The sequence below is a fragment of the Marinococcus halophilus genome, from assembly GCF_900166605.1.
GTDB classification, from domain to species: domain Bacteria; phylum Bacillota; class Bacilli; order Bacillales; family Marinococcaceae; genus Marinococcus; species Marinococcus halophilus.
Window position 1 is genome coordinate 343,600 of record NZ_FVZD01000006.1, and the last position, 922,746, is coordinate 1,266,345.

A 922,746-nucleotide genomic window follows, 5' to 3' on the forward strand; every position below is an offset into this window, starting at 1 on the left:
AAGTAGTTTATGAAAATAAATAATTAATCCAATTTAGCATATATAAATTAGCGCTGCTTTATTAAAAATTTATTTTTACAGTATTTGTTTAGGAGGCCACAAATGATTATTGGTATCCCAAAAGAGATTAAAAACCAAGAAAAAAGAGTAGCCATAACCCCGGCAGGAGTCTTAAATTTAAAAAAGAGTGGTCATGAGGTGTTTATCGAGGCCCAAGCCGGCGAAGGAAGCGGCTTTAAGGACTATGATTATGAACAGGCAGGGGCTGCTATTATGCAGCAGGCAAGCCAAGTTTGGTCTCAGGCTGACATGGTTATGAAAGTCAAAGAACCGATCGAACAAGAGTACAAATTTTTCCGTAAAAATCTTATTTTGTTTACGTATCTGCATCTCGCTGCGGAACCGGCCCTAGTGGAAGCATTAACGGTGAATGAAGTAACGGCGATAGCCTACGAGACCGTGCAAGAAAACGGTTCTCTGCCTTTGCTGACGCCAATGAGTGAAGTAGCTGGGCGAATGGCTGCTCAGGTGGGGGCTCAATTTCTGGAAAGTGTTTATGGCGGGAAAGGCATTCTATTATCAGGCGTACCGGGTGTGAAAAAAGCGAAGGTAACGGTTATTGGCGGCGGTGTAGTTGGAACCAACGCTGCAAGAATTGCTCATGGCTTAGGAGCTGATGTGACAATCGTAGATTTAAATCCAGCACGTCTTCGGGAGATTGACGAAACGTTCGGAGGCCAAATCCAAACCATAAGTAGTAACCCCTTAAATATTGCCCAGGAAGTCCAGACCTCTGATTTAGTGATCGGAGCCGTCCTCATCCCCGGAGCACGGGCGCCTAAGCTCGTCACCCGAGACATGATCAAAACGATGGCCCAAGGCTCGGTCATGGTGGATGTCGCGATTGATCAAGGGGGCATTATTGAGACAGCGGACAAAGTAACGACACACGAAAATCCTACGTATGACGTCGAAGGAGTCGTTCACTATGCGGTTGGAAATATGCCCGGCGCAGTACCAAGAACCTCCACGATCGCCTTAACCAACGTTACTATCCCCTATGCCCTTCAGATTGCTAATAAAGGTGTATATAAGGCATTAAATGAAAACCTTGCTCTTGGAAAAGGATTAAACACAGCTGACGGTAAAGTGACTCACGAAGCCGTAGCAAAAGAATTAAACTATCCACACGTCTCCTATGCTAAAGAGACTAATTGAAACGGGGAATTACTATTTCGAACTTTAAAAGCATTTTAAAAATAGCAACCGCTTTCATAGGGGCTATTGTAGGCGCAGGTTTTGCCTCTGGGCAGGAAATTGTACAATATTATACTAGCTTTGGCATTCCTGGCCTCTTTGGCTCAATTTTAGCTACGATACTTTATATGTTTGTAGGTATGGCCTTAGTTCGTATTGGTAGTCGTTTACGTACTCGCTCACATAAAGAAGCTGTTTATCAAATAGGTGGAAAATTTGTTGGAACTGTCATTGATTATGTTCTTATTCTTACTTTATTTGGTGTTGGTGTTGTTATGTTGGCGGGAGCTGGGTCAAATTTAAGTCAGCAATTTAATCTACCAGTTGTTTTCGGGACGACTCTTATAACCGTGCTTATATTTGTGATAGGTGTGCTTCAACTCAACAAAATAATTGTGATCATAGGGAGCATTACACCATTTTTACTTATATTTGTCATACTTATTGCTATCTATAGTATTTTCAATACTACCGATTCACTTGCATCGTTAAATCAAATAGCAAAAGAACAGTCGACAAATTTGCCTAATTGGTGGATTTCTTTCATAAATCACGTTTCATTTAATACTTCTGTAGGTGCCGCGATTGCTTTTGTCATTGGAGGCGAAGAAAAGAACGAAAAAAACGCAATAATCGGCGGCCTTCTTGGAGGTCTAGGTCTGGGTTTTATAATTATTTTGGGAAATGGAGCTATTTTTTCTCAGATGGCTGTACTAGATGGCCAGGCATTACCTATTCTTGAAATGGTAAACAATATTTCCCCCATTCTTGGAATTTGTATGGCACTCGTGCTATACGCTATGATTTTTAACACTGCTATTAGTATGTTTCTACCCTTTACGACTAGATTTACGAAAATAGGCACTAAAAATTTTGCTTTCTTCTTAGGTACTACTCTTATAATAGCTTATATAGCTAGTTTTATTGGTTTTTCTGATTTGATTGGTTTATTTTATCCAGTTATTGGTTTTCTAGGTTTGGTTTTACTTATCACACTGGCGATCTCTTGGCTCCGTTTAAATCGTTTAGAGAAACAATATAGTTAAATCATTTACATGAGAACATAATATTTAAAAGTCCCATTAAAACAAAATTGTTCTTCAAACGTTATTTTAAAAGTAACTCATTTCTTATTGAGTTTTTCATTTTTAGAACTTCTTTTTCACTATTATTTAAAGGATAATAAAATAGGCTGTGCTGAAAATGAACTGAACTCTATCAAGTAGATAATAAAAATAAGTAAAATCCTTAAGCGGCTTGATTCCGGTATTCTATCGGAGTCAAGCCGTTTAAATATTCCTAGTATCAATTGGTAGTTGGAAAACTGAGTGTAGCGGCGAACCGCTTCCACCAGAACCTTAGAATTGGCATAAAACGAGCCAAGCAGATAGTATCTTCACATTTTTTGAGATTAAGAAGCAATTCCAAGAGGAGAAAAGATAACATATAGGATAGCGATGCCGGCAACCAGGCCGGCCGCAGCTGGTTTAGCGTATTTCCAAGGCACCATATCGACAGGTGCTTCATTTTTGAATTCAAAAGGCTCGGCCATCGGTTTGAATTTACCGACAACAAGCATCACGATTACGCTGAGTGGAAACAACACGCTCAGTACATAAAGGAAGTTGAGTTCTCCGATAAAGATTTTACTGGCGCCGTACAAGATGATATGCACCGGCACAGCCACTTTTGCGGCAAATGGCGACACTCTTTTGGTGTAAAAGCCGACGACCATAATGGCAAGCACGGGAATGTTAAAAAACCCGAACATTTCCTGCAGATAGTTATAAAGTCCTGATGGGGCAAACAAAATAAATGGGGAGATGAAAATAGAAACGATTGCTACAATCATCGCAAACCGCTGGCCGGAACGAACAAGAGTCGTTTCATCTGCGTCCGGGTGAAATAGCGGTTTATACAAATCAAGCGTAAACAGCGTAATCACGCTGTTAATACCCCCATTAAACGAACTCAGGACAGCCCCGAACAAAATAGCTGCGAATACGCCAGTGAGTACTGGCGGCAGCAGGTCAGTCACAAGGGTTGGGTACGCGGCGTCTCCATTGGCGAGACTGTTGCCATACAGATGATAAGCGATTACGCCGGGAAGAACGAGGTAAAAGGCGCCGAATAATTTAAACAGGGCGGTAATCATGACGCCTTTTTGGCCTTCTTTTAAATTGCGTGCTGCAAGTGGACGCTGGACAATGGCCTGGTTGATACAAAAATAAAAAAGGTTATTAAATAACAGTCCCATAAATATGGTGGGCCAGGGCACCTGGGCGTCATTGCTGCCGTCGATGGCATTTAATTTTTCAGTATGTTCAGAGGTGAGCGTCCCGACTCCGTTAAACACATTACCATTGCCGAGCGCCATGAGACCGAGTATCAGAATAAGCAGGCCCCCGGCAATTAAGCCAACGCCGTACAGGGAGTCGGCAGAAGCAATGGCCTTCAGACCGCCGAATACGATGTAGAGCATACCGACAAGCCCAATGGCGGCAGAGACAATCAAAACAGTGAAGAATTGACTCGTGCCGAGCACGCTTGAAATATCAAATATTTGATCAAGCACAAGCGAGCCGGAATACAGCACCGTCGGAAGAAATGAAGAGGCAAAGCCAAGCAGCATCAGTAAAGAAACAATCTGTCTGGTCCGCTGGTCATAACGCTTTTCAAGAAATTCGGTGACGGTGGTTACCCCCGCCCGTAAGTATTTTGGCAGAAACATAAACGCCATAAAAATGAGCGCGATCGGCGTTGTAACTTCCCAGGCCATTGAAGCCATTGATCCAGTGTATGTCTGTCCACTCAGTCCGACAAGCTGCTCGGTAGAAAGATTGGCAAGCAGAGTAGAGGAGCCGATGGTGAGTGCCATCAGGCTGCGTCCACCAAGGAAATAGCCTTCCTGGCTTTTCATATTAATGCTTTTTGTCCGGTAGGAGGCGTAACCGGCAATGGCTATGGTAATGAGAATGAATGTAAAAAGTGAAAACATGATGTCCCTTCTTTCCTGCTGTTAAATTATGTCGAAACGTTTTGGTAACGTGCACGAAAAAAGGTTTACCCCGGGGGATTTCTGCGCAAACCCCCGATGTAAGCGGATTGTACAAAAAACATCATAACGATGATTTCATAAAGCAAATGAAACTATTGATAAAAAAGAAATGATAACCCTTACATGATGTAAATAAAAAAATCAACAGAAAAAATGTGACGATTTTGTGTCGTAAGCGTTTTACAATCTAGACGTATGTAGACTCAGCCTATAGAATAAGAACTCGTTGCGGTTAAACAGGACGAAAGAATGATTGATTAATATATCAAGGAGGGATAACAATGATCGTACGCAATGGCCAAACGTTTCGCCCAATGGTGATGATTGCCATGTTTATGATTTCTACGTTCGCTATCGGTACTACCGAATACGTCGCCATGGGGATTTTATCGAATGTCTCGGATTCCTTTGGCATCACGATTTCTGCTGCAGGGCTGATTGTCAGCATGTATGCGCTCGGTGTCGCTGTGCTCTCGCCAATCGCTATATCTCTGTTGGTGAAATTTCCAAGAAAGTATGTATTGATTGGATTGATGCTGCTGTTTATCGGGTCCAGCATCGCCAGTGCGCTGGCTCCAAACTATACGGTGCTGCTGTGGGCACGCGTCTTCTCCGCATTGATGCACGGACCTTTCTTTGCCATTGCCATGGTTATGGCGAGTGAAGTTGTCCCTCCATCGAAGAAAGCCGGCGCGGTGGCTGCCATTAACGGCGGACTGACTATTTCGCTAATGATCGGGGTGCCGTTCGGAGCATATATCGGAGATTTGTTTGACTGGAGAATGGTTTTTGCCGGCATTGCCGGCCTCGGTGTTATCAGCCTGCTCGGCATCATCTTTTTCGTGCCGAATATGAACGCCGAAGAGCCAACATCGATGAGAAAAGAACTTGGCGTATTTAAGAGGAAGCAGGTGCTGTTTGCACTAGCTATTACGGTTTTCGGATATTCAGGCGTTTTCACTGCCTACACGTATATTGAACCACTGCTTCAGGATATTACCGGCCTTGGTCCGGTAGGTATAACGCTTTCCCTCTTTTTATTCGGGGTAGGGGGCGTTCTGGGCAACGTGCTGTCCGGGCGCCTGAACGCTGAATCACTGCTGAAGCCGCTGATGGTTGTGATGGCTTCGCTGACTGTTATTTTGTCGACTCTCACCTTAACGAGCACGATTACCTGGCTGGCTCCGATTTCGGTGCTTCTGCTCGGAATGGGGGCCTTTGGGACGGTGCCTATTCTGCAGACGACGGTTATCCGGGCGGCAGAAGGAGCGCCATCGATTGCGAGCGCTTCTGCAGTCTCTGCATTTAATCTGGCCAACGCCTTTGGAGCCTGGGTCGGCGGTGTAGTGATCAGCCTTGGTTTCAGCCTTCCGCTGATTGGTATGGCCGGTGCTGTCATTACGCTCTTAGGCTTAATGCTTTCGTGGCTTTCGTTTCGCTCCAGCGAAAAAGAAATCCAGGAAAACAGACAGGGAGTCCCGGCCACAGATTCTTAAGAACGAAAAAATCCGCACCGCTCAATCGAGCGTGCGGATTTTTTGTTTAAAGATTGCCGGCAATATCTGCGGTATACTGAAAAGATATCTTTTTTGCTTCAAAATCATAAATGTTGGTAATGCCCATTAATTCATCGAGTCCGAGCTTATCCCGAAGCTCGCGCAGCTGCTTTTGGACCGTGGCAGGAGAGCCAATAACAGCACGGCGTCGATTGTGCCGGACTTTTTCCTGTTCTTCCTGTGTCCAGTTACTGGGGTTTACACTGTTTGGAGCAGGTACTTTCGTATTTGTTCCTTTTTCAACATTTAACAGCCATTGGTCCTGACTTAAAGCGAGGTGCTCAGCTTCTTCGTCGGTGGAAGCACAAACGATAAATACGCAGGCGGCAGTCACCGGCCGAGGCTGACGCTCGCTTGGTACAAAAGAATCGTGGTATTTTCGGACTGCGTCCACCCCCTGGTCGGGACTGATGAAATGGCCAAACATGAACCCGGCGCTTTGTTTGCCAGCGTCCCGGGCGCCGCGTTCAGACAGGCCCAGCACCCATGTTTCGGGCAGAGTGGCACTCATCGGAGAGGCTTTAATGGAGGCATAGGGGTGGTTTCCGGGAAGAGAACGGTCAATAAACCCCTGGACTTCCTGCAGAAGGCGGGGGAAGGCGGAAAGGCTCTTTTTATGGCCATCGGTCAAAGCTTCCCGGATCGTATTGCCTCCCCCGGGAGACCTTCCGATACCAAGGTCGATTCTGCCTGGAAATAAAGCTTCAAGCACCTTGAAGTTTTCTGCTACTTTATAAGGACTGTACTGAGGAAGCAGGACCCCTCCTGAACCGATGCGGATGCTTGAAGTAACGCTTGCCAGGTGCGACATCAGAATTTCCGGCGAAGAACCGGCCAGGCCGCTCGTGCTGTGATGCTCAGCTACCCAAAAGCGGTGAAATCCCAAGTCTTCGGCCAGTTTAACAAGTTCACGTGTGTGTTCAAAGGCTTTTTCGGGTGTTTCGCCGTCTGCAATTGGTGACTGGTCAAGAATGCTTATATTCATACGCGTTCCTCCAACTAAACAGAATGCTTTTCTATGCTAGTCCAGTGTAAAAGAAAACCGGAAAAATCTACAGTAAATGAAACGGAGGCGTTTGATGAACACAAAAGCAATCAGCCATTGGATCCAGGAAGTGTACGGTATAGCCCGGGCAACGGTTCAACAATGCGGAGCCAGTCATTATGAAGTGAAAGACAGAATGAATACAGAATGGGTTCTGATAATTGGAAAGCTTGTCCTTTCAGAGAAAGAAACAATTCAGTGGCTTGAAGCTGAAAATGATATCGGTATAAGAAAAACGATAGATGGGAAAAAATTGCCGAGTGCAGGGGAGGATGGCCATGCCTATATGTATCAGAAGAAATCCGGGAACTGCGGAAAGGGGAAAGAGAAGTACCGGAAGCTCGGCGCCGGCTTGGCAGCAAAACACCGCAGCTGGCATGAAAAACTGCCGGGAAACGATAAAAAGAGCATTCTATTGGCAGAACAGACCGCTGAGGCAGAGCGACGGCAGATGGATAAACTGCTTCCGGAAGGCCAGACGATTATTCGGCAAAGCATCGATTCGTTATTCCCCGTCATACAGCAGGCGGCCACACAACCAGGCAGCATAGGTTTTGTTTTCAGGGAAGTGAAATGGCGGACTGGGTTTTCAGCAGAGAAAGTCCTTCTTCCAGGAGCAATGCCGGGAGTCCATGTAAGGTTATACGATCTTGCGGCGCTGCTGCGGAGTATCCTGATGTCTTTTTCCGGAGAAGAGGATTATCAGCCATTTGCGAGAATGGTTTTTAATGAACTGCTGGCCGGCTATGACAGTACGTGGAGTATTCCACTTCCCTCGCTGCAGCAATTTGCCAATATTTTAGAATGGCATGATTTGTATCAGTATGCGCTGCTCTGGCAGCCGGCAGATACGGAGGCAGTTTTGGCGAGGAGAGTGCATGAACAGATCCGGCTTGAACATCGGCTGCCACTGCTGGAAATTTAACAGCTGAGCTTATTTTGGGGGGACCATCGTAAAAATTTCACCGCTTTCAAAGATGCGTATCACTTCATCCAGCCATTCGTAATATCCGAGGGCATAGTTGATTTTTTCCAGATCGTGCTGCAGCACTTCAATAAGATACGGCTCGTCCGCTTCCTTTAAAAAAGTTTCAAAATCTTTTTTGGCCTGGCGGGCTGCTTTTTGATTATTATCCGCAGCTTCCCGCCACCGGTTCACAAAAGCAGAAGCAAATGACTGGTACCAGTCGTCGTTGGGTTGGTACAGGTCCTTGCGTACTCCCTTTTCCCACACCCGTTCCACCATATCTGCCTCCATGAGGGCCCGTATCCCTGTACTCATGCTCATTTTACTCATGCCGAGTGCTGTGCTCATATCATCCAGGGTCATGGGCCGCTTGGCAAACAACACGGTGCCGTACAAACGTCCGTTTGTATCGGAAACGCCGTACAGGCCCATATTTTGGGCAATCGTGCCAATAAACTGATGTTTCGCTTCGTCCAGTTTGTCCTGAATGTTTTTTTGTTCCCTTTCCATACAGGGCCCCCTTTTTGCATGTAGTGCTTAAAGTTTAGCAAAATGCTTTGAAATAAAAAAATTGAATATTCGGTCGTTAAATCTTTTAATCAGTAGATAAAGATAGATATAAGTATATAATTTATGTACAGTATATACTTTATGAATAAAACAGCCTCAAATGGAGTGAGGAAAGTTTTGTAACTTTTATCCTAATAATATATAGTAAAAGAGTGATAACAAATACAGAGACAGACATAGTAAAAGAGGTGTGAAACGTTGGCGAAGATAGAAGTAGAGAACTTAACCAAAGTCTTCGGCAAGCGCCCGAACCGTGCGATTAACCTGTTGGAACAGGGAAAATCGAAAGACGAGATTTTAAAAGAAACGGGCTGCACGGTCGGCGTGAACCGGACCAATTTTTCGGTAGAAGCCGGGGAAATTTTTGTCATCATGGGCCTTTCCGGAAGCGGGAAATCTACACTAGTGCGACTTCTGAACCGGTTAATTGATCCGACCGAGGGAAGCGTATGGGTGGACGGCGATGATTTGGCCCGCATGGATGATAAAGGACTGAGAAAGGTACGCCGGGAAAAAATGAGCATGGTTTTCCAACAATTCGGACTATTCCCATTTCGGACAATTCTCGACAATGTAGCATACGGTTTGGAAATTCAGGGCCTGGAAGATCAGGATAAAAAGAAAAAAGCGGAGGACGCGCTGCAGCTCGTAGGCCTTGGCGGCTACGGCAACATGTACCCGGATGAACTGTCCGGCGGCATGCAGCAACGGGTCGGCCTGGCCCGGGCACTGGCAGCGGACACCGATATCCTGCTGATGGATGAGGCTTTTTCCGCGCTGGACCCATTGATCCGGAAGGAGATGCAAGACGAGCTGCTGGAACTGCAGGAACGGATGCAGAAAACGATCGTGTTCATCACTCATGACCTGGACGAAGCACTCCGGCTCGGGGACCGCATTACCATTATGAAGGATGGCCGGATTGTCCAGATCGGTACGCCGGAGGACATTCTTCAGCATCCGGCGGATGATTATGTGGCCCAGTTCGTCGAAGACGTAGACCGCTCCAAGGTGTTCACCGCCGAAGCGGTCATGAAACGTCCGGAAACGCTTACGATTGATAAAGACGGCCCGCGGGTGGCGCTGCAGCGAATGAAAAAAGAAGGCATTTCGAGCTTGTATGTGACGAATAAAGACCGGACGCTGCTCGGGATCGTGCATGCTGACGAAGTATCGGAGCTGGTGGAGCAGGGCTCGGAAGATATGCGCAGCGTGCTTCACGAAAACGTGCCGGCAGTACAGAAGGACACAGTAGTCAAGGAAATGATTGAGCTGCTTACATACAAAAATACACCGGTTGCTGTCGTTGATGAAGATAACAGGCTCGTAGGTATCGTCGTGAGAGGTTCTGTCATGGCACTTCTGTCCGGCAAGGAGGTAGAAGCCGTTGAATAAGATTACACCGCTTCCGCTGGCTGACTGGATTGACGCGTTTGTGTCCTGGCTGACCCAGGCAGAATTTATTTTTGGGCCTCTGACGGATATTGTTGGTTACTTGATCAGCGGCTTCGAATGGTTGTTCGGCATTTTCCCGCCGTGGCTGCTGCTGTTAATCATGACCGGATTAACGTTCTGGTTCGCCGGCCGGAAAATCGGGCTCACGGTGTTTGTTCTGCTTGGGCTGCTCCTGATCTGGAACCTAGGCTATTGGGAGGACATGGTGCTCACGCTCGCCATCGTACTAACCGCCGGGCTGATTTCCATAGTGATCGGGGTGCCGGTCGGCATCTGGATGTCCCGGAGCCCGGTTGTAGAAGGCGCCGTGAAGCCGGTGCTTGACTTTATGCAGACGATGCCCGCCTTTGTGTACCTGATCCCGGCCGTGGCGTTTTTCGGGATCGGCATGGTGCCGGGGGTCGTTGCCTCCGTAATCTTCGCGATGCCGCCGACAATCCGTTTTACGAACCTCGGCATCCGCCAGGTGCCGACCGAAATCATTGAAGCGTCGGAGGCCTTCGGGTCGACGGGGAACCAAAAGCTGTTCAAGGTACAGCTCCCGATGGCCAAAACAACGATTATGGCGGGGATTAATCAGACGATCATGCTGGCGCTGTCGATGGTCGTCATTGCCTCAATGATCGGGGCGGACGGCCTCGGCACGGCCGTCTACTTTGCCGTCGGCCGGAACGACGTTGGCGGCGGCTTTGAGGCCGGTCTTGCGATCGTGATTGTGGCGATTATCCTGGACCGGCTGACGCAGGGTATTGGAGCAAGTAAGCGAAAATAGGAACACCTTCCGTTAATGGAAGTATCCATATAATTCAAACAAAAGGGGAGTAATTTACATGGAAAAATTATGGAGAAAAGCTGGTTTAGGCGCAGCCGGAGTTTCAATGGCTGCAATTATGACCGCGTGCGGCGGTGGCGGAGATTCCGAAGAATCCGGCGGCTCTGACGATTCCGGATCGAGTGAAGAATCCTCTTCGGGAGGTTTTGGCGAAGAAGTAGACTACACGATTACCGGCATTGACGCTGGGGCTGGCATTATGTCTCAAACAGACCAGGCGATTGAAGATTACAACCTTAGCAACTGGAATCTCCAGGCAAGCTCAGGAGCGGCAATGACTAGTGCACTTGGGGACGCGATTGCAAATGAAGAACCGATCATTGTCACCGGCTGGACCCCTCACTGGAAATTCGCCGAATATGATTTGAAATACCTGGAGGATCCGGAGGGCTCTTACGGTGACGGTGACGATATTCATACCGTGGTGCGCCAGGGACTCGAAGAGGATCTACCGGGGGCGTACCAGTTCCTCGATCAGTTCCAGTGGGAAGCTTCTAACATGGAAGAAATCATGGTAGAGATTCAGGACGGCACAGAACCGGCTGAAGCTGCTGCTGCATGGGTCGATGAAAACGAAGATATGGTATCTGAATGGACTGACGGCGTAGAGGAAGTCGACGGTGAAGCAATTGAACTTGTGTACGTTGCCTGGGATTCTGAAATTGCTTCTACGAACGTAGTCGGAGAAGTGCTTACCGACCTTGGCTATGATGTAACGTTAACTCAGCTTGAAGCGGGGCCAATGTTTGCGGCCGTTGCTGACGGTGAAGCAGACGGCATGGTTTCCGGCTGGTTCCCGAACACACACGCGAGCCAGATGGAAGAATACGGCGACAGCTATGAAGATCTTGGTCCGAACCTCGAAGGCGCAATCACGGGCCTGGTTGTACCGGAATATATGGATATCGAATCGATTGAAGATCTTGAATCAGAAGAATAAACGTAGAAAGCCGGAGCTCCTGAGAGTTCCGGCTTTCTTTATGGCTAACTACACCAAATACCCACAGGCATAAGCCTGCGGGCATCAGGAAGTGGCGCAATCATGAACCAGGCAGCAGATAATGCTGCCTTAAACCGGTTCAATAATCGAGGTATGGGGTGGGGTAGTAATGGTTTACCCGTTTTCACCCAATTTAATCTGCCTAATTATAAAATATAAAAATCCCGCTAATAAAAAGCGGGATCTGATCTATTCTGTACCGAAGTACTGTTTTGCTTTTTCCAGATACGGTTCTGTTTCCGGTGTCAGTTCAGTGTCCTCCACGATTGCTTCTACTGGACAGACAACTACACAGGCACCACAGTCGATACAAACGTCCGGATCAATATAAAATTGCTCTTTTCCTTCTTCGATACAGTCTACAGGACAAACATCCACGCATTCCCCTGCTTTTTCCTCTATACATGGCGATGTAATGACGAATGCCATTTTGGTTCACCTCTTTTCGAAATATTCAAGAGATTTGTGAGTACGCGCCGAAAACCTGTCTCTCCAATGAAGAAAGCCGGCGCCTAGTAAGAAACCTCTCTTCTCCTAGTGTAAAACATATAGTGTTCCTTTACAATTACCTGCCGATAAGTATAATGGGTTATGAGTCTAAATTTGATTAAACATATTAAAATACTATGGATTACACATGGAGGGAGGTGACGGCGTGTCCTGGGAGATTGCATGGGTGCTTATTATCGTATTGGCGATGGTGGGGGCGTTGATGAAAGAAATTGCGAGACCGAGTATTATTTTTCTATTCGTGCTTTCTTTGCTGTTGGTCACGGGGCTTATTACCCCGCAACAGGGGCTGAAGGGGTTTGCCAACCAGGGCATGCTGACCGTTGGCCTTCTTTGTATTGTCGCAGGGGCCGTCCAGCAGACCGGCATTGTCGACCGTTTCGTGGAAGGGGTGCTGAGTAAAGGGCGCACCCCGAGGGGTTCATTAATGAGAATGCTTGTACCATCGGCGCTTATGAGCGGTTTTTTAAACAACACACCGATCGTAGCAACGTTTTCACCGCTTGTGAAACGATGGTGTGAAAAGTATGACCTCGCTCCGTCCAAGTTTCTGCTTCCTCTATCCTACGCCACGATTATTGGGGGCACGATTACACTAATAGGCACGTCCACCAACCTTGTTGTGCATGGGCTTCTGTTGGAGCGGGGCTACGCAGGGTTTCATTTTTTTCAGCTCGCCTTAATCGGCATCCCGGCAACAATTGCTGTCACCATCTTTATTTTAACGGTTGGCATAAAGATTCTGCCGGCACGGAAACCCCCGCTGTTCTATCAGAAGGAAGGCCGGCGGAAGTATATGCTGAAGCTCGAAATCACGCCGGCATACAAGCATCTCGGAGAGACACTGAAACGGGCAGGTTTTATTAACGATCCTTCGATGCAGCTGCTTGCAGTGATACCAAAAGACGCCCCGGGCAGCAGAGAGGTCGGCGAACACCATGTACTCGAGCCCGGCGACTGCCTGGTTGTTTACGGAGATCTGGCCCAGGTAGCTGTGCTTGAAAACATTGAAGGACTCAATATCAAAACAGAAGCAAACGAAGCACAGGCATCTGAACAGCCAAAAGAACGAAAACTGATGGAAGTAATGGTAACTCATTACTCTAATATTTTATTCACCAAATTAAAAGACATATTCTTTGACCAGCGGTTTGATGCCGCAATTATCGGTATTCATCGTTATGATGAAAGCTACTCGCCGGAAATGAAAGAAATGGTGGTAAAGCCGGGGGACACGCTCCTGCTTTTGGCTGGCCCGGAATTTGAACAAAAAACGAGCGCTCATAATGATTTTCACGTACTAAAAAATAGCGTGAATCCCTTTTTAAAAGGACCGAGATGGAAAAGCTGGCTGCCGCTTGTCATGATGGTGCTGATGGTTGTTCTGGCGGCTCTGCAGATTATTCCTATTTTTTATGCAGCGCTGATTGCTGTCGCCGGCCTGCTCGTAACTGGATCACTGTCACTTACAGATGTCCACCGCTATATTCCATACGAAGTGCTGATTGTCATTGCCGCTGCTTTTGGGCTTGGAGAAGCGATGATGAGTACCGGGGCAGCCTCGCTTCTGGCTGAACAGATGATCGAATGGTTTATGCCGTTTGGCGTCCTTGGAGTATTTACTGCCCTGTATGTACTCACAAATATATTCACGGAAGTGGTAACCAATAATGCGGCGGCTATCGTTATGCTTCCGGTGGCACTGGAAACAGTGGATATTTTATCTGTATCCCCTGTAGCAGCGGCAGTCATTGTTGCGATTGCAGCATCGGCAAGCTTTATTACGCCGATCGGCTACCAGACGAATTTATTTGTATACACGCAGGGCGGCTATCGTTTTACCGATTTTATGAAAATCGGTGTGCCGGTAAGCCTGATTGTAATGACTATCACAATCAGTATTACATGGACGGTATGGGGTTAAAAATTGGAAAAACGCCCACAAGTTTTTTATACTGAAAATAAAAAGAAAGAAGGTAAGCACCTTGGAGATACGAGCAGAAAAACTGTCCGCACCCAATTGGCTGTTTGTGCTGCCGCTTGCAGGTGCTGTACTGACCATTCTTATTTCAACTTCGATGCCTTATCAGCAGCAGGATATCCGGCCGTGGCTCGAGCATGTGCCGTTTGAATGGCTGCAGCCGTATGTTTCCGTGCCTTCCTTTACTTATGGCGGGGACCCGGTGAGCGTAGCTGCTTCCGGCGTCGAAGGGTATGTGGAATTTTTTATCCGCAAGGCAAGTCATGTGTTTATGTTCACCGTTATATTTATGGCGGCACTGTTTGCAGTGTACCCGTATAGTTTTTCATTTTGGGGAAAGCTTGCAGGGGCCTATAGTTTTGTGTTTCTATTTGCCCTGGTTGACGAATTCCGGCAGCACTTCAGTCCGGACAGGCACGGCATGTGGCAGGACGTAGTCCTCGATATGACCGGAGTAACCGCCGCAGCGGTCATTGTAGTTTTAGGCTGGCTGTGGAGATATGGCTCGAAATATATGTAAAAAGTCCCCTGCAGAGGAGTGCGGGGGACTTTGTTTTCAAACGGGGAGGATAGAGCGGGGGTTTAATGGAAGGGAGAAAAATTATTAGATGCCGGCAGGGAAGGGCTCAGTATTTAAACCAATGCTTTCCGGCGGTTCTTCGGGAGAGTTGTATTGCAGCTTTAAAAACCGGACGTCTTCGGCGTTTACTTCGACCACCTGAACACGCTTGTTGTCTTTGTTATCGTAGAGCCGGGTATTAATTCTTCCTTTTACACCGACCATAGCTCCTTTGTGACAGTATTCGCACGTCGTTTCCGCCTGCCGTCTCCATACGGTAACAGGTACGAAATCAGCATCATATTCCCCGTCCTGGTTGCGAAAGGACCGCTGGACAGCGAGGGTGAAGTTGCATACCGGGGTGCCGTCTTTCGTATAGGTTAATTCGGGATCCCGGGTGAATCTGCCGACAAGCGTCACTTGGTTAAACATGTAATCACTCCTGAATTGTTAGTAGGCCTGGAATGCAGACGTGTGGTGTAAAAAACGATGAAAGTATTCATGCCTGGGGGAGGGGAAAAATGCAAGGGTACGTTCAAGGGATAAAAAGGGGTGTTTCGGGGCGTACTCGGGCTGCGGTGCGAGATAGTCCCGGGCACTGCACCACCGGTACGTTCCCGAGTATGAATGGTCCAGCCTTTCAGTGGGAAGCAGATGTATCCGGCGGCTGTGCTCAAAAAAGGATGTTTCGTCCGGAAGAAGTTCAGAATGATAACGGGCCTGGAAGACCGGGCCGCTGGTTTCATAATGGCGCCGGTAGTGCATGGCGTAGGAAGCATGCAGCTCCCGCATAATAGTGGAGATAGAAACGTAGGTGGATTCGGCCAACAGATGAATACTGCCTGGAAGCAGGCAATAGGCGTGCAGGTCGAGCTTGGTGGTATTAATTACTTTAGCCAATAAGTATACGTATTGTTTATAATCTTTTTCGTTGGGAAATAACGTGCGGTTGGAAGCCCCAGCTGCAGTAATATAGTAGACAGTGCCTGGAAACCAAAGGCGTTCTTCCCGGGGCATGGGTATCACCTCTTTCGGTAACGATTTGCAGGGGGATTTCACCAAGAGGAGGGGGTTGGTGAAAATAAGGCCGCAGACTGGGCCTGGGAGCAGAAAAAAACGCGGTCGCGCCTCCTTTCATGTTAGAATATAAATACTATACCATATATTCCAACAAAAGGAAGAAGCAGAATGTGACAATACTTTGGGAGCCCTGGTACAGCTTTTGGAAAATTTAAGCAGGATGATTTTATTTCATGTATTTGTATTTCCTATTCATTATGGTATGTTGAATACAGCTTGATTTGTCTTGTATTTAACCTGCGTGCAGAGCGCGCAGCACAGTTATCAAGGAGGAAAAAAGATGAAAGTACGTAAAGCTATTATTCCGGCCGCGGGGCTTGGAACACGTTTTCTGCCAGCGACAAAGGCACAGCCGAAGGAAATGCTTCCTATCGTGGATAAACCCACTATTCAATACATAGTAGAAGAAGCGATTGCTGCCGGCATTGAAGACATTATTATTGTGAGCGGACGCGGCAAACGTGCGATTGAGGACCATTTTGACGTTTCGTATGAGCTGGAGCAGACGCTTGAAAAGAAAAACAAAACGAAGCAGCTCGAAGAGGTCCAGCAGATTTCCAACATGGCAAACATCCACTATATCCGCCAAAAAGAGCCGAAAGGCCTCGGCCACGCCATCTGGTGCGCTCACCGCTTTATTGGAGATGAGCCGTTTGCCGTTCTGCTTGGAGACGATATTGTCCATTCGGATGAGCCGTGCATGAAGCAGCTCACCGACGTTTTTGATAAGTACCAGAGTTCAGTCGTCGGTGTGCAGCAGGTTCCCGACCAGGACGTCTCCAAATACGGCATCATTGATCCGAAAAGTGAAGAAGAATCTGGCGTACACAAAGTACAGGGCTTAAAGGAAAAGCCGGACCTTGCGGATGCGCCTTCCAATTACGCAGTAATGGGACGCTACGTTTTAACGCCTGAAATTTTCGACATTCTCGAAACGCTGCCGCCGGGATCGGGCAATGAAATTCAGCTGACAGATGCCATTACGAAGCTGAACGAAAGCCAGGATGTGCTGGCGTATGAATTTAACGGGGTACGCTATGATGTTGGCGACAAATTCGGCTTTGTTAAAGCAACGATCGATTTTGCCCTAAATCGGGAAGATCTGCGTGAGCCGCTTGAAGATTATCTGCAGAACAGTATTCTGCAAAAAGAAACGGACAAAAAGTAAACATTTCAACCGCAAGCGCCGCCGGGGGAGCACCCCCAGGCGGCTTTTTTGCATAAAAAAAGAGCCCGCGCCAGGCTCTTTCGTTATGCTTTATCCTCCTCCTGTTTCTTTTTAATTGGATACGCTCTCCACTTGGAAAGGTCGATCTCATCCTTTTTCAGCAGACGATGCGGGAAGACAAACGTCCAGGGCCGGCTTGAAAAAGGCTGCACGGCGAAATCCTCGAGCTTGAATCCGCCCCGGGCAATAACATCCCCGTGTGCATCCTCGACCTGCAGCGGCACATTGTCGAGCTTGAGCTCGTTGTTGCCCCCATTGCGGATGAGGAGCGTCACATGGAGGTCACCGTTTTCGGACTGTACGGCACGCATGCCCATAAAGTTAACTTCACCAGGACGCGGCGGCTTCATGTCACGGATCATGTCCTTCAGCTTATCCACCTGCTGCTCGCTGAGCGCACTTTTCCAGCTGTCGGCAAGGTCAAGGTGGTGTTCGCGCTTTGGTTTTTCAACGTGAAAGCCAATTTTCCATCCGTCTTTTGGAAATTCCTGCTGAAGCTGCTCTTTAGGTGCGAAATAAAAGTTCCACGGCCGTGCGCTTCGCGGCGGAATATCGCCGACGCCTCTTAAATCGACTTTCTTTTTCGCAATCACCTGGTTGTCATTGCTCATGATTAATACGGTGGACTCCTTCAGCCGGATGGCTTTTTCCGCCCCGTTACGGATAAAAGCGGTGACAAGCATCTGGCCGTGTTCATCCCGCTGGGCGCTGATGCCGGAAAGCGCTACCTGGCCGGGCTTCAGCCGGGGTGCTTCGCCGTTTAAAAAGCGCAGGTAGTATTCATCTTCCTCCGGGATTTCGGCTTCAGGATGAAGGCTGAGCGTGGTTTCGACAGTGCGTCCGCTGTCATCGTGTGCTTCTTCTATGGTTTCCTCATCCTCCTGGGGTTGTTCTGCCAGGTTTTCTGGTTTGGCAGCATCTCCCTGGGACGATTGCTTTTTTCTACCGAATAAAGCCATTTTTTTCACCCTTTTATAATCGTAGTCATGGAGCTTTTTTATAAATGTACCAGCGTTGAATATATTCTGTGCGTCTTTTTAGTATATCATTCTGCCGAATGACTTTTAAGGGAAATCTCCAGGTGCAAGTTATTATTCCCACGACTCGTTTTCCTGTACAATTGATATACAAGCGATACAAACAATAAATGAACAAATAGAGGAGATATGCACATGAAGGGTCTGGTTGGTGCGGCGGTGTTGATGGCTCTATTGGCAGCACTCGTAGTTTACAGCCCGGCGGATTCTCCGTGGAGCGGCGTCAAAGAGCGTCTCGAAGAAGCGGGTGGCACGACCTACGAAGAAACGGCCACGCAGGGCGAGAGAATGGCGCTGTTTTTATCCAATCTGCTTGGCGAAAATCTGCAGGCAGATGAAAACAGCGGAAGCGCTCCGGGGGCCGGCACGGTAGAAACAGAAGTGCCAAAAGGAACAGGGGACTGGGAAATGGCAGGCGTAAGCCTTGGGGACAGCGTTGAAGAAATGGAAGCTGCACGTGGAGAAGCGAAGGATGTGCAGGCAGGCAATTATTCGTTCGACTGGCATATCTATTATAAGGATAAATATGAGCAGTACGCCCAGTACGGCGTGCAGGACGGGCGCGTAGTGGCGCTTTATTCCAACCAGCAGACGTGGCAGGACGCTGAAGGAAACGGTTGGGGAACCGGACGCGACACTATCCGGGAGACGTACGGAGAATCCATAGAAACGGTGGCCAGAGGTAATATCCGGACAGAAACGAATGAACAGCAGCAGGGAGTCTACGAAGTGGAAGATGGGTATGCCACCTTTTTCTACGACATTCATGAAGAGAACAGGGTAAATGCCCTGCTGTTAGTAGATAAAGAGGTGGAAAGGAATTCTCCGTTCTATGCCGGGGAATCCGAAGAAGTGCGGGAGTCGTATGAACAGCTGGTGTGGCACTTAACCAACGCCCAGCGCGTCCAGCTCGGCCGGGATACGCTCGCCTACAATGATTCGGTGGCGGCGGTGGCAAGGGCACACAGCGAGAATATGGCCGAAAACCAGTTTTTCGATCACGTAAATCCGGAAGGGCAGAATCCGTTTGACCGCCTGGAAGGGAATGGTATCGGCTACATGCAGGCGGCTGAAAATATTGCTTCTGGCCAGCGGTCCCCACTGTATGCTGCAGCTGGATGGATGAATTCATATGAAGGGCACCGGGAAGCGATGCTCGGTAATTATGACGGGCTGGGAGTCGGCGTAGCATTTGACGAAGAAAACCGGCCGTTTTACACTCAGAATTTTGTTAGTCCAAGCAGGGAGTGATCAATGAATGCCGGCAAATATCGTAGTGGTAGGAAGTATTAATATGGATCTTGTTACAATAGCGGAACGGATGCCTTCCCGGGGAGAAACGATCCTCGGGGAGGATTTTCACACGTTTTTTGGAGGGAAAGGGGCTAACCAGGCGGTCGCCGCTGCCCGACTCGGGGCCCGGGTGTCAATGGTCGGAGCGGTTGGAGGCGATGCTTTTGGAAAAGAGCAGCTCGGGCATCTGAAAGCAGAGGGCATTAGTACAGAGCATGTCCGTACACGACATGGCATGGCAAGCGGTATTGCGACCATCCTTGTGTCGGAAGGGGATAACCGCATCATCGTCACGCCTGGAGCAAACGTCACTGTCCGCCCGGAAGATATTGAAGCAAGCCGGACGCTCCTGAGAGAGGCGGATGTTATTCTTGTGCAGCTCGAAATCCCGGCGCCAGCTGTGGAAAAATTGCTGTACACCGCAGAAGAGGAGCAGACGCCGGTTATTCTGAATCCGGCGCCGATGCAGCCGCTTCCCCCTGAATGCTGGAACAAAGCCGCCTACCTGACGCCGAACGAGCAGGAATTTGTCCAACTGCAAGAGGCGTATCCGGCCATTGTTGAACGCCGGGAGAATATTGTGGTGACAAAGGGAGCGGCTGGAGCGCTGATCACGCGCAAAGACGGCAGTGAAGCTGTAATCCCTGTGCGTGCGGCAGACGTGCGGGATACTACAGGAGCAGGTGATACGTTTAACGGAGCGTTTGCGACAGCCGTAGCAGAAGGCATGACCCTTGAGGATGCCTGCCGGTTTGCCAATACCGCCTCGGCCCTTTCCGTCGAGAAGGAAGGAGCCCAGACCGGCATGCCGGAACGCTTACAGGTTGAAGACCGGGACCTTTAACACGTATAAAGAAGTGGATGTAGAATAACTGGCAAAATGTGATACAATAACATTTGACAATCCCGCTTAAGCGTTAAGCGGTTATTCACGCGTATAATTAAAGTACGAAAATACATAAACTAAAGGTTGGGAAAACGTATGAAGCTAACAGTAGTAGGCACCGGCTATGTCGGCCTTGTATCAGGAACAAGCTTTGCAGAGCTTGGCAATGACGTGATCTGTGTGGATAAGATCCCGGAGAAAGTAGACCGGTTGAACAATGGGGAAATCCCGATTTATGAACCAGGGTTAAAGGAATTAGTGGACGCAAACCGCGCTGCCGGGCGGCTGCAGTTTACGACAGAACTGCAGCCCGCCGTCCGGGCTTCGGACATTGTAATCATTGCGGTGGGTACACCGGAATCGGAAACAGGGGCTGCCAACATGTCCTACGTGTACGGAGTGGCGGATGAAATTGGCGAAGCGGTAAATGATGACAAGTTCCGCGTGGTCGTGAACAAATCAACGGTGCCGGTAGGGACGGCGGACCGTGTGCGCTCGCTGATTGCCGACAAAAATCCGGATGCTAAGATCGAAGTGTGCTCCGTGCCGGAGTTCCTCCGGGAAGGTTCGGCTGTGAAGGATACGTTCAATCCCGACCGCGTCATTATCGGTACGAACTCGGACAAGGCAGCGGAGATTCTAACAGAGCTGCATCAGCCGCTTACAGACAATATTGTTGTCACGGATCCGCGCAGCTCCGAGATGATTAAATACGCCTCCAACGCCTTTCTTGCGACGAAGATTTCCTTTGTGAACGAAGTGGCTAACATCTGCGATTACTACGGGGCAGATATTAACGCGGTTACCCGCGGGATGGGGATGGACAACCGGATTGGGCCGAAGTTCTTGAATGCAGGGATCGGCTACGGGGGGTCCTGCTTCCCGAAGGACGTTAAAGCGATCAAGCACCTGGCGGAGGTTAAAGGCTACTACCCGCAGCTGCTGCAGGCGGTAAACGACGTGAATGAAAAGCAGAGCCTTCGTATGGTGGACCACCTGAACGTGATTTTTAATGAGGACATCCGCAATATTACGGTGGCGCTTCTCGGCCTGGCCTTCAAGCCGAATACCGACGACATGCGGGAGGCACCGTCCCTGAAAATCATCCGCTCGCTCCAGGAGTACGGCGTGAAAGTGCGTGCCTTTGACCCGGTAGCTGAGGACAACGCCAGACAGCTCCTCGAGGGAGATGTCTACTATGCGGAAAACGCCCTGGATGCATGCGAGGGTGCAGATGCAGCCATGCTTGTCACGGAGTGGGAAGAGTGCCTGCAGGTGACCCCGGAAAAGTTAAAAAGCATTATGAAAAAGCCGGTAATGATTGATGGCAGAAACGCATTTAAAGCAAAGGAATTTAAAGAAGCCGGCTTTATTTATCACGGCATCGGCCGGAAATAATAGAAAGAAGCCCGGAAGGAGTTCGCTCTCCTTCCGGGCTTCTTTTACCTCTGAAAAGCAAGTGTTTACGGTGCGGTTTCCCCGTAGGTTTCTTCCTCTACAGCGGGTGCTTCATTGTACATCTGCGTGCCGGGGAGGGCCAGTGGCTCCCTGGATGCCGGTAAATCGAGCTGATTACGCAGATTGTTGGATATTTCGAGCGTTGCTTCCGAATTTAACTGGTAGTAATAAACCCCGTTAATCGTCGTGTCTGAGCCCTCCAGCTGGGTGGAGTCAATCTCGTTTAATGAGTCGGCGTACTGCTGCAAAGCGATCATGTTGCCGAACGTCAGGTTGGTGCTGACATTTTCGCTGACGCTGTCAAATACGTCATTATAATTATCGATGGACTCGATAGAGCCGGCCTTGCTGATCAGGCTTTCGAGCACCTCCTGCTGACGTTCACCACGCCCAAGATCTCCGCGTGGGTCCTGCTTTCGCATCCGCACGTATTTCAGCGCTTCTTCGCCGTTCAGCGTCGCCGGCCCTTCTTCAAACGTCGTGCCTTCCTCCGTAAAATCAAATGGCACATTCACATCCACGCCGTTGAGATCGTTAATAATGTCGGTGAAAGCCGCAAAGTCTGATTTTACATAATAGTCAACCGGAATGTTCAGCGTATCTTCAACGGTCTTAACCGCTAAATCGGTACCGCCGTAAGCGTGGGCGTGGGCAATTTTGTCTTCACCGTGGCCTTCAATGTTTACAAGCGAGTCTCTCGGAATGCTTACGAGCTTTACTTTCTTGGAATCCTTGTTGAAGGTACCGACAACCATTGCATCGGAGCGGCCTGACATCGATCCTTCTTCACGGTCATCCACCCCGAGAAATAATACCGAGAAGCTGTCCTCCGCCGGATCAACGGCCTGGTCCCGCAGATTCGATTTTTCCCCGCGTTGTAGCTCTTCTTCTGTGTCTGCGGATACGCTGTTCAGCTGCTGGAGAAAGTAGGCGGAGGCGCCTCCGGCAAGCAGAAGAAAAAGCAGTGCAACTACTGCCGCCGTTTTCCAGACGAGGGCTTTCTTTCTTCTTTTACGGAGGTTTCTCCGTGGGGATGTTGAGCTTGGCATGTCAGCACTTCTCCTTTAAATTGTATAATGGCCGGGGCATATGAGCTAGCAAGAGCGCCTGCAGAGGCGCTGTTAGAGAAAAAGCAGTTATGCATTCGAAAAAAGATTTTATTCTTTTATTGTAGCCGAGGCAGCGACAATAGTAAATAAAATATATACCGAAGCGAAAGGTGTTCCGCTCCTGGGAGCGGGTTTTATTACCCGGGAAATAAAAAAGTGCTAGGACAATTCATCCGTTTCCACGAAGGCCTGTCTTCCTGCTTCTATACCGGCCTGGCCGCTGCTGATATTTATAAGCCACTCCCGGCATGCTTCCTGTTCTTCAACAGGGGCGTAAAGATGAAGCTTTACCTGCTCCTCGTAGTCAACGGTGTCAAGAATATAGGAAGAATTGCGGGCTTCGTAATCCAATTTGCCGAGCAGGGTGTAATCGGCAGTCACTACGAGCTCCTGCATCAGGGTGCGCCGTACGATGCCCACGTGATTCAGCGCTTCAGAAACCGAGGAACCATATGCCCGGATCAGGCCGCCGGCGCCGAGCTTTATCCCGCCGAAATAGCGGGTAACCACAACCACGGTATCCTTCAGCTCCCGTTTTTTCAATACTTCAAGCATCGGTACGCCGGCGGTGCCGTTCGGCTCCCCGTCATCATTTGCTTTTTGAATATGGTCCTGTTCGCCAATTACATACGCTGAACAGTTGTGGGCGGCATTCCAATGCTCTTTTTTAATTCCTTCAATGAACGAATGCGCGGTTACTTCGTCTGCTGCACGGGTAATATGAGTAATAAAACGTGATTTATTTATGGTAAATTCATGCTGACCGCTTTGTTTAATGGTACGATATGAAGTAAGCATACGGTAACATTCCTCCTAGGTAATGTCATTACCGTATAACAGGATTGTAACAGTTGCAACATTTTGGCTAGTATATACCAGGAAATGAGCGAAAATGAATCAAAATGCCAGTTGAATATGTAAATTTATGATTTTTCATTACATAGCGGAATAGGTCCAAAAGAATATGCTAAACTATTCATGAACCGTTCTACGCGGTATTGAAAATTCGCAGGCAAGTATAGAGGGTGATGGTAGCCTTGCGAAACCCAGCAGATTTAGATCAAATTATTGAGCAAATGCTCCAGACAGTAGAGAAAAGTAAAGAAGAAATCTTTGAAATCAGCGAAACCTCCAGAAAAGAACTTCATGCACTCCAGGAAGAATTAAAAGAGATACAGGAACACATTTCTGATACGATTGAACGCTCCGATCAATTGGAGGTTGAAGCGAGAGTCGCAAGAAATCAGTTAGCAGAGGTAAGCAAACGGTTCCGCCAGTTCAGTGATGAAGAAGTGCAGAAGGTGTATGAAAAAGCCAATGAGGCGCAGGTGAACCTGGCTGTGGTCCGCCAGGAGGAAAAACGTCTCCGTGACCGCAGGGACAATATCGAACGCCGCCTGATTCAACTGGATGAAACCATTGAACGGGCTGAAACGCTTGTATCCCAGGTTGGCATTGTTTACAATTTTCTCGCCGGCGACCTGCAGGACGTCGGGGAGTTTGTCGAAAACGCCCGGGAAAAGCACGAGTTCGGCCTTCAGATTATCGAAGCGCAGGAGGATGAGCGCAAGCGGGTGGCGCGTGAAATTCATGACGGCCCGGCGCAGACGCTCGCACACGTTTTGCTCCGCTCGGAGCTTGTCGAGAAAATCTCCCGTGAAAAAAGCGCGGAGGAAGCCATCCAGGAATTCCGGGAGCTCCGCGTCCTGATCCGTTCAAGTCTTGGGGAGGTCCGCAGGATCATTTACGACCTGCGTCCGATGGCGATTGATGACCTTGGCCTTGTGCCGACGCTGCAGAAATATCTGCGCCACCTTGAGGATAATACAGGCATGACGACAGAGTTTACGGCGAAGGGAAAAGAAGCAAGGGTCGCCCCGAACCTTGAGATCGGGCTGTTCCGCATTGTACAGGAAGCAGCCCAGAACGCTTATAAGCACGCAGAGCCGGATCTGCTCCGGGTGCAGCTCGAACAAAGGCCGACGAGCATTACGATCTTGATTAAAGACGATGGCAAAGGATTCGATGTGGATAAAGCCCGGGACAAGTCGTTTGGCCTGCTCGGTATGCGAGAACGTGTGAACGCGCTGGGCGGGGAGCTGACGATTGATTCCGTCATAGGCCAGGGCACGCGGGTGAAGGTGTTTGTCCCGCTTCATTAAAAGCTAAAGCACCAGTATATAAATTAAAGATAAGTGAAGAGAAGAAAGGATGAGAACGTATGCAAGAACGTATCGATGAAAAAATCAAACTGTTGTTGATTGATGACCATCAGCTTTTCCGTGAAGGCGTCAAACGCATTCTGGATATGGAAGAAAACTTCGAAATTGTCGCAGAAGGCAGCGACGGAGAAGAAGCGTTTGCGCTTGTGGAAGATTATCATCCTGACGTTGTGCTGATGGATATCAATATGCCAGGCGTCAACGGCGTCGAGGCAACCAAGACGCTGATCGAGCGCCACCCGGATCTGAAGGTGCTTATCCTGAGCATTCACGATGATGAATCATACGTGACCCATGTGCTGAAAACAGGCGCTTCCGGCTATCTGCTGAAGGAAATGGACGCTGATGCCCTGATCGAAGCTGTGAAGGTGGTCGGCTCCGGCGGCGCGTACATTCATCCGAAGGTGACGCAGAACCTGATTAACGAATACCGCCGGCTCGCTCATGAAGGCGACGATCACGGCGTGGATGACACCGAAATCGGCTACAAAGAGGTGGAGTACCGCAAGCCGCTTCATATCCTGACGCGCCGGGAGTGCGAGGTGCTTCAGCTGATGACAGATGGCTACAGCAACCGGATGATCGGCGAATCACTCTATATTAGTGAGAAGACGGTGAAAAACCACGTCAGTAACATTCTGCAGAAAATGAACGTGAACGACCGGACCCAGGCAGTTGTGGAATCCATTAAAAAGGGCTGGGTGAAAGTCCGCTAAACGAGCAAGAGCTGCCGGTGTCATATCGGCAGCTTTTTTGCGCTTTGGCATTGACTTCCGTCGGGAAGTCCGTAAAATGAAATCGAACTCATACACAACCCGTATTTATAGAAAGCACGAAAGGAGAGGGCCTGCTTGCCAAATATCGCCGTAGTTACCGACAGCACATCATACTTGGACCGGGAAGAGCTCAAGCAGTGGAACATTCATGAAATTCCGCTCAATGTGGTGGTGAATGAAGAAACGATGCCGGAGACTGACTGGGACGTTGCCACGTATTTTCAGACGATGAGACATTCAGAAACGCTGCCGACCACGTCGCAGCCGTCGCCGGGAAAGATGGAGGACCTGTACCAGGAAATTGCCCGGGAGGCCGATGAAATTATTTCGATTCATTTAAGCAGCGGCATCAGCGGGACGCACCAGACAGCTGTCGCCGTCGCTGATGACATTAAGGATACGGTCCGCGTGCACTGCTATGATTCGGAAATCAGCTGCCGGGCGCAGGGCTATTTTGTATTAACCGCTGCCCGGATGGCCTCGGAAGGACATGATATAGCGGCCATTATCGCCGAGCTCGATAAAATCAAAGAAACGATGCGGGCGTACTTTATCGTTGAAGACCTGCGCCATCTGCAGCGGGGCGGACGCCTGAGCGGGGCGCAGGCACTCGTCGGCAGCATGCTGCGTATTAAGCCGGTGCTCGAATTTACTGATAAGCAGATTGTGCCATATGAAAAAGTGCGCACCTCTAAAAAAGCACTCGCCCGCATTCAGTCGATTTTTTTGGAGGAGGCTGCCAAAGGACCACTCCAAGCAAGCGTCCTTCATGCTAATGCTGAAGAGGCCGGGGAAGCATTCCGCCGCCAGCTGCAGGAAGCCTCGCCGGAGTCCCGGGTCTCTCTCGACCATTTCGGACCGGTGATCGGCACCCACCTCGGCGAAAACGCCATCGGGCTTACCTGGTACCGTCCCGAAATCCTCTCCAAGTAATTCCGGCGGCCGTCTGGCCGTCTCCTCTTTTTACACCCTCCGACGAAAGGAACCACCCTCCCATGAATAAACTATCTTCTTTGTTTACCGGCAGCAAACGACCGGCATCTCCTTTTCACTCCCTCTCCTCTGTTTCTGAATTTCCCGATATCCCCTTGCCAGATTACGAACAAATGCAGGCCCACTGCAGCGGCCGGGCGCTTCTCGCCCAGGAACTGCCATATGAGCAAAAAATAATCGATACCTACGTGCGGGCAGGAATGCTGCAAAAGGTGCCTGCCATTACGCAGCAGGACTCTTTTTGGCGATGCCAGCGATGCAGCAACCAGGACCCCGGCTTGTTCGGCGCCCACACATGCGCATGCGGAAGCGAGCGGTGCTTCTACTGCCGGGAGTGTCTGGAAATGGGCCGGGGGTCAGCCTGCACGCCGCTCTATTACTGGACCGGACCGGAAGCTTTCCGTGCAGCTGCCGAGCCGCTGGCATGGGCTGGCCGGCTCTCTCCCGGGCAGGCACGTGCCTCCAGCGCCGCCGCTGAAGCCGGCAGACAAAAGCGTGAGATATACATCTGGGCCGTGTGCGGCGCGGGTAAAACCGAGATGATGTTTCAGGCCGTGGCTGAGGCGATCGCACGCGGGGAACGTGTGCTGTGGGCTACCCCGCGGACAGATGTAGTAAGAGAGCTGTACCCGCGTCTTGCCGGCGTATTTCCCGGGGTGCCTGCAGCGGCCTGGTATGCCGGCAGTCCCGAAGCGCTGCCGGGAGCGAGCCTGGTGCTCGCAACGGCACATCAGGCACGGCGGTTTAAGAGTGCTTTTGATGTGGCGGTGATTGACGAGGTGGACGCGTTTCCGTACGTGTTTGACCCGGGCCTCCAGCAGGCCGTGCGCGAAGCGTGCCGTCCGGAGGCCGCGGTTGTATATTTAAGTGCTACTCCCGGACAAGACGAACAGCGCCGGATGAAAAGCGGGGCACTTGCATATGTGCGGGTGCCGCGCCGGTTTCACGGCCACCCGCTCCCAGTGCCAAAGTGCCGGTGGGCCGGAAACTGGAGCCTGCAGCTCTCCCGCAGGCGCCTGCCGAACGCCCTGCTCCACTGGTGCCGGTCGCGGAATGCGGTCCATCCGCTGTTTGTGTTCATTCCATCCGTCGCGGTCATTCAACCGGCGGTGGAAGCGCTCCGGTCAGAAGGGTTTCGCTGTGAGGGCGTGCACGCCGGGGACGAAGAGCGGGAGGAAAAGATTACTGCATTCCGGAACGGAAGCCTTGATATACTCGTGACCACTACTATATTGGAGCGAGGCGTCACAATTCCGAAAGCGGATGTTGCGGTGCTTGGCGCGGATGACGCTGTCTTTACCGAAAGCGCCCTCGTACAGATTGCCGGAAGAGCCGGGCGGAACCCGGAGCGGCCGGAGGGTGATGTGATTTTCTTTCACTACGGGCGCACCAAGGCGATGCAGCAGACGATCCGCCATATCGAAACGATGAACCGGGAGGAGGCGCCCTATGACCACTGACGGAGCTCTGTTGTCGTTTGCGCGCGGCCGCTGTCTTTCCTGCCGGGAGCAGCTGCAGACGTCGTGGACATACAATAATCTGTTTACGTGGAAGAAGAGCCTGCTGTGCGACAATTGTACAGAGCAGCTCCCTGCTATTACCGGAGCGGCGTGCCCGGAATGCTGGGCACCAGGGCACCCAGAAGTGTGCCCCGACTGTCTGCGGTGGCGCCGGCAGAACAGCGCCGGCCGCTGGGTGAAAAATGTCTCGCTGTTTCACTACGATAGTTGGATGCAGGCGTGGACGACCCGCTGGAAATTCCGCGGCGATGCGGTGATGGCGGCGGCGTTTTATCACGATCTCCGCCATGCCTACCGGAAGCACTTTCACGGCTTCGTGCCGGTACCTATTCCGCTGACGCCGGAACGGACGTTAGAGCGACGGTTTAACCAGGCGGAAGTGCTCGCCGCCGGCCTTAACATTCCGTACGTTTCCGCCCTCGAACGTGCTACAGAGGCTGCCGGCAAGCAAAGCAAGCAGACGAAACGGGAACGCCTGCAATCCGTGCGCGGCTTTACTGTTTCCCTTCCGGAAATCGTTTCCGGGCGAAACGTTCTGATTATTGACGACATTTATACGACCGGGGCGACGGTTCGCGAAGCAGCAGGAGTGCTTGAGGCAGCGGGTGCTGCGTCCGCGGCTTCGCTTACATTGATTCGTGCTTAAACTCCGGACAGGCTGTGCCGATATAAAAAGCAACACTGAATCAAAGGAGAAACGAACTATGGGCGAATTAAAAAACTGTCCGTCATGCGGCAATTTGTTTGTGCATGCGCTCCGGGCCGTCTGTCCGGAATGCCACCGGGTGGAAGAGGAGCGGTTTCAGAAGGTTTATACGCACGTGAGGAAAAGCAAACACCGCCAGTCGACCATTCTGGAGGTCACGGAAGCTACCGGGGTCAGCGAGGAGGACATTTTCCGCTATATACGCGAAGGGCGCCTGAACCTTGCGCATCTGCCGAACTTCAGCTACCCGTGCGAAGGCTGCGGGGAGCCGATTCGCGAGCTCCGGCTGTGCCGCGCTTGTTCCGGCCGTATTTCTTCGGGGCTCGAGGAGGAAGCGAAGCAGAAGCAGTGGGAAGCCAGACAAATTAAAGATACGCGGGCGACGTACCGGGCGCGGGAATAAGGAATGAGTCAAAAAGCATGTATGTATGTTAAAATTTAAGTCTTAAGTACCAAGGAAAGCGACGCTGCCCTGGCCGATATAAAGAGTAACAAATCAGCCGGAGCAGAACGTCCGGATGGGAGGGACTTAACAGATGAAAATTCATTCCGCGCATTCCGCTAATGCCATATACCGTAATCAGAACACCCAGCAGCAGAAGCCGCCGCAGGGTGAGCAGACAGGGAAAAAAGACTCCGTCGAAATTTCAGCCGCAGCCAAACAGCTGCAGCAGTCGGAATCTATCGACCCGGCCCGCAGGGAGAAAGTCGACCAGCTGAAAGCCCAGATTGAAAACGGCACGTACGAAGTGCGGCCGGAAGAGACCGCAAAGAAAATGCAGAACTACTGGAACAATCAGTAACAGGCCGTCTTCCGGCCTGTTGATACATATACATAAAGGAGCGACCGCATGAGCGTACAGATAGTGGTAGAACAGCTTGGCGCACTGATCGAAGAGCACCGGGTGCTGCTTGGCATATCCGAACAGAAAACGCAGATGCTGAAAAATAACAGTGCAGAAGCCCTGCAGCAGAACGTCCGCGACGAACGCCGGCAGGTGCAGCGTATTACACGGATCGAGCGGGAACGCCACCAGCAGGCTGCAGCACTTGCAGGGGCCAGCGCGGAGGACACTGTATCCATCGATGCGTTAAAACCGCTTGCCTCCGAAGCAGAGCGAGTGCAGCTCGAGGAGGGGCAGTACGAGCTGATTCAGGTGATGACTGCTCTACAGCACCAGGAGGAGCTGAACCGGGCGATGCTTGAGGACGCGATGAAATACACGCAGGTGATGCTCAGTGCCATGCAGCCGCAGGAGTCGGCACAGTACGGCCGTCAGGGGCAGATGCCGCAGCGGGCGAAGAGGGAATACTCGGTCTTTGATTCACGGGCTTAAGCAGGAGGTACACAGAAACGAGGAGGAAAATGCATGACTTCGACATTCATGGGGCTTGAAACAGCGAAACGGGCGCTCACTGCCCAGCAGCACGCGCTGCAGACGACAGGACATAACATTGCCAATGCCAATACGCCGGGGTTCACACGGCAGCGGGTCGACCTGCAGCAGAGTGATGCTTTTTCGAAAGCCGGCATGAACCAGCCAAGCACGCCAGGCCAGATGGGCACCGGGGTGGACTCCAACACAGTCGCTCGTATCCGCGACCAGTACCTCGACGTGCAGTACCGGAGTGAAAACGCCAAGCTCGGCTACTGGGAAACGAAAAGTGAAAACCTCTCCCGCATGGAGGACCTGATGAACGAGCCGACCGAAGAGGGCGTCGCCAATGCGATGGATGAATTCTGGAAATCGCTGCAGGACCTGGCGGCGAATCCGGAAGACTCCGGGGCGCGTTCGGTCGTGCGTCAGCGCGGGGAAGCAATGGTTGACACCTTTTCCTACATATCCAATTCTCTGCAGGCGAATAAAACCGACCTTGATGCCCAGATTGATAACGAAACCGTCCAGTTCAACTCGCTGCTCAGCCAGATTAACAGCTTAAACGAACAGATCGCGGGCGTCGAGCCGCACGGCAAGGTGCCAAACGACCTGTACGATGAACGCGACCGGCTGATTGACGAGCTGTCGTCTATGGCGACGGTGGAAGTAAAGCGCAATCCGAGCGGTGGAAAGGCGAACAGTAACGCTGAAGGCACGGTCGATATTTTCATGACGAGCAATACCGGCGAGCGGCTTCAGAAGCTGGTGGATGGCAACGCCCTTGCGTACCAGGAAGTGAGCGTGGAAAAATCCGCCGGCCGAAACGGGCACGTGGAAACGGCGAGCTTTGAATGGGCGAACGGTAAAGCGGGCACAAACGTCCCCAATCCTTCTGCCAGCGCCAACGTATTTATGGAGTCGAGCGGCAGCATGCAGGGACTGCATGAGGCCTACGGCTACATGAACGAAGCTTCCGGAGAAGTCGAAGGCCTGTACCCGGATATGCTAGGTAACATCGACACGATGGTGACGACCTTTGCGAACGCGCTCAATGCAACCCACCGGGAGGGGTGGACGATGAACGATGTCGAAGCGGGCACAAAGGGTGCCGGCATTGACTTTTTCAGCTTTGACCCGGCGGTACTTGCCTCCAAGGGTGCTGCTAGTGCGCTGCGCGTAAGCGGGGACATCAAAGCCGATTTAAACAATATTGCCGCAGCTTCAGCATCAGAAAACGGCACCGGCTATGCCGGCAACGGCTCCAACGCGCTGAACCTCGCTAACGTGAAGGATGCCAGCCTGAACTTCGGGGAAGGAACCGAAAACTCGACGAGCGTGCAGCGGTTCTACCAGGGCGTGATCGGCCAGATGGCGGTCGATGCAAGCGAAGCAAACCAGAAAACAAATATTACCCAGTCCCTGACCTCCAGCGCCGACGAGCGCCGCATGTCGGTGAGCGGGGTAAGCATGGATGAGGAAATGGCCAACATGATTCAGTTTCAGCACGCCTACAACGCGGCGTCCCGGAGCGTAACGACGTTTGACGAAATGCTCGACCGCATCATCAATAACATGGGTCTGGTCGGCCGTTAAAAAAAGGAGGAAAATGATATGCGAGTCACCCAGCAGATGATGACCCAGCGCTCCACCGGCCACATCAGCCAGAGCTATGATCAGATGATGAACCTGCAGGATCAGCTGTCTACCGGCAAAAAGATTACCCGGGCCTCCCAGGACCCGGTCGTTGCGATGAACGGGATGCGCTACCGCTCCCAGGTCGGAGAGGTAGAGCAGTTTGAACGGAACGTCGGCGAAGCGCACAACTGGCTCGACTCCAGCGATGCCGCTCTCGGGGAAGCAACCCAGGTGATGCAGCGGGTGCGTGAGCTTGTCACCCAGGCGTCGAACGACACGTACGAAGGCGAACAGCGCGGCAACATTGCCAAGGAAATCAAGGAACTGAAGGAACAGCTGATCAGCTCGGCCAATACGAAGGTTGGCGACAAGTATATTTTTAACGGCTCCAACACGACCAAACCGCCAATTGACACTAATGCGACCGAAAACGGCGTAAAGGCGGACAGCTTCACCGGCCACGGCGATGCGGTGGAAATGGAGCTCATGAAGGGCATTAAAATCGGCGTCAGCTCCGCCCCGGGTGCAGTGTTTAACGAGCAGCTGTTTAATGAACTCGAACAGCTGCAGGCGGACCTGGAAAACCCTGATACGACCGGGCAAGATCTGCAGAAATACCTGGGCACGCTTGATACGCAGATGAACAGTATTGTAAATGAGCGGGCCGAGCTCGGTGCGCGCTCCAACCGGATTGAGATGATTGAAAGCCGGCTTGCCGATCAAAAGGTCATTTCCAACAAAATTATGTCCAACAATGAAAACGCCGATCTCGAAGAAGTGATTACGAACTTAGTGAACCAGCAAACCGTGCACCAGGCGGCACTCGCCTCGGCCGGACGGATCATGCAGACGACGCTGCTTGATTTTCTAAGGTAAAGAATTTATAAAATGTGGGAAAATCTGTTTTATTATGAAGTGCGATTCAGTATACTTGAATTTGTGACTATCATCTGTTTCGCATGAGTATTCAAATTAGAAGGGGGCCAAGGTGTGGAAATCGAAACGAAGCATTTAGGTGCTGTCACAATCGAAGAAAAAGATATTACCCGTTTTCCGCAGGGCATACCGGCGTTTGAAGACGAACGCGACTTCGTGTTTCTTCCGTTTGACGACAGTGGAAGCCTGTTTATCATGCAGTCGGTCCAGCATGCGCACATTGCGTTTATTACGGCCGATCCGTTTGTGTTTTTCCCGGATTATGAGCTTGAAGTGCCGGACGCTGTGACGGAGCAGCTGCACATCGAAAATCCGGAGCAGGTACTTGTGTACGTCACGCTGACGCTTGCGAACACGCTTGAAGAAAGCACGGCGAACCTGCAGGCACCGCTGATTATCAATGTCGAACAGAAACTCGGCAAGCAGTGGCCAATGGCCAAGTCGCCGTATGAAACGAAGCACCTGCTGTTTCAACGGGCGCAGAAAGAAGGCACAGGATCATGTTAGTACTCACACGAAAGAAAAAAGAATCGATTCGTGTCGGGGATGATATCGCGATCACTGTACTCGGAATTGAAGGGGACCAGGTGAAGCTTGGTATCGATGCCCCGGAGCATATTGATATACACCGCCAGGAAGTATACGTTTCTATTCAACAGGAAAACCGACAGTCACTCGCGGGCGATATTACCCTTTTGCAGAAATTATCGGAAAATATGAAAAAATAATAAATGGCTATTCATTCACTACATACAACTTACGGACTAATAAAAATACTAAAAAATATGGAAATGTATCTAAAAAATGTACAATAAGGAAAAATTATAGTTCTTTATTCATATTTATGATATAATTAATTTACGATAAGTGGAAAATGCCTAGGGTCATAGGGCTTCTTGTCGGAACCGATGAAGAAAAGGTAGAATTTGTATACGGCCGTTCGAGTTCAGGGGATTGGTTGTCCTGCTGCAGTTTACAGAGAGAAATTAACAGACAAAAACGCAGAGGGCATGCTTGGGGAAAGTGTGTTCAACAATAAAAAACATCACTTTCGGTGAGGTCTCAGGAGGAATACATAATGGCCAAGACTTACAGTCGCAACATCCCGGGAAGCAGGGTGCCGATTTTATTTATCGACCTGCAGGGATCAGAAGTACTGCCGCAGGCAGCAGAATCAATGGGGAAGCTGGCTGTGCGTACGAATGGGGAAGAGTGGACCACGCTCATGCAGCGCGGTTTGCAGAAAGATACGCTGTATTATACAGCGTGCAGTGATTTGGATGCGTTTGTGCGTCTTCAGGAAGCAAAACGGGCCGGATCTGCGTGCAGGATTGGTGTGAACCTGCCGGAGCGGCTCAGGCACCTGGTGGATGAGTTCATCTGCCAGGAAGTGACTATGCTTCTGGCCGCCGAGCGCGACGAAGACGACTGGCGCAAGCATTTTATGCGCGCTACGCAGTTTCAGACGTACATCGACCCGGTATTTCAGCCGCAGGTCGTCGAACGGTACCGCCGCATGAATCAGCTACAGGAAGAACCACCCGAGCAGCAGCTCGAACTCGACGTGCATAAAGCACGCGGTACGCTGTCCGAAGCAGAAATCCGGATTTTGGAAAAAATTCTCGAAGGCAAAAGCAACCGCAAAATTGCCGAGGAATGCTTTCTGGCCGTCGCCACCGTCAACAACCACGTCAGCCACCTGACGAAAAAGATGCAGGCCAATGACCGCACGCACACCATCAAGCGCGCGATCGAAGAAAACTGGGTCGAGTTTATAACGTGATAGAAAAGCGTAGGTCCGCCGTTCAGGAGTCTCGTACGGCTGACCACGCCCTGCAAAGGAAGTTCGACTAACCTCGCCACGTCCTGTGGCAACGTCGAACTGACCCACATCCTGTGAGCCTAAGGCAGGGCAAGGTCAACGGAATGAGCGACTGCGGACCGAAGCTGGACATCATGAAAAGCGGTGAGCGTTCGTTCACCACCCGGGACGGCTCGCGGCTTTCGGTCGGCTTGTGACGAAGTCGCAAACGATCCGAAACAGCGAATGGACCCGGGTGGTAACGCTCGTAGCTAGACAGCGAGAAAAGCGAAACCACCCTTGTTGTAAGGAAGTTCGATGAAAGACGTCACTATCGTGACACCATCGAACTGACCTGCTTCGCAGGCCTCAGACGGCTGGCGTAAACCTGGCTGGAAGCGTCGACAGACGGTGAAGCCAGGGTGCAGCCAATAGACTGGACGGCTGGGTGGCGGAGCTGGACAGCGAAAGACGAATTTATCTTAGCGAAAGTAAGCTCGGTAAAGCTCATTACTTTTTGGGAACTATCGAGCTTACTATGTTTGAAAGTCTCTAAATTCAAGAATCAAAAAATGCCATGCTCTATCATTCAGCACGGCATTAATTTTAGTATTATTAGCGAACATGCTGACGCAGCCTTTGAAACTACTTCTTAGAATTATAGCATAGTAGCTAAACAGCAATGTCGCTGAACTTTTTAGGCATTATACTTTTCTAACCAAGCATAAACAGAGCGGGAGCCCTTGTACTCCGTGCTCTGTTTTTTTGCTTTTTAGGCGGTAAACATGCTCTGGCAGTGACCGGTACGGAACAACTGCTGCTGGATCATAAAAGTACTCGCTTTTGTTGGAAGCGACGCACCGTCTGTGAATTGGATCATCGTTCCATCAGCGGAAGTGACAAACTGGCCAGGCTGCACATGGTTATAAAAAATCCAGATGTTTTCCGGATCGCGTAGCGACGAAATTGGAAACGCATAAATGCCTTCCGACGGGTTCACCGGTACCGGCAGCTTCTTGCGGATATGTAAGTAATGCTTTACCGCTTCGCTTCGACCCTCAAAAGAAGATCCTCCCCGTAGGCACCCTCTTTTAATAATAGCGGTCGGGGTACATGAAGCCGGAATGCGTGCTCCGTCCTTTTCCCATATAATACTTTTCGCCTCTCCTTCAAAATTCGGTACGATAGCCATCGTGTTTTCATTTACTTCGTACTCATCCAATACTCTGTTGTTATACATAAAATATTTCCCCTATCTGATAGTCTCCACACCGTTCTTTTCTGTAAATAAGTATACGAATGCTATGTGAAAATAACTAGTACTTTTTGCATAATATAACTAAAAGAATATTTTTAAGAGAATTACAAAAAATACTAAATACATAAACCGAGCAGCCGATATAAAGAGTGTAAGCAGGAAATGCTAAAACGCAACGTACGGGCGTTAAAGCAAATTCTGTGATATAGGCTTACCACAAGGACGTGGAAAGCACTTACACACTCAGGGAGGAATTTTACGATGATTATCAACCACAACCTCGGTGCCATGAACGCACAGCGTCAAATGAGCACCAACCAGAACAACATGAGCAACTCAATGGAGAAACTTTCTTCCGGTCTTCGTATTAACCGTGCCGGTGATGATGCAGCTGGTCTTGCAATCAGTGAAAAAATGCGTGGGCAGATTCGAGGGCTCGAGCAAGCAGATCGTAACGCTCAGGATGGCGTATCGATGATTCAAACAGCTGAAGGGGCGTTAAACGAAACGCACAGCATTTTACAGCGTATGCGTGAATTGGCCGTTCAATCATCGAACGATACCAACACCAACGACGATCGTAAAGAAATACAAAAAGAAGTAGAACAATTAAAATCAGAAATCAATAGGATATCAGATGACACTGAATTTAACACGCAAAAACTATTGAATGGCAGTCTGGGAGCTGTTGGTTCTTCCAGTGATTCAGCCGTTATTCAAGTCGAAAGTGCTTCGGGCTTGAAAGCTGGCGATTATGATGTTTCGGTTACGACAGAAGCTACTGTGAAAACAGCAGTTGATGGTACTGTAGGATTTGGCGAGGGAGGCACCCCTCCAGATCCTACTGGAAAAGATCTAAGTATTAATGGAGTGAGTATTGATTTCAGTGATTTATCAGCTAGCGCGAGTCAAAGCGATGTCATGAGTAAAATTAATGAGTACACTGACCAAACTGGAGTAATTGCTAGCGCTGGTACTGCCGCTGGTACGATTTCTTTATCTACAGAAGCCTATGGTTCAGACGCAAAACTTAGTCTAGGAGGTAGCGATTCATTAGAATTTGGTGGCGCAGTATCTGGTGGAGCTAATGCTGTGGTCGAAATTACTGATGAAGCTGGTGTGACTGAAGAATTAACTGGTTTGGGTCAAGATGTTTCTTATAGAGGCTCTCAGTTAACGGTTACTGAGGACGGCAATGGAAGCGGGGCAGCAACCATTACTGTAGCAGGTGGTGGAGCGACCTTACAGATTGGATCAAATAAAGATCAGCATATGCTTATCGATATCAATGAGATGAGTACAGCGACACTCGGCGATTCGAATGTTGGATTAGTTAAGGACATCAACCTAGAAAGTCAAACAGGTTCAGACGATGCTATTGCTACATTGGACGCTGCAATAAAAGAAGTCTCAGGTGAACGTTCTAAACTTGGTGCTTTTCAAAATCGTTTGGAGCACACCATCAATAATCTCGGAACATCGGCTGAAAATCTCCAATCTGCGGAATCTCGTATTCGTGACGTTGATATGGCTAAAGAAATGATGAACATGACTAAAAACAACATTCTTTCTCAAGCTTCGCAATCTATGCTTGCCCAAGCTAACCAACAGCCACAATCGGTTCTTCAGTTACTGCAGTAAAACTATTTCATCGTAGGGGTTCTAGTGTTAAGACTAGGACCTCTTTCTTTACATAATTGTATAATTTTCAGGTTTAATAACAAAACTATTTATATAGAAAACAGGGCTTTTATAGGAAAATATTTGAAAATCATGAAACAGAACCTAAATGTTATCGATACGATGGTGGAGGGTCTAGCCCATGTCCAAAAACAGCTTAATGAAAGAAACTACTCAGAAGCGGTTCAGCTTATGGAAGACATGATCATTGGCTTCACTGCAGTGAAGCGTGCAACCCGGGCAGTATTGAAAAATATCGAAAACACTGGGGGCGCGGAAAAGTGTTTCAATCATGTCCACGAGAATTTAAACTTAGTCGTTACTCATTTAGAAAACCACTCCTACACCAGACTGCAGGAAATTTTCCAATTCACCTTAATTCCCAACGTAAAAAAACTGCAGCGTGAGCTGGAACAGCTTTTCCAGCCTTACGTATTATCCTAAACACTACACTCCTGCGAATTTCTGCTAATACTATAAACAACTGAGGCAATCTTACACCACAAGACTATACATCCAGAGGTTCCGGTGCCCCGGGACCTTTTTATACTTTTTTGGAAAGGAGGTGATGGTATCGATGTCGGCAGTGTTTCGATCATAAGCAGTCAACTGCAGGCGCAGCAGCAGGCGAACATATCGCTCATGCGCCAGTCGATGGACACGGCGTCGAAGCAGAGCGCCGAGCTGCTCGATGACATGGCTGGCGGCAACCATGCCGGAACGATGCAGAGCGTGGTTTCCGGTAAAGGCCAGTCGATCGACGTAAAGGGATAGGGATCATCCCAGGAGGAGGTAGGCGGGAGATGGATGTTTCTATTCGATCAGCCGGAGGCAAGGGAGCTTCATCCAAGCGGGAAGCGGGCGTTATAGATGTTTCGAAAGTAACGTCGAACGAATTGGTGGCAGCTGAAACCAATTCTGCGCTTCACGTAACAAAGAAGGAAATGGAAAAATCAGTCGAAACGTTGAGTGCGATGCTTGACCCGCATTTAACACGGCTGAAGTTCAACGTGCACGAAGACACCGACCGGGTGTATGTGCAGGTGATTGACCGAGACACAGAGGAGGTCGTGCGGGAAATTCCGCCCGAGTCGCTTTTGGATTTTAACGCTTCGATCTTTCGCCAGGCCGGGCTGTTGGTAAATGAAAAAGGATAAATGGAATGCGTCTATCTGTAAAGGTAGGCGTTTTCTTTATATAAACTGATTTACTTAGTGAATGTGTAAAAGTTAAAGTAATTGATCTGCACATATATGGTTGAAAGTACTAATATTAGAAGTACCAATGTGACTTAATGAAGCAATCTTTTTTATAAATTTTCATGGTAAAACTCCTACTTTAGTATTGTAATTTCCTGTAATTAAGTTTACTATTAAATAAGAATATAGTCCTAATATATTTGTATATTTTATATTTATAAATTTTTAAGGAGGAGAAATTATGGCTTTAGACAGAATTAGAAGAGTAGAGTCGAAGCGTGAAATGGAAAGCGTAACGGATGATTTTGTAACAATGGGATATGAAGTAATTTCTCGTGGAGAGTCGTCAATCAGAATGCGCCAGCATGGCGGCTGGGGTTCACTGGGCGGCCATTTGATTGTTGGTCTATTAACTGTCTGGTGGTCGTTTGGAATAGGGAATATAGTTTACGCGGTATATAAGCGGTATAGTGGAGAAAAGGTACTTCTTAAATTAGAAGAGCTAGATAAAGAAGCATAGAAGCTAGCCAAAAGTCCTTATTCTTTTAAATTGTTCAGAGTATTTTTAATTAAAATAAGAGGCAAGTCGCCTGCGCCTACCCCTCGGGATAAGCGCTTTTTTTATTCCTCCTCCCGATATTTCCGGAACTTCCGCACGGAACCAACACAAAGAAGCAGGGCAATAGCCGCCGCTACGCTTACCTTGCTTGCCATACTTGAAGGTTCGCCGGCAGAGAGGCTGTCGATACCAACCAGCATCGCAAACATCATGGCAAAATTGCCGATAATACTCGCAACCAGATTCCAATGCTCATCCACAAACACACGGGAATACATACAAATCTCCCTTCCGTACTTTTCCATTTGGCGTGTAGTTTTATACTAACATACAGAAAAAATATGCTACGATGACAGCAGTACCGAAAGGAGGTAGGCTGCATGAATACGAACGGAGTTCAGTCCGTCGACCGAGCCCTCTGGATTATCGATCTGCTCGCCGAAGCGCCGGAAGGGCTTGGCGTGACGGAGCTTTCGAACCGCCTGGACGTTGCCAAAAGCACAGTACACCGGCTGTTGGCTTCACTTCTGCAGAGGGGCTATGTGAAGCAGGGAAACGAACGCGATGTGTATACGCTCGGGTTCACATTCATGGAAATGGGGGAGCGGGTGGCGGAATCCATCGATGTGCGGAAAGCGGCGGGAGAAATCATTCATGATCTCGCGAAAGCCACCGCAAGCACAGTGCACCTCGTGCAGCTCGAAGGATCGCAGGTCGTCTACATCGATAAAGTGGAAACGTATGCGCGGCTGCGGCTGTTTTCGCGTGTCGGGCGCAAAGCACCGCTCTACTGCACCGGGGTAGGTAAAGCACTGCTGGCTTTTCAGCCCCTGCACGTGCAGGAAAAGCTGGTAGATGAGCAGGAGATGGTCCGGCATACTCCGCATACGATTACGTCTAAAGAAGCGATGATGAACGAGCTGGAAAGAATCGCGCAGGAAGGCGTGTCCTACGACCGGGAGGAGCACGAATTAGGCATTCAGTGTGTGGCGGCACCAATTTTTGATTTTCACCGGCGGGCGGTCGCGGCAATTAGTGTCACCATGCCTCATATGAACGCAGAGACAATCGACTGGGAAAAAACCGTACAGCAGGTGCAGCGGGCGGCGACAGCCATATCACGCGAGCTTGGCCATTAAAAGAACGCTTTCAATCTGCCGCGCGGTCTGCTACACTATAAGCGATATATCCCATATGGGGATTTTCTTTTTATTCATAATACGGAACATTGTTCCTTAATAAGGAACAAAAGGAGGCCGCAGGCTGATGAGTATTATTCAGACGATTGAACAGGAAAAAATAGTGCCGATTATCCGAAGCAGTGATAAAACGCAGCTGCAGCAGGTGATTGAATCCTTATACGCAGGCGGAGCACGGGTGCTCGAAGTGACGATGAACACGCCGGGAGCGCTCGCGGCGATTGAGTGGGCGAAGGCGACGCACAGTGATCTGCATATTGGCGCAGGAACGGTACTGGACGCTGAATCTGCGCGTACTGCCATTTTGTCCGGCGCAGAGTTTCTGCTTGCCCCGACGCTTGATGCCAAGACCATTGAAACCGGAAATCGTTATGGCGCGCCGGTCATTCCGGGTGTGCTCACGCCGACCGAAATTCTGCAGGCAACCGAGGCCGGAGCAGAAATGGTGAAAATTTTCCCAATCCGCGCACTCGGAGCCTCGTACTTAAAAGATGTCCAGGGTCCGCTTCCGCATGTGCGCGCAATGGCTGTGGGCGGGGTGTCGCTCGACAACATGCAGGAATACCTGCAGAGTGGCTGGCACGCGGTCGGCGTCGGCAGTCAGGTGGTCGATCCGAAGGCAATGGAACGCGGAGACATGAAGCAGCTCACCCGCAATATGGAACAGGCCCGCGCCATCCTCCGTGAAGGCGGTGGGTACCAATGAACGTCATCGTCATTGATGGGGGGACCACCAATACGCGTCTCCGGGTCGTGGACGCCGAGACGCTGGAGGTCAAAAAGCGCATCTCGCTCGATCAGGGCGTGCGCAACCAGGCGATGGAGCAGGACTTTTCACTGCTCGAGCGGCTGATTGATAATGAGCTAGATACGCTGGCTGCGCAGTTTACGTTCCGTGACGTGATCGGCTACGGCATGCTAACGGCGAACATCGGCATGCGTGAAGTCCCCCACGCGCCGTCGCCGCTTACGATGGAGGAGCTTGCTGCGCAAACGGTGCACGAGCGCTACAACGCCCGGCGCTGGCACTGGATCACGGGCATGAAAAACGGCGATGAGCCGGTTGACGTGATGCGCGGTGAAGAGGTTGAGGCGTTTGGCATGCTGCGCCATACGCCGGCTGAAGGCAGCGGGCTGATTATCCTGCCGGGCTCGCATACGAAATACATCCGGGTCGAAGACGGCTCGCGGTTGCTCAGCTGCACGTCCACCCTGGCCGGCGAAACGCTCTCCGCACTTCGGACATCCACGATTTTATCCGATTCGATCGGGCCGAAGCTCGTGGAAGCGCTCGAACCGGAGGTGCTGATGGAAGGATGGGATCTGGCGGAAACCGAAGGATTCACGCGGGCGGCGTATTACGTGCGTCTGCGCCATCTGTTTGCTGATTACACGGAAAACGCCCGGGCGAATCTTTTGCTCGGTGCGGTATTATATGAGGATATGAAAGCATTTGAACACGCCGCGGACGGCGCCGGCTGGCTGTATCTCGGCGGGCATGGTGCAATGCAGGAGGCGTACCGGCATGTGCTCGAGCAGAAGCAGGGGCGCCCGGTCCACGTCTTTACGAAACACGATCTTGAAAAAGCGTCGCTGCAGGGAGCCCTGCAGCTGGCCAATCTGGAACAAACGAAAGGGGAATCCCGATGAAAATCCGATCCTACGAACTATTTCAGGTGCCACCGCGGTGGCTGTTTCTAAAAATTACGACGGATGAAGGCCTGGAAGGCTGGGGCGAGCCGATCGTGGAAGGGCGCGCTGCTTCGGTCAAGGCGGCTGTCGATGAGCTGATGGAATACATGATCGGGGAAGATCCGATGCGGATCGAAGACCACTGGAACAAGCTGTACCGCTCCGGTTTTTACCGCGGCGGGCCAATTCACATGAGTGCGCTCGCCGGCATCGACCAGGCGCTCTGGGATATTAAGGGCAAGTACTACAATGCGCCGATTTATGACCTGATGGGCGGCGCCTGCCGCGACAACATCAACATTTATTCCTGGATCGGCGGTGACCGTCCGAGCGACGTCGGCGCAGCGGCGAAGGAAACCGTAGATTCCGGCTTCCGGGCAATTAAAATGAACGGCACGGAGGAAATGCAGTACATTGATTCGTTCGATAAAGTCGAAGAAGCGGTGGCGCGCGTAGCGGCTGTACGGGAAGCCGTGGGCACAGGCGTTGGCATCGGCATCGATTTTCACGGGCGGGTGCACCGGCCGATGGCGAAGGTGATTGCCAAAGAGCTTGAGCCGTACCATCCGATGTTTATCGAAGAGCCGGTGCTGACCGAAAACATAGAGGCGCTGCAGGAGCTGCGCCAGCATACGCACATCCCGATTGCGACCGGAGAGCGTATGTATTCGCGCTGGGAGTTTAAGCATATTCTCGCGAACGGCTGGGTCGATATTATTCAGCCGGACCTCTCACACGCCGGCGGCATCACCGAAGGAAAAAAAATCGCGACGCTGGCAGAAGCATATGACGTGGCCCTGGCGCCGCACTGCCCGCTCGGCCCGATTGCGCTGGCAGCCTGCCTGCAGGTGGACGCAACAAGCCACAATGCCTTCATTCAGGAGCAGAGCCTCGGCATTCACTACAACCAGAGCAACGACCTGCTTGACTACATTGAAGATAAAAGCGTGTTTGCCTATGAAGACGGCGCGGTGAAAATGCCGCAGGGGCCGGGCCTTGGCATTACGATCAACGAAGATTACGTGCGCGAGCGAGCGAAGGAAAGCCACAATTGGAAAAATCCAGTGTGGCGGCATAAAGACGGAACGATTGCCGAATGGTAAGCTAACATTTCTTCTTAGTTTAAACAGGAATAATCAGTGAGTCACGGCCATGGAGGAAAATGAAGCGTTCATCTTTTCTCCATGGTCCCTATCATTCGCATAAATGATAGCGCTATCAAAAAGGAGGATAAAAATGAAAGGAATTTCCCTGCTGTTTTTTAGTTTATTACTGCTCCTTTCAAGCTGTAGTAATCAAAATGCTGATTCTTCAGGCTCCGACTTTTCTGGCGGTCCGTTAACATTTATTGTACCTACAGCTGCAGGTGGAGGCACAGATATCGTCACGAGGTCTTTAGGCTCCATGATGGAAGAAGAAATGGACCGTGGAATCGGTGTGGAAAACATTCCCGGCGGAAGCAATGCCATAGGCATGATTGAAGGGGCGAATGCCGATCCTAACGGTAAAACAGTAACAATGGTAGTAGCAGAACTTGCTATGCTGAACGATTTGGGGCTGGCTGATATCAGCCCGGATGATTATAAACCAGTAGCAATGGTTAATTTGGACCCTGCAGCTATTACGGTTCCTGCTGATGCCCCTTATGATACGCTGGAAGAATTTATAGCCTATGCAAAAGAACATCCTGATGAAATAAAAATTGGAAATTCCGGTACTGGCTCGATATGGCATATTGCGTCTGAAGCGATGGGCTCTGAAACAAATACCAGCTACACGAATGTTCCTTATGAAGGCGCGGGGCCGGCTGTAACGGCACTTGCCGGTGGGCATGTGGACGCAGTGACGGTTAGTGCTGCTGAAGTGTTGCCGCAGGTAGAATCTGGAGAGTTTAAAACATTGGCTGTGATGTCAGAGGAACGTGTGGAAGCGATGCCCGATGTGCCTACGTTTGAAGAAGAAGGATATGACCTTGGCACAGTAGGAACATGGCGGGGCCTTTGTGTACCCGTTGATACTCCTGAACAGACAGTGGATAAGCTGGAAAAATCGATATTAGAGACTGCGGACTCAAAAGAATTCGAAGAATTCATGAACGACGGGGGCTATGGACTTGAAATCAAGGATTCTGAAGAGTTTCAGGCATTTTTAAATGAGCAGTCGGAATTTTTTGATGAAATGCTGACAGAACTGGATATGAAACAAGAACAATAGGGAGGTTCTTTATGGCTAGAGCAGACCGGCTCATAAGTATTGTTGCAATTGCTTTGGCATTGGCGCTACTTGCTGTTACATTTAGTTTTCCATCGCCTGATATCGTTCGTACAAGTCCGGGATTTTTACCGAGGATATATATCGGTTTATTTATCATTTTTGCAGTGGTTTTATTCATGCAGGCGCGGAGCAGAAATAAAGAAGCAGACTCAAAAGTGACCTTTGATCGTTTTTCCTTTGTTTTAATGATAGTTTTCGGGATTTATTTACTTAGCATGATAGTGCTCGGATTTTACCTCAGCACGTTGTTATTGATTGCGGTACTGCTGTGGTTAAGTCGGGTTCGGGCGTGGTGGGTCATAGCCTCAATGCCGTTAATTGTTCTTTTATTTGTGTATATCGTTTTTTCGGAGTTATTAAATGTGAATCTGCCGCTTGGCTTACTATTTTCTTGAAAGGATAGGTGAAAAAGATGGAAACTCTTACATATGTATTTCAATTTGAAACTATCCTTTTACTTATTCTGGGCCTCCTTATTGGCTTGTTTATTGGAGCGCTTCCCGGGCTTTCTTCAGTAATGGGGGTAGCTTTAATGCTTCCAATTACATTTGGGATGGAGCCAATTAATGGCATTCTGCTGCTGATTGGAGTATATTTTGGGTCTATTTACGGAGGTTCGCTGACCGCAATTTTAATAAATACACCAGGAACCCCTGCTTCGGCTGCCAGTGTCATTGATGGGTATTCGCTGACAAAAAAGGGGCTGGCTTATAAAGCGTTACAAGTATCGACGGTATCTTCTGCTATCGGCGGGGTGGTGGGGGTTATACTTTTAATTTTAGTAGCTCCCCAGTTAGCTGAATTTGCTCTTCGTTTCAGTGCTCCTGAAACGTTTGCTTTAGCTTTGTTTGGATTGTCAGTCATTTCTACATTAACTGCCGGTTCATATGCAAAAGGGATGATGTCCGGGTTGGCAGGGCTGATTATCGCAACGGTAGGATTGGACCCCATCAGCGGCGTAACCCGCTTTACTTTCGGAAACGTTCAGCTGTTGGGGGGCGTGAGCTTCATTGCAGCAATGATTGGTTTGTTCGCAACCTCTGAAGCGTTTCGTATGGTGGAAGATAAGATAAGAAATACGGACAGTAGCCAAACAATTAATAAAGTGAAATTAAAATGGTCTGAATTTCGTGCTGTTTTCTTAACGATACTGGGTTCTTCGGGAATAGGAACTTTCATTGGCATGATTCCCGGGGCAGGGGCTGATATCGCCTCTTTTGTGGCCTACAACGAAGCAAAAAGGTTTTCTAAAAATAAAAAAGAATTCGGTAACGGTTCTCTTCGGGGCCTTGCAGCACCAGAAGCAGCTAATACAGGTTTGACCGGGGGAGCGATGGTGCCCTTACTGACTCTCGGCATTCCGGGAGATGCGGTGACAGCGGTATTGTTAGGAGCGTTGACTGTCCAGGGGCTGCAGCCAGGGCCTCAGCTGTTCGTTTCCGACGGAAGTCTTGTCTATGCATTATTTATAGGAATGCTTTTAGCTAATTTATTTATTTTAATTATTGGTTTTTCAGGCATTCGCTTTTTTACAAAGATATTGAAAGTGCCGGGGCACTTTCTAATGCCCGTTATTTTGGTATTAAGTGTAGTAGGCGCTTATGCACTGAATAACAACTACTTTGATGTTATCGTTATGTTCGCAGCCGGGATTGGCGGTTATTTTATGAAGAAATTCAATTTCCCGGTGGCCCCATTAATCCTGGGCCTGATTTTAGGCCCGCTCCTTGAAAGTAATTTACGACGCTCGATTATTTTAGCGCAGGGAGATATGACAATTTTTCTGACAAGGCCAATAACAGTAGTGCTGTTGGCACTTGCGGTTCTCACTTTACTTTCTCCGTTATGGAATATTCGAAAAAAATGGAAACCAGATGTTAAAGGGGAAATATAATAATGAAGCCTTATGTATATATTGGAAGACAAATCACAAACGAAGCCGAAACATTTATTTCAGAGCACTGCGATTACAACATCTGGAGAGAGGCTGCGAAAATACCGAGGGAAACGCTAAAGGCTGAACTAAAAGAGGCGGACGGGGCAATTATCCCGAAGGTGCCCGTAAATCAAGAATTGCTCGAGAATGCTGAAAACTTAAAAGTAATAAGCAACGTAGCGGTAGGGTACGATAATTTTGACATCGAGGCATTAAAAGAAGCAGGAGTGATAGGAACACACACCCCCTATGTGCTGGATGAAACGGTAGCAGATCTCGTTTTCAATTTAATCTTATCCGGGGCCAGAAGAACTGCGGAATTACAACAGTTTACCCGTAAAGGTAAATGGAATAAGATGGACGATCCCTACTTCTTAAGTAAGGATGTCCACCATAGCAAGCTAGGCGTTATAGGCATGGGAAGAATTGGAGAAAAAATCTGCCGAAGAGCGAATTTAGGTTTTGAAATGGAAGTAATGTATTATAATCGCAGTCGGAACCAAAAAGTAGAAGAAGAATACGAAGCGAGAAAAGTAAGCCTCGACACTCTTCTTGAGCAATCAGATATTATTGTCATCATGCTTCCGCTAAATGAAAAAACACGTCATTTTATTGGAGAACAGGAAATTCAAAAAATGAACGAAAACACCTTATTAGTAAACGCTTCAAGAGGACCAATTATAGATGAAGAGGCATTGATTAAAGCGTTGGAAAACAAGGATATTTATGGGGCAGCTCTGGACGTATTTGAAAACGAACCGCTGGCTTCAGACAACCCTTTGTTACAATTATCTAATGCTACAATCACGCCTCATGTGGGCTCTGCTACTAAGCAGACAAGAGATGCTATGGATCTAAGAGCGGCAAAAAACCTTGTCAATGGAGTATTGGGAAGCGGCCCTGTCGACATCATCAAAGAATTGCGATAGGTTTATTAAGATGGTCAACGTGTGAATCAAAAAGTTTAATAATAAGATTTTAAAGCCTCATTCACGGCTTCAAGCGCATGGACTCGGGTCGTATCGATCACCGAAAGTTCAGTGTCCTCCGAAGTGACCAGCATGCCAAGCTCTGTGCAGCCTAAAATAATACCTTCGGCTCCGGCTTGTTTGAGCTGTTCCATGACCCGGAGCATATAGCTTTTGGATTCCGGCCGGACCGTCCCGTGGCAGAGCTCCTCAAAGATAATGCGGTTGATCTCTGCGCGTGGTTCCGGGTCAGGCACCGTCACCTCCAGGCCGCCTGAACGGAGCCCGTCAGTATAAAACGTTTCCTCCATCGTATATTTGGTGCCGAGCAGGCCGGCACGTGAAAGCTTTTGCCGGCGGATCTCCCGGACAGCTGCTTCAGCAATGGGCAGCACCGGGATATTTACGCAGCCTTCGATCGTTCCGATGACCTTGTGCATCGTGTTCGTGCAGAGCACGATAAAATCTGCGCCGCCGCGCTCAAGAGCCGCGGCCGCCTCTCCTAGCCGTTCTCCTGCTTCTTCCCAGCTGCCTGTGGCCTGCATCTGTTCAATTTCTTCAAAGTCAACGCTGTACATGAGGCACCGGGCCGAATGCAGTCGCCCGAGCCGTCGGTTTACCTCTTCATTAATCAGCTGGTAGTACAGCGCGGACGACTCCCAGCTCATGCCTCCGAGCAGCCCGATCATCTGCATGCTTTCCGTCTCCTTTCTGTCTAGTTGCTCACATCTGGTGTTATATGCTTATATTACCATTTTTATCATACTTCATTGGCATGACATAATAACTGTGTTATGTTTAAAATACTAGAAAATAGTTTTAGCATGAATTTGGTAACTGCATTTTAAGCTCAGGGTGGTTAACATTCTGGACAAAAGCGCCAGTTAATGTACTGCCAGTAAAGTGGCGTTAGTAGATGTATGAATGACGATATACGATAAAATAAGGCATGAAAAGCTAGCACCTGCATGTTTGCGGCCGGAGCTTTGGTTCGTCATTAAAACACTTTTTAAATAATATCGAGCAGAAATATTCAGACAGTCAGCGCTGATGCAGAAGCTGCAGAAGTCTATATTTCTGTGGTTTTTTGTATTTGTACGGATACAACGATACGAGGCCATACACCGATGCACGAAATAATACGCGGCAAGTAGCTGAAAAGAAAATGCTTTTCGGCGCAGCCAGTACTAAGAAAGCTTCTTAGTGCTGGCTTTTTATTTTCCGCTCCATATTTTACAGAAAAGAGGCTGAAACAATGAACTCTCCCGCATTTGTTTACTGCTACAGCTCGAAGGAACGCGAAGTAATTGTCGGCCGGCGTGAGGACATGAACACAGAAGGGTGGAAACAACGGGGATACACGGTTGTGGAATGCGGTGATACAGAAAAATTATACGAGAGCGTAAAAAGATTTAAAGCGAACGAATGGATTGTCACCATTATGTCGGACCCCTCGCTGTTCGAAAAGTTTTTGCATGAATCCTCTGATAGTAAAGCAGGCAAACAAAAAAACAGGTAATGCCCTTATAGAGACGCAGAGGAGCTGTCCCATTCAGTGGGCGGCTCTTTATGATGAGCAGGAATATGGACATGCGAAGCAGCCAGTGCTATATTTAATTAAAGATAATAAGAGTCTTTAATATCTTTGTTGTCTTCACAGAAAGGGGCAGAACGATGACACACTACCATCACCAATCATCCTCTGATAAAAAGGCATATTTGGAAGGAAAAGAAAGACGGGAGGCGCTCCCGCCGGAAGCAGTGCTTGACCTTGTTACATTTGGCGATTCCGGCCGTGTGCTGGACTTAGGGGCCGGGACTGGATATTTAACTCTCCCTGCTGCAGAAAGAACAGAAGGAAGGGTTTATGCGCTGGACCGCGACCGGGAAATGCTCGAACTCATTGAAGCGAGGGCAGCCCAGGATTCACTCACCAACATACAGACCATAGAGGGAGAGATGAACCAGCTGCCGTTCGCTGAGGCTTCAGTCGAAGTGGTCCTGGCTTCGCTCGTGCTTCATGAAGCGCCTTCTCTTGCACCGGTGCTGGAGGAAGTGCAGCGGGTGCTCGTGCCGGGCGGCAGCCTGGTAATTGTTGAGCTGGAGAATAACTCATCCCATGCACACAACGCTCCCCGCGTTTCCCCGGAACAGATGGAGGAGGCAGTCAGCCGCGTTGGGTTGCACGTAACTGGTCACTCATTTCCGGCATCCGGGTTTTACACTACTACAGCTATTAAGAATCAAATTGATTACTAGTATATACAGTGATTCATAAAAGAAAGAGAAATTCAGCCAGCAAGCTGAATTTCTCTTTCTTTCGTTTTAGATGAAATTAAAAAATTCAAAAAACATGTTGAAAGCGCTTAAAAAAAATGTATAATAGAAGAAAACATTATGATCAATTAATAAAGGTAATGACCTTTAGGGGAGGAATTAAATGATTGAACAATTAAAAAGAAAAAATCCTGGTATAAAAATAATGGAAGTAGAGGATAGAGCCTTTAATAAATTCGGAAAAATACTTAAGAATTTTCCGGTAAACGATCTTCCAAACAGCTTTATAAAAGATGAAATACCAGAAAACGCTACAATTTACTTGCCCTCTATTGATGAGTGGGAAAATACTGAATTTAAACAAGAAATCGAAAAAAAGTTTTTCGGGGAACTACCGGTGCAACTAGGGTTATGCAAAGGTCATAATCAATACTTAAATGGATTTGAATTTCATAAAACCTCTGAAGTCATCGTCACAGCTACCCCTTTGGTATTATTCATCCAAACGCTGCAGGAAGTAGATTTGCAACAAGAAGTTGCAGCTGAAAATACGGTGGCAGTGTTTATACCCGCGTTTAAAGCTGTTGAAATTTATTCTACTACGCTTCATTTAGCTCCCTGTAAAGTAATCGAAGACGGTTTTAATAGTATGATTATTTTACCTAAAGGCACAAATGAAGAGTTAGAGTATGAAAGCAGGGAGGCTGATGAATTTCTTTTCAAAAAGAACAAGTGGGCGATAGCCCATCGTGATCATCAAAAATTTGTGGACCAAAACGTGCCGGTAAAGCTGGTGGGAGAAAATTTGAAATTAAATTATAGATAAAGGGAGGAAATCAAATGATTTTAACAATTGCCAGCTGTATTTTCTTTATGGCTCTAGTGGCCTGGATTTCTTATAGAAAAACCAGAAATCAAGTTTCTAACTCCGATGGTTATTTTCTGGCTGGACGTGGCCTGACAGGCGGTTTCATAGCAGGTTCCCTGTTATTGACGAACCTCTCGGCAGAACAGCTGATTGGATTAAACGGCCAAGCATATAGTGCGAATCTTTCCAACATGGCGTGGGAAGTAACGGCAGCCTTCGCGGTTATCATTTTGGCACTATTTTTATTGCCTAAATATTTGGGGGGAGCATTTACAACTTTACCGCAGTTTTTGCGCTCCAGGTTTGATAGCGGTGTTCAAACATATGTAGTTATGCTATTTATGCTTGGTTACGCTTTTGTTACGATTCCAAGTGTTCTGTACTCCGGAGGCCTGGCAGTGCTTCAATTATTTGAGGTTCCAGAATTACTCGGGATTTCCTTAGAACAAGGCCTTTGGCTGGTAGTCTGGACTATTGGAATTATCGGCGCCTGTTATGCCATTTTTGGTGGTTTGCGCGCAGTAGCAATCTCCGATACACTGAATGGCATCGGACTTATCATTGTAGGACTGCTGATACCGGTTTTAGGATTCATTGCTCTCGGAAATGGAAACATGCTTGAAGGCATGCGCACTATCACTTTAGAAAGCCCGGAAAAACTAAATGCGATAGGTTCCTCCGATGATGCTGTGCCAGTCGGAACTATTTTCACAGGCATGATTTTCATGAACCTGTTTTACTGGGGGACAAATCAATATGTAATTCAGCGTACATTAGGGGCAAAAAGCCTTGCTGAAGGACAAAAAGGTGCTTTGTTCACCGGTTTTTATAAGCTGCTGGTTCCGTTAATGATGATGATTCCAGGTATTATTGCGTTCCACCTTTACGGGGAACAGCTAAATCCCATCGACTTAGCATATCCGACGCTAATTGCAAACGTAATGCCCACTTTCTTAAATGGTTTTTTCTTAGCTGTTTTGCTGGGGGCTGTATTTTCAAGCTTTAACTCCTTATTAAACAGTGCTTCAACTATGTTTGCCTACGATATCTATAAAGCATGGATCAACAAAAACGCTACTGATACACAAATGATTCGTATCAGCAAATGGTTCGGTACTTTTTTGGCTATGGTCACCTTTTTCATTGCCCCATTACTACTGCGCGCGCCAGACGGTTTGTGGAACCTGATTAGAGAATTTACCGGGTTTTTTAACATTCCTATTATTGCCATTGTCCTCGTCGGCATTCTAACGAAACGTGTGCCTCCATTAGGGCCAAAGATTGCCATTATTTTTCACGTAGTAACCTACTACTTTTTATTGTACGGGGTCAATCAGTTCTTTGGTTATAATATTGAAATTAACTTTATTTACATCTCATTTGTATTATTCTTGATTGAAGTAGGCATCATGTTAAGTGCCGGGAAATTCAAACCGCTGCCAGAAGATTTTGAATTTCACGCTGATCCAAAAGTTAATATGACCCCCTGGAAATACGCTCTGCCAGTAACTACAGTGTTGCTTAGCGCAGTAGCCTTCACTTATTTAGTATTTTCTCCGTGGGGTGTTGCTTATACAGAAGGCATCGTGTCCTCTATGTTTTTGCCGATGTTTTTAATTCTTTTTGTTGTAACCGTTATCATATATATTGTTTCATTGAAATCGTGGAACAAAAAATATGAAGAAGCAATTCAAATTCAGCATGATAAAGCTGTTGAAAAAACAAACGACAAACCCGTAACAAAACTGTAAAAGGAGCATTATAATGACTAACAACAATTATTTCCAACAGAACTTTTATTCCGAGTATTTAAAACCTGAAGATAAGTATGTGTTTTTAAAGGCTCAGCCCGAATTCAAATTTAATGTGATAGGTGCGGGAATGATAGGCATGGAGCATATTAGAGTGACTATGCTCGAAGGAAGAGCTGCTATTAATGGTGTCTATGATCTGGACCAGTCGAGTGCAGAGTGGACAAAAGAAGCTTTTGAAAAAGAATACGATTATGAGCTGCACCTATACAATAGTTTAGAAGAAGCTTGTTTTGATCCCAGTGTAGATGGATTAATTATATGCACGCCTAACTATACTCATCTGGAAGTGATGAAAACAGCAGTGCAATCAGGGAAGCATATTCTATTAGAAAAACCAATGGCTACCACTATACCAGATGTTTTAGCTATTCAGGATTTAGTTAAAGATTATGAAGGCGTCTTTCAGATCGGACTTCAATACCGGCATAAACCCATCTATGATGAAGCTCTGCATGAAGTATTGCACAAGAAATCTTTAGGGGAAGTGAAAAACATCAGCTTAATGGAACACAGAGTTCCTTTTTTGGACAAAGTTGATCAGTGGAATAAATTTTCTAAGTTCTCGGGCGGGACCTTAGTGGAAAAATGCTGCCACTACTTTGATTTAATGAATGTAGTAGCAGGCTCTAAACCCGTATCTGTTTATGCCAGTGGAAGTTTAGCAGTCAATTACCAGGATTTTGAATACGAAGGGGAGTCTTCTGATGTTGTTGATCAGGCCTTTGTTACAGTCGAATACGAAAATGGTGTAAAAGGAAACTTTAATTTGTGCATGTTTGCTCCAATGTTTTATGAAGAAATGACTGTTTGTGGTAGCAAAGGAAGAATTAAGACATACGAAAACGATGATTTTTTACCATCCAGTAGAGCCAATACCCACTTTGAAATTTTAACAGGAGAAAATGGCACTTCAAAGATTTCCACTCCGATGTATCCAGCGATTATTCAAAATAGTGGGCATCACGGGGGAACGTATTACGAGCATAAGTATTTTGTAGATAATATTAAAGGTGATTATAAGGATACAGCTACGCTGGAAGAAGGACTCTGGTCCATCGTTGTAGGAGTAGCAGCAGAAGAGTCCATTAAAAACAAAGCGGTAATCAATATTGAGGAATTGTTAAATCAATCGAAACAAGCAGTGGAATGAAAACAGGTTGAACAATGAAAGGTTATTATGTTTAAATAAACATAATAACCTTTGCAAAATGGAGGCATAACATGAATGGCATGAAAGTATTGTATATTCCAGCGGTCAAGAAGACTTTTGATGTTGAAACGGCAAGAAAACAACGGTCGCAAACGAGCGAAGTACTCAAAAGCATAAGTGCTCACCTGTTCGAACCAGAGGATGTTCTAGGATCGGTTAACGATGTGAGTGAATTTATTAACACCATAGAAGCGGAAAGTATAGATTATGTCATTTATCAGAGTCTCACCTTTACTGATGGTGAGTACATTCGGGAAATTATTAGCCGGTTTTCTGCTCCCGTTATGGTCTGGTCCATTAGAGAGCCTGAAATAGGAGGAAGACTCAGGTTAAATTCTTTAACAGGAGGAAACAGTACGTCCCATGTTTTGCGTGCAGCGAAGCACCCGTACGATTTTGTGTTCGGCAATAGTGATGAAAGCCAGGTTCTTAAAAAATTACGGGTGAATTTAAATGTCCAGTCAATGATTAAAAATCTCCAAAGCACGAAAATTGGAGTTGTAGGAGAACACCCTCCAGGTTTTTTCTTCGCGGATACAGACGAAGAACTCCTGCAGGAACGGTTTGGTGTTCAAATACACAGCATGCAGCTGGAAAAAGCATTTGAACGGGCAAAAGAGACTACTGCTTCCATGCAGCAGCAGGAGCTCGACAGGGCAGAAACACAAGTGATCGGTCTCCAGCGTTCAGAAGAGACGACCCAGAAGTTCTCCGAGTTTTGTGCGTATATGCGCCAGGAAATCCGGGAAGAAAACCTTTCAGCACTGGCGATCCGGTGTCTGCCGGAATTCTTTACAGAGTTTGGTGCAGCGGCATGTTCGACGCTTTCCCAATTAACTGAGGACGGCATTTCTTCAGCCTGCGAAACGGATATCCACGGAGCCTTATCGATGCACATACTAAATCATCTCTCTTTAGGGGCCTCCCCGTATCTTGGAGACATGGTCCATGTAAATGAAGCCAGTAATTCTGTGGTTTTCTGGCATTGCGGAGCTGGAGCTTATTCATTAGCAAATGAAAAGCAGGGTGCTCAGGCAGGAGTTCATCCGAATAGAAAAACAGGAATGACAATGGAATTTGGATTAAAAGCAGGAGAAGTTACAATATTTCGGGTGAGTTATCTGCCTGGAGAAGGTTTCCGTCTGTTAATTATGAAAGGAAAAGCATTGGATACACCACAGCGATTTAATGGTACAAGTGTAGAAGTGGAACTGAGTACGTCAGTAACTGAAACGGTACAGCAGTTGATGGAGGAGGGTTATGAACCTCATTACGGCCTGGTTTATGCGGATGTAACCGAAGAATTGATGGAGCTGGGCCGTAAACTGAACATTCCGACGACTGTCTATGTAGAGTAGCAAGATGGGTGGATGTGTATGAAAAAACGAATTGTAATCGGTCAGGCTGGAGGGCCGACAGCTGTTATAAACGCTTCTCTGGTCAGTTTGGCAGAAGCTTTAGCCCCGAAACACGATATAACTTTTGTTTTCAATGGTTATGAGGGGCTGGCTGAAGGCAATTTTTTAGAAGGAACGACGGATTTGCTGGAGCGCCTGCAGATGTACAAAGATGTTCCAGGAGCGTGTCTTGGCTCGGGACGCTTTGAAAGCAGTATGGAAGTAATTGAAAAAATGTGCCAGCAATTGAATCATATCGGAGCCGACACCCTCATAATGATCGGTGGAAATGGGACTATGTATGCGCTGCATCTCATAGAAAAGGAATTAGCCAATAAGGGCACTGACCTTCAAGTAATAGGCATCCCGAAAACCGTAGACAATGATTTAGGAGGAACAGATCATTCACCCGGTTTTGGCAGTGCTGCTAGGTATGTGGCACAGACTGTAGCAGATTCCAGCAGGGATCTAATGGCGATGAATAATTTTGAACAGGTTAGAATTTTGGAAACCATGGGAAGAAATTCGGGATGGCTTGCTGGGGCCTCAGGATTTTTTAAAAAATATGAAGAAGAAGGGCCTCACTTTATTGGACTTCCTGAAATACCTGATACGCATGAGCAATTATTTGAATCTGTGGAAGCTTCGCTGCAGTCTCATGGTCAAGCATTGCTCGTAGTAAGTGAAGGCATGCTTTGGAAGGACAGCCTGAATGCCGAACACAAAAATGGCCGGGCCGTATTGGGAGGAGTTTCTGCCCAGATTAAATCCAGCTTAGAGGAGTATTTCAAAATTAGTGTAAGAGCTGAGGTATTGGGCATGAACCAGCGCTCTTCTTCCGTATACATCTCTGAATCAGATAAACAGGAGGCCATGGAAATTGGTACTAAGGCTGCTCATTTAGTAAATGAAAACGTCAGTGGCCAAATGGTTTGTATAGAGCGCATTAGTAATCTTCCTTATCATGTTAAAATAAATACTACTTCATTTAAAAACGTGATAAAAGAAGGGGAAAGAGCACTGCCAGGAAAATTCATTAACGACCAAAAGCAGTATTATGAATGGCTTCGTCCATTAATTGGCAATGGACTCTCTTACCCCCCTCCTTTAAGAAAGGAAGACAATATTTATGCCTCATCCATCGATCGACCAAAGTAAACCAGAATCCCTCTATTTGCAAGTGAAAAATGTTCTAGTTGATAGAATAGACCGTCACATTTGGCAGGAAAACAACTTAATTCCAACCGAACAGGAATTAATGAAAGAATTCGATGTCAGCCGGACAACTATTCGGCAGGCAATATCTATCCTCGTACAAACTGGTCTTCTGGAAAGAAGGCAGGGAAAGGGCACCATTGTAAAGCCGCAAAAATTGGTTGGGAGCCTGGGGAGGCTCAAAGGTTTTGCCGAAGAAGTTATTGAGAAAGGCCAGACTCCTAGTTCCCGGCTGATACGTGCTGAGTTTCGTGATGATTTGTATCATGAGAAAAGTATGTTAAAGGCCGGGAGCGAAGAAGAGATACTACTGCTTGAACGTATACGCTTTGCAGATGAAATCCCTGTAGCTTTAGAGCGTACGTGCTGGCCCAAAGATCTTGGTGAATTGTTGATGAATGAGGATCTAAACCAAGCCAAATACTATGAAATATTAGAAAAACATAGTATTTACCTGAAAAAAGCTAATGAAAGCATTATAGCCATCAATGCCACTATTGATGAAGCGGACTTGCTTGGTATTAGAGCGGGTGAAGCATTATTAAAAATGACCAGGCTTAGTTTTGGGATACATGATCGCCCAATTGAATATACAAAAACTAGATATAGAAGTGACCAATATCATTATGATATTGATTTAGAGCGCTAAGGAGGCCGAAAAATGGCATTTATTGATGGAAAAACAATGCTAGAGCATGCATTCAAAAACAATTACGGGGTGGGGGCTTTTAGTGCCCATAATGTAGAAACAGTTCAGGCTATTATCGAAGCAGGGGAAGAAATGCAATCTCCAATTATGATTCAGGTCGGGCAAAAAGTTATACAAACTGTGGGCTTAGAACCAATGAAATCATTGGTCGATTGGTATGGCAGGGAAGCGAGTATACCAATTGCAGTACACTTGGATCATAGCCGTGAATTAAAGCAGACAGCGAGGGCTATCCAGTTAGGTTTTCAATCCGTAATGTTTGACGGTTCTTCGCTTCCGGTTGAAGAAAACATTGAAAAGACAGCGCACGTAGCATTGATGGCAAAAGAATTAGGAATTGGTTCTGAAGGTGAAATAGGGAAAATAGGCGGTACGGAGGATGACATCACCGTAGATGAAAAAGATGCGCTTATCACAACCGTAGAGGAGGCAAAAACTTTTGCTGAATTTACAAATGTAGATTATCTAGCTATCTCTATTGGCACTGCTCATGGCATATATCAACAAACACCCAATATTCGGTTTGAAAGATTAACGGAAATAGCTGAAGAAGTTTCCCGTCCTATTGTTCTTCATGGCGGCTCTGATGTTCCGGATGAACAGGTGAAAAGAGCTGTTCAATTAGGTGTTTCAAAAATCAACGTCGATACGGAACTGAGGCAGGCATTTATTGTTGGGATGCGGGAGCATTGGGAAAAGAATAGCAGCGATATCGTATTAGCAAATGCTACGCAAAAAGGAAAAGAAAAGCTAAAACAGAAAGTTGCAGAAAAAATTCGTGTATTCGGCAGTCAAAACTATGCGGAAGAATTTTTCAAAAATAAAAAGGTAGTAACATTATGATGAATTGGGAGGTACTTTAATGCAAACCTTTGAACAACAAAAAGAATTCGGGCTTTTTATCAATAACCAAACCAAAATGACTGAACAAAAAATAAATATCTTAGACAAGTACAGCCTACAGCCAATAGCACAAGTCGCCCGTGCAGGCAAAGAAGATGTTGAAGAAGCAGTACGAGGAGCCCAGGAAGCATTTAAAACTCCTCTCAGCCCTTATGAAAGATATCAAATACTGCAAAAGGCGGCTGCTAAATTACGAGAACAGCAAGAAGGATTTGCCAATCTGCTCGTAAAAGAGGTGGGAAAGCCAATCAATGAATCGATGGGAGAGGTTTTCCGTTCGGCCCTGACGTTGGAGATTGCCGCTGAAGAAGGAAAGCGTGTTGCTGGAGAAGGCGTACCTATTGAAGCAGCACCTGGATCTGAAAATAGAAGGGCTTATACTGTTCGGAAGCCGGTAGGAGTAATAGCAGCAATTACCCCGTTTAACGTGCCATTGAATTTAGTTTGCCATAAAATCGGGCCGGCATTGGCCTCAGGCAACAGTGTGGTATTAAAGCCTTCAGACGCTACTCCGCTGGTGGCTTTGAAGTTAGCTGAAATACTTAAAGAAGCGGGGCTGCCAACTGGAAAACTTCAGGTGCTAACGGGGCACGGCGCAGAAATTGGAAACTGGCTATTGGAAAATAATAAAGTAAATATGTTTACATTCACGGGGAGTACTAGTGTAGGGAAATATATTAAGGAGCATGCAGGACTTCGAAAAGTAGCATTGGAGCTTGGAAACAACTCGGCTACTATCGTTCATCATGATACAGATGTTCAGGCGGCCGCTAAAGCGGTAGCATTGAAAAGTTTTAATAATGCAGGGCAGGTTTGTATTTCCGTTCAAAGAGTTTTTGTACACCGGTCTGTTCATGATGAATTCGTCCAGCATTTGAAGAAAGCAACGGAAAGTATACAGGTTGGCGACCCTGGAAAGGAAACTACGGATGTCGGCCCGATGATTTCTGAAGATGCGGCACAGCGTGTAGAAGACTGGGTAGCAGAAGCAGTACATGAAGGGGCAAAAATTCAAGTTGGAGGCCAGCGGAAAGAAGCTGTTTTTTATCCGACTGTGTTGACCAATGTTACTGAAACGATGCGTGTATCGTATGATGAAATATTTGGCCCGGTAGTGTGCGTGGAAGCATACACTGGTACAGAAGAATCAATACAAAAAGTTAATAATTCTGATTACGGACTGCAGGCCGGTATATTTACAAATGATTTAAACTTTGCCCTGCAGGCAGCAGAAGAAATAGAAGTAGGTGGAGTAATTATTAATGACACCCCAGGGTATAGAGTGGATCATATGCCTTATGGAGGAGTGAAAAATAGCGGTACGGGCAAAGAAGGCCCGAAGTATGCTATTGAAGAAATGACAGAAGAAAAGCTTATTGTCTGGAATCGATAACGGCCATTCAATAATAAGAAAGAAGATGCGTTATGGACATTTTTAATATTGTCTGGCCAGTGCTTGCAATTTTTATGGTGGGCTTTATTGCTCAGCGTTTGCTAAATATAGAATTGGCGCCTTTGTCTACGTTTTCGATCTATTTGTTGGTGCCATTTCTTGCATTTAGAACGTTTTACCAGGAAGGCATTAACGCAGAAATTGTTTATTATGCCTCATTTGTGGGTGCCCTATGCTTATTGCTGGTTCTCATCAGTTATTGTTTTTCTTACTTTTGGTATAAAGATAAAGAAAAACACTACGGTTTTATTTTATCTTCAGCATTTATGAACAATGGTAATTTTGGAGTCCCTTTAGTATTGGCAATATTTGGAGAACAGGCTCTGAATATTGCCGTAATGCTAATGGTGCTGCAACAGCTGTTAATGAGCTCTGTGGGAGTTTATTTTGCTGCGAAAGGGTCTTCTATGGAGGCTGCGGGAGGCCAAAACGTAATTTGGAAAGTGTTGAAGCTTCCCCTTTTATATGTTGCCCTTCTGGGCTTTATATTTAATAGCACTTCAATCACGCTGCCGGGGGGAATTACGGGCGGAATTAATTCGATAGCTGATGCAGCGATACCCGTTATAATGTTGCTTTTAGGCATGCAGCTGGCAAATATATCTTTTGCTCACATCAATATATCAAGAATGATGAGCGCGGTTTTAGTCAGGTTAATCATTTCTCCTGCCGTCGCTTGGCTTCTTGTAGTGATGCTTCCCGTAAACACGTTGACGGGGAATATTATGATCATTATGGCGGCGGCCCCCTCAGCAGCGAATACTACTTTGTATGCAGTGCAGTTTCAAACAGACCCACACCATGTATCGGCAGTTACTTTAATAACGACGGTCAGCAGTATTTTTACCATCCCCTTGCTGCTTTTGTTATTGATTTAAGGAGAGCTGTAATGTATGTTCAACGCTATTCGAGTGATTTTGAAACAAACGCTGGCTTTAACAAGTATTTTTGCAGGAGTTAGTTTTTTTGGTGTATTGATATTGAATATATTTGATTTTGAAAGCATTATATCTATTAAAGAACACTGGGCGGAAGCTATTGAAAGTACATTGAAAATCATCGGCATTCTTTTTATCTATAGCATTATTCAGTATGCTTTGGGAAATAAAAAATGCATGCTGCCGGTTTCAGGTTTATTTTTAATGTTTTGTCTGAAAAACTCTATCTATGCTTCCATAACAGTATTAATCTGTGTAGTACCAAGCTTTTTAATGATAAAATTCTTCATAGAACCTTTAGATTTCACCATGGCCTGGTTAAATTACACTGATTTAATTAGCATAGCCGCAGGTATTGGAAGCTTATCGTTTTTGATTACGGTAGTAAAGCAGCTCCCCGTGTATTATAAATGGAGCACTTCGGGCGGGTACGAATAGTAACTGCTACGCCAACAATATTTTCGCCCCTCGTGAAAGCCGGCTTGCGGCAAGCGTCGTGCCCTCTAAAGTCATTACGGCAAACATGATAAAAGACATTTACGGGCACGACTGCACGGTGATTGAGGGCCCCCGTTTCGCTTTCGCCGATGGTTGTGTCGAAGGGCTGCTATCATAATCAAAAAGAAGGTAAATAAAGGGAGCTGTCTTCAAGAAAAGGCAGTTCCCTTTGGCTTAGACGAAAAATATTAGTCCAAATTTACAAAAAAATCTTGTAAAAAGAAAATGTTATCGTTTACAATAAATTTACTAAACCGATTTAGGAAGCTGGGGGATATGACAAAAAAACACTCTTCTCATTTAACAATGTCAGATGTAGCTAAAAAAGCAAACGTTTCCAAAAGTACCGTTTCCCAGTATTTGAACGGCCGGTATGAATTTATGTCTAAGAAAACGAGAGACATGATTCAGCGGGTAATTGAAGAAACAGGGTACTCCCCTAATGTGGTTGCCAGAAGCCTGAAAGTGAAAAAAACATCAACCATTGGTGTTATTGTGGCAAATATACTTCATAAATTTTCTACGGAAATTATACGGGCGATTGAAGACGCTTGCATGGAGGCGGACGTGCACGTAATTGTTTGTAACGCTGACGACGATCCTGAAAAGGAACGAAAATATATTAAAGCATTAATGGCAAAACAGGTGGACGGATTTATCGTTTTTCCTACTGGGGACAATATTGATATGTATGAACTTCTGGAGGAAAGAAACATACCGCTTGTGTTTTTGGATCGGATCATTCCTGATTTAGCTGTTAATACGGTGTTACTCGACAATTTTAAAGCTGTAGATACAGCCGTCCAGGTATTTGCCCAGGCTGGCCATACAAGAATTGCCATCGTCACCATGCCGGCTACGGCTTATGTTACTCCACGGCTTGAACGTATCGAGGGCTTTCGTATAAGTATGGAGCGGTACGGCCTGGAGATGCAGGAAAACCACATCATCGATCAACCCCTGGATAGAATTCAGCAGGAAGTGACTGGAATGATGAGCGGCCCGGCTCCGCCGACGGCGGTCCTTGCTGGTAATGATCTTGTTCTATTGGAAATTTTAAATGAGTGCAAAAACAGCGGCCGCCATATTCCAGAGGATTTTAGTTTAATTAGCATTGATGATGTTTCCTACGCGAATGTATACCAGCCGTCTCTTACGACCATAAAACAGCCAAGTGCAGAGATTGGAGAAAAGGGAGCGGAAGTTTTGCTTCAAAAAATTCGTGGAGAAATTAATGATCAGCAGATTGTTCGAATGGCTCCTACGTTGATTGCCAGAGAGTCAGTGAAGGAATTAATAGAAGAAAACTAAAATTTTTTCTATTAAACTAAACCGATTTAGTTAATTTGTTCGATAAAGGAGAAAACAATGGGAAAAATTATGGCACTTGGAGAAATGATGATGCGCTTTTCTCCTCCCGGCACAGAAACACTAAAACAACATACGAGTCTCGAAACCTTCTACGGCGGGGCGGAAATTAACGTGGCCGTGGCATTAAGCAACCTCGGTACAGAAACAGAAGTGATCACCGCGCTTCCCGATAATCCTGTAGGAGATGCAGCTCTGGCCTATCTGCGGAAGGAAGGCGTGCAAACAGGAGCTGTTCAGCGGGAAGGTAACCGGCTGGGAACGTACTTTGTGGAAAAAGGAACAGCCGAGCGCCCTTCGAAGATAACCTATGACAGGGCTTATTCTTCCTTTTCCCGGTGGAGCCCGCAGGAGACCATCAGTGACAGCTGGTTTCAGGACTGCCAGATACTGCATATTTCGGGAATCACTCTGGCTATCAGCCAGGAGGCGCGCGAGACAGCGTATGCTCTTGCGAAAAAAGCAAAGGAACATGGAGTGCAAATCAGCTTTGACTTTAACTACCGGAGCAAGCTGTGGAGCATCGAGCAGGCCCGGGAAGCGTTTGAATACTTTCTTCCGATGGTGGATATATGCTTCGCCGGGGTGAAGGACCTTACGAACATTTTAAATTATAACGTCTCCGGTGATGCAGACGGGGAGGAAAAGGCGTACAGAGCCTTTATGCAGGATTACGGGATTACCTGGCTGGCTTCTTCGCGTCGCCGCCCATTCACCAATTTGCAGCACCAATTATCCGGGCTGCTGCTGCACGCTTCAGGCGGGCGTGCTGAAGCGCCGGTTTACGATGTGTCCGTTTATGACCGGATTGGCGGCGGCGATGCGTTTTCAGCCGGCATCCTGCACCAGATTCTGGAGTCCCCGGAAGCATTAAAGAATATGTCTGAAATGATTACATTTGCAGTAGCAGTTGGCGTACTCGCGCATACGGTGCCGGGAGATGCGTTCTGCTTACCTAAAGAAGACGTTAACGCTTTTCTAAACAGCCAACAAGGCAGCGATATAGCTCGTTGAAGGGAGAAAGAATAATGGATATTGGATTTCGATGGTACGGCGAAGGCAATGACAATGTACAGCTGGAAAACATCAGGCAGATTCCCGGAACGACACAGATCGTCTGGGCGCTTCACCATAAGGCTGCCGGTGAAGTATGGGAAAAAGAAGAAATACAGCGCGAAATACAGCTGATCGAATCCCACGGCTTTAAAGCAGAAGTCGTGGAAAGTGTGAACGTTCATGAAGATATTAAATTAGGGCTTCCGAGCAGGGAAGAATACATCGCCAAATATATCGAAACGATAAAAAATCTGGGCGGCGCCGGAGTAAAAGTGATCTGCTACAATTTCATGCCGGTGTTTGACTGGATTCGGACCGATTTGGCTAAAGAAATGCCGGACGGCTCAACGGCGCTGTTTTATGAAAAAGATCTTCTGAATGACGCCAGCCCTCAGGACATCATCGAACGGGTGCTTCAGAATCCTGAATTTACGATGCCGGGCTGGGAACCGGAACGATTGAGTAAAATCGAAGACACCATTCAGCAGTATGAAAGCGTATCGGAAGATGATTTATTTTCCAACCTGCAGTACTTTTTAGAACGAGTCATCCCCGTATGTAAAGAGCACGATGTCCGCTTGGCTATTCATCCGGACGATCCGCCGTGGTCCGTGTTTAACCTCCCGAGAATCGTCTCCAACCAGGGGCAGCTGCAGCGAATACTCTCGCTGGTGGATGAGGAGCACAACGGTCTGACCTTATGTAGCGGAGCACTGGGAGCGAATAAAGAAAACGATGTGCCGGCGATGATTCACGCGTTTCAAAACAGAATCCATTTTGCCCACGTCCGTAACGTTTACCGGTACGACAACGGGGACTTTATTGAATCCTCCCACCGGGAAGAAGACGGCTCCGTGCCAATCACAGATATCATGAATGCTTACTATGACATTGGCTACAAAGGATGCATCCGGCCGGACCACGGCCGCCACATCTGGGATGAAGAGGGGCGCCCCGGCTACGGCCTGTATGACCGCGCGTTAGGTATCATGTATATGCTTGGGATCTGGGACCAGAAACGAAAGGAGCAAAAATAAATGACACATACTTCGCTAAAGGGAAAAGTTGCAATTGTCACAGGAGGCGGAGGCGTTCTATGCGGACAGATGGCTGAGGCTCTGGGAGCACAGGGCGCCCGGGTTGTTGTATTAAGCAGAAAGCAGGAGAACGCCCAAAAAGTAGCTGACAAAATTACTGAAGACGGTGGGGAAGCTATTGCCTTTGCCTGTGATGTGACGAAGAAAAGCGACATTGAAGCAGCGAATGAAAAAATCCAGGAGCATTACGGACAGTATCATATCCTGATCAACGGCGCCGGAGGAAACCACCCGGAAGCCGTGACTACAAATGAAGCGTTCCGCTGGGAGGACGTCCAGGACCCGGAAGCAAACTCTTTTTTCGATATTACCGAAGAAGGCATGAATCACGTGCATGATTTAAATTTCACAGGATCAGTGCTTGCTACGCAAGTTTTCCTGAAACACATGATTCATGAAGAGGAGAGCACCGTTATCAATATCTCTTCGATGAGCGCACCGAGCCCAATGACCAAGGTGCTTTCCTACAGTGCCGCGAAAGCCGGCATTGAGAACTTTACCCAATGGCTGGCCGTACACATGGCCAAGCACAATATCCGCTGTAACGCTGTGGCACCGGGATTCTTTTTAACGAAGCAGAACCGGAAAATGCTTTTGGATGATAACGACCAGCTGACCGAGCGTTCATCGAAAATCATCAATCATACCCCAATGGAACGCTTTGGGCAGCCGGAGGATTTAACCGGCACGCTATTATGGCTGGCTGACCCGTCTTATTCAAGATTTGTCACAGGAATTACGGTGCCTGTGGATGGCGGATTCATGGCTTATTCGGGTGTTTAAAAGGAGCGGAAACAGATGAAAAAATGGCAGGCAATACAAAAAGTAGAAGAGAATAAAATCGTGGCAGTCGTGCGCGGGGAAACAAAAGAAGAAGCGGAAATGATTGCAGTAGGCGCCCAAAAAGGCGGCATAGATTTGCTGGAAATCACCTTCACTGTTCCGCATGCTGATAAATTGATTGAAGAATTATCGGAGCGGTACGGATCGGAGGCGGTCGTAGGTGCAGGTACGGTGTTGGAGCCTACAACCGCCAGGCTGGCGATACTCGCGGGGGCCTCTTTTATTGTGTCCCCTCATTTCTCCCTGGATATAGCGAAAATATGTAATTTATATCAGGTGCCTTACATGCCGGGCTGCTATACGACGACAGAAATTATTGAAGCACTGCAGGCGGGCTCGGACATTATAAAGGTGTTTCCGGGGAATATGGCTTCGCCTTCTTTTATCAAAACTATGAACGGGCCGGTGCCGCAGGCCCAGCTGATGCCTTCCGGCGGGGTGAGCCAGCATAACATTAAAGAATGGATTCAAAACGGAGCAGCGGCCGTAAGTGCGGGCAGCAGCCTGTATTTTGATGACGAGGAAAGTGTCCGGCAGGCAGCAGCAGGTTTAGTTGAGGCTTTAAACAACTAAGAAATTTTCATGTCCAAAATGAGGAGGATCCGCATGAAAATATGGAAAAGCTTTTTAGTAGGGACAGCTTCTGTACTGGCGCTGAGTGGATGCAGCACTCAGCCCAGTGCGGAAGAACAAGAAGTAACAACGTGGAAACTGAATCATTTTTCGGACAGCAACCATTATTGGAACGAAACATCGGAATATTTTGCTGACCGTGTGGAAGAATATACCGACGGGAGCGTCAACATTGAAGTTTATGCGAACGGGCAGCTGGGCGATGAAGTTAATACTATTAACAGCATTCAGCACGGGGCGATCGACATGACGATCACCGGGGAAACGCTGGAAAACTGGACACCGAGCGCGATGCTGATGGCTACTCCTTACGCTTTTAACAGCCAGGAGCATATGAGAAGCACGGTCGAAGGTGAAATTGGGCAGGAAATTGAAAGCGATATCAAGGAAAACGCCGGCCTGACGCCTCTATTCTATATGGAGCGCTCGCCAAGAAACTTAACTTCCAACCGCCCGATTTCTGCACCGGAGGATTTGAATGGGCTTGATATGAGAGTGCCTAATGTTCCGCTGTTTATTGATGCTTGGTCGGAAGCCGGGGCCCAGCCGCAGTCCATCAGCCTGAGCGAGGTGTTCACCGCTCTGCAGCAGGGGGTTATAGACGGCCAGGAAAACCCTAATGATCTTATTCAAAGTAACGGATTTTATGAAGTACAGAACTACATCAATGAAACCCAGCACGTCCGTTCCTGGATCTACGTGGTTATAGGAAACGACCAGTTCGAAGCGCTGACGCCGGAGGAACAGGACGAAGTACAACGTGCGGCAGAGGACGCCCAGGAATACTCCCAGGAATTATTCACCGAACAGGTGGAAATCGTGGAGCAGACGCTTCGGGATGAAGGCGTGCAGTTTAATGAAAACGTGGACCAGAAAGCATTTCAGCAAGCCATGCAGCCTGCTATCAGGGAATATTTTGACCAAGAGCAGTACGAGATGTATCAGCAGATTGTGGAGCAGGGCAAAGAAAGGGAGAATAGCGAATGAGGTGGATTAATACATTGGATAGAGCCATACAGGGCATTGTCTTATTGCTTTTTAGCGCTTTGCTGCTTGTAGTGATCTTTCAGATAGTTATTCGCTTCCTTCCGGTGACCGTGCTGTGGACCGAGGAGATTACAAGATATCTTTTTGTTTACACGATTGCGTTCGCCGCTCCGCTGGCATTGTATCGAAAAGAATTTATAAAAGTGGATTTTATCTATTCGTTTTTATCGGCAAAGCAGCGGGCGGTTTACGAAACCATTGTACATACCCTGATCGGCATCGTAGCAGCGTATTTAGTCGTAGAAGGCATCAACTTTTATCTGCTGGGTACTTTCTTTAGTTCGCCTGCCTCTGGCATTCCTATGCAATACGTTTATGCGGCGGTACCTGTACTGGGGTTATTGCTTCTTTGCTACTCTGTTCTTTTTGTGATTTCTCAATGGACGTCGACAAATATAGAAGCAGGTGAGAAATAATGGCTTTTTTGTTAGTTGGTTTATTTTTAGTATTATTGCTTGCCGGCATGCCCATTGTTTTTAGTCTTGCCGTTTCATCATTAGTGTATTTGTTAATTAATGGGGAGTCGTTAACCATTATTCCCCAGACAATGTTTGCAGGGATAAACTCCTTTACACTTGTAGCCATACCAGCATTTATTCTGGCTGGAAACTTAATGAACGAAGGCGGCATTACGGACAAAATCATACAGTTTTCCAAGGCATCTGTCGGAAGGGTCCGCGGCGGACTGAGTTTAACGAACGTCGCTTCTTCGTTAGGCTTCTCTGGCATTTCCGGAACTGCCCTGGCCGATACAGCAAGCATCGGTTCAGTGCTTATTCCTGCGATGAAAAAGGAAGGCTATGGTCCGGGCTTTTCCGCGGCCGTAACGTCGATGTCTTCGACTGTAGGACCGATGATCCCGCCTTCTTTGCCGATGATTATTGTCGGAACGCTTGCAGGAGCGTCTATTGGAGATTTATTCCTGGCAGGGGCGATTCCCGGCTTACTGCTGGCCTTAGGCTTTTTCATTGTCGCTTACGTGGTATCGGTGAAGCGTTCTTACCCGAAAGAAAATCCGGTATCGACGAAAGAGCTTTTCAAGTCATTTTTGGGCGCTTTTTGGGCGCTTTTGATGGTTTTCATCATTTTATGGGGTATTCTCGGAGGATATTTCACGCCAACAGAAGCCGCAGTCGTAGCAGTATTGTACGCTTTTGTCATTGGCGCCGCAGTCTACCGCAAATTACATTTAAGAAACTTCCCGAAATTATTGATCGATACCATTGTCGCCACTGCCGCCATCCTGCTTTTAGTAGGGTTTGCCAATCTGTTTGGCTGGATACTGGTCAGTGAAGGGATCCCAACGATGTTGGCGGACGGGCTCTTGTCCCTTACAGATAACGGTGTGTTGATTATTTTAATGCTGCTCCTGCTTTTATTGATTGTAGGCATGTTCATGGAAACCATTGCTGCGCTCACTATTCTGTTTCCGGTACTGTTGCCAGTAGCCGAATCAATTGGAATGGATACCGTGCACTTTGGCGTAGTGATGGTACTTGCGTTAATGATCGGTCTATCTACACCGCCGGTAGGGGTTTGTTTATTTGTGGCAGCTGACCTGGCGAAGGTTTCTGTAGGGAAAGCGTTCAAGGAATTGATTCCGTTTCTCGGTGTGTCCCTTGCAGTACTGCTATTGGTCAGCTTCATTCCATCAATATCTTTATTCCTGCCTGGGTTATTTGAATAATAGAAAGGAAGAATAATATGAAAGCTATACAAGTTTCAGAACCTGGCCAGCTAAATGTGATAGAAATCGAAAAGCCACGGATAGAAAACGAACATGAGGTGCTCGTGAAGGTCCATGCAGCCGGGATCTGCGGTTCGGACATGCATATCTATCACGGCAGCAACCCTTTCACCGTGTACCCCCGTATTATCGGTCACGAAGTAGCAGGGGAAGTAGCCGAAATAGGAGAAAGCGTTCATTCTTTACAAGTCGGGGACAAGGTTTCCCTGGAGCCAATTCAGAGCTGCGGAGAATGCTATGCATGTAAGCAGGGCCAGCCCAATGTGTGTGAAAACCTGGAAGTATACGGCGTGCACCGGGACGGCGGGATGAGAGAATTCATGTCTGCTCCTGAGAAAAATTGGCATAAATTAGATGAAGAAACGTCCTGGAATGAAGCTGTGCTGACAGAGCCTTTAACGATAGGGGCGCAGGCAACTGCAAGAGGAGGCGTGAAAGAGGGAGATACGGTGCTGATTACGGGCGCAGGTCCGACAGGCATCAGCTGTCTTCTTGTCGCCAAATTGAAAAAAGCACGGGTGATTATGACGGACCTGAACGATGAGCGATTGAATTATGCCTCTTCGATCGGGGCGGACGTCACTATTAATCCTGGAAATGAGCCGGACGTGTTTGACCGGGTAAGCCAGGAAACAAATGGAATGATGGCGAATGTGGTAATCGATGCAGTAGGAACGGAAAAAACGTTTGAACAGGCGGTTTCGATGGCCTCTATTGCAGGCCGGGTAGTGACGCTAGGTTTTAATAAAGCTCCTTCTTCCCTTACTTCCCTGGACATTACGAAAAAAGAGCTGATGATTGTTGGCTCAAGGCTGCAGTCCAATAAGTTCCCAGAGATTATTGAGTATATTAATCAGGGGAAATTGGATGTAGAATCAATGGTTTCTCACCGCTTTAATTTTCAGGATGTGCAGCAGGCGTTTGAGCAGCTTGAAAGCGCCCCAAATGAAGTGAGAAAGGCTGTTCTTGCATTTGGATAAACAATCCACTAATTTTCAGCCATCAGTTATATGCTAAAAACGTGAAAATAACAATTAATCTATGTAAAGAGCTGTTAAATTAAAACAGCTCTTTTTTGCTATCTAGGAAAATTCTCACGAAGGTAGAGAGGTTTATATACAGAAAAAATTGGTTAATAGGGTTACTAATCATAATACTTAAAAGAAATACATGCTTATAAAAAATTATGTTAAAATATGGATACCAAACCGCTATTAAAAAATACCTGAAAACTGCACCCTTTTTGATTATATATGCCTAAAACTTAAGACATGTGATAAAATGAGTCAATACTATGAATATTATCGCGCTGAGGCATAAAGGCTTAAAGGATTTATGCGGAGGCTTTCGAGCAGGGCGGGGTGTAAAATGAAGCATAAGGAAATAGCGCAGATTAAAACCCAGGAAGTGGCAAAGCGTGTCACGCTGGCGATGCTCGTCTTAGTTCCGGCATTTATGCTGGTGAATTTTTACGATGTATTTTTTCTGGGAGCACCACTTGAAACAGACTGGCTGATTGTTCGTTTGCTTACTGGCATAATTATCCTTAGCTGTCTGCTTTGGTTTGTGTTTAAGCGCAGTGTAGACCAACGGGTGCAGCGAAACTATTACCATGCCCTGTTTGACCAGCCGCTCTCTCCAGTATTTCTGCTGAACGGCCGTGGCAGCGTGATTGAAGTAAATGAAAAACTGCTTGAAATGCTTAACAAGGAACGGGACACCGTGATTGGCCAGTCGATGAATGAATTAAATTTCACAGACTACGAACTGGTCCAGAGATATACTGACCGGGTTATGAAAGGACATTCCCAGCATTTTGAAGTAAATCTACGGCGCCAGGATGGAACGGTGATGGAGCTCGAAGTCATGGCAAGCCCTGTTTTTATGTATCGACGAATCATTGGAATGATTGGCATTATCCGGGACCGCACCAAGCATAACGCAAATATCCGTAAGCTCGAGCGTATGGCGAATGTAGACGGCTTAACGGGCCTTGCCAACCGCAGGGCGTTCAATAATGCCTTTCACCGCTATTGGATCGAAGGCTTGGAACGCCAGTCTCCGCTTGCAGTCATGATGATCGATCTGGATGAATTTAAGAACTTCAATGATACGTATGGCCACCTCGAGGGGGACGAGTGCTTAAAGCAGATTGCCGGGGCTATCCACGGAGTATGCGTGCGTTCCGGAGGAGTGGCCTCCCGGTTCGGCGGAGAAGAGTTTGCTTTGTTGCTGCCGAAAACGAATAATAAAGAAGCCCGGGCTATTGCCCATGAGATAAGTGAAGAAGTAGACAGGCTGAATATCCGTCATGAAACGTCGAGTGTGAGTCCGAAGGTGACGGTCAGCATCGGCGTGAATGTCGTTATACCAGCCCTGCACCGCAGCCGGGAGAACATGATGCTGAAAGCGGATGAAGCCCTGTATGAAGCAAAAAGCCATGGGAAAAATACAGTGAAACTGTAAAAAGGGCCCGTGCAGGCGAGAGGTGAAGAAAGTGAACGCCAAACAGCAAAAAGCTGTGAACAAAAAATCAATTTATGCAGGGCGCTTAAAGAAGGATCTCTTCGGCAGCGCCCTGCTTCTGTTAATGACCATTATTCATTGGATCTCCGCTCCATTTACGACAGATGCATACCTCTTTTACGGAGTGATTTATGTAATTATGGCCACAGAGGATTTGTATATTTACTGGAAGATGAAAGCAGAGCAGGCGTGGATAGACAAAAGCATGACGGATACAGAAAAGAGGGCAGGCAGATGACATTTACGATGCAGCAGCTGACCGAAGAAGACATTCCGGAACTCGTGCAGCTGCTACGGGAAGTTGGCTGGGACTACGACGGAGCGGAAATGAAAGCAGTGCTCGCGGCGGGAGTAGTGTACGGACATAAAACGCCGGAGGGCGGGGTGGTGTCCAGTGCGGCAGTGATTCCATATGGGAAGGCAGCTGCTGCGCTCGGCCTCGTTATTGTGAGGAAGAGCTGCCGCCGTCAGGGATTGGCAAAGGAAGCGGTGAAGGCGTGCTTAAATACAATTCCAGTAAACGCTGGTGTCCTGCTGTTTGCTACGAAAGAAGGGAAGCCGCTCTACCAGCAGCTCGGGTTTGAGGAAGCGGGCAAGGTTTACAAATATGTTGCCCCGGGCCAGGTGGTGAAGAAAACCAGCATCGTTCGGCCGTCCAGCATAAGAACGTACGAAGCCCACGACTGGAACAGCTTACAGCAGCTCGATCTTGGGGCGTTCGGCCAGGACCGGAGCGCTTTTTTGCGTCACCGGATCACCCAGGCCCACCAGGCGCTAATATTATTGGATGACCAAAACCATCCGGCTGGCTTTGGCCTGTCGATCTGGCATGAAGGGCAGCTGCTGCTTGGGCCGATCGCGGCGCCGAATGAAAAAGCGGCAGCAGAGCTGCTCGAACAGTTGATCGAATCGCATCCGGTGAAGGTGCGGATAGATCTTACCGAAGAAAATAGGATCATGACGGAGACACTCCGACAGTGTGGTTTTGAAAAACAGAGCGAGCCGCTTATGATGGCCCGGGCTCCTTCGATTATAGAACCCCGGAATGGAAATCTGTATGCGATTGCTTCGCAGATTTTCGGATAGAGGTTCGTGTGCGTACTGCCTAAATTAGGGTGTTTGATGGCAAATTATGTTACTTTATTAGAAGAGAAGTGCGGGCATGGGCATTTGGCCGGCTTTTATTAATGGGGGCACAATGGGAGAGATATCATGATCAGTGGACCATTTACAACATCTATACTTCCGGGAGTGATAGCTCTCTTCTTTACACTGGTATTTGTAATGAAAGGATGGGCACTCTGGGTTAGGATGCTGCCGGGTATTGCGCTAATGGCTTCGGCTTTGTCACTTTTTTATTATGGTTATATGCGTATCCAGGGATTTGAGGGGGCATCATACGGGATTCTTGGAGGATTTCTAAGCCTTTATGCTGTGGTGTGCTTTGTGATTGCCGGCTGGGATTTGCGAAACAGCAATTTTTTTAAGTAGAAGGATCGTTTTTTGGGTACATAAACTGTAAAGGGAGGTGCAGCGGTATGTGCGGAAGATACACGTTGTTTCATTCCAGGGAAGCGCTGGAGCGGGCCTTCGGCACATCGTTTCCGGAAGGGCCGGCAAGCTACAATATAGCTCCGTCCCAGAAAGTGATGGCAGTGGCGTCCTCCGCAGAACAGACGAAAGCAGGCTGGCTGCAATGGGGGCTCATTCCTTCTTGGGCAGATGATAAAAAAATCGGACATAAAATGATCAACGCCCGGGCAGAAAGTGTCGATACTAAACCGGCATTCCGCCGCCTGCTCGAACGACGGCGCTGCCTCGTGATTGCTGATGGTTTCTATGAATGGGACCGCGAAGGCGGGACAAAGCAGCCGTACCGAATCACGGTCGATGATGAGGAGCCGTTTGCCTTTGCCGGACTGTGGGACAGATGGGAAGGCAAAAATGAAACAATCACGTCCTGTACGATTATTACGACCGAAGCCAACGATATGATGCAGCAAATTCACCACCGGATGCCGGTCATTCTGAATGAAGAAGCAAGAAAAGTCTGGCTCGATCCTGATGAAACCGATAAAAAAGTGTTGAAGTCACTCCTGCAGCCGTTTGACGCTTCGCGTATGGCCATGTATCCCGTAAGTACTGAAGTAAACAGCCCGAAGCATAATTATGCTGCATTGGTAGAACGTATTGAATAACGATTGCAGCCCGGCTTTTCCTATTTTCAGGAGAAGCCGGGTTGTCTTTTATTTAGGGATCTGCGGAGCAGGGCAGTTCGATGATGTCACCATCGAACTTCCTTACAATAAGGGTGGCTCCGCCTTTCTTGCTGTCCAGCTTTGCCACCCAGCCGTCCAGTCCATTGGCTGCATCCTGACTTCACCGTCTTACGACGCTTCCAGCCAGGATTACGCCAGCTGTCTGGAACGGCTGTTCAGGGTGGCTCCGCTTTTCCTATAGCTTTTTCCGGGCGACGGCTTTACGTATTTTGGCCACGGCTTCCTGAGCCTGGTCTTTCTTTTTGATGCAGTAATTCACATACAGGCCATCGAGCAGGGAGAGTTCGGCAAGTCTGGAGGCGAGGGCTTCGGAGCGGTATTCAGTTTCCCTGGAGATTGTCTGCAGGGTCAGGTCTGCTTTTTGGCTGATCGGCGTTTTCGCATAGCTTGTAATGGCAATAATGCGGGCTCCCTGCTCTTTGGCCACATCCATCGCTTCAAGAACGTCTTCATTGGCTCCCGAATGCGAAATCACAATAGCAACGTCGTTTGGCTTCAGCTGGGATGCGGCCATTACCTGCCAGTGGGCATCGGTATAGGCATGGCTTGGCAGCCCGGTGCGCATAAACTTATGCTGGCCGTCCTGGGCTGTGACGCCGGAGCCGCCGCTTCCATAGAAGTGGAGCTCCGACGCTTCAAGCAGGTACTCGACCGCCTGACGGACGGTGGTCTCATCAAGCACCTCCTGCGTGTAGGTGAGGGCATTTTTGTTGCTTTGAAACACCTTGGCCATCACCTCGACCTCGGTATCGCTTTCCTGGATTGTTTCATGAATATCTTCGATTGGTTCGATAATATCGGAGGCGAGCGCGATTTTCATCGCCTGGTAGCCCTTAAAGCCGAGCCGCTTGCAGAAACGAAACACGGTAGCGTCTGCAAGGGAAAGCTGGTCGGCTACCTGATTGATGGTCGAATGAACGATAGTTTCGGGATTTTGCAGCATATAGTCAGCGATTTGTTTTTCTTTATCACTGAAGCTGTTGTACAGCGATTGGATCCGCTGGCGGACGTGAGTCGTTTCGGTAGCCATAAGTACCCCTCCGGAGGAAAAAGTCTTGCTTATATCATAAAGGAATAAATTTCAATTTTCTATAATAAATCATGAAAAAAATTTTCTTAAAACGCTTGCATAGAATTTTATTTCACGTATAATAACGAATTGAGAAAAATATTTTCATTATCTGAAAGCGTTACCGAAAGCGAGGGAGTAGATGTTATGGCTGAATCACTTACAGCCGGTGTGGATATAGGTACAACGAGTACGAAAACGCTGGCTTATGATACGGAGGGAAAAATCTGGGCGGAACGGGAGCTTGAATATCCAATTTATTCTCCGGACCCGGCCTGGAAGGAGCAGGATCCTTACGAAATTTTGCGTGCCGTTGAACAGACGCTGAAAAACGTCATCGAAGACGTTGCTAAAGAAGGAAAGCATATTGGAACGATCGGCTTCAGCGCTGCGATGCATAGTATTCTTGCAGTGGACGACAGCGGCGAGCCGCTGACGCAGGCGCTTACCTGGGCCGATCAGCGGTCAGTACATGAAACCGAAAAAGTAAAGGCCGAAAACGGGCAGGATATTTTTGAACGTACGGGGACGCCGATCCACCCCATGGCACCGCTCACCAAGATTATGTGGTTTCAGAAATACCGGGAAGAAATCGCTGCAAAGGCAGCAAAGTGGATTTCGGTGAAGGAATTTCTGTTCTATAAATGGTTCGGGGAATACATCGTTGATTACTCTATCGCTTCTGCCTCAGGCCTTTTCAATATCCATAAAAAGCAGTGGGATGACAGAGCGCTGGCGCTTGCCGGTATTACGGAAAACCATTTATCCATACCGGTAAGCACGACGTATCATCGCAGCGACTTGAACAAAGACGTCTGCAAGCGTCTGCATTTGCAGGAAACGACCACAGTCGTAATCGGGGCAAGCGATGGTGTGCTTGCAAACGTCGGGTCCGGGGCGCTCGAGGAAGGTGTGGTTGCGTGTTCGATTGGTACAAGTGGAGCGATACGTACGGTCATCGACCGTCCGTATACGGATCCGAAGGGGCGGATCTTCTGCTATGCGCTCACCGATGAGCTGTGGGTGATCGGCGGCCCAATTAACAACGGCGGTATTGCGCTGCGCTGGATGCGGGATAAAATTATGCCGGATCTAAAGGAACAGTGCCGGAAAAACGGTACAGACCCGTACGACGTACTGACGGAAATGGCAGAAAGCGTGATGCCCGGCTCCGACGGCCTGCTGTTTCTCCCGTATATGACCGGCGAACGAGCTCCGTTCTGGAACAGCGACACCAAGGGCGTGTTCTTCGGACTGACGCTTCATCACGGGCGTGAACAGATGGTCCGGAGCGTCATGGAAGGCGTCATGATGCAAATGTACGCCGTTGTCGTAGCCCTGATTGAGGCCGGTATCAACATTAAGGAATTCCGTGCCAACGGCGGGTTCGCCCGCTCGGAGCTGTGGAAGCAGATGATGGCAGACATATTCGAAAGCGACATTGTCGTTCCGGACAGCCACCAGAGCGCCTGCTTCGGCGCTGCCTGGCTCGCCATGACGGCAACCGGTCAGAAAGAAAGCCTGGACACGATTCACGAGCTTATTCCGATTGAAACACGGCAGTCTCCGATCATGGACAATGTGACGGCGTACCGGGATTTAAAGCCGATCTTTCTGCGGCTTGCACGCAATCTTCAATCTGAATTTTCCGCGATTGCCGACGTGCAGCGTGCACACGCAGAGGGCAAACGCACACTTTCTACTGAAAAAGGAGAAATACTATGACGACTTCAGCACCGTGGCTCATTATTGTAGCCGTTTTAGCAATTGTTGCACTGTTATTTTTAGTTATGAGGACGAAGCTTCAGGCCTTTATCGCTTTGCTCGTCGTTAGTTTCCTCGTCGGGATTGCTGTTGGCATGCCGCCGGGCGAAATTATAACAACCATTGAAGAAGGAATGGGCGGCACTCTCGGATTTATTGCCGTCGTTATCGGTCTTGGGGCCATGTTTGGGGAAATGCTTCGTGTCTCCGGCGGCGCCGAACGCCTGGCACTGACGCTCGTTGATAAATTTGGAGAAAAGAACGTCAGCTGGGCTCTTGCGCTTACAGGCTTTATCGTATCTATTCCCGTCTTTTTGGACGTTGCCCTTGTTATCTTAATTCCAATTGTGTACAGCCTTGTCCGTAAAACGAAAAAATCGCTCGTGTACTACGGTATTCCGCTCGTAGCCGGTCTTGCCGTTACGCACAGCTTTATTCCGCCAACGCCGGGACCGATTTCGGTTGCTTCAATTATCGGCGCTGACCTCGGCTGGGTTATTCTGTTTGGCGCACTTGCCGGTCTTCCGGCAGTAGCGATTGCCGGCCCGATGTTCGGGAAATACATGGCGAAAAAAATCGACATCGGCGTTCCGGAATACATGATGGAACAGATGAGAAACGTCGAGTACGACCGCGAGCTGCCGAGCTTCCGCAGCGTTCTTGCTATCATCCTGCTTCCTCTTGTGCTGATTTTGCTTAACACGGGATCCGGAGTTTTCCTATCAGAAGAAAGCACAGCGTATGAAATACTGTCCTTTATCGGGGATCCGTTCTTCGCCCTGACCGTGGCGGCACTTTTAACCTTTTATGTATTCGGTATCCGCCGGGGTTATTCGAAAGAAGAAGTGCAGCAGATTACGACGAAAGCCCTCGAGCCTGCCGGGATTATTATTCTTGTTACCGGTGCCGGTGGCGTGTTCGGTGAAATGCTGATCCAGTCCGGTGTCGGCGACGTGCTTGCAAATGCGATGGAGAATGCAAACATGCCGATTCTTGTCTTTGCCTTTATAACAGCTGTACTTGTCCGTGTAGCCCAGGGTTCTGCAACTGTTGCGATGGTAACAGCCGCCGGCCTTGTAGCGCCGCTGCTTGAAACATACAACGTCAGCGAGCCGATGCTCGGACTGCTCGTTATTACAATTGCTTCCGGTGCGACAGCCTTCTCCCACGTGAACGACTCCGGGTTCTGGCTAGTCAGCAGGTACTTTGGCCTGAACGAAAAACAAACGCTGCAGACATGGACCGTCATGGAAACAATTATCGGTTTTGTTGGTTTTGGTGTAGCACTGATTTTAAGTATCTTCGTATAAATAGAAAAAGGGAGTGGAGAACATGAAAGCAGGAATTATTGGATTAGGTAAAATGGGGTACAATATCGGTCTGCAGATGCTTGATAAAAATCATGACGTTGTTGCCTACGATCTGTCCGAAGAATTTCGCAGCAGTTTTCAAAACGACGGAGGCGGCACGGCCTCTTCGGTGCAGGATCTGGTGGACCAGCTTCCAAAGCCGCGTATCATCTGGGTGATGGTGCCGGCGGGGGATGCCACGGATCAGGTGCTTACCGAAACGGCCTCGTACCTCGATGAAGGAGACATTTTAATCGACGCCGGCAACTCTCACTATAAGCGGACGCTTGCTCATTATGAAGCGCTTGAAGCAAGAGGAGTCCACTTCTTTGATGTTGGTACAAGCGGCGGCATTTCCGGTGCCAGAAACGGCGCCTGCCTGATGATCGGCGGACGCAAGGACATTTTTCCGGTATTGGAGCCGCTCATGCAGGACCTGTCGGTGGAGAACGGTTATCACTACACCGGGGAAGGCGGCAGCGCCCACTATCTGAAAATGGTGCATAACGGCATCGAATACGGCATGATGGCCGCGATGGGCGAAGGGTTTGAACTGCTTGAAAAAGGGCCGTTTGACTACGACTACGAGCAGGTGGCCCGCGTCTGGAACAACGGCTCGGTCATCCGCGGCTGGCTGATGGAACTGATGGAGGAAGCCTTCCGCGGTGATGCCAGGCTCGATGATATCCGCGGCGTGATGCATTCCTCCGGCGAAGGCAAGTGGAGCGTAGAGTCTGCGCTTGAATACGAGGCAACGACCCCGGTCATTGCGCTCTCGCTTATGATGCGCTATCGTTCGCAGGAAACCGATACCTTTAACGGCAAGGTGGTTGCAGCTCTCCGTAAAGGGTTTGGCGGCCATGCCGTTGAAAAAAGTGAATAGCAATGTCCCAGAGGCCCGGAGGTAATCCGGGTCTTTTTTCATATTTTAGAAAAACTGCGTTAAATGCTTCAACTGGCTTTCGTTATTTCCGATAGTAACAATAACGAAGAAAACGGCAGAAGGGAGCCTATCATTCATGCGAGTATCCGGGTTTGCTTCAGGAATGGATATTGACCAGGTAGTTAAAGATTTAATGCGTGCGGAGCGCCAGCCGATCAACAAGCTGAATCAAAAGAAGCAGACGCTCGAGTGGCAGACGGAAATGTACCAGGAAGTCAACAAACAGTTTTTTGATTTCCGGAATACGATTTTTGATTCGATTATGAAGAAGTCCTCGATGACAGCCCGCTCGGCCACCTCCACCAATGAAAGCCGGGTGAGCGCCACGGCTTCAGCCAGTGCCGGCAACGCCACTTATTCCATCAGCGAAGTCAAGCAGCTGGCCAAATCAGCGTCGCAGAGCAGCTTTGAACGGGCGACCGGTCCCGGTTTTTCCGCTTCGGAGGCTATCGGCAGCCAGACATTTGCGACCGGGAAAGAACCGCAATGGAGCAAAGGCGTGATTCAAAGCAAAACAATCAACGCCGACGGCAGCACGTCCTACAGTGTGGAAGGCAGCAAGCTTAAACAAAATTCGGACGATATGATCGTGAAGGTGAGCGGCAAGCAGTACGAGGTGGTAACCGGCACGGATCCGCTCGAGCCTGGTCAGGTACGGGCCAGCTTTAACAGCGACCAGATTGATTTGGAGTTTAGTTCGGCGGTGACGAGCGGCAAAAGCATCAGCGTCCAGTATGCCGCGACCAATGAAACCAAAACAATTGACGCAGCTACCGCGACTTCTTCCTTTTCGCTCGGCAAAGGGGCGATTGACCCAGAGACGCTGGATATCAGCGTAAACGGAGGCGCCGCACTGACGATTGTCACGGATCCGGAGCAGGAGCTTAAGACCGGGGAAGCCTATGTGGATACGAAAACCGGCAGAGTCACGCTCGGCGAAGCGGTAACCGGAACGATTGAAGCGACATTCACCCAGCAGTATTCTACCAATACGATTACCACCTTTGATAAAGACGGTAAGGAGCAGAAAAATAAATTCACGTTCACAAGTGCGCAGTCGATGAACAATATTATGAGCACGATCAGCTCTTCCGGGGCGGGCGTTAGTGCGTTTTATGACGAACATTCCGGCAAAGTGGCGCTCACCCGGTCGGAGACAGGCGATTTTAACAAAAACGGCGATGAAATGCTTTTTTCAGGGGGATTTCTTAACAACACCCTGGGCCTGAACAACGTAGAAGGTGAGTCCCGCCAGGGCGAACAAAATGCTGTGTTTACGATGAACGGACTCGAAACCGAGCGGCCCAAAAATACGTTCGAGGTCAACGGGATGAGCATTACGCTTAAAGAAACGTTTGCTGAAACGGACGGGGCGGTAACGCTTGGCTCCGATACGAACACTGACGGTGTTATGGATACAGTTAAAGGCTTCATCGAAGAATATAATAAAATTATCGAAGATGTAAACGGCAAGCTGAATGAAAAAGTAAACCGGGATTTTAAGCCGCTCAGCGATGAACAAAAAGAAGAAATGAGCGAAAAGGAAATTGAGCTGTGGGAGGAAAAAGCCCGGAGCGGCCTGCTCCGCAGCGACAGCTCCATATCGAACGTCATGAACAATATGCGTTCGCTTTTATATGAGCAGGTAAACGGCACCGATTCAGCCTATAATACGCTCTATTCGATCGGCATTACGACAAGCTCAAGCTACACGGATAACGGCAAGCTCGAAATCGACGAAGCCAAGCTGCGCCAGGCGATTGAAGACGACAGTGAAGGAGTTTACCAGCTGTTTGCCGCGAGCGGTTCCACAACAGAAACCCAGGGTCTCGCCCGCCGGATGAGAGAAACGCTCGACAACGGGGTGACCGCGCTTGCTGAACGGGCAGGGGGATACAAAGGCAAGCTGCTTCCGCACCAGTTTACGCTCGGACGCAATATGGAAAACATCGAAGATCGCATCGCCCAGTTTGAGGACCGGATGGTGTCGGTGGAAAACCGGTATTACCGCCAGTTTACGGCGATGGAGCAGGCGATGAGCCGGGCGAACTCGCAGTCTAACTACTTGATGCAGTTTATGAACAATGGCCAGTAAGAGTAGAACCTTCTTGAGGAGGAAGAAAATATATGAGTTTTAACCAGGCACAGGCGATGTACCAGCAGGCAATGAAGCAGACGACTTCTCCCGAAAAAGAAAAGCCGAAGAAAACATTTTCTTCAAAACAGGCAGTCTCTGCCCCGAGACCGGCGTCAGTTAAAGCCAACCCTTATCAGCAGCAGGCAATGCAGACCGCTTCGCCGGGAGAGCTTACGCTTCTTTTATACAACGGCTGCTTGAAATTTCTCCAAAAAGCGGAGAAGGCGATGAACGAGGGAAAAGTGGAAGAGAAAAACAAGCTGATGATCCGGGCGCAGAACATTATCGGGGAACTGATGATTACGCTGAAAACGGATAGTGAGATTGGCAATAGCATGATGCAGATGTATGATTACATGTACCGACGGTTAATTGAGGCGAATGTGAGCAATGATACAAAGGTTCTGCAGGAGATTTACGGCCTTGTGGAAGAGTTTCGCGATACGTGGAAGCAGGCAATGCAAAAAGACCGGGAGCTCCGTTTCCGCGAAGGTGGCCGGGCGTAATGAGCGTTGTTCGTAAACTTTATGTCACGACCCGGGAGCTGTACGAGAAAGTGGCGCAGCCTATGCCAGTTAATGAACAGCCGAGGGATGAGTACATCGAAAGCGTGGACCTTTTCCTGCAGGCGCGGGACCAGCAGCTGAAAGGCCTGCCGCCTGTGGAGAAATGGACGGAGGCCGAGCGGCAGCTTGGGGAAGAAACGATTAAAATGAATCGTTATATTGATGGCCGTCTTGCCAGCTGGAAGCAGGTCATCCAGGAAGAGCTGCAGGGATCGCGCCAGAAACGCCGTCATATGGGGAAGTATGAGCAAAGTGGTGCGACGGCATCGGCCTATTTTTTCGACAGCAAAAACTAATACATAAAACCTTTGGGCCTGGTCCTGAAGGTTTTTTATATGTATTGAGGGCTGATTATGTTATAACCACGGTAAAGGATAAAAAGGGGCAGATAATGATGAGTGAGCATCTTCGCCGGGCAGAAGCAACATTTCTTCAGCAGTACAGTGACTGGCTGCAGATGGTACAGGAAAGCATGGTACAGGTGACAGGGTTTTACCGGGAAGGGTTCGAAGACAACGGTGATCGCCTGCTGGACAGCACGACCAGAGAATCCTCGCTTTTTTCCTCGAAGACAGTGACGATGGCCTATTTGTTCGGGCAGGAAGAGGAGTGGAGGCAGGATCTCGAAGCCTTTGAGCAGGCGACCGAAGAAGTACGGAGCCTGATCAAGGCAGAAACAATGAGCAGTGAAGAAAAAATGCGCTACGTCGCTTCGGTGTATATGCCGGTTCTTGAGCGCTGGAAGCTGCGGGTAACAGCGCTTGCGCGTAAATAAACAGGCAGAGATAAGCCTCTCTGCCTGTTTATTATTCATCACTGCCCTGCTCAGAAAGAGGCGGCAGGCCGAGCTTCTGTTCAAGCGTCGGCAAAGAACCGTGCTCGATCATCCAATTCGCCGGCTGGCGGTCGGGATACATAAGCTCGGCAATGCTCTGGCCTTCGATTTGGCTGAACCGTTCGCCTTCCTCCCATTCCCGCAGATTTTCAAAATTCAGCTCTTCCGCTGTAGCGACGACGTTGGACGGAGCGCTGATCGTCTGTTCATTGTTCACTTCATCATAGGTGAAGGTAAGAGACTGAGTGGATGAAGAAGTCTGCGGGCTCTGAGAGTTATTCATGGTAATTTTAAAATCTGCCTGGATGCTTTTCGTCTGCATTGAGTCTTTATCAATAGTGATGGTATAGACTGTATCTTCCAGGTTTCCAGTGAACAGCATATCATCAATCAAGCTGTCAAAGTCGTCATTGGTAAACCCGACCGTACTTTTAACTAGTTCCCGCATTTGATCAGAATTGCCACGCGCCTCAATGATATATTCCGATTCCTGTTCCTCCAGCTGAAAATCTGAAGCATATGCTTCAATTAGCTCGAGTACAGCTGCCGGCTCCCCGATAGATTGGCTCGAAGCGCTCAGATCCCCGGTGAATTCGTCTGGATATTTGATCCATTCTTTTTCTGCAGAATCGTATGTGAAAAAGCCCTCGGCTGTCAGGTAGCGTTCAATTTCCTTCGGCTCCTGTTCGGTCGTCTGCAGTGTCGAAGTTTCATGATAGGCAAACGGCTCCGTGCCTACCTCCACGTTAGAGGTAAGTTCGTTAGTAACCGGATCCTCCTGGCCGGGGCCGATCGTCTGGGCCATATTTATATTAATAGAATAACGATTTAATTCCTGCATATAGTCAATACTTTCAGAAAGAACCTCGTCAGAAGCCGGTTCCTCATCTGAAGCTTGGTTTTCCGGCGTATCTGGTTCATTGTTAATGGATGAACATCCTATCGGAAGGACGAGACTTAAAGAAACAAGAAGTACGCCAAATGACTTCCTCATGGAATCTCCGACCTCCATCTAAAATTCATTTTACATATTCCCTAAGAATACCACACTTTTACATAAAAAAGAATAAGACCTCGTTCACGTTAATCTTCCACTGCCTTCCAGAGAGGGAAAGCAGGCACGGTGTAGTGCCCGGACAGCTTCAGGCAAAGATGCCTTTTCAAGCCGGGCAAACCCGATCACAAGCGTTGCCGGAGCCTGCTCCGGATATTTCATAAACCGGTCAATGCCATACAGTTCGAGCTTGCCCGCGGCGGCCCGGCCTAAAATAGACGCCAAAGAGTCCTTCGTCTGCACATGCAGAAGAAAGTGAAGGCCCGATTTTTCGCCTTGAATGGAGGCGTGGCTGCCGAACACCTGATGAATTTCATGAATCAAAAGCTCCCGGATCTCTCCGTAATGGCGGCTCATACGCCGAACATGCTTCCGGTATTCGCCGGTTTCAATAAAACGGGCAAGGGTCTGCTGGTGAAGAGAAGACGCTGTTTGAATCAAGTGCGTGCCCTCCTCCTGAAAAGCCGCTGCGAGTGCGGGGGGCAGAACCATGTAGCTGATCCTAAGGCCCGGGAGAAGAGATTTGGAATAGGTGCCCATGTAGACGACGCGGTCCTGCTTATCAAGGCTTTGCAGAGCCGGGATCATGTCTCCTTCATAGCGGAATTCTGAATCGTAATCATCTTCAATAATATAGCGATCCGCCTTTTCATAGCACCAGTTCAGCAATTGAATCCGGCGGGAAACCGGCATGATGGAACCGAGCGGCATCTGATGGGAAGGAGTGACAATGACGGTGTCGGATGCTGTATTCTGCAGCGCTTTAGTCTGAAGCCCGTGGCGATCGACAGGCAGGAGTTCGGTGCGCTGCCCGCTTTTTTCAAGCAACAGCCGGATCCGCTGGTATCCAGGGTCTTCGAGGGCGTAGGAACGATCAGGGCCAAGAAGATGCACAAGCAGCTGCAGCAGCGCCTGGGTACTGGCCCCGATAATGATCTGCTCCGGACGGCATTCCACTCCTCTCATCTGCCGGACAGAATAGCTGATAGCTGTTCGGAGGCGCTCCGCTCCAGCGGGCGGGTCGATGTCACACCAGGAGTCAAGAGAGGCATCGGCGGCTGCCTGCTCAGCTTTTCGCCATTGCTTGAATGGAAAGCGGAACGCATCAACACTCATATGGGAAAAAGAATACGTATAATCCTGTGCACTCGGCGGCGCAGGTTCATTCGCCGCTGGCAGAGAAGGGGCGCCGAGGGAAAGGGGCTCCAGGCGTTCTACAAAATAGCCTTTTCGCTCTGCTGTATAAATGTAACCCTCGGCATGCAGCTGCATATAAGCAGAAAGCACGCTGTTCTGGCTTACGGAAAGGGTCTCTGCAAGCGAACGCTTAGAAGGAAGCTGCGTATTGGCAGATAATCTTCCCGATAAAATTTCCTGCTGAAACCATTGATATATTTGCTTATAAATAGGTGAAACCTTGTCATGGCGGGAAATAGGGATATAAAACAATGTAATGTCACGCTCCGGCTGGTACCATTTATTTTTCGTAACTGGTTCTACTCATGATACCAAAATAATTATACAATTGCGAAAAATAAAAACAATTAGGAGGCTTCGTTTCGATGGAAGCACTGCATCAGACATGGCAGGAAAAAAGAGATCAATACGTACCAAAAAGTATCGGGAACGGAAACCGCTCAATTGCAGCCAGCGGGCAGGGGGCAACAATCATTGATGAAAACGGAGCGGAGTTCATTGATTTCGCTGGTGCCATCGGCACAATGAACGTGGGACATTCGCATCCAAAAGTTGTGGAAGCGGCCAAAAAACAGATGGACAAGATCACGCACCCTGGGTTTAATGTAATAATGTACGACTCGTATATTGAACTGGCGGCTCGCCTGAGCAACCTTGCTCCGGGGGCAGAGGCGAAGAAAACAGCATTGTTTAACAGCGGGGCGGAAGCCGTGGAAAATGCGGTGAAAATCGCCCGGAAGGCAACTGGGCGGTCAGGAGTGCTCACATTCGAACGCGGTTTTCACGGACGCACAAATATGACCATGGCAATGACAGCAAAGGTAAAGCCTTATAAGCACAAGTTCGGGCCGTTCAGCCCGGAGGTGTATCATGCACCGTATCCATATATGTTCCGCCGCCCGGCTTCGATGACAGAACGCGAATACGAGCAGCACGTCATCGAAGAGCTGGATCTTTTTTTGAAAACAGAAGTAGCTCCTGATGAACTGGCCTGCATTGTGATGGAGCCCGTACAGGGAGAAGGAGGATTTATCGTTCCGCCGGCATCGTTTGTGCGCTATGTAGCGGAGCTGTGCCGCGATCACGGGATTCTGTTTGTTTCAGATGAGATTCAGGCAGGGTTTGCGCGTACTGGGAAATGGTTTGCCATCGAGCATTTCGGGGTTGAGCCCGATCTGATCACTGTTTCCAAGTCGCTTGCTGCCGGTTTTCCGCTCAGCGGAGTCATTGGAAAAGCAGAAGTGATGGACGCCGCCGGGCCTGGGGAAATCGGCGGAACTTACTGTGGAAATCCAGTGGCATGCGAGGCCGCACTTGCCGTGATCAACATAATTGAATCCGAAAGGCTGAACGAGCGGGCAGAATGGCTCGGCGCGAAGTGGGAGCAATACGCGGGTGAATGGGAAAAGTCTTACAGCTGGATCCGGGGCACTCGCCGCCTGGGCGCGATGGCCGCATTTGAAATTGTGAAGGCAGACGGTCTCACTCCGGACCCTGAAAAAACCGCCCGGGTGACGAAGAAAGCAAATGAACATGGCCTGCTGCTTTTATCCGCCGGTGTGCATGGAAATGTAATTCGTTTTCTGGCCCCGATTGTCATCACAGAAGAAGAGCTTTCCAAAGGGGTGGAAAAGCTTGAATTTGTGTTGAAGGAGATAGAAGGAGAGGTAATATGAATCAGAAAGTATTGAATCAAAAGGATGTCCTGTTTCTCGCCCTTGGCGCTATGCTTGGCTGGGGGTGGGTGGTGCTCTCCGGTACATGGATCATGGAAGCGGGTTCTCTCGGTACTACAGCAGCTTTTCTTATCGGCGGTATTCTTGTGGCCCTGATTGGACTTACCTACGCTGAACTCGCCTCGGCAATTCCGGAGTCCGGAGGAGGCCTGGTCTTCGTAGAACGTGCATTTGGCCGGAGTGCAGCCTTTGTGGCTGCATGGGGAATTCTGCTTGGTTATGTGTCAGTGGTCACGTTTGAAGCAGTGGCGCTGCCGACGGTTATCGACTATATACTGCCGCAGGACCATGCCGGCTATTTATGGACGCTGAACGGCTGGGAGGTTTATGCGACGTGGGTGCTTATTGGCTCTGGAGGCGCAGTAGCCATGACGGCGCTTAACTACTTCGGAATCAAGCCGGCATCATTTTTCCAGTCCATCTTTACACTCGTTATTGTTGGTACGGGCGTCCTGCTTTTGGGAGGCGCTGTATTTAATGGTGATTACGGCAACGTGCAGCCGTTTTTCCAGGATGGGTCTGCTGGAGTGTTTGCTGTACTTGTCATGGTGCCGTTTCTTTTTGTCGGCTTTGACGTTATTCCACAGGTAGCTTCTGAAATCAAAGCACCAGGAAAAAGCATTGGCAGGATTCTGATTATTTCTATCGTAACAGCCGTTATTTTTTACCTGCTGATTGCTTTTGGTGTGACTCTCGGGCTTGGGCCGGAGGAATTGGCAGGCTCTTCCTTAGCTACAGCGGACGCAATGGTGAACCTTCTGGGCAGCCAGGTGTTTGGAACGATCCTCGTGCTTGGGGGCGTTGCCGGCATTATTACAAGCTGGAATGCTTTTATTATCGGCGGGAGCCGTGTGCTCGGTAAAATGGCGGACCGGAAAATGATGCCAGCCTGGTTTGGCAAAAAACATCCAAAATACGGCACCCCGTCCAACAGTATTCTTTTCCTTGGTGCTCTGGCGTTTATAGCGCCACTGCTCGGCCGGCCAGCGCTCGTATGGATTGTTGATGCCGGAGGGATTGGAATTGTCGGTGGATATTTACTCGTTTCTATGGCCTTTCTTCGGTTGCGCAAAACAGAACCTGCGCTTGAACGTCCGTTTCGCATTGGTCCGTATAAAATTGTAGGATGGCTGGCGGTGATTTTGAGTACAGGATTTGTGCTTCTGTACTTTCCGGGTATGCCGGCAGCGCTTATCTGGCCGTATGAATGGATTATTTTAGGTGGATGGATTTTAATGGGGGCAGTGCTGTACGCGGTACAAAAACCGGTCTATCAAAAGGAAGAAGAAAGCTCCTTCAGCAGTAAGAGACCATAAGAAAGAACCCCGGCGGAAACCGGGATTCTGGTGTCCGGCACGGCCGCTTAGACAAGGGGAGCGGCGCCCGGACGGACAGAACAGTGTGGGAGGTTGCTGCTGTCAGAGGTATGAGGGGAAATATGTAGAAGAGAGCAGCCGAAGCGCTGCTGCCTGGTACTATCATATGTTCTGACCCCCCGGAATACAAGGGGATCTGCCTCTTTAGGCTTTATTTTAAAATAGGAGTGCTTTCACATGTCCTATTCTAAAATAGGAAGCAGACGATTTAGGAATGAGCAGAATAATAAATGGAATTTGCGGGTATAGAATGAACGATGCACATTCACGCATGAAAGGGAGTAATGATTGTATGTTTGGAAAAATATATATTAACGGTGAATGGAAAGAGGCAGACGAAGGAACCTTGGACGTTATCAATCCGGCGAATGGGGAAGTAGTCGGTGAGACCGCCAACGCAGGAGAAGCAGAAACGAAGGAAGCGATCAATGCTGCGCACGAAGCGTTTGATTCCTGGTCGAAAACGACCGCGTACGAACGCGCAGACATTCTCCGCAAGATTCACGGCCTGATGATGGAGCGCCAGGATGAACTCGGTGAACTGCTGACCAGGGAAATGGGGAAACCTCTTGCAGAGGCTAAAGGGGAAGTAGCCTATGCGGCTTCCTTTATTGAATGGTACGCGGACGAAGCCAAACGGGTTTATGGCGAAACGATTCCCTCCGGCTCGGAAAACAAGCGGCTGATGGTGATTCACCAGCCCGTCGGCGTCGTCGGTGCGATTACGCCGTGGAATTTCCCGCAGGCGATGATCACCCGTAAGGTAGGACCGGCCCTGGCTGCAGGCTGCACGATCGTGCTGAAGCCGGCGAAAAATACGCCGCTATCCGCCGTTCGCTTCGTGGAAATCTGTGAAGAGGCGGGTGTGCCCAAAGGCGTGATCAACCTGGTGACAGGCCAAAGCTCGTCAGCGATCGGCAATGAATTAATGTCGAACGAAAAAGTACGAAAAGTCACCTTTACCGGCTCTACCGAAGTCGGAAGCAATTTGATGGAGCAGGGTGCTCAGGATATTAAAAAGCTGTCGCTCGAACTCGGCGGCCATGCGCCGGCCCTTGTGCTTGATGATGCGGACATTGGCAAAGCGGTAAATGGCGTCGTGGCTTCGAAATTCCGTGCCTCCGGCCAGACATGCATCTGCGTCAACCGGGTGTATGCTGATGAAAAGGTATACGAAGAATTTGTGGAAAAATTTGCAGATGCCTGCAAAGACCTGAAAGTCGGCGACGGCATGGACGAAAATGTAAAGGTCGGCCCGCTGATTGATAAAGATGCGTATGATAAAGTTGAGCGCCACGTTCAGGACGCCGTCGATAAAGGTGCGAAAGTCGTCACGGGCGGCAACGGCTATGAAAAAGACGGCGGCTACTACTTTGAGCCAACCGTGCTCCGTGACGTTAACCATGATATGATCATCATGCATGAAGAAACATTCGGGCCGGTGGCGCCGGTGCAGAAAATCACCAATGATGAAGAGGGCGTCAAGCTGGCGAACACGACGCCATTCGGGCTTGCTTCGTATTTCTTTACCGAAAACATGTCCCGGGGCATGAAAGTGGCCGAAGGACTCGAGTACGGGATTGTCGGCTGGAACGACGGCGGCCCGTCCGCTGCCCAGGCACCATTCGGGGGCTGGAAGCAGAGCGGTGTTGGACGCGAAGGCGGCCGTCAGGGCATCATGCCGTTTCTCGAAACCAAATATATTTCGATAGGACTATAATAGGAAAATGAGCTGTGCCGGAGCGTTCCGGTACAGCTTTTTTTATAATAAGTACCAGATTAAGTTACCGGTGACATTTAAAAGGGTTTTATCTGTTTCATAAGTCCTGAGACCCTATTGTTAAGCCACATTCTTTTCACTTTCTAAAAAATTTTGTTGTTTGAAAAGGATTTCGCAACAGGAATATAGAAAGTAGACACATAACGATAAGGAGGGGTTCACTTGATGAACTTTAACATTCGCGGGGAAAACTTAGAGGTGACTCCAGCTCTTCGAGGTTACGTAGAAAAGAAAGTAAGTAAGCTTGAACGTTATTTTGATACGACCCCTGTGGCGGACGTCCATGTGAATATGGAAGTTCAAAACAGCGAGAAAATTTTAGAAGTGACTATCCCTATGCCGCAGCTGCTCCTCCGTGCAGAAGAAACGCATACGGATATGTATGCGGCGATCGATCTTGCGACGGATAAGCTCGAACGGCAGATTCGAAAATATAAAACGAAAGTCAACCGCAAGTTCCGCCAAAACGGCAAAACCTCGGAAGTGTTTAAAACCAACATTGAAGAATTAAACGATGAAATTGCCAATGGCGGCGTAAAAGAAGCTCCTTTGACTGATGAAGTAACAGAAGAGGACGACGGTCTTGAAATCGTCCGGACTAAACGGTTTAACCTAAAACCGATGGATACCGAAGAAGCAATCCTGCAAATGGATATGCTCGGCCATAACTTCTTTGTTTTTGCTAATTCTGTCAGCGGTGATACCTCAGTCGTGTACAGACGTCGCGACGGACGCTACGGCTTAATTGAACCGGAAGAATAAATATATGCATTTACAAGTCCTGTGCTGAAAAGCGCAGGGCTTGTTTTGGTTTTACCGCGAGCACGGGTTCTCGTTGTAACAATAGCGGAATACTGTTAAAATGTACGATGATGCTTAGAAATACAACGATTCATTTATATATGAAAAAACAGATAAATTAAGCTTTACGCACTCCTTAACAATCAAAAATTATGCGCGTCAATCGTATTTCGGCTAGATGGTACGAAAGAGAGGACGATGATTAAACCATGAGAGGTTTATTGAAGAAAGTCATTGGAGATACAAACCAGAAATATGTAAAAAAACTGGAGAAAAAAGCCGAAAAAATAGAAGCTTTTTATGAAGATGTCCAGGTTTTGAGCGATGAGGACCTTGTCCGTAAAACAGAAGAGTTTAAAGAGCGCTACCAAAAGGGCGAAAAGCTGGAACAGCTGCTTCCGGAAGCATACGCTGTGGTGGCAGAAGCGTCGACACGAGTGCTCGGCATGACCCCTTTCCGCGTACAGCTGATGGGCGCTATCGTATTAAACGATGGCGATATTGCTGAAATGAAGACGGGGGAAGGGAAGACCCTCGTTGCTACCATGCCGGTTTATTTAAACGCAATTACCGGCAAAGGCGTGCACGTTGTTACGGTCAACGACTACCTGGCCAAGCGTGACAGTGAAACGTTAGGGGAGCTGTACCGGTTCCTCGGGTTGACCGTCGGCCTGAATTTAAAAGACATGAGTAAAGAAGCAAAACGGGATGCTTACCTGGCTGATATTACGTATGGAACAAACAACGAGTTCGGCTTTGACTACCTGCGGGACAATATGGTGCTGTATAAGGAACAAATGGTGCAGCGGCCGCTGCATTTTGCGCTCGTGGATGAAGTTGACTCGATTTTGATCGACGAAGCGAGAACACCGCTGATCATTTCAGGCTCGGTGGAGCAGTCGACCAAACTGTACGCTGCGGCGAATGTGTTTGTGAGTCGGCTGAAGGAAGAGCGGGATTATACGATCGATGAAAAAACTAAAACAGTGCTTTTGACCGACGAAGGCGTCACGCGGGCAGAAAAAGCTTTTCAAATCGAAAATCTGTACGACCAGCAGCACGTGCAGCTGCTGCACCATATTAACCAGGGGCTGAAGGCCCATGTGACGATGCACCGTGACGAGGATTACGTGGTTCAGGACGGTAAGGTTGTTATTGTGGACCAGTTTACCGGACGTCTGATGGCCGGCCGCCGGTACAGTGAAGGCCTCCACCAGGCCATTGAGGCGAAGGAAGGCATGCGGGTACAGAAAGAAAGCATGACGCTCGCATCAATTACGTTCCAGAACTACTTCCGCATGTATCAAAAGCTCGCCGGCATGACCGGGACAGCGAAAACGGAAGAAGAGGAATTCCGCAATATTTACGGCACGGATGTTATTTCAATTCCGACCAATAAGCCGGTGGTCCGTGAAGATAAATCCGATTTGATCTTTAAGACCCGGGAAGCAAAATACCGGGCGGCAGCGGAAAAGATCGCTGAACTGTACGAAACCGGCCAACCCGTGCTTGTCGGTACGGTAAACGTGGATACGTCAGAGCTGATCTCACGCTATCTGAAAAAGAAGAACGTGCCTCATAACATCCTGAATGCAAAAAATCACGAAAATGAAGCGAAAATTATTGAAAATGCCGGTCAGCGGGGAGCCGTCACCATTGCGACCAACATGGCCGGGCGTGGGACTGACATCAAGCTCGGGGACGGCGTCGCTGATCTTGGTGGACTGTTTGTCATTGGCACCGAGCGGCACGAAAGCCGCCGGATCGACAACCAGCTCCGCGGCCGTTCCGGGCGCCAGGGAGACCCGGGGGCTTCCCAGTTTTACCTGTCAATGGAAGACGAGCTGATGCGCCGGTTTGGCTCTGATAACATGCGCGGCATGATGGAACGCCTGGGCATGGAGGAAGACCAGCCGATCGAAAGCAAGCTCGTCACCCGTGCAGTGGAACAGTCACAAAAGCGGGTGGAAGGAGCCAACTATGACTCCCGGAAACAGATCCTGCAGTACGACGACGTTATGCGTGAACAGCGTGATATTATTTATGCCCAGCGGATGGAAGTGCTTGAGTCTGACAATCTGAGAGGCATTGTGCTCCGTATGCTGGAATCTACGGTGAAAAATATCGTTGCGGCTTATACGCCGGTGGAACAGGTGCCGGAGGACTGGGACCTTGAAGGCATGCTTCATTATCTGAATACGACCGTACTGAACGAGGGCGACTTGACCGAGCAGGATGTGAAAGGCCTCGAACAGGAAGAAGTCGTTGAAAAAGTATGGGAAACAGCAAAAGGCAACTATGAAGCAAAAGAACAGGAATTTGACGAAGAATCCATGCGGGAATTCGAAAAGGTGCTGCTTCTCCGTTCGGTCGACCGGAAGTGGATGAACCATATTGATCAGATGGATCAGCTTCGCCAGGGCATCCACCTGCGGGCCTACGGCCAGAACGACCCGCTTCGGGAATACAAATTCGAAGGCTTTAACATGTTTGAAGACATGATCGCCTCGATTGAAGAAGAAGTAGCCACGTACGTAATCAAATCAGAAGTGAACGAAGAGAATCTGCAGCGCCAGGAAGTCGCTAAAGGAAAAGCAGTGCGGCAGGACGAGCAGGAAGCAGAACAAGAACAGCAGAAAAATAAGAAGAAAACAGCGCCGGCAAACGGGAACCGGAAAATGCCGGTGCCGAACAAACGGTAGCAGTATACGAGAAACGGCAGCATGAATCCCCGAAGTGCTCAGCTTCGGGTTTTTTCCTTGCCACCTACATTCAGAAAGGAGATTTCTTACATGGATATGGCAGAAATTCGAAACGAACTTGAAAATATGGCTAAGCGATTAGCGGACTTTAGGGGGTCTCTTTGACTTCGAAGTAAAGGAAGAGCGCATCAGCGAACTCGAAGAAAAGATGACCCACCCCGGCTTCTGGGACGACCAGGATGCTTCTAAGAAAGTTATTGATGAAAACAATGCATTAAAGGATATTACTGAAGGTTACCGTCGTCTTGAAGAGCAGCATGAGAACCTGGAAGTATCCTACGAGCTTGTGAAGGAAGAAGACGATGAAGATTTAAAAGAAGAGCTCGAATCAGGCACAAGGCAGTTGAAAAAAGACATTAACGATTTTGAACTGCAAATGCTTCTCAGCGAGCCGTACGATAAAAATAACGCGATCCTGGAGCTCCATCCCGGTGCGGGCGGTACCGAATCCCAGGACTGGGCGTCCATGCTGCTTCGGATGTACACCCGCTGGGCAGAAAAGAAAAACTATACGGTGGAAACCCTGGATTATCTTCCGGGGGACGAAGCCGGCCTGAAAAGCGTCACCATGATGATCAAGGGCTACAACGCCTACGGCTTTCTGAAAGCAGAAAAGGGCGTGCACCGGCTCGTGCGGATTTCACCGTTTGACTCTTCAGGGCGCCGGCATACCTCCTTTGTCTCCTGCGAAGTTATGCCGGAAATGGAAGACTCCGTAGAGGTGGAAGTGCGGACGGAGGATTTAAGAATCGATACGTACCGGGCGAGCGGGGCCGGCGGTCAGCACGTAAACACCACGGATTCCGCAGTGCGGATTACCCACCTGCCGACAAATATCATCGTCACGTGCCAAAACGAACGGTCCCAGCTGAAAAACCGGGACCAGGCGATGAAAATGCTGCGGGCAAAGCTGTATCAGCGCCAAATCGAAGAACGTCAGCAGGAAATGGATGAAATCCGCGGGGAACAGAAAGAAATTGGCTGGGGAAGCCAGATTCGTTCCTACGTGTTTCATCCGTACAACATGGTAAAAGACCATCGGACCAATGTCGAAATGGGCAACACGCAGTCAGTGATGGACGGCAACCTGGATCCGTTTATCGATGAATACCTGCGGGCGAGCATGAAAGTATAACAGAAGGCAAAATCAGCAGCCTGCGTTCGCGCAGGCTCTTTTTACGTCAAACTAAAAGGAGGAACTAAAGTGGCAAACCGAAGAAGAAAACCAATGTCAAAAACAGCATTGAAATGGGTCAACGGGTTCCAAATCTTTACTGGAACGGCTGTAGTAGCTGTTTCATATAACGCTTTTTTACTGCCGAACTCGATTGCATCTGGAGGAGTAAGCGGTTTGGCGACCCTGCTGGAGGCCGCACTGAATGTAGAGCCGGCGGTAACAATCGGTATCACCAATGTCCTCCTCTTCATCCTTGGTCTCCTGCTTCTTGGGGGACTTCAGTACGGTGCGAAAACGATCATCGGAACGCTTTTTTTGCCGTTTATTGTTTATTTCACCAGGAACTGGGACATTGGAATTGATGACCCGCTGCTTGGCGCGTTATTTGGCGGAATCGGAGTAGGCTTTGGGCTCGGACTGGTTTTTCGAGCCAGCGCTTCGACCGGAGGCACAGATCTTTTAGCTCAAATCATTCATAAATACGCCGGGGGGACGCTCGGTACCTCGGTCTTTATTATGGATGGACTGATTGTTACGGGCTCGGCATTCATTTTTGGCCTGGAGTTCGCGCTATACGCCCTTATTTCGTTATTTGTTACGGGAAGAACCATTGATGTCGTGCAGACCGGGCTGGGCTATGCGAAGGTAGCGTTTGTGATTACGAAGCATGAAGAAACGGTTCGCAAGTCTATTTTAAAAGAAGTGGATCGCGGGGTGACCAAGCTCGAAGGACGGGGAGGCTTTACCGACGATTCACGCCCCGTACTGATGTGCGTTGTTAACCGGGGGGAAGTCACCCGGCTGAAGCGCGTGATTCAGCTGCAGGACCCCGAAGCATTCGTAGTTGTAAGCAATGCTTCAGAGGTGCTGGGCCAGGGATTTGAAAATCAGGGCAACTCTGTGTAAAAAAGCGGCAGCGCCAACATTGTGTTTCGGAACCACAGAAGTTCATGCTACACTAAAGAAAAGTGGAAAGGCGTCGATAGGAGTCTTCTCTGGCTGTCAGTTCTCTGCCTGGAACTGCCGAAAGGCAGAGAAGGCAGAGGAAGACAACGGAAGAAGCGACTGCGCCTTGAAACTGGACAGCAAGAAAAGCGCAGAGTGTTTGTTCACCACCGGGGACGACTCGCCGTTTTCAATCGGCTTGAGACGAAGTCGCAAACGAGTTGAAAATGCGAATGGACCCGGATGGTAACACTCGAAGCTGGACGAAAAGAAAAGCGCAGAGTGTTTGTTTAAATTGGAGGAACAGCCCGCGCAGCTGATTCCTCTTTCATATAGTCTATGGTTTGGTTATGACTTTAATAAAGCTGGAGTGAAATAGATGAAGAAAAACATCAAAGTGACGGCAGCAATTCTGGTCACAGCAGCGGCAGCCGGGACCGGGGGTGCAGCCGTAGGTGCTTCTGTCTGGGGAGGAGATTCGGGAGCGTCCTCCTCCGCCTTGTCCGAATCCGGTTCGGACAGTGGAGCGCAAAACGTGTCAGAAGAGGACTTAAACAAAATCAGTTCAGTGTATGATCTGATTGACTCCGAATACATGAGAGAAGTGGACGATGATGCGTTGGTGCAGGGGGCAATCGAAGGAATGATCGGAGAACTCGATGACCCTCACTCCAGCTACATGAGCGAAAGCACAGCACAGGAATTTACGCAGTCGCTGGATTCGTCCTTTGAAGGCATCGGGGCTGAAGTAAATAAATCGGGGGATGCAGTAACGATCGTTTCACCAATCGACGATTCCCCGGCAGAAGCCGCCGGACTGCAGCCCAATGATGATATTTTGGAAATTAACGGAGAAAGCACTGAAAACCTTGAACTTAATGAAGCGGTTCTGAAGATCCGCGGAGAAAAAGGAACGAACGTGAATCTCACTGTACAGCGCGGAAGCGACGAGCCTTTTAATGTTGAAGTGGAGCGCGACGAAATTCCGATCGAAACCGTAGAAGGTGAAGTGATTGAGCAGGACGGCGAAAGCATCGGTTATTTGAATGTCTCGTCATTTTCTGAAAATACAGCCAATGAATTCGAAACCCAGCTCGAACAGGTGGAGAGTGAAAACATTGATGGCCTGGTGATCGATGTCCGCGGAAATCCAGGTGGATATTTAAACGCGGTGGAAGATATCGGCAGCATGATTATCCCGGGCGGCGAGCCCGTGGTGGAAATTGAAGACCGTGAAGGCACGATTTCAGAAGTGACCTCCTCTTTAGAGGAGAACAAAGACTATCCGGTAGTTGGTGTGATTGATCAGGGAAGTGTGTCTGCTTCTGAAATTCTGGCAGCTGCGATGAAGGAGTCCGGAGGCTTTGAACTAGTAGGGCAGACGACCTATGGCAAAGGAACGGTGCAGCAGGTAATGGAGCTTGATGATGGAAGCGATGTGAAGCTGTCTGTCTCTAAATGGCTGACTCCGGATGGAAACTGGATTAATGAAGAAGGCGTGAAGCCGACCATTGAGCAAGAGCAGCCCGACTATTTCCAGGCATCTATTTTATCCATTGATGAAGCTCTGGAGCCGGATACGACCGGTGAAAACATTGCTACCGCACAAACGCTTTTAAAAGGAGCCGGGTTTGACCCGGGACGTGAGGACGGGTACTACAGCAAAGAAACAGAAGCAGCGGTACAGGATTTCCAGGAGGAACAGAAAGATTTGGAAGCCACTGGGACACTGACGCCGGAAACAGCAGATGCGCTGAATGATTTTGTGCTTGAAAATGTCCAGAACAGGGACAACGACAAGCAGCTGCAGCGCGCGCTTGATACAGTCACAGAACAATAAATGAAATCTGAATGATAACGGTGGCCGGGGCCTGCCCGGTCCGAAGAAAAGGGGGAAATAGTGGATGCAGGGAATAATCGGTGAAATTGGTCCTGCGTTAGCGTGGTTTTTTCTGAACCCGCTGACTTACATAATGATAGCAGCTATGCTTATGACTGGTTATCTCCGGGTGAAAAGAGAGCGGAAAATGTTTCATGCAAAAATGTATCCAATGCTGATGGAATTGACGATGAGTGTTATTCCGGCGATAGTAATTGCTGCTTTTGTTTCTGTTATTACTATCGTTACGGGCATTTCACTGCCTCTTGGAGCAGTCCTGCTTGCGATGGTGCTCAGTGCTCTTTTGGCAGTGTCAGGACTGTACCGCTTACTGACAGCGCTGCACGTCTGGGGAGGGGCATTTTTGGCTGCCCTTGCTTTGGATGCTGCCGGGATAGCGGTGCCTTTTTTCTCCGCTGGGTCATGGCTTGGAAACGGCTTTGATGCTTTTTCCCTGATGGTCTGGCTTGCAGTGCTCACGCTTGCCGAAGGCATTTTGGTTGTCTGGAACGGGGTGAAGTTTTTTTCTCCGCTTCGGACAGTAAGCCGCCGCGGCAAGCCGATCGGCGGCCAGGTCACGCACCGTCTCTGGATGCTCCCTGTATTTTTGTTTATCCCGGGAAGTGCTATAGAGGCGGGAGGCTGGTGGCCGCTGCTTCCTGGAGGTGCGGCTTTTTCCCTTCTTTTACTTCCGGCAGTAATCGGCATACGTATGAAAACCTTTGATCGTTTGGCGGCCGTGCAGGTGCGCTCTGCCGGCTGGTGGATTATAAGAATATCAGTCCTTACCGGTGCCGGGGCAGCACTTGCTTATTTTTACAGCGGATGGGCCGTTCCGGTAATGGTGGCCGTGCTGATTCTGCTGCGGGAATGGGTAACTATTGCTGCCGGCAGCTCAGCTAAAAGCAATTTTCTTTACACTCTCCGGGGCGACGGAATCTCAGTACTTGCTGTACTGCCGGAGTCTCCCGCAGACCGGATGCACATTAAAGCGGGAGAAGTCATTCGCCGGGTGAACAGTGAAAAAGTATATGATGAAGCAAGCCTTTACCGGGCTGTGCAAAAAAATTCCGCCTACTGCCGGCTGGATGTGGAGGATATTAACGGAGAACTCCGTCAGGCACAGGCGGCGCTTTACAGTAATCAGCATCACCAGCTGGGCATACTCATGATTAATAAAGAACAAACTGCGCCGGAAAACATGCATACGGCCCAGTAAAACAGAACCCCCTCCCGGGTTCTGTTTTTTTGCATAGGGACAGGGTAAGTGTCGTTTTCTTTGCAATTGCCGGGGAGTGGAGTACAATAATAACAGCGAATATACGTTCGTTTTTATGTTGTTTCTTTCCAATCTTCATGTGGTATATAGTAAATAGACATATGACCGGAACGCAGACAGGAAGTGAGGGACTACTATGAACGAAACATTTGAACTGGCGAGTAGATACAATCCGGAGGGCGACCAGCCGCAGGCGATTGAAAAGCTGGTTCAAGGACTGAAGGACGGCAAAAGATACCAGACACTGCTTGGCGCGACCGGAACCGGTAAAACGTTTACCGTTTCCAATGTGTTAACAGAAGTGAACCGGCCCACGCTTGTTATGGCTCACAATAAAACACTCGCCGGGCAGTTATACAATGAATTTAAAGAAATGTTTCCAAATAACGCCGTGGAGTACTTTGTAAGCTATTATGACTATTATCAGCCGGAGGCCTATGTGCCGCAGACAGACCAGTTTATTGAAAAAGACGCGAGTATTAACGATGAAATCGACAAGCTAAGGCACTCGGCGACGAGCGCCTTATTTGAGCGCGAAGACGTTATTATCGTCGCCAGTGTATCCTGTATTTACGGGCTTGGTTCCCCGGAAGAGTACCGGGATCTCGTGCTTTCGCTTCGGACCGGCATGGAGATCGAACGGGACCAGATTCTCCGGAAACTCGTGGACATTCAATACGAGCGTAATGACATTAATTTTGTGCGCGGGACATTTCGCGTGCGCGGGGATGTCGTCGAAATTTTTCCGGCTTCAAGAGATGAACATTGCATTCGTGTTGAAATGTTCGGTGATGAAATTGACCGGATCACCGAAGTGGACGCCCTGACTGGTGAGGTTATTGGTGAACGCTCGCATACTGCAATCTTCCCGGCTTCCCACTTTGTGACCCGGGAAGAAAAAATGGAGCGTGCCATTAAAAATATTCAGCAGGAGCTTCAGGAGCAGCTTGAAAAGTTTCGGGCGAACGGCCGGGAGCTTGAAGCCCAGCGGCTTGAACAGCGGACCAATTACGACCTTGAAATGATGCAGGAGATGGGCTTTTGCTCCGGCATTGAAAACTATTCGAGGCATTTGACTTTCCGGAACCCCGGGGATGCGCCTTATACATTGATTGACTATTTTCCGGATGACTTTTTGCTGGTGGTGGATGAGTCCCACGTAACGCTTCCACAGGTGCGCGGCATGTACAACGGGGACCAGGCGAGGAAGCAGGTGCTCGTGGACCACGGGTTCCGTCTTCCGTCCGCGATGGACAACCGTCCGCTGAAATTTGATGAATTTGAAGAGCGGATTAATCAGGCAATGTTCATTTCTGCGACACCGGGGCCGTATGAGCTTGAACATGCACCGGAAGTCATTGAGCAGATCATCCGCCCGACCGGCCTGCTTGACCCTACGGTGGAAGTGAAGCCGATTGAAGGCCAGATCGATGATTTAATCGGCGAAATTCATGAGCGCCGGGAACGGAATGAGCGGGTGCTTGTGACGACGCTCACGAAGAAAATGGCCGAAGACCTGACCAACTATTTAAAAGAACTCGGCATCCGGGTGAAGTACTTGCACTCGGACATTAAAACACTTGAACGGATCGACATCATCCGCCAGCTCCGCCTCGGCCAGTTTGATGTTCTGGTCGGCATTAACCTGCTCCGGGAAGGGCTGGACATCCCGGAAGTGTCACTGATTGGTATTCTGGATGCAGACAAGGAAGGCTTTCTGCGTGCGGAACGCTCCCTTATTCAGACAATGGGCCGCGCCGCCCGGAACGACCGCGGGCATGTTATTATGTACGCAGACAAAATCACCCGTTCGATGGACGTGGCGATTAGTGAAACAAACCGGCGCCGTGAGATCCAGATAGCGCACAACGAAAAATACGGCATCACGCCGAAAACAATCCAAAAAGAAATCCCTGCCCTGATTCAGGCTACAGTCAGTTCAGAGGATTCCTCGGATATTGATAAACCAGCTCTCGATAAAATGAGCAAGAGCGAGCGGAAGAAAGTCATTGACCAGATGGAAGACGAAATGAAACAGGCAGCAAAAGACCTGCAGTTTGAACGCGCAGCGGAACTGCGCGATATGGTATTAGAACTTAAAGCGGAAGGATGACCAACGAATGGCAGCAGATAATATTAAGATTCAGGGAGCAAGGTCCCATAATTTAAAAGATATTGATGTGACAATTCCGCGGGACCAGCTGGTCGTCATGACCGGGTTATCCGGCTCCGGGAAATCTTCGCTTGCCTTCGATACGATTTATGCTGAAGGGCAGCGCCGTTACGTGGAGTCATTGTCGGCTTACGCCCGCCAGTTCCTGGGGCAGATGGAAAAGCCCGACGTTGATTCCATTGAAGGGCTGTCGCCGGCCATATCGATTGACCAGAAAACAACAAGCAAGAACCCGCGCTCCACGGTCGGCACCGTGACGGAAATTTACGACTACCTGCGGCTGTTATTTGCCCGTGTCGGTACACCTTACTGCCCGTACCACCATGTGCCGATTACCTCCCAGACTATTTCACAGATGGTCGACCAGATGATGGCTTACGCTGAACGGACAAAAATGCAGATTCTCGCTCCGGTTATTGCTGGCCGGAAAGGAGAACACGTGAAAGTAATGGACCAGCTGAAGCAAAAAGGGCTGGTGCGTATTCGCGTGGACGGAGAAATGCGCGACGTTGGAGAAGAAATCAAGCTCGATAAAAATAAAAAGCATGATATTGAAGCAGTGGTAGACCGCGTTGTTATAAAGGACGGGGTCGAGTCCAGGCTCGCAGACTCTCTGGAAACCGCCCTTGAACTCGGAGAAGGGAAAGTACTTATCGATGTTGTTGGTGAAAAGGAAATGCGGTTCAATCAGCACCATTCCTGCCCGGAATGTGGCTTTTCCATTGGGGAGCTCGAACCAAGAATGTTTTCCTTTAACAGTCCGTATGGCGCCTGCCCGACCTGTGATGGTCTTGGCAGTAAGCTTGAAGTGGACAGCGACCTAGTCGTTCCTGACCCGGATCGCACGCTCCGGGAACACGCTATCGCCGTATGGGAGCCAATCAGCTCCCAGTATTATCCGCAGCTGCTCCGCTCGGCATGTGACCATTTTAATATTGATATGGACACCCCGTTCAAGGATCTCTCGGCAGAACATAAGAAAATACTGCTCGAGGGCAACGGCCAGCAGAAAATAATCTTCCGGCACAAAAATGAGCGCGGCCAGGTCCGTGAGCGCCAGATCTACTTTGAAGGCGTGCTGAACAACGTTTCCCGCCGCTATCGTGAGAGCGGGTCGGATTTCACCCGTGAACAGATGCAGCAGTATATGAGCAACAAGCAGTGCCCAACGTGTAAAGGCCACCGCCTGAGTCTTGAAGCGCGTTCTGTGCTGGTGGGAAATATTCACGTTGGGGAATTGACGGATCTGTCGATTCAACAGGCGTATACGTATATAGAAACTATCGAGTTAACAGAAAAAGAAATGGAAATTGCCCGCTTGATTCTCCGTGAAATCAATGAACGCCTCGGCTTTCTCATTAATGTCGGTCTCGATTATTTAACCCTGAGCCGTTCCGCCGGCACCTTGTCAGGCGGCGAAGCGCAGCGTATCCGGCTGGCGACCCAGATCGGTTCGGCGCTGATGGGGGTTCTCTACGTGCTTGATGAACCTTCAATCGGACTGCATCAGCGGGATAATAACCGGCTGATACAGACGCTGCAGAACATGCGCGACCTCGGGAACACGCTGATTGTTGTCGAGCACGATGAGGACACTATGCTTGCCGCTGACCATATCATTGACATCGGTCCCGGGGCCGGCCGCCACGGTGGTCAGATTATCGCAGAAGGAACGCCGGAAGAATTGAAGAAAAACGACGATTCCCTGACCGGTCAGTATCTGGCCGGGAAAAAATTCATTCCGCTCCCGACTGAACGCCGCAAGCCTTCCGACCGCTGGCTGAAAGTGAAGGGCGCGGTGGAAAACAACTTGAAGCGGACGAATGCCGATATTCCGCTCGGCCTGCTAAGTGCGATCACCGGGGTTTCCGGTTCCGGAAAAAGCACACTGATTAATGACATTTTATATAAAGTGCTTTCACAGAAGCTTCACCGCGGTAAGCAGAAGCCGGGAGCGCATAAAAGCGTGGAAGGCATCGATCAGCTTGAAAAAGTAATTGATATCGACCAGTCGCCAATTGGACGGACGCCTCGCTCAAACCCTGCAACCTATACAGGTGTGTTTGATAATATCCGTGAAGTGTTTGCTATGACCAACGAAGCGAAAATCCGCGGTTACCAGAAGGGACGCTTCAGCTTTAACGTCCGTGGAGGGCGCTGTGAAGCATGCAAAGGCGACGGTATCATTAAAATAGAAATGCATTTTCTCCCGGACATTTATGTTACGTGCGAAGAGTGCGGCGGTCAGCGCTACAACCGCGAAACGCTCGAAATTAAATACAAAGGTAAAAATATTGCTGATGTGCTCGAAATGACTGTCGAAGAGGCAGTCGGCTTCTTTGAAAACATTCCAAAAATCCGGCGGAAAATTCAAACGTTATATGACGTTGGTTTGGGGTATATAAAACTAGGACAGCAGGCAACGACACTTTCCGGCGGAGAAGCCCAGCGCGTAAAGCTTGCTTCCCAGCTGCACCGCCGTTCTACAGGCAAATCCCTTTATATCCTTGATGAACCGACGACCGGCCTGCATGTGGATGATATCGACCGGCTGCTCAAGGTACTCCAGCGGCTCGTAGACAACGGAGATACTGTTTTAATCATTGAACACAATCTCGATGTCATTAAAACAGTGGATCATATCATCGATCTTGGCCCGGAAGGCGGAGCAGGCGGCGGCAAAATTGTGGCTACAGGCACGCCGGAAAAAGTAGCGGAGTCAAAGGCCTCCTATACTGGTTATTATTTAAAGCCGGTGCTTGAAAGAGAAAGAGACCGTATGGCCAGGCAATGGGAAGCATCAGAAGAGGCGGCCCATACCCCTTCATCGTAGAAGAATTGACTGAAACGGATAATGTTGTTCTTCGTATGTAATAGGAAGCAGCAAGCCAAAACGCTACGTGCCGGTTTTGATATATTACCGAAGGAGGAACACGAAATGGATGAAGAACGTCAGCGAATACTGAAAATGATGGAAGACGGCGTTATCTCGCTTGAGGAAGGAGAGCGTCTGCTCCGGGCTAAAGGGTCAGCCCCGTCACCGGAAGCTCAGGAAGGTGGCAAAGAAGACGGGAAAGGCGGCTCTTCTGAATCTCGGAGAAGCGGCGCCTATCGGACAGACAAAAAAGCGGGCGGCAGCCAGAAACGAAAAAGCAAGGAAGATCCGTTCGCGATGCTTTCGGGGTTTTTCGACCATGCACTTGACCGCGTTAAACGGTTTGACCTCGATTTTAATTTTGGGCCATCTGTAGATTTTCAGCATACGTTTGAACATGATGAAAGTGAGATTCGTTCGCTCGACACGTTTATCCAAAATGGAAGCCTGATCTGCCAGAGGTGGGAAGGGAGCACCATTCGCGTTGCCTGCCAGGTGAAAGCTTATACAGAAGAAGACGAAGATTCAGCACGGCGCGAGTTCATCGAAGGCACTGACTTTGATTCCCGAAGCGGCAAGCTCTGCTTTGCTTCAAGATCCGGCAATTATAAAGTCCAGGCGGTTGTCTACATCCCGGAGAAATCACTGGACAAAATGGACGTCTCCACGTTTAACGGGGATATCCGAATCGATGGCGTTCAGGCAGATAATCTGTACGTGAAAGCAAGCAACGGTGCGATTACAGTACTGCACGCTTCTGCTGGTTATCTGGCAGTGGAAACAGCCAATGGCACGGTGGAACTGAAGGAGGGGAGAATCGGCAGTGCGGACGTTAAAACGTGGAATGGCTCGATTCACTACGACGGATCGCTCACAGATATTGAAGCAGAGGCGTTGAACGGAGCGATTACGGCCCGGTACACGTCAGTAAGCGAGAGAAGCCGGGCGCTTCTTTCCACAACAACGGGCAGCATCAAAGTGGTTGCGCCGAGGGAGATCCGCACGGAGGGCGTCCTCCGGACAAACGTCGGCAATTACAAGTGCCTGCTCGATAATATCGAAGTGAAAGAAGAAAAAAGCGAGTTCATGCAGAAGTATTACCAGTTTGTCTCCAACTCGGAATCGGCTCCAACGCTGCGGCTGGAAGCTTCGGCAAAGACAGGAACCATTACTGTGCAGGACCATGAATAAAAAACTGAAAGGGTGATCAGATTGGCAAAGAAAAAGTTGTACAAATCCCGTGACGACCGGAAATTGACAGGTGTATGCGGTGGATTGGCAGATTACCTCGGCTGGGATTCCTCTTTAATACGAATCATAAGCGTTGTGCTTGTTATTCTGCCCGTCACTTCCTGGGTGCTGCTGATTTATCTCGTGCTGGCTGTACTTCTGCCAAATGAAGAGGATGCCGTTTCCTGATGGGCTGTTTAGTACCGTTTATTGTTAACACCATTGCGCTAATGGTAGTGGCCGGGTTTTTCCCCGGATTTTCCATAGACGGCTTTGGGGCGGCCATCGCAGCCGGACTGGTGTTGACGCTGATCAATCTTGTGATTCGGCCGCTTTTAATCTTTTTCACCCTGCCGCTTTCCGTGGTGACATTCGGTTTGTTTATTTTTGTCATCAATGCCCTGATGCTGATGCTTACGTCAGCAGTTATGGGAGAAGCCTTTAACATGTCCGGCTTTGGCATGGCTTTTCTTGCCGCTGTTGTGATCGCGGTTTTAAATATGCTGATGTACAACCTTTTTGTAAATCCGCTGAGCGGAAGAAAAACGTAATCTTATTCGTGCTGCAGGAAGAATAATGCACAAAAAAGGCCCGCTCACCGGCGGGTCTTTTTCATGCAGCGGCAAAATTGAAATCCCCCGGCGCAGGTTCCATCTTCTTTTGAAAACGTGCTACAATAACAACGTACGAGAAGAGGAAACAAACATATTCATAATACAACGGACCGATTTTTTTGAGGGAGGCAGCACGATGGCAAAAGTGACGGCAACGGATTTACAGGAGCGTTTTCAATTAGAACTGCTCGCCGGAGGAGAAGGACTGTACCGGGCAATAACCACAAGCGATATCTCCCGCCCGGGGATTGAAATGGCCGGCTTTTTTACATATTACCCCGCCCGGCGGCTGCAGTTGCTTGGACGTACTGAGCTTTCTTTTTTTCAACAGCTTCAGGATGCAGAAAAGCAGGAGCGGATGGAAAAGCTGTGTACGTATGACACTCCCGGCATTGTAATCTCGCGGGGGCTCGTGGCTCCGCCGGAGCTGATTGAAAATGCGGAAAAAACCGGTGTTCCAATCATGCGATCGCATCTGGCAAGCACGCAGCTGATCAGCCAGCTGACGAACTATCTGGATACCAAACTAGCTAAATCTACGGCTATGCACGGGGTCCTGGTGGATATATATGGCATCGGCGTTTTGATTACTGGAGCAAGCGGCGTGGGGAAAAGCGAAACCGCCCTGGACATCGTGCGCCGGGGCCATCGCCTTGTAGCGGATGACTCTGTTGAAATCCGCCAGCAAAATGGCGATACTCTTGTTGGAACAGCACCAGAGCTGATCCAAAACCTGCTTGAAATTCGCGGTCTTGGCATTATCGATGTGATGACGCTGTTTGGCGCAGGCGCTGTACGACCGTACAAACGAATCTCGCTAACCATCCATCTCGAACTATGGGATGAACAAAAGGCCTACGACCGCCTTGGGCTCGATGAAGAAACGCTCCAGGTGCTCGATACGGAAATTCAAAAGCTCACTGTGCCAGTACGGCCAGGCCGGAACCTTGCTGTTATCATCGAAGTAGCAGCGATGAATTTTCGGCTGAAGCGGATGGGCGTAAACACAGCCCAGCAGTTTTCCGATCGTTTGAAACAAATGATCGATGACGGCGATAAAGAAGAATTTTAACGAATACACATCTAGCAGACAGGAGTGGCAGGGGATATGATTTATTCATCGATGCAGCCGATTGACCGGATTGCCTTTGAGGTTGGGTCTGTACCAATTTACTGGTACGGGATACTCATCGGCCTGGGCGCTCTGCTGGGATACATATTAGCTTCCTACGAGGCGAAAAAACGGGGGCTTCCAGAAGATATTTTTGCAGATCTGCTTATTTTTGCCATACCAATTTCAATTATCTGTGCCCGTTTGTATTACGTGATCTTCGAATGGGACTATTATGCCCAAAACCCGGGCAGTATTCTGGCGGTGTGGGAAGGCGGCCTTGCGATCCATGGCGGATTGATTGGTGCAGTGCTTACGGGTATCGTTTTTTCAAAAATCAAGCGTGTTTCTTTTTGGAAGCTTGCAGACATCGCTGCGCCGAGTATTATTTTAGGCCAGGCGATCGGCCGCTGGGGTAACTTTATTAACCAGGAAGCCCACGGCGGTGAAGTGAGCCGTTCGTTTTTAGAAGGGCTGCAGCTGCCTGAATTCATTATTAACCAAATGTACATTGAGGGTGCCTACTATAATCCGACGTTTCTATATGAATCACTTTGGAATATTGCCGGGTTTCTACTGCTTTTGGGGCTGCGCCGGGTTAATCTCCGACGCGGGGAATTGTTTTTAACGTATGTTATCTGGTATTCCTTCGGACGCTTTTTCATCGAAGGCATGCGTACCGACAGCTTAATGCTGTTCGATACGATCCGGGTGGCGCAGTTAATTTCGGTGCTCTTGATAGTAGCAGCCGTGAGTCTGATTTTATACCGCAGGCAGGCAGGCCTTGCCAAAGCAAGATACTTAAGTAAAGACGGGCCCGGCATATAAGGAAGAAAGCGAAAGGGGAAGCACCATGACCAGATGGAATACACTGCTGTTTGATTTAGATGGCACGCTGATTGATACCAATGATTTAATCATTTCTTCTTATGAGCATGTGCTGACGTATTATGCGCCGGATCAATATAGCAGAGATGACATTATCAGCTGGATCGGGGTGCCGCTGGCAGACAATTTTTCAAGCATCAGCAGCAATCCGAGCCAGGTGGAACAGATGATTGATACCTATCAATCCCACAACCTGGCGAACCACGAAACGCTCGTCCGCGAGTACGACGGAGTATACGATACCATCAAAACGCTCCATGAACGCGGCTTTTCTCTTGGTATTGTGACGACAAAGCGGAAGGAAGCGGCGGTCAAAGGAGCGGAGATGCTCGGGCTCCTTCCTTTCTTTTCGACGTTCGTTACGGTGGATGATGTCACAAATCCCAAGCCGCATCCAGAACCGCTGCAAATAGCCATGACACAGCTGAACGCCCGTCCGGAGGAAACTATCATGGTCGGTGACAGCCAGTTTGATATTCTGGCCGGGAAAAATGCGGGGGTACGTACAGCGGGAGTAGCATGGACCATCAAAGGCGCATCATTTCTAAAAAATTATGAGCCGGACTGGATGCTCGCCAAAATGAGTGACCTGCTTGATATTGTCGGTGAAACAGAAGAATGAGAAAAACAGACCGTTATTTCCCGGGCAATAACACGAATGCTCTATGGCAGATGTACCGGACAGTGCCGTTTTTGAAGGCGTTCAAAAACACGGCCATTATCGAAGTTTCCCGGGCGGTTCCGTTTGTGTCTGTGAAGCGGTGGATGTACCGGCAGCTGCTCGGGATGCAAATAGGTGAAAAAACAGCGCTTGCCTATAAGGTGATGCCCGATCTAATGTTTCCCGAGAAAATCCATATTGGCAGCAACTCCATTATTGGCTATCAGTCGACGATCTTAACACACGAGCATTTAATTGATGAATACCGGCTCGGTGACGTCGTGATCGGAAATGAAGTTATGATCGGCGCCAATGTGACCATCCTCCCCGGAGTGACTATCGGAGACCGGGCTGTCGTGGCAGCAGGAACCGTCGTGCACAAAGACGTGCCCGCGCGGGCTTTTGCCGGAGGCAGTCCGATGCGGATAAGAACATAGGCTTCAAGCCGGCTTTCATAAGAGCCGGCTTTTCTCTTTTCTTGTGAGCGAAAAAGCTGATAGAACAGCTGATATTGTTATAATGAAAGCAGAAATGGAAAATTGACGGTGTAAAAAAAGATGTGTAAACTATGATTATTCTTTATTTTGTTAGTACATTAGCGAACTAAAGCACCGTGAAAAGAAAAGGAGAGAGAGTATGAGTAAGCTTTTTATGTTTGAAAAGCCGCTCGGTATGCGGGATGCGCTTCCGGGGTATTTTCAGACAAAACGGAACGTACAGCGGGTCATTAACGACGAATGGGAAAGCTGGGGGTATCTGCCTGTCGAAACGCCGACCCTGGAATATTATGATACGGTCGGGAGCGCCTCGGCGATTCTTGACCATCAGCTCTTTAAACTGCTTGACCAGCAGGGGCGGACGCTGGTGCTTCGCCCGGACATGACGGCCCCGATTGCCCGGGTCACAGCCTCGGGACTGCAGAACCAGCATTTTCCTATCCGTTTGGCTTATCATACTAACGTCTTTCGCGCGCAGCAGCTCGAGGCCGGGCGGCCGGCAGAATTTGAACAGCTTGGGGTGGAGTTGATTGGAGATGGGACTTCGAGCGCGAACGGCGAAGTCGTTTCTCTTATGATTGAAGCTTTGCGAAAAACCGGCCTGACCACGTTTCAAATCACGGTCGGGCATGTCGGTTACGTGAATGCGTTGCTTGAAGAAGTGCTCGGTAACGATGAGCGGGCCGATGACCTTCGCCGGTTTTTATACGAAAAAAACTATGTCGGCTACCGCCAGCATGTAGAAAATCTTCCGCTTTCCTCGTTGGATAAGAAAAAGCTGAACAGCCTGCTGCGTCTGCGAGGCGACTGGCGGACGCTGGATGAGGCCGTGAACCTGGTCCAGACTCCGGCAGCAAGGGAAGCAGTCGAGGAGCTGCAGGAGATGAAAGCGGTGCTTGAGCACTACGAGCTGTCCGATTACATTAAGCTCGATTTTAACTTATTTATGCATATGAGCTACTATACCGGCATTGTATTTGAAAGCTACGGCAACAATCTGGGTGTGCCGCTCGGGAGCGGCGGCCGCTATGATGAACTGCTGCAGCAGTTTAATCGTCCGGCCCAGGCTGTCGGATTCGGTCTCCGGCTTGATTTGCTTGTTGAGGCACTTGGCCTGACTGGGGCGGTGCCGTCGCAGACGTGTATTTTGTTCAGCCCGGAGCGCCGCCCGGAAGCGGTGGATCATGCGCGTAAGCTCCGCGAAACCGGAAAACGGGTCGTGCTCCAGGATATCCGAGGCGTAGAGGACGTGGATCAGCTGAGTGATTCCTACGAAGATGTCATATCCATGATCGGAAAAAAGAAGGAGGGAGCGGCGCATGAATGAATGGCTGACAATTGCGATGCCCAAAGGACGGATTTTCGAAGAAGCGGTACAGCTTCTCCGCAAAGCCGAATTCCCTATTCCGCCGGAATTTGAAGAGTCCAGAAAGCTCATCGTTGATGCTCCGGAGGCAAATATGCGCTTTATCCTGGCGAAGCCAATGGATGTGCCCACCTACGTGGAACACGGGGTGGCAGACATTGGGGTGGCCGGTAAAGATACGATGATCGAAGAAGAGCGCGACGTATATGAAGTGCTGGATCTCCATATCAGTGCCTGCTACCTGGCAGTAGCAGGACTGCCGGAGTACGAGAAGACGGATGTAAATCCAAAGGTAGCTTCAAAATACCCAAATCTGGCGACGCAGTATTTTAAGCAGCAGGGTGAACAGGTGGAAATTATTAAATTAAACGGCTCTATTGAACTGGCCCCGCTTGTCGGCCTGGCAGACCGTATTGTAGACATTGTTTCCACCGGGCAGACGCTGAAAGAAAATGGTTTAATAGAACTTGAAACGATTGTGCCGATTACGTCCCGGCTGATTGTCAATCCGGTAAGCTATCGTTTAAAGGATACCGTCATTGATGATCTGGTGGAGCGTGTTGCCCAGGTGATAGGAGTGGAAGAACAAGTATGATGAATGTGACCCCTTTGGATAAATCAGTAACACTCGAGCGCACCATTGAGGGAGGCACTGAAAAGCAGCGGGAATCAGTGGCCTCGATTATTGAAAAAGTGCGGGAAAACGGAGATAAAGGCCTCATGGAACTCACCGAGATATTTGACCGCGTTACGCTCGATGAGCTGTTTGTCCAGCAGGAAGAAATAGATGAAGCATACAAACAGGTGAATGATACAGAGCTTGAAGCGATCCGCAAAGCGATTGAAAACATAAAGGATTTTCATCAGCGTCAGCTCCGGCAGTCCTGGATGGTAACCAAAGAAGATGGGACGATGCTCGGCCAGCGGATTATCCCATTCGACCGTGTCGGTATTTATGTGCCGGGAGGAAAAGCAGCATATCCCTCCACCATTATGATGGACGCCATTCCGGCGATCGCTGCAGGCGTAAAAAGCATTACGATGTGCTCGCCTCCCGGTGAGGACCAGCGTCTTCATCCAATGGTGCTCGTCACTGCCAGCGAGTTGGGGATTGAACGTATCGTGAAGGTCGGCGGTGCCCAGGCGGTAGCCGCGCTTGCCTACGGAACAGAAAGCGTGCAGAAGGTGGATAAAATCGTTGGCCCCGGCAATATCTATGTAGCGCTGGCTAAGCGGGAAGTGTTCGGCCAGGTGGCGATTGACAGCATCGCCGGGCCGAGCGAAATCGTCGTGCTTGCTGATGAAACAGCCCGTGCCGATTATATTGCAGCCGACATGCTTTCCCAGGCAGAGCATGATGAGCTCGCCTCGGCTGTTCTTGTTACCACCTCGGAGGAGCTCGGCAGGAAAGTGGCGCAAGAGCTTGAGCGTCAGCTCGAAGATCTTCCGCGTAAAAAGATTGCTGAAGAATCTCTCGATAAACACGGAGCCATTTATGTAACGGAAACGATAGCTGAAGCAGTGGACGCTGTGAACCGGCTTGCACCGGAGCACCTGGAAATCATGACGGCCCGGCCCGAGAACCTGCTCGGCTCCATCCGCCACGCTGGAGCTGTCTTTTTAGGGCCGTATAGTGCCGAGGCGGTCGGGGATTATTTTGCCGGTCCGAACCACGTGCTTCCGACGAGCGGAACAGCACGGTTCTCGAGTCCGCTTGGTGTCGACGATTTTGTGAAGCGTTCAAGCGTGATTTCCTACAGTAAAGAAGCACTCGAGGATAACGGCGAATACATCTCTGCGATCGCCCGGATTGAGGGCCTTGAAGCACATGCACGCGCAGTGGATATCCGGAAGGGGGAAAAGTAATATGGCAGAACGCAGAGGAAGCGTCGAACGCACGACGGGAGAAACATCTATCCGGCTGCAGTTTGGCATCGATGGCGAAGGGGACGGGGTCATACAGACGAACGTGCCGTTTATGAGCCATATGCTCGATCTGTTTAAAAAGCATGGCCATTTCTCCCTTGACGTGCAGGCCGAAGGCGATGTAGAAGTGGACGATCACCATACGACAGAAGATATTGGTATTTGCCTCGGAGAAGCCTTCATGCAGGCGCTTGGAGATAAAAAAGGTATCCGCCGCTACGGCCAGGCGAAAATTCCAATGGATGACGCCCTTGCGGAAGTTGTCGTGGATTTAAGCAACCGGCCGCATCTTGAATACCGGGCAGATCTTCCCGCGGCTAAGGTAGGGACGTTTGACACCGAGCTCGTACATGAATTTTTATGGAAGTTTGCGGTGGAGTCCCGGATGAATCTGCATATAATTGTTCATTACGGGCACAACACTCATCATATTATCGAAGCGATCTTTAAAGCGATGGCACGTGCCCTTGATGAAGCGACACAGCTTGATCCAAGAGTGAAGGGCGTTCCTTCCACTAAAGGAATGCTATAAAAAAGGAGTGGAACACGCGTGATAGGAATAATCGATTACGGCATGGGCAACCTGTACAGCGTGAAAAAAGCCCTGGAGCGACTCACCATCCCTTATTTTGTGTCCGAGGATACAGAGGAGCTTGCGGAAGCAGACGGGTTAATTCTTCCCGGCGTTGGAGCTTTTCGGGATGCCATGAATTTAATCCGGGAAAACGGCCAGTTTGAATTTATTGAACACTGGGCGGCTGACGGCAAACCGCTGCTTGGCATCTGCCTCGGCATGCAGCTGCTGTTTGAAGGCAGCGAAGAACATGGGGACACAGAAGGGTTCGGCTTTCTGCCGGGTTATGCCCGCAGGTTCTCCGGAAAAGACAGCCAGGGGCGAAAACTGAAAGTGCCACACATGGGATGGAATTCGCTCACGTTTCATCAGCCGGATCACCCGCTGCTGAAAAATGTGGAAGAGGGCCATGCTTATTTTGTGCATTCCTACGTGATTGAAACCGCCGATCCGGACGTGCTGCTTGCCACCAGCGATTACGGCGAGGTAGTGCCGGCGGTGGTCGGCCGCGGCGAAATTATGGGTACGCAGTTTCACCCTGAAAAAAGTAGTACAGTCGGTATTGGAATGCTTGAAAACTTCGGCGCGATCGTCCGCGAAAGGAGCGGAGCTCATGAGTGATTTTATTGTATACCCGGCAATTGACATCCGTAACGGCAACTGCGTACGCCTTTTTCAGGGCGATTACAGCCAGGAAACCGTTTATGGAAATTCGCCATTTGAGATGGCAGCTTCGTTTGCGAAGGCGGGCGCGGAGTGGATTCATATGGTCGATCTTGACGGGGCGAAAGAAAAGCGGCGCATCAATCATGCTGACGTCGTTCGCGCCGCTCAGGAACTTGACGTCCGCGTTCAAGTCGGAGGCGGCATCCGAACGGCAGAGGACGTGGACTATTACTTAGCAAGTGGAGTGGACCGGGTAATACTGGGCAGTGTCGCCCTTCAGTATCCGGATTTTGCCCGTAAAATGCTTGAGAACCATGGCAGCCGGATTGCGATCGGTCTCGACGCCAGAGACGGGTATGTTGCTGTCAACGGTTGGCTCGACACCTCTGAGGTTACGGCTGTGGAACTGGGACGGGAAATGGCTGCCCACGGAGCAGAAACGTTTATATTTACCGATATTTCAACCGACGGCACGATGTCCGGACCGAACGTGGAGGCGACGAAACAACTCGCAGAGGCGACCGGCGTGAACGTTATCGCTTCGGGGGGGATCGGCACAATGGAAGACGTACGAAACCTCGCGGACAAGCGGGATAAAGGGATCGCCGGTGTTATTGTCGGAAAAGCGATATACACCGGCAAAGTAGATGTGGCAGAAGCCGTGAAGGAGGTACAGTAATGCTCACGAAACGGATCATTCCATGTCTGGATGTGAAAGAAGGAAGGGTAGTGAAGGGCACGCAGTTTGTAGAACTGCGGGATGCCGGTGACCCAGTGGAGCTCGCGGGGTTTTATGATGAGCAGTGGGCGGACGAGCTGGTGTTTCTCGATATCTCAGCCTCACATGAAGGCCGGAAAACAATAATAGATGTCGTGGAGCAGGTGGCTGCAACCATTGCCATTCCTTTCACGGTCGGCGGTGGTATCAGCTCGGTCGATGACATGCGCAATATGCTCCGCGCAGGCGCAGATAAGGTTTCGCTCAACACGGCTGCGGTGAAAAACCCTGAACTGATTACTCAGGGAGCCACCTATTTCGGCTCGCAATGCATCGTCGTAGCGGTTGATGCGAAGTACGATGAGTCGATTGGCTCTTGGAGAATCTACACGCATGGCGGCCGCACGCCGACAGATTGGGAAGTGACCGACTGGGTTAGAGAAGTCACCGCCCGGGGTGCAGGGGAGATTCTTCTGACAAGCATGGACCAGGACGGAGCCAAAACCGGCTTTGACGAAGCTTTGACGCGAACGGTCAGCGAAGCGGTGGATGTGCCTGTTATTGCTTCGGGCGGAGCCGGGGCCAAGGAGCACTTTGTAGATGTGTTTGCAAAATCAGGGGCAGACGCGGCGCTTGCTGCTTCGATCTTTCACTACAAAGAGACATCGATTGAAGAAGTGAAAGCCTTTATCCGGGAGAGAGGAGTCTTAGTACGATGAATGTCGACGAATTAACATTTGATGAAGCAGGCCTGATTCCGGCCGTAGTCCAGGACGCTATTAGTAAAGAGGTTCTGACGCTTGCCTATATGAACAAAGAATCGCTGCAGAAAACAATCGATACAAAGGAAACCTGGTTTTACAGCCGGTCCCGCCAGGAACTATGGCATAAAGGGGAAACATCCGGAAATAAGCAGCAGGTATCAGACATCCGGTATGACTGTGACAGCGATGCCTTAAACGTGCTTGTCGAGCCAGCAGGCCCTGCCTGCCATAAGGGAGATTACAGCTGTTTTTCCCGTTCGCTGCTGTCGGAAGAAAAGCAGTCAGCCGATGGCCGGCGGTTTGCAATTATTAATGAACTTGAACAGGTGATTGCCACCCGCGAAGCTGAAATGCCGGAGGGCGCCTACACGACGTACTTGTTTACCGAAGGCGTGGATAAGATTTTGAAAAAAGTCGGTGAGGAAGCCGGTGAAGTAATCATTGCTTCCAAAAACCGGGATCACAAAGAACTCAGCTGGGAAACCGCTGATCTTCTGTACCATCTGCTAGTACTGCTGAGGGAACAGAAGCTCCCGCTTGACGATGTGCTGCAGGTGCTTGAAGAAAGACATCGTTCATAAAAAGACTATTATCAAAAATGACCGTCCTTTTCGGGCGGTTTTTTCTATAGGCTTCTTCTGGCTATTATAGTGATGGGTGAACTGCTAAGAGTTTTCATGAAGCAGGGGGCGTGTTATAATGTCACAATTGATAAGGAACGTGAAAGAATCAGGGAAAACAAATGAAGGAAGGATGAAAGGAATTGGGCTCAAAACAAAAAAACGAAGACGCAATTATTCCTTTCTTGCAGTCAGGTGAATACTTCTTTCAGCGGGGCGTGGTGGCTTATCAGAAAAATCACCTGAAGCGTGCCGTTCTCTTTCTGGAAAGAGCTGTAGAGCTCGAGCCTTCCAAAGGATTGTTTCAATGCCAGCTTGCTGCAATATACACAGATATGGAACGATTTGAGCGCTCCAATGATATCCTGGACCGGGTACTTAAAGACATCGAGCCGGAGCGCTCTGAATGCTATTTCTTTCTGGCCAATAATTACGCCTTCCAGGGTAATTTTGAAAAAGCAGCAGAAACAGCCGGGTATTATATGAAAATCGCGCCGGAAGGAGACTTTGCAGAAGAAACGAAGGAACTGCTCGAAATGATTAAAGAAAACGAGCCCGGGCTCCTGGAGCATCCAGGCGATATGACTATTTATGAACGGGCAGTAGAACAAGCGGCTAAAGGCCGGGTGCAGGAAGCCCAGGAGCTGTTTGAAGAGCTTTTGGAACAGGAGCCCGATTACTGGGCAGCGTACCACCAGCTGGCAAAACTTCATCAGCACCGTGGAGACACACGGCAGGCAGTGCAGCTTTTAGAAAAAGTTCATCAGGAAGGTGCTTACGTGCCGGCAAGCTGCCAGCTCGCTGCGTTGTATGAAAGCCTGGAGGATCATGATCGTGTAAAAGAAATAATGAAGGTGCTGACAGCAATTCTTCCGCTCGACCGGGAATCCCTGCACTGGATCAGCGCCGTTTGTGCCTATCTCGGGTATTATGAAGACGCCTGTCGTTATGCCCGGCTTTATCATAAGCGATTTGTGATCGAACGCGGATCGGTTGCGTTTTATCACGGGGCGGCGTTATATTTGCTCGGAGAAACGGGCCAGGCGGCAAAATGGTGGAAGCAGAGCCGCCAGCTTGATCACCCGGAAGTGAAAGAGCTCTACCGGGAATATGAACAGAATACACTGACCGAGCAGCGGGTAAGGGAATTAGTACAGGATGATTTCCAGCAGTAAGCAGACTACTGGACGCTGAAAACCGGCTGCCATACAATAAATACAGATGCCATAAGACAGTGATATTTAAAATAAGGGGAGTGGCCTTTATGACGGAAGAACGAATTTATGATGTGATTATCGCGGGTGCCGGCCCGGCCGGCATGACGGCGGCCGTGTACGCCTCGCGGGCGGAAATGGATACGCTCATGCTTGAGCGCGGCGTGCCCGGCGGGCAGATGGCCAACACCGAGGACGTGGAAAACTACCCGGGCTTTGACCATATCCTCGGGCCCGACCTGTCGACGAAAATGTTCCAGCACGCCCAGAAGTTCGGCGCGGCGTACGCCTACGGCGACGTCTCCCGCGTCGAGGACGGCAAGGAATACAAAACGGTTTATGCCGGCAGCAAGCAGTACAAAACGCGGTCGCTGATTATTGCGACCGGGGCGGAGTACAAGCAGCTCGGCGTCGAGGGCGAGCAGGAGCTCGGCGGCCGCGGCGTGTCCTACTGTGCGGTGTGTGACGGCGCCTTTTTCCGGAACAAGGAGATCGTGGTCGTCGGCGGCGGGGACTCCGCCGTCGAGGAGGCGGTGTACCTGACCCGGTTTGCCGACAAGGTGACGGTCATCCACCGCCGCGATGAGCTGCGGGCGCAGAAGATCCTGCAGCAGCGCGCGTTTGTGAACGACAAGATCGACTTCAAGTGGAGCACGGTCGTCAAAACGATCAACGGCGACGGCGGCAAGGTCGGAAGCGTCACGCTGACGGACCTGAAGACCGGCGAGGACTATGACTTTGATACGAGCGGGGCGTTCATCTACATTGGGCTGCTGCCGCTGAACGGGGCGTTTCTCGACCTCGGCATCACGAACGACGAGGGCTATATTGAAACGAACGAGGACATGGAAACGAAGATTCCGGGCGTGTTCGCCGCCGGCGACATCCGGGACAAGTTCCTGCGCCAGATCGTCACGGCCACCGGCGACGGGTCGCTTGCGGCACAGACGGCGCAGCAGTACGTGGAAGAACTGAAAAACGCGGTCGAAGCGTAGGCGCTCCCGCTGAAACAATGAAGCACAGGCGCAGAAAATCATTTCTGCGCCGTTTTTTGGTGTAGAAAACATAAGATACTTTCTTTTGTAAATTGTCTGAACCATCGAAGGATAGTATACTGGAAAAAGGTATATGTGAGGTGGTACACATGCAGCGGGTAACAAATTGTTTTTTACAGCAGGATGATCAACTGCTTATGCTCAAAAAACCAAGTTTCGATTGGTGGAACGCCCCCGGCGGAAAAATGGAGCCGGGGGAATCAGTATATGATTCAGTACAGCGGGAATTTCGTGAAGAAACAGGGCTTACGATTGAACGGCCGCATCTGAGGGGCATTTTTACGTTTATCACAATAGAGAATGGCCTTGAAGCAAATGAATGGATGATGTTTACATTTGAAGCTTTTGGTGCATCCGGCCAGCTGCTTAATGAATCTCCAGAAGGCGTACTCGAATGGAAGCAAAAACGGGAAGTATCTTCTCTTCCGATGGCTGAAGGAGATAAGGCGATTGTAGAGCATATTTTGAATAATAAAGGGACGGTGTATGGTACGTTCCGCTATACAAAAGACCGCCGGCTTCTGGAGAGCCGGCTCGAGCACTCCACGCCATACTACATGTAAAAGAGGGATGCAGACGATGGAACAAGAGCGGAAATCGATTCAGGTGGAAATCATTACCGGGATGTCAGGGGCCGGAAAGACGGTCGCCATCCAGTGCTTTGAAGATCTGGGCTATTACTGTGTAGACAATCTGCCTCCTTCCCTAATCCCGACGTTTATCGATTTAATTGAAACAACAGAAAATAAGACGGATAAAGTAGCCTTCGTGGTGGATCTCAGAACGAGGGAGTTTTTTGACCACCTGTTTGCTTCGATCGATCAGCTTGATCAGCGCAAGGAGCTGTCGACACATATTTTGTTTTTGGATGCTGGAGACCAGGTGCTTGTCAGCCGTTATAAGGAAACGCGGCGCTCGCACCCACTTGCAAGTGAGGAGACACCGCTTGAAGGCATTCAGCTTGAGCGGGAGATGCTGCAGGAATTAAAGGGACGTGCGCGCCATATTATTGATACGAGCAGCCTGAAACCGAGAGAGCTGCGGGAGCGTATATTAACAGATTATGCTGAGAAAAATCAGTCGGTCTTTAATGTGAATGTTATGTCCTTCGGGTTTAAGTATGGAATGCCGATCGATGCAGATCTCGTTTTTGATGTTCGCTTTCTGCCCAACCCTCATTATGTGGAGCACCTGGAGCCAAAAACCGGTCTCGAGGAAGAAGTGTCTTCGTACGTGTTAAAATGGACAGATACAAAAGAATTTATAAATAAACTGGTGGATATGCTTGAATTTATGCTTCCGTTATACAAACAGGAAGGCAAGTCGCAGCTTGTCGTCGCGATTGGATGCACAGGAGGCAAGCACCGCTCCGTGACGCTTGCTGAATACATTGCGTCTTACTTTTCAGAGAAATATGAGACGAATGCCAATCACCGGGACATTGAGGAAGGAAGGAAAAAATAGACGTGATGGACCCGAAGGTTGTAGTGATGGGCGGTGGCACAGGCATAGGTGTTCTGCTCCGGGGGCTGAAACAGTTCCCGGCAGATATTACGGCGATTGTGACCGTCGCAGACGACGGAGGAAGCTCGGGGCGCTTACGGAAAGAGTTTAATATTCCGCCCCCCGGGGACGTAAGAAACGTATTAGTGGCGCTCGCAGAAGTCGAACCATTAATTGAAGAATTGTTCCAGCACCGCTTTGCAAGCGGAGAAGGGCTGACCGGCCATTCCCTTGGGAATCTTCTGGTAGCCGGAATGACTTCCATTACCGGAGACTTTGCCAAAGGAATTACTGAACTAAGTACCGTGTTAAACGTTCGAGGGAAGGTTCTTCCAGCCTCTAACCGAAGCATTGAGCTGTTTGCAAAAATGAAGGACGGCTCTACGGTCTACGGGGAGTCGCTTATTCCAAAAGCCGGCAAGCAGATTGAGCAGGTGTTCATCCACCCGCCGGATGCTGAAGCTCTTCCGGAAACCGTGCGTGCCATTGAACAGGCGGACGTTATTGTCATCGGTCCCGGAAGTTTGTTTACAAGCATTCTGCCGAACTTGATCGTCCCCGGTATCCGGGACGCCATCAACCGTTCGAAGGCCCGGAAGGTATATATTTGCAATGCTATGACACAGCCGGGAGAAACGGACGGATTTTCAGCGTCCGATCATCTGCACGCCCTCGAAAAGCACACAGGGGGCACACTTGTGGATACGATCCTTGTGCATGATGAAGAAATTCCGGTGCCGGTGCTCGAGAACTATGAAAAACAGCAGGCGTTTCCTGTGAGGTGTGATTATGAAAGATTAGAACAGTTTGGGTGCCAGGTAGTAACAGATACGTTTATGCACTATGACGGCCTCGTTCTCCGTCATGATGCCAAAAAGGTATCTGAAGCCCTGCTCGCCCGTGATTGACAGAAAGGCGGTGAAGATGGATGTCTTCATTTGCGGCTATAACAAAGAAAGAATTAACCCAGATCGAGGTAGACGATACGAGCGCTAAAGCAGAACTGGCTGCGTTAATTAGAATGAACGGTTCGATTTCTTTTGGCAACGGCCAGCTGATTTTAGATGTTTCGACTGAAAACGCAGCAATCGCGAGGCGGATCTATTCTTTAATCAAGCGTATTTATAAGGATATGGTCATTGAACTGCTTGTCCGGAAAAAAATGCGTTTAAAAAAGAATAATGTTTATGTGGTGCGGATGGCAGAAGAAACCAAAGAAATGCTGACGGATCTTGCCATCATGGAAAATGGCTATCAGTTTAACCGCTCAATTTCTAATGACGTGATTCCGAATACGGACAGCCGGCGGGCGTATCTGCGCGGAGCCTTTTTAGCCGGGGGATCGGTTAACCATCCGGAAACGTCTTCGTATCACCTCGAAATTTACTCAATGTATGAAGAGCACAACCGGGCTCTCCGGACTCTGATGGAAACATTCGGACTTACATCGAAAAGCCTTGAACGGAAAAAGGGCTATATTCTTTATATTAAGGAAAGCGAAAAAATTACCGAGTTTTTAAATATTATTGGTGCTCACCAGGCCCTGCTGTATTTTGAAGATGTACGGATTATGAAAGACATGAGGAATTCGGTGAACCGCCTCGTAAACTGCGAAACAGCGAATCTCAATAAAACCGTGGGGGCTGCTTTACGGCAGGTCGAAAACATTCAGCTTGTCCAGGCGGAAGTCGGGCTCGAAAACCTTCCGGAAAAAATCCGCGAGATAGCGATTCTGCGTGTGCAGCATCAGGATGTTACGCTGAAGGAGCTCGGGGAAATGGTACCGAGTGGAAAAGTGAGTAAATCCGGGGTGAATCACCGACTGAGAAAGATCGACCAGATCGCGGAACGTATCCAGGCTGGTAAGCCGCCAATTCCCGAAAAAATTTAATTAGTAAAAACCGGCGCCTGTAGGAAGAGAGGGGGGCCTCTACTGCCACAGGCGCCGGTTTACAGCCGTTGTTAAAGCGCTTGCTTAAAAAGTTACCGAATTGACTTACGTTATTGGTGCAAAAAAAGCGGGTACCGGATGAAGACAGATGGAGAAAGGAAGATAATAACTATGGTCGAAAAAACAGTAGAAGTAAATTTGCGCACAGGGCTTCAAGCCCGGCCGGCAGCATTATTCGTTCAGGAGGCGAACCGGTTTCATTCCAACATTTTTCTGGAAAAAGATGAAAAAAAGGTGAATGCTAAAAGCATTATGGGCGTTATGAGCCTCGCAGTGCGTACAGGGGCCTCGGTTAAGCTTTCGGCTGAAGGTGCAGACGAAGAGGAAGCGGCCGAATCATTAACGGAGTTTATGAAAAAAGAAATGTAAATAATAAAAATCAGGACAGCGCTATGCCGTCCTGATTTTTTGTCTCTTACTGTCCCATAACCTGGTCCACGAGACCATATTCTTTTGCCTGCTCCGCACTCATAAAGTTATCACGATCGGTATCGCGCTCGATAACTTCAAGCGGCTGGCCGCTGCGGTCAGCAAGGATTTGGTTGAGCTTTTCGCGCATTTTAATAATGCGGCGGGCATGAATTTCAATATCAGCAGCCTGGCCCTGAGTGCCGCCGAGCGGCTGGTGAATCATTACTTCACTGTTTGGAAGAGCATAACGCTTGCCTTCCTGGCCGGCTGTAAGAAGAAAAGCACCCATTGATGCTGCCATGCCGACACAGATAGTGGAAACCTGCGGCTTAATGTGCTGCATTGTGTCATAAATAGCCATGCCGGCTGTGATCGAGCCGCCCGGACTATTAATGTAAAGAGAAATGTCTTTCTCCGGATCGTCGGCTTCGAGGAAAAGAAGCTGCGCTACGATCGAGTTGGCTACGTTGTCATCAATGCCCGAGCCAAGCATAATAATGCGGTCTTTCAACAAACGCGAATAAATATCATATGCGCGTTCGCCCCGGTTGGTTTGTTCAATAACTGTTGGTATCAAGTTCATGAAAAGAGTCCTCCTTTAATGAAATGTATGCCTACATTCATGGTAGTTGTATGGAAAATATTTTTCCTTCCGCGTTGCTGTTATTATCATAACTCTTTGGTCAATTAAGGTCAAATAAAAAGTATGCTCCTATTTCATATATTCACACGTTACCTCTCATTCCCTTCATTTTCACAAACATAAACGTGCCGTGTAAATGTTTCTGCTTCAGGATATGCCTTAAGTTATATGAAAAATGATCTGACAAACAAATAGAATGCCCAGATCTATTTTCATATAATACCAATAACTGAACAAGGAAAGATATCGAATTAAGGAAGAAAAATATGTTATGATATAAGAAAGCGTTTCCAAACGGAGGTGGAAATAATGGGTTTAGGGCTTGAATTGCAGCAGAAGCAAGAGATGAGTTTAGTGATGACGCAGGAATTAAAGCAGGCAATTGCCCTGTTGAAGCTGTCGACCCAGGAATTATCTGACTATCTGCAGGAAGAGGCGATGGAAAACCCTCTAATGGATTTAACCATGCCTTCTATTACTGACGGTACTGCGCTGTCTGCCTCTCAAACAGCAGTCCCTGCCTATACCCCGGCATCCGGAAATGAACAGCTGGACTGGCGTGAGCCGGCAGGGGAAACTCTCGAAGATACGCTGAGGGAACAGATTGCCTGCGGCCGTTACAAAGGCAGGGAACGGGATATACTTCTGTTTTTAGCCGGAAGTGTCGATGAGCGTGGATACTTAGAAGACATCAAATGGGAAATGGAGAAGAAGTTTCAGCTTGAAAGCGAAGAAAGCGAGCAGTATATTTCGACGTTCCAACAGCTTGAACCAGCAGGAGTCGGGGCAAGAAATTTAAAAGAATGCCTCCTTCTGCAGCTTGAACGCTGTCTGGATACGGATCCCTATATTGATCAGGTAGTCGCCGATGACCTCGAGGCGCTAGGAGCAAAGAAATGGCGCTATCTTCAGCAGAAATATCATCTCAGCAAAGAGCAGCTCCAGGAGATTTACACTTGCCTTCAAAAGCTTTCGCCGTATCCTGGGGATGCGTATAGGCAGGAGGCATCTATTTCTGTGTCCCCGGATATCCGTGTAGAAGAGGCTGAAGGAAAGTGGGTCGTCACTATTTTAAATGACCGGCTTCCGGAACTGCAGATGAATGAAAAATACTGGCGTCTCTTGCAGCAGGATACCGATGAAGAAGCCAGGCAGTATGCAATGGAAAAATATAAGCAGTTTTTATGGATTGTAAAAAGTGTCGAACAGCGGCAGCAGACGCTGCAGAAAGTATCAGAAGCGATCGTCGGAGCCCAGAGTGAATACTTAAAGTACGGCGAAGAAAAACTTCGTCCTCTTACGCTCCGGGAAATAGCTGAGCAGGCGGAGGTGCATGAATCCACGGTTTCACGGACGACGAGCCGCAAATACATGCAGACACCTCACGGCCTGGTGGAGCTGAAGCATTTCTTCTCCTCAAAAATTGCGCGCCTGGAAGAAGACGCTTCAAGCAATGGAGTGAAGGCCATGATGAAAAAACTGATTAAAGAAGAAAATAAAGAAAAGCCTCTTTCGGACCAAAAGCTTGCAGATCTGCTGCAGCAGGAACAGAAGTGTACGATTTCAAGGCGGGCGGTTGCGAAATACAGAACAGAACTCCGCATTCCTTCTTCCTCCCAGCGCAAGCAGCCAGTATAGCCAGTATCCTCCTTGCGAAAAAGGAGGATTTTTTATGCATAAAATTATCAGCATTCGGGTAATAGTCTAATGTAACAACTTGAAAATCACGGTGAACATTTGCGTTGATTTTCCAGATGCAGATTGCTACAATGAAATTGTGAACAAAACGTTCATTTTTTTATAAAATGAGCGGGACAGAAAATGTCTCTCCGGGACCTTATTAGTCCCGGAGGGGGAAGTGAAGATCAATGATGAGGAGTGGCTTGAAATAAGCTGCTGCCACAGGTTCGGTGGTGTAGCAATATGTTACGTGACGTATTGGAGATGCAGCGGAAACTGCAGCCTGATGTGCTCGAAACGTTAGGGAAGAGGTACCGCATTTTGCAATACATCCGCCTGATGCAGCCGATTGGAAGAAGAACCCTTGCCACTCAGCTATCCATTTCAGAGCGGGTTCTGCGCAGTGAAACAGATTTTTTGAAGCAGCAGGGGCTTATTCTGATGCAAAGCGCAGGGATGCTTTTAACTGAAGAAGGCACCAAGCTGCTCGAAGGACTCGAACAGACAGTCAAATATACTTTTGGCCTCGAGGAATTGGAGCAGAGGCTGGCGGGTTATTTATCCGTGCCTAAGGTTATCGTGGTGGCGGGGGATAGCGACGAGCTGCCGGTGGTGAAAAAGGAACTCGGACGGGCTGTGGTACAGCAGATGAAAAACCGTGTGCGTTCAGGGGACGTCATTGCGGTAGCCGGCGGAACGACGCTTGCTTCAGCTGCTGAAATGATGGTCCCTGACCCGAGATGGCAAAACACTATTTTTGTACCGGCCCGCGGCGGCCTAGGGGAAAAAGTAGAAATTCAGGCCAACACTATCAGCTCCGCCATGGCGATGAAGGCCCAGGCTTCGTACCGGCTGCTTCATGTTCCCGACCAGCTGAGCGAGGATACGAGACGTTCGCTCATGCAGGAACCCGGAGTGCAGGAAGTGCTCGATCTGCTGAGCACGGCATCGATTGTGGTTCACGGCATTGGAGAAGCAAAAACGATGGCCGGCCGGCGGACGACGAGTGCTTCCCTGCGCAGCAGACTAGAGGAAGAGTCGGCGGTGGCCGAGTCATTTGGCTACTACGTTAACCAGGATGGACAAGTGGTGCACCGGGAAAATACGGTGGGCCTGCAGTGGGACGAGCTCCGGCGGGACCAGACAGTAATCACCGTAGCCGGGGGATCGAGCAAGGCAAAGGCAATTGACGCTTATATGCGCTACCGCCCAAGCAGCATACTGATTACCGATGAGGGCGCAGCGAAAGCCATTTTAGAACAAAACGATGCGCCGGAGGCAACTGAGTAACAGGCAGAATACCTGCCGCATTATGCTGCAGTAGCTTTCACAATTATTTATATTCCAAGGAGGAAAAATCATTATGGCAACAAAAATTGGTATTAACGGTTTTGGACGTATTGGACGTAACGTTTACCGGGCAGCTTTAAACAACCCGGACGTGGAAGTAGTAGCAGTAAACGACCTGACTGACACTGATACACTTGCGCACCTTTTAAAATATGACACCGTCCACGGAACGCTTGACGCAGAAATCGAAGCAAGCGGTGACAACCTTACAATTAACGGCCACAAGCTGACCGTTTTCTCTGAAAAAGATCCAGCGAAAATCGACTGGAAAGGCGTAGAAGCCGAGATCGTTGTTGAATCTACAGGCATCTTTACGCAGCGTGATCAGGCTGCCAAACACCTTGAAGGCGGAGCGAAAAACGTTATCATTTCCGCACCGGCTAAAGGCGTGGACGCCACATTTGTTGTCGGCGTTAACGAAGGCGAATTCAAGCCGGATGAGCACAAAGTCGTTTCTAACGCATCCTGCACAACCAACTGCCTGGCTCCAGTAGCTAAAGTACTGGACGAAAAATTCGGCATCAAACGCGGCCTGATGAATACAGTTCACTCCTACACGAGTGACCAACAGATCCAGGACGGCCCGCACAAAGATCTTCGCCGTGCGCGCGCTGGCGCTGAAAACATCATTCCGACAACTACAGGCGCCGCTCAGGCAGTAGCACTCGTGCTTCCGCAGCTTGACGGTAAGCTTACTGGCGGTGCGATGCGTGTTCCTACTCCAAACGTTTCCCTTGTGGACTTCGTAGCAGAACTCGACAAGGACGTAACAGTAGACGAGTTGAACAACGCATTGAAAGAAGCTTCTGAATCTGACGAACTGAAAGGCATTCTTGGTTACAGTGAAGAGCCGCTCGTATCGAAGGACTACAACGGAAGCGCTTATTCTTCCACGGTAGACGCTCTTTCAACACTCGTTATGCAGGACAACATGGTCAAAGTAATCGCTTGGTACGACAACGAATTCGGTTATTCCAGCCGTGTTGTGGACCTCGCAGCAAGCTTTGGCAAAAAACTGTAAACCATTTATTTAGTGCTTGGGAAAGGGAGGAGAATATTATTTCTTCCTCCCTTTTTTAAGTCTGTACAGCTCTATTTTCCGGCCTGCCGGACATCAGATGCTCTCACGAAGCATTAAAAATAGACGTTCCAGTTTTTTCTGCGGCGGGTAAAGAACGGGAGTGCAGATTTTTGTTATGATAGATGAGGAAGAAAAATTAAGGGAGGTTTGGCAATGGCGTTAAATAAGAAAACCATCCGCGATTTAGATTTGAAAGGCAAAACGGTATTTTGCCGCGTTGATTTCAACGTGCCAATGAAAGATGAAAGCATTACGGATGACGCACGGATTCGTGCAGCTGTACCAACAATTCAATACTTATCCGAACAGGGAGCGCGTGTCATTCTCGGAAGCCACCTTGGACGCCCGAAAGGGGAAGCGGTGGACGAGCTTCGTCTCGGACCGGCAGCAGCCCGTCTTGGCGAAATTATGAATGTCGATGTGAAGAAGGTCGACGAAGTATACGGCGAAGAGGCTAAGCAGACAGCGGCATCCCTGGAGAACGGAGAAATCATGCTTCTTGAAAACCTGCGCTTTGAAGCAGGGGAAGAGGAAAATGATGAAACTCTGGCAAAGAACATAGCATCCCTTGCAGACATTTACGTAAATGATGCCTTCGGTGCGGCTCACCGGGCTCACGCGTCTACAGAAGGAGTGGCGCGCCACCTTCCGTCCGCAGCCGGCCTGCTGATGGAAAAAGAACTCGATGTGCTCGGCCAGGCGCTTGAGGACCCGGACCGTCCATTTACAGCAATCGTTGGGGGAGCAAAAGTAAAAGACAAAATCGGCGTTATCGATAACCTCCTCGATATCGTGGATAACCTCATTATCGGCGGTGGACTCGCCTACACGTTCGTTAAAGCGAGAGGCTATGAGATCGGCAAGTCCATGCTTGAAGAAGATAAGCTTGATATGGCCAGAAAATTCATGCAGAAAGCTGAAGATAAGGGCGTAAACTTTTACATGCCAAAGGACGTTATTGTTTCCGACGATTTCAGCGACGATGCAAACACACAGGCAGTGAGTATTGACAGCATCCCATCCGATTGGGAAGCCTTGGACATCGGGCCCGAAACGAGAAAGGAATATGCCAACGTCATCAAGGATTCGAAGCTTGTGATCTGGAACGGGCCGGTTGGCGTGTTTGAATTCACTACGTTTGAAAAGGGCACGCGTTCCATCGCTGAGGCAATGGCTGAAGCTTCCGGCACGTACACGGTTATCGGCGGCGGAGACTCGGCGGCAGCGGTAGAAAAATTCGGGCTGGCAGATAAAATGAGCCATATGTCCACCGGCGGCGGTGCTTCGCTTGAATTCATCGAAGGCAAAGTTCTGCCAGGTGTAGCAGCACTGGATGATAAATAGGCAGGCAGCACGTATATTTACTATAATCTTAGCGGGGTGAAACAATGAGAAAACCAATCATAGCAGGCAACTGGAAGATGAATAAGCTTCACGGTGAAGCAGTGGATTTTATCGAGCAGGTAGCAGGCAAAGTACCGAACGCAGAAGAGGTGGAAACGGTAGTATGCGCACCGGCTCTGTTTTTGAAGGACATGAATGAGGCAGCAGCATCGAGCGACGTGAAAATCGGCGCCCAGAATATGCACCAGGAAGACAGCGGTGCGTTCACGGGCGAAATCAGTCCGGCAGCGCTCGCAGACTTAGGCATTCCTTACGTCATCATCGGCCACTCCGAACGCCGCGAAATGTTTAACGAAACCGACGAAACCGTCAATCAAAAAGTAAAAGCAGCCCTGAACCACGGGTTAACACCGATCATGTGCTGCGGGGAGTCCCTTGAGCAGAAGGAGAACGGCTCTACAGAAGCAGTCGTGCGCGAACAGATTGAAAAAGGCTTTGCCGGACTGAGTGCGGAGGACGCTGCGAAAGTGGTTGTTGCTTACGAGCCAATCTGGGCTATCGGCACAGGCAAATCATCGACTGCCGAGGACGCGGATGAAACGTGCGGTTCGGTAAGAAAAGCACTTGCCGGGCAGTACGATCAGGATACAGCTGACAAAGTACGCATTCAATACGGCGGCAGTGTAAAACCGGAAAATATTGAAACGTACATGGCGAAAGAGCACATCGACGGTGCCCTTGTCGGCGGTGCGAGCCTGAAGCCGGATGCGTTCCTGGAGCTTGCTGAGGCGGGAAAACAATGAGCAATCAGCCAGTAGCACTGATTATCCTGGACGGCTACGCCTGCCGGGAGGAAACCAAAGGGAACGCGGTAGCTAAGGCAAACACGCCAAACTTTGACCGCTATTGGAAGCAATACCCACATGAAACGCTGACAGCTTTCGGCGAAGCCGTCGGCCTGCCTGAAGGACAGATGGGCAACTCAGAAGTCGGCCATATGAATATCGGGGCCGGCCGGGTCGTTTATCAAAGCCTTTCTTTAATTAATAAGGGCATTAAAGAAGGAACGTTCAAAAACAATCAGGCATTTCAACATGCCGTGGACCATGTGAAAGAAAACGACAGCGCCCTTCATTTATTCGGCCTGCTTTCTGATGGCGGGGTCCACAGCCATATAGACCATTTAAAAGCACTGCTCGACATGGCGAATGAAAAAGAAATCGAGCGTGTATACGTTCATGCCTTTTTGGATGGCCGTGATGTGGGGCAGCGTTCCGCTAAACAGTATGTATCCGAAGTGGAAGACTATATGAAAGAAATCGGTACCGGCGATATTGCGACGGTTCAGGGCCGGTACTATGCAATGGATCGTGACAACCGCTGGGAACGTGTGGATAAATCGTACCGGGCTATTACGTACGGGGAAGGACCTTCCTACGAAACAGCTGAAGAAGCTGTGGACGCTTCATACGAAGAAGAGGTTTGGGATGAATTTGTGCTGCCATCGGTTATTACAAAAGAAGGAGAAGCAGTCGGCCGTCTGCAGGACAATGACGCAGTGATCTTCTTCAACTTCCGTCCGGACCGTGCCATTCAACTGTCACAGGTATTTACGCAGGATGGTTTTAACGGTTTGGAACGCGGAGACAAATTCCCATCCAATCTGAAATTTGTCAGTATGACGCAGTACAGTGATTCAGTAAATGCAGAAATTGCCTACCCTCCGCAGGACCTGGTCAATACAATGGGTGAAATCGTTTCAGATGCTGGACTGCACCAGCTTCGTATTGCAGAAACGGAAAAGTATCCGCATGTCACCTTTTTCTTCAGCGGTGGACGCGAGGAAGAGTTTAAGGGCGAAACGCGGGTGCTGATCGATTCGCCTAAGGTAGCCACGTACGACCTGCAGCCTGAAATGAGCATATATGAAGTGACTGAGGCGCTTGAAAGCGAAATTCAGTCTGAAAAACATGATTTTATCGTGCTGAACTTTGCCAATCCGGACATGGTCGGCCATTCTGGTGACCTTGAGGCCACGGTTAAAGCAATTGAAGCAGTGGATGAATGCCTCGGACGGGTCGTGGACCTGCTGCACGATAAGGGCGGACGTGCCATTATTACAGCAGACCACGGAAACTCTGATGAAGTAACAACGCCGGATGATAAACCGATGACAGCCCATACGACCAATCCGGTGCCAGTCATCGTCACTGGCGATGAGAATGCAAAGCTCCGCAAAGGCGGCGTGCTCGCTGACCTGTGTCCAACAGCCGTAGAGCTGCTGCAGATAGAAAAACCAAAAGAAATGACGGGGCAGTCCCTCATTCAATAATCAATCATAGGAGTGAATCATTTATGAGTTTAATTGCAGATATTTACGCACGCGAAGTACTCGATTCCCGTGGGAATCCAACGGTAGAAGTAGAAGTATTTACAGAGACTGGCGCTTTTGGACGCGCCCTCGTGCCAAGCGGCGCTTCCACCGGTGAATATGAAGCAGTAGAGCTTCGTGACGGCGGCGACCGCTTTATGGGTAAAGGCGTCACTAAAGCAGTCGACAATGTGAATGAAACGATCGCCGAAGAAATCATCGGCTTTGATGTAACAGACCAGACAGGCATCGACCAGGCAATGATCGAACTTGACGGAACAGACAACAAAGGCAGCTTCGGTGCCAATGCCATTCTGGGTGTTTCGATGGCGGTAGCCCGTGCGGCTGCAGACGAACTCGGGGTGACGCTGTACGAATACCTCGGCGGCTTTAATGCAAAAACCCTTCCGGTTCCAATGATGAATATCCTGAACGGCGGCGAGCACGCAGACAACAACGTTGACTTCCAGGAGTTCATGGTTATGCCTGTCGGCGCCAGTAACTTCCTTGAAGCTGTCCGTATGGGTGCAGAAATCTTCCATAACCTGAAGAAAGTACTTGGAAGCAAAGGCTATAATACGGGTGTCGGCGACGAAGGCGGCTTCGCCCCGAACCTCGGCTCGAACGAAGAAGCACTCCAAACGATCATTGAAGCTATCGAAAAAGCAGGCTATAAACCGGGCGAAGAGATTATGCTTGCGATGGATTCTGCAGCTTCTGAAATGTACGAAGACGGAAAATACCACCTCAAAGGTGAAGGCGTTGTGAAAACAGCGGACGAAATGATCGAATTTTACCAGGATATGGTGTCGAAATATCCTATCGTCTCTATTGAAGACGGCCTGGATGAAAACGACTGGGAAGGCTTCAAAAAGCTTACAGACGCTCTTGGCGACAAAGTACAGCTTGTGGGCGACGACTTGTTTGTGACCAACACCAACAAGCTGAAAGAAGGTATTGAAAAAGGCATTGGCAACTCCATTCTGATCAAGGTGAACCAGATCGGCACGTTGACTGAAACCTTTGATGCTATTGAAATGGCGAAGCGTGCTGGTTACACAGCCGTCATTTCCCACCGTTCCGGTGAAACAGAAGATACGACAATCGCGGACATCGCAGTAGCGACCAACGCGGGTCAAATCAAAACAGGCGCTCCGTCCCGTACGGATCGTGTGGCAAAATACAACCAGCTTCTGCGCATCAATGACGAGCTGGCGGAAACCGCTGTTTACCTGGGCAAGGATGCTTTTTATAACCTGAACAAATAATTGCTTTTCGACCGCGGCCCGGAATACGGGCTGCGGTTTTTTATAATTGAATAAACCACCTCTGCCACGCGGCATTCAGCCTGTATTGCTGCATGTGCTTGCGCTGCACGTGCTGGTGTGTTACATTAATACAAGCGTAATTGGAACGTGGAGGTGTACGGGTGATGATAACGGCGTTGTACGTTGCATTAATAGTCGTTGCGGTCATGCTTATTGCAATTATCTTATTGCAGTCAGGCCGAAGCAGCGGTTTGGCAGGAGCAATTTCCGGCGGAGCCGAACAAATGGTTGGCAAACAGAAAGCGAGAGGCATCGAGGCCTTTCTGATTCAGTTTACAGTAGTTCTGGCTGTGTTGTTTTTTGTTCTTACCATACTCATCGCCTATTTTGTCTAACAGACAGTATAGGAAGCTATCTCAGCAGCGGACGATTCCAGCGTTCGCTGTTTTTTCTGTTGCCGGCTGATGTTTGCTTTTCCTGTATTTAGTGAATCAAAGAAGCAGGTAGAAGTTTAGCGTTTTAGTGAGAGGCTAAAGGTAAATAAAAAATAGGGGACCAGAAACATGAAGACAACCAGGAAAAACCAGACGATTGGATGTTTGTGTCTGCATGGATTTACGGGCTCCCCGTGGGAAATCGAGCCAATTGCCGAGAACCTCCGTGCTTCGACGGACTGGATGGTGGAAACGCCGGTCCTGCCCGGGCATGCATATGGCAGCTTCAGCATTCAAAACCGGGTTTCCTATATCACATGGATTCACGCAGCCGACCGCGCGGCTAAAAGGCTCGCGGCTGCCTGCAGCACCCTGTATGTGATCGGATTCTCGATGGGTGGCCTGCTTGCCTGCTATGTTGCGGCCCGCTATAGAGTGGAGCGGCTTGTGCTGATTGGCACGCCGATGGAGTATATTAATCCCGTCCAGTTTTTAAAGGACACGCTGCTCGTAGCGATTGGCCGGGCGAGAGGATCGCTGCACCCGTGGTACGGCGTAGCTGCAGAAAAATTAAGAACCCCCGGATGGGCGCTTAGAGAATTTCAGCAGGCAGCACGGGTGCTGCGGCCATTTGTTGGAAAAGTATCCTGCCCGGTGTTTATTGGCCAGGGCGAAAAGGACGGCCTGGTGCCGGTCCGGAGCGCCGCGCGTATATACAAAACAGTGCAGAGTCCAGTAAAACAGTTTGTGATTTACAAAAGCGGCAAGCATTTTCTCTTTCACGGCCCCCACCGTCATGAAACAGTAAAAGATGTACGGTTATTTTTAACAGCAAAACAAATAAATTCTGAAAACCTTATGCGAACGATAGAATAAATTGAATAGAAGAAAGATAGGAGACGATGAATCATGCGTGTAGTACCCCCTAAATCATTTACCTTTGAAGGAGGAAACCGTGCAGTTCTACTGCTGCACGGATTCACAGGATCCTCGGCGGATGTGCGGATGATGGGACGCTTTTTGGAAAAGAAAGGTTATACTGTACATGCGCCGGTATACAAAGGACACGGTGTTCCGCCGGAAGAGCTGATGGAAACGGACTACCATGACTGGTGGGAAGACGTCAAAGCGGGAATGAACGAATTAAAAGAGAGAGGCTTTGACCAGATAGCGGTCGGGGGCCTTTCTCTCGGCGGACTGATGGCTTTGCGTGTGGCGTATCATTACGATGTCCTTGGAGTTATTCCGATGAGCGCCCCAATGTCAACGTTCAACAACGCGGACAAATTATATGGAGACGTCATCAATTACGCAAAAGAATTTAAACGCCTTGAAGGCAAGGGCCAGGACCAGATTGATAAAGAGATTATGGAATTCCGCCAGCTCCCGACGGACACGCTGCATTCGGTGAACCGCCTGATCCGGGAAGTGGCAGACGGCCTGGATATGGTTCACGCCCCGGTGATGATTGCCCAGGGCGAAAAAGATGATATGATTGCAGAGGACAGCGCAAACATTATTTACGAAGAGATCTCTTCGCAGGATAAACAGATTAAGTGGTACCCGGACTCCCCGCACGTCATTACCCTCGGAAATGATCGCGATGAGTTGAACGAAGATGTCTATCAGTTTTTGGACAGATTAAATTGGTCAAAATAAAGAAAGAGCGCAGAGCTCAAAACGTTTATCACAACAAAATTGAAAGGAGATGAAAACGTTGGACCAGGAAATAAAACAGATACTGCTGAATTACCTGAAAAACGATTCTGCGGGTCCTGCAACCATTGAGGAAATCCAGGAAACGCTTCAGGCAGATTCAGCAGAAGATATTAAACGTCTTATGAAGACGCTAAACGAAATGGAGGACAGCGGCGACGTTGTCCGGACGAGAAGCAACCGCTACGGCATACCGGAGAAAATGAATCTGATGCGCGGGCGCGTGCAGAGTCATGCCAAAGGCTTTGCCTTTATTATTCCGGAGGAGAAAGAACGTGACGACGTTTTTGTGCCGGCCGGCGAAATTAACGGAGCCATGAATAAAGACACCGTACTTGTTCGTATCTCGGACTCGAGCCAGGGGAGTAAAACCGAAGGCACGATTATCCGTATCATTGAACGCGGAATTGAAAAAGTGGTCGGCACGTACCAGCGCTACGGTAACTACGGATTCGTGGCGGCGGATGATAAGCATATCCGCGATGACATTTATATTCCACAGGACGCGGAAAACGGAGCAGTGGACGGCCATAAGGTTGTCGTAGAGCTGACTAAATATCCGGATGCGGCTTCAAGAGCTGAAGGGAAAGTCGTCAATATCATCGGGCATAAAAATGACCCGGGCGTGGATATTCTGTCGATCATCCATAAGCACGGCCTTCCGGGAGATTTCCCGGAGGAAGCTGTGGAACAGGCACAAAAGACCCCCGATGTAATCGATGAAAGCGAGATTAAACAGCGCCGGGATCTTCGCGATGAAACTATTGTTACGATCGACGGAGCGGACGCAAAGGATCTTGATGACGCCGTGACGGTGACGAAGTACAATAATGGCAACTACAAGCTCGGTGTTCACATTGCGGACGTCAGCTATTACGTGGATGAAGGAACACCTATTGATGTAGAAGCCGGTGAACGGGCTACGAGTGTATACTTGGTGGACCGGGTGATCCCGATGATTCCGCACCGTTTGTCAAATGGCATCTGCAGCCTGAACCCGCAGGTAGACCGGCTGACGCTCTCGTGCGAAATGGAAGTGTCACCGCAGGGTGAAGTCGTCAATCATGAAATTTTTGAAAGTGTGATCCGGACTGCTGCCCGTATGACGTATAACGATGTCCGCCTGATTCTTGAAGAGAACAACCAGGCGAAACGGGAGGAGTACAGCGAACTCGTGCCAATGTTTGAACGCATGGAAGAGCTCGCAGCAATTCTTCGTGAAAAGCGGTTTGGAAGAGGCGCCATCGATTTTGATTTCAAAGAAGCGCAGGTGCTCGTAGATGAAACGACGGCCCCAACAGACGTAGTGCTGCGCGAGCGCTCGGTTGCTGAAAAGCTGATTGAAGAATTTATGCTGGCTGCCAATGAAACGGTAGCCGAACACTTCCATTGGATGAAGGTGCCGTTTGTCTACCGGATTCACGAAGATCCGGCTGAAGACAAGCTGCAGTCATTTGTGGAGTTTGTGACGAACTTTGGCTACGCAGTGAAAGGGACCGCAAATAAGGTACACCCTCGTGCGCTCCAGGAGGTTCTCGATTCCGTGAAGGGGGAACCGGAGCAGGCAGTGATCAGTACGGTCATGCTGCGCTCAATGCAGCAGGCTAAGTATGATCCGGAAAATGCCGGCCACTTTGGCCTGGCGGCGGACTTCTATACCCATTTCACATCACCAATCCGCCGGTACCCGGACTTGATTGTGCACCGGCTGATCCGTACGTATTTAGTAAACAAACGAATGGACGACAAAACCCAGCAGAAATGGAAAAATGAGCTGCCGGAAATTACCCGTCATTCCTCCGAGATGGAGCGCCGGGCTATCGATGCCGAGCGTGAAGTTGACAGCATGAAAAAAGCCCAGTATATGAAAGACAAAATCGGGGAAGAATTCACCGGTTTTGTAAGCGGAGCCGCCAACTTCGGCCTGTTTGTGGAACTCGAAAACACCATTGAAGGCATGGTGCACATCAGCTATTTAACTGATGATTATTACCACTATGATCCGAAGCAGTATGCCCTGATTGGTGAGCGTACAGCGAATATGTACCGTATCGGCGATCAGGTGGAGGTACGCGTTCTGAACGTAAACCTTGAAGAAGCTGCGATCGACTTTGAGGTTGTCGGCATGAAGCGTCCGGCAAAAGCCCGCCGCAAAGAGTCCACGAAAGTGATTCAGGGAGATAAGGGCAAACGCCCGGGCCGAAAAGAAGGCCAGGGTGAAAAGAAAGACGGCAATAAAAAAGACGGTGGCCGTAAAAAAGGAAAATCCGGCAATAAAAAGCCGTTTTATTCGAAAGTCTCAAAAAACAACAAAAAGAAATAATCCGGTTGTGGCAGCCCGGGAGGATAGGCCATAGCCGGGCTGCCGTGGTAAACTAAAGAATGAAGGCAGGTGAACGGGGATGGCCGTAAAAACGGAAAACCGGGTGCTGGCGCAAAATCGGAAAGCCCGTCATGATTATACTATCGAAGATACCTTTGAAGCAGGTATTGAGCTGCGGGGCACAGAGATAAAGTCAATCCGTGCCGGGAGGATGAATCTAAAGGACAGCTTCGGAAAAATCGATAATAATGAGCTGTTTTTGCATAACGCCCATATCAGCCCGTATGAGCAGGGAAACCAGTTTAACCATGACCCCCTTCGTACGAGAAAGCTCTTGCTGCATCGCCGGGAAATTAATAAACTCATCGGCAAAAGCATGCAGTCCGGCTATTCCATTATCCCATTAAAGGTTTATATCAAAAACGGCAAAGCTAAGGTGCTAATCGGCCTTGCCAAGGGTAAGAAAAAATACGACAAACGCCAGGCTCTTAAAGAACAGGACGCCAAACGCGAAATGGATAAAGCCATCAACCGGAGCATGAAGGGTATGAGCGACTAGATTGACACGCCCGGGGCCTATCGTTATAATATAGTATGTCGCTCATAAACTATGAGCGCATGCTTAACTTCACATGGGGACGTTACGGCTTCGACAGGGATAGGTTGAGCTTTAGCTGCGAGCCGAGAGGCAGCTCGTAAAAATGCCACGCCAATAATAACTGGCAAAAACAACGAAAACCTCGCAGTAGCAGCGTAACAACTGCTTCATGCGGATCCCGCATTCCATCGCCCGCGTGGAATGATTTGGGGTCTCACTCTTAGTGGGCTACGCAGTTCGCCCTCCGTCTGAGGGCGGCTGAAGAGACTAATCAGACTAGCCGTACGAAAGCCTGTTGCTAGGCTGACGTACTGGCGAATGATAATATAGCGACTACGCTCGTAGATGCTAAAGTGGCAATATCTCTGGACGTGGGTTCGAATCCCACCGTCTCCACCATACATACAGGAGACATAAAGTGCTTACGGCTTACCAGCCGTAGGCACTTTTTTTGTGTTTTTTATTAGCAGCTCCGCACAGGCCGTTCTGTCTTTTTACCTTTTTTCTTAGAAAAAAAGAAGATTTTTATGGAGGCATAAAGTTTGCATTGACACAACAATTGAATAATGGTTAAAATGTTGCATAAGGGAAAATTTCGTGAAATCAATCCAGTACATGAAGGAGGAGCACGCATGGAGCCCAACGTCATCTATGCCTTTTTATTAACACTTGGAGCTGGTCTTGCTACAGGAATTGGAAGCATACTGGCTTTTTTCACCTCCACGACAAACACCCGGTTTTTAGCTTTTTCACTCGGATTCTCTGGAGGCGTGATGATTTATGTTTCCATGGTTGAAATATTTTTTAAGGCGCAGGAATCGCTCGTCGGAGCACTTGGAGAAGTTGGTGGCCAGTGGGCGACCGTAGGAGGATTTTTTGGAGGAATGATTTTCATTGCTGCCATTGACCGGCTCGTTCCACAAAAAGGCAATCCGCATGAAGTGAAGCGCGTGGAAGACATGCATACATCTAAAGAAGAGCTTGAACGCCAGGGTCTCATGAAAATGGGGACATTTACAGCGCTTGCTATTGCGATTCATAACTTTCCAGAAGGCATTGCGACATTCACCTCTGCTTTGAACGATCCTGGTCTGGGGTTTGCAATCGCGCTTGCCATTGCCATTCACAACATCCCTGAAGGGGTGGCAGTTTCGGTGCCGGTTTATTTTGCGACTGGGAGCAAACGGAAAGCGTTCCGGCTGTCTTTCCTGTCGGGATTATCAGAGCCGGCGGGGGCTATTTTAGCGTTTCTTATACTGATGCCGTTTTTAACAGACACAATGTTTGGAATCATCTTTGCCGCTGTAGCTGGAATCATGGTATTTATTTCTCTGGATGAGCTGCTTCCGGCAGCAAAAAAATATGACGAAACCCACGTGTCGATTTACGGTGTAGTAAGCGGGATGGCTGTGATGGCGCTCAGCCTGCTGCTGTTTATTTAAACAGCCTTGAAGGCAGCGCTGGCTCGCTGGCTGCCTTCGGCTTTTTTGATTGACATGCATTTTTTCTTTTTGTATATTATTATTTGTCGCAAATATGTGCTAGTGTAGCTCAGTTGGTAGAGCAGTTGCCTCGTAAGCATCAGGTCGCAGGTTCAAGTCCTGTCACTAGCACCATTTATGTTATGACAGCGCCCATGCCAATGGGTGCTTTTTTTGTTTTAAACCGGCCTGAAAAGAGAAAAGACCAATGAGAAATATTTTAGCGGCTTTTCAAGGAAAAGATGGGCAATAAGGAAAGAAAATGATACGTTGATAGAAGATAAAGTCGAAAGGGAGGGGTAGCTTGAGATCCCCGGTACTATTTACGTTTAATGTAATATTTCTAGTTTTGGCTGCGGGAGCAGCGGGTTTTTTTCTTTGGCTTGGCGCCACGTTCTATGTCATTGTTGCAGCAATTGGTATGCTGAGCGCGCTGCTTGGCGTCTACCAGACAGGCAGAAAAAAGCCAGGCAGTAAAAAGAAATCAAAAGAAAGATCAGGGGGAGAGTCATGAATACAAATGCGACCATAAAATTTTTTTACTGGTTTGAAGGATTTATTGTAGTGCTAAGCCTTATTCTCGGCATTTTTTTCATTATTTCCGGAGAATGGCTATGGAGTATTGTAATGGTCATTATTGCGATGTCCTGTATCGTTACGATTATAATGATATCAAAAGCGTTGAAAAAGCAGCAGTGGTGAAGCTGGAATAAAGAATAGTAGGAGGCAGACCGTTATGCCGACGTTTGCAAGAACAGCATTAATTGTAGGGGGCGTGGCTTCCATAGGAATGCTTGCGATTGTGCTTTTCTATTGGCCTCGTCTTCCGTACATTGTGCCCCAGTTTTTCGACGCCACCGGAGATCCAAACGAATATGCTGCGAAATATTATTTGTTTGTTCCTCCTTTGGCGTTAATCGCTATTTGGACCGGGGCGTATTTTTCTCTTCGCTACCCGGGCTGGTTCCGCCTTCCGGTGCGAATGAACGAGCATCAAATAGAGGTATTTAAGCGTGAGGGACAAATTCTAGTTTCTATTCTGCTCGTGGAGCTTGCCCTCGGGTTCGTTTACGTTCAGTGGCAGACCGTCCGGACAGCCCTGGATGAAAGTGGGGGGCTCGGGTGGTTTTTCCCTTCATTTTTTCTTATTTGTTTAATTGGCACTGCTGTTTATTTCACATGGAGAACAATCACTTTGTGGAGCAAAGCTTCAAACCACCGTTCTTCATCATAATAGACTGCCATCCGGCAGCGTATTGAGGGATGCCTAATGGAACAAGCACGTATACTGATTGTGGAAGACGAAGAAAAAATTGCGCGGGTGCTCGAGCTTGAGCTTACCTATGAAAATTATTATGTTCAAAAAGCGACTGATGGTCTTAAAGGCTTCGCTATGTATCAGGAAAAAACGTGGGATTTAATTATTCTCGATATTATGCTTCCGGGCATTAGCGGCATTGAGCTGCTGCGGCGAATCCGGAGCCAGGACAAAAAAACAGCTGTCCTGCTTGTCACCGCTAAAGATTCGGTAGAGGACAAAGTTTCCGGCCTCGACCTCGGGGCCAACGATTACATTACCAAGCCTTTCCAAATAGAAGAGCTGCTCGCCCGTGTTCGTTCGTCTCTCCGGTTTCAAACAAAGACTGCCTTGAAAGCAGAAGCAGAGGAAGAAGAGCATTGGCTCTCAGCGGGCGAGTTGCGGCTTAATGAGTCGGCCCGGGAAGTATATGCCGGCACGGAGCCAGTGGAGCTGACCCGAAGAGAGTTTGATCTGCTTTACTATCTGTTAAGAAATAAAAAACAGGTGCTCTCCCGGGACCAGATTTTAGAACAGGTATGGGGTTTTGATTATATCGGGGAAACAAACGTCGTGGATGTTTACATTCGCTACCTGCGAAATAAAATTGATAAACCGTTCGGGACCACACATATCCAGACTGTCCGCGGCGTTGGCTACGTTGTCAAGGATTCGCCATGAAGCTTGGAAACAAGATTCATTTATATACATCGGTGCTTGTATTTGTCATTGTCGTACTTTTGGTGTTTGCTATCTACTTTTCCTTCTCCCGCATGATGATCGGAAGCGAAGTGGAGCAGACGGTAGAAGAAGCGAGACAGACGGCGTCTACGTTTAATGAATCCGCAGACAACTTTTCGGCTGAACAGCTGCTGAGGGCCTATGCCCCCACTGAAGGCATGGCCAGAATTGTGCTGCAGGACGGATCCAGGGCTGCGACAGTTACCTCTCCGGCAGAAGGAAGCTTAACGGATGAGTCCGTGCAGTATTATTCGGAAGAATACGTCCAGGTGGCCGAATACCACGGTGAACGGTACGCTTTTGTTTCCGTGCCGGTGATATGGACAAACGGGCAGGTGGCAAATATCCAGATCACCGACAGCCTTCGTCCGACAGAAGAAACGCTGGCGGTGCTCCGCGTAATCCTGATTATTGCCACTATCGCAGCTGTTATCCCGGTATTTCTCTCGGCCCGCCTGTTAAGAAGAGTGATTCTCCGCCCGATTACAGCACTGTCGGCCACAATGCAGGATATTCAAACGAGCGGCAGGTTCAAACGGATTCCCTCATCGTCGAAGTCAAAGGATGAAATTGAACAGCTCGGAGATACATTTAACGAAATGATTGAGCGGCTCGAAGATAACTATCATAAACAGGAGCAGTTTGTATCAAATGCCTCGCATGAGTTAAAAACGCCGCTGACAGTGATTGAATCATATGCCAGCCTTCTTCAGCGAAGAGGGGCTTCCCGGCCGGAAATTATCGAAGAATCAGTGGAGGCTATTCACTCTGAGGCAATTCGGATGAGGGAGCTGACCCAGCAGCTTCTGCTGCTTGCCCGCCATAGTGAAAAAGCAAACCTGCACATGGCAGAAGTGGATTTACAGACGGTAACAGCAGACGCTGTCCAGAATTATCGCAGCAGCTATCATCGGGATATTAATTTTTCCGGAAACACGGCGGTGACACAGACTGATTCTGATAAGGTGAAGCAGCTGTTGTATATTCTGCTTGATAACGCGAGAAAGTACAGCAGTGACACTATTGATGTGAGAGTTGACAAGATGGAAAAAACGCCGTTCATTGCTGTGAGTGACCGCGGCATCGGTATCCCGGAAAAAGACCTTGAGCGTGTTTTCGAACGTTTTTACCGGGTCGATGAGTCGAGAACACGGGCCAGCGGAGGCTATGGGCTTGGTTTATCGCTTGCTAAAGATATTACCGAGGCTCTTGGGGTGAATATTGCGATTGAAAGTACTTATGGCCAGGGCACGGAGGTCCGGCTGGTTTTTCCGGAGAACGGCGAATAAGCTCCCTGTTCTCATCATTTTCTCAGAATGAGCGATTACAATAGGTGTAATAGAGGGAAGGGGGAGCAGCTTTGAAAAAAGTCATTGTTTTTCTCGTGCTGCTGGCCGGCCTCGTAGTAGCCGCTTTGGGAGTCTGGTGGCTTTCGTCTTACTTTACCCAGGAGATGTCTCCGGAGGAAATTGAACAGGCTGTGCAGGAGCAGTACCAGGGGGAAATTACGAATATCGAAAAACAAGACGGTATTTATGAGGTGACGGCAGAGCTTGACCGGGGAACGTACCAGATGCAGGTGGAAGCTGCAGATGGATCAGTCATAAGCGTTACACAAATTGCTGGCAACAGCACGAATGATACAGAAATGCTAACAGAAGAAGAAGCACGTGCCCGGGCTGAAGAGGAAACTGATTTTTCTATTGAAAAGATCAGCAGGGAAACCCAGGAAGGCACGGCTGTCTATGTAGTGGAATTTGCAGAAGAAGAAGCATTGGAAGAAATGATTATCGATGCCCGGTCCGGTGCTGTGCTGGAAGAAGAGCAAGATGATACTGAAAGCAGCGAAGACGGCCGGCAGACAGTGTTAAATGCGGAAGAAGCTGCATCTGTAGCCCGGGAAGAAGTGGACGGGGAAGTGGACGATGTCGATTTTGAAACGTCCGATGCCGGGGAGCCGTTTTACTACGTGGAGCTCGAGCAGGACGATGAAGAAGCCACGGTGCAGGTACACGGTATCACCGGAGAAATATTATCAATCACCTGGGATGATTAAGTGATTAGGCTGCCTGGATTATCCCAGGTGGCTTTTTTTATTTATATGCTTTTCATGAGCCATTTATGTATTTCTCATCAATTTCTCATTTCCCTATAGGGATATTCTCATGTCAGGAATTTATAGTAAAGGTGTACCAACAAATAAAGGGGGAGATGACCATGAAGGGAAAAATGATTGCAGGCAGTTTGGCGGGGGTCACAGCACTTGGGGCTTTAATTGGCGCAGGAGTTTATACGGCTGGAGGTGTGGGGGCGGAAACATCTTCAGTGCCAGCTTCTGAGGAAACAGCCGCAGAAAGTAAAGAAAGCACCAGCAGCGGAAACGGCAAGGAAAAAATCTCCGCTGATGAAGCTGTAATGATTGCTGAAAAAGAAACAAATGGCAAAGCGGTGGAACTGCAGCTGGATATGGAAGACCAGAAGTATGAGGTAGAGGTTGAAGGGGAAGACGAATATGACATTGAAGTAGGTGCATTCTCCGGTGAGGTGATTCAAAAAGAAACTGACGATGATAAAGACAATGAAGAGCCGCTGGTGCAGGACGGGGACAGCGTTAGTTTAGAGGATATTGTGGCTTCGGGGATGGGTGAATTGTCTGGTGAGCTGGACGAGTGGGAACTTGACCGCGAAGAGAGTGGCTATGATCTGTCGGTAGAAACGAATGAACAGGAAGGCAACTTTTTCATAAATAATGCAGACGGTACGATCGCTTCGAGGGATATTGAAGACGACCATGACGACGACAACGATGACGACAGGGACGATGATTAAAAGCTAAGAAAAGCAGACGATTGGGATCCGAAAGGAGTCTTGCAGGCATGGCACTATTAAGGGAAAAGGTGCTGAGTTCGCAGCTGCACCGGGCAAAAAACATCTTATGGAATGAATGGCATGAGGATAAACGGCCGGCGCTCTGCCCGGGGCTTAGAATCGGAGATAGAGCACCAGCATTCTCTCTTCCTGGTACTGAGGGAGATAATATTACTTTAAATCAGCTTCTTCTTCAGGGGCCGGTAGTACTTCTCTTCTGTTTTGGCGGATGGATGCATGCAGAAAAAGACAGACTATGGAGCTACGAAGAAGCCTCCCCTTTGCTGAGGCAGATGGGTGCCCAAGTAGTAGTAGCTGCCGCTGAACAGATATCTGTTCTCCAAAAAGAGGCGAAGCACATGCCGTTTACAGGGAAAGTGCTTGCAGATACAAATGCAGTGGCAGCCTCGTGGTACAACGCGTGCATCTCCTGCCGGGATTACCTGCTTCAGGACGTACCAGAGGTTAAAGCAGCTCTGCGGGATACCGGCTACTATTCTTATTGTCCTGCAGACATGACCTATGTCATTGACCAGGATGGTACGGTGGCAGCCTCTGTCTGGGAAGCGGCCCGGCCGGATCCCTACTGGATCGTTAATGAGCTTGTACAATTGAAAGAACGGTAAGACCCCGCCTGAAAAGGTGATAAAATATGGAAAGGCAGTCCGTGCAGGCGCGGGCTGCTTTTGTTTGAAATACATTCGTGCCAGCTCTTTGCCATAAGCTGAAAGTATCAAGAATTTACCGAAAATTATCCCTCCATACATAGCGCGCTGGAATAAATATATACCTGTATGTAGTAGTGCATACGGTATCAGTTTTTATAAACATCTAGATATAGAAGCAGGTCTTACTTACTGAATTTTTTTCTGTCAGAAAATGTGCACAATTATCAGGGTAGAATCGCAGAGCATAAGGAAGTATAGCAGAGATTTTAAATGTCAAGAGGATAAAACGAAAAAATATCTATATCATGTATGTTGAAAAAGGAGATTACACCATATATAGTAGTGGTATAAGAAGGATGTACACAAGTTCGTACATTTTAGAAATAAAGGAGGGGATTCGATGATACCGATCATTTTTGATTCTATGACGGGCAACGTGAAGCGTTTCGCAGAAAAAATCCCGTTTGACCGGGTATACAGTCTGAATGAAGCGGAACAAATCGATGAACCGTTTATCCTTATCACCTATACGAAAGGCTTTGGAAATATTCCGGAATCCACAGAAGCATTTCTTGAAGATCATGCAGAGCAGCTTCTTGCTGTGGCGTCGAGCGGAAACAAAGTATGGGGAGACAATTTTGCGAAAAGCGCTAACCAGATTGCAGTAAACTACAACGTTCCTATACTCCATAAATTCGAACTGAGCGGAACAAAAAACGATGTGTCCATTTTCGCAGAGGAGGCGATGAAAGTTGCAACAAACACAAACCACCGACTGGATCCAGTTAAACAATGAAATCATGTTTCAAAAGGACGGGTCCTTTCAATTTGAAAAAGACAAAGAAGCCGTTTACCAATACTTTATTCAATACGTCAACCAGCATACTGTTTTCTTTCACGATCTGAGAGAAAAGCTCGACTATCTGCTTGAAAACGATTTTTATGAAAAAGAATTCCTTGAAGCGTATTCTTTTGAAGAAATTGAGCGGGTCTACAACCTGTGCTATGAAAAGAAATTCCGTTTTCCTTCATTCATGAGTGCGTTTAAATTTTACAATGACTATGCGTTGAAAACCAATGATCAGAAAATGATCCTTGAGCGCTATGAAGACCGGGTGGCTGTTGTGGCCCTTTATTTCGGCAATGGAGACGCCGGGAAAGCCGAACAGTTTGCGGAAATGATGATGAGCCAGGATTATCAGCCGAGTACCCCGACGTTCCTGAATGCCGGCAGAAAACGGCGCGGAGAATTAGTCAGCTGCTTCCTGCTTGAAGTAAATGACTCTTTAAACGATATTTCCCGGGCTGTTGATATTTCCATGCAGCTGTCCAAAGTAGGCGGCGGTGTATCCCTGAACTTATCGAAACTTCGGGCAAAAGGCGAAGCCATTAAAGACGTAGAAAACGCGACAAAAGGCGTCGTCGGCGTAATGAAGCTGCTCGACAATGCCTTTCGTTACGCAGACCAAATGGGACAGCGCCAGGGCTCCGGGGCAGCTTATTTAAACATTTTCCATCGGGACATCCACGACTTCCTGGACTCGAAGAAAATTTCGGCTGACGAAGATGTGCGTGTTAAAACATTGTCGATCGGGGTTGTAATTCCGGACAAATTCGTTGAACTTGCCCGCCAGGGTAAGGATATGTACCTGTTCTATCCGCACACCGTTTACCGGGCGTACGGGGAGCATCTTGATGAAATGGATATGAGCGAAATGTACGACAAGCTCGTAGAAGACGACCGTGTGAAAAAAGACAAAGTCGATGCCCGCCGCATGCTTGAAAAGCTGGCGATTCTCCGGTCGGAATCCGGATATCCGTACTTGATGTTCCAGGATAACGTGAACCGTGCGCATGCTTTGAATAACGTCTCCAAAGTGAAATTTTCCAATCTCTGCTCTGAAGTGCTGCAGGCCTCTGAAGTATCAAGCTATACGGATTACGGTGAGGAAGATGAAGTCGGACTCGATATTTCCTGCAACCTCGGTTCATTGAACATCGCCAATGTTATGAAGCACAAAACGATCAAGGATACGGTGAAACTCGCTACCGATTCCCTGACCCATGTAGCAACGCACACTAACATTACGAATGCTCCGGCTGTGCGCCGAGGCAACCAGATGATGAAATCGATTGGTCTCGGAGCGATGAACCTGCACGGCTTTTTAGCGCAGAACCATATCGCGTACGAAAGCGAGGAAGCACGGGAATTCGCCGATTTCTTCTTTATGGCCATGAATTTCTATTCCATTCAGCGTTCAATGGAGCTTGCAAAGGAAACTGGAGAAACGTTTTACGGATTCGAAGGCTCGAGCTATGCGGACGGCTCCTACTTTAAGAAATACCTGAACCGTTCCTACCTGCCGTCCTCGGCTAAGATTGCCGGCCTGTTTGAAGGAATGGCTATGCCGGATGCGGAAGACTGGAAAGAGCTGATGGAGCAGGTGCAGGAGCACGGATTGTTCCACAGCTACCGCCTGGCGATCGCACCGACCGGCTCCATTTCCTATGTACAGTCGGCTACGGCTTCGGTTATGCCGATCATGGAGCGTATTGAAGAACGGACGTACGGCAACTCGAAAACGTATTATCCAATGCCGGGCCTCGCGCCGGATAACTGGTTCTTCTATAAAGCGGCCTATGATATGGACATGTTCAATGTTGTAGATATGATCGCAGCTATCCAGGAGCACATCGATCAGGGCATCAGCTTTACGCTCTTTGTGCGTGACACCATCACGACGAGAGACTTGAACCGGATTGATCTTTACGCCCACCATAAAGGCATCAAGACGATTTATTATGCACGAACAAAAGACACAGGACAGGACGACTGCCTCTCCTGCGTCGTGTAAAGAAAGGAGCACCACCCCATGAATCAAATTTTTGACGCAGCCGACTGGTCAAAACAAGACGACGACTTTACGCAGATGTTTTACAGCCAGAACGTAAAACAGTTTTGGCTTCCAGAGGAAATATCACTCAACGGGGATCTGCTCACGTGGAAATATTTAACCGATGAAGAGAAAGATACGTATATGAAGGTACTCGCCGGCTTGACCCTGCTCGACACTGAGCAGGGAAATGTCGGCATGCCAAAGGTTGCTGAGCAGGTGGAAGGCCACCAGCGCAAGGCAGTATTAAACTTTATGGCAATGATGGAAAATGCAGTGCATGCGAAATCCTATTCAAACATTTTCATGACGCTCGCTTCCACGGAAGTAATTAATGAACTTTTTGAATGGGTGAAGGAAAATCCGCACCTGCAGAAAAAAGCTTCCCGCATTGTAGAGCAGTACAATAAAATTGAAGACGGAGACGAAATTTCTCTGTACAAAGCCATGGTGGCTTCGGTTTATCTTGAAAGCTTTCTGTTTTACAGCGGCTTTTATTATCCGCTTTATTTCTATGGGCAGGGTAAGCTCATGCAGAGCGGGGAAATCATTAACCTGATTATCCGTGATGAAGCGATCCACGGCGTATATGTCGGCCTGTTGGCACAGGAAATTTACAAGCGCCAGACACCGGAAAAGCAGGAAGAACTGCGGGAATTTGCCCACGACCTGCTCATGGATCTGTATGAAAATGAACTGCTTTATACCGAGCAGCTTTACGATCCGGTTGGGCTGACCTCCGACGTGAAAAAGTTCCTTCGTTATAATGCAAATAAGGCATTAATGAACTTAGGACTGGATGCGTATTTTGAAGAAGAAGAAATTAATCCGATCGTATTAAACGGCATGGATACAAAAACAAAATCCCACGATTTCTTCTCCATGAAAGGAAACGGCTACAAAAAAGCAACAGTAGAACCGGTCCGGGATGAAGATTTCATTTTTGATTAACAATAAAAGCCGGGCATCTGCCTGGCTTTTTTTGCTGTGTATTTCAAAGAGTTCCGCTATAATGAAATACAGGAGAATATCACAATGAGGTGAACAAGATGGGTAAAATGGACGAAATGATTGTAGTGGCCCCAAGAGAGCAGGTGTTCGCACGCGAGGCGCGGACCTTTCACGGAGTGCAGGACGAGCAGGGGCAGATTCAGGAAATTCTCGGCACGATTGCGGATACATATACAGAAAAAAGACGGGGAGACGCCGAAGAAGACCCGTCCTGGAAACAGCCGATTCCCTACGTGGTGATCCGCAAGGGGGAAAAACTGTACGCGTATGAACGGCTTGCTGGCGGAGGAGAAGGAAGACTGCACAACAAATTATCTCTTGGCTTTGGGGGGCATATGAATGCTGAAGCAGGTGTTTCGACGTTTCAGGAGCTGCTGCATACAAATGCCGATCGTGAACTTGAGGAAGAACTGCATATTTCTTCTCTGGAAGAAGCAGAAATGCAGGCGCTTGGGCTGATCAATGACGATAATAACGCCGTTGGCGAAGTGCACCTCGGGATTCTATATACATTTGTGCTTCCGGAGCATGTGGATGTTCAGGTAAAAGAAACCGAACAGATCCGTGGCTTCTGGACGAATGTGGAAGAGCTTTCCCAACCGGAAATATATGAACGGCTTGAGACATGGTCCCAATTTGTCGTAGATATCCTCGATAAATAAACAAGAAGCTGTTTCCTTTACATGGAAACAGCTTCTTAATTTACTTTTCACTTAGTTGCTGCAGGGCGTCAAGGCCTATCGTTACTGCTTCACTCATGGATTCGCCGCCGCCAAAAGCTGCTGCGACACCCATATATTCTTTAATTTCTTCCTCCGAGCAACCGTGATGGAGGCATTGGTCCATATGGTAAACAATACATGTCGTATCGCCTTGATGCACGCCGATAGCGAGCGCCGTTAAATGCTTTTGAGCTGTGGAAACCTCTCCACTTTCAAAGGCACTAGAGGTGAAGCGATTATAATTTTTCGCAATCTCCTGATAGGATTCACTGAATTGTTCGATACCGCGGCGGTATTCGCTTAATATTTCTTTGGCGTCAATAACTGCCATAACTGTTCACTCCTTTTTAGGGTACTGAAAGAAGCATTCCCGGTTTTGATAAATTCAAACAAGGCAGCTGGAAACGATCTGTAATATAAAAAAATCTGCCGGGCCCGGCAGATTTACTTTAGTAGTATTTAGAGAAAAACTCGCTTACCTGGTCGGGAGTTTTAGCGTCCGCGCTGTGCAGATGGCCTATTTTCTCACCGTTTTGGAATACGAGAATACTTGGTATGCCCATAACTTCCTGTTCGCTTGTAATGTCTGGAAGCTGCTCAGTGTCGACTTTATGCAATGGGAGATTGTCAAAGTGGTTCAGTACGTCGTCCATGAACATATCAAGTCTCCGGCAGTCCGGGCACCACCCGGCTGAAAATTCTACTGCCACCGGTGCCTCTGTTTGTATAGTCTCCTTAAAAGAATCTCTGGATTCAATGCGAGTGCTTGTAGTCATTACTCATTAGCTCCTTTCATGTTGTCATCTATTGTAACAAAGGTATAAAAGTGTGCAAAAAATAAGAAGGAGAATGAATAAACTGGAAATGTCTGTTAGGATGAAAATATACATAATTAGTGCTGTGTTATTTATTTTTTCTGCGGGGAGGAGCTGGCTGACACGAGGTTTTTCAAAAGGACGGCAGCGGGTAATGCCTTTGTTTGCGGCCGCCTTTGGAAACGAAACAGAAGATGCAGAACAATGGATTTCGAAACTGGAAAGCAATAGGCTTTCTCTGAAAGAAACAGAAGAAACGGCTGCAGCTCCAGTTTCCATGAATCTTGGAAGCAAAATGTGGGAGGAAAACAGTACAAGCATAGAAATAGCGGTGCATGAGTTCAGCTCTCAGGAGGCAGCCATCCAGGCGGAAAAACAGTTTCAAGAAGAAATGACTGAAGACGGGGATGGGGAGATGCTTCCTAGTGAACGGCCGTTTCATAACCTATGTCTTTATATGCATATAATGGAGATACATACGATTTTTCGGCATTTATGGACAAGATACCACTCCCATCCTAAAAGCATGTGAAAAGCAAAGCCGGTCTGCCTGAAAAGGTAAGGCCGGTTTTTATTGTTTATGAAAAGTTAAGGAAAAAAGAAGAAGGTACATTGACATTTAAAACCGGAATGATAAAATGAAAAATGTAATTGATAATGAATATCATTAATAATTAGACGTAGAACGATGCAATTGTTCTTGGGAAATGAAGTGTTTACAGATGAAATGGTGGTACTTACTTGTTCTTCTCGTTCTTCTTTCGGCGGCTTCCCTGTTTATCGGCGTTCAGACGGTGTCGGTGCAGGGGTTGATGGCTGGAAATGAAGATGAATGGCGCACATTGACCTCGAGCCGTGTACCGCGGCTTCTTAGTATTATTATGGCCGGCATGGGGATGGCCATCTGCGGATTGATCATGCAGCAGTTGAGTCGGAACCGCTTCGTTTCCCCAACTACGGCTGGCACGATGGATTCGGCCCGGTTTGGTATTTTAGTGGCCATGATCTGGTTCGGCGGAGCTTCACCGCTGCTCCGGACCGGAGTAGCTTTTTTATTTGCCCTTATTGGTACATTTATTTTTATGACTATTCTTGAACGGGTGAAATTTAAAGATTCTATTTTTATTCCGCTAGTAGGACTCATGTTTGGAAACATTGTAGGCTCGGTAACGACATTTTTTGCCCTGAAATATGATGTGGTGCAAAACATGTCAGCCTGGCTGCAGGGGGATTTTTCACTAATTGTAAACGGACAGTATGAGCTACTGTATGTCAGCATTCCGCTTATTCTAATAGCTTACATATTTGCGGGCCGGTTTACGATCGCCGGCATGGGAGAAGAATTTGCGGTGAATCTGGGTCTGAATTACCGTACAGTGGTCAACCTGGGCATTACCATCGTTGCCGCTGTGACCGCAGTCGTTATATTAACAGTGGGAACCATCCCGTTTTTAGGTCTGGTAGTACCAAATATTGTGGCAATCTACCTGGGGGACAATCTGCAGAAAACGCTGATTCATACCGCCCTGCTTGGAGCCGTGTTTGTGCTTGTCTGTGACATTTTTGGACGCCTGATTGTTTTTCCGTACGAAGTTCCTATCGGTTTAACTGTGGGTGTACTTGGCAGTTTCTTATTCCTCTATATGCTGATGAGGAGGAAGAAATATGCGTTTTAATTGGAAGATCATGAGTCTGGCCATGCTCTCACTTGTTTTGGCCGCTATCTTTATGTTTACAGACGCAGGAGGCAATTGGGATTATGTTTTGCAGCACCGGGCAGAGAAGCTTCTTGCAATGGTAATGACCGGCGGTGCGATTGCCTTTTCTACTGTCATTTTTCAAACCATTACGAATAATAGGATTTTAACACCGAGTATTATCGGTCTTGATTCGTTGTACATTTTGCTGCAGACAGCGATTGTGTTCTTTTTTGGTTCTACCTCGGCACTTGTAATCAACGGTCCGCTGAATTTTTTTGTCTCACTTGCTCTCATGCTCGGCTTTGCCGTTATTCTTTACTACTTTTTGTTCCAGGGGGAGCAGCAGGATATTTTCTTTTTGCTTCTTGTCGGAATTGTATGCGGGACCTTGTTCAGCAGTATTTCTACGTTTTTACAAGTCCTCATATCACCAGATGAATTTTTGACGATCCAGGATAATATGTTTGCAAGCTTTAATAATGTGAATTCAAACATTCTCGGCATTTCAGTAGCGGTGTTTGTACTGTTATTTATCTACTCCTTGACCTTTATGAAATATTTGAACGTGCTTTCCCTCGGAAAGGACCAGGCGGTGAACCTGGGAGTGCCATATAAGTATGCGGTGAAGCGGCTGCTTGTCATTGTAGTGCTGTTTATTTCCATTGCCACCGCCCTGGTTGGGCCTATTACGTTTTTAGGCCTGCTTGTGGCTAATGTCGCTTATGAACTGATGAAGGATTACCGGCACAGTGTGCTGCTTGCTGCCGCCGCACTTGCGGCTGTAGCATTTTTAATCGGCGGACAGCTGCTTGTCGAACGGGTGCTTGGTTTTAACACAGCAATTAGTGTCATTGTGAACTTTATCGGAGGCATTTACTTTATTTATCTATTATTAAGGGGGAACAAAGCATGGTCCAGGTAATGAATGTAACAAAAAAGTATGATGAAACACCAGTCGTAAACGATGTATCCGTAACGATTAAACAGGGACAGATTACCTCATTCATCGGACCAAACGGCGCTGGAAAAAGTACACTGCTGTCAATGATCAGCCGTTTGATCGCGAAGGACGCGGGCGAAGTTAGGATCGGCGACAAAGACATTACGAAAACAAAAAGCCGGGAGCTGGCGAAGAAACTGGCGATCTTAAAACAGTCCAACGAAATGAATGCCCGGCTGACGGTGCGTGAGCTGATATCGTTTGGCCGCTTTCCCTATTCGCAGGGCAGGCTGAACGCTGAAGATTGGGAACATGTGGATCAGGCTATTGATTATATGGAGCTTTGGAGCATGCAGGATTCTTATATTCACCAGCTGAGCGGAGGCCAGCGGCAGCGGGCTTTTATTGCGATGGTTATTGCTCAGGACACTGACTATATCCTGCTCGATGAACCGCTCAATAATCTGGACATGAAGCACTCAGTGCAGATCATGAAAGTACTTCGCCGTTTAGTGAAAGATATGGGTAAAACCGTGCTTTTGGTTATTCATGATATTAATTTCGCCTCCTGTTACTCCGATGACATTGTCGCTTTGAAAAACGGGCACATTGTAGCCCAGGGCACGACCGAAGAGATGATGGAATCAGAAGTGTTGACAGATATCTACGAAATGGATATGCCTATCTGTCGTATTAACGATCAAAAAATCTGTGTTTACTTTACGTAAACCAGGTATCCGGCCCGTTAATACGGCAAAAGAGTAACAGGAGGAGGGAGAGCCAATACTTCAGGCTGGAAAAAACAAATTAACCAGGGGGAATGGGAAATGAAAAAGAACAAATGGATGCTTACTTCAACAGCGGTGTTTGGTACAGTTTTTATTGCTGCATGCGGGGCTGATAACTCAGAGTCATCAACTGCGGAAGGTGAAAACAGTGGCAGCACCAGTGAAGAAAGCAGCAATGAAGACAACGGAGGAAAGAAAAGCGGCGGCGAAGTGACCGTAGAACACGAATTGGGTGAAGCGACGGTGCCGGAAAATCCAGAAAACGTCGTTGTGTTTAATTACGAAATGCTCGAAACACTGGATGAACTAAATGTAGGCGTAAACGGCGTAGCCCAGGAATCGCTCCCTTCCTATCTGGATGATTATGGAAGCGATGACTACGAAAATATCGGGAGCTTAAAAGAGCCGGACTTCGAAGCAATCAACGCGATGGAGCCGGATGTGATCATCATTTCAGGACGTCAGAGCGATGCCTATGAAGAACTGAGTGAAATTGCTCCAACTGTTTATACAGCAGTGGACACGGAAAACTACATGGAATCCTTTGACAGCAACATGGAGATGATCGGGGAAATCTTCCAAAAAGAAGAGGAAGTGCAGGAAAAAGTAGACAAGCTTCATGCCCGTATTGACGATCTAAACGAAACTACTGAAGATGTAGGACCTTCTTTAGTAACACTGGTAAATGACGGTTCCTTAAGTGTTTACGGGGAAGGCTCCCGCTTTGGCCTGATCCATGACGTATTCGGCGTACCGGCAGCGGATGAAAATATCGAAGCATCTACACACGGGCAGAGTGCTTCCTTTGAATACTTAGCAGAAGAAGATCCAGAGCACCTTTTTGTAGTGGACCGCAGTGCAGTAGTCAGCCAGGGCGGCGAAGAGCAGACAGCTGCCGAAACTCTTGACAATGATATTGTAAATGAAACACAAGCAGCCCAGAATGATAATATTCATTATTTGGATCCAGAGTACTGGTACCTCTCCGGCGGCGGCCTTCAGTCGATGGATGAAATGATTACGGAAATTGAAGAAGCAGTGGCTTCGTCTGAAGAGGAATAAAAAAATAGTCACGTGCCTAAGGGCATGTGACTATTTTTTGCGTAGGGCGACAATCAAAAGTGCAACGGTAATAAACAAAAATGCAGTGAATGATAAAAGAGGGATGGTAACGAAACCAAGCCATTGGGCAGACTGATCGGAGCAGGAAACGGTGCCGGTGCACTCCGTGGCCTGCTGCAGCACCGGAAGCTTTTGGTACAGATAATGATAGCCTGCAAGCAGCATACCTGGAACAGCCAGCGGAAGCGCATACCATACGACCTGCCGTTCCCCGCGGAATACAGCGACCCCTAACATGACTGCGAGCGGGTACATAAGAATGCGCTGGTACCAGCAAAGCTCACAGGGGATATACCCTAAAATTTCGCTGAACGATAAGCTGCCGAGTGTAGCAATAATGGCCATCACCCAGGCTGCACTTAATAAACGTTCCATCATGGGCGCTACTCTCCTGCCTCTTCTGCAATCATATCGAGCAGCTCCTGGTAGCTGTCCCCTTCAAACAATTCCCCGTTCACAAATACGGATGGGGTGCTGTTTACGCCAAGGTCTTCGGCCATGGAGCGGTCATTTTCCACTTCTTCTTCGTAGGTCCCGTTTTCATAAGCTTCGACAACTGTGGTTACTTCTTCCCCGGAAGCAGTCTCCCGAAGCAGCTCCGTCAGGCGCTCCTGGTCAAAGTAGTTTCCGCTTTCGTTCTGCGGCTGATTGGCAAACAGCGTATCATGGAAGTTCCAGAAGGCTTCATCCCCGAGTTCGCCGTAAACGGCCTCGCTGAATTCTGCCGCTGTTGTGGAATCCTCACTTAAAAACGGATAGTGAACGTAATGAAAAGCAGCATCGCCGGATTCAACAAACTGGGATTCAATTTCAGGAACGACTGATTCGTGAAAGTTTTGGCAGGCAGGGCACTTATAATCACCAAACTCGACGACTGTAACTGGAGCGTCCTCTTCTCCCTTGAGCGGCTGGCCGCTCGTTTCCAGGTTTTCACCACTGTTTTCTCCAGAATTATCACTGCCGCCGCTGAAATTGCCCACGAGAATAATAGCAAGCAAAATCACAGCTATAACGGCTACAATAGCTGCAAATGTACGGCCCGAACTCGGCCTTGGTTTTTTGGACATAGGAAACTCCCTTCGTGCGTAACTATGTATTAACGTTAGTACCCTCATAATTTACCATAAATTGTGGGAAACTCAAATGCTCTTAAAATAAAGCTGAAAAGAAAGAGAACTGCCTGAAACGGCAGCTCCCTTAGAGTTTATAAATCTGCGTCTGTGACGGCTCCTTTTGCACTTGAAGAAACCAGTTTAGCGTATTTGGCAAGAGCTCCTCGTTTTTCTGGAAGGTCCGGAGCCTGCCAGGCGTTCCGGCGTCTTTCAAACTCTTCGTCGGAAATGTGAAGGTTGATCTCCTGCGTGTCGCTATCGATGGAGATGATGTCCCCGTTTTGAAGCAGCCCGATCGGACCGCCAACGCTTGCCTCAGGAGCTACGTGCCCGATAACAAAACCATGGGAGCCTCCGGAAAAACGACCGTCAGTCATAAGCGCTACTTTGCCGCCGAGGCCGCGGCCGACGATCATCGAAGTAACAGAAAGCATTTCCGGCATGCCCGGGCCGCCCTGCGGACCAACATAACGGATGACGAGCACATCGCCTTCGACGATTTCTCCGTCCATGATAGCTTTTGTTGCCGATTCTTCACTGTTGAACACTTTGACCGTGCCCTCGAATCGGCTGATCTTCTGGCCGGACAGTTTAATAACGGAGCCTTCCGGTGCCACATTTCCTTTCAAAACAACGAGCGGGCCGGTCTTTTTAAATGGTTCCGCTACAGGGCGGATAATTTCCTGGCCCTCTTTCAGGGAAGGGACAGCATCAAGATTTTCTGCAAGTGTTTTACTGGTTACGGTAAGACAATCGCCGTGCAGAAGCCCTTCCTCGTAAAGAAGCTTCATGACGGCCGGCACGCCTCCGATTTCGTAAAGATCCTGCATCACGTATTTACCACTCGGTTTTAGGTCAGCAATATGAGGTACGTTCTGCCGGACACGTTCAAAATCATCGTAAGACAGATCAACGTCTGCCGAATGGGCGATCGCGAGTAGGTGCAAAAACGCATTGGTGGATCCGCCAAGGGCCATAACAACCGTAATGGCGTTTTCAAATGCTTTTTTCGTCATGATGTCTTTCGGAAGAATGTTATTTTCAAGCAGCTCGATGGTCAATTCCCCAGCCTGCCTGCACTCGGTTTCTTTGTATTCGTAAATTGCAGGGGTGGAGGAGGAGCCCGGAATGCTCATACCGAGCGCTTCTACGGCAGCGGCCATCGTATTGGCTGTATACATGCCGCCACAAGCGCCGGCACCCGGACATGCATTACACTCCACCTGGTGAAGCTCTTCATCGCTGATCTGGCCGGTCTGGTGCTGGCCGACAGCCTCGAAGGACGAAACAATATCAATGTCTTTGCCGTTTAACTTTCCGGGCTGAATGGTGCCACCGTAAACGTACACGGAAGGGATGTTCATCCGGGCTAGAGAGATAACGCAGCCCGGTGTTGTTTTATCACAGCCGCCGATAGCCACGACGCCGTCGAGGCGCTCAGCATTGGTTACAGTTTCGATCGAGTCAGCAATAATTTCCCGGCTTGGAAGGGAGTAATGCATGCCTTCGTGCCCCATGGCGATACCGTCAGAAACGGTGATCGTGTTGAAAATAAGCGGGGCGCCTCCATTGGTGGCAGCTCCCTGCTTCGCGTGGCGTGCAAGGTTATCGATATGTACGTTGCACGGAGTAACCTCGCTCCATGTGCTTGCAATGCCAATCATTGGTTTTTTAAAATCGTCGTCCGTAAAGCCGACGGCCCGAAGCATCGCCCGGTTTGGCGCGCGATTGGCGCCTTCACTGATGGCTTTACTGCGGTTTCGTAAGTCTTTTTCTGTTTTTCCCATTGCTATGACCCTCTCTCATGAAGTTTTGTCGCAAACAATGTGCATGACGGCTCACGTACTCCATACGCAGCACGAATATTTTTTCTGCATAAACAAATGTCTATCTAACAAGGACTATTCACTATCATACTAGGAATAGATGATTGTTTCAACGTAACAGCGATAGTGAAAAAAGTTATTTCTGAAAAAAAAGGAAAATTAGTCTGATAGATAACTTTACAAGAAGGTGGGAAAGATAGGCGAAGTCAATTATGATATAGATAACCTATCTCTATTTAGAGAAAAAATGGAGGGATGACGTTGAAAGAACCAATTATATGGGCTGTGGCAATGTTGGTTGCGTTTCTCGCTCTGTTTTTAACGGGAACTCTGCAGCTGCAGGGATTCGAAAGTGTTATCATTCAAATGGTTGGTTTCAGTGGCATGGTCTTTGCGATTTTGTATAGTGTACTGCTGACACAGAAATCAAATGAGGAAAAGGATCAGACATTCAAACGGTGAGTGAAGGCCGGCATTATAATGAAAAAAGCATCCGGAATAGAAACCGGATGCTTTTTGTGTGTCTTATTTTGCAGAAGTGGAAGTTGTTTGGTGCGACAAACGATCCGAGCTTGGCTGGATCGCGGAAGTGTCCTGGCGGTTGGCCAGAAATTCCGGGCGCGGCTCCTGGCCGCTGAACGGATCCACGAGCTTGTTTTCCACCGAGTTGAACACGAAGAACACGTTGCTGCGCGGGTACGGCGAGATGTTGCCGGCCGAGCCGTGCATCGTGTTGCAGTCAAAGAAGAGCACCGAGCCCGCCGGGCCGGTCGCGCGGTCAATCTGGCCGCCGGCCTGCTCCGTGAGCCATTCCATGCTTTCGTTGTCCGGCACGCCGGTCTCCTGCTTTTTCAGCGACTGCTTGAAGTTGTCCTCCGGCGTCGTGCCCGGGCAGGAGACGTACCATTTCTGCGACCCCGGGATCAGCATGAGCGGGCCGTTGAACTCGTAGTTGTCCGTGAGGATGATCGAGCAGCTGAGTGCCCGCATGTCCGGCATGCCGTCTTCCATGTGCCAGGTTTCAAAATCCGAATGCCAGTAGAACTCCTTACCCTTAAAGCCTGGCTTAAAGTTTATCCGGGACTGCATCATATACACCTGGCTGCCGAGGATCTGCTGGGCGGCTTTGACGATGCGTTCGTTTTTGGCGAGCATTTCAAAGAACCCACTGTCCTTATGGATTTCAAACACGGAGCGGACCTCGTTGCTGTTCGGCTCCTTGATCACGTCCGGCGCGTCGCGCTCTTCGTTGCGCTTCATCGTCTCCCGGAGCTCGCGCTTCATCATGTCGACTTCCTCGTCGGTGAACAGCTTCTGGAGCATGAGGTAGCCGTTCTCGTCGTAAAAGTCCAGTTCCTTCTGCTGCAGCGGGCCATCATATCCGGCGCTCCCGTGTACTACCGGGTCCTTCCGGTCCATGATTTCCTTATGGTCGCCCTGTCTGGATGGATATTTATCGACTGCCATTGTTCAAAATACCTCCTTTATATTTTAACCAAGGGATTAAAACCTCAGTCAATCAGACACATTCCCGGCTTAAAAAGGAATAAACATTAGAAACGGAAAATTTTTAATAATTAAATAAGCAGGAAAAGTTCTAAGCCGGATTTGATGCGTAATGGACTCATATTAAAAAATTTTATTTTTTTAAGCGATAACATCATATTCAAACCACTTAGTATATGCTTTTATACTTGCTGTTGTGCCGGGAGATTTGGCATTGGCGTTCCCCTTTCAGGATTGATACAATATTAAGCATTGAAAAGTCGATATAGGAGGACACTGGTATGCACATTGTTACGTCCACATTTATAGTCCCGGAAGAAAAAGCGGCCGAGGTTATTGCAATATATGAAAAAAGATCGCGACGGGTGGACAAGGCAGAAGGGTTTCTGAAGTTTCAGCTTCTGCAGAATGAAAAAAAGCCCGGTGAATTAACGGTCTACATGGTATGGACATCTAAGGAAATGTATTTGAACTGGGTACGGAGTAAAGAATTTAAAGAAATACATGAAATGGAGAAAAACTATCCGGATCAGGAGCTTGCAGGCATTGTGCCGGAAGTTCACCAGTACCAGGTGGTGGCAGAATGACGCCGGAGGAAAAAGAAAAAATTGTTCAGCACGTCTCTGAAGAAATATATAAAGCTCATCCCTGGCTTTGGGACAGGTTCAAAGAGAGAGGGAGGGAGAAAACAGAAGAAGATAATCATCACCATCTCAAACATCTTGAAACCTCCTATGCTCTTTCGGACCGCTCTTTTTTTCTGGATTACACAGCGTGGCTGGAGTCAGTTTTAAACGAGCGGGGAGTATCTACTGCCATCATTATTGATAACTATAAGCGTTTGAGAGCAATCTTCCCTCTTTATGCGGCTAAAGAGGAGCGGCTCTTTTTTACGGAATGTCTTACGGAGGGCATTGAGCAGCTTGAAGAAAACATTCAGAAATAAGGTGACAATTAATGATAATACGACCGGAAGATCTGGCAGGCATGATGCTCGATGGACTCGATGAAGAGGCCTGGCAGGAAATCCAAAAAGTAAATAAGCACATGACGTTAACCGGGATCTATGAAGATCTGCTGACACCTGCTATGTATCATGTTGGAGAACTCTGGCAGGAGAATAAAATATCGGTCGCAGATGAGCACCTGGCAACGGCGACATGTGATTTTCTGCTTTCCCGACTGGAGCGAAGGGAAGAAAAGCAGCCCTCACCAGATGCTCCAAAAGCACTTCTTTTCGGTGTAGCGGAAGAGCAGCACTATTTAGGCTTAAGAATGGCGGCCTCCATTTTTCGGGCACGCGGCTGGTCGGTGAAGTATCTCGGACCAAATCTGCCAGCTGAGCAGGCGCTCGCTTTTGCAGAAAAATGGCAGCCGCAGGCAGTCGCCATGTCGGCAGCCCTCTCGTATCGTCTTCCTTCGTTATTTTCCTACATTGAGGCCTTTACTGCTCTGAAAGAAAAGCCGGCGGTCCTCCTCGGCGGCAAGATGGCAAGAGAACGCGATGTAGGTGAACTATTTTCCGGGGAAGTTATCCGGATGGATGGGCTGCGTACGCTCGAGCGTTGGATCGAAGGAGAAGAGGAGGGAGGCACCTATGCCAGATCTCAGTCCTGAGGCTCTGCCGCTTCCTTACGTACAAATAGATAAGCATTACAAAATCATTTATATGTCTTCTTCCGCGCGGAGTCGTTTTGGCCATAAGGAATATTTTTATGAGTGGCTGGATGAAGGAAGCTGGGAAAAGGCAAAACGGCTGTTTCAAGATACGCCTGAAGAAAATGGCGTAGAGTTGATTTTTATCGACGAAGACCGTATCTCCACTGTGATGGATGTATACACGGAAAAAAGCAACGATCTGCACATCCACGTGCTGCTTGTGCCAAAGGATCAAAGCTACAGCAATGTCTCAGGCAAGCTCGAACGTCTTCGCGGCCGCCTTCGGGAGACGAATACAGAACTGCTTGAAGAAAAAGAAACGATGGAAGCCGTCATTAAGGAAAATTACCGCCTGTCCGCTCCGTTTATTGAAATTACAAAAGATATGGCCCTCGTGCCCCTTCACGGCGATATTAACGAGCAGAAAGTGTCACTAATCGCAGAAAAAGTTGTCCATGCCTGGCACCGGGGGGAGTACGAAAAGACAATTTTTGATTTTACCGGGGTGGGAGAGGTGGACGAAGAGGGGATGAAGGAACTGCGCAGAACCTTTGAAGCGCTCACCTTGATGGGCACTAAAGTCATCGTGGCCGGCATCCTCCCGCGCCAGGCCAAACAGCTTCAGGAAATGCATACCTCCCTTGCTTTTGAATTCAGCCGTTCACTCGAACAGGTCTTAACAGCTTCCCTTGGCAGTTAAAAACAAAATGAAACTTTCCAACCTGGAAAGATTCCGCTACAATTAGAGGAAAGAAAGCGTGTGAGGAGGCCTGGCATTGGCACTTACTTTTTATGGATATCCCCCGTGCGATACATGCCGCAAAGCTAAAAAGTGGCTTGAAAAAGAAGAGATCCCTTTTAACGAGTATCATATTGTAGACCATCCGCTTTCTAAGGAAGAACTAAAGAAGTGGAAAGAGCAGGAAGGGCTCGAATGGAAACAGTTTTTTAACACAAGCGGAAAAAAGTACAGGGAGATGGACTTGAAGAGCCGTCTGCCGAAAGCGTCCGAAGAAGAAATTCTGGAATGGCTCTCCTCTGATGGAATGCTCATAAAAAGACCTGTCGTGACAGATGGCGAGAGTGTTACCCTTGGGTTTAAGGAACCAGTTTTTGAGGAAAAGTGGAAAGCGTATTAGTATTCATTTGAAGGAGGATGATTATGCATGAGTGTGCCAGATGAACTTTTGTATTCAGAAGAACATGAATGGGTGAAAAAAGAAGACGGACGTCTTCGCGTTGGGGTCACGGATTTTGCCCAATCAGAGCTTGGCGATATTGTATTCGTAGAGCTTCCAGAGGTTGGGGATGAGCTTGAAGCAGGTGAACCATTTGGAAGTGTAGAGTCTGTAAAAACGGTATCGGAGCTTTATGCCCCGGTCACAGGGAAAGTCGTAGAAATTAACGAAGACCTGGATGATTCTCCGGAATTCGTTAATGAATCGCCGTATGAAAAAGCTTGGATGATCGTTGTAGAGCCTTCCAATGAAAGCGAACTGGATGATCTAATGTCTCCGGCTCAGTATTCGGACATGGTAAGCGACGATTAATACTGATTTACATAGAAGCTGGCCTGTAAACAGGCAGCTTCTTTTTTTGAAGAGCTTTAATACTGATCGTTTTCACCCTTTTCAGCACGACGCCAACAGTTGACGCTTATAGGAAAAGGTGCTATTATCAATAGCATCGTCAAATATGAACGGATAATCATCGTTCACTTATCAAGAGAGGTGGAGGGGCTGGCCCTGTGAAACCCGGCAACCAGTCTGCATAAGCAGACATGGTGCCAATTCCTGCAGGCATATGTCTGCAAGATGAGTGGAAAGGATTCTTAAAAACCTTTCTGCACACGAGCAGAAAGGTTTTTTCTTTATGGTTCGAGGTGGAAAGAGAACATTTGCCGGAACTGTGAAGATTTAAAACCTACTATTTACATCTCTTTAATGAAGATAAATTACATCTCTTTAATGAAGATAAAGAAGGACGATGAAGGAGAGAGCGGTATGATTCAATTAAAAGGTTTGTCCAAGGCCTTTCAGACAAAAACACAAACCGTTACTGCTGTAGATAACGTCAGCCTTTCTATTGATGAAGGAGAGATCTTTGGCATTATCGGCTACAGCGGCGCAGGTAAAAGTACGCTTGTAAGGCTGTTAAATAAGCTCGAAACCGCAACGAGCGGTGAAGTAACCATCGAGGGAGAGAGCATTACCTCCTTAAAAGGGCAGTCTCTTCGCAGCGCCCGCCAGGAGATAGGAATGGTGTTTCAACACTTTAACCTGCTGTGGTCGCGGACAGTAGCAGAAAACATTGCGTTTCCACTCGAAATTGCAAAGCAGTCAAAGCAGGAACGAAACAAACGGGTGCAGGAGCTGGTGAACCTTGTCGGCCTTGAAGGCCGGGAAGATTCCTATCCTTCCCAGCTGAGCGGCGGCCAGAAGCAGCGGGTTGGCATTGCAAGGGCTCTTGCTAACAACCCAAAGGTGCTGCTGTGCGATGAAGCGACGTCGGCCCTGGATCCAAAAACAACGGATTCTATTCTCGCTCTGCTGACTGATATTAATAAAAAGCTCGGTTTAACCATTGTGCTGATCACGCACGAAATGCACGTAATCCGTAAAATCTGCCACCGGGTGGCAGTGATGGAAAACGGCAGAGTCGTTGAAGAAGGGCCTGTGCTCCAGGTCTTCCGAAAGCCCCAGGAGCATATGACAAAAGAATTCGTGCGCCAGATTACGGAGCCGGAGGAAGATGCCTCGGAAATTGTATTTAATGAAGAAGAAACCGGGGCAGTGGTACAGCTGAAGTTTTTGGAAAACAAGGCTGAGCAGCCGTTCATTTCCAAAGTCATCCGCCAGTTTGATGTGGATGTGAACATTATTCAGGGAAAAATTTCCCAGACGCAGCGCGGCAGTTATGGCTCTCTTTTCATCCGCATCAAAGGCAGCCATGAGGAAATCGAAAAAGCGCTGGACTACCTCCGTGAAGAAGAAATAGAAGCGGAGGTGATGGAGCATGCTTAGCACCTGGATGGAAGAAATTAATTGGGAAAATATGTGGATTGCTACGTGGGAAACTGTATATATGAGCTTGATCGCGGTAGCAGCAACGTTTTTACTCGGAACAATACTAGGCGTTCTGCTGTATTTAACGGATAAGGGAAACATGTGGGAAAACAAGCCGGTGCATACGGTGACAGCGGCGATCGTCAATATTTTTCGTTCGATTCCGTTTATTATTCTAATCATTCTGCTTATTCCATTCACAACCTTTTTAATTGGCACGATGCTCGGGCCGAGTGCAGCGCTGCCAGCGCTGATTATCGGTGCAGCTCCTTTCTATGCCCGTCTGGTGGAAATTGGCTTGAGAGAAGTAGATAAGGGCGTTATTGAAGCTTCGCAGGCAATGGGGGCGACCCAGTGGCAGATCATCCAAAAGGTGCTTCTGCCTGAAGCCTTGCCATCCTTAATTTCCGGGATCACGGTGACAGGCATCACGCTGGTCAGCTACACCGCCATGGCCGGTGTTGTAGGCGGGGGCGGTCTCGGGAACCTTGCGTATCAGGAAGGGTTCCAGCGAAGCAACAATGACGTGGTGTTTGTTGCTACAGTCCTGATTTTGGTTATTGTCTTCATTCTACAGTGGGTGGGCGATATTTGGACGAGACAGATAGATAAACGATAAATATTATATTAATGGGGGAATTTTTCATGAAGAAAACACTACTTGGAGTTTCATTACTTTCCACGGCGGTACTTGCAGCATGCGGATCTGATTCAGAATCAGGAGACGGTTCCGGAGAAGACACGCAAACACTTACCGTAGGGGCTACGAGTGTACCGCATGCCGAAATTCTGGAATTTGCCGAAGATCAGCTTGAAGAAGAAAATATCGAGCTTGAAATTGAAACCTTCAACGACTATATTGTTCCAAACGAAGCGTTGGCTTCGGAAGAAATTGATGCAAACTATTTTCAGCATATTCCGTATCTTGAAGATCAAATGGAAGAAAACGAAAACTATGATTTTGTTAACATGGGCGGTATTCACATAGAACCTATCGGTGTTTATTCCCAGGAATACGACAGCCTTGATGCCCTTCCTGATGGGGCTGAAATAATTATGAGCAACTCGGTCGCAGACCACGGCCGGATCCTTCAGATGCTTGAACAGGAAGGCATGCTTACGCTTGAAGAAGGGGCCGGTGTGGAAGCAACTGTGGAGGATATTGCTGAAAATCCGAAAAATCTGCAGTTCCAGGCGGACATTGATGCGGCTACACTTCCGCAAGTGTACAATAATGGCGAGGGGGATGCAGTGTTTATTAACTCCAACTACGCGATTGATGCCGACCTGAATCCACAGGAAGATGCCATTGCGCTTGAAAGCCCGGAAGACAATCCGTATGTCAATGTGGTAGCGGCGAGGGCAGAGGATGAAGATAATGAAACGATTCAGACGCTCGTGGAGGTATTGCAATCGGAAGAAACACAGCAATTTATTGAAGAAGAATACGATGGAGCTGTTATTCCTGCCGAGCAATAATAGCGGACAGGCCGGACTTGTTGACTAAGTCCGGTCTTTTGTATTAAGTAGAACTAAAAGAGAATCTCCATTGAAAGAGTTTTTCTTTTTTTACTTCTCACTGAGGTTTGGTATACTGTAAGGGTGAATGAAGGAAAGCATTGAACAAGGAGGGTCGTTCCTGCAAATGTTTGTATAGGCGCCCTCCTTTTTGTATGAATGCTTTTATTGAGAATAAAGCCAAGGAATTCTCATTTATTTCCTATGCGTTTTATTATCATATAGCAGCTTAAAAATGAAATGTATCGGGAGATGAAGCGAGTTTGCTTGAAGTCAGTTTATATTTGTTATAAAATAATAATTATAATAAATAGAGAAAAAACAGCGGTTTCCGCTTGATTCCAAAATATGGAGGTATGCAAAATGGCAACGCCGAATTTGAAAATTGAGAATTTGCACGTAGAAATTGAAGGTACTGAAATCATTAAAGGTTTCGATCTGGAAATGAACGGCGGAGAAATTCACGCAATCATGGGACCAAACGGAACAGGGAAATCCACGCTTGCTTCTGCAGTGATGGGCCATCCGAAGTATGAAATTACTAAAGGAACTATCACTCTTGACGGAGAAGACGTTCTCGACATGGAAGTCGACGAGCGCGCAAGAGCAGGTCTTTTTCTCGCAATGCAGTATCCAAGTGAAGTGAGCGGTGTAACGAACTCTGACTTTATGCGTTCGGCCATTAACGCTAAGCGCGGCGAAGGCAATGAAATCCAGCTGATGAAATTTATCCGCCAGATGGATGAAAAAATGAACATGCTTGAAATTGACGAATCGTTCTCCCAGCGTTATTTAAACGAAGGTTTCTCCGGCGGTGAGAAAAAGCGTAATGAAATTCTTCAGCTTCTTATGATGGAACCAAAAATCGCTATCCTGGACGAAATCGATTCCGGTCTTGATATCGACGCGCTCAAAGTCGTTTCCAAAGGCGTAAACGACATGAAAAGCCCGGACTTTGGCTGCTTAATCATCACTCACTATCAACGCCTCTTGAACTACATCACTCCGGATAAAGTGCACGTTATGATGCAGGGACGTATTGTTAAATCCGGCGGCGCCGAATTGGCCCAGCGTCTTGAAAACGAAGGCTATGAGTGGATTAAAGAAGAACTCGGCATTGAAAACGAACGCGTTGGAGAACCACAGGAATAATTTTAACAGCAGGGGAGGCGAAATGATGTCTATAGATACTACTTGGAAATACGACGAAAAATATGTCGAAGATTTTTCGAACAACCAAAATGAACCACAATGGCTGAAGGAGCAGCGCCTGAGCGCAAGCCGCCTGTCAGAAAAGCTGGAGCTGCCAAAACCGGAAAAAACGAACATTAAAACGTGGAACTTTACCGAATTTGAGCACCAGGGCACTTCGAAAGAAACCTTTTCCTCGTCGGACGAACTGCATGAACAAGTGCAGGGACTTATTGATAAAAACGCCACAGAGCAAAATCTTCTCGTGCAAAGAGACGGCCAGACGGTTTTGTATGAAGCAAGCAGCACGCTTGAAGAGCAGGGCGTTATTTTCACAGATATCGCAACGGCGGCCATCGAGCACGGCGATCTGCTCGAACGTTATTTCATGGGCAATGCCGTACAGGTGGATGAGCATCGCTTCACAGCGCTCAACGTAGCTCTGATGAACGGGGGGACATTCATCTATGTGCCGAAAAATGTAAAAGTGGAAGCGCCGCTTCAAGCAATCTATTGGCTGGAGCAGGCCGATATGGGGCTGTTCAACCACGTAGTTATTGTAGCAGAAGCAAACAGTGAAGTGACGTATCTTGAGAACTACGTTTCTTATGATACCGAAACGCCTTCTGTAGTTAATGCAATTGCAGAAGTTTATGCCGAAGAAGGCGCGAACGTTTCCTTTGGCGGCGTGGATCACTTAGAGAAGGCGACCACGGTTTACACTAACCGCCGCGGCTACGCACTTAAGGACGCAAGCATCGACTGGGCACTTGGCCAGATGAATGAAGGAAATACAGTATCGGACAACACGACTGCACTTGTAGGCGATGGTTCGACTTCTGATAAAAAATCCGTGGCTATTGGCCGTGGAGAGCAGAGCCAGAACTTCTGGGCCCATATTATCCAGTTTGGTAAAAATACGGATGGCCAGATTTTGACTCACGGTGTTATGAAAGACAAAGCTTCTGCTATCTTTAACGGCGTTAATAAGATTGAGCACGGGGCAACAAAAGCTAACGGAGAGCAAACCGAGCGTGTGCTTATGCTCAGTGAACGTGCACGTGGCGACGCGAACCCAATTCTCCTTATCGATGAAGACGATGTTACAGCCGGCCACGCAGCTTCTGTCGGCCGCGTTGACCCGGTTCAGCTTTATTACATGATGAGCCGCGGGATTCCGCAAACAGAAGCAGAACGGCTGATTATTCATGGCTTCCTCGCTCCAGTAGTGGACGCACTGCCAATTCAAGCTGTGAAAGATCGTCTGACGGAGGTAATTGAAAGGAAAGTATACTAATGGATGTAAAAGCCATTCGTGAACAGTTTCCTATACTGCAGCAGGAAGTAAACGGAAGCCCGCTGGTCTATCTTGACTCGGCGGCTACTTCCCAAAAACCGCTGCAGGTCATTGAAGCGGTTAATGATTACTACCGCCGCTATAATTCCAATGTCCACCGCGGGGTGCATACACTTGGAAGCATGGCGACGGATGAATACGAAGGAGCCCGGGAAAAAGTCCGTGCCTTCATCAATGCCCCCTCCTCCCAGCAGATCATTTTCAACCGCGGCACGACAGTCGGCATTAACACGGTGGCTTCAAGCTACGGAGATGCTCATCTGCAGGAAGGCGATGAAATCGTCCTGACAGAAAAAGAACATCATTCCAATCTTATTCCGTGGCAGCAGGCAGCAAAACGTAACGGAGCCCATCTCCGGTATGTGGAGCTTGAAGCAGACGGAACGGTGACGGCAGAAAATGTACGCAAAGCTGTTTCCGAAAAAACAAAAATTGTTGCCGTCAGTCACGTCTCAAACGTACTTGGCACGGTGGACCCCATTAAAGATATTGCCGCTATCGCCCATGAACACGGAGCGATCATCGTCGTAGACGGTGCCCAGAGCGTCCCGCACATGACGGTGGACGTGCAGGACCTGGACGTGGACTTTTACGCCTTCTCCGGACACAAAATGGGCGGCCCGACAGGGATCGGTGTTCTTTATGGCAGAAAATCTCTTCTGGAAAATATGGAACCGGTGGAATTTGGCGGCGAAATGATTGACTTTGTCGGGCTTTATGATTCAACATGGAAAGAAACCCCGTGGAAGTTTGAAGGGGGCACACCGATCATTGCTGGTGCTATTGGTCTAGGAGCAGCAATTGATTTCCTGAAAGAGATAGGCCTGGATGACATTGCTGCTCACGAAAAAGAGCTCGGCCAATACGCGCTCAAGCAATTATCGGCGGTGGATGGTCTGGAAGTATACGGACCAAAAGAACGTACAGGCATTATGACGTTTAATGTACAGGATGTGCATCCACATGATGTCGCCACCGTTCTTGATGCAGAAGGCATTGCGGTACGCGCCGGCCATCATTGTGCGCAGCCGTTAATGAAGTGGCTCGATGTAGCCTCTACCGCCCGTGCCAGTTTTTATCTTTACAACTCCACAGAAGATATTGATGCTTTGGCAGAGGGGTTAATAAGAGTAAAGGAGTATTTCGGTGATGTCTTCGCATAATTTAGATACACTTTACCGCCAGGTCATCATGGATCACTACAAAAATCCAAGAAACAAAGGTGACCTGGAGGAAGAGACACTTCATGTCAACATGAACAACCCAACATGCGGCGATCGCATCCAGCTTCAGCTGAAGGTGGAAGAAGAAAAAATCTCCGATGCAAGATTTGTTGGAGAAGGCTGCTCGATCAGTTTATCCTCTGCTTCGATGATGACGGAGGCCGTAAAAGGTCACACTGTCGAAGAAGCACTGGATATGGCGCAGATGTTTTCGCAGTTAATGCAGGGCGAAGAGATCGACGATACGAAATACGACCTTGGCGATATCGAAGCCCTGCAGGGCGTTACGAAGTTTCCCGCCCGCATTAAATGCGCAACACTTGCGTGGAAGGCCATGGAAAAAGGGTTAGTGGAAGAAGAAGACCGTTCATAATACAGCAACGTACTTGAAACACAGCGGGGATGGCTATGTTCATTCCTGACTCTAAGGAGGTATTTTCATATGGCAAAACAAATGCCGGAAATTGGTGAAGACTATCAGTATGGTTTTCATGACAAAGACGTTTCCATTTTCCGTTCTGGTAAAGGCCTCACAGAAGAAATTGTAGAAGAAATCTCCAGAATTAAAGAAGAACCTCAGTGGATGCTTGACTTCCGTCTGAAATCTCTGGAAATTTTTTATAAAAAACCAATGCCGCAATGGGGCGGCGATCTCTCCGGATTGGACTTTGACGCTATTACGTACTACGTAAAACCGTCGGAGCGTTCCGAAAAATCCTGGGATGAAGTTCCGGAAGAAATCAAAAACACATTCGACAAGCTCGGTATTCCGGAAGCAGAGCAAAAGTATCTGGCAGGGGTATCAGCACAGTACGAATCCGAAGTTGTATACCACAACATGGAAAAAGAGCTTGAAGAGCAAGGAATCGTGTTTAAAGATACTGACACTGCAGTAAAAGAAAACGAAGAGCTGTTCCGCGAGCACTTCGGCAAAGTAATTCCGCCGTCGGATAACAAATTCTCGGCACTAAACTCTGCAGTGTGGTCCGGTGGTTCCTTTATCTATGTACCAAAAGGTGCAAAGGTAGAAACACCGCTTCAGGCTTATTTCCGGATTAATTCGGAAAACATGGGACAGTTTGAGCGTACGCTGATCATTGCAGACGAAGGCAGCTCCGTGCACTATGTGGAAGGTTGTACCGCGCCGGTCTACTCCACTGATTCCCTGCACAGCGCCGTTGTTGAAATCATCGTGAAGAAAGACGCGTACTGCCGTTATACGACTATCCAGAACTGGGCTCCAAACGTTTACAACCTCGTAACTAAACGGGCGGTTGCAGACGCAGGCGCTACGATGGAATGGGTTGACGGTAACATCGGTTCTAAACTGACGATGAAATATCCATCGATTATTATGCGCGGTGAAGGTGCGAAAGGTACTGTTCTTTCCATCGCTATCGCCGGCCGCGGCCAGCATCAGGACGCAGGCGCGAAGGTAATGCACCTGGCTCCTAACTGTTCCTCCACTATCGTTTCGAAATCTATTTCGAAACAGGGCGGAAAAGTAACGTACCGCGGCATTGCGAACTTCGGACGTAAGTCTGACGGTTCCAAATCGAAAATCGAATGTGATACGTTGATTATGGATAATGAATCCACTTCGGATACCATTCCGTACAACGAAATTTATAACAACAATATTGCTCTTGAGCACGAAGCAACGGTTTCCAAAGTATCAGAAGAGCAGCTCTTCTATCTGATGAGCCGCGGCGTTGGTGAACAGGAAGCAACTGAAATGATCGTTATGGGCTTCATTGAGCCGTTTACAAAAGAACTGCCAATGGAATATGCCGTAGAAATGAACCGCTTGATCAGCTTTGAAATGGAAGGCTCGATCGGTTAATTTCCGAGTCCAGTACGAAACAGGGGAAACTGTCCTTGGAAGAGCTATTACTGCTCTGAAAAGGGCAGTTTTTTTGTTTTATTTTAAAGAAGAACGTGAAAAGAACAGAGAGGTGAATAAATGATGATATACGTTGGATTAACCGGCTGGGGGGATCATGACTCTCTCTATCCGAAAGGATTAAAGCAAACAGACAAGCTGAAAGAATACAGCAAATATTTCCCGACAGTAGAAGTGGATTCCTCCTTCTACGCGATCCAGCCCAAGAAAAATATCGATAAATGGCTGCGGGAGACGCCGGATTCGTTCCGGTTTATTATGAAAGCCTATCAGGAGATGACCGGGCACCAGCGGGGTCCGAGTAAATATGAATCAAAGCAGGAAATGTTCGAACAGTACGCTCTGTCAGTGCGCCCGATGAAAGAAGCAGGCAAATTAGCGATGGTGCTTTGCCAGTTTCCACCCTGGTTTGAGTGCAATCGGGAAAACGTGGACTATCTTCGCTATTTAAGAGACCAGCTGCACGAATTTCCCTGCGCCCTTGAATTCCGGCATGAATCATGGTTCCATCCGGAGTTTCGGGAAAAAACGCTCGAATTCATGAAAAATGAAGACTGGATTCATTCGGTGGTAGATGAACCGCAGATTGAAGGCGGGTCGGTACCAATCGTGGAGGAAGCGACTACGTCTTCCAAAACGCTGATCCGTCTGCACGGACGTGATAAGAACGCCTGGCTGAAGCCGGCACGCGGTCAGGAATGGCGGAAGGTGCGTTATCGCTATAACTATTCTGATACAGAGCTTCAGGAATGGCAGGCACGGGCAGAACGACTGCAGAAAGAAAGCAGCGACGTGTACATGATCTTTAATAACAATTCCGAGCGTCACGCGGCTCCGAATGCACGCCGGCTGCTAGAGCTCTCCGGCATAGAATATGAGGGGCTGACTCCAAAACAAACCTCTCTCTTTAATGACGAGACCCGTGATTCGTAGTAAGATAAAAGAAGATGAAATGCACTCGTTCAGCATCTCAGCAGGAGGGAACGAGTCCAAAGGCGGTGAGACCTATTGTCCTCCAGTTTTTCTGTTTACCTGTACCATACAAATGATATTCACAGCGATCTTGACCAATGGACACGCACAGCAGCTTTTTTGAAAGAACGGGAAAAATTCCGCCAGGAACGGGGAGAGTCAGTGCTTCTCCTTGACCTCGGGGATCACACCGACCGGGTGCATGCAGTCACGGAGGCCACACATGGAAAAGGGAATGTGGAGCTGATGAACGAAGCCGGGATTCGATATGCTACGATTGGAAACAATGAAGGCATTACGTTCGCAAAGGAAGAGCTGCATCATATGTACGATGAAGCAGAGTTTCAAGTGCTCCTGGCCAATTTGTTCGATACAGATGGCCGGCGTCCCAGCTGGGCGGAGCCGTATACCATTCATACAACAGCAGAGGGAGTGCGGATTGGCCTGCTTGGCGTTACCGTCCCTTTTTATCCGTTTTATGACGGCCTGGACTGGAAAATTACAGAGCCAGAGCAGGTGATAGAGGAGTATTTACCCGAGCTCCGGGAACAGGCAGACGTTATGATTTTAATGTCGCATCTGGGTTATCCTAAGGACCTGGAGCTCGCTTCTTCGTATGATTTTGATGTTATTTTGGGGGCGCATACCCACCATCTGCTTGAAGATCCGGAATGGATGCACAATACATTGATTACGCAGTGTGGCAAGTTCGGCACGCATGCCGGAGAGCTTGAGCTACAGTTTGACGGGCCAACGAAGCGCCTCTCCGGCATTATTGGCAGAACCGTGGATGTACGCCGGCTGAAGCCTTCGCCGGTTACTGAAAGGCTTCTGGAGGCGCTCGAGGATGAAGCAGATAAGAATATGAATGAAGTAGTGACAGAGATTGCAGAACCGTTATCTGTATCGTGGACCCAGGAATCGCCGTTTGCTTCTCTTCTTGCCCACGGTTTGCGGGAGTGGTGCAAAACGGAGATATCCATGCTGAATTCGGGACTGCTGCTTCATTCGCTGCCGGCTGGGCCGGTGACGAAAAAAGATATCCATCGTCTCTGTCCTCATCCAATTAATCCATGCGTAGTGGAAGTGCAGGGGCATGTGCTTGAAGAAGTAGTGAAAAAAGCCTTTACGGAGGAAATGATCCGTTTGCCGCTGAAGGGCTTTGGTTTTCGCGGCGAAATGCTTGGCCATATGGTATTCAGCGGGATGGAGGTAAAAGCAGACTACGAGTATGGAGAATGGACCGTACGGAGTGTCTGGATTGGACAGGAGCTGCTTGACCCGTCAGAGACCTATGAGCTGGCTACACTTGATATGTTTACGCTTGGGCCGTTATACACTGGTCTATCGAATGCGGCCTCGAAGCGGTATTACATGCCGGAAATGATGCGCGACATTTTAGCTGATGTTCTCGTAAAGCAGTATACTGCGGGCGCCTGAGCAAGATGGAAAAATGGAAAGCCTTCAGCTTGATATTAAGCTCGAAGGCGCTTCCGTGCTTTTGCAAAAGAAGTACAAACATAGGGAGGAACAAACGTGAAACAATACTTAGATCTTTGCCGGCACGTGCTTGAAAATGGCGGGCAGAAAGACGATAGAACCGGCACCGGAACAATCAGCACCTTTGGCTGGCAGATGCGTTTTGACCTGCAGCAGGGCTTCCCGGTGATTACCACGAAAAAGCTGCACCTGCGCTCCATTATTCATGAACTGCTCTGGTTTTTGCAGGGGGAAACAAACATTGCTTACTTAAAAGAAAACAAAGTGAAAATCTGGGACGCCTGGGCAGATGAAGAGGGCAATTTAGGTCCGATCTACGGCAAACAGTGGCGTTCATGGGAAGGAGCAGGAGGCAAAACGGTGGACCAGATTTCAGACGTCGTGGAGGCGATCAAAACAAATCCGGACTCCAGAAGACTGATCGTCAGCGCTTGGAATGCCGCAGAAATTGAAGAGATGGCACTTGCGCCCTGCCACTGCCTCTTTCAATTTTACGTGCAGGACGGAAAATTGTCGTGCCAGCTGTATCAGCGGAGCGCAGATATTTTCCTGGGCGTGCCGTTTAACATTGCTTCGTATGCTCTCTTAACGCAAATGATCGCGCACGTGTGTGACCTTGAACCGGGAGAGTTCATTCACACCTTTGGAGATGCCCACATTTACAATAACCACGTGGAACAAATCAGGACTCAGTTGGAGCGGGAGCCGCGAAGCCTTCCGGAAATGAAAATTACCCGGAACGTGGATTCTATCTTTGATTTCACCATTGATGACTTTTCTCTCGAAGGATACGATCCGCATCCACATATTAAAGGCGAGGTGTCTGTATGATCGCATTTGTAGCTGCAGTGGCAAACGACCGGGTAATTGGGTATAGAAATGATCTTCCCTGGCACCTGCCCGCTGATTTGAAGCATTTTCAGAAAGTGACCAAGCACGGTACTGTTATCATGGGCAGGAGAACGTTTGAATCGATGAATGGACCGCTCCCGTACCGGACTAATGTCGTTATTACCGGCAATACAGACTGGTCGCATGAGGGGGCGCAGGTGGTACATGATATCGAAGAAATTCGCCGGCTTGCTGGAGAAGAGAAGCTGTATTACGTTATCGGAGGCAGTGGTGTTTTTACAGAGCTGTTGCCGGATGCCTCTTATATGTATTTGACCCATATCGACGCAGACGTTCCGGGAGATACGTACTTTCCCGAATGGAACGAATCGGAATGGGAAATCGCTGAAAAGGAAGAGGGGCCTGTGGATGAAAAAAACAAGCATCCGCACCGGTATGTTACGTACAGACGAAAAAACAATTCATAAATTTAGTAAAAGTCCTGCCGCACCGGGTTTTAAGTGCAGCAGGGCTTTTTTCTCTTCATCTCTAGAAGGGAAAAAGAAAAGATCACAGAAGATAGCGCTTGCAGAAAAACTTTTCTGTTCTTCACTTTGACAAGGCAAAGAAAGATAAATATAATGAATTATCAGACAAAAGTTGTGCATCAGCAGATGTTCACATAGTCATGTAACAGACAAAAAGGAGGAAGCTTCATGGCTGCAAGAGAACAATGGGGCACACGTGCTGGATTTATTATGGCAGCAGTTGGCTCTGCGATAGGGCTCGGAAACATTTGGCGCTTTCCGGCAACTGCGTTTGAGAACGGCGGCGGTGCGTTTTTTATCCCATACTTATTTGCGTTGCTGACAGCGGGTATTCCGCTTCTGATCATGGAATTTACCATGGGTCATAAATACCGGAGCGCAGCACCAAGAACGTATTCAAAATTGAACAAAAATGTGGAATGGATCGGCTGGTGGGCCGTGGCGGTAGCGTTTGTTATTTCTACATATTATCCTGTTATCATCGCCTGGGCGCTGTCCTACACGGTGTTTTCGTTTAATTTAAGCTGGGGGGCAGACACCGAAGCGTTTTTATTCAACGACTACCTTCAACTGGCAGCTCCCGGCCAGTTCGGCGGCATGACGATTGGGGTGCTTATCCCGTTAATCATCGTCTGGGCGGTCGCGCTTGGCATATTATTTAAAGGAGTCCAGCGCGGAATTGAGCTGGCGAACCGGATTTTCATTCCGACGCTCGTCGTTATTTTCTTAATCATTTGTATTCGTGCAGTCACTCTTCCAGGTGCAGCCCAGGGGCTCCAGGCTTTCTTTGAACCAGATTTTGGCGCGCTTACACAGGGCGGGGTCTGGGTCGCTGCTTACGGACAGATTTTCTTCAGTTTATCCATCGCTTTTGCGATTATGATCACCTATTCCAGTTATCTGCCGAAGAAATCAGACATTACGAACAATGCCTTTATTACCGGCTTTAGTAACTCAAGCTTTGAACTGCTTGCCGGGATCGGCGTTTTCTCAGCTCTTGGGTTTATGGCCCAGCAGTTGAATGTCGGGGTGGAAGAAGTCGTAGCTGGCGGCGTCGGACTTGCCTTTGTTGTCTTTCCGCAGATTATCAGTGAATTTCCAGCGCTCAGCGGCCTGTTTGGTGTTCTTTTCTTCCTGTCACTCGCCCTGGCCGGATTATCGTCACTTATATCTATCGCCGAGACGTATATTAAAGGACTGCAGGAAAAATTCGGCTGGACGCGCGGGAAAGCAGTCGGTATCGGCGGCGGTGCAGCAGCGCTCTGTTCACTTATATTTGCGACACGAGGCGGCCTGAACTTCCTTGACGCAGCAGATTACTTTATCAATCAGTTCGGTGTTGCTCTGCTCGGCCTGGTGGAAGTAGTGCTGATCGCCTGGGTACTACGCAAGCTTCCGGAATTCCAGCAGCACGCCAACGCAATTTCCGATATCCGCCTTGGCGGCTGGTGGAAAGTATGTCTTGGCGTTATTACGCCGATTGTGCTTGGCTATATGATGATTGATTTGTTCCTGCAAAATATTCTGAAACAGTTTGATACCGAAAACGGCAACTATGCCGGGTATACTGACGGATTTATTTTTGCCAGCGGTTGGGCGGTTGCCCTTGCTGCGCTAGTGGCAGGTATCATTATGTCCTTCATACGCTGGAAAGGCTTATCCAAAGAGGAGGCAGAGTAAATTGACAGCCGGAGCAATCATAACAATGGTCGTAGGAATGGTTATTATATGGGGCGGACTTGTGGCAAGCCTGTTAAATGCCAGAAAAGCCTCCAAGCAGAAATAAAACGAAGCAGCCCGGGAGTATACAGCAGCCGGGCTGCTTTTTTGCATACTGAACTGTGTTCTTTTCCGCTTTGCTAACGAATTTGCGGGTGATAGAGAAGGACGGCTATGAATTGTCTGAACCTGTGGAACGTGTTAAAGTATAAAGGAAAACAGTAAAAGCTGGCCAGTCTAATCAAACATATACTACAGATAGAGCACAATCAGGCTTTTTATTATTCATAACTGGGAGTGAGAGCATCATGGCAAAAACGGAAGAATACATCCGCAAGCCGGAATGGCTGAAAATAAAGCTTAACACCAACGAGTCCTACAAAGGGCTGAAAAAAATGATGCGGGAGAAAAATCTTCACACGGTATGTGAAGAAGCCAGATGCCCGAATATTCACGAATGCTGGGCAGTCAGGAAAACAGCTACATTTATGATCCTCGGTGATACCTGTACGCGTGGCTGTCGCTTCTGCGCTGTTAAAACCGGCCTTCCAAACGAACTGGACTGGGGCGAGCCGGAACGTGTCGCAGAGTCCGTCGAACAAATGGGACTGAAGCACGTTGTTATTACAGCCGTAGCGAGAGATGACCTTAAAGACGGCGGATCAGAAGTGTTTGCTGAAACCATTCGGGCTGTGCGCAGAAAAAACCCGGGCACAACAATTGAAGTGCTGCCATCCGACATGTCCGGCACCCCGGAAAATTTGGACATTTTAATGGAAGCACGCCCGAACATTCTGAATCATAATATTGAAACGGTAGAGCGGTTAACACCGCGGGTTCGTGCCAGGGCGAAATATCGTCGTTCCCTCGATTTTCTTCAGTATTCCAAAGAACTTCATCCAGATATTCCAACCAAGTCGAGCCTGATGGTCGGCCTTGGGGAGACAAAAGAGGAAATCATTCAGGCGATGGACGATCTGCGGGCACATGACGTGGATATCATGACGATCGGTCAGTACCTGCAGCCAACGAAAAAGCATTTAAAAGTACAAAGATATTATACGCCGGAGGAATTTGCGGAGCTGAAAGAAATTGCAATGACAAAAGGTTTCAGCCACTGTGAATCTGGTCCGCTTGTCCGCTCTTCCTACCATGCTGACGAGCAGGTGAACGAAGCACAGGTGCAGATGGAAGCAAGCAAGTATCAATAAGTGAGAGACCGTCCTTGGAAAAACCAGTTCCTATTTTCGGATGCTGGTTTTTCTTTTGGAAGGACCAGCTCAGCAAAGGAGGGAGCTCATTGATTCGAGTTCAGGGGCAGCGGTATGAATTGCTTGAAGACTTTCGAAACGGTTGGAGTGAAGAAGCATTTAAAGAACGCTACAGCGAAGTGCTGAATAAATATGATTACGTTGTCGGGGACTGGGGGCACGAGCAGCTCCGCATGCGTGGTTTTTTTGAAAACGACCGCAAAAAAGTCCCCCACGATTTTAAAATTGGTACACTTGAAGATTATTTATTGGAATACTGCAATTTTGGCTGCGCCTATTTTGTGCTGAAAAAGGTGCGCCAGGAACAAAAGGAAGAAGCGCAGGAAGAAACAAAAGAATCATTAACGTAAAAACCCCCGGGCCCGGGGGTTTTTACGTTTATTCTTCCGCAAGAAGATGGGGCTTATAGTCAAGATGGTGATGGGCTCTAATGTAGCGGACCGTGCGGGTTTTCGCGCGCATGACAATTGAATCAGTTTCGGCAAGATCTCCACCGAGAAAACGAACTCCGTCAAGCAGCTCGCCGCTTGATACCCCGGTCGCTGCAAAGATAGCATCATCGCCTTTAACGAGGTCAGACAGCTGAAGTACTTTGCTCGTGTCTGTAATGCCCATAGCTATGCAGCGCTCTTCCTCTTCAACGTCTGAAGGCACAAGACGAGCCTGCATGTCTCCGCCCAGGGCCTTAATAGCGGCAGCAGAAATGACGCCTTCCGGTGCCCCTCCGGTGCCAAGAAACAAATCAATGCCAGTGCGCGGAAGCGCAGCTGCAATGGAAGCTCCGACGTCTCCGTCCCCGAATAGCTTTACCCGTGCGCCTTTAGCACGCACACGATCAATGAGCTTTTGGTGGCGCTCCCGGTCCTGAATGATGACCGTTACATCCCTGACGCGCTTATTATTTGTTTTCGCAATTATATCGATAGTAGTCTCGATTGGGTCATCCAGACGGACACTCCCTGCCGCTTCCGGCCCAACGGTGATTTTTTCCATGTACATGTCCGGTGCATGAAGAAGCGTGCCGCGGTCCCCGATTGCAATAACAGCCACAGCGTTGGCCCGGCCGCTCGCAACGATATTTGTGCCTTCGAGCGGGTCAACGGCGATATCGACCTCAGGGCCTTCCCCGTCCCCAACTTCTTCTCCAATATAAAGCATAGGAGCTTCGTCGAGTTCTCCTTCCCCGATCACGACCGTCCCGCGGCAGTGGACGGAATCAAACATAGTTCTCATTGAAGTCGTAGCGGCATCATCCGCTTCTATTTTTTTTCCACGCCCAAGCCACTGGGCGGAAGAAACAGCGGCAGCCTCGGTAACACGTACTATTTCAAGCGCCAATTCTCTATCCATAAGTATCATCCTTTCCTGTATGAAGAGGTATATGTAAAACCTGCAAAATGCTTATCTATCTTATCACATTTATAAGCCTCCTTCAGTGGAGTTTTAACTGCAGGTCCGGCACGATATGCTACCATAGAAGTTGAGAAAAGGAGGAAGAAGCATGTATTTTGTAGACCGAAAGCAAATTGAAGACCGCCTGCAGTATATGGAAAGACTCGGGCGTGTGTATGGACAGATCCGGGAGGAAGGCGCAGCCGGTACACAGCTTGCGCTTGAAAGACTTGCTCACGGGTGGATTGAAGCACTGATAGACGTTGGGAACCAGATGATTGATGGTTTTATTATGAGGGATCCTGGCAGCTATGAAGATATTCTCGATATCCTTGAAGATGAAGAGGTGCTCGACACTGAAGTGATCCGTAAACTTAAGCCACTGGTCGCCTTCCGGAAAAAACTCGTGCAGGAATTTACTGCTATTCCATTTGCCGAGGTCCAGCAGGTACTTGACGAAGCAGAGCCTGCTGTACGAAAAGTAAGCCCGGCGGTAAGAAATTACCTGGAAGAGGAGCTTGGCCCGGTATCTGCCTTTCTGCCGGAAGAGAAGGATAAGAAGGAGTAGAGGAGATGAACAGCTATGAAAAAGTACAAAGCTTATTTGATTGATCTGGACGGGACTATGTACCGGGGGAGTGAGCCGATCCCGGAAGCTGTACAGTTTGTAAATCAGCTTCGTGAGAGAGGGATTCCGCATTTATATATGACTAACAACTCTACCTCCTCCCCCGAAACAGTAGCCGAACGGCTAGCAGGAATGGGAGTGAAGTGCGAAGCAGACCAGGTGATGACAACGTCGCTTGCAACGGCTAGATATCTGCATGAGCAGACTCCTGCTGCTTCTGTGTATGTTGTAGGGGAGCAGGGTCTGGAGGAAGCGCTGGAGGGTTACGGGTTCCGGCTTACGGAAAATGAACCGGACGCTGTAGTTATGGGACTGGACCGCGGTATTACATACGATAAACTGAGTAAGGCGACGGAGGCAGTTCGAAATGGGGCTATGTTTATTTCCACCAATGAAGATGCCGCTGTACCGACTGAGCAGGGATTTCATCCAGGTAACGGGGCCCTTACTGCTGTGGTCACAACAGCTTCGCAGAAAAATCCAAAATTTATCGGTAAACCACAGCCAATTATGGTGGACATGGCGATGCAGGCGCTCGGCCTCTCCAAAGACGAAGTAGCTTTAATCGGGGACAATTACGATACCGATATTCTAGCCGGAGTGCGGGCGGGAATAGATACCATTCATGTGAATACTGGAGTTACCAGCAGGGAGGCTGCAGCGGCTAAAGAAACTCCGCCTGTCTGCCAGGTGGAAACACTGGCAGAGTGGGCTGAATATCTATAGCTTTTTTTGCTATAATGGTTGCGAGTTGAAAATAATATCGTTATAATGTCCTTTATAGAAAGACATTTGTTTACCTAAAATAAACATTATATAAATAAAGAACGCAATAAAGGTTTTAGAGGGAGTTAGGAGTGTAGCAGGTATGGAGAAAATTGCCGTAGGAATGCTTGGATTTGGAACGGTGGGAGCCGGCGTGGCACAGCTGCTTGAAGAGCACAAACAAGAGCTTCAGCACCAGGTTGGTGCTGATGTGTTTTTAAAAAAAGCCCTGGTGCGTGATTTGGAAAAGCCGCGGACCGGCCAGGTGAATTTGCGGGAAGACCAGCTGACGCTGGAGGCGGATGAGGTGCTTGGCGACCCGGAGATACACACGGTTATTGAAGTAATGGGAAGTGTGGACCAGGCAAGAAAGTATATTACCCAGGCCCTGCAGGAGGGAAAAAGCGTCGTTACCGCAAATAAAGACTTGATGGCTCTGCACGGAGCGGAGCTGCTGAAAATCGCAGCAGATAACCACTGTGATTTGTTTTATGAAGCAAGTGTAGCCGGCGGCATTCCGGTGCTGCGCGGCCTTACGGAAGGACTGGCCTCTGACCGGATTACGAAAATGATGGGTATCGTAAACGGAACGACCAACTATGTACTGACGAAGATGAGCCAGGATGACCGGCCGTATCAGGAAGTTCTGCTCGAAGCGCAGGAACTTGGGTTTGCAGAAAGCGATCCTACTGCGGATGTCGAGGGCCTTGATGCTGCCAGAAAAGTAGCTATCCTGGCCAATCTTGGCTTTTCTATGAATGTGGAGCTTTCAGACGTTACGGTAGAAGGGATCACCTCCATTACAACAGATGACCTGGCTTACTGCCGGCAGATGGGTTATACGTTAAAGCTCATTGGCCTGGCCGAACGGAAACATGGAAAGGTGGAGCTTGCAGTACAGCCAATGATGCTGCCAAACGATCATCCGCTTTCTTCGGTACAAAATGAATACAACGCTGTATATATTTACGGGGAAGCGGTAGGAGAGACAATGTTCTACGGCCCGGGAGCCGGAGCGCTTCCAACAGCCACGGCGGTTGTCTCGGATCTTGTCACGTCTGTACGCAATATGCGCCTTGGTGTCAGCGGCCAGCACGTGGGAGAGCCGCTGAATGAAAAGCATATCAAGCCGGACAGCGAAGTGTTTTCAAAATACTTCCTCCGCCTGCACGTCAAGGACGCCACCGGCACCTTTGCAGCCCTTACTTCAATCTTTGCAGAAGAGGATGTGAGCTTTGAACGTCTGGTCCAGTGGCCGGTAGAAGGAATGGTAAACACCGCAGAAATCGTTATTATTACACATACCACATCACTTGATGTATACAAGCGGCTGCAACAGGCATTACACAGCCTTGATGTCGTAATAGATATTAAAAGCAGCTACCGTGTAGAGGGAGGAAGCTAAATGAGTGCTTGGCAGGGACTTTTAAAGCAGTACAAAGATTTTTTACCGGTAACAGAAAACACGCCGGCGCTTTCCTTGAATGAAGGCAACACGCCGTTAATACCACTAGAACGCCTGTCGGAAGAATGGGGCGTAAACATTCATGTGAAAACAGAAGGCACCAACCCGACGGGCTCGTTTAAAGACCGGGGCATGGTGATGGCGGTAGCAAAAGCGAAAGAAGAGGGAAGCGAAGCCATCATCTGCGCTTCCACAGGAAACACCTCTGCAGCGGCTGCTGCCTATGGAACAAGAGCTGGTCTCCGCACGATTGTTGTCATTCCGGAAGGAAAGATTGCGCTCGGGAAGCTGGCTCAGGCTGTTATGTACGGAGCTGAAGTATTTGAAATCCAGGGCAACTTTGATAACGCGCTCGAAATCGTCCGGAACATCAGTGAAAAAGAACCAATTACGCTCGTCAATTCAGTGAATCCTTACCGGATTGAAGGGCAGAAAACCGCTGCTTATGAAGTCTGTGAAGCGCTTGGGAAAGCCCCGGATGCCCTTTGTATCCCGGTTGGTAATGCTGGAAACATTACAGCATACTGGAAAGGTTTTAAAGAGTACCATGAGCAGCATCAGACGGGCCTTCCGAACATGCTTGGCTTTGAAGCAGAAGGGGCAGCCGCCATCGTACGCGGCGAAGTCGTTAAAGATCCGGAAACGATTGCTACAGCTATACGTATTGGTAATCCGGCAAGCTGGGATAAAGCGATCCGGGTAACAGAAGAGTCAGACGGCCGTATTGACATGGTGACAGACGATGAAATCGTTGAAGCGTATCAGCTGCTTGCCAAAACAGAAGGCGTTTTTGCAGAACCAGCTTCCTGTGCGTCACTGGCGGGACTGAAAAAACAGATCGAAAGCGGGAAAATTAAAAAAGGTTCTTCGGTCGTCTGTGTTCTTACCGGGAACGGACTGAAAGACCCGAGTACAGCAATTGATAAAGTGACTGTGAAACCAACGGTTATTCCAAATAATGAGGAAGCATTTATGGAGCATATCAAGGGAGGAGTCGTTCGTGGCTGATAAAAGATTGTCGATCACTGTGCCGGCCAGTTCAGCGAATTTAGGACCTGGGTTTGATTCTGTGGGGCTAGCAGTCAACCGCTATCTTACGCTTTATATCGACCGGGCGGACGAGTGGGAATTTTTCTCGAATTCGTCTGAGCTCAGCGGTCTGCCAAACAAAGAGGAGAACCTTGTTTATCAGGCGGCTGTAGCCTATGCGGCTGAATACGAGGTGGAACTGTCCCCCTGCCGTGTAGAAATGGTAAGTGATATTCCACTCGCAAGAGGATTAGGAAGCAGTGCTTCGGCAATTATTGCTGGTATCGAACTGGCAGACGAAATGGGTGGCATGCATCGGTCCAAGGAAGAAAAGATGCAGTTCGCCAGCGGCTGGGAAGGACATCCGGACAACGTCGGGCCTTCACTGTATGGAGGCCTGATCGTCGGTGCATACGGGGAAGAAAAAACGCATGTTATGCACTGCGGTGTACCGGACGTGGATCTTGTGCTTGCGATTCCTGACAATGAGCTTTTAACAAAAGAAGCAAGAGGTGCGCTGCCATCCGAGCTCCCTTACGCAACTGCTATTCATGGAAGCGCCGTAAGCAATGTGCTGGTTGCAGCTATCTTAAAAGAAGATTGGAAAATGGCCGGGGAAATGATGGTACGGGACGTTTTTCATCATCCGTACCGTGCCGATATGGTACCCGGTCTCGAGGAAATGCTTAGCGGCATACGCCAGTATGGGGCCTATGGAGCAGCCTTAAGCGGCGCGGGCCCAACTATTCTCTGCTTTGTTCCAAACGGCAAGGGTGAAGAGGTGAAACGGGCGATCCAGGAAGACTATCCAAGCTTCCGTATAGAAACAGCCAAACCGGCGCCGTTTGGCTCGAGCGTACACTATGTTAATCAGCCGGCCTGGGTATCAAGTTCGGTTTAAAGCGAAAACCAAAGTATATAAAAAAGCTCAAGGCATTTAATGCCCTGAGCTTTTTGCGGTTACAGTCTATTAGAATACCTGTTCGAGTTCTTTAACACCCGGCACTTCTTCTAAAAGCGCGCGTTCGATACCAGCTTTCAGTGTAATTGTAGAGGAAGGGCAGGAGCCGCATGCTCCCATAAGGCGGACCATAACGATGCCGTCTTCAATATCTACAAGTTCTACGTCGCCTCCGTCGCGAAGCAGGAAGGGACGGAGCTTTTCAAGAACCTCCTGAACCTGTGCATGCATATCTTCTGTCGTTTGTGGCATGTTGATCTCTCCTTTCAATACTTTTATTATAAACCGTTGGGCTGTTATGTTCAAATATCATCACGTATATATGCATTCTACTACGAACAAGTGCTGTTTGACAATCATTATCAACCGGGCATAAGAGATAGTGAAGAAAGCGCAGATATAGTATGATAAAGAAAAGGAGGCAGGCGTGTGATTGTGATAAAAGTTTATGGAGCGGAAAAGAAATGCCCGAGCTGCGTTAACCTTCCCTCCAGCCGTGAAACAGCAGAATGGCTGGAGGCTGCGATTCAGAGAAAATACCCGGAAGACACTCCTGAAGTAGAGCATATTGATATTGAAGACAGGAGTTCAGGGGAGGACCCCGTAGCGGAAAAAGTCCGGCAGGAAGAATACTTTTATCCGCTTGTCACGGTGAATGGAACCGTAGTAGCTGAGGGTAATCCGAGACTCAAGGTCATTTATAAAGAAATCGACAAAACAAAAGAGTACCGTTCAGACACCACTGCGAAATAGAAAAAAGGCTGGCCGAAGAGGGAGAACTTCAGGCCGGCCTTTTCAGCTGTTAACAGATTCAGCCCTGATTAATCATGGTCATTCTTTTTGCCATGAGCAGTTTGTTCAGCAGAAGCTTCTTCGATAAGTCCGACAATATCCGTGTTATCCTTATAACCGGTAAAATGGTCACTGCCGGCGCCAGCGGCAAAGAATGGCACCATTTCTCCTGTATGGCCGCCGGTATCACTCTCTGCACGTATTTCGGTGTCAAGAGAACCTACGCTGTAGTGATCGGCAATGATGGAGCCGATTTCCCAGCCTACCTGGTATTCTGGGTACACTTCCCCTTCATCGTCCTCAATATTTGCACGGAATGCTTCTAATTCATCATCTGTAATATCGATATCAGCGTACTCCGAGAACACCTGCTTAATGCTTTCATCAGTGTATTCGTCAGAGTCTTCCCGGGCTTCGAGCTGCTGGGCCATATATTCGGGCGATACTTCAATGTCTTTCAGGCCGTCCACATCCATCGATTCTGTGGCGGACATGCCAAGCGTCTCGTGATCGGAGAGCACAACAACAAGTGTATCATCGCGGTCTTCCGCCCAGGTAACGACCTGTTCCACTGTTTGGTCAAATTCGATCATTTCCTGCCAAACGCCTGTGGCATCAGCCGCGTGGGCAGCGTGGTCAATACGGGCCCCCTCGACCATCATAAAGAAGCCATCCTCCTCCTGAGAGAGTACATCGAGCCCTGCTTCCGTCATAGCCTGCAGGGAGGGCTCTTTGCTGTCGACGTCGTCTTTGTCAGTTTTATAATTCATATACGAATCATTAAACAGACCAAGCAATTTGTCCGGAGTGCCAACCTCCTCAAGCTCTTCTTCATTAGTTGCATACTCATAGCCGCTTTCCTGAAAATCATCCACGAGCCTGTCTTCGTTCTTTTCCTCATCAGCTCCGAAAAATTCGCCGCCGCCCCCAAGCAGTACATCGTATTTCTCTTCGTACTGCTGTTCGGCAATGTCCTCTTCACTTCCACGGTCAGCTACGCTTGCAGTAAATGAGGCTGGCGTCGCGTCTGTGACGGTATTGTTAGAAATTACGCCAACTTTTTTCCCGTCCTCTTGATAGTGATCTAGAATGCTGTCCACTTCATTGCCATCTTCATCGACACCGACACTTCCATTATTGGTTTTCGTGCCGGTAGCAAGGGCAGTACCGGCGGCAGCTGAGTCGGTTACATTATTGTCGGCAGAATGTGTGCTGGTCATACCCGTATGTTCGAGCGATTCCATGAACAATTCGCCTTCTTTGCCGTACTCAAGCGTTGAAGCGATTTCCATCTGTCCCATACCCATGCCGTCCCCGATCATCACTATCACATTTTCGGGGGCTTGGTCCCCAGAATTTTTACTGCTGTTTTCAATACCATTCTCATTGGCGTTATCATTTGCAGAACCACTTGCGTAAAGAAGCCCCCCTGAGCTGATGACCATTCCGGCAAGAACACCGACAGTTAATTTTCCAGTAAAATGCATACTGACCCTCCCCATAATATTACACAAAATTTTATATTTTTTGAAATTTTAGTTAATAGTAAATGGAGAACGATACCTAGTCAATAGCATTACGTTTTTTTAATCCGATGTGTCTAAAAATTTCTAAATTTTTCATGTTATTCATGATTATTTACTTAGTGAAAACTAAGTTACGGTAACACAAAAAAAGCCTGCCACACGGGCAGGTCTTCTTTAAAGGTAATATAAGCCGTTAAATTGTTTATACGCCAGAGTGATTTTTGTACATCCAGAGCACGCCGCTTTTTAACAGCCGGGCTACACGGCCGGTAACTGCTGCTTTGGCAGTGCCGCCCATAACTCCAAATCCATGCTTTTTGCCTAAAGAACCGAGGGTTCCTTTAAGCTTGATCTCAGGCATTGTTTCCGGAAGAGATTCGTTCTTCCATCGTTTTTTCATAATCGTAGCAATTTGTTCCGCCTGGCCTTCAGCAAGCTGGGCGCTTGGTGCATGCGGCAGGCTGGCACAGTCTCCAACGATGAAAATATTTTCATCGTTTGTTAAATGATGGTGAGGGGTTAAAATGATGCGTCCCTTCCGGTCTTTTTCAGTATCAAGATCACGGATAATTTTGTTTGGCTGGATTCCTGCTGTCCAAATGATCGCTTCAGACTGAATCCAGTCTTCATGATTGTACAGGCCTTCTTCTGTTACCGTAGTAATGTCGGAATTACTGATTACTTCCACGTCGTGCTTTTCAAACCAGTTCTGTACATAGTTACTCAGGCGTTTTGGAAACATGGGCAGAATAGTTTCTCCGCGGTCGAACAAGCGTACGTGAAGATCAGCCCGGCTTTCCCGCAGCTCGCTCGCCAGTTCCACGCCGCTGAGGCCTGCACCTACAATACTAACTGCTGCTTTTGGCGGAAGATTGCTGATGGCTTCGTACGTGCGACGCGTTGCTTCCATGCTCTGGATGCTGTAGGAATGCTCCTCTGCTCCAGGCACACCGTGAAAGTTGTCCACCGACCCGAGACCGGCAACAAGCTTGTCATAGGGAAGCGAGGAAGAATCAGACATAACGACCATCTGATTTTCCATGTCGATATGGTCGATTGTGCCAAAATGAATTTTTAAACGGGAATGATCCGGAAACGGAACACGTACGTCGTGGTCCGACTCAGTGCCGGCGGCAAGCGCATAGTATTCCGTCTTCATACAGTGATACGGAAGTTTGTCTACTAATGTAATATCAACATCCTGGGGGAGGTCGCTCCCGAGTACGCGCTGGAGAAAACGCATCCCGCCGTAGCCCCCTCCTAATACGATAATTTTTTCCATTGTTTCTTGTCCCCCTTTGAGTAGCATGCTGTCTATACCCGCGTGGACCAGCTGCATAAAATGGTGAAGTAGTTCTTCGCGTTCGGTTTCAGTACCGATGGAAAGCTGGTAATAAAAATAGCTGTTAATAATGTGTGCCCATCGGTGCGGAGAAATAGAAGGATTTATTTCCTGCTGGCGGACCCCGCTCTCTAGAAGCTGTTCCCATGTGCTCAATAAAGCACTGTCATGCTCCACTACATGCCGCCAGATGTGCCTGGTCAGGGAAGGGTTCAGGTGAAAGTCCCCTAAAAAATAGCCGGCGTAGGCACGAATACGTGAAGTAAGAGTCATGCGCCGAACCTTATATGTTTGCATATATTCCTGTACCCTGAGCAGCCGGTCCTCTGCGAGTGCACGCATGATCGACTCTTTCGTGGGGAAATAATTAAAAAAAGTCCCCTTGGCTACTTCAGCAGAAGCTGTGATTTCCTGTACCGTTGTCTGCTCAAAGCCGTTTTCCTGAAATAAACGTACGGCTGCCTGCAGAATGCGGGAGCGTGTCTGCTCGCGTTTTTCTGTTCTTTTCATAAAATGTGCCCCCTCTGCGCAGCTAAAAGCGTCTGCAAAAATAGAAAAAATATAATAGAGAGAGAACGATTCGTTATGCAGCCAGTAAAAATGACTGCGGTCAATTTTGATTATAGAGAGGTACAGCTGCTTTGGCAACCAATTTTAAAAATATCAAACAATTTTGTGAACGGCTCATTCAAACGAATTGGTTGACGAAGCGGCCGCAGACGACTAATATAAACTCGTATAACCCGGGAAGAGGTGATGAAAGATGAGGCCGATTATTGAGTTTTGCATGAGTAATTTGGCGAACGGCTCTCACGGGGCAATGGAAGAACTTGAAAAAGATCCGAATCTGGATGTTATTGAAGATATATGCTTAGGCTATTGCGGCCGTTGCTCTATGAACATGTATGCACTTGTGAACGGGGAGCCGGTAGAAGGGGAAGATGAAAAAGACCTTCTTGCCAATATTTATACTCACCTTGAAGAAAACCCAATGTTTTAATGCAAAAGCGTCTTTCTGCAGAAGGGAAGGCGCTTTTTTTCTCAACGTTTAAAGAGGAGGAGAGAAATGGATATTATTCCGTTTGAAAATACATGGCCATACGATAGAACAGGCGAAGATATTTACATTAATGAATGTCCATACTGCGGCACGAGAAGCGTACTAACGCCAATGAAATTAAAAGATTTAGAATGGGCTAAAGAGGAAATAAAAACATATATCAATATGCCGTGCTGTCATAAGCGCATGCATATTGTGTTTGCAGATGAAGACTACTTATGGACAACAGAGCCGCTGAGACGAAGGGAGAGAAAGTCATGAGATTTACAAAAATGCACGGACTGGGCAACAGCTACGTTTATGTTGACGTATTTGAAGAAACGCTTGAAGAGCATGAACTGCCGAGGCTTGCCCGCCAGGTAGCCGATAAAAACAAAGGAATCGGCTCGGATGGGCTGATCCTGGTTGGGCCGTCGACACATGAAGATGTAAAAATGCAGGTGTTTAACGCGGACGGTTCGGAAGCGAAGAACTGTGGAAATGGTCTGCGCTGCACGGCAAAATATGCTTACGAACACGGGTATGTAAGTAAAGAACGTTTCACGATCGAAACACTCGGCGGCACAATGAAGGCCACTGTTCACCCCGATAATACAGGACAGACGGTCAGTCTGGTGACGATTGATATGGGAGCGCCGAAGTTTAACTGGAGGGACATCCCTGTAAAGGGCACAGGAAAAAATGAGCTGGTGCTTGAAGCAGCAGGAAGCTCCTGGCAGCTGGCGCCTGTATCCATGGGTAATCCGCATGCAGTGATTTTCGTGGATGACGTGGAGCAGGCCCCGGTGGAAAAGGCAGGAGCGGAGCTGGAAAAGCATGAAGCCTTTCCGGAAGGAGTTAACGTTGAATTTGTGCATATGCGCCGCAGCGATGTGATGGATTTCAGGGTATGGGAGCGCGGATCCGGTATTACACAGGCCTGTGGAACCGGCGCTTGTGCGGCAGTGGCAGCTGCAGTCGCAGCTGGGAAAAGCGAAAAAGATAAAGAAGTAACTGTACACCTTCCCGGCGGCGATCTGTACATTACCTGGCAGTCCTCGGGTAATATTCTCATGACAGGGAATGCTGAGGTCATCTGCACTGGAGATTATGAAACGAGACGGGCCTCGGTATAAAGAAAAAGAGAGCGGAGGCCCGCTCTCTTTTTGTGTTTAATAAGATTTAACAATATTATAGAACGTATCCCGTTCCATCGGTGTTTTTCCAGCTGTTTTAATCAGATGGATTAATTCTTTGCGGGTGATGCCCTGGGACGTCAACGCGCCAACGGAGTGGGAAATTCGTTCCTCGATCAGGGTACCGTGAATGTCATCAGAGCCAAAGGTGAGGGCCATTTGGGTCAACTGGGCGCCGATGTTAATCCAGTACGCTTTAATGTGATCGAAGTTATCAAGCATCAGTCTTGAAATTGCCACGGTCCTCAGGTCATCGAATGCCGAGGTGCGCTGGTGCAGGCCGGCATTGAGCTTGCGAGGCTGCATGGCCAGCGGGATAAAGACCATGAATCCGTTGGTTTTATCCTGAAGGGCGCGGACACGGTCCATATGAATAAGCCGTTCCTCCTTCGATTCAATTGACCCGTACAGCATGGTGGCGTGCGTACGCATGCCAAGATCGTGAGCGAGTTCGTGAGCTTCGAGCCATTCGAACGTCGTCGCCTTGTCCGGGCTCATTTTTGCACGGTAATTTTCAGTAAGAATTTCAGCGCCCCCGCCCGGAAGCGTGTCGAGGCCTGCCTTTTGCAGCTCTACGAGGACTTCGCGCATGCTGATTCCTGCATGGCGGGCGAAAAATTCGATTTCGGCCCCAGTATAAGCTTTAACCTTCGCCTGAGGGTAATGCTTTTTCAATACGCGCACAGTATTTAAATAATACTCAAAAGGCACATCCGTGTTGTGGCCGCCAACGATATGGAATTCGCGAATGTTATCATTCCAGCGTTTTTCAACGTATTCAAGCAGTTCTTCCTCATGCATTGTATACGCGCCTTCTTGGCCGGGCTTGCGTTTAAATCCGCAAAATGAACAGCTGGCTTCGCATACGTTGGTCGGGTTGATGTACATATTTTCGATAAAATAAACGTTATCCCCGTTTTTTCTTTCGTTCACCTCATTTGCCAACTGGGCCACGGTCAATAGGTCCGCTGTTTCATAGAGGTAGAGGCCGTCTTCGATGGATAACCGTTCTCCTTCTCGGACTTTGTCGGCAATGCGCTGCATGTCGGCGTCGCGATTCAAGGTGATCGCCATAATAATCCTTCCTTTCCGATGTACAAGAAATACTGTAAAGTCCAGCGGTCCTGCAGGCGGCTTCCGTACCGCCGTGCAGAGCCTTATCTGTGGTATAGGTATATAAAAGGTATGCTGCCAGGGAAAGACATCAAGCTAACAAGAATTTCCGGGGCTCAATTTCTTATTATACATCGTGGTATTCCGGAAGGAAAGTAACAACGCCCAAACCAACTTTTCTTCCTCAGTCAGAAGAAGCGGGGCCCGGGGAAGCGGAAGAGAAGTTCCATGCTTCTGGATAGAGCGGCATCCGCTCTGCCCGGTAAACAACCCGGCCGTCGCCTTTTTTAATGCCGGAAAGTTCGAGCTCGTATACAACGTTTTGCGTATCGCCGGCAGTTTCAACGACAGTAGCCTGGTAGCCGTCTTCTACTTTTTGATAGCCGGAGGTCAACAGGCGGTTGTTGGTTTCGTACAAAAAGTCAGCGTCCCCGACGACATTGGAAAAGAATTTCTTCCCCCGCTCTTCACCATAATTCCAAACGGTTTGCACGGTGCCTTCTTCTTCGTTGATCCGATATTGAATTCCCTGGCTGAAATCTCTGCTGAGGGAATCATCGCCGCGGGTAACTGCCCTGTTATTATCAAACAGCAGAACATCTTTCGTGGCGGGGTTATTATCCTGGTCCGGGAGTATCATCGGGGCGTGCTGGGCACCGGGATATTTTAAATTTTCGCTTTTGGGTTCGAGTACTTTATCTGCCATGCTTTCTGACCATCCCTCCGGGGCAGCAAGAATCCAGTTAATATTCATATCGGGATAGGTTAGGCTGAGCACGGCACTCTGATGGCGTCCGGATACAAGAATGCTTTTGTTTTCTTCGTCATACCAAATAGCGTTTTGATGCATCCAGTCACCGTCACTTTCGTTCGGCCCGGAATATTCTTCATATGCTTCAGAAGGGAAGATGTCTTTTAAATCAAGCGTTTCTACCGTTTCACCGGTGTTACGGTCAATTTCGACCATAGTATCCTCTTCGTAGGCATTGCTGTTATCGTGGACGGTAACTAAAAGATTGTTATTTGGCAGTTCGATGGCATCATGGTGAATTACGTTAGTGTCCTCGTAATTGGGCAAATTAATTTTATACTGGTGCTGGACTTTTCCAAGCATATCTGTCTCAAACAGATAATCATTGCGCTTGTCCGCTGACTCGGATGCCCCGAGCAGCAGGTTTCCATTGGAGAGACGCTTAAAAACAAAGCCTCCGGTACGGGAAGAATACCAGCGGATGTCTCCTTCTTCGTCCACGCCATAAACGTTGGATTTACCAGGGATTAAAAAGGTGAGCCCAGGCTCCATTTCCTCCGGGGAGCTTGTCACTATCTCCCGGTCATGAGCGGAGGCGAGAGTATCGCTGGTTTCTATAGAAACAGTATTCACCTGGACGTTTCCCTGCCGGTCTTCAGCTTCAATAGTAACTTCGTTTTCGGTACTTGGATACAGGCCAAGAACGGGTACCTCATGCTCCTGATTAAAGGCAGAGTATGTATGAGTGATATCCTGCGCTTCACTGCGGCTGGCTACGGTGACAGTAATACGGCTTGGCTGTTCAGTGCGGAATTTAGCCAGGGCAGTCAGCGGCGCCTCGCCGTAAGGGTCCTGTATGATCATTGGGTTATCAAAAGTATAGTTTCCGGCCATGTACTCCTGCTGCCACGATTTTTCCATTTTTTTCTGTTCTTCGATTAAATCAGTTTCGCTATTTGTCGTGGAAGCACTTTGGAAAACTGAAAAAGAAACAGTCTGATTTGTGTTTTCCGCAACAATAATCCATCCAACGCCAAGGGCAAGGATAAGTAGAGTCATGACTTTCAAAAAATCGCCTCCTTATTTTAATATTTCTATTACAAGTATAAGTAAAGCGCATGTATTTGCCCACAAAAACAACTGGATAAAAAATCAGAAGGGTAATATTTGAAGAACGGAGGAATAGAGTCTATAATATAAATGAGCCTCAGATACACAAAGGAGGAAACACTAATGTTAGTATTATCGGATGCAGCAGCACAGCGCGTGCTGGATATGATTGAAGAAGAAGGCGACAGTTCATTATATATGCGTGTAGGCGTAAAAGGTGGCGGGTGCACGGGCCTATCCTATGGCATGGGTTTCGATTCTACAGTAGAAGAAACGGATCAGGTACTTGAGATTAAAGGCGTTCCTATCGTTGTTGATAATGAGAGTGCTCCAGTTCTCCAGGGCGTAAACATTGATTTCAAAGAAAACATGATGGGCGGCGGCTTTACGATCGACAACCCGAACGCCATCGCCTCCTGCGGCTGCGGCGCATCGTTCAAGACCGCAACCAAGGAAGGCACACCGGAGAAATGCTAAGAGAGTAGTTTTGAAAAAGCAGCTGTGTATTGACAGCTGCTTTTTTTATGTTTCTCTGGTCACGTATAGGCACAATTTGTAAAATGTAGTGATAAGGGGGTGGAGTTATGAAAAGGCAAGCGATCTTTGTAGGAGTATTAAGCGCAATAATGCTGACAGGTTGTGGAAGCAGCTTATCAGACGAAGAACAGCAATACATAGAAGAAGTGGACGAAAGCGCCACAGAGCTTGAGCAGCTGGACACACATCTTACAGAAGCTGTAAACGCCGTAGAAGATGAAAAAGAAGGGGCAGGCGGAGAGCTTCAAAGCATGCAGGAAGATATCTTCGTCACGGCATTAGATAACGTTGAAACGATCAGCGTACCGGAGGGCGAAGATATGCAGGCAGTGTATAACGCTCACGTTTCCTATGCGAATCAATACGTATACGTTGCAGAAGAGTTAATGAGCACAGAGAACCTGGCCCAGTCGGTTGAAGAAAATATTAACCCGGTGCTTGAACAGGCGGAAAAGGAAAAGAACAATTTCGCTGAAACTGTGCAGAAAAAGACCGGAGAAGAAATCAGCTTTAAATAGCAAAAAAACGATCCCGGATGCGGATCGTTTTTTTATTAAAACATATGGGAACTGTGTCCCGGCTGAACTTTTGCCTTTGGATTAATATAATTCATTGCGTTGTTCACTGCCGTAGGAGCTTCCCCGAAGCCGGTAGCAATTAGTTTTACTTTGCCCTCGTAGGAAGTAACGTCCCCTGCTGCGTAGACGCCGGGGATGTTTGTTTCCATTTTTGTATTTACAACAATGGAATTTTTATGAATATCGAGTCCCCATTCTTTAATCGGGCCGAGAGAAGAAACGAAGCCGTAGTTGACGATCAGGGAATCAACGTCGACGACCTGCTCAACAGTACCTTTCACTTCTTCAAAAACGACCTGCTGAATACGTTCGCCGTCTCCGAGTACGTCTTTAACCTGAAATGGGGTGAGAATATCCACGTTCGACTGGTTAAGCTGTTCGACACTGTGCTCATGGGCACGGAATTTGTCCCGGCGGTGGGCGAGAGTGACGTCTGCGATTGGATCAAGCATATTTGCCCAGTCAACAGCTGAGTCGCCGCCGCCAAGAATAGTCACTTTTTCTCCGGCAAATGCCTGGAGATCGTTAACAAAGTAGTGAAGATTGGATTCTTCATATGGTTCCATGCCGTCAATTTGAAGTTTCCGTGGCTGGAAAGCGCCTACTCCAGCAGTGATAATAATAGTGCGGGTATAATGCACCCCTTTATCCGTATGAAGCTCAATCAGGTCATCTTCATTGCGGATGACATTTTCTACGCTTTGTTCAAGGACTACCTCCGGGTTGAAGGGATTCATCTGTTCAATTAAATTATCTACAAGCTCCTGGGCCCGGACTTTCGGGAATCCTGCCACGTCATATATAAACTTTTCCGGGTAGAGGGCAGCAAGCTGGCCCCCGAGCTGTGGCATGCTTTCAATGATTTTAACTTTAGCCTGGCGCATCCCTCCGTAAAATGCGGTAAATAAACCGGTAGGACCGCCGCCTATAATGGTCACATCGTATATATCTGACTCTAATACCACTAAGGTACACCTCCAAAAATCTTTTCAAATTTCATTCCATTATAATACTGATTGAGAAAAATAGAAACCAATTGAGAAATTGTTTCAAGAGTTACATTGTAACATAAGCAAAATCAATGCCAAGGGTATTCCCCTGCCGCGCTTGAGGGTAAGAGATGAAAAAAGGTGAAAATCGGGAAAAAGGTTGAAATATTACGGCAAAACCCATAATATTAAGTACGGGGTTTGTGTCTATTTTTTTACAAAATGCAACGCATTAAAAGCAGGTAATGAAGCAGGTTTTCCTTTATCTTAAAGAAAAACTGGTTTGATATAGTTATGTACGTGAAATAAATCACATACATGAGCTGCTTTTAACAAAATCTAAAAATGGAAGTGATTGACATGGCAGGGAAAACAAATATTGTTGTTTTAGGCGCTGGCTATGCTGGTCTCGTTTCCGCTTCGAAGCTGGCAAAAGAAGTAGGAACAGACAATGCAAACATTACGCTGGTCAGCAGGCACGATTATCATTACCAGACGACCTGGCTGCATGAGCCGGCTGCGGGAACACTTCACCATGACCGCACCCGCATTAAAATCAGCAAAATTCTTGATTTAAATAAAATAAACTTCGTTCAGGATGAAGCAACTAAGGTTGTTACAGAAGAAAAGAAAGTGACGCTTGCTTCCGGCGGCGAACTGCAGTATGACTACATTATTGTAGGCGTTGGTGCTATTTCTGAAACGTTCGGTATCGAAGGCGTCTACGAAAACTCCTACCACCGGTGGACAGTAGACGGGGCGCGCCAGATGAAAGACCGCATTGAATACATGTTTGCCCGCTATCACAGTGATGAAGCAAAAGAAGAAGATCTGACATTTGTTGTAGCAGGCGCCGGCTTTACCGGTATGGAATTTATAGGCGAGCTGAGCGAACGCGTACCTAAGCTTTGTAAAGAGTATGACGTGCCTCGCAACAAAGTCAAAATGTACGTCATCGAAGCGATGCCGACAGCTCTTCCAGGCTTTGATCCGGAGCTTGTAGAGTATGCGATGAATTTACTTGAAAACCGTGGAGTAGAATTCAAGCTCGATTCCCCGATTAAAGCAGTAACGGAAAACAGCGTGGAGCTGAACACTGGGGAATCCGTAAAAACGTCGACAGTGATCTGGGCAACTGGTGTTCGTGGCAATCCGCTTATCGAGGAGTCCGGATTTGAAAACAACCGTGCCCGGGTAAAAGTGGATGACGATCTTCGTGCTCCAGGCTACGAACGCGAATTTATTATCGGCGACTGTTCTCTTATTATCAATACAGAAATTGATCGCCCGTTCCCGCCAACAGCGCAAATAGCTCTCCAACAGGGCGAAACGGCTGCTAATAACATTAAAGCATTGATAGAAGGGCGCCCAACAGAAGCTTTTGCTGCCGATATTAAAGGTACTGTAGCTTCTCTTGGTGGAAAAGAAGCCATCGGTGTTGTAGGCTCGAAGAAGCTTTATGGCCGTCCGGCGTTCTTCATGAAAAAAGTGATCGAAAATCGTGCTTTGTGGATTCTTGGCGGTTTTGGCTTCCTTCTTCGCAAAGGCCAGAACCCGTTTTAAACTGAATATAAGTTACAATATATAGAGAAAGTCCCCGGCATTCGTGCCGGGGACTTTCTCTATATATCATGCGAACCAAAAGCTGATCACACGATAAAAATCGCATGAGCAGCGAACGTGACAGCTACTCCGAAAATAGCTCCGAAAATAACTTCAATCGGCTGGTGGCCAAGCAGCTCTTTCAGTTCCTGGCGTTTTTCAGGTTCGCGTTTTTGCTGCCACGACCGGGCTTCTGTTACGAGGCGGTTAAAATCATTAACGAGCTGATTCAATACGGTAGCATGATAGCCCGCATGCCGCCGGACGCCGGTAGCATCAAACATTACAATAACGCCGAAAACGATGCAGATGGCAAAAAGATTCGAGTCAAAGCCCTGCTCAATACCGATGGCAGTAGATAGCGAAGTGACGGCTGCTGAGTGGGAGCTTGGCATACCGCCGGTGCTTGTAATAAGTGAAGCGTCCCAGGTTTTGGCAGCAATAAAACCAAGAGGTATTTTAATCGCCTGTGCTAATAAGATAGAAGATAATGCCACTAGGAGTGGGAAGTTCTGCAGTAATTCCATTCACGAACGTCCTTTCTGAATTTTGCAGTTAGTAAGGATAAGGAACCGCCCACATTATGATAAATATAAGTACAGGCAACAATATTTTATCATATGGCATTAGGTTCGTGGTGCCGAGGCTCAAAGAAAGCAGGAAAGAAATAGAGAAAAAGAGAGTCGAAAAGAAAGATTCAGCCCAGGAAAATTGCCATCTCAGAGGATTTTAGGACTAAAGCAGGCGTCAGCACGAATTAGTAAGGATTAGGTGCTAGTATATAAAGGAAGAAAGGGATAAAATGTACCTAAACCATTTGCAAGAAATGTATATGTTAAGTATACTTACACTAACTTATTATAAAAAAGTTCTATTTATACATATACTGTGAATGGCAGGTCTGCATCTAAATTAAATTGCGGCCATTATTTTTTAAAAATTGGAAAAAATGCAGAAATGGGTGTTTGAAAATTGAAAATATTCAAATGGCTTGATCTAGGTCTTAAGCGTACTGAAGAAGCAGTCCTGTCGCTTGCTATCATAACGATAACGGTAATGGTGTCAGGCAATACCATCAGCAGGAACCTTGGCCTCGGCGGATGGGCATTTGCAGAAGAAATAAGTCAGATTGCGATTTATATGGCGACGTTCCTTGGGCTGGGCTACGTGGCCAGACAGGGCAGACACATTAGTATGACAGCGCTGTTTGATAATGTGTCGTACAAATACCGTAAAGCGTTAGCTCTTATTATTCCTTTAGTTACAGCTTTTGTGCTGTTTGCTCTGGCATATTACTCGTATGATTACGTATTGGCTTCACAAAACAGGGTCACCAATTACCTTAGGATTTCCTATGTATGGATGGTGGTATGGGCGCCTATTGGCTTTTTGTTGGGAGGTATTCAGTTTTTACGGAACTTCTGGGTAAACGTGAGAAACAAAGACGTATACATCGCAGCAGAACGAAAAGATTATGACACAGAGCAAGAAGCGAAAGAATCCAATCAACTATAAAATATACCGGAGAATGAGAGGAAACAATTATGCTTTTTACATTACTTGCGATAATGGTCATCTTTTTAGCTCTCGGTTTCCCTATGATGGTTCCATTGATTTTGGCTCCACTTGTGATTGTGCTGTTTTTCTTTGATGCAGTCGATCCATTTATTATGCTCCAGCAGATGCTTGAAGGAATATCAAGCTACGTGCTTCTTGCAGTTCCGATGTTTATTTTTGCAGCGGACATTATGTCGCAGGGACACACATCAAAGCGGCTGCTTGATTTTATTGGCGCTTTTGTCGGCCACCTCCGGGGTGGTTACGCGATTACGACCGCGGCCGCCTGCACAATTTTCGGATCGATTTCCGGCTCGACCCAGGCGACAGTAGTAGCGATTGGCGGGCCGATGAGACAGCGGCTGTTAAAAGTAGGATACAAAGACTCAACGGCTATTGCTTTTATTATTAACGCAAGTGATGTGGCGCTCTTGATACCACCGAGCATAGGGATGATTATGTATTCTTTAATCTCTGGCACGTCCCTTGGCGATATGTTTATTGCGGGCATTGGCCCGGGCCTTCTCGTATTTATTTTCTTTACTCTCTATGCATACATACACGCCAAAATTTACAGTATCCCGCTTGCAGCTAAAATTCCATGGAAAGAACGCGGAAAAATGACGTTTGATGCGGTCTTCCCTCTTCTATTTCCAGTTATTATTATCGGAGGAATTTATTCGGGCCTTTTTACTCCGACGGAAGCAGCGGCAATGGCAGTGGTGTACGCATTTATACTAGAAGTTATCGTCTACCGTACAGTGAAGCTAAAACAAATGTTCAGCATCGCTTTATCCTCGGGGCTTGTAACGTCGGCTGTTTTTATGCTGGTAGCCGGCGGCCAGGTGTTTGCATGGGTTATTCAGTTTGCCCGTATTCCGCAAATGATTACAGACACCTTCCTTGGCGGAGACCCGGGACCAATTTACGTTTTAATTATCGTATCCATTTTCTTCTTTATCGGCTGTATGTTTGTGGATCCGATTGTAGTTATTCTCATTTTGACCCCGATTTTCTACCCAGCCGCAATTCAGGCGGGAGTAGACCCGGTGCATTTAGGAGTCGTTATTACCTTCCAGGCAGCGCTTGGCTCCGCTACACCGCCATTTGGTGTAGATATATTTACCGCGAGTGCGGTGTTTAACCGATCGTACCTCGATACCATTCGGGGGACGCCCCCGTTTATTGTGATGATGCTCGTTATTGCAGTACTGCTTATAGCTTTTGAACCTATTTCAACGTTTTTACTCCCTGACAATTAACAGGGGGGCTGGATGAGGAAGGTGGTGGCGGATGGCCGCCTCTCCGACAGCCGGATCATTCGTTTTACTACTGATAAGGGGGAATTTGTACATGAAAAAGAAAAAGCTTGGTTTGTTGACGGGGACAACTCTTTCTGCAGCAGCAGTACTCGCAGCCTGCGGTGGCGGCAGTGATGAAAGTGGTGGTGGCGGCAATGGTGAAGAAACATATGAATGGACCTTTGTGACTGAGGAAAACGAAGGCCAGGTACAGTACGAATATGCACAGGAATTCGCTGACCGGATGGATGAAAAGACAGACGGCCAGGTAACGATTGAGCCGGTGGAATTCGGCGGCCTCGGCAGTGAAGTCGACCAGGTGGAGCAACTCCAGCAGGGGGCGGTTGAAATGGCTGTGGTCTCTCCGGGATTTACTGGAACAATGGTAGAGGAAGGGCAGGTGTTCTCCCTGCAGTTTTTACTTCCAAATGATCAGGAAGACGTGCAGCAGGTATTGAATGAAAGCGAAGCATTAAACGATACGTTAGCTGCGAGATATGAGGAAGAAGACATTATGCCGCTCTCCTTCTGGAGTGAGGGAGCAATGCAGTGGACAGGAAATAAGGCAATTGAGTCTCCAGACGACTTCAATGGCTTTCAAATGAGAACGCAGAACTCCCCGCTGCTTCAGCAGACTTACCGTGAATACGGGGCAGACCCGCAGGTAATGAGCGCCGGAGAGCTTTACACTTCTCTTGATAACGGGACAGTGGACGGCCAGGAGAATCCATTGTTCTTTATCGAAGCTTCTTCTTACGACGAGGTACAGAGCCATTTGATGATTTCAAACCAGAATTCTTACGTAGCCATGACAACAGTGAACCCGCAGTTCTATAATGAACTTCCGGACGACCTGAAAGAAACCTTCGATGAGACGGTAACAGAAATGCAGGATTGGGTGTATGACGAACAGGTTGAGCAGAATGAACAGGCCCGAGAGACGATGACCAGTGAATCTGATATTGAACAAGTGGAATTGAGCGAGGAACAGCGCGCTGAATTCCGGGAAGTAACTATGCCAATGCGTGATTACTATGTAGAGGAAGTCGGCGGTGACGCTGAAGAAATTTTGACAACACTTGAAGGCGAAATCGAAGAAATTACTGGTGAATCAGCTGAATAACAGGCTTTTAAGTCCCGGCCTAAAGGCCGGGGCTTTTTTGAGCGGAATTGTTTAATTTGGAATTGTGTGCGGGAAACGATACAATGGGCACAAGAAAATAATAAAGGAGTGAACGTAACGATATGGCAAAAGTAGAAAGCTTTGAGCTCGATCATACGAAAGTAGTTGCTCCATACGTCCGTCAGGCAGGGGTTCAGAAGGTGGGAAGCGACGGCATCGTCACAAAATTTGATATTCGTTTCTGCCAGCCGAATGAAGATAACCTCGAACCGCCAACGATTCATACGATGGAGCATCTGCTTGCCTTGAATATTCGCGAATATGCTGAAGACTATGACCACTTTGAAGTTATAGATCTTTCACCGATGGGCTGCCAGACAGGATTTTATCTGATCATGAACGGGGAGCCGGCGGTAAGTGAGATCATTGATATTCTTGAGAAAACGATGAAAGACGGCGTGGAAGTTACTGAGGTTCCTGCAGCTACTGAACTGCAGTGCGGTCAGGCGAAGCTTCATGACCTTGAAGATGCCAAGCAGGTATTCCGCAGCTGGCTCAACCAGGATAAATCTTCACTCGAACGTGTATTTGAAGCATAACGATAAAAAACCTTCCGGTCTTTGCTCCGGAAGGTTTTTTTGTGATTTTCTGTACTGCTTGAATATAAGTAGGTAAAAAAGCTTCCGGACCCCCGGAAGCTTTTTTGTCTAGGAAGAATGAGAAGGCTGAGGAAGCTCCTGGGCTTCCTGGATGATTTTTTCCAGATCGTATTCGGTGCTGTCCCTTGTATCAGCTCCAAGAACCTTACTCATCAAATTGATTGCTTCTTCATTGGCCTGCATGCTGTTGGATGCGGTGCAGTCCTGCGGCACCATTAATTTATATCCACGCATATAAGCGTCGTTTACTGTGAAATGCACGCACATATTGCCGGCTACGCCCGCAAATATAATCGTCGTGACTTCCAGATTATTTAATAGTAATTCCAATGGAGTAGCAAAGAATCCCGAAAACTGCGGTTTGAGTATATAATAGTCATCATCGTCGGGAAGGATTTTTTCTACTACCGGTTTTCCTGGGGCGTCGTCGCGTCTGCAGTATTCCACCAGATCAGGAAAGTTACTCTGCCAGCGCCCGTAATTGTCGTTTACATAAATAACAGGGATGTCTTTTTCTTTTGCCTGTTTTTTTAAATTTTTAACACTCTCAGCGGCATCGAGGGCATGCGGGAGTAAATCGTCACTGTCCGGAAAATCCAGATCATTGATCATATCTAATACTACGAAAGCCACGCTGGACTGTTGGTTTACATGGGATTTTTCTTTTGCCATCTTATCGCCTCCATTGTTACTGATTCCTTTTTTGCTTCAAAATTAAAAGGCTTTTTTTAGATAAACTGAAGCCTTGTTTGAAAATTTTTGCGGAAAGCTTGATAATGTTTTATATACCAATAAAAAAAGTAGTGTAAAAGAGAAGGACATGTCGTTTAGTGTCCTCTCTTAGTGTACAATAGTGCACAGGAGATGTAATTCAAGGAGAGAGAAAGGGGCTGCCGTTCTTGAACGAAAAAGAATTGGAGATTCTGCATTTACTGGAACAGAACGCCAGAATGGATATTAAAACAATTGCCAAATTAATAGACCAGACCGAAGAAGAAGTAGAAGCAATGCTGAAAAAATTAGAGGAAAATAGAGTAATCGTTACGTATGCGACTGTCGTGGACTGGAGTAAAGTCAACAACCATGATGGCGTGACGGCAATGATTGATGTAAAAGTGACTCCGCAGCGGGGCGTTGGGTTCGATGAAGTAGCGGAAAGAATTCATCGTTTCCCGGAAGTCAAAGCTCTGTATTTAGTGTCAGGCACGTATGACCTGCAGGTGGTCATTGAAGGAAAAACGATGTCAGAAATCGCTTCGTTTGTTTCGGGAAAACTATCGGCCCTGGATTCGGTTATTTCCACGACGACCCATTTCCGGCTGAAAACGTACAAGCATGACGGAGTAGTGTTTGGTGACGACGATGAAGACCACAGAATGATGGTTTCGCCATGAATACTTCCTCGACCCAACAGCATAGACTGTCTGAGACTGTACAGCAGTTAAAGCCTTCAGGCATCCGGCGTTTTTTTGATTTAGCTTCAACGATGGATAACGTCATTTCCTTAGGTGTAGGGGAGCCGGATTTTGTCACTCCCTGGAATGTAAGGGAAGCAAGCATCGTTTCGATGGAAAGGGGGTTCACATCCTATACAGCAAATGCCGGCCTGATTGAACTCCGGAGGGCGGTATCATATTATCTCGAAAGTTCTTTTGACGTCTCGTATCATCCCGAATCAGATATAGTGATTACTGTAGGGGCAAGTGAAGGTATTGATGCAGTGTTTCGGGCGATCATTAACCCTGGGGATGAAGTAATTGTCGCAGAGCCCTGCTTCGTTTCCTACGCACCGATTATCACTATGGCCGGGGGAGTACCGGTGCCGCTTGAAACAACAAAAGAACACGATTTTAAAATTAAGGCTGGAGATCTCGAAGACCTTATTACTTCAAAGACGAAAGCGGTGCTTCTTTCATATCCGAACAACCCAACAGGGGCCCATATGTCGAAGGAAGAGCTGGAGCCGATTGTGGAAGTAATTAAAGACCACGATCTGCTCGCTGTATCGGACGAAATTTACGCCGAGCTCAGCTATGATCATGAGCATGCCAGCCTGCCCGCATTTCCTGGAATGCTCGAGCGTACAATTTTAATTTCGGGATTCTCCAAAGCGTTTGCGATGACTGGATGGAGAGTAGGGTATGTATGCGGTCCGAAGGATATCATGGCTGCAGTACTTAAAATTCACCAGTATACGATGATGTGTGCTTCTACGTCTGCCCAGTTCGGTGCCCTGGAGGCATTGAAAAATGGACGTGCAGACGTGGAAAGAATGGTGGCAAGCTACCGGCAGCGCCGCAATTATTTAGTTAAGACTTTTGCGGAAATGGGGCTCGAGTGCCACACGCCGCTTGGTGCTTTCTATGCGTTTCCTTCGATTGAAAAGCTGGGTATGGATGCCGAAACATTCGCCGAGGCGTTTCTGACGGAGGAACAGGTAGCGGTGGTTCCAGGAACAGTTTTCGGTTCAGGGGGAGAAGGGCATGTCCGCTGCTCGTATGCTACTTCGCTGGAGTCGCTTGTAGAAGCGATGGATCGGTTTAAACGCTTTATAGAACGGCACGGATAAGAAGTACAAACCGGCAGGTTTTCTCTGCCGGTTTTTTCATGTAAGGTGGAAGTATATCTATTCAGTTTAAATCATGAACAGAAGGGAAACTAACACTGGGGTTTACATACGTATGTTTTGTTCGTATAGAGAGGATGAATTTATTGAAAAACGCTATTAGACGCATGCTGCCGAAAAAAATTCGGCAGATGATGAGCATGTCTTACCGCCAGCAGTGGTATGAAATACGCTCGAGCTTGTGGGTGCTGCCGGCTATTTACATCATGCTCGCGGCCATACTTTCCGTAGCGGCCTACTGGGCAGAATTCGGCCTGCAGCCGGCGTTCAATTCGCTGCCGGTGTTTTCGACTGAATATAGTCTGGCTCAGACGATGTACAGCACGATGCTCTCGGGTGTACTCACCTTGAACGCTTTTACATTTAACTCGATACTCGTCGTGCTGACGAGCTTTTCGGGTCAGTTCACGCCAAGAGTGCTTTTTAACTTTATTGCTGACCGAAGGACCCAGCACTCGATCGGGATTTTTAACCTATGTTTCTTTTTTCTCCTGTTTGTATTCTTTTTCCTTGATTCAAGCATGAGTGAATACGTGATTTTCCCTATCTCCGGTGTCATAATGACTTCTATTTCCGTTATTAACTTTATTTTGTTTATCAACCATGCGACGAAATGGATGCAGGTATCAAGTATTACAAATTCTATGAAGGAAGAATCGCAGCTGCGTATTTTAAATACGCTCGTGTATGACCTTGAACCGTACCGTCCGCAGGATCCAGACCGGGTTTTTCGCGAAAAAACGCACGGTGAAGCTCATGTAGTGGCCAGTGAACGGACCGGTTTCCTCCAGGTGGTGGATTTCGGTAAGCTGATACGAGAAGCCAGAAAAGATGGGATCGTTATTCAAATGGAGCGGCGCGTTGGTGATTTCGTAATGGAAGGAATTACGTTATTTAAATACTGGAAAACGGACAGCAGCGCAGACATGGCTATCAATGAACAGAAATTCCGTCAGTTCTTATACCTGGGCCACAGCAAAACGGAAGTGCAGGACCTGGAATTCGGTATCCGGAAATTGACCGAAATTGCGATCAAGTCGATTGGGAACGATGAGCCCATGACTGCCCAGGATGCCATTTACCAATTAACAGACCTTTTGTTTTCAATTTCCAAAGTTACAAAATTCACCCCGTATTTAACGGATGATGATGAAACGCTACGCCTGATTATGCAGAATGAAGAATTTTCCTTTTATGTATACTCAGCCTTCAGCCATATCGCCTCGTACTCTGAAAATGATCCGGTTGTGACAAACAGCCTGCTTGAGGCGTTAGTGATTTTATCAAAAGCGTTGAACACGAAAGATAAAAACTGCTGCTGGCATTACGGAAAAGTAATTGCACGCGGGTTTACCGGCCAGTTTAAATATGATTATGACCAGTTGAAATTCGTGAACAATATTGAAGCTCTTTCGGAAAACTCGGATGACAAGGAATCATTTCGGAGCTTTGTCCGCGATTTCATTGACCGCGGCGTTATTCAGGAGAAGCATATTCCCGAACGTCAGTATAAAGATTAAAAAAGCAGCCCGCGGGCTGCTTTTTTAGGCTCCTGTGAATAGGCCGATAAGGGAGTTGATGAAAACGATAATGATCGCAACGGGAGCAATATAGCGAATGACAGTAAACCAAACAAGGAATAGGCCATTTCCCATTGCGGATCCGCGCATTACTTCATCACGAAGATCTGCCTTCTTCATTTTTAACGGAAGAAAGAGAGACACGATCAATGCACCGAGAGGGAGCAGAAAATTGCTTGTCAGAATGTCGATTGAATCGAAAAATGTGTTGCCAAAAATAAGCCAGTCAGACAGCAGGCCGTATGACAGGTTCGATGGTATGCCGAGGATGAAAATTAATATACCGACGATCCAGGCTGTCCGGCCGCGACTGTCCGGTCGTTTATAAGACACAGAGGATACGATGATTTCGAGCAGTGAAAATGCCGAAGTCAACGTGGCGAATACAAGCAGGAGCATGAAGAGCGTAAAGAATAGTGAACCGAGCGCGAGCTGCTCAAATACAGCCGGCAGTACAATGAAAATCAAGTTTGGACCGGCATCCGGAGGGATATCAAAAGCAAACACTCCCGGAAAAATAGCAAGACCGGAAAGCAGTGAAATAATAATTGTTAATACGACAATGGAAAACGCTGAGTTGATGAGACTCTTTTCTTTTGGAAGATAAGAGCTGTATGTAGCCATCACAGAGTTACCAAGACTAAGCGAGAAGAACGCCTGGCCGAGGGCGAATAGAATTGTAGTGCCTGTCACTGCGCTGAAGTCGGGCTGCAAAAAGAAAGCAATCCCTTCCCCGGCTCCTTCAAGGGTGAGCGATCGAATGACAATCACGATAAACAAAATAAACAGTGCAGGCATCATCCAGTTGGTGGTCCGTTCGATGCCTTTACGCACACCGCCCTGCACGACAAGAATCGTAATCAGCATAAAAGCAAGATGAGCGATACCTACTTCCCATGGGTTGGAAATAATCGAACCGAAAAGGGCTTCGTAGTCTGTGCCTCCACTTGCAAGGCCGCCAAGGCTCCGGACAAAGTAAATAATAATCCATCCCCCGACAACGGAATAAAAAGATAAAATTAAAATAGCGCAGATCATGCCCATAATACCGTTGAAAAACCATGGAGTATTCGGTGCAATGGTTTTATAGGCGGGAACCGGCGGCTTCTGGGTACGGCGCCCAACAACAAATTCAGCTATTAATAAAGCGGTCCCGAGAATGAGTGTAAAAGCAACGAAAATCAGAAAAAAAGCCCCGCCGCCACTGGTTCCTGCGACATACGGCAGACGCCATACAGCGCCCAGGCCAATAGCAGAGCCGGCTGCTGCTAATACGAACCCAAGCCTCGTCCCCCACTGTTCACGTGGTTGGCTCATGTTAGGATCCTCCTTAAAATTAATTTATTCCTTTAAAGTACCGAACATGCGGGACTTTTGTCAAGAAGAGGCCACGAGTTTATCGATTGCCGAATCCCGAAAATAATGCTATAATTTGAAAGTTAATAAAAAGTTATAGGAGTTGTTTGAATGTCAGTACAGCAATATGAAGTAGGCGCAATCGTCGAGGGGAAAGTAACGGGGATTAAACCATTCGGCGCGTTCGTTGCGCTCGACGGAAATAAACAGGGACTGGTTCACATTTCTGAAATTGCCCACGGCTATGTGAAAGATATTAACGAAGCGCTGTCGGTAGGCGATGAAGTTAAGGTGAAAATCAAATCCGTCGATCAGGAATCAGGAAAGATTTCTCTTTCTATCCGGGACACGCTTCCGGCACCGGAAAAAAGTGAAAGCCGCCCACAGAGCCAGGCTCCTCGCCAAAGCAAAAGCAGCGGCCGTCCAGCCCAGCAGAGCAATAACGACACTCAGGGATTCAACACTCTTGAAGATAAATTAAAAGACTGGTTGAAGCAGTCCAATGAAATCCAGGCTGATTTAAACAAACGAGTGCGGAAATAATCGTACCTGTTTTTAAAACCGTCGCTTTTGAGCGGCGGTTTTTTTATGGACGTATAACGGGTACAGGTACTTGAAAGAACGTTTTGCGGGCGTACTGGTTTTTCTTTATAATGAAGAAGAAATATGGATGCGGGCGAACATGATCAAACTATTTCAAGGAGGCAATAATAGTATGGCAAAGCAAATTGAAGTAAACAGTAAAAATATTTCTCAGGAAATATCAGAGCATGAAATCGAGCAGCTGCAGCCAATGGTGGAAACAGCACACCGCATGATCCATGAGAAAACTGGTGCCGGTTCGGAATACCTGGGATGGGTGGATCTTCCTGATACATATAACAAAGAGGAGTTTGCACGAATTCAGCAGGCAGCAGAAAAAATTAAAAAGGATTCGGATGTGCTTATTGTGATTGGTATTGGCGGATCCTACCTTGGTGCGAAGGCGGCCATTGACAGTTTAAGCCATTCATTTCGGAACCAGATCGACGCCTCTAAACGCAAGGGGCCTGAAATTTATTTCGCCGGCCATCAGATCAGCCAACGTTATATGCATGATCTTCTTGAAATGGTGGAAGGTAAAGACGTGTCGGTCAACGTCATTTCTAAATCAGGCACTACTACAGAGCCGGCTCTTGCATTCCGGGTGTTCCGGGACTGGCTTGAAAATAAATACGGGGAAAAAGAAGCGGCTTCAAGAATTTACGCTACAACGGATAAAAGCAAGGGAGCTTTAAAGACGCTGGCTGATGAAAAGGGCTATGAAACATTCGTCGTGCCGGACGATGTCGGCGGGCGTTATTCCGTGCTTACAGCCGTAGGTCTTCTCCCAATCGCAGCGGCAGGCCTTGATGTGGAAAAAATGATGGACGGGGCGGCCGCTGCCATGGAGGCAGGCAAGCTTCAGAGCGTAAAAGAAAATTCAGCCTATCGCTATGCTGCCATTCGCTACGCTGCTTACCAGAAAGGTAAGGCTATTGAACTGCTAGTAAACTATGAGCCGCACATGCACTTTGTATCGGAATGGTGGAAGCAGCTGTACGGGGAAAGCGAAGGCAAAGACGGCAAAGGGTTATTCCCAGCAGCGGTTGACTTCTCAACAGATCTGCACTCGATGGGGCAGTATATCCAGGAGGGAAGACGGCATCTGCTTGAAACAGTACTTCATATTCAGGATGCAGAAAACGATTTGGAATTAAAAAATACCGAGGATGACCTGGATGGTTTAAATTATCTTTCCGGGGAAACGATGGGCTTTGTCAATGAGAAGGCCTTTGAAGGAACACTTCTTGCCCATACTGACGGGGGCGTGCCGAATATTGTTATTGATATTCCGGAATGGAATGAATACTATTTCGGCTACCTCGTATACTTCTTTGAAAAGGCGTGTGCCGTGAGCGGTTATATGCTCGGCGTCAATCCATTTGACCAGCCGGGCGTGGAAGCATATAAGAAGAATATGTTTGCGCTTCTCGGAAAGCCTGGGTTTGAAGAACGCCAGACGGCGCTTGAAATGCGTCTGAATGAAGAGTAAGCAGAAAATCAGCCTGCCGGTGGGCAGGCTGGCTTTTTTATAAATTTGCATAAAACATGAAAAAGGGCTTGTCAGGCAGAAGCAGACAGGGTACAATAATTTTTGTCGGCTGATATTTCAACGACAAAAAATGGGGCCTTAGCTCAGCCGGGAGAGCGCTTGGCTGGCAGCCAAGAGGTCAGCGGTTCGATCCCGCTAGGCTCCACCATACATAATACGTCAACGGCGCCGGTTCGAGAGTTTATGATCGAACCGGCGCCGTTTTGTATTTACATGGTAAGAGGTCACTTGCAAACATTCTGCAAACCTTAGTTAAAAATAAAAAACTCTATTGTTTAATTTGTGAACTCTTTTTGAAGTTGGCGAGTTATATAACCAAGGGAAGCCACTTTTTCTACATTAGTTTCTTTGAAAAGGTAAGTAGTAGCTCTTCCTTTACCTTCTCTAATGACTAACTCTTTATTTCGTAATTCATTCAAGGTATTAATAATTTTACTTTTATTTAAACCAGTGGATTTTTCTAGCTCCTTAGCATTCATGACTTTATTGCGTTTTAAAAGAGTGAGAATTTCCTGTTCTTCCTGACTTAATGAAGGGAAAGCTTGTATCGTATCGACTTTCCAAAAGCGAAGCAATGTGGCGTTACTCGATTGTTCTATGTCAGGAGTTTTATAATCCTTACTTTTAGCTGCTTGGAAAATTTTCTTTCCACCACTTCCTGATCTCTCCACATAACCAATTATTCTAAATAATTGTTCTATAATAGAGTTTCTAGGAAAGGAGCTACCTCCCATAGCAAATTCTTCGACAGAAATTCTCATTTTACCAGGGTTTTCAAATTCGTAATGATCATTATAATAAGTTATTTTTACAGCTAAATTTTGTTGATAGTCTGCATGTATAATTGAGTTAGCTAAGGCCTCTCTTAAAGCGACTTCCGTTTCCTGGTTGCTAGTTCTACTCAAATCTTCATCTAAAGAGAAGTCTTGGTTAGTAGTTAGCTTTAATTTTTCTAAAACAATAAAGAAAAAATTATATAAGTTTAAGTTTGGATAACCGACATCCCCGCTTGCTACTCTGTCTATCCATCGATCATACGAAGGATCACTTTTGTTTAAATATTCTAAATGAAAATGAGGTACAACCTCTCTAATAGAATTATATTTGCCAAAAAATAATAATGCACCGAATGTTAATTGGTTTTCTCCGTTTTCTCTATTCTTTCTTATAGCTCCTACTTCTTTGAGGAATTCTAAGTTATTCTTTATATCATAATGGCTTGTAGAATCTCCTTTTTGAAGTTTCCTTTTATAGTTTTCAATAGTATCTTCATCAAGATCATCTTCAATTGTAAACTTATTCAAAAGTTGATCATCCATGTTTTCGTGTGCGTTTCTTATCAAGTTTCTTAGTTGCTCTGTACTACATTTATAGTCGCCCTCATGAGTACGTATATAGGATTCGCCAAGTTGTTTGTTAAGATGAACTGGTTTAGACTTGAAATGGGCCTCGGGGATGTTGATAGTGATTATAAATTTCTCGTCTGAAGCCTTATCAATTATTACGTCATCTTCATTTATAAGATCTATACTTACTTTATCGCTGTGTAAAGTATCAAATAATTGTTTTTTTATTTTGTTTGGATCTTCTACTCCAACTATTTCAAAATTGTCTTTAGGTTCTTCTTTTACGCCTAATATTACTTGGCCTCCTGTAGTGTTAGCAAAAGATGAATAAGTTTTCCAAAAATCTTTCGGCAAATCTTTAGAGGCTGTTTTATATTCAAGAGTCAGTCCTTCTATAGGTAAAGGCATGAATCATCACTCCTTTTCAAATTTGTGAAGAATCGTTTTAAAATCGTTTAAGAATCGTTTTGAATCGTAAGGAATTTGGTTCAAAACCCTGGATTCATGCGGTAAAAATCGTTTAAGAATCGTTTTAAAATCGTTTAAGAATCGTTTTAAAATCGTTTAAGAATCATTTTGAATCGTAAGGAATTTGACTCAAAACCCTGGATTCATGCGGTAAAAATCGTTTAAGAATCGTTTTAATCGATTTGATCATTCAAAATGAGAAACTTTAATAACTTTATTGAATTATAAAATACTTTATAAGGATAACATAAGGAAATTAGCTTATCATCTTCATAAACTAAGCTTTAATAATGCTCTGTTAATTATTTAATACAAATTTAACGAGAATTAACCTTCCCCAAATAACGCATGGCCGAATTTCTCCGCCACTTCTTTCTGGAGACTGGGGATAACGTGTGAATAAGTGTCTAAGGTCATGCGAACGGACGAGTGACCCAGACGTTCACTAACAATCTTCGGGTGCACATTGGCTTTCAATAACAGCGACGCATGCGTGTGCCGTAAATCGTACATGCGGATAGGCCGTACCGCCTCTGATTCAAACAATGGCTTTGTCCGTCGATACCAGGTACGAAGAATATTTCGATGACTGATTGGTGTGCCATTCGATGTAGCAAAGATCAGTCCCTGCTCCGTATAAATCTTTTTGTTTCGCATTTTCATTTCTTTCTGCTGGAGTCCATGTTTTTTTAACGCGGACATCGTATGTTCATCGAGACTGATCACTCGCTGAGAGGTTTTCGTTTTAGGTGCTTTCAACTCCATGTCTCGTGTCAGTGTCCGGCGTACGTACAGTTGCTGTTCTTCAGTGTCTACATCTTCCCACTTCAATCCCAAGATCTCTCCAGGACGCATCCCCGTAGCTAATGCTAGAAAAAAGAAGAGGTAGTGGGAATCATCGGCTATGGCATCCAGAAAGAGCCGGGATTCTTCTTTGGTCCAGTATGCCATTTCTTTGTCGCTCCGTTTCGGTGGATCTACTTTCAGGGCGACGTTATCAATCACGTAATTCTTTTTATACGCATCATCCAGCGCTTTGCGTAAGAGCCCATGTACTTTATTTACGGTAGTGCCGCTTAACCCTTCCTCGTTACGCAGGGTTTGATAAAGTTTCTCGATATGCATCGGCTTTAATTGATGCATGGGAATGTGCCCGATAAAGGGGACGATCTGTTTATGGATGAGGGAGGTATACAGCTTCGCCGTGCTCGAAGCCACGCTATCCACTTTAATCTTGTACCAGTGCTCTAGGTACTTCTCTAGCGCCATGGTCGAAGGCTCCACGTAAGTGCCTTCCTGGAGCTTCTGAACCAAGCCCGGTAGATCTTTTTCTGCAGCTGCTTTGGTACTGTACCCGCTAAACCATTTTTGCTTCCGCTTGCCATTCGCATGATAGCCAACATCGACCACAATCGCATACTTAGTTCCCCTTTTTCGTATGTGTCCACGCATTTAATGTCATCCTTCCTCGAACCCATATTTGTTCTATTCTTTTTCGGCGCTTTTCGTTAGGTACTAGGAAACCATCGGAAAGCGTATTAATTACGCCATGTGCTTTCACTCCTTCATTCGTAATAGTGAAGCTCCAAGAGTTTGCGTTCGTACATGTCCAATCGCTTTTTCGCAAACGCCTTGGTCACACCGTACCGTTTCATGATTGTGTGGATCGCTTCCGTACGACAGAAGGGAAGATCCTCCTGTACGAGCAAAAAAGAGGGTACACAGAAGTGATACATGAAGTTTTCTGCTCTGTGCTCTATATAATGCTCGTACTGCAAAGGAAGAAGCTGGCGACTGCCATTATCACGAAGGTAATGACCCAGCTCGTGAGCAAAGTGTTCCCATTCTTCTTCAGGCGTGCCCGTTTCGATAAGAATGATTTCATTTCGGATGTAGGAGGTAGGACAGTTAAAGATCACCCGGAGGTCTAACTTCCTGGCTACATCATCAATAGAAGGTCGTTTGGAAATCTCATAGTAAAAGTAAAGTTCTTCAATGTAAGTTTCTAAATACGTGAATGGATACATAGCAACACCCCAGGCATATCTATTTATAGAACATTTGTTCGCATAAACAGTGTAACAAAAGCCCTAAAGAATTGTTAGGGCTTTTTTACATTTCTGCCAATTGTAATAAATAACAACAAGGATTACTCACAACCTGTGCCGTCATCATCGCGATCTAAATGACTTCCGTATCCTGGATCTCCTTCTTGGACTGGAGCAGCTCCAGCTTCTCTTGCAGCAGTACAGTTCTCGTAATATACACTTTCAGAAGAAGAGTCACTAGAATCTTCAGCTGGTTCGCTAGAAGTATCGAAATAAGATTCACAAGGGTCACCATCGGATTCTCCATCTAAATTGTGAGGGTCATTGTTTGCCCCGTAGTCATTGTCATCCCAAAATTCCTCTACCTCGGATTGACTGGAAAAGTCTGCACAATCCATATCTGTTGACACTGAAGATGAGGAATCGCTGCTTTCTTCATTAGAAGAACTATCCTCTTCAGACTGCTCTTCGGAAGAACTAGTGGTTCGAAATCCTTCATCAGTTACATAATTGTCTTCGGACCAAATACGCAGGTCTTCAGCTTGAGCTTTTGATTGAGCGTCCTCAAAAGAGTTTTGATATTTTGTGTTTGGTGGATAAACGGATAAACGAGCATAACCGTCGCGTAATAATGTTTCATTGAAGTTTTCCCCGTCAATGTAAACATAAGCAAGCAGCCGATCATATTGATCTCTTTTTTCTTCACCTATTTCTAATCGTACTTTTTCGCCATCTAAGGTCTCTGTCGTGTATTCAGATGCTTCTGGCCCATAGGGCTGAACGCCTTTATTAGGATGTTTGGTTTCAGGGGTATCAACTAATATGAGTCGAACTCTTTCTTCTGTATCTTTATAATTCACATCGATCGTATCACCGTCAACAACGTTTGTTACAGAAGCGTTGGTGTTATCAGTCTTCTTTTCGCTATTTGCATCAGCTTCATTAGATTGCTCAGACGATTGTTCATTATCTTCAGAATTAGATGTGTTTTGTGCTTCGGAAGATTGATCTTTTTGATTTTCTTCATCTTGTTGAGCATCTTTTTCTTCTTGCTTCAATTTGTCTTCTTGTTCCGCTAATTTTTCTTCTTTCTTTTCTAATTCTTGTTTTTTTTGCGCTAATTTTTCTTCTTGGTCTTTTTGTTCTTCAACAGCTTGTTCTTCTTCTTGTGCAGATTCGGCAGATTGGCTGGCAGTCTGCGGATTAGCTGGTTCTTCCTCCAAGTTGCCAGTCAGTCCTAAAAGCACCATTAGATAGAAGAAAGAAGCTATAATCATTTTGCGCTTTTTTCCAGAACGGAAACCCGGGATACGCCTGTACCATTTCTTCTTAGTTTCCATATAATTTATCCCCCTAGAATCACTTCAGTAATTTTGCTTTTTCTTTTTCGTACTCCTCATCTGTTAAAATACCTTTTTCTTTCATATCGTGGATCCGTTCGATTTCGGCATACTTATCAAAAGCAGGTTTTTTCTTCTGCATGTCTTTTTGTTCAAAAGACTTATTGTCTATTAATTCTTTAAATTTATTAAGAAGCGGATTCCCATCTTTTTCAGTGTCGATAGTGTGGTACTCATATTTGTATCGACCTGCATAAAAAGTAAGTTTATTTTTGGCTAATCCGTGTGGAGCGACTTGATATTTTTTTATTTTCTCTAATGGAGCTGTTTCTTCAAAAACACCGTCTTGTCCTTGGTGAACAAAGTAAATTTCTTTGGTAGTCAACACTAAAGCCCCATCAAATTTCATATTATGTACATCGCCATGGTTAGCGAGGGTGAATGCAACGATCGAATCGTCGTCATTACATACGTGTTCAACATAACGGACGATAGAATGTGATCCACCAGCGTATTTAGCAATTTCTTTTTCAGTGGGGAGTCTGCCTAAGAGACGGTCCAAACTCAAACCATACTGCTCGAAAAAAGCTTCCTGTTTTTCTCGCTTTTCCTGTTTCTTTTTGCTGCTACCAAATAACCCCAAAATTATTCACCTCGACTTTTCTTATATTCTTCCCATTCCAAGATTCGTTCGATTTCGTCGCGCTGCTCCTGGGTCAGGTTCTCATAGCGACGGGCAAATTCTCGAGATTCCTTGCTCAAGTCGTTTAGTCCATGTTTTTCATCGAAATTGGCTTTTCCTTTTTGGAATTCTTCTTGTTCCTTAGTAAGGTTCCGATTATTAGAGCGACCTAAAAGGTAGTCTGCTGTCACCCCATAAAAGTCTGCTATGTCAGAAAGGGTATCGTAATCTGGATTTCTTCTTCCTTGCTCATACATTGCATATGTTGTTCTTCCAACACCTAACTTTTTGGCTAATTCTGTCTGGTTTAACCCACTTTCTTTTCTAAGGGAGTAAAGTCTTTCTTTTAACATCACATTTTCTCCTATCATAATGGACTTATTCTCATTATATAGACACAAAATGTGTCAAATAAAGTTATTACACAAAAAGTGTATTTATTTCAAGAAGAGGGTTTACAAGACACGAATCGTGTAATAAAATTAAGATAGCAAATGACACGAAAGGTGTCGGAAAGGAGATTAGGATGAGAAACTGGCTACTGAATACTAGAAAACAAAAGGGCCTCACTCAAGAAGAGGTAGCCAAAAAAATAGGTATCTCTCGCAATGCATATGCAATGATTGAGCGCGGAGACAGAGGTGTCACGGTTAGTAACGCCAAGAAATTAGCTGACCTTTTTGGATTCGAATGGACTATTTTTTTTGAAAATGAGTGTCACGAAACGTGTAAAAAAGATAAACAAACATCATAAGGAGTCGTCATGGAAACAAAAATCACAGCATGCAGCCAGTGCGGCGACCGGAACTGGACGATGGAGGACGAAGAGATGACTCCGCATATCGCAACAGTCATGTATCGCTGCCAGAGCTGCAATCACGAATGGAAAGCTCAAATTTTATTAAGGAGTGGATCAGCGTGAATCGACGCTATGGCACCTACTATCAGGGCATTTTGATGGAAGAATACGACACGCCGGCGGAAGCTTACAAAGCACTAATCGAACGAACGGAAAGCACCGGAGTCTTTCATGAGTTAAAAGTTATTGAGGAGGATAAAAATGCTCAATCTACTGTTCAAATTTATACAAATTTCGGCTGATGTCCGAGCGGTCAGCCAGGGCAAAATCATCCAACGCATTGGACGCCGGGCGACCTTCAAAACCGCCGGCCGCGTGTCCAGAAAACTATTTAAGTAAGGAGACCAAAGCATGAGGATGCAATTTGAACTAGCGAAGAACGACCGGGAGATGCTGCAAGAATTCATTCAGACCGCGATTAAAACCGAAGTGCGGGAAGCTATGCGGCAGATGCAGCTGGAGTCGCAAATGCCGGAAGTCATGACCCGTCGCGATCTCATGAACTTTCTTGGCATCAATGCCAATCGAGCCAGCGAACTCTTAAATCACCGGGAGGGCTTTCCGGTATCGCGAGAGATTGGCGAGAGCACACCGCGCATTCATCGAGATCAGCTGATCGAATGGCTGTTCCCGAAAGATGAGCAGAAGCGTGAAGAACGAGCCCAGGAGTTTGATATCGCCAAGTGGGATCGCATTTCCTAAGTCTAGTATGCCCGGCCGTGAGCCATTACCAAAAGGAGGAAAACAAGATGAACACACTCTATAACGAAAATGATGTAAGAAAGATGTTGAAACAGGCGCGGGAGAACGCGGAGTTATACCAAAGCACGCTCGCAGACATTCTCTACAACGAAACGAAGATGGGCATCTGCGACCAATCCTACATTTCCGCCGTGGAACGAGGAGCCAAGCCATTGCCAAACATTCAACTGCTTTGTGCCTGGGCGCGAGTCACAAAAGACTTTGAATTGCTGGAGATCATTTCGTATCGATGGAATTTGTCGCCGGTAGCGATGCCGCCAATTCGGAGAGAATTTAACAGTCGGTTTAGCAATACGCTGCTGAACATGCAGGAGCAGATCCAGGAAGCAGCTGCAGACATTCATATCTTAGAACGAGCGTATAACAATCATTTGCCTGGCGGCGCGTTTGAAGCGGATACGGACTTTGTGCGAGCGGTAGGGAGTTTAGTGGATTTGATACCGGCAGTACACAGCGTACTGTACGCGGCGTCCCGAGATCTGGGCTATGACATTCAGGAAGTGCAGGAGCTCTGGACGAAACAGCAGCGCGTGTCGAACCGGCTGCAGACCAAGCCACAAGGAGAGGTCGTCTCATGAGAGTCTTTATGCGAAGGATCACCAGCGTAAATCACATGATCATGTATCTGGCGGTGATGGCGATTGGATTCATTATGTATGCAGCATAAAAGAACGCCAGTTGCGGGAACAACTGACGCTCTAGGGGATTCCTGAGTTGGAATACCTCCATTATATCAAATTCAAGGAGGAAGAGAAATATGTTAAAAGACTTAGAGCCTCACGAAAGCCAGTACGGTCACTTAATGAATGAGGATTACAAGATCAGGGCTGTCAGCAGCACACTAGCCCCGGCTCGCAGGGAGCAACACTGCGATCATTGCGAATGTTTCTTGCTGCCGGATGAATATCAACTATGTGCAGATTGTGAGGAGGAGAGCTAAATGGAAAAACTACGAGGACGATGGATTGGCCAGATGTACCAAGCAGCTTCGTTAGGACAGAAAGAGAGAGAAGATACCTTGTATGGAGTCCTAAAAGACACAGAAACATTCAACGAGAGTTTCTCTAAGCTCCAGGGTGAACTATTAAGCTGCTACCGAGAAGCGGATGAAGCTTATCATCAAGCGCTCCAGGCGAAAGAAATCGAAGAAGCCAAAGAGCAAGAAATTAAAAAGGATATGGCATGGAGAGTGTTGGATAAACTCATGCAACTGGAAACCCTGCAAGGAGGTGAACAGCAGTGAGTCAAAATTTCCGCAAGCTCCCGTATCCGCGCAACAGCTTCGATCAATACCGCGTCAGCGTCGTCGGAGCCAAGATCAACATGACCAAGATGGAAGTGGAGTTTACCAAAGAACAATGGCACGAATACGTATCGATAAATCACGAACGCATGGCACAAAAATAACCCGCTGCGGACACAGCGAGTTAAGAAAATAATCTACAGCTTGATTATAGCACAAGGAGGGGCTTATGAGCCACGTACTGACGCAGACCAAAGACATGAACCGGGAGGAATGGCTAAAGCACCGCAAGTCGGGATTAGGCGGATCGGATGTTTCCGCCGTCCTCGGTCTGAACAAATACAAAACGGCCTTTGAAGTATGGCTCGAAAAACAACCGGACCATGTGCCGGAGGGAACCACGAGTGAAGCTGCTCACTGGGGAAACAAACTCGAAAGCATTGTGGCTAACGAGTTCCAGGAGCGTACCGGCAAGAAAGTCCAGAAACGAAACGCCATTTACCGCCACAAAGACTATCCGTTTATGTTGGCAAACATTGACCGCATCGTGATCGGAGAAGACGCCATTCTTGAATGCAAGACGGCGAACCAGTTTCTTTCCGGCGACTGGGAGCAGGAAGAAGTACCGGATGCCTACCTGCTGCAGTGTCAGCACTATATGGCAGTGCTGGATAAACAGAAAGCCTATATTGCGGTCTTGATCGGCGGACAGAAATTTGTCTGGAAAGAGATCGAACGCGACGAAGAACTGATTGACTTGGTGATCCAACGCGAGAGGGAGTTCTGGGAAAACCACGTTCTGCCGCAACAACCGCCGGCCCTGGACGGCTCAAGCGCCGCTGAAAAGTTCTTAGCGGAACGATTTGATACCGCTGAACAGGGCGAAAGCATCAACCTGGGCAAGAAAGAACAAACGATGGTCGAGGAGCTGCAGGAGATCGACACGCAGATCAAGACGCTCGATGAACGCAAGAAGGAAATTAAGAATCACTTGAAATACGAAATGCAATCCGCAGAGATCGCCTACGTGAACGGTTATGAAATCAAATGGAAGAACGTCACCTCAAAACGTCTTGATACGAAAAAACTCAAACGTGAAAAGCCGGGACTGGCTGAAGGTTATATGACTGAATCCGTCAGCCGCCGCTTTGACATTAAACCACTCTAGGAGGAATTACGAATGGCAACGAACAGCTCCGTGAAAAACAATCTGCAAAAATCCAATGGAAACAATGCTCCAGCCAATACGCAAGGGACCTCACTGAAGGCTTTACTCGAATCGCCAACGGTTAAAAAGCGCTTTGAAGAAAACCTGGGCAAGCGCTCCTCTCAATTTATGACCAGTATCCTGAACCTCTATAACTCCGAAAAGATGCTGAAGAAATGCGATCCGATGAGTGTGATCAGCTCCGCCATGGTCGCGGCTACGATGGACCTGCCCGTCGATAAGAACCTCGGTTATGCCTATATCGTTCCGTACGGAAACACTGCAACCTTTCAGATTGGCTATAAAGGACTCATTCAACTGGCGCTTCGCACCGGCCAGTACCGCAACATCAACGTAATTGAAGTTCATGAAGGGGAGCTGCAGAAGTGGGATAAGCTCACCGAAGAAATGGAGATCGACTTCGAAGCCAAAGAGTCGGATAAGGTGATCGGTTATGCGGGCTTCTTTGAACTTATTAACGGTTTCCGTAAGACCGTATATTGGAGCAAAGAACAGATCGAAGCGCACAAAAACAAGTTCAGCAAGTCCGGGTTCGGCTGGAAGAATGACTGGGACGCCATGGCGAAGAAAACGGTCATCCGGAACATGCTCAGCAAGTGGGGTATCCTCTCCATCGACATGCAGACCGCCTACAGTGAAGAAGCGAAAGAACCGAAAGAACGCAGAGAGATCAACGGGGAATCGTTGGACGCGGAGTATACGGAAATTGAGGAAGGTCCGGATCCCTTAGAAGAATCGTCGGAACCGCCAGTCGAAGAACCAAAGCAGGAGAACAAGGACGACAGCCAAAAAGATCTACCGTTTGACTAATGGTTCGTCATATCATTCCTCTCCCGCTTCATTTCGCTCAGGTCGCTGGGCGGAATGGGGAGACCCGGGAGGATAAGAAACGGATCTATCAGCGATATGTGCAGGCATACATTGAAAAGGCACATCCAGATAAACAACTGAAAGAAATCAAAGGGCACACAGCAATAGTTGTTCCAAAAGAAGGAGGTGGGGTGCCTCCGATTAACGATAAAGGGTGAGAGTATGAGTTTTATTCGGACAGTAAAGCGAGAGCATCCATTTGCTCAGATTGATAAATACCTTATTAATGACAGCACGATTGACTTCAAAGCCAAGGGCATTCTAACGTACATTCTCTCTAAACCGGACGGTTGGAAAGTTCGCATGAATGACCTGGTGAATCACACAAAAGAGGGCGAACGATCGGTGCGTAATGGCATGAAGCTGTTAGAGGACGTGGGCTATATCCGCAAATATCCGATTAAAGGCGAGCAAGGAAAAATTCAAGAGTGGGTGTACGAGGTGTACGAGCGACCAGAGTTTAACCCCGAATTCCACAATGACAAAAATCCACTTGTACAAAACAGCCAAGTGGACGGCATGCAAGGGAGTGAAAATGAAGGGTCTGACGTTTCCCCACTTGTACAAAATGCAGATGTACAAAACGTACATGTACAAAACAGCCACTATAGTAATAATGATTTAAGTAATAAAGATTCTACTAATAATGAATTAAACAACAGCAGTAGTAATAATGCCGTTTCATTATCTTCTGAGCGTAACCCATTTGAAAAATACCAAGAGTGTTATGGGAAATTTCCAAACACTCAAATCAACAATCATATTCGTTATTTCGAGCAACAAGGCATGGAAGATCAAATGATCTGTTTTGCCATTGAGAAGGCAGCAAGCAACGGATCCGGTTTTAATTATGTGCTGGGCATTTTAAATAACTGGAAAGACAAAGGCCTCTATACCTACGAGCAGGCGTTAAACGAACGAAAGCGCAGAGAGGAGAGCAAGCATGGAGAACATCGAGAAAGCCAAGATTCCGGCACCCAATGGATTGACACTTCTTTACGAAACGAGCTGTGACTGCGGGGAAACCGTGAAGGTCTACGAAGCGGAGATCATGGGCGGGCCGAAGAAAGGGCAAATGAAAGAATTCCGATTCGGTTGCAAGTGTGAAGAGAAGAAGCTGGCCAAGGAAGCCCAGGAGCAGCTGAAGCGGTTGAAGCACTCGAAAGCGATGCAAGCTTTTGATCGACATAGCTTAGTCAATCGAGCCCTCTCCAGGGCCACGTTCGATAATTACGAAACGGCGAATGAGAGTCAAGAACGAGCCTTGCGCAACGCGAAGAAGTTTGTTGAAAAGTTTCATCCCCATAAGCCGATTAATCTGTATTACAGCGGAGATCCGGGATTAGGCAAAAGTCATTTATCCGTCAGTATTGCCAATGCGGTGATGGAAAAAGGGTATCCGGCCATCTTTATTTCGGTGCCGAAGCTGCTGCGAAAGATCCGAAACACTTATAACAAGAACAGCGATGTGTCGGAAGATCAGTTGTTCAGCATCTTAGAACAAATCGACCTGCTTGTTCTGGATGACATCGGGGCCGAAAACCGGAATGACTGGGTGGAAGAAAAGCTATTTGATCTCATTGATAATCGCCAGGGACGAAGCACGATCTATACCAGCAACTATGGCCCGGATGAATTAAAACAGCTTATGGGTGAACGGGATGCGAGCCGAATTATTAATGAAGATGCGTACACCATCGAGCTCAAAGGCGACAATTACCGGACGAAAGGACTGAGGGCGAATGGCTAAACGATACCCCGACTGCGCGATCATCATGCGTGGTTGGACCCTAAACGAAAAAGAAGAGCAGCTGCGGCAGGAGCGTGTCGCACGAAATATGAGGCGATTTAAGGAAGCAGAAAAGCATTACCAAGATCAAAGGATGGTGAAAGCATGAATGCCACATATCAGCTCCTACATCAGCAGGAACAAGCCATTGAACAGCTGCGGAAAGTCCCAGGCATGAAGCTAGCGGTGCAAGCGGCGGAAGCATCTAAGGAGCAGACCAAGCGAATGTACCTGAAGCAGAAGGAAGTAAAGCTTCCGGCTGATCACCTGGACTGGTACGGCGGGCAGAACGCTTAACAACGCAGGAGACAAACACAGGGGCTTCTCTGCGCCTTCAACTGTCAAAGAAGTACAAATATTCAAAGTTACGACAAACATGGCGGAGATTGGCTCAGAGAAGCTAGAAAGGAGACATACAGATGGAGACAAATGTTAAAGCCCCATACTCCCGCTGGCGAACACCGCAAGGGCGGATCTACGAAGTGATGTATAGTAACGAAAAATTCACACGCATGCAGTTTGAAGATACCGGCAAGTGTCGTACAGAATATTCGTTCAAAACCCGTTTTGATGAGGAGGTTCGGGATGAGTAATCAGGAGTTGTTCCAGCAGCTGCAGCAAGAAACCGGGGCGGATAAGAAACAAATACTACAGGCGGCGGAGGTGCTGTATGAACAAAACCGAGCGCATGAATCCTCAGCAGTTTCGCAAAAAGAAAAAGCATAAGTATAGAGCTCAGAAAGTCACGGTGGATGGGCATAGCTTCGATAGCAAGCTCGAAGCCGGCTATTATCGGCAACTGCTGTGGTTAAAAATGCACGGTGATATCAAAGATTTCAAGCTACAGCCACGGTATCTGCTCCAGGAGGCCTTTACGAAGAACGGCAAAACGCATCGGAAGATTGAATACGTGGCGGACTTTGAGATTGAACACAAGGACGGGAGCATCGAGACCGTGGATGTGAAAGGGATGGAGACCCCAGAATTCCGCTTGAAGCTTAAACTGTTCGAGAAGGAGTATCCGCAGAAGCTGTCGTTAGTCACGTATCATGCAGGACTCGGTGGCTGGTGTGAGTTGGACGATGTGAAGAAGTTTAAGAAGCAAAATAAAATCTAACTTTTACGAGGTGCTTATGAGCGAATTATTAAAATATCAAAGTTGTCCTTATTGTGATCGCATTGTTGAAGATAACGAGGCGAATTGGACCGAAGATGAAGAAGAAGTCACCTGCGATAGCTGTCGAAAGGCGTATAGGGTTCGAGCGGAATACACATTTGAGGGCTTTGAAGTAACACGTTTATGTGGGAGCTGCGACTCTGAGCTTTTGGACGATGAAGGAACCGAGACAAATGTTTGTGAAGACCGTGAAGCATAAAACCTAGCTTGGATAAGGAGAGAAGCCATGGAGTACGTGTATATCGTTTTGTCTGCGGGGGTTGTCATTTGGGTGCTGGGAAAGCCTTTTGTGCATAAGTGTAAAACTACTTGGAAGCAAAAGTTCTGATGTAAAGGGGCGGGGCACATGCATTACGAACCAGGCACGCGGGTGTTTAGCGAAGAGCGGCAGGTATGGGGCGTGGTGATGTTTCAGACGATACACAAAGGACCGGAGATGTATTATTGCAAATTCACACCGCTCCGGTCGGGCTGGCATCATTTTAGCGATATTTGGGAGCCGGGTGAACTGTTTGCGTACTGTTGGGACCGGCACAAGGCAGGGCAGATTTGAGGAGGTATAGCGTGCAACAGTTTGGACGAGTACTCGGGGACATACTTATTGCCGTGCTTTTTACAGTAATCTTATTAATGATTATAGGATTTGGGTGGAACACGATTCAGTGGGCGTGGAGCTGAGATAGAAATGGAGGGAGAGCATGGCCGAACGCATGACCGATATTAGCTGGGATGAAGTTACAGGTAAACTAAATTTTGATATACTTAGTTCAGAAGAACCATTCGTGCTCGTGGTGTCTCAGGGGCGCGTGCGTTGTGCACCGTTGCCTGAACATGGAGAGACGAAGATAGTGACACACCAGGGGAAAGTAAAGCGGGTGAAATGGGACGAGGGGGAAGAGTTTTAGTATTTAATTTACAAGTTTAATTAATTATTCTAATTTAATTATTCAATAACCTTATTGAATAATTAAAAAGAGGTAAGAATTAAGCTAGTTCTAGGGTTAAAAATTAGCTGTGAAATCATAAAGATATTCGTGTTAATAAAATGGAGTTGAAATTTTGACTAAAGTAATTTTTTGGTTGCTAGGTATTAGTGCTGCAGGACTTTTTTTAATGGGAATTTTATTTTATTCATATGGAAATGTTGATTCGAGTCAATTGTTTCAAGTATACGGGACGTTTTTTTCAACAAGTATTGCGGCTTTGTTGTCCGCAGGGATAGTTCATAAACTTGATGAAAATAAATATATTTATAGAGAAAGAGAACCTAAAAGAATAGAACTATTTGAAGAGAAGAATGAAATTAATTTACTTATTGGACATATGAAAGAGATTTTTAAAAAAGAAGAATATAGAAAGCAAGCTCATGCGTGGTATAACAATAGAATTACCACTGTGAGCAGCATAAACGCCAAGCTCCACACTAAAAACGTAATGGTTACTAGCGATGCGTTACTATTAAAGAATTTCTATAGTGAACTTAATGAAACTTTTAACGAATTAGGTGAACTCTCTAAGAAAGATGCTACCTCAGAGGAGAATAAACAAGAACTTGAGCAAAAGATCGGACATTTTAGCAACAGGGTATCTAATTTAGAGACAAAGTGGAAAGATATCAAAAAGAAGTATAGGTTATAGTTCTACCAGCTCACTGGAGGACACTGAACGACAGCATAGCGCTTTGGTGTCTTGAAATAGAGATGAAAAGCAAGTAGTTAAAGTAGGATAAGCGGGTAGTTTTAACTAAAAAGCTTATTGAGGTGATACATTGTACGCACTACTGATTTCAGCTTTAAATTTAGTGTTTATAACGGGAGGCGCTTTATACTTTAAATACATCTTTAGTAAAAAGTTGAAGGAACACGAAAGTAAATTGAAGATTAATTATGATAATCAAGAAGAACTAATTAAAAATAAAAGAGACGTCTATATTAAAATCATGAAATACATGGTGGTGATGGTAGGAAATAGAGTTTCTGAAGAAAATCGAGTAGAGTATCAAAATAACTTTTTGGAAAGTTATGATGAAGTTTGGTTGTGGGGAGATGAAGAAGTTATAAAAGATTTGTCTAATTTCTTGAGGATAAATATAGAACTTAATAATGGGGCAATTAATCAAAAAAATCGCCAGCGTTTGAGTGACGAATTAAAGGATGCATATGCACAAACTGTTTTATCTATGAGGGGAAGCTTAGGTTTATCAATTAGCAATTTAGATTATGAAGATTATAAATTTGTTTATTTTTAATTTAATAGCATCGTTCTACCGGCCCACTGGAGGACACCAAATCACAGCAAAACGCTGTAATTTGGTGTCCTCTTTTTTGTCAGGGGGTATGTATGAAAAAGAAACCAAAGCAGAAAAAGCAGAAGCTCTTGGAGCGAGAAGTCAAAGAGCTCATGGGGATAAACAAGCAAACATACAAACGAGCCAAAAGCGGGGCGCTGAGGGCGAAATAAAGGGGCGATTGGATGAACGCAGCAGACATGAAAGCAAAACACCAAGAACCACAGGTCAAAGATATCGTGCAATGGATCGGCAGTTATCGCGAAAACATTCAAGCGATCCGGGAGCTCCAGCAATCCTATGTGGAGGATGTGGGCATGGGATTAGTCTCTCAGTACGGGGAAGAAGCAGGGATGCCGAAAGCGCAGGGTGGCGATCATAGTGACGTGGTAGCGCAGAACGTGCTGCATCTCATGCGTCAGAATCTCACGCTGCAAGACCTGGAACATAAAGTGCGATATATCGAAAACCGCCAGCATCGCATCTCCAAAGATACGCATGCGATGGCGTTTGCATTACGACTTCAAGGCTATACGTATTACGAAGCGGCCCAGGTGATGAATAGAAGCAAAGGACATATATTCCGGCTGATTACGGAGTGTGCGGAAGTCATGCTATCCCCGAGTTATCCACATAATAACGAAACAAACGAAACATATTAGGTTTTTCATATTTTCTCGGGTACACTGGCGGTGGTAGGGCATCTCTTAGAGACGTGCTCTGCACCTACAAAGCCCTCCGGCGCTCTTGCGAGCGTCCTTTTTTATGAATTTATGGTAGGAACATGAAGGGTTTTCCCCTGATGATGTGGAAATAAGGAATGAACTACATTCTAGGGAGGTATTCTGCATGCAATTGCCACGCTACCATATAGAGAAAATATGGCATAAAGGAAAAGAGTTAACATTTGCTTCCGCTGTATTAAAACCAGGCAAAGATCTTCATGGTAAACCGTCTTATCTGCTTCAAATTACTAATTTAGTGCAAAAAAGTATTGTGGGTATGGACTTAGGAAATTTAGATGTGGAAAATGAACATTCAGAGAGAGCGGCTTTGATTGTCAAATACGAACCGCAATTAAATAAGGGGAATACAACCGATCTCTTAGTAGCAGGTGAAAACTTTTTTAGATAAAACCAAGCATCTACCTCCGGGTGGGTGTTTTTTTGTGTCTTGAATACGGGCTGTAAAGAGGAGCACGAGGTTCCTGGCCCGTATTGAGGATATAAAGCTAAGGAGGTGAGAGGGTGGCTAAGTTAACAGAAAAACAACAACGATTTGCGGATGAGTACATTCGTACTGGCGATGTGATGCGATCATATATGAATGCCTATCAGAATGTAACAAAAGAAAACTCAGCTAACGCAGGAGGAAGCAGACTGTTAAGGAATGTTAATGTCCGTTCGTATATCGACAAGCGATTGGAAGAACTCAAAAGCAAAGCCATCGCTGACCAGGAGGAAGTGCTATCCTATCTCACCTCTATCATGCGTGGAGAACACAAAGAACAAGTACTCAAAGGCATTGGTATGGGCGAGCAGATGATTGCTGACATGGATGTGCCCGCAAACCAACGTATCAAAGCGGCAGAATTAATCGGTAAACGATACGGCATCTGGACCGAGAAGCATGAGGTAAAAGACATCACTCCGCGCTTTGTGGAGGATGTGCCAGACGATGACGACTAAAGCTATTTCGCAGAAACAGCTTATCGGAAAAGGCTACAACCGCTTTTGGAACAACAAGCAGTTCTACCGGGTGGTCAAAGGCTCCCGGGGGAGCAAGAAAAGCAAGAATACGGCGCATAACTTCATTCAGCGGATCATGAAGTATCCGTGGGCGAATCTGCTCGTGGTGCGCCGCTACTCGAATACGAACAAGCAATCGACGTATACGGATTTGAAATGGGCGGCTTCCCAGCAGGGGGTCGCTCATTTGTTTAAGTTTAATGAATCGCTCCCGGAGATTACCTATATGCCCACGGGGCAAAAGATTCTCTTCCGCGGCCTGGATGATGAACTGAAAATTACCTCCATTACGGTGGATGTCGGCATTCTATGCTGGGCTTGGTTTGAAGAAGCCTATCAGATTGAGAATGCTGAGAAGTTTCGGACAGTCGTGGAATCGATTCGGGGGAGCCATCCTGCTCCGGACTTTTTTAAGCAGGTCACGGTCACGTTTAACCCGTGGAGTGAGCGACATTGGCTCAAGCCGATGTTCTTTGATCCGGAAACGAGAGAAGCGGACACGTTTGCGACGACAACGACTTTCCGCGTCAACGAATGGCTGGATGCTGTGGACGTGGCACGTTACCTCGATCTGTACCGCACGAACCCGAGGCGGGCACGCATTGTGGCGGACGGGGAGTGGGGCGTGGCGGAAGGGCTGGTCTTTGAGAACTTCGAGGTCAAGGACTTCGATAAATTAGCCAAGCTTAAAGAGGTTGGGGAAACAACCCACGGCCTTGACTATGGCTTCACACAGGATCCGACCGCTATTGTATCCAGCATTGTAGATATGGAGAACAAAGAGCTGTGGATCTATGACGAGCACTACGAAACCGGTATGCTTACGCAGGATATTTATAAAGCCTTGGAACAAAAAGGACTGCTGAAAGCATCCATCACTGCAGACAGTTCGGATGCACGAACGAACGCTGAGTTGAGAAACATGGGCGTGCGCCGCCTGCACCGGGCGATCAAGAAAAAGGACAGTATCATGCATGGCATTCAATTCCTGCATGGCTTTCGGATTTATATTCATCCATCGTGCGAACATGCCATTGAAGAATTTAATACCTATCTGTTCGATCAGGACAAAGAAGGCAACTGGCTGAACAAGCCGATTGATAAGAATAACCACCTCATCGATGCGCTCCGGTACAGCATGGAACGCTACCACATTACCGATAAGCGCGATGAGCAACAAACCTACAACGCCATGAAAGCATTCAAATTCTAAGGAGGTGGTCTTGTGACAGACAGCGTAAACAACTTTGAGCGCGACCTTGACGTTAGCCGCTACCGTTTTGGCAACAGCCGCTTTGACCCGGAAGCGAATCTGGATTATCGCTTAACGAGTCTGAGTGAGCTCACACCGGAACGACTGGCAAAACTGGTCGAGCATCACCGGAATAAGCAGCAGCCGCGCCTGAAAGAGCTAGAGGCCTACTACCGGGGCGACAACAAGGAGATCCTGCAACGCTCCAGCCGCCGGACGTATGAAGAGGATGCGGACCACCGAGCGACACACAACTTCGCTCGCTACGTAAGTACGTTTATTCAAGGTTATTTAGCTGGCGTGCCGATCAAGCCACAGCATGCGAAGGAGAATGTCACCACATCCATCGAGCAGACGGACAAGGTAAATGACGCGGAAGGCTTGAACAGCGACCTTATTCTCGATTGTTCTATTTTCGGCCGGGGCTTTGAGCTGTTTTACCGCAACTTTGAGGACAAGAACCGCGTGTCCCGCTCGGATGCCAAGCACACCTTCGTGGTGTACGACACGACCGTAGACATGCGCCCGTTAGCCGGGGTGCGCTACAAAGAATGGACGGACGAGAACAACGCGCCGTGCATGAGCGTGGAGCTGTACACGGATACACGAATCATCAGCTACCGCGTGGACCAGCCGGCAGATATTCAGCTAAAAGAAGAAAAGAATATTCCGCATGGCTGGCAAACGGTCCCACTGAACGAATACCGCAACAACCGCTACCGGCAGGGTGACTTTGAGAACGTGCTCAACTTGATTGACCTGTACGATGCCGCGCAGTCGGACATCGCGAACTACATGACCGACTTGAACGATGCGTTGCTGAAGATTACCGGCAATTTGAACATGACGCTGGAACAAGCCGTTGCTCAGCGGAAAGCCAAGCTCTTGTATCTGCAGCCGCCGGTCAATGAAGAGGGGCGCGAAGGACGGGCAGACGCCGATTTCATTTACAAGAAGTATGACGTGCAGGGCGTGGAAAGTTACAAGGACCGCCTGCAGGAAGACATTCACAAGTTCACGAACACGCCAAACATGAACGACGAGAACTTTGCCGGGCAGCAGACGGGCGAAGCCATGAAGTACAAGCTGTTTGGCTTGGAGCAGGTGCGGGCGATGAAAGAGCGCTTGTTCCGGCAAGCGATGATCCGCCGCTACCGTATTTTTGCGAACATGAGCACCAAAGCGAAGGACGAAAACGCGATTGATCCGAACGAGGTGAACAATATTGACGTGGTATTCACGCCGAACCTGCCGAAATCGCTCAGTGAACAGCTGGAGCAGTTCATGAAAGCCGGCGGACGCCTCAGCCAGGAAACCACGTTCGATCTGATTCCATCCATTGTGAAGGATAAGCAGGCTGAAATGGAACGCTTGCGCAAAGAGGATGAAGCTGAAGAAGCTCAGTATGACAAGGAGGACTTCTCCGGTGTGGGGAGGGACAACACATGAGCATGGATGAGCAAAGCTACTGGGAAAGCCGGGAACGAGAGAATCTGAAGCGGGAGAACATGAAGGATGAGGAAGTCATGCAGGAGATGGAGCGCATCATGCGGACCGCCGTGGAGGAATCCGAGAAAGAGATTGATCGGCTGTATGCGAAATATGCGGATGATAACAACCTCACGCGGGCAGAAGCGTTGCAAACTGTGAATGAAACCGATGTGGAAAGCTATCAGCGCACCGCTGCCCGCTACGTACAGGAGAAAAACTTCTCGGACCGGGCGAATCGGGAGCTCAAACGCTATAACGTGACCATGCGCATCAACCGGGAGAAGCTGCTCAAAGCACAGATCAATGCGCACCTGATTGCAATGGCCGTGGATCAGATCGGCGTGCTGGGCGAATACCTGAACAACAGTTTTTATCGGGAAATCGAGCGACAGGCCGGCATTCTCGGGCAAGCGACGAGAGTAACGCTGGATCGGGTGCAGGCGATTGTCGGTGCATCGTTCCAGGGAGCGACCTGGAGCACGCGCATCTGGAACAACATGAAGCAGCTGCGCATTAAGTTATTTCGTACGATTACCAATGCGATGACGCGGGGCGTGCATCCGTACAAAGACATCGCGACTTATCGTCGGTCTTTCCGAGCAAACACCGGGCAGATCAAACGGTTACTCATCACCGAGACCGCTCGCGTGCAAATGGAAGGCCAGAAGCTTTCGTATGAAGCAAATGACGTGAAGCAATACCAATACATCGCCGTGATCGATAATCGCACCACAAAGACGTGCCGAGGCTTAAACAAAGAGGTCTTTGACGTGGCAGATATGAAGCCGGGGGTCAATGCGCCGCCGATGCATCCGAACTGCCGCTCGAGCACGATTCCTTACATTGGCGACTGGCGCGAATCCTTCTTTGCAGAACGAGAAGGTCGTTATACCTTTTAGGAGAAAGGCGGGATCACATGGCAGATCATGAAAAACGACAAGCGGATGCACTGGAACACATTGCCACGCTCTTAGAAAGTATTGACCGGAAGCTCGAGCACGTACCGGGAAAGAAACCACCGGATCGACCGAAACCACAGAAGGAAAAAACGCCGGCTCAGCTGGAGCAGGAATTTTACAACAAGCAGGAGGGATAGCATGGACCAATGCAAAACATGCGCGCACTACAACGCACTCATGCCGCATCGCACCGAGCCACAGGGACGCTGTACGAACGAACACACGCCGATCCATCCAAACAGCAATGTGAAGCCGAACTTTGGCTGCATCCTGCACGAACCAGCAACGAAAACCGAATAACGCACTCTCTGCTTAGCGGAGGGTGATTTTTTTATGGTCCAGAACGTGCGGAGGACGCTAAAAGCTGCATGGAGATTAGCCGACGGGCGTAAAACGGTAGGAGGGTGAATCATGGCGGAAGAAAACACGAATGCCCAAGAGCAAACCGAGCAGACTACTAGCAATGAAACGAATGATACCAATACAGAAGAACAACAGGAAGCCAAGTTTACGCAAGAGGAAGTAAACAGCGCTGTGGAGCAACGCTTGAGCCGTGAACGCAAGAAGCTCCAGAAGGAAATGAAGGAGCAGATCGAGCAGGAACGGCGTGAAGCGGAAGAATATGCCCGCCTCAGCGAAAAAGAAAAGCAGGAGAAGGACTACGAGCGCCGGCAGAAGGAACTGCAGGAACGCGAGCAAAAGCTGAATAATCGCGAACTTCTGGGAGAGATCAAAGACGATCTGCATGATCAGAAGCTGCCGCAATCGTTTGCTGAGACCCTGCTTCCGCTGAACGACAGCGAACAAATCAAAGCTACCATTCAGTCGCTCAAGAAAGAGTGGGACGCTTCGGTGAACGAGGGCATTCGCGAAGGGCTCCGGCAGGAAACGCCAACCGACACCACAGGCAGCGGCACCACGCAAGGCGCATCGAACTTTCAGGACGTTGTAGCACAAAACGCTGAGAAGTTCCGCAAATTTAACTAAGGAGTGAGAAGGAATGCCAGAACAAACATTTAACCCGCAAAACGTCCTCATGAGTGACATGAAAGAAGGAGCGGTGCCGAAAGAGTATGGCACGCTGATCCTGCAGGACGTGCAGGCTAATTCAGTAGTTATGCAGGCGGCTCAAAACGAACCGATGACCAAACCGGAGAAAGAATTCAGTTTCCTGGCGAATGGACCAGGCGCTTACTGGGTGGATGAAGGCGAACGTATCCAAACGAGCAAAGCGGAATGGCTCACAGCGACCATGCGTGCGAAGAAACTGGGTGTAATCCTCCTGGCGACACGCGAATACCTTCAGTATACGATGGCGGACTTCTTCACAGAAATGCGCCCGCAGATCCAGAAAGCGTTCCGCTTGAAGTTTGACGAAGCCGCGCTGCTGAACACGGACAATCCATTCGCGCAGTCGCTGGAACAGAGCATTACGACGACTGGGAACATCGTTACTGGTGATCTAAACGCATCGAACATTCTGAAAGCAGAGGACTTTGTAACAGATAACGACTTTGATCCAAACGGTTTCATTTCTAAGTCGCAGAACCGTTCTCTCTTGAGAGATGCAGTTACAGGCACAGACGCCGCTCCGGTTTACCTGTATGACCGCAACGCGAACAGCATTGACGGCCTGCCGGTGATTGATCTGAAGTCGTCGGAAATGCCAAAAGGACGCCTGTACGTAGGTGACTTCGATCAAATGCGCTACGGCATCCCGTACAACATGAACTACGAGCTTACGACGACTGGACAGATTTCCACAATTACGGATCAGGATGGCAACCCGATCAACCTATTCGAGCGTGAAATGATTGCGATGCGTGCCACGATGGATGTTGCTTTCATGGTGACGCAAGACGAGGCGTTCGCCAAAGTAGAACCTGCCGCTGAAACAGAACCAACAGCGTAAAAACTAGAGACCAACAATTAATTGAAGGAGGTCTTTCCAATGGCGAAAGGTAAGCCGAGCAAAGGCACCAACAAAGACATGCGGCTGAAACAGAATAAAAAGACCAAAGGCCGTAAGAAATCCAAGTAAGGAGGGCTTTTCATGGATTGGCGCAATGAGTTCAAAGTGATCAAGCGATTCCGCGACAAAGAGAACGAAAGCAAGGTCTGGGAAGCGGGCGAACCGTATACGCGCACCGGTGAAGGGAAGAAAGCCCGTATTGAGGAACTGGCGGGTAAGAACAACGCTGCCGGCGAACCACTCATTCAGGAAGTGGAGCCTGAACAGGAGGAAGAAGGCGATAGTTGATGCGGGAGGATGTCAAAAAGCTCTTAGGCATCACGGATACGCTTCAAGACGCGCAGATTGATTTAATCATCAAGCATACGCAGGCATGGCTGACGCTATGGTTCAAGAACAACACGGACTTAACCACCGTCCCGCCCGAAATTGAATTTATCATCGTTGAAGTAGCGGTCAAACGCTTTAATCGCTTAGGCAGCGAGGGAATGTCAAAAGAAAACGTGGAGGGACATTCCGTGACCTACAAGGACGACGACTTTGCAGGCTATATGCATCTGTTATTCGGTTATCTGCCGGACACCAGCGGCAAACAGCCGGGCTCGGTGATGTTCTTTTGAGGTACACTTCGCGAATTACCCTCTACGAACTCGGAGATCTGCAATATAATCCTCAAACATCCAAACAGGAGCGGCAGGAGACGCCGTTAGGGAGTTTTCCCTGCAACACCTCCACGCCGGGCATCGAAACGCAACAGGCGGTCTTTGGCAGTGTTGAGCGACAGGTACTGATTGCCCGCTTTCAGCGCCCCCTCCAGGTGATAGCGGACGGGGCCATGATCGGGCAACAGAAGTACAAGATCGTTCGGCATCAGGATTACCGCCATGACGGCGTGCTGTACCTGGAGGCGGTGAGTGCATGGTAGATGGCTTCGATGAACTGATCGCTCACCTCGAATGGATGGAAGAAAACATTGAGGACGATGTGAACACCATCACGAAAAACAATACGATGGAACTGACGGGCAACACGATCAAGAACGAGCGGGCACGCTTTGACCGGGGCTATTGGACCGGATTCACGGCGCGTAACACCACGACCGAGCGCATCGAGTCCATGCACTACGAAACGCTCGTGAACACGGATTACGCGGCTTACCTTGAATATGGCACCAGGTACTACACCGGGGCGACCCGCTTTTTGTTCGACATGGTTGTGATGCAGCGCCAGCAATACTACGCCGATCTCAAACGGCTGGTCGAGGGGTGAGCGCATGCCGAAAAATCCGAAGCAACAACTATACGACAGCATCTTTGCCGGGTCCCTGGGACGCGGCTTTTATACGGTCGATACGATGCAGGCCCAGCATGGCGATCCGCCTTACCCGTTTGTTCATATCGGTGAAGTGATCGGCAACGACATCCGTGACAACAAAGACGTAATCCGCGGGGCGTTTGGCATCACCGCTCACGTGTGGGCCTTAGCGAACGACCGCGGCGCGTTCACGGATATGGTGTACCAGTTGGAGAACGTCATTCGCTATCAGCGGCAAATGGATGGATTCACTGTGAAGAATATATCGCTCAACAGCAATGAGCTGCACGACGACAGCACAAGCACGTTGTTGTGGCACGGGACGATCAGTGCTGAATTTGAAACCATATAAGGAGGAATCACTATGACGCAAAAAGCAGGCGACGGCAACAAGGTCATTGCGTATTTCCGTGAGTTTGGTGCAACAACAGCATGGAAAATGCTTTTTCAAACAGAAATCGAAAACGCACCAACGCGAGATCGGGAATCGACGCCCACAAAAGATGGCGGGGTTAGCTCCAGTGCTTCCCTGGAGGATGAAGTGACGGTGACTGGCATTCGGAGCTACGACTTCGATCAGCACATCCGCTTCAAACTTTCCGTGCGGGATGACATTAGCTATGAATTGTGGATCGTCTACATGGAGAAAAGCAAAACCGGTGCAGATGGGACCACGAAGGAATATTTCGCGGAGTATCGCCAAGGCTATATCACAGAATACAGCGGGACCGATGGCGCGGAAGATAACCCGGAAGTGGAGCTGACGTACTTGCCGGAAGGCAAATACCAGATCAACTACACGCCGATTCCAGCGCAGGACGAGAGAATGCTTAACTACGTCTTCCAGCGCATGGATGACACCGCGGCCTCGAACGCCACCGAAGAAGACAAAGCGAACGCCAATAAACCGTTGGAAGAGTATTTCACTTCGGATAGCTCGGAAACAGAAACATCGACCGACGATAGCACGCCAACGGCATAAAGCAGCTTAGGGGAGGGGGCGAACCTCTCCTCTTTTTTATGACATTCTGAATGATTACGAGGAGGATTTTTACATGCATATCAATTACAAAGGCAAAGACCTTCAACTGAAATTTAACCTTACAGCCATTCGCCAGATCGACAAAACCCTTGGGTTCGGCATGGATGACGTGCAAATGGGCCAAGGCATCGGAACGTTGGTTCCTAACTTGGAATCCGGCAACATGATTGCAGTAGCAGCGGCGGTAGAAGGCGGCCTTGCTCACTTGAAAAAGAAATTTGGCGCGGCTTATATCCCGTCCGATGATGACGAAATGTTTGATTTGCTGAACGATGTAGCAGAGCAGCACGGAGGCGATCTCCAACCATTCGCAGACGAGATTTTAGATGAACTGGGAAAGCAACCCGCAACCCGTTCGATGCTCAGCGAGGAGCAAAAAGCGAAGTACAAAGTGGAGGAAGCACAGACACCAGTAACTCATCAAGAGACACCGATGACGGAAGCGACAACGCCAATGAACTCGTAACGTTTGACGACTTTATCAACTATGCCATTTGGAAGTTCCAAGGCATTTATCGTCCCGATGAAGCGGAAGATTTAACCCTGTATGATTTCTATCAAATGAAGCGAGCAGCGGAGAAAAAGGAAGTTGAGCGGGATTATGATTTGCGGCGGCTCGCCTGGTACAGCGAACGCGAGGTAGGGGCGACCAAAACCATTGGCACTGGTAAGAACCAAAAGGAAGAATACCGATTTAAACAAATGGACGATTGGTATGACTACGAGGATGCATTGAAAACGCTGGAGTTAGGCTGCTCTCCGAAAGAAAAGACGAAAAAAGCCAAACAATCGAGCGCGCAGTCCTTGTTTGCGAGCGTTCAAGAATTCTATCGAAAGGAAGGTGAAGAACATGGCTGATTATAGCGTAAGTGCGGAGGTCAAAGCGAATATTGAAAAATTTCGTCGTCCCATCCGGCAGGCCAAGAGCATTATTGAAAATTACAAGCGTCAGGTAGAAAGCGTCAAAGATGCAAAATTGACTGCCGATGCCAGTAATGTGGTACGACAGAGCGCCGTAGCTCGGGATCAAGTGCGAAGGTTCCAAAACATGAAAGCCTCCGGCGTGCTAGATGTCACGACCCAAGCGCTTAAACGGAAATTAGCAAGTGCGCGAACTAGTCTGGCAAGTTTCGGCAAAATCAAACGATCTGCCACGGCTGATTTTAATATTGGCGCTGCAGCAGCGAAAATTGCGGCACTTAAAGCCATGCTTCGCAGCATACCGAACAAAATACGGAGCCGAGCTGAAATGGATCATCACCCGTTCATGGCAGCGTGGGCAGGTTTGATGGCGGCGACGGATCGTTTTGATGATCGCATGGCGCAATTAGCGAAGTCGATTCACTCGTTTGGTATTGTGTTTGCTAACCAGATCAAAGGTGCCGTTATTTCTAACATCACCACAGCTGTACCGATCATTGCCAGTATGGTGCCAGCCGTTATGGCGGTAGGGAATGCCCTGGGCGTAGTTGGAAGCGGAGCATTCGCATTAGCGTCCTCGTTTGGCGTAGCTGGTGGAGCCGCTGTGGCATTTGGGGCGGCGGCTGCGCCAACTATCCAGTCGATCATTGAAGGCACGGCAGCAAGTACAGCCGAGAACGTGAAGGCCATGCAGGTGCTCAGCACACTGAAAAAATCATGGCAGGGCGTTGTGGATACAATAGCGCCGGAAGTAGCGCTGGCGTTTGCTAATGCTTTGCAGGGAGTCAACAGCGCCGTTCAAATGGCGATGCCGATGTTCAAGGGCATGGCGACAGCGGTGGTTGGGTTAACCTCGCAATTTAAGCAATTCATGGCCACGTCGCCGGTAGCTAAGTCCTTCTTTCAGTTCATGGGTTCATCGGGCGTAAGTATCTTCACCTCGCTCGCTCAGGCGGCGGGACTGTTTGTGAAAGGCCTCATGCGTCTGACCGTAGCGTTCGAACCGCTCATGTCTTACGTATCGAACGGGCTCAAGAACATGGCAGCGCAGTTTGATGCGTTTGCAGCCCGAGTGGCTGATTCGCAGGGGCTTCAGACATTCATTAACTATGTCAAAACGAATCTGCCGCTCATCGGGCAAATCTTTGGCAATACATTCATGGGCATCATTAACCTGTTTAAGGCGTTTGCCTCGAACAGCTCCACGATCTTTGCAGCGTTAGCAGAAATGACCGCTCGTTTTCGGGAGTGGTCGGCTTCCATTGGAGAATCCAAGGCGTTTCAGCAGTTTATCGACTACATCACGACCAATGGACCGAAAGTGATTAGCTTAATTGGCAACATCACGAACTTCTTAATTGCGTTAGGGGTCGCGCTGGCTCCTGTCGGATCGGCGATGCTTTCCGTAGCCAATGCGGTGCTTCCGGTGCTTACTAACTTCCTACAGTTGCATCCAGTGGTTGGGTTGATTATTGGTGGGCTTACGGTGCTCGCAGGAACATTTATGATGCTCGTTCCGGCATTGATTCAGGTAGGAACGTTCATCGGGCCACTATTTCAACAACTCATGCGTTTCAAAATGGTTAGCACAGTTGTGAATGGAGCCATGATGGTCATGCGCGCAGGCATGCTCACGCTGTTAGGCCCAGTCGGCTTGATTATTGCAGCCGTCGCCGGTCTGGCGATAGCCATCATCATGTACTGGGATCAGATCAAGGCAGGCACGATTGCTGCGTGGAATGCCATTAAAACCTTCCTCATGACGATCATGAACGCATTTGGTGTGGACATTCGCGCGGTCTGGCAGTCGATCGTCCAGTTCTTTGTTGGCATTTGGCAGCAAATTAAAGCGGCCTTCATGACGGGTTTGCAGCCGCTTATTACGGCGGTGAAAGAAACTTGGGCACAAATCCAAACCGCCATTCAAACCGCGATGCAGACCGTCATGCAGTTCATCAACGAAATATGGGCGCAGATCAAAACATTCTGGAACCAGAACGGACAACAGATCGTTCAAGCAACGCAAAATTTATGGAACATGATCACGCAGGTCTTCCAGGCGGCTTGGGCGTTCATTGGTCCGATTGTACAGCAAGGATGGAACTTACTGAAACAAATCTTTAGTTCCAGCATGCAGGTCATGGCGCAGGTGGTCCGTACCGGGTGGTCCTTGATCCAAACCGTGTTCCAAACGGCATGGACACTCATATCCGGCATCGTGCAGGGCGGCATTGACGTTGTACTCGGCATTGTGAAAGTCTTTGCTTCGCTCTTCACGGGCGACCTTCGAGGCATGTGGGAAGGCGTCAAAATGATCTTCCGGGGCGCATTAACCGCCGTACAGGCGATTTTCAAAGCCGGATGGCAGTTGCTTACAGGCATCGTTAAAGCCGTATGGCCGTTAATCACGGCTGCACTCCAAAGCGGCTGGGAGTCGATTAAGCAGTTATTCCGTTCAGCAGGCGCGGCCATTAAGCAGATATGGACCACATTCTGGAATGCGTTGAAATCCGTGTTTGGCCCAATATTTAACGGGATAAAAAATGCTGTTACGAATGGTTGGAATGCCATGAAGCAGCGGACACAAACGACGTTAAATGCGATAAAACTTGTCGTAACAACTGTATGGAACGCAGTGAAAAACGTAGTCGTGACCGCGGTCAATGCGATCAAACAGCGAGCGATTACAACATGGAATGCGATTCGTACAGGTGTGACTGCCGCAGTTAATGGGCTGAAATCAGCGATTACTTCTGCCTGGAACGCTATTAAGTCAGGCGTGTCTTCAGCGGTAAATGCAGTGAAAAACGTGGTGACGTCCGTATGGAATGCGATCCGAAATACGATCACTAATGTCATGAAGACGGTGAAATCAGCAATAACAAATGCATGGAATGCCATTAAATCAGCAGTAACGAATGCGATTAACAATGTTCGGAGTGCAGTAACCTCTGGATTCAATACCGTCCGCCAAATCATCAGCACGGTCATGAATACCGTAAAAGCGCTCATTAATGTGGCTTGGAAAGTCATTAAGCAAGTTGTAAAAGGCGCCATGCAGATCCTTCAAGGAGATGTAAAAGGCGGATTCAATCGTATTAAGAGCGCGATTCGAGCTGGGATGGAAATTGCCAAGTCATTAATCCGGCAAGCATGGAACCACATCAAAGCGCTGGTAGGTAATGCGCTGAGCAACCTTATTTCTCGAATAAGCAAAGGCATGAGCAATGCTGCTTCTCGAGTGCGCGAAGGTGTAACCAACATGGTGAACCGCGTGAAATCATTTGTGAGCAACTTTGCCAGCGCAGGCGCCGACTTAATCATGGGCTTAATCAAAGGGATTAAACGCAAAATTGGCGCTGCGGTAGGCGCTGTGAAAAAAGGTGCAAAAAGCATTCTAAAAGGAGCGAAATCAGCCCTCGGGATCAATTCCCCGTCGAAAATATTCAAACAATACGGCGGTTGGCTGATGGATGGCGCAGCTATTGGTATCGACCGAAACACCAAGCGGGCGGTCCGTTCGACCGCAGGAGCAGCCAAACAGATGACCAAAGCGTTCAACCCGGCGATCGGTACGGACATCGACGCCAACATGAACAACTTCAAGAAGTCGCTGCAAGGAAAAGTACAGCACCAGGTCAATGTATCGAACGATGCTCCGCGTCCTAGCGTTCGCGTCTTCGTGGATGGAGACGCCGAGTGGATCAGGGCGCATGTTAACAGCCGCAATGCCGACGAAGATGTCATGAAGAAGTTCTAACAAGGAGGTGACGCGATGGATATGGAAATCATACGCAAAAATGGGGAGTCGCTTTTATTGTCAGCAGCAGGGGTCCAGGTAGATGACTTCAAGCCGCTTTCGATTGAACTGGACGCTACGTACGAAACGATCCCCGGCGTGCATGGCCGGTTGGATGGCGGAGCGATGTACCGAGCACGAACCATTCAAGTGCCCATTCACTTTGTGGCTTATGACTTGTTGGATGTGCCCCTGCAGCGCAATGCCTTGTTCGCTATATTGAACAGCAATGAACCTTTTTATATACGCGAACTCCGTCGCCCAAACAAATGGCAGTATGAGTTCGCTCGAATCAACGAACCTCCGAGCCAAAAACCCCAAACGGAGGACGTATATGTGAGCGGCACCAGGTACTGGGTGCGAATCGCCAATGTCATTGAGTTTGAACAGACGGAAAAAGATGAAAGTCGCTATGTCGAAGCACAACTCGAATTCGAAACCGTCGAAAAGCCGTTTGCGGAGTCCATCGGCACCACCGGCGACATCATCGACGACAACGGCGTGCTCATGGATAGCGAATTGTGGGCGATTGGCATGAACCTGAATACGGAGAAAGGTGCGGATCGGTACAAGCATACCGCAAGCACACACCGCGTGTGGAGCCCGTGTGACGTTCCCATTGACAGCTTCACCTATGACTGGGAAACGCGCATCACGGCAAAGGAAAGCATCAGCCAGCTCACCTTCATCGATGATTACGGGCATGAAATGATCATTGAGCGAAGCATCCAGAGCGGCGATGTCATCAGCATTTCGCGTGGCATGGTGCGCATGAACGACAGCGTGAACATCACCAGCGATGTGGTGCGCAAAGACTACCCGGCCATGCGACCCGGGTGGAACACCTTTCAAATTTTAGGCGGAAGCGTAGAAGTGCTCTACGACTTCCGTTTTTATTATCAGTAGGGAGGGATCGCCGTGGACAGTCCCACATTATACGTCATGAACGCCGCGGGCGAGCAATTCCCTGCGATGGCTGAAACCACCGTGACTGATGGATTGAATGAAGACAAAACGTTATCCACACTCTTTGTAGAAAATGAGGTCAACGAGGCTTTTATTGGCGACTTGGACAAGACCTGGTACGTGGGCGGCGTGGAAGGGCCAGCGGATGACAAGCTCTGGAAGGTCACCATTCCCCGCTTGCGAAGCTCCGGCGAGCGCCGGGTGGTCAGCGTCCAAGCACGGCTCAAATTCATTGACGACATGGATAATGACCGCATATATGAACGCTACGACGAGTCGATGACAGCGGCTCGTTTTTTTACGCTCTTGTTTGACGGGACGCCGTACACATTCCAATTCCAGGGCTCGTTCGCTTCTCAATCATGGGAAGGGTTGTTCGACGGGGAAAGCCGCTTAGAGAGCTTTCAGCGCGGCCTGGAGCGCTACGAGATGGAATACGAGCTTTTGGGCAATCAGGTGTATTTGCACCCGCGTATTGAGCGAGAACAGCCGTATATCATGCACCGGCGCCTAAATGCCTCGGACATCGAAAAAGAAGAAGATGCGTCCGAGTTTTGGACATATGCGCGAGGCTTTGGCGATTACGAAGGCGAAGCCGACTCCGGCGAAAATGGCGGCGTAACCGAACGAGCAAACCTCGTTCGAGAATACGAATCGCCGCTGGCCAAAGTAGTTGGGCGCCGGCATGCACCCCCGGTGAAAAACGGAAACATCACGCAAGTGGCAACGATGGACGAAGCGTTAAAAAATGTGGTGGAGCAGAGCGTCAAAGTAGCGATCACCAATGAATTTCATGTGCTGAAAGGCTATCCGTACGCCAAGCCGGAAAACGGCGACGTGATTACCGTCATTGATGACGTGCTGCAGTACGAAGCGCAGACGCGCGTGACCAAAATTGAAACGGTGCGGGACGCGGTAGGCAAGATCCTCAGCCAAAAAGTCACCAACGGCGGGCAAAACATCAGCGAACGCCAAAAAGCACAGCTAAACGCCGCCGGTAAGTTCATCAGCGACCTGCAGAAAGGGCGCAAAACAATCCCGTTTAACTTTCAGGACGGGGCGTCAAAGCTGGCGACGAATTTGCTGTTAGCCGCGCGCACGGAAGTGGATTTTACCACGCAGGGACTTGTGCTTACGGATAAAAGCAATCCGAATCTAGTAACACTCGTTAATTCGGCGGGCATTGGTATCAGCGAAGATGGCGGGCAGACCTTTCGAGACGCTTTAACCGGCGCAGGGCTTGTAGCCGATGTGGTCACGTCCGGCACATTGAACACTCACCTGGCTCGCATCATGGGCACCGACGGTATCTTTATTATCGATGGCGATGAATTATTCTCAGTGGATCCAGACAACCCAGATAAATTTGTTCGTATCACTCCCGGCAACATCCTCGTCAGAGGTGGCGGTGCCACGTTCCTCCGCCCCGACGGCTATGCGTTCCTCGTAGACGGCATCGCGCGACAGAACATGCTGGTGGACATCCAGCGCGTGTATCCGAATGGCACGGAGTTTGACGGATACCGCAACGTGTCCACGCAACAAGTCATTAAAGACGTGGCACGGCTGCATTTTAAGCATGACTTCCGCTACCTGCACGTGTACGTATCACACAGCTCGGAGTATTCGCAGACGGAGTGCATCATGACGATCGAACCGCTGGGTTTTGGCGAGCCGTTGGCGGAATTACGCACCAACAATGTCGATCAGACGGACTATGCCAACGCCGAGAGTGTCATTGTCGTGGATTTAGGCGTACCGGATGGATCACGCCGGAGCTTATGGCTGCGATTCCGCAGTTCGAGCGGAAACTTTGTGAAATGTGCGTGCATCGGGGCATGGGGCAATGGATAAGAAGGAGGCGTGACGATGCTATTATTTTGCAATACGGATAAAGAAGGCAACATCCAAGGGTCGCTCAAAGGCGAATTCGTGGTGCCCGACCGGCAGTACGACCACTTTTTTTACATGCAGGAGGATATTGCAGACGTGAGCCAATACCGCGTAGCGACAGACGGCAATGGCACGGTCCAGCTGGTGCCAAAAGAACCGTCGGCAGAGGAAGAAACGGGTTCAACAGAAGAAACGAACGATACGCCAATGCTGGTCGAAGGCGAACCAAAGGAGGCGGAATAGATGACGAGGTTTCCATTATTACGTTTAAAAGAGCCTAAGATTATGATTCGAGAAGCGCGCATTATTGATAATGAAAACTTTAAGCAAATCAATGCGTGGCAGGGCGGATTGCAGGAAGTGGAGTTACTCACGGAAACATCCAAAAAGCAAAGTGATCTGGCGGCATCGACGGCTGAGGAAGCCAAACAAAAAGCAGATAATTTGCGGACGGAAATGAACGGAATTGTAAAACGGGAAACGGACTCTGACGCCATGAGCCGGCAAGCAGCTGTCAATGCTTCCGGGGAAGATAAAGAAGACTTGAAAGTGCGTTTGGATGACGACTACTATTATCTTAACTCTAAAACCGATCATACCCAAAGGCACATGGGGCATTATGAATCCTTTTCCTTTGAAGTGAATGATTTAGAGTCGGATTATTTCAGAATTCCAGCGGCTGTAAGAACCAACGATGGCACTATGATTAATTTTGTACAAGCTCAATACAGTGGTTCGAGTGATTATACCCATCAAGACGTAGCTTTTTCTAAAAGCATGGATAACGGAAAGACATGGGAAGATAAAAAAATAGTTATTCAATCTACGAATACGGATTCTCGCTTGCTCAATCCAACGGTTTTTTATGATGAAGACGAAAACAAAATCCTCTTGATTGCCACGGAAATTTTTAACACGGATCATAGCGTGGTATGGTGGAAAAACACAGACGATATGTGGGATACGTATTTATGCGAATCATATGACAACGGCAATAACTGGTCAAAGCGGAGTATCAAAGATACCTTAATTGCCAGCAGGCAAGAACATTGGACGGTGTGTATGCCGGGGTTAGGGTCGGGCATCAAAATGGACGATGGCACGTATGCGTTCGCTATGGAGATCGGGTACGATGACGGGACAGAGGACAAGATACTCAACACTCTGATGTATTCCGCGAATGTAACGTCATGGTCTTTAAGCAACCCTACTCCTGAATTAGGAGATGAAGCAAATGTCGTTTTATTAGATTCAAATAGAATACTCCTGAACGCCAGAAACTATGGGACACGCTCCCCGAAAATGAGAAAGATTTTTTATACTGATGACATAGGGGAGACATGGAAAGAGCATGTTACGCACCAAACGATCCCGGAAAACCGGGCAACGATGGGACACACGCTGTCAATTGATATTGAGGGCGAACATTACGTCTTGTTTTCTCATATGCAAAGCGCCGATACCTCCCGTAAAGAACTAGGGATCAGTGTATTAAGTCACAGCGAAACACGGTGGTCGAAGGTGGAGGTGGTCGAGAAGGAAGAATACCGGGGATACTCCTTCTTAGTTCATAACTCCCATTTTCCAAATGAACTGTATATCGTGTATGAGAAAGACGGCGACATTATTGTGAAAAACATTAGTTATATGCTGGCTACCATCAAAGCTGTAGTGCGGGCTACCGTGCAAGAAAATGAAACAAAAACCACCATCCCGTTCCTCCATATGGGGTATAGTAATGAAACTTCTGTCGGCACAGAAGGCTATCATGTGTTGGCGTATGATACAGTAACAAATGATTCAAGTGGCGACAGCTTCACGTTAAATGCAGACGGGTCGCTCACTATCGAAAAGGCAGGGGTATACATGTTTAATGGTCTTGTTACCTTCCGAGATGTGCAAAACACGCCTTTTGTAAATCAATTAGAATTATTTACGAATGGGAGCGCCTCCCGGCGGTTGAACTTAAATGAATTTGCATCAGATAGCGGCCATACCCCTATCAACTTTGTGGGGTATTTTTCCGCCGGAACGGATGTGGAAATCAGATTAAACACCAACGAAGCTGGGACGCTTCGAGGCAGTGACCGATACAATTATCTTACCGTGGTTAAAACAGGGTAAGGAAAGTGAAACGTGTAATGCAAAGGGTTAGTCAACAACTTTAGAACTACCCCCCTCTGTAGGACAAAATTATAATCTTTAAGCGAAAAGTAGCGAACCCTCCCTTTTTCATGTACGTTAGAATTAACGCATAAGAGGGGGAGCGATATGAAACGAACAATAGTAAAGCTATTCAAGCAAAAAAGACGGGACTATCACACCAACAAAGCCAAAAAAACAGTAAAATCGTTTAAAGAACCTTTACATGTGAATTTTGACTCGTCCTTTACCTCTCACACATCAATGGGGAAGAACACGCATTACAACGGGATGTCGATTCAGGGGAAAGGTAACGTCAACATTGGCGACAATTTCCATTCTGGCAAAGAGTGCATGATGATCACCGAAATCCATAACTATGAAGGTGCGGCTCTTCCGTATGACAACACCTATATCACCAAAAATATCAATATTGAAGATAATGTTTGGCTGGGAAATAAAGTGTTGATATTAGGGGGAGTAACCATTGGAGAAGGAGCGATTATCCAAGCGGGAGCTGTGGTCGTTTCGGATATTCCGAAGTTTGCTATCGCCGGAGGGAACCCGGCGAAGGTTTTTAAATACAGGAATGTAGAGCATTATGAGAGATTAAAAACTAACGAAAAATTTGTATAACGAGAAGGCGTCTCTGCGGAGGCGTCTTTTTTAATGCCCGAAAGGAGGCGAGCACATCGATGTGCAACGACTAGGGGGTGGGGGCGATGGATAACGACAAAAGCAACTGGCCGCCGGAGTTTCGCCAATGGCGCACGGAGGAGCAAGTCCGCAAGCACGGCAAGCGAATCGACGACATGGAGCAGCAGATCAACGACGCGGACACGGGCATCCTCGTCCGGCTGAAACGCGCGGAGCGGGAAATCAAGCGCTGGATGGATCGCGAGAACTGGTGGAAGGGTATACTGAACAAAGTCATCGGCACGGTGCTTGTCACCACGGTCATGGCGGTACTAGGGCGTCTGGGAACTTACCTCTGGACGCTTTTTTAATGGAGGGAGGAAGAGGCATGTGAGAAACGTACCCATTTTTGAAACGTTCATTCTGGTGCTCATGGGACTGGAAGCGGTGACGCTCGTGTCATTCGATGTTTTCACGCCACGCTCGGAGTTTTATCAACTCATGGCCGGCATCATGCCACAGGGCGCATGGGGGCTGATGTGCTTTCTGGCGGTCTTCTGCCAGAGCATCGGCCTGCTGTTGAACATTCGCATCTTTCGCTACATCGGACTCGGCATCAGCGGAACCTTTTTTGTGTGCCTGTTTGTCATCAACACGTTTGAGTTTCCGAACCTAATGACCGGCATTTCAGCGGCGCTTGCCGTCTTCTGCTTTGTGTCCTGGTCATTTGTTCGAAACACCGACACGGTGCAGTCCAGCACGGACGATATTATGAAGGAGGAACATTAATATGGCGCATTTTGAATCACTGGCAGAGATTAAGGACATCCGAGGCAAAACAGCCAAGAAAGGCTATTACAGCCGACCGCCCTTGGGTAAAAAGCGGAGCATTGCGATTCACCACTCCCTCACGACAAGCGGATCGAGCGCCGCCTTTGCCAATTACCACGTGAAAACACTGGGCTGGCCGCGCGTGGCGTACCACTTTGTCATTCGCAAGGACGGTACGATCGAGTGGAACCACAGCCTCGATATTAAATCCTACCACGTGGGCAACAGCAACGAAGAAGCCGTTGGGATCTGCCTCGTGGGAGACTTCCGCACGCAGCACCCGACGAAAGCCCAGCTCCGTTCGCTGAAGAAACTCGTGACGGAGCTCAAAAAAGACCTGCCGAGCTACAAAGTCACCAAAGGGCACAACGAGTATCCGGGCTATGCGTGGAAAGCCTGCCCTGAGTTCGATTACAAAGCAGCACTGAAAGCCAAAGTCAGCAAGCCGAGCGGCACGAACAACGAACCGCTGCTCCAAGCAGGCGATACGTTCAATGCGGTCAAGAAACTCCAGCAAATGCTGTTAGCCACCGGAGAAAAGCTGCCGAAGTATGGCGCAGACGGTGACTTTGGCACCGAAACGGAGCAGGCAGTCAAGTCCTTCCAGAGAGCACAGAACATCACGGTGGACGGCGTAGTCGGACCAGAAACGTGGGAGCACCTGAACAAAGCGATCAGCAAGGACAAGGACTGGAAGAACAAGCTCGCCGTCGTTGTTGCGGATGTGATGAACGTGCGTCACTCCCCGGATATGGCCGACGACGCCATTGCGGGACGCGTGAAGAAAGACGAAGCGTTCACGATCATTGATAAGGTGGTCGCCTCTAACGGTTCCACAGAGCTCTACAAACTCAAATCCAACCTCTATATTAGTGCCCATGAGGACTATACGGAATTGAAAGACGTACCGGAGCCGGAGCCGAGAGACGAGCTCGTCATCATCACCCACGAAGGCGGACTGAACGTGCGTGATCGACTTTCCTTTGACGATGACGCTGTCGTCGGGCAAGTCCAAAAAGGCGAAGCGTTCACCATTGCCGATACGCACGAGGTGGACGGCACGCCAATGTTCGAACTCAAGTCCGGGCTATTCATCACAGCGCACGAAGAATACGTCAAAGTACGCTAAAGGAGGTGAGAGCATGGAGATCAGTACCGAGTTTCTTCTATATATGTCGTTCATCGGTGGCGTGAGCACGGCGCTCATGCAGCTGCTCAAAAACGCGCTGACGCTGCCGAAGAAGTATGTGCCATTACTAACGCTTGGTCTCGGGGTGTTGCTGGCGCTCATCCCATTCCCGTTTGTAGATGTAGCACTCGCGGAGCGGATATGGGCCGGCGCTCTATCCGGCTTAGGTGGTACAGGCATATTTGAAGCGATCCGTCAGGACAAGCAGGGCAAGACGAAGGAAACGAAAGCCGTCGGCTAGGCTGGCGCACGAACGTCGTACACTTTCTTATCGAAGCCCGGGTGCCGGCAAACATCCGGGTGGGTACATAATAATCGCCTAATTATATATACCTATTTAAAAGAGATGATAAAATTATTATGATTATATTACTACATAAAAGTATGGTTTACTTTGTTTTTAAACGAGGTCTTTTTAGGGTATAGTTAAGTAGTAACGGAGGGGATGGATATGCAAACACCATTTACTGGCCAAGCCATTTATAATGTTCATGATGTTGCCAGGTATTTGCATTGGCTAAAACGCAACAAGGGCGAGGAATTATCACCAATTAAACTTCAAAAGGGTCTTTACTTCCTTTATGCTTTTTATGGTGCTATCTATGATGTAGATGCAAAAGAAATGGAATCAGAAGGTTCGAACAACCTTTCGACTTTATTTGATGCTGAATTTGAAGCTTGGCAATATGGACCGGTTATAAGAGATGTTTATTTTAGAAATAAAGATAACTCTTATGATGAACTTTCTATACGAGCTTCAGTAGAAACAATAAGACAAAATCCTGAAGCTAAAGCTTTTATTGACGAAATGTTTGAAGAAATTAATTCCGTTAGCGATTTCACGTTAGTAGATAAAAGCCATGAAGATCAAGCGTGGTACAAAGCCTTTAAAAATAATCAAGATGTTATTGATAATGATTATCTTATCCGCGAATACGTTGTAAAGGTAAAAGAGGATGAGTAATAGGCGAAGAGATCCTGGTAAGTTAATGGGTAAAAGGCTAGGCCAAGATTTAACCGCTTCTAAAGACACGATAAGTGATAAGATAAAAAAAAGATTTCACAGAAAACACGGTTTTGCAGAAAGATTTTTTGATAACCAACTAGATATTCATTTTGCTAATGAATATGTAAAGCGGTCAGAATTTGATGAAGATATTAAATTCACTAACCACATTAGCAGATCAACTGACAGAGCTAAAATTGATAGTGTGAAAAAGCTTTTTTTAGATGCCAATGCAATTGATACTGATGGTACTGAAGTGCAATTAACTGATCCTAAAATAGAAAAATGCATTGGCTTATATTATCAAATGGATGACGAAGATAAAGACAATGTTTTTAAAGCACATTTAACCTTATCTTCAGATAACGAATCAGGAGTTCGTGTTTTTGGCATTGCTAGCCTAAGGGAGACTGAGGATAAAGCGAAACTTTCTATAAAGATTGTCGTAATCGATTTGTTTCATTTAGTTATACCCAGTAGATATAATGGGTATAGCAAGGAAGAGGCTGAAAGGGTTAATTTTAACCAAAATAGAAGCAATAGAATTTGTATCAGTAGTTTGATTGAAAATTGATTTCGAGACCTTTATTGGGTCTCTTTTTTTGTAGCTTACATATGCCTAAAGTTATATCGATCACTAAGAAACGTCAACAGCTTAAGCTAAACCATCAGGAACCTTGTATTTCACTCTTAGTGAGCAAATACGACGTTTTCCAATCTTTAAACTTCTGGATATACTAAAGTAGTTCTTTCCCTAAAGAACACTTCGTATTCGTCTAGTATTCTATTTCTCCATCTAAGACAAGGTAGCATCTCCCACACTGTTCTACTTGTCTCCAGAAACAGCCCTGCCCTTGAGGGCTGTTTTTTGGTTTATTAACCCTCATATCCCTTCCTGTTAACCCACCTAAAAATAAATTTCCAACTTTTATAAAAAAAGCTAAACATAATAAATACGCCTCCGATAAAAGGAGTAGAACAAACATTCAAGGAGGAATGGAAATGCCATTAGCATTAGGAGTCAGAGAAAACGAGCGTATCTTTATCGGAGACGATATCGCCATCGCGGTAGTAAAACAAGAAGGCGGCTATACACGTGTCGTAATCGATGCTCCCAAGGAGAAGAAAATTGTTCGCGAGAAGCTCGCAGAAGGAGATTTGCGAGAGAAGCTGCTGAATCATCAGCAGGACTAACATCGATACTTATCCCATAGGGATTTGTATATATAAGGGGCCATAAGGACGTGACCCCAAAAACACATAAGGAGCGTGTAAAGAATGATTATCAACCACAACTTAGGTGCCATGAACGCTCAGCGTCAAATGAGCGCCAACCAGAACAACATGAGCAACTCAATGGAGAAATTGTCTTCCGGTCTTCGTATTAACCGTGCGGGTGACGATGCAGCTGGTCTTGCAATCAGCGAAAAAATGCGGGGACAAATCCGTGGTTTGGAACAAGCAAACCGTAACGCTCAAGATGGTGTATCTATGATTCAAACAGCAGAAGGAGCTTTGAATGAAACCCATAGTATCCTCCAACGCCAAAGAGAATTAGCAGTTCAAGCTTCCAACGATACCAACACTCAGACCGACCGGGAAGAAATCCAAAAAGAATTTGATCAGCTTGCTGAAGAGATCGATCGTATTTCCGGACAAACAGAGTTTAACACGAAGAAATTGCTAGCTGGTGGAGAAGGTGCAGGAGGCAGTTCGTTTGGAACTACTGACACAAATTTAGGAGCGGCTCTTACTCAAACTACTGGAGAAGCTGCTGATAGTATATCTTTGAAACAAGAAAACGCCTATGCTGCTGATGGTAGCGTAACGAGTGTTACATTCACAGCAGAGGATGGGGATGGTAATACTGATAATATTACAATTAATGTTGGCGACCTTAGTACTTCAACCAGCGAGACATTAACTGTAAATGGAGTAGATTATACTCTGGACGCATCTGGCGCTAATGTTGATGCTGATGCCACTAAAGATGCCACTGATACCGCAGTTGAAATCGGTGTAGATGAGTATACAAATACTGCAAGCGCCGGTGGTTCTAATGAAGCTTCTTTTAGTTTCCAAATTGGTGCTAATACGAACCAAAATATGGATCTCACAATCAAAAAAATGGATACTAGCACGTTGGGGAGCGCTTCAGAAGAAATTAGTACTCTGGTTTCTGACCAAGGCACAGTTAATGGAGCACTAACTACGCAACAAGGAGCTAACGATGCTATTGCTAGTTTGGATAAAGCCATTCAGCAAGTATCCGCTGAACGTTCACAACTTGGTGCAAATCAAAACCGCTTAGAGCACACTATTAACAACTTGGGAACATCTGCTGAAAACTTACAATCTGCTGAGTCCCGAATCCGTGACGTAGACATGGCAAAAGAAATGATGAACATGACCAAAAACAACATTCTTTCCCAGGCTTCGCAGTCAATGCTCGCGCAAGCGAATCAACAGCCACAATCAGTACTTCAATTACTTCAATAATTACCTTAAGCAGCTCTCGTGGAGGGCTGCTTTTTGTTTTGATTAAAATACAAGTTGCAAACATAATTGCAAACTTAACGATAAAATAGAAAAATACGCTATCGGGAAAAATGCCTGAACACCTCAGCTGCTAGCACGTTTGCAATTCAATCAAATACGCCATGAAAGTTGATAAAACAGGCTTTTATTGGCTGGCAGCCAAGAGGTCAGCGGTTCGATCCCGCTAGGCTCCACCATACATACTACATCAGCGGCGCCCGATTTGAGGTTTTATTCTCATGCCAGGCGTCGCTTTTTGTTATTAGATAAAACGGAAAGATACACGTATTCTTATAGGTTGGGACCATTTTAAAAAAAGGGGAAGAAAAGGAAAAAATTATTACAATGTAACCGCTAATTATTATTTAATTACTTTTTTTAGTTACAAAACTTGCTGTTTGAAACCGGGTAAGGTATTATATATTCATTCCAAGATACATAACACGCCAACGACGCCGGTTTGAGGGATAATCCTCGGCCCGGCGTCGTTCTTTATTTTAGCAGTATGCGCTCAGGCTGGCATACTCAGCTTATTTATAGTATAAGTTTTCATTGGACAGCGGAATCGACGCATGACAATTCTCGCATGGCTGTTCATTTCCGGGAACGCTGGAGTCAGTGCTTAACGTTTCAGGCGGCATTTGAATGGAGGCTGTGTTTTCATGTCCGCATTCGGGGCATTTTACCATTAACATTGATTATTCACCTCGCTTTTTAAATAGTTTTCCCGGCGCCCGGGCGGTTATAACTTCTGTTATAAGAAAAATGTGATAAATGAGAATAACTGATTCTTTGGACCTTGTAGGAGGGCTCTGGATGTATTATGCTGTATTCAATTCTTTATCGAAACTGGCATAAAGGAGTGCGACAGATGAGAAAAAGATTTATACTGCTGATTGCAGCAGCTGCAGCTGGAGGCGTCTGGATGCTTGTTTCTTCAAACGAAGAGTCTGCCCCAGAAAAAACAAAAGCACCGGATGAGGATCTTTCTGAACTGGATGAAATGGATGTGTATTCGTTTCTAGAACACCGCCTGCATACATATCATGCGTCTACTGTAGCAGTTTTTGGATCAAGTGTAGCTGCCGGTACCGGTGCGGATCGCTACAGCGAATCCTGGGCCGGGCGTCTGGAGGAAAGACTGCAGCACATTACTGATGAGCAGCAGCATGTAGAGTTAAACAATCATGGAGTAGATGGTTATTCCTCCGAGGATATGCTGGAGCGGGGAGTGGTCGAAGCCGAACTTTCTCAAGAAGTGGACCTTGTAATTATTGAGACGGGAATATTAAATGATTTTTACCGGAACATTTCTCCGAACAGCAGCATTGACAACATTCACCAATTGATTCAACAGGCAAGGGCAGAGGCTCCGGACGCCGTAGTAATAGTTATGAATCCCAACCCGGCGATTGCTTATGAAAATGGAGAGCCGGAGCTGGATACAGAGTACCAGAATTTCGCGGGCCAAATTGCAGAAGAATTGGAGGGTGAAGAAGGTATCTTATTTATAAATGCCTCTATGCCTTTTTATGAAAAAGCAGATAACGGCCGGGAGATGGAAAAGTATATTGGTGACGGCATTCATCCAAACAGCGAGGGATACCAGCTTTGGTATGAGCACATGAACGCGTATTTTGAAAAGACACATATACAGCAAGCACAGTAGGGCTTTCCCGTAAGCTTATCTAAATATATAGCGCGCTGCAGTCGCAGCGTGTTTTTTTATGTGCCCCCCCTAAAATTGTTTACAAATGCAATTAGTAGATTAAAAGGGGGCGTCCGCATTCTTGCATAAATAAGGAAATGAAAAACAAAGTAACAGCCGTGGGCTCTGGATAGAATTTTGGGAATATGTAGGTCCAGATTCAGAGAAATTCCTGGGATTTTGCGGCCGAAGGATGTGTGCAAAAAGTACTGTTTTGGGAAGAAAACGAGAAAGCAGATCGCCGCCGTTGATTATTGGGTAAGGTAAGGTGTATTCAATAAACGAAAGCAGAGGCAGAAGAGGCGGGAAGGAGTTTTTTTTATGGACTACAATGCCAGCGACCTGGTTTTCAGCCAAACATTTAACTGCTGGAGCCGGGTTTCGTATTTGTACCAGTGTGAACCAAAACTAGTGGCCGTATCGATATTTCCCTCGGCCGGAAAAAGGAATATTCATTTTAACGCTGATATGCTGAGTGTGGAGGAATTTTGGAGGCTCTGCTATGAAAAATTTAAAGCCGATTTTTCAGAAAACAAAAACACAGATAATGGCTTGTGAAATGCGAACAAACTGACAAAGCACCGTCGAGACGTTTGCGGGTGTGCTCAGAGGGTAATTACCAATAGGTAAAAGGATTGATAGAAGAGGTGAAAGTATGACCGCCGGACTGTTGTTAAGCGCGGTTCCCCCTAAAGGGGCCCCGTTTGTAATGATCGCCACGGATTCGAAGGGGGCAAGCCTTGAGGGCGGGCCTGCAGACGAAAAGGCACAAAAGGTTTTTAATGCTGGAAATGCGCTGCTTGCTGTAAGCGGGGTGGCAACAGACGACCACCGCTCCCGGCTCGTAGATATTCTGGCCTCGCATAAAAAACTGCCAATTAATGAAAAGATGCAGCTGCTATTTAACGAAAGCTTGGACAGAAAGAAAGAACTGGGCTTAAATATGACGGCTGCTATTATGCAGTTTGACGAAAGCGGAAATCCCCAGGTAGCGTTCTGCCATGTTGGCACAGACGAAGGAGACCGCCAGTTCGACCCCCACACGTTCGACCGCCGGGTGCCGGAGGTCAATCATGCGTATTTTGGGGAAGACAAAGAGGGAGTAATCGAATTTCGAAAAAAGCTGGACGAAAAACTCGATAAAAAAGCAATTACTCCAGATCAAGTCCGGGAATCAGCTGGATGGTTTATCCGGAGGGCATCCGAGGCGTTTCCGGAAGCGGTTAATGGAAGAGTCCAGACAAAAATAAAGGTCTTCAGGCCTGGAATGTGAGCGAAATCATCGTATATCAGCACGTGACGGAAAGGGGAGAAATCGATGAGTTTTGAAAATACATTTGCCACCAAAACCCGTAAATATTTAAATATTGACGCCCAGCCCGAGCAGCAGTTGATTGAATCTACGGCCAGGGAGATCATGTATTACTTTATGGACCTTGAAGAGGAATTTAAAAATATAAATGATCGTAAATTTCATATCGAAGCGGGTTTTCATGAAAACTATATTAAAATTAATAAACGAAAGCTTACTTTTGAACTGAAGCATATCCCTTCTCACCGTATTACTATTATTCAAAAAGTGAATGGCAGTAAAGCTCATATTGACCATATTATTGCCAAAAACGATGAAGCCCGGAGCGAGGCAGACGAAACCCCCTTCAGCCGCGATTTGATCCGGAGATATCTAATTCAGACATTTGGAGATGCCCTAGACCTAAGCAATATCTATTAATGCCCTGTTAAAAGGGCATTTTTTATGTTGTTTAGGAAAGTTTTAATGGAAATGGAGTCACTGTGGTTGAATAAATCTCTATGTCGTCAGATAATAAACATGTGTAAATACATAGCGGCGTATTCAAAATAGAGAAGAGCGAGACTTGTATACTTGTGAAAAAAGCAGACTTGACGAGAATCTGATGGAGGCAGTGGAGCTAGGGGAGAACGAGAAAGTGCAGGTATTCAATAATACGAACGGGGCAGTTTTGGAAACGTATGCGATTGCAGGCGGAAGCGGAGTGATTTGTTTAACCGGTGCAGCGGCAAGGAGGGCTCAGCCGGGTGATGTAGTAATAATTATTGCGTACGCTTCGGTGGAAAATGAAATGGCCCAGGAATTCACACCGGCGGTTGCTGTGCATGACAGGCAAAACTGTATTCAACAGATGCTGTCTTCTGAGCCTGCTTCGACGACACTGGAATAAAAGGAGGAGTTGCCAGTGCGGACAGCTGAAGCTGTTATGGCATTAATAATGGAGACTGCCGAGGCTGATGAACGGGTGCGGGCTGTGGCCCTAAGTGGCTCCCGGGCGGCTGCCGGCACCAGCAGTCCAGATCTTATCAGTGATTTTGATATTATTTATTTTGTGGATAATATAGACCAAATGATTCAGAACCGGGCCTGGCTGAAGGTATTTGGTGAGCCGTTGATTGTACAGACGCCGGATGAAATGAATTTATACGGAGAACCGTCGGGAGAAGAGTCGTTTGCTTTTTTAATGCTTTTTCGGGACGGCAATCGTATTGATCTAACCTTAAAGCCTGCGGACAGCAGGTATTTGCACTGGAAGCAGGATGGCTTGACCCGCTGCCTGCTGGATAAAGATAACCCTGCCTCTGATTTCCCTTCTCCCACAGACGTGGGCTACAAAACAAGTATGCCGGAAGAGAATTTCTTTCATCAGTGCTGTAATGAGTTCTGGTGGGTGGCGGTATATGTAGTCAAAGGCTGGCAGAGAAAAGAGATGCTCTACGCCCAGGCTCATCTGCATATCGTTCGCCTTATGCTGATACAGATGCTGCAGTGGAAGGTCGTACTCGAAAAAAAGATCCCGGTAAACTTCGGGCAGGAGGCAAAACACCTGGAAATATACCTCGAAGAGAAGAACATCAGAGAACTAGCAGCTACTTATGCCGCTGGTTCTTACGAAAGCATCTGGGCTTCGTTACAGGCAGCGATGGCAATGTTTGCACGGGAATCTGCTTCTGTGGCGGGCCAATGCGGGTTTACGCTGAATGAACAGGAAGCAGCAGGAGTGCAGCGATACATTAAAGAGGCCGGACGAGTGCAGTGAAATAAAAAAAGACTCCTGCCATCAGCAGGAGCAAAATGAAATATGGGATAAGAGCAACAAATTGGACGAATGCTACTCTATATGATTATTATTGCCTAAAGAGTAAAAAAAGTACACACTTTTCAGAAAAAATAGTGCTTTTACCTACAGAAGCACTTAGGCCTAAACTAGTGTCTTTCCAGGCCGTCGGATCGTTTGTAATGGAGCTGGGCCAGTTCCCCCAGGGCTTTCACTTCGTGAAGATACAGCCGCTTTGGCTGCCCGGCCCTTGGTTTAAACAAAGGGATTCCATGCCCTAAAAGGTCAGGGGTGAAGGTAATAATGTATTCATCGATCATTTCTGCTTCAAGAAGAGGAGCGATAATGTCAGTGCCTCCGACTATCCATATACCACTACCAGACTCCTGCTGTTTGTTCTGAATCCATTCTGCCACGTCGCCCTGAACAAAGGAGACATGCCTGTCGCTTCCCGTGCGGCTGGTGGAAAAAACGTAGCATTCCTTGCCGCTGTAAGGGAAGAATTCCATTAAAAGAAGCACATGCTCATAGGTTTTTCTTCCCATAATCACGGTATCCACCCGGCGGTACATTTCATCGTAGCCATTATCGCCTTTGCCTTCAGCCTTGGTCAGCCAGTCGATATTTCCTTTCTCATCAGCGATATAACCGTCAAGACTTGCAGCTATAAACAGGATTACCGGCTTCATTATGCCCCTCCCTCCGTTGATATGTTCATTTTAGCATGAAAAGAAAGAATAATCGGAACAATTGCATAGAAAGGAGGCAAAGTATGAAAAAATCATGGAAGTGGGGAAGTATTGCTGTCGCGGCTGTTATGGCTGGGGGTGCTGGTTACTGGGCTGACAGGCACGTTTTAATAATGAACGTTGATGGCAATGACAAAAGCTGGTACATCGAAGGAGGAAAATCGGAAGAAGAATTGTACCTTCGTCCGGAAACGGCGGCTGCTTTATACGGAGCGCAGCTGCAACAAAAAGGCTCTTCTGTCCGTTTATCGGTAAATGACGCTTCGTGGGAAGGGGAGCTTGAGCAGAGCCCGGCCTGGTTTGACTGGAATGGTGAGGCTTATATTCCGGTAAAGGAAGCTGCTAAAGAACTCTCGTTCGAAGAGGAAGACACCGGAAGCCGCTATACAGCCCAGTTGTGGAGCCCGGCACAGGAAAGAATCGCCAGGGTAATTGAAAAAGGAGAAGAGTATACAGGAACACCATACAAATGGGGAGCCTCCGAAAGCACGACCGAGTATTTCGACTGCTCATCCTTTACCCAGCGGATATATGCTGAAGAAAATATTGATCTTCCGAGGGTGTCGGAGGATCAGGCGCAGGAAGGCCGAAATGTTGCTGAAGAAAACTGGAAACGGGGAGACCTCATTTTCTTCGACACGACTGGAGACGGCAGTATCAACCATGTAAGCATGTATATTTCTAATGACACACTGTTTCACGCCACAGAATCTGATGGTGTAGGTTATACTGATTTTTCGGATTACTGGAGGGAATCAGTGGTTAATACAAAACGATTTATCGGTTAAAAGCCGTTTGGATTCGTCTTACTAAAAGGAAAGTGATAAAATAAAGAACGGAATAGACATGGGAAGATGAAACGAGGAGGCTTTTTTAGCATGGATTTTAACAAAGTATTAAACCGGAAAAATACAAATTCAATGAAATGGGATTTCGCCGCTGAGCGCTACGGTTCCTCGGAGCTTTGGCCAATGTGGGTGGCGGATATGGACTTTCAGGCTCCGCAGCCTGTCCTTGATGCAATGCAGGAGGTGCTGGATCACGGAATTTTCGGTTATCACCGTCGTCCGGAATCATTGAAAGATGCCACTACTGAATGGATCCGCACGCGCCATGGATGGGATGTGGGCAATGAGCAGCTTGTCTTTACCCCAGGCGTTGTGCCGGCGATCAGTCACCTGATTCAAACATTTACTGAAAAAGGCGATGGAGTCATTCTGCAGACGCCGGTTTACTATCCATTCTATGCGCTTGTGAATAATAATGAACGCAAGCTGTACAAGAATCCGCTGAAAGAAACAGACGAAGGGTTTACTATCGATGCAAAAAACCTTGAAGAACAGATGAAGGCCGGAGCGAAAATGCTTCTTTTATGCAGTCCCCATAACCCTATCGGCCGGGTGTGGACTGAAGAAGAACTGCAGCAGATTGCCGCTCTTGCAGAAAAATACAACGTTCTGGTAGTCTCCGATGAAATTCACGCTGACCTTATCTTGTCCGGTGAACACGTGCCATTTTCGAAAGCGGCGGATGGCTATGATGTTGAAACCATTACCTGCATGGCGCCGAGCAAAACATTCAATCTTGCAGCTTTGCAATTGTCTTACGTAGTTTTTGAGAAAAAAGCTTCGCAGAAAGCATATGAAGCCCATCTGCAGCGCAATTTTGTTGGAATTGACAACCCTTTTGCCACAGTTGCTGCAGAAGCTGCCTACCGTCATGGCTCCGAATGGCTGGAAGAACTGCTCGTGCACCTGCGGGAAAACGTCGATTACTTAAAGGAACAACTGGAATCGGCTGTTCCGGAAGCACATGTTATTAAGCCGGAAGGAACGTATCTTGTATGGATTGATCTTAGGGAGCTTGGCATGGATAAAAAAGAATTGGAAGAATGGCTGCGTAAAGAAGCAGGCGTAGCATTGAGCGACGGGCATATCTTTGGGGAGGAAGGCGCTGGATTTGTCCGCATTAACGTCGCCTGCCCCCGCTCGCATATCGATGAGGGCGTGCGCCGTCTAAAAGAAGCGTATGAACGCACCATTCAACTTGCCGGCCGTAAATCATGAAGACGTTCCGCCTTATGCGCCTCAGCCTGTTTGAAAAAGACGGGGACGTGATTGAAATGCATGAGATAAAAATGAAGGAAGGCCTCATCATCAATCGGGAAGAACCTGATAAGTCCTGGCTGCTCGATGCGGTCATACCTACAGAATATGAAGGTATTATTCATGAGTGGGAAAAGCATGAAGAAGAAATGCTGATGGAAGCAGTGATCACCCATCCTGATAATGCTCCAGCTCTTCTGAGAGGAGTTGTGAAAAAAACCACGCGCCTGGAACACTCTCTTGGTGTGTTAATCCAGGCGTACATGGCTGGAAAAGATGAAAATATCACCGAATTGATATTACAGGAGCTGATTACCGAAGGATATGAAGGCGATCAGCTTTTGGAGGAGTTTCACGAGCGGAAGAACGATCAGCGCTCCTGGTCCAAGGCGATGGCCGCACGGTTATACAGCCGCCAGGAAAAATAATTCCCCGGAGAGATGAGAGAAGTGGAGTGATACGTATGTGTGAGGATCAGGGCATATGACAACCTGCTACAAATTCCGGGACTACTACAATAACGAAGTAGAATTGTCGTTAAATGGCTTCCCGTTTTCAGACAAGCCGGGACATGTATGGGTGATATGCCTGTATGCCGGCAGGTGGCTCCTGACCCGTCACTCCCAACGGGGGCTGGAGTTTCCGGGCGGGAAAATCGAAGAGGGAGAAACACCTGAAGAAGCAGCTGTACGGGAAGTTGATGAGGAAACCGGCGGCCGCATTGAAGTCATACGCTCTCTTGGCCAGTATAAGGTAGTGGGCCGGAGTGAAGATGTAATAAAAAATATATACATCGCGGTTGTAGATTCGCTGGTTTCTCACGAGGATTATATGGAAACGGATGGTCCGGTGCTGATAGAAACACTTCCAAGCAATATCCGTGAACATCCCGGCTACAGCTTTATTATGAAAGACGAAGTACTTCCCCGTTCGGTTAAATATGCCGAGGAGGCAGGATATATTACCTTAAAATGAAAGGAACCGGCGTCTGTGACTATACAGATACCGGTTCCTTTTTATCATAGTGGATGCGGCTTATGGCTATGCGGAGAATTCCGTCTACAGCTGCGTCGGTCCGGCTTTTGAGATCTCGCCGGGCACATCGTAAAACCGCTTAAAATTTTCTGCAAACTTGCGGGCGAGCATACGGGCCTGGACCTCGTACTCTCCGGCTTCTGCCCACATTTTCTTCGGCTGGAGCATATCTTCTGGAACGCCAGGGCAGGATTCCGGAATATGGAGCCCAAATATAGGATCCTCCACAGTGGCTGCGTTGGTGAGTTCGCCGCTTAGAGCTGCCTGCACCATAGCACGGGTGTACGAAAGATCCATACGGCTGCCGACACCGTAGCCGCCGCCGCTCCAACCGGTATTCACCAGAAAAACAGGCACATTGTGTGCATCAATTTTTTCCCCGAGCATCTCTGCATATACAGAAGCCTGGCGTGGTAGAAACGGTGCTCCGAAGCAGGTGGAAAATGTAGCTTCTGGAGAAGTGATGCCTCTTTCCGTTCCGGCTAGTTTGCTTGTGTAGCCGCTGAGAAAATGATACATGGCCTGTTCCTTCGTCAGCCGGCTGATCGGCGGAAGAACGCCGAAGGCATCTGCAGTTAAAAAAATAATTGCTGACGGATGTCCGGCTGTGCCAGAAGGTACAATTCCCTCGACGTGTTCAATGGGATAAGCCGCCCGGGTGTTTTCGGTAATATGCGTGTCAGTGTAGTCGACTTTCCCACTGGCATCGTCCAGGCCGACGTTTTCAAGTACGGCCCCAAAACGGATAGCGTTCCAGATCTGAGGTTCTTTTTGTCTGGACAGGTTCGAACATTTTGCATAGCATCCGCCTTCAATATTAAAAATACCGTTTTCGGACCAGCCGTGTTCATCGTCGCCAACCAGGAGCCGGGAAGAATCAGCAGAAAGCGTCGTTTTCCCGGTGCCGGAAAGCCCGAAAAACAGTGCACTTTTTCCGTCGCTCCCTATATTTGCCGAGCAGTGCATTGGAAGCACGCCCTGTTCAGGGAGCAGGTAGTTCATGACAGAAAAGATTGATTTTTTCATTTCACCGGCGTATTCTGTTCCACCAATCAAAATTATGCGTCTTGCAAAGCTGATGACGATAAATGTTTCCGATAAGGTGCCGTCAACCTCCGGATCTGCTTTGCATTCTGGTGCAGCTATAAGCGTGAAGGGTGGAGTGGAAGGGGTTTCCCTTCCATCAGGGCGAATGAACAGCTGCCGTGCGAACAATTGGTGCCAGGCATAGGAGGTAATGACCTGGACGGGAAGCTGATAGTCTGGATCAGCACCTGCAAGGGCATCACTTGCGAAGACTTCATTCTGATTGTTTAAATGAGCCATCACTTTGTTGTAAAGTTGTTTAAATACTTCTTCGGACATTGGCCTGTTTACATTTCCCCAGTCAATAGAAGGAGAACTGCCGGGCTCGTCGACAATATACTTATCTTTTGGCGAGCGGCCGGTATATTTGCCTGTTTTCACAGCAAGAGCGCCTTCAGCTGTGAGTGACCCCTCCTGCAGTGCCAGCGAGCGCTTCACAAGCGCAGGGACAGAGAGGTTCCATTGGACGTGCGCTTCATTCAATAGATTCGTTTCAGGTTTGGAAGCGAACGGTGGCTTCATAAACAATCACTCCTTTAATGAGGGGGGAAGTTGGATTTATTCATCATTAATGATGGATATAATATAAAATAGTGTAACACAATTAATTAAATAGTACATACTTATTGTGCAAAAAGTTCATGAATATTTTCAGTGTTTAGAGGGAAAAGACGTAAGAAAGCAAGGAAAGGGGAAAATTATGGAACAACAATCGGAATTTATTGTGTTTTACGATAGCGACTGTCCGTTATGCACCAGGTTCCATACTTATCTTTCAGCTATAGATAAAACGGATACAGTAGATTGGAAATCTATATATGATGAGGATTTATTCGAAAAATACCCGATGCTCAAAGGAGAGCCGCTTGAAGAGCAGATGCATAGTGTAGAAGATGGCACGTATGTGTATGCCGGATATTTTACTGTGAAAAAATTGTGCTATACTATTCCAGCATTAAAGCCGTTAAAGGCAGTGTTTCTGCTGCCGGGAGTAGAGGCGCTTGGCCGGAAGCTGTACCACACGGTATCAACAAACCGGTACCAGTGGTTTCATTTCCTTTGTGATAGCAGCACCTGCCAGCGGGAAGGGCACTAAGTTTGACATCAAATAGGGTTTGCGTTACGATTTTGTACGAACGGATACTCTTATCCTGAGCAGGTGGAGGGACAGTCCCTGAGAAGCCCAGCAACCATCCGGGAACGGAAAGGTGCTAACCTGGAGAGGCGGATAGGCGCCTTGAAAGATAAGAGGCGAAAAAGCTGAACTGACAGCTCCTTTTCCCTCAATTTTTTTGGGACAAGGGGCTTTTCTTGTACACAACGGCCTACTGCCGTTTTCTTTTCGTCTACCCCGAGAATAGGAGAGTACACCCGTAGCAGGCAGTTAAAAAGGAGGCAGCAGCGTGTCTACAATTGGACGACGTTTATTTACGTCGGAATCTGTTACAGAAGGACACCCGGACAAAGTATGTGACCAGATTTCCGATGCGATTTTAGATGCAATTTTAAAGGATGATCCGAATGCCCGTGTGGCAGCGGAAACAGTAGTGAACACGGGGCTCGTGTTAGTAGCAGGTGAAATATCGACATCTACATACGTGGATATTCCCAAAATTGCCCGGGAAACTTTGAAAGATATTGGCTATACCCGGGCGAAATACGGCTTTGATTACGAAACATGCTCAGTTTTGACGTCAATAGATGAACAGTCAGCCGACATTGCCCAGGGCGTTGATGAAGCGCTTGAAACTCGTGAAGGCTCGATGACCGAGGACGAATTGGAATCAATCGGAGCGGGGGACCAGGGTTTGATGTTTGGGTATGCAGATAATGAAACCGATGAGCTTATGCCCCTGCCGATTTCTCTTGCGCATAAGCTGGCACGCCAGTTAACGAAAGTTCGCAAAGATGGTAATCTTTCGTATCTGCGTCCCGACGGAAAGACGCAAGTAACGGTGGAATATGGAGACGACGGGAAACCGCTTCGGGTGGAAACGATCGTTATTTCCACCCAGCATTCCGATGAGGTAACGCTAGCCCAGATTGAAGAGGATATGCATAAATACGTTATCGAGCCGGTCGTGCCGGCAGAGCTTTTGGATGCTGAAACCAATTATTTCATCAATCCAACCGGCCGTTTTGTCATTGGCGGACCGCAGGGGGACGCCGGACTTACCGGACGGAAAATTATCGTTGATACGTATGGCGGCTATGCCCGTCACGGCGGCGGGGCGTTTTCCGGCAAAGACCCGACAAAGGTCGACCGGTCCGCTTCATATGCCGCGCGCTATGTAGCAAAAAACATTATTGCAGCAGGACTTGCAGATAAATGTGAGGTTCAGCTTGCGTATGCAATCGGCGTGGCGCAGCCGGTTTCCATTTCGATTGCCACATTCGGTACAGGGAAAGTCTCAGAAGAGGTGCTCGTAAAGCTCGCTAATGAGCATTTTGATCTGCGCCCGGCCGGCATTATCAAAATGCTCAATCTCCGCCGGCCGATTTACAGGCAGACAGCTGCTTACGGTCACTTTGGACGCCATGATGTTGACCTTCCGTGGGAACGCACGGATAAAGCAGCAGCGCTTCAGGAACAGGCGTTCACTGAAAAACAACAATAACTGCAAAAATACCCGCTCCTGTTTTATTCAGGAAGCGGGTATTTTTTAGTTTTTCAGCTTTTTTCCTTATACGTGCTGACAGAATCAAATTCAGTTTTAATTTTGTCTGAAGGCTTCGGTCCGAGCAGGCTGACTGCAATGATGATTAGAACATTGATCAAAAAGCCCGGTACGATCTCGTATAGATCAAACAGGCCGCCGGTAAGCTGGACCCAGATGATCACAGTTGCCCCGCCGGCAATCATGCCGGCAAGAATTCCCCACTTGCTCGTACGGCGCCAGAAAAGGGAGAAAAGCATCGCAGGCCCGAACACAGCACCAAATCCGGCCCAGGCATAACTCACGAGTTCAAGCACCGTGCTGCCGGGAGTGGAGGCAAGCAGCAGAGCAACGAGAGCGATGGCAATAACGCCGAATCTTCCCACCCAGACAAGCTCCCGGTCAGAGGCATGCGGCCGGAGCAGGCCTTTATAAAAGTCCTCCGCGAGGGCACTTGAAGATACGAGCAGCTGGGAGTCCACCGTGCTCATAATAGCAGCAAGTATCGCAGCGAGCAGTACCCCGGAAACCCATGGGTTAAACAGTACCTGGGTAAACAGTATAAACACTGTCTCCTGGTTGCCTTCCCCGAGCTGGGCGTCCCCTGAAAAGTAAGCAATGCCGATAAACCCTGTGAAAATAGCACCGAGAAGAGAAATAACCATCCAGCTCATACCTACCAGCCGGGCCATTGGAATTTCTTTTTCGGAACGGATCGCCATAAACCTCGTAATAATATGCGGCTGCCCAAAATAGCCAAGCCCCCAGGCGAGCAGGGAAACGACTGAAATAACGCTCACATTCGTAAACGCACTTAACGCCTCCGGATTAATGGAGGCTGCAGTCTGAACAGAATTCTCCCAGCCGCCAATTTCAATGACGGCGGCGATCGGAACAGCGACGAGAGCCAAAAACATAAGAGTCCCCTGAAGAAAGTCCGTCCAGCTGACGGCCATAAAGCCGCCAAGGAATGTATAGGTAATAATAACAGCGCCGCCGATCCAAAGAGCTGCCTGGTAGGAAAGACCGAAAGAGCTGACGAACAGAGTGGCGCCGCCGACCAGGCCGGAGGAAGTATAAACGGTAAAGAAAATAAGTATAAATAATGCCGAAACGATACGCAGTGCTTTGGTTTTATCATGGAACCGGTTTTCTAGAAAATCGGGTATCGTAATCGAATCATTGGCGATGATTGTGTATCTGCGCAGTCGTCTCGCCTGAAACTGCCAGTTTAAATAAGCGCCAATGGTAAGGCCGATAGGCAGCCATATTTCACTCATCCCGCCCAGATACATGGCACCGGGCAGGCCGAGCAGAAGCCAGCTGCTCATATCGGACGCTCCGGCACTGAGTGCAGCCACAGGGCCGTTTAATTTACGTCCGCCTAAAACGTAATCCGAAAGGTTATTGGTCAGCTTGTAGAATAAAAAACCAATACCAAGCATTACAGCAAGGTAAACGATAAATGTCACAATTGTAGGTACGGAAATATCCATTTAGGTGGTCTCCTTTTTTGATTTAACATAACTGATTGCTGCTAAAACTACAGTAAGCGGCATAGGTATTAATATTAGCAGCCATGTGAGTAGTGTTATTCCTTCCATTCAGTACACCTCCTCTTGAATGTACTTTTATATGTTGCAAGAATAGTGCCAATATTCTTAACTTCGGCAGACACGAACAAAGCCGGGAGGCGGGGCAGAAGAAAAATGATGAAAAAACGATGCTGAAAATCAACGGAAATATCTATTATAATTGAATACTTCTCCGGATAGAACCATAATCAGAAAAATTAAGAAGCATATAGTGCAAAATTTTGCACTCCCAAGTTTCGGGATTTACGTACGAAGCTTCCACACTTCATGATAAAATCAAAGCAAGAATAAATTATAAAGAGGGTGGGCCTATGGGATACCAAGGAACAAAGTCTTTATCCTATCCTGAACTGAACGATGTATTTGATCATTTAATGGTGAAAATGGATCAGGGGATTCGTGTCATTGATGTAGATGAAAATTTAATTATTTATAATGATAAAATGCGCGAAATTGAATCCATGACATATGAAGACTTTGACAACAAAGGCATGATGGATGTTTTTCTTTTCGAGCATGAACAGGACAGCAGGCTGCTTCAGGCCATCAAACTAGGAGTGGAAACGAGAGAAAAAAAGCAGCATTATACAAACAGCCGGGGAAAAAATATTACCACTATTAATGAAATTTTTCCGATTTATTCAGGCGGGCGGATCGTGGCAGCGGCGGAGATCGCAAAGGACGTGACCCGTATGGAAAAGCTGGTCCGGGAAAACCAGAAAAAAGCGGACAGCGGCCTTTTTACATTTAACCAAATCATTGGACGTTCTGCTGAAATTACAGGGGTCGTTCAGAACGCCAAACGTGCAACAAGAACGTCTTCCTCAGTATTGATTGTAGGTGAGACAGGAACAGGGAAAGAACTGTTTGCCCAGAGTATTCACAGTGAAAGTGAGCGGGCCGGGCAGCCGTTTGTATCACAAAACTGCGCGGCGCTTCCGGAAACGCTAATTGAAGGCATATTGTTTGGTACGGTAAAAGGGGCATTTACCGGTGCCTCGGAACGGGCGGGGCTTTTTGAAAAAGCTGAAGGCGGCACGCTTTTGCTTGATGAAATTAATACACTGCCAGTGGCCCTGCAGGCAAAGCTGCTGCGTGTTCTGCAGGAAAAAAAGGTGACACGCTTAGGGTCACACAAAGAGCAGTCTATCAATGTCCGTATTATTGCAACTATGAACAAAGAGCCGGCAGAAGCTATTCAAAACAACGAGCTGCGTGAAGATCTTTTTTACCGTATTGGCGTCGTCACCCTGTATGTTCCAGCGCTCCGGGAAAGAAAAACAGATATTGAACCGCTGGTGGAGACCTTTCTGGAAAAGTACAACCGGGTCTTTCAAATGGAAGTGGGACGCGTCTCCCCATCGGTGAAAGCAAGGCTGGAATCTTACCACTGGCCGGGAAACATCCGGGAGCTTGAGCATGTCATCGAAGGAGCAATGAATTTGATGCTCGATGAGGAAGTGATCGAGGAAAGCCACCTGCCGGACCATTTCCGTAAACGGACAGACCTTCTGGAAGCAGGAGAGATGGAGAAAAGTGGTCCAGCCGGGGCAAACAGCGGCAAAGGAACTTTAAAGGAACGTCTGCTTGAAATGGAATTTGCGCTAATTAAAGAGGCGCTTCAGCACAGCGGCGGTAACGTAATGCAGGCAGCTAAGGAGCTTGGAATCAGCCGGCAGAGTCTGCAGTACCGGATGAGTAAATTTCATTTGTGATTTTTTGCATATAGTGCAAAATTTTTTGCAGTTGTGATGAATAAAAGCTTTTTTTTACGGTCAACCCTAAGGGGGACGGCCCAGCTATATTGGCACGTATTTTGCAACACTTAGGTGTAGTACTGAAAAGATCAGGAGGGTGCACCTATGACAATTTCACGTTCGTTTTTTATATTTCTTTCCCAAAACAAGACGCTGACAAAGGGCGCCAAAAAGTGGGGCATTCACCTCGGAGCTTCAAAAGTAGTGGCTGGAGAAGATATTGATGAAGCATTAACGACCATTCAGTCGATGAACGAGCAGGGGCTGTTAGCGACCATTGACCATCTTGGTGAATTTATAACAGAAAAATCAGAGGTGGAAGAAGCTAAGCAGAAAACCATCGAGATTATAGAGAGTGTCCATGCGAAAAACGTACAGTCAGAGCTGACAGTGAAATTAACGAAGCTCGGTCTTGATATAGATACGGACTACTGCGTAGAGAATATGAAGGAAATCCTCCAGGCGGCCAAAGAAAAACAAAATTTCGTAAACATCGATATGGAAGACTATTCCCGTTATGAAAAAACACTGAAGGTACTGAAAACGCTCCGGAAGGAATATGATAATGTAGGCACTGTCCTTCAGGGATATTTAAGGCGGGGACTCGATGACCTTGACAGTCTCGCAGAGGTGCCCCTCCGAATTGTAAAAGGGGCTTACCAGGAAAAAGAAGAGGTCGCTTTTAAAGACAAGCATGAAGTTGACGCCAATTATTTTCTGATGATTCAAAAACATCTGCTGCAGGAAGGATTTACCGCTATCGGCACGCACGATCACCGCATTATTAACGCGGTTAAGCTGTTTGTGGAAGACCAGAATATAGCTTATGACACATTTGAATTTCAAATGCTGTATGGCTTTCGAACAGAACTGCAGCTGCAGCTCGTGCGGGAAGGCTACAACGTCAGAGTCTACGTGCCCTTTGGCAAAGAATGGTACGGGTATTTCATGAGAAGGCTGGCGGAACGTCCGCAGAACCTCGTATCCGTAGCTAAAGGAATGATTACGAAATAAAAAGTGCATGCAGCGCCGCTCCCGAAAAGGGGGCGGCTTTTTGATATACTGGCAGACGAAAACCCGGGAATGATTTTATTAGGATGAACTCCCGCGTATAATAGCAGGAAAATAAAGCTAATATGGCCAATAGAAAGGACAAAAATGATGCAAACAGAACAGAAAAGACGGACGGCAGGCTTTTTTCTGGTAATAATTGGTGCTTCTCTCTGGGGGATTGGAGGTACGGTGTCGCAGTATATTTTTGAAACGCACCACCTGCCTGTGGAATGGCTGGTGGCTGTAAGACTGCTTCTCTCGGGCCTGCTCCTGTTAACCATTTCTTTAATGCTTGGAAATAAAGGAAAAGTAACCGGAATCTGGCGGCAGAAAAAGAGTGCTGTATCCGTGATTATATTCGGCTTGTTCGGTATGCTTGCCGTGCAGTATACATATATGGCCTCCATTGAAAGTGGAAACGCAGCAGTGGCCACGCTGCTGCAATATTTGGCACCGGCGTTCATTCTTGCATACCTGCTTGCCGTCCGGCATACATATTGGAATATACGCGACACAGGTGCCGTATTAATAGGACTTTCTGGCACATTTCTATTGCTGACAAATGGTCAGCTGGCCGGATTATCCGTGCCGCCGGCAGCGGTAATCTGGGGTGTTCTTTCCGGAATGGCGCTTGCCTTCTATACTCTGTACGCCGGCCCTCTTTTAGCGGCGTGGGGGTCTATGAACGTCATCGGTTGGGCGATGACGATCGGAGGGGCAGCTGTAAGCTTTTTGCATGCTCCGTGGGACGCCGAGTGGGAAAGCTGGACATGGAGCGTGGCCGGGAGTGTAATTTTTGTCGTTATTTTCGGTACGATGATTGCTTTTTGGTTTTATCTTGAAAGCCTAAAGTATTTAAAACCCCAGGAAACTAGTATTTTAGGCTGCCTGGAGCCTTTGGCAGCTATTTTGGCTTCGGTATGGTGGCTGCATGTGCCATTTGGACTCTACCAGAGCCTGGGAGCCTGCCTGATACTCGGGATGGTCGTTTATTTATCACTGCCGCAAAAGCAGCGGACAAAGCCTGCATCGGCATAAATAAAATAGTGGCTGAAAGATGAATAAATACAGCAGGAAGGTAAAATGTACTAAGATAGGAAAAGAAGCGAAATACTATTCGGAAGGATGAAGCACTGTATATGTATCAAAACCTCAACGAATGCGTAGAAGATCTGGAGAAGCACGGCCATTTAGTACGAATCAAGGAAGAGGTCGATCCCTACCTGGAAATGGCTTCGATTCATTTAAGGGTCTATGAACAGGAAGGGCCGGCCATTTTATTTGAAAACGTAAAAGGAAGCCCGTTCCAGGCTGTTTCTAATTTGTTCGGCAGCGTCGAACGCAGCAAATTCATTTTCCGCAAGAATTGGAAGCAGGTTCAAAATGTTATTGCGATGAGAAATGACCCGGTGCAGGCGCTAAAGCATCCACTCCACAACATGAGCAGCGGACTGACGGCAGTAAAAGCACTTCCAAAGAAAAAGAAAAGCGTCACGGAAAACTTTCGGGAGGTAAGCATCAGTGACCTGCCGATGATTCAGCACTGGCCGCGGGATGGGGGCGCATTTCTCACACTGCCTCAAGTGTATACGGAAGACCCGGAGAAACCAGGGCCGATGAATGCTAACCTGGGCATGTACCGGGTGCAGCTAAGCGGCAATGAATTTATTCCTGATGAAGAAGTGGGCCTGCATTACCAAATTCAACGGGGAATTGGGGTACATCAGGCGAAGGCTGTGGCGAAGGGGGAGCCCTTGAAAGTTAGTATTTTTCTCGGCGGTCCTCCAGCACATACTATTTCAGCTGTGATGCCGCTTCCGGAGGGGCTGAGTGAAATGATGTTTGCCGGCATGCTGTCAGGGCGTCGTTTTCAGTACAGCTATGAAGATGGCTACTGCATTAATCATGACGCTGATTTTGTTATTACCGGTGATATTTATCCAGAGGATACGAAGCCGGAAGGGCCGTTTGGCGACCACCTGGGCTATTACAGCCTGACGCATGATTTCCCAGTCATGAAGGTCCATAAGGTGTATGCCAAAGACAAGGCTATTCTGCCGTTTACCGTAGTCGGCCGGCCGCCGCAGGAGGATACGTCGTTTGGCGCGGTGATCCACGAAATGACAGGGGAAGCGATTAAGCAGGAAATTACCGGAGTTAAGGAAGTTCATGCTGTAGACGCTGCAGGGGTGCATCCGCTTCTGCTGGCTATTGGCAGTGAACGGTATACGCCGTTCCAAAGCGTGAAGCAGCCGGCGGAGCTGTTAACAATTGCTAATCGTATTCTCGGAACAGGACAGTTAAGCCTGGCTAAATATTTATTTATTACAGCGGAACAGGAAAGAGAACTCGATACGCATCAGGAGGAGGATTTTTTCACGTACATGCTTGAGCGGATTAATCTGCGCCGCGACCTTCACTTTCAGACCAAAACGACGATTGATACGCTTGATTACAGCGGAGAAGGGCTGAATGAAGGAAGCAAGGTAATTATCGCGGCTTATGGAGACGTGAAGCGGACTCTTTGTCAACGCGTGCCGGAAGGATTCCCAGCTGACAGTTCGATGCATTCGCCTAAACTTGTGATGCCGGGTGTAATAGCGGTGGAAGCATCAGAGTTTTTCAGTTACAGGCAGGCGGCTGAAGAAATATCCGCTTTCGCTGAACGTCTCGATGAGCAGTGGGACGTTAAAGAAACCCCAATGATTATCATCTGCGATGACAGCAGCTTTGTCAGTGAGACGATGCGCAATTTCCTATGGGCCGTTTTCACACGCAGCAATCCTTCGCACGATATTTATGGGGTGAACAGCTTTTATGAAAACAAGCATTGGGGATGCGACAGCATGATCATCGATGCCCGCATCAAGCCTCACCATGCTCCGCCGCTGCTTCCGGACGAAAATGTAGAGCGCCGGGTGGATGATCTTATAAAAAGGGCTGGCTTAAGAAAAAAATAGTTTACTGAAAATGTTTAAAGTGGAACAAAAGCGTGAACAGAAAGACACCTGTTTGAAAAAGCAGAGTCATTAATCCAGAAAGGACGAATACCTGTAATGGAAAAACGACAGCTTGGCAACAGTGACCTGCATATTTCCTCTATTGGCCTGGGGTGTATGGGGATGTCCGCTTTTTATGGAAAATTAAACGATGAAGAGTCAAAAAAAACGATACACACAGCACTTGATCATGGGATTAATTTTCTCGACACGGCTGATATGTACGGCCCGATGACTAATGAAAGACTGGTTGGTGAAGCGATTCAAAACCGTCGGGAAGAAGTAGTGCTCGCTACAAAATTCGGGAACGTGTACAGCAATGAGGGTGAACTCACAGGAGAAGTAAACGGCCGGCCAGAGTATGTAAAGCAGGCATGTGATGCGAGCTTGAAGCGGCTCGGCGTTGATACCATTGACTTATATTATCAGCACCGGGTGGACCCGGATGTGCCAATTGAAGAAACGGTAGGTGCGATGAAGGAACTCGTAGACGCCGGAAAAATCCGGTATTTGGGCTTGTCGGAAGCCGCTCCGGAAACAATTCGCAGGGCTCATGAAACGCATCCAATTACGGCTCTGCAGACAGAATATTCATTATGGAGCCGGGACGTGGAGGATGAAATTCTGCCGCTTTGCAGAGACCTCGGAGTTTCCTTTGTAGCTTACAGCCCACTGGGGAGAGGATTTTTAACCGGACAAATCAAGCAGTTTGAGGATTTGGAAGAAGATGATTTCCGCCGCTTTTCTCCAAGGTTTCAGGGAGAAAACTTCAACAAAAATCTTGAGCTCGTGGATAAAATGAAGGAATTAGCTGAAGAAAAAGAATGCACAGCTTCCCAGCTGGCCCTGGCCTGGTTGAGAGAGCAAGGCGTGATAGCGATTCCAGGGACTAAGCGGCGTACGTACCTACAAGAAAATATTAATAGTCTGCAGGTTAAACTTACGAGGGCCGATATGAAAGCAATTGATGATATTGCTCCTAAAGGTGCTGCCGCAGGCATGCGGTACCCTGAAGAAGGAATGAAAACGGTGCACCGGTAATAAAAACAAGCCCAGCTGTCCAAAGATACCTGGACAGCTGGGCTTATTGTCTCTGTGGAAGCTAACTATTCTTAAAAGAAATATGTTTTAGACGGCTTTTTGAAATGGCATTGTACAATGGTACGCCAACCCGGTCAGCGTACGGAAGATAAAGTACGATAGCTGGAAGGAAACTGGCCGGAACAGCAAGCAGCAACCGGCGAAAGGCGTAAAAACCATGGAGGACGACCCCCTGGTTTGTAAACATATGCAGCTCGTGTGCAGCGTTTCTTGAGGATAAATAGGGGAATTTATCCATGTGGAGCCAGGCGTCCTGAATGGGAATCCACTCGCAGTGCTGATGCGGGTCCAGAAATTGAAAAATGCGAACGGCTGCAAGACAGGGCGGGCAGTATCTGTCGAAAAATAAATAATGAATAAGGCATCTGTCCTTTAAAAGATTTCGAATGCATTTATGCGTTAACGTTTAATACATATATTGTACGGGTAAATTTTAAGTAACGCCATAAAAACAAAAACGTCCGGGTGTGGCAGGACGACAATTTCATATGCGGCGGAAATGAATGGATATAAAAGCCAGAACATAAGCCAGGAAAAGGATGATCGTTCTTTTTCTGGCTTTTTATATTTTTTTAGATAGTAAGCAAAGTTAACAGACGAAAAACGGAGGAAACACAGGCTATTTTGTGAAAGCTGAAGCAGAAAGCTGAGCCAAGTAATTTAGAAAAAGAAAGGAAAGATGAAATTGGCACAAATTAATCGTATACTCGTAGGAGTAGAAGCTCTTGAAGGCTCCTCCCATGATGCATTTGATAAAGCGAAAGAGCTGGCAAAAGAAAATAATGCCACGCTTATCATCGCATTTGTTATGGATAAAAACGGCTATGCCTCCCTGGAACGGATGGATCCGCATGGTTTCAGAAGATTGAAAAAACAGGCGGAAACACGGCTGAAGGGCTATAAAGAAATGGCCGAAGAGAGTGGACTCAAAGACGTGGAAACGGTGCTTGAAGTAGGAATTCCGAAAAAAGAAATGGAAAACCTATGTGAAAAATATAATGTAGATATGATTGTTGTTGGGGAAACGGGCACGTCTAAAGTGGACCGGATCTTTCTCGGGAACACAGCCAAAGCCATTCAGAAAAAAGCAAAGTGTGACGTGAAGGTCATATCAACCAAAGAGGCAGTAAGGGAATAGAAATTACCAGCTAAAGCAGCATGATTGCTCTTGAGCTTTCCTCCTGTACGTACAGAGGGAGGCTCCATGTATGGGGCCCATAATGAATGCTGCAAACAGCTGATTAAAACAACAGAAAGGTGAACAAATTGAAATATTATCTACATCAATTAATGCCAAAAAAATTACGGCAGATTAAAAGCATGTCCTCAAGACAGCGGTGGTATGAACTCCGCTCGAGTCTTTGGGTGCTGCCGGCCATCTATATTGTTTTGGCTGTGCTTTTAGCCATTGGGGCGTACTACGTGGAATTCGGCCTCGAGCCTGCGTTTGCCATGGCTCCTATCTTATCTACTGGGTATTCTTTAACCCAGACAATGTACAGTACGCTTCTCTCAGGTGTACTCACGTTAAACGCATTTACATTTAACTCCATTCTCGTCGTTTTGACGAGTTTTTCCGGCCAGTTTACGCCCCGGGTTTTGTTTAATTTTATTTCAGATCGCAGAACCCAGCATTCCATCGGAGTCTTTAACCTGTGTTTCTTTTTCCTGCTGATCGGGTTTTTCTTTTTGACTTCTTCGATGGAGCAGTACACGATATTTCCGGTGCTCGGCGTATTGGCTACCGCCGTATCGGTGATAAACTTTATATTGTTTATCAACCATGCAACGAAATGGATGCAGGTGCCAAGCATTACAACGAACATGAAAGAAGAATCGCAACAGCGCATTCTTAACACGCTGCTGTATGACCTTGAAGCACATCGCGCTAAGAGTAAAAGTGAGGTACACGAACCGAAGACCGAAGGAGAACCGCATGTCGTTGCAAGTGAAACGACCGGTTTTATCCAGGTCATAGATTTCGGCAAAATTGTAAAAGAAGCAGCCAGGGATGGCATCGTAGTACGCTTGGATCGAAGAATTGGGGATTTTGTACTTGAAGGCATTCCTATATTTTCTTATTGGAAAACGAATGAAGAACCGGACCTGCCGGTTAATGAAAAAAAGTACCGTAACTTGATGTATCTTGGGAAAAGTAAAACAGAAGTGCAGGACATCGAGTTTGGCATCCGGAAATTGACTGAAATTGCGATTAAAGCGCTTGGAAACGACGAGCCAATGACCGCCCAGGATGCGATTTATCAGTTAACAGACCTCGTTTTTTCTATTTCCAAGGTTACACGCTTTACTTCATATTTAACCGATGACAATGATACACTCCGGCTGATCATGAAAGATGAACAGTTTTCTTACTATGTTTACTCTGCATTTACGTATATTGCGTCGTACGCAGAAGAAAAGCCGGGAGTAACGTTGACGCTTCTTGAAGCACTGGTTATTTTATCAAAAGCGCTGGAGACAAAGGACAAAAACTGTTGCTGGCATTACGGCAAAAGTATTGCCCGTAATTATTCCGGGAAGCTTCCCCAGGACTATGACCAGGTTACTTTTATGAACCATTTGGAGCAGCTTTCAGGCTCTGTGGGAGACAAAGATAAATTTTACGAGATGCTTAACGATTTTGTAGAAAAAGAGCTGCTTGATAAAAAACTGGTAGACCGGAGAAAACAGGAAACGGGATAAAACAGTACCGATCCACTTATTTGGATCGGGTTTTTTATGTATTACTAAACCATGAAATGCCAATAATGATATAAAAATCGGGCCGCAATAGAAACGGCCCGATAAAGGTGTAAGAATTATTTAAAGGATTTTGTGCCTTCAGTCAGAGATTCTGACGTTGGCTCAATAGCGGAAGTGTCCTGGCGGTTGGCCAGAAATTCCGGGCGCGGCTCCTGGCCGCTGAACGGATCCACGAGCTTGTTTTCCACCGAGTTGAACACGAAGAACACGTTGCTGCGCGGATACGGCGAGATGTTGCCGGCCGAGCCGTGCATCGTGTTGCAGTCAAAGAAGAGCACCGAGCCCGCCGGGCCGGTCGCACGGTCAATCTGGCCGCCGGCCTGCTCCGTGAGCCATTCCATGCTTTCGTTGTCCGGTACGCCGGTCTCCTGCTTTTTCAGCGACTGTTTGAAGTTGTCCTCCGGCGTCGTGCCCGGACAGGAGACGTACCATTTCTGCGACCCCGGGATCAGCATGAGCGGGCCGTTGAACTCGTAGTTGTCCGTGAGGATGATCGAGCAGCTGAGCGCCCGCATGTCCGGCATGCCGTCTTCCATGTGCCAGGTTTCAAAATCCGAATGCCAGTAGAACTCCTTACCCTTAAAGCCTGGCTTAAAGTTTATCCGGGACTGCATCATATACACCTGGCTGCCGAGGATCTGCTGGGCAGCTTTGACAATGCGTTCGTTTTTGGCGAGCATTTCAAAGAACCCGCCGTCCTTATGGATTTCAAACACGGAGCGGACCTCGTTGCTGTTCGGCTCCTTGATCACGTCCGGCGCGTCGCGCTCTTCGTTGCGCTTCATCGTCTCCCGGAGCTCGCGCTTCATCATGTCGACTTCCTCGTCGGTGAACAGCTTCTGGAGCATGAGGTAGCCGTTCTCGTCGTAAAAGTCCAGTTCCTCTTTCTGCAGTGGTCCGTCGAAGTCGGATCCGCCATGAACAACGGGGTCCTTCCGGTCCATGATTTCCTTATGGTCGCCCTGTCTGGATGGATACTTATCAATTGCCATTTTCGAGTCCTCCTAAAATTTTAAAGCTTAGAATGAGAGCAGGCTAAAGAGTCCTGCTTTAAAGTGGGTGAAAAAAGTTCTTCTTGAGCACCGGCTACATGCCTGGTTGCACGTCGGCTAAAAGATAAAAATAATGCACAGCGAAAACAAAAGAACAATAGAGCCCGGGAGAGGAGTAAACCGGTTTTTGTACGCAAAAAAGCCAGAAAAGAGATAGGGCTTTTCTGGCTTATGTTTTAGGCGCTATTGTCCCAACATTTCCACCATGCATATATTTTTGTTCCTCAAATAAATGGGAACACTTAAATGGTTCCCGCTTGTAAAAGGAATAAACCTAATTTTTCAAAAAAAAGCAGCGGCAATTTACGCCAGCTGCTTTTCGCTAATATTAATTACTAAGAACGGACCACCATCACACTGCATGGGGCTGTTTTTGCGATGTGTTCTGACACACTGCCCATGAATATTTTCTCAACAGCGTTTAAACCAGTGGCGCCGGTTATTATCAAATCGACATGATATTTTGGCACAATATCACGGATAATTTTCGTTTTAGGGGAGCCGTATACAAGTTCTACAGTTACGTCTGAAATACCAGCTTCCTCTGCCTGCTTTTTATACTTTGCCAGTAATTCATTAGCATCTTCCTGCACTTTTTCAATAATAGACGGGGCGTAACTGCTCATTGGCTGGTAGGCGTTTTTGTTGATTACCCTGGCGATTATAAGCTGGGCTTGCTGCGCCCTGGCAATAGGGAGAGCGGTTTCAAAAGCGTATTCAGCCTGTTCAGACCCATCGACAGCGACTAATATAACGTTCATTGTTTGCATAGAACATCCTCCTAATATAGTAGATTCGCAGGGAACGCCTGCTTGAAACCTAATGCTGGAGAGAAGACAAAAAGTAAATGGAGTGAACTTTGTGTACCTCTTTGATGATCTATATTCCTACCTTCATTGTACCCGATATTTTTCAGATTTACGATGCTAATAAAAGAATAATTAGTGAAATAGTCATGAAAATAAATAAGTTCATTGAAAAAATCCACAGATCAGTGAATTTGTGTATTATTTGCAGGTTAATTCGGGTACAACGATACATAAGGCTTTGTATGTTAGTTCTTTGCTCCTAATACTAGTTTAAAGAGTTTTTTGAAACTAACTGTTTTTAAAAGGCCTTATATGTTAAAGTTTCGTTAATTCGTTTCTGCAAGCAAAGAGAGGGGGAAGCATCATGAGTGAAAAAGAGAAGAAATTTAAATTTCTCAACAGTATCTTTTTTATATCTTTTATCATCATTTTTGCGTTTGCGTTATGGGGAGCAATAGCACCACAGGCCCTACAGGCCCAGGCCGAATTTACATACGGCTTTATCGCTGATACGTTCGGCTGGTTCTATTTACTGTTTGTGCTGTTTTTGATCTTATTTAACTTTTATATGGCGTTCAGTAAGTATGGACGTGTCAGGCTGGGAGGCGATGACGCCCGGCCGAAATATCCTTTTTTTACCTGGATTGCGATGCTTTTCAGCTGTGGATTTGGTGTAAGTATCGTATTCTGGGGTGTGGCAGAGCCAATGACCCACTTCCAGACTCCGCCGCCCTGGACAAACGTGGAGCCGGGAACACCCGAAGCGGCAAGAGAAGCAATGTGGAACGCATTTTTTAACAACGGTATTCACCAGTGGGCTTCATTTACATTTGTAGGGCTTGCGATTTCCTACTTTTTATACCGTCAGGAAGAGCGTAGCCTTATCAGTGACACGATGAATGGTGTTATTGGAGATGGCACGCGCCCGCTCCGTAAAGGCTTCCGTAACGGCGTGGATATCATTGCTGTTATCGCTACAGTAATGGGGGTAGCAACCACACTCGGTTTGAGTGTGCTGCAGATCAGCGGCGGCCTCAACAGTGTGTTTAACGTGCCTGCCAGTTCGACGACCCAATTTATAATTGTTGCTGTCATGTTCGTATTCTTTATGGCTTCCACAATTTCCGGCCTGGACCGCGGAATAAAATATTTGAGTAATGTAAACCTTGGGCTGGCATTATTTTTAATGGTAGCGGTCCTGTTTATCGGACCGACCGGCTTTATATTTGAAACAATAACAATGGGTCTTGGTGATTACGTTCAAAACTTCTTCCAGGCAAGCCTGCGTATGGAAAACTATACAAATGGCACCTGGGTGCAGGACTGGCCGATTTATTACTGGGCCTGGACCATTGCCTGGTCTCCGTTCGTGGGCATGTTCGTAGCCCGTATTTCCAAAGGCCGTACACTCCGGGAATTCGTTCTTGGCGTTATGGTGGCTCCGCCATTTATCGGTATAATCTGGATTGGTATTTTCGGCGGCACTGCCATCAACCTGGATTTATTTCACAATACAGACATAGCAGGGATCGTTGCGGAGGATACGACACGGGCCATGTTTGCCATGCTGGATAATATACCACTTGGCACGCTGCTTTCGATACTATCGATTTGTCTGTTGTTTACATTCCTTGTAACGTCAGCGGACTCTGCAACATTCGTACTTGGCATGATGACCTCTAACGGAGATACGAACCCATCAATGCTTTTAAAAATAATCTGGGGCGCTCTCATTGCAGGACTCGCTACTGTATTAATTATCAGTGCCGGCCTGAATGGGCTTCAGACAGTTTCTCTCATCGGGGCTTTGCCGTTCTCTATCGTCTTGTTTATCTCCGCCATTTCCTTGCTGAAATCCGTTCGAAAGGATTACAAGGAAACGAGACTGCGGGAGGAAGAGGAGCGCCGGCAGCGAATTCGGGAGGATATCGAAAACTCGTGATCAACGTACAGACGAAAGCACCTCCGCAACCGGCGGAGGTGCTTTTTTTATTTAGGATAAAATCTCACTGATTTTATGATTGATGTCTCCGTGTACGACGCCTCCGTGGTAACAAATCACGGTGGTCATATCAAAGCCGAGGAGCTTTTCGAGGGAACGGCGGGCTTGTTCCATATCAGGGGTCACTTCTGCACGAGGGCCGAAAAGCTCGCCGTCTTTAGCAGTCAAAGCGTCGCCCGCAATGAGCGTATGGCTGTTTTCGTGATACAGGCTGATATGGCCGGGAGTATGGCCGGGCGTATGCAGGACAGTCAGCCCCTCAATGGGTGTGTCTTTTTCTTCTACAGTTTCACTGATAAGCGATGGCTCGGTTTTGTCAAACATGTGGCCAACTCTGTCCCGCTTTGCTTCTGGAAGAGTATCAATCAGGTTTGCTTTGGCATTACTGCTTAGTTTGATCAATGGCTCCGCGCCGTCCACATAAGGCTTGTCGGCCGAATGCATGAGAACTCGTAAGTCGGGATGGTCGTGAAGAATTTCCGGAAGGCTGCCAATGTGATCAATGTCCTGATGGGTTAAAATAATAGTTTCAAGGTGATCAGGATTTAGATTTTCATTTCGTATCAATTCATAAATCTCTTCTTCATATCCAGGCATGCCTGTGTCAAAGAGGATAAGGCGGCCATTGTTATTTATGAGGGTTAAGTGTAGTACCATAGTGTCTGTTCCGTTTGGAATAGACAGTTTGAGTACGTGCATAGTTTCTGTCAATTTCATAGCGGCCGAAGCGGTCAGCTCCGGTTCACCTCCTTATATTAATAATGAACCTAAAAGGATTATTCCTCGTTTTCTTTTATCTATAACATGTGCATAATGGAAAAGTACGTGTATATGGAAAAGGGGAAAAGTATGATACCGTATTCTTGGCCTTGTTTTTAAGACGATGTAAAGAAAGGAGGGTATTGATGGCTTCGAAAAAAAATAAACATTCGTCCGATAGCTACACGCTTGGACTAATAGCCGCCCCGGAGCTCCCAAAGGAAATTTGTGACGAAATAGAAGGGGAACTTCCCGATTTACTCAAAAACTATGTAGATGACCGGAGAGGCTGGGAAGTGGAAGTGCTCCTTGATCCTTTTGCCGGAGTGATAGAAAAATCAGAACCGGTAATTGAGGAAGCAAAAAAGCATAAAGAAAAGCATGAATGGGACTACGCCCTCTGTTTTACGGATCTGCCTATTGTAGACGGAAAGAAGCTGGTAATAGCTGACGCCAGCTCAGACCGGGAAATCGGTCTTATTTCCCTGCCCTCTCTCGGAGCAATGCCCATGAAAAAGCGCGTCCGGGAAGCAATGATGCAGCTTGTAAATGAAATGCATCATGGAAGCTCTGAAGAAGACCGTGAACGGCAGAATGAGCGCATTGCAGAAAACCAGGAACAGCTTGAAGAGCACGAAGACGACCATTCCTACCAGGTCCGTGGCAGAGGCTCCAGGGAGCTGATGGGCAGCCGTTTGTACGAGCGTTTTTCTCCAATTAAAAGGAAAGTATATTCTAATGAAGAGGAAAGCCAGCACGTCCGCTTTTATGCCAATCTGAATGTAAGGGGACGCACGAGGCTGCTTTCCGGCATGGTGCTGGCAAACCGTCCCTGGACGATTTTTCCAGCCTTTAAGCGTGTCATCGCTTTAGCTTTTGCTACTGGTGCTTACGGACTGATTTTTCCAAGCTTCTGGATGCTGAGTGATACTTACGGCTTTTGGCGTTTTCTTGCAGTTATGTTTACGGCTATGGTTGCTATGACCGTATGGTTTATCGTTGCTCATGGGTTATGGGAAAACGAGTCCAAGGCAGAGTCTAAATTTTTGGTCCGCTCCTACAACAAAGCTACGGCTTCTACAATCGGCATTGCCATTATCCATTATTATATTGTGTTATTTATTATGTTTTTGATTGTTTCTCTGTTATTTATTCCTGCCTCCCAGCTGGCGCTGAATTTATCGGGCACAGTAACCTTTGCAACCTACCTGAAAATTTCATGGCTTGCCTGTACAGTGGCTACGTTGGGAGGGGCGCTTGGAGCAGGACTGGAAAGTGAAGAAACGGTTCTTAAAGCAACCTATGGCTACCGCCAGCGTATCCGCAATGAACGTGCAAAGTCAGAAAAACAGAAAAAAAATTCCTCCTGATGTCTATGCATTCTGGCGCGTACGGAGCCATACAGGAAATATATTGCCCGTGGTTGTGCTTATAGATTTTCTTTACTTATTTCAGCGGAAAATAGCCGAATATCCCCTCAGTGGTAATTATTATTTCTGGCAGAAAAATGGTAGAGTGATGGCAAACCTGTCATTTACCGCCATCATTGGAACAATAATTTTGCCTCATTGATAAAGGGTGATTATAATGTCCAAGCAGTATTCCATTTACACTGTAATGGGAACGCTTGCTGTTTTTGCCGCTGTGCTGGGTGTCTTAGTCTACAGCGTGCATGAACGAAGCCAGACAGCGGAGCAGGAACCAGAAGAAAAGCAACCTGCAGTAGAAGAAGAGACAGTACAGGAAGCAACGGCACCTGAAGAAGAGGAAGAAAGAGTGGCCTCAAGCGAAGTCCCTGAGGTTGAAAATGAAGAACTGCTTGAACGGGCTGTGCATGCAGAAGCCAAAGATGAGTCTTTTGAAGGCATGGTAGCCGTGGCTAGTGTTATTTTGAACCGTATTGAATCAGAAACCTTTCCAAATGACGTTGAAAGTGTCATATATGAAGAAAATCAGTTTCAGGTCGTGGCTGACGGAAGTATAGAAGAGTCTCCTTCCGAACGCGCAGAAGAAGCAACAGAAGAAGCGCTGAATGGATCGGAACCCGTAGGTGATTCATTGTTCTTCTGGAGTGAAAAAGTGCCGAAAGACAATTGGCTTTGGGAAACAAAGACAGTGGACTATGAAATCGGCGGCCACGTGTTCTCGGAAGATGTTTAATAAAGACCAGCGGCTTTGCCTCGCTGGTCTTTATTTGTAGCTTCTATAGTTCTTCCAGCACTTCGTGGAGAAGAAACATATTACAGAAGAGTTGTAGTAGTGAAAGGGAGGATGGGATGAATTTTTCGATATGCAGCTGGGTGTTTGGAGACCGGCCGATTGAGCAAACGATGCGTGACGTATCCGTCATAGGGTACGATGAAATTGAAGTGCATGCGAGAGACTATAATTGGGAGGGATTGGTCGATCTGGCAGAAACCTTGGATATCCGTATCCGGGGCTTGTGTGCGGATGCAGGCTGGCCGCGGAAAGAAACAGATTTATCACAGGTGAACCCTTCCATGCGAAAAACAGCTGTAAATTATTTTAAAGAGCAGATCAACCGTGCATACCGGGCAGGAGCAGAATACATGGTGCTGTCCCCGTGTGCGCCAGGTAAAGCAGAGCCGGAAGAAAACGGCAAAGCAGAATGGGAAGCGGCTGTCCTGTCACTTCAGGAAATAGCTCCATATGCAGAAGAAAGAAACGTCGCGCTTGTGATCGAGCCGTTAAATCGTTATGAAAGCTGTATTATTAACACCGGTTGGCAGGCGTTGCTGCTGGTGAAGGAAATAGGGCACCCTTTTGTAACGACGATGCTCGACACTTTTCATATGAACATTGAAGAAAGCAGCATGGAAGCACCTTTTCATCATCTTGGCCCAGCTCTCAGCCACATACACGTAGCAGATACTAACCGGCAGGGTCTGGGATACGGGAGGCTCTCATGGAAAACAATTGCAGATACCATTAAGGAAACAGGCTACGGCGGAACAATTACAGTAGAATGCCTGCCTCCCGATTTGAGCGTGTTCTCCTCCGCTGAAGGAAAATCGGAAGCAGATATTATAAATGAATATGCTGAAAAATCGCTCCAGCGTCTTCACCGGCTTTTTCGTGCTGAATAATATGAATAACCCTACGCGGCACAAGAGGGCGGACTATAACTGTCATCCTAATCCAGGGCTATCGATGGGTGAGGGAACAAATGGTTTTTTGCCCGGCCTGAAAGACATGCTCCAGCTCATAATATTTCTTTAAAGAGAGCGCAGGATAGAGATAGTATTGCTAAATCATTTAGTTTGCTGAGCTTGAAAGAACTCTCTTTTAATCCAAAAGAAAGTTTATGGAAATGTATTTAAAGGAAACAGAAGAATAGCCAAGCATTAACTGCATAAACGGAGGCAGCAATCGCGGGATTAAGCCTTGCGGTAAGCCAGGAAAAGAGAGGCGTCTTTCCCTGGCTTTTTGTGTATTTTTAAGCACACATGGAAAGGAGTAAAACATGAAGCATATCAAAGCATTAACTGGTAAAAGCATAATGACTGCCGCACTGTTATTTTTGGTGCTGAGCATCGCAAATGGGGTTTCTATTTGGAGTGTGCTGGTGCTCACTATTATCATCGGCGCCATCAGCTACCCACTCGGAGATCTAGTACTGCTTCCACGTGTAAAAAGCCTAATGGCAGCGGGCGCAGATGCCATTTTAGTATTTGCTGTCGTATTAGCTGCAGGGGCTGTGATCACTTTCGCTGGCCCAGTACTGCTTGCAGCTGTGGTAACCGCAGTGTTGATGGGGGCAGCTGAATACATGTTTCACTTTTATATGGGCACACACGTACTTTTTTCGAGCAATCGCCTGAAAACAGATATGTAGCAGAGGAGGACCAGCCATGTCAGAAAAAAATGAAGCTATGCTTCGGAGAAACCAGAAAAACTACGCCGGGCGAAATATATTATCCGGCTTTCTTTTCGGTCTCGGGCTCATTGCTTTTATCGATGAAGTAGTCTTTCACCAGCTGCTGCACTGGCACCATTTTTATGATTTATCAACAACGACCGCAGGGCTCATCTCAGATGGCTTTTTTCATGCATTCAGCTGGTTTGCTACGGTAGCTGCCTTATTTATGGTGGCTGATCTCCGGCGCCGGCAGAGCTTCTGGCTGCGTCGGTGGATCGGGGGCACACTGACCGGGGCCGGCTTTTTTCAGCTTTACGATGGCCTGGTCCAGCATAAATGGATGGGCATTCACCAGATACGGTACGGTGTAGATATTCTTCCTTACGATCTTGTATGGAATATTAGTGCACTCGTCATCCTTATTGCCGGAATAGTGGTATGGAGGCAGACTTCGCAGATGAAAAAACAGAAAGAAACGGTATAAGCTGATGACTACTGCTCATTATATTGCAGAAGGAATACTTGCGGCCCCCTTTATCCTTGTGTGCCTGCTGTATCTTTTTGCAGCTTTCCGGGATGCGGGATGGCCGGCACGCCGCATCGGCTTGTTCGTCACTGGCACAGCGGCGGCAGTGATTTCAGTCCTCGGGCCAATTCCGCGGATGGCTCACGATTCATTTGTCATTCATATGACCGGGCACCTGCTGCTTGGCATGCTGGCACCGCTTTGTTTAGTGCTTGCGGCGCCGGTAACGCTTGCTCTTCGTGCTTTGCCAGTACCTGCAGCGAAAAAACTGGCTAAAATGCTGCGGAGCCGCTTTGTAACAATAATTTCTCATCCGGTGACGGCCACGGTGCTGAATATTGGCGGCTTGTGGTTTTTATATACGACCGGGTTGTACGCCTTGATGCATGCCTCTGCTCTTATCTATATTATCATTCATGTCCATATTTTCTTGGCGGGGTATGCGTTTACAGCTTCAATTATTTATATTGATCCGATGCCTCATCGGTATTCTTTTCTGTTCCGATCCGGGGTGCTTGTGGCAGCGCTTGCAGGGCACGGTATTTTATCCAAATACTTGTACGTGTCACCGCCGGCAGGGGTAGGCCAGGAAGCTGCCCAGGCAGGATCAATGCTGATGTATTACGGGGGCGATGCGGTGGATATTGCCATTATGGTGATTCTCTGCTGGCACTGGTATAAGGCAGCCCGCCCCCGGGAAGAAAAAGCAGTCGCGGTTTGAATAACTATAAGGAGGAACTACAATGGCTAACAACAGAAGTGTCCCTTTATATCCACATTCTTTATGGCTTAAGGAAAGCGAATCTACAAACATGCCGGCACACAGCGGCGAAGACACCGCAGAAGTTACTATTGCAGGCGCCGGAGCAGCCGGTATTACAGCTGCTTACTATTTAGCGAAGGTTGGAGCCAAAGTTGTGCTGCTCGAAGCGGGAAGGGTACTTGAAGGCACCACCGGAAATACAACAGCAAAAATATCCTCCCAGCACGGCATGATATACGATGAGCTGATGCAAAATCACGGGCGGGAAAAAACAAGCCAGTACCATGAAGCTAACGAACAGGCGATCCGTGATATGCGAAACCGGGTGGAAGAGCTTGGTATTAATTGCAAATGGGAGGAACGGAACGCTTTTATTTATACGAATAGCGAACAGCAGCAAAAAGTGATGGAGCAGGAAGCCGAAGCATACCGGCTACTAAACGTTAACGGCGGAGAGGCTTCTGAAGAACATGATCTCCCGTATGCTGTCGCTCGGGCCCTTGTGATACGCAATCAGGCCCAGTTTCAGCCAGTGCATTATTACCATGCACTTCTTGAAGAGGTAGTCCGGCTGGGCGGGCGTGTGTATGAAAATACGAGGGCTTCGGATGTAAATAAATCAAATGGTAAAGTCGTAGTTAACACAAACAATGAAAGCAAAATTACGAGTGATTATCTTTTGGTGACAAGCCATTTCCCTTTTAACGACGGCATGGGGAAATATTACAGCCGTCTGCACGTGGAGCGTTCCTACATTATCGGGGCTAAAGTCCAGACGATGCCAAGGCATATGTATATTAGTGTAGATTCGCCTTCAAGATCGCTTCGTACAGCAAAAGACGAGAACGGGGAGGATCTTCTTTTAATCGGCGGGGAAGGTCATACATCTGGTAAAAATGAAACCAGCACGTTTGAGCGGTACGAGGCACTGCGTACCTTCGGCGAAGAGCACTTTGGTCTGCAGGAAGTGCCTTACCGCTGGTCGGCTCAGGATATGATTACCTTGGATAAAATGCCGTATGTCGGACCGATGACTTCCGGAGAAAAGCAGATTTTTACTGCCACCGGCTTCATGAAATGGGGAATAAGCAACAGCGAAGCAGCAGGGAAAATGCTGGCTGATTACGTGCTAGGCAATGAAAATGTCTACAAAGAAGCGTTTGACCCGACGCGCTCTGAACTGAAAAAGAAAAACATTCAATCCTTTGCAGCCGAAAACATGGATGTCGGGAAAGAAATGGTTAAAGGAAAATCCAACCGGGGCGATAAAGAAAAGAACCTGGAAAATGATGAAGGAGCTTTAATTAATACCGAAGACGGGAAGGCCGGAGCTTACCGGAATGAAACAGGAAGACTGTATGTTGTCGACACCACCTGTACGCATATGGGCTGTGATCTTTCCTGGAACAATGCAGAACGGAGCTGGGACTGTCCGTGCCATGGGTCAAGATTTTCCTACGATGGGGAGGTTATTGAAGGCCCGGCAGTAAAGCCGCTGAAGCGTAAAACAGATCTAGAATAACAAAGAAGGCCGGGAGAAAAAATCTCCGGGCCTTATTATTCGTATTACAGCTTAAATTTATCTACTTCGGCGTTCAGCTGGAGGGCAAGGTCGTTCAGGTTTTCTGAATTAGCGGAAACTTCCTCCATGGAGCTGCTCGTCTGCTGGACGGAAGCGGCAGTCTGTTCGACCCCGGCAGCAGATTCTTCGGATACAGAAGCGATTTCTTCAATGGAAGCATTGATTTCCTGACTGCTTGAAGAGATAGCCGCCAGATTTTGAGTGACGGATTGGAGGTTTTCTGCCATTGCCTGAATAGCTGTATTGATCGTATTGAATGTTTCTCCCGTTGTTTGAATCTGGGAGGTGCCGAGTTCTACTTCTTTATATTCTGCCTGCAGAGAGGCGGCGACAGAGGAAGATTCGTTCTGAATACCCTCTACAATGCCGGTAATGTCTGTAATGGAAGCAGACACCTGCTCGGCAAGCTTTCGTACTTCATCAGCCACTACGGCAAATCCGCGACCCTGCTCGCCGGCACGGGCAGCTTCAATCGCAGCGTTTAAAGCAAGCAAATTCGTCTGGTTGGCAATATCGTTAATCACAGAAACTAATTTTGAAATTTCCTGGGATTGTTTATCGAGCCCTTCGACCTTCACGGCCGCATTTTTTACGATAGCATCGATCTTTTCCATTTGATGCACCGAAGTGTCCATCAGTTGCCGGCCTTCATTTGTAATAGAGAGAATATGTGTTGATGAGCTGCGAACGTCTTCGCCCTTCGTATGGGCATCGGAAACATTTTCAGTGAAGTCACTCATTAATGAAGCGATGCTGCTGGCACTTGTCGCCTGGGATTCTGCTCCGGAAGCGAGCTCTTCCATCGTAACGGCCACCTGCTGGGAGCCTGCCTTCACCTCGTTCGCCGAATGAGTTAAATTCTGACTCTGATCCGATACGTCTGTGGACATCTTTTTAATTTGTGTAAGCAGCCGGGTCATGTTGTTATTCATTTGATTGGCGGCATGTACGAGCTTTCCAGTTTCATCGCGGGATGTAGTTTGCATCGGCTCCTGGCTCAAGTCGCCCTCTGCAATAGCCTGCATACGGTGCATGACCGTTTTAATTGGAGCAGAGATCGTGCGTGCCATAAAAAAGGAAATGGCAGTTCCGGCAAGGATGACTAAAAGGGAAATAATTGTACCGGTAGTCATCAGGTTTCTGCCGCTTTCAAGCACATCTTCCCCTGCAGCTGTGATTAATCCTTCTCTTTTTCCAGCCAAGTCTTCAAAGCCGGTCATAATCTCCCGGGCCAGTGGCTTGGCAGTGGTATTTAGTATCTGTTTAGCTTCTTCTTCATTACCTGCTTCGTAAGCTGGGAAAACCTCCGAGGTAATAATCTGCTCCCATTCGATACTCTTTTCCGTTAATGTCTCCAGCTCAGCAGAATCGAAGTCGGCGAGCGTCTCCTCTTCCAGCGCAGCGCTTTCTTCTGTGTATTCCATAAAGCTGCTTTTAAATTCCTCATCCCCGAATAAAACGTACCCCCGGGAGAGGGCGACACGCTGTGCCATATTAAACGCTAGTTTTTCATCAGCGATCAATAGTGGGAGCTGCTTTTCAACAATATCCTTTGTTTCGGCATTTGCCCTGCTGTTGGCGTAAAAATTATAGACGCCAAGCGCTGTGACCAGCAATATAAGCACCAGAAAGCCAGTTAAAATTTTTGCACGCAAGCTTTTAAAATTGAACCATTCCTTCATCCCCTACACCCCTTTAATATTGTACTGATTCTTTAACCTGATAAAGCCCCAGCCATGCTGCTCTTTTGTTTCTGCCTGCCCATAGAAAGGGAGGCTGAAAATATTGAAGCAGAAAAAAAAGGAAGAATTGCCTCTCTAAACATTTATCGATACAAATTAAATCAAAAAGCATAGGCCATTATTACTGTAAAAATGAAGGAATTGTGGCAGAAATATTTTTCCGGTACCACAAAAGGTTTCGAAGCCTCTTTAGTTAAATGGAAGCGAGCTTTCGTGCTTTTGGCGTTTGGCTTTATACATTTTTTGATCAGCCTTATGCAGCACGGAAGCAAAATCCTCGTGCTGGCCAGAGGACTCATACACCCCAATGCTGACGGCAATAGTAAAAGTAATTTGCCCGTCTGTGTAAGGGACACGAAGCTGTTGGGAGATACGGCTTTTGGTCAGCTGCTTACTTTTCGTATTTTTCGTGCCGATCTGCTCCATAATGACAAACTCGTCTCCTCCTAAACGGTAAAGGCGCTGTTCTGGACTGCAGGCGCTGCCAATTTGGCCGGCAGTGAACTGAAGCACACGATCGCCGGTAATGTGGCCGTAGGTATCGTTAATAGTTTTAAATTGATCCACATCAATAAAGTAAAGAAGATAAGAAAAGCCCGAGTTGGAGGTTTCCTGAAAAAACTGCTGTAGGGCAGCCCGGTTCGGCAGATTGGTTAAATCATCGCGGCCGACCTTTTCTTTAGTGGCCTCGAGGTGGGCTATAGTGCGATTCAAATCGTCATTTAGCCGGCCAATTATTCCAGTGCTTTGAAATGAAGCACGAGCGCTGAGATCTCCGTTACGCACAGAGGTCAGTACAGCCTGAAAGTGATCAATGCACCGGCGCACAAAACCGAAAAAAAGAAAGTAATTCAAGAGGCCGAGCGCCACACCGGCGGTAATCGAAGCGGTATAAAACATTTTTAAAAACGAAGCAGGAATGGGAATAACTGCCGGCATGATAACTGCAAAACTGATCCCGATAAAAACACCGAAGAACATATAGACAGCGAACATGACAAATAGATAATTTATTTTCATAGGAAACGCCCTTTCCAGCAGAAAAGTTGATTGTATTGAAATAGCTTAAACAAAGAGGCAGCATTTGTAATATATATCGTCATGATCCTGCTAAATCGTATATTTACAGCAAAAATTATCTACGTAAATACCTTTCCAGAGATAAACCTTTTCATAAATTCTGGTGAAATTTTGTTTATGTTCTTCCCTAATAAGGGAATTAGGGAAGAAGAATTAGCTAAACTGGTGAGGAGGTATTACGATGGCTTCAACAAAAGAAATTTTAGGACAGGATGCGGATTACTTATTAAACCATCAAAGCAAAACAGTGCCGAAAGAAAATCTCTATGTCCCGGGGCCTGATTTTGTCGACCGGGTGTACAAAGCGACGGACCGTTCTCCGGTAGTACTGCGCAACCTGCAGAGCTTATTTGACCACGGCCAGCTTGGCGGAACGGGGTATCTGTCTATTCTGCCGGTTGACCAGGGCATCGAACACTCAGCAGGGGCTTCGTTTGCGCCGAACCCTATGTATTTTGATCCGGAAAACATCGTAAAGCTCGCCATGGAAAGTAACTGCAATGCGGTAGCTTCCACAGTCGGGGCGCTTGGATCAATCGCAAGGGATTACGCACACAAGATCCCTTTTATTGCCAAAATTAACCACAATGAATTGCTGACTTATCCGGAAACGCACGACCAAATTATGTTCGGCTCTGTCGACCAGGCCTATAATATGGGAGCAGTAGCGGTTGGAGCGACGATTTACTTTGGTTCGGAGCAGAGCGACCGCCAGATCCAGGAGGTGTCGAAAGCCTTTGAACGTGCTCACCAACTTGGCCTTGGCACTATTCTTTGGGCCTATCTCCGTAATCCAGGCTTTAAGAAAGACGGAACGGATTATCATACAGCCTCTGACCTGACGAGCCAGGCAATACATTTATCAGCAAGCCTGCAGGCAGATATTGTAAAACAGAAAATGCCGACCAACAACGGCGGCTATACAGCAGTCGGATACGGCAAGACTCACGACAAAGTGTATTCGGAGCTGACGAGTGACCACCCGATTGACCTGACCCGTTACCAGGTAATGAATTCGTTTATGGGCCGGGCCGGCTTGATTAACTCCGGCGGGGGCTCTGCCGAATCGGATCTAGAGGATGCTGTTAAAACAGCAGTAATTAACAAACGTGCAGGCGGCATGGGACTGATTATGGGACGTAAGGCGTTCCAGCGCCCGATGGATGAAGGCATAGAGATTATCCGCTCGGTTCAAAGCGTCTATGCAGACGAATCAATTACTTTAGCATAGATTTAAAAAAGGGGTTCTCCCCCTTTTTTTATCAAATATATTTAGAAAATTTAAATATCGCCTGCTGTGTCTCCGGGTATTTTATAAACAGGAGGGGCTTTCTATGCCGAAAAAGCTGTTTGAGGTAGAGCTGAACAAAACGATGGACCAACAGACGATGCCGGGGCACAACCGCTGGCACCCGGATATTCCTGCCGTATTTTCCGTAGACCCGGGAGAGACATTCCGGATGGAATGCCTGGATTGGACCGATGGCCAGATAAGCAACAATGATGACCCCTCGGACATTAAGCACGTGAATCTCGACCGGGTGCACGTACTAAGCGGTCCGGTCCATGTAAACGGTGTGGAACCGGGCGATCTGCTTGTTGTTGATATTCTGGATATCGGAACGTTTCATTCACATGAATGGGGATTCAATGGCATTTTCGCTAAAGAAAACGGTGGAAGCTTTTTAGTGGACCATTATCCGGAAGCGGCCAAATCTATTTGGGATTTCGAAGGGATTTATGCCACTTCCAGGCATGTGCCAAATGTAAAATTTGCAGGTATTATTCATCCGGGGCTGATCGGCGTAGCGCCGTCGCAGGACATGCTGAATGAATGGAACCGCAGGGAAAAGGAACTGGTAGATACAAATCCTGACCGGGTGCCTCCGCTGGCGAATCTGCCGACAGAGCATTCGGCGGTGCTCGGGAACCTCAAGGGAGAAGAGTTCGACCGGGTAGCAGCTGAAGGAGCAAGAACGGTACCCCCAAGGGAAAATGGCGGCAACTGTGACATTAAGAATCTATCGAAGGGCTCGAGAGTGTACTTTCCGGTATTTGTCGACGGGGCAAAGCTGTCGGTGGGAGATCTTCATTTCTCGCAGGGGGACGGAGAGATTACGTTCTGCGGAGGGATTGAGATGCCCGGCTGGATTGACCTGCAGGTACATGTGATTAAGAACGGCATGGAAAAACACCGTATTCAACGAAATCCCGCGTTTAAGCCGGGACCGGTGATGCCGCATTACAATGAATTTCTAGTCTTTGAAGGTGTCTCTGTTAATGAATTTTCCGGAGGCCAGACGTATCTGGATGCTAATGTTGCTTACAGGAACGCCTGTCTGAATGCGATTGAATTTCTCAAAACGCTTGGGTACACCGGGGAGCAGGCCTATATGCTTTTAGGTACGGCGCCGGTGCAGGGCACGGTGGCAGGCGTAGTGGATATACCGAACGCCTGCTGCACGCTGGCCCTGCCTAAAGACATCTTTTACCAGAACATTCTACCGGAGTTGGATTAATATGGCCCAGTTTACGTTTAAATGCCGGACGTGTGGTACGTTTGAGCGCTGGATGGCATCAAAGGGAGCGCGGGTCAGCGAAGCGCCGTGTCCCTCGTGCGGGGAAGCCGCCGGAAGGGTCTTCCAGCCAGTACACCTGTCCAAGATGGATGCGAAGATAAAGGCCCGGATCGAGCAGGGCATGCAGCCGAAAACACGGCAGCGAAAAGATCTTCCCGCCATGCAACAGCCTCAGCAGCGGGCCCCTAGGCCTTGGCAGGCAGGCCATTAAAGAAGGAGACCCGAAAAAACCGGGTCTCCTTTTTCAGCTATTTTTCTCCCCGGTCTTTTCCAGCTATTCCAATAACCGCGATGGCAGCCAGCATCACACCGTAAACAATCGAAGAAGAGAGAAAGGGCCTTTTAGTGATTTTCAAAAATACACGGTTCGAGTTGTCAGTTTTGTTCCCTGTTTTCCCACTCATATATTTTAGCCTCCTGCAGTATTTTTGAGCGTCTTTATCCCTGAAAGACAAAGGCTCATTCTATTTTGGGAAAAGCCGGAAATACCCAAGGAAAGAATGTTTCCTACATGTCAGTTTTTGTGTAATCAATACCATAATACTGGGAAAATAAGCGGTTGTCGTCCTGGTACTTTGCATGAAGCACTTGTTGCAGCGATTCAGGAAGATAATACCTTTGGTAGTGAAGCATAAAGCTCGCCCGGTTCTGCAGGAGCACGCGTGAAAGAGGAAGCCTTCTTTTTGTGGGTATAGGAGCGTTTGGATTAAAGGGAGTTTTAAAAAAGTAGTTCATTTTCTGGGCAGCTTTGAGCTGCATTGTGCCGTAGCTTCGGTTGACTTTCGCAGCACTGTATTCGGGTACCTCTGTAATTCCCATATACTGAAGAAGTGCGGTGAGCTCCCTCATTTCACTTTCTCTGAAACGTTCGTATTGCATAAGGTAGTAATTGTTGCTGCCAAATAAGTGCTTGATTTGTTCTAAGTAATGAAAATAATAGTATCCATCAAGCACCCCGAGGCGTTCCCACTCTTCAAACACGACGGGAGCTTGTTTATAGCCGCCCTGGTGAATGTACTGTACGTAGAGAGAGGTAAGAAGCTCAATCTGCCACCGGACGCCGACAATAATATGGACATCGTAGCTTTCTTCGGGGAAAATACGCCGGAGGTCCTTTAAAATCGTAAGGTTGTCTTTAATCTTTTTTCTCATGGACATGGGATTGCCGGAAAGCCCCTCATAAGAAATGAGCAGCGGCTTTTCAGTCTCTGCCATTTCCTCTATTCCGGAACGCAGTTGGAGAATTTGTTTTTCCGATAATTTCTTATGACGTATCTGGTAAAGATAGTGCTGAATTTCTCCACGGGAAAGGTACGTCATTTCGTTCGTTAATTTCGGGTAAATGCTTTTCTGCAGAAAAGTTGTGGCGGTTTTATGATACCCCACATGAATATAAACAGTTTTGCGCATCGCCTGTCCCCCTATGGAATGAATGCCTCCATCATAACGAAAACTATAAGAGCAATCAAAGTAAAAGGTGAAGGCCCTATGAAACTGTTACGCAGGCCTGCCCAATTTGAGTATGAAAAAAGCTGCTTTATTTAAAGGCCAGTTTCTTTACAGTAATACTAAAAATAAACGATCACGGCCAATATAATGCGTTAGGAAGCAAATGGCACCAGACGGATTTTGTGAATAGCTTTAAGAAAAAGGTGGTGGCTACCAGGACGAATAAAAAAGCACTCCTAAAGCCGACATCAAAAAAGCAAAGCATATCTGCGGCAGAATATTGCCACTTAAAACCCAGAGAATTTCCTCCGGATTAAAGCGTATCAATCTTCCTCTTCTTCCTCTTCTTTTACAACGCGTACGCGTTTGATCTGATTATTATCCATTGTCAGCACTTCAAAATGAAGATTTTCATACTGAAGAGTCTCGCCCTCTTCAGGTATATGATCGAATTCCCGGTACAGCAGGCCCGCGATAATATCCTCTTCTTCTTCCACCCGGGTGTTGAAAATTTCATTGAAGCGGCTGATGGCAAGCTTCCCATCACAGATAATAACTTCGTCGGTCAGCTCCTCGATGAGCTGTTCGGAGCGGGTGTCATGCTCATCTTCAATTTCCTGGCCGATCATTGCTTCAATAATATCCTCCTGGGTGACCATCCCCATCGTCCCACCGTATTCATCAAGTACTACGGCGAGGTGCTTCTGTTCATTGAGCATCCGTTTGAACACGTTATCTACAGAGTTGGTTTCCACTACATACAAAGGATTGTTATCAATAAAATCGTTAAGCGTTTTGTCACTCTGCTCAGCCCATATAAGCAGAAGCTTCGCATGAAAGACCCCGACAATATGATCCATATTATCCTGATATACCGGATACCGTGTGTGGTTATGGCTGATGGTGATGTCCCGCACTTCCTGAAAATCGCTTTCGATAGGGATGCCAGTAATCTCCATTCTAGGCACCTTTAAAACGTCACGGATGTCCTTGCGGTAAAAATCAATCACCCGTTTAATACGGTCCTGCTCCTGCTTTTCAAAGGTGCCTTCGGAGGAAGCAACGTCAACCATTGTTTTGATTTCTTCGCGTGAATACGTCTGGGACGGTCCTTCGCCCTTAGTAATCAGCTTAATAACGCCGCGGGTGAAAGAATTTAATAAAAACGTGAGCGGCTTAAAAATGAATACAAGAACTGTAATTACCGGTGCGACTATGTAAGCTACTTTGTCCGCAAAAGTAGCAGCAATAGATTTAGGCAGGACTTCAGCAAAGATGATGAGCACAAGCGTCAAAATAGCAGTAGCTATGCCGACAGAAAAATTGTAATTTAAGGCAAGCACCGTAACGAGTGTAGGAAGCATAATGTTGGATATATTGTTTCCGATCAGGATGGCTGTGATCAGTTCATCCGGTTTCCTCGTCAGTTTTAATAAATTTTTCGCCCGTTTGTCATTTTCTTCGGCACGGGCCTGCATTCGTGCACGATTTGCTGCTGTTAAAGCAGTCTCGCTTCCTGATAAAAAGAAGGAAACGAATAAAAAGAATATAATAACCGCTATCATAAGTACCCTCCACTGGCGTATTAGTTACATTTTATTTCCTGTTTCTCGTGAATTAAACATCTCAAACAACTATCCAACATTAAAAATAACATAAAAGAGCGCGGGAGGATTTAAATATGCAAAAAGATTTCATCTTCGTGTATGCTTTTTTGGCGAAAAAGAAAATGTAAGTTATTGTTCCGGCTTATAAATCATTTCAGAAAGAAAATGAAAGAAAAATCAAAACGTAGAGAGGATAAATTGTTGTTGACTTTCATTTGTGTAAACCCTTACAATAATAAATACAAATTAAAACAACACTAACAGACAAAAAACCAATAAAATGAAAGTTGTTTTGGTTAACAATTAAAAGGAGGCCGGCAGAGAAAGAATCTATAAACCTTTAAGGAGGAAATGGAATGAAAAAAGTGGAAAGAGGAAGTCTCGCTGCCACTCTTTCTGTATCTATGTCGAACTACCTCGAAGCTGGTTCTATTGTAGCCGGTGCAGCCGGGCTTACACTTTGGGTTCAGTACCTGGGTCTTACGGATGCTACAGTTGGACTACTTGGGGCGCTCAGTGCCAACGGGTTCGGGGCTGCCATTGGTGCACTGATCAGCGGCTTTTTAGTCGATCGGTACGGGAGAAAATTTATTTATAAATATAACCTGCTCGTATACATGCTCGGTATATTGCTTATTGTTTTTTCTTTTTCTTTTCCCATGCTTCTAGTAGGTTATGTGATTACTGGTATTTCTGTCGGAGCGGGTATACCGCCTTCGTGGACCTATATTGCCGAGGAAGCACCGGAGAAAGAGAGAGCCGCACGTGTCGGCTGGGGACAGTTTGCCTGGTCGATGGGGCCGGCAGTCGTCTTTATTTTATCCGTTCTACTGGCTCCTCTAGGACTGCTCGGAAGCCGGATTATTTTCTTCCAGCTCTTTTTGATCGCTTTTGTTACCTGGCTCTTCCAGCGAAAAATTGAGGAGTCCGCAATCTGGGAAAAACAGAAGAAGGAAGACCGGGCAGCGAACAAGGGCGGAATTTTCAGTAAAGAAAATATGAAAGAGCTGTTCACCAACCGTGCCAATCTTCATGCAATCACTCTGCTCGTCGGAGTTTATACGTTCTGGAACATGGTGGCTGGCGTCATGGGTTATTTTATGCCCTATATTTACGAAACAGTAGGCGGCCTTTCGGGAGCCCAGGCTAACCTGCTTCAGGCTTTCCTCTGGGGACTGACCGTTTTGTCCACCTATTTTGTATTTATTAAACTGGGTGACAGGGTAAACCGGAAGCTTATCTTCGGGGTAAGCGCTGTTATGGGTATTGTAGCCTGGATAGTGCTTTCATTTGGCGGAATGGGCACCGCGGAACTGCTTGTGTTCGTTGTTCTCTGGGGGCTCTCGGCAGGCTTTGGAGCGCAGGCTTTTTACGGTCTGTGGTCAGCGGAGCTGTTCCATACAAAATACCGCGCAGCAGCGCAGGGGCTGCTTTTCTGTACAGCCCGGGTATTTGTCGGTTTGATTTCGCTTGCGATTCCGACGCTGATTACCGTATTTGGTTTTCAGACAGCAGGGGCGATTATGATCGGGTTTCTTGTATTACACATGATCGTTGGTTTAACTCTCGCACCAGAAACACGAAATAAATCGCTCGAAGAAATACAAATCGAACGTTACGGCACGACCGAGGAAGCAAAAATACAAAAAGACCTGGTGAAATAAACGAGTAATATAGAAGGAAGAAAGTCCATTCTTCCTTCTTTTATTGCGTTTATCTGCTTCCAATAAAAAAAGGTAACTGAAAGGAAAATGAATATGAAACGTCTGGCGTTAATAATGTACGTATACCCCGATAAAGTTGAAGAATATATCGAGAAGCATAATCAACTCTGGCCGGAAATGAAAGAGGCCTTAAAACAGCACGGAGCAGCCAACTATTCGATCTTTCTGGAGAAAGAAACGAGCAGGCTGTTTGCCTATCTTGAAGTAGAGGACGAAGAACTGTGGCAGCAAATGGCCTCCACTTCCGTTAACCAAAGGTGGTGGGAAGCTATGGCTCCTTTAATGGAAACAAATGAAGATAACAGCCCGGTTACTACTCCTCTCGAGGAAGTGTTTCATCTTGAATAAAAAGTCCGCTGAAAAATTATTTTTCAGCGGACTTTTTGTTCAAAATGCATAAAAACAGGGAATAGAAATGTATAGGAATGATACTTGTCAGGCGGATAAAAACATCAGGGGGAATGCGAATGAGTAGACCCTTCGGCTTTCAATTGCTGAATCAGAAAATTGATGCTGGGGACCTTGCTTCAGTAATAGGCTAAAACTCAATTGCGAAAAGGGGGATACCTATGAACCGGCGATTGATTGATGAAGAATACGAGCGTGAAATAGACCGGATGGTCAATGAGGGCGGCTATATTCCTGTGGAAATGGATTTTATAAAAAAACGGGCTAAAGTTAAAAAAGAGGAAAAAGAAACCAATCAAAAGAAACAGGAAAACGAAAAAGAAGCAGATGATTTTAACGAAAAAGTGTGACTTATGAATAACAAGTAACAGCTGCTGCCGGCAGCTGTTTTTTTTGTTGGAAAATAGATGCGTAGTGTAGAAAAAAGCAAAGCAAAAGGTGCTATAATTTTTAATTCGTGTGGGTGCTGCGGTGCGTCCTTAGAGCCTCATGCATCAATGTACGAAGTTGGTTTGTAGAATGTAAATCACAATATTGTACATCAAATGTTCAAAGAACTGAGATGAAAACGTATACATTTGTGTTGCAGCGGCTGATAGAATAAAAATTAATCAAAGGGGGGAAGGAAATGCCGCTAAGTGAACGGGATAATGAAATATTAAGTGAACTAATCCGTAATCCATCGGTCACTAGCATGGCGCTTGAAGAAAAGTACCAACTAACACGAAGACAGCTGGGCTACAGCATGAATAAAGTAAACGACTGGCTTTTAAGCAAAGATCTCCCGGTTATTGAACGAACGCGCCAGGGGCATTTCATTATTGATCAGTCTGTTTACACGAATTTCGGTATGGATGAAGAAATTATTGCAGCTGAAAAACCAGTACTCACCGGAAAACAGCGTATTTATTACCTCATTATGATGCTCATTGGCAGCGAAGAGCCGCTTTCCTTAAATCATTTTACAAGTGAGCTTCAGTTGAGTAAAAACACCGTTTTGAACGAGCTGAAAGAAGTGCAGCAGTATCTCGATGATTATCACCTATCCATCAAATATTCCCGCAAAGAGGGTTACCTGGTGGAAGGGAAAGAATTTCAAATCCGCAAGCTGTTAATGAACGTCACCTACCAGCTGCTATTCATGCAGGAAGGCGCTTCACGAATCAAAAAAATAGCCGGTATTGGAGAAGAGGAGCTCGACGATTACCGCAAACGGATTGAAAATGTCGAAAGCAAGCTCAGCCTGAAATTCACCGATGAAAAGCTGGAAACGATGCCGTATATATTAGCTTTAATTTTAAAGAGAATTAAAAAAGGTTTTGCTATTAATACATTTTCCATTCAGTATGAAGAGCTTTCTGATACGAAAGAGTATCAGGCTACAGAGGAGATTTTCAAAAAAAATGAACATATTCCGATGGAAGAGCGGTTATTTGTGACATTGCACTTGCTGACCGTAAGCGTCTACAGCACCTCTTTTCCAATGGAAGATGACGTGATCCCGAATTTAGGAGCTGCCACAGATGACATGCTGCGCCAGTTTGAAAAAAGCGCCTGTGTATACTTGCATGAACGGGACCAGCTGCTTGATAAGCTGCTTCAACACATTAAGCCAGCTTATTACCGCATTAAATACCAGCTGTCGGAAACTTCATCCACACAGGTGCCGCTCAGCAAGGAATTTAAAGCGCTCCATCACCTGGTAAAGCAGTCTACAGCGCCGCTTGAAAAATTAATCGGCAGCCCGATTCCGGACAGCGAGAGCAGCTTTATTACAATGCTGATCGGTGGGTGGATGAAAAGGCAGGGCGAGAGCATTGAAAAGAAGGTAAAAGCCATTGTGGTATGCCCTCAGGGCGTATCTGTTTCAAGACTAATGCTGAACGAGCTGAGTGAGCTTTTTCCGGAATTTGTCTTTCTCGATTCTTTATCTGTACGAGAGTTTCTTCATTACCATCTCGAGTACGACATTGTCTTTGCTCCGACATTTCTTGAGACGAACAAAAAGCTGTTCGTGGTAAAAACATTTTTAGGCAGAGAAGAGCGGCAGCGTCTTCGCAAGCAGGTAATGCTTGAACTGTACGGATATCTGCCAAACCATCTGGACATTAATGAAATTATTCAAATTATCGGGCGCCATGCCCATATCCATAATGAGAGTGCACTTATAGAAGATATTCAAAATTATATTAATCAGGATAATGAAAATTCAGTCAATTACAGCATGGGCAAGGCTGAATACAATTTGGATGAATTAATCACTCCAGCCTCCATCACCCTGAAGGACAGCGTGGCCGACTGGAAAGAGGCCGTCTGGGCGGGGGCCGGGCCGCTACTTGAACGTAAAAGTATTACGGAAGATTATGTAAACAGAATGCTGTGTTATACAGAAGAAGACCCTTATATTGTGATAGGGCCTAATATAGCCATACCCCATGCTTCACCGGAAGACGGGGTGAACGAAGTAGGAATGAGTTTGTTGAGATTGAAGGAAGGAGTTCTTTTCTCTGGAGAATACCGGATCAATCTGGTGATCGTCATTGCTGCAGTAGATAAACAGAAGCACATTCACGCGCTGATGCAGTTAATGAAGCTTGCAGGCTCACAAACAGCAAGAAATCAAATAACAGCTTCAGATTCTGTTAAAGACATATACAAAATTATTCAGTCGTATTCCAAAGATTAACTGCGACAATTTTAATTCCACCAAGGAGGGGCCTGATGAGCGGCTTATATTTCGATACTCCCGTCATTCTTTTAGATATAGACGGAAGCTCTAAAGAAGAAGTATTGCGGATGATGGCACAGAATTTAGTAAGCAATGAGCTGGTAAAACAAAGCTTCGTAGAAGCGGTAGTCCAAAGAGAAAATGAGTACGCTACCGGCCTGCCGACAGGAGATATTGCGGTTGCGATTCCTCATACCGATGTAGAGCATGTGCAGCGAAAAGCAATCAGTGTAGGAATACTAAGGGACCCCGTTGATTTTATTGTTATGGGTGACGACACAGAAACAGTGCCGGTGAAAATTGTGTTTATGCTTGCGATGGATGAGGCACACTCCCAGCTGAAGCTTTTGCAGCAGCTTATGCAGGTGTTTCAGGACCAGAATGTTTTAAAAGAGCTTAGTAGTACCTCTGATAAAAAGCAGATCAAAAAGATGATGGAAGAGAAATTAGAGGCGTTATCATTTAAAGGAGGTGAAAGATAATGGCAAAAAAACAAGTATTAGTAGCATGTGGAGCAGGCGTAGCAACTTCTACAGTTGTTAACGGTGCTATTGAAGATATGGCTAAGGAGCATAAATTATCAGTAGATCTTAAGCAGATTAAAATAGCGGAAGTAGAAAGCTATGTTGATACTGCTGACTTGCTGGTAACGACAGCTACCATCAAAAAGGAATACCCGTTTCCGGTAATCAACGCACGTTCTTTCCTGACAGGGATCGGTATGGAAGATACCAAGCAGGAAATTCTGGATGAACTGAAAAAATAACAGCAGTCCCGGTGTCCTTGTTTTACGAGGGGGCCGGGCTCATTAATTACAGGTATGAGGGGGAAGCGGCATGCAAGGATTCGTAGATCTTGTACAAGGATTTTTAGATCTCGGGGCGACAGTAATTTTACCAGTCGTTATCTTTTTGCTCGGTTTATTATTCGGGCAGAAGCCGGGAAAAGCATTTCGGTCCGGTTTAACGATTGGGGTAGCATTTGTAGGGATTTTTCTTGTTGTCGATCTGCTGGTCAATAACTTAGGCCCGGCAGCGCAGGGAATGGTTGACCGGCTGGGAGTTAATTTAGACGTAATTGACGTCGGCTGGCCAGCGACATCATCTATTGCCTGGGCTTCTACGGCAGTGGCAGCCTTTATTATTCCATTGGGATTGCTTGTAAACGTTATCATGCTTTTGACAAAAACAACGAAAACGATGAACGTGGATATTTGGAATTTCTGGCACTACACCTTTATGGCAGCGGTAGTATACACCGTATCTGACAGTATTATTCAAGGACTTATTGCTGCAGTTATCTTTCAAATCGTGACCTTGAAAATTGCTGACTGGACAGCACCGATGGTGGAGGACTTTTACGAGCTTCCGGGGGTATCGATTGCAACAGGAAGCACCGTATCGTACGCACCAGGTATTTTTCTCGTAAAAGGCCTGCAGAAAATTCCCGGTATCAACCGACTCAACGCAGACCCTGACAGTATTCAAAGACGGTTTGGTGTGTTCGGCGAATCTATCTTTATCGGCTTGTTCCTCGGTGTTGTTATTGGTGCTCTAGCTGGCTACAGCGTAGGTGAAGTAATTGAAATCGGGATGGCAATGGCCGCAGTTATGGTACTGATGCCACGTATGGTTAAGATTTTGATGGAGGGATTAATGCCTGTATCAGAATCAGCAAGAAACTGGTTGAACAAGCATTTCAGCAACAAGGAAATTCACATCGGGCTGGATGCAGCGGTCCTTTTAGGCCACCCATCCGTTATTGCAACTGCATTAATTCTTGTTCCAATTACAGTTGTGCTGGCAGTATTTCTGCCTGGTAACGCCCTGCTTCCATTCGGGGACCTGGCGACGATCCCATTTGTTGTAGCATTTATCGTCGGAGCAGCAAGAGGGAACATTGTTCACTCTGTGCTGGTAGGTACCGTGATGATCGCACTTTCGCTATACATGGCGACAGATATTGCAAATGTATTTACGACTATGGCTCAAAACGCTGATTTCGACATGCCGGAAGATTCTGCACGGATTTCAAGTATTGACCAGGGCGGAAATCTGATTAACTGGCTCATCTGGAGATTCTTCGAGCTGTTTAATTAAACCTCTCTCAAGCAGAACATACATGAAAATTAACACACCGGGAGGATGAAAGCATGAAAGCATTGGTGAAAACCGATTTAGAACATGGAAGCATCGAAGTACAGGAAAAGCAGGAGCCGACGCCTGGGAAAGACCAGGTAAAGATCAAAGTAAAGTACGCAGGTGTCTGCGGCACAGATATTCACGCTTACGAGGGTCATTACAAAGTTAATGCGCCGGTGACGCTTGGCCATGAATTTGCCGGTGAAGTGGTGGAAGTCGGAGAAGGCGTCAGCAATTTTAAGCCCGGGGACCGGGTTACCTCTGAAACGACGTTTTATATTTGCGGGGAGTGCCGGTACTGTAAAGCCGGCGACTACAACTTATGCAGCTGGCGCAAAGGGCTTGGCAATCAGTACGACGGGGCGTTTGCGAAATATTTAATTGCCCGTAAAGCAAGCCTTCACCACCTTCCGGAAAATGTCGACTACGAGTCGGCGGCAATGACAGAACCGCTTGCCTGCACGCATCATGCGGTAGCTAAGACAGAAATCTCAGACGGCGATATTGCAGTAGTTATCGGACCAGGACCTATCGGGCTGTTTACTGCCCAGGTGGCGCAAAGCAGGGGAGCCAGAGTCATTATAACCGGACTGACAAATGATAAAGTGCGCCTTGAAAAGGCTAAAGAGCTCGGAATCGATTACGTTGTTAACTCGCAGGAAGAAGATCTTCATGAATTCGTTAACAGTGTAACCGATGGATACGGGGCCGACCTCGTTTTTGAATGCTCGGGAGCTGTACCGGCGGCCAAGCAGGCCATTGGGCTGCTGCGGAAAAAAGGGCAGTACGCCCAGGTAGGGATTTTTACAACGCCGGATATTCAATTTGACTTTGATAAAGTGATTCAAAAAGAAATTCGTGTAGTTGGCAGCCGGAGCCAAAAGCCTGCAGACTGGGAGCCTTCGCTTGAGCTGATGAACAGCGGGCTTGTGAATGCACGGGCAATGGTCACTCACGAATATGACATCACGGAGTGGGACAAGGCCTACCAAAAAATTAAAGACGGTGAAGCTATTAAAGTACTGCTTACACCTGTGGATTAATATCTGCTGGAAGTAAACAGTGGACAGGCGAATGAAAAACACAGGGAGCTCTAAATAAGAAAAGCTCCCTGTCCGCGGCAAATAATATATTAAAAAGCAAGGAGGAGCACCATGACAGAATTAATGCTTGATTTTATGCTGGGCCCAATGCGTGTAATCGGAGAGTTCTATTTTGACCATCAAATGATTTTTAATCCACTCATTGTCGGAGCAGCGTTGATTAAAATATTGTTTGGAAAGAAAAAGGCAAAAAATGAACCAGCCAATTCAGAATCGTAATATTGTTACTTTGAAGGGAGAAAAACATGAAAAGTCTTAAACTATACGGACAGCAGGACCTCCGATTCGAAGAGGCTTCAAAGCCGGTAATTGAAAATGCTGATGATGTTATTATTAAGATAAAAGCTGCAGGTCTTTGCGGCTCCGACATTTCCCGCTACAAAAAGCTGGGCCCGTACATGGAAGGAATGGTTTTCGGTCATGAATTTGCAGGGGAGGTCACAGAGACCGGCCCCGGGGTATCGCAGATACGCATCGGGGACCGCGTGGCCGGATGCCCAACGTTTCGGTGCGGGAAGTGTCTGAGCTGTCAGAAAGGGGAGCTGTCACGATGTGAAAACCTAACCGTCATCGGCGCCCGCCACCCGGGGTCCTATGCAGAATACGTCAAGCTGCCGGCTGAAAATGTTCTGCCTCTGCCTGAGAACGTGAATTATGACACAGCTGCCCTCGTAGAACCCGCCTCTGTGGTGGCTCATGGATTTTACCGTACAAGCATTCAGCCTGGGGCGGAAGTGGCCATAATGGGATGCGGAAGCATTGGCCTTCTGGCTGTCCAGTGGGCGAAGATATTCGGGGCGAAGAAAGTGTATGCGATTGATATCGATGATGTTAAGCTGCAAACCGCGAGGGAAGTCGGCGCGGACGTGTTGATTAATTCGAGTCAGCGCCCGGCCCATGAACAGGTAGAGGAGCATACGGGCGGATACGGGGTGGATCTTGCAGTAGAATCTGCAGGAGCGCCTGCAACATCCGCCCAGGTGCTTGCCCTTCCCAAAAAGGGCGGTGAAGTCGTGTTTATGGGGATTCCATACGCGGACGTAATGATTGAACGTTTTTATTTTGAACGCATCGTGCGTAATGAGCTAAGAATACTAGGCTCCTGGAACGCTGTATCGTCTCCGTTCCCTGGAAAAGAATGGGCATCTGCCCTTCACTATATGAGCACCGGCCAAATTAATGTAGAGCCGATGATCTCCCACACCCCGGGTCTTTCGCAAGGACCGGAAACCTTCAATGATTTAATTAACGGAAAAGGAAACTATGTAAAAGTCGTTTTTCATCCGGAAAAATAGTAAATTAAATAAAAGCGAGGCCTCCCCCTGCCTCGGGGGCAAGCCTCGCTTATTTTATTCTTCCTCTTCCAAGAGACGGGCAAGCAAAACGTCACAGTCGGCGCGGTGTACGATCCCCTCCGAAACGCTTCCGAGGAAAAACCGCTCTGTCGTATTCAGGCCGGAGGCGCCAACGACAATAAGGTCGGCTTTGTATTTTTTAGCCAGGTCTTCTGCAATAACCACCTTTGGGGCTCCGTGGTGAAGCTCTGCTTCTACATGTTCCAAGCCGGCATTCAGCGCTTTTTCCCGGTATTCTTCAAGCATCTTTTCAGAATAACTTTCCATTTCGATAAAAAGGCCGGTATCATGCTGCTCCATGGAAGTGAGCACGACTGAGTCAATAACGTGCGTGATCAGAACAGCTGCATTTTCTTCAATTGCCAGAGCTATTCCTTTGTCAAAAGCATGGGCCGCTTCTTTAGAACCATCAATAGCAATAATGATCCTTTTATAATCGCTGCCTGCGTCCTTGTTTCGGACGACAAGAACGTCGCATCTGGCGTTTCGCACAATGCCTGTGGATACACTTCCCATAATGAACCTGCCTACCGTGCCTGCTCCGGAGGCTCCGGTAATAATCAGATCTGTCCCGTACTCCGGAGTGAGTTCTTTGGTAATAATGGTTTTTGGAGCACCAGTTTCCATTACCGTCTGGACATCCACGCCGGAGCCTTCCGCTTCTGCTTTGTATAAGTTTAATAATACCTTGCCCTGTTCTCCCGCCGTTTCCATAATAGTTGGTATATACTGAACCAGGCGGTTTAGCGTTCTATACTCTACAACATGGGCGACCGTCAGCCGGCTCTGATGTTTTTTCGCCAGTGACAGGCCGCGGCGGAACGCCTGCATAGACTCGTCCGAACTGTCTACAGCAATGAGAATATTCTGGTAATGTCTGATCATAGTAACGCCTCGCTTTCTTGAACAAAATAGAGTTCCGAGTACGAAATGACCTAAAACAAAAGCGCAATGATTCTCTCTATATGTTTATTATGAAACAAATAGACGAAGAACACCACTGTATAATTTGGCAAAAAAGTACAATGGGAACATGGAAGATAATGCTATAATAAAAGAAGAACTACATTAACCGGGGTTATGAAGGCGAAAGAATCTGCTTTATTAATTCCCGGTAGGACGACGATGGATAGGGGGCAGGCAAAATGGAAAAAAGGTATAATCGTATTTTAGTAGCAACGGACGGCTCGGTGGAGGCTGGCTTTGCATTGAAAAAAGGTATTTCGCTCGCAAAGGCCTACGATTGTTCATTAGGTATCTGCTATATTATCGATTATAACCATTACAGCCAGGCTCGGCTTCACACTACGGATTTACTGCAGGCCTCCAAAGAAAAAGGGGAAGAGATCATCTCCGCCTGCAGACAGGAGGCCGAAGAAGCAGGAGTCACGGACGTAACCGTGTTTCTGGAAAACGGTTCTCCAAAAACTACTATTCCCAAGGATATCGCAAAAAGGTTTAAAGCGGATTTAATTCTTTGCGGGGCTTCAGGGATAGGCACATTTGAAAGGTTTATTGTGGGAAGCGTTTCCGCAGGGATCGTACGGAATGCGGAATGTGATACCTGGGTGGTCAGAAATAAACGGGATATTGAAAAATACAATAACATTTTAATTGCAATAGATGACTCGGAAATGTCAGCTAATGCTTTCCGTGCGGGGCTTGCAATGGCAGAGGAAGAAGAGGCGAAGGCGATAGTTGCCCATGTTATTCACACACCGCTTATTTCGTCAGTAGAGCAGTCGAGAGGCAACGTCACTGAAATATTTAAGAAAAACGGAAGAAATTTGCTTGAAATTTATCGTGAACTGGCATTAAAAAGCAATGTTCCCAACGTGTCATTCACTTTGGAGTACGGATCGCCTAAAATGGTTATTCCCAAGGACGCTGCAGAAAAATTCGAAGCCGACCTAATTGTTTCCGGTGCCTCGGGAGTGAGCAGTGCAGAACGGCTCCTGCTTGGAAGCGTCGGGGAAAGCATCGTCCGCAGAGCGGAATGCGACGTTCTTGTTGTTAGAAATGAACACATTTAATGTTCTTTTACAACTCCAACTCGCCTGAAAAGTGGACCTGTAACGCAAGATCCCCGGCTGGACGACAGCCGGGGTTCTTAATGGCGGTTGCTGTTTAGCAATAAAGTGATGCTTTTACTGGTAGTTGTTTTTTACCGTATGAAGAAGCCCGGCTTTTTCAAGAAGCGGTCCCGGAGCTAAAAAGGTAACAGTAACTACGCCGGGATGTCTTCCAATCTCAATAGAGCCTGTAATGGTCGCCCTGTTCATAATTTCCGGAACAGTGACGTCCAATGCTTCAGCTGCCCGTGCCATCCCATTTTCGGTTGCTTCATTCAGGCTTGCGCCGCTGCCAATGAAAGACACTGGATAAGCTTCTTCGAGCTCCGTGATCCCCCACTGCCGGGCAAGTTCGAGGGCGTCCTTTTTTTCCTGATCGCTAAAAGGCTTTGCCGTGTAGGGAAGATCTTCAACCAGAGGAAGCAGCACGGGGCCGTCTAGTTTCACTTCTTTTAACACATTGGCCTGAAGGTGCACGATGCCGGAAACATCGGCAGTATGCCCGGCAATTTCCCCATCTCCCTGCATAGCATGCATATCACCAAGGTATATGCCTCCTCCGGGAACTTTTACCGGACAGATTAATAAAGCTCCTGCACGGACACGGCTGATATCAAGGTGGCCATCTGTACGTTCTTCCAATTGTTCTTTAGTAATAGCGTATGCATGAGGAGCCTCGATTAATGCCTGCCCGAAGTCTCCAGCATTATGGGAATCAGGCAGAGCGCGTGATGGAATGGTGCCAAGCTGGCCCAGAAAAGGCCTGGTTCTTGCTGCTGCACCGATAATGTCATGGGGAGCAAAGGTCACTACTGGATTTTGAATCGAATTTTCAGGAGTATTCATATAATTTTTCCCGTCTTTGGCAATTTTTTCGGCTGCTTTCTGTGGAAGCGTGAGACCGATCGATTTGCTGTCATTAAAAGCCATGGTATAGGCGTTTGTAAATACAAACGGAGTGATATCCTCACCGCAGTTGGCACATCGGACCGCTTCCTGGCCAATACCTTTAATTACTGTTTTTGGATGCATTTGCCCGCAGCCCGGGCACTGCACAGCTACAAATGGATCACCGATAAACCGGCCGTCTACCGTTTTATCATTGCCGGAGGCTGTGGCCTGGGAGGTGATTTCAATAGACTTGATACGGATAGCAACAGCATCTCCGACTTCTGCTCCCTCGACATAGACCGGCTTTGTTACTTCATGTCCGCCACGCAGGGCAGGGGTGATCATCGGCCCCCAGCATCCGGGAGCCGTATTGGCAACAATCTGTCCGCCATCTTTAACCTTATACTCCATTTCAATTTCCGGATCGAGCATGCCATCTGTAAAGGTGTTAACATACACGGTTTGCTTGGCTTCCATATCCATTCCTCCCTATGTTAGAATATTTTAACTTTAACACGGGAAAGGAAGTTCGCCCAGTCAAGGCATGTAATCGTTATGTAAAAAGCCGGGCACCCTTTAGGAGTACCCGGTTAATCTTTTTTATTCTCTTACATTGTGAATCCATGCTTTGTCCTGATCCATCATTTTCTTCGCCGCCGCAATCGTCAGGAACTGGATGACGATTATTGGCAGCCCCATCAGGCCTGAAAGAACTTCGAGCGGAGGAAGGCCTCCAATTCTCATTAAGATCAAAGCGAGCGTGGTAATGATGACAGCGACCACAATACGCAGGAATTTAGAAGGTTCGTTTTTACTCATATTTTCGGTGCTTGCATATGCTGAAATAGTATACGTCGTAGAATCAAGTGTCGTAGTTAAGAAGATCAACGCGACAACCATAAAGATGATCAATGCAAGACCAGAGAGCGGCAGCGTAGTTAAAATTGCCGGTATAGCTGCCATATTCCCCTGGTTTTCCACGATGCTCAGTACGTCAAGGTTCCCGTTTAAAAACCTGTCTACGCCGAGTCCGCCGAGAACTCCTGTAGCTACCCAGGAGATAATTGTTGGTGCCGCCAGGTACGTCATAATCATTTCTTTTACAGTACGCCCCCGGGAGATTTTCGCGGCGAATACGCTGTGCAGCATCGCCCATGTAGCGTTATAAGCGAACCAGAATACGGTATTGCTCTTTATATAGCTGCCCTCGCCGGAAGAAAGAGCTTCAGTGTAAAAGGAAATGTTAATATAGTTGGTCATAAGAAAGCCGAGACTGCCGGTGAAATAATTCAAAATAAATATCCCGGGGCCGGCTATCATAATAAATAGAGCGAAAATCCCCGCCAGGTACATGTTAAACGTACTAAGGCGTTTGATGCCCCTTTCAATCCCGAGATAGGCGCTTAGGGAAAACATGAATACCCAAACGAGCGTTACGGCCAGCGTAAGGCCAAAGCTTATTTCTATGCCAAGCAGCTCTGCCAGATTGTTAGTAATAATCGGGGAGCCGAGCCCGAGTGTCACGGCAGCGCCTGCAAGAATACTGATCAGGAAAATAACATCTAAGAACTTACCGCCAAGCCCGTCAGTAAACCGATCACCAAAAAGCACGCGGCACGCTTCAGAAATACGCATTAACGGTCGCTTACGCACATGAAGAATGTAGGCCATTGCCGGGGCCGCCATAACGAAAATAGCAAATGTCTGAAAGCTCCAAAGGAACATGCTGTAAGAGTTTCCCCACATAAGGGCCTGGGTGGAACCGGCTTCCACCCCGGTTGGAGGATCGCTTGCTACGGAGGTCCACTGCACCATTCCGGTACGCATAATAGTGGAGCCGAGCCCCATAGCAATCAGGATCGACGCATATTCAAATAATGAAAAACGCGGTTTTTCCAACGGGTCCCCCAATACAACTTTTCCGTATTTGGAAAAAGAAAAATAAAGCCCGGCAGCAAGGAGTATTAAGCCATACCAGAGATATCCCCATGTAAATACTTCCACAATGGAATCGAAAATCCCATTTAAAACTTCCATGCTTCGTGTTTCGTACAAAGCAAGCGGTATACAGATTGCAATGATGATTAAAAGTGCCGGAACAAAAATCCGGTAATCAATCAGCTTTAATTTTGACTGCTGATCATTATTCTGTTCACTCATTGATATCCCCCTTTTTATTTTGTCTTTTCATGATGGCTGTGAAAATTAAGGAATGCAGAAAACAAATAAATCACAATAAATCCATATGAAAAATATCAATAATCCTCTTCTTCCTCAAAAAACAGCTGAATAAACTAAAGCATGAATGTTATTTACCCATTTACATTTAAAAATAACAATCAAAAAAAAAACAGCAGCGCCGGGACGAACGCTGCTGAAAAAATTATATTTAAATTGATCCCAAAAGAAAAAGCAGAGCAGTTACGCACGAAGTATTTATTACAACGAGAAGCACCTTCCGCCATCTTTTATAAAATACTTGTTCATAGTAAAAATAATGAATGACAAACACACTGACAAAAGAAACATATACAGGAACATGGAGCATTCCTGCAAGCGCAAAGAAGCACCCGGCCGACAGCAGCAGTGCCGGGAATTCCACCGTCGCTGCCGCTATCAGCCACGGCAGATTCATCTTTGTATTCACGGTCATCATCCGTTCTGATTATTTTTATTTTATTGTAAAGCAGGAAGCGTAAAAGGAGGATAGGGCCATATATATAATTTTTTTACTGGAGAGTCCGGTGCAGTCGGCAGTTGATGAAAAAGTAAAGCATTTCTAAGTCTGCAGTCCTGCTTTAAAGACTCCTATCAGGGGAATATAAATAAGAAGAAATCAAAATAAAAGGAGCGAATATCCATGGCGTCCATTAAACCTTTTCTTATGTTTCAGGGAAACGCAGAAGAAGCACTTAATTATTATGCAAGCCTGCTTGACGAGGCAAAAATTGTGAGTCTGAGCCGGTACGGTCCGCATGAATCCGGTGATGAGGGAGACGTTATGCAGGCAGTGCTATCCCTGCAGGGACAGGAGTTCATATGCATGGACAGCAACGTAAAGCATGATTTTACCTTTACGCCTTCTTTTTCGTTGTTTGTCAACTGTGACTCTGACCAGGAGATTGAGTACTTGTACAATCACCTTTCTGATGGTGGTAAAAAGCTGATGGCCTTAAAGGATTACGGGTTCAGCAAACGCTTCGCCTGGATCCAGGATAAATTTAATGTTTCGTGGCAGCTGAATTTGCCCTCTAATTAATAGTCCCTGGTTTCATTTAAAATTATTCGGATGAAAGCCCTCTATTCTGTTTTTCATTTATTAATTGTAGATAGATACAGGACCCGTTATAATAGTAATAATCGAATGAATCAATAATCTTGCCATTTTTTGAAAGCGCATACAATTAATGTTTATTATAATACAGCTTACGTTACCAGCAGAAAGCAGGAGATTCGAAAAATGAAGGAAAAAATTCAGAGTGAATTGCATGCGGTATTGGATGAGCTGTCGGAAATGAAATTTTCTACCCGGGAAGAAATCAGAAATAGTCGTGCTTTAACCAAGCAGGCGTTTAAAGGAGAAACTCCTATCAGCCGCAGTAAAGTAAGAGTCACAGATAAACACATCCCGGGCCAGGAAGAGGGGCAGAACATACGCATTCGTATATACGAGCCGGTGATGCCGGTGAAAACAATCTCTCCGGGCTTGTACTGGATTCATGGAGGCGGCTATTTGAGCGGCACGCCGGAGATGAATGATGACTTGTGCGAAAGGTTTGTACTTGAGGCAGGGTGTGTGGTTATATCTATAGCCTACCGGCTAGCGCCGGAACATCCATTTCCAGCCGGGGTAGAGGACTGCTATACAGGACTTAAATGGGTGTCGGATCATGCCGGGGAGCTTGGCCTGGACCCGGAAAGAATCGGAGTAGCCGGGCACAGCGCCGGCGGTGGCCTGACAGCAGCTGTATGCTTGATGGCAAGAGACAGGGGCGGGCCGAAAATAGCTTTCCAAATGCCCCTGTGCCCGATGTTAGATTATCGAAATATTACTACTTCAAGTCAGGAAATTACGGATACAAGAGTATGGAACTATTACTCGAATCAGGCAGCCTGGGAGGCTTATCTGGCTGGTCAAACCGAAGATGTTTCCGTCTATGCTTCTCCCGCTTCAGCAGAAGATTTTACCGGGCTTCCGGCTGCTTATACTATGGTAGGGGGAGCAGACCCATTTCGGGATGAAACGATCGAATATATCTCGAGGCTAAGCCAGGCTGGTGTGCATGCAGAATTTCATCTGTATCCGGGATGCTTTCATGGATTTGAAGGCATTGCCCCGCAGGCAGAAGTCAGTCAGCGGGCAGTTAGAGGATATATAGATGCTTTAAAGAGAAACCTATGAGCAATCTGTATTTTATAAACACTCCAGGCAAGGCCCCCTGAAATTCCAAGGGGGCTTTGTTGTGCATGCAGCATCTTATAATAACGACTGTAATCTCACCTTTAAAATTAGTTCCTTTGTAGAAGGTTAAAATAGGGTTGTAAAGGTAATGATACAACTAACGAAAGAAAACAGATAAATGGAAAGGACAATCCGGCGCGGTGAAAAAACACTCATCTATAAGGAGAGGTTAATCGTGTTAGTTCTTCCTGGACGAATAGTAAATATCCGTATCCCATTAGACGGTCAGGCTTCAGGAGAAAAAGAGGATGGAAAATACACCTTTGGGTTTCAATTTCCACAATGGCAGGGTAAAGGACGGTATGCTAACGGGGTGAAGAAACGGGCACGCATGATTTTTTATGCAAAAGATGAAGAGGGCCGATTAATATTTCAATATCCCATCACAGAAATTCAGCGGCAGGATCATTGCGTAATTTCTACAAGGTATGAAAAGCGTATTCCAGGAGAATTCCAAAAAGAAATCCGGCAGATTATTATCCATTTTGTCTAATAAAAACAATAATATATTCTCGAGCGGGAGAAGTGAAAAGAGGGATTGCATTGGCTAAAAAGGAACAATCATCAGAGGAGCAGGCAAATGTTGTCATCACGAATGAGGACGGAGAAGATGAAGAAGTAGATCTTTATATGATGAGCGTAAAAGATATTAAGGCTCTCGCCGAAGAGAGCGGTCTCGAATTATCTTCTACTAAAAAACAAGACATGATTAATGAAATCATGAACGAAGTAGAAAGTGAAGATAACGAAGAAGATCAAGGCTCAGAGGACGAAGAAAGCGAAAGAGCCCAGGACCAGAAAGAAGAAAATGACGAAGAGCTTCCTGAACAAGAGGAACAGGAAGAGCCGAGCAGCGAAGATGACGAAGAGGATTCCTCATTAGAAGAAGCGGAAGAACAGGCAAACGTTGTTATTACAAATGAAGATGGCGAAGATGAAGAAATTGATTTATATATGCAGAGTATAGAAGATATTCAGGCTCTTGCTGAAGAGAGCGGCCTTAAGCTCTCTTCAACAGATAAAAAAGGAATGATCGATGAAATAATGGCCGAGGTTGAGAGCGGTGGTGACGGAGAAGCGCCCCAGGAAAATATAGACGGGGACTCTGAAAAACAAGAGCAGGAAACAGCAGGCGGTGAGGAAGATACGGATGAAGATTCTTCAGAAGCAGACAATAGTGAAGAAGAAACCTCAGATGAAGAAGAACAGGAAGAGCCTGCTGCAGAAGACGAGCAAGCAGAAGACAAAGAAGACGCAGACTCTTCGCAGGAGCAGAAGAGTTCGTCAGAAGACCATGAAGAGGAAACAGAAGAAAACAGTGGTGAAGTGGAACAGAAAGAACCAGCAGCCGAAGAAGACACAGCAGAAGAAGGGTATTCGTTTATTTCCGAAGAAGCAACCAGCCAGCTCCTCGAAGATGTAAAGCATTCACTGATCGACGAATTAAAAGGTGATTTATATGAAGACGTTAAGCAGGAACTCGTCCAACAGCTGCGTAATGAGCTGGCCGGTGATTCTGAAAGTGATCTGTTGAATGAAATTAAGTCCGAGGTTATGGAAAGCGTTAAAAAAGACTTAAACAGCGCACTTGCAAAAGATGAATCATAAAAAAAGGCCCGCCCGGGTCTTTTTTTTATGCTTGTACTCGGGGAGAGATCTCTTCGATGTTTAATATGCCCGGCTAAAAGGAAAAGCTTAAATTGTAGTTAAAATAGATGTTCATTAATCATACCAGACATCTTCGTTTAGCTTAAAACAACAGGGAGGCTTAACTAATGAGCAGATTTACGATTCCAAGAGACATCTATTTTGAAGATAATGCGCTTGAAGTGCTGCGTACATTTGAAGGAAAAAAAGCCACGCTCGTTATTGGCGGCGGCTCAGTGAAAAAGAACGGTAATTTAACCCGCATCCAGGAGCATCTTGCTGCAGCAGGAATTGAAACTGAAGTTCTGGAAGGGTATAATACTGAACCAACTGCAAAAATGGTCAAAGAAGGAGCAGAAGAAATGCGTTCCTTTGCACCTGACTGGATTGTAGGCATCGGTGGTGGTTCCGCAATGGACGCTGCTAAAGCGATGTGGCTTTTTTATGAGCATCCTGAGCTTTCCTTTGAGGATGCAACGAAGCCTTTTGAATTGCCTCGTCTCCGCCAAAAGGCGAAATTTGCCGGCATTCCTACGACAAGCGGCAGCGGTTCTGAAGTGTCCAACCTTTCAGTAGTGGCGGACGAAACAACAAACGTCAAGTATCCACTTGCAGACTTTGGTCTGACACCGGACATTGCTATTATTGACCCGGTCATGGTGGAAGATCTGCCGAAGCATATTGCCGCTTACACCGGTATGGATGCTTTCACCCATACTATCGAATCATATGTAGCTAAGCCGCGTACGTTATATACTAACATTCTTGCTCTCGGCGGAGCCGAAGTGATTAAAGATAATTTGAAAGCATCGTATAACGGCGACCATGAAGCCGGAAAGCAGATGCACAGCATTCAGGCGATGGCCGGGATGGCGTTTGCGAATGCGGTACTTGGCAATGTGCATAGTCTTGCCCATAAAAGCGGTCCTACGTTTGATATTCCCCACGGCTATGCTAATGCAATTTATCTCCCGTATGTCATTGAGTTCAACCGTGCAGTGGTAGAAGACCGCTATGCAGAAATTGCGCGTCGCCTGCATTTAAAAGGGCAGACAGACAAAGAATTGACAGATTCGCTTGTAGAGTATATTTTTGAACTCAACAAAGATTTAGGACTAGCTGTTACGCTTGAAGAATACGGTGTTCCTGAAAAGGATTTCGAAGAGCATCTGGATACCATGGCTCAAAATGCACTAAGCGATCCGTGTACCGGCACCAATCCACGGGAAACATCCTTCGAACAGATGAAGGACTTGTTTAAGGCTTCGTATTACGGAAAAGAAGCTCTGGTAAAAGGCTGAGTATAAAAGGAAAAAAGGTGAACCGGAAACCCCGATTGCTTCGGGGTTTTTTCCTTTGGTACTGATCCTGTAGCAGAGATTAGGAGAAGGAGAGATGTGTTATGCCGAAAGAACAAAAGCTCGGGGCAGCCGACCGGCAGTATAAAGAACCTCCCGAGGTGGTACAGTCGTTTGGGGAAAATGGGCGTAACCACTTAAGTAAGGAATTCAAAGCACAATTTCTGCTGGCTATACTGGCGGGATCATTTATGACCTTCGGAGCTGTTTTTTCGATTCTCCTTGCAACAGGCGTAGAAGCGAAAGGGCTATACTATCTATTGTCAGGGCTTGGTTTTACAGCGGCTTATGTCATGGTATTTCTATCTGGCGCTGTATTATTTACAGAGATCAATATTCTGCTGCCAAGCTACTTGTTTCGAAAGCCCAGCGTCTATTTTATGCCGATTGTAAGGTTCTGGCTTGCTACCTATATCGGCAATATTGTTGGCGCTCTGTTTGTCGGGGTCATCATTCAGCTGTCCGGCTCCTTGACGCCCGAGTTTTACGGGGAGCTGCAAGTATATTTGTCGGATAAAATGAAATTTAAAGAGGCCGGCGGCATCGGATGGTTCCAGGTCGTGTTATCCGGCATTCTGGCGAACTGGTTAATCGGCATGGCCTCGTTTCTGACTACAGCTGCGAGAGATGTTACAGGAAAAGTAGTCGCAACCGCTCTTCCGGTCATTTTATTTGTGGCCGGCAATTTTCAGCACAGCGCTGCGAATATGGGATACTTCAGCATGGGCGTATTTGCAGATACCCAGTATGCCTGGTATGAATACCTGCTATTTAATTTAATCCCTGCAAGCATAGGTAATTTAATCGGCGGTGCTCTCCTTGTTTCTCTATTATTCTTATTTGCCTACCGGGAAGAGCTTCGCGACGGCGACAGTATTGAATAAAAAAACTGCTCCTGAAAAGGGGCAGCTTTTTTTATGGAATTCACTTTTCGTTAAAAGAAGCTTTCTGAGAAGAACTGGAGGACATAAGTCTGTCGAGCAGGTATCCGACAGCAGCTCCGATAAGTGCTGGTAACGCCCAGCCAAGCCCCTGCTCAAAAAATGGAGCGGTCTGAAGAATGCCTGTAACAGCTGGGGCAGAGATGCCGACGTTAGAAAGTCCCTCGTAGAGGGCAAATATTCCTGTGAAAATCATAGACAGCTGATACATCAGAGAGCCCTCCCCGATAAGTGGACGAAGAAGCGAAAGCACAATAAGCACAATAGCGAGTGGATAGATGAATACAAGTAAAGGCACCGCAATGCTCAAAATCAAGGACAATCCTAAATTAGTCACCATCATGCCGATGATGATGAAAAGCACGACAAAGGATTTGTAGGCTATTCGAGGCATAACGCTGTGAAAAAACTCGGAGCATGCCGTTATCAGCCCAACACAGGTGGTCAGGCAGGCAAGGAAAACAATTACGCCAAAAAACAAGCTGCCGGAAGGACCAAACAGCATGGCTGCGGCGGGTTCAAGAACGCCGGCCCCGTCAGAAATGCCTTCCTGCTGAAACATCCGGGAACCAATCCAGCCAAGCGAAATATAAACAACAGAAAGCCCAAGGCCAGCTACTATAGTAGCTGCAGTGGCGCCGGTCATCAGCTCGCGCTTAGAGGAAGCCCCCTGGGCACGCAGGCTGTTAACAATAACCATCCCAAAGGCAAGCGCTCCAAGAGCATCCATTGTCAAATATCCCTCAAGAAAGCCTCCGATAAAAGGTGAACTGGTATAAGGAGCATCAACCGTAGTGGGCTCTGCATCGAAAATAAAAAAAGCCCGAACAAACAAAATGGCTAAAGTTCCAAATAAAATAGGTGTGAGCCATTGACCGAGACGGTCCACAATCTTTTCAGGATTTAAGCTCAGCAACAGCGTGAGCAAGAAAAAAATCACAGAAAAAAGCAAAAGCGTCCACCAGGTGCCAACCCCTGCTGCGGGAACAAAGCCAATTTCATAGGCAACGTTTGCGGCTCTTGGAATACCGTACAATGCGCCGATAGATAAATAAATCAGCACTGCAAACAACAGTCCGAACACTGGATGGACTCTGCTTCCGATGCTGATAAGCCCGTGGCGTGCCTGGACAACAGCCAGAATGGCAAGAATCGGAAGGAGCACTCCTGTAAATAGAAAACCAAGGATGGCGGGAGTGAAATTGCTTCCCGCAGAATAGCCGAGAAATGGTGGGAAAATTAAATTGCCCGCTCCAAAAAATAAAGAAAACAGCATAAAACCGATAAACAGAATGCGCGACTTTTTCATACCAGCACCTCCTACACGTAAATAATGGCAGAACACAACGCAAAAAACCCGTTTCCAAAAAGGAAACGAGTCAAATTCTTAAGAGAGTCTTTAGAGCTTTATGTCATACAGGACTATCTTGTGAGAAATTGACTATATATACTGAATCGCACTATGTAACGTTAATAATCATTCTATAATGTAACGCGGATTTGCCTGGAAGTAAACCGTAATCATGCAGGAAGACAGGAAAATTATTGTAAGCGGATACCTGGGCTGAGAACAAAAAAGCAAAAGAAAAATCCGGATTTTTAATTATTTCAAGTGTATATAATGTATAATAGGGTATAAATGCATAGGTCCAATATCATTTGGGAGGAAAAAACTATGGGGAAGGGCATGGACTGGGTTAAAAACCATCGGTTTTGTTCTACAGTTGAAGAGCATAATGATATTGTCATTTTAGAAGTTCCTTATACAGCAAGTCATGAGCAATGGGAGGAAATACAGGAAATCATCAGCATTCTCCATGATCACGGTTATGTTGAAGGGCAGACAAAACGTATTGATCAGCTGCAGATTGAGCTTGTCGGTTTTAAAATCCCCTGGAGCCAGCAACGGACGAATTCGGGTTAAAAAATAACAAAAATAACCATTTGATGTATAAAAGATTAAAGAAATTACGTTTACGTTACAAGTGTATAATAAAACACAAAAATTACAATTGGGTTGATACGATGGTATTTAATTAATAATTTGGAGAAAAGAGGTCTGCAATTTGCGTAACCCAATTGTGTTGATGATGGTGATGGGGCTTTCTATGATTTATGTAATTGTGCCGTTTATGAATATTGAGCAAATGCCGACCATGTTAACAAATGTACAGCATATTATGAAATCCATCACTTCCATCAGTTTTTTATAATGCATACGACGTTCAGAGCCCCCCCCCAGTTTATCTGTGGGCTTCTTTTATAAGAAAAGAAACGCTGGATGATGAAGGTAACAAATATCAAAAGAAAGCCATGACTACACTATTTTTTCACATAAAAAGCAGCCCCGCTTTGGGAGCTGCTTTTTTAGGCAGATTGGCGAACACTAAATGCTGTAATGGAAAGAAGAATGATAGCAATACCGGCCGCCTGAATGATAGTCAAACTGTCCCCAAGAAGGACTACCCCAAACAACGAAGCGGTCACAGGCTCTGCCATAGCAACCATTGAAGCAGTGACCGGAGTGGTTCGCTTTATACCGATAATATAAAGGACGAAGGATATACCGGCCCCCACGAGTCCGAGCAGCAAAAACCATCCGACATCACTGGAAGCCAGCACAGAAGCCGCTTCCTGCCGGTCAATAAATAGTAAAAGAAGCACGCAGAAAATGAAGAAAGCGATGGTTAATATAGTTTCAGGCCTGCCGGCTGCAGAGGCATATTTGAACCCGAAAATAAATAACGCGTAGGAAAGACCGGCCCCGAGGCCGGCAGCGGCTCCTGCAAGCGTAACGGTAGAACCTCCAGTATCATAAGCACCGGTCAAAAGAAAAATCCCGACCAGCACTACTGCGATACAGCCCCATTTGAAAAAAGTAGAAGCTTCCTGTCGGAGAAAAAAAGAAATTAGAAAGACAAAAATGGGGGCGGTATACATTAGTGTAGCCGCAATCGCTACACTAGAGGCCTCAATACTCAGGAAATAAAAGGTGAAATTGCCGGCAACGCCTGCCCCGGCGAGCCCCGCCCATACGAATAAGCGGACAGTGGGAGAACCGGTCTTGCGCAGACGGAGCAGAAACCATGCAAAAATGCAGACAAAGCCTACTGCCCCCCGGTAAAAGGAAATGACCAACGGGCTCCAGCCCTTATGTAAAAGAATATCGGCCAGCCCGCCTGAAATGCCCCAAAGCATCGCGGCCAATACTACTAAAATTGTGCCTGAAAATTTCATTGTCGGCCTCCGTGCTAGTTAGTGTGAACAATAATGTTTACCCTGAAGGCATCTGTCTCAAACAGCTTCTGCAGTGCCGTCCGGATTAAAGTAACACTTCAATGAGAAAGTAGCCGAAAAAGGACAACAGCAGCGAGCCGGAAACGGCAACGATAAATATCTTTAAATTAACTGTCTTAAAAAAAGCAGCAGGCATTTGCATACCCAGTCCAGCCATGGCCATACCGAGAAGAATATAAGAAGCAGATACCATAAAGGCAGCCGTGGACGCGCTGAGCAAATGAAAGGTGTTAGCCAGACTCATTGCTAAAAAGCCAAAAATAAACCAGGGGACTGGGAGCTTACGGAGGCTTTCCTTTTCTTTACGGCCATGAAGCAATGCAATCACAAGAGCTGCCGGGATAAGAAGAGCCACCCTCGTTAGTTTGATCACAAGTGCGTTGTTTTCCGAAACGGCGCCCCCGGCTTCGGATGCTGCTACTGCATGAGCGATTTCGTGAAGAGTGCCTCCAGATAAGATGCCGTATTCATATGCGTTCATCCCAAGGAACGGAAACAAAAGAGTATAGGAAACAGAAAAAACAGTACCGATCAAGGCAATAATAGCGATGCTTGCTGTCGTTGTTTTTTGCTCTGCTTTAACAATTGGTGCAATGGCCGCGATAGCAGAGGCTCCGCAGATTGCTGTTCCACAGGCAGTTAACAGACTTAGCGTTTTATCGATTCTGAGGGCCGCGGCGGCAAAATAAATGAAAAGAAGGGTAATAAGTAAGCCTGAAGCAGCGATGAAAAAAGCGTTGAACCCTGCATCATAAATGTCCCCCAAATGAAGACGCGCGCCGAGAAAAATAATACCGAGCCGCAGCAGGAATCTGCTCGAAAAAGTAATGCCCGGTAATGCCCTTTCAGGTATGCCGGCGGTAGTCCGCCAAAGTATGCCTACAAGTATTGCGATAACCAAAGCACCCATTGCTGAGAATGGGGCAGTTTCAGCTAGTGCGCTGCTGAGCACCGCAGCAATAAACGTAAAAATAACTCCGTACAATAACATGGGAATGGAAGAAATAAATTTTTTCATCCGCCTTCAACTCCTAATCAGTACTGCTATTGTACTTCGGGCCTTTTTATTATAAAAACAAATATATATAATGTAATTAATTAATATTTTTAATAAACAGGAGGTCCGAATGCATATTGACGAATTAAAAACGTTTTTGACAGTGGTAGAGGAAAAAAACTTCACAAAAGCCTCTGAGGTCCTCTCCCTTTCTCAGCCAACTGTAAGCGTGCATATAAAAAACCTTGAAAAAGAATTCCTGGCCCCCCTGTTTCAGCGGACGACAAAGTCGTTAATGCTCACAAGAGAAGGGGAGGTTTTTTTAGACCATGCCCGTCAATTGATGAGCACGTACAACCGTATGAAAGAAGCAGTATACACGATGCACGAAGAAGTGAGCGGCACTATTCATATTGGTGCCAGCTTTACGATCGGGGAATACGTTCTTCCTGAACTGATGGCCAGAATGCAGGAGGAATACGAAGAGATTCATTTTGAAGTAACGATTGCCAATACAGAAGAAATTATTCAGCTTGTCCGCGCACTTAAGGTCGATATCGGACTGGTGGAAGGACATAGCGGAGCTGCTGACATTACGTTGACACCGTTCCAGGCTGACCGCCTGGGAGTAGTGAAAAATACTTCCACCCCTTTTTATCCTGTAACCCTTGAAGCGCTGCAGGACCAGAAGTGGGTCGTGCGTGAGAAAGGGTCAGGCACAAGGGAATCGTTTGATTATGTAATGAACGTAAATGGCATCCGTGTACGTTCACTCCTTGTGATCAGCAGCACGCAGGGAGTAAAGGAAGCTGTGAAAAATGGGCTGGGGTTGTCCTTATTATCAGAAGCAGCGATCTCGGAAGAACAAAAACATAATACGCTTGAGCTTTTATCTATTGAAGGCATCGATGCCAGCAGGTTTTTTTCCTACGTGTTGCCAAAGAGAGCGGCACGAACAAAAAATGTACAGTTTGTGATTCGTTCTCTGACAGAAAATTAGTAGAGCCGGATCTCGTTTGTCCGTTTTCTAACGTTTTTTACTAAAATTGATTTATTGTATACTAATATCGCTATTCACAGTCAGAGTCTGGCAGTTCGGAAAAAGAGAGGAAGCTTATTAACTGAAATGAGGAATGGATGAATGAGCCAAATGGAACCATTTTTGCGCAACGATCAGTTTAATTTTATCAAAGAGCATGTATGGAAATTTGCTCATGCGCATGCCACAGTGAAAGACGCTGATGTGATCCATGCATTAAAATACAGTGCTTTTGATCAAATTATCAATACCTTCTATTCTATGAATGAAGAACAGGAAGAGCTGTTAAAAAAGATTCTATATGTAGAGGACAGCAGTCAGGCAGAGCAGATACTGACTGAACTGAAAGCGTATGTGATTTCGTTTCCTGCTGTTACGGCTGAACGGATTAAAAAACTTTTCCCGAAAGTAAAGAAATTGACGATGCCGCCTTTGGAAGAGAAGAATCTAAGAAATATATCGTATCTGGGGTGGAATGATGTCCGCTCTGAACGAAAATATATTATTACGACAGATCAAAGAAGGCTGACCGGGGTGTTTGGAACTTTTCGAAGCTCTCCTGGTAAAGGGATCTGTACAATCTGTAACAAACACGAAGAAACAGGTCTTTTTATGGCTGTAGTAAAGGCCGGGAAAGAAACGTACACGAGCCGCGGCAATTATATATGCCAGGACAGCAGCAGGTGTAATCAAAATATTACAGACATCCGCCAGCTTGAAACATTTATGTATCACCTGAAAAAATGAATAACATGAAAGCCGGGAAGATTCTTACCTTTCCCGGCTTTCATTGTTATTGGAGCGTATGCAGATGGATGATACCGTCTTTTTTATAGTCGTTGATTTCCTGGCGGATGTGATCTGCAAGGCCAATCTGCTTCATAGTATCAAACATGGAACAGGCCTGGCCCCAATCCTGAAGAGCTGAGTCATCGAATCCGAGCACCAGAAGGTTTTGGCCCCTTTGGTACAGCAGCTCTCCAAACACGTAGCTGTTCTGCAGGTCAATGCAGCGGTCGATGCCCCTGGTACACCAATCAATGGACTGCTGGTAGGCTCCCTGGTAGGTTAGTGCTTTTGTTAACGTATATATCAGCTTTAATTCAATAGACTTGTTCTCCGGGTTCATCAGGTCCTGATGGTCCTGTAGAGCTTTTCGGCATATGTCAGCGGCTTTTTTATATTCGTGTTCGAGGTTATAAATAATAGCCATAGCATTAGTGATTTCGCCCTTGCGTTCCGTATAGATTCCTTTATGGTAAGCATCGAGGGCAGCAGAAGCCAGCTCGAGGGCCCGGGTAGGATCGTTGTCGATTTCGTAAGCGCAGATGGCTTCATGCCAGAGCATATACTGCTCGTAATAGCCGATTTTAAAAATGGGATTATTCTGCTCTTTGGAAAGCAGCTCCCGCATCGAAGCATAATCATGCTCGAAGCGGTAGGTTTCAAGCATACTAAATACAGAACGAACGTAGTCGCTCCGCTCGGTTAACGCTTCTTCAAAAAAGTAATACATGTTGGCTCCCAGCCGTTCGGCAATATAAAACATTGTGCTCGCATACGGAACAATCGTGCCTTTTTCAATTTTACTGATCTGCGCCTGGGTACAAATATCCTTGGCAAGTTCTTTTTGTGTATAGCCCCGGTATTTTCTTAATTCCTGTATCTTACGGCCCACTCTTGAAAAATCCATCAATATAGCCCTCTCCCTGTCTCTCAAATATTCCTATAGTTATTTTACGGGAAGAAATCGGGAGAAAAAAGAGGAAAGTCTTAGGAAAATAATCGATTTTGGTCCCGGAAGCGAAAAACACTCTTTTTGTAGTTCGAATATACTAAAACGAGCATATAATAAAGAGGTGAAGAAATGAAAAAGACAGGTGTATGGTGCGCTGTGTTAGCATTATTAATGGCATTAACAGTACCGGTTCAGCAGATAACGCCCGTTACAGGTGAAATCATAACAAGAGATCTCCCGCACCAGTATTAAAGAATAAGCCGCTGACATCACTGATGCCGGCGGCTTATCTCTTTATACTGTTTTGCTTTCTCAACGTACTCGGTCCGAATGCGCTCCATATCCTCTTTGTCCTCGGCTGTAAGCTCCCGGACAACCTTGGCCGGGCGCCCAAAAGCGAGCGTGCCGGATGGAATTTTTTTACCAGGAGGCACAAGGCTGCCGGCACCAATAAAAGCGCCTTCTCCAATTTCCGCTCCATCAAGTATCGTAGAGCCCATACCGACCAAGGCTTTTTTTCGTATAATGGCAGAATGAAGCATCACCTGGTGCCCAACGGTAACGTCGTCCTCAATAATTAAAGGATGCTTTGGGCTTTGATGAAGCAGGCACTGATCCTGAATGTTGACTCTGCTGCCAATCAGTGTGGGAGCTACGTCCCCGCGAATGACAGTGTGAAACCAGATACTAGACTCTTCGCCAATCGTAACGTCGCCTGTAATGATCGTGAAGTCTGCTAAAAAAACGGTGGAAGCAATGGAAGGGTACTGATTATTATACGGATAAATCATAAAAAACCACTCTTTCCGAAATTTATTCTGCATTTCTAATGCAAGTGTAGCAAAAATAATAGTAAAATAAAGAAAGATATAGTTCCCAGTGTACTGGACCGAGGGAGAAAGGGGGCGATGATTTTGGAAAAAAGGTTAGTAGACCGCCCGCGTGGGGTAGTGGTGCTGGTTCATGGATCAGGAGAGCATTACCGGAGATATGAATGGCTGATCCATGTATTGAAACGCCAGCATCTGCATGTGATTACCGGGGACTTGCCGGGACACGGAGAAACTAACGGGCGAAGAGGCCATATAGATAGCTTCCGTGAATATACTGATACCGTATATGAATGGTATAGAGAAGCAGCTTCTTTTAAGCTGCCTATTTTTATGCTTGGCCACAGCATGGGGGGATTAATTGTCATTCGGGCGGTATCCGAGCGGTATATGCCAGTAAAAGGTATTATACTGTCTTCCCCCGCGCTTGGGTTATACGCATATCCAAACAGGGTCCGGGAATTGTCCGGAAGGCTTGCGCACCGGCTCATGCCGGGCAAAAATTTAAAAACCGGCATCCAAGCCCAGTATTTAACAAGAAATCCGGAGACGAGAGCCGAGTACCAGAAGGATGAATTAGTGAATGATACGGTTACGGTCCGCTGGTACCAGGAGATGATCCGGGCAATGCGGATCAGCCTGGCACAGCCGGAAAGCTTTCCGGATACGCCACTTCTGGTTATGCAGGCCGGAGAGGATTATATCGTTGATAAAGAAGCAACTGTGCGTTGGTTTAACCGGCTGCATACATCGGAACGAACGATTAAAATATGGAACAATCTTTACCATGAAATATTGAATGAGCCCGAACAGGAACGGGTGGTAAGATATATTATTCACTTTATGAATCAGCATTCCTGAAATGAACCAGCCAATCAAGGAGGCCTTTTGAAATGTCAGCACCGACGTCGATACCGACTATTATGTACTACGGGGTGAAAGACGCCCTGCCGGCTGCCCGGCAATACTTAAGCGAATGGAAGGAAAAAGCAGAACAGATCCCTGAGACGCTTTACCGGGAGGCCGCGCTCGAAGCCATCGATGAAAAAACGTTCCACTACGAGGGGGGGTCTCTTTATGCCCTAATTGCTCCTGAACATGCCCAGAGCGAGCTGCTTCGTTTTATCGTGGCTTATCAAAACATCAGCGATTATTTAGACAGCATCTGTGACATGAGCCAGGAGGAAGGGGAGGTCTTTTATCGTGACATTCACGAAGCGATGAAGCATGCCCTGGATCCGTCGGCGATCCAGGAAGATTATCTCAAAAGAAAAAAAGGAGATGGAGACGGAGGGTTTTTAGCGGATTTAGTTGAAACGTGCCAGTCCGCCCTGCAGAGCTTTCCAGGCTTTTCCGGCGCCCAGCCGTTTATGGAAGAACTGTCCATGTATTACAGGGAGATGCAGATATATAAGCACATTGATGTTAATGAACGTGAGGGGAAGTTGATTGAGTTTTATGAGCACTTTAAAGACCGTGTTCCACCGATGACCTGGTATGAATTTTGCGCTGCTTCGGGGTCGACGCTCGGCATTTATGCACTGGCCGGATACGCTGCCCGGTCACCACTTGCAGAGCTTCAGGCGAAGTCGATTAAAGAAGCTCATTTTCCTTATGTACAAGGGCTGCATATTCTGCTGGATTACTTTATTGACCAAGAAGAAGACGTAGAGCAGGGCTCGTTAAACTTCACCGAAAAATATGCGTCTGCCGGCCATATGATGTCGCGGCTGGAATTTTTTAAGTCTGAAGCAGATAAAAAAGTAGCTAAGCTGCCGGAATCTGGTTTTCATAAACAATTAAACAAGGGGCTTCTCTCCATCTATTTGTCTGACGAAAAAGTACAGGCAAATGAAAAAATGAAGCAGCAGGCAAAGCATCTGCTCCGCTTCGGCGGCATGACCTCGCTTATTTACTATTGGAATTCATGGATGTACCGGAAAAAAATATAAACGAAAAACCGCCTCTTCCCGAAAGAAAAGGCGGTTCTTTTTACATATCAGCCGTATCCAGTGAAGTAAGTTCTCCGGTCTCCGGGGAAATAACCAGGCCGTGCACTGGTGTTCCCGGCGGAAGGAGCGGGTGATTTCTCATGACCTGAACGGATTGATGCACGTTGTCCTCTACATCCGAAAAACCGCGCAGCCATTCGTGTACGGAGACGCCCTCAGCATGCATCACTGCCTCTGCATCGGATGAAACTCCCCGGTCATATGCTTTTTCAAGCACCTGGCCGGCCTGAAGACCGGTCATGCCGCATCCGTAATGGCCGATAATCAGCACTTCTTCGGCCTTTAATTCGTATAAAGCAACCAGAATACTTCGTGTAATACTGTCATACGGATCCGTAATCATTGCCCCGGCGTTACGGATCAGCTTTGCGTCTCCATTCCGGATACCCATGGCTTTAGGAAGCAGTTCAATAAGTCTTGTATCCATGCAGGTTAAAACAACGATACGTTTATTTGGAAATTTATCTGTTTCAAAAGCTTCATATTCTTTGTTTTGAACAAACTGCTGATTGTGCTCTAAAATAGATTTCACCACTTCTGACATGATTCATCATCCCTTCGTAGATATATGTGAATAAGCTTGAACTAATTCAGATAAGTGAGGAGTGTCTTCTCCTATTTTTTCAAAAGTTAACACGTAAGGGGGCGCCTTCTCTTGAAATTCCAGGCTGTACCGCAGCACCCGAACTTCCTGTTCCAAAAGTTCAGCAGCAAGGTGCTCAATGGCTGTACGCTCTGACTTTCCTCCAGGGTGGCCGTGATAAACGACGACGATAACCGGAACGCCCGGTGAAAACGTGTGAAGATAAGAAAGCACCGCTGCTGTCGTAGAAGAAGCGGACGTCACTATCTGCTTATCGCTTCCGGGCAGATACCCGAGGTTAAAGACGGCTGCCCGGACGCCTGTACTTTCCATTTTGGTGAGCACCGAAGCCGCACGCTCATGACTGCAGTGATGGAGAGTGACATATGAATCCAGGCTTTCCTTTTTTAATCGCGCATATGTAGCCTGGATGGCTTCGCCCTGAATGTCAAAGGCATGCACATGCCCGGAGGGAGACACCGCCTCTGCCAGAAAGGCAGTGTCCCCGCCATTTCCGCATGTGGCATCAATCACGGTGTCGCCGGGGCGAACATTCTGTGCAATCATCCAATGGGCGAAAGCCACAGCTTTTGGCAGAGTCATAAAGCTGCCGGAGCAGGCTGATAATATTTTCCCTGCCAGCTGTTTCTGCGGACCTGTTCTTTATGAATTTCATTGAGTACTTCGAACTTGTTCACGCTCCACATCGGCCCGATGAGAAGCTCAGTTGGCCCGTCACCGGTAATGCGGTGAATGAGCATGTCAGGCGGCAGAATTTCGAGCTGGTCCACGACGAGACTGACGTACTCATCACGGCCGAGAAACTCCACCATTCCTTTTTCATACTGCTTAACCATCGGTGTTTTTTTCAGTAGATGCAGCAGGTGAATTTTAATCCCCTGGACATCAAGGTCAGCAACAGCCTGGGCGGTTTCCATCATCATTTGGTGGTCCTCCTGGGGAAGCCCGTTGATAATGTGGGAGCACACGCGAATGTTATGCTTACGGAGCTTGTCTACGCCCTCTTTGTAGCATTCAAAATCATGTGCGCGGTTGATCGTTTCGGCAGTTGTTTCGTGTACCGTCTGCAGCCCGAGCTCCACCCACAGGTAGGTGCGTTCATTCAGCTCGGCCAGATATTCAACGACATCATCCGGCAGGCAATCCGGGCGCGTCGCAATAGAAAGACCGACGACGTTATCCTGGGCGAGCACTGCTTCATACATTTCCCGAAGTTCTTCCACGGGGGCGTAAGTATTGCTGAATGCCTGAAAATAACCAATGTATTTTCCGTTTTTCCATTTCTTGTGCATGCGGTCTTTAATTTCATGAAACTGGGTGATCACATCGTCGGCCCGGTTACCGGCAAAATCCCCGGAGCCTGCCGCGGAGCAGAACGTGCAGCCGCCGTGAGCGACGTTGCCGTCGCGGTTCGGGCAGTCAAACCCGCCGTCGAGCGGGACTTTAAAGATTTTATGGCCAAATGATTCCTTTAAGTGGTGATTCCATGTATGATACCGCTTCTCTCCCCAGACAAGCGGTTCTTCGTTTGATAATTCCGAGCTCATGAAGAGCCTCTCCTTCCATCGTGCATAAAATATTCCTTCTTATTTTAGCATGTTTTGCCTCTATTCCCAAAGTGCAAAGGAAAAGAACCACGGAGAAAGGCTTGACAGCAGGGGGATAAATTCATAAAATATCAAGTATTGAATATCGGCGTACTTTGTTTATCGTTATGCACCCAGCAGACGCTTGACGAAACGGGTGAGCGAAGCGTCAGAGTCGGAAACGCACTTGAGTGGCGTGTGCGCATCCCGCCGTTTGTTTCGTGGAATTTAAGCCTCTCGTCCCTGCTTTCCAGCTGGGAGAGAGGCTTTTTTACAGATAAACTCATCACAGATGCTCCAACTATTTAAAGGAGGAACGACAATCATGGCATATCCCCACCAACAGATAGAACCCAAATGGCAGTCATACTGGGAGGAAAATGAAATCTTTGCCGTATCCAACGCAGATACCGGCGCCCCGAAATATTATGCACTCGATATGTTTCCTTATCCTTCCGGAGCGGGCCTGCACGTGGGCCATCCCGAGGGCTACACCGCCACAGACATCACCTCAAGAATGAAACGCATGCAGGGCTATGATGTCCTGCATCCGATGGGCTGGGATGCTTTTGGCCTTCCGGCGGAGCAATTTGCGCTTGATACCGGAAAAAATCCGCGGGAATTTACTCAGGCGAACATTACCAATTTCAAGCGCCAAATTAAGGAACTGGGCTTTTCCTACGACTGGTCGAGAGAAATTAATACGACGGATCCGCATTATTATAAATGGACGCAGTGGATTTTCACGAAGCTGTACGAACACGGTCTTGCTTATATTGACGAAGTGCCGGTCAACTGGTGCCCGGCGCTTGGGACTGTGCTTGCCAATGAAGAAGTGATTGACGGAAAAAGTGAACGCGGCGGCCATCCGGTGGAACGCCGGCCGATGAAGCAGTGGATGCTCAAAATCACAGCCTACGCCGATCGTCTGCTTGAAGATCTCGAAGGACTGGACTGGCCCGACAGTATTAAAGAAATGCAGCGAAACTGGATCGGCCGCTCAGAAGGAGCGGAGCTGACCTTCCACGTCGAGGGGAAGGATCTTTCGTTTGACGTGTTTACGACCCGTCCGGACACTTTGTTTGGAGCAACCTACTGTGTATTCGCACCGGAGCATGACTATGTTGGAGAAATTACTACGCCGGAGCAAAAGGAAGCAGTGGAAAAATACCAGCACGATGCAGCTATGAAAAGTGATCTTGAACGCACAGAGCTGCAGAAGGAAAAATCCGGCGTATTTACAGGTTCGTACGCCATTAATCCAGTGAACGGGGAAAAAATGCCGATCTGGATCGCTGATTACGTTCTCGCCACTTACGGCAGTGGTGCAATTATGGCCGTTCCGGCGCATGATGAGCGGGACTACGAATTTGCGAAAACATTTGATCTTCCGATTGTGGAAGTGGTGGAAGGCGGAGACACGTCCCGGGAAGCTTATACGGAGGATGGCCCGCATGTAAACTCAGAGTTTTTGAATGGCCTATATAAAGATGAAGCGATCGGTAAGATGCTTGAATGGCTTGAAGAAAAAGGGCTTGGCCAAAAGAAAACAACCTACCGTCTCCGCGACTGGCTCTTCAGCCGCCAGCGGTACTGGGGAGAACCGATTCCGGTTATTCACTGGGAGGACGGCACGATGACCACGCTTCCTAAAGAAGAACTGCCGCTCGAACTTCCGGAAATGGACGAGTTCCGTCCTTCAGGCACGGGCGAATCGCCCCTTGCTACCAACACGGAATGGCTTGAAGTCACTGATCCCGACACGGGCATGAAAGGGCGCCGCGAGACAAATACGATGCCGCAGTGGGCCGGAAGCTGCTGGTACTTCCTTCGTTTTGCCGACCCGGAAAATGAAGAAGAATTGGCCTCCAAAGAAGCGCTTGAAAAATGGCTGCCGGTTGACCTGTATATAGGCGGTGCGGAGCATGCGGTGCTTCACCTGCTGTATGCACGGTTTTGGCATAAGTTTTTATATGACATTGGAGTAGTTCCTACAAATGAGCCATTCCAGCGGCTATACAATCAGGGAATGATCCTGGGCGAAAATAATGAAAAAATGAGTAAATCCAAAGGAAACGTAGTGAATCCGGATGAAATTATCCGCACTCACGGGGCAGATACGCTGCGTCTGTATGAGATGTTTATGGGACCGCTCGACGCTTCGATTGCCTGGTCAAACAGCGGCCTCGATGGTGCAAGACGCTTCTTGGACCGGGTATGGCGTTTGTTTGTAACAGACGAAGGAGCCATCCGGGAGAGCATCCATGATGAGAAAGCACCAGAGCCGTTCGCGCGAACGTATCATCAAACGGTGAAAAAAGTAACCGAAGAATTTACTGAACTTCGTTTTAATACTGGTATCAGCCAGCTGATGGTCTTTGTTAACGAAGCGAACAAGCAGGAGACGCTTCCGAAACAGGAGTTAAAAGGATTTCTGCAGCTGTTGAGCGCTATTGCGCCGCATCTGGCAGAAGAGCTTTGGAGCCGTCTCGGGGAAGAGCATTCGATTTCAAGGAGCAGCTGGCCGGTACACGATGAGCAGATGCTGATCGAAGATGAAATTGAAATCATTATTCAGGTAAATGGAAAGCTTCGGGCAAAAGCAGTGGTGCCAAGAGATGCCGACGAGAAGGACCTCGAATCGACGGCAATGGAGCAGGAAAAAATTGTGCAGGAGCTTGAAGGCAAGACCGTGCGAAAGGTTATTGCCATTCCAGGGAAGCTCGTAAATATTGTAGCTAATTAAAAAAAGCTGGCCGCTATGCGGTCAGCTTTTTGAGTAGGAGGCAGGTGTTTCAGTCTGGGCGGCAGGATATTCGGAGGCAGCTTTTCCTGCAGTATATCCGGTGGAAAATGCGCACGTGATGTTAAAGCCGCCGGTATAACCATGAATGTCTAAAATTTCGCCGCAGAAGAACAGTCCGCTTTTCAGCCTGGACTCAAGCCGTTTTGGAAATACTTCTTTGATGGAGATCCCGCCGCCGGTAACAAATGCTTCTTCGATCGAGAGCGTGCCATCTGCCGGAAAACGGAAATCGGTAAATAAAAGCGCAAGTGAGCGCAGTTTTTTGTTTGTGGCTTCACCAATGGTCATCGTACTGGAAATGCCTGATTCCTGCAGGAGAAAAAGCAGCAGTCGCTCCATTGCAAGGCCTTTAAGAGCATTTTTTACCGTTTTTGCTTCGTGGTTTTTTTTCAGGGACACAAGCCGCTGGAACATGGATTCATGGTTTTCCTCAGGATAGAGGGAAAGGCCAAGCTCCACCTGTTCGGTTTTATACTTTTTCAGCGCTTTCACGACGTACTGGCTGCAACGCAGGCCGATCGGCCCGGAAACGCCGAAATGGGTAAAAATCATGTCGCCGGTGTGGGTTTTAATAGCTTTACCGCCTGGCCGGTAAACTGTCAGGGCTACGCCTGAAAGAGAAATTCCTTGAAGCGTGCGGTCCTGGATGTAAGAAGCCGGAGAAGTAATAGGCACCTCTGTAGGGTACAACTCTGTAATTGTATGGCCTGCTGCTTCCGCCCAGGGATAGCCATCGCCGGTAGAGCCAGTCTTTGGTACGGATTTGCCTCCGGAGGCAATAATGATACGGTCTGCCTGAAGATAAGCGCCGTCTTCTAAATAAAGCCCCCGGACATGGTCTTCGCCGTAATCGATGGAAGAGACTTTGGTTTTGGTGCGTGTATGCACCCCAAGGCGTTCCATTTCGTCGAGCAGGGTATTCACGACAGTGATAGCTTTATCGTTAACAGGAAACATGCGTCCCATATCTTCTTCCTTCAGATCGATTCCAAGGTTTTCGAAAAAACGGATAATGTTTTCATTATCAAAGATGGAAAACGGGCTGTGCATAAATTTGCCGTTGCCGGGAATGTGTTCGATCAGCTCTTTACGTTCCATGCGGTTAGTGACATTGCAGCGGCCGCCGCCGGAAATAGCAAGCTTTCTTCCCAGTTTGGAGCCCTTATCAATTAAAGTGACATCGGCGCCGTGCTCTGCGGCAGCGACGGAGGCCATTAATCCTGCTGGACCACCGCCGATAACAATGACATTCGTCATTTTATTTATTCTCTCCTTACGACCTCGAAGCAATTATCCGGTAAGATTAAAATGCTTCGGAATCGGTTATAATAGCTGTATTGTATCATAAGAGAAAATTCATTTTTACACAAGGATAAAGGAGGCGGCTGAAATGCTGCGAAAGCTCGAACTATCTACTAATGAGCATGCAGAAATGATAGACGTTACGGAAAAGGTCCGTACGTATGTGAAAGAAGAAGGACTCGACCACGGAGCGGTTATCGTTTATTCTCCGCATACGACAGCGGGAATTACTGTGAATGAAAACGCAGACCCAAACGTGCAGCATGATATGCTTATGCGCCTTGATGAAGTATATCCCTGGGAACATGAAAAATATCGTCACGCTGAAGGCAACTCTGCTTCTCATTTAAAAGCAAGTACAATGGGTACAGAACAGACGATCATTGTAGAGCAGGGTGAACTTGTGCTCGGCACATGGCAGGGAATTTATTTTTGTGAATTTGATGGTCCCCGGCCCCGCACCTTTTATATTAAAGGCTTAAGCGACGTATAATAAAAAGTACGCCCGTTTTACAAAGAACGGGCGTTTTCCTTTATTTCTGATATTAATTTTCAGGCAAAGGGACGCCAGAATGGAAAATAGTATGGTAAAATTCGCATAGAGAGCACAAGACGATTACACGATGGAGCTGAACATAAGAATGTCTGATTCAAAATTTTTGCGGGGAACGCTTCTGTTAAGCATAGCGACATTTGTTTCGAAATTTTTAGGTATGATTTACATATTTCCGTTTGCGGCCATGGTCGGCCAGCAGGGGATCGCACTTTACCAATACGGCTACCAGCCATACACATTAATGCTCAGCGTAGCTACGCTCGGTATACCGATGGCTATGTCGAAATTTGTATCCAAATACAACGCCATGGGAGATTTTGAAACAGGCCGAAGGTTGTTTAAGTCGGGTCTTTTTTTTATGACCATTACCGGCATTGCAGCGTTTCTTATTTTATTTTTTGGCGCTCCGCTTATTGTGAATTTAATTTCGTTTGATTCAAGTGAAGCTTTTACATCAGATGATGTTGTGTTTACGATCCGCATGGTAAGCTTTGCTTTAATGATTATTCCAACGATGGCGATTATGAGAGGGTTTTTTCAGGGGCATCAGTCGATGGGGCCTACCGCTGTTTCACAGGTTATTGAGCAGGTTGTGCGTATTGTGTTCATTTTGGTGATGGCTTTGTTTATTCTGTACGTAGTCGACGGAAACCTCGGCACTGCTATTGGATTTGCCACCTTTGGAGCGTTTGTCGGCGGGTTGGCCAGCATGGCTGTACTAATTTTTTATTGGAAAAAAAGGCAGCGCTTTTTGCAGCGGGAACAGTCCCAAAGCACGGTGTCGAGCGACCTGCCATTAACAAGCATGTACAGTGAACTGATCCGGTATGCTCTGCCGCTTTCTTTTGTCGGACTGGCTATTCCCCTGTTTCAAATGGTGGACATGTTTACCTTCACCCGGGCACTGGAGCAGACCGGGGAATGGACGTCCGGGCAGATCCAGACAGCGTACGGTGCGTTCGCGGGCTCTTCCCATAAGCTGATTCTCATCCCTGTAGCAATTGCTACGGCCATGTCGATTACCCTTATCCCGACGATCACAAAATCATTTACAGGCAATGACCAGGATTTGCTGCAGCGCCAGATTACGCAGACCTACCAGGTGATTTTGTTTTTATCAGTGCCTGCCGCAGTCGGACTGTCGTTGCTTGCAAAACCAACATTCGGAGTGCTTTTTGGGACAGAGTCACTGGAAATAGGCAGCTACGTGCTGCAGCATTACGCGTATGCGGCCATCGTTTTTTCCCTTTTTTCAGTAAGCGCAGCTGTTCTGCAGGGAATCAACCGCCAGAAATATGCTATTGCCTCTCTATTAATAGGGCTGCTGGTGAAAATTATCAGTGCTTATGTGCTGCTATTACTTCTTGGCCCGATCGGGGGCATTTACAGTACGATTATTGGCTTTGCGTTCGGAGTACTGTTCAACGCATGGGCGATCGCGAAATTTACTGGTTTTCATTTTGGAGGCGTCTCGCGCCGGGGCGGTGTAGTGGTTCTTTTGTCATTAATTATGGGCCTCGGGGTTTTAATTACAAGAAACGGCATGGAAGTTTTATTTGCAGGCACGAGCTGGATGGATTTATTCATGGTGGAAATTATTAGTGTCGGTGTTGGCGGTGTGCTTTTTATGGCACTTGCCATGAAGAGCGGCCTGGCCGAAAGGGTTCTTGGGAAGCGCTTTTCAGCGTAAAGAAAACTCCTGCTTTCTGATCTTTTGTTCCGCGAGGGATGGTGATATAATTAATTCACTTTATAGAAACAGAGACAAACGCATCAAGCCGCCTTTTAAAAGGGGCGGCATTAGAGGTGAAACATGAAAACGTGGAGATATAAAGATTATGACTGGCTCTTGATCGGTGCGGTCGCGCTATTAACATTGTTTGGCATTATTATGGTGTACAGCGCAAGCTTTCCGCTCGGGATGAGGGCTTATGATGATGCGGCCTTTTTTCTTAAACGACAGATAATGTTTTTTATACTTGGAGTAGGTGTGTTTGCTTTCATGATGCATGTGCCTTATGAAAAATGGAAGAAAACCACACCATTATTGATAGGGTTGTCTATTTTTTTACTGTTGCTTGTGCTTGTAATAGGTAATGAAGTAAACGGGGCAAAAAGCTGGATCGGCTTCGGGCCGGTAAACATTCAGCCCGCAGAATTCGTGAAATTAAGTTTGATTATTTATCTGGCCCAGGTGTACTCTCAGAAGCAAAAGTATATTGACTCATTTATGAAGGGAGTACTGCCGCCGCTTATAGTTGTTGCTGTGCTGCTTGGATTCATCGTTATGCAGCCTGACGTTGGTACAGCGGCTGCTCTGATGATGACAACGATCGTAATTGTCTTCTTATCAGGAGCAAAGTTTCGGCATATGTTTATGCTCGGGGGAGTCGCGGCGGTGCTGTTTGCATATATTGCGCTGACAGAGCCTTACCGCCTGGCCCGGCTCGTCTCTTTTATGGACCCATTCGCAAATGCAGACGCTGTTGGCGGAGGCAGCTACCAGCTGATCCAGGGCTATATTGCCATTGCCCATGGTGGATTATTTGGGGTCGGCCTCGGGGAGAGCGTGCAGAAAATGAACTATCTTCCTGAAGCCCATACCGACTTCATTCTACCGATTATTGCTGAAGAGCTTGGGATTTTCGGGGTTCTGCTCGTCGTAGGCCTGCTTGGCGTTATTGCCTGGCGCGGCATAAAAATCGGGCTTCACGCTAAGGGGCAGTTTGGCACTTTGCTCGCTTTTGGAATTGTTTTTCAGCTGCTCAGCCAGGCTGTCATTAATGCCGGAGCGGTCGCGGGCATGATGCCAATTACCGGCCTGCCGTTTCCGCTTTTAAGCTACGGAGGCTCCTCTTTATTAATAACCCTGGCGATGCTTGGACTGCTGGCAAATATTTCCCGTAACAATAACCGGCTTGCCCGGGTCCAGGGCCAGGATATCAATAAACCAACTTCCGCATAGTGTAAAGAGACGTTGTTAACAGCAACGTCTCTTTTTCAGACCGGCAGCTGCACATACCGAAATGTATTGGAGGAAAATGAAATGTTAGTAGTAGGATCCGGGAGGCTAGCGAAGCTTGCAGTAACAAAAAGTGAACCTCCCTTTGTCTCTGTGATGTACCGGGGAAAGGAAAAACTCTGGATGAGGGAAACAAAAAAGGAGATTTCCCGGGTGGATGAGCTGGAGCTTCCTCGTTTTCCCTATATTTTTTTAGCGCTTCCGCCGGAAGGAATCAAAGAGTTTATTTATTGGCACGGACCTTATTTAGCGGAAGGAAGCGTTATATACATACCGGCTACGTCGCTCTGCTCGGAGGAGCTGGAAGTGCCTGCCCATGTGCGGAAGGCTGCGGCTAAATTTGCCGGTCATGCTGAAAGGGCTGCAGCTAGTAGGGGAGAAAACGTTTTTGTAGTTAACAGCGCAAAAAAAAGCGACCGCGAATATCTCCAGAACTGGCTCGGAGGGGCATTTACAGTTATTGAAGGCACTGAGCAGGAGGTAGAAGCTGCAAATAAAACAGCAGTGGAAGAAACATTGAAAATGATAGTGAGTATCGAAAAAAAGATGCAGGAGCAGAATATATCAAAAACCGTACAGGAAGCCGTGCTCCGCCAGATTCCGGCAGGAGTAATTGAAGCACATATAAACGGCTCACATGGGGAGTTTGCTTCGGGAATTCTGGAACAGATGGAGAGAGGTGATCAGCATGAGAATGGATAAACTGTTGGCGGAATTAGGATATGGAACTCGCAAGGAAGTAAAAAAGATGCTGAAAAAGGGAGGCGTATTTGTCGACAGGGAGCCGGTAAACAACGGGGCGGTTCAGGTGGATCCCGAAGAGCAGCAGGTCAGCGTGTTTGGAGAGGACATTCACTATACGGAATTTGTTTATTTTCTCATGCATAAACCAGCGGGGGTTATCAGTGCTACCGAAGACAGCGTGCATGATACGGTGCTGGATATTTTAGAACAGGAGGATGCGGTAAGAGAACCTTTCCCGGTCGGCCGGCTTGACATTGATACGGAGGGGCTGCTGCTGTTGACGAACGACGGCAAGCTTAATCATTTTCTCACGTCGCCGAAGCATGGCGTCGTAAAAGTCTACCGGGCGGTACTCGAGCATCCGATAGAAGAAAGGGATATTGAGCAGTTTAAAAAAGGTGTAAAGCTTGATGACGGCTATATTTGTAAACCTGCTGTTCTGCGACAAGTGCCTGATACACACCGGGAAGTGTATGTGGAAATAACAGAAGGGAAATTTCACCAGGTAAAACGGATGTTTGAAGCAGTGGGGAATGAAGTCGTTTATTTAAAAAGAGAGTCGTTCGGCAGGCTGTCACTCGATGAAGATTTACTGCCGGGGGAATACCGGGAATTAAATGAAGAGGAAATTCAGCTGCTTCGGGACAGCGTCGGGGAAAAATCACAGGGAGCAAGCGGCGATGAGATGTAGACTGCTAATTGCAGACCTGGGCACCTCGTCTTTAAAAGTAATGATAATGGGCGGTGGTGGACAGGTGGAGAGCAGTACATCAGAGCCTGTCCTTACTTATACCGAGGGAAAAAGGCACGAACAAAAGCCGGCAGAATGGTGGAAGAGCTTTAAAAAAGCATGCAGAACTCTGCATAATCAGGGGACGGGGCTGGATGTCGACGCGGTTGTATGCACTGGTCAGATGGAGGATTTCATCCCTGTTAAAGACGGGCTTGCGGATACGGCAATACTTTATTCCGACCAGGGAGGGAGCAGAAGGCTGCAAAACAGGCATTTAGCTTCGGATGCTGTTACGGCCGTCACAGGAAATGATTGGAAATCCACGACCCCTCTGATGAAATGGCTGGCGGATGAAGCCCCGGAAAAGTGGGAGCGGGTGTTATTTGGTTCTAAAGATTATTTAATTTACTGCTTAACGGGCGTATCAGTCTGTGATCCGGTAAATGGTACTGTCACTGGGATGATGAATATACATACAAGAACGTGGGACGAACAGTTATGGAACGGCACCGGCATTTCCTATCGTCAGCTTCCTCTTCTTCTGGAGCCCGAAGACATAGCCGGTTATGTATTGAAAGAGGTCGCCGTGCAAACGGGAATACCAGCTGGAACACCCGTTTGCTGTGGCCTTGGAGACGGAGGCGCAGTGACGCTTGCAGCTGGTTTTCAAGCGGGTGGGGACAGCGGCTATGCTTACGCAGGAACCACGGGATGGGCAGCGGTGCCGGCAGATACATTGGCAATGTCAAAGGAAGGCAGTGTTTTTCATCTGGCTGCCCCGCAGAAAGGCCAGTTTATTAAAATTATGCCGCTTCTCAACATGGGAAATGTGCATCAATGGGCGGTTCATACGTGGTGTGGCCATGGCAACTTCGAAGAGTTTGAAAAACTGGCAGCTGAGCCAAAGGCTATGCCCGAGTCGCTTGTATTTATTCCTTATCTAAACGGAGAAAGAAATCCAATCGTTGATGAAAAAGCCCGAGGGGCGTTCATTGGCATTGACAGCCAGGTGGACGAGAGCCATATGGCCCGCGCGGTGCTTGAAGGCCTGGCTTTTTCTTTAAAGCAGGTCTTTACTCAGGCTGGCCTGGCTTCTTCCAGCCTCTTTCTTGTGGGTGGGGGTACGAAAAGCAGAGCTTTGCGGCAAATAGTGGCGGACGTATTTCAATGCAGGGTGCAGGTGAGCGCTGAACAGGAACGGCTGGCTATGTTCGGAGCCGCTGCCTGCGGATGGAAAGCTGTTCATGAATGTAGCTGGGAAGAAGCAGGAAAGGCGTTGCGGGGCATAGACCATAGAGATATTATTGTGGAGCCTGACGTGTCAAAAAAAGAAATATTGGTGAAGAAGGAACGGCTTTTTGCCGAAGCGGCTAGAAGGATGCGGGGAATTTTTGACGTATGAAAAAACGCCAGGATGTTAATCCTGGCGCCAGGGGATAGGTATAGTCATTCAGGAAGCTTTTACTTTTCGGGCAGTCGTCGTCCAGGCCCCTCTAGAAGGGCTGCAGACCAATTCATTGTATTCAAGCACATTCAAATCACGCTGAATGGTGCGCTGTGTAATTCCGAATTCGTCAACCAATTCCCCGGTGGTCACCGTTCCTCTCTTTTTAATATAGAGATAGATAGACTTAATACGGGTTATCATTCGGTCGGTGGACGTTCTCAAAAAACCACTCCTTAGCCAATGAATTTATGGCACTTGAAGACATGCCCGGGACTGCGCACGTAAATAGGAAGTATAATTGATGGTTTCGACTGTTGTTGTGTCAACTGCTCTGTGGAACTTTCCGTAGGAAGTTCAGCAGCATGTAGGATAAAAGTATTCAAAATATTTTGTAAGCGTCCCTGTACTTAATAGTTTATACCATTTATTTATTTATCGCAAAATTTTTGACAAAAATCCATTCAATTTATTTACGAAGTAACACAAAAGTCGAATGATTTGCTAAAATAATGTTTTATTGTGCGTGATCAGTTTGAAAATACAAAATCGGCGATGGAACTATCCATTTTATTTCACAAAATACTTAATGTAAAAATTATGTAAAAAAAGACCCCCTTTTTGTAAAGGAGTCTTTGAAAAAGATTTTATTGATCGAAACGGAAAAGGTCAGTAGATAAATACCGTTCGCCAGTATCACAGGCAATTGCAACCACGACCTGATCCGGCGGCAACTGTTTTGCTGTTTCCATGGCAGCGTAGCAGGCAGCCCCTGAAGAGGGGCCAACCAGGATGCCTTCCTGGCCGGCAAGGTCTCTTGTGGTTTTATAAGCATCTTCGTCGGTAATTTTATAAATATGGTCGTATATCTTCTGATTCAAAATAGGCGGTATAAACCCGGGGCTGGTGCCGACGAGTTTATGGGGGCCTGGTTTTCCGCCCGAAAGCACCGGGGAGCCAAATGGTTCTACGACATGTATCTGAACGTCTGGGTACAGTTCTTTTAACTTTTCCCCAGTTCCTGTCACAGTGCCGCCGGTACCGGAAGCAGCGACGAACCCGCCCAGGGGCTTACCAATTTCCTTCATTGCTTCTTCAATTTCAAGTGCCGTGCTTTCCCGGTGGGCATCCGAGTTGGCTTCGTTTTCAAACTGCATGGGCATGAAGCTGTCAGCAATTGTTTCTACAAGTTCATGAGCCCGGGAAATGGCTCCGGGCATTTTTTTGTCGCCTGGGGTGAGTTCTACTTCCGCGCCGTATGCCTTCAACAGGTTGATTCTTTCTTGAGACATGGTGTCCGGCATAACTAATATGGCACGGTAGCCGCGGGCAGCGGCATTCATGGCAAGACCGATGCCGGTATTGCCGGAAGTAGGCTCGATAATAGTAGTATTTTCATTGATTTTCCCCTCTTCTTCGGCCTGCTTCAGCATATTTTTTGCTGCTCTGTCTTTAACACTGCCGCTGGGGTTTTGAAATTCAAGCTTCAAATATACGTCCGCTCCTCGAGTATCAGGAAGGCGGTTTAATTTGACTAAAGGCGTATCGCCGACTAGTTCTGACATATTGTTTGCTACACGCATGGCTGTTACACATCCTTTTTCTATCATTCATTTGTATATTTTAACACATTTGCATTGCTTGTTCGTTTTCAACGGCTTTAAAGCAAGAAAGGGAGGAAGTAAACCTTGGATAATCATTATTTTCTTGGAATTTCAGTACCGGAAGAGGCCAGGCTTTCCTGGGGGGCCTGGGCATCAAAGGTTAAAAATGATCTTCCATTTAAACAATGGGTACATCCGCAGGATTTTCATATTACACTTCATTTTTTCGGCCGGCTTTTACCAGACAAGGTTGATGCTGTCCAGGAAAAGATGAATAGAATAACATTATTATCCCAGCCTCAGATCAGGCTGGATGGGGTAGACTTTTTCGGTCCGGAAGGCCGTGAAAATGTGCTTTATACAAAAGTAGGCGCAGAAGATGGGCTGTTCACTTTGTACACTGAATGGAAAGAACAATTGAAAGGCATGGGAATAAAGACAGAGCAACGTCCGTACCGCCCTCATATGACTCTTGCCAAAAAGAGAATCAAGGAGCAGATATTTACGTGGCCGGCCGTGCCTCTTCCGGAAGCCTTATTTTTTCACGCCTCTCAATTGCATCTTTATCGCATTCACCCAGGACGAAGTGTAAAATACGAAACAGTACATTGGACGGAATTGACCGAATAAATGAGGGGAATGTATGAACGTATTTAGAATTGTCATTCACATACTGATTTTGTATGCATTTTACTGGACTGGTGTCTGGATTCAGGGAGTGCTTCAGCTTCCAATTCCGGGAAGTATCCTCGGCATGCTGCTTTTGCTTGCAGTTTTTATTTTTACTTCAGCCACGCCAAAATGGATTCAGGAGGGATCCGGGCTGCTGCTCGGAAACATGCCGCTGTTGTTTCTTCCGGTGACCGCAGGACTGGTGATCCACGGAGAGCTGTTTTCAGTGCTTGGAGCCGTGCTTGTGACTGCTGTGTTTATCAGTACACTTCTTGTAATGGGAACTGGCTCATGGGTGTCCCAGTATTTATTGAAAAAAAGGAGGGAGCATCGTGAATGAATGGTGGACAGGAGCTGCTGCTATTGCCGGGACGATGATGGTGTACGCCGCCTCCAAAAGAATGTACCGGCGTTTTCCGGCGCCATTAATGCTTCCGATCGTCACTGGTACCATTGTTATTATATTATTTCTGTTAATTTCCGGAATCCCCTACAATGCCTATATGATCGGAGGCCAGTGGATAGAATCGCTGCTGGGGCCTGCGGTGGTGGCACTGGCCTGCCCGCTGTATGAACAAAGGCATCTGTTAAAACGATATTCTGTTCCGATTCTCAGCGGTATTGGTACGGGAGCGGTGATAGGTATCATTTCGGGACTTGTTTTTACGAGAGCAGCGGGTGCATCTAAAGAATGGGCGGCAGCGGTGCTGCCTAAGTCAGTAACAACACCGGTAGCCATGGACATTACGACAACGCTCGGCGGAGACGCTCCCTTGGCGGCAATGTTTGTGATGGTGGCGGGTATCGGCGGAGTAGTGGTTCACGCCCAGGTGATGAAAGCGGTGGGGGTAACTGATCCGGTAGCGAAGGGAATAGGCATGGGTAGCGCGGCTCACGCGATAGGAACAGCTAAATCGCTCGAAAACAGTGAAACGGAAGGGGCGGTCAGTTCGGTAGCTATGACAGTCAGTGCCGTTATTGTTGCTTTTTTAGCCCCATTGGCAGGTAATTTATTCCTGTAATGTGAACATCAGCCGGACAATGACGATATAATAATAAAAGTGGAGGCCTGCAGCTTCTATGCAGAGACGCACCTTCTAAGAGAAAGGCTGCAATGAAGGAGAAGGGAGAGTTGAATGGCTCAACTAATAAAGATGAAAGACTATGCTTCGCGTTATGAATACCATTTTCTTCACCAAAACGCGGAATTTTTAGCTGCCAAAAAATCGTACTGGCAGCGTATGAAAACAGACTGGATGATTGCAAATAAATCGAGCCCAAAAGTGTCCGGAGAAGAGCCGCTCGAGAACAACACCCGGATGGGAAAAGCAGTGAACCGGTTAAAGTGGTGGAAGCAAGAAGAGGAGGAAGTGGAAATTAACGAAAGCGATGCCTACTTATTTTTTAAAGGAAAAACGCTCGAGGAGCTCAAGGATATCTTTTATGATAACTGGTTTTTAATCCAGCTGGAGTGGGCCTCTTCCACAATCTCTGAAATTTCAATGATGGATCCGAAATTAAAATACGACTACCGGCTGCGCACCCTTCTCAGGGAGCTTCCCGATACGTATTTTGTTATGTACTATCCGGTTTTTCATACAAAACAGACGACGATGGAGGGGGCCATTACTATCATTGGCCCAGTAGGGATCGACGTGGTACATATTTTAGAAGGAACAATGTACAGTGTATTTGAACCGGCAGACAGCAGGTTCTGGAAGGAGTACGTGAATCAGAAGCAGCATACATTTGTCAGCCCAGTCCTTGCGCTGAAAAGAACAACAAACGTAGTGGAAGCTGTATTAAAACAAGCGGGGACCACCTTTCCTGTCCAGGCGACAGTGGTTTCCCCCGCTTCCATTATTGATAACCGTGAAGTTTTATACGCATATACAGCAGATAAACGCGAATACAAACGGTGGATGGAAAGACGTATCAACAATCCATCCCCGGTGAAAAACCGGCAGTTGTTTTCCGCAGAAGCGCTTATGGGGCAAGCGGCAACCGTTTCTGTCCTCCGTAGTGAAATCTACTCTTCGAATGAATACGGCGAATAAGCAGCTTTACAGAAAAACAATCGTTTTATTGTCGTCGACAATGACACGGTCTTCTGCATGCCAGGTAACGGCTCTTGCCAGCGCAATTTTTTCAGCGTTGCGTCCGGTGATTTTTAAATCATTGGCATTGTACTGGTGATTGACCCGAAGGACGTCTTGTTCAATGATTGGGCCTTCATCGAGGTCGTTGGTCACGTAATGGGCGGTAGCACCAATAAGTTTCACGCCGCGTTCAAAAGCCTGTCTGTAAGGGTTCGCTCCGATAAAGGCCGGGAGAAACGAATGATGAATATTAATGATTTTTGCCGGGTAGTGAGCAACAAAATCCGGCGACAGTATTTGCATATAGCGGGCCAACACAAGAAAATCGATCGGATACTGCTCAAGCGTACGAAGTATTTTATTTTCTGCTTCCGGCTTGGCATTTTTATCTATCGGTATGTGGTAAAAAGGAATTTCATAGCTTTCTACTACATTTTTAAGCGTCGTGTGGTTACTGATGACGCAGCTGATATGAATAGGCAGTTCCCCGGAACGCCACCTCCACAATAATTCAGTTAAGCAGTGATCTTCTTTTGAAATGAAAATCGCCACACTTTTTTTGCGGTCTTCACGCTCTAATGACCATTCCATATCGAAATGCTCAGCAATAGGAAGAAATTCTTCTTTTACTTGATTAAATTTCTCCGGATATGGCGAAATGGAAAAAACAATTCTCATAAAAAAACGTCCGCCTTCCGGATCGTTTGTATGCTGGGCGGAATGAATAATATTAGCACCATGCTGGTGCAGAAAATCAGATATAGCGGCTACAATTCCCGGCTGGTCCGGGCACGTAATTAATAGCCTGCCATTGCCAAGCGAGCGGTCTGGCATAATAACGTCCTCCTTCATATAAGCAGTTGCCCTGTAATAATGAACGAAATTACTATACCACTCTGAATGAGGGAAAAAAAGGGTAAGTTACCAAGTAGGCTTAAATGGAAGATACGCAGAAAAATAGCAGATGAGAGGTCGGTCACAAGTATTATGGTCGATTGACTTCTAAATTCAATGTTTGCTATTATTAAGAACGATTCGCTGTAAAAATAAAAACGCAAATAGGAACACTTTTACCCGCACGAGAAGTAGAGGAGATCATTTCATAGAGGGTATTTTATACATACAATTAAATAAAACAAGACAGGCATTGAAATAAAATATTGTTAAAAAAGGATCGGCTATGAAATATTCAGACCACTATGATAGATCGAAGGTGAAAGTATTGGAACTGCTGATGGGAGACGGATGGACGATTGAACCAGCCGGTGGCTCTTCAGGAGAAGCTTACCTCGCGCGTGCCGGGGAACAAGTGTTATTTCTGAAAAGAAATTCTTCTCCATTTCTCGCTGTGCTTTCAGCAGAAGGAATAGTGCCTAAACTGCTTTGGACAAAGCGCCAGGCTAACGGTGATGTAATTACCGCACAGCGCTGGGTTGACGGCCGTGAACTAACGGGCGGCGATATGGATAACAAACGGGTGGCCCAGTTATTATCTAAAATACACTCCTCAAGTGAACTGCTGGACATGTTTATGAGAATAGGGAACCACGCCCGCACTCCGGAAGCAACAACCACTGTATTAAGAAAGCAGCAGGAACGGCTTCCTTATATTACGACTTCGATGGCTGGAGCTCTCGATGAACTTGCAGGGACGTCTGGCGAAGTACAGCCTCCCCGCCTCGTTGTCTGTCACGGTGATATGAACCACAACAATTGGATGTTTGATGCCAATGGAGATTTATATTTAGTGGACTGGGACAATGCAACAGTCAGCGATCCTGCACTTGATTTAGCCCTGATTCTGTATGAGTACATTCCAAAAGAAGAGTGGGAAGTGTGGCTGCAGGAATACGGGCTGCCCTTAACCTCCCATTTACAAAGGCGGATGCGCTGGCAGATTATCAGCCACCTGCTTGATCATGCCCAGCAGGCATTACTCACGAACCGGATAAAAGAAGCAGAGTTTTATAAGAAACAGCTTGAAGCAGTGCTCGACCGGGACTCATTGCAAATATAAAAATCCGCTGGAACGTCACTGCGTTTTCAGCGGATTTTGTCTGTCAAATAGGTAGTTATTATATGAAGAAAGAGGGAAAAGAAGGATGAGACTCCGACATAAGCCGTGGGCCCACGAATTTTTGCAAGAACACCCGGAGCTGGTGGTCACAACAGCGGAACAGGTAAATAAAAATTGGGGAAAAAGGTTTGGGAACGACCAGCCTCTTCATTTGGAAGTAGGCACAGGCAAAGGGAAATACTTAAGCGACAACAGCATCAAATACCCGGGTGTCAATTTTATTGGTATGGAAATGTATGAAAGTGTTCTTGCGACCGGGGTGCAGCGCGCCTTGTTCAAGCAGCCGGAGAATCTCGCCTTTATTCATGGTGATGTACGCTATTTAATGGACTATTTTGAGCCTGCCTCAGTAGAAACACTTTATATTAATTTTACTGATCCGTGGCCAAAAAAACGTCATGAAAAACGCCGGCTGACGCACCCGGATTTTCTGGAATTGTATAAGCAGGTTTTGGTACCGGGAGGAACCGTGCAGATGAAGACTGATAATCAGGGATTGTTTGAATATTCTCTTTCCTCCCTTTCCACGTTTGGTTTTTCATTAAAAAAGGTGCGTCTCCATCTGCATGAAAGTGAAGAGGCAGAAGAAAATGTGATGACAGAATATGAAAAGAAGTTTTACGCAAAGGGAGTGCCTATTTATTTTACTAAAGCGGTAAGGCCATAGTGTTTGATAAAAGGGATCATTTGTATGAAATGGAGGGGCTGTTTTCATGAACCAATTAACCATCGGCAATTATACCATTACATGGCTCGAAGGTGGCATGACAAACATGGACGGGGGTGCGGTGTTCGGCGTGGTACCGAAACCGCTCTGGTCAAAAAAATACCCGGTCAATGACAGCAATCAAGTTCCAATGCCGACAGACCCTCTGCTTATTCAGGGAGAGGGTAAAAATTTACTGGTTGATGCAGGGATTGGAAACGGCCGGCTCAGCAAAAAGCAACAGAGAAATTATGGCGTAACGAAAGAGTCAAATGTGGAGCAGAGTCTGCGGGAAATGAATCTTTACGCTTCAGATATTGATGCTGTGTTAATGACGCATATGCATTTTGACCATGCTTCGGGGCTGGCCCGTGAAGAGCAGGGCCAGAGTGTGCCAATCTTTCGCAATGCTGTTATTTACGTATCGGAAACGGAATGGGAGGAAATGAAAAATCCGAATATCCGTTCCGAAAACACGTACTGGGAAAAGAACTGGAAGCCAATCGCCCACCAGGTTGAAACGTTCGAGTCAGAGCTTCATATTACTGAAAACATACGAATGGTGCATACAGGCGGACACAGCGCCGGTATGAGCATTATTTTGATTGAGGATGAAAGCAATACACTAATCCACATGGCTGACAATATGCCTACACACGCCCACCAGAATGTGCTCTGGGTAACCGCCTATGATGATTATCCAATGGACTCAGTGTACATGAAAGAGCATTATATGAACTGGGGCTGCCAGCGCCAAGCATGGTTTACTTTCTACCACGATGAGCTGTACCGTGCTTTAAAGTTTAATCCTGCGGGAGAAGTAATCGAAGCTGTAGCCAGGGAAAAGCAGAGCGAAATCTGACCAGAACGTTCATATTTTTACACACGCCTCTAAAAGCTGAGGCGTGTTTTTTTATTTCTGAAATACATAACAATGCCAAACATGAAAATGTCAATTTCAATCAATGAACAAAAGTAAATGATTGTTTTTGAGTAAAATTGATTGATTATGATTAAGTAAGCGTGTACAATGAAGTTAATTAAACAAGCAAAAACAGAAAACGATCAAAACTTCTGCAGACGCCTGTTGCTTTTTATGCCAAACCCGGAAAGGAGAGGGAAGGTAATGCTTCACACGGAGCGCAGAGACACCATCATCGAAATTCTAAAAACGAAAGACACTGCTTCTATTCATGAGCTGGTGGAACTGACTGGTGCTTCAGAAGCAACAGTTCGAAGGGACTTATCCAAACTGGAATCGGATGAACAGATTAAACGAATTCACGGCGGAGCTTCTCTCTCCAGGCGCCGCCGGAACGAACCAACTATCGCAGAGAAGAGCAGTGTAAACCAGTGGGAAAAGAAAAAGATTGCAGAAGCAGCAGCTTCCCTGCTTGAACCCGGTGAATGTCTTTTTCTGGACGCCGGGACGACGACCCTGGAGATGATCCCTTATTTGGCTGACCGGAATCTTGTCGTGGTAACCAACGGCATTCCGCATGTACCGCTTTTGCTCGAGAAGGGCATTGAAACGTACGTCATCGGAGGTAAAGGCAAGCAGGGGACTGGGGCCCTCGTAGGAATTAAAGCTATAGAAGCACTGAAGGAATTTTGTTTTGACGCCTGCTTTCTCGGTATTAACGGTGTTCATCCTGTTCACGGGTATACCACCCCGGATCCGGATGAAGCAGTGGTTAAGCGGACAGCGCTTGATCTTGCGGAAAGGAGCTATGTGCTGGCGGATCATTCGAAGATTAATTCCATTACATTTGCCAACATTGGTGAACTTGCTTTAGCGGAAATTATTACGTCGGACAGGCTGCGGGACGATGAGCGGACAAACTTGAAGAAATATACAGATGTGAAGGTCGTGAGTACATGATATATACAGTAACGCTGAACCCGGCAATCGATTATGTAGTCGAACTAGAAGAGTTTATTCCGGGAAATATCCATCGGTCGAAAAATGATTTGAAATATCCAGGCGGTAAAGGCATTAACGTTTCGAGAGTGCTGCAAAGACTCGGAGAGCAGTCAACTGCGCTCGGTTTTGTAGGCGGGTTTACCGGCCAGTATATTAAAGAAAGCCTGGAAAAAGAAAACATTCAAACGGATTTTGTGCAGGTAGAAGAGGATACAAGAATTAACGTCAAAATCCGTGGCGGCGAGGAATCTGAAATTAATGGAACCTCCCCGGGCGTCTCGCGCGAAGACGTGGAAGCACTGTACCAGAAGCTGGATGTTCTGACGCAGGAAGATGAATTAATACTTGCAGGAAGTGTTCCTTCTTCTCTCCCTCACAGCATCTATCTGGACATAATGGAACGGGTGAGAAACAAAGGAGTCAGGGTGTGTTTGGACACAAGCGGCGAAGCGCTCGGTGAGGCATTGAAAGGCCGCCCTTATTTCGTGAAGCCGAACCATCTGGAACTCGCAGAGTTGTACGAAGTGGAAGTGAACAGTGTGGAAGATGCTGCAGTGTATGGCCGAAAGCTTCTGGAGGATTTTGATATTGAGCATGTGGTTATATCGATGGCAGGAGAAGGAGCTGTATATATTAATAAATCACAGACCCTTCACGCCTCCGTGCCAAAGCAAAAAGCCGTGAACTCTGTCGGGGCAGGTGACTCCCTGGTAGCTGGATTCGCCGCCGGAATCGCGGAACGCCTGGATCCGGCTCAGGTGTTGAACAAAGCAGTAGCTTCCGGAAGTGCTACAGCATTTTCTGAAACATTCTGCACGAAAAAAGAAGTAGAAGAACTAAGTCAAAAGATCACGATCCGTTCGCTCGAAAGCGAAGAGACTAATCAAGCTTAAAGGGGGAAGCAGAATGAAAATTACCGATCTATTAAAAAGAGATACCGTGCTGCTGTCTCTGTCTTCGACAGATAAAGCGGGAGTGATTGATGAGCTGGTAAACAAGCTTGACACTGCCGGTCGGTTAAATGATCGCCATGCTTTTAAAGAAGCAATTGAAAAAAGGGAATCAGAAAGCTCTACCGGTATCGGCGAAGGCATCGCCATTCCTCACGCAAAGACAAGCGCTGTAGATACACCGGCTATTGCATTCGGCCGTTCTCAGGAAGGTGCAGATTATGAATCATTGGACGGCCAGCCGGCGCATCTGTTTTTCATGATTGCAGCAACTGAGGGAGCGAATGAAGCACATTTAACTACATTGTCCCGTTTGTCTACGCTGCTGATGGATGAAAACTTCCGCCAGGATCTCTTGAATGCAGAATCCGAAGACGAGGTCATGGCGGCGGTAGACGCAAAAGAAAGAGACAAGCTTGGAAGTGATGAGGAAGAAGCATCCGAAACCTCTTCAGCCCAGGCTGCCGACGACAGCAATACGCCGAGGATTCTTGCAGTAACCGGATGTCCAACTGGTATCGCCCATACCTATATGGCAGCAGATGCCCTGAAGGATAAAGCAAAAGAGCTCGGAGTTTCTATCAAAGTGGAAACGAATGGATCCGGAGGGGTTAAAAACCGTCTCACCTCCGAAGAAATTGCAAATGCGGAAGCTATTATTGTAGCGTCTGATACAAAAATCGAAATGGACCGATTTAACGGAAAGCCGCTTTTATCCACCAAAGTTACGGATGGCATCCGTAAACCGGAACAGTTAATTAACCAGGCTGTGAACGGAGAATTTTCGAAATACCGCGGCTCTGGCAGAAGTTCATCGTCGGATGAAGAAGAGAGCGCTTCTAGCGGCGGAGGCGGAGCAAAAGCAGTTGGAAATGCTATTTACCGCCACCTGATGAATGGGGTTTCGAACATGCTGCCATTTGTTATCGGCGGCGGGATTCTTATCGCTCTTTCTTTCTTCTGGGGGATTAACTCGGCGGATCCTGAAAGTGACCAGTTTAACGGGTTTGCCCAGGCTCTGAATGCAATAGGCGGACAGTACGCCTTTGGATTATTCGTAGCAGTGCTTGCCGGCTTTATCGGTATGAGCATCGCAGACCGGCCTGGTTTCATGCCGGCAATGGTTGGTGGTTTCATGTCCACTCAGGGCATTCCAGGAGCTGAGAACGCCACAGCCGGTTTCCTTGGCGGTATCATTGCCGGTTTCCTTGGCGGTTATGTCGCTCTTGGCGTGAAGAAGGCTATGTCTGGACTCCCGCAGGTGCTTGACGGAATTAAAACAATTTTATTTTATCCAGTTATCAATATTTTGATCACCGGTCTTTTGATGTACTACGTGTTTATTACACCAGTTGCTTTTCTAAATACAGCTCTTCAGGACTGGATCACAGGTCTTGGTACAAGCAACCTGGTCCTGCTTGGGATTCTGCTCGGCGGCATGATGGCAATCGACATGGGCGGACCGTTCAACAAAGCGGCCTTCACAGTCGGTGTCGCTCTAATCGGCCAGGGCATTTACGCTCCGCATGCGGCTGTAATGGCCGGCGGGATGGTGCCGCCGCTTGGTATCGCCCTTGCGGTCACGTTCTTTAAGAACCGTTTTCCGAAAGAACAGCGTTCGGCTGGGTACACAAACTATGCGCTCGGATCATTTTTCATTACAGAGGGTGCCATTCCGTTTGCGGCAGCGGACCCACTTCGGGTTATTCCTTCCATCGTTACTGGATCTGCAGTAGCAGGCGGCCTGGCCATGTTCTTTAACGTGGAACTGCTTGCACCGCACGGAGGTTTTCTCGTGTTCTTCCTGAATGCTGTGCAGGGCGGCGGAGTTTTTCTATACTTCCTCGCGATCCTTATCGGATCACTTGTGACGATGGTTATGCTGGCTATTTTGAAGAAGCCGCTGGAGCAGTCGAAAAACGAAGTACAGGATTACAAGGATTCTAAAGAGAAAAAAGAAGCATCTTAACTAATACAAAAGAGAGGCGCCAATGAAGGTGCCTCTCTTTTGTATTATGAAGGAAAATAAAAAGCTTCCGGCCCTGGAATAAGGCCGGAAGCTATGTTGATTAAGAGCTCAGTTCTAAAATAGTGCCGGTTTCAGCATCTACAATAAAGTCTAATTGACGGGTCTCTCCCTGATTGGTGCTTGAAAGGCCGCCACGGTAAACCTTGTATTCCAGGTCGTCTTTTTTGTAGGTTTCCGGCGTCATGTGGATCCAGGAGCCGTTAACCGGCAGATGATCCTGTACGTTTTCTTTTACCGTCTTCAGCGCTTTTTCCGGGGAAATTTCATCTTTCTTTGTGAACTGCTTAACCAAAATTCCCAAAGCAACACCAAGACCTACTCCAATAAGGATATTCTTTGTATTCATTATTATGTCCCTGCCTTTCCATTTCTTATTATACTCAGTATACCGCAAATAATGCGTATATCCAAATACATACCCGTTTTCAATAGTGGTAAAAACGTGAGTCGTTCGATAAAATGAAAATTAGGCAGAGCCTGACAAGCGAAAGGAGTATTTTATGAAGCAGGAAACACGCGACATGTTTAAGTTTTTAACAGAGACACCGGCAGTACCGGGTTTTGAACATCAAATCCGTACATACATGAGAAAAGAACTGGAGCCGGTAAGTGACGAAATTATCCAGGACCGGCTCGGAAGCTTGTTTGGAGTGAAACGCAGCGCTCAGGAAGGCCCGAAAGTAATGATAGCCGGCCACATGGATGAAGTAGGATTTATGGTTAAATCCATCGATGAAAACGGAATGATCCGGTTTCAAACGCTTGGCGGCTGGTGGAGCCAGGTACTGCTTGCCCAGCGTGTTCAAGTGTATACAGAAAATGGAATCATTCCGGGGGTGATTGGTTCCACCCCTCCACACCTGCTGGAACCGGAGCAGCGGGAGAAGCCGATGCCGTTAAATAAGATGTTTATTGATATTGGAGCTGACAGCAGTGAGCATGCGGAACAGCTCGGTGTCCGTCCGGGTATGCCAATATCTCCGGTCTGCCCATTCACTCCAATGGCGGACGAGAAAAAAATTATGGCAAAGGCATGGGATAACCGGTATGGTGTCGGCCTGACTTTAGAATTAATGAAAGAAGTCCAGGATGAAAGCCTTCCAAACACGCTTTACGCAGGCGCCACAGTACAGGAAGAAGTAGGGCTGCGCGGGGGCCAGACGGCTGCACAAATGATCCAGCCGGATATTTTTTACGCTTTGGATGCAAGTCCGGCGAACGATTCCACTGGAGGGAAAGATGCCTTCGGCCAGCTTGGTAAAGGGGCGCTTTTGCGTATATTTGACCAGACGATGATCACTCACCGTGGCATGCGGGATTTCGTTCTAGATACGGCGGAAAGTAACAATATCCCGTACCAGTACTTTATTTCTCAGGGAGGGACTGATGCCGGGCGTGTGCATATGGCCAACGAAGGTATTCCATCTGCTGTTATCGGAGTCTGTTCCCGCTATATCCACACTTCTGCTTCCCTGCTGCATGTGGATGATTACGCTGCAGCAAAAGAACTGCTGACAAAGCTCGTGCGAACCACAGACCAACAGGCCCTCGATATGATTCATAAAGGAGTCTGAAGTTGAAAAAGGCTTTAGTAGGATCAAAAAATCCTGTAAAAATAGAAGCAGTACGCCAGGTGCTCTATCCGGAATTTTCCGTTTCCGGTACAGCTGCGGCTTCGGAAGTGAGTGATCAGCCGTTTTCCGATGTGGAGACGAGAGAAGGAGCTGTAAACCGTGCCCGGCATGTGCAAAAACGTGCTGATATTGGGATAGGGCTCGAAGGCGGCGTACAGGCTGAAGAAAATGACATATACTTGGTCAGCTGGGGGGCGCTTACAGATGGCACAGGTACATGGACGGCCGGCGGAGCCCGTATACTGCTGCCGGAACATATTGCTGCTATGCTCAGGGACGGCGTGGAATTAAAAACAGCAGTGGACCATTACTCACAGCTGACAGATACTCATCAAAACGAAGGGGCAGTCGGAATCCTGACCGCCGGCCGGGTGGACCGGACTGCCCTTTTTCACCATGTTGTATCCCTGCTTTACGGCCAGTGGCTGCATCAAACAGGGCGCCGGTTTTAAACGGCGCCTTTTCATTAAATTAAATTATGGTTACAATGGGAAAAAAGAGAAGGAGAGAGGACATGCGGTCATTTTTTTTGAAAAAGGGTGTAAATTTAAGTGTAAAGACATATGGAGTTACAGCTTTAAGCTACATGGCGCTTGGGTTGTTTGCGTCTTTAATCATCGGACTAATTATTCAGACAATTGGCCGGCAGCTCGGCATTACTTTCTTTGAGGACATGGGCACGCTTGCGATTTCATTAATGGGGCCTGCCATTGGGGTGGCTGTAGCTTACGGGCTGCAGGCTCCGGCGCTGGTTGTTTTTTCTGCGGTAGCTACTGGCGCTGCCGGAGCAGAGCTCGGAGGACCAGCAGGAGCTTTTATTGCAGCACTCGTTTCTGTGGAGCTTGGTAAGCTGGTTTCCAAAGAAACAAGGCTTGATATTATTGTGACACCGCTTGTGACGATTATCGCGGGATATGGGATCGCCCAGCTTCTTGGGCCAGGAATTCAGGCGTTTATGACAGGCTTCGGAGATTTGATTGTCTGGGCTACAGAAAGGCAGCCGCTTATTATGGGAATTTTAGTTGCCGGGCTGATGGGCCTTGCTCTGACAGCACCCATTTCAAGTGCTGCTATTGCCATTATTCTCGATTTGAATGGAATTGCGGCCGGGGCGGCTACTGTAGGATGTGCAGCACAGATGGTTGGTTTTGCAGCCAGCAGTTTTCGGGAAAATAAGTTTTCAGGCCTCGCCGCTCTCGGGATCGGAACTTCCATGCTTCAGGTGCCCAATGTCGTGAGGCGGCCGCTCATTTTGATTCCGCCAACGCTTGCAGGAATGATAGTGGCTCCTTTTTCTACGATGGTTTTCATGATGGAAAATAATGCAGCAGGAGCCGGAATGGGTACGAGCGGCCTGGTGGGCCAGATTATGACTTTCCAGACGATGGGATTTTCTTTTGAAGTGCTTGGAACAGTGCTGCTTCTTCATGTTGCTGCCCCCGCGTTAATCAGTCTCGGTTTGTCAGAGTGGATGCGCAAAAGAAATTGGATTAGAATGGGGGATATGAAAATACGGGAAGGGTAGCCTTTTCTGTATGTATTAATTCAAGGAGGAAAAACAATGGAAAATTTAACTACACAGGAATCTTTTAATCAAGCCATTGATAATGGAAATACAGTAATTATGTTCTCCGCCGGCTGGTGCCCGGATTGTACGTATATTGACCCGGCGATGCCCGAGATCGAGCAGCAGTACGATCAGTTTACTTTCTACAAAGCGGATCGTGATGAGCTGATGGATGTATGCATTGACTACGGCGTAATGGGTATACCGAGTTTTCTTGCTTTTCGTAATGGAAAAGAAGTACACCGCTTTGTAAGCAAGCAGCGGAAAACGCCGGAAGAAGTCCAGCACTTCCTAAACGAAGCATTGGAAAAAGCCAACGAGGCTTCATAAAGGTCCAGGAGGCTGTCCCTGAAAAAGGGACGGTCTTTTTTTAACAGTAAGCACGAGTGTGGGAGTACACGACTGCACGTGTTACGATAGAATTAAGAATGTTCAAGAGGAGCGATAGAAATGGAAGTACGAAAACTACAGCGCATACTGCGGGAACGATTGAAAGACGATGAGTCCCGGACGTTTAAATATGATGATGAACACAGCTCGCTGCGGGTCGAGCACAAGCAGCTGAAAACCGGAGTGGATTTGGATTTAAGCAAATGGGCGGCGAAATATGAACGAGAGGGAGAAAAAGCTGTGGAGGATGTCGTGCATTATATCGATACATCCTTTCGCGCCATGGAACGCGATGTTTCACTCTCCGGACAGGAAAGTTTTATTTATCCGGTCATCCGCTCTACCTCCTTCCCGACTGAGACAAAGGAGGGGAAAGAGCTCGTATGGGACGACCATACAGCGGAAACCAGAATTTTTTACGCTCTTGATATGGGAGAGGCGTATTCATTGATCGAACAAGAAACGCTTGAAGCTGAGCAGATTGAAACCGAAAACATCCGCCGCGCTGCCCGCAATAATTTAAAGACATTGGAAGTGCCAATGAAAAAAGATATGGTGGCCGGAAATACGTTTTATTTTATTAATACAAATGACGGCTATGATGCAAGCCGCGTATTAAATGAAGCTTTGCTGCAAAGTGTAGCTGAGGGTGTGCAGGGCGACATGGCAGTAGCAGTGCCGCATAACGATGTCTTTATTATTGCAGATATTACCAATGATGCTGGCTACGATGTCCTTGGCCAGATGGCTTTCCGCTTCTTCAATGACGGACGGGTGCCGATTACAGCCCTGCCGTTCATGTATGAAAATGGAGAATTTGAACCTATCTTTATCCTGGCAAAAAAACGCCCTAAATCCTGATTCGCGGGAGCGTGCAAGCTGTGATACAATAAAAGTTAAGTTAGCGAAAAGGAGTCTCAACGAATGAATATTTTTTATAACCCAACAGGAATTGGAGATGTGCTTCTCCTTTCCTTAAAACCAATAGATTCAAAACAGCGTAAAACGGTAAGGTACGGAGATGTCGCCGTGCTCACCCATGCGACAACGAAAGAAACAGCAGGTTATCATATTTTTAATGCTTCTTCCTATGGAGAAATTACAGGGACGGGCAGAATAGCAGGGGATGAAGCCCATATTCAGCTTGTCAATAGAGCTTTAAAAGAAAACAATGTAGACAGTTCTCTTGAAGTGCCGTCCCAGCCCAATTTCCTCGTAGGTGCCGTGACGGATAAAAAGCGGCATCCGGATGCAGACAAGCTGAGCGTCTGCCAGGTGGAAACGGGTACAGAGACGCTTCAAATCGTCTGCGGAGCTCCGAATGTCGACAAAGGCCAGAAAGTAGCTGTAGCCGTGCCGGGGGCAGTTATGCCTTCAGGGATGAAAATTAAAAAATCAAAACTCCGTGGCGTGACTTCTACCGGCATGATCTGCTCAGTGTCTGAGCTTGCACTGCCGGAAAAACAGACAGAAAAAGGCATTCTCGTTCTTGATGAATCGTACGAAACGGGTCAGGATTTTTATAAACAGTATCACGAACGCCCGGTTTCAGCGTCCGTGTAGGAAGTGAAAAACCGCTAGTGGTGCTAGGGGTTTTTCTTGTGCAGACAAAGTTAATTAGGACTCAAGAAAGTCCGGTAAGAAAAGGAGGGGTTGAAAATGCCGTCATCCTTTCAACAATGGATGAAAAGAATGCAGCATTTTCTTTTTAACGATGAAGAACAGCCAGAGGAAAACAACCGTGAAAATCGTATAAAGCGCTCCGGAGAGGATCCTCCTCCATACATAGCGAGAATGACGTATCAGGAATCTGAGCCGGTGAAAATGTTTAATGTTTATCCTAAAAGCTATGAAGAAGCTCAAAAACAAAAGAACAGCCCGCAGGCTCCGGAACGCCCAAGTGCAGCAAAGCTTTCGAGCACTTCCGCGAAATCGCGCGTCTCCGAGCGCGCGGAACGCGAACAGGAACGTGTCGGGGACGATGCTAAACGGGCTGGTTCAAAAGAAGAGAAAAAGACAGAACCAGAAAACGAAGGCTATTTTCAGGGTAAAAATTTCGAAGCAGGAAGTATTCCTTCTCCTGTCTTTGGATATCAGCAGGCTGATCTGCATCCGGGTAATTTAAGGGATCCAGATGCAGAAGAAAGAAAGGAAACCTCCGTTCAGGAGCAGATCCGGGAAGATATTGCTTTTCTGAATTCCATTCGCACTGGAGCAAGAAGACCTTCAGCTGTTACAAAACAGGTGGAAGAAAAAGAAGCAGGCCGAAAGCGCAGAGCTCCTTCCATATTACAGGAGGACACCGATCGCTTTATGGAGATCAGCAGAGCCCAGAGAAGCGGTAAATGGGATACAAAAGCGCAGGATGGGGATACAGATAACAATGAGCCGGCGGATGAACACGGTTCGGATGAAAAAAAAGACAATGATCTATTTCCTTCCGGCACTGCGTTTGAAATAGAACCGGAAGATAACAAGTCCATTGAGATAGAAGTGCCGGAAAAAGAGGAAGAGCCTCAGGCGGTTTCCGTGGGCCGGGAAAAAGAAAATATTCCAGTTGATAATACGGAAAACACGAAAGAGAAAGAAAGAACAGAGCAGCCAGCTTTTGAAAATAACCTGGAGCCACTACCGGAAAATAGCGGCCTGCCTGTAAAAAAACATGAATCAAAAACTGACAAGCCGAAGAGTGCTTCGGCTTCAGCAGTAAAAGAGAAACCGGCAGCACCGGCAAAAAAACAGTCCAGCAGTAAACGGCCATCTACCTCAACCCCGTTTAATGTCATGATGTATCCCAAGGATAAACGCTCTGCCGGACGACAGCCGAAGCAGACAGGATATCGGCTGCCGTCGCTGCAACTGCTCAATATTCCTCCAAAAAAAGAAGACGAAGACCAAAGTGAGCTAGAAGAGCAAAGGGGCCAGCTTGAAACCACGCTGAAAAACTTTCATGTGGATGCAAAAGTTTCTCAGATTACAAAAGGACCGTCGGTTACAAGGTTTGAAGTCCAGCCGGCTCCAGGAGTGAAAGTGACAAAAGTAACCAATCTAACAGATGATATTAAAATGGCGCTTGCAGCTAAAGATCTAAGAATGGAAGCGCCTATTCCCGGGAAGAATGCTATTGGCATTGAAGTACCCAATCCGACATCGGCGCCGGTATTTTTAAGAGAGATTCTCCGCCGGGACGTGTTTAAAAATCATCAATCGCCGCTTTCAGTTGCCATGGGTCTCGATATTGGAGGCAACCCTGTCATCGCTGACCTGCAGAATATGCCGCATGGATTAATAGCAGGCGCTACGGGTTCCGGAAAGAGTGTCTGCATTAATTCAATTCTGCTGAGCCTGTTGTACAAATCCTCTCCGGAAGAATGTAAATGGATGCTGATCGATCCTAAAATGGTGGAGCTTGCTTCTTACCGGGAGGTGCCGCACCTTATTACGCCGGTAATCAATGACGCCAAGGAAGCAACAGGAGCGTTAAAATGGGCAGTCCAGGAAATGGAAGATCGTTATGAACGTCTGGCCCGCGAAGGCGTGCGGGACATGAAAAAATATAACGAACGAATGGAAAAACAGGGGCGCCCGGCTGATAAAATGCCGTACCTCGTTATTGTAATTGATGAATTGGCAGATTTGATGATGGTGTCGCCACAGGATGTAGAAGATGCGATCTGCCGTATAGCGCAAAAAGCAAGAGCCTGCGGCATGCACTTGCTTGTAGCAACGCAGCGCCCCTCGGTGGACGTTATTACAGGACTCATTAAAGCAAATATCCCAACCAGAATAGCATTCTCCGTATCTTCACAGGTGGATTCCCGTACGATTTTGGACGGAGGCGGTGCTGAACGTTTGATTGGTAAGGGCGATATGCTTTTCTATCCAAACGGCGCATCCAAGCCAACGCGTGTCCAGGGCACCTTTGTGACAGATGAAGAAATAGACGCTGTCACAGATTTTGTAAAAGAGCAGAAAAAACCCGTTTATCAGTTTCAAAAAGAAGAACTGCAAAAGCACCTCGAAAAAGAGGAAAATCAGGACCCGCTCTATAATAATGCGTGTGAATTCGTCATCGACCAGAAGCAGGCTTCCGCCTCCCAGCTGCAGCGTCGTTTTTCGTTAGGTTACAACCGAGCGGCTAAGCTGATCGATACGATGGAAAATCGTGGGATCGTTTCCGAGGCGAGAGGGAGCAAACCTCGAAATGTATTAGTAACCCGGCAGGAGTGGGAAGAAACGGTATAGGCTTGCTTTCCCATTAAAGGTTTTATATGATAAATAGAATATTGAAGCAGCCCGTGGAAAATCACGGGCTCTTATTCTGATACATAGGTTAAGGAGCAGCTGTTATGAAGGAAATTGAACTTAAACTGCAAGGGAAACAAAAGCGATTAACAAATGAAACATTTAAATTCGATGAACGAGTAAAAGAAGGATGGTTTTCCGCTGTATATTTTTTAAAAACCAAAAAAATCGCGGAAAAATACAAGCCGGAAGAACGAGTGCTGATGCAGTTTTTTCAAAAAGATCACGCTGTATTATGCGGAGTAGATGAAGCGGTTGCTTTAGTTAAAACCTTTTCTTCCTACCCGGAGGATCTTACCATTCATGCTCTTGAAGACGGCAATAAAATTGCGCCGTACGAAACAGTGATGACAGTTGAAGGGAAATATCAGGATTTTGGCTTTCTTGAGGGCCTGATTGACGGTATACTTGCGAGACGTACCTCTGTGGCTACGAACGTCTTCAATGTAGTAAATGCAGCAAAACTCTCCGGCAGAAAAAAACCCGTCATTTTCATGGGGGATCGGGACGATCATTTCACGCAGCAGGCTGGGGACGGGTACAGTGCTTTTATTGGCGGCTCTAAAGCCCAGGCAACCCATGCCATGAGCGAGTGGTGGGGGAAAAAAGGAATGGGAACGATGCCGCATGCCCTGCTTCAGCTTTTCGAGGGCGATATCATTCAGGCGACCCGGGCGTACAAAGAAACATTTCCGGAAGATGAACTTGTAGCGCTGGTGGACTATAATAATGACGTCATTACCGATTCTTTAAAAGTGGCCAGGGAGTTCGGCAAGGACCTTCAGACAGTTCGTCTTGATACTTCGGCCAGCATGGTGGATCAATATTTCTGCCGGCATCCAGAAGTGCTTGGCTCTTTCAACCCCACCGGAGTAAATCCTGAGCTGATTTTTGCCTTACGGAGGGTGTTGGATGATGAAGGCTTTGATCATGTTAAAATAATGGTAAGCGGTGGTTTCAATGCCGCACGTATTGAGGAATATGAAGCTAAAGACGTTCCCGTAGATATTTATGGTATTGGGAGCAGCCTGTTAAAAATTCATATTGGTTTTACAGGAGACAATGTATTGTTAAATGGAAAGCATGAAGCTAAAGCCGGGCGGAAGCATCGTCCAAACAGCCGAATGGAGCTTGTTGATTATTAATTTCCGGAAAGGAGTTCTTTGCCGTGCGTTCGGATATACAGAGGTACCGGCAGCGCCGGCAGGTAGAAGCAGACCGGCGCCTTGAAAGCCTGCTCGCAGCATTTAAAGACTGGAAAGAAGAAAATACGAACCTGCGTGAAAAGGTACGTGCTAAACACCTTTTCGCCGAACAAACAGGCCTGGCGGTGGAACAGGTGGAAAAAAGGCCATGGGATATGCTGTTTGAGGAATGGTTTTCATACGATTATGTAACGATTATCGGTACTCATCTATTTGATATGTTCTTAAAACAGACGCTGACTGAGCGGACCCGGATGGATCTTCAACTGGGCGGACTGCTGCTGACGGCTTCCTGGCTGCCGGTGGAATTAAATGAAAAAAACCGGTGGGCCCGGGCAGTAGGAAAGCAGGAATTTTCCGGCCGGCTGCAGCAGGACCCTGCTTTAGAACCGGCTGTATCTTCCACCTGGCTTGTGCGGACAGCGCGTGTAGGGTTTGAAGACACCCGTCTGGGCCAGGCAGTGCCGATCCAGCCGAATAGTGAAGAGTTTCAGGCGTTGATGCTTGAGGCGGAAGAAGCCTACTATAAAGAAGAACACATCCGCTGGCATAAAGAAAAAGGGGCCTCCTGGCTCCATTTTGCACTCCCGTCCGTAAGTTTCTGATTTGTAAACGAGACGGGGGTCATGCTTTTATGCCCAATTTTAGTCGTTCCGTTGGAGGAACCAAAGGTTTTTGCTATAATAAGACAAGTATGTTTACATATGATAAACACCATGAAAAACGATCTCTTTCACCTGTGCGTTTTAGCGGCAAGGTTTTTTGAAAGAACGGAGGAAGACAATATGTCTAATTATCATTTTATTGGAATTAAGGGATCCGGCATGAGTGCTCTTGCCCAGATTCTGCACGATATGAATCATAGTGTACAGGGCTCGGATGTTGAAAAAACATTTTTTACACAGCAGCCTCTTGAAAAGAAAAATATTTCTATTCTTCCTTTTCAGGCGGACAACATCCAGGAAGGCCAGACGGTGGTTGCTTCAGCAGCTTATGGTGATACGCACGAAGAAGTGAAACAGGCAAAGCAGGCAGGGGTAGAGGTCCATTCCTACCCACAGTTTTTAGGAGAATTCCTTCAAAATTTCACTTCGATAGCAGTGGCGGGCTCACACGGTAAAACGACCACGACTGGTCTTTTAGCACACGTACTAGAGGCGTATAAGCCTACCTCATACTTAATTGGCGATGGCACAGGGAAAGGCATGGAAAACAGTCGCTTTTTTACATTTGAAGCCTGCGAGTACCGCCGTCATTTTTTAAACTATACTCCTGACTATGCGATTATGACAAATATTGATTTTGATCACCCCGATTACTTTTCAGACGTAGACGATGTTGTTCAGGCATTTAATGAAATGGCTCAAAAAGTAAAAAAAGGTATTGTAGCGTGCGGTGATGACGAACACCTTCAAAAGCTGCATGCGCCTGTGCCAATTGTTTATTATGGTATTGAAGGAAAGCATGATTTCAACGCGGAAAACATAATAGTAGACGAGAATGGAACCAGTTTTGATGTGCAAATCCGTGGGGACCGGTTTGGTCGCTTTACTATCCCAGGCTATGGCAAGCACCATATTCTAAATGCACTCGCTGTTATTGCTATCTGTCACTATGAAGAGGTGCCGGCCGCGATTATTCGCGAACAACTGGCTACTTTCAGCGGTGTGAAACGCCGTTTTACGGAAAAAACTTCCGGGTCGCAGGTGCTGATTGATGATTATGCCCATCATCCTACTGAAATTCGGGCTACCATCGAATCAGCCAAACAAAAATACCCGAACCGGCCGATAGCAGCTGTTTTCCAGCCGCATACCTTTTCAAGAACGAAAGCCTTTCTTGATGATTTCGCAGCCAGCCTTCAAATGGCAGACTATGTTTACCTTTGTGATATTTTTGGATCGGCAAGGGAACAGGATGGAAGCTTAAGCATCGAGGACTTAAAACAGCGCATTCCTGGCGCGAAAATAATTCAGGAGGACGGAGTACAGGTGCTTGAAACTCATAATGACGCCGTGCTTTTATTTATGGGGGCTGGAGACATCCAAAAGTTTCAAAGTGCCTATGAAGCTCATCTTGAATCCTCCAAGCAATAGAATCAGAAGACGGAAGGCTAGAGCTTTCCGTCTTCTTCGTATCGACAGTAAAAATGCTAAAGCATTACGGGGATGATATTTTCGCCAGCAGGCATACTTTTTGAAGGATAGGGAAAAAGAAATTAGAAGCCTCTCTCTGTGAAGAATGGAGTTTCAAAACAGACAAAGAGTGGTAAAATGGCGACAGGAGGTGTATTGTGATATGGCTATTTTAGGTTACATAAGCGCGCTGATTGCAGCGATCGCTTTTGCCGTTCTAATTATTTTCCTCGTGAAAACACTGAAAACAGCTACTACAATGATGGAGCGCGTAGGGAACACAATGGAACAGGTAGAGCAGCAGGTACAGGGCATTACCAGAGAATCAGAGGCTATGCTTAATCGTTCTAATACTATTATGGAAGATGTTCAGACCAAAACAGAGAGTATTAATGGTTTTGTAGGGTCATTGCAAAATGTCGGGGAATCAGTGGATAACGTCAACCATTCATTCCGCCGTGTAGCCGATTCTGTTTCCAATTATTCTTCAAAACAATCAGAGCAGGTCACCCAGGTAATTCAGTGGGGGAATGCCTTTATTGATTTGTATGCCCGCTGGAAGAAACGGACAAAATAAAAGGGGACGATAAAGAATGGCTTCATACAACACAAAAGATTTTATTATAGGAACAATCATTGGAAGCATTGTAGGGGCGTCGACAGCGTTGCTTCTTACCCCAAAATCAGGGGAGGAATGGCGCCAGAATCTTTCTGAAGGGACTCAGTCAGTAAAACAGAAATCAAGCGGGTTAACCTCTGAAGCATACGAAAAGGGCAGTGAGTGGGCAAATCTTGCAAAAGATAAGTCCAGCGAAATTGCCAAAAATGTTTCTGCCCAGTCTTCTCATCTGTATGAACGAGTGAAAGGAAGTTCGGGAGAAGATGAAGAGAAATCTGCTGAAAAGCTAGCACAAGAGTTGAATGAACGCATTGATGAAAGCGAAGAAGAAGCGGCAGAGGATGTAAAAAAAGACGTGCGTGAACTGCATAAAGATTCCTCAGAAAACAAAAATAATGACACGTAACAGCTAAAACCGCTGCGCTAAATGCAGCGGTTTTTATTATATTTTTAGTTAGACTTAAAAGAAAAGCTTATTTTAGAGGCAAAAATACTTTAACACTTAAAAGCGTTTAAGAAATAAAGAAAAAAGGGCTGACAGAACAGAATTCTTCGTTTATAATTGGGCGTAATCGAAAAGATAAGTAATTGACCGAAGGAGTGGAGAATATGAGTAACGAGCAGTTAGATGCCTTAAGAGAACAATTAGACGAAGTGAACGTAAAACTTTTGGAACAAATTAATGAACGCGGACGGCTGGTCCGGGAAATTGGGGATGTTAAAAGTAAGTCCGGGCAGAAGCGATTCGACCCGGTACGTGAACGCCATATGCTCGATCACATTGCAGAACATAACGAAGGGCCCTTCTACACTTCCACGGTCCAGCACATTTTTAAGCAAATCTTCCAGGCGGGGCTCGAGCTTCAGGAAGATGATAACCGCAAAGAATTGCTGGTATCCCGCAAGAAGAAGCCGGAAGATACAATTGTTGACCTGAAGGGCGAAAAAATCGGAGATGGCTCCCAGCGTATTGTTGCAGGCCCTTGTTCCGTAGAAAGTTACGAGCAGGTGTACGAAGTTGCCAAATCCATGAAAAACCAGGGCATTCGTCTTCTGCGCGGCGGAGCATTTAAGCCGAGAACTTCACCTTATGACTTTCAGGGGCTTGGAAAAGAAGGTCTTGAAATTCTGCGCCGTGTAGCTGACGAACTGGATATGGTGGTAATCAGTGAAATTGTAAGTCCGCAGGATGTAGAAATGGCCCTGGATTACCTTGACGTTATCCAGGTCGGCGCGAGAAACTCCCAGAACTTTGAATTACTGAAAGAAGTGGGAGGCGTGGACAAGCCTGTATTAATGAAACGCGGAATGTCCTCGACTATCGACGAATTAATTAAAGGCGCCGAATACATCCTGGCTAAAGGAAATGAAAATATTATTCTCTGCGAACGCGGTATTCGCACGTATGAAAAAGCAACTAGAAATACACTCGATATTTCTGCAGTACCAATTTTGAAAAAAGAAACTCACCTTCCGGTCATGGTAGATGTGACGCACTCCACAGGTAGAAGAGATTTGCTTGAACCAACTGCCCGTGCAGCATTTGCTATCGGCGCAGATGCGGTCATGGCTGAAGTACACCCGGATCCTGCGGTCGCTCTTTCCGATTCTGCGCAGCAAATGGATATTGCCCAATTTGAATCTTTCCTGGGCTCCCTCAGGGCTTCCGGATTATACAAATACTAATTCTCTACATGAAAGCACAGGGACTCTCCTGTGCTTTTTATATGGTGAGCAGTTATAACTAATTTAAATTAGTTGATAGCGTTTTCTTGAAAAGAAGTATGAAAACATAGTAAAATGAAAACAATTGAAAACAAGCTAAATCAAGAATAAAGACGTTAGGTGTTTATGTATGATACGATAAAAAAATCTGTAATTGTGAAGAGAAGAACAAAACTCGAATATTCATATATGCTCAGGAAGTTATGAAAAGTTTTCATAAATGAATTGCAGGGTTGATCAACATTATTATATGATAGCATCATCTGTTGAAAAGTGGATGAAAGGGATTTGAAGGAGGATTACTAGTGAATACAACAATTTATGATGTAGCAAGAGAGGCTGGCGTTTCGATGGCCACCGTTTCACGTGTCGTGAACGGCAACCCAAACGTAAAGCCGGCTACGCGGAAAAAGGTACTGGACGCCATCGAAGGGCTTGGCTATCGTCCGAACGCGGTAGCGCGTGGCCTTGCAAGTAAAAAAACCACAACTGTCGGTGTAATTATTCCAGATATATCAAGCATTTTCTTTGCTGAATTGGCCCGGGGGATTGAAGACATCGCCATGATGTATAAATATAATATCATCCTGAGCAACTCCGACCAAAATAAAGATCGGGAAATTAACCTAATTAATACCCTGCTTGAAAAACAGGTGGATGGGATTGTATTTATGGGTGGCGAAATCACCGAGGAGCACGTGGAGCAGTTCAAGCAATCCCCAGTACCTATTGTCCTGGCTGCAACAGTTGATGAAAACAAGGAAGTGCCCTCGGTAAATATTGATTATGCAGACGCTGCTTTTGATGCAGTGGAGGAGTTAATCGAGGGGGGGCATCAAAGAATTGGTATGGTTTCGGGCTCTCTTGAAGATCCGGTAAATGGATATAAAAAATTCAGTGGATATAAAGAAGCGCTAAATAAAAATAACATTTCTTTTGAGGAAGAATTAGTAACAGTAGGAGACTATTCATATGATTCCGGCCTCCGGGCTGCGCAGTCACTGATGAAGCTTGAGAATCCTCCTACGGCGATTTTTGCATCCACAGATGAAATGGCCCTTGGCGTAATCCATGGGCTGCAGGATGATGGGTTTAGCGTGCCGGATCAAGTGAACGTCATTGGTTTTGACAATACACGCCTTGCGACTATGGTACGCCCAACATTAACAACCGTAGTGCAGCCGATGTACGATATTGGAGCAGTCTCCATGCGCCTTTTGACGAAGTTTATGAACAAAGAAGAAGTAGACGAAAGTACTGTAGTCCTCCCGCACCGACTGGAATACAGACAATCAACGACCATTCCCGAAAAATAAGGGAAGCAGTTTAACTGCTTCCTTATTTTTTATATTTATGGTCTTTTTTCATTTCTAATATGAAAAAGGGCTTTTTCTAATGAGCGTATATTTTTTTCTTCAATTTCCGGTCGCCTCGGAATGGGGGCGTACATATGCTCCGGGTCCTGCCATCTTGTAGGAAGCTCAATGGGAGCACTTTCTCCCCAGCGGCTCCGCCAATCTTCCGGGCAGTTTTGTTCGTACAAGTGGGTCTGTTCACTCATTTCAAGCCACACAGCTGCCCAGGCTCTTGGTACGACTCTCCACATATCATAGCCTCCGCCGCCGACGGCAATCCATCTGCCTTCGCAGTATTCATGAGCTACTTGATGAGCGATGGCTGGGATAGCTTTGTACGACTCAATGCTTAAGGAAAGGTGGGTGAGTGGGTCGAAGTAGTGTGCGTCTGCCCCGTTAAGCGTAAAAATGACATCCGGTTTGAAAAACTCGGCAGCTTCACGCAGGGCTGCTTCGTAGCAATGTAAAAAAGACTCGTCCTCAGTAAATGCATCCACAGGTATGTTGATCGAAGTGCCGTAGCCTTGACCGGCTCCTTTTTCGCCAACGCTGCCGGTTCCTGGGAACAGGTATCTTCCTGTTTCATGAATGGAAAGAGTACAGACGTCCGGATCCTCGTAAAAAGAAAACTGGACACCGTCTCCATGATGGGCATCAGTATCAACATATAAAACACGTGCCCCGAAATGCTTACGTGCATATTCGATAGCAATGGCACTATCATTATATACACAAAAACCTGAAGCTTTTCCCTGGAAGCCATGGTGCAGGCCTCCGCCAAGGTGAAAAGCGTGAGATGCTTTACCTGAAAGAACGGTTTCTACAGCCTGTAGGGTGCCGCCAACAAGTGTAGCAGAAGCTTCGTGCATGTGGTCAAAAATAGGCGTGTCTTCGGTGCCGAGCCCGTAGTTATTTGCGACGCCAATACTCAGTTCACCTTTTCCGGCTGCTTTGACGGCCTCCAGATAGTGCTGGTCATGCACAAGCATTATTTCTTCATCTGTCGCCATCCGTGAAGGCACAAGCTTATCATCACTGATTGCCCCCATTTCAAGCAGAAGATCAAAGGTGATTTGCTGGCGCAATGGGCTGAAAGGGTGATCATCATTAAATTTATATTGCGGCATATCCGGAGAATAAACGAGGGCGTGATTCATCATGATCCCGGCTCCGGTGTTCTCGGCCATTGTACGGTATAGCCTTTTTCCTCTATGGCAGAGATTAGTCTGCGGGGGTCCATTGTCTGCACCCGAAAGCTCAGCACCTGCTTGTCGGTATCACTGTGCGGAAAGAGCAGTACGCTGATAACATTTGTGCCTTTCTCTTTAAAAATCAGTGATAGTTCTGCTAATTGCCCGGATAAGTTAGGGATAACAACATCTATTTGGGAAGACGGCTGATTGGCGCCTGTCATTTTAACTAATGTATGCAAAACGTTAGTTTCAGTTAGTATGCCCACAAGCTTCTCATCTGAAGATACGACTGGAAGTGCGCTGATATCGTTATCATACAGCACTACAGCAGCATCTGCCATTAAATCATATGACATGATTGTGATAACGGGAGCAGTCATAATAGTAGAAACAGGCTGTTCCAATTCTTTTTTATCGTCCCCCGGCTGAAAAATAGATGGGCTGGCATCGCGGATATCCCGGTCTGCGACAATCCCCACAACGTAATCATTTTCGTCAATTACAGGTATATGCCGGATGCGATGTTTTTCCAAAAGCTCTAAAGCCGTACGGATGAGTGTAGTACGTTCAATTGTTATGACGTCTTTAACCATGATTTCTTCCACGAACAAGCAAACATTCCTCCTCTAAACAGGCGGTTAAAACATAAATTTATTAGTGAAACGAACATTATCAAACTGTTGAACATCATTATCTGACACACGGGAGCCTAACCTTACCATTAAACAGTTTGCAGGATGGGAGGATATTTCGGGGTCGTCAGTAGCCATCCATTCAAGACCTCCGGCGTTCATCATTTTTTCCATCAGCTTTCTATACTCCCATACGGTCAACCCGCTGGATTTGAGATCCCAGTGCCAATAGTACTCTGTCGTAATAATAATATAATCTTCCATGGCGTCATCGAGCATAGAAAACTCCAATAGCCGTTTGCCGATTTTAGCCCCTCTGTATTCTTTGGCTATTTCGATGGCCCCTAGTTCGAGAAGACTGTCCAACCGTGCTTCGGACCAGCGCTCTAAAGGATCTGGATAGACAAAAGTGACATAGCCGACAATCGTTTTGCCGTCAGCGACAATGTTAATTCTTCCTTCAGGAAGATCAGCAATGCCAATTAATGCCTTCTTTTGTTCTTCATGAGAACGAAACGCTGTAAGTCCTGGATGAAAGTCATAATCGTGAAGTGTTTTACCGGAAACAGGGCCCTCCATGAGCAGAGTGTGGTTGTTCCATGCGATTTCCCTGGAATAATAGGTCTTTTTGTGAATCATGTACACCATCCTTCATCCACCTATGGTACTGCTTACATTATTATCATATCAGAAAAATGCTTCAGATTGGTGGAAGAAATGTGAATATTAAGAAATGAAAGAATTGAACAATATATGAACTTATATTATAATGAATTTGTGCAAATTAAGATCGACAGAAGGGAATGTTTCAAATGAAAGTGCAAACGCTTCCACCAACTGACGGAAATTACAACCTACAAGACTACGAAGAAGCAAAACAAAACTTTGACTGGTCGGAAATTGAAAAACAATTCTCTTGGCACGAAACAGGAAAGGTAAACATGGCATATGAAGCAATTGATCGCCATGCGGAGAATCCTGATAAACAAAATCAAGTCGCACTGCATTATTTAGATGGAAGCCGCAAAGAGGAGTACACATTTGCGGATATGAAAAAATACACAAACAAAGCAGCAAATGTAATGAAAGAAGCAGGTATTCAAAAAGGGGACCGTGTTTTTATATTCATGTCCCGTTCCCCGGAACTTTATTTTGCCCTTCTCGGGGCAATTAAAGTAGGTGCTATCGTGGGGCCGTTATTTGAAGCGTTTATGGAAGGAGCTGTCCGGGACCGACTGGAAGACAGCGAAGCAAAAGCGCTGGTCACGACCCCTCAGTTAGTGGAAAGGGTGCCGTTTGATGATCTTCCCAACCTGGAAACGGTGTTCATCCATGGAGGCGTGGATGATGAAAAAGGCGGTTTTTTGGATTTTGATGCAAGGCTGCAGCAGGCAGGCAGCGATTTCGAACCGGAATGGGTAGACCGGGAAGATGGACTGATCCTGCATTATACATCAGGCTCTACTGGAAAACCAAAAGGTGTTTATCACGTGCATAATGCTATGATTCAACACTACCAGACAGCAAAATGGGTCCTGGATTTGAAAGACGGAGATGTATACTGGTGTACAGCTGATCCAGGCTGGGTAACTGGTACTTCTTATGGTATTTTTGGCCCGTGGCTCGCTGGTGTGACAAACGTGGTACGCGGCGGACGCTTCAGTGCGCAGGATTGGTATGACACACTGGACCGCTACAATGTTTCTGTCTGGTATAGCGCACCAACCGCGTTTCGGATGCTTATGAGCGCCGGAGACGAGCTTATGAAAGACTATGACCTTTCTTCGCTGCGTCACATTTTAAGTGTCGGAGAACCGTTGAACCCAGAGGTTGTACGCTGGGGCGAAAAAGCATTCAATCTCCGTATTCATGATACGTGGTGGATGACAGAAACCGGAGCAATGATGATATGCAACTATCCTGCTATGACCATCAAAGCCGGTTCTATGGGGAAACCTATTCCTGGAGTCTACGGAGCTATTGTCGATGACCAGGGTAATGAACTACCTCCAAACCGGATGGGCAACCTGGCGATTAAACCAACTTGGCCTTCGATGATGCGGGCTATTTGGAATAGAAAAGAAAAGTTCGATAGTTACTTTGAATTGAACGGCTGGTATGTATCTGGTGATTCCGCTTATATGGATGAAGATGGATACTTCTGGTTCCAGGGACGTGTAGATGATGTTATTATGACTGCTGGTGAAAGAGTCGGGCCGTTTGAAGTAGAAAGCAAACTGGTTGAACACCCGGCTGTAGGGGAGGCAGGCGTTATCGGGAAGCCTGACCCTGTGCGCGGAGAAATTATTAAGGCATTTGTAGCTCTCCGGGAAGGATATGAACCTTCGGATGAACTGAAAGAAGAAATCCAAAGTTTTGTAAAGAAGGAACTTGCCGGACACGTGGCTCCAAAAGAGATCGAATTCCGGAAGTCACTTCCGAAAACAAGAAGTGGTAAGATTATGCGCCGTGTCTTGAAAGCATGGGAACTTGATCTGCCAACCGGGGATCTTTCCACCATGGAGGATTAGAGCAGGAAAACGCAAGAAGCCCCTGTACTTAATTATGTACGGGGGCTTCTTTATTTCTAATATTCCTTCGGGTATGATAAATAAAAGAAATGAAAAGGAGGAAGATCGCTTTGGTTGCGTTAATTATCGGTCTTATTCTTTTGTTGGAAAGTTTCTTCTTAATATTTAAAGGAAGTAAAGAAAATCGCCGGTTTTTGCGGACAGCGGGAATAGTTTCAGTACCACTCGCAATATTACTAGTATGGATTGGACTGGCTCAAATCGCATAAGTCTTAATTTCACTACATAACGGTTTTTTGTTTTCTATTCTTCCTGTTCAGAAGAAGAGCTTTCTTCTGTTTCATTTTCAGTACCACTTGAGGCCTCTGGCGAGGAACTTTCGCCAGGGGCTTCGCTATTTGTTGAGGAAGTGCTGGAATCTTCGTCACTCTCGGCATCGCTATCCCCGGAAGGAGCAGAAGAGGAATCCTCCGTGGACTCCTCTTCATCGGTGGATGCGCCGCCGGAGCTGCCGCTGTCCCCGGAGCCGTCCCCGGAAGGAGCAGAAGAGGAATCCTCCGTGGACTCCTCTTCATCGGTGGATGCGCCGCCGGAGCTGCCGCTGTCCCCGGAGCCGTCCCCGGAAGGAGCAGAAGAGGAATCCTCCGTGGACTCCTCTTCATCAGTGGATGCGCCGCCGGAGCTGCCGCTGTCCCCGGAGCCGTCCCCGGAAGGAGCAGAAGAGGAATCCTCCGTGGACTCCTCTTCATCAGTGGATGCGCCGCCGGAGCTGCCGCTGTCCCCGGAGCCGTCCTCAGAAGGGGCAGAAGAATCTTCTTCATTACTGCTGTCGTCAGAGGTTTCACTGTCGCTGCTTCCCTCTGAAGGGGAGGAGTCTTCACTGGATTCTTCTTCGTCTGTAGAGCTTCCGCCATTTTCTGTTTCATCCGTAGTATTCGATTCGTTTGTGCTTTCATCGGAGCTGTCATTGTTTGACGGCTCCTCAGAGTTGTCCTCAGATGTCCCTGAACTATCACTGGAAGAATCTGAAGAAGAATTATCTCCGCCTTCGCTTTCATTGTTTTCATCGGCACTGTTTTCTTCGTTACTGCTGCTGGAGCTGTCGTTAGCGCCAGAGTCACCAGAATTTTGATTATCGTTACCGTTATTTGAAGAATTATCACTGCCGTTATCTTCATCATTATTATCGTTAGAATTATTATTGTTGTTTCCGGAATTGTTGCTGTTGGCATCTTCATTGTTTTCGGAGCTTTCATTGCCGGAGTCGTTATTTCCATTGTTATTATTGGAGTCGCTATCGTCAGTCGAACCGCCAACGTCAACCCCGTTGGAATCGTTTGATTCCCTGCCGTGAGTGTCTACAGCACGAACGGTATATTCTCCATTTCCGTTGGTATCGAATTCCGTGGTTTCACGGTCGATAACATTGCCGGCCTTCTCGCCATCATTAAAGATGCGATAGCCAATCACATCGTTGTCACTAGAAGCTGACCAAGTAAGAGTGCCGCCATCATTGGATACCCCGGTGACCCTGGACGGATCTCTGTTATTTTCAGGAGCATCTTCATCCGGGACAACATTATCCCAGTCGTCCGGCAAATATTCCTGAACCTTTTCTTCATCGCCATCTAAAAGATAATTCTCATTTAAAGAAATGCCGTTTTCCATAAATTCAGAAGGAGTATCATCATAGCCAGGGTAACGATCTCCATCGATAGTTACATATTCAACTTCTTCGAGGCTGTCATCTTCTTCAGTCGGAGCGAATTCTTCATTGAGAATATCTTCATTTACCAGACCCGCTTCTTCACACAAATCAGTAGGCTGTTTGCCGGAAAGTCCACATATTTCTTCTGTAGAAATCCCCTCCGGCTCAGAGAATGTGTCTCCAGCACCGATTAAATCATCTTCAGTGTTAGAAGCGGCATTCATAACATCTGCCCAGATCTGCTGGGTTCTCTGCGAATAAGAGAGTCCCTGTGCGTCTTCAATGCTAATCTGTTCATTATACCCAAGCCACAAACCAAAGGTTACGTTGGGGTTGTAGCCCACAAACCAGGAGTCTATCTGGTTATTTGTGGTACCTGTTTTTCCAGCCCAATCACCGTCAATATTCAGGCGCTCGGGAAGAGAACTTGCTGTGCCGTCTGGGCCTAATACGTCTCGCAGAATATCTGTAATAAGAAAGCTCGTTTGTTCAGAAAAAGGATTGGTGGATTCTTCTTCATGCTCGAATACAGTTTCGTCTGTATTGTCGGTAATAGAAGCCACCATATAAGGATCATGGTGCTCACCGCCGGCAGGGAAAGTTGTAAACGCACTTGTATTTTGTTCTACACTTACGCCGCGGCTTAGCCCGCCGATCGCAGTGGAAGTAGAAATGCCGTTTTCGACTACATTGCCCATGCCCAAATCAGTAAGGGCTTCTTCTCTTGTCGATTCGTCAAGCATATCAAATACCCGCACTGCCGGTATGTTACGTGATTCGGCTAAAGCGCTTCTGGCATCAATAAAGCCTTCATACTCTCCGTCAAAGTTGTTGAGTTCGTCATCGTCTCCTCCATATTCGGTAGGAATATCAAGCAGCGTCTGCCCGGGATGTAAAATTCCTTCTTCAATTGCCGGCCCATAATCAAGCAGTGGTTTCATTGTAGAACCGTTTTGTCTGCGCGTCTGGGTGGCATAGTTTAACGAGCTTGTTTCAAAATCGCGGCCACCGATGAAACTTAAAATAGCACCGCTGTTATTTTCAATCATCATGCCGCCGACCTGCTCTGCTTCGCCTTCTTTTTCAGGTCCGAAGTATTCATTGTCCTCTACGGCCTGCTGCATCGCATCATAGGTATCTTTATGAACCGTCAGTTCGATATCATAGCCGCCTTCAGAGACTTCCCGGCTTGCTTCCTGGTTATACTGCTGGATGGTCTCCTGGCGCTCTTCGTCTGATAAGTTTTCGAGCTGGACGTTATCTTCTGCAAGCATCTGCTTACGCATAATTTGCGTTGCCCGGCGCTGGGTTTCGTTGATCAGGTAAGGGTACTCCTGGGCTACTTCTTCTTTTGGCTCAGCAAGATTGCTGCGGATATCATAGTTCATTGCTTCATCAAATTCTTCCTGAGAAATGGAGTCTATCTCAAGCATATTATGCAAAACTTCATTTTTACGGTTCAAACCTGCAGAAAGGTCATCTTTAACATCTCCATTACTTTCAAATGGGGTGTATGTGTATGGGTTTTGTGGAAGACCGGCAATATAAGCAGACTGGGCGATATTCAGTTCAGAAGCATCAACACCGAAGATTCCCTGTGCGGCTGCCTGAGCCCCTGCAATATTTTCTCCATTGGCATTCCGGCCGAACGGGACAATGTTCATATAGGCTTGAAACAGTTCATCCTTAGTGAAATAAGTCTCCATTCGCAAGGCCAAAGCAACTTCTTTGGCTTTTCGTTCAAAGGATACCTCTCTGGTCAGCAGCTGGTTTTTAACAATCTGCTGAGTTAATGTCGAACCGCCCGTTTGAGTAGAGGAATTTGTTACCTCCTGATATGTAGCGCGCATTAATGATTGAGGATTAATCCCGTTGTGCTCGTAGAAAGCTCTGTCCTCTGTGGATAAAAAGGCGTTCTGAAGGTTGGTTGAAACATTATCGAGTTCTACCCGCTGCCTCTCCAATTCCGAAGGCAGTTCTCCTAATTGCTCCCCACTGGCAAAATGAACGGTGCTATTTTCGGCGTAGCTATATATTGATTCCTGCATTTCTTCTTCCGTGTAAGCTTCCTGCCCTTTAACCAAAGAGGCGAAAAAGCCTGCACCGATTGACCCGATAAATACAAAGGCTAGAATAAAAACAATAAATAGGGTTAGAAATGAAAGACCAACAATGCGTAAGGTGTTTCTTGAGCTTGTTTGGTCGTGACGCCCCATAATTAATACGATCTCCCTTCTCTATGTAGCTTTGTCTATGGATTCATACATTGACAGTTTTGAAAGTCTTGTGCTAAAAATAAAAGAGCGCAAACTTGAAAACAAACTATAACATACAGCTATGAAGGATGAAAGTAACCATAGGACCTACAGTCACAGAGAGTCGACGTTTGCTGAAAGTCGACCTGCAGCCTTTGGCGAATTACACATCCAGAGCTTCTTTCAGGTCTTTTTTACCAAAGACCTGAAACGGTGTAATGCATCGTTATCAACATGAAGCCGGGAAGCGTATGCTTCCAATAAGGGTGGTACCGCGGTCATCATCGTCCCTTTTCGTTTTCAAAACGAAAAGGGACTTTTTATGTACCTACACTTATATATCCAAGTTGTGAGTGTTCTTAAACCAGAAAGGGGAAAGTTATGGGCATTTGGGAGGAATTAGAAGAAAGAGGGCTTGTGAATCAGGTGACAGAAAGAGAGGGACTTAAGAATCAGTTAAACAACGGCCAGCTTCGTTTTTACTGTGGTTTTGATCCTACTGGAGACAGCCTGCATATTGGCCACCTGCTGACTATTATTTTAATGCGCCGGATGCAGCTTCATGGGCATCAGCCGATTGCGCTTGTAGGCGGGGGAACAGGTATGATTGGGGACCCGAGTGGAAGAAATGCAGAACGCTCTCTGAACGAACCGGAAATTGTGGAAGGTTTTTCGCAAAAAATTCGAAGCCAGCTCGAAAAATACCTTGATTTTGATGGTGCGTACGGTGCAGAAATTGTGAACAACCACGACTGGCTTGGGAGCATGACCCTGATTAGCTTTCTAAGAGATTTCGGGAAGCACTTCAGCGTCAATTACATGCTTGCGAAAGAATCAGTGGAGTCCCGGATTCAGGAAGGAATTTCTTTTACTGAATTCAGTTATCAGATCATGCAGTCAATTGATTTTTACTATTTGTACAAAAATCATCAGTGTACGCTTCAAATCGGTGGCAGTGATCAGTGGGGAAATATTACTGCTGGTCTAGAGCTGATACGTCGTTTGGAACATGAAGACGCGGAAAAATCTCCTGCTTACGGTATGACTATTCCTTTGGTGACCAAAGCCGACGGCACGAAATTTGGAAAAACAGCCGGGTATGCGATATGGCTCGATCCTGAAAAAACGTCTCCATACGAAATGTATCAATTTCTACTTAATACGGACGATCGTGATGTATTAAAGTTTATACGCTATTTTACGTTTATTGATCAGAAAGAAATGAAAGAGCTTGAAGAAAAAATGCAAACAGCGCCTGAAAAACGAGAAGCCCACCGAAGGCTGGCGCAGGAAATCACCTCGTTTGTCCACGGCCGGGAAGCACTGAATCAGGCTGAAAACATTACGAAGGCTCTTTTTGGTGGAGGAAAGCTGACAGCACTTACAGCAGATGAAATAGCCCAGGGCTTTAAAGATGTACCATCGTACACGATGGAAGCAGAAGAACAAAATCTGGTGGACCTGTTGGTTCAGTCCGGCATAGCTGGCTCAAAACGGCAGGCCAGAGAAGATGTGCAAAACGGAGCCATATATATTAACGGTGAAAGGGAACAGCGTACAGAAAAAACGGTAGCGAATGATGATTTGATTGATAACCGTTTTATTATTATGCGCCGGGGTAAAAAGAAATATTTTCTGATTTTAAAGCACGGTTGATAAAACTCAATTCTAACCACGCATAAAATACAAAAATCCCGTGCAGACGTTAGTCTGCACGGGATTTTTACTATTAACGAGAGTAGTACTCAACGATAAGTGCTTCGGAAATTTCCGCAGGAAGCTCAGAACGTTCAGGATAGCGGCTGTAGGTACCCTGAAGGTTATCAGCGTCAAACGTAAGGTATTCCGGGACGAAAGAATTTGCTTCAATTGCGTCCTGGATAGCGCTCATGTTGCGGGATTTTTCACGAACACTGATGGTTTTTCCAGGCTCTACACGGTAAGACGGAATATCTACACGATTACCGTCTACAGTGATGTGGCCGTGGTTAACCAGCTGGCGTGCGCCACGGCGCGTGCGGGAAAGACCGAGACGATAAACAAGGTTATCGAGACGGGATTCAAGTAAAATCAGGAAGTTTTCGCCGTGTACACCAGGCAATTTGCCAGCGATATTAAATGTGCGCAGAAATTGGCGCTCATTTAAGTTGTACATGAAGCGGAGTTTCTGTTTTTCCTGCAGCTGCACACCGTATTCAGATAATTTTCTGCGCTGCGTTGGGCCATGCTCTCCCGGCGGGTAAGGACGTTTTTCGAGTTCTTTTCCTGTACCACTGAGAGAGATGCCGAAGCGGCGGGACTTTTTCCAGGTTGGACCTGTATAGCGTGCCATAATGGCATCCTCCTCTATAAAAACAAATTTTGGTATAAAAACACTGTTGGCGAATCTCCCGTCATGCTCATTTTACCCTCGTATGTCTTCGCCCCGACAGCTAGGGGTTACGCAACACACCTTGCAAGGAGCAAGGAGCAAAATGGAAAGCACATGCCAGGCTTGCCCAGGCTGTCTTTTACACAACCGTCATTATAACTTTTGACAGTTATCAAGTCAATACGTTTAAACTGAAAAGAAGTGCGTGAAATGAATTGACGGTTTCTGAGGAAATCAAAAATACCGGGGGTGCTTAAATTGAACACCCCCGGTTGTTTGGAACGGGAAGATTAATTTCCAGATGGAAACAGCCCTTTTTCAATTTCATCGGCAAACTGGCGTAAAAAGAATGCTTCTTGTTCGGAAAAACGGTTCAGGACCGGACTGTCAATGTCGAGCACGCCGTATACTTCCTTTTCAGGAGTGAACAGCGGGACCACTACTTCCGACTGGCTGGCAGCGTCGCAGGCGATGTGGCCGGGAAAGGCATGGACATCCTCGACGCGGACCGTCTGTTTTTTCTCATAAGCAGTACCGCAAACGCCCTTGCCCGGGGTGATGCGGTTGCAGGCAGGGAGTCCTTGAAACGGTCCGAGTACCAGTTCATTTTCTGCCTCGCTCCAGATATAGAAACCCACCCAGTTGACGTTAGATAAAAATTGATTAAGCAGCGCGGAAGCATTAGCCAAATTGGCGGTCGGGTCATTTTCTCCGGAAAATAAAGCTTTCGCCTGCTGACATAAAGTATGGTAGCTTTTTTCTAAAGACGTGTCGTAAGAAACTGGTTGAAAAGACATAAATATCCCTCTTTTATTGTTGTAATTGTCCTTCAGTGAGAACTGAAATATCTGTGCTTCCTGCTAATAATCCTGAAGAGGCGTGGGCATCGGAACCATACACAAGAGGTATCCCCATTTCCGCTGCAGTCTGAATTACGGATGGATGCGGATACGGCTCGAGGCAGCGATGTTTCGTTGTCCCGGCGCCGTTTACATCAAGTTCAAAGCCCCGGAGTTTAATTTCCTGCAAAATAGATTCGATAGTGTCTCTAACAAGGAAATCATGATCGTAATTTTTATGAAATTTACGAATGAGCGTCATATGGCCAATTCTTTTTGGCGCGTATTTTCCAAGGGGGGTCCGGATAGAGCGGAGCACGGCGTCGTAATACAATTCCGCTGCCTTTTGCGGTGACCCGGAAAGACGTACGTAACGATCAAAGTGACTTGGAGAAAAATCTATACATATATACTCGCTATTTATTTTAATGAAATGAGAAGAGAGAATGCAATCATCAAGCTCAGAGCCGTAAGTGTCCATAAATGTCTCTGTATTTTTCTCGAATCCTTCAATAAAATCTACTTCCAGCCCTTTTTTGATAATAATGTCATTAATATATTCTAATTGAAGATCGTTTAAGACATCTAAATACTGATCGAGCTTTTCGATCGGCATGGCGCTGTCTTTATCAGGCACAGGGTCGGTAAAGCCTTCAGGCAGAGGAGCATGCTCAGTAAAACTAATCGTTTTTATTCCATTGTTAATACAAGCTTCAATATAGGTATGAAACGAGTCTTTGCTTCCATGCGGGCAGAACGGAGTATGGATATGGCCGTCACGGGTGATTGGCATAGGTACAATTTCCCCTTTTTGTGGAAAATATAATGAAAAATCGAATGTTGTAGATAAGGAAATAAGGAAAATAGATTTTCTCAAAATTTTCTTTATCGTCATATAACAATCAGTGCGTTTACATGTTATCATAAGTTAAAGCAAACATAATTGAAAAAATATTTTGTTTACATTCATTTCTACTAAAGTATGAGATAAGTATAACCCATAACGTGTAAATTATTGAAAAACAAGGATGCACAGCGGGAAAAACTGGAGTGAGGAATTTGGCGACAACAATTGTAATTATAGTTCTGGTTATTATTATCGCCGCGTTTGTTATATACGGAGCATGGGGACGCAGACGCATTTACAGGGAAGTAGACCGCCTGGAGGACGCGAGGGCGAATATGGCTGACCAGCCTGTGGCTGAAGAAATCGCGAGAGTCAAGGGCATGACGATGTCGGGAGAAACAGAAGAAAAGTTTGAATCGTGGCGTAAAGACTGGGATGAAATTGTAGGAAAGCATCTGCCGGATATTGAAAAGGCCCTTTACGATGCCGAAGAAAAAGCAGATAAGTATAAATTCAATCAGGCTTCGGAAATTACTACTGCTGTCGATACGCAGCTTGCCAGTATTGAAGAAGAGATCAACAACATTTTCCTTGAAATAGAAGAGCTAGTACATAATGAATCTGAGAACCGCCGGGGCATTGAAGAGTCCGAACAGAAATACGAAGAAATAAAACGGTTTGTCTCCCAAAACTGGCATACACTGGGCAGGACTGCGCCGCTTTTTGACCAGCATATGCGCGATCTCCAGTCTTCTTTTGAAGCTTTTTACCAGGCGGTGGAACAAGGAAATCAATTTGAAGCGAAGCAGCTTAGGCAGGGGCTCGATGAAGATTTAAAACGCGAAGAAGCATCGCTGTATGCAGTTCCGGATATGCTTGCTAAAGTACGGCGGCGCCTACCCGAGGAATGGAAATCCCTGCGTGCAGGCCTCTATGAAATGGAAGATCAGGGGTATGCGATGGGTGCATTTGCTTTTGAACAGCGGCTGAATGAAAATGAAGCGGAAGCTGAACAATTGCAGGCCCGCATTGAGAATCTTGACCTGGACGGTGTGGCAGAACGGCTCACTGAAATGGACGCTTACAACGAAGAAGTGTACCGTATTCTTGAAGAAGAAGTGGAAGCCCGCGCAGAGGTCGAACGGCTGCTGCCGAAGGCTCATGAAGGACGGGATCAGTTATCTACGCGGATGCAGACGCTATTGGTGGAAAAAGAATTTATTGAAGCCAATTATCGTATCCCGCCGGAATCCGAACAGTTGATTGCTTCATCAAAGCGACAGGTTGATGGGATAAGAAAAAGCGTATTACAATTGCAGGAGCAAAAAGAAATCAAAGAACATTCTTATACACATATTGAGATGGAATTAAAACAAACTCTTGAAAAACAGGAAGAAGTAGAAGCAGGAATCCAGGAAGCAGAAAACCAGCTTGGCGTACTTCGGAAAGACGAGACTCAGGCAATGGAAACTCTTGAGGAACTAAAACGCCAAAATCGCATTGAAGAAATGAGAATGCAGCGAACAAGACTGCCCAAGCTTCCGCCGATACTGCTGAATGAAAAAGAATCGGCAAACGACAAGATCGCCCATGCCACTGCAGCCCTTTCCGAGACTCCGCTTGAAATGGCCCAGGTGCGCGATTCGGTGGCCCAGGCAGAAGAAAGCGTCCGTACAGTTTCCACCATGCTTCGGCGCATGGAAGAGCAGGCGCTGATGACGGAGCGTATTATTCAACGAGGGAATTTATATCGCATGAATGCTCCGGATCTCGACCAAAGCCTGAAAGAAGCAGAAAGTGCTTTCCGCAAAGGTCAGTATGAGAATGCGCTGCAGGTGGCTTCGTCGTCTGTGCGGGAAGTGGATGACCGGTTCGTTACAGAAGTGCTGCAGGAATCTAACGTACAGCTGACAGAAGCATAATCGACAAGCAAATAGCTAAGAAGCCTGAACTCAGGCTTCTTTTTTATGATGTTAATGAATGCTGGGAGGAATTTGAAATGTATTTTGATAATAGTGCGACGACCCAGCCCTACGAAAAAGTGCTGAGCGCATACAAAAAAGCGTCCGAAAGCTATTTTGCCAATCCCTCGTCTTTTCACCACAAAGGTGGCGAGGCTGAACGTCTGCTTGAATCTGCGAGAAGCCAGATTGCCCGAGAACTAGGCGTAGAGGCAAAATGCTGCTTGTTCACAAGTGGTGGTACAGAAGGGAACAACATAGTGATAAAAGGGGCCGCAGCCTCGAGGAAAAATATTGGGCGCCACATTATAACTACAGCCGTCGAACATCCGTCAGTGATGGAAAGCTGTGTCTATCTAGAAGAAAAAGGGTATCGAGTTACATACCTGCCGGTGGACAGAGAAGGACGCATCAGCGTTGAAGAGGTGCGCAGGGCGCTGAAGCCGGATACTATTCTTGTTACAGTTGGACACACGAACAGCGAAATCGGAACGGTACAGCCCATAGAAGCTATTGGAGAAATGCTTACGCACTATCCTAACGTTTATTTTCATACGGACTATGTGCAGGGGGCAGCTAAAAGCCCGCTAAATATTGAGAAAGCAGGGCTGGACTTTGTCACTGTTTCAGCTCATAAATTTCACGGATTGAATGGAACAGGAATGCTGTATAAGCATCCAAGAACAACGCTTGAGCCATTAATGCATGGAGGCGGGCAGGAAAACGGGCTTCGCTCAGGAACAGAGAATATCGCAGGAGCAGCAGCTATGGCCAAAGCGCTTCGCTTAGCGAAAGAAAATTATGCTGCAAACAGCAGGAGAATTGAAGAATTAAAGAAATGGACTGCTGCACGGCTGAAGAAAAGCGGCGGAGTGCTCAATTCGCCTGTTTCACGAAGCTCCCCTTTTATATTGAATGTTTCCTTCCCCGGTATCAAACCAGAAGTGCTCGTTGAAGCACTAGCGGGGAGAGGCGTTTCCATTTCTACCAAAACGGCATGCGCATCGAAAAACTCAGAGCCTTCTGCGGTTGTACTTGCTGTTACAGGGGAACAAAAACTAGCGGAGAGTGCGGTGAGAATAAGCTTCTCTGCGGATACACAGAAGCAGGAAGCTAATTATTTATGCAGCATATGTGAAGAGATATTGCCACAGTTAAAAAAGGTTATGGAGGAACAGCAATGAGAGAAGAGTATTTATTAATTCGTTTCGGAGAGCTTGCTTTAAAAGGTAAAAATCGAAAAGAATTCGAGCGTCAATTAAGGGAAAACATTGACCATGCGGTGAAAGGCTTTCCGAGCTGCGAAGTAAGGCGGACATACGGGCGTATTGCGGTAAACCTGCTCGGCGAGCCTGCTGAAAAAGTAATTGAGGCAGTAAAACCGGTATTTGGCATATCGTCAATCAGCTATGCAAGAAAGGCAGATCTAACAGAAGAGGAAATACAGCAGACGGCCCATCAAATGTTTTCGGAATACGAGGGCAGGAAAACAACCTTCAAAGTAGAAGCAAGAAGGTCCAACAAAGATTTTCCCATTCATTCGACAAAGCTTGCCCCGAGTGTTGGCAGCTATATTCTTCACCATACTGAGGAAGTCGAAGTGGACGTTAAAGACCCGGATGTCACCGTGGAAATTGATGTGCGCGAACAAGGGGCGTACGTCAGCTGCGGGCGGATCCCTGGAGCGGGAGGGCTGCCGACAGGTACAAGCGGAAAAGTAGTGAGTATGCTTTCGGGCGGTATTGATAGTCCGGCTGCTGCATATTTAGCCATGAAACGGGGAGTGACGATCGAGGCTGTTCATTTTCATAGCCCGCCGTATACAAACGAACGGGCGAAACAAAAAGTAGAAGACATCGTTCGGGCCCTTAGCCGGTTTGGTGGAAATATCAATCTCCATGTGGTGCCTTTTACCCGGGTTCAGGAAGCTATCCGGAGCCAGGTGCCGGACGATCATACAATGACAATTACAAGGAGGGCCATGCTTGAAATCGTCACAAAAATAGCAGAGCAGGAAGGCGCCAAAGCAGTAATAAACGGGGAGAGCCTGGGACAGGTAGCGTCACAGACGCTTGAGAGCATGAATGTCATTAATCAGGTCACGAATATGCCGGTACTGCGGCCGTTAATTGCTATGGACAAAGAAGAGATCATCAGCATCGCAAAGCGTATAGGCACATATGATATTTCCGTACGGCCGTATGAAGACTGCTGTACCGTATTTCAACCGGAAAGCCCGGCGACCAAACCGAAAATTGGTTTAGTCTATAAGTATGAAAAACGTTTAAATAAAGAAGAGCTGTTTAATGAGGCGGTAGCTGAAACGAAGACTATCTCTTTGTCTAACGTAAAAAGTGAAAAAGAAGAATTTGAAGACCTTCTTTAAAGTATTTTTTTATTTAAAAGTATGGTATAAAATGGAATTTTATAAGCCCTGAAACAAAACGGGCCTTCGCCCGTAAAAAGGAGAGGCGGTTAATGCTGTGAAAACACTTTGGTATAACGGAAATATTTATACGATGGAAAAAGAAGGAGAGCAGGTGGAGGCAGTCTTAACTTCAGATGGCGCCATTGAAAAAGCAGGCAGCCTGTCAGAGATAGAAAAAGAGCTGAAACGTCCATCTAGCCGCCGGGTAAATTTAAATGGAAGCACGATGTATCCGGGATTTACCGACAGTCATTTACATATGATCGGGCTGGGGGAAACGATGATCCAGCTGGATTTGTCAGAGTGCACCTCTGCAGAAGAAATGGCTGCACTGATTAAGGAGAAAACAAAAGAAATTCCTGCCGGAGAGTGGGTCATCGGAGAAGGGTGGAACGAAAACAATTTTCCGGACCGGAAAATTTTCCACCGGGAGGAGCTTGATGATTTAGTGCCTGGCCATCCATTGCTTTTGACCCGGATATGCCGCCACGCAGCACTGGTTAATACACGCGCCCTGGATGCGGCTGGTATTGATAAAGACACCCCGGACCCTGAAGGAGGCATTATTGTTAAATCGAGGCAAGGAGAGCCTACAGGTTATCTGCTGGACCAGGCAGCCGATTTAGTGAAAAATGAAATACCAGAGGTTTCCGAAGAATACCTTCACGATGCACTCGGGAAGGCGGTTCGCTATATGCATCAATGCGGACTGACCGGTGGCCATACTGAAGACCTTAATTACTATGGCGGGTTTAAGAGAACATTGAATACGTTTAGAAATATTTTGGCAGACACTTCTTTTCGGGCCCATCTTCTCGTGCATCACGAAGTATTTCCAGATTTTATACAGCAGGGTCATGCTTATGGACTCCTTGAAAACAACCTGGAGCTAGGTGCCATGAAAATATTTGCAGATGGAGCACTTGGCGGGCGCACGGCCCTTCTCAGCCGGCCTTACAATGATGCTCCTGAAACGGCCGGAGTGGCCATTCATTCGAGAGAAGAGCTAAAGCAGCTGGTTGCGGATGCCCGAAGGGAAAATATGCCGGTGGCTGTTCACGCTATTGGCGATTTGGCTTTGGAATATGTAATTGATGCTTTAGAAGCCTGGCCTGTGCCGGAAGGAGTAAGAGACCGGATCATTCACGTCCAGATCGCAAGAAAGGATTTGGTGGAAAGGTTAAAGGCTTTGCCGGTGGCGCTTGATCTGCAGCCCCGGTTTGTGCTTTCGGACTTCCCCTGGGTGGAGGAGCGTCTCGGTAAAGAAAGGCTTTATTATTCCTTTGCGTGGAAAACGCTTCTTGATCAGGGCATTGTCTGCGCAGGCAGTTCAGACGCGCCTATTGAATCGGTGGATCCGAGAACCGGGATTTATGCAGCAGTGGCCAGAAAAAACCCGGGGGAGAAGCATGATGGATATAGACCGGAAGAAAAATTGACTCCTTACGAAGCGGTGGATCTCTATACCGGCGGCAGCGCAAAAGCGATCAGCCGGGAGCATGATTTGGGGAGAATCGCCCCTGGTTACAAAGCAGACTTTACAATACTCCAAAACGATCTGTTTCAAATTGAACCAGAAGAGATATTAACAACTGAAGTGGAAGCAACCGTTGTAGGGGATGAAGTCGTCTTTTACCCGGAAAAAAGCAGTATTGAAATTATTAACGAGAGTGAGGAATAATGATGAATGCAAAAAGATGGTTTGCTTTACTGGCGGCAGCGGTGCTTCTTATCGTTTCCCTGGGTGCCCAGACAGCTTTTTCACTGTGGAATACAGTATCGAACCAGGCGCAAAATCAGCAGAATCAGGAAAACATAGTAAAAAGGGGTTCTTCGGATAACCGAATAGCCATGCTTGATGTAGAAGGTACGATTCAATCCTCAAGCGGCTCGGGAGCTTTTTCCGGCGAAGGATATAACCATGAAGAGTTTCTGAGCAACCTGGAAGAAGCCGGGTCAAGCGCAGACGTGGACGGCATTATTATTAATGTGAACAGCCCGGGCGGAGGAGTTGTTGAAAGTGACGAGATTCACGATGCCGTCGTTGAGGTGCAGGAAGAAGAAAATAAACCTGTGTATGTATCAATGGGAAATACGGCGGCTTCCGGTGGCTACTACCTGGCGGCGCCTGCAGACAAAATTGTCGCTCACTCGGCTACTATTACGGGATCGATAGGGGTAATTATGTCCTCCCTGAACTACTCTGAATTAGCTGAAAACCTGGGAATTGATAGTGTAAACATAACCAGCGGCGAATTTAAAGACATTGGCTCCCCTACAGAAGAAGTTACGGAAGAAGACCGTGAAATTATGCAGGGAATCGTTGACGATATGTACGAAGACTTTTTGCAGGTCGTGATCGATGGAAGAGGCTTTAGTGAAGAAAAAGCACGGAATTTAGCTGACGGCCGTATCTATACTGGTGAGCAGGCAGAAGAAAACGGACTGATCGACGAGCTTGGAACGACGGAGGACACCATTTCCATGATGGAAGAAGATCTTGAACTGGGGGATGCTACGGTGGAACGTTACACTTCAGACGGATTCAGCTGGCAGTCGCTGCTGCAAAATACTGTGCAGGGAATGTTCATTTCTGATGAAAAGCTGCTTGGGCTTCAGGAATTGCTTAAATCAGTCGGAAGCGCCAGCCCGCGGCCAATGTATTTGTATGAAGGATAGGAGGGATAACGATGACCACGACTACAAACGGCCGCTATCCGGAAGATGAGCAGGGAACGGAACAAAAGGACCCGGCAGAAAGCAACCGTGGCGGTAATTCCTTATATGGGAAGCCGGCCAAACAAAATTCCCGCGAAAGTGATGGCACGAACGAAGATCTGTTCGCGGGATTTTGGATGCGCTTTTGGGCATACTTTACCGATTTGATAATTCTTTTTTCGTTAAACGGCCTTCTTCTTTCTCCTTTTTACTTTACTGGAGAAGGAGAAATCTGGGGATTTATCACTTTATACGCTGTGTGTAATGCGATAATTACCTACGGCTATTTTGTGTTAATGACAAAATTTTATGGCCAGACACTCGGCAAAATGATTTTCGGGCTGAGAGTTGTCCGGGTGAACCGGGAAAAATTAAAATGGTCTGACATTATTTTCAGGGAAGTTGTTCTGCGCTTTGCTTACCGAAGCCTCGTTATTACAAATCTGGCGTATATTGTGGTAGCCTTCACACCACAAAAGGCAGGCATCCATGATATGATTGCGGACACGAGGGTCATTCATTCAAGAAAATAAGGCCCGAGGATAATAGTGAAGGAGGAGTAAGATGACAGCAGTAACATTTAAAGAAAAACCTGTAACACTTGTAGGAGGCAGAGTAGAAGTCGGAGACAGCGCTCCCGATTTCACTGTACTTGCTAATGACATGACTCCGGTATCGCTAAGTGATGCTTCTGGTAAAGTAAGGTTGATCAGCGTAGTGCCTTCCATTGATACCGGTGTCTGCTCGCAACAAACACGGAAATTCAACGAAGAAGCTGCTTCGCTTGAAAATGTAGAAGTATGGACTATCAGCTGTGACCTTCCTTTTGCCCAGCGGCGCTGGTGTGCTGCAGAAGGTATTGAAAATGTGCGGGTCCTCTCCGACCACAAAGATCTGGATTTTGGAAAACAGTTCGGCCTGGTAATGGACGAGATGAGACTGCTGGCGCGTTCTGTAATTGTAGTAGATAGTGAAGGAAAGGTTTCTTATAAGGAGATCGTTTCAGAAGGAACGAACCACCCTGATTATGAAGCAGCAATTAACGCGGCTAATAATACAGACTAAGGAAGAAAATGGCGCCTGCAAAGGCGTCATTTATTTTGTGCAGATACCAGGGAAGTGATTGTGCTTTTTTCTGTTTTCATTACTTCTCTTTACAGAACACATCTGCTATACTGGCGTATTGTAAAGCGAGAGCGGAGAAGCACTACGCTGCAGAAGGAGGGCTTGTCATGACCGAAACGACACCGGTGGAGCAATTATTTGAATTGCTGGATGACCTTACGAAAACGATACAGCAGGAGCTGAGCATAACGTATTTAGAAGCGATAGCCGAAGCCGGGGAAGATATCTTTCAGGGCACAGTGGTTCAGCGTATATCTGCCGAGGAAAAAGAACGCCTCGAGCAAAGCCTGGAAGAGAAAATGCCTGAAGCAATGGAACAGGAAGATATCCGCAAAGCATTTCAGCTTGCCTTGATTAAAGGAATGAAGCAATCCGTGCAGCAGCACCATGCTATTACCCCGGATGCCGTGGCTATTTTCATGGGATATTTAGTCGACAAACTAATGAATGGCCGTAAAGAGTTTGTAATCGCAGACCCAGCCGTAGGCACAGGGAATCTTCTCTCAGCTGTATTAAATCAACTGACGGAAAAAAATATTGAAGCATACGGTTCGGAAGTTGACGAAACGTTAATCAAGATTGCCTATACGCTGGCGAACCTCCAGGAACATGCTGTTCAGCTGTTTCACCAGGACAGTATTGAACAATTTGGCGCTTCCGCTCCGGATGTAGTGATGAGTGACCTTCCAGTCGGTTACTACCCGAAAAACCAAATTGCCGAATTGTACCAGATGGGCAGTACGGACGGAAAATCCTACGTGCACCACCTGCTTGTGGAGGGGATGATGAACCGGCTGAAGCCAGGAGGTTTTATGGTACTTCTCATCCCCAACAATTTGTTTGAAGACGAAAAAGCAGCGGAGCTTCAGGCGTATGTGAAAAGACATGCGCATACACTCGGGCTTCTTCAGCTCCCCGAAACAATGTTTCAGGCTAAAGAAGCCTCCAAAAGCATATGGATGCTTCAAAAGAAAAGTCCTGAGGTAAAGCAGCCAGGTCAGGCGCTATTGGCAGAACTGCCGTCGTTCAGCCGCCAGGAAGCTCTTCAGGATATGATGAAGCGAATTAATGACTGGTTTGTACAAGAGGGGTTTATCAATAAATAAAGAGAGTAATGTTTAGGAGTGGAGAAAGAATGTCTACCATTATTGCTATTAATGCGGGGAGCTCCTCGCTGAAATTTCAGCTTTTGCAAATGCCTGAAGAAACAATTATCACTAAAGGGGTCGTCGAACGGATTGGCCTGGAGACGCCTTTTATTACGGTAGAAGTAGAGGGAGAAAAGAAAACCGAATACCCATCACTGCAAAATCACGAAGAGGCTGTGAAAGCTTTACTGAACTCATTAACAAAATATGATGTAATTACCGACGTGAATGATATTGAAGGGGTAGGCCACCGGGTAGTTCACGGAGGAGAAACCTTTTCAGATTCCGTCCTTATTACAGATCAGGTGCTGAATGAACTCGAAAATGTAAGCGAACTGGCACCGCTTCATAATCCGGCCAACATTGTCGGTATTAAAGCGTTCCGTGATATTCTTCCGGACGTTCCCTCTGTAGCGGTGTTTGATACAGCGTTTCACCAATCGATTCCGAAAGAAAAGTACCTGTATGGTGTTCCTTATGAATACTATGAAAAATACGGCGTGCGTAAATACGGTTTTCACGGAACTTCTCATAAGTATGTCAGCCAGAGAATGGCAGAGTTAATGGACCGTCCGCAAAATGACCTAAAAATTATATCGTGCCATATCGGAAACGGTGCCAGTATAACAGCCGTGGATCACGGTATTTCGGTCGATACCTCAATGGGCTTTACACCGCTTGCCGGCGTGATGATGGGAACTCGTTCGGGCAACATTGATCCCGCCCTGATTCCTTATTTAATGGAAAAAACCGGCCAGACAGCTGCAGAAGTTATTGATACACTGAATAAGAAAAGCGGGCTGCTCGGCGTAAGCGGCGCATCCAGTGATTTGCGGGATGTCGTTCAGCAGGCGGAGGAGGGCAGTGAAAGAGCCCAAACCGCTCTGGATGTTTATCTGACCCGGATGCATAAATATATTGGTACTTATGCAGCCAGTATGGATGGTGTTGATGCAGTTATATTCACTGCTGGTGTAGGGGAAAACAGCGCACTGGTTCGTGAAAAAGTCATGGAAGGCCTTGAATTCATGGGCATCCAAATTAATAAAGAGAAAAATGGACAGGCTTCGGGTGAAACGTTCATCCAGTCGGACTCTTCACGCGTGGCTGTGGCAGTAGTTCCTACTGATGAAGAAGTTATGATCGCCCGCGATACCGTCCGGCTCGGTCAAATCCAATAAGTAAGAGGCAACTCCTGTTTCAATGAAGCAGGAGTTTTTTGCAAAATATATGATATTTCTGCATATATTCTCTGTATAATGGGAAATAAGGAGTAACAGTACTTTGAAAGGAGACAGACATATGCAAACAGCCGAAATGCGCTGCAAACTTCCTGTCTCAGCATTAGCGGAGCGCTGCGACCCGCGCATGTTTTCCTTTCATACGACGAAAGAATTAACAGACAGGACTCAGGGAATGATTGGACAAGAGCGTGCAGTGAAAGCTATGGAGATGGGTTTGGATATTCAGGAAGAAAACTATCACATGTTTTTAACCGGGGCGAGCGGCCTTGGAAAAACGACATACGCCCGCAGAAAAGCAAAAGAAGCAGCGGAAAAAAGACCGGCGCCGGCTGACTGGATTTATACATATTCTTTTGAAGACCCCCGGAGGCCGAAGGTAATAAGCCTGCCCGCCGGCATGGCTGTGCCGTTTGCTAAAGATATTAAAGAGCTAATTGAGGATCTGCAGGAAGAGATCGCGACGACGCTGCGCAGTAAATCATTTGAACGGAAAAAAGTAGCTATGGCGGAAAAGCACGAAAAAGCAATTAATGAACACTGGGAGAAGCTTGAAGAGGAAGCCTCTGTGAAAGGATTTGCTCTCGAAAAAACAGAAGAAGACATCGTTGCAGTTCCGCTTAAAGAAGACGGGGAGCCTCATAGTGATGAAAGCTATAACGAGCTTTCAAAAAGCCGGCAGGACTATATAATGGAAGAGTCACAGACGATTACCAGACAGGTAAATGACTTTTTGAGGCAAAAGCAGGTGGCAAAGCGTGTTTTAAGACGCCAGCTCAGGGAAGCAGACGAGCAGATGGTGCAAACATCCATTCAAGGTTTTATTGCGACTTTAAAGGACGAATATATCAATGAAAGCTTACATAATTTTTTGTCGGACATGGAAAAAGACATTATTCAGCACTGGCAGGAATTCCTACCTGTAAAAGAAACGCAGGAAGGCCGGCCGCCTGTATCGACTTTTTCGTTCCGTCGTTATGAAATTAATATTTTAGTGGATAATAGTGATACTTCCGCAGCGCCTGTCGTTTATGAGTCTCACCCGACATATGTCAATTTGTTCGGGAAAGTGGAAATTGGCCGCAACGGGGGGAGTCCTACGGATTTTTCCCATATTAGAGGCGGCGCTCTTCATAGGGCAAACGGCGGTTTTTTAATACTGCATGCTGCCGAATTGATGTCCCATCCGTTTGCATGGAAAGCATTGAAAAGAGCTATGCGGATGGGCTATATCCGGCTTGAGACCCCCTATGAGGATTCCGATATATTTGCAAGCACTTATTTGGAACCGGAGCCAGTGCCTTTTCAGGCAAAGGTTCTCCTGGTCGGGACCAATGCGTTATACCAAAAATTGCAAAAAGAAGATGAAACATTCCGCAAGCTTTTTAAAGTAAAAGTGGATTTTACTACTATGATGGAGCGGACGAAAGAAAACATATGGCAGTACGCCACTTTTTTGGCCTGTTTTTGTGAAAATAAACGGCTGCGCCCCCTGGCATCAGAAGCAGTAGCAAGACTCATTGATTACAGCACCAGGGAAGCAGGACACCAGCGCAAACTCTCCATTAAATTTCACGAAGTAACATCTCTATTAATTGAAGCGGATTATTGGGCAGCGCAGGAACAATCGGCTATTATTGAACAGGCCCATGTGCACGCTGCTTTAAAAGAAACAAACTATCGGTCGGCTCAGCCTGAAGCGGCTATTCACGAGTCGATCGAGGACGGAACAATCAATATCGCGACGAGCGGAGAAAAAGTTGGCCAGATCAACGCGTTGGTTGTTGCTCATACAGGAGACTATTCATTTGGTTACCCGACTCGCGTTACGGCGCGAACGTATGCCGGGAGTGGAGGCATCGTTAATATCGACAGGGAATCCCAGCTCACAGGTGCTTTTCATACGAAAGGCCTCCATACGCTGACGAGCTATCTGCAGGCAGAGTTTGCAAGCGACCGGCCGCTGCCGCTTGCAGCAAGCATTACTTTCGAACAATCCTATCATTTGGTAGACGGTGACAGTGCTTCAAGCACGGAACTGTATGCTCTCCTGTCTTCTCTGGCTGAAGTGCCTCTCCGCCAGGATATTGCCGTAACTGGAGCTGTTAATCAGTTCGGTGATGTGCAGGCGATTGGAGAAGTGAACGAAAAAATTGAAGGATTTTATTATGTATGCAAAAGGCAGGGACTCACAAAAACTCAGGGTGTAATTATACCGACGCAGAACGCTAAGCACTTAATGCTTCGAAATGAAATTAGGCGGGCAGTGGAGGCCGGTGATTTCCATATCTGGGCGGTGAACACGGTGAAGGAAGGCATGGAAATACTTATGAGTGAACATGCCGGTGAGGTAGGAGAAAATGGATTTTACGCTTCTAACACTGTTTACGGTAATGTGCAGCAGCGTTTAATGAAAATGGCAGAAAAGCACCAGGAATAAATGCAGCAGAGAGGCCTGCTTAGGCGTCTCTGCTTATTTGTGTGTTTATCCGGCTGGTTAACAGAAGTATACAAAGTCGTTTCTGATTCATGCATGCACATACATCAGATTGCATGTTATAGGGCGGATAACGCATAAAATATCAAAAAAAATAAATTTTTATACTAAAAAATTGTATTTTCCGGTTGCAAATTCTTTGTGGGCTTGTTAAAGTAATGAAAGAAGTTGAATACAGTAATCATAAAACAAAGACGACAGTCTTTTAATTTTTTCAAAATGATGTATAAAAATAATTTATCAAGCATGAATATTCAATTATAATCTGGAGGGGAATAAGAATGGCAGACAAAAAAGTAGTTCTCGCCTATTCAGGCGGTTTGGACACATCAGTAGCAATTAAGTGGTTGAGCAGTCAGGGTTACGAGGTAGTAGCGGTAGGCCTGGACGTAGGAGAGGGGAAGGATCTGGAATTTGTAAAAAATAAAGCCTTGGAAGTAGGGGCTGTACAGTCATACACAGTAGATGCGAAAAAAGAATTTGCCGAAGATTTCGTCCTTCCGGCCCTGCAGGCACATACGCTGTATGAACAAAAATACCCGCTCGTATCTGCATTATCAAGGCCGTTAATTTCAAAGAAACTGGTTGAGATTGCCGAGCAGACAAATGCTGATGCCGTAGCGCATGGCTGCACTGGTAAAGGAAACGACCAGGTAAGATTTGAAGTCAGTATTCAGGCTCTTAATCCTGACCTCGAGGTACTCGCACCTGTTCGGGAGTGGGGATGGTCGAGAGATGAAGAAATCGCTTATGCAAAAGAAAATGACGTGCCTGTACCTGTAAACCTCGATAATCCATATTCTGTCGATCAAAATCTCTGGGGCAGAAGCAACGAGTGCGGTGTTCTAGAAGACCCGTGGGCTACACCGCCGGAAGGCGCGTATGATTTAACGAATCCACTCGAAAAAACACCGGACGAAGCAGACATCGTCGAAATTGAATTCAAGCAGGGCAAGCCAGTGGCGCTTAACGGCCAGGCTTATGAACTGCAAGATTTGATTCTGGAATTAAATGACGTTGCTGGCAAGCACGGCGTGGGCAGAATTGATCACGTGGAAAACAGAATGGTAGGAATTAAATCAAGAGAAATTTATGAGTGCCCGGCAGCTATGACGCTGATTCAGGCGCATAAAGAGCTTGAAGACCTCACGCTCCCCAAAGAAGTGGCTCACTTTAAACCGGTTATTGAAAAAAAATTAAGTGAAGTAATTTATGAAGGACTGTGGTTCTCCCAGGTACGGCCAGCGCTTGAAGCGTTTTTAAAAGAAACGCAAACTAACGTGACAGGCATTGTACGGGTGAAATTATTTAAAGGCCATGCTATCATTGAAGGAAGAAAATCAGACTACTCCTTGTACAATGAAAACCTGGCTACCTACTCCACGCACGACGAATTTGATCATAATGCAGCTGTCGGATTTATTCAGCTGTGGGGTCTGCCGACCAAAGTACAAAGTGCAGTTAACAAGAAAGGTGTTAATGTATGACCAAACTATGGGGCGGGCGCTTTACAAAACAAGCGGAAGAATGGGTGGATGCCTTTGGGGCATCCATTCCTTTTGACCAAAAACTGGTGGAAGAAGATCTCCAGGGAAGTATTGCGCACGTACATATGCTGAAGAATCAGGAAATCATCACCGAAGAAGAAGCAGCCGAAATCCATCGCGGACTGGAAGCGGTGCTTGCCAAAGCAAAAAATGGAGAATTGGAATACTCGGTCCAAAATGAAGACATTCATTTGAATATCGAGAAGTTTTTAATTGATGAAATTGGCCCGGTCGGCGGCAAGCTCCATACAGGCCGGAGCCGTAACGATCAGGTGGCTACAGATGTTCATCTGTACGTAAGAAATCACACGCACACTGTTATGCAGTCTATCCGGGCCCTGCAGCAGGCGCTGCTTTTGCAGGCAGAGGAGCATGTCGAAACCATTATCCCTGGATATACCCATTTGCAGCGGGCACAGCCTATCTCTTTCGGCCATCACATGATGGCTTATTTCTGGATGCTTGAGCGGGACTACGGGCGCTTTGAGGACAGCTTAAAACGCACGAACATTTCTCCTCTCGGAGCAGGGGCCCTCGCCGGCACAACGTTTCCTATCGACCGCCGCCAGACGGCAGAGGAGCTCGGCTTTGATGATATTTATCAAAACAGCCTGGACGCTGTAAGCGACAGGGACTTTGCCCTGGAATTTATGAGCGCGGCGTCCACTGTTATGATGCATTTGTCCAGATTGGCTGAAGAAATGATCTTCTGGTCAAGCCAGGAATTTCAATTTATTGAACTCGATGACTCTTTTGCGACAGGCAGCAGCATCATGCCGCAAAAGAAAAATCCGGATATGGCAGAGCTTATTCGTGGAAAAACCGGACGGGTGTATGGAAACCTTATGGGACTGTATACGCTTTTGAAGGGGCTGCCGCTTGCGTATAATAAAGATATGCAGGAGGATAAAGAGGGACTGTTTGACACCGTGCGCACCCTTGAAGGCTCTCTGGATATTTTTGCGGGAATGGTGGAAACGATGGAAGTTCGTACAGAAAAAATGGCGGAAACCACGAGCAAAGACTTCTCTAATGCGACAGAACTCGCGGATTACCTCGCCGTTAAAGGAGTCCCGTTCCGGGAAGCTCATGAGATTGTCGGCAAATTGGTGCTTGATTGCATTCAAAGCAATAAGTATCTTGCAGATCTTTCCATGAATGAATTTAAAGAAGCAAATGAAGCCTTTGAAGAAGATATCTATGAGGTCTTAAAGCCTGAGACGGTGGTAAGCCGCAGAAATAGTGAAGGCGGTACCGGCTTTGATCAGGTCCGGTCTGCCATCGAGCAGGGGAAAAAGGTAATAAAACAAAAGTTATAAATACAGATGCTGTCCCGTCCGGAGTAAATCTTTGGGCGGGGTCTTTTTAATGTGGAAAAGAATGCCGCCTGGGCGGAGATAAAAAATCCCGCGTCCGTATGGACACGGGGCCTTAGCTGGCAGTTATTTACGTACAATTAAGACGTCACATTTCGCATGGCGGGCAATGGCTTCCGAAACGCTGCCAATAAAGACGCGTTCAACAGCATTCAGACCGGTAGCCCCAGTGATAATTAAATCTGCTTCATAGTTTTTGGCCAGCTCACGCGGGATCTTTGTTTTTGGAGAACCGAACTCCAATGAGGAGACGACGTCAGGAACCCCTGCATTTTCTGCTTCTGCTGTATAGTTCTCAAGCAGTTCGTTGCCATATTCTTCTGCTCGTGCAATAATAGTACGGTCATACCGTTCCATTGTGGCAAATGTTCTCGTATCAATAACATGAGAGATGATTAGTTTTGCCTGCTGCTCCTGCGCAATCTCAACAGATTTTTTAAAAGCTGTTCTGGATTCGTCTGAGCCATCGACGGCAACAATAATAACTTCGTATCTACTCAATGCCATCCTCCCCTTTTGTCGTAGGATTTCTATTTCCTGTAGATAATTTTCCCTATTTTTTTAATTTAAAACGATAGTGTGTAGGTAAAAGGATGTGCCGGGAAAACAGAACAGAAAATGTTCAAATAATTTTCATTATTACATAACTAATGGATGACATAAAGGCGGGTGAATAACGATGAGGCACGCGTTAATTACAGCAGGCACGAAAGGCCTCGGCCGAAAAGTTTCTGAAGCTTTAAAAGAAAAAGGTTATACGTTGACCGTTACTTACCGGAAAAAAGACGAGGCTTACTATAAAATGAAAGAGCAGTGGGAAATGGAAAGCAGCCGCATCCAGTTCGTCCAGGGGGACATGGCCTCAAAGCAGGACGTAGAGCGGATGGTGGAAGAAGCTTATTCAGCCTTTGGCCGACTTGATATCGTCGTAAATAATGCTGGCCCTTACATATTTGAAAAAAAGCAGCTGGCAGATTATTCCGATGAAGAATGGCACCGGATGGTTGATGGCAACCTGAGTGCTGCCTTCCATTTGGCAAAAAAAGCGATACCGATTATGCGCCGGCAGCAGTTCGGCCGTTTTATTACTTATGGTTTTCAGAGTGCTCCTACAGCGCCGGGATGGCTTTATCGTTCAGCATATGCAGCGGCGAAAAGCGGCCTGGTGTCTTTGACAAAATCAATTTCTCTAGAAGAAGCATCCTACGGTATTACCGCAAACATGGTTTGTCCGGGCATAGTGACAGAAGAGTTTAAGGAAGCGGATATACATGCAGGCAGACAGGTGAGTGACCATTCTGTTCCTGTTGGAAGGCCAGCAACGGGCGGCGACATTGCAAGAACTATTTTATTTTTAACGGATGACGATGCGGATATGATTACAGGCTCTGTAATTGAAGTGACCGGCGGGATAGATGTGCTTCATAAACGCAGGTAAGTGGAAGGCAGTTTAAGTTAGGCTGGTAAAAGGTATAGTTCCCCGGAAACAGTTTTTGATTACGGAGGAGGATATACATGAAAGTATCTTATCATGGTCATTCAGTAGTAAAGATTGAGACAAACGGCAAAACAATCTTAATTGACCCATTTATTACAGATAACCCATTAACTGATTTAAATGCGGACGATGTGAAAGCAGATGCCATTTTGCTGACTCATGGTCATTTTGACCATGTCGGAGACACAGTGGATATCGCCAAGCGAAATAATGCGCTTGTAGTGGCACCGTTTGAACTGGCTCAGTATCTTGGCTGGCAGGGCGTAGAAACGCACCCAATGCATATTGGCGGCGGCTATACGTTTGATTTCGGCCACGTACAGTTAACTCAGGCATTTCACGGTTCCGGCTACTTCCTTGAAGAGGAACAAAAGATTATTTATACGGGTATGCCAAGTGGCATTATTTTCGAAGCGGAAGGAAAGAAAGTGTATCATATGGGCGATACCGGCTTGTTTTCTGACATTAAGCTTATCGCGGAAAGAAACAATATTGATCTTTTATTCGTCCCTATTGGTGATAACTTTACAATGGGTCCTAAGGATGCCAAAACGGCAGCGGAATGGGTGAATGCGGATTATACGGTTCCAATCCACTACAATACCATGCCGCCTATCAAACAGGATCCGCAGCAGTTTGTAGATTCCCTTTCTCCACTGAAAGGAAAAGCACTGGAAGCCGGCGGCTCGATTGAATTATAGAATTTAAAAAACCGTTCAGTCATTAAAACAGACTGAACGGTTTTTTTTAATACAATTGCCGGCAGGCAGTTGAAGGGAGGGTTTCTGAACCGTATAATGTAATAGTACAGATAATGAAACAGAAGTAATACAGTTAGAAATTTACGCAGACAGAGCGCTCCCGGTAAGTGCGTAAATAAAAAGGAAGGTACTGTGCCTATGGCAACCAAACATGAACAAATATTAAATTACATACTGGCCCTGGACGTAGGAGAAAAAATTTCCGTCCGTGGAATTGCAAAGAACCTGGAAGTAAGTGAAGGTACAGCGTACCGTGCAATTAAGGAAGCAGAAAACCAGGGAATTGTCAGTACGATTGAACGAGTCGGCACGATACGTATCGAAAAAAAGCAAAAAGAAAACTTCGAACGTCTAACCTATGCTGAAGTAGTTAACATTATTGACGGCCAGGTGCTTGGGGGCAGAAATGGGCTTCATAAAACCCTGAATCGCTTTGTGATTGGTGCCATGAAGCTTGAAGCGATGATGCGGTACGTGGAGCCCGGGAACCTCCTCATTGTCGGTAACCGGTACCAGGTGCATAAACTTGCCCTTGAAGCAGGAGCAGCTGTTTTAATTACCGGCGGATTTGATACGAATGAACATGTCATTTCTCTGGCGGATGAACTGGGCCTGCCGGTAATTACAACGACATATGACACGTTTACGGTAGCTACCATGATTAACCGGGCGATCTATGACCAGCTCATTAAAAAAGAAATTGTGGTAGTAAATGATATTTTAATTCCGCTACAGGATACGTATTTTATGACGGTGGATAATACAGTGGAAAAATGGCATGAAATGAACCAAAAAACCGGCCACAGTAGATATCCGGTGATCAGCGAAGACATGAAAGTTCAGGGAATGGTAGCTGCGAAGGACGTATTAGGCGCTTCGGTTCAGACTCCTATCGAAAAAGTGATGACAAAATCTCCAATTACGGTCAGTGAACGGACGTCTGTGGCTTCGGTAGCCCATACGATGGTATGGGAAGGTATCGAACTGCTTCCGGTAATGGACGATGCGAAAAAGCTGCTTGGAGTTATCAGCCGGCAGGACGTATTAAAAGCACTGCAGATGGTTCAGCGCCAGCCACACGTCGGGGAAACCATTGAAGATACGGTAACAAGCCGTTTCCGGGAAGCCCCTCCTGGATCGGGATTTATGTTTGAGTGCGATATTACGCCGCAGATGACCAATGCGCTCGGTACGGTGGCAAACGGGGTTATCATGTCTCTTGTTACGGAGACAGGCCAACGTCTGCTTAGAGACTACAAAAAAGGCGATATGGTGGTAGAGAATGTAACACTTTACTTTATCCGGCCGGTACAGATTGAAAGCAAAATTGAGTTGAACGGGAAAATACTTGAAGTGGGAAGAAAACACGGGAAAGTGGATGTAGAATTGTACTATGAAGGCGCGATCGTCGGCAAGGCGATGATGATGGTACAGCTACTCGACCGCTGATCGATGGGGGATAGACAATGCAAATATTTCAGGCAATCATACAGACGATAGAGCAGTACGATAAAATTATGATTTACCGGCACGAGCGTCCCGACCCGGATGCTCTCGGCTCCCAGGCGGGCCTGGCTGCGTGGATTAAAAAGCAGTTCCCTGACAAGCAGGTGGGCACTACCGGAGAAAATGAGCCTTCGCTTTCTTTTTTAACGACTATGGATGAACAATTGACTGAAGTGGATGCCGAAACGCTGGTGATTGTTTGCGATACTGCCAATATGGCAAGGATCGACGGCGAAGGCTGGGACCAGGGAGCAGCGGTTATTAAAATCGATCATCACCCGAACGAAGATCCGTACGGGGAACCGATGTGGGTGGATACAAAAAAAAGCTCCACGTGCGAAATGATTACAGAATTGATTCTATTTGCCCAAAAATCCTATGGATGGACAGTTCCGAATGAAACAGCCCGGCTGTGCTACGCCGGCCTTATTGGAGATACCGGCCGTTTTCAGTTTAGCAATACTACGCCAAACACGATGCGCATGGCAGCTGAGCTTCTTGCGTTCGATTTTGAACCGGGAGCAATTTATGCTGAAATGTATAAGAACCCTGAGAGCCTGGTGCGTCTACGCGGAGAGGTACTTCAAAGCTTTACCCTGACAGAGAATGGGGCGGCTTACATGTACCTAACTCAGGAAATGCTTCGTAAATACGGCATAACCATCAATGAATCCTCAGCAGTGATCAATTCGTTTGCAGACACAGAAGGGGTTGTTGCATGGGTGTTCTTTGTAGAAGAAGAACAGGGGTCGTACCGGGTGCGTTTTCGTTCGCGCGGACCGGTGATTAATCAGCTTGCTGTTAAATACCGCGGGGGCGGCCACACTATGGCAGCAGGAGCCAAAGCAGAAAACAGGCAGGAAACAGAAAATATTATACAGGAGCTCGAGGACATCTGCCGGAACTGGAAGCATAGATAAAACGCCCATCACCTAGCCGGCCACAGGGAGGATCAGGAGTATGTCACTGCACGTATATTCGGAATACAGCATGTTGCAAAGCACTATCAGGCTAGAGAATCTCGTCCGCAAAGCAAAAGAATACAGCTGGCCGGCAGCTGCGGTCACGGACCGGGACACGATGCACGGGGCAGTGGCTTTTTACCGTCTCTGCCGGCAGTACCAGGTGAAAAGCCTTCCAGGAATAGAGCTGTGGGTTCAGGGAGACGACGCAGAAGACCAGGAATTCCCGGTAATTGCACTGCCGCAAAACAACGGGGGATACAAGCAGCTCATGCAGTGGGCTGGGGACAAACAACAGGACAGGCAGGTCACATGGGAACAACTGGCGGATTCTGCCGGTTGTCTTTTTATCCTGCCGCTTGAACAGAGCGAACCCGGCACCTTCAGGAAAAGCAAAAATGACTTGTATGCATTTTTTGAAAAATGGAGCAGACGGTTTGCGCCTGGTGTTCTTTGGCTTGAAGCCCCGAAAATGGAAGAGGAGATGGAGTGGAGAGAGGCAGCGGAACGATTTGGCATCTCCATGGTGGCTTCTCCGTTGATTAATATGCAAAAATCTGAAGAGGCACGGGCCTATAAACTGCTGCAGGCAGTGAAGGACGGCAGGGTCTGGAAAGATACCGTAATTGACCGGAAGCCCTTTTCACTGGAAGTGTGGCAGGAGAAGGCGACTGAGATGTACGAAGCCGGCCATCTCAATAACTGGAGAAAAATAGCTGACAAATGTCACGTAGACCTTTCATTAGGTGAAACGCACATGCCGGTGTTTCCAACCCCCGGGGAGCAGCCAGCTTCTCTGTATTTAAAAAAGCTAGCGGAAAAGGGAATGCAGAAACGTTATAGTACTGTTTCAGAACATGCGCGGGAGCGGCTGAAGCATGAACTTAGCGTTATTATTGATGCCGGGTTTGCAGATTATTTTTTAATTGTGCAGGATTTTGTTGCGTTTGCTAAAAAACAGGGGATGTATGTAGGGCCTGGGAGAGGCTCGGCCGCAGGGTCGCTTGTGTCCTACCTTATCGGCATTACGGATGTGGATCCTTTGCAGTACGGCCTTCTGTTTGAGCGGTTTCTGAATCCGGAACGGGCTGCGCTTCCGGATATAGATATTGATTTTCCGGACCATCGGCGTGAAGAGGTACTGCAGTATTTGCGGACAAAATACGGGGAAACATGCGTAGCGCAGATTGTTACATTCAATACGTTCGGAGCTCGTGCTGCGATACGGGACGCAGGCAGGGTGCTTGAAATTCCACAGGGACTCATTAACCGGACAGCAGGCATGTTTTCAGGGACCGATTCTATAGCCGGAAAAACAGCCAGTGATAAAAAACTGCAGCAGTGGCAGCAGACTGAACCGAAGGTGGAGTCACTGCTCCGGGCTGCTTCCTATTTAGAAGGCCTGCCGCGCCAAACGTCCATTCACGCGGCTGGTATTGTATTAAGCAGTGGCCGGCTTGACTCCTACACTCCTTTAATGGATAGAAATGGTGTGCTCTTACTGACCCAGTACCCGATGGAAGACCTTGAAGCGCTGGGGCTGGTGAAAATTGACCTGCTGGGGCTCCGGAATTTAACGCTGCTTGAATATATGACCGAAGCAGTCCAAAAAGAAAAAAATGATTTTCAATTAAGGCACATTCCAATGAATGATAAAAAAACTTACCAACTGCTGAGCGAAGGGAAAACCAACGGCATCTTCCAGCTTGAATCAGCAGGGATGAAGTCTGCTCTGCAGCAGATCCGGCCCGACCGCTTTGAAGACATTGCTGCAGTGAGCGCACTTTACCGGCCGGGACCAATGGCTCAGATTCCTTTGTATGCAGAACGTAAGCATGGAATAAAAGAAATGCCTGCTCTTCCTGAGCATATTGAAGATATTGCTGGATCCACATATGGCATCATCGTTTATCAGGAGCAGATTATGCAGATTGCTGTAAAAGTGGCAGGGTACTCAATGGGGGAGGCGGATTCCTTCCGGCGGGCTATCAGTAAAAAAGACGCTCGTGAAATGAAAAAAGAAAAAAAGCGTTTTCTTGAAAAAGCAGGGGCTTCCGGCGTGCTGACAGCGGAAGCAGAAACAATTTTCAGCTGGATTGAACAATTTGCCAATTATGGTTTTAATAAGAGCCATGCGGTGGCCTATAGTGTAATTTCCTATCAGCTGGCTTATATCAAAGCTCACCACCCGGCCGTGTTTTTTTCATCGTTGATGTCAGGCCATGTGCGAAGTGAAGAAAAATTTCTGGAATACCAGCGGGAAGCAAAGGAAATTGGTATTGAGCTGCTCCCCCCTTCAATCAATCAAAGTGGTTATGGTTTTCGTATTGAGGAGGGGAATCTTCGTTTTGGCTTGAATATTGTTAAACAGGTAGGAAAAAGTAATATCCAGATGATTTTGAAGGAACGAAACAGCAGCGGGCGTTTTGAATACTGGCTTGATTTTCTTCACCGGGTAGATACTAGAGCGATTGGGCGGCAGGGATTTGTATATCTGATCCAGGCCGGCGTGTTTGATGAATTTGAAGTGGAACGGTCTACGCTGCTCGCTTCACTTGATCGTTCACTGCGGATAATTGAAGGGGAACAGGAATTTCAGGAATTTGGCACAGAACTGGCTCCTCGGATGCGCTGGATCGAGGCCGCCCCCCTTTCCTGGGAAGAGAAGCTCGAAATGGAAAAGGAGGCCTCCGGTTATTACTTAAGCGGCCATCCACTGGAGGCGTATAAGGAACTTTTTGCTGCCTTCGAGTTATGGGAGCTTGGAAGCTCTCTTCCCGTGGATAATCAGCTGCGCTGGGCTGGTGGGTTTGTGAGAACGGTGAAGACCGTGCGCACCAAAAATGGACAATCCATGTGCTTCCTGACGATAGACGACGGGACTGGAGAGCTTGAAGTGGTAGTTTTTCCGAATGTTTACCGGAATGTAAAATCACTGCTTGCAGAAAAATCAATTCTTTTGGTTCAGGGACGGACAGACAAGCAGTCCCGGGGGGACAAGATGATTGCGGAGAGCTGCCTCTCTCTGCCGGATATCGAAAAACAGGCAGAACACACGCTGTATGTTAAATTGCCGGAAGAGGAACAGGGACAAGTGCTGCGCCGGGTCAAACAAGTACTTCGGCAATCGCCTGGAGCGGTGACGGTCCTCGTCTATGACGGGCAACAGGGACGTGCTTTCCAGCTTGAAAACAGCTTAAAAACGGACGCCGGGGACACGTGCATGCGAGGACTTGAAAAGGTTGTTTCAAAAGAATCCATTATATTAAAATCAAATAAAGATGCCGCTGACTGATTATTCTGTTATAATAGGTAACGTTTATAATTAAATTGAACGAAACACTGAATGTGCTTCTGTAAGCACAGGGTTATCATTAAAATATAAAAAATGCTGAAGGAGAGTGGCACTATGCCTACCACCCGCGAAGAAGCACTACATATCCACAAACAGAATCAAGGGAAACTCGAAACCGTATCGAAAGTACCGGTGAAAAATGGAAGAGATTTAAGCCTGGCATATTCTCCGGGAGTAGCTGAGCCCTGCAAAGAAATTTTTGATGATAAACAAAAAGTATTCGAATATACAATGAAGGGCAATATGGTGGCAGTCGTTTCTGACGGCTCAGCCGTGCTTGGGCTGGGCAATATCGGCCCGGAAGCGTCTCTTCCGGTGATGGAAGGAAAAGCGGTTCTTTTTAAATCATTTGCCGGCGTGGATGCTTTTCCTATCTGTCTTGAAACAAATGATGTAGATAAAATTGTAGAGACGGTAAAGTTAATGCAGCCAACATTTGGCGGTGTCAACCTGGAAGATATTGCAGCCCCTAACTGCTTCGTTATTGAAGAGCGCCTAAAAAAAGAAACAAATATTCCTGTATTTCATGACGATCAGCACGGCACAGCGATCGTTACCGTAGCCGGCTTGATCAATGCTTTGAAGCTCAATAAAAAGCATTTGTCTGAGATACGGGTAGTTATTAACGGGGCAGGATCAGCGGGAATTGCCATTATTAAGCTTCTGCGCCGTTTCGGGGTGAAGGATGTCATTTTATGCGATTCTAAAGGCGCTATTTATGAAGGCCGTCCGGAAGGCATGAACGACATGAAAGCAGAAGTCGCAAAAGTAACGAACAATGAGAATGTTTCCGGCGGACTAAAAGAGGTCGTTCAGAACACAGACGTGTTTATAGGCGTTTCCGTAGCGGGAGTACTTTCAAAAGAAATGGTAGAGTCCATGAATGATGACCCGATCATTTTTGCGATGGCCAACCCGGACCCCGAGATCACACCGGATGATGCTAAAGACGCTGGGGCAAAAGTGATCGGTACCGGCCGTTCCGATTTTCCAAACCAGGTAAACAATGTGCTGGCCTTCCCGGGTATTTTTCGCGGAGCTCTCGATGTGAATGCCACTCACATTAACGAGGATATGAAAAAAGCAGCTGTATACGCTATTGCAGAGCTGATTACGGTAGATGAACTGAACGAAGACTATGTAATTCCAAACCCGTTTGATCCAAGAGTCGCTCCGGAAGTAGCTGCGGCGGTGGCAAAAACAGCCATGGAAACAGGCGTGGCGAGGAAAAACGCCGATCCGGAGAAAATCAAAGAGAAAACCAGGGCTCTTTCCGATATTGAAGAATAATAAAGGCCTATAGACCTAACCATTGAAGATGTCTGGCTTTTCCTATGTATTAGAGCTTGTCTGTGATAAACTATGTGGGAGACTAATAGCAGGAGCGATCGCTGACAAAACGGTCGCTCCTGATGTACGTCTGCAAATAAAACAACAGCGCTGCGTTATGTACACCAGCTGAACGGTGAAATACATTCCGGGACGCTGCAGTCTGCTTGCGTTTCTATTATTTGCGGAGCAGCCAAGCATTAAATATGAAGAAGGTGTCTTTATGATGATCAAAGATTTATTCAGTAAAAGGCGAAAATATGCTTCAATGCCGGCTGAACGGGAACAGCCGAAAACTATGAACGAGGGCGTTATGACAAAATGTCCCAAATGCAAAACAATTGTTTATACAAAAGAATTAGTAAAACATGCCAATGTCTGTATGCATTGTGGTCATCATATGCCGATGACTCCTTCCGAACGGATTGATTTGATCCTTGATGAGGATTCCTTTCACGAGCTGAACCCTCATATGGTCTCGGCAGACCCTCTGGAGTTTCCGGAATACAAGGAAAAGCTTGAAAAGGACCAGAAAAAAACCGGCCATAAGGAAGCTGTCGTCACAGGAGAAGGAACGATCGGCGGCACCCCGGTGGTCCTGGGCGTGATGGATCCGGCATTTCGGATGGGCAGTATGGGCTCGGTAGTTGGAGAAAAAATCACCCGGGCAATCGAGCGGGCCCTTGACCTCCATGCCCCGTTCATTCTGTTTTCTGCTTCGGGCGGAGCCCGGATGCAGGAAGGGATTCTCAGCCTCATGCAGATGGCTAAAACCAGCGCAGCACTGAAAAAAATGGATGAAGCAGGGCTTTTGTTTGTCTCAGTTATGACCCATCCCACCACGGGGGGCGTTTCTGCAAGCTTCGCCTCTCTTGGGGACTATAATTTTGCCGAACCTGAAGCATTGATCGGCTTTGCCGGCAGAAGAATAATTGAACAGACGATCCGCCAAGAGCTTCCCGAAGATTTTCAGACAGCAGAATTTTTGCTTAAACACGGCCAGCTTGACAAGGTGCTGCACAGGCAGGATATGAAAAACACTTTGTCTGCGATCGTGCAGATGCATACGTGAAGGGAGTCAGTGCCAATGGAAAATCATCTTCCTTTTGAAAAACCAATCATGGAGCTCCGAAATAAAATCGATGAATTAAAAAGCTTTACAGATGAGAAGGATATCGATTTAAGCGGAGAAATAGAGAAATTGGAACAGCGGCTAGAGCAGCTCGAAGCCGAAGTATATAACAATTTAAAGCCGTGGCAGCGTGTGCAGATCGCAAGGCACCCGGAGCGCCCCACCACTCTCGATTATATCGACAGTTTGTTTGAGCAATTCATCGAATTGCATGGCGATCGTCTGTTTGGAGATGACGAAGCGATTGTTGGGGGCATCGCTTTTTTTGAAGGAAGCCCGGTGACTGTCATCGGCCATCAGCGCGGACGAGATACGAAGGAAAACGTCCGCCGGAATTTCGGAATGCCGCATCCGGAAGGGTACCGCAAAGCGCTTCGGCTTATGAAGCAGGCGGAAAAATTTAACCGTCCGGTGATCTGTTTTGTCGATACGAAGGGCGCTTATCCTGGAAAAGCGGCGGAAGAGCGCGGCCAGAGTGAAGCCATTGCCCGGAATTTGATGGAAATGGCTGGCCTGAAAGTGCCGGTAATTAGTGTTGTTATCGGAGAAGGCGGCAGCGGAGGCGGGCTTGCGCTTGGAGTGGCGAACCATGTACATATGTTCGAAAATTCATGGTACTCGACCATCTCCCCTGAAGGTGCTTCCTCTATTTTATGGAAGGATGCTTCATATGCCCGGGAAGCTGCAGAAGCTATGCGTATTACGGCTGGAGACTTACAAGAATTTGGTGTGGTTGATGAGATTGTGAAAGAACCCCGGGGAGGGGCGCATCATGATCCAAAAGAACAAACGGCTATTTTACGGAAGACGCTTCAACAGTCTTTAAAGGACCTGCTTGTATTAACGCCGAATGAATTAATAGAATCAAGGTATGAAAAATTTAAGCAAATGGGCACGTTTGAAGAAAGTGATTTTTAGGAAAGCGCCGGGTGGCGCTTTTTTTGTGAAATAGAACCGCTCCTGCTGTTCAGCTGCAATTGAAAAGAGGTGCGGGCAACTGTGCGAGATGGCAATTTTGACTTGGTTTTTTAATAATAGCAGCTTTCGAAAATATAATTACTTTTGTGTCATCGGGTCTATAACGGGTATAATGATAAACAGGAATGCAAAGGGAAGGAGTTATGGAATGAAACGGATTGGAGTGTTAACGAGCGGAGGAGATTCGCCCGGAATGAATGCAGCCATACGTGCTGTTGTTCGGAAGGCGATCTACCATGATCTTGAAGTTTATGGCGTGCAGTACGGCTATGCCGGGCTGATCGAAGGTGACATTGAAAAAATGGAGCTTGGCGACGTAGGTGATATTATTCACCGCGGTGGAACAAAACTATATACTGCCCGCTGCGAGGAATTCCGCACGCCGGAGGGACGACAGAAGGCGGTAGATCAGCTGAACGCAAGAGGCATTGAAGCTTTGGTCGTTATAGGCGGTGACGGCTCGTTCCGTGGAGCGGAAAAATTAACTGAGCTTGGCTACCCAACGATTGGAATACCAGGGACCATCGACAACGATATTCCGGGCACAGACTATACAATTGGTTTTGATACAGCCTTGAACACAGTTATTGATGCGATTGATAAAATCCGGGATACCGCCACTTCACATGAACGTACATACGTTATTGAAGTAATGGGCAGAGACGCCGGCGATCTCGCTCTCTGGTCCGGCCTGGCCGACGGTGCCGAGACGATTTTAATCCCAGAGGAAGAGTATGATATGGAGCAGGTAGTCAGCCGTCTACGTCGCGGACATGCGAGGGGTAAGAAGCACAGTATCATCATTATCGCCGAAGGCGTAGGAAGCGGCACAGAGTTTGGCCAGAAGATCCAGGAAACAACGAATCTCGAAACAAGGGTAACCGTTCTTGGCCACATTCAGCGTGGAGGGTCACCGACCGGTTTTGACCGGGTACTTGCAAGTCGTCTCGGCGCAAGAGCTGTTGAACTTCTTTTGAATGGAAAAGAAGGAAGAATGGTCGGTATCGAGAAAAATGAGATCGTTGATAAATCGATTCCAGAAGTGCTTAAGCAGAAGCATCAGGTGGACTCTGGCATGTACAAACTATCCCAGGAGCTGTCGATTTAATTCCGGGGCAAAGGCTTTACCGCGGATGAAAAGTTTCTATGATACAATAAACTAGGATTTCAGAGAGAGAACAGGAGGAAGATCATGCGAAAAACAAAGATTGTATGCACGATAGGACCGGCAAGTGAAGCGCCGGAAACGCTGGAAAAATTAATTAAAAACGGGATGAATGTAGCGAGGCTTAATTTTTCCCATGGGGATTTTGATGAGCATCAAGCCCGGATTGACAGTATTCGCGAAGTTTCTGCCCGGCTGAAGAAAAATGTGGCAATACTGCTTGACACAAAGGGGCCGGAAGTACGTACTCATACGATGGAAGGCGGCGCCATCCAGCTTGAAAAGGGACAGCCGTTGATCATCAGTACGGAAGAAGTCGTCGGCACAACAGAAAAAATCTCCGTTACTCACGGTGGTTTAACCGAAGATATGGAAGTCGGCAAAAAAATTCTTCTCGATGACGGACTGATTGAGCTTGAAGTAACCGGTATCGAAGACAAAGAAGTTCATACGAAAGTGCTGAATAACGGCGAACTGAAAAACAAAAAAGGCGTTAACCTCCCGAACGTGAAGGTCAATCTGCCAGGCATAACAGAAAAAGATGCGGATGACATCGAATTCGGAATTAGAAATAACGTCGACTTTATTGCCGCTTCATTTGTACGCCGGGCTTCTGATGTTTTGGAAATTCGCGAGCTCCTGGAAAAACACGGAGCAGAAGATACGTTCATCGTGCCGAAAATTGAGAACCAGGAAGGCATCGACAACGTCGAGGAAATTCTTGAAGTGTCCGACGGGTTGATGGTGGCGCGCGGAGACATGGGCGTTGAAATTCCGCCTGAGGAAGTGCCGCTTGTACAAAAGCGCCTGATTAAACGCTGCAACTTCCTCGCCAAGCCGGTAATTACAGCTACGCAGATGCTTGATTCGATGCAGCATAACCCACGCCCGACGAGGGCGGAAGCAAGTGACGTGGCAAATGCCATTTTTGATGGTACAGACGCTATCATGCTTTCCGGGGAAACAGCAGCGGGAGATTATCCGGTGGAATCAGTAGAAACCATGAGCAATATTGCGCTGAGAGCAGAGTCTTCGCTGCAGTACCGCAATACACTGGACGAAAAAACAAAAGAAAGCAAGCCTTCAATTACCAACTCCATTGGGCAGTCCGTAGCCTACACCGCCCATTCGCTGAATGCTTCGGCGATTCTTACCGCTACCGAAAGCGGGTATACCGCACGTATTGTTTCGAAATATCGTCCGGAGTCGCCGATTATTGCGGTTACAAGCAATGAACGCGTCTACCGCCGGCTTGCGCTAATCTGGGGCGTCCAGGGACTGTTGGGCACGAAATCCAGTACCACCGATGAAATGCTTGATGTAACTGTAAGCAAGGCTCTATCAGAAGAACTCGTCAGCCGCGGAGATCTTGTTGTTATTTCTGCCGGGGTGCCTGTAGGAGAAACGGGAACAACCAACCTGATGAAAGTTCACGTAATCGGTGAAACAGTCGCCAAAGGACAGGGCATTGGCCGTTACACCGCAGCGGGAAGAGTAGTCGTTGCCGGAAGCGCAGAAGAAGCAAACGCCAAAATGACAGAAGGCTCCGTGCTTGTCACCCAGGCAACAGACAAAGACATGATGCCAGCCGTTGAAAAAGCGTTGGCAGTTGTCACAGAAGAAGGAGGATTAACCTCCCACGCCGCGGTGGTAGGCTTGAACCTGGGTATTCCTGTAGTAGTTGGTGTAGAAGAAGCCAGAAGCTTATTTGAAGACGGCGAAGAAATTACTGTCGACGCTTCAAGAGGCGACATTTACCGCGGGCACGCCAGTGTGCTGTAAGCGGTTCTGATTATTCTTTTTGGTCTTGCGGCGCCTGAGTTACGCCGGGGGCTGGATAAAAACTTAAACGAAGGGGGGCGGGCAGATGGCTAAATGGTTTTTATTACTGCTGATTATTATACCGGCTGCAGAAGTAGGGGTGCTAATATTAGCCGGCAATACGATTGGTATATGGCCGACAATTGCACTCATTATTGCAACCGGCCTGCTTGGGGCCTGGCTGGCGAAACGGGAAGGCCTGCAGGTGTTCCGTACGCTGCAGCTGCAGACACAACGGGGAGAAATGCCTGGAGATATTGTGCTCGATGGTGTATGTATTCTTGTCGGCGGTACGCTATTGCTCACCCCAGGCTTTATCACAGACGCTCTTGGCTTCAGCCTGTTGATCCCGTGGTCGAGAAGAGGAATGAAAGCTGTGTTAAAGAGATGGTTTAAAAAAATGGTAGATAACGGGAATATAAGAGTAATGGGGCGCAGGTGGTAATCCTGACGCCCCGCCCGCCCGATTGAAACTTCTGAAAACTTTCCGGGCGCACATGACATGAAATTGTCAAATGTGGTAGGATTATTAGGAGCGTTTAATTTGGAAGGATGACCATGCATTGTTATCGCAAGCCTCAGTTTTTTTACTTATACTGCTTGCGGTGGGAATTTTCGCAAAAAACCAGTCGCTAATTGTAGCCGTTGCTGCTTTAATTGTTATTAAATGGACAGGGCTGGGCGATAAAATATTTCCGTTTATGCAGGCAAAAGGCATTGAAATTGCTGTTACTATTTTGACGTTTGCGGTTCTGGTTCCTATTGCTACCGGGGATATTGGCTTTCGCCAGCTCGGCGAAGCAGTTCGTTCCTATTATGCATGGATTGCGCTTGCTTCAGGCATTCTGGTGGCTCTTATCGCCAAGGGGGGTGTAGAGCTGCTTCAGAGCGACCCGCATATTACCACTGCACTAGTGCTTGGAACTATATTAGCAGTAGCTCTGTTTAACGGTATAGCCGTCGGCCCTCTAATCGGGGCTGGCATCGCATATATTGCGATGAGAGCCGTAGAGTGGTTTTCCTCTCTCGGTGGATAACGGCTGAATAACAGCCGGGGTGTTTCTCCGGCTGCCTAAACAGGGAAATAGTCATTATTGTGTACACAATTGAATGCGCTACACCTCCAAAAAGTAGCAGTACAATGGGTTTTTATGACAAAAACAGACCAACCGTTCTGTTTTGAAACGTATGTTTTATTAAAAGGAAAATGTAAGCATTTTCTTCTTCGGTACATACGTTATACTTTTTGAATTAAAGGAGAGATTGTGTAATGAGTTCAACTCGTGGTTTAGAAGGCGTTGTAGCTACAACTTCCAGTGTCAGCTCCATTGTTGATGATGTGTTAAAGTATCAGGGATATCATATTGATGACCTGACAGAGCATGCATCTTTTGAAGAAGTCATTTACCTGCTTTGGTACGGAGAGCTTCCAAACAAAGAAGAATATAACAACTTCCGCCAGTCGCTCATGGATAATATGAGCGTTCCGGATGAGGTCTTTGATTATATGAAACAGTATTCAGTTGATAAAGTGCGTCCTATGGCTGCCCTTCGTACTGCAGTGTCCCAGTTAAGCTTATATGACAGTGAAGCTGACGACATGAGCGAAGAAGCAAACCAGCGCAAAGCTGTGCGTCTGCAGTCACAAATTCTATCCCTCGTCACAGGCTTTGCAAGAATTCGAAAAGGTAAAGATCCAATCAAACCCGATCCTGCACTGAGCTTTTCGGCAAACTTTATGTATATGCTAAACGGAGAAGAGCCAGATGAAACGTCCATCAAAGCATTTAACAAAGCGATGATCCTGCATGCCGACCATGAGCTGAATGCTTCAACCTTTACCGCCCGTGTATGTGTGGCTACCCTTTCGGACATGTACTCTGGAGTCACAGCTGCTATCGGGGCATTAAAAGGCCCGCTTCACGGTGGCGCCAACGAGCGTGTGATGGAAATGCTTACAGAAATCGGCACTCCTGAAAATGTAGACAGCCATGTGCAGAAACTTCTTGATAACAAAGAAAAGATTATGGGCTTTGGCCACCGGGTATATAAAACCGGTGATCCGCGTGCCAAGCATCTGCGCGAAATGTCCCGCCAGCTGACAGAAGTGACCGGAGAATCGAAATGGTATGACATGTCGATGAAGGTTGAAGAAAAAATTGAAAATGAAAAAGGATTGCTGCCAAACGTGGACTTCTTCTCGGCGTCTGTATATCACAGTCTCGGCATCGACCATGACTTGTTCACGCCAATTTTTGCTGTCAGCCGCACGTCCGGATGGATTGCCCATATTCTTGAGCAGTATGAAAACAATCGTTTAATCCGTCCGCGCGCCGAATACGTTGGCCCGGAAAACAAAAAGTATGTTTCTCTTGAAGAGCGGTAAGAAAGACTTTAAAAAGCAGCACTTCGCTTGTCTTGCTTTCAGCTTCAGCAGCCCCGGGCACGGTCCAGTGCCCGGGAAAAGTAAAGGTTTATTATATTAAAGGAGGATTTATTCATGTCTAATGGAGAAAAAATTCAAACTAGTAATGGTAACTTAACGGTGCCAAACGAACCGATTATTCCGTATATCGAAGGGGACGGCATCGGCCCGGACATCTGGGCAGCAGCGGAGAAAGTATTGGATGCAGCTGTAGAAAAAGCCTATAACGGAGAAAAGAAAATTCATTGGAAAGAAATCCTTGTAGGACAGAAAGCTTATGACAAAACAGGCGAATGGCTTCCGGAAGAATCCCTGGATGCTATCCGTGAATACTTAATCGCTATTAAAGGCCCACTCACTACTCCTATCGGTGGAGGCATCCGTTCCCTGAACGTGGCGCTGCGCCAAAAGCTTGACCTGTTTACGTGCCTGCGCCCGGTTCAGCACTTTACAGGAGTGCCTTCTCCAGTGAAGCGCCCGGAAGACGTCAACATGGTGATTTTCCGTGAAAATACAGAAGATATCTATGCCGGCATTGAATTCCAGGAAGGCACGGATGAAGTGAAAAAAGTAATCGACTTCCTGCAAAACGAAATGGGATCCGAAAACATCCGTTTCCCTGAAACATCCGGAATCGGCGTAAAACCTGTTTCCAAAGAAGGTACTGAGCGTCTCGTGCGTGCGTCAATTCAATACGCTCTTGATGAAGGCCGTGAAAGTGTAACCCTCGTACACAAAGGAAATATCATGAAGTTTACCGAAGGCTCCTTCAAAAACTGGGGTTACGACCTTGCGGAGCGTGAATTCGGGGATAAAGTCTTCACATGGCGCGAATACGATGAAATCGTAGAAAAAGAAGGCAAAGAAGCAGGAAATGCTGCCCAGGATAAAGCGGTAAGTGAAGGCAAAATCATTGTAAAAGATGCTATCGCAGACATCTTCCTGCAACAGATTCTGACACGTCCGAAAGAGTTTGATGTAGTAGCCACGATGAACTTGAACGGGGACTATGTTTCCGACGCCCTTGCTGCACAGGTTGGCGGTATTGGTATTGCGCCGGGCGCCAACATCAACTATGAGACAGGGCACGCTATTTTCGAAGCTACACACGGCACAGCGCCAAAATACGCCGGCCTGGACAAAGTAAATCCATCTTCTGTGATCCTGTCCGGTGAACTGCTCCTTCGTCACCTTGGCTGGAATGAAGCTGCCGAGCTTGTGCTTCAATCCATGGACAAAACCATCGGAAGCAAAGTCGTTACTTATGACTTCGCACGCCTGATGGACGGAGCAAAAGAAGTGAAGTGCTCTGAGTTCGGTGACGCTCTAATCAGCAATATGTAATCCAATCAATTGATAGGAGATGAGCATGCATGGCTATTACGCGCAGAAAAGTATCAGTTATAGGAGGCGGCTTTACAGGCGCTACTACGGCTCTTATGGTTGCCCAGAAAGAGCTCGGGGATGTAGTGCTTGTAGATGTCCCGGACAATGAAGGACCGACAAAAGGAAAAGCACTCGATATGCTCGAGTCGACTCCGGTAAATGGGTCGGATGTTAATGTGACCGGCACCTCGGATTACGCTGATACAGCTGGGTCGGACATTGTCGTGATTACAGCAGGTATTGCAAGAAAGCCGGGAATGAGCCGGGATGATCTGATTAATACAAATGCAAAAATCATGAAATCTGTCACAAAAGAAATTGTGAAACATTCACCGGAATGCATTATTGTCGTGCTCACGAATCCGGCAGATGCAATGACTTATGCGGTGTATAAAGAATCCGGCTTCCCTAAAAACCGTGTTATCGGACAGTCCGGGGTGCTCGATACGGCACGTTTCCGCACATTTGTTGCCCAGGAGACCGGTATTTCTGTGGAAGACATCCAGGGATTCGTTCTTGGAGGCCACGGAGATGACATGGTACCGCTGATCCGTTATTCGAACGCTGGCGGAGTGCCGCTGACTAAGCTCATATCCCAGGAACGTATTGACGCCATTATTGAACGCACACGCAAGGGCGGAGGAGAAATTGTGCAGCTTCTTGGTAATGGAAGTGCGTACTATGCCCCTGCTGCTGCTCTTACAGAAATGGTCGAAGCTATTTTAAAGGACAAAAAGCGCGTGCTCCCATCTATTGCTTATCTTGAAGGCGAATATGGATATAATGATCTTTACCTCGGAGTCCCGACCATTCTTGGCGGTAACGGGCTGGAAAAAATTATCGAGCTCGAGCTGACAGAGGAAGAACAAAATCAATTGAATACTTCTGCTGATTCTGTTCGTGATGTCATGAAGGCCTTACCGAACGATTAAAGAAGTACTGCGGGCTGCCTGTATCGTACAGGCAGTCTTTTTTTGCTTGCAGACGAAAAGCGATAAACATTGAGCTGTACTGTTCGCTTATAGTATGATGAATGTGACAGATGCAGCAGCTCGGGAAAATAATCAGGGCCAAGGGGGGCGCTGAGAGGCGGAGGGTTCATATGGCAACAAGGTTGTTGGTAGTGGACGATGAAGAATCTATCGTAACGCTGTTAAAATACAATCTCGAACAGTCGGGATACACGGTGGATACCGCTTATGACGGCGTGGAAGCAATCCGGAAAGCACAGCAGGTAAAGTACGATTTAATTGTGCTGGATCTGATGATTCCAGAGATCGACGGCCTCGAGGTGTGCCGGAAAATCCGGACAGAAAAAATACAGGTTCCAATATTGATGCTTACTGCAAAAGACGAAGAATTTGATAAAGTGCTCGGTCTTGAACTTGGAGCCGATGATTATATGACAAAGCCGTTCAGCCCGCGCGAGCTGGTCGCCCGTGTTAAAGCCATCATGCGTAGAGTGGACTATTCCGGGCAGGAAACGGAAATGGAAAAAATAGAAAGTAAAACCATCGGTCACTTAACAGTATATCCGGAAAATTATGAAGCATACGTGCAGGAAGAAGCACTTGAACTGACTCCGAAAGAATTTGAACTGCTCGTCTACTTAATTAATCATAAAGGCCGGGTGCTTACGCGTGACCAGCTATTGAATGCAGTATGGAATTACGAATTTGTCGGAGACACGAGAATTGTCGATGTACATATTAGTCATCTACGTGAAAAAATTGAACCGAATACGAAAAAACCGGTATACATCAAAACAGTCCGTGGTCTTGGCTATAAATTTGAGGAGCCCGCGCCTGCATGAAGCGATTCCGCACCCGCTTGATTGTAGCCTTGATGGCGATTATTTTAATCGTTTTGACCGTCGTGGGGCTTGTGATAGGGCAAATTGTCCGTTCCCTTTATGTGGAGGAGCTCGAGAATAGTCTGGAAAGAGAGGCCAACCTTTCTGCCTCTATTGCTGAAGAGCGGGAGGAAGGAAACTGGGAAGCACTGGCCCAGAATATAAGCAGTCAGCTGGATGTCCGTGTGACGATTTTGAATGAAACCGGAGAGGTTATTGGAGAAACAGAAGCTGAATCAGAGGAACTCGACAATCATTTCGGACGTCCGGAAATAGAGGAGGCCCGTGAAAGTGGTAAAGGAAGTAACATCCGATACAGTAATACGCTGGAAGCAGAGCTTTTATATTACGCGGTGCCTTTTTCGTATGAAAACTATACGTATTATATGAGACTTGCGATACCTGTCGAACGGATTAACGCGATTAACTGGCTGATTTGGGGAACGTTGATTGGCTGCTTTGGTGTAGCGCTCTTAATCATTTTATACATTACAACCAAAGTGACAAATCAATTGACCAAACCGATCACCCAGGCTACAAAAACGGCCAATGAACTGGCTAAAGGCAATTTCAGTGCCCGTGCTTATGGAAGCGCCCAGGATGAGGTTGGCCAGCTGACCCGCTCTATTAACGTGCTCGCATTTAACCTTGAAAGCGTGACAAAGGAAAACCAGGAGCAGCAGGAACGGCTTGAGACCCTGATTAATACGATGGAGAGCGGGCTGGTTTTTATAAACAGCCGCGGCGAAATTACACTGATGAATGCCTATTGCTCCCGCGTTTTTGAAGAGGATACAAGTGAATGGCTCAATTTATTGTATTATGAAGCGATGGATGAAAAAGAGATCATTAAGCTCATCCAGAAGATATTTTTAACTGAAAGCCGGACGAGCGCCACCGTCCAGATGCTGCATGAGCTTGAAGTGCGTTTTTTCCATGTATACGGGGCCCCAGTACTTGGAGAAAATGAAGAGCTGCGGGGTATCGTACTCGTTTTGCATGATATTACAGAGTTGAAAAAGCTTGAGGAAGTGCGAAAAGATTTTGTGGCTAACGTTTCGCATGAATTAAAAACACCGGTGACATCAGTAAAAGGCTTTACCGAAACGCTCCTTGACGGGGCCATGCATGATGAAGCGTTAAGCAGGCAATTCCTGGAAATTATGTGGAAAGAAAGCGACCGGCTTCAGGATTTAATCAGTGATCTGTTGGAACTTTCAAGAATTGAACAGGATTACTTTGAATTAAACCGGAGCCGTTTTGACATGAGCAGCACAATAACAGAAGCCCTGCGGCTTCTTGAATCTAAAGCGATCGATAAGCACTTGCTACTCACTTCCCGTATTGACACTGGAATTTATATGGACGGGGACGAAGCCCGGATAAAACAGATTATTATTAACCTGGTAAACAATGCGATTATTTATACTAAAGAAGGCGGCGAAGTGCAGGTCCGGCTGTTTGAAGAAGCGGAAGAGGCAGTGCTTGAAGTGGAGGACAATGGCATTGGCATTAGTCCCGAACAACTGCCGCGTATTTTTGAAAGGTTCTACCGCGTTGATAAAGCCAGAAGCCGCGGCTCTGGAGGCACTGGACTCGGGCTGGCTATTGTTAAACACTTGACGGATGCCCATGGCGGGCGTATCGAAGTGCACAGCAGAAAAAACGAAGGGACGACATTTACACTGCGCTTTCCGAAGTCACGGAATATGGAAGAGGAAGAATTTACAAATTCTTAATCTCTAATCCATAAGTCATTTACATTTATGTTATAACATAGTGGTCGAACGGGTTTTCATCCGCTGCTTGTTTCTGCAGCGGGCTGCATCCCCTCTGGAACGAAAGCACCCCTTGGCTTTCGTTCTTTTTTTGTGCTTTTTCAAGTGGACGTTCTGACGCTGCACGCGGTGTATGATAAAATATAACGATGAACATGAAAGTACATTAGGTGCTATACATAAGAAGCCGGTTTGGCTTTTTGAAATAAGGAGGACAATAATTTGAGTAAACTAGTGTTATTGGATGGAAACAGTATTGCTTATCGGGCATTTTTTGCCCTGCCTCTTTTAAATAACGATAAAGGCGTTTATACCAATGCCATTTACGGCTTTACAACCATGCTTTTGAAAATTTTAGAGGATGAGGACCCAAGCCATGTGCTTGTCGCATTTGACGCCGGGAAAACAACTTTTCGCCATGATACTTACAGTGAGTATAAATCCGGCCGGGAAAAAACGCCCTCTGAGTTATCCGAACAGCTGCCAGTTATTCGTGAGGTACTGGACGTTTTTAAAGTTCCTTACATCGAGAAGGAAAACTACGAAGCGGATGATATTATCGGTACGCTTTCGAAGCAGGCCGAAGAGGAAAACTGGGACGTGCGCATTTATACCGGGGACCGGGACCTGTTGCAGCTAGTCAGCCCCCGTGTTCACGTTTCCTTTATCAAAAAAGGAATAACGAATACGGAATTATACGACCCGGATGCCATTCGGGAGCGGTACGGCCTTGATCCTCTTCAAATCACTGATATGAAAGGCCTTATGGGAGACAGCTCGGACAATATTCCAGGCGTCCCGGGGATCGGGGAAAAGACCGCATTAAAGCTGTTAAAGGAATACGGCTCTGTGGACAAAGTACTGGAATCCATTGATGAAATTTCCGGGAAAAAGATGAAGGAGCGACTCGAAGAGAATAGAGAGCAGGCGAAAATGAGCAAGGAACTCGCTATTATATACCGAAATACCCCCCTCGATCTCGAGCTTTCGAAATTAAAGCATGAAGACTACGATGTAAAAGAAGTAACGGATCTTTTCCGTGAGCTGGAATTTCAAACGCTGTTAAATAAATTTGACGATGTGGATGAAGCGCAGCAGATCTTCGATGAACTGGCGTATAAGCATGTTACAGACGTCCAGGAGGACATGCTTGTGTCTCCGTCGGCTTTGGTTGTGGAAGTGCCGGAAGAAAATTACCATCACGGGAGCATATGGGGGATAGCAGTTATCAACGAAACCGGACGGTATTTTATTTCCACGGAGAATGCACTGCAGAGCGAAGCATTTCAGGCATGGGCTAAAGACGAATCGAGGGAAAAATATACATTTGATACAAAACGTGCCGTGGTTGCTCTTGGGTGGAATGACCTGGAGCTTCGGGGGATTACCCATGACACATTGATTGCTTCGTATTTAATTGATCCCTCCGTATCGTCTCATCATGTGTCTGATATAGCGAAACGCCGGAATCTGCAGGTAGTGGATACCGACGAAGCTGTGTACGGCAAAGGGGCAAAGCGCACCAAGCCGGAGGAGAAAGCACTGGCAGAGCACCTGATCCGTAAAGGTGAAGCGGTCTACCGGCTTCAGGGGAAAATCGAGGAGGATCTAAAGCAAAACGAGCAGCTCGAACTGTTTAAAGAACTGGAAATGCCGCTGTCGCTCGTGCTCGGACAAATGGAAACCCAGGGGATCTGCGTGGACCGTTCCCAGCTTGAGACTATCGGTGATGAACTGGACGGCCGTCTTGCCGAGCTTGAAAAAGAAATTTATAAACAGGCTGGTCGTGAATTTAACATTAATTCACCGAAACAGCTTGGGCCGATTTTATTTGAAGAGCTTGAGCTCCCTGCTGTTAAAAAAACAAAAACTGGCTACTCCACGTCGGCAGATGTACTCGAAAAGCTCCGGGATCAGCATGAAATTATTCCAAACCTGCTGTTGTACCGCCAGATTTCGAAGCTGAGATCTACGTATATCGAAGGACTTTTAAAAGTAATTCACCCATCCACCGGCAAAATCCATACAATGTTTAACCAGGCAATTACCCAGACAGGCCGGCTGAGTTCGACAGAGCCGAATCTGCAAAACATTCCGATCCGCCTTGAAGAAGGCCGGCGTATCCGGAAAGCTTTTATTCCTTCTGAATCCGGGTGGTCCATCCTCTCGGCAGATTATTCGCAGATCGAACTCCGGGTGCTCGCTCATATCGCGGACGATGAAGGACTCAAAGAAGCCTTTCAAAACAACATGGATATTCATACAAAAACGGCGATGGATGTTTTCGGCGTCGGGCAGGACGAAGTGACATCAAACATGCGCAGAAGTGCGAAAGCCGTGAACTTCGGGATTGTTTACGGGATCTCGGACTATGGGCTTTCACAGAGTCTTGGCATCACGAGAAACGAAGCGAAAGAATTCATTGAAAGCTATTTAAAAAGCTATCCTAATGTGCAGAACTACATGAATGATATTAAAGATGAGGCCAGGCGCGACGGGTTTGTTACGACGCTTCTGCACCGCCGCAGGTACCTCCCCGACATGAACAGCCGCAATTTTAACCAGCGCAGCTTTGCTGAAAGAACGGCCATGAATACTCCTATTCAGGGGACGGCTGCTGATATTATAAAAAAGGCAATGGTGGATGTAAGTAAAGCCCTTGAAGAAAAAGGCTTAGCCAGCCGCCTGCTGCTTCAAGTGCATGACGAATTGATTTTTGAAGTGCCACAGAACGAAGTGGAAACCATGCAGGAGCTTGTGCCGGAGCTGATGGAACAGACAATTGAGCTGTCGGTCCCTTTAAAGGCAGACGTGGCCCAGGGGCCGACATGGTACGATGCGAAATAAGGAGAGGAAAGAATGCCCGAATTACCGGAAGTTGAAACGGTCCGCCGGAATTTAGAACAGACGGCCGTTGGAAAAACCGTAGAAAACGTAAAAGTATACTGGCCAAACATTATTAAGCGGCCCGATGACCATGAAGCCTTTTCAATGATGCTTGGGGGCAAAACGATTGATCGGGTGCACCGTAAAGGGAAATTTTTAGTTATTTATCTCGAAGATCTGGCAGTTGTCTCCCACTTGCGCATGGAAGGCCGATATGAATGGAGTGACGGCGGGGAGCCGGATAAGCACACGCATGTGCGTTTTCATTTCACCGACGGCACGGAGCTCCGCTATCGTGACGTACGTAAGTTTGGCACCATGCATGTATTTGACCGCGGCGAGGAATGGGGCGAAAAACCGCTAAATCAGTTGGGGGCGGAGCCCTACCTTGATCCGTTTTTTACAGCTGAGTATTTGAGCACCCGTTTTCAGAAAACATCACGCAGCATCAAAGCAGTACTGCTCGATCAATCGATTATTGCGGGCCTTGGGAACATTTACGTGGATGAAGCACTGTTCCGGTCGGGCATTTTGCCTGACGCTCCGGCCGCAAATCTTAGTGAGCCAGTCATAGAGGTGCTTCGAAAGCAAATAACAGAAGTGATAGAAGAAGCAGTCAAACAGGGAGGGAGCACAGTGCGTTCCTATGTGAACGGGGACGGGCAGGCTGGTGCGTTCCAATTAAACCTGTATGTATATGGAAGAAAAGGAGAGCCGTGCAAAGTGTGCGGGCATGAAATCGAACGGGCCGTAGTAGCGGGCAGAGGTACTCATTACTGTCCAGTATGCCAGACGAAGGAGGGGAAGAAATGGTTATCGGCCTTACAGGCGGAATAGCAAGCGGTAAATCACTGGTGGCAGACACTCTTCGGGAGCAGGGGCTTCCCGTGATTGATGCGGATGTAATTTCACGGGAAGTGGTGGAACCAGGAGAGCCTGCCCTTGAACAGATTATTGAGCATTTCGGTCCGGAAATCCTTCAGCTTGACGGGACGCTCGACAGAAAAAAGCTAGGCTCGGTCATTTTTAATGACACGGAGAAACGTCAGGTGCTCAACCAAATCATCCACCCTGCTGTCAGGCAGCGTATGATGACCAAACGGGATAATCTTGTGCGTGAAGGGAACGAGCATGTGGTGCTTGATATTCCGCTTCTGCTTGAAAACAATTTAAATTTTCTGGTCGACCGTGTGATCGTCGTTTACGTAAATGAATCGATACAGAAGCAGCGGCTTATCGACCGCGATGGCCGGGGCGAAGAGGATGCAGCTGCAAGAATCAAATCGCAGATGCCCCTTGAAGAAAAAAGACATCTGGCAGATGCAGTAGTTGATAACTCGGGCACAGAAAAAGAAACAAAAAACCAGGTGAACGAACTGCTCCGTCAGTGGAGAATAATATAAAAAAGTATGCATAACCACTTTCCTTAAAAGAAAGTGGTTATTTTTTAAAAATAGGTTGCAAGAATACGCTATCAATATGTTATACTATTTTTAGATTTTACTCATAAAAGTATAACATATTTCCAGAGGAGGATATTAAATGAAAACAAGCATAGCGATCAACGGTTTCGGACGAATTGGGCGTATGGTTTTTCGAAAGGCAATGATGGACCCGGAAGTTGAAGTGAAAGCCATCAATGCTATGTATCCTCCTGAAACACTGGCTCACCTGGTGAAATATGATAGTGTGCATGGCCCGTTTCCGCTTGAGGTGAAATATGAAGGAGACGAAATGGTAGTGGGCGGTAGAAGGGTCCGGCTGCTTCAAAACCGAAATCCGCTTGAACTTCCGTGGGAAGAACTTGGCGTAGATATTGTGGTCGAAGCGACAGGCAAATTCAACCGCGGCCCGGACGCTGAAATGCATATAGAAGCTGGGGCGAAAAAAGTAGTATTAACCGCTCCGGGAAAAGAAGTCGATACCACTATCGTGATGGGCGTAAACGAAGAAGATTACGATGCGGAAAACCACCACGTGATATCGAATGCTTCCTGCACGACAAACTGCCTTGCGCCGGTAGTAAAGGTGCTTGAAGATAAAATCGGAATTGAAAGCGGTTTAATAACGACCGTGCACGCATACACAAATGATCAAAATAACATGGACAACCCCCATAAAGACCTGCGACGGGCAAGAGCCTGCGGACAGTCGATCATCCCGACGTCTACCGGGGCAGCTAAGGCGCTCTCCGAGGTGATTCCTTCCATGGAAGGGAAAATGAACGGTATGGCGCTTCGTGTACCGACACCAAACGTGTCGCTTGTGGATATGGTAATTGACATGAAGCGTCCGGTGACGGAAGAAGAAATTAACCAAACGCTTAAGACGGCATCAGAACAAGAGCTTAAAGGAATCATTTCCTACTGTGAGGATCCGCTCGTTTCAACGGATTTTAATGGAAATGAACATTCATCGATCATCGACGCGCTCTCCACAATGGTAATCAACGATCGCCAGGTTAAGGTGCTTGCCTGGTACGATAATGAGTGGGGCTACTCCTGCCGGGTCGTAGATTTGGTAAAGATGGTTGGTGAACCAGCTGTAGGCTATTCTTCTGTTGCTTCGTTTTAAAGATCGTCAATATGGGAAAGCGTCCCGTAAGCGGGGCGCTTTTTGTTTATTTTTCTGCAATATCGTACGCGGAAGCTACAAAGCGTATATAAGCATTGAAGAGAGATATGCAAGGTTCAAAGCCTCTGCACTGGAAAACTGGTTGCAAATTGCAAATAAACATCGTATACTGGATTTCGTGCCTGCATGTCGTTGAACTTAATGGCAAAAATGCATGTTTTTCAGACATCTCCAGGCCTGCTAACGGTTACTGCAAGGGTTAGTGCCAAATTGGACTAACTTTCCCCCAGAGTAACCTTTAAAACGTGACGGGCCGATGAAATAAAGCGACCTAATGATGGAAGAAAAAGAAACAAAGGGGGAAACGTACCATGGAAACAATGGGACGCCATGTCATTTCCGAGCTGTGGGGTTGTGACGAAGAAACTTTAAACAATGTAAACGCAATCGAACGTATTTTTGTAAACGCCGCTTTGAAAGCAGGCGCTGAAATAAGAGAAGTAATCTTTCATAAATTTGCTCCGCAGGGTGTGAGCGGAGTCGTTATTATTTCAGAATCGCATTTGACGATTCACAGCTTTCCGGAGCATGGCTATGCCAGCATTGACGTGTATACGTGCGGCGATCACATTGATCCGAACACGGCAGCAAAATATATTGCAGGCTCACTCGGTGCCGAAGCAGAAGAAACAATAGAGATACCCCGTGGTACAGGGCCTATCCGCGTGCAGCGCCCGGAAGCAAACGCCTTATAACGCGTATATGAACACCGTTCAAGCATACGATGTGCTTGAACGGTTTTTTATTGCCCGCAGGAAGAGGAATTCAAAGAAATACGCAAATTGTCATCTTCCTGACAGGAGCTAGTGTGATATGATAGAACCAATAAAAATAGAGATCGTCCATCAAATTGGAGATGATAATAATGAAGTGCCCAGTATGCTACTCCAATGGCACACGTGTATTGGATTCGAGGCCGAGTAATGAAGGCCGGTCCATTCGTCGCCGTCGCCAGTGTGATACGTGCCACCACCGCTTCACTACGTTTGAGATTGTGGAAGAACTGCCGCTTGTCGTAGTGAAAAAGAATGGAAACCGGGAGGAATTCAGCCGGGAAAAAATGTTAAGGGGCCTGATCAGGGCCTGTGAAAAGCGGCCGATCCCGATGGAAACGCTCGAGGGTATTGTCTCAAGGGTGGAAAATAAACTGCGGGAAGAGGGACGGACGGAAGTGAAAAGCGAGGAAGCTGGAGAGCTTGTCATGGAAGAACTCGCAGATATTGATGAAATCGCCTATGTCCGTTTCGCTTCTGTCTACCGCCAGTTCCGTGATATAAATGTATTTATCAATGAGTTAAAAGAGCTGATTGATAAAGAAAACAAAGAGGATTCATCTAAATCATAAAAAGGAGGGCGGCGCTTTGAGTCTGCATTGGATGGAAGTAAAACCGGTGGACGGGTACTATGTTCGCACAAGCAAAGAATTCAGCGAGAGCACCGATAAAACAATGTCTATGCTCTACCAGCCGTTAGTTGGAAGCAAAGCGATCGCTCTCTACCAGACCCTGCAGAATAAATTGGAAAAAGACTGCTATGAAAGCTCCGAAGCCACCCATCACGAGCTGATGGCTTTTTTGCAGATGCCTCTAAATGAAATTTATGCCGCCCGGCGCATGCTTGAAGGCATTGGCCTTCTCAGAGTTTATGAATTAGAGACACAGGCGCAGGACAAAACATTTGTTTATGACATCCAGCCTCCAATGTCGCCGCGGGCTTTTTTCCAGGACGACGTTTTAAGCGTATTTTTGTATAATCGCCTCGGAAAAAACAAATACATTCAGCTGCGGCAGCGCTTCGGTATTACAGCTGTACCTGAAGAAGCAAAAGAAATTACGGCTTCCTTCAATGAAGTGTTTGCTTCTCTGCATGCGTCGGAAATGGCTTCCGAACCGCCTCCGGCGGAAGAAGGGACTGAATTTATAGGAGGCAGTGAACCATCGCGTCTGCAGCTTGAAGAGAATGGGTTCGATATGGAACTGTTAAAGGCTTCACTTCCCTCCTTTCTTAACAGCACGCAGCTGTTAACGCCGTCGCTGCAGCAGACTGTCCGCCGTCTTGCTTTTGTGTACCAGCTCTCACCGATTGATATGGGAAAAGTGATTCAGGAGTCTTTATCGGCAGACGACGAAGTAAATATAGAAGACCTGCGCAGAAAATCGAAAAATCATTATCGCATGGAGCACGGGGCAGCTCCCCCGGCGCTCGGGAATCGTGCGCAAACAGAACACAGGGAGCATACCCCGGCAAAAGGACGTCCCCTGTCTGAACAGGAGCAGATGAAGCAGTTTTATGAACAAACCTCCCCGGTGACTTTTCTTCGCTCTGTTGCTGGCGGAGCCACAGTGCCGGAGTCTGATATCTACCTTGTTGAAGAGCTTTTGTTCAGCTACCGTTTATCCCCGGGAGTGGTCAACGTGTTGACCGATTACGTGATGCAGAATAACAATATGAAATTAAGCAAAGCGCTCGTTTATAAAATTGCGGGCCAGTGGACAAGGAAAAAAGTACATACCGTAGAGGACGCCATGAAGCTTGCGAAAGAAGAGCACAAGCAGGCCCAGGAACGAATGGCGCCTAAAAACAATTATGCAAACAAACGGCAGCAGGGGTATGTTCGAAACGATAAGCTGCCGAAATGGATGGAAAAAGAAGAACAGTCGGAAAATAAGCCAGCAGAAGATATAAATACCGCGAGGGATGAACAGCTTTCGAAGGAAAGGGAACGTTTTGAGGAAATGCTGAAAGAACGCCGGGAAAGAGCGAATCGTTAAACGAAAGGAGGCAGCTGGATGGATTCGATTGGTTCCTCGTTAAACGGATGGATGGATAAAGGCTGGAAAGAGCGGATGGCAAGACTTGAAAAAGAAGTATTTGCCTATCCGGGAGTGATCGATTTTAAGCACCGTCATCCGCACATACCTACGGAAGAATACGAAAAAAATAAGGCGGCTTTATTTGAATACAAACGGGAGCGCAGCAACTGTGATGCCTGTCCAGGGCTTGAAAACTGTCCCAACCTGATGCAGGGGTATCAGCCAGAGCTGATGGAAGACAAGGGAAAAGTAACGGTTGCCTATCACCGCTGTTCATTAAAAGTACACGATGACGAAAAGAAAAAAAGGCAGTCGCTGATTAAAAGCTATTATATTCCGAAAGAAATACTGCACGCTTCCTTTGACCAGGTGGATATGGACCACCAGTCAAGAGCGAAGGCCGGGACCACAGCACTTCATTTTGCATCGACCACCGTTCCCGGTGAAGATGGGAAGGGCCTTTACCTGTACGGAAAATTCGGGGTTGGCAAAACGTATATTGCCGGGGCTATTATGAATGAATTGGCAGAGCGGAGTATTGGCTCGATGATTGTGCATGTGCCGGACTTTTTCCGGGAGATTAAAGAATCGTTATCGGACAATACCGTACGGGAAAAGGTGGACAGCGTTAAAGGTGTACCGGTACTCGTCCTCGATGATCTTGGAGCCGAGTCGATGAGCGCCTGGACAAGAGATGATATTTTAGGCGTCATTCTACAGTACCGGATGATGGAAAAGCTGCCTACCGTCTATACGTCTAATTATGATTACAGTGAACTTGAAGAACATTTGACCTATTCCCAGAAAGGCGGAAATGAGCGGCTGAAAGCAAAAAGAATAATGGAACGGATCCGTCCGTTCACAGAAGAAGTATTTATGGACGGGCAGAACCGCCGGGGATAATTGGTAATATACAGGACATTCTATGTGTATAATACAAATAAATATGCTAACATGATGATAGCGCCCAGCATGCAGAAAATGGGTTGGATTCGCGGTATTTTCATGCGAGCGCCACAAAGGAATTTTCTGGAGGGTATACAAAAATGAGCATTGATGGAATATTAGAACGTGCATTAAACGGAGAACGACTGACCATGGACGACGCTGTGCGCTTGTATGAAAGCGATGAAATAGAAAAAATGGGAGCGGCAGCAAATGAAATTAAAAAACGTTGGCATCCCGAGCCTGTTGCTACCTTTAACATAGGACGAAATGTCAATTACACCAACGTCTGCGATACATTCTGCCGCTTTTGTGCATTTTATCGCCGCCCGGGCTCAGAAGAGGGCTACCTTCTTTCAGATGACCAGATTCTGCAGAAAATTAAAGAACTCCAGGACGTTGGAGGAGACGAAATTTTGATGCAGGGAGGGACCAACCCGAATCTCCCATTTGAATACTATACAAACCTGCTCAAGAAAATAAAAAACCATTTTCCGGATGTGACGATGCACTCGTTTACTCCGGCAGAGGTGTACAAAATGATGGAAGTATCCGGCCTCTCCTTGAGAGAAGTACTGACGGCTCTGCATGAAGCAGGGCTCGACTCTCTTCCTGGCGGCGGTGCCGAAATTCTTACAGAGAAAACAAGAAAACGGATCAGCCGGCTGAAGTGCACGGCCGACCAATGGATCGACTGCATGAAAATGGCTAAAGAAGTTGGCATGCACGGTACCGCAACGATGGTCATCGGCTTTGGCGAATCAAACGAAGAACGGGCCGAACACCTTTGGCGCATTCGTGAGGCCCAGGACGAATCCAACTGCTTTTTGGCATTCATTTCCTGGACCTTCCAGCAGGACTACACGAGCATGAAAGGCGAACGTATTACACCAGAGGGTTATCTCCGGAACGTAGCCATTTCGCGCTTATTCCTGGACAACATCCCGAACTTCCAGTCCTCGTGGGTGACTGCTGGACCAGAGACAGGGAAGCGCTCCCTCTCCTACGGCTGTAATGACTTTGGCAGTACGATGATGGAAGAGAACGTCGTTTCTTCAGCGGGCACCACCCACAAGGTAAACATCAACCGGATCCTTCGTTTAATACGGGAAGCAGGCTACACGCCAGCGCAGCGGAATACGAAGTACCATACACTCCGTGTGTTTGAAGGAGAAGAAAACAGCGAAAAAGACTTTGTTATGCAAAATTAACTACTGGTTGCATGATAAGGAGCTTTTCGCTATGCTGAAATAGCGAAAAGGAAAATGCAAAGAAGAGGACATGAAAATAAAACAGGCGTCCCAGAGAAGAGAACCGCGGCTGAAAGTTCTCCACGAACCGTTTTATTTTTACCCCCTCGGAGCTCCGGCAGGGAACCTTAGTATCTGTCGGCGGGTCCCCGGCCGTTACCCGGATAGAGTCGTCTCTGCGAGTGGGGCGGAAACTAGGGTGGAACCGCGGCTGAGCCCGCCCCTTTCGAGGGGCGGGCTCTTTATGTATTTTTCTGTTTATTACAGTTACAAAAGGAGGACAATTCACATTGGCAGAACAGACAATCAACCTCATATTTCCAGACGGAAATGAAAAATCATATGACATTGGCACAACGACAGAGGAAGTAGCCGGCGGGATCAGCTCCGGACTGAAAAAGAACGCACTGGCAGGGAAAATGAATGGAAAAATGGTCGATCTCCGCACGCCACTTAGGGAAAATGGACAGATCGAAATCATCACGTACCAATCGCCGGAAGGGCTTGAAGTACTCCGGCACAGTACGGCACATGCGATGGCCCAAGCCGTGAAACGGCTTTTTGATGACGTACAGCTTGGGGTGGGGCCAGTAATTGAAAACGGCTTTTATTACGATATTGACATGCCGCATCAGCTAACTCCGGAAGACCTGCCAAAAATCGAAAAAGAAATGAATAAAATCGTCGATGAAAATCTTGAAATTATTCGTGAGGAAGTGTCCCGGGACGAAGCGATCCGCTTTTTTAAAGAGCTTGGCGATGAATTGAAGCTGGAATTGATCGAAGACATTCCGGAAGGAGAGCAAATTGCACTATACCGGCAGGGCGAATTTGTCGATTTATGCCGGGGCGTCCACGTGCCGCAGACGTCTAAGCTGAAAAAGTTTAAGCTGATGAATATTTCTGGAGCTTATTGGCGCGGGGACAGCAATAATAAAATGCTTCAGCGTATTTACGGGACGGCGTTTGAAAAGCAGTCCCAACTGGATGATCACTTGAAAATGATTGAAGAGGCTAAAGAGCGGGACCACCGTAAAATAGGCAGAGAGCTCGACATATTCACGACCAGCCAGACAGTAGGCCAGGGCCTGCCGCTTTGGCTTCCAAATGGCGCGACGATCCGTCGGATCATCGAACGCTATATTGTAGATAAAGAAGTGCGTCTTGGCTACGACCACGTGTATACGCCGGTGCTCGGCTCGTCTGAACTCTATAAAACATCGGGCCACTGGGACCACTACCAGGATGATATGTTTCCTCCGATTGAAATGGATAATGAAACACTCGTACTCCGGCCGATGAACTGTCCACACCATATGATGGTGTACAAAAATAAGAAACACAGCTATCGCGATCTGCCGGTACGCATTGCAGAGCTTGGAACAATGCACCGTTATGAAAAATCCGGGGCGCTTGCCGGACTGCAGAGGGTACGGGCGATGACGCTAAATGACGGGCATATTTTTGCCCGTCCTGACCAGCTGAAGGATGAATTCATCCGTGCTGTACGGCTCGTTCGTGAAGTCTATCATGACTTTGGCATCAAAGATTACACCTTCCGGCTTTCCTACCGGGATCCGGAAGATAAAGAAAAATATGTGGACGACGACCAGATGTGGGAGAATTCCGAACGTATTCTTAAAGAAGCGATGGATGCTATTGATGCTGAATATGTAGAAGCCGAAGGAGAAGCAGCATTTTACGGCCCGAAGCTGGACGTGCAGGTGAAAACAGCGATGGGCAAGGAAGAGACGCTTTCGACCGTCCAGATTGACACCCATCTGCCTGAACGCTTTGATCTCACGTATGTCGGAAGCGACGGCGGCGAGCATCGCCCGGTAGTAGTCCACCGGGGAATCGTTTCCACCATGGAACGCTTCATCGCTTTTCTGCTTGAAGAATATAAAGGCGCCCTGCCGACGTGGCTGTCTCCTGTCCAGGTAAAAATTATACCGGTCTCTCCTGATGTGCACCTTGATTATGCCAAAGAAGTGGAATTGGCGCTCCAGGCCTCAGACGTCCGGGTGGAAGTGGATACAAGGGATGAAAAACTCGGCTATAAAATCCGTGAAGCCCAGACGCAAAAAATACCTTACATGCTTGTGCTCGGAGACAAGGAGCAGGAAGCAAACGCCGTAAATGTACGAAGGTACGGCCAGCAGGACTCAGAATCGCAGCCGTTAGAAGATTTTGTGGAAAATGTAACTGGGGCCATTAATGAATATCGCTAAAATGGTTGACGCTTTGTTGGCTCCGTGCTACGATGTCCTAGTGTGAAAATAATTAATCCCTAAAGAAGAAGCGCCCGCTTCTCACCTGACCGACAAACGTTGGCTGGTTTTTATCAATATATTGAATGTGTAGAGCATATATTCTGTATACGTGTGGGCGCTTCTCTGCTTCAGAGGGTGCCTGCACGTTTTTTCGTTGTGCCAATGGTAAGCATTTGCGTGGAAGCCCCGCGCACTAAATTTCTGGAGGTGGCTTATTATTCGTAAGGACCAAAAGGTAAACGAGGGCATCCGTGCCCGTGAAGTTCGACTCATCGACGCTAACGGAGAGCAGCTTGGAGTAAAATCAAGAAATGAAGCTTTAGAGCTGGCCGGGAAAGAAAACCTTGACCTCGTTCTTGTCGCTCCAAATGCGAAACCGCCTGTCTGCCGTATTATGGATTACGGTAAATACCGTTTTGAACAGCAGAAAAAAGAAAAAGAAGCCCGGAAAAAGCAAAAAACGATCAATGTTAAAGAAGTTCGTTTGAGCCCGAGCATCGAAGAACACGACTTTAATACAAAACTTCGCAATGCACGGAAGTTTTTATCTAAAGGCGATAAAGTAAAAGCAGCTATCCGCTTCCGCGGTCGTATGATCACCCACTCTGACATTGGTAAAGAAGTACTGGACCGGTTTGCGAAAGAGTGTGAAGACGTGAGTACGATTGAAACGAAGCCAAAAATGGACGGCCGCAGCATGTTCCTCATGCTTGCTCCAAAAGCAGAACAGGAACGTGAACAAAAAGAAGAATCCAGCAAAGAAGAATAGACAGCGGTTTTTCCCGTTATATTAAAAAAGGAGGATGTCACTTATGCCAAAAATGAAATCTCACCGCGGAGCAGCAAAACGTTTTCGCAAAACAGGAAGCGGCCGTGTAAAACGCGCACGCGCATTCACGAGCCATATGTTTTCGCATAAATCCCAAAAGCAAAAGCGTAACCTTCGTAAACCGGAGCTTGTTTCCAAATCCGACTACAAGCGTATCAAGACACTACTGCCGAAAACGAAAAAATAAGCAAGACCAAATAATTAATATAAGCTAAGGAGGGGTTGACGATGCCAAGAGTAAAAGGCGGATATGTGGCACGTCGCAGACGTAAACGAGTATTAAAACTCGCGAAAGGATATAGAGGTTCAAAGCATACGCTGTTTAAAACAGCGCAGGAACAGGTAATGAAGTCCCTGCAGTATGCTTACCGGGACCGTCGCCAGCGCAAACGCGAATTCCGTAAGCTCTGGATTGCGCGTATCAACGCAGCAGCGCGGTTGAATGGCTTGTCCTACAGCCGCATGATGCATGGTTTGAAGCAGGGCGGTATTCAAATGAACCGTAAAATGCTCGCAGACCTCGCGATAAACGACGAGAAAGCATTCGCAGAACTTGCTGAAAAAGCGAAATCAAACCTAAACTAAAATGCAAAAAAGCGGAGCGCCCGTCAATAGGGAGTTCCGCTTTTTATCGTTTTCCCGGCCGCTCCGCTTCAAGCTGCTGCATAAACTCTTTCACCGGGCTGTTCCATTCAATGGCAGCCTCCGGGTAAAGAGCAAGAATTTCCCGCTCAAGGAAGGTGAAATCCTCCCGCTGGAAGCCGCGCAAATGCTCACTTTCAATCACCCAGAGCGAAATCGTAACCACTTCAAATGCTTTTTCGGTCGTACCTACGTATTTCTCTCCTTCAAACATGACGCCTTTATGCGTAGCGAGCAGGTTTTTACGTACGTTTTGCTGGTCATCAAGCAGATAGAATTGTTTTTTTTGATGGGCGGCTTCTAATTTTCTTCTTGAATTATTCCAGTATTTCCAAAACGAATATATGATTATAATGAGAGCAATCAGCAACAGCAGTCGCAAAAGAATTCCCAATCTTTACACCCTCCTTTGCATATACCGGATTAAGCGTACATGAGCCTCAGCATTTCTAATATATACGCACAGTATATTAAAAAGTTTCACCTGAACCCGGGCAAGATAGATTATGTTTGAGCCCCGGGGCAAAGTTCTTTATACTGAATATGGAAGAACCTGTACCACACTGCTTGTATTGATGAGAATATTAGTTTAAGACATTAATGATATTTTCCCTTTGCATGTGTGCGTAAAACAACCATACATAAAGGAGGCAGCATGAAATGGCAGAATTAGATCCGACATTGCAGATGCTAAAAGACCTCACGGACGCAAACGGCGTTCCGGGGAACGAACAGGAACCGAGAAAAGTGATGACTCAGTACATTTCACCGTATGCTGATGAAATGAGTACCGATCGGCTCGGAAGCCTTATCGCTAAAAAAACCGGCCAGGCGGGCGGTCCGAAATTGATGATCACCGGCCATCTGGACGAAATTGGTTTTATGATATCGGGGATTGATGAAAATGGTTTCTTGAAATTTCAGACTCTTGGTGGATGGTGGAGCCAGGTGATGCTCGCCCAGCGGGTGAGGGTAATGACGAAAAAAGGAAATATTACTGGTGTCATCGGTTCTAAACCACCGCATATTCTACCGGCAGAGCAGCGCAAGAAAGCGATGGAAATTAAAGATATGTTTATTGATATCGGGGCTTCGAGTAAAGAAGAAGCAGAATCCTTCGGCGTACGCCCAGGCGATTCGGTCGTGCCGGTATGTGATTTTGAAGTGATGAATAATGAAAAGTTTCTAATGGCAAAAGCCTGGGATAATCGCATTGGCTGTGCCATTGCAATCGAAGTACTCAAACGTCTCGAAAACGAATCCCATCCGAATGAAATTTATGGTGTCGGTGCAGTTCAGGAAGAAGTCGGCCTTCGCGGTGCGAAAACAGCAACCAACCAAATTCAGCCCGACATTGGCTTTGCTGTTGACGTGGGCATTGCCGGTGACACTCCGGGTGTGGCAAGCAACGAGGCTAAAGCAAAAATTGGCAAAGGACCGCAGCTTTTGATGATGGATGCTTCTGTTATCGCCCACAAGGGACTGCGTGATTTCGTTGTAGGAGTAGCTGAAGAAAAAGAAATTCCTTTTCAGTTCGACATGATGGCGAACGGAGGCACCGATGCCGGCTCTATTCATTTATCCGGAGAAGGAGTGCCATCGATGGCTATTACAATTCCGACCCGCTATATTCATACCCATGCGGCTATTCTGCACAGGGATGACTTTGAGCATGCCGTACAGTTAATCGTAGAAATTGCTAAGCGCTTAGACCGGAAGACAGTAGATTCGTTAACGTACGACGCATAAAAATAATAACCTTTCCTTCCATTACGGACGGAAAGGTTATTCGTTTTCTTACTGCCGCCAGGCAAAATGTGCTACGATGAGAGAAAATACTGGGGGAGACAACGAAGTGAAGCGGATAGAGTCGGCAAAAAATCCAAAAGTAAAAGAAATAAAAAAACTTCATAAACGTAAAGAACGGGAAAAGTCGGGCCTATTTTTAATTGAAGGAGACCACGCGTTAACAGAAGCCGTGCGGTCGCAGGCCTGGATTGAAGAAATTTTCATCGAAGAACACAAAGAGTGGCCGCAGGTTTTTAATGAAATACCGACCCCGGCAACGGAAGTAACAGAAAGCGTCATGAAAGAAATCAGCTCGACCGAAACGCCGAAAAATATCGTAGCTGTATGCAGGGTTCCTGAATTTTCCAATGTCAAAAGCGGCGGGTATTCTTTTTTTGTTTTAGTCGACAGCATTCAGGACCCTGGCAATTTGGGAACAATCATCCGGACGGTCGACGCGCTTGGAAAAGGTGTAGTTGTTCTCGGGGCAGGCACGGTGGATGCATACAATGCAAAAGTGGTCCGGGCGACGCAGGGATCACTGTTTCATGTTCCGGTTCTGCAGGAGGATCTGGGCGAATGGCTGGAATGGCTGCAGGAAACGGATATTCCGTGCTTTGGGACTTCACTTGAAGAAGGAACGTCGTATTCAGCCCTGGAGCCGCAGCCCTATTTTGCGTTAATCATTGGCAATGAAGGAGCAGGTGTGCAAAAGAAATGGCTCGAGCGGACCGATCAGAACCTGTATATTCCGATCCCGGGACAGGCAGAATCATTAAACGCTGCGGTTTCAGCCGGCATCCTGCTGTACCATTTGAAGCAGACGGATTGGTGATGGTTGCAATTGGGCCGGGCTTTTTCTATAATAATGCATATTGAAACGTATAAACACAAATGCGCAGATGAAGAGTAGTAGCATTGCTTCCTGCTGACCAGGGAAAAGGTATCGTGGACTGAAAATACCTTGCAGTAAGGATTTGTGAATTCACTTCGGAGCAGCCGCTGGAGTATTCCCCGTGGAAGAAAAGCGTGCCGGAACCTGTCGTTACAGGAAAGTGAGCTGTGCACTGCAGCTAACAAGGGTGGTACCGCGAGCCTTCGTCCCTTTTCAGGGAGAGGGCTCTTTTTATTTGGCATAAAAATGGAGGGAACCAGGATATGATAGAACGCTTGGAAGAGCTGCAGCAGGAAGCGCTGCAGCAGATTGAAAAAGCTGGAGATACAAAAGAATTGGAGCAGGTGAGAGTAAAATACTTAGGAAAGAAAGGTCCTATTACAGAAGTGCTCCGGGGAATGGGGCAGCTGTCCAAGGAAGAGCGTCCTGTGGTCGGCCAGAAGGGAAACGAAGTACGTGAAGCCATCCAGGAGCGTTTGGAGAAAAAGACGAAAATGCTTGCTGACGAAGCATTAAAGGAAAAACTCAAAAATGAAACGCTGGACGTGACACTCCCCGGACGCCCGGTCCAACGCGGGGCGAAGCACCCGCTCACAAGCGTGGTTGAAGAAATCGAAGACATATTTATCGGGATGGGCTTTGAAGTGACAGAAGGCCCGGAAGTAGAAACCGACTATTATAACTTTGAAGCGATGAATCTGCCAAAAGATCATCCGGCCCGGGACATGCAGGACTCTTTTTATGTCAGCAGCGATCTGCTGATGCGTACGCAGACCTCTCCCGTCCAGGCCCGTTCGATGGAGCGTCACCAAGGCAAAGGCCCGGTGAAAATCATCTGCCCGGGCAAGGTATACCGCCGGGATGATGATGATGCTACCCATTCCCACCAGTTTATGCAAATTGAGGGGCTGATGGTTGACGAAAATATTCGAATGAGTGATTTAAAAGGAGTGCTTGAAACATTCGTGAAGGAATACTTCGGGGAGGAAAGAGAAATCCGTCTCCGCCCGAGTTACTTCCCGTTTACAGAGCCATCTGCAGAGCTTGACGTTTCATGTGGCATCTGTGCAGGTGAAGGCTGCCGCATCTGCAAGCATACTGGATGGATCGAAGTGCTCGGGTGTGGAATGGTACACCCGCGTGTGCTTGAAATGAGCGGCTTTGATCCCGAAATCTATAGCGGCTTTGCCTTTGGCATGGGAGTGGAACGGTTCTCCCTCTTAAAATACGGCATTGATGATATCCGGCATTTTTACACGAACGATATGCGCTTTTTAAAACAATTCACTCGAGTATAAAAGGAGAATACAGACATGTTGATCTCATATAAGTGGCTGAAAGATTATGTAGATGTTGAAGATATTGCTCCCGAGGAAATTGCCGACCGCCTGACTACGGGAGGCGTAGAGGTGGACGCTCTGTACCGGCGCTCCGAACCAATTGAGGGATGTGTGGTCGGCTACGTTGTCGAGGCCAAAAAGCACCCCGACGCTGATAGTTTAAACATCTGCCAGGTGGATCAGGGAGCAGAGACGGTGCAGATTATCTGCGGTGCTGATAATGTGGCGGCCGGGCAGAAGGTTGTAGTTGCAAAGCCAGGCACCGTGCTGCCCGGGGGCATGGAAATTAAAGCGACGGACATCCGCGGCCAGGAGTCCAATGGCATGATTTGCTCCCTCCAGGAGCTCGGTATGGAAGCAAAGCTGGTTCCAAAACATGTGGCTGAAGGCATTTTTGTTTTTGATGAAAATCCGGAAACCGGTTCGGACGCAATAAAAGCCCTTGGCTGGGATGACACGGTGATGGATCTCGATATTACGCCAAACCGTGCCGACTGCCTGAACGTCCTCGGGGTTGCATATGAAGTAGCAGCCCAGCTCGACCGTACCGTGAAGCTTCCTAGGACCTCTGTAAAAGAAAGCGATAAATCTGCGTCGGCTGCGGTCAATGTGAAAATCGAAAACGGTGAGGACACCCCTTATTACGGGGCGAGAGTTGCCGAAAACATCCAGGTGAAGCCTTCTCCGTATTGGATGCAGAACCGTTTGATGGCTGCAGGCATCCGGCCGATCAGCAACATCGTGGACATTACCAACTACGTGCTGCTTGAATATGGACAGCCGCTGCATGCGTTTGATTTTGACGCTTTCGGCTCTGACGAAGTACTTGTGCGCAGAGCGTTCGAAGACGAAGAAATACAGACGCTTGACGGCAATAAGCATCACCTTTCAAGTGCACATTTAGTCGTAACCAACGGCACAAAGCCGACGGCGCTCGCAGGAGTGATGGGCGGAGAGCACTCAGAAGTCGGCGACGGGACGACAAATATCCTGCTTGAAGCAGCTCTGTTTCATCCGTCATTAATTCGCCAGGCCTCCAAAGACACACGGATACGAAGCGATGCAAGTGTCCGTTATGAACGGGGTCTCGACACAGAAAGGGTAGAGCAGGCAGCAGACCGGGCAGCTTATTTGTTTGCTGAACACGCGGGGGCTTCTATTCTGCAGGGCATCGAACAGGAGGATCATCGAAAGCCTGGCGGCCGGTGGGTCACGGTGAGCGACCGCAGCATCAATCAGCTGCTGGGAATGGAGCTCAGTGGTTCAGAGATGGTCCATATTCTCGAACGCCTTGGTTTTCAAGTGGCTGATAAAGAAACGGGCAGTATCGAAGTATATATCCCAAGCCGACGTCCGGATATTCACATCGAAGAGGACGTGGCGGAAGAAATCGCCCGTATGCACGGCTATCAGGACATTCCGAGTACATTGCCAAAAGGGGCAACGACGGCTGGGAGTTTAACGGCGGAACAAAAAAGAAAGCGGACGGTTCGCCGCTTTTTGGAAAGTGCCGGCTTGAGTGAAGCTGTCACCTATTCCCTGACGACTGCCGGCTCTGCCTCACGTTTTACGCTTTATCCGGAAAAGCATACGATGGAAGTAACTATGCCGATGAGCGAAGACCGCAGAGTGCTGCGTCAGAGCCTGATTCCACAGCTGCTTGAAGGAGTCAGCTATAACCGCAACCGCCAGACGAAGGACATTGCCCTATTTGAAATGGGCTCGGTGTTTCTTTCCGAAGAAGAACGTGCCTCCGTCCAACCGGAAGAACGCATTATGCTTGCTGCGGTAGTAAGCGGCAGGTGGGAAAGCCACTTATGGCAGGGAGAGACAAAAAGAGCAGATTTTTATGTGATAAAGGGAATTGCAGAAGGCATTCTTGAGGAACTGCACGTGGAAAGCCGTGCTTCGTTTACTCTGGCTGAACGCAGTGATATGCATCCCGGCCGCACAGCTGACATCCAGCTCGATGGAGAAACAGTGGGCTATGTCGGCCAAATCCATCCAATGACCGCCGGGGATTGGGATATTGCCGAAACGTACGCTCTCCAGGTTGATTTAACGTCCCTGCTTCAGGCAGCTGAAACACCGGTGCGTTATCAAGCGCTGCCGAGGTTTCCTTCCACTACCCGCGATATTGCGATCGTCGTAGATGAAAGCGTTCCTGCAGCTGACGTGAAAAATGTGATCGAGGCCGCAGGCGGCAGCACATTATACAGCACTTCTTTATTTGATGTTTATCAAGGCGAAAATTTGACGCCCGGCAAAAAGTCCCTGGCGTTCACCCTTGTGTATCTGGATCCGGAAAGGACGCTGACTGATGAAGAAGTCACCTCTGCCCACGACCAGGTCCTTCGCATGCTGGAAGAAAAAACGGGGGCAGAGCTCAGGCAGTAAATGGCTGGCGGGCATCTGGCGGTTTAACGAAGCAGCTTCACAGGGAAATATATTCAGAGCCTTTTTATTCTGTTACTATTAAAGAAAAGGCACACTTAAGAACAGGGGGCGGAAAACGTGGCTGATGATCAAAGTAAAAAACGCACTACGGTTACAATATACGGCCAGCAGTACACGATTGTCGGTGATGAACAACCCTCGCATATTAATCAGGTAGCCAATTATTTAGATAAGAGAATGAAGGAATATAAAGCATACAATCCTTATTTGGATACAACGCGCCTCGCGGTTTTGACGGCTTTAAATGTAGTGGATGATTATATTAAACTTAAAGAAGAAGTGAACAAGGACAAAGATTCTGAAGGATAATGCTTATGGAAATAGTAATAGATGTTCTGCTTGTTGTGATTTTAATCGGCAGCTTTTTCACGGGGCTTCAGCGGGGCTTTGTTCTTCAGCTGCTCCGCCTCGTCAGCCTGGTTGCAGCATTCGTTGTTGCGTTTTTATTTTATGAAGAAGTGGCACAGATGCTAGAACAATGGATCCCCTACCCGTTTGGTCAGCAGCCGGAAGGGTCGTTCCTGGCTGCTTTTGACACCCGCAGCCTGTTTTATTATTCTATCGCTTTTCTTCTCTTATTTGTTGGCACCCGTATTGTTGCCGGCTTTTTAACCGGAACGGCAGGCGGTATCGCCAGGCTGCCGGTGCTGAGAACGATCAATTACTGGCTTGGCGGTGTGCTGGGTGTACTGGAAACGTATGTTATTTTATTTATTGTTCTGGCTGCAGCAATGCTGATGCCGTTTCCGGCCCTTGAACCAGTAGTAAATAACTCGGTAATCGCAAACTTTATATTACATGACACCCCATGGCTTTCCGGCTGGTACGAGCAAATCATGCCGGAAGAGCCCGGGAACATGGATGGCCCAATAGAGAATGAAGGTTGACTTCCCTGCGTGTCACAGGGGAGTCTGTTTTTATGTCTTCAGCACGGCGGCATGAATTTAGACAGAATTATTAACTCCCGTTATACTCAAAAAAGAATGCCTAACATGATTAAAGCTGACGTGTGGAGGAGATTAGCATGAATAAAAAAGATCTTATCGGTCATTTGGAAACAATCGCTGTATATATGGAAATTAAGGGAGAGAATCCTTTTAAAATTTCTGCCTACCGCAAAGCAGCACAGGCACTTGAATACGATGAGCGTTCGCTGGGTGAAATCGATGATGCAGGCGCTCTGAAGGGCATCGGTAAAGGAACAGCTGCTTTAATAAAGGAATGGCGGGAAAATAACGGGGAAACTGAATTGATGAACACTTTGACAGAAGAAGTTCCGGAGGGGTTGATTCCGCTGCTGAAGCTTCCAGGGCTCGGAGGAAAAAAAGTGTCAAAGCTTTATCAGGAGCTCGACATAACAGACCGGGACTCACTGGAGCAGGCGTGTTTAACCCACGATGTTCAGAGTCTCGAAGGCTTTGGGGCGAAAACGGAGCAGAAAATACTGGAAGCGCTCGCGGAGGAAGGAAAGCGTCCGGAACGGCTTCCGATTGCCTATATGCTTGAAATGGCCCAAAAGCTCGAAGCGTCTCTTGAAACAGTGAGAGATGTACGAAAATATGCGCGGGCGGGCAGTCTTCGCCGGGTGGAAGAGTCAGTGAAGGATCTGGATTATATTATGAGCGTAAAAGATGCGGAACATGTTCGTAAACAGCTGGTAGAGCTGCCCGAAGTAGCCAAAGTCATTAACGATGGCACAAGCAAGGTCAGCATTGAAATTAAAGGGGAATATAATGTTCAAGTAGACATTCGTCTGGTGGAGGAAGAAGATTTTGCGAGCACCCTGCATCATTTCACCGGCTCTAAGGACCATAATGTGCAGATGCGTCAGCTTGCAAAGGAACGAAATGAAAAATTAAGCGAATACGGCATTGAAGACAAAGACGGACGTAAAACAACGTTTCAGGATGAAACCGAATTTTACGCTCACTTTGGCCTGTATTTTATTCCGCCAGAAGCACGACTGGGAAGAGGCGAAACGGATACGTTCCAAGAGCCGTATCCTTATATAGAAAAGAAACACATCCGCGGTGATCTTCATATGCACACTACGTGGAGCGATGGCTCTCTTTCAATTCGGGAGATGGTGGAAGAAGTGAAAAAACACGGCTATGAATGGCTGGCGCTCACGGACCATTCTAAGTATCTCCGCATTGCCCATGGGCTGGATGAAGACAGAATCCGCAGGCAGATGGAAGAAATACAAAACGTCAGAGAAGAAGAAAAAAATATTCAAATCTTTGCCGGTATTGAAATGGATATCCGGCCTGACGGAACGCTTGATATTGACGATGACGTGCTCAAAGAGCTCGATGTTGTCATTGCTTCCATCCATTCCTCCTTTTCCCAATCAGAAAAAGAAATTATGAACAGGATGGAGCAGGCTCTGAAGCATCCGGAGGTAAATGTGATTGCACACCCTACGGGAAGGCTGCTGGGACGCCGGGATGGGTACAAGGTGGACTTGGATTGGCTGATGAAGCGTGCCGGCGAAACGAATACGGCACTGGAGCTGAATGCCAACCCCAACCGTCTTGATCTCTCAGCCGACTGGCTGAGAAAAGCTGCCGAGCACGATGTCCGTATTGCAATCAATACGGATGCCCATAATTCTGGAATGCTTGATCATATGGATGTTGGCATATCTATTGCGAAAAAGGCACTTCTCCAGCCAGACCAGGTAATAAATACGATGTCTGCAGAGCAGTTAAAGAAGTGGCTGCAGCATAAGAAACAATAGAACAACCAAAGAGGTGAGCATTGGTGAATGATAGAACACTTCGCGTGCTGGAATACGAAAAAATGAAGGAACAGCTGCAGGCTCATGCTGGTTCGACTCTGGCAAAGGAGCGGATAGAACAGTTGCACCCCTACCGGGAGCTGGGAGAGGCGAAAGAAGCACAGAACTTCACCGCAGAAGCGGCCAAAGTAATCCGGCTGCGGGGGCAGGCGCCGCTTGGCGGTATACGCCAGATCCACGCCCACGTGCGCCGGGCGCAAATCGGAGGCATGCTGAACGCCGGTGAGTTGAACGAGGTTTCGGATACGCTGTACGCCGGGCGCCGGATACGCTCATTTATTCTGGATATGACAGAAGAAACGGTGGATCTTCCACTGCTTGAAGGTCTGGTACGTCAGATAGTGACGCTGCCGGAGATTGAAAAGCAAATCCGGGATTGTATAGATGAAAACGGGGCGGTTCTTGACAGTGCAAGCTCTGCCCTGCGCGGCCTCCGCCAGCAAATGAGAAGCCTTGAATCGTCGGTACGTTCGAAGCTTGAACAGTATACCAGGTCGCCGGATCAGCAAAAACGACTGTCGGATTCCATCGTAACGATACGTAATGACCGGTACGTGCTGCCGGTGAAGCAGGAATACCGTTCGTCTTTTGGCGGTATTGTCCACGATCAGTCTTCAACAGGGGCTACTCTTTTTATTGAGCCGCAGGCGGTCGTTTCGATGAATAACGAACTAAGAGAGGCAAGAGTGAAAGAACAGCGGGAAATTGAGCGGATTCTTCAGGAGCTGTCTTCGTATATTGCTGAAGATGGGGAAGAGATTCTGGTGAATATGAATACGCTGACCGAACTTGATTTCACATTCGCAAAAGCCTACTATGCAAGAGACCAAAAAGCAGTGCAGCCGGAACTGAACGATGAAGGCAGATTCCGGTTTATGGAGGCGCGGCATCCGCTTATTGACCCGGAAGAAATGGTGCCGCTTGACCTGGAACTTGGAGGCGAATTTGGAACGCTTGTTATTACCGGACCTAATACAGGCGGCAAAACCGTAACGCTGAAAACGGCTGGGCTTCTTACGCTTATGGCCCAGTCCGGGTTGTTTGTGCTCGCAGAAGAAGAAGCAGAAGCTGCTGTATTTTCGAAAGTATTTGCCGATATTGGGGATGAACAATCGATTGAACAAAGCTTAAGTACGTTTTCATCCCACATGACAAATATTGTAGATATTGTTAAGCAGGTGGACAGCAATTCGTTTGTACTGTTTGATGAAATAGGCGCCGGCACCGATCCGGAAGAAGGATCGGCTCTTGCGGTCAGTATCCTGGACTATGTTCAGGAGGCCGGAGGGAAGCTGATCGCCACCACACATTACAGTGAACTGAAGGGCTATGCGTATAACCGTGCCGGGGTGATGAATGCAAGCGTTGAATTTGATGTGGAAACATTGAGGCCGACTTACCGCCTGCTTGTGGGCGTGCCAGGCCGAAGTAATGCATTTGCCATTTCGAGGCAAATTGGCCTTCCTGATGCCATTATTTCGAATGCGGAAAAAGAAATGAGCACAGATACAAAACAGGTCGAAACAATGATTGCTTCCCTGGATGAACAAAGAAAAGAAACAGAATCAGTCTGGCAGGAGGCGGATGACCTCCGGCAGGAAGCGGCCAGACTCTGGCAGGAATTAAATAATGCCTGGAACGAAGTGCTGCAAAAACGGGACCAGATTATCGCAAACGCCGAAGGCAAAGCGAAGAACGAAGTTGATAAGGCGAAAGCCCAGGCGGAAGAAATTATTGCTGAGCTGAAGGAAATGCAGAAAGAAGGGGCCGAGATTAAAGAGCACCGCCTGATTGAAGCCCGTCGCCAGATGGAACAGGCGGCTCCTACGATGACCAAAAAGCAAAAACAAGTGAAACAAAAAGCACAGAAGGAGCGTACCTTTGAAGTAGGGGATGAAGTGAAGGTGCTTCGCTTCGGACAGCGCGGACACATCGTGGAAAAAGTGAATGACAACGAATTCCAGGTGCAGCTTGGTATTATGAAAATGACAGTGAAGCCTGAAGAAATGGAGAAGCTTAAATCAGAGCCCGCTAAAGAGCCCAAGCGACAGGTATCCACAACTTCTACAGCCGCTCCGGCCAGGCCCGAGCTGGATTTGCGTGGTGAAAGGTACGAGGATGCGGTGCAGCGCCTTGAAAAATATCTTGATGAAGTGGTGCTGGCTGGCTACCGTGAAGTCCACATTATCCATGGCAAAGGCACGGGGGCGCTTCGTAAAGGCGTAAAAGAATATTTAAGAAACCATCCCAGTATCAAATCCACCAGGGATGGCGGCATGAACGAAGGCGGGATCGGTAACACGGTGGCAGAACTTAAATAAGCGGAGGGGTGCATGTGGATGTGTGGATGGACAATGCTTTTATAAATACAGCCGGGAACTTCAGCGTTGCTGTGCTCTCTCTGGTAATCTTTTTGTGGATATTTGAAATTATTACCCCGTATCGTAACTGGGAAGAAATAAAAAAAGGAAATATCGCTGTCGCTCTTGCGACCGGCGGAAAGCTGTTTGGGGTATCCAACATTCTTCATTATTCCATCATGCACAATGACGGCATCTTGTTTATGCTCTTGTGGGGATTTTTTGGTTTTGTGCTATTAATTTTAAGCTATCTTATATTTGAATTTCTTACTCCCATGTTTAAAGTCGATGAGGAAATCAGTAAAGATAACCGTGCAGTAGGAATCATTTCCTTTATTATTTCCGTAGGGATATCTTTTGTAATAGGAGCCGGGATTATCATTTAAATAGAAAAAAATGTAATTTATTAGCCACAAATAGTTAATTTTTTAGGACTATTTAAGTGCGTTTCGGTTGACATTCCTGCGCGGATTATGTACATTTAGAACTAACTTAAATACTATGCCAGTATTACCCAAACGCAAGAAGCGCCTTACTCTGTTACGAGAGTGAGGCGTTTTTAAAGGCATATTTCGTCAGGGTGAAACGAAAACCGGCATGATGGATGGTTTTGTTTGAAAGGGTGACGGATAAAATGGGGAAAAATCCAAACAGAAAGCATGCACAGATCATCGAAGCAGGAATGAAAGTGATAGCTGAGCACGGTTATCACCAGGCGAAAGTGTCGGACATTGCTAAAGAAGCAAAGGTAGCAGACGGAACTATTTATTTGTATTTTAATAATAAAGAGCATATATTAATTTCTATTTTCGAAGAGAATATGCAGCAGTTCATGCAAAAGCTGGAGATAATTATGCAAAAAACCATTTCTGTCAAAGAGCAATTGTTTGAAATGGCCCAGCTGCAGCTTGAATTCATGGAAAATCGACCGGAGCTCGCTACGCTTGCCCACTTTGAACTTTTGCAGACAAAAGGGGAGATCCATGACAATATGCAGCGCATACTGTCACCATTTTTTCAGGCGGTTATTGATATTATTAACAGGGGAAAAGAAGAACAGGTCTTCCCTGGATCACTTTCCACAGAGATTGGCAGGATCTGTTTTGTCGGGATACTCAATGAAGCCATCACTACGTGGGTGATGGAAAAGGGAAGCTATTCGCTGGCAGCCCAGGGCCCGCTGCTTTCGGAAATAATGTATCAGGCGCTGCGGACAGAAGTATAGCCCAGGCAGCACCATTGGAAAAGTTTAAGCTAAACGTTAGCCAGTAAAGCGCGGGAATGCTATAATAACGAAGAATAAATGCAAAGATAGAGATATAAAGGAGGAACCATTCATGGCTATTGTCAATGTATCGGACCAAAACTTTGCAGGTGAAACGTCCGACGGAGTAGTACTTGCGGACTTTTGGGCACCGTGGTGCGGGCCTTGTAAAATGATCGCTCCAGTACTAGAAGAAATCGACACAGAAATGGGCGAACAAATCAAAATTGCTAAGTTGGATGTAGATGAGAATCAGGAAACAGCCGGAAAATACGGCGTAATGAGCATTCCAACTCTGATGATCTTTAAAGACGGCGAAGTCGTCGAACAGGTTGTCGGCTTTCAGCCTAAAGAACAACTGGTGGAGCTTTTGAACAAACATTTGTAAAACACGAAACTGCTGGTCTCTGGGCCGGCAGTTTTTTGTTTCCTTTTCTTTAAAAGAAGGAAAACACCATAGATACTACACGCCAAGAGGGGTTGGGCACATGACTCAATTAAAGGAAAAGCTGGCGATTCTGCCGGATCAGCCAGGCTGTTATTTAATGAAAAATAAACACGGTACCGTTATATATGTAGGTAAGGCAAAAGTGTTAAAAAACCGGGTGAGATCCTACTTTACCGGTTCGCATGATGGAAAAACCCAGCGGCTTGTGATGGAAATTACCGATTTCGAATATATTATGACGTCCTCTAATCTAGAAGCATTGATTCTTGAGATGAACTTAATTAAGAAGTATGAACCAAAATACAATGTGCTTCTTAAAGATGATAAGTCCTATCCGTATATTAAAATTACCAACGAAGAGCATCCACGCCTTATTATCACGAGAAAAGTAAAAAAGGACGGGGGGAAATACTTCGGCCCGTACCCGAATGCCGGTGCGGCAAATGAAACGAAAAAACTGCTCGACCAATTATATCCGCTGCGTAAATGCCGGACGATGCCAGACCGGGTCTGTTTGTATTATCATATCGGCCAGTGTCTGGCTCCATGTGAGTTTACGGTGACAAGAGACCAGTACGACGATATGATTCAGCAGATCGCCCGTTTTTTAAACAACGGCCACCATGAAATCCGGGCGGAGCTTCAAACCAAAATGGAGACTGCTTCCGAACAGCTGGAGTTTGAACGGGCCAAAGAACTGAGGGACCAAATACAGCATATTGACTCTGTGATGGAAAAGCAAAAAATGTCTGTAAAAGACCAGGTAAACCGAGACGTCTTTGCCTACAGCTATGATAAAGGCTGGATGTGTGTGCAGGTATTTTTTGTAAGACAGGGAAAATTAATTGAAAGGGACGTTTCCCTTTTTCCAATGTATCAGGAGCCGGAAGAGGATTTTCTAACCTTTCTGGGACAGTTTTATATGCAGGAGCAGCACATGAAGCCATCGGAAATATTCATCCCGGGCTCAGTAGATGCAGCGATAGCTGAACAGTTTGTAAATGTGCGGGTTCAGCAGCCAAAGCGCGGCCAGAAAAGAGAACTGCTTGATTTGGCGGAGAAAAATGCGCGGCAGGCGCTCAGTGATCGATTCGCATTGATTGAACGGGATGAAGAGCGGACAATTAAAGCGGTTGAACAGCTCGGAGAAGCAATGGGCATTGATACGCCATACCGCATGGAAGCCTTTGACAACTCAAATATACAGGGCACAGATCCAGTAGCTGCAATGGTTACTTTTGTAGACGGCAAGCCCTGGAAAAAAGGATATAGAAAATATAAGGTCAGAGACGTGCAGGGACCGGATGATTATGCGTCAATGCGGGAAGTCGTACGAAGAAGATACATCCGCCTGTTAAAGGACGAAGCCGCGCTTCCGGATCTAATTCTTATTGACGGCGGAAAAGGACAGTTAAGTGCAGCTGTCAGCGTTATCGAAGACGAACTTGGCCTAAATATTCCCGTAGCCGGGCTTGCCAAAGATGACAAGCATCGAACGTCAGAGCTTTTAATGGGGGAGGAAGCTGCAAGAGTGCCGCTTGAACGCCACAGCTCCGCCTTTTACCTGCTGCAGCGCGTTCAGGATGAAGTGCACCGTTTTGCGATTACATTTCATCGCCAAACGCGTGGAAAAACGATGTTCTCTTCCCTTTTAGATGATGTTAATGGAATTGGACAAAAACGGAAGCAGATGCTTTTGAAGCATTTTGGATCGGTGAAAAAAATGAAGGAAGCATCCTTTGAGGATTTTAAACAACTTTCGCTTCCGGATGACGTTATTATGGAACTGATGAAAAAGCTGGAAGAAGATTCTACACTTTCCAAATAAAAAGCGTTCGCTGATGCGTATCAGCGAACGTTTTGCTTTGAGACAGCGGTTGGATTACTCCCATTTAATATGCATAGTGATAGATTTTTGCTTTTCTTCTATGTAGGTTTCGGCGTACGTATTTTTCATCTGTGACCATTGCTCTGCCAAAAATCCGCCCTCTAACGCTTTCGTATATGGAGCTTCCTTGGCGTAGTAAGACAGTTCAGCGATGGCATCCTTTTTTCTTTCTTTTTTCCATTCGATCTCACCCCAGCCGGCATCGCGGAAAAAATCAGCTACTTCCGCCGGTGAACTGCAGGGATAGCTGCGGGCAAGCTGTTTACCCGCCCAGTATAATATTGCATGCTCGTCCGAGCCTAAAATATCAGGGAGGACATTTTTTCGAAGCAATTCATACCCGAAGGCAGTTGATTTATTTGTTTCTTCTTCCATTTCCATCACCACTTTCTTCATCTGATATTATACATGCTGGAGTTGGAAATCTCTATAGATTCCCAAAATCATACATGATATACTAATGCACGATTATGACGGAGGGACCGATATGAAAAATATTTTTGCAGAAAAAATGACGCCATTTCGTATGATCATCGGTGCCTACGTTTTTTCAATGCTGTTGTTCAGTTTATTGCTCTGGCTTCCTATTTCCCACCAGCCGGGGCATGAATTAACATATATCGAAGCTTTATTTACCTCAGTATCAGCTGTTAGCGTAACCGGCCTGACAGTCATTCAGGTATCTGACACGCTGAGCGCTGTTGGGATAGCATTTTTAGCGCTGGCAATGCAGGTAGGCGGCATTGGAATTATGTCACTCGGCACCTTTGTGTGGATGGTTTTTGGAAGAAAAATTAATTTATCTCAGCGATTACTGATTATGGTGGACCAGAATCAGTACAAGTTTTCGGGAATGGTCAAGCTAATGAGGAACATTCTGCTTCTTGCTTTAGGGATCGAAGCAATGGGGATGCTGATACTTGGCACCTACTTTCTGCGTTACTTTGATTCAACCTGGGAGGCTTACTACCAGGGAGGGTTTGCGGCGTTGAGTGCTTTCACCAATGCCGGCTTTGACGTTACAGGACAGTCTCTCATTCCGTTTGCTGAAGACTATTACGTCCTGTTTGTGGTAATAACATTGATTTTTGCTGGAGCTATTGGATTTCCGGTTCTGATGGAGGTCAGGGAATACTTAACAAACCGGGAACGCTTTAATTTCAGCCTGTTCACAAAAGTGACGACGACTACTTATTTTCTCGTGTTTGTACTTGGTGCCGTCAGTATATGGGCGCTTGAATTCGGATTTTATTATGACGGCATGGCATGGCATCAGCAGTTCTTCTTCTCGATGTTTAACTCTGCGACTACAAGAAGTGCCGGATTATCGGTGATGGACGTTTCGGCGTTTTCCATGCCGACGCTTCTGCTGATGTCCGGTTTAATGGTTATTGGAGCGAGCCCGTCGAGTGTGGGGGGAGGTATCCGTACTACTACACTTGCGGTAATGTTTTTAACCATTCGAAGCTTTGCGCTCGGACGTTCAGATGTAAAAGTGTTCAACCGTCAGATTGACCCGGAGGATAAGCAGCGGACTTTTATTGTCATTTCCTTTTTTATTGTAGGGCTGCTTGCAGCGATTACTTTAATCAGTGCCTTCGAGCGTGGCAATACGGAAGTAGAATTAATTGATATTATTTTTGAAACAAGCTCGGCCTTCGGAACCTGTGGACTTTCCACCGGATTAACGGATGACTTTTCCACTCCGAGCCATCTGTTGCTCATGTGCCTGATGTTTATTGGACGCGTGGGGATTTTAGTGTTTTTATTCTCGGTGAAAAAGAAAGAGACAAAATCTCATTATAGATATCCAACAGAACGCATAATTATTGGCTAGCCGGGGAGGATGTCCTCCGGCTTTCTTTATTGACGGGAGAGTGAAGCGCATAAAGAATGAATAACATACGTTTGAAATGCTGTATACGTTTTCTTGACGGGTAATTTTAGGGGGAGTACAATTAACGTAACGTTTCGTACAATTCCTTGAATATTTCTTTTCCATTTTGTGACTAATTGGTTGTATCGTGCATGCATATGCATTTTGCACTAATGGAAAAGAAGCAGGAAGCGCAGCCGGCATATATGTACATAGAGAACGGAAAGCTGTACTTCTATTTATTGTGCGGGCGGTGGAAAGTTCAGCAAGGGGGTAATGGAGCCGGAAAAGAAAGCATTACAGACTAACAGGATGGAGAGAGAATTTTTATGCTAATGGAGGAGGATGAATATGGCTTTAAATAAGGAATTTGCCGCCCGGAGGCTGCACTCGCTTCTTGGTATCATTCCAATTGGACTGTTTTTGATGCAGCACTTTGTAGTAAACCATTTCGCGACAAGGAGTGCTGAAGCATTCAACGGTGCGGCTCACTTTATGGAAAACTTACCGTTTCGTATCTTTTTAGAGATGTTTCTCATTTATATTCCTATATTGTTTCATGGTATTTATGGACTTTTTATCGTATTTCAGGGTAAAGCAAACGCGAAGCGCTTCGGCTATTTCCGTAACTGGATGTACATTTTTCAGCGTATCACCGGCGTCTTCCTGTTGGTGTTCATTACCTGGCACGTCTGGGATACATGGGTGCAGGCGCAGTTCTTTGGCGCTGAGGTGAACTACCAGATGATGGCAGACATTGTAGCGAATCCTTGGATGCTCGCATTTTACATTGTAGGCATACTGTCTGCTACCTTCCACTTTTCTAACGGTTTATGGTCCTTTTTGGTTACATGGGGCATTACGGTTACACCAAAAGCCCAGCTGGCTGCAACATACTTTACGCTGGTCGTTTTCGTAGCAATGTCTGTGATTGGCCTGCGGGCTATTTTTGCATTCGTATAAGATAAGCTTTTTACTAAACTAAAGGAGTGAAACATCCGCATGAGTAATGGAAAAGTTATTGTCGTAGGCGGCGGGCTGGCAGGACTGATGGCAACAATCAAAGCCGCTGAAGCAGGTTCTCAAGTGGACTTGTTTTCAATTGTACCGGTAAAACGTTCTCACTCTGTCTGTGCTCAGGGCGGCATGAACGGTGCTGTCAATACAAAAGGGGAGGGCGACTCTCCATGGGAACACTTTGATGATACTGTATATGGAGGCGACTTTTTAGCAAATCAGCCTCCAGTGAAAGCTATGACAGAAGCAGCGCCAGGGATTATACACCTGATGGACCGCATGGGCGTTATGTTTAACCGTACTCCGGAAGGGCTGCTTGACTTCCGCCGTTTTGGAGGCACGCAGTTCCACCGTACGGCATACGCTGGTGCTACGACGGGACAGCAGCTGTTATATGCACTGGATGAACAGGTTCGCCGCTATGAGGTGGAAGGCCTTGTTAACAAATACGAGGGCTGGGAATTTCTTTCAGCTATTCTCGATGAAGAACAAACCTGTAAAGGCATTGCCGCCCAAAATCTTCGTTCGATGGAAATTGAAACATTCCGTGCAGACGCGATCATTATGGCTACAGGCGGCCCCGGCATTATTTTCGGAAAATCTACGAACTCAATGATTAATACCGGCTTTGCTGCTTCGTCGCTTTATTTGCAAGGTGTTAACTATGCCAACGGCGAATTCATCCAGATTCATCCTACTGCTATTCCCGGCGACGATAAACTCCGTCTGATGAGTGAATCTGCGCGCGGGGAAGGCGGTCGCATCTGGACATACAAAGACGGCAAGCCATGGTACTTCCTGGAAGAAAAGTATCCGGCTTATGGTAATCTGGTTCCTAGGGACATTGCCACACGCGAAATCTTTGATGTTTGTGTTAACCAGAAACTGGGCATTAATGGAGAAAACATGGTTTATCTGGATCTTTCCCATAAAGATCCGCAGGAGCTTGATGTAAAACTCGGCGGTATTATGGAAATCTATGAAAAGTTCATGGGTGATGATCCAAGGAAAGTTCCAATGAAAATTTTCCCTGCCGTACACTATTCCATGGGCGGCATGTGGGTAGATTATAATCAAATGACAAACATCCCCGGCATTTTCGCCGCCGGTGAGTGCGACTATTCCCAGCACGGTGGTAACCGTCTTGGTGCCAACTCTCTGCTCTCCGCTATTTACGGCGGCATGGTCGCCGGGCCGAATGCAGTAGAATACGCCAACGGCCTGGAGAAATCAGCGGAAGATCTTTCTTCTTCGCTTTTTGAAACAAAGAAACAGGAAGAACAGCAGGAGTTCGACAAAATTATGAATATGGACGGCACTGAGAATGCATATGCACTTCATAATGAACTTGGCGAGTGGATGACAAACAATATGACCGTGGTCCGGCATAATGATAAGCTGCTTGAGACAGATGACAAGCTCCAGGAGCTTCTCGAGCGCTGGGAAAATATCAACATGCACGATAGTTCCAAATGGAACAACCATGCGGCCATGTTTACGCGCCAGCTTAAAGGAATGATTCATTTGGCCCGCGTGATGACTCTGGGGGCTTACCACCGTAATGAAAGCCGCGGTGCGCATTATAAGCCAGAGTTTCCGGAGCGTAATGATGAAGACTTCCTGAAAACGACGAAGGCTCAATACAACCCGCAGACCAATCACCCTGAATTTGAGTATGAAGATGTCGACACTTCGCTGATTAAGCCGAGAAAACGGGACTACTCCCAGGCAAAAGCATCTTCTGAGAAAGGAGCAAGTAACTAATGAGTGATGCACAAGCACAAGAAACGCGTAACCCGGAAGAAACCGACGCAAAAAAAGTGAAGTTTATAATTACCCGGCAAGACGACCCGGACAGCCCCTCCTATGACCAGGAATTTGAGGTTCCTTACAGAGAAAATATGAACGTCATTTCTGCTCTAATGGAAATCCGTAGAAATCCTATCGACAGCCAGGGCAATCAGGCGAACCCTGTTATCTGGGATATGAACTGTTTAGAGGAAGTATGCGGTGCATGTTCGATGATTATTAACGGAACGGCCCGCCAGTCCTGTACTGCCCTTATTGATCAGCTTGAGCAGCCGATTCGTCTAGAACCGATGAAAACATTCCCGGTTATGAGAGATCTTCAGGTAGACAGAAGCCGGATGTTTGATTCGCTGAAAAAAGTGAAGGCATGGATTCCAATTGACGGCACATATGACCTGGGCCCTGGGCCTAGAATGGCAGAGAACAAACGTCAATGGTCATATGAGCTTTCCAAATGCATGACGTGTGGAGTATGCCTCGAAGCCTGCCCGAACGTAAATGATAATTCTTCGTTTATCGGACCGGCAGCTATCTCCCAGGTTCGTTTATTCAACTCCCACCCGACAGGAGAAATGAATAAATCCGACCGGCTGGAAGCTTTGATGGGCGAAGGCGGCATCAGCAGCTGCAGTAACTCTCAGAACTGTGTGGAAGTATGTCCGAAGGGGATCCCTTTAACAACTTCCATTGCAGCGATGAATCGTGAAACAAACATTCAGTCGTTTAAAAACTTTTTTGGCGGCGGAAACTAATACAATAAAAAGGCAGCCCCCGGGCTGTCTTTTTTATTATATTTATGAAAAGTCACTGACCGTTTTGCCTGCCAATACAGCGAAAGCAGCTTTGTTCACTATAAGAAAGCCGGCTGCTGCGCCTATTCTTGTTTCCCATAAAACTCAGTGGTACAATATAACAGTATTTACATACTGAAACCGTTGATAATAGCAGTGTACAAGGCTCCGGGTTTATGGAGCAGATCGCAGTTGCGACTTTATTAAGGGTGAAGTACAATATAAAAAGCCTGCTTTCCAGAAAAGCGCACATGGTGCGTGCTTCTTAGTGAAAGCGATCTATATTGAAAAGGGGTATAAATCATGCAGGAAAAAACATTCACTATTACAAACGAAACAGGAATCCACGCGCGTCCGGCGACGCAGCTTGTAAACAAAGCCGGCCAGTTTTCTTCAGACATTTCTTTAGAATACAACGGCAAATCGGTAAACTTGAAATCCATCATGGGCGTTATGTCTCTCGGCGTTGGAAAAGGATCCGAGGTAACGGTTAAAATTGAAGGCAACGATGAAGAGGAAGCGATGGAAGCAGTGGATCAAGTGATTAAAGAAGGGCTTGGAGAATAATGAGTGCCAGCCTGACAGGGATTGCTGCCTCAAAAGGAATAGCGATTGCAAAAGCTTTTCTTTTGGAAGAACCGGAATTAGACGTAAGTAAAAAAACGGTGGATAGCGCCCAGGACGAGATCACAAGATTTAAAGAAGCAGTTCAGGAGTCCAAGCATGAACTTCAGGTGATTAAGGAAAAAACACTTCAGGACATGGGAGAAGACCAGGCGGAGATTTTCTCTGCCCATCTGCTCGTTCTGGAGGATCCTGAGATTATGGATGGTGTCTCCAGTAAAATTACGGAAGAGAGCGCCAATGCAGAATATGCTCTCAGCGAAGTAGCCAATATGTATGTGGATATGTTTGAGAACATGGATAATGAATACATGAAAGAGCGCGCCGCAGATATCCGGGATGTGTCAAAACGTGTTCTTATGCATTTATTTGGTCTTGAGAACACCAGCCTGGCAACGATTGACCAGGAAGTAGTAGTTATTGCTGATGACCTGACCCCGTCTGATACGGCCCAATTGAACGAATATGTTCGAGGCTTTGCTACAGACATCGGCGGGCGTACGTCTCATTCTGCTATTATGGCCAGATCGATGGAAATTCCGGCTGTCGTGGGCACAAAAGAAGCAACGGACACGATTAATCAGGACGACCTTTTGATTGTAGACGGCCTGGAGGGCCGGGTTATCGTTAATCCAAGTGATGCCGAAGTCCAGGAGTACAAAGAAAAGCTAGAACAGTTTAACCGCCAGAAAGAAGAGTGGGCGAAGCTGGTCAACGAGCCGACGGAAACAGAGGACGGGCACACGGTAGAACTGGCAGCTAATATTGGTACCCCGAACGACCTCGACGGCGTCTTAGCTAACGGAGCAGAAGGCATCGGTTTATACCGGACAGAGTTTTTGTACATGGGCAGAAATGAACTTCCTTCTGAAGAAGAGCAGTTTGAGGCTTATAAAGAAGTGCTTGAGCGCATGCAGGGAAAACCAGTAGTTATACGTACGCTTGATATCGGCGGCGATAAAGAACTTCCATACTTGGATCTGCCAAAAGAAATGAATCCGTTTCTCGGCTTTCGAGCGATCCGTCTGTGCCTCGAAAAAAAAGATATGTTTCGGACACAGCTCCGCGCTCTCTTGCGGGCGAGCTCCTACGGGAAGTTAAAAATTATGTTCCCGATGGTTGCTACAGTAGAAGAAGTCCGTGAAGCCAAAGCGATGCTCGCGGAGGCAAAAGAAGAGCTCCAGGGTGAAAATATCGAAGTTTCCGATGATATTGAAGTAGGTATTATGGTAGAAATTCCTTCCACAGCGGCGGCAGCAGAAATTTTTGCTAAAGAAGTGGACTTCTTCAGTATAGGTACTAACGATTTAATCCAATACACACTTGCTGCGGACCGGATGAGCGAAAAAGTTGCTCATCTGTATCAGCCTTACCACCCGGCGATTCTTCGTTTAGTTAAAAACGTAATCGACGCTGCTCATAAAGAAGGCAAGTGGGCAGGAATGTGCGGCGAAATGGCTGGCGAACCTGCAGCGGTTCCTCTTCTGTTAGGGCTAGGATTGGATGAATTCAGCATGAGCGCCACCTCAGTGCTCCCGGCAAGAACCCAGCTGCGTTCGTTGAAGAAAACAGATGCAGAAGGGCTTGTAGAAGAAGCGATGAAATGTGCCACAGCGGATGAAATCGCTGAGCTTGTGGAAAACAGAGGGTTTATCATTCAGTAAGCAGGACGCAGGCAAGTGAAAAGTCTGGAACCGTTGATAGGTTCCAGGCTTTTTTGTGGGTGATGAAACGCTCATTTTCTTGTATACTGAAAAAGTTGATGTTCCTGAGTGAAAAAGCTCTTTACAAAAATTATAATATTGGTAGTAGTCCTGAGGCAGGGCATAGAGTGAAAAAACCTGGTTAGTCCAAGTCCGGACAACACGGGCTGAAAATGGAGAGAAGCAAACATGAAACAACCTATTGGCGTTATTGATTCAGGCCTCGGAGGCCTGACTGTTGCCCGGGAAATTTTAAGGCAGCTGCCAAAAGAAGAAATGATATACATAGGGGACACTGCCAGATGTCCGTATGGCCCGCGGCCGATTGAAGAAGTAAGGATCTTTACCTGGCAGATGATTGAGCGGCTGCAGTCTGAGAATATTAAAATGCTTGTGATCGCCTGTAACACAGCAACAGCCGTGGTTCTTGAAGAAGTAAAACAGGCGTTGGACATTCCGGTCGTAGGTGTAATAACTCCTGGAGCCATCTCCGCACTGAAAGTAACAAAGACAGATCAGGTAGCCGTTATCGGTACGAGTGGCACCGTCAGCAGCGGCGCATACGAACGGGCCTTGAAGTCCATAAATGAAGAGGTAGAAGTCACCTCGCTTGCATGTGTGCCATTCGTTCCGCTTGTTGAGCAGGGGCAATGCGAGGGGAAGGCCGTTCTCGATATCGTGAAGCAGACACTGCTGCCATTAGAGCACGTTTCGTATGATACGCTGATTTTAGGCTGTACTCACTACCCATTGCTTGAAAGTGTCATCCAGGAAGCAGTTGGGCCGGACATCCAGTTGATTTCCTCCGGCGATGAAACAGCCAGGGAAGTAAGCACGCTGCTTAATTATCATGAAACCTTAAATGCGGGAGATATTCCTCCAATTCACAGGTTTTATACTACAGGCCCTGAAACAGAATTCCGAAACATAGCAAACCAATGGATGGACCAGCATATAGAACAGGTAGTTTCTATTCGGCTTGATACTAGCGGAAGGTTTACCGGGAGTGAAAAGAAAGGAAGATTGTATGAATCGATTGGACGGAAGGGAATGGAATGAACTTCGTTCTATTCAAATTGAAACAGATTATTTAAAGCATCCTGAAGGCTCGGTGCTGATTTCCTTTGGACAGACAAAGGTGATTTGTACGGCGAGTATTGAAGAACGGGTCCCCCCTTTTATGCGTGGGGAGAAAAGAGGATGGATTGCGGCAGAATACTCGATGCTGCCACGAGCGACTGAAACCCGTAATATCCGGGAAGCGGCACGGGGCAAGCTTACGGGAAGGACTATGGAAATTCAGCGCTTAATTGGGCGTGCGCTCCGGGCGGTAGTGGATCTAAAACTTCTCGGTGAACGCACCGTATGGATTGACTGCGATGTCATTCAGGCTGACGGAGGGACTCGTACCGCTTCGGTAACAGGAGCCTTTATTGCACTTGCTATGGCTGTGCAGTCCTACCACGAGCAGGGGAAATTTAAAGGCTTTCCCATAACGGATTATTTAGCGGCTGTATCTGTAGGGCTTGACGCTGAACAGAAGACCATCCTCGACCTTGCTTATTCAGAAGATTCACAGGCAAATGTAGATATGAACGTAGTGATGACTGGAAACGGGGAATACGTAGAAGTACAGGGTACAGGGGAAGAAGCCTCGTATACAAGAGGGCAGCTTAATGATATGCTCGATACTGCAGAGACAGGAGTATATGAGATCATTCAGCTTCAAAAGCAGGTTATTGGGCCCGCAGCGGCTTCTATCGAAGAAAAGTTTTCAGATGATGGCAGCGGAAGGATGGTGTAATTGAAAACGATCGTAATAGCTACAAAAAACGCTGGCAAAGTAAAAGAGTTTGAACACATGTTTGGCAGTCAGTATAAAGTGGAATCTTTACTGGAGAAAAAGATTGACGATATCCCTGAAACAGGCGTTACCTTTGAAGAAAATGCCATTATTAAAGCAGAGGCTGTGAGAGACCATCTCAACTGTACAGTGATTGCAGACGATTCAGGTCTGGAGATTGATGCTTTAGACGGCCGTCCGGGCGTGTACTCTGCCCGGTATGCAGGAGAAAACAAAGATGACGAAGCGAACATGGAAAAAGTTTTACAGGAATTAAAGCATATTCCTCGTGATAGACGCAGCGCCCGTTTTGTTTGTGTGCTGGCCGTGGCACTGCCAGACGGAAGTGTGCATACATTTACGGGAACGTGTGAAGGGGAAATAGCAGAGGCGCGGGCTGGAACTAACGGTTTTGGTTATGATCCTGTGTTCTATTTGCCAGGCTACAAAAAGACGATGGCAGAGTTGAATGCAGAAGAAAAGCACCGTATCAGTCATCGGGGCAGGGCGCTTGAAAAGCTTTGGGCTCAGGGCCGGAAGCTGCTGCTGGACAGCTGAAAATAATTTTATGAATCATAAAGAGTTGGAGGCAGAATCAATGGACATTTTAGTGGTAAGCGACAATCATGGAAGCGAAGAAGTATTAAAGCAGGTACTGGACCGTCATCAGGAAGGAGTAAGCGCTGTGCTGCACTGCGGGGATTCGGAAGCCTCGCCGGATGACAAAATGTTAAATAATGTGCACATCGTACAGGGCAATGTCGACAGTCCGGGAAATTTCCCTGATGAATTAACGGTAGATGTGGGGCACATTAAAACGTATCTTACTCACGGACATTTATACCAGGTAAAAACATCGTATGCTTCGCTCTTTTCTAAAGCTGAGCAAATCAACGCTGACCTGGTATGCTCCGGCCATACTCACGTAGCTGGGGCGTTCGAAGAAGACGGAACAATTTTTGTGAATCCCGGAAGCCTGCTGCTTCCGCAGGAACGGCCCGAACAGACGTATGCTATCGTAAATGTCTCCAATCAGGGCCAGTCGATTAACGTCCATTTTTACGAGAGAGACTCAGGCAATGAACTTCTTGATCTTTCAAAAAGCTTTCCGTTTCCAGAGGGTGAATAAAATCCCTCTGGAAACCTTTATTGACTTTTAAGGAAAAATATTTTAACATAATGAATGTCGCAAAAAACAGATGTCCCAGTAGCTCAGCTGGATAGAGCAACAGCCTTCTAAGCTGTAGGCCGCAGGTTCGAGTCCTGCCTGGGACGCCATTTTTAATTATCGATATGTTCAAGGGACAGAAAAGGGGCCTCCTTTTCTGTCCCTTTTATTTTACTTTCAAACCGCTGTTGGAAAAGAGAAAAGCGGAAAATATGGAAGATTATATTTCAGCATAGTGGACACTGGAACTTATATCTGATGCAGAAGTACAAATTATCTAAAAAGTTTATTTAAAATGGTTGACCACAAACTAGATTGGGCGTAATATATACGTCAAACGTTAAAAATGTAGTCAGAGAAAGAACATTTGCCTTTTGAGGGTGTACACATTACCCTGTTAAATTAGAAAGGCAGACGATAGATTGAAGGGACGCAGAGGTGATATCAGTGTCGGAACAATGGATATTTTTGGACGGAGAATTCGTCAAAAAGGAAGATGCCAAAATCTCCGTATATGATCATGGTTTTTTATACGGCGATGGCGTTTTCGAAGGCATTCGCGTATACAATGGCAATATTTACAAGCTGGATGAACACCTTTTGCGTTTATACCACTCTGCGAAATCGATCATGCTTGATATACCTCAATCTAAAGAAGAGATGACGGAAATCATCAGGCAGACACTGCAGAAAAATAAACTTGAAGATGCTTATATCCGGCTTGTCGTTTCAAGAGGCGTAGGAAACCTTGGCCTGGATCCTGCATCGTGTGCAAATCCTTCTATCATAGTTATCGCAGAGGAGCTTGCAATCTATCCAAAAGAATTTTATGAGCACGGCCTTGAAATTGTGACAGTGGCGACCCGGCGGAACCGGCCGGATGTGTTAAGTCCTAAGGTGAAATCATTAAATTATCTGAATAATATACTGGTGAAAATGGAAGCAAGCCTGGCCGGCGTCAGTGAGGCATTGATGCTGAACGATCAGGGGTATGTCGCGGAAGGGTCCGCAGATAATATCTTTATTATTAGAAATGGAGCGCTGATGACGCCGCCGGGATACATTGGAGCTTTAGAGGGAATCACCCGGCAGGCGATTCTGGAAATGGCTGCAGACATGGGATACGACGTGCGCGAAGAGGCCTTTACAAGACACGACGTCTATACCGCCGAGGAGGTCTTTCTGACCGGCACAGCTGCAGAAGTCATTGCCGTTGTGAAGGTAGACGGAAGAATAATTGGGGACGGGGAGCCGGGAGAAGAAACAAACCGTCTTCTGCGCGCTTTCAGACAGAAAGTAGTAGAGGACGGAGTAAAAGTTTATTCAGACAATTCCCGCATAGAGATTGGCTAATTGACTGAATAGATGTACAATATAATTAAATAGTATTGAGAAATCGACGACAGGGACCAGTAAATAATGTATTTTCCTTCACAGAGAGCTGCCGTGGCTGAAAGAGCAGCAGGAAATCGTATTGAACTCCCCCTTGAGAGCTTTCCTGAACCTGAGTAGGGAAAGCCGGATGCCGAGTGGGCCTCCGTTATGGCAAACCGAACCGGAAAAGCGGTTCTTAAGGCAATAAGTGCGAGCTTATTGTAAAAAAGGGTGGTACCGTGAAAAGCAGACGTCTTTTCGCCCCTTTAGAGCAGCAGCAGCTGTCTATTGGAGGTGAAAGGGCGTTTTTTATTATCCAGTAGTTCCCTTCTCGGAGGGCGTATATAGAGGCAGGCAGTGAGAAAGAAAAGATTTGAGTATAAAAGGAGGAGCGAGTATGAATACAAGAGTGAGAGAAGTAAAAGGGCGCGAACTGAAAGACGAAAACCAGGAAATGAGTGGCTCAAGCATGCTGATCCAGGCTTTGGCCAGGGAAAATGTAGACACTATTTTCGGCTATCCCGGCGGGGCTATTCTTCCCACTTACGACGAAATCTACCGTACCGGTATCCGTCATATCCTTTCGCGGCATGAGCAGGGGGCCATTCATGCAGCAGAGGGATATGCAAGAGTTTCAGGGAAGCCCGGTGTGTGTGTCGTAACGTCAGGACCAGGAGCTACAAACGTGGTCACCGGCATTGCTGACGCTATGATTGACTCTCTCCCTCTTGTGGTTGTGACCGGTCAGGTAGCTACCTCCGTGATTGGTACGGACGCTTTTCAGGAAGCAGATATCCTGGGTATTACGATGCCGATCACGAAGCATAATTTTCAGGCACGAACGGTAGAAGACCTGCCGAGAATTATCAGGGAAGCATTCCATATTGCTACCACAGGGCGTCCGGGACCGGTCGTAATTGACCTTCCTAAAGACGTATCCATTGCCTCTGGAATGTTTCATTACGATGATGAGCCGAACCTCCCTGGCTACCAGCCAACGTACACACCAAACAAACTTCAGATCCGCAAGCTTGCCGAGGCAGTAACGAAAGCCAAGCGTCCGGTAATTCTCTCCGGAGCGGGCATTCTGCATGCCGGTGCTTCCCCGGAACTGCTTGAATTCGTTGAACAGCAGCAGATTCCGGTTGCTTCAACGCTTCTTGGACTTGGCGGATTTCCAGGTACTCATGAACTGGCGCTTGGCATGGCCGGAATGCACGGAACGTATGCAGCCAATATGGCCCTCCACGAAGCTGACCTGCTTATCAATATTGGCGCCCGCTTTGACGACCGTGTCACCGGGAATCTGGAGCACTTCGCCCCGCAGGCGACAGTCGCCCACATTGACGTTGATCCGGCAGAGATCGGTAAAATCATTGAAACGCATATCCCGGTAGTGGGGGATGCCAAAGAAGCCCTTCGCCTTTTGAATGAAGTAAACCCACAGCCTGGCGAAAGCGTGCGCTGGAGAATGAAAGTGGACGAATGGCAGCAGGAATTCCCGCTCTGGTACAAGGAAGGCTCTGAGTATATTAAACCGCAGAAGCTTACAGAGTTAGTGTATGAGAAAACTAATGGCGAAGCGATTATCACGACGGACGTTGGCCAGCACCAAATGTGGGCTGCCCAGTATTATAAATTCGACCATCCGAACGCCTGGGTGACAAGCGGAGGACTCGGAACAATGGGATTCGGGTTTCCAGCTGCAATCGGTGCCCAGTTTGCTGAGCCGGACCGTCAGGTGGTAGCTATTCTTGGAGATGCCGGCTTTCAAATGACAATGCAGGAGCTATCGATTCTGCAGGAGCTGAATCTGCCGGTGAAGGTGCTTTTGGTCAATAATGCCTCCCTTGGTATGGTCCGCCAGTGGCAGCAGCTCTTTTATGAAGAGCGGTATTCGAACTCCCTGTTCCCGATCCAGCCGGATTTCGTGAAAATGGCGGAAGCGTACGATATTAAAGGGTACAAAATCACTGACGAAAATGAAGTAGCAGGAGTGCTTGAAGAAGCATTTAATTATAATGGCCCGGTGGTTATCGACTGCAGAGTACACGAAGAAGAAAATGTGTATCCGATGATCGCTCCCGGGCAGGGGCATCATCAAATGGAAGGAGTGAAACCATGAGGCGGACCATTACAGCGACAGTAAACAATACAACAGGAGTAATGAACCGCATTACGGGCCTGTTTGCCCGCCGTCATTTTAATATTGAAAGCATCACGGTTGGGATGACGGAAAACCCGGAGGTGTCGAGAATGACATTCGTGGTGAACGTGAGTGACCAACGGGGGCTCGACCAGGTCATCAAGCAGCTGAACAAACAGGTGGACGTACTAAAAGTCCGTGATATTACCGATGAAGCGATTGTAGCCAGAGAACTCGCGATGATTAAAGTCATGACAGGTTCCGGCCAGCGTGGAGAAATATCGGATTTAATTGCCCCGTTCCGTGCCACAGTCATCGATGTCGGCAGAGAAAGCGTCACGATTCAGGTAACTGGGGACACACCGAAAGTAGAGGCGCTCATCGATCTCTTAAGGCCGTACGGCATTAAAGAAATGGCCCGCACGGGTGTAACGGCTTTCCAAAGAGCTACGAAAAAAAGCAATGATCAAACCAGGTATTCCATTATTAATTAATGAGTATTCATAAAAGGAGAGGTTCTAGCAATGGCAAAGGTATTTTATAACAACGATGTAAATGAGGCAGCACTTCAGGAGAAAACAGTAGCAATCGTAGGTTATGGCTCTCAGGGCCACGCCCACGCCCAAAACCTTCGCGAAAGCGGCGTTCACGTTATCATTGGACTCCGCAGAGGAAAGTCATGGGACAAGGCGTCGGAGGATGGATTTGAAGTATATTCTGTAAAAGAAGCGTCAGCAAAAGCAGACGTTATCATGATCCTCCTTCCGGATGAGTATCAGCCGACGATCTACACAGAAGAAATCAAGCCGGAGCTTAAAGCTGGAAAAGCGATTGCGTTTGCGCACGGTTTCAATATTCATTTCAGCCAGATTGTGCCGCCGGAAGATGTGGACGTATTCATGGTAGCACCTAAAGGGCCGGGACATATTGTGCGCCGGACATTCGAACAGGGAGCCGGTGTGCCTGCCCTGTATGCTGTGTATCAGGATGCAAGTGGAAATGCCATGAACTCTGCACTTGCTTATGCAAAACAAATTGGCGCCGGTCGTGCCGGTATTTTAGAAACGTCTTTCCAGGAAGAAACAGAAACCGATCTCTTCGGGGAACAGGCTGTTCTTTGCGGCGGAACGTCCGCGCTTGTTAAAGCCGGGTTCGAAACGCTTGTTGAAGCCGGATATCAACCGGAAATTGCCTATTTTGAGTGCCTGCACGAGCTGAAGCTGATCGTTGATTTGATGTATGAAGGCGGTCTTGAAGGTATGCGCTATTCCATTTCAGACACCGCCCAGTGGGGAGATTTCCAGGCTGGACCGCGCATTGTAACAGAAGATACCAAACAGGCCATGAAAGGCATTCTGACTGATATTCAAACCGGCCGTTTTGCTAAAGGATGGATTGCAGAAAACCAGGCGAACCGTCCAGAATTCAACGCTACCAACGCCCGGGAAAGAAATCACCTCGTTGAGCAGGTAGGCCGTGAACTCCGCGAAATGATGCCGTTTGTTAACCCAAATTCTAAGGGAGTGTAATGCTGTGAAAAACATTAACGTTTTCGATACGACGCTTCGAGATGGAGAGCAGACGCCGGGCGTCAACCTGAACTTTGAAGAAAAGCTTCAAATTGCGAAACAGCTCGAACGTCTGGGTGTTGATATTATTGAAGCGGGATTTCCAGCTGCTTCTAAAGGCGACCTCCGTTCTGTAAAGGAAATCGCGGATACTGTCAAAAACAGTTCAGTAACCGGCTTGTCCCGGGCGCTTACTTCTGATATCGATGCCTGCTGGGAAGCGTTAAAAGGAGGGGCGGAGCCAAGAATTCACGTGTTTTTGGCTACTTCCCCCATCCATCGTGAGCACAAGCTTCATATGACACAGGCACAGGTAATTGAGACAGCGGTTAACGCGGTACGCTATGCAAAAGAACGTTTTGCCAAAGTCCAGTTTTCTGCAGAGGATGCCTGCCGGACAGAGCTGCCATTCCTGGCAGAAGTCGTCGAAGCAGTTATCGATGCCGGCGCCGACGTAGTGAACCTGCCGGACACAGTCGGCTTTATTATGCCGGAGGAAATCCGCAGTATGTTCCGCTATATTAAGAATGAGGTACCGAACGCCGATAAAGCTGTACTGTCAGCGCATTGCCATGACGATCTCGGCATGGCGACCGCTAACTCGCTGGCTGCTGTAGAAGGCGGCGCCGAGCAGGTGGAATGTACCATCAACGCGGTTGGAGAACGTGCTGGCAATGCTTCGTTGGAAGAAATTGCAGTTGCTCTGCATATCCGGAATGATTTTTATGGCAAATCGACCAATATTACGCTAAACGAAATTAAACGGACGAGCAGCCTTGTCAGTTCCCTGATGGGTATGCAGGTTCCAAACAACAAAGCCGTCGTCGGCGACAATGCTTTTGCCCATGAATCCGGTATTCATCAGGACGGCGTATTGAAAGAAACGTCAACGTATGAAATTATTACGCCGGAGCTTGTCGGTGTAGAAGCGAACCGGATGGTACTCGGCAAACTTTCCGGCCGGCACGCCTTTAAAGAAAAAATTATTTCTCTTGGTTACAATGCCACCGAAGAAGAGATCAATAAAGTCTTTAAATCATTTAAAGAACTGGCAGATAAGAAAAAAGAGATTACGGATGAAGATATTTTTGCTTTAATGGCCGATGAGAAAGCCGGCGATGCGGTAAAATACTATACTCTTGAAACTCTGCAGGTCACGTATGGAACCGCCAATATACCAACTGCTACGGTTACGGTATTGGATCAGGCAGGAGAGCGCCTCGAGCATGCAGGTACTGGCTCGGGAAGTGTGGAAGCTCTTTACAACACGCTTGAAAAAATTGTTGGTGAAGGATTTACACTTCAGGATTATCGTATCCAGTCCACCACCGGTGGCCGCGATGCGTTAGCAGAAGTATTTGTGCGCCTGGCATTTGAAGAAACAGAATCAAGTGGACGCGGAACAGATAACGATGTGCTTGAAGCTTCTGCAAAAGCGTATATTAACGCGGTGAATCGTGTAATGAACCAGCGGCGTGCAGAAAACCAGCCGAAAGTAGCAAATATATCCACGCCATAAAATAATTACTGAAGCAGCGGACAAGGGAGAGATCGAAATGGAAAAGAAGATTGCGATCCTGCCCGGTGACGGTATCGGACGGGAAGTAACAGAGGCTGCAGCTCAGGTGCTGAAGCAGGTTGAAACATCGTTTAACCATTCATTTACGTTTGAGTATGCAGATATCGGCGGAGGTGCGGTGGACAAGTACGATGACCCGCTTCCTGCTCATACGCTTGATATTTGTAAAAAAAGCGATGCCATTCTGCTCGGGGCAGTAGGAGGCCCGGCGTGGGACCACCTTCCGGGAGAAAAACGTCCGGAAAAGGGGCTGCTCCGCATCCGTAAAGAATTAAGACTGTTTGCCAATCTGCGCCCGGTCCGCAGTTTCAAAAGTTTGCTGCACAGTTCGCCTCTGCGTGAAGAAGTTATTGATGGAGTCGACGTGATGATTGTCCGGGAACTAACCGGAGGTCTCTATTTTGGTGAGCCGAGAGAACGCCGGACCATCGATGGGGAAGAAGCAGCGGTGGACACATTGGTATATAAAAAATCAGAGATTCAAAGAATCGTTCAGCAGGCTTTTGAAATTGCCCGTTTACGCACGCAAAAAGTAATATCAGTTGATAAAGCGAACGTTCTTGAATCAAGCCGCCTGTGGAGGGAAACAGCCGAAGAAACAGCCAGAGACTACCCGGACGTGGAGCTTGAGCATATGCTTGTAGATAACGCTGCCATGCAAATTATGTATGATCCCAAAAAGCTGGATGTCATCGTAACGGAAAACATGTTTGGAGATATTTTAAGCGATGAAGCGTCCATGCTGACAGGGTCACTCGGCATGCTGCCGTCTGCGAGCATAGGCAGTGAAAAGCCAGCTTTATATGAACCGGTCCACGGGTCGGCACCTGATATCGCCGGAAAGAAAATAGCCAATCCTCTGGCCACGATCGCTTCAAGTGCCATGATGCTGAAATATTCATTCGGCCTTCAGAGAGAGTCAGATGTCGTAGAAGAAGCTATTGAACAGGTACTTTTAGAGGGGCTTCTTCCAGCAGACCTAAGCAGGGGTGAAACCTCTGCTGCCTCGACCGACGAAATCACAAAAGCTGTATGCCGTCATATTGAGAGGCTGGCATTAAAATAATAAAAGGAGGAAGTTCCATGAAGCCTAGAACTATCATTGATAAGATCTGGAATGAGCATGCAGTTCGTGCCGAAGCCGGTAAGCCGAATTTAATGTATGTTGACCTTCACATGGTCCACGAAGTCACGTCCCCGCAGGCCTTTGAAGGACTCCGGCTGAGCGGACGCCCGGTAAGGCGGCCGGATCTGACCTTTGCGACGATGGATCATAATGTGCCGACGTTGAACCGGGAGTCTATTACAGACGCCATTTCGAAAAAGCAGATTGATACTCTTTTTGATAACTGTAAAGAGTTTGGCGTGGAACTTGCTGATATTCACAGCCCAAATAACGGTATCGTGCATATTATCGGTCCAGAGCTCGGACTGACCCAGCCAGGGAAAACGATAGTTTGCGGTGACAGTCACACGTCTACTCACGGTGCTTTTGGAGCTCTTGCTTTTGGAATTGGTACAAGTGAAGTGGAGCATGTGCTTGCCACGCAGACGTTGTGGCAGTCTCCTCCGAAAACGATGGAGGTCCATGTGGATGGAAGACTGGGCACCGGGGTAACAGCCAAGGATATTATTTTGTCGATCATTGCAAAATTCGGCGTTGATTTCGGCAGCGGTTATGTACTGGAATATACAGGCGAGGCAATCCGTGGACTGACAATGGAAGAGCGGATGACGATATGCAACATGTCTATCGAAGCCGGCGCGCGTGCCGGTCTGATCAGCCCGGACCAGGTGACGTTTGATTACTTGAAAGGCCGCCGATTTGTACCGGAAGGTGCAGCGTTTGATGAAAAAGTGAACCAGTGGCGCCAGCTTGCTACAGACGAAGGAGCCGAATACGATGAACGCGTGGTGATCGCCGGAGACGAAATTGAGCCAATGGTAACATGGGGGACCAATCCATCTCAGGGTGTAGGTATCCATGGCACCGTTCCGTATCCGGAAGACGGCAGAAATGCCACTGAAAAAAAAGTGATTAAAACATCGCTGGATTACATGGCACTGGAGCCCGGGACGAAAATTACAGATATCCATGTGCAGCATGTGTTTCTTGGTTCCTGTACCAATGCACGGATCGGAGACCTTCGTGAAGCTGCTAAAATTATCCGCGGCAACAAAGTAGCTGAGGGCATCCGGGCAATGGTGGTGCCGGGCTCCCAGCAGGTAAAGCTGCAGGCGGAAGAGGAAGGACTCGACCAGGTGTTCAAGGAAGCTGGATTTGAATGGAGAGACTCGGGGTGCAGCATGTGCCTCGGTATGAACCCTGATTTCGTGCCGGAGGGAGAGCGGTGTGCCTCCACCTCCAACAGGAACTTTGAAGGCAGGCAGGGAAAAGGAGCAAGGACACATCTGGTCAGTCCGGCTATGGCAGCAGGGGCTGCTATTTATGGACACTTCGTAGATGTGCGCAATTTAGATAAAACAGTTTCGTCATAAGGAGGGACCGGGATGGAAGCACTCACGGTGCATGAAGGAAATACGGCTGTACTGGAAAGGGCTAATGTGGACACAGACCAGATTATTCCGAAGCAGTTCTTAAAGCGCGTGGAGCGTACTGGGTTCGGTCAATTCTTATTTTTCGATTGGCGTTTCAAGTCAGACGGGGAAGAAGACCCTTCTTTTGAACTGAACTATCCATCGGCAGTCAATGCTTCGATTTTGATTGCTGATCACAATTTTGGTTCAGGCTCGTCGAGGGAACACGCCCCGTGGGCCCTTCAGGACTATGGGTTTCGGGTTATTATCGCACCCAGCTATTCAGATATTTTTTACAACAACTGTGTTAAAAACGGCATACTGCCGGTAAGACTACCCGAAAATCAGGTTTATGAACTGATGCAGAACGGGAAGAATAAAGAGTACCACTTAACAGTAGATTTACAAAAACAGCAGATCTCTGATAAAAATGAAGGTTTTCAGGCGACATTTGAAATAGATCCTTACTGGAAAGAGATGCTGTTAAACGGATGGGATGAAATTAGTATTACGCTTCAATATGAAGAAGACATCGAAGCGTATGAAAAACGGGTCAAAGTTTAGCGGGATAGGCGGCCCATAGCGGCCGTCTTCTTTTGTGCATTAAGATTTGCTGCATAGCTTTATACATAATATACAATTTGACCTGCCCGCCCGAAAATGTATGATCTACTGGCATAGCGGATTTGCACAGAAGGAGGCTTCAGATGGGTAAAATGCCGAAGCAGAAGGTTGTTTCTTTCCCCGGAACAGCCAGCCAATTGGTTAAGCAGGGACTTGAACAACTGAAAGCGGGGGAAAAAGAACAGGCAGTACATGTGTTTCGCCATGCACTGATGCATGACAGTGTTAACCCGGATGCTTCCTATGGTCTTCTGTTGGCGTATGCTGAAGCAGGGCAACTGCAGAAGGCAGCCGCATGGGGGGAAGAGCTGCTGCAAGACAGGACCAGTGATTTTCTCGAAATCCTGCAAGTATATGTGCCGGTCCTGGCCCAACTGGGCAGGTACGACCAGGTAGTTGAAACGCTGGACGAAGTACAGGAGACAAAAAGCATCCCTAGCCATCTTCGGGAGCAGTTCGAGGAGTTGTATACCCTGGCTGGCGGAATGATGCAGACGGAAGTTGATACAGAACAATATAATAATCCAATACTGGAGGACCGTTCTTCGCTGCCGGTGGAATGGGAAATGATACTTCAAATGGGCACGGAGGAGCAGAAACTGAATGTGTTAAACGTGCTTCGAAAAGAAGGGCCGGAAACATGGATGTCTGCGATAAGGGAGCTGCTTGCCCGCCCGGAGACCTCTCCTTTAATGAAGAGTTTCCTTCTGCTGCTCTTAAAGGACTGGCAGGTCGAGGAGACTATATGGGTGGAGAAGCTGGGAAGGAAAGGGGAATTTGCCCCCTCGACGCTGCCGGCTTTGGAAGAAAGCAGTTCATATAAGGAGTCCTCGTTTCTGCTGGACAGCTCGCTCAGCGACAAAGACCCGGTTCTTCTGCAGCATGCAAAAGAGCTGCTGCAGCAGCTGCTGTTGTACTACTATCCTTTCCCGCCTTCAGTCCAGATTGAAGTGCTGGCAGCAGTTCTGCACTTCGAGACGCTCCGGCAGTTTGAGCCGCTCCCGGACGAACAGGGTATCAGGGATTTTTACGGGGTGGCTGAACCAGGATTTAAGTCGATGCAGCAGGAATATGAAAGGATTCAGGGGTTCATTCAGGAAATTTGAAACACCCCATTTGAGAGTATTGTTTAATCCCTTGTGGGAGTAAGTTTAGCGGAAAATGATTCATTCATTGAAATGGTTTAGTGTTATGTTATAATAGGGTAGTTGTTTACACGGTAGAACCTAGTTATTTGGAGGGAATTTGAATGAATGCCAGTTGGGAAAAGAAAGAAGGAAACCAGGGAGTCTTAACCGTAGACGTAGAGTCGGAACGGTTTGATAAAGCTCTGGATCAAGCATTTAATAAAGTGAAAAACGATGTATCTATTCCAGGATTCCGTAAAGGAAAAGTACCGCGGAAGCTTTTTGAAAGCCGTTTTGGAGTAGAGTCTTTATATCAGGACGCATTGGATATCCTGCTTCCGGATGTTTATGCCGAAGCAGTGGATGAAGCGGGAATTGAACCAGTTGACCGGCCGGAAATTGATGTGGAAGAAGTGGAAAAGGGCAAAGACCTGAAATTCACAGCAACAGTTACCGTGAAGCCGGAAGTAGAGCTCGGCGAAATTAAAGGGCTTGAAGTAGAAGAGTTCGATACCTCTGTATCAGATGAAGAAGTGAATGAAGAGCTTGAAAATCTTCAAAGCAAATATGCAGATCTTGCCGTGGTCGAAGAAGGCGAAGTTCAGGACGGGGATACTGCTGTACTTGATTTCGAAGGCTTCGTAGACGGAGAAGCTTTTGAAGGCGGCAGTGCGGAAAATCATTCGCTTGAAATCGGCTCCGATTCCTTCATTCCAGGATTTGAAGAGCAGGTTGTAGGCATGCAGCCGGGTACAGAAAAAGACATTACGGTTACCTTTCCGGAGGAATACCATGCTGAAAACCTTGCCGGGCAAGAAGCTGTCTTCCATGTCAAACTTCATGAAATCAAGCGTAAAGAGCTTCCAGAGCTCGACGATGAATTCGCGAAGGACGTAGAAGAGCACGAAGCAGAAACACTCGACGAACTTAAAGAAGCAGTGCGCCATCAGCTCGAACATGATCGTGAGCATGAAAAAGAGCATCACGAGCGTGACACAGTAGTTGAACAAGCAGCGGAGAAAGCTTCAGCAGAAATTCCGCAGGCAATGATCAACACAGAATCCGACCGTATGCTTCAGGAATTCAGCCAGCGTCTCCAGTCCCAGGGAATGACTCTTGAAATGTATCAGCAGGTTACTGGTACGGACGAAGAAGGCATGAAAGAGCAGTTCCAGCCGGAAGCTGAAAAACGTGTCCGCATGAATCTGACACTCGAAGCTGTAGCCGAGCAGGAAAACCTCGAAGCAAGTGAAGAAGACGTGGAAAACGAACTTCAAAAAATGGCTGACATGTACCAGCGTGATAAAGAAGAAATCCGCAGCCTCATCGAAATGCAGGGCGGCGTGGATATGCTGAAACAGGATCTTCGTCTGCAGCGTGCGATTGATTACCTTGTAGAGCACAGCAAAACTGTACCGAAGAAGGAAAAACCAGAAGCTGAAGAAGCCGAAAGCGAATAAGGCATAAATGCTGTAAAAATCCTGAGGGTGAAGTGTGCCTTCAGGATTTTTCCGCCTAAAACGCTTAAAACCCAATTGTTTTGCCCTGCGCAGGGCGGAGGGTATTGTTTCGATTTCCATAGGAAAGTATGATACAATTCAACTCAAGCGCAATAATTGTGTTATTTAAAAATCTCCTATATAGTAAACGAAGAATTAATATTTGTTTGTAGATAGAACAGAGAATATGCCGCGCTGAGAAGAATAGCTGGAAGGCTCAATCAGACGGTTTGATTGTATACATTACGCTGTTTCAAGCGTTTCATATTTAGGTGAGGGGTGAACCAGTTGATTAAATTCAATGAAGAAAAAGGTCAGTTGAAATGTTCCTTCTGTGGAAAAACTCAGGATCAGGTTCGTAAACTGGTCGCCGGGCCCGGGGTATACATTTGTGATGAATGTATCGAACTGTGCACGGAGATCGTGGAAGAAGAATTAGGTTCAGAAGAAGAAGTGGAATTCGAAGAAATTCCGAAGCCGTACGAAATTAATGAGACACTTGATGATTATGTTATCGGCCAGGAAAGAGCGAAAAAATCACTTTCTGTAGCGGTCTATAATCACTACAAACGTGTAAATTCGACTAAGAAAACCGACGATGTGGAGTTGGCCAAAAGTAATATAGCGCTTCTAGGCCCGACCGGTAGCGGGAAAACGTTATTAGCCCAGACGCTGGCCCGTATTCTGAACGTCCCGTTTGCGATCGCGGATGCGACTTCTTTAACAGAAGCAGGGTACGTAGGCGAAGACGTGGAAAATATTCTGCTGAAGTTGATCCAGGCAGCTGATTACGATACAGAAAAAGCTGAAAAAGGGATTATTTATATTGATGAAATCGATAAAGTAGCCCGTAAATCAGAAAACCCGTCTATTACTCGTGATGTGTCCGGGGAAGGGGTGCAGCAGGCCCTCCTGAAAATTCTGGAAGGAACAACAGCAAGTGTTCCACCGCAAGGCGGCAGAAAGCATCCTCATCAGGAATTCATCCAGATCGATACAAGCAACGTGCTTTTCATCTGCGGCGGTGCATTTGATGGTATCGAGCAGATTGTAAAAGAACGTCTCGGCCGTAAAATTATCGGTTTCGGAGCGGAATCTGAAAATGCAGAGATGGGCCACGATGAATACATGAGCCGGATTCTGCCGGAAGACCTGCTCCGTTATGGCCTGATTCCTGAATTTATCGGCCGTATCCCGGTTATTTCCAGCTTGTCGCAATTGGACGAGGAAGCATTGATTGAAATTCTTACGCAGCCGAAAAACGCGCTCGTTAAGCAGTATCAGAAGCTGCTGGAAATGGACGAAGTGGAGCTTGAATTCACTGAAGACGCGCTACGTGCGATTGCCCGCAAAGCAATTGAGCGTAAAACCGGGGCTCGGGGACTTCGTTCTATTATCGAAGGCATCATGCTTGATGTCATGTATGATCTGCCTTCCAAAGAAGAAATTGTTTCCTGCACTATTACAGCAGAAAGCGTAGATAGTGATGGATCACCTCTTCTAAAAACAAAAGACGGCAAAGAAGTGACATTAAAACAGTACAAACCGAAAGAAAGTGCATAAACGGTTTTTCGCCTGAATGAAAAGGGACCTTATACAGAAACCCCCGCATCCGTATGGTGCGGGGGTTCTGATTATTTATACATAGTATTTATACGCCACTTCCTGTCAATGAGTAATGTTTCATAGACAGTAAATTTATAAATAGGATAAAATAAATAGTATACCTTTAGAACGTAACAACTGTATTATTGCCCAGCAAACGAACATAATTTGACGATAGAGGTGTTAATGAATGCCAAATACAACCACGATCTCCATTCCGATGCTGCCGCTTCGCGGGCTGCTTGTTTTCCCTTCGATGGTGCTTCATTTGGATGTGGGAAGAGATAAATCAGTAGAAGCCCTTGAACAGGCTAATGCGAAAGACAGCCGCATCCTGCTCGTAACGCAGAAAGATTTATCAGTAGATAATCCGGGAGAAGCTGATGTGTATCATGTCGGTACGGTGGCAAAAATCAAGCAGATGCTGAAGCTTCCAAACGGAACTATCCGTGTGCTGGTGGAAGGTCTGGAACGCGCAGAAATAAAAGAGTTTATCGACAAAGACGATTTTTTCGAAGTGGAAATGGAAGTACTGCCTACAGAAGAGCACACAGATTCAACTGAAGAGCAGGCGCTTATGAGAAAAGCACTCGAGGCTTTTGAACAATACGCCACTGCCTCCAAGCGTATTTCCAGTGAAACAATACAGTCGGTGCAGGATATAGCAGGAGCTGACCGGCTCGCTGATATGATCAGTTCCCATCTGCCGTTAAAAGTGGCAGAGAAGCAGGAGCTGCTTGAACAGTTCACTGCATCGGAGCGGCTTCGTAAAATTATCGATATTCTGCAGAAAGAACAAGAAGTATTAGGACTTGAAAACCAGATTGGCCAGCGCGTGAAAAAATCCATGGAAAAAACGCAGCGGGAATACTACCTGCGCGAACAAATGCGGGCCATCCAAAAAGAACTCGGAGAATCTGACGGAAAAGAAAGCGAAGTCGATGAACTGCGGGAAAAAATTCAGCAGACAAACATGCCGGAGCAGGTTCAGGAAAAGGCCGAAAGGGAGCTCCGGAGATACGAAAAAATGCCTGGGGCTTCTGCAGAGACTTCCGTTATCCGGACATATATCGAATGGCTTGTGGATATACCGTGGTATGAGGAAACTGAAGACCAGCTCGACATTAAGCGTGCCCAGCGTGTGCTCGACGAAGATCATTACGGCCTCGAAAAAGTCAAAGACCGGGTGCTCGAGCACTTAGCTGTACAACAGCTGACAGAATCAGTGAAGGGACCTATTTTGTGCCTTACCGGACCGCCAGGCGTTGGAAAAACATCCTTAGCACGTTCCATTGCCCGCTCGCTCGACCGTAACTTCACGAGAATGAGCCTCGGAGGCATCCGGGATGAAGCAGAGATACGCGGCCACCGAAGAACGTATGTCGGCGCTATGCCCGGACGCATTATTCAGGGCATGAAAAAAGCTGGAACTGTTAATCCGGTATTTCTGCTTGACGAGATCGACAAGATGGCAAGTGATTTCCGCGGAGACCCGTCCTCAGCCATGCTTGAAGTATTAGATCCGGAACAAAATAATACATTTGAAGATCATTATGTGGAAGAGCCGTACGACCTTTCCAAAACGATGTTTATCACCACCGCCAACAATATGAATTCCATTCCTGAGCCGCTGCTTGACCGTATGGAGGTTATCCGAATAGCCGGGTATACCGAAGTTGAAAAAGAAGGTATCGCCAAAAATCACCTTGTAGAAAAGCAGATTAAAGAGAATGGCTTGACAAAGGGCAGTATTCAATTCCGGCAGGGGGCTCTTTTGAAGCTGATCCGCGAGTACACGAGAGAAGCAGGCGTCCGGGGACTGGAAAGAGAAATTGCAGCGGTTTGCCGGAAAGCAGCAAAGCTGATCGTTATGGGTGAAAATAAAAAGGTAGTAGTAACGCCAGGGAAAATTGAAGAACTGCTTGGACGTCCAAGATACCGCTATGGACGCGCGGAAGAAGAAGACCAGGTGGGGGCAGCTACCGGCCTTGCCTATACCTCGGCTGGCGGCACAACTCTATCTATCGAAGTTTCTCTTGCAAAAGGAAACGGCCAGCTCCAGTTAACCGGAAAACTAGGCGATGTTATGAAAGAATCCGCCCAGGCCGCTTTCAGCTATATTCGGGCAAAAGCGGACGATTGGGGAGTGGATCCTGATTTTCAGGAAAAATGGGATATTCATATCCACGTCCCGGAAGGAGCCACTCCAAAGGACGGGCCTTCCGCTGGTATTACGATTGCAACAGCCCTGGTGTCTGCATTGTCCGGACGAAAAGTGAAAAAGGAAGTAGGAATGACCGGAGAAATCACTCTGCGCGGCAGAGTGCTGCCGATCGGCGGACTGAAGGAAAAATCAATGAGCGCCCACCGGGCCGGTCTAACGACGATCCTAATACCGGCCGATAATGAAAAGGATCTGGAAGATATACCGGAGAGCATCAAAAAAGACATTACATTTATCACGGTGAAACATCTTGATGAAGTGTTAAAAGAAGCATTGGAGGAGAAACATGAAAGTTCATAAATCGGAGCTGGTGATAAGCGCGGTCAGCCCTAAGCAGTACCCTGAGGGGGGGCTTCCGGAAATTGCTTTGGCCGGAAGGTCCAACGTAGGGAAGTCTTCATTTATTAATTCCCTGCTGGCAAGAAAAAATCTGGCCCGGACTTCCTCAAAACCCGGTAAAACACGCACGCTCAACTTTTATAATATCGAGGATCGTTTTTTGTTTGTAGACGTCCCCGGCTACGGCTACGCGAAAGTTTCAAAAAGTGAGCGGGCTGCCTGGGGCGAAATGATGGAAGAATATCTTAAAAGCAGAGATGTGCTTAAAGCCGCTTTTTTGATTATTGATTTTCGCCACGAGCCGACAAAAGATGATATCGCGATGTACGATTACCTGAAATTCCACGAGCTTCCGGTAGTCATTATCGCCACAAAGGCGGACAAAATTACAAAAAACAAACGTCCCCGGCATTTAAAGCGTGTCAAAGAAACGCTTAATCTTAAGTCAGAAGACCAGACGGTGGTGTTTTCTGCAGAAACTGCCCAGGGAAAAGATGAAGCGTGGCGGGCTATTGAGCAGTTTATTTGAAAATAAAAAGTGGAAGTTATACATTGTAAAAGTGAGTGAATGATAAATAAATCAGAAAAGAAACTGTCAGCCCTTGTTCACAAATTAACGCTAAAAGATAAATGGTTGTGTGATACAATGGGTTGTGTGAAGAGTGGAATGTAAAAATAGAGTTGAACATCTGGTGGTTGCATTAAACATGGTATTGATGACGCAGGGGGTGAAGATACGAACATGCATATTATTGTCGCTGGATTAGACTATAAAACAACTCCAGTTGAAACGAGAGAACGATTGGCTTTTCAAGAGGATACGCTTCCTCAGGCACTGCAGGAGCTTCGTGATATGAAAAGTATCCTGGAATGCGTCATCGTATCTACTTGTAACCGGACAGAAGTGTATGCGGTCGTCGATCAGCTGCACACAGGAAGACATTTTGTGAAAAAATTTCTCGGCCGCTGGTTTGAAATGCCGCAGGAAGAATTCGGCCCTTTCCTGAATATACGTGAAAATGATGCAGCAGTGCAGCATTTATTTCAGGTCACAAGCGGTCTGGATTCCATGGTGATCGGAGAAACGCAAATACTGGGACAGGTGAAAAATGCACTTGCTACTGCCCATGAAAATGATACCACCGGCACAATATTTAACGAACTGTTTAAACGTGCAGTCACGTACGCCAAACGGGCCCATCACGAAACAGAAATTAATGACAATGCCGTTTCGGTCAGCTATGCGGCTGTAGAGCTTGGAAAAAAAGTAGTCGGCTCGTTCAAAAATAAACGCGTGCTTGTTCTGGGAGCCGGAAAGATGAGCGAATTGACAGCTAAACACCTGCATTCGGGCGGTGCTGCCGAAGTGACGGTGTTTAACCGCACGTACGAAAAAGCAGAACAGATTGCCAGACAGTTTAATGGAAAAGCAAAATCGATGGATGAGCTTACTAATGCGCTTGTACAGGCAGACGTGTTGATTTCCTCCACGGGATCGGATGCGTATGTACTGAGTAAAGAACAGGTTGCTTCCGCTAACAAGAAACGAAAAGGCAAGCCGCTGTTTATGGTGGATATTGCTGTGCCAAGAGATCTTGATCCGGCACTGAATCAGCTCGATAACGTTTTTCTGTATGACATTGATGATCTGCAGGATATCGTAAATTCCAATATGGAGGAACGTAAAAAAGCTGCGGCACTGATGGAGAGAATGATCCATGCCGAAGTGTCGGACTTCAAGGACTGGGTACACACGCTCGGAGTGGTGCCGGTGATTTCAGCTCTGCGCACAAAAGCTTTGGCCATCCAGGCAGATACTATGGAAAGCGTAGAGCGTAAACTTCCGGAGCTTACGGAGCGGGAGAAAAAAGTACTGCGTAAGCATACGAAAAGTATCATTAATCAAATGATCAAGGATCCGATAACAAAAGCAAAAGAAATGGCTGATAATAACGATGCAGAAGAAATGCTGCAGCTGTTTACTGAAATCTTTGCACTTGAAGAGGAAGTAGAAGAAGCAAGAGCAGCAGAGGAGCGCCAAATACGCAAGGAAGAAGCGGAGGAGGAATGGAATGCCTCTAGAGAATCACGCGGATTCCGCCTTCCGTATGCTTACGCGACAGACGTCGCTGTTCGTTCCTAAGAGAGGGGCGTCAGGATGGTTGCAGCCGAAGGAATTATTTATATTTTAACGATTGTACTATACGGCCTGAGCGTCCTTTGCTACTTCGTTGATTTTTCCCAGACCAACCGGAAGGTGAACCGACTCGCCTTCTGGTTGCTTTCTATTGTCTGGGCGTCGCAGACGGCCTTTTTAGTACTTAGAATAATTATGTATGACCGTGCGCCCGTAATAACGCCTTTTGAAGGCATGTACTTCTACGCCTGGTCTCTTGTAACCATTTCACTTATTGTGAATTGGTTTTTTCGAATGGATGTACTGGTTTTCTTTTTAAATGTGATCGGTTTTTTACTGATGACGTTCAGCTCGTTTTCGTTTAATGGCGATATCCCAAACGAGCTTGAAACACTGCTGCTATCTGAAACGCTCGTTGTGCATATAATTTTTATTCTGCTTTCTTATGCTTCGTTCACACTGGCATTTGTATTCTCAGCGATGTATGTGCTGCAGCACCAGCTTTTAAAAAGAAAGCTGTGGGGGAAACGGTTAATCAGGATGGAGAACCTTCCGAAAATGGAAAAGCTGGCAGGCACGACCACAGTGATCGGAGTCCCTCTTTTATTCGCAGGGCTGGTCTTTGGTTTTCTCTGGGCAGGCAGGTGGTACGATGCTCTTCCCTGGCAGGATGCGAAAGTGATTGGCTCGATCATTCTTCTTGGTTTTTACAGCACGTATATTTATTTACTGGCTGTTCATCATTGGCGCGGTTACCGAATGGCGCTTTTAAATGTTGCCTGTTTTGTGGTTTTACTGATTAATTATTTTATCTCCAGTGATTTGAGTCAGTTTCATATATGGTACTTATAATAAATAAGGATGCTTAGAAAGGAATGGCTAGACGCATGCGGACAATTACCCTTGGTACGAGAAAAAGTAATCTGGCTTTAAAACAGACGGAGTGGGTGCAAAAAGAGCTTGAGAAGCTGGACCTTCCATATCGCTTTGAAGTAAAAAAAATTTCCACAAAAGGTGACCGTGTTCTGGATCGAACGCTTTCCAAAGTTGGCGGGAAAGGACTTTTTGTAAAGGAAATTGAACAGGCGCTTACAGACGGTGAAATCGATATAGCTGTGCACAGCATGAAAGATCTTCCCGGGGAGATGGCGGAAGGTTTCGAAGTTGGTGCGGTGACAAACCGTGTGGATCCAAGAGACGCCTATATTGCAAACGATCATGTAAAATTTCATAATCTTCCGCTCGGGGCTGTGATCGGTACAAGCAGTCTGCGACGCACTTCTCAAATTAAAGCGGAGCGTCCGGATTTGAACGTTCAGTGGATTCGGGGCAATATTGAAACCAGGCTTCGAAAGTTGCGGGAGGAAAGCTTCGACGCTATTATTCTGGCGGCTGCAGGCCTCGAGCGTATGGGCTGGAGCGATGAAATTGTAACAGAATTCCTGGACCCTGCTATGTGCGTACCGGCTGTAGGACAGGGAGCGCTTGGTATTGAATGCCGAAGCGGAGATGAAGATATATTAAAGATCATTCAACATCTGCATGATGAGCCGGTAGCGGTATGTGTAGCTGCGGAACGGGCTTTCCTTAAAGCAGTAGAGGGTGGATGTGCGGTGCCGATCGGCGGGTATGCTACTTTAAATAAACAGGGGAATGTGCAGCTAACTGCGATGATCGGCTCTACAGACGGAAAAAATATACTGAGGGAAAAGCTGACAGGTGATAATCCAGAGGATATGGGCAAAAAAGCTGCTCATGCCCTGCTTGGAAGAGGCGGCAAAGAAATTCTGGAACAGGCCCGGGAAGAGATGGGGGAAGAGTAGTGACAGCAACAGTGCTGGTGACAAGAGGGACCGGCCAGAATGCAAGTCTGGTGCAGGGTCTTCAGTCTGCAGGCTGTTGTGTTAAAGCGGTGCCGGTTATTACTACGGTGCCAAGATACAAACAGGAGGAGGAGGCAGCAGGGCGCTGGAAGAACGGCGATATAGACTGGATGCTTGTTACAAGCGTGAATGCCGTCTACTATTTGGCAGGATGGAAAAAACGGTATGGTCTTGGTATTCCTGACGGTTTAAAAACAGCTGCTGTAGGACCAAAAACCAGACAAGCGTTGGAACTGGAAGGCTTTCAGGTAGAGCTGATGCCGGAAAAATATAACGCCGTTTCGTTAGCTGAATCAGCCGGGCGGGTAATCGACCGCCGGGAAAGTGTACTTCTTCCTCAAAGCGCCCAGGCGGCTGATACCTTGCACCGGTTGCTGGCAGCCCAGGGTATCAACATTTGGGTGTGGCATTTGTATACAACGGTACCTGAAGAAAAAAATAAGTCCCTCCTTCAGTCTGTCTTAAAAACCCGGGAGATCGACGTGCTGACAGCGGCGAGTCCCTCCTCTATAAATGCGCTGCACCAGCTTGCAGGTGCTTACCGGCAGGTGCTTTCAGCTATTCCCGTAGTGGCAATCGGCCCCTCGACCGGACGCGCTGCCCGCGAGAGCGGCTTCAAGTATGTTTATGAAGCAGAGGTCCATTCCGTCGAAGGGATCATAGAAAAAACCAAGGAAATCATTTAGGAGGCTTCACATTGGCTGATTTACATTTCCGCCGGCACCGCAGGCTGCGGACGACGCCGGGTATAAGAGCAATGGTAAGAGAAAACGAACTAAGGCCCAACGATTTAATCTATCCTATTTTTGTGGTCGAAGGAGAGAATGTGCGTAAAGAAGTACCGTCCATGCCGGGCGTTTACCACGTTTCTCTGGATTATTTGAATGCAGAAATGGATGAGTTGGAATCTCTCGGAATTCCGAGCGTTATCGTATTTGGCGTGCCTCATGAGGAAGAAAAAGATGCAGAAGGGACGCCGGCTTTTCTAAAAAACGGTATCGTCCAGCGGGCAATCCGGCAGATAAAAGAACACAATCCGGAGTTAACAGTAATTGCGGATACCTGTCTGTGCCAGTATACGGACCATGGACACTGCGGGGTGATTCATGGAGGCTATGTGGATAACGATGAATCGCTAAAAAACTTAACAGAAACTGCCGTGTCCCAGGCAGAAGCCGGGGCAGATATTATTGCCCCGTCGAACATGATGGATGGCTTTACAGCGGCGATCCGGGAAGGACTTGACCGGGCTGGGTACGTCACGGTCCCACTGATGTCCTACACAGTTAAATATGCCAGTGCCTTTTACGGGCCTTTCCGTGACGCGGCTCACAGCACGCCTTCGTTTGGGGACCGGAAAACCTATCAGATGGACCCTCCGAACCGGCTTGAAGCGTTGAAGGAAGCGGAAACCGATGTCGAAGAGGGAGCCGATTTTCTTATCGTGAAGCCGGCTCTTGCTTATCTCGATATTGTGAGAGAAGTGAAAGAGCGCACCGGTTATCCAGTGGTAGCGTATAATGTGTCCGGGGAATATGCGATGATTAAAGCTGCTGCCCAAAACGGATGGGTAAATGAAAAAGATATAGTTATGGAAAAGCTGACCAGCATGAAGCGTGCCGGTGCGGACCTGATCGTAACCTACTTTGCCAAAGACGCTGTCCGTTATATGCGGGAAGACAGTAAATAATAAAAACAAGCTCTGGAATGTATTCAGTCCAGGGCTTGTTTTCGTTATAATAAGGACGGGAATAGCAACAAGATAACTTTAAGTATTCAGGAGGTATGACATGAAATCGTATCATAATTCAATACACGCACATGAACGCGCAAAGAAAGTAATGCCGGGCGGCGTCAGCAGCCCTGTGCGGACATATGAATCTGTCGGCCATCCGGCCGTTTATATGGACGAAGGCAAAGGTTCCCGCATTAAAGATATCGACGGAAACGAATACATTGACTATGTGATGTCCTGGGGACCGCTTCTTCTCGGGCATGCGAATGAACACGTGGTCGACAGCTTGAAGATCGTGGCTGAAAAGGGTACGAGCTTTGGAGCCTCGCACGTAACCGAAGCCGGCCTGGCAGAGCTTGTCGTTGACCGGGTACCATCTATTGAAGTAGTACGGATGGTAAATTCGGGCACGGAAGCGACCATGAGCGCTCTGCGCCTAGCCCGCGGATTTACCGGCCGGGATAAAATCGTGAAAATGGAAGGCTGTTACCACGGCCACGGGGATTCCCTTCTTATTCGAGCCGGCTCCGGTGTTGCTACGCTGGGGTTGCCGGACAGCCCGGGCGTCCCGGGCTCCATTGCCCAGAACACGCTGACGGTTCCGTACAACGATCTCGACAGCCTGCAAAAGGCATTCGACGAGTACGGTGACGAAATTGCCGGAGTTATCCTCGAGCCTGTTACCGGTAACATGGGCGTTGTCACCCCCGGAGAAGGGTTTTTGGAAGGCGTTCGTGACATTACGAACCAGTACGGAAGCCTGTTGATTTTTGATGAAGTTATGAGCGGCTTCCGGGTGGACTATAACAGTGCCCAGGGCCACTACGGCGTGACGCCTGATCTCACGTGCCTTGGAAAGGTCATTGGAGGCGGCCTTCCGGTGGGAGCCTACGGTGGCCGTGCCGATATTATGCAGCAGATTGCGCCGGACGGGCCTATCTATCAGGCAGGCACACTTTCCGGCAATCCACTGGCGATGACAGCCGGACTTGAAACGCTCAGGCAGGTGGACAAAAAAAGCTACGAAACGTTTCGTGCCCGTGCTGCCCAGCTTGAAGAAGGACTGAACCGAGCGGCTTCTAAACACGGTATCCCTCATCAAATTAACCGGGCCGGGGCAATGATCGGCTTGTTCTTTACCGATGAACCCGTTGTTGACTTTGCCTCTGCGAAAAAATCTGATTTAGGGATGTTCGCCCGTTATTTCCGTGGAATGATGGCAGAAGGCATCTCGCTTCCGCCTTCGCAGTTCGAAGGGCTGTTTTTATCGACAGAGCACAGTGAAGAAGACATCGAGCGGACCATTGATGCGGCTGACCGCGTCTTTGCAAGCCTGGCTGCAAATAAAGAACACGGGGAAGACAGTTGACGCATGGGTCTTCGTTTCGTAAAATAAAGACACTAAAGCAATATTAATAATAAAAGCAGAAACAGGGAGGAGTACGCACGCAGGTTCGTTGTACAGAAAAAGAATCCAGGGCTGAGAGATTCTTTAACAACCCGTGCGGAAAGTCGCCCTCGAGCTTCTTTTCTGAACGCATACAGTAAGAAAAGACGGTAACCGCCGTTATGGGAAAGTGCCTGCTTGGCAGCGGGTATTAAGGTGGTACCGCGAAAACTCTTCGTCCTTACTAGGGATGAGGAGTTTTTTTATGAGAAGAAAGGGGATTTGTATGGGAAAACAAGAAATGGAAATGGCGAAAAAGTATGATCCAAAAGAAACAGAGAACCGCTGGTATGAGTTTTGGAAAGAAACCGGCCAATTTGAAGCAGGCCAGACAGATGGCACCCCGTATACTATCGTTATTCCGCCGCCGAATGTGACCGGCCGGCTTCACCTCGGCCATGCGTGGGATACAACACTTCAAGATATTTTAATCCGCATGAAACGCATGCAGGGCTATGATGCTTTATGGCTCCCGGGGATGGACCATGCTGGTATCGCCACCCAGTCCAAAGTCGAGGCGCAGCTGAAGGAAGAAGGCACAAGCCGATATGAGCTCGGGCGGGAAGCGTTCCTCGAAAAAACGTGGGGGTGGAAAGAAGAATATGCAGATTTCATCCGCAGCCAGTGGGCCAAGCTCGGGCTGTCACTCGACTATTCGAGAGAGCGGTTCACGCTTGATAAAGGCCTGTCGGAAGCGGTGCGGGAAGTGTTTGTTTCATTGTATGAAAGAGACCTTATCTACCGGGGTGAATACATTATCAACTGGGACCCTGAAACGCAGACGGCACTTTCAGATATTGAAGTGGAATACAAAGAAGTACAGGGTCACTTTTACCATATGCGTTACCCGGTTAAAGGCGAAAACACCTCGATCGAAGTAGCGACGACCCGGCCGGAAACAATGCTCGGCGATACGGCAGTAGCCGTACACCCAGAGGACGGTCGTTATAAACACCTTATTGGTAAGACAGCCGTGCTCCCCGTGATTGGAAGAGAAATTCCGATCATCGCAGATGACTATGTAGACATGGATTTTGGTTCAGGGGCAGTGAAAATTACGCCTGCGCATGATCCGAATGATTTTGAAATGGGCAACCGCCATGATCTGCCGCGCGTGCTTGTGATGAATGAAGACGGCAGCATGAATGAAAATGCCGGCGTCTACGAAGGCATGGACCGCTTTGCCTGTCGTCGGCAGCTGACGAAGGATTTAAAGGCAGAGGGCATTCTGTTTGATATTGAAGAACATATGCACTCTGTCGGCCATTCCGAACGGAGCGGCGCCGTAGTTGAACCGTATCTTTCCACGCAGTGGTTTGTAAATATGGGGCCGCTTGCGGACCAGGCCGTAGAACTTCAGAAGAAGGAAGAAAAAGTCACCTTTGTGCCGGAACGCTTCGAAAAAACGTATCTGCAGTGGATGGAAAATATCCGGGACTGGTGTATTTCCCGACAGCTGTGGTGGGGGCACCGTATCCCGGCCTGGTATCATAAAGAAACAGGTGAAATTTATGTCGGGCGCACGGCACCGGAAAACCCAGAAGAGTGGAAGCAGGATGAGGACGTGCTTGATACCTGGTTCAGTTCGGCTTTATGGCCGTTTTCCACTATGGGCTGGCCGGAAAAAAGCACAGACTATACGCGCTATTACCCAACCAGTGCGCTTGTCACCGGCTACGATATTATTTTCTTCTGGGTGTCGCGGATGATTTTTCAGGGGCTGGAATTTACCGGAGAACGCCCGTTTGAGGACGTGCTTATTCACGGCCTGGTACGTGACAGCGAAGGACGGAAAATGAGTAAATCCCTCGGCAACGGGGTGGACCCGATGGATGTTATCGATCAGTACGGGGCGGACGCTCTGCGTTTTCTGCTCGCTACAGGCACAACGCCGGGCAATGATATTCGTTTCCAGTGGGAAAAAGTAGAGGCCAACTGGAATTTTGGCAATAAAATTTGGAACGCCGCCCGGTTTACGCTGATGAATGTGGAAGGGGTAACGGCAGAAGACATCGAGCTCAAAGGCACAAAAACGGTAGCAGATCGCTGGATTTTACACCGGCTGCAGGAAACAAAACAGAACGCCACCCAGCTGATGGAAAAATATGAGTTTGGCGAAGCCGGAAGGACGCTTTATAACTTTATTTGGGATGACCTCTGCGACTGGTATATCGAAATGGCTAAACTTCCACTGTACGGCGAAGCCGAACAGCCGAAACAAATGGCCCAGTCCGTGCTTGTTCATGTATTCGACCAGACGATGCGCATGCTTCACCCGATGATGCCATTTATTACAGAAGAAATTTGGCAGCACCTTCCTCACGAAGGGACGTCGATCATGAGTGCTTCCTGGCCGACAGCAGACCCTCAGCTGTTTGATGAGGAAGCGGTACGTGATATGGAATTAATTCAGGAGGTTATTCGTTCAGTCCGGAATACACGGGCGGAAATGAATGTTCCACCGAGTAAAGCAGTGCCGATGAGCCTGAAGCCGTCCAGCAGCCAGGTCTTGGAACGAATCGAACGGAGCCGGGACTATATTGTACGGTTCGGAAACCCGGAGACATTGACTATTGATGCGGCACTGGAAGCTCCGGAAAAGTCCATTTCTCACGTTCTGAGCGGGGCAGAAATCTTTCTGCCGCTCGAAGGCTTGATTAACGTAGATGAAGAAATAGAGCGTCTGCAGCGGGAAAAAGACAAGCTCGATAAAGAAGTGGAACGGGTGACCAAAAAGCTGAACAACGAAGGATTTGTCAGCAAAGCTCCTGCCCACGTTGTTGAAGAAGAAAAAGAAAAACAAAAAGATTATGAACAAAAAAGAGAAAAAGTAACGGCCAGAATGAAAGAACTGCAAAAAAGCTAAGCAGCAACCGGCTCCCGGCCAGGGGGCCTGTTGCATGGCTGTTTAAAGGGAGGTATATTTTGCACACATATAAAGAAGCAGAAGCATGGGTGCACTCACTCGAAACGTTTGGCATCCGCCCGGGCCTTGACCGGATGAATATGATGCTTGAAGCTGTCGGCAATCCGGAACGCCGGCTGAAAGGCATTCACATTGGCGGTACAAACGGTAAAGGATCTACCGCAGCATTTACGAGAAGCATTATGACAGAAGCAGGCATTGTCTGCGGGTCATTCACCTCGCCGTATATCCATCATTTCCGTGAGCGGATTGCGACAGACGGAGAGCCGATCAGTGAGGAGGATTTTTTGGAGCTTGCTGCAGTACTCCGCCCGGTAGTAGAGAGTATTGCGCGCACCCCGTTTGGTTCGCCGACGGAGTTTGAAGTGATTACTGTCATCGCGGCAATGTATTTTGCCAGAAAAACGTTTCCGGACGTAGTCATATGGGAAGTTGGCCTTGGCGGCCGCTTGGACGCTACTAATGCGATCCACCCTATGGTGAGCATTATCACAAACATCGGGCACGATCATCAGGGAATACTCGGGGACACGCTCGAAGAAGTAGCCCGGGAAAAAGCCGGTATTATTAAGGGCGGGGTACCTGTAATAACGTGTGAACAGAATGAAGAGCTTGCTGGCATTTTTGAGGAAGCTGCCGATTACCAGCGTTCGAAATTTTACCAGCTTGGCCGTCAGTTTCATGTCCGCCGCCTCGCACCATCAGAATCGGGAACCCAATTTTCTTTTTATTCCCTGCTTGGAGACATGGAAGATCTCGAAGTGTCCATGCTCGGGGAGCATCAGGTAGAGAATGCGGCAGCCGCTGTGATTACTACACGTTATTTAAAAATGTATTACGCCCTGCCCGCAGAAGATGAGCACATCCGGGCCGGCCTGAAGAAAGCATCCTGGCCGGGAAGACTTGAAAATGCGCCTGGCGAACAGCGTGTCCTTTTCGACGGTGCTCATAATGAAGAAGGCATGAAAAGTCTTAAAGAAGCATTAAGACAGCACTATCCCAACAGTCGTTTCCACTTTATTGTTGGCATGAAAGAAGATAAATTACAGGCACCGGTGCTCGACCAGTTGGACGGATTGAATATAAAATCTATCACAGCAGTGCCTTTTGATTTTCCGCAGGCAGCAGCCCCGGAAGATATTGCGGCAGCCAATTCGGCAGATGTTCAACAAGCCCGGAGCTGGCAGGAAGCATGGGAAAACGCCAACACGGGCCGGGGACAGGAAGACGTGGTCGTGTTTGCCGGATCCCTGTATTTCATCTCCCAGCTGACGCAGGAGTGGAATCAATAATGAAACGAAAAGCAGAAGCCGGCGTGCTTCTGCTTTTTTAATATATTTTCGAGCTAATAAAAAGAAATTCATGCTATAATAAGAAAAAAATGGAAGAGGTGTTGTGATGAGCATATTGCTCGCTGTATATATTACAGCGGCAGGGATGATAGTGAGTTCCTTCTGTAATGTCGCCGGCATGCGTCTGGCTGCCGGCGGGTCCGTGTGGCGGCCCCCTTCGCGCTGCCCGGTATGTATCCAGCCGATCAAAAAAAGAGATTTAGTCCCCTGCTGTTCATATTTGTATCTGGGCGGTAAATGCCGTTTCTGCAAAAACCGTATTTCTGCGATTTATCCTCTTATGGAAGGCGCCGGTGGTGTCTTGTTTTTCCTCGCTTATGCCCGCTTCGGGCTGACGGCAGAATTCGCTGCAGCTTTACTTCTTATTTCCTACCTTTTTATTATTACTATCAGTGATATTACAGCCATGCTCATTCCAGACAGGGTGTCGCTTCTGTTTTTACTTGGAGCGGTGCTTTTAAAATTTTTCTGGTTGGAAGAGCCTGCCTGGACCGAAAGCTTCATAGGCGCAGTCGCCGGTTTTTTCCTTTTATCAGCCATTATCATGACGACAAGAGGAGGGATGGGCGGCGGTGACCTGAAAATATTTACCGCTCTCGGTTTTTTCTTTGGGCCTTGCCTGCTTGCCGTCAATTTTGCGGCTGCTGTATTTACAGCCTCTATGGTTGTTTTCCTCCTGTATCCTTTTGGCATTTTTAAAATAGGAAAACCTTTCCCCTTTGCTCCCGCTATTGCCGCTGGTGGTATATTTACTTTGTTTGCCGGAGAAATATGCCTGAAGTGGTACCTATCGTTTTTGTAACCCCCATTTTATATCCCCGCACATGAAGGAGACGATTACTAATGAATGTAACTGTAATGCCTGCTGGAAAAGAACCGTTTCGGCCCCGTGAGAAAATGGAACATAAAGGAGCGGAGGCGTTGACGGAACAGGAACTGCTGGCCGTGCTTCTCCGCACAGGTACAAAGCAGGCGCCGGTACTGGAAGTAGCTGCCCGGGTAATGGAACGCTTTGACGTTCTGCCATTATTGAAAGAAGCTACCAGAGAAGAGCTGATGGAAATCCCGGGAATTGGAAAGGCGAAAGCACTGGAACTGCAAGCAGCACTCGAACTGGGAAAGCGTATCTTTCGTTATTCTTACCCGGACAGGTACGTTGTTCGTTCTCCGGAAGATGCAGCAGAATACATGATGGAAGATCTAAGGTTTTTACAGCAGGAGCATTTTGTAGTATTATGCCTGAATACTAAAAATCAAATTATCCATAAACAGACATTATTTATCGGCAGCCTGAATTCAAGTATTGTCCACCCAAGGGAGCTATTTAAAGAAGCTCTGCGCCGTTCAGCAGCGTCGATTATCTGTCTGCATAATCATCCATCCGGAGATCCGGCGCCGAGCAGTGAAGATATTCAGGTAACCAAACGGGTGGCAGAATGCGGCAGACTGCTGGGCATTGAGCTGCTTGATCACGTTATCGTAGGCGATCACCGCTTTGAGAGTATGAAAGAGCAGGGTTTTATGTAAAACAACAGATTAAAAATTATTTGCTTTCTGAAAAAAGAGGAAATTGGCCGGCGTGAAAATACACCTATCTAAAAAAACAGGTGCATTGACCCTATGTTTTTCAAATAATTTTCAGTATAATAAAAAATAGTGCATGCAGGGGCAATTATAATTTAATGCATATTAACGGGGCGTCAGAAGTGCGAAAAATCTGCAGATGACACTATTCATCTAAAGGCCGCTGAACGCCCACTACATACAGGCATTCTGGGGATGCCGAAAAACATTATCCAACATAACAATTTATTAGACAATTTAATGATAATACCTGCTGAAAAAAGGCTGTCATGCATTTTGCAAGACGAGAGGAGATATACATAGATGTTTGGAACGAGAGACCTGGGGATCGATTTAGGTACGGCAAATACGCTCGTTTACGCCAAAGGAGAAGGAGTCATTCTTCGTGAACCCTCGGTGGTGGCCATACGGACAGACACGGGAAATATTGAAGCTGTAGGTCACAGTGCAAAAAACATGATTGGGCGTACGCCAGGGAATATTACGGCCATACGTCCAATGAAAGACGGCGTCATTGCTGATTTTGATACGACGGCTACCATGATGGAATATTTTATTGGGCAGTCGGTCAAAAAACGTTCTATATTCTCAAGAAAGCCGAACGTGATGGTGTGCGTGCCGTCAGGTATTACAGCAGTTGAGAAGCGGGCTGTAGAAGACGCAACCAAACAGGCCGGGGCAAGAGAAGCCTACACGATTGAAGAACCGTTTGCAGCAGCCATTGGAGCTGACCTGCCCGTATGGGAGCCTACGGGAAGCATGGTCGTTGATATTGGGGGCGGAACAACAGAAGTGGCGATCATTTCTCTCGGTGGAATTGTCACAAGTCAATCAATCCGTATTGCCGGTGATGAAATGGATGAAGCAATCATCCAGTATATAAGAAAAACCTACAATGTTATGGTTGGAGAGCGTACAGCAGAAGCCATTAAGCTTGAAGTCGGTGCTGCTGCTCCTCCTTCAGAAAATGAAAACAATGAAATGATGGAAATTCGTGGGAGAGATGTAGTGACCGGACTTCCCAAAACAGTTACAATTACCTCTGAAGAGATTTCAGGCTGTCTTAAAGACACGGTATCGACTATTATTGACACGGTGAAGAGTACACTTGAGCAGACGCCGCCGGAATTGGCCGCGGATATAATGGACCGCGGGATCCTGTTAACAGGAGGAGGGGCGCTTTTGCAGCACATTGACCGGGTGCTCAGCGAAGAAACAAATATGCCGGTTTTAGTGTCAGAAGAGCCTTTGGATTGTGTGGCACTTGGTACAGGACGCGCTTTAGAAAATATTCATTTATTCCGCTCGAAAGCAGGTATTACATCCCGCTCAGGCCGGAATGCTTAATCTATCTTTAGAGTAGGTGGGTAACCATGCCGCACTTTTTTAACAACAAGCGATTAATCATCTTGATGGTAAGCATTATTCTTCTTGTTATACTCATTGGGTTCTCTATGAGAGAACGGGAATCGGTGCCGTGGCCGGAAGAGTTTGTAAGAGACTCTGTCGGGGTCTTTCAATCGACCATCAGCCGCCCGGCTCACTTTGCAGCAAATCGCTTCGAAGCTGTGGAAAACCTGCTGGATACATACGAGGAAAATAAAACCCTCAAACAGCAGCTCGAAAAGTATGCTGCCACTTCGGCAGAGCTTGAAAATACCCGTCAGGAAAATGAAACGCTCCGGGAATCATCAGAGACGCAGGAAATGCTGAGCGACTATGAAAGCCGGCAGGCGCTTGTTGTCTATCGTAATCCTGACCGCTGGACACAGACGATTGGCATCAATCAGGGTACTCAAAACGGTATTGAACAGGATATGGCTGTCGTTACAAACGAAGGTCTTATCGGGCGTGTAGCAGAGGCTTCCGAATTTTCCTCCACGGTCCAATTGCTATCAGACGGAGAACGGACAAACCGTATCAGCGCCAGCGTTGATACTGGTGAAGATCCAGTCAACGCCTTTATTGAAGGCTGGGACGAAGACCAGGATGGCCTCATGCTCCGGAAAATTCGCAGCGATGCAGAAATTGAAGAAGGCCAGCAGGTGGTTACATCAGGAATGGGCGGGGCGTTTCCAAGCGGTATCCCGATTGGTGAAGTACAAAGCGTTGAGCCGGATGAGTACGGTTTAACGTACAATGCCCTTATTGAACCAGCGGCAGACTTCAGTGACCTCACGTATGTGAATGTTTTAGACCGGAGCATTGAAGACTTGAGTGAAGAATTCCCTTCACTCGAAGAAGATCAGGAGCAGGAAAATCAAGAAGAAGAAAACGTGGACCCGGTCGGTGAAGAAGGCGGCGGAGAGTCATGACGCGCTTTCTTATCCCCGTATCGATCTTTTGCTTATTTCTTGTCGAAGGAACGTGGTTTGAAATCCTTTTTCCACAGGAAAATGAAAGTGGATGGGTGTGGATGCCAAGGTTTGCGCTTATCGGGGTGGTTTTGACCAGCATATACCGCGGCCCGGTCGCAGGAGTATGGGCAGGTGTTTTTGTTGGTTTTCTCTATGATTTTACGTACACGCAGATTCTCGGTATCTATACGTTCTGCTTTGGCTTTATTGCGTATATGAGCTCCTACTCTCTGCCGGTGGTCCGAAACAGTTATGGGTGGCAGTGGCTGATCATATTTTGTGCGCTTTTCGTATTTGAGCTAATCATCTATTTTATTTATTTTTTGTTAGGCATTGCCGGACTTTCTTTCGGGGAATTTTTAGTGAAGCGTATGATTGCTTCGTGGCTTATTAACGGAGCTGCTGCTTTACTGCTGCTTGTTCCTTTCCGCCGTGTTTTTGACTGGATCGAAAACCAGGAAAAGATCAGACAGCGATAATTTTCAAAAAAAGAAGTGGTTTGCTGTTTATTCCTGTGAAATGAAACCGTATAATGGAAAGAACGGCATTTACTAAGAATGGAGAGCGCTTAAGGGTTCAGGGGTGAAAATATGACGAATAACAATGGAAATTATGTAACGATTAAAGGCACTAAAGAAGGACTAACCATTGTATTAAATGATCAGTGCTCTTATCAGGAACTTCTTGAAGAATTAAAGAAGAAGATTGAACGGGAGCAGCGTTTGTTTGAAAACGGGCCTCAAGTGGAAGTCCGTGTGCATGCCGGGAACCGTTATTTAAGTAAAAGTCACGAAGAAGAAATTACGGAAGTGTTGAACAAAACGGGTTCCGTACGGGTGCATGAAGTCCATTCGAACGTAATGACAAAAGATGAAGCACACGAGGCCATTGAAAAAGCCACGGTGACCTCTGTCACACAGATCGTCCGTTCCGGCCAGGTGCTCCGGAAAAAAGGCGACATCCTGATTATCGGCGATGTCAATCCCGGCGGAGTAGTCGAAGCTACGGGTAACATTTATGTTATCGGGGCATTAAAGGGAATAGCAAGAGCCGGCACAGAAGGTGAAAGCCATGCTGTGGTATGTGCCTCAGTAATGATTCCTAAACAAATTTCTATTTCGGATACGTATTTCTACGCACCGGAAAAGCATGAAAAGCAGGAACAGAAGCCTGCTATTGAAGGTCCGGGCTACGCGTATGTCACTGGAGAAGAATACAAGGCAATTGCATTTGAGGAAACAAAAATGCTCGGGCATTATTTACGCTCGGTCTCGTATACATAAGCATGTCAGGCCGAAAACACTTTCCGGTAACCGTTAGCCGGAACGAGGAGCATGTAAGGTCTGAAAGGAGGAACCGTTGGTGGGAGAGGCAATAGTAATTACATCCGGAAAAGGCGGGGTCGGGAAAACCACGACTTCGGCTAATATCGGTACAGCACTTGCACTGCAGGGACAAAAAGTATGTTTGATTGATACCGACATCGGGCTTCGGAATTTAGATGTCGTAATGGGTCTGGAAAACCGGATTATTTATGATCTGGTGGACGCCGCAGAAGGACGCTGTAAGGTACAGCAGGCATTAATCCGGGACAAGAGGTTCGATTGCCTGCACTTGCTGCCGGCAGCTCAGACGAAGGACAAATCTGCGGTGAACCCGGAACAAATGCAGGAGATTGTAGAAACACTGCGCCCAGAATACGATTTTATTCTTATCGACTGCCCGGCTGGTATTGAGCAGGGATTCAAGAATGCCGTATCCGGCGCAGATAAAGCAATCGTCGTCACCACGCCGGACACGGCAGCTGTCAGAGATGCTGATCGTATCATTGGGCTCCTGGAAAATGAAGACATTGAACCGCCTAAGCTGGTAGTGAACCGGGTGCGGAGCGATCTTTCCAGAGAGGGCAATGTGCTGGACGTGGAAGACGTCGTAGCTACACTTGCAGTAGACCTGCTTGGGATGATTGTAGACGAGGAGCATGTGTTAAAAGCAGCTCATAAAGGCGAGCCGATTGCAATGAATCCCAACAGCAGAGCTTCGCTGGGGTACCGTAATATTGCGCGCCGGCTGCTAGGGGAATCGGTGCCGCTGATGGCAGTAGAAGAAAAGAAAAGCTTTTTCTCTAAAGTGAAAAGTTTATTCGGAATAAAAGCATAGCAGATACTTGGACAGGGAGCATTCTTCCTGTCCTTTTTGGGCAGATAAGCCAATTTTGTTTTCTTTAAGATCAGCGTGGTATAATAACAATGAAAGGGCATGCTGTTTTGGATCTGATTCCCGAATCGCCTGTCTTTCCTGCAAAGGTTTTTACAGAATGAAAGGCTTCGAGTATCTATCCGAATGCGCGAAGGAGGAATCACTGATGACCGTTATAGAAAAGCACCCTTATCTTTCCGATGAAGAACGCCAGAAACTGGCTCTTTTAAATAAACAAATGCAGGAAGCAGCCTCTGAACAGGAGCTGAAGCGGCTGACTACGCAGATTGCTCTTCTTCACGAAAAGGCGAAGGTCAGAGAAGAAAATAAGTCTAACTGAATGACTGCCACCAGCAAGTGGCAGTCTTTTTCTTTCAGAAAGAAATGTACCACTGGAGGAACGTTCGATGGAATTAATTGCAAATATGAAATCCGGGGAAGCAAGAGCGGCCCTGAAACATAATGGAAGAGTGAAAGAGTTCTTTTTCGAGTCAGCAATGGATGACACGGCGGCCGGAGAAATCTATAAAGGAAGAGTCGTGGATGTGCTTCCAGGCATGGATGCTGCATTTATTGATATCGGTAAAGGGAAAAAAGGATATCTGCACAGGGACAATATTATGTCGTACCGGCTGCTGAAAGAGCCGCTTGCTGAAAAAAAGCAGCGGGGGATTAAAAGTTTCATTAAAAAGGGGGAGTATTTATTTGTGCAGGTCGTGAAGGAAGAAACGGCCAGCAAGGGTGCCAAACTTAAAGAAAATTTGTCACTGCCGGGAAAATATTGTGTCTACCTCCCCGATGAGCCGGGTTTGTTTATTTCACAAAAGGTGGAGAACGCTGTAAAAGAAGAATGGCTCGAACAGGAAGAAGCCCTGCCGTTGAATGGGGACGGGCTGATCGTGCGTACAGAAGGAACAACACAGCCTCTGGATGTAATTAAAAAAGAAGTATCCCAACTGCAGAGCCTGTGGCAGGACATGATCCTCCGGGGGGAGAGTTTATCTTCGCCGGGAAAGGTGTCGCAGGAAGAACACTTTTTAATAAAATGCCTGGCTTATGTGCCTGGAGAGCAAATAAAAAGAATTGTTGCAGATACAAAAGAAGCGGTGGAAACAGCAAAGGCACAATTCAGCGGGCGGGCGCTGGAACAACGGCCGGAATTTGTGCTGCTGGACCATCCGGAAAACATTTTTTCAAGAGAGAATGTGGATGCGGATCTCGAGCGGGCTTTGAAGCCTGTCGCCTGGCTGAAAAGCGGAGGATTTTTACAGATCGAGAAAACAGAAATGTGCGTCACGATTGATGTAAACACGGGAAGGTTTACCGGAAAGCATGGTCTGGAGGATACGATCATAAAAACGAATCTCGAAGCAGCTGCAGAAGTAATGCATCAACTGCGTGTAAGAAATCTCTCCGGGATGGTCATGATTGATTTTATACGCATGCATGACGAAAAAGACCGGAGGCGTTTAATGCAGGCATTAGAAGAAAAATCAGATGAGGATCCGCAGAAGATCCGAATTGCCGGCTTCTCTGCACTTGGCGTTCTGGAACTGACCCGGCAGCGCTCCCGCCAGAGCCTCGAAGAACACATACTCGAACCCTATGGAACTGAATACGGTAAAGGCTGGAGACTGTCGGAAAAAGAACTCGCAGAAAAATCGAAACGAATGCTCGGCGCCTGGAAGGAAGAAGAGGTGGATGCGATTGTATTAGAGGTGCCGGACCGGCTGCTCATCCGGGAAGGCAAAGCGCTGTATGAAGCCCTGCAGCAAATAGCGCCGGGACGGTTGTTCATTGTTTCTGCGCCGACAGAACAGGAGATCATTGTGCGCTATGCGGGAAGTCTTGAAGTAGCAGCACAAAGAAATGAGGCATTGAAAGCTCAAATGAAGCAGCGGGGAATTGACTTTCGTTTTTAATATATGCTATTATTTGTAACGTTAGTTGTTTGGAAGCACCCAAACTACAACCGCACAAGAACAGGTTTAAGCCCTGGAAAGGCACCTGTATTGGCGAGTCTAAGTGATTAGGAGGTGCAGAAATGTACGCAATTATTGAAACTGGTGGAAAACAGTTAAAAGTAGAAGAAGGCCAGACCATCTTCGTTGAAAAATTGGATGGAGAAGCTGGAGATGAAGTAACATTCGGCAATGTAGTATTTGTCGGAGGCGACGATGTGAAAGTTGGTTCTCCTTTTGTGGAGGGAGCTAAAGTTACAGGCAAAGTCGAAAGACAAGGCCGTAACAAGAAAATCATCGTTTTCAAATTCAAAAAACGTAAAAACTACCGCCGTAAGCAGGGCCATCGTCAGCCATACACAAAAGTTACAATCAACAGCATTGATGCGTAATTATGATACGGGTCACTGTTAGCCGCGATGAAACAGAGCGTATTCGTTCTGTTACCATGACCGGTCACGCTGAATCAGGCCCTTACGGTTATGATTTAGTATGTGCCGGCGCCTCGGCAGTATCCTTTGGGGCTGTTAATGCGATGGCGGCTCTCTGCCATACAGATCCAACAGTGGATTTAGGCACAGAAGGCGGTTATTTTCATTGTGTGCTTCCGGAAGAAAGCACTGAAGAGGATAACCAACAGATGCAGCTGCTGGCAGAGGGTATGATTGTCTCTTTGGAGACCATAGCTGATCAGTACGGTGAATTTATATCAATTGAAGAGCATAGGAGGTGAATGTTGATGTTGAAATTAGACCTGCAGTTCTTTGCTCAGAAAAAAGGGGTAGGTAGTACAAAAAACGGTCGTGACTCCATTTCCAAGCGTTTGGGCACCAAACGCGCCGATGGCCAGCACGTAACCGGTGGTTCTATCCTCGTCCGCCAGCGCGGTTCGAAAATTTTCCCTGGCAACAACGTCGGTAAAGGCGGAGACGATACTCTTTTCTCCAAAATCGACGGCGTTGTGAAATTTGAGCGTGTCGGGAAAAAACGTAAACGCGTGAGCGTTTATGCAAAAGAAGCGTAACGTTTGTATCCGTTTAAACAGATATTTTCTGTTTAAACGGATTTTTTTATTTGAAGGGAGCGGGGGAAATGCAAATAACGATTATAGGCTTTTGGCATGCGTTTCCGGAGGCGGGGGAAGCAGCTTCCGGTTACCTGCTTGAAGAAGAAGGATTTCAGCTGTTGCTTGACTGCGGAAGCGGGGTGGTTTCCCAGCTGCAGCATTATACAGAGCTTAGCGGAATTGATGCTGTACTGCTTTCCCACTACCACCAGGATCATGTAGGTGATTTTGGAGCTTTTCAGTATTATCGCCTGCTTGAACCTATACTCTGGCCGGAAAAGCATCATCAGGTGCCGGTTTATGCGCACCGGCAGGATGAAGAAGGCTTTCAGCGCCTGTTTTATAAAGAAGTAGTACAGCCGACAGAATACCGGGCGGAGGATCCGTTTGTAGTTGGGCCGTTTACTATTACTCCTGTGGCTGTAAAACACGCTGTGCCCTGCTTTGGTTTTCGGATTGAAACGGCTTCCGGAAGCCTGTTTTTTACCGCGGACACTTCATATATACCCGAAATTGCACAGGCAGCTGCCGGGGTGGATATACTTATAGCAGAGTCGAGTTTTTATGCCGGGCAGGATGGGTCATTTGCCGGACATATGAATTCCGAAGAAGCAGCAAAACTAGCTGAAAAAGCGGAAGCAGGAAAATTAATATTGACTCATCTTCCTCATTTCGGAGAGCACATACAGTTAAAGAAAGAAGCAGAAAATATATTTTCAGGTCCCGTAGAGCTTGCAGCAACGGGCCTCAAGTTAACTATCGAATGAAGCAGAAATCATTTCTCCCGGGGAATGATTTTTTTGCGTTTAAATGAAAACGGAAGCATTTTTACCTTTACAAATTCTTAACAGTTCAGCTACTTTCTCTTAATAATTAAGTCCTATACTAAGAACTGGGAGCAAAAGAGTTGCTTTGCCTTGACTACATAAATAAAGAGGAGGAAGTTGGTTTGAACTTTAAAAAAGTATGGATGATTCCAACATTCGCTACGCTGGCAGTATTTGCATCCGCATGTGGCGGCGGGGGAGAAGAGCCCGGGGGTTCGGAAGAGAGTTCCGGCAGTGAAGGCAGCGGAGAAGAAAGTGCTGGCCAGGAAGGCGGAGGCTCTGGGGATATTGCTATTGACGGCTCCTCTACGGTTTTTCCGATTATGGAGGCAGTATCCGAAGAGTTTCAGCAGGAGCACGGGGATATCGAAGCTCCTGTAGGGGTTTCGGGTTCCGGGGGAGGATTTGAACGCTTTATTGCTGGCGAAACAGATTTAAGTAACGCTTCGCGTCCTATTGAACAGGAAGAAGAAGAGGCGCTGGAAGAAGCGGGTATTGAATATACCGAGTTGGAATTGGCTTACGACGGCATCACCGTAGCTGTAAATACGGAAAATGACTTCGTGGACAATTTAACATTTGAAGAATTATCACAAATCTTTGCAGATGGAAGTGATGCACAGAACTGGTCTGACATTCGTGATAGCTGGCCAGAGGAGCCAATTGATATCTACGCGCCAGGCACGGATTCCGGCACGTACGATTATTTCAGTGAAGCAGTGCTTGAAGAAGGAGACATTAACCGTGAAGCACAGCTTTCCGAGGATGATAACGTACTGGTGAACGGTGTCGCAGGCAGCCAGAACGCTATCGGCTTCTTCGGTTATGCGTACTATGCAGAAAATCAGGATTCCTTAAAAGCAGTTCCAATCGTACCGGAAGAAGACGGAAATGAAGGTATTGAGCCTAGCGAGGAAACAATTAACGATCAATCATACCCACTTGCGCGCCCGTTGTTCACATATGTGAAAAATGAATCTCTTCAGCAGAACGAAGATGTTGTGGAGTATGTGCGGTTCATGAATGAAAACGCAGGAAGTTTAGCGGAAGAAGTAGGATACGTAGCGGCTCCAGAGGAAGTGTATGAAGAAAATGCCCAAAAGATTGACGAAGTAGTTAATCAATAGAAGAAAATGGCACGGAGAAGCGAGGGAGAATATACTCCCTTGCTTTTATCCTTGCACTTAGAGAATTATCTGTTAAAGGGATGTGCAGAAATGGAAGATCGTTCAAAACTCTCGATCAGTGAACGAATCGAGCAGAGAACCAAAGGTTCGGGTTCATCGAGTTTCATGGAAAAGCTGATGCCTATTGTCTTTTTTATTTGCGCTTTAATATCGGTACTTACTACTGTCGGTATTGTTTTTACTCTTTTATTTGAAACAATAACATTTTTCAGTAATGTGCCGTTTGCTGATTTCTTCGCTTCTGTGGAATGGTATCCATTTTTCTCTGACCCACAGTATGGTATTTGGCCATTGGTGAACGGGACATTAATGATTGCAGGAATTGCTATGCTTGTGGCAGTACCTTTCGGACTGGGCGCTGCTATTTATTTAAGTGAATACGCATCGGAAAAAGTACGTAAAACAGTAAAACCTGTTCTTGAGGTATTGGCAGGCATACCGACGATTGTGTATGGCTTTTTTGCTCTTACGTTTGTTACACCGATTTTACGATCCATTATACCAGGGATGGATATTTATAATGCGCTTAGTCCCGGAATTATCGTTGGTGTTATGATCATTCCAATGATTGCAAGCCTTTCGGAAGATGCAATGAGTTCTGTGCCAAATTCGATCCGCCAGGGCGCTTTTGCTTTAGGGGCCACCCGAATGGAAGTGACCGTAAAAGTAGTTATGCCGGCAGCTTTGTCAGGCATTATTGCTTCTTTTGTTCTGGGAATATCCCGGGCGATTGGAGAAACAATGATTGTAACAGTGGCCGGTGGAGCGAGTCCAACAATGACATTCGATCCGACAGGGGCTGTACAGACTATGACTGCCTACATTGTGCAGGCAACTCAGGGAGACGCAGGGTTTGGTACCCCGATTTACTACAGTATCTACGCTGTCGGAATGACGTTGTTTGTCTTTACTTTGGCTATGAATCTGCTGGCTCACTACATTTCCCGCAGATTCCGGGAGGATTACTAAATGAAATTTGCAAATACGACAGTACCGCAGGAAGTACAGAAGGAAAACTCCCCGCAGTTAAGTAAAAGACAGATTTGGAATAAAGTTTTCAAGGGTGTATGCTTTACCGCTACAGCTTTTAGTATAGCAATGCTTCTCATATTACTGGTACGAATAGTCACCCAGGGAGCAGGCTTCCTTGATTGGGGCCTTTTGACTAATTTTGCGTCAAGAAACGCTGAAGATGCCGGACTGCTGGCTGCCTTAGCTGGCACAATTTGGCTCATGCTGGTTACGGCACCTGTTTCATTTATTTTAGGGGTCGGTACTGCTGTTTATTTGGAGGAATACGCACCTCGAAACAAATTTACAAACTTGCTTCAAACCAACATTTCGAATCTTGCTGGTGTCCCGTCTGTTGTATTCGGCCTGCTGGGGCTTACAATATTTAACCGTCTCATGGGCATGGGAGCAAGTGTCATTGCTGGGGGACTGACGCTCTCCCTGCTTGTGCTTCCGATTATCGTTGTGGCTTCTAGAGAGGCTATCAGCGCAGTGCCGACAGATGTTAAGCATGCCTCCTATGCGATGGGGGCAACAAAATGGCAGACAATCTTTAGAATTGTTGTGCCTACAGCTTTGCCGGGGGTGTTAACAGGCACCATTCTAGCTTTATCCCGGGCGATCGGTGAAACAGCTCCTATCCTGGTGCTTGGTGCGTTAACATACGTCGCTTCCACCCCTTCAAACCTATTTTCGAATTTCACAGCAATGCCGGTTCAGATATATAACTGGACCGGCCGGCCACAGCAGGAATTTCAGGATATTGCAGCAGCTGGGATCATTATTTTACTGTTGATGCTTTTGGTTATGAACTCGATTGCTGTATTTATCAGAAGTAAATTCCAGAAGCGCTTTTAATAAAAGGCACAAAGAAAGGGGTAGCCAGATGCAAACCAAGCATGAAAACCGTTCAGTAGAGGATAATAGTATTAATGCCGAGGAAAAAGCACCGCTTGCCTACAATGTTGAGCAGTTGAATCTTTGGTACGCTGATAACCATGCGCTGCAGGACATTTCAATGAAAATCCCGGAAAAATCTGTGACAGCTATTATTGGTCCTTCAGGCTGTGGAAAATCGACATTTATTAAAACATTAAACCGAATGACCGAAATGAACCCGATTGTGAAAACAAACGGCTCTATCAAATATCGGGAAAATGAGATTTTTGCAAAGAATTTTAGTGTAGAATATTTACGGACTAAGGTAGGTATGGTGTTTCAAAACCCGAACCCGTTTCCAAAATCAATCTACGACAACGTCACGTATGGCCCGAAAATTCATGGCATTAAAGATAAAAAAACGCTTGATGAAATCGTAGAAAGAAGCTTAAAAAAAGCAGCCATCTGGGATGAGACGAAGGACCGGCTGAAAGAAAATGCTTTCGGCCTTTCCGGCGGCCAGCAGCAGCGTCTATGTATCGCCCGCTGCCTCGCAATCGAGCCTGATATTATTTTAATGGATGAGCCTACCTCAGCATTGGACCCGATTTCCACGCTGAAAATAGAAGAACTGGTCCAGGAGCTTAAAAAAGACTACACCATTGTTATTGTTACCCATAATATGCAGCAGGCCGCCCGGATTTCGGACAGTACAGCTTTCTTCTTAAATGGCGTCATTGTAGAACATGATCAAACAGATAAAATCTTTTCCTCACCGGAAAAAAAGGAAACCGAAGATTATATTTCCGGCAGATTCGGCTGATCCGGAAGAAAGAGGTTATATAATGGGCGTTCGAAAGTCGTACGAGCAGGATTTGACGTATTTAAAACAAGAGGTGCTCGCTATGGGAAAATACGTGAAGTATGCTTTCGAGCAATCCCTGCTCGCCCTAAAAATCAATGACAATCAATCACTTACCCAAAATATTGTTGCAGACGATAAAAACATCAATTCCATGGAGTTGAAAATCATGGATGCTGCAATGCTCACCATTGCCAAGCAGCAGCCGGTGGCTACTGATCTTCGAAGATGCATTGTGGCTTTAAAAATGGCTGGTGATCTTGAACGAATGGGGGATATTGCAGTAGATATTGCCAAAGGCTCAGCCAGACTAAGTGAAAATAGAAGCCGGAATGATACTGACCAGTTAACTGATATGGCGGAAATTGCCAAGCAAATGTTTGACCAGGCCATGGAGGCATATGAGAATCAGGAATTGATGCACGCCCAACGTGTTGCTTCTTTAGATGATCATGTGGACAGTAAATACAAATCATTTATACAGAAGCAGCTTCGGCAGAAAGCCGATGAAGTACTGCTGGAAGATATTACCCAGCTATCTTTTATCGGCCGCTATATCGAGCGGTTTGCGGATCATACAACCAACCTGGCAGAGTGGGTGGTTTATGAAGTGAATGGCCAACATTTTGATTTAAATTAACATGAAAAGCATGAAGAAGCCTCCGTCACATATAGCGGGGGCTTTTATGCTTTCCTGAAGCCGCAAGGCCGCCCGAATCCCTGAAAGAAAAATTTTACTCTGCTCTTATCTCAAATACCTGCTCCGGGCTGTCGATATAAAAAGAGAAGATGATGTTACAGCTCACCATTGATTAGTATTGAGTTCAAAAGGCGGAGGTACAGGCATGAGCCATACAGAATATTTGGATATGTTTATTGAAGAAAGCCAGGAGCACATTCAGGCGATTAACGTCCACTTGTTGGAACTTGAAAAGCAACCGAAGGATGAAACGATTATAGGGGAAATTTTTCGTTCAGCCCACACGATGAAAGGCATGGCCGGGACAATGGGGTACGATGATTTGACGAATGTGACGCACGCCCTCGAAAATGTTCTTGACCAAATGCGTGAAAAAACAAGACTTGCAGATGCAGAAACGATGGATGTATTGCTTGAAGCAGCAGATATAGCTGAAGAAATTGTAGAAAATATCGCTTCGGGTGGTGATGGAAAAAAAGATATAAAGGCCATTACGGCAAAGCTTCTTGGCAAAAGCACTCAATCTGAGACAGCTTTGAAAACAGAAAAAACAAAGAGTCTTGCCATGGATTGGAACGAATACGACCAGGCAGTAATCGCCCAGTCGGTGGATAGCGGAATGCAGGCATATACAATTCAAGTCGTACTTGAGGAGCATGCCATGCTAAAAGCAGCACGTGCCTATATGGTGTTTGAAGCTCTTGAAGCAGACGGCTATGTTATTAAATCTGTGCCGGAAGCTTCAGATATTGAAGCAGAACGGTTTGATAACGAATTTACTGTAGCAGTAGTGACCGCCGCTGCAAAAGAAGAAGTGGTCAGCCGGATAGCTTCTATTTCCGAAATTGGAGAAGTGCTGGCAGAGGAAATTGAACTAGGGAGTAAAACGGAGAACCGGGAAAGTTCCGAAAAGCCAACGGTTCCAGTTGAGAAAGAAACCAGTGCTCCAGAACGGAAGCGTGCTGATACCAACAAAACGATCCGGGTTAACATCGACCGGCTGGATAAGCTGATGAACCTCTTTGAAGAGCTGGTTATTGACCGCGGGCGCCTCGAGCGTATATCCGAAGAAATACGAAGCAGTGAGTTGACAGAGACAGTCGAAAGAATGTCCCGGACGACCGGAAGCCTGCAGGAAATTATTTTACATATGCGAATGGTGCCGGTAGACCAAGTGTTCAGCCGTTTTCCGAAAATGGTGCGGAGCCTGTCTAGAGACCTTGGCAAGCAGATTGAACTTGAAGTCATCGGGGCAGAAACAGAACTCGATCGTTCTATTATTGATGAAATCGGGGACCCACTCGTTCACCTTATACGAAATTCGATCGACCATGGAATTGAGATGCCCGAAAAAAGAAGGCAGAACGGCAAGCCGGAAGAGGGACACGTAGAGCTTCGTGCCTATCACAGCGGGAATCATGTGTATATTGAAATTGAGGATGATGGCGGCGGGATTGACCGGGAGCGTGTATTGAAAAAAGCAGTGGAAAACGAAGTAATAGCTGCAGAAGATGCGGACGCCCTGACGGATTACGATATTCATCAGTTTATTTTTTCAGCAGGATTCAGCACTGTCGATAAAGTGACTGATTTATCGGGGCGCGGTGTAGGCCTGGATGTTGTGAAAAACACGTTTGAGTCGCTCGGCGGTGTAATCAGTGTGCATTCCGAGAAAGGGAAGGGGACGAAATTCAGTATTCAGCTTCCGCTGACTCTTTCAATTATTGATGTAATGCTTGTGGATGTAGGACAAGAGCATTACGGGCTGCCGCTGACTTCGATTGTAGAAACGGCAAGTATTAAGAGCGACAGCATATTTTATGTGCACAAGCGGAAAATGATTGATTTTCGCGGAAACATTATCCCGGTGATGTTTTTGGAGGATGTGTTTGAAGTTCCAGTGGCACGGGAGTGGGATCGGGAAAATTATTCTGTAGTAGTGGTTCATAAAGGGGAAAAAATGGCCGCTCTGGTCGTCGACAGCTTTATTAGCCAGCAGGATGTCGTACTGAAATCGCTTGGCCATTACCTCAGGGACGTGCGCGCCATATCCGGAGCAACGATCCTTGGTGACGGCAATGTAGCATTAATTGTAGATACGAATGCTCTATTGTAAGGAGGAAAAGATAGTATGACAGAAGAAAACGCCGTGAAAAAAGTCATTATATTCCGGCTGGAGGCCGAAGAATACGGGGTTGAAGTAAGTTATGTCCAGTCGATCGAACGAATGCAGAATTTCACTCGTATACCGAATGCAGAAAAAAGCGTACGCGGGGTAATTAATTTACGGGGTGTTATCATTCCAATCATTGATCTTCGAAAAAAGCTTTCCTACGAAGAAGTCTCATATACGGAAGAAACGAGAATTTTAATTTTAGCTTTTGAAGGCAACCATGCCGGCCTTATTGTGGATGCGGCGAACGACGTGATGGATATATTTGAAAGTGAAATCGGAGCGCCGCCTCAGGCAATGTCGAAAGAAGAACAAATGTATTTAAAGAATGTAGTTAAGAAAGAAAACCGCGTGTTCACTCTATTAAATGTCTATGCAGTAGCCGAGTCGTTGGATACGGCGTCTGTTTGATTCAAAGGGCTGTTCTCCTTTACGATGAGGAAAACAGCCCTGTTTCTTATAGGGAAGCGCAAAAACCGAAGAAGGAGAACGGTAAAAATATTCACAGGACTGTACGCCGCAGGTAGAACAAGGTATGATGTTAACAGCGACGCCGTGCGTCCGAAATTTTATATAATGGGGACATGCTTCCATGAGTTTACATCAATCGACCGAAGAAAAACAGTATGATATCAATATGATGTTCGTATTGTTTTTATTTTCAGTAGTCAGCTGTTTCTACATTTTTCAGGCACAGCAGCTTGAACAGTATGAAGGTAATTTTATGATTCAGCAGATTATTTTTTTCGTGCTGGCTTTTGCGATTATGATGGTAGTTCTACATTTTGATTTTGAGTATTACTTGGTACTGCACTGGTTTTTATACGCTGTGGGGCTGGCTCTTTTGGCAGGGCTGCTGGTCGCTCCGTCAAGTATCGCCCCGGTAATCAATGGAGCGAAATCATGGTATATCATACCGGGCCTCGGCCAGTTTCAACCAGCGGAATTCATGAGGATTTTCCTGATTTTGACGCTCAGCGCTATTATTTACAATCACCATACAGAGTACAGTGGAAGCAAAAATATGCGCTCTGACTTTATACTTATAGGGAAAATGTTTTTGCCGACACTTCCGGTGGTTCTGCTTTTGGCGACACAGCCGGATATGGGGAGCGTCATGCTCGTAGGTGCTATTTTCGTTTCTCTCTTAGTCGTTTCAGGCATTTCCTATAAAATATTGGTAGTAGCTATCGGAGGGCCGCTTTTAGCAATACTTGGATTTGTCGTTTCATTTTTTCAGTTTCCCAATTTGATGGAGCGGTTTGTATTTTCTAATATGGACCCTTACCAGGTAAGCAGAATTCAGGGGTGGCTGAATCCGTTTGAAAATCAGGATGCTGGTTTTCAAACAGCAAGAGCACTGACGGCTATCGGCTCTGGAAGGTTGTTTGGCAATGACGGAACCCAGGTTTATATTCCGGAAGCCCATACGGACTTTATCTTTGCAGTTATTGGTTCAGTGCATGGCTTTCTGGGCGGCGCGATGGTTATTACCCTTTATTTTGTGCTACTGTACCAGATCCTTTTGATTAGCATGCGTTCACATAACGCTTATGGCAAGTACATCTGCGCAGGCGTGATTGGGCTGTTTGCTTTCCAGATATTTCAAAATATTGGTCAAAGCCTTGGCCTTCTGCCTGTTACTGGCTTTACGCTGCCGCTTCTCAGCTACGGAGGAAGCTCGCTTGTCGGGACAATGTTTATTTTAGGAATTGTAATGAGCGTACGCTATCATTCAAAAAATTACTTTTTCGCTCATCACAAAAATCAATAAAAGCCAGCCGGATCACGGCTGGCTTTTGTTTATGGTTTTTTGGCGTGTGTAGAATTCTTTAGTGCCCCGGGTCTCCCGGAAAAGGAAAAGAGCTGTTCATTCTGCCTCTGCACGGTCCAGATAAGTGTATCCAGTTTACGCTCCATCCGGTAAACGAGAAAAAAGGCTAGCATTACAGCGGCTCCCTGGTCTCCGGCTAACTTTATCCATTCCTCCACGAAAAATCCTCCTTTATAAAGAATCCCCCAGCCCGAGAGGCTGAGGGAAGCGGGTTAATTGGTTTCCCAGACAGTGTTCACATTTCGTTCCACGACTCTTGCATACACTTTTTTAGTAACAATGCCATCACTTGTGAAAAAGGCTTCCTTAGCAATAATGCTATCCATTAATGCTTCTACTGCTGTTTCATCAACAGGTTCTGCTGGATCCTCAATGGAAAGGGTAGTAGCTTTGCCATAATCGCTTTCAAAACGAAGCTGTAATTGCTTGCTCATCATTTTCACCTCCTGCGGTTAAAATTATTCCGGGCTTTTACACCGGGACCTGCATACTGTACTCGTTGTTGCGCTCGAGGCTTTGTACGACGTGGGACTGAAGAGCAGCAATACCATTCGCAATTTCCTGCAGATCATCATCTGAAATTTCAGGGGTTATATTGCGGAATGTTTTTCGTTTGTATTCGCCGCTTCCGTCTTCACCGGGGCCTAGATAAAACTCAAATGAAAGATTAGTTCTTGTTAGCTGAGCCATGTGTCTCACCTCCTTCACCGTATATATTGACGGTCCGAAGCGAAAGGGGGGAGGCTTGTGTTTATTTTGTGAAGGTTATGGGAATATCACCATGGAATGTTAATCGAAGGAGGTCTTGCAATGAATGTATTGGTAATTGGAGCGAACGGAAAAATTGCACGTCATCTGGTGGAGGAACTGAAAAAAACGGAACACCATGTGACGGCGTTAATTAGAAAGGAAGAACAATCTGAAGAGCTAAAGAGCCTGGGCGCGGACGAGACAGCAGTCCGTGATTTGGAAGGGGATATCTCCGACGCATTTGCCGGTAAGGATGCAGCTGTCTTCGCAGCGGGTTCAGGCGGGCATACTGGCCCTGATAAAACTACCATTATCGACTTGTGGGGTTCGAGAAAGTCCGTAGAAGCAGCCAAAGCCCACGGAGTGAAACGCTTCATCCAGGTAAGTTCAATGAATACAGACGAACCAGAGAACGGCCCGGAAAAAATGCGCCATTACTTTATTGCTAAACGAGTGGCGGATGACTACCTTGAAGAAAGCGGTCTTGATTATACTATTGTACGGCCGGGGATGCTTACAAACGATGATCCTAGCGGCACAGTAGAGTTAAAGCAAAAACTAAATGAAAAGGGCGAAATTCCACGTGCGGATGTAGCGAAAGTAATCGCAGCTTCTCTGGATACGCCGGGCACTATCCGCAAGAAATTTGATTTAATCAGTGGCGATAAAGAAATTATTGCAGCACTCAACGAACTATAAGAAACAGATAAACAGCCGGCTAAGCTCGCCGGCTGTTTTTATATAACAATCATAGGAGGAAGCAGCTATGATGAATAGTTCAGGGTCCCGGATCTCCGGCCGTGCTCTATGGTTGAATTTTTTGCTGCTGTTTGCAGTTGGTGTTGGCGTTGTTGCTGCTGTATTTCAGGGGGAGGCTTTGAGATATATAAGCGGTTTATTTCCTTTCAATTCAGCTGTTTCCGATAGCTTTACCGGGCTCTGCACAGGAATAGCGGCGGGATTTTTCGCCTGGTGGGCACACGAAAAACAATGGTTTGCCGTGCCGGACAATACATATACTGATCTCTTAAAGGAGCTGATTCGCCGCCGTGGAAGCTTTTGGGCTGTGACAGCAGGAGCAGCGGTATCAGAAGAAATGTTGTTTCGGGCAGCGGTGCTTGGCACACTGGTGCTTATACTGCCGGATTTTCTTGCGTTAGGTGTTTCCGCTTTTATTTTTATGCTGGTGCACGTGCCGCAATATGCCGGCCAACAGCTGATCCACGCCTGGATTTTTGTCCTGGGGCTCCTGCTTGGCGGCCTGCTTTTATGGCAGGGAACGCTGTGGGGGGCTGCGGCTGCCCATGCAGGATACAACGCGGTCTCTTTTCTGATTTGGAAACGAAGTGAGGCCAGGGAGAAACCAAACTCCTAAGCTAGTGGCTGGAAGAATTAATAGCTGTTACCTGTTTGGTGCCGTTCAAGGCGAAGCTGCGTTTTCATTTGTTCTTCGGAAGAAACAAGATAATAGCTTACACCGTTTTGCTCAGCAGCGCTGCCCTGGATTTCAGTCGTCTGGATCCGGGAGAGGGCAGGGGTGTAGTGATAAGAAAAGCTGCGGATATCCTGGAACGTCATATCCGTTTGTATGTGGTCACCGAGGGCGTAAAGCAGTTCTTCCGCTTTTTGCAGAGTAGCCGGGCTTTTTGCTTTTTCAAGCAGTGCTTCGAGCACCTGCTGTTGACGAATGTTTCGTCCCAAATCCCCTTTTGGATCCTGCTTACGCATACGGACATAATAAAGGGCCTGATCCCCATTTAAATGAAGCTCTCCCTCTGTATAAGTAAAAGGCTTTCCTTCATCTTTAGTAAAGGTTAAGTCATTTTGGATGGTGACCCCGTCGTACGCATCGACAATTTCCCGAAAACCCTCCATATCTGCTTCGACTGTAAAATCAATGGAGGTGTCCAGAAATTCTTCAGATGTTTTTTTCAATAAAGGCATTCCTCCATAACTGTAGGCATGATTTATTTTATCCGTGCCTTCCCTGCCCGGAATGTAAACTTTAGTATCTCTTGGAATGTTAAATAACAGAGTGGATTCATTATCAGGATGAATAGAGACAATCATAATGACATCTGCGCGGGAGGCTGTTTCTTCTTTGTCTGTGCCTGCCACCAGAATGGTCTGCGGGCCAGAAATTGTAGAAGCTTCTTCGTGCAAGGGCTCCGTTGTTATTTTCTCTTTTTGTCCAGCAGTTATAGTGTAATAATAGTAAAAAAGGCCGCCGAGGGATAAGAAGCATGTGAATAGGAATGTGATTATAAAAAACAAATATACGTTTCGCATCATTGGACGTCCTGTCTTTAAAAGTCAAAATCTCTCTTTTTATATCGACAGGAAAGGGAATATGTTCAGTAGAAAAGAATGCTCCCTGCGTTGACAAAAAAAGAGAGCAGCGTTATATTCAACGTTACTGCTAGTTATAATCTCGTTAGGTGAGGCTCCTGCATAGATAGAAGCTTCTGCCCAAAAATGTCTAAAGACGCCAATGGGTCAACAGAATTCATCGAATTAAGGTGTTTTTTAATGAAGCTGGATGATACATTCCTACGCTGTGCAGTGCTAAAGCTCGACGAAGGGGAACAGAACGGGCATATATGGTGATTGGCTGATTATGCACGTCTTCCCAACGGTGGAAGGCGTTTTTTGTTTGAAACAGTGGAAAGAGAGCAGTCGGCAGAAAGAATAACCGCGGTTGCCTGTTTCGGCCTGGAGAGGAGGAAAAGGATGGAGAAATTAAATGAACAAGCACGGGAAGAATTCGTGGGGCTGATAGCAGAATCATTGCAGCAGGAGCGCATGGAAACGTTTCGGGAATTATTTCTGGATCTGCATCCTGCGGACCAGGCAGAAGTCTTTTTGGAGCTTGATGAAGAGCGGGCGGTTGTCTACGAATTTTTGTCTCCGGAAGAATTTGCCGAAGTGTTTGACAGCTTTGAACCTGAAGTACAAAAAGAAGTAGCATTGCAGTTGAACGATCAGTACGCTGCCGAAGTGTACAATAATATGTATGCAGATGATGTTGCTGACTTTTTAGGAGAGCTCGAGCCAAGGCAGATGACTCATATTCTGCAGGCAATGGATCAAGAGGGCGCCAACGACGTACGGGAACTGCTGGCCTACGAAGATAAAACAGCCGGGGCCATCATGACAAAAGAATTTGTCTCTATCAAAGCAGCGGACACGATTGAGGCAGTAATCGAGCATCTTCGGCGGGAAGGGCCGGATGCAGAAATGATCTATTATCTGTATGTAGTTGATGCACAGGATAAACTTGCCGGGGTTGCATCGATCCGTGATTTGATTGTAGCGGATTCAGACCGCACCGTGGCCGAAGTAATGAGCAGCCGGGTCGTTTCCGTTCACGTAGAGGATGACCAGGAAGAGGTCGCCCAGCTGATACAAAAATATGATTTTCTGGCTACGCCTGTTATTGATAATGAAGGCCGGCTTGTGGGAATCGTAACGGTAGATGACGCACTCGATGTGCTTGCAGAAGAAGCGTCCGAGGACATCGGAGAAATCTCAGGTTCTCGTGGCTCTACGGATGTAAGTGTCAACGCTTTTAAAGCAGCTAGGCTCCGGGCACCCTGGATTATTCTACTGATGTTTTTAGGGCTGTTTACAGCCCAGGTAATCGGTTGGTTTGAAAGCACACTTGAAAGCGTCGTTCTGCTTGCGGCATTTATCCCAATGATTATGGGGTCAGCGGGAAACACAGGTACACAATCGCTTGCTGTATCCGTGCGGGCGCTTGCAACTGGAAATATTGAGCGAAAAGGGCTGTGGCGGACTATAAGCCGGGAGTTTTCCACGGGAATTATGATTGGGGTTGCCTCTGGTATTGTAATTACGATCTTATTGTATCTTTTTTACGGGGAGCCTCTGATAGGAGTTATTGTCGGTTTTTCCATTATGATTTCGCTTGGAGTCGCCAGTGTTATCGGGACACTTGTACCGCTTGTGATTAACAAGCTGAAACTGGACCCGGCCATTGCTTCAGGCCCATTCATTACAACACTCACTGATATTATCAGTCTGCTTATTTATTTTACGGTGGCATCATCGCTCATTCAGAGCATTTGAGGCTCCATTTTTCTGCAAAAACCACACAAAAAAGAGGAGACGCTGTCTCTTCTTTTTTTGTGGGCAGTTAATTAGATTAACATTTACGGGGTGTGTTAAACTAACACTATCCTGGATGAAAAGGAGCGAGGGCTTTGCAGTTAACAACCTATACGGATTATGCATTACGGATGGTAATGTATTTGGCTGCTCATGATGAAGACGAGTCCCTGCACAGCATTAAACAAATATCGACAGCATACTCTATTTCATACAACCATCTGACAAAAGTCGGGCATGAGTTGTCGAAGCTTGGCGTTATTCATACGGTGAAAGGGCGGAACGGAGGAATTCGTTTAGCTAAAGAACCGGAAGAAATTAACGTTGGCTGGCTTGTAAGGCAGACAGAAGATAACCTGACGCTGGTGGAATGCTTTGATCCGGAAACGAATCAATGTATTTTAGCAGGAAGATGCCGGCTCCAGGGTGTTTTGGGAGAGGCTCTGAAAGCTTATTTAGCAGTGCTTGATAAGTACACGGTTAAAGATATCACAGTGAATAAGGAAATGCTTCATGGTCTGTTTGCAGCTTCCACGGCAAAGAATCAGCCGCCGATTTCTTTTTCTTAGAAAAAGTATCATCGTGCTTGCCCCGGTCACGGTGACTTCGTTAATCATCCAGGAATTAATTATACATAATAAAGCAGCAGCCCCGTTGGTACGGGTACTGCTGCTTCTTTGTATGGTCAAAAGGTTAGTTGGTCTCTTCAAACCGCCGGAGATCATTATTATGTCCGATGGCAATGAGTATATCTTCTCTGTAGAGACGGTCCTGGGCCGTCGGAGAGATATTAACATCTTTGCCGCGGCGGATGCCTAGAACGGTGACGCCGTATTTAGCACGAATATCGAGCTGGGCCAGCGTTTTTTTATGCATAGATGCTGGAGCGGTAATTTCTATAATAGAATATTCTGCTGAAAGTTCAATATAGTCAATCACCCGGTCAGAAACGAGGTGCTGGGCAATACGGTTACCCATATCATGCTCCGGATGAATGATTTTATCTGCTCCGATTTTATCGAGAACTTTATGGTGGTGAAAATTCTGCGCCTTTACCCAAACCGAGGGAATGTCCATTTCCTTCAGTAAAAGAGTGCACAAAATACTTGCCTGAAGATCATCACCAATAGCAACGATGACATGGTCAAAGTTTGTAATGCCCAGGTTTCTTAATTCTTTTTCATCTGTGCCGTCAGCGACGGCGCTGTACGTAGAATGATTAGTAATATCATCGAGTTTTTCTTCATTATTATCAATGGCCAGTACGTCATGTCCAAGCTTATACAATTCTGTACTGACGCTGACACCGAACCGGCCGAGTCCGATAATGGCAAATTGTTTTTTCACACGGCTTTCTCCTTTTGCGAAACTGCGGGTTTTCTTCCTGAGATTGTATCGTTAATGTACCGCCGCAGGCCTGATTTGTCAAACGGAAGCCGGATGCAGCACTTCGTCATTGGTTAAAGCGGAGCGGCCGGCAAAATAAAGATGTAGACAGCGCTCTGTCTGTTTTTTTAAATTGGCATTTAAATGGGAGGTGCGGCCCGAGCCGCCGTCAAGATAATACACGTAATGCGTAAAGATACCATCGTTTCGATCAAAGGTAATGTGTATGTTCTTTCTATTCATGTAAAGGCGAAGTTGGCAGAGGTCGTGCTGAAGAGCATCGAAAGCCTGGTGAAGCAAGCGCTCATAGGGCTCCTGCAGGCGAAAACCAGAAGATTTAAGCGCCTCGGTGTCAAGCGCCAGTACTTTCTTTACAATCGGGAGTAGAACAGCATAGTGGATAACAATATGCTCCTTTTCTGTAACAACCATTCCTGCCCCCTCCTTCCGATACGTAGTTATATTCATTATACGAATGTGTGTTCCCTTTTTTCAATGAAATTTTTTGGCTGTACAATAATTTTTTCAATTGTATAACTCGAATTTTTATGAATAATGGTCTATAATGGGATTATGTAAGCGGATACAATTCGTTTTTATTTTCCATGAAGTTGTCAGACGATTAGTTTTATTGGCATTAAAGGTGGGTATAGTGCAGTACACACAAATTATTGGCAATCAATAGAGAGGCATTGGGAGGCCATGCGCGCGTCGCCCGCTTTAAAAAAGATCAGTGCCCAGCGGGCGCTGCAATAAGAACAGGGGGTTCGACGAATATGTTACATCCAACTCATGAACAGCATTTTATGAAAAAAGTAAAGCCAATTCAGAATGGAAGAAGACCTTCAAGGCAGATTCTTCAATCTCTATATGCTCAAATGATGATGGAGTACGCTGTGTTTGAATTTAACAGAGAGCGGCTTCTGCGCAAAATTGATGACTCCCTGGATATGCATGACAAGAAGGCTTTTAACGAATGGACAGAGGCCTATAAAGAATTGATGGATGAATACAAGGACGGAAAAGTATTGTTTGAACAAGGATACAAGCTGGAACTCGAATTTGTATAACACGGCATTAACACCCTTCTGGCTCCGCCTGGAGGGTGCTTTTTTGTGAAATAATAAAAAGAAAAATTTTCCCTTGCTTTGCGGTGTTGGCGTTTTTCTTCATTGTTCTTTATACTGGGAAAGAAAGAAATGCGAAGGAGGCAGAGCTGGTGATACTTTCCGACCAAACAATCCGCTCGATGATGGGCCAGGGCGCTCTCAGTATCGATCCGTTAGAAGACCATCAAATCCAGCCGGCATCGGTAGACATTCGTCTGGGCACGCACTTTTTAAAAATCGACGAAAACGCTATTGAGTCGATTCAGCTGGACCAGGCCGCCAAATATGTAGAATTTGAAAGCGACCAGGTGATTATACCTCCGCATTCGTTTCTGCTTGCGACTACAAAAGAATATATCAGGCTCCCCCAGCATATTACAGCTTTTGTGGAGGGGAGAAGCTCGATCGGGCGAATGGGGCTCTTTATTCAAAATGCTGGATGGGTAGATCCAGGATTTGAAGGAGAGATTACACTCGAGCTTTACAACGCCAATCGCCTTCCCATTCGTTTAACGTCCGGAAGACGGCTCGCCCAGCTCGTATTTGCTGAAATGGACCAAAAAGCAGGAGTGCCTTATACAGGTAAATACCAGGGACAGCGGAATGCGATGGGAAGCCACGCTTTTTTAGACCAGGAAAATGAATAACATTATGGTCAGAAACGTACATACGTGAAATGAAAAATAACGATTCAAAAGACTCGTGACCTTTACTGTTCACGGGTTTTTTCGAGGTAAGCGTGAGCAGAGGCACGTACGCAAAAAGATGTTATAATAGGAACGCTGTGAAATGTCTTGGTGGAAAGAAGGAATAACAATTGGGTTTTCAAAATGAAAAGGCGGTCGTTGTCTTTAGTGGAGGCCAGGACAGCACGACCTGTTTGTTCTGGGCATTAGAGCAATTTGAAGAAGTTATTGCCGTAACTTTTTCTTATGGACAGCGGCACGATGAAGAGATAGAAGTAGCAAAGCGGATTGCTGAGGATATTAATATTGAGCATCATGTGCTGGATATGGGACTTTTAAGTCAGCTGGCGCCGAATGCATTAACACGGGATGATATTGAAGTGGAGGCAGGGGAAGACGGAGAGCTTCCTTCTACATTTGTAGAAGGCCGGAACCTGTTATTCTTTTCTTTTGCAACGATTCTTGCCTCGCAGAAAAAGGCAAAACATATCGTTACAGGTGTATGCGAGACCGATTACAGCGGATACCCGGACTGCCGGGATGTGTTTGTGAAATCACTGAATGTATCGTTAAACCTGGCGATAGGCAAAGAGTTTGTGCTGCATACACCGTTAATGTGGCTCGATAAAAAAGAGACCTGGGAGCTTGCCGACCGTCTCGGTAGGCTTAAATATATAAAAGATGAAACGCTCACCTGCTATCACGGCATACCAGGAGACGGGTGCGGGGAATGCCCAGCCTGTAATCTGCGTCGTGCCGGGTATGAGCAATACTTGGAACAAAAAGAAAGGGAAGGATTATGATCTATTCGTATTACCCACAGTGGCCGCACAACTACCGGTATGAATTAAATAAAGATATGCATTTAAGTGCGGCGCACTATATCCCGTCTGAAGAAGCGGGGAAGTGCCGCCGGGTGCATGGGCACACTTATACGATCAATGTGACGGTGGCCGGTGATGAATTGAACCAGAACGGATTTTTAATTGATTTTACTGTATTAAAAAAATGGATCCATAAGCGCTACGACCATACGATGCTGAACGACCATCCAGAGTTTGCCAGTGAAGAAACTGAAGCCGCTTATCCGACGACAGAGGTGGTGGCCCAGGTAATCTGGAAAACAGTCCAGCAGAAGCTCGATGAAACGTCCAATAAACCGAAATGCCTGCAGGTGCTCGTCAGGGAGACTCCGACAAGCTATGCTGTGTTTCGGCCCAAAGAGGGGGACTTTTCCTAAATGAAAGCAACACCGGTACTGGAAATATTCGGACCGACAATTCAGGGGGAAGGCATGGTTATCGGACGGAAAACGATGTTTGTTCGCACTGGCGGCTGTGACTACCGGTGCTCCTGGTGTGATTCTGCCTTTACGTGGGACGGATCGCAAAAAGCAGCAGCGATGAGTGCAGAAGCCATTTATGATAAATTAAAAGAAACCGGAGGAGAAGCCTTTAATCACGTCACCATCTCTGGAGGCAATCCAGCCATGCACCCCGGGCTCGGAGATCTTGTGGAGCTTTTGCAGCAGCATGGAATTGAGACGGCGATTGAGACGCAGGGGTCTATCTGGAACGAATGGGTAAAGGAAATTGACGAAGTAACAGTTTCTCCGAAGCCGCCGAGTTCGCTGATGAAAACGGACTGGCCCAGGCTGGACCGTTATATGGAAGAACTGCAGCCGCGCAGGGATAAAGCCCTCAGCCTGAAGGTCGTCGTTTTTGATGAAAACGATTTGAAATATGCGATAGACGTGCATGAGCGTTATCCTGACGTAACAATGTATCTGCAGGTGGGAAATGACGACACCGCAACGCCGCAGGTGGAGAAATTAAGAGATCACCTGCTTGCGAAATACGAATGGCTTACAGAAAAAGTGCTGCAGGAAGAGCGTTTAAATGGAGTGCGGGTCCTGCCGCAGCTGCATACACTGCTCTGGGGAAACAAACAGGGAGTATAAGGAGGAAAAAAGCATGCCGGAAAGAGAAGACATTGAACAATTAGACCAGCTGGGCAGTGAAAAAACATCGTATACATTTGAGTACGACCCTTCTCTGCTGGAAACATTTGAAAATACGCACCCATATCGGGACTATTTCGTAAAATTTAACTGTCCGGAATTCACCACGCTCTGTCCAAAAACCGGACAGCCAGATTTTGGCACGCTGTATATCAGCTATATTCCGGATGAAAAAATGGTGGAAAGCAAATCGCTGAAGTTGTATTTGTTCAGCTTTCGAAACCACGGAGGCTTCCATGAAGATTCCATAAATACGATTGTGAACGATCTGGTCCATTTAATGAACCCTCGTTATTTGGAGATCTGGGGCAAATTCACTCCGCGTGGCGGTATTTCGATTGACCCGTTTGTAAACTACGGCAGGGCGGGGAGCAAATACGAACAGCTTGCAGAAAACCGGCTGTTTCAGCATGATTTATACCCTGAGCCGATAGACAACCGCTAAGCCTTTCCCAATATGGGAGAGGCTTTTTCAGTAGTGACAGGAAAAAACGCCAGGAGGTTTGAAGTAAATAAGAAGAGGGGTAGAGAAGTAAAGAATTGTGAAAATTCGTGAAAACAGGAGGAACGGGTGCGATGGGTAATCAAACAGCAGGAAATAAAGTGGTGGAAATACTTAAAGAATGGGGAGTAAGCCATCTGTACGGAATGCCCGGGGATTCCATTAATGAGCTCATGGAAGAGCTGAGAAAGGAGAAAGACGGCCTGGAATACATCCAGATCCGTCATGAAGAGACCGGGGCTCTTGCCGCCGCAGCTTATGCGAAGCTCACAGGAAGGCTGGGAGTTTGCTCTTCCATTGCCGGTCCCGGTGGTGTTCATTTATTGAACGGCTTGTATGACGCGAAAAGAGATAAAGTGCCGGTGCTTGCTTTGGTCGGTCAGGTGGACTCTTCGATCATAGGCACAGACAATTTTCAGGAAATCCAGCTGAACCAAATGTTTGCTGATGTCAGTGTGTTTAACGAGCGTGTACAAAGTGCCGAGCAGCTTCCGGATATGCTGCACCAGGCGATTCGTACTGCATATACAGAGAAGGGTGTGTCCGTGCTCGTTATCCCGGACGACATCTCCACGGCAGAAATTAAGCGCGAAGTCCCTATGTCCTCTAGTGCGTTTGCCAGGCCGCAGATCTGGCCGCAGAAGGAAGATATGGTGGAAGCCGCCCGACTGCTGCACGAGGCGCAGAGGCCGGTAATTCTAGCCGGGAAGGGAGCTAGGGAAAGCGTCAGTGAACTGCTTTCATTTGCTGAACATATACAGGCCCCGGTGGTATCCACCCTGCTTGCAAAGAGTATCGTCCCTGACGAGCACGAGCACAGCCTGGGACAGAACGGACAGATTGGCACAACGCCGTCCTACGAAGCGGTTCAGGAAGCGGATTTGCTGATATTGGCTGGAACATCCTTTCCTTACCGCGATTTTATGCCAAAAAACACGAAAGCGATTCAGATCGATATTGACCCAAGAGTGATAGGGAAATACTATCCTGTGACGGTTGGTTTAGTTTCTGACCTTGGTATGGCTCTGAAGTGGTACACGGAAAACCTCGAACGCCGGGAAGCTTCCGCCTTTATGAAAAAATATAAAGAAAAGAGGAAGGAGTGGTGGGAGGAGCTTGAAAAAGATATGACCGAGGAAACAGACACGCTGCAGCCGCCACAGGTAATTCACGAAGTGCAGCAGTTTTTGGAGGAAAATGCGGTAGTGTCTGTAGATGTTGGAAATGTCACCGTATGGGCGACTCGTTATTTGAAGCTGAAAAAACAGGATTTCGTCATTTCTGGATGGATGGCTACGATGGGCTGCGGTCTTCCGGGTGCAATCGCCGCTAAGGCGGCCTGGCCGGAAAGGCAGACCGTTATGCTTGCCGGGGACGGGGGCTTCGCAATGGGCATGCAGGATTTTGCCACTGCCGTGAAGTACAGGCTTCCAATGATATGTGTCATATTTAACAATGAAAAAATTGGAATGATTGAGTACGAGCAACAGCAGATGGGTCACTTGGATACGGAAACAGATATCAGTGATATTAATTTTGCGGAATTTGCCAAGGCGTGCGGTGGTGAAGGCTACAGAGTAAGATCAAAAATGGAGCTGCATGAGGCTTTGCAAAAAGCTGTGCTTGCCACCAAGCCGGTAGTCATTGATTGCGTAGTGGACATGCAGCCTCCGCTTCCGGGAAGAATTTCGTACCAGCAGGCAGTGCATTACAGTGAGTTTATTATAAAAAACATATTTGAACGCGGGGAGCTTTCTCTGCCGCCTTTGAAAAAAGGGTGGAAACGGATAAAAAAATAAAAGAAAAACCAGCTGATTTTATTCATCAGCTGGTTTTTGCATTGATTGGTGCTGCATACTTGATGCACCTTTGATACGGGCTTCCAGGCGGATATTATCGAGTTTACCGTGCAGCAGTTCGTACCGGACTTTTCCGGATTCATACAGCTTTTCGGCCCGGGCGTTCGCTTTTCCTTTCACCCGGGCGGGTGTCTGCTGTACGGTTCCTGCTCCGGAAGATACTTTGCGGCGGTATTCTTTTCCGCTTTTCGGAGCAGTGAGCAGACTGGCAAGCACCGAAACAGCATATCCGGCAGCAACTCCCGACCATAGGCTTTTTTTATGCATTTCCTGTATTCTCCTCTTTCCAGTCCTTGATAGCCTGGCGCTTCTGGTACATGTAGTATCCTAAAGCAAGAGTGCCGTAAAGGCCGCCAAGAGCCTGCTCGTTCACTTTACCTTTACCTTCAGTGGAGCTTCGCTTCATGCCTGCTGTCATATCAACAAGGCTTGAACTGAGCTTTCTGGAAGCTTCCCCGGCATCTCCAACAATATAAAACAGCGGGCTCAACGAATGGAGCTTTTCATTCACATCCAGAATCGTCTCGTTGCTGTTATGTAAAATCAGCTCCGATTGATTCATTACCTGGTCAAGCTGGTCAGGCAGCTTGTCTACTGTTTCGTTCACCCCGTTCAATGTTTTAGTGAGGTTACTTAAAACGCGGGCTAAGAAAATAACTAATACTGCAAAAGCTACCGCAATGATAAGTAAAGCTATGCCACCGATCATATCCATAATTCACCATTCCTCCTTACAATAAATGCGATTAATCCTACAGCCTAATAAATGGTACCATGATTTATGGCAGAGCACCAGGGCATGTGGATTATATAATAATGTCTAGTTCTCTCGTACCCTGCTTTTCAGTGCCCTAAACAGTTTCTCATACAAATTATCCTAAAAAATTAAAGCTCTGCTCTCCTCTAAAAGAGAAAAGCTGGTTTTTATTTAAAACCAATGAGGGAAAAGAAAGGTAACTCAAAAAACAAGGAGGAAAGAACATGCCCTGGACGATGAATGATTACCCTTCATCCTTAAAGAATTTAGACAAGCCTGTGAAGAAAAAAGCAATTGATATAGCCAATTCCATGCTCGATGATGGCTACGATGAAGGACGGGCCATTCCAATAGCGACCGAACAGGCAAAAGAATGGTACAATAATGCTTCTAAAGAAGAAGTAACCGAATTCATGGAAGAAGAAGATCCTAAATCCCGTGACGACGGGGAAAGCAGTTCTGACCCGGAGCTGATGGAAAAAGCCGAGCTGGTGGAGCCGCATGAAGATGGCTGGGCTGTCCGGGCGAAAAGTGCGAAAAAACCGGATATTGTCTACGACAACAAATCAGACGCTATCGAACGTGCAAAAGAAGTGGCAGAAAAGAAAGGCACGGAAGCCGTCATTTATAAAAAAGATGGCACAGTAGAAAAAAAGCATTCTTATTAATTGAAACAGGGGCAGCTGCATAAAAGGCAGCTGCCCCTGTTAATGGGTAAATGAAGAATTTTTTTGTTGTTTTCCTGCATAAAAGCCATTAGTTTTGCTTTTGGTACCGGACGGCTGAAGTAATATCCCCGGACATAGGAAGAGGTGCTGTACTGCTGTACAAACTCCAGCTGTTCGGCATTTTCAGCCCCCTCCGTAACAACGTCGAGCCCGAGCTCTTCTAAGACGGTAAATGCCGGTTAGAAGTGTTATATCAAAATTAGCAGAAGGAATATGGAGGATAAAACTGCGGTCAAGGTTTACCAAGTCAATAGGAAGATCCTGCAGGGAATGCAGCGGCGAACTTCCCGCACTAAAGTCATTAAGCGCAACTTTGACTCCGCGCTGCTGGAGGCGGTTAATAAAAATCAATGGTCATTTGGGGATCGTAATAGATATTATCCTCTGTAATTTCAACTTGGACAAGACGGGGCGGAAAGCAAATTTCTGCCAGCCCGGCATCCAGGGAGTCCATAATATACTCAAGCGATTGAATCTGTATTTAAGACAAATTATTAATATAAGTATCTCTGTTACATATGTAAAGGCATAAAAGTCTGTATAAAGATACATGTAAATAGTGACTTTAGCCTCGCAAAATAAAGCAGCTGCCGATTCAAAGCTTCGGCAGCTGTTTTTAGACGAATTATATAGAAAAGAATTTAAGCGCTATTGGACATCTTCAGCAAGCCGTTCTACTTCTTTAGCTGCGTTAAAATCCTTTTCGGTGACGCCGCCCTGATCTACAGTAGTAAAAGAAATAGTTACATTGGTGTGGTCCACGGTAATTTTTGGGTGGTGCTGAACATTTTCTGCATGTGCCGCGACCTCTTTAACAAACTCAATGCCGTCTAGATAATTGGAGAATTTATATTCACGCACAATGGCCCTGTCTTCGTCGTTATTCCAGTTGGGCAGATTGCTAAGCTCATTTTGAATCTCTTCTGCAGACATGATCATTGTTCCACGTTCCTTTCTTTATTAATAATTTTTTCTTCCCGCCGCAAGGGGAGAGTAGTACATCTGAAAGAGCCCCCGGATTTGATGATTTCATCGTAGGGCACTTCATGAACTATAAATCCGTATTCCCTTAATTGTTTGTTAACATGCATGTTTTCCGGCAGCGATATAATGTGGCGGCGGCCCAGGGAGAATACATTGGTGCCAAGCCGGGCCTGCTCTTCGTCTGGTACAGAGATTATATTAAAACGTTGTTTGACTGCTGCCAGGCTGTCTGCTTCAAACGCAGGTTCATAAACAATAGCAGTAGCACTGGCCACAATATTAAAAATACAGTCCAGGTGAAGATGGCGATGGTCGAAATGGAGCGGTATAATCTGCTTATGGGGGCACATTTGCTGGAGTTCTTCAAGTCCTTCGCCAGACGTTCGGGAGCTCTGGCCGATAAAAAGAAGATCATCTGAAAGCATAACATCCCCGCCTTCGATGGTGCCTTTTTTTAAATAGAAGCACGAGCCGTAACGACGCTCATACCAGTCTGCGAGTGCTTTGGTTTCTTCTAAACGGATAGAGGCGCCCATATTTGATACGATCAATTTCTCATCAATAACAAATCCGATGTCCCGGGTGAAAACCTGCTCGGGCAGAGAAGCGGAAGCAGGGAGAAAATGCACAGAAGCCCCGAATTCCTGAATGACAGCCGAGAGCTGGTTATGCTGAAGTATTGCTTTTTCTATATTGATATTGGCGGAAGCATGCTGCTTCTGCATTTCATTTATTACTTCTTTAATGGCCATATGCCTGGGTTCGCACATGATAACATCCGCTAAAACAGAATATTCATCTCTAACATATGTAGTTACAGTGTTGGTCAACAGAACCCACTCCTTTTCTCTTTAAGCATCTATTATATCAGACAAAATGGCTGGGTTTATGTACGCTTAACAGGAAGGAAAGAAAAGTTTTAAAAAAATTGTTGAGAAGAATTGACAAAAGGAATAAAATGAAGGGTAGTATAATTATGAAAAATCCTTACATATCAAGGGTTTTCGAGATAGATTGTCAGCGGGGGCAGGAATCAGCCGCTGGTTGTTTACAGAAAGAGAGGCGCGAAGTATGTTTAAACGAATATTAATAGCCAACCGCGGTGAGATCGCCGTTCGTATTATAAGAGCCTGCCAGGAGCTTGGAATCGAAACCGTGGCCGTGTATTCAGAAGCAGATAAAGATGCCCTGCACGTCCATATGGCGGATGAAGCTTACTGTGTAGGGCCGTACGCTTCCTCGGAAAGCTACTTAAAAATGACTAATTTAATTTCTACTGCTTTAAAAACCGGAGCTGAAGCAGTTCATCCAGGCTACGGATTTTTAGCCGAAAACGCAGAGTTTGCCGAGATTTGTGCAGACCATGATATTACGTTTATCGGTCCCTCCCCGGAAGCCATCCGGCGTATGGGAACAAAGGACGTGGCAAGAGAAACAATGAGAGAAGCGGGCGTGCCGGTTGTACCAGGAAGTAATGGACTGATTGATGAAAATACGGACGTTCATGCGCTGGCAGAAGATATCGGTTATCCTGTTATGATCAAGGCTACTGCCGGCGGTGGCGGCAAAGGAATGCGCGCAGCCCAGACCGCTGCAGACCTGGATAAATGCATCCAGATGGCCCGCCAGGAAGCAGAGAGTTCTTTTGGAGACGCCGGTGTTTACATGGAAAAGCTGGTCGTGGAGCCGAGACATATTGAAATTCAGGTTATGGCAGACAGTCACGGAAACGTTATCCATTTAGGAGAACGGGACTGTTCGATTCAAAGGCGTCACCAAAAACTTGTAGAAGAAGCCCCTTCACCGGCCCTTGATGAAGAAACGAGAGAGGCGATGGGAGAGGCTGCCGTTCAGGCTGCAAAAGCAGTTGACTACTGTGGGGCAGGTACAGTGGAATTCCTTTTGGATGCCCATAAAAAGTTTTATTTTATGGAAATGAATACAAGGATTCAGGTAGAGCATCCCGTGACAGAAGAAGTGACCGGTGTCGATCTAATCAAGGAACAGATTTATGCAGCAGCCGGCCATGAGCTGCAGGTAAAGCAGGAGGAAATTGAAATAGAGGGGTGGGCGATGGAATGCAGAATCAACGCGGAAAGCCCTGCCAAAAATTTCAGGCCTTCCCCCGGAAAGCTTGATCTGTATCTGCCGCCGGGAGGCCTTGGAGTAAGGGTGGACAGCTCAATGTATACCGGGTTTAAAATTTCTCCTTATTATGATTCGATGGTAGCTAAGCTTATTGTCCGCGGGAAAAATAGAGAAGAAGTGATTGCCCGGATGAAGCGGGCGCTGCGCGAATTTGTCGTCGACGGAGTAGATACGACGATCCCGTTTCACTTAAAGCTTTTAGAGCACGAAGATTTTGTTTCCGGAAACTTTACTACAAACTTTTTGGACACCTATTCTATTATGGAAGAAGAAAGCAGTGTCTAGCATATAGGAAGGCGGAAGGATCGATGGCGACCAGATCGACGAAAAAGCGAATTACGGATGCAGCTTTAGAGCTGTTTGAAGAATTTGGCTTCCATGCGGTCACCGTCGATCGCATTGTGAAACAGAGCCACACATCTAAAGGCGGTTTTTATCACAACTTCACGTCTAAAGAAGAACTTCTCTATACTATTCATGAATCGTTTATCACCTACGTGCTCACAAAGGCCGATGAAGTGCAGTCCAGGTATGATACGCCGGCTGAGCGGTTATATGAAGTGATACGCTCGTTTGTCCGCATGTTTGAAGTGTACCGCCCGCACGTAACAGTGTTTTACCAGGAAGGAAAGCATTTATCTGCAGATTATTTCAAGCGGCTTGAAGCTAAACGGGATGAATACAAGAATACGATGTTTCAATTGGTCGAAAAGGGTATTGAAGAAGGAGAGTTTCGAAAGGAGCTTCCAGTGCCGATTACCTCGATGGCGATATTTGGAATGATGAACTGGACATACAAGTGGTACAAATCAAGCGGTTTGTATTCGCTTCAAGACATCGCAAACATATTTGGCGATCTGGTAATGAATGCGGTGCTTACTGAAAAAGCGAGGCAGCAGCAAAAGTATCAGCGCTTTTTCTTAAGTTCAACGCATGTGTAAGTGTTTATTTTTGAGAGGAGAGAAGCTTAATGTATTCTATTGAAGAAATTAAAGAGCTCATTCAGGCGGTGGACGACTCGTCTGTCGGAGAACTGGAAATTCGAAACGACATGAAAGAAAAGGTTACTATACGTAAAGAATCAGCAATGAGGCCCGTGGCACAGCAAGCTGTAGAACCGGCGCCGCAACCTGTCGCCCAGCCGTCCCCACAGCCGGCAGAAACGAAAAAAGAAAGTGCGCCGGAAGGCAGCGAAGAAAAGAACAATGAATCTAATTATCATGAAATTACTTCCCCGATGGTAGGCACATTCTACCGCTCACCTTCACCGGAAGCAGGTGCTTATGTAGAAAAAGGGGCAACGATCAAGCCGAATACCATCGTTTGTATCGTAGAGGCGATGAAATTAATGAATGAGCTTGAAGCAGAAGTCAGTGGAGAAATTGCAGAGATCCTGGTGGAAGACGGAGAATTAGTAGAATACGGGCAGCCTCTTTTTCGGGTGAACCCTTCATAACAAATAAGCCCCGGGGCTGAAGTTCCCGGGGCTTATTTATATTTTTTCAGGGAAAGGAAGCGCCAATGAACATTAGAAGGACGCTGCTGAAGCTGAGAACAAATGGAATGTTTGCCATAAAGGTAAACCTTCGATGCCAGAGTACAAACAGCTGATCAAGCGTGAAGAACAAAACAGCAGCGAAAATCCCCATAAGTGCAATGTTCCAATGCTGGGAAAAAACGTAAACAAAAGCACCGCCAATAATATGCAGAACGAGAGAGACTTCGGGGAAACGCTTGAAAAAAAGATTAGTGATCCAGTCTGAACAAATGGAGAGGATAGTTCCGTAAACAATGATTGGTACGAGGGAAAAGAAGCCATAGATCGTATAGCTGTGCATTAAATCAGCCAGAATACTGGTGCCGTTTGTCGCAAAAGGGAGAACAAAGGCCATAACAAATAAAAAAAGTGCCCAGACAGCCAGTGAGGTGTGCAGTTTGTTCATCAACAATCCCCCCTGAGGTATTTAAAGTTGTATTACCGCTTTCATTCAGAAATAAACCCGTATATACGGCTGAGGGAAAAAGCTTCTGTTTCTGATGGGGAGGGAGGATATGATACGATAGGAAAGGAATTTTTAACGAAGACATGAAGAAAGGATTAGACGATGATTTGGACAATAACCCCCTGGATTTTTTACGTCATATGCGCCATTGTTACACTGGTAATAGGAGGAGCGGTTGCATATGCACTGCACCGGGCGGGCGCAAACCGGTCGAAACGCATAGAACGGATGCTTTCCCCCTTGCTCGCTGTTTTTATGGTAGGTTTATTTTTTTACTTGAGCTTCAGCTTTGCCGACCGCCTGCAGCCGGGGGAACAATTAATTACCGCGGACAGCCTGGAACAGGCGCAGGAAACAAAAGCCATTATCCCGCTGGGCTCTTACGCGGTGCTGGATAACGTATACGCTTTTGGATATTATAAAAACGACCAATGGAACGGAAGTGACGTTCTTGTTCGAGTCCGGGTAACCGGGGAAGAGGCTTTTTTGGAATCGTATGATCAGTATATAGCCGGAAACGGAATATTTTTTAACCATTCCAGGGTAAGGTTTGAAGAAGCGTATGAACAGGAATGGCAGGCTTCTGCAAAAGAAGCCGAAAGCCGGCTGCTGGACGGGGGGACCCTAAAGCTCGACGGAGTAACGATCAGTGCTGAGCAGACACAATAATGTTCAAGGAGGAAAATAATCATGAGGATTGCAGCGGTAGAACAAAATGGCCAGTCGTTTCTTGCGGGATACGATGAGGAATTTGACGTGTATGTTGATTTGGAAATTGGGGAAGATGGCGATTTAAGAAAGTGGCTTGAAGAAACTGTTAATGCAAATGCCCTGCTTGTGGAGCGGTGGCAGGATTATGCAGAGCACCGCCACCAATTCAAAACGTACGCTGCTGAAAACGTAAAGGTGCTTCCGCCGGTAAAGCGGGAAGGGCAGAACATTATCTGCATTGGAAAAAATTATGCAGACCATGCTGCGGAGATGGGTGAAAAAGACGCTCCGGAAGCACCTCTGGTCTTCACGAAAGCTTCTTCGTCACTGATTGCGGATGGGGAAGATATAGAGTTGGACGAAGCGTTTACAAAGGCTCTTGATTACGAAGGGGAAATAGCTGTAGTTATTGGAAAGGCTGGCCGGCGGATTTCCAAAGAACAAGCGATGGAGCATGTGTTTGGATATACGCTGTTCAATGATGTTACCGCCCGGGATGTACAAAAGCGACATCAGCAGTTTTTTCTTGGCAAAAGCGGGGACACGTACGGACCGATTGGGCCATATGTTACTGTCGGTCCTTCCGATCAGTCCTCGGAATGGAAACTAGAAACGTATGTAAACAAAGAGAAAAGACAGTCCGGAAGCACATCGGACCTTATCTTCGGCATTGCCGAACTGATCGAACAATTATCCAGCGGAATGACGCTTCGACCTGGCGACGTCATTGCGACAGGGACGCCGTCAGGGGTCGGGTCAGGTTTTACTCCTCCTAAGTATTTACAGGATGGAGACGAGATAGAGGTCTATGTAAAGGCGATTGGTACACTTTCGAATAAAGTCAAAAAAGTATAACCTATGCGATGCCCGAGCCGTACTGAGCCTGAAGAAGCAAAAATAGCGGGGCAGCGTGCAGGAACTGTTTGACGTCGATGCCAATCCGGTCTGTCACTTTGTCGAGCCGGTATTTCAGCGTATTCCGGTGAAGGTGAAGCCTTTTGGCAGTGGCGCTGCTGTTTAAATTTTCGAGGAAAAAAGTATAGAGCGTATGCATTAATTCTTCATCCTGCTCGAGTCCGCCCAGGGCATAATGGATCAGCTCTTTTTTTGAGAGCTGATTATTTTCGGCCATATGGATACAGGGCAACGCTTCAAAGGGAGCGAAAGAGCGCCTGGAAGGCTGCTGCTCCTGAAGAAACGAAAACATTTTCTGTTCCTGCTGAAAAATTGAACGGAGATTTTCACTGCGGTAAATTTTTCTCCCGTAATACACAGAAGCGTCAACCATCGTGTCTCCCATAAGCAGAGTTGATAGTTCCTGAGCCTCAAATACTTCTTCCTCTTCCGGGCCATCATCCGGGATGATGGCAAGAAGCTTTTCATCACCAATTGCTGAGAGGACGACAGAGCGCTGGTAATATTCGAGAAGTGTATCATGAATATCGTTTCTCCAAAGATGCAGGCTGGAGCCTTCAAGAAACAAAAAGCGAAACGGATCAGGAATCCGTTCAGGCAGCTTATCGCTTCTTTCCTGAAGGTAATCTGCCCATGGAGAAGCTTCCTCTATGCCGGGAGAAATCGGTGTAAGCATAGCTTCGAGCAGCCGCTGCTCCCGGACAGACAGGGATTGAATGGGAAGAGCCATTTGCGAGCCATCCGGAAGCTGGTAATAAAGGTAGTGTTCGGGGCGGGTGATTTTTTTCCACCGCTCCTTAGGCACTGCTTCTGGAAACAGCGAAATAATATCGTTATTCAAGCTGACCGCCTCCTATTCTTACATTATTGTATCAGAGACGGCATATTCAAAGGTACAAGACTTTTAACGAATCAGTATATAGATGGTAGAATTAATCCGAAAGTTAATATAGAAAGGATGAACCAGTATGGCCTATGAATTAGAAGGAATCCGTCAAATAGATGTAAACGAACTGAAAGAACAATACCGCAGCAAAAAAAATACACCAATCATGATTGATATAAGAGAGCCGGGGGAATATGAGGAACGGCACATACCGGGGGTGCCTCTGCTTCCGATGAACCAGGTGCCTGAAGTGATCGATCAGTTCAAAAAAGATGAATCATATGTGTTTATCTGCCGGAGCGGCTCGAGAAGCCAGCATACGGCTCAGTATTTTCAGGATAATGGGATCGAGAATGTCTATAATTTTGCTGGAGGAATGCTCGCCTGGGATGAAGAAACAAATTCCGGCATGGAAAACCCATTGAAAGACGTAAACGATCTATATAAAAAATAATTCGGGAAAAGCTGCAGATTAATTCTGCAGCTTTTCTATGTAACATTTTTCATAAAGAAGAAGGGTTTAGTATTAAATGATTTGGGAAATAGCGAAAAGAAGCACTGAAATCAGTTGATCGAGACAGGAGGCATATTGTATGCAGAAAAATGGTATTTTATGGACCGTACTGACGGCACTAATTGTGGGCGCAGCCGTCTACTTTCTAAAAGACGGAGAAACAAGGGCCCAGGTAAAAGATGTATCTAAGCGCACTGCGGCTAAGGTAGGCGGCAAAACGAAGGAAGATGAAGATAAAGAATTGAATGAAACGGTGGGCAACCCGGACCCTCAGGATTTTGAAGACAACAAAATGGTCTCTGAAGGTGCTCAATATTCTGTACTTCATTATGAAGAAGCAGAGGAAAAAGAGGAAGAACCGCTCCGGACAGCAAAGGAAAAAGATGAAAAATAGGCAAAAGAGAGACAGCTGTCGAAGTGCTAAATGCACGCAGCTGTCTTTTTTGTTTCTAGAGCACATGGAAAGCTTCGGTCTTTTCAATAATTGCTTTACTGGGGTACAATATTCAGAGTGCACTACTATAATGGCTGCAAAGGATGGAATAGCATGATTACCATTGAAAACCAAACGATCGCAGATATTCCAAGCCTGCATATCTTCAGGCAGGCAGATAAACTTCATCCGCAGCCTACGGTTTTATTTTGGCACGGACTTGGCAGCAGTAAAGAACAAAATCTTTCCTTTGCCTATTATCTGGCAGAAAAGGGGATCCGGGTCGTGCTCCCCGACGCTCTTTATCACGGAGAGCGCGCGGGAGATATTGATGCTGGCAGAAGAACCTATGCGTTTTGGAATATTGTTATGCAGGCGGTAAACGAAACCCAAAGCCTGGTGAATGAAATGACTACATATAAATGGATTGACAGCGGCCGCATATACGTTTCCGGCACTTCCATGGGAGGAATCATTTCATGCGGGGCGCTTAAATCGTTTGAATGGATTCAGGGGGGCATAATCATGATGGGGTCGCCGTCCTGGAAAGCAATGGCCGAAGAGCAGATACGTTCGCTAAAGAAAAACTCTGACTGGGAGCTGTCAGAGCACGAGGAACAGGATCTTTTAGAGAAGCTGGCCACCTACGATCTTTCTCTTGAACCTGCTAAAGTTGAATCGAAGCCTATCTTTTTTTGGCACGGAAAAGAAGATGATGTGGTGCCTTACGAACTGTCGTATCGCTTTTTTGAACGTCTCCCATATAGAGAGTCATCCAGGCAGGCCTATTATCTTCAGCAGGAAGCAGGTCACAAAGTAACGAGAGAAGGGATGATAGCAGCCTCAAAATGGGCTTCTTCCCATATTTAGAATAAACATTGCAGCAGAAAGGGGGACACTATGCTTACAAGCCATTCATCTATTGTCTCAGAGGTCACACGCGTCCTGGTTATCGTATTTGGGGCCTTAATTATGGCAGTCGGCCTAAACTTGTTTTTGGAGCCGGCAAACGTATTTGCGAGCGGGGCTACAGGGATTGCGCAGATTATTGCAGGCTTTCTGCCGTTCTCCACTGGGGTGCTTTTGTTTTTAATTAATATACCGATTGCAATGCTAGGCTGGTTCAAAGTAGGACGGCTGTTTACGTTTTACAGCTTTTTACACGTAGCGCTGACGACCTTTTTTCTGGACCTTATACCTATTACCGAGCTTTCGGGAGACATTTTATTAAACAGTGTCTTTGGTGGAGCGATCACAGCAGCTGGGGCTGCCGTAGCCTTAAAGTGGGGTGCTTCGGCAGGCGGCCTGGATATTGTAGCCCTCGTACTGGCCCGTATGGGTGATCGTCCGGTCGGCACATATTTTATGCTGTTAAACGGGATTATCGTGATAGCAGCCGGGTTTTTATACAACTGGGAAAGCTCCTTATATACCCTGGTAACGCTGTATGTCGGCTCGAGGGTTATAGATACTATCCACACACGCCATGTAAAACTGACGGCTTTAATTGTAACGAAAAATCCGGACGAAATGCGGGATGCTATTCATCAAAATTTGACCAGAGGAATTACACGGATTCCGGCGCGGGGAGGATTTGATGCCAGCGAAAAAGAAATATTAATGACAGTGATTACGCGTTATGAAATGTACACGCTTCAGCAAGTAGTCCAGGAAGCAGATCCGGAGGCGTTTACAAACATTATTAACACAACTACTGTGTTCGGTCTGTTCCGTAAAGACGACTGATCAAAAAAGCCGGGAAGTGAGAGGAATGGCTGTAAAAAAGTGGTTAGCTGCGGTGATAGCGTGTTTCTGTATATTTCCAGCTGGCTGTGGCAGCGAACAGGCTGAAGAATCTTCCCCCGGCACTCTGGAAGCTTCAATGGAAGAAAACACGTGGACGCTTTCCGGGACGCTGGATACTGAAAACAACACGTGGCATTTAGAATTTGAAAATACGGGAAATGAAGAAATGAAGCTGAATTTCCAGGACGGCCAGGAAGCAGAAGTAATTGTTAAAAAAGAAGACGACTCTGAGACGGTTTATGTTTATTCAGAAGGAAAGGTGTTTACGCAGGCGGAGAAATCCGTGGAGGTCAGCCCGGGAAACAAACGGAGGTGGGACGGGGAGCTTGATGCAGATCTTCTCGACCCTGAAAATTCGTACCAGGCAGAATTCCAAATGCTTGCTGAAAATCTGGATTCTCCGGTTTTGGACACGTCCAAAAACCCGTAAGGCAGGAGCTGGCAGAGCTCCTGCTTTTTATATTAATAAATAAAAAAAGCAGCGAGGGAAAGCAGCCCGACAGTGCCGCAAATAATAGCAATAAATTTTCCGCCTAAAAAGGCAATCAAAAAAGCAGTGCAGAGTCCAAGCAGACCAAACCAGGTATCAGGCGGAGAATGAAGGGCTCCCGGAAGCAGCATTGCTCCGAGCGCGGCGTAGGGAATAAGCTGAAGTGCCTGCTGAATTGGAAGGGGCAGGCGTTCGATATTTAACGAAAAAAAGGGCACGACTCTCGTTACGTATGTAATAACACCCATTCCAATGATTAAGAGAAGCATGTTCATGGCTGACTCTCCTTTTCCTGCTTCAAAGAACTGGCATATACGACAATAAATACTGAAGCTGTCATTGCTGTTGGAATGGCCCATCCGGAGGGAATCCAGAGTCCAAGAAGTGTGTTGATTGCTGCGCTTAAGCCAGCGGTATATAGAGCCATCCGGTATTTTAAAATCATTGGAAACAATAATGCCGCAAACAGGGCATACAGCGCAAAGTCCATGCTGATCTGAAGATAATCGGGAAACAAAGCGCCAAAATAATATCCTGCACACGAAAAAGCTACCCAGCTGATGTAGGCTGCCAAGAAAACCCCAATCCCAAAAAATATATTTGTTTTATCTTTTCTGGCAGAAATCAGGGCGAAGACTTCATCCGTTAAGCCGAAGGCTAAAACAGCCTGATTCCATTTAGAAGCAGAAGAAAAAATTTGTTTAGCAGATGCGCTCATCAACAAATGCCGGATATTCAGGAGAAAGGTGGAGACCCATATACTGTATAAACCGGCGCCGGCAGTGATTAATCCAAGGGCCATATACTGGGCGGCGCCGGAGAAGATAATAATGCTCATGAGGGCAGTTTCAACGATGGAAAGGCCGCTGTTGGCACCTAGCAGGCCAAATCCCAAAGCAGCAGGGATGTAGCCCGCGGCTATGGGCACCCCCTGAGTAAGGCCGTTCATCCAGGAGTGTTCTAACGAAGCTGTACTGCTCATGATTTTCCCTCCTTTTTGATTTCAGTATACATTTGTATGTTATATTATACAACAGAGGTGAAAAAATGAAAGAATCAATAGGGAAAGAAATCGGTAAAACTTTACGTCAGCTTCGCCATGCCCGCGGGTGGAGTCTGGATAAACTGGCGGAAGCAACTGGAGTGAGTAAACCTATGCTTGGACAGATTGAACGCGGGGCATCGAATCCGACGATTACGACAATGTGGAAGATTGCAGAAGGAATGGGTGTAGGATTTTCGGCATTTCTGCAGCAGCACCGCCCGGATACGGAATTTGTTCCTGCAGATAAAGCCGAATGGCTGGAAGGAGAAAACGGATACGCAGTCAGAAATATTTTTTCCAAGCATGAGCAGGCCCCAGTCGAATGGTATGAATTCGTGCTTTCTTCCGATGGTAGTCACTACTCCTCTGCTCATCCATTCGGCGTGGAAGAGTATATTTTTGTGCACGAAGGGCAACTGGAAGTACAGACGAAAGAAGAAAGCAGACAATTTATGGAACCTGGAGACGCGCTTCGTTTTCAGGCTGACCATGACCATGCCTATATTAGCGCAGGGCCGAACGAAGTCAAAGGAATTCTTATGCTCTTCTACACTGCCTACAGGCAATAAAAAAGTCTTCCCGATATAAGGGAAGACAGGAGTTAAAAACGAAAGCCATAACGTTTAGAAATAACATCGTAAAACCCGAGTGAATTATACAGTGCTTTGGTAGCTGCGTTGTTCACGCCGGTTTCTAATTCAATACCTTTAATATCATTATGTTCAGCCCAGTAAATAATTTTTAAGAGCAGCTTTTTCGCAATGCCCCGATTCCGGTACTGCTGATTCACATAGAGGTCATTCAGCCAGACATAGTAGCCGCCTTTTTCCAGACTGATACCGATATTTAAGAAAGCGGCACCTACGATCTGTTCATCGGTTTCGGCTACGAAAATATGGGCAGTAGAATCGGAGTCAAGGGAAAGGTTAATGGCCCGCTGCAGAAACCTGTATGCATCCTTCATGCCGATAGAATCCATCTGACCCATCAACAGGTCAGCTATTTGATTCCTCACATGCTGTTCGGTATCTGTAGGTACTTTATACACCTGCATTGTTTGAACACATCCTTATTCAAAATCAAGCATTTAATTCTTAAAAAGCACCGCGTTATCCGTGGAAAGCTTCAACCGTTCTTCTAAATAATGGGCGATGCCGTCTTCTTCATTTGTACCGATAACTTCATCTGCTGCTGACTTCGTATCTGTACTTGCATTTCCCATCGCAAGCCCCGTTCCAGCAGCTTCAAGCATTTCTAAGTCATTATTTTCGTCCCCAAAAGCGATCACATCCTCCATGGTGAGCCCCGCGTAAGCAGCGACTTTTTCCAGGCCGTTTGCTTTATGATTTCCCTTTTTAATAATTTCAATCATATGATGAGGCTCGCCCCAGGAGCGTTGGTGCATACCCTGAGCTTCACTGGATGAAAGCAGGTTCTGCAGCTGCTCTGCTGTGCCCTCCTGAGGATACACGAGCAGGGAAGTAGGAGAGTGGGAGAGTACTCTCTCGAGCCTCCCGGATCCGGTCACCGGTCCCTGGAAAGCCAGAAGATCGATAAAGGATTCATCATGCTCATCCATATACACGTCGTCGAGCACTTCTGCGAGCATGTTTTGCACATTTAACGTCCGGCAGGTTTCGATCACTGTCCGGGCAAGGTCAAGGTCAAGCGGTTCATGAAAGGAGCGGAAAGATCGATCGGCCGGGTGATGTACGTATGCACCATTAAAGTTAACAATAGGCGTAGAAAGGCCGAGCTGCTGATAGTACATTTTGCTGGCCCGGTATGGCCTGCCGGTAGCAATGGCAACTGTATGTCCTGCCTCTTTAGCCTTCTGGATCACTTTCCAGGTTTTTGTGGAAATTGTTTTATCGTCTTTCAGAAGCGTCCCGTCTAAATCAAGAGCTATCAAATGTTTTTTCATAAAAAACCTCTTCTTTCCTAATGGAAATATAAATGCATATGGCCAGCTGTGTAGAAGCAGTATAGAAAAAAACAAGATTCGTTCCTTATTTTACTGGAATGAAAACAAAAAGAAAAGAAAAGGAACGGTGCTATTTAGTGAAAACGAAAATAAAAACTCATCACCTTTATACATTGATAGTACATTTTCATACATAAAATGTTTTTCCGCAAAAAGCGGTATTTAGATGGAAAAAGCTTAAAAACTTGCCTTCTGCACAGATATAAAAAATATAAAGAAAAAATAAAAATACAGTTGCATTAATATATATTCAGACTTATAATAATCAACAGAACACATTGTATAAAGATAAACAGAGGTGCAACTTTATGAATATAGCGATTATTGGAGCAACTGGTTACGGCGGTGTGGAATTAATACGCATGCTGGCCCAGCACCGCGGGGTTAAACAGATTGACGTTTATTCTTCGTCGAAGCACAATACGATGCTTTCTGATGTGTATCCGCATATGAAAGATTTATATAATGAAATTCTACAGCCGCTCGAAGCAGCTGACTGGTCCGCGTATGAGGTGGTATTTCTTTCCACGCCTCCCGGCATATCGGCGGATTGGAGCGAAACCATTGCAAAGCACACAAAAGTGATTGATTTATCCGGAGACCTCCGGTTGAAGAACTCCGCCACATATGAGGATTGGTATCAGCGCGAAAGCGCTCCGGAAACGCTGCTGAAAGAAGCCGTCTACGGTTTAACAGAATGGAATAGAAACGAAGTGGCAGGAACTTCACTGCTTTCCAATCCCGGCTGCTACCCGACTGCGGTGCTGTTGGGTCTTTTGCCGATCGCAGGCAAAGGTGCGATTGATCCTTCAAATATTATTATTGATGCTAAAACAGGAACCACAGGAGCCGGGCGGACGCCGTCAGCAGTTACTCATTTTAGTGAAATGGACGGAAATTTTAAAATTTATAAAGTAAATGAGCATAAGCATACGCCGGAGATTGAACAGGCACTGGACATGCGTACGGGCGAGAACCATCCCGTTACTTTTAGTCCTCATTTAGTACCGATGACTAGGGGGATTTTAGCGACTATGTATGTACCGCTTACCAGCGGGACGAAGAGCGGGCATATAGAGGAGCTGTTTCATCAGGCATACGACAAAGAGCCATTTGTCCGGGTACGTGGAGAGAAAGCATTCCCGGCAACAAAAGAAGTATATGGCAGTAACTTTTGCGATATCGGCTGGACAGTGGACGAACGCACCAGCCGGCTGACGGTCGTTTCAGTAATTGATAACTTAGTTAAAGGCGCCTCGGGGCAAGCGATACAAAATATGAATGTGATGCTGGGAGCAGACGAGAAGGAAGGGATTTCTCAGCTTCCGGTTTATCCATAAGAAAGGAAGAAAAATCATGGTAGAGGCATCGACAGCAGAGCAGGTAATAGAAGTATCGGGAGGCAGCATTTTGAGCCCTGCCGGTTTCTCCGCAGCGGGTATTCATACAAAGGTCAAAAGAAAAAGAAAAGATCTCGGAGCTATTATTTGTGACGTGCCGGCGTCGAGTGCCGCTGTATATACGCTGAATAAAATTCAGGCAGCACCGCTGCAGGTGACAAAAGAGAGCATTGCCGAAGAGGGGAAGCTCCGGGCCATTGTCGTCAACAGCGGGAATGCCAATTCATGTACAGGCAGACAGGGACTTGAAGATGCTTATACCATGAGAAAAAACAGTGCCAAAAAATTCGGGCTGCCGGAACATCAGGTAGCAGTAACTTCCACCGGGGTGATCGGTGAAGCAATGCCGATGGATAAAATCAATGAAGGCATCGCACATCTCGAACCGGAAACGGGTTTTGAACGGGCGCAGGATTTTAACGAAGCGATTATGACCACAGATGTTGCCGGAAAGCACGCGTGCTTTCAGACATGGGTGGACAATAAAGCAGTGTTTATCGGAGGCGTGGCTAAGGGGTCGGGTATGATACATCCGAACATGGCCACAATGCTCGGGTTTGTGACTACGGACGCTGCGATTGAACCTGCTCACCTGCAGACGGCGCTTTCGGAAATAACAAACAAAACATTTAACCGGATTACCATTGACGGAGATACGTCAACAAACGATATGGTAGTTGTCATGGCGAGCGGTAAGGCGGAAAACAACCCGCTTCATCCTGAGCATCCTGACTGGAATGCTTTTGTTGCCGGATTAAAAGAAACTTGCGAGTCTCTATCGAAAAAGATAGCAAGAGACGGCGAAGGGGCCACTAAGCTGATTGAAGTAAAAGTGGAAGGTGCTGCTACGGATGAAGAAGCCGGCCAGGCGGCTAAGCAGATTGTCGGCTCAGACCTGGTGAAAACCGCTGTATACGGCACAGACGCCAACTGGGGCCGGGTGATTGTCGCTCTCGGGTACAGCGAAGTGGAGCTTGATCCGGATACGGTGGATATATCAGTAGGGCCGGTGGAGACCTTGAAAGCAAGCACGCCGGTTCATTTTTCCGAAGAAGAAGCAAAAGCTTACCTGGAAAGTGACACGGTGGAGATAACAGTAAATCTCCACATAGGAAGCGGAAGTGGTAAAGCATGGGGATGCGACCTGACATATGATTATGTAAGAATCAACGCCGGCTACCGGACGTAAGGGAAGAAGGAGGAGATGAGCGTGGAGAACATCACTGTAGTCAAATGCGGAGGTTCGACGGTGAACAAGCTCACAGCAGAATTTTTCAAAAGTATAGCTGCTATGAGAGAAACAGGAATGAATCCAATTCTTGTGCACGGGGGAGGCCCTGAAATCAACCGTATGCTTGAACAGATGCAGATTGAGTGTGAGTTTGTAAACGGCTTGAGAAAAACAACCCCAGAAGTACTCGAAGTGGCAGAAATGATTCTTTCTGGAAAAGTGAATAAAGCTCTCGTTTCTTCTCTTCAAACCACCGGTACCCGGGCTTTTGGCATGTCCGGTGTTGACGGGGGGCTGATTGAAGCAGAACAGGTGGCTGATCAGGACCTTGGACTCGTCGGGGAGGTTGTAAACGTCAATACTGCCTGCATAAAGTCTATGATTGAAAATGGGTTTGTCCCAGTAATAGCTCCGATTGCAGCTGATAAAAACGGCAAAAAACTAAATGTGAATGCTGATGCGGCTGCTTCCGCTGTCGCTCAGGCAATAGGCGCAAAAGAGCTTCTGTTTATTACAGACGTTGAGGGAGTGCTCATCGATGGAAGCAAAGCCGACTATATACAGGTAGAAAAGCTTGAACAGCTCATTTACGACGGAGAGATTTACGGCGGGATGATACCGAAAGTGCAGGCAGCTGCGGCAAGTTTGACTGGCGACCTGGAAAAGGTCGTTATTGCCGGGGCGGACGGTCACACAGATCAAGCAAATGGAAAGCTGAAAGGAACGGCAATAATCAGAGAACAGGTCCAGGCCCTGACTTGAAAGGAAGATAACAATGCAGCAGACAGAACAAAAATCGCATTTATTTGAAACGTATAAAAGATGGGAACTCACCTTTTCACATGCAGAAGGGTGTACAGTAACAGATAAAGAAGGTAATAAATATACAGATCTGATGGCCGGCATCAGCGTGTTGAACCTTGGCCATGGGGATCCTGATGTTATAAAGCACGTAGAGAAACAGCTGCATGCTGGATGGCACGGCTCCAACTTTTTTCAATATGAACAGCAGGAGCGGGCGGCCGGGCTTTTAACGGAGCTTACGGGCGGGGATCTTGTGTTTTTTGCAAACAGTGGTACAGAGGCAAACGAAGCAGCTATAAAATGCGCCAGAAAATACACGGGGCGTAAGAAAATCCAAAGCTTTGTCCAGTCTTTTCACGGACGGACATACGGAAGCATGGCAGCAACCGGCCAGGACGCCATTCATCAGGGATTTGGCCGCATGCTCCAGGACTTTGAATATTTACCGTATAACGATGTGAATGCGCTGGAGAAAGCTGTGGACGAGGATACTGCAGCAATTATGCTTGAGCCGGTGCAGGGCGAGGGCGGCGTCATTCCAGGAAAACATGCATTTATCCAAAAAGCCGCAGAGCTTGCAAGGCAGTACGGAGCCCTTTTGATCCTAGATGAGGTACAGACGGGACTCGGCCGTACCGGTACAATGTTTGCGTATGAGCAGGCAGGTGTAAATCCCGATATCGTTACGACAGCAAAAGCACTTGGAAATGGCTTCCCGGTGGGAGCGATGATTGGCAAACAATATTTACAGGAAGCCTTTGGTCCCGGAGCCCATGGATCTACATTTGGTGGAAATCCGCTTGCCATGGCAGCGGTAGAGGGGACACTTCAAAAGCTGATGAGCATCAATGCCCCGAAGATGGCAGCAGAAAAAGGACGCTTTTTCACGGGCCTGCTTGAAGAAAAAATAGCCTCCCTGCCGTCGGTGAAAGAAATACGCGGGCCGGGGCTTATGATTGGCATCGAGCTTAATGATAGTGCTGCACCTTATGTACTCGCCATGCAGAAAGAAGGGTTTCTGCTAATCGCTGCAGGGCCTAACACGCTGAGACTTCTGCCACCACTGACAATTTCAAACAATGACTTGGAAAAAGCCGCAGCAGCGCTGAGAGAAGTGCTTGAAAAATAAAAGCGTACCAGGAGGGTTTGTAAATGAAAAGTTATATAAAGTTGGAAACAGGCGAAATATTTGAAGGCAGCTGGCAGCAAGCCTTTCCGGATACGTATGGGGAAATTGTATTTTTTACAGGAATGACCGGCTACCAGGAAGTAATGACTGATCCTTCCTTTCATGGACAGATAGTGGTTTTTACCTACCCCCTGATTGGAAATTACGGTGTGAATCCAACCGACAATGAAAGCACGCAGCCACAGCCGGCGGGTATTGTTGTTAGTGAAGCATGCAGTACTTCAGGACACTACGAAGGCGACCAGACGCTTGCAGAAGCAGCACTTGCTGCTGGAATCCCTGTTATGGAAAATGTAGACACCCGGGCGCTCGTCAAAAATATCCGGGAAAAGGGAGATATGGGTGCTGTTATGACTGGTGATCCGGATTCTGTAAACGTTGGAGCGTATGAGCCGCTCGGCGAGCGTGATGTGATTGAAACTGTAACGGTGGATAAGCAGATAACGGTCGGCAGCGGCGACCGGCACGTAGTGGTGATGGACTTTGGCTACAAACAGTCGATGGTGGATCAGCTGAACAAAAAAGGGTGCAAAGTGACGATCGTGCCTTACGATACGCCGAAACAAACTATTGAAAATCTGGCTCCCGATGGCCTTCTGTTTTCCAATGGCCCCGGCAACCCCAAACAGCTTGAGCATTATTTGAGTACGTATAAGGAGCTTGCCACAACCTATCCGACATTAGGAATCTGCCTGGGCCATCAGCTACTTGCGCTGGCTTTCGGCGGAGATACGGAGAAGCTGCGCTTTGGCCATCGCGGTGCGAATCAGCCGGTGCAGGACCTGAAAACAAACAAAGTTTTTATGAGTTCTCAAAACCACAGCTATGTCGTTACGGATGAATCCTTGCCGAAAGACTCCTTCCAAATAAAATATAAAAACGTCAATGATGGCTCGGTAGAGGGCATGGTGCATACAAAATTTCCAATCATGACAGCACAGTTTCATCCCGAAGCCCATCCAGGGCCGGCAGACAGCGAAGAGATTTTTGATGAATTTTTGGAAACGATAGAGAATAAAGGGAGAGAAGCCACCTATGCCTAGAGATAAAAATATAAACAAAGTATTGGTGATCGGCTCCGGCCCAATCGTCATTGGGCAGGCTGCAGAATTTGACTATTCAGGTACCCAGGCCTGCCTGGCGCTGCGGGAAGAAGATATCGAAGTCATCCTGTTGAATAACAACCCGGCGACTGTGATGACAGATGACACCTGTGCTGACAAAGTATATTTTGAGCCGCTTACTGTAGAAACAGTGGAACGGATCATTGAACAGGAGCGTCCGGACGGGGTACTCGCCACCCTTGGCGGCCAGACCGGACTAAACCTTGCACTTGCTTTTTCCGAACAGCAGACGCTTGAAAAGTACGGGGTAGAGCTTCTTGGTACCCCGATCGACTCCATCCGGCAGGGAGAGGACAGAGAAGCATTCCGTGCTCTCATGCACGAGCTCGGAGAGCCAGTGCCTGAAAGTGAGATTGTGGAGAAAAAAGCAGAAGCACTGGCGTTTGCAGAAAAAACAGGCTATCCAATTATCGTGCGACCCGCTTACACGCTTGGCGGCGGCGGCGGCGGTATCGCCCAAAATGAAAGCGAGCTTAGCTACATCATCGAAGGAGGGCTTGAAGCAAGCCCAATTCATCAATGTCTGGTGGAGAAAAGCATTGCCGGCTTCAAAGAAATTGAGTATGAAGTAATGCGGGATGCAAATGACACGTGCATCACCGTATGCAACATGGAGAACATCGATCCAGTAGGAGTCCATACCGGAGACTCCATTGTGGTGGCTCCGTCCCAGACGCTGACAGACGTAGAGTATCAGATGCTTCGGAGCTCTTCGTTAAAAGTTATCCGGGCGCTTGGGATTGTAGGCGGATGTAATATTCAGTTCGCACTCGATCCTGCCAGCAAGCAGTATTATTTAATTGAAGTGAATCCAAGGGTCAGTCGTTCCTCCGCGCTTGCTTCTAAAGCCACCGGTTATCCGATTGCCCGTATGGCAGCCAAAATCAGCATCGGGTATCACCTCCATGAACTGTTAAATCCGGTCACCGGACATACGTATGCAAGCTTTGAACCCGCACTGGACTATGTAGTAGTCAAATTTCCGCGCTGGCCATTTAATAAGTTTTCCTACGCTGACCGCACGCTTGGCACACAGATGAAGGCAACCGGAGAGGTCATGGCCATCGAAAGAAATCTTGAGGCCGCTCTGCAGAAGGCGGTAAGGTCGCTTGAGATCAAGCATGACGGGCTGGCTCTGCCGGAATGCAGGGAAGTGCCAGATGAAGATATACTGCCTGCGATACTAAAGCAGGACGACAAGCGGTTCTTTTATATTATGGAGTGGCTCCGCCGGGACGGGGATATGGAAACGATCCACAAAAAGACAGGCATTCAGTACTTTTTTCTCAGAACATTTTCAGCTCTTATTCAAAAAGAAAAAGACATTGCGGCGCTTCCATGGGGACAGTGGAGCGAAGGCCAGTTGCTCTCATGGAAAAAGGCTGGTTTTACGGACGAACAGCTGCATACGCTCTCCGGCGTCGGAACAAAAGAAATACTTCAGCTGCGGGAGCAGTTAAATATGTTTCCTTCATACCATATGGTCGATACGTGTGCAGCAGAATTTACTGCAGAAACACCGTATTATTATTCAAGCTGGTATAAGGAAAGCGACCGTGAGGCCGAGCCAACAGAAAACAAAGTGCTCGTCCTCGGGTCAGGCCCGATCCGTATCGGACAGGGCATTGAATTTGACTATTGCTCGGTGCACGGAGCACGTGCCTTGAAGGAGGCAGGCTACGAAGCCGTAATAGTAAACAACAATCCTGAAACGGTAAGCACCGATTTTGAAATGGCAGATCATTTGTATTTTGAACCACTCACAGCCGAAGATGTGCTTCACGTGGCAAAGGAAGAGCAAGTAACAAAAGTGATTGTGCAGCTTGGCGGCCAGACCGGCATAGCGCTGACTGAATCGCTTGAACAAGCAGGGATGGAAGTGCTGGGGACGACGTCTGATATTATCGACCAGCTGGAAGACCGGGACCGTTTCTACCAGTTTATGCAGCAGGTAAACGTGCCTCATATTCCCGGAGTTTCCGGCCGCAGCAGAGAAGAAACGCTGAAGCAGGCGGAAGAAATCGGCTATCCGGTGCTTCTCCGGCCTTCCTATGTAATTGGCGGCCGCGGCATGGCAATTGCGACCAAAGAAGAAGAACTGGTGGAGTATATTGAAGATCCGGCCAACGATATTGAATACCCAATATTAATTGATTCCTACAAGCCGGGCACAGAGCTTGAGGTGGATGTATTAACAGACGGCAAAGACATATGGATACCTGGTATATTTGAACACGTGGAGGAAGCGGGCGTTCATTCAGGCGATTCGATGGCTGTGACTCCTCCGTTCAGCATTAGCGAAGAGGTAAAGCAGCTGTTGGTGGACTATACGCAGAAAATTGCGGAAGGCATGGATTTTCACGGTATTTTTAATATCCAGTTCGTCTACGAAGCCGGTGAATTGTACGTAATTGAAATAAACCCAAGAGCATCGCGGACAGTGCCGGTCTTTGCCAAAATCACCGGAGAAAAAGTGATCGAAGGGGCGGTGCATCTGCTGCTTGGCCATTCACTTAAAACATGGATGGAAGAAGCGGGCCTTCATGAGGAGCCGGGCTATTACACAGTGAAAGCTCCGGTCTTTTCCAACGATAAATTAAGCGGACTCGACCCGGTACTGGAAGCAGAAATGAAATCCACCGGGGAGCTGATCGGTATATCCAAAGATCTTTCCGGGGCTTTCCAGAAAGCATTTGCATGGTCAGAAACCCAGGTGCCTCTTCTGTTTAAAAAAACTGGAAGTGTCTATTGCGAAATTGCTGCCGGGGAATACGACAAAGCAAAGCCGTCCCTGGACAAACTCGAAGGCATGGGTTACACATTAGTGTTCCCGCAACAAATACCGTTTGATGAATGGATTCACTCAGAGGATGCTTTAGCTTTTATCAGTATCCCGGAGGTGGGCCATAAAACAGGCAAAGAGCGCCGCCAAAAAGCATTAATTGAACGTAAAACAATTGTAACGAATGCACGTACGCTAAGTGTGATGGTTCAGGCGATTCAGGGAGCACCAGAGCTGCCTGCCCCAATTGAATCATGGCTGCAAAATTACGCTTTGTCCGAAAAAGGAGTGTAACAAATGGCAACGAACCTGAATAATCCTGCCTCAAATCTGCAGCAGCAGAGTATCTTAACACTGCTTGATTTTTCTGCGGAGGAAATCAAGCAGCTGCTTGAACTGGCAGCAGATATGAAAAACAACCCTGGAGCATATTATACCCATCTCGCGCACCGGTCCCTTGGAATGATTTTTGAAAATGCGTCGACGAGGACCCGCGTATCCTTTGAGGTAGCAATGACCCAGATGGGCGGCCATTCCTTATTTCTGAGCCCCCGGGACATGCAGATCGGCCGCGGGGAGCCGATCAAAGATACAGCCAAAGTGCTCTCAAGGTACGTGGATGCTTTAATGATTCGGACAAACGACCACGGGAAAGTGGAAGCACTCGCAGATCATGCGGATGTACCGGTGATCAATGCTCTCACTGATTTATACCATCCGTGTCAGGCGCTTGCCGATTTGTTAACTGTGCAGGAGCAAAAGGGAAGCTTTCAGGGCTTAAAAAGCGCCTTTATTGGCGACGGGAACAATGTTGCTCACTCCTGGATGATAGCAAGCGTGAAAATGGGGATGGATGCGGTGCTCGCAGCGCCGGAAGGATATGGCCCAGATCCGGGAGTCTGGAAGCAGATTGAACAGGCCGCGGAGCAGTCCGGAGCTTCAGTCACCCGCACCAGGGACCCCGAAGAAGCAGCAGAAGGAGCGGACGTTATTTATACGGACGTCTGGACAAGCATGGGATACGAAGAAGAGCAGGCGAAACGCCTCGCGGCTTTTAAAGGCTTTATGATTTCTGAAGAACTGACAGCAAATGCAGCAAAGGACTATATCTTTTTGCATTGCCTTCCTGCACACCGGGAAGAAGAGGTGGCGGCGTCGGTCATTGACGGCCCTCATTCAGCCGTTTATGATGAAGCGGAAAACAGGCTGCACGTGCAAAAGGCAATACTCGCTTCAGTCATTAGCTAGACCGGGTAACCGTTCCTGTACACAGGGGCGGTTTCTTTTGTGAGAAGAAAGGAGGATAATCACTTGGATTAGCAGATGCCTGCTTGTATAATTGCCGGGAAGGCGGTAAGAAGCGGGAGGGATGACATGACAATGCAGCGTGCTGTGGCAGGGGTAATTATTTTTATCTGTGTATTGATTGCTGTATATTCAGGCATCGTTTATTTTTTTGAGGGCAGCCAGACGACAGCTGTTCTTACAGCCATTATAGGAGCGTTAATCGCTGAATGGACCTATCACCGGTCGTTTGTAAAGGAATAAAGGTTATATGAACAAAACGGCGTGCAGAAAGTAGACAACTGTGCCCTATTCGTATAAAATTATTGCCAGACTAATGAAAATATCCAGTCTGATTCGGTACATAGGCCTGGAGAATATACAGGAAAATGCGGAAGATAACAAAGGAGAGAGTGGCATGAATGAAAACAGGCGAGTGGTTGTAACGGGAATGGGAACAGTCAACCCGTTAGGCCAGACAGTGGAATCCTCATGGAAAAACGCTGTCGACGGAGTATCCGGCATTAATGCTATTGAGAGGGTGGATGTTTCTGAGCTTCCGATGAAAATCGGGGGAGAAGTCACAGATTTTGACCCTTCGGCTTATTTGGAAAAGAAAGAACTTCGGAAAATGGACCGCTTCACCCAGTTTGCAATTGTTGCTTCCATGCAGGCACTCGAAGATGCGGATTACACAATTACAGAAGAAAATGCAGCTCGGACTGGTGTATGGATTGGCTCTGGCATTGGTGGAATGGAAACGTATGAAACCCAGTTCCAAAATTTTATGGAGCGTGGCTATAAACGGGTAAGCCCGTTCTTTGTGCCAATGATGATTCCGGATATGGCTTCCGGCCAGGTTTCCATCTATACAGGGGCCAGGGGAGTGAATTCCTGTACGGTTACGGCATGTGCTACAGGCTCCAACTCCATCGGAGACGCCTATAAAGTAATTCAGCGCGGCGACGCTGATGCTATGATTACCGGGGGCACAGAAGCGCCGATCACAAAAATGGCAATCGCCGGATTTAGTTCCGCCAAAGCGATTACCATGAATGAAGACCCGGACACAGCGTCCCGTCCGTTTGATAAAAACCGGGACGGGTTCGTGATGGGTGAAGGAGCAGGCATCTTAATGCTTGAAAGTCTGGAGTCCGCTGAAGCGAGAGGCGCAGAAATTTATGCTGAAATCGTGGGCTACGGCTCCACCGGTGACGCCTATCACCTGACGGCACCAGCGCCGGACGGCGAAGGGGCTCAGCGGTCCATGCAGATGGCTATGGATGATGCCGGACTTAAAGCAGAAGATATTCAGTACATTAACGCTCACGGCACAAGCACCCAGTACAATGATAAATTTGAAACTACTGCCGTGCGTAAAGTGTTTAAAGACCACGCGGACCACGTATGGATGAGCTCGACGAAATCCATGACCGGCCATCTGCTTGGAGCAACCGGGGGAATTGAAGCCATTTTCAGTATTCTATCGTTAAAAGATAATGTAGTGCCGCCGACCATTAATCTGCACGAGCCGGATCCGGAATGCGATCTTGATTACGTGCCGAACGAATCCCGTAAAGGCGACATTCAGGCTGTTCTCAGCAACACCTTTGGATTTGGGGGGCATAACGCTACCCTGGCATTTAAAAAATGGCAGGCATAAAAAGAGCCCGGGCAAAGCGCCCGGGTTTTTTTATGCACTTAGGGCTGGCAGCTGTGAATAAGAGCTTCCGCGTAATTGAGCGCTTCCTGGGAAGAAGTGATTTCTTCATTAATAATGGCTTTTTCGGTTTCACTGATAATGAATTTATAGAGCGGTCCGGGGCGGAGTCCGAGGCGCCGAAGGTCAGCGCCGGAAATCCAGGAGGGAAGCTCTTGCCATTTCTCCTGGTACTGTCTGAGCAAAGACGCTTTTTCCGGCTGCCGGGCACTGTATTCAAGGCAGTAAACAGCGATGTCAACTGAAAGAGGGGAGACATGCGCAGCTATCCGGTGAAAATCACCGGGTCTTTCAATAGAGAGTGCCCAGCTTTCATCGAGCAGGTGATGCACATGCCGGACCAGCTGTTTATCCTGTTTCCGTACGGCCACCCGCCCAGCCGATAGCACCCGCCCGCTTTCCTGAAGAAACAATGGCAGCAGGGTCATGAACAAAGATGATTGAAGACTGGTGATATAAGGAAGCAATCGTTCTGCCGTATTATCCCAGACCGCTCCAGGCAGAAAGGCAGATAAAACATCTAGCTTCTGGAGACGGTGAAATAGCTGGGCAGGAGGCATTTCAGCTGTGAGTCGCTGAAATTCAGCCAGTATTCTGTCTGTCGACAACGCATGAATAGCGTTAACCGCCTGGGCAATAAAAGCTTCGGTTTCATGATCCATGGCAAAATCAAAGCGATGTTCAAAGCGGATAGCCCGAAGAATGCGGGTTGGGTCCTCCACAAAGCTTAAATTGTGCAGCACCCGGATAGACCCTCGTTTTAAATCCTCGAGCCCGGAAAAATGGTCAATGAGATTCCCGAACTCTTCAGGATGAAGGGCAAGAGCCATAGCGTTAATCGTAAAATCCCGCCGGAATAAGTCCTCTTTTAAGGTAGAACTTTCCACGTCCGGCAGGGAGCCGGGCTTTTCATAAAATTCGGTGCGTGAGCTTGCGATATCCATTTTTAATCCGTCCGGCCAAGTAATTGTAGCAGTTCCAAAAGCTTCGTGCTTATGAATTTCACCGTTCCACTTGGAAGCGATATCTGAAGCAAAGGCAATGCCGTCGCCTTCGACAGCAATATCTATATCTTCATTGCCCTTCTGTAGAATAATGTCGCGAACGACGCCGCCAATTAAATAGGTGCGCAAATGCTGCCGGGCGCCTTCTTCACCGACTGCCCGAAGCCGCCGCTGAATCGAATCAGGCAGAGTCATGCGCATGTTTTCTTCCATATTGACCGTTTCAGAGGCAGTAGAATCTTCACGAAGGCGGGCAATGATGTCACTGCGCGAAACGAGGCCGATTAACGCCCCGCGGCGGTCGATAATGGGCAGCCGGCCAACGTTATGCTGAACCATCTGCTGCTGCAGTTCTTCAAACCGGTGGTGTGGGGACGCGGTATGCAAATTAGAGCTCATGTATCCCTTAACAGGAGCATGCCCCAGCTGATGATGCATTGCTTTATCAATATCGCGGCGGGAAATAATGCCTACCAATTCATACTGGTCGTTTACGACCGGGAAGCCACTATGGCCGTAGCGGAGTACCATACCTTCTGCTTCTTTGATGGTCGTTTCAGGTTTTAACGTCTTCACCGGCCTGCTCATTAGTTCTTCTGCAGTAATGGAACGTCCTACTGCAGCCTGGAGCTGTGATTTAATCTGGTCATAAACATCATCAAGCAGCTGATCTTTGATGGTGGCAGACCCGGCCCGGGAATGTCCGCCACCGCCAAAAGGGGCTAAGATATCCGGAAGATGAATGCGGTCGGTAGCCGATCGGCCGATAACGAATATTTTTCCCTGGGCTTTGGTCAAGGTAATGACAGCGCTAGCACCGGTTGTTTCTATCAAATTCGAAGTAACAGTATTCAAGCCGCCGATGTGCTTGTCGCCGGCATCAAATTTTGTGATTAAAAGCTGAAGTCCTTCGCGTTCGATGATCTCTGCTGCTCCGAGATATGCCCTTAGAGCATACTGCTGATCCGGAGAAAGAGACTCTTCCATATATTGACCCACAGTATCTAAATTCATGCCCTGCTCCATTAAAAATACTGCAGCCTGCAGATCTCTAAGCGTTGTACTCGGGTAGACGAGCGATCCGGTATCGGTATATAACCCAAGAGCTAACAGAGTGGCCTCGGTTGGAGTAAGAGAGAACTGGCGCTGTATTAGTTCTTCAATAAGAATGGTGACGGCAGCGCCTGTTGGTTCGATCCTTGCATCGATTGCTGCTTCCGGTGACCCAGGCACTTTTTTGTTTGTATGATGGTCATAAATAATCCAGTGCGGTGCTGAGGAAAAGGTGAGTCCGTCCCTGGCCCGGTCCGGTTCGGAGACATCAGTCAAAATTACTGTATGCAGATCATTCCAATCGATATGGCGGGAGGACACAAATGGAAATTCATCTTTAAAAAGCGCCAGGTATTCATTAACTTCTTCGGATTGATCCTCCTGCAGAACGAGACGGGCTTCCGGATAAAGCCTGGAAGCAGCTACAGCAGAAGCGAGAGCGTCAAAATCCATATGGCGGTGGGTCAAAATTACATCCATGGCAGCTGCCTCCTTAGTCGCTGTTTTTTACATGCATCAAATGACTGTGGAAGTGATTGAGCGCCATGGTAAGAATGGCTTCAGGCCGGGTCTGGTCGGCCTCCATATTCACTTCGTCAAAATACCGGGTAATATCTTCAAGCTGGTCTTTTTGCTCCTTGTATAAATGAACCTGCAGCACCCGGGTTTCATTTGCAAGTTCCCGGGCCAGCTGGTTGATGGACTGTTGCAGCTCCTCAGATTGTTTAAGCAGCTCGCGCAGCTGTTTTTGTTTTTCTTCTCGTACAGTCACTTTCGACCCTCCAGGTGCGAGATATATTTCCTCTATACTAATACCCGGGAAGGAAAAAATAAAAGCTCCCGACTTGGGAGCTTCTACCGTTTCTTTCGTTCAAGGCCCATGGCACGCTCTGCTTTTGCAAGCATTTTGGAGGAGGCCAGGCGGGCCGTTTCTGCCCCTTGATCTAATATCTCATCGAGCTCTGAAGACGCCATCAGTTCTGCGTGGCGCTCCTGAAGCGGCACGAGAATATCAGCAACAGCGGCACCGGTCTCTTCTTTAAGAGAGCCGTAGCTTTCTGAGCTGAGCTTTTGCTCCGCCTCTTCGATGCTGATGTTTTTAGAAATAGCGTAAATAGTAAGGAGGTTGCTTACTCCGGGTTTATTTTCAGTATCATAGCGGATCTCCCGTCCCGAATCCGTAACAGCGCTTTTCATTTTCTTCATGATCGTCTTTTCATCATCAAGCATAGAGATGAAAGCTTTTTGATTGGAATCAGATTTGCTCATTTTCTTATCCGGATGCTGCAGAGACATAATCCTTGCCCCGTTTCCGGCAATTTTTGTTTCCGGAACGGTGAAGATATCATTGTATTGCTGATTGAAACGTTCAGCGAGCGTCCGTGTCAGTTCCAGATGCTGCTTCTGGTCTTCACCGACGGGAACAATATCTGTACCATATAAAAGAATGTCTGCTGCCATCAGCGGCGGGTAAGTCAAAAGAGCGCCGGGCACTCCTGAGCGTCCTTCAGCCTTGTCTTTAAACTGGGTCATGCGTTCAAGCTCCCCGATATAGGCAATGCATTGAAGCATCCAGCCAAGCTGGGCGTGGGCAGGAACCTCCGATTGAATAAAAATCGTTGCTTTTTCAGGATCGAGGCCGGCGGCGATATACAATGCTGCCAGACTCCGAGTGTTGTGCTGCAGCTCCTGCTTACCTTGAGGCACTGTGATAGCGTGCTGGTTTACAATACAGAAAAAACTGCGGTAGTCCTTCTGTAAATCGACAAAATGTTTGATTGCTCCCAGATAATTGCCGATGGTAGGTGTTCCGCTCGGCTGGACACCGGAAAAAACGGTTTTCATATTATACATCCTTTCATCCAAAACTTACTTCCGCTGATTTTTATATTTAAGAACAAGAAGGGCGGACCACTCAATAACGAGTGCGATAAAGAGAATAAATCCCGGCCAGGCAGGAAATCCTCCGAAGCGAGCCTGCAGGGCAAGCGCTGCTATCCACAATAGAGCTGTTATAAGCATCCACAGACGAAGGCTGCTTTTCATGGCTTCATCACCACTCAGCCCCCAGGCCGATAAAGGTTAAGTAGGAGGCGATAAAGTAAACAATGACAAGGGTTATGGAAGGCCAGAGATAGAAGGCTGGTGTTTTCCGCTTGCTGCCTCGCAGGACTGCGTAAAATACTATGGCAGCAAGAAGCGTAATGCCGAGAGAAGTCACCAGGTTTGTCCGGCTTGCTGCGGAAATGATTGGTTCTCCTCTGTAAAAAATATCACTCAGGGCAAGCAGAGTTAAATTGAACAAGTTGCTTCCCAAAATAGAACCCAGCGCCAGATTGTAGTTTTTCAGCTTCATCGCTACATAAACAGAAACTGCTTCAGGCAGGGAGGTTGAAGCAGCTATTAAAAAACTGCCGATAAAACTTGAGCCCAGGCCTGTTATTACAGCGATCTGGTCGCCGGTAGTCGTGAGGACTGTACCAGCGGCCAAGGTGAATAAAGCAGCGATAATAAATCCAATTCCAGCCTGGCGCAGTGAAAGATTCGGCTTTGGCACCTCTTCTTCTTCTTCGTCTGGAATAACCCCTTCATTCTGGCGGTTTGCCCAGACTATCCCGACTGCATAAAAAATTAAAAGGGCGAGCGCATCAATACCGACACCAAAAATATTCCAGGACAGCTGAAGAAGAAAAGCTGCTCCCGTGACAAAAGCAAGCAGCGCTCCCAGTCCAGCTGTATATGTATGTCCTGGGGAAACTCGGTTGAACAGCCTTCTTCGGCGGTAAAAAATATCAAATACAGCAATAATAAGAATGTTAAATAAATTACTTCCAAGCACGTTGCCTACGGCAATATCCGGATTATCCAGAAATACAGCCGTTAAACTCGTCGTAACTTCCGGCAGGGAAGTGGCTCCAGCAAGTAAAAGAGTACCGACCATCATGCCGCCAAGAGAAGATTTTTCGCTGATAATATCAGAGTACGAAGACAGCTTAGTGGCAGCGATAACTGTAACAACAGCCGCTATAAAAAAGAATACAAAGACCAATGATGGGGCCCCCTCTCTAACAATAATTTCAGCTTAAAACGCTTTAGAACAGGGTTAGTGTACCTTAACTTGCCCGGAAGGTCAAAAGGAAGCTGCGTGAAAACCCCTTCATCTATGTAAATATTGGAGGACAACGTCTATAATAAAATAGAAAGACTTCAAAGGAGGGCTACTATGAAGATATTTGCTGTACTGCTTACAATGAAAGACGAAGAAAAATCGCAAAAGTTCCGTTCCCAGCACCTGAAGTTTCTTGAGGATGAAGAACTGAACGGGAATGTGCTGGCTTATGGGCGTTTTGTTGATGGAGCCGGAGGTTTAATCATGTACCGCGGGGAAGAAGAGGAGGCTGTACGGAAAATAGTTGAACAGGATCCTTACATACAGCTTGGCGCCCGGGATTATCACATGCATGAGTGGGATATGAACTCGCATGTCTGGACGAAAGGAGAATAGTATTTATGAAAAAAGCTGCTTTCATCGGCCTTGGAAACATGGGCATGCCGATGGCCATCAATATTTTGAATAAAGGATTTGACGTATACGGAATCAACAAAGGAAACGAAAAGGAAGATCGCTTTCAAAAAGCCGGGGGCACTACCGGCATCACTCCGGCTGAGGCAGCCGGGCAAATGGATGTCGTCATGACCTGCCTGCCGAAACCAGAGCATGTAGAGGAGATGATGCTCGGTGAAAACGGGGTAATTACGAATGCTTCGCAGGGACTTCTCGTCATCGACTTCAGTACGGTGTCGGCAGAGCTGCATGAAAAAATTGAAGCAGAGGCAGCTCAAAAAGGCGTGGATTATCTGGATGCTCCGGTCAGCGGTGGAACAACGGGAGCAGAAGCAGGAACGCTTGCTGTCATGGTTGGCGGGAGCGAACAAGCTTTTGAAAAAGCGGGGCCAATTTTTGAAGCGGTAGGCAAAAATATTACGTATGCTGGCAGTATCGGTAAAGGCACCAAAGTGAAATTGATTAACCAGTTTATGGTAGGTATGCATACCGCAGCGGTAAGCGAAGGGTTAACAATGGCCGAAAAAGCCGGAGTTGATCTGGAAATGCTTCATTCCGTTATTACTAACAGCATGGGGCAGAGTAAAATCTATGACCGTCACTATACAGAATTTCTTCATGACAATAAAGAAGAGACTGGATTTGCGCTTGAACTGCTTTTGAAGGATCTCGGCCTGGCTAAGGAAATGAGCGATCGTGTTGGAATTTCTCCAAGAGCGGGAAGAGAGGTACTTTCATTGTTTGAAGGAGCAGATCGCGAAGGATTCGGGAAAAAAGATATGAGCAGCTTGTTTTATTACGTAAAAAACAATGAAAAATAAAATATGTAGACACGGAACCTGCCTTCCTGCGTGAAGGCGGGTTCTTTTCATTTTACGAATGCATAGCTTCCGAAACAGCACGCCCAAGGCGTTCATCGAGAGAATGAAGGCGGGTGAATGCTTCTTCTTCTGTAATCGTCCGGTAGTGATGCCTTCCAGACGGCTCTTCATCAAGTTCATCTGCATCCGCAACTACTTGCTGCAGCGGAGTGCGCTGGATATTAGCTGCCGGAAGATACGAATCGGTATGCAGTAAAACGGCCATACTGACTTCTTTTGCCCGAGCCGGTTCTTCGCCGAGCCGGATTAACAGCTTGTGCGCCCGCTCTGCTCCCTTAATAGCATGAATGTCGTTCGTCCGGTACTCTTCAAAGTCCCATTTCCCATTTTTGTAAAAAAGGTAATGGCCCATATCATGCAGAAAACCAGCTTTTACAGCGAGATCAACATCCACGTTTCGTTCTCCGGCAAGCTCTAATGCTATATCAGCCACACGGATGGCATGGGCAAGTCCGGAACGGCGGACATACTTTTGAGTAATTGGGTGTTTGTAAATATCAATCATCGTTACTCTGCTCATTATTGTTCCTCCTTTGTAGATTATTTTGCAAAAGGGCCCCGGCCAATGAAGGCTAAGGACCCTGTGGAAGTACTGCAAGTTTTAAAGATATTTTTAATAGTATAATAACTGTGAGCCCAGATTGCAAGAGAAATGAAAGATTAACTGCCATTCAGTTATTATTTTAAATATTTAAATTTATAAGCAAAAAAATAGCTGAAAATTAAAAAGATGGTTGGTAATATGTATTATTACACGTATAATTGAATAAAGAAAATAATTCCAGTAAACAGTGACTATTTAATTGCTTTTTTTACAAAAAATATCGAAGGCAGGGACAATATGAAAAAAAAGTTAGGCATTTGGACCTTATCAGCAGTATTAACTGTTGTTTCAGGACTTACTGTGGCAGAAGCAAAAGCAGAAGAAGGAAACGAACACGATTTGGCGACGATGACGGCCGGCGGGCATACATTAACCCTCGCAGGCAGCATGCCGCGCTTTACATATGACTCAGGGCTGGATTTCAGCTACCCTGAAGAGGGAGTTAAAGGAATATATGTGACCGGTCACTCGGCGGGCGGCGCTCGAATGGATAAGTTAATTGATCTTATTGACTCCACGGATCTGAACGCCATGGTAATAGATATTAAAGACGATCACGGGAATTTAACATTCAGCGTGCCGGAAGGCTCGGAGCTTCCTGATATAGGGAAAAATATGATCAAGGACCCCGAAGCCCTGATGAAAAAACTGGAAGAACATAATATCTACCCAATCGCCCGTATCACTACCTTTAAGGATAATGTGTTTGCCAAAAAGCACCCGGAATATTCCTATCAGACAGCTGGGGGAGCTACGTGGTCGAATGGAAGCGGCCATATGTTTACTAACCCGTTCATGAAAGAAGTATGGGATTATAATCTTCAAATAGCAGAAGAAGCGGCGAAGCTCGGTTTTCAAGATATCCAGTTCGATTACATTCGTTTTCCGGAAGGGTTCGAAACACGGGATGACCAGCTCACTTACTCTACTGGCGACTATGACAATGGGGATGACAATGTGCAGGAAAGAGTAGACGCCGTTACAGATTTTGTCGCCTATTCTGAAGAGACGCTTCAAACAAAGTATAATGTAAATGTCTCAGCAGATATCTTCGGTTATTCAGCTACCCAGGAACGGGCTCCGGGTATCGGCCAGGATTTCCGGCTGATTTCTGAAAATGTAGACGTTATCAGCTCCATGATCTACCCAAGCCATTGGGGGAGCGGTTTTTAATATTGATAAACCAGACAAGCAGCCGTATGAGGTGATCGATGCTTATGCAAAGGCAGAAACAAAGATTTTATCAAGTCTCGAAGAGCAGCCGATAACCCGGCCGTGGATTCAGGATTTTACTGCAAGCTATTTAGGAAGCGGTAATTATCTTCATTACGGAAGCACTGAAGTGGAGGCGCAGATTCAGGCGCTGCAGGATAACGGCATTGAAGAGTACCTGCTGTGGGACGCCCAGAATTCTTATTCCAAAGGTACAGACTATACGCCGTAAAAAGAAAATCAAAGGAGCGGGGGATGAAAACCGCTCCTTTTTGCTGTGCGCACGAGTGTGAAAGAGTAAATGCAACAACATTTCTCTTTGGGGCTTGTATATAGGAAAGAGCGCCTTCAGAAAGCTTAAATAAGTACTGAAGACACTTACTATATACCAGGTTTCGCGTTATAATATACTTAACACAAATTTGGGGGTCATTATGTCTAAACTAAACTGGTACGAAAAATTGAACCAATACTTTCCAGTTGAAGAGATGAAATCAAAAAAGCATATGGAAGTTCTGCTGGATGAAAAAGGTGATATTTACCATAAGGATGAGGGACCTCGCCATGTTATGATGTATGTAGAAACCGAAGAATTTGTTTTTATCGACTACCTGCTGGTAGCGAAGGAAGCTAGAGGAGAAGGACTCGGACAGAAATTACTTGATAGCCTTAAAAGTAAGAATAAACCGATAATTTTAGAAGTGGAACCCCTTGATTATGAAGAAAGTGACACAGCGAAACGGTTTCGTTTTTATGAAAGAGCCGGGTTCCGGCAGGCGAAATCCATCGGCTACAGCAGAATTTCTCTGGCAACAAATGAAGTGAACACGCTCGAAATTTTGTATTGGTCGCCGGACGATGCCTCAGAAGAAGTTATTTATGAAAAAATGAAGCATACGTACAAAAACATTCATACGTACAAAGACGAAGAAATCTATGGTAAAGCGTATCAGGATGTGACTGAAGTGCTCACGTATGATAACAAAGATGAATTAAAGAACGCTTAGAAAGGAGGGCGAAGCGGTATGAAAAATGCAGTTGCAAAAAAACGCAGAAAAATGAAAAGAGAAGTGCTGCGGGATATGCTTAAAAAGAATCTCAAGGGCCTGAACAAAGAAAAATCGCCCGAAAAGGGCGTTCCAACTCCTTCAAGACACACCGCTTAATACAATGGAAGCGCAGCTCAGACGGGCTGCGTTTTTTATATGCCGTAAGGTTTGAGAGGCTGGTTGAGGTGGAACAATCCTTAATGTAAAGAAAATAGGAGGGTTCCTAATGCAGACACATCAACTGTATATCAATGGAGAATACGTAAACGGATCCAGCGATGAATATATTGAAATTGAAAACCCGGCGACGGAAGAAACCATTTCGCGTACGGTAAAAGCGACAAAAGAAGACGTGGATAAAGCTGTTGCTGCCGCATCTGCAGCCCAAAAAGGATGGGAACTGACACCAAATATCGAACGCGGTAATATTGTCCGCGCTCTTGGAGATAAAATTGAAGCAAACAAAGACCGCTTTATTGATCTTCTGCAGGAAGAGCAGGGCAAGGATTACGGACTTGCGAGCGGTGAAGTGGAACTTGCTATTGATTATTTCCGCTACATGTCCGAGTGGGCAAGAAGAATTGAAGGAGAGATTCTTCCGAGTGATCGGGAAAATGAGAATATTTTCATTTACAAAAAACCGATAGGAGTCGTCGGAGGCATTGTGCCTTGGAATTTTCCAGTATTTATTTTAGCCAGGAAAGTAGCCACGGCTTTGATGACCGGCTGTACAATTGTCCTGAAGCCGAGTCAGCAGACACCGAACACAGCCATTGAATTCACGAAAATCATTGACGAAATGGATGAAGTGCCAAAGGGCGTCTATAACCTGATTACAGGTACAGGCTCGGAAATAGGCAACGCCCTTGCTTCTCATGAAAATGTAGATATGATCACAATGACAGGCAGTGTGCCTGCAGGAACAAAAGTAATGGAAGCTGCGGCGCAGAACATTACAAAAGTGAATCTGGAGCTTGGCGGGAAAGCCCCAGCCATTGTAACAGCAAACGCAGATATCGAGACTGCAGTGAAGCATATTACAACCTCCAGGCTTGCCAATAATGGCCAGGCCTGCACGAACGCAGAACGGGTGTATGTGCATGAAAGCATAGCTGAAGCATTTACCAAGCGCCTGCAGGAAGCGTTTGAACAAAAAACAATGGGGGATCCGCGTGCCTCTAAAGATGCAGACGTCGGTCCGCTCGTAAGTAAAGATCGCCTCGATGAAGTGCATGCGATGGTGGAAAACGCTAAAAAATCTGGAGCGAAAGTAGTAGCTGGCGGTGAACAGGGTGACCAGAATAAAGGTTATTTTTATAAGCCGACGGTAATCAGCAACGCCCGTCATGACATGGAAATTATGCAGGAAGAAATATTTGGGCCGGTTATTCCTATCGATACGTTCCAAACACTTGATGAAGCAATAGAAAAAGGCAATGACACTGTGTTTGGCCTTTCCTCTTCTGTGTACAGTGAAGATATGAATGAAATTATGAGAGTAGTGAACGAGCTGCGTTTTGGCGAAACGTATGTTAATCGGGAAAACTTTGAAGCTGTGCAGGGCTATCACGCCGGTTTTCGCAAATCCGGACTCGGAGGCGCCGATGGCAAGCATGGGGTGGAAGACTTTCTGGCCACACATGTTGTGTATATGCAGTATAATAACGAAAAAAATTAAAGAAATTTGGCTGGAGGGTGAACCTTCAGCCATTTTCTAACGTATGTATAGTAAGGGTGGAAACAATTGAATGATTTGTTGAAAAACAAAGCAAGTAATTGAGAATCGTTCATTCAAAATAAAAAGTGAACAGTTTAGATGAATTGTCACAAAACGTTAACAAATTAAACGCTTATAAAGTTTTAAAACCATGATGAAGAGGTATAAACAGAGTATTGCTAAATTAAAGTCCAAAAGTATAGTTGTTCACAAACTAATTAAAACCTCTTTTCAAATTAGAATAATTATTGTATAATAAGCTTGTGACTAAAAAGCAGAGAATATTATACGTTGTTTTCGCCCATTTTAATCCCAATAGTTGGGGAAGGAGAGATTTGTTAACATGGTGACATTGCTTACATCTCCAAGTTGTACATCCTGTCGGAAAGCGAAAGCATGGTTGGACGAACACGAGATTGCTTATAATGAAAGAAATATTTTTGCAGAACCTTTAACTGTGGATGAAGTAAAAGAAATCGTCCGCCTTACAGAAGACGGCACAGACGAAATTGTCTCCCGTCGTTCGAAGGTTTTTCAGGAATTAGACGTAGAAATGGAGAATCTTCCATTGCAGCGCCTTTTTCAATTAATCAGCGAACATCCCGGTCTCCTCAGAAGACCGATCATCTATGATGATAAACGACTGCAGGTAGGATATAATGAAGCTGAAATCCGTCGTTTCCTTCCAAGAAAAGTCCGTACTTTTAACTTGATGGAAGCGCAAAAAATGGTAAACTAAAAAGAAAGAAAAATTTCGGCGCCGGTCGGAATTTTTCTTCTTTTTATAATTACGCTTTGTTTTGCTAAAATGAGTTTCATTCCTTGACATGAGTGTGATTTTATCTGAAAATATAAAACCAAACCAGTGTTATATTATTGATGCTCCGCTCCCTCAACGAACGTTGCATCCTGGGATGAGCACAACTCACAAAGGGTCTAATACGGTGCTGTGATTAAAAGGATTACTATATGTTATTGTTAGGGTATAGTATTTTATAGTAGTCAGAAAACCGACCCTAGCTTGAGGAGGGAGAAAAATAGTGGAAATCGAAAGAATCAACGAGTCGACAGTGAAGTTTTACATTACGTACACGGACATCGAAGACCGTGGTTTCGATCGGGACGAGATTTGGTATAACCGTGAACGTGGAGAAGAATTATTCTTTGACATGATTAATGAAGCTCACGACTTAGAAAATTTTGAAATAGAAGGCCCGTTATGGATTCAGGTACAGGCACTCGACCAGGGCATGGAAATTGTTGTAACTAGAGGACAAGTGACTGATGGAAATGTGAAGCTTGAAATTCCGGTTTCAGAAAACAAAGAAGAAGCTCCGGTAGACGATAACATCGTAGATATGCTTGACGAACAATACCGTTCGTCAAAATCAGACAGAAATGGGTCGCTTGAGTCTGAGGATTTGGAAATCGTTATTTCGTTCCAGGATATGGAAGATCTAATCAGCTTGAGTAAAGCTTTTCATGTATCGGATGTGCACAATGAAGTATACTTCTTTGAAAACCGGTATTATCTTTATTTAGTATTTGATCAGCGTTATACAGAAGATGAACAGGACAATATGGTAAGCCACGTGCTGGAATACGGAAATGAATCAGATCTATCCATTTTCCGTATACGTGAGTATGGTACAACGATTGCCTCTGAACACGGTCTTCAGACCTTTAACGAAAACTTCTCATAAGTGTGTATCCCTAAGAGACTGGCGTGTGGCGCTGGTCTTTTATTTTTTTATAAAATCCCCTGCATGTCATTCCCCTGAAAGGCAGATGCTCATGTTTAATGCCCTTACCTCAGAGGGCCGGGCAATTTCAAGCCTGGATCCTTTCATTCACCCCCCGTACTACTGCCCGGATTGTCATCATGAATTACAACTGCGTAAAACCCGAACCACCCGTCCCCATTTCGTTCATTCCCGAAATGCGGATTGCATCCAAGTTTTTGGAGAGTCGGAGGGACATACACAAGGAAAAGCTTTGCTGGCAGACTGGCTCAAAGGCCAGAACCTCTCGCCCATTATGGAAAAACAATTACCAGAAGAAGGACGAAGAGCAGATGTATTCGTGCAATGGGCGGGTAACAACGTGGCTATAGAGATGCAGAGAAGCGCGATTTCTTCGTCATTGCTTTTGGACAGAAGCCGTACATATACAGGCAGCAGGATCCTGCCACTGTGGATTTTTGATTCAAACCTGGTCCAGCGAAAAAGCAATGGACGCTGGTTTTGGAATGAAGCGGTGTGGGGTTCGGTGTTTTCTGGATATTTTAATGCGGTGCCTGTACTGAAGTGGTCTTCCCAGGAACTTCTAATTGTACAGCCATTTTTTGAAACCTCGCCTAATCGCATCGCAGCAAGAGCGTCAAGATTCCCGTTATCAGCTATTAAGCTGCCGCATTTTTTCACTCCCATGAACCTGCCCTTCGATGGTTACCGTGAAATACTTGCCCATAAATATAAATGGCGCTATACCTCTCGCCGATTTGCAGGATGCGGGCAGTATTGGGCCGGTTTGGAGATATATACGCGGTTTCTTTCCCACATCAGTATGCATCCTGCCGAATTAGGATGGCCGACACCGTATTGTTACGTTTTTCAGGGGCCGCCCCTCCTGTGGCAGACGCTGCTGTTTTACCGGGTTATTTACCAAAAAGGCGCTGCCTTAAAAAATATTTTAGCTTCTGTACAGGAGGATCCAATGCTCGCGCCTTTGATACGTCCGGGTCTTCGTTCGGAGGTGTATATGCACCAGGCGGTATGGCACTTTTTGCAGTGGCTTAAGGACCGGAAGGCGGTCTGTTTTCACAACGGCCGCTGGCATGTAAAAAAAGAGCTTCTGCCCGAAGTTTCGGTGGAAACAGGATGGTCGAAGGACCGCAGTTTCGTCAAAATGTTTACAGTCTTTCTCAAAAAGCTTGAAACAGAAAAACGATTCATTGGTACAACTGGAGATAGTTCGATACAATAGGAGTTAAAGATAAAGGGAGGTGCATTCCATTGAGTTCATCTGCTGTAGAACAATTGCCAAAACGCGAAGAAATCAGTGAACAGTATAAATGGAATTTAGAGGATATTTTTTCAAGTAACGAAGAATGGGAAGAGGAATTTAAACACATTCAAAGCTTAATTCCAGCGATCGAGTCGTATAAAGGGCGTCTTGGAGATTCAGGCCATATGCTGTACGAAGCATTGCAGCAGCAGGATAAAATTACTGAGCGGTTCAGCCGTTTATTTGTTTACGCGCATATGCGCTATGATCAAAATACAAACGAATCGCTGTATCAGGGAATGGAGGACCGGGCAAGAAGACTGGCGAGCCAGCTTGGGCAGGCGACGGCTTTCCTTGTGCCGGAAATATTGACGATACCGGAGAAAACGATTAAAGCTTTTTATGATGAGGAGCCCGAGCTGCGCCTGTATGAACACGCTCTCGATGCCATCAATAAAGAACGCCCGCACGTGCTGACAGAATCTGAAGAAGCATTGCTCGCACAGGCTTCAGAAGTGATGGCAGTGCCTGGGAACACCTTTGGCATGCTTAATAATGCAGATTTGGAATTTCCGTCCATAAAAGATGAGAACGGCAACGATGCCCAGGTGACGCATGGGCGCCTGCTGAACTTTTTGGAAAGCGACGATCGGCGTGTGCGCGAAGAAGCCTTTAAAGCTGTCTACAGCACATACGGCCGGTTTAAAAATACGATTTCAAGCACGCTTGGCGGCCAGGTGAAAAAGAATACGTTCAATGCGAGTATACGTAAATACCGTTCGGCGAGGGAAGCGGCGCTAAGTAATAATCATATCCCGGAAAAGGTTTATGACCAGCTGATTTCGACTGTTCATGATTATCTGCCGCTGCTTCACCGCTATGTTAAGCTGCGCAAACAGGTGCTTGAGCTTGATGAGATTCATAACTACGACCTGTATACGCCGCTAGTCAAAGATATTGATATGAAGATGACATATGAAGAAGCAAAAGAAACCGTGCTTAAAGCGCTCGAGCCGCTGGGAAAAGAATATACAGAAACAATTGCCGGAGGATTTGAAAGGGGCTGGGTGGACGTTTATGAAAATGTTGGAAAACGAAGCGGTGCGTATTCTTCCGGCGCATATGGCACGATGCCATACATTTTGATGAACTGGCAGGACAGTGTTAATAATGTGTATACGCTTGCCCATGAACTCGGGCATTCGATGCATAGCTATCTGACTCACCAAAACCAGCCGTATCCTTATGCGGATTACACCATTTTCGTGGCGGAGGTGGCTTCTACTGTAAATGAAGCGCTGCTTACCCGTCATTTGCTCGAACAAACAACAAACAAAACGGAAAAAGCGTATTTGTTGAACCAGTATCTTGAAGGTTTCCGGGGCACGGTTTTCCGCCAGACGATGTTTGCCGAGTTTGAGCAGTTAATTCATGAAAAAGCGGAAGCAGGGGAGGCATTAACTCCGGATTTGTTAAATTCTCTTTATTATCAGTTAAACGAGCAGTACTTTGGTCCGCACATGACGCTTGATGATGATATTGCGCTTGAATGGGCCAGAATACCCCATTTTTATATGAACTTTTATGTATATCAGTACGCTACCGGCTACAGTGCAGCAGCTGCTTTGTCGCAGCAGATCGTAGAGGAAGGAGAGCCTGCGGTAGAACGCTACCTCGAGTTCCTTAAATCCGGGAGTTCAGATTATCCGATTGAAGTTCTGAAAAAAGCGGGGGTTGATATGACTACTTCGACACCGATTGAATTAGCTATGAAATCCTTTGAAGACACGTTGAATGAATTAGAAGAATTGCTGCTTCAATAAAAATTAGCGGAGATGTTTTAGAGCATCTCCGCTAATTTTTTGCTTCTTTTAGGTAAAGGAAGGAGTATACTCCCAATAGGCACCGTTTTTTAATGGCACGTGCTTCATTTTTCTCATTAGCACAAGCTGCTTCAATTGCTTTTCAGCTTCTTTTTCACTCCAATCGAATACAACAGAAATTTCTTTTGTCGTAATACGTGGATAGCGCGCGAGAAAATCTTCAAGCTTTAAGGAATGCGAGGGCTCCGGATTCGGTACGTACCCGAGCATGTCAGAAAGGATTTCTTCATATACCTGATAGGGATAAAGTCCGGACACTTTTAATCCGCCATCTTCGACATGATCGTTAAAGAAAACGAACGTTGGTGCCTGATCGACTTCCATTTCCCGGGAAGTTCTGATATCGCAATTCAAAGCTTTACGGGTGCAGGCAGAATGAATATCCCGCTGGAATTCTTCAATATCCAGTCCGGTAGCTTCTGCAATTTGAACAAGCGTTTGTTCTGTAGAAATATCCCGGCCGTGCAGAAACAAATTTTCTCTAATATTCCGGAAAAAAACGGAGGCCAACTGCTTGCCCTGCATTTCTGCTGCTTTCATGGCCAAAGCAGGAATGTAGGCAGAAGGAGCCGAATGCTTCAGCCATACGCTTCCGTCTGCCGGCATACCTGACCATGTGGAAACTTCTTCGTAAAACAGGGACATTTCTTTTTTCGTATCTTCTTTTAACGGCTTCTGCTTCTCTTCGCTCCAGCATTCAATATTAGAAGTAAGCAGGAGCTTTGGCGTGAAATAGTGGCCGTATTCGATGAGCAGCTTTTTTAGTACAGGTTCGAACGCCCAGCATTCCGGGCATAATGGATCCATAAAAATATATAATTCAAGCGGCTTTTTCGATAAAGATGGGCTGGTAGACTGCGACAGGCTGCAGGAACCGGAACTGTCATCACAAAAAGAAAAATGCTCGTTGCTCATGACCAGTTCACGCTCCTTTCATTATGAATTTTCTTCAGTATTATTTATCATGTGTTGGGCTGTCACCACAAGCCGTTGGAACATTTCCTGCCGAACGTTGTTTTCCAAGTTTATTTCTTCCATCGCTTCATCCATGCATAACAGCCAGGCCTTCGCCCGTGTTTCCGTTATTGGAAATGGGAGATGGCGGGCGCGCAGGCGAGGATGGCCGTGTTCTTCTGTATATAAAGGCGGGCCGCCTAAAAATTGAGTCATAAATTGCTTTTGTTTACGGGCGGTTTCCGTAAGGTCGTCCGGAAAAATAGGAGCGAGATCCGGATGGGCGCCAACCTTTCCGTAAAACGTATCAATCAGCTCGGAAAGTTTCTCTTCGCCAATCTGGTCAAAGCTCGGTTTAAAAGCAGCCATAGTGAACCTCCGGAACAACGTTTTAACGCTCATGCCTGAAAAGACAGAGCAATTGGGCAAAACGTAATTATTGTATTTTCAATTTTTATTCTAGCAATGAGACATGTTAACCGCAAATATTTTGAACGAAAAGGGGAACGGGGCAAAAAAACAACCCCGGTGTGGAGTTGTTTTAAAGCAAATTATACAAGGTCCTGATAGTTGGCGAGTACGTTTGGTACGTATTTCTGTGTTTCTTTGAAGGGCGGAATGCCGTCATACTTATCAACGTTGCCCGGGCCGGCGTTATAAGCGGCAAGGGCAAGCGTTTTGTTGCCATTGTACTTATTGAGCATATCTCTTAAGTAGCGTATGCCGCCGTCAAGATTCTGTTCAGGGTCCATTGGATCATTTACCTTCAGCATGGAAGCTGTTCCGGGCATCAGCTGCATCAGCCCCATAGCTCCAGCATGGCTTTTAGCGTCTGGATCAAAGCCGGATTCCTGCTTGACCAGTGCACGTACAAGCTTGCTGTCTACGCCGTATTTTTCTGACAAACGTTCAATCGTCTGAACAATGCCGGAGCTTGAATTTGAACTCTGCTTGGAAGAAGAAGTACGTTCAGAAGCAGGTTCGGCATTCTGTTTCACTTCTTTATTGGAAGGCTCGTTTGGAACAGCGGAGGAATCATCGCCTAAATGACGAAAATAACTGCCGGCGCTCGCCGGGTTTAAAAATAGCGAGGAAGATACCGGGCTGAAACCACTGCCGGTCTGCTCAGCCATGATAGCCTGCGTTGACTTTAGGGAATCGTATAAAAAGGAGCCAAAGCGTCCCGCAGCAAACGCAGGCTGCGAGGACGTGGCCTGCTGGCTGTTTCCAACTGCTGAGCCCGTGGAAGACGGAAAAAGAGAGGAAGAAATCGTCAAAAAACTCACCCCACTAATAAAATTCAGATAAGAAAAATATACCAGTATTTCAAATGAAGAACAATGTGCGTATGTTACTGTTCTTCATTTTGCTCCCGGTTTCGTTGAAACAGGCGTTCAATTTTATTTGGAGTATTACGAAGAGGAAAGTGGTGCTGCTCTGAAAGCTCATTCATCCAGGAAGAAACATCTTTTTCACTCGGTCCCTCTATTTCAAGTTCATAATCTGTGACTCCCAAATAGTGACTTCGATCAAAAAAGATTTCTCCTGTGCGAAAGGGCTGGGAAGCCCGGTAGGTGGTCAACGTCCCTATATTTTCGACACGCTCGGCACCGATCAGTGACCGAAGGCGCTCGGAAACTTCACCGGCAGGCAGTGTCCCGCCCGAAATAGCCTCACGGGCGTTCTGAGCGCTGACAGACTGATTCCATTCGGTAAGCCCTTCCGGGGCAGGTTCTTTTAAGGTCAAGGTGAAAGTGCCGGCGCGTTCCCGAATGCGCAGAGCGGATTTACGGGAACGCAGAGCAAAGCTTTTTGTGTCAAAATATGTATTTTGCTGCGAAGAAAAATCGCTTTCGTGGATTGCGAAGCCGGTCACCAAAGAGGAAAATTCTTTTTCCGTCAGAAGATTCTTCGCTTCAATTTCCTGTTCTTTCGCCATAATGAATCGTCCTTTCTGCTACCGGATTACTGGAAAAACGCTATGCATTATCTTATCATATGGTTTGAGCTCTGTCTGTGTACATAAGTTATGATAAAATTAAGTACAGATATGGGATGTATACTTGCCATTTTTGGAGGAGTTGTGACATGCAGCATATATTGACTGTAAATCATTACGAAGAAGACAATGAAACATTAATAATGTATCCGGTGGAAGAATGGCCGGAAAAAGAATGGGGAAAATTAAGCGATGGCGGCCAGATGCTTGCAGACTCCGATGCGTTGACGCTTGTTTATGTGCTTGATATGGAAGACGAATTTGTGCAGCTGCGTATTCCAAAAAGAGTATGGCCGCTTTTGAAATCGGCTTATGAAAGCGAGAAGCATGTTTACGTAAAAAGCGGAAGCAAGCTCCATTTAGAAAACTTCCATGAAGAAATTGAGTATTTAATGGATAATGTGCCTGGAAACGGGAATTATGGTACTGAAATGGTATCTGCATTTGAAGAAGCTTTCAACGTATAACCTCATAATAATGTAAATGAGTGGTGGTAAACCATGAGCAACTGGCAGACATTTCTTTCGCCTTATATGCAGGCAGTAGAAGAAATGAAAGTGAAATTAAAAGGGTTAAGAGAGCAGTACCAAACATCTTCACAGCATACACCAATCGAATTCGTTACCGGGAGGGTCAAGCCTGTAACCAGCATTCTCGATAAAGCCCAGCGTAAGGATATCCCGCTCGACGAAATTGATACAAAAATGCAGGACATTGCCGGTATTCGTATCGTCTGCCAATTTGTCAGCGATATTGATACCATTGTGGAGCTGATGCGGACAAGACAGGATTTTGAAATTTTAGAGGAAAGAGATTACATCAAAGAAAAGAAAGATAGTGGGTACCGGTCGTTTCATATGGTCGTTTCTTATCCCGTGCATACGATCGATGGGCGCAAAGACGTACTCACAGAAATCCAAGTACGAACAATGGCGATGAATTTCTGGGCAACTATAGAGCATTCTTTAAATTATAAATATAGCGGCGAAATTCCGGAGGATATTAAGCACCGGCTGCAGCGAGCTGCTGAAGCCGCGTTTCAGCTCGATGAAGAAATGTCTAAAATTAAAGGCGAGGTACGGGAAGCCCAGCGTATCTATATGCAAAACAGGGAAAGTGAGGGTCCAAATACATGAGCATCCCGTCCACTGATGAAAACATGCGATATAATGTCACGTCCCGTGGAGATGATACCTCCAATGAAATTAGGGACAAAGTGCTTTCCTACCTGAACGAATTTGGGCTGATTCATGACGAAGTCCACCCGGACATTGTCATTACTGTCGGCGGGGACGGCACGCTGCTCCAGGCGTTTCACCATTACTATGAATCGCTTGAAGATGTTTGCTTTGTAGGTATACATACCGGGCATCTTGGTTTTTATGCAGACTGGCAGCCGGAAGAAGTGGAGAAGCTGGTGATCCATCTCGCGAAAACGCCATTTCAGGTAGTGGAATATCCGCTGCTTGAAGTGATTGTCCGCTACAATGAACATACGAGGTTCGAACGGTACTTGGCTCTAAATGAGTGTATGGTAAAAACGCTTGAAGGTTCTCTCGTATGCAACGTCGACATTAAAGGCGAGCATTTTGAAACGTTTCGCGGAGACGGTCTGTGTATTTCTACTCCTTCCGGAAGCACGGCATACAATAAATCACTGGGTGGAGCGATTTTGCACCCCTCCTTATCAAGTATTCAAATAGCCGAAATGGCAAGCATCAATAACCGGGTCTACCGGACGATTGGCTCGCCGTTAATTCTGCCGCAGCACCATACCTGTCTTCTGCGCCCGGTGAACGATGTGGATATGCAGATCACCATCGACCATATTACTCTCGTCGATCAGGGCATCGAGTCCATTCAGTACCGGGTGGCGGAGGAAAAAGTCCGATTCGCCCGTTTCCGCCCGTTTCCTTTCTGGAAGCGCGTGAAGGAATCGTTTATCGGGGAGTAAAAGGATGCGGACGATTACATGGAGTGTTCCTGCCGATGCGGAAGGCTGTACAGTGAAAAAGTTTTTGAGCCAATACAAAGATGTCTCGAGGCGTGTGTGGAAAAAAATAGATAATCCCTATCTGCAGCTCAATGGAGAAGCAGGACGTGGAAACGACTATTTGAGTGCCGGGGACCTACTGCAGATAAAGATTCCACCCGGGAATATACCGCCGCATTTTAAAGAGTCCCTGGAGCCCATGGATGTGCTGTATGAGGACGAAGACGTGATAGTAGTCAATAAACCGCCGGGGCTGCCGACACTTCCAGGAAGAGCAGAGGGGGAGGAATCACTGGCTGGAAGACTTGCCGGTTATCTGCGAAATAAAGGCATGCAGTCTGCTGTTCATCCGGTGTCCAGGCTGGACCGCGGTACAAGTGGCATTGTACCGTTCGCCCTGCATGCATATGCCCACTCCCGCATGGAAAAGCATATGGATACGGGGTCTAAAGAATATATTGGGGTGGTCGAGGGAGAATGGCCGGAGGAGCTTACAAGTATAAATCTTCCACTCCGCCCGAGCACGATGAGCCTGATTGAACAAGTGGCAGCTCCCGATGGAAAAAGAGCCGTAACCTCCGCAGCGGTTCTCGAATTACTGCCTGAGCATACTGTTTTAAAGCTTGGGCTGCAAACCGGCCGGACACATCAAATCCGGGTGCATACTTCTGCGTCGGGATTCCCGCTTGCGGGAGATACACTGTACGGAAATAAAGACGGGTACATGAAAAGACAGGCGCTGCACGCCTGCCGTTTGGAATTTTTTCATCCGGTCCAGGAAAGAATGATTACCATTACAGCTCCTCTGCCTGAAGATATGAGTGATTTTCTGGCCTATCAGCGGTTAAAGGTGTTTAAGTGATCCGGCTGGAGTGGCAGGGTGGAGGGCACTTCTACGAATTCATGCTCCGGATACCGGTAGGCGGTAAGCTTGTTACCAAATGAACAGCCGGTATCAATGTTTAACGTCCGGCCAACGAGTCTTGCTTCCCATACGGGAGTATGCCCATAAATGATGAATGGCCTGCCGCTGTAAGAAGGAGCCCAATCTATACGCTCTGGCTCGCGCCGGCCATTTAGTTTCGTCGGTCCATACAAAACGACATTCCGGGTTCTTCGATCTGTCCGGCCGATCAGCTCCTTTTGCATGCCTCCATGGGAAGCAAGAACGTTTCTATCGTCGAACAGCTGATACAGCGGTGCTTGTTCAAATAAGTCCATAAACTTCTGCTTAACCTTTTGCTGCTCGTCCGGGGGGAGTGCTTTCCATTCCTGGATGGTTTGCTCGAGGCCATGACCAACCTGAACTGGGCGGCCTAAAAACCAGCGGTACAGTTTGTCACAGTGGTTTCCGGGCAGATACAGGGCATTTCCGTTTTTTACCATGAGGTCCGTCACGCGGATAACCTCTATAGAATTCGGCCCGCGATCAGTAATATCGCCAACGATTACGAGCTGGCGTCCATTGGGATGCGTATAATTTTGACGATGCTCATAGCCGAGCGCAGAAAGCATCACTTTCATCTCTTGTGCACAGCCATGGATGTCGCTGATAAAGTCAAGATGCCTGGACATACAGTCAAAGCCCTCCTTCCCGAAGAAATATAAAGGCTGTTGGACAGCCCGGCTGTTCAATGATATAAAGGTAAAGAAATTATTTGATGCTGGTATAATCATATCTAAAGGAGAGACAAAGATGCAATTATCACTTGAAGGAAAGACGTTTGTCGTAATGGGCGTTGCCAATAAAAGAAGCATAGCGTGGGGAGCAGCTGAAAGCTTGGCAGAAGCAGGGGCTGATTTAGTATTTACATACGGGCAGCAGCGTACCGAAAAAAGCGTCAGAAAATTGGCGGATTCGCTGGAACAGAAAGAACCGCTCGTTGTGCAGTGTGATGTCACCAATGACGAGCAGATCCGGGAATGCTTTGCGAAAATTAAAGAAGAAGCGGGAACCATTCATGGTGTCGTTCATTCCCTTGCCTATGCGAAAAGAGAAGAGCTCGAAGGGGAATATTTAAATGCTACACGCGAAGGTTTTCTGCTCGCCCAGGAAATCAGCGCGTACTCCTTTACGGCTGTAGCGAAGGCTGTAAAGGAGTTCGATTTGATGACAGAGGGCGGTTCTTTTGTAACGATGAGCTACCTTGGGGCAGAGCGGATCGTAAAAAATTATAACGTTATGGGCGTAGCGAAGGCGTCTTTGGAGGCGAGCACCCGTTATTTGGCAAATGATCTGGGCGCAGATGACATTAGAGTCAATGCCATCTCAGCCGGTCCGATTCGTACGCTGGCAGCTAAAGGCGTCTCTGGCTTTAACGATACTATCAAGGCTATGGAGGAGCACGCTCCGCTGCGGCGTACGGTTACTCAAAAAGAAGTCGGGGACACCACGGCCTTTCTGATGAGTGGAATGTCGAGTGGGATCACAGGTGAAGTTATCCACGTTGACGGGGGCTATCACGCATACGGTATGTAAATCAGAGCTGCAGGAACATGGTGGTAAAAGATGAAAGTAATCAAAGGGTTAAACAATAACGTTGTTATTGCAGAACATGAGGACTACGGAGAAGTTATTCTAACCGGGCGGGGGATCGGTTTTTCTAAACGCCCGGGGGACCTCATTGATGCTAATGCGCCGGAAAAGTTTTTCATACTGAGAAATGAAAACGAACAGACACAGTACCGACAGTTAATCGAACATGTCGACGAGACCTTTATCGCATGTATGACAGAAATTCTGCAGGTGCTTGAAGCCGAGTGGGCGGAAACGTTCGAAGAACACATTCATGTAGCGTTAACGGACCATCTCAGCTTTGCACTTGAGAGAACAAGAAAAGGTCTCACAATCAGCAATCCATTTTTAAAAGAAACGCAGCTTGCTTATGAAAAAGAATATCGTGCGGCTGGATGGATCATTGACGAAATTGAACAGTGGACAGGAGTGCGGCTTCCGGAAGAAGAAAAAGGGTTTATTGCTCTGCACCTGCACGGGGCAGTGACGAGAACACCGCTTGACCAGGTGAGCGCTTATACGCGCCTGGTTAAGGATATGACGGTAATGGTAGAGCGGGCTCTTGACATTCAGCTGTCTCCGGAGGATTTAGATCACCGCCGGCTTTTCCGGCATCTGCAGCAGGCTGTCGCAAGGGTAAGGAATGGTGAGTTTGAAGAGGTGTCTGAACCATTAAAAAAAATGTTGCAGGCCGAGTACCCCTTCTGCTATAATTTGTCCTGGAAGCTCATACGAACGATGCAGCGTGCTTTGCAGACGACGATACCAGAAGGCGAAGCCGTTTATTTAACCATTCATCTGCAAAGGCTTTCATCGAAACGAAAATATTGATCTAGTGTTCCGTGTTACTGGTAAAGCAGGCATGAGAGAATGCTGATCGCGTTTAAACCAAAGGGAGAAGCAGCTTCTTGTCTCTTTGGGACCGCGCGATTAGTGTATCTCTCATGCCTTTTTTTATGCGCTGGGGTCTGGGGTCAATTACGAGCCTTCCAAAAAAACAGTTAGGAGAGATACATATGTGGAAACAATCATTTGGTGTACTTCAACGTATCGGGCGCGCCCTGATGCTTCCGGTGGCCCTTCTTCCAGCAGCCGGCCTGCTTCTTGCTATCGGTACTGCCATGCAGGAAGATCAGATGATCGAACTGCTGCCATTTCTGACTTCTGCACCGGCAGAATTAATCGCCGAGCTGATGTCGGAAGCCGGCGGGGTAGTATTTGATAATTTAGCGGTGTTATTTGCGGTCGGTGTAGCACTCGGCCTGGCAGGAGACGGAGTTGCAGCTCTTGCTGCTCTGATCGGCTTTATGATTATAAACGTTACGATGAGCGTATTATTAAGTGTAAATACAGATATGCTCGAAGAGCCGGGTTACGCGTCAGTATTAGGTATCCCTACACTTCAGACAGGGGTGTTTGGAGGGATTATCGCCGGTATATTAGGAGCAATGATGTACCAGCGCTTTTATAATATTAATCTGCCAACCTACTTAGGATTTTTCGCAGGAAAAAGGTTTGTGCCTATTGCTACGGCTGTCGGCGGTCTGGTTATCGGTGCTGCTTTGACACTCGTCTGGCCGCCGATCCAAAGCGGATTGAATTCCCTGTCTCTATATGTGACAGAATCAAATCAAACACTTTCCGCATTTATTTTCGGTGTGCTGGAGCGTTCTCTCGTACCATTTGGCCTGCACCACATTTTCTATTCACCGTTCTGGTTCGAATTTGGGAGCTATGTGAACGATGCGGGAGAAACGGTCCAAGGCGACCAGCGGATTTTCTTTGAACAAATGAAAGACGGGGTGCCGTTTACTGCCGGAACTTTCATGACTGGGAAATTCCCGTTCATGATGTTTGGTCTTCCAGCTGCGGCGCTTGCAATTTACCACTGTGCCCGTCCGGAAAATAAAAAGATGGTTGCAGGTATTATGGGTTCAGCGGCATTAACGTCATTTCTGACAGGTATTACTGAGCCGCTTGAATTCAGCTTCTTGTTTGTAGCGCCACTTTTGTTTGCGATTCACGCGATTTTTGCCGGATTTTCCTTTATGATCATGCAGCTGCTTGATGTCAAGATTGGGATGACCTTCTCCGGAGGGGTTATTGACTTTCTGCTCTTTGGGATTGTACCAAACCGCACAGAATGGTGGCTCGTTATTCCGGTTGGACTATGCTTTGCATTAATTTATTACTTCGGCTTCCGATTTGCGATTCTAAAATTCAACCTGATGACTCCAGGACGCGAAGCTGCCACAGAAGGTGCCGCTGGAATGTCTGGTTCAGCTTCTGACGATGAACTGCCAAGAGAAATCATCGCCGCATTTGGGGGCCAGGAGAACTTAAAACATTTGGATGCCTGCATCACAAGGCTCCGGATTACCGTCAATGAAAAAGATAAAGTGAATAAAGACCAGCTCAAAGCCCTCGGCGCTTCCGGCGTGATGGAAGTCGGCAACAACATCCAGGCCATTTTTGGTCCAACATCAGATGCAATTAAGTCCCAGATGCAGGACGTTATTGCAGGGAAAACGCCTGAACCGATAGCAGAAAAAGAAACAGCGGCTACAGCAATGGCTACTGCTTCTGCTGAAGATATCCAGACCATGTCCATTGCAAGCCCAGCCGCCGGACAGCTGATCCGTATCGATGAAGTGGAGGATGAAGTGTTTTCCGGAAAAATGATGGGGGATGGATTTGCCATTGTGCCGGAAGAAGGTACCTTCCATGCTCCTGCCAACGGCACTATTACTACTGTATTCCCCACAAAACACGCTGTAGGCATGCAGACGGATGAAGGCACAGAGATTCTCATTCATATCGGTCTGGACACAGTTAATATGAAAGGGGAAGGCTTCGAGGTCTATGTCGCAGAAAATGATAAAGTAAAGCAGGGAGATATACTTGTGAAAGCTGACCTTGAGAAAATCCGCCAGGAAGCAGCTTCTATAACGACACCGGTAGTGTTCACCAATCTGGATAAAGAATATACTGTCAGCGTAGAAAGCGGAAAAACGGTCCGGGCGGAGGAAGACGGTATTATTACGATTAAATAATGGCCTGAAATGCTTAATATATGGAAAATAGGGTAAAGAATACTAGTGATCATTTTTTCAGCAATCCATGCTTATAAACAGTGGAGGAGGCTCTGAACATGACACTTGTAGTCCCATATATTAATGCCTCAGCCGTTCATTATGCCAACCGTCAGCAACCGCCGGCAAAACCGGGAATGCACCGCGTTCAGCGGGTACAGCCGGTAGAACCGAAACGGTATTCGAGTGAGCAGCAGGAAGCGTATCGTTCGCTTGAAAAAAGGCATGAGCGTATTTTAAAAGAAGAAAATAAAAAAGGGCGGCGCATTCATACGCTTGCCTGAGAGAGCTGCCGTCCGGCAGTTCTCTTTTTATTACGAAAAAGGAGGGAAAGTAATTGAAACAGGCGAAATCAGTGGGCACGTGCGAGCTGTGCGGAAGAGAAGATGTCGAACGCACAGTGCACCATCTGGTCCCAAAAGACGAAGGAGGAACGCATGGTACAACTGCCTGGCTGTGCAAAGCCTGTCACCGCCAGGTACATGCTTTATATAGTAATAAAGAGCTGGCCGTAAGACTGAACACGATCGAACAGCTGAGGGGGGATGAAAAGATTTGGCGTTTTATTAAGTGGATACGAAAGCAGCGGGGAGAAAAAAGGGTAAAGGTACGAAGGTCGAAGACGAAAAAAAGGTGAGCATCTCTGCTCACCAGCTAATTGACTTTTTCATTTCGACATGGGGGATGCCGGCATCCATAAATTCTCCGGACGTCACTTCGTATCCGAGGGATTGATAAAAACCGGAAGCATATTTTTGTGCGTTGAGCTTCATAACGGGCTTTTCCATTTCCATTGCTTTATATTCCATGGCCTGCATAAGGAGACGGCCGCTTCCGGTCCCACGGAAGGAGGAATAAATACATACACGTTCCGCTTTAGCGTAGTCCTCTTCAAACCGAAGCCGCGATGCTCCGATTGCTTTCTCGCCGTCATATACAACAAAGTGGACGGCTTCTTCTTCAAATTCATCAATTTCTTCTTCCTCGGGCACATTCTGTTCCTCGACGAAAACGTCAAAACGTACCCGGAATGCGTCCTCAAGCTGCTGTCTGTTACTGACTTCATAAACTTCAATCATTCAAAGCAGTCCTTTCTCAATCTAATTCGATGTCAAACATGTAAGCAAGCGAATGAAGTACGTCCTGTTCCCATACTTTCCACAAATGGCCGCCCTCGAGCTCTTTATAATAATAGTTGGAGGCTTTGGAGGAAAGATAATCATACAACTCCCGATTTGGCTTCAGAAAATCTTCGACCGTACCGGCAGTCGTGTCTACTTCCTGCTCCTCAGTGCCAATAGTATGGTACATTGTAAACGTAGGCCACTTTTCTGAATTTTTCAGGGCGCTGAACACCGTTTCGTTTACAAGCGGGGAATGCATTACAATCCGCTGAAAAATGTTAGGATAACGCAAAGCAGCCATTAAGGATACCGTCCCTCCGAGGGAATCACCAAGCAGCGTCCGTGCTTCGGGCGAAGGCTCTGTGTGATATTCTTTTTCCATAAATGGAAGGAGTTCTGATGCCATAAATTGAAGATAATTATTATGGCCGTCTTCATCAGGGTGGTACCAGTTTCTGCGCTGGCGTACAGAGGGATAGGGGACACCTGCGATTACTATGTCGGGAGCTCCTTCCTCCATAGCCCGTTCGGCGTAGCGTACTAGATGGCCAAGCCGGAAGTAATCCTTGCCGTCCTGGGCGATGATTAAATGATATGTAGACATAGGAGTGAATCCATCCGGGGTGTATATGCGTAAATCAAATGAGTGATCCAATATTTCGCTGTGAAATGTGATATCCTGCTGGGTACTGTCCATGACGTTTCACAATCCTTTCATAGGGAAATAATATTAGTGGAGTTTCTTATTGTTGCAATAGCTATTGTAACATAATTTTAAGGGCTTTTTATGTATTCCGGATTGCACTCGATAAAGGAGGCAGCAATATGACTAAAGAAAGAGTATCAAGCGAAAAAGTAGAAAAAGCAGCAAGAGACATGCTCGAGGAGCGCGGCGTCACCCTGCAAGACATTGCCGACATCGTATATAATATGCAAGCAAAATATGCGCCCAACCTGACGATGGATGACTGTTTGGAAAGCGTGGATGCTGTATTGTATAAAAGGGAAATTCAGCATGCTATATTAGTGGGCGTAGAAATCGATAAACTGGCTGAAAATAATCAGCTGTCTGAGCCATTGCAATCCCTGGTTGATACGGACGAAGGACTTTTTGGCATTGATGAAACAGTAGCACTTGGTTCAGTATTTGGCTTTGGCAGTATAGCCGTCACCACATTTGGATATTTGGACAAAGCAAAAGACGGTATTATTAACGAACTGGACACAAGCGAAGACAAAGTGCATACCTTTTTGGATGATCTGGTGGCAAGCATTGCTTCGAGTGCTTCTGCGCGTCTTGCCCACCGGATGCGTGATAAGGAAGAAGAACGAACAAGCAGGCAGATCAAGCACCGGGAAGATGAAGAACTGATCGGCTGAAAATAAAATGATTAACCCCGCAGTTATTTGGCTGTGGGGTTTTTGTGCGAATGATTGTTATACTTAACAAATAAAGCAATTGAGAGTACAATATGTAGAGAAAAAACAAATTTAAATATATGATAAAGGAGTAGAAATTCTAGTGCAGGAAACCAAACCACGTTGGATATACTGGAAAAAAACGTTTCACTCAAAGTTTCAGGCCGGCTGTCTCAAAGCAAAGCTGGAAGAAAACTGGCACAATGGATATGAACTGGGTCCGCTCGTCGAAATAAGAAAGCTGCGCTCCAATAAATATGTAGTGCGATATACGTACGATGAAGCTTGACATTTACACATACAGCTTTGTAACAAACAAATTGAATAGAAAAATGTAAGAGCCGTTCTATGTCCATAGGCATACAGCGGCTCTTAGTTATGATGAGCTATTCGGTACTCTCTTTCCATCCTTGTTCAAACAGCATTTTTCCCGGCCAGGTGTAGGCCATCAAGCCGCCATCAGCTAAAATAGTTTCACCGGTAACAAAAGAGCTGTCATCCGAGGCAAGAAAAAGGGCTACTGTAGCCATTTCCCGGGGATCTCCAAGCCGCCCCATCGGTGTCACCCATTTTTGTGCCTCGCGGAACTGCCGGCCGCTTTCTTGCTCCTGGCTCCCGGCAAGATCATCAATCAACGGAGTTTCAATAGTCCCTGGGGCGAGGGCGTTCGCCCTGATTTTATTCCGGCCGTAATCAATTGCCATCGCCTTTGTCATATTTGTGATACCGCCTTTAGCCGCGTTATAGCCTGAACGGTCCAGGTCAGCAGCGAGACCGGACATAGAAGAGACGTTGATAATAGCACCGCCCTCTTCAAGCATTAACGGTATTATATATTTGCTCACTAAAAAGGTTCCCCGCAAATCGACACTCATAATCTGGTCGAATAATTCAACCGGGTATTCATGAAGCTTGCCGCCCTCCTGATCAACACCAGCGTTGTTAAATAAAATATCGATAGTGCCGTAATTGCTTTTCATGTGCTCTGCAAACTCTTGCACACTTGACTCGCTTGAAACGTCAAGCTTAACAGAAGCAGCTTGGCCATTATTATTATTGATGGAGGAGACAGTATCAAGCAAATCGTTTTCATTCACATCAGCGCAAACAACTTCTGCTCCTTCTTCGGCAAACACCGCAGCTGTAGCCTTTCCAATTCCGTTCGCAGCACCAGTTATAATAGCTGTTTTTCCGTTTAGTTTTCCCATAGTTATTTCTCCTTTCAACCATAGCAGATGTCAGCCTGATACCAATACCTGTTCCTATCTCTTTGTAAACATTTGTAAACGTATGCATGCAAATATTTTATATATTTGCATCAAATGAAGAACGGCGGCATAATTTTAGGAAGAATATAAAATCGTTAGAAAGCAGAAAAGAGGAAGACTGATGAAACGTATTACCGTAGTTGGCGGGGGGATTACAGGGCTTACTATTCTGTATTACCTGCAGAAATGGAAACTGGCAAGCAGCAGCAATATTGAATTGACCCTTGTAGAAAAAGAAAATAAAGCAGGCGGAAAAATACGAACTGTGCATCATGAAGACTTCATTATGGAGACAGGGGCTGACTCTGTCGTAGCCAGGCACGGGGCGGTGCTTCCGTTGATTGAAGAAGCAGGTCTCGAAGAAGAAATGGTTTATAACAGTACCGGAGTGTCGTACCTGTATGTAAAAGACCAGCTTTATCCGCTGCCAAGGGATGCGGTTTTCGGTATCCCGCCGGGCCCGAAATCACTCCTGAAAAGTCCGCTTCTTTCCTGGAGAGGAAAATGGCAGGCGCTTGGAGACTATGTGAAAAAGAATAAAGAATTCACGAAAGAAAGTTCGGTAGGAGAGTTTCTTGAAGCCTTTCTCGGTCGTGAACTAGTAAAAAACCAAATCGCGCCAGTATTATCCGGGGTGTATTCCGGAGATATTTATTCGCTTACCATGGCATCGACGCTGCCATACCTGGTGGACTATAAAAATGAATTTGGAAGTATTATGCGGGGGATCGCCAAGAATAAAGAAACGTTTGGTTCGGGAGGCAGCAAAAAATTTATTTCATTTCGAAATGGTTTGTCTTCACTTCCAGAAGCGCTTCTTTCAAAATTAACCGGAACAGAGGTGCTGCTGGGGCGATGTGTAAATTATATTAAGCAGGAAGAGGAAGCGTACCAGCTGCAGCTAGATAACGGAGAACGTCTGCAGGCAGATGCCGTAGTCATAGCGGCTCCTCATCAGACTGCCTCGCGTATACTGCAGGACGAAGAACTGACGGAAATGTTTAATCAGTTCCAAAGCTCTTCTCTTTTAAGCGTGTACGCTGGTTTTTCCCTGCCTCCGGACAGTCTGCCAAAAGACGGGACAGGGTTTATCGTTTCTGAAGACAGTGATCTTGAATGCAATGCGTGCACATGGAGCAACCGGAAATGGGCCCATACTTCGAAAGGGGAAAATGTGCTTGTACGATTATTCTACAAAAGCTCGAAGCCTGCCTATGAACGAATGCAGACAGGAGGAGAAGAGCAGATCAAACAGACAGCGTTGAAGGATCTAAAGAAAAGCCTTCACATTGACCAGCAGCCAACAAGCCTTGAAGTAACAAATTGGGAACAGTTGATGCCAAATTATCATATCGGGCATAAATCAGCGGTCGACCAGCTCGAAAGGATGCTGGAAGAAAAATATCCTGGGGTTTACTTGGCTGGAGCTTCGTATTACGGGGTAGGCATTGGTGCCTGTATTCAAAACGGAATAAACACCGCAGAAACCCTCTATAATAATATTTAAGAGTAAGCCTTTTCCAGTGGGAGAAGGCTTGCTTTTTTATATTATGTATCGCCCGGATACCTGGTGCGCAGGTAATCCTCCATCACCGTCTGCTGGCCGCTAACAATTGTTTCGGGAAGATCCGAAGGATTCAAAAAAGCGACCGAGGCTGATTCCTCAGGGTCAGGCTGGATAGCCCCTTCCAACTCTTCCACAGTGTAGACGATAATAACACAGTAAAAAGGATCACCGTTTGGTGCCACCACGAATGTATCCTCCCCGGAATACACGTTAAAGAGACGGAGGCCCTGGGCGCGGAGCCCGGTTTCTTCCAAGGTTTCCCGTACTGCTGTTTCTTCGGCTGTTTCCCCAAGCTCCATTAAGCCTCCAGGAAAGCTCCAACTTCCCGGGGGACTGGTTCTTTCCTGTAATAGAATACGTCCATCGTCGTCTTCTGCAATGATGAGAGCACCTACAAGAATAACTGTTTCTTTGCCGACGAGGTGCCTTAAGTTTTCTACATATCCCACGTGAAACTCCCTCTCTGTAATATTTTCTCTACCATATCATGAAAGCAAGCGCAGGAGAAAAGCGACCTGAATATTAATACGTAAAAATATGGTATGTTAAAGTAAAACAATCAATAGTATTTATGCTGTGTCCGACTTCTGCCGTCAAAGCAAAACAAAAGCTGTATAAACTGGCAGAAAACCGGGAACAATATGTTAGAACAGAAAAAACGAAAGTGAAGTAACAGAGGGGGCGTTTCTATGTTTAAACGATTATTAATTGCAGTAGATGGTTCTGATCATTCCGCCCGCGCGGTGGAAAAAGCAATTGAGAGCATCGCGCCGGAGCTCGCAGAAGTTTATGTAGAGGTGGTATATGCCACCAGCTCCGCGCAGCCAAAACCAGGCAAGCTGAGTGAGCATGAATTATATATTCATCAGCAGAATGAAGAGGAAATCCTGCAGCCTGCGGTCGAACGGCTGAATGCAGAAGGAATAAGAACAGAAAAAATAGTGCTGCACGGGGAGCCGGCGGCAGCCATCAGTGAATATGCCAATGAATATGAATTTGATTGTGTTGTTGTTGGAAGCAGGGGACTAAATCCGCTGCAAAAAATGGTAATAGGCAGCGTCAGCAGAAAAATCGTGGAACAAATACGACACCCAGTGCTTGTTGTAAAATAATGGCGAAATATTAGATGTAAGGTGACTTCTGCATAAAGCTACAAGCATTTAATGCGGGTCTTGATTGTTTGCAAGGTTATGCTTCATTGTTCTTAAAGGTACTTATGCCTTAAACAATATGAATAATATGCTGCACTGCTTGCGAAAAATCCGCAGGTGCAGGACTCGATAGCTGCTATTGAAATCAGCAGCTATTTTTGGATAGGGAAAATTCTTTTCAAGGTGTACGTTTGTCCATTACAAACAGGCACTGGAGTGGTAAAATGGTTTCCGTGCTGAATAATTTTTTACATAGGAGTTTTATACATGGCAGAACAAGAAGAAAAGTTAGAAAGAGCCGTAGGGGCCAAATCTATCGAAACGTTGGACTTCAGGATCGGGGCTTTCGGTGCTGCAGTGCCGTTATTGTTTTTTGTTGTCTGGGCAATCACTACCAGCGTCCTTCAGTTGTCCTCTGAAATTGGACTGGTCCTTGGAGCGGTCATTGGTTTGACCCTGGGAATGCTGTTTTGTAAAAGCCGGTGGGCAGACTATGCCCAGGGCCTGTTTGACGGACTGGCTCAGCCTATTGGCGTAATCGCTATGGTTGCCTGGTTTTATGCAGGTATGTTCGCCCAGGTGCTGCAGGTGGGAGGTTTAGTGGAAGGGCTTGTCTGGACAGGGATAGCCACTGGAGTAACCGGCGGCCTGTTCACCGCCGTGACCTTTCTGCTTGCTGCAGTCTTTTCTACAGCAGTAGGCACCGGCTACGGTACGACTGTGGCGTTTTGTACGTTGATGTTCCCTGCTGGTGTTGCTACCGGAGCAGATCCGGTACTGCTGTTTGCTGCGATACTTGCTGGAGCAGTTTTTGGTGACAATCTTGCCCCTGTTTCAGATACTACGATCGTTTCAGCGACGACGCAGAATGCGGATGTGCCGGGGGTAGTGCGCAGCAGGTTCAAATACGCCATTGCAGCAGCTATCCCAAGTGCAGTGTTATTTGCAGTTTTTGGCGGTGGGGGCGGCAGTGCTGTTCCTGGCGTTTCAACGGCAAATGCAGTGGAAGACGTTTCGCCGGGCGGGTTGATTATGCTTTTGCCGTTTCTGCTCGTTCTTTTACTGGCTTTATCCGGCCAGCATTTAATCACCTCGTTAACGTGGGGAATTGTATCAGCCATTCCATTAGTGGTTATTTCCGGCCTTGGCTCATTTTCAGATATTATTCGCTTTAATCCTGAAGCAGATGCTGTGGTCGAAGGAGCGTTGGTCGATGGAATTACCGGCTATGTAAATATGGCTATCCTGATTTTATTAATTGTAGCAGCAGCCTATTTGATGAGACTTGGCGGCACGATGCAGGCTATTACGAACGGACTGGTGCGCTGGATCAAACATTCGGTGCGCCGGGCAGAGCTGTCAATGTGGGGGATTGTGGCTCTGTTGAACAGTTCTATTACCATTAACACAGCTGCAGAAATTGCAGCAGCCCCGTTCGTGCGGGACATAGGCGAAAAATATGGTATCCACCGTTATCGCCGGGCCAATCTGCTGGACGCAGTAACGTCGGCACTTGGTTATATTTTTCCATGGGGAGCGCCGGTGCTGCTAGGCTGGTCGACAATTCAGACCATGCAGGAGCAGTACAGCTGGCTGCCGGTAGTAGAGCCGACCGCAGTATTTCCCTTCGTCTTTCAGGGCTGGTTTCTCGTTTTAATCATGCTGTTTGCAGCGATTACCGGGTGGGGACGTCGTTATGAAGGAAAGAACGGGGAAGAACTTCGGGAACGTCCTTCGAAATAAACGAAAAGTATGCTGCTTTGGCGGCATGCTTTTTTTATTTATGGGAGTTTTTTGAAACATCTACAGTGGTTGTTATATTATCTGCGAAAGAACAATAGCAGAGCGATAAAAATTAGTGAAAATGCCTGAAAAAAGTTTCGGATTTGTATCAGAATGACCAATGAACTTTGTCTTTGAATTCTCTAGTATAAAACGTAAGAAATTCAAAGAAGGTGAAAAAATGAAAGAACACGCAGAAGAGACGGAGAAGCCGCAGCCCCACCCTGAAAAAAGCAGCAGGTTTCATATGCCTCATGTCTATGTGATTTTATTTATGTTTACTGCTTTGGCAGCAGTCGCTACTTACATAATCCCTGCCGGTACATTTGAAGAGATCCCAGGACCCGAAGGGAGAACGACAATAGATCCGGAATCATACCAACAGATTGCTTCGGATCCAATAGGTATTGTTGATTTTATGCTTGCAGTGCCAAATGGACTGGTTGCAGCAGCAGAAGTGGTATTCTTTACTTTTGTGATTGGCGGTATGTTTATGGTGCTGCGCCGCACCGGTATAATTGAAATTGCCGTGGACCGGCTAACGCGGAAATTTTCAAACAAGAGTCTTGCGATAGTGCCGGTACTAATGTTTGTATTTGCTTTTATATGCAGTCTGATAGGTACGCAGGAGCTTAGTCTAGTGTACGTACCTGTTATTTTGCCTCTAATGGTTGCCTTAAAGTACGATTCGGTAACTGCCGCGGCTATTGCGTTAATAGCGACCACTGCAGGTTTTACAGCTGGTTTTTTAAATCCCATTAATACGGGGCTTGGGCAGCAGGTAGCTGACGTTCCGCTGTATTCAGGGCTTGGGGTTCGTATTGCTTTGTTTCTTACACTGGCTGTTATTGGAATCCTGTGGGTGCTTAAGTATGCGAAAAAAGTGAAACAGCGGCCGGAATTGAGTCTGACCTATAAGGAAGACGAAGAAAAACGATCACTGTATCTGCATACGGATGACACAAAGGCTTATATTTTTCATAAGCGTCAGAAAGTTGCTTCCATGTTTATTTTCATATTTTTTGGAATACTTATTTATGGTGTGCTTGCCCAGGGATGGTTTATGCTTGAAATGGCTGGATTGTTCATCATCATGGGTATTGTAGTGGGTATGATTGCAGGATTGACACCGTCTCAGGTATGTGATGGTTTCAACGAAGGCTTTCGGGACGTACTGGCCGGGGCGATGATTGTAGGTGTGGCAAGAGCGGTAGCCGTAGTCATGGAGGAAGGGCAAATCATGGATACCATTGTTCACGGACTGGGGACAGCGGTAAGCGGCATGCCGGTTGTACTGAGCGCTGGGGGAATGTTTGTCATTCAGTTTCTGTTCAATTTCCTAGTGCCATCAGGAAGCGGCCAGGCGCTCGTAACGATGCCAATTATGGCTCCGCTTTCGGATCTTCTCGGAGTAACCCGGCAGACCTCAGTGCTCGCTTACCAGCTGGGAGACGGTTTAGGGAATATTATTTTTCCTACATCCGGTTATTTCATGGCCACTCTTGCGCTTGCGGGCGTCCCCTGGCACAAATGGGTAAAATTTTATTTCCCCCTGCTTCTCATTTGGATGGGTATCGCAATTATCTTTTTAACAGGCGCCCAGCTGCTGCAGTGGAACGGCTGAATGTGAGCAGATTGCTTTGCATGGATCCCAGATACGATTACAATGGGATCTGCATTAGCGAAAAGAATGTTTAAAAAGGTGCAAGGAAAGAAAAAGCCTCAGACATTCTTTCGGGCTTACTCAGAAGATAATTTTGGAAAGGGTGACAAACGTCATGGCAAAAAATGTATTAATGGTTGTAACAAGCCATTCCAAAGTGAACAATGAAGCAAAAACCGGTATTTGGCTTTCTGAATTTGCGGAAGCATATATTGAATTTCAAAATAAAGGTTATAATGTAACGATCGCAAGCGTAGACGGCGGGAAGCCGCCTATCGATGAAGGCAGTGTGCAGCAGGAAACGCGCCAGGAAATTCTGGATGCAGAAAAATATCTCGAAGAGACCGTGAAGGTGGATACCGTCTCTGCTTCGGATTTTGATGCCATCTTTATTCCTGGAGGCCACGGAGCGATGTTTGACCTGCCGGAAAGCCAAAAAGTCCAGGAACTTGTCCGGGATTTTTATGAAGCGGATAAATATGTGGCTTCCGTATGCCACGGCCCGGCAGCATTGGTTAACGTTACACTCTCTAACGGGGAACCACTTGTTTCGGGTAAACGGGTGAACGCCTTTACAGATGCCGAGGAAGAAGATACCGGACTTACGGCACACATGCCTTTTCTACTTGAGAGTCGTCTTCGTGAGCTTGGAGCTGAATTCGTCACAGCACCGAATTGGACTGAGCACGTGGAATCCGACGGCTTTTTGATCACTGGACAAAACCCGCAGTCGACAGAAGCAGTGGCAAAAGAGTTTGTTCAAAAACTGGGCAGCTAAAGCTGTCCTAAAACAGTGAGCCCCGGACTTTCCAACCAGCTTGGAAAGTCTGGGGCATTTTTTACAGAAAAGACCGTGCGCATCTGCACGGTCTTCATTTGTTAAATTAATATAATTTTCCGCGAATATGGAGCATTGTACAAAGCGACATAATGGAATGAATGTAACAGTTTTGACGGAGGGCATAAGGGTCTCCAAAAAATTCAGGGAGCACGCGGTCCATCGTTTCTTTCATTTTATCAAACAAAATTTTCGTCACCTGCTCCTCGGAATAATACAACGTTTCCCGGCCCTGCAGCCATTCGGAGTAAGAGACGATCACACCGCCGGCGTTGGCGAGGATATCAGGAATAATTACAACCCCCTGTTCGGCTAAAATAGCGTCTGCTTCAGTAGTGATAGGGGAGTTGGCGCCCTCAATAAGAATGGAAGCTCTAACGTCCTGAACATTATCTTTATTAATAACTCCGCCAAGAGCGGCGAAAAACAGAGCATCTACTTCAAGAGAAAGAATATCGTCACGGTCACGGAGCTCTGCACTAATGCCAAGGTCATGAATTTCTTCCTCCGTAGTAGGAAGGTCTCCATGATGGTCATTGGCAAAGTCGAGAAGAGCCGGGATGTCGAGTCCGTCTTCATTATAAAGAGTCACATTGTGGTCGCTGACGGAAATGACCTTCGTGTCGAGGTAATCGCAATTGTATGCCTGCATCGCGGTTACTGAGCCAACATTGCCAAACCCTTGGACGGCTATAGATAATGGACGGTCGTAAAATTCAAGAGCTGTTTTAAAAAACTTGTTTTCCGATGTTTGAAATTCATCGCGCCGATTCTTTAAAAAATCATGCAGCAGGTAGCGAAGACTGAAATAAACACCTTTGCCTGTGGCTTCTCTTCTACCGAGGGAGCCGCTGTTTTTTACGCTTTTACCGGTGAAGCTGCCCCGGTACGGAATTCCGGGATTAATGTTTTTATATTCTGCCATCATCCAGTCCATTTCCCTGGCGCTTGTGCCGGCGTCCGGAGCGGGAATGTCCTTATCCGGCCCGATCACGTCGTTAAAGTACTGTACGTACTTTTTACATATAAGGTTTAATTCTTTTTTAGAAAAATCCTTCGGATTGATGCTGATACCGCCTTTACCGCCGCCGAACGGCACGTCGTGCAGGGCGTTTTTAATGGTCATCAGAGAAGCAAGAGAGGAGACCTCATCTTCATTCACGCTTTCATGGAAACGCACACCGCCTTTATAAGGCCCCATCGTGTCGTTATGCTGCACCCGGTAGGCAGGAACCCGTACTACTTCACCGTTTTGAAGGGGCACACGGAGAAATGATTTGTGTACGTGGTTGGGAGTGGAAAGGATGGAGATGAGAGAGGAAAAAGCCGTTTCACGCTCCTGACCCTCATAGTCGGGAAGAAAAGTATCATCCTGCATCAGGGCATCGAGCGATTCCTGAATGATTTTTGTCGCTTTATCTGACATATTATGTCCTCCTTAAGGTATTTGTACCTATGTAAGTAGTCTAGTAAGTAATACCACTTTTCAGTAGAATGCAAACGAGTTCCGGTAAATTAGCATCAAAAAAATACAGAGGTTGAGCGGATAAGTTGCATTTGGAAAAACGATGCGTGCATACTGATTTTTGCATACTACTTAATATATGGTGACAGCAGAAAGGAAGTTGTAATAATGACAAAGGAAGCATCTAATCAGCAGGCAGCGGCTCCGTTATTTGAACCCTTTCAGATAAAAGATCTGCATCTTGAAAACAGAACGGTAATGGCTCCGATGACAAGAGGATTCTCTCCGGGGGGCGTACCAAATGAAGATGTGATAGCCTATTATCGGCGGCGTGCTGAAAACAACGTGGGACTGATCGTAACAGAGGGCACCGGCATCAATCACCCGGCGAGCGTAGAAGACCCTGGAGTTCCGGCTTTTTACGGAGAAAGTGCATTGGCAGGATGGGAAAAGGTTGTAGACGCAGTGCATGAAGCGGGGGGCAAAATCATCCCCCAGCTCTGGCATGTAGGTATGACCCGGCCGGTCGGAGCAGAACCGAACCCTGAGGCGATGCCTATTGGGCCTTCCGGTTTAGCGTTAAGCGGGGAAGCAGTGTCAAAGCCATTAACGGAAACAGAAATTCAAGAGCTAATACAGGCCTATGCGGATGCGGCAGCAGCAGCGAAGCGTATTGGCTTTGACGGCATTGAAATCCACGGGGCTCATGGTTATTTAATTGATCAGTTTTTCTGGGAAAAAACTAATAAACGCACGGATCAATACGGAGGCGATTTCGTGGAACGGACCCGGTTTGCCGTGGAGGTAATCGAAGCGTGCCGCCGTGCGGTAGGAGAGGATTTCCCTATTTTCTTCCGGTTTTCGCAATGGAAGATGTCTGATTTTGAAGCCAAGCTTGCTGCTACGGCTGATGAACTTTCCCAATTCCTGCAGCCGTTGTCTGAAGCAGGCGTGGATGTCTTTCACTGCTCTACCCGACGCTTCTGGGAACCGGAATTTGATGGTTCTTCCCTTAACCTTGCCGGCTGGACAAAGTACTTAACCGGCAAGCCGTCCGTGACAGTAGGCTCTGTAGGGCTGAACGGCGTTTTTACAAGCTTTGAAAAAGCAGAAAACGACGACATCCAACAATTAGTCGAGCGGCTGGAAAACGGTGAATTTGACCTGGTCGCTGTCGGCCGTCCGCTGTTAACGGATCCGGCGTGGGCGAAAAAGATGCAGGAAGGCAGAACGGAAGACCTCGTGCCTTTTACTAAAGATGCATTAAGTGAGTTGTATTAAATGCCATAGAACGTAAATGAATAACTCTCCGGCTGGTGCTGGGGAGTTATTTTAATAGTCAATGTGTGAATGATATCTGGGAGGGAAAAGAAGAACAAAGCTCTAGAACAGCTACAGTCAGGAGAATTAATAAATGAAAAAAGCAAGTTCCGAGCTAGAAATATCTGTTTTAAACAATCCACAAAATATTGTTTCGCTAGTATGCTTATTAGTCATCCTTGCGCTTTCATTCGTGTCTTATCACATATCAGGCTGGTCGTATGTAATGCTGCTCTGGATTGGTTTTTTTCTCGGATTTTCCCTTTTCCACGCCCGCTTCGGCTTTTCGGCCGTTTACCGGCAGATTATTGAAAAAGGCAATACGGAGATGCTCCGGGCCCATATGCTGATGCTTATCCTGGTTTCCAGTTTTTCAGCTGCCATTTTTATTCTCAGCCCGGCTTTCTTCGGCACCGTGCCAATACCGGCTCTTTCCGCTGTGAGCGTGGGGTTGGTAGTTGGAGCTTTCATTTTCGGTTTTGGTATGGAAATAGGCAGTGGTCTTGCCCCCTCCTCATTTTACGAAGCAGAGGGCGGCAGAACCGCCTTAATTTGCACATTGGCCGGTTTTACAGTGGGGACAGTGGCAGGGGCCTCCCATTTTGGCTTTTGGAACACGTCACTACCTTCATTTGAACCAGTCTCTCTGGCAGTGGATACGGGAATTGGTTACATTTGGGCCTGGGTGATTCAGATTGTTTTTCTCAGCTTAATTGCTTTTGGCTCATATGTGCATAAAAAACGAACGAGACCCCCGGCTCTTCCACCACTTCCTTCAGCTGCAAGCTGGAGCCGGATAATCTTTGGATCCTGGCCGCTGTGGGTGGGTGCTGTTATTCTGGCAGTATTAAACGCGCTCATCTTTCTCGTTCAGGGGGAACCGTGGAAGCTGACAGCCTCCTTTACTCTATGGGGCTCAAAGATAGCGACGGTTCTTGGAATGGATGTTAGCGACTGGAAATACTGGTTTGAACAGGATCAGTTTGTCGCTCTTCATCAGCCAGTAATGATGGATTCCATGAGCATCATTAATTTTGGTGTGGTCCTCGGTACCGTAGTAACCCTGGCAATGAACCGCCAGATTCGTTTCTCCAGAATTGCTCCGCGTGTGGCTTTGATTGCTCTGGTTGGCGGGGCACTGATGGGATATGGCGCCAGTATTTCATTTGGCGCCAACATTGGGGCATATTTCAGCGGTATTGCCTCGTTCAGTCTGCATGCGTGGATATGGCTTGTTATGGCCGTGCTTGGTGTTTACACTGCCTATTATTTTAGTCACTGGCTGCCGTTGTATCATTACGAAGAAGGAAAACGTACGGATGAATAAGAATAACCTCCCAGGCCAATCAAAGCCTGGGAGGTTATTGTTTTATCATTGTTTATTCACTCGGGGAAACCATTTTGGCCGGATCTACAATTAATTCAAACTCTTCCTCATTTAGCATACCGCTTTCAAGCACGGCTTCCTTCAGTGTTTGCCCATTAGCGTGGGCTGATTTAGCAATTTTAGCTGCGTTTTCGTACCCGATGTGCGGATTCAGCGCTGTGACAAGCATCAGGGAATTTCGCAGATGCGCATCGATACGTTCCTGGTTTTCTTCAATGCCGACCGCACATTTGTCGTTAAAGGAAACGAGCGCATCAGCGAGCAGGTAGCTGGACTGCAGGAAATTGTAAACAATAACCGGTTTAAACACGTTTAGTTCAAAATTGCCCTGACTGGCTGCAAAGCCGATTGTAGCATCGTTGCCCATTACCTGTGCTGCAACCATAGTCAATGCTTCGCTCTGGGTTGGATTTACCTTCCCTGGCATGATAGAGCTTCCTGGCTCGTTTGCGGGGATGGAAATTTCTCCGATTCCGCAGCGGGGGCCGCTTGCAAGCCAGCGCACATCGTTTGCAATCTTCATGGCATCAGCAGCCAGCGCTTTTAATGCCCCGTGTGCGTAAGAAATTTCGTCATGGCTGGTGAGGGCGTGAAATTTGTTTGGGGCGGAACGGAACTCCTTCCCGGTATAGGAACTGATTTCTTCAGCTACGTATTCCCCGAATCTCGGATGGGCGTTGATCCCTGTACCGACAGCAGTGCCGCCGATTGCCAGGTCCTTTACGTGATCAATGCTTTCTGTAATCATTTCAGCAGAACGCTCAAGCATCCGGTGCCAGCCACTGACCTCCTGGCCGAGAGTAAGCGGAGTGGCATCCTGGAGATGCGTGCGGCCGATTTTAATGACATCCTCAAACGCGTTCATTTTGTTCTCAAGGGTCGCACGAAGCGTTTCCACGGCAGGAAGAAGCTGATCCTCCACTTTTTGCACAGCGGCTACGTGCATCGCTGTTGGAAAAGTGTCATTTGAGCTCTGGGAACGGTTGACATCGTCGTTTGGATGCACGCTCTCAGAAGATCCTTTTTCTTCGAGCAGCTGGGAAGCGCGGCGGGCCACCACTTCGTTCATATTCATATTAGATTGAGTGCCACTTCCGGTTTGCCAGACAACGAGTGGAAAGTGGTCGTCGAGTTTTCCGGAAAGTACTTCGTCGCAGGCTTCAACGATCGCGTCGGCCTTTTCTGCTTCAAGCTTATCCAGGCGTTTGTTTGCGAGAGCCGCGGAGCGCTTTAAAATAGCGAATGCGTATACTACATCGATCGGCATAGTTTCCTGGCCGATTTTAAAGTTTTCAAGGCTGCGCTGGGTCTGGGCGCCCCAATGCTTGTCCTTCGGTACATGCATGTCTCCAAGTGTATCTTTTTCTACGCGATAGTCCATCGATAGGTCGACCTCCTACTAGTATCAATAAGGTAAATAGAGTAAGCACTCTTCCTCTAGATTAAAGAACATTTTTAAAAAAAGAAAGGCTTTTCAAAGGAGAAATACTAATTTCCTCGTCTATGCCGGCAAAGAGAACCTGATCACGAAAAAATGAATGTTGCATGGACGATCGTTTTGCTATAAATTTTACGAAAAGGAGGCAGCTGGCATGTGGTACTCAATCAAAGTCCCGGCTGGGGATAATGAAGCATGGAGCCTGCGGCTCTATGAGTATGATATTTATACATTTTATATTGATGAAGCAATACAGACAATGAAGGATGAAGACGGGTATACATACGAATTCAGCAGCGGGGAAAAAAGCAGGTTGTATGTTTACACGGAAAATGTCCCGAAAGAAGAGCTGGGCCGGATGCTTGGAGTCAACGCATGTGATATACATGTGTGGCAGCCGCCGGAATGGAAAGAGGCCTCCTATGAAAACATTGCACTCGCGGAAGGATGGGAGGTTGTGTACCCTCCGTTCCAGGAAACACAGCTGAAAAAGGAGCTTCGGCTTGATCCCCAGGGAGCATTCGGTACAGGAATTCACGAAACCACGAGAGATGCTCTCGAATGGATTGTCACTCAGGCAGAGGGAAGGAGAGCGGCAGATATCGGTGCTGGAAGCGGAATATTGTCAGTTGCCCTGGCAAAAAAAGGGGTGCAGGTAGCAGCTTATGACACGGAACCGGTAACGCGGGAGATTGAACAGCAGGCAGCATTAAACGATGTAGAAAACCGAATTGCAGTGTATGAACAGGATGTAGTTGGCACAGTCTTTCCGTACGAGGCGTATGACTTAGCCGTCATTAATATCGGGGCTGACACTACAGTACACTGGCTCGAACGAGCTGAATCTATACAAGACCTTCCTTTAACGATTGTCGTATCAGGATTGGTTGACTGGTCCGTTGAACGGGTCGAAAAAGCCTTCCAGAATAAAAATTATGAAATTGAATGGCGTAAGCAGACAAATGAGTGGCATACTATAATGTTTCAAAGGAGAGGATAACAGTGGACAAACCACATATCTTTATTGCAAGACCGATGCCGCACTGGCTAATTGAAAAGCTGGAACAGGAAGCCACGGTAGATGTATGGAATAAAAACGAAGCAGTGCCAGAAGAAGAATTAATCCGGAGGACAGAAGAAGCAGACGGGTTGTTTTGTACCGTCTCGGAAGCAGTTACGAGAAATGTAATTGAACAGGCGCCGCGGTTAAAAGTAATAGCAACGATGGCAGTGGGATATAATAACATTGATCTTGAGGCTGCAAGAGAGAATAAAATTAAAGTGGGCCATACTCCCGGCGTGCTGACAGAAACGACAGCGGATTTAACCTTTGCTTTACTGATGGCCGCAGCACGCAGGCTGCCGGAAGCAATGGATACGATCCGGAATAACGAATGGGGTTCCTGGGCACCCTTTGCATTTACAGGACAGGATATTTACGGGGCAACGCTTGGAATTATCGGCATGGGTCGTATCGGAGAAGCGGTGGCGAAACGGGCTGCTGGGTTTGATATGAATATTCTTTATCATAACCGTTCGAGAAAGCGTGAGGCAGAAGAACGGGTTGGTGCAGTTTATACAGAGCTTGACGAGCTCCTTGGGCAGGCCGATTTTGTCTGCGTGCTTGCTCCGGCGACGCCAGAGACAGAAAAACTGATAGATGCGGAGGCCTTTCGCAAAATGAAAAAAACGGCGGTTTTTATCAATTCCTCGAGAGGAGCAACGGTGGATGAGCCGGCACTGATAGATGCGCTCCGGGAAGGAGAAATTTTTGGCGCCGGCCTGGACGTATTTGAGAACGAGCCTATTGGGGCAGACCATCCACTTGTCAGCCTTTCCAATGTTGTGGTGCTCCCGCATATCGGCAGTGCCAGCGAAAAAACGCGCCGGCAAATGGCAGATATAACCGCAGACCATATTTTGCAGGGACTCAAAGGGGAGCCGCTCACCCATGAAGTGCCCGAAACGTGAAAAAGCACCTCACGGGCCCATTACAGGCTCAGTGAGGTGCTTTCGTTTTGCTATTACTTGTTCCAGGTAGCTGTACCGTTCTTTTCTTCCTTCATTCGTTTACGGAAGCGAACCGTTTCCGCGGTGATAACGCCAGAGAGCCCTAAGAGGGCGATCAGGTTTGGCGCGGCCATCAGGCCGTTCATTGTGTCTGCAAGCGACCAGACAATTCCGAACTGGACCACAGCGCCAAAAAACACAGCGATAACAAAAATGACACGATAGGCAAACACAGCCTTGTACGTTTTGAAAAGGTAATAAATACACCGTTCTCCGTAATAGGACCAGCCCAGAATAGTAGAATAGGCGAAGAAAATGAGTCCTACAGAAACGATAATGCTGCCGGCCGGTCCTAAAAAGTACTCGAACGTGGCGGCAGTCAGTGGAGCGCCGTCTAACTCACTGCTTACAAAGTTCTGGCCCATCACAAGAGAAATACCGGTAATGGAACAGATAATAATTGTATCAATGAAAACCTGAGTCATAGAGACAAGCGCCTGCCGCCCGGGATAGTCAGTACGGGCTGCAGCTGCTGCAATTGGTGCGGACCCAAGGCCTGCCTCATTGGAGAAAACCCCGCGGGCCACTCCGTACTGGATAACAACCCCGACAGCCCCGCCGGCAGCAGCCTGTCCGGTGAATGCGTCGGAAACAATGGAGCCGACTGCGGCAGGGACGAGATCTATGTTACCTAAAATGACAATCAGCCCGCCGACAACATAAAAGACAGCCATAACCGGCACAATAAATGAAACGACCCGGCCGATGGACTTAATGCCGCCAAGAATAACCACTCCGGTTAAAATACTGAGTATAATACCGGTAATCCAGGTAGGCACGTTCCAGTTGGAGTCCAGAACGTCTGCCACAGAGTTGGACTGGACAGTATTTCCGATCCCAAAGGCGGCAATCGCAGCAAACACGGCAAACAAAACCGCCAGCCATTTCCATCCAAGTCCTTTTTCTATGTAGTACATGGGCCCGCCGGCCATGCGCCCCCGTTCATCCTGGACACGGTATTTAACAGCGAGAATGGCTTCACCGTATTTTGTGGCCATTCCGAATAGGGCACTGATCCACATCCAGAAAACCGCCCCGGGGCCGCCAATTACTACGGCTGTAGCGACCCCGGCAATATTACCCGTTCCGACCGTAGCGGCTAGTGCGGTCATCAGCGACTGAAAGTGGGAAATATCCCCATCTGATTTTTTGTCCTGTTTTGAAAAGGCGAGCTTTAATGCGTAAGGAAGAGTAGAAAATTGCAAAAACCCTAAACGAATCGTTAAAAAGATACCTGTTCCCAAAATAAGAATTAAAAATGGAGGCCCCCACACAATGCCACTGATAGTGGTAAGTAATTCCTCAACGCTGTTCATAAATCCTGACATATGTAACAACTCCCTTCCATAGTGCAACTGTACATAAGATGTTATAAAGATGTGAACAGTTTGTGAGAAAAGTTTACTATAAAAATAATAAATTTGGTACATGTTTTGTAAAAATTGTGAAAATTTCAGAAAAAGAGGAAAAATAATTTACCCAAGAAATTTGAAATAAGAGGTTTTATGGAGAAAAGATTCGGGCATTCGTATAGGTAGACGTAATCGGATGAAGGAGGACTAGGCAATGAAAACAATAAAAGTAGATGAAGTTTTTACAGAAGATAAGGAACAGCTCCGTTATACAGACGGTGAGTTGGAAGTCCGTGATGATAATGGAGAGGACTGGGAAGTGAAGCTGTACGGAGTAGATAATCAGCGTTTCTTTACAGATGCTTTAAAAAATAATGAAAAAAAGCATTTAACGTTTGAAACCGATAAAGGCAGTATGTACGGCCTTGTATCAGTGGAAGCTCTGGATAATGCCGGAGTGGCCAATGAAGATGTAGTAACGCTTGTTGGAACAGGCCCATTAAACGGTTTTTCCTAAGAAAATATAACAATTAAAGAAAAAACAACGGCCCGGGCAATTAAGCCCGGGCCGTTGTTTTTAATGCAAGGAGAGAAAAGGCTTCAAAAAAATAAAGCAGGCAGCCGGATGAACGGCTGCCTGCTTTATGTAAATATTACGAACCACTGCATGGAAGTTTTACAGGGGGATAGCCCTGCTCGCCTCTGCGCACTACGGCGTAGCCGGTAACGGTGAAACCATTTTTTAACAGCAGCCGGGTGCTTAGATTGCGTGAAACTTTATCTGGAGCAATGAGAAACACTTCTTTTTTCGGAACGGTCTGCAAATGCCTTTTTAAATGCGGATACGGAAGAGCGAACGCCCCGTTCACCGGATTGCGGTCTGATTCCTGGTATTCGCGTACATCCAAAATATGGGCCCCGGTGTCCTGACTTTGAGGAAGGGATGAACAAGGAACGCGGAAAACAGGCATCCAGCGTTTAAATGCCGGTATCATAACGAGAACAATAACAACTATGGTAATACTAAGCCAAAAAAGCATCAACGCCCTCCTCATTCCTTTCTTATAGCGATTCATATTGTATATTTTTCGGCAGGCAGATTCAAGAACTTTGCTTGCGCTTTTTATACTTACCCCTTCAGGAATTATGTATAACCACTTCATGCTATTAATTCTTCTCATGAAATTCAAGCATATTGGTTTCGGGGGACGTTAATTTTTGATAAGGTGAATACAGAAAGTAGGAGGTGAAGCTTCCATGGCAGAGACAGAAGAAAAAAAAGAACTGGAAGAACGAGTTTGGGCTGAACTGGAAAATGTTATTGATCCAGAGCTCGGTGTTGATATCGTAAATTTGGGGCTTGTGTATACAGTAACAATTGATGATAACAGACAGGCGAATATTGAAATGACTTTAACCGCAATGGGTTGCCCGCTTGCAGGAACGATTGTTAATGATATTAATTTCGCCTTGAATGATTTAAAGGAATACGGAGAAATCAGCGAAGTAGACGTGGACATTGTTTGGAATCCACCTTGGAGTAAAGATAAAATGTCCCGTTACGCCAAAATCGCTTTAGGTATTCCGGATTGATAACAAGAGAGAGCCGGTTGGAATAGTCCAGCCGGCTTCTTTTGTTTATTTATTATTTTCATTTATCAGAAAAAATAAAATTTTCGGTTGAAATATATCGAAGAATGTATTATTATGTAAACATACTCAAAGGAGGCATTATTGTTTTGACAAACAGTCAACTGAACACAAATGAAATGATCGACAAAGGGATGCAGCAAGCCCACAGCATGAGCGTAGAAGAATCGGTTCGCACGATTGAAAACATCATGCAGGTCGAAGCAGCACGCCAGAAGGACTACGAAGACAATAAGATTGAAAATTTATAGGTAGTGAAAAGCGCGGACCCAATGGGGCCGCGCTTTTTGACGCTTACAGGCTCTCCTGGCTCGTTAAAATAACCGGGCCTTCTTTTGTGATCGCAATTGTGTGCTCGTACTGGGCAGAATGACCTCCGTCCCGGGTGGTGGCGGTCCATCCATTGGATGTCATTTTGCTTTGCCAGTCTCCGGTGTTGACCATCGGCTCGATCGTAATAACGTGGCCGGGCTTTAAGCGTCCGCCTTTGCCTGGAGCACCGAAATGAGGAATCTGTGGATCCTCGTGAAGGGTAGGCCCAATGCCGTGTCCGGTGAAGTCGCGTACCACCGAAAAACCTTCGTTTTCCACGTATGTTTGAATGGCGTGGCCAATGTCACCGATGCGGTTGCCCGCTTTGGCCTGTTCAATACCTTTATATAAAGATGATTCTGTAACCTCCATCAGCCGTTCGAGTTCACTGCTTACGTCACCAACGGCATAGGTCCAGGCAGAATCCGCCAGAGCCCCGTTTAAATTCACTACCATATCAATTGTAACGAGATCACCATTTTCAAGAGGACGGGCTCTTGGAAAGCCGTGACAGATTTCATCATTTATGGAGGCACAGGTTGCGTATTTGTATCCTTGAAAGCCTTTTTGTTCAGGAGTGGCACCGCGCTCTGCCAGAAATTTTTCGACAAAATCGTCAATTTGTTTTGTGGTGACGCCTGGTTTGACCATTTTGGCGATTTCTTTATGGCAGGCGGCAAGAATCTTCCCAGCTTCGTGCATAAGCTCAATTTCTCGTTCTGTCTTCAACGTTACCATCGTCTGTCTCCTTTTATTCAGTATCAAATACCATTGTAAAACATTCATACAAGAAATGCATTGTTTGGTGATTTCCTTTATAATTGCGGAATTGCACGATAGAAATGGAGGAAAATCATGAAGCAGCAGAAATGGTATGTAAAGGTCAGGGACAAGTTTTGGTTCGTTCCAGGCTGCTACGGCATTCTTAGTTTAATTATAGTAATAGGTACTTCTATTATGGACCAGCAGCTGCTGCGGCCTGTGTACAACAATGTGCCTTCTATGCTGCTCGTAGAAAATAACACCGCTACTTCCCTGTACAGCGCGTTGGTTACTGCATTATTGACGCTGACCACTATCAGTTTTTCTTCGATTATGGTTGTTTTGACAACGTACGCTACACAGTTCACGCCAAGAGCCCTGCAGGATTTTATGAAAAGCCCGACGACACAGCATACGCTCGGGGTGTTTACATTTGGGGTATTGTTCACCCTGGTAAACATGCTGCTTTTTTCAAGCGAAGGTAATAACCAAATTTTGATGCCTATGCTGACAGTTTTTGTGGCGCTTGGCTGTCTGGCCTTTTTTATAATCTTTATTTATCACTCCACCCAGTGGCTGCAGGTCAATCATCTGATCAGCCACATACGGTCCGATGCCTCGAGGGTGATCCAGGATGCATATACATATTCTGGAGTAAACAGCTTCAGCGAATGGAACGGCAATTTCCGGAACGATGAAGAAACAATCGTTCATGCTGAACGGTCGGGATACACCAATATGGTGAAGATGCCTGAACTGATTGCCTGGGCCAGGCAGGAGGAAGCCGTCGTCGAATGCTTGTTTCAGGTAGGAGCTTATGTTCATCAGGGCGAGCCATTATTTCGCTACTGGTCAAAGCAAAGTTTATCCCCAAAAATATTAAGAGGTTTTGTATTAGTAGGAGAAGAGAGAAGCAATGTTCAGGATATTGAATTCTCCATGCAGAAAATTGTAGAGATAGCGCTGCGGGCCATTTCTCCGGCGATTAATGATCCACATACAGCAGCCAATTGTATAAACCGTATTGGGGCACTGCTCTCCGAACTCAGTCATGAACACAGAAATGATCAGTACTTTGTCGACAAGCAGGATGAACTGAGGTTGTTTATGCCTGTAAAGCCCTTTAGAGAGTATTTATACAAAAGCTTTTACCAGATCAGACTGTACGGCCGGGAAGATATCTCGGTGATGGCAGCCTGCATGGAAGCACTGACGATGCTCGTGAAAACGGGAGATTCGTCTGTGTTAAAAGAAGTGGAATCATTTTCCTTTTATATGGAGCGGGCTGTCGAAGATGAACAGCTTGCCGACTGGGACAGAGAATACTGGCACACGCGTGTACAGGAAAAGGATACAGCTCTGCATCAGGCACTTACAAAAAGTAAGCAGATAACTTGAAACAGCCGGTAACGTGTGTGTATGATATATAAATGAAGTTCAACACGAAAGGATGAAAGATCAAATGAAAGTAGCAGCTATTGTAGGAAGTATCCGTCAGGAATCCTTTAACGGAAAATTAGTGGAGTACATGCAGGACCGTTACGGCGACATCATGGATATTGATATTTTAGATATCCGCGATCTTCCGCACTATGATCAGGACGAGGAAAGCAATGCTCCGGACTATGTGCAGGAGTACAAGCGTTCTGTACGTGAAGCGGACGCCGTACTTATTGCAACTCCGGAATACAATGGTTCAATTTCCGGCGTGCTTAAAAATGCTCTGGATTGGAATTCCCGGGTCGATTACGACTTTGCCGGCAAACCAACCATGCTGGTGGGAGCTTCTCTTGGCGGCCTGGGCACCGTGAAAGCGCAGATGCATCTGCGCCAGATTTTGAGCGCTCCGGGCATGAGTGCAAAAGTACTTCCCGGAAATGAAGTGCTTATTGGAGCTGTGCATGAAAAAATGGACGAAAACGGAAACTTAACGGACCAGGGCACAATTGATTTTCTCGATAATGTCGTAGCCGAATTTGAACGCTTTTATCAGGAAACAACGACTGTAGCCAACCGGGCATAAAAAAATCCCTGCAGAAATATCTGCAGGGATTTTTTTATGCTTTTGGAGCTTCGGTCTGTTCGGTTTGCAGATCTGTTCTGCTCCATCCAATAAACAATAAAGCTGCTGCGCCAAGAACACCGGCGACCAGGTATGGAAGATGGGCTGATAATGAATTACCGATTAATCCCGACATGACCGGTGCAAAAGCAGCGCCAAGCCAGCGAAGGAAATTATATGCTCCAGAAGAAATACTGCGCTCGTAAGGCGAATGCTCCATTACATGGCTGGTAAATAAAGAATTATTCAGGCCGGAAAATAATCCTGAAAGTACGATGAACATAATCATTAATACTGAGGAGGACGCAAAAAACAATCCTAAAAGCGTTAAAATAAAAGCAGAGAGGGTGAACGGCAGTAATTTCACAGGAGTAAACCGCCTCTCAAGCCTTCTCGATAAAACAGCCGAGCCGAAGGCCAGGCATAATCCCCATCCAAAAAAGACGAGACCGATTTGAATAGAAGTTAAAGATAAAATTAAAGGGGAGTAAGCAAGCACGACAAAAAAACCATAATAATAAAACATGCCGGCAAGCGCACCCTTAATGAACGGCCCGTGTGTAAAAAGATGACGAAGCTCCTGCCATCCAGCCGTAGCTTTAGCTTTTTTAGGAGCGGGCGGATGGACGAAAAAGATAACTAAAATAAAAGCGATAAGCATTAAAAGACTTGTACCAAAAAAAGGAGCACGCCAGGATAGATCCCCGAGAAGGCCGCCTACAAGCGGACCGCCGGCGAGGCCCAGGCCAATTGCCGCCTCATACATACCTACCGCTGTTTCCACGCTCCTCGAGAGAGCGATTAACAGGGTCATAGCAGTGGCGAAAAACATAGCGTTGCCAAGCCCCCAGCCGCCGCGAAAAAGGGCCAGTTCAGTAATGCCTCCCGCCACACTGCAAAGCAGGGCGAAGGCTGTAACGATCAAAAGCCCGGCGCTCATCAGCCGTTTATCACCAAACCGGCTCGAAAGGATCCCGGCAGGAATCATCATGCAGGCCATCACTAAAATATAGGACGTAAAAAGCAGCTCCACCTGCCAGTGAGAAGCACCGATAGAAGCCGCGATGGAAGGAAGGACGGGGTCCACGACGCCGATACCCATAAAAGCTAAAAATGTGGCGAAGATCGTAATCCACCGTGCCCTGGTTTGAATATTCATAAAGCAGTCACTTCTCCTTATTGAATGAAGATAATACGTTGTCAGCTTGGTTTTTCAGATTTTCCATTTCCGTTTTAAACGTTGTCATCTGGTTGATTTTTTGGTCGAGCATATCAATCTGGGCCTGAAGGCTATCAGAAATTTGTTTCAAATCCTCGTGCTGCATCGTCGTTTCCTGTACCGACTGGTAGTGGCTATAGACTGTTTTTACCTGCTCTTTCAAATCGAGATACTGCTGCAGCTCCTGAAGAGAAAACCCAAGAACCTCCTTTGCGGTTACTACATTCTGCAGACGTTCAATATCCTGGTCATCGTACACTCTGGTTCCTTTTTCTGTACGCTCTGGTGCTGATATAAGACCAATTTGTTCATAATAACGTATTGCACGTTTCGTTAAGCCTGTGGTTTGAGCGGCTTCTTCAATTTTGTACAGCATGCATCACCCTCCTGTTAAGTTTCATGATATAACCTTAACGTTAACGTCATATTTTGTAAAGGCAAAATGGGGCTTTGACTTTCTGAAATAATGTGATACAGTGTAGACAACTTAATAGGGAATCCGCTAGGGGTGCCGGTAACGGCTGAGATAAGGACTATCCTTAATCCCTTTGAACCTGATCTGGTTAAGGCCAGCGTAGGAAAGTGGAGACGGTAGAATACGTCTATATCAGAAGCAGCAGCTTTATAATAGCGGACGTTTATTCGAAGCCACTCCACCAATGGAGTGGCTTTTTTTGCTCCATTGGTCTTTACTGCCCGTAGTGGTTCCCTCCTAATTTAAAGGAGGAAGTAACAATGAAATTTTCAGAGCTTTTATGGCAGGACACAGAGCACATTTTTGAAGCCTGCTGGGAAAATCCATTTGTGCAGGGCATCGGGAAAGGTGATGTCCCAAAAGAAGCTCTTATCCATTACGTGAAGCAGGATTTTGAATACTTAAATGCCATGATCAAGACAAAAGCAATTGGGATAACAAAATGCACGTCCAGAGAAGACATGATCATGTTTAAAGATACCATTGATTTTGTGTTAAACAGTGAAACGCACCCGCACCATAATTTATGTGCGCAGGCGGGAGTGGCTTATGAAGAATTGCAGGGCTACGCGCTTGCCCCGGCTTCCCAGCATTATGTGCTTCATATGCTGCACCATGCTGAAAAGGGCACACTTGGCGATGTGATTGCGGTAACGCTCGCCTGCCCGTGGGTGTATTTGTATGTGGGTGAAAGGCTGATGAAAGAAGTGAATCCGAACGAGGACCATCCGTTTAACGACTGGATTCGTTTCTACGGAGACCGTGAAGAGCGGGAAATGTACAAATATATTGACCGCCTTGATGAACTGGCAGAAACAGCTACAGAAGAAGAAAAGCAGCGTTGGCGGACGTTATTTATGGAAGGGTGCCAGCTCGAGTATATGTTTTTTGAGGACGCGTATCATGCAAAAGACTGGCCCTTTGCCAGAACATTAACAGACGGAAAAAAAGCTTAATGATAAACAAACGCTTAAACCTCAGGGATATCGTCGTTATCTCATTTATTTCAGCTGTTCTTGGTGTCCTTTATCTTCTTTGGGTACTGCTCGGACAAATTGTTACGGGCGTCCTCGGGCCAGTTGGGGGCGGACTGATGGCAGGCTTCTGGATCCTCGCTCCGGTAATATGCGCCTATATCATTCAAAAACCAGGAGCGGCGCTGCTGGCAGAGCTTATTGCGGCTGGCACTGAAGTTATGGCCGGGTCTGTGAGCGCGGGAGCAGTGCTCGTTCTCGGCTTCACGCAGGGGATTGCCGCAGAAATTATTTTTGCCATGTTTTTCTACCGAATCTTTCGTCTGCCGGTATTAATGCTTGCCGGAATGGCAGGGACGTCTGCTGCATTTTTAACCCAGTATATTCTTTATGGATTCAGTCAGTACGCAGGTTCTGTTGTTGTATTTATGCTGGTAACCATGCTTATAAGCGGTGCTCTTTTAGCCGGGTGGGCAGGGAAAAGCTTTACAGACGCCCTGGTAAAAACAGGCGTTCTCGACCGCTTTGCTCTTGGCCGCCAGCGTCGGGAAGGGCAGCAGAGGAACGCTGTATGATTTATGCAGAGAATGTAACCATTGCATATCCTTACGCTGAGCCTTCGGTAGAGGGTTTTTCGGCTGAAATACGTACTGGGGAAAACGTGCTGCTGCTCGGCCCGAGCGGCTCGGGTAAAAGTACGTTGGCACTGGCCCTTCAGGGAATTCTTCCGCGCTCAGTAGAGGCAGAAGTGTCTGGTGAATTGAACGTATTCGGAGAAAATCCAGCGGTGAAATGCATTACAGAGGCTGCCAGAGAGGCGGCTCTGTTGTTCCAGGATCCCGATACCCAATTCTGCATGCCGACAGTGCGGGAAGAGCTTGTATTTACGCTTGAGAACCTGCGCGTACCTGCGGAGGATATCGAAGGCCGGATGCTTGAAGCCTTGCAGTTCACAGGCATGCTTTCTTGTATTGACGCCCGTATTGACATGCTTTCCGGAGGGATGAAGCAAAAAATAGCTGTGTCCTGCATAGCTGCTGTGAATCCGGAGATCTGGATTTTGGATGAACCGCTCTCCCAGCTCGATCCGGTAAGCCGTGAAGCAGTGGCCGCACTTCTTGGCCGTATTGCAGAAGCCCCTGATAAAACATTAATTTTGATTGAGCATCAGCTAAATGAAGTGATGGAGTGGGTGAGCAGGGCGGTCGTATTGAACCGCAATGGTCAGGTGACAGCGGATGGAAGCCCCGGCCGTATATTTTACTCCCACGCTGCTGTACTCGAAGCAGAAGGAGTGTGGCTGCCTGCACCTGCAGAAGCGGGAAAAAAGTTGCTCAGAAAGACGGAGACAACCAAAGCTGCTCTTCCCGTCACTTTGCGGGAATGGGAGGTGTTTGCAGCGGATTACCCTGTTGCCGAGGTTCATGCATCTCTGCCGCAGTCGAAACAGGGGGGTGAGCCTTCTCAGAAGCCGCCTGTCCTGAAGGTGGAACGGGCGGCCTCTGCCTATAGTATGCAGACGGTTTTCGAAAACGTGTCTTTTTCCCTTTACCCTGGAGAAATGACTGCCGTCGTAGGGGCAAATGGAGCTGGGAAAAGCACACTCGCACGAGTTCTTACCGGATGGGAGCCTATTAAAAGCGGTACCGTGTATGTTAACGGACAAGATATAGCCGGTCTGAAGCCGTACGAAATTGCCAAAACCTTCGGGATTGTTTTTCAACAGCCCGAGCACCAGTTTCTAACGCCGACCGTAGAAGAAGAAATACGCTACGGAATGGAGATAGCAGGATGGTGCGAGGAAGATATTGTTCAGCAGACAAATGAACTGTTGATTCAGTTTCAGCTCGGCCATATTCGGAAAAACCATCCGTTTCGGCTCAGTCAGGGGGAAAAACGGCGTCTCTCAGTGGCAGTAATGGTGACAAACAACCAGTCCATTTTAATTTTGGATGAGCCGACGTTTGGGCTTGATAAGCGAAATGCTGATGCTTTGTTTGAAGTGCTGGAGCAGTGCCGGCAACGCGGAAAAGCGGTTCTCTGGCTGACGCATGATATGGATCTGGTTTATACAAAAGCGGCACGGGTCCTTGCGCTGGCAGAACGAACGCTTGTCTACGACGGGAGTGTAGAAGCATTTTTTGATGGCAGCATAGACTTAGGAAAAATCGGTGTCCGGCTGCCTTCGGTACAGCTTATGCGCCTAGGAGGGGGCAGCCATGCTTGAAGAGCTCCAGACCCGGGACGCTTTTTTACAGCGGGTACATCCAACGCTGAAGCTGCTCAGCCTTTTCACTGTATTTTTCTTTATGATTTTCATTTATGATATATGGCATCCACTTGCTGTGCTGGTGCTAACTATTGCTGCCATCTTCTTTCTGGGAAAAGTGCCGTTAAAGCTGCTGCTCATACTCCTGCTCCCGTTTGCACTTTTTGGTTTCAGCTTTGTATGGCTTCAGGTGGTTTTTCCTGAAGAAAGGGGTGCTACGGTTCTTTTTTATGTATTTCACATGCCGGTGGCTCTTGAAAATATCCAAACAGGTGTCTCGCTAGGCTTAAGAGCGATGGTGTTTGCTTCCTGGTCGCTTCTTTTTGTCCTCACCACCTCTCCAGTGAGTTTAGTGATGAGTTTGATACAAAAATGGCATATGCCTCCGAGTATTGGATATGGAATGATGGCAGCCTACCGTTTTCTTCCCCAGCTTCGAAAAGAACTGGTGGTAATCCGCAGAGCCCGGCAGATTAGAGGAATGGGTTCAAAGCCCAGAATGCGGGAGTGGAAAGAGGCAGGGGTGCCATTGATGGCAGGGGCTGTACGAAAAGCAGAAAGAACAGCCCTGGCGATGGAATCCAAAGGGTTTGACGGCTCGAGAAAAAGAACGAGGTATGTGCAAATGAATTATAAAAAAACGGACGTCTGGTTTACTGCCGGCTTTATACTGTTTATTACTGTCGTTTTTCTGCTGCCCCTGTCGTAGCAGGGCAGCGGAATTGATTAAAATAACCCCAGGGGCCGTGGGCCTCCGGGGTTAGTCGGGTTGCCGGTTATTTTACTAAAAACTTTTCTTCGATGCGGTCCACATAGCTTTTAATATCTTCAGCAATGTTATCCATTTCATCCACATCGACTTTCATGGTGGGAATATCACCTTTATGTCCGCGTTCACGGAATTGCCCGATCATTTCATCCACAGCTCCGGCGAAGTTTTCATACGCATGATCCCCGGAGCCAAAGATGGAAATCGAAAGGCCGGAAATATCATAGGCGAAAAGGTCTTCCAGAAAGTCTTCTGTTTCTTCAGGAATATCGCCTTCGCCCCACGTATATGTGCCCATAATGAGCAGATCATGCGGAAGGGGATCTTCGTTTGGAAGCCCATCGGCGATCATGTCCATCAGCTCTACTTCGTGCCCGCGGCTGATAAGTTCTTCTTCTGTGTCGATCGCCATATCTTCAGTGTTTCCAGTCATTGTGGAATAGAACAAAAGTATTCGCATATGTCCATTCCTTTCTTATATAGGTTCGTGCTTAAAATACATATTTAGTATACTTATTATATATGCTGCTGCCGGCTTGTGCAATCACCCCGGTAAACGTACGCAAAATATGTTAAAATATATATATCGAAAATATATATTAGTATTTTTGTGAAGGGGGAGAAAAAGTGAAACAAATAGGTATTATCGGCGGCCTTGGGCCGGAATCAACGGTAGAATATTATCAATCCATTATTAAAAAATATCAGAAAAAGGAGAACAGTCTTCAGGTGCTTCCGGAATTGTACATCAACAGTATTAATATGTACAACATTTTTAAGTATATTTCGGAAGAACGAATGGATGATCTGATTGAGTATTTGGGCAATGCAGCCCGGAAGCTTGAACTGCTGGATGTCGACGGCATCATTATTGCAGCAAACACGCCGCACCTTGTATTTGAAGAGGTGCAAAAGCAGGTCGAGGTGCCGATGCTAAGCATTGTGGATGCCGCAGTGGAAGCAGCAGAAAATCAAGGCGCCGAAAATATTGGGCTGCTTGGTACAAAATTTACGATGGAGCAGAATTTTTTCAAGAAACCGTTCATAGAAAAAGGGAAAAACATCTATGTGCCAGATGAAAGCACGCAGCAGTATTTACACGAAAAAATCGTCAGCGAGCTTGAAAATGGCATCGTAAACCCTGAAACGAAAAAGGAATTTGAACGGATCACCAGGGAGATGATTGAACAACATAAACTCGATACCGTGATCCTTGGCTGCACGGAACTGCCGATGATTCTTTCTGAAAAAGATTTTTCGATTCCTTTTTTAGATACGATGCAGGTTCACGTAGACAGGATTGTAGACTTTATGTTTGAAGAAAGTAAAGCATAGGGAGGGCGGTAATGGTGATTCAACTGAAAAGAATTTATGAAGAAACAGAGGAAAAAGAAGGGCGCCGGGTATTAGTCGACGGCGTATGGCCGCGGGGAATAGCAAAGGATAAAGCCAAAGTGGATGAATGGGCCAGGGACGTTGCTCCTTCCAAGCAGCTGCGGCAATGGTTTTCCCACGACCCGGAGAAGTTTGACGAATTTAAAGAGAAGTATAAGCAGGAGCTCGAGCAAAATACCGAACAGGCTGAAGCTCTCGATCAGTTAAAGCAGACCGTACGTGAACAGAACAAACAGGTGACGCTCGTATTTGCTGCAAAGGAAGAAACATATAATCATGCCCGTGTCTTAAAAGAAATACTTGATCGTCAGCCGAAGGACTCTTAAAGAAGAAGAGGTGAAAACGATGGAGGAGTATCTGGGCCAATGCAGTGATTGCGGCAAAGAAATTTACTGCAGGGACGGGTTTTTAGAAGGGGTTCATGAGAATGGCCGGCTATACTGCTTTGAATGCGCTGAATAAATGTTCAATACTCCGTGTCCAGGTGGGTACGGAGTTATTTTGTATATAAAAGCTGATTGTGAACGTTTAATGAAGTATTTCTAAAAGTATAGATTAAAATATGTATTTATAATACACTTTTTATAGAAGTTAAAAACGTTTTCACTGGAGGAATTCGATGCTTGCACCACAAACGATTGAAACAGTAAAAGCAACAGCCCCAGCTATTCAGGCTAACGCCGCAGCTATTGGCAACCGTTTTTATGAAATGCTCTTTGAAAAAGCACCTGAGCTGCGAAACATGTTTAACCAGACGAACCAGGAAACAGGTGTCCAGCCGGAAGCTCTTGCTTATTCTGTCTACCAGGCCGGAGCGAATATTGACCGTCTGAAAGAGCTTCGTCCTACTATTGAACGCATAGCGGAAAAACACCGGGCCCTGGATGTCAGGCCGGAACATTATGGATTAGTAGGGGAAACACTGCTCGAAGCGGTGGAGGAAGTGCTTGGAGACGCAGCCACCCCGGAAATTCTGGACGCGTGGGGAGAAGCGTATCATGCGCTTGCTGATATTTTTATTCAAAAAGAAGCAGTAAAGTACGAAGAAGTGGAAGCCGCCCGGGGCGGGTGGACGGGCTACCGTCCGTTTTATGTAGCGGAAAAAGTGCCGGAGAGCGATGTCATTACTTCGTTTTACTTAAAGCCGCAGGACGGGGAGGCTATTATACCGCAGCAGCCAGGACAGTATTTAACGCTGCAGGCAGATATTGAGGGTGAGCCCTATACACATATGCGCCACTACAGTCTGTCGGATGCTCCAAATGAAAACTATTACCGGATCAGCGTGAAGCGGGAGGATCCTGAGAATGGAAATCCGGCCGGCATTGTGTCGAATTATCTGCACCGGGATGTAAACGAGGGAGATGTACTGCTGTTCGCAGCGCCGGCAGGAGAATTCGTGATAGAAACAGAGGAAATGCCAATTGTGTTAATCAGCGGGGGCGTTGGTATTACTCCGATGATGAGTATGCTGAATACACTTGTACAGGAAGATACGAAACGAAACGTGACGTTTATTCACGCTGCTGACAGCAGCAAGGTGCATGCCATGAAAGCACGTGTGGAGCAGCTCGCAGATACGTATTCAAATATTGAAGCCTACACCTGTTACTCCGCACCAACGGAGAACGACCGCACGCATAGAATGTTTGATAAAGAAGGATTTATAGACGCAGATTGGCTGGAAACTGTCCTTCCTGAAGAACAGGCAGATTTTTATTTCTGCGGCCCAATACCTTTTATGAAGGTAGTTAATGAAATTTTAAAGGACAGAGGAGTGCCGGCTGAGCGCCGTCATTATGAAGTTTTCGGTCCGGAAAGCACGATTGAATAATTAATACCTCAGAGATAAAACTGATTCAGCTGCGGCATATCTATTTGGATTCTGCCGCAGCTGTTTTAAGTTCAATTAATGAAAGGATGAAAAAAATGAAAATCCAGAGTCTTACACAATTAGCTCCTTTCAGCGGGGATCGAATGGCAAAAGAAATTGTGTTTAAAAAGAATAACTGCAAAGCTGTGGTGTTTAATTTCTCGCCCGGCCAGAGCCTCCCTCTGCATGACCATCCATTCACTCAAACGTTTGCATTAGTCGCAAGCGGCGAAGGACTCTGCTATACAGAGGATGAAAACTTTCCCATCAAAGAAGGAGACCTTATTCAATGCGGCCCTGCAGAAAAAATAGGCTTTGAAAATAATAGTTCCTCTAATTTGAGTGTGTATGTGACACTGGTGTATATCGAAGAAAATTAGCATCTGCTAAATAAAATAATGTCTGCAATAAATATCAGCAGCCTCCCTGTCAGTGATAGGTAATAGGTTAGTAAGTAAATAGCGGGATACTGAAAAACTGCTACTGAGGTTCACTGATGCTCACTGGCATACACTGGCACAGCTTATAGAGCTGGACGCCTTCTAGAGCGCTTTGTTTATTCCAGGGCCGAGTTGATACGGTTAGGGAGTAGATGAAAGGAAGGATGCTGATTTATGCAGACTTTAAACAACGAAGCCAAAACTAACCAAACGAAAATGTACAGACTGATCGATACTGATATCCATGAACGGGTAATGTATGAAGATTTATTTCCCTACTTAGAGCAGCCGTGGAGAAGGTATATTGAAGATTGCAACTGGCAGCAGGAAAAACATATGCCGTTTACCCAGCCAGCCGTAGCCGGTGTGGACCGGGCCGACGCAAAAACGCCGGACGGAAAACCGGCGGGCACAAGCCTTCCATTTATGCAGGAGCAGCTGCTTGACGCTAACAATCACGAATTTGGTATTCTAACTGGAGCGCTCGATCCCTCCCCTTCCTCCATGCACGGATGGTACGAGATGGCCACAGCTCTTGCCAGCGCCTATAATGACTGGCAGATTCACGAATGGCTGGATAAAGACAGCCGCCTGTACGGCTCCGTTCACATTGCCGCCCAGGAAGTAGCGAACGCGGTGAAAGAAATTGAACGTGTCGGCTCTCACCCGAAAATGATTCAGGTGCTTTTGCCTATTGATGATATTGCATGGGGAGATCCGTACTATCATCCGATATTTGAAGCTGCTGAACGCCATGACCTGATGATCGGCATGCATCACAATGAACCGCCGGCTCCGCTCGGGAAATGGCCGAGATACTTTATTGAATGGCATTCCCTGATCGCCACCTCCCATATGGCCCAGATTACAAGCATGATCTTCAACGGGGTATTTGAAAAATATCCAAAGCTCAAGCTGATGATGATTGAGGGCGGATTCACATACGTACCATTTCTAATGAAGAAACTTGATCAGCAGTTTAAGGATCTTCGCCATGAAGTGCCGTGGGTAACTAAGATGCCGAGTGATACTATTAAAAGCCGGATGGCGTTTACGACCCAGCCGCTTGAAGAAATGAGCAGAAAGGAATGGAATCTCTTAGTAGAGCAGATGGGAACTGATGAAATCATCTGTTTTAGTACGGACTATCCGCACTGGGATTATGACTCTCCGGACGAAGCCGTGCCCAAAGGACTTGAAGACGATGTGCTTGAGCGGATCTACGGTGAAAACGCCAGAACATTCTATCCAAAACTGCCAGCACGGGGTGACATCTGATGGCAGCCGTTATCTGCAGAGAAGAGGAATTGGAAAAGCAGGAGATGATTCCGGGGAGCGTGGATAATATCCCGGTTTTTGTCTGCCGGACGTCGGAAGGGGAAATCAGGGCATTTATCGACCGGTGCCCCCATCAGGGTGCCTGCATGTCGAAGGGAAAAATTGACGGGGCGCCTATGAGCACTGCACCCGGCGAATATTCCTTTGAACACGAAGGTGACATTGTCCGGTGCCCATGGCATGGCAGGGAATATAATCTCCGGGAAAGCGGTAGACCGCTTGCGCCGGTAAGAGGTAAACTAAAAGAGTTTTCTGCTTATATAAAAGACAGCTATGTATATGTAGAACTAAAGAGAGGCTCGTAAGCCTCTCTTTTTTATTAATATTTAGCTGGGAAATAATTAGCTGTTTAAATTACCGCCGCGGACTTCCTGCAGCTGGCGGACGGCTTCAATCTGCTCGTCGTTTAATTCAGCGTAATTGCCGGCAGCATCCAACGTCAATATAACGGACGTTCCGGTCAGGGAGTATTTATTCGTAAGATCCCCGAACTGCTTGGATTCTACTTTATAATCTGCTTCTTCGTACTGATCTTCGTTCGCAAGAGCGTAAATATCAAGCTCCGGAATCATTTCGAGCATGATGGCATCGTTGCCCATGATACTGTAGATATCATTTTGTCCCTCTACTTCGCGGACTTCAATTTCCTCATTAGGTTTACTGATAATAATATTCATCGTGACATTCATCCTTTCTGCTTCCAAATCAATAGTAGTTACCGTACAAAAACGTTCCTCTCCTGCTATAACCGTTTCCTTCTTCCCACAAACATGAAAAAAAGATAAAATCATAATGGGAATAATCAGATTCTTTAGGCGTATAAGTGGACATACACTGCTGCGGCGCATATGATGGAAAAAGATAAAATAGTGGTAAGGGAGATATGTAATTATGATTAATGCAAGTCAGCTGACACCAAATGAAACCTATAATTTAATCGAAGAAATGGAGCGCTATGATTCAGAGCGTCTGGCGTTGAAATGGCAGGATGATAAAGGCAGCCGCCGGGAGGTTACATATCATGAACTGATCCAGCAGGCCAATCAGTATGCCAACGTCCTTACCGGCCTTGGACTATCCAAAGGTGACAAAGTACTTGTCATGGTACCCCGTCTTGTAGAAGCCTATGTTACATATTACGCTTGCCTGAAAGCAGGCCTTGTGATTATTCCTTCTTCAGAGATGCTCCGGGCAGACGACATTAAGTACCGGGCGGAACATTCCGGTTCCCGCGCGATTATCTCTTATGCTCCGTACGCAGAGGAAATCGACCAGATGGAGCCTGTGCCGGAAACACTTGAGCATAAGCTGATGATTGGGGGAAGTAAAGAAGGCTGGAAAGAGATTGAAACAATGGCAGCAGAGGAGTCCCGAAGCTTTAACATTGTTCAGACTCACCGTGATGACACTGCTTTTCTTCCATACACTTCGGGGACGACGGGTAAACCAAAAGCTGTCGTGCACAGTCACGGCTGGGCTTACGCCCACCTGCGGGTAGCGGCAGATGAGTGGCTCGATATTCACGAAAACGATGTGGTCTGGGCTACCGCCGGGCCAGGCTGGCAGAAGTGGGTCTGGAGCCCGTTTTTATCTGTACTCGGCCAGGGCGCCACCGGATTTGCCTACAACGGCCGCTTTGATCCGGAGACTTACCTGCAGCTCCTTCAGGACGAAAAAGTAAATGTGCTTTGCTGCACGCCGACAGAGTACCGGTTGATGGCTAAAATTGAAGGTCTCGAAAAGTATGATCTTTCAGCGATGCACAGCGCGGTATCAGCGGGAGAGCCCCTGAATGAGGAAGTTATCCAAGTGTTCCGGGAGAAGTTTAATCTTCCTGTGCGTGATGGTTACGGGCAGACAGAAAGCACGCTCCTTATCGGAACGTTGAAGGGCGTGCCTGAAAAAATAGGTTCGATGGGCAAACCAATGATCGAACAATTTATTGAAATAGTGAATGAAGACGGTAATCCGGCGAAGGCCAATGAAATTGGCAATATCGCTGTGCATCGTAATCTTCCATCGCTGTTTCAGGGCTATTACAAAGAGCCGGAACGTACGAGTGCTTCCTACCAGGGCGATTACTTTTTAACCGGTGACAGGGCGATGAAGGACGAAGATAATTACTACTGGTTCCAGGGACGCAGTGATGATATCATTATCAGTTCAGGCTATACCATCGGGCCCTTTGAAGTAGAGGATGCACTTACAAAACATCCTTCCGTCAAGGAATGCGCCGCAGTTGCAAGTCCCGACGATATCCGCGGCAACGTCGTGAAGGCATTTATTGTACCTAACGGCCAGGTGGAAAATGAAGAGGCTCTAACGAAAGAACTGCAAAACCATGTTAAAGAAATGACCGCCCCATATAAGTATCCACGCCGGATTGAGTTTGTAGAATCATTGCCAAAAACAAGCTCTGCGAAAATCCGCCGTATTGAACTCCGCGAACAGGAGCTTGCAAAAGCGAACAAAAATCAATAGTATAAGCAGCCTGATTCGACTGCCCTGCGGCATATGCTGCAGGGCAGTCTTAAGTTGTTACGAAACAGGTTTCGTAACTTATGTACAGTTGACCAAAAATTAAAAATATTTTTAGGAAAGCGTTTACCTTATTGATAATTTCGGTTAGAATAAAAACAACCCCGCCGAAGGGGGAGAAGTTGAAACAAAATAATAACAATTGTTTTGTTTCAATTTTTGAAATATGTCATAGACATACAACTAAAGGGGGGCTTGTTATTTTATCTCTTATCACATTTATCATGATCGTCGGGGCAATCTGGCTTTTTGCTTATACCCGCAGCCGGTCGGTTAAAACAGACAGTGCCGAAGGATACTTTCTGGCCGGCAGAAGTTTAACCGGTATTACGATTGCAGGTACGATTATTATGACGAACTTATCGACTGAGCAGATTGTCGGACAGAACGGCCAAAGCTATGCTTCCGGGATGGAAGTAATGGCATGGGAAGTAACTTCAGCCATAGCGATTGTATTGCTGGCACTTGTGTTTCTTCCGAAATACTTAAAATACGGCGTAGATACTGTTACCGATTTCATCGAGAGCCGTTACGACAAAACGACGAAACGAATTGCTTCTTTTCTTTTTATTTTTACTTATATGACTTCTTTCTTACCCGTCGTGTTGTACTCCGGCTCACTCGTATTTAATCAAATTTTTGCCGTAGATCAATTACTCGGCGTAGAGCCTTTAACTGCCGTTGCCTTTATCGCTGGATTGACCGGGCTTATCGGTCTTTTATATCTTTTGATGGGCGGCTTAAGGTTAAGCGCTTTCAGCGATACCGTTTATGGCATTGCTCTTTTGGTCGGCGGGTTAACGATTCCTGTGCTTGGACTGATGGCTTTAGGCGACGGTAACTTTTTCCGCGGGATGGAAACGATTCAGGCCAATACTCCTGAAAAATTAAACTCGATCGGCGCTATTGATTCGGCTTACGTGCCGTGGCCGACGCTCTTTTTAGGAATGTTTTTTAATAACCTGTTTTTCTGGTGCACAAATCAGATGATCGTGCAGAAGGCACTGGCAGGAAGAAACTTGAAGGAAAGCCAGAAGGGTGCTTTATATGTAGGTTTCTTTAAAATATTTGGTGCGCTGTTCCTCGTATTTCCAGGTATTATTGCGTTCAATTTATTTGGCGGAGAGCTTAGAACTGCAGACAACGCGTATCCGCGCTTAGTTACAGAAGTGCTTCCTCCGTCGGTGGAAGGGATTTTTGCAGCCATTATTTTTGGAGCTATTTTAAGTTCCTTTGTGGGCGCTCTGAATGCCACAGCCACGTTATTTACCCTGGATTTTTACAAGCCATTAATTAAAAAGGATGCAAGCGACAGACAGGTGGCACGTGCTGGTAAGTTGATAACAGTGATAGTAGCTTTGATAGCTATTTTAATCGCCCCGCTGATTTCGTTTGCGCCGTCGGGACTGTACAACGTTGTCCAGTCGTTTAATGGATTATACAGTATGCCGTTGCTTGTCATTATCATCCTCGGATTTTATTTCAAATATGGTACTGCCTTTGCCGCAAAAGTGACATTTATCACTCACGTGGTACTCTATGGTATTTTCTGGCTGTTTATGGATTATCATTATCTGTATGCCTTCAGCGTGTTGTTCTTTGTCGACATCCTCGTTTTATGGCTGGTAAGCCGATTGAAACCGATCGATAAACCGTTTGAATTCCAGGAAAATATCAACAAAGTGGATATGACTCCGTGGAAGCACAGAAAATGGGTGAGTGCAGTCATTATTATTACGGTGGTAGCGACGTACCTGCTGTTCTCTCCTATTGGACTTGCCGGGTAACAAGAAATGAATATCGAAAGTGCTGGAGTGCCGAAGAGGCCTCCAGCTTTTTTATGGCTGCAGGCCGAGCCATTTTTTGATTTTCTTTCGAAGAAAAAAACCGGCCGCGCTTAAAATAAAAAGAAATGCGATTGCGATCCAGAGCAGAAGGCGGCTGACGGAGACGATGCTTTGCCCGAACGTTCCGTACATCAGCATTCCGGGGATAATACCAATCATGGTCGCTGAGATGAAATGTGAGTATTTGATTTTCGAAAAACCAGACAAATAGCTGAGCATGCTGAACCCCATCAGCGGGATAAGCCGCAGCACCAGTACAACCAGGAACCCGCGGTTTTCCATCAGGTACCTCATACGGACATTCCATGGAATTTGGCGCTTGCTGAATATGGTTCTCCCCATAAAACGCCCAATAAAATATCCGCTGGTTGCGCCGCCAAGAGCACCCGTCCATATATAGAGAATTCCAGGCCAAATGCCATAAGTAATACTTGCAGTAATAGACAGCAGGGAGGAAGGAAAATAAATAAAGGGAGCGAGTGTGTAAGCAACCAGAAAAATGACCGGTGAAATCCAGCCAAACGAAGTGATAAATTCCTGAATTTCTTTTGGGTGGATGCTTAGTCTAACGTTGAAGAGATAATACAATCCGATTAAAGCAGCTACAAACAGGCAGCCTTTGACAACATTCAAGCGTGAGCGCATATTTTCCCTCCTTTGACGGCAGAAACCTGGCAGTATACAAAAGGCGTGGCTGTGTATTTAAACTATTTTAAGCTTAACACGGAAGCCGTAGGCAAACGACAATAATAAGCGCAGGAGCCTGCTTGTTAAAAACACGCATACATAAAGGCGTTGAGGGGAAATCTTCTAATAGCAGGAGGCAAACATATAGAAAAAGGAGGAGAATTGTAAATGGCAAACAGTGTAGCAGGTGTAAAAATACCTGACAGTAAAATAGCAAAAGAAGCAGCAGATCTATTGCGGGAGTATGGCTCTGAACTGCTTTGGAATCACTCGAACCGGGCGTACCTTTTTGGAGAAATTCAGGGAAGGGAAGCCGGGTTGAAGTATGATTCGGAGCTGTTATATGTAAGTGCATTATTTCATGATCTCGGATTGACCAGTCAGTACAGCAGCCCGGATAAACGTTTTGAGGTGGACGGGGCGAATGCAGCCCGCAGTTTCCTCCAGCAGCATAATATGGAGGATGAATCTATCCGTCTTGTGTGGGATGCTATTGCCCTTCATACTACGATTGGCGTTGCCGAATATAAAGAGTCGGAGGTATCGCTTCTTTATTCAGGAGTAGGGCTCGACGTCATGGGAGACGGCTATCACCAGTTTCCGGAAAAGTTACGGGAAGAGGTGGTGAGCGCATATCCCCGGAATAATTTTAAAGAAAAAATCCTTCCCGCTTTTTATGAAGGGTTCAAGCACAAGCCCGAAACCACATTCGGAAATATTAAAGCAGACGTCTGTGAGCGATTTATGCCGGATTATAAAAGCCCGGACTTTTGTGAATGCGTTCTGCATTCTCCGTGGAAGGAATAGAAAATTGATAATAAATAGAAGTGCTGCCGTTTCGACGGCAGCATTTTTTAGGGGGACTGGACAAGCGAGGTTAAACGCTTTACTATGGTCTCTCATAGTTTATTAAAAAGAGGTGGCAGAGATGAGTATTTTTCGTACGAACCGGGCCATTATTATCGCTTTTATGATAGGAACTTTTTCCATCGGGATGACGGAATACGTAATTACTGGTCTTGTCACTCAATTATCAAATGATTTGGATGTACCCGTTTCACTAACAGGACTTTTGCTTAGTGTGTACGCTATCAGTGTGGCAGTGTTTGGACCGATATTTCGTATAACGACGATGAAATTTCCAGTCAAGCCGGTACTGGTTTCCTGTATGGCGGTTTTTGTGTTAAGTAACGTTTTAGCAGCAATGGCTACGTCTTTTACTGTACTTGTGATCGCACGCCTGATTTCAGCAGCGATCCACGCTCCTTTTTTTGGCCTCAGCCTGGCCATGGCCCACCATATTGTGGCTCCGTCGAAAAGAGGACAGGCAATTGCTGCCGTGCAGGGAGGTTTAACGATATCTATTATGCTTGGGGTGCCGTTTGGTTCATATCTGGGCGGTGTGCTTGAATGGAGAGTCGTATTTTGGATGATTGCTGGGCTTGGGCTTGTTACGCTAATTGGACTTGTGCTGACCCTGCCAAACGAAAAACCTTCTGAAATACCGCAAGTGAAAAATGAACTGGGCGTTTTCAAGGAGAAAACATTTCTTATAACGCTTATGATCGTGATTCTCGGTTATTCCGGTGTTTTTACCACCTACGTCTTTAAGGAACCAATTTTACGCGAAATAGGCGGAGTGGACGTAGTGGGGGTAACGTTTGCGTTATTTGCCTTCGGTACTGGGGCTGTGGCCGGAAATTTCCTTTCCAGCCGTATCCCGCTTCACCATTTAACGAGCAGGCTGCGTATTGCTTTTCTGCTTTTGACACTTATTTTAGTTTTCTTTATCCCAATGATCAGCGTTATCGGTACTTTATTTGTCGCAAGCTTTTTACTTGGAATGTTTGCATTTGGCACGGTGCCGCTGTTGAATGCCAAGCTGCTGATCAGCGGTCAGCATGCGCCTTCTCTTGCCGGAACGATAGCAGCAGCTGCTTTTAACCTGGCCAATGCGCTCGGAGCTACTCTTGGAACTATCGTACTGAATGCGGGAGCCACGTTTTTTGTGCTCACACTCTGCGGAGCGGCGCTCTCTGTCATCGGTATTTTGCTAACGGTCATCCTTCACAGCATGGAACGCAAAGATGCCGCTGCATCTTCGAATACAGCTTAAGCATTTTAAAATGAAAAAAGCAGGCTGCTTCCGGTATAAATCTGGAGCAGTTTTTTTGTAAGCTTGGAGATACGTCTATGCATTAAAATAAAGAAGAATTCAAACGGGATTTCATGGAGATAGAATACTTTAATCATTGCTTTGCCAGCATGTCGTCAATATTTATGTATTTAAAAAGATATTATATTTTATTTACCTAATTAATGTATAAAATATTACTTTTATTAAAATGAGATTACAAATGACCTAATTCCGTTGTTTAAGAAAGCAGGGTCGGATATACTCGGTCATGTTGAGTCGCTGATTTAACACATATAAAATTTTTAAACTACTTAATGGAGGTGCAGTTTCACTCTGTCGTGTCCAGCCGTTGTTACTCCAGTCGTGTGACATAAAAGGCAAGTAAACATATAAGAAAACTTAACAATACTTATTCAATCAAGTTTCGGTGATGGATGCTACGACTAGTGAACATTATAATGAAAAAATATCTTTTTGGAACAGCAATTACAGCAGGAGTCCTACTTGGTGCTCCGCAGGCAGCAGACGCGTCTATCGACGATCATGGTTCTTTGTCCTACGGCGATACGAATTCCTCGGTAAACGACCTGCAGGAAACATTAAAGGATGAAGGTTATTTCCACGGCTACACCGGCTCGCGTTTTGGCCCACGGACGTTAAGTGCGGTTAAAGAATATCAATCCGATCACGGCATTTCTTCCCCAGCCGGAGATTATTACGGTGTAGCCGGTCCAGCGACCCAGGATTCTTTAATGGGATCGGGTGAACAGGTAGCGGGCGTTTCCACAAGCAGCAGCTCCGGGATTACAAGCACGGCTAAGCAATACATCGGGTCACCTTATGTTTGGGGCGGCACGTCCCCGAGCGGCTTTGACTGCAGTGGATTTATTAATTATGTTTATGAGAAGCACGGTGAAAACATCCCTCGGACTGTCTCCGGCATGTACAGTGCGAGCTCGAAGGTTTCGAATCCTTCCCCGGGAGATGTTGTATTCTTTAACACGAGAGGCGGAGCTTCTCACGCGGGTATTTATATAGGCAACAATGAATTTGTTCATTCCGGCTCTTCTACAGGCGTAACTACTTCGAGCCTTGACAGCTCCTACTGGGGTCCACGTTACATGGGTGCCGGCCAGCTTTAAAACGAATATTAAAAACAGGAGGGACTCTTTGAGGAGGCCGCTCCTGTTTTTTTATCTTAAAATAGATTCATTATAATGAAGCCTCCTGCTCCTGCCAAAACGCCGTAAAGAATAGCCGGGCCGAGCGTCTTACGTATTACGCTTCCTTCTTTTCCTTCCATGCCAACCACCGCACATGCAGCGACTACATTATGGATACAGATCATATTTCCGGCTCCGGCCCCAACGAGCTGGGCTCCGAGTACGACTGTGGGATCCACGCTGGTAGCGTTAGCGATGCTGTACTGCACCGGGGAAAATGTGAGAGTGGAAACGGTGGCACTTCCGGTAATAAAAGAGCCAAGCTCTCCAAGAAAGGGGGCGACAAGGATCCACATGGGACCGAAGGCGGCTGCCATGCCGGCTGCGATATACTCAGGCATACTGGTGATGTCGTTAGCATTGATACCCGAATTGCTGAAAACATGAACCATCGCAAGGGTGGCAAATAAAGTAATGCCGGTGATTTTGATGGTGGAAAAAGCATCCTTTGCAGAGGCAGTAAAGTTTTTAAACGAACGTCGTTGAATGATTACTGCAAGCAGGGCAGTAACGGTGAGGATGGTCCCGGGAGAATACAGCAGTTCCCAGTTGGAAGTCACCCCTTCAATGCCAAGAATGTTTGTCCATGAAAGATCAAGCACGTTGGTAGTGAATTCCCGGAGCCACGGAATAATTCTTGTAAAAAGCAGCAGAACCACTACAATCAGGTATGGCGACCACGCAGTCAGAAGGCTCATATCGGATTTTTCACTGTTAATCTTAAAATCATCCTGCAAAGCATCTGTCCAGGTTGTTTTCGGAAGAAGGATGCCTTTTTTCGCAGTAAATGCAGCCACAGCAAGACCGGTGAGAGCTCCCAAAATAGCGACAAATTCCGGGCCGAATAGAAATGCGTATAACAGCGCAGATGACGTATACACAGCCCCGATCATCAAAGTCCATGGCAGCATTGGCCATGCATCATGCAGCCCTTTTCCTTTTCCAAAGAAGAGGGTGAGTACGGCAACCAGTATAAAAGGGATAAAGGTGCCGCCAAATAAATCAATTAAAGTAACCGTAACACCAATTTCCTGAAAAAAAGCCGGACCAGCCGGGTCCAGGGTACTAAGGCCGACAATTACTGGTGTACCAACTGCTCCAAAAGCTACAGCCGAGCTGTCTGCTATAAGTGCGGTGGCTACGGCAGCGAGCGGCTTGAAACCTAAAGCAAGCATTAAGGGAGCTGTAATCATGGCCGGTGTCCCGAAGCCGGCAGCTCCTTCGAGCAGGGAGCCAAACAGAAAAGCTACAATGATCAGCTGTACCCGCATGTCCTCTGAAATGCTTTTAAACCCCTGATTAATTCGATCTACAGCGCCATTTTTCCGCAGGGTATTCAGCAGCACAAGTGCTCCAAATAAAATGAGCAGAATCGTTAATGTTTTATGAGCCCCCTGAAGAATAGAAGAAAGAATGATATGCCCTCCCATTCCCCAGACCGTAACAGCAAGCAGGATCACTATAATAGAACTTAGTGTCATTCCTTTAATAGCAGGCATGCGAAGCAGAACAAGAAAAATAAAGGGAAAAATTACAGCACTTAGAGCGACCAGCATCAGCATAGAGGAATCTCCTTTACAGAGGAAGTAGGAAACTAAATCATTCTTTTTAAAGGTTTGGTCATCATATGTCTTAATTCTACCTTAAACGCTTTCATAAAAGCGTGCAATAGGAGAGATCCGTGCAGTAAAAGGAAAGGGAGGATTGTCTTATTTTTGACATAACTCAGACAAGATTCTGCCACAGGAGACAAAGAAGAGTTGCTTTAGGAATTATTGCTCTGCTTCAGCTCGAAGGCACAGTGGCGCAGGCTTTATTTATCGCCAGCTCATTTCCTATGTCCAAAAACAGCGCCCTGTTCGCGCTCGAATATGATAATTATCCCGAATATGCTGCTCAGAGCGTGCTTATTTCGACAATATTTGGCGGCATTACCGTTTCCATAGTTATCTTTTTATCCCGGGTGTGGTTCGGGTGAGGCAGAAAAAGCTGCAGCGCTGAGAATTAAAAAAGCAACAGTGATAAAAATAAGAAGCCTCCGTTCAGCAGTGAGCGGAGGCTTCCAGTAATTAATCATCGTTTTTTACGTGCCGCAGTACGTACGGTAGGGCACAAGTGAAGGAGCGGGAGGTGCTGTATATTTTTCCTGCTCTTTAGTATGGGCGTAAGGCTCTGAAAGTACATTCAGGAGCTGGTTCATCACGCTGTAATCCCTGTTTTTTTCAGCGGCTTCAATCGCCTCTTCCACATGATGGTTCCGTGGAATGACCGCAGGGTTATGGTCACGCATCAGCTGTCCGGAGAGGTCTTTGGATTCCTCCTGCCTTTCGAGGCGCTCAAGCCACTGTTCCTGCCAGGAAGCAAAGTCACTGTCCGTAAAGAGCCCGGAGTCATCGAACTGGTTAAAGGTCAGAGCACGGAAGGTATTCGTGTAATCGGCTTCATGCGTCTGCATAAGGCTGAGCAGGCTGGTGATAAGCGCTTCGTCTTCCTGTTCTTCCGTGAAAAGTCCGAGTTTGGCACGCATCCCCTGGAGCCAGTATTCATTAAATCGCTCAGGGAACTGAGAGATTTCTGCCTGAGCAAGCTCCACGGATTTCTCCTGGTTTTCATCAATAAGCGGCACAAGGGCTTCAGCAAACCGGGAAAGATTCCATTCTGCCATAATCGGCTGCCTGCCGTAAGCGTAGCGGCCGCGCGCATCAATCGAACTAAATACAGTCTTTGGATCATAGCTGTTCATAAAAGCGCATGGGCCGTAATCAATAGTTTCTCCGCTGAGAGCCATATTGTCGCTGTTCATTACTCCATGGATAAAGCCGGCAAGCTGCCACTTGGAAATTAACGAAGCCTGGCGTGTAACGACTTTGCGGAGCAGCTCCAGATAAGGATTTTCCGTTTCCCGGACTTCTGGATAGTGACGATCAATTGTATAGTCAGCGAGAGCCTGTAGATCGTTCATTGAGCCGTGGTTTAAAGCATATTCGAATGTGCCGACACGCAGGTGGCTGGAAGCAGTACGTGTCAATACTGCCCCGGTCAGCACGCTTTCCCGGAAAACGGGTTCACCGGTTTTAACAACAGCAAGACTCCGGGTGGTTGGTATGCCAAGCGCATGCATTGCCTCGCTGATAATATATTCCCGTAGCATTGGCCCAAGCGCAGCACGCCCGTCACCGCCCCGGGAATACGGGGTCCGGCCGGACCCTTTCAGCTGAATATCAACTCTGCGGCCTTCAGGGGTTATTTGTTCCCCGTGAAGGAGGGCGCGTCCGTCCCCGAGCATCGTAAAATGGCCAAACTGGTGCCCGGCGTAAGCCTGGGCAAGCGGCAGTCCGTTCTCCGGCGTCTGGCTGCCTGCGAGTACCTGTAAGTTTTCGTCTTCCCGCAGTGCTTCACTATCAAGCCCGAGAGAAGCAGCAAGCTGTTCGTTCAATATAACAAGCTCCGGTTCCTGGACAGGAGCTGGAGTGAGTTTGGAAAAAAAGGTTTGCGGGAGGGCGGCATAGCTGTGTTCAAGCTGCCAGCCCGCTTTTTTTGCTGTGTTTTTTTCAGCCATAAATACTCCTTTAAAATATATTTTTGAAGCTAAGCAGCGTATATCGAAAAATCATTATTTATATTATGATACATCTTTCATTATACAAGCCTTCCTCCCAGTTCTTCAAATTTAAAGATGCAGAGTGTAGGCATTTAAAAACGCTTCCTGCGTTACACAGAAAGCGCTTGCGGCCATTAATTTCCTCGTAAATGAGATACCTATACGTCTTTATGATGAAATGGGCATTTGCCTTCTATTGGCTTAATGTCGTCTCCAATGAAAAACTGCTTCCACTCGTTGTGTGTTGGATCACCAAAGTGGCTGATATCCGGGTGAGTAGGGAGGTTATCCCATTTCTCTACGCGGGCCCGGACTTTTTCTCTCGACATGATGCCTCCTTTTTCTGTGCCTTCAAGCCCTTCGAAAATAGCACGGGGCTGAAAGCCGAGAATCAAACTGTTCCCGAGGTCTCTCGTTTTCCGCTGCTTATAGGCAGGGGCATTACCGAAAACAAAAACGGGTTCGCCGGCAAAATGGTAGTCCCAAAGAAAATGATCGGGATCTTTTGGCTTGTCTCCCGGCCAGCTGTACCTGTCCTGTTCATGCAGGTGCTGCAGTACCTCCCAGAAATAGGAGCGGTAATAGTCGACGGACTGCTCACGTGCTTCGGGTTCGACGAAAAGAAACAGGCCGTGCCTGGTAAAAGGCGGTTCCGCCATTAAATGGAGAAAGCTTTCGAGCACACCACCAAGGTGATCCCAATGGTCATGAGTGATATAAGAATAGCGCAGTTCTCCTTTTCGCTGTGCTTTCATGCCGAAAAAGCAGGGGAACTCGGGGTTGGTTACTACGTGCTTGAAGGTCTGGTATTCCTCCTGCAGCCAGGAGGGGAGCCGGTCGGACGTTTCCATATCTTCTTTCGTCAGCAGATAAGGACTGGACGTTTGTAGCATGCTGCTGCTCCTTTCATTCAGGGGAATCAGGGGAGAACTTTCTCTCCTCTGGGAAAAAAGCCTTCAGCCTGTGCAGAAGCGGATGCTGGCTGAAAGCTTTTATATAAAACATTATTTAACTGCTGCTTTTCACAGCATTAGTAAGCGTATTAAATTCCTCATCGCTCAGTTTAATGCCGGCTGCAGCGATATTATCTTCCAGGTGGCTTACTGTAGAAGTGCCTGGAATTGGAAGAATAACGTCGGAACGCTTCAGGAGCCATGCCAGTGCGAGCTGAGCTGGTTTTGCGTTATGGTCTTCGGCCAGCTGGTCCAGCGGGCCGCCTTCCTGGGCGAGTTCACCGGTGGCAAGAGGGAACCATGGAATAAAAGCAATATTGTTATCGTTACAATAATCAAGCATTTCTTCTGATTCACGATTGACCAAGTTATAGCGGTTTTGAACAGAGGCAATAGAAGTTACCTTTTGTGCTTCTTTAAACTGTTCGGTATTCACTTCACTGAGCCCGATATGACGGATTTTGCCTTCTTCCTGCATTTTTTTCAGTTCACCGACCTGGTCTGCAACCGGAACTTCAGGGTCCACCCGGTGCAGCTGCATAAGATCAATGCGTTCAAGACCTAAATCCATCAGGTTCAGCTCAACCTGCTGGCGCAGATATTCGGGGCGTCCCACCGGGCGCCAGTCATTAGGGCCTGCTCGGGTAAGGCCGACCTTTGTCGCGATCGTCATATCGTCGTTATACGGATGGAGCGCTTCTTTAATAAGGCGGTTGGCTGTAAACGGGCCATAGGCGTCTGCTGTATCAATAAAATTGACCCCGAGTTCTGATGCCCGGCGGAGCACGCGGACAGCTTCCTCAGGATTGGAAGGCTCTTTCCATACGCCCTCGCCGGTCAGCTGCATTGCGCCGTAGCCTAAACGGTTCACTTCTATATCGCCGCCGATCCGGAATGTGCCGGCCTGGTCTGCGGTAATGTTTGAATTTCTCATATATGATCCTCCTTCAGTAGAAACAAAGTTTATACACTTTGTTAATCATACCCGCACTGCTGGTTTTTTAATCCGGTGCGGTTGGTTAGAGGCGTAGAAGCCAAAAGGGAAAATTATTTGTATAAAAAGAAATGGAAAGGTGGTTTTTCACGGCTTTTGGAAAGGTATAGAACAGAAGGCGCATGAAATTGTTCTCAAACATAGAATGATATTCAGCAGAAAAGGGCGTGTAATGGATGAACTCTTCATGGATCGAAATTAACGTAAAGGCTGTACGCAATAATATTAACCAGATTAAGCAGCGGATGCCGGATAAGTTTTTTGCCGGTATTGTAAAAAGTAATGCCTATGGGCATGGGCTGGTTCCGATGGCAAAGTATATTGAAAACGAAGTGGATTACTTAGCAGTGGGGGTCGAAGAGGAAGGCATTGAACTGCGGAAAAACGGAGTAAATACCCCAATTTTAGTTTTAGGGCCGTATTTTAATGAGGAACATGTAATCGATTACCATTTGACGCCTACCGTTGACACAATTGAAAAGCTAAAAAAATTAAATGAGGCAGCGGAAAAGAAAAACGCAGGCCAGTATCCATTTCATTTGAAAATCAACATTGCGTTGAACCGTTTTGGACTGGATGAAAAAGATTTAAATCCATTTCTGGAAACGTACCAAACGCTGCATTCGGTGAAGATGGAAGGCGTTTATTCTCATTTTGCTGCCAATAGGCACGCGGAAAAAATTACTTTTCAGAGTGACCGCTTAAAGCAGTGCGTAGAAATCATAACGAAAATTTATGGCATTCATCCTGCATATGTACACATGGCCAACAGCGCGATAGCTGTCAAATATCCGGAGCTTGGCTTTAATATGATCCGTATCGGCAACGCCATGTTCGGCCAGGCAGGGAGCAGAAACGGCCTGCGATTTGAAGAAACGTTCGAGCTGAAAACCCCGCTTCTGGAAACCCGGGAAATCAAAAAAGGAAGCACGGTGGGCTACGGGGATACAAAACCATTGAACGAAAACATGACTGTAGGGCTTATTCCACTTGGAGAAGCACACGGCTTTAACTTTGCCCGGGAGAACCAGTCCAGCACGCCGAAAAAACTGGCTTTTAATATTCTTCGGAGTGTACGTTCCTACGTCCGGCCGCCGGCAAAAATATTCTGGGGAGAGGAGCCGGTGGACGTGGTCGGGAAGCCAAGCTCGCAGTTTTCGCTGATTGATGTAACCGGGAAGGCCATCAGCGAGGGAGACGCTTTAACAGCACGAGTTTCGATCATGAATGCGCAGGAGTCCATCGAACGAAAATATATAGAATAACAAAACAGGGCCCGCAGCTTCTGAAACAGAAGGCTGCGGGCTTTTCATGATTTAATAAGCTGTTCAAGCACGGACGCATTTTCTTTAAATCCGTCCGAGGGCCAGTCTCTTCCCTCCAGCAAACCAAGAGAAAGCGACTGCATGCCGGTGACATAATAGTTATCTGAAATAGTTTCGCTGTAGGATTCTCCGCTTTCCAGTTCGATGGAGACCCTGCACGGCCGCTCTGTCGGGATAAATGCCTGGTGGGCGCGCAGGACTCCCTTTGTTCCGATTACTTCATACTCGTTGCGGGTGGCTGCATTCATGCCGGAGTCAAAGTGGGCAAGCCGGCCGTCGGGAAAGGTAAGGACTCCCGCAGCTGCCCAGTCGCTCCGTTTGTTTTCATGAAAAGAATAAAAGGCGCTTGCATGGTCTGGTTCCCCCATAACCTGCCGGATGGCGTGAATGCAGTAGCAGCCGACATCATAGAGGCTCCCGCCGCCGTCAGCCTGAGAATGAAGGCGGATATTGCCTTCGGTATGCTGCAGCGGAAATGTAAACGAAGAACGCATCGTCACAACGTCTCCAATTGCATTGCCTGCAAGCATCTTTTGGACAAGCTGATGCTGGGGGTGAAACCGGTACATGAAGGCTTCCATAAACTGGACCTTATTTTCTTCGCAGACGTTTTTGATTTCCACAGCTTCCGCCTGTTTCAGCGCAGCTGGCTTTTCACACAGTACGTGCTTTTGTTTTCTGGCAGCTTTGATGCTCCATTCTTTGTGCAGATGATTAGGGAGGGGAATGTAGACCGCATCGATATCGGGATTGTCAAGAAGTTCGTCGTAGCTGTGATAGACCTCCGGAATATGAAAAGCTTCTGCGAGTGCCTCTGCTTTGCCGCTGCCGCTCGCAATTGCATGAGCTTGTGCATTTTCCGTATGCTGCAGAGCAGGCAGCATTTGTTTTTTGGCGATATCGGCAGTGCCCAGGATTCCCCATCGAATTGTTTTCATCAAAAAGCCTCCTAATTAAATAGTAGTTTAAAAGATCCCTTGAAGCAGAAGAGCCAGTGCCAGGAAAAATCCGCACAGTACTGTACTTTTAATTGACGCCCCCATGAGCGGTCCGTAGGATTCAGAGGGATTAGTATCCTCCAGGGCAGTATATGCTTTCATGAGCGGCCAGGCAGAAATAACAGCAATCAGGGCATACCAGGGAAGCGCCCCGACAAGGATACCTAAGGGGATCGTGAGCATAGCGAGCAGGGTGAAGGCTTTTGAGAGAAGCAATCCTTTCTTTTCCCCGAGGACTACTACAAGCGTATTTTTTCCGGAATCACGATCGGCTCTCCAGTGAAGGAAGTGGTGATTGTAGAGCACCATAGTGGTGAGGATGCCAATCGGAAGGGAGAGAAAAAATGCCCGGGTGTCAAAAAAGCCTGTCTGCACGTAGTAGCTTCCCATTACGGGAAGAACCCCGAACGAAAGCAGAATGGCGACTTCGCCGTAACCTTTGCCCCGGTAGCCGAACTTGAACGGAGGGGCTACATAAAAGTAAGCAAGCATCCCGCCAGCAGCTGCAAGCACCAAAAGCGGCCATCCTTTGGCGATACTTAATATGATACCGCATAATAAAGCCAGGGTTAAAAACATCCAGGTGACAAGCGCGAATGTCTTCTCAGACACCCGCCCTTCCGTCAGCATACCGGAATTGGTGGAAACATCATTTGCGGTATCCTGAGCCTTAGTATCAACGCCGTTGCGGTAGTCCCATAAGTCGTTCACCATATTAGAAAACAGATGGGCGCTAAACGCACCGATCAGTGTAATGATAAACCAAAGCGGCTCGAAGACACCGTTCCATGCGAAAGCCCCAAGTGCTCCCAGCAGCACTGGCATCAGCATAACAGACAAAAAACTCGCCCGCGCGGCTTCCAGCCAGAAAGAAATTGTATGTTTCATGAGCAATCGTCCTTTCAACGTGAAATAAACATAACGTGGGCAGATAAAAACTGCCTAAGAATTATATCAAAAAGAAAAGACGAATACCTGAATGAGGCTTATTAAGTAATATAATATATTTTTCAAATATAGACTTTAGCTATTTTCAGTGAGCATAAAAATTCCAAATAAGAGTAATTTCAAATAGCCAGATCATTTTAAAAACGAATAAAAGTATAACTGGATGGTATTTCACTTAAAGTTAAAAATTCGATAAAGTTAAATGTAAGCGATTACAAAGGAGGCATTATTTGAAGACATTAACGAGAATCTCAACTAGTTTAGTACAGCGTTACCTGCCGGACCCTTTTCTTTTTGTTCTTGTTTTAACTTTAGTAGTGTTTTTTTCGGGATTACTTTTTACACCTAGTACACCAATCAATATGGTGACTTATTGGGGAGATGGGTTCTGGGACTTGTTAGAATTTGCAATGCAAATGGTTCTTGTATTAGTTACAGGGTACGTACTAGCGAGTAGTCCGTTTTTTAGCCGTCTTCTTAAGACAGTGGCATCGATAGCCAAGACACCAGGACAGGCTATAGTTTTAGTAACGTTAGTAGCTTTGGCGGCAAATTGGATTAATTGGGGTTTTGGTCTAGTAATTGGGGCATTATTTGCAAAAGAATTAGCGAGACAAGTGCCTAAAGTAGATTACCGTTTGTTAATTGCCAGTGCATATAGCGGATTTATAGTTTGGCATGGCGGTCTTGCTGGTTCTATTCCCTTGACAGTTGCTACTCCAAATAATATTTCACAAAACTTAATTGGTTTATTATCTACAAACCAAACGATTTTTTCTGCCTTTAATTTGACTATCGTTGCTTCTTTATTCGTTACTGTGCCAATAGTTAATAGAGTAATGATGAACCAAAAGGAAGCTGTAACAATTGATCCAGTACTGCTAGAAAATAGAAAAGCAGCAACAAAACAAATATTTCACGAGGAGCAGACGCCGGCAGAACGGTTAGAAAACAGCAAATGGCTTTCTATGATTATAAGCGCGTTTGGTTTAGTTTTTCTAATTTATTATTTTGTTACGAATGGTTTTCAGCTTAATTTAAATATAGTAAATTTTATGTTTTTGACCTTAGGCATTTTCTTTCATGGAACCCCTGTAAATTTTTTAAGTAGTGTTGGCGAAGCTGTAAAAAACGCTGGCGGCATTATTATCCAGTTCCCGTTCTACGCTGGGATTATGGGGATGATGGTAGCCTCTGGCCTTGCAGTACAAATATCAGAATGGTTTATTGCATTTTCTACAGAAGCAACATTTCCACTTTTTTCTTTTTTAAGCGCGGGGATAGTAAATTTCTTTGTACCGTCCGGCGGAGGACAATGGGCTGTACAAGCACCCATTATGCTTGAAGCGGGTGAAGCATTGGGTGTTGATCCAGCAAAAACAGTTATGTCTGTAGCCTGGGGAGATGCTTGGACGAATATGATACAACCATTCTGGGCTTTACCTGCACTTGCTATTGCCGGTTTACAAGCAAGAGATATTATGGGTTTTTGTTTATGGATTCTCGTAGTTAGTGGTGTGATTATTAGCGTAGGATTAATGTTTTTATAAATTCAGCCTAATACGGTATATAAATTAAGCAAAAGCTTCTTCCACAAAAGAAATCCACGCCTGGGCGGCCTGAGTCTGGTAGCTGTGCTTCCGCCAAATAAGCGCAAGCCGCCAGTGCAGCAGCTCATCATCTACCGCAAGCACAGAGACATTTCTGGTGTCGGCTTTATGGACAACAGTTTCAGGAAGCAGGGCAACGCCGAGGCCGGCCATGGCGCTTTCAAATAAAAAGTCCCACTGGGAGCTTTCGTAAAGAATGTCAGGTTCAAAGCCTGCCTGAATACATGATTCGAAAACCCGGTCATACAAAGAAAAGCCCTGTTGAAACATTAAAAAGGACTCGTGTTTTAAATCTTTCATTTGAATTTTTTCTCGTCCGGCAAACGAGTGATCTGCCGCGGTAACAGCGAGAATTTTCCGGTCAATAATATGGCGTATCTCAAATTGTTCGTTATCGACCGGGAGTATGGCTACTCCTACGTCAATATTTCCTTCAAGCAGGGACTGTTCCATGATTTTGGCACCTTCCTCGATGATACGCATGCCCGCTTCGGGATAAACTCTGCGGAAGTTGGCAATAATTTCGGGGAAAAAGCTGGAGCCGATGACGGGCGGAAGTCCAAATGTAAAGCTGCCTTTTTTATGCAGTTTAATTTCCTCTGCTTCCTGCCACAAATCTTCCGCGCTTCGAAGCACTTTCTGGGCGTGCTGGCGGATGATTTCCCCTTCCCTGGTCACAAAAAGATTACGGGTAGAGCGGTCGAGCAGCCGGAGGCCGATTTCATCCTCAAGCTGATGAATCGTTTTGCTTAAAGCCGGCTGTGAAATGTGAAGCTTCTCGCTGGCCCGGGAAAAGCTTAGCTCCTTGCAGACCTCCAGGAAAAAACGAAGCTGTTTGATATCCATGCGGCACCTCCTATTCCATTTAGTAATAAATTTATTTTATTTATCTATTTTACTTATGAAAGCGCTGTTAGTAAAGTGGAAGTACCAATTAAACAACCGAAGGGAGTTCATATCATGACGAAGGTACAAACGTCTTTTGAAGAGAGCGTAGCCCGCATCCAGGACGGCGATACCCTGATTGTTGGAGGATTTGGTCTTTGCGGCATTCCGGAAAAAGCCATTCAGGCGCTGGCTGAAAAAGGAACGAAAAACCTAACAGTGGTCAGTAACAACTGCGGCGTTAACGATTGGGGCCTTGGACTGCTGCTTGAAAACAAGCAGATCAAAAAAATGGTGGCTTCTTACGTAGGGGAAAATAAAATTTTTGAAGAGCAGTACTTGAGTGGGGAACTTGAAGTAGAGCTCGTGCCCCAGGGAACGCTTGCAGAGCGTATACGGGCAGGAGGGGCCGGTATTCCCGGCTTTTACACTCCGACAGGCGTAGGTACTCCAATTGCCGAAGGCAAAGAGCACAAAGTTATTGGCGGCAGGCAGTGCATTCTTGAGGAAGCTATTCAGGGAGACGCAGCTCTTGTAAAAGCGTGGAAGGGCGATGCCTATGGAAACCTCATCTACCAGAAAACAGCCCGTAACTTTAACCCGCTGGCAGCAGCGGCAGGGAAGTTTACGATCGCAGAGGTGGAAGAACTGGTGGATGTTGGAGAACTTGATCCGGACTTTATTCATACACCAAGCCTGTATGTTCAGCATCTTCTTGTTGGAACCTTATACGAAAAACGCATTGAGCGCAAAACAGTCCAGCAGGCATAGAAGGAGGAGAAAGAGCATGAGCAGTCAAAGAGAAAATATTATCCAGCGGGCGGTGCAGGAAGTTGAAGACGGAACAATTGTGAATTTGGGCATTGGCATGCCAACAATGATTGCTAACTACATTCCGGCAGAAAAAAATATTTTTCTGCATTCCGAAAACGGCCTGCTCGGCATTGGCCCGTATCCCGGGGAAGATGATGTGGATGCAGACTTAATCAACGCTGGTAAAGAGACAGTGACCGTAAAACAGGGAGGATCCTTTTTTGATAACGCAGAATCCTTTGCTATGATCCGCGGCGGCCATATCGACCTGGCGATTCTCGGAGGAATGGAAGTGTCCAGCCAGGGAGATCTGGCAAACTGGATGATTCCTGGAAAAATGGTGAAAGGCATGGGTGGCGCTATGGATATCGTGCAGGGAGCGCAAAAAGTAGTTATCATCATGACTCATACGAATAAAAACGGAGAATCAAAGATCCGTAAAGAGTGCGCTTTGCCGTTGACAGGTGAAAAAGTAGTAGACCGGTTGATTACAGATATGGCCGTTTTTGATTTTACCCCATCTGGTATGGTGCTGAGAGAAGTACTGAACGGAGCAGATGTAAAAACCGTGGAACAGTATACAGACGCTCCTTTTACAATAGATGAAACCCTGATAGACCGGGAGGCAAAATAATGAAAACAGAACATGTTCTGCTTGGCGGAGCGGTACGTACGCCGGTCGGTGGCTTCATGGGGAGCTTAAAGGATGTACCGGCTGTAAATCTGGGAGCGCTTGTGATTGAAGAAGCGCTTGAACGTGCCGGCGTTCCGAAGGAAGAAGTGGATGAAGTCATTATGGGAAACGTTCTTCAGGCAGGTCTTGGGCAGAACCCGGCAAGGGTCGCTTCTTTAAAGGCCGGTCTCTCTGAAAATATACCTGCAATGACCATTAATAAAGTGTGCGGGTCCGGCTTGAAGGCCGTACACCTGGCGGCTCAGGCCGTACTGACCGGCGATGCAGATATCGTCGTTGCCGGGGGTATGGAAAACATGAGTCAGGCTCCGTACCTGCAGATGAACGCGCGCAGCGGCTTTGGCATGGGAGACCAGAAGCTCGTTGACAGCATGCTCCATGATGGGCTGATGTGTGCGGTGGAAAACTATCATATGGGCGTGACAGCTGAAAACATTAATCATGAGTACGGCTTTACACGCGAAGAACAGGACTCGTTCGCCGCAGCCAGTCAGCAAAAGGCCACGGCAGCAAGGGATAACGGAGTGTTCAAAGAGGAAATCGTGGCTGTCCACGTACCACAGCGAAAAGGAGAGCCCATCGAGGTATCGCAGGACGAACACATTCGAAGCGGTACCACGGTAGAAAAGCTCAAAAAATTAAAACCGGCGTTTCAAAAAGATGGAAGCGTAACCGCAGGCAACGCCTCGGGCATTAATGACGGGGCCGCAGCCATTATTGTTATGAGTGAAAAGAAAGCGAAGGAGCTGGGCATTACAGGCATGGCCCGTATCGCCAGCAATGCTAGTGCCGCCGTGGATCCGAGCGTGATGGGGCTGGGGCCGGTGCCGGCCATCCGAAAAGCTTTAGACAAAGCGTCCATTTCGATGGAAGAAATTGACCTGATTGAAGCAAACGAAGCGTTCGCCGCCCAGTCACTTGCTGTACAGAGAGATCTGGATATTGATTCAGAAAAGCTGAACGTAAACGGGGGCGCAATCGCTTTAGGGCACCCGATCGGAGCAAGCGGCACTAGAATTTTCGTGACCCTGCTTCACCAGATGAAACGCCAGCAGGCAGATAAAGGGCTGGCGGCATTATGCATCGGAGGCGGCCAGGGCGTCGCCACCGTCGTGGAAAGAATTTAACCAAGGTTGAGCACAAGCAATTAAAAACATCTCCGGGCCGTCGCAAGCTGATTGGCTGCCGGAGATTTTTTCGTTAGATAAAGTTTCCGGTTCTATTGAAAAAATTTTCAGGAGCGTTAACATTTAATCAGTAACGTCAGCCGCAATAATGGGGTGGGAGTCATGAAACATTTAGAAGGCATGGAGCATATTTGCAACATATTGTTCGGCAGTCTGCATCATTGTGTGGTTATTGTCAATGAACAGGGAATCATTACGTATATGAATGAACGCTATTATGAATTTCTCGGCACAAGCGCCTCCAGAGCGGTCGGGCGTCATGTGACAGAGGTAATAGAAAACACGCGCATGCATCTTGTAGTAGCTTCAGGAGAAGCAGAAAAAGCAAACATGCAGTACATCAGAGGCAATTATATGATTGCCGACCGCGTGCCTTTGTATAATAATGGGCATATTATTGGGGCGCTTGGACTGGTCATGTTCCGGGACAGAAAAGAATGGGCGGAAATGAACCAGCACATTAAAACCTTAATGCTCGAGCTCGAATCGTACCAAAAGCAGGTGGAGCAGCTGAATGGAACGTCTTATTCCCTCCATGATGCGCTCAGTGTGTCTCCGGAAATGGAAGAAGTAAAACGAAACGTGCGTAAAGTAGCTTCAAGTGATGTGTCCGTACTTCTGCGCGGCGAAACGGGCACCGGGAAGGAATTATTTGCCCAGGGGCTGCATAAGTTGAGTGAAAGAAGCATGAAGCCTTTCGTGAAAGTGAACTGTGCTGCGATACCGGCAGATTTACTTGAGTCCGAGCTGTTTGGCTACGAGGAAGGAGCATTTACCGGTGCGAAAAAGGGCGGGAAGCCCGGGAAATTCCAGTTAGCCGACCAGGGAACCATTTTTCTGGATGAGATAGGTGATATGCCGCTGAAGACCCAGGTAAAGATTCTGCGTGTGCTACAGGAGGGCGAAATTGAGCCGCTCGGCGCACAAGGACCCCGGCAGGTGGACGCGCGGGTGGTTGCTGCTACTAATCAGCCGCTCGAACAGCTGATAGAAAAGCAGCAGTTCCGGGAGGACCTGTACTACCGGATCAACGTTATTTCGTTTACAATACCTTCTCTGCGTGAGCGGCCGGAGGATATTCCTCTTCTCAGCAAATTTATGCTCCAAAAAGTTACAGAAAGATTGGGTAAACGAATTACGGCGTTCGATGAACAGGTGCTTGACCGTTTTCTGGATTACTCGTGGCCGGGCAATGTGCGGGAACTTGAAAATACAATTGAGGCAGCCGTGCATCTTGCCGAAGGAGAAACAATCCAGCTGAGCGATCTTCCGGAACGTATGTCGGGTAAGATTGCTGCAGACGGAGAGCGGGGAACGAAACCGTTAAAGCAGGTATTGACAGAAGCAGAGAAGCAGGCGGTTGTTCAGGCATTAAAAGAAGCGAACGGGGATAAGCGGGAAGCCTGCGCGCTGCTCGGGATAGGAAAGTCCAGCCTTTACAATAAAATCATGAAATACGGCCTGGAATAACAACAGTTTTTTCCAGGTTTCCGGAAAACCATTCCATTGTTTTGGAATGGTTTTATTTTTTTGAGCTTGCCTCGTAAAAGAATATGTTAGCGGCGGGGCTTCGAAACAAAAATTTTTAAAGCAGATGTTGGCACGGTTTTTGCAATTAAGTAAGAGGAGAACGAATTTAAAATGAAATTCGTTTTGTAAGCGATTACTTAAAAACATAATCAGGAGTGATAAACATGGTTCAAGGAAGAGTAGTCTTTATCACAGGTGCAGCGAGCGGTATCGGGCTTGCAATCGGAAAAGCCTTTGCCCGGCAGCAGGCAAAGGTGGTACTGACAGATATCGATCAACAGAAAGTACAGACTGCTGCCAGGGAGGTTGAAGATGAAGGCTTCACCTGCATCGGACTGGCCTGCGATGTTACTAACGAAGATGCGGCAGACGAAGCTTTTGCGGAAACGCTGCGAGTGTTCGGCCGGGTAGACATTCTCATTAATAACGCCGGGATGCAGTATGTGGCAAAGCTCGAAGATTTTCCTACAGAAACTTTTGAAAAAATGACCAAAATCATGCTGACTGCGCCTTTTTCCATGACGAAAAAAGCCATTCCGATTATGAAAAAACAAAAGTATGGCCGCATCATTAATATGTCTTCGATCAATGGGGTGATAGGCTTTGCCGGGAAAGCAGGATACAACAGCGCCAAGCATGGACTAATCGGTCTCACAAAAGTAGCGGCTCTGGAAGGGGCGGAGCACGGTATTACAGTGAACGCTCTATGTCCTGGGTATGTGGATACGCCGCTTGTCCGCAATCAACTGGAAGATCTGGCGTCAGACCGGGGCGTGACTCTAGAGAAAGTGCTGGAGGAGGTTATCTATCCACTCGTACCTCAGAAGCGGCTGCTCGACCCGCAGGAGGTAGCAGATTATGCACTTTTTTTGGCCGGGGATCAGGCGAAAAGCGTAACCGGACAAAGTGTATTAATAGACGGCGGGTACACCGCGCAATAAGCAGGAACCTGCTTAAGAGAAAAAGGAGGAAAAATCATGCTTGGAATTTTACTGGGCTTAATAACATTAATGGTCTTCGCTTACTTAGGCTGGTCCATTATCTGGGTGGCACCGGTGGCAGCAGGCATCGTAGCGCTGACGGGAGGGCTTGACCTGCTTGATGCGTATACGGGCACATATATGAGCGGCTTCGTCGATTTCGCGCAAAGCTGGTTTCCGGTGTTCATGCTCGGAGCTGTCTTCGGAAAGCTGATGGAGGACACCGGGATGGCACGTTCTGTTGCTTTGGCTCTAACAAAGCTGATTGGTACTAAACGGGCAATTCTAGGAGTTCTGGTAGCTTCGGCGGTGCTTACTTACGGCGGTGTAAGCTTATTCGTGGTCATCTTTGCAGTCTACCCGCTCGCCATTTCACTATTCAGGGAAGCGGATATCAGCCGCCGGCTGCTGCCCCCGACGGTAGCTTTAGGGGCATTTACGTTTACAATGACGGCTTTGCCCGGCACGCCTCAGATTCAAAACCTGATTCCGATCGAATATTTCCGTACAAGCGCTACGGCCGCCCCGTTAATGGGTATTGTTGCAGCCCTGGTGATGGCCGTAGGGGGATACTTTTATTTGCGGTGGCGCGAGAAGCAGATCACAGCAAAGGGAGAACATTTCACTGAACCGAAGGATAAGAGCATGATGGAAAAAGAAGAACAGGCCCCGCCATTTATGCTGTCGATTCTGCCATTGATTACAGTGCTTTTAACACTGAACCTTTTCGGTTGGGACATCGTTGTAGCACTCCTCGCAGGAATAATACTTATTATGCTGCTGAACCTTTCTAAATTTAAAAAGTTCGTGCCGGCTATTAACGGAGGAGCGAGCGGCTCCGTGCTTGCCATCATTAATACGAGTGCTGCTGTTGGTTTTGGGAGTGTAGTAAGGGAAGTGCCGGGATTTGACCAGTTGACTTCATTGTTAATGGGAGTACGCGGCAATCCATTAATTTCCGAAGCGGTGGCGGTTAACATTCTCGCAGGATCGACAGGCTCAGCTTCCGGCGGGATGGGGATTGCGCTCGAAGCACTTGGGGAAGAATACTACCAAATAGCGATGAATACAGGGATTAATCCCGAGGCATTTCACCGTATTGCTTCGCTTTCTTCAGGGGGGCTGGATGCCCTTCCGCACAACGGAGCGGTGCTGACTTTACTGACGATTACAGGCATGAGCCATAAAGACAGCTATAAGGATATATTTGTCGTTGCTGTATTGATTCCAATCATTTCCGTCATTGTCGTTATTCTGCTGAACACAATCGGAGTTTTGTAAAGAAAAATAAAGACGTCCTGCGGCTATGGCAGGGCGTCTTTAATGTGATGTTAATCAATCTTGGGTTAATGGGGCGAGCGTGGTGTATTGGTAATCAGGGGGAAGCTGCAATTCTTCGATGGGCTGTTCGCTGCGGTTAATCCAGGCTGTGGTAAAACCAAATGCTTTAGCGCCGCTGATATCCCAACCGTTGCTTGATAGAAAAGTAACTTCATGCCGCGGGGCCCCGACAGTTTCTAAAATGAGCTGATACGATGCCGGGGAAGGCTTGAATTGCTTGATGTCGTCCACGCTGATCACATGATCCAGATAGTCGTTTAAACCCGACTGTTCAAGCAAGGGCTCGAGCATATCTCTCGAGCCGTTGCTGAATACGATCAGGGTAGAAGATTGATCTTTAAGCTTCTGCAGAACGTGCAGGCTTTCCTCATAGAGAGAAAGGTGGTTATAAGCTTCCATTAGTGTTTGCTCAGTATCTGCCGTCCATTCCAGATGGTGGGCGGCTAACGAAAATCGCAGGGCATCTCTTGTGACAGAGGAAAAAGGGACGTATTTTCCCATTGCCTGGCGAAGGAAGGAGTACTGGATTTGTTTTTGTCTCCACAACTGGCCGATGCTTTCCCCATGACCGGGAAAATATTTTTCACATGTGGCGTCGACCGATTGAATATTAAACAAAGTGCCATATACGTCGAAAGCAAAGATAGAATTTGCGGACATCAAAAAGCTCCTTTCTTTGTTGCTGCTTTAAGAATAAAAATTATCCCGGAAAAACAAATACCGTATTATAGACTAAACGACGTCATACCGCCTTCAATGTAAATGTTTTAACCGTTCACATAGCTCGATCCGGGGGCGCCAGATACAATACGGAAGTTTTAAGCTCGTCAAGGCGGCCGGGGCGCTGTTCGACGGAATGCCGGAAATCGTCGTCTTCAAGGGAGGCGGCATTAAAATCTGTTTTAAAGAACCACGGGCTGAGCGCATTCACTGTAATGCCATACGGGGCGTGCTCTCTGGACAGCTGCCTGGTAGATTGAATAAGGCCTGCCTTACCGGGGCCATAAAGAGAGCTGAAGAAAAGACTTACGCCACCGAAGCAGTATTTAAGATGCGGTCGTGATTAGCTTTTTTCATACAGGGAACAAGCAGGGATACCCTATACGGATACCCCTGCTTTTCTACATTTAATCTATGAGTTTATATGCTTCAGGACAATACCTTCACAAATCTGCAGCCAACGCTGTCTTCATTATTCATTATAACCTTAAAAATGGATTTATTTGTTTTCCACTGTAAATTATTTAAATTATGCGGATAAGAAAGCATAGGCCGGCCATTAATACAGCTTTTTCAAGATTTTTCAGGAGGCAAGGCCGAGCCATCGTTTGACGGGTTCCCGGAAGTAATAAGTAATGCCGACTAACAATAAAAATAAAGCGGCAGCAGTAATAAATATAAAAATATTGCCTGACGCAATGCTGGCACCAAGAAAACTATAAGCAAACGTGCCCGGTACCATTCCCAGTACGGTAGCAAGAATAAAGGAATTAAAGCGGACTTTTGCAATCCCGCCTGCATAACTGAGTAAATCAAAGCTTACAATTGGGATGAGCCGTAATACGAAAATATATATAAACCCGCGTTTTTCCATCTGGCTGAACAGTTTTTCCGACCAGGAGAAATTTTCTAATCTCAAAACTGAACGGCCGAGCAACCTGGCCGTGACATAGCCTGTAATTGCTGCTCCAGTAGCCCCGAAAATGATGTAAAGAACACCGGGCCAGACACCAAAGGCAAGCCCTGCCCCGAGCGAAAGTACAGAAGTAGGGAAAAATACGAAAGGACCAATCATATAAATAACGAAGAAAATCACTGGAGCCCACCATCCAAATGATAATACGAACTTACGGATATCGGTGGGGCTGACCTCGAAATAAAAGTGAGTAAAGTAGAATGCGGCGCCGAATGCTAATAAAATGAAAATAATCTTAAACCAACGCGGGAGTGGAAGCACAAGTGCTCATTCCTTTCGAAGCGGTTGTGTACTCGAGAGCAACTGCTTATAGACTGGAAAAGGATGCAAAAGAAACAAAAAACTAATTGTGAAAATAACGTATCATTTTTGGGCTCATTCCCCCAAAGAATTTCTACTGCGATGTTTTTCGCTTTGGTTTATTAAAGATAATTAAAAGTACGAATGTTATCGCTGCCATAGTTATATAAAGTAAAATAACAAAAAAGAAAACGATTATATTTACGATGGCGGCATGTGCTCTTCATTATTAGAATAAAATTTAACAAGGAGGCTTGTTTTGAATAATAGCTTTGAACCACAGAGAAGAATAAAAGAATTGGAAGATAACTTTTTAGTACAGGACTGGATGGACTCTGCCCCTTTGACCGCCGGGGCAGATAATAGTGTGCAGGAGCTGGCGGAATTGATGACAGGCTCACAGAAAGAAAGCGTAGTCATTGTAAGCAGTGATAATAAACCAATTGGACTCGTTACGCCGCGGCTTTTGCTTCCATATCTGTTAGCTGACGCAGGAAGCAGTCCGGTTGCTGACTTTTTAGGTAAGGAGGATTTTATTATCATTCAGCAAAACGAGCCGTTGCTGAATGTTTATAGAAGTAATTCGGCATGGTTTATCGTCAGGGACGGAAATAACAAATTACTGGGCTTGCTGAACCGGAATAATATATCGGATGGTCTGTCGGATTTATTACAGAAGGCGGACAGGCTCGAGCATACGGCTGAAATTTTGGATATTGTCCTTGAAAGAGCCTACGAAGGAGTGGCGGTAGTAGATCACAACGGAATTATTATTCAATTTAATGATGCGTACAGCCGTTTTATTGGGATTGATAAACATTATGCGATAGGCAGGCAAGTGGAGGAAATCATAGAGAATACAAAATTACATCAAACGATACGGACCGGCCTTCCGGAGCGAGGGGCTATCCAGTATATTAATGGCCAGGCTATGGTCGTTCACCGGCTTCCGCTATGGAAAAACGGCAAAGTGGTGGGAGCAGTTGGCATGCTTATCTTTGAAGGGTTAAACGAACTGTATAAAATCTATGAGAATATGCAAAAAAGCTACAGAAATGAGCAGTTAACAAACGAAGTCGTGAATATAAGTGCAGAACGCCGTGCCCGGTTCACGCTCGATGAAATTATTGGACAAAGTGAAAGTACAATGCTTTCAAAATCGTTGGCACGAAAAGTAGCTAAAAAGCAAATAACTGTGCTTATAACCGGAGAAAGCGGCACGGGAAAAGAAATGTTTGCTCAAAGCATTCATGAGTTGAGCCCTTTTTCAACTGGGCGGTTTGTCACCGTCAATTGCGGAGCAGTGCCGGAGCATTTAATTGAATCCGAGCTTTTTGGCTATGAGGAAGGAGCTTTTACAGGAGCAAAAAAGGGAGGAAAACCGGGGAAATTTGAATTGGCTCAAAAAGGAACAATATTTTTGGATGAAATTGGCGAAATGCCTTTATATATGCAGACGAAACTGCTCCGGGTGCTGCAGGAGAGAGAATTCGAACGGGTGGGCGGCCTGGAGTCGATTCAAACTGACGCCCGTATTATAGCCGCATCGAACCGGAACTTATATGAGGAAGTAAAAAAAGGAAGCTTCCGGGAGGATTTGTACTATAGAATTAACATCGTAGAAATCCCCGTCGCTCCTCTTCGGGAAAGAAAAGAAGACATCCCTTCCCTTGTTTCTTTCTATTTAACTTCAATATGCAGCAAGCATCAGGCAGCGGTGAAAACTATCACGTCCGAAGCGTTGCAAATGTTTATTCAGTACAAATGGGAAGGAAACATCCGCGAGCTGAGAAATGTAATAGAAAATCTTGTGGTCTTATTAGAAGAAGAAGTGATTGAAAAGAAACATTTACCTGCTTATTTATTAAAGGAGAGAGAAAATAGGAGTGTGGAAGGAAAAATCCCCACATTGAAAGCAAATGATGAAGAAAGAGAAAAACAGATTATTCATAACTCGCTTGAAAAAAATAGCGGAAATAAATTGAAAACAGCAAAAGAACTGGGGATTCATCGCACTACTCTCTATCAAAAGTTAAAAAAATATAATTTAAAATAAATGTATACTATAATGACATGTCGACTGTAGATTGTACAAAAAATCTACAGTTTTATTTTTGTAAGCGTTATTATAAAGGGGTTTAAATGTTGGCATGCTTTTTGCAATAAGAATGATATAAAGGAGGAGAAATTTAATGAATATACCTACAGCTTTTCAATCGCCGTCAGTTATTCACTACGGCAAAGGGTCATTCCAGGAAGTAGGAAAAGAAACTGCCCAAAAGGGAAAAAAAGCGCTTATTATTAGTGATCAAATGATGGATCAATTAGGATACATTGAAAAGTGCCGGACTCATTTGCAAGAAGAAATGGTAGATAGCGTTACGTATACCGGAGTAGGCTCAGAACCCACGGACCAGTTTGTAGAAGAAGCATTGCAACTATTCCATCAAAAGGAGTGTGATGTAGTTTTATCAATAGGCGGAGGGAGCTGCATCGATACGGCTAAATCGGTAGCGGTGCTCAGCACCAATGGTGGATATATAGGTGATTATATGGGAGGAAAAAAACAGGCTGCGTACGCCCCCGCCCCTCATATTGCCATTCCGACCACTGCCGGGACTGGTTCGGAAGCAACGGACGTTACGATCATTACTAATACTGCTAATGAAGTGAAAATGATGGTGAAGCAGCCTGCGTTTCTGCCTGAGGCAGCCATTGTTGACCCTGAACTTTCTAAATCAGCTCCTGCAAAAGTGAAGGCTGCTACGGGGGTAGACGCCTTAAGTCATGCCATCGAGGCATACATTTCTCAGAAGGCACACGCTCTGTCAGATATGATGTCACTGTCGGCAATGGAATTAATTGTGCCGAACCTGCAAAAAACGTATGACGATCCAGAAGACGTGGAGGCCCAGGCGAAAATGGCTTTAGGTGCGCTGCAGGCAGGATGGGCTTTTTCGAATTCTTCCGTATGCTTAGTGCATGGGATGTCACGTCCAATCGGAGCCCTTTTCCATGTGCCTCATGGTTTTTCAAACGCAATGCTGCTGCCGGCTGTTATGGAATTCAGCCGCGAAGCTGCCATTGATCGTTTGGCTGACTTAGGAAGAATTTTCAAGCCAGAAGCTAAAGAATATTCAAACGAAGCAGCAGCAGACATTGCCATCAGTTCTGTGAAAGAACTTTGCCGGAATCTACAGATACCTAATCTGCAGGAGTGGGGTATTGACCAAGCACAATTTGAAAGTGCTGTTGATAAAATGGTAAAAGATGCATTTGAAAGCGGCAGCCCAGAAAAAAATCCCAGGGTACCATCCGGGGAAGAAATGAAAGAATTATACCGGATTTGCTACAGCTATAATTACGATGAAGAAACCGTGAGGTAAAAGGGAGGGCGAAAAATGAGTATTGTGGGGATGTTAGGGCTGATTGCTTCTCTTGCCCTGTTAATTTACCTTACGATGAAAGGTATTAATATCATCGTAGCAGCGCTGCTTAGTTCCATCGTTGTGGCGGTTACAGGAGGGTTAAACCTTCAGAATGCCCTGTTGGATAACTATATGACTGGTTTTACTGATTACTTTGCCTCCTGGTTTTTAGTATTTCTTCTCGGAGCTATTTTTGGAAAGATTATACAGGAGACCAAAGCGGCGGATAGTATTGCCCATTGGACGAAAGAAAAGCTTGGAGCGAAACGGGCAGTTTTTGCGGTTGTAGCTGCTGCTGCGATTATGACGTACGGCGGAGTAAGTTTATTTGTGGTCGGCTTCGCAGTTTATCCTATTGCTGTTTCATTGTTCCAGGCAGCAAATCTTCCCCATAGGTTTATTCCGGCAGCTTTAGTGTTTGGCTCTATTTCATTTACGATGACAGCCCCGGGGTCTCCGGAAATCCAAAATATTATACCAACAGAATTTTTTGATACAGCACCGACAGCCGGCGGAGTTATAGGTATTTTAAGCGCCCTGCTGGTGATGGTAACCGGCGGCTGGTGGCTTGGGAGAATGGTTAAAAAGGCCAGCGACAATGGAGAAGAATTTTCTCTTCCGTATGGGCCTTCTCATAAAACTAAAGAAGAAACCGCTGCGGCAGTTGAAGCAGAAGAACTCGAGCCGGAGCACGATCCGGATCCGGAGCATCAACCCAAACTGCCGAACATTTTCTTGGCATTCGCTCCTTTAGTGTTAGTTATTATCATCTTGAATGTTCTATCCCAGTTTATTGATCCTACGTCTTCATTGTTAATTGCTTTAACCGCAGGAATCGCATTAGCTTGTGTTAGTATGAGTAAACACCTGCAGGCTTTTTGGGATTACCTGGCTACCGGTACGCAAAATGCTTTAGTAGCTTTAGCAAATACATGTGCCGTGGTCGGTTTTGGAAGTGTGGCAGCGCAGGTGGCAGCTTTTGATACCGTGGTTAATGGCTTGGTAAATATGCCGGGGCCGCCATTATTAGGGTTAGCTATAGGCGTAACAGTAATATGTGGTATTACAGGGTCAGCATCCGGTGGGCTGGGCATTGCACTTCCTATCCTGGCGCCTATTTACATGGCTCAGGGCCTGAACCCGGGAGACATGCACAGAATTTCTGCGCTGGCTTCTGGGGGAATCGACTCCCTTCCGCATAATGGTTATGTGGTCACGACAGTAAGAGTTATTTGTGGAGAAACGCACAAAAGATCTTATAAACCAATCTTTTTTGTAAGCGTTGTCGTGCCTTGTATTGTTTTATTCCTGGCTGTCATGGCTTATTCAATTTTTTAAACAGTTTACTATATTAAAGGAGGAATTTTATTATGCAGGAACAAGCAGTAACGACCTTGAAAAATTTTATCGGCGGCGAATGGGTGACCTCCCGGTCCGCCACCGACCAGGTGTACAATCCGGCCACCAGTGAGGTGATCGCCCGCGTCCCGCTTTCCTCGAAGGACGAAGTGAACGAGGCCGTGGAGGCGTCGAAAATGGCGTACCGCGACTGGTCGACCAAGCCCGTGCCGCAACGCGCCCGTATCCTGTTTGCCTACCAGCAGCTGCTCGTGAGCCACTGGGACGAGCTCGCCGAGATCATTACGCTCGAAAACGGCAAAAACCTGAAGGAGGCCAAAGGCGAAGTGCAGCGCGGCATCGAATGCGTGGAATTTGCCGCCGGGGCCCCGACGCTCATGATGGGCGACCAGCTCCCGGACATTGCGACGAACATCGAGTCCGGGATGTACCGCTACCCGATCGGCGTCGTCGGCGGGATCACCCCGTTCAACTTCCCGATGATGGTGCCGTGCTGGATGTTTCCGCTCGCGATCGCCTGCGGCAACACGTTCGTGCTGAAGCCGTCCGAGCGGACCCCGATGCTCGCGAACAGGCTCGCCGAGCTGTTCGAGGAAGCGGGCCTCCCGAAGGGCGTCCTGTCCGTGGTGCACGGCGCGCATGACGTCGTGAACGGCCTGCTCGAGCACGAGGACGTGCCGGCGATTTCCTTTGTCGGCTCCCAGCCGGTCGCGGACTACGTGTACAAAACCGGGACGGCGCACGGCAAACGCGTGCAGGCGCTCGCCGGGGCGAAAAACCATACGCTCGTGATGGAGGACGCGGACCTCGATAACGCGGCCTGGCAGATTTTAAACGCCGCCTTCGGCTCCGCCGGGGAACGGTGCATGGCCGCCTCCGTGGTGGCGGTGCAGGAGAGCGTCGCCGACGAGCTGGTGGCCAGGATCCAGGCGTATGCCGACGACGTCACCATCGGCAACGGCCGCGAGAAGGACGTGTTCCTCGGGCCGGTGATCCGCGAGGGGCACCTCGAGAAAACGAAGGCCTACATCGACAAAGGCGTCGAGGAAGGCGCGACGCTCGTGCGCGACGGCCGCGAGGACGAGGTGGCCCGGGAGGGCTACTTTATCGGCCCGACGATCTTTGACCACGTGCAGCAGACGATGACCATCTGGCAGGATGAGCTGTTTGCGCCGGTCCTGTCCATCGTGCGGGTGCCGGACCTGACCGCCGGCATCGCGTGGGCGAACGAGTCCCGCTTTGCGAACGGCGCGTGCCTGTTCACAAGCTCCGGGCACCACGTCCGCGAATTCCGGGAAACGATTGATGCCGGGATGCTCGGGGTCAACGTCGGGGTGCCGGCGCCGATGGCGTTCTTCCCGTTTTCGGGCTGGAAGGATTCCTTCTACGGCGACCTGCATGCGAACGGCAAGGACGGCGTGGAGTTCTACACCCGCAAGAAAATGGTGACCGCCCGCTGGTAATCCAAAATTCAAAAAGTAATATCCTTTTAATAAAGGGTATTACTTTTTTTGTACTGTAGACAATTACCTGTAATAAAAGTAAATTAACAAACTATAAAATATAGCGGTTGTAACGATGATTCTCAGGGAATAACATCTTCAGTATAAAATTAAGGGAGAGTGTAATATTATGAGTGCACGCATGGGTCAGGAAATGGATGAAATTCTCAGTCGATTGGAAGAAGATTATGTGAAGGCTGTGAAAGGTAATGAGAGCGGAAACGTAGAAGACTTCGTAGAAAAATTCTTGTATGATTCATGGGCATATAATGAAGAAAATATGGATAATATTAAAAGTGTGTTAAGCCGTTATACAAGAAAGGAAATTCATCAAAGCACCTTTAGTGGTTCTTTCAATGAAATGGTTGGACATTTGCAGAAAAAGCTAAAAGAGCTTGACCGGGATAAGAATTACCCTGCGCTGCATACAGATTACGGGGCTTCGGTAGTGGTCGCCTTTGTAGATGGTTTGATTATTCAATATTATGTAGGGGTTTACAGTATCGATCAACTGAAAAATATGACACCTGCCTTTAAGCGCCTGATTCTTGAAGCACTAACGGTAGAAACATAAGTACAAAGCGAATCTTGTTTTTGCCCAAAATCCGGCTAATATGTTGGGGGATTCTCAGGTATAGATTTGAAAAGCAAAAATTTTATCGTGGCGCAGGTTTATATGAACTGCTTTATTTGCTGGCTATTTTCGTATAATATTCTATAGCTTTTTGAATTTCGAACCCCTTGAAGCCAATCGAAATTATTTGTGGGCATCTCTGCTTTTTCTATAGGGAAGTTAGGATGAAAAGCCAGGCATTCACGAAATAGGGTCTAGCTATTTTCAAAGGCTTTAACTTAGTTCAGCAAATAGCTTTTGTGAAATCACACCTTACGCATGAAAAACGTACCAGGCTTCTTATTTAAACCATTATCCTTATTGATGTATTCTGATAAGTTTCGGGAAAATATGATATCTGTACGGATTAGTTTATGCTCGCGGGTAATGAAATTAATTCGAATAAAAAGCCTCCGAAAATGAATATCGGAGGCTTTTAACGAAAAAAAGAAGTGAATAAAACTGGTTACTAATAATTATTGTTTGTCCATATTTGGAAGAGTGTTGTGCATATAGTCAGGAGCAGGCTTCAGCTCAGGCTTGCCTCCATGAGCCTTCGGCTCCGATACATATTCAAAGGACTGGCCGTCCGGTGCTTTGTCTTTCAGCCAGTTAAGATTTGCGCTTTGCTCTCCTTCAGAAAAGTTCATCAGCTGGTGGGAAAACTCAGTTGCTTCCCACTGTGCCGGTACAGTGGACGGTGCAGTAAAGCCTTCTTTTTGTTCGAGTTCTTTAATTGCTGCAGCCCACTGATTCTGGTGCATCGTATCACGGGCGAGTAAGAAAGAAAGCATCTGACGGACACCTTTGTCTTCGGTCATTTCATACAGGCGTGCTACCTGCAGGCGTCCCTGCGATTCCGCATTAAGGTTGGCCCGGAAATCACTGAGCACATTGCCGCTCGCGATAATATAGCCTGCATTCCAAGGAACACCATTGCTGTCTTTAGGAACGGCGCCGAGTCCGGAAACAATCGCATGCTGCGGGTTCATGTCTCCCATTATGGATTCGATAACTGGGTTTTTAGCTGCTTCTTCCTGTTCTTCTACAGGAGCGTCATCGAGCAGCTGGGCGATCATGGTCGCGATCATTTCAATATGGCCAAATTCTTCTGTGCCGGTATCCATCAACATATCCTTATACTGTTCGTTGCCGCGGGTATTCCATCCTTGAAACATGTATTGCATCGCTACAGAGATTTCACCGAACTGGCCGCCGAGAATCTCCTGCAGTTTTTTGGCAAAGACGGGATCCGGACGGTCTGGTTTCGCGTGAAATTGCAGCTCTTTACGGTGAAAAAACATAAATGAATAACTCCTTTTTTGTAGTAAATAGTTAGTCTATCTAATTGGATGTTTATAGTTCATGTCGTGAAAAAGACAACATACCGCCCTGGCGCTTGGTGGACCGCCCTCCTTTCTGAAATCATAAAAAAAGAGCCAGAAAAAGAAGGTGTCTCCTTTCTCTGGCTCATAATCCAGCTTTTTATCTGGTTATTCCCGCCACGCAATATGCTGTACTGATTATGTTATAGCCGATAACGGCAAAGTCTAAACGTAGAGTTGCCATTTCTTTTAAAAACATACAGGAATTTTAAAATTTAGATGTTTTTATAAACAGAGGCAGTATACTAAGGTGGAAATGATATTTTGTAATTGGTTTAATGTAAAAGGACGAGGAGGAGAAAAAATGAGGCTGGATACTTTTACCCCCGGCCAGAAATTTGAAACACGTGCATACAGGGTGACTAAGGATGATGTTTTGCGGTTTGCCCGGGAGTTCGATCCGCAGTATATGCATGTAAACGAAGAGAAAGCCCAAGCGGGGAGATTTAATGGCATTATTGCCTCCGGTATTCATACGATAAGTATCACATTCAAATTGTGGGTAGAGACAGGGGTGTACGGCGACGATGTCGTAGCGGGTACAGAAATGAACCATATCAAATTCATCAAGCCGGTGTACCCGGGTGATGAACTGCGTGTGTATGCGGAAGTGACCAACATAGAAGCAAAAAGGAAAAACGAAGGCATCCTCACGGTGATGCTCAGAACATACAATCAAGAGAACACGAAAGTGTTTGAGAGTGAATTGTCTGTGCTGATTAAACGATAATGCCGAATAAAAAAGCTAATCTCCTTATGAAATGAGATTAGCTTTTAACTGCTGCTATGAGCTGCTGCCTTCGGCAAATTCCCGAAGCCGCTTCAGATGAATCGGCGCATCCATCTGGTCATCGACGTTCATTTCGATAAAATGGAGCGTATCGTTTTGGCCAATGCGGGCCACGGCTTCTTCAAATTCCGTGGAAGTGGACACGCTCACCGTTTCCGCGGCAGGATAAAAACTTTTTACGAGCTGCATGTAATCCCAATGCGGAATATCATTGTAGCGGGCATGGGTATTTTCTGTGTTTAAATAACGTTCAACAGTGTAGCCCTTGTTGTTTAAAAAGAAAATAACCGGCTTAAGATTCTGCTCGGCCATCGCACTAAGCTCCTGGGCGGTCAGCTGAAACGATCCATCTCCCATAAATAACAGGACGCGCCGGCCGGGAGCTGCAAGCTCGGCCCCGAAGGCCGCCGGGAGGGCGTATCCGATACTCTGCCAGGAGCCCTGGGAAATAAAAAGCGTATTCTCAGGAAGACGTACGTGCGGCAGTCCGTAAGAAAATGTGCCAGTCTCGACGACTACAATATCCTTCGGCTGGAGCAGCTTTTGGATAATAGGATAGTACGTTTCTGCCAGCAGTCGTTCCGAATAGTTTTCGGACGGAAAATCATAGAAGGACGGAAGATAGCCAATCTGTTCAAACGTACGGCACTCCATTAAGGTAAGAGCATCAATCACTTCTTCAACCACTGTATTGTACCGTGCTTTGTTTTGAATGGAAATCTCCTGTGGCTGGATATCGATCCGTTTTTCCGCCGGGAGATCGGCAGTGAATTTTGCCATGTTAAAATCGGATTCAAGCAATCCGGCAGTAATAATTAAATCAGCGTTCTCTACATAACCGCGCACCTGCTGGCTGCCGAAGGCCCCGGCGTAAATACCGATGTATAGCGGATGCTGTTCATTGAACCCGCTTTTGCCCTGCATCATCTGGGCTGTCGGAATGTTCAAATGTTCTGCCAGCTGTAAAATAATGTTCTCCATGTGGTAGCGGGAGGTAAAAATATCTACAAGCAGCACCGCTTTTTCTGCCTGATCAATGGCTTCCTTCATCAGCTGGGCTGTTTCCTGCACGACCAGCTCATCGCTCATGTAGGAAAGCTCCTGCTGGATACCGGGAGTCTCGATGCGCGTGGTCGCTGTATCCTGCGGAATATCCAGATAAACCGGCTTTCGCTCACGGACGGCAGAAGCGATCGCTTTTGGAATTTCCTCGGCGGCGTTTTCGGGGGTGATTTTTACTGCATAACAGGTGATTTCCTGATGCATGCGCAGAAACACCGAATAGTCGCCGTTCATTAATGTATGATGGGCTTTAGTCCCGGCTTCCTGCATAGAGAAGGCGGGTGAGCCGACAATATGGATGAGGGGAATGTGTTCACTGTAGGCTCCGGCAACAGCATTCGAAGCGCTAAGCTCCCCCACGCCGAACGTGGTAATCATAGCGCTGAGGCCTGCGACGTGCGCATAGCCATCTGCCGCATAACCGGCATTCAGCTCATTTCTGTTATCAACAAAGCGAATGCCGCTGTAGCTTTCAAGCTCATCAAGCAGGGCGAAGTTATAATCGCCCGGTACGCCGAATATTTCTGTAATACCTTCTTTTGCAAGGCAGTCATATAAAAAGGAACTGATTGTTTGTTGTGCTGGCATAATGAACCTCCTGAACGGGATGATAGTAGGCTGTTCCCGTATTCGTGAAGATTTAGACATAGGTCAGGAGAAAAATCGCCTGCAGCGGTAAATAGATAAGAAAAAATTACGAGCCTACAGTGTAGTTATAATCGGGCCGTCCCTGGTGAGAATAATTGTATGCTCGTATTGAGCTACATAGCTGTCATCGGTCAACAGGGTCCAGCCATCTTCAGCCGGAAAAACCTCCTCTTCAAACGTCGAAATAAAAGGCTCAAAGGCAATGACCGCTCCATCCTTTAAAATTTCATCGTCCCAACGGGAAAAGTAGTTAAAAATATGCTCCGGCGGTTCATGAATCGAGCGTCCAATGCCGTGCCCGGTAAGATTTTTGATAACCGTCAGACCATGCTGCTTTGCCACGTTGTGTACAGCTTTTCCGAGAGCGCTCTTTTTTGCCCCGGGTTTAGCTTTCTCCAGGCCGGCATCGAATGCTTCTTTGGCAGCGTCGCATATTTTTTGTAACACCGGTTCAGCACTGCCAATCACAAAGGAAACCCCAGTATCTGCGAAATAGCCGTTTTTCGAACCCGAAACATCAATATTGATAAGGTCGCCTTCCTGAATGGCCCGATCGCCCGGGATTCCGTGCGCTACTTCTTCATTGACGCTGATACACGTCTGGCCGGGAAAGTCGTACACTCCTTTCGGGGCAGATTGAGCTTCTGATTGTTCAAACAGCTTTTCTGCAATGGTATCGAGTTCCTTTGTTGTAATCCCTGGTTTAGCAGTCTGGACTAGTTTGTTCCGAATCGTTCCACAAATTTCGCCAATTTCCCGTAAACCCTGAAAATCCTCTTCCGTTTTTGCAATCATTGTGTATCCTCACTTTTTAAACAGTTTATGATAATCATTACATTTAGATTCTATCATAAAAATTTAAAAGAGAGCTGCCCGGGGCAGGGGAAAAGCTTCTATTAAAAACAGGAGTAAAATCTAACTATATGCCAGGCAATGCATTATTTAAAATCGAAAAATTGGTATAGTAATGTTAAAAAGCAATTAACAAACATTAGAGTGATAGTATAAAGGGGCACCTGACATGAAGAAACAATTAGTTATGATTAGTCTGTCATCACTATTAGCACTATCTGCTTGTGTAACTTCGGAAGATTCAGGCAGTGATTCAAGCGAAAACAAGGAGAATAAAGACGAGGCTTCTGCAAATGATTCTTCCAGTGAAAAAGATACGAAGACAGAAACAGCCGAAATGGCGGCTGAAGAAACATCCGAACGTTTTGAAAAGTTGCACGAAACGATGGCCACGTTCAGCCTTCCCGAAAAAGGACGTCTAAGTAGTAAGGAAGCAAAACTGCGGTTTGGGGAGATTCTTCGACCAGAAGACGAGTACAAAGATGTTATTGTCTATGATAATTCGATGATTTTTTATAAAAATACGAAAGAAACGTATACTTACTCCTGGATCAATTACGATACATTATCGCAGGAAGACAAGCCCAAACCGTATGGAACGCAAGCGTTAGGGGCGTTAAAATATAGAGTGAATCATGACATGGTATTTTATCCTTCAATATTCGAAGGAAACGCAGGTACACCTTTAAAAAATTTAGATGAATACAAAGGGGACAAAAAAACTCTTATTGCCTCAGGGGAGCTTGTAGAAAAAGAAGGGAAGAATCCCACAGGCTACGAAGCTATTGAGGCAGGTTCACAACGTATGTTAAGCCAACTTCACCAGCTTGAACCTTACGTTGAACAATTCGACGCCGTACACGACTGGACGACAGAAACAATTTATTACTTTGAAGAAGCCGAATCATACGATGAAGAAGAATGGAAAGAAGCTTATAAGTATTATAAAAAAGGCGTTGATAATATTGACGAAATGGACAAAGCAATAAACGGATAACTGGTAAACACGCTGTCCTTGTTTGGGCAGCGTCTTTTTCGTGAATAAATATTAACAAGAAAGGACGTGATTGGTTGAACCGTCTACAATACGAAAAATCGCCCTATCTCCAGCAGCATAAAAACAACCCGGTGGACTGGTATCCATGGGGAACAGATGCTTTTGAAAAGGCGGAGGCAGAAAACAAACCGCTTATGGTGTCCATTGGGTATTCAACGTGCCATTGGTGTCATGTAATGGAGCAGGAAAGCTTTGAAAATGCGGAAGTGGCAGCAGTGTTAAATGAAAAATTTGTGCCTGTGAAAGTGGACCGGGAGGAGCGCCCGGATGTGGATGCAATCTATATGTCAGCATGCCAGGCTATGAACGGACACGGCGGCTGGCCGCTGAACGTGTTTATTACGCCGGACCAGAAGCCCTTCTATGCAGCCACCTATATTCCAAGGAACCAGATGGGCAGTATGCCGGGAATTATGGATATCCTAAGCCAGCTTTCAGATATCTACCGCGACGACCCCGAGCGAGTGGCGCAGGTGGGCAATGATATTTCCAAAGCGTTGGAGCCGCGGGCTTTAGAAACGAGACAGCTGAATATCAATAACGTGCATACAGCGTTCCGCGCCTTCACTCAGCAGTTTGACTCTTCGTACGGCGGATTCGGGTCTGCCCCAAAGTTTCCAAGTCCGCATATCGTAATGTACCTGCTGCATTACTATCATCAATTTGAAAGCGAGGGTGCGCTGTACATGGCCACCTCCACGCTCGATGCAATGGCTTCAGGAGGCATCAGAGACCATATTGGCGGCGGGTTTTCCCGTTATGCGACGGATGAGGCGTGGCTTGTGCCGCATTTTGAAAAAATGCTGTACGATAACGCGCTGCTCTTAATGGCGTATACGGAGGCGTATCAACTGACAGGTGAGACAAGGTATAAAGAAGTCGTGGAGGAAATTATTGAGTACGTGCACCGGGATCTGACGCATGAAGAAGGCGCGTTCTTCTGCGGAGAGGATGCCGACAGTGAGGGGGAAGAAGGTAAATTTTACGTCTGGACCCCGGAAGAGATTGAAGATGTGCTTGGGGAAGAGCTTGGCGAACAGTTTGCGATTGAGTACGGTATCGACCCCGCCGGAAACTTTGAAGGGAAAAGCATTCCCAACCGGATCAACCGTCCGACCGCTGGCTGGAGTGATGCAGAACGCCGCGGGGCACTGCAGGCCTTATACGAACATCGGGAAAAGCGTGTGCGTCCGTTCCGGGATGAAAAAATACTTACGTCCTGGAATGGCTGGATGATTGCTTCGATGGCTAAGGCAGGACGGGTTTTCCAGAAAGAGGAATGGACGACGTTTGCGGAGGAGGCGTACCGTTTTATTGAAACCCGGCTCCAGGATCAAAACGGGCGCTTCAAAGCCCGCTGGAAGGATGGCGACGTGCAGTATGATGCATATGTGGACGATTATGCCAATATGATCTGGGCCAGCACTGAGCTTTACGCTTCGACTTGGAAGCCGGAGTATATTGAAAAGGCGTCTGTCTGGGCAGAAACGATGGTTAGCTACTACTACGATCAGGAAAACGGGGGATTCTTTCTCACAGCGTCCGATGGGGAATCACTTCTGTTCCGGCCAAAGGAAGCTTTTGACGGAGCCGCACCTTCCGGCAACAGCGTGGCTGCGGTGCAGCTGATGAGACTTGCTCGTCTTTCCGGGAAAATGGAATTTGAACGAATAGCCGAAAAAACGTGGGAAGCTTTTTCGGCCTCCATCGAACAGGCGCCAACTGCCTTTGGTCACCTCATGCAGGGGCTGGTGCTTTTTCACGGCGACAGAAAGGAAGTAGTTATCCGGCCTGCGCAGGATGATGAAGCGTTTCGGGTGAAGACCTACATCCAGCGTGCATTTCATCCCGAAGTGACAAGCCTGGCGGCCGAATTGGAGACTGACCTCAGCCGGGCGGCTCCGTTTGCAGAGGATTATCCAGTGCAAAACGGAAAGACCACTATCTATGTCTGCCGGGACTTTTCCTGCCATGCGCCGGTGCACAGCACAGAAAGCATGAAATATTTATTCGGCACCGGGCAGGGGGAACAATGACGATTATTACGGTGGAAGCAGAAAACAACGCGTGGATTCCAGAGCTTTCCGGCCGGCTTAAGCGTTATTTTCCCGAGGCAAAGCTGATCGAACGTTTGGCGCAGCTTCCTGAGGACCCATGGGAGTGGGTCGAAGCCGAACGGCTGCGGAACCGGGAGGCGAAACAGTGGGAAGAGGAAGGTGTACCGGTAATCGTGGAAGGAGACGTGCTTGCCCCATTTATGAAGGCCTGGATGCACTATTTCCGTAAGCCCTGGCCTGAACTTTACGAGCTTGATGATTACTACCGTAAGCGCCTGCAGGATTTTCGGCTTCATCTGTCGCAACGGTACGTTTTCATTCAGCAGGAAGAAAAGAAAAAATGGCGGTGGCCGAAGCGGAAATCTCCGCTCGAAGAAGAGAAGGAAGCCAAATACCGCTATTATAACGGCATGAAGTCGCATACACCGGAACTGATTGATCTGGTGGCTTACGATTGGCTCGGCACGTATCCCGACTATCTTGACCAGCACTGGCCGGCAGAACATCCTAAACGGGAATGGCCGATACAACTGTATGAATTTATGATTTATTTTGCTGCTAATCAACGGGCGTGACAAAAGTCGCTCCCGTTTTTTCTCTCTTTATTTAAAGCATGATACAATAATAAAAGCATGTAATGAAGGGTTCTGACAACATGAGTGCCATTGGGGAATTTATTTTAATCGCTGTTATTATTTTTACAGGAAGCTTTATCCAGGGCGTCAGCGGCTTTGGTTTCGGCTTGTTCGTGATGAGCTTTGTGCCGTTTTTCTTTACGCTGCAGTTCAGCTCGCTTCTCGTTATTTCACTGTCAGTTATCACCGCCCTGAGCATTATAGGCAAGGTCTATAAGCACATTCAGTGGGCGCAGCTCGGATATTTGCTGGCAGCCACCGCAGCAGGAAGATTTGCAGCTTTTTTTATACTACATAACTTTGGGGAAATGGATATTCTGAAAAAAGTACTCGGTCTCGTGCTTCTCGGCATGGTCGTGTATACCTTTGCCCAAAAGCCGGAAAAAAAACTGCGGCCGGTCCCGAAATGGATTCCGCTCACGCTCGGCTTTTGCGGTGGGCTGGTAGGCGGCGTATTTGGTGTTGGCGGTCCTTTTTTTGTTGTTTATTTTCTATTAACCACAGCCAACAAATACCATTATACGGCGAACCTGCAGATTACATTTTTAATTGGAAGTCTTTTAACTGTTCTTGCCCACGCAGGCGCCGGTGACTATTCAAAGGAGCTGCTGCTTTATGTTCCTATAGGAATTGTGTGTGTGCTGCTTGGAACAAGGATTGGTATCCGATATTTTGAAAAGCTGCCGCAAAAGCATATTCGTACACTTACGGCCGTTATTATTGGAATAGCCGGTCTGAATATGCTGTTTTTTGCTTGATACTGAATGGAAAGGAGGAGAACCCTGATGCCTAGGCAGCGAACAATAGACCGCCGAATGCTTTTTCAGGAAACGGAAAAGCTAATCGTGGAAGAAGGCTACCATTCGTTTCATTTTAAAGCCCTGTCGGAACGGCTCGGGGTGGCGAGAAGCACCATTTATAATTACTATGCTAAAAAAGAAGAATTAGTAACGGCATACATGCTCGATAAACTAGAGCAGGTATTCGCCCAGCTTGATGAAGCCGATCGGCAGGCGAATTTTTCCGTACGTATGAAGGCCTATATCCGGGTATGGGTGCAGCAGGCATCGGTCCATCAGGCCTTTGATATTTTCCCGGTCATGGACCACCATGCTTCCGCACAGGTGGAAATAAACGTAGAACAGCTTCAGCAGTACTTGGGGCAACTGGGGAGCCGGGCGTCTACTCTAATCGAAGCCGGTAAAAAAGAAGGGGCTATTCGAGGGGACCTCCCGACGCAGGGCATCACGCGGCTGCTGATGGTGGCCGTACAGGCACCGGACCCGTCTCTGAGCGAGGAGGAATGGGTAGAGACCATTTATAATATTTTTTTAAACGGTATCAGACATCCGTAAATAATTTTTAAATTTAAATGACACTAGTGTCATTTTCGTTCCAAACAAAGTATACTGGGGTAATAATACTGTGGGGGGAGAAACGTGAAAAAAATAATTGCAAAACCGAAGCTGATTTTATTATTTATGGCGATGCTTGTCATCGTCGGTACGCTGTCTTTTTTCCAGCTGCCGCAAAAAGAAATTCCATCAACCAATCCACCGGTGGGGCAGGTGACTACGGTGTACCCTGGAGCCTCGGCCGAGGAAGTGGAAACGACAGTCACGAACCAGCTTGAAGAAGAGATTGATAACGAATCGGCCACAGCGTCGATTTCTTCGGTCTCCTCGCCCGGGCTGTCGTCCATTACTGTAGAGCTTGATGAAAGCACTGAAAATCCAGAGCAGGTGTGGAATAGTCTCGAGCAGAGGCTATCACAGGTGAGCACCACGTTTCCGGATGATGCAGAAGAGCCGTCCATCAATAGCGAACTGAGTCAGCAGGGGCTGGCTATTTATCAGCTGACAGTGGAGGAAGAATCGGTTCCGGAAGCGGTACAGCTGATTGAAAACTGGGAGCAGCGGTTCACTGGTATAGCAGATATCGACAGCCTGGAAATTACTGGCGACGTGGAGCGCGAGCTGCAGGTTCGCCCCGATAGTGAAGCACTCGAGGAGGAAGGATTGCAGTCCGGCCAGATTATTGGGGCGCTCTCCTCAGCCTCGGAGATCGTTCCGCCCGGAGAGTGGCAGCGCGGAGGAGAGCTGTATCAAGTAGAGCTTGAAGCACTTGAAAACGTAGAAGACTGGGAAAGCATTGAGGTGAGCCAGGGCCAGCAGGGCGGCGGAGAAAGTGTTCTACTCGGGGACGTTGCCACAGTGGAAAACACTTATGAGCCGATAGATGAACAGGTGGAATACAATCAGCAGTCGGCCCTGTCGGTAACATTCTTTCTTGCGGATAATGCGAGCGTGCCGCAGGCACAAAGTAGTTTAGATGACGTGATAGGGGATTTTGAACAGCAGCTGCCTGCAGGCATGGAGCTGACCCAGCTCTATACGCAGGGCGACGTCGTAGAGGATTTATTTTCAAGTCTGGCTATCTCATTTGTGGTGGCATTTGTGTCGGTATTAATTGTGTGTTCTATCGGCCTGCGGCTGCGGACAGCCCTTTCGGTAGCTATATCGATTCCGGCAGCACTTGCGATCGGGATGATTCCTCTTCCGTTTACCGATGTCGGTCTGAATCAAATTTCGTTGATTGCTTTTATCATTTCGCTTGGGATTCTCGTTGACGATGCCATTGTCGTAAACGACAACATTGACCGCCGGCTCCGGAGGGGCGACAGCCCGATTGAAGCAGCAAGCAACGGGGTGAGGGAAGTGCTTGTATCCGTTATTGTGTCAACGCTTGCTGTTGTATTTACCTTTTTTCCGCTTTTATTTCTTCCGGGAGCGGCTGGTTCGTTTATCCGCCCCCTGCCTGTCGTGCTGATTACGGTATTGATTTCGTCTACGCTTCTTGCGATCTTTTTTATCCCAATTTACCGGGGCATTGTAGAAAAAAGAAGAACAAAGACACTCAAGCGCCCCTCACCGGGATTTCTGGGCTCCTTTCTCGACCGTTCAGCCAGATGGTACAGTAAACGAGTGTTGACGCGTCTCGTAAAGCGGCCGATTATCGTGTCGCTTGCCGGCCTTATACTCGGAACATCGGCATTTGCGCTCGTGCCGTACACGCCGCTCGAGTTTTTCCCGGACACGGAGCGGGAGGAAGTATTTATCGAAGCATCGGTGCCCGAAAATACCCCGCTTGAGGAAACGGAAACCCAGGCGGAAGAAGTCAGCGCCTGGCTGCAGACACGAAAAGGAGTAACGTCGGTGTCTTCTTATGCCGGGACGGAAATTCCTACCGTATTTTCGGGTGGGGCAGGAGGCGGTGCTGCCGGCCCGAACGATATGAATTTTCTCGTTTACGTAAACCCTGAAGAGATTCCGGCAAGAGAAGGAAGTGAAACGTGGCCGCAAGAGATCCGGAATACCTTCGACAACGTCGAAGCCCAGGGGTCAATCGTTGAATCCGGGCCGCCGGTGGGTGCTCCGATTGCGATTGAGCTTTCCGGGGAGGAAACAGAGGAGCTCTTCTCTGCAGCAGCGGAAGTCGAAGCATTGTTTGACGCAACGGACGGAGTGGATTTGGCTGTGTCTAACGCCAATCAGAACGTGAATCAATGGCGGTTTGAACAGGACAGGGAGGCCATGGAAGGGACAGGCGTCACCAATGAAGCTGTAAGCACCGAGCTCCGGCTGCTTGGGGAAGGCGTGCCGTTTGGCCAGTGGAATACGGATAATGAAGTAGTACCGGTCCAGGTGATGTATGATAACGGAGAGCAGGTTACAAACAGCGACCTGAACCAAATTATTATGGCCAGAGACGACAATGGAGAAGACGTTACGTTAAATGATCTGGGGGAGGGCACAGAGGAAACAACGATTTCCGCTGTCCCGCATGAAAATACAGAGCGGACCATTACAGTCCGAGCGTACCCGGGAGATGTCTCCGAAGACGAAATTTTAGCCGCAGCTGAAGATTCTCTTGATTCGATTGAAAATGAATACGGAGGAGTCAGTGTCCAGATAGGCGGCGAAACCTCTGAACGAAACGATGTATTTATTGATATTGGGCAAATATTTATCGTAGTAGTCTTTTTGCTGTTGATTTTGTTTGCCCTGCAGTTTTATTCGCTCCGGATCCCGTTTATCGTATTGAGCGCAGTATATGTTGCTATCGCCGGAGTTATTCTCGGTCTGTTCCTAACTCAGACAGGACTTGGTTTTATGTCAATGATGGGGGCTGTCAGTCTCGCCGGTATCGTCGTACGGAACGCAGTCGTTATGATAGAATTTATGGAGCAGCGCATCCGAGCGGGGGCAGATGTGCGAACGGCTGTCACGGCAGCCGGAGAAGAACGGTTCCGGCCAATTCTTTTAACAAGCTTAACGTCCATCGCCGGCCTGCTTCCGATTGCCCTTGGGGACAATCCATTGTTTCAGCCGCTCGGCACAGCCATCGTAACTGGCCTTGTCTTTTCCACAATAATGACGCTTCTTTTAGTGCCGGCTCTGTATACGTGGAAAACGGAAAGCGACCAAAAAAGACATACACGAAAATTAAAGAAAAAAAGGTGAATGAAATTGAAACAGCTCGCAATTATTCCCTGCGGGGCGAAAAAGGCCTGGGATGCAGATCCGGGCCTTGGCCCCCTCCCTGTAAAACATGTGTACCAGAGTACCTTTCATCAGCTGTGCCGGGCTTACGCCGAAGCGTTCACTGACCAATGGACTGTGCTCTCTGGAAAACATGGCTTTATGTATCCGCAGGAGCGTATTGATGCAAATTACGACGTCACGTTTGGGAAAAAACAGCGGGAAGAAGTTTCCACGGAGTTTTGTCTGCAACAGTGGCAGACAAAGCAGATGGGTGAGTATGACCAGTATGTAGTGCTTCTGGGACGGAAATTCAATCCGCTCATTGCCAGAATACTGCCAATGGAACGGACTGTTTTTCCGCTGCGGGACTACCGGGGGATGGGATACATGCAACAGGCGTTAAAGCAGGCGGTGGGAAATAATCGTCCGCTGCCCGGCCACGCGCAGGAACAATTATGATTGAGACGGCCGTGTTTTTCCTGACAACAGCAGTCGTGCTAACAGCCCTTACCTATACACCGGTCGTGGGTACCTATCTTTCCCTGTTTCAGACACTGGTACATGAGAATGGCCATGCTTTTATGGCGCTTGCCACCGGCGGAAAAGTGCGCTCCATTTCTTTATTTTATACGCGGGAGGGTCTCGCTGAAACCGGGCATAAAGGCAAACTGGGCCAGGCGCTTACAACATTCGCGGGCTATCCGTTCGCAAGCGGCATGGCTCTTCTATACAGCTGGATATTTACGTCCGGGTGGTACAGTGGGCTCATGCTTGGTCTCGTAGGTCTGTTCATTTGGAATACACTTTTCTGGGTCCGCAACCCTGCCGGGATTATCTGGGGGCTGGCAGCTTCTGCAGGAGGACTGTATGTGCTGATTGAAAATATGGAAATGCTTAAGATATGGATAATGTTTATTCTCGGGGTGCTTCTGCTCACCCAGTCGGTGCGTTCAGCCTGGATTATCCTGCAACGTAGTCTGCGGATGCCTGGCGACGCCGGAGACGCTACCGGTATGCATCGTGTGAGCCGTGTTCCCTCCCAGGTGTGGGGAGTGCTATTTTTCGCTATGGCACTTGCAGCCGCATGGTTTTCAGCCGGATTCTGGCTGCAGTGGGACAGCTCTGTATTAATTCAAAGAGGAAACGCCTAGGCGCTTCCTCTTTTTTATATAGAGAAAAGGCCTGCTTCGGCAGCCTGGGAGGGAGGCTTCTGAAAAAACGCCTACATTAAAACTAGAAGCATACTTTCATGTAAAAATGGGAAGAGTTGAAAAGAGAAATAAAGTGATTTGTTAAGAAATGAGGGAGAGCGTGTGACTGAAACAGTCGATTCGAGTCAAAAAATACTCTCGACAGTGGATAAACTGTGGGGAGAGGAAGTGGAGTTTTTACAGACGATCGCCCGGTTCCCAAGTACGATCGAACATGAGGGCTCGCTTCAACTATACTTAAAGGATTTTTTTCAAAACGAGCTGCAGATGGATGTGGAAACAGTGGAGGTTGATGAAAAAGAGATTAGCTCTCTCCCCGGCTATGCCCCGAGTGAGTGGTCCTACGCGGGCAGGCCGGTTGTCGTGGCGAAAGCACCGCGCAGCATTCAGGAGTCTAAAGGAAACAGTCTGCTGTTTCAGGGACACGTGGATGTAGTGAGTCCCGAGCCCAAACATAAATGGAGCGTGGATCCGTGGAGTGCTCTGCAGATCGGGAACCGTCTGTATGGGCGCGGGGTCCTTGATATGAAAAGCGGCGTAGCGGCGATGATTTACGCCTACAAAGCCATTCAGGAGGCAGGCTACGAACCGGCTGCTGATTTTTCCATCAAAACCGTTATCGAAGAAGAAGCTACGGGCAACGGGACGCTCGCAGCAGCGAATGCGGGGTATCTGGCAGATGCGGTGCTTATTCCGGAACCGTTCGGCCAGTGCCCCTCCACTGCGCAGCTCGGAAGCATCTGGCTTCGTATTCATATTGATACGAGCAGCAACCTTCAATCGGATCGAACCGGCGTCGGGGCAAACGCCATTGAAAAAGCCCAGACTATCATTGAGGCTTTGCAGAGCTACCGGGAATATGTCAATCGGGATGAACAAAAGCCACCGGAGTTTGCCCATATGAAAGAACCGATTGACGTAGAGGCAGGCACGATGCACAGTGGAGATTTTGCCTCAAATATTCCGGTAGAAGCCACCCTTGAAGTACGATCGGCCGTTTACCCGGGGAAAGATCCAGCCGAAGGTAAACAGGATTTAATCGATTGGATTCTCGATAAAACGAAAGATGATGAGTGGCTCCGCGAGCACCCTCCGTCCTTTGAATCCTTCGGCTTTCATGCAGAGGGAATGATAATGCCCGAGGAAGACCCGCTGTTTGCCAGACTCGATGAAGCCCATGAATTTGTAACTGGCACACATTGCGGCCGGCAGGCAATACCAGTTACGACAGATGCCCGGTATTACGGTCTTTATTACGATACTCCTGTTACGTGCTACGGGCCGTCGGGTGCAAAAATGCATGAACCCGATGAATGGGTGGATCTTGAAAGTGTGAAAAACGTAACAAAAGTGTACGCCGACTTTTTAATCCGGTGGTGCGGCATTCATAAAAAGAAAGGAGACACTTGATGAGCTATTCGCGTGCCTTGATTGTGATTGACTATACGGTGGACTTCGTAGCGGAAGAAGGAGCCCTGACCTGCGGAGAGCCGGGACAAAAAATCGAAAACGCCATTCATCAATTAATCGAAACCTCTCAGGCAGCCGGTGATTTTATCGTATTCGCTCTCGATCGTCATGAAGAGGGGGATGCCTATCATCCGGAAACGGAATTATTTCCTTCCCATAACATAGCAGGCACAAAAGGAAGAGACCTGTATCGAAGCATTCAGAGCCTGTACGAAACTATACAACACCAGCCGAATGTTTGGCAGATGGATAAAACAAGGTATAGTGCCTTTGCAGGAACGAGCCTGGAAATGAAATTAAGAGAACGGGGCATCACCGAGCTCCATCTTGTCGGAGTCTGTACCGATATATGCATCCTCCATACTGCGGTGGATGCTTATAATAAAGGGTTTAATATCATTATTCACCAGGACGCCGTAGCCAGTTTTGATGAAGCAGGGCACGCATTTGCATTAAAGCATGCAGAAAATATTTTAGGGGCAGCAGTCCTATAGAAAGGAAGAGCATCGTGGCTGAACAAAACCAGGGACCGCTTGGCGTTGTACATCAACAGATCGCTGAAGCATCCCAGCTTATTCAACTGCCAAACACTATAGAAACGATACTGAAGCATCCGAAAAGAAAGGTAGAAGTTCAGTTTCCAGTGGAAATGGATGACGGCCATACCCAGATGTTTACAGGCTACCGCACACAGCACAATGACGTTCTCGGGCCGGTGAAAGGCGGCCTCCGTTTTCATCCCCAAACAGATGAAGAGGAAACAGAAGCGCTTGCTGCCTGGATGACATTTAAGTGTGCACTGGTGCAGATTCCGCATGGGGGAGCGAAGGGCGGAGTCGTATGTGACCCGTCTCTTCTGAGTGACCGGGAAATTCGCCAGGTAAGCCGGGGGTACACCGAGGCGCTGTTTGACCTGCTTGGCCCGAATAAAGATGTGCCGGCTCCGGATGTGTATACAGATCCTAAGATCATGAGCGTAATGATGGACACGTATTCCCGTATGGCCGGAGGACATGAGCCCGGCGTTATCACTGGGAAGCCGCCTCTCGTCGGTGGTTCAAAAGCAAGAGAATCAGCGACTGCCCGCGGCGCTGTGTATATTATTGAAAAAATGCTTGAAAAAGAAAACAAGCGTGCTGAAGATGTACGCGTAGCCGTGCAGGGATTTGGCAACGCCGGTCAGATTGCTGCGAGACTTTTGTATGATATGGGCTGTAAAATTGTTAGCGTCAGCGATTCCAAAGCAGCTCTTTACGAAGAAAATGGGCTTGATATTCCAAGAGCCCAACAGGCAAAAGCAGGGAATGGGCTGCAGGAATACGGAGAAAACTATATGCTTGAAAACAATATGGACATTCTTTACACAGAGGCTGACATTCTGATCCCAGCTGCCATGGAAGGCGTTATTACAGAAAAGAACGCAGAGCGGGTAAAAGCGCCGAAAATTATGGAACTTGCAAACGGACCGACAACGCCGGAAGCAGATCATATTTTAAAGGATCAGGGGCAGCAGGTGTATCCGGATATTTTAGTGAACGCCGGAGGAGTCATCGTATCGTATCTGGAGTCGGTCCAGAACCACATGAACTACTATTGGTCTGAAGATGTAATTAATGAACGAATGAAAGCCTTTATTCTTGAGGCGTATGAACAGACGGAAAAATCCGCCTACGAGCACAAGACAACGAATAGAAACGGCGCCATGACCTTTGCTATAGGCCGCCTGCAGGAAGCAATGGGTTATCGTGGCTGGATTTAAAAAATTAACGAATTATACGTGAAGCTATAGCCATAGTGCATAGAACGAGATAAAATGCTAAGTGTGAGTTTTTCCGGAAACGGGAAGGAAAATGCTAAGAGTTCTAGGAGGGATTAGATGGATTGGTCAAAAGAATTTGATTTTCATAAAAACGACACAGAAGACACTACGGCAGAAAAAATGAAACGTATCAGCAAGTGTATTGATAAGCTCTGGGGCGATTTCGACGAGGTTTTAATGGAAATTGTGGACCAGGGTGAATTGGAAAAAGAAGATTACAGAAAACGGTTCAGAGATGAAACTTTCACCATTGAACTTCTGGAATCAGAATTAAAAGGTTCCGTCAGCGGTCACTTCGACCGTAATATTGACGTTATGGTTGATTTAACACTGGATGAGCCGAAAAAGAAAGCACTCAGTCAGGTATTTCTACCAAACGATAAGCTGTACCTGATTGATACACGCAGCAACCAGTGGGTAATTGCCGAAGCCGGCAAAAAGCCAAAAGACTGCACGAAGCTGGAGAAAAAGCATATAGAGCAGGTATTTGCTCATATGCTCCGCGAATACAAAGTAACGAATTAATAGCAAAACAGGCACCCAGCTTCATAGTTGGGTGTCTGTTTTATCATATAACTTAAAAAGGAAACCTTGACAATAAGCGCTTTTACACGTATTCTTACATTTGTCTTTGCTCTTTGCGACAGAGGTTTCTGTATCCTTATGAATGTATATTTGCCCTAGTAGCTCAGGGGAAGAGCAACAGCCTCCTAAGCTGTAGGTCGCAGGTTCGAATCCTGCCTAGGGCGCCACTTGTAAAAATGTACCCCCGTGCCGGCGCACGGGGGATTTTAATATTTACTCTTCGACTGGCTGAGTGAGGGCCGGGGGATGCATATTTTATTGTGCCTTGAAATTTCCAATATAAAAGTTGCCTTTGGGAAAATGTATGTCCAAAAGTGAAAAAGGTTTGAAAAGACCGGACAGATACACTAAAATTAAATTAAAGATTCTGACAAAAAGCGGGAAGGGAGTTAAAATGATTATTATTATTTTATCCCTGATGTTGTTTGCTGTGCTCACTTATTTATTTTACGAACTGTGGAACACAAATGCAGACATGAAAGAAAACAGGCAGCATTGTTCACTACTGTACGGAAGCTCGCTGCTTGCGCTTGTGTTGTTAAATACATCTATGCTTTTATGAAACTTCGCCGAGGCGGAGTTTTTTTGTGAGATTTGGTAGTGCTAAACTAATAAATGAAAGAAAGTGATGGAAGTATGTATCATCCTGGAATTGTATAATATAAGGTAGTAACCAGGATAATAATCTGCAATAGGGGTTGCAGCTATAATATTATTCACTGAAGAAGCACAACTGGAGTGGGGAATATGGGGAAGTTTTATGCGATTGTTACAGTGCTTGGCCTGGGCATTGCCGGACTGTTCGGATATCATTGGTACGATACAGAGTCGAGCATACAGACGATTCACATGCACAAAGAAGACAACAATTTATCGAGAGAAGCAAATGTGCCTGCTGCATCGCCTTTTTTTCTATTCAACGACAGGGGAGAATTACATTTTTTGAGCATTACTGAAAGAGATATTATGTCCCAAAAGCAACAGAAAAAATATTAAAAAGCAGGCAGAAAACTTTAATAGAGCAAGGCTTGTTTTTATGGAAGAAATTGAATGTGCCTTAATGGTTGCTTTTCAAACCCTGGAATGTGAATATATAATAAAGAAAAGATTTGCCAGGCAGTGGGAGCCAGGGCAATTGTGGAAAGCAAACTTTATGGAATAACGATTATAGCCGATAGTGGGACATCTGCCGGAACCTGCTCTTATAGAGCGGGTTTTGTACGGTTATTTGCAGGGAGGGAAGAGATTTTGACTTCAATTATAGCTCATCGGGGGGCTTCAGACCGCCGCCCGGAAAATACAATGTCGGCTTTCCGCCAGGCCGTTACAGACGGGGCAGACGCAATTGAAACAGACGTGCAGCTTTCAAAAGACGGGGTTCCAGTATTAATTCATGATACGCTTTTGAAACGAACGACTGGAGCTTCCGGGAGTGTTCATGAATATACATACAAAGAACTGCAGGACTTAAGCGCTGGGGCGTGGATGAACAAACGATACCGCAAAGAAAAAATCGTCAGCCTGGAACGTCTGCTGCAGGAAACAAGCACGGAAGAGATGAAGTTTGTGCTTGAGCTGAAAAATTCCAATGTTGCACATAAAGGGCTTGAAGAAGCTGTAATTAACCTGCTGAATGACTACAAAAAGATTGAGTCAGCTACCGTGTCAAGCTTTAACCACCGCTCGATGGCCTACGCCCGGGAGTTATCGGAAGAGGTAAACATCGCAATTCTTTATGCGGTGCATCTATACCGACCGTGTGAATACGCGAAAATTGTCGGGGCTACTGAGCTTCATCCTCATTACCGTACAATTGACAAAGCTTGGATTGACGACGCTATCAACGCGGAACTGGAAGTAGTTCCGTACACTATTGATAAAAAGAGTGGATGGAAAAAAGCCATAGAGGCTGGCGTTACTGGGATCATTACGAATAAGCCTAAGGCACTGCAGCAGTATTTATATCCCGCAGAACCAGAACAGCTAGAGGGCGGCCCATTGAAATCAAACTCATCGGAACAACCCAAACAGCTGGAAGAAAAGGGAGCCTCGAAAGAGTGAAACTTCCTTTCGCAGCGCGTGTCTATAATTTCATTGACCGAATAACAATCATATTAAAAGAAGCCTGCCTTTACAAAAAAGGGGGCTTCTTTAAGTGCTCTTTTTTGATAATCCGAGCATCCGGTACTGCTAAAACGGTCACTACAGCAGCCCTACTTTTTCAAGTCCACGCGCAATACCGTCATCACCTACATCAGCTGTAATATGGCGGGCACAACTTTTGACCTCGTCCGGGGCGTTCCCCATAGCAACACTGTTGGGTACGTACTGAAGCATTTCTACATCGTTATAATTATCCCCAAAAGCATAGCAGTTCTCAAGCTCGATGCCGGCTTCAGCGATGAGGTTTTTAATACCGTTTGCTTTGGATCCTCCTGGAGGAATAACATCGAGAGAGTAAGGATGCCAACGTACAAATCGCAGATCCTGCATCTGATCTACATAACGGTTTTCCTCATCTTCGCGGGCAAATAGAAGGGCCTGGTAAATATTATTCTGCTCTGCAAAAGAAGCATCAAATTCGGGATGTTCTACGCCGAGTGTCGTTATGCTGTCATGAATGTCGTGGTGGAATTCAATATTTGCTTTCATGGCAGTGCTGCCCATAAACACAATCGGGTGTTCTTTCTCAGCAGCGAAGGCCTGCAGAGACTGAAGTGTTGTAGTAGGGATCGTATTTTGATAAATAGCATTTCCCTTGTATTTTACAAACTGGCCGTTGAATGAAATAAACGTATGAATATCGAGTTCTTCCCGGAGGTCATCGAACAAATAGGGAGCTCTTCCAGTGGAAATCGCGATGTCATGGCCCTTGCTGCGAAGCTTATGAATAGCATTCCTGGTAGAATCGGGAATCTGTTTGTTTTCATCATACAGCGTTCCGTCAATGTCGAAAAAAATCATTTTTTTACTCATGTATAGGGTCTCCTTTTCTGCGCTTCTGCCCGTCCAGTATACTACAATCACTTGTATTCTACCAACGCAGCCTCAAAAGAAGCTAATAGTAATCATGAAGCAGAGGGGCAGGATGCTTTTTTTGCCGCCTCCGATAGACAAGTGCGTTAATTTCTCCGCCAATAACAAGAAGCATACCGACCAAAAACAGCCATATCATTAATACGATAACACCGCCAAGGCTGCCGTATGTGGAAGCGTAGTTGGCAAAATTGTTAACATAAAAGGAAAACCCAAGTGAAATTATCTGCCAGAGTAGCGTAGCTGTCATTGCCCCCGGCAAAACAGTCCAAAATGGCATGTTGTTATTCGGTGCAAGATGATAGAGCGTGGCAAGAATAACAGAGGTGACTGAAATAGTGACAATCCAACGGAGAAGCTGGACGAGAAAGACGGTGTCCTCCGGCACATAAATGAATGATTGTATAGCTGATAAAATCAGGCTGCCGAAAACGGGGAGGAAAAGAGCGATAATTACTGAAAGCATTAATCCAAAGGTTAAACCTACCGATATCAGCCGTACTATAAAAAAGGGTCTTGTCTCCAGCACATCATACGCCCCGTTCATTGCCCGTATAAAAGCATTCAGTCCAAGGGAAGCTGTCCATATTGTTCCAATGATTCCGATGGTAAGCAGCCCATTGCTTGAGCTGTTGATCGTATCTTCAATCGTCTCCTGGAACAATGAAGCAGTCTCTGCAGGAACGAATTGGTACAAAAGTGAAACAGCCCGGTCGGCGTCGATGTTGAAATAAGGAAGAAGCGATAGAAACAAAATAAGCAGTGGAAAAATGGATAATAGATAATAAAATGCCTGTTGAGCAGCAAGGCCGGCTGCGTTATCCTTCGTTAATTCTGAGAAAAGATTTTTCATAAAAGCAGTTATGTTTTTGATGCTACCCCTCCTTTAGTTTGGCCTTATTCTTATTATACAAAACGGGAGGAAAAGAAAAACCTGTGCACAGCTGCTGCACAGGTCACAGGGATCAGAACCATCCCCGGCAGCTCTTCTAATCTGTGTCTTCAGAAGAAGGTACGGGGGCCTCCTGTTCAATATATTGCTGGAATGTAAAAAGGTCCCGGAATTTATGTCCTTCCCACTTCCATTCGGCGCTTGAAGAAGAAGGAAAGGAATTATCTTTCAGAGTAACATAGTTACTAATATCTTCAGTAGCATCAATGTAAAATCCTTTGAACGTGTTTCCTTTAAATTCATTGTTCATGACGTTTAAATGACGGATGGAGGACTGTATGCGCAGCTGCGCGGATCCCCGGCTGCCGTGCGCGTTTTTCCAGACGTTTTCCGAAAAAGAAACGCGGCTGATCGGGCGTTCGGCAGGCCCCTGAATAAGAGCGGTGCCAGCCGACGTCTGATCCCGCCATACATTGTTTTTAAAGGACAGGTCCTCTGTATCAGCAAAGGAAGTATTGCGGACAAGCGTCCCTACAGAACCACCGTGTATAGTGTTATGGGAAAAAACGATATTATGGGCGCCTTGGACGGCAATGCCCGGCTCGGAGCTCCTGCCCGAAGAATTAATAGTATTATTTTTCACATTGCCTCTGGATGGTACGCGCCCGTTTACTTCTCCCGGAACTGCCTGTAAATCGAGAGAAGTCCCGGAAGCCTTTTCAAAGTGGTTGTGGGAGATAGTAAATGAACTTACGTTGCCGACCAGTGAAAAGGCGGGGGAATACTTCCATCTTTCAACGGTGTTGCCGCTTATGACTATGTCCTCGTGAATGCTATCTGCATTCGGGCTGGAGATACGCACCGCCGAGCCTGATTTTTCTTTTGCTCCCTGAGACGAGCGAAAGCGGTTATCGAGTATTTGAAGGGAGCGTGTTTCCCCGGAGGAGACGATAACGGAAGCCTCGTTCTCCTGATAAAAGGTAAACTTTTTGATTGTTATGTATTCAGTGTCCTTTAAAGAGAAAAACGGTTCTTTGCTCTCCGTTTTCAATTGAACGTCTTCATCTTTAAACGGGCGGATAATGATGGGAAGGTGTTCTTCGCCCTGGTGATTCATTTTTACATTTTCCCGGTAGGTCCCTTTCCGTAAATAAATCGTATCTCCGGCGCTTGCCGTGTCAACTGCTTTTTGAACGGATTTATACGGAGCATCGATGGTGCCACTTTGATTATCACTGCCTGAAGGGGCGACAAATATTCCCTCAGCTGTCTTCCCGGACTCAGAAGAAAAAGGGAGCATGCCGCAGCCGCTTATAAATAGCAAGAAAAAAAGCATGATAGCAACAGAATAAAAATGTGGCAACCGGGTTCCCTCCCTGTTTTCTAATAAGACGTTAAACGCAAGTGTATAAGCAAAAACTAGCGTAGCATAATTGTAATAATTGTAACAGTTATAAAATGGAAGAAGGCGCACGGCATTGTGCGCCTTCAGTTTGATTACAGCGTTATTGCAGCCGAAGCAGAAGTTGAAGAATTCAATGCCTGCAGTGCCACCGCCCGCTGTGCTTCGAGCACTGCCACGGGCAGACTGCCACCGTTCGTATAAGCATGGTGGGCAACGGCAAGCTGCAGGGAAATATGAACTGCGAAATGATGAAACCTCCGAAATTCTCCCTGTCCAGCCAAACGGGCGTGTATGCTCCGGGCGTCGTCTATAATAGCCGGAAAAGAAGTTGTAAACCCAAGCACGCCCAGCAGTGAATAATAAAACGGACGTACGTGCCATTGATCAGACTTCCAATATTCAAGCAGTTCATCGAAACGTTCAAAGTAAGCAGTCCCGCCCAAGCTCTCAAGATTCAAAGCAGCTAAGAAAGAAAGATACTGAAGCTGAGGCCCCTTTTTAAAATCTCGCTCCAAAAGCTGGTGATGGACGTTATTCATATGCTCGATCATCTGTTCTTTATTCCCGGGAAACTGATGAATGCAAAGTGCGTGCAGAGGGTAATAATCCGCACTTGTCAACTCCGGAAAGGATTCCTGCAGAAACTGGTACCAGGCAGTGAATGCCGGTACAGCTGCAAAGTCGTCTTTGTAGAATGCATAGTAGGATAAAGCTGCTGCATACGTAGATGTGCCGCGTCCCCACGGCCCCTGCACCAGCTGGCTGTATAATTGTTTAAAGCCGGGCCAGCTGTTTTCAGGATCTTCGGACAAACAGTCAAGCATGCCGGCGATTGGAAAGCGCTGATGGGACCGAAGCGGTGAAAACCAGCTGTTTTTCTTTTTAATCGTCTGCTGAAGCCGGTCGAACCTGTGACTGTCAAATGGCTTTTGATACAGGGAGTACATTGAGGCCATCAGCATGAACATCCGGGCATCAGAATGATACCAGGGGTACTTTTTCTTTAATGCTTCGTAGGTGTGTAAATAATCATTTGTCATAGCTGTAAGCTGTTCCTTAGTTTCCATCTGCGGACCTCCTTTTCTCTGGCTGTATTACAATTATAGCATGAGAAAAGCGGAGTATTACTGCTGTGTTAAACCGTGCAGGGAAGAGACAGAGCTGCCAACCTGGGAGATGGCCTGTTCCACCTCGTGCAGCTCCCGGATGAGCGAATGAACCTCTGTTTCTGCCTCGTTGCTCTGCTGGCGGCTTTTTGCCATTTCCTGCACGATGCCGTCAAACATGCTGTTAATCTCGTGAACCCGCTTTGTGCCGTCGCCGATCTGATTGTCCGCATTTTCAATATGGTTACTTACAAGCTGAATCTGGTCGTTGGTCTTCCGGACAAGATCGGACACTGTATCTACTGATTTTTTTGTTTCACCAGCAAGCTTACGGACCTCAGTGGCAACAACCGCGAAACCACGCCCATGTTCTCCAGCCCTGGCAGATTCAATGGAGGCATTCAGAGCCAACAAATTTGTTTGCTCGGCGATTCCTGTAACGATGTTTGTGATATCATCAATTTTAGCTGCTATTGCTTTAAGTTCATTCGTTTCGGTACGCATAAAATCCATGAGCTCCTGCAGGCTTTTCATATGTTTTCCATGCTTTTCAAGCTCTTGCTTGCCTTCTTCAGAATGGGCGGCAGCGTCTGAACTGCTCTGAAAACTTTCTTTTGAAATCGTTACTACCCGGTTGGAGGTAGAGGTAAGCGTGGCTACAGAAGTACTCGTCTGGTCGAACACTTCCCGGAGCGAGCGGGTAGTGGCAGAGATCTGGCTGTACAGATGATCCTTTGCCGCCTGCTGCTCTTTGTGAAGCGTAAGGTGGGCTTCCTCATAGGCTTCAAGCACAAGCTGCTGCTCTAAGTTAATGATTTTTGTAACTGCGAGAACCGCCGGAAGAACATCAGCGCGATTAGCGAGGTGCTGATCGACGAAATATAAAATGGATTGTTCCATGTCTTGAAAGGAGGACATGTACCATTTAGGAAGCAGGCCGATATGAAGATGAACCTGGGCAATCTTCAGCCGTTTTTGAATGAAACTATCATTCATGGTGCCTTGAAACATTTCCTGCACGTGGACAGCAAGGGTGCGGCTCAGCCGCGCGACCGAACTGTGCTCTTCAATGATAGCACGGAGTTGAGGCTCATCCTTAAGGTTACGATAAAAGGCCTCAACAATAGCATCAATGTTTTCAGCAATTACCGGCTGAAGCTCGGACAGTATATAGAGATCGTGGTTGGTTAAATGAATCAGTTGGAGCTGCCGGTGCAGGTCGCTGCCGGAGGCGATCCTGATCCGGCTGCCGGAATGGGTGTCTCCCGGAAATTGTGAAACTGGTGCAGATGATGATTTAGCTGAAAACAGCATAATAAACAGCCTCCCGATGCAATGTGAGTATATGTAATACAATATTTCTTATATCGGCTGCGGCCAGGTGGATGTTCATGGAGAACTAAAATTTTTTTAGGGAGGAGGAATAAAACATGAAAAACAAAAAAATGTGGATAGCAGGGCTGTTGTCACTTCTTATACCGGGAGCAGGACAGGTGTATGTAAAAAAATATCTTTGGGCTATAATATTTTTCGTGCTATATGTGGGCCTGCTCATTACGGTGTATGTGCCGTCCATTTTTGTTGCCGCTATCGCTGTGGTGCATGCGGTGCAGATAGCAGGGAAGCAGGAGGCCCCCGGAAAGTAAAGGGAAGGGATGCACAATGTAAAGAAGCCCCGGGTTTTTATCCCTGGGCTTCTTTTTATCCTATTCGGCTTCAAGTGCCTGAATGAATGTCTCATCAATATCAACAGCAATAAATTGGACTTCTCTTACATTATGAAGCAGCTCCCGGTAATAAATCGCTACAGTGTCGGGGTCAAGGCCGCCGGTCGCAGTACCGAGTGCCGGCAGGGCAACCCGGTAGATGTGATTCTCCTGGCAGTAACGTATCAACGCCTGCAGACAGGAATATACTACGTCATAATTCGACTTTTCCTCAGGTGCTTCCATGGTTACTAAGTGGATAATCTCTTCGTATGGAAGGCTGGCAGCTGTGGTAGTGTACAATTCACCACGCTTCGGCTTGTTTTTTTCGCAGTAGGCTACTGCTTCCTGTTCAATAGATTCTCCACCGGCCCCCTTGATGGCAGCTGCAACTCCGCCGCCCATTGTTCCTTTGCCATTAGCAGCGTTGCAGATATAATCGACATTAGTAACGGTAGTAATATCTCCTCGTTTTGCACTAAGCATACATCCTCTTCCTTTCCTTCTGCGCTATTTCTTCGTCATCAGCATATCAAATTTTCCTTCTGGCAGGGAGGAGATTGCTCATAATTTATGCAAAAGAACTGGACATATACCGGGAAGCGCGCTGAAACAAATGCTTTGCTTCTTTATTTGCATCAGTTAACACACGGTGTTTATCCATAGTCTGCATCGCACGCTCTTCCATTACCACTCGTCCATTTACTATGGTTGTGTCAACCTGGTCTTTAGAAGCAGCATAAACGACGCGGGAATAAGGGTCCGCACCTTCACTCGGGTACGTGTGAAAATCATAAAGATCGATAATGGACAAATCTGCTTTTTTGCCAATTTCTATACTGCCAATCTCTTCTTCAAGGCCGACCGCCCTGGCGCCTTCGATGGTGGCCATGCGAAGGACCTGCCGGGCATTCATGGCTGTTGGACCGTAGGAAGGCTTGTGAATGAGCGCAGCCATCCGCATTTCCTGAAACATATCAAGTGTATTGTTGCACGGAGAGCCATCGGCCCCGAGGCTGACATTGTGATGGTGGTCGAGGAGGTCAGGAATTTCCGCAAACCCCGAAGCAAGCTTCATATTGGAGCTCGGACAATGGCTTATATGGGCGCCCTTCTGTTTGATTATCTGTTTTTCATGATCATTAAGCCAAACGCAGTGGGCAAGAATAAGGCGGGGATGAACAAGGCCGAGATGATCTAAATACGCCACGTTGCGCATCCCGGTGTCAGCCTCGACAATGTCTATTTCCCCCTGACTTTCCGAAGCGTGGGTGTGGACGTATGCATCGTAATGGTTGGAAAGACGGGAAACTTCCCGCAGTAATGGTTCAGAGCAGGAAACAACGAACCGAGGGGAAAACGCATAACGTATTCTATTATTATCCCGGCCATGCCATTTTTCATACAAATCGGCGCTTTCCTGCACGGACCGGCTTGTAGTTTCAAGCAGGGGGGCAGGCAGTTCATCGCCTTTGTCCATCATTACTTTTCCCGACAACGCCCGGATGCCGGAGGCTTCTATAGCTTCAAAAGCTGCGTTAGTATGATGAACGGTTTCCATATCGACGATCGTCGTGGTACCGCTTCGAAGCAGTTCTCCGATGCCGAGCATTGCTGAAGCGTAAATAGAGTCGGGAGTATGGGCAGCCTCCATCGGCCAAATGCGTTCTTTCAGCCAATCCATTAACTCAAGGTCATCCGCCTGACTGCGAAACAGGGCCTGGCATAAATGGATATGAGTATGAATGAAGCCGGGAAGGATGGTACGCCCGTGGGCTTCGATAATTTTTTCTCCGGGATAGGGAGTTAACGAGGAACTGATTTCTTTAATATATTCATTTTCAATCCGTATGTCGCCATGTACAATATCGTTGTTTTCGTTCATCGTCATGATTTCAGCCTGCCGTATTAAAATCGTTGTCATTGTAAACACTCCTTTATATGCATAAAAAACGAAGAACGCTCGCAAAAGGCGTTCTTCGTAGTTGGAAATTACGGTTCCCAGTAGAAACGTTCAACCCAATTGTTGAATATATACGAAGGGTAATTGATAATACCTGCATCGTACCGGGGAATCTAATAAACTTCAATACATTTGGAAGAAAATATGACCAATGATTTACTCGGCAGTGCTCATATGGGGGGAGAAATTTCAGAAAATATTTGCCGCCGAGAGTGAACTAAGGCAGCAATGGGTATAGGAAAAGCAACAAAACTATTCCAGAGGAGAATAAATTATGGAGAAAACAGCCGTTATTACTGGAGCAAACACAGGAATGGGCTTTGAGACGGCGAAACAGCTTGCCGTAAAAGGGTTTAATATTATTATGGCCGTCCGGGATGAAAAGCGCGGAGGAGAGGCCATGAGACAGATAAAAGCCAGTACCGGTGCTTCACGGGTACGTGTGATGCGCTGTGACCTGTCTTCGCTTACGGACATCCATACCTTTGTGCGCCAGCTCGAGCAGATTATTCCCTGCGTGGATGTATTAGTGAATAATGCCGGTGTAGTAGCGCTGAAAAGAGAAGTTACCGAAGACGGATTTGAGAGTATGATTGGGGTAAATCATCTAGGGCATTTTGCCTTGACACTTCAGCTTCTTCCGCTTCTGGAATGCTCTACAGACGAGGCGAGAATTGTTAATGTTTCATCAGGAGCACACAAATACGGACGCATTCATTTCCCGGATCCTCATTTGACGAGAAGGTATGGTACATGGAGAGGGTACGCCCAGTCAAAACTGGCGAATATTTTATTTACATATGCCCTTGCTGCACGTCTGGAACAGACAGACATTCGAGTTAACGCCCTGCACCCCGGTGGAGTAAGTACTATGCTTGGTGTGGATCGGTCAACAGGGTTTGGAAGCCGCATTCACCAGGTCATTCAGCCGATGCTGCGCACGGCTGCAGAAGGAGCAGAAACAGCAGTTTATCTGTCTGCTTCCCGGGAAGTGCACGGTGTACATGGAAAGTATTTCATCGATTCGTTTGAAGAAGAGACCGCTTTGCGCGCACGCGATAAAGAACTCCAGGAAAAGATGTGGGAATGGAGCATGGAACAGACAAATATTGAACGGCTGCTTGAAAAGGAATGGGTGGAAAAGCTTGAACGCGAAAAATAATAAGACTGCTTTATTTTTTTGATTATGTATTTTAAAATATATTAAATACAAGCATTAACAGAAAGGGTTATTGGCGTTGAGCAAACAATTGTACGATTTCATGTTAAGCCATGCGGAAGAGATCGTGAATACATGGATGGAAGATATTGAAGCGCAGTCGGAAGCTATTTACCCGAACGATGCTGAGCGGAAAGAAGCCTTTCGGGAACGATTAAATGGGTTCATTCAGGAAACAGCTAAAGCTGTAATAGGGGAGGAGCCATCGCTTACTGACTGGGCACAGCTTACGGCGATGGACGGGCTTGAAAACCAGGGGCCGAGATTCTACTCTGTAGAGTTTTTCAGAGTTGGCCGTGTTGACCTATGGAATCGTTTATCCCAGTACATCAAAGAGAGGGAAGATGAGCTTTCCCCACTGAAGGTGGCAGAATGGGCGGAGCAGATCCATTCGGTATTTGAAAAGGGACTGGAGCTTGTAAACCAGTACTACTATCAGATGAACGAAGCGCAGCTGGAGGCCCAGCAGCAGATGATGGTGGAGCTGAGTGTACCAATTATTAAATTGATCGGAGATATTGGCGTGCTCCCGCTAGTCGGGGAGATTGACACGCACCGGGCAAAGATGATCGAAGACGTGACTCTTTCCGAGGTAGCAAAGCTTGAGCTTGATGTACTGATTATTGATATGTCCGGCGTGCCGATTATCGATACAATGGTAGCCCAGCAGTTGTTCAATCTTCACCATGGACTGAGCTTAATCGGAACAGAAATCATTATTACCGGCATTCGGCCGGAAATCGCAGAAACGGCCGTGCGGCTGGGGATCGATTTCAGCAAAGTAAAAACTTTTGCCCATCTGCAGCAGGCACTGGAACAGAAAGTGAATATTCAAATGAAAAACTCCTAGACATAGAGCCGCAAAAAAAGCCCTTTGCAGTATTTTGCAAAGGGCTTTCGTAATGTCAATGCCTGCCTAGTATTCGCTGTAATTTGACAGCGCATAGGAAGAATCGTTGGAAGACCGGACATTGGTTTTATTATTCAATTCGGAAGTGAGCTCCAGGAACCATTGTTTGTCATTGGTAACCAGGGCAAGGTCAATCAGGTCGTACAGCTCGTCTTCAGAAACGGGCTGGACAGTATTCAGCTTGCTTACTTTGTGAAGCAGCAGTTCAGCGGATTTTTCCATAATATCTTCGTTATCAGAAGAAATAACTTTTACTTTGATTGTTTGATAAGATTCTTCAATTGCTTCGACATAACCTACTACCAATTCACCATAAATAGTGGTTCCTCGAACCCAATCTCCTACCGAAATAATATCGTTTGTTGGTAACATTCGCGTAACCTCCTAAGGATTACATATTAATTAATAGTGCTGTAATCTGAATTATCTATAACTATACATTTCCCTGTTTTTTATTGCAAAAACATTGCTCAGTTAATTTGTTATACATTTTTTGAGCATATCAGCAATCGTGTATTGATCGAGGTGCTCTCCAAATACGCTTTCTCCGTCCGAAAAAACACCGCCAAGCACATGCTTCATGTTAGCCCCTACGTCGCATGAAGGGTTTTCCTCAGGGCAACGGGGCTGCAGAGTGCCCTTTGACGTAATCTGGTACACATCCCATAAGGTGACAGCTTCTGGTGGCCTGGAAAGGACAAAGCCGCCGCCAGCGCCTTCCTTGGACCGAATCAACCCATGCTGCTTCAACAAGCTTAACACTTTCCGTATCCGCACCGGATGCACGGAGGCGCTCTCAGCAATGAAAGAACTGGATGCAGCCCTTTCAGACTGATGAGCAAGCAGGGTTAAGCTGTGTACGGCTAAAGAAAAGTGGCTGTTCATACATATCTCTCCGGTTAAAAAGATTTATTAATGTTTATACTGTAATTATAAATATTACAGTTTTATTTGTCAAATGCAATTAATTCTATTGATACATCGAAGCGAGCGGCAGCGAGTTATTTCCTAATTTTGCATGCCTGAATTTCGCCTTGCCGAAGCTGGAGTAGCCGGAAAGACAATAGCCATTAAGGCAGGACATAGCGGGCATGATCCCGGAGCTGTTAGGGACGGTGTATATGAAAAAGAACTGGTACACGATGTTGCAGTTCGTACGAAAGAAAGGCGGGAGCAGGGAGGGACAGAAGTGATTCTGACGCGCTCCGGCGACAGCTATGCAGAACTAAAGGAACGAGCGCGGCTTGCCAATGAAGCAGGAGCGGATTCATTTGTCAGCATTCATGCAAACGCAGCTTCTGCTGATGGTTCAGAAACCTATTGTTTTGTAACAAATGCAGAGAAAGCCGTGGATATGAAGAAAAGCTCTTTCCGAAATGAAGCAGCCAACGCGATCTATCTGGGCTTGAATGAATACCATTAATTCTCTGAACATGAGATTAGAATTCGTGTATCTGTTCATGGTATAATATAAATCTATCCATGCATTGCATTATTCCGTGTCATTGATCCTAGGAGAAGGAGTGAAGACATGAAAACATTTGAAGAGGTGGTCCGTACTTTAGCGGATATAGAAATGCAGTCTGTTGCTCAAACGAGATCAAGACACGAATTCCAGAGTGAGCGCGAATATTACTCTCATTTTCTCCGCAATAAAGATCTCTCCTTTTATTTGGATACAGTAGAGGAAATGTATCCACTAGAGGCGAAAACCTACGGGGCAGAAGAGATTGTCCGGGGAATGGCTGCATATATCGAAGCAGGGGCTATGCCTGACCGGGAGCCGTTGACCGAATAAAGCCGCAGCGGAGAAAACAAAAACTGAATTGAAAATTATAAATGATGAACCCGGGGACTCCGGGTTCTTTTTATTGTACAGAATTTTTTGGGAAAGATGGTTTACTAATCACCTTCCTGATGCCTTTTAAAGAAAGCATAATAAACAAAAGGAGGCATTAACTTGGAAGTGAGTCCGGAATTTCTTCTGTACATGTCGTTTATTGGAACAGCCAGTACCGCTTTGATGGAGCTATTAAAGCGGGTGGCGCCGGTGCCTATCAAGTATATACCTCTTTTCACGCTTGGAATTGGGGTGGTGCTGGCATTAATGCCTTTTCCATTCGTAAATGCAGTTTTGGCGGAGCGTGTATGGGCAGGGGTACTCGCCGGCCTGGGAGGCACTGGCATGTTTGAGAACCTAAAGCAAAGCAGCCGGACAAAGGGAGCGCAACGTAAAAATCATTTATAGGGACCGGTAAATATTGTGTTGTCTCAATCTTTTTTCCTTGTTCAGAAAACTTTTTCATTTGCCGGAACAGGGAAATTTTTATATAATATGTCTGCACACCAAGAAACCCCGCTGATGAAGCAGGGACTTTTTTATGTGGACGAAAGGGCCGAGTTCCTGTTATGAAAGACATGCCTTATTATCAGAAGGATAGAAAAGTGACTTTTGTGTGCCAACGTGTTCCGATTGCAAGACGGAAGACGAGGAATGTATCTTGCAAATATATTCCGGATAGGTGAGAACAAATGACAGAAGAAAATCAGGCATACCGGGTGTTATTGTATTACAATTACACGAATGTAGAAGACCCTGAAAACTTTGCTGCAGAGCATCTGGCTTTCTGCAAAGAACTTGGGCTGAAGGGCCGGATCATTGTTGCAGAGGAAGGCATCAACGGTACTGTTTCCGGCACCGTAGACCAGACGGAAGCATATATGCAGGAACTGACGGGGGATGAGAGGTTCAAAGATACCGAATTCAAGGTGGATTATGCCGAAGGCCACGCGTTCAAGAAAATGCACGTGCGTCCGCGTTCAGAGCTGGTGTCGCTGTATCTCGAAGATGACATTAACCCTAATGAACAGACCGGCGAGCACTTAAGTCCGAAAGAGTTCTACGAAGCCTTGCAGAGCGATGAAACGATCGTGCTTGATGCACGAAATGATTATGAATATGACCTCGGGCATTTTCGGGGAGCTATACGCCCAGACATTAACGCATTCCGGGAGCTGCCAGATTGGGTAAGAGAAAACCGGGAAAAGCTTGAAGGTAAAAAAATATTAACCTATTGTACTGGCGGCATCCGCTGTGAGAAGTTTTCCGGGTTTTTGAAAGAAGAAGGATTTGACGATGTGGCGCAGCTACACGGCGGCATTGTGTCCTATGGTAAGGACCCGGAAGTGAAAGGGGAACTGTGGGACGGAAAATGCTACGTGTTTGACCAGCGCATCAGCGTTCCCATCAACCAGGTCGAACACCGCGTAATTGGAAGGGACCATTTTGACGGAGAGCCGTGCGAGCGCTACGTTAACTGTGCAGACCCTGATTGCAATAATCAGATCATCTGCTCTGAAGAAAACGAGCATAAATATATGAGAAGCTGCACGACGCAATGCATGACCCATCCACGTAACCGTTATATGGAAGAGCATGGATTATCTAAAGAAGACGTGGAGAGAAAAATAGAAGCAAGAAAAGCAGAACAAATGCAAAATGCATAAATGTAATTTAGTGAAGCCCCCGGCGTCTTGTGCCGGGGGCTTCACTTAGATTTGTCTGCGATATTTATTCCATATCGTAAGCTCAAGAGCGATGATGCAGATGAGCAGCCAAAACAAGCCAACTGAAATGCCTGCGAGTACATCCGTAAAATAATGCACGCCCAAAAACATTCGGCTGATGGCTACAAGCAAGGCTAGCACTATCAACAAAATGCCTAGTATCCACTTCCATACAGTCGCTAATCCGCTGCGTATAACTAAATAGGCGAGAAAGCCGTAAAAAGTGACCGCTCCTGTAGCGTGGCCGCTCGGGAAACTGAAGCCGGTACCGTCATAGGCCGCGAGCACTTCCGGACGCTGCCGGGAGAAAAAATTCTTAAAGACAGTCGTAATGATGCTGATGCCGATCATATTTAACGCAAAATAAACGGCGTTCCATCTGCTGAAGGAAGAAAAAAACAGCAAATACACGACGATGACAGCAGCGCCGGCTGTCAGCCAAATCACCGAACCGGCTTCTGTAATCAAGCCCATGACAGCCCGGAGCGTTTCGGAATTAAACATCGATACAATATTTTGAGCTGTCCGGTCAGCCGTAAATGTTTCCTGTTCAAGCACTTCTTCTCCCATTTCCAGGAAAAGAAAAGCTGTCGTAAACAGCGTAAGCAGACCGGCAATGATAAGTATCCAGGAACTTTTTGGTACGTCAGACAGATGTAGGCCTCTAAAAGACAATAATATTTGCTCCCTTAATTTATTTTTCATTCTATTCCCGCGCATAGGCTGCTTTCAAACAAAAAAGCCAGGCTGCAAAATGCAGCCTGGAGGAAGGGAACAGCAGGTTAAACTTTTGTATCTGGCTTGCGTTCGTTTTGTTCTCTTTCCATTTCCGGCTTGCCTGTTTCGCCCATGCCACGCATAAAGGCGATACCAAGTGAAAGCGTGTGATTGACTTCGGGATCCCGGAGCAGCTTTAATAATTGGAAGATATTAACCGTTTGCTTGGTATCTTCTTTTTCTTCTTCCATTTTTGCCACACGCTCGAGTCCTTTGTTTAATTTCAATAGAATCGGTTGCATGCTTTCGACATCGAGTTTCCCGGCTTCCCCAGCGAGAAGAAGCAGGTTTTTCAGCATGTTGGTGCTGCCTTCAGTGTTCATCGCATTTACTGCGACGTTTAATACTTTATCCCCTTCGCTGAGAAGTCCGTTTGCCATGTCCAGCAGGCCGGATTCATCAAGCAGGTTCGCGGTGCGCACCATCTTTTCCAGGCTTTCTTTATTATCAAGCAGCTGGGACTGGAGTTCTTCCATGTCCCGCTGTTTGAGTTCCTCTTCGGAGAATTTCAGCTTTTCGATATGAGTTATACGCTCAGCCATTAGCGATTCTCCTTTCTCACCATGTCGCCAGGGAAGATGTAGTCATTACGCTTCCATTTCCGTTCTACTTCCACGCCGTTCTGCGGCTGGGGATTTCCGTAACGGAAGTTGTTTTTCGGCATCGGTGCTTCGCCGTCTGTGCTGAGTACTTCCATAAACACCTGGGTTTCTTTATAGGCCGGAGTATCTGTATCCTTATCTGCTTCACTGCTTGTCAAACGGTTGATCGCAGATTCACCGGAATTGTTCATCGGAATGTACAGCTGCTTTTCTTTCACACGGTCAGTAACAAGCGCCTGGATACGCACTGCCCCGTATGGGGATTTAAGCCTTACAAGCGCTCCGCTTTCAAGTCCGCGCTCTTCAGCAAGCTCTGGAGAAATCTCGACAAAGTTGTCCGGTGTTTTCAGCGTGATCCCTTCTGTTTTATACGTCATATTGCCTTCGTGGAAGTGTTCAAGCATCCGGCCGTTGTTTACGTGCAGGTCGTACTGTTCTCCAAAGGTTTGAGGCTCTGTCCAATGGACCGGATAGAATCTTGCCTTTCCATTCGGGAACTGGAAGCGGGATTCATAAAGAAGCGGCTCATCCTGTCCTTCTTTAGTCACAGGCCATACGAGAGAGTCGTACCCTTCGAGCCGCTCGTAGGAAACGCCTTCGAAGAACGGGCAGAGAGAAGCTGCTTCTGCCATAATTTCAGACGGATGGCTGTAATTCCAATCAGCACCCATCCGGTTGGCGACAAGCTGCAGAATTTCCCAATCCGGCTTAGAGTTACCGAGTGGGTCGAGTGCTTTATACAAACGCTGAATCCGGCGTTCGGTATTTACGAACGTGCCGTCTTTTTCCAGGCTTGGGCTTGCTGGGAGCACCACATCAGCAAACTTGGCTGTTTCAGAGAGGAAAATATCCTGCACCACGAAGAAATCAAGCTTTTCAAAGCCCTGCTGCACGTAGTTAATGTTGGAGTCGACAAGCGCCATTTCCTCGCCTTTCAGATAAAGGCTGCGCAGGCGGCCTTCGTGCATCGCGTCCACCATTTCATGGTTCGTCATGCCGACTTCACTGGAAAGCTTAGTGTTCCAGCCCTGTTCAAACTTATGGCGGACTTCTTCGTCTTCAACGGATTGATAGCCGGGAAGAAGGTTCGGTGCGCTTCCGAAGTCTGTAGCGCCCTGGACGTTATTATGTCCGCGGAGAGGGTAAGCACCGGTACCGTTACGACCGTAGTTGCCGGAGACAAGCAGCAGGTTCGATATTGCGGTGCTCGTATCCGCACCTCCAGAGTGTTGGGTAACACCCATCGCCCACAGCGCACAGGTAGTATCTGCTTCATGGATGCTCTCGGCAATGCCGATCAATTCCTCGCGGGAGAGACCGGTCTGCTCCACAGCGTAATCGATGGTGTACATTTCGAGTTCTTTAACAAAGTCGTCGTAGTAATCCACGCGTTCATTAATAAATTCTTCGTCCTGCCAACCCTGGTCGATAATATATTTAGCGACGGCATTCAGCCATACAAGGTCCGTGCCCGGCTTCGGCTGGATAAACATATCTGAGCGCTCTGCCATTTCGTGCTTTCTGATGTCAGAAACGATCAGCTTCTGGTTGCGCAGCTTATGGGAGCTTTTAATCCGCGTGGCAAGCACCGGGTGGGATTCTGAGGTGTTTGTCCCGACGGTAATAATAAGCTCCGCGTTTTTAATGTCTTCTATCGTGCCAGTGTCCCCGCCGTAGCCGACAGTGCGGAAGAGGCCCTGGGTAGCAGGAGTCTGGCAGTACCGGGAGCAGTTATCAATGTTGTTTGTTCCCATGACGGAACGGGAGAGCTTCTGCATAAGATAGGACTCTTCGTTCGATGTTTTAGAAGAGCTGATAAATGCAAGAGCATCGTTGCCGCTCTCTTCCTTAATGGAAGTAAAGTTTTTCTGGATCACGTTTAAAGCATGCTCCCAGGTTGTCTCGACAAACTGGCCGTTTTCACGGACGAGCGGATTCTGAAGGCGTTCTTCGCTGTTCACAAAATCCCAGCCGAATTTGCCTTTTACACAGGTGGAAATACCGTTTGCAGGTGCTTCTGCCTGCGGCTCAATTTTCAGAATTTCGCGGTCTTTTGTCCAGACATCAAAGCTACAGCCGACGCCGCAATAAGTACATACTGTTTTTGTTTTTTCGATGCGGTCATCGCGCATTTTGGATTCCATATTGGATAGGGCCAGGATTGAGCTGTAGCCGGTTTCCACATCCTTGGTGATATCAATCATCGGACGGAGGGTATCTTCTTTAAGTCCGGTCATATAGCCGGCTTCGCCTTCCATATTTGTTTCAATTAAAGCGTTGCATGGGCACACGGTCGAACAGTGGCCACAGGAAACACAGGAGGATTCGCCGATCGGAACATCATTGTCCCAAATGACGCGGGGACGTTCGCGTTCCCAGTCAATGGATAGAGTTTCGGTCACCTGGACGTCCTGACAGGCTTCCACGCAGCGTCCGCAAAGAATGCACTGATCCGGATCATAACGGTAGTGCGGGTTCGTATAGTCTTTTTCATACGGTTTGGTTTCGAAAGGTACGCTTTGATGTTCAACCCGCATTGCTTCAACCGTGTTGTGGATTTCACAGCCGCCATTATTGTAGTCGCAGACGGTACAGTAAAGCTCATGATTATGCAAAATGCGGTCCATCGCAATTTTTTGCGCCTGGTCAACGTCAGGCGTAAGTGTTTCGATGACGTCATCTTCTTTAAATTCGGTGGAACAGGCACGGACAATTTCTCCGTTCACCTTTACCATACAGGTATCACAGGTTTCAATCGCACCCAGGCTCGGGTGATAGCAGACATTCGGCACTTCTTCGTTGGTGCCTCGTGTGTAATCTAGGATAGTGGAATCGTCCGAAACTTTGCGTTCGGTGCCATTCATCGTTACTCGAATAATCGACAAAATAATCATCCTTCCATTTTGGAAATAAAATTGGACTAGAGGAATTGAAAGAAATAGAGGACAGTAGATGAATGCCGCACTCGCTTATGTAAGAGCCAAGGGAGTGCCCCCTTTATTCTAGGATTTAAACTGAAAAATGTAAAAATAATAAAGGATTACTTTCACACTTCCACGAAAATATAAACTTAAAACAATATTTTAATAATTGTAGAGCCATTTTATTAGGGAATGTAGAGTTTGTGATTAAATGAAAACTAGATTATAATGCTTTTGGAGGTTAAATACGGGACTAAACTTTACTCAAAGGACACTGATAAAATGAGACCAACAGAAAACGAAAAAGATATTGCGAGCTTCGCCGGCAGACTGCTGCGGGAGCGATTCGGCAAAGGCCCGGAAGCAGCCCATGTGGTTATGCAGGGTCCTTTTATTACAATCTATCTGCGGCATTTTCTTAGCCCGATGGAGCGGGTTATTCTCGAGCAGGAAGGCGAGCAGGCGGTTTTTCGTCTGCGTGAAAGCATGATGCACAAAATTGTTCCGGAAATTAACGGCTACGTGCAGTCGGTGACCGGACAAGTGTATAAAAACTTTTATCATGACAGCGACTTTGATAAGGAATCCAGTATTTTTGTCGGTATTGATGAAAATGCATATGACGGCGAAAATCCTTTTAAGGAATATGCCGGTAAAAAGAAACTCGAAGAGCGGGTGAGGCAGGTTACTGCGGAGGCAGAAAAAGAGCCCGACAAAGTTTTTTCGGGAATGTTAAATAATAAAACTCTGCTTGTCATCCGGGAAGGGCTGCTGATTAACATTGAAAAGGAGTTAGTGCAGCAGGGATATGAAGAACAGTTAAAGGTCACTAAACGCAAGCTGGAAAAACGACTGCTAATAGAAGGAAAGTCATTTACGTCCATAGCTGGCATGAATATTGCTGATGTGTTTGTTGATTGGGACTTTGAACGGGACCGAAGCGTTATCGTCTTTATCATGAGTGGCTCCGGCTAAACGGCACTGATTGCCTCCGCCGGGTGTATCAGCCGGCATAAGCTTGAAAGCAGTGGACACAATAGGAGTAATTCTTTTGCGTGAACGACTGCAGGGCCGCTTCTTCGATGAAGCTTTCCCAATCGGACGGTTTGCTGCTGGTCATGCAGAGGTCGTTAACAAATACGGATTTGTGAATCTTTTGGCCGTCGTGATCAATTAAAAATTTCATAAGTTAAAATATTTCTCCTTTCCTGAATAAATAAAAAAGCCAAAAAGATAAACAGGAGGCAGGTACCCTGTGTCTCTTTTTGGCTTATGGGAAATAGCGCGATTGTCTATCCATTTCCACCGTTTATTTAATTGTTCTATAAGTAATTGCTTTGTATGTACACCTTAAATGATATGGCTCTTAATTGCAACCATAACAAAGACAGGTAATACAATACTGCTATTCGGTAGCAGGGGCATCGACTAGGCCGGTGAATCGCAGGCGAAAGTACGTTTCGTCTTCATCAATATACCCCCAGGCGATACGGTCCTTTTTCCAAAAAATCTTAAACTGGTTTCGGTCGACAATTTCAAAGCTGTCGCACTCTGAAATGATGCCAAGCGTCTCCAGCTCACGGCAGATCCGCTTTGTTTCTGATAGATACCACATATTCTCCCAACGCGGGTGCTCAAAACGGCTGGTGATGTCTGCAATAACTTCAATAGAACCATTTTGGAGAACACGGTACCGCCCGAAAGAAGCTGCCTGATATTCCATGATTTTCGCCCCATTCGTTTTTCTTTCATTATGCACGAAAAAATAGGTAATTTCTACCTAAAAAAATACTTCCGGCAGAAACCGGAAGTAAAAAGTCCTGTAGAGAAGTAATTCCCTGTTTAAAGTTCCTGAACTATGAAAGTCTGTTTATTTCCATTTCATGACGACTTTTAATTTGTTCTGCTCAAAGTAATAGGAATCTATTTTTCCGTAAGGAACTTTTTTCATAGGTTCGAACACTTCCAAGTGAAATCCTGCCTGCTGGTCCTGTACTGAGAAGTAAGGCGGGCGGTCAAAAATTTCTTTAAATACGTCTTCTGCTTCTAAAGGAGAGATGGATTTTAACGTGAAGTAAAGGGCCCGCTCGGAAGCGTGGGAAGGCTCCAGCAGCATGCTGAAACGGCTCTGGCTGCTGTCATTTTTAACTCCTTCAATGCGCAGGACCTGATCCTGGATATGAACTGCGGAAATATCGACATTATCCATTTTTTTAACCTGAAGAACCTTCAGAAACATTTTTTCCGTGACCGGTATGGTTACCCCGTTTTCTTTCGCATCGGTCACTCGTTTTTTAATAGATGAAAAAAGACTCACTATTGATTTCCTCCTCATAATACTGGCTGTTTATTCTTATTCCCGAATAAACCTTGAAAGGAACGTCTTTTTTAGTTCACAAAAGCTTTTCGTTCGTTCAAATGAAAATATTCATATAATAATTTTGTCAATTAAGTTTATTGATTAAACAAACGAAGAATGTTAATCTTGTTTGTGATCGCTTACATAAAGGAGGGAAGAGTAGTAGAGCTACTCGCGCATATGAATTCTAAACGAACGTTGTATGTAGTATTAGTTACCATGGTAGCTACACTTGGCGGCTTGTTATTTGGTTATGATACGGCTGTGATTTCCGGTGCGGAGGGATCGCTGCAGACCTACTTTGCTGACAGTCTGAATCTGAGTCCTTTTATTCACGGCCTGACGGTTTCAAGTGCTCTTATCGGTTGTATCATCGGTGGGTTAATTTCAGGATTTTTTGCAAACCGGATAGGAAGAAAATTTACATTGATTATAGCAGCGGTGCTGTTTCTTCTTTCCGCATTGGGTTCAGCCTACCCGGAAGCATTATTTTTTGAAGCTGGCGACCCTTCTGTTGCTCTTTTGGTTGTATTTAATATTTACCGTATTATCGGAGGAATCGGAGTAGGACTGGCCTCGGCGGTCGCGCCTATGTACATTGGTGAGATGGCCCCGCCTGATATTAGGGGGAGGCTTGTGTCCCTTAACCAGTTTGCGATTATTTTCGGCCAGTTCGTTGTATACTTTGTTAACTGGGGGATCGCCCGAGGAGAAACAGCAGAGTGGGTGGACACTCTCGGCTGGAGATATATGTTTGCTTCAGAAGCTATACCAGCGGCTTTATTTTTATTATTTCTGTTAACTGTGCCTGAGACGCCGAGGTATCTGGTTTCCAAAAACCGGGATGACAAAGCAATGAAAATTTTATCAAGAATCTACGACCAGACGATGGCAAAGGCTACGTTTTATGAGATTAATCAATCGTTTGATAAAAGCAAAGAGAAATTGTTTGCCTACGGAAAGCTGATTATTATAATCGGTATTCTCTTGTCAATTTTCCAGCAATTCGTCGGCATTAATGTTGCGCTGTATTATGCACCGAGAATATTTGAAAGCATGGGAGCTGCAAGAGACGCTTCACTATTCCAGACGATCATTATGGGAGCTGTGAATTTAATATTTACAGTCATCGCTATTATGACGGTGGATAAATTCGGGCGGAAGCCACTGCTGATTATCGGGTCGATCGGAATGACCATAGGTATGTTCGGTGTTTCGGCTCTCGCTTTTACCGGCACGATTGGTATAGCAACGCTTGTATTTATTATCATCTATACAGCTTCCTTTATGATGTCGTGGGGACCGGTGGTATGGGTGCTTTTATCCGAAATATTTCCGAACAAAATTCGCGGTCAGGCTCTCGCTATTGCGGTGGCAGCCCAATGGGCCGCAAACTATTTTATTTCTTCCACATACCCGGCTATGATTGAGTTCAGCGGTGGATTAACGTATGGATTTTACGGTTTCATGAGCATATTGTCCGCCCTATTCGTATGGAAATTTGTACCTGAAACAAAGGGAAAAACGCTTGAAGAGATAGAAATGGGAATGAAAAAGTAAGCTTGTAAAAAAGAAGCCCGGCTGCGAGTAGTGCAGCCGGGCTTTCTGTACGTTATGCTTCGTTCTCTTCTTTAGGAAAGTAATGAAAATATTCGAAATCTGCAGGCTTGGAAGAAAAACTGTCCTGGCACTGCATACCGACAAAAGCGCCTGTGAAAAAGCCGTCGCCCTGTATATGGTCATCCGATAGTTTAGCGGAAGGAAAAGAAATATCCACCTTAATCCACGAGCTGCCGTCAAAGGAGTAGGAAAACCAATACTGGTCCATGCGCACAGACACTTTAAGGTAAATCGTTTCTATATCCTGACCAAGCTCAATGTCGCTGTTCCGAAGCGGCTTATCAAATTGAAAATGGTCATTAGTAAGAAGGGTTAAAACCCTTCCTTTATTTTCATCGTGGGTCACGTGAAAATAAACCCAGTTTTGCGTATTGTAATAGCAGACCATGCCTGCGGACTGCTGGAAATGATCCGGATCGAATTGAAGGGCGGTCTCAGCATCAAAATAAAAATGCTGCCACCTTCTGGCTACAAACGCCTGGGTGAATTTAGATGTTAGGGAATCTTTGCCATAGAGTCGTAAATAGCCTGGACGGTCTTTAAGCGATAAAGTATTTTCCCCTAAAGGAACCCGCAGGGTCTGGAAGCTTTTATCCAGGTCGCCGGTGTTAAAATGGCTGTATACAGGGGAAGGTGAATGCTGGGACTCCTTCGAAAGACCAGGGCCTTCTACGTACAGTGAAGGCTCGTTACCGCCGGTTATGTAAGGCCATTCCTTTTCCCAATGAACCTTTTGGATAGCGGTTTCTCTCCCGAGCGGGCAGAAGCCCCGTGGGTCCAATAAAGGCTTTTGTACTTCTTTTAGCGGTCTTCCGGTCAGATGTACAAAATACCATTCGCCGTTTTGTGTTTCTACAAGAGAGCCGTGTCCTGCTTTCTGCAAAGGATTTCTCGGGTAGGGCCAGGAAGTAATAAACGGATTTTCCGGGTGGACTTCGTAAGGGCCGAATAATGATTTGGATCGTGCTATGGTAGCTGCGTGGTCAAAGGTAGTGCCGCCTTCTGCAGTAAGTAGATAATACCACCCATTTATTTTATAAATATGAGGCCCCTCGGTCAGTTTGATATCTGTACCGGTGAAAATGATCTGGCGCTCACCAATCAGTGCTTCTGCTTCGGCGTCGTATTCCTGTAGCGCGATACCATAAAAGCGGTGATTGCCCGGACGGTAATCCCAGACCATATTCAGCAGATACTTTCTGCCGTCGTCGTCATGGTAGAGGGAAGGGTCAAACCCGGAGCTGTTCAAATACACAGGGTCGCTCCATTCACCGTCAATTGTATCGCAGGTGACTAGGTAATTATGGCCGTCCTTCCAGATACCGTCGATTTGTTTAATATCTGAATATATAAGCCAGAACTGGTTATCATGCCAGGAGAGCGCGGGGGCCCAGACGCCGCCTGAGTCTGGATTGCCTGCCATATTCAGCTGGGAGGTTCGTTCGAGAGGATGTTTGACGACTTCCCAGTTTTTTAAATCCTTTGAATGATGAATCTGCACCCCTGGGAACCATTCAAATGTGGAAGTAGCAATATAATAATTCTCTCCAGCCCTGCAAATACTCGGGTCAGGGTTAAAACCAGTTAAAATTGGATTGGTAATTTGATCATTCATGATAGTACCCTCCTATATTTGGTAACGCTTTCAAAAAAGATTGTATAAGCAATAAACTAAATATAACTTAATTCCTGATTCTGCTCAACTGTAAATTTGTTTTGAAGCAAAAATGTGAATGAAAACATAAATTATTGCATATAAATACTATCATCTTTGTTTAACCAAAAAACTATATGATGATCAAAAGAAAATGTATGCTATTATGTACGTAAACCGACCAAAATTGAGAAGTAGGAGAAGATAATATGCGCACGGGAGACCAAACCCTGGTAAAGCAAATAAATAAATCAATCGTGCTGACGACCGTTCAGCAGAAAAGCCCAATTTCAAGGGCGCAGATTTCAAAAGATACCGGTCTGAATAAAGCTACAGTTTCAAGTCTGGTGGCTGATTTGCTGGAGGGCAGACTTGTGGAGGAAATGGGGACTGGGCTTTCCAATGGGGGAAGAAAGCCGACCATGCTTTTTTTTAATAATAAAGCCGGCTATGCTATTGGTATTGACCTTGGAGTAAATTATGTCCTTGGTATACTGACAGACCTGCAGGGAGCGATCGTTGCCAAAATTAATGAGCCGCTGCTGTCTATTGATGAAGGAGCAGTATTTAATAAAGTGGAGGAAGTCATTGAAGATCTTACGGACCAGGCGCCAAAAAGTGCCTATGGCATAGTGGGAATCGGTGTTGGGGTCCCGGGGCTGATCGACAACGAAGGTACCATTTTATTCGCGCCGAACCTGGATTGGAAAAATGTTCATTTAAAACAGCATCTGGAAAGAAAATACGAATTGCCAGTATTTATTGAAAATGAAGCAAAAGCTGGTTCGCACGGCGAAAAGAGGTACGGGGCCGGGCAGGGCGTTTCGAACTTTATCTATGTAAGTATTGGCATAGGCGTTGGTGCAGGCATTTTTATTAATGACCAATTATATAAGGGCGGCAGCGGTATCTCCGGGGAAGTCGGACATTTCACTATTGAGCCAAATGGGAGAAAATGCCGGTGCGGTAATAAAGGCTGCTGGGAGCTATACAGCTCGGAAGGCGCTATGGTGGAAAAAACAGCACATCTCTTTTCAGGTCAGGAGGAAGTGACCATCGACTGTCTAATTGCAAAAGCAAAGGAAAGAAACCTGGAGGTGCTAAACGCTTTTGACCAGGTGGGGGAATATATTGGCATTGGATTGACGAATCTCATTAACATATTTAACCCGGAAAAAATCATTGTAGGAAACCGCTTTGCAGAATTGGAGCAGTGGCTTCGCAATCCTATTGAAAGAGTGTTTCAGCAGCGCCTTCATGAAGAATTTCGAGATTCGTTCACGTTGTCCTTCTCTGAAAACAGTATATATTCATGTGCCCTAGGCTCTGCGGCTTTTTCGATTGAAACATTTTTTTCGACCAGCAGAGTCACGGTGGTATAAGTATAGAAAGGGGGCTGTGCGAAATTGAACAGTAAAATTTATCAAGCGTTGACGTGGGTGATGAATTTCGCGTACGTTCAGGTGCTCTGGGTGTTTTTTACGCTGATGGGAGCTGTGGCTGCAGGCTTATTTCCGGCAACAAACGCTTTGTTTGCAGTAGTGCGCAAATGGGTGAGCGGAGAAACAGACCTTCCAATTTTCCCCTATTTTTGGAAGGTTTACAAACGGGAATTTGTTCAATCTAATAAGTTGGGGGCTGTAGTCCTTTTTTTATTCATACTTGTTGTTCTTGATATTCAGTTCATCGCAGCAAGTGACACATTGAACTGGCTTCACATCCCGTTATTTGTATATATTCTGTTTGTGTTTGTTTTTCTGTTATATCTTTTTCCTTCCTTTGCTCATTTTGACGATAAACTAAGAAATATTTTTAAGAATGCATTTTTTATTATGCTGACTCATCCTGTTCATTTATTCTTTTTAACGCTAAGTTTATTTCTTCTAGGAGTTGTTTTTTACATGGTGCCAGCACTGGGCTTTATATTTGGAATAAGCGCTACGGCATTTGTTGCCACAGTCGTCAATAAAAATATTTTTAAAAAAATCATAAAAACTTAGTTTGTTTACTGGACAAATTATGTAGAGGGTGTTACTTTAATATTATGAAAAGGGGGAGGAAATAATGAAAAAGATGAAAGCGGTTACGTTTTTGGCTGCAGGGTGTGCAACAGCGATGGTAATGACAGGCTGTAACTCGGAATCTTCAGGCTCTGGCGATGGCAGTGGGGACGGAGAACAAAAAACGATTGAATTTATGCACTTATGGCCGGAAGGAAGCTCTAAGGACCATTACGATATTGTAAACGAAATCATAGCTGATTACGAAGAGCAGAACCCGAATACTACGGTGGAACTCGAAGTGCTGAGTAATGAACAATACAAGGAAAAGCTTCAGGTAACTTCTACATCGGGTGAACTGCCGGATGTAGGTATGACCTGGCCGGGTGGTTTCCTCGAGCCTTACGTTGATGGGGAGATGTTTGCACCGCTTGATGATGTGCTTGATGAAGACGGCCTGCGTGATTCATACGTAGAAGGCACAACGGAAGCATATGAAGTGGATGGAAGTACTTACGGACTGCCGCTCGAACTGAACGTAGCCCAGGTTTTCTATAACAGTGCAATATTTGATGAATATAATTTAGAAGAGCCGGAAACATACGAAGAATTTGAAGAAATTGTAAATACGCTTAAGGAAAATGACGTGGCTCCAATTGCATTAGGTAACCAGGACAGATGGACCGGTTCACTTTGGTACATGTATATGGCAGACCGGCTTGGTGAAGATAACCTATTAAACCAGGCAATTAATGGAGAAGCATCCTTTACGGAAGAGCCACTGGTAAATGCGGCGGAAAAAACGCAGAACTTGGCTGCAAATGGTGCTTTCACCCAAGGGTTTAACGGTCTTTCCGATCAGGAAGCAAAAAGCATGTTTATGAGCGAACAGGCAGCGATGTACCTAATCGCTACATGGGATCTTCCAAACTACACCACGGATGAAACCGTCTCGCAGGATTTCCAGGATGCGGTTGACTACTTTGACTTCCCGACAGTGGAAGGTAAAGGCAACCAGAACAGCTATGTAGGCGGACCTGGCGTAGGGCTGTTTGTTTCTGAAGATTCTGATGTAAAAGAAGAATCGAAAGACTTTGTTAAGTACTTCTCTGAGGAGTGGGGCGAAAAATCCGTCAGCGATGCAGGCGTTATCCCGGCTACGAAAGTAAACACGGATAACGTGGATCTTCCGGATATGTATCTCGAAGTTCTGGACGATTTAAACAACGCTGACAACCTGACATTGTTTGCGGATGTACAGATGAGCCCGGATGTTGCCGAAACCCACCTGACAGCAATTCAGTCATTATTTGGTGAAGAAATTACGCCGGAAGAATTTGCTGAAATGCACGATGAAGCAATAGAAGAAGACCAGTAAAAAATGAATAAAGGGCATTCCTAAGGGCGTGCCCTTTATATCATTCATAAATGCATTCTGGACGTAAATGCAGAGCTTGGGGGCAAGTGAAATGAATAAAGTTATGTCGAACAAACTCATGATTACGCTTTACATATTCCCGGCTTTATTTCTCATTGCCGTACTTATTATAGTTCCGCTCATACTGACCGGCTATTACGGTCTCATGGACTGGAACGGTATTGGTTCAATGACCTTCATAGGTATGGAAAACTATATCAATGCCATTCAGGATGCGGCTTTCTGGGACAGTGCCTGGCACTCACTGCTGCTAGCTTTATTTTCAACGTTAAGTCTGGTGATTTACTTAGCGGTATCCATGATTCTCGCTTCCAAAATCAAAGGTGCGGACTTATTAAGAAAAATTTATTTAATCCCAATGCTTCTCTCTTCCGTGGCGATCGCCCAACTTTGGATTAAAGTTTACAATCCTGCAAACGGGATCCTCAATACGATCCTTCGTGGAATAGGTATCGAAAATCCACCGTCGTGGCTGGCAAATCCGGATGTCGTATTGTATGCCATATTTATACCGATTCTCTGGCAGTACGCAGGCTTTTATATTCTTATATACTACGCTGCACTAAAAAATATCCCGGAATCTTTAATTGAATCAGCAAAAATCGATGGAGCGAATCCATTGCAGATTGCCTACAAAATAAAACTCCCATTAATCATGGGCGTAGTAAAAGTAACCATCGTTCTGGCCATCGTCGGATCGCTAAAATATTTCGACCTGATCTATGTAATGACCGGCGGCGGTCCCAGTGGTTCGAGTGAAGTAATGGCATCGTATATGTATGATCTTGCTTTTAGTACGAATAACTTCGGTTATGGCAGTGCCATCGGCTTTTTACTGCTGATTATTACACTTATCGTTACTATCATTATCAGAAAACTAACTGCATCCAAGGAAGATATTCAGTACTAGTTGAAATGAGGTGAAGGTTATGGGTCGAATTGGATATATTTTATTGTACACATGTTTGGCACTGGTTGCGGCGTTTCAGATCTTTCCGCTGCTGTGGCTGGTATTGTTTTCCCTTAAGGATAACGCCCAGATCTTTTCAGGCTCCCCATTTGCGCTCCCGAGTGATCCGCAGTTTGGGAACTACCTGAACGTCTGGCAGGGCGGTATAGGGCTGTATTTTTTCAACAGCGTCTGGATTACGGGATTGGCGATTGTATTAACAGTACTTTTTGCCAGTATGGCGACATTTGCGATTACACGCATGAACTGGAAGCTGAATAAATTTGTGCTGGGACTGTTTATGGTCGGGTTGATGATTCCTATTCACTCTGCGCTGATTCCTTTGTTCAGCATGTTTCTCAGCGTGAATTTAATCGATAACCCGTTGTCAATCGTGCTCACATACACCACGTACAATTTACCGATTACGATTATGATTCTGCTTGGCTTCTATTATACGTTGCCGAGAGAAATTGAAGAAGCGGCAGTGATGGACGGCTCATCGATCAACCGATTGTTTTTCACGATCATTCTGCCGATGACAACACCGGTAATGGCAACAACAGTTATCATTAATATGATTTACAACTGGAATGAATTCGTATTTGTGAATACATTTATCAGCTCGGATGAGTACAAAACGCTTACTGTCGGAATCCAGAACTTTATCGGTCAGTATATGACGGATTGGGGTTCTATCGGAGCGACACTTGTGATCAGTATCATTCCGGTTCTTCTGGCTTTTCTTTTTTTCAGCAACAAAGTGGTGGAGGGTATTTCTTCAAGTGCTGTTAAAGGGTGAGCCCGTAGTAATGACTTTAACTAATAATTAGGAGGATGAATAATGACTGTATTTAACAACGTACCAACGATCAACTTTGAGGGAGCAGCTTCGGCTAATGACTTTTCTTTTAAGCACTATGACAAGGACGCGACCGTTATGGGAAAATCGATGGATGAATGGCTCCGTTTTTCAGTAGCCTACTGGCATACGCACACCTTTGGCGGGGAAGATCCATTCGGCGGACCGACGATGGAACGTTCCTATCAGAAATACAACGGCATGGATCTTGCGAAAGCACGGGTGGAGGCGAACTTTGAACTTTTGAATAAGCTGGGCATCACCCGGTTTGCGTTTCATGACATTGACATTGCCCCGGAAGGTAATTCTTTAAAAGAAACCTATCAAAATATTGATACGATCACTGCGATGCTGAAGGATAATATGAAAGAACACGGCATTGGTCTTCTGTGGAATACAGCGAATATGTTTATGGACCGCCGGTTTATGCACGGGGCAGCGACGACAAACAATGCGGACGTGTATGCCTATGCCGCAGCTAAAGTAAAAAAACAGCTTGAGGTGGCGAAAGAGCTGGGTGCGCAGAACTACGTGTTTTGGGGCGGCCGGGAAGGCTACGAGACTCTGCTTAATACTGATATGAAACGCGAAATGGATAACCTGGCACGCTTCTATCACATGGCGGTGGATTATGCGAAAGAGATAGGTTTTGAAGGGCAGATGCTTATTGAACCAAAACCGAGGGAACCAATGAAGCACCAGTACGACTTTGATGTTGCTACAGCCTACGCGTTCCTGCAAAAATATGATCTCGACAGTCATTTTAAAATGAACATTGAATCAAACCACGCCACGCTTGCCGGCCATACATTTGAACATGAACTCCGCTACGCGAGAGAAATGGGCATTCTTGGCTCTGTGGACGCAAACCAGGGCGATCTGCTGCTCGGATGGGACACTGACGAGTTCCCAACTGATATCTACGATGCGACACTTGCCATGTACGAAATTCTGAAAAACGACGGCCTCGGTACCGGCGGCTTAAACTTTGATGCCAAGGTGCGGCGCCCATCCCATAAGCCGGAAGACCTGTTTCACGCGCATATTGCGGGAATGGACACCTTCGCGTATGGATTAAAAGCAGCCTCCCAGCTGATCGAAGACCGTGTATTTGAAAACATCGTGGAGGAGCGCTACAGCAGCTTTGATAAAGGGGTGGGAAGTGACATTCTCGCCGGGAAAACAAGCTTTAAAGAACTCGAAGCTTACGCCCTTGAACTCCAGGAGCCGATCGAACATCAGTCGGGTAAACAGGAGCTTATTAAGGCAAAACTGAACCAATATATTTTAAACGCAAACAATACAGTTAAAGTTTAAGCAAAGAGGTGCTGGCATGACTTATGTAATCGGAGTCGATTTAGGAACGAGCGCAGTGAAATCGCTTCTCGTGAATAGAAGTGGCGAGGTGACAGCATCGGTATCAAAACCGCTGTCTGTCCAACAGCCGGCAGCAGGGCATTCCGAGCAGAACCCTGATGAATGGGTGGAGCAGACGGAAGCATCGATTCAGGCGCTGATGGAGAAGACAGGCATCAAAGCAGAAGAAGTAGAAAGCCTCAGTTTTTCCGGCCAGATGCACGGCCTCGTCCTTCTCGATGATGCCGGGCGTCCGCTGCGCCCGGCCATACTCTGGAACGATACAAGAACATCGGAGCAGTGCGAAATGATCCGCCGTATGATCGGGGAGAACGAGTTGATTGAGGCGACGCAGAACACCGTTCTCGAAGGCTTTACTCTCCCTAAAATGCTCTGGGTGCAGGAGCATGAGCCGGAGGTATGGAGCAGGGCAGCATCCTTCCTGTTGCCAAAGGACTATGTCCGGTACCGGCTGACGGGCAGCATGCAGATGGAGCTATCGGATGCAGCCGGCACGCTTCTGTTGGATGTGAAGCGGAAAACATGGAGCCACGCGATGCTCGAGGGCTTTAACCTTTCCTCCTCCTTCTGCCCACCGCTGATTGAGTCACACGAAAGCGCCGGCAGACTGACGAAGGAAGCAGCAGCCCGAACAGGACTGCATAACAGGGTAAATGTTATTGCAGGCGGCGCTGATAATGCCTGCGGTGCTTTAGGAAGCGGTATTACGGAACCCGGGGAAGGCCTTCTAAGCATTGGGACGTCCGGAGTGCTCCTGGTACCGGATCACGGGGAAGCAGTGCCAGATGGACGCCTGCATTATTTTAACCATGCTTCGGAAGATCAGTATTATTATATGGGCGTCACGCTTTCTGCCGGAAACAGCCTGCAGTGGGTGAAAGACAATCTGTTTTTTGACGAAACGATTGAAGAACTGGTCGAACGGGCCTCTCAGGTGCCGGCAGGAGCAGATCATTTATTGTTCGCCCCGTTTTTAACTGGAGAACGGACTCCGTATATGGATGCAGGCATCAGGGGCAGCTTTATCGGGCTTGACATCCGTCATACAAGAGGGCATATTGTCCGCGCGGTCATGGAAGGAATCACGTATTCGCTAAAGGAGTCTCATGATATTATTCTTCAGCAGGGGTTTCAGGTAAATTCCCTTGTGTCCATCGGCGGGGGAGCAAAAAGTTCCTTCTGGCTTCAGATGCAGGCCGATGCTTTTGGCTGCCCGGTGCGCAGACTGGCACATGAACAAGGGCCGGGGCTCGGGGCAGCAATGCTTGCAGCCTATGGCACAGGATGGTTTGCAACGCTCGAGGAATGCAAAAAGATATTTGTAAACGAAAGCGAAACATTTTATCCGGATCCGGATCAATCATTGATATATGAAAAAACGTTTCAGGCTTATAAAAAAATATATGCACAAACGTCGCCGTTTACTGTACAGAGACTGTAATGAACAGGCAAAAGTCTTTTCAGGCTTTTGCCTGTTTTATTAAAGAATAATTGAAGATTGCGATCCGAAACGTTTTGGATTACTATGGAGGGGAAGTAGGTGCCCAACTTATAATAGGCACAAATATTTTTAGTTGGTTTTGGAAACGCCTTCAGAAGATACTTAACTACCAAAGGAGGAACGATATGAATATTACAATCTGGAACGAAAACAGGCATGAACAGAAAAATCCCGCCGTCTCCGAAGTTTATCCGAAGGGGATCCACGGAGCATTGGCTGAATTTTTAACGGAAGAAGCGGGCGTTGTACGGACGGCTACACTCGACGAACCAGAGCATGGACTCACGGAGGAAGTGTTAAACGATACCGATGTGCTGCTCTGGTGGGGCCACATTGCCCATGACGAAGTCGAAGACGATATTGTCCGGCGTGTCCAAAAGCGTGTCCTAGATGGCATGGGGCTGATTGTGCTTCATTCCGGCCATTTGTCGAAAATATTCCGTACGCTGATGGGCACAGGCTGCGATTTAAAGTGGCGGGAAGCAGATGAACGTGAGCGTCTCTGGGTGGTGGAGCCTGGGCATCCGATAACCGCAGGAATTGGAGAGTATATCGAAATGCCGAAGGAGGAAATGTATGGTGAGCATTTTGACATTCCGGCACCGGATGAACTCGTGTTTATCAGCTGGTTCGAAGGCGGGGAGGTTTTCCGAAGCGGGGCAACGTTCACCCGGGGACGGGGGAAGATTTTTTATTTCCGTCCAGGTCACGAAACGTATCCCACCTATTACCATCAGGACATTCAAACAGTAATCAAAAACGCAGTTCAGTGGGCTGGGCCGAAAAATACCCCGGCGCCCGTTTATGGCAATGCCAAGCCGCTTGAAACCATTTCGAGTAAAGATGTGGAGGAAGAGAATTAATGGATATACTGCAGATAGGTATCATTGGTGCAGGGGGCATTGCCCAGGGCAGGCACATTCCTGCTTTCCAGCTGATCGAAGACGCGCACGTAGCTGCTGTTTTTGATACAGACTTCAAAAAAGCGGAGAGAGCTGCCGAAGCATTCAATATCCCGGCTGTGTGTGGGACAGTGGAAGAGCTGCTCAAACAGGTAGAAGCAGTAATTATCTGCACGCCGAACAAATTTCATGCAGAGCTTGCCGTACAGGCGCTCGATGCAGGAGTCCACGTGCTTTGTGAAAAACCGATGGCAATGACCACTGCCGAGTGCAGAGATATGATTGAAGCATCCGAACGTTCGGGGGCGGTATTAACGATTGGTTATCATTACCGTTATATGCAGGAATCCCGCACGGCGAGACAAATGGTGCAGGAGGGCGAAATTGGCGATCCGCTTGTCGTACGTCTGCAGGCGATGCGAAGGCGAAAGGTGCCTGGGTGGGGGGTTTTTACAAACAAAGACCTTCAGGGCGGCGGCAGCCTGATGGATTATGGGTGTCACCTGCTTGATCTTTCGCTATGGCTGCTGGATGACCCCCGGCCGGTTGAAGTCAGTGGAAGAACTTACGACCGTTTAAGTAAAACGCCCGGCCAGATTAACGAATGGGGAGCTATTGATGCTGAAAGCTTTACCGTAGAGGATCATGTGACCGGCTATATTACATTTGAAAATGGAATGACGCTGCTGCTCGAATCGTCCTGGGCTGCGAACATTAAAGAAGATAAAGAGGAGCTGAGCATTTCCGGGGTTGACGGCGGCCTCCAGGTCTTTCCGCTTGAGCTTTACCAGTCGAAATACGGCTCTATGATGAGTACAGAGCCTCACTTAACAAACCCGGAGCGCGAGGACGTGCTGCAGGCGAAAAATTTCACAGAAGCGTGCCTCGGGCTGGCGGAAATTGTTGTCAAGCCAGAGCAAGCCCTTCGTGTTACCCGGATTATTGAAGCTGTTTATGAAAGCAGCAGAACTGGAAAAAGCGTACGTCTGGACAATGTGTATGCCGACGAAGTATAAGCATCCGAAGGGGTGCTTTTTTTATTTACTTTAAAACTGTTCTTAATAAAAAATTTTTATAATTTTTTAAGTATTGACCGTTTGAATGCAAACACAAAGGGAATGGAAGGATTGTATTACTACAGAAGGGGGACTTACTAATTATGGAAGCAGATCGAAATCGTTGGTTGATGGCGTTATCAGCCGTAGCGATTCATTTGTCGATCGGTTCGGTATATGCGTACAGTGTCTACCAAAATCCGCTGAATGAATCACTTGGCTGGAACATTTCCGACGTAACACTCGCATTTACAATTGCAATTTTCTTCTTGGGGATGTCGGCCGCTTCACTAGGGTTTTTTGTGGAAAAATACGGGCCGAGGATCTCAGCTGCTATTGCAGCCGTGCTGTTTGGCGCCGGAACGATGGGGGCCGGACTTGCGGTCCAGCTTGAAAGTTTGCCATTATTTATTGGTTCTTATGGTGTTCTTGGCGGCATTGGTCTTGGTATCGGGTACATATCCCCGGTTTCTACGCTCGTTATGTGGTTTCCGGACCGCAGAGGGATGGCTACCGGCATGGCAGTTATGGGATTTGGCGCGGGGGCGCTGATTACAAGTCCCGTAGCAGAATGGCTGATGAACGCTGTGTCAATCCCGGGAGCGTTCTACATTCTGGGCGCTTCGTACTTCGTTCTTATGCTTGCGGGGGCAAGCTACATGAAGAAGCCGCCGAAGGACTGGATGCCTAAGGGCTACAAGAAGGAAGATTTGCAAACGAACCAAAAAGGCGGAGACCTGGCACAGCTTTCAGCGAAACAGGCTCTTCGGACGATGCGTTTTTACCTGCTCTGGCTCGTAATGTTTATTAACATTTCTTCAGGCATTATGCTCCTTGCGGTGGCGTCAAATATGACCCAGTCCATTACCGGCACCAGCGCTGCAGTAGCCGCTACCGTCGTCGGCGTGATGGGATTTTTCAATGGAGGTGGACGGATTGTCTGGGCATCGCTCTCGGACTATTTAGGTAGAACGAATACGTTCACGTTATTTTTTCTTATTCAGATTGTTGCCTTTTTCCTCCTTCCGTTAACGACTAACGTGGTGTTGCTTGCGATTCTTTTGTTTATTATTATTACCTGCTATGGCGGAGGCTTTGCCTGTCTGCCAGCGTATATCGGCGACTTATTCGGTACGAGACAGCTCGGAGCTATCCACGGTTTTCTTTTAACGGCCTGGGCGCTTGCCGGGGTTGCGGGGCCGACTGCCGTTTCAAGCATCGTATCGGCTACAGGAAGCTACACACTCTCATTCTATCTGTTTAACATTCTTCTGGTGGTTGCTTTAGCCGCTATGATTGTCATGAGATTTAATATTAAAAAGATTAGAAAAAATAAAGAAAATGAAAGCACAGAAGCGGCAAAAGCTTAAAATAAAGACCCCCTTTTCTCTTTCATAAAGAGAAAAGGGGGTCTTTAGTGTTACGGAAGCTCGTTGCCGGCTGATTGATACAGGTCATACCACTCTTCACGCGTCAAATTAATCTCAGACGCCTCGATAATACCGGAGAGCCGTTCAGGGTTCATCGTGCCTACAATTGTTTGAATGCGGGCCGGGTGCCGGAGGATCCATGCGGCTGCCACTGCTGATTCTGTAATACGGTAACGGCCGGCCAGCTCGCTTAGTTTTTTGTTTAGTTCCGGAAACTTGTCATTTCCGACAAACACGCCTTCCATCATGCCATACTGGAACGGGGACCACGCCTGGACAGTCATATTGTTCAGCTGGCTGTATTCAAGCAGCCCGCCTTCCCGCATCACGGCCGCCTCATTTTTCATATTTACATTCAATCCCTGGTCGATCATAAGAGAGTGCATCAGACCGAACTGCAGCTGATTGGCTATTAAATCCTGTTTTACATGCTGCTTTAAGAGTTCGATCTGCATTGGATGCTGGTTGCTGACACCAAAATGCCGAACCTTGCCGGAAGTGTAAAGGCTGTCAAATGCTTCAGCTACTTCTTTGGGCTCCATGAGTGCGTCGGGACGGTGAAGAAGAAGGACATCCAGATAATCCGTTTGAAGCCGCTGCAGGCTTTCATCAACTGTTTTTAAAATGTGGGATTTGGAAAAATCGAAGGAGTTCCCGCGAATACCTGCCTTAGACTGAAGAATCACTTTCTCGCGCAGGTCATCATTCATCCCCGCTGCTTTGGCGAAAATTTCTTCGGAATCCCCGCCACCGTAGATGTCGGCGTGGTCAAAAAAGTTCACCCCGGCATCAAGAGCGGTTCGGAAAACTTTTTCAGCACCGCTTACGGAAAGTTCATTCATTCGCATACATCCGAGCGCTATGTTGGATACGTGGAGAGAACTGCTGCCTAACTGTATTTGATTCATCTGGGCACCTCTTTTTTTCAGGATAAGACTAGTGTAACATGATGGATGTGTGTCAGTCATGATAGCGCTGTCAAAAATCTGGAAAGTGACTTTTGAACATAAATATGGTAATTTGTAGAAAAACGTTAAAGGGTGTCAGACATGAAACGAAAAACGATAAACAGTTATTTTATTCTATTCTGGCTTATCATCGGTATATGGAATATCGGCCTTGGGGTTATCGTCACTCTCGTGCTGCAAAGCTATATATGGGCGCTCATTCATATCCTGGCCGGAGTCCTCTGTTTAATCGTAATGGAAGCTGTGCGCCGTGGAAAATTACAGCTTAAACAGGAAAAAGAAAAACATCTGCATGAGAGCGATCAGTAGTTTGATTCCCCTGGAATCAAAAATGTAATAATTTGATGATTACCCTGGAGACTTTACGGAAATAGACTATTAATGATAAACAAAGGGGTGAACATTATATTACAGACCAGAGGGGCAAAAACAATTAAAAGTATTATCCAGGACAATGAAAAGCCGCTTACTAATAAAGATGTCGCCGCCATATTAAAAGATAAAAACAGCATTGACAGCTCTTTTGCTTTAAAAACTATTGATTCGATGGTGGGTAATGGGCAGTTAATGCTTATCCGATATGTTGACGCCGGGGTGTATGTAGTAGAGGTGAAATAATTTATGTTAACTGTTTTATGAACAGTTAACATTATCTCTTTTTTAATAGAATATCTGTACATAATTTTCCTGTTACGAAAACAGGAGCCTTGTAACCTGAAGAATAGAGAATTACTTTAGAGAAGAGGGTGATGGCAATGAGTTTCGAAGATGAGTTCGTAGCTAAAGCAAAAGAATATTTAGAAGAAGATAAAGATGCAAACATTATGAACGAAGTAAACTGGGAAATTGCCAAATACTTTAATAATTTGAACAAAGAAATTGGTGAAGTGAAAAACGATTCGTTCAGCAGCTACGGTTCTAAGCACCGCAGCTATATGACCATTGATAACCGTGAAGTGATTTTTGAAACGATTACAGAGGACGGCAATTATTACATTCAGGTTACGCAGGGGACAGACGACAGCAGCAATGAGCTGGATGTTATATATGTGCAGGAAGGTAGAATGTACAGCAGGGAAGAAGATAAAGAATTTGATATGGATATCGTCCGGAATCATCTTAAGAATACATTCGGTGACATACTCGGACTTTAGAAAAAGCGCCCGACGCGGCGCTTTTTTATTTAGGAAAATTATTAACTAATTCTGAAAGAAATAAGTTCTGATTTTTCCTTAATGGGTATATTGTCATTAAGGGGGTATACGCCATGGGGGTTGTTTATATCGAGCGGCATATTCGCCAGGTGCAGGTAATTATTTGTAGTGAAGGACACATGCTGCATTGCCTTGTATGGCCGGGGGAAGGGGGATGGGTAGCTGATATACACTCCATGCAGAACAGCGGTTTTCATCCGACGTTTGAGCGGGTCTATTTTCCCGAGAATGAAGAGATCATACAGCTCGGAAGACATATATACGTTCTGCGGTAAAAAGGCAGAAGCGTGAAGCTTTCTGCCTTTGAGCTGCGCTAAAGAGTATTTGGGTCCGTGTAACCGATAGGCCCCCGGGATTCGGAATGCTCCACTACGGTGAGAATAAACCGCATGGGGATAAAGACGGTCCGGCTGCCGCCAGAGCCTCTCCCGGCTTTTTCTTGATAAAAATAAACGCCAGCTTCTTCAATACCGCAGTTATCGGCTGATACTACAGCTTTAACGTAGCTTGAATGCTCCTCGAACGTCCCTTCGCTTTGGAATCCATTTAAGTCAAAAAGTGGAATGGCAGAAGGCTCAAAGTAAACCTCAATGAAATTCGAGCTGTCTACTGATGAACTCATGGATAACCCTCCTTTCAGTAGTTATTTACCATAATATACCCTGAAAAGAATTAATAAAAGTAGAGAATGCTAAAGGGTTGAAGGATGAATATACATCAACATACAGTTTTTTATTGCTGTAGGGAATATGGGTTAGGAGAGGAGATACGAGAAAATGCAGCTTAAAATTAAGAAGGGGGCTCCCCAATAACAATAAAAAAGCAGAAGCCTGCGGCTCCTGCTGAGGTTTATTATATATGATGGTGTCCCGTACTGGGCTCGAACCAGTGACCTCCACCCTGTCAAGGTGGCGCTCTCCCTACTGAGCTAACGGAACAATTAGTATAGAACGAAGCGACAGAAATAATATACAATAGGAAAAGAGCAATGTCAATCCTTCCTCAGTTAAATTATACATGGAAAGCAGGGTTTCAATGAAGAACATTCGACTTCTTCCGTACAATGAAGCTTACCGGCCCTCGCTGGAATCCTATTATTTGCCGGAAGCACAGGCGCAGTATACACGCCTGCCGCTGCAGGCAGTTACACAGCTGGGACCGGCGGAGACCGGAATTTTAATTGTCCACAACACATACCCGGTAGGATTTTTCCAGCTGGAAACTGAAAACAGGTTTCCTAACTACTCAGCCAACAGCCGGGCGGGTTTATTAAAAAAATTCTCAATTCGTGTGGAAGAACAGGGGAAAGGGTACGCCGGAGATGCCCTTTGCAGTCTGCCTGCCTTTGCCGGCAAATGGTTCCCGGAATTGAACGAAATTGTCCTCGGAGTCAATATCCGAAATGAATCTGCCCAATATGTCTATGTAAAAGCGGGGTTCAAAGATACAGGCCGGCGTTTGATGGGACCAATGGGCGTACAGTATATCTATTCACTTCCATTAAAATGAAAAAAGTAAATTATTTTCCTTTTTGCTGTTTTTCTCTCCGCTGCTGAAGGAATAGAAATAAGCAGAAGGCAAGCATGCCCAAGCTGAGATTGGAAAGAATAAAGCCGAGCGGTCCTTGATTAAAAATACCAAGAGACAGTGCCCCGAAAAAAGTGATGTATGTAATTCCGAGAAGCGGCAGGCTGCGGTCGGTAACTTTCTGCATTAACCGCGCAAATTGGTACACAAGCGTATTTACAGCGAATCCAATTAGCAGTAAAATAAGTAAATTCATGCGACTATCTGAACCTTTCTTTGTGTTGATGTCTTTTTCCGGTTTATATGCTACCATACCTTGGGTTTAAAAGATATCTGCATCACACGAACAGAGACAGCCGGCAGAAAGCTGGTAATGACGGCACCGAGATAGAGAGAATGGGATAAAGGTGGAGGGATGTTCATGCAGGCATATGCAGATTTTTGGATGGAATGGCAGACACGTATTGTGGAGCTGCCCTGGATTGATATAGGAGTAGCTGTTCTTATTGCGCTTCTCGTGTTTGCTTTTCGGAAACTATTTACGACATACATTTTTCGTTTTATTTTAAGGATGACCCATCAATCAAGATCGCAGCTGTTCACTAATATTTTAGTGTCATTTGAACGCCCGATTCGTATGTTTTTCGCCGTAGTCGGTATATACTTAGCGCTGTTGTACCTGCCAATACCGTGGGATTCGATGACGATTATCAATCGCCTGTACGGCTCTATTTTAATTGTGCTCGTAGCCTGGGGGACATACAAGCTGCTGAATACGTCTTCGATGCTTTTCAATCCAATGATTAAACGGCTCGAAGGCAAAGAAGATAATATGCTGGTGCCATTTCTATCACGGGTGATCCGGATTATTATCGTAGCGCTCGCGTTCACCATTATTCTTTCCTCCTGGGGCTTTAATATTAACGGGTTTGTTGCCGGGCTCGGCCTTGGTGGACTCGCCTTCGCTCTAGCTGCCCAGGACATGGTGGCAAACTTCATCGGCGGCATTATCATTGTGGTGGAGCGTCCGTTTAAACGTGGAGACTGGATCTATACCCCGACGGTAGAGGGGATTGTAGAAGACATTTCATTCCGGAGTACGAAGGTACGTACATTTGCTGACTCGATTGTTATTGTGCCAAACAACACGCTTGCGCACGAGGCGATTACGAACTGGAGTGAAATGCGCAAGCGCGAAATTAATATGACGCTTGGCATTGAATACCAGACCCCGCGGGAGCAGGTGCTGCAGCTGCGGGAACGCCTCGAGGAGATGCTGAACAGCCGTGATGACATTGATAAAGAACTGATTCTTGTACAATTTAAAGAATTTAACAGCTCCTCGCTCGACCTGTGGGTTTACTGCTTTACCAAAACGACCGCGTTCCTGGAGTGGGCGGAAATCAAAGAAGAGTTGAATCTTGAAATTATTCGTATCCTTCAGGAGGAAGGCGTTCAATTTGCCTATCCAACGCAGTCTATTTATATTGAAAAAACCCCTGAAGAAAATTATCACATGTCCGACAATAATTAAGCTGGATACATGGTTGGCAAATAGAACGTACATGTTATAATAATAATGTTTGTCAGAAGGAATTTGTACGTAAAAAGGAGCCGATGCATTCGATGGAACGAGTGGAAACATTCGTATTAACCAGAGGGCTGAATGCCAGTCAAGTATTGTCATTTGTGCATGAATTGGAAACATTTAAAGCAGATGTATTTTTCGAAAAACGAAGAACTTCCGCCAATGGAAAAAGCGTACTCGGCATGATGTCTTTGTTTACAAGCATTAGACTTGGGGATAAAGTGGAGCTCAAGGTTTACGGAGAAGAAAAAGATGCGGTTGCCGCGGTGGCAGCCGGATATCTCGGAGAAGCAGCGGAGTACGAGAATAATAATGGCTATTGGGAAGACGAAGCAGCAGAGCATGTAGAACGTGCGATGGCTGGCTGCATGACTCATTGGAATCCTAATGTGCGAAATATCGCGCGTTCGTATCTTAAAACGACACGCAGTTAATAGGAAGACCCGGTGCCGGAAGAAGGCGGCCGGGTCTTCAGCTGTATTAGAAGCCGCTTGCTAATCCCCTGGACAATAAAAGCGTATAACAGGCCAAATAGGGTAAAGTAGAAAAGGAATAATTTCCATGTACTGGTTGTATGATACAAGCAGTAATATCGAATGTGACGAAAGGAGGAAGGCATTATGATTGACCGGCATACCGGAACATTTTGGCGGGCATCCATTGCTCTTGGGCTTGCCTCTCTGCTCATCTTTGCCAATATGTATTATCCGCAGCCGCTGCTTCCATTATTTACAGGAGAATTCAACGTTAGCGAAGCAACAGCAAGCTTTGTGGTTTCACTGTCGCTGCTGATGCTTGGGATAAGCTTCTTTTTTATCAGTGCAATATCTGATGCTAAGGGAAGAAGGAAAATCATCGTGTATGCAATGATCTGGGGAACGATAGCAACGCTTCTTATTCCGTTTGCGGGGTCGTTTTGGCTGCTTTTGCTGTTGCGGATGATACAGGCAGTCGGGCTGGCCGGCATTCCTATTGCGGCGATGTCCTATATCGGGGAGGAATTTACCCCGAGGGCCATGACAGTAGCGATGGGCTTTTATGTGAGCGCGAACAGTCTTGGCGGCATGGGGGGAAGAGTAATGAGCGGCGTGCTTGCTGATTGGTTCGACTGGCGGACAGCTTATTTTTTTATGGCTGGGGCAAGTGTGCTGCTCGCCGTGCTCGTCATTCTGCTGCTTCCTGCTTCGAAAAATTTCAAACCGAAGCCGCTGGAGTGGAGCGATACATGGAAAAACGCCCTGTTTCATCTTAGAGATCCGGTCCAACGGCTGGCTTATATTATCGGCGGACTGAATTTTTTCGTGTTTATTGGCACATTTAACTTTATCACGTACCGGTTGGACGGAGATCCTTTTTTCGTTAGTACAGCGGTCCTTGGACTGTTGTTTCTAACATACGGGGCAGGCACGTTCAGTTCAAGTCTTGCCGGAGAGTTGACGCAGCGCTTTAAACAGACGGACTGTATGCAGACCGGCATTCTAATTATGGCCGGCGGTCTGCTGCTGTCGCTTGTACCGCAGCTTTGGGTGGTTATTGCATCGCTTGCTGTACTGAGTTTTGGTTTTTTCTTTGCTCATTCCACGTCGAGCTCCTGGGTGACAAAAAACGCCAAAAAAGCCCGGGCGAGTGCCTCGGGACTTTATTTGACGTCTTATTATCTGGGCGGAAGCCTGAGCAGTATTTATTTTGGACTACTATGGCCCGCAGCCGGCTGGATAGGTGTCATTGCCGGCGGTCTGCTCCTGTTAATAGTCACACTTACAAGCGTGCGTCGTCTGATGCCAGCGGAAGCAGGCTAGCTTTTGGCAGGAAGAAGCACAATGCCGTCGCTGTCGGCATAGACGTAGTCTCCGGGCGTCCAGGTGACGTCGGCAAAGTCGACTGGAATAGAACGCTCGCCGCGTCCTTCCTTGACGGACTTTCGCGGGTTGGTAAAGCGGGAGAACACACGGACATCCATTTCGCGCAGCTCGTCACTGTCGCGGATGGCGCCGTTCACGATAATGCCTGCGAGCCCGCGATTGACAGCGATTTCTGCCAGGTTGTCCCCGAGCAGGGCGCGCCGGGAGGAACCGCCTCCGTCAACGACAAGAATGCTGCCGGCTGGAATATCGCCAAGCGCCTGTTCGACAAGTACGTTATCTTCAAATACCCGTACAGTTTCTATTGGTCCTTCAAAGGAACGTGCCGGTCCGTGTGATAAAAACGGCTCGTTGGCGACAAAAACCTCGTTTCCATATTCATCACAGATATCAGCTGTTCTACCCATATGTATGCCTCCTTTTATTAATTTCATTGTAAGGCTTTCCCAAACGAAAGAAAATAGCAGGAGAACAGAAAAAAGATGGAACTATCATTTTGCTTTCAAAGGGCGATATGATAATCTAGGAAAGAGAAATTTGAAGGAGGATGTAAAACATGAATCAAATGGACGCAAATGAAATTATTCAGTTTATTTCAGATAGTAAAAAATCCACCCCGGTTAAAGTACATATTACCGGTGAATTGGACGCTATCGGATTTGGAAATGAAACGAAGCGGTTTATTACAGGCAACACCGGCGTATTGTTCGGTGAATGGGAAGATATTAAAGAAGGCATCGAAGCGAATGCAGACAAAATTGAAGATTTTGTTGTAGAAAATGACCGCAGAAACAGCGCAATCCCGATGCTTGATTTGAAAGACATCGAAGCACGCATTGAGCCGGGTGCGATCATCCGCGACCAGGTGGAAATCGGTAAAGGCGCGGTTATCATGATGGGCGCAAGCATCAATATCGGTTCAGTTGTTGGAGAAGGCACAATGATTGATATGAACGTTGTCATGGGCGGCCGTGCCACCGTGGGTAACAACTGCCATATCGGTGCAGGGTCCGTTCTTGCCGGGGTCATCGAGCCGCCATCCGCGCAGCCGGTCGTTGTCGAAGACGGTGTAGTGGTTGGTGCCAACTGCGTCATCCTTGAAGGAGTTACTGTCGGAGAAGGTGCAGTCGTAGCGGCCGGTGCCGTAGTAACAGAAGACGTGCCGGCAAACACGGTTGTTGCCGGTACTCCTGCACGTGTCATCAAAGAAATTGATGATCAGACAAAAGGAAAAACAGAAATTAAACAGGAACTGCGCCGCTTAAAATAACAATGCAACAATGTAATGTAACGGTGAAAGGCTGCCTTTTGGGACGGGTTCCAAAAGGGGCCTTTCTTTTTCATTTATGCGAAAGGGGCAAACAGCATGAACTGGCTTGAAAAAGACCAGCACTATATAATGTCTACGTACCAGCGTCTTCCGATTGTCGTAGAAAAAGGAGAAGGCAACTATTTATACGACAGCGAACAAAACAAATATCTCGACCTATTTACCGGCCTGGCCGTTAATATTGTCGGCCACTCCCATCCCTATCTGCTCAAAAAGCTGAAGGAGCAGGCAGACCAGTTTCTGCATATTTCCAATATGTTTATTAACAAACCGGCGGTGCGCCTGGCGGAACGGCTGATTGAGCTCAGTATTCCGGGAAAAGTGTTTTTTGCAAACTCCGGGGCGGAAGCTACTGAAGCAGCGGTCAAGCTTGTTCATAAGTGGGGGAGCAGCCAGGAAACGCCCAAAAAAGGCATTGCCGTTCTGGAAAAAAGCTTTCATGGCCGGACGCTGGGTGTTATCCAGCTGACACGCCAACCCGGGATTTATCAGGATTTCCCGGCGGCGGATTATCCCGTGTATGAAGTAGAGGCAGAAAACCTGGAAGCGCTCGAAGAAGTGCTCAGGACGAAGCAGCCGGCAGCGTTTTTATTCGAACCAATTTTAGGATCAGGCGGCATTCAGCCGGTTTCTCCTTCTTTTATGGAGAAAGCAAAAGCCCTTTGTGAAAAATACAATGTGCTGTTTATCGTGGATGAAATACAGACCGGCATCGGCCGTACTGGCACATTTTTCGCTTATGAACGGGCAGATATTACGCCGGACGTCATTTTGTTTGCTAAAGGCATCGGCGGCGGCCTTCCACTTGGGGGCCTGATTGCTGGAGAGCACGTGCAGGAAGTTTTCCACCCCGGCGATCACGGGACGACCTTTGGGCCTTCACCGCTCAGCGCCGCGATGGGCAATGCCGTACTCGACGTCCTGTATGATCAAAAAGAATTGGAACAAGGGCGTGAACGGGCTGAATATTTATGGCAGCGCCTGGAAGACTGGAAGAAGGAAAGCGAAGGGTTTGTGCAGGAAATCCGGGGCCTCGGCATGATGATTGGAGTGGTGCTGGATGCTGACGCAGTTTTTGTAAAAGCTCTGCAGGAAAAGCTGCTCGCGAAAGGGTTCATGTTTAATATTACCCAGCAGCGGATTATCCGCCTTCTGCCGCCTTTAACCCTCGAGCACGCTGAAGTGGACGCCTTCATTGAAACTCTCGCTGAAGAAATGAATGCCTTAAAAGAAAGGAGTCTGCAGTAATGACCACCCTCGATTTAACCAGGGTACGCCGTGACCTGCACCGCATTCCGGAGCCGGGATTTAAAGAATTTAAAACGCAGCAGTACCTGCTCGAAGCGATTCGTACTCTGCCGCAGGAGCACCTTACGTATAAAACCTGGCAGACTGGGATCCTCGTCCGTATCGAAGGCTCAAATCCGGAAAAAACCGTCGGCTACCGTACAGATATGGACGGTCTTCCGGTGACAGAACAATCGGGTCTGGATTTTCCGTCCGAGCATGAAGGAATGATGCACGCCTGCGGGCACGACATGCATATGACCATCGCGCTCGGGATATTACAAAACCTTACGGAGCACCAGCCAGTCCAAAACGTGGTGATACTGTTTCAGCCGGCAGAGGAAGGGCCCGGTGGTGCAGAACCGATGCTCAGGTCAGAGGAATTTAAGGCATGGAAGCCGGATGAAATTTATGCGCTCCATATTGCCCCGGAGCACCCGGTGGGCACGGTTGCGACGAAGCCGGGGGTGCTGTTTGCTAACACTTCGGAATTATTTATTGACATCCGCGGCAAAGGCGGCCATGCGGCACGTCCCCATCAGACAGAGGACATGGTGGTGGCGGCAAGTCACTTTGTGACACAGCTTCAGTCGATCGTAGCCAGAAATATTGATCCGCTTGATTCGGCCGTCGTCACGGTCGGGACCATTGAAGCAGGCACCAAGCAGAACATTATTGCGGAATCCGCCCGGGTGGAAGGGACGATCCGGACATTTTCGATGGATAACATGAAGCTGATTAAAGAACGAATCAGCGGCATGCTGAAAGGAATCGAAGCCTCCTTCCATTGTGAAACAGGGGTGGATTGGGGAGCGAATTACTGCCAGGTGTATAATGATGAAATAAAAACAGCCGAACTGACGGCGGCTGCAGAGAGCCATGGCCAGGTAAATTCTGTAGAAAGCCGGGAAGCAATGACCGGAGAGGACTTTGGCTACTTCCTCGAGGAGATTCCAGGCACGATGGTGTGGCTCGGAGTAGACACACCGTACGGCCTGCATGACAACCGGATCAGCCCTTCCGAAAAAGCGATGGACACAGCGGTACAGTTTTTCACTGATTTTTTACACAGCCGGTAATCTCTTTACAAAAAAAGACGGCGGAGGCTCTGAGCCCCGCCGTCTTTTTCTTGTGCTATGCTTCTTTGCTGACGTTCACCTGGTGAGGATACGGAATTTCGATATTATGGGCGTCGAGTTCTTCTTTGCACGCTTTCAATAACTCCCGCTGCATGGCCCACTGCATCATATTCTCTGTTTTAGCGATAATTCGGATGGTTACTTCGGAAGAGCCAAGGGCGTTTACTCCCACAACATCAGGACCTTCTTTAAAAGCCCCCTGTTCTTCTGCGACGCGGTTGCAGGCTCCCTGGATAACAGCGATTGCTTTATCTACATTTTCTTCATAAGCAATGCCAATATCAACAATTGCCTGCATGTTACCTCGTGAATAGTTGCTGACAACGCTGATCTCCCGGTTCGGAACAAAGTGAAGCGTGCCATCGAAACTGCGAACCTGAGTTGTGCGCAGGCCGACTTCTTCGACGATCCCATCTATACCTGCGATAGCGATGTAATCCTCGACGTCAATCTGCTTTTCGAGTAAAATAAAAAAGCCGGTAACTACGTCGCTCACAAGGCCCTGGGCCCCGAAGCCGATCGCAAGGCCAACGATCCCGGCACTTGCGATCAGCGGAGCAATATCAAGATCAAACAGCCCTAAAGTAATAGTGATTACTATAAACAATAAAATGTAAGTAAAGATGCTGATAGCGAGCCTTGAAAGGGTCTTGACCCTGCCCGGATGCATATTCCGCTGCTTTTCCATGCGGTTAAAGGCGCGGTGAATAATTTTGCTCCCGATGGCCCGTACGATAATATAGCCGATAAGCACACCGACTAACTGCACAATTAAAATAATGGCAGCTGCCCAGAAAACTCCGTCATTAAATGATTCCATATTCATGTCCTACCACTCCTCCGCCTGTAGTTTCCATTTTAACCCGATTAGTATAACATAACTGGTCCAGCCAAAAAATATGCAATAGTAATGAATTAAACTGCCATAAAACGAGGTTTGGAGCATGCCGTTGACTTTGAAATTAGCGGTCCATATAATGAAGAATAGAATGCAGGAGCGTACTATTAAAGGAGTGGAATGCATGAGTGAAAAGCGTATGGTTGCAAAGCAGGCTCCACGCTTTGAGATGAATGCTGTGATGCCGGACACCTCGTTTGGCACAGTGAGTCTTGAACAATTAATGAAAGAAGATAAATGGACGGTGCTTTTTTTCTACCCGATGGATTTCACTCACATCTGCCCAACAGAAATCACGACGATGAGTGACCATTACGAGGAGTTTGAAGAACTCGATACAGAAATTATCGGCGTTTCGACGGATACGATCCATTCACATAAAGCCTGGATTAACATGGCGCGGGAAAACAATGGACTTGAACAGCTGAAGTTTCCGCTTGCAGCTGATACAAACCACCGGGTAAGCCGGGACTACGGCGTGTTGATTGAAGAAGAAGGAGTGGCGCTGCGGGGATTGTATATTATTAACCCGTACGGGGAACTGCAGTACTCAATGGTTCACCACAATGATGTCGGACGTGACGTGGATGAAGTACTGCGTGTACTGCAGGCCCTGCAGATGGGAGGCATGTGCCCGGCAAACTGGAAGCCGGGACAGGACACGCTCAATCCCTGAGGATTTGGGCAGACAGGTATGTTGAACACAGTCTGGCTCCGTAGGGCCGCCGGGGCAGCTGAGGGACTTGAGAAGAATAGGGGAGAACGGGATGAAGAAACAGTTTGCAGTCATTGGTCTTGGCCGATTCGGGGGCAGTATATGTAACGCCCTGGCAGATGAAGGAATGGATGTGCTTGCTATTGATTCCAATGAGTACCGGGTCAATGAATTCGCCCAGGTTGTCACCCAGGCAGTCATTGCGGACGGTATGGATGAAAAGGCGCTGAGGGGTCTTGGAATTCGTAATTTTGATAACGTCATTGTAGCTATCGGCGACAATATTCAGGCAAGCATTATGACTACTATTGTGCTTGATGAAATCGGCGTCAAGCATATTACGGTAAAAGCCCAGAATGACTACCACGAAAAAGTACTGCGGCGGATTGGTGCCCATGAAGTTATTCATCCGGAGCGGGATATCGGTGTCCGGGTGGCACACAGCATCGTGTCTAAAAGTGTCCTCGATTACCTGGAGCTTTCCGAAGATTACAGCATCGTGGAGCTTGAAGCCGGACAGCTGCTTGATGGCAAATCACTTCTTGATTTAGATATACGTGAAACGTATGAATGTAACGTACTTGCCATTAAACGCGGGGAGGACGTTCATGTGTCGCCACGCCCCGAGGTGGATATCAGTGAAGGAGATATTCTGATTATCGTCGGCGCGGATGGTGATATTGCAAGGCTGGAAGCCCGATGGATCGATGACAATTAAATAAGACTCGCCCCCTTCCGTAATGTAAATACGGAAGGGCTTTTTAGTTTTAAGCTGCCAGATAAGGGTAAATAAGGATGTTGGACACATATATTTATAAATAGGAGGTGTGCTGGTTGCTGTTGTACGCATCGCTGCTTGTTATACTGTTAGCTCTCGGGCTGATCGTTTATATCTTTGATGTTAAAAGCAACTATTTCCCGGTCCCGATGGTGCTTTTGTTTATTGGCCTAGGGCTTTCATTTATTCCTGTTTTCAACAGGCTGGGCCTGAATCATGACATCATCTTTGATCTGCTGCTGCCAGCGCTCCTGTTTGTGCCAGCCTACAGTTTTTCCATTCGTTCATTAAAGAAAAATTTCTGGCCGATTGCCACATTAGGAACGCTCGGACTTATGGCTACGGTGTTTTTAATGGCAGTGCTCATATATTTCGTAGGGGCTCCGGCCGCCGGACTTTCATTTGTGGCGGCATTTTTGATTGCTTCCATACTCACACCGACCGACCCGGTGTCCGTTACAGCTATTCTCGAAAATGTTTTCGGAGACTCGGATATTCCGAAAGTTGTGGAAGGGGAATCGATGATCAATGACGGTACAAGTGTAGTGCTATTCAGCATTGCTTCCTCCATGTTTTTATACAACGAACCCTTTTCTTTATTTTCGTTTCTAGGTGAATTTCTGCTTGTTTCGCTTGGCGGTGTGGCCGTTGGTGTGGCAGGGGGATGGATGGTCACTAAGGCAGTCCATGTCATGCACAACCATGTGTACCAGGTAATACTCAGTATCGTTCTTGCCTACGGCGGTTTTTACATTGCGGAAGGATTGGGGGCCTCCGGAGTACTGGCGACAGTTTCGGCAGGCATTATGCTTTCCCGGGCTTTTCAGCAGTCTGCACAAGAAGAAGAGCTTCATTCTTATTTGGACGGCTTTTGGAAAGTGGTAGAGCCGGTTGTATTATCGCTGCTCTTTTTGTTGATCGGCATTCAATCAGCAGGCTACCTTGCATTTGGGCACTGGCTGCTGGCAATTGGAGTATTTATTATTTCGTTGATCGTCCGCTTTATTGTATTGGGAGGTTTTCTAAAATTTTCTCCCCATATTAAAGAACGGTTTCAATGGTCGTCGGTGTTTATGATGACCTGGTCAGGACTGAAGGGGACCGTGTCTGTGGCCCTGCTGTTAAGTATTGAAACCCAGTCAAGCAGCAGTGCAAATTTAGTCGTGTCCCTGACATTTGCTGCTATCCTGCTTTCCCTTGTCATTCAAAGTCTCGGCGTCTATCCGCTGGCGAAAAAGTTTTCCTCCTAAGAATCTGCGGCTTAGCTAATCAACAAAGAATGAATATGTATAATTAAAAACACGTCCGGAGACATTCGCCGGGCGTGTTTTATCTTCCGCTGTTAAGCTTTGCTCCAATCCGCGTTCATTTCCACACCGGCGGCGTTAAGAGTAGTAAATACGGGACACCGGGCATCCACTTTTTCCTGAAGTTCCTGGATGCGTTCTTCGCTTTCAGATGTCTCCACCTTTGCTTTTACTGAAACGGTCTGAAAATACGGGCGCACATCGGGGTTTCCCATCATGCCTTCCGAATCGATATTTCCACTTACCTGAAACGAAATACCCTGCAGGTCAAAATTCATTTCCTTTGCCACAAAATTGGCTACTGCATTTTCGCAGCCGGCAAGAGAGGAGAGCAGGGCGGACAGAGGATCCATACCCTGATTGTGTCCACCAAGATTTTCAGGTTCATCGATCGTGATTTTGTGAGTACCCGTAGAAAGATCTGTTTGAAAGTTTTTTGCCTTTCCTTCTACGTTAAATTCCATGTTGGCCATATTTTTCACTCCTTTGATTAGAACTACTGGGATATACCCGCGCCCCTATTATAATAAACAGGAACAGCCTGAAAATATGGAGTTCGTGTTTTTTCAGCTTTCATTTAGGGAATGAGTTTGAAAAGCAAAGCGTAAAGGAGAAATCGATTATGGCAAAATACAGCAGAATCATTGCTCAGGCAGGATGCCACATTCATCATGCAGAGCCCGCACAGGTATACGAAGCTTGGACTAACCCCGAACTGATGAAAACTTGGATGTTCCCCTCAGGAGAAAGCCGGGAATCTGAAGCAGAGGCCAATGTCACAGAGGGCGGTGCATGGAGCGTTGTGAACGAAAGCCAGGAGGAGACGTACCGGGCTTACGGAGAATACTTAAAAATCGATCCGCCGGAACGAATTGAAAAAACACTCGTTCGAAAAGAAACAGGCGGACAGGATGAGAAAATCAAGGTGGAAATCAACTCTATTTTGAATGGAAGCCAAGTGATTGTTACCCAGGACGTAGTTTTTCTTCATCATGAGCAGCTGCATCCAAAAACAGTAGAAGAACATTTAAGAGAGCAAAGACGGCAGACGGAAAAATATTGGCATGAAATGTTTTCCTTATTATCGAAACAACTTACACCTTCGTAAGCGTATGATATTATAAAAGGCGTGAGAACCATAATCTCATAAACTGGAAGAAGTATAGGATGATGAGGGAAATGCTGAAAAAAATCGTATTCACCGGCGGCGGTTCCGCCGGTCATGTTACTCCGAACATTGCCGTGATGAATGAACTGAACCAAAACGATTGGGATATTTATTACGTGGGCTCCAAAGAAGGTATTGAAAAAGAGCTGGTCGAACACAAAGGCATTCCGTATCATGCCATTAGCTCAGGTAAACTGCGTCGTTACATAGACTGGCAGAACATTACTGATATTTTTCGGGTGGTAAAAGGATGTTTGGAAGCCCGGAAATACTTAAAAAAGGTCAAACCGAACGTAGTATTTTCCAAAGGCGGATTTGTGACCGTGCCGGTTATTATCGCGGCCAAAACGTTGAATATTCCTGTCATTATTCACGAAAGTGATATTACCCCGGGCCTTGCCAATAGAATCGCCCAACGGTTTGCTACAAAAATATTTACTTCGTTTGATGAAGCAACAACCCATTTTCCGCCGGGAAAAGCGAAAGCTCTTGGCTCTCCGGTGCGAAAAGAGATTACCCGGGGAGACAAAAAAAGAGGGATGGAATTCCTTCAATTTGAGGAGTCCCGGCCGGTACTAACCGTTATGGGAGGCAGTCTTGGAGCGAGAAAAATTAATGAAACAATTCGGGCGGCACTGCCGCGCCTGACTGAAAAGTACCAGGTAGTGCACCTTTGTGGTAAAGGTCATACAGATGAAACCCTAAAAGACCAGCCCGGCTACCGTCAGTTTGAATACGTTAATGAAGAACTGCCTGATGTACTTGCAGCAACTGATACGATCGTTACACGCGGCGGCTCCAACTCTATTTTTGAGTTCTTAACCCTTCATCTGCCTATGCTGATCGTGCCGTTAACGCGTGCCCAGAGCAGGGGAGACCAGATTCTGAATGCTGAATCCTTTCAGGAAAAAGGGTATGCAGCCGTTCTAGAAGAAGAGCAGCTTAACGAAGACACGCTGCATGACGCCCTGCAGAGCATTGAAGACAATCGAAACGATACAATCGCCCAGATGAAAACGTACATGGCGGAAAACCCGTTGGATCTTATTATCAAAGAACTTTATGTATATCATTAACTAAACGCCCTCCGTGTTCATCCGGAGGGCGTTTTTCTATTTCATTGCTCAGAAAGCTTGTCGGCGATTAAATCGATTTGTTCGTTCACAGAAATCGGATCATATGGATAATATGTATCAAAATCAAGGAAGTAAAACTGATCGTTTTGTACAGCGTCCAGATTGGCCCATACATCAGATTCCTGGATTTTTTCTTTGCTTTCACCAGTGCTTTCAGGGTCATAGGTAGTCATAAACATGTGGTCAGCAGAGTAGTCCTTGAGTACTTCCATTGAAATCTCCTGGGCGTTTCCCCCCATAACTTCCTCCTGAATTTTTTCGGGAGGACTTAAATCAAGAGCATTATAGATAGCCTGACCCCCGCGTCCGCCATTTGCGCCGAAAACATAAAGTTCATCATTGTTAGTGAGCTCGTAGATTCCAAAGGTATCGCCTTCATCGATAGTTCCTTCAATACGTTCTTTTGCCTCCGAAGCAGTTGTTTCAATGGTTTCTTTAAAATTTTCTGCCTCCGTCTGGTTATTTGTCAATTCTCCGAAGGTATCAAGCGTTTCCTGGACATTCGTGTCGGGATTGTATGGAATATAAACCGTCGGTGCGATCTCTGACAGCTGTTCATAATTCTCATCGTACATAACAACGATTAGATCCGGATCGAGCTCGAGCACTTCCTCGGGATTGAGGGGGGCACCGACGTCTTCAGCGCCGCTCAGCTGTTCTTTAAGAAAAGGATTGGAAAACGCATCCGGCCCGGTGCCGGAGACGTCAGCCTCCACTGAAAGCAGCTCTCCGGCATAGTAATCGGTCACGATGGTTTCAGGTTCCGAGGGAATAGTGACTTCGCCTTTTTCCGTTTCATATGCTCTGGTTTCTTTTCCGCTATCTGAATTATTATCGGAAGAATTGCCCTCTCCGCTGCTGCAGGAAGCAAGCAATGCCAGTCCAGCCGTAAAAATAGTCAAGCGTCCAACAATCGCATGTAAATACATAAAAATCCTCCTGTTTAAATGATAATGATTTTCAATATCATCATTGTAACTGAAGGAGAATGAAAAATCTACACAAAAAAGCCTCCACAGTATATGCGGAGGCAGCAAGAAAATGGATTACACTTCCATAATTATAGGAAGGATCATTGGGCGCCGTTTTGTACGCTCGTATAAATAAGGCGCCAGGTTGTCAATAATTTCTGATTTAATCTCAGACCATTGACTTGTTTTTCGTTTCATTACTTCATCGAGATGCCTGCTTAATGTTTTCTGGGCATCATTTATTAAATCTCCGGATTCACGCATATAAACGAACCCGCGTGAAATTAAATCAGGGCCAGCTGAGACTTTAAAGTTTTTCATATCGATGCTTACGACGACCACCACGAGACCTTCTTCAGATAAAATGCGGCGATCGCGGAGTACAATGTTTCCGATGTCTCCAATTCCATGGCCGTCGACGTAAACAGCACCAGAAGGCACCTTGCCCACGACAGAAGCACTGTCTCTAGTGAGAGCGAGCACTTCGCCGTTTTCCATGATAAATGAATTTTCGAGTGGTACACCGCAGTCCTTTGCAAGCCGGGAGTGCATTTTCAGCATCCGGTACTCCCCGTGGATCGGCATAAAATATTTCGGGCGCATCAAACGAAGCATAAGCATCTGCTCCTGCTGGCTCCCGTGACCCGAGGTGTGAATATTATTCAGCGAACCATGGATAACACGGGCGCCGGCCCGGTACAGCTGGTTAATAATTTTGTGCACAGAAGTCGTGTTTCCTGGAATAGGAGAACTTGAAAACACAACAGTGTCCCCGGGAATAATCTGGATTTGCCTATGCGTCCCATGGGCCACGCGGGAGAGGGCTGCCATAGGCTCTCCCTGGCTCCCGGTACATAAAATAGCTGCCTGGTCATCGGGAAGTTTATTTAGCTGCGAAGGCTCCACAAATGTCCCTTTGGGCGCATTGATATAACCCAGCTCCTGGCCGATGGTAATGGAAGCTTCCATACTGCGTCCAAAAACGGCGATTTTACGTCCATCTTTGACAGCAGCGTCAACAGCCTTCTGGAGACGATAGATATTAGAGGCAAATGTAGCAAAAATAATTCTTCCTTTGGCCTGTCGGAAGATGGAATGAATATTATCCCCGACTTTTCGTTCCGAAACGGTAAATCCGGGGACTTCTGCATTTGTGCTATCGGAAAGCAAGCAGAGAACGCCTTTTTCACCGATCTCAGCCATTTTGGCTAAATTGGCCGGCTCTCCCACCGGGGTGAAATCAAACTTGAAATCCCCTGTATGCACCACATTTCCTTCAGGAGTATGAACGTTGATACCGAGGGAATCAGGGATGCTGTGGGTGGTCCGGAAAAAGTCTACTTTTAAATGGTTGAAAGCAACAGGCTGGTCTTCCTGTATAGTGTTTAGTTTTGCTTTTCGCAAAAGCCCGCGTTCTTCGAGCTTTCCTTTTAACAGGCCAATAGCCAATGGCCCCCCGTATATAGGGACATTTAATTCTTTTAGCAGAAAAGGCACACCGCCGATATGGTCTTCGTGCCCGTGGGTAATAAAGACGCCTTTAATTTTTTCTTTGTTCCGAACAAGGTAGGTGTAATCGGGAATAACGTAGTCAATGCCAAGCAGGTCATCCTCAGGGAACATGATCCCGGCGTCAATAACGATGATTTCATCCTGGTATTGAACAACATACGTGTTTTTGCCGATTTCGCCTAACCCGCCCAGGGCAAAAACTGCAACTTGATTTTGTTTTATTTGTTTCATACGTTATAAATTCTCCACTTGGAAGTCTTCGGATCTTTTTTCGAATTCAAGCTGCTTATCAGTGAGCTCCTGAACAAATTCAATGTTGAATTGTTTATCGGCAAGTTTGCGGCGGACTTCCCGCTCTGATTCTGCTTCTACGTATAGTGAATGAGTGTTCTCCCGTACAGGAGCTTCTGTAAAATTATTTTGGTAAAAAACTTTGAAAATCATCGTAAATATCTCTCCTTCTTGAAATGTAAATGCGGCGTATATAACTGCTTTAGAAAAAATGGTTTTTTGGCATAAACTAGTACTGTAAATATAAAAAAGCAAAATAATGCAGGAAGGACAGGAAGTAATCGTTGCAACAGCCTGGCTGTTTAATCAAAAATGACTTCATATCCAGAGCGGTTCTACTCAGCTTCCGGCCAAAGAACTCAAGCTGAACAGCACCACAGTGTACGTACCAACCATTAATAATTCATATTATAAAGCATGAGACTGTTTTTTTCATCCTTTTAATCATTTCATTACAAAAATCGTCCGGCTGCAGAGAAGTTAATAGTTAAAAGAAAGTAACTATACGGGTACTAAAGAACCATGATAAAATACAAAAGGGAATAAATTTTCTAAATATAAATAAATTTTAAATTATAGTAATTATTACCAATAACGGAGGAGAGCGTTGAGAAATGCCGGAGCTAAGTCGATGAAAAGCGTCGTCAGCAGTTATCAGCCTTTTTGTATACTATCCAGGCACCGATGATAAGAAAGCATAGAAAATGATAAAAAGATGCTCATAAAAAAGCATCTTCCCGAAGGAAAATGCTTTTTTTGCAAACTATAGCTTGGGCAGCTCCCGTTTGTACTCATCTTCATAATCTTCAATCCGGTCGTAAAACATAACGCCGTTCAGATGATCAATTTCGTGCTGGGCGACAATAGCAGGCATTCCCCGAAGACGCAATTTTACTTCTTTATTTTCAAGCGTTTTGGCCTTTAATGTGATACGTGAATACCTGGGCACATTTCCGGGCACCTCCCGGTCGACGGAAAGACAGCCTTCTCCGCCTTCTAAATGGGTGGTTTCGACGGAATGGCTGACAATTCTCGGGTTAATAAACCCGTAGCTGTACAGTTCATCTTTATCGTCGGTTACATGCATGGCGAACATTCGTTTATTGATACCGAGCTGTGGCGCTGCTATGCCGACGCCCGAACGGAGCTCATATTTTTCAGCGGTTTCTTCGTCCTGGCTGTTTTTTAAGAAATCCAGCATGTCCTGCAGAACATGCAAATCTTCAGCAGACGGAGGAACCGGAACTTCTTCAGACACTTTGCGGAGCGCAGGGCTCCCCTCACGCTGAATATCTTTCATCGTTAACATGAATCTACTGCCTCCAATCAAGCGTGCAAATGATAGTGATTAATAACAGTGTATTAGTATAGCAAAAAAATTTCAGCTTAAACAGCTTTTAAAAACAGAATGGCTGAGAAAATAAATATGCGGAGGAATACATATGCATAAGATGAATAAAAAGATAACCGGAGCAGCAGTTATTACTCTATCTGCAGTCATGCTGTCTGCATGCGGCTCGCCAGAAGGAAATATTCAGAATCACTGGAGTGAAGCAGCTGGAGCAGAGGAAGAATTTTCGGAAAAGGATAAAAAATTGACCCAGCTGGCTAAAGAGGAACAAAATGTATTTGAAAATTTAACCTCCTATGAAAATGAGGAACAGAAAAAAATTAAATCATCTATAGAAAAAGCCGTAAGCTCAGTCAAGGAACGCAAAGAATTAATGGAAGAAGAAAAAGAAGAAATTAATAAAGCTTATGATGAGGCAATGGAAGCAGGGGAGCCGATCAACAACCTTGAAAATGAAAAAATGACTAAAAAGGCACAACAGGCACAACAGGCAATGGAGAAGAGAAATGAAGCATTTAATAGCGTTCACGGGGCTTACACAGAAGCAGCAGATAAAGAAATTGAGATGTATGAATCGTTTACTGATGAAAATCTGGAGCTTGAATCGCTCGAAAAGCATCTTGATAAAATTAACAGCTCCTATAAGAAGGTAGAAAGCTTCAGGGACTCATTCAATACAGAAACAAAATCATTCAATGAAGCTAAAAATGCATTCGAGGAGATGGTGGAGGCAGAAAGTTAATTCAGTTTTATAACAAGCGGGAAAAGCAAGACAGAAAAAAGGCCAAAAACGGCTGGACTGTTTATATAGGCATAGACAAATGATATATAACAGATTGTCTTATTTACAAAAACTAGAAGTTGCTAAATGACAGGATAATCCTTTGAGCAAAAAGGATTGACGTATCTTTTTCGTTTGGTATATTCTAACTATTGAGAAGTATTGTTTCACTGAAATGATATAATAAACTGAAACAGTTACTTATTTGTTCTTTATTAAAATTATCGGTGATTATATTAAGGCTTTGAAGGGTATTAAAAGATGATGTGGTTCTGGGTTCACACATGAGAATACCCAATCAAAAGCAAGTGTATTATTCAAACGATAATTCAAGAACAGATAAACACCACTACTGGATACAGCCGGTTTATTTTAAGAAGAGAGGAAGAGGTGAACATTTGTGGCGACAAAAACGATTGAGCAAGTCGAAAGTCACTTTGAAATGTTTCAGATTTTAGATGAAAACGGAGAAGTAGTTAACAAGGACGCTATGCCTGACCTGTCTGATGAACAGCTTCAGGAAATTATGCGCCGCATGGTGTATACACGCATATGGGATCAGCGCGCAATTTCGCTGAACCGCCAGGGACGGCTTGGTTTCTATGCTCCAGTAGCAGGGCAGGAAGCCTCCATGATCGGCTCTCACTATGCATTGGAAAAAGAGGACTGGATTCTTCCTGGTTACCGTGACGTACCACAGGTAGTATGGCACGGCCTTCCGTTGTATCAGGCGTTTCTTTATTCCCGCGGCCACTTCCACGGAGGCCAGATTCCAGAAGGCGTAAATATTCTTCCGCCTCAAATTATTATCGGGGCGCAAATTGTGCAGGCTGCGGGTGTGGCACTCGGGCTTAAACGCCGTCACCAGGATAACGTGGCGATTACTTATACCGGAGATGGCGGTGCTTCCCAGGGCGACTTTTACGAAGGCATGAACTTCGCAGGCGCATATGAAGCTCCAGCTATTTTTGTCGTGCAGAACAACCAGTTTGCGATCAGCGTACCAGTGGAAGAGCAATCCGCTGCTAAAACGATTGCCCAAAAAGCAGTAGCTGCCGGCATTCACGGAGTGCAGGTTGATGGGATGGATATTCTTGCTATGTATTCAGTGACGGAAACCGCCCGTAAAAATGCACTGAACGGAGAGCCTACGCTGATTGAATCCGTATGTTACCGTTACGGTCCGCACACCATGGCCGGCGACGACCCGACCCGTTATCGTACAGAAGAACTTGACAACGAGTGGGAAAAGAAAGATCCGCTCATTCGGTTCCGGAAGTTTCTTGAAGATAAAGACCTTTGGAATGAAGATAAAGAAAACGAAGTAGTAGATCAGGCGAAAGCTGATATTAAAGAAGCGATTAAACAGGCTGACGATACACCGAAGCAAAAAGCCTCCGATTTAATCGAAATCATGTATGAAAAGCTTCCGCAGAATCTGCAGGAACAGCTCGAAGAATACAGAGAGAAGGAGTCGAAGTAAGCCATGGCGCAAATGACGATGATTCAAGCAATTACAGACGCAATGCGTACGGAACTGAAGAACGACGAAAACGTTCTCGTTTATGGTGAAGACGTAGGCCAGAACGGCGGAGTTTTCCGTGCGACAGAGGGACTGCAGGATGAATTTGGCGAAGAACGCGTATTCGATACCCCGCTCGCAGAATCCGGTATTGGAGGCTTAACGCTCGGTTTGGCTGTTACTGGCTTTCGTCCGGTAATGGAAATCCAGTTCTTCGGCTTCGTATTTGAAACAATGGACGAAGTAGTTGGCCAGATCGCACGCCTTCGCTATCGTACTGGCGGTAAATACGGGGCGCCAGTAACAATCCGCACGCCTTACGGCGGCGGTGTAAAGACTCCTGAGCTGCACGCAGACAGCCTGGAGGGGATCATCGCGCAGTCGCCGGGGATCTCTGTGGTTATCCCGTCAACTCCATACGATGCAAAAGGATTGCTTATTTCTGCTATTCGCAGCAATGACCCAGTCTTTTATCTTGAACACATGAAGCTGTACCGTTCCTTCCGGGAAGAAGTGCCGGAAGAGGAATACACAGTGGAAATCGGCAAAGCAGACGTGAAGCGTGAAGGAAAAGACGTTACGCTTATCGCTTACGGTGCTATGGTACACACATGCCTGAAAGCAGCTGACCAGCTTGCAGAAGAAGGGTATGAGGCAGAAGTGGTTGACCTCCGTACTGTAAGCCCGGTAGACATGGATACTATTATTGAATCCGTGAAAAAAACCAATCGTGCTGTGATGGTTCAGGAAGCGCAAAGACAGGCGGGTGTTGGCTCCAACGTTATTGCTGACATTAATGAGCGTGCAATTTTACACCTTGAAGCTCCGGTACTCCGGGTAGCAGCTCCAGATACTGTGTTCCCATTTGCGGCAGCTGAAGACGTATGGCTCCCTAATGAGAATGACGTTATCGAAAAGGCAAAAGCTGTACTAAACTTCTAAAATTGAACATGACTGCGACAGGTTGATGACTGAAATCAACCTGTTTGCTACGCATAAATCGAATGTAAACTAAAAGGAGGCATTTGTTTTGGCTTATGAATTTAAACTTCCCGATATTGGCGAGGGAATTCACGAAGGCGAAATCGTATCGTGGCAGGTAAAGCCCGGCGATGAAATCAAAGAAGACGACGTGCTCTGCGAAGTACAAAATGATAAGGCAGTTGTGGAAATCCCTTCTCCGGTAGATGGGAAAGTTTTAGAACTGAAAGTGGATGAAGGAACAACAACTACTGTCGGGGAAGTAATTCTTACTATCGACGACGGCAGCGGAGAAGAAGCCTCTTCAGATGACTCTGCGGAAGAAGCTTCCGGGGATGAAAGCTCGGAAGGTAAATCAGAAAGAGATGAGCAGGAGCAAAACGACGCTCAGCCTGCTTCCACAGAAGCAGAAAAAGAGAGCCCGACGCCGGCAGGCGGCGAAAGCGCCAGTGCTTCAAGCGAAACGGATGTAGACGAAGACGCCCGCGTTATCGCTATGCCGTCCGTACGTAAATACGCACGTGAAAACGACGTAACGATCCAAAAAGTAAAAGGATCCGGCAAAAATGGACGCATCCTTCGTGAAGACATTGACGCCTTCCTGAGCGGCGACCAGTCAGCAGAAGAAGAAACAACTGAAGCAGCTTCCGGTGCCGAAGAAAGCAAACCGGCTGCAAGCACAGCGCCTTCACAGGATCGGGGTGCTATGGAAGAACGCGTGCCGCTTAAAGGTATCCGTAAAGCTATCGCTCAAAAAATGGTACAATCAAAACAGACGGCTCCGCACGTTACGCATATGGACGAAGTGGACGTTACTGCCCTGGTAGACCATCGTAAAAAATTCAAGCCAATGGCAGCAGAGCAGGACATTAAGCTTACGTACCTGCCGTACGTAGTAAAAGCTCTGACTTCCGCCATCCGTAAGTTCCCTGTATTAAATGCTTCTATCGATGATGAAGCTTCTGAAATCGTTTATAAGAATTACTTCAATATCGGTATTGCAGCTGATACAGAGCAGGGACTCGTCGTACCAGTTGTTAAAGATACGGATCGCAAGCCTATCTTTACCCTGGCCGATGAAATCAACGAACTTGCTACAAAAGCAAGAGACGGGAAGCTCTCCTCAGCTGAAATGAGCGGGGGATCCGCAACGATTTCAAACCTGGGATCTGCGAAGGGCGCTTTCTTTACTCCGGTTATTAACCATCCGGAAGTAGCTATTCTTGGTATTGGCCGTATTGAAGAAAAAGCGGTAGTGCGCGACGGCGAAATTGTTGCAGCACCAATGCTTGCTCTTTCATTAAGCTATGACCACCGTCTCATTGACGGCATGACAGCCCAGCACGCATTGAATCACATTAAACGTTTGTTAAATGAACCAGAACTAATCTCAATGGAGGGATAATTCATGGTAGTAGGAGATTTTGCAGAAGAAATTGACACGCTAGTTGTAGGTGCTGGTCCGGGTGGCTATGTTGCAGCCATCCGTGCGGCCCAGCTTGGACAAAAAGTAACGATCATAGAAAAAGGAAATCTGGGCGGAGTCTGCTTAAACGTAGGCTGCGTACCATCCAAAGCATTGATTCAGGCCGGCCATCGTTTTCACGAGGCTAACGAAGGCGCTGAAAATATGGGAATTACTTCGAAAGGCGCCGAAGTGGATTTCACAAAGGTGCAGGAGTGGAAGGGCAGCGTCGTTGAAAAGCTTACCGGAGGCGTTGAATCCCTTCTGAAAGCAAACAAGGTGAACATCGTAAGAGGGGAAGCTTATTTCTCCGACAAGGATCAGGTAAAGGTTTCTACAGACGAGTACAGCTCGCAAACGTATAAATTTAACAACTGCATCATTGCTACAGGTTCCCGGCCGGTGGAACTCAAACCGCTTCCTTTCGGCAAGCGTGTACTTGATTCTACGGGAGGATTAAACCTCGAAGAAATTCCGAAAAGCCTTATTGTTGTCGGTGGAGGCTATATCGGCATCGAAATGGCTGGCGCCTATGCAAATCTCGGGACAGAGGTTACTGTGCTTGAAGGCGAAAGCCGGATTCTCTCCCAGGGCTTTGAAAAGCAAATGACTCAGCCTGTGCAAAAGAAATTAAAAGCTCAGGGTGTGGATATTCAGACCGAAGCGTTTGCTCAGGGAGTAGAAGAATCAGAAGACAGTGTCACTCTGACGGCTGAAGTAAAAGGCGAAGAAAAAACATTTGAAGCAGAATATGTACTGGTTGCTGTAGGGCGCCGTCCTAATACAGAGGAGCTGGGACTTGAGCAAATTGGCGTTGAGATCGGCGAACGAGGCCTTATCCAAGTAGATGAGCAGTCCCGCACAAGTGTGGATAACATCTATGCTATCGGTGATATTGTCCCTGGTCTCCCGCTTGCTCATAAAGCTTCCTACGAAGCGAAGGTAGCTGCAGAGGCTATCGCCGGAGAAGCGGCAGCAGTCGATTACCTCGGCATGCCAATGATTGTTTTCTCGAATCCGGAGCTTGCAAGCGTTGGATATACAGAAGAAGATGCGAAAGAAGCAGGCTTTGATGTAAAATCCGCGAAGTTCCCGTTCCAGGCAAACGGACGGGCATTGTCTCTCGACGTCTCTGAAGGCTTCATGAAGCTCATCACTCGCAAAGATGATGGATTAGTCATCGGAGCTCAAATTGTTGGTCCTAACGCTTCTGACATGATTGCAGAAGCAGGTCTGGCCATTGAAGCAGGTATGACAGCAGAAGATGTAGCGATGACCGTCCATGCTCACCCAACGTTAGGTGAGATTACGATGGAAACGGCAGAAGCAGCACTCGGCATGCCAATCCACATCACGTAAAAAATAGAAAGAGCCACGGCTTACACAAGCCGTGGCCTTTTTTGTGAAAAATAAGGAAAACTCAAGCTCATCCTGGAATTTTTTGGAGCAGAGACTAGTTTTTAGAACAAAAAACCCCGGCGCTGAGGCCAGGGTTTTGTTTTTCGTTTATAAGTTAGCTTTTGCCAGTCAAATCTTTTTGGAGCTCTTCCTGTTCTTTGCGAAGCTGTTCGCGTTCGCGCCGGGAAAGTCCTGTTTCATCGTCCTGGCGTAGTTTACGTTCTTTGTTAAGAATACTGCGGTCGGTTTGCAAGGCTTTTAACAGCGATACACACATTAAGATCATGATGATAGTAAACGGCAGGGCCGCAATGGTCATAACGACTTGTATGCCGTTAATACCCCCGGAAGCGAGCAGCATTGCTGCGGAACCGGAAATAACAAGGCCCCATATGAATTTAATGGATACTGGCGGGTTCAAGCTCCCGTTGGTCGTCTGCATCCCAAGAACAAATGTGGCAGAGTCTGCGGAGGTGATGAAAAAGCTCATGATTAAGAGTAATGCTATCACGCCTGTGATGGCTCCGAAAGGAAGCGTATCAAGCAGGCCGAAAAGAGCTATTTCATCGCTTTGGCTTGTCATCAGTTCATACAATCCACCGTTTTGAGCGTTGTCTTCGGCAATGCCGGTCGTTGCAAAAACGGCAAACCATACAAACGAAAAGATTGATGGTACGAGCAGAACACCGGTAATGAATTCACGGATAGTACGTCCGCGGGACACGCGGGCAATAAAGGTACCAACAAACGGAGCCCATGCAATCCACCAGGCCCAGTAGAATACTGTCCAGGAATCAAGCCATGCCCGGTCTCCAGTATAAGCATAGGTAGTGAAGCTTTGATCCGGGAAGGTTTGGAGGTAGTTACCAATCCCACCAGTAAAAGAGTTTAGAATGCTTGTTGTTGGGCCAGCGAAGAGCACAAACAGCATCAGAACTGCAGCTAAAGCAATGTTGGCCCAGCTTAAATAACGAATTCCCTTGTTTAGGCCGGTAGTGGCCGAGGCGAGATAAAGAATAGTAAAAATAAGAATAATAATCAGCTGAGTAGGCAGGTCGTTATTAATGCCTTCAAAAATATAGCTGAGCCCGCCATTTACTTGCGTAGCACCGAATCCTAGAGATTGCGCAACACCAAAAATAGTAGCAAATACAGCGATAAAGTTGATCAACGTACCTAACCATCCATCTACCCGGTCACCGAGAAGTGGACGGAACGCCGAGCTGATAATTCCTGGCGCGTTATGGCGAAACTGGAAGTAAGCCAGGGCCAGGGCTACTACCGAATAAATTGCCCATGGATGCAGTCCCCAGTGGAAAAACGACAGGCGAATAGAATCAGAAGCAGCAGCTGGTGTCTGCGGGTCTGCTTCAGGACCGCCGTAATAGTGATAAAGCGGCTCGGCTACTCCCCAGTATACAAGACCGATCCCCATACCGGCTGTAAATAGAAATGCAAACCATGTTAAGTAACTGTATTCGGGACGCTCATCCGGTTTACCCAAACGGATCTTCCCATACGGACTAAATACTAAGTAAATACAAAAGATAACAAAAGACGTTGCGGATATTAAATAAAACCACCCGAGATTAGTAACAATCCATCCCTGAATGTTACCAGTCACTACGTTTAAATTCTCTGGTGTAACAACACCCCAGATGATTACCGCAAGCGCCGCTATTAAGGTCACAAAAAAGACGCTTGTTAATTTTCTCATGACTTTTTAAATTCCACCTTCCTTTTAGCGAAGCATTCAATTTTTAGGCAGAGGCATTCTGCATAAAGGGGATATTCAAGAATTCAATAAGCAGACACATACCTATTTAAAAAATAACAACGATGATTATTATAACACTCATAACTTCATACGCAACCAGAACGCACGAATAATCTATACCCTAAGTCTAGGTCCGTAAACCTAGAAACCTTTATACGAAATTGTTAAAAAATACCTACAGTCCATAAGAAGGGAAATTATTTCCAACAAAGCAACATTATTAACATTATATAGAAGTTTTTTAAACTTTTAGACCTGGTTTTGTATAAATTTTGCTAAAATATAAAAGGGAATAAACAAATAGGGGGAGTCGGGTTGAAAAAAACGTTATTATTGTCATCACTTGCATTGATGCTTGCAGGATGCTCAAGTGCTGGAGAAGAGAATGCAGCCGCAGATAAAAAAGAAAAAACAGATACTGCTGCCGGTGAAAAAAACCAGGAGCAGAACGAGGAAAAAAAGGAAGAGCAAAAAGTATCTGTTTCAAAGGAAGAAGCCCCGGTTTATAAAGTCAATGAAGCAAACTGGACTGTGCAGGCCCAGCAGAACGAGGGAGACGAAGTTCTTCTCACATTCGACGACGCCCCGGACGGAAACGCTGTAGAAATTGCAGAAATTTTAGCGGATAATGAAGCTCCTGCTATCTTTTTTGTTAATGGAATGTTTTTAAAAGATGAAGAAGGCAAAGAAGCCCTAAAGAAAATAAGCGACATGGGGTTTGCCATAGGAAATCATACAACTACCCATGCCTCGCTGCCTGAGTTATCAGAAGAAAAGCAGTTTGAAGAATTAAAAGAAACCGATGAACTTGTCAAAGAAATTACAGGTGAAGAACCGGCTTTTTTCCGTGCACCTTTTGGGCAGAATACTTCCTTTAGTGACGAATATGCCAAAGAGCACGACATGATAAAAATGAATTGGACGTACGGGTATGATTTTGAGGCTGAATACCAGGATGCAGAGGCACTTACGGATATTACGCTGAATACTGAACTGTTAACGAACGGGGCAAACATTCTTATGCACGACCGGGAATGGACGAAAGAAGCACTCGGCCCAATTATCGAAGGATTTAATGAAAAGGGCTATTCCTTTATTGATCCCCAATATATAGAAAAAGAGTAGGGAAATGCTTGAGATAGAAGCTTTTTATGTCGAATTTTGTTGAAAAATTTTATTGGGCTTTACATTAATGCTATATTGATTAAAAATGAACAAGATTCACACGAAGGGGGAACATTTATGGACCATTCCGCACTTTATGATGAAATAAGGCTTCACGTCGGCCTTGCCCATGATTACTCCATAACGCCTGAAGACTTCCTGCACTACGTTATGAATGCATTCCAAAGATACTGGCCGCATAAAGACCTTATTTCTTTGTACGTTAATAAAGGAACACACTTTGAATGGCAGGACGGGGACGCTCATCCAGTATTTACGAAGGAAATAGATATTCAAAACGGCCTTTTGCTTTTAGCGGACATACAGAAAACGGTGTTCTGCTGCCAGGAGGAAGGTATGTATCACTGGGTGCTCCCTTTTTATGAAAAAGAAATATTTGCGGGCGGAATTATTATTTCAAGAGAGGCGCAAATGAAAGAACTGGAAAAGGAAGAAGTATGGCTGCTCGAAGAAATTATGTCTTTTATTAATGCCAAACTTCCTCATTATATGTAAAAGCCAAAAAAGCAGCCACAGCTGCTTTTTTATTGAATTGGCTTTTGTTCCTGGATTACACGTATCGTTTGAAGGGAGGGGTCCTCTGGGCCCTGAACGGGAAGCCCGGCCGCTGCATTAGCTTGAATATAAGTTAAGTTTTCCTCGGCAATGATTTCCCCTGGTAAAAGCACCGGGATCCCAGGAGGATAAATCATAATAAATTCTGCGATAATCCGGCCGGCACTTTCTGAAAGAGTGATGGTTTCTTTTTCGGCATAGAATGCATCGCGCGGTGCGATGGAAAGGGTAGGTATGGACGGAAGCTTTAACACTGCGGGTACTGCATAAGTTTCAGCGGTGTAATGCTGTCTGGCGAGCTCTTCTAGTGCATGCACAAGTAACGAGGTTTCTTTTTCCGTGTCGCCAAAGCTCACAATACAGAGAATATTGTACAAATCGGAAAGCTCTACTTCAATGCGGTAATGCTCCCGCAGCCATTTTTCAGCTTCGTAGCCATTGATGCCAAGCTGCTGAACAGAAATTAACAGCTTTGTCGGATCCATAGCGGTCACGGTATGCTGCGCAAGCATTTCAGTACCGGCACAGTAGAGGCCATTAATGGCGTTAATAGAGACCCGTGTTTTTTCTGCGAGTTCAAGTGTATCTTCTATCAACCCCTGCCCTTTCAGTGCAAGCTGCCTGCGTGCAGCGTCGAGCGATGCTAGAAGCGGGTATGAAGTAGACGTTGTTGTAAGCATACTGAAAACCGCCTGTACATGAGCGATCGAAACCCGAGAGCCCTGGACATTCAATACGGAGCTTTGCGTCATTGAGCCCCCGAGTTTATGCACACTTGTGGCAGCCATATCAGCACCTGCCTCCATGGCTGAAGGAGGGAGGCTGGGGTGGAAGTGAATATGCACCCCGTGAGCTTCATCTACGAGAACCGGTACGCCGTACTGGTGGGCGGTTTCTACAATGGCACCAAGATCAGAGGAAAAACCAAAATAAGTGGGGTTAATCACAAGCAGCGCTTTTGCATCAGGATGCCTGTCCAGAGCGTGCTGAGCTGTGGAAGGCGTGATGCCGTGAGAAATACCGAACTGCTCATCAAGAGCCGGATACATAAAAATAGGCACGGCTCCGGAAAAAATAATCGCATTCATGATCGATTTGTGTACGTTTCTCGGCACAAGAATTTTGTCTCCCGGGGCACATACAGATAAAATCATCGTCATAATGGCGCCACTTGTACCCTGCACAGAAAAAAAAGTATAGTCTGCCCCGAAGGCTTCGGCGGCGAGCTTCTGCGCTTCATCAATCACTCCGGACGGATGATGCAGATCATCGAGTGGTTCGATATTAATAAGGTCCATATTTAATATATTACTGCCAATAAACTCGCGGAATTCCTCGTCCATGCCAGTGCCGTTTTTATGGCCGGGAATGTGAAAAGGCACAGGTTTTGCCTGTATATGCTCTTTTAACTTAGTGAATATCGGAGTAAGCTTCTGTTTGTTCATATGTGTCCCTCCAATGCGATCAAAAACATTCAAATTATAGCAGACTTTATACAGTCATTAAATAACTTTGTGGAACGTTTCGCCGGGGATTTGCTAGAATATTAATGAAGGGGGAACCAGTGATGAAAGAAAATGTTAATATTCCCATCTCCATGGAATGGACTACGCAGGAAATTATTGATGTAACCACCTTTTTTCAGATTATTGAAACTGCGTACGGCAAAGCTGTGCCAAGGGAAGATATCTTAGGCTTATACAAAAAATTTAAAGAAGTGGTACCGAGCAAAAGCGAGGAGAAGCAAATGTTTCGCCAGTTTGACGAGGACGCTGAAGTAAGCTGCTGGAAAACCGTGCAGGCGGCAAAAAAAGCAGAAGCAGAAGAAAAAATTAATATGGCCGTGCGCTCTGGGTAGAGCGCACGGCTGTTTTATACAGTCTGGAGAGACAAGTGATATAAAGGAAGAAGTTCCTTAAATGTACCGTAGATATACTCGTACGTTTCTTTCTCATTCCAGGAAGAGGCTGTTTCCGCGTCAAACTGGCGGCCAATCAGGAGCTCGGCTTTTTTGACGTCCCGCAAACGCTCAAGAGTATGAATGGTCTTTTCCTGATTTTCCTGAATATAAAACGCATCCGGTTTCGTATGGTCCGGGGAGATTTTATAGTCGTCCGGAAGAGAGGTAAGCAGGGAGAGGCGGTCCAGGTACATGCTGCCAATACCAGCTTTATCCGGCACTTCGTACATGTGGGTGAGCCAGGCAAAAAGATGATCGTCAAAAAGGCCGACCTGGAAATGGGGATGCTTTTTGTAGCCTCTTTTATCAGGAGCAATACCAAACCAGGTGCTTTCCGGAGGATGAACGGAGCGCCGGGCGTGCCTTGCAACATGAATAAACAATTCTTCGCCGGTGTCTGTGGATAAATCTTCAGCAAGGGAGTCTGCTAATTGAGAAAAGACGGGCTGAATATGCTCCCGGATTTGACTCATGCGGTTTTCAAGCCCCTCTGTCTGCATAATAGAAAAGTCTTTTTTGGTAAAATGCATTCTGCTCATGTAATGACTGCTCCTTTTTCAATTAATCTACAGTCAAGCATACTGAAATTTTGTATATCCGGCAACTAATGGACATAGGCAAAAAACACAATTATTTAAAAATACTGAAAATTTTTGTGTGTTTTTCTTGCGTTTCGGGTAAAAAGGTTTTATAATTCCAATAATCCTTATAGAATAACGAGTACACAAACTTTCTCAGTACATCGTTAGATAAACAAAAAAGACAGTAGGGAGAGGCCGTAGCAAAATATAATTTCAGAACAAAAGAGATAGTTCTGCATCTTATATTTTCTGAACATTCTGAGAAGGCTTGCCAGCGTCAGTTAACTTTCAGCTCGAGACATTAATATTCCATTTAAGGGGTGTGGGAAACTTGGAACAAGTAATTCAGGCGTTTAAACGTAGAGATGCAGAAGAACGAATCCCGGTACTGCGCTTAGAAATTGATTATGAACTGGTAACCCTTCATGACGCCATGGCAGAAGAAGATTTAACATCTATACACGCCAGCAAATACCGCTTAGAGCAATTACGCCAGGAGTGGATTCGACTGGAAGTGTAATATAAATAAAAGGATCCGGGCTGCTCTACAGCAGGCCGGATCTTTTTTGTGCAGAAGTCGGTGCATAAATTTACTATTTAGAGGGAAGAATAACTCATATACATATGGAAGAAGTGGAGAGGATTATAATGGAAGAGAATTGGTCGGCCATGCAGGAAAAAGCCGTGCAATGGATACAGGAGGCCGGGGAGCTGCTTCGCGCTTCTCTGGAGGAAAGCCTGGTCATAGAAACAAAATCAAATCCCAATGACTTGGTAACCGAAATGGACTTTAAAATTGAACGACTGTTAACAAAGAAAATTAATAAAGAATATCCCGGGCACCGTATTTTAGGAGAAGAGGAGGCCGGTGCTGATATTACAGACACCGATAACATTATTTGGATTATAGACCCTATCGATGGGACCACAAATTTTGTTCATCAGCAGTTTAATTTTGCCATTTCCCTGGCTGTTTTTGAAAATGGAATCGGCAAAGTCGGCATTGTTTATGACGTTATGGCTGATGAATGGTTTACCGCACTGGAAGGAAAGGGCGCCTACCACAATAACGTAAAGCTTTCAAAATTGAAGCCGGCAGAATTAAAGGAAGCGATTGTGGGTATTAACGCCAGGTGGATTAAAAATGAAAAAATTCCTTACGCCCGACAGATGCGAAATATTGTGGATGAGTCAAGAAGCACAAGAGCGTACGGTTCGGCCGCCATTGAACTCTGTTATGTAGCATGTGGCAGGCTTGATTCTTATGTGAACCTGTGGCTTGCGCCTTGGGATTTCGCTGGAGCGGAAGTGCTGTTGCGGGAAGTAGGGGCAGACATTTCGACAATCGATAACAAAAGGCCGTCGATGCTTGAAAAAGGACCTTATCTGGCCGGGCGTCCAGGCTTGCAGGAAAAAGTACGGGGGATGCTGAACAGCTGATCCCCCGTACTCATTTAAGCTAAGCTGCAGATCTTGCTTTCAGCTTCCGGGCAAAGTAAAAAGCTGAACATGTTACAGCGATTGAAACAATAGCAATAATAATGGAGGCTTCGGCGATAGCAATGCCGATGGAGGCGATCCCAAAAATAGCTAAAGTGGCGAGCAGTAAATATAACCACTGTATTTTTGTCATAAATTCCCTTCTTTCTATTAAATGATGCTGTTATTATTTTATCGGCTTTTGAAAGAAAACTCAAATACAGTCAGACGGCTATGATTCAGTACACGTTTATGTTATATTGTTGAAAGTAGTGTCTGTGATAGTAACTTGCCAGTCGGAGTTTCTTAAATGGGATCCGGCATATGTTATACTAACAATGTAAAATGGTAGGAACTCAGATAAAAATGGCAATGAGAACCCTGGCTTTATGGAAGACGATGTCGCCGAGTGCCAGGGTTTGTTATGATTGCAGCAAGAGAATAGGAGAGATTTATAGTGACAGTTTTACGTAAAGATATTCGCAATATCGCGATTATTGCCCACGTTGACCACGGGAAAACCACCCTTGTCGACCAGCTTCTTCGTCAATCAGGAACTTTTCGGGAAAATGAACAGGTAGACGAGCGGGCGATGGACACCAACGATATTGAAAAAGAACGCGGTATTACGATTCTGGCGAAAAACACAGCAGTAAAGTACCACGATACGCGTATCAACATTCTTGATACCCCGGGCCACGCGGATTTTGGCGGGGAAGTAGAACGTATTATGAAAATGGTGGACGGTGTACTTCTGGTTGTAGACGCCTATGAAGGCTGCATGCCGCAGACGCGCTTTGTTTTGAAAAAAGCATTGGAGCAGAATTTGACTCCGGTCGTAGTCGTAAACAAAATTGACCGCGATATGGCCCGTCCTTCAGAAGTTGTGGATGAAGTGCTGGACTTGTTTATCGAGCTCGGAGCAAACGAAGACCAAATCGATTTTCCAGTTGTTTATGCTTCCGCAATTAACGGCACGGCAAGCGAAGACCCTGAAAAACAGGACGAAAATATGGACGTTATTTTCCGCATGATCTCAGATAATGTGCCAGTGCCAGTGGACAATAGTGACGAGCCGTTCCAGTTCCAGATAGCGATGCTTGACTACAATGATTATCTGGGGAGAATTGGTGTCGGAAGGGTCTTCCGTGGAACGCTGCGAACAGGTGACCAGGCAGCGCTGGTTAAGCTTGACGGTACGGTGAAAAAATTCCGTATTTCTAAAATGTTTGGTTTCTTTGGCCTGAAAAAAGAAGAAGTCAGCGAAGCGAAAGCCGGGGACCTGGTGGCCATATCCGGTGTAGAAGATATCATGGTTGGGGAAACAATATGCCCGGTGGATCATCAGGAAGCACTGCCGGTACTTCGTATTGATGAACCAACGCTGCAAATGACTTTTCTTGTGAATAATAGTCCATTTGCCGGACGGGAAGGATCCAAAATTACGAGCCGTAAAATTGAAGAACGGCTGCTGACGCAGTTGGAAACGGATGTGAGTCTCCGGGTCGAACAAACAGACAGCCCGGACGCCTGGCTGATTTCCGGCCGCGGTGAGCTTCACCTGTCTATTTTAATTGAAAACCTTCGCCGCGAAGATTTTGAACTGCAGGTATCTAAGCCGCAGGTAATTATTAAAGAAGTGGACGGCGTACTCTGTGAGCCTTATGAACGCCTTCAGGTTGATGTACCTGAGGACTTTACCGGACCGGTAATGGAATCCCTCGGTGAACGTAAAGGTGAAATGGAAAACATGGTTAATAAAGGTGACGGCCAGGTCCGGATTGACTTTATGATCCCATCCCGCGGCTTGGTTGGATATACGAATGAATTCTTATCCCAGACTAAAGGATACGGCATCTTGAACCATACGTTTGAAGAGTACCGTCCGTATATCAAAGAGCAGATTGGCGGCCGCCGTCAGGGAGTGCTCGTTTCCATGGAAAATGGAAAAGCGACTCCATACAGCATGATGCAGCTTGAAGACCGCGGTACGATGTTTGTCGAGCCTGGTACTGAAATTTATGAAGGCATGATTGTCGGTGAGCACAGCCGTGAAAATGATTTGGCTGTAAACGTAACAAAAGCGAAGCAGCAGACAAACGTGCGTTCAGCTACCAAGGACCAGACCGTAACGATGAAACGCCCGCGGGTTCTGACACTTGAAGAAGCTCTTGAGTATTTGAACGCAGATGAGTACTGCGAAGTTACTCCGGATTCAATCCGACTAAGAAAGAAAATTCTCCAAAAAGGCGAACGCGAGCGCGAAGAAAAGCGCCAGAGCGTTTCCAAATAATAAAAATCCCGGCTGCAGTAATTACTGCAGCCGGGATTTTTATTATCAATCAATGCCGATCGGGTAAACCCATTATTACCAGTCGTTGTCTTTTACCGGATCCCGGTATAAATGGAAATGACCAGTAGCTTTCCGCTCATTTGTCCGGTTTGAGATCCGTTCATGGCATTCAGAACACATATAAGTGTGAATCGGACGGTTCCTAATTTTTTTTGCTTGAGGATTTTCATCGTCCAATTTATGAATTTCATCGCAGATTACGCATTTTACCCGCATCATTTCGTTTCACCTCTGCTTTATGCAACCAAAAGATATGCTTTAAGTATAACACGACCGCTGCCTTGATAACAGAAGAGGGGCCAGATGATTAGAACAGAAAATTAAACAAAAGAATCCGAAAAAGAATGGACAAATTTTCAGACCAAAATGGTACTATTATACATATAAGGGGGGATACATATGGCTAGTCGTGTGTTTGACGAGCTACCTGAAGAAATCGTCTATTTATTAAAGCAGGAACAGTACGTGACGGTCTCTACGATCAATCAGAAAAATTCTACCCCGGATATTCACGCCGTGTCATGGGTATATGCATCTTCATCCCGAATGCTCCGGTTTGCGGTTGATGCCCGGGCGTCCGTCATGAAAAACTTGCGGGCGTCTCCGGGAATGGCTATGACTGTCATCGGCGGAGGCACCACTTACTCCATTGCAGGCAGAGGGAAAATTTTAACGACGGAGGTCAATGGTATATCTTTTCCGCTTGCAATCATAGAAGTGGAGGTCGTTGAAGTGAAAGATGTAATGTTTTACGGTTCCAGAATGATCAGCGGCCCGGTGTTTGAGAAAACATATGACCTGGAAGCGGCAGACGAGCTGGATAATAAAGTACTTGAAGCTATGAAGAAAACACAATAATTTAAATATTGCGATAGAGACAAGATAGGGGGAAGCACCTGTTATGAAAAAAATTTACGTTTTAGATACGAACGTACTGCTCCAAGATCCCCAGGCAATTTATCAGTTTGACGAACATCATGTAGTGATTCCGGCAGTGGTTCTGGAAGAAATTGATTCCAAAAAAAGATTGATGGATGAACTTGGCAGAAACGCGAGAGAAACAGCCAGAATTCTGGATCGCTTCCGCGGAAAAGGCAAACTCCATGAAGGAGTTTCTCTCGGTTCAGGCGGGACATTACGTGTAGAACTGAATCACCGTTCATACGAAAGCATGAAAGATACCTTTATTGAAGTGACCAATGACAATCGTATCCTCGCCGTGGCCCAGAATTTAAAGGACGAATACGAGCTTTTGGGCGACTACCATGTCGTCATTATCAGTAAAGACGCTCTTGTACGCGTGAAAGCAGATGCTCTTGGTATAACAGCAGAGGACTTTTTGAATGACCGGGTCACCCAATACGACAATATTTATAAAGGGCATCAGACACTGACGGTCGACCGCCCGTTGCTTGACGCTTTTTTCGAGGAAGGCTCTCTCGCTTCCGGGGAGGTTTCTGAAGAAGGGTTCTGCCCCCATGAATTCCTTATTTTAAGAGATGGTCTGAGCAGCTCTTCAGCTCTTGCAAAGGTTGACGCCTCCGGCAAAAGAATTCGTAAATTCACATCAGAGATTGATCATGTTTGGGGTATCCGTCCGAAAAACGTGGAGCAGAAAATGGCCCTCGAGCTGCTGCTTCGGGAAGATATACCCCTTGTAACATTGACTGGACGGGCAGGAACGGGCAAAACCCTATTGACTCTTGCTGCCGGATTGCTTCAGATTGAAGATATGGAAAGATACCATAAGCTGCTGGTTGCAAGACCTGTTGTGCCGCTTGGTAAAGATATAGGTTACCTCCCAGGGGAAAAAGATGAAAAGCTGCGCCCATGGATGCAGCCTATCTATGATAACCTGGAGTATCTTTTTAACGCTAAAAAGCCCGGCGAGCTTGATTCTATTCTTGCCGGAATGGGGTCGATTCAGGTGGAGGCATTAACTTATATTCGCGGACGCAGTATTCCGGATCAGTATATTATAATTGATGAGGCTCAGAATCTGACAAAGCACGAAGTAAAAACAATATTAACAAGAGTGGGAGAAGGCAGTAAAATTGTTTTTCTCGGCGACCCGGCCCAAATTGATCACCCGTACCTCGACGAATTAAACAACGGCCTGGCCTATGTGGTTGAAATGTTCAAAAACCAGGGGATCAGCGGGCACGTCAAGCTGGAGAAAGGAGAACGTTCCGGTCTCGCGCAGCTTGCAGCGGACATACTATAAAAAACGACAGCTGGAATAGCTCCAGCTGTCGTTTCTGTTTATTTTACCTGAAAACCTGTTACATGCCGAATAGGATTAGCCTTGTTAGCCCCGTTTCCGTAATATATGTGGACCGGGCCGTCTTCTTTTAGCGGACTGCCCTTATGGGAAAATGCTACAATGAAATTTTTCGCTTCCTCAAGAGATACAAGATGAGTTTCTGCTTCTGTTTCCACAACAACGTGGCTTGCGTCCTCTTTTGGTTCGGCATTCTGTAAAAACGGCTCAAACCTGATGCCGAAGGAGCCGTTGATGATGGCTTCTTTTTTGTTGCGTACTTTGTTAGTGCGTCCGCGTCCTGGATCCGGATCAGGGGCATTGGAACCTTCTTCACGGTCACGTGCAAACCGCCTGGCTGTATGATCGGCTTCCGTGGAAGGCTGCTCTCCGGCAGCAGGATCGGTATCAAAATACGTATCAAGGTCAATTTTGCGGTCATCAAATATCCAGGTAGTAGGATCGAGAGTGATCGGAAAACGAACATTCCCCTGAATCATTACGATGAAATTCATAAAGCACTCCTCCAATTTTATAGCTGCTGATAGGAACTGGTTTTTATGCTACCACAACCGGGTAATAGAGAAAAAGCAGAAGCTGCTGCTGGCCCGGAGATTATGGCTTATAGTCTGAAGAATCAAGATTTTATACGTAAATCGTCTTGCTTTTTTTTTAATGAACAGATAAGATGAATAGAAGGAGTCAGCTTGTAGGAGGGATTGCCTTGAGCATGAGGGCAGCAACAGAACATAGCGAGAAAGCATACGCTTTATTGAAAGCAGATGCTGAAAAGATTAGAAAACTTATTGAAGTGCAGATGGACAACTTGACAATGCCTCAATGCCCGCTTTACGAAGAGGTGCTTGATACACAAATGTTTGGGCTTTCACGGGAAATCGACTTTGCCATTCGTTTGAATCTCATCGACGAACATACCGGTAAACAAATTCTCTCTGAACTTGAACGGAAACTTGCTGCTTTTCATGAAGCAACAGTCGGTGGATGAGCCAAGCTATTCTAATTGAATAGCTTGGTTTTTTTACAAACGACTAAGTTTTTTATTTGAAGTTTTATTTTAGTGAAAATTAGGGAAATATTATGTAAAGCAGGCTCATCTTGTATTCAAAATAGGCACAAATTTTAAAAAAATGAGAATATTACTTTGACAGATGGCCTGGTTCTTGCGTATGATAATTTATATTTAGAATTATCTGTTATTGAAGATAATTCTGATTGCTCCTATCGGGATAAGATAGATACATCCTGCTGGAGATGCATTAGATAAGAGGAGGAGAAGGATGAACGGTCTAGAGAATATTAAAAAGGTATTAGTAGCAAACCGCGGTGAAATTGCTATACGCATATTTCGGGCGTGCACCGAATTACATATACGCACCGTGGCTATTTATTCCAATGAAGATGTAGGAGCATTCCACCGGTATAAAGCAGATGAAGCTTACCTGGTAGGAGAAGGGCAGAAACCGATCGATGCGTATCTGGATATTGAAGATATTATCCGTACAGCAAAAGAGAACGGTGTCGATGCTATTCACCCGGGCTATGGTTTTCTTTCTGAAAATATTGACTTTGCCAGACGCTGTGATGAAGAAGGAATTACCTTTATTGGTCCGGAGACCCGTCACCTGGAAATGTTCGGGGATAAAGTCAAAGCGAGAGAAACGGCGATTGCTGCAGACCTCCCGGTTATTCCAGGAAGCGACGGTCCGGTAAACAGTGTGGAAGAAGTGAAGGAATTCACTGACAAGCACGGCTTCCCGATTATGATTAAAGCTTCGCTTGGCGGAGGCGGACGCGGCATGCGGATTGTCCGCGATGCAGAATCGCTCGAGGATGCATACGACCGCGCAAAATCCGAAGCGAAATCTGCTTTTGGCAACGATATCGTTTATGTAGAAAAATTTGTCGAAAATCCAAAGCATATTGAAGTGCAGGTGCTCGGGGACAAAGCAGGAAACGTTATCCATTTGTATGAACGGGACTGCTCCATTCAGCGCCGCCATCAGAAAGTGGTGGAGGTAGCACCAAGTATTGCGCTCGATGAGTCACTGCGTGAACGCATTTGCGATGCTGCTGTGAAACTGGCCAGAAATATTGAATACGTCAATGCGGGCACGGTAGAGTTTCTGGTTAACGACAAGGGAGAATTTTTCTTCATTGAAGTTAACCCCCGCGTTCAGGTAGAACATACCATTACGGAAATGATTACCGGGGTAGACATCGTGCAGTCCCAGCTGAAAATCGCCGATGGCGGCACACTGCATGATGGTTCCATAGACATTCCAGAGCAAAAGGATATTAAAACCTTCGGCTATGCCATTCAATCCCGGGTGACGACAGAGGATCCTGCGAACGATTTCATGCCGGATACAGGACGAATCATGGCTTACCGTTCAAGCGGAGGCTTTGGAGTGAGGCTCGATGCCGGGAACGGGTTCCAGGGGGCGATCATATCTCCGTACTATGACTCTCTGCTCGTGAAGGTATCCACATGGGCACGGACATTTGAAGGGGCTTCGGAAAAAATGCTCCGGAACCTTCGGGAATTCCGGATTCGTGGTATTCGCACAAATATCCCGTTTTTGGAAAACGTTGTTCAGCATGAAAAATTCATTACGGGCACGTATGACACTTCCTTTATCGATTCGAGCCCGGAGCTCTTCGTCTTTCCAGTGCGCCAGGACCGTGGAACGAAAATGCTCACATTTATCGGAGAAACGATTGTAAATGGTTATCCCGGGCTTGAAAACACACCAAAGCCAACGCTCAACAAACCGGTGGTACCAAAGATCGATAAGAAAAAACCGATACCGAGAGGAACAAAACAAATTCTCGATGAACAGGGGCCAGAAGGGCTCGCAAACTGGGTGAAAGACCAAAATGAAGTGCTTTTGACTGACACCACGTTCCGTGATGCCCATCAGTCGCTGCTTGCTACGAGGGTCCGAAGCGATGACTTGAAGCGCATCGCAGAACCGACCTCCCGCATGCTGCCTAACTTGTTTTCCTCAGAGATGTGGGGTGGGGCAACATTCGACGTAGCTATGCGCTTTCTGCACGAAGATCCGTGGACCCGGCTGCTTGAACTTCGCGAGCGTATGCCGAACACGCTTCTGCAGATGCTTTTCCGTTCTTCCAATGCCGTAGGGTATAAAAATTACCCGGATAATCTGATTAAAGAATTTGTGCAAAAATCAGCCAATGCCGGAATTGATGTTTTCCGGATTTTTGATTCCCTTAACTGGCTGAAAGGAATGACGCTTACGATTGATGAAGTAAGACAGACGAATAAAATCGCTGAGGCTGCCATGTGCTATACAGGAGATATTCTTGATCCGAAGCGGGACAAATATGACCTGAAGTATTATAAAAACCTCGCGAAAGAGCTTGAAAACGCCGGCGCCCATATTCTGGGCATTAAAGATATGGCAGGACTTTTAAAGCCGGAAGCAGCGTACCAGCTTGTTTCTGAGCTCAAAGATTCCATTTCCATTCCGGTGCACCTTCACACACATGACACGAGCGGCAACGGTATCTTTACGTACGCCCGTGCGGTAGAAGCCGGAGTAGACATTGTCGATGTGGCAGAAAGCTCTATGGCTGGTCTCACTTCACAGCCAAGCGCAGACGGCTTGTATTATGCCCTGGCCGGAAATAAGCGGCAGCCGAAGGTGGATGTTGGTGCCCTGCAGGAGCTCAGTGACTTCTGGGATACCACGCGTGAATACTACCAAGGCTTTGAAAGCGGCATGCGTTCACCCGCACCAGAGGTATATGAACACGAAATGCCGGGCGGCCAGTACAGCAATTTGCAGCAGCAGGCGAAAGCGGTAGGCCTTGGGGACCGCTGGCGGGAAGTGAAGAAAATGTACCGCCGTGTTAACGACATGTTTGGGGATGTTGTCAAAGTAACGCCGTCGTCGAAAATCGTCGGAGATATGGCACTGTATATGGTCCAAAACGACCTGACAGAAGAAGACGTTTACGATAATGGCCAGAACCTTGATTTCCCGGATTCCGTCGTGGAATTCTTCCAGGGCTACTTAGGGCAGCCGCACCAGGGCTTCCCGGAAAAACTTCAAAAAATTATTTTGAAGGATCGTACCCCTATTTCGAACCGTCCGGGTGAAAATCTTGAACCAGTCGATTTTAAAGCTATTGAAGAAGAACTCTTTAACACGCTCGACCGCCCGGTGACCAGTCATGATATGATTTCCTACGCGATGTATCCGAAAGTATACATGGAATTTGAACAGTTCCGTCAAAGCTTCAGTGATGTATCTGTGCTTGATACACCGACGTTTTTCTACGGGCTCGAGCTCGGGGAAACAGTGGAAGTGGAAATCGAAAAAGGGAAAACGCTGATCGTGAAGCTCATTTCCGTATCAGAGCCGGACGAAACTGGTCATAGAAACGTGTACTTTGAATTGAACGGGCAGTCCCGTGAAGTTGTTATTAAGGATAAAAATGCCAAGGTGGATGCCAATGTGCGTCCAAAAGTGGATAAATCAAATCCTAACCATATTGGGGCAACGATGCCTGGAACCGTGCTGAAAACCTCTGTCAAAGAGGGCGATGAAGTGGCTAAAGGCGACCAGCTTATGATTACGGAAGCAATGAAGATGGAAACGACTGTCCAGGCGCCGTTTGATGGTAAAATCAAGGGCGTTTATGTAGAAAATAATGAACCGATCGAATCGGGAGATCTTCTTCTCGAATTTGAATAACAGGTACTAAAAGATCGGCCGGTAGGCCGGTCTTTTTTTATGGCAAAATAAAAATAGAGAAAAATCTAACACAGAGAGGTAGTAGGTTTCAAAAAATGAAATTTCTATGGAAGCATGTTTTCTTACGGAAAAAGCGTTAAATAAACTGAAAAAAGGTATAGAATTGAAGAAGAACTACGGTATAAAAGGAGCGGAATGTATGACGGAAGTAAGTGCTTTATGGATGCGCAGGGATTTACGATTAACAGATAACCGGGCAATGCATGAAATGCAGCAATGGGTGGAGACGGAAGAGGGAAGGCAGTGGTTTTTAGTCTTTCATCTTGACCCGGAGTTTTACAGTTTTTCATGTCCCCACCATGATTATTTTTTTCAAAATCTAGAAAAATTTCGCAAAGAATGCGATGATCAACATATACAATTATATTTCCTGCATGGAACGGCGGAAAAGGCATTCGCCTATTTAAAAGAAAAGGTGCCCGGGCTTACGCATTTATTTTTTAATGAAGACGAAGCACCGCCTGCCGCCTACCGGGACGAGCAGGTGAAGACAGAAATGCAGCGGCGCAGCGTAGAAACCCACGTATATAAAGATGCTCATTTTCATCGTTCCGATGAAGTGAAGAAAAAGGACGGTGGGCTGTATTCCGTCTACACTCCGTATTATCGTGCCTGGCGCCAGCTCGAAAAAGAACAACCGTACAAATGCAGGCTTGATCTTATAAGCAGTCGGCAGGCTCGTCCCTCCCTGCCGCAGAAAGCCGCATACGGAAAATTATCCTCTTATTTAAAGCATTACGGGGAAACGTGGAAGCATACCGGTGAAGAAGACGGCCATAAACGGCTGGAGACATTTGTGGAGGAAATAGCTCCGACATACCACGAAACAAACAATGCACTTTCCCAGGACGGAACGAGCCGGCTGTCCGCATATTTAAAAACCGGCCGGCTTTCTGTGAGAACAATTTATCAGGCCCTTTCAGAACAGCTTGAAGAAGGAAATCCAGGGGCTGAAGCGTTTGTAAGCGAGCTTGCCTGGAGAGATTACTATAATATGATTCACGCCACGCATCCCGAGCTAAAAAATAAAGAGCTGAAGGAAGCTTACCAAAATCTGCCGTGGGAGTATGATGAAAAACGGCTGCAGACCTGGAAAGAGGGGCGTACTGGCTATCCGGTGGTGGACGCCTGCATGCGGCAGTTAAATGAAACCGGCTGGATGCATAATCGGGGCCGGATGATCGCTGCTTCCTTTCTCACTAAGGATTATTTAATTGACTGGAGGGAGGGAGAGAGGTATTTCGCTGAAAGGCTTATTGACTATGACCCTTCCTCCAATGCTGGCGGATGGCAGTGGGCGGCTTCCACCGGCACGGATGCGGTGCCTTATTTCCGCGTCTTTTCTCCAGTGAGGCAGAGTGAGCGCTTTGACCCGCAGGGCGATTATATCCGCGAACATGTGCCGGAACTGCAGGGAGTACCAAAAAAATATATTCATACCCCGTGGAAAATGGATGAACAACAGCAAAAAGAGTATAACTGTATACTCGGTCAAGATTACCCGGAGCCTGAAATAGATCACTCGGTTCAGCGAAAAAAAGCAATTGAGATGTTTAAAGGAGACTAAGCCATGGACATTCGCCGTATGAAAAAATCAGAAATTGATCAAAGTTTAGATCTGGCCCAGTATGCTTTCCAAATTCATTTGACAGAGGAACAGCGCCGGGAAAGGCGCCGCACGATCGTGCCCCAGGACAACTGGGTCGCCGTCGAACGGGGGAAGGTTCTTTCTAAAGTAGCGATATTTCCCACGATTGTTTACCTTGGAGACGTCAAAATGCCGATGGGGGGAATTTCTGGCGTAGCAACGTGGCCGGAAAAGCGACGGGGCAGTTTAGTGCGCTCGCTATTGAAAGAAGCGCTGGTGGATTTAAGAGACCGGGGCGTGCCGATCTCTATGCTTTATCCGTTTTCCACTTCCTTTTACCGAAAATTCGGCTGGGAAGTATTTTGTGATACGAAGCATTGGACAGTAACAAAAAGCGAGCTTCCGGAAACCGGGGAACCTGAAAAAGGGTATATCCGCCGAATTTATCAGCAGGATTGGCAGATACTCGACTATATCTACCAGAAATGGGCAAAGCAGTATGCCGGCATGATTGTACGCTCTGAACAATGGTGGAAAAACCGCACGCTTCAGCGCAAGAAAGGCAACGCTGCTGTTTACACCGATGCGAATGGCTTTGACAGCGGATATGTGCTGTATGAAGTAAAAGAGCAGCAGCTAACTGTGCATGAGTTTGTAGCATGGCATGAAGATGCACGCAGGGAATTGTGGCGGTTTTTGGCCAATCATGATTCTATGATTGAAACTGCCAAAATTTCACCCGTTATTGATGACCCGAGCCGTTATTTACTGCCGGAACCCAAAATCGAAGAAACGAGAAAAAGCTATTTTATGGCCCGCATCGTGGATGTGTACCCATTTTTGCATCAGTATCCGCTGAATCTGCCGGTCGAGGAATCCCTCGTGCTGCATGTGGAAGATACATTTTGTGATTGGAACAATACGAGCTGGCAGCTGTATAAATCAAAAGAAGGGCGGACGGAGATCAAAGAAGTGCTATCGAACCGTACTGGTATCGACCTTTCCATTAACACACTGACCGCTCTCGTTATGGGATACCTCACTGTACGGGAAGCTGAGCGCACGTCTCTTGTAAAAGGCAGCAAGCAGCAGCTGCAGCTGCTTGATCATGCTCTTCCGGGCTTTACTCCGTTTATGTACGACTTCTTTTGAGACGAAAAAACAGGCCTTCTAGTGGTGAAGGCCTGCTTCTTTTTGGTGTATGCTTTTAGAGGTGCTGGTGAGTTCTGTGGAAGAAACAGCAGGCTGCCGGGTAATAATGACAAGCATGTAGGTCATTATGGTAAAAATGATGCTGATTGTCAGTGCATGAATAAGCACAGACGTTAAATGCGGCGCTCCAAAAATCAGGGCAATGCCGGCACCGGCCTGAACGAGTATCAGCACAAAAGCCATTACGCTCATAGCAGCCAGTGACGTATAGGCCCGAAATCGTTTCAGCGTCCAAATCATCAGTACGGCTACGACGACCATAAGAGCGACAGCGGCACCGCGGTGAATCCAGCCGGCTATCTCTGCTCCGCCGGAATGCTTCACATAGGCTCCGGTATAAATGACGGCGTATGAATAAACAATAGTGGCAACCAGGTAATTGCGGTAGCCTTTTGTCACTTTTGGCTGCAGCGACGGCTTGCGGTTATCCTCAAATGCCAGAATGGTGAGCATAATAACCGTTGCAAGTGAAATGGCACTGATGCCGAAATGAAGAGCGAGCACGAGGCTCGAGTTGCCCCAGATAACTGCGCCTGCGCCCATTAACCCCTGAAAAATAATAAACAATACAGCCATGAGCGCCATAAACTTTGTTTCACGCAGATGAGAAAGCTTCACAGATGACCAAATAGCAAGAATAATTACGAACAGCCCCATCAGTCCCGACCAAAGCCGGTGGCTGTATTCAATGATAGTGGCGACGGCGGGGTTGGAAGGTACTACTTCCCCGAAACAAAGCGGCCATGTGGCACCGCAGCCTTCGCCGGACCCTGTATTAGTCACCAGTGCTCCCTGCAGCAATACGATGAGCATGCCGATGGAGGTGATGACGCCGAATGTGCGTAGTCCCCAGTGCAAAATAAGTCACTCCTTCAATATGAATGCAATTAAGAATTTCACGTTGTTGTTACATAATTAATCGTAGATTTCCAGCCTGAAAAAGTCAATTTTTAATCATGATCCCCTGATGAACAAATAATGAATTGTGAAAAATATGTGAAAGCAGAAGCCTCAAAGAAAAAACGTTCACTGGATTGTTAATCCAGGGATCTGCATAAATGGGTGTGATTTAGTATAATATAACCGCTACCACAGAAGAGGAGGAATATACGTGTCTCAATTAAAGGCTGAAGAACAAAAGCGCACCAATCGCACGCATACATGGATCGTGATTCTGCTCAGCGTGATTATTAATGGGCTTGTAACGATTTTAATATTTGTAGAAGGCGGCGGCCAGACATTTAATGGTTTCGACCTGACGATTCTGCCGATGATGAATGCTATTTTTAATAGCTTTACCACCGTGTTTTTATTGGGGGCTTTGTACTTTATTTTACGGAAAAATATAAAGATGCACCGCCGGTTTATATACGGGGCGTTTACAACAACGACCCTTTTTCTCGTCACGTATCTGGCATACCACAGCCTTGCCTCGAGCACGTCTTACGGCGGAGAAGGAGTCATTCAGTATATATACTATTTTATCCTGATCTCCCATATTATTTTAGCAGCACTGATTGTACCGCTTTCGATTTATACATTTTTAAAAGGATTTACGTACCAGGTGCAAAAACACCGCAAAATTGCCCGGTGGACGATGCCGCTGTGGCTGTATGTAAGTGTTACTGGCGTAGTGGTTTACTTTATGATTGCCCCGTACTATTAAGAAAAAAGGAAAGCCCCGCGGCTTTCCTTTTTTATACTCTGAAATTTAACTTGATGAGTCCTGCCTCCCGGGCAGAAGTGAAAGCAATAACAGCGAGCGGGCCGACGATAAAGCCTACTACGCCGAGAAGGGTCAGCCCGAGGTAGAGGCTGATTAAAGTAGCAAGCGGAGAAAGGCCGATATGGAGCCCCATTACTTTAGGTTCCACAGTACGGCGAATAATGAGAAGAACGATGCCGAGGGCCAGCAGCTGCGTTCCAAGAACAAGGTCACCGCTGATATACATATAAATAGACCACGGGGCGAGAATGGCGATGGAGCCGATAATTGGAATAAAGTCAACGGCCCATATAATCAGGCTCATCACAATTGCCACTTCAGGGGTGAAAATCATTAATCCGACAAACGTAACTGCTAGTATGATTAAGCTGACTAAAAATTGGGCTTTGAAGAAACCGAGGATTACTTCAGCGAGCCGGCTGGTCATAAACTGAAATTTTTCAGAAGTCTCAGGCTTTAAAAAAGAGTAAAATTTGTCTGTCAGTTTTGGGAGATCGATCATAAATAAATAAAGAGCGATCAAATACACTAAAAACATAATCAAATAGCCGGGAATAGAAGCAATAATTGCCGTGGCCTGGTTCAGCAGATCATCGCTTGCGATATTTTCCTGAAGGCTGGTAAGCATCTCGGCAATCCGGTTGTTGATCTGGTCAATAGTATCCTGCGGAAGATTCCACTGTTCGTAACGATTGTTCAGCCCGGTTTGAATGTTTTCTACTGTTTCTACGAGATTACTGATATATGTAGGGAGATTTTTGGAAAAAGCTACCACCTGGGTGATCACCTGAGTAATTAACAAATATCCAAGTAAAATTAATAACAGAAGAAAAGCCGAGAAAACGATCATAACCGAAAATGGCCGTTTAATATTAAGAGAACGCATGGTAAGCCTTACAGCGGGAGAAAGGGCCAGGGCGGTTAACCATGCAAGGATAATCGGCCCCGAAACAGGCAGAATAAAGTAAAGAGCGACGAGGGCCAGAACGATGCCGATAAACCGGAAAATATTTTTTTTTGTCAGCAGGGCGGTCACAGGGAAGCTCCTTTCATCAAAGTGAAGCATTATGTACTTTATTTATTATAAAGTATTTAAGCAGATAATAGTAATTAATAAATGGAAGCGGGGTCAGGAGCGGGCAGCCTGCTTTAAATAAAAGGTGCCGTCTGCCTTTGCGACGAGTCGGTTTTCTTCATCATAAACCGCTGCTTCAGCATAGGAGATGCGGCGTCCAACAGTAATAGGCGATGCTTTGCAGGTCAGCTCTTTGCCAGTACCAGCGGCAATAAACTGCACGTGAATATCGATCGTTAAAATATCACCAGGGACAGGAGAAAGCTCCGTGAGCAGCACGCCCATGGAATTATCCATTATCGTCGTCAGAATCCCTCCATGGACGATGCCGTGGGTATTATGCAGACCCGGATGAATGGGAATGGAAGCACAAAGCGTTTCTTCATCCTCCCAGTAGGTAGAAGTGTGCATGAAATGTTCCACTCCACTTCGGGCCTCTGAATTATCCCAGTCGTGCAGCAGTTTGAGATAATGTTTAGTCAGCTCTTTAGCCTTCGGGGAGCCGTCCGCCAGAATGCTTTCGAGCATTTCCTGTTCTGTCAGCTGGGGTGAATGTTTTTCTGTCATGTTTGTCATCCTCTCCGTAGTTACGCTCTCCTTATATTGTAGCAATAAGACAAAAAGCGAACAAATATGGCGATTCGTTCTTCATAGAATGAGGTGATCCGTGATAAGATAAAAGCGGAGGTGAATGTATGGCTGTAATAGAAGCATCGACGTCTATAGATATACTTGAGCAATCAGAACAGTTAGGCCACATGGTGGTGGAATCTGATATATATATTGAATACAGGGAAGCCAAGAAGGCGATGAAAGAAGATCCGGAAGCGCAGGAAAAAATTAATAATTTTTTAAGCTGGAAGGATCAATATGAAGAAGTGCAGCGGTTTGGAGCATATCACCCGGATTACAAAACAACCGCCAAGCAGGTGAGGGTCGTAAAACGGGAAATGGACATGCATGAAACTGTCATCCGGTACCGGCAGGCAGAAAAAGCGCTGGATAACTTACTGACAGAAATATCAACGCTGGTAGCTGAATCCGTCTCATCCTCAATCAAAGTGCCGACGGGTAATCCATTTTATGATAACCAATCATGCGGCTGTTCCACTGGTGGAAGCTGTGGATGCTCTTAATAAACATAAAACCTCCTCTTTTAGGGTATACCTCCTTTAAAGAGGAGGTTTTTGCTATGTTTAAAGGAGTCTTCGAAGCTCAGACTGTAGTACCTGCATCCAGAGAGGAAGTTTGGAACTATTTCGGCGATCCAGTGCAGCTTGAAGAAATGACAGAGTTTCCGGAAGTTGAAGTGGAATCTTCAGGGAAAACAGAAGCCGGAGCAGAAATCCGTTTATATTTATATTTTGGTATATGGAAAACTGTCTGGGACTCAGTTATTACTTACGTAGACGCGCCGAATGCGTTTCAGGATGAGGGAAAAAAGCTGCCGTTTCCGTTTATATCCTGGAAGCATACCCATACTTTCCAGGAGCTCGGGCCGTTAACGGGCGTACATGATTACATTGAATTTGAATCGGTAGTGCCGGCCTGGATGGTGAAGTGTTTTTTAAACGGAATGTTTAAAAACCGGAAAGCTTTTGTGGTAAAACAATTCAGCACGGAAAATAAAAGAAGTTCCGCTTTTTAAACGAAAAGCGGAACTTCTTTAATGAGACTGAAACTCCCGGTGGACCATGACCAGAATAGCGCGCCTGGTAATGAGGCCGACGAAAGCTCCTTCATCGTCTTCAATACATACAAACGGATGGTTAATAGAAAGGGTTAAGGCCTTCCCAAAGTTATCATTTACGTTCATCTTCGGCACCTTTTCCGACATCACCGATTCTACGGTATGTTCATGAAGCTTGTCCATTTCGATCCGTTCGGTGCCCAAAATGGTGTCGAGCACCTGAGCTTTACTAATTTGTCCCTGAACACGGTAATGTGTATCTAAAACAGGGACTGCGGTATAGCCGGACTTAATTAATATTAAAAGCGCATGGTCCAGAGGGTTGGCAGCCTGAACATGGGCAACTTTTTCATGGCCGATGATCAGTTCAGCTATTTCCTGGTCCATAATATTTGTGTTTTTCAATTCATGAAGCACTGTCATCACATACTTTCGTTGATTTCTCATGGAGCAGAAGGCCAATAGGTATGAGGCGTGGATATAAAGTCATGTTGAATAATAAAAGGATTTCAAGGTTTCGTCAAGTTCCAAAAAACGTAATTATCGACGATTTGAAGGCTTTTAGGCACACCAAAGACAACTGTTGAACCAAATCGACTCAACAGTTGTCTTTTGGAATAAAATGGATTTAACCCTTGCGCATATTGAAGGCTGCATTCAATTGGCCGCGAAGCATTCTTTCCCGCAGTTCTTTGTTTTTCATTTTCTTCTGTTCCATGCGGCGTATTTCAAACGTCTGCATGCCATCTTCCATTTTTTCTGCGATATCGAGGAGCCGCTCTACATCTAAAAAGGAATACTTTCTAGTCCCGCCGGAGGTACGGTCAGGGTGAATCAGTTTACGTTCTTCATAATAACGAATTTTTCTTTCGGACAGTCCGGTTAATTCGCTCATAACTCCAATCGTAATTACTTTTTTATCCTTATATGACGACATGGTTTACTCCCCTTTTCATCTCTTTTGTAAGCTAATATACCATAATAACTTTTACATGTATGTTTATTTGTTAGATTACCTTACATCGTCCGTGGGCAAAATTGTAAAATTAATGCTTAAGAGCTTGAAAAGGAGGGAAAGAATACATATCGTCCTATGTCTTACCAATCGAAAGTAATTACTATGGATTAAGAGGATACTTCGGACCACGGATTCTTTTTCATAAGAATCAGTCCAGATGGGCTTTAACCACTCATATTACTGATTGTTGACGGATGAAACATATGATAATCTATTAATTGTGAAATTTTTGAACAATTCACTCATATAATTAGAAAAAGCAATATACGCATAAAACTTTAATAAAAAGAACGGAAATAACGACAGGAGTGACAAAGAAATGAAAGTAGCGAAATTTGGCGGGAGTTCTCTTGCGAGTGCGGAGCAGATTAAAAAGGTGGCAGACATTGTAGCGACAGACGAAGACCGCAGAGTGGTAGTCGTTTCTGCCCCGGGTAAAAGAAACAGTGAAGACACAAAAGTGACGGATTTATTAATCACCCTTGCGGAAGCCTGCCTGGAGAATTCCGGGGTGGAGGATGCGAAAAATAAAGTATTGGAACGCTTTCGCAGCATTACATCCGAATTGAATTTATCAGACGACATTATTGCAACCATTGAAAGCGATATTGAAAGCCGGATCCAGTTCACCAAAAATAACGAAGGGCGCTTCATTGATCAGATGAAGGCCGGTGGTGAAGATAATAATGCTAAAGTGGTGGCACAGTATCTTCAGAGCATCGGAACCGTAGCCGAATATGTTAATCCAAATGACGCCGGTCTGTTTGTGAGTGATACTCCGGGCAACGCCCAGGTGTTGAATGAATCGTACGACCACATTTATAAGCTGCGAGAACGCGACGGAGTAGTAGTATTTCCAGGCTTCTTCGGCTATTCAAAAGAAGGAGATCTCGTTACATTCTCCCGGGGCGGCTCTGATATTACAGGCTCTATTCTGGCTGCGGGAGTACAGGCGGACCTTTATGAAAACTTCACAGATGTGGATTCAGTATTTGCGGCCAATCCGACAGTGGTGGACAACCCGTGCGCAATCAAACGAATGACTTACCGTGAAATGCGTGAGCTTTCCTACGCAGGCTTTGCTGTTTTTCATGATGAAGCCCTCATTCCGGCTTTCCGTAAAAAAATTCCGGTATGTGTGAAAAACACGAATAATCCGCAGGGAAGCGGTACAATGATCATTTCTGAACGGGAATATGCCCTGAATCCAATCATCGGGATCGCAGCAGACAAAGGATTTGAAACAATTTACGTACGTAAATACTTAATGAATAGAGAAGTAGGGTTCGGTCGCCGGCTGCTTTCGATTATTGAAGACGAAGGAGTCTCGTATGAGCATATGCCGTCTGGAATTGATGATACCTCTATCATTATTGAAGAAGGGCAGATGTCTAAAGAGAAAGAAGAGCGGATCATTGAGCGTATTATAAATGAGCTCGATGCGGACGATGCCTATATTGAAAAAGGATATGCAATGATTATGCTCGTAGGTGAAGGTATGCATGAAACGGTAGGTGTAGCTGCACGCGCGACTCGCGCATTTTCTGAAAAAGGCATTAATATTGAAATGATCAACCAGGGTTCTTCTGAGGTTTCACTCAGTTTCGGGATTGCTGAAGAGCATGTGGATGAAGCAATCCGAGGTCTGTATGAAGAATTTTTCAGTACGAAGGAAGTACTTCAGTAATAATAAAGAGGGCAGCCGCCGGCGGCTGCCCTCTTTGTATATGAAAACCGATTAATCCTTATGCTTTTCTTTTAGAAGCTGTTTAATATCATACAGTTCGCTCTCCATGTGATCAAGCTGTTTTTTTAGCTTGTCCTCGCTTTCTTCGGCTTCAGCTTTTTCGACGTTACTGACAATAACGCCTACAAACAAGTTGAACACCACGAACGTTCCAACGAGTACGAAAGAGACAAAATAAATCCAGCTCAATGGATTAGTTTCTGCAATTGGGCGCATGACCGCGCTTGCCCATGACTCCAATGTGACCACCTGAAATAACGTCAGCAGGGACTGGAAAATATCACCGAAATAAGCAGGGGCGGTGTCGCGGTAAAGCATCGTACCGATTACAGCATAAACGTAAAAAATAATGCTCATCAAAATCATAATATTTCCTAAAGAGGGAATGGTACGAAGCAGAGCATCTACAAGCCGGCGCAGGGAAGGGACAACCGTGATAGCGCGCAGCACCCGGAGCACCCGCAGCACCCGAAGGACGGTGATGAAAGCGGAGCCGGCAAAAATATGGCCGGCCGCTACAATGAAAAAATCAAACCAGTTCCAGGGAGACCGGAAAAAATTGTAGGAAGGAAAGACACCAAGAAACCGGATGATAACCTCAATGGTAAACAGCCAGAGAAGTACGTAATTTAATACTGAAAACGTATTTTCGTAGCGGTTGTATAATGCTTCGGAAGTTTCAAGACCTACGAGCAGGGCATTGAATAATATAAGTGTCGTTACAATGGCAGTGAAAACCGGCTGATTTAAAATGACAGCTAAACGCTGCCGAAAACGGGTAAAGGTAGATATCTCGCTCATAGGTGGACTCCTTTAAAAAGATGTGAACCGTTTTGATTGTACAAAAAATAGCAGGTAAAGAAAAGAAATAGCTTTAAGAGGAGGAGTTATATGAATCCAGATGTCATTATTGTCGGTGCCGGTCTCGCCGGATGGAGCGCGAACCGGGAACTTGAAAAGCACGGCCTGGGCACTATGGTGGTCGAAAAAAGCAGAGGAGTCGGGGGCAGAATGGCAACAAGAAGATTGAACGACGGGCGTGCGGACCATGGCGCCCAGTTCTTCACCGCCAGAAGTCAATCTATGCGTGAAATAGCAAAGGAATGGGAGGGCGCGAAATACATACGCAACTGGAGTAACGGCTTTATTCAGCTGGAAAACCTTGAACAAGAGCAGCATTTTCAAGGAGACGGGCACCCGAGATACGTAGGTAACGCTGGGATGGCTCCGTTGATGAAAAATTTATGGAAAGGGAAAACGATAGAAAAAGAAACAAAAATTACTGCTATCGTGCCCGGGAAAGAAGGCTGGATACTTCGTACAGAAACTAATCAAATGGAAGCGCGAGCTGTACTTTTAACTCCCCCGGTGCCGCAATCCCTTGATATGCTGCAAAACGTGCCCGGGGAGCGCCTTTGGGAAAAGAATCTTTCCTCAATTCAATACGACCCGTGCCTGGCTGTAATGATTGAATATGAAGGGGAAAGCCCTCTTCAGGTTCCGGGGGGCATCCAGACAAAGGATCCAAGAATTCAGTTTATCGGCTGTAATCAGCAAAAAGGCATTTCCGAAACCTGCGTACTTACGGTGCATGCAGAAGGAGAATGGTCGAGGGAGCACTGGAACGACAGCGGCGAAGCTTTTGCTGAAGAGCTGTGCCGCATCGCCGGGCCGCTGCTGGACCGGGAAAAGGTACTGAAGCTCCACCCAAAGCGATGGAGGTATGCGAAGCCGGTGCATATGTACCCAAATCATTCACGAAGCTATGATGATCCTTATCCTCTTGCATTTGCCGGGGATGCATTTGGTGAAGGAAAAGTGGAAGGGGCCGTTTTAAGCGGAAAGGATGCAGCGAAAAAAATTGTATCGCTGCTTCAATAAAAAAGCAGGAACCGGGAGCCGGCTCCTGCTTTCTGCTTTTAATCACCGATGGACCCGGATCGCCTGGAAGCCTCTTTCATGGCTTCTAAAAAATGCTTTTGCACTCTGTGTTTTTCCAGGTGGGTAAACGCCGCTTCAGTCACCCCGTTTGGACTCAGTACCTCCTGGTACAGTTCGTGCGGTTTTTTATCGGAATCAAGGTAGCGATAAGCCGCTCCTTCTATCGTATGAGCGATAATATTTTTTGCTTCCTCCGGCGGGAAGCCAGCTTCAGCCGCCATCTGCTCCATAGCTTCAAGGAAATAATAAAAATAGGCAGGTCCGCTGCCGGCAATCGCGGTGAAGCCGTCAATATCCTCTTCAGAAATTGTGTGTACGCTGCCGACTACCTGAAACAACGATTCCGCAAGATCGAGATCTTCGTCAGTAGCATAGGAGCCGGCGCATATAGCTGTTGTCGAAGCACCGACGTGCGCAGACGTGTTTGGCATTGAACGCACTACCGGCACCTCTTTGCCAGCGAAAGCTTCCAGATTATTTAAGGAAATGCCGGCCAGAACGCTGATCACTAGCTTATCTTTTGTTAGCTCCTCGGCGAATGACTGAATGACTGCTTCGGCGTCTTTCGGCTTAACGGCCAGAACGACGACGTCTGCCGCCTTTACCGCCTCTTTATTATCAGTTTTTACCTGAATACCGTACTGCTTTTTCAGCCGCTCCTGCTTATCAGCAGAGGTTTTTACCGTCCCAAGCACGTTTGCCGGTTTGACCAGCTCGTGGCGCAGAAGACCGGAAAATATAGCCTCCGCCATCGAGCCGGAGCCGATAAAAGCAATTGTTTTCTGCTGTAGATTAGTTTTTGTCATCATTTAATCTGTCCATCTCCGTGAATTAAATATTTGTAGGAAGTGATCGCTTTTAGTCCCATTGGTCCTCGGGCATGCAGCTTTTGAGTGCTGACGCCGATCTCGGCCCCGAAGCCAAATTCAAACCCATCGGTGAATCGGGTAGAGGCGTTATGATAAAGCGCCGCTGCATCGATCTGTTGGAAAAACATCCGTTTATTTTCCTCGGACTCTGTAAGGATTGCTTCGGAGTGATACGTCGTGAACATATTGATATGCTCGATAGCCTCTTCGGTGCTCTTTACGGTTTTCATCGAGACTATCATATCCAGATATTCAGTGTTCCAATCCTCGTCGGCTGCAGGCTCCACATCGCCGTGCAGCTTTTGCACTGAAGCGTCTCCCCGGATAGTAACCCCGTGGGCGAGCAGCGCATGGACAAGGGCTTTTCCGTGAGCCTCAAGCCATGCCTCATGCACAAGGAGGGTTTCAGCTGCGTTACAGACAGAAGGACGCTGCGTTTTGGCATTAATGGCAATCTGAACTGCTTTATCAGCCACGGCGCTGTCATCAATAAAAATATGGCAGTTGCCGACGCCGGTTTCAAGGACAGGCACAGTCGACTGATCCACCACGGTTTTTATTAGATTGGCGCCTCCGCGCGGAATCAAAACGTCCAGGTAATCATTCATTTGAAACATCGTCGCGGCCGCTTCCCTTGACGTGTCGGAGGCGAGCTGAACCGCTTCTTTCGGAAGAGAGGTTTTTGCCAGAGCCTCCCAAATAGCGTCCATGACTGCCTGGTTCGATCGAAAAGCGGAAGAGCTGCCACGTAAAAGAACTCCGTTGCCGGTTTTTAGAGCAAGGGCGGCTGCGTCCGCTGTTACATTCGGCCGGGCTTCGTAAATCATGCCAATGACACCGAGCGGCACCCGGACGCTTTCCAATTTCAGACCGTTCGGCCGGGTCCAGGATTCAATAGTTTCGCCAATAGGGTCTTCAAGAGAAGCAATCTGCCGGCATCCGTCAGCCATCCCTGCAATACGCCCGGAGTCGAGCGTGAGCCGGTCAAGCAGGGCGGAGGACAAGCCGTTTTTTCTTCCTGCTTCGAGATCCTTGGCGTTTGCTTCAAGAATAAAAGTTTCCCGCGTTTCAAGTTCGTCAGCGATAAGTGAAAGCGCCTTGTTTTTTTCTTCGGTGGAAGCAGTAGCGACACGTTTAGCTGCTTTTTTAGCTGCTTCTCCCTGCACCCGCATTTGAGTACTGATTTGTGTTTGTTCCATGTTTATCTCTCCCTTACGGTAGTAATCCAGTTATCCCGGTGAATGACTTCTGATTTCGACGTTGACGTAAAGGATGCAGCCTCGGCCGTGGATTTCCCTTTCACAGCCTGGAGCTCCTCGGCACTCATGTTGACCTGTCCCCGGCCGAGCAGGTTATCTTTCTGGTCGAACACATCAACAACGTTGCCGGCTGAAAAGTGGCCCTGCACATCGACGATACCGGCAGGGAGAAGGCTTTTGCCTGAACGCAGCAGCGCTTTTGCCGCTCCGTCATCGACCACTACAGCGCCCGCGGTAACGGAATGGAGACCGATCCATTGTTTTTTATTGTTTAAAACGTCCCCGCCGGGCACGCCTATATAGGTGCCGTCCCCTTTGCCGCTAAGGACGTCTTCAAGTCGGTGTCCGCTGCTGAGCCTGCCGACAAACACCCGGGTGCCCAGACGGAGAGCGGTGCCGGCTGCTTTTAATTTGGAACGCATACCGCCGGTTCCTACAGAAGAGCTGGTTTCTCCGGCCTGGTCCATCAGGTCATTCGTAATGGCCGGGATGAAATGATATTTTTTGGCCCCCTGGTCTTCGTTTGGATTCTTGTCGTAAATCCCGTTAATGTCTGTTAATATCAGCAGTGTATCTGCATGTACAAGCCCTGCTACAAGCGCGGACAGCATGTCATTATCCCCGAAAGTAAGTTCATCAACAGCAATAGAATCGTTTTCGTTGATAATAGGAAGTACCTGGCGGTGAAGCAGCTCGGTGATCGTGGAGTGGGCGTTTTGGTACTGGCTGTGATTGGCGAAATTCTCCCGGGTTAAAAGCAACTGCCCGCAGGCAATGTTTACTCTGCTAAATTCTTCGTTATATGCCTGCATCAGCTGACTTTGGCCGACAGCGGCCGCAGCCTGTTTGCCGGCAGTGGTAACCGGCCGGGACGGGTAGCCGAGATCGTAAAAGCCGGCAGCGACCGCGCCGGAGCTGATCAACACGACTTCATTTCCCGCCTGGCGGAGCTGGATGATTTCATCTGCGTACTGCTTCAGCTTTTCCCTGCTTAAACTTCCCTGCTGATTTGTTAAAGAACTGCTTCCGATTTTAACAACGACCCGTTCTTTTTTCATTGGAACCACCTGTCTTTATTCGTACTGGGTGCATATAAAAAACTCTTTCGCCTGTAAAAGGACGAAAGAGTTATCCGCGGTACCACCTTTAGTTGAAAAGACTTTGTCTTTTCCGCTCATGCCCATTAACGCAGGGCTGCGTCCTAAAGGAAGCTCACGGACAGGTTCAGGCAAAACAAATTCCGGCATAGCTTTCAGCTCATGGCTATGCTCTCTGTCGGTGCTTTGTCCTACTATTTCCGTTTCACAGCTTTTGCACTATTCAGCTTATTTGTGATTACTATTATGTGAAGAGCCGGGTGGTTTGTCAAGTTTTAATACACCAGAGGGGAGGAAGAATGATTGAAAACAATTATACTAACAGGAGCAAGCAGCGGCATCGGCAGAAAAACAGCAGAAAAGCTCGTGCAAAATGGAGAGAAAGTAATAGGCATAGGAAGAAACACGCAGAAACTGCAAGCCGCAGCAGTAGAGTGGGAGGCTCACCCCGGGGAATTTATCGCCTGGACAATGGATGTAGAAATAATTGAAGATGCAGCAGAAGAAATGAAAAAAATAACCGCTGTTCACGGAAAACCGGACGTCCTTATCAATAATGCCGGCACTGGGAAATTCGGGGAGCTGGAGCAATTGAGTATAAAAGACTGGGAGCAGATGATAAATACAAACGTAAAAGGAAACATTGCTATCACGCAGGCACTGCTTCCTGAATTAAAACAGGCCGGCGGGCATATCATATTCACAGGTTCAACCGCGGGCATTATCGGCACTCCAAAAGCGACCGTTTATGCGGCCAGCAAGCGTGCAGTAATTGGGTTTGCAGAAGCGCTGCGGCTCGAAACCGCGGAGAGCGGAATACGGGTTTCAGTGTTAAATACCGGACCGGTAAAAACCGATTTCCATGACCGCGCCGATCCAAGCGGGAGATATAAGCGTTCGGTCGAGCAGCTCGCCCTGGCCCCGGAGAAAGTGGCTGGTAGGCTTGTGCAGCTAGTGGAGCAGCCAAAGCGTACAGTTTTTATGCCCCGCTGGATGGGAATGCTCAGTGCGCTTTATCAGCTGTGGCCGTCGGCGGTGGAAAAAGTTGGACGAAAGCAGTTTTACCGCAAATGACTACTGCTTTCGTTCAAGAGCGGCAAACGACTGCCCGCTGATTGATTCAAACACATGGATACCGCTCATGGTCACGGCCATGGTACTCGCTCCCGGAAAAATAGAGTCTCCGCAGAACCATACGTTTTCAAGGGGAGAACGATGGGATAATGGGTAAAAAAACGTATCCCTTCTCGTCTGTGGAAAGCCGCCGACCATGCCGCGGGGACGTTTAATGTATCGCTCCCAGGCATGCGGAGCACCGGGCAGGACCCGCTCAGGCTGGACAGGCAGGCCGGCTTCCTGGATTTTTTCTACAAGCGCCCTGGTGGCTGCTGACTTTTTTTCTTCATATAAAGAAAGATCTTCCCAGAACTCGGGCGGCGTATGAGTGGAAACGGTAAACGTACGCTCACCTTCGGGGGCCCGGGTGCGGTCATCCGGTGCTGATAATGAATAAAACAAATGGCTCGAAATGCCGGGAATGTTCTGGTCCCAAAGCAATTGATGAAACAACGCTGAGGGAGGAGCGGAGGGCTCGCAGACTCCGTACATGGAAAACGTGCTCCAGATCGGCGTTTCGGATTTGGTCTGCCAGCGACGGGTAAACTGGTTTCGCTCTTTAGGGTGAAAAAGCGGGAGCGCGGCCTGGACTGGGATGTTTAACACCAGATGATCGGCAGTGGTTCTTCGTTCCCGATGATCGATAGCTGTCCAGGTGCCGTCGCTGTTTCTTTCCACCGCCTGAATGCGGCGGCGTTTCTGCATCGAGGCGCTGTGGCGTTCGGCTGCTTCTTTTAACTGCTCGGCCATGCGGTACAGCCCGCCATATACATAAGAAGCTCCCTGATGGTATAAATCGAGGGCGTACAATCCAAGCAAGGCAGGAGCGTGGCGGCTGCTTGTCTGCAGGCTGTCCAGAAGCTGCCCGTCAATATACTGGTGCACCTCGGTGTCCTGCAGACGGTAATGCCGCAGCACATCTTCAGTAGAGGCGGCAAGCCAGCGGACAGCGCCGAGAATGCCGGGTCTGAGTGCCCGGACCGAGCGGATGAAATCTGCGGGCTTCTGCATGGGAAGAACCGGAAGGTGATGGATCAGCTTCCGGAGTTCCTCCCCGACTCGGGAAATATAACGGTATAGCGAGCGGATGCCATCTGCCGAGGAAGGGAACAACCGGCAAAGAGTATCGATATGTTTTTCCCGTGAAGAATACAACGGAAGAGAAAAAGAAGGAGCGTGTACCTGCATAATGGTCTCAAGGCCCACATGTTCTGGGAGCGGCTCCTTCAGGTAGTTGAAGACGCGGTAATGAAGGCCGTCTGGCTGCTGCAGGCCCAGCCCGAGTGTAGCCCCGACTGGAAACAGATGAGGCTTGTGCGTAAACTTTCCGGCACACCCTCCCCATTCGTTGGAAGCTTCAAATAAAGTGACATTATAGTGATGGCAGGCGAGCAGAGCAGATGCCGTAAGTCCGCCGAAGCCTCCGCCAATAATTATTACAGATGGTTGGCTCATGTTACTCCTCCTTGCCAGCATTGCTCTTTTTTCCTCCGGCATGCTAGACTTAACGAAAATCACGCGAAAGGATGTGCTTTCATGCATCAGCCGAGAATCGGGGTAGCCGTTTGGATTAAATCCGTCAAACAGGCGAGGCAGCTGAGAAAGTACGGGTTAGTGCATTACGTTTCCAAACAAATGAAATACGCAGTTTTATATGTGGATCAGGAAAATGCGGAAATGGTCATAAGTCAGCTGGGAAACCTTGGTTTTGTAGAAAGGGTGGAACGGTCGGAAAAACCATTTATTCCGCTAGAATACCATAAAGTTGAAAAAGAAAGCCAACCGCAGGATGACAGTATCGGGATATAAATAAATTGACTTTTATTGTCCCATTGGGAACGCTGTTTTATAATAGGGGAGGCAGAAAGAAGGGACCTCTCTAATGGTAAAATGGAGAAAAAATTTATATATATTAATGGCCGCCCAATTTTTTGTGATGGCAGCCATGACGATGATCGTTCCATTCCTGCCGCTGTATCTGCAGGAACTCGGAGTGACAGATCCTGGGCAGATAAGTATCTGGTCAGGCGTTATTTTTGGCGTTAATTTTTTAACAGCTTTTTTGTTTGCCCCGCTCTGGGGTAAAATTGCTGACAGACAGGGCCGTAAGCTGATGGTGCTCCGTTCGGGATTCGGCATGGCCATAGTAATGGTACTGATGGGATTTGCTACCGGCCCATGGAGTCTTTTTTTTCTGAGAATGCTAAATGGCACGATTAGCGGTTTTATTCCTGCTTCGATTGCGCTTGTGTCTACAAATACGCCTAAAGAATACGCAGGCAGGGCGCTTGGATTGCTGCAGTCAGGCACGGTGGCAGGAACAATTTGTGGGCCGCTGATCGGCGGTCTTCTAGCAGACGCGTTTGGCTTCCGGGCCATATTTAACATTACCGGGCTCGGTATCGCCGTAGCTGCGGTAGCCGTTTTGTTTTTAGTGAAAGAAGACTTCGAGAAGCCGGAAAAGGCGGAGAAAACGAAAACGAGCGATGATTTCAAAAAAATCGCAGGTGTACAGCCGATGATGATCCCCCTGTACACTGTTATTTTTCTCGTGCAATTTGCGCTGATCGGGGTCAACCCGCTTATTTCCGTGTTTGTCGGGGAGCTGAGCGGCAGAGAGGAAAATGCTTTCTATGCCGGACTGGCCGTAGCTTCCCTGGGGGTGGCGAATATGCTTGCTTCGCCCAAGCTTGGCAAACTCAGTGATACAAGAGGAGCCCAGTATGTGCTGTTCGGTTCGTTAATCGGTGCTGTGCTCCTTTCTATTCCGCAGGCTTTTGTTACCAACCTTTGGCAGCTGATCGTGGCGCGTTTTTTGGTCGGCTTGTGTCTTGGCGGACTGCTGCCGGCAGCTAACACGCTAATCCGGCAGCTGTCCCCGCAGGGAATGGAGAGCCGGGCCTACGGCTTTTCCAACAGCTTCTTGTTTCTTGGAAACATGCTCGGGCCGGCGGCCGGGGGCTTAATCAGCGCCGCTCTCGGCATGCGCGGCCTATTTTTAATTAGCGCTGCCATACTGGGAGCTGCCGCTTTTGTCATGTATGCAAAAGTACTTCCAAAGCTGGCACAGCGCACAGAATCGTAGAGTGAGGCGAAAGGTATGAGAGTGATAGCAGGAGATTTTAAAGGGCGCCGGCTGAAAGCCGTTCCTGGAACCGGCACCCGGCCGACTTCTGATAAAGTGAAGGAGGCGTTGTTTCATAAGCTTGGCCCGTTTTTTTCTGATGGGGAAACGGTGCTCGATTTATTTGCAGGAACCGGAAATCTCGGAATTGAAGCGCTGAGCAGAGGCTGCAGCTCGGCTGTTTTTGTCGACAAAGCTCAAACCGCCGTCAAGACAGTCCGGAGCAATATTGATGCTTTGAACCTTGGCGAGCGGGCGGAAGTTTATCGTTCAGAAGCTTCTAAGGCAATCGATCGTTTGGAAAGCCGGGGGCGTAGTTTCGATTTAGTGTTCTTCGATCCTCCTTACGCAGAAGAAAAAGCAGAACAGCTAGTAGGAAAGCTGTTGAACTGCTCGATGTTAAAGGAAAACGGCATGCTGATATGGGAACACGCCGCAGCAAAAGCGGCAGCGTTTGACGAACGACTGTCGGTTTTCGCAGAAAAAAATTATGGTGACACAACGCTTACAATATTGCAGCTGACGGGAGGTCCTGAAAATGGCGAGTAAGGCAATTTATCCAGGAAGCTTTGATCCGGTTACCAATGGCCATCTGGATATAATCGAACGGGCACACAATGTATTCGATCATGTGGTGGTGGCGGTGCTGCATAACCGGAAAAAAGAGCCGTTCTTCTCTATTGATCAACGGGTAAAATTAATTGAAGAATCGGTCAAACACATGCCAGGCGTGGAAGTGGATGCTTTTCACGGGCTCTTAGTGGACTATGTAAAAGAAGTGAAAGCCGATACGATTGTAAGAGGCCTCCGGGCTGTGTCTGATTTTGAGTATGAAATGCAGGCGGCTTCAATTAACAGAAAGCTTGAACCCGGAGTAGAGACTTTTTTTATGATGACAAATCACCAGTATTCTTATTTAAGCTCGAGTATTGTAAAAGAAGTAGCGGAATACGGAGCGGACGTTTCCGGCCTCGTGCCTGCGCATGTGGAGGAGGCACTTCGGAAACAGTTTGAGAAAAAGAGCCGGGGGTAGAAGTGCGATTCGTTGCAAATTTCCAGCCATCCTTCGTATGATGAAGAATAATCGTTTAATAAAGGATGAAGACCATGTATCACAACCGAAACAGGAAAATGCGGCGGATTATTACTGCGGCTGTCATAGCAGCTGTTGTGCTTATATTAACGCAGGCGCCTCTCCCGTATTATTATATACAGCCGGGCTCAGCGGCCAGCTTGTCCTCCGTTGTAGAGGTGGAGGAGGGAGCCGGGGAGTCCGGTGAGATGTATTTAACGACTGTTTACCAGCAGGGAGCTACCCCGGCGCTCGCTTTATGGTCGGTATTTTCTCCTTACCGGGAGCTTTCCCCAAAGGATTCCTACCAATTCGGAGATGAAAGTGAGGAAGAATTTTTTGAACGCCAGCGCCAGGTGATGGAGAGCTCCCAGGAGTCTGCAGAAATAGCAGCGTATGAAGCGGCTGGAAAGACAGTGAATGTAAAATACCGCGGAGTAAGGGCCAGTGATTTTATTGATGGAATGGATGCGGCAGAAAAGCTCGAGGAAGGAGACTTGATCCAGGCGGTCAATGGCAGAGAGGTTCAGACACTTGAGGAATTAAACAACGCGATTGAGGGCATAGAGACCGGCGAGAAAGCAACTATAGCCTTCCAGCGAAATAAAGAGCAGATGGAAGCAGAGATAGCTGTGGAATCATTTCCGGCCTCGACAGGGGAGGAAGAAAGCTCGGGTCTTGGAATATTGTATCCTTATACAGAAAGGTCCGTTTCTCTTAACCCAGAGGCCACAATTGATGCAGGCTCCATAGGTGGGCCCTCCGCCGGCTTGATGTTTGCCCTTGAAGTATACAATCAGCTTACAGAAGAAGATATTACAGGCGGAAAAAAAATAGCCGGCACCGGGACCATTGATGAACAGGGTGAAGTTGGCCCAATTGGCGGAATAGATAAAAAAATCGTCGCAGCGGATAAAAAGGACATAGATGTCTTTTTTGCCCCGGATGCCGGCATGGCTTCTCCGTCCAATTATGAAATTGCCAGGCAGACGGCACGAAGCATCAACAGTGATATGAAAGTGGTGCCAGTGGCAACGCTGGAGGAAGCAGTGGAGTATCTGAAAAACGATTTAAAAAAAAGCTGAAAGCAATTCTTAAAAAAGCAGAAGGGGCGGAAGGTCATAATCTCTCCGCCATTCTTTCTGTCTTTCAGAAGGTGGAAGCAAAAGCGCATAAGCAGTATCAGCTCTTTCGCCCACAGCCAGCTGCGGCGTTTTTTTATTAGTCATTTTTGTGTAAAGAGGGATAGAAATATTCTTTTTAGCTTTATTTAGATAAGTTCTCCCCCGTGCATTCATGCCGAGCACCCTCAGGTGATCAACGTGCTGGCCATCAGAGGCTGCGTGAGCTTCCTCTTTTGTAAGGCCGGTCAATAGATGTACTGCGGTGCGCTGCAGCCGTGTTAAAGTATAGCGCTTCGTTTTAACCAGCTGCAGCCACTGCCCGAAGCCGGTTGCTTCTTTCATCAGGCGCTGCATGCGGTGATGGAGGCCTTCGGACATATCATAGAGAGAGGCAAGGTCGGCGGTGGGCATGGTCAGCATTTTTGCCTGTAGAACTGAAAAGTAATCCTCCCAATAGCGCAGGGCTGGAAGGCCGGCTAGAATACGCCTGGACGCCTCAGGGATATAAGCGCTGATATCTTCGTTTCTTTCAAGCATGTGCCGGAGACTGGTGGCGCTCGCGATAGACGGATCCCGCGGAGAAATATCGTGATAAGAAGCGTTTTTACGTTTGATGGTGCCTATGTGAAGCGAGGGATACATCCGGGCGGCAGCGTTTGTGTAATGAAAGCCGAGGATATTGTTTGGCTGGCTCAAGTCCGGCAGCGAGCCCGGAGCCTCCAAGTCTCTATATGCCAGTTCGTTTGCTTTGGCGTAGCTGCAGCCTCCCTGAATATGAAAGCGGACGCGCTCATCAAAACGGCCCCTGTGGGTGTGCAGGAAATCAACAAGCTGTACAAATGGGGCAGCTTTTCCATGTTCACTCCCGAAGTTCAAATGAGTAATGCCAAGCTCTCTACAGATGGAAACAGCCCCCGCAGCAAATATGTCGGCGTGCTGGCAGGCGAACATGTACGGAAGCTCAATAACAAGGTCGGCGCCGCTCGAGAGCGCCATTTCCGCCCGCTCTCTTTTAGGAACGAGAGCTGGTTCACCCCGCTGGAGAAAAGGGCCGCTCATTATACATACGACTACATCCGCGTTACTTTGGGTGCCGGCCTGTTCGAGATGGTAGAGGTGGCCGTTATGGAAAGGATTGTATTCGACAACCATTCCTAAGACATTCATGATAGGACCGCCTTTCAACTAGGGTATTTTCGGTAAATATCGCTTTTCTCTTTTCTTTATTCATGATACGATGTTTTTCGAGAGTTCAAAAGGGTTTACTGTAAAGAAAAAATATTGACAAAGGTCGTTTCGATGGATATAATTACTCTTGTTGTCTGGAGGTGGATCCAATGAAATGGGGTATCCAGCAGTTACTTTCAAAGAAGCACGAACAATCGTTTAACATTGAAGGCAGCGCAGATGTATCAGAAATGATTGAGCGTGACAAAGAATTAAGGGATATCAGTGCCGTGCAGGTTCAGGGCGAAGGATCGATCGTTGAAGAAACCTTCCATGTAAGCCTGCGGTTAAAAGGAACAATGATACTACCATGTGCACGGACGCTCGCGGATGTCCACCATCCGTTTGATGTGGAAATGTTTGAAGCATTTCGGCTGGACGGTATGCCGGCGGACGAAGAAAACATTAATGAACACGAGCCAGAAGATGGTTTTGTCGATCTTCTCCCATATATTAAAGAAAACATTTTCCTTGAAATGCCCTTCAGAGTTTTCGCCAAAGAAGGGGACGGTGAGCCGCTTGCTCCTCAAAGTGGAGACGACTGGCGGGTAATCTCGGAGGATGAATTAATAAAGGAACGGGAGCAGGAAGCTCCTAAAGTTGATCCGAGAATGGCTGATTTATCGAAGTATTTCGATAAAGGCTCCAGCTGATCCAAAATCATTCACTGGTTGAAATAATCTTTATCTTATAAGGAGGTGGGAATCATGGCAGTACCTTTTAGACGTACTTCTAAGACCCGTAAACGTATGCGCAGAGCTCATCAAAAAGTAGCAGTACCAGGTATGGTAGAATGTGAACAATGCGGAGAGCAGAAACTATCTCACCGTGTGTGCAGAAACTGCGGTTCTTACAAAGGCGAAACAGTTGTAGAAAAATAAAAAACAGGGTGCCGTTTTCGGCGCCCTGTTTTTTTATGATATCGGAAAGGCATTGCTTATGATTCAGTGTCAGAAAGCGGTGGTTCTGCAGTTAGCTCCTCTGCTTTCTGCGGCTGTACCCCTTTTGGATACCAGACATATGGATTTTCGCCACGGTCCCTGACCGGGTTATATTCTGCGGGCTCAAAGCCCATTTTCAGCCAGAAATCATCTGAACGCTGCCGTGCGTTTGTTTTAACCGGCAGCTCAAAGCTCTTTGCGTAATTGACAAGCTCTTCGCCAAAACCACGTCCCTGGTATGGCTCGAGTACTTCAAGCTTCCAGAGTTCAAGGTAGTCCTGGGGAGGATCAAAAAAGCGGTCATATTTGCCGGTAATTGTATATAAGCACATACGTGCGACCAGCCGGCCTCCAAAATAGATGCCGTAAAATGGAGAACGGATGTCGTTTTCCATGATGTTTTCCTCGAGCTCTTCCTGCATAGAAAGCTCTTGAGCGCCAACTTCTTTGAAGTTTTGAAATTCTTCTAATGTCTTGTAGTTTATGAGTAATGGTACAACTTCAATTCCACTCATGCGATTGGCCTCCTTCACTAATAACTTCCAACTTCATTATACACGAAAACGCTTAAAGTCGAAAAGTGAAAAGTCGTCCGTTTGGATCGTGCGGTGCTACTAGTCCGGAGAGAAGAGATATGCTAAAATGCTTGAGACATCTATAATTCATTAATAGTATTGTGGTTTAATGTGATAGAGTTAAGAAAATGAGAGCAAACTGGATGAGGGAAAGTGACAAATATGCTACAGCAGATATATGGATGGTTAATGGAAGCAGGCTTGGCGCTGCCGCTGGTTTTTTGGTACATAGCCTATCTGGTCACGGCAAAATTAACGAAAAGAAAAGCATATGCCTTCAGGGCCGCCTGCGACTCAACTACGCTGTTGTTCATCGCTTCGGTCCATAGATGGTCAAGTGACCTGTGGAACGAATCCTACCTGTGGGTCATTTATTTAGTGATTCTGGCCAGCGCTGTCGTGATTTCCATTATTCATTATCATTCCCGCGAGGAGCTGGAGTTTTTTCGGGTGCTGAAAGGCATATGGAGATGCAGCTTTTTTATATTTGCGGCAGGATACATCCTCTTAGCCGGATATTGGGCCTATCTGCAGATTATGGCATAGAACGGAGCAAGGCGTGAAGGAAGGTAGTTTGACATGAAAGTTCTGTACGAACAACCAATAGAAACCGATTATTTTTTACATGACTATCAAGCGGGCAGGCCCGGTGCCAGGAAGCTCTTTCATTACACTGGGGAAAATCAGGGGGTAGAGGACCGGCTTCGTTATTTAGACGGCCGGTCCTTTGAGCGCAGGTACTTAAAGCAGCTTCTGCAGAAGTATAATGGCGGGCTGTATTATGGGGATAAAGCGGTCAAGGCTCTTGAAAAAATGGACAATGACGAGGCCGTGGTGGTAGCGGGCGGCCAGCAGGCTGGCATGCTCACCGGCCCCTCGCTGGTAATTTCCAAGGCATTATCAGTGCTAAAGCTTGCAGATCAGGAGGAGAAGCGGCTTGGGCGTCCGGTCCTTCCATTGTTTTGGATTGCAGGGGAAGATCATGACTGGGAGGAAGTAAACCACGTCAATTTCCCGGCTGAAGGGCATTTAGATAAAACGAGGTTCGAAGGAAACTTTCTGCCGAATGTGCCTGTGTCAGAGCAGCCGTTTGAAGCAGCGGAAGTGGAAGCGTTCGTGGAAGAAGCTTTTTCAAAGCTCCGCGAAAGTCCATTTACGAAAGAATTACGAGATGAAGTGTATGTGCTTTTGAATCGTTCAAGGTCGTGGTCCCAGTTTTTTGCAGAGATGATGCGCTGGCTGTTTAAGGATACAAAACTTATCATGATGGATCCGCAGCAGCCGGAATGGAGAGAACTGGGAAAGCCGCTTTTTAAAACTTTGCTTTCCGATCCAGATAAAATAAATGCGGCTGTTTATCAGGGCACAGCTGAAAGAAAGGCAGCGGGATACGACGAGGTCGCGGGCATCAATTTTGACAGCGGGCATCTATTCTATCATATAAATTACGTGAGACATCTGCTTGAATATAAAGATGGAGCCTGGAGGAGCCGGAGATCGGGAAAAACTGTGGGGACGGAGAAATTACTAGAAGAAGCAGTGCGCCAACCCACCCGTTTCAGCACTGACGTAATTACCCGGCCGCTGATGCAGGAGCAGATGCTCCCGGTTCTGCACTTTGTGGCAGGGCCAGGGGAAATGCAGTATTGGTCTCTTTTAAAGCCATTGTTTGAATTACTCGGCATGCGGATGCCGGTGGTGCAAAAGCGTATGGAAGTGCATTATGTCACCCGTCAGGTACAGCAGGCCGCTGAAAAAGAGAATGTTCCCTATAGAATGCTGCTGGATTTACCTTTACTCGAACAAAAACTCCAGGAGGTGCGCCGCGCTGCCCTGGAAGTGGACGGGAAAGCAAAAGCCCTCCAGGCGTTGGAAGAAATGAAAGAAGCTCATGCAGCTCTTGCTAAAGAATGGATTCGCCAGTTTCCTTCACAGGAAAGTTTTGCGAAAGAAAACTGGAGACGGATTGAAAAAGAAACCTGTTACCTTGGAGAACGGCTGGATGCAGAGCAGGAGCGGAGAGTGCAGATACATGTCCGGCGGCTGGAGTTAATTATCGGCCGCCTGTATCCTCGCCGGGAACCGGCGGAAAGGCAGGTTAATATTTTATTTATGTTAAACGAATTCGGCGCCTTTCTTCCGGCGCAGACGGCTGCCGAAACAGAATGGAAAAGCGGCCGGCAGAATATTATATTACTGTAGCATCTGCACACTAATTTATACGTTATCCGGCTGAAAGCTTCCCGAAATATCGGGGAGTTTTTTTTTGTTAAAAAATTTTCCGGAAAAAGTGGTACAAAGTGGGGGAATGTGGTAACTTAAATGTAAGGAGTGGTGAAAGGTTGGGTCCATATGTTTATGGGAGAATATCAACATAATATGGACGATAAAGGAAGAATTATTATACCCTCCCGTTTTCGGGAGAAGTTGGGAGATTCTTTCGTCGTTACCCGTGGTCTGGATGGATGCTTGTTTGTTTATCCATATGACGAATGGGAACGCATTGAAACTAAATTAAAAGCTTTGCCTTTCACAAAAAAAGATGCAAGGGCATTCACCCGTTTTTTCTTTTCAGGAGCGTCAGAATGCGAACTTGATAAACAGGGGCGTTCGATGATTCCAACCACCCTCCGCCAATATGCAGAATTAAAAAAAGAATGTATGATCATCGGGGTAAGCAGCCGAGTAGAAATATGGGATAAACACAAATGGGACGAATATTATGTAGAATCAGAAGAAGTATTTCCAGACATTGCAGAAAACATGGCCGACCTGGATTTTTAGCGCAGTATCAAACACGTTTTTGCCGGAGGAATAGAAGTGCCGCCACAATTTGAACATGAAACCGTATTGAAAGAAGCATCAGTCCGGGGGCTGAATATTCGTCCGGACGGGGTGTATGTTGATTGTACTCTCGGCGGCGGCGGACACAGTGAAGAAGTCATGAAGCAGCTTTCTTCCGAGGGCCTTTTAATAGCCTTTGACCAGGATGAGGAAGCGATCGCTCATGCAGAGCAGCGGCTCCGGGTTTATGGAGAAAATTTCAGGATCGTACATAGCAATTTCCAGTTTTTAAAAGAAGAACTGCTCGAGCTTCATACTGAGCAGGTAAACGGGATATTATTCGATCTTGGAGTGTCATCACCGCAGTTCGACCGGCCGGAAAGAGGGTTCAGCTACCGCTATAATGCCCCGCTTGACATGAGGATGGATAGGCACCGGCAGGAGCGTACAGCAGCACACATCGTCAATGAAGCATCGTTTCAGGAAATCTGGCAGATTCTCTCAGAATACGGGGAAGAGCGTTTCTCAAAACAGATTGCCAGAAAAATCGAAAAAGCGCGTGAAGAGCACCGTATTGAAACAACCGAAGAACTAGTGGAAATCATCAAAAGTGCAATACCTGCACCGGCCAGGAGAAAAGGCGGGCATCCGGCGAAGCGGACTTTTCAGGCTTTGCGAATTGCTGTAAATAATGAACTTGATGTGTTCAAAGAAGCGCTTGACGATGCGCTGACCATGTTAGCGCCCGGCGGAAGATTGTGTGTCATAACATTTCATTCGTTAGAAGACAGGATTTGTAAAAAGTTGTTTAAACAGAAAAGTTCTCCACCTCCGCTTCCGAAGGGACTCCCGGTCGTGCCCGATGAAGCAGAACCAGATTTCAACCTGGTCACAAAGAAACCGATCCTGCCATCAGAAGATGAACTTACGCAAAATCCAAGGGCGGCTTCCGCGAAGCTTCGAATCATCGAAAAACGCGAGGAGGATAAAAAATAATGGAGAATTTGGCACAGCAGATAAAACGCCAGCAGGAAGACAAACAAATAGTACATAAAAAAGTCCAGTACCACGTTCGCGGTGGTATTACAAAAGGTGAAAAACTGATTATGACTGCGGTCATTGTCGGGATTCTAATCGCCTCCTTTTTCATCGTTTCGAATTTTGCCACCATACACGCCCAGGATCAGCAAATCGACCAGACCGCTACACAGATCCAGGAGCAGCAGCAGGTGAATCAAAACCTTGAACTGCAGGTGGCTGAACTTAGTTCACCGGAGCGCATCATGGATTACGCTAAAAATGAACTGGGCATGGAAATGAAGGACGAAAATATTCAAGTTGTAAACGGAACAGAACAGAACTAACACAGAAGGGAGGGGAAACCGTGGGGACACGGCAGTACCGCTCCCTTCTTGCAAGTTAACCAGCGGCCCCGTTACATGTAAAAACTCAGGTGGTGAACGTTCTCAGCATGAAGAAATTGAAAAGTACGAAAGTGCGGGCGCTCCTATTGGTCCTTGCTATCTCTATTTTTTTCCTTATTTTCACGGGCCGCATGGTCTATATTCAAGTGGGAAAAACGGTAGAGGGCAATGACCTGGCAAGTATGGCAGACTCCAGGTATACTACAACTGAAACCGTCGAGGCGAAGCGGGGGACTATTTTCGATAAGAAGGGCGAACCGCTGGCAGAACAGGTGCCATCCTATTCGGTTTATGCAGTGCTCGATGAATCCTACGATGATCACGTGAAAAATCCAGCTAAAGTAGCTGAAAAACTCGGTCCATTGATCGGCATGGAAGCAGCAGAGCTGAAAGAAATGCTCAACCGCGACCAATATCAGGTGGAACTCGGTTCAGGAAGCAAGTATTTAACGTTATCTGAAAGAGAAGAAATTGAACAGCTTGGCCTCGCAGGCATACATTTTCGTGAAGAGCCGACGCGTTATTATCCAAACCAGACGTTTGCAAGTCATGTCCTTGGCTACATGAGCCGGGATATGTCAGAAGCTCACATGGGGCTCGAAGCCGGGTTAAATGAAGAATTGACCGGTAAAGACGGCACGAGAACAGAATCGGAAGAGAATGCTCTTCTTGACGAAGATGAGACAACGACGAACACAGCTAAAGATGGCAAAGACGTTTACCTGACACTGGATGGCAATATTCAAAGCGTGCTTGAACAGTCGATGTCAGAGGTGGAAGAAAACTACAATCCAAACAAAATGATGGGCGTTGTGGCAGACGCAGACAGCGGTGAAATCCTCGGAATGAGCAACCGGCCGAGCTTCAACCCGAATGAATATGAAGAAATCGAAAATTATACCAATTATGCTGTGTCCGACCAGTTTGAGCCCGGCTCGACAATGAAAATCTTTACGCTGGCTGCTGCGATTGATAAAGGCGTCTTTGAAGGCAAAGATACTTATGAATCCGGCACATATAACGTGTCCGGAGAAACGATCCGGGATCATAACAACGGGGAAGGCTGGGGCGAAATCACTTATAATGAAGGGCTCCGCCGTTCTTCGAACGTAGCATTTATGAGAATTGCGCTTGAAATTCTGCCTGAAGGAGCCCTATTTAATTATCTGGAAAAATTCGGATTCGGCCAGGAAACCGGGATTGATCTCCCGAATGAGGCGGACGGGGCGTTAGCGGAAGAAACGCCATTAAACGTTGGTATAACAGCCTTTGGGCAGGCGTCTACAGTCACTCCTATTCAAATGATTCAGGGGGCCACTGCCATCGCTAATGATGGCAAAATGATGCAGCCTTATGTGATCGATCATATTGAAAACCCGAACAACAACGAAACAACGTATGAATCCGAGCCCAAAGTAGCAGGAAAGCCGATCAGTAAGAAAGCGGCTAAAAAAACAAGGGAAAAGCTGCAAACCGTTATTGAAGGTGAGCATGGCACTGGGGCTCCGTATCAGATTGATGGAGTCGAGGTTGCAGGAAAAACTGGTACAGCCCAGATCTCTGACCCTGAGGGAGGAGGATATCTGAGTGGAGAAAACCAAAACATTTTTTCCTTCATTGGTATGGCCCCGGTGGACGATCCGGAAATTATTGTTTATGTTGTTGTGGACCGTCCGGAGCTGGAGCCGACAGAAACTGGCTCTGATGCCGTGAGTGCTATTTTTAATCCGGTGATGCAGCAGAGCCTTTCATACATGAACCTTACCCCTTCGGATGTTGAAGACAACAAGGCGTATGAAGAATCTGGCATTGAATTTGAAAACTACACTGGGAAGTCAGTAAAAAAGGCTAAAAAAGCCGCTAAGAAAGCCGGTCTCGAGCCGGTAGTCATCGGCAGCGGAAATCAGGTCGAAAATCAGATCCCGACAAAGACAGAGCGCCTGATTGTAGGTGAAAAAGTAATCTTCCTGACGAACGGCCAAAAAAGCATTCCGGACGTCAGTGGATGGTCCCTCCGGGAGATCCAGCGTCTCGAAAAACTGCTGGAGGTCGATATAACGGCAAACGGTTCGGGCTATGTCAGCACCCAATCGGTTGATCCGGGGACGGCCGTAAGCGCTGCTGAAAAAATGGAAGTGGAGCTGGTGCCTCCGGACGAGCTGCAGAACGCCGAGACAGAGCAGCCGGCAGAAGAAGAAAATGCTGAAGAAAATGAAAACGATGAAGTGCAGCCGGAAGAGGCTTCTCCACAGGAAACAGAGGGAAGCCCCGGGGAAGAACAGCCAGAAGAAAGTGAAGCACCAGCAGAAAACTAATGACGATTGTCCCATGACATGCTTGATTGTTCACATTAGAATGAGTGGGGTGTACGCAGAGGACTTTTTTTCGTTCTCTGCGTGCATGTTCATTAAAAGACACCCGGGAAGGGCGAAACACATTTTTTCTATAATTAGTGGTAAACACTTGCTCCGGATAGAAAAGAGGCACGGAAATGAAATATATTACAGATATTATTCCAAGCATAATGGTGCGGCTTGAACGCGAAGACAAAGAAATAGAAAGTTTACATATGGATTCCAGGGAAGTCACCCCAAATGGTCTGTTTTTTTGTATTGAAGGAACAAAAGTCGACGGCCACGATTTTGCCTCCCAGGCAGTAAATAACGGAGCTGCAGCGGTAATAGCTGAACGGCATGTGGATGTTGAAGCGCCGGTGTGGCTCGTAAAAGATACGCAGAAAGTGATGGCCTACGCTGCGGATCATTTTTACGATCATCCTACAAAAGATGTTCGTGTAATAGGTATTACTGGAACGAATGGTAAAACGACTACCAGTCATTTAGTCGAATCCATCCTGAACGAAGAGCAGACAAAGACAGGTTTAATCGGCACAATGTATGCCAAAATTGGAAGTGAGTCCATAGAGACAAATAACACGACACCCGAATCTCTCGAGCTGCAGCAGCTGTTTGCTGGTATGAGGGACAAAGAGGTGAAAAGCTGTGTGATGGAAGTGTCGTCTCATGCCCTGCAGATGGGACGCGTACGAGGCGTACAGTTTCGTACAGCAGTTTTTACGAATCTTTCCCAGGACCATCTGGATTACCACGGATCGATGGAAAGCTACAGAAATGCGAAAGGCCTTTTGTTTTCCCAGTTAGGCAACAGCTTTGCAGGAGAGCTGAGTACAGCAGTTTTAAATGGTGACGACGCAGCTTCCGCTTACTTCGAAGCAGTAACCACAGTGCCAGTACTTACGTACGGTCTCAGTGAAAATAATGATATTTACGCTGAGAATATAAACACGACAGGGAGCAAAACATCCTTTACGCTGCATACTCCTTGGGGCAGCACCGAAGTGGAATATCCACTGCTTGGAAAGTTCAATGTGTACAATGCTCTTGCAGCTATTGCTGCCTGTATTGCAGAAAATGTATCAGTCACAAGTATCGTGGATGGACTGAAACATGCCCCGGGGGTAAGCGGCAGGTTTGAAGCTGTAGAAGCCGGGCAGGAAAGTACGATTGTCGTTGATTATGCGCACACTCCAGGCGGACTTGAAAATGTAGTCCAAACAGCCCGGGAGATGACTGAAGGACGTCTTTATGCCGTAATAGGCTGCGGGGGCGACAGAGATAAAGAAAAAAGGCCGAAGATGGCAGCTGTTGCGGAAAAGTTCAGCGATATGGTGATCCTTACCTCAGACAATCCGCGTTCAGAAGACCCGGTTAGCATATTAGAGCAGATGGAAGCAGGATTTACCGGGAAGACATATGAAATAATCGAAGACCGCGAAAAGGCGATCGAACGTGCCGTATTCCTGGCAGGAGCCGGAGACACCGTGCTCATTGCAGGCAAAGGGCATGAAACGTACCAGATAGTAGGAGATCAAACTTTGCCATTTGATGACCGCAAAGTAGCAAAAGAAGCAGTCAGAAAAAATAATAAACAGGCATAGCGTTTCATACTGAAAGGAGCTCCCTTAATGGGTTTTGCAGCTTTAATAGTAACAATAGTTTCATTTACCATATGTGCGGTGTCGGCACCGTTGCTTATTCCCGCTTTAAAACGGCTGAAATTTGGCCAGAGCATAAGAGAAATGGGGCCGGCCTCTCATCAGAAAAAAGGCGGTACCCCGACGATGGGAGGTGTAATGATCATTGCGGGGCTTTTAGCCACCGCTCTCATCGTTCTGCCACTTTTTGTCGGATACACCACGGAAATATGGCTCCTCTTACTTGTGACTGTAGGATTCGGCATCCTTGGATTTTTGGATGATTTCATTAAGATTGTGATGAAGCGAAATCTGGGACTTACAAGTATACAGAAGCTGGTTGGCCAGATTGTTATTGCATTTATCTTTTTTATTGTATTGTACAACGGCACGTTTGATACAAGCGTAGCTGTGCCGGGTACGGGGTGGTCGCTCGAATTTGGCTGGGCTTATTTCTTTCTTATTATTGTCATGCTCGTCGGAGCTTCTAATGCCGTAAATCTGACGGACGGGCTGGACGGGCTGTTGGCCGGTACTGGAACGATGGCATTTGCAGCCTACGCCCTGGTTGCTTTTTCGCTTGGGTACATGGATATCGGATTGTTTTCGTTTGCAGTGGTAGGCAGCCTGCTTGGCTTCTTAATCTTCAATAAATACCCGGCAAAGATTTTTATGGGAGATACTGGTTCTCTGGCACTCGGAGGAGCGATTGCTGCTGTGGCAATTTTGACAAAAACCGAACTGACATTGATTGTGATCGGCCTCGTATTTGTTTTGGAGACACTAAGCGTTATTATCCAGGTGATGTCATACAAATTAAGAGGAAAAAAAGTATTTAAAATGAGCCCGGTTCATCATCATTTTGAACTATCAGGCTGGTCGGAATGGCAGGTCGTTACTGCTTTTTGGGTAGTAGGCGCTGCTGCCGGGCTGTCCGGGGTCGCATTAGAGGTGTTTTTATAATGGATCGCTTAGAAGAATATAAAGGAAAAAAAGTACTGATAGTAGGTCTGGCTAAAAGCGGACTGGCAGCTGCAAAGCTACTGCATCGTTCCGGCGCAGAGGTAACAGTGAATGACGGGAAAGAAGCGGTGAAAGAAGATGCCTCGCTGCAGGAGATTGAAAATCTTGGAATACGGTTGGTTACAGGAGACCACCCGCTTTCCTTGCTTGATGAACCGTTTTCGGTCATTGTTAAAAACCCTGGTATTCCTTACCATCACCCATTTATTGAAAAAGCCGTGGAAAAAAATTTCAATATTATTACGGAGATTGAGCTTGCGGCAGCGCTTTGTGAAGGAACAATGGTAGCCATTACAGGCTCAAACGGGAAAACAACCACCACTTCATTAATCCAGGCCATTTTCAAAAAGGACCACAGGGAAGCGGCTGTAGCTGGTAATATTGGAAAGGTGGCGTGTGAAGTAGCTCCTCAGATCAAAAAGAACCAGATTATGGTTACAGAGGTCTCGAGCTTTCAGCTGAAAGGAATACAGCAGTTCCGTCCCAAGGTTGGCGTACTGTTAAATATTTTTGATGCCCACCTGGATTATCACGGGTCACGGAATGATTACGAGCAGTCCAAAGCGAAGCTCTTTCAAAACATGACGAAAGAAGATGCAGCGGTCTATAATTATGACCAGAAAGAAGTTAAGCGAATTGCAGAGCGTTCCGGCGCGGCGCTCGTACCCTTTTCAACTTCCTCAATTTGTGAAGGCGGAGCATACATTAAAGACGGTATGTTTTATTTTAAAACGGAGCCGGTAATGGCTCTGGACCGTGCCTCTCTGCCCGGGGCGCACAATAAAGAGAACATGCTCGCGGCTATTGCATCAGCAAAAGTACTGGGGGCTTCCAATGAAGCTATTGAATCGGCGTTATCTGATTTTCACGGCATCGAGCACCGTCTCGAATTTAGTGGAATCGTGAATGGGCGTAAAATTTATAACGATTCCAAAGCTACAAACATGCTCTCTACCCAAAAAGCAATTGAAGCTTTTGAAGAGCCGGTAGTACTGCTCGCTGGAGGACTCGACCGTGGTAATACCTTTGATGACCTGATAGATTCTTTTCAAAAAATCAAAGCAATAGTCGCATATGGCCAGACGAGAGATAAACTAGCGGCCTCTGCGCAGGAAGCAGGAGTAACTGAAATTCACCGTACAGAATTTTTGGAAGATGCTGTGGATAAAGGCTTTCAGCTCTCTGAAAGTGGGGACGTGCTATTGCTTTCCCCTGCCTGTGCAAGCTGGGATCAGTTCCAGACGTTTGAAGAACGCGGCCGGGCATTTATAGAATGCGTCGGAAAGTACAGGTGAGAAGGAGTGCGGGTTTGCTCCACTCCTGAAGCCACCTTCGTAAGGTGGCTTCAGGAATGGATCGAAATGATGCATTCGTTAAAAGAGAGTATATAAAAACAAAAATGTGATGAATCCAGGGAACCTGAAATAAATGAATAAGAAAACAGGAGGGGATTACATGGGACAAGAGGCGGAATCAGCGTGGGACTTTGAAGACTTTGGAAAAGTAATGAAAGATGAACCACTGGAAAAGCATACGACCTGGAAGATTGGAGGTCCGGCAGATTGGCTGATTGAGCCGACAAGCGTAGAAGAGCTGACGAACGCGATGAAATGGATTCAGGAAGAACACCTGCCATGGCGTGCTATCGGTCGGGGCTCAAACCTGCTGGTGGATGATGAAGGCATTGAAGGGGTAGTGTTGAAATTTGGCACAAAGCTCGCCAATATGGAAAATGATAACGGTACAGTTACTGTGGAAGCGGGTTATCCTTTAGTACGGCTTGCTACAATTCTAAGCAGAGACGGATACGGAGGCATGGAATTTGCCGGAGGGATCCCGGGGAGTGTGGGCGGTGCAGTATTTATGAATGCTGGGGCCCATGGCTCTGACATGTCGAAGGTTCTAACGGAAGCTCTAATCTTATTTCCAGATGGCACAATGGAATGGATACCAAATGAGGAGATGGGATTTGCCTACCGCACCTCAAGGCTCCAGTCGGACAAAGGCATATGTGTTGCTGCCAGATTGAAGCTTGAACAGGGCGAAAAGGATGTCATTTTTAAGGAAATGCAGGACTACAAAGAGTACAGAAGAGAGACGCAGCCGTGGGCCCACCCTTGCGCCGGAAGCGTATTTCGAAACCCTCTTCCGGACCATGCCGGGGAGCTTATTGAAAACATTGGGCTAAAAGGGCACGTGATCGGCGGGGCGCAGATATCAGAGCTGCATGCGAACTTTATTGTCAACATAGGGAACGCCAAAGCATCTGATGTGCTTGCTTTAATTGAAAAAGCCCGTTCCTCCGTTAAAGATGCTTACGGCATTGACCTCGAGACCGAAGTGGAAATCGTAAAAAGAAGATCAGCCGATAGCTGATACGCGAGGGAATAGAGGAGGACTGCGGTGTGAGGAAGCCAAATGATGGCAAGCTGGTCTCGCTCGAAGAACACCATCCCAGTTTAAAAGAGCAGCGCCGGCAAAAATCTCGACGGCGGCTGTTCATCTATCTGGCTGTGTTTTTTATTCTGATTGGGCTGGTTATCTATTTTCAATCTCCGTTAAGTCATATCCGTAGTATTGAAACGAGTGGATCCCATTTTACAGAGAAGCAGGCTATTAAAGAAGAGAGCGGGGTCCAGGTCGGTACGAATATTTGGGAAATGGACAGAAACGTGATTAAAAATAATGTAGAACAACTGCCGGAAGTCGAAGAAGCAGAAGTGTCAAGATCTTGGCCAGCGACCGTAAATATTGAAGTTACTGAGTATGAAAAAGTTGCCTATACCCAGGCAGAAGGAGCTTACGCCCCAGTGCTTGAAAACGGCCATACGCTGACAGAAAAGGTAAACAAGGAGCTTCCCGCCGATGCGCCGCTTTTGCAGAATTTTAATAATGAAGACAGACTCGGAGCATTTGCTGAAGAGCTTGGTAAACTTGGCGAGGGGGTAACCAACCGGATTTCAGAAGTGTATTTCGAGCCTTCTGAAAGTAATGAAGACAATATCACTCTTTATATGAATGATGGTCTGGAGGTACGCAGCTCTGTATCAGATTTTGCAGAATACATGGGATCGTATCCATCTATTGCAAGAAACATTGAGGCCGGCCAGGATGGAGTGCTTTACATGATGAGAGCGCCGTACTTTAAAGCAACAGAATCGGAAGAAGGATCTGTGCAAGGAAATGAAGGGACACAGGAAGTTCCTGAGGAGAGTTTTATCGAAGGAAACAATACTCCTGAGGGAGCAGAAGGAAGTTCTTCTGAATCAGAAGAAAACAATAGTGGTAATGAAGCTGAACGATAAAAGAATGAATATTGTTTGAAAATTGCCTTTTCCATTGAAGATAGTTGTTGTAGACTGAAAAGAAGGCGTATTTCTCTTAACTCACCCAAAAATACTGCCATATATTATTAATGGAAGCGCAACCGGAAACATTCTGTTGCGTATGGAATTATAAAAGATGTAATAGCTATAACGTTGAAGCGAAAATAGATCTATAAGGGGGTGCCCAACCTTGAACAGTGAAAATTTGTATGTCAGTCTTGATGTCGGCACATCGTCTGTCCGAGCGATTATCGGAGATATGAGCGGTGGCGCCTTGAAAATTATTGGAGTCGGCCGGGCGCCGTCTATCGGTATGAGAAAAGGCGCGATCGTCGATATCGATGAAACGGTTAAAGCGATTAAAGAGGCTGTAGACCAGGCTGAACGAATGGTTGATCTGGAAGTAAAGCAAGTCATTGTAGGAATTAACGGCAATCAAGTGGAAATGCGGGCATGTAATGGAATCGTGGCTGTATCAAGCACAGACCGCGAGATTCAGGATGAGGATGTAGAAAGGGTCATTGACGCAGCGCATGTAATGAGTATACCGCCTGACAGAGAAATTATTGATATCATTCCAGCCCAGTTTATTGTAGACGGAATGGACGGAATTAAAGACCCGCGTGGCATGCTCGGCACCCGTCTGGAAATGGAAGGGACTATTATTACAGGAGCTAAAACCGCTTTACATAACCTACTACGCTGTGTGGAGCGAGCAGGACTGGAAATCGCAGATATTGTATTGCAGCCGTTGGCTTCAGGGAGTGTAGCCGTATCAAAGGACGAGCGTTCTCTTGGCGTTGCATTAATTGATATTGGCGGCGGCTCAACCACGGTTTCTGTGTTTCAGGAAGGGCAGCTCCAGACAATGTCCTTTCTTCCGATCGGCGGCAGCCATATCTCCAACGATATTTCTGTAGGCATCAGAACGACTGCAGAAGAAGCGGAGCGCTTGAAGCTTGAGCATGGCCACGCCTTTATCGATGACGCTTCGGATGATTTGTCATTTTCGATTCAGACGCTTGGCAACAACGACCAGAAAAAATTCACGCAGCTCGAACTCGCAGAGATAATCGAGCCAAGAATGGAAGAAATTCTTACATTAGTACAGCAGGAGATCTCCCGCATGGGTTATCATGATCTGCCCGGCGGTTACGTGTTAACCGGAGGGGCAGTCATGATGCCGGGAACGCTTGAGCTTGCCCAGGACATTTGGAAACAGCATGTCCGTCTTGCCATGCCGGACTACATCGGTGTCCGTGAGCCAACGTACACCGCAAGCATTGGCTTGATTGAATTTGCATATAAAAGCATGAAGGTTCATAGTGGGGAGGAGTCCGTTGTAGCCGCAGGACGCTCTGAGAAATACGCTGAATCAGACCGTCCGGCTTCAGCAGGAGACTCTAATTACCGCAATGGTTCAAGCACGCGCCAGCAAAACCGGACAAAGGAAAAAGATCCGGAAGAGCCTGGGTTTAAAGAGCGGATGCGAAGCGTATTTAAATCTTTCTTTGAATAATTAAGTAACGATGGATAAAACGACTATATAGGAGGACCACATATGTTGGAATTTGAAATGGATATGGACCAGCTAGCCCAGATTAAAGTCATCGGTGTCGGCGGGGGCGGTTCGAACGCTGTGAATCGTATGATCGAGAACGGTTTACAGGGAGTCGAATTTATTGCTGTAAACACAGACGCCCAGGCGTTAAAATTATCAGAGGCAGAAACAAAGCTTCAACTAGGCGGGAAATTGACTAGAGGCCTTGGCGCCGGCGCGAACCCGGAGATCGGGAAAAAGGCTGCGGAAGAAAGTAAAGAACAGCTCGAGGAAGCGCTGACTGGTGCCGATATGGTATTTATCACAGCTGGCATGGGCGGAGGCACAGGTACTGGTGCGGCTCCGGTGATTGCTGAAGTAGCTAAAGAAATCGGGGCTTTGACAGTAGGTGTCGTTACACGCCCGTTTACGTTTGAAGGCAAGAAGCGTGCAGTGCAGTCCTCCAATGGCATTTCTTCCCTGAAAGAGAAAGTGGACACGTTGATTGTAATTCCAAACGACCGTCTGCTTGAAATCGTAGATAAAAGCACACCAATGCTTGAGGCGTTCCGTGAAGCGGACAACGTTCTCCGCCAGGGTGTACAGGGCATTAGTGACCTGATCGCGGTGCCGGGTCTTATCAACCTGGATTTCGCTGACGTAAAAACCATCATGAGTGAAAAAGGTTCTGCGCTGATGGGAATTGGTATTTCCACTGGAGAGAACCGGGCCGTGGAAGCAGCAAAGAAAGCCATTTCAAGCCCGCTGCTTGAAACATCTGTGGAAGGCGCCCAGGGCGTCCTGATGAACATCACCGGCGGCTCCAACCTGAGTCTGTTTGAAGTGCACGAAGCTGCTGAGATTGTATCTGAAGCTTCGGATACAGATGTTAATATGATCTTCGGCTCAGTGATTAACGAAAACCTGAAAGATGAGATCGTCGTTACTGTTATTGCGACCGGCTTTCAGGATAGTGAAGATCAGCGGAGCGCGCAGGGAACACGCGGCGGCGGCCGACAGACTGTTTCCCGGCAGCAGCCGTCAAGACAACAGGCTCCGCAGCAGCCACAGCAGCCTGCGCCTCAACAGGAATGGAAGGAAGAGCCTGTTTCTGAAAACGAATCGTCCAGAGAGGGACAGGAGGAAGACGAAGGACTCGATATTCCAACATTTCTGCGCAACCGGCGCCGCCGCTAAAGCGGGGCAGGCGATAGAAGAAAAAAGCGGGCCGGACACGGCCCGCTTTTCTTCGCTGGAGCACACGGATAATAAAGCGATGAGTTTTGTGCAAACCGATCAATAAGCAGAAAGGGCATGATGGCATGAAGCACGAGCCGTTTCATCTTTTAACAAACGGCATTCTTCAGCTGGAAACGAAAAGTCCAGCAGTGGCCGCCGGTTTTACCACCAGAACAGATGGCATAGGAAAGCCGCCTTATGAAAGTCGGAATACGGCTTTCCATGTAGGGGAAGACAATAATACCACTATAAATAATCGCATGATCACTGCCAGGCATATTAACCGCCCGTTATCTACGTGGATTGCCGAGGAGCAGGTCCACGGCAGCCGGATTGTGGAAGTGGGCCAAAGCGATGCAGGCAAAGGCAGTGAGCAAAGAGAGACCGCTGTGGCGGAAGCTGACGGCCTAATTACGCAATCGAAGGACGTTACGCTTGTGAGCTTTTATGCTGATTGTGTACCTCTGTTCTTTTATACAGAGAGCTCTGCAGTGGCCGGGCTGGCCCACGCCGGGTGGAAAGGAACTGCAGCGGACATCGGCGGAGAAATGGTACGTGCTTTTATAGAGAAGGGAGTCCCGGTGGAGCAGATGTATGCTGCCATTGGGCCGTCGATATCCGGAGCCAACTATGAGGTAAATGAAGCAGTCATCCAATCTTTTCAGGATAAAGAAGTTTTTTTATACCATAAGCCGTGGATTCAAAAGGCAAACGGCCGGTATGAGCTTGACCTAAAGACTGCTAACAGGCTTCTGCTTGAACGTGCAGGAATAGCTCCCGAACGTATTGTTGTTAGCCGTTACTGTACTTACGCTGAGGAAGAGCTGTTTTTCTCCCATCGCCGTGAAAACGGGAAAACTGGACGAATGATGAGTTATATCTATATTATATAGGCAGGGAGGATGCTGCACTTGAACACTGTGGAATCCAACTGGAAAGCGATAAAACGTAATATCGGCCGTGCCTGCGAAGCCTCCGGCCGGGACCCGGGGGAGGTAACATGCATTGCTGTTACAAAGTATGTCTCCCCGGAGCGCGCGATAGAGGCAGTGAACGCCGGAATAACCAATTTAGGGGAAAACCGTGTGGAAGGAGCACTTGAAAAATACGAAGCTGTTTCCGGCCGGGCGGACATTCATTTTATCGGTACCCTCCAATCAAAAAAAGCAAAAAAAATTATCGGTAAATGTGCATACATTCATTCACTCGACCGCTGGAGCCTGGCAGAAGAAATCAACAAACGGTCCGAAGAAACAGTTACCGAATGCTTCGTGCAGGTGAATGTTTCGGGAGAAGAAAGCAAAGCAGGGCTTTCCCCGGAAAAGGTGGAACCGTTCATTGAATCGCTGATGAAACTGCCCCGGCTCCGAATCGTAGGATTAATGACGCTCGCCCCATTTGAAGAGGATGCTGAACGAACCCGGCCGGTTTTCCGGCAGATGAATGAGTTGCGCGGACACATTCAGGAAAAAAGCTGGGCTCATGCGCCTTGCAGTTATTTGTCTATGGGAATGTCCAACGATTATATGGTAGCTGTTGAAGAAGGCGCTACTCATATCCGGCTCGGCACTTCGCTTGTAGGTGAATAAAAGACTCCGGCGTTAAGTAACAAAGCAGCCGGTATCTCTGTGTAAAAAGGAGAGGAGAAGATGAGTTTGCGTTCGAAGTTCCGGCGTTTTTTTGAAATGGACGACGATGTTGTCGAACAGGAAGTTCCTCTTTCTGAAGAAGAGCAATATGCCCAGCATGAAAACAAGCAGGGGGCGGCGCCAAGCAACGTGGTGAGCCTGCAGAGTGTGCAGAAGTCCTCGAAGGTGATGCTCTTGGAGCCGCGCAGCTATGAGGAAGTACAGGATATTGCCGATCACCTGTGCAGCCGGAAAGCAGTGATCATCAATCTGCAGCGGGTGCCAAAGGATCAGGGCCGGCGCATCGTTGATTTTCTAAGCGGTACTGTTTATGCTATCGGCGGGGATATTCAGAAGGTTGGCAGCCAGATCTTTTTCTGTGCGCCGGAAAATGTAGATATTTCGGGCGCTATTACAGAAATCATTTCAGAAAGGGATGAGCACTATTAAAAAGAAAGGGGAGGGATTATGCAGCTTATAGGTTCTTTGTTGATCAGTTTAATCAGTATTTACCGTATTGTTTTAATTGTTTATATTTTCATGTCCTGGTTCCCAAATGCGAGAGAATCTACGATCGGCCAGTTTATCGGCTCGATTTGCGAACCATATTTGGAGCCGTTCCGCCGATTTATTCCACCGCTCGGCCCGCTTGATATTTCACCAATTGTGGCCATCATTGTACTCTTTTTTGCAGAATCAGGCATACGGGCGCTGTTTTTTAATGCCGGTGCGTTGTTTTAATTGAGGTGAATAAAACATGAATATGCTCGAACACTTCCGTCCAGAAGAAAGGGCCTGGGTGGAACAGGCAGCGGACTGGAAAGAAGCAGTCGAAACCAGCTTTGAAAGACGGCTGACCGATTTTCTCGATCCGCGGGAGCGGGATATTTTAGCTTCAGTTATCGGCAAAGACGAGACCGTCTACTATGCGTTTGCCGGGGGGAGCGATGATGCTGAGCGAAAACGGGCGTTAATTTATCCGTTTTATGAACAGCCGGAGCAGGAGGATTTTCAGCTGATATTGTTTGAGATCTCTTATCCGCAGAAATTCGCTTCCCTTGAGCATAAAGATGTGCTCGGGGCACTGATGGGCATTGGATTAAAACGGGAAAAGTTCGGTGATATCCTGGAAGGGGAGGGGCGCTTTCAATTCGTGGCAGCTGCTGAAGTCCGCAGCTATATCGAGCTGAACCTCCCGAAAATTGCCAATGTCTCCGTGACGCCGGTGGAAAAGCCGTTTTCCGCTATGCTTCCAATAGAAGAAGAGTGGGTGGAACGCGAAACGACGGTCTCTTCGCTTCGGCTTGATACGTTTATGGCAGAAGCGTACCGGCTTTCAAGAAGCAAAACGCTGCCGTTCATCGAAAAAGCGAAAGTGCGCGTGAACTGGAAGAAGGTTGAACAATCCTCTTACGTCCTGCACCCCGGGGACTATGTTTCGGTACGAGGGCTTGGCCGCTCCAAATTGATGGAGGTGCTGGGACGCACCAAAAAAGATAAGCAGCGGATAGTATACGGGGTTAAGGAACAGAAAAGAAAAAAATAATCTTTTTTGTTTTAAAAGAAGGAACTGCCTTTTTTGCCGCGAATGTAGAAAAAGGCAGCAGGCTCTCGGGCCTTTATACATACTTGAATAGGAGAAAGGGTGAACGATTTTGCCTTTAACACCACTGGATATTCATAATAAGGAATTCACAAGAGGTTTCCGGGGATACGATGAAGATGAAGTGAATGACTTTTTAAAACAGTTGATTAAGGATTTTGAAGATGTCATCCGCGAACGTGATGAGATGTACGAACGTACGAAAGAGCTGGAGGACCGGATTAATCACTTCTCCAATATCGAAGAAACTCTGAACAAATCAATATATGTAGCCCAGGAATCAGCAGAAGAAGTGCGGAAAAACGCCCGTAAAGAAGGTGAACTGACGGTGAAGGAAGCAGAAAAAAATGCGGACCGGATCGTCAACGAAGCATTGAACAAATCCCGCCGCATTGAGCTTGAAATTGAAGAGCTGAAAAAACAGGCTTCTGTTTACCAGACCAAGTTTAAAATGCTTCTGGAAGCACAGATGGAGATGCTTCATTCGGATGAATGGCTGAATCTTTCTGAAGAAGAAGCCGCAGAGGCAGAAGTTTATGCAGGCGACGGCGAACGGCTTGACTAACACCGGCAACTAGATTATACTTTTGCATTATCATATTCGACAAACGTTGAAGGGGAGCAGGCAGTAATGTACCGGTCTCAGCGATCTGCGGTTGGTGAAAGCGCAGAACCAGGGCATTTTTGTTATCACCCCGGAGTTCCTTAACTGAACAAAAAAGTAAGTTAAGGCGGCTTTTGAAAAGCCGTTATTGCCAATGAAGAGACGAGCAGGGAGCTGTATGGCTTCCTGCGCTCATCAGGGTGGTACCGCGAGTCATTCTCGTCCCTATGCACGGGGGCTCAGGATGGCTCTTTTTAATGTAATAAAGGAGGAAACGGAAATGAGTTATAAAGAATCACTGCTAATGCCAAAAACCAAATTTCCCATGCGCGGCAATCTGCCGAATAAAGAACCGGAGCGCCAGAAAACATGGAACGAGCAGGGCATTTATGAACGGGTACAAGCACGCACCCAGGACCGGCCGCTGTTTGTGCTCCACGATGGCCCTCCGTATGCCAACGGGGACATCCATATGGGCCATGCCCTGAATAAAGTACTCAAGGATTTTATCGTCCGCTACAAATCGATGACGGGCTACCATGCTCCCTACGTGCCGGGCTGGGATGTTCACGGCCTTCCGATAGAAACAGCATTGACGAAAAATAAAAAAGTGGACCGAAAAAAAATGACAACAGCTGAATTTCGCGCCGCCTGTGAAGAATATGCGGAGAAGCAAATTGACCGTCAGCGCGAACAGTTCAAACGTCTTGGAGTAAGAGGCGATTGGGAAAACCCGTATGTGACAATGAATCATGAATACGAAGCCCAACAGATCCAGGTATTTGGGGAGATGGCCAAACGGGGCCATATTTATAAAGGCAAAAAACCGGTCTACTGGTCGCCGTCTTCGGAATCGGCCCTGGCAGAAGCAGAGATCGAATACCACGATATGCGCTCTCCGTCTATTTATGTTTCGTTTGCGGTTAAGGACGGCAAGGACGTACTTGAAGGCGATGAAAAGTTTATCATCTGGACCACGACGCCGTGGACTATACCTGCCAATCTGGCGATCACGGTACACCCCGAGCTTGATTACGTCGTGGTTCGAGCGGGCGGCGAAAAGTATGTTGTGGCTGAAGGGCTCCTGGAGGAGCTTGAACAGAAGCTCGAATGGGACGGCTATGAAATTACAAAACGTATGAAGGGCCGTGACCTTGAGTATGTGATGGCTGAGCACCCTATTTATGGCCGGGACTCTCTCGTTATTCTCGGCGACCACGTAACGCTGGACGCCGGTACCGGCTGCGTGCACACAGCTCCGGGCCACGGGGAAGAAGACTTTATTGTAGGCCAGCAGTACGGGCTTGACACGCTCTGTCCTGTAGACGACAAAGGGGTGTTTACTGAGGAGGCGCCTGGGTTTGAAGGTCTCTTTTATGATAAAGCGAACAAAGCGATCACGGATAACCTGGACCAGCTCGGAGCGCTGTTGCAGCTGAACTTCTTCAGCCACTCCTATCCGCATGACTGGAGAACGAAAAAGCCGGTCATTTACCGGGCGACTGATCAGTGGTTTGCTTCGATCGAGAATATTCGCGGAGAGCTTTTAGATGAAATCAGCCAAGTGACATGGACGCCTGCCTGGGGCGAAACGCGCCTGTATAATATGGTGCGGGACCGGGGCGACTGGTGTATATCCAGACAGCGTGCCTGGGGTGTGCCGATCCCGGTCTTTTACGCCGAGGACGGAGAAGCGATCATTAACGATGAAACTATCCAGCACGTCTCCGAGCTGTTCCGCACCCATGGTTCCAACGTATGGTTTGAGTGGGAGACGGCGGAGCTCCTGCCGGAAGGATTCACCTCGGACCATAGCCCAAATGGCAGCTTTACACGGGAAATGGATATCATGGACGTATGGTTTGACAGCGGCTCCTCGCATCAATCAGTGCTTGAGGCATCTCCGCTTCTGCAGCGTCCGGCTGATATGTATCTCGAAGGCTCTGATCAATACCGCGGCTGGTTTAATTCTTCTCTTACAACGAGCGTTGCGGTCACCGGAAAATCGCCATACCGGTCATTGCTGAGTCACGGCTTTACGATGGACGGGGAAGGCAAAAAAATGAGTAAATCGCTCGGTAACACAATTTCGCCCAATGACATCACAAAGCAGCTCGGGGCGGATATTCTCCGGCTTTGGGTGTCGAGTGTTGATTATCAGGCGGATCACCGGCTGTCGGACAACATCTTAAAGCAAATCGCTGAAGCATACCGTAAAATCCGTAATACATTCCGGTTTATGCTCGGGAACCTGAGTGATTTTGATCCGGAAAAACACCGGATTTCGCCATCGGACTGGAGCGAGCTTGACCAGTATATGCACCTGCGTCTGCAGGATTTAATCACAAAAATCCGGGCCGGCTATGAAGAGTATCAGTTCGTCAATGTCTATCAGACGTTTCACAATTTCTGTACCGTCGACCTGAGCTCATTTTATCTCGATATTGCCAAGGATACGCTTTATGTTGAGCATGAAGACGACGTCCGCCGACGGGCGATCCAGACAGTACTGTATGACACCTTAACTGCCCTCGTACAGATGGCTGCCCCAATTATCCCGCATACGGCCGAAGAGGTATGGGAGTTTATCCCTCAGACAGAAGCAGACAGCGTGCAGCTGACGGACATGCCGCAGGCAGACCGTTCTGCAGAGGACGAAGAGCTACGCCGGAAATGGGATCGTCTCATGGATGTCCGGGACGATGTGTTGAAGGCGCTGGAGACAGCGAGGGGAGAAAAAGTGATTGGCAAGTCGCTTGAAGCCTCGGTTGACATTTATGCAGACGGGGAAGTTAAAGACATGCTTCAGAGCGTAACCCGCTTAAAGACGCTCTTTATTGTGTCGAAAGCGGAAGTCGCCGGCTCAGCATCCGAAGCTCCGGCAGAAGCGTCGAAGCTTGATGAAGTAAGCGTTGTTGTAGGAGCAGCGGAGGGTGAACGCTGCGAACGCTGCTGGGAAGTAACCGAAACAGTAGGAGAAGACCCGGCTTACCCGGATCTGTGCAGCCGCTGTGCTTCGGTAATGCATCAGAAAGAAAACGTTAATCAATCCTAATACGGGAGCCCCCTGATTATAAAGGGGGCTTTTTTTTATGCAAAGCAAAAGGCGGAAGGTTCCTTCGGGGCGCTGTTCGCACCCGTGAATATGTGCTAAAATGCTAAGGGTGGAACGCACTCCGTAAGAGAGGATGAAAGAGGCTGTATGAAAATTATTAAATGGCATTACCTGCTGGCTGCGCTGATTGTTATTTTCGACCAGGCAACCAAATACATAGTAGCTGCCTCCATGCGTGTTGGAGAAAGCTTTGAAATTGTCCCATCCTTTCTATATTTGACCTCTCACCGGAACGAAGGAGCGGCCTTTGGCATCCTGCAGGGCCAGCGCTGGTTTTTTATACTTATTACGATTGTCGTGATAGCGGTGGTAGTGTATTACCTGCAGCAATATGGAACGCTCTCATTTACCTTTGGTATCCCGCTGGCACTCGTTCTGGGAGGAGCTATTGGAAATTTCATTGACCGTATTTTATTTGGAGAAGTAGTCGATTTTATTGATGTTTATCTGTTTGCCTACAATTACCCAATTTTCAATGTTGCGGATGCTGCCCTCACAGTAGGTGTAGCATGGTTGATTATTGGCATGTTTTTAGACGAAAGATCACGAAAGAAGGAAGAAACACATGAATTCACGAACCGTTAATGAAGAAGAACAGGGCACAAGAGTTGACCGTCTAATGGCAGACGAGCTGGAAGAGTCCCGCTCAGTTGTACAGCAGTGGGTCAAAGACGGCTGGATTACGGTCAATGACAGCCGGGTCAAAAACAATTACAAGCTCCAGGCCGGGGATCGAATCGATGTTAGTGTACCAAAAGAAAGTCATGAAGAGATGACTCCTGAAGAAATGGAGCTTGACGTACGTTATGAGGACGACGATGTAGTGGTAATTTATAAACCGGCAGGGATGGTCGTGCACCCGGCCCCTGGTCACCTCCGCGGCACATTAATGAATGGACTTCTGCACCGCTATCCGGAGTGGCAGAATTATCCTGAAGCCCGGGCTGGGCTGATTCATCGCCTGGATAAAGATACCTCGGGTCTGCTGATAGCAGCCAAGCATCCTGAAGCTTACGAGCAATTATCGAATCAGATGAAAAACCGAAAAATTGAGCGTAAATACAAGGCGATTGTGCACGGAGAAGTACCACATGAAACCGGAAAAATCGACATGCCGATCGGGCGCGATCCTCATGACCGACAGAAAATGGCGGCTGTAAGAGAAAACTCCAAGCCGGCGGTGACTCATTTCCAAGTGCTTCAATGGTGGCACAAATATACGTTTGTGGAATGTGAGCTCGAAACTGGCCGCATGCACCAGATCCGGGTACATTTTGCCCAGATCGGCCATCCGGTTGCAGCTGATCCAAAGTATGGACGCCGGAAAACCCTGGCTTTGCCGGGACAGGCACTTCATGCTTACCGCCTCCGCTTCGAGCACCCTGTCAGCGGAAAATGGATCGAAGTGGAAGCTGAACTGCCACAGGAAATACAGGCAGCGATTGATGAACTTGACAAAACCAGTTGACCGCACAGAAAAAGACTGTCATACTACGTAATAACGATAAAAACGAATGCCTTTTTAACACAGTCCCGTGAGGCTGAGAAGAGGTGGTGTCCGAACGCAAAATTCCTAAGGGCGGCGTATGTATATACCCGGCCTGTAATGGCGCGTATCCGGAGCCTCAAGCCCTCATCCTCACAGGATGAGGGCTTTTTCATTGAAGAAAAGGAGGATGGTGCAGATGGAACGGGTGCTTTTGGATGAACAAGCGATCCGGAGAGCGTTGACGAGAGTGTCACATGAAATTATTGAACGGAATAAAGGCGTGGAAGACTGTATCCTGGTCGGGATAAAAACGCGGGGGATTTACATTGCCAACCGGCTCGCAGAGAGCATCGAACGGATTGAAGGAAATGCCATACCGATTGGCGAAGTGGACATTACGATGTACCGCGACGATTTATCCCACAATAATAACAGCCGGGAGCCGGAGCTCCACGGAGCAACACTCCCCGAGGACGTCACCGGTAAGACAGTAATACTCGTGGACGACGTGTTATACACTGGACGAACGGTACGGGCAGCGATGGACGCTATGATGGACAGCGGACGGCCAGCACAGATTCAGCTGGCGGTACTTGTGGACCGGGGCCACCGGGAGCTGCCGGTACGCCCGGATTACATTGGTAAAAACGTGCCGACATCGCGCGAAGAAATTATCGCCGTTAATATGGCAGAAGAAGACGGTGAAGATCAGGTTAGTATCCACTCGGCATAAGATCAGTTCTCTTTAATTTGGACCCGTGAGTTCAAGAAGGGATGAGACGAAAGCGTTTCTTCCCTCCATGCCAATACTAATGGAGGTTTATCATGAAAAATAGTGAAGATATCCATATTCAGACCCGCCCGGCACCGGCCACCTGGCTGATTCTTAGCCTGCAGCATCTGTTCGCCATGTTTGGATCGACAATACTAGTGCCGGCGCTTACGGGACTCAGTCCCGCGGTAGCGCTGGTCTCGAGCGGCCTTGGAACACTCGCCTATCTGGCGATTACCAAAGGACAAATACCGGCCTATCTTGGTTCATCATTTGCATTTATCTTCCCGATTATTGCTGCTTTATCCATCGGAGGCCCGGGGGGTGTGATGCTTGGGTCGTTTGCTGCGGGACTTGTTTACGGAATTACGGCGCTGATTATACGCAAAGCCGGTGTAGGCTGGCTGATGAATATTCTTCCGCCGGTAGTAGTCGGTCCGGTCATTATGGTCATCGGTCTTGGCCTTGCGACGACAGCAATCGAAATGTCGATGAACTACAACGCAGACACCGGAAACTACAATGAACCGATGCGCCATATGAGCGTCGCTGCTGTGACACTTGCGATTGTCATTGTCGCTTCCGTGTTTTTCCGGGGGTTTTTCAGGATTATTCCGGTGCTGTTTGGCATCATCGGCGGCTACATGACGGCGCTTGCTGCCGGAATGGTAAACACAGAAGCTATCGGGGAGGCCGCCTGGATTCAGGTGCCGGATTTCTCGGTACCTTTTGCGACATACAGCCCGGACTGGAGCTGGAGTGTCATCGCCATCATGGCACCAATTGCGCTGGTAACAATTGCTGAACACATCGGCGACCAGCTCGTGTTAAGCAAGGTAGCAGAGAAAAACTTTCTGGAGTCACCAGGGCTCCATCGTTCCATTATGGGAGATGGTGTAGCCACTATGTTTGCCGCGGTGCTTGGCGGGCCGCCAAACACGACATACGGGGAAAACATCGGCGTGCTTGCCATCACCCGCGTATTCAGTGTATATGTCATCGGCGGAGCGGCGGTACTTGCCATCAGCTTCGGATTTATCGGAAAGGTGGAGGCCTTTATCGCAAGCATTCCAGGAGCCGTAATGGGCGGCGTTTCTATTCTGCTCTTTGGCATTATTGCCTCGAACGGGCTCCGGATGCTGATTGATAATAATATTGATCTTGGCATTAAGCGGAACCTGATTATCAGCTCAGTCATTCTGGTGACTGGTATTGGAGGAGCGTTCATCGAAATTGGGGAATACTTTGAGATTTCGAGCATGGCGCTTGCAACAGTGATTGGGATGATTTTGCATGCAGTGCTTCCGGGGAAAAAGAACTCCTACGGCAACCGGTCAATGTTTGAATCCGCAAGTACGTCCACATCAAAAAATAAGGCAGCTTAATCATCCTTTAAGGAAGTACAGAGAGACATCCAAGGTTGAACGGCATGAAAACACTCCCGGCAGCAGTGTATCCTGCGCGGGGCGTTTCATCATACCCGTAAACCTGGAGTCTTTCCGACTCCGGGTTTTTTTATGAAGGACGAGAGCATTGAAAAGGAGCGGAAACAATGATGAGTATGAAAACTTCAAAAACGGCAGTCGTGCAGCATGTGCTGACCATGGAAGAGTGGAATGTGCGCCAGATCCACGAATTGTTGACGCGAGCGAACGAGTTCGCAGACATGAAACGGGAGCGGACGACCCTTCCTTTATACGCGGCGAATTTGTTTTTTGAACCGAGTACCCGGACGAAGCTCAGTTTTGAAGCGGCCGAGCAAAACCTTGGTCTTGGGATTCTGCATTTTGACGCTGCAACTTCAAGCGTAAAAAAAGGAGAGAGCCTGTACGACACGGTACGCACGTTGGAAAGCATTGGTGCGGATGTGGTGGTTATCCGTCATGAGCAGGAACGGTACTTCGATGAGCTTCGGGACTTTATTAACATTCCCATCATTAACGGAGGGGACGGCTGCGGGCATCACCCAACCCAGTCTTTTCTGGATTTAATGACTATTCAGCAGGAGTTTGGCAGGTTTGCCGGAGTAAAGGTCGTCATCGCTGGAGACATCCGGCACAGCCGGGTCGCCCGTTCAAACGTAGAGGTATTGGAGCGCCTCGGAGCGAAAGTATACGTATCGGGGCCAAAGGAATGGATGGATGAAGCCATGAGCAGCCGCTTTATACCGATGGATGAAGCAGTGGAGGTGGCGGACGTCATGATGATGCTCCGCATACAGCATGAGCGCCACACGGTTCAGCTGATAGCCGGGCCAAACGATTATCACGAAGCTTACGGGCTCACCGTAGAGCGAACGCAGCGGATGAAGGATAAAAGTATTATTATGCACCCGGCTCCAATCAACCGGGGCGTGGAAATAGCAGACGAGCTCGTGGAGGGCAGCCGCTCGAGAATTTTCAAGCAGATGACTAACGGCGTATATGTTCGCATGGCTGTGCTTGATCACGTTTTAAGGCAGGCAAAAGGAGGAGATTGGAAATGAATGGATGGATAATTAACGCACAGGTGTTTACCCCGCAGGAAACGATCGAATCCCGTGATGTGCTGATTGAAAACGGACGTATTCAGGAAACAGGCCGTGCACCTGAAGAAGCGGAAGTGGTGGTTGACGCGAAAGGGTGCCTGCTCGCTCCAGGCCTGGTCGACGTACACGTGCATCTCCGCGAGCCGGGAGGCGAGCACAAAGAAACCATTTATTCAGGTACGCAGGCAGCGGCCAAAGGCGGTTTCACTACGGTGTGCCCGATGCCCAATACGTACCCGGTGCCCGACTCTGCCGGAAAGCTTGATCTGCTGTATGAGCGCATTGAAGCCACGGCCGCTGTTCGTGTTCATCCGTATGCTTCCATTACGGAGAAACAGGAAGGCAGAAAACGCACGAACATGAAAACGCTGAAGGAGCACGGGGCCTTTGCTTTTACGGATGACGGAGTGGGCGTGCAGGACGCCTCTGTCATGTATGAAGCTATGCTCGAAGCGGCAGCGCTTAACATGCCGGTGGTAGCACACTGTGAAGAAAACACCCTTGTTTATGGTGGCAGCGTGCACGCCGGCAGGTTTGCAGAAAAGAACGGACTCCAGGGCATACCGGCGATAGCTGAATCGGTGCATATTGCACGCGATATTTTGCTTGCTGAAGCGGCCGGCTGCCATTATCACGTGTGTCACGTAAGCACGAAGGAATCCGTGCGGCTGATTCGCGATGCCAAACGCGCGGGTATTCACGTAACGGCTGAAGTGACGCCGCATCATCTGCTGCTGAGCGAAGATGACATCCCGGAGGTGGATACAAACTATAAAATGAATCCGCCGCTGCGTTCCCGGGGTGACCGGCAGGCGCTGCTTGAAGCCTGGCTCGACGGCACCATTGATTTTATAGCGACCGATCATGCGCCTCACGCAGCAGAAGAAAAAGCACGGCCGATAGGCGAAGCACCGTTTGGTATTACGGGATTTGAAACAGCTTTTCCGCTTTTATATAACGAACTGGTTTTAAACGGAGTGTGCACCCTGGAGCATCTGCTTGCCTCAATGACCAGACGGCCGGCCAGGGTGTTTGGCCTGTCTGCCGGCACACTTTCTGCCGGCGCTTTTGCAGACCTGACGCTCATTGATCTGGAGCACGAAGAGACAGTCGACCCCGGCCAGTTTGTATCCAAGGGAAAAAACACACCGTTTACCGGCTGGAAGCTTAAAGGTTGGCCGGTACTTACAATCGTAAATGGACAAACCGTGTATCAAAAGAAAGAGGTGCAAAAATGAAGCGGAAATTAATATTGGAAAATGGGGCTGTTTTTCACGGGGAAGGTATTGGAAGCGAACGGGAAACTGTGGGAGAAGTTGTGTTTAATACCGGCATGACCGGCTATCAGGAAATTTTATCCGACCCGTCCTACTGCGATCAGCTAGTGACGCTGACGTATCCGCTGATCGGCAATTACGGCATTAACCGTGACGATTTTGAAACGATGCATCCTTCTGCCGGCGGGTTGATCATCAAAGAAGCAGCTTCGCACCCGAGCAATTTCCGAAGCATCGGAACGCTCAGCGAGTGGCTCAAAGAAAAAGACATTCCAGGGCTGTGCGGCATTGATACACGCCGCCTTACCAAAATGATCCGGACTGCCGGTACACTGCGGGGCAGGCTGTGTACGGAAGAAGTAGATGAAGAGGAAGCTGTCCGTGAGCTGCAGCAGTGGATCGACCCCCGGGATCAGGTGTCCCGGGTCAGTACAAAAAATGCCTACCATGCGCCGGGCAACGGCAAACGGGTAGTACTGATGGACTACGGCGCCAAGCACGGCATTACCCGGAATCTGCTCAGCCGCGGCTGTGACGTATTTGTACTGCCATACAACGCCACAGCGAAAGAAGTGCTTGCCCTGAATCCGGACGGGGTGATGCTCAGTAACGGTCCCGGGGACCCTGAAGATGTACCTGAGGCGGTAGAGACGCTCCGGGCCCTGGTCGGGGAAGTGCCGGTGTTTGGCATCTGCCTCGGGCACCAGTTGTTAAGCCTTGCCTGCGGGGCCACCTCGTCCAAGCTTAAATTCGGCCACCGCGGTGGTAATCATCCAGTTAAACAAGTGAAAACCGGCCGGGTCGACATCACCTCCCAGAACCACGGTTACACTGTAGACCGGGATTCGCTGATGGGAACAGACCTCGTCCTGACGCACGTCAACGTTAATGACGGCACCGTAGAAGGCGTCGAACACCGCGAATATCCGGCCTTCAGCGTCCAGTACCATCCGGAGGCCTGCCCGGGGCCGAGCGATGCGAACGACCTTTTTGATCAGTTTGTCCGCTTGATGAACCGCTACGAAAAAGTACCTACTCGCATATAAAAGGGGAGTCACCATGCCAAAACGTACAGATATCCAGAAAATATTAGTGATTGGCTCCGGCCCTATCGTGATCGGACAGGCGGCGGAGTTTGACTATGCCGGCACCCAGGCGTGCCAGGCGTTAAAGGAAGAAGGATACGATGTCATTTTAATTAATTCCAATCCGGCGACGATCATGACTGATACAAACATTGCCGATCAGGTATACATGGAGCCGCTGACCCTCGAATTTGTCGACCGGGTGATCCGTAAAGAGCGCCCGGATGCCATTCTTCCGACCCTTGGCGGCCAGACCGGCTTGAATATGGCGATGGAGCTGCACCGCCACGGCCTGCTCGAGCGATACGAGATCTCCCTTCTTGGTACGGAGCTTTCTGCGATCGAGCAGGCAGAGGACCGGGAGTCATTCCGGAACCTAATGTATGAGCTGGATGAGCCGGTGCCGGAAAGCACAATTGTGCACGACCTGCAGGAAGCAGAAGCCTTCGTGGATGACATCGGCTACCCGGTCATCGTCCGTCCGGCCTACACGCTTGGAGGCACCGGCGGCGGCCTGGTGCACAATCATGATGAACTGGTGGAAATCGTGGGCTCGGGGCTTAAATACAGCCCGGTGACCCAGTGCCTGCTTGAAAAAAGCATTGCAGGCTTTAAAGAGCTTGAATACGAAGTAATGCGCGACAGCTCCGGACAGGCAATTGTTGTCTGTAATATGGAAAATATCGATGCGGTCGGGATTCATACCGGCGACTCAATCGTAACTGCCCCGAGCCAGACGCTTGCCGACCGGGAATACCACATGCTCCGCGATTCGTCGCTGAAAATCATCCGGGCGCTCGAAATCGAAGGCGGATGCAACGTGCAGTTTGCATTGTCCCCGGACAGCTTTGAATACTACATCATCGAGGTCAATCCACGCGTGAGCCGCTCCTCGGCGCTTGCTTCCAAAGCGACCGGCTACCCGATTGCTAAGCTGGCAGCAAAGATTGCTTCGGGCTATAAGCTGGATGAGTTGAAGAATCCGATCACCGGCACCACTTACGCAAGCTTTGAGCCTGCGCTTGACTATGTAGTTACTAAAATCCCCCGCTGGCCGTTTGACAAATTTGAAGCAGCAAACCGCCGGCTCGGAACGCAGATGAAAGCGACAGGAGAAGTGATGGCCATCGGCCGCTCGTTTGAGGAGTCCATTTTAAAGGGCATACGGTCACTGGAGCTCGGACGGGCTTTTCTGACGCACCCCGACTATGCTGAGGCCACTGAAGAAAAGTTGATAGAGAAGCTTATTCACGCAGATGACGAACGGCTGTTTTATATCGGAGAAGCACTGAAGCGCGGCTATTCGCTTGAGCAGCTGCACACATGGACAAAAATCGACTGGTTTTTTCTTGAAAAATTCGCCGGTATTGTCAAAGTGGCCGAGATGGCACGCGCGTATCCAAACGATGAAGAGATCCTCCGGATGGCTAAAACGACAGGAATCGCTGACGAAACCCTGGCGGCTTACTGGAATACGACAGAAAAACAGGTTCGCAGCCAGCGTCTCAAGCTCGGTATTAATCCGGTGTATAAAATGGTCGACACATGCGCGGCGGAGTTTGAATCGGAGACACCGTATTATTATTCCTCCTATGAGGAAGAAAACGAAAGCAGCAAAACCGGACGCCCTTCTGTCATTGTTCTCGGCTCCGGGCCAATACGGATCGGCCAGGGAGTGGAATTTGACTACGCGACGGTGCATACCGTATGGGCGCTGCAGGAAGCGGGATACGAAGCGATTATTATTAACAACAATCCGGAAACGGTATCGACGGATTTCAGTGTGTCAGACAAGCTGTATTTTGAACCGCTGACCGTAGAGGACGTGATGCACGTAGTCGACGTGGAACAGCCGGAAGGCGTTATCGTCCAATTTGGCGGCCAGACGGCCATCAATCTTGCAGACGGACTCGCTGACCACGGGGTGAAGATTCTTGGCACGACACTCGAAGATATGGACCGGGCAGAGGACCGGGATAAATTTGAAGCAGCCCTGCAGTCATTGAAAATTCCACAGCCGCTTGGCCGCACAGCCGTAAGCACAGAGGAAGCACGGGTGGTGGCAGCTGATATTGGCTACCCGGTGCTGGTGCGCCCGTCGTATGTGCTCGGCGGACGGGCGATGGAAATTGTCGGAAATGAAAAAGAGCTGCTCAACTACATGGAGCGGGCCGTGCGCGTAAACCGGAAGCACCCGGTGCTGATTGACCGTTACATGGTCGGTAAAGAAGTGGAGGTCGATGCGATCTCAGATGGGGAAACTGTAGTCATTCCCGGCATTATGGAGCACATTGAACGTGCCGGCGTACATTCGGGCGATTCGATTGCGGTTTACCCGTCGCAGACGCTGTCGGATCAGACAAAACAAACACTTGCAGAGCGGACCATCGCTATCGGAAAGGGCCTGAACATCAAAGGACTGCTGAATATTCAGTTTGTTATTCATGAAAACGAGGTGTATGTGCTTGAAGTGAATCCGCGGGCGAGCCGCACCCTGCCATTTTTAAGTAAAATTACCGGTTGCCCGATCGCAAAGCTTGCCACCCGGGTGATGGTCGGGGAAAGCCTTGCTTCTCTTGGATATGATGACGGTCTGCTGCCGGAAGCAGAAGGGGTTTCGGTAAAGGTGCCGGTCTTTTCCTTCGCCAAGCTCCGCCAGGTGGAAATTTCCCTTGGCCCGGAAATGAAATCAACCGGGGAGGTCATGGGCCGCGATCAGACCCTCGAGAAAGCATTATATAAAGGGCTGATCGCTTCCGGGATGAAAATTCCAAATCACGGCACCGTGCTGTTTACCATTGCTGATGAGTGGAAAAAAGAAGCGCTGGTGCTTGCCAAACGGTTTCATGCAATTGGCTATACTATTACCGCGACCCAGGGGACGGCTACATGGCTGAACCAGGAAGGGGTGCCGGCATCGTCGGTTGCTAAAGTAGAAGAAGAGTCGCCAAACATTCTGGACTTTATCCGTGAAGGCAAAGCCCAATTTGTGATTAACACGATGGAAAAACAGAAAAAAGCAGCAGCAGACGGGTTCCGGATCCGCCGGGAAGCGGTGGAAAACGAAGTGGTGTGCCTCACGTCGCTTGATACGGCAGGAGCGCTCCTGGAGGTGCTTGAAATGATTACTTTTTCCACGGAAGCGATGCCTGCGATGAAAGAGGAACGGACCAACGAGGTGATCACATGATTCAAAAAGAATGGATGACCGTCGTTTCAATCGATGAAATTGCCGCCTCGATTTTTGAAGTAGTGCTTGAAGGAGATATGCCGGAGCGTATCGGGGCCCCGGGACAGTTCGTGCATGTGAAGACATCACCACACGTAGCCCCGCTTCTGCGCCGTCCGGTCAGTATTAGTGAATACTGGCCTGCCCGTCGGAGAATGGCGCTTGTGTTTCGTTCCGAAGGCGAAGGGACAAGCCGGATGGCGGCATGGCGCGCAGGTGACGAAGTAGATGTGCTGGGACCGCTCGGCAACGGATTTGATACAAGTGACATGAACGAAGGGGAAAAGGCGCTGATCGTGGGGGGCGGCGTCGGTGTGCCGCCGCTGCTAGGGCTCACTAAACAGCTCGCGGGCCAGGGCATCCGGGTGCAGACTGTACTCGGCTTCGCCAATGCCTCCAGTACTTTCTTTCAGAAAAGATTCAGTTCGCTTGGGGACTGCTTTGTGAGCACCATTGATGGAAGCGTCGGAGAGCCCGGTTTTGTCACAGACGTCATTGACCGCCGGAAGCTTTCCTATGATGCCATTTATGCCTGCGGGCCTCTGCCGATGCTCCGGGCGCTTGACGGCTCTTATGCAACGGCAAGAGGAAAGCTTTCTCTCGAGGAACGCATGGGCTGCGGTATCGGTGCCTGTTTTGCCTGTGTCTGTCACACTGCCGATGATCCGGAAGGCACGAGCTACCGGAAGGTATGCAGCGACGGCCCGGTCTTTCCGTGGGGAGAGGTGGTGCTGTCATGAAAATGCATGTGAGCCTCCCCGGCCTCGAAATGAAAAACCCGGTCATGCCGGCGAGTGGATGCTTTGGGTTTGGAAAAGAATTTGCCCAGCTGTATGATCTCAACGATTTAGGGGCCATCGCGGTCAAAGCGACCACCGAGGAAGCTCGATTCGGCAATGAAACGCCGCGGGTGGCAGAAACAGAAGCAGGCATGCTGAATGCCATCGGTCTTCAAAACCCCGGGCTTAGAGGAGTCACCGAAAAGGAGCTGCCGTGGCTGCAGCAGTTTAACACACCGGTTCTTGCCAACGTCGCAGGAACGAAAATGGAAGACTATGAAGCGGTGGCTGCCGGGCTGTCAGAATCCGGAATGGCAGCAGCCCTGGAGCTCAACATTTCCTGCCCGAATGTGAAAGAGGGCGGTATTACGTTCGGTACTGATCCGAAGCTGGCTGCAGAGCTGACGAGGAGGGTGAAGGACGTGTCAAACGTGCCGGTTTACGTGAAGCTCTCCCCGAACGTGACTGATATTACCGAGATTGCTAAAGCGGTGGAGCATGCAGGGGCAGATGGCCTTTCTTTGATCAATACATTGTCGGGCATGAAGATCGACCCAGCAACGCGGAAACCACTGCTTGCCAATGAAATCGGCGGCCTTTCAGGGCCTGCTATCAAGCCGGTGGCGATCCGGATGGTCTATCAGGTGCGGCAAGTGACGGCTCTTCCTATTATCGGCATGGGAGGCATCATGGGAATGGAGGATGTACTGGAATTTATGATGGCTGGTGCCAATGCGGTGGCTGTTGGAACAGCAAACATCAGCAACCCGTTTGCCTGCCCGGAAATTATTCAGCAGCTGACAGACTGGGCCGGCACCGAGCCGGCAGCGGACTGGGCTGATTGGAAGCAGGGCGGGGTGAAAGCATGAACGACCACCCCCTGATTATCGCAATGGATGTGCCGGACAAATCGGAAGCGGACGCTCTGCTCGCTTCTTTTGGGCAGACGCCGTTGTTTTTAAAAGTTGGCATGGAATTATTTTATAAAGAAGGCCCGGCACTTGTGGAGGAGTGGAAAGCAGAAGGCCACCGGGTGTTTCTTGACTTGAAACTGCATGATATTCCTAATACGGTCCAACGGGCTGCCGCCCAGCTCGCCCGGCTGCAGGTAGATCTTGTTACAGTGCATGCCGCTGGCGGGAGCCGGATGATGGCCAGGGCCGTCGAGGGGCTGGAGCAGGGCACCCCTTTCGGAAAGAAAAGACCTGCATGCATAGCCGTGACCCAGCTGACGAGCACATCCGAAGCGGTGCTGAATGAAGAGCTTGGCATACCACTTTCGATGAATGAAGCCGTAACGGCTTACGCGGATCTTGCCGAACGGTCGGGGCAGGACGGCGTCGTCTGTGCCGCGGGAGAAGTGCCGCTCATTAAAAGCACCTGCAGCCGCTCTTTTCTCACCGTAACTCCTGGTATCCGCAGAGCCGGTGAGGAGGCTGGGGATCAAACGCGGGTGGTGACTCCTGGAGTTGCTGCCGAGCTTGGCAGTGATGCGATCGTTGTTGGCCGAAGCATTACGGGGGCCATTGATCCGACAAGAGCTTACGAACAAATGGAACAGGAATGGAGAATGTCCGATGCAAAATGAAGAAATTCTCAGTAGAGACCTGCTGATGATAGAAGCAGTAACCCTCCGGCCGGATGAACCGTTCACCTGGTCATCCGGCATCCGCTCTCCAATTTATTGCGACAATCGACTGACGCTTTCGTACCCCGATGTACGGACCCGGGTAGCTGAAGGGCTTGCGGAGCTGATTCGGGTAAGGTACCCCGAAGCTACAATTATTGCCGGCACTGCGACCGCCGGAATTGCCCATGCGGCGATTGCTGCTGACAAGCTCGGCCTGCCAATGTGCTATGTTCGCGGATCCTCCAAGTCACACGGCAAAGGTAATCAGATAGAAGGGCGGGTCGCCCCGGAGGATAGAGTCGTAATTGTCGAAGATTTAATCTCGACAGGCAAAAGCATGATTACGGTTCAGCAGGCGCTTCTAGAAGCCGGAGCCGAGGTGCTCGGAGCCGCTGCGATTTTCACGTATGAGCTGGAGGAAGCCGGCCGGCAGCTTAAAGAAGCACAGCTGCCGTCGGAGACCCTTACCAACTACTCCGCGCTGATTCGGATTGCTGCTGAGGAAGGCTACGTCCGGGAAAAAGATATGGAGCGTCTGCAGGAATGGAAGCAGGATCCGGTGTCCTGGTCATAAATATAAGCGAAAAAAGCTCCTTCCGAACAGCACTGCTGTTCGGAAGGAGCTTTTTAATTGGCGGCAGGCTGGGACTTAGCCCGGTTTTTCATTTCGAGGACGAGGCTTTCCTCCGGAGTAACAAACAGGGTGGACTGTTGGTCGTAGGTCACAAACCCGGGCTTAGCCCCGTTTGGTTTTCGTACATGGCGGATCAGGGTGTAGTCGACCGGCACGGAGGACGAAGAACGCGCTTTGGAGAAATAGGCGGCAAGTACAGCCGCTTCCTTCAACGTTTCCTCGTCTACGTCTGTGGAGCGGATCACTACGTGGGAGCCGGGAATGTCCTTCGTGTGCAGCCAGGTGTCTCCCGCATTTGCTGCCCGGTTGGTAACGTATTCGTTCTGGCGGTTGTTTTTCCCCACCAGCAGAAGAATACCGGCAGAAGAAACGTACTGCTCGACCTGAGGCTTCGTATTTTTCTTCTGCTTTTTCTTTTGAACACGTTTTTTCAGGTAGCCGCCGTCCGACAATTCTTCGCGAATATCGTCAATGTCGGAAGGAGCAGCCGTTTCGACCTGCTGGATCAGACGGTCGAGGTAATCTATTTCACGCCGGGTGAGCTTAATCTGTTTTTTAGCCTCCGAAAGCGAGGTTTTAGCTTTATTGTAGCGCTTAAAGTACCTCTGGGCATTATCTGACGGCGATAGTTCAGGCTCAAGCCCGATGCTGAGCGTGCCGCCTTCTGGGTCGTAGTAGTCCGTTACTTCTATCTCGCTCTCTCCCCCGCGGAGCTGGTGCATATGGGCGGTTAACAGCTCTCCGTATTTTTGGTAGACGAGGCGGGTTTCGGCCTGGGTAATTGTCTGGCGCAGTTTTTTCAACTTGCGCTCGTTTTTTTCGCGCTCATTCTGCAGAAACCGTTCGAGGTCGTGGGCCTGCTGGTGGACGCGGTCACGTTCGGCTTTACCGTTATGGTAGCGGTCGAGCATGGCGCTTGCTGAGTCAAAAATTTCCTTCGAGCCTTCCACATGAGAAAGATTGACCGGGCTGTAGTATTCTTTATTCGCTTCGGTAGTCACGATCTGCGGCTGGAAATTTCCGTTTTTAACATCGGCCATAAGCGCGGTAAACGTATCGGCCAGTTTTTGGAGCGACCCAAGGCCTGCCCGGTGAACAGCTTCTTTGGCACTCTGGGGAGAAATGCCTTCAAATGCCTGCATCAGCTGGCGGTCGAGCTTGCCCTGGTTGGCGTCAAGTGCTCTCAGCACGTCGCCGGCCCCAGCCTCGAGAGGGTTTGCTTTATGCTGGGACGGCGGCTCGATATATGCCTGGCCGGGAAGAATCGTGCGGACCGTGTTCTGGGCCGGAGAGATATGCTTCATGCTGTCCAGAATATGCGTGCGGTCTTCATTAAGAAGTACTACGTTACTGTGCTTGCCCATGATTTCCATCACCAGGGTCCGTTCCGTAAGGTCACCGATTTCGTCTTTGTTTTCAATGCGAAGCGAAACGATTCGTTCAAGGCCCTGCTGGGAGACCTCCCGCACGAAACCGCCTTCGAGGTGCTTGCGCAGCAGCATGCAGAACATGGATGGCTCCGGCGGGTTCTGATACTTCTCGTCTGTCAGGTGCATTCTCGAGAGGGAAGGGTTTACCGAGAGGAGCAGCTGGTGATTTTTGCGGTTCGCCCGCACTGTGATAACCAGGTCGGTTTTGTAGGGCTGGTGTATTTTTGTGATCCGGCCGCTTTGAAGCGTTTGCTGTACTTCCTGGACCACGGCCTGGGTCATAATTCCGTCAAAGCTCACGTTCGATCATCCTTTACTCGTACAAGCAGGAGAAAACCTTCTGCTGCTTGCGTTCTGTACGGTGGATTATAGCATAATGAAAAGCTCGCCGTCTTGTCTGCTGAATAAACATTGGTTGTGAGCCGGAAAGATATTGTTTACAATGTAGAAGTACATAATGTTCGGGCTCACCGCGAAGCATCGTTTGTGACGCTTGAAATAAACGTGCTATACTAACCAAAAGAACGACTCGTCAGGCGCCGCAGAAGAAAACATACAAGAACCATTTTTTCAGGCAGCAGCTAGAGGGATGGTCCGACCAGGAGGGGTAGTTTTGAGCATTAAGCTAATCAACATTGGATTTGGGAATATCGTGTCAGCGAACCGGATTATTTCCATTGTCAGCCCGGAATCAGCACCAATCAAACGGATTATTCAGGAAGCAAGAGATCGGAACATGCTGATTGACGCAACATACGGGAGACGGACGAGAGCGGTTATCATTGCAGACAGCGACCATGTCGTACTTTCTGCAGTTCAGCCCGAAACAGTCGCCCAGCGGCTGTATACAAAAGACGATGATTCATCGGACGAATAAGATTGTGAAATGAGGCTTGTCAACCTATGAAAGATGATAAAGGGTTATTAATTGTACTTTCCGGCCCGGCCGGTGTGGGAAAAGGTACTGTGTGCGGTGCTTTGCGGGAAAAAGATACTAATATCGAATATTCCGTTTCTGCTACTACCAGATCCCCCCGCCCGGGAGAAGAGCACGGAGTAAATTATTTCTTCCATTCAAAGGAAGAATTTGAAAAAATGATCGAGGAGGGCCGGCTGCTCGAATGGGCGCAGTATGTAGACAACTACTATGGAACCCCGCTTGATTACGTCAAGGAAACCATTGACCGCGGTAAAGATATCATTCTCGAGATCGAAGTGCAGGGCGCGGAAAAAGTGAAGGAGCGTTACCCGGAAGGGACGTTTATCTTTTTGATGCCCCCGAGCCTTGCCGAGCTCCGAAACCGGATCGTCGGACGCGGAACGGAAACGTCCGAGTTGATTGACAAACGGATGACGGTGGCCAAAAATGAAATTGACATGATGCAGATGTATGACTATGTGGTCGAAAACGACGAGATCGATAAAGCGGTCTCGCGCATCCGTTCCATCGTCACGGCAGAACACTGCAAGCAGGAACGCTTGATTGAAAAATACAAAGAACTAGCGGAGGTGGAATAATGGCTTCAAACAGAAATGACGAAGGAATGCTTTATCCGTCCATTGACCAGCTGCTCGGGCATATCGATTCCAAATATACGCTTGTAACCGTATCGGCCCAGCGCGCGAGAGACCTTGAAGAAATCGATGGGGCCCTTCCAATGATTGATAATGCAAAATCCGTCAAGGCAGTGGGTATTGCTCTTGAAGAAATTCAGGCCGGCGTGCTCAGCTACCGTCAGGGAGATTACGAAGGATAACAAGAAATGGACGGGCACCGGATAGAAGAAGCAACCTATGGCATCACGTAGGTTGCTTTTTTTAGCCTGAAGGGTCCATAAAAGGAGGACGAAGCTGTGAAAGGAAAAAAAGTGGTGCTCGGCGTCACAGGAGGTATAGCTGCCTATAAAGCTGCGGCGCTTGCAAGTAAGCTGTACCAGGCAGGGGCCGAGCTGCGTATTATTATGACCCCGGGGGCAAAAGAATTTATCACCCCGCTTACGTTCCAGGCGCTCACCCGTTCAAGAGTGTATGACGACACGTTTGCAGAAGCGGATCCTTCGGTCGTTTCCCATGTTGACGTGGCAGACTGGGCGGATGTGTTCATTGTAGCGCCTGCGTCCGCCAATACACTCGGGAAGCTTGCAAACGGGCTTGCAGACGATATGCTCACAACCACCATGATGGCAACACTTGCCAACGTCTACGTTGCACCGGCAATGAATGTTAACATGTATAACCATCCGAGCTTTCAGCGAAACAAAGAAACATTAAAAAAGGACGGCTATCGGTTCATTGAACCCGGGGAAGGGTATCTCGCCTGTGGCTGGATAGGAAAAGGCCGGATGGCGGAGCCTGAGGATATTATGCAGTTTGTCGAGGACGCTGAAAACGTTGGCACCCCGCTTGCCGGAAAACGGGTCCTGGTTACAGCGGGGCCAACGCACGAGCATATTGACCCTTTCCGGGTCGTCACCAATCCATCCAGCGGGAAAATGGGTTTTGCAATTGCAGAGGAAGCTGCCCGGCGGGGAGCAGAGGTAACGCTGGTAGCAGGGCCGGTGACGCTCACTACGCCCGGCGGCGTCCAGACAAGAATTGATGTAGAAAGCGTAGAGGATATGCGCAAAGCTGTTTTGACTTATTATGAGGCATCGGATGTGGTGATTAAAGCTGCCGCCGTATCAGATTACCGGCCCGAAACCGTATATGAAAAAAAACAGAAGAAAAAAGATGATGGCCTTGATGTACCGATGGTGAAAACGCCGGATATTCTCCAGGAGCTCGGTGAAAAAAAGAAGCATCAGCTGCTGATCGGTTTCGCCGCAGAATCGGAACACCTCGAGGAGTACGCGGAAAGCAAGCGGCAGCGCAAAAACGCCGATTTAATTGTCGCCAATGCAATCGGTAAATCGGACTCCGGCTTCCGTACCGATCAGAACACGATTACCTTTGTCGATAAAAATGGAGCCGTTTCTTTTCCTACCCAGTCGAAGCATGAGGCAGCGGCCGAAATTATGGTCTGGCTGCAGAAACGAATAGGAGACGCGTAACGATGTACGCCAAAGTAATTGTTGATATAGCTACCGGCCAGACGAACCGGGCATTTGATTATGACATTCCGGCTTCACTCGAAATGCTCGCACATCCCGGTTCAAGAGTAACGGTGCCATTTGGCGCCCGGAAAATTCAGGGCTTCATCTGGCGGGTCGAGGAAAAAACAGAGCTCGCCCGGGTCAAGCCGATTACAGATGTACTCGATCCCCATCCGGTGCTCACCCGGGAGCTGCTTGAGCTTGGAGAATATCTGGCTGTGGAAACGGTATGCTTTTTAATTACCGCCTACCAGTCGATGATTCCGGCGGCTATACGGGCAAAACCGAAGAAGAAAATAGAGCTGCTCGTGCCGACGGAGATTCTGACACCAGTACTTCAGGCTGTTTTTCAGAAGCAGACCACGGTCGACTGGAAGGACCTCCCCGACGATAAGGCGGTAATGCAGCATGTGCAGGAAGCTGTCAGGCATGAACAGATCCGGATCGATTACCAGGTGAAGGATCAGACGAAAAAACAGACCAGGCGGATGCTGCGGCTTCATCCGGAGCACCGGGCGCATGCAGCTTCTCTTACTGCGAAGGCGAAAAAGCAGCTGGAGCTGTATGATTGGTTTCTTTCGATCGGAGATGAAGAGGCTGCGGTGCCCGCAGCACAGCTGCTGCATGAGCAGACGGCGAGCCGGGCTGTCATTCAGGGTCTTGTGGAGAAAAATATCCTAATGGAACGGGACCAGGAATCGTACCGGGATCCGTTCGAAGACCGTTCATTTGAAGCAACCCCTCCGCAGGAGCTGACACATGATCAGCAGCAGGCGCTTGCCCCGATTATAGAAAAAGCATCCCGGCAGCAGCACCATACGTTTTTGCTGCACGGGGTGACCGGAAGCGGAAAGACAGAAGTCTACCTGCAGGCCATTGATCGCGTGCTTCAGGAGGGACGGGAAGCGATTGTGCTGGTGCCGGAAATATCCCTTACCCCGCAAATGGTCGAACGCTTTAAAGGGCGGTTCGGGGACCAGGTGGCAGTGATGCACAGCGCCTTGTCGAGAGGCGAGCGGTATGACGAATGGCGCAGGGTGCATGCCGGAGACGCAAAAGTAGCGATCGGAGCGCGGTCTGCGATTTTTGCCCCTTTCAAAAACGTTGGCCTGATTATTATTGATGAAGAACATGAAGGCAGCTACAAGCAGGAGGATCATCCCCGGTATCACGCCCGGGAAGTAGCGATCTGGAGAGGCAGATACCACGGGGCGCCGGTCGTATTAGGGAGCGCTACACCGTCACTGGAATCCTATGCCCGGGCCGGCCGGGAGGTCTACCAGCTGCTTGAAATGCCGGAGAGAATCAATCAGAAACAGCTGCCCGCCATTGATGTGGTGGATATGAGAGAGGAGCTTCATAAGGGAAACCGTTCGGTATTTTCCGAAACGCTCCTCGAAAAGCTGAAGGACCGACTAGAAAAAGGGGAGCAGAGCATCCTGTTTTTAAACCGCCGTGGGTACTCTTCCTTTGTCATGTGTCGTTCGTGCGGCTACACCGCTGAATGCCCGCACTGCGAAATTACGCTCACGTACCATCAGACAAAGCATCAACTGAAATGCCATTACTGCGGCTATGAAGAAACGATGCCCTCGACGTGCCCTTCTTGCGAAAGTGAACAAATCCGCTACTTTGGCACAGGCACCCAGAAGGTGGAGGAAGAGCTGACAAAGGTACTGCCGGAAGCGCGGATTATCCGTATGGATATGGATACGACGACGAAAAAAGGCTCGCATGAACAACTGCTGCGGCGGTTTGGCAACGGAGAAGCTGATATTTTACTTGGCACTCAGATGATTGCTAAGGGACTGGATTTTCCGAGGATCACACTCGTTGGAGTGCTTGCCGCAGACACCATGCTGCACCTGCCTGATTTTCGGGCCCCGGAGCGTACCTTTCAGCTCCTTACCCAGGTGAGCGGCCGGGCCGGCCGGGACAAGCTACAGGGAGAAGTAGTGATTCAATCCTACAGTCCTGAGCATTACAGCATCCAGTTTGCCAAAAATCATGACTATCCTTCATTCAGCCGGCATGAGATGGGGCAGCGCAAGCGTGGCGGTTACCCGCCATATTACTATTTAACAATGGTCAATGTTTCGCATGAAGAAATCGGTGTCGCACTGAAAACTGCAGAAAAAGTGACAAACCGGCTGCGGGAGCAATTATCGCCGCAAGCAAAAATACTCGGGCCGACTGTTTCTCCGATTGCGAGGATCAAGGATAGATATCGGTACCAATGCATGATAAAATACAGAGATGAGCCTGAGTTAACGAAAATACTAAACGACATTGCTGTACACTATCAAAAGGAAACAGCCCAGGATAAGCTGTTTATTACAATTGATATGTACCCGCAGTTATTTCTATAAGGTAAAATCCAGCCCCGCTGCTTCGATAGTGACCGACGCACGGGGCTGTGTATTGTGAAAAGAGGGATAAGTATGAACATTTTATTTATGGGCACGCCGGATTTTTCGGTCCCGATTCTAAGGCGTCTGCTTGAAGAAGGCTATCCAGTAACGGCGGTAGTCACTCAGCCCGACCGACCGAAAGGAAGAAAAAAAGAACTGACCCCGCCGCCGGTCAAAGTAGAAGCCGAAAAGTGGAAGCTTCCTGTACTGCAGCCGGAAAAACTGAAGAACGAAGCATCATTAAACGAAGTGCTTGCAGAGAAACCAGACTTGATTATTACGGCTGCGTTCGGGCAGATTCTTCCGGGAAAGCTGCTCGAAGCTCCTTCGATTGCGGCAGTGAACGTTCATGCTTCTTTGCTTCCAGAGTACCGGGGCGGTGCCCCGATTCACCAGGCGGTTATCGACGGCCGGGAAAAAACAGGCGTCACCATCATGGATATGGTTGCAAAGCTTGATGCCGGCGACATCATCCGTCAGCGGGAAGTAGATATTGATTGGGAGGATACAGTCGGGGATGTGCACGACAAACTGAGCGTACTCGGGGCAGATCTTTTAATTAATACGCTGCCAGGTGTTATTGACGGGACGGCAGAACGAACTCCCCAGAACGAAGCTGACGTAACGTTTGCTTCCAATATTAAGCGCGGCCAGGAAAGAATTGACTGGAAGCAGAGCGGCCGCTCGATTTATAACCAGGTCCGGGGGATGAATCCATGGCCGGTGGCTTATACGGAAAAAGATGAGAAGCCGATTAAGGTGTGGCGGGCAGAATGGATAGAAGCCTCCGCCAGTGCGGAAGCGGGAACGATTACCGCTATAGAGGAAAGCTATGTTGATGTGGCCGCTGGCGACGGTACATTAGTGCGGCTGTGGGAGATTCAGCCGGCAGGAAAGAAACGGATGAATACGGCCGAGTTTTTGCGGGGCAGCCACGGCTGGGCTAAAGGAGAGAGTTTTGATGAATAAAACCGGACCCTCCCATTCCCTGCGATACACTGCAGCTTCTCTTCTTGAACGGGTGGAGGCCGGCCAGGCCTTCAGCCATCTGCTGCTCCATCATGAGCTTGCCGGAAAAGCATGGTCGCGGGAAGACGCCGGCCTGCTGACCGAAATTGTTTACGGCACCCTGCGGCGCCAGAATACCCTGGATTACGTCCTCGGAGTTTTTGTCAATAAACCGCTCGACAGGCTTGATGTCTGGGTGCGTGTGCTGCTGCGCATGAGTGTGTATCAAATGCGCTACCTCGACCGGGTACCGGACCACGCCGTTGTGGATGAGGCGGTAAAGATTGCGAAGCAGCGGGGAAACAAAGGGGTGAGCGGCTTTGTGAACGGAGTGCTCCGCTCTCTGCAGCGAAAAGGATTTCCCGACTTCTCCGCCATCAGCGATACCGGAGAACGCCTGGCCGTGGAGTACAGTCATCCGGCATGGATGCTGCAGGAATGGAAGGCAGCTTACGGAGAAGAAACAGCTCTTCGTATCGCAGAAGCAAATAATGTTACACCGAAAACGAATGTACGGGTCTCCCCGGAGGCTGAACTAGAGGACGTGCAGGAAATGCTCGAGCAGGAAGGCATTCAGACGACCCGCGGGACAATTGCGGAAAAGGCGCTGATTGTTGAAAAGGGCAACGTGCTTGTTACTGAAACGTACCAGAACGGCTATATTACGGTACAGGACGAAAGCTCCATGAAAGCCGGCGAAGCACTTAGAATCGAAAAAAACATGGAAATCCTTGACGCCTGTGCCGCCCCGGGCGGAAAATCAACGGACGCAGCCGAACGAACCGGCCCGGGCGGAAGCGTGGCAGCTCATGACCTGAGTGCAAAAAAGCTTACTCAGATTAAAGAACAGGCGGCAAGGCTGCGGCTTGAAAATATAGAAACCGCCGCGGGAGATGCACGTCAATTGACAACGACTTTTCCGGCGCGTACGTTTGACCGGGTGCTTGTCGATGCCCCGTGCAGCGGCCTTGGCGTTATCCGGAAAAAGCCTGAACAGAAATGGGCCAAAAAGGCACAGGACTTTGAACGCCTGCCGGAGATACAGCTTGAAATATTGAATGAAGCGGTAAGTATGTTACGATTTAATGGAAGGATTGTGTTCAGCACGTGTACAATTCGCCCAGAAGAGAACGAACAGGTGTGGGAAGCATTTTTGCACCGGCATCCAGAGCTTTCACCAGACAAGGAACTGACCGATAAACTAAATATTTTAGAAATAGAGCATTTTTCCAGCGAATACGGTTGGTGCACGATACTTCCCCATGAATACGGTACAGACGGGTTTTTCATTGCCGCGGCGGTAAAAAATAATCAGGAAGAAACGGAAGGAGCATAAGCATGCAGATTTTAAAAAAGGAGGCGCCTGCCCCTCAAACGGACAGCCCCTCCATGTACAGCTTGAAATACGAGGAACTTGAACAATGGTTAAAGGAAAATGGGGAGCCGGCATTCCGGGCGAAGCAGCTGTTTGAATGGATGTATCAAAAACGCGTCACGTCCTTTGAGGAAATGACCAACATCCCGAAAACACTTCGTGAAAAGCTCGAGAGCACGTTCACCCTGACGACACTAAAAGAGGTGGTCCATCAGCAGTCCCAGGACGGCACAATTAAAATACTGTTCGAACTACAGGATGGCTATACGATCGAAACCGTACTGATGAAGCATGATTACGGCTACAGCGTCTGTGTCACTACGCAGGTAGGCTGCCGGCTTGGCTGTACCTTCTGCGCTTCTACGCTTGGCGGCTTGAAAAGAAACCTCGAAGGCGGCGAAATTACTGCCCAGGTGCTTGAATCCCAGCGTCTGCTTGATGAAAGAGATGAACGCGTAAGCTCTATCGTTGTCATGGGCATTGGCGAGCCGTTCGATAACTACGACGGCTTGATGAATTTTCTGCGTGTAGTTAATCACGACGACGGCTTAAACATCGGCGCACGCCACATTACCGTATCCACAAGCGGGGTTGTGCCACGCATTTATGACTTTGCCAACGAAAACATGCAGATTAATTTTGCAGTGTCTCTTCATGCAGCAAACACAGAAACCCGCAGCCGGCTGATGCCGATCAACCGTGCATGGGACGTCTCTGAGCTGATGGATTCGATCCGCTACTATCAAAAGAAAACAAACCGCAGAATCACATTTGAGTACGGGCTGTTCGGACAGGTGAACGACCAGAAAGAGGATGCAGACGAGCTCGCGGACCTGATCGGGGATCTGAAATGCCATGTCAATCTGATACCTGTAAATGATGTGCCGGAAAGAAACTACGTACGTACAACAAGAAACGACATTTTTGCGTTCGAAAAGGCATTAAAAGACCGCGGGGTAAACGTAACCATCCGGCGTGAGCAGGGGCATGACATCGATGCGGCCTGCGGACAGCTGCGTGCTAACCAGCGGAAAGAAGAAACGGAGGCAAATTCCCAGTGAATCATATGTTTTTAACAGACCGGGGGAAAATCCGTCCTCATAACGAGGATACCGGAGGCATCGTCACGAATGCTTCCGGCACTGTTTTAGCTATCGTGGCTGATGGAATGGGCGGACATTCGGCCGGAGATGTGGCAAGCGCTATGGCTTATCAGACATTAAAAGACGCATGGGAAGAAAATCCGTCTGTTGATTCAATTGAAGAGGCCTCTGAATGGTTGACTGAGAACATGATGAAAGCAAATGAAGCCATCATTCGTCACGCTCATCATTATCCGGAGCATACGGGGATGGGGACCACTCTTGTAGCGGCAATCTGCCATCCGGCATTTACCGTGACCGGAAACATCGGCGACAGCCGCAGCTACATCTGGACGAATAGTACAGTTCAACAACAGAGCGAAGACCACTCCCTTGTGCAGGAGCTGTACAATAAAGGCCAGATTTCAGCCCTGGAAGCGGAATCGCACCCGCAGAAAAATATATTGACAAAAGCACTCGGCACGGACCGCAGCCTTTCTCCAGACATTTACACGTATGAATGGAGTGAGGGGGACGGCGTGCTTCTTTGCACCGACGGGCTGACCAATAAGCTCGGAGCCGAAGACATGGCCGGTATGCTTGCTTCTCACGAACAGCTTCGTGAAAGTGTGGAAGCGATGGTGCAGGCAGCCAATGACCGCGGAGGCGAAGACAATATAACGATTGCGGTAGTAATTCGGGAGGAAGAGGTATGGACCAACTGATTGGGAGCCGTATCAGTGACCGTTACCATATTAAGCGCCTCCTTGGGAGCGGGGGCATGGCATATGTATACCTCGGGGAGGACATGATCCTTGAACGGCTGGTAGCAATTAAAATTCTTCAACCGCAGTTTAACGGCGATGAGGAATTTTTGCAGCGATTCCGCCGGGAGTCACGGGCAGCCACTATTCTGGGACACAAAAACACGGTCAATATCTATGATGTTGGTGAGGAGCGGGAACTGCATTATATTGTTATGGAATACGTGGAGGGCCAGACGCTGAAAGAAATGATCCGCCTCCACGGCCCGCTGCCGCTTGAACAGGCGGTACATATAACCAAGCAGCTGCTGGAAGCGCTGATGCAGGCACACACCCACGGCATCATCCACAGGGATATTAAGCCTCATAACCTCCTTTCCAATGAACGGGGGGAAATAAAAGTTGCTGATTTCGGCATCGCCCGCGCTGCCTCTGCTTCCACGATTACACAGACAAATACGATGATGGGCTCCGTTCACTATATTTCGCCGGAGCAGGCAAGAGGCGGCGTAGTAAGTGTACGCTCGGATATTTATGCAGCTGGCATTGTTCTTTTTGAAATGGTGACTGGGGTGATCCCTTACGACGCAGAATCCGCCGTAAGCATCGCTTTAAAGCATATTCAGGAGCCGCTGCCGGACCCTGTCCAGCTTCGTCAGGGCCTGCCGCAAAGCCTGTCGAACGTTATCCTGAAAGCAGCGGCTAAAAGCCCTGATGACCGTTATATGAGCGCCGAAGAAATGTATAAAGATATCCGTTCCGCGCTGTCGGATGAAAGAAAAAACGAGCGTCCTTATTTTATCCAGGAGGGACATGCAAGCAAGGCGGAGGGGGGGTGGTCTGACCCCCGGCTGCCTGAAGAGGACACGATGGTAGCAGCGCCAGCAGTGCAGGAGGATGAACAGCAGTATTCCGGCCCGGAAGCAGTGGATGAAGAGCCGGAAAAAACCAAAAAATGGCCATATGTACTAGCCTGCATCCTTGTATTTTCAGGAGCAGCATTTTTCTACTGGCTGCTTCCGGAAATGTTTGTCGTTAACGGCTCAACAAAGGTATTCCCGCATGTATTCCCTTTAACGCAGACAGCTGTATGGGACGGGCTTAATACAGGAGAGGGCCAAGTATTACAGGAAGGGGCGAAGGTATGGCGACAGGTCGAATCGTAAAAGCAGTCAGCGGTTTTTATTATGTAGACAGCGAAGAAGGATATTTTCAGTGCCGGGGCCGCGGGCTGTTTCGTAAACAGAAAATCAAACCGCTTGTAGGTGACGTAGTGCGGTTTGAAGCAGAGAATCATACGGATGGATACGTGCTTGAAATTAAAGAGCGGGAGAATGAACTGGTGCGCCCGCCTATTGCAAATATTGACCAGGCTCTGCTCATCTTTTCTGCCGTCGAGCCTGATTTTTCCACCTGGCTGCTCGACCGTTTTCTCGTACATGTAGAAAATGAAGAAATTCAGCCAGTCATATTGGTAAGTAAATGGGACAAAGCAGACGAGTCAAAAAAAGAAACGCTGCGCGGCGTGCAGGCCGACTATGAACGTATCGGCTATCCTTTCCATTTTTACTCCACGAAAACCGGGGAGGGGCTCGAAGAAGCAGCTGCTTACTTTCCGCAAAAGTATTCTCTTTTATCCGGGCAGTCGGGAGTTGGGAAATCATCGCTTCTAAACGCGGTTGCACCGGACCTTGATCTTGAGACAGCGAACATTTCCGGAGCACTCGGCCGCGGAAAGCATACGACGCGGCATGTCGAGTTTCTGCGTGTAAACAATGGATGGGTAGCAGACACGCCCGGGTTCAGCTCACTTGATTTTGGTTCAATCACCGCCGAAGATCTTGATATCTGTTTTCCTGAAATGCGGGAAAGAATGCCGGACTGCAAATTCCGGGGATGCTCGCACCGGCAGGAGCCAGGCTGTGCCATACGTCTTGATGTGGAAGAGGGACGTATCCCGCCCCACCGTTATGAGCATTATAAGCAATTCCATGAAGAAATTTTATCCACACCAAGGAGGTATTAATGATGATAAAAGTAGCGCCTTCTATACTATCGGCTGATTTTGCGGAATTGGGCCGGGAGGTGAAGGAAATCGACGAAGCCGGGGCGGACTACATACATATCGATGTCATGGACGGGCATTTCGTTCCGAATATCACGTTTGGGCTGCCTGTGATTGAGGCCATCCGGCCCTACAGCGATAAGCCGTTTGATGTGCATTTAATGATTGAAAAGCCTGAGAGCTATATCGAGGATTTTGCCCGGGCAGGAGCTGATATTATTTCGGTACATGTAGAAGCTTGTCCGCATGTTCACCGGACGATCCAGCAGATTAAAGAAGCCGGCTGCCGCGCAGGTGTCGTGTTAAACCCAGCGACCCCGGTGGAGATGATTACCCACATTCTGCCCGATGTGGATCTTGTGCTTTTAATGACTGTAAATCCAGGCTTTGGCGGCCAGGCGTTTATCCCTAACGTACTCGATAAAATCAGGGCAGTAAAAAAAGCGGCGGATATCGTCAATCCAGAACTTGAGATTGAGGTAGACGGGGGAGTCAGTCGGGAAACAGCCAAAGACTGTCTTGAAGCCGGGGCGAACGTGCTTGTATCAGGGTCAGCTTTGTTCAAACAGACAGATAAAGCAAAGGCGATCGAAGAACTGAAGCAGTAAATAATATTATTATGTAAACTAGTCCTTCATAAAAAAAGCGGCGCCCTGGCCGCTTTTTGCTTTATACGCGTGTCACTTTGCCGGATTTTAGAGCTCTCGCGGAAACGTATACGCGTTTTGGCTTACCGTTTACAAGAATGCGGACTTTTTGCACGTTGGCTCCCCAACGGCGTTTCGTTGCATTGTTAGCGTGAGAACGTTTATTTCCGGATTTAGGGCCTTTCCCTGTTACATAACATCTGCGGGACATATATGGCACCTCCTTATTAATATCAAACAAAATTACCCATACTCAAATATATTAGCATAGAGCCTGGACAGACGCAATGTTGATTCGCTAAAAATACAATTATGCTTTTCATTTAAGAAAAACGTGGTTATAGTGATAATGGCAGAGTTACTTTGAAAAGAAGCTGGATTGTCCGGGCACAGCCGGCGTCTGGAAAGGAAGGAAACGAGACATGAGCTTCGAAATCTATTCATCTAATGGAACAATCGATATTACACTCGAAGTGCTTGCCACTGCCGTGGGAGCGGCAGCCATGGACTGCTATGGCATTGTAGGCATGGCGTCAAAAAAACATTTTAAGGACAATTTATCGGAGCTTTTGCGAAGAGAAAATTATTCCCGTGGAGTGGTCGTCCGGGAAGAGGACGGGCTCATCCATATTGATATGTATATAATCGTAAGCTATGGTACGAAAATTTCTGAAGTGGCCCATAACGTGCAGCGGAAGGTAAAGTATCAGCTTCAGAAAATGCTCGGCCTGGATGTGGCCGCTGTGAATGTATATGTGCAGGGAGTCCAGATTGAATCAGCACTACCATAGGATGCGACGGATGAAGGAGAGAGAAAAATGGATCAATTAGTACGCGGTCCTGAGCTGGCAAAGATGCTGAAGCGGGGAGCTTCCACACTGCAAAAGCACAGCAAAGAGGTGGATGCATTGAATGTGTTTCCAGTTCCGGACGGGGATACAGGCACCAACATGAGTTTGACGATTCGCTCCGGGGTCGAACAGCTTAACGACAGCGGGCATGCCGGAGAAATAGCCAAGTTCTTTTCGAAGGGGTTGCTGATGGGCGCTCGGGGGAACTCAGGAGTTATTTTATCACAGCTGTTCCGCGGTTTTGCCAAATCCATCGAAAAAAAGGCTGAACTGCGCACAGAGGATATGGCAGAAGCTTTTGAACAGGGAGTGGACGCCGCTTACCGGGCAGTGATGAAGCCAGTGGAAGGTACGATTCTGACAGTGGCGAGGGAAGCCTCCCTTACGATGAAAAATAAACATAATGCGAATGCGCTGGCGCCTGAAGATTGGATGTGCCAGTTTTTGAAAGCAGCAAAAGAAGCGCTTGCTTACACCCCGGAGCAGCTGCCGGTATTAAAGGAAGTTGGGGTAGTCGACTCCGGCGGCCAGGGCCTTGTTCATATATACGAGGGAATGCTGCACGCGCTCACCGGCGAAGAGGAGGAAGAAGGAGAAGCCGTGCCTTCGCTTGATCAGCTGGTAAAGCTTGAGCATCATAAAGACCCGGCTGAAGCTATCACATATGGCTATTGTACTGAAGTGATGGTTCGTTTTGCAGGCAGTGAAGCATCTGCCTCTTTTCAGGAAGAATCCTTCCGGGAAGAGCTGTCAGAATACGGCGATTCTCTGTTAGCCGTCTGCGATGATGATCTGCTGAAAATCCATATTCATGCGGAAGAGCCGGGGAAAATTCTGGAAAAATCCCAGCGATTTGGAGAACTGATTCATATAAAAATTGAAAATATGCGCGAGCAGAATCGTGCCCTGCAGCAGGAGGCACCGGCAGAAGAGCCGGAGGCTTCCGCCTCGCTTGCCGCGTACGGCTTTGTAACCGTTACGACCGGCGACGGCGTAGCTTCCCTGTTTGAAAGCCTCGGAGTGCAGGAGGTCGTCCGCGGCGGGCAGTCCATGAACCCTAGTACGGAGGATCTTCTTGAGGCGATCAGCCGGGTGCATGCGGAGCACGTGTTTTTGCTGCCGAACAACGGCAATATTGTTATGGCAGCGGAGCAGGCAGCAGACATCAGCGACAAGCAGGTGACTGTCATCCCGACCAGGACCGTGCCGCAGGGCCTCGCAGGAATGCTTGCATTTGACGAAACGAAAGAGGCGTCGGCAAATGAAGGAGCAATGAAAGAAGCGACCCGCTATGTTAAATCGGGCCAGATTACCCATGCGGTAAGGGAAACGAGCATCGATGGGAAAAAGATCCAGGAAGGCGACTTTATGGGTATCTTCGAAAAAGATATTGTCACTGTCCATCAGGAGATGAAGCAGGCCTTTCAGGAGCTGCTTGCGCAGATGGTGGATAGTGAAAGCGAGATTATTACACTGATCAGCGGAGAAGATGTCAGCGAAGAGCTTGCGGAGGAAATCACCGCAGAGCTCGAAGAAGCGTACCCGGACGTAGAAGTAGAAACGCATACGGGTGGACAGCCGCTGTATCAATATATCGTTTCTGTGGAATAAGCTGCCTCGGGCGGCTTATTTTTTGTTTAACGCATGGCAGTACCTCTTTCGTGCGTAAAAGGAAACGTATATAATGAAAGGTGAACAACCGTTCGTGTATTAAAGCAAAAGCAGGAAGGAAGGGACGGTTTATGAATTCCATACTTCAATCACCTGTCTCTGACTTAAGAGGTGTAGGAGAAGAAAAACAACGGGAGCTCGAACAGCTTGGTATCACCACCATAAATGACCTGCTTCACCATTTCCCCTATCGATACGAAAACCACGAAGTGGTTCCTATAGAAGAATTGAAGCATCAGGAAAAAGTGACAATTACCGGCGAAGTGCAGTCGGAGCCGTCAGTGCGCTTTTTCGGCAAAAAAAAGTCCCGGATGACGGTGCGGATTTTAATTGACCATTTACTGGTGACCGCTGTGTTTTTTAACCGGGCGTTTTTAAAAAAGCAGATAGAAGTCGGTAAACAGGTGACGATCACCGGCAAATGGGATAAACATCGTCTTACGATATCGGTTCAGGACTTTCGGGCCGGCGCCCCTGATCCGGCAAAACAGCTTGAGCCAATATACAGTGTGGCGGGCAGCCTGACGGTCAAACAGATGCAGCGGATTCAGGCAGAGGCGGTAAAGCACGTCTATCAGATAGTGCCTGAAAACCTGCCCGGGGAAATACGGGAAAGGTACCGTCTTCCAGGAAAGCCTGAGACCTTTCAGGCGCTGCACCAGCCAAGGAGCCGGGAGGAGCTGAAGCACGCAAGAAGACGATATGTCTATGAAGAACTGCTGTTTTTTCAGCTGAAAATGCAGATGTTTAAACGGATGGAACGGCAGTCGGCCTCAGCTCAGCCGTTTGTGTATGATGCAGAGGCCACGGCAGCTTTTGAAAAACAGCTTCCGTTTCCGCTGACGAATGCGCAAAAAAGAGTAGTGCGGGAAATCCTGGAGGATATTGAAGCCCCTATAAGGATGAACCGCCTCCTGCAGGGGGACGTTGGCTCCGGGAAAACGGTAGTGGCCTCTATTGCCATGCAGGCGGTGTTTACAGGCAAGGCACAATCAGCGCTGATGGTGCCTACAGAGATTCTCGCCGAGCAGCACTATGAATCTCTTGAGGAGCTATTTGCAGGCACAGAGGTGACCGTCGGCCTGCTGACCGGCTCCATGCGGCAGAAGGAAAAACGTAACGTGTATGAACGCATCACTGATGGCACCATTGATATTATTATCGGAACCCACGCCCTCATTCAGGAGCCCGTACAGTTTAATAACCTGAAGCTTGTCATTACCGATGAGCAGCACCGGTTCGGGGTAGGCCAGCGCCGGATCCTTAAAGAAAAGGGAGAGGACCCGGACGTATTGTTTATGACCGCAACTCCGATACCCCGGACGCTTGCTATCAGCGTATACGGAGATATGGACGTATCCGTGATTGATGAGATGCCTCCCGGGCGAAAACCGATTGAAACGTATTGGGCCAAGCCGCAGATGCTGGAGCGGGTGCTTCGTTTCGTGCAGAAAGAAATCGACCAGGGAAGGCAGGCGTATGTGATCTGTCCGCTTATTGAAGAGTCGGAAGCGCTCGACGTGCAAAATGCGATTGATGTGCACGCCCAGCTAATGCAGTTTTTTCCGGGTTACCGGGTCGGCCTCATGCACGGCCGGCTCCCGGCGGAGGAAAAGGAAGACGTGATGCAGCGGTTTGCTGCCCATGAGCTGGACATTCTCGTTTCAACGACGGTGGTTGAGGTTGGCGTAAACGTCCAGAATGCCACGATGATGGTAATTTATGATGCAGAGCGTTTCGGCCTTTCCCAGCTGCACCAGCTGCGGGGGCGTGTCGGTCGCGGGGAGCATCAGTCCTACTGTGTACTGTTGGCTGATCCAAAATCCGAAACCGGCCAGGAGAGAATGAGTATCATGCAGGAGACCGAAGACGGCTTTGTGCTGTCAGAGAAAGATCTGGAGCTTCGGGGCCCGGGAGACTTTTTCGGAAAAAAGCAGAGCGGCCTGCCCGAGTTTAAAATTGCCGATGTGGTCCACGATTTTAAAGCTCTCGAAACCGCCCGGGACGATGCGGCTAAGTTAATCCGCAGCGAAGTGTTCTGGAAGGATGAAAAGTATCTGGGTCTCCGGGAATATCTTGAGGAGGCGGGAGCTTTTCAAAAAGATAAACTGGATTAGTGGTTGAAATGAAAGAAATCGGTCTATATACTACTATTAGTACCTACTCATAGAAGTGGATGATTAAAATGGCCCGAAAAAATAAAAAGGCAAGACAGGAAGAGCTTCAGGCTGTTATTGCCTCGAACCCTTTTATTACTGATGAAGCACTTGCCCGGTCGTTTCAGGTAAGTGTACAGACGGTTCGTCTGGACCGCCTGGAGCTTTCGATCCCGGAGCACCGGGAGAGAATCAAGCACGTAGCCAAGGAAAGGCTTGATGAAGTAAAGGCGCTGCCGCTTGACGAAGTGATTGGCGAGGTTATTGACCTCCATCTGGACCGCGAAGCGATCAGCATGCTTGAGATTACGGAAGATCACGTTTTCTCAAGGAATGGCATTGCACGCGGCCATTATCTGTTTGCGCAGGCGAATTCGCTGGCTGTGGCTGTGATCAACGATGATCTGGCGCTTACGATGCGTTCTTCGCTGGAATTCAACCGGCAGGTACTTCTGGGAGAACGAATTATTTCAAAAGCGGTCGTTACAAAAAAGACCGAAAGAAAAACATATGTTACGGTGACAAGCCGCGTGCAGGGGGAAGAAGTGTTTCAGGGCGACTTCGTCATGTACCGCTCCCACGCTGCTCCGGTGAGTGAATAAGGAGACTAAAAAATGAGAATTGTAGTCGATGCAATGGGCGGCGATCATTCTCCTAAAGCCCAGGTGGCGGGAGCAATGGCTGCTGTACAAGCTTTTAAAGATATTGAAATCACACTGGTGGGCTCTGAGTCCCAGATTAAAAAGCATTTATCCAAGACGGAGCGGATTGATATTTTGCATACCGATGAAGTGATTGACGGAGATGAATCCCCGACAAAAGCAATCCGTCGCAAAAAACAGTCCTCCATGGTACTGGCTGTGCAGGAAGTGAAAGAGGGACGGGCAGTGGCTGGTATTTCGTGCGGCAACACCGGCGCCTTTATGACGGCCGGACTTTTGCACATTGGCAGAATACACGGCGTGGAACGGCCAGCTCTCGCTCCGACACTCCCTACGGTGGACGGCACGGGCTTTCTTCTGCTTGATGCCGGGGCTAATATGGATGCAAAGGCGAGTCACCTGTATCAGCATGCGATTTTAGGCAGTACATATATGCAGCTGGTGCGGGGAGTTGAAAAGCCGCGGGTCGGGCTTGTTAATATTGGAACAGAGAAAGGCAAAGGCAATAATTTAATGAAAGAGACGTATGAATTGCTCGAGCATGCCCCAATTAATTTTGTCGGGAATGTAGAATCGAGGGATTTGCTCGACGACGTCTGTGACGTAGCGGTCTGCGACGGCTTTTCTGGAAACCTCGTGCTGAAATCTATTGAAGGGACCGCATCCACGCTGTTTTCTCTGCTGAAAAAAGAATTCATGGCAAGCCTGCGGACAAAGCTGGCTGCTGCTATGATGAAAACAGGACTGATGCACCTGCGGGAAAAAATGAATTATTCCCATCACGGCGGCGCTACACTCGTGGGGCTGCAGGCTCCGCTGATCAAGTGCCACGGTTCGTCTGATCACATCTCCGTGTACCACTCGATCCGCCAGGCCCGGCAGATGGCCCAGGAAAATGTGACACACCTTATGCAGCAGCATTTAGAAGAGTAGGAGGCTTCACAATGGGAAAAACCGCTTTTATATTTCCGGGACAGGGGTCCCAGTTTGTTGGAATGGGAAAAGAGCTGTATGATCACACTCCGGTTGCCCGCACGGTATTTCAGGAAGCAGATGAAGCGCTCGGGTACAGCCTGACCAATATTATGTTCAACGGACCGGAGGAGACATTAACCCAGACAGAATACACCCAGCCGGCGCTGCTTACAATGAGCGCTGCTCTCCATGCACTTGTGGAGGAGCAGGGACTACAGGCAGATTACACAGCCGGCCACAGCCTCGGGGAATACTCTGCGCTGGTGGCTAATGGGGCGCTTAAATTCGCAGACGCTGTTTCTGTCGTAGCAAAGCGTGGAAAATGGATGGCCGAAGCAGATGCTGATGGTAAGGGAACCATGGCCGCCGTCATGGGCATGGAGCGTGAAGATCTGCAGAAGCTTGTGGAGGAAGCGACAGAAGCCGCAGATAAAGTGCAGCTGGCCAACCTGAACGCGCCCGGACAGATAGTCATCTCCGGAAGCCGGGAAGGTGTGAGTTATGTGGAGGAACACGGCCCTGAGCGAGGGGCGAAAAAAGTAGTTCCGCTGCAGGTAAGCGGCCCGTTTCATTCTTCATTTATGAAGCCGGCGGAGGAAAAACTGGCAGAGGCGCTGCAAAATGTAGAAATTCGCGCACCGCGCCGGCCGCTTGTAGCAAACGTGGATGCGAAAGAAACGACGGATCCATCTGCGATCCGCCAGCAGTTGATTGCCCAGGTGACTTCTCCCGTCCACTGGGAGGATTCGATTCGCCGCCTGATTGACCTTGGTGCAACGGAGTTTGTGGAAATCGGCCCGGGCAATGTTCTGAGCGGGATGATCCGGCGGATTCAGCGCCGCGGCCTGGATGTACATGCAGTGCAGGACGAAGCATCGTTAGACAAATGGCTCGAAAAAAGGAGTGCATCGTCATGAATTTTGAAGGACAAAGCGTGCTTGTAACGGGTGCCTCGAGAGGTATTGGCAGGGCCATTGCCCTCGGCTTTGCGGCTCAGGGGGCGAACGTTGCCATCAACTATGCCGGCAGCCGGGAAAAAGCCGAGGATACCGCTTCGCAGTGCGGGAAGCACGGGGTGAAAACGCTCGTTATCCAGGCCGATGTGTCGAGCGAATCGGATGTAAAAGAAATGCTTAAACAAGTAACAGAGGAATTCGGCGGTATCGACGTACTTGTAAACAATGCCGGTATTACGAAAGACAACCTGTTAATGCGCATGAAAGAAGACGAGTGGGACGACGTAATCGACACGAATTTAAAGAGTGTATTTTTGACGTCCCGGGCCGCGGCTAGGCCGATGATGAAAAAACGGGGCGGAACAATCATCAATATGGCCTCTGTCGTTGGTACAACCGGCAACCCCGGCCAGGCAAACTATACGGCATCAAAAGCTGGAGTCGTGGGACTTACGAAAACGCTCGCCCGTGAACTTGCTTCAAGAAATATCCGCGTGAACGCTGTCGCCCCCGGATTCATCTCGACGGAAATGACAGAGGAGCTTGAAGAAGGAACTAAAGAGCAAATGATGCAGCAGATCCCGTTGCAAAAGCTTGGGGATGCGGAAGACGTAGCCAATACTGTATTGTTTCTGGCTTCAGACAGCGCCAAATATATGACTGGCCAGACGCTTCATGTTGACGGCGGCATGGTAATGCCATAAAATGTCGGTGACACAGCGGTTTCATTCACGGCAGGAAGTGGAATGAACGGGGTGAAGCCGAAACGATTCTTTGAAGGAGGTGAATGGAATGGCAGATACGTTGGAACGTGTAAAAAAAATCGTAGCAGACCACCTCGGGGTGGATGAAGCGAACGTAAATAAAGACGCGACCTTTAAGGAAGACCTCGGCGCGGACTCTCTCGATGTAGTCGAATTAGTCATGGAGCTGGAAGATGAATTTGATCTGGAAATTTCTGATGAAGAAGCAGAAAAAATTCAAACAGTCGGTGATGTAATTAATTACATAGAGAAGCAGTAATAGAAAGCAAGCCCACGTCCTGTGAAAGCGGGCTGGGCTTTTCTATGTAATACCCCGAAATTAGTTTAAGGGAGGACCTTTTGTGCCAAAACCTACATCGTCCAAAAACCAGTCCAGGGAGAAAGCAGTATTTACCACCAGACAGCATGAACTCATGCAGTCCATTCTCCGGGAGCTTCAGGTTTCATTTGCAGACGAACAGCTGCTGAGGCAGGCTTTCACCCATTCTTCCTATGTGAATGAACATCGAATGAAACACGTAAAAGATAATGAACGTTTGGAATTTCTCGGCGATGCTGTATTGGAGCTGGCGGTTTCCAACCATTTGTTCCGCGAATTTCCTTCCATGACGGAAGGCGATATGACAAAACTACGCGCTGCAATGGTATGTGAAGCATCGCTAGCTAGCTTGGCCGAGGAATTGCAATTTGGGAACGTGGTCCTGATGGGCAAAGGCGAAGAAATGACCGGAGGCCGTACCCGTCCGGCGCTGCTCGCAGACGTGTTTGAGTCGTTTGTTGGTGCAATGTATCTTGATCAGGGGCTTTCAAACGTCGAACAGTTTCTGGAACGCTTCGTGTTTCCGAAGCTTGATGAAGGAGCTTTTTCCGTTACGGCTGATTACAAAAGTCAGCTGCAGGAATTTGTTCAAAAAGAAAACCTTGGTGTTATTTCCTATGAAATTACCGATGAGCAGGGGCCGGCCCATAACAGGGAATTTTCTTCTGCTGTTTCGGTAAACGAAACCCGCGTCGGCACCGGCCGCGGAAGATCAAAAAAAGAAGCGGAACAGCGGGCAGCGCAGGCCACGCTTGAACAGCTGCAGCGCCGTGAATAGAAGAATTAAAAAACAACCGCCAGCAATTGGCGGTTGTTTAAATGTGCGGTTCAGCCCTTGCGCAGGTGGCCGAGCTCAGAAACGATGGCCTGCATTTCGCTGACGCTTATATTATCTTTGGCATCTACCATGTCGTAGATTTCTTTAATCTCATGGTATTGATCGACATCAAAATGTTCCGGCTGCATTACGGAGACATTGACGATCTGTAGTTTTTTCTGCAGGTCGGTAATCATATAATCCAGGTTATCACGGCTTGCTTGTTCTAAACTCATAGCGATTTTTTTCTCCTCCACTCCGTCCAGTTTAAACCCTTGCGGTTCATTTCTTTATAAGAACCCTCGCGGTGTTTTCATGACAACGTTATTATTATTGTAGTGGTTTTTCCTTCGTTTGACAAAGGGGGATTTAGATCGAGTTCTGCCGGTGTGCGTGGTGTGATAAAATATAAATAGTGAAGCACAGTGGCTAAAGCTTTTGGAGCATACTATAAAATAAGAGGGGGCATACCTTTGTTCCTGAAACGAATAGAAATCAAAGGATTTAAATCGTTTGCCGACCGTTTACATATTGACTTTAATCCCGGCATAACGACCGTAGTGGGACCAAACGGCAGCGGAAAAAGCAATATTTCCGACAGCATCCGCTGGGTGCTTGGGGAACAGTCGGCCCGTTCCCTACGGGGCGCCCGGATGGAAGACGTGATTTTTTCGGGAAGTGACACGCGCCGTGGGCTGAATATTGCGGAAGTAACGCTTGTGCTTGATAACGAGGGTGGAGGCCTCCCGTATGAATACAGTGAAATCAGCGTGACACGCCGGCTGTACCGTTCCGGTGAAAGTGAATATCTGCTGAACCGGACAAAATGCCGTCGTAAAGATATTATCGACCTGTTTATGGATTCCGGCATGGGGAAAGAATCGTTTTCAATTATTGGCCAGGGCCGGGTCGAAGAAGTGTTAAACAGCCGCCCGGAAGAGCGGCGCGCAATGTTTGAGGAGGCCTCCGGCGTACTGAAATATAAGCAGCGCAAGCAGGAGGCCGAACGGAAATTTGAATCCACAGAGGCGAATCTGCACCGGGTAAAGGATATTCTGCATGAGTTGAACGAGCAGATGGAGCCGCTTCAAATCCAGGCCTCTGCTGCGAAAGATTATCTGGAAAAACGGGAGGAGCTTGAATCCCTGGAATCAGCTCTACTTGTACATGAAATTGAAGAACTGCACTCTGAGTGGAAAACAGCCCAGCAGGAAGAAAAAATGGAAAAAGAGAACAATGATCGCTGGAAACAGAAAAAAGAAGAGACTGAAGCGGCTGCCCGGAAAGCCCGGAGGCTCGAAGCCCTGCTCGCCCGGTTCCACCAGCAGGTGCAGAGCGGCTATGTGAAAGCGGCCAGAAACCTTGAAAAACGCGAAGGGGATCGTAATCTTTCCAACGAGCAGGGAAAGCATGCGGCTGAAAAGCTGGAGGCGGAGAAAAAAGCGCTTGAAGAAGACGAAACGAAGCTGAGCGGGGTTGCAAACGCCTACCGGGAACAAAGAGACCGGTATGAAAAGGAGAACGAAGCGCTCAACAGCGCAATGAATTCTCTGCAGGCTGTCCAAAAGCAGCTGCGCTCCTACCAGGAAATGAATGGGAAGGAGCTTGAAGAAGAAAAAAGTGAGTACATTGACCGGCTGAATGAGCAGGCCTCTATTGGCAACGAGACTCGTTATGTGACAGATCAGAAATCTTCCCTCGAACGACGCATGAACGCGCTGAAAGAGGATAACCAATCATTTCTTGAAGAACGCCGGAGCTCCGGGCAGATCGTGGAGAAACGGAAAAAAGAAGAAGAATCGCTCTTGCAGCAAACAGAAAATGCACGTGCGGATGCAGAAGCGGCGCGCAGCGAAGAAGAGCGCCTGGAAGAAAAATTGAAAGAACAGGAAGATAAGCTGTATAAAGCGTATCGGTACGTGGACGAAAAAAAATCAAAAATCCGGATGCTTGAAGAAATGCAGGAGGAATACTCCGGCTATTATCAAGGTGCTAAAGAAATTTTGAAAGCCCGGGAACAGAAGCTTGCGGGCATTATCGGTTCAGTGGCAGAGCTGATCGATGTGCCTGCGGCATACGTGGAGGCGATGGAAACGGCTCTCGGGGCATCGCTGCAGCATATTGTAACCCGGACCGAAAAGGATGCCCGTGAAGCGATTGCGTTTCTGCGCAGGCACCAAAAGGGACGGGCAACCCTGCTTCCTTCTGAAACAGTGCGGCCGAGGCGGGCAGACCGGGCCAGCTATGACAAGGCCCGGTCGTTTTCCGGTTTTATCGGCACTGCCGGAGAGCTCGTGCAGGTGCGCCCGGGATACGAGCACATCCGCGACCAGCTGCTCGGACACATTTTTGTGGTGGACCAGCTGGAAACGGCGAACCGGCTGGCAGCAGCATGCAGCTATAAGCTTCGTATCGTTACCCTCGAGGGGGACGTCGTAAACCCCGGAGGCTCGATGAGCGGGGGGAAAACACAGAATCAAAAGGGAACGCTTCTCGAAAAGCAGCGTGAACTTCGGGAGTTAAAAGACAATTTATCAGACATAGAAAAAAAGACTGCAGACTGGGAAAAAACAGTGGAGCAGACGAAACAGGCTGCAAAAAAGCAGAAAGAAACCGCCGGCGAAAAGCAGCAGAAAGCCCTCGAATACAGCAGCCAGCTCGAGGAAAAAAAAGAGATGCGCCGCAAAAGCGAGCAGGAGCATGACCGCCTTGATTCCCGTCTTGGTATGTTTGACCGGGAATACGAGTCGCTAGAAGAAGAGAAGGAACGTCTGGAAGAGCGGCTGCAGGTGCTTGAAGGAAGCCGGAAGAGAGTGGAAAAAACCCTTTCGGAGTTAAAATCCTCAATCGACAAGCTCGAACAGGAATACTCAAAGCGGGATAAGGAAGAAGCGTCGCTGCGTGAGCAGGAAACAGATGAGAAAGTACGGACAGCGGCACTGCGGGAGAATGTATCCGCTCAACAAAAAGAAAAAGAACGGCTGCATAGAGAAAAAGAAGAGCTTGAACAGGCGGTGGCGGAACGAAAAGAGCGGGCTGTCTCCTGGGAAGAGCATTTGAATAATGACCGCAGCGGGCACGACTGGGATCAACTGGTGAAAGAAGCCAGCAATGCCAAGGCTGAGATTGAGCGCCTCCAGGAACGGATCAACGATCAAAAGGCGCGTACGGCCCGGGATGCAGAACAGATAGAAGCAACAGCCTCCGTCCAGAATGACCGTTATCAGGAGAGCCGGGAACGCCTGCACGAAACGACAGTGCGCATGAACCGCCTCGACGTGGCGCTGGAAAATAAAATCACCTATCTGCAGTCCGAATATGAACTGTCGTTTGAACGGGCGAAGCAAAAGCATACGCTGGCTGTAAGCGCGGAGCAGGCAAGAAATGAGGTACACCTGCTCCAGCTCGGCATTGAAGAGCTTGGCACTGTCAACCTCGGAGCGATTGATGAATGCGAGCGGGTCACAGAACGCCACCGCTTTTTAAACAGCCAGCAGGAGGACCTGATGGAGGCGCGGGAGTCGCTGCAGAATGTGATCGATGAAATGGACGCCGAGGTGACAGAGCGTTTTGCAGCTACGTACCACGCCATCCGTGCAGAATTTCAGCACGTCTTTGTGAAGCTGTTCGGCGGCGGAGAAGCAGACCTGGTGCTGACGGAGCCGGAGAACCTGCTTCATACGGGAGTGGATATTTCCGCCCGCCCGCCGGGTAAAAAGAAACAGCACTTATCCCTGCTTTCAGGCGGGGAGAAGGCCTTGACGGCTATAGCTCTGCTGTTTGCCATTATTAAAGTGAAGCCGGCTCCGTTCTGTGTGCTCGATGAAGTAGAAGCCGCACTTGATGAAGCTAATCTCGTACGGTTTGCGAAGTATCTGCGCTCGTTCAGTGAAACGACTCAGTTTATTGTCATCAGCCATCGCAAAGCAACAATGGAAGAAGCCGATGTTCTCTATGGAATTACGATGGAAGAATCCGGAGTGTCAAAAATGGTCTCTGTCCGTTTGGAAGAAGCGGATGAACTACTGGAAGTGTAAGGAGTGAAAAGCATGAGTCTTTTTCAGCGATTAAAAAAACGAATGGCCGGAGAAGCGGCGGAAGAAGAAGCGAAGCAGGGAGCAAAAGAATCAGGGGAAAATGAGCAGGGACGGCAGGAAGAACGACGCGCCTCGCTTTCAAGCCGGTTCCGTGAAGGACTAGCGAAAACGAGATCGTCATTTTCCGAAGCAATGAACGAATTGTTCGCCCAGTACCGCGAAGTAAATGAAGATTTCTTTGAAGAACTCGAAGAAATTTTGATCAGCTCAGACGTTGGAGTGGAAACGGTGATGGAAATCATCGACGAGCTGCGAAATGAATCGCTTTTAAAAAATATACGCACTACAGAAAAACTTACTCCGCTGATTACTGAAAAAATGGCGGAAAAACTGGATCGGACTGGCGAAGACTCTAAACTGAACATGAATCCGGACGGAATGACCGTCATGCTTTTTGTAGGTGTGAACGGCGTTGGGAAAACGACAACAATTGGGAAAATGGCCCACCAGATGAAAGCAGAAGGAAAGAAGGTCGTACTAGCCGCAGGAGACACGTTTCGTGCCGGAGCGATTGAACAGCTGGAAGGCTGGGGAGAGCGCGCCGGAGTAGACGTTATCAAGCAGCAGGCTGGAAGTGACCCGGCGGCTGTCATTTATGATGCGATCAAGTCGGCGAAATCAAGGCAGGCAGACGTGCTTCTCTGTGATACAGCGGGCCGTTTGCAGAATAAAGTCAATTTAATGAATGAACTTGCGAAAGTAAAGCGGGTAATTACGCGGGAAATTCCCGAGGCACCTCACGAAGTGCTGCTCGTACTGGATGCTACGACAGGGCAGAACGCGATGAGTCAGGCCAAAACCTTCCGGGAAGCGACAGAGGTTTCGGGCATTATATTAACGAAGCTTGATGGTACTGCCAAAGGTGGTATCGTGATGGCGATCCGCAATGAATTAAACATTCCGGTAAAAATGGTCGGACTCGGAGAAAAACTCGACGACCTCCAGCCGTTTGAAGCGGAAGATTTCGTTTATGGACTGTTTAAGGATATGATTGAACAGGCACCGGCGGATGCGGAAGACAGATAGTTTCCGTGCCAGGCAATTTCTTGACAAGAACTGCTGTGATTCGTAAGATGAACTGTAAAGTAATTGCACTTAACGCCAGAGGTGGTCTGCATGCTCGAAAAAACCGTTCGCATGAATTCGCTGTTTGATTTTTACCAGCCGCTGCTGACGAACAAGCAGCGGCTCTATTTGGAAAGATATTATTTAGACGACTTTTCGCTGGGCGAAATTTCGGAGGAATTTAACGTCAGCCGCCAGGCTGTTTACGACAATATCCGGCGCACGGAAGCAATGCTTGAAGAGTACGAAAAAAAGCTTGGCCTATATAAAAAATACCAGGAGCGTCTGGCATTATTCGAGCAGTTAAAAACGCTTGTTCCTGATGACAACCGGAAAACACAGCTGCTTGAATTGATAGATACACTGGAAAAATTAGAAGAGGAAGGGGTTTCGTAATGGCATTTGAAGGATTAGGCGAACGTCTCCAGTCCACGTTTGACCATATGAAAAGCCGTGGGAAAGTCACGGATGAAGACGTTAAGGCAATGATGCGTGAAGTACGGCTTGCGCTGCTTGAAGCGGACGTCAACTACAAGGTGGTAAAACAGTTCGTTAACAGTGTGAAAGACCGTGCTACCGGCCAGGAAGTGATGAAGAGCTTAACGCCGGGCCAGCAGGTGGTCAAGGTCGTTAATGAAGAGCTGACGCAGCTGATGGGCGGCGAACAGGCTGAAATAGCAAAGGCGGCTAAAGGGCCGACGGTAGTAATGATGGTTGGTCTGCAGGGCGCCGGGAAAACGACGACTTCTGCAAAAATTGCAAATTATTTACGCAAAAACAAAAACCGCCAGCCCTTAATGGCTGCCGCCGACGTTTACCGGCCGGCTGCGATCGACCAGTTAGAAACACTCGGCCGGCAGTTAAACATGCCGGTTTTCTCTCTTGGAACCGAAGCGGATCCGGTTGATATCGCTAAACAGTCGCTTGCCAAAGCCAAAGAAGAGCACTATGACTATCTGTTTATTGATACGGCGGGGCGTCTGCACGTGGATGATTCGTTAATGGATGAGCTGCAGCGCATGAAAGAAGCAGTCAACCCCGATGAAATTATGCTTGTCGTAGATTCGATGACCGGCCAGGATGCAGTTAACGTTGCAGAAAGCTTTAATGAACAGCTCGGCATCACCGGCGTTACGTTGACGAAGCTTGACGGGGATACCCGCGGCGGGGCGGCGCTGTCGGTAAAGTCGGTGACGGATAAACCGATCAAATTTGCCGGTACTGGCGAGAAGATTGATGCCATTGAGCCATTTCACCCGGAACGTATGGCTTCAAGGATTCTCGGCATGGGAGACATGCTTTCCCTGATTGAAAAAGCACAAACCAATGTGGATGAAGACAAAGCCAAAGAGCTTGAAAAGAAAATGCGTTCGCAGGACCTGACGTTTGACGACTTCCTGGAACAGCTCGGCCAGGTGCGTAACATGGGATCGATGGAAGATATTATGAGCATGATCCCGGGGGCCGGCAAAATGAAAGGCCTTAAAAACGTACAGATGGATGACAACCAGATTACGCGGGTGGAAGCGATCGTGCGTTCAATGACCAAACAGGAACGCCAGCAGCCGTCCCTAATGAACGCAAGCCGCAAGCGCCGGATTGCTAAAGGAAGCGGCACAACCATCCAGGACGTGAACCGGCTGCTCAAGCAGTTTGAAGATATGAAAAAAATGATGAAACAGATGACTTCACAGCAAAAAGGCAAGAAAAAGGGCAATTTTTCTCTGCCGTTTATGTAAAAATTTTATATGGCAAGGAAAAACACTTTACAGCTCGTAAAGAAGCTATTATAATAAGCAAATGTGAGAAAAAAATGGAGGTGTTTGCATATGGCAACGCGCATTAGATTAAAGCGCATGGGCTCGAACAAGCGTCCTTTCTACCGTTTGGTAGTAGCGGACTCCCGGGCTCCACGTGATGGACGTTTTATCGAAGAAATCGGTACGTACAACCCGCTGACTAATCCTGCCGAGTTCCACGTGAACGAAGAGAAAGCTCTTAAGTGGATGCTCGACGGTGCTAAACCATCGGATACTGTACGTAACCTGTTTTCGCAGGAAGGTCTTATGACCCGTCTTCACAACGAAAAGCACGCAAAGTAATGATGTAAAAGGATCGTCTGGATTCGCCATTTCCTTATGAAGTGAGCGGGGCAGGCGGTCTTTTTTTATGCTGGCAGCCAGCCGGCAGAAATGCGCCGGAAACCGCCCGTTTATGATAAAATAATACATATCAGGAAAGGATGAGTGGATGAAATCTTTTGCCTACATAATACTCGAGCGGATCGTGGATTATCCCGATGATATAAGTATGACAGCCTCAGAAGAGAACGGGCGGACGCTTATTGAAGTGAGGGTCCACCCGGAAGATGCAGGGAAAGTCATCGGCCGGCAGGGAAAAACAATTCAGGCAATAAGGACGCTGCTGCAGGCGAAGGCCTCAGCTGAAGGGAAAAAGGTCCGCCTTACCCTGTTAAACGACCAAAAATAAGCTGCCGCTTCGGGGCCTTAGAAGAGGTGATACAGTGCGTGTAATAAAGAAAATGAATGTTCACCACATTCTGACGCAAACATTAAAGGAAGAGCTGCAGGAAAAATACGAACAGCAGAAGTCCCGGCTCCAGGAAGAAACGGAACAGCTCCGCTTTCAAAAGCAAAAGCAGAATAAGGAGCGGGAGACAGAAAATGGGCGCTGGTCGGCTATGGATAAATTCAACAAAGAAATTGAAAAGCGCAAAGAAGAGCTGCAGCAGCTGTATTTTCTGCAGAATCAGCTCGAGCACCTTTCGATCGGATCGGAGCTGTCCTTTGGCACTACGGAAGTGATGTTTGACATCGAAGTGGGAAGCCAGTGGCATGAAGGCGAGCACTGGGGCACCATTGTTGTGGAAGAAGGCATTGTAAAAGAAATCAGATCAAAACACAAAGCGAGTGACGAAAATGGAATGGTTTAATGTAGGTACGATTGTGAATACCCACGGGGTGCGGGGAGAAGTCAGGGTGAAATCTGTCAGCGACTTTGAAGAGGAACGGTTTCAGCCGGGGCAGGAGATATATGTGGAAAATAATGAGGCGGAAACCGGCTATGAACCACTGGTTATTAAAAGCTCCCGTCCGCATAAACAGTTTATCCTGCTTACCTTTGAAGGGTACAACTCCATTGACGATGTAGACTGGATGAAAAACGCTGCTCTTTCTGTGCCGGAAACGGCGCTGGCCCCGCTCAAGGAAGAAGAATTTTATTTTCATGAAATTATTGACGCAGACGTTTACACGGAAGAAGGCAGCCATCTCGGCTATGTAAAAGAAATCCTCACTCCGGGAGCAAATGATGTATGGGTCGTGGAACCGGCAGAAGGCCGGCAGGACATTCTGCTTCCGTATATCGAAGAAGTCGTTCAGCACGTGGACGTGGCTAAAAAACGTATCACCGTACGAATAATGAAAGGAATGCTGCCGGAATGAGAATGGATTTTTTAACTCTGTTTCCGGGGATGTTTGAAAGTGTGTTCAATCACTCTATTCTTGCCCGGGCCGCTGAAAGAGGACACGTGTCCTTTCATACTCATGATATCCGGGATTATACAGAGGATAAGCATAATAAGGTCGATGATTACCCGTACGGCGGAGGCGCAGGCCTGGTGTTAAAGCCGCAGCCGGTGTTCGACGCTGCCGATCAGGTAAAAAATCAGGGCGAAGCTCTCCCAGACCGTGTAATTCTTCTCTGCCCGCAGGGAAAGCCGTTCAAGCAGGAGGACGCCCGGGAGCTTGCCGGCGAAGAGCGGCTGATGTTCATCTGCGGGCATTATGAAGGCTATGATGAACGGATAAGGGAGCATTTGATTACGGACGAATACTCGATAGGGGATTTTGTGATGACCGGCGGCGAGCTCGGTGCCATGGTTATGGCAGACAGCATCACGCGCCTTTTGCCCGGGGTGCTCGGCAATGAACAGTCCGCCCATACGGATTCATTTGAAAACGGCCTTCTGGAATATCCGCAGTACACCCGTCCCGCGGATTTCCGCGGGATGACGGTGCCGGACATTCTACTGTCCGGTGATCACGGGAAAATTGCTGAATGGCGGCAAAACGAGGCGATCAAGAGAACAAAGGAACGCCGGCCGGATCTTTGGGAAAAATATACCGATTAGACGTAAATCCGGCGGTTGATTCCGCTGGTGGAATGTGCTATGATTCATTTTGTGACTAAATAGTCATCAATTACGGTGCTCCGCTGTTTTCATCGTGGACAAGAGCATGCGAGAGAAGGAGGCGAATACAAATGCAACAACTTATTCGCGACATAACGAAAGAACAGTTAAAATCGGATCTCCCGGACTTTCGCCCAGGTGACACTGTAGCAGTGCACTTGAAAGTTGTCGAGGGCTCCCGTGAACGTGTACAGGTGTTTCAGGGCGTCGTTATCAAACGTCGCGGCGGAGGCATCAGCGAGTCTTTCACCGTGCGTAAAGTTTCTTACGGAATTGGCGTAGAGAGAACTCTTCCGCTTCATTCCCCAAGAATCGATAAGATTGAAGTGAAACGCCGCGGTAAAGTACGTCAAGCTAGATTGTACTATCTCCGTAACCTGCGTGGAAAAGCTGCGCGTATTAAAGAACTTCGATAAGACACAGGAAAAAAAGCTGCAGCGGAGTATTCCGTCTGCAGCTTTTTTCATACGGCTAAACTATATAAAGAAAGGAATCGACCGCATGAATGAACGCCGCTATCCCATCAATTGGCTGCATCTTCTGACAGTAATTATGATCGCATTACTTATTGCACTCGCAGCCCGCTGGCTGTTTGTAGCTCCAGTCGTTGTGAAAGGCGAATCAATGGAGCCTACCATTCATGATGACGACCGGATGCTGTTGAACAAAACAAGCAAATGGCTGCACGAATGGGATCGTTTTGATGTGGTCGTTTTCCATGCAAATGATAAAGATGATTACATTAAACGAATCATCGGGCTGCCGGGAGATACGCTTGAATATAGGAATGATAAGCTTTTTATTAACGGAGAGCAGATGGACGAGCCTTTTCTCGATAAAAAAACCCTGGCAGCTGGACCTCTCCCGGCGACGACTGACTTTACGCTGAAGGAAAAAACAGGCCGGAGCCGTATCCCCGAGGGAGAAGTGTTTGTGATGGGGGATAACCGCCCGAACAGCTATGACTCGAGGGCCATTGGACTGGTGGAGGAAGAAGAGATTGTGGGAGAAGCGGTCCTCACATTCTGGCCGCTCAACCATATGTGGACGTCCTCATTTTAATTTGAAAGGAGGCTGAAATATGGACATTCAATGGTATCCGGGACATATGGATAAAGCACAAAAAGAAGTGCAGAGCAAATTAAAACAGGTGGACGTGGTGATTGAGCTTGCTGATGCAAGAATCCCCCGCTCCTCCAGGAATCCACTGCTTGAAACGATTATTCAGGACAAGCCGTCGGTCATTGTATTAACCAAGGCGGACCTGGCTGACCCGAAAGTGACAGAAGAATGGAAGCAGTATTACCGCGATCAGGGTATTGAGGCGGTGGACGTGGATTCTAAGCATAAGAAAGGTCTGCACGTAATTAAAGAAGCAGCGCTTCAGCAGACGGAGCGTCTTCAGGCCAGGTGGAAAAGAAAAGGCATTAAACCGCGTGCCATCCGGGCCATGATTATTGGTATCCCCAATGTCGGGAAATCAACGCTGATCAATCAGTGGATCGGCAAAAAAACAGCTAAAATTGGCGATCGTCCCGGAATTACGAAAAATCAGCAGTGGCTGAAGATGGGCAAGGAGATGGACCTGCTCGACACCCCGGGGATTCTTTGGCCAAAGTTTGAAGATCCCTATGTCGGTGAACGTCTTGCAGCGACGGGGGCCATCAAAGATGAACTTCTGGACCTGCAGGACATTGCTTATTTTATTATCGGCATCTGCCAGGAGTATTACCCTGAAAAGCTGCTTCAGCGTTTCGGCCTCGAGGATAAGCCTAGGGAAACGTCGCTTGAATGGTTTGAAGATATCGGCCGCAAGCGGGGGGCGCTTCTTGCAGGAGCGGAAATTGATTATGAAAAAGCAGGTGAAATGGTCGTGCGCGAGTTTCGCGGTGGACTGCTCGGCCGGATCAGTCTCGAGCGCCCGTATGATGAAGCAAGCGAATAATTGAGCAGCAGAGGTGAAAATGTTGGAGAAATGGACGATAACAGCTGTAAAGGAGTATTTGCAAACAAACGAAAAGCCGGATGCGGGACTTCTGGAGGCCTGGAAGGAGGACTCCCGGGCCGGCGTCCAGAAGGAACTGCAGCGGTACGCCAGGCGGCAGAAGCAGCAGCGGGAAAAGTACGAAGACTTTTATCGCCGGCTTTCGTTTGAACAGGAATATTGGAGCCGGGGTTTTCAAACGGTAGCTGGAGTGGATGAAGTCGGACGCGGTCCGCTCGCCGGGCCGGTGACTACCGCTGCCGTTGTGCTGCCGGAAGATTTCAGCCTGACAGAGGTAAATGACTCCAAAACGCTTTCCGCCAAAAAAAGGGAAGAGCTCGAAACAAAGATTAAAGAGGCGGCCGTCGCCTGGAGTGTAGTACATATCGAAGCGGACGAAATCGACCGCCTGAATATATATCAGGCAACCAAAAAAGCAATGCGGACGGCTGTCGCAAACCTTGAACCTGCGCCAGACGCCCTGCTTGTAGATGCAATGGCCCTTCCACTGCATATTGAACAGCAGTCGCTGGTACAGGGCGACAGCCGGAGCGTGTCGATTGCGGCTGCTTCCATTCTGGCGAAGGTGGAAAGGGACCGTTACATGCAGTATTACCATACGCTCTATCCGGATTACGATTTTGCCAGCAACAAGGGCTATGGTACCCGGAATCACCTGGACGGCCTGAAGCGTCTGGGAGGATGCGCCATTCACCGGTACTCGTTTCAGCCGGTGGCCGGATTCCACCGCCCGTAAAAGGAGAGAAAATTGATGAAGCTGTCACTGCCGTCCGCATATGCTCGAAATCATACAAGCCAAGCTGGAAACGGAGACATTAAAGCCGGCCAGATCATTAAAGGTGCCGTCAAACAGCTTTATCCCGGCCAGCAGGCGGCGGTTGCCGTGAACGGGCGGGTGTATCACGCCTCTTTGGAGGCACCGGTTGAAACCGGCAAATCATACTATTTTCAGGTGAAGAATGAACATGGCCGGCAAATATGGCAGGTGGCAGTTGGAGGGACAGCCGAGACTTCTGCGGACAAGAGCCAGGTTCTCCTGAAGCAGCTCGGCCTATCGTCTGGAAAGCAAGAGCAATACATATTCCGCATGTTTGAACAGATGCAGCTGCCTGTAACCAGTGAAACGCTTCAGAAAAGCGTTCAGCTGCTGAAGAGTGAAGGAGCGGTAAACAAGCAGGGAATGCAGACGCTTCAATGGATGCTTGCCGCAGGCGCCCCCTTAAAAACTTCCATTTTTCAAAGCATCCATCAAGTGCTGCACGGCACGTCGCCCGCTGAGGATATGGCCGCCCTTCTTGAAAGGCACAGGCCGGCGGAGGCCCTTCATCAGTCTCTTAAAAACGCTGTTCTTACCCCGGAAAGTTTTAAAGGGAACCTTGAAGCCCCGACAAAACCATTACAGCTGTTCGCTGCGACAGCCGCGGTTGCCGCCAATGATAAAAATGGACAGGCCCGACAGCTGATTCACCAGTTATTTTCCGGCCTTCAGCCGCCTCTGAATGCTGAAGCATTTCTGCAGCATCTCCGCCAGGGTATTGGAAGCAGCGGCTCCATGGAAAACTGGCTTCAGGCCCAGGTTAAGGACGCCGGCCAGATGCATCAAACAGTACAGCAGGCGCCCGGCGTCGCCTCGCAACTGAACGTCCAGGCTCTGATGAAAGCATGGCACCCGCTCGTGCCCGAAGCAGGTGCGGTGCTCGACCACATGCCCCAGATGGTGAAATGGCTGACTAGCCACGTTGGCAGCACCAGCTGGGCAGCGTGGGCAGAAAGCGGAAGCAAGGAAGCGATGCAGGCTGCTTACAGGCATTTGGAGCAGGCTCAGACGCATATTATGTCGAGAAACGAACTTTCTCCCCAGCATGAACGAACTGTGGCTCATGTTGCCGGCCAGCAGCTCATGCAGCAGGCTGACCAGGATGCCTGGCTGCAGCAGCTCTCCCATCTTCCGGCGAAGTGGGGGGAAATGCTTTCGGATGCTGTCGTTCACTGGGAAGGGAAGCGCACGGAAGACGGAAAGCTCGATCCTGATACGTGCCACATCTTATTTCAGCTTGAGATGGACCGTCTCGGCGTTTTAATTGCCGACGTACAGATTTATAAACGAAATGTAACAGTGAACATCAGCAGTGAAAACCCGCATCCGGAACGGACGCTTCATCTTCTGCAGCCCATGCTGAAAACAGCAATGGCTTCTTTAAACTATCAGCTGGTGTCGCTTCAGTGGCATGAGGAAGAAGCGGTGGCCGAGAAGCCGCGTGCTCAGCAGTCCCGGCCGAGAGGAGCGTTTGATGTTCGGATATGAATTCTAACCAGAACTGGAAGATGAAAAAGGCAGTAGCGCTTAACTATAAGCAGAGTACATCGCAGGCTCCGGCAGTCAAAGCAAAAGGACGGGGCTGGACGGCGGAAAGAATTATCGAGGCGGCTGCTGAACATAACGTGCCTGTGCATAAAGACGCTGGCCTTGTACATATGCTGCATGAGCTTGAATGGAACGAAGAGATTCCGGAAGAACTGTACGAAGTTGTGGCGGAAATTTTTGCTTTTATTTACCGGATGGATAAAAAAACAGCAGAAAATGAAAACTAATCCGCACAGCAGAAACTTTTATGGAAATGTTGAATTTTTTTCTAAATTTCTATACGATAAAGGATGTGTGGGAAGCAGCGAGGCGATTTGAAGCCTTTCGCTCTGACCAGATTCGATTTTGTAATCACTTACACAGTCGATAGAAGGATTCGTATTGTAACGGTGAGGGGGAAAAAGCATGAATATTCATGAGTACCAGGGAAAAGAGCTCCTTCGTAAATACGGAGTAGCAGTCCCTAACGGAAAAGTTGCATTTACGGTAGACGAAGCAGAAGCAGCCGCAAAAGAACTGGGTTCGGACGTAACAGTGGTAAAAGCCCAGATCCACGCAGGTGGAAGAGGGAAGGCCGGTGGAGTAAAACTCGCTAAAAACCTCGATGACGTCCGCAAATATGCAGATGAAATTCTTGGCAAAACACTGGTTACCCACCAGACTGGCCCGGAAGGTAAAGAAGTAAAACGTCTTTACATCGAAGAGGGAAGCGACATCAAGAAAGAATACTACTTAGGTGTTGTGCTCGACCGGGTATCATCCCGCATTGTGATGATGGGGTCTGAAGAAGGCGGAACAGAAATTGAAGAAGTAGCTGAAGAGAATCCGGAGAAAATTTTCCGTGAATACATCGACCCAGCTATCGGCATGCAGCCTTATCAGGCCCGTCGTATGGCATTTAATATGAACATACCGACAGACCTGCTGAAAGAGGCAGTGAAGTTTATGCTTGGCCTATCCAAGGTGTTTATCGACAACGACTGCTCTATTGCTGAAATTAATCCGCTTGTAACGACCGGAGACGGAAAAGTAATGGCGCTTGATGCGAAGTTCAATTTCGATTCCAACGCGCTTTACCGCCAGAAGGAAGTGCTTGATTACCGGGACCTCGATGAAGAGGATCCAAAGGAGATCGAAGCTTCCAAATATGACTTAAGCTACATTGCCCTTGATGGCAATATCGGCTGCATGGTCAATGGTGCCGGTCTTGCGATGGCTACGATGGATATTATTAAGCACTACAGCGGCGATCCGGCGAACTTCCTGGATGTCGGCGGCGGTGCGACCGCTGAAAAAGTCACAGAAGCATTTAAAATTATCCTTGAAGATGATGCGGTGAAAGGCATTTACGTTAACATCTTCGGTGGAATCATGAAGTGCGACGTCATCGCTGACGGGGTAGTGGAAGCTACGAAGCAGACTGGATTAGAGATTCCGCTTGTTGTACGTTTGGAAGGAACGAACGTAGAAAAAGGCAAAGAAATTCTGGAAAAATCCGGATTGAATATTACAGCAGCGGACTCTATGGCAGACGGTGCGCAAAAAATTGTTTCGTTAGTTCAATAGAAAGGCAGGGACCATCGACCTATGAGCATTTATATTAATCAGGATACAAAAGTAGTTGTTCAAGGAATTACAGGATCTACCGGCCTCTTTCACACTCAACAGGCGTTAGAGTACGGTACAAAAATCGTCGGCGGCGTGACGCCGGGTAAAGGCGGCACGGAAGTTGAAGGCGTACCGGTTTTCAACACGCTGGATGATGCAGTAGAAGCAACCGGCGCTACCGTTTCGGTTATTTATGTTCCGCCTGCTTTTGCAGCGGACGCGATCATTGAAGCAGTGGATGCAGATCTTGATCTTGCCATCTGCATCACTGAAGGCATCCCGGTTCTTGACATGATTAAAGTGAAACGCTTTATGGAAGGCAAGCGCACCCGCCTTGTCGGCCCGAACTGCCCGGGCGTTATTACCCCGGACGAATGCAAAATCGGCATTATGCCGGGCTACATTCATAAAAAGGGACACGTAGGTGTTGTTTCCCGTTCGGGCACGCTGACGTATGAAGCCGTCGATCAGCTTACTAAAGCAGGCGTCGGCCAGTCGACAGCAGTCGGCATCGGCGGCGACCCGGTAAATGGTACAAGCTTTACCGATGTGCTGCAGGCCTTTAACGACGACCCGGATACAGAAGCCGTTATCATGATCGGTGAAATCGGCGGCACGGCTGAGGAAGAAGCAGCTGAATGGATTAAGCAGAACATGACCAAGCCGGTTGTCGGATTCATCGGCGGTGCGACAGCTCCTCCAGGAAAACGGATGGGCCACGCCGGCGCGATTATTTCCGGCGGTAAAGGCACCGCAGAGGAAAAAATCAAAACGTTAAACGAAAGCGGCGTGCAGGTAGCTGCAACCCCAGCAGAAATCGGCGATACGATGATCAACGTTCTAAAAGAACGCAGCCTCTACGAAAAATGCCTCACCCACGAACCACAAGTATAAACCAACCGCCCTCCGCTGCCCAAAGAGGCAGCGGAGGTTTTCTCTTTCCCGTATCCCCCCTTTTAACGCGCCACCACCCTCCCATGAAAGGACTACCCCTATGCATAATCTCTCCTTTAATGAACGTCTTCTGGCTGTTCACGAATTCCCCCTATTCCAATGGAAGCATGTAGCAGAGCTGATGCGGTGCGATCCTGAATTACTTCTCCCTTTTAAGCAGCCGCATCTTCTCCCATTAAACAATGAACATTTAATCGCATGGCGGCAATACGTACGTGAGCTTACCGTGCAACGGCGGCTTTCGTGGTACCGCGAGCAAGGAATCGGATGGATAACCTATTTTGACGTGCGGTATCCTTCGTCTTTAAAATCAATATACGATGCGCCGTGGGTACTTTATACGAAAGGGAACACAGGCCTGTTGCGCGAAGCACCCCGGCTCGCGGTAGTTGGCTCCCGGAGCATGACCTCTTACGGTAAAAAAGCAGTTGAAGCGTTCCTGCCTGAAAAGGCGGCCGGGCAGCTGCAGGTGGTAAGCGGGCTTGCAAGAGGCGTAGATGGCCACGCTCACCGGCACGCTTTAAAAGCAGGATACCCCGTTATTGCAGTGCTCGGCTCCGGTTTTGGACATCTTTATCCGAAAGAACACCTCGGCCTGGCGAAAAATATTGCAGCCTCAGGGCTGCTGCTAAGCGAATATGCACCCGACAGACCTCCGCGAAAATGGCATTTTCCTGCGAGAAATCGTATCATCAGCGGGCTGAGTGACAAAATATTTGTTGTGGAAGCAGATGTAAACAGCGGATCTCTCATCACCGCGTCGCTTGCGCTTGAGCAGGGCCGTGATGTCTGTGCGCTGCCGGGACCGGTTTTTTCCAAACAAAGTTCCGGTACGAACCAGCTGATTTATGACGGTGCGCTCCCGGTGCTCCAGCCGGAAGATTTAAGCATTGTCCGAAGGCCGGACAGTGTCTCATAACAGCTGGAGAATTGAAACGAAATTTAAAATTTTCCGTATGTTATGCTAGACACGTTCAGGAAACTGTGAAAGAATAATTGTGATTTCAAGCACAAAGGGCACTGAACGCCATGAACATAAAAGTATCGCGATTTGACATGATAATTTATTCGCGTTAATAATGGTAATATTTCATTGAGACAAAGGGGAGAAGAGGAATGGCCGACTATTTAGTCATCGTGGAATCTCCCGCAAAAGCAAAAACAATCGAAAAGTATTTAGGGAAAAAGTATGCAGTGAAAGCTTCAATGGGGCACGTAAGAGACCTGCCAAAAAGCCAGACGGGAGTCGACACTGAGAACAATTATGACCCGAAATATATAACGATACGCGGGAAAGGTCCGGTACTAAAGGAATTAAAAACAGCTGCAAAGAAAGCAAAAAAAGTATATCTCGCAGCCGACCCTGACAGAGAGGGCGAAGCCATCGCCTGGCACTTGGCGCACAGCTTAAATATTGATGAAGATTCGGAATGCCGGGTCGTTTTTAATGAAATTACAAAAACGGCGGTAAAGGATGCGTTCAAGCACCCTCGTTCCATCAACATGGATCTGGTGGACGCCCAGCAGGCCCGCCGGATACTCGACCGGCTCGTCGGCTACAACATCAGCCCATTACTATGGAAGAAAGTGAAAAAAGGACTGAGTGCCGGCCGGGTGCAATCGATTGCCGTGAAAATGATTATTGACCGGGAAAAAGAAATCAAGGCGTTTATTCCGGAAGAATACTGGAGTATTAATGGAACATTTTCGGATGGAGACACGGAATTTGAAGCGAAATTTTACGGCACTGCGAAGGAAAAGCAGGCGCTGTCTTCCCGGGAAGACGTCGACGGTGTGTTTCAAAAAATGAAAGGCGAGCAGTTTGAAGTAACCAAAGTCACAAGAAAAGAACGTAAACGAAACCCGGTGCAGCCGTTCACAACTTCCTCTCTGCAGCAGGAAGCAGCGAGAAAGCTGAATTTCCGGGCGAAAAAGACGATGATGGTCGCCCAGCAGCTGTATGAGGGCATCGATTTAGGTAAACCGGCCGGTACTGTCGGCTTGATTACCTATATGCGGACAGATTCGACAAGGGTTTCTCAAACTGCAAAGGAAGAAGCCCGGACATTTATTACGGAGAAGTACGGGGAAGAATATGTTCGCCAGGGAGAACAAAAGGCTGCTAAAAACAGCAACAGCCAGGACGCCCACGAAGCGATACGGCCGACGTCGATCATGTACGAGCCGAAGCAGGTGAAAAGCTCACTTTCAAGAGACCAGTACCGGCTGTACAAACTCATCTGGGAACGTCTGGTGGCAAGTGAAATGGCCCCGGCCGTAATGGATACAATGTCGGTGGATCTTGATAATGAAGGCGTGCTGTTCCGGGCGACCGGGTCGAAAGTGAAGTTTCCAGGCTTTATGAAAGTATATGTTGAAGGCCGGGATGACGGGAAAAAAGAAGAGGATAAAATGCTTCCGGATCTTCAGGAAGGACAGATGGTCACCCGGACCGACATGGAAGAAAACCAGCACTTCACCCAGCCGCCTCCGCGCTATACAGAAGCCCGTCTCGTGCGGACGATGGAAGAAATGGGGATCGGGCGCCCGTCAACGTATGCTCCGACACTCGACACCGTGCAGCGCCGGAATTACGTAGCACTTGAAGAAAAGCGTTTCGTGCCCACTGAGCTCGGTGAAATCGTCACGGAACTAATGGAAGAATTTTTCCCTGAAATTCTCGATGTGGAATTCACCGCAAAGATGGAAAACGACCTTGACTATATTGAAGAAGGCAAACAAAATTGGATTGAGATTATCGATGAATTTTACCAGGGATTCGAACCAAGGCTGAAAAAGGCCGAAGAAGAAATGGAAGAAGTCGAAATCAAAGATGAGCCGGCCGGGGAAGACTGTGAACAGTGCGGTCACCCAATGGTCTATAAAATGGGACGCTACGGGAAGTTCATGGCCTGCTCCAATTTCCCGGAATGCCGTAACACAAAAGCAATTGTGAAGGATATTGGCGTAAAATGCCCGAAATGTAAAGAGGGGAACGTGGTTGAACGCCGAAGTAAGAAAAGGCGGATCTTTTACGGCTGCGACCGTTATCCGGAATGTGAATTTGTTTCCTGGGATAAACCGATCGCCCGGCCTTGTCCGAAATGTGAAAGCATGCTTGTGGAGAAAAAGACGAAAAAAGGCGTACACGTACAGTGCTCGGAATGTGATTACAAGGAAGAACCAAATTAAAAAATGACTGATTACAGCGCAGGTCCGACTGCTTCCGACAGGAATAGTTGCCTGCGCTTTCAAAAGGGAAAGGAGTTTTTATCATGAAACGTACACCTGTTCATATCGTCGGAGCGGGACTGGCAGGAAGTGAAGCGGCGTGGCAGCTGGCCAGGCAGGGCGTTCCGGTCAAGTTACACGAAATGCGACCAAATAAACAGACAGCCGCGCATCATACAGATAAATTTGCGGAGCTGGTCTGCAGTAACTCATTGAGGGCCAACAATCTGACTAATGCCGTGGGCGTATTAAAGGAAGAAATGAGGAACCTGGACAGCGTAATTATTGAGGCGGCAGACGCTGCATCGGTGCCTGCAGGCGGGGCACTCGCTGTGGACCGGCACGAATTTGCCGCCAACGTAACAAACAAAGTGAAAAACCATCCGCTCGTGGAAGTAGTATCGGAAGAAGTGACTCATATACCGGATGAGCCGGCAATTATTGCCACCGGTCCGCTGACGGCAGAGTCGCTTTCCGAAGATATCTTTAAGCTGACCGGCGAAGATCATCTGTACTTTTATGATGCAGCTGCTCCCATTGTGGAAACGGACAGCATCGATATGGATAAAGCGTACGTAAAATCACGTTACGATAAAGGGGAAGCGGCGTATATCAACTGTCCCATGACAGAAGAGGAATTTGACCGCTTTTACGATGCGCTGGTGGAAGCAGAAGTCGTGCCGCTGCGCGAATTTGAGAAAAATATCTTCTTTGAGGGCTGCATGCCGGTCGAAGAAATTGCCCGAAGAGGTAAAAAGACGCTGCTGTTTGGCCCAATGAAGCCGGTAGGCCTGGAGCATCCGGAGACAGGAGAACGCCCGCATGCCGTTGTGCAGCTGCGCCAGGATAACCAGGAAGGCACGCTGTTTAACATTGTCGGCTTTCAGACCCATTTGAAATGGGGACCTCAAAAAGAAGTGATCCGTTTAATTCCGGGACTAGAAAATGCTGATATTGTCCGCTACGGCGTGATGCACCGCAACACGTTTTTGAATTCCCCGAACTTCCTGAACCCGACCTATCAGACGAAAGCGCGAAGCGATTTGTTCTTTGCCGGCCAGATTACCGGAGTGGAAGGGTACGTGGAATCAGCTGCTTCAGGTCTTGTAGCCGGATGGAACGCAGCAAAGCAGTATTTGCACGAAGAAACGGACACGTTCCCGAAAGAAACAGTAATCGGTGCTATGAGCCACTATATTACTACGGCCGGGGCCAAGAACTTTCAGCCGATGAATGCCAACTTCGGCCTGCTGCCGGCACCGGAGCAAAAAATCAAAAACAAGCGGGAGCGCAATGAATACTACGCAGAACGGGCTCTGGCTTCCATTCAGAATTTTATGAAAAAAGTCGAAATATGATTGCTAGGCTCCGGGGTTTGTGATACGATTTACTAGCTTTTGTCTTCATAAAGCGGCAACAGAACCGCCAAAGGAAGCAGAAAGCGTAAAGGAGCAAAAAAGCTGATGAATCCGTTATTAGCATGGCGAGAAGAATTTTTCCGCTACTTGGAACTGGAAAAGAATATTTCTTCCTACACCAAAACCGCCTATGAGCAGGACTTAATGGAATTTGACACATTTATGCAGCAGGAAGGGTGGAAGCATGTGGAGGACGTTGATCCGGCGCTTGTCCGTCTCTACTACAGCAAAATGTACGACCACTCATACGCAAGGGCGACAGTAGCACGGAAAATTTCAGCGCTGCGTGCTTATTTCCGCTATTTGCAGCGTGAAGATTATATTGAACAAAATCCGTTCATCGGTGCAAGCCATCCAAAAAAAGAACGGCCGCTGCCCCATTTTTTATATGAAGAAGAAATCGAATCGCTGTTTGCTTCTTTTGATATGAGCAAGCCGCTTGATATCAGGGATAAAGCCATTATGGAGCTGCTTTATGCTACGGGCATGCGTATCAGCGAATGCCAGCAGCTTCAGGCTGATGACCTCGATGACTATCTCGGCACGATTTTAGTAAAGGGTAAAGGCCGAAAGGAAAGATATGTTCCGGTAGGAAGCTTTGCCCAGGAAGCCGTGGAGCTGTATAAAACGAATGTGCGGCCGGAGCTCGCAGCCAAAAGCAAGGCCCCGGCCGGACAGCTGTTTTTGAACGCCCGGGGCGGTCCGTTGACGGACCGTGGTTTTCGGCATGTCATTAACGAGCGGGTGAAAAAGGTATCGAGTACGCTGCGTATTTCCCCTCATGACTTGAGGCACACGTTTGCGACACACCTGCTCAACCACGGGGCGGATCTCCGTGTAGTGCAGGACCTGCTCGGGCATGCCAATTTATCAACCACCCAGATTTATACCCATGTCACTAAAGAACGGCTCCAGGATGTGTACCAGCACGCGCATCCGAGAGCAGAAAGGAAGCGTGAATAATAAATGGAACCATCCTTTCACGCCACAACAATATACGCTGTCCACCACGGGGGCAAAGCAGCAATGGCCGGGGACGGCCAGGTAACGCTCGGCCAGCAGGTGGTCATGAAGCATACCGCAAGAAAAGTAAGAAAGCTGTACAACGGAAAAGTGCTCGCCGGCTTCGCCGGATCGGTAGCCGATGCATTTACGCTGTTTGATTTATTTGAAGAAAAGCTTGAGCAGTGGAGCGGTAACCTGCAACGGGCTGCGGTCGAGCTTGCCAAGGACTGGCGCAGCGATAAAACACTTCGGCGCCTTGAAGCGATGCTGATCGTCATGGATAAATCCACTATGCTTTTAGTGGCAGGCACTGGAGAAGTGATTGAGCCTGACGATGATATGCTTGCGATCGGTTCCGGCGGCAACTATGCTCTCAGCGCCGGCCGTGCCCTTAAAAAACATGCGACGCATTTGACTGCCCGGGAAATGGCCAAAGCTTCACTTGAGACAGCAGCGGATATCTGTGTATTCACCAACCATGAAATCATTATCGAAGATTTGGAATCTTAAAACATAGTCCGCTAAGGGGGCTTATTAATGGAAATTTCAATGACACCCAAACAAATTGTAGAACGGCTCGATCAATATATTATCGGCCAGAATGAAGCTAAGCGTTCTGTCGCCGTAGCGCTTCGCAACCGGTATCGCAGAAGCAAGCTGCCAGAACAGCTTCAAGAGGAAGTAACGCCTAAAAATATTCTGATGATCGGCCCCACTGGCGTAGGAAAAACAGAAATTGCCCGCCGGATTGCTAAACTTGTTGGCGCCCCGTTTTCGAAGGTGGAAGCAACAAAATTCACGGAAGTCGGCTACGTTGGCCGCGATGTGGAGTCAATGATCCGGGATCTGGTGGAGGTTGCCGTCCGAATTGTAAAGGAAGAAAAAGCGGCGTCCGTACAGGAAAAGGCCGAAAAAGCAGCCAATAAAAAAATCGTCCGGCTGCTTGCCCCGCGAAAACGAAAAAACCGGCAGGCGGACAACAATGCCGGCAATCCGTTTGGGCTGCTTTTTCAGCAAAATAATGACAGCGAAGAAGAGGAGGAGACGGATACCTCCGACAACAGCGATCTTCGTGAGCAGCGCCGGCAGCTGCAGAAGCAGCTCGAAATGGGAGAGCTTGAGGACCGCAAAGTAACCATCGAGGTCGAACAGCAGTCCGGCTCGATGGGTGACATGTTTCAGGGCGGCGGCATGGAGCAGATGGGCATGAATATGCAGGAGATGCTCGGAAACATGATGCCAAAGAAAACAAGCAACCGCACCCTCCCTGTTCGCGAAGCACGTAAGGTGCTTACCGAGCAGGAAGCCCAGAAAATGATCGATATGGATGAAGTCAGTTCAGAGGCGGTTTACCGCGCGGAGCAGCTGGGAATTGTATTCCTGGATGAAATCGACAAAGTGACCGGCAAAAAAGAAAGCAGCAGTGCGGACGTGTCGCGCGAAGGCGTCCAGCGGGACATCCTGCCGATTGTGGAAGGATCAACTGTCAATACCAAGTACGGCCCGGTTCGTACCGACCATATGCTGTTTATTGCTGCGGGTGCTTTTCATACGGCCAAGCCTTCCGATTTAATTCCTGAGCTGCAAGGAAGATTTCCGGTGCGTGTCGAATTAGATAACTTAGGGGCAGCAGATTTTGCCCGGATTCTGCGGGAGCCGGACCAGGCCCTTACCAAACAGTATCAGGCGCTCATCCGCACAGAGGGCATCGAAGTGACCTTTACAGACGAAGCTGTCGAAACTATCGCAGAATTGGCGGAAGCGGTCAATCAGCAGACGGAAAATATTGGTGCAAGACGACTCCACACGCTGCTTGAACGGCTGCTCGAGGATCTGTCCTTTGAGGCTCCGGAAATTACCATGGATGCCATCACCATTACACCGGAATACGTCAACGATAAACTGGCGACGATCGCCAGGGACCGGGACGTCAGCCGGTATATTTTGTAGCATAAATCAGGAGGAGAATCAGCATGGATTTGTTAACAAGAAGCAGAAGAATTAACGAAATGTTACAGAAAACGCAGGGCGACCATGTCAATTTTAAAGACATGGCCGAAACCCTTCAGGAAATTATTGGAGCTAACGTGTTTGTCGTCAGCAGACGGGGAAAACTTCTCGGTTATTCGATCGAACAGGAAATTGAACATGAAAAAATGCAGCGGATATTAGAAGAGCGCCAGTTTCCCCAGGAATATACGTCCGGACTGTTCAGCATCAATGAAACCTCCCCGAACCTGGATGTGCAGAGCGAATACACGGCATTCCCGCAGGAAAGCGCCGAATTGTTTGCTTCCGGCCTCACAACGATTGTACCGATTGTCGGCGGCGGCCAGCGGCTTGGGACGCTCGTTTTGGCCCGGCTGAGCGAAACGTTTGATGATGATGATCTAATCCTTGCCGAATACGGGGCAACCGTTGTCGGCATGGAAATCCTTCATGAAAAAACGCAGGAAATCGAAGAAGAAGCGAGAAGCAAAGCGGTCGTACAGATGGCGATCAGTTCTCTTTCCTACAGTGAGCTTGAAGCTGTCGAGCACATTTTCGAAGAACTGGATGGCAAGGAAGGGCTGCTTGTAGCGAGTAAAATCGCCGATCGTGTCGGCATCACCCGTTCAGTCATCGTCAACGCTCTGCGTAAGCTTGAAAGCGCCGGTGTGATCGAATCGAGATCTCTTGGGATGAAAGGGACCTATATTAAAGTATTGAATAATAAGTTCCTATACGAATTGGAAAAAATTAAAAATAACGGTTAATGGACGAATGACTAACGATCCCAAATGAGGGATCGTTTTTTTATGTTTTTGAAACGCAAAAGTCTCAGATAAATACCAATTTATGTAAGAAAAAACTGCAAAACACACAATGAAAAAAGCACAAAGAGGATAAAAGAACTACTAATTATTGGTTTAAATGCTTAGACGTAAGTTACTGAAATGCAAAAAAGGCGATATTGGTTAGACAAATGTACATTTTTTCTATACAATTTAGGAAGTAATGCTCATATAAAAATGATGGAGTGAATCTTTAGTATTAATAAAAAAGCCAGAGGTGAGAAAATGGAACTGTTCCAGTCCGGGACATGGCAGAAATTACAGGCAGGGGCAGAAGGAGCAGCGCTCAGGCAAAAAGCCATTACCAATAATATAGCTAATATTGACACGCCAAACTATAAAGCGAAGGAAGTTTCCTTTCAGGAGATGTTAAAAGAAGAAAGCAGCAGTCAAATGGAAGCTGTACGGACAAATGCAAAACATTTTTCTTTTCAGAATACTCAAAATACTCCAAGCGTATATGAGCAACGGGGCAACACCTACAACAATAATGGAAACAACGTAGACATTGATAAAGAAATGACCGAGCTTTCGGAAAACCAACTGCATTATAACGCCATCATTGACCGCATTAATGGGAAATTCGGTGGCATTAAATCAGCTATCCGGGGAGGGTCATAAGCATGTCTATTTTTAATGGGATTCAAGCCTCAGGCTCGGCTTTAACAGCGCAGCGTCTGCGGATGGATGTTGTAAGCTCCAACCTTGCAAACGCCGATTCCACCCGGGGCCGGCTCGTCGACGGCGAGTGGCAGCCGTATCAGCGTAAAACCGTTTCTATGAGCCCCAAACAGGATAATTCTTTTCAGGCGAATTTAACGAAAGCACTGAACGAACAGGGAGGCGTACGGGTGTCGGAAATAGGCGTGGATGACGCTCCCTTTGACGAGGTCTACCAGCCGGAGCATCCTGATGCTAACGAAGAAGGCTACGTGCAGATGCCGAATGTGGATCCTTTAAAAGAAATGACGGATCTGACTTCGGCATCTCGTTCGTATGAAGCGAACGTCACGGCCCTCAATGCTAATAAAAACATGATGATGAAAGCACTTGAAATCGGCAAAAACTAATAACGGAAGGAGGAGAACGGATGAAAATCACAAACATACAGGCTCCGGCAGTGAGAGCAGCAAACGAAGCAGGGCAGACCACAGTTAAGGAAACCGGCGATACGTTTCAAAAGGCAATGAGCGAAGCAATGAGCAAAGTCAACGAGGCCCAGCTTGAATCGGACCGGATGACGGAAAAACTGGTGACCGGGGAGGCGGATAATCTGCACGAGGTAATGATTGCTGCAGAAAAAGGAAGTATTTACATGCAGACGGCTACAGAGGTGAGAAATAAGGCGGTGGAAGCCTACAAAGAAATGATGCGGATGCAGGTGTAATCGTAAAGAGGAAGGTATGAAGCGAAATTATGAAAGAAAAATGGAAAGAGTACAGCCAAAAGGCGAAAACGTATTGGAGCAGCCGCAGTAAAAAACAAAAAAGAATATATATTTTTGGTACGACGGCGATCTTTCTTTTTCTCCTCATAAGCATACTGCTGTTTTCGCGGACAAACTTTGAGCCTCTTTACACCGATCTGGCACCGGAAACAGCAGGAAGCATTAAAGAGACGCTGGACACCCGCGGAGTAAAGTATGAAATTTCGAATGAAGGAACCACAATTAGCGTGCCAAAGGATCAGGTGGATGCGTTGAAGGTGGACCTGGCTGCCGAGGGGCTGCCACAGGACGGAGCGATTGACTACAGCTTTATTGAAGACCAGACCGGCTTCGGAATGACGGACAATGAATTCTCTGTCATGGAACGGGCAGCACTACAGACTGAGCTTGAAGCATTAATTTCCAACATGGACGCAGTGGAAAGCACCGATGTAATGATTAATATGCCGGAGGAAGCCACGTGGGTGGCCGAAGAAGCCGAAGCAGCCACCGCCTCGGTGACGGTCGATTTGAGTGGAGCAGGGGAGCTGGACCAGGAGCAGGTGAAGACTCTGTACAACCTGGTGTCCAAGAGCGTGCCTGATCTGCCGGTGGAAAATATCGATATCAGCGATACAAGCATGAACTATTATACATATGAAGAGAATGGTTCTTCCGGGTCCGCTATGGATCAATACGAGGATCAGCGTGCGGTACAGCAGGATATCGAAAAAGACATCCGCCGTGAAGTCCAGCAGATGCTCGGCACGGTGGCTGGACAGAACAAAGTCATGGTCTCGGTAACGACAGACATCGACTTTACGAAAGAAAACCGGGAAGAAGACCTCGTTGAGCCGGTGGATGAAGAAACGATGGAAGGCATTGCAGTCAGCGCAGAAGAAATTGCTGAAGCTTATGAAGGCGTTGATCCGCTCGAGGAGGGTGAAGCAGGCGCCGGAGAGGAAGATGTAGCCAACTATCCGGCGGGTACAGAAGCAGCCGGTGACTCGGAGCGGACGGAAGAACGAATCAATTACGAAGTGAACCGTATACATAAAGAGATTCAGGAAAGTCCGTACAAGCTTCGCGACCTTGGCATTCAAGTGATGGTGGAACCGCCGGACCCGGAAGACCCGAACTCTTTAGAAGCAGAAACAATGGACAACATGCAGGCCATGCTTGAGACAGTCATCAGTACGAGCATTGATAAAGAATATCTTGAAGCAGAAGGTGAAGAAATGGATGTAGAAGAAAAAGTATCTATTTCCTCCCAGACGTTCCTCGGTGCTGAAGAAGTCGACCAGGAAGCTGGCGGCCTGCCGTGGTGGGCTTACGCAGCGATGGCAGTTGGCGCTGTGGGCCTTATTCTGCTGGTAGTATGGCTCATCCGGCGGAAAAAACCAGTGGAAACCAAAGAGGAAACCTTCCAGGCAGCAGAATTTGAACAGCACGAGGTACCGGATCTTGAAACCAGCCGGGAAATGACCGAGGAAGAAATGAAACGAAACCAGCTCGAGAAGCTAGCAAAAGAAAAGCCGGAAGAATTTTCAAAGCTGCTTCGTTCTTGGCTGTCCGATGATTAAAAGGGGGAGCAGCAATTGCAAAAGAGAAAAGAAACGCTGACGGGAAAGCAAAAAGCGGCTGTGCTGCTGATCTCACTGGGTCCGGACGTTTCAGCCGAAGTATACAAGCATTTGCGCGAGGAAGAAATTGAAAAGCTGACGCTTGAAATTGCCAATGTCCGAAAAGTGGAAAGCTCGAAAAAAGAAGAAGTAATGAATGAATTCCACCAAATAGCCATTGCGCAGGATTACATTTCCCAGGGAGGCATTGGCTACGCTAAAAGCGTTCTTGAAAAAGCGCTCGGGGAAGAGGAAGCAATGCACATGATTAACCGCCTCACATCGTCGCTGCAAGTAAAGCCATTTGACTTCGCCCGCAAAGCTGAGCCGGCCCAGGTGCTGAACTTCATTCAAAACGAGCACCCACAGACGATCGCCCTGGTGCTTTCGTATTTGGAGCCGGGCCAGGCCGGTCAGATTTTGTCAGAGCTTCCTGAAACGCAGCAGACCGACGTGGCCCGGCGTATTGCAAAAATGGACCGGACCTCGCCGGAGATTGTAAGCGAGGTGGAAGCAGTGCTTGAACAGAAGCTTTCCACATCTGTTACCCAGGACTATACCGAGGCAGGCGGCATTGAATCGGTGGTAGAGGTGCTGAACGGAGTGGACCGGAGCACGGAAAAAATCATTCTCGAATCCCTGGAACAGGAAGACCCGGAGCTGGCTGAAGAAATCAAAAAGCGCATGTTCGTATTTGAAGACGTGGTGGCTCTTGATAACCGTTCCATTCAGCGTGTGGTACGGGACGTTAATAATGAAGATCTTCAGCTTGCCCTCAAAGTGGCAAGCGAACAGGTTAAAGAAGTTGTCTTCCAGAACATGTCCCAGCGGATGGCCGAAACGTTCCAGGAGGAAATGGAGTTTATGGGGCCGGTGCGGCTGCGTGATGTAGAGGAAGCTCAGTCGAGAATAGTCGGTATAATCCGGAGACTCGAAGAAACGGGCGAAATTGTGATTGCCCGCGGCGGAGGAGATGATGTCATTGTCTAACGTATTTCGCACTCACGTAAGCGCCGGACACAGAACCATTGCTCCAAGAAAAATTGTGTATCAGGAAGTGCCGCCGCAGGCAGACGAACATCTTCTTCAGCAGCGGCAGGCGGAACAGTTAAAGGATCAGGCCGGCCGGCTGCAGCAGCAGGCCGAGCAGGCCTGGAAAGAAACCCAGGAAAAAATCAGGCAGGAAGAAAACGATTCCCAGGCCCGCATTGCCGCCTGGGCCGAAGAGGCAAAACAACAAGGATACGCGGAAGGGTTTGAGAGCGGAAAACAGGAAGGGCTAGAAGCGTGGCAGCAACAAATTTCCCACGCTGGCCGGATCATAGAATCCGCTGAGCAGGCCTTTCATGAACGCTTGAATGAAGCTGAACCGACAGTAATTGATATAGCCGTGCAGGCACTCGAAAAAATGCTTGGGCCGGAATGGCTGCCGGATGAGCACTGGCGGATGCAGCTTTCGACCGCGGTAAGCGCACTGCGGGAACAGGGTCATATTCGTGTGCTTGTAAGTGCCGGGGAGTACGAAGAGGTACGAATGTATAAAGAAGAGCTGCAGAGTGCGGCAGGGAGCGAACAGAAGGTAACCATTTACCCTGATGCGCAGATGAGACAAAGCCAGTGTGTACTCGAAACAGACTTCGGAAAAATCGACGTTTCCCTGGAGACCCAGCTTCAGGAATTAAAAAAACAGCTGCAGGCTGTTGTTAAAGAAGGTATGCCGGTATGAGGGCAGAGCGTGCAGCAGCCCAGGTCAAACAGATGTCTTTGTACCGGTCCTACGGAAGTGTAGAACGGGTGATTGGCTTAATGGTGGAGTCACGCGGCCCCAAAACAAACGTCGGGGACATCTGTTACATATACGGCGTCGGAAGTGACACCTCCACAGCTGCTGAGGTGGTTGGCTTTCGCCAGGAGTATGTGCTGCTGATGCCGCTGGAGTCATTAAAAAACATCAGCCCGGGCTGCACAGTAGAAGCCACCGGCAAACCGCTGAAGATTAAGGCCGGGGCAGGGCTTATCGGACGTGTATTAAACGGAATGGGAGAACCGATTGATCATCAGGAGCTTCCGGAAGGACTGGTCAGTGTTTCTTCGGAGGCAGCGCCGCCGGCACCGCTTGACCGTCCAAGAATCAAAAATATCATGCCGACCGGTGTGAGAGTAATCGACAGCCTGCTTACGATGGGGGAAGGGCAGCGCATAGGCATTTTTGCCGGAAGCGGTGTTGGCAAAAGCACGCTGCTTTCGATGATCACGCGCTACACGGAAGCCGACATCAACATCATCGCTCTTATCGGGGAGCGCGGTCGTGAAGTGCGCGACTTTATCGAACGCGATCTCGGGGAAGAAGGCATGGCTAAATCAGTACTGGTGGTAGCGACCTCGGACCAGCCCGCTTCCATGCGGATTCAGGGCGCGTATACAGCTACAGCTATCGCAGAATATTTCCGCTCTAAAGGAAAAAAAGTCAATTTCATGATGGATTCCATTACCCGGTTTGCGATGGCCAGAAGGGAAATCGGGCTCGCGATCGGTGAACCCCCGACGACCAAAGGATATCCGCCGTCGGTATTTGCCCTCCTGCCGGGATTGCTTGAACGGACGGGCACAAGCAAAGAAGGTTCAATCACTGCTTTTTATACCGTGCTTGTGGACGGAGATGACATGAATGAACCGATTGCTGATGCCGTACGCGGTATTCTTGACGGCCACTTTGTTCTTGAGCGGTCGCTTGCCAATAAAAATCACTTTCCGGCCATCGATGTGCTTCAAAGCGTGAGCCGGGTAATGTCAGAAATTACAAATGAAACCCATCAGCAGGCAGCTTCCAAAGTGAAGAGCTGGCTTGCGGCGTACCGGGAGGCGGAGGATCTCATACGAATCGGGGCTTACCGTAAAGGCAGCTCCCGGGAGACTGACGAAGCACTGGAAAAATTGCCTGCCGTTGAAGCACTTATCCAGCAGCGGTCGATGGAAGCTTCGACAATGGAGCAGACGCTGAAGAAACTGCAAAACGTAATGGAGGAGGGAGCGTCTTAATGGCCTATCAATTTTCGTTAGAACAGCTGCTGCAGCTGCGGGATCGTGAAAAGGACCAAAAAGTAAAATCTTACAATGAAGCAGTGGACCAGTTTGAGCAGAAAGCCGGCGCCCTGTACGAAATGCTCCGTTCTAAAGAACATGCCGAAGAGGTTAACCGGGAAAAAATGACCAGGGGTGTGACGGTACGGGAGCTTCGCCAGCAGGAAAAGATGCTTCATATGTATGAGCGGGAAGCTGTGGTTCTCGAAGAGGCTGTAAGTAAGGCCAGGTGGATGATGCTGCGTGAGGAAAAAGCGATGCAGGAAGCATGGCGCGAAAACCGGAAGCTTGAGCTGATGAAGGAACAAGAAGAAGCAAAACACACGGAAAAAATAAAGCGAAACGAGCGGGCAGCAATGGACGATACCGCGGTGCAAATGTATCTCCAGAAGCAGACGGTGCAGCATCATGGCTGAAAAAGAAAAGAAAAAGGGCAGTTTTTTTCAATGGTTTTTCATGCTGTTTCTTATCCCGCTCCTTTTCGCCATCGTTCTGTCGGTTGCGGTTATGTCCTTTATGGGCATAAATGTGACGCAGCTTGGCCAGGACGTGGTGAAGTCGGTTGCCGGAAGCGAAGAAAGTGCAGATGACGCCGGTGCTTCCGGCGAAGAACTCGAAGCGAAGGAAGAGGAAATTGTCGAACTGCAGCAGCGGCTTGAGGAACGGGAGCAGGAGCTCCGTAGTGTGGAAGAAGAGCTTGAGGAATTGACGCTTGAAGCAGAAACAAAAGAAAGCGGCGAAGAAGGCGAAGAAGAAAATGGGGGGAGCGCTGGCTCCGCCCAGAAAATTTACGAGGAAATGAAGCCGGCGACAGCGGCAGCGGTACTTGGGCAGCAGGAAACAGAAGTGATTGTCCAACAATTGTATTCCCTGCGGCCGGAGGAACAGGCAGCCATTCTCGAAGAAATGGATGAAGAGCTTGCTGCTTCCGTTGTTTCAGGGATTGAAGGCCTCGATTTGGCACAGTAGAAGAAAGGAGGACGCTATGGAAACAGCAATTACCGGCCGGGCCCCGGCCCAGTTGAGCGGCACGCCTTTGTCCGTGCAGGCAGCAAGCGGTTCATCAGCTTTTGCCGTGTTATTCGCGGGGACAGCTGCGCTTGCGGAAAGAAAGCCGGCAGAGGAAAATGGGCCGGAAAACGCCCTGCCTTCAGCTGAACAAGTAATGGAAGCGATCGAATCGCATCCTGAAGCAATCAATGCCCTGATAAAGAAGCAGCCGGAGCTTGAAGAAGCCTTGATATATATTGCAGAGCTCGTACTTGACGAGCAGGGCGGCGAAACGCCGGTGCCGGAGGATGCGCTCGAAGAGATGCCGCCAGAAAAGGACAGCATGCTCACTAAGCTTGCCATTGTCGTAAATTCTCCAAATGCAGAAGCATTGGCAAACAAACACGCGGGAGTAAGCGAAAAGCAGCCTGAAGCCTTGGGGAACACGAAGGAAGAGCGAGCAGTGAAAGCAGCACTGCCGGTACTCGAACAGCTGACAGCCAAGCTCAAGATCCTGCCCCCGGGAGACCAGCAGGCGATACAGATGGAAGCTGAAAAGCTGCAGCAGGCTGTTGGGCAGCTGGTTTCTGAAACTCTGGCGGGAAACGAAAAGGGGCAGGCAGAAGATTCGTTTACGAACCGATTGAATGAGTTGACTGCCCTTCTTTCAAAAGTTTTACCAGAAAACTCTGGAAAAGCCCGCCTTGAAGCTGCTCTTATCGCTGCAGCAGTGGCTGACGAAGCTCCGGTGCAGCCAGATGGAACGAAGGGAAAAATGGAAGGCGTTCGGCCGGAGTGGTCAACGCCTCGGAAGGATATTTCCCGAATAGAAAAGCTGGAGATTTTGTTTCCAGAAAAACCTCCGGAAGTGCAGCAGCTTATTTCATACCTAGAACAGCATTCAGGAGCCGGACGCAGCGCAGGGCCGCATCCCCAGTGGCTGCCGCAAGTGCCTGCCGGGTGGATGAGTCCTCCAGCCGGCCAGGAAGCAAGAGCAGCAACCGGGCTGCAAAGCTTGAAGCAAGATTTGCAGCAGTGGCAGAAATACATCAATGGGCGGGAAGAGCCGGGATCCTGGGTGCCAAAAGCGCTTCAGCCTTCCGGGGAACAGCCTGAAAAGCTGCTGACGGCATTTGTTCACAGTCTCCAAGCGCTGATAAAAAAGCAGCCATCTGTCTCTTTAACAGCAGAAGCGGGTAATAATAAAGCATTCGCAGAGCAGCTCGAACGGATTCTTCAGAGTATCCGCGGCGAAACAGGAAATGCTTCAGCCACTCCAGTACCACCAGCTGGAGTGGGAGAGCCGAGAGCGTCCCAGTTGAATGGGCCGCTTGTAATCCAGCTGCCGCCGGCGTCTGAAGGAAATCAGCGCCAGGCAGAATTTTTAAGGCAGTTCCAGCAGACACTCAGTACGATGAACGCCGCCCAGCTGAAAAACGGAGCTTCCTATACGATCCGCCTTCATCCTGAACATCTGGGCCGGCTCGATGTGAAGCTCACGAAAATTGAAGGGCAGTGGACCGCTCAGCTGGTTACAACCTCCAAAGGAGCGCAGGAGCTTGTGGAAAGCAGCGTGCATCAGCTGAGGCATTCCTTCCTGCAGCAGAACCTGCAGGTGGAGCGCATCGAAGTAGCAGAGCATCCGGATTTCTATAAGGAAGAAGAGCAGAAAGAAGAGCCTGAAGAACAGCGGGAAGCGGTAAATGTGCAGGAAGAGTCTTCAGAAGAGGAAGAACACTCGTTTGAAGATATTTTACAGCAGCTTTCGGTCAACGAACGCATTTAAAGGAGGTGAACATACGATGAGTGCCATTACAGATAATATGCAGCTAAGTAATACTTCAAACAGTAAAAGCCCATTTGCCGCAGAGAACACCAACGGCAATATGGATAAGGATGATTTTTTGAAGCTGCTGATTATCCAGCTGCAAAACCAGAATCCGCTCGAGCCGATGAACGATACCGAATACGTGTCGCAGATTGCCAACTTCAGTACGCTTGAGCAGATGACGAACATGAACAAATCATTGGAACAGTCGACACAGTTTATGGCGCAGGATGCGCTGATGCAGCTGAGCAGCCTGATTGGCCAGGACGTGACATGGCAGACACTCGTAAACGCTCATACTCCAAACGAGGACGTGCAGACAGGGCGCAATGAAATTAAGTCTGTGAAAAAAGATACTCAGGGAAATATTATGGTCGAGCTTGACTCGGGACGCTGGATTGATGGCAGGCAGGTGGTGAACATCGGAAAAGAGCAGGCGGAAAGCTGACATGAAGGAAGGAACAGCATGGATTATTCAAAGATACATAACTATTCCAGCATGCCGGTTCCGTCCAATACAGGAAGCGCTCCACGTCCGGAAAAACAACAGGCTGGTTCATTTGCCTCACTGCTGCAGAACGAACTGGCCGGGCCGGAAGTAAAAATCAGCAAGCATGCTGCCAAGCGAATGGAAGAGAGAAACGTCCATATTGATAGCACGGCCTGGGAACAGATGCAGGTAAGACTCGGTGAGGCAGCGGAAAAAGGTGTGAAGGAATCTGTTGTGGTATTCCCGGAAGCGGCACTGGTTGTTAATGCAGAAAATAGGACGATCATTACAGCAATGTCCAAGCAGGAAGCAGCGAATCATACATTTACTAATATTGACGGCGTCATATTCATGTAAAAGGCTTGACCGCAAGGAGGCCTGGGCCCCCGACAGACAGACGGGGCCCGCTTAAATCAAAGGAGGAATACCATGTTACGCTCTATGTATTCAGGAATCGCAGGAATGAAGAACTTTCAGCAGAAATTGGACGTTATCAGCAACAATATCGCAAACGTAAACACCCAGGGGTTCAAAAAAGGACGCCCGACATTTCAGGATATGATGAGCCAGCAGACCGGAGCAGCCGCAGGAGCGGAAGGTAACCGGGGCGGAGTAAACGCAAAACAAATTGGCCTTGGGAGTGAACTTGGAAGTATTGATACGGTTGACACGCAGGGCAGCCTGCAAAACACCGGCCGTGAATTAGATCTTGCAATTTCAGGTTCGGGCTATTTTAAATTGGAAAACCCCCAGGGCGGCGAGAATTTATATACAAGATCGGGTAATTTTTACTTGGATAACGGCGGAAATATTGTTAATGCAGATGGTCATTATTTATTGAACGCAGGGGATGGAAGAATTAATATTGATGCCAATGCGCAGAGCTTTAGCATTGATTCTGCAGGGAACATCAACGTTGTTGGCCAAAATGGAAATACAAATGGAGCGGGTCAAATTGGGCTGGCAACGTTCAACAATCCGGGAGGGCTGGAAAAAGTAGGAGGGAACATCTTCCGGGCTTCTTTAAACTCCGGTGTAGCGAATGATGTTGCTCCAGGTGCAGGCGGCGCGGGAGAAATTGTATCTGGAGCCCTGGAAATGTCTAACGTTGACCTCTCCGAGGAATTTACGGAAATGATCACGGCCCAACGCGGTTTCCAGGCAAATACGCGCGGTATTACGACAGCGGACGAAGTGCTTCAGGAGCTGCTTAACATTAAGCGGTAACTAAGAAATGAAATTGGGGGAGACAGGGGCGGTATGCTGCCCCTCAACTAATTATGATGGAATTAACAAAATTAAACGGACGCCCGTTCGTGCTGAATACTACATTGATTGAACAGGTCGAAGCGGCGCCGGATACTACAATTACGCTGCTGAACGGCAACAAAATTGTCGTCCGGGAAAGCATTAGTGAAGTAATGGACCTGGCCGAACGGTTTTATCGACGGACATGGATACCGGCTAGTCGAAAAGGGGAGAATGCCTGAGCCATGTTAAAAACCAGAGCAGGAAAAATGATGATGATTATGCTTTTGACCCTTGTTCTTATTGCAGGAGCGGCGGCTGCTGTGTATCAATTTCTTGGCTCCTCGTCTGAAAAAGCCGAAGGCAGTGAAGAGAAAAAAACAGAGGAACTAAGCGCCGAAGAGCTGCGGGAGCTCACCTGGGATATGGAAGAAATGACAACCAACCTAAAAGGAAACGACCGCTATATTAAAACGATGTTCAGCCTGCAGGCCGATAATGAAAAAGCCCGAAAAGAGCTGGAACAGCGGGATTACCAGATTAATAATATCATTATCCACGAACTGGCCCAGCTCAGCCCCGAGGATATTGAAGGCTCGGAAGGCACAACAAAAATGGAAGAACGACTTAAGGAAAAAGTAAATGAAGTTATGACAGAGGGCAAAGTACAGCGGGTCTACACGACTGAACGCGTTATTCAATAGCCCAGGAGCAGCCTGAGAGAAGAGAAAGGGAGGTGAAAGCCTCTTGTCAGATGTATTATCACAGCACGAAATAGATGCCCTCCTGTCCGGCTTGTCCACTGGAGAGATGGACGGGGAACAATTGAAAAAAGAAGAAAGTGAACGCAAAGTCCGTTCCTACGATTTTAAACGCGCCCTTCGGTTTTCCAAAGAGCAGATCCGGGGCCTGTCACGGATACACGAAAACTTTGCAAGAATTCTTACCACGGCACTTTCAGGCCAGCTGCGCTCTTTTGTGGATATTAATGTGGCTTCTGTCGACCAGGTGCCCTACGACGAATTTATTCGTTCGATTCCTAAAATGACACTCCTGAATGTGTTTGAAGCTCCTCCCCTTGAAGGTCGGCTTCTGATGGAGGTCAACCCGCATGTTGGCTACGCCATGCTTGACCGGCTGCTTGGTGGCCAGGGTCAGAGCATGAACAAGGTCGAAAAGCTGACAGAAATTGAAACAAAGCTGTTGAGTTCCTTCATGCAGATGATTCTTGAATCTTTTCAAAACGCCTGGGAATCGGTGCTCAGCATTGAAACCATCGGCTCCGAAATTGAAGTAAACCCGCAGTTTCTGCAGATGGTTTCTCCAAATGAAACCGTGGTAGTCATCTCTTTAACCACCACAATCGGGGAAACGTCCGGGATGATCAATTTATGCCTGCCGCACATGGTGCTTGAAGAGATCCTGCCAAAGCTTACTACCCACTACTGGATGCAGACAAAAGTAAAAGAAAGAAACCAGCAGGAGGTAGAACACCTGAACGAGTGGCTGATGCAGGGAAATGTTTCTCTGCAGGCCATTCTCGGCACTTCCTCTATTACTATTGAGGAGCTATTACATATGGAACGCGGGGACATCTTAACGCTGAAACAGCATATTCATGACCCGCTCGAGGTGCATGTAGGCAGCAGGAAAAAATTCACAGCCCAGCCAGGAAGAAAACGAAGCCATATGGCTGTGCAAATATTAGAAAAGATAGAGGAGGGAGAAGAACAGCATGAGTAGTGACGATATGCTTTCGCAGGACGAAATTAACGAGCTGCTGAAAAACGTTGGCGCAGACGATGATAATGACAGCGGCTTTCCCTCCAGGGAAACACCGGCCGAAGAGATTGCCTCTTCTACTGAGGAAGACGGCCTTGACCACCTCTTATCCACCGAGGAAAAGGATACGCTTGGAGAAATCGGCAACATCAGCTTCAGCAGCGCGGCAACTGCCCTGTCGAGCCTGCTGAACCAGAAAGTGAGCATCACCATCCCTGGCGTGAAAGCTGTATCAACCGCAATGGTAGAGAAGTCCTTTCCACGTCCGCATGTAGCGGTAAATGTGAAATACACGGAAGGTTTTGAAGGAACCAATTTGTTTGTGATCAGCATGACGGACGCAAGCATTATCGCCAATCTGATGATGGGCGGCGATGGCAAAGTAGATGAAGCTGATAACATTGATGACATGCAGCAAAGCGCGGTACAGGAAGCAATGAACCAGATGATGGGCTCAGCCTCCACCTCCATGAGCACTATTTTTAATAAACGGGTGGATATTTCTCCTCCGGGCGTCAATATTATGAACCTGGAGCAGGAGGAATCAGCCCGCTACATCCCTGACGAAGATACGGTCGTACAGATCGCCTTCCGCATTCAGATCGGGGAGCTGATGGACTCTTATATTATGCAGCTCATACCGCTTGGATTTGCAAAAAAGATGGTCGAAGAGCTGCTTGGAACAAATAACGCAGAAGCTCCGCCGCAGCAAAAACAGGAGCCTGGCCCGGAGCGGTCCAGACAGCAGGAAGCCCGGCAGCAGACAGAGCGTGCCCAGGGGCCTGCGTCGGCTCCGACAGTAAGTGGAGCCGCTTTCTCCGAGCTCGAGGAGCCGGCCCACAGACATAGCGACGGCGGCGGGAATCTGGATATGCTCATGGATATATCGCTTGACGTGACAGTGGAGCTTGGCAGATCCCGGCAGCCGATCAAGGATATATTGGCCCTGTCCCAGGGATCGGTGGTTGAGCTTGACAAGCTTGCCGGTGAACCGGTGGACGTGCTTGTAAACCAGAAGCCCGTAGCTAAAGGGGAAGTCGTCGTCATCGATGAAAATTTTGGCGTGCGCATTACAGAAATACTCAGCCCGAGAGAACGGGTGGCTCAACTAAAATAATAATAAACAGGGAGTGGACAGCATGGCTTATTCAGTTTTAGTAGTAGACGACGCCGCGTTCATGCGGATGATGATCAAAGATATTCTGGAAAAGAACGGGTTTAACGTAGTAGGAGAAGCAAAAGACGGAAACGAAGCAGTGGAAAAATTTCAGGAAACGGCTCCGGATCTTGTGACGCTTGACATTACTATGCCTGACAAGGATGGAATCGAAGCGTTAAAGGAAATCAAAGCAGCAGATCCCAATGCCAAAGTAATCATGTGCTCAGCCATGGGCCAGCAGTCCATGGTCATTGATGCGATTCAGGCAGGGGCGAAAGATTTTATCGTAAAGCCGTTTCAGGCAGACCGTGTACTTGAAGCGATCAATAAAACGTTAGGCTGAGGGCCTGCTGCGGAGGAAAAAAATGAATTGGAAATACGCAGTGATTATAGGTGTAATAATGACAGTAATACTTCTGGCGGGCGCGGACACAGCGCTTGCCAGCACTACTGTTAATGAGTCCCTGAATCCGCAGGAAAATCAGGAGGACACGGGTTCTGGCAGTGAAGCTCCGGCAGACGAAGATTCGGTCCCTGCAGCGATGGATAACGGCAGCCTGTGGCTGAATTTTATAAAGATGATTGGAGCACTCGCGGTCGTCCTCGGCCTGCTGTTCTGGCTGCTGAAATTCATCAATAAAAAAACGAGCAGATATCAATCGACCCGCTCGCTGCAAAGCATTGGCGGAATCGGGCTCGGCCAGAATAAATCCATTCAAGTAGTTAAAGTTGGAGACAAAATGCTTGTGATTGGTGTCGGGGATACAATTTCGCTCCTTCAGGAAATTGAGGATAAAGAGGAACAGGAACGGATTACCGCCCAGGAACAAAATACATATGCAGGCGTTCCGTCAGTGATAGATAAGTGGAAAAAACGCGGAAAAAAAGAAGACAGCAGCTCGCCTTTTCACTCGATGCTTGAAGAACGGCTGAAAACAGCACGTGAGGCAAAACATCCGGAGGCGCGGGATAAACGGACGGAAGCGAAGGAGGAACAGCGATGATTATTAGTGCTCTTCCGGCGCTTGATTTCAGCGGACTGCTCGAGGGCGGCGGCGAAGGAGCGGCAACCTCGGTACAGCTAGTGCTGCTGCTTACGGTTTTATCTCTTGCCCCGGGCATTCTGGTGCTGATGACCTGTTTTACCAGAATTGTGGTCGTGCTGAGCTTTGTGCGGATGGGGCTTGCCACGCAGCAGACGCCGCCAAACCAGGTGCTTATCGGCCTTGCTTTATTTTTAACCTTCTTCATCATGGCGCCGACGCTCTCGGAAGTAAACGAGCAGGCGTTCAGCCCGCTGATGGCAGGAGAAATTGACCAGAACGAAGCGCTGACAGAAGCAGTCGGACCGATGAAGGAATTTATGTCCCGGTACACGCGGGAAAAAGACCTGGCGCTGTTTATGGATTACGCGGGCGAAGAGCGGCCGGAGTCGGTCGAAGACATTCCTCTTACATCGCTCGTGCCGGCGTTTGCGATTAGTGAACTGAAAACAGCTTTTCAGATGGGGTTTCTCATTTTTGTGCCTTTTCTTGTTATTGACATGATTGTGGCGAGTGTATTGATGAGCATGGGCATGATGATGCTTCCGCCGGTGATGATCAGTCTGCCGTTTAAAATTTTATTGTTTGTGCTTGTAGATGGATGGTATCTGATTGTGGAGTCGCTGCTCCTCAGCTACACCTAGCCGGGTTAAAGAAAGGAAGAAATGTATGTCAGCAGAACAGGTAATGCAGATCGCACAACAGGGAATATGGATGGTTTTTTTAATTGCAGGGCCGCTGCTTGTCATTGCGCTCGTTCTCGGCTTTGGTGTTGCCATATTTCAGGCGACCACCCAAATCCAGGAGCAGACGCTCGCGTTTATACCTAAGATTCTTGGCGTGTTGGCCGCCATGCTCGTGCTCGGCCCGTGGATGCTGACGCAGCTGGTGGAGTATACGAGAAATTTATGGTATCACGCCCAGCAGTTTATCGGTTGAATAGACGATGGAAGCAATAATTGAGCAGCTCCCTGCTTTTTCCCTGGTGTTTGTGCGAGTGCTCGCTTTTTTTACGACGATGCCTCTTTTCTCTTATCGGACTATTCCGAATCAATTTAAAGTAGGTTTGGCATTTTTTCTTGCTTTGGCTATTTTTCCGGCACTGGATGCTCCGCTGATGACGGTGGACGGCGAGTATATTCTCCTGCTGTTAAAAGAAGTCATGCTCGGACTTGCGATCGGGCTTATCGCGACGATTATGCTGTATGCTGTCCAGACAGCCGGAATGTTTCTTGACATTTCCTTCGGCTTTTTGGTGGCAAACGTGGTGGATCCACAGACGGGTGCCCAGAGCCCGCTTTTCGGCGGTTACTTTTACGCTTTTGCGCTCTTAATGCTTTTGGCAGTGAACGGCCACCATCTGCTGCTCGACGGCATTTATTACAGCTACAGCTTTGTGCCGATCGACCAGACAGGGCTTGCCTTCGGCGATGAAGCGGTCGTTACGCATGTGGCGGAGGCTTTTAACCAGATGTTTATTCTTGCCTTTCAGCTGGCGTTTCCGCTGGTTGGTTCGCTCTTTCTGGTTGACCTTGCTTTAGGGATCATGGCCAGAGCAGTCCCGCAGATGAATGTGTTCGTCGTCGGACTGCCGCTGAAAATTGCGGCAGGGCTGCCGCTGCTTGTAGTAGCAATTCCCGGGATGTTTTTGGCCATTCAGTACTTATATGAAGACATGTTTCACGTCTCGCGTGGACTGCTTGAACTTTTGGGGGAGGAACAGGAATGAAGTGGACACTCGATCTGCAATTCTTTTCACAGGAAAAAACCGAGGAGGCCACGCCTAAAAAACGCCGGGATACAAGGCAGAAAGGCCAGGTCCCCAAAAGTAACGATGTGAATACAGCAGTCATACTGTTTTTAGTATTTGCTCTCTTTTACATGTACGGAGGCACTATTTTTAATCATTTGCAGGCGTTAATGACGCATACATACATAGAATACATGCAGTGGGAAATTACAACGGCCAGTGTTCCGGCGATGCTGCAGGAAATTACGATCCAATCCGTTATTATTATCCTGCCGGTAATGCTCGTGGCCATGGTGGCAGGCGTGGCGGCCTCGCTTACCCAGGTTGGTTTTTTGTTCACGGGCGAACCGGTCAAAATGAAGCTTGAAAAAATTAACCCGCTCAGCGGTATCAAACGGATATTTTCAGCCCGGGCGCTTGTGGAGCTGGCCAAAGCACTTTTAAAAATCACGCTTGTCGGCGGTGTCGTTTTTACCATTCTCTGGCTCGCGCTCGACCGTCTCCTGTTTTTATCGCAAAAGGATGTTGGCGACGGATTTATGGAAATTGCCCGGCTGACCGGGCTGATGGGGATTATCGGAAGCCTGCTGCTGCTCGTGCTTTCGCTTCCGGACTATATTTATCAGAAGCACGACCACGAAAAGCAGATCCGCATGTCCAAGCACGACGTAAAGCAGGAAATGAAAAACATGGAGGGCGATCCGCTTATCCGCGGCAAACGAAAGCAGAAGCAGCAGGAACTCGCGATGGGACGGATGATGGAAGAAGTGCCGAAAGCAGATGTCGTCATTACGAACCCGACGCATTTTGCGGTCGCGCTCCGCTACGAAGAAGGGGCGATGGGGGCGCCGAAGGTGATTGCTAAGGGAGCCGATCATCTGGCCCGGAGGATTAAGGAAAAAGCAGGTGAACATGCTATCCCGATGGTGGAAAACAAGCCGCTCGCCCGTGCGCTGTATGCCCAGTCCGAGATCGATGATGAAATACCTGAAGATCTATTCAAAGCCGTGGCCGAGGTGCTTGCATACGTGTACCGCCTTAAAAGGAAAAACGGGTAGAAAAGGAGTAACGTTATGGGATTTAGAGAATTATCAGTGCTGCTCGGCGTTATATTGATCGTCATTATGCTGATCATCCCGCTGCCGACATTTATCTTAGACGTCTTAATTATGGCCAATATTTCGCTGGCGCTTCTGGTGATTCTTGTGGCGATGAACACGAAAGAGCCGCTCGAATTCAGCATTTTTCCTACGCTGCTTTTGCTTGTAACGCTGTTTCGGCTCGGGTTGAACGTTTCGACGACCCGTTCCATTTTAAGCAATGCTGAAGCAGGCAACGTTATTGAAACGTTCGGAAGCTTTGTGGTGCAGGGCAGTGCCTTCGTCGGCCTGGTGGTTTTTGTCATCCTTGTCGTTATTCAGTTTGTCGTTATTGTAAAAGGGGCAGAACGGGTGTCGGAGGTCGGGGCGCGTTTTACCCTCGACGCGATGCCTGGCAAGCAGATGAGCATCGATGCCGACCTGAACGCCGGCGTCATTTCCGAACAGCAGGCAAAAGCGCGCCGGGAGAAAATCGAACGGGAAGCCGATTTTTATGGCTCAATGGACGGGGCAAGTAAGTTTGTGAAGGGTGATGCCATCGCAGGGATTGTGATCGTTATTATCAATGTTATTTTCGGCCTTGTGATCGGCATGACCGAGCACGGAATGGATATCGGAACGGCGGCAAACACCTTTACGCTCCTTACTGTCGGGGACGGACTCGTCAGCCAGATACCAGCTCTTCTAATATCCACGGCGACTGGTATTGTTGTGACGCGGGCAGCGTCGGAGGGCAACCTCGGCCACGATATTACAAAACAGCTGTTTGCTTTCCCGCCGATGCTGTTTGTTGCTTCAGGGGCCATTTTTCTGCTCGGTGTGTTCACGCCGATCAACTTCTTTTTGACCACCTGTATTGCCGGAGCGATGGCTGCAATTGGATTTACCATCAGGCAGACGGTACTGCAGGAAGCACAGGCGGCGGTCCATGAAACCGAAGAGGCACAGGAGGAGGACCTGCGTTCGCAGGACAGCGTGATGCAGCTGCTGGATGTGGATCCGATTGAATTTGAATTCGGCTACAACCTGATCCCGCTTGCGGATGCAAAGCAGGGAGGCGATCTGCTCGACCGGGTTGTGATGATCCGGCGCCAGCTGGCGCTGGAGCTTGGTATGGTGGTGCCGGTAATACGGATTCGTGACAATATCCAGCTGCAGCCGGGCGAATACGTAGTCCGCATGCGCGGCAGTGAAATCGCCCGGGGCGAGCTTTACATGGATCATTACATGGCGATGGGCACCGGAGCTGAAGAGCCAATTGACGGCATTGAAACCACCGAGCCAGCCTTCGGGCTGCCGGCCCTCTGGATTCCGGAAGAAGAGCGGGAGATTGCCGAGGATGCCGGCTACACCGTCGTCGATCCGCCGTCCGTGGTAAGCACGCATTTAACCGAAGTCATTAAAACCCATGCCCACGAGCTGCTCGGCCGTGAAGAAACGAAGCAGCTGATTGAACACCTGAAGGAAACATATCCGACCCTTGTGGAAGAAGTGACACCTTCAATGCTCACAATCGGGGATGTACAGAAGGTACTGGCTAAGCTGCTCCGGGAAGGAGTATCCATCCGGAACATGCCGACCATTTTTGAAGCACTGGCAGAATACGGCACGATGACCAAGGATATGGACATCGTTACTGAGTACGTACGGCAGGCGCTCTCAAGACAGATTTCCAAGCAGTATGCGGACGGGGAAGAGCTGCTGCAGGTCGTTACACTCAGCGGCAGCATTGAAAAGAAAATTGCCGATGCGCTTCAGCAGACCGAAAGCGGAAATTATCTGGCAATGGATCCAAACGAATCCCAGCGGGTGGTCCAGCGCATTGGCGCAGAAGCCGAGCAGCTGATGAATCTCGGGAAAACGCCGGTTATTCTCTGTTCGCCGGCTGTGCGTATGCACGTAAGACAGCTGATTGAGCGATTTTTTCCGCAGATGCCGGTTTTATCTTATAACGAGCTTGAACCTTCGGTCGAAGTTCAAAGCGTTGGGGTGGTGAACAATGAATGAGAATGAAAAAAATTACAGCGGATTCAATGCCGGAAGCGGTGGCGAAGGTGCGGCGGGAATTTGGTGATGAAGCAGTCATTCTGCATTCCAAGCCTGTCAAAGTCAGAACATGGTTTGGATTAAAATCTGTAGAAAAGCTTGAAGTTTATGCAGGAATTGATGATGCTCCGCCCCGCAAAAAAGAACGAAAACCTCCGGCAAACATTGTGAAGCCGGACCCACCTGAAGAAATTAAGGCGGCCCAGGGCCCGGGGAAGATGACAGAAAGTCTTCCGTCTTCGGCCCCGGCGCCTTTTCGGGCCGTAGCTTCCGCTTTAAAGGCCCAGGAAGTAAACGGACAGGTGGAAGAAGAGCTGATGAACCGGTTCATGGAAAAATGGTACGCAGAGAAGGGGCGCCGGCAGGAAGCGGCTGTGCTCGAAGACTGCATACGGGAGTGGCTGGAGCATCGGCATCCCGCTGCAGAAGCGGTGCCGTCCCGAATGATTCAGCTGGTCGGCCAGACCGGGGTCGGAAAAACGACGACGCTTGCGAAGCTTGGGGCCCGGGAAATGCTCCAGAGAAAAAAATCCATTGCCTTTTTTACGACAGATACCTTCCGCATGGGAGCGGTCGACCAATTGAATACCTATGCCTCCATCATGGAAGCGCCGGTGCATGTTATCTATGACCAGGCAGATTATATCGAGGCAGTAGCCCAGTCCCGGACACATGATTATGTATTCATTGATTCTGCGGGCAGAAATTTTCTGCATGAACAGACAGTAGAGGAGGCGCAGCGCCTTCTCCCAGCCGGGGAACCGATTAAAACCGTGCTCGTACTGTCACTGACAGCTAAATACAAGGATATGAAAGAAGTCGCTGAAAAATTTCTTCCTTATATATCAAACGAGGTTATTATTACCAAAACGGACGAAACCACATCGTTTGGGGCGCTGCTGAATATTATCGATGAATTTTCGCTCCGGGTGGCGTTTGTCACTACGGGACAGGAAGTGCCGGAAGACATTGAACCAGCAGACAACCGGTGGCTTGCAGCAAAAATAGCAGGGAGGGCGCTCGGTGAAAAATGATCAGGCGGAAAGCCTGCGAGAGCAAATGCAAAAAAGGCGCCGCAGGCAGACGAGAGTGTTGTCGGTAGTGAGTGGAAAAGGGGGCGTGGGTAAATCAAACGTGTCCCTGAACGTGGCTATATCCCTGGCGGAGGCTGGAGCGGAAGTGCTGTTAATTGACATGGATACCGGGATGGCCAACCTCGATATTCTGCTCGGATGTGCGCCGATTCCCCCTTTTCAGGAAATGTTTACGGAAAATAAAAGCATCTTTGAATTAATTCAGCCGGGCCCATCCGGCGTGCAGTGGGTGGCGGGAGGATCGGGCCTTTCCGGTATTTTTCATATGGAGGAGGAGCATAAGCAGCGGTTTTACGAACAGCTTCAGCTGCTCGAAGGCGCATTTGATTTTATTATCTTTGATATGGGGGCAGGGCTGAACGAAAACCATATGCATCTGATTGCCACAACCGAGCGCGGAATCCTGGTAACGACCCCGGAGCCAACGGCGCTGATGGATGGCTACGCAATGATGAAATATATCCGGTCACATAAGAGTGACTTTCCATTTGCCGCTGTTATCAATCGGGTGGAGCAGAAAAAAGACGGCCGAGCGGCAGCGCAGAAATTAACGTCGGTCAGTGAACGGTTCCTCGGGATGCAGCTTATGCTTCTGCCGATGGTTCCAAGTGATCCAAAAGTAAGCAGGGCAGTTATGGAGCAGACCCCGCTTGTAATCGCGTACCCGAACTGTGGCGCTTCACAGAGCATGAAGCAGATCGCAGCCACTCTGTGGGTGAAAAAACGGGAACCAGCAACGGATGGCGCTCCGTTCCGGCAATTTATTACAGGAATGAAGCAGCGGTTATTCGCCTCTGCCCGCATGTAGGACGGAGCCCGAGTATATGAAAAATTACTATTCTAATTTAACAGGACCGTGGGATCTGTTGGTGATCGGCACCTCTACAGGCGGTCCGGCAGCACTGCAAAAACTCTTTCAGTCGATGCCGGAGACAGTAGCACTGCCGATTTTGGTTGTCCAGCATATGCCGTCCGGGTTCACCAGGTCGCTTGCCGACAGGCTGAACCGGGATTACAGCTGGAATGTCAAAGAAGCCGAAGACGGCGACCTGCTGCAGAAGGGCAGCGCGTATATTGCACCCGGAGGCCGGCAGCTTGAGGTCCGGAGGCACAGGGGCCAGCTGGTAACGGTGGTAAGCGAGAGCAGAACCGGCGACCGGTATCATCCATCAGTAGACATTCTGCTTGCCTCCCTTGCTGGTGTAGACAGCCTGCGCGTACTCAGCGTTATTTTAACCGGCATGGGAAATGACGGAACAAATGGATTAAAAGTATTGAAAGTGAGAGCAGTTCTTTATGCTATTGCTGAATCAGAAGAAACGGCCATTGTATATGGCATGCCCCGGGCAGCGGTCCAGGCAGGCGTAATTGATGAAGTGCTGCCGCTCCACGCGATCGGGGAGCGGATCGGGGAGCTTGTAAATAACACCGCATATGAAAAAGGGGTGAAATGATGGGCACACGTGAGGTAGAGCTCGATATATTAAAAGAAGTCGGAACCATTGGTGGGGGGAATGCGGCAACAGCACTGTCTTCGCTGCTGAAAACACCGGTCCAGATCAGCGTGCCGTTGGTGCAGATGGTCCCATTCCCTGAGCTGCTTGAAGCGGCCGGAGGGGAAGAAAAAGTGGCGGCGGTTACCTTTCTCCGTATCGCGGGTCATATCAGTGGAAGCATATTTTTTGTCCTGGAGCCCGAAGAAATGCAGACGGTTGGAAGAGCACTTGTAGAAAGCTGGAATATTTCCAGAACGCCCGAAAATGAGCAAGACTTGTTCGCCTCGGCAGTATGCGAACTAACCAATATTCTGGCCGGGTCTTATTTATCGGCGCTTTCGGATTTTACCGGGCTTTATATGATGCCGACGGTCCCGTCGTCTGCTGTTGACATGATCGGAGCGCTTTTAAGCGAAGGACTGATCGAAGCAGGCCTGGAAGGAGATGAAGCGATCATGATCGATACCAACATGACAAAAGGGGAGCATCAATCACAGATGGCAGGACGGTTTTTTATGCTTCCGGATGCTCACTCGCTTCCAAAAATTTTTGCCTCGCTTGGAGTGCAGGAGAGCGGGGCATGAAAAACGTGGACGTTAAACCAGCGAAAGTGAAAGTGGCCATGGCGGATATGCAGTGGGGGCAAAACGGCGATATTCTTACCACAAGTGGTCTTGGTTCATGTGTCGGTATTGTAATTTATTCGCTCCGGTGCCAGTGTGCCTGTCTGATCCATGCCATGCTTCCGTCATCTGAGATGGCAAGAGAGGGCCAGCATGTTAACGAAGCAAAGTATGCAGACACGGCTGTGAAAAAGGCATTCACCGGATTCGAAGAACGCCGGATCCCAATAGATTCCCTGGAAGCGAAGCTAGCCGGGGGAGCAAGAATGTTTCAGTTTCAGACAGATCATCTGAATATCGGAAAACGAAATGTTGAAGCGGCAAAAGAATTGCTTGCCGGGCGGTCGGTACCCCTGACAGCGGAAGAAACAGGCGGGCACATTGGCAGAACAATAGAATTCGACGTGGCTACGGGAGCTCTCCGGATCAAGCCGACCGGTGGAGAAACAATGATAATATGAACAGGGGGAAGGTTACATGAGTAGATCGACAGCGCATGCTCATCAGGAGATTTGGGAGAAATGGCTGGAAAATTATGACGATGCAGCGGCCGACCAATTAGTCAACATTTACACGCCCCTTGTGCATTATCATGTTCAGCGTATCGCGGCCACGCTTCCGAAAAATGTAAACCGGGAAGATCTTATGAGCCACGGATTAATGGGCCTGTACGATGCAATGAAAAAATTCGACCTGGCCCGGGATTTGAAATTTGATACATACGCCTCCTTCCGGATACGCGGGGCTATTATTGATGGGCTCCGCCAGGAGGACTGGATGCCGCGCTCCCTTCGGGAAAAGACAAAGAAAATTGAAGAGACGGCTGAATGGCTTGAACAAAAAAAGGGGCGTTTCGTCTCCGACCGGGAGATTGGTGAAGAACTGGATATGAAGTCTTCAGAGGTATCGAAAGTAATAGCGGAAAACTATTTTGTGCATATGCTTTCCATGGACGAAGCGACACCGGATGGTGAGCGTGATGAAACGTACCGGGGAGCGATTGTGGATCCTAACGCTCCGTCGCCGGAGGAAATGCTTACCGACCAGGCTTCTCTGCACGAGCTGGGTGAAGCAATAGCCCAGCTGCCCGAAAAAGAACAGAAGGTCGTTTCTCTTTTTTACCTGGAGGAAATGACGCTGACGGAAATCGGCCATATTTTGTCCCTGTCTACGTCCCGGATTTCACAGATTCACTCCAAAGCGCTTTTCCGGCTGAGACAGTATTTAAAGCAGACGGAAGAAAGAACGTGAGAAGGGAGAATGGCGATGGCTTTAATATTTAGCCTGCTTGCCCTGATGGCTGCCGGTGCTTTGTGGATAAAGCTTCAGTCGGTGGCAGGCGAGCTGCGGCAGGTAAAGAATGATAAGAAGGAAATCGAACAGCTTTTAATCTACTACACGGATGAGATGAAACGTGACAATGAACGTCTCCGTGCAGAATGGGACGGACCGGAAAGCCCTGTAGAGGAAATGGAAGCGGTTGGGGAGGGTTCTGCAATGCCAGAGGGTAAAGCGTCCCCGAAGGAATCACTGATGGACCGTGTTATAATGTTGTACAAAGAGGGATGGAAGGAAAAAGATATCGCCAAGAGTCTGTCGATCGGACAGCGGGAGGTGCATCTGTTTTTGCAGATGCAGGAAAAGTAAGCTTTGACATTGCGTACTGCAGACACGTATGGTATATTACGTGTTGGTGTTAAAAACACACGCAAAAGCTGATTTATGCAGAGGTGCTTTCGATAAAGAAAGTTTTGCATGAATATGACGCTTGCGGTGGAAAAAACCTAAGGAGGAATTATTTTATGGCTGTTATTTCTATGAAACAGTTGCTTGAAGCAGGGGTACACTTCGGTCACCAGACTCGTCGCTGGAACCCTAAAATGAGCCGTTATATTTTCACGGAGCGTAATGGTATTTATATCATTGACCTTCAAAAAACGGTACGTAAAGTCGAAGAAGCGTACAAATACGTGCGCAGCATTGCAGAAGACGGAGGAAAAATCCTTTTCGTCGGAACGAAAAAACAAGCGCAGGACTCTGTGCGTGACGAAGCGATCCGTTCAAACATGTACTATATCAACCAGCGTTGGTTAGGCGGTACGTTAACGAACTTCGCTACGATCCGCAAACGGATCGCCCGCCTGAAAGATCTTGAAAAAATGGAAGAAGACGGTACCTTTGACATTCTTCCGAAAAAAGAAGTTATGCTGTTAAATAAAGAAAAAGACCGTCTCGAAAAAGTCCTTGGCGGCATTAAAGAGATGGACAAGCTTCCGGATGCCCTGTTTATTATCGATCCGCGCAAAGAGCGTATCGCAGTGGCAGAAGCTCACAAACTAAACATTCCGATCATTTCGATCGTTGATACTAACTGTGATCCGGACGAAATCGACAAGCTGATCCCGGGTAACGACGACGCTATCCGTGCCGTTCGCCTTCTTACTGGAAAAATGGCCGATGCGGTTATCGAAGCCACCCAGGGTGCAGAGGAAAAAGCCCGTGAGCAGGCAGCTGCCCAGGAAAAAGAACAAGAAGCATCTGCAGCGCAAGAAGAAGGAAGCACAGAAGAAGAGAGCATTTCAAACCAGTAAGCTCTCTGCATAAATATAACGGGCCCAGGCCTGACGCGAAGGGTGGTAAAAGGGAAAAACCCTTTATCACCCTTTTTCTTGAAAATTAGCGCTCAAGCGTGTATGCATGGAAAATTGAAGGAGGAATTTAAATGGCTGTAACAGCAAGCATGGTTAAAGAACTGCGTGAAAAAACAGGTGCAGGTATGATGGACTGCAAAAAAGCGCTCAACGAAACAGACGGCAACATGGAAGAAGCAATCAACTACCTGCGGGAAAAAGGTATTTCCAAAGCAGCGAAAAAAGCTGACCGTGTAGCGGCAGAAGGTCTTACGTACGCAACGTACGAAGGAAACAAGGCGGTCATTGTGGAAGTGAACGCAGAAACAGACTTCGTAGCAAAAAACGAATCGTTTAAGCAGCTCGTTGCTGACGTTTCTACGTACCTTTTGAAAGAACAGCCGGCGGACGTGGATACAGCACTGGCCGGGGAGATTGAAAGCGGAGTAACGCTTGATCGTTACATTAACGACCAGATTGCACGCATCGGGGAGAAAATTTCCCTGCGCCGTTTTCTGCTTGCAGAGAAAAATGACGGCGACGCTTTCGGCGCTTATCTTCACATGGGCGGACGCATCGGCGTGCTGACTGTTCTTGAAAACACAGAAGACAGTGACCTTGCTAAAGACGTAGCGATGCACGTAGCGGCTATCAGCCCGAAATACGTTTCCCGTGAAGATGTGCCGAAGGAAGAAGCAGACAGTGAACGTGAACTGCTGAAGCAGCAGGCACTGAATGAAGGCAAACCGGAAAACATCGTTGAAAAAATGGTTGAAGGCCGTATCGGCAAGTATTTTGAACAAATCTGCCTGCTCGACCAGGAATTTGTAAAGGATACCGACCAAAAAGTAGGCGACTACTTGAAAAGCAAAGGTGCTTCCGTGCGCACATTTGTCCGTTACGAAGTAGGCGAAGGCATGGAAAAGCGCGACGAAAACTTTGCAGACGAAGTAATGAACCAAGTAAAGAAATAAATTGGCAGTATGGAGAGTCCATATCGAATCCTCTGGGGTCCGTAGGCTCTCCTTTTTTCTAAAAGTAATATCAGGGCAGAAGCTTAAGGGCTTCTGCGATACATAATATAAAGGCGGGGTTCATGACGATGGAGAAATACAATCGCGTTGTGTTGAAGTTGAGCGGAGAGGCATTGGCAGGGCAACAGGGCTACGGTATTGATCCGGAAGTCATTCAATCTATTGCTTCTCAAATCCGCGAAATAGTAGAATTGGGAACAGAGGTAGTGATTGTCGTCGGCGGAGGAAACATATGGAGAGGCATGGCCGGAAGCTCGAAAGGGATGGACCGGGCCACGGCAGACTATATGGGCATGCTCGCCACAGTCATGAATTCGCTTGCGCTGCAGGACAGCCTCGAAGATATTGAAATCCCTACGAGAGTGCAGACGTCCATTGAAATGAGACAGGTAGCCGAGCCGTACATCCGCCGGAAGGCCATCCGTCATTTAGAAAAAAAGCGGGTAGTAATTTTTGCGGCTGGAACCGGGAACCCGTACTTCTCTACAGATACGACAGCGGCACTGCGCGCAGCTGAAGTAGAGGCTGACATCATTTTGATGGCTAAAAACAAAGTGGACGGGGTATATGACTCAGACCCGTCTGCCAATGCGGATGCTAAAAAGTACCAGTCACTCACGTATCTGGACATTTTAAATCATGACCTGAAAGTGATGGACTCTACGGCTTCAACGCTCTGTATGGACAACAACATCCCACTGCTCGTATTTTCGATTATGGAAGAAGGAAACATCAAAAAAGCAGTAATGGGCGAAGACATTGGAACAATAATAAGGAGGAACAACGATGGCTCATGACATGAAAGCAACAGAGGATAAGATGAAAAAATCAGTGGATTCTTTAAGCCGGGAGCTTGCAACACTGCGGACAGGAAGGGCAAACGCCTCCATGCTCGACCGGGTAGTTGTCGACTACTACGGCGCCGAGGTGCCGCTTCAACAGCTCGCAACGATCACCGTGCCGGAAGGGCGCCTGCTTGTTGTAACGCCTTTTGACAAAAGCTCCATCAAGGACGTGGAAAAAGGTATTCAAAAAGCAGAGCTTGGCCTGAATCCGAGCAACGACGGCGAAGTAGTCCGGATTCCGATCCCGGCGATGACGGAAGACCGCCGGAAGGAAATGAGCAAGCTGATTAACAAATACGCGGAGGAAGCACGGGTGGCTATCCGCAACATCCGCCGTGATGCCAATGATACGTTGAAAAAAGATGAAAAGAGCAATGAAATCACCGAGGATGATTTAAAGCGCGAGCAGGAGCAGGTGCAAAAAGCGACTGACAAATATATCCGCCAGGTGGATCAGGCAGCAGAACAAAAAGAAAAAGAAGTTATGGAAGTTTGATGCAAATCGAGTTACAATAGGAACAGACTGGAACCCTCTGCATTCAAGAGGGTTTTTTTGTAAGAACAAAACCGGCACGAAGAATACGCGCTGCCGGAGGGGAAAAATAAACAGAAATACTGCTTTCCGTTCTTCAACAATGCTGAGGCAGGAACGGTTTTTATATGGAAATAATTTGACGCGTGCCATATAAATTAGACAAAGGGGAAAAGGCTGGTGCCCTCGTTATGAACGATCGACTATTTAATCAAATAAATCCATGGACGGAGGCGAATGCCACGGCAGTAAAAGTGAATACGCCTGCCCATGTGGCTATTATTATGGATGGCAATGGCCGTTGGGCAAAAAAAAGAGGCCTGCCCCGTGTAGCCGGCCACCGCGAAGGTATGAAAGCGATCACGAAAGTAGTGGAAAAAGCGCACGAACTCGGTGTGAAATACTTAACTCTTTATGCTTTTTCCACTGAAAACTGGAAACGCCCGAAATCAGAAGTGAATTTTCTCATGCAGCTCCCAGAGCGATTCCTGGCTAAAGAGCTGCCGAAGTTGATGAAAAACAATGTACAAGTACGGATGATGGGCGATGCGGACAAGCTGCCGGGCCATACGCTGCAGGCCGTGCAGGAGGCTGTGGACGCAACAGCTGAAAATACCGGCATCGTCTTAAACTTTGCCCTTAACTACGGAGGGCGGCACGAACTCGTGCACGTCGTACAGGAGCTTGCAAAAGACGTGGAAGAGGGGCGGATGAAGGCAGAGGCCATCAATGAAGAACTCATCACCAATCGGTTGTATACAAACCAGCTCCCGGACCCTGATCTGCTTATTCGCACGAGCGGTGAAATCCGGCTCAGCAATTTCATGCTGTGGCAGTTGGCTTATGCGGAATTTTGGTTTACCGAAACGCTCTGGCCGGACTTTAATGAAGAAGGCTTAGCGGAAGCTGTCATAGAATATCAGCAGAGAAAACGCAGGTACGGAGGCGTTTAACGACTGAAGGGGAGGTCTTTTATGGGATTGCGGGCGATTACGGGTCTTATCGGAGCAGTACTCGTCTTGGCGATTGTATTTGTGGGCCGCGAATGGTTTACTCTTTTGATCGCTTTGCTTGCTTCTGTCGCCATGTTTGAAATAATGCGCATGAAACGAATCCCGCTGGTATCCTTCCGGGGTTTAATCAGTATGGGCTTTATGTGGATACTGCTCGTGCCGACAGAATGGCTCGACTATCCATTTTTGCAGCACATAACGAAAACAGAGATTTTTTTAACAATGATTCTGGGCCTGCTTGCATTAACAGTAGTAACCAAAAATTCCTTCACCTTCGATGAAGCAGGGTTTGTTATTTTGTCCTCTGTGTACATAGGGTATGGGTTTCACAGTTTAATCATGATCCGCCAGCTCCCGGATATCGGCCTTGCCGTTGTGATTTTGATTTTGTTTTTAATCTGGGCCACCGATTCCGGGGCATATTTCATCGGGAAAAATTTTGGGCGCCACCGGCCGTGGCCGGAGATCAGCCCCAAAAAAACCATCGAAGGGTTTGTCGGGGGGCTCGTGGCGGCATTTGTCGTCGGCTTTATCTTTGAAGCCGTGTATCCGGTGTTTCATTCCTATCTGATCATGAGTGCTTTTATCGTAGTAACATCTATCTTTGGCCAGCTCGGGGACCTGGTGGAATCGGCGTTAAAACGTCATTACGCTGTGAAGGATTCCGGCAACATTCTGCCTGGCCACGGAGGTATACTAGACCGGTTTGACAGCTTGATTTTCGTGATGCCCCTGCTTCATTTTTTCTATTTTTTTGGTTAATACAAAAACGCAGGTTGCCAACCTAAAGGAGTCTTCGTCATGAAACGAATAGCATTGCTTGGATCTACTGGATCTATCGGTACACAGACGCTTGACGTTATTCGTCTGCACCCGGAGCGCTTTCGGATAACAGCGCTTGCTGCCGGCAGAAATGTTGATCTCGTACGAAAGCAGATTGAAGAATTTTCTCCGGAGATTGTATCCGTCCACACAAAAGAAGATGCCCGAACGCTTCAGGCGGAATACGGCGGACGTATACGCATCGTATGGGGCCATGAAGGCCTGATCGAGATTGCAGGAAGCTCCTGTGACTTTTTGATGAACGCGGTCAGCGGAAGCATGGGGCTTGAGCCGACCTTGCGGGCCATCGAAAACCGGGTGGATATTGGGATCGCCAATAAAGAAACGCTCGTCACCGCCGGGCATCTTGTGATGGAAAAGGCAAAGGAGCACGGCGTGCGCCTGCTGCCGGTCGACAGCGAGCATTCGGCGATCGCCCAGTGTTTGGAAGGAAATAGCTTGAAGGAAGTGAGCCGCCTGATTCTCACGGCCTCGGGAGGGAGCTTCCGTGACTACTCACGATCCGATCTCGACGGGGTCTCCGTGGAAGACGCCTTAAATCATCCAAACTGGAGCATGGGGGCCAAAATCACGATCGATTCGGCTACGATGATGAACAAAGGCTTTGAAGTAATCGAAGCGCACTGGCTGTTTGGTATTCCATACGAGCGTATCGACGTGCTGCTTCATAAAGAAAGCATCATTCACTCGCTCGTGGAGTACCAGGATACAAGCGTCATTGCCCAGCTCGGGCTGCCGGACATGCGTGTGCCGATCCAGTACGCAATGACTTATCCGGAGCGCCTTGACTATCCGGCTAAAGAATCGCTGAATCTTTGGGAAATAGGTGCCCTGCATTTTCAGCCGCCGGATTTTGAACGCTACCGCAGCCTGCGTCTTGCCTATGATGCCGGCAGAGCCGGCGGATCCATGGGGGCCGTGCTAAACGCTGCCAATGAGCAGGCTGTCGCTATGTTTTTAGATGGGAAATGCGCTTTTCTTGAAATTGAAACCGCGGTGGAAGAGGCGCTATCCCGTCACCAGCGCATCGAGCATCCGGATCTTGACACGATTTTACGCGCAGACCGGGAAACTAGAGAACATGTGCAGACGCTTATAACGTGACGTTCTTTCACAAACACTCTATAATGAAAAGAAAGAGCAAAAGAAGAAGGTGAATAAGCTTTGGATACGCTGATAGCGGTAATTATCATGTTCGGCTTATTGGTGGCCATTCACGAATGGGGCCATCTGTATTTTGCCAAAAAAGTCGGCATTTTATGCCAGGAGTTTGCGATCGGCTTCGGGCCCAAAATATTTTCGACGAAGCGCAATGAAACGGTCTACACGATCCGGCTGCTCCCGCTTGGCGGCTATGTACGGATGGCCGGGGACGATCCCGACCCGGTCAACATCAAACCGGGCTATGAAATCGGCCTGACTTTTAACGATGCCGGAAAAGTCAAAGAAATCATCGTCAATAATAAATCTAAGCATCCGGAAGCAAAAGTTGTATCTGTGGAATCAATTGATATGGAGCGCGAGCTTTATATTGAAGCTGTGGAGGATGAGGAAGACTCCGGGCTGAAGCGGTATGAGATCGACCGCACATGCGACCTGATTGTGGACGAAAAGCGAGAACAGATTGCACCGTGGGACCGCCAGTTCGGCTCCAAGCGTCCGTGGAAAAAAGCGGTAGCGATCTTTGCCGGCCCGTTTATGAACTTTGTGCTGGCTTTCGTGCTGTTTGGTATTTACGCTCTAGCGCACGGTGTCCCGCAGGATACTCCGGTGATTGGAGGTATTGCAGACGGTTCGCCGCTGAGCGAATCCGCGTTTGAAGAAGGCGATGTAATCACTTCCGTAGACGGCGAGTCCGTAAATTCCTGGGATGAAATGACCGGTGTGGTTCAGGAGCGTCCGGGAGAAGAAGTGACAGTCACCGCTGAACGCGGCGGAGAAACAATCGAAGATACGGTTACTATCGACGGTGTTCCGGTGCAGGAGGGATCAAGCGAAGAATTCGGCCAGATCGGTGTTTATGCCGAGCTAGAACGATCCTTTACGGGCGCATTGGAATATGGAGGCACCCAGCTGTATGAAGTTTCCACGCTGATTTTCCAGACGCTCGGCACGATTGTGACCGGGGAGTTCTCCCTCGATGACCTGGCAGGCCCGGTAGGAATCTATGACGCCACGGACCAGGTGATTGCAACCGGACTTCTCACGCTTATTGCGTGGTCCGCCATGATCAGCGTCAACCTCGGAATCGTCAATCTCCTGCCGCTGCCGGCGCTTGACGGAGGACGGCTTTTGTTCATTATTGCCGAAGCGATCCGCGGTAAGCCGATCGAGCCGCAGAAGGAAGGCGTCATCCACCTGCTCGGTTTTGCGCTGCTGCTGCTGCTTATGATCGCAGTCACATGGAACGATATTAATCGCTTATTCACGTAATAAAAAAACGGTGACGGAGCCAAGGCCCCGTCACCGTTCTTATGTTAAAATAACCAAAGAGCTTACAGACGCAGATGTATAAGAGAAAGAGGATGATATAGTATGCGACAACAATTTTTATTCAGTCCCACCCTCCGTGATGTGCCGCAGGGAGCGGACATTGCAAGCCACCAGCTGATGCTTCGTGCCGGCCTGATCCGTCAGAGCGCAGCCGGGGTATATTCCTACCTTCCGCTTGGCCATAAGGTGTTGCGCAAGATCGAAAGCATCGTCCGCGAGGAAATGGATGCGGCAAGCGGGCAGGAAGTACTGCTTCCTGCCATGCAGCCGGCAGAGGTATGGCAGGCCTCGGGCCGCTATGACAATTACGGGCCGGCGCTGATGCGCTTTAAAGACCGCCACCAGCGGGATTTTGTTCTCGGTCCCACGCATGAAGAAAACATTGCCGCCCTTGTAAAAGATGAAATGAATACATACAAACGTATGCCTGCGATTTTGTACCAGATCCAGACCAAATACCGCGACGAAGCGCGCCCGCGCTTCGGAGTGCTTCGTGCCCGCGAATTTATTATGAAGGACGCGTATTCGTTTGATACCTCCTACGAAGCGCAGAACGAAAGCTACTGGGCCATGTATCGCGCCTACGAGCGGATTTTTACCCGGCTGGGACTGAATTACCGGGCCGTCCAGGCCGATGCCGGAGCGATGGGTGGTCAGGGCGAGACCCACGAATTCACTGTGCTTTCCGACGTTGGGGAAGACACCATCGTGTATTCTGACGAGAGCGATTTTGCGGCTAATATTGAAATAGCTGCCATCCCGGACACCGTGTCAAAGCCGGAGCCGGTCGCTGAAGAAATGACCATGGTTGATACACCGAAGGAACGAACTATCGAAGAAGTGGCTGCAAAACTTGGCATCAGGCATGAGCAGTGCCTGAAAACGGTGGCGTTTGATGCAGACGGCCGCCTGGTAGCCGTGCTTATGCGCGGTGATCATGACGTCAACGAAGTGAAGGTCGCAAACGCCCTGGGAGCTGAAGTGCTTGAGCCGGCATCCGCCGGGCAAATTGAAGAAGCGTTCGGGGCAGAACCCGGGTTTATCGGTCCTGCCGGCCTTTCCGGAGACGTGGAGGTGCTTGCTGATTACGCGGTCCGCGGCATGGCAGGCGCGGTATGCGGAGCTAACGAAAACGGGAGGCACTACCAGAATGCGGTGCCGGAAAAAGACTTTCCGGTAGGAGAGTACGCTGATCTGCGTTTCATCCAGGAAGGCGAGCCATCCCCGGACGGCCGGGGGACTGTCCGTTTCGCCAAAGGTATAGAGGTCGGGCACGTCTTCAAGCTTGGCACGAAGTATAGCGAAGCCCTCGGAGCCACATTTTTGGATGAAAACGGAAAAGCCCGCCCGATCATTATGGGCAGCTACGGCGTCGGTGTGAGCCGGACGATTGCTGCTGTCATTGAGCAGAATCATGACGAGAGCGGCATCTGCTGGCCGAAAGCAGCTGCCCCGTTTGACCTGCATCTGCTTGTGATCAATCCGAAGCAGGAGGACCAGCAGCAGCTCGGGGAAGAGCTGTATGACAGCCTTCAGAAAAGCGGCTGGTCCGTACTGCTCGATGACCGGAGGGAGCGGCCGGGAGTGAAGTTTAAGGATGCTGATCTTTACGGCCTTCCGGTCCGTATTGCTTCCGGTAAAAAAGCAGGAGAGCAGATTGTGGAAGTAAAAGCCCGAACTGCCGAAGAAAACGTGGAAGTCGCTGTCAGCGACCTGCCGCAGTATTTAGAGAAGCTGTGGGCTGAAATCCATTAACCCTTTCTGGATGCTCCAGGAGGGGTTTCCCTCTTCCCTGTGCCTGCCGAAGATGAATTTTTTTGATAAAATAGATGATAAAAGAACGAAAAAGTGAGGCGAGAAACGTGCAGACCGACCGTCACATCCAGCAGGAACGTTTTGAGTTGCTACTTGAGCAGATTGGCATGCCGGAAGAAGAAACCAACCGTTATTTTACCGAAGGCCGCCTCGAAAAGCTTGTTATTCATAAAGAACAGAAGCAGTGGCATTTCCATCTGACGCTTGCAGCACCGCTTCCGTTCACGGTGTACGCACTGCTGAAGGAGAAGCTGCAGTCCGCGTTTGAAAGCATCGCAGCTGTTGATTTCACGCTTCATTACGAGGAAGGCACAACCGTGCCTGTGGACGCCGTCCCTGATTACTGGCCGCTTATAATGCAGAAGCTCGAACAGTATGATCCTCATCTGCGAATGAGGCTGAACGGGGGAGCGCCGTTTTTGCGGGAAGGCGAGCTGATTTTCCCGTGCAAAAGCGACATCGAAATGAATTCGCTCGGGCCGAAGCTGCAGCAGGCGATGAATGATGTCCTGCCGCTGTTCGGCCTGCCGGCTGCCGCGTTCACCATGGAAGCCAAAACGAGCGATGAAGAAAAGGAACAGTTTGAAGAAAAGAAAAAGCAAGAAGAGCATTCGAAAGTAATAGAAGCAATGATGGAACGAAAGAAAAAAGAATCCGAAGCCGACTCCAAGCGAGCCTCCCAGTCGATTCAGATCGGCTACCCGATCAAAGACGAAGCAGTGCCGCTGAAGGATATCCGCGAGGAAGAACGCCGCGTGACCGTAGAGGGCTACATTTTCGAAGCAGAAACGAAGGAGCTCCGCAGCGGGCGGACGCTGTTAACGTTTAAAATTACCGACTACACAGATTCGATAATGATCAAAATGTTTTCCAAGGATAAAGAACAGGTGCCGCTGCTCGAAGCCGTGCAAAAGGGCATCTGGGTAAAGGCCCGTGGCGGCGTGCAGGACGATACATTCGTCCGTGACCTGGTGATGATCGCAAACGATGTCATCCAGGTGCAGGGAGCGTCCAAAACCGATGATGCCGAAGAAAAGCGTGTCGAGCTGCACGCCCACACGAACATGAGCCAGATGGATGCGACCGTTTCTGCCGGGGAATACGTGGCCCGGGCAGCCGAATGGGGGCACCCGGCGGTCGCAATTACGGACCACGGTGTCGTGCAGTCGTTTCCGGAAGCATACAATGCCGGCAAAAAGCACGATATTAAAGTGCTGTACGGCATGGAGGCGAACCTTGTGGATGACGGCGTTCCGATCGCTTACAACGAGGCGGATGTGGATCTTGAAACAGGGACCTATGTCGTTTTTGACGTGGAAACAACCGGTCTGTCGGTCGTGTACGATTCCATCATCGAACTCGCAGCGGTTAAAGTAAAAGACGGCGAGATTATCGACCGGTTTGAACGCTTTTCAAATCCGCATGAAAAACTGACCGATACCATTATTAACCTCACCGGCATCACAGACGATATGCTCGTCGACGCCCCGGAGATCGAGCCGGTACTGGAAGACTTCCACGCCTTTTCCAAGGACTCGGTGCTTGTTGCCCATAACGCAAGCTTTGATATGGGATTTCTCCGGGAGGGATACAAAAAAATTGGTAAAACGGCAGATATGCCGGTGATTGATACGCTCGAATTCGGCCGCTTTTTGTATCCGAATTTAAAAAACCACCGGCTGAATACGCTTTGTAAAACGTTTGATATTGAACTCGTAAGCCATCACCGGGCGATTTACGATGCGGAAGCAACCGGTTATCTGCTTTGGAAAATGGTAAAGGATGCGCTCGCCCAGGACATTACCAACCATAAACAGCTCAATGATAACATGGGCCAGTCCGGCTTTCACCGCCTGCGTCCGTCGCACTGCACTCTGATCGCCCAGACGCAGGAAGGGCTGAAGAATCTGTATCACCTCGTTACGCTGTCGCATCTGGAGTATTTTTTCCGGACGCCCCGGATCCCGCGTTCGAAGCTGCAGAAGTACCGCGAAGGCATACTCGTCGGCTCGGCGTGTGACAAAGGCGAAGTGTTTGAAACGATGATGCAGAAGTCGGAGGACGAAGCGAAAAAAGCCGCTGAATTTTACGATTATCTCGAGGTACAGCCGCCGGAAAACTATGCGCATCTCGTGGAAAAGGAGCTTCTGAAAAGCTACGATGACGTTAGGGATGTGATTCAGAAAATTATCCGCACCGGGGATGAACTGAATCTTCCGGTCGTTGCCACCGGCAACGCCCACTATATGGATGAGCACGACTACAGCTACCGGCAGATCCTGATTGCATCGCAGGGCGGGGCGAACCCGCTGAACAACCAGACACTTCCGCAGGTGCACTTCCGTACGACCGGGGAAATGCTTTCCTGCTTTGATTTTCTCGATGACCGCACGGCAGAAAGGATTGTGGTAGAAAACACACGGGCGATCGCTGACCAGGTGGAGACGATTCATCCGGTGCCAAGCGACCTGTATACACCAAACATCGAAGGCTCGGACAAGGAAATACGCGAAATGTGCTACCGCCGGGCGGAAAGCATCTACGGCTCGCCAATACCGGAGCTTGTGAAAACCAGGCTCGATAAAGAGCTCGACAGTATTATCGGTAACGGCTTTGACGTTATCTACCTGATTTCGCAGAAGCTCGTAAAAAAATCCCTCGAAGACGGCTATCTGGTCGGCTCCCGGGGCTCGGTCGGTTCGTCGTTTGTTGCCACGATGACAGAAATTACCGAAGTGAACCCGCTGCCCCCGCATTATGTTTGTCCGGAATGCAAGCAATCGACGTTTTTTGATGACGGCTCGGTCGGCTCCGGCTTTGACCTGCCGGACAAGCAATGTGACAGCTGCGGCGTGGATATGATTAAAGACGGGCATGACATCCCGTTTGAAACCTTCCTCGGGTTTAAAGGTGATAAAGTTCCCGATATTGATTTGAACTTCTCCGGTGACTACCAGCCGCGGGCCCATAATTACACGAAAGAACTATTCGGCGAGGAGAAAGTCTACCGGGCAGGTACAATCGGAACCGTGGCGGACAAAACAGCGTACGGGTTCGTGAAAGGCTATCAGAGCGACCACGAGCTGCATCTGCGCGGAGCGGAAATCGACCGGCTGGTCAGTGGATGTACGGGCGTCAAACGGACGACCGGCCAGCACCCGGGCGGGATTATCGTCGTCCCGGATGAGTATGACATCCACGACTTCTGTCCAATCCAGTTTCCGGCGGACGACAAAACGTCGGAATGGAAAACGACGCACTTTGACTTTCATTCCATTCACGACAACCTGCTGAAGCTTGATATACTCGGCCACGATGATCCGACAGTTATACGCATGCTGCAGGATTTAAGCGGCATTGACCCACAGACCATTCCGACCGACGATGCGGAAGTGATGAAAATCTTCGGCGGTCCGGAAGTACTCGGCGTCACGCCGGAGCAGATTAATTGTAAAACAGGCACGTACGGCATACCGGAGTTTGGCACCCGTTTTGTGCGGCAGATGCTTGAAGACACGAAGCCGTCGACGTTTTCCGAGCTGGTTCAGATTTCGGGTCTGTCGCACGGCGCGGACGTATGGGTCGGCAACGCCCAGGAACTGATCCAGAACGGCACGTGTGAGCTGAAGGACGTGATCGGCTGCCGGGACGACATTATGGTGTATTTGATTTATAAAGGCATCGAACACTCGCTCGCCTTTAAAATTATGGAATTTGTCCGTAAAGGACGCGGCCTTGACCCGGAATGGATCGAAGAAATGAAAAATCACGGCGTGCCGGAGTGGTACATTCAGTCCTGCCTGAAGATCAAGTACATGTTCCCGAAAGCGCACGCCACCGCCTATGTGCTGATGGCGGTCCGGATCGCCTACTTTAAAGTGCACCACCCGATACTGTTCTATGCAGCGTATTTTACGGTGCGGGCGGACGACTTTGATCTGCCGACCATGATTAACGGAAGCACCTCCATCCGCGCGAAGCTTGATGAAATTCAGGCTAAGGGCTTTGACGCCTCGCCAAAGGAAAAAAGCCTGGTGACGGTGCTCGAGCTCGCGCTTGAAATGACCGAGCGGGGCTATCGTTTCCAAAAGGTGGATCTGTACCGTTCGGAGGCGAGCGAATTTGTCGTCGACGGCGACCAGTTGATCCCGCCGTTTAACGCTTTGGAAGGAGTGGGCACCAACGCCGCGGTTAATATTGTGAAAGCCCGCGCTGACGGTGAATTCTTGTCCAAGGAAGATCTGCAGCAGCGCAGCAAGGCAACCAAAACGGTGATCGAGCATCTTGATCTGCACGGATGCCTCGGCGGGCTGCCCGACACGAACCAACTTTCCTTGTTCTAAACAGCGGGGAGACTTGCGGAATTGCGCGAAACGTGCTATGATAATGGGCAGTGAGAGGTATATCGAGACGGCGAAAGAGTGGGTAAACACCCACTCTTTCATTTATGGTTGAAGCTTTCTGCATAAAATAAACTATATACTATCATTGGAAGAAATGAAGATGATGACAAAGCAGCAGGGAGGTACGTAATGAAAGAAAGTATTAAAGACATTGCAGCACGCCTGGCACGGCCGATTGCTGAAGAACTGGACCTGGAACTGGTGGATACAGAGTATAAAAAAGAAGGAAAAAATTGGTACCTTCGGGTGTTTGTGGACAGTCCCTCCGGTGTGCATCTTGAGGACTGCGGACGGGTGAGCGAACGACTGAGTGAACAGCTCGACGACCTGGACCCGGTTCAGGAAGCTTATTATCTGGAAGTTTCTTCGCCGGGCGCGGAGCGTCCACTGAACAACGAAGCAGACATCCGCCGTTCAGTCGGAAAAAACGTGTACGTGACCACGTATGAACCCGTTGAAGGGGAAAAAGCGTTCGAAGGAAAGCTGAGTGACTTCAAAGACGGAGAGCTTTTGATTTTCACCAAACAGAAACAGAAGGAACGCACGGTTCATGTACCATACAGTAAAGTAGCTAAAGCAAGGCTCGCTATCATTTTTTAACGGTGCGGCGGGCATCGAGAAAAAGGAGGATCTTAATTCCATGAATGCAGACTTTATGGAAGCATTGGACGTACTGGAAAAAGACAAAGGAATCGATAAAGAAATAGTGCTTGAAGCGATCGAAGCCGCGTTGATTTCCGCCTACAAGCGAAACTTCAACCAGGCACAGAACGTCCGGGTGGATGTCAATCGTGACACCGGATCGATTCAGGTATTTGCCCGCAAAGAAGTAGTCGAAGAGGTATTCGATCCGCGGCTTGAAATCTCCCAGGAGGAAGCGCAGGCTATCAGCCCGTCGTACGAGCTTGACGACGTAGTGGAAATGGAAGTCACTCCGAAGAACTTCGGGCGTATTGCAGCCCAGACGGCAAAGCAGGTCGTGACCCAGCGCGTGCGTGAAGCAGAGCGCGGCATTATTTATTCTGATTTTATCGACCGCGAAGAAGATATTATGACCGGCATTGTGCAGCGCCAGGACCACCGCTTTATCTACGTGGATCTCGGAAAAGTAGAAGCTCTGCTGCCCCAGAGCGAACAGATGCAAAATGAAACGTACAACCATAATGACCGCCTGAAAGCGTACATCACGAAAGTGGAAAAAACGACCAAAGGTCCGCAGATTGTTATCTCCCGTACGCACCCGGGCTTATTGAAGCGGCTGTTTGAGCTTGAAGTACCGGAAATTTACGACGGTACAGTAGAGATCATTTCAGTGGCACGGGAAGCAGGCGACCGCTCGAAAATTTCGGTGTTTGCGGATGATCCGGAAGTGGATCCGGTCGGCTCCTGCGTAGGGCCGAACGGCCAGCGCGTCCAGACCATCGTCAAAGAGCTGAAGGGTGAAAAAATTGACATCGTGCAATGGTCGGAAAATCCGGTGGAATATGTGGCGAATTCCCTAAGCCCGGCGAAAGCCCTGGATGTGCAGGTAAATGAAGAAGAAAAAAGCACGCTCGTCGTAGTGCCGGACTACCAGCTGTCTCTTGCTATTGGCAAGCGCGGGCAGAACGCCCGTCTGGCCGCCAAGCTTACCGGCTGGAAAATCGATATTAAAAGTGAAACTGAAGCTGAAGAGCTTGGTATTTTCTCCCCGGAGGATGCCGAAGAAATTCCGGTAACGAGCACAAGCATTGATTTAGACACAGAAGATTTGTAAAAATGAGGGTGAACGGCTATGGCTAAAAAAATTCCCATGAGAAAGTGCATCATTACTGGAGAGGAAAAGCCCAAGAAAGAATTGGTGCGAGTCGTTCGGGACCCGGATAACACCGTTTTTGTCGACCGCTCGGGTAAAAAGAACGGGCGGGGCGCGTATTTAACAGACAGTGATGATGTTTTTTTACAGGCGAAAGCAAAAGATTCGTTGAGCCGCCATTTAAAGGTGAATATATCGAGCGATGATTACGATCGTCTTATAGAAGAGCGCAGAGGCGTAAAGCATGAACGATAAAGCATTGTCTTTTCTCGGGCTTGCCGCCCGGGCAGGAGAGCTGAAAAGCGGTGACGACACCGTTCTTAAAACCGTACAGGCAAAAAAAGCACATCTCGTTATCGTCGCCGGGGATGCTTCGGCCAATACGATTAAAAAATTCACGGATAAAACGAGCTTTTATTCATGTCCTTTTCGGGTTGCGGGAACAAAAGCCGATCTCGGTGCAGCGATCGGAAAAGAAGCAAGAACCATTTTATCCGTCACTGAACGCGGCTTTGCCAAAAAGCTGATAAAATTGATAGATGAAGAAATAAAATGAGAAGGACGTGTAGATGGACGAAAAACGAACAACATTCACAAACGATATCTTTGGAAGGAAAGTGATGTCACTATGAGTAAAGTGAGAAGCAATAAAACACGAAACACCCAGGGAAACAGAGGCCCAAGCAAGAAAAAGACCAACCAAAAACGCCCGGGCGGGGGCCGTAAAGAGCAGCAGGCTACTCCTGAAAAAATTACGTTTGCCGGCAGCCTCTCCGTCGGGGAACTGGCAGAAAAACTGAACAAAGAAAGCTCGGAAGTCATCAAAAAATTAATGAACCTCGGCGTAATGGCGACCATTAATGAAACGCTCGAGGCAGAAACCATTGAACTGATCGCCACGGATTACGGCGTAGAGGTGGAGCAGGAAGAAGTGGTGGATGAACTCGATATTGATAACTATGTCGAGCAGGACGACCCGGCAAAGCTGCAGGAACGCCCGCCGGTAGTAACCATTATGGGTCACGTCGACCACGGGAAGACGACGCTGCTTGACTCCATCCGCCACACAAAAGTCACCTCCGGGGAAGCGGGCGGCATTACCCAGCATATCGGCGCCTACCAGGTGGAAGAAAATAACAAACTGATCACCTTCCTCGACACGCCCGGTCACGCAGCATTCACGACCATGCGTGCGCGCGGTGCGGAAGTAACCGACATTACAATTCTGGTCGTCGCAGCCGACGACGGCGTAATGCCTCAGACAAGAGAAGCCATTAACCACGCCAAGGCGGCTGAGGTGCCGATCATTGTCGCGGTAAACAAGATGGATAAAGAAGGCGCCAACCCCGACCGTGTGATGCAGGAACTCATGGAATTCCAATTAGTGCCGGAAGCATACGGCGGAGATACAATCTTTGTGAACCTTTCCGCGATCAACGGTGAAGGTATCGACGAACTGCTTGAAATGATCCTGCTCGTGGCCGAAGTGGAAGACTTCAAAGCAAATCCGGACAAGCGTGCGCGCGGAAGCGTCGTAGAAGCAGAGCTTGATAAAGGGCGCGGGCCGGTGGCTACCCTGCTCGTTCAAAACGGTACGCTGCATGTCGGCGAGCCGATTGTCGTCGGCAACGCTTTCGGACGAATCCGGGCGATGGTGGACGATCTTGGCCGCCAGGTGAAAAGCGCGGGGCCGTCCAAGCCAGTGGAAATTATCGGCCTGAACGATGTGCCGCAGGCAGGCGACCCGTTTGTTGTCTTTGAAGAAGAGAAAAAAGCCCGCCAGATCGCTGATGCGCGTAAGAGCCGGGCAAAGGATGCCGAGCGTGCACAAACCTCGAAGATCAACCTGGACGATCTGTTCAGCCAGATTCAGGAAAACGACATGAAAGAAATTAACGTGATCGTTAAAGCGGACGTACAGGGTTCGGTCGAAGCGCTTCGCGGTTCGCTTGAAAAAATAGAAGTGGAAGGCTGCAAAATCAATATCGTACACGCCGGCGCCGGCGCGATTGCAGAATCAGACGTCATCCTTGCTTCAGCTTCCAACGCGATCATTATCGGCTTTAACGTCCGTCCCGACGTAAACGCCAAGCGTACGGCGGATGCAGAAAATGTGGATCTTCGTCTCCACCAGGTTATCTACAATGCGATTGACGAAATTGAAACAGCCATGAAAGGTATGCTCGACCCGGTCTATGAAGAGCGCGTGCTCGGACAGGTTGAGGTGCGCCAGCTGTTCAAAGTTTCCCGCGTTGGTACCATTGCCGGAAGCTATGTGCTCGAAGGCAAAATTACCCGGGACTCCAAAGTACGGGTCGTACGAGACGGCGTCGTTATTTTCGACGGCGGCATCAAGGACCTGAAGCGTTATAAAGATGACGCCAAGGAAGTTGCAGCCGGATATGAGTGCGGTGTGACCCTCGAAAACTTTAACGACCTTAAGGAAGGCGACATTATGGAGCCGTATATCATGGAGGAAGTTAAACGCACATGATCGGTGTAGTCCATGTAGAGTGCATGCTTTATGAAGCGAGTCATTTAAAGCAGAAGCGGGCGGTGCTTCAGAGCGTGAAAACGAAGCTGAAGCAGCGGAACCTCTCCGTGGCAGAAACGGATTATCAGGAGCTTTGGCAGCGGGCAGCTCTTTCGATTGTCACCGTGCATAACGAAAAGGCAGGGGCGGAAAAAGAGCTGCAGCGTGCCATTCATATGATTGAAAGTTATACGGAATGGGAAATAACCTCCGTACACTATGAATGGTTATAGGAGGAACAGTTATGGCTAATATACGTGCTCAGCGTGTAGGAGAGCAGATTAAAAAAGAAGTCTCGGATATTTTTGCGCGCGGAATCAAGGACCCGCGGGTGCAGTTTGTGACGGTGACTGACGTGGAAGTGACCGGAGATCTGCAGCAGGCAACGATCTTTGTCACCGTTCTCGGAGAAGAAAAAGACAAAGAGGAAGCGTTTCAGGGCCTTGAAAAAGCCCGGGGATTCATCCGCAGTGAAATCGGAAAACGAATTCAGCTTCGCAAAACACCGGAAATCTTCTTTTCTTTCGATGAATCGATTGAATACGGCAACCGTATTGAATCGCTGCTGCGCGATTTAAATGAACGGGAAAAGTAGAAGACAGAAGCTGTTTTAAAGTTGGGAGAGCTGTTGCTGACTTTGAAACAGCTTTTCCTATGTACATGAATTCTGTAATGGAAGTGAGCGAAACGGCCCTATGATTGATGGAATCATTCCTTTGTGGAAAGAAGCAGGTGTTACGTCCCATGATTGTGTAGCGCGTGCGCGCCGGCTGCTGAAAACAAAAAAAGTTGGTCATTCCGGCACGCTTGATCCATCCGTGACCGGAGTGCTTCCGCTTTGTATCGGAAAAGCCACTAAAGCGGTGGATTACCTGCACGAAGCTCCAAAGGCATACGAAGGGGTTATCACTCTCGGAAGAGCGACAACCACTGAAGACGCCAACGGGGAGACGGTGGAAGCCCTCGCTGTAGAGACGGCACCGGCAAAGCAGCGCATTGAGGAGGCGCTCCAAGCTTTAAGTGGTTCGGTAACCCAAGTGCCTCCGATGTTTTCAGCTGTTAAAGTCCGGGGGCGCAAGCTGTATGAATATGCCCGTGAAGGCATAGAGGTCGAGCGTCCAGTCCGGGAGGCCTGCATTTACGACTTTCGGCTGCTTGAAATGGACGACGCTCCGCGGGGCGGGGAATTTTCCTTTAAAATTCGGGTGAGCTGCAGTAAAGGAACCTACGTGCGCACGCTTGCTGTCGATGCTGGAAAGAAGCTCGGGTACCCGGCACATCTGCAGCAGCTCATCCGCACGGCGTCCGGTGGATTCGAACCGGAACACACTTCCACATGGGAAGAGCTTGAAGCCTTGGTGGCCGCTGGCCGTCCTGAAAAAGCCGTGTATCCGGTAGACTGGGCAGTGGCTCACCTTCCGGCCATTACAGTGTCGGAGGAGACGGCGGAGCAGATTAGTCACGGACGGGTGCTTCCGGCAGCTTGGTTTTCTGAGCAGACGATGGCGGTAAAGGCAGAGAGCGGGAAACCGCTTGCTGTCTATACGGCGCATCCGGCTAAGCCCGGCATTTTCAAACCTAAAACAATGCTTCTTTAAAAGCGTGAATGAAAGAATATCGGCAGGTGAAAATAATGGAAGTTCATCATCTTATACATCCACATACGTTAACCCCGTCACTTTCAAAGGCTAAAGTGATGGCGATGGGCTACTTTGACGGAGTGCACCGCGGTCACAAAGAAGTGATTGAGAAGGCCCGTCAGGCAGCAGAAGACAGGGGACTGCCGCTCACTGTAATGACCTTCCACCCGCACCCGAAAGTGGTACTGTCCAAGCAGTCAGAGGAAGATATGTTTTATTTAACCCCATTGGCGGAAAAGCAGCATATTCTTGAATCACTTGGAGTGGAGGAGCTGTACATTGTGCGGTTTGACCAGGAATTTGCCTCTCTCGACCCTCAGGCTTTTGTTGATGCTTATATTATTGATCTCGGTGTAAAGCACGCAGTGGCCGGATTTGATTTTTCTTACGGTAAATTCGGGCGCGGCAATATGGAGACGCTCCCGTACCATTCGAGGGATGCTTTTACGTTTTCCACGGTATCTCCTTACACCGAAGAGGGAGAGAAGATAAGCTCCACCTGGATCCGCGAGGCTGTGGAACAGGGAGAAATGGTCAAAGCCGCCCGCCTGCTCGGGCGCTGGTATACGTTTGAAGGCACCGTGGTTGAGGGCGAGAAGCGCGGCCGGACAATCGGATTTCCGACAGCTAACATTCAGGCCGACGAGCCGTACCTGCTGCCAAATGACGGCGTGTATGCTGTACGTGCGCTTATCGACGGTGCATGGCACCGGGGGATGAGCAACATCGGCTATAAGCCGACGTTTCACGACGAACGGGACGGCCCGCCGGAAATTGAAGTCCACCTGTTTGATTTCGATGGAGATATTTACGGAAAAGCGGTCCGGGTTGAATGGCGGGAGCGGCTTCGCGGTGAAGTGAAATTTCCTTCCCTCGATGCGCTGGTCTCCCAGCTGCATGAAGACAAACGTGCAGCCGAGCAGGTACTTCAGCAGGAAATCAGGGATTAACACCTGTTTTCCCTTGCGTTTTTTCTGCTCAAAAGGTAAGATGGTTGATGTATGGAAACTACTTCTTGGCTTGCACGCGCCTCCTGCGGCTTGCGAGGAAATGGTTGAAACAAAAAAACAAAAGGAGGTCGACTGAATGGCTTTAACACCAGAGCGTAAATCAGAGTTGATCGAAGAGTACAAAACACATGAAGGCGACACCGGTTCCCCGGAAGTGCAGATCGCTATTTTGACGGAGCAGATTGTTTCGTTGAACGAACACCTGCGTGAGCATAAAAAGGACCACCATTCCCGCCGCGGGCTTTTAAAAATGGTTGGTAAACGCCGTAACCTGTTAACGTACGTTCGTAACCAGGACATCACGCGTTACCGCGACATCATTAATAAACTCGGCTTGCGCCGTTAAGAAGTACTGGGAAGCGGGAGGTATCTCCCGCTTTTTCTCTTACCTAAAAATAACCATGTGCATAACGTATGCGGCTGGGCGGTATGAAATGATCCCTTACGCACATCGCACAAGCTTAACGCGTAAGCAGTGCGGCTTCCGCGTTAAGCTTGTGCGCACGAAAGGGTTTCCTGCTAGTCGGGAGTACCGGCGGAATGGAACATTTATACCCGGAAATGCAGACGTATACGTGAAAAAACGTATAGGAGGTCCTGAAATTTGGAACAAGAAAAGAAAACCTACTCAATTGAATGGGCGGGGCAGACGCTGACCGTCGAAACAGGACACATTGCGAAACAGGCGAACGGAGCGGTGATGATCCGCTACGGAGATACGGTGGTCCTCTCCACCGTAACGGCTTCAAAAGAACCGAAGGATCTTCCATTCTTCCCGCTCACGGTGAATTACGAAGAGCGGCTGTATGCGGCAGGGAAAATTCCCGGCGGTTTTATTAAACGTGAAGGACGCCCGAGCGAAACAGCAGTTTTAACAAGCCGCCTGATTGACCGGCCAATCCGTCCGCTTTTTCCGGACGGGTTCCGTAACGACGTGCAGGTAATCAATATGGTGATGAGCGTGGATCAGTCCGCGTCACCGGAAATTGCTGCCATGGTCGGTTCATCGCTCGCTCTCTCCCTGTCGGATATTCCATTTTACGGCCCGGTTTCGGGTGCGATCATCGGACGGGTCGACGGTGAATTTGTCGTCAACCCTTCAGAATCCGAAGCGGCCAGAAGCGATATTGAACTGACGGTTGCCGGCACCAAAGACGCCATCAACATGGTGGAAGCCGGAGCAGACGAAGTACCGGAAGAGACGATGCTTGAAGGCATCATGTTCGGACACGAAGAAATCAAGCGCCTGGTGGAGTTCCAGGAAGGCATTATCCGTGAGCTCGGCCAGGAGAAAATGGAAGTGCAGCTCTCCCAGACGGATAAAGACCTGGAAGAAACCATCCGCAGCCAGTTCCAGGACGCTGTGAAAGAAGCAGTGATGGTTAAAGATAAAAAAGAGCGCGACGTGGCCATCCAGGAGCTGAAAACGCAGATCTCCGAGCCATATGAAGATGAAGAGCAGCAAAGCGAAGTAAAAGATATTTTTGAAAAGCTTGTTAAAGCAGAATTCCGCCGCCTGATCACCGAAGAGCATATCCGCCCGGACGGACGCGGCCCGGACGACATTCGTCAGCTGACTTCCGAGGTGGACATTCTGCCGCGTACGCACGGCTCTGGCTTGTTTACCCGCGGCCAGACGCAGGCGCTCAGCATCTGCACGCTCGGAGCACTTGGAGAAGTGCAGATCATTGACGGTCTCGGCACGGAAACGTCGAAGCGGTTTTTACATCATTATAACTTCCCGAACTTCAGTGTCGGGGAAACCGGCCCCATCCGCGGGCCGGGCCGGCGGGAAATCGGACACGGCGCTCTCGGGGAGCGTGCCCTTGAAAAAGTGGTTCCTTCCGAGGAGGAGTTCCCGTACACAATCCGCCTGGTATCCGAAGTGCTTGAATCCAACGGTTCCACGTCCCAGGCGAGCATTTGCGCGAGCACGCTTGCCATGATGGACGCCGGTGTGCCAATTAAATCGCCGGTTGCCGGTATTGCGATGGGCCTTGTGAAAGAAGGCGACGACCTGGCTGTGCTGACCGATATCCAGGGCATGGAAGACGCCCTTGGTGACATGGACTTTAAAGTAGCCGGCACGGCGGACGGCGTAACGGCGCTGCAGATGGATATTAAACTGGCGGGTATCGACCGCGAAGTGCTTGAATTTGCTCTCAAACGAGCGAAGGTTGCCCGCATGAAAGTACTCGAAAACATGCTCGCTACCATCAGCGAAACGCGCGGTGAGCTGTCCCCGTATGCTCCAAAAATTATGTCCATGCACATTAAGCCGGAGAAAATCCGGGACGTAATTGGCCCGAGCGGAAAAACGATCAACCAGATTATTGAAGACACCGGCGTGAAAATTGACATCGAGCAGGACGGTACCGTCTTTATTTCCTCCACCGAGCAGGATAAAAACGAGGAAGCGAAAAAAATCATTGAAGATTTAATTCGTGAAGTGGAGCCGGGCGAGACGTATTTAGGAAAAGTCAAACGCGTCGAGAAGTTTGGTGCTTTTGTGGAGCTGTTTAAAGGCAAAGAAGGTCTTGTCCACATTTCCCAGCTGAACCACGAGCGCGTCAATAAGGTGGAAGACGTGGTTTCCATCGGAGATGAAGTCATGGTAAAAGTAACAGAAATAGACAATCAGGGACGGATTAACCTATCAAGAAAAGCGCTGCTTGCGAAGGAAAGCTCCGACACACCTTCCCAGTAAGGCGCCTATAGATCAGCAGGGACTTGGATTTCCAGGTCCTTTTTTTTATAAATATAAAGAGAGTAAAAAAAGGGAGGGCCAACAGATGGTGGAAACAAAACATTTTCTGAATGGAACACGGCTGGTTTCGGAACAGATCCCGCACGTGCGCTCGGTGTCGATTGGCCTGTGGATAGATGCAGGCTCCAGGCAGGAGCGGGAAGAAGAAAACGGGATGGCACACTTTATCGAACATATGCTGTTTAAAGGTACATCCGGACGGAGTGCGGCAGACATTGCCGGCTATTTTGACCGGATTGGCGGAGAAATGGAAGCCTTTACGGCAAAGGATACCACCTGCCTGCAGGCGACCGTGCTTGATGAGCATGCGGAGCAGACCGCCGGGGTGTTTGCCGATATGTTCTTTCACTCGCGCTTTGACCCAGAGGACGTGGAGAAGGAGCGGAACGTGATTTTAGAAGAAATCAGCATGGTGGAGGACACGCCCGACGACATTATTCACGATATGCTGTGGAAAGCTTCCTACGGGAGCCATCCGCTTGCACGCCCAATTCTCGGAACAAAGCCCGTGCTGAACGAAGTGACCCGGGAGCGGTTGCTCGATTTTTTTCATACCCATTATACGCCCGAACGAGTTGTGATTTCGGTTGCCGGCAATGTGAGCAGGGAGCTGCTTGCCTGCATCGAACGTTTATTTGCCGGATGGGGACACGGGCGCCGGGCGGAAAGCCGGAAGGAAAACGCTGTATTTGTCCCGGGAAAAGAAGTAAAGAACAGGGAAACCGAACAGGCTCATCTGTGCCTGGGATTTCCGGGCGTTTCCCGTTTTCATGACCAGTATTTTGCGGAAGTGCTGTGGAATAACCTGCTCGGCGGTTCGATGAGCAGCCGGCTGTTTCAGGAAGTCCGGGAGGACCGGGGACTCGCCTATTCTATTTTTTCTTCATTTGAAGCCTTTGAGCATACCGGCTTTCATACGATTTACAGCGCGGCGGCCCCGGAGCGCGTAGAAGAGCTGCTCGGAACGATCGAAGGGCTGTTTGAGCGTTTATCCGCTGGAAATATCAAAGAAGTGGAGATTGAGAACCACCGGTCGCAGCTGAAATCCGCTTTTGTACTGGGACTGGAGTCGTCGGCAGCCCGTATGGCCCGCAACGCCCGGAACGAAATGCTGTTCGGCCGGCATCCGGGAATTGATGAAACACTGGACAGGCTTGAAAGTGTACAGCTCGGACATGTCGAGGAGCGGGGGCGGGCGATGATGCAGACGCCGCCGAGTGCCTCGCTGATCCAGCCGGATGGCCGTCTGCCCGGGCTATTAAAGAAAAACAGCTCTAATTTCAGCGTGAGCAGCGGAGAATAAGCCAGAATTGCCCTTTTCAGCACTGACAAGTGTGGTAAAATAAAGCAAAGTTTGTTTTAATAAATGTGAAATGGATGAATCAGAAAGGGAGAATGAACATGTCTAACGAAACATATACTGTAGCGGTCGTAGGCGCAACCGGCGCCGTGGGCCAGCAGATGCTGAAAACTTTAGAAGATAAAAATTTCCCCGTTGGAGAGCTGAAGCTGCTTTCTTCAAGCCGCTCCGCCGGGAAAAAAATGACGTTCAAAGGCCAGGAATACACGCTTGAAGAAGCAACCCCTGAATCGTTTGACGGCGTACAGATCGCCCTGTTCTCCGCCGGCGGTTCCGTATCGAAAGCACTGGCTCCCGAAGCGGTCAGGCGTGGGGCGATTGTCGTGGATAACACGAGCGCGTACCGCATGGACCCGGACACCCCGCTTGTGGTTCCGGAAGTGAATGAAGAAGACCTCCACAACCATAACGGCATTATCGCCAACCCGAACTGCTCGACCATTCAAATGGCCGTAGCGCTTGAGCCGATCCGGCAGAAATACGGCCTGAAAAAAGTGGTCGTTTCCACGTATCAGGCTGTATCCGGCGCGGGGCTGGAAGCGGTCGATGAAATGAACACCCAGTCGACGGCGGTACTGAACGGCGAGGAGGCAGAAGCAAACCTTATGCCCGTCAGCGGCGATAAAAAGCACTACCAGATCGCTTTTAACGCGATCCCGCAGATCGACAAATTCCAGGACAACGGCTACACGTTTGAAGAAATGAAAATGATCAATGAAACGAAAAAAATTCTTCATATGGACGAGCTCCCGGTAGCAGCAACGTGTGTGCGCCTTCCGGTTGCCACGGGCCACTCGGAGTCGGTGTATATTGAGACCGAAACAGGGAATCCGGATGTAAAAGAACTGCAGCAGACGCTCTCCGAAGGCGAGGGCATTACCCTTCAGGACGATCCGGCCAACCAGGTGTACCCGATGGCTGTGAACAGCGTCGGTCTGCCGGATGTATTTGTCGGCCGTATCCGCCGCGATCTTGACCGGGAAAACGCCTACCACTTCTGGGTCGTTTCGGATAACCTTTTAAAAGGTGCTGCCTATAACTCGGTACAGATTGCTGAAAGCCTGATCCGCCTTAATTTAATCAAATAACCTGAGAGGGAGCCGGACTGATGAATATTATTGTTCAGAAATTTGGCGGTACGTCTGTAAAAACGAAGGAACTGCGGGAGCAGGCCGCCGGCCATGTTGAAGATGCAGTGCGTGAAGGCTATAAGGTGGTGGTGGTCGTTTCTGCCATGGGCCGGAGCGGAGACCCTTACGCTACTGATACCCTTCTCGGCCTGATCGATGAAAGTGCGCCGGGAGAAGGAAGAGCCGAGCGCGACCTGCTTGTGTCGTGCGGTGAAACCATCTCGGCCGTAGTATTTACAGAGCTTCTGCGTTCGAAGCAGCTCACAGCTGCTGCTTTAAATGGGGCCCAGGCCGGGTTTATTACCGACAGCAACCACGGCAATGCCAAAATTATCGACATGCGCACAGAAAAAGTTGAAGAACTGCTTACCACTCATGACGTTGTCGTCGTAACCGGCTTTCAGGGCGTCAGCGAGGATGGAATGATCACAACGCTCGGCCGCGGAGGCAGCGATACGTCAGCGACAGCGCTCGGTACAGCCTTAAAGGCCGAGTGGGTGGACATTTTTACCGATGTCGAAGGCATGATGACGGCGGACCCCCGTGTCGTGGAAGATGCGAGGCTGCTCTCCACCGTCACCTATCAGGAAATCTGCAACATGGCGTACCAGGGGGCTAAAGTTATTCACCCCCGTGCGGTTGAAATTGCCATGCAGGGTAAAGTGCCGATCCGTATCCGGTCGACGTCGACCAAAGAGCCGGGCACGCTGATTACGTCCATGCTCGGGGGTGCGCCGGGCCGGGAGGTGGCTGAACGCCTGATTACCGGCATCGCCCACATCCCGTCGCTTACCCAGATCAGCGTTTGGGCGGACCCGGAGCAGTCAGAAGATATGCATGCCCGCGTTTTTCAGCGGATGGAAAGCCTTGGCCTGAGCGTAGATTTTATTAACATTGGACTGGAAAGTGCTGTATTCACCGTACCCGACCCGCATGCGAAAGCTGCGGTCAGCGCTCTTGAAGAAGACGGCTGGAGCATCTCCGCGGTGCCTCACTGTGCAAAAGTCAGTGTTGTCGGCGCTGGCATGACCGGTGTGCCTGGAGTGGCTTCCAAAATTGTTACTGCACTCTCAAAGGCCGGGGTGCCGATTTTACAGTCGGCGGATTCGCATACGACCATCTGGGCGCTTGTCCGCGAAAAAGATACGGATAAAGCAGTATCTGCCCTGCACCGTGTATTTGAGCTCGGACGTGCTGGTATACGTCCCCCATCTGTTTCCTAGTAAGCTGCAGAGAAGTATTACGAGCCGCATCGATTCCCTGCAGATGAGAGAAAGGAGCCGACTTATGGCTTTTGGACAGTTACTCACAGCAATGGTTACACCTTTTCATGAAAATGGCGACATTCACTGGGACCAAGTCGAGCAGCTCACGGAGCATTTGATAGCCACAAAAAGCGACGGCGTTGTAGTGGCCGGCACGACCGGAGAATCACCGACGCTCAGCAGCGAAGAGAAGCTGCAGCTGTTCCGCCGGGTGAAAGATATTGCCGGGAGCCGGCTGGATGTGATTGGCGGCGTCGGTACGAACAATACGGCGTATTCAGCTGACCTTGCGAACGAAGCAACTAAAGTCGGCCTTGACGGCTTAATGGCGGTGACGCCTTATTACAACAAGCCGAACCAGGAAGGCATGTACCAGCATTTTCAGCGGATCGCCGCCGCCACAACGCTTCCGCTGATGATTTATAACATTCCGGGGCGCTGCATCGTCAATCTGCTGCCGGAAACGCTGCTCCGGCTCGCGGAAATTTCCAACATTACGTCGGTGAAGGAAGCGTGTGGGAACCTTGATCAGATTTCGCACTTTCTCTCTTCGGCACCGAAGGATTTCCAGCTCTTCAGCGGCGATGACTCGCTCACGCTCCCGACGCTTTCGGTCGGTGGTGACGGCGTGGTCTCTGTGGCGGCCCATATTGCCGGCGAGGATCTGCAGCAGATGATGACCGATTTCTTTTCCGGACACGTGCAGCGGGCAGCAGAGGCGCACCGGACGCTCCTTCCGAAGATGCGGGCCTGTTTTATGGCTCCGAATCCGTCTCCGGTGAAGGCAATGCTTGAACAGATGGGCATTACCGGGCGCTATACCCGCCTGCCGCTCGTGCCGCTGACGGATGCCGAAATCCGGCAGCTCGAACAGTGGTTCACTGCCGCATCTTAATGATTTTCTAACAGGACACCGACAGCCCGGCTGCCGGTGTCCAATTTTTTTACAAATACAAGCATGAACCAGAAAACCCCTGGCCCAAAGCCGCGAGAAATGCCTGAGCCCAATAGTTTCCCTTGTATTTCAAAAACCGCCTGGGTTATACTGATTACAAGTGATTTGTGCGGAAACCATTCACCCAAAGGGAAAAATGTTTCTTTTTGGGGCCGTAAATCGACGTCAGCAATAATTCATTTTAATTTAGGAGGAAATATACTTTGGCCACACAAGCGAATGGTAACGTTCGTGTTTTTTCCCTTGGCGGTATCGGGGAAATCGGAAAAAATATGTACGTTATAGAATCAGAACAGGACATGATTGTTATAGACGCAGGACTAATGTTTCCAGAGGATGACATGCTCGGAATTGATATCGTGATTCCGGATATTTCATACTTAACCCAGAACAAAGAAAAACTCCGCGGGATCTTTTTAACCCACGGGCATGAAGACCATATCGGGGCGTTAACCTACATTCTCCGCCAGGTGCATGTGCCAGTGTATGGCACCAAGCTGACGCTTGGCATCGTGGAGTCGTATGTAAAAGAAAAAGGACTCCGCAAGAAACCGGATTTCCGTGTGGTTCATGACAACAGCGTCATCCAGACCGGCCAGCTGAAAACAAGCTTTTTCCGGACCAATCACAGCATTCCCGATTCGGTCGGGATGGTCGTCCAGACGCCGGAAGGTATCGTGGTGCACACCGGTGATTTTAAATTTGACCAGACGCCGGTGGACGGGCAGTACACCAGTCTGGATAAATTGACTGAAATCGGCAAAAAAGGCGTGCTCTGCCTGCTTTCTGACAGCATTAACGCCGAAGTTCCCGGCGTGAGTCCGTCGGAAGCGATTGCTGGCAATGGTATCATGGATATCTTTTTAGAAAACGAAGGGCGCATCGTAATTACAACTTTTGCGACTAACATCCACCGCATCCAGCAGGTGATCCAGGCGGCGGAAGAAAGCGGGCGTAAAATTGCTGTGAACGGGCAGGCAATGGAAAAAACAATTGAAATCTCCCGCCGGCTCGGTTATTTGGAGGTCGAGGATGACATTTTTATTACGACCGATCAGGTAGAAGATATGGATCCAAGAAAAGTAGCTATCTTATGCACAGGCAGCCAGGGCGAGCCGGTCTCCGCCCTCATGAATATGGCAAAAGGCGAAGACGATAATTTGACAATCGAGGAAGGCGACATGGTGATTATTGCTGCCAACCCGGTTGCCGGAAACGAAAAAACGGTTTCGCAGACGATCGATTTTCTCTATCAGATCGGAGCCGAGGTCGTCATGGGCGAAAACGTCCACTCCTCCGGCCATGCCCGCCAGGAAGAACTCAAAATGATGCTGAACCTGGTGAAGCCGAAGTACTTTATTCCAGTGCACGGGGAGTACCGGATGCAGTTTGTGCACGGGGAGCTTGCGGAAGAAACCGGCATGGATCCAAATAACATCTTTCTGCTTGATAAAGGGGAAGTTGTGGAGTTCAGCAAAGGCAAAGCTGTAAAAGCCGGCAAAGTACCGGCCGGCAACGTGTTAATTGACGGCCTTGGCATTGGGGACGTGGGCAATATTGTTCTGCGTGACCGCCGCCTGCTGTCCGAAGACGGCATCCTTGTCGTCGTCGTAACGCTCAGCAAAAAGACCGGCACCATCGCAAGCGGCCCGGACATTATTTCCCGCGGATTCGTCTACGTGCGCGAGTCCGAAGAGCTGATGGAAAAAGCGCATAAAAAAGTAACCGAGACGCTGGAAAAATCAATCAGCGATAACGTGAGCGAATGGTCGACGCTCAAAAGCAGCATCCGGGATTCAATGAGCCGTTTTCTTTATGAAAAAACAAAACGGCGCCCAATGATTCTGCCGATTATTATGGAAATTTAAAAGCACGCGAAAAGCTTGCCATGACACACCCCTGCGTTAGCCAGTTTGGCGGGCAGGGGGTGTTTTATTGAACAGAGCTTTTTCGGGGAGAAAGGAGCCAAATCATGGCAAAAACGGCGAAGCGGAAAAAGAAACGAACCTCGTCGAACAGAAACAGGCAGCCGGCTTTTTCATGGCCGGCGCTTGCAGCTGCGCTGCTTGCCCTCATATCGCTTGGCGGATGGGGATGGGCCGGCCAGCTGCTCCGCTCCGGGTCCCAATGGCTCACCGGGGACCTCTGGTGGGTATTGAACTTGCTTATATTTGCTTTTTCCACTGTATGGATGGTCAACCGGAACGCAGTGAAGAAATATCCGTTGCGGTGGACGGGCGGAACACTTCTTTTTCTCGGGGTGATTCTTTTTACAGAGGTCCGCTGGGCTTCAGGCATCAACGGTCCGGCGATTTCCGTTTTTATGGAAACGTTCGGCCGTGACGGCTGGCTCGACCGATCCGGAGCAGCCTCTACCGGTGGCGGCGCGATCGGCGCTCTTATTTACGATGCTGTTCATTTTCTGATCGGAACAGCCGGGGCATATATTGTTTCTGTGCTTCTTGTGATCGCGGGACTATTTTTACTTATGCAGTGGTCTTTTCAACATACGATGCAGACAGGCGGGGCATGGGCGGCCCGTGCCTCGAAACAGGGAGCAGCCCGGGCGGTCGAAAAAGGGAAACAGCGCCAGGCGGAACGAAGAAAGCAAAAGGAGGCGCGGGCAAAAGAAGCGCCTGCGAAGGCTGCGCCGAAGCAGACAGAAACGCCTGAAGCACCTGCGGAAAAAGCGAAAGAAAGCGCAGAAAAGCCGAAAATCTTTTCCTTTACCGAACAGGCGTACCAGGAGCCGCCGGCGGTTAAAGAGACACCGAAGCCGGAGGAGCCTGCGCGCAAAAAAGAAGCGCCTGCGCCGGAGCAAACGGGGGCGCCTGCAGAGTCCGAACCCGAGATGGACCGCTCGGATATGCTGAGTGTGACCGAGGGGGAGACCGAGAACAAGAACTATCAGCTGCCGGCGCTTACGATGCTCTCAGCGCCGAAAAACCAGAATCAGCAGCAGGAGCGTTCGCAAATTTCGGCCAATGCGAAAAAGCTCGAAGAAACGCTGCAGAGCTTCGGAGTGAAGGCGAACGTATCGGAAGTACACCTTGGCCCCGCGGTCACCAAATACGAGATCCAGCCGGCTGTCGGGGTGAAGGTCAGCAAAATTGTCAACCTTTCCGATGACATTGCGCTTGCGCTCGCGGCCCGGGACATACGGATTGAAGCGCCGATTCCAGGCAAATCCGCCGTCGGCATTGAGGTGCCGAACCAGGAAGTGGCGATGGTGACGCTTCGGGAAGTGCTTGAGTCGCTCGATAAAAAAGACGAACATGTGCTGAATGTCGCGCTCGGCCGGGATATTTCCGGCGAACCGATTCTCGCTTCCCTCCACAAAATGCCGCACCTGCTTGTCGCCGGGGCGACAGGAAGCGGAAAAAGTGTCTGCATTAACGGCATCATTACAAGCATTCTGATGCGGGCCCGCCCGCACGAGGTGAAGCTGCTGATGATTGACCCAAAAATGGTAGAGCTGAACGTATATAACGGCGTGCCCCACCTGATGGCGCCGGTGGTCACCGAACCGAAGAAGGCGGCCCAGGCGCTGAAAAAAGTGGTGGCTGAAATGGAACGGCGCTATGATCTGTTTTCGCACACGGGCACGAGAAACCTGGAAGGCTACAACGAATGGATCCGGAAGCAGAACGATAAAGGCGGAGCCAAGCAGCCCGAGCTCCCGTACATTGTGGTTATCGTCGACGAGCTTGCGGACCTCATGATGGTTGCCTCGGGCGAGGTGGAGGATGCGATTACGCGCCTCGCCCAGATGGCCCGGGCGGCCGGCATTCATATGATCATCGCGACCCAGCGCCCGTCCGTGGACGTCATTACCGGGGTCATCAAAGCCAATATTCCGTCGCGGATCGCATTCGGCGTATCGAGCCAGACGGATTCCCGGACCATTCTTGACAGTGGCGGGGCGGAAAAGCTGGTCGGCAAGGGGGATATGCTGTTCTCCCCGATCGGCTCCAACAAATCCACCCGTGTGCAGGGAGCGTTTGTGTCCGACCAGGAAGTGGAACAGGTGGTGGAGGCAGTCGTCGCCCAGCAAAAAGCCAAGTACCAGGAAGAAATGATACCCGATGACCAGCCGGCGCAGGCTGAACGGCCGAGCGACGAGCTGTTTGACGAAGCGGTGGATATGATTCTGCAGATGCAGAGCGCCTCCGTATCGATGCTGCAGCGCCGGTTCCGCATCGGCTACACGCGCGCAGCCCGCCTCATCGATGAAATGGAGGACCGTGGCATCGTCGGGCCGTACGGCGGCAGTAAGCCGCGTGAAGTGCTTGGCGACACCCGGGGAGCAAACAGCGAACCCGCGGAAGAAAAGGAAGATACGCACCATAGTTGAGGAGGATTTTCATGCAGCCAGTGACAACGAACACGAATATTCCGGTGCATTTATTTCAAACGAAGCAGTTTAAAACAACGGCCGTCATTATGCAGTGCCGCGCTCCGCTGTCCGAACATACCGCAGCGGGCCGGGCGCTGTTGGCCAGAGTGCTGAAAAAAGGGAGCCTGCGCTACCCGTCGCAGTCCCACATAAAAGAAAAGCTCGATGACCTGTACGGTGCCTCGTTCAACGTGGACGTCGGCAAACGCGGCAACTATCATGTGATGAGCTTTCGCATGGAGTTTGTAAACGAGCAGTTTCTGCCGGCACAGGAGGATCTGTTTGCCGAAGCGACCGCTTTTTTAGCAGAAATGGTGCACGCACCGCTTGCAGAGGGCCGCGCGTTTAACTCAAAGATCGTCGAAGAGGAAAAGCGGACCCTGGTGCAGAAAATCAATACGATTTACGATGAAAAGGACCGCTACGCCAACATGCGCCTTGTGCAGGAAATGTGCAGCGCCGAAGCATACTCGGTGCATCCGCTTGGCGATGCCCACCAGATGGAGGCTCTCGATGAGCAGAAGCTCTACGACGTATACGAGCAGTTTCTGGCTGAAGATGCGATTGACGTCTATGTGGTCGGCGACGTGGGATCGTATGACGTGGAGGCAGTAACAGGCCCGTTTCCGGAACGAAGCCCCCTGCCGCCGGTTGAAGACGGGTCGGAGCGCCCGCCGCGTGTACGTTACGTGGAGGAGGCCGATGACATCCACCAGGGCAAGCTGCAGCTCGGCTACCGGACGCCGGTTACGCAGGACGATCCGCAGTTTGCCGCGATGCAGGTAACCAACGGACTGTTCGGCGGCTTTCCGCACTCGAAGCTGTTTCAGGAAGTGCGCGAAAAACGGAGCCTGGCGTATTACGCCGCGTCCCGCTATGAAAGCCAGAAGGGGCTGGTCATGGTGATGACCGGCATTGAAAAAGGGCAGTACGAGCAGGTGAAGACGGTCATCGGTGAACAGCTGCAGGCGCTGCAGCAGGAGGCCGTGTCCGGGGAACTGCTGGCCCAGACGAAAAGAATGCTCATCAACCAGATCCGGGAGACGACCGACGCCCCGGGCGGACTGGCAGCTCTGCATTTTCAGGGAAAAATGGCCGGCCGCGTCCGCCCGATTGAAACATGGATTGAAGAAATTGAGCAGGTGAGCGCGGAGGACGTGCTTGCATGCGCGAACTCGATTGTGCTTGATACCGTATTTTTCCTACACGGAAAGGAGGATAAAGATGCAGAAACAACAGTATGATCAGCTGCATGAAACTGTCTACTCCGAAGTGATGCCAAACGGCCTCCGGGTGTACGTGCTTCCAAAACAGGGGTTCAGTAAAACATTTGCCACCTTCACCACCGACTACGGCTCCATTGACAACGCCTTCGTTCCGATCGGGCAAAAGCAGAGCGTGGAGGTGCCGGACGGAATCGCCCATTTTCTGGAGCACAAAATGTTTGAAGATGAAGAGGGGGACGTATTTGATACGTTCGGCAAACAGGGGGCTTCAGCGAACGCGTTCACCTCCTTTACCCGCACGGCGTATTTGTTTTCAAGCACTGACGACACCGCAGTGAACCTGCATACGCTGCTCGACTTTGTGCAGCACCCGTATTTCACCGAGGAAAGCGTAGAAAAGGAAAAGGGCATTATCGGCCAGGAGATCAGCATGTACGATGATGATGCTGACTGGCGCCTCTTTTTCCAGCTGCTCGGCAATCTGTATCACCGCCATCCGGCCCGTATTGATATTGCCGGCACCGCTGAGTCCATTAACCGGATTACCAAGGATGATCTGTATACGTGTTATCATACGTTTTACCATCCGGCCAACATGATTTTATATGTGGCAGGGGCGGTGGAGCCTGAAGACATTTTCGAGCTCGTACGAAGCAACCAGGCGGAAAAGGAATTTGCGCCGATGGACCACGTGGAACGCGTTGAAGTGAACGAGCCGGCAACGGCGCTTCATTCCAGGGCAGTCGAAAAGATGAGCATCCGCCTGCCGAAGGTGCTTCTTGGCTACAAGCTGTCACTGCACAGCGCAACGGAGAACCTGCTGTACGAGGAAGCCCGGCTGGAGCTGCTGCTTGAAACGCTGTTCGGAGAAGGCTCGGAGGCGTATGAAACGCTGTACTCCGAAGGGCTGATCGATGACAGCTTTTCAAGCGAGGCGATGATTGAGCGTTCGTTTTCGCTCGCGGCCATTGGCGGCAATACGCCGAAGCCGGAAGAAACGGAGGCACGGCTGCTTGACATTATCGCACACGCCCAGACTGAAGGCATGGACGAACGGCGCTTTGAACGGATGCGCAAAAAGCTGCTAGGCCAGCTCGTCAAACAGCTGAATTCCACTGAATTTCTCGCTACCGAGGGCACGCGCTACGCGTTTCACGGCGCATCGGTCATGGATGCAGTGGACATTATGCAGCAGGTGACGTTCGAGGACATTTCCGGATTGTTGCAAAATGAATTCCGCATCGACAACCGAACAACCTCCATCGTCGACCAGAAGGGCGAAACCGATGCCTGACTGGACGCTGGTGACTGGAGCGAGCGGGGCAATTGGAAGCGCAGCAGCTGAACGGCTTGCTGCCTCCGGCCGCCCGCTTCTGCTTCATTATTATCAAGGAAAAGAAAACGCAGAACAGACAGCTATGCGCTGCCGCCAAAACGGACAGCAGGCAGAATTAGTCTACGGCGATCTTGCCACCGAGGCAGGCCAGGAGGCGTTTACCGCCCGGCTGCCCCAAAATATTGATACGTTTATTCATGCTGCAGGCATGGAGGAATACATACTATTTCAGGAAACCACGTACGCCCACCGAAATTCGATTATTCAGACAAATGCGATGAGCGCGCTTGCGGTCAGCCGGGCACTCCTCCCGGAAATGATCCGTGCCCGCCAAGGAACGATTGTTTTTGTGAGCTCCGTATGGGCCCGGGAAGGAGCAGCAATGGAATCCACCTATGCGGCGGCCAAAGGAATGATTGAAGCGTTCACCCGGTCGCTTGCCAAAGAAACCGGACCGTCCGGCGTCAGGGTAAACGCGGTGGCGCCGGGAGCGGTCGCCTCCCCGATGCTCGGGCATCTGTCGGAGGAGGAACGGCAGGACGTCGCCGGGCGCGTGTCGCTCGGACGGATTGGCACACCGGGGGAGGTGGCTGGAACCGTGGCGTTTTTATGCTCGCCGGATGCCGCTTATGTCCACGGGGAAGTGCTCCGCGTCGACGGTTTATTTCCGTCCTGAAGCCCCCGCATGTTCTGTTCAAATGGGAAAAAATGACGTACAATAAAAGCAGTAGAGATAAGAGGGGGAACGCCTGATGGCTGGCAACGAATGGTACGTGGAATATGAAATTCATCAAAACCGCCCCGGCCTGCTCGGGGATATTTCTTCGCTGCTCGGCATGCTTGCGATCAATATCGTGACGATCAACGGCGTGGAGGGCAACCGCCGGGGGCTGCTTCTCCGTTGTGACAGCTATGACCGGATTCAGCGGCTGCGCGCCATTCTGGATACGATTCAGATCATTTCCGTTCGAAAGGTTAAGCAGCCGGGCCTGCGGGAAAGGCTCGCTGTCCGCCACGGCCGCTATATTGAACGCGATGCCGATGACCGGAAAACGTTCCGCTTCGTGCGCCCGGACCTCGGGCTGCTGGTCGATTTTATGGCCGAACTGTTCAAAAAGGACCGCCACTACCTTGTCGGTATCCGCGGCATGCCCCGGGTCGGGAAAACCGAATCCCTTGTGGCTGCAAGCGTATGCGCCAACAAACGGTGGACATTTGTGTCGTCAACGCTTCTGCGCCAGACGATGCGCACCCAGCTTGGGGAGGACGAACGAACAAACAGCCACGTGTTTATTATCGACGGAATTGTCACTACCATGCGGGCGGCCCGGAAGCACCGCGACCTCGTGGAAGAGATCATGCGCCTGCCTGCGGTCAAGGTCGTTGAGCATCCGGATATTTTTATCCGGGAAACATCGTATACGGCGGATGATTTTGACTGCATGATTGAGCTGAGAAACGATGAAAGCCAGGTGATTTCTTACGATACGGTGGACTCGGGGTTTTCATCCTTTGATATTAGTTAAAGGGGCAGGTGAGCCGTTATGGCAGAATTAGGACCATACCTTCGCGGGGAACGCGAGCGCCAGGGGGCAAGCCTCGAGCTGATGCAGCAGCGCACGAAAATTCAACGAAGGTATTTACAGGCAATTGAAAAAGGCGACTACGGAGCGCTGCCGGGAGCATTTTATACCCGGGCGTTCATCCGCAGCTACGCCGAAGCGCTCGGCCTGAATGCCGAGGACATTTTCCGGCAGTACGGCGGTGAACTGCCGGCACCGAAACAGCAGCCGGCCGCGATGCCGTCGCGGACGTCACGGAAGCAGACGCGCAGCAGAAATCAGCAGCCGCGCCAGCAGCAGAAACAGAAAAAAACATCCTTCCTGCCCTTTGTGTTTGCGCTTATTTTTCTTTTAATTATCGGGGCAGGCATCTGGCTGTTATTTCAAAATGTGAACAGCGATACGCAGACTCAACAGCAGCAGAGCGATGAGGGCACCGGTGTGCAATTTGAGTCGGGCGCAGGCAGCGACGATGAAGGCAGCGCAGAAGAGAACGCAGGCAGTGCAGAAAACGCCCCGGAGGAAAACGAAGAAGCGGGCGGGGAAGAAAACGAAAGCACTGACGAAGAAGAGAACGGCGGTGCCGATGTGCAGCTGGAAGAAACGTCCGCTGAAGGAGACAACGCCTCGTATGATGTGATCGGGGCGGAAACGTTCGAGCTGACGATGAATTTCAGTGGAGACTCCTACGTGGATGTGACGAATGCAGAAGGCGACATGCTCGACATGTTCTCTAGCCAGTCAGCCGGTGATGAACTTGAGGAAACGTATGAAGAAGAAGAGATTACCGTCAACGTCGGCAACACAAACAATATGGAGCTGGCCGTTAACGGCCGGGAATTTTCCTATCCTTCGGACGGCACCCACCAGAGAATTACATTTACGGCAGTGCCAGAAGAATAAATCCGGCCTTCGCTTCTGAGCGTTTCAGAACGAAGGCTTTGCTTTGCCATAAACAAATTGTGCGTTTTGTTCCATGAGAAAAAAAGATATGTGATACAATATGAAAGACTGGAATGTGGACGGAACAGCACGATTTGCAAGTAGGAGGACGCTATGAACTTACCTAATAAAATTACGATCGCCCGGGTGCTGATGATTCCGCTATTCGTTATCGCTGTCCTGGTGCCTTTTCCGTTTGGCACATGGTCGATAGGAAACGCCGGGCTGCCGGTGCATCATTTCATCGGAGCGGTCATCTTTGCGATCGCAGCCGTTTCCGACTGGCTCGACGGTTATATTGCAAGAAAGTACAAGCTGGTGACTTCGTTTGGCAAGTTTTTGGACCCGCTTGCGGACAAGCTGCTTGTCACGGCCGCCCTGCTTGTGCTGATTGACATTTCTATGCTGGCGTCCTGGATGGCGATCATTATTTTGAGCCGCGAATTTGCGGTTACCGGTATCCGGCTGGTGGCTGCGGGAGAAGGGAACGTCATTGCGGCAAGCGGACTTGGGAAATGGAAAACCACATTCCAAATGGTTGCTATTGTGGTGCTCTTGCTTCACCACTTTCCATTTTCCTATGCCGGCATTCCGACAGGCGACGTGCTTATGTGGATCGCTGTTATTTTAACCATCATATCCGGCGTCGATTATTTCTGGAAAAACCGCGCTGTGATTATGAAGACGATGTAAGGTGTATCGGAGGAACGTGTAATGAATGCTGAAATTATCGCAGTAGGGACAGAGCTCTTGCTGGGCCAGATTGCCAACACAAACGGCCAGTATTTATCAAAGGAACTAGCTTCTCTCGGGGTGAATGTGTACCGCCACACCGTGGTGGGGGATAATGAAACCCGGATGCAAGAAGCCGTCGGAGAAGCCTCCGAACGGGCGGATATCGTCATACTGACCGGCGGCCTGGGGCCGACGCAGGACGATATTACCAAAGACGTGATAGCAGACTTTACCGGCCGGAAGCTGCTCGTGCACGAAGCGTCAGCGCAAAAAATCAAGGATTACTACAACCGGACGGGCCGGGCAATGCCGGCGTCCAATATGCGTCAGGCACACTACGCTGAGAACAGCACGGTATTTTTTAACCAGAACGGCATGGCGTGCGGTATGGCGGTTGAAGAAGGCGGCACGCATTACATTTTAATACCGGGGCCTCCCCGGGAAATGAAGTCCATGTACAAGTATGACGTCGAGCCTTACGTGGCAGCACTTGCCGGAAGCGGCAGGCTTGTGTCGTCCCGGGTGCTCCGTTTTTACGGCATCGGGGAATCCTCGCTCGAAGAGGAGCTGCAGGATTTGATTGAAGCCCAGACGAACCCGACGATTGCTCCGCTGGCCGGGGACGGGGAAGTCACGCTCCGGCTGACGGCGGCGGCTGCGACTGCAGATGAAGCGCTGCAGATGATCGCAGGCGTGGAAGAACAGGTGCAAAGGCGCGTCGGGGAGCATTTTTACGGCTACGATGACGATTCGGTCTTTAACCATACGGTGAATGTGCTGAAAGAGCGCTCCCAGACGATCGCTTCAGCGGAAAGCCTGACCGGCGGCTGGTTTGCAAAATCCATCGTGGACGTGCCGGGGGCGTCAAGCGTATTTCAGGGGTCCGTCACGACGTATTCCAAAGCGGCCAAGCAGCACATTCTTGGCATTGACCGGCCGCTTCTCGAACAGGATGGCGCCGTGAGTGCCGCCTGTGCAGAAGCGATGGCCGAAAAGGTGAAAGAAAAATTCAATACCGACATTGGTATTTCATTTACCGGTGTCGCTGGGCCGGACCGCGATGAAGGTAAAGAGCCCGGGCTTGTCTGGATCGGGGTTTCCGGTCCGCACGGAACGATCTCAAAGCAAATTCACATCGCCGGCACCAGGGATCGTGTCCGCTTTATGGCTTTATATGAAGGGTGCCGATTGTTATGGAAAGAAAAGGTGGTAGAAAATGACAACATTCAATGATTTTCAAATGAAAGACGAAATTAAACAGGCTGTACGGGAAATGGGCTTTGAAGAGCCGTCCCCGGTACAGGAAAAAGCAATTCCCGATGCTCTTGAACAGAAGGATTTGATCGGACAGGCACAAACCGGTACCGGTAAAACAGCAGCGTTTGGCATACCGATTTTAAATAAGGTAACCGAGGAGCCGCACGTGCAGGCTATTATCATTACTCCGACCCGCGAGCTTGCCATTCAGGTTTCCTCGGAAATCCAGAAGCTCTCCAAGCATTTAAATGTCCGTTCGCTGCCGATTTACGGGGGCCAGTCGATCGGGCACCAGATTAAAGCGCTCAAGCAGGGCGTGCAGATTGTGATTGGTACGCCGGGGCGGGTGCAGGATCATCTGCGCCGCAAAACGCTGCACCTCGACAAAGTAAATACCGTCGTGCTCGACGAAGCGGACGAAATGCTCGACATGGGCTTTGTGGAGGACATTGAGGCGATCCTGAAACAGGTGAACGTCGACCGGCAGACGCTGCTGTTTTCGGCGACGATGCCGCCGGCAATCCGCAAGCTGTCGAAAAAATATATGGTGGACCCGGTCACGGTCTCCATCAACAAAAGCGAAGTGACGGCACCAAACATCGAGCAGTCGTACTTTAAAGTGCTCGAGCGCAACAAGCAGGACTCTCTCTGCCGGATTCTTGACGCACGCGACCCGGACCTCGGCATTATTTTCTGCCGGACGAAAAAGGGCGTAGCCGACCTGACGGAAATTCTGCAGGCAAGAGGCTACCTCGCAGACGGCCTGCACGGCGACCTCACCCAGCAGCACCGCGATGCGGTTATGAAGAAATTCCGCGACGCGTCGATTGAATTCCTGGTGGCGACAGACGTCGCGGCGCGCGGCATTGACGTACAGAACGTCACCCACGTGATCAACTACGACATTCCGCAGGACCCGGAAAGCTACGTGCACCGCATCGGCCGTACAGGCAGAGCCGGACGCAAAGGCGAAGCGCTGACGCTTGTAACGCCGCGCGAAATGAAGCATCTGCGTTCGATCGAGTCGGAAATCAAGATGTATATCCCGTCGCACCGGGTGCCGACCATCGAAGAAGTGGTGGAGAAGCAGCAGGAAGCATGGAAGCGCCAGATTGCCTCCCAGATGGAGGAGGAGTCGGAGCTTGGCCTGTTCAATGACATCACTGAGGAACTGCTTACCGAGTACGATCCGAAGGACGTGGTCCGGGCATTAATGAAGCTGAACTTCGCCTCCACCGTCGGCGAATCCGATGAAAGCTACAGCTTTGGTGAAACCGGCGGTGCCCGCGGCATGACAAGATTCTTTATCAATGTCGGCCGCAATGTGAACATGACGCCGAAAATATTAATCGAAGAAATTTCGAACGCTGTCGGCATTCCCGGCAAATCGATCGGCAAAATTGATATTTTTGACAAGTTTACTTTTGTGGAAGTACCTCAGGACAGCGCTCCGTTTGTGTACGAAGCCCTTCGGCACGCTCGCATCAACGGCACGCGCGTGAACCTCGAGCCGGCGAAGCCGCGCCCGGCCCGTCCGAGCCGGAACACGCAGCGCCAGTCCCAGTAATCCGTTCGCTCTTCAGCGGCAGCCGCCGTTGAAGAGCTTTTTTAACCTCGTGCCTTTGATGGAGAAATCGGGAAATAAAACACGAATAAATGTTCGCATATCTGTTGGCAAATCGAATAAAAAAAGATATAATATAGAAAGCAGGAAAACAGCGGGGACGCTTCCTGAATAACAGCAGGCATGTATGGATATGCTCTTCGTGGGGAAGAGGGTGTCCGTTTAATAGTATATATCCTTGAAGGAGAGATAAGATGAGCGAAAGAAAAGCCGCATTGGATCAAGCACTGAGCCGCATCGAAAAACAGTTTGGTAAAGGGTCGATCATGAAACTCGGAGACCAGACCGACCGCCGCATTTCCACCATTTCCTCCGGCGCTCTCGCCGTAGATATTGCCCTCGGGGTCGGCGGTTATCCGCGCGGACGTGTCGTGGAAATTTACGGGCCGGAATCCTCCGGTAAAACGACAGTTGCCCTGCATTCGATCGCCGCTGCCCAGCGCGACGGCGGCACGGCGGCATTTATCGACGCGGAGCACGCCCTCGACCCGAGCTATGCGCGGGCGCTTGGCGTCAACATTGATGAACTGATCCTTTCCCAGCCCGACACCGGCGAGCAGGCGCTTGAAATTGCTGAAGCCCTCGTACGAAGCGGTGCCATTGACATTCTCGTTATTGATTCCGTCGCAGCACTCGTACCTAAAGCAGAAATTGAAGGCGAAATGGGCGACAGCCACGTCGGCCTCCAGGCGCGTTTAATGTCCCAGGCACTGCGTAAGCTTTCCGGGGCAATCAGTAAATCGAACGCGATCGCGATGTTTATCAACCAGATCCGTGAGAAGGTCGGCGTCATGTTCGGCAGCCCGGAAACGACTCCCGGCGGCCGTGCGCTGAAATTCTACTCCTCGGTGCGGCTTGAAGTGCGCCGGGCGGAAACCCTCAAGCAGGGCAACGAAATGGTCGGTAACAAAACGAGAATCAAAGTGGTGAAAAACAAAGTAGCACCGCCATTCCGCCAGGCAGAAGTAGACATCATGTACGGCGAAGGCATCTCGCGGGAAGGCTCGATCCTTGATATCGGCGCCGAGCTCGATATTGTGCTCAAGAGCGGCGCATGGTATTCCTACGAAGGCGAACGCCTTGGTCAGGGACGGGAAAACTCGAAGCAGTTCCTGAAAGAAAATGAAGCCACGGCCGCAGCGATTGAACGGAAAATCCGCGACCACTACAAGCTTGATGATATCCAGGCCGAACCGGACGAGGCGGAGGAAGAACCGGAAGCTCCGCATGAATCCAGCCTGCTTGCCGAAGAAGAAGAAACAGCAGATACGAACCGTTAAAGCACTGCCAGGGCGCCGGGATTCCGGCGCCTTTTTGTGTGGAAAAAGCGGCCGGGGAGTTAAAAATCTGCGGCCTTTGTGCCGCCAGCACGGAGCAAACGGAGGGCGGGAGATGGAGGAAAGCGGTGTCAATCCCTATAAAAACAGGGATTCCTGCCAGTGAGCTTTCTTGACAGCGTCTTACGGTAAAGATACAATAAAGAAGTGGAACGTTTGTTTTGTTCCGCACTTCGATGAGCGTATTTATTCGCAAGCAGAACAATGCGGACACGAAAAAGAATCATCAATGCAACTTTCGCAACAACCGAAAGTGAACAATCAGATAGCAAGAGGAGGTGACATGTATGAACACTGCAATCATCTCCATTTTGCTTGTTATCGGTGCATTGATAGTTGGTTTGATTGGATATTTTGTCCGAAAAGCGATTGCCGAAGCGAAATTCAAAAGCGCCGAGCACGAAGCCGGCCAGATTGTGAAAGAAGCTGAGCGGCAGGCAGAGACAATCTTAAAAGAATCGCGGTTGGAAGCTAAAGACGAAGCACATCAAATTCGGGCAGAAGCAGAGAGTACTCTGAATGAACGAAGAAATGAAGTTCAAAAACAAGAAAACCGCTTGATGCAGAAAGAAGAGACCCTTGACCGAAAAAGTGAGACGTTGGACAAAAAGGAAGAATCCTTGGAGCGCAGAGAGGAGTCTCTCTACGAAAAACAACAACAGGTTGAGGAAAATAACAGCAAAGTGGAGGAGATTCTCGCCAAACAGCAGGAGGAACTTGAACGTGTTTCCGGCATGTCGCGGGAGGATGCGAGAGAGATGATCCGCCGCGAAACCGAACAGGAAATGGAACACGAAACGGCGCTTCTGATCAAAGAACGCACAGAAGAAGCCAAACAGGAAGCCAACAAAAAAGCGAAGAATATTTTATCCCTGGCCCTGCAGCGCTGTGCTGCTGACCATGTCGCCGAAACGACGGTGTCTGTGGTGAACCTGCCGAACGATGAAATGAAAGGGCGGATCATCGGCCGGGAAGGACGCAACATCCGGGCGCTTGAAACGTTAACCGGTATTGATCTTATCATTGATGATACCCCGGAAGCTGTCATTCTCTCCGGTTTCGATCCGATTCGCCGCGAGGTGGCGCGCATTGCGCTTGAACGCCTCGTGCAGGACGGCCGCATTCATCCGGCACGCATCGAAGAAATGGTCGAAAAGGCACGCCGGGAAGTGGATGAATTTATCCGTGAATACGGCGAGGAAGCAACGTTTGAAATGGGGATTCACGGGCTGCATCCGGACCTCATGAAGATTCTCGGACGCCTTCACTTCCGGACAAGCTACGGCCAAAATGTGCTGAAGCATTCGATGGAAGTCGCGCATTTGACTGCGCTGATGGCCGCCGAGCTCGGGGAGGACGAACAGCTGGCCCGCCGCGCCGGACTGCTTCATGACCTCGGGAAGGCCATCGATCATGAAGTCGAAGGCAGCCACGTGGAAATCGGCGTCGAGCTTGGTAAGAAATACAAAGAGCACGAGGTCGTCATCAACAGTATTGCTTCCCACCACGGGGATACCGAGGCTACCTCGGTGATTGCGTCGCTCGTCGCTGCCGCAGACGCGCTGTCCGCAGCACGGCCGGGAGCACGCAGGGAAACGCTTGAAACGTACATCCGCCGCCTGGAACGGCTCGAAGAAATTTCGGAATCCTTCAAAGGGGTCGAGAAAACCTTCGCCATTCAAGCCGGACGCGAGGTACGGATCATGGTGAAGCCGAATGTGGTGGACGATCAGCTGGCACCGCAGCTGGCAAGAGATATCACAAAACGGATCGAAAGTGAACTGGATTACCCGGGCCATATCCGCGTAACGGTGATACGGGAAACCCGGGCAGTAGATTATGCGAAATAAAGCGGTGATTGCCACCGCTTTATTTTTTTATGCGTACACACGCGAAGAAAGGAAGTCACAGACATGAAATTTTTATTTATTGGCGACATCGTCGGTTCGCCGGGGCGGAAAATGGTGGAGGAGTACCTGCCGCGCCTGAAGCGCAGGTACCAGCCAACCGTCACGATCATGAACGGCGAAAACGCGGCGCACGGCAAAGGCATTACCGAAAAGATCTACAAGCAGCTGCTCGAAGCTGGGGCGCAGGTCATTACGATGGGGAACCATACGTGGGACAACAAAAACATTTTCGAATTTATTGATGACGCCAAGATGATGATCCGGCCGGCCAACTACCCGGCAGGCGTGCCTGGTGAGGGAATCAAGTACCTGCGCATCAATGACCAGGAAGTGGCGGTGATCAACCTGATCGGCCGCACATTTATGGGTAATCCGAACGACGACCCGTTCCAGAAGGCGGATGAGCTTGTCACAGAGGCCTCAGCGCGCACGAGCTTCATCTTTGTAGACTTTCACGCGGAAACAACGAGCGAAAAGCAGGCGATGGGCTGGTTTTTAAGCGGACGGGTGAGCGCGGTGGTCGGGACCCACACCCACGTACAGACGGCCGACGACCGGATTCTCGACGGCGGGACCGCCTTTCTGTGTGACGCAGGAATGACCGGGCCGAGCGACGGCATTCTCGGCATGGAGCGCGAGGCCATCATACGAAAGTTTCAGACAAATCTTCCTACCAAGTTTGAAGTGGCCGAAGGGCGGGAACAGTTAAATGGAGTCTTTGTGAAAGCGGATCCGAAAACCGGAAAAGCGACCACAATCGAACGCATCCGTATCGACGAAGCCCACCCTTTTTTCGAGTAAAAAAAGAATATTTAGAAAAAAGCAGGAATCTGCCCCTTCTTTCATGAATTATGACTAATACAATGGCGTTATCATTGATCCTACGCAGGGAGGTACTAGAAATGGAAGTATTAAAAGTATCCGCTAAATCCACTCCAAATTCTGTCGCAGGTGCCTTGGCCGGAGTTATTCGTGAAAAGGGGGCCGCGGAAATTCAGGCGATCGGAGCCGGCGCCATTAATCAGTCCATCAAGGCGATAGCCATCGCCAGAGGGTTTGTGGCGCCGAGCGGCATTGACCTGGTCTGCATTCCCGCTTTTACCGATATTGAAATTGACGGCGAGGAACGTACGGCGATAAAATTGATTATTGAGCCGAGGTAAACGTCCCCCGCCGCCTCCGGCAGCGCCCGGGCGCTGCCGGCAATTCCATACATATCACCAGCCGGTGGTACAACGAGACGTCCCCGCGGCGTCTTTTTGTATGCCGGCATACGATGAGAGGAGCATACCAATGAAACAACTGATTCAAACGCTGAAACGCATCGACCGCAAGGGCTACAAAGCCTACAACGATATTAAAGGCACGCATGAGTTTTCGGACTTCCGGCTGCACATGGACCACGTGCAGGCGGACCCGTTTGCCAGCCCCTCCCGTGCCCGGGTGACGCTTTCGAGAAAAGCGCTCGAGCTCGGCCCGGAGGTTGAAGAAAGCGACGCGCGCCGGGTGGCGGCCATCGACTTTTTCGCCCTTGCCATGCAGGAGGAGCTCCACAAGCAGAAGGGCAAGCCGGGCATTATTATCGACGGCCCCGGCCAAGAAATGATCGACCGGACAGCCGTGAAGCTGTCGAAGGATCATCTTGAAATCCGGCTGTCGATCCACCTGCCGGCCCGGGGGCGCACAATCCAGGGCCAGGAGGCGGTCGACCGGCTCACCAAACAGCTGCCGGAGGCGATTCAGCGCGCTGTCCAGCAGCATTCCAAACAAAAGCTGACAGCCCAGCTCGAGCTCGCCGACCAGCAACAGGCGGTGCGCCGCTACCTGCAGGACAACGGCTGCATCGCGTTTGTGGCCAACGGCTCGGTGCTGCCGCGTGCAAGCGGCGTCAGCAACCGCCCGATGAGCGGCAAAGATGTAATCTCATTTCAATCGCCGAAGGAGCGCGAGGTGACGATTGAGCTTCCGCACGGAAAGCCGGTTACCGGCATGGCGGTGCCAAAGGGCGTGACGATTATTGTCGGCGGCGGCTACCACGGCAAAAGCACGCTCCTCGAAGCCATTGAGCGCGGCGTGTACAACCACCGCGCCGGCGACGGCCGTGAATTTGTGATTGCCGACCCGGGCGCGGTGAAGGTGCGTGCCGAAGACGGCCGCTCGGTCACCGGGGTCAACATCAGCCCGTTCATCGCGAACCTGCCGGCCGACAAGGACACCTCCTTTTTTACGACCGAAAACGCGAGCGGCAGCACGTCGCAGGCGGCGAACATTATGGAGGGCCTCGAGGCGGGCGCCGGAACGCTGTTGATCGATGAAGACACGAGCGCGACTAACTTTATGATCCGCGACGCCCGCATGCAGGCGCTTGTCGCCAAGCGCAAGGAGCCGATCACGCCGTTTATTGATAAAGTGCGCGCCCTCTATGACGACGAAGGCATTTCCACCATTCTTGTCGTCGGCGGAGCAGGAGATTATTTTGACGTGGCGGATTATGTTATCATGCTTGAAGAGTACGTGCCGTACGACGTGACCGAAGAAGCGCGCCGGATTGCCGGCGAGCACCCGACCAACCGGGCGAAGGAAGCCGGGGAAGCTTTTGGGGCCTTAACGGGCCGGCGCATTGCGGTCCACCGCTTTGACGCCCGTAAAGGCAAAAAGGAAAAGGTGAGCGGCAAGGGCCGCCAGACGGTCATGTACGGAACGGAAACCATCGACCTGAGCGCGGTCGAGCAGCTGATCACCGGCAGCCAGACGAATGCGATTGCCGAGGCCATCCGGCACGCGAGCAGGCAGTTCCAAAAGCCGGCGCCGCTTCCGGAGGTGCTCGACTACATCGAGCAGACGATCGACGAGCAGTCGCTTGACGGCCTGTCGCCGTTTAAAAACCAGCACCCGGGCGATTTTGCGCGCCCGCGCCGGTTTGAAATCGCGGCGGCCATCAACCGCTACCGTCCGCTCCGGGTCGAACGGTGATTGAGTTTTGCCGGTTTTCGGCTTATAATATGAAGCGACGATAAAAAAATTGCGGGCGGCACGTCCGCCCGTACCTATAGAGAAGGGAGAGACCACCGTGACTGATAAAAAGCAAACGGATACGTCTGAACAAACGACTCCGGCGGTCGATCCGGCATACGAAAAATACTTTGATTTTTCCAAAGCCGAAGTGGAAAGCAACGAGGACGGCAAGCAATACATGAAAATCGGAGGCCGGTCGATCGTCATCAACGACCAGCCCGACCATAAAGCAGGACGCAAGCGGACGAAGCAGGACGCGTCGGTGCACTATGACTTTGACATACCCGAGGACATGCGCGGCATCGGCTACGGCAAAAAGTACCTGATCCGCACGTACGGCTGCCAGATGAACTATCACGACACCGAAAACATGGCCGGCATCCTTGAAGAGATGGGCTTTGCCGAAACGAAGGACACCGAAGAGGCCGACCTCATCTTTTTGAACACGTGCGCGATCCGTGAAAACGCGGAAAACAAAGTGTTCGGCGAGATCGGCCACCTGAAGGCGCTCAAGCGCGAAAAGCCGGAGCTGATGCTCGGCGTATGCGGCTGTATGTCGCAGGAGGAAAACGTCGTGAACCGCATCATGCAGAAGCACCAGCACATCGACATGATTTTCGGCACGCACAACATCCACCGCCTGCCGGAGCTGCTCCGCGACGCCATCCAGGGCAAGGAAATGGTGATCGAGGTCTGGTCGAAGGAAGGCGATGTGATCGAAAACATGCCGAAAAAACGCGCCGGCGGCACGCAGGCGTGGGTCAATATTATGTACGGCTGCGACAAGTTCTGTACGTACTGCATCGTGCCGTATACGCGCGGCAAGGAGCGCAGCCGGCTGCCGGAGGACATTATCGCCGAGGTGCGCGACATCGCGCGCCAGGGCTATAAGGAAATTACGCTGCTCGGGCAGAACGTGAACGCCTACGGCAAGGATCTCGGGCTCGACTACGGGCTCGGCGAGCTGATGAACGAGCTGCATAAAATCGACATTCCGCGCATCCGTTTTACGACAAGCCACCCGCGCGACTTTGACGACTACCTGATCGAGGTGCTCGCCCAGGGCGGCAACCTCGTCGAGCATATCCATCTGCCGGTGCAGTCCGGCAACAGCGACATGCTCAAGCTGATGGGGCGCAAATACACGCGCGAGGAATACGTGGAGCTCGCCCGCAAAATCAAAACGGCAATTCCGCACGCGTCGTTTACGACCGACATCATCGTCGGCTTCCCGAACGAAACGGAAGAGCAGTTTGAAGACACAATGTCTCTCATGCGCGAGATGGACTACGACAGCGCGTTCACCTACATTTACTCCCCGCGCGAGCATACGCCGGCGGCGAAGATGGAGGACAACGTGCCGATGGACGTGAAAAAAGAGCGGCTCGCCCGCCTGAACGCGCTCATGGGCGACATTTCGAACCGCCGCAACAAAGAGCTCGAAGGCCAGGTGCTTGAGGTGCTCGTCGAAGGCGAAAGCCGCAAAAACGCCGACGTGCTCTCCGGACGGACGCGCACGAACAAGCTCGTGAACTTCCGGGCACCAAAAGATGTGATCGGTGAAGTCATCTACGTCCAAATTGACGAAGCCAAAACGTGGTCGCTCGACGGCCATGTTGTGGAATTTGCGGAGGTGTAAGCAAATGGCCTACACGAAAGAAGAAGTGATGCAGGAGGCCGGGCGCCTTGCCGAACGGCTGAAGGAAACCGAGGAAGTGGATTTTTTCATCCGCGCCGAAACCCAGATTAACAACAATGTGCGGATCCAGAACCTGATTCAGGAAATCAAGGACAAGCAGAAGCAGGCGGTTAACTTCCAGCACTACGAAAAAACGGAAGCGAAGCGCCAGGTGGAAGCGCAGATCAACGACCTGCACGAAGAGATTGAAAACATTCCGATCGTCGGGCAGTTCCGCCAGAGCCAGACCGAGGTCAACTACATTCTGCAGCTGATCAGCGACCAGATCACCGCCTCAATCTGGGAGAATGAGGACGACAACAGCACATTATAAAAAGAACCGCTTTCCGTTTAACGGGAGGCGGTTTTCTGCTTTCAGGATTTTATAAATTTCACATACTGTAATTTAGTTTCCTTTTCAATAATGCTATAATAAAAAGGACTGCAAAAACGAAGCACTCTCTATTGGAGAAGCGGGGGTAACGCTGTACAATAGATACGCAATGAAACACATATAACGGAGGCTTTTGGATGCCAGAGACAGATACACCGATGATGAAACAGTATAAGGATATTAAAGCGGCCTACCCGGACGCCTTTTTGTTTTACCGGCTCGGCGACTTTTACGAAATGTTCTTTGACGACGCGGAGCTTGCCGCCCGCGAACTGGAAATTACGCTCACCAAACGCGGCCAGAAAAACGAAAACGATATCCCGATGTGCGGGGTGCCGTATCACTCCGCCGAAGGGTATATTGCAACATTGATCGAAAAAGGGTATAAAATTGCGATCTGCGAGCAGGTGGAGGACCCGGCCAAGGCAAAGGGAGTCGTCAAGCGCGAGGTGGTGCGCATGATCACCCCGGGGACGATCATGGAAGGGCGCGCCCTCGATGAGACGGAAAACAATTTCCTCGTAGCCATGGTGCCGAACGGAACGGAAACGGCGTTTGTGAAGGCGGACCTGACGACGGGGGAAGCGGCTGCGGCGCTTTTGTCCGATGACGTCGGCGAATGGCAGCGTGAAATGACGACCGCGCACCCGAAGGAAATTATCGTTCCGGAGGAGCAGGAGGGCGTGATGGCTGACATCTACCGCGGCATGATTTCGACCGGACCGGTGCCGGAGCTGCAGCCGGAATGGGAGGAGCTTACCAGCGCCCTTGAGAGCCGTACGCTCCGGGACGGGGCGGCGCTTCTGCTCGGCTACGTGGAGCGCACTCAGCAGCGCTCGCTCGGCCACCTGCAGCCGTTTACGGTGTACGAGCCGAACCGGACGATGCAGCTCGACCTGCATTCGCGGCGTAACCTGGAGCTGACGGAGACGATGATGGGCAAAACGAAGGACGGCTCGCTTCTCGGCGTGCTCGACCATACCGTCACTGCGATGGGCGGCAGGAAGCTGCGGCGCTGGATCGAGGAGCCGCTTCTCTCCCGCCCGGCCATCGAAGAGCGCTACGGCATGGTGGCGTCGTTTGCGGAAAACTTCTTTGCCCGCGAGGACCTGCGCGAGCATCTGCGCGACGTGTACGACATTGAACGGCTCGCCGGCAAAGCCGTCTACGGCAACATTAATGCCCGTGAGCTTGTGCAGCTGCGGCGGACGCTGCAGGCGGTGCCGGCGATTGCCGACCTGCTCGAAGGGATGAACAACCCGGCCATCAACGAGCGTCTTGTAGACGTGTCCGCCTTTCAGGAGCTTGAGGAGCTTCTTGACCGGAGCCTGGTGGACGACCCGCCGTTTGGCGTCCAGGAGGGCGGCATGTTCCGCTCCGGCTTTCACGAGGAGCTCGACCAGTACCGCGAGGCGGGCCAGAACGGCAAGCAGTGGATCGCGGAGCTCGAACAGAAGGAGCGGGCCGAGACCGGCATCAAGTCGCTCAAGGTCGGCTACAACCGGGTGTTCGGCTACTATATTGAAATCACCCGGGCCAACACCTACCTGATTCCGGACGGCCGCTACGAGCGCAAGCAGACGCTCACGAACGCCGAGCGCTACATCACCCCAGAGCTAAAGGAAAAAGAGGATCTGATTCTCGGCTCGGCGGACCGTGCCGTCCAGCTCGAGTACGAGCTGTTTCTCGATCTGCGTGAACGCGTCGCGGGCTACGTGCGTCCGCTCCAGGAGCTTGCGGACCTGCTGAGTGAAATGGATGTGCTGCAGAACTTTGCCCATGTAAGCGAGCGGCTCGGTTACGTGCGCCCGGCCTTCAGCGCGGACAAAACTTTGGCTGTCCGCGGTGGCCGTCATCCGGTCGTGGAAACAATGCTCACCGCCGGCGAATTTGTGGCCAACGACACCCACATGGAAGAGCACGGCATGCTGTTGATCACGGGACCGAACATGGCCGGCAAAAGCACGGTAATGCGCCAGGTGGCGCTGATTGCGATCATGGCGCAGATCGGCTGCTTTGTGCCCGCCGAGGAGGCGGAGCTGCCGCTGTTTGACCGGATTTTCACCCGCATCGGGGCGGCCGATGACTTAACGAGCGGCCAGAGCACGTTTATGGTGGAAATGAAGGAAACCCAGCAGGCGCTCTTGAACGCGAGCGCCGACAGCCTGATCCTGCTCGACGAAATCGGGCGCGGCACGTCCACGTACGACGGCATGGCGCTTGCGCAGGCGATCATGGAATACATTCACGAGCAGGTCGGGGCCAAAACGCTTTTTTCCACGCACTACCACGAGCTGACCGTGATGGAGGACCACCTGCCGGCGCTTCGGAACGTGCACGTGCGGGCGGTGGAAGAGGACGGGGAAATCATCTTCCTGCACAGGGTGGAACCGGGCAGGGCCGACCGCAGCTACGGCATTTACGTGGCCAAGCTCGCCGGGCTGCCGCCGCAGGTGATCGAGCGATCCGAGACAATCCTGAAAAGCTTTGAGCAGCAGAAAACGGCCGCCTACGCAGCACCCGAGGAACCCGCACCGGAGACGACGGTCCGGGAGGCAGAAGAGCCCGAACAGCTCGCGCTCTTTTCGATTGATGACGGCAGCGCCCGGGCCAAAGAAATCATGAGCGAGCTGAAGCGGACCGACGTGCTCCGCATGAGCCCAATGGATGCGATTGAAAAGCTGTACGAGCTACAGCAGTACGCGAACCAGGAGGAGGAATAAGCGGTGACGTATGTAAAAAAACTCCCGGACGGCCTCGCCAACAAAATTGCGGCCGGGGAAGTCGTCGAACGCCCCGCCTCGGTCGTGAAGGAACTCGTGGAAAACGCGATTGACGCCGGCGCTTCGACCATCCAGGTGGACGTCGAGGAGGGCGGGCTGTCGCTCATCCGGGTGACTGACAACGGCCGCGGCATGGACCAGGAGGACGCGGAGCTTGCCTTTGAGCGCCACGCCACGAGCAAGCTGTCCCGGGAAAAGGACCTGTTCCAGATTGAGACGCTCGGCTTCCGGGGCGAAGCGCTCCCGAGCATTGCGGCCGTTTCGAACGTTACGATGGAAACCGGGGACGGACGTGAGGCCGGAGTGCTGATCCGCTACCAGGGCGGCAAACGCATCGCCTGCACGCCGTCCAAAAGCCGGCAGGGCACCCAGGTGGAGGTGCGCGACCTGTTTTTTAACACGCCCGCAAGGCTCAAATACGTGCGCACGATGAACACCGAGGTGGCAAACGTCGCGGATGTGATGAACCGGCAGGCGCTCGCGCACCCGGACGTGAGCTTCCGGCTGTACCACCACGGCAAGCAGCTGCTTCTCACGAATGGAAACGGCAGCCTGCAGCCTGTGCTCGCAGCCATTTACGGCCGCCAGACGGCGCGCGACATGCTGCATATCGAAGCGGAGACCGACGACTACCGGGTGAGCGGATGGATCGCAAAGCCCGAGACGTACCGCGCCTCGCGCCAGTACATGTCGACGTTTGTGAACCACCGCTACATCCGGCACTACCCGCTCACCAAAGCCATCGAAGCGGGCTACCATACGCTCCTTCCGATCGGCAAGCACCCGATCGCAGCGCTGCATATTGAAATGAACGTCGGGCTGATTGACGTGAACGTGCACCCGTCCAAGCTCGACGTGCGCGTGAGCAAGGAGGAGGAGCTGCTGCAGCTTGTCGAACAGGCGGTGCGGGAGCGGCTCCAACAGGAGCGCCTCATTCCGGCCGGCGACCAGAAGCGGGCCAAATCAGCGCCTGCGTCCAAGCAGATGAACCTCACCTTTGCCGAAGCGGCGCCAACACCGGCGGCTGAGCCCCGGCGGGAGGAACCGCCTACCCCAGCTGAGCCGGAACCGTCCCCGGCGTCACACGCCTCTGCCCACGAGGCATCGTTCAGCGACGACGCCCCGGCCGGGGAACCGGAAGCGGAGACGGTGTTTGAGCATGCGGAAGCCTGGCCCGAGGAGCAGGAGGTGCCACAGCCGGAGCCCGAAGCCCCGGCACCGGAAAGCACCGGCCCGGAGCTGCCGGAGCTGCGTCCGATCGGACAGTTTCACGGCACGTATATTCTCGCGGAAAACGAGGACGC

Annotated in this window: 928 protein-coding genes, 5 tRNA genes, 1 other RNA gene, 6 pseudogenes, 5 riboswitches and 7 other annotated features (2 of these 952 cut by a window edge); of the genes and pseudogenes, 761 read left to right on the forward strand and 179 right to left on the reverse strand. The window is 47.8% G+C overall.

Annotation, left to right across the window (positions count from 1 at the left end; translation table 11 throughout):
* From B5066_RS07820 to B5066_RS07830, 3 genes are all read left to right on the forward strand, one after another.
* Positions 1-23, forward strand: partial view of an amidohydrolase gene (locus B5066_RS07820; RefSeq protein ID WP_079475386.1) — the final stretch only. The gene continues 1,570 nt to the left of window position 1, outside the view; the window shows 23 of its 1,593 coding nt (coding positions 1,571-1,593); its start codon lies beyond the left edge, outside the window; the stop codon is at positions 21-23.
* Positions 24-102: 79 nt separating this feature from the next.
* The gene (ald, locus tag B5066_RS07825; protein ID WP_079475387.1) at positions 103-1,218 is read left to right on the forward strand and encodes an alanine dehydrogenase; all 1,116 of its coding nucleotides are present in this window, start codon (positions 103-105) and stop codon (positions 1,216-1,218) included.
* Positions 1,215-2,303: a YkvI family membrane protein gene (locus tag B5066_RS07830; protein ID WP_233133385.1), complete on the forward strand. Its 1,089-nt coding sequence runs from the start codon at positions 1,215-1,217 to the stop codon at positions 2,301-2,303. The genes ald and B5066_RS07830 overlap by 4 nt, the downstream gene beginning before the upstream one ends.
* A 365-nt stretch (positions 2,304-2,668) precedes the next feature.
* On the opposite strand, the gene B5066_RS07835 is transcribed toward B5066_RS07830, so the two are convergent.
* Positions 2,669-4,258, reverse strand: a complete 1,590-nt coding sequence (locus tag B5066_RS07835) for a solute:sodium symporter family transporter (RefSeq protein ID WP_179124146.1) — start codon at positions 4,256-4,258, stop codon at positions 2,669-2,671.
* A 338-nt stretch (positions 4,259-4,596) separates the two neighbouring features.
* Here B5066_RS07835 and B5066_RS07840 point away from each other — a divergent pair, with 338 nt between their 5' ends.
* Positions 4,597-5,811, forward strand: coding sequence for an MFS transporter (locus B5066_RS07840; RefSeq protein ID WP_079475389.1), 1,215 nt, complete (start codon positions 4,597-4,599; stop codon positions 5,809-5,811).
* Positions 5,812-5,857: 46 nt separating this feature from the next.
* On the opposite strand, the gene B5066_RS07845 is transcribed toward B5066_RS07840, so the two are convergent.
* The gene (locus tag B5066_RS07845; protein ID WP_079475390.1) at positions 5,858-6,856 is read right to left on the reverse strand and encodes an LLM class flavin-dependent oxidoreductase; all 999 of its coding nucleotides are present in this window, start codon (positions 6,854-6,856) and stop codon (positions 5,858-5,860) included.
* A gap of 94 nt (positions 6,857-6,950) precedes the next feature.
* Here B5066_RS07845 and B5066_RS07850 point away from each other — a divergent pair, with 94 nt between their 5' ends.
* Positions 6,951-7,841: a hypothetical protein gene (locus B5066_RS07850; RefSeq protein WP_079475391.1), complete on the forward strand. Its 891-nt coding sequence runs from the start codon at positions 6,951-6,953 to the stop codon at positions 7,839-7,841.
* Positions 7,842-7,850: 9 nt separating this feature from the next.
* Here the strand turns inward: B5066_RS07850 and B5066_RS07855 are convergent, their stop codons facing one another.
* A complete protein-coding gene (locus B5066_RS07855) occupies positions 7,851-8,393 on the reverse strand; it encodes a GbsR/MarR family transcriptional regulator (protein ID WP_079475392.1) in 543 nt (180 codons plus the stop codon).
* A 258-nt stretch (positions 8,394-8,651) separates the two neighbouring features.
* Between B5066_RS07855 and B5066_RS07860 the strand changes: the two genes are divergently transcribed.
* The 3 genes from B5066_RS07860 to B5066_RS07870 are packed head-to-tail and all read left to right on the forward strand — an operon-like array spanning position 8,652 to position 11,680.
* A complete protein-coding gene (locus tag B5066_RS07860) occupies positions 8,652-9,848 on the forward strand; it encodes a quaternary amine ABC transporter ATP-binding protein (protein WP_079475393.1) in 1,197 nt (398 codons plus the stop codon).
* Positions 9,841-10,680: an ABC transporter permease gene (locus B5066_RS07865; protein WP_079475394.1), complete on the forward strand. Its 840-nt coding sequence runs from the start codon at positions 9,841-9,843 to the stop codon at positions 10,678-10,680. Before B5066_RS07860 ends, B5066_RS07865 begins: the two co-directional genes overlap by 8 nt.
* A gap of 58 nt (positions 10,681-10,738) precedes the next feature.
* Positions 10,739-11,680 (forward strand): glycine betaine ABC transporter substrate-binding protein, encoded by a 942-nt coding sequence (locus B5066_RS07870; RefSeq protein WP_079475395.1) that lies wholly within the window; start codon positions 10,739-10,741, stop codon positions 11,678-11,680.
* Positions 11,681-11,929: 249 nt separating this feature from the next.
* Here B5066_RS07870 and B5066_RS07875 read toward each other — a convergent pair whose 3' ends face one another.
* Complete coding sequence (locus B5066_RS07875) at positions 11,930-12,169, reverse strand: DUF362 domain-containing protein (protein ID WP_079475396.1); 240 nt, start codon at positions 12,167-12,169, stop codon at positions 11,930-11,932.
* Between the two features lie 226 nt (positions 12,170-12,395).
* Between B5066_RS07875 and B5066_RS07880 the strand changes: the two genes are divergently transcribed.
* Together B5066_RS07880 and B5066_RS07885 are read left to right on the forward strand one after the other, a co-directional pair.
* The gene (locus B5066_RS07880; RefSeq protein WP_158219167.1) at positions 12,396-14,174 is read left to right on the forward strand and encodes an SLC13 family permease; all 1,779 of its coding nucleotides are present in this window, start codon (positions 12,396-12,398) and stop codon (positions 14,172-14,174) included.
* A 61-nt stretch (positions 14,175-14,235) separates the two neighbouring features.
* Positions 14,236-14,751, forward strand: coding sequence for a VanZ family protein (locus B5066_RS07885; protein WP_158219166.1), 516 nt, complete (start codon positions 14,236-14,238; stop codon positions 14,749-14,751).
* Positions 14,752-14,835: 84 nt separating this feature from the next.
* Here B5066_RS07885 and B5066_RS07890 read toward each other — a convergent pair whose 3' ends face one another.
* Both B5066_RS07890 and B5066_RS07895 read right to left on the reverse strand, forming a co-directional pair.
* Positions 14,836-15,222 (reverse strand): single-stranded DNA-binding protein, encoded by a 387-nt coding sequence (locus B5066_RS07890; RefSeq protein WP_079475399.1) that lies wholly within the window; start codon positions 15,220-15,222, stop codon positions 14,836-14,838.
* An 18-nt stretch (positions 15,223-15,240) separates the two neighbouring features.
* Positions 15,241-15,807, reverse strand: coding sequence for a transposase (locus B5066_RS07895; RefSeq protein ID WP_079475400.1), 567 nt, complete (start codon positions 15,805-15,807; stop codon positions 15,241-15,243).
* Between the two features lie 343 nt (positions 15,808-16,150).
* On the opposite strand from B5066_RS07895, the gene galU reads away from it, so the two are divergent.
* Positions 16,151-17,038 carry a UTP--glucose-1-phosphate uridylyltransferase GalU gene (gene galU / locus B5066_RS07900; protein ID WP_079475401.1) on the forward strand — a complete coding sequence of 296 codons (888 nt, stop codon included), beginning with the start codon at positions 16,151-16,153 and terminating at the stop codon, positions 17,036-17,038.
* An 83-nt stretch (positions 17,039-17,121) separates the two neighbouring features.
* Here galU and B5066_RS07905 read toward each other — a convergent pair whose 3' ends face one another.
* Positions 17,122-18,057: an accessory Sec system S-layer assembly protein gene (locus B5066_RS07905; RefSeq protein ID WP_079475402.1), complete on the reverse strand. Its 936-nt coding sequence runs from the start codon at positions 18,055-18,057 to the stop codon at positions 17,122-17,124.
* A gap of 213 nt (positions 18,058-18,270) precedes the next feature.
* On the opposite strand from B5066_RS07905, the gene B5066_RS07910 reads away from it, so the two are divergent.
* From B5066_RS07910 to B5066_RS07920, 3 genes are all read left to right on the forward strand, one after another.
* Complete coding sequence (locus tag B5066_RS07910; protein WP_179124060.1) at positions 18,271-19,386, forward strand: CAP domain-containing protein; 1,116 nt, start codon at positions 18,271-18,273, stop codon at positions 19,384-19,386.
* Positions 19,387-19,393: 7 nt separating this feature from the next.
* On the forward strand, positions 19,394-20,272 hold the full coding sequence (rbsK, locus tag B5066_RS07915; RefSeq protein ID WP_079475404.1) for a ribokinase: 879 nt from the start codon (positions 19,394-19,396) through the stop codon (positions 20,270-20,272).
* Positions 20,273-20,410: 138 nt separating this feature from the next.
* Positions 20,411-21,712: a UDP-glucose dehydrogenase family protein gene (locus B5066_RS07920; RefSeq protein ID WP_079475405.1), complete on the forward strand. Its 1,302-nt coding sequence runs from the start codon at positions 20,411-20,413 to the stop codon at positions 21,710-21,712.
* A 65-nt stretch (positions 21,713-21,777) separates the two neighbouring features.
* Here the strand turns inward: B5066_RS07920 and B5066_RS07925 are convergent, their stop codons facing one another.
* Both B5066_RS07925 and B5066_RS07930 read right to left on the reverse strand, forming a co-directional pair.
* Positions 21,778-22,821 carry an LCP family protein gene (locus B5066_RS07925; RefSeq protein ID WP_079475406.1) on the reverse strand — a complete coding sequence of 348 codons (1,044 nt, stop codon included), beginning with the start codon at positions 22,819-22,821 and terminating at the stop codon, positions 21,778-21,780.
* Between the two features lie 219 nt (positions 22,822-23,040).
* Positions 23,041-23,679 carry a YigZ family protein gene (locus B5066_RS07930; RefSeq protein ID WP_079475407.1) on the reverse strand — a complete coding sequence of 213 codons (639 nt, stop codon included), beginning with the start codon at positions 23,677-23,679 and terminating at the stop codon, positions 23,041-23,043.
* Positions 23,680-23,909: 230 nt separating this feature from the next.
* Between B5066_RS07930 and B5066_RS07935 the strand changes: the two genes are divergently transcribed.
* The 13 genes from B5066_RS07935 (at position 23,910) to B5066_RS07995 (ending at position 34,831) form a co-directional block, all read left to right on the forward strand.
* Entirely contained in the window at positions 23,910-25,043 is a 1,134-nt protein-coding gene (locus B5066_RS07935; protein WP_079475408.1) for a sensor histidine kinase, read from the forward strand.
* Positions 25,044-25,102: 59 nt separating this feature from the next.
* A complete protein-coding gene (locus B5066_RS07940) occupies positions 25,103-25,819 on the forward strand; it encodes a response regulator (RefSeq protein WP_079475409.1) in 717 nt (238 codons plus the stop codon).
* A gap of 135 nt (positions 25,820-25,954) precedes the next feature.
* Positions 25,955-26,812, forward strand: a complete 858-nt coding sequence (locus B5066_RS07945) for a DegV family protein (protein WP_233133382.1) — start codon at positions 25,955-25,957, stop codon at positions 26,810-26,812.
* 62 nt (positions 26,813-26,874) lie between these two features.
* Positions 26,875-28,332: an ATP-dependent helicase ComFA gene (locus tag B5066_RS07950; RefSeq protein WP_079475410.1), complete on the forward strand. Its 1,458-nt coding sequence runs from the start codon at positions 26,875-26,877 to the stop codon at positions 28,330-28,332.
* Positions 28,322-29,038, forward strand: coding sequence for a ComFC family protein (locus tag B5066_RS07955; protein ID WP_079475411.1), 717 nt, complete (start codon positions 28,322-28,324; stop codon positions 29,036-29,038). The genes B5066_RS07950 and B5066_RS07955 overlap by 11 nt, the downstream gene beginning before the upstream one ends.
* A 58-nt stretch (positions 29,039-29,096) precedes the next feature.
* Complete coding sequence (locus tag B5066_RS07960; protein ID WP_079475412.1) at positions 29,097-29,501, forward strand: TIGR03826 family flagellar region protein; 405 nt, start codon at positions 29,097-29,099, stop codon at positions 29,499-29,501.
* Positions 29,502-29,634: 133 nt separating this feature from the next.
* Positions 29,635-29,901 carry a flagellar biosynthesis anti-sigma factor FlgM gene (flgM, locus tag B5066_RS07965; RefSeq protein ID WP_079475413.1) on the forward strand — a complete coding sequence of 89 codons (267 nt, stop codon included), beginning with the start codon at positions 29,635-29,637 and terminating at the stop codon, positions 29,899-29,901.
* 48 nt (positions 29,902-29,949) lie between these two features.
* Positions 29,950-30,435, forward strand: coding sequence for a flagellar protein FlgN (locus B5066_RS07970; RefSeq protein ID WP_079475414.1), 486 nt, complete (start codon positions 29,950-29,952; stop codon positions 30,433-30,435).
* A gap of 33 nt (positions 30,436-30,468) precedes the next feature.
* A complete protein-coding gene (flgK, locus tag B5066_RS07975) occupies positions 30,469-32,070 on the forward strand; it encodes a flagellar hook-associated protein FlgK (RefSeq protein ID WP_079475415.1) in 1,602 nt (533 codons plus the stop codon).
* 18 nt (positions 32,071-32,088) lie between these two features.
* Positions 32,089-32,988, forward strand: coding sequence for a flagellar hook-associated protein FlgL (flgL, locus tag B5066_RS07980; protein ID WP_079475416.1), 900 nt, complete (start codon positions 32,089-32,091; stop codon positions 32,986-32,988).
* Positions 32,989-33,102: 114 nt separating this feature from the next.
* The gene (gene fliW, locus B5066_RS07985; protein WP_079475417.1) at positions 33,103-33,555 is read left to right on the forward strand and encodes a flagellar assembly protein FliW; all 453 of its coding nucleotides are present in this window, start codon (positions 33,103-33,105) and stop codon (positions 33,553-33,555) included.
* A complete protein-coding gene (gene csrA, locus B5066_RS07990) occupies positions 33,549-33,776 on the forward strand; it encodes a carbon storage regulator CsrA (RefSeq protein WP_079475418.1) in 228 nt (75 codons plus the stop codon). The genes fliW and csrA overlap by 7 nt, the downstream gene beginning before the upstream one ends.
* Before the next feature lie 350 nt (positions 33,777-34,126).
* A complete protein-coding gene (locus tag B5066_RS07995) occupies positions 34,127-34,831 on the forward strand; it encodes a response regulator transcription factor (protein ID WP_079475419.1) in 705 nt (234 codons plus the stop codon).
* Between the two features lie 790 nt (positions 34,832-35,621).
* Here B5066_RS07995 and B5066_RS08000 read toward each other — a convergent pair.
* On the reverse strand, positions 35,622-36,089 hold the full coding sequence (locus tag B5066_RS08000) for a competence protein ComK (RefSeq protein WP_079475420.1): 468 nt from the start codon (positions 36,087-36,089) through the stop codon (positions 35,622-35,624).
* Between the two features lie 279 nt (positions 36,090-36,368).
* On the opposite strand from B5066_RS08000, the gene B5066_RS08005 reads away from it, so the two are divergent.
* The 5 genes from B5066_RS08005 to B5066_RS08025 all read left to right on the forward strand — a co-directional run bounded on the left by B5066_RS08005 (position 36,369) and on the right by B5066_RS08025 (position 39,506).
* Positions 36,369-37,748 (forward strand): flagellin N-terminal helical domain-containing protein, encoded by a 1,380-nt coding sequence (locus tag B5066_RS08005; RefSeq protein ID WP_079475421.1) that lies wholly within the window; start codon positions 36,369-36,371, stop codon positions 37,746-37,748.
* Positions 37,749-37,772: 24 nt separating this feature from the next.
* Complete coding sequence (locus B5066_RS08010; protein ID WP_483406801.1) at positions 37,773-38,231, forward strand: DUF8042 domain-containing protein; 459 nt, start codon at positions 37,773-37,775, stop codon at positions 38,229-38,231.
* A gap of 84 nt (positions 38,232-38,315) precedes the next feature.
* Positions 38,316-38,561, forward strand: coding sequence for a putative motility protein (locus B5066_RS08015; protein WP_158219164.1), 246 nt, complete (start codon positions 38,316-38,318; stop codon positions 38,559-38,561).
* 29 nt (positions 38,562-38,590) lie between these two features.
* The gene (locus tag B5066_RS08020; protein WP_079475424.1) at positions 38,591-38,944 is read left to right on the forward strand and encodes a flagellar protein FlaG; all 354 of its coding nucleotides are present in this window, start codon (positions 38,591-38,593) and stop codon (positions 38,942-38,944) included.
* A gap of 283 nt (positions 38,945-39,227) precedes the next feature.
* Positions 39,228-39,506, forward strand: coding sequence for a DUF8108 domain-containing protein (locus B5066_RS08025; protein ID WP_198951237.1), 279 nt, complete (start codon positions 39,228-39,230; stop codon positions 39,504-39,506).
* Positions 39,507-39,607: 101 nt separating this feature from the next.
* Here the strand turns inward: B5066_RS08025 and B5066_RS08030 are convergent, their stop codons facing one another.
* Positions 39,608-39,823 carry a hypothetical protein gene (locus B5066_RS08030; RefSeq protein ID WP_079475425.1) on the reverse strand — a complete coding sequence of 72 codons (216 nt, stop codon included), beginning with the start codon at positions 39,821-39,823 and terminating at the stop codon, positions 39,608-39,610.
* 102 nt (positions 39,824-39,925) lie between these two features.
* Here B5066_RS08030 and B5066_RS08035 point away from each other — a divergent pair, with 102 nt between their 5' ends.
* The 8 genes from B5066_RS08035 (at position 39,926) to B5066_RS08070 (ending at position 47,575) form a co-directional block, all read left to right on the forward strand.
* Entirely contained in the window at positions 39,926-40,684 is a 759-nt protein-coding gene (locus B5066_RS08035; protein ID WP_079475426.1) for an IclR family transcriptional regulator, read from the forward strand.
* Positions 40,685-40,811: 127 nt separating this feature from the next.
* The gene (locus B5066_RS08040) at positions 40,812-41,450 is read left to right on the forward strand and encodes a bifunctional 4-hydroxy-2-oxoglutarate aldolase/2-dehydro-3-deoxy-phosphogluconate aldolase (protein WP_079475427.1); all 639 of its coding nucleotides are present in this window, start codon (positions 40,812-40,814) and stop codon (positions 41,448-41,450) included.
* Complete coding sequence (locus tag B5066_RS08045) at positions 41,447-42,394, forward strand: 2-dehydro-3-deoxygalactonokinase (protein WP_079475428.1); 948 nt, start codon at positions 41,447-41,449, stop codon at positions 42,392-42,394. Before B5066_RS08040 ends, B5066_RS08045 begins: the two co-directional genes overlap by 4 nt.
* Positions 42,391-43,539 (forward strand): galactonate dehydratase, encoded by a 1,149-nt coding sequence (dgoD, locus tag B5066_RS08050; RefSeq protein ID WP_079475429.1) that lies wholly within the window; start codon positions 42,391-42,393, stop codon positions 43,537-43,539. Before B5066_RS08045 ends, dgoD begins: the two co-directional genes overlap by 4 nt.
* A 133-nt stretch (positions 43,540-43,672) precedes the next feature.
* Positions 43,673-44,650 carry a tripartite tricarboxylate transporter substrate binding protein gene (locus tag B5066_RS08055; RefSeq protein WP_158219163.1) on the forward strand — a complete coding sequence of 326 codons (978 nt, stop codon included), beginning with the start codon at positions 43,673-43,675 and terminating at the stop codon, positions 44,648-44,650.
* Positions 44,651-44,661: 11 nt separating this feature from the next.
* Complete coding sequence (locus tag B5066_RS08060) at positions 44,662-45,105, forward strand: tripartite tricarboxylate transporter TctB family protein (protein WP_079475431.1); 444 nt, start codon at positions 44,662-44,664, stop codon at positions 45,103-45,105.
* 17 nt (positions 45,106-45,122) lie between these two features.
* Positions 45,123-46,604: a tripartite tricarboxylate transporter permease gene (locus tag B5066_RS08065; protein WP_079475432.1), complete on the forward strand. Its 1,482-nt coding sequence runs from the start codon at positions 45,123-45,125 to the stop codon at positions 46,602-46,604.
* Between the two features lie 2 nt (positions 46,605-46,606).
* Positions 46,607-47,575: a 2-hydroxyacid dehydrogenase gene (locus B5066_RS08070; protein WP_079475433.1), complete on the forward strand. Its 969-nt coding sequence runs from the start codon at positions 46,607-46,609 to the stop codon at positions 47,573-47,575.
* 35 nt (positions 47,576-47,610) lie between these two features.
* Here the strand turns inward: B5066_RS08070 and B5066_RS08075 are convergent, their stop codons facing one another.
* Entirely contained in the window at positions 47,611-48,309 is a 699-nt protein-coding gene (locus tag B5066_RS08075; protein ID WP_079475434.1) for an aspartate/glutamate racemase family protein, read from the reverse strand.
* 560 nt (positions 48,310-48,869) lie between these two features.
* Here B5066_RS08075 and B5066_RS08080 point away from each other — a divergent pair.
* From B5066_RS08080 to B5066_RS08205, 26 genes are all read left to right on the forward strand, one after another.
* The gene (locus B5066_RS08080; protein WP_079475435.1) at positions 48,870-49,133 is read left to right on the forward strand and encodes a hypothetical protein; all 264 of its coding nucleotides are present in this window, start codon (positions 48,870-48,872) and stop codon (positions 49,131-49,133) included.
* Positions 49,134-49,288: 155 nt separating this feature from the next.
* Complete coding sequence (locus B5066_RS08085) at positions 49,289-49,873, forward strand: class I SAM-dependent methyltransferase (protein WP_079475436.1); 585 nt, start codon at positions 49,289-49,291, stop codon at positions 49,871-49,873.
* A 181-nt stretch (positions 49,874-50,054) separates the two neighbouring features.
* Positions 50,055-50,717, forward strand: coding sequence for a DUF4867 family protein (locus B5066_RS08090; RefSeq protein WP_079475437.1), 663 nt, complete (start codon positions 50,055-50,057; stop codon positions 50,715-50,717).
* A gap of 14 nt (positions 50,718-50,731) precedes the next feature.
* Positions 50,732-52,510 carry a solute:sodium symporter family transporter gene (locus B5066_RS08095; RefSeq protein WP_079475438.1) on the forward strand — a complete coding sequence of 593 codons (1,779 nt, stop codon included), beginning with the start codon at positions 50,732-50,734 and terminating at the stop codon, positions 52,508-52,510.
* A 13-nt stretch (positions 52,511-52,523) separates the two neighbouring features.
* On the forward strand, positions 52,524-53,723 hold the full coding sequence (locus B5066_RS08100) for a Gfo/Idh/MocA family protein (RefSeq protein WP_079475439.1): 1,200 nt from the start codon (positions 52,524-52,526) through the stop codon (positions 53,721-53,723).
* 71 nt (positions 53,724-53,794) lie between these two features.
* Positions 53,795-55,141, forward strand: coding sequence for a sulfoquinovose isomerase (gene sftI, locus B5066_RS08105; protein WP_079475440.1), 1,347 nt, complete (start codon positions 53,795-53,797; stop codon positions 55,139-55,141).
* Positions 55,142-55,159: 18 nt separating this feature from the next.
* The gene (locus B5066_RS08110; protein WP_158219162.1) at positions 55,160-56,338 is read left to right on the forward strand and encodes a diphosphate--fructose-6-phosphate 1-phosphotransferase; all 1,179 of its coding nucleotides are present in this window, start codon (positions 55,160-55,162) and stop codon (positions 56,336-56,338) included.
* Positions 56,310-57,044: a GntR family transcriptional regulator gene (locus B5066_RS08115; RefSeq protein WP_079475442.1), complete on the forward strand. Its 735-nt coding sequence runs from the start codon at positions 56,310-56,312 to the stop codon at positions 57,042-57,044. Before B5066_RS08110 ends, B5066_RS08115 begins: the two co-directional genes overlap by 29 nt.
* A gap of 12 nt (positions 57,045-57,056) precedes the next feature.
* On the forward strand, positions 57,057-57,947 hold the full coding sequence (locus tag B5066_RS08120; RefSeq protein ID WP_079475443.1) for a class II fructose-bisphosphate aldolase: 891 nt from the start codon (positions 57,057-57,059) through the stop codon (positions 57,945-57,947).
* A 19-nt stretch (positions 57,948-57,966) separates the two neighbouring features.
* Positions 57,967-59,400, forward strand: coding sequence for an aldehyde dehydrogenase family protein (locus B5066_RS08125; protein ID WP_079475444.1), 1,434 nt, complete (start codon positions 57,967-57,969; stop codon positions 59,398-59,400).
* A gap of 32 nt (positions 59,401-59,432) precedes the next feature.
* Positions 59,433-60,338: an AEC family transporter gene (locus B5066_RS08130; RefSeq protein ID WP_079475445.1), complete on the forward strand. Its 906-nt coding sequence runs from the start codon at positions 59,433-59,435 to the stop codon at positions 60,336-60,338.
* Positions 60,339-60,353: 15 nt separating this feature from the next.
* Entirely contained in the window at positions 60,354-60,836 is a 483-nt protein-coding gene (locus B5066_RS08135; protein WP_079475446.1) for a hypothetical protein, read from the forward strand.
* Between the two features lie 336 nt (positions 60,837-61,172).
* Entirely contained in the window at positions 61,173-62,207 is a 1,035-nt protein-coding gene (locus tag B5066_RS08140) for a LacI family DNA-binding transcriptional regulator (RefSeq protein WP_079475447.1), read from the forward strand.
* Between the two features lie 57 nt (positions 62,208-62,264).
* The gene (locus tag B5066_RS08145; RefSeq protein WP_079475448.1) at positions 62,265-63,278 is read left to right on the forward strand and encodes a sugar kinase; all 1,014 of its coding nucleotides are present in this window, start codon (positions 62,265-62,267) and stop codon (positions 63,276-63,278) included.
* A gap of 14 nt (positions 63,279-63,292) precedes the next feature.
* Positions 63,293-64,357 (forward strand): mannonate dehydratase, encoded by a 1,065-nt coding sequence (uxuA, locus tag B5066_RS08150; protein ID WP_079475449.1) that lies wholly within the window; start codon positions 63,293-63,295, stop codon positions 64,355-64,357.
* The gene (locus B5066_RS08155) at positions 64,358-65,200 is read left to right on the forward strand and encodes an SDR family oxidoreductase (protein ID WP_079475450.1); all 843 of its coding nucleotides are present in this window, start codon (positions 64,358-64,360) and stop codon (positions 65,198-65,200) included.
* 15 nt (positions 65,201-65,215) lie between these two features.
* Positions 65,216-65,833 (forward strand): bifunctional 2-keto-4-hydroxyglutarate aldolase/2-keto-3-deoxy-6-phosphogluconate aldolase, encoded by a 618-nt coding sequence (locus B5066_RS08160; RefSeq protein ID WP_079475451.1) that lies wholly within the window; start codon positions 65,216-65,218, stop codon positions 65,831-65,833.
* Positions 65,834-65,866: 33 nt separating this feature from the next.
* Entirely contained in the window at positions 65,867-66,880 is a 1,014-nt protein-coding gene (locus tag B5066_RS08165; RefSeq protein WP_079475452.1) for a TRAP transporter substrate-binding protein, read from the forward strand.
* Positions 66,877-67,356: a TRAP transporter small permease gene (locus tag B5066_RS08170; RefSeq protein ID WP_079475453.1), complete on the forward strand. Its 480-nt coding sequence runs from the start codon at positions 66,877-66,879 to the stop codon at positions 67,354-67,356. The genes B5066_RS08165 and B5066_RS08170 overlap by 4 nt, the downstream gene beginning before the upstream one ends.
* Positions 67,353-68,627, forward strand: a complete 1,275-nt coding sequence (locus B5066_RS08175) for a TRAP transporter large permease (RefSeq protein WP_079475454.1) — start codon at positions 67,353-67,355, stop codon at positions 68,625-68,627. Before B5066_RS08170 ends, B5066_RS08175 begins: the two co-directional genes overlap by 4 nt.
* Before the next feature lie 17 nt (positions 68,628-68,644).
* Positions 68,645-69,667 carry a zinc-binding alcohol dehydrogenase family protein gene (locus tag B5066_RS08180; protein WP_079475455.1) on the forward strand — a complete coding sequence of 341 codons (1,023 nt, stop codon included), beginning with the start codon at positions 68,645-68,647 and terminating at the stop codon, positions 69,665-69,667.
* 388 nt (positions 69,668-70,055) lie between these two features.
* Positions 70,056-71,153: a sensor domain-containing diguanylate cyclase gene (locus B5066_RS08185; RefSeq protein ID WP_158219160.1), complete on the forward strand. Its 1,098-nt coding sequence runs from the start codon at positions 70,056-70,058 to the stop codon at positions 71,151-71,153.
* Positions 71,154-71,184: 31 nt separating this feature from the next.
* Positions 71,185-71,451 carry a hypothetical protein gene (locus tag B5066_RS08190; RefSeq protein WP_079475457.1) on the forward strand — a complete coding sequence of 89 codons (267 nt, stop codon included), beginning with the start codon at positions 71,185-71,187 and terminating at the stop codon, positions 71,449-71,451.
* Positions 71,448-72,299, forward strand: a complete 852-nt coding sequence (locus B5066_RS08195; RefSeq protein WP_079475458.1) for a GNAT family N-acetyltransferase — start codon at positions 71,448-71,450, stop codon at positions 72,297-72,299. Before B5066_RS08190 ends, B5066_RS08195 begins: the two co-directional genes overlap by 4 nt.
* 126 nt (positions 72,300-72,425) lie before the next feature.
* Positions 72,426-72,704: a hypothetical protein gene (locus tag B5066_RS08200; RefSeq protein ID WP_079475459.1), complete on the forward strand. Its 279-nt coding sequence runs from the start codon at positions 72,426-72,428 to the stop codon at positions 72,702-72,704.
* Positions 72,705-72,751: 47 nt separating this feature from the next.
* The gene (locus B5066_RS08205; RefSeq protein ID WP_079475460.1) at positions 72,752-73,411 is read left to right on the forward strand and encodes an SOS response-associated peptidase; all 660 of its coding nucleotides are present in this window, start codon (positions 72,752-72,754) and stop codon (positions 73,409-73,411) included.
* Between the two features lie 256 nt (positions 73,412-73,667).
* On the opposite strand, the gene B5066_RS08215 is transcribed toward B5066_RS08205, so the two are convergent.
* On the reverse strand, positions 73,668-74,522 hold the full coding sequence (locus B5066_RS08215; protein ID WP_079475462.1) for a MurR/RpiR family transcriptional regulator: 855 nt from the start codon (positions 74,520-74,522) through the stop codon (positions 73,668-73,670).
* A 186-nt stretch (positions 74,523-74,708) separates the two neighbouring features.
* On the opposite strand from B5066_RS08215, the gene B5066_RS08220 reads away from it, so the two are divergent.
* The 7 genes and pseudogenes from B5066_RS08220 to B5066_RS08250 all read left to right on the forward strand — a co-directional run bounded on the left by B5066_RS08220 (position 74,709) and on the right by B5066_RS08250 (position 82,095).
* Positions 74,709-76,286 carry a gluconokinase gene (locus tag B5066_RS08220; protein ID WP_079475463.1) on the forward strand — a complete coding sequence of 526 codons (1,578 nt, stop codon included), beginning with the start codon at positions 74,709-74,711 and terminating at the stop codon, positions 76,284-76,286.
* Positions 76,283-77,635, forward strand: a complete 1,353-nt coding sequence (locus B5066_RS08225) for a GntP family permease (RefSeq protein WP_079475464.1) — start codon at positions 76,283-76,285, stop codon at positions 77,633-77,635. Before B5066_RS08220 ends, B5066_RS08225 begins: the two co-directional genes overlap by 4 nt.
* A gap of 22 nt (positions 77,636-77,657) precedes the next feature.
* Positions 77,658-78,557: a phosphogluconate dehydrogenase (NAD(+)-dependent, decarboxylating) gene (gene gnd, locus B5066_RS08230; RefSeq protein ID WP_079475465.1), complete on the forward strand. Its 900-nt coding sequence runs from the start codon at positions 77,658-77,660 to the stop codon at positions 78,555-78,557.
* A 136-nt stretch (positions 78,558-78,693) separates the two neighbouring features.
* Complete coding sequence (fliD, locus tag B5066_RS08235; RefSeq protein WP_079475466.1) at positions 78,694-80,712, forward strand: flagellar filament capping protein FliD; 2,019 nt, start codon at positions 78,694-78,696, stop codon at positions 80,710-80,712.
* Positions 80,713-80,885: 173 nt separating this feature from the next.
* A pseudogene (fliS, locus tag B5066_RS08240) lies at positions 80,886-81,260 on the forward strand (flagellar export chaperone FliS); the annotation flags it as partial.
* Positions 81,260-81,616, forward strand: coding sequence for a flagellar protein FliT (gene fliT / locus B5066_RS08245; protein ID WP_079475467.1), 357 nt, complete (start codon positions 81,260-81,262; stop codon positions 81,614-81,616). The pseudogene fliS and the gene fliT, both read left to right, overlap by 1 nt.
* 98 nt (positions 81,617-81,714) lie before the next feature.
* The gene (locus B5066_RS08250; RefSeq protein WP_079475468.1) at positions 81,715-82,095 is read left to right on the forward strand and encodes a DUF8042 domain-containing protein; all 381 of its coding nucleotides are present in this window, start codon (positions 81,715-81,717) and stop codon (positions 82,093-82,095) included.
* A gap of 31 nt (positions 82,096-82,126) precedes the next feature.
* Here the strand turns inward: B5066_RS08250 and B5066_RS08255 are convergent, their stop codons facing one another.
* Together B5066_RS08255 and pdxR are read right to left on the reverse strand one after the other, a co-directional pair.
* Complete coding sequence (locus B5066_RS08255) at positions 82,127-83,149, reverse strand: DUF6612 family protein (RefSeq protein WP_079475469.1); 1,023 nt, start codon at positions 83,147-83,149, stop codon at positions 82,127-82,129.
* Between the two features lie 84 nt (positions 83,150-83,233).
* Positions 83,234-84,658: a MocR-like pyridoxine biosynthesis transcription factor PdxR gene (gene pdxR / locus B5066_RS08260; protein WP_143745412.1), complete on the reverse strand. Its 1,425-nt coding sequence runs from the start codon at positions 84,656-84,658 to the stop codon at positions 83,234-83,236.
* 113 nt (positions 84,659-84,771) lie between these two features.
* Here pdxR and gabT point away from each other — a divergent pair, with 113 nt between their 5' ends.
* From gabT to B5066_RS08425, 33 genes are all read left to right on the forward strand, one after another.
* A complete protein-coding gene (gene gabT / locus B5066_RS08265) occupies positions 84,772-86,082 on the forward strand; it encodes a 4-aminobutyrate--2-oxoglutarate transaminase (RefSeq protein ID WP_079475471.1) in 1,311 nt (436 codons plus the stop codon).
* Complete coding sequence (locus B5066_RS08270; protein ID WP_079475472.1) at positions 86,079-87,458, forward strand: APC family permease; 1,380 nt, start codon at positions 86,079-86,081, stop codon at positions 87,456-87,458. The genes gabT and B5066_RS08270 overlap by 4 nt, the downstream gene beginning before the upstream one ends.
* Positions 87,459-87,810: 352 nt before the next feature.
* Entirely contained in the window at positions 87,811-89,238 is a 1,428-nt protein-coding gene (locus B5066_RS08275) for an NAD-dependent succinate-semialdehyde dehydrogenase (RefSeq protein WP_079475473.1), read from the forward strand.
* A 225-nt stretch (positions 89,239-89,463) separates the two neighbouring features.
* The gene (hpf, locus tag B5066_RS08280; protein WP_079475474.1) at positions 89,464-90,060 is read left to right on the forward strand and encodes a ribosome hibernation-promoting factor, HPF/YfiA family; all 597 of its coding nucleotides are present in this window, start codon (positions 89,464-89,466) and stop codon (positions 90,058-90,060) included.
* Between the two features lie 248 nt (positions 90,061-90,308).
* Positions 90,309-92,801, forward strand: coding sequence for a preprotein translocase subunit SecA (secA, locus tag B5066_RS08285; protein WP_079475475.1), 2,493 nt, complete (start codon positions 90,309-90,311; stop codon positions 92,799-92,801).
* Positions 92,802-92,891: 90 nt separating this feature from the next.
* Positions 92,892-93,996 (forward strand): peptide chain release factor 2 gene (gene prfB, locus B5066_RS08290; protein WP_143745413.1). Its coding sequence is split into 2 segments (ribosomal slippage): positions 92,892-92,963 and positions 92,965-93,996, totalling 1,104 coding nucleotides; the frame shifts between segments, so codons are not numbered across the junction.
* A gap of 69 nt (positions 93,997-94,065) precedes the next feature.
* Positions 94,066-94,944 carry a YitT family protein gene (locus B5066_RS08295; protein WP_371862270.1) on the forward strand — a complete coding sequence of 293 codons (879 nt, stop codon included), beginning with the start codon at positions 94,066-94,068 and terminating at the stop codon, positions 94,942-94,944.
* Between the two features lie 418 nt (positions 94,945-95,362).
* A complete protein-coding gene (locus B5066_RS08300) occupies positions 95,363-96,823 on the forward strand; it encodes a S41 family peptidase (RefSeq protein WP_079475476.1) in 1,461 nt (486 codons plus the stop codon).
* A gap of 64 nt (positions 96,824-96,887) precedes the next feature.
* Positions 96,888-98,081 (forward strand): PDZ domain-containing protein, encoded by a 1,194-nt coding sequence (locus B5066_RS08305; RefSeq protein WP_079475477.1) that lies wholly within the window; start codon positions 96,888-96,890, stop codon positions 98,079-98,081.
* 196 nt (positions 98,082-98,277) lie between these two features.
* The gene (gene uvrB, locus B5066_RS08310) at positions 98,278-100,254 is read left to right on the forward strand and encodes an excinuclease ABC subunit UvrB (RefSeq protein ID WP_079475478.1); all 1,977 of its coding nucleotides are present in this window, start codon (positions 98,278-98,280) and stop codon (positions 100,252-100,254) included.
* 7 nt (positions 100,255-100,261) lie between these two features.
* On the forward strand, positions 100,262-103,147 hold the full coding sequence (gene uvrA, locus B5066_RS08315; RefSeq protein ID WP_079475479.1) for an excinuclease ABC subunit UvrA: 2,886 nt from the start codon (positions 100,262-100,264) through the stop codon (positions 103,145-103,147).
* Positions 103,148-103,252: 105 nt separating this feature from the next.
* Complete coding sequence (locus tag B5066_RS08320) at positions 103,253-104,380, forward strand: DUF4097 family beta strand repeat-containing protein (RefSeq protein WP_179124061.1); 1,128 nt, start codon at positions 103,253-103,255, stop codon at positions 104,378-104,380.
* Between the two features lie 21 nt (positions 104,381-104,401).
* A complete protein-coding gene (locus B5066_RS08325) occupies positions 104,402-104,608 on the forward strand; it encodes a PspC domain-containing protein (RefSeq protein ID WP_079475481.1) in 207 nt (68 codons plus the stop codon).
* Complete coding sequence (locus B5066_RS08330) at positions 104,608-104,970, forward strand: phage holin family protein (RefSeq protein ID WP_079475482.1); 363 nt, start codon at positions 104,608-104,610, stop codon at positions 104,968-104,970. Before B5066_RS08325 ends, B5066_RS08330 begins: the two co-directional genes overlap by 1 nt.
* A 199-nt stretch (positions 104,971-105,169) precedes the next feature.
* Entirely contained in the window at positions 105,170-106,105 is a 936-nt protein-coding gene (hprK, locus tag B5066_RS08335; protein ID WP_079476989.1) for an HPr(Ser) kinase/phosphatase, read from the forward strand.
* A gap of 36 nt (positions 106,106-106,141) precedes the next feature.
* Positions 106,142-106,972, forward strand: coding sequence for a prolipoprotein diacylglyceryl transferase (gene lgt, locus B5066_RS08340; RefSeq protein WP_079475483.1), 831 nt, complete (start codon positions 106,142-106,144; stop codon positions 106,970-106,972).
* 25 nt (positions 106,973-106,997) lie between these two features.
* Positions 106,998-107,654, forward strand: a complete 657-nt coding sequence (gene ppaX / locus B5066_RS08345) for a pyrophosphatase PpaX (protein ID WP_079475484.1) — start codon at positions 106,998-107,000, stop codon at positions 107,652-107,654.
* Positions 107,651-108,130, forward strand: coding sequence for an acyltransferase (locus B5066_RS08350; RefSeq protein ID WP_079475485.1), 480 nt, complete (start codon positions 107,651-107,653; stop codon positions 108,128-108,130). Before ppaX ends, B5066_RS08350 begins: the two co-directional genes overlap by 4 nt.
* Before the next feature lie 199 nt (positions 108,131-108,329).
* Positions 108,330-109,517, forward strand: coding sequence for an ATP phosphoribosyltransferase regulatory subunit (locus tag B5066_RS08355; protein ID WP_079475486.1), 1,188 nt, complete (start codon positions 108,330-108,332; stop codon positions 109,515-109,517).
* Positions 109,510-110,151, forward strand: coding sequence for an ATP phosphoribosyltransferase (gene hisG, locus B5066_RS08360; protein WP_079475487.1), 642 nt, complete (start codon positions 109,510-109,512; stop codon positions 110,149-110,151). The genes B5066_RS08355 and hisG overlap by 8 nt, the downstream gene beginning before the upstream one ends.
* The gene (hisD, locus tag B5066_RS08365; protein WP_079476990.1) at positions 110,151-111,422 is read left to right on the forward strand and encodes a histidinol dehydrogenase; all 1,272 of its coding nucleotides are present in this window, start codon (positions 110,151-110,153) and stop codon (positions 111,420-111,422) included. The genes hisG and hisD overlap by 1 nt, the downstream gene beginning before the upstream one ends.
* Before the next feature lies 1 nt (position 111,423).
* Entirely contained in the window at positions 111,424-112,014 is a 591-nt protein-coding gene (gene hisB, locus B5066_RS08370) for an imidazoleglycerol-phosphate dehydratase HisB (RefSeq protein WP_079475488.1), read from the forward strand.
* Between the two features lie 18 nt (positions 112,015-112,032).
* Positions 112,033-112,677, forward strand: coding sequence for an imidazole glycerol phosphate synthase subunit HisH (gene hisH, locus B5066_RS08375; RefSeq protein WP_079475489.1), 645 nt, complete (start codon positions 112,033-112,035; stop codon positions 112,675-112,677).
* Positions 112,670-113,401, forward strand: a complete 732-nt coding sequence (gene hisA / locus B5066_RS08380) for a 1-(5-phosphoribosyl)-5-[(5-phosphoribosylamino)methylideneamino]imidazole-4-carboxamide isomerase (RefSeq protein WP_079475490.1) — start codon at positions 112,670-112,672, stop codon at positions 113,399-113,401. The genes hisH and hisA overlap by 8 nt, the downstream gene beginning before the upstream one ends.
* A complete protein-coding gene (gene hisF, locus B5066_RS08385; RefSeq protein ID WP_079475491.1) occupies positions 113,401-114,159 on the forward strand; it encodes an imidazole glycerol phosphate synthase subunit HisF in 759 nt (252 codons plus the stop codon). Before hisA ends, hisF begins: the two co-directional genes overlap by 1 nt.
* Positions 114,156-114,785 (forward strand): bifunctional phosphoribosyl-AMP cyclohydrolase/phosphoribosyl-ATP diphosphatase HisIE, encoded by a 630-nt coding sequence (gene hisIE / locus B5066_RS08390; protein ID WP_079475492.1) that lies wholly within the window; start codon positions 114,156-114,158, stop codon positions 114,783-114,785. Before hisF ends, hisIE begins: the two co-directional genes overlap by 4 nt.
* Before the next feature lie 182 nt (positions 114,786-114,967).
* The gene (locus B5066_RS08395; protein WP_079475493.1) at positions 114,968-115,999 is read left to right on the forward strand and encodes a tetratricopeptide repeat protein; all 1,032 of its coding nucleotides are present in this window, start codon (positions 114,968-114,970) and stop codon (positions 115,997-115,999) included.
* Between the two features lie 89 nt (positions 116,000-116,088).
* Positions 116,089-117,033 (forward strand): thioredoxin-disulfide reductase, encoded by a 945-nt coding sequence (trxB, locus tag B5066_RS08400; protein WP_079474155.1) that lies wholly within the window; start codon positions 116,089-116,091, stop codon positions 117,031-117,033.
* A 149-nt stretch (positions 117,034-117,182) separates the two neighbouring features.
* Positions 117,183-117,656 (forward strand): NUDIX hydrolase, encoded by a 474-nt coding sequence (locus B5066_RS08405; protein ID WP_079475494.1) that lies wholly within the window; start codon positions 117,183-117,185, stop codon positions 117,654-117,656.
* Positions 117,657-117,672: 16 nt separating this feature from the next.
* The gene (rapZ, locus tag B5066_RS08410; protein WP_079475495.1) at positions 117,673-118,557 is read left to right on the forward strand and encodes an RNase adapter RapZ; all 885 of its coding nucleotides are present in this window, start codon (positions 117,673-117,675) and stop codon (positions 118,555-118,557) included.
* A gap of 5 nt (positions 118,558-118,562) precedes the next feature.
* The gene (locus tag B5066_RS08415) at positions 118,563-119,504 is read left to right on the forward strand and encodes a gluconeogenesis factor YvcK family protein (RefSeq protein WP_079476991.1); all 942 of its coding nucleotides are present in this window, start codon (positions 118,563-118,565) and stop codon (positions 119,502-119,504) included.
* A 20-nt stretch (positions 119,505-119,524) separates the two neighbouring features.
* On the forward strand, positions 119,525-120,487 hold the full coding sequence (gene whiA, locus B5066_RS08420; RefSeq protein ID WP_079475496.1) for a DNA-binding protein WhiA: 963 nt from the start codon (positions 119,525-119,527) through the stop codon (positions 120,485-120,487).
* Between the two features lie 171 nt (positions 120,488-120,658).
* Positions 120,659-120,916, forward strand: coding sequence for an HPr family phosphocarrier protein (locus B5066_RS08425; RefSeq protein ID WP_079475497.1), 258 nt, complete (start codon positions 120,659-120,661; stop codon positions 120,914-120,916).
* A 46-nt stretch (positions 120,917-120,962) separates the two neighbouring features.
* Here B5066_RS08425 and clpP read toward each other — a convergent pair whose 3' ends face one another.
* The gene (clpP, locus tag B5066_RS08430; protein ID WP_022793882.1) at positions 120,963-121,541 is read right to left on the reverse strand and encodes an ATP-dependent Clp endopeptidase proteolytic subunit ClpP; all 579 of its coding nucleotides are present in this window, start codon (positions 121,539-121,541) and stop codon (positions 120,963-120,965) included.
* A gap of 369 nt (positions 121,542-121,910) precedes the next feature.
* Here clpP and rpoN point away from each other — a divergent pair, with 369 nt between their 5' ends.
* From rpoN to B5066_RS08565, 27 genes are all read left to right on the forward strand, one after another.
* Positions 121,911-123,239, forward strand: a complete 1,329-nt coding sequence (rpoN, locus tag B5066_RS08435) for an RNA polymerase factor sigma-54 (protein WP_079475498.1) — start codon at positions 121,911-121,913, stop codon at positions 123,237-123,239.
* Positions 123,240-123,524: 285 nt separating this feature from the next.
* Positions 123,525-124,571, forward strand: coding sequence for a sugar-binding transcriptional regulator (locus B5066_RS08440; RefSeq protein ID WP_079475499.1), 1,047 nt, complete (start codon positions 123,525-123,527; stop codon positions 124,569-124,571).
* A gap of 73 nt (positions 124,572-124,644) precedes the next feature.
* Positions 124,645-125,652: a type I glyceraldehyde-3-phosphate dehydrogenase gene (gap, locus tag B5066_RS08445; protein WP_079475500.1), complete on the forward strand. Its 1,008-nt coding sequence runs from the start codon at positions 124,645-124,647 to the stop codon at positions 125,650-125,652.
* A 213-nt stretch (positions 125,653-125,865) separates the two neighbouring features.
* A complete protein-coding gene (locus B5066_RS08450; RefSeq protein WP_079475501.1) occupies positions 125,866-127,056 on the forward strand; it encodes a phosphoglycerate kinase in 1,191 nt (396 codons plus the stop codon).
* Between the two features lie 44 nt (positions 127,057-127,100).
* Positions 127,101-127,859: a triose-phosphate isomerase gene (tpiA, locus tag B5066_RS08455; RefSeq protein WP_079475502.1), complete on the forward strand. Its 759-nt coding sequence runs from the start codon at positions 127,101-127,103 to the stop codon at positions 127,857-127,859.
* Entirely contained in the window at positions 127,856-129,388 is a 1,533-nt protein-coding gene (gene gpmI / locus B5066_RS08460; protein ID WP_079475503.1) for a 2,3-bisphosphoglycerate-independent phosphoglycerate mutase, read from the forward strand. The genes tpiA and gpmI overlap by 4 nt, the downstream gene beginning before the upstream one ends.
* A 23-nt stretch (positions 129,389-129,411) precedes the next feature.
* Complete coding sequence (gene eno / locus B5066_RS08465) at positions 129,412-130,695, forward strand: phosphopyruvate hydratase (protein ID WP_079475504.1); 1,284 nt, start codon at positions 129,412-129,414, stop codon at positions 130,693-130,695.
* 164 nt (positions 130,696-130,859) lie between these two features.
* Positions 130,860-131,090, forward strand: coding sequence for a preprotein translocase subunit SecG (gene secG / locus B5066_RS08470; RefSeq protein WP_022793890.1), 231 nt, complete (start codon positions 130,860-130,862; stop codon positions 131,088-131,090).
* Between the two features lie 168 nt (positions 131,091-131,258).
* Entirely contained in the window at positions 131,259-132,005 is a 747-nt protein-coding gene (locus B5066_RS08475) for an alpha/beta hydrolase (protein ID WP_079475505.1), read from the forward strand.
* Between the two features lie 30 nt (positions 132,006-132,035).
* The gene (locus B5066_RS08480) at positions 132,036-132,788 is read left to right on the forward strand and encodes an alpha/beta hydrolase (RefSeq protein WP_079475506.1); all 753 of its coding nucleotides are present in this window, start codon (positions 132,036-132,038) and stop codon (positions 132,786-132,788) included.
* A 49-nt stretch (positions 132,789-132,837) separates the two neighbouring features.
* Positions 132,838-135,168: a ribonuclease R gene (gene rnr, locus B5066_RS08485; RefSeq protein ID WP_079475507.1), complete on the forward strand. Its 2,331-nt coding sequence runs from the start codon at positions 132,838-132,840 to the stop codon at positions 135,166-135,168.
* Positions 135,169-135,247: 79 nt separating this feature from the next.
* Complete coding sequence (smpB, locus tag B5066_RS08490) at positions 135,248-135,727, forward strand: SsrA-binding protein SmpB (protein ID WP_079475508.1); 480 nt, start codon at positions 135,248-135,250, stop codon at positions 135,725-135,727.
* A 75-nt stretch (positions 135,728-135,802) separates the two neighbouring features.
* Positions 135,803-136,165: a transfer-messenger RNA gene (gene ssrA / locus B5066_RS08495) on the forward strand.
* Between the two features lie 233 nt (positions 136,166-136,398).
* Positions 136,399-137,208, forward strand: a complete 810-nt coding sequence (zupT, locus tag B5066_RS08500; protein WP_079475509.1) for a zinc transporter ZupT — start codon at positions 136,399-136,401, stop codon at positions 137,206-137,208.
* A 98-nt stretch (positions 137,209-137,306) separates the two neighbouring features.
* Positions 137,307-137,382, forward strand: a tRNA-Thr gene (locus B5066_RS08505).
* Between the two features lie 169 nt (positions 137,383-137,551).
* Positions 137,552-137,761 carry a hypothetical protein gene (locus tag B5066_RS08510; protein ID WP_079475510.1) on the forward strand — a complete coding sequence of 70 codons (210 nt, stop codon included), beginning with the start codon at positions 137,552-137,554 and terminating at the stop codon, positions 137,759-137,761.
* Positions 137,758-137,949 (forward strand): hypothetical protein, encoded by a 192-nt coding sequence (locus B5066_RS08515; RefSeq protein ID WP_079475511.1) that lies wholly within the window; start codon positions 137,758-137,760, stop codon positions 137,947-137,949. The genes B5066_RS08510 and B5066_RS08515 overlap by 4 nt, the downstream gene beginning before the upstream one ends.
* A gap of 34 nt (positions 137,950-137,983) precedes the next feature.
* Positions 137,984-138,481 carry a DUF1648 domain-containing protein gene (locus tag B5066_RS08520; RefSeq protein WP_079475512.1) on the forward strand — a complete coding sequence of 166 codons (498 nt, stop codon included), beginning with the start codon at positions 137,984-137,986 and terminating at the stop codon, positions 138,479-138,481.
* Positions 138,482-138,517: 36 nt separating this feature from the next.
* On the forward strand, positions 138,518-139,225 hold the full coding sequence (locus B5066_RS08525) for a response regulator transcription factor (protein WP_079475513.1): 708 nt from the start codon (positions 138,518-138,520) through the stop codon (positions 139,223-139,225).
* The gene (locus B5066_RS08530) at positions 139,222-140,574 is read left to right on the forward strand and encodes a sensor histidine kinase (RefSeq protein ID WP_079475514.1); all 1,353 of its coding nucleotides are present in this window, start codon (positions 139,222-139,224) and stop codon (positions 140,572-140,574) included. The genes B5066_RS08525 and B5066_RS08530 overlap by 4 nt, the downstream gene beginning before the upstream one ends.
* Before the next feature lie 71 nt (positions 140,575-140,645).
* Positions 140,646-141,341 (forward strand): PepSY domain-containing protein, encoded by a 696-nt coding sequence (locus B5066_RS08535; RefSeq protein ID WP_079475515.1) that lies wholly within the window; start codon positions 140,646-140,648, stop codon positions 141,339-141,341.
* Positions 141,342-141,502: 161 nt separating this feature from the next.
* On the forward strand, positions 141,503-142,114 hold the full coding sequence (locus B5066_RS08540; protein ID WP_158219207.1) for a PepSY domain-containing protein: 612 nt from the start codon (positions 141,503-141,505) through the stop codon (positions 142,112-142,114).
* A gap of 47 nt (positions 142,115-142,161) precedes the next feature.
* On the forward strand, positions 142,162-142,779 hold the full coding sequence (locus tag B5066_RS08545; protein WP_079475517.1) for a redoxin domain-containing protein: 618 nt from the start codon (positions 142,162-142,164) through the stop codon (positions 142,777-142,779).
* A 442-nt stretch (positions 142,780-143,221) separates the two neighbouring features.
* Positions 143,222-143,617 carry a class Ib ribonucleoside-diphosphate reductase assembly flavoprotein NrdI gene (gene nrdI / locus B5066_RS08550; protein ID WP_079475518.1) on the forward strand — a complete coding sequence of 132 codons (396 nt, stop codon included), beginning with the start codon at positions 143,222-143,224 and terminating at the stop codon, positions 143,615-143,617.
* Between the two features lie 4 nt (positions 143,618-143,621).
* Entirely contained in the window at positions 143,622-145,676 is a 2,055-nt protein-coding gene (gene nrdE, locus B5066_RS08555; RefSeq protein ID WP_079476992.1) for a class 1b ribonucleoside-diphosphate reductase subunit alpha, read from the forward strand.
* Positions 145,677-145,694: 18 nt separating this feature from the next.
* On the forward strand, positions 145,695-146,666 hold the full coding sequence (nrdF, locus tag B5066_RS08560) for a class 1b ribonucleoside-diphosphate reductase subunit beta (protein ID WP_079475519.1): 972 nt from the start codon (positions 145,695-145,697) through the stop codon (positions 146,664-146,666).
* A gap of 98 nt (positions 146,667-146,764) precedes the next feature.
* Entirely contained in the window at positions 146,765-147,388 is a 624-nt protein-coding gene (locus tag B5066_RS08565) for a hypothetical protein (RefSeq protein WP_079475520.1), read from the forward strand.
* 40 nt (positions 147,389-147,428) lie between these two features.
* Here the strand turns inward: B5066_RS08565 and B5066_RS08570 are convergent, their stop codons facing one another.
* Together B5066_RS08570 and B5066_RS08575 are read right to left on the reverse strand one after the other, a co-directional pair.
* On the reverse strand, positions 147,429-147,779 hold the full coding sequence (locus tag B5066_RS08570) for a carboxymuconolactone decarboxylase family protein (protein WP_079475521.1): 351 nt from the start codon (positions 147,777-147,779) through the stop codon (positions 147,429-147,431).
* Between the two features lie 118 nt (positions 147,780-147,897).
* Positions 147,898-148,224, reverse strand: coding sequence for a thioredoxin family protein (locus B5066_RS08575; RefSeq protein WP_079475522.1), 327 nt, complete (start codon positions 148,222-148,224; stop codon positions 147,898-147,900).
* 193 nt (positions 148,225-148,417) lie between these two features.
* Between B5066_RS08575 and B5066_RS08580 the strand changes: the two genes are divergently transcribed.
* The 5 genes from B5066_RS08580 (at position 148,418) to B5066_RS08600 (ending at position 152,753) form a co-directional block, all read left to right on the forward strand.
* The gene (locus B5066_RS08580; RefSeq protein WP_143745415.1) at positions 148,418-148,795 is read left to right on the forward strand and encodes a hypothetical protein; all 378 of its coding nucleotides are present in this window, start codon (positions 148,418-148,420) and stop codon (positions 148,793-148,795) included.
* A gap of 190 nt (positions 148,796-148,985) precedes the next feature.
* Positions 148,986-149,939, forward strand: coding sequence for an ABC transporter permease (locus B5066_RS08585; RefSeq protein WP_079475524.1), 954 nt, complete (start codon positions 148,986-148,988; stop codon positions 149,937-149,939).
* On the forward strand, positions 149,929-150,885 hold the full coding sequence (locus B5066_RS08590; protein ID WP_079475525.1) for an iron chelate uptake ABC transporter family permease subunit: 957 nt from the start codon (positions 149,929-149,931) through the stop codon (positions 150,883-150,885). The genes B5066_RS08585 and B5066_RS08590 overlap by 11 nt, the downstream gene beginning before the upstream one ends.
* Positions 150,873-151,631 (forward strand): iron ABC transporter ATP-binding protein, encoded by a 759-nt coding sequence (locus tag B5066_RS08595; protein ID WP_079475526.1) that lies wholly within the window; start codon positions 150,873-150,875, stop codon positions 151,629-151,631. Before B5066_RS08590 ends, B5066_RS08595 begins: the two co-directional genes overlap by 13 nt.
* A gap of 99 nt (positions 151,632-151,730) precedes the next feature.
* Positions 151,731-152,753, forward strand: coding sequence for a siderophore ABC transporter substrate-binding protein (locus tag B5066_RS08600; protein WP_079475527.1), 1,023 nt, complete (start codon positions 151,731-151,733; stop codon positions 152,751-152,753).
* A gap of 30 nt (positions 152,754-152,783) precedes the next feature.
* Here the strand turns inward: B5066_RS08600 and B5066_RS08605 are convergent, their stop codons facing one another.
* From B5066_RS08605 to ilvD, 3 genes are all read right to left on the reverse strand, one after another.
* Positions 152,784-153,191 (reverse strand): disulfide oxidoreductase, encoded by a 408-nt coding sequence (locus B5066_RS08605; protein ID WP_094909042.1) that lies wholly within the window; start codon positions 153,189-153,191, stop codon positions 152,784-152,786.
* Positions 153,192-153,196: 5 nt separating this feature from the next.
* Positions 153,197-153,880 carry a DsbA family protein gene (locus B5066_RS08610; RefSeq protein ID WP_179124063.1) on the reverse strand — a complete coding sequence of 228 codons (684 nt, stop codon included), beginning with the start codon at positions 153,878-153,880 and terminating at the stop codon, positions 153,197-153,199.
* Between the two features lie 137 nt (positions 153,881-154,017).
* On the reverse strand, positions 154,018-155,712 hold the full coding sequence (ilvD, locus tag B5066_RS08615) for a dihydroxy-acid dehydratase (RefSeq protein WP_079475529.1): 1,695 nt from the start codon (positions 155,710-155,712) through the stop codon (positions 154,018-154,020).
* A 300-nt stretch (positions 155,713-156,012) separates the two neighbouring features.
* On the opposite strand from ilvD, the gene B5066_RS08620 reads away from it, so the two are divergent.
* Complete coding sequence (locus tag B5066_RS08620) at positions 156,013-156,213, forward strand: hypothetical protein (RefSeq protein WP_079475530.1); 201 nt, start codon at positions 156,013-156,015, stop codon at positions 156,211-156,213.
* A gap of 63 nt (positions 156,214-156,276) precedes the next feature.
* Here B5066_RS08620 and thpD (B5066_RS08625) read toward each other — a convergent pair whose 3' ends face one another.
* On the reverse strand, positions 156,277-157,218 hold the full coding sequence (gene thpD / locus B5066_RS08625; protein WP_079475531.1) for an ectoine hydroxylase: 942 nt from the start codon (positions 157,216-157,218) through the stop codon (positions 156,277-156,279).
* A gap of 320 nt (positions 157,219-157,538) precedes the next feature.
* Here thpD (B5066_RS08625) and B5066_RS08630 point away from each other — a divergent pair, with 320 nt between their 5' ends.
* The 22 genes from B5066_RS08630 (at position 157,539) to B5066_RS08735 (ending at position 176,364) form a co-directional block, all read left to right on the forward strand.
* A complete protein-coding gene (locus B5066_RS08630) occupies positions 157,539-157,844 on the forward strand; it encodes an antibiotic biosynthesis monooxygenase family protein (protein ID WP_079475532.1) in 306 nt (101 codons plus the stop codon).
* The gene (locus B5066_RS08635; RefSeq protein ID WP_079475533.1) at positions 157,841-158,203 is read left to right on the forward strand and encodes a hypothetical protein; all 363 of its coding nucleotides are present in this window, start codon (positions 157,841-157,843) and stop codon (positions 158,201-158,203) included. Before B5066_RS08630 ends, B5066_RS08635 begins: the two co-directional genes overlap by 4 nt.
* A gap of 11 nt (positions 158,204-158,214) precedes the next feature.
* Positions 158,215-158,874 (forward strand): cobalamin B12-binding domain-containing protein, encoded by a 660-nt coding sequence (locus B5066_RS08640; RefSeq protein WP_079475534.1) that lies wholly within the window; start codon positions 158,215-158,217, stop codon positions 158,872-158,874.
* On the forward strand, positions 158,855-159,616 hold the full coding sequence (locus B5066_RS08645; protein WP_079475535.1) for an STAS domain-containing protein: 762 nt from the start codon (positions 158,855-158,857) through the stop codon (positions 159,614-159,616). The genes B5066_RS08640 and B5066_RS08645 overlap by 20 nt, the downstream gene beginning before the upstream one ends.
* A gap of 76 nt (positions 159,617-159,692) precedes the next feature.
* Entirely contained in the window at positions 159,693-160,055 is a 363-nt protein-coding gene (locus B5066_RS08650; RefSeq protein ID WP_079475536.1) for an arsenate reductase family protein, read from the forward strand.
* Between the two features lie 27 nt (positions 160,056-160,082).
* The gene (gcvH, locus tag B5066_RS08655) at positions 160,083-160,466 is read left to right on the forward strand and encodes a glycine cleavage system protein GcvH (RefSeq protein ID WP_079475537.1); all 384 of its coding nucleotides are present in this window, start codon (positions 160,083-160,085) and stop codon (positions 160,464-160,466) included.
* Between the two features lie 165 nt (positions 160,467-160,631).
* Positions 160,632-160,737, forward strand: a riboswitch (SAM riboswitch).
* Positions 160,738-160,919: 182 nt separating this feature from the next.
* A complete protein-coding gene (locus B5066_RS08660) occupies positions 160,920-161,939 on the forward strand; it encodes a methionine ABC transporter ATP-binding protein (RefSeq protein ID WP_079475538.1) in 1,020 nt (339 codons plus the stop codon).
* Positions 161,932-162,600: a methionine ABC transporter permease gene (locus B5066_RS08665; protein WP_079475539.1), complete on the forward strand. Its 669-nt coding sequence runs from the start codon at positions 161,932-161,934 to the stop codon at positions 162,598-162,600. Before B5066_RS08660 ends, B5066_RS08665 begins: the two co-directional genes overlap by 8 nt.
* Before the next feature lie 26 nt (positions 162,601-162,626).
* Positions 162,627-163,460 (forward strand): MetQ/NlpA family ABC transporter substrate-binding protein, encoded by an 834-nt coding sequence (locus B5066_RS08670; protein WP_079475540.1) that lies wholly within the window; start codon positions 162,627-162,629, stop codon positions 163,458-163,460.
* Positions 163,461-163,862: 402 nt separating this feature from the next.
* Positions 163,863-164,651: a Fe-S cluster assembly ATPase SufC gene (gene sufC, locus B5066_RS08675; RefSeq protein WP_022793930.1), complete on the forward strand. Its 789-nt coding sequence runs from the start codon at positions 163,863-163,865 to the stop codon at positions 164,649-164,651.
* A gap of 25 nt (positions 164,652-164,676) precedes the next feature.
* Positions 164,677-165,987, forward strand: a complete 1,311-nt coding sequence (gene sufD / locus B5066_RS08680; RefSeq protein ID WP_079475541.1) for a Fe-S cluster assembly protein SufD — start codon at positions 164,677-164,679, stop codon at positions 165,985-165,987.
* The gene (locus B5066_RS08685; protein WP_079475542.1) at positions 165,987-167,210 is read left to right on the forward strand and encodes a cysteine desulfurase; all 1,224 of its coding nucleotides are present in this window, start codon (positions 165,987-165,989) and stop codon (positions 167,208-167,210) included. Before sufD ends, B5066_RS08685 begins: the two co-directional genes overlap by 1 nt.
* A complete protein-coding gene (sufU, locus tag B5066_RS08690; RefSeq protein ID WP_079475543.1) occupies positions 167,197-167,643 on the forward strand; it encodes a Fe-S cluster assembly sulfur transfer protein SufU in 447 nt (148 codons plus the stop codon). Before B5066_RS08685 ends, sufU begins: the two co-directional genes overlap by 14 nt.
* 69 nt (positions 167,644-167,712) lie before the next feature.
* Entirely contained in the window at positions 167,713-169,113 is a 1,401-nt protein-coding gene (gene sufB / locus B5066_RS08695; protein WP_079475544.1) for a Fe-S cluster assembly protein SufB, read from the forward strand.
* 123 nt (positions 169,114-169,236) lie between these two features.
* Positions 169,237-170,106 (forward strand): DUF72 domain-containing protein, encoded by an 870-nt coding sequence (locus B5066_RS08700; RefSeq protein ID WP_079476996.1) that lies wholly within the window; start codon positions 169,237-169,239, stop codon positions 170,104-170,106.
* A gap of 75 nt (positions 170,107-170,181) precedes the next feature.
* Positions 170,182-171,585, forward strand: coding sequence for a bifunctional metallophosphatase/5'-nucleotidase (locus B5066_RS08705; protein ID WP_079475545.1), 1,404 nt, complete (start codon positions 170,182-170,184; stop codon positions 171,583-171,585).
* Positions 171,586-171,681: 96 nt separating this feature from the next.
* On the forward strand, positions 171,682-172,476 hold the full coding sequence (locus B5066_RS08710; protein ID WP_079475546.1) for a thymidylate synthase: 795 nt from the start codon (positions 171,682-171,684) through the stop codon (positions 172,474-172,476).
* A complete protein-coding gene (locus B5066_RS08715) occupies positions 172,473-172,964 on the forward strand; it encodes a dihydrofolate reductase (protein ID WP_079475547.1) in 492 nt (163 codons plus the stop codon). The genes B5066_RS08710 and B5066_RS08715 overlap by 4 nt, the downstream gene beginning before the upstream one ends.
* A gap of 228 nt (positions 172,965-173,192) precedes the next feature.
* Entirely contained in the window at positions 173,193-174,704 is a 1,512-nt protein-coding gene (locus B5066_RS08720; RefSeq protein ID WP_079475548.1) for a sodium-dependent transporter, read from the forward strand.
* 1 nt (position 174,705) lies between these two features.
* Complete coding sequence (locus B5066_RS08725) at positions 174,706-174,810, forward strand: methionine/alanine import family NSS transporter small subunit (RefSeq protein ID WP_079475549.1); 105 nt, start codon at positions 174,706-174,708, stop codon at positions 174,808-174,810.
* 220 nt (positions 174,811-175,030) lie between these two features.
* A complete protein-coding gene (gene lipA, locus B5066_RS08730) occupies positions 175,031-175,954 on the forward strand; it encodes a lipoyl synthase (RefSeq protein ID WP_261763981.1) in 924 nt (307 codons plus the stop codon).
* A gap of 89 nt (positions 175,955-176,043) precedes the next feature.
* Positions 176,044-176,364: a YutD family protein gene (locus B5066_RS08735; protein ID WP_079475551.1), complete on the forward strand. Its 321-nt coding sequence runs from the start codon at positions 176,044-176,046 to the stop codon at positions 176,362-176,364.
* A gap of 28 nt (positions 176,365-176,392) precedes the next feature.
* Here the strand turns inward: B5066_RS08735 and glpX are convergent, their stop codons facing one another.
* Positions 176,393-177,364 (reverse strand): class II fructose-bisphosphatase, encoded by a 972-nt coding sequence (gene glpX / locus B5066_RS08740; protein ID WP_079475552.1) that lies wholly within the window; start codon positions 177,362-177,364, stop codon positions 176,393-176,395.
* Positions 177,365-177,515: 151 nt separating this feature from the next.
* Here glpX and B5066_RS08745 point away from each other — a divergent pair, with 151 nt between their 5' ends.
* The 5 genes from B5066_RS08745 (at position 177,516) to thrB (ending at position 182,194) form a co-directional block, all read left to right on the forward strand.
* Entirely contained in the window at positions 177,516-177,974 is a 459-nt protein-coding gene (locus tag B5066_RS08745) for a DUF86 domain-containing protein (protein ID WP_079475553.1), read from the forward strand.
* 15 nt (positions 177,975-177,989) lie between these two features.
* The gene (locus tag B5066_RS08750) at positions 177,990-178,760 is read left to right on the forward strand and encodes a TIGR01457 family HAD-type hydrolase (protein WP_079475554.1); all 771 of its coding nucleotides are present in this window, start codon (positions 177,990-177,992) and stop codon (positions 178,758-178,760) included.
* A gap of 142 nt (positions 178,761-178,902) precedes the next feature.
* Positions 178,903-180,204 carry a homoserine dehydrogenase gene (locus B5066_RS08755; protein ID WP_079475555.1) on the forward strand — a complete coding sequence of 434 codons (1,302 nt, stop codon included), beginning with the start codon at positions 178,903-178,905 and terminating at the stop codon, positions 180,202-180,204.
* Positions 180,205-181,272: a threonine synthase gene (gene thrC / locus B5066_RS08760; RefSeq protein ID WP_079475556.1), complete on the forward strand. Its 1,068-nt coding sequence runs from the start codon at positions 180,205-180,207 to the stop codon at positions 181,270-181,272.
* Positions 181,223-182,194 (forward strand): homoserine kinase, encoded by a 972-nt coding sequence (gene thrB / locus B5066_RS08765; RefSeq protein WP_079475557.1) that lies wholly within the window; start codon positions 181,223-181,225, stop codon positions 182,192-182,194. Before thrC ends, thrB begins: the two co-directional genes overlap by 50 nt.
* A 69-nt stretch (positions 182,195-182,263) precedes the next feature.
* Here thrB and B5066_RS08770 read toward each other — a convergent pair whose 3' ends face one another.
* Entirely contained in the window at positions 182,264-182,506 is a 243-nt protein-coding gene (locus B5066_RS08770; RefSeq protein ID WP_022793950.1) for a NifU family protein, read from the reverse strand.
* A gap of 177 nt (positions 182,507-182,683) precedes the next feature.
* Here B5066_RS08770 and B5066_RS08775 point away from each other — a divergent pair, with 177 nt between their 5' ends.
* Positions 182,684-183,007: a DUF1462 family protein gene (locus B5066_RS08775; protein WP_079475558.1), complete on the forward strand. Its 324-nt coding sequence runs from the start codon at positions 182,684-182,686 to the stop codon at positions 183,005-183,007.
* Positions 183,008-183,075: 68 nt separating this feature from the next.
* Here B5066_RS08775 and B5066_RS08780 read toward each other — a convergent pair whose 3' ends face one another.
* The 3 genes and pseudogenes from B5066_RS08780 to B5066_RS17090 all read right to left on the reverse strand — a co-directional run.
* Complete coding sequence (locus B5066_RS08780) at positions 183,076-184,533, reverse strand: alkaline phosphatase (protein ID WP_079475559.1); 1,458 nt, start codon at positions 184,531-184,533, stop codon at positions 183,076-183,078.
* 241 nt (positions 184,534-184,774) lie between these two features.
* On the reverse strand, positions 184,775-185,854 hold the full coding sequence (locus tag B5066_RS08785; protein ID WP_371862275.1) for an NAD(P)/FAD-dependent oxidoreductase: 1,080 nt from the start codon (positions 185,852-185,854) through the stop codon (positions 184,775-184,777).
* 402 nt (positions 185,855-186,256) lie between these two features.
* Positions 186,257-186,424 (reverse strand): annotated as a pseudogene (locus B5066_RS17090) (TetR/AcrR family transcriptional regulator); the annotation flags it as partial.
* Positions 186,425-186,677: 253 nt separating this feature from the next.
* Here B5066_RS17090 and B5066_RS08790 point away from each other — a divergent pair.
* From B5066_RS08790 to dapF, 3 genes are all read left to right on the forward strand, one after another.
* Entirely contained in the window at positions 186,678-186,914 is a 237-nt protein-coding gene (locus B5066_RS08790; RefSeq protein WP_022794141.1) for a YuzB family protein, read from the forward strand.
* Between the two features lie 66 nt (positions 186,915-186,980).
* The gene (locus B5066_RS08795; protein WP_079475561.1) at positions 186,981-187,235 is read left to right on the forward strand and encodes a hypothetical protein; all 255 of its coding nucleotides are present in this window, start codon (positions 186,981-186,983) and stop codon (positions 187,233-187,235) included.
* Positions 187,232-188,089: a diaminopimelate epimerase gene (gene dapF, locus B5066_RS08800; protein ID WP_079475562.1), complete on the forward strand. Its 858-nt coding sequence runs from the start codon at positions 187,232-187,234 to the stop codon at positions 188,087-188,089. Before B5066_RS08795 ends, dapF begins: the two co-directional genes overlap by 4 nt.
* Positions 188,090-188,125: 36 nt before the next feature.
* Here dapF and mqnE read toward each other — a convergent pair whose 3' ends face one another.
* A complete protein-coding gene (mqnE, locus tag B5066_RS08805; protein WP_079475563.1) occupies positions 188,126-189,223 on the reverse strand; it encodes an aminofutalosine synthase MqnE in 1,098 nt (365 codons plus the stop codon).
* A gap of 223 nt (positions 189,224-189,446) precedes the next feature.
* Positions 189,447-191,072 carry an aryl-sulfate sulfotransferase gene (locus B5066_RS08810; RefSeq protein ID WP_244897381.1) on the reverse strand — a complete coding sequence of 542 codons (1,626 nt, stop codon included), beginning with the start codon at positions 191,070-191,072 and terminating at the stop codon, positions 189,447-189,449.
* Positions 191,073-191,246: 174 nt separating this feature from the next.
* Between B5066_RS08810 and B5066_RS08815 the strand changes: the two genes are divergently transcribed.
* Both B5066_RS08815 and B5066_RS08820 read left to right on the forward strand, forming a co-directional pair.
* Positions 191,247-191,600 (forward strand): HesB/IscA family protein, encoded by a 354-nt coding sequence (locus B5066_RS08815; RefSeq protein ID WP_079475565.1) that lies wholly within the window; start codon positions 191,247-191,249, stop codon positions 191,598-191,600.
* Positions 191,601-191,707: 107 nt separating this feature from the next.
* A complete protein-coding gene (locus tag B5066_RS08820; protein WP_079475566.1) occupies positions 191,708-192,178 on the forward strand; it encodes a hypothetical protein in 471 nt (156 codons plus the stop codon).
* 35 nt (positions 192,179-192,213) lie between these two features.
* Here the strand turns inward: B5066_RS08820 and B5066_RS08825 are convergent, their stop codons facing one another.
* Complete coding sequence (locus B5066_RS08825; protein WP_079475567.1) at positions 192,214-193,203, reverse strand: NAD(P)/FAD-dependent oxidoreductase; 990 nt, start codon at positions 193,201-193,203, stop codon at positions 192,214-192,216.
* A gap of 384 nt (positions 193,204-193,587) precedes the next feature.
* On the opposite strand from B5066_RS08825, the gene B5066_RS08830 reads away from it, so the two are divergent.
* Positions 193,588-194,790: an NAD(P)/FAD-dependent oxidoreductase gene (locus tag B5066_RS08830; RefSeq protein WP_244897360.1), complete on the forward strand. Its 1,203-nt coding sequence runs from the start codon at positions 193,588-193,590 to the stop codon at positions 194,788-194,790.
* 86 nt (positions 194,791-194,876) lie between these two features.
* Here the strand turns inward: B5066_RS08830 and B5066_RS08835 are convergent, their stop codons facing one another.
* Positions 194,877-195,356 carry a divergent PAP2 family protein gene (locus B5066_RS08835; protein ID WP_079475569.1) on the reverse strand — a complete coding sequence of 160 codons (480 nt, stop codon included), beginning with the start codon at positions 195,354-195,356 and terminating at the stop codon, positions 194,877-194,879.
* A 445-nt stretch (positions 195,357-195,801) separates the two neighbouring features.
* Between B5066_RS08835 and B5066_RS08840 the strand changes: the two genes are divergently transcribed.
* The 4 genes from B5066_RS08840 to B5066_RS08855 all read left to right on the forward strand — a co-directional run bounded on the left by B5066_RS08840 (position 195,802) and on the right by B5066_RS08855 (position 199,409).
* Positions 195,802-196,344 carry a TRAP transporter small permease gene (locus B5066_RS08840; protein WP_079475570.1) on the forward strand — a complete coding sequence of 181 codons (543 nt, stop codon included), beginning with the start codon at positions 195,802-195,804 and terminating at the stop codon, positions 196,342-196,344.
* A gap of 29 nt (positions 196,345-196,373) precedes the next feature.
* Positions 196,374-197,648: a TRAP transporter large permease gene (locus B5066_RS08845; protein WP_079475571.1), complete on the forward strand. Its 1,275-nt coding sequence runs from the start codon at positions 196,374-196,376 to the stop codon at positions 197,646-197,648.
* A gap of 91 nt (positions 197,649-197,739) precedes the next feature.
* Positions 197,740-198,810, forward strand: coding sequence for a TRAP transporter substrate-binding protein DctP (gene dctP / locus B5066_RS08850; RefSeq protein WP_079475572.1), 1,071 nt, complete (start codon positions 197,740-197,742; stop codon positions 198,808-198,810).
* 122 nt (positions 198,811-198,932) lie between these two features.
* A complete protein-coding gene (locus B5066_RS08855; RefSeq protein ID WP_079475573.1) occupies positions 198,933-199,409 on the forward strand; it encodes an S-ribosylhomocysteine lyase in 477 nt (158 codons plus the stop codon).
* A 108-nt stretch (positions 199,410-199,517) separates the two neighbouring features.
* Here B5066_RS08855 and B5066_RS08860 read toward each other — a convergent pair whose 3' ends face one another.
* Complete coding sequence (locus B5066_RS08860; RefSeq protein WP_079475574.1) at positions 199,518-200,141, reverse strand: cysteine hydrolase family protein; 624 nt, start codon at positions 200,139-200,141, stop codon at positions 199,518-199,520.
* Between the two features lie 227 nt (positions 200,142-200,368).
* On the opposite strand from B5066_RS08860, the gene B5066_RS08865 reads away from it, so the two are divergent.
* The 3 genes from B5066_RS08865 (at position 200,369) to B5066_RS08875 (ending at position 203,615) form a co-directional block, all read left to right on the forward strand.
* Entirely contained in the window at positions 200,369-200,863 is a 495-nt protein-coding gene (locus B5066_RS08865; protein ID WP_143745416.1) for an Lrp/AsnC family transcriptional regulator, read from the forward strand.
* On the forward strand, positions 200,860-202,038 hold the full coding sequence (locus tag B5066_RS08870) for an aminotransferase (protein WP_079475575.1): 1,179 nt from the start codon (positions 200,860-200,862) through the stop codon (positions 202,036-202,038). Before B5066_RS08865 ends, B5066_RS08870 begins: the two co-directional genes overlap by 4 nt.
* Before the next feature lie 143 nt (positions 202,039-202,181).
* Positions 202,182-203,615, forward strand: coding sequence for a DUF2254 domain-containing protein (locus B5066_RS08875; protein WP_179124064.1), 1,434 nt, complete (start codon positions 202,182-202,184; stop codon positions 203,613-203,615).
* Between the two features lie 24 nt (positions 203,616-203,639).
* Here the strand turns inward: B5066_RS08875 and B5066_RS08880 are convergent, their stop codons facing one another.
* Entirely contained in the window at positions 203,640-204,992 is a 1,353-nt protein-coding gene (locus B5066_RS08880) for a sodium-dependent transporter (RefSeq protein WP_079475577.1), read from the reverse strand.
* Positions 204,993-205,142: 150 nt separating this feature from the next.
* Between B5066_RS08880 and yugI the strand changes: the two genes are divergently transcribed.
* The 3 genes from yugI (at position 205,143) to B5066_RS08895 (ending at position 207,313) form a co-directional block, all read left to right on the forward strand.
* Positions 205,143-205,574 (forward strand): S1 domain-containing post-transcriptional regulator GSP13, encoded by a 432-nt coding sequence (gene yugI, locus B5066_RS08885; RefSeq protein WP_079475578.1) that lies wholly within the window; start codon positions 205,143-205,145, stop codon positions 205,572-205,574.
* A gap of 172 nt (positions 205,575-205,746) precedes the next feature.
* Positions 205,747-207,105 carry a glucose-6-phosphate isomerase gene (locus tag B5066_RS08890; protein WP_079475579.1) on the forward strand — a complete coding sequence of 453 codons (1,359 nt, stop codon included), beginning with the start codon at positions 205,747-205,749 and terminating at the stop codon, positions 207,103-207,105.
* A gap of 132 nt (positions 207,106-207,237) precedes the next feature.
* Positions 207,238-207,313, forward strand: a tRNA-Ala gene (locus B5066_RS08895).
* A gap of 127 nt (positions 207,314-207,440) precedes the next feature.
* On the opposite strand, the gene B5066_RS08900 is transcribed toward B5066_RS08895, so the two are convergent.
* The 6 genes from B5066_RS08900 to B5066_RS08925 form a co-directional block, all read right to left on the reverse strand.
* Positions 207,441-208,919 carry an ATP-binding protein gene (locus B5066_RS08900; protein ID WP_079475580.1) on the reverse strand — a complete coding sequence of 493 codons (1,479 nt, stop codon included), beginning with the start codon at positions 208,917-208,919 and terminating at the stop codon, positions 207,441-207,443.
* Between the two features lie 387 nt (positions 208,920-209,306).
* Positions 209,307-210,431 (reverse strand): tyrosine-type recombinase/integrase, encoded by a 1,125-nt coding sequence (locus B5066_RS08905; RefSeq protein ID WP_079475581.1) that lies wholly within the window; start codon positions 210,429-210,431, stop codon positions 209,307-209,309.
* A gap of 113 nt (positions 210,432-210,544) precedes the next feature.
* The gene (locus B5066_RS08910) at positions 210,545-211,006 is read right to left on the reverse strand and encodes an ImmA/IrrE family metallo-endopeptidase (protein ID WP_079475582.1); all 462 of its coding nucleotides are present in this window, start codon (positions 211,004-211,006) and stop codon (positions 210,545-210,547) included.
* 122 nt (positions 211,007-211,128) lie between these two features.
* Positions 211,129-212,367 (reverse strand): thermonuclease family protein, encoded by a 1,239-nt coding sequence (locus tag B5066_RS08915; protein WP_079477000.1) that lies wholly within the window; start codon positions 212,365-212,367, stop codon positions 211,129-211,131.
* Positions 212,368-212,386: 19 nt separating this feature from the next.
* Positions 212,387-213,010, reverse strand: coding sequence for an SHOCT domain-containing protein (locus tag B5066_RS08920; protein ID WP_079475583.1), 624 nt, complete (start codon positions 213,008-213,010; stop codon positions 212,387-212,389).
* A 2-nt stretch (positions 213,011-213,012) separates the two neighbouring features.
* Entirely contained in the window at positions 213,013-213,402 is a 390-nt protein-coding gene (locus B5066_RS08925; protein ID WP_079475584.1) for a helix-turn-helix domain-containing protein, read from the reverse strand.
* Positions 213,403-213,575: 173 nt separating this feature from the next.
* Here B5066_RS08925 and B5066_RS08930 point away from each other — a divergent pair, with 173 nt between their 5' ends.
* The 33 genes from B5066_RS08930 to B5066_RS09070 all read left to right on the forward strand — a co-directional run bounded on the left by B5066_RS08930 (position 213,576) and on the right by B5066_RS09070 (position 231,306).
* Positions 213,576-213,803: a helix-turn-helix transcriptional regulator gene (locus B5066_RS08930; protein WP_079475585.1), complete on the forward strand. Its 228-nt coding sequence runs from the start codon at positions 213,576-213,578 to the stop codon at positions 213,801-213,803.
* Positions 213,804-213,812: 9 nt separating this feature from the next.
* A complete protein-coding gene (locus tag B5066_RS16680) occupies positions 213,813-213,971 on the forward strand; it encodes a hypothetical protein (protein WP_179124065.1) in 159 nt (52 codons plus the stop codon).
* A complete protein-coding gene (locus tag B5066_RS08935; protein WP_079475586.1) occupies positions 213,968-214,150 on the forward strand; it encodes a hypothetical protein in 183 nt (60 codons plus the stop codon). The genes B5066_RS16680 and B5066_RS08935 overlap by 4 nt, the downstream gene beginning before the upstream one ends.
* Before the next feature lie 109 nt (positions 214,151-214,259).
* Complete coding sequence (locus B5066_RS08940; protein ID WP_079475587.1) at positions 214,260-214,610, forward strand: hypothetical protein; 351 nt, start codon at positions 214,260-214,262, stop codon at positions 214,608-214,610.
* Positions 214,611-214,657: 47 nt separating this feature from the next.
* Complete coding sequence (locus B5066_RS08945) at positions 214,658-215,248, forward strand: helix-turn-helix domain-containing protein (protein WP_079475588.1); 591 nt, start codon at positions 214,658-214,660, stop codon at positions 215,246-215,248.
* 362 nt (positions 215,249-215,610) lie between these two features.
* On the forward strand, positions 215,611-215,913 hold the full coding sequence (locus B5066_RS08955) for a hypothetical protein (protein ID WP_079475590.1): 303 nt from the start codon (positions 215,611-215,613) through the stop codon (positions 215,911-215,913).
* Positions 215,910-216,077 (forward strand): hypothetical protein, encoded by a 168-nt coding sequence (locus B5066_RS16685; RefSeq protein ID WP_179124066.1) that lies wholly within the window; start codon positions 215,910-215,912, stop codon positions 216,075-216,077. The genes B5066_RS08955 and B5066_RS16685 overlap by 4 nt, the downstream gene beginning before the upstream one ends.
* Positions 216,078-216,142: 65 nt before the next feature.
* Entirely contained in the window at positions 216,143-217,081 is a 939-nt protein-coding gene (locus tag B5066_RS08960; protein ID WP_079475591.1) for a YqaJ viral recombinase family nuclease, read from the forward strand.
* Positions 217,082-217,093: 12 nt separating this feature from the next.
* Entirely contained in the window at positions 217,094-217,951 is an 858-nt protein-coding gene (locus tag B5066_RS08965; RefSeq protein WP_079475592.1) for a recombinase RecT, read from the forward strand.
* 222 nt (positions 217,952-218,173) lie between these two features.
* Positions 218,174-219,025 carry a DnaD domain protein gene (locus B5066_RS08975; protein ID WP_079475594.1) on the forward strand — a complete coding sequence of 284 codons (852 nt, stop codon included), beginning with the start codon at positions 218,174-218,176 and terminating at the stop codon, positions 219,023-219,025.
* Positions 218,955-219,761 carry an ATP-binding protein gene (locus B5066_RS08980; protein ID WP_079475595.1) on the forward strand — a complete coding sequence of 269 codons (807 nt, stop codon included), beginning with the start codon at positions 218,955-218,957 and terminating at the stop codon, positions 219,759-219,761. The genes B5066_RS08975 and B5066_RS08980 overlap by 71 nt, the downstream gene beginning before the upstream one ends.
* Positions 219,754-219,909, forward strand: a complete 156-nt coding sequence (locus tag B5066_RS16690; RefSeq protein ID WP_179124067.1) for a hypothetical protein — start codon at positions 219,754-219,756, stop codon at positions 219,907-219,909. Before B5066_RS08980 ends, B5066_RS16690 begins: the two co-directional genes overlap by 8 nt.
* On the forward strand, positions 219,906-220,097 hold the full coding sequence (locus B5066_RS08985) for a hypothetical protein (protein WP_079475596.1): 192 nt from the start codon (positions 219,906-219,908) through the stop codon (positions 220,095-220,097). The genes B5066_RS16690 and B5066_RS08985 overlap by 4 nt, the downstream gene beginning before the upstream one ends.
* 122 nt (positions 220,098-220,219) lie before the next feature.
* The gene (locus B5066_RS16695) at positions 220,220-220,393 is read left to right on the forward strand and encodes a hypothetical protein (protein ID WP_179124068.1); all 174 of its coding nucleotides are present in this window, start codon (positions 220,220-220,222) and stop codon (positions 220,391-220,393) included.
* Positions 220,386-220,526, forward strand: a complete 141-nt coding sequence (locus tag B5066_RS16700) for a hypothetical protein (protein ID WP_179124069.1) — start codon at positions 220,386-220,388, stop codon at positions 220,524-220,526. The genes B5066_RS16695 and B5066_RS16700 overlap by 8 nt, the downstream gene beginning before the upstream one ends.
* Positions 220,471-220,917, forward strand: a complete 447-nt coding sequence (locus tag B5066_RS08990) for a DUF1064 domain-containing protein (RefSeq protein ID WP_179124070.1) — start codon at positions 220,471-220,473, stop codon at positions 220,915-220,917. The genes B5066_RS16700 and B5066_RS08990 overlap by 56 nt, the downstream gene beginning before the upstream one ends.
* A gap of 16 nt (positions 220,918-220,933) precedes the next feature.
* Positions 220,934-221,176 carry a hypothetical protein gene (locus tag B5066_RS08995; protein WP_079475598.1) on the forward strand — a complete coding sequence of 81 codons (243 nt, stop codon included), beginning with the start codon at positions 220,934-220,936 and terminating at the stop codon, positions 221,174-221,176.
* A gap of 147 nt (positions 221,177-221,323) precedes the next feature.
* Positions 221,324-221,530: a hypothetical protein gene (locus B5066_RS09000; protein WP_079475599.1), complete on the forward strand. Its 207-nt coding sequence runs from the start codon at positions 221,324-221,326 to the stop codon at positions 221,528-221,530.
* A 145-nt stretch (positions 221,531-221,675) separates the two neighbouring features.
* Positions 221,676-221,882: an XtrA/YqaO family protein gene (locus B5066_RS09005; RefSeq protein WP_179124071.1), complete on the forward strand. Its 207-nt coding sequence runs from the start codon at positions 221,676-221,678 to the stop codon at positions 221,880-221,882.
* 154 nt (positions 221,883-222,036) lie between these two features.
* On the forward strand, positions 222,037-222,615 hold the full coding sequence (locus B5066_RS09010) for a hypothetical protein (RefSeq protein ID WP_079475600.1): 579 nt from the start codon (positions 222,037-222,039) through the stop codon (positions 222,613-222,615).
* A 130-nt stretch (positions 222,616-222,745) separates the two neighbouring features.
* Positions 222,746-223,225 carry a hypothetical protein gene (locus B5066_RS09015; RefSeq protein ID WP_079475601.1) on the forward strand — a complete coding sequence of 160 codons (480 nt, stop codon included), beginning with the start codon at positions 222,746-222,748 and terminating at the stop codon, positions 223,223-223,225.
* Between the two features lie 224 nt (positions 223,226-223,449).
* Complete coding sequence (locus B5066_RS09020) at positions 223,450-223,926, forward strand: hypothetical protein (protein WP_079475602.1); 477 nt, start codon at positions 223,450-223,452, stop codon at positions 223,924-223,926.
* Positions 223,927-224,113: 187 nt separating this feature from the next.
* Positions 224,114-224,398, forward strand: a complete 285-nt coding sequence (locus B5066_RS09025) for a hypothetical protein (protein ID WP_079475603.1) — start codon at positions 224,114-224,116, stop codon at positions 224,396-224,398.
* A 113-nt stretch (positions 224,399-224,511) separates the two neighbouring features.
* A complete protein-coding gene (locus tag B5066_RS09030) occupies positions 224,512-224,952 on the forward strand; it encodes a terminase small subunit (protein WP_079475604.1) in 441 nt (146 codons plus the stop codon).
* Positions 224,942-226,225 carry a PBSX family phage terminase large subunit gene (locus tag B5066_RS09035; protein WP_079475605.1) on the forward strand — a complete coding sequence of 428 codons (1,284 nt, stop codon included), beginning with the start codon at positions 224,942-224,944 and terminating at the stop codon, positions 226,223-226,225. Before B5066_RS09030 ends, B5066_RS09035 begins: the two co-directional genes overlap by 11 nt.
* 12 nt (positions 226,226-226,237) lie before the next feature.
* Complete coding sequence (locus B5066_RS09040) at positions 226,238-227,713, forward strand: phage portal protein (RefSeq protein ID WP_079475606.1); 1,476 nt, start codon at positions 226,238-226,240, stop codon at positions 227,711-227,713.
* A complete protein-coding gene (locus tag B5066_RS09045; RefSeq protein WP_079475607.1) occupies positions 227,710-228,654 on the forward strand; it encodes a minor capsid protein in 945 nt (314 codons plus the stop codon). The genes B5066_RS09040 and B5066_RS09045 overlap by 4 nt, the downstream gene beginning before the upstream one ends.
* Positions 228,655-228,671: 17 nt before the next feature.
* Positions 228,672-228,851, forward strand: coding sequence for a hypothetical protein (locus B5066_RS09050; protein ID WP_079475608.1), 180 nt, complete (start codon positions 228,672-228,674; stop codon positions 228,849-228,851).
* 1 nt (position 228,852) lies between these two features.
* Positions 228,853-229,014 (forward strand): hypothetical protein, encoded by a 162-nt coding sequence (locus tag B5066_RS16705; protein ID WP_179124072.1) that lies wholly within the window; start codon positions 228,853-228,855, stop codon positions 229,012-229,014.
* 111 nt (positions 229,015-229,125) lie between these two features.
* A complete protein-coding gene (locus B5066_RS09055) occupies positions 229,126-229,701 on the forward strand; it encodes a capsid assembly scaffolding protein Gp46 family protein (protein ID WP_079475609.1) in 576 nt (191 codons plus the stop codon).
* Positions 229,702-229,714: 13 nt separating this feature from the next.
* Entirely contained in the window at positions 229,715-230,626 is a 912-nt protein-coding gene (locus B5066_RS09060) for a phage major capsid protein (protein WP_079475610.1), read from the forward strand.
* Positions 230,627-230,767: 141 nt separating this feature from the next.
* Complete coding sequence (locus B5066_RS09065; RefSeq protein ID WP_079475611.1) at positions 230,768-230,974, forward strand: hypothetical protein; 207 nt, start codon at positions 230,768-230,770, stop codon at positions 230,972-230,974.
* A complete protein-coding gene (locus B5066_RS09070; RefSeq protein WP_079475612.1) occupies positions 230,974-231,306 on the forward strand; it encodes a phage head-tail connector protein in 333 nt (110 codons plus the stop codon). Before B5066_RS09065 ends, B5066_RS09070 begins: the two co-directional genes overlap by 1 nt.
* 86 nt (positions 231,307-231,392) lie before the next feature.
* On the opposite strand, the gene B5066_RS16710 is transcribed toward B5066_RS09070, so the two are convergent.
* A complete protein-coding gene (locus B5066_RS16710; protein ID WP_179124073.1) occupies positions 231,393-231,557 on the reverse strand; it encodes a hypothetical protein in 165 nt (54 codons plus the stop codon).
* A gap of 47 nt (positions 231,558-231,604) precedes the next feature.
* Between B5066_RS16710 and B5066_RS09080 the strand changes: the two genes are divergently transcribed.
* The 25 genes from B5066_RS09080 to B5066_RS09200 all read left to right on the forward strand — a co-directional run bounded on the left by B5066_RS09080 (position 231,605) and on the right by B5066_RS09200 (position 253,742).
* Positions 231,605-231,955, forward strand: a complete 351-nt coding sequence (locus B5066_RS09080; protein ID WP_079475614.1) for an HK97-gp10 family putative phage morphogenesis protein — start codon at positions 231,605-231,607, stop codon at positions 231,953-231,955.
* Between the two features lie 4 nt (positions 231,956-231,959).
* Complete coding sequence (locus tag B5066_RS09085) at positions 231,960-232,352, forward strand: DUF3168 domain-containing protein (protein WP_079475615.1); 393 nt, start codon at positions 231,960-231,962, stop codon at positions 232,350-232,352.
* 12 nt (positions 232,353-232,364) lie between these two features.
* Positions 232,365-232,982, forward strand: a complete 618-nt coding sequence (locus B5066_RS09090; protein ID WP_079475616.1) for a phage major tail protein, TP901-1 family — start codon at positions 232,365-232,367, stop codon at positions 232,980-232,982.
* 73 nt (positions 232,983-233,055) lie between these two features.
* A complete protein-coding gene (locus B5066_RS09095) occupies positions 233,056-233,508 on the forward strand; it encodes a tail assembly chaperone (protein ID WP_079475617.1) in 453 nt (150 codons plus the stop codon).
* A 95-nt stretch (positions 233,509-233,603) separates the two neighbouring features.
* Positions 233,604-233,900 carry a hypothetical protein gene (locus B5066_RS09100; protein WP_079475618.1) on the forward strand — a complete coding sequence of 99 codons (297 nt, stop codon included), beginning with the start codon at positions 233,604-233,606 and terminating at the stop codon, positions 233,898-233,900.
* Positions 233,893-237,723 carry a phage tail protein gene (locus B5066_RS09105; protein ID WP_079475619.1) on the forward strand — a complete coding sequence of 1,277 codons (3,831 nt, stop codon included), beginning with the start codon at positions 233,893-233,895 and terminating at the stop codon, positions 237,721-237,723. The genes B5066_RS09100 and B5066_RS09105 overlap by 8 nt, the downstream gene beginning before the upstream one ends.
* A 15-nt stretch (positions 237,724-237,738) precedes the next feature.
* Entirely contained in the window at positions 237,739-238,668 is a 930-nt protein-coding gene (locus B5066_RS09110) for a phage tail domain-containing protein (protein WP_079475620.1), read from the forward strand.
* Between the two features lie 12 nt (positions 238,669-238,680).
* Positions 238,681-240,582, forward strand: coding sequence for a phage tail protein (locus B5066_RS09115; protein ID WP_079475621.1), 1,902 nt, complete (start codon positions 238,681-238,683; stop codon positions 240,580-240,582).
* A 15-nt stretch (positions 240,583-240,597) separates the two neighbouring features.
* Positions 240,598-240,864: a hypothetical protein gene (locus tag B5066_RS09120; RefSeq protein WP_079475622.1), complete on the forward strand. Its 267-nt coding sequence runs from the start codon at positions 240,598-240,600 to the stop codon at positions 240,862-240,864.
* A gap of 42 nt (positions 240,865-240,906) precedes the next feature.
* Complete coding sequence (locus B5066_RS09125; protein ID WP_179124074.1) at positions 240,907-242,745, forward strand: sialidase family protein; 1,839 nt, start codon at positions 240,907-240,909, stop codon at positions 242,743-242,745.
* A gap of 147 nt (positions 242,746-242,892) precedes the next feature.
* Complete coding sequence (locus B5066_RS09130; protein WP_079475624.1) at positions 242,893-243,399, forward strand: acyltransferase; 507 nt, start codon at positions 242,893-242,895, stop codon at positions 243,397-243,399.
* Positions 243,400-243,485: 86 nt separating this feature from the next.
* Positions 243,486-243,770, forward strand: coding sequence for a hypothetical protein (locus B5066_RS09135; protein WP_079475625.1), 285 nt, complete (start codon positions 243,486-243,488; stop codon positions 243,768-243,770).
* Positions 243,771-243,789: 19 nt separating this feature from the next.
* Positions 243,790-244,188 (forward strand): hypothetical protein, encoded by a 399-nt coding sequence (locus B5066_RS09140; RefSeq protein WP_079475626.1) that lies wholly within the window; start codon positions 243,790-243,792, stop codon positions 244,186-244,188.
* A gap of 1 nt (position 244,189) precedes the next feature.
* Positions 244,190-245,359: a peptidoglycan recognition protein family protein gene (locus B5066_RS09145; protein WP_079475627.1), complete on the forward strand. Its 1,170-nt coding sequence runs from the start codon at positions 244,190-244,192 to the stop codon at positions 245,357-245,359.
* A gap of 13 nt (positions 245,360-245,372) precedes the next feature.
* Positions 245,373-245,660: a holin gene (locus tag B5066_RS16715; protein WP_179124075.1), complete on the forward strand. Its 288-nt coding sequence runs from the start codon at positions 245,373-245,375 to the stop codon at positions 245,658-245,660.
* Positions 245,661-245,870: 210 nt separating this feature from the next.
* Positions 245,871-246,383 (forward strand): Panacea domain-containing protein, encoded by a 513-nt coding sequence (locus B5066_RS09155; RefSeq protein ID WP_179124076.1) that lies wholly within the window; start codon positions 245,871-245,873, stop codon positions 246,381-246,383.
* Positions 246,376-246,999 (forward strand): hypothetical protein, encoded by a 624-nt coding sequence (locus B5066_RS09160; protein WP_079475630.1) that lies wholly within the window; start codon positions 246,376-246,378, stop codon positions 246,997-246,999. Before B5066_RS09155 ends, B5066_RS09160 begins: the two co-directional genes overlap by 8 nt.
* Positions 247,000-247,427: 428 nt before the next feature.
* Entirely contained in the window at positions 247,428-247,619 is a 192-nt protein-coding gene (locus tag B5066_RS09165) for a carbon storage regulator (protein WP_179124077.1), read from the forward strand.
* A gap of 84 nt (positions 247,620-247,703) precedes the next feature.
* Entirely contained in the window at positions 247,704-248,924 is a 1,221-nt protein-coding gene (locus B5066_RS09170; RefSeq protein ID WP_079475632.1) for a flagellin N-terminal helical domain-containing protein, read from the forward strand.
* A gap of 910 nt (positions 248,925-249,834) precedes the next feature.
* Complete coding sequence (locus B5066_RS09175) at positions 249,835-250,632, forward strand: SGNH/GDSL hydrolase family protein (RefSeq protein WP_179124078.1); 798 nt, start codon at positions 249,835-249,837, stop codon at positions 250,630-250,632.
* A 360-nt stretch (positions 250,633-250,992) separates the two neighbouring features.
* Positions 250,993-251,229, forward strand: a complete 237-nt coding sequence (locus B5066_RS09180) for a hypothetical protein (protein ID WP_079475634.1) — start codon at positions 250,993-250,995, stop codon at positions 251,227-251,229.
* Positions 251,230-251,326: 97 nt separating this feature from the next.
* Positions 251,327-251,944: a hypothetical protein gene (locus tag B5066_RS09185; protein WP_079475635.1), complete on the forward strand. Its 618-nt coding sequence runs from the start codon at positions 251,327-251,329 to the stop codon at positions 251,942-251,944.
* Positions 251,945-251,989: 45 nt separating this feature from the next.
* Positions 251,990-252,403, forward strand: a complete 414-nt coding sequence (locus B5066_RS09190) for a DUF3942 family protein (protein WP_079475636.1) — start codon at positions 251,990-251,992, stop codon at positions 252,401-252,403.
* A gap of 121 nt (positions 252,404-252,524) precedes the next feature.
* Positions 252,525-252,872: an aspartate 1-decarboxylase gene (locus tag B5066_RS09195; protein ID WP_425320085.1), complete on the forward strand. Its 348-nt coding sequence runs from the start codon at positions 252,525-252,527 to the stop codon at positions 252,870-252,872.
* Positions 252,873-252,887: 15 nt separating this feature from the next.
* Positions 252,888-253,742, forward strand: coding sequence for an aminoglycoside 6-adenylyltransferase (locus B5066_RS09200; protein ID WP_079475637.1), 855 nt, complete (start codon positions 252,888-252,890; stop codon positions 253,740-253,742).
* A gap of 167 nt (positions 253,743-253,909) precedes the next feature.
* Here the strand turns inward: B5066_RS09200 and B5066_RS09205 are convergent, their stop codons facing one another.
* A complete protein-coding gene (locus B5066_RS09205) occupies positions 253,910-254,449 on the reverse strand; it encodes a dihydrofolate reductase family protein (protein WP_244897361.1) in 540 nt (179 codons plus the stop codon).
* An 83-nt stretch (positions 254,450-254,532) separates the two neighbouring features.
* Here B5066_RS09205 and B5066_RS09210 point away from each other — a divergent pair, with 83 nt between their 5' ends.
* From B5066_RS09210 to ytkD, 4 genes are all read left to right on the forward strand, one after another.
* Entirely contained in the window at positions 254,533-255,297 is a 765-nt protein-coding gene (locus tag B5066_RS09210; RefSeq protein WP_179124079.1) for a C40 family peptidase, read from the forward strand.
* Between the two features lie 90 nt (positions 255,298-255,387).
* Entirely contained in the window at positions 255,388-256,575 is a 1,188-nt protein-coding gene (locus B5066_RS09215) for a MalY/PatB family protein (protein WP_233133424.1), read from the forward strand.
* Positions 256,572-257,042 (forward strand): YwpF family protein, encoded by a 471-nt coding sequence (locus B5066_RS09220; RefSeq protein WP_079475641.1) that lies wholly within the window; start codon positions 256,572-256,574, stop codon positions 257,040-257,042. Before B5066_RS09215 ends, B5066_RS09220 begins: the two co-directional genes overlap by 4 nt.
* Before the next feature lie 55 nt (positions 257,043-257,097).
* Entirely contained in the window at positions 257,098-257,589 is a 492-nt protein-coding gene (ytkD, locus tag B5066_RS09225) for an RNA deprotection pyrophosphohydrolase (protein ID WP_079475642.1), read from the forward strand.
* Between the two features lie 84 nt (positions 257,590-257,673).
* Here ytkD and pckA read toward each other — a convergent pair whose 3' ends face one another.
* Positions 257,674-259,257, reverse strand: coding sequence for a phosphoenolpyruvate carboxykinase (ATP) (gene pckA / locus B5066_RS09230; protein ID WP_079475643.1), 1,584 nt, complete (start codon positions 259,255-259,257; stop codon positions 257,674-257,676).
* Between the two features lie 178 nt (positions 259,258-259,435).
* On the opposite strand from pckA, the gene B5066_RS09235 reads away from it, so the two are divergent.
* Positions 259,436-259,831: a thiol-disulfide oxidoreductase DCC family protein gene (locus tag B5066_RS09235; RefSeq protein ID WP_079475644.1), complete on the forward strand. Its 396-nt coding sequence runs from the start codon at positions 259,436-259,438 to the stop codon at positions 259,829-259,831.
* Between the two features lie 47 nt (positions 259,832-259,878).
* Positions 259,879-259,986, forward strand: a riboswitch (SAM riboswitch).
* A 152-nt stretch (positions 259,987-260,138) separates the two neighbouring features.
* Complete coding sequence (gene metK / locus B5066_RS09240) at positions 260,139-261,353, forward strand: methionine adenosyltransferase (RefSeq protein WP_079475645.1); 1,215 nt, start codon at positions 260,139-260,141, stop codon at positions 261,351-261,353.
* A gap of 53 nt (positions 261,354-261,406) precedes the next feature.
* Here the strand turns inward: metK and putP are convergent, their stop codons facing one another.
* Entirely contained in the window at positions 261,407-262,888 is a 1,482-nt protein-coding gene (gene putP, locus B5066_RS09245; protein ID WP_079475646.1) for a sodium/proline symporter PutP, read from the reverse strand.
* 410 nt (positions 262,889-263,298) lie between these two features.
* Here putP and B5066_RS09250 point away from each other — a divergent pair, with 410 nt between their 5' ends.
* The 5 genes from B5066_RS09250 to B5066_RS09270 all read left to right on the forward strand — a co-directional run bounded on the left by B5066_RS09250 (position 263,299) and on the right by B5066_RS09270 (position 269,837).
* A complete protein-coding gene (locus tag B5066_RS09250; RefSeq protein WP_079475647.1) occupies positions 263,299-264,702 on the forward strand; it encodes a sigma-54 interaction domain-containing protein in 1,404 nt (467 codons plus the stop codon).
* A 147-nt stretch (positions 264,703-264,849) separates the two neighbouring features.
* Entirely contained in the window at positions 264,850-265,758 is a 909-nt protein-coding gene (locus tag B5066_RS09255; RefSeq protein ID WP_079475648.1) for a proline dehydrogenase family protein, read from the forward strand.
* A gap of 144 nt (positions 265,759-265,902) precedes the next feature.
* Positions 265,903-266,835, forward strand: a complete 933-nt coding sequence (locus tag B5066_RS09260; RefSeq protein ID WP_079475649.1) for a DMT family transporter — start codon at positions 265,903-265,905, stop codon at positions 266,833-266,835.
* Between the two features lie 101 nt (positions 266,836-266,936).
* Positions 266,937-268,757, forward strand: a complete 1,821-nt coding sequence (locus B5066_RS09265) for a UbiD family decarboxylase (RefSeq protein WP_079475650.1) — start codon at positions 266,937-266,939, stop codon at positions 268,755-268,757.
* A gap of 96 nt (positions 268,758-268,853) precedes the next feature.
* On the forward strand, positions 268,854-269,837 hold the full coding sequence (locus B5066_RS09270; RefSeq protein WP_079475651.1) for an aldo/keto reductase: 984 nt from the start codon (positions 268,854-268,856) through the stop codon (positions 269,835-269,837).
* 61 nt (positions 269,838-269,898) lie between these two features.
* Here the strand turns inward: B5066_RS09270 and B5066_RS09275 are convergent, their stop codons facing one another.
* Complete coding sequence (locus B5066_RS09275) at positions 269,899-270,285, reverse strand: thiol-disulfide oxidoreductase DCC family protein (protein ID WP_079475652.1); 387 nt, start codon at positions 270,283-270,285, stop codon at positions 269,899-269,901.
* A gap of 297 nt (positions 270,286-270,582) precedes the next feature.
* Between B5066_RS09275 and B5066_RS09280 the strand changes: the two genes are divergently transcribed.
* Both B5066_RS09280 and B5066_RS09285 read left to right on the forward strand, forming a co-directional pair.
* A complete protein-coding gene (locus B5066_RS09280; RefSeq protein WP_179124080.1) occupies positions 270,583-271,035 on the forward strand; it encodes a universal stress protein in 453 nt (150 codons plus the stop codon).
* A 128-nt stretch (positions 271,036-271,163) separates the two neighbouring features.
* The gene (locus B5066_RS09285; protein ID WP_143745419.1) at positions 271,164-272,600 is read left to right on the forward strand and encodes a DUF2254 domain-containing protein; all 1,437 of its coding nucleotides are present in this window, start codon (positions 271,164-271,166) and stop codon (positions 272,598-272,600) included.
* Positions 272,601-272,716: 116 nt separating this feature from the next.
* Here the strand turns inward: B5066_RS09285 and thpD (B5066_RS09290) are convergent, their stop codons facing one another.
* Together thpD (B5066_RS09290) and B5066_RS09295 are read right to left on the reverse strand one after the other, a co-directional pair.
* On the reverse strand, positions 272,717-273,652 hold the full coding sequence (thpD, locus tag B5066_RS09290) for an ectoine hydroxylase (RefSeq protein WP_079475655.1): 936 nt from the start codon (positions 273,650-273,652) through the stop codon (positions 272,717-272,719).
* Positions 273,653-274,047: 395 nt separating this feature from the next.
* Entirely contained in the window at positions 274,048-274,482 is a 435-nt protein-coding gene (locus B5066_RS09295; RefSeq protein ID WP_079475656.1) for a universal stress protein, read from the reverse strand.
* A 403-nt stretch (positions 274,483-274,885) separates the two neighbouring features.
* On the opposite strand from B5066_RS09295, the gene B5066_RS09300 reads away from it, so the two are divergent.
* Entirely contained in the window at positions 274,886-276,463 is a 1,578-nt protein-coding gene (locus B5066_RS09300; RefSeq protein WP_079475657.1) for a BCCT family transporter, read from the forward strand.
* A 51-nt stretch (positions 276,464-276,514) separates the two neighbouring features.
* Here B5066_RS09300 and B5066_RS09305 read toward each other — a convergent pair whose 3' ends face one another.
* Positions 276,515-277,240 (reverse strand): MBL fold metallo-hydrolase, encoded by a 726-nt coding sequence (locus tag B5066_RS09305; RefSeq protein WP_079475658.1) that lies wholly within the window; start codon positions 277,238-277,240, stop codon positions 276,515-276,517.
* Positions 277,241-277,428: 188 nt separating this feature from the next.
* Between B5066_RS09305 and B5066_RS09310 the strand changes: the two genes are divergently transcribed.
* From B5066_RS09310 to B5066_RS09340, 7 genes are all read left to right on the forward strand, one after another.
* Positions 277,429-278,652, forward strand: coding sequence for an MFS transporter (locus B5066_RS09310; protein ID WP_079475659.1), 1,224 nt, complete (start codon positions 277,429-277,431; stop codon positions 278,650-278,652).
* A 217-nt stretch (positions 278,653-278,869) separates the two neighbouring features.
* The gene (locus B5066_RS09315) at positions 278,870-279,442 is read left to right on the forward strand and encodes a cell wall hydrolase (RefSeq protein WP_079475660.1); all 573 of its coding nucleotides are present in this window, start codon (positions 278,870-278,872) and stop codon (positions 279,440-279,442) included.
* Between the two features lie 116 nt (positions 279,443-279,558).
* Positions 279,559-280,389 carry a sugar phosphate isomerase/epimerase family protein gene (locus B5066_RS09320; RefSeq protein WP_079475661.1) on the forward strand — a complete coding sequence of 277 codons (831 nt, stop codon included), beginning with the start codon at positions 279,559-279,561 and terminating at the stop codon, positions 280,387-280,389.
* A 377-nt stretch (positions 280,390-280,766) separates the two neighbouring features.
* A complete protein-coding gene (locus tag B5066_RS09325) occupies positions 280,767-281,138 on the forward strand; it encodes a DUF2512 family protein (RefSeq protein ID WP_079475662.1) in 372 nt (123 codons plus the stop codon).
* A gap of 16 nt (positions 281,139-281,154) precedes the next feature.
* Positions 281,155-281,646 carry a DUF2243 domain-containing protein gene (locus B5066_RS09330; protein ID WP_079475663.1) on the forward strand — a complete coding sequence of 164 codons (492 nt, stop codon included), beginning with the start codon at positions 281,155-281,157 and terminating at the stop codon, positions 281,644-281,646.
* Positions 281,647-281,650: 4 nt separating this feature from the next.
* A complete protein-coding gene (locus B5066_RS09335; protein WP_079475664.1) occupies positions 281,651-282,409 on the forward strand; it encodes a cytochrome c oxidase assembly protein in 759 nt (252 codons plus the stop codon).
* 22 nt (positions 282,410-282,431) lie between these two features.
* Positions 282,432-283,973 (forward strand): FAD-dependent oxidoreductase, encoded by a 1,542-nt coding sequence (locus B5066_RS09340; protein ID WP_079475665.1) that lies wholly within the window; start codon positions 282,432-282,434, stop codon positions 283,971-283,973.
* Between the two features lie 44 nt (positions 283,974-284,017).
* Here B5066_RS09340 and B5066_RS09345 read toward each other — a convergent pair whose 3' ends face one another.
* On the reverse strand, positions 284,018-285,715 hold the full coding sequence (locus tag B5066_RS09345) for a methyl-accepting chemotaxis protein (protein ID WP_079475666.1): 1,698 nt from the start codon (positions 285,713-285,715) through the stop codon (positions 284,018-284,020).
* 249 nt (positions 285,716-285,964) lie between these two features.
* On the reverse strand, positions 285,965-286,795 hold the full coding sequence (locus B5066_RS09350) for a GGDEF domain-containing protein (protein ID WP_079475667.1): 831 nt from the start codon (positions 286,793-286,795) through the stop codon (positions 285,965-285,967).
* A gap of 241 nt (positions 286,796-287,036) precedes the next feature.
* On the opposite strand from B5066_RS09350, the gene B5066_RS09355 reads away from it, so the two are divergent.
* The 3 genes from B5066_RS09355 (at position 287,037) to B5066_RS09365 (ending at position 289,645) form a co-directional block, all read left to right on the forward strand.
* The gene (locus B5066_RS09355) at positions 287,037-288,086 is read left to right on the forward strand and encodes a class I fructose-bisphosphate aldolase (RefSeq protein ID WP_079475668.1); all 1,050 of its coding nucleotides are present in this window, start codon (positions 287,037-287,039) and stop codon (positions 288,084-288,086) included.
* Positions 288,087-288,189: 103 nt separating this feature from the next.
* Complete coding sequence (gene fmdA, locus B5066_RS09360; RefSeq protein WP_079475669.1) at positions 288,190-289,374, forward strand: formamidase; 1,185 nt, start codon at positions 288,190-288,192, stop codon at positions 289,372-289,374.
* Position 289,375: 1 nt separating this feature from the next.
* On the forward strand, positions 289,376-289,645 hold the full coding sequence (locus B5066_RS09365) for an FmdB family zinc ribbon protein (RefSeq protein ID WP_079475670.1): 270 nt from the start codon (positions 289,376-289,378) through the stop codon (positions 289,643-289,645).
* A 37-nt stretch (positions 289,646-289,682) separates the two neighbouring features.
* On the opposite strand, the gene B5066_RS16720 is transcribed toward B5066_RS09365, so the two are convergent.
* The 3 genes from B5066_RS16720 to B5066_RS09375 form a co-directional block, all read right to left on the reverse strand.
* On the reverse strand, positions 289,683-289,838 hold the full coding sequence (locus tag B5066_RS16720; protein ID WP_158219184.1) for a hypothetical protein: 156 nt from the start codon (positions 289,836-289,838) through the stop codon (positions 289,683-289,685).
* 103 nt (positions 289,839-289,941) lie between these two features.
* Positions 289,942-290,844, reverse strand: coding sequence for a hypothetical protein (locus tag B5066_RS09370; RefSeq protein WP_079475671.1), 903 nt, complete (start codon positions 290,842-290,844; stop codon positions 289,942-289,944).
* Between the two features lie 362 nt (positions 290,845-291,206).
* Positions 291,207-292,448 (reverse strand): hemolysin family protein, encoded by a 1,242-nt coding sequence (locus B5066_RS09375; RefSeq protein WP_079475672.1) that lies wholly within the window; start codon positions 292,446-292,448, stop codon positions 291,207-291,209.
* A gap of 398 nt (positions 292,449-292,846) precedes the next feature.
* Here B5066_RS09375 and B5066_RS09380 point away from each other — a divergent pair, with 398 nt between their 5' ends.
* The 10 genes from B5066_RS09380 to B5066_RS09420 all read left to right on the forward strand — a co-directional run bounded on the left by B5066_RS09380 (position 292,847) and on the right by B5066_RS09420 (position 301,889).
* Positions 292,847-294,154 (forward strand): MFS transporter, encoded by a 1,308-nt coding sequence (locus tag B5066_RS09380; RefSeq protein ID WP_079475673.1) that lies wholly within the window; start codon positions 292,847-292,849, stop codon positions 294,152-294,154.
* Positions 294,155-294,247: 93 nt separating this feature from the next.
* A complete protein-coding gene (rhaM, locus tag B5066_RS09385; RefSeq protein WP_079475674.1) occupies positions 294,248-294,562 on the forward strand; it encodes an L-rhamnose mutarotase in 315 nt (104 codons plus the stop codon).
* 221 nt (positions 294,563-294,783) lie between these two features.
* Positions 294,784-294,972 carry a hypothetical protein gene (locus B5066_RS09390; protein WP_079475675.1) on the forward strand — a complete coding sequence of 63 codons (189 nt, stop codon included), beginning with the start codon at positions 294,784-294,786 and terminating at the stop codon, positions 294,970-294,972.
* A gap of 278 nt (positions 294,973-295,250) precedes the next feature.
* Complete coding sequence (locus B5066_RS09395) at positions 295,251-297,308, forward strand: BglG family transcription antiterminator (protein ID WP_079475676.1); 2,058 nt, start codon at positions 295,251-295,253, stop codon at positions 297,306-297,308.
* A gap of 35 nt (positions 297,309-297,343) precedes the next feature.
* Positions 297,344-297,832 carry a PTS sugar transporter subunit IIA gene (locus B5066_RS09400; RefSeq protein ID WP_079475677.1) on the forward strand — a complete coding sequence of 163 codons (489 nt, stop codon included), beginning with the start codon at positions 297,344-297,346 and terminating at the stop codon, positions 297,830-297,832.
* Positions 297,832-298,116, forward strand: a complete 285-nt coding sequence (locus B5066_RS09405; protein ID WP_022794068.1) for a PTS sugar transporter subunit IIB — start codon at positions 297,832-297,834, stop codon at positions 298,114-298,116. The genes B5066_RS09400 and B5066_RS09405 overlap by 1 nt, the downstream gene beginning before the upstream one ends.
* A 70-nt stretch (positions 298,117-298,186) precedes the next feature.
* The gene (locus tag B5066_RS09410) at positions 298,187-299,449 is read left to right on the forward strand and encodes a galactitol-specific PTS transporter subunit IIC (RefSeq protein WP_079475678.1); all 1,263 of its coding nucleotides are present in this window, start codon (positions 298,187-298,189) and stop codon (positions 299,447-299,449) included.
* Positions 299,450-299,502: 53 nt separating this feature from the next.
* A complete protein-coding gene (locus B5066_RS09415) occupies positions 299,503-300,534 on the forward strand; it encodes a zinc-binding dehydrogenase (RefSeq protein ID WP_079475679.1) in 1,032 nt (343 codons plus the stop codon).
* Positions 300,535-300,645: 111 nt separating this feature from the next.
* The gene (locus B5066_RS16725) at positions 300,646-300,813 is read left to right on the forward strand and encodes a hypothetical protein (protein ID WP_179124082.1); all 168 of its coding nucleotides are present in this window, start codon (positions 300,646-300,648) and stop codon (positions 300,811-300,813) included.
* Between the two features lie 26 nt (positions 300,814-300,839).
* Positions 300,840-301,889 (forward strand): galactitol-1-phosphate 5-dehydrogenase, encoded by a 1,050-nt coding sequence (locus B5066_RS09420; protein WP_079475680.1) that lies wholly within the window; start codon positions 300,840-300,842, stop codon positions 301,887-301,889.
* A gap of 54 nt (positions 301,890-301,943) precedes the next feature.
* Here B5066_RS09420 and B5066_RS16570 read toward each other — a convergent pair whose 3' ends face one another.
* Positions 301,944-302,834: a universal stress protein gene (locus B5066_RS16570; protein ID WP_094908801.1), complete on the reverse strand. Its 891-nt coding sequence runs from the start codon at positions 302,832-302,834 to the stop codon at positions 301,944-301,946.
* Positions 302,835-303,094: 260 nt separating this feature from the next.
* On the opposite strand from B5066_RS16570, the gene B5066_RS09430 reads away from it, so the two are divergent.
* A complete protein-coding gene (locus B5066_RS09430; protein WP_079475681.1) occupies positions 303,095-303,982 on the forward strand; it encodes a universal stress protein in 888 nt (295 codons plus the stop codon).
* A 114-nt stretch (positions 303,983-304,096) separates the two neighbouring features.
* On the opposite strand, the gene B5066_RS09435 is transcribed toward B5066_RS09430, so the two are convergent.
* Positions 304,097-305,389, reverse strand: coding sequence for an acetamidase/formamidase family protein (locus tag B5066_RS09435; protein WP_079475682.1), 1,293 nt, complete (start codon positions 305,387-305,389; stop codon positions 304,097-304,099).
* Positions 305,390-305,512: 123 nt separating this feature from the next.
* Positions 305,513-307,072, reverse strand: coding sequence for a BCCT family transporter (locus tag B5066_RS09440; protein ID WP_079475683.1), 1,560 nt, complete (start codon positions 307,070-307,072; stop codon positions 305,513-305,515).
* 341 nt (positions 307,073-307,413) lie between these two features.
* Here B5066_RS09440 and B5066_RS09450 point away from each other — a divergent pair, with 341 nt between their 5' ends.
* The 7 genes from B5066_RS09450 (at position 307,414) to B5066_RS09480 (ending at position 313,263) form a co-directional block, all read left to right on the forward strand.
* The gene (locus B5066_RS09450; RefSeq protein ID WP_079475685.1) at positions 307,414-307,611 is read left to right on the forward strand and encodes a hypothetical protein; all 198 of its coding nucleotides are present in this window, start codon (positions 307,414-307,416) and stop codon (positions 307,609-307,611) included.
* Positions 307,612-307,772: 161 nt separating this feature from the next.
* A complete protein-coding gene (locus B5066_RS09455; RefSeq protein WP_079475686.1) occupies positions 307,773-308,171 on the forward strand; it encodes a VOC family protein in 399 nt (132 codons plus the stop codon).
* Positions 308,172-308,372: 201 nt separating this feature from the next.
* The gene (locus B5066_RS09460; RefSeq protein WP_079475687.1) at positions 308,373-309,314 is read left to right on the forward strand and encodes an alpha/beta hydrolase; all 942 of its coding nucleotides are present in this window, start codon (positions 308,373-308,375) and stop codon (positions 309,312-309,314) included.
* A gap of 178 nt (positions 309,315-309,492) precedes the next feature.
* Positions 309,493-309,867, forward strand: a complete 375-nt coding sequence (locus B5066_RS09465; RefSeq protein ID WP_143745420.1) for a hypothetical protein — start codon at positions 309,493-309,495, stop codon at positions 309,865-309,867.
* A gap of 50 nt (positions 309,868-309,917) precedes the next feature.
* Positions 309,918-310,982 carry a hypothetical protein gene (locus tag B5066_RS09470; RefSeq protein ID WP_079475689.1) on the forward strand — a complete coding sequence of 355 codons (1,065 nt, stop codon included), beginning with the start codon at positions 309,918-309,920 and terminating at the stop codon, positions 310,980-310,982.
* Between the two features lie 167 nt (positions 310,983-311,149).
* Positions 311,150-312,322 (forward strand): iron-containing alcohol dehydrogenase, encoded by a 1,173-nt coding sequence (locus B5066_RS09475; protein WP_079475690.1) that lies wholly within the window; start codon positions 311,150-311,152, stop codon positions 312,320-312,322.
* A 101-nt stretch (positions 312,323-312,423) separates the two neighbouring features.
* Positions 312,424-313,263: a formate/nitrite transporter family protein gene (locus tag B5066_RS09480; protein ID WP_079475691.1), complete on the forward strand. Its 840-nt coding sequence runs from the start codon at positions 312,424-312,426 to the stop codon at positions 313,261-313,263.
* Positions 313,264-313,303: 40 nt separating this feature from the next.
* Here B5066_RS09480 and brnQ read toward each other — a convergent pair whose 3' ends face one another.
* Positions 313,304-314,629, reverse strand: a complete 1,326-nt coding sequence (gene brnQ, locus B5066_RS09485) for a branched-chain amino acid transport system II carrier protein (protein ID WP_079475692.1) — start codon at positions 314,627-314,629, stop codon at positions 313,304-313,306.
* Between the two features lie 366 nt (positions 314,630-314,995).
* Between brnQ and B5066_RS09490 the strand changes: the two genes are divergently transcribed.
* The gene (locus B5066_RS09490) at positions 314,996-315,244 is read left to right on the forward strand and encodes a hypothetical protein (protein WP_079475693.1); all 249 of its coding nucleotides are present in this window, start codon (positions 314,996-314,998) and stop codon (positions 315,242-315,244) included.
* A 142-nt stretch (positions 315,245-315,386) separates the two neighbouring features.
* The gene (locus B5066_RS16730) at positions 315,387-315,533 is read left to right on the forward strand and encodes a hypothetical protein (RefSeq protein ID WP_158219185.1); all 147 of its coding nucleotides are present in this window, start codon (positions 315,387-315,389) and stop codon (positions 315,531-315,533) included.
* 154 nt (positions 315,534-315,687) lie between these two features.
* Here the strand turns inward: B5066_RS16730 and B5066_RS09495 are convergent, their stop codons facing one another.
* Together B5066_RS09495 and B5066_RS09500 are read right to left on the reverse strand one after the other, a co-directional pair.
* Positions 315,688-316,557, reverse strand: a complete 870-nt coding sequence (locus B5066_RS09495; RefSeq protein ID WP_079475694.1) for a DMT family transporter — start codon at positions 316,555-316,557, stop codon at positions 315,688-315,690.
* An 85-nt stretch (positions 316,558-316,642) separates the two neighbouring features.
* Entirely contained in the window at positions 316,643-317,635 is a 993-nt protein-coding gene (locus B5066_RS09500; RefSeq protein WP_079475695.1) for a YeiH family protein, read from the reverse strand.
* Positions 317,636-317,744: 109 nt separating this feature from the next.
* Here B5066_RS09500 and B5066_RS09505 point away from each other — a divergent pair, with 109 nt between their 5' ends.
* Both B5066_RS09505 and B5066_RS09510 read left to right on the forward strand, forming a co-directional pair.
* A complete protein-coding gene (locus B5066_RS09505) occupies positions 317,745-318,614 on the forward strand; it encodes a LysR family transcriptional regulator (protein WP_079475696.1) in 870 nt (289 codons plus the stop codon).
* Between the two features lie 141 nt (positions 318,615-318,755).
* Positions 318,756-319,400, forward strand: coding sequence for a FusB/FusC family EF-G-binding protein (locus tag B5066_RS09510; protein WP_233133431.1), 645 nt, complete (start codon positions 318,756-318,758; stop codon positions 319,398-319,400).
* Positions 319,401-319,446: 46 nt separating this feature from the next.
* Here B5066_RS09510 and B5066_RS09515 read toward each other — a convergent pair whose 3' ends face one another.
* Together B5066_RS09515 and B5066_RS09520 are read right to left on the reverse strand one after the other, a co-directional pair.
* Complete coding sequence (locus tag B5066_RS09515) at positions 319,447-320,346, reverse strand: helix-turn-helix domain-containing protein (protein ID WP_079475697.1); 900 nt, start codon at positions 320,344-320,346, stop codon at positions 319,447-319,449.
* A gap of 314 nt (positions 320,347-320,660) precedes the next feature.
* The gene (locus tag B5066_RS09520; protein ID WP_079475698.1) at positions 320,661-321,182 is read right to left on the reverse strand and encodes a gamma carbonic anhydrase; all 522 of its coding nucleotides are present in this window, start codon (positions 321,180-321,182) and stop codon (positions 320,661-320,663) included.
* Between the two features lie 123 nt (positions 321,183-321,305).
* Here B5066_RS09520 and B5066_RS09525 point away from each other — a divergent pair, with 123 nt between their 5' ends.
* On the forward strand, positions 321,306-322,082 hold the full coding sequence (locus B5066_RS09525) for an alpha/beta hydrolase (protein WP_233133433.1): 777 nt from the start codon (positions 321,306-321,308) through the stop codon (positions 322,080-322,082).
* A 32-nt stretch (positions 322,083-322,114) separates the two neighbouring features.
* Positions 322,115-323,173, forward strand: a complete 1,059-nt coding sequence (locus tag B5066_RS09530; protein WP_079475700.1) for a tetraprenyl-beta-curcumene synthase family protein — start codon at positions 322,115-322,117, stop codon at positions 323,171-323,173.
* A 40-nt stretch (positions 323,174-323,213) separates the two neighbouring features.
* On the opposite strand, the gene B5066_RS09535 is transcribed toward B5066_RS09530, so the two are convergent.
* The 3 genes from B5066_RS09535 to mnmL are packed head-to-tail and all read right to left on the reverse strand — an operon-like array spanning position 323,214 to position 325,384.
* On the reverse strand, positions 323,214-323,777 hold the full coding sequence (locus tag B5066_RS09535; protein ID WP_079475701.1) for a beta-class carbonic anhydrase: 564 nt from the start codon (positions 323,775-323,777) through the stop codon (positions 323,214-323,216).
* Between the two features lie 6 nt (positions 323,778-323,783).
* Positions 323,784-324,419 carry a tRNA 5-(aminomethyl)-2-thiouridylate-methyltransferase MnmM gene (mnmM, locus tag B5066_RS09540; RefSeq protein WP_079475702.1) on the reverse strand — a complete coding sequence of 212 codons (636 nt, stop codon included), beginning with the start codon at positions 324,417-324,419 and terminating at the stop codon, positions 323,784-323,786.
* Positions 324,416-325,384 carry a tRNA modification radical SAM protein MnmL/YtqA gene (gene mnmL / locus B5066_RS09545; RefSeq protein ID WP_079475703.1) on the reverse strand — a complete coding sequence of 323 codons (969 nt, stop codon included), beginning with the start codon at positions 325,382-325,384 and terminating at the stop codon, positions 324,416-324,418. Before mnmL ends, mnmM begins: the two co-directional genes overlap by 4 nt.
* 364 nt (positions 325,385-325,748) lie before the next feature.
* Here mnmL and leuS point away from each other — a divergent pair, with 364 nt between their 5' ends.
* Positions 325,749-328,169, forward strand: coding sequence for a leucine--tRNA ligase (gene leuS, locus B5066_RS09555; protein WP_079475705.1), 2,421 nt, complete (start codon positions 325,749-325,751; stop codon positions 328,167-328,169).
* Between the two features lie 21 nt (positions 328,170-328,190).
* On the opposite strand, the gene B5066_RS09560 is transcribed toward leuS, so the two are convergent.
* Entirely contained in the window at positions 328,191-329,486 is a 1,296-nt protein-coding gene (locus B5066_RS09560) for a BaiN/RdsA family NAD(P)/FAD-dependent oxidoreductase (protein WP_079475706.1), read from the reverse strand.
* 133 nt (positions 329,487-329,619) lie between these two features.
* On the opposite strand from B5066_RS09560, the gene B5066_RS09565 reads away from it, so the two are divergent.
* From B5066_RS09565 to B5066_RS09590, 6 genes are all read left to right on the forward strand, one after another.
* Positions 329,620-330,024, forward strand: coding sequence for a secondary thiamine-phosphate synthase enzyme YjbQ (locus B5066_RS09565; RefSeq protein ID WP_079475707.1), 405 nt, complete (start codon positions 329,620-329,622; stop codon positions 330,022-330,024).
* 148 nt (positions 330,025-330,172) lie between these two features.
* Entirely contained in the window at positions 330,173-331,777 is a 1,605-nt protein-coding gene (locus B5066_RS09570; RefSeq protein ID WP_079475708.1) for a putative polysaccharide biosynthesis protein, read from the forward strand.
* A 123-nt stretch (positions 331,778-331,900) separates the two neighbouring features.
* Complete coding sequence (gene ftsW, locus B5066_RS09575; RefSeq protein ID WP_079475709.1) at positions 331,901-333,052, forward strand: putative lipid II flippase FtsW; 1,152 nt, start codon at positions 331,901-331,903, stop codon at positions 333,050-333,052.
* Between the two features lie 81 nt (positions 333,053-333,133).
* A complete protein-coding gene (locus B5066_RS09580; protein ID WP_079475710.1) occupies positions 333,134-333,811 on the forward strand; it encodes a hypothetical protein in 678 nt (225 codons plus the stop codon).
* Complete coding sequence (locus tag B5066_RS09585; protein ID WP_079475711.1) at positions 333,798-334,544, forward strand: pseudouridine synthase; 747 nt, start codon at positions 333,798-333,800, stop codon at positions 334,542-334,544. Before B5066_RS09580 ends, B5066_RS09585 begins: the two co-directional genes overlap by 14 nt.
* Entirely contained in the window at positions 334,534-335,988 is a 1,455-nt protein-coding gene (locus B5066_RS09590) for a xylulokinase (protein WP_179124083.1), read from the forward strand. Before B5066_RS09585 ends, B5066_RS09590 begins: the two co-directional genes overlap by 11 nt.
* 48 nt (positions 335,989-336,036) lie before the next feature.
* Here the strand turns inward: B5066_RS09590 and B5066_RS09595 are convergent, their stop codons facing one another.
* The gene (locus B5066_RS09595; protein ID WP_079475713.1) at positions 336,037-336,255 is read right to left on the reverse strand and encodes a DeoR family transcriptional regulator; all 219 of its coding nucleotides are present in this window, start codon (positions 336,253-336,255) and stop codon (positions 336,037-336,039) included.
* 422 nt (positions 336,256-336,677) lie between these two features.
* On the reverse strand, positions 336,678-337,613 hold the full coding sequence (gene cysK / locus B5066_RS09600) for a cysteine synthase A (RefSeq protein ID WP_079475714.1): 936 nt from the start codon (positions 337,611-337,613) through the stop codon (positions 336,678-336,680).
* Between the two features lie 105 nt (positions 337,614-337,718).
* On the opposite strand from cysK, the gene thpR reads away from it, so the two are divergent.
* The 4 genes from thpR to B5066_RS09620 all read left to right on the forward strand — a co-directional run bounded on the left by thpR (position 337,719) and on the right by B5066_RS09620 (position 340,363).
* Positions 337,719-338,264, forward strand: a complete 546-nt coding sequence (gene thpR / locus B5066_RS09605; RefSeq protein WP_079475715.1) for an RNA 2',3'-cyclic phosphodiesterase — start codon at positions 337,719-337,721, stop codon at positions 338,262-338,264.
* Positions 338,265-338,277: 13 nt separating this feature from the next.
* Positions 338,278-338,646: a CidA/LrgA family protein gene (locus B5066_RS09610; RefSeq protein WP_079475716.1), complete on the forward strand. Its 369-nt coding sequence runs from the start codon at positions 338,278-338,280 to the stop codon at positions 338,644-338,646.
* Positions 338,639-339,328 carry an LrgB family protein gene (locus tag B5066_RS09615; protein ID WP_244897362.1) on the forward strand — a complete coding sequence of 230 codons (690 nt, stop codon included), beginning with the start codon at positions 338,639-338,641 and terminating at the stop codon, positions 339,326-339,328. Before B5066_RS09610 ends, B5066_RS09615 begins: the two co-directional genes overlap by 8 nt.
* Positions 339,329-339,442: 114 nt before the next feature.
* Positions 339,443-340,363 carry a hypothetical protein gene (locus B5066_RS09620; protein ID WP_143745421.1) on the forward strand — a complete coding sequence of 307 codons (921 nt, stop codon included), beginning with the start codon at positions 339,443-339,445 and terminating at the stop codon, positions 340,361-340,363.
* Positions 340,364-340,369: 6 nt separating this feature from the next.
* On the opposite strand, the gene purU is transcribed toward B5066_RS09620, so the two are convergent.
* Positions 340,370-341,239, reverse strand: coding sequence for a formyltetrahydrofolate deformylase (purU, locus tag B5066_RS09625; protein WP_143745422.1), 870 nt, complete (start codon positions 341,237-341,239; stop codon positions 340,370-340,372).
* 346 nt (positions 341,240-341,585) lie between these two features.
* Between purU and B5066_RS09630 the strand changes: the two genes are divergently transcribed.
* The 6 genes from B5066_RS09630 (at position 341,586) to B5066_RS09655 (ending at position 348,031) form a co-directional block, all read left to right on the forward strand.
* Complete coding sequence (locus tag B5066_RS09630; protein WP_143745423.1) at positions 341,586-342,422, forward strand: phosphotransferase family protein; 837 nt, start codon at positions 341,586-341,588, stop codon at positions 342,420-342,422.
* Positions 342,423-342,507: 85 nt separating this feature from the next.
* Positions 342,508-343,149 carry a tRNA (guanosine(46)-N7)-methyltransferase TrmB gene (gene trmB / locus B5066_RS09635; RefSeq protein ID WP_079475719.1) on the forward strand — a complete coding sequence of 214 codons (642 nt, stop codon included), beginning with the start codon at positions 342,508-342,510 and terminating at the stop codon, positions 343,147-343,149.
* 46 nt (positions 343,150-343,195) lie between these two features.
* Entirely contained in the window at positions 343,196-344,050 is an 855-nt protein-coding gene (locus B5066_RS09640) for a YtnP family quorum-quenching lactonase (RefSeq protein WP_079475720.1), read from the forward strand.
* A gap of 264 nt (positions 344,051-344,314) precedes the next feature.
* Entirely contained in the window at positions 344,315-345,070 is a 756-nt protein-coding gene (locus B5066_RS09645) for a DeoR/GlpR family DNA-binding transcription regulator (RefSeq protein WP_079475721.1), read from the forward strand.
* Positions 345,067-346,005, forward strand: a complete 939-nt coding sequence (pfkB, locus tag B5066_RS09650; protein ID WP_079475722.1) for a 1-phosphofructokinase — start codon at positions 345,067-345,069, stop codon at positions 346,003-346,005. The genes B5066_RS09645 and pfkB overlap by 4 nt, the downstream gene beginning before the upstream one ends.
* 13 nt (positions 346,006-346,018) lie before the next feature.
* Entirely contained in the window at positions 346,019-348,031 is a 2,013-nt protein-coding gene (locus tag B5066_RS09655; protein ID WP_079475723.1) for a PTS fructose transporter subunit IIABC, read from the forward strand.
* Between the two features lie 100 nt (positions 348,032-348,131).
* On the opposite strand, the gene B5066_RS09660 is transcribed toward B5066_RS09655, so the two are convergent.
* A complete protein-coding gene (locus B5066_RS09660) occupies positions 348,132-348,437 on the reverse strand; it encodes a PepSY domain-containing protein (protein ID WP_079475724.1) in 306 nt (101 codons plus the stop codon).
* A gap of 154 nt (positions 348,438-348,591) precedes the next feature.
* Here B5066_RS09660 and B5066_RS09665 point away from each other — a divergent pair, with 154 nt between their 5' ends.
* The 14 genes from B5066_RS09665 (at position 348,592) to ccpA (ending at position 362,987) form a co-directional block, all read left to right on the forward strand.
* Positions 348,592-349,665: a M42 family metallopeptidase gene (locus B5066_RS09665; protein ID WP_079475725.1), complete on the forward strand. Its 1,074-nt coding sequence runs from the start codon at positions 348,592-348,594 to the stop codon at positions 349,663-349,665.
* 2 nt (positions 349,666-349,667) lie between these two features.
* Positions 349,668-350,177, forward strand: coding sequence for a DUF84 family protein (locus B5066_RS09670; RefSeq protein ID WP_079475726.1), 510 nt, complete (start codon positions 349,668-349,670; stop codon positions 350,175-350,177).
* A 62-nt stretch (positions 350,178-350,239) separates the two neighbouring features.
* Positions 350,240-351,250 (forward strand): PTS sugar transporter subunit IIC, encoded by a 1,011-nt coding sequence (locus B5066_RS09675; RefSeq protein ID WP_079475727.1) that lies wholly within the window; start codon positions 350,240-350,242, stop codon positions 351,248-351,250.
* 36 nt (positions 351,251-351,286) lie between these two features.
* The gene (locus tag B5066_RS09680; protein ID WP_079475728.1) at positions 351,287-351,622 is read left to right on the forward strand and encodes a thioredoxin family protein; all 336 of its coding nucleotides are present in this window, start codon (positions 351,287-351,289) and stop codon (positions 351,620-351,622) included.
* Between the two features lie 120 nt (positions 351,623-351,742).
* Positions 351,743-352,543: a DUF1444 family protein gene (locus tag B5066_RS09685; RefSeq protein WP_079475729.1), complete on the forward strand. Its 801-nt coding sequence runs from the start codon at positions 351,743-351,745 to the stop codon at positions 352,541-352,543.
* 63 nt (positions 352,544-352,606) lie between these two features.
* Positions 352,607-353,245 (forward strand): YtpR family tRNA-binding protein, encoded by a 639-nt coding sequence (ytpR, locus tag B5066_RS09690; protein WP_079475730.1) that lies wholly within the window; start codon positions 352,607-352,609, stop codon positions 353,243-353,245.
* Between the two features lie 96 nt (positions 353,246-353,341).
* The gene (locus B5066_RS16995) at positions 353,342-355,927 is read left to right on the forward strand and encodes a DNA translocase FtsK (protein ID WP_079475731.1); all 2,586 of its coding nucleotides are present in this window, start codon (positions 353,342-353,344) and stop codon (positions 355,925-355,927) included.
* A 104-nt stretch (positions 355,928-356,031) separates the two neighbouring features.
* Positions 356,032-357,132, forward strand: a complete 1,101-nt coding sequence (locus tag B5066_RS09700; RefSeq protein ID WP_079475732.1) for a nicotinate phosphoribosyltransferase — start codon at positions 356,032-356,034, stop codon at positions 357,130-357,132.
* Positions 357,133-357,155: 23 nt separating this feature from the next.
* Complete coding sequence (locus B5066_RS09705) at positions 357,156-357,797, forward strand: hypothetical protein (protein ID WP_079475733.1); 642 nt, start codon at positions 357,156-357,158, stop codon at positions 357,795-357,797.
* A 180-nt stretch (positions 357,798-357,977) separates the two neighbouring features.
* Positions 357,978-359,288, forward strand: coding sequence for a UDP-N-acetylmuramate--L-alanine ligase (murC, locus tag B5066_RS09710; RefSeq protein WP_079475734.1), 1,311 nt, complete (start codon positions 357,978-357,980; stop codon positions 359,286-359,288).
* Between the two features lie 202 nt (positions 359,289-359,490).
* Positions 359,491-359,904 carry a DUF948 domain-containing protein gene (locus B5066_RS09715; protein ID WP_022795220.1) on the forward strand — a complete coding sequence of 138 codons (414 nt, stop codon included), beginning with the start codon at positions 359,491-359,493 and terminating at the stop codon, positions 359,902-359,904.
* A 16-nt stretch (positions 359,905-359,920) separates the two neighbouring features.
* A complete protein-coding gene (locus B5066_RS09720) occupies positions 359,921-360,352 on the forward strand; it encodes a YtxH domain-containing protein (protein WP_079475735.1) in 432 nt (143 codons plus the stop codon).
* Between the two features lie 203 nt (positions 360,353-360,555).
* Positions 360,556-361,632 (forward strand): bifunctional 3-deoxy-7-phosphoheptulonate synthase/chorismate mutase, encoded by a 1,077-nt coding sequence (locus B5066_RS09725; RefSeq protein ID WP_079475736.1) that lies wholly within the window; start codon positions 360,556-360,558, stop codon positions 361,630-361,632.
* Between the two features lie 344 nt (positions 361,633-361,976).
* The gene (ccpA, locus tag B5066_RS09730; RefSeq protein ID WP_079475737.1) at positions 361,977-362,987 is read left to right on the forward strand and encodes a catabolite control protein A; all 1,011 of its coding nucleotides are present in this window, start codon (positions 361,977-361,979) and stop codon (positions 362,985-362,987) included.
* Positions 362,988-363,022: 35 nt separating this feature from the next.
* Here the strand turns inward: ccpA and B5066_RS09735 are convergent, their stop codons facing one another.
* The 3 genes from B5066_RS09735 to B5066_RS09745 are packed head-to-tail and all read right to left on the reverse strand — an operon-like array spanning position 363,023 to position 365,490.
* Positions 363,023-364,189, reverse strand: a complete 1,167-nt coding sequence (locus B5066_RS09735) for an acetoin utilization protein AcuC (RefSeq protein ID WP_371862286.1) — start codon at positions 364,187-364,189, stop codon at positions 363,023-363,025.
* Positions 364,183-364,824, reverse strand: a complete 642-nt coding sequence (locus B5066_RS09740) for an acetoin utilization AcuB family protein (protein ID WP_233133333.1) — start codon at positions 364,822-364,824, stop codon at positions 364,183-364,185. The genes B5066_RS09735 and B5066_RS09740 overlap by 7 nt, the downstream gene beginning before the upstream one ends.
* A 33-nt stretch (positions 364,825-364,857) precedes the next feature.
* Positions 364,858-365,490, reverse strand: a complete 633-nt coding sequence (locus B5066_RS09745; protein WP_079477007.1) for a GNAT family N-acetyltransferase — start codon at positions 365,488-365,490, stop codon at positions 364,858-364,860.
* A gap of 173 nt (positions 365,491-365,663) precedes the next feature.
* Here B5066_RS09745 and acsA point away from each other — a divergent pair, with 173 nt between their 5' ends.
* Together acsA and B5066_RS16735 are read left to right on the forward strand one after the other, a co-directional pair.
* The gene (acsA, locus tag B5066_RS09750) at positions 365,664-367,382 is read left to right on the forward strand and encodes an acetate--CoA ligase (protein ID WP_079475740.1); all 1,719 of its coding nucleotides are present in this window, start codon (positions 365,664-365,666) and stop codon (positions 367,380-367,382) included.
* Between the two features lie 110 nt (positions 367,383-367,492).
* The gene (locus tag B5066_RS16735; protein ID WP_158219141.1) at positions 367,493-367,651 is read left to right on the forward strand and encodes a hypothetical protein; all 159 of its coding nucleotides are present in this window, start codon (positions 367,493-367,495) and stop codon (positions 367,649-367,651) included.
* Between the two features lie 34 nt (positions 367,652-367,685).
* Here the strand turns inward: B5066_RS16735 and B5066_RS09755 are convergent, their stop codons facing one another.
* Positions 367,686-371,306 (reverse strand): transglycosylase domain-containing protein, encoded by a 3,621-nt coding sequence (locus B5066_RS09755; protein ID WP_079475741.1) that lies wholly within the window; start codon positions 371,304-371,306, stop codon positions 367,686-367,688.
* A 112-nt stretch (positions 371,307-371,418) separates the two neighbouring features.
* Positions 371,419-371,640 (forward strand) — a binding site (T-box leader).
* A gap of 86 nt (positions 371,641-371,726) precedes the next feature.
* Here B5066_RS09755 and tyrS point away from each other — a divergent pair.
* On the forward strand, positions 371,727-373,001 hold the full coding sequence (tyrS, locus tag B5066_RS09760; RefSeq protein WP_079475742.1) for a tyrosine--tRNA ligase: 1,275 nt from the start codon (positions 371,727-371,729) through the stop codon (positions 372,999-373,001).
* 73 nt (positions 373,002-373,074) lie between these two features.
* Here tyrS and rpsD read toward each other — a convergent pair whose 3' ends face one another.
* The 3 genes from rpsD to hisJ form a co-directional block, all read right to left on the reverse strand.
* On the reverse strand, positions 373,075-373,677 hold the full coding sequence (gene rpsD / locus B5066_RS09765; RefSeq protein WP_079475743.1) for a 30S ribosomal protein S4: 603 nt from the start codon (positions 373,675-373,677) through the stop codon (positions 373,075-373,077).
* Between the two features lie 329 nt (positions 373,678-374,006).
* Positions 374,007-374,513: a GAF domain-containing protein gene (locus B5066_RS09770; RefSeq protein ID WP_079475744.1), complete on the reverse strand. Its 507-nt coding sequence runs from the start codon at positions 374,511-374,513 to the stop codon at positions 374,007-374,009.
* Positions 374,514-374,526: 13 nt separating this feature from the next.
* Positions 374,527-375,348, reverse strand: a complete 822-nt coding sequence (gene hisJ, locus B5066_RS09775; RefSeq protein ID WP_079475745.1) for a histidinol-phosphatase HisJ — start codon at positions 375,346-375,348, stop codon at positions 374,527-374,529.
* A 266-nt stretch (positions 375,349-375,614) separates the two neighbouring features.
* Between hisJ and B5066_RS09780 the strand changes: the two genes are divergently transcribed.
* The 12 genes from B5066_RS09780 to argH all read left to right on the forward strand — a co-directional run bounded on the left by B5066_RS09780 (position 375,615) and on the right by argH (position 391,386).
* Positions 375,615-377,324 carry a septation ring formation regulator EzrA gene (locus B5066_RS09780; protein ID WP_179124084.1) on the forward strand — a complete coding sequence of 570 codons (1,710 nt, stop codon included), beginning with the start codon at positions 375,615-375,617 and terminating at the stop codon, positions 377,322-377,324.
* A gap of 77 nt (positions 377,325-377,401) precedes the next feature.
* Entirely contained in the window at positions 377,402-378,547 is a 1,146-nt protein-coding gene (locus tag B5066_RS09785; RefSeq protein ID WP_079475747.1) for a cysteine desulfurase family protein, read from the forward strand.
* Positions 378,544-379,749 carry a tRNA uracil 4-sulfurtransferase ThiI gene (thiI, locus tag B5066_RS09790; protein ID WP_079475748.1) on the forward strand — a complete coding sequence of 402 codons (1,206 nt, stop codon included), beginning with the start codon at positions 378,544-378,546 and terminating at the stop codon, positions 379,747-379,749. The genes B5066_RS09785 and thiI overlap by 4 nt, the downstream gene beginning before the upstream one ends.
* A 97-nt stretch (positions 379,750-379,846) precedes the next feature.
* Entirely contained in the window at positions 379,847-381,472 is a 1,626-nt protein-coding gene (locus B5066_RS09795; RefSeq protein ID WP_079475749.1) for an amidohydrolase, read from the forward strand.
* Between the two features lie 2 nt (positions 381,473-381,474).
* Entirely contained in the window at positions 381,475-382,470 is a 996-nt protein-coding gene (gene sppA / locus B5066_RS09800; protein WP_079475750.1) for a signal peptide peptidase SppA, read from the forward strand.
* An 11-nt stretch (positions 382,471-382,481) separates the two neighbouring features.
* Positions 382,482-383,042 carry an RDD family protein gene (locus B5066_RS09805; RefSeq protein WP_079475751.1) on the forward strand — a complete coding sequence of 187 codons (561 nt, stop codon included), beginning with the start codon at positions 382,482-382,484 and terminating at the stop codon, positions 383,040-383,042.
* Positions 383,043-383,073: 31 nt separating this feature from the next.
* Positions 383,074-383,574, forward strand: coding sequence for a thiol peroxidase (tpx, locus tag B5066_RS09810; protein ID WP_079475752.1), 501 nt, complete (start codon positions 383,074-383,076; stop codon positions 383,572-383,574).
* A gap of 167 nt (positions 383,575-383,741) precedes the next feature.
* Positions 383,742-384,740, forward strand: coding sequence for a class I SAM-dependent methyltransferase (locus B5066_RS09815; protein ID WP_079475753.1), 999 nt, complete (start codon positions 383,742-383,744; stop codon positions 384,738-384,740).
* Positions 384,741-384,769: 29 nt separating this feature from the next.
* Positions 384,770-385,963: an acetate/propionate family kinase gene (locus tag B5066_RS09820; RefSeq protein WP_079475754.1), complete on the forward strand. Its 1,194-nt coding sequence runs from the start codon at positions 384,770-384,772 to the stop codon at positions 385,961-385,963.
* A gap of 121 nt (positions 385,964-386,084) precedes the next feature.
* Positions 386,085-388,463, forward strand: a complete 2,379-nt coding sequence (locus B5066_RS09825; protein WP_079475755.1) for a Lon protease family protein — start codon at positions 386,085-386,087, stop codon at positions 388,461-388,463.
* Between the two features lie 338 nt (positions 388,464-388,801).
* Positions 388,802-390,007: an argininosuccinate synthase gene (locus B5066_RS09830; RefSeq protein WP_079475756.1), complete on the forward strand. Its 1,206-nt coding sequence runs from the start codon at positions 388,802-388,804 to the stop codon at positions 390,005-390,007.
* Entirely contained in the window at positions 390,004-391,386 is a 1,383-nt protein-coding gene (argH, locus tag B5066_RS09835; protein WP_079475757.1) for an argininosuccinate lyase, read from the forward strand. The genes B5066_RS09830 and argH overlap by 4 nt, the downstream gene beginning before the upstream one ends.
* Before the next feature lie 123 nt (positions 391,387-391,509).
* On the opposite strand, the gene B5066_RS09840 is transcribed toward argH, so the two are convergent.
* Positions 391,510-391,950, reverse strand: a complete 441-nt coding sequence (locus B5066_RS09840; protein WP_079475758.1) for a universal stress protein — start codon at positions 391,948-391,950, stop codon at positions 391,510-391,512.
* 172 nt (positions 391,951-392,122) lie between these two features.
* On the opposite strand from B5066_RS09840, the gene B5066_RS09845 reads away from it, so the two are divergent.
* The 30 genes from B5066_RS09845 to rplT all read left to right on the forward strand — a co-directional run bounded on the left by B5066_RS09845 (position 392,123) and on the right by rplT (position 427,606).
* Positions 392,123-392,881: an SDR family oxidoreductase gene (locus B5066_RS09845; RefSeq protein ID WP_079475759.1), complete on the forward strand. Its 759-nt coding sequence runs from the start codon at positions 392,123-392,125 to the stop codon at positions 392,879-392,881.
* 77 nt (positions 392,882-392,958) lie between these two features.
* Positions 392,959-393,642, forward strand: a complete 684-nt coding sequence (locus B5066_RS09850) for a metal-dependent hydrolase (RefSeq protein ID WP_079475760.1) — start codon at positions 392,959-392,961, stop codon at positions 393,640-393,642.
* A gap of 198 nt (positions 393,643-393,840) precedes the next feature.
* Positions 393,841-395,151, forward strand: coding sequence for a CBS domain-containing protein (locus tag B5066_RS09855; protein ID WP_079475761.1), 1,311 nt, complete (start codon positions 393,841-393,843; stop codon positions 395,149-395,151).
* A 17-nt stretch (positions 395,152-395,168) separates the two neighbouring features.
* Complete coding sequence (locus tag B5066_RS09860) at positions 395,169-396,128, forward strand: DHH family phosphoesterase (RefSeq protein WP_079475762.1); 960 nt, start codon at positions 395,169-395,171, stop codon at positions 396,126-396,128.
* Positions 396,129-396,168: 40 nt separating this feature from the next.
* Positions 396,169-399,465 (forward strand): DNA polymerase III subunit alpha, encoded by a 3,297-nt coding sequence (locus B5066_RS09865; RefSeq protein ID WP_079475763.1) that lies wholly within the window; start codon positions 396,169-396,171, stop codon positions 399,463-399,465.
* A 114-nt stretch (positions 399,466-399,579) separates the two neighbouring features.
* Positions 399,580-400,815 carry an NADP-dependent malic enzyme gene (gene ystJ, locus B5066_RS09870; protein ID WP_079475764.1) on the forward strand — a complete coding sequence of 412 codons (1,236 nt, stop codon included), beginning with the start codon at positions 399,580-399,582 and terminating at the stop codon, positions 400,813-400,815.
* Between the two features lie 265 nt (positions 400,816-401,080).
* On the forward strand, positions 401,081-401,926 hold the full coding sequence (gene accD / locus B5066_RS09875) for an acetyl-CoA carboxylase, carboxyltransferase subunit beta (RefSeq protein ID WP_079477008.1): 846 nt from the start codon (positions 401,081-401,083) through the stop codon (positions 401,924-401,926).
* A 15-nt stretch (positions 401,927-401,941) separates the two neighbouring features.
* The gene (locus tag B5066_RS09880; RefSeq protein ID WP_079475765.1) at positions 401,942-402,904 is read left to right on the forward strand and encodes an acetyl-CoA carboxylase carboxyltransferase subunit alpha; all 963 of its coding nucleotides are present in this window, start codon (positions 401,942-401,944) and stop codon (positions 402,902-402,904) included.
* A 208-nt stretch (positions 402,905-403,112) separates the two neighbouring features.
* Positions 403,113-404,072: a 6-phosphofructokinase gene (gene pfkA, locus B5066_RS09885; protein WP_079475766.1), complete on the forward strand. Its 960-nt coding sequence runs from the start codon at positions 403,113-403,115 to the stop codon at positions 404,070-404,072.
* An 84-nt stretch (positions 404,073-404,156) separates the two neighbouring features.
* The gene (pyk, locus tag B5066_RS09890) at positions 404,157-405,911 is read left to right on the forward strand and encodes a pyruvate kinase (protein ID WP_079475767.1); all 1,755 of its coding nucleotides are present in this window, start codon (positions 404,157-404,159) and stop codon (positions 405,909-405,911) included.
* An 85-nt stretch (positions 405,912-405,996) separates the two neighbouring features.
* The gene (locus tag B5066_RS09895) at positions 405,997-406,395 is read left to right on the forward strand and encodes an FxsA family protein (protein WP_079475768.1); all 399 of its coding nucleotides are present in this window, start codon (positions 405,997-405,999) and stop codon (positions 406,393-406,395) included.
* Positions 406,396-406,513: 118 nt separating this feature from the next.
* Positions 406,514-406,987 carry a DUF441 domain-containing protein gene (locus B5066_RS09900; protein WP_079475769.1) on the forward strand — a complete coding sequence of 158 codons (474 nt, stop codon included), beginning with the start codon at positions 406,514-406,516 and terminating at the stop codon, positions 406,985-406,987.
* Between the two features lie 233 nt (positions 406,988-407,220).
* A complete protein-coding gene (gene citZ, locus B5066_RS09905; RefSeq protein ID WP_079475770.1) occupies positions 407,221-408,336 on the forward strand; it encodes a citrate synthase in 1,116 nt (371 codons plus the stop codon).
* 114 nt (positions 408,337-408,450) lie between these two features.
* Positions 408,451-409,719, forward strand: a complete 1,269-nt coding sequence (icd, locus tag B5066_RS09910; RefSeq protein ID WP_079475771.1) for an NADP-dependent isocitrate dehydrogenase — start codon at positions 408,451-408,453, stop codon at positions 409,717-409,719.
* 29 nt (positions 409,720-409,748) lie between these two features.
* Positions 409,749-410,693, forward strand: coding sequence for a malate dehydrogenase (gene mdh, locus B5066_RS09915; protein ID WP_022793106.1), 945 nt, complete (start codon positions 409,749-409,751; stop codon positions 410,691-410,693).
* A gap of 170 nt (positions 410,694-410,863) precedes the next feature.
* Positions 410,864-411,574 (forward strand): response regulator transcription factor, encoded by a 711-nt coding sequence (locus tag B5066_RS09920; protein ID WP_079475772.1) that lies wholly within the window; start codon positions 410,864-410,866, stop codon positions 411,572-411,574.
* Positions 411,571-413,352 (forward strand): two-component system histidine kinase PnpS, encoded by a 1,782-nt coding sequence (pnpS, locus tag B5066_RS09925; protein ID WP_079475773.1) that lies wholly within the window; start codon positions 411,571-411,573, stop codon positions 413,350-413,352. Before B5066_RS09920 ends, pnpS begins: the two co-directional genes overlap by 4 nt.
* A 261-nt stretch (positions 413,353-413,613) precedes the next feature.
* Positions 413,614-416,238: a DNA polymerase I gene (polA, locus tag B5066_RS09930; protein ID WP_079475774.1), complete on the forward strand. Its 2,625-nt coding sequence runs from the start codon at positions 413,614-413,616 to the stop codon at positions 416,236-416,238.
* Positions 416,239-416,250: 12 nt separating this feature from the next.
* Complete coding sequence (mutM, locus tag B5066_RS09935; protein WP_079475775.1) at positions 416,251-417,114, forward strand: DNA-formamidopyrimidine glycosylase; 864 nt, start codon at positions 416,251-416,253, stop codon at positions 417,112-417,114.
* On the forward strand, positions 417,087-417,680 hold the full coding sequence (gene coaE / locus B5066_RS09940) for a dephospho-CoA kinase (protein WP_079475776.1): 594 nt from the start codon (positions 417,087-417,089) through the stop codon (positions 417,678-417,680). Before mutM ends, coaE begins: the two co-directional genes overlap by 28 nt.
* A 139-nt stretch (positions 417,681-417,819) precedes the next feature.
* The gene (locus B5066_RS09945) at positions 417,820-418,851 is read left to right on the forward strand and encodes a glyceraldehyde-3-phosphate dehydrogenase (protein ID WP_079475777.1); all 1,032 of its coding nucleotides are present in this window, start codon (positions 417,820-417,822) and stop codon (positions 418,849-418,851) included.
* A gap of 371 nt (positions 418,852-419,222) precedes the next feature.
* Positions 419,223-419,606 (forward strand): adenosylmethionine decarboxylase, encoded by a 384-nt coding sequence (gene speD, locus B5066_RS09950; RefSeq protein WP_079475778.1) that lies wholly within the window; start codon positions 419,223-419,225, stop codon positions 419,604-419,606.
* 170 nt (positions 419,607-419,776) lie between these two features.
* Complete coding sequence (gene nrdR, locus B5066_RS09955; protein ID WP_022793114.1) at positions 419,777-420,256, forward strand: transcriptional regulator NrdR; 480 nt, start codon at positions 419,777-419,779, stop codon at positions 420,254-420,256.
* A gap of 16 nt (positions 420,257-420,272) precedes the next feature.
* Complete coding sequence (locus tag B5066_RS09960; RefSeq protein ID WP_079475779.1) at positions 420,273-421,682, forward strand: replication initiation and membrane attachment family protein; 1,410 nt, start codon at positions 420,273-420,275, stop codon at positions 421,680-421,682.
* Between the two features lie 18 nt (positions 421,683-421,700).
* Positions 421,701-422,627, forward strand: a complete 927-nt coding sequence (gene dnaI / locus B5066_RS09965) for a primosomal protein DnaI (protein WP_079475780.1) — start codon at positions 421,701-421,703, stop codon at positions 422,625-422,627.
* Positions 422,628-422,770: 143 nt separating this feature from the next.
* Positions 422,771-423,880 carry a cyclic dehypoxanthinyl futalosine synthase gene (mqnC, locus tag B5066_RS09970; protein ID WP_079475781.1) on the forward strand — a complete coding sequence of 370 codons (1,110 nt, stop codon included), beginning with the start codon at positions 422,771-422,773 and terminating at the stop codon, positions 423,878-423,880.
* Between the two features lie 329 nt (positions 423,881-424,209).
* Complete coding sequence (gene thrS, locus B5066_RS09975) at positions 424,210-426,150, forward strand: threonine--tRNA ligase (RefSeq protein WP_079475782.1); 1,941 nt, start codon at positions 424,210-424,212, stop codon at positions 426,148-426,150.
* Positions 426,151-426,406: 256 nt separating this feature from the next.
* Positions 426,407-426,961: a translation initiation factor IF-3 gene (gene infC / locus B5066_RS09980; protein WP_079475783.1), complete on the forward strand. Its 555-nt coding sequence runs from the start codon at positions 426,407-426,409 to the stop codon at positions 426,959-426,961.
* Between the two features lie 43 nt (positions 426,962-427,004).
* Positions 427,005-427,208, forward strand: a complete 204-nt coding sequence (rpmI, locus tag B5066_RS09985; protein ID WP_022793119.1) for a 50S ribosomal protein L35 — start codon at positions 427,005-427,007, stop codon at positions 427,206-427,208.
* A 41-nt stretch (positions 427,209-427,249) separates the two neighbouring features.
* A complete protein-coding gene (rplT, locus tag B5066_RS09990; protein ID WP_079475784.1) occupies positions 427,250-427,606 on the forward strand; it encodes a 50S ribosomal protein L20 in 357 nt (118 codons plus the stop codon).
* A gap of 43 nt (positions 427,607-427,649) precedes the next feature.
* Here rplT and B5066_RS09995 read toward each other — a convergent pair whose 3' ends face one another.
* On the reverse strand, positions 427,650-428,057 hold the full coding sequence (locus B5066_RS09995; RefSeq protein ID WP_079475785.1) for a sigma-w pathway protein ysdB: 408 nt from the start codon (positions 428,055-428,057) through the stop codon (positions 427,650-427,652).
* Positions 428,058-428,323: 266 nt separating this feature from the next.
* On the opposite strand from B5066_RS09995, the gene B5066_RS10000 reads away from it, so the two are divergent.
* The 12 genes from B5066_RS10000 (at position 428,324) to uvrC (ending at position 442,843) form a co-directional block, all read left to right on the forward strand.
* Entirely contained in the window at positions 428,324-429,412 is a 1,089-nt protein-coding gene (locus B5066_RS10000) for a M42 family metallopeptidase (RefSeq protein ID WP_079475786.1), read from the forward strand.
* 106 nt (positions 429,413-429,518) lie between these two features.
* Entirely contained in the window at positions 429,519-430,286 is a 768-nt protein-coding gene (locus B5066_RS10005; RefSeq protein ID WP_079475787.1) for a TrmH family RNA methyltransferase, read from the forward strand.
* A 55-nt stretch (positions 430,287-430,341) separates the two neighbouring features.
* Positions 430,342-430,560: a binding site (T-box leader), on the forward strand.
* A gap of 49 nt (positions 430,561-430,609) precedes the next feature.
* Positions 430,610-431,644, forward strand: a complete 1,035-nt coding sequence (gene pheS, locus B5066_RS10010) for a phenylalanine--tRNA ligase subunit alpha (RefSeq protein WP_079475788.1) — start codon at positions 430,610-430,612, stop codon at positions 431,642-431,644.
* Positions 431,645-431,659: 15 nt separating this feature from the next.
* Positions 431,660-434,083 (forward strand): phenylalanine--tRNA ligase subunit beta, encoded by a 2,424-nt coding sequence (gene pheT / locus B5066_RS10015; RefSeq protein ID WP_079475789.1) that lies wholly within the window; start codon positions 431,660-431,662, stop codon positions 434,081-434,083.
* A gap of 117 nt (positions 434,084-434,200) precedes the next feature.
* On the forward strand, positions 434,201-434,452 hold the full coding sequence (zapA, locus tag B5066_RS10020; protein ID WP_022793126.1) for a cell division protein ZapA: 252 nt from the start codon (positions 434,201-434,203) through the stop codon (positions 434,450-434,452).
* Positions 434,453-434,457: 5 nt separating this feature from the next.
* Positions 434,458-435,030, forward strand: coding sequence for a CvpA family protein (locus B5066_RS10025; protein WP_179124085.1), 573 nt, complete (start codon positions 434,458-434,460; stop codon positions 435,028-435,030).
* Positions 435,031-435,167: 137 nt separating this feature from the next.
* On the forward strand, positions 435,168-436,883 hold the full coding sequence (gene polX, locus B5066_RS10030; protein WP_079475791.1) for a DNA polymerase/3'-5' exonuclease PolX: 1,716 nt from the start codon (positions 435,168-435,170) through the stop codon (positions 436,881-436,883).
* A gap of 23 nt (positions 436,884-436,906) precedes the next feature.
* Positions 436,907-439,264 (forward strand): endonuclease MutS2, encoded by a 2,358-nt coding sequence (locus B5066_RS10035; protein ID WP_079477009.1) that lies wholly within the window; start codon positions 436,907-436,909, stop codon positions 439,262-439,264.
* A gap of 26 nt (positions 439,265-439,290) precedes the next feature.
* Positions 439,291-439,689, forward strand: a complete 399-nt coding sequence (locus B5066_RS10040) for a DUF350 domain-containing protein (protein WP_079477010.1) — start codon at positions 439,291-439,293, stop codon at positions 439,687-439,689.
* 248 nt (positions 439,690-439,937) lie between these two features.
* The gene (locus B5066_RS10045) at positions 439,938-440,528 is read left to right on the forward strand and encodes a TetR/AcrR family transcriptional regulator (protein WP_094908457.1); all 591 of its coding nucleotides are present in this window, start codon (positions 439,938-439,940) and stop codon (positions 440,526-440,528) included.
* Positions 440,529-440,640: 112 nt separating this feature from the next.
* On the forward strand, positions 440,641-440,955 hold the full coding sequence (trxA, locus tag B5066_RS10050; protein ID WP_022793132.1) for a thioredoxin: 315 nt from the start codon (positions 440,641-440,643) through the stop codon (positions 440,953-440,955).
* Positions 440,956-441,055: 100 nt separating this feature from the next.
* On the forward strand, positions 441,056-442,843 hold the full coding sequence (gene uvrC, locus B5066_RS10055) for an excinuclease ABC subunit UvrC (RefSeq protein WP_079475793.1): 1,788 nt from the start codon (positions 441,056-441,058) through the stop codon (positions 442,841-442,843).
* 54 nt (positions 442,844-442,897) lie between these two features.
* Here uvrC and B5066_RS10060 read toward each other — a convergent pair whose 3' ends face one another.
* Positions 442,898-443,299, reverse strand: coding sequence for a DUF2507 domain-containing protein (locus B5066_RS10060; protein ID WP_079475794.1), 402 nt, complete (start codon positions 443,297-443,299; stop codon positions 442,898-442,900).
* A 91-nt stretch (positions 443,300-443,390) separates the two neighbouring features.
* Between B5066_RS10060 and B5066_RS10065 the strand changes: the two genes are divergently transcribed.
* From B5066_RS10065 to B5066_RS10320, 53 genes are all read left to right on the forward strand, one after another.
* On the forward strand, positions 443,391-444,740 hold the full coding sequence (locus B5066_RS10065; protein WP_079475795.1) for a TrkH family potassium uptake protein: 1,350 nt from the start codon (positions 443,391-443,393) through the stop codon (positions 444,738-444,740).
* A gap of 390 nt (positions 444,741-445,130) precedes the next feature.
* Positions 445,131-445,742, forward strand: a complete 612-nt coding sequence (locus B5066_RS10070; RefSeq protein WP_079475796.1) for a succinate dehydrogenase cytochrome b558 subunit — start codon at positions 445,131-445,133, stop codon at positions 445,740-445,742.
* A gap of 39 nt (positions 445,743-445,781) precedes the next feature.
* Positions 445,782-447,560, forward strand: coding sequence for a succinate dehydrogenase flavoprotein subunit (gene sdhA / locus B5066_RS10075; RefSeq protein ID WP_079475797.1), 1,779 nt, complete (start codon positions 445,782-445,784; stop codon positions 447,558-447,560).
* On the forward strand, positions 447,560-448,357 hold the full coding sequence (gene sdhB / locus B5066_RS10080) for a succinate dehydrogenase iron-sulfur subunit (protein WP_079475798.1): 798 nt from the start codon (positions 447,560-447,562) through the stop codon (positions 448,355-448,357). The genes sdhA and sdhB overlap by 1 nt, the downstream gene beginning before the upstream one ends.
* 342 nt (positions 448,358-448,699) lie before the next feature.
* Entirely contained in the window at positions 448,700-448,963 is a 264-nt protein-coding gene (locus tag B5066_RS10085) for a phosphocarrier protein HPr (RefSeq protein ID WP_022793139.1), read from the forward strand.
* Positions 448,963-450,684 (forward strand): phosphoenolpyruvate--protein phosphotransferase, encoded by a 1,722-nt coding sequence (ptsP, locus tag B5066_RS10090; RefSeq protein ID WP_079475799.1) that lies wholly within the window; start codon positions 448,963-448,965, stop codon positions 450,682-450,684. Before B5066_RS10085 ends, ptsP begins: the two co-directional genes overlap by 1 nt.
* 228 nt (positions 450,685-450,912) lie before the next feature.
* Positions 450,913-451,782, forward strand: a complete 870-nt coding sequence (gene racE, locus B5066_RS10095; RefSeq protein ID WP_079475800.1) for a glutamate racemase — start codon at positions 450,913-450,915, stop codon at positions 451,780-451,782.
* Complete coding sequence (rph, locus tag B5066_RS10100; protein ID WP_079475801.1) at positions 451,751-452,527, forward strand: ribonuclease PH; 777 nt, start codon at positions 451,751-451,753, stop codon at positions 452,525-452,527. The genes racE and rph overlap by 32 nt, the downstream gene beginning before the upstream one ends.
* Positions 452,528-453,124, forward strand: a complete 597-nt coding sequence (locus B5066_RS10105) for an XTP/dITP diphosphatase (protein WP_079475802.1) — start codon at positions 452,528-452,530, stop codon at positions 453,122-453,124. It begins immediately after the preceding gene.
* Between the two features lie 40 nt (positions 453,125-453,164).
* Positions 453,165-453,695: a metallophosphoesterase gene (locus tag B5066_RS10110; protein ID WP_179124086.1), complete on the forward strand. Its 531-nt coding sequence runs from the start codon at positions 453,165-453,167 to the stop codon at positions 453,693-453,695.
* A 72-nt stretch (positions 453,696-453,767) separates the two neighbouring features.
* A tRNA-Arg gene (locus B5066_RS10115) sits at positions 453,768-453,844 on the forward strand.
* Between the two features lie 337 nt (positions 453,845-454,181).
* Entirely contained in the window at positions 454,182-455,087 is a 906-nt protein-coding gene (ilvE, locus tag B5066_RS10120) for a branched-chain-amino-acid transaminase (protein WP_079475804.1), read from the forward strand.
* A gap of 37 nt (positions 455,088-455,124) precedes the next feature.
* Positions 455,125-455,377, forward strand: a binding site (T-box leader).
* Between the two features lie 128 nt (positions 455,378-455,505).
* The gene (gene ilvB, locus B5066_RS10125; protein WP_079475805.1) at positions 455,506-457,233 is read left to right on the forward strand and encodes an acetolactate synthase large subunit; all 1,728 of its coding nucleotides are present in this window, start codon (positions 455,506-455,508) and stop codon (positions 457,231-457,233) included.
* Positions 457,230-457,748, forward strand: a complete 519-nt coding sequence (gene ilvN, locus B5066_RS10130) for an acetolactate synthase small subunit (RefSeq protein WP_079475806.1) — start codon at positions 457,230-457,232, stop codon at positions 457,746-457,748. Before ilvB ends, ilvN begins: the two co-directional genes overlap by 4 nt.
* Positions 457,749-457,778: 30 nt before the next feature.
* Positions 457,779-458,783, forward strand: a complete 1,005-nt coding sequence (gene ilvC / locus B5066_RS10135; protein ID WP_079475807.1) for a ketol-acid reductoisomerase — start codon at positions 457,779-457,781, stop codon at positions 458,781-458,783.
* A gap of 4 nt (positions 458,784-458,787) precedes the next feature.
* On the forward strand, positions 458,788-460,341 hold the full coding sequence (locus B5066_RS10140; RefSeq protein WP_094908461.1) for a 2-isopropylmalate synthase: 1,554 nt from the start codon (positions 458,788-458,790) through the stop codon (positions 460,339-460,341).
* A 37-nt stretch (positions 460,342-460,378) separates the two neighbouring features.
* A complete protein-coding gene (gene leuB / locus B5066_RS10145; RefSeq protein WP_079475808.1) occupies positions 460,379-461,467 on the forward strand; it encodes a 3-isopropylmalate dehydrogenase in 1,089 nt (362 codons plus the stop codon).
* 17 nt (positions 461,468-461,484) lie between these two features.
* On the forward strand, positions 461,485-462,900 hold the full coding sequence (gene leuC, locus B5066_RS10150; RefSeq protein WP_079475809.1) for a 3-isopropylmalate dehydratase large subunit: 1,416 nt from the start codon (positions 461,485-461,487) through the stop codon (positions 462,898-462,900).
* 12 nt (positions 462,901-462,912) lie between these two features.
* Positions 462,913-463,503 carry a 3-isopropylmalate dehydratase small subunit gene (leuD, locus tag B5066_RS10155; protein ID WP_079475810.1) on the forward strand — a complete coding sequence of 197 codons (591 nt, stop codon included), beginning with the start codon at positions 462,913-462,915 and terminating at the stop codon, positions 463,501-463,503.
* Positions 463,504-463,646: 143 nt separating this feature from the next.
* On the forward strand, positions 463,647-464,669 hold the full coding sequence (locus B5066_RS10160) for a tetratricopeptide repeat protein (RefSeq protein WP_079475811.1): 1,023 nt from the start codon (positions 463,647-463,649) through the stop codon (positions 464,667-464,669).
* A 143-nt stretch (positions 464,670-464,812) separates the two neighbouring features.
* Positions 464,813-466,150 carry a trigger factor gene (gene tig, locus B5066_RS10165; protein ID WP_079475812.1) on the forward strand — a complete coding sequence of 446 codons (1,338 nt, stop codon included), beginning with the start codon at positions 464,813-464,815 and terminating at the stop codon, positions 466,148-466,150.
* Positions 466,151-466,477: 327 nt separating this feature from the next.
* A complete protein-coding gene (clpX, locus tag B5066_RS10170) occupies positions 466,478-467,752 on the forward strand; it encodes an ATP-dependent protease ATP-binding subunit ClpX (protein WP_079475813.1) in 1,275 nt (424 codons plus the stop codon).
* Positions 467,753-467,984: 232 nt separating this feature from the next.
* The gene (lon, locus tag B5066_RS10175) at positions 467,985-470,318 is read left to right on the forward strand and encodes an endopeptidase La (protein ID WP_079475814.1); all 2,334 of its coding nucleotides are present in this window, start codon (positions 467,985-467,987) and stop codon (positions 470,316-470,318) included.
* Positions 470,305-470,886 (forward strand): ribosome biogenesis GTP-binding protein YihA/YsxC, encoded by a 582-nt coding sequence (gene yihA, locus B5066_RS10180; RefSeq protein WP_079475815.1) that lies wholly within the window; start codon positions 470,305-470,307, stop codon positions 470,884-470,886. Before lon ends, yihA begins: the two co-directional genes overlap by 14 nt.
* Before the next feature lie 213 nt (positions 470,887-471,099).
* The gene (gene hemA / locus B5066_RS10185; protein ID WP_079475816.1) at positions 471,100-472,500 is read left to right on the forward strand and encodes a glutamyl-tRNA reductase; all 1,401 of its coding nucleotides are present in this window, start codon (positions 471,100-471,102) and stop codon (positions 472,498-472,500) included.
* Positions 472,501-472,515: 15 nt separating this feature from the next.
* The gene (locus B5066_RS10190; RefSeq protein ID WP_079475817.1) at positions 472,516-473,346 is read left to right on the forward strand and encodes a cytochrome C assembly family protein; all 831 of its coding nucleotides are present in this window, start codon (positions 472,516-472,518) and stop codon (positions 473,344-473,346) included.
* 35 nt (positions 473,347-473,381) lie between these two features.
* Positions 473,382-474,317, forward strand: a complete 936-nt coding sequence (hemC, locus tag B5066_RS10195; RefSeq protein WP_079475818.1) for a hydroxymethylbilane synthase — start codon at positions 473,382-473,384, stop codon at positions 474,315-474,317.
* Positions 474,317-475,063, forward strand: a complete 747-nt coding sequence (locus B5066_RS10200; RefSeq protein WP_079475819.1) for a uroporphyrinogen-III synthase — start codon at positions 474,317-474,319, stop codon at positions 475,061-475,063. Before hemC ends, B5066_RS10200 begins: the two co-directional genes overlap by 1 nt.
* An 11-nt stretch (positions 475,064-475,074) precedes the next feature.
* Positions 475,075-476,067 carry a porphobilinogen synthase gene (gene hemB, locus B5066_RS10205; protein WP_079475820.1) on the forward strand — a complete coding sequence of 331 codons (993 nt, stop codon included), beginning with the start codon at positions 475,075-475,077 and terminating at the stop codon, positions 476,065-476,067.
* 100 nt (positions 476,068-476,167) lie between these two features.
* Entirely contained in the window at positions 476,168-477,481 is a 1,314-nt protein-coding gene (gene hemL, locus B5066_RS10210) for a glutamate-1-semialdehyde 2,1-aminomutase (protein ID WP_079475821.1), read from the forward strand.
* Positions 477,482-477,530: 49 nt separating this feature from the next.
* Positions 477,531-477,745 (forward strand) — a binding site (T-box leader).
* A 40-nt stretch (positions 477,746-477,785) separates the two neighbouring features.
* A complete protein-coding gene (locus tag B5066_RS10215) occupies positions 477,786-480,425 on the forward strand; it encodes a valine--tRNA ligase (RefSeq protein ID WP_079475822.1) in 2,640 nt (879 codons plus the stop codon).
* Positions 480,426-480,484: 59 nt separating this feature from the next.
* On the forward strand, positions 480,485-481,777 hold the full coding sequence (locus B5066_RS10220) for a bifunctional folylpolyglutamate synthase/dihydrofolate synthase (protein ID WP_079475823.1): 1,293 nt from the start codon (positions 480,485-480,487) through the stop codon (positions 481,775-481,777).
* A 106-nt stretch (positions 481,778-481,883) separates the two neighbouring features.
* Positions 481,884-482,639: a prepilin peptidase gene (locus B5066_RS10225; RefSeq protein WP_079475824.1), complete on the forward strand. Its 756-nt coding sequence runs from the start codon at positions 481,884-481,886 to the stop codon at positions 482,637-482,639.
* A gap of 41 nt (positions 482,640-482,680) precedes the next feature.
* On the forward strand, positions 482,681-483,364 hold the full coding sequence (radC, locus tag B5066_RS10230) for a RadC family protein (protein ID WP_079475825.1): 684 nt from the start codon (positions 482,681-482,683) through the stop codon (positions 483,362-483,364).
* 360 nt (positions 483,365-483,724) lie between these two features.
* Positions 483,725-484,768, forward strand: coding sequence for a rod shape-determining protein (locus tag B5066_RS10235; RefSeq protein WP_079475826.1), 1,044 nt, complete (start codon positions 483,725-483,727; stop codon positions 484,766-484,768).
* 26 nt (positions 484,769-484,794) lie between these two features.
* A complete protein-coding gene (gene mreC, locus B5066_RS10240; RefSeq protein ID WP_079475827.1) occupies positions 484,795-485,736 on the forward strand; it encodes a rod shape-determining protein MreC in 942 nt (313 codons plus the stop codon).
* A complete protein-coding gene (gene mreD, locus B5066_RS10245; protein WP_079475828.1) occupies positions 485,733-486,257 on the forward strand; it encodes a rod shape-determining protein MreD in 525 nt (174 codons plus the stop codon). The genes mreC and mreD overlap by 4 nt, the downstream gene beginning before the upstream one ends.
* 111 nt (positions 486,258-486,368) lie before the next feature.
* Positions 486,369-487,061, forward strand: coding sequence for a septum site-determining protein MinC (gene minC / locus B5066_RS10250; RefSeq protein WP_079475829.1), 693 nt, complete (start codon positions 486,369-486,371; stop codon positions 487,059-487,061).
* A gap of 79 nt (positions 487,062-487,140) precedes the next feature.
* Positions 487,141-487,938, forward strand: a complete 798-nt coding sequence (minD, locus tag B5066_RS10255) for a septum site-determining protein MinD (RefSeq protein WP_079475830.1) — start codon at positions 487,141-487,143, stop codon at positions 487,936-487,938.
* Positions 487,939-488,143: 205 nt separating this feature from the next.
* Positions 488,144-488,317, forward strand: coding sequence for a hypothetical protein (locus tag B5066_RS16740; RefSeq protein WP_022793174.1), 174 nt, complete (start codon positions 488,144-488,146; stop codon positions 488,315-488,317).
* 67 nt (positions 488,318-488,384) lie between these two features.
* On the forward strand, positions 488,385-489,899 hold the full coding sequence (locus B5066_RS10260; protein WP_079475831.1) for an Rne/Rng family ribonuclease: 1,515 nt from the start codon (positions 488,385-488,387) through the stop codon (positions 489,897-489,899).
* A gap of 38 nt (positions 489,900-489,937) precedes the next feature.
* Positions 489,938-490,010: a sequence feature (ribosomal protein L21 leader region), on the forward strand.
* 11 nt (positions 490,011-490,021) lie between these two features.
* Entirely contained in the window at positions 490,022-490,330 is a 309-nt protein-coding gene (gene rplU, locus B5066_RS10265) for a 50S ribosomal protein L21 (protein WP_079475832.1), read from the forward strand.
* A 2-nt stretch (positions 490,331-490,332) separates the two neighbouring features.
* The gene (locus tag B5066_RS10270) at positions 490,333-490,671 is read left to right on the forward strand and encodes a ribosomal-processing cysteine protease Prp (protein ID WP_079475833.1); all 339 of its coding nucleotides are present in this window, start codon (positions 490,333-490,335) and stop codon (positions 490,669-490,671) included.
* 6 nt (positions 490,672-490,677) lie between these two features.
* Entirely contained in the window at positions 490,678-490,962 is a 285-nt protein-coding gene (gene rpmA / locus B5066_RS10275) for a 50S ribosomal protein L27 (protein WP_022793178.1), read from the forward strand.
* A 68-nt stretch (positions 490,963-491,030) separates the two neighbouring features.
* Positions 491,031-491,771 carry an MBL fold metallo-hydrolase gene (locus tag B5066_RS10280; protein WP_079475834.1) on the forward strand — a complete coding sequence of 247 codons (741 nt, stop codon included), beginning with the start codon at positions 491,031-491,033 and terminating at the stop codon, positions 491,769-491,771.
* A gap of 182 nt (positions 491,772-491,953) precedes the next feature.
* On the forward strand, positions 491,954-492,958 hold the full coding sequence (locus B5066_RS10285) for a PstS family phosphate ABC transporter substrate-binding protein (protein WP_233133331.1): 1,005 nt from the start codon (positions 491,954-491,956) through the stop codon (positions 492,956-492,958).
* A gap of 90 nt (positions 492,959-493,048) precedes the next feature.
* On the forward strand, positions 493,049-493,987 hold the full coding sequence (gene pstC, locus B5066_RS10290) for a phosphate ABC transporter permease subunit PstC (protein ID WP_079475835.1): 939 nt from the start codon (positions 493,049-493,051) through the stop codon (positions 493,985-493,987).
* Positions 493,988-494,887: a phosphate ABC transporter permease PstA gene (gene pstA / locus B5066_RS10295; protein ID WP_079475836.1), complete on the forward strand. Its 900-nt coding sequence runs from the start codon at positions 493,988-493,990 to the stop codon at positions 494,885-494,887. It abuts the gene before it with no gap.
* 28 nt (positions 494,888-494,915) lie between these two features.
* Positions 494,916-495,731: a phosphate ABC transporter ATP-binding protein PstB gene (gene pstB, locus B5066_RS10300; RefSeq protein WP_079475837.1), complete on the forward strand. Its 816-nt coding sequence runs from the start codon at positions 494,916-494,918 to the stop codon at positions 495,729-495,731.
* A 22-nt stretch (positions 495,732-495,753) separates the two neighbouring features.
* Positions 495,754-496,410: a phosphate signaling complex protein PhoU gene (gene phoU / locus B5066_RS10305; RefSeq protein WP_158219146.1), complete on the forward strand. Its 657-nt coding sequence runs from the start codon at positions 495,754-495,756 to the stop codon at positions 496,408-496,410.
* A 205-nt stretch (positions 496,411-496,615) separates the two neighbouring features.
* The gene (locus B5066_RS10310; protein WP_079475839.1) at positions 496,616-498,586 is read left to right on the forward strand and encodes a chemotaxis protein CheA; all 1,971 of its coding nucleotides are present in this window, start codon (positions 496,616-496,618) and stop codon (positions 498,584-498,586) included.
* Positions 498,587-498,601: 15 nt separating this feature from the next.
* Entirely contained in the window at positions 498,602-499,054 is a 453-nt protein-coding gene (locus B5066_RS10315; protein WP_079475840.1) for a chemotaxis protein CheW, read from the forward strand.
* A gap of 181 nt (positions 499,055-499,235) precedes the next feature.
* Positions 499,236-500,417 carry an FtsW/RodA/SpoVE family cell cycle protein gene (locus tag B5066_RS10320; RefSeq protein ID WP_079475841.1) on the forward strand — a complete coding sequence of 394 codons (1,182 nt, stop codon included), beginning with the start codon at positions 499,236-499,238 and terminating at the stop codon, positions 500,415-500,417.
* A gap of 29 nt (positions 500,418-500,446) precedes the next feature.
* On the opposite strand, the gene B5066_RS16745 is transcribed toward B5066_RS10320, so the two are convergent.
* The 3 genes from B5066_RS16745 to B5066_RS10335 are packed head-to-tail and all read right to left on the reverse strand — an operon-like array spanning position 500,447 to position 501,167.
* Positions 500,447-500,635 carry a hypothetical protein gene (locus B5066_RS16745; protein ID WP_079475842.1) on the reverse strand — a complete coding sequence of 63 codons (189 nt, stop codon included), beginning with the start codon at positions 500,633-500,635 and terminating at the stop codon, positions 500,447-500,449.
* A 54-nt stretch (positions 500,636-500,689) separates the two neighbouring features.
* Positions 500,690-500,911 (reverse strand): DUF2922 domain-containing protein, encoded by a 222-nt coding sequence (locus B5066_RS10330; RefSeq protein ID WP_079475843.1) that lies wholly within the window; start codon positions 500,909-500,911, stop codon positions 500,690-500,692.
* A gap of 37 nt (positions 500,912-500,948) precedes the next feature.
* Positions 500,949-501,167 carry a DUF1659 domain-containing protein gene (locus B5066_RS10335; protein WP_079475844.1) on the reverse strand — a complete coding sequence of 73 codons (219 nt, stop codon included), beginning with the start codon at positions 501,165-501,167 and terminating at the stop codon, positions 500,949-500,951.
* 120 nt (positions 501,168-501,287) lie between these two features.
* Here B5066_RS10335 and B5066_RS10340 point away from each other — a divergent pair, with 120 nt between their 5' ends.
* Together B5066_RS10340 and B5066_RS10345 are read left to right on the forward strand one after the other, a co-directional pair.
* Positions 501,288-501,926: an SDR family oxidoreductase gene (locus B5066_RS10340; protein WP_079475845.1), complete on the forward strand. Its 639-nt coding sequence runs from the start codon at positions 501,288-501,290 to the stop codon at positions 501,924-501,926.
* A 67-nt stretch (positions 501,927-501,993) separates the two neighbouring features.
* On the forward strand, positions 501,994-502,602 hold the full coding sequence (locus B5066_RS10345; protein WP_079475846.1) for a CPBP family glutamic-type intramembrane protease: 609 nt from the start codon (positions 501,994-501,996) through the stop codon (positions 502,600-502,602).
* A gap of 17 nt (positions 502,603-502,619) precedes the next feature.
* Here the strand turns inward: B5066_RS10345 and B5066_RS10350 are convergent, their stop codons facing one another.
* Positions 502,620-503,516, reverse strand: a complete 897-nt coding sequence (locus tag B5066_RS10350; RefSeq protein ID WP_179124087.1) for an LCP family protein — start codon at positions 503,514-503,516, stop codon at positions 502,620-502,622.
* A gap of 134 nt (positions 503,517-503,650) precedes the next feature.
* Positions 503,651-503,818: riboswitch (M-box (ykoK) riboswitch) on the forward strand.
* A gap of 139 nt (positions 503,819-503,957) precedes the next feature.
* On the opposite strand from B5066_RS10350, the gene mgtE reads away from it, so the two are divergent.
* On the forward strand, positions 503,958-505,316 hold the full coding sequence (mgtE, locus tag B5066_RS10355; protein WP_079475848.1) for a magnesium transporter: 1,359 nt from the start codon (positions 503,958-503,960) through the stop codon (positions 505,314-505,316).
* Positions 505,317-505,450: 134 nt separating this feature from the next.
* Positions 505,451-505,924 carry an RrF2 family transcriptional regulator gene (locus tag B5066_RS10360; protein WP_079475849.1) on the forward strand — a complete coding sequence of 158 codons (474 nt, stop codon included), beginning with the start codon at positions 505,451-505,453 and terminating at the stop codon, positions 505,922-505,924.
* Between the two features lie 124 nt (positions 505,925-506,048).
* Here the strand turns inward: B5066_RS10360 and B5066_RS10365 are convergent, their stop codons facing one another.
* Entirely contained in the window at positions 506,049-506,702 is a 654-nt protein-coding gene (locus B5066_RS10365) for a potassium channel family protein (protein ID WP_079475850.1), read from the reverse strand.
* 78 nt (positions 506,703-506,780) lie between these two features.
* Complete coding sequence (locus B5066_RS10370; protein ID WP_079475851.1) at positions 506,781-507,173, reverse strand: YhjD family protein; 393 nt, start codon at positions 507,171-507,173, stop codon at positions 506,781-506,783.
* Between the two features lie 344 nt (positions 507,174-507,517).
* Here B5066_RS10370 and B5066_RS10375 point away from each other — a divergent pair, with 344 nt between their 5' ends.
* The 7 genes from B5066_RS10375 (at position 507,518) to B5066_RS10405 (ending at position 512,857) form a co-directional block, all read left to right on the forward strand.
* Positions 507,518-507,811 carry an IDEAL domain-containing protein gene (locus B5066_RS10375; RefSeq protein WP_079475852.1) on the forward strand — a complete coding sequence of 98 codons (294 nt, stop codon included), beginning with the start codon at positions 507,518-507,520 and terminating at the stop codon, positions 507,809-507,811.
* Between the two features lie 149 nt (positions 507,812-507,960).
* Positions 507,961-508,497 (forward strand): dCTP deaminase, encoded by a 537-nt coding sequence (dcd, locus tag B5066_RS10380; protein WP_079475853.1) that lies wholly within the window; start codon positions 507,961-507,963, stop codon positions 508,495-508,497.
* Between the two features lie 170 nt (positions 508,498-508,667).
* Positions 508,668-509,339: a 7-cyano-7-deazaguanine synthase QueC gene (queC, locus tag B5066_RS10385; RefSeq protein ID WP_079475854.1), complete on the forward strand. Its 672-nt coding sequence runs from the start codon at positions 508,668-508,670 to the stop codon at positions 509,337-509,339.
* Positions 509,336-509,776 (forward strand): 6-carboxytetrahydropterin synthase QueD, encoded by a 441-nt coding sequence (queD, locus tag B5066_RS10390; protein WP_079475855.1) that lies wholly within the window; start codon positions 509,336-509,338, stop codon positions 509,774-509,776. Before queC ends, queD begins: the two co-directional genes overlap by 4 nt.
* Positions 509,777-510,496, forward strand: coding sequence for a 7-carboxy-7-deazaguanine synthase QueE (gene queE, locus B5066_RS10395; RefSeq protein ID WP_079475856.1), 720 nt, complete (start codon positions 509,777-509,779; stop codon positions 510,494-510,496).
* A 13-nt stretch (positions 510,497-510,509) separates the two neighbouring features.
* Positions 510,510-511,001, forward strand: a complete 492-nt coding sequence (gene queF / locus B5066_RS10400) for a preQ(1) synthase (RefSeq protein ID WP_079475857.1) — start codon at positions 510,510-510,512, stop codon at positions 510,999-511,001.
* 131 nt (positions 511,002-511,132) lie between these two features.
* A complete protein-coding gene (locus B5066_RS10405) occupies positions 511,133-512,857 on the forward strand; it encodes a pyruvate oxidase (protein ID WP_079475858.1) in 1,725 nt (574 codons plus the stop codon).
* 18 nt (positions 512,858-512,875) lie between these two features.
* Here the strand turns inward: B5066_RS10405 and B5066_RS10410 are convergent, their stop codons facing one another.
* Both B5066_RS10410 and B5066_RS10415 read right to left on the reverse strand, forming a co-directional pair.
* Complete coding sequence (locus B5066_RS10410; protein ID WP_079475859.1) at positions 512,876-513,184, reverse strand: YtxH domain-containing protein; 309 nt, start codon at positions 513,182-513,184, stop codon at positions 512,876-512,878.
* On the reverse strand, positions 513,177-513,632 hold the full coding sequence (locus B5066_RS10415) for a DUF948 domain-containing protein (RefSeq protein WP_079475860.1): 456 nt from the start codon (positions 513,630-513,632) through the stop codon (positions 513,177-513,179). Before B5066_RS10415 ends, B5066_RS10410 begins: the two co-directional genes overlap by 8 nt.
* 266 nt (positions 513,633-513,898) lie before the next feature.
* Between B5066_RS10415 and B5066_RS10420 the strand changes: the two genes are divergently transcribed.
* On the forward strand, positions 513,899-514,342 hold the full coding sequence (locus B5066_RS10420) for a DUF2188 domain-containing protein (protein ID WP_079475861.1): 444 nt from the start codon (positions 513,899-513,901) through the stop codon (positions 514,340-514,342).
* A gap of 183 nt (positions 514,343-514,525) precedes the next feature.
* Here the strand turns inward: B5066_RS10420 and B5066_RS17095 are convergent, their stop codons facing one another.
* From B5066_RS17095 to B5066_RS10435, 3 genes are all read right to left on the reverse strand, one after another.
* Entirely contained in the window at positions 514,526-514,753 is a 228-nt protein-coding gene (locus tag B5066_RS17095; RefSeq protein ID WP_079475862.1) for an EAL domain-containing protein, read from the reverse strand.
* A gap of 297 nt (positions 514,754-515,050) precedes the next feature.
* Positions 515,051-515,341: a 4a-hydroxytetrahydrobiopterin dehydratase gene (locus tag B5066_RS10430; protein WP_079475863.1), complete on the reverse strand. Its 291-nt coding sequence runs from the start codon at positions 515,339-515,341 to the stop codon at positions 515,051-515,053.
* Positions 515,338-516,216 (reverse strand): dimethylarginine dimethylaminohydrolase family protein, encoded by an 879-nt coding sequence (locus B5066_RS10435; protein WP_079475864.1) that lies wholly within the window; start codon positions 516,214-516,216, stop codon positions 515,338-515,340. The genes B5066_RS10430 and B5066_RS10435 overlap by 4 nt, the downstream gene beginning before the upstream one ends.
* 241 nt (positions 516,217-516,457) lie before the next feature.
* Between B5066_RS10435 and accC the strand changes: the two genes are divergently transcribed.
* Genes accC through accB form a run of 3 tightly spaced genes read left to right on the forward strand, consistent with a single transcriptional unit; the run spans position 516,458 to position 518,990 of the window.
* A complete protein-coding gene (gene accC / locus B5066_RS10440; protein ID WP_079475865.1) occupies positions 516,458-517,819 on the forward strand; it encodes an acetyl-CoA carboxylase biotin carboxylase subunit in 1,362 nt (453 codons plus the stop codon).
* A 23-nt stretch (positions 517,820-517,842) separates the two neighbouring features.
* The gene (locus B5066_RS10445) at positions 517,843-518,475 is read left to right on the forward strand and encodes a TetR/AcrR family transcriptional regulator (protein WP_079475866.1); all 633 of its coding nucleotides are present in this window, start codon (positions 517,843-517,845) and stop codon (positions 518,473-518,475) included.
* Between the two features lie 29 nt (positions 518,476-518,504).
* Positions 518,505-518,990 carry an acetyl-CoA carboxylase biotin carboxyl carrier protein gene (gene accB / locus B5066_RS10450; RefSeq protein WP_079475867.1) on the forward strand — a complete coding sequence of 162 codons (486 nt, stop codon included), beginning with the start codon at positions 518,505-518,507 and terminating at the stop codon, positions 518,988-518,990.
* Between the two features lie 46 nt (positions 518,991-519,036).
* Here accB and B5066_RS10455 read toward each other — a convergent pair whose 3' ends face one another.
* The gene (locus tag B5066_RS10455) at positions 519,037-519,477 is read right to left on the reverse strand and encodes a hypothetical protein (protein ID WP_079475868.1); all 441 of its coding nucleotides are present in this window, start codon (positions 519,475-519,477) and stop codon (positions 519,037-519,039) included.
* A gap of 162 nt (positions 519,478-519,639) precedes the next feature.
* Between B5066_RS10455 and B5066_RS10460 the strand changes: the two genes are divergently transcribed.
* Both B5066_RS10460 and B5066_RS10465 read left to right on the forward strand, forming a co-directional pair.
* Positions 519,640-520,206, forward strand: a complete 567-nt coding sequence (locus tag B5066_RS10460; RefSeq protein ID WP_079475869.1) for a hypothetical protein — start codon at positions 519,640-519,642, stop codon at positions 520,204-520,206.
* A 21-nt stretch (positions 520,207-520,227) separates the two neighbouring features.
* The gene (locus tag B5066_RS10465) at positions 520,228-521,103 is read left to right on the forward strand and encodes a fumarylacetoacetate hydrolase family protein (protein ID WP_079475870.1); all 876 of its coding nucleotides are present in this window, start codon (positions 520,228-520,230) and stop codon (positions 521,101-521,103) included.
* A gap of 1 nt (position 521,104) precedes the next feature.
* On the opposite strand, the gene B5066_RS10470 is transcribed toward B5066_RS10465, so the two are convergent.
* Positions 521,105-522,004 (reverse strand): PucR family transcriptional regulator, encoded by a 900-nt coding sequence (locus B5066_RS10470; protein WP_079475871.1) that lies wholly within the window; start codon positions 522,002-522,004, stop codon positions 521,105-521,107.
* Between the two features lie 127 nt (positions 522,005-522,131).
* On the opposite strand from B5066_RS10470, the gene B5066_RS10475 reads away from it, so the two are divergent.
* From B5066_RS10475 to B5066_RS10495, 5 genes are all read left to right on the forward strand, one after another.
* Complete coding sequence (locus B5066_RS10475; protein WP_079475872.1) at positions 522,132-522,503, forward strand: rhodanese-like domain-containing protein; 372 nt, start codon at positions 522,132-522,134, stop codon at positions 522,501-522,503.
* Between the two features lie 139 nt (positions 522,504-522,642).
* Positions 522,643-522,957: a hypothetical protein gene (locus B5066_RS10480; protein ID WP_079475873.1), complete on the forward strand. Its 315-nt coding sequence runs from the start codon at positions 522,643-522,645 to the stop codon at positions 522,955-522,957.
* Between the two features lie 153 nt (positions 522,958-523,110).
* On the forward strand, positions 523,111-523,866 hold the full coding sequence (locus B5066_RS10485; protein WP_079475874.1) for a serine aminopeptidase domain-containing protein: 756 nt from the start codon (positions 523,111-523,113) through the stop codon (positions 523,864-523,866).
* Positions 523,867-523,896: 30 nt separating this feature from the next.
* Positions 523,897-524,742 (forward strand): YitT family protein, encoded by an 846-nt coding sequence (locus B5066_RS10490; protein WP_079475875.1) that lies wholly within the window; start codon positions 523,897-523,899, stop codon positions 524,740-524,742.
* Positions 524,743-524,767: 25 nt separating this feature from the next.
* Positions 524,768-525,232 (forward strand): BsuPI-related putative proteinase inhibitor, encoded by a 465-nt coding sequence (locus B5066_RS10495; RefSeq protein WP_079475876.1) that lies wholly within the window; start codon positions 524,768-524,770, stop codon positions 525,230-525,232.
* Positions 525,233-525,264: 32 nt separating this feature from the next.
* Here the strand turns inward: B5066_RS10495 and B5066_RS10500 are convergent, their stop codons facing one another.
* Together B5066_RS10500 and B5066_RS10505 are read right to left on the reverse strand one after the other, a co-directional pair.
* The gene (locus B5066_RS10500) at positions 525,265-525,567 is read right to left on the reverse strand and encodes an AzlD domain-containing protein (protein ID WP_179124088.1); all 303 of its coding nucleotides are present in this window, start codon (positions 525,565-525,567) and stop codon (positions 525,265-525,267) included.
* Positions 525,564-526,274: an AzlC family ABC transporter permease gene (locus B5066_RS10505; protein WP_079475878.1), complete on the reverse strand. Its 711-nt coding sequence runs from the start codon at positions 526,272-526,274 to the stop codon at positions 525,564-525,566. The genes B5066_RS10500 and B5066_RS10505 overlap by 4 nt, the downstream gene beginning before the upstream one ends.
* Before the next feature lie 65 nt (positions 526,275-526,339).
* Here B5066_RS10505 and B5066_RS10510 point away from each other — a divergent pair, with 65 nt between their 5' ends.
* Complete coding sequence (locus B5066_RS10510; RefSeq protein WP_079475879.1) at positions 526,340-526,906, forward strand: helix-turn-helix domain-containing protein; 567 nt, start codon at positions 526,340-526,342, stop codon at positions 526,904-526,906.
* A gap of 32 nt (positions 526,907-526,938) precedes the next feature.
* Here the strand turns inward: B5066_RS10510 and B5066_RS10515 are convergent, their stop codons facing one another.
* Complete coding sequence (locus B5066_RS10515) at positions 526,939-527,391, reverse strand: GNAT family N-acetyltransferase (RefSeq protein WP_079475880.1); 453 nt, start codon at positions 527,389-527,391, stop codon at positions 526,939-526,941.
* 33 nt (positions 527,392-527,424) lie between these two features.
* Positions 527,425-528,261 (reverse strand): Cof-type HAD-IIB family hydrolase, encoded by an 837-nt coding sequence (locus B5066_RS10520; protein WP_079475881.1) that lies wholly within the window; start codon positions 528,259-528,261, stop codon positions 527,425-527,427.
* 368 nt (positions 528,262-528,629) lie between these two features.
* Between B5066_RS10520 and argC the strand changes: the two genes are divergently transcribed.
* The 9 genes from argC (at position 528,630) to fabF (ending at position 539,798) form a co-directional block, all read left to right on the forward strand.
* On the forward strand, positions 528,630-529,661 hold the full coding sequence (gene argC, locus B5066_RS10525) for an N-acetyl-gamma-glutamyl-phosphate reductase (protein ID WP_079475882.1): 1,032 nt from the start codon (positions 528,630-528,632) through the stop codon (positions 529,659-529,661).
* A gap of 16 nt (positions 529,662-529,677) precedes the next feature.
* On the forward strand, positions 529,678-530,910 hold the full coding sequence (argJ, locus tag B5066_RS10530) for a bifunctional glutamate N-acetyltransferase/amino-acid acetyltransferase ArgJ (RefSeq protein WP_079475883.1): 1,233 nt from the start codon (positions 529,678-529,680) through the stop codon (positions 530,908-530,910).
* A 15-nt stretch (positions 530,911-530,925) separates the two neighbouring features.
* Positions 530,926-531,714, forward strand: coding sequence for an acetylglutamate kinase (argB, locus tag B5066_RS10535; protein ID WP_425320080.1), 789 nt, complete (start codon positions 530,926-530,928; stop codon positions 531,712-531,714).
* Positions 531,715-531,727: 13 nt separating this feature from the next.
* A complete protein-coding gene (locus tag B5066_RS10540; RefSeq protein ID WP_079475885.1) occupies positions 531,728-532,885 on the forward strand; it encodes an acetylornithine transaminase in 1,158 nt (385 codons plus the stop codon).
* A 23-nt stretch (positions 532,886-532,908) separates the two neighbouring features.
* Positions 532,909-533,988, forward strand: a complete 1,080-nt coding sequence (locus B5066_RS10545; RefSeq protein ID WP_079475886.1) for a carbamoyl phosphate synthase small subunit — start codon at positions 532,909-532,911, stop codon at positions 533,986-533,988.
* Positions 533,981-537,145 (forward strand): carbamoyl-phosphate synthase (glutamine-hydrolyzing) large subunit, encoded by a 3,165-nt coding sequence (locus B5066_RS10550; protein ID WP_079475887.1) that lies wholly within the window; start codon positions 533,981-533,983, stop codon positions 537,143-537,145. Before B5066_RS10545 ends, B5066_RS10550 begins: the two co-directional genes overlap by 8 nt.
* Positions 537,146-537,148: 3 nt before the next feature.
* Complete coding sequence (argF, locus tag B5066_RS10555) at positions 537,149-538,099, forward strand: ornithine carbamoyltransferase (protein ID WP_079475888.1); 951 nt, start codon at positions 537,149-537,151, stop codon at positions 538,097-538,099.
* Between the two features lie 126 nt (positions 538,100-538,225).
* Complete coding sequence (locus B5066_RS16750; RefSeq protein WP_158219149.1) at positions 538,226-538,399, forward strand: hypothetical protein; 174 nt, start codon at positions 538,226-538,228, stop codon at positions 538,397-538,399.
* Between the two features lie 154 nt (positions 538,400-538,553).
* Positions 538,554-539,798, forward strand: coding sequence for a beta-ketoacyl-ACP synthase II (gene fabF, locus B5066_RS10560; protein WP_079475889.1), 1,245 nt, complete (start codon positions 538,554-538,556; stop codon positions 539,796-539,798).
* Positions 539,799-539,836: 38 nt separating this feature from the next.
* Here fabF and B5066_RS10565 read toward each other — a convergent pair whose 3' ends face one another.
* The 4 genes from B5066_RS10565 to B5066_RS10580 form a co-directional block, all read right to left on the reverse strand.
* Positions 539,837-542,392, reverse strand: a complete 2,556-nt coding sequence (locus B5066_RS10565) for a CBS domain-containing protein (RefSeq protein ID WP_079475890.1) — start codon at positions 542,390-542,392, stop codon at positions 539,837-539,839.
* 13 nt (positions 542,393-542,405) lie between these two features.
* Positions 542,406-542,684 carry a hypothetical protein gene (locus B5066_RS10570; protein WP_079475891.1) on the reverse strand — a complete coding sequence of 93 codons (279 nt, stop codon included), beginning with the start codon at positions 542,682-542,684 and terminating at the stop codon, positions 542,406-542,408.
* 83 nt (positions 542,685-542,767) lie between these two features.
* On the reverse strand, positions 542,768-543,757 hold the full coding sequence (gene trpS / locus B5066_RS10575) for a tryptophan--tRNA ligase (RefSeq protein ID WP_079475892.1): 990 nt from the start codon (positions 543,755-543,757) through the stop codon (positions 542,768-542,770).
* 208 nt (positions 543,758-543,965) lie between these two features.
* Complete coding sequence (locus B5066_RS10580; protein WP_079475893.1) at positions 543,966-544,961, reverse strand: sodium:calcium antiporter; 996 nt, start codon at positions 544,959-544,961, stop codon at positions 543,966-543,968.
* A gap of 174 nt (positions 544,962-545,135) precedes the next feature.
* On the opposite strand from B5066_RS10580, the gene B5066_RS10585 reads away from it, so the two are divergent.
* A complete protein-coding gene (locus B5066_RS10585; RefSeq protein WP_079475894.1) occupies positions 545,136-545,417 on the forward strand; it encodes a YciI family protein in 282 nt (93 codons plus the stop codon).
* 5 nt (positions 545,418-545,422) lie between these two features.
* On the forward strand, positions 545,423-546,298 hold the full coding sequence (locus tag B5066_RS10590) for an NAD(P)-dependent oxidoreductase (protein WP_079475895.1): 876 nt from the start codon (positions 545,423-545,425) through the stop codon (positions 546,296-546,298).
* A gap of 52 nt (positions 546,299-546,350) precedes the next feature.
* Here the strand turns inward: B5066_RS10590 and B5066_RS10595 are convergent, their stop codons facing one another.
* A complete protein-coding gene (locus B5066_RS10595; protein WP_079475896.1) occupies positions 546,351-546,878 on the reverse strand; it encodes an HD domain-containing protein in 528 nt (175 codons plus the stop codon).
* A gap of 321 nt (positions 546,879-547,199) precedes the next feature.
* On the opposite strand from B5066_RS10595, the pseudogene B5066_RS10600 reads away from it, so the two are divergent.
* From B5066_RS10600 to pepF, 8 genes and pseudogenes are all read left to right on the forward strand, one after another.
* A pseudogene (locus tag B5066_RS10600) lies at positions 547,200-548,406 on the forward strand (putative glycoside hydrolase).
* 202 nt (positions 548,407-548,608) lie between these two features.
* On the forward strand, positions 548,609-549,181 hold the full coding sequence (locus B5066_RS10605; RefSeq protein ID WP_079475897.1) for a GNAT family N-acetyltransferase: 573 nt from the start codon (positions 548,609-548,611) through the stop codon (positions 549,179-549,181).
* 18 nt (positions 549,182-549,199) lie between these two features.
* Complete coding sequence (locus tag B5066_RS16755) at positions 549,200-549,340, forward strand: hypothetical protein (protein ID WP_022795166.1); 141 nt, start codon at positions 549,200-549,202, stop codon at positions 549,338-549,340.
* Positions 549,341-549,449: 109 nt separating this feature from the next.
* On the forward strand, positions 549,450-550,901 hold the full coding sequence (gene aldA / locus B5066_RS10610) for an aldehyde dehydrogenase (RefSeq protein WP_079475898.1): 1,452 nt from the start codon (positions 549,450-549,452) through the stop codon (positions 550,899-550,901).
* Positions 550,902-551,283: 382 nt separating this feature from the next.
* On the forward strand, positions 551,284-551,679 hold the full coding sequence (gene spxA, locus B5066_RS10615) for a transcriptional regulator SpxA (protein ID WP_022795164.1): 396 nt from the start codon (positions 551,284-551,286) through the stop codon (positions 551,677-551,679).
* Positions 551,680-551,980: 301 nt separating this feature from the next.
* A complete protein-coding gene (gene mecA / locus B5066_RS10620) occupies positions 551,981-552,643 on the forward strand; it encodes an adaptor protein MecA (RefSeq protein WP_079475899.1) in 663 nt (220 codons plus the stop codon).
* A 91-nt stretch (positions 552,644-552,734) separates the two neighbouring features.
* Complete coding sequence (locus tag B5066_RS10625) at positions 552,735-553,925, forward strand: competence protein CoiA (protein ID WP_179124089.1); 1,191 nt, start codon at positions 552,735-552,737, stop codon at positions 553,923-553,925.
* A 29-nt stretch (positions 553,926-553,954) separates the two neighbouring features.
* Positions 553,955-555,769 carry an oligoendopeptidase F gene (gene pepF, locus B5066_RS10630; RefSeq protein ID WP_307725202.1) on the forward strand — a complete coding sequence of 605 codons (1,815 nt, stop codon included), beginning with the start codon at positions 553,955-553,957 and terminating at the stop codon, positions 555,767-555,769.
* A 48-nt stretch (positions 555,770-555,817) separates the two neighbouring features.
* Here pepF and B5066_RS10635 read toward each other — a convergent pair whose 3' ends face one another.
* The 4 genes from B5066_RS10635 to B5066_RS10650 all read right to left on the reverse strand — a co-directional run bounded on the left by B5066_RS10635 (position 555,818) and on the right by B5066_RS10650 (position 558,722).
* Positions 555,818-556,744, reverse strand: a complete 927-nt coding sequence (locus B5066_RS10635; RefSeq protein WP_079475902.1) for a ClpXP adapter SpxH family protein — start codon at positions 556,742-556,744, stop codon at positions 555,818-555,820.
* A gap of 21 nt (positions 556,745-556,765) precedes the next feature.
* On the reverse strand, positions 556,766-557,152 hold the full coding sequence (locus B5066_RS10640; protein ID WP_079475903.1) for a globin domain-containing protein: 387 nt from the start codon (positions 557,150-557,152) through the stop codon (positions 556,766-556,768).
* 182 nt (positions 557,153-557,334) lie between these two features.
* Positions 557,335-558,060: a lytic transglycosylase domain-containing protein gene (locus B5066_RS10645; protein ID WP_233133416.1), complete on the reverse strand. Its 726-nt coding sequence runs from the start codon at positions 558,058-558,060 to the stop codon at positions 557,335-557,337.
* 74 nt (positions 558,061-558,134) lie between these two features.
* Entirely contained in the window at positions 558,135-558,722 is a 588-nt protein-coding gene (locus B5066_RS10650; protein WP_079475904.1) for a CYTH domain-containing protein, read from the reverse strand.
* A gap of 149 nt (positions 558,723-558,871) precedes the next feature.
* Here B5066_RS10650 and B5066_RS10655 point away from each other — a divergent pair, with 149 nt between their 5' ends.
* Genes B5066_RS10655 through B5066_RS10670 form a run of 4 tightly spaced genes read left to right on the forward strand, consistent with a single transcriptional unit; the run spans position 558,872 to position 561,637 of the window.
* The gene (locus B5066_RS10655) at positions 558,872-559,249 is read left to right on the forward strand and encodes a UPF0738 family protein (RefSeq protein WP_079475905.1); all 378 of its coding nucleotides are present in this window, start codon (positions 558,872-558,874) and stop codon (positions 559,247-559,249) included.
* Between the two features lie 33 nt (positions 559,250-559,282).
* Entirely contained in the window at positions 559,283-559,918 is a 636-nt protein-coding gene (yjbM, locus tag B5066_RS10660) for a GTP diphosphokinase (RefSeq protein WP_079475906.1), read from the forward strand.
* Between the two features lie 23 nt (positions 559,919-559,941).
* Positions 559,942-560,736 (forward strand): NAD kinase, encoded by a 795-nt coding sequence (locus tag B5066_RS10665; protein WP_027847484.1) that lies wholly within the window; start codon positions 559,942-559,944, stop codon positions 560,734-560,736.
* Positions 560,737-560,740: 4 nt separating this feature from the next.
* Positions 560,741-561,637, forward strand: a complete 897-nt coding sequence (locus B5066_RS10670) for an RluA family pseudouridine synthase (RefSeq protein ID WP_079475907.1) — start codon at positions 560,741-560,743, stop codon at positions 561,635-561,637.
* Here the strand turns inward: B5066_RS10670 and prpE are convergent.
* On the reverse strand, positions 561,613-562,350 hold the full coding sequence (gene prpE, locus B5066_RS10675; protein ID WP_079475908.1) for a bis(5'-nucleosyl)-tetraphosphatase PrpE: 738 nt from the start codon (positions 562,348-562,350) through the stop codon (positions 561,613-561,615). The two genes, B5066_RS10670 and prpE, sit on opposite strands and share 25 nt — an antisense overlap.
* Positions 562,351-562,471: 121 nt before the next feature.
* On the opposite strand from prpE, the gene fabI reads away from it, so the two are divergent.
* From fabI to B5066_RS10700, 5 genes are all read left to right on the forward strand, one after another.
* Entirely contained in the window at positions 562,472-563,254 is a 783-nt protein-coding gene (gene fabI / locus B5066_RS10680) for an enoyl-ACP reductase FabI (RefSeq protein WP_079475909.1), read from the forward strand.
* 30 nt (positions 563,255-563,284) lie between these two features.
* Positions 563,285-564,121 carry a glucose PTS transporter transcription antiterminator GlcT gene (gene glcT / locus B5066_RS10685; RefSeq protein ID WP_079475910.1) on the forward strand — a complete coding sequence of 279 codons (837 nt, stop codon included), beginning with the start codon at positions 563,285-563,287 and terminating at the stop codon, positions 564,119-564,121.
* Between the two features lie 185 nt (positions 564,122-564,306).
* Complete coding sequence (gene ptsG / locus B5066_RS10690; RefSeq protein WP_143745424.1) at positions 564,307-566,343, forward strand: glucose-specific PTS transporter subunit IIBC; 2,037 nt, start codon at positions 564,307-564,309, stop codon at positions 566,341-566,343.
* 98 nt (positions 566,344-566,441) lie between these two features.
* Positions 566,442-566,666 (forward strand): hypothetical protein, encoded by a 225-nt coding sequence (locus B5066_RS10695; protein ID WP_079475911.1) that lies wholly within the window; start codon positions 566,442-566,444, stop codon positions 566,664-566,666.
* A gap of 53 nt (positions 566,667-566,719) precedes the next feature.
* Complete coding sequence (locus B5066_RS10700; RefSeq protein WP_079475912.1) at positions 566,720-567,019, forward strand: HNH endonuclease; 300 nt, start codon at positions 566,720-566,722, stop codon at positions 567,017-567,019.
* Positions 567,020-567,029: 10 nt separating this feature from the next.
* Here the strand turns inward: B5066_RS10700 and B5066_RS10705 are convergent, their stop codons facing one another.
* Both B5066_RS10705 and B5066_RS10710 read right to left on the reverse strand, forming a co-directional pair.
* A complete protein-coding gene (locus tag B5066_RS10705; RefSeq protein WP_179124148.1) occupies positions 567,030-567,458 on the reverse strand; it encodes a GNAT family N-acetyltransferase in 429 nt (142 codons plus the stop codon).
* 19 nt (positions 567,459-567,477) lie between these two features.
* Positions 567,478-568,203 (reverse strand): alpha/beta hydrolase, encoded by a 726-nt coding sequence (locus B5066_RS10710; RefSeq protein ID WP_079475914.1) that lies wholly within the window; start codon positions 568,201-568,203, stop codon positions 567,478-567,480.
* A gap of 128 nt (positions 568,204-568,331) precedes the next feature.
* Between B5066_RS10710 and B5066_RS10715 the strand changes: the two genes are divergently transcribed.
* Together B5066_RS10715 and B5066_RS10720 are read left to right on the forward strand one after the other, a co-directional pair.
* On the forward strand, positions 568,332-568,886 hold the full coding sequence (locus tag B5066_RS10715) for a phosphatidylglycerophosphatase A family protein (RefSeq protein ID WP_079475915.1): 555 nt from the start codon (positions 568,332-568,334) through the stop codon (positions 568,884-568,886).
* A gap of 142 nt (positions 568,887-569,028) precedes the next feature.
* Positions 569,029-569,214, forward strand: coding sequence for a hypothetical protein (locus B5066_RS10720; protein WP_022795241.1), 186 nt, complete (start codon positions 569,029-569,031; stop codon positions 569,212-569,214).
* Positions 569,215-569,311: 97 nt separating this feature from the next.
* On the opposite strand, the gene B5066_RS10725 is transcribed toward B5066_RS10720, so the two are convergent.
* Entirely contained in the window at positions 569,312-570,133 is an 822-nt protein-coding gene (locus B5066_RS10725) for an SDR family oxidoreductase (protein ID WP_079475916.1), read from the reverse strand.
* Between the two features lie 181 nt (positions 570,134-570,314).
* On the opposite strand from B5066_RS10725, the gene hemG reads away from it, so the two are divergent.
* Positions 570,315-571,700: a protoporphyrinogen oxidase gene (gene hemG, locus B5066_RS10730; RefSeq protein WP_079475917.1), complete on the forward strand. Its 1,386-nt coding sequence runs from the start codon at positions 570,315-570,317 to the stop codon at positions 571,698-571,700.
* Positions 571,701-571,741: 41 nt separating this feature from the next.
* Here hemG and B5066_RS10735 read toward each other — a convergent pair whose 3' ends face one another.
* Positions 571,742-572,209 carry an NUDIX hydrolase gene (locus B5066_RS10735; protein ID WP_079475918.1) on the reverse strand — a complete coding sequence of 156 codons (468 nt, stop codon included), beginning with the start codon at positions 572,207-572,209 and terminating at the stop codon, positions 571,742-571,744.
* 240 nt (positions 572,210-572,449) lie between these two features.
* Here B5066_RS10735 and B5066_RS10740 point away from each other — a divergent pair, with 240 nt between their 5' ends.
* From B5066_RS10740 to B5066_RS10755, 4 genes are all read left to right on the forward strand, one after another.
* The gene (locus B5066_RS10740) at positions 572,450-572,872 is read left to right on the forward strand and encodes a universal stress protein (protein ID WP_079475919.1); all 423 of its coding nucleotides are present in this window, start codon (positions 572,450-572,452) and stop codon (positions 572,870-572,872) included.
* 306 nt (positions 572,873-573,178) lie between these two features.
* Positions 573,179-574,654, forward strand: a complete 1,476-nt coding sequence (locus B5066_RS10745) for a Na+/H+ antiporter NhaC family protein (RefSeq protein ID WP_079475920.1) — start codon at positions 573,179-573,181, stop codon at positions 574,652-574,654.
* A gap of 220 nt (positions 574,655-574,874) precedes the next feature.
* The gene (locus B5066_RS10750) at positions 574,875-576,317 is read left to right on the forward strand and encodes a YfcC family protein (protein ID WP_218669542.1); all 1,443 of its coding nucleotides are present in this window, start codon (positions 574,875-574,877) and stop codon (positions 576,315-576,317) included.
* Positions 576,318-576,471: 154 nt separating this feature from the next.
* Positions 576,472-577,134 carry a type 1 glutamine amidotransferase domain-containing protein gene (locus B5066_RS10755; protein WP_079475921.1) on the forward strand — a complete coding sequence of 221 codons (663 nt, stop codon included), beginning with the start codon at positions 576,472-576,474 and terminating at the stop codon, positions 577,132-577,134.
* Between the two features lie 106 nt (positions 577,135-577,240).
* Here B5066_RS10755 and B5066_RS10760 read toward each other — a convergent pair whose 3' ends face one another.
* A complete protein-coding gene (locus B5066_RS10760) occupies positions 577,241-578,620 on the reverse strand; it encodes a Glu/Leu/Phe/Val family dehydrogenase (RefSeq protein WP_079475922.1) in 1,380 nt (459 codons plus the stop codon).
* Between the two features lie 207 nt (positions 578,621-578,827).
* Here B5066_RS10760 and B5066_RS10765 point away from each other — a divergent pair, with 207 nt between their 5' ends.
* Positions 578,828-579,940 carry an NADH:flavin oxidoreductase gene (locus B5066_RS10765; protein WP_079475923.1) on the forward strand — a complete coding sequence of 371 codons (1,113 nt, stop codon included), beginning with the start codon at positions 578,828-578,830 and terminating at the stop codon, positions 579,938-579,940.
* 133 nt (positions 579,941-580,073) lie between these two features.
* Positions 580,074-581,306, forward strand: coding sequence for a YeeE/YedE family protein (locus tag B5066_RS10770; protein ID WP_079475924.1), 1,233 nt, complete (start codon positions 580,074-580,076; stop codon positions 581,304-581,306).
* A 52-nt stretch (positions 581,307-581,358) separates the two neighbouring features.
* Here the strand turns inward: B5066_RS10770 and fumC are convergent, their stop codons facing one another.
* Entirely contained in the window at positions 581,359-582,747 is a 1,389-nt protein-coding gene (gene fumC / locus B5066_RS10775) for a class II fumarate hydratase (RefSeq protein ID WP_079475925.1), read from the reverse strand.
* 211 nt (positions 582,748-582,958) lie between these two features.
* Between fumC and B5066_RS10780 the strand changes: the two genes are divergently transcribed.
* Positions 582,959-583,804, forward strand: a complete 846-nt coding sequence (locus B5066_RS10780; RefSeq protein ID WP_158219180.1) for a 50S ribosomal protein L11 methyltransferase — start codon at positions 582,959-582,961, stop codon at positions 583,802-583,804.
* 2 nt (positions 583,805-583,806) lie between these two features.
* Positions 583,807-584,775 (forward strand): 2-hydroxyacid dehydrogenase, encoded by a 969-nt coding sequence (locus tag B5066_RS10785; protein WP_233133409.1) that lies wholly within the window; start codon positions 583,807-583,809, stop codon positions 584,773-584,775.
* A 53-nt stretch (positions 584,776-584,828) separates the two neighbouring features.
* Here B5066_RS10785 and B5066_RS10790 read toward each other — a convergent pair whose 3' ends face one another.
* On the reverse strand, positions 584,829-586,190 hold the full coding sequence (locus B5066_RS10790; protein ID WP_079477017.1) for an alanine/glycine:cation symporter family protein: 1,362 nt from the start codon (positions 586,188-586,190) through the stop codon (positions 584,829-584,831).
* Positions 586,191-586,440: 250 nt separating this feature from the next.
* Here B5066_RS10790 and B5066_RS10795 point away from each other — a divergent pair, with 250 nt between their 5' ends.
* Positions 586,441-586,743 carry a hypothetical protein gene (locus B5066_RS10795; protein WP_079475927.1) on the forward strand — a complete coding sequence of 101 codons (303 nt, stop codon included), beginning with the start codon at positions 586,441-586,443 and terminating at the stop codon, positions 586,741-586,743.
* 136 nt (positions 586,744-586,879) lie between these two features.
* On the opposite strand, the gene B5066_RS10800 is transcribed toward B5066_RS10795, so the two are convergent.
* Positions 586,880-587,266 (reverse strand): rhodanese-like domain-containing protein, encoded by a 387-nt coding sequence (locus tag B5066_RS10800; protein WP_079475928.1) that lies wholly within the window; start codon positions 587,264-587,266, stop codon positions 586,880-586,882.
* A 217-nt stretch (positions 587,267-587,483) separates the two neighbouring features.
* On the opposite strand from B5066_RS10800, the gene B5066_RS10805 reads away from it, so the two are divergent.
* Together B5066_RS10805 and B5066_RS16760 are read left to right on the forward strand one after the other, a co-directional pair.
* Positions 587,484-587,819, forward strand: a complete 336-nt coding sequence (locus B5066_RS10805; RefSeq protein WP_079475929.1) for a metal-sulfur cluster assembly factor — start codon at positions 587,484-587,486, stop codon at positions 587,817-587,819.
* Between the two features lie 146 nt (positions 587,820-587,965).
* Positions 587,966-588,127 carry a YuzK family famiily protein gene (locus B5066_RS16760; protein ID WP_158219179.1) on the forward strand — a complete coding sequence of 54 codons (162 nt, stop codon included), beginning with the start codon at positions 587,966-587,968 and terminating at the stop codon, positions 588,125-588,127.
* Positions 588,128-588,170: 43 nt separating this feature from the next.
* On the opposite strand, the gene map (B5066_RS10810) is transcribed toward B5066_RS16760, so the two are convergent.
* Entirely contained in the window at positions 588,171-588,926 is a 756-nt protein-coding gene (gene map / locus B5066_RS10810; RefSeq protein WP_079475930.1) for a type I methionyl aminopeptidase, read from the reverse strand.
* 117 nt (positions 588,927-589,043) lie between these two features.
* On the opposite strand from map (B5066_RS10810), the gene B5066_RS10815 reads away from it, so the two are divergent.
* Together B5066_RS10815 and B5066_RS10820 are read left to right on the forward strand one after the other, a co-directional pair.
* Positions 589,044-590,348 carry a DUF2254 domain-containing protein gene (locus tag B5066_RS10815; protein WP_022794035.1) on the forward strand — a complete coding sequence of 435 codons (1,305 nt, stop codon included), beginning with the start codon at positions 589,044-589,046 and terminating at the stop codon, positions 590,346-590,348.
* Positions 590,349-590,412: 64 nt separating this feature from the next.
* On the forward strand, positions 590,413-590,973 hold the full coding sequence (locus tag B5066_RS10820) for an NADPH-dependent FMN reductase (protein ID WP_079475931.1): 561 nt from the start codon (positions 590,413-590,415) through the stop codon (positions 590,971-590,973).
* A gap of 34 nt (positions 590,974-591,007) precedes the next feature.
* On the opposite strand, the gene B5066_RS10825 is transcribed toward B5066_RS10820, so the two are convergent.
* Together B5066_RS10825 and B5066_RS10830 are read right to left on the reverse strand one after the other, a co-directional pair.
* Positions 591,008-592,171 carry an MFS transporter gene (locus B5066_RS10825; protein WP_079475932.1) on the reverse strand — a complete coding sequence of 388 codons (1,164 nt, stop codon included), beginning with the start codon at positions 592,169-592,171 and terminating at the stop codon, positions 591,008-591,010.
* 7 nt (positions 592,172-592,178) lie between these two features.
* Positions 592,179-592,607: a MerR family transcriptional regulator gene (locus B5066_RS10830; protein ID WP_079475933.1), complete on the reverse strand. Its 429-nt coding sequence runs from the start codon at positions 592,605-592,607 to the stop codon at positions 592,179-592,181.
* Between the two features lie 118 nt (positions 592,608-592,725).
* Positions 592,726-592,829, forward strand: a riboswitch (TPP riboswitch).
* Positions 592,830-592,966: 137 nt separating this feature from the next.
* Between B5066_RS10830 and tenA the strand changes: the two genes are divergently transcribed.
* From tenA to B5066_RS10850, 4 genes are read left to right on the forward strand one after another with little or no spacing between them, the layout of a single operon-like run.
* Positions 592,967-593,662, forward strand: coding sequence for a thiaminase II (tenA, locus tag B5066_RS10835; protein WP_079475934.1), 696 nt, complete (start codon positions 592,967-592,969; stop codon positions 593,660-593,662).
* Positions 593,662-594,255, forward strand: a complete 594-nt coding sequence (locus B5066_RS10840) for an ECF transporter S component (protein WP_079475935.1) — start codon at positions 593,662-593,664, stop codon at positions 594,253-594,255. Before tenA ends, B5066_RS10840 begins: the two co-directional genes overlap by 1 nt.
* A complete protein-coding gene (locus B5066_RS10845; RefSeq protein ID WP_079475936.1) occupies positions 594,252-595,907 on the forward strand; it encodes an ABC transporter ATP-binding protein in 1,656 nt (551 codons plus the stop codon). The genes B5066_RS10840 and B5066_RS10845 overlap by 4 nt, the downstream gene beginning before the upstream one ends.
* Positions 595,900-596,658 carry an energy-coupling factor transporter transmembrane component T family protein gene (locus B5066_RS10850; protein ID WP_079475937.1) on the forward strand — a complete coding sequence of 253 codons (759 nt, stop codon included), beginning with the start codon at positions 595,900-595,902 and terminating at the stop codon, positions 596,656-596,658. Before B5066_RS10845 ends, B5066_RS10850 begins: the two co-directional genes overlap by 8 nt.
* 67 nt (positions 596,659-596,725) lie before the next feature.
* Here B5066_RS10850 and B5066_RS10855 read toward each other — a convergent pair whose 3' ends face one another.
* Entirely contained in the window at positions 596,726-597,178 is a 453-nt protein-coding gene (locus B5066_RS10855) for a flavodoxin domain-containing protein (RefSeq protein WP_022794029.1), read from the reverse strand.
* A 167-nt stretch (positions 597,179-597,345) separates the two neighbouring features.
* Here B5066_RS10855 and B5066_RS10860 point away from each other — a divergent pair, with 167 nt between their 5' ends.
* From B5066_RS10860 to B5066_RS10885, 6 genes are all read left to right on the forward strand, one after another.
* Positions 597,346-598,053 (forward strand): aspartate/glutamate racemase family protein, encoded by a 708-nt coding sequence (locus B5066_RS10860; protein WP_022794028.1) that lies wholly within the window; start codon positions 597,346-597,348, stop codon positions 598,051-598,053.
* Between the two features lie 11 nt (positions 598,054-598,064).
* The gene (locus tag B5066_RS10865) at positions 598,065-598,439 is read left to right on the forward strand and encodes a DUF488 domain-containing protein (RefSeq protein ID WP_022794027.1); all 375 of its coding nucleotides are present in this window, start codon (positions 598,065-598,067) and stop codon (positions 598,437-598,439) included.
* Positions 598,440-598,732: 293 nt separating this feature from the next.
* Positions 598,733-599,947, forward strand: coding sequence for an NO-inducible flavohemoprotein (gene hmpA, locus B5066_RS10870; protein ID WP_079475938.1), 1,215 nt, complete (start codon positions 598,733-598,735; stop codon positions 599,945-599,947).
* Positions 599,948-600,042: 95 nt separating this feature from the next.
* Positions 600,043-600,366: a cupin domain-containing protein gene (locus tag B5066_RS10875; RefSeq protein WP_158219177.1), complete on the forward strand. Its 324-nt coding sequence runs from the start codon at positions 600,043-600,045 to the stop codon at positions 600,364-600,366.
* 234 nt (positions 600,367-600,600) lie between these two features.
* Positions 600,601-601,704 carry an amidohydrolase family protein gene (locus B5066_RS10880; RefSeq protein ID WP_244897363.1) on the forward strand — a complete coding sequence of 368 codons (1,104 nt, stop codon included), beginning with the start codon at positions 600,601-600,603 and terminating at the stop codon, positions 601,702-601,704.
* Positions 601,704-602,069 carry a Rieske (2Fe-2S) protein gene (locus tag B5066_RS10885; protein WP_079475940.1) on the forward strand — a complete coding sequence of 122 codons (366 nt, stop codon included), beginning with the start codon at positions 601,704-601,706 and terminating at the stop codon, positions 602,067-602,069. Before B5066_RS10880 ends, B5066_RS10885 begins: the two co-directional genes overlap by 1 nt.
* Before the next feature lie 36 nt (positions 602,070-602,105).
* Here the strand turns inward: B5066_RS10885 and B5066_RS10890 are convergent, their stop codons facing one another.
* The gene (locus tag B5066_RS10890; RefSeq protein WP_143745426.1) at positions 602,106-602,441 is read right to left on the reverse strand and encodes a hypothetical protein; all 336 of its coding nucleotides are present in this window, start codon (positions 602,439-602,441) and stop codon (positions 602,106-602,108) included.
* Between the two features lie 214 nt (positions 602,442-602,655).
* Here B5066_RS10890 and mbcS point away from each other — a divergent pair, with 214 nt between their 5' ends.
* A complete protein-coding gene (gene mbcS / locus B5066_RS10895) occupies positions 602,656-604,245 on the forward strand; it encodes an acyl-CoA synthetase MbcS (protein ID WP_079475942.1) in 1,590 nt (529 codons plus the stop codon).
* Between the two features lie 257 nt (positions 604,246-604,502).
* Positions 604,503-606,089 (forward strand): solute:sodium symporter family transporter, encoded by a 1,587-nt coding sequence (locus tag B5066_RS10900; RefSeq protein WP_371862272.1) that lies wholly within the window; start codon positions 604,503-604,505, stop codon positions 606,087-606,089.
* 51 nt (positions 606,090-606,140) lie between these two features.
* Here B5066_RS10900 and B5066_RS10905 read toward each other — a convergent pair whose 3' ends face one another.
* On the reverse strand, positions 606,141-606,794 hold the full coding sequence (locus B5066_RS10905; RefSeq protein WP_079475944.1) for a TVP38/TMEM64 family protein: 654 nt from the start codon (positions 606,792-606,794) through the stop codon (positions 606,141-606,143).
* Positions 606,795-607,004: 210 nt separating this feature from the next.
* On the opposite strand from B5066_RS10905, the gene B5066_RS10910 reads away from it, so the two are divergent.
* The 3 genes from B5066_RS10910 (at position 607,005) to B5066_RS10920 (ending at position 610,115) form a co-directional block, all read left to right on the forward strand.
* On the forward strand, positions 607,005-607,643 hold the full coding sequence (locus B5066_RS10910; protein WP_079475945.1) for an HD domain-containing protein: 639 nt from the start codon (positions 607,005-607,007) through the stop codon (positions 607,641-607,643).
* A gap of 121 nt (positions 607,644-607,764) precedes the next feature.
* Positions 607,765-608,952 (forward strand): MFS transporter, encoded by a 1,188-nt coding sequence (locus tag B5066_RS10915; RefSeq protein WP_079475946.1) that lies wholly within the window; start codon positions 607,765-607,767, stop codon positions 608,950-608,952.
* 467 nt (positions 608,953-609,419) lie between these two features.
* Entirely contained in the window at positions 609,420-610,115 is a 696-nt protein-coding gene (locus B5066_RS10920; protein WP_179124090.1) for a C40 family peptidase, read from the forward strand.
* Positions 610,116-610,171: 56 nt separating this feature from the next.
* Here B5066_RS10920 and B5066_RS10925 read toward each other — a convergent pair whose 3' ends face one another.
* The 4 genes from B5066_RS10925 to B5066_RS10940 all read right to left on the reverse strand — a co-directional run bounded on the left by B5066_RS10925 (position 610,172) and on the right by B5066_RS10940 (position 615,684).
* Positions 610,172-611,758 carry an L-lactate permease gene (locus B5066_RS10925; RefSeq protein ID WP_079475948.1) on the reverse strand — a complete coding sequence of 529 codons (1,587 nt, stop codon included), beginning with the start codon at positions 611,756-611,758 and terminating at the stop codon, positions 610,172-610,174.
* A gap of 521 nt (positions 611,759-612,279) precedes the next feature.
* Positions 612,280-613,755: a protein adenylyltransferase SelO gene (locus B5066_RS10930; protein ID WP_079475949.1), complete on the reverse strand. Its 1,476-nt coding sequence runs from the start codon at positions 613,753-613,755 to the stop codon at positions 612,280-612,282.
* Positions 613,756-613,955: 200 nt separating this feature from the next.
* Complete coding sequence (locus B5066_RS10935) at positions 613,956-614,690, reverse strand: YqcI/YcgG family protein (RefSeq protein ID WP_079475950.1); 735 nt, start codon at positions 614,688-614,690, stop codon at positions 613,956-613,958.
* 115 nt (positions 614,691-614,805) lie between these two features.
* Positions 614,806-615,684 carry an aldo/keto reductase gene (locus B5066_RS10940; RefSeq protein ID WP_079475951.1) on the reverse strand — a complete coding sequence of 293 codons (879 nt, stop codon included), beginning with the start codon at positions 615,682-615,684 and terminating at the stop codon, positions 614,806-614,808.
* A gap of 236 nt (positions 615,685-615,920) precedes the next feature.
* Between B5066_RS10940 and alr the strand changes: the two genes are divergently transcribed.
* Positions 615,921-617,009 (forward strand): alanine racemase, encoded by a 1,089-nt coding sequence (gene alr / locus B5066_RS10945; protein WP_079475952.1) that lies wholly within the window; start codon positions 615,921-615,923, stop codon positions 617,007-617,009.
* A gap of 44 nt (positions 617,010-617,053) precedes the next feature.
* Here alr and B5066_RS10950 read toward each other — a convergent pair whose 3' ends face one another.
* Together B5066_RS10950 and B5066_RS10955 are read right to left on the reverse strand one after the other, a co-directional pair.
* The gene (locus B5066_RS10950; RefSeq protein WP_079475953.1) at positions 617,054-618,007 is read right to left on the reverse strand and encodes a Gfo/Idh/MocA family protein; all 954 of its coding nucleotides are present in this window, start codon (positions 618,005-618,007) and stop codon (positions 617,054-617,056) included.
* 27 nt (positions 618,008-618,034) lie between these two features.
* Positions 618,035-618,955, reverse strand: a complete 921-nt coding sequence (locus tag B5066_RS10955; protein WP_079475954.1) for a prenyltransferase — start codon at positions 618,953-618,955, stop codon at positions 618,035-618,037.
* A gap of 290 nt (positions 618,956-619,245) precedes the next feature.
* Here B5066_RS10955 and B5066_RS10960 point away from each other — a divergent pair, with 290 nt between their 5' ends.
* The gene (locus B5066_RS10960) at positions 619,246-620,565 is read left to right on the forward strand and encodes a short-chain fatty acid transporter (protein ID WP_079475955.1); all 1,320 of its coding nucleotides are present in this window, start codon (positions 619,246-619,248) and stop codon (positions 620,563-620,565) included.
* Between the two features lie 24 nt (positions 620,566-620,589).
* Here the strand turns inward: B5066_RS10960 and B5066_RS10965 are convergent, their stop codons facing one another.
* Positions 620,590-621,471 carry a LysR family transcriptional regulator gene (locus tag B5066_RS10965; RefSeq protein WP_079475956.1) on the reverse strand — a complete coding sequence of 294 codons (882 nt, stop codon included), beginning with the start codon at positions 621,469-621,471 and terminating at the stop codon, positions 620,590-620,592.
* Between the two features lie 114 nt (positions 621,472-621,585).
* On the opposite strand from B5066_RS10965, the gene B5066_RS10970 reads away from it, so the two are divergent.
* From B5066_RS10970 to B5066_RS10995, 6 genes are all read left to right on the forward strand, one after another.
* The gene (locus tag B5066_RS10970) at positions 621,586-622,281 is read left to right on the forward strand and encodes a CoA transferase subunit A (protein WP_079475957.1); all 696 of its coding nucleotides are present in this window, start codon (positions 621,586-621,588) and stop codon (positions 622,279-622,281) included.
* A gap of 16 nt (positions 622,282-622,297) precedes the next feature.
* Positions 622,298-622,957, forward strand: a complete 660-nt coding sequence (locus B5066_RS10975; protein WP_079475958.1) for a 3-oxoacid CoA-transferase subunit B — start codon at positions 622,298-622,300, stop codon at positions 622,955-622,957.
* Positions 622,957-624,144, forward strand: coding sequence for an acetyl-CoA C-acetyltransferase (locus B5066_RS10980; RefSeq protein ID WP_079475959.1), 1,188 nt, complete (start codon positions 622,957-622,959; stop codon positions 624,142-624,144). The genes B5066_RS10975 and B5066_RS10980 overlap by 1 nt, the downstream gene beginning before the upstream one ends.
* Positions 624,145-624,306: 162 nt before the next feature.
* The gene (locus B5066_RS10985; protein WP_079475960.1) at positions 624,307-625,674 is read left to right on the forward strand and encodes a sigma-54 interaction domain-containing protein; all 1,368 of its coding nucleotides are present in this window, start codon (positions 624,307-624,309) and stop codon (positions 625,672-625,674) included.
* 224 nt (positions 625,675-625,898) lie between these two features.
* Positions 625,899-626,675, forward strand: coding sequence for a 3-hydroxybutyrate dehydrogenase (locus tag B5066_RS10990; protein ID WP_079475961.1), 777 nt, complete (start codon positions 625,899-625,901; stop codon positions 626,673-626,675).
* A gap of 36 nt (positions 626,676-626,711) precedes the next feature.
* A complete protein-coding gene (locus B5066_RS10995; protein WP_079475962.1) occupies positions 626,712-627,995 on the forward strand; it encodes a GntP family permease in 1,284 nt (427 codons plus the stop codon).
* A gap of 54 nt (positions 627,996-628,049) precedes the next feature.
* On the opposite strand, the gene B5066_RS11000 is transcribed toward B5066_RS10995, so the two are convergent.
* The 3 genes and pseudogenes from B5066_RS11000 to B5066_RS11010 all read right to left on the reverse strand — a co-directional run bounded on the left by B5066_RS11000 (position 628,050) and on the right by B5066_RS11010 (position 630,012).
* The gene (locus B5066_RS11000; RefSeq protein WP_079475963.1) at positions 628,050-628,715 is read right to left on the reverse strand and encodes a haloacid dehalogenase type II; all 666 of its coding nucleotides are present in this window, start codon (positions 628,713-628,715) and stop codon (positions 628,050-628,052) included.
* Between the two features lie 115 nt (positions 628,716-628,830).
* A pseudogene (locus B5066_RS16580) lies at positions 628,831-629,079 on the reverse strand (SDR family oxidoreductase); the annotation flags it as partial.
* Between the two features lie 279 nt (positions 629,080-629,358).
* Positions 629,359-630,012, reverse strand: a complete 654-nt coding sequence (locus B5066_RS11010) for a TVP38/TMEM64 family protein (protein ID WP_079475965.1) — start codon at positions 630,010-630,012, stop codon at positions 629,359-629,361.
* Positions 630,013-630,310: 298 nt separating this feature from the next.
* Here B5066_RS11010 and B5066_RS11015 point away from each other — a divergent pair, with 298 nt between their 5' ends.
* The 5 genes from B5066_RS11015 (at position 630,311) to B5066_RS11035 (ending at position 636,914) form a co-directional block, all read left to right on the forward strand.
* Positions 630,311-632,107: a sigma 54-interacting transcriptional regulator gene (locus B5066_RS11015; protein ID WP_244897364.1), complete on the forward strand. Its 1,797-nt coding sequence runs from the start codon at positions 630,311-630,313 to the stop codon at positions 632,105-632,107.
* 136 nt (positions 632,108-632,243) lie between these two features.
* The gene (locus B5066_RS11020; protein WP_079475966.1) at positions 632,244-633,437 is read left to right on the forward strand and encodes an iron-containing alcohol dehydrogenase; all 1,194 of its coding nucleotides are present in this window, start codon (positions 632,244-632,246) and stop codon (positions 633,435-633,437) included.
* Positions 633,438-633,452: 15 nt separating this feature from the next.
* Positions 633,453-634,817, forward strand: coding sequence for a GntP family permease (locus B5066_RS11025; RefSeq protein ID WP_179124091.1), 1,365 nt, complete (start codon positions 633,453-633,455; stop codon positions 634,815-634,817).
* Positions 634,818-634,849: 32 nt separating this feature from the next.
* Entirely contained in the window at positions 634,850-636,301 is a 1,452-nt protein-coding gene (locus B5066_RS11030) for a CoA-acylating methylmalonate-semialdehyde dehydrogenase (RefSeq protein WP_079475967.1), read from the forward strand.
* 169 nt (positions 636,302-636,470) lie between these two features.
* Entirely contained in the window at positions 636,471-636,914 is a 444-nt protein-coding gene (locus B5066_RS11035; protein WP_079475968.1) for a hypothetical protein, read from the forward strand.
* A gap of 515 nt (positions 636,915-637,429) precedes the next feature.
* On the opposite strand, the gene B5066_RS11040 is transcribed toward B5066_RS11035, so the two are convergent.
* On the reverse strand, positions 637,430-638,257 hold the full coding sequence (locus B5066_RS11040; protein WP_079475969.1) for a manganese catalase: 828 nt from the start codon (positions 638,255-638,257) through the stop codon (positions 637,430-637,432).
* A gap of 385 nt (positions 638,258-638,642) precedes the next feature.
* Between B5066_RS11040 and B5066_RS11045 the strand changes: the two genes are divergently transcribed.
* Complete coding sequence (locus tag B5066_RS11045; protein WP_079475970.1) at positions 638,643-639,068, forward strand: MaoC family dehydratase; 426 nt, start codon at positions 638,643-638,645, stop codon at positions 639,066-639,068.
* Positions 639,069-639,122: 54 nt separating this feature from the next.
* Here the strand turns inward: B5066_RS11045 and B5066_RS11050 are convergent, their stop codons facing one another.
* Entirely contained in the window at positions 639,123-640,778 is a 1,656-nt protein-coding gene (locus B5066_RS11050; protein WP_079475971.1) for an alpha-keto acid decarboxylase family protein, read from the reverse strand.
* A 114-nt stretch (positions 640,779-640,892) separates the two neighbouring features.
* Entirely contained in the window at positions 640,893-641,633 is a 741-nt protein-coding gene (gene map / locus B5066_RS11055; protein ID WP_079475972.1) for a type I methionyl aminopeptidase, read from the reverse strand.
* A gap of 226 nt (positions 641,634-641,859) precedes the next feature.
* Between map (B5066_RS11055) and B5066_RS11060 the strand changes: the two genes are divergently transcribed.
* From B5066_RS11060 to B5066_RS11135, 16 genes are all read left to right on the forward strand, one after another.
* Positions 641,860-642,687 carry a hypothetical protein gene (locus tag B5066_RS11060; protein ID WP_079475973.1) on the forward strand — a complete coding sequence of 276 codons (828 nt, stop codon included), beginning with the start codon at positions 641,860-641,862 and terminating at the stop codon, positions 642,685-642,687.
* A gap of 74 nt (positions 642,688-642,761) precedes the next feature.
* Complete coding sequence (locus B5066_RS11065; RefSeq protein ID WP_244897365.1) at positions 642,762-644,783, forward strand: thioredoxin domain-containing protein; 2,022 nt, start codon at positions 642,762-642,764, stop codon at positions 644,781-644,783.
* Positions 644,780-645,379, forward strand: coding sequence for a hypothetical protein (locus tag B5066_RS11070; RefSeq protein WP_079475975.1), 600 nt, complete (start codon positions 644,780-644,782; stop codon positions 645,377-645,379). Before B5066_RS11065 ends, B5066_RS11070 begins: the two co-directional genes overlap by 4 nt.
* A gap of 80 nt (positions 645,380-645,459) precedes the next feature.
* The gene (locus B5066_RS11075) at positions 645,460-646,197 is read left to right on the forward strand and encodes a TSUP family transporter (protein WP_179124092.1); all 738 of its coding nucleotides are present in this window, start codon (positions 645,460-645,462) and stop codon (positions 646,195-646,197) included.
* A gap of 27 nt (positions 646,198-646,224) precedes the next feature.
* Positions 646,225-646,794 carry a TetR/AcrR family transcriptional regulator gene (locus tag B5066_RS11080; protein WP_158219041.1) on the forward strand — a complete coding sequence of 190 codons (570 nt, stop codon included), beginning with the start codon at positions 646,225-646,227 and terminating at the stop codon, positions 646,792-646,794.
* An 84-nt stretch (positions 646,795-646,878) separates the two neighbouring features.
* Complete coding sequence (locus tag B5066_RS11085) at positions 646,879-649,962, forward strand: efflux RND transporter permease subunit (RefSeq protein WP_079475978.1); 3,084 nt, start codon at positions 646,879-646,881, stop codon at positions 649,960-649,962.
* 6 nt (positions 649,963-649,968) lie between these two features.
* Positions 649,969-650,442, forward strand: a complete 474-nt coding sequence (locus B5066_RS11090; RefSeq protein ID WP_143745427.1) for a DUF6884 domain-containing protein — start codon at positions 649,969-649,971, stop codon at positions 650,440-650,442.
* Positions 650,439-651,134: a M50 family metallopeptidase gene (locus tag B5066_RS11095; protein ID WP_079475980.1), complete on the forward strand. Its 696-nt coding sequence runs from the start codon at positions 650,439-650,441 to the stop codon at positions 651,132-651,134. The genes B5066_RS11090 and B5066_RS11095 overlap by 4 nt, the downstream gene beginning before the upstream one ends.
* Before the next feature lie 162 nt (positions 651,135-651,296).
* Positions 651,297-652,604, forward strand: coding sequence for an ArgE/DapE family deacylase (locus B5066_RS11100; protein WP_179124093.1), 1,308 nt, complete (start codon positions 651,297-651,299; stop codon positions 652,602-652,604).
* The gene (locus tag B5066_RS11105) at positions 652,604-653,158 is read left to right on the forward strand and encodes a cysteine hydrolase family protein (RefSeq protein ID WP_079475982.1); all 555 of its coding nucleotides are present in this window, start codon (positions 652,604-652,606) and stop codon (positions 653,156-653,158) included. The genes B5066_RS11100 and B5066_RS11105 overlap by 1 nt, the downstream gene beginning before the upstream one ends.
* Before the next feature lie 14 nt (positions 653,159-653,172).
* Complete coding sequence (locus tag B5066_RS11110; RefSeq protein ID WP_244897366.1) at positions 653,173-654,423, forward strand: Glu/Leu/Phe/Val family dehydrogenase; 1,251 nt, start codon at positions 653,173-653,175, stop codon at positions 654,421-654,423.
* 117 nt (positions 654,424-654,540) lie between these two features.
* A complete protein-coding gene (locus tag B5066_RS11115) occupies positions 654,541-655,008 on the forward strand; it encodes a hypothetical protein (RefSeq protein WP_079475984.1) in 468 nt (155 codons plus the stop codon).
* A 152-nt stretch (positions 655,009-655,160) separates the two neighbouring features.
* Positions 655,161-655,235, forward strand: a tRNA-Arg gene (locus B5066_RS11120).
* Between the two features lie 227 nt (positions 655,236-655,462).
* Positions 655,463-655,630, forward strand: a complete 168-nt coding sequence (locus B5066_RS16765) for a hypothetical protein (protein ID WP_179124094.1) — start codon at positions 655,463-655,465, stop codon at positions 655,628-655,630.
* 185 nt (positions 655,631-655,815) lie between these two features.
* Complete coding sequence (locus B5066_RS11130; protein WP_079475986.1) at positions 655,816-656,064, forward strand: hypothetical protein; 249 nt, start codon at positions 655,816-655,818, stop codon at positions 656,062-656,064.
* 252 nt (positions 656,065-656,316) lie between these two features.
* The gene (locus B5066_RS11135) at positions 656,317-657,129 is read left to right on the forward strand and encodes a glycerophosphodiester phosphodiesterase (RefSeq protein ID WP_079475987.1); all 813 of its coding nucleotides are present in this window, start codon (positions 656,317-656,319) and stop codon (positions 657,127-657,129) included.
* Positions 657,130-657,270: 141 nt separating this feature from the next.
* Here B5066_RS11135 and B5066_RS11140 read toward each other — a convergent pair whose 3' ends face one another.
* The 5 genes from B5066_RS11140 to B5066_RS11160 all read right to left on the reverse strand — a co-directional run bounded on the left by B5066_RS11140 (position 657,271) and on the right by B5066_RS11160 (position 662,821).
* The gene (locus B5066_RS11140) at positions 657,271-658,044 is read right to left on the reverse strand and encodes a Cof-type HAD-IIB family hydrolase (RefSeq protein WP_079475988.1); all 774 of its coding nucleotides are present in this window, start codon (positions 658,042-658,044) and stop codon (positions 657,271-657,273) included.
* Between the two features lie 82 nt (positions 658,045-658,126).
* Entirely contained in the window at positions 658,127-658,957 is an 831-nt protein-coding gene (locus B5066_RS11145; protein ID WP_233133199.1) for a YihY/virulence factor BrkB family protein, read from the reverse strand.
* 136 nt (positions 658,958-659,093) lie between these two features.
* A complete protein-coding gene (locus B5066_RS11150) occupies positions 659,094-660,359 on the reverse strand; it encodes a right-handed parallel beta-helix repeat-containing protein (RefSeq protein ID WP_079475990.1) in 1,266 nt (421 codons plus the stop codon).
* Positions 660,360-660,493: 134 nt separating this feature from the next.
* Positions 660,494-661,468, reverse strand: coding sequence for a DUF4003 family protein (locus B5066_RS11155; RefSeq protein WP_079475991.1), 975 nt, complete (start codon positions 661,466-661,468; stop codon positions 660,494-660,496).
* A gap of 57 nt (positions 661,469-661,525) precedes the next feature.
* Complete coding sequence (locus B5066_RS11160; protein WP_079475992.1) at positions 661,526-662,821, reverse strand: globin-coupled sensor protein; 1,296 nt, start codon at positions 662,819-662,821, stop codon at positions 661,526-661,528.
* A 116-nt stretch (positions 662,822-662,937) separates the two neighbouring features.
* On the opposite strand from B5066_RS11160, the gene B5066_RS11165 reads away from it, so the two are divergent.
* The gene (locus tag B5066_RS11165; RefSeq protein ID WP_079475993.1) at positions 662,938-663,153 is read left to right on the forward strand and encodes a DUF5683 domain-containing protein; all 216 of its coding nucleotides are present in this window, start codon (positions 662,938-662,940) and stop codon (positions 663,151-663,153) included.
* Between the two features lie 60 nt (positions 663,154-663,213).
* On the opposite strand, the gene B5066_RS11170 is transcribed toward B5066_RS11165, so the two are convergent.
* Both B5066_RS11170 and B5066_RS11175 read right to left on the reverse strand, forming a co-directional pair.
* Positions 663,214-663,699 (reverse strand): macro domain-containing protein, encoded by a 486-nt coding sequence (locus B5066_RS11170; protein ID WP_079475994.1) that lies wholly within the window; start codon positions 663,697-663,699, stop codon positions 663,214-663,216.
* An 85-nt stretch (positions 663,700-663,784) separates the two neighbouring features.
* Complete coding sequence (locus tag B5066_RS11175; RefSeq protein WP_079475995.1) at positions 663,785-665,137, reverse strand: 5'-deoxyadenosine deaminase; 1,353 nt, start codon at positions 665,135-665,137, stop codon at positions 663,785-663,787.
* 38 nt (positions 665,138-665,175) lie between these two features.
* A riboswitch (purine riboswitch) is annotated at positions 665,176-665,273 on the reverse strand.
* A gap of 177 nt (positions 665,274-665,450) precedes the next feature.
* On the opposite strand from B5066_RS11175, the gene B5066_RS11180 reads away from it, so the two are divergent.
* Positions 665,451-666,338 (forward strand): SDR family NAD(P)-dependent oxidoreductase, encoded by an 888-nt coding sequence (locus B5066_RS11180; RefSeq protein ID WP_079475996.1) that lies wholly within the window; start codon positions 665,451-665,453, stop codon positions 666,336-666,338.
* Between the two features lie 76 nt (positions 666,339-666,414).
* Entirely contained in the window at positions 666,415-667,245 is an 831-nt protein-coding gene (locus B5066_RS11185) for an STAS domain-containing protein (protein WP_079475997.1), read from the forward strand.
* 66 nt (positions 667,246-667,311) lie between these two features.
* Here B5066_RS11185 and B5066_RS11190 read toward each other — a convergent pair whose 3' ends face one another.
* Positions 667,312-667,677, reverse strand: a complete 366-nt coding sequence (locus tag B5066_RS11190; RefSeq protein ID WP_079475998.1) for an IDEAL domain-containing protein — start codon at positions 667,675-667,677, stop codon at positions 667,312-667,314.
* A 102-nt stretch (positions 667,678-667,779) separates the two neighbouring features.
* Positions 667,780-668,190, reverse strand: a complete 411-nt coding sequence (locus B5066_RS11195) for an RrF2 family transcriptional regulator (protein ID WP_079475999.1) — start codon at positions 668,188-668,190, stop codon at positions 667,780-667,782.
* Positions 668,191-668,323: 133 nt separating this feature from the next.
* On the opposite strand from B5066_RS11195, the gene B5066_RS11200 reads away from it, so the two are divergent.
* From B5066_RS11200 to trhO, 4 genes are all read left to right on the forward strand, one after another.
* Positions 668,324-668,728: an N-acetylmuramoyl-L-alanine amidase family protein gene (locus B5066_RS11200; protein WP_079476000.1), complete on the forward strand. Its 405-nt coding sequence runs from the start codon at positions 668,324-668,326 to the stop codon at positions 668,726-668,728.
* A 108-nt stretch (positions 668,729-668,836) separates the two neighbouring features.
* The gene (locus B5066_RS11205; RefSeq protein ID WP_079476001.1) at positions 668,837-669,103 is read left to right on the forward strand and encodes a hypothetical protein; all 267 of its coding nucleotides are present in this window, start codon (positions 668,837-668,839) and stop codon (positions 669,101-669,103) included.
* 168 nt (positions 669,104-669,271) lie between these two features.
* Entirely contained in the window at positions 669,272-669,553 is a 282-nt protein-coding gene (locus tag B5066_RS11210) for a holin (RefSeq protein WP_244897386.1), read from the forward strand.
* Between the two features lie 284 nt (positions 669,554-669,837).
* A complete protein-coding gene (gene trhO, locus B5066_RS11215) occupies positions 669,838-670,812 on the forward strand; it encodes an oxygen-dependent tRNA uridine(34) hydroxylase TrhO (RefSeq protein ID WP_079476003.1) in 975 nt (324 codons plus the stop codon).
* A gap of 45 nt (positions 670,813-670,857) precedes the next feature.
* Here trhO and B5066_RS11220 read toward each other — a convergent pair whose 3' ends face one another.
* The 3 genes from B5066_RS11220 to fdhF all read right to left on the reverse strand — a co-directional run bounded on the left by B5066_RS11220 (position 670,858) and on the right by fdhF (position 675,145).
* Positions 670,858-671,547 (reverse strand): phosphatase PAP2 family protein, encoded by a 690-nt coding sequence (locus B5066_RS11220; RefSeq protein ID WP_079476004.1) that lies wholly within the window; start codon positions 671,545-671,547, stop codon positions 670,858-670,860.
* Between the two features lie 107 nt (positions 671,548-671,654).
* A complete protein-coding gene (locus tag B5066_RS11225) occupies positions 671,655-672,191 on the reverse strand; it encodes a helical membrane plugin domain-containing protein (RefSeq protein ID WP_079476005.1) in 537 nt (178 codons plus the stop codon).
* Complete coding sequence (gene fdhF / locus B5066_RS11230; RefSeq protein WP_079476006.1) at positions 672,191-675,145, reverse strand: formate dehydrogenase subunit alpha; 2,955 nt, start codon at positions 675,143-675,145, stop codon at positions 672,191-672,193. The genes B5066_RS11225 and fdhF overlap by 1 nt, the downstream gene beginning before the upstream one ends.
* Before the next feature lie 309 nt (positions 675,146-675,454).
* Here fdhF and B5066_RS11235 point away from each other — a divergent pair, with 309 nt between their 5' ends.
* Both B5066_RS11235 and B5066_RS17000 read left to right on the forward strand, forming a co-directional pair.
* The gene (locus tag B5066_RS11235; protein ID WP_158219044.1) at positions 675,455-676,147 is read left to right on the forward strand and encodes a Na-translocating system protein MpsC family protein; all 693 of its coding nucleotides are present in this window, start codon (positions 675,455-675,457) and stop codon (positions 676,145-676,147) included.
* A gap of 76 nt (positions 676,148-676,223) precedes the next feature.
* Positions 676,224-676,349 carry a hypothetical protein gene (locus B5066_RS17000; protein ID WP_261763711.1) on the forward strand — a complete coding sequence of 42 codons (126 nt, stop codon included), beginning with the start codon at positions 676,224-676,226 and terminating at the stop codon, positions 676,347-676,349.
* A gap of 228 nt (positions 676,350-676,577) precedes the next feature.
* Here the strand turns inward: B5066_RS17000 and B5066_RS11245 are convergent, their stop codons facing one another.
* Entirely contained in the window at positions 676,578-676,895 is a 318-nt protein-coding gene (locus tag B5066_RS11245; RefSeq protein ID WP_079476009.1) for a hypothetical protein, read from the reverse strand.
* Between the two features lie 147 nt (positions 676,896-677,042).
* A complete protein-coding gene (locus B5066_RS11250; RefSeq protein ID WP_079476010.1) occupies positions 677,043-677,489 on the reverse strand; it encodes a hypothetical protein in 447 nt (148 codons plus the stop codon).
* A 222-nt stretch (positions 677,490-677,711) separates the two neighbouring features.
* Here B5066_RS11250 and xylE point away from each other — a divergent pair, with 222 nt between their 5' ends.
* Positions 677,712-679,091, forward strand: a complete 1,380-nt coding sequence (xylE, locus tag B5066_RS11255; protein WP_079476011.1) for a D-xylose transporter XylE — start codon at positions 677,712-677,714, stop codon at positions 679,089-679,091.
* A 52-nt stretch (positions 679,092-679,143) separates the two neighbouring features.
* On the opposite strand, the gene B5066_RS11260 is transcribed toward xylE, so the two are convergent.
* Positions 679,144-680,766, reverse strand: a complete 1,623-nt coding sequence (locus B5066_RS11260; protein WP_079476012.1) for a glycoside hydrolase family 43 protein — start codon at positions 680,764-680,766, stop codon at positions 679,144-679,146.
* A gap of 248 nt (positions 680,767-681,014) precedes the next feature.
* Here B5066_RS11260 and B5066_RS11265 point away from each other — a divergent pair, with 248 nt between their 5' ends.
* The 10 genes from B5066_RS11265 to B5066_RS11310 all read left to right on the forward strand — a co-directional run bounded on the left by B5066_RS11265 (position 681,015) and on the right by B5066_RS11310 (position 692,259).
* The gene (locus B5066_RS11265; protein ID WP_079476013.1) at positions 681,015-682,187 is read left to right on the forward strand and encodes an ROK family transcriptional regulator; all 1,173 of its coding nucleotides are present in this window, start codon (positions 681,015-681,017) and stop codon (positions 682,185-682,187) included.
* A gap of 60 nt (positions 682,188-682,247) precedes the next feature.
* On the forward strand, positions 682,248-682,805 hold the full coding sequence (locus tag B5066_RS11270) for a YesL family protein (protein WP_261763908.1): 558 nt from the start codon (positions 682,248-682,250) through the stop codon (positions 682,803-682,805).
* A 64-nt stretch (positions 682,806-682,869) separates the two neighbouring features.
* The gene (locus B5066_RS11275; RefSeq protein WP_079476015.1) at positions 682,870-684,183 is read left to right on the forward strand and encodes an extracellular solute-binding protein; all 1,314 of its coding nucleotides are present in this window, start codon (positions 682,870-682,872) and stop codon (positions 684,181-684,183) included.
* 91 nt (positions 684,184-684,274) lie between these two features.
* The gene (locus B5066_RS11280) at positions 684,275-685,153 is read left to right on the forward strand and encodes a carbohydrate ABC transporter permease (RefSeq protein WP_079476016.1); all 879 of its coding nucleotides are present in this window, start codon (positions 684,275-684,277) and stop codon (positions 685,151-685,153) included.
* A 19-nt stretch (positions 685,154-685,172) separates the two neighbouring features.
* Entirely contained in the window at positions 685,173-685,994 is an 822-nt protein-coding gene (locus B5066_RS11285) for a carbohydrate ABC transporter permease (protein WP_079476017.1), read from the forward strand.
* 42 nt (positions 685,995-686,036) lie between these two features.
* Positions 686,037-687,371, forward strand: a complete 1,335-nt coding sequence (xylA, locus tag B5066_RS11290) for a xylose isomerase (protein ID WP_079476018.1) — start codon at positions 686,037-686,039, stop codon at positions 687,369-687,371.
* 16 nt (positions 687,372-687,387) lie between these two features.
* Complete coding sequence (gene xylB / locus B5066_RS11295) at positions 687,388-688,872, forward strand: xylulokinase (RefSeq protein ID WP_079476019.1); 1,485 nt, start codon at positions 687,388-687,390, stop codon at positions 688,870-688,872.
* A 185-nt stretch (positions 688,873-689,057) separates the two neighbouring features.
* Positions 689,058-689,795 (forward strand): ThuA domain-containing protein, encoded by a 738-nt coding sequence (locus tag B5066_RS11300; RefSeq protein WP_079476020.1) that lies wholly within the window; start codon positions 689,058-689,060, stop codon positions 689,793-689,795.
* Positions 689,795-690,850, forward strand: a complete 1,056-nt coding sequence (locus tag B5066_RS11305; protein ID WP_079476021.1) for a Gfo/Idh/MocA family protein — start codon at positions 689,795-689,797, stop codon at positions 690,848-690,850. The genes B5066_RS11300 and B5066_RS11305 overlap by 1 nt, the downstream gene beginning before the upstream one ends.
* A 143-nt stretch (positions 690,851-690,993) precedes the next feature.
* Positions 690,994-692,259: an L-lactate MFS transporter gene (locus B5066_RS11310; RefSeq protein ID WP_079476022.1), complete on the forward strand. Its 1,266-nt coding sequence runs from the start codon at positions 690,994-690,996 to the stop codon at positions 692,257-692,259.
* Positions 692,260-692,309: 50 nt separating this feature from the next.
* On the opposite strand, the gene B5066_RS11315 is transcribed toward B5066_RS11310, so the two are convergent.
* Positions 692,310-693,227 (reverse strand): aldo/keto reductase, encoded by a 918-nt coding sequence (locus tag B5066_RS11315; RefSeq protein WP_079476023.1) that lies wholly within the window; start codon positions 693,225-693,227, stop codon positions 692,310-692,312.
* Positions 693,228-693,368: 141 nt separating this feature from the next.
* On the opposite strand from B5066_RS11315, the gene B5066_RS11320 reads away from it, so the two are divergent.
* The 4 genes from B5066_RS11320 to B5066_RS11335 all read left to right on the forward strand — a co-directional run bounded on the left by B5066_RS11320 (position 693,369) and on the right by B5066_RS11335 (position 694,776).
* Positions 693,369-693,596 (forward strand): hypothetical protein, encoded by a 228-nt coding sequence (locus B5066_RS11320; protein ID WP_079476024.1) that lies wholly within the window; start codon positions 693,369-693,371, stop codon positions 693,594-693,596.
* A gap of 87 nt (positions 693,597-693,683) precedes the next feature.
* Positions 693,684-693,905: a hypothetical protein gene (locus B5066_RS11325; RefSeq protein WP_143745428.1), complete on the forward strand. Its 222-nt coding sequence runs from the start codon at positions 693,684-693,686 to the stop codon at positions 693,903-693,905.
* 137 nt (positions 693,906-694,042) lie between these two features.
* Complete coding sequence (locus tag B5066_RS11330) at positions 694,043-694,441, forward strand: DUF3942 family protein (protein ID WP_079476026.1); 399 nt, start codon at positions 694,043-694,045, stop codon at positions 694,439-694,441.
* Between the two features lie 113 nt (positions 694,442-694,554).
* Entirely contained in the window at positions 694,555-694,776 is a 222-nt protein-coding gene (locus B5066_RS11335) for a hypothetical protein (RefSeq protein WP_079476027.1), read from the forward strand.
* Positions 694,777-694,814: 38 nt separating this feature from the next.
* Here the strand turns inward: B5066_RS11335 and B5066_RS11340 are convergent, their stop codons facing one another.
* Together B5066_RS11340 and B5066_RS11345 are read right to left on the reverse strand one after the other, a co-directional pair.
* Positions 694,815-695,123, reverse strand: a complete 309-nt coding sequence (locus B5066_RS11340) for a hypothetical protein (RefSeq protein ID WP_079476028.1) — start codon at positions 695,121-695,123, stop codon at positions 694,815-694,817.
* Positions 695,124-695,363: 240 nt separating this feature from the next.
* A tRNA-Val gene (locus B5066_RS11345) sits at positions 695,364-695,439 on the reverse strand.
* 97 nt (positions 695,440-695,536) lie between these two features.
* On the opposite strand from B5066_RS11345, the gene B5066_RS11350 reads away from it, so the two are divergent.
* Entirely contained in the window at positions 695,537-696,010 is a 474-nt protein-coding gene (locus B5066_RS11350; RefSeq protein WP_079476029.1) for a GNAT family N-acetyltransferase, read from the forward strand.
* Between the two features lie 10 nt (positions 696,011-696,020).
* Here the strand turns inward: B5066_RS11350 and B5066_RS11355 are convergent, their stop codons facing one another.
* Positions 696,021-696,284: a hypothetical protein gene (locus tag B5066_RS11355; RefSeq protein WP_079476030.1), complete on the reverse strand. Its 264-nt coding sequence runs from the start codon at positions 696,282-696,284 to the stop codon at positions 696,021-696,023.
* 165 nt (positions 696,285-696,449) lie between these two features.
* Here B5066_RS11355 and B5066_RS11360 point away from each other — a divergent pair, with 165 nt between their 5' ends.
* The 3 genes from B5066_RS11360 to B5066_RS11370 all read left to right on the forward strand — a co-directional run bounded on the left by B5066_RS11360 (position 696,450) and on the right by B5066_RS11370 (position 699,415).
* Positions 696,450-697,562, forward strand: coding sequence for a mechanosensitive ion channel family protein (locus tag B5066_RS11360; RefSeq protein ID WP_158219046.1), 1,113 nt, complete (start codon positions 696,450-696,452; stop codon positions 697,560-697,562).
* A gap of 92 nt (positions 697,563-697,654) precedes the next feature.
* Complete coding sequence (locus B5066_RS11365; protein WP_158219047.1) at positions 697,655-698,050, forward strand: HPr family phosphocarrier protein; 396 nt, start codon at positions 697,655-697,657, stop codon at positions 698,048-698,050.
* A gap of 186 nt (positions 698,051-698,236) precedes the next feature.
* Positions 698,237-699,415 (forward strand): MFS transporter, encoded by a 1,179-nt coding sequence (locus tag B5066_RS11370; protein WP_079476033.1) that lies wholly within the window; start codon positions 698,237-698,239, stop codon positions 699,413-699,415.
* On the opposite strand, the gene rraA is transcribed toward B5066_RS11370, so the two are convergent.
* Complete coding sequence (gene rraA, locus B5066_RS11375) at positions 699,412-699,885, reverse strand: ribonuclease E activity regulator RraA (RefSeq protein ID WP_079476034.1); 474 nt, start codon at positions 699,883-699,885, stop codon at positions 699,412-699,414. The genes B5066_RS11370 and rraA overlap by 4 nt on opposite strands.
* Positions 699,886-700,034: 149 nt before the next feature.
* Here rraA and dapD point away from each other — a divergent pair, with 149 nt between their 5' ends.
* From dapD to B5066_RS11390, 3 genes are all read left to right on the forward strand, one after another.
* The gene (gene dapD, locus B5066_RS11380) at positions 700,035-700,748 is read left to right on the forward strand and encodes a 2,3,4,5-tetrahydropyridine-2,6-dicarboxylate N-acetyltransferase (protein ID WP_079476035.1); all 714 of its coding nucleotides are present in this window, start codon (positions 700,035-700,037) and stop codon (positions 700,746-700,748) included.
* Between the two features lie 96 nt (positions 700,749-700,844).
* Positions 700,845-702,056, forward strand: coding sequence for an aspartate aminotransferase family protein (locus B5066_RS11385; protein ID WP_079476036.1), 1,212 nt, complete (start codon positions 700,845-700,847; stop codon positions 702,054-702,056).
* Complete coding sequence (locus B5066_RS11390) at positions 702,056-703,174, forward strand: N-acetyldiaminopimelate deacetylase (RefSeq protein ID WP_079476037.1); 1,119 nt, start codon at positions 702,056-702,058, stop codon at positions 703,172-703,174. The genes B5066_RS11385 and B5066_RS11390 overlap by 1 nt, the downstream gene beginning before the upstream one ends.
* A 55-nt stretch (positions 703,175-703,229) precedes the next feature.
* Here B5066_RS11390 and B5066_RS11395 read toward each other — a convergent pair whose 3' ends face one another.
* A complete protein-coding gene (locus tag B5066_RS11395) occupies positions 703,230-704,060 on the reverse strand; it encodes a mechanosensitive ion channel family protein (RefSeq protein ID WP_079476038.1) in 831 nt (276 codons plus the stop codon).
* 196 nt (positions 704,061-704,256) lie between these two features.
* Between B5066_RS11395 and B5066_RS11400 the strand changes: the two genes are divergently transcribed.
* The 3 genes from B5066_RS11400 (at position 704,257) to B5066_RS11410 (ending at position 706,875) form a co-directional block, all read left to right on the forward strand.
* Positions 704,257-704,808, forward strand: coding sequence for a peroxiredoxin (locus B5066_RS11400; protein ID WP_079476039.1), 552 nt, complete (start codon positions 704,257-704,259; stop codon positions 704,806-704,808).
* 91 nt (positions 704,809-704,899) lie between these two features.
* Positions 704,900-705,565: a potassium channel family protein gene (locus B5066_RS11405; protein ID WP_079476040.1), complete on the forward strand. Its 666-nt coding sequence runs from the start codon at positions 704,900-704,902 to the stop codon at positions 705,563-705,565.
* Between the two features lie 116 nt (positions 705,566-705,681).
* On the forward strand, positions 705,682-706,875 hold the full coding sequence (locus B5066_RS11410) for a cation:proton antiporter (protein WP_233133200.1): 1,194 nt from the start codon (positions 705,682-705,684) through the stop codon (positions 706,873-706,875).
* 92 nt (positions 706,876-706,967) lie between these two features.
* Here the strand turns inward: B5066_RS11410 and B5066_RS11415 are convergent, their stop codons facing one another.
* The gene (locus B5066_RS11415; RefSeq protein WP_079476041.1) at positions 706,968-707,405 is read right to left on the reverse strand and encodes an OsmC family protein; all 438 of its coding nucleotides are present in this window, start codon (positions 707,403-707,405) and stop codon (positions 706,968-706,970) included.
* Between the two features lie 149 nt (positions 707,406-707,554).
* On the opposite strand from B5066_RS11415, the gene B5066_RS11420 reads away from it, so the two are divergent.
* On the forward strand, positions 707,555-708,040 hold the full coding sequence (locus B5066_RS11420) for an SRPBCC family protein (protein ID WP_079476042.1): 486 nt from the start codon (positions 707,555-707,557) through the stop codon (positions 708,038-708,040).
* A 71-nt stretch (positions 708,041-708,111) separates the two neighbouring features.
* The gene (locus tag B5066_RS11425; RefSeq protein ID WP_079477022.1) at positions 708,112-709,176 is read left to right on the forward strand and encodes an undecaprenyldiphospho-muramoylpentapeptide beta-N-acetylglucosaminyltransferase; all 1,065 of its coding nucleotides are present in this window, start codon (positions 708,112-708,114) and stop codon (positions 709,174-709,176) included.
* Between the two features lie 41 nt (positions 709,177-709,217).
* Here B5066_RS11425 and B5066_RS11430 read toward each other — a convergent pair whose 3' ends face one another.
* The 4 genes from B5066_RS11430 to def form a co-directional block, all read right to left on the reverse strand.
* On the reverse strand, positions 709,218-710,165 hold the full coding sequence (locus B5066_RS11430) for an ABC transporter substrate-binding protein (protein WP_079476043.1): 948 nt from the start codon (positions 710,163-710,165) through the stop codon (positions 709,218-709,220).
* Between the two features lie 117 nt (positions 710,166-710,282).
* Positions 710,283-711,950: a ribonuclease J1 gene (rnjA, locus tag B5066_RS11435; RefSeq protein ID WP_079476044.1), complete on the reverse strand. Its 1,668-nt coding sequence runs from the start codon at positions 711,948-711,950 to the stop codon at positions 710,283-710,285.
* A gap of 3 nt (positions 711,951-711,953) precedes the next feature.
* Positions 711,954-712,163 (reverse strand): DNA-dependent RNA polymerase subunit epsilon, encoded by a 210-nt coding sequence (locus B5066_RS16770; RefSeq protein ID WP_079476045.1) that lies wholly within the window; start codon positions 712,161-712,163, stop codon positions 711,954-711,956.
* 610 nt (positions 712,164-712,773) lie between these two features.
* A complete protein-coding gene (gene def / locus B5066_RS11445) occupies positions 712,774-713,319 on the reverse strand; it encodes a peptide deformylase (protein ID WP_079476046.1) in 546 nt (181 codons plus the stop codon).
* Positions 713,320-713,452: 133 nt separating this feature from the next.
* Here def and B5066_RS11450 point away from each other — a divergent pair, with 133 nt between their 5' ends.
* From B5066_RS11450 to lpdA, 5 genes are all read left to right on the forward strand, one after another.
* Positions 713,453-714,103, forward strand: coding sequence for a YkyA family protein (locus B5066_RS11450; RefSeq protein WP_079476047.1), 651 nt, complete (start codon positions 713,453-713,455; stop codon positions 714,101-714,103).
* A gap of 481 nt (positions 714,104-714,584) precedes the next feature.
* Positions 714,585-715,625 carry a pyruvate dehydrogenase (acetyl-transferring) E1 component subunit alpha gene (gene pdhA, locus B5066_RS11455; RefSeq protein WP_179124151.1) on the forward strand — a complete coding sequence of 347 codons (1,041 nt, stop codon included), beginning with the start codon at positions 714,585-714,587 and terminating at the stop codon, positions 715,623-715,625.
* Between the two features lie 3 nt (positions 715,626-715,628).
* On the forward strand, positions 715,629-716,606 hold the full coding sequence (locus B5066_RS11460; RefSeq protein ID WP_079476049.1) for an alpha-ketoacid dehydrogenase subunit beta: 978 nt from the start codon (positions 715,629-715,631) through the stop codon (positions 716,604-716,606).
* An 88-nt stretch (positions 716,607-716,694) separates the two neighbouring features.
* Positions 716,695-718,050 (forward strand): dihydrolipoamide acetyltransferase family protein, encoded by a 1,356-nt coding sequence (locus B5066_RS11465; protein WP_079476050.1) that lies wholly within the window; start codon positions 716,695-716,697, stop codon positions 718,048-718,050.
* A 3-nt stretch (positions 718,051-718,053) separates the two neighbouring features.
* A complete protein-coding gene (lpdA, locus tag B5066_RS11470) occupies positions 718,054-719,469 on the forward strand; it encodes a dihydrolipoyl dehydrogenase (protein ID WP_079476051.1) in 1,416 nt (471 codons plus the stop codon).
* A gap of 154 nt (positions 719,470-719,623) precedes the next feature.
* Here lpdA and B5066_RS11475 read toward each other — a convergent pair whose 3' ends face one another.
* Positions 719,624-721,225, reverse strand: a complete 1,602-nt coding sequence (locus tag B5066_RS11475) for a glycine betaine uptake BCCT transporter (protein ID WP_079476052.1) — start codon at positions 721,223-721,225, stop codon at positions 719,624-719,626.
* Between the two features lie 375 nt (positions 721,226-721,600).
* Between B5066_RS11475 and B5066_RS11480 the strand changes: the two genes are divergently transcribed.
* Together B5066_RS11480 and B5066_RS11485 are read left to right on the forward strand one after the other, a co-directional pair.
* Positions 721,601-722,410 (forward strand): polysaccharide deacetylase family protein, encoded by an 810-nt coding sequence (locus B5066_RS11480; RefSeq protein ID WP_233133201.1) that lies wholly within the window; start codon positions 721,601-721,603, stop codon positions 722,408-722,410.
* A gap of 117 nt (positions 722,411-722,527) precedes the next feature.
* Entirely contained in the window at positions 722,528-722,965 is a 438-nt protein-coding gene (locus B5066_RS11485) for a hypothetical protein (protein WP_079476053.1), read from the forward strand.
* Between the two features lie 29 nt (positions 722,966-722,994).
* On the opposite strand, the gene B5066_RS11490 is transcribed toward B5066_RS11485, so the two are convergent.
* Positions 722,995-724,470 (reverse strand): aminotransferase class I/II-fold pyridoxal phosphate-dependent enzyme, encoded by a 1,476-nt coding sequence (locus tag B5066_RS11490; protein WP_079476054.1) that lies wholly within the window; start codon positions 724,468-724,470, stop codon positions 722,995-722,997.
* A 122-nt stretch (positions 724,471-724,592) separates the two neighbouring features.
* Here B5066_RS11490 and B5066_RS11495 point away from each other — a divergent pair, with 122 nt between their 5' ends.
* Entirely contained in the window at positions 724,593-724,883 is a 291-nt protein-coding gene (locus tag B5066_RS11495) for a UPF0223 family protein (RefSeq protein ID WP_079476055.1), read from the forward strand.
* A 14-nt stretch (positions 724,884-724,897) separates the two neighbouring features.
* On the opposite strand, the gene B5066_RS11500 is transcribed toward B5066_RS11495, so the two are convergent.
* Positions 724,898-725,524: a YktB family protein gene (locus B5066_RS11500; protein ID WP_079476056.1), complete on the reverse strand. Its 627-nt coding sequence runs from the start codon at positions 725,522-725,524 to the stop codon at positions 724,898-724,900.
* A gap of 373 nt (positions 725,525-725,897) precedes the next feature.
* Between B5066_RS11500 and B5066_RS11505 the strand changes: the two genes are divergently transcribed.
* Positions 725,898-726,086 (forward strand): hypothetical protein, encoded by a 189-nt coding sequence (locus B5066_RS11505; RefSeq protein ID WP_022792649.1) that lies wholly within the window; start codon positions 725,898-725,900, stop codon positions 726,084-726,086.
* Between the two features lie 128 nt (positions 726,087-726,214).
* On the forward strand, positions 726,215-727,006 hold the full coding sequence (locus B5066_RS11510) for an inositol monophosphatase family protein (protein ID WP_158219048.1): 792 nt from the start codon (positions 726,215-726,217) through the stop codon (positions 727,004-727,006).
* 19 nt (positions 727,007-727,025) lie between these two features.
* Here the strand turns inward: B5066_RS11510 and B5066_RS16775 are convergent, their stop codons facing one another.
* Entirely contained in the window at positions 727,026-727,199 is a 174-nt protein-coding gene (locus tag B5066_RS16775) for a DUF5325 family protein (protein ID WP_158219049.1), read from the reverse strand.
* Positions 727,200-727,502: 303 nt separating this feature from the next.
* On the opposite strand from B5066_RS16775, the gene typA reads away from it, so the two are divergent.
* Positions 727,503-729,338, forward strand: a complete 1,836-nt coding sequence (typA, locus tag B5066_RS11515; protein ID WP_079476057.1) for a translational GTPase TypA — start codon at positions 727,503-727,505, stop codon at positions 729,336-729,338.
* A 75-nt stretch (positions 729,339-729,413) separates the two neighbouring features.
* On the opposite strand, the gene B5066_RS11520 is transcribed toward typA, so the two are convergent.
* Positions 729,414-729,614 carry a YlaI family protein gene (locus B5066_RS11520; protein ID WP_079477025.1) on the reverse strand — a complete coding sequence of 67 codons (201 nt, stop codon included), beginning with the start codon at positions 729,612-729,614 and terminating at the stop codon, positions 729,414-729,416.
* Between the two features lie 183 nt (positions 729,615-729,797).
* Here B5066_RS11520 and B5066_RS11525 point away from each other — a divergent pair, with 183 nt between their 5' ends.
* Positions 729,798-730,256 carry a pyridoxamine 5'-phosphate oxidase family protein gene (locus tag B5066_RS11525; protein WP_079476058.1) on the forward strand — a complete coding sequence of 153 codons (459 nt, stop codon included), beginning with the start codon at positions 729,798-729,800 and terminating at the stop codon, positions 730,254-730,256.
* Between the two features lie 43 nt (positions 730,257-730,299).
* Positions 730,300-731,622 carry a PhoH family protein gene (locus B5066_RS11530; RefSeq protein WP_079476059.1) on the forward strand — a complete coding sequence of 441 codons (1,323 nt, stop codon included), beginning with the start codon at positions 730,300-730,302 and terminating at the stop codon, positions 731,620-731,622.
* Positions 731,623-731,660: 38 nt separating this feature from the next.
* Here the strand turns inward: B5066_RS11530 and B5066_RS11535 are convergent, their stop codons facing one another.
* Complete coding sequence (locus B5066_RS11535; RefSeq protein ID WP_079476060.1) at positions 731,661-732,173, reverse strand: hypothetical protein; 513 nt, start codon at positions 732,171-732,173, stop codon at positions 731,661-731,663.
* A 215-nt stretch (positions 732,174-732,388) separates the two neighbouring features.
* Here B5066_RS11535 and B5066_RS11540 point away from each other — a divergent pair, with 215 nt between their 5' ends.
* The 4 genes from B5066_RS11540 (at position 732,389) to B5066_RS11555 (ending at position 739,203) form a co-directional block, all read left to right on the forward strand.
* Positions 732,389-732,664, forward strand: a complete 276-nt coding sequence (locus B5066_RS11540; RefSeq protein ID WP_094907905.1) for an Fpa/YlaN family protein — start codon at positions 732,389-732,391, stop codon at positions 732,662-732,664.
* A gap of 292 nt (positions 732,665-732,956) precedes the next feature.
* Positions 732,957-736,403, forward strand: a complete 3,447-nt coding sequence (gene pyc / locus B5066_RS11545; RefSeq protein WP_079476061.1) for a pyruvate carboxylase — start codon at positions 732,957-732,959, stop codon at positions 736,401-736,403.
* Positions 736,404-736,602: 199 nt separating this feature from the next.
* Complete coding sequence (locus B5066_RS11550) at positions 736,603-738,030, forward strand: cryptochrome/photolyase family protein (RefSeq protein WP_179124095.1); 1,428 nt, start codon at positions 736,603-736,605, stop codon at positions 738,028-738,030.
* Between the two features lie 3 nt (positions 738,031-738,033).
* Complete coding sequence (locus B5066_RS11555; RefSeq protein ID WP_079476063.1) at positions 738,034-739,203, forward strand: GNAT family N-acetyltransferase; 1,170 nt, start codon at positions 738,034-738,036, stop codon at positions 739,201-739,203.
* Between the two features lie 18 nt (positions 739,204-739,221).
* On the opposite strand, the gene B5066_RS11560 is transcribed toward B5066_RS11555, so the two are convergent.
* Positions 739,222-740,121: a COX15/CtaA family protein gene (locus B5066_RS11560; protein WP_079476064.1), complete on the reverse strand. Its 900-nt coding sequence runs from the start codon at positions 740,119-740,121 to the stop codon at positions 739,222-739,224.
* Positions 740,122-740,374: 253 nt separating this feature from the next.
* Here B5066_RS11560 and B5066_RS11565 point away from each other — a divergent pair, with 253 nt between their 5' ends.
* A complete protein-coding gene (locus B5066_RS11565; protein WP_079476065.1) occupies positions 740,375-740,929 on the forward strand; it encodes a DUF420 domain-containing protein in 555 nt (184 codons plus the stop codon).
* 31 nt (positions 740,930-740,960) lie between these two features.
* Here the strand turns inward: B5066_RS11565 and ytvI are convergent, their stop codons facing one another.
* Positions 740,961-742,025 carry a sporulation integral membrane protein YtvI gene (ytvI, locus tag B5066_RS11570; protein WP_143745430.1) on the reverse strand — a complete coding sequence of 355 codons (1,065 nt, stop codon included), beginning with the start codon at positions 742,023-742,025 and terminating at the stop codon, positions 740,961-740,963.
* 93 nt (positions 742,026-742,118) lie between these two features.
* Positions 742,119-742,631 carry a PaaI family thioesterase gene (locus B5066_RS11575; RefSeq protein ID WP_158219051.1) on the reverse strand — a complete coding sequence of 171 codons (513 nt, stop codon included), beginning with the start codon at positions 742,629-742,631 and terminating at the stop codon, positions 742,119-742,121.
* A gap of 128 nt (positions 742,632-742,759) precedes the next feature.
* Here B5066_RS11575 and B5066_RS11580 point away from each other — a divergent pair, with 128 nt between their 5' ends.
* Both B5066_RS11580 and B5066_RS11585 read left to right on the forward strand, forming a co-directional pair.
* The gene (locus B5066_RS11580; RefSeq protein WP_079476068.1) at positions 742,760-743,200 is read left to right on the forward strand and encodes a YlbF/YmcA family competence regulator; all 441 of its coding nucleotides are present in this window, start codon (positions 742,760-742,762) and stop codon (positions 743,198-743,200) included.
* Between the two features lie 56 nt (positions 743,201-743,256).
* Positions 743,257-743,712 (forward strand): SRPBCC family protein, encoded by a 456-nt coding sequence (locus tag B5066_RS11585; protein ID WP_079476069.1) that lies wholly within the window; start codon positions 743,257-743,259, stop codon positions 743,710-743,712.
* An 18-nt stretch (positions 743,713-743,730) separates the two neighbouring features.
* Here B5066_RS11585 and cbpB read toward each other — a convergent pair whose 3' ends face one another.
* A complete protein-coding gene (gene cbpB / locus B5066_RS11590; RefSeq protein WP_233133203.1) occupies positions 743,731-744,201 on the reverse strand; it encodes a cyclic-di-AMP-binding protein CbpB in 471 nt (156 codons plus the stop codon).
* A gap of 181 nt (positions 744,202-744,382) precedes the next feature.
* Positions 744,383-744,691: a MerR family transcriptional regulator gene (locus B5066_RS11595; protein WP_079476071.1), complete on the reverse strand. Its 309-nt coding sequence runs from the start codon at positions 744,689-744,691 to the stop codon at positions 744,383-744,385.
* A gap of 400 nt (positions 744,692-745,091) precedes the next feature.
* On the opposite strand from B5066_RS11595, the gene B5066_RS11600 reads away from it, so the two are divergent.
* Positions 745,092-746,459 carry an aspartate kinase gene (locus B5066_RS11600; protein WP_079476072.1) on the forward strand — a complete coding sequence of 456 codons (1,368 nt, stop codon included), beginning with the start codon at positions 745,092-745,094 and terminating at the stop codon, positions 746,457-746,459.
* 51 nt (positions 746,460-746,510) lie between these two features.
* Here the strand turns inward: B5066_RS11600 and B5066_RS11605 are convergent, their stop codons facing one another.
* Complete coding sequence (locus B5066_RS11605) at positions 746,511-747,320, reverse strand: ion transporter (RefSeq protein ID WP_079476073.1); 810 nt, start codon at positions 747,318-747,320, stop codon at positions 746,511-746,513.
* A gap of 87 nt (positions 747,321-747,407) precedes the next feature.
* Between B5066_RS11605 and B5066_RS17045 the strand changes: the two are divergent.
* A pseudogene (locus B5066_RS17045) lies at positions 747,408-747,611 on the forward strand (NAD(P)-binding protein); the annotation flags it as partial.
* Entirely contained in the window at positions 747,603-748,400 is a 798-nt protein-coding gene (locus B5066_RS11610; RefSeq protein ID WP_342351588.1) for an NAD(P)/FAD-dependent oxidoreductase, read from the forward strand. The pseudogene B5066_RS17045 and the gene B5066_RS11610, both read left to right, overlap by 9 nt.
* A 38-nt stretch (positions 748,401-748,438) precedes the next feature.
* Here the strand turns inward: B5066_RS11610 and proC are convergent, their stop codons facing one another.
* Genes proC through proB form a run of 3 tightly spaced genes read right to left on the reverse strand, consistent with a single transcriptional unit; the run spans position 748,439 to position 751,646 of the window.
* Positions 748,439-749,269 carry a pyrroline-5-carboxylate reductase gene (proC, locus tag B5066_RS11615; protein ID WP_079476075.1) on the reverse strand — a complete coding sequence of 277 codons (831 nt, stop codon included), beginning with the start codon at positions 749,267-749,269 and terminating at the stop codon, positions 748,439-748,441.
* On the reverse strand, positions 749,266-750,528 hold the full coding sequence (locus B5066_RS11620; RefSeq protein WP_079476076.1) for a glutamate-5-semialdehyde dehydrogenase: 1,263 nt from the start codon (positions 750,526-750,528) through the stop codon (positions 749,266-749,268). Before B5066_RS11620 ends, proC begins: the two co-directional genes overlap by 4 nt.
* 2 nt (positions 750,529-750,530) lie before the next feature.
* Positions 750,531-751,646, reverse strand: coding sequence for a glutamate 5-kinase (gene proB, locus B5066_RS11625; RefSeq protein ID WP_079476077.1), 1,116 nt, complete (start codon positions 751,644-751,646; stop codon positions 750,531-750,533).
* 54 nt (positions 751,647-751,700) lie between these two features.
* Positions 751,701-751,903: a binding site (T-box leader), on the reverse strand.
* 85 nt (positions 751,904-751,988) lie between these two features.
* Here proB and B5066_RS11630 point away from each other — a divergent pair.
* Positions 751,989-752,759, forward strand: coding sequence for an SDR family NAD(P)-dependent oxidoreductase (locus tag B5066_RS11630; RefSeq protein WP_079476078.1), 771 nt, complete (start codon positions 751,989-751,991; stop codon positions 752,757-752,759).
* Here B5066_RS11630 and B5066_RS11635 read toward each other — a convergent pair whose 3' ends face one another.
* Complete coding sequence (locus B5066_RS11635; RefSeq protein ID WP_179124096.1) at positions 752,760-754,256, reverse strand: phytoene desaturase family protein; 1,497 nt, start codon at positions 754,254-754,256, stop codon at positions 752,760-752,762.
* Between the two features lie 81 nt (positions 754,257-754,337).
* On the opposite strand from B5066_RS11635, the gene B5066_RS11640 reads away from it, so the two are divergent.
* The 5 genes from B5066_RS11640 (at position 754,338) to B5066_RS11660 (ending at position 758,082) form a co-directional block, all read left to right on the forward strand.
* The gene (locus B5066_RS11640; RefSeq protein ID WP_079476080.1) at positions 754,338-754,610 is read left to right on the forward strand and encodes a YlbG family protein; all 273 of its coding nucleotides are present in this window, start codon (positions 754,338-754,340) and stop codon (positions 754,608-754,610) included.
* A gap of 73 nt (positions 754,611-754,683) precedes the next feature.
* Positions 754,684-755,886 carry an MFS transporter gene (locus B5066_RS11645; RefSeq protein ID WP_079476081.1) on the forward strand — a complete coding sequence of 401 codons (1,203 nt, stop codon included), beginning with the start codon at positions 754,684-754,686 and terminating at the stop codon, positions 755,884-755,886.
* A 15-nt stretch (positions 755,887-755,901) separates the two neighbouring features.
* Entirely contained in the window at positions 755,902-756,474 is a 573-nt protein-coding gene (gene rsmD, locus B5066_RS11650; RefSeq protein ID WP_079476082.1) for a 16S rRNA (guanine(966)-N(2))-methyltransferase RsmD, read from the forward strand.
* Positions 756,464-756,958 (forward strand): pantetheine-phosphate adenylyltransferase, encoded by a 495-nt coding sequence (gene coaD / locus B5066_RS11655; protein WP_079476083.1) that lies wholly within the window; start codon positions 756,464-756,466, stop codon positions 756,956-756,958. Before rsmD ends, coaD begins: the two co-directional genes overlap by 11 nt.
* Positions 756,959-757,032: 74 nt before the next feature.
* Entirely contained in the window at positions 757,033-758,082 is a 1,050-nt protein-coding gene (locus tag B5066_RS11660) for a SepM family pheromone-processing serine protease (RefSeq protein WP_179124097.1), read from the forward strand.
* A 9-nt stretch (positions 758,083-758,091) separates the two neighbouring features.
* On the opposite strand, the gene B5066_RS11665 is transcribed toward B5066_RS11660, so the two are convergent.
* Entirely contained in the window at positions 758,092-759,288 is a 1,197-nt protein-coding gene (locus B5066_RS11665; RefSeq protein WP_079476085.1) for a nucleotidyltransferase, read from the reverse strand.
* 170 nt (positions 759,289-759,458) lie between these two features.
* Here B5066_RS11665 and B5066_RS11670 point away from each other — a divergent pair, with 170 nt between their 5' ends.
* Positions 759,459-760,001 carry a YceD family protein gene (locus tag B5066_RS11670; protein ID WP_079476086.1) on the forward strand — a complete coding sequence of 181 codons (543 nt, stop codon included), beginning with the start codon at positions 759,459-759,461 and terminating at the stop codon, positions 759,999-760,001.
* Between the two features lie 54 nt (positions 760,002-760,055).
* A complete protein-coding gene (rpmF, locus tag B5066_RS11675; protein ID WP_079476087.1) occupies positions 760,056-760,229 on the forward strand; it encodes a 50S ribosomal protein L32 in 174 nt (57 codons plus the stop codon).
* A gap of 56 nt (positions 760,230-760,285) precedes the next feature.
* Here the strand turns inward: rpmF and B5066_RS11680 are convergent, their stop codons facing one another.
* The gene (locus B5066_RS11680; protein ID WP_079476088.1) at positions 760,286-760,804 is read right to left on the reverse strand and encodes an N-acetyltransferase; all 519 of its coding nucleotides are present in this window, start codon (positions 760,802-760,804) and stop codon (positions 760,286-760,288) included.
* A gap of 222 nt (positions 760,805-761,026) precedes the next feature.
* Between B5066_RS11680 and B5066_RS11685 the strand changes: the two genes are divergently transcribed.
* From B5066_RS11685 to pyrE, 32 genes are all read left to right on the forward strand, one after another.
* Positions 761,027-761,410, forward strand: coding sequence for a DUF3397 domain-containing protein (locus B5066_RS11685; RefSeq protein ID WP_233133209.1), 384 nt, complete (start codon positions 761,027-761,029; stop codon positions 761,408-761,410).
* A 33-nt stretch (positions 761,411-761,443) separates the two neighbouring features.
* Complete coding sequence (gene bshC, locus B5066_RS11690) at positions 761,444-763,066, forward strand: bacillithiol biosynthesis cysteine-adding enzyme BshC (protein ID WP_079476090.1); 1,623 nt, start codon at positions 761,444-761,446, stop codon at positions 763,064-763,066.
* 150 nt (positions 763,067-763,216) lie between these two features.
* On the forward strand, positions 763,217-763,648 hold the full coding sequence (gene mraZ, locus B5066_RS11695; protein WP_079476091.1) for a division/cell wall cluster transcriptional repressor MraZ: 432 nt from the start codon (positions 763,217-763,219) through the stop codon (positions 763,646-763,648).
* 36 nt (positions 763,649-763,684) lie between these two features.
* On the forward strand, positions 763,685-764,644 hold the full coding sequence (rsmH, locus tag B5066_RS11700; protein WP_079476092.1) for a 16S rRNA (cytosine(1402)-N(4))-methyltransferase RsmH: 960 nt from the start codon (positions 763,685-763,687) through the stop codon (positions 764,642-764,644).
* Positions 764,644-765,012: a cell division protein FtsL gene (gene ftsL / locus B5066_RS11705; protein WP_079476093.1), complete on the forward strand. Its 369-nt coding sequence runs from the start codon at positions 764,644-764,646 to the stop codon at positions 765,010-765,012. Before rsmH ends, ftsL begins: the two co-directional genes overlap by 1 nt.
* 107 nt (positions 765,013-765,119) lie before the next feature.
* Entirely contained in the window at positions 765,120-767,387 is a 2,268-nt protein-coding gene (locus B5066_RS11710; protein WP_079476094.1) for a penicillin-binding protein, read from the forward strand.
* 176 nt (positions 767,388-767,563) lie between these two features.
* Entirely contained in the window at positions 767,564-769,030 is a 1,467-nt protein-coding gene (locus B5066_RS11715; protein WP_079476095.1) for a UDP-N-acetylmuramoyl-L-alanyl-D-glutamate--2,6-diaminopimelate ligase, read from the forward strand.
* A 27-nt stretch (positions 769,031-769,057) separates the two neighbouring features.
* On the forward strand, positions 769,058-770,029 hold the full coding sequence (mraY, locus tag B5066_RS11720; protein WP_079476096.1) for a phospho-N-acetylmuramoyl-pentapeptide-transferase: 972 nt from the start codon (positions 769,058-769,060) through the stop codon (positions 770,027-770,029).
* Positions 770,029-771,384: a UDP-N-acetylmuramoyl-L-alanine--D-glutamate ligase gene (gene murD, locus B5066_RS11725; protein ID WP_079476097.1), complete on the forward strand. Its 1,356-nt coding sequence runs from the start codon at positions 770,029-770,031 to the stop codon at positions 771,382-771,384. Before mraY ends, murD begins: the two co-directional genes overlap by 1 nt.
* Before the next feature lie 160 nt (positions 771,385-771,544).
* Entirely contained in the window at positions 771,545-772,465 is a 921-nt protein-coding gene (murB, locus tag B5066_RS11730; RefSeq protein WP_079476098.1) for a UDP-N-acetylmuramate dehydrogenase, read from the forward strand.
* Positions 772,466-772,494: 29 nt separating this feature from the next.
* On the forward strand, positions 772,495-773,394 hold the full coding sequence (locus B5066_RS11735; protein ID WP_079476099.1) for a cell division protein FtsQ/DivIB: 900 nt from the start codon (positions 772,495-772,497) through the stop codon (positions 773,392-773,394).
* 211 nt (positions 773,395-773,605) lie between these two features.
* The gene (ftsA, locus tag B5066_RS11740; RefSeq protein WP_079476100.1) at positions 773,606-774,934 is read left to right on the forward strand and encodes a cell division protein FtsA; all 1,329 of its coding nucleotides are present in this window, start codon (positions 773,606-773,608) and stop codon (positions 774,932-774,934) included.
* 42 nt (positions 774,935-774,976) lie between these two features.
* Positions 774,977-776,152 carry a cell division protein FtsZ gene (gene ftsZ, locus B5066_RS11745; protein ID WP_079476101.1) on the forward strand — a complete coding sequence of 392 codons (1,176 nt, stop codon included), beginning with the start codon at positions 774,977-774,979 and terminating at the stop codon, positions 776,150-776,152.
* Positions 776,153-776,277: 125 nt separating this feature from the next.
* On the forward strand, positions 776,278-777,087 hold the full coding sequence (gene pgeF, locus B5066_RS11750; RefSeq protein ID WP_079476102.1) for a peptidoglycan editing factor PgeF: 810 nt from the start codon (positions 776,278-776,280) through the stop codon (positions 777,085-777,087).
* A gap of 18 nt (positions 777,088-777,105) precedes the next feature.
* Positions 777,106-777,783, forward strand: coding sequence for a YggS family pyridoxal phosphate-dependent enzyme (locus B5066_RS11755; RefSeq protein ID WP_233133204.1), 678 nt, complete (start codon positions 777,106-777,108; stop codon positions 777,781-777,783).
* Between the two features lie 60 nt (positions 777,784-777,843).
* Positions 777,844-778,272, forward strand: a complete 429-nt coding sequence (locus tag B5066_RS11760; protein WP_079476104.1) for a cell division protein SepF — start codon at positions 777,844-777,846, stop codon at positions 778,270-778,272.
* Between the two features lie 18 nt (positions 778,273-778,290).
* Positions 778,291-778,563, forward strand: coding sequence for a YggT family protein (locus tag B5066_RS11765; RefSeq protein ID WP_022792702.1), 273 nt, complete (start codon positions 778,291-778,293; stop codon positions 778,561-778,563).
* 16 nt (positions 778,564-778,579) lie between these two features.
* Positions 778,580-779,368, forward strand: a complete 789-nt coding sequence (locus B5066_RS11770; RefSeq protein WP_079476105.1) for a YlmH family RNA-binding protein — start codon at positions 778,580-778,582, stop codon at positions 779,366-779,368.
* A 109-nt stretch (positions 779,369-779,477) separates the two neighbouring features.
* Positions 779,478-779,990, forward strand: a complete 513-nt coding sequence (locus tag B5066_RS11775; RefSeq protein ID WP_079476106.1) for a DivIVA domain-containing protein — start codon at positions 779,478-779,480, stop codon at positions 779,988-779,990.
* 37 nt (positions 779,991-780,027) lie between these two features.
* Positions 780,028-780,259, forward strand: a binding site (T-box leader).
* Between the two features lie 50 nt (positions 780,260-780,309).
* Positions 780,310-783,084: an isoleucine--tRNA ligase gene (gene ileS / locus B5066_RS11780; RefSeq protein WP_079477026.1), complete on the forward strand. Its 2,775-nt coding sequence runs from the start codon at positions 780,310-780,312 to the stop codon at positions 783,082-783,084.
* A gap of 147 nt (positions 783,085-783,231) precedes the next feature.
* Positions 783,232-783,729 (forward strand): signal peptidase II, encoded by a 498-nt coding sequence (gene lspA / locus B5066_RS11785; RefSeq protein ID WP_079476107.1) that lies wholly within the window; start codon positions 783,232-783,234, stop codon positions 783,727-783,729.
* Positions 783,710-784,612 (forward strand): RluA family pseudouridine synthase, encoded by a 903-nt coding sequence (locus B5066_RS11790; protein WP_079476108.1) that lies wholly within the window; start codon positions 783,710-783,712, stop codon positions 784,610-784,612. Before lspA ends, B5066_RS11790 begins: the two co-directional genes overlap by 20 nt.
* Before the next feature lie 217 nt (positions 784,613-784,829).
* Positions 784,830-785,366 (forward strand): bifunctional pyr operon transcriptional regulator/uracil phosphoribosyltransferase PyrR, encoded by a 537-nt coding sequence (gene pyrR / locus B5066_RS11795; RefSeq protein WP_269845147.1) that lies wholly within the window; start codon positions 784,830-784,832, stop codon positions 785,364-785,366.
* A 92-nt stretch (positions 785,367-785,458) separates the two neighbouring features.
* A complete protein-coding gene (locus B5066_RS11800; RefSeq protein ID WP_079476110.1) occupies positions 785,459-786,790 on the forward strand; it encodes a solute carrier family 23 protein in 1,332 nt (443 codons plus the stop codon).
* A gap of 200 nt (positions 786,791-786,990) precedes the next feature.
* Complete coding sequence (locus B5066_RS11805; protein ID WP_079477027.1) at positions 786,991-787,890, forward strand: aspartate carbamoyltransferase catalytic subunit; 900 nt, start codon at positions 786,991-786,993, stop codon at positions 787,888-787,890.
* The gene (locus B5066_RS11810) at positions 787,887-789,170 is read left to right on the forward strand and encodes a dihydroorotase (RefSeq protein WP_079476111.1); all 1,284 of its coding nucleotides are present in this window, start codon (positions 787,887-787,889) and stop codon (positions 789,168-789,170) included. The genes B5066_RS11805 and B5066_RS11810 overlap by 4 nt, the downstream gene beginning before the upstream one ends.
* Positions 789,167-790,255 (forward strand): carbamoyl phosphate synthase small subunit, encoded by a 1,089-nt coding sequence (locus tag B5066_RS11815; protein ID WP_079476112.1) that lies wholly within the window; start codon positions 789,167-789,169, stop codon positions 790,253-790,255. Before B5066_RS11810 ends, B5066_RS11815 begins: the two co-directional genes overlap by 4 nt.
* Before the next feature lie 13 nt (positions 790,256-790,268).
* Positions 790,269-793,484: a carbamoyl-phosphate synthase large subunit gene (carB, locus tag B5066_RS11820; RefSeq protein ID WP_079476113.1), complete on the forward strand. Its 3,216-nt coding sequence runs from the start codon at positions 790,269-790,271 to the stop codon at positions 793,482-793,484.
* Positions 793,481-794,263, forward strand: a complete 783-nt coding sequence (locus B5066_RS11825) for a dihydroorotate dehydrogenase electron transfer subunit (RefSeq protein ID WP_079476114.1) — start codon at positions 793,481-793,483, stop codon at positions 794,261-794,263. The genes carB and B5066_RS11825 overlap by 4 nt, the downstream gene beginning before the upstream one ends.
* A complete protein-coding gene (locus B5066_RS11830; RefSeq protein WP_079476115.1) occupies positions 794,260-795,171 on the forward strand; it encodes a dihydroorotate dehydrogenase in 912 nt (303 codons plus the stop codon). Before B5066_RS11825 ends, B5066_RS11830 begins: the two co-directional genes overlap by 4 nt.
* Positions 795,168-795,890, forward strand: coding sequence for an orotidine-5'-phosphate decarboxylase (pyrF, locus tag B5066_RS11835; protein WP_079476116.1), 723 nt, complete (start codon positions 795,168-795,170; stop codon positions 795,888-795,890). Before B5066_RS11830 ends, pyrF begins: the two co-directional genes overlap by 4 nt.
* On the forward strand, positions 795,880-796,506 hold the full coding sequence (pyrE, locus tag B5066_RS11840) for an orotate phosphoribosyltransferase (protein ID WP_079476117.1): 627 nt from the start codon (positions 795,880-795,882) through the stop codon (positions 796,504-796,506). Before pyrF ends, pyrE begins: the two co-directional genes overlap by 11 nt.
* A gap of 53 nt (positions 796,507-796,559) precedes the next feature.
* On the opposite strand, the gene B5066_RS11845 is transcribed toward pyrE, so the two are convergent.
* Entirely contained in the window at positions 796,560-798,296 is a 1,737-nt protein-coding gene (locus B5066_RS11845; RefSeq protein WP_079476118.1) for an Rqc2 family fibronectin-binding protein, read from the reverse strand.
* A 313-nt stretch (positions 798,297-798,609) separates the two neighbouring features.
* Between B5066_RS11845 and remA the strand changes: the two genes are divergently transcribed.
* The 12 genes from remA to rpe all read left to right on the forward strand — a co-directional run bounded on the left by remA (position 798,610) and on the right by rpe (position 810,401).
* Complete coding sequence (gene remA, locus B5066_RS11850; RefSeq protein WP_079476119.1) at positions 798,610-798,873, forward strand: extracellular matrix/biofilm regulator RemA; 264 nt, start codon at positions 798,610-798,612, stop codon at positions 798,871-798,873.
* A 26-nt stretch (positions 798,874-798,899) separates the two neighbouring features.
* Positions 798,900-799,514 carry a guanylate kinase gene (gene gmk, locus B5066_RS11855; protein WP_079476120.1) on the forward strand — a complete coding sequence of 205 codons (615 nt, stop codon included), beginning with the start codon at positions 798,900-798,902 and terminating at the stop codon, positions 799,512-799,514.
* 26 nt (positions 799,515-799,540) lie between these two features.
* Positions 799,541-799,753, forward strand: a complete 213-nt coding sequence (rpoZ, locus tag B5066_RS11860; RefSeq protein WP_079477028.1) for a DNA-directed RNA polymerase subunit omega — start codon at positions 799,541-799,543, stop codon at positions 799,751-799,753.
* A 96-nt stretch (positions 799,754-799,849) separates the two neighbouring features.
* Positions 799,850-801,046, forward strand: coding sequence for a bifunctional phosphopantothenoylcysteine decarboxylase/phosphopantothenate--cysteine ligase CoaBC (gene coaBC, locus B5066_RS11865; RefSeq protein WP_079476121.1), 1,197 nt, complete (start codon positions 799,850-799,852; stop codon positions 801,044-801,046).
* 2 nt (positions 801,047-801,048) lie between these two features.
* The gene (gene priA / locus B5066_RS11870) at positions 801,049-803,457 is read left to right on the forward strand and encodes a primosomal protein N' (protein WP_079476122.1); all 2,409 of its coding nucleotides are present in this window, start codon (positions 801,049-801,051) and stop codon (positions 803,455-803,457) included.
* A gap of 72 nt (positions 803,458-803,529) precedes the next feature.
* Positions 803,530-804,468 (forward strand): methionyl-tRNA formyltransferase, encoded by a 939-nt coding sequence (gene fmt, locus B5066_RS11875; protein ID WP_079476123.1) that lies wholly within the window; start codon positions 803,530-803,532, stop codon positions 804,466-804,468.
* Positions 804,461-805,843: a 16S rRNA (cytosine(967)-C(5))-methyltransferase RsmB gene (gene rsmB, locus B5066_RS11880; RefSeq protein ID WP_079476124.1), complete on the forward strand. Its 1,383-nt coding sequence runs from the start codon at positions 804,461-804,463 to the stop codon at positions 805,841-805,843. The genes fmt and rsmB overlap by 8 nt, the downstream gene beginning before the upstream one ends.
* Positions 805,844-805,845: 2 nt before the next feature.
* The gene (gene rlmN, locus B5066_RS11885; protein WP_079476125.1) at positions 805,846-806,943 is read left to right on the forward strand and encodes a dual-specificity RNA methyltransferase RlmN; all 1,098 of its coding nucleotides are present in this window, start codon (positions 805,846-805,848) and stop codon (positions 806,941-806,943) included.
* Positions 806,940-807,689 (forward strand): Stp1/IreP family PP2C-type Ser/Thr phosphatase, encoded by a 750-nt coding sequence (locus B5066_RS11890; protein ID WP_094907863.1) that lies wholly within the window; start codon positions 806,940-806,942, stop codon positions 807,687-807,689. The genes rlmN and B5066_RS11890 overlap by 4 nt, the downstream gene beginning before the upstream one ends.
* A complete protein-coding gene (gene pknB / locus B5066_RS11895; protein WP_079476126.1) occupies positions 807,677-808,894 on the forward strand; it encodes a Stk1 family PASTA domain-containing Ser/Thr kinase in 1,218 nt (405 codons plus the stop codon). Before B5066_RS11890 ends, pknB begins: the two co-directional genes overlap by 13 nt.
* Positions 808,873-809,754, forward strand: coding sequence for a ribosome small subunit-dependent GTPase A (gene rsgA, locus B5066_RS11900; protein ID WP_079476127.1), 882 nt, complete (start codon positions 808,873-808,875; stop codon positions 809,752-809,754). Before pknB ends, rsgA begins: the two co-directional genes overlap by 22 nt.
* 2 nt (positions 809,755-809,756) lie before the next feature.
* Entirely contained in the window at positions 809,757-810,401 is a 645-nt protein-coding gene (rpe, locus tag B5066_RS11905) for a ribulose-phosphate 3-epimerase (protein WP_079476128.1), read from the forward strand.
* A gap of 61 nt (positions 810,402-810,462) precedes the next feature.
* On the opposite strand, the gene rpmB is transcribed toward rpe, so the two are convergent.
* The gene (gene rpmB, locus B5066_RS11910; protein ID WP_079476129.1) at positions 810,463-810,651 is read right to left on the reverse strand and encodes a 50S ribosomal protein L28; all 189 of its coding nucleotides are present in this window, start codon (positions 810,649-810,651) and stop codon (positions 810,463-810,465) included.
* Between the two features lie 211 nt (positions 810,652-810,862).
* On the opposite strand from rpmB, the gene B5066_RS11915 reads away from it, so the two are divergent.
* From B5066_RS11915 to rnc, 9 genes are all read left to right on the forward strand, one after another.
* A complete protein-coding gene (locus B5066_RS11915; protein WP_022792732.1) occupies positions 810,863-811,231 on the forward strand; it encodes an Asp23/Gls24 family envelope stress response protein in 369 nt (122 codons plus the stop codon).
* A gap of 27 nt (positions 811,232-811,258) precedes the next feature.
* Positions 811,259-812,902 carry a DAK2 domain-containing protein gene (locus tag B5066_RS11920; RefSeq protein ID WP_079476130.1) on the forward strand — a complete coding sequence of 548 codons (1,644 nt, stop codon included), beginning with the start codon at positions 811,259-811,261 and terminating at the stop codon, positions 812,900-812,902.
* A gap of 131 nt (positions 812,903-813,033) precedes the next feature.
* The gene (recG, locus tag B5066_RS11925) at positions 813,034-815,079 is read left to right on the forward strand and encodes an ATP-dependent DNA helicase RecG (protein WP_079476131.1); all 2,046 of its coding nucleotides are present in this window, start codon (positions 813,034-813,036) and stop codon (positions 815,077-815,079) included.
* 68 nt (positions 815,080-815,147) lie between these two features.
* Entirely contained in the window at positions 815,148-815,720 is a 573-nt protein-coding gene (gene fapR, locus B5066_RS11930; RefSeq protein WP_079476132.1) for a transcription factor FapR, read from the forward strand.
* A gap of 12 nt (positions 815,721-815,732) precedes the next feature.
* Positions 815,733-816,713, forward strand: a complete 981-nt coding sequence (gene plsX, locus B5066_RS11935; protein WP_079476133.1) for a phosphate acyltransferase PlsX — start codon at positions 815,733-815,735, stop codon at positions 816,711-816,713.
* 11 nt (positions 816,714-816,724) lie between these two features.
* Positions 816,725-817,672 (forward strand): ACP S-malonyltransferase, encoded by a 948-nt coding sequence (gene fabD, locus B5066_RS11940; protein WP_079476134.1) that lies wholly within the window; start codon positions 816,725-816,727, stop codon positions 817,670-817,672.
* The gene (fabG, locus tag B5066_RS11945) at positions 817,669-818,415 is read left to right on the forward strand and encodes a 3-oxoacyl-[acyl-carrier-protein] reductase (RefSeq protein WP_079476135.1); all 747 of its coding nucleotides are present in this window, start codon (positions 817,669-817,671) and stop codon (positions 818,413-818,415) included. Before fabD ends, fabG begins: the two co-directional genes overlap by 4 nt.
* A gap of 88 nt (positions 818,416-818,503) precedes the next feature.
* Positions 818,504-818,734 carry an acyl carrier protein gene (acpP, locus tag B5066_RS11950; RefSeq protein ID WP_027847178.1) on the forward strand — a complete coding sequence of 77 codons (231 nt, stop codon included), beginning with the start codon at positions 818,504-818,506 and terminating at the stop codon, positions 818,732-818,734.
* Positions 818,735-818,816: 82 nt separating this feature from the next.
* A complete protein-coding gene (rnc, locus tag B5066_RS11955; RefSeq protein WP_371862224.1) occupies positions 818,817-819,572 on the forward strand; it encodes a ribonuclease III in 756 nt (251 codons plus the stop codon).
* A 50-nt stretch (positions 819,573-819,622) separates the two neighbouring features.
* Here rnc and B5066_RS11960 read toward each other — a convergent pair whose 3' ends face one another.
* A complete protein-coding gene (locus B5066_RS11960; protein ID WP_079476136.1) occupies positions 819,623-819,847 on the reverse strand; it encodes a DUF1128 domain-containing protein in 225 nt (74 codons plus the stop codon).
* 237 nt (positions 819,848-820,084) lie between these two features.
* On the opposite strand from B5066_RS11960, the gene smc reads away from it, so the two are divergent.
* The 99 genes and pseudogenes from smc to mutL form a co-directional block, all read left to right on the forward strand.
* Positions 820,085-823,648: a chromosome segregation protein SMC gene (gene smc / locus B5066_RS11965; protein WP_158219054.1), complete on the forward strand. Its 3,564-nt coding sequence runs from the start codon at positions 820,085-820,087 to the stop codon at positions 823,646-823,648.
* A 12-nt stretch (positions 823,649-823,660) separates the two neighbouring features.
* Positions 823,661-824,734, forward strand: coding sequence for a signal recognition particle-docking protein FtsY (gene ftsY / locus B5066_RS11970; protein ID WP_079476138.1), 1,074 nt, complete (start codon positions 823,661-823,663; stop codon positions 824,732-824,734).
* Between the two features lie 90 nt (positions 824,735-824,824).
* Positions 824,825-825,169 (forward strand): putative DNA-binding protein, encoded by a 345-nt coding sequence (locus B5066_RS11975; RefSeq protein ID WP_079476139.1) that lies wholly within the window; start codon positions 824,825-824,827, stop codon positions 825,167-825,169.
* Complete coding sequence (gene ffh / locus B5066_RS11980; RefSeq protein WP_079476140.1) at positions 825,169-826,512, forward strand: signal recognition particle protein; 1,344 nt, start codon at positions 825,169-825,171, stop codon at positions 826,510-826,512. The genes B5066_RS11975 and ffh overlap by 1 nt, the downstream gene beginning before the upstream one ends.
* A gap of 90 nt (positions 826,513-826,602) precedes the next feature.
* Complete coding sequence (gene rpsP / locus B5066_RS11985) at positions 826,603-826,875, forward strand: 30S ribosomal protein S16 (protein ID WP_079476141.1); 273 nt, start codon at positions 826,603-826,605, stop codon at positions 826,873-826,875.
* A 148-nt stretch (positions 826,876-827,023) separates the two neighbouring features.
* Complete coding sequence (locus B5066_RS11990; protein WP_079476142.1) at positions 827,024-827,263, forward strand: KH domain-containing protein; 240 nt, start codon at positions 827,024-827,026, stop codon at positions 827,261-827,263.
* A 34-nt stretch (positions 827,264-827,297) separates the two neighbouring features.
* Entirely contained in the window at positions 827,298-827,726 is a 429-nt protein-coding gene (locus tag B5066_RS11995; RefSeq protein WP_079476143.1) for a YlqD family protein, read from the forward strand.
* Positions 827,713-828,237 (forward strand): ribosome maturation factor RimM, encoded by a 525-nt coding sequence (gene rimM, locus B5066_RS12000; protein WP_079476144.1) that lies wholly within the window; start codon positions 827,713-827,715, stop codon positions 828,235-828,237. Before B5066_RS11995 ends, rimM begins: the two co-directional genes overlap by 14 nt.
* Entirely contained in the window at positions 828,234-828,926 is a 693-nt protein-coding gene (gene trmD, locus B5066_RS12005; RefSeq protein WP_079476145.1) for a tRNA (guanosine(37)-N1)-methyltransferase TrmD, read from the forward strand. Before rimM ends, trmD begins: the two co-directional genes overlap by 4 nt.
* A gap of 131 nt (positions 828,927-829,057) precedes the next feature.
* The gene (rplS, locus tag B5066_RS12010) at positions 829,058-829,402 is read left to right on the forward strand and encodes a 50S ribosomal protein L19 (protein WP_022792749.1); all 345 of its coding nucleotides are present in this window, start codon (positions 829,058-829,060) and stop codon (positions 829,400-829,402) included.
* 85 nt (positions 829,403-829,487) lie between these two features.
* Positions 829,488-830,048, forward strand: a complete 561-nt coding sequence (gene lepB, locus B5066_RS12015) for a signal peptidase I (protein WP_079476146.1) — start codon at positions 829,488-829,490, stop codon at positions 830,046-830,048.
* Between the two features lie 19 nt (positions 830,049-830,067).
* Positions 830,068-830,931 carry a ribosome biogenesis GTPase YlqF gene (gene ylqF / locus B5066_RS12020; RefSeq protein ID WP_079476147.1) on the forward strand — a complete coding sequence of 288 codons (864 nt, stop codon included), beginning with the start codon at positions 830,068-830,070 and terminating at the stop codon, positions 830,929-830,931.
* A 19-nt stretch (positions 830,932-830,950) separates the two neighbouring features.
* On the forward strand, positions 830,951-831,727 hold the full coding sequence (locus B5066_RS12025) for a ribonuclease HII (RefSeq protein WP_079476148.1): 777 nt from the start codon (positions 830,951-830,953) through the stop codon (positions 831,725-831,727).
* 15 nt (positions 831,728-831,742) lie between these two features.
* The gene (locus tag B5066_RS12030) at positions 831,743-833,296 is read left to right on the forward strand and encodes a hypothetical protein (RefSeq protein WP_079476149.1); all 1,554 of its coding nucleotides are present in this window, start codon (positions 831,743-831,745) and stop codon (positions 833,294-833,296) included.
* Complete coding sequence (locus tag B5066_RS12035) at positions 833,293-833,583, forward strand: EscU/YscU/HrcU family type III secretion system export apparatus switch protein (protein ID WP_079476150.1); 291 nt, start codon at positions 833,293-833,295, stop codon at positions 833,581-833,583. The genes B5066_RS12030 and B5066_RS12035 overlap by 4 nt, the downstream gene beginning before the upstream one ends.
* A gap of 178 nt (positions 833,584-833,761) precedes the next feature.
* On the forward strand, positions 833,762-834,922 hold the full coding sequence (gene sucC, locus B5066_RS12040; RefSeq protein WP_079476151.1) for an ADP-forming succinate--CoA ligase subunit beta: 1,161 nt from the start codon (positions 833,762-833,764) through the stop codon (positions 834,920-834,922).
* A 21-nt stretch (positions 834,923-834,943) separates the two neighbouring features.
* Positions 834,944-835,858 (forward strand): succinate--CoA ligase subunit alpha, encoded by a 915-nt coding sequence (gene sucD, locus B5066_RS12045; RefSeq protein WP_079476152.1) that lies wholly within the window; start codon positions 834,944-834,946, stop codon positions 835,856-835,858.
* Positions 835,859-835,958: 100 nt separating this feature from the next.
* Positions 835,959-836,837 carry a DNA-processing protein DprA gene (gene dprA, locus B5066_RS12050; protein ID WP_079476153.1) on the forward strand — a complete coding sequence of 293 codons (879 nt, stop codon included), beginning with the start codon at positions 835,959-835,961 and terminating at the stop codon, positions 836,835-836,837.
* A 197-nt stretch (positions 836,838-837,034) separates the two neighbouring features.
* Positions 837,035-839,110 (forward strand): type I DNA topoisomerase, encoded by a 2,076-nt coding sequence (gene topA / locus B5066_RS12055; protein ID WP_079476154.1) that lies wholly within the window; start codon positions 837,035-837,037, stop codon positions 839,108-839,110.
* An 83-nt stretch (positions 839,111-839,193) separates the two neighbouring features.
* A complete protein-coding gene (trmFO, locus tag B5066_RS12060; protein WP_079476155.1) occupies positions 839,194-840,507 on the forward strand; it encodes an FADH(2)-oxidizing methylenetetrahydrofolate--tRNA-(uracil(54)-C(5))-methyltransferase TrmFO in 1,314 nt (437 codons plus the stop codon).
* 105 nt (positions 840,508-840,612) lie between these two features.
* Complete coding sequence (gene xerC, locus B5066_RS12065) at positions 840,613-841,530, forward strand: tyrosine recombinase XerC (RefSeq protein ID WP_079476156.1); 918 nt, start codon at positions 840,613-840,615, stop codon at positions 841,528-841,530.
* A gap of 3 nt (positions 841,531-841,533) precedes the next feature.
* Positions 841,534-842,082 carry an ATP-dependent protease subunit HslV gene (gene hslV, locus B5066_RS12070; RefSeq protein WP_079476157.1) on the forward strand — a complete coding sequence of 183 codons (549 nt, stop codon included), beginning with the start codon at positions 841,534-841,536 and terminating at the stop codon, positions 842,080-842,082.
* Between the two features lie 27 nt (positions 842,083-842,109).
* A complete protein-coding gene (gene hslU / locus B5066_RS12075; RefSeq protein WP_079476158.1) occupies positions 842,110-843,522 on the forward strand; it encodes an ATP-dependent protease ATPase subunit HslU in 1,413 nt (470 codons plus the stop codon).
* A gap of 23 nt (positions 843,523-843,545) precedes the next feature.
* The gene (gene codY / locus B5066_RS12080) at positions 843,546-844,328 is read left to right on the forward strand and encodes a GTP-sensing pleiotropic transcriptional regulator CodY (protein ID WP_079476159.1); all 783 of its coding nucleotides are present in this window, start codon (positions 843,546-843,548) and stop codon (positions 844,326-844,328) included.
* A gap of 303 nt (positions 844,329-844,631) precedes the next feature.
* On the forward strand, positions 844,632-845,027 hold the full coding sequence (gene flgB, locus B5066_RS12085; protein WP_079476160.1) for a flagellar basal body rod protein FlgB: 396 nt from the start codon (positions 844,632-844,634) through the stop codon (positions 845,025-845,027).
* Between the two features lie 2 nt (positions 845,028-845,029).
* Entirely contained in the window at positions 845,030-845,476 is a 447-nt protein-coding gene (flgC, locus tag B5066_RS12090) for a flagellar basal body rod protein FlgC (RefSeq protein ID WP_079476161.1), read from the forward strand.
* A gap of 20 nt (positions 845,477-845,496) precedes the next feature.
* Positions 845,497-845,793: a flagellar hook-basal body complex protein FliE gene (gene fliE / locus B5066_RS12095; RefSeq protein WP_079476162.1), complete on the forward strand. Its 297-nt coding sequence runs from the start codon at positions 845,497-845,499 to the stop codon at positions 845,791-845,793.
* 29 nt (positions 845,794-845,822) lie between these two features.
* Positions 845,823-847,415 carry a flagellar basal-body MS-ring/collar protein FliF gene (fliF, locus tag B5066_RS12100; protein ID WP_079476163.1) on the forward strand — a complete coding sequence of 531 codons (1,593 nt, stop codon included), beginning with the start codon at positions 845,823-845,825 and terminating at the stop codon, positions 847,413-847,415.
* 15 nt (positions 847,416-847,430) lie between these two features.
* The gene (gene fliG, locus B5066_RS12105; protein ID WP_079476164.1) at positions 847,431-848,444 is read left to right on the forward strand and encodes a flagellar motor switch protein FliG; all 1,014 of its coding nucleotides are present in this window, start codon (positions 847,431-847,433) and stop codon (positions 848,442-848,444) included.
* Complete coding sequence (gene fliH, locus B5066_RS12110; RefSeq protein WP_179124098.1) at positions 848,437-849,180, forward strand: flagellar assembly protein FliH; 744 nt, start codon at positions 848,437-848,439, stop codon at positions 849,178-849,180. The genes fliG and fliH overlap by 8 nt, the downstream gene beginning before the upstream one ends.
* On the forward strand, positions 849,177-850,493 hold the full coding sequence (gene fliI / locus B5066_RS12115; RefSeq protein ID WP_079476166.1) for a flagellar protein export ATPase FliI: 1,317 nt from the start codon (positions 849,177-849,179) through the stop codon (positions 850,491-850,493). Before fliH ends, fliI begins: the two co-directional genes overlap by 4 nt.
* On the forward strand, positions 850,493-850,951 hold the full coding sequence (gene fliJ, locus B5066_RS12120) for a flagellar export protein FliJ (RefSeq protein WP_079476167.1): 459 nt from the start codon (positions 850,493-850,495) through the stop codon (positions 850,949-850,951). The genes fliI and fliJ overlap by 1 nt, the downstream gene beginning before the upstream one ends.
* On the forward strand, positions 850,944-851,504 hold the full coding sequence (locus B5066_RS12125) for a MotE family protein (protein WP_079476168.1): 561 nt from the start codon (positions 850,944-850,946) through the stop codon (positions 851,502-851,504). The genes fliJ and B5066_RS12125 overlap by 8 nt, the downstream gene beginning before the upstream one ends.
* Positions 851,505-851,520: 16 nt before the next feature.
* Complete coding sequence (locus B5066_RS12130) at positions 851,521-853,311, forward strand: flagellar hook-length control protein FliK (protein ID WP_179124099.1); 1,791 nt, start codon at positions 851,521-851,523, stop codon at positions 853,309-853,311.
* Positions 853,312-853,327: 16 nt separating this feature from the next.
* Positions 853,328-853,801, forward strand: coding sequence for a flagellar hook capping FlgD N-terminal domain-containing protein (locus tag B5066_RS12135; RefSeq protein ID WP_179124100.1), 474 nt, complete (start codon positions 853,328-853,330; stop codon positions 853,799-853,801).
* 18 nt (positions 853,802-853,819) lie between these two features.
* The gene (locus B5066_RS12140) at positions 853,820-854,200 is read left to right on the forward strand and encodes a TIGR02530 family flagellar biosynthesis protein (protein WP_079476171.1); all 381 of its coding nucleotides are present in this window, start codon (positions 853,820-853,822) and stop codon (positions 854,198-854,200) included.
* Between the two features lie 72 nt (positions 854,201-854,272).
* Entirely contained in the window at positions 854,273-855,070 is a 798-nt protein-coding gene (gene flgG, locus B5066_RS12145) for a flagellar basal body rod protein FlgG (protein WP_079476172.1), read from the forward strand.
* Between the two features lie 53 nt (positions 855,071-855,123).
* Positions 855,124-855,333: a flagellar FlbD family protein gene (locus tag B5066_RS12150; RefSeq protein WP_079476173.1), complete on the forward strand. Its 210-nt coding sequence runs from the start codon at positions 855,124-855,126 to the stop codon at positions 855,331-855,333.
* A 3-nt stretch (positions 855,334-855,336) separates the two neighbouring features.
* A complete protein-coding gene (fliL, locus tag B5066_RS12155; RefSeq protein ID WP_079476174.1) occupies positions 855,337-855,795 on the forward strand; it encodes a flagellar basal body-associated protein FliL in 459 nt (152 codons plus the stop codon).
* Positions 855,796-855,838: 43 nt separating this feature from the next.
* Positions 855,839-856,834: a flagellar motor switch protein FliM gene (fliM, locus tag B5066_RS12160; RefSeq protein ID WP_079476175.1), complete on the forward strand. Its 996-nt coding sequence runs from the start codon at positions 855,839-855,841 to the stop codon at positions 856,832-856,834.
* The gene (gene fliY / locus B5066_RS12165) at positions 856,827-857,990 is read left to right on the forward strand and encodes a flagellar motor switch phosphatase FliY (protein WP_079476176.1); all 1,164 of its coding nucleotides are present in this window, start codon (positions 856,827-856,829) and stop codon (positions 857,988-857,990) included. Before fliM ends, fliY begins: the two co-directional genes overlap by 8 nt.
* Positions 857,991-858,012: 22 nt before the next feature.
* Positions 858,013-858,375 carry a response regulator gene (locus tag B5066_RS12170; RefSeq protein WP_079476177.1) on the forward strand — a complete coding sequence of 121 codons (363 nt, stop codon included), beginning with the start codon at positions 858,013-858,015 and terminating at the stop codon, positions 858,373-858,375.
* 22 nt (positions 858,376-858,397) lie between these two features.
* Positions 858,398-859,036, forward strand: a complete 639-nt coding sequence (locus B5066_RS12175) for a flagellar biosynthetic protein FliO (RefSeq protein ID WP_079476178.1) — start codon at positions 858,398-858,400, stop codon at positions 859,034-859,036.
* A complete protein-coding gene (gene fliP / locus B5066_RS12180) occupies positions 859,033-859,719 on the forward strand; it encodes a flagellar type III secretion system pore protein FliP (RefSeq protein WP_022792783.1) in 687 nt (228 codons plus the stop codon). Before B5066_RS12175 ends, fliP begins: the two co-directional genes overlap by 4 nt.
* 25 nt (positions 859,720-859,744) lie before the next feature.
* Positions 859,745-860,014: a flagellar biosynthesis protein FliQ gene (fliQ, locus tag B5066_RS12185; RefSeq protein ID WP_022792784.1), complete on the forward strand. Its 270-nt coding sequence runs from the start codon at positions 859,745-859,747 to the stop codon at positions 860,012-860,014.
* A 7-nt stretch (positions 860,015-860,021) separates the two neighbouring features.
* Complete coding sequence (gene fliR / locus B5066_RS12190) at positions 860,022-860,804, forward strand: flagellar biosynthetic protein FliR (RefSeq protein ID WP_079476179.1); 783 nt, start codon at positions 860,022-860,024, stop codon at positions 860,802-860,804.
* Positions 860,801-861,883 (forward strand): flagellar biosynthesis protein FlhB, encoded by a 1,083-nt coding sequence (flhB, locus tag B5066_RS12195; protein WP_079476180.1) that lies wholly within the window; start codon positions 860,801-860,803, stop codon positions 861,881-861,883. Before fliR ends, flhB begins: the two co-directional genes overlap by 4 nt.
* A gap of 15 nt (positions 861,884-861,898) precedes the next feature.
* Positions 861,899-863,932 (forward strand): flagellar biosynthesis protein FlhA, encoded by a 2,034-nt coding sequence (gene flhA / locus B5066_RS12200; RefSeq protein WP_079476181.1) that lies wholly within the window; start codon positions 861,899-861,901, stop codon positions 863,930-863,932.
* Entirely contained in the window at positions 863,929-865,005 is a 1,077-nt protein-coding gene (locus B5066_RS12205) for a flagellar biosynthesis protein FlhF (protein ID WP_079476182.1), read from the forward strand. The genes flhA and B5066_RS12205 overlap by 4 nt, the downstream gene beginning before the upstream one ends.
* Entirely contained in the window at positions 864,995-865,873 is an 879-nt protein-coding gene (locus B5066_RS12210; RefSeq protein ID WP_079476183.1) for a MinD/ParA family protein, read from the forward strand. Before B5066_RS12205 ends, B5066_RS12210 begins: the two co-directional genes overlap by 11 nt.
* A gap of 16 nt (positions 865,874-865,889) precedes the next feature.
* The gene (locus B5066_RS12215) at positions 865,890-866,519 is read left to right on the forward strand and encodes a CheB methylesterase domain-containing protein (RefSeq protein ID WP_079476184.1); all 630 of its coding nucleotides are present in this window, start codon (positions 865,890-865,892) and stop codon (positions 866,517-866,519) included.
* The gene (locus B5066_RS12220) at positions 866,519-867,145 is read left to right on the forward strand and encodes a chemotaxis protein CheC (protein WP_244897367.1); all 627 of its coding nucleotides are present in this window, start codon (positions 866,519-866,521) and stop codon (positions 867,143-867,145) included. Before B5066_RS12215 ends, B5066_RS12220 begins: the two co-directional genes overlap by 1 nt.
* Positions 867,142-867,645 carry a chemotaxis protein CheD gene (locus B5066_RS12225; RefSeq protein ID WP_079476186.1) on the forward strand — a complete coding sequence of 168 codons (504 nt, stop codon included), beginning with the start codon at positions 867,142-867,144 and terminating at the stop codon, positions 867,643-867,645. The genes B5066_RS12220 and B5066_RS12225 overlap by 4 nt, the downstream gene beginning before the upstream one ends.
* A 16-nt stretch (positions 867,646-867,661) precedes the next feature.
* Positions 867,662-868,435 (forward strand): FliA/WhiG family RNA polymerase sigma factor, encoded by a 774-nt coding sequence (locus B5066_RS12230; protein ID WP_079476187.1) that lies wholly within the window; start codon positions 867,662-867,664, stop codon positions 868,433-868,435.
* A gap of 15 nt (positions 868,436-868,450) precedes the next feature.
* Complete coding sequence (locus B5066_RS12235) at positions 868,451-868,831, forward strand: DUF6115 domain-containing protein (protein ID WP_079476188.1); 381 nt, start codon at positions 868,451-868,453, stop codon at positions 868,829-868,831.
* 155 nt (positions 868,832-868,986) lie between these two features.
* The gene (rpsB, locus tag B5066_RS12240) at positions 868,987-869,775 is read left to right on the forward strand and encodes a 30S ribosomal protein S2 (RefSeq protein ID WP_079476189.1); all 789 of its coding nucleotides are present in this window, start codon (positions 868,987-868,989) and stop codon (positions 869,773-869,775) included.
* 131 nt (positions 869,776-869,906) lie between these two features.
* Positions 869,907-870,788 (forward strand): translation elongation factor Ts, encoded by an 882-nt coding sequence (gene tsf / locus B5066_RS12245; protein ID WP_079476190.1) that lies wholly within the window; start codon positions 869,907-869,909, stop codon positions 870,786-870,788.
* 122 nt (positions 870,789-870,910) lie between these two features.
* A complete protein-coding gene (pyrH, locus tag B5066_RS12250; RefSeq protein WP_079476191.1) occupies positions 870,911-871,645 on the forward strand; it encodes a UMP kinase in 735 nt (244 codons plus the stop codon).
* Complete coding sequence (gene frr, locus B5066_RS12255; protein WP_079476192.1) at positions 871,635-872,189, forward strand: ribosome recycling factor; 555 nt, start codon at positions 871,635-871,637, stop codon at positions 872,187-872,189. The genes pyrH and frr overlap by 11 nt, the downstream gene beginning before the upstream one ends.
* Before the next feature lie 227 nt (positions 872,190-872,416).
* Positions 872,417-873,178, forward strand: a complete 762-nt coding sequence (locus tag B5066_RS12260; RefSeq protein WP_079477031.1) for an undecaprenyl pyrophosphate synthase — start codon at positions 872,417-872,419, stop codon at positions 873,176-873,178.
* Between the two features lie 21 nt (positions 873,179-873,199).
* A complete protein-coding gene (locus B5066_RS12265) occupies positions 873,200-874,000 on the forward strand; it encodes a phosphatidate cytidylyltransferase (protein WP_079476193.1) in 801 nt (266 codons plus the stop codon).
* Positions 874,001-874,039: 39 nt separating this feature from the next.
* The gene (locus B5066_RS12270) at positions 874,040-875,185 is read left to right on the forward strand and encodes a 1-deoxy-D-xylulose-5-phosphate reductoisomerase (protein WP_079476194.1); all 1,146 of its coding nucleotides are present in this window, start codon (positions 874,040-874,042) and stop codon (positions 875,183-875,185) included.
* Between the two features lie 60 nt (positions 875,186-875,245).
* Positions 875,246-876,514: an RIP metalloprotease RseP gene (rseP, locus tag B5066_RS12275; RefSeq protein ID WP_079476195.1), complete on the forward strand. Its 1,269-nt coding sequence runs from the start codon at positions 875,246-875,248 to the stop codon at positions 876,512-876,514.
* Between the two features lie 102 nt (positions 876,515-876,616).
* A complete protein-coding gene (locus tag B5066_RS12280) occupies positions 876,617-878,329 on the forward strand; it encodes a proline--tRNA ligase (RefSeq protein WP_079476196.1) in 1,713 nt (570 codons plus the stop codon).
* 107 nt (positions 878,330-878,436) lie between these two features.
* On the forward strand, positions 878,437-882,732 hold the full coding sequence (locus B5066_RS12285) for a PolC-type DNA polymerase III (protein WP_371862228.1): 4,296 nt from the start codon (positions 878,437-878,439) through the stop codon (positions 882,730-882,732).
* A 189-nt stretch (positions 882,733-882,921) separates the two neighbouring features.
* Positions 882,922-883,392 carry a ribosome maturation factor RimP gene (rimP, locus tag B5066_RS12290; protein WP_079476198.1) on the forward strand — a complete coding sequence of 157 codons (471 nt, stop codon included), beginning with the start codon at positions 882,922-882,924 and terminating at the stop codon, positions 883,390-883,392.
* 40 nt (positions 883,393-883,432) lie between these two features.
* Entirely contained in the window at positions 883,433-884,548 is a 1,116-nt protein-coding gene (nusA, locus tag B5066_RS12295) for a transcription termination factor NusA (protein WP_079476199.1), read from the forward strand.
* A gap of 18 nt (positions 884,549-884,566) precedes the next feature.
* Positions 884,567-884,842: an RNase P modulator RnpM gene (gene rnpM / locus B5066_RS12300; RefSeq protein WP_079476200.1), complete on the forward strand. Its 276-nt coding sequence runs from the start codon at positions 884,567-884,569 to the stop codon at positions 884,840-884,842.
* Positions 884,832-885,143, forward strand: coding sequence for a L7Ae/L30e/S12e/Gadd45 family ribosomal protein (locus B5066_RS12305; RefSeq protein WP_079476201.1), 312 nt, complete (start codon positions 884,832-884,834; stop codon positions 885,141-885,143). Before rnpM ends, B5066_RS12305 begins: the two co-directional genes overlap by 11 nt.
* 180 nt (positions 885,144-885,323) lie before the next feature.
* A pseudogene (gene infB / locus B5066_RS12310) lies at positions 885,324-887,081 on the forward strand (translation initiation factor IF-2); the annotation flags it as partial.
* Positions 887,078-887,353, forward strand: a complete 276-nt coding sequence (locus tag B5066_RS12315; RefSeq protein WP_022792810.1) for a DUF503 domain-containing protein — start codon at positions 887,078-887,080, stop codon at positions 887,351-887,353. The pseudogene infB and the gene B5066_RS12315, both read left to right, overlap by 4 nt.
* Before the next feature lie 11 nt (positions 887,354-887,364).
* The gene (gene rbfA, locus B5066_RS12320) at positions 887,365-887,715 is read left to right on the forward strand and encodes a 30S ribosome-binding factor RbfA (RefSeq protein ID WP_079476203.1); all 351 of its coding nucleotides are present in this window, start codon (positions 887,365-887,367) and stop codon (positions 887,713-887,715) included.
* A gap of 100 nt (positions 887,716-887,815) precedes the next feature.
* Entirely contained in the window at positions 887,816-888,718 is a 903-nt protein-coding gene (gene truB / locus B5066_RS12325; protein WP_342351583.1) for a tRNA pseudouridine(55) synthase TruB, read from the forward strand.
* A gap of 35 nt (positions 888,719-888,753) precedes the next feature.
* A complete protein-coding gene (locus B5066_RS12330) occupies positions 888,754-889,710 on the forward strand; it encodes a bifunctional riboflavin kinase/FAD synthetase (RefSeq protein ID WP_079476204.1) in 957 nt (318 codons plus the stop codon).
* Positions 889,711-889,846: 136 nt separating this feature from the next.
* The gene (rpsO, locus tag B5066_RS12335) at positions 889,847-890,116 is read left to right on the forward strand and encodes a 30S ribosomal protein S15 (protein WP_022792814.1); all 270 of its coding nucleotides are present in this window, start codon (positions 889,847-889,849) and stop codon (positions 890,114-890,116) included.
* Positions 890,117-890,374: 258 nt separating this feature from the next.
* Positions 890,375-892,477 (forward strand): polyribonucleotide nucleotidyltransferase, encoded by a 2,103-nt coding sequence (locus tag B5066_RS12340; protein WP_079476205.1) that lies wholly within the window; start codon positions 890,375-890,377, stop codon positions 892,475-892,477.
* Positions 892,478-892,562: 85 nt separating this feature from the next.
* A complete protein-coding gene (locus B5066_RS12345; protein WP_079476206.1) occupies positions 892,563-893,840 on the forward strand; it encodes a M16 family metallopeptidase in 1,278 nt (425 codons plus the stop codon).
* A gap of 98 nt (positions 893,841-893,938) precedes the next feature.
* Complete coding sequence (gene asd, locus B5066_RS12350; RefSeq protein ID WP_079476207.1) at positions 893,939-894,985, forward strand: aspartate-semialdehyde dehydrogenase; 1,047 nt, start codon at positions 893,939-893,941, stop codon at positions 894,983-894,985.
* A 20-nt stretch (positions 894,986-895,005) separates the two neighbouring features.
* Positions 895,006-896,250, forward strand: a complete 1,245-nt coding sequence (gene dapG, locus B5066_RS12355) for an aspartate kinase (RefSeq protein ID WP_079476208.1) — start codon at positions 895,006-895,008, stop codon at positions 896,248-896,250.
* A 64-nt stretch (positions 896,251-896,314) separates the two neighbouring features.
* A complete protein-coding gene (dapA, locus tag B5066_RS12360; protein ID WP_079476209.1) occupies positions 896,315-897,187 on the forward strand; it encodes a 4-hydroxy-tetrahydrodipicolinate synthase in 873 nt (290 codons plus the stop codon).
* Positions 897,188-897,450: 263 nt separating this feature from the next.
* Positions 897,451-899,115 carry a ribonuclease J gene (locus tag B5066_RS12365; protein WP_079476210.1) on the forward strand — a complete coding sequence of 555 codons (1,665 nt, stop codon included), beginning with the start codon at positions 897,451-897,453 and terminating at the stop codon, positions 899,113-899,115.
* Positions 899,116-899,219: 104 nt separating this feature from the next.
* Positions 899,220-901,601 (forward strand): FtsK/SpoIIIE family DNA translocase, encoded by a 2,382-nt coding sequence (locus tag B5066_RS12370; RefSeq protein ID WP_079476211.1) that lies wholly within the window; start codon positions 899,220-899,222, stop codon positions 901,599-901,601.
* Positions 901,602-901,612: 11 nt separating this feature from the next.
* Positions 901,613-902,887 carry an EF-P 5-aminopentanol modification-associated protein YfmF gene (gene yfmF, locus B5066_RS12375; protein WP_079476212.1) on the forward strand — a complete coding sequence of 425 codons (1,275 nt, stop codon included), beginning with the start codon at positions 901,613-901,615 and terminating at the stop codon, positions 902,885-902,887.
* Positions 902,868-904,163, forward strand: a complete 1,296-nt coding sequence (yfmH, locus tag B5066_RS12380) for an EF-P 5-aminopentanol modification-associated protein YfmH (RefSeq protein ID WP_079476213.1) — start codon at positions 902,868-902,870, stop codon at positions 904,161-904,163. Before yfmF ends, yfmH begins: the two co-directional genes overlap by 20 nt.
* Complete coding sequence (gene ymfI / locus B5066_RS12385; protein WP_158219057.1) at positions 904,156-904,881, forward strand: elongation factor P 5-aminopentanone reductase; 726 nt, start codon at positions 904,156-904,158, stop codon at positions 904,879-904,881. Before yfmH ends, ymfI begins: the two co-directional genes overlap by 8 nt.
* Positions 904,882-904,957: 76 nt before the next feature.
* A complete protein-coding gene (locus B5066_RS12390) occupies positions 904,958-905,731 on the forward strand; it encodes a DUF3388 domain-containing protein (RefSeq protein ID WP_079476215.1) in 774 nt (257 codons plus the stop codon).
* An 18-nt stretch (positions 905,732-905,749) separates the two neighbouring features.
* On the forward strand, positions 905,750-906,670 hold the full coding sequence (locus B5066_RS12395; protein ID WP_079476216.1) for a helix-turn-helix domain-containing protein: 921 nt from the start codon (positions 905,750-905,752) through the stop codon (positions 906,668-906,670).
* A gap of 153 nt (positions 906,671-906,823) precedes the next feature.
* Positions 906,824-907,402: a CDP-diacylglycerol--glycerol-3-phosphate 3-phosphatidyltransferase gene (pgsA, locus tag B5066_RS12400; protein WP_079476217.1), complete on the forward strand. Its 579-nt coding sequence runs from the start codon at positions 906,824-906,826 to the stop codon at positions 907,400-907,402.
* Positions 907,403-907,423: 21 nt separating this feature from the next.
* Positions 907,424-908,677, forward strand: a complete 1,254-nt coding sequence (locus B5066_RS12405) for a competence/damage-inducible protein A (RefSeq protein ID WP_079476218.1) — start codon at positions 907,424-907,426, stop codon at positions 908,675-908,677.
* Positions 908,661-910,268, forward strand: a complete 1,608-nt coding sequence (locus B5066_RS12410) for a DEAD/DEAH box helicase (protein WP_079476219.1) — start codon at positions 908,661-908,663, stop codon at positions 910,266-910,268. The genes B5066_RS12405 and B5066_RS12410 overlap by 17 nt, the downstream gene beginning before the upstream one ends.
* Before the next feature lie 251 nt (positions 910,269-910,519).
* Complete coding sequence (recA, locus tag B5066_RS12415; RefSeq protein ID WP_079476220.1) at positions 910,520-911,605, forward strand: recombinase RecA; 1,086 nt, start codon at positions 910,520-910,522, stop codon at positions 911,603-911,605.
* A gap of 344 nt (positions 911,606-911,949) precedes the next feature.
* Complete coding sequence (rny, locus tag B5066_RS12420) at positions 911,950-913,512, forward strand: ribonuclease Y (RefSeq protein WP_079476221.1); 1,563 nt, start codon at positions 911,950-911,952, stop codon at positions 913,510-913,512.
* Between the two features lie 63 nt (positions 913,513-913,575).
* Positions 913,576-914,373, forward strand: a complete 798-nt coding sequence (locus tag B5066_RS12425) for a TIGR00282 family metallophosphoesterase (RefSeq protein ID WP_079476222.1) — start codon at positions 913,576-913,578, stop codon at positions 914,371-914,373.
* Positions 914,374-914,474: 101 nt separating this feature from the next.
* Positions 914,475-914,735, forward strand: a complete 261-nt coding sequence (locus tag B5066_RS12430; RefSeq protein WP_022792833.1) for a stage V sporulation protein S — start codon at positions 914,475-914,477, stop codon at positions 914,733-914,735.
* Between the two features lie 130 nt (positions 914,736-914,865).
* Positions 914,866-916,545, forward strand: a complete 1,680-nt coding sequence (locus tag B5066_RS12435) for an ABC-ATPase domain-containing protein (protein WP_079476223.1) — start codon at positions 914,866-914,868, stop codon at positions 916,543-916,545.
* 97 nt (positions 916,546-916,642) lie between these two features.
* Positions 916,643-918,226 carry a tRNA (N6-isopentenyl adenosine(37)-C2)-methylthiotransferase MiaB gene (miaB, locus tag B5066_RS12440; protein WP_079476224.1) on the forward strand — a complete coding sequence of 528 codons (1,584 nt, stop codon included), beginning with the start codon at positions 916,643-916,645 and terminating at the stop codon, positions 918,224-918,226.
* Positions 918,227-918,230: 4 nt separating this feature from the next.
* Positions 918,231-918,599, forward strand: coding sequence for a YlbF/YmcA family competence regulator (locus tag B5066_RS12445; RefSeq protein ID WP_158219058.1), 369 nt, complete (start codon positions 918,231-918,233; stop codon positions 918,597-918,599).
* A 197-nt stretch (positions 918,600-918,796) separates the two neighbouring features.
* The gene (gene mutS / locus B5066_RS12450) at positions 918,797-921,382 is read left to right on the forward strand and encodes a DNA mismatch repair protein MutS (RefSeq protein ID WP_079476226.1); all 2,586 of its coding nucleotides are present in this window, start codon (positions 918,797-918,799) and stop codon (positions 921,380-921,382) included.
* 3 nt (positions 921,383-921,385) lie between these two features.
* Positions 921,386-922,746, forward strand: partial view of a DNA mismatch repair endonuclease MutL gene (mutL, locus tag B5066_RS12455; RefSeq protein ID WP_079476227.1) — the 5' portion only. The gene runs 514 nt beyond the window's last position; 1,361 of the gene's 1,875 nt are visible here — the first part of the coding sequence; it begins with the start codon at positions 921,386-921,388; the stop codon falls past the right edge of the window.

Bases quoted from the DNA above. Each gene is read 5' to 3' on its own strand.
- ald (WP_079475387.1), top strand. From the start codon at position 103: ATGATTATTGGTATCCCAAAAGAGATTAAAAACCAAGAAAAAAGAGTA.
- B5066_RS07840 (WP_079475389.1), top strand. From the start codon at position 4,597: ATGATCGTACGCAATGGCCAAACGTTTCGCCCAATGGTGATGATTGCC.
- B5066_RS07845 (WP_079475390.1), bottom strand. From the start codon at position 6,856: ATGAATATAAGCATTCTTGACCAGTCACCAATTGCAGACGGCGAAACA.
- B5066_RS07850 (WP_079475391.1), top strand. From the start codon at position 6,951: ATGAACACAAAAGCAATCAGCCATTGGATCCAGGAAGTGTACGGTATA.
- B5066_RS07855 (WP_079475392.1), bottom strand. From the start codon at position 8,393: ATGGAAAGGGAACAAAAAAACATTCAGGACAAACTGGACGAAGCGAAA.
- B5066_RS07870 (WP_079475395.1), top strand. From the start codon at position 10,739: ATGGAAAAATTATGGAGAAAAGCTGGTTTAGGCGCAGCCGGAGTTTCA.
- B5066_RS07875 (WP_079475396.1), bottom strand. From the start codon at position 12,169: ATGGCATTCGTCATTACATCGCCATGTATAGAGGAAAAAGCAGGGGAA.
- B5066_RS07890 (WP_079475399.1), bottom strand. From the start codon at position 15,222: ATGTTTAACCAAGTGACGCTTGTCGGCAGATTCACCCGGGATCCCGAA.
- B5066_RS07895 (WP_079475400.1), bottom strand. From the start codon at position 15,807: ATGCCCCGGGAAGAACGCCTTTGGTTTCCAGGCACTGTCTACTATATT.
- galU (WP_079475401.1), top strand. From the start codon at position 16,151: ATGAAAGTACGTAAAGCTATTATTCCGGCCGCGGGGCTTGGAACACGT.
- B5066_RS07905 (WP_079475402.1), bottom strand. From the start codon at position 18,057: ATGGCTTTATTCGGTAGAAAAAAGCAATCGTCCCAGGGAGATGCTGCC.
- B5066_RS07910 (WP_179124060.1), top strand. From the start codon at position 18,271: ATGAAGGGTCTGGTTGGTGCGGCGGTGTTGATGGCTCTATTGGCAGCA.
- rbsK (WP_079475404.1), top strand. From the start codon at position 19,394: ATGCCGGCAAATATCGTAGTGGTAGGAAGTATTAATATGGATCTTGTT.
- B5066_RS07920 (WP_079475405.1), top strand. From the start codon at position 20,411: ATGAAGCTAACAGTAGTAGGCACCGGCTATGTCGGCCTTGTATCAGGA.
- B5066_RS07925 (WP_079475406.1), bottom strand. From the start codon at position 22,821: ATGCCAAGCTCAACATCCCCACGGAGAAACCTCCGTAAAAGAAGAAAG.
- B5066_RS07930 (WP_079475407.1), bottom strand. From the start codon at position 23,679: ATGCTTACTTCATATCGTACCATTAAACAAAGCGGTCAGCATGAATTT.
- B5066_RS07935 (WP_079475408.1), top strand. From the start codon at position 23,910: ATGGTAGCCTTGCGAAACCCAGCAGATTTAGATCAAATTATTGAGCAA.
- B5066_RS07940 (WP_079475409.1), top strand. From the start codon at position 25,103: ATGCAAGAACGTATCGATGAAAAAATCAAACTGTTGTTGATTGATGAC.
- B5066_RS07950 (WP_079475410.1), top strand. From the start codon at position 26,875: ATGAATAAACTATCTTCTTTGTTTACCGGCAGCAAACGACCGGCATCT.
- B5066_RS07955 (WP_079475411.1), top strand. From the start codon at position 28,322: ATGACCACTGACGGAGCTCTGTTGTCGTTTGCGCGCGGCCGCTGTCTT.
- B5066_RS07960 (WP_079475412.1), top strand. From the start codon at position 29,097: ATGGGCGAATTAAAAAACTGTCCGTCATGCGGCAATTTGTTTGTGCAT.
- flgM (WP_079475413.1), top strand. From the start codon at position 29,635: ATGAAAATTCATTCCGCGCATTCCGCTAATGCCATATACCGTAATCAG.
- B5066_RS07970 (WP_079475414.1), top strand. From the start codon at position 29,950: ATGAGCGTACAGATAGTGGTAGAACAGCTTGGCGCACTGATCGAAGAG.
- flgK (WP_079475415.1), top strand. From the start codon at position 30,469: ATGACTTCGACATTCATGGGGCTTGAAACAGCGAAACGGGCGCTCACT.
- flgL (WP_079475416.1), top strand. From the start codon at position 32,089: ATGCGAGTCACCCAGCAGATGATGACCCAGCGCTCCACCGGCCACATC.
- csrA (WP_079475418.1), top strand. From the start codon at position 33,549: ATGTTAGTACTCACACGAAAGAAAAAAGAATCGATTCGTGTCGGGGAT.
- B5066_RS07995 (WP_079475419.1), top strand. From the start codon at position 34,127: ATGGCCAAGACTTACAGTCGCAACATCCCGGGAAGCAGGGTGCCGATT.
- B5066_RS08000 (WP_079475420.1), bottom strand. From the start codon at position 36,089: ATGTATAACAACAGAGTATTGGATGAGTACGAAGTAAATGAAAACACG.
- B5066_RS08005 (WP_079475421.1), top strand. From the start codon at position 36,369: ATGATTATCAACCACAACCTCGGTGCCATGAACGCACAGCGTCAAATG.
- B5066_RS08020 (WP_079475424.1), top strand. From the start codon at position 38,591: ATGGATGTTTCTATTCGATCAGCCGGAGGCAAGGGAGCTTCATCCAAG.
- B5066_RS08025 (WP_198951237.1), top strand. From the start codon at position 39,228: ATGGCTTTAGACAGAATTAGAAGAGTAGAGTCGAAGCGTGAAATGGAA.
- B5066_RS08030 (WP_079475425.1), bottom strand. From the start codon at position 39,823: ATGTATTCCCGTGTGTTTGTGGATGAGCATTGGAATCTGGTTGCGAGT.
- B5066_RS08035 (WP_079475426.1), top strand. From the start codon at position 39,926: ATGAATACGAACGGAGTTCAGTCCGTCGACCGAGCCCTCTGGATTATC.
- B5066_RS08040 (WP_079475427.1), top strand. From the start codon at position 40,812: ATGAGTATTATTCAGACGATTGAACAGGAAAAAATAGTGCCGATTATC.
- B5066_RS08045 (WP_079475428.1), top strand. From the start codon at position 41,447: ATGAACGTCATCGTCATTGATGGGGGGACCACCAATACGCGTCTCCGG.
- dgoD (WP_079475429.1), top strand. From the start codon at position 42,391: ATGAAAATCCGATCCTACGAACTATTTCAGGTGCCACCGCGGTGGCTG.
- B5066_RS08055 (WP_158219163.1), top strand. From the start codon at position 43,673: ATGAAAGGAATTTCCCTGCTGTTTTTTAGTTTATTACTGCTCCTTTCA.
- B5066_RS08060 (WP_079475431.1), top strand. From the start codon at position 44,662: ATGGCTAGAGCAGACCGGCTCATAAGTATTGTTGCAATTGCTTTGGCA.
- B5066_RS08065 (WP_079475432.1), top strand. From the start codon at position 45,123: ATGGAAACTCTTACATATGTATTTCAATTTGAAACTATCCTTTTACTT.
- B5066_RS08070 (WP_079475433.1), top strand. From the start codon at position 46,607: ATGAAGCCTTATGTATATATTGGAAGACAAATCACAAACGAAGCCGAA.
- B5066_RS08075 (WP_079475434.1), bottom strand. From the start codon at position 48,309: ATGCAGATGATCGGGCTGCTCGGAGGCATGAGCTGGGAGTCGTCCGCG.
- B5066_RS08080 (WP_079475435.1), top strand. From the start codon at position 48,870: ATGAACTCTCCCGCATTTGTTTACTGCTACAGCTCGAAGGAACGCGAA.
- B5066_RS08085 (WP_079475436.1), top strand. From the start codon at position 49,289: ATGACACACTACCATCACCAATCATCCTCTGATAAAAAGGCATATTTG.
- B5066_RS08090 (WP_079475437.1), top strand. From the start codon at position 50,055: ATGATTGAACAATTAAAAAGAAAAAATCCTGGTATAAAAATAATGGAA.
- B5066_RS08095 (WP_079475438.1), top strand. From the start codon at position 50,732: ATGATTTTAACAATTGCCAGCTGTATTTTCTTTATGGCTCTAGTGGCC.
- B5066_RS08100 (WP_079475439.1), top strand. From the start codon at position 52,524: ATGACTAACAACAATTATTTCCAACAGAACTTTTATTCCGAGTATTTA.
- sftI (WP_079475440.1), top strand. From the start codon at position 53,795: ATGAATGGCATGAAAGTATTGTATATTCCAGCGGTCAAGAAGACTTTT.
- B5066_RS08110 (WP_158219162.1), top strand. From the start codon at position 55,160: ATGAAAAAACGAATTGTAATCGGTCAGGCTGGAGGGCCGACAGCTGTT.
- B5066_RS08115 (WP_079475442.1), top strand. From the start codon at position 56,310: ATGCCTCATCCATCGATCGACCAAAGTAAACCAGAATCCCTCTATTTG.
- B5066_RS08120 (WP_079475443.1), top strand. From the start codon at position 57,057: ATGGCATTTATTGATGGAAAAACAATGCTAGAGCATGCATTCAAAAAC.
- B5066_RS08125 (WP_079475444.1), top strand. From the start codon at position 57,967: ATGCAAACCTTTGAACAACAAAAAGAATTCGGGCTTTTTATCAATAAC.
- B5066_RS08130 (WP_079475445.1), top strand. From the start codon at position 59,433: ATGGACATTTTTAATATTGTCTGGCCAGTGCTTGCAATTTTTATGGTG.
- B5066_RS08135 (WP_079475446.1), top strand. From the start codon at position 60,354: ATGTTCAACGCTATTCGAGTGATTTTGAAACAAACGCTGGCTTTAACA.
- B5066_RS08140 (WP_079475447.1), top strand. From the start codon at position 61,173: ATGACAAAAAAACACTCTTCTCATTTAACAATGTCAGATGTAGCTAAA.
- B5066_RS08145 (WP_079475448.1), top strand. From the start codon at position 62,265: ATGGGAAAAATTATGGCACTTGGAGAAATGATGATGCGCTTTTCTCCT.
- uxuA (WP_079475449.1), top strand. From the start codon at position 63,293: ATGGATATTGGATTTCGATGGTACGGCGAAGGCAATGACAATGTACAG.
- B5066_RS08155 (WP_079475450.1), top strand. From the start codon at position 64,358: ATGACACATACTTCGCTAAAGGGAAAAGTTGCAATTGTCACAGGAGGC.
- B5066_RS08160 (WP_079475451.1), top strand. From the start codon at position 65,216: ATGAAAAAATGGCAGGCAATACAAAAAGTAGAAGAGAATAAAATCGTG.
- B5066_RS08165 (WP_079475452.1), top strand. From the start codon at position 65,867: ATGAAAATATGGAAAAGCTTTTTAGTAGGGACAGCTTCTGTACTGGCG.
- B5066_RS08170 (WP_079475453.1), top strand. From the start codon at position 66,877: ATGAGGTGGATTAATACATTGGATAGAGCCATACAGGGCATTGTCTTA.
- B5066_RS08180 (WP_079475455.1), top strand. From the start codon at position 68,645: ATGAAAGCTATACAAGTTTCAGAACCTGGCCAGCTAAATGTGATAGAA.
- B5066_RS08185 (WP_158219160.1), top strand. From the start codon at position 70,056: ATGAAGCATAAGGAAATAGCGCAGATTAAAACCCAGGAAGTGGCAAAG.
- B5066_RS08195 (WP_079475458.1), top strand. From the start codon at position 71,448: ATGACATTTACGATGCAGCAGCTGACCGAAGAAGACATTCCGGAACTC.
- B5066_RS08200 (WP_079475459.1), top strand. From the start codon at position 72,426: ATGATCAGTGGACCATTTACAACATCTATACTTCCGGGAGTGATAGCT.
- B5066_RS08205 (WP_079475460.1), top strand. From the start codon at position 72,752: ATGTGCGGAAGATACACGTTGTTTCATTCCAGGGAAGCGCTGGAGCGG.
- B5066_RS08215 (WP_079475462.1), bottom strand. From the start codon at position 74,522: ATGGCTACCGAAACGACTCACGTCCGCCAGCGGATCCAATCGCTGTAC.
- B5066_RS08220 (WP_079475463.1), top strand. From the start codon at position 74,709: ATGGCTGAATCACTTACAGCCGGTGTGGATATAGGTACAACGAGTACG.
- B5066_RS08225 (WP_079475464.1), top strand. From the start codon at position 76,283: ATGACGACTTCAGCACCGTGGCTCATTATTGTAGCCGTTTTAGCAATT.
- gnd (WP_079475465.1), top strand. From the start codon at position 77,658: ATGAAAGCAGGAATTATTGGATTAGGTAAAATGGGGTACAATATCGGT.
- fliD (WP_079475466.1), top strand. From the start codon at position 78,694: ATGCGAGTATCCGGGTTTGCTTCAGGAATGGATATTGACCAGGTAGTT.
- fliT (WP_079475467.1), top strand. From the start codon at position 81,260: ATGAGCGTTGTTCGTAAACTTTATGTCACGACCCGGGAGCTGTACGAG.
- B5066_RS08250 (WP_079475468.1), top strand. From the start codon at position 81,715: ATGAGTGAGCATCTTCGCCGGGCAGAAGCAACATTTCTTCAGCAGTAC.
- B5066_RS08255 (WP_079475469.1), bottom strand. From the start codon at position 83,149: ATGAGGAAGTCATTTGGCGTACTTCTTGTTTCTTTAAGTCTCGTCCTT.
- gabT (WP_079475471.1), top strand. From the start codon at position 84,772: ATGGAAGCACTGCATCAGACATGGCAGGAAAAAAGAGATCAATACGTA.
- B5066_RS08270 (WP_079475472.1), top strand. From the start codon at position 86,079: ATGAATCAGAAAGTATTGAATCAAAAGGATGTCCTGTTTCTCGCCCTT.
- B5066_RS08275 (WP_079475473.1), top strand. From the start codon at position 87,811: ATGTTTGGAAAAATATATATTAACGGTGAATGGAAAGAGGCAGACGAA.
- hpf (WP_079475474.1), top strand. From the start codon at position 89,464: ATGAACTTTAACATTCGCGGGGAAAACTTAGAGGTGACTCCAGCTCTT.
- secA (WP_079475475.1), top strand. From the start codon at position 90,309: ATGAGAGGTTTATTGAAGAAAGTCATTGGAGATACAAACCAGAAATAT.
- B5066_RS08300 (WP_079475476.1), top strand. From the start codon at position 95,363: ATGAAGAAAAACATCAAAGTGACGGCAGCAATTCTGGTCACAGCAGCG.
- B5066_RS08305 (WP_079475477.1), top strand. From the start codon at position 96,888: ATGCAGGGAATAATCGGTGAAATTGGTCCTGCGTTAGCGTGGTTTTTT.
- uvrB (WP_079475478.1), top strand. From the start codon at position 98,278: ATGAACGAAACATTTGAACTGGCGAGTAGATACAATCCGGAGGGCGAC.
- uvrA (WP_079475479.1), top strand. From the start codon at position 100,262: ATGGCAGCAGATAATATTAAGATTCAGGGAGCAAGGTCCCATAATTTA.
- B5066_RS08320 (WP_179124061.1), top strand. From the start codon at position 103,253: ATGGATGAAGAACGTCAGCGAATACTGAAAATGATGGAAGACGGCGTT.
- B5066_RS08330 (WP_079475482.1), top strand. From the start codon at position 104,608: ATGGGCTGTTTAGTACCGTTTATTGTTAACACCATTGCGCTAATGGTA.
- hprK (WP_079476989.1), top strand. From the start codon at position 105,170: ATGGCAAAAGTGACGGCAACGGATTTACAGGAGCGTTTTCAATTAGAA.
- lgt (WP_079475483.1), top strand. From the start codon at position 106,142: ATGATTTATTCATCGATGCAGCCGATTGACCGGATTGCCTTTGAGGTT.
- ppaX (WP_079475484.1), top strand. From the start codon at position 106,998: ATGACCAGATGGAATACACTGCTGTTTGATTTAGATGGCACGCTGATT.
- B5066_RS08350 (WP_079475485.1), top strand. From the start codon at position 107,651: ATGAGAAAAACAGACCGTTATTTCCCGGGCAATAACACGAATGCTCTA.
- B5066_RS08355 (WP_079475486.1), top strand. From the start codon at position 108,330: ATGAGTAAGCTTTTTATGTTTGAAAAGCCGCTCGGTATGCGGGATGCG.
- hisG (WP_079475487.1), top strand. From the start codon at position 109,510: ATGAATGAATGGCTGACAATTGCGATGCCCAAAGGACGGATTTTCGAA.
- hisD (WP_079476990.1), top strand. From the start codon at position 110,151: ATGAATGTGACCCCTTTGGATAAATCAGTAACACTCGAGCGCACCATT.
- hisB (WP_079475488.1), top strand. From the start codon at position 111,424: ATGGCAGAACGCAGAGGAAGCGTCGAACGCACGACGGGAGAAACATCT.
- hisA (WP_079475490.1), top strand. From the start codon at position 112,670: ATGAGTGATTTTATTGTATACCCGGCAATTGACATCCGTAACGGCAAC.
- hisF (WP_079475491.1), top strand. From the start codon at position 113,401: ATGCTCACGAAACGGATCATTCCATGTCTGGATGTGAAAGAAGGAAGG.
- hisIE (WP_079475492.1), top strand. From the start codon at position 114,156: ATGAATGTCGACGAATTAACATTTGATGAAGCAGGCCTGATTCCGGCC.
- trxB (WP_079474155.1), top strand. From the start codon at position 116,089: ATGACGGAAGAACGAATTTATGATGTGATTATCGCGGGTGCCGGCCCG.
- B5066_RS08405 (WP_079475494.1), top strand. From the start codon at position 117,183: ATGCAGCGGGTAACAAATTGTTTTTTACAGCAGGATGATCAACTGCTT.
- rapZ (WP_079475495.1), top strand. From the start codon at position 117,673: ATGGAACAAGAGCGGAAATCGATTCAGGTGGAAATCATTACCGGGATG.
- B5066_RS08415 (WP_079476991.1), top strand. From the start codon at position 118,563: ATGGACCCGAAGGTTGTAGTGATGGGCGGTGGCACAGGCATAGGTGTT.
- whiA (WP_079475496.1), top strand. From the start codon at position 119,525: ATGTCTTCATTTGCGGCTATAACAAAGAAAGAATTAACCCAGATCGAG.
- B5066_RS08425 (WP_079475497.1), top strand. From the start codon at position 120,659: ATGGTCGAAAAAACAGTAGAAGTAAATTTGCGCACAGGGCTTCAAGCC.
- clpP (WP_022793882.1), bottom strand. From the start codon at position 121,541: ATGAACTTGATACCAACAGTTATTGAACAAACCAACCGGGGCGAACGC.
- rpoN (WP_079475498.1), top strand. From the start codon at position 121,911: ATGGGTTTAGGGCTTGAATTGCAGCAGAAGCAAGAGATGAGTTTAGTG.
- B5066_RS08440 (WP_079475499.1), top strand. From the start codon at position 123,525: ATGTTACGTGACGTATTGGAGATGCAGCGGAAACTGCAGCCTGATGTG.
- gap (WP_079475500.1), top strand. From the start codon at position 124,645: ATGGCAACAAAAATTGGTATTAACGGTTTTGGACGTATTGGACGTAAC.
- B5066_RS08450 (WP_079475501.1), top strand. From the start codon at position 125,866: ATGGCGTTAAATAAGAAAACCATCCGCGATTTAGATTTGAAAGGCAAA.
- tpiA (WP_079475502.1), top strand. From the start codon at position 127,101: ATGAGAAAACCAATCATAGCAGGCAACTGGAAGATGAATAAGCTTCAC.
- gpmI (WP_079475503.1), top strand. From the start codon at position 127,856: ATGAGCAATCAGCCAGTAGCACTGATTATCCTGGACGGCTACGCCTGC.
- eno (WP_079475504.1), top strand. From the start codon at position 129,412: ATGAGTTTAATTGCAGATATTTACGCACGCGAAGTACTCGATTCCCGT.
- secG (WP_022793890.1), top strand. From the start codon at position 130,860: ATGATAACGGCGTTGTACGTTGCATTAATAGTCGTTGCGGTCATGCTT.
- B5066_RS08475 (WP_079475505.1), top strand. From the start codon at position 131,259: ATGAAGACAACCAGGAAAAACCAGACGATTGGATGTTTGTGTCTGCAT.
- rnr (WP_079475507.1), top strand. From the start codon at position 132,838: ATGAAAACGTTGGACCAGGAAATAAAACAGATACTGCTGAATTACCTG.
- smpB (WP_079475508.1), top strand. From the start codon at position 135,248: ATGGCCGTAAAAACGGAAAACCGGGTGCTGGCGCAAAATCGGAAAGCC.
- zupT (WP_079475509.1), top strand. From the start codon at position 136,399: ATGGAGCCCAACGTCATCTATGCCTTTTTATTAACACTTGGAGCTGGT.
- B5066_RS08515 (WP_079475511.1), top strand. From the start codon at position 137,758: ATGAATACAAATGCGACCATAAAATTTTTTTACTGGTTTGAAGGATTT.
- B5066_RS08520 (WP_079475512.1), top strand. From the start codon at position 137,984: ATGCCGACGTTTGCAAGAACAGCATTAATTGTAGGGGGCGTGGCTTCC.
- B5066_RS08525 (WP_079475513.1), top strand. From the start codon at position 138,518: ATGGAACAAGCACGTATACTGATTGTGGAAGACGAAGAAAAAATTGCG.
- B5066_RS08530 (WP_079475514.1), top strand. From the start codon at position 139,222: ATGAAGCTTGGAAACAAGATTCATTTATATACATCGGTGCTTGTATTT.
- B5066_RS08540 (WP_158219207.1), top strand. From the start codon at position 141,503: ATGAAGGGAAAAATGATTGCAGGCAGTTTGGCGGGGGTCACAGCACTT.
- B5066_RS08545 (WP_079475517.1), top strand. From the start codon at position 142,162: ATGGCACTATTAAGGGAAAAGGTGCTGAGTTCGCAGCTGCACCGGGCA.
- nrdI (WP_079475518.1), top strand. From the start codon at position 143,222: ATGATACCGATCATTTTTGATTCTATGACGGGCAACGTGAAGCGTTTC.
- nrdE (WP_079476992.1), top strand. From the start codon at position 143,622: ATGTTTCAAAAGGACGGGTCCTTTCAATTTGAAAAAGACAAAGAAGCC.
- nrdF (WP_079475519.1), top strand. From the start codon at position 145,695: ATGAATCAAATTTTTGACGCAGCCGACTGGTCAAAACAAGACGACGAC.
- B5066_RS08565 (WP_079475520.1), top strand. From the start codon at position 146,765: ATGGGTAAAATGGACGAAATGATTGTAGTGGCCCCAAGAGAGCAGGTG.
- B5066_RS08570 (WP_079475521.1), bottom strand. From the start codon at position 147,779: ATGGCAGTTATTGACGCCAAAGAAATATTAAGCGAATACCGCCGCGGT.
- B5066_RS08575 (WP_079475522.1), bottom strand. From the start codon at position 148,224: ATGACTACAAGCACTCGCATTGAATCCAGAGATTCTTTTAAGGAGACT.
- B5066_RS08580 (WP_143745415.1), top strand. From the start codon at position 148,418: ATGCCTTTGTTTGCGGCCGCCTTTGGAAACGAAACAGAAGATGCAGAA.
- B5066_RS08585 (WP_079475524.1), top strand. From the start codon at position 148,986: ATGAAATGGTGGTACTTACTTGTTCTTCTCGTTCTTCTTTCGGCGGCT.
- B5066_RS08590 (WP_079475525.1), top strand. From the start codon at position 149,929: ATGCGTTTTAATTGGAAGATCATGAGTCTGGCCATGCTCTCACTTGTT.
- B5066_RS08595 (WP_079475526.1), top strand. From the start codon at position 150,873: ATGGTCCAGGTAATGAATGTAACAAAAAAGTATGATGAAACACCAGTC.
- B5066_RS08600 (WP_079475527.1), top strand. From the start codon at position 151,731: ATGAAAAAGAACAAATGGATGCTTACTTCAACAGCGGTGTTTGGTACA.
- B5066_RS08605 (WP_094909042.1), bottom strand. From the start codon at position 153,191: ATGATGGAACGTTTATTAAGTGCAGCCTGGGTGATGGCCATTATTGCT.
- B5066_RS08610 (WP_179124063.1), bottom strand. From the start codon at position 153,880: ATGTCCAAAAAACCAAGGCCGAGTTCGGGCCGTACATTTGCAGCTATT.
- ilvD (WP_079475529.1), bottom strand. From the start codon at position 155,712: ATGGGAAAAACAGAAAAAGACTTACGAAACCGCAGTAAAGCCATCAGT.
- thpD (WP_079475531.1), bottom strand. From the start codon at position 157,218: ATGGCAGTCGATAAATATCCATCCAGACAGGGCGACCATAAGGAAATC.
- B5066_RS08630 (WP_079475532.1), top strand. From the start codon at position 157,539: ATGCACATTGTTACGTCCACATTTATAGTCCCGGAAGAAAAAGCGGCC.
- B5066_RS08635 (WP_079475533.1), top strand. From the start codon at position 157,841: ATGACGCCGGAGGAAAAAGAAAAAATTGTTCAGCACGTCTCTGAAGAA.
- B5066_RS08640 (WP_079475534.1), top strand. From the start codon at position 158,215: ATGATAATACGACCGGAAGATCTGGCAGGCATGATGCTCGATGGACTC.
- B5066_RS08645 (WP_079475535.1), top strand. From the start codon at position 158,855: ATGCCAGATCTCAGTCCTGAGGCTCTGCCGCTTCCTTACGTACAAATA.
- gcvH (WP_079475537.1), top strand. From the start codon at position 160,083: ATGAGTGTGCCAGATGAACTTTTGTATTCAGAAGAACATGAATGGGTG.
- B5066_RS08660 (WP_079475538.1), top strand. From the start codon at position 160,920: ATGATTCAATTAAAAGGTTTGTCCAAGGCCTTTCAGACAAAAACACAA.
- B5066_RS08665 (WP_079475539.1), top strand. From the start codon at position 161,932: ATGCTTAGCACCTGGATGGAAGAAATTAATTGGGAAAATATGTGGATT.
- B5066_RS08670 (WP_079475540.1), top strand. From the start codon at position 162,627: ATGAAGAAAACACTACTTGGAGTTTCATTACTTTCCACGGCGGTACTT.
- sufC (WP_022793930.1), top strand. From the start codon at position 163,863: ATGGCAACGCCGAATTTGAAAATTGAGAATTTGCACGTAGAAATTGAA.
- sufD (WP_079475541.1), top strand. From the start codon at position 164,677: ATGTCTATAGATACTACTTGGAAATACGACGAAAAATATGTCGAAGAT.
- B5066_RS08685 (WP_079475542.1), top strand. From the start codon at position 165,987: ATGGATGTAAAAGCCATTCGTGAACAGTTTCCTATACTGCAGCAGGAA.
- sufU (WP_079475543.1), top strand. From the start codon at position 167,197: ATGTCTTCGCATAATTTAGATACACTTTACCGCCAGGTCATCATGGAT.
- sufB (WP_079475544.1), top strand. From the start codon at position 167,713: ATGGCAAAACAAATGCCGGAAATTGGTGAAGACTATCAGTATGGTTTT.
- B5066_RS08700 (WP_079476996.1), top strand. From the start codon at position 169,237: ATGATATACGTTGGATTAACCGGCTGGGGGGATCATGACTCTCTCTAT.
- B5066_RS08715 (WP_079475547.1), top strand. From the start codon at position 172,473: ATGATCGCATTTGTAGCTGCAGTGGCAAACGACCGGGTAATTGGGTAT.
- B5066_RS08720 (WP_079475548.1), top strand. From the start codon at position 173,193: ATGGCTGCAAGAGAACAATGGGGCACACGTGCTGGATTTATTATGGCA.
- glpX (WP_079475552.1), bottom strand. From the start codon at position 177,364: ATGGATAGAGAATTGGCGCTTGAAATAGTACGTGTTACCGAGGCTGCC.
- B5066_RS08745 (WP_079475553.1), top strand. From the start codon at position 177,516: ATGTATTTTGTAGACCGAAAGCAAATTGAAGACCGCCTGCAGTATATG.
- B5066_RS08750 (WP_079475554.1), top strand. From the start codon at position 177,990: ATGAAAAAGTACAAAGCTTATTTGATTGATCTGGACGGGACTATGTAC.
- B5066_RS08755 (WP_079475555.1), top strand. From the start codon at position 178,903: ATGGAGAAAATTGCCGTAGGAATGCTTGGATTTGGAACGGTGGGAGCC.
- thrC (WP_079475556.1), top strand. From the start codon at position 180,205: ATGAGTGCTTGGCAGGGACTTTTAAAGCAGTACAAAGATTTTTTACCG.
- thrB (WP_079475557.1), top strand. From the start codon at position 181,223: ATGAGGAAGCATTTATGGAGCATATCAAGGGAGGAGTCGTTCGTGGCT.
- B5066_RS08770 (WP_022793950.1), bottom strand. From the start codon at position 182,506: ATGCCACAAACGACAGAAGATATGCATGCACAGGTTCAGGAGGTTCTT.
- B5066_RS08780 (WP_079475559.1), bottom strand. From the start codon at position 184,533: ATGCATTTTACTGGAAAATTAACTGTCGGTGTTCTTGCCGGAATGGTC.
- B5066_RS08785 (WP_371862275.1), bottom strand. From the start codon at position 185,854: ATGGAAAAAATTATCGTATTAGGAGGGGGCTACGGCGGGATGCGTTTT.
- B5066_RS08790 (WP_022794141.1), top strand. From the start codon at position 186,678: ATGAGGCCGATTATTGAGTTTTGCATGAGTAATTTGGCGAACGGCTCT.
- B5066_RS08795 (WP_079475561.1), top strand. From the start codon at position 186,981: ATGGATATTATTCCGTTTGAAAATACATGGCCATACGATAGAACAGGC.
- dapF (WP_079475562.1), top strand. From the start codon at position 187,232: ATGAGATTTACAAAAATGCACGGACTGGGCAACAGCTACGTTTATGTT.
- mqnE (WP_079475563.1), bottom strand. From the start codon at position 189,223: ATGGCGATCACCTTGAATCGCGACGCCGACATGCAGCGCATTGCCGAC.
- B5066_RS08810 (WP_244897381.1), bottom strand. From the start codon at position 191,072: ATGACTCTACTTATCCTTGCCCTTGGCGTTGGATGGATTATTGTTGCG.
- B5066_RS08815 (WP_079475565.1), top strand. From the start codon at position 191,247: ATGTTAGTATTATCGGATGCAGCAGCACAGCGCGTGCTGGATATGATT.
- B5066_RS08820 (WP_079475566.1), top strand. From the start codon at position 191,708: ATGAAAAGGCAAGCGATCTTTGTAGGAGTATTAAGCGCAATAATGCTG.
- B5066_RS08830 (WP_244897360.1), top strand. From the start codon at position 193,588: ATGGCAGGGAAAACAAATATTGTTGTTTTAGGCGCTGGCTATGCTGGT.
- B5066_RS08835 (WP_079475569.1), bottom strand. From the start codon at position 195,356: ATGGAATTACTGCAGAACTTCCCACTCCTAGTGGCATTATCTTCTATC.
- B5066_RS08845 (WP_079475571.1), top strand. From the start codon at position 196,374: ATGCTTTTTACATTACTTGCGATAATGGTCATCTTTTTAGCTCTCGGT.
- dctP (WP_079475572.1), top strand. From the start codon at position 197,740: ATGAAAAAGAAAAAGCTTGGTTTGTTGACGGGGACAACTCTTTCTGCA.
- B5066_RS08855 (WP_079475573.1), top strand. From the start codon at position 198,933: ATGGCAAAAGTAGAAAGCTTTGAGCTCGATCATACGAAAGTAGTTGCT.
- B5066_RS08860 (WP_079475574.1), bottom strand. From the start codon at position 200,141: ATGGCAAAAGAAAAATCCCATGTAAACCAACAGTCCAGCGTGGCTTTC.
- B5066_RS08870 (WP_079475575.1), top strand. From the start codon at position 200,860: ATGAATACTTCCTCGACCCAACAGCATAGACTGTCTGAGACTGTACAG.
- B5066_RS08880 (WP_079475577.1), bottom strand. From the start codon at position 204,992: ATGAGCCAACCACGTGAACAGTGGGGGACGAGGCTTGGGTTCGTATTA.
- yugI (WP_079475578.1), top strand. From the start codon at position 205,143: ATGTCAGTACAGCAATATGAAGTAGGCGCAATCGTCGAGGGGAAAGTA.
- B5066_RS08890 (WP_079475579.1), top strand. From the start codon at position 205,747: ATGGCAAAGCAAATTGAAGTAAACAGTAAAAATATTTCTCAGGAAATA.
- B5066_RS08900 (WP_079475580.1), bottom strand. From the start codon at position 208,919: ATGCCTTTACCTATAGAAGGACTGACTCTTGAATATAAAACAGCCTCT.
- B5066_RS08905 (WP_079475581.1), bottom strand. From the start codon at position 210,431: ATGCGTGGACACATACGAAAAAGGGGAACTAAGTATGCGATTGTGGTC.
- B5066_RS08910 (WP_079475582.1), bottom strand. From the start codon at position 211,006: ATGTATCCATTCACGTATTTAGAAACTTACATTGAAGAACTTTACTTT.
- B5066_RS08915 (WP_079477000.1), bottom strand. From the start codon at position 212,367: ATGGAAACTAAGAAGAAATGGTACAGGCGTATCCCGGGTTTCCGTTCT.
- B5066_RS08925 (WP_079475584.1), bottom strand. From the start codon at position 213,402: ATGTTAAAAGAAAGACTTTACTCCCTTAGAAAAGAAAGTGGGTTAAAC.
- B5066_RS08930 (WP_079475585.1), top strand. From the start codon at position 213,576: ATGAGAAACTGGCTACTGAATACTAGAAAACAAAAGGGCCTCACTCAA.
- B5066_RS16680 (WP_179124065.1), top strand. From the start codon at position 213,813: ATGGAAACAAAAATCACAGCATGCAGCCAGTGCGGCGACCGGAACTGG.
- B5066_RS08940 (WP_079475587.1), top strand. From the start codon at position 214,260: ATGAGGATGCAATTTGAACTAGCGAAGAACGACCGGGAGATGCTGCAA.
- B5066_RS08945 (WP_079475588.1), top strand. From the start codon at position 214,658: ATGAACACACTCTATAACGAAAATGATGTAAGAAAGATGTTGAAACAG.
- B5066_RS08955 (WP_079475590.1), top strand. From the start codon at position 215,611: ATGGAAAAACTACGAGGACGATGGATTGGCCAGATGTACCAAGCAGCT.
- B5066_RS08960 (WP_079475591.1), top strand. From the start codon at position 216,143: ATGAGCCACGTACTGACGCAGACCAAAGACATGAACCGGGAGGAATGG.
- B5066_RS08965 (WP_079475592.1), top strand. From the start codon at position 217,094: ATGGCAACGAACAGCTCCGTGAAAAACAATCTGCAAAAATCCAATGGA.
- B5066_RS08975 (WP_079475594.1), top strand. From the start codon at position 218,174: ATGAGTTTTATTCGGACAGTAAAGCGAGAGCATCCATTTGCTCAGATT.
- B5066_RS08980 (WP_079475595.1), top strand. From the start codon at position 218,955: ATGGAGAACATCGAGAAAGCCAAGATTCCGGCACCCAATGGATTGACA.
- B5066_RS16690 (WP_179124067.1), top strand. From the start codon at position 219,754: ATGGCTAAACGATACCCCGACTGCGCGATCATCATGCGTGGTTGGACC.
- B5066_RS08985 (WP_079475596.1), top strand. From the start codon at position 219,906: ATGAATGCCACATATCAGCTCCTACATCAGCAGGAACAAGCCATTGAA.
- B5066_RS16695 (WP_179124068.1), top strand. From the start codon at position 220,220: ATGGAGACAAATGTTAAAGCCCCATACTCCCGCTGGCGAACACCGCAA.
- B5066_RS16700 (WP_179124069.1), top strand. From the start codon at position 220,386: ATGAGTAATCAGGAGTTGTTCCAGCAGCTGCAGCAAGAAACCGGGGCG.
- B5066_RS08990 (WP_179124070.1), top strand. From the start codon at position 220,471: ATGAACAAAACCGAGCGCATGAATCCTCAGCAGTTTCGCAAAAAGAAA.
- B5066_RS08995 (WP_079475598.1), top strand. From the start codon at position 220,934: ATGAGCGAATTATTAAAATATCAAAGTTGTCCTTATTGTGATCGCATT.
- B5066_RS09000 (WP_079475599.1), top strand. From the start codon at position 221,324: ATGCATTACGAACCAGGCACGCGGGTGTTTAGCGAAGAGCGGCAGGTA.
- B5066_RS09005 (WP_179124071.1), top strand. From the start codon at position 221,676: ATGGCCGAACGCATGACCGATATTAGCTGGGATGAAGTTACAGGTAAA.
- B5066_RS09020 (WP_079475602.1), top strand. From the start codon at position 223,450: ATGAACGCAGCAGACATGAAAGCAAAACACCAAGAACCACAGGTCAAA.
- B5066_RS09025 (WP_079475603.1), top strand. From the start codon at position 224,114: ATGCAATTGCCACGCTACCATATAGAGAAAATATGGCATAAAGGAAAA.
- B5066_RS09035 (WP_079475605.1), top strand. From the start codon at position 224,942: ATGACGACTAAAGCTATTTCGCAGAAACAGCTTATCGGAAAAGGCTAC.
- B5066_RS09045 (WP_079475607.1), top strand. From the start codon at position 227,710: ATGAGCATGGATGAGCAAAGCTACTGGGAAAGCCGGGAACGAGAGAAT.
- B5066_RS09050 (WP_079475608.1), top strand. From the start codon at position 228,672: ATGGCAGATCATGAAAAACGACAAGCGGATGCACTGGAACACATTGCC.
- B5066_RS16705 (WP_179124072.1), top strand. From the start codon at position 228,853: ATGGACCAATGCAAAACATGCGCGCACTACAACGCACTCATGCCGCAT.
- B5066_RS09055 (WP_079475609.1), top strand. From the start codon at position 229,126: ATGGCGGAAGAAAACACGAATGCCCAAGAGCAAACCGAGCAGACTACT.
- B5066_RS09060 (WP_079475610.1), top strand. From the start codon at position 229,715: ATGCCAGAACAAACATTTAACCCGCAAAACGTCCTCATGAGTGACATG.
- B5066_RS09065 (WP_079475611.1), top strand. From the start codon at position 230,768: ATGGATTGGCGCAATGAGTTCAAAGTGATCAAGCGATTCCGCGACAAA.
- B5066_RS09070 (WP_079475612.1), top strand. From the start codon at position 230,974: ATGCGGGAGGATGTCAAAAAGCTCTTAGGCATCACGGATACGCTTCAA.
- B5066_RS16710 (WP_179124073.1), bottom strand. From the start codon at position 231,557: ATGCCGAACGATCTTGTACTTCTGTTGCCCGATCATGGCCCCGTCCGC.
- B5066_RS09080 (WP_079475614.1), top strand. From the start codon at position 231,605: ATGGTAGATGGCTTCGATGAACTGATCGCTCACCTCGAATGGATGGAA.
- B5066_RS09085 (WP_079475615.1), top strand. From the start codon at position 231,960: ATGCCGAAAAATCCGAAGCAACAACTATACGACAGCATCTTTGCCGGG.
- B5066_RS09090 (WP_079475616.1), top strand. From the start codon at position 232,365: ATGACGCAAAAAGCAGGCGACGGCAACAAGGTCATTGCGTATTTCCGT.
- B5066_RS09095 (WP_079475617.1), top strand. From the start codon at position 233,056: ATGCATATCAATTACAAAGGCAAAGACCTTCAACTGAAATTTAACCTT.
- B5066_RS09100 (WP_079475618.1), top strand. From the start codon at position 233,604: ATGAAGCGAGCAGCGGAGAAAAAGGAAGTTGAGCGGGATTATGATTTG.
- B5066_RS09105 (WP_079475619.1), top strand. From the start codon at position 233,893: ATGGCTGATTATAGCGTAAGTGCGGAGGTCAAAGCGAATATTGAAAAA.
- B5066_RS09110 (WP_079475620.1), top strand. From the start codon at position 237,739: ATGGATATGGAAATCATACGCAAAAATGGGGAGTCGCTTTTATTGTCA.
- B5066_RS09120 (WP_079475622.1), top strand. From the start codon at position 240,598: ATGCTATTATTTTGCAATACGGATAAAGAAGGCAACATCCAAGGGTCG.
- B5066_RS09125 (WP_179124074.1), top strand. From the start codon at position 240,907: ATGATTCGAGAAGCGCGCATTATTGATAATGAAAACTTTAAGCAAATC.
- B5066_RS09130 (WP_079475624.1), top strand. From the start codon at position 242,893: ATGAAACGAACAATAGTAAAGCTATTCAAGCAAAAAAGACGGGACTAT.
- B5066_RS09135 (WP_079475625.1), top strand. From the start codon at position 243,486: ATGGATAACGACAAAAGCAACTGGCCGCCGGAGTTTCGCCAATGGCGC.
- B5066_RS09145 (WP_079475627.1), top strand. From the start codon at position 244,190: ATGGCGCATTTTGAATCACTGGCAGAGATTAAGGACATCCGAGGCAAA.
- B5066_RS16715 (WP_179124075.1), top strand. From the start codon at position 245,373: ATGGAGATCAGTACCGAGTTTCTTCTATATATGTCGTTCATCGGTGGC.
- B5066_RS09155 (WP_179124076.1), top strand. From the start codon at position 245,871: ATGCAAACACCATTTACTGGCCAAGCCATTTATAATGTTCATGATGTT.
- B5066_RS09160 (WP_079475630.1), top strand. From the start codon at position 246,376: ATGAGTAATAGGCGAAGAGATCCTGGTAAGTTAATGGGTAAAAGGCTA.
- B5066_RS09165 (WP_179124077.1), top strand. From the start codon at position 247,428: ATGCCATTAGCATTAGGAGTCAGAGAAAACGAGCGTATCTTTATCGGA.
- B5066_RS09170 (WP_079475632.1), top strand. From the start codon at position 247,704: ATGATTATCAACCACAACTTAGGTGCCATGAACGCTCAGCGTCAAATG.
- B5066_RS09175 (WP_179124078.1), top strand. From the start codon at position 249,835: ATGAGAAAAAGATTTATACTGCTGATTGCAGCAGCTGCAGCTGGAGGC.
- B5066_RS09180 (WP_079475634.1), top strand. From the start codon at position 250,993: ATGGACTACAATGCCAGCGACCTGGTTTTCAGCCAAACATTTAACTGC.
- B5066_RS09185 (WP_079475635.1), top strand. From the start codon at position 251,327: ATGACCGCCGGACTGTTGTTAAGCGCGGTTCCCCCTAAAGGGGCCCCG.
- B5066_RS09190 (WP_079475636.1), top strand. From the start codon at position 251,990: ATGAGTTTTGAAAATACATTTGCCACCAAAACCCGTAAATATTTAAAT.
- B5066_RS09205 (WP_244897361.1), bottom strand. From the start codon at position 254,449: ATGAAGCCGGTAATCCTGTTTATAGCTGCAAGTCTTGACGGTTATATC.
- B5066_RS09210 (WP_179124079.1), top strand. From the start codon at position 254,533: ATGAAAAAATCATGGAAGTGGGGAAGTATTGCTGTCGCGGCTGTTATG.
- B5066_RS09215 (WP_233133424.1), top strand. From the start codon at position 255,388: ATGGATTTTAACAAAGTATTAAACCGGAAAAATACAAATTCAATGAAA.
- B5066_RS09220 (WP_079475641.1), top strand. From the start codon at position 256,572: ATGAAGACGTTCCGCCTTATGCGCCTCAGCCTGTTTGAAAAAGACGGG.
- ytkD (WP_079475642.1), top strand. From the start codon at position 257,098: ATGACAACCTGCTACAAATTCCGGGACTACTACAATAACGAAGTAGAA.
- pckA (WP_079475643.1), bottom strand. From the start codon at position 259,257: ATGAAGCCACCGTTCGCTTCCAAACCTGAAACGAATCTATTGAATGAA.
- B5066_RS09235 (WP_079475644.1), top strand. From the start codon at position 259,436: ATGGAACAACAATCGGAATTTATTGTGTTTTACGATAGCGACTGTCCG.
- putP (WP_079475646.1), bottom strand. From the start codon at position 262,888: ATGGATATTTCCGTACCTACAATTGTGACATTTATCGTTTACCTTGCT.
- B5066_RS09250 (WP_079475647.1), top strand. From the start codon at position 263,299: ATGGGATACCAAGGAACAAAGTCTTTATCCTATCCTGAACTGAACGAT.
- B5066_RS09255 (WP_079475648.1), top strand. From the start codon at position 264,850: ATGACAATTTCACGTTCGTTTTTTATATTTCTTTCCCAAAACAAGACG.
- B5066_RS09260 (WP_079475649.1), top strand. From the start codon at position 265,903: ATGATGCAAACAGAACAGAAAAGACGGACGGCAGGCTTTTTTCTGGTA.
- B5066_RS09265 (WP_079475650.1), top strand. From the start codon at position 266,937: ATGTATCAAAACCTCAACGAATGCGTAGAAGATCTGGAGAAGCACGGC.
- B5066_RS09270 (WP_079475651.1), top strand. From the start codon at position 268,854: ATGGAAAAACGACAGCTTGGCAACAGTGACCTGCATATTTCCTCTATT.
- thpD (WP_079475655.1), bottom strand. From the start codon at position 273,652: ATGGCAATTGATAAGTATCCATCCAGACAGGGCGACCATAAGGAAATC.
- B5066_RS09295 (WP_079475656.1), bottom strand. From the start codon at position 274,482: ATGCAAACAATGAACGTTATATTAGTCGCTGTCGATGGGTCTGAACAG.
- B5066_RS09300 (WP_079475657.1), top strand. From the start codon at position 274,886: ATGAGTGAAAAAGAGAAGAAATTTAAATTTCTCAACAGTATCTTTTTT.
- B5066_RS09305 (WP_079475658.1), bottom strand. From the start codon at position 277,240: ATGAAATTGACAGAAACTATGCACGTACTCAAACTGTCTATTCCAAAC.
- B5066_RS09310 (WP_079475659.1), top strand. From the start codon at position 277,429: ATGGCTTCGAAAAAAAATAAACATTCGTCCGATAGCTACACGCTTGGA.
- B5066_RS09315 (WP_079475660.1), top strand. From the start codon at position 278,870: ATGTCCAAGCAGTATTCCATTTACACTGTAATGGGAACGCTTGCTGTT.
- B5066_RS09320 (WP_079475661.1), top strand. From the start codon at position 279,559: ATGAATTTTTCGATATGCAGCTGGGTGTTTGGAGACCGGCCGATTGAG.
- B5066_RS09325 (WP_079475662.1), top strand. From the start codon at position 280,767: ATGAAGCATATCAAAGCATTAACTGGTAAAAGCATAATGACTGCCGCA.
- B5066_RS09330 (WP_079475663.1), top strand. From the start codon at position 281,155: ATGTCAGAAAAAAATGAAGCTATGCTTCGGAGAAACCAGAAAAACTAC.
- B5066_RS09335 (WP_079475664.1), top strand. From the start codon at position 281,651: ATGACTACTGCTCATTATATTGCAGAAGGAATACTTGCGGCCCCCTTT.
- B5066_RS09340 (WP_079475665.1), top strand. From the start codon at position 282,432: ATGGCTAACAACAGAAGTGTCCCTTTATATCCACATTCTTTATGGCTT.
- B5066_RS09345 (WP_079475666.1), bottom strand. From the start codon at position 285,715: ATGAAGGAATGGTTCAATTTTAAAAGCTTGCGTGCAAAAATTTTAACT.
- B5066_RS09350 (WP_079475667.1), bottom strand. From the start codon at position 286,795: ATGAAAATAAATTATCTATTTGTCATGTTCGCTGTCTATATGTTCTTC.
- B5066_RS09355 (WP_079475668.1), top strand. From the start codon at position 287,037: ATGGCTTCAACAAAAGAAATTTTAGGACAGGATGCGGATTACTTATTA.
- fmdA (WP_079475669.1), top strand. From the start codon at position 288,190: ATGCCGAAAAAGCTGTTTGAGGTAGAGCTGAACAAAACGATGGACCAA.
- B5066_RS09365 (WP_079475670.1), top strand. From the start codon at position 289,376: ATGGCCCAGTTTACGTTTAAATGCCGGACGTGTGGTACGTTTGAGCGC.
- B5066_RS16720 (WP_158219184.1), bottom strand. From the start codon at position 289,838: ATGAGTGGGAAAACAGGGAACAAAACTGACAACTCGAACCGTGTATTT.
- B5066_RS09370 (WP_079475671.1), bottom strand. From the start codon at position 290,844: ATGCGCAAAACTGTTTATATTCATGTGGGGTATCATAAAACCGCCACA.
- B5066_RS09375 (WP_079475672.1), bottom strand. From the start codon at position 292,448: ATGATAGCGGTTATTATATTCTTTTTATTCGTTTCCTTCTTTTTATCA.
- B5066_RS09380 (WP_079475673.1), top strand. From the start codon at position 292,847: ATGAAAAAAGTGGAAAGAGGAAGTCTCGCTGCCACTCTTTCTGTATCT.
- rhaM (WP_079475674.1), top strand. From the start codon at position 294,248: ATGAAACGTCTGGCGTTAATAATGTACGTATACCCCGATAAAGTTGAA.
- B5066_RS09390 (WP_079475675.1), top strand. From the start codon at position 294,784: ATGAACCGGCGATTGATTGATGAAGAATACGAGCGTGAAATAGACCGG.
- B5066_RS09395 (WP_079475676.1), top strand. From the start codon at position 295,251: ATGCCGCTAAGTGAACGGGATAATGAAATATTAAGTGAACTAATCCGT.
- B5066_RS09400 (WP_079475677.1), top strand. From the start codon at position 297,344: ATGAGCGGCTTATATTTCGATACTCCCGTCATTCTTTTAGATATAGAC.
- B5066_RS09405 (WP_022794068.1), top strand. From the start codon at position 297,832: ATGGCAAAAAAACAAGTATTAGTAGCATGTGGAGCAGGCGTAGCAACT.
- B5066_RS09410 (WP_079475678.1), top strand. From the start codon at position 298,187: ATGCAAGGATTCGTAGATCTTGTACAAGGATTTTTAGATCTCGGGGCG.
- B5066_RS09415 (WP_079475679.1), top strand. From the start codon at position 299,503: ATGAAAGCATTGGTGAAAACCGATTTAGAACATGGAAGCATCGAAGTA.
- B5066_RS16725 (WP_179124082.1), top strand. From the start codon at position 300,646: ATGACAGAATTAATGCTTGATTTTATGCTGGGCCCAATGCGTGTAATC.
- B5066_RS09420 (WP_079475680.1), top strand. From the start codon at position 300,840: ATGAAAAGTCTTAAACTATACGGACAGCAGGACCTCCGATTCGAAGAG.
- B5066_RS16570 (WP_094908801.1), bottom strand. From the start codon at position 302,834: ATGATCAGACATTACCAGAATATTCTCATTGCTGTAGACAGTTCGGAC.
- B5066_RS09430 (WP_079475681.1), top strand. From the start codon at position 303,095: ATGGAAAAAAGGTATAATCGTATTTTAGTAGCAACGGACGGCTCGGTG.
- B5066_RS09435 (WP_079475682.1), bottom strand. From the start codon at position 305,389: ATGGAAGCCAAGCAAACCGTGTATGTTAACACCTTTACAGATGGCATG.
- B5066_RS09440 (WP_079475683.1), bottom strand. From the start codon at position 307,072: ATGAGTGAACAGAATAATGATCAGCAGTCAAAATTAAAGCTGATTGAT.
- B5066_RS09450 (WP_079475685.1), top strand. From the start codon at position 307,414: ATGACAAACACACTGACAAAAGAAACATATACAGGAACATGGAGCATT.
- B5066_RS09455 (WP_079475686.1), top strand. From the start codon at position 307,773: ATGGCGTCCATTAAACCTTTTCTTATGTTTCAGGGAAACGCAGAAGAA.
- B5066_RS09460 (WP_079475687.1), top strand. From the start codon at position 308,373: ATGAAGGAAAAAATTCAGAGTGAATTGCATGCGGTATTGGATGAGCTG.
- B5066_RS09465 (WP_143745420.1), top strand. From the start codon at position 309,493: ATGGAAAGGACAATCCGGCGCGGTGAAAAAACACTCATCTATAAGGAG.
- B5066_RS09475 (WP_079475690.1), top strand. From the start codon at position 311,150: ATGAGCAGATTTACGATTCCAAGAGACATCTATTTTGAAGATAATGCG.
- B5066_RS09480 (WP_079475691.1), top strand. From the start codon at position 312,424: ATGCCGAAAGAACAAAAGCTCGGGGCAGCCGACCGGCAGTATAAAGAA.
- brnQ (WP_079475692.1), bottom strand. From the start codon at position 314,629: ATGAAAAAGTCGCGCATTCTGTTTATCGGTTTTATGCTGTTTTCTTTA.
- B5066_RS09490 (WP_079475693.1), top strand. From the start codon at position 314,996: ATGGGGAAGGGCATGGACTGGGTTAAAAACCATCGGTTTTGTTCTACA.
- B5066_RS09495 (WP_079475694.1), bottom strand. From the start codon at position 316,557: ATGAAATTTTCAGGCACAATTTTAGTAGTATTGGCCGCGATGCTTTGG.
- B5066_RS09500 (WP_079475695.1), bottom strand. From the start codon at position 317,635: ATGAAAAAATTTATTTCTTCCATTCCCATGTTATTGTACGGAGTTATT.
- B5066_RS09505 (WP_079475696.1), top strand. From the start codon at position 317,745: ATGCATATTGACGAATTAAAAACGTTTTTGACAGTGGTAGAGGAAAAA.
- B5066_RS09510 (WP_233133431.1), top strand. From the start codon at position 318,756: ATGAGCCAAATGGAACCATTTTTGCGCAACGATCAGTTTAATTTTATC.
- B5066_RS09515 (WP_079475697.1), bottom strand. From the start codon at position 320,346: ATGGATTTTTCAAGAGTGGGCCGTAAGATACAGGAATTAAGAAAATAC.
- B5066_RS09520 (WP_079475698.1), bottom strand. From the start codon at position 321,182: ATGATTTATCCGTATAATAATCAGTACCCTTCCATTGCTTCCACCGTT.
- B5066_RS09530 (WP_079475700.1), top strand. From the start codon at position 322,115: ATGTCAGCACCGACGTCGATACCGACTATTATGTACTACGGGGTGAAA.
- B5066_RS09535 (WP_079475701.1), bottom strand. From the start codon at position 323,777: ATGTCAGAAGTGGTGAAATCTATTTTAGAGCACAATCAGCAGTTTGTT.
- mnmM (WP_079475702.1), bottom strand. From the start codon at position 324,419: ATGACTCTGCCAAAAGCTGTGGCTTTCGCCCATTGGATGATTGCACAG.
- mnmL (WP_079475703.1), bottom strand. From the start codon at position 325,384: ATGAGCTCGGAATTATCAAACGAAGAACCGCTTGTCTGGGGAGAGAAG.
- leuS (WP_079475705.1), top strand. From the start codon at position 325,749: ATGGCATATCCCCACCAACAGATAGAACCCAAATGGCAGTCATACTGG.
- B5066_RS09560 (WP_079475706.1), bottom strand. From the start codon at position 329,486: ATGACGAATGTCATTGTTATCGGCGGTGGTCCAGCAGGATTAATGGCC.
- B5066_RS09565 (WP_079475707.1), top strand. From the start codon at position 329,620: ATGCTGCGAAAGCTCGAACTATCTACTAATGAGCATGCAGAAATGATA.
- B5066_RS09570 (WP_079475708.1), top strand. From the start codon at position 330,173: ATGTCTGATTCAAAATTTTTGCGGGGAACGCTTCTGTTAAGCATAGCG.
- ftsW (WP_079475709.1), top strand. From the start codon at position 331,901: ATGAAAACGTGGAGATATAAAGATTATGACTGGCTCTTGATCGGTGCG.
- B5066_RS09580 (WP_079475710.1), top strand. From the start codon at position 333,134: ATGTTAGTAGTAGGATCCGGGAGGCTAGCGAAGCTTGCAGTAACAAAA.
- B5066_RS09585 (WP_079475711.1), top strand. From the start codon at position 333,798: ATGAGAATGGATAAACTGTTGGCGGAATTAGGATATGGAACTCGCAAG.
- B5066_RS09590 (WP_179124083.1), top strand. From the start codon at position 334,534: ATGAGATGTAGACTGCTAATTGCAGACCTGGGCACCTCGTCTTTAAAA.
- cysK (WP_079475714.1), bottom strand. From the start codon at position 337,613: ATGCGTGTAGCAAACAATATGTCAGAACTAGTCGGCGATACGCCTTTA.
- B5066_RS09610 (WP_079475716.1), top strand. From the start codon at position 338,278: ATGAACGTATTTAGAATTGTCATTCACATACTGATTTTGTATGCATTT.
- B5066_RS09620 (WP_143745421.1), top strand. From the start codon at position 339,443: ATGGCTCAACTAATAAAGATGAAAGACTATGCTTCGCGTTATGAATAC.
- purU (WP_143745422.1), bottom strand. From the start codon at position 341,239: ATGCCAGACCGCTCGCTTGGCAATGGCAGGCTATTAATTACGTGCCCG.
- B5066_RS09630 (WP_143745423.1), top strand. From the start codon at position 341,586: ATGAAATATTCAGACCACTATGATAGATCGAAGGTGAAAGTATTGGAA.
- trmB (WP_079475719.1), top strand. From the start codon at position 342,508: ATGAGACTCCGACATAAGCCGTGGGCCCACGAATTTTTGCAAGAACAC.
- B5066_RS09640 (WP_079475720.1), top strand. From the start codon at position 343,196: ATGAACCAATTAACCATCGGCAATTATACCATTACATGGCTCGAAGGT.
- B5066_RS09645 (WP_079475721.1), top strand. From the start codon at position 344,315: ATGCTTCACACGGAGCGCAGAGACACCATCATCGAAATTCTAAAAACG.
- pfkB (WP_079475722.1), top strand. From the start codon at position 345,067: ATGATATATACAGTAACGCTGAACCCGGCAATCGATTATGTAGTCGAA.
- B5066_RS09655 (WP_079475723.1), top strand. From the start codon at position 346,019: ATGAAAATTACCGATCTATTAAAAAGAGATACCGTGCTGCTGTCTCTG.
- B5066_RS09660 (WP_079475724.1), bottom strand. From the start codon at position 348,437: ATGAATACAAAGAATATCCTTATTGGAGTAGGTCTTGGTGTTGCTTTG.
- B5066_RS09665 (WP_079475725.1), top strand. From the start codon at position 348,592: ATGAAGCAGGAAACACGCGACATGTTTAAGTTTTTAACAGAGACACCG.
- B5066_RS09675 (WP_079475727.1), top strand. From the start codon at position 350,240: ATGCGGTCATTTTTTTTGAAAAAGGGTGTAAATTTAAGTGTAAAGACA.
- B5066_RS09680 (WP_079475728.1), top strand. From the start codon at position 351,287: ATGGAAAATTTAACTACACAGGAATCTTTTAATCAAGCCATTGATAAT.
- B5066_RS09685 (WP_079475729.1), top strand. From the start codon at position 351,743: ATGGAAGTACGAAAACTACAGCGCATACTGCGGGAACGATTGAAAGAC.
- ytpR (WP_079475730.1), top strand. From the start codon at position 352,607: ATGAATATTTTTTATAACCCAACAGGAATTGGAGATGTGCTTCTCCTT.
- B5066_RS16995 (WP_079475731.1), top strand. From the start codon at position 353,342: ATGCCGTCATCCTTTCAACAATGGATGAAAAGAATGCAGCATTTTCTT.
- B5066_RS09700 (WP_079475732.1), top strand. From the start codon at position 356,032: ATGAAGGAAATTGAACTTAAACTGCAAGGGAAACAAAAGCGATTAACA.
- murC (WP_079475734.1), top strand. From the start codon at position 357,978: ATGTCTAATTATCATTTTATTGGAATTAAGGGATCCGGCATGAGTGCT.
- B5066_RS09715 (WP_022795220.1), top strand. From the start codon at position 359,491: ATGGCTATTTTAGGTTACATAAGCGCGCTGATTGCAGCGATCGCTTTT.
- B5066_RS09720 (WP_079475735.1), top strand. From the start codon at position 359,921: ATGGCTTCATACAACACAAAAGATTTTATTATAGGAACAATCATTGGA.
- B5066_RS09725 (WP_079475736.1), top strand. From the start codon at position 360,556: ATGAGTAACGAGCAGTTAGATGCCTTAAGAGAACAATTAGACGAAGTG.
- B5066_RS09745 (WP_079477007.1), bottom strand. From the start codon at position 365,490: ATGATTCACAAAAAGACCTATTATTCCAGGGAAATCGCATGGAACAAC.
- acsA (WP_079475740.1), top strand. From the start codon at position 365,664: ATGAAAGTGCAAACGCTTCCACCAACTGACGGAAATTACAACCTACAA.
- B5066_RS09755 (WP_079475741.1), bottom strand. From the start codon at position 371,306: ATGGGGCGTCACGACCAAACAAGCTCAAGAAACACCTTACGCATTGTT.
- tyrS (WP_079475742.1), top strand. From the start codon at position 371,727: ATGGGCATTTGGGAGGAATTAGAAGAAAGAGGGCTTGTGAATCAGGTG.
- rpsD (WP_079475743.1), bottom strand. From the start codon at position 373,677: ATGGCACGCTATACAGGTCCAACCTGGAAAAAGTCCCGCCGCTTCGGC.
- B5066_RS09770 (WP_079475744.1), bottom strand. From the start codon at position 374,513: ATGTCTTTTCAACCAGTTTCTTACGACACGTCTTTAGAAAAAAGCTAC.
- hisJ (WP_079475745.1), bottom strand. From the start codon at position 375,348: ATGCCAATCACCCGTGACGGCCATATCCATACTCCGTTCTGCCCGCAT.
- B5066_RS09785 (WP_079475747.1), top strand. From the start codon at position 377,402: ATGTATTTTGATAATAGTGCGACGACCCAGCCCTACGAAAAAGTGCTG.
- thiI (WP_079475748.1), top strand. From the start codon at position 378,544: ATGAGAGAAGAGTATTTATTAATTCGTTTCGGAGAGCTTGCTTTAAAA.
- sppA (WP_079475750.1), top strand. From the start codon at position 381,475: ATGAATGCAAAAAGATGGTTTGCTTTACTGGCGGCAGCGGTGCTTCTT.
- B5066_RS09805 (WP_079475751.1), top strand. From the start codon at position 382,482: ATGACCACGACTACAAACGGCCGCTATCCGGAAGATGAGCAGGGAACG.
- tpx (WP_079475752.1), top strand. From the start codon at position 383,074: ATGACAGCAGTAACATTTAAAGAAAAACCTGTAACACTTGTAGGAGGC.
- B5066_RS09815 (WP_079475753.1), top strand. From the start codon at position 383,742: ATGACCGAAACGACACCGGTGGAGCAATTATTTGAATTGCTGGATGAC.
- B5066_RS09820 (WP_079475754.1), top strand. From the start codon at position 384,770: ATGTCTACCATTATTGCTATTAATGCGGGGAGCTCCTCGCTGAAATTT.
- B5066_RS09825 (WP_079475755.1), top strand. From the start codon at position 386,085: ATGCAAACAGCCGAAATGCGCTGCAAACTTCCTGTCTCAGCATTAGCG.
- B5066_RS09830 (WP_079475756.1), top strand. From the start codon at position 388,802: ATGGCAGACAAAAAAGTAGTTCTCGCCTATTCAGGCGGTTTGGACACA.
- argH (WP_079475757.1), top strand. From the start codon at position 390,004: ATGACCAAACTATGGGGCGGGCGCTTTACAAAACAAGCGGAAGAATGG.
- B5066_RS09840 (WP_079475758.1), bottom strand. From the start codon at position 391,950: ATGGCATTGAGTAGATACGAAGTTATTATTGTTGCCGTCGATGGCTCA.
- B5066_RS09845 (WP_079475759.1), top strand. From the start codon at position 392,123: ATGAGGCACGCGTTAATTACAGCAGGCACGAAAGGCCTCGGCCGAAAA.
- B5066_RS09850 (WP_079475760.1), top strand. From the start codon at position 392,959: ATGAAAGTATCTTATCATGGTCATTCAGTAGTAAAGATTGAGACAAAC.
- B5066_RS09855 (WP_079475761.1), top strand. From the start codon at position 393,841: ATGGCAACCAAACATGAACAAATATTAAATTACATACTGGCCCTGGAC.
- B5066_RS09860 (WP_079475762.1), top strand. From the start codon at position 395,169: ATGCAAATATTTCAGGCAATCATACAGACGATAGAGCAGTACGATAAA.
- B5066_RS09865 (WP_079475763.1), top strand. From the start codon at position 396,169: ATGTCACTGCACGTATATTCGGAATACAGCATGTTGCAAAGCACTATC.
- ystJ (WP_079475764.1), top strand. From the start codon at position 399,580: ATGCCTACCACCCGCGAAGAAGCACTACATATCCACAAACAGAATCAA.
- accD (WP_079477008.1), top strand. From the start codon at position 401,081: ATGATCAAAGATTTATTCAGTAAAAGGCGAAAATATGCTTCAATGCCG.
- B5066_RS09880 (WP_079475765.1), top strand. From the start codon at position 401,942: ATGGAAAATCATCTTCCTTTTGAAAAACCAATCATGGAGCTCCGAAAT.
- pfkA (WP_079475766.1), top strand. From the start codon at position 403,113: ATGAAACGGATTGGAGTGTTAACGAGCGGAGGAGATTCGCCCGGAATG.
- pyk (WP_079475767.1), top strand. From the start codon at position 404,157: ATGCGAAAAACAAAGATTGTATGCACGATAGGACCGGCAAGTGAAGCG.
- B5066_RS09895 (WP_079475768.1), top strand. From the start codon at position 405,997: ATGGCTAAATGGTTTTTATTACTGCTGATTATTATACCGGCTGCAGAA.
- citZ (WP_079475770.1), top strand. From the start codon at position 407,221: ATGAGTTCAACTCGTGGTTTAGAAGGCGTTGTAGCTACAACTTCCAGT.
- icd (WP_079475771.1), top strand. From the start codon at position 408,451: ATGTCTAATGGAGAAAAAATTCAAACTAGTAATGGTAACTTAACGGTG.
- mdh (WP_022793106.1), top strand. From the start codon at position 409,749: ATGGCTATTACGCGCAGAAAAGTATCAGTTATAGGAGGCGGCTTTACA.
- B5066_RS09920 (WP_079475772.1), top strand. From the start codon at position 410,864: ATGGCAACAAGGTTGTTGGTAGTGGACGATGAAGAATCTATCGTAACG.
- pnpS (WP_079475773.1), top strand. From the start codon at position 411,571: ATGAAGCGATTCCGCACCCGCTTGATTGTAGCCTTGATGGCGATTATT.
- mutM (WP_079475775.1), top strand. From the start codon at position 416,251: ATGCCCGAATTACCGGAAGTTGAAACGGTCCGCCGGAATTTAGAACAG.
- coaE (WP_079475776.1), top strand. From the start codon at position 417,087: ATGGTTATCGGCCTTACAGGCGGAATAGCAAGCGGTAAATCACTGGTG.
- B5066_RS09945 (WP_079475777.1), top strand. From the start codon at position 417,820: ATGAAAACAAGCATAGCGATCAACGGTTTCGGACGAATTGGGCGTATG.
- speD (WP_079475778.1), top strand. From the start codon at position 419,223: ATGGAAACAATGGGACGCCATGTCATTTCCGAGCTGTGGGGTTGTGAC.
- nrdR (WP_022793114.1), top strand. From the start codon at position 419,777: ATGAAGTGCCCAGTATGCTACTCCAATGGCACACGTGTATTGGATTCG.
- dnaI (WP_079475780.1), top strand. From the start codon at position 421,701: ATGGATTCGATTGGTTCCTCGTTAAACGGATGGATGGATAAAGGCTGG.
- mqnC (WP_079475781.1), top strand. From the start codon at position 422,771: ATGAGCATTGATGGAATATTAGAACGTGCATTAAACGGAGAACGACTG.
- rpmI (WP_022793119.1), top strand. From the start codon at position 427,005: ATGCCAAAAATGAAATCTCACCGCGGAGCAGCAAAACGTTTTCGCAAA.
- rplT (WP_079475784.1), top strand. From the start codon at position 427,250: ATGCCAAGAGTAAAAGGCGGATATGTGGCACGTCGCAGACGTAAACGA.
- B5066_RS10000 (WP_079475786.1), top strand. From the start codon at position 428,324: ATGGCAGAATTAGATCCGACATTGCAGATGCTAAAAGACCTCACGGAC.
- pheS (WP_079475788.1), top strand. From the start codon at position 430,610: ATGATAGAACGCTTGGAAGAGCTGCAGCAGGAAGCGCTGCAGCAGATT.
- pheT (WP_079475789.1), top strand. From the start codon at position 431,660: ATGTTGATCTCATATAAGTGGCTGAAAGATTATGTAGATGTTGAAGAT.
- B5066_RS10025 (WP_179124085.1), top strand. From the start codon at position 434,458: ATGGAAATAGTAATAGATGTTCTGCTTGTTGTGATTTTAATCGGCAGC.
- polX (WP_079475791.1), top strand. From the start codon at position 435,168: ATGAATAAAAAAGATCTTATCGGTCATTTGGAAACAATCGCTGTATAT.
- B5066_RS10040 (WP_079477010.1), top strand. From the start codon at position 439,291: ATGGACAATGCTTTTATAAATACAGCCGGGAACTTCAGCGTTGCTGTG.
- B5066_RS10045 (WP_094908457.1), top strand. From the start codon at position 439,938: ATGGGGAAAAATCCAAACAGAAAGCATGCACAGATCATCGAAGCAGGA.
- trxA (WP_022793132.1), top strand. From the start codon at position 440,641: ATGGCTATTGTCAATGTATCGGACCAAAACTTTGCAGGTGAAACGTCC.
- uvrC (WP_079475793.1), top strand. From the start codon at position 441,056: ATGACTCAATTAAAGGAAAAGCTGGCGATTCTGCCGGATCAGCCAGGC.
- B5066_RS10060 (WP_079475794.1), bottom strand. From the start codon at position 443,299: ATGAAGAAAGTGGTGATGGAAATGGAAGAAGAAACAAATAAATCAACT.
- B5066_RS10065 (WP_079475795.1), top strand. From the start codon at position 443,391: ATGAAAAATATTTTTGCAGAAAAAATGACGCCATTTCGTATGATCATC.
- B5066_RS10070 (WP_079475796.1), top strand. From the start codon at position 445,131: ATGGCTTTAAATAAGGAATTTGCCGCCCGGAGGCTGCACTCGCTTCTT.
- sdhA (WP_079475797.1), top strand. From the start codon at position 445,782: ATGAGTAATGGAAAAGTTATTGTCGTAGGCGGCGGGCTGGCAGGACTG.
- sdhB (WP_079475798.1), top strand. From the start codon at position 447,560: ATGAGTGATGCACAAGCACAAGAAACGCGTAACCCGGAAGAAACCGAC.
- B5066_RS10085 (WP_022793139.1), top strand. From the start codon at position 448,700: ATGCAGGAAAAAACATTCACTATTACAAACGAAACAGGAATCCACGCG.
- ptsP (WP_079475799.1), top strand. From the start codon at position 448,963: ATGAGTGCCAGCCTGACAGGGATTGCTGCCTCAAAAGGAATAGCGATT.
- racE (WP_079475800.1), top strand. From the start codon at position 450,913: ATGAAACAACCTATTGGCGTTATTGATTCAGGCCTCGGAGGCCTGACT.
- rph (WP_079475801.1), top strand. From the start codon at position 451,751: ATGAATCGATTGGACGGAAGGGAATGGAATGAACTTCGTTCTATTCAA.
- B5066_RS10110 (WP_179124086.1), top strand. From the start codon at position 453,165: ATGGACATTTTAGTGGTAAGCGACAATCATGGAAGCGAAGAAGTATTA.
- ilvB (WP_079475805.1), top strand. From the start codon at position 455,506: ATGAATACAAGAGTGAGAGAAGTAAAAGGGCGCGAACTGAAAGACGAA.
- ilvN (WP_079475806.1), top strand. From the start codon at position 457,230: ATGAGGCGGACCATTACAGCGACAGTAAACAATACAACAGGAGTAATG.
- ilvC (WP_079475807.1), top strand. From the start codon at position 457,779: ATGGCAAAGGTATTTTATAACAACGATGTAAATGAGGCAGCACTTCAG.
- leuB (WP_079475808.1), top strand. From the start codon at position 460,379: ATGGAAAAGAAGATTGCGATCCTGCCCGGTGACGGTATCGGACGGGAA.
- leuC (WP_079475809.1), top strand. From the start codon at position 461,485: ATGAAGCCTAGAACTATCATTGATAAGATCTGGAATGAGCATGCAGTT.
- leuD (WP_079475810.1), top strand. From the start codon at position 462,913: ATGGAAGCACTCACGGTGCATGAAGGAAATACGGCTGTACTGGAAAGG.
- B5066_RS10160 (WP_079475811.1), top strand. From the start codon at position 463,647: ATGGGTAAAATGCCGAAGCAGAAGGTTGTTTCTTTCCCCGGAACAGCC.
- tig (WP_079475812.1), top strand. From the start codon at position 464,813: ATGAATGCCAGTTGGGAAAAGAAAGAAGGAAACCAGGGAGTCTTAACC.
- lon (WP_079475814.1), top strand. From the start codon at position 467,985: ATGCCAAATACAACCACGATCTCCATTCCGATGCTGCCGCTTCGCGGG.
- yihA (WP_079475815.1), top strand. From the start codon at position 470,305: ATGAAAGTTCATAAATCGGAGCTGGTGATAAGCGCGGTCAGCCCTAAG.
- hemA (WP_079475816.1), top strand. From the start codon at position 471,100: ATGCATATTATTGTCGCTGGATTAGACTATAAAACAACTCCAGTTGAA.
- B5066_RS10190 (WP_079475817.1), top strand. From the start codon at position 472,516: ATGGTTGCAGCCGAAGGAATTATTTATATTTTAACGATTGTACTATAC.
- hemC (WP_079475818.1), top strand. From the start codon at position 473,382: ATGCGGACAATTACCCTTGGTACGAGAAAAAGTAATCTGGCTTTAAAA.
- hemL (WP_079475821.1), top strand. From the start codon at position 476,168: ATGAAATCGTATCATAATTCAATACACGCACATGAACGCGCAAAGAAA.
- B5066_RS10215 (WP_079475822.1), top strand. From the start codon at position 477,786: ATGGGAAAACAAGAAATGGAAATGGCGAAAAAGTATGATCCAAAAGAA.
- B5066_RS10225 (WP_079475824.1), top strand. From the start codon at position 481,884: ATGAGCATATTGCTCGCTGTATATATTACAGCGGCAGGGATGATAGTG.
- radC (WP_079475825.1), top strand. From the start codon at position 482,681: ATGAATGTAACTGTAATGCCTGCTGGAAAAGAACCGTTTCGGCCCCGT.
- B5066_RS10235 (WP_079475826.1), top strand. From the start codon at position 483,725: ATGTTTGGAACGAGAGACCTGGGGATCGATTTAGGTACGGCAAATACG.
- mreC (WP_079475827.1), top strand. From the start codon at position 484,795: ATGCCGCACTTTTTTAACAACAAGCGATTAATCATCTTGATGGTAAGC.
- mreD (WP_079475828.1), top strand. From the start codon at position 485,733: ATGACGCGCTTTCTTATCCCCGTATCGATCTTTTGCTTATTTCTTGTC.
- minC (WP_079475829.1), top strand. From the start codon at position 486,369: ATGACGAATAACAATGGAAATTATGTAACGATTAAAGGCACTAAAGAA.
- B5066_RS16740 (WP_022793174.1), top strand. From the start codon at position 488,144: ATGACCGTTATAGAAAAGCACCCTTATCTTTCCGATGAAGAACGCCAG.
- B5066_RS10260 (WP_079475831.1), top strand. From the start codon at position 488,385: ATGGAATTAATTGCAAATATGAAATCCGGGGAAGCAAGAGCGGCCCTG.
- rplU (WP_079475832.1), top strand. From the start codon at position 490,022: ATGTACGCAATTATTGAAACTGGTGGAAAACAGTTAAAAGTAGAAGAA.
- B5066_RS10270 (WP_079475833.1), top strand. From the start codon at position 490,333: ATGATACGGGTCACTGTTAGCCGCGATGAAACAGAGCGTATTCGTTCT.
- rpmA (WP_022793178.1), top strand. From the start codon at position 490,678: ATGTTGAAATTAGACCTGCAGTTCTTTGCTCAGAAAAAAGGGGTAGGT.
- B5066_RS10280 (WP_079475834.1), top strand. From the start codon at position 491,031: ATGCAAATAACGATTATAGGCTTTTGGCATGCGTTTCCGGAGGCGGGG.
- pstC (WP_079475835.1), top strand. From the start codon at position 493,049: ATGGAAGATCGTTCAAAACTCTCGATCAGTGAACGAATCGAGCAGAGA.
- pstA (WP_079475836.1), top strand. From the start codon at position 493,988: ATGAAATTTGCAAATACGACAGTACCGCAGGAAGTACAGAAGGAAAAC.
- pstB (WP_079475837.1), top strand. From the start codon at position 494,916: ATGCAAACCAAGCATGAAAACCGTTCAGTAGAGGATAATAGTATTAAT.
- phoU (WP_158219146.1), top strand. From the start codon at position 495,754: ATGGGCGTTCGAAAGTCGTACGAGCAGGATTTGACGTATTTAAAACAA.
- B5066_RS10310 (WP_079475839.1), top strand. From the start codon at position 496,616: ATGAGCCATACAGAATATTTGGATATGTTTATTGAAGAAAGCCAGGAG.
- B5066_RS10315 (WP_079475840.1), top strand. From the start codon at position 498,602: ATGACAGAAGAAAACGCCGTGAAAAAAGTCATTATATTCCGGCTGGAG.
- B5066_RS10320 (WP_079475841.1), top strand. From the start codon at position 499,236: ATGAGTTTACATCAATCGACCGAAGAAAAACAGTATGATATCAATATG.
- B5066_RS10330 (WP_079475843.1), bottom strand. From the start codon at position 500,911: ATGAGCAAGCAATTACAGCTTCGTTTTGAAAGCGATTATGGCAAAGCT.
- B5066_RS10335 (WP_079475844.1), bottom strand. From the start codon at position 501,167: ATGGCTCAGCTAACAAGAACTAATCTTTCATTTGAGTTTTATCTAGGC.
- B5066_RS10340 (WP_079475845.1), top strand. From the start codon at position 501,288: ATGAATGTATTGGTAATTGGAGCGAACGGAAAAATTGCACGTCATCTG.
- B5066_RS10345 (WP_079475846.1), top strand. From the start codon at position 501,994: ATGATGAATAGTTCAGGGTCCCGGATCTCCGGCCGTGCTCTATGGTTG.
- B5066_RS10350 (WP_179124087.1), bottom strand. From the start codon at position 503,516: ATGCGAAACGTATATTTGTTTTTTATAATCACATTCCTATTCACATGC.
- mgtE (WP_079475848.1), top strand. From the start codon at position 503,958: ATGGAGAAATTAAATGAACAAGCACGGGAAGAATTCGTGGGGCTGATA.
- B5066_RS10370 (WP_079475851.1), bottom strand. From the start codon at position 507,173: ATGGTTGTTACAGAAAAGGAGCATATTGTTATCCACTATGCTGTTCTA.
- B5066_RS10375 (WP_079475852.1), top strand. From the start codon at position 507,518: ATGTTACATCCAACTCATGAACAGCATTTTATGAAAAAAGTAAAGCCA.
- queD (WP_079475855.1), top strand. From the start codon at position 509,336: ATGATCTATTCGTATTACCCACAGTGGCCGCACAACTACCGGTATGAA.
- queE (WP_079475856.1), top strand. From the start codon at position 509,777: ATGAAAGCAACACCGGTACTGGAAATATTCGGACCGACAATTCAGGGG.
- queF (WP_079475857.1), top strand. From the start codon at position 510,510: ATGCCGGAAAGAGAAGACATTGAACAATTAGACCAGCTGGGCAGTGAA.
- B5066_RS10405 (WP_079475858.1), top strand. From the start codon at position 511,133: ATGGGTAATCAAACAGCAGGAAATAAAGTGGTGGAAATACTTAAAGAA.
- B5066_RS10410 (WP_079475859.1), bottom strand. From the start codon at position 513,184: ATGCATAAAAAAAGCCTATGGTCGGGAGTTGCTGCCGGATATGCTGTT.
- B5066_RS10415 (WP_079475860.1), bottom strand. From the start codon at position 513,632: ATGGATATGATCGGTGGCATAGCTTTACTTATCATTGCGGTAGCTTTT.
- B5066_RS10420 (WP_079475861.1), top strand. From the start codon at position 513,899: ATGCCCTGGACGATGAATGATTACCCTTCATCCTTAAAGAATTTAGAC.
- B5066_RS10430 (WP_079475863.1), bottom strand. From the start codon at position 515,341: ATGATCATGTCTGCAGAAGAGATTCAAAATGAGCTTAGCAATCTGCCC.
- accC (WP_079475865.1), top strand. From the start codon at position 516,458: ATGTTTAAACGAATATTAATAGCCAACCGCGGTGAGATCGCCGTTCGT.
- B5066_RS10445 (WP_079475866.1), top strand. From the start codon at position 517,843: ATGGCGACCAGATCGACGAAAAAGCGAATTACGGATGCAGCTTTAGAG.
- accB (WP_079475867.1), top strand. From the start codon at position 518,505: ATGTATTCTATTGAAGAAATTAAAGAGCTCATTCAGGCGGTGGACGAC.
- B5066_RS10455 (WP_079475868.1), bottom strand. From the start codon at position 519,477: ATGAACAAACTGCACACCTCACTGGCTGTCTGGGCACTTTTTTTATTT.
- B5066_RS10460 (WP_079475869.1), top strand. From the start codon at position 519,640: ATGATTTGGACAATAACCCCCTGGATTTTTTACGTCATATGCGCCATT.
- B5066_RS10465 (WP_079475870.1), top strand. From the start codon at position 520,228: ATGAGGATTGCAGCGGTAGAACAAAATGGCCAGTCGTTTCTTGCGGGA.
- B5066_RS10475 (WP_079475872.1), top strand. From the start codon at position 522,132: ATGGCCTATGAATTAGAAGGAATCCGTCAAATAGATGTAAACGAACTG.
- B5066_RS10480 (WP_079475873.1), top strand. From the start codon at position 522,643: ATGCAGAAAAATGGTATTTTATGGACCGTACTGACGGCACTAATTGTG.
- B5066_RS10485 (WP_079475874.1), top strand. From the start codon at position 523,111: ATGATTACCATTGAAAACCAAACGATCGCAGATATTCCAAGCCTGCAT.
- B5066_RS10490 (WP_079475875.1), top strand. From the start codon at position 523,897: ATGCTTACAAGCCATTCATCTATTGTCTCAGAGGTCACACGCGTCCTG.
- B5066_RS10495 (WP_079475876.1), top strand. From the start codon at position 524,768: ATGGCTGTAAAAAAGTGGTTAGCTGCGGTGATAGCGTGTTTCTGTATA.
- B5066_RS10500 (WP_179124088.1), bottom strand. From the start codon at position 525,567: ATGAACATGCTTCTCTTAATCATTGGAATGGGTGTTATTACATACGTA.
- B5066_RS10505 (WP_079475878.1), bottom strand. From the start codon at position 526,274: ATGAGCAGTACAGCTTCGTTAGAACACTCCTGGATGAACGGCCTTACT.
- B5066_RS10510 (WP_079475879.1), top strand. From the start codon at position 526,340: ATGAAAGAATCAATAGGGAAAGAAATCGGTAAAACTTTACGTCAGCTT.
- B5066_RS10515 (WP_079475880.1), bottom strand. From the start codon at position 527,391: ATGCAGGTGTATAAAGTACCTACAGATACCGAACAGCATGTGAGGAAT.
- B5066_RS10520 (WP_079475881.1), bottom strand. From the start codon at position 528,261: ATGAAAAAACATTTGATAGCTCTTGATTTAGACGGGACGCTTCTGAAA.
- argC (WP_079475882.1), top strand. From the start codon at position 528,630: ATGAATATAGCGATTATTGGAGCAACTGGTTACGGCGGTGTGGAATTA.
- argJ (WP_079475883.1), top strand. From the start codon at position 529,678: ATGGTAGAGGCATCGACAGCAGAGCAGGTAATAGAAGTATCGGGAGGC.
- argB (WP_425320080.1), top strand. From the start codon at position 530,926: ATGAGCGTGGAGAACATCACTGTAGTCAAATGCGGAGGTTCGACGGTG.
- B5066_RS10540 (WP_079475885.1), top strand. From the start codon at position 531,728: ATGCAGCAGACAGAACAAAAATCGCATTTATTTGAAACGTATAAAAGA.
- B5066_RS10545 (WP_079475886.1), top strand. From the start codon at position 532,909: ATGAAAAGTTATATAAAGTTGGAAACAGGCGAAATATTTGAAGGCAGC.
- B5066_RS10550 (WP_079475887.1), top strand. From the start codon at position 533,981: ATGCCTAGAGATAAAAATATAAACAAAGTATTGGTGATCGGCTCCGGC.
- argF (WP_079475888.1), top strand. From the start codon at position 537,149: ATGGCAACGAACCTGAATAATCCTGCCTCAAATCTGCAGCAGCAGAGT.
- B5066_RS16750 (WP_158219149.1), top strand. From the start codon at position 538,226: ATGACAATGCAGCGTGCTGTGGCAGGGGTAATTATTTTTATCTGTGTA.
- fabF (WP_079475889.1), top strand. From the start codon at position 538,554: ATGAATGAAAACAGGCGAGTGGTTGTAACGGGAATGGGAACAGTCAAC.
- B5066_RS10565 (WP_079475890.1), bottom strand. From the start codon at position 542,392: ATGGATGTAATTTTGACCCACCGCCATATGGATTTTGACGCTCTCGCT.
- trpS (WP_079475892.1), bottom strand. From the start codon at position 543,757: ATGAAAACCGTTTTTTCCGGTGTCCAGCCGAGCGGAACACCTACCATC.
- B5066_RS10585 (WP_079475894.1), top strand. From the start codon at position 545,136: ATGAAGATATTTGCTGTACTGCTTACAATGAAAGACGAAGAAAAATCG.
- B5066_RS10590 (WP_079475895.1), top strand. From the start codon at position 545,423: ATGAAAAAAGCTGCTTTCATCGGCCTTGGAAACATGGGCATGCCGATG.
- B5066_RS10595 (WP_079475896.1), bottom strand. From the start codon at position 546,878: ATGAGCAGAGTAACGATGATTGATATTTACAAACACCCAATTACTCAA.
- B5066_RS10605 (WP_079475897.1), top strand. From the start codon at position 548,609: ATGTCTAAACTAAACTGGTACGAAAAATTGAACCAATACTTTCCAGTT.
- B5066_RS16755 (WP_022795166.1), top strand. From the start codon at position 549,200: ATGAAAAATGCAGTTGCAAAAAAACGCAGAAAAATGAAAAGAGAAGTG.
- aldA (WP_079475898.1), top strand. From the start codon at position 549,450: ATGCAGACACATCAACTGTATATCAATGGAGAATACGTAAACGGATCC.
- spxA (WP_022795164.1), top strand. From the start codon at position 551,284: ATGGTGACATTGCTTACATCTCCAAGTTGTACATCCTGTCGGAAAGCG.
- B5066_RS10625 (WP_179124089.1), top strand. From the start codon at position 552,735: ATGTTTAATGCCCTTACCTCAGAGGGCCGGGCAATTTCAAGCCTGGAT.
- B5066_RS10635 (WP_079475902.1), bottom strand. From the start codon at position 556,744: ATGAGCAACGAGCATTTTTCTTTTTGTGATGACAGTTCCGGTTCCTGC.
- B5066_RS10640 (WP_079475903.1), bottom strand. From the start codon at position 557,152: ATGGCTGCTTTTAAACCGAGCTTTGACCAGATTGGCGAAGAGAAACTT.
- B5066_RS10650 (WP_079475904.1), bottom strand. From the start codon at position 558,722: ATGGCGAAAGAACAGGAAATTGAAGCGAAGAATCTTCTGACGGAAAAA.
- B5066_RS10655 (WP_079475905.1), top strand. From the start codon at position 558,872: ATGCAGCATATATTGACTGTAAATCATTACGAAGAAGACAATGAAACA.
- yjbM (WP_079475906.1), top strand. From the start codon at position 559,283: ATGAGCAACTGGCAGACATTTCTTTCGCCTTATATGCAGGCAGTAGAA.
- B5066_RS10665 (WP_027847484.1), top strand. From the start codon at position 559,942: ATGCGATATAATGTCACGTCCCGTGGAGATGATACCTCCAATGAAATT.
- B5066_RS10670 (WP_079475907.1), top strand. From the start codon at position 560,741: ATGCGGACGATTACATGGAGTGTTCCTGCCGATGCGGAAGGCTGTACA.
- prpE (WP_079475908.1), bottom strand. From the start codon at position 562,350: ATGTCCAGGCATCTTGACTTTATCAGCGACATCCATGGCTGTGCACAA.
- fabI (WP_079475909.1), top strand. From the start codon at position 562,472: ATGCAATTATCACTTGAAGGAAAGACGTTTGTCGTAATGGGCGTTGCC.
- glcT (WP_079475910.1), top strand. From the start codon at position 563,285: ATGAAAGTAATCAAAGGGTTAAACAATAACGTTGTTATTGCAGAACAT.
- ptsG (WP_143745424.1), top strand. From the start codon at position 564,307: ATGTGGAAACAATCATTTGGTGTACTTCAACGTATCGGGCGCGCCCTG.
- B5066_RS10695 (WP_079475911.1), top strand. From the start codon at position 566,442: ATGACACTTGTAGTCCCATATATTAATGCCTCAGCCGTTCATTATGCC.
- B5066_RS10710 (WP_079475914.1), bottom strand. From the start codon at position 568,203: ATGGACAGTACCCAGCAGGATATCACATTTCACAGCGAAATATTGGAT.
- B5066_RS10715 (WP_079475915.1), top strand. From the start codon at position 568,332: ATGACTAAAGAAAGAGTATCAAGCGAAAAAGTAGAAAAAGCAGCAAGA.
- B5066_RS10725 (WP_079475916.1), bottom strand. From the start codon at position 570,133: ATGGGAAAACTAAACGGAAAAACAGCTATTATAACTGGTGCTGCGAAC.
- hemG (WP_079475917.1), top strand. From the start codon at position 570,315: ATGAAACGTATTACCGTAGTTGGCGGGGGGATTACAGGGCTTACTATT.
- B5066_RS10740 (WP_079475919.1), top strand. From the start codon at position 572,450: ATGTTTAAACGATTATTAATTGCAGTAGATGGTTCTGATCATTCCGCC.
- B5066_RS10745 (WP_079475920.1), top strand. From the start codon at position 573,179: ATGGCAGAACAAGAAGAAAAGTTAGAAAGAGCCGTAGGGGCCAAATCT.
- B5066_RS10750 (WP_218669542.1), top strand. From the start codon at position 574,875: ATGAAAGAACACGCAGAAGAGACGGAGAAGCCGCAGCCCCACCCTGAA.
- B5066_RS10755 (WP_079475921.1), top strand. From the start codon at position 576,472: ATGGCAAAAAATGTATTAATGGTTGTAACAAGCCATTCCAAAGTGAAC.
- B5066_RS10760 (WP_079475922.1), bottom strand. From the start codon at position 578,620: ATGTCAGATAAAGCGACAAAAATCATTCAGGAATCGCTCGATGCCCTG.
- B5066_RS10765 (WP_079475923.1), top strand. From the start codon at position 578,828: ATGACAAAGGAAGCATCTAATCAGCAGGCAGCGGCTCCGTTATTTGAA.
- B5066_RS10770 (WP_079475924.1), top strand. From the start codon at position 580,074: ATGAAAAAAGCAAGTTCCGAGCTAGAAATATCTGTTTTAAACAATCCA.
- fumC (WP_079475925.1), bottom strand. From the start codon at position 582,747: ATGGACTATCGCGTAGAAAAAGATACACTTGGAGACATGCATGTACCG.
- B5066_RS10780 (WP_158219180.1), top strand. From the start codon at position 582,959: ATGTGGTACTCAATCAAAGTCCCGGCTGGGGATAATGAAGCATGGAGC.
- B5066_RS10790 (WP_079477017.1), bottom strand. From the start codon at position 586,190: ATGAACAGCGTTGAGGAATTACTTACCACTATCAGTGGCATTGTGTGG.
- B5066_RS10795 (WP_079475927.1), top strand. From the start codon at position 586,441: ATGAAAACAATAAAAGTAGATGAAGTTTTTACAGAAGATAAGGAACAG.
- B5066_RS10800 (WP_079475928.1), bottom strand. From the start codon at position 587,266: ATGCTTTTTTGGCTTAGTATTACCATAGTTGTTATTGTTCTCGTTATG.
- B5066_RS10805 (WP_079475929.1), top strand. From the start codon at position 587,484: ATGGCAGAGACAGAAGAAAAAAAAGAACTGGAAGAACGAGTTTGGGCT.
- map (WP_079475930.1), bottom strand. From the start codon at position 588,926: ATGGTAACGTTGAAGACAGAACGAGAAATTGAGCTTATGCACGAAGCT.
- B5066_RS10815 (WP_022794035.1), top strand. From the start codon at position 589,044: ATGAAGCAGCAGAAATGGTATGTAAAGGTCAGGGACAAGTTTTGGTTC.
- B5066_RS10820 (WP_079475931.1), top strand. From the start codon at position 590,413: ATGAAAGTAGCAGCTATTGTAGGAAGTATCCGTCAGGAATCCTTTAAC.
- B5066_RS10825 (WP_079475932.1), bottom strand. From the start codon at position 592,171: ATGAATATTCAAACCAGGGCACGGTGGATTACGATCTTCGCCACATTT.
- B5066_RS10830 (WP_079475933.1), bottom strand. From the start codon at position 592,607: ATGCTGTACAAAATTGAAGAAGCCGCTCAAACCACAGGCTTAACGAAA.
- tenA (WP_079475934.1), top strand. From the start codon at position 592,967: ATGAAATTTTCAGAGCTTTTATGGCAGGACACAGAGCACATTTTTGAA.
- B5066_RS10840 (WP_079475935.1), top strand. From the start codon at position 593,662: ATGATAAACAAACGCTTAAACCTCAGGGATATCGTCGTTATCTCATTT.
- B5066_RS10845 (WP_079475936.1), top strand. From the start codon at position 594,252: ATGATTTATGCAGAGAATGTAACCATTGCATATCCTTACGCTGAGCCT.
- B5066_RS10850 (WP_079475937.1), top strand. From the start codon at position 595,900: ATGCTTGAAGAGCTCCAGACCCGGGACGCTTTTTTACAGCGGGTACAT.
- B5066_RS10855 (WP_022794029.1), bottom strand. From the start codon at position 597,178: ATGCGAATACTTTTGTTCTATTCCACAATGACTGGAAACACTGAAGAT.
- B5066_RS10865 (WP_022794027.1), top strand. From the start codon at position 598,065: ATGGTGATTCAACTGAAAAGAATTTATGAAGAAACAGAGGAAAAAGAA.
- hmpA (WP_079475938.1), top strand. From the start codon at position 598,733: ATGCTTGCACCACAAACGATTGAAACAGTAAAAGCAACAGCCCCAGCT.
- B5066_RS10875 (WP_158219177.1), top strand. From the start codon at position 600,043: ATGAAAATCCAGAGTCTTACACAATTAGCTCCTTTCAGCGGGGATCGA.
- B5066_RS10880 (WP_244897363.1), top strand. From the start codon at position 600,601: ATGCAGACTTTAAACAACGAAGCCAAAACTAACCAAACGAAAATGTAC.
- B5066_RS10885 (WP_079475940.1), top strand. From the start codon at position 601,704: ATGGCAGCCGTTATCTGCAGAGAAGAGGAATTGGAAAAGCAGGAGATG.
- B5066_RS10890 (WP_143745426.1), bottom strand. From the start codon at position 602,441: ATGAATATTATTATCAGTAAACCTAATGAGGAAATTGAAGTCCGCGAA.
- mbcS (WP_079475942.1), top strand. From the start codon at position 602,656: ATGATTAATGCAAGTCAGCTGACACCAAATGAAACCTATAATTTAATC.
- B5066_RS10905 (WP_079475944.1), bottom strand. From the start codon at position 606,794: ATGCGCTCACGCTTGAATGTTGTCAAAGGCTGCCTGTTTGTAGCTGCT.
- B5066_RS10910 (WP_079475945.1), top strand. From the start codon at position 607,005: ATGGCAAACAGTGTAGCAGGTGTAAAAATACCTGACAGTAAAATAGCA.
- B5066_RS10915 (WP_079475946.1), top strand. From the start codon at position 607,765: ATGAGTATTTTTCGTACGAACCGGGCCATTATTATCGCTTTTATGATA.
- B5066_RS10925 (WP_079475948.1), bottom strand. From the start codon at position 611,758: ATGCTGATGCTGGTCGCTCTAAGTGCTGTAATTTTTCCCTTTATTTTT.
- B5066_RS10930 (WP_079475949.1), bottom strand. From the start codon at position 613,755: ATGGCTGAAAAAAACACAGCAAAAAAAGCGGGCTGGCAGCTTGAACAC.
- B5066_RS10935 (WP_079475950.1), bottom strand. From the start codon at position 614,690: ATGCTACAAACGTCCAGTCCTTATCTGCTGACGAAAGAAGATATGGAA.
- B5066_RS10940 (WP_079475951.1), bottom strand. From the start codon at position 615,684: ATGAGAAATTCAAACATTACCGCAGACCAGGCCGGCACATTCCGGATC.
- alr (WP_079475952.1), top strand. From the start codon at position 615,921: ATGAACTCTTCATGGATCGAAATTAACGTAAAGGCTGTACGCAATAAT.
- B5066_RS10950 (WP_079475953.1), bottom strand. From the start codon at position 618,007: ATGAAAACAATTCGATGGGGAATCCTGGGCACTGCCGATATCGCCAAA.
- B5066_RS10955 (WP_079475954.1), bottom strand. From the start codon at position 618,955: ATGAAACATACAATTTCTTTCTGGCTGGAAGCCGCGCGGGCGAGTTTT.
- B5066_RS10965 (WP_079475956.1), bottom strand. From the start codon at position 621,471: ATGGATATCAAACAGCTTCGTTTTTTCCTGGAGGTCTGCAAGGAGCTA.
- B5066_RS10970 (WP_079475957.1), top strand. From the start codon at position 621,586: ATGACGAAGGTACAAACGTCTTTTGAAGAGAGCGTAGCCCGCATCCAG.
- B5066_RS10975 (WP_079475958.1), top strand. From the start codon at position 622,298: ATGAGCAGTCAAAGAGAAAATATTATCCAGCGGGCGGTGCAGGAAGTT.
- B5066_RS10980 (WP_079475959.1), top strand. From the start codon at position 622,957: ATGAAAACAGAACATGTTCTGCTTGGCGGAGCGGTACGTACGCCGGTC.
- B5066_RS10985 (WP_079475960.1), top strand. From the start codon at position 624,307: ATGAAACATTTAGAAGGCATGGAGCATATTTGCAACATATTGTTCGGC.
- B5066_RS10990 (WP_079475961.1), top strand. From the start codon at position 625,899: ATGGTTCAAGGAAGAGTAGTCTTTATCACAGGTGCAGCGAGCGGTATC.
- B5066_RS10995 (WP_079475962.1), top strand. From the start codon at position 626,712: ATGCTTGGAATTTTACTGGGCTTAATAACATTAATGGTCTTCGCTTAC.
- B5066_RS11000 (WP_079475963.1), bottom strand. From the start codon at position 628,715: ATGTCCGCAAATTCTATCTTTGCTTTCGACGTATATGGCACTTTGTTT.
- B5066_RS11020 (WP_079475966.1), top strand. From the start codon at position 632,244: ATGAATATACCTACAGCTTTTCAATCGCCGTCAGTTATTCACTACGGC.
- B5066_RS11025 (WP_179124091.1), top strand. From the start codon at position 633,453: ATGAGTATTGTGGGGATGTTAGGGCTGATTGCTTCTCTTGCCCTGTTA.
- B5066_RS11030 (WP_079475967.1), top strand. From the start codon at position 634,850: ATGCAGGAACAAGCAGTAACGACCTTGAAAAATTTTATCGGCGGCGAA.
- B5066_RS11035 (WP_079475968.1), top strand. From the start codon at position 636,471: ATGAGTGCACGCATGGGTCAGGAAATGGATGAAATTCTCAGTCGATTG.
- B5066_RS11040 (WP_079475969.1), bottom strand. From the start codon at position 638,257: ATGTTTTTTCACCGTAAAGAGCTGCAATTTCACGCGAAACCAGACCGT.
- B5066_RS11045 (WP_079475970.1), top strand. From the start codon at position 638,643: ATGAGGCTGGATACTTTTACCCCCGGCCAGAAATTTGAAACACGTGCA.
- B5066_RS11050 (WP_079475971.1), bottom strand. From the start codon at position 640,778: ATGCCAGCACAACAAACAATCAGTTCCTTTTTATATGACTGCCTTGCA.
- map (WP_079475972.1), bottom strand. From the start codon at position 641,633: ATGATTGCAAAAACGGAAGAGGATTTTCAGGGTTTACGGGAAATTGGC.
- B5066_RS11060 (WP_079475973.1), top strand. From the start codon at position 641,860: ATGAAGAAACAATTAGTTATGATTAGTCTGTCATCACTATTAGCACTA.
- B5066_RS11070 (WP_079475975.1), top strand. From the start codon at position 644,780: ATGACGATTATTACGGTGGAAGCAGAAAACAACGCGTGGATTCCAGAG.
- B5066_RS11075 (WP_179124092.1), top strand. From the start codon at position 645,460: ATGAGTGCCATTGGGGAATTTATTTTAATCGCTGTTATTATTTTTACA.
- B5066_RS11080 (WP_158219041.1), top strand. From the start codon at position 646,225: ATGCCTAGGCAGCGAACAATAGACCGCCGAATGCTTTTTCAGGAAACG.
- B5066_RS11095 (WP_079475980.1), top strand. From the start codon at position 650,439: ATGATTGAGACGGCCGTGTTTTTCCTGACAACAGCAGTCGTGCTAACA.
- B5066_RS11105 (WP_079475982.1), top strand. From the start codon at position 652,604: ATGAGCTATTCGCGTGCCTTGATTGTGATTGACTATACGGTGGACTTC.
- B5066_RS11115 (WP_079475984.1), top strand. From the start codon at position 654,541: ATGGATTGGTCAAAAGAATTTGATTTTCATAAAAACGACACAGAAGAC.
- B5066_RS16765 (WP_179124094.1), top strand. From the start codon at position 655,463: ATGATTATTATTATTTTATCCCTGATGTTGTTTGCTGTGCTCACTTAT.
- B5066_RS11130 (WP_079475986.1), top strand. From the start codon at position 655,816: ATGGGGAAGTTTTATGCGATTGTTACAGTGCTTGGCCTGGGCATTGCC.
- B5066_RS11140 (WP_079475988.1), bottom strand. From the start codon at position 658,044: ATGAGTAAAAAAATGATTTTTTTCGACATTGACGGAACGCTGTATGAT.
- B5066_RS11145 (WP_233133199.1), bottom strand. From the start codon at position 658,957: ATGAAAAATCTTTTCTCAGAATTAACGAAGGATAACGCAGCCGGCCTT.
- B5066_RS11155 (WP_079475991.1), bottom strand. From the start codon at position 661,468: ATGGAAACTAAGGAACAGCTTACAGCTATGACAAATGATTATTTACAC.
- B5066_RS11160 (WP_079475992.1), bottom strand. From the start codon at position 662,821: ATGCTGTTTTCAGCTAAATCATCATCTGCACCAGTTTCACAATTTCCG.
- B5066_RS11165 (WP_079475993.1), top strand. From the start codon at position 662,938: ATGAAAAACAAAAAAATGTGGATAGCAGGGCTGTTGTCACTTCTTATA.
- B5066_RS11170 (WP_079475994.1), bottom strand. From the start codon at position 663,699: ATGCTTAGTGCAAAACGAGGAGATATTACTACCGTTACTAATGTCGAT.
- B5066_RS11175 (WP_079475995.1), bottom strand. From the start codon at position 665,137: ATGACAACGATTTTAATACGGCAGGCTGAAATCATGACGATGAACGAA.
- B5066_RS11180 (WP_079475996.1), top strand. From the start codon at position 665,451: ATGGAGAAAACAGCCGTTATTACTGGAGCAAACACAGGAATGGGCTTT.
- B5066_RS11190 (WP_079475998.1), bottom strand. From the start codon at position 667,677: ATGTTACCAACAAACGATATTATTTCGGTAGGAGATTGGGTTCGAGGA.
- B5066_RS11195 (WP_079475999.1), bottom strand. From the start codon at position 668,190: ATGAACAGCCACTTTTCTTTAGCCGTACACAGCTTAACCCTGCTTGCT.
- B5066_RS11200 (WP_079476000.1), top strand. From the start codon at position 668,324: ATGCCTGAATTTCGCCTTGCCGAAGCTGGAGTAGCCGGAAAGACAATA.
- B5066_RS11205 (WP_079476001.1), top strand. From the start codon at position 668,837: ATGAAAACATTTGAAGAGGTGGTCCGTACTTTAGCGGATATAGAAATG.
- trhO (WP_079476003.1), top strand. From the start codon at position 669,838: ATGACAGAAGAAAATCAGGCATACCGGGTGTTATTGTATTACAATTAC.
- B5066_RS11225 (WP_079476005.1), bottom strand. From the start codon at position 672,191: ATGGCTGAGCGTATAACTCATATCGAAAAGCTGAAATTCTCCGAAGAG.
- fdhF (WP_079476006.1), bottom strand. From the start codon at position 675,145: ATGATTATTTTGTCGATTATTCGAGTAACGATGAATGGCACCGAACGC.
- B5066_RS11235 (WP_158219044.1), top strand. From the start codon at position 675,455: ATGAGACCAACAGAAAACGAAAAAGATATTGCGAGCTTCGCCGGCAGA.
- B5066_RS11245 (WP_079476009.1), bottom strand. From the start codon at position 676,895: ATGGAATATCAGGCAGCTTCTTTCGGGCGGTACCGTGTTCTCCAAAAT.
- xylE (WP_079476011.1), top strand. From the start codon at position 677,712: ATGAATTCTAAACGAACGTTGTATGTAGTATTAGTTACCATGGTAGCT.
- B5066_RS11260 (WP_079476012.1), bottom strand. From the start codon at position 680,766: ATGAATGATCAAATTACCAATCCAATTTTAACTGGTTTTAACCCTGAC.
- B5066_RS11265 (WP_079476013.1), top strand. From the start codon at position 681,015: ATGCGCACGGGAGACCAAACCCTGGTAAAGCAAATAAATAAATCAATC.
- B5066_RS11270 (WP_261763908.1), top strand. From the start codon at position 682,248: ATGAATTTCGCGTACGTTCAGGTGCTCTGGGTGTTTTTTACGCTGATG.
- B5066_RS11275 (WP_079476015.1), top strand. From the start codon at position 682,870: ATGAAAAAGATGAAAGCGGTTACGTTTTTGGCTGCAGGGTGTGCAACA.
- B5066_RS11280 (WP_079476016.1), top strand. From the start codon at position 684,275: ATGAATAAAGTTATGTCGAACAAACTCATGATTACGCTTTACATATTC.
- B5066_RS11285 (WP_079476017.1), top strand. From the start codon at position 685,173: ATGGGTCGAATTGGATATATTTTATTGTACACATGTTTGGCACTGGTT.
- xylA (WP_079476018.1), top strand. From the start codon at position 686,037: ATGACTGTATTTAACAACGTACCAACGATCAACTTTGAGGGAGCAGCT.
- xylB (WP_079476019.1), top strand. From the start codon at position 687,388: ATGACTTATGTAATCGGAGTCGATTTAGGAACGAGCGCAGTGAAATCG.
- B5066_RS11300 (WP_079476020.1), top strand. From the start codon at position 689,058: ATGAATATTACAATCTGGAACGAAAACAGGCATGAACAGAAAAATCCC.
- B5066_RS11305 (WP_079476021.1), top strand. From the start codon at position 689,795: ATGGATATACTGCAGATAGGTATCATTGGTGCAGGGGGCATTGCCCAG.
- B5066_RS11310 (WP_079476022.1), top strand. From the start codon at position 690,994: ATGGAAGCAGATCGAAATCGTTGGTTGATGGCGTTATCAGCCGTAGCG.
- B5066_RS11315 (WP_079476023.1), bottom strand. From the start codon at position 693,227: ATGAATCAAATACAGTTAGGCAGCAGTTCTCTCCACGTATCCAACATA.
- B5066_RS11320 (WP_079476024.1), top strand. From the start codon at position 693,369: ATGAAACGAAAAACGATAAACAGTTATTTTATTCTATTCTGGCTTATC.
- B5066_RS11330 (WP_079476026.1), top strand. From the start codon at position 694,043: ATGAGTTTCGAAGATGAGTTCGTAGCTAAAGCAAAAGAATATTTAGAA.
- B5066_RS11335 (WP_079476027.1), top strand. From the start codon at position 694,555: ATGGGGGTTGTTTATATCGAGCGGCATATTCGCCAGGTGCAGGTAATT.
- B5066_RS11340 (WP_079476028.1), bottom strand. From the start codon at position 695,123: ATGAGTTCATCAGTAGACAGCTCGAATTTCATTGAGGTTTACTTTGAG.
- B5066_RS11350 (WP_079476029.1), top strand. From the start codon at position 695,537: ATGAAGAACATTCGACTTCTTCCGTACAATGAAGCTTACCGGCCCTCG.
- B5066_RS11355 (WP_079476030.1), bottom strand. From the start codon at position 696,284: ATGAATTTACTTATTTTACTGCTAATTGGATTCGCTGTAAATACGCTT.
- B5066_RS11360 (WP_158219046.1), top strand. From the start codon at position 696,450: ATGCAGGCATATGCAGATTTTTGGATGGAATGGCAGACACGTATTGTG.
- B5066_RS11365 (WP_158219047.1), top strand. From the start codon at position 697,655: ATGGAACGAGTGGAAACATTCGTATTAACCAGAGGGCTGAATGCCAGT.
- B5066_RS11370 (WP_079476033.1), top strand. From the start codon at position 698,237: ATGATTGACCGGCATACCGGAACATTTTGGCGGGCATCCATTGCTCTT.
- rraA (WP_079476034.1), bottom strand. From the start codon at position 699,885: ATGGGTAGAACAGCTGATATCTGTGATGAATATGGAAACGAGGTTTTT.
- dapD (WP_079476035.1), top strand. From the start codon at position 700,035: ATGAATCAAATGGACGCAAATGAAATTATTCAGTTTATTTCAGATAGT.
- B5066_RS11385 (WP_079476036.1), top strand. From the start codon at position 700,845: ATGAACTGGCTTGAAAAAGACCAGCACTATATAATGTCTACGTACCAG.
- B5066_RS11390 (WP_079476037.1), top strand. From the start codon at position 702,056: ATGACCACCCTCGATTTAACCAGGGTACGCCGTGACCTGCACCGCATT.
- B5066_RS11395 (WP_079476038.1), bottom strand. From the start codon at position 704,060: ATGAATATGGAATCATTTAATGACGGAGTTTTCTGGGCAGCTGCCATT.
- B5066_RS11400 (WP_079476039.1), top strand. From the start codon at position 704,257: ATGAGTGAAAAGCGTATGGTTGCAAAGCAGGCTCCACGCTTTGAGATG.
- B5066_RS11405 (WP_079476040.1), top strand. From the start codon at position 704,900: ATGAAGAAACAGTTTGCAGTCATTGGTCTTGGCCGATTCGGGGGCAGT.
- B5066_RS11415 (WP_079476041.1), bottom strand. From the start codon at position 707,405: ATGGCCAACATGGAATTTAACGTAGAAGGAAAGGCAAAAAACTTTCAA.
- B5066_RS11420 (WP_079476042.1), top strand. From the start codon at position 707,555: ATGGCAAAATACAGCAGAATCATTGCTCAGGCAGGATGCCACATTCAT.
- B5066_RS11425 (WP_079477022.1), top strand. From the start codon at position 708,112: ATGCTGAAAAAAATCGTATTCACCGGCGGCGGTTCCGCCGGTCATGTT.
- B5066_RS11430 (WP_079476043.1), bottom strand. From the start codon at position 710,165: ATGTATTTACATGCGATTGTTGGACGCTTGACTATTTTTACGGCTGGA.
- rnjA (WP_079476044.1), bottom strand. From the start codon at position 711,950: ATGAAACAAATAAAACAAAATCAAGTTGCAGTTTTTGCCCTGGGCGGG.
- B5066_RS16770 (WP_079476045.1), bottom strand. From the start codon at position 712,163: ATGATTTTCAAAGTTTTTTACCAAAATAATTTTACAGAAGCTCCTGTA.
- def (WP_079476046.1), bottom strand. From the start codon at position 713,319: ATGTTAACGATGAAAGATATTCAGCGTGAGGGGAGCCCTGCGCTCCGC.
- B5066_RS11450 (WP_079476047.1), top strand. From the start codon at position 713,453: ATGCATAAGATGAATAAAAAGATAACCGGAGCAGCAGTTATTACTCTA.
- pdhA (WP_179124151.1), top strand. From the start codon at position 714,585: ATGTTTCAGATTTTAGATGAAAACGGAGAAGTAGTTAACAAGGACGCT.
- B5066_RS11460 (WP_079476049.1), top strand. From the start codon at position 715,629: ATGGCGCAAATGACGATGATTCAAGCAATTACAGACGCAATGCGTACG.
- lpdA (WP_079476051.1), top strand. From the start codon at position 718,054: ATGGTAGTAGGAGATTTTGCAGAAGAAATTGACACGCTAGTTGTAGGT.
- B5066_RS11475 (WP_079476052.1), bottom strand. From the start codon at position 721,225: ATGAGAAAATTAACAAGCGTCTTTTTTGTGACCTTAATAGCGGCGCTT.
- B5066_RS11485 (WP_079476053.1), top strand. From the start codon at position 722,528: ATGGACCATTCCGCACTTTATGATGAAATAAGGCTTCACGTCGGCCTT.
- B5066_RS11490 (WP_079476054.1), bottom strand. From the start codon at position 724,470: ATGAACAAACAGAAGCTTACTCCGATATTCACTAAGTTAAAAGAGCAT.
- B5066_RS11495 (WP_079476055.1), top strand. From the start codon at position 724,593: ATGAAAGAAAATGTTAATATTCCCATCTCCATGGAATGGACTACGCAG.
- B5066_RS11500 (WP_079476056.1), bottom strand. From the start codon at position 725,524: ATGAGCAGAATGCATTTTACCAAAAAAGACTTTTCTATTATGCAGACA.
- B5066_RS11510 (WP_158219048.1), top strand. From the start codon at position 726,215: ATGGAAGAGAATTGGTCGGCCATGCAGGAAAAAGCCGTGCAATGGATA.
- B5066_RS16775 (WP_158219049.1), bottom strand. From the start codon at position 727,199: ATGACAAAAATACAGTGGTTATATTTACTGCTCGCCACTTTAGCTATT.
- B5066_RS11520 (WP_079477025.1), bottom strand. From the start codon at position 729,614: ATGCGGGTAAAATGCGTAATCTGCGATGAAATTCATAAATTGGACGAT.
- B5066_RS11525 (WP_079476058.1), top strand. From the start codon at position 729,798: ATGGCTAGTCGTGTGTTTGACGAGCTACCTGAAGAAATCGTCTATTTA.
- B5066_RS11530 (WP_079476059.1), top strand. From the start codon at position 730,300: ATGAAAAAAATTTACGTTTTAGATACGAACGTACTGCTCCAAGATCCC.
- B5066_RS11535 (WP_079476060.1), bottom strand. From the start codon at position 732,173: ATGAATTTCATCGTAATGATTCAGGGGAATGTTCGTTTTCCGATCACT.
- B5066_RS11540 (WP_094907905.1), top strand. From the start codon at position 732,389: ATGAGGGCAGCAACAGAACATAGCGAGAAAGCATACGCTTTATTGAAA.
- pyc (WP_079476061.1), top strand. From the start codon at position 732,957: ATGAACGGTCTAGAGAATATTAAAAAGGTATTAGTAGCAAACCGCGGT.
- B5066_RS11550 (WP_179124095.1), top strand. From the start codon at position 736,603: ATGACGGAAGTAAGTGCTTTATGGATGCGCAGGGATTTACGATTAACA.
- B5066_RS11555 (WP_079476063.1), top strand. From the start codon at position 738,034: ATGGACATTCGCCGTATGAAAAAATCAGAAATTGATCAAAGTTTAGAT.
- B5066_RS11575 (WP_158219051.1), bottom strand. From the start codon at position 742,631: ATGACAGAAAAACATTCACCCCAGCTGACAGAACAGGAAATGCTCGAA.
- B5066_RS11580 (WP_079476068.1), top strand. From the start codon at position 742,760: ATGGCTGTAATAGAAGCATCGACGTCTATAGATATACTTGAGCAATCA.
- B5066_RS11585 (WP_079476069.1), top strand. From the start codon at position 743,257: ATGTTTAAAGGAGTCTTCGAAGCTCAGACTGTAGTACCTGCATCCAGA.
- cbpB (WP_233133203.1), bottom strand. From the start codon at position 744,201: ATGAGAAATCAACGAAAGTATGTGATGACAGTGCTTCATGAATTGAAA.
- B5066_RS11595 (WP_079476071.1), bottom strand. From the start codon at position 744,691: ATGTCGTCATATAAGGATAAAAAAGTAATTACGATTGGAGTTATGAGC.
- B5066_RS11600 (WP_079476072.1), top strand. From the start codon at position 745,092: ATGAAAGTAGCGAAATTTGGCGGGAGTTCTCTTGCGAGTGCGGAGCAG.
- B5066_RS11605 (WP_079476073.1), bottom strand. From the start codon at position 747,320: ATGAGCGAGATATCTACCTTTACCCGTTTTCGGCAGCGTTTAGCTGTC.
- B5066_RS11610 (WP_342351588.1), top strand. From the start codon at position 747,603: ATGCGTGAAATAGCAAAGGAATGGGAGGGCGCGAAATACATACGCAAC.
- proC (WP_079476075.1), bottom strand. From the start codon at position 749,269: ATGATGACAAAAACTAATCTACAGCAGAAAACAATTGCTTTTATCGGC.
- B5066_RS11620 (WP_079476076.1), bottom strand. From the start codon at position 750,528: ATGGAACAAACACAAATCAGTACTCAAATGCGGGTGCAGGGAGAAGCA.
- proB (WP_079476077.1), bottom strand. From the start codon at position 751,646: ATGAAAAAAGAACGGGTCGTTGTTAAAATCGGAAGCAGTTCTTTAACA.
- B5066_RS11635 (WP_179124096.1), bottom strand. From the start codon at position 754,256: ATGAGCCAACCATCTGTAATAATTATTGGCGGAGGCTTCGGCGGACTT.
- B5066_RS11640 (WP_079476080.1), top strand. From the start codon at position 754,338: ATGCATCAGCCGAGAATCGGGGTAGCCGTTTGGATTAAATCCGTCAAA.
- B5066_RS11645 (WP_079476081.1), top strand. From the start codon at position 754,684: ATGGTAAAATGGAGAAAAAATTTATATATATTAATGGCCGCCCAATTT.
- rsmD (WP_079476082.1), top strand. From the start codon at position 755,902: ATGAGAGTGATAGCAGGAGATTTTAAAGGGCGCCGGCTGAAAGCCGTT.
- coaD (WP_079476083.1), top strand. From the start codon at position 756,464: ATGGCGAGTAAGGCAATTTATCCAGGAAGCTTTGATCCGGTTACCAAT.
- B5066_RS11660 (WP_179124097.1), top strand. From the start codon at position 757,033: ATGTATCACAACCGAAACAGGAAAATGCGGCGGATTATTACTGCGGCT.
- B5066_RS11665 (WP_079476085.1), bottom strand. From the start codon at position 759,288: ATGAATGTCTTAGGAATGGTTGTCGAATACAATCCTTTCCATAACGGC.
- B5066_RS11670 (WP_079476086.1), top strand. From the start codon at position 759,459: ATGAAATGGGGTATCCAGCAGTTACTTTCAAAGAAGCACGAACAATCG.
- rpmF (WP_079476087.1), top strand. From the start codon at position 760,056: ATGGCAGTACCTTTTAGACGTACTTCTAAGACCCGTAAACGTATGCGC.
- B5066_RS11680 (WP_079476088.1), bottom strand. From the start codon at position 760,804: ATGAGTGGAATTGAAGTTGTACCATTACTCATAAACTACAAGACATTA.
- B5066_RS11685 (WP_233133209.1), top strand. From the start codon at position 761,027: ATGCTACAGCAGATATATGGATGGTTAATGGAAGCAGGCTTGGCGCTG.
- bshC (WP_079476090.1), top strand. From the start codon at position 761,444: ATGAAAGTTCTGTACGAACAACCAATAGAAACCGATTATTTTTTACAT.
- mraZ (WP_079476091.1), top strand. From the start codon at position 763,217: ATGTTTATGGGAGAATATCAACATAATATGGACGATAAAGGAAGAATT.
- ftsL (WP_079476093.1), top strand. From the start codon at position 764,644: ATGGAGAATTTGGCACAGCAGATAAAACGCCAGCAGGAAGACAAACAA.
- B5066_RS11710 (WP_079476094.1), top strand. From the start codon at position 765,120: ATGAAGAAATTGAAAAGTACGAAAGTGCGGGCGCTCCTATTGGTCCTT.
- B5066_RS11715 (WP_079476095.1), top strand. From the start codon at position 767,564: ATGAAATATATTACAGATATTATTCCAAGCATAATGGTGCGGCTTGAA.
- mraY (WP_079476096.1), top strand. From the start codon at position 769,058: ATGGGTTTTGCAGCTTTAATAGTAACAATAGTTTCATTTACCATATGT.
- murD (WP_079476097.1), top strand. From the start codon at position 770,029: ATGGATCGCTTAGAAGAATATAAAGGAAAAAAAGTACTGATAGTAGGT.
- murB (WP_079476098.1), top strand. From the start codon at position 771,545: ATGGGACAAGAGGCGGAATCAGCGTGGGACTTTGAAGACTTTGGAAAA.
- ftsZ (WP_079476101.1), top strand. From the start codon at position 774,977: ATGTTGGAATTTGAAATGGATATGGACCAGCTAGCCCAGATTAAAGTC.
- pgeF (WP_079476102.1), top strand. From the start codon at position 776,278: ATGAAGCACGAGCCGTTTCATCTTTTAACAAACGGCATTCTTCAGCTG.
- B5066_RS11760 (WP_079476104.1), top strand. From the start codon at position 777,844: ATGAGTTTGCGTTCGAAGTTCCGGCGTTTTTTTGAAATGGACGACGAT.
- B5066_RS11765 (WP_022792702.1), top strand. From the start codon at position 778,291: ATGCAGCTTATAGGTTCTTTGTTGATCAGTTTAATCAGTATTTACCGT.
- B5066_RS11770 (WP_079476105.1), top strand. From the start codon at position 778,580: ATGAATATGCTCGAACACTTCCGTCCAGAAGAAAGGGCCTGGGTGGAA.
- ileS (WP_079477026.1), top strand. From the start codon at position 780,310: ATGAGTTATAAAGAATCACTGCTAATGCCAAAAACCAAATTTCCCATG.
- lspA (WP_079476107.1), top strand. From the start codon at position 783,232: ATGAAAATTATTAAATGGCATTACCTGCTGGCTGCGCTGATTGTTATT.
- B5066_RS11790 (WP_079476108.1), top strand. From the start codon at position 783,710: ATGAATTCACGAACCGTTAATGAAGAAGAACAGGGCACAAGAGTTGAC.
- pyrR (WP_269845147.1), top strand. From the start codon at position 784,830: ATGGAACGGGTGCTTTTGGATGAACAAGCGATCCGGAGAGCGTTGACG.
- B5066_RS11800 (WP_079476110.1), top strand. From the start codon at position 785,459: ATGAAAAATAGTGAAGATATCCATATTCAGACCCGCCCGGCACCGGCC.
- B5066_RS11810 (WP_079476111.1), top strand. From the start codon at position 787,887: ATGAATGGATGGATAATTAACGCACAGGTGTTTACCCCGCAGGAAACG.
- B5066_RS11815 (WP_079476112.1), top strand. From the start codon at position 789,167: ATGAAGCGGAAATTAATATTGGAAAATGGGGCTGTTTTTCACGGGGAA.
- carB (WP_079476113.1), top strand. From the start codon at position 790,269: ATGCCAAAACGTACAGATATCCAGAAAATATTAGTGATTGGCTCCGGC.
- B5066_RS11825 (WP_079476114.1), top strand. From the start codon at position 793,481: ATGATTCAAAAAGAATGGATGACCGTCGTTTCAATCGATGAAATTGCC.
- B5066_RS11830 (WP_079476115.1), top strand. From the start codon at position 794,260: ATGAAAATGCATGTGAGCCTCCCCGGCCTCGAAATGAAAAACCCGGTC.
- pyrF (WP_079476116.1), top strand. From the start codon at position 795,168: ATGAACGACCACCCCCTGATTATCGCAATGGATGTGCCGGACAAATCG.
- pyrE (WP_079476117.1), top strand. From the start codon at position 795,880: ATGCAAAATGAAGAAATTCTCAGTAGAGACCTGCTGATGATAGAAGCA.
- gmk (WP_079476120.1), top strand. From the start codon at position 798,900: ATGAAAGATGATAAAGGGTTATTAATTGTACTTTCCGGCCCGGCCGGT.
- rpoZ (WP_079477028.1), top strand. From the start codon at position 799,541: ATGCTTTATCCGTCCATTGACCAGCTGCTCGGGCATATCGATTCCAAA.
- priA (WP_079476122.1), top strand. From the start codon at position 801,049: ATGTACGCCAAAGTAATTGTTGATATAGCTACCGGCCAGACGAACCGG.
- fmt (WP_079476123.1), top strand. From the start codon at position 803,530: ATGAACATTTTATTTATGGGCACGCCGGATTTTTCGGTCCCGATTCTA.
- rsmB (WP_079476124.1), top strand. From the start codon at position 804,461: ATGAATAAAACCGGACCCTCCCATTCCCTGCGATACACTGCAGCTTCT.
- rlmN (WP_079476125.1), top strand. From the start codon at position 805,846: ATGCAGATTTTAAAAAAGGAGGCGCCTGCCCCTCAAACGGACAGCCCC.
- pknB (WP_079476126.1), top strand. From the start codon at position 807,677: ATGGACCAACTGATTGGGAGCCGTATCAGTGACCGTTACCATATTAAG.
- rsgA (WP_079476127.1), top strand. From the start codon at position 808,873: ATGGCGACAGGTCGAATCGTAAAAGCAGTCAGCGGTTTTTATTATGTA.
- rpe (WP_079476128.1), top strand. From the start codon at position 809,757: ATGATAAAAGTAGCGCCTTCTATACTATCGGCTGATTTTGCGGAATTG.
- rpmB (WP_079476129.1), bottom strand. From the start codon at position 810,651: ATGTCCCGCAGATGTTATGTAACAGGGAAAGGCCCTAAATCCGGAAAT.
- B5066_RS11915 (WP_022792732.1), top strand. From the start codon at position 810,863: ATGAGCTTCGAAATCTATTCATCTAATGGAACAATCGATATTACACTC.
- B5066_RS11920 (WP_079476130.1), top strand. From the start codon at position 811,259: ATGGATCAATTAGTACGCGGTCCTGAGCTGGCAAAGATGCTGAAGCGG.
- recG (WP_079476131.1), top strand. From the start codon at position 813,034: ATGAATTCCATACTTCAATCACCTGTCTCTGACTTAAGAGGTGTAGGA.
- fapR (WP_079476132.1), top strand. From the start codon at position 815,148: ATGGCCCGAAAAAATAAAAAGGCAAGACAGGAAGAGCTTCAGGCTGTT.
- plsX (WP_079476133.1), top strand. From the start codon at position 815,733: ATGAGAATTGTAGTCGATGCAATGGGCGGCGATCATTCTCCTAAAGCC.
- fabD (WP_079476134.1), top strand. From the start codon at position 816,725: ATGGGAAAAACCGCTTTTATATTTCCGGGACAGGGGTCCCAGTTTGTT.
- fabG (WP_079476135.1), top strand. From the start codon at position 817,669: ATGAATTTTGAAGGACAAAGCGTGCTTGTAACGGGTGCCTCGAGAGGT.
- acpP (WP_027847178.1), top strand. From the start codon at position 818,504: ATGGCAGATACGTTGGAACGTGTAAAAAAAATCGTAGCAGACCACCTC.
- B5066_RS11960 (WP_079476136.1), bottom strand. From the start codon at position 819,847: ATGAGTTTAGAACAAGCAAGCCGTGATAACCTGGATTATATGATTACC.
- ftsY (WP_079476138.1), top strand. From the start codon at position 823,661: ATGAGTCTTTTTCAGCGATTAAAAAAACGAATGGCCGGAGAAGCGGCG.
- B5066_RS11975 (WP_079476139.1), top strand. From the start codon at position 824,825: ATGCTCGAAAAAACCGTTCGCATGAATTCGCTGTTTGATTTTTACCAG.
- ffh (WP_079476140.1), top strand. From the start codon at position 825,169: ATGGCATTTGAAGGATTAGGCGAACGTCTCCAGTCCACGTTTGACCAT.
- rpsP (WP_079476141.1), top strand. From the start codon at position 826,603: ATGGCAACGCGCATTAGATTAAAGCGCATGGGCTCGAACAAGCGTCCT.
- B5066_RS11990 (WP_079476142.1), top strand. From the start codon at position 827,024: ATGAAATCTTTTGCCTACATAATACTCGAGCGGATCGTGGATTATCCC.
- rimM (WP_079476144.1), top strand. From the start codon at position 827,713: ATGGAATGGTTTAATGTAGGTACGATTGTGAATACCCACGGGGTGCGG.
- trmD (WP_079476145.1), top strand. From the start codon at position 828,234: ATGAGAATGGATTTTTTAACTCTGTTTCCGGGGATGTTTGAAAGTGTG.
- rplS (WP_022792749.1), top strand. From the start codon at position 829,058: ATGCAACAACTTATTCGCGACATAACGAAAGAACAGTTAAAATCGGAT.
- lepB (WP_079476146.1), top strand. From the start codon at position 829,488: ATGAATGAACGCCGCTATCCCATCAATTGGCTGCATCTTCTGACAGTA.
- ylqF (WP_079476147.1), top strand. From the start codon at position 830,068: ATGGACATTCAATGGTATCCGGGACATATGGATAAAGCACAAAAAGAA.
- B5066_RS12025 (WP_079476148.1), top strand. From the start codon at position 830,951: ATGTTGGAGAAATGGACGATAACAGCTGTAAAGGAGTATTTGCAAACA.
- B5066_RS12030 (WP_079476149.1), top strand. From the start codon at position 831,743: ATGAAGCTGTCACTGCCGTCCGCATATGCTCGAAATCATACAAGCCAA.
- B5066_RS12035 (WP_079476150.1), top strand. From the start codon at position 833,293: ATGAATTCTAACCAGAACTGGAAGATGAAAAAGGCAGTAGCGCTTAAC.
- sucC (WP_079476151.1), top strand. From the start codon at position 833,762: ATGAATATTCATGAGTACCAGGGAAAAGAGCTCCTTCGTAAATACGGA.
- sucD (WP_079476152.1), top strand. From the start codon at position 834,944: ATGAGCATTTATATTAATCAGGATACAAAAGTAGTTGTTCAAGGAATT.
- dprA (WP_079476153.1), top strand. From the start codon at position 835,959: ATGCATAATCTCTCCTTTAATGAACGTCTTCTGGCTGTTCACGAATTC.
- topA (WP_079476154.1), top strand. From the start codon at position 837,035: ATGGCCGACTATTTAGTCATCGTGGAATCTCCCGCAAAAGCAAAAACA.
- trmFO (WP_079476155.1), top strand. From the start codon at position 839,194: ATGAAACGTACACCTGTTCATATCGTCGGAGCGGGACTGGCAGGAAGT.
- xerC (WP_079476156.1), top strand. From the start codon at position 840,613: ATGAATCCGTTATTAGCATGGCGAGAAGAATTTTTCCGCTACTTGGAA.
- hslV (WP_079476157.1), top strand. From the start codon at position 841,534: ATGGAACCATCCTTTCACGCCACAACAATATACGCTGTCCACCACGGG.
- hslU (WP_079476158.1), top strand. From the start codon at position 842,110: ATGGAAATTTCAATGACACCCAAACAAATTGTAGAACGGCTCGATCAA.
- codY (WP_079476159.1), top strand. From the start codon at position 843,546: ATGGATTTGTTAACAAGAAGCAGAAGAATTAACGAAATGTTACAGAAA.
- flgB (WP_079476160.1), top strand. From the start codon at position 844,632: ATGGAACTGTTCCAGTCCGGGACATGGCAGAAATTACAGGCAGGGGCA.
- flgC (WP_079476161.1), top strand. From the start codon at position 845,030: ATGTCTATTTTTAATGGGATTCAAGCCTCAGGCTCGGCTTTAACAGCG.
- fliE (WP_079476162.1), top strand. From the start codon at position 845,497: ATGAAAATCACAAACATACAGGCTCCGGCAGTGAGAGCAGCAAACGAA.
- fliF (WP_079476163.1), top strand. From the start codon at position 845,823: ATGAAAGAAAAATGGAAAGAGTACAGCCAAAAGGCGAAAACGTATTGG.
- fliI (WP_079476166.1), top strand. From the start codon at position 849,177: ATGAGGGCAGAGCGTGCAGCAGCCCAGGTCAAACAGATGTCTTTGTAC.
- fliJ (WP_079476167.1), top strand. From the start codon at position 850,493: ATGGCCTATCAATTTTCGTTAGAACAGCTGCTGCAGCTGCGGGATCGT.
- B5066_RS12125 (WP_079476168.1), top strand. From the start codon at position 850,944: ATGGCTGAAAAAGAAAAGAAAAAGGGCAGTTTTTTTCAATGGTTTTTC.
- B5066_RS12130 (WP_179124099.1), top strand. From the start codon at position 851,521: ATGGAAACAGCAATTACCGGCCGGGCCCCGGCCCAGTTGAGCGGCACG.
- B5066_RS12135 (WP_179124100.1), top strand. From the start codon at position 853,328: ATGAGTGCCATTACAGATAATATGCAGCTAAGTAATACTTCAAACAGT.
- B5066_RS12140 (WP_079476171.1), top strand. From the start codon at position 853,820: ATGGATTATTCAAAGATACATAACTATTCCAGCATGCCGGTTCCGTCC.
- flgG (WP_079476172.1), top strand. From the start codon at position 854,273: ATGTTACGCTCTATGTATTCAGGAATCGCAGGAATGAAGAACTTTCAG.
- B5066_RS12150 (WP_079476173.1), top strand. From the start codon at position 855,124: ATGATGGAATTAACAAAATTAAACGGACGCCCGTTCGTGCTGAATACT.
- fliL (WP_079476174.1), top strand. From the start codon at position 855,337: ATGTTAAAAACCAGAGCAGGAAAAATGATGATGATTATGCTTTTGACC.
- fliY (WP_079476176.1), top strand. From the start codon at position 856,827: ATGAGTAGTGACGATATGCTTTCGCAGGACGAAATTAACGAGCTGCTG.
- B5066_RS12170 (WP_079476177.1), top strand. From the start codon at position 858,013: ATGGCTTATTCAGTTTTAGTAGTAGACGACGCCGCGTTCATGCGGATG.
- B5066_RS12175 (WP_079476178.1), top strand. From the start codon at position 858,398: ATGAATTGGAAATACGCAGTGATTATAGGTGTAATAATGACAGTAATA.
- fliP (WP_022792783.1), top strand. From the start codon at position 859,033: ATGATTATTAGTGCTCTTCCGGCGCTTGATTTCAGCGGACTGCTCGAG.
- fliQ (WP_022792784.1), top strand. From the start codon at position 859,745: ATGTCAGCAGAACAGGTAATGCAGATCGCACAACAGGGAATATGGATG.
- fliR (WP_079476179.1), top strand. From the start codon at position 860,022: ATGGAAGCAATAATTGAGCAGCTCCCTGCTTTTTCCCTGGTGTTTGTG.
- flhB (WP_079476180.1), top strand. From the start codon at position 860,801: ATGAAGTGGACACTCGATCTGCAATTCTTTTCACAGGAAAAAACCGAG.
- flhA (WP_079476181.1), top strand. From the start codon at position 861,899: ATGGGATTTAGAGAATTATCAGTGCTGCTCGGCGTTATATTGATCGTC.
- B5066_RS12205 (WP_079476182.1), top strand. From the start codon at position 863,929: ATGAGAATGAAAAAAATTACAGCGGATTCAATGCCGGAAGCGGTGGCG.
- B5066_RS12215 (WP_079476184.1), top strand. From the start codon at position 865,890: ATGAAAAATTACTATTCTAATTTAACAGGACCGTGGGATCTGTTGGTG.
- B5066_RS12220 (WP_244897367.1), top strand. From the start codon at position 866,519: ATGGGCACACGTGAGGTAGAGCTCGATATATTAAAAGAAGTCGGAACC.
- B5066_RS12225 (WP_079476186.1), top strand. From the start codon at position 867,142: ATGAAAAACGTGGACGTTAAACCAGCGAAAGTGAAAGTGGCCATGGCG.
- B5066_RS12230 (WP_079476187.1), top strand. From the start codon at position 867,662: ATGAGTAGATCGACAGCGCATGCTCATCAGGAGATTTGGGAGAAATGG.
- B5066_RS12235 (WP_079476188.1), top strand. From the start codon at position 868,451: ATGGCTTTAATATTTAGCCTGCTTGCCCTGATGGCTGCCGGTGCTTTG.
- rpsB (WP_079476189.1), top strand. From the start codon at position 868,987: ATGGCTGTTATTTCTATGAAACAGTTGCTTGAAGCAGGGGTACACTTC.
- tsf (WP_079476190.1), top strand. From the start codon at position 869,907: ATGGCTGTAACAGCAAGCATGGTTAAAGAACTGCGTGAAAAAACAGGT.
- pyrH (WP_079476191.1), top strand. From the start codon at position 870,911: ATGACGATGGAGAAATACAATCGCGTTGTGTTGAAGTTGAGCGGAGAG.
- frr (WP_079476192.1), top strand. From the start codon at position 871,635: ATGGCTCATGACATGAAAGCAACAGAGGATAAGATGAAAAAATCAGTG.
- B5066_RS12260 (WP_079477031.1), top strand. From the start codon at position 872,417: ATGAACGATCGACTATTTAATCAAATAAATCCATGGACGGAGGCGAAT.
- B5066_RS12265 (WP_079476193.1), top strand. From the start codon at position 873,200: ATGGGATTGCGGGCGATTACGGGTCTTATCGGAGCAGTACTCGTCTTG.
- B5066_RS12270 (WP_079476194.1), top strand. From the start codon at position 874,040: ATGAAACGAATAGCATTGCTTGGATCTACTGGATCTATCGGTACACAG.
- B5066_RS12280 (WP_079476196.1), top strand. From the start codon at position 876,617: ATGCGACAACAATTTTTATTCAGTCCCACCCTCCGTGATGTGCCGCAG.
- rimP (WP_079476198.1), top strand. From the start codon at position 882,922: ATGAAAGAAAGTATTAAAGACATTGCAGCACGCCTGGCACGGCCGATT.
- nusA (WP_079476199.1), top strand. From the start codon at position 883,433: ATGAATGCAGACTTTATGGAAGCATTGGACGTACTGGAAAAAGACAAA.
- rnpM (WP_079476200.1), top strand. From the start codon at position 884,567: ATGGCTAAAAAAATTCCCATGAGAAAGTGCATCATTACTGGAGAGGAA.
- B5066_RS12305 (WP_079476201.1), top strand. From the start codon at position 884,832: ATGAACGATAAAGCATTGTCTTTTCTCGGGCTTGCCGCCCGGGCAGGA.
- B5066_RS12315 (WP_022792810.1), top strand. From the start codon at position 887,078: ATGATCGGTGTAGTCCATGTAGAGTGCATGCTTTATGAAGCGAGTCAT.
- rbfA (WP_079476203.1), top strand. From the start codon at position 887,365: ATGGCTAATATACGTGCTCAGCGTGTAGGAGAGCAGATTAAAAAAGAA.
- truB (WP_342351583.1), top strand. From the start codon at position 887,816: ATGATTGATGGAATCATTCCTTTGTGGAAAGAAGCAGGTGTTACGTCC.
- B5066_RS12330 (WP_079476204.1), top strand. From the start codon at position 888,754: ATGGAAGTTCATCATCTTATACATCCACATACGTTAACCCCGTCACTT.
- rpsO (WP_022792814.1), top strand. From the start codon at position 889,847: ATGGCTTTAACACCAGAGCGTAAATCAGAGTTGATCGAAGAGTACAAA.
- B5066_RS12345 (WP_079476206.1), top strand. From the start codon at position 892,563: ATGGTGGAAACAAAACATTTTCTGAATGGAACACGGCTGGTTTCGGAA.
- asd (WP_079476207.1), top strand. From the start codon at position 893,939: ATGTCTAACGAAACATATACTGTAGCGGTCGTAGGCGCAACCGGCGCC.
- dapG (WP_079476208.1), top strand. From the start codon at position 895,006: ATGAATATTATTGTTCAGAAATTTGGCGGTACGTCTGTAAAAACGAAG.
- dapA (WP_079476209.1), top strand. From the start codon at position 896,315: ATGGCTTTTGGACAGTTACTCACAGCAATGGTTACACCTTTTCATGAA.
- B5066_RS12370 (WP_079476211.1), top strand. From the start codon at position 899,220: ATGGCAAAAACGGCGAAGCGGAAAAAGAAACGAACCTCGTCGAACAGA.
- yfmF (WP_079476212.1), top strand. From the start codon at position 901,613: ATGCAGCCAGTGACAACGAACACGAATATTCCGGTGCATTTATTTCAA.
- yfmH (WP_079476213.1), top strand. From the start codon at position 902,868: ATGCAGAAACAACAGTATGATCAGCTGCATGAAACTGTCTACTCCGAA.
- ymfI (WP_158219057.1), top strand. From the start codon at position 904,156: ATGCCTGACTGGACGCTGGTGACTGGAGCGAGCGGGGCAATTGGAAGC.
- B5066_RS12390 (WP_079476215.1), top strand. From the start codon at position 904,958: ATGGCTGGCAACGAATGGTACGTGGAATATGAAATTCATCAAAACCGC.
- B5066_RS12395 (WP_079476216.1), top strand. From the start codon at position 905,750: ATGGCAGAATTAGGACCATACCTTCGCGGGGAACGCGAGCGCCAGGGG.
- pgsA (WP_079476217.1), top strand. From the start codon at position 906,824: ATGAACTTACCTAATAAAATTACGATCGCCCGGGTGCTGATGATTCCG.
- B5066_RS12405 (WP_079476218.1), top strand. From the start codon at position 907,424: ATGAATGCTGAAATTATCGCAGTAGGGACAGAGCTCTTGCTGGGCCAG.
- B5066_RS12410 (WP_079476219.1), top strand. From the start codon at position 908,661: ATGACAACATTCAATGATTTTCAAATGAAAGACGAAATTAAACAGGCT.
- recA (WP_079476220.1), top strand. From the start codon at position 910,520: ATGAGCGAAAGAAAAGCCGCATTGGATCAAGCACTGAGCCGCATCGAA.
- rny (WP_079476221.1), top strand. From the start codon at position 911,950: ATGAACACTGCAATCATCTCCATTTTGCTTGTTATCGGTGCATTGATA.
- B5066_RS12425 (WP_079476222.1), top strand. From the start codon at position 913,576: ATGAAATTTTTATTTATTGGCGACATCGTCGGTTCGCCGGGGCGGAAA.
- B5066_RS12430 (WP_022792833.1), top strand. From the start codon at position 914,475: ATGGAAGTATTAAAAGTATCCGCTAAATCCACTCCAAATTCTGTCGCA.
- B5066_RS12435 (WP_079476223.1), top strand. From the start codon at position 914,866: ATGAAACAACTGATTCAAACGCTGAAACGCATCGACCGCAAGGGCTAC.
- B5066_RS12445 (WP_158219058.1), top strand. From the start codon at position 918,231: ATGGCCTACACGAAAGAAGAAGTGATGCAGGAGGCCGGGCGCCTTGCC.
- mutS (WP_079476226.1), top strand. From the start codon at position 918,797: ATGCCAGAGACAGATACACCGATGATGAAACAGTATAAGGATATTAAA.